This window comes from Pseudomonas sp. St386 (assembly GCF_018325865.1).
Lineage (GTDB): Bacteria > Pseudomonadota > Gammaproteobacteria > Pseudomonadales > Pseudomonadaceae > Aquipseudomonas > Aquipseudomonas brassicacearum.
Window position 1 is genome coordinate 4647737 of the sequence record NZ_AP021900.1, and the last position, 922746, is coordinate 5570482.

Consider the following 922746-nt stretch of genomic DNA (forward strand, 5'->3'; position numbering starts at 1 on the left):
ACGGTGATCCCCGGGTTGATCGCCCAGTACAGCCAGCGTTATCCCGATGTCAGCGTGGATGTGATCTTCACCGATGCGGCGGTCGATCCGGTCAAGGGCAAGCTGGACTTTTCGATTCGCGGCGCCTTTCCACAATCCAGCGACCTGATCGGCTACCCGCTGTGGAGCTATTCGCGCTACCTCTACGCCAGCCCTGGCTACCTGGAACGATGCGGGCTGCCGGCTTCCATCGAGGCGCTGGAACAGCACGCATTGATCCTGCACACGGCACCGCGGATTCTCAAGGAATGGAATTTTCGTGGGCCGGGCCAGGCCGGCAGCTTTCGCGTGCACCCCAAGTTTCGCTTCAGTTCCGGCGCGGCGGTGTTCCAGGCTGCGCTGGCCGGTGCCGGGATTGCCCGCCTGGCCGACTGGCTGGCGGAGCCGGAAGTGGCGGCGGGACGCCTGGCGCGGGTGTTCCCCGAGTACAAGCTGACCTCCAGCACAGGTGAAGACCCGCGCATGCATGCGGTCTATCCAGCCGGCAACCTGCCGTTGCGGGTCAAGAACCTGCTGGACATGATCCGTGTCTACGGAGACAGCGTCAGCCGCTCCTGAAAGTCGGCCGGCGCCCCCGTTGAAAAAAATAGAGTGAAGCACGTCACAGACCAGGCGACCGCTCAAGTGGCCAGTGCGGAATGTTCCACACCAATGACCATAAAACGGCAAAATAAACACCTCAGGCGATTCACTCGCGCCCTTTGTCAAAGATCAAAGCAATCAATGCGCTAGAAACAGAGCACAGGATTTCTTGGAAGAAAGAAAAATTACTAATGGAAAGCAGGAGCCTTGCAAAATGAGCACAACTGAACAAGTACAAAGCACGGGTAAATACAGCGCCAAGTGGCAGGAACGCTTTGACTTCTTTGAAACCTATGGTGCACCAAACGACCCGCGCTACAAGGAAGCCGTCAAGACGCTGCCAGGCGTCAAGAAGAAAATCCTCATCAACGCCAACGTGATTGCGTTTTTCTTCGGCCCTATCTACCTGTTCGTCCTCGGCCTCTGGAAGAAAAACCTCGCCCTGCTGGGTATTTTCCTGGCGATCAATATCGCATTGAGCGTGATTTTCGCAATCATCGGCATGGAGTTTCCTCGGCCGTTGAGTACAGGCCTGAGCATTGCCCTGTCGATGATGTACGCACTCATGGCCAACTACGCCTACTACCTCAAGGAAGTGAAAGGCGAGCAAGGCTGGAACCCGTTCAAAGGCATGCGTCTCTGATTGCAGGCTGGGGTCATCAAGAGCCCGCACCTCATCATGAGTGTGCGGGCTTGTTGTTTCTGGGGCTGGAAAGAGCGTCAACCCTCCGGTCATGCGGTTTTCATTCGCTTCAGGCACCGTCACAACAGACGTTCAACCACCCGGGGTTCACCAGGCTCACAAAGGTTGGGAAGCGGCACTACCATCGGCAACGACGACCTTGACGTCAGTCACAGCCCGATAGCGCCAGACCTTTATCAAGGCGCTGTCTCCAGGCGTCATGCGACCGATGATGGCCGTGACCTCGGAAGGACTGTTCACAGCCGCACCAGCGATCTCCAAAATGATATCCCCCGCCAAGAGCCCCATTTTTTCGGTATCGGTGCCTGGTTCCGGACCAAACACCAGCACCCCTTTCTCGGAAGGCAAACCGAAGCTTTTTACAACGGTAGGCGTGACCGAGCCCAGATGCGCCCCAAGATGTCCAGCCGCAACGGGTATGGGAGCGGCAATGCTTTTGGCAGGTATCGGGGCTGGCGCGGCCGTCGCAGTAGGAACAGGATTGGCGGCGACGCTTGGCTGAGTTGCGCTGCTACGGGAGCAGTCTCGCTGAGCGACCACTTGATGAATCACTTGCCTGATTTTTTCCGTCCGCGGCGTCGGATACTGGTCATAGCTTTTTTGAGTAATCAATAACGTATCGCAATCCATGGCCTCGTAGGTTGCCGGAGACTCGGTAGTGCGATGATATTCAGCATACTTCGCCTTTTCTTCTTCCCCCATGGGAACAAAGATACAGCCCACAAGCAACGGGGATGCTGCCGCCATTAGCGAAACGAGTCTGAGTGACATAGCCATCCCTGATGTTGGAGTTTTTGAGTTGTGGGGGTGAACGCTACTGTTTTGCCATGCGTCTGTCCAATCCTTCATCGTGCTCTTGGGCAAGAGGATCAGACCACCGATAAATTCCGTGGCGACTTGCGCCGACACCTTCCCAAACCCAGCCAAGTGTTAAGTAGGCGGTACATATCTGTCAGCATTTTAAACACTCGCGCCAATAACTCCTTAACCCCCTTGAAAAGAATGGCAGCGTACAGAAGCCCGACTACTCTGAGCCTTAGCAACATCCAAAAAAATATGCAAGGGAGCAGCAGATGAAAACACTACCATTGATAATGGCTGCATTACTCTTAAGTGGCTGCAATGCAAACTGGAATAGCATCTATAGAACCCATGACTTCCAGCTTCCTCAAATAGCCAAAGAAAGGCAAAAGTCCGTATTTATAGATATTAACCAGAGAGCAATTATAAGCGGCAACGACACCATTTGTGCAGAACCGAGCCCTGATGCAATGCAAGCCTATGCAGCTCAACTCGCTGCCTCCGGCACTCTGAGCGATAGAGCCAAGGCAGAATTGGCAGCCGCGGTACAAACTTCGGCAGCCTACATTGGCGTCAGATCAAAGAACATTCAGCTCTTCAGAGATGAGTTTTATCGACTCTGCGAAGCTCGCATGAACGATACGCTTGATGATGCACAATATAATTTTTTCCTGGCAAGACTCCAGCGCTACTCGGTGGCATTAGCAGCCGTGGAAGAACTTAACCAGGGAGCAATTGCTCCGGCTGTGTATCTATCGTCCTCCGGCAACGCATCAGTCGCAGGGTTAGCAGTCCAGCGGCAAGAGTTGACCGCCGTTCAGAGTGAGCTGGCGACTGCAAAAAAAGCGGCAACCGATACACCTTCTGACGCAGCCAAAGCGAAGGTAGCTGAATTAACCGGAAAAGAAGCAGAGCTCAAGAAGGCTATCGATGAGAACAGAAACAATTCAGTCAGTGGTAAAACGTCAGGGGAAATTGGAACACCAGTAAAGGGTACGTCCCAAATAACGGCAGACGCCACTCAAAAAATCATTACAGCCGTGCTGACTACCAATGATCTCCCCTACATGTGTCTGGAACGCTTGAATGAATATGCCAAACGAAACATGAACCTTGACGAAAGTGACTCATGGTCTCAACTTCCTGACGGACGTATCATTTCCAAAGGCGGACGTCCGCTGAATGAAGCCGACAGGGTCATCGTTTCATATTGCAAATCCATACTTCAAGCAGCTGGGTCTAATGCGCAATTCTGAATGCTTGAGAAAAAGGGATGGATTATGTAAGAACATCGGGGGCTCTGGTCCGCCCCCGCTGTTCCTTAGTTGCTTTTTGACTCACCTATAACGACAGATCAGTTCTGTCCAGTCATAGCCTTGGCCGCCTTCTCCAGATTAGCAGCCTGGCGCCCGACGTCTTCAAAGCACTTATCCTGCTCCGCCATCTGGAGTTTCAGGCAGCTGAATGCGTTTTGCTGCACCTGTTGGTTAGCGGAGTAGAATTTGTAGCAGAATCCCGCTACTGCGATTAAAACGATTACGTACAACAGCTTACCCATGACAGCTCCTTTTTTGAGGGCATCAAAATACCCCATGCGCCGACCAAAATGAAGGCAAAAGAGTGGCCACCCTCAAAACAGGAAAAAGCGACAGCGAACAGTGCATCAAGATGCGCCCAAGCTTCTGAGCAACTGATTCAAGGCGTGTTGACGTTAGACACCGAGTGTCTGATCGGCCTGCGCCGAAAGCGGAACATCAAACACTCGATCAAACCCCCATTGAAAAACCAGCGCGTAAAAAAAGAAAAACACGAACAACCCCAGGTTGGTCACCAGCGCCAGCCACAGGCTGATGCCCAACCATGCGCCAATCACTGGAGTGAGGATCAACGTCAAGCCGCCTTCAAATCCCAGGGAGTGAAGCAGCCGTCGCTGCCAGTTGCGATGGCGGCTGCGCTGGCGACGTTCCCACCACTCGAACAGGCCATTGAAAAGCATGTTCCAAGCCAGCGCGACGGCAGAAATCACCAGCGACAGCAGAGTTGAATAGCCCATCCCTTGTTCGTAGGTCAGCGCGAGTGCCGGGGCCACGAACAGCACGCCGCCGGCTTCGTAGAGGATGGCCTGAAGGATTTTACGGGGCGTGCCTTGCATCGCTGGGCTCCTGGAGCGAGGTGGGAGACCACAGCCTGGCAAGTTGAGCACCCGCGCACAATTGAGCTAAATTGAGCCACGCTCAACCTGAGTAACCTACCCGCCCATGTTCGCCAAACTGCCCCTCACCGCCTTGCGCGGCTTCGAGTCCGCTGCACGGCTGGGCAGCTTCAAGGCAGCGGCCCAGGAATTGAACGTCAGCCCGGCGGCGATCTCCCATCAGGTCAAAAGCCTTGAAGCCTTCCTTGGCGTGCGCCTGTTCGAACGATCCAGCCAAAGCGTGTGCCTGAGCGCCGACGGCGAGCGCCTTCAGCCTTTCATGCACCGTGCCCTGCTTGATATCCAACATGGCCTGCAGGTGCTGTCGCCGCCTTGTACTGCCCAGTCCTTGGTGGTGAGCACGACTCCGGCATTCGCCAGCCTGTGGCTGATACCGCGGCTCGGGGATTTTCATCGGTTGTACCCGGAGATCGACGTCAGGCTGCATACCAGCAACGACGTGGTCGACCTGCAGCGTGACGCCAGCATCGACCTGGCGATCCGCGCCCTCTTCACGCCTGACCCACAGCTATTCGAACAGCCTTTGCTGGACGAGTACTTTGGCGTCTATTGCCGCCCCGGCTGGCAACCGCCCGCAGCGGGCTCGCCCGTCGAACTGATCGACGTGCCGTGGCTGAGCAGTGCAAAGGTGGCAATCGACTGGCCTGCGTGGTGCGCCAAGGCCGGCACCCTGGGCTGGCTGGAGAACCCGCGTTTCCGGCATTATGACGAGGAGCAGCATGCCCTGCAGGCGGCGATCGCCGGGCACGGGCTGGTACTTGCCAGCAATGTGCTGGTTACTGAGGCTGTTGCGCGTGGGGAGCTGGTTGAATATCGCCCTGAAGTTCGCTTGGCGGGTGCGCGGTATACGGTGGTGTGTGTGCCGGGGCGGGAGCGGCAAATGGAGGTACGGGCTTTTAGTGAATGGTTGTTGGAGCCTGACAAATAAACTGGTGAGAAATGTGGTTAATATTCGCGAAGCAACTAAAGCCGACCTGGATGTTCTACGTGAAATCGGCTGTGAGACCTACCAAGAGCACTTTTCGGACATCTGGTCTGTCTCAGGCATTCAGGACTTCCTTAATCAAGATTTTTCTCCTACCTCGCTCGGCAAATCACTCGAATCCCCCGCTTGCCATTTGTGGCTTATAGCCTCAGACGAAAGCGGTAGAGTCGTAGGCTTTTCCAAAGTTAACTGGTCAACGCCTGCGCCTTTAACTGGCGAATTGGGCGCGGAGCTACAAAAAATCTACTTTCTCAAGTCCGAAGCAGGACGAGGATATGGGAAACAACTCCTGCACTTCATTTGCCGCCGAGCGATAGAGCGCGGAGAACGCTTGCTGTGGCTTGACGTACTCAAGACCAACTCAAATGCGCGGCGATTCTATGAAGGTTTCGGTTTCCAAGAAATCGGTGAAATCCCTTTCAAAACTGACCGGATTGAAATTGGAATGGTAGTAATGGCATGCGAACTTTCCCGATAGGTATATTCGATGACCTCCCTGTCGGTTGGTTGTCATAACGACAACGCGGAAAAGCCAGATGGCTTACTAGCACGTACGGTGATCCGACCTTGAGCGCGCGATCCTCGACCGGCTGTGCATAAAGCTCACCGGATCGTGCTGAAGGACGAATCGAAAAGCTGGGGACCCCGACTCTAGGCTCACCTGTAATCGACCCGCCTCATACACGTGATCTGCCTCCGTTTTTTTGAATCTGTAGCCATCCGAGCATAACTGCCCCACCGTGACGCCTTCAGCGCGGAAGAACAGAGGAAATCGCCCCACCCTTTCCCTCTGCCCCCCTTAGGGAAGAGGCAAATTCGCAGCAAAATCCGTAGGGATATTGAGAAAGGAATGCCAAGCATCTACAGCATCATGATGCCGCTGGGCAGCATCCTCCCAAAAAGGACCGGATACCTCTTTCGCAGAAACCAGCATCATCATTTTTATCGTCGCAGCGTCCAGCTCTTTGAGAAGCTCATGGGATGTGGCCCTGAATTCTTCGAACGACGTCATTCCATTTACCTCGAGCGGTGTTCACCGCAATTGAGAAATACATATTTCTCTATGAGTGGAGTCCCCCGGGTGACAGCAATTCCAAAAGGTCGGACCGCCGGTAAATTCATTTCGAAGCCAGCCTTTAGCGGCAATGGCGCTCGCAGCACACGGTTGAGCCCTCATAAGCCATAGTGACGAGAAGTGGAGATCTTTCATTTGCTCTGGCGTGGAAAGCAGAAACCGCAAGAACGATCAAATGCTGTCCCCATCCATTTGATAACGTCGCTTCAGCATTCATGGAGATTCGTCATGCTGAGTATCGAAAGGGCCCTGTGGTACATCGAACTGGAGCTGGGATCCCAACTCGATCTGGGACGTGTCGCACGCCATTGCAACATGTCTCCTTTTGCCTTGGCCCGTTTGTTTGCGTTGTCGACGGGCTGGTCGGTGATGCGTTACATCCGCGCACGCCGTTTGAGCCAAGCGGCATTGACCTTGCGTCAAGGTGCGCCGGATATCCTGCAAGTAGCGCTGGATGCTGGCTACGGTTCCCATGAAGCTTTTACGCGCGCCTTCTGCGATCTGTTTGGGTTCACTCCAAAGCAGGTGCGTGGGCACGAGGATGAACATCTCTCGCTGGTGGAACCTTTACGTATGAAAGAAAGGAAGCTCGTAACACTCTCTGAACCTTGCTTTGAAACTAGAGCAGAGTTTTTCATCGCAGGTCTTGGGGATCGTTTTACCTTCGATAAGAACGAAGGCATCGTCGGCTTGTGGCAAGCGTTCTCCCCCTATCTGGGACAGGTACCCAATCAGGTAAACAACGGGAGCTATGGCCTGTGCTGTAATCCTGAACCGGATGGCAGTTTTGAGTACATTGCCGGTACTGAGGTGTCCTGCGTAGAAGGCCTTCCTCCGGCATTTCGGTATTTCAGGGTGCCGCAGCAAAACTATGTCGTGTTTCGGCACCAAGGCCATATCTCTACGATCCATCAGACGTTCTTCACCATTTTCAATCACTGGTTGCCTGAGTCCGAATATGAGCTTGCCGACGCGCCTGAGTTCGAACAGTACAGCCCTGATTTCGCACCCTCCCAAGGGAAGGGGTACGTGGACGTGTGGATACCGCTTGCCAGACGCCAAGCATCCCATGCCATGAACTCATAAATCAGACCACTCGGCTTGGAGCCTGCCCCATGAGTTTTAATTGGCACAGTGATCAACTCACAAGAGATACGCCAGTTTGCAAGCATTACCGAAACACACAAAACGTCCGCAGATTCATGGTGGAGCACTGCGGTGCGAAGTTTAAATTTGATAGAGGCTTTATGGGCTGGATACGTGATGGCGTACCTAAAACGCTCGGCGAAGCCGTCGATGAGTGGCTGCAGCGCAATCGCGATATCCACTGAACATCCCACGGGCATCAGGCCCAACACTCTGGATGTTCAAATGGGCGCCCATGTGTGTGGCAGGATTAGAGGAAACCAGGGACAGACCACGATTATAAAACTCGTACTGGACGCAATCTTTCACATCCCTTTCACAGCCGAGCGCCTATGGTCATCTCAGCTCCTAGTGAAACCCTTTTAGCCCGGCCTCCCCAGTCGGGCTTTTCTTTGCGCGCCAAAGGTACGCCGACGCCGTGAAACCAGGGACAAGACCACGATTTTGGCCCCCTTGTAATCGGCCCGTTTCATATCGTGGGTGTGACCCATTTCCCTTCATGCTTCAATGAAGAACCCTGCGACTCTCCCCAATCCTGATCCTGTCGAGCGCCCTGTTTAAAGCATCCAAGGCATCGAGCAGGGCTTTCGCCTCAGCCTCCCGACCATCGCCCCAGAGGCGTTCCGCCATTTTGTTCAGTGCCTGGATGGAGCGCTCAATGTCAGCAGCCGTCGCTGCTTTGCTTTCCTGAAGTTTCTTTGGCATTGATCAACCCTCCCTGGGGGCGTTGCTTCATCAGCTTCGACGCAGATACATCACGGCAGAACGCTATGCAGGTGCTCCCTACCCATCCCCCGCCGATGCCCCCAATCAGCGCTTCGCGGACTCACACTGGACGCGCAGGTCATGATTGTCGATATTCCCGCAACTACTGCTGCCGGTGGTGGCATTGCAGTAGGCGCGCTGGTCATGGTCATCAATGTTGCCGCAGGAACTGCTACCCGTCTCCGCGTTGCATCGCGCACGCAAGTCATGATTATCGATGTTGCCGCAACTGCTGCCGCCCTGCTTGGCATTGCAATAGGCACGCTGGTCATGATCATCAATGTTGCCGCAGGAACTGCCTCCCAGCTCTGCGTTACACGCCGCACGCAAATCGTGATTATCAATGTTCCCGCAACTGCTGCCGCTTTCCCTGGCATTGCAATAAGCGCGCTGGTCATGATCATCGATGTTGCCACAACCGGCAAAGGCGTAACCGCTGAACATCAATACCATCGCAAGAATCACTTTCATTTCATACGTTCCTGGGCCTGCCAGGAAACAGCCTGGCACTGGTTGATCCTGTTTTATTGAGCGTCGCGACACGCTATCAAATTGACATCATTTTAAGGAAAAGTTCCGGAGCCGGATTGAGTGAAGCTGGAGGGATGCAGCCGGGCGTGAGGTGGGAAACAGGGGGACAGACCACGATTTTGAGTTCATCTGTAATCAGCCCGTCTCATAATCGTGGCCTGCCCCGCGTCCCCTCAATCCTTTAACTCTCACCTCATCTACTCGCACCATAGAAGTGATTCAGCACTATTAGCTCAAACACAGCCACCAATGCGCAGAACGCGATGAAGCCGGGGCTGAAGACCCGCTTGGGCTTGGATGGGCCGTCGCCCAGCCAGGTCGCGACGGAGTAAAAGGAAAACACTACGAGAAATACCAACAACGCATAGGTCCACGCCTTGCTCCAGACTCCCTGTGTTTTCCATTGAGTCATCCGCGCTCTTCCGCAACCCACTTTATTCGTCGACTCATGACGCCGGTTATCCAGGATCGCATTACTTGGTTTTTGCGCTCTTGATGTCACTGATGATTTTCTGAGAAATAGCCTGGACCTGCTCTTTGGTCATAGCCGACATGACACCTTCCCAAGCCGACGAGGACGTGTCATAGGTGCGAGTTCCAATCAGGTGACCCGATTTCAAGTCCGAGTAGTCGGCACTGGAATTGACCCACGCATTTCCCACCATGACCCCGGCTCCGTAGCGCGCGCCTGGAGTCAGGTAACGGAAATTGGTTACGTTGATCTTGATACCGACACCGTCCTTGCCCTCGAGGCTTGATGCCTGAGCCTCTTTAAGGCTGTAGCCGGCGCGAGTTGCTTCGACTTGCAGGGCGTCATTCCACTCTTGCTTCAAGCGAGGCCAGTCCTCGTTTTGTTGAACCTTGCTGTTGCCTTGAAAGTTTACGATCAGGTTCTGCTTGGCTGACTCCTGAATGACGAGCGTTTCAGTCCCGCCGCTTTTTACAGAGGCAGCGCATCCGCTCAACATCAAAACAGCTACCGCGCAGGACAGCGCAATCGAAAGCTTGGATGTGTTCATTGAATTTCCATATCCACAAAATCGGTTGAGAGAGGAGTTAAATATCCCGCCGAGCCAGATGGGCCCACATGCTGGACGCGCAGAATTTAGCACCATTACTTCGCTGCTACGAGCCAAGGGCGGGCCAGGTGCGTGCATTAATCTAGCGGCCTCAGAATCGTGGTTTGTCACTTCTTAGCGGCGCGAAACCAGCCCTTACGCAGGCGCCTATGGGCAGGTAACAGCCTTTCGAGCCTGCTTCTTGGTCCACAGCAGACGACCATTGATTCGTCCCTCAGACCATGACTCGGTAACCAGAGCGCAATTGCCGCTCAGGTTCTCAACAAACGACCTTGGATAACCTTCAGGCTCATCTCCACCCAGACGCATCCAATTTGGATCTGGCGAGGTCACTGATTGATAAGGCATGCAGGCTGCCAGTGTGACCAGCGAGAGAGTCAAAACTACCTTTTTCATATAAGTCCCAATCAATGGCAACACACCAGGCCACTATGTTGCCACCCAGCCATCTTAAAAACACACCTGAGCTGGCGTCTGTACCCACCCGAGAGCCGAGGACAGACCACGATTTTTATAGTCGTGGTCTGTCCTCGATCCTCTTCAACCAAACAATCATCGGCATTTTTCCGGCTTGAGATGAGGGGGACGGCATGGTCAAATAACCGATAGCCTTTTGCCATGGAGATCTCAGTTGAAGCAGTACCGCGGACCTATCCTATTTTTTTCAGTAATGATCTCACTCTTTGTCCTGCTTCAACTCTGGCATGCACGGTCTGCTTCGGAAGACAAAAAGGAGGAGCGAGAACGCCAGCTTAAAGGGACCGCGCTCATCATGAATGCCCAGTCCCAGAAGACGGTCGATGACACTCGCCTTGATTCGGTGACCTATCAAGACGGGATCATGCGTATCTCCTACACGCTTACAAAAACCTCGAAAGATGAAATCGATTCCGACGCATTTACGAAAGACAAAAAAGCTCTTGCGGCCTCTGTATCCTGCGATGAAAAAGGTCTAGGACAGTTCGTGAAGTCGGGGCTCTTGATCAAATACACAATCAATGACTCAAGCAGTGCTCCGATCACTGACTTTCAGATAAGCAAGTCCGATTGCCTTTGAAGGTCAGCCCTGAATAAGCCCGCCTCTCTCGCGGGCTTTTTTATGCGTGCCGTACCCGCCCTCTCGACGTTTCCGCGCAGTCCGTCCCCTCGAACACATCCACTGACTCCTCTTCGCCGCGTACGCAAAGACTGGGGACAGACTACGGTTTCGCTCATCCTCAGATCCTGGTCTGTCTCTGTTTCCCCCCACCACCGGATTGAGAATATAGGGGGGCGACCAAAATCAGCACTTTGACTTCCTGTATCCAACTGGATACGGTCATTCATGATTTACCGCATACAGCAAACGCAGACGTTCACTGCTTGGCATTCATCGGTCCGTGATCTGCGAGCAAAAAACGCTATTGCCCGCCGCATTGATCGCGCCGCAGCAGGTAACCTGGGCGATGTGAAACCTGTCGGTGATGGTATTTCAGAGTTGCGTGTGGATGTAGGCGCTGGCTACCGGGACTATTTCACCATGCGCGGTGGATTGGTCATCGTGCTACTGGCGGGTGGTGACAAGTCTTCACAGAGTGCTGATATCCGGCGAGCGAAGAAATTGGCAAAGGAGATTTGAACATGAGCCAACACCTGACGACATTTGACATGGCGGCACTACTCGATAGCGACGAAGCCATCAGTGAATACCTTTCCCAAGTGCTGGCTGATGGTGATAGCGAGGAGTTTCTCCGAGCGATCGGCTATGTCGCCAAGGCCCGCGGAATGGCGCAGATCGCTAAGGACTCTGGCATGGGGCGAGAAAGCTTGTACAAGGCGTTCGCACCCGGATCAAAGCCGAGATTTGATACCGTACTCAAGGTCATTCATGCGCTAGGCATTGATCTTCATGCGCAGCCTGGGCATGCCGCTAATCATTCACCTGCCTGACGAACGGATTAGACAGATACAAGAAGCCTGGCACTGGGACCGAGTGACGTTGGGAACAAACCACGATTTTGTATCCGCCGACAATCAGCCCGTCCACAATCGTGGTCTGTCCCCGTTTTCCCTCGCAAGAACGGTAATCAGCGCTCCAGACCGGGCAAAGCATGGGCCAGGCTCGTCGGCCACAGGGTTAAGCAGCCCTGCGTACGCAGTTTAAGCAATGCTGATCGCAGTAAGAACCAACAGCCATGCGAGGGAAACCGGGGACAGGCCATGATTTGAAATAACTTTACTTGGCTCTCACAATCGCGGCCTGTCCCGGTTTTCTCTATTTAGAAGGTTTGTGCACCGGCAGGGTTGGATGTTTCGGCTTATTTTCCGGGTTTACGTGGCGCCTTCTATCATCCTTACCATCGTCGCGCGCTGGCTTAGGTCCCGGTTTGATGTTGGTTAGCATGCATTTCCCCTTGTGTCCGCAAATTGATTTCGATGTGAAATAGAAAGACGGTGGCGGTGCATCTACCGCGCAACCTTTCTGAGCTTCGCAAAAAATACGTAGCGTCAATTTGCTATGAGTCAAGGCAACGAGCGATCAGGACACAGTCGCTTGAGGAAGCGAACTTGGTGGATCCTGCATAATCGCGGTCTGTCCTTAGATTTGATTATCTTATGGTGTGACGCTTCGTGTTTAGCTCTTGAAAAGCTCATTGCACCGGGTACACCACCCTTCAGCTGCGCTCCGGTTCATTGGAAAACGGAGGAGAGGATGACTTGTATCGGCAACCGTCAAAACCAGTGAGAATTTTATGAATCTACGCCGAATCTCGTCGGCTGGAACGCTCATGCCTGCCCCATCGACTATTTGAATAACGCCGCCCGACACCATGCTGTCAATCTGTTGCCACTCGCACTGCCAGCCTGTTACCCACGTGAAGTCTCGAATTTGATAGTCGCCGGTGGCGCTTTGGCATTGAGCGAGTTTCTTGTTGGAGAGGTCAAAGACAAAAAATAGGGGACTTGGATAGCCGAGCAGCTGCGTAGCGTCAAGGCTCAGACCTTCTTTCAGGTTGATGGATGCTACAAGTGCTTTTGCTCGTCTCTTGCGCCGTATCAAGTGCCATATGGCGAGGCAAAAAATAGAAACAGAAGCCAGGAAGAGCTGACGTCCTTCGACTGAAAGCTTATCGGGCCAAAACTCTATCATGCCCCACAAGAGTCCTATCGTCGTAAGCCCCGATAACCAAGCGGCGGGGATCACTATACTGTTAGCGAGGCTAGCTCCGAGCGTCCTCAAACAGCTTGTCATACTGCATCCAATATCATTTATAGAAGAACTCGTAGGTTATCACTCACAGAGCGCTGACTTATGGGAAAAGGGAAGGGATTTATTTTCTAGTCGGCAGTTGATCCAAGCGAATCCACTCGATGAAAGCTCTCAGCGCAGCGAAGCAAAAAATCAATCTACCCCCTTTTTTTCCTCTTTCGACTTGACCAGCACGCGAGGTAGTGAACACCAGCAGAGAACGGCCAGAAGTGGTCATCTGAAATGCCCCCGCCCCTCACATCGCCTTGGAAGAGATCGCATGTGCCAACCCAAAACGTACCTTGAGCAAACGCGGCTAGGCGCGTTCACGTCGCTATAGTCGACTCTATTGCCGACCGTACTTCCAGGAGCCTTTTCCCAGTGTCTGACATGTCGCCCAACTTCGCTTACACAAAACGCTTCAACGCCGTCCTCGCCTACATTAATGAGAATCTCGAAGGTGATCTGTCGGTGAATACGTTGAGCCATGTGGCGAACTTTTCGGCATTTCACTTCCATCGACAATTCACCGCGTTCGTAGGCGTGCCTGTTTCACGTTATGTGCAACTGATGCGATTACGACGCGCGGCGCACCGCCTGGCCGCCGCCGCTGATCACTCGGTACTGGAGGCCGCACTCGGTGCCGGCTTCGAAAGCCCGGAGGCATTTTGCAGGGCGTTCAGGCGGGCGTTCGGTATGACGCCGAGTGCGTTCAGGAAGGAGCCGAACTGGCAGGTCTGGAATGCGGTGTTCGCAATCCCTCATTTTTCCAGGACTATCATCATGCAAATACGAATCGTGCAATTCCCTGAAGTCAGGGTCGCAGCATTTGAACACTGCGGGCCCGCCGGGCTCGTCAATGAGAGCGTGCGCAAGTTCATCGAGTGGCGTAAGCAGAGCGGACAGTCGCCGGTGGCGTCGAGTCGCAGCTTTGGCATTCCCTATGGCAACCCCGATACGACACCTGCGCAAGCATTCCGATTCGCCATCTGCGGCGAGATTCACGAGGCCGTGGCGCCGAATGAGTTCGGCGTGCGCGAAATCGTCATTCCCGGCGGTCGCTGCGTCGTGGTACGACATGTGGGGTCACCGGATCACATCGGCGAAACGATCTATCCGATTTACCGCGATTGGCTTCCTGCCAGTGGAGAGGAACTTCGTGACCAGCCGCTGTTCTTCCATTACCTGAGCATCTACCCCGAGACACCGCAGGATCACTGGCAAACTGATGTGTATGTTCCGCTGCAATAGCGGGGCAAGCAGCCTTCCCCCCAAAGCTCGTAAAGGCTCCAAGGCAACCGTCAACAAGAGCGTCTTGCCCACGCCATCGGCCTAAGGTGATTTCGTCAAGACGTACCTACCGGACGGCTACTGAACCAGGGACGAGGCCCTGATGATTTTTAGACCAGGCTTATCCGGTCTGCTTGACGGATTAAGCGGTGCTGTACCACGCTCAGGGAGCGTGGCGGAAAGTAGAACGAGAAACCTGGCGTATAGGAAAGGCCAGGTCGGCATCAGAAAGAGGCCGCGATTGCTTGGGCGAATTGCTGGTCAGACATCAGCGGTGGCTTGTATGCCGTATGGTAATAGCGTAGTGCCTGCTCAAACTGAGCGCCGCGAATCTCGCCATCTGAGCCAATGAATGCAAGCGCGTCGGCCTTGGCGGGCTTGAAGTTTCTTGCAGCCACCTCAGAAAGCCCGGTAGTTAAAGAAAGGACAGTGGTTGGAGCTAATGTGATCATCATCATCGAGTGTTCATACGAGCCTTTAGGTTCCGCGGCTGTATAAGCGCTGATTGATACCGTGATGGCGATTAGCAAGGTCTTCCATGAACCCATACTTCGATACTTCCATCACGATCAAAGGGTTGATATCGGTGGTCGCTTTTCCAAAGCGTTTCCAAACGCAACAAAAAAGGGCCCACCTTTCGGTGAGCCCTTCTAGACCGCCCAGCAGAGCGGATTTTGTTTGGTAGGCGCGATTGGACTCGAACCAACGACCCCCACCATGTCAAGGTGGTGCTCTAACCAACTGAGCTACGTGCCTGCTGTGAGGCGGCATTCTACGGAATTCCGGAGGGGTGTCAATACCTTTTTTTCACCTAACCCTATGAATATGCAAAATATTTAATTTCGCCAAGGCAACGAAGATTTTGCGGTAGCTGGCGGCCGATTTTTATCTCGGGTAGGATCGCTGCATTCGTAAAAAATATAAAACAGAGGTTGCAGAATGGCGAACACATCCTATCCAGCGTCCTATTACGCCGCGTCGGCCAACCCGGTTCCTCCGCGCCCTGCCCTGCAGGATGACGTCGAGACGGATGTTTGCGTGATCGGCGCTGGTTACACCGGCCTGTCCTCTGCGCTGTTTCTGCTGGAGAACGGTTTCAAGGTCACCGTGCTTGAGGCCGCGAAGGTCGGTTTTGGGGCTTCGGGTCGCAATGGCGGGCAGATCGTTAACAGTTATAGCCGCGACATTGATGTGATCGAACGCAGCGTTGGCCCTCAACAGGCGCAGTTGCTAGGCAACATGGCGTTCGAGGGTGGACGGATCATTCGCGAGCGAGTGGCGAAGTATCAGATTCAGTGTGATTTGAAGGACGGTGGTGTATTCGCCGCCCTTACCGCTAAACAGATGGGCCACCTGGAGTCGCAGAAGCGTTTATGGGAGCGATTCGGGCATACCCAGCTGGAGTTGCTGGATCAGCGGCGTATTCGCGAGGTGGTGGCTTGCGATGAGTATGTGGGCGGCATGCTCGATATGAGCGGCGGGCATATTCATCCGCTCAACCTGGCCTTGGGCGAAGCGGCGGCTGTGGAGTCGCTGGGCGGGGTGATTTATGAGCAATCGCCAGCAGTGCGCATCGAGCGGGGTCCCAGCCCGGTTGTGCATACGCCACAGGGCAAGGTCAGGGCCAAGTTCATTATCGTGGCGGGCAATGCTTACCTGGGCAATCTGGTGCCAGAGCTGGCGGCCAAATCCATGCCTTGTGGTACGCAGGTGATTGCCACCGCGCCGTTGGGCGATGAACTGGCTCATAGCCTGCTGCCTCAGGATTATTGCGTCGAAGACTGCAACTATCTGCTCGATTACTACCGACTGACGGGCGACAAACGTCTGATCTTCGGGGGCGGCGTGGTGTATGGCGCTAGGGATCCGGCGAACATTGAGGCGATCATTCGGCCGAAGATGCTCAAGGCCTTCCCGCAGCTCAAGGATGTGAAGATCGATTACGCCTGGACCGGAAATTTCCTGCTGACGTTGTCGCGTCTTCCGCAGGTCGGGCGGCTGGGGGATAACATTTATTATTCCCAGGGCTGCAGTGGCCATGGCGTGACGTATACGCATCTGGCGGGTAAGGTCCTGGCTGAGGCGCTGCGAGGTCAGGCTGAGCGTTTTGATGCGTTTGCGGACCTGCCCCACTACCCCTTCCCCGGCGGTCAGTTGTTGCGTACGCCATTTGCGGCGATGGGGGCTTGGTATTACGGGTTGCGGGATAAATTGGGGTTCTGAGAACGACAACACATCACCAAAGGGCTGCTTCACGCAGCCCAGCGGGGCGGTGCGACGTTTCGCTAAATCCCCTCGCCACAAGCAAGCTCCCTCGCCACGGGCTTGTTCCAATCTTTCAAATCGCAAAAACAAAAAACCCCGGTCTTTCGACCAGGGTCTTTGCTATCGACTAGAAGTAGCTTTGCAGCTTGCTTCTTAGCTTCAAGGCGTTCAGTGGGCCTCGAAGCAGATATGGCGCAGCGGACGGGACTCGAACCCGCGACCCCCGGCGTGACAGGCCGGTATTCTAACCGACTGAACTACCGCTGCGTATCGCTATGGACTTGCGTCCAGTTAACTCGTCTGATCCAAACCCTTGGGTTTGAATCTCGAACCAGGCGAACCTGCTTCGGAAAATATGGCGCAGCGGACGGGACTCGAACCCGCGACCCCCGGCGTGACAGGCCGGTATTCTAACCGACTGAACTACCGCTGCGCGTCGGTGGAGGCTTTTGACAGCTTCCGTCTTGCTTTCGCAAAACTCTCGTAAAACATGGTGGGTGATGACGGGATCGAACCGCCGACATTCTGCTTGTAAGGCAGACGCTCTCCCAGCTGAGCTAATCACCCTTTGCTTCGTTGAGGCCGCGAAATTTACGCAGGTACCGAAGCTAAGTCAATAGCAGGGTTGAAGTTTTTTCAAAACAGTTTCAAACGGCACCCGCAACCGCACTTACGTATAAATCATTTTCTTGGTCATGCCGCCGTCCACCACGAACTCCTGCCCCGTGACAAAACCGGCATTGCGCGACAACAGCCACGCCACCATCGCCGCCACATCCTCTACCGTGCCTACCCTGCCCGCTGGATGCTGGGCGTGATCGGCGTCGGTCAGCGGCTGTGCACGACGCTGGGAGGGATCGCGCGCGTCGATCCAGCCAGGACTGACGGCGTTGACCCGGATCTCCGGCCCGAGGCTGATTGCCAGGGCATGAGTCAGGGCCAGCAAGCCGCCCTTGCTCGCCGCATAGGCTTCGGTGTCGGGTTCCGATTGCGCAGCGCGGGTCGAGGCCAGGTTGACGATGGCGCCGTTGTGAGCGCGCAGATACGGCGCGCAGTGCTTGGCCAGCAGCATCGGCCCACCCAGATTCACCGCCAGGACCCGATTCCAATAGGCCAGGTCCAGGCTTTCCAGAGTGATGTTGTGCGGGTCGGCGATGGCCGCGTTGCACACCAGCGCGTCGAGCCGCCCGAACTGCCCGAGCACCTCGGCGATACCGGTGGCGACCTGCGCCTCGTCCGCCACGTCCATGGCGATAAACCAGGCATTGTCGCCCAGGGTCTTCGCCACCTTGGAACCGCGCTCGCGGTCCAGGTCGGTCAGCACCACCTGCCAGCCTTCACAGATCAACCAGGCAGCGATACCCAGGCCGATGCCCCGTGCGGCGCCCGTAACCAGTGCAACCCGGCCATGAGTGCCGCTCGGCGGCGTAGCCAGCTCGATCACAAGGCCGCCAACCCGCGGGCCAGGTCGACTTGCAGGTCAGCCACGTCTTCCAGGCCGACCGCAACGCGGATCAGGCTGTCACGAATACCCGCCGATTCACGCTCCTGGGGCGACAGGCGACCGTGGGACGTGGTGCTCGGGTGGGTGATGGTGGTCTTGGTGTCACCCAGGTTGGCGGTGATGGAAATCAACCGGGTCGCGTCGATGAAGCGCCAGGCGCCCTCCTTGCCCCCTTGACCTCAAAGCTCACCACCGCGCCGAAACCACGTTGCTGACGCAAGGCCAGGTCATGTTGTGGATGGCTCTTGAGACCGGCGTAATGCACTTTCTCGATGCCGTCCTGCTGCTCCAGCCACTCAGCCAAGGCCTGGGCATTGGCGCAATGGGCTTTCATGCGCAGGCCGAGGGTTTCCAGGCCCTTGAGGAAGATCCAGGCGTTGAACGGGCTGAGAGTGGGACCTGCGGTGCGCAAAAAGCCCACCACTTCCTTCATCTGCTCGCTACGACCGGCCACCACGCCACCCATGCAACGGCCCTGGCCGTCGATGAACTTGGTTGCCGAATGCACCACCACGTCCGCTCCCAACTTCAGCGGTTGTTGCAGCGCCGGGGTGCAGAAGCAGTTATCGACCACCAGCATGGCGCCCTTGGCATGGGCGATTTCCGCCAGCGCGGCGATGTCCACCAGCTCGGCCAGGGGGTTGGACGGCGATTCGACGAACAGCAGCTTGGTATTGGCCTTGATTGCCGCATCCCAAGCGGACAGGTCCGCCAGGGGCACGTAATCGACTTCCACGCCAAAGCGCTTGAGGTACTTTTCGAACAGGCTGATGGTCGAGCCGAAGACGCTGCGCGACACCAGCACGTGGTCGCCACCGCTGCACAGGCTCATCACCACGGCCATGATCGCGGCCATGCCGGTGGCAGTGGCCACGGCTTGCTCGGCGCCTTCCAGGGCGGCGATGCGCTCCTCGAAAGCCCGCACGGTCGGGTTGGTGTAGCGCGAGTAGACGTTGCCCGGCACTTCGCCAGCAAACCGTGCGGCTGCATCGGCAGCGGTGCGGAACACGTAGCTGGAGGTGAAAAACATCGGATCGCCATGTTCGGCTTCCGGTGTACGGTGCTGACCCGCGCGAACCGCCAGGGTATCGAACGCTACGCCCTCAAGGTCGCTGTCCAGCCGACCGGCATCCCAATCCTGACTCATGCTGTCACTCCTGAAATCGGTTTAAACGCAAACCGGCCCCTCAGGGCCGGTTGGTTAATCAATTGTTGTACAGATCGATGATCGCGCTGACCGCCTGAGTCTTGGCCTTGGACGCATCGTTACGTGCGTTCTCGATCTTGTTCAGGTAGGCCTCGTCGATGTCGCCGGTGACGTACTTGCCATCGAATACCGCGCAATCGAAGTGCTCGATCTTGATCTTGCCGCCACCGACCGCTTCGATCAGGTCCGGCAGGTCCTGGTAGATCAACCAGTCGGCGCCGATCAGGTCGGCCACGTCCTGGGTGGTACGGTTATGAGCGATCAGCTCATGGGCACTCGGCATGTCGATGCCGTAGACGTTAGGGTAGCGCACAGCCGGGGCCGCAGAGCAGAAATACACGTTCTTGGCACCGGCTTCACGGGCCATCTGGATGATCTGCTTGCACGTGGTGCCACGCACGATGGAGTCGTCCACCAGCATCACGTTCTTGCCGCGGAATTCCAGTTCGATGGCGTTGAGCTTCTGGCGTACGGACTTTTTCCGTGCAGCCTGGCCCGGCATGATGAAGGTCCGGCCGATGTAGCGGTTCTTCACGAAACCTTCGCGGAACTTGACGCCCAGGTGGTTCGCCAGCTCCAGGGCCGCAGTGCGGCTGGTGTCGGGGATCGGGATGACCACGTCGATGTCATGATCCGGACGCTCGCGCAGGATCTTGTCAGCCAGTTTTTCACCCATGCGCAGGCGGGCCTTGTAGACCGAGACGCCGTCGATGATCGAGTCCGGACGCGCCAGGTAGACGTGTTCGAAGATGCATGGGGTCAAGGACGGGTTGGTCGCGCACTGACGGGTGTGCAGCTTGCCGTCTTCAGTGATGTAGACCGCTTCGCCCGGGGCCAGGTCGCGAATCAGGGTGAAGCCCAGCACGTCCAGGGACACGCTTTCGGAGGCGATCATGTACTCGACGCCTTCGTCGGTGTGACGCTGGCCGAACACGATCGGGCGGATACCGTGGGGATCGCGGAAACCGACGATGCCGTAGCCGGTGATCATCGCCACCACCGCATAGCCACCGACGCAACGGTTATGCACGTCGGTCACGGCGGCGAACACGTCTTCCTCGGTAGGCTGCAGCTTGCCGCGCTGGGCCAGTTCGTGAGCGAACACGTTGAGCATCACTTCCGAGTCGGAATTGGTGTTGACGTGGCGCAAGTCAGATTCGTAGATCTCCTTGGCCAGTTGTTCGACGTTGGTCAGGTTGCCGTTGTGCGCCAAGGTGATGCCGTACGGCGAGTTGACGTAGAACGGCTGGGCTTCAGCCGACGTCGAGCTGCCCGCGGTCGGGTAGCGCACGTGGCCGATACCCATGTGACCGACCAGGCGCTGCATGTGGCGCTGGTGGAACACATCACGCACCAGGCCGTTGTCCTTGCGCAGGAATAACCGGCCGTCATGGCTGGTCACGATACCGGCAGCGTCCTGGCCGCGGTGCTGGAGCACGGTTAGCGCGTCATACAGCGCCTGATTGACGTTCGACTTACCGACGATACCGACGATGCCACACATGCGACGCAACCCCTACTTAATGGATCTGAACTGAACAACACTTACTGCGGCGTTTTGGCCATCGGCAAGAGGTGTTCCTTGAACGGTATTTCAGCGGGTACGCTGATACCGCTGGCAAGCCACTGACTGCTCCAACCCAGGATCAGGTTTTTGGACCAGTCTGCGACCAATAGAAATTGTGGCACGAGCCGGGACTCCTGCCACCACGTATCCTGCTGTACCGGCCCCAGGCTCAAGAGCCCGACGGCCACGACCACCAGCAACGCGCCACGCGCGGCGCCAAAGGCCATGCCCAGGAACCGGTCCGTCCCGGAAAGCCCGGTGACGCGAATCAGTTCGCCGATCAGATAATTGATCATTGCGCCAACCAGCAAGGTGGCGATAAACAAGATGGCACAGCCCGCGATCACGCGAGCCGACGGAGTTTCGATGTATCCGGCGAGGTACTGGGACAGCGAACCACCAAACATCCAGGCTACGACTCCCGCGATGATCCAGGTCAGCAGCGAGAGGGCTTCCTTGACGAAGCCGCGGCTCAGACTGATCAATGCGGAGATGGCGACGATCGCAACGATCGCCCAGTCAACCCAGGTAAATGGCACGGTGCAGCCTACAGACAGATAAGGCGGCGCATTTTAGCAGAGCGCAGGGCTGTCGGTAAGCCGCACGATTCAAATCAGCTAAATCGCTGTCAGCCGCGCTCTGGCTGGAAGCGCACCACAAAACCCTTGAGGTTCTGCTGGCGGCTGAGCAGATCACGCAGGCGGTCGGCTTCGGCACGCTCGATCAGCGGGCCGACAAACACCCGATTCTTGCCATCGGCGGAACGGATGTAGGCGTTGTAGCCCTGGCTGCGCAGGGTTTTCTGCAAGTTCTCGGCACTTTCGCGACTGGTCAGGCTGGCCAGTTGCACCGACCAACTGACCGACAGGCCATTGGCATCCACGCGGCTTTGCGTGGTGTCCGGCTTGGTCGTGGCGGCGGTAATCGGCTGGCTTGGGGCCGGCTTGACCGCTGGAGCGGCCGGAACGGGGGCTGGAGCCGGAGCGACTGACGGCTTGTTCGGTGCGGCAGGCGCAGGCGTTGCGGGTGCAGGTGCAGGCGCAATCGGCATCGACGGCGCCGACTGCTCGGCCAGCTCCTCGTCGCTCGGGACAGGTTCCTGAGGCAATGCCTGGGGCTCGGGCACCGCCACCGGCTCAACCTGCACAGGCGGTACCGAAGGCGCCTGGGGCGCGGCCGGCGCGTCAACTGTGACCTGGCGTTGCTCGTCCTGACGGGAAAACAGCATCGGCAGGAAAATCACCGCCAGGGCCACCAACACCAGGGCCCCGACCATGCGCTGCTTGTACGCCTTATCCAGCAATGCCATCTGCAGCCTCCTCCGTGGAGCGCCGGGCCAACCATTGAAGGGCCTCGGCAACACAAAAAAATGATCCGAACAGCAGGATTTCATCATCGGCCGTCGCCAGGGCGCACTGCCCTTCCAAGGCATCGGCCACGCTAGCGTAGGCTTGCACTGAAGCGCCATGGCGCTGCAAGGCTTCCTGCAACTGCGCCGCGGTACGCGAGCGCGGCGAATCCAGTGGCGTCACCGCCCAATGCTGGACACTAGCACCCAACGCCTCGACAACGCCATCCAGATCCTTGTCGGACAGCAGCCCGAACACCGCCAGGCGCCGCCCCACCACGGGCCGCCGTGCCAGGCGCTCGGCCAGGTACTGCGCCGCGTGGGGGTTATGGCCGACATCCAGCAACAGGTTCAGACGCTTGCCTTGCCAATCGAACCGACGACGATCGAGGCGCCCGACCACACGGGTCGCCTGCAGCGCCTGGACGATTTGCCCGGCATCCCATGGCAAGCCCAGCAACAGGTAGGCCTGGAGCGCCAGGGCGGCGTTTTCCATCGGCAGGTCCAGCAAGGGCAGATCGTGCAATTCCACCGGATTGCCCTGCAGGTCGCTGCCGCGCCATTGCCAGTGCTGCTCGGTCATCGCCAGGTCGAAATCCCGCCCGCGCAGAAAGAACGGGCAGTTCAATTCGCGAACCTTGTCCAGCAACGGCTGGGGAGGATTGAGATCGCCGCAGAGCGCAGGCGCGCCCTGGCGAAAGATGCCGGCCTTCTCGAAGGCCACGGATTCGCGGGTATCGCCCAGGTAATCGGCATGGTCCACGCCAATGCTGGTGACCAGTGCAATGTCTGCGTCCACCAGGTTGACCGTATCCAACCGTCCGCCCAGGCCGACTTCCAGCACGACCGCATCGAGACCGGCACGGGCAAACAACCAGAACGCCGCCAGCGTGCCCATCTCGAAATACGTGAGGGTTGTATCGCCTCGCCCGGCTTCCACTGCGGCAAAGGCTTCGCACAGCTGGGCGTCAGTGGCTTCGACGCCGTTCACTTGCACCCGCTCGTTGTAGCGCAGCAGGTGCGGCGAGCTGTAGACACCGACGCTCAGCCCCTGGGCCCGCAGCAACGAGGCCACGAAGGCGCAGGTCGAACCCTTGCCGTTGGTGCCAGTGACGGTGATGACCCGGGGCGCCGGCTTGGCCAGTCCCATGCGGGACGCTACCGTTTGCGAGCGCTCCAGCCCCATGTCGATGGCCGATGGATGCAACTGCTCGAGGTAGGCAAGCCAGTCGCCCAGGGTGCGTTGGGTCATAGCCCGGCAGGCACTGGCGGAACCACGATCGGCTCGATCGGTGCGGCGACGAATTTCGGCGTCGGCAGACCCATCAATTGGGCCAGCAGGTTGCCCAGGCGCGGACGCAGCTCCTGGCGATGGATGATCATGTCGATGGCACCGTGCTCCAGCAGGAACTCGCTGCGCTGGAAGCCTTCCGGCAGTTTTTCACGCACGGTCTGCTCGATCACGCGCGGGCCGGCAAAGCCGATCAGGGCTTTCGGCTCACCGACGATCACGTCGCCCAGCATCGCCAGGCTGGCGGAAACACCACCGTAGACCGGGTCGGTCAGCACCGAGATGAACGGAATGCCTTCTTCGCGCAGACGCGCCAGCACCGCGGAGGTCTTGGCCATTTGCATCAGGGAGATCAGCGCTTCCTGCATCCGCGCACCGCCGGAAGCGGCGAAGCAGATCATCGGGCAACGGTTTTCCAGAGCGTAGTTGGCGGCACGAACGAAGCGCTCACCGACGATGGCGCCCATGGAACCGCCCATGAAGGAAAATTCGAAGGCCGAGACCACCACCGGCATGCCCAGCAGGGTGCCGCTCATGGATATCAGCGCATCTTTTTCGCCGGTCTGCTTCTGGGCAGCGGTCAGGCGGTCCTTGTATTTCTTGCCATCGCGGAATTTCAGGCGATCCACTGGCTCCAGGTCGGCACCCAGCTCAACACGGCCTTCGGCATCGAGGAAAATGTCGATACGGGCACGCGCGCCGATGCGCATGTGGTGGTTGCACTTGGGGCAAACGTCCAGGGTCTTTTCCAGTTCGGGACGGTACAGCACCGCCTCGCAGGATGGACATTTGTGCCACAGACCTTCAGGCACCGAGCTTTTCTTCACCTCGGAACGCATGATCGAAGGGATCAGTTTGTCTACCAACCAGTTGCTCATGCTTTCTTTCTCCAGTACCGGCGGCCCGAACGCTTTGGTTCGCGGCCCCGCGTATGCCCTTGAGCTAAATTCATTGTGCGGCGAGTCGAGGGGCCGCCACGGTCAGTGCAAAACATGACCTGCGTGCAACCCAACCTTCCTCTGCCATCCCGGCAACCGCACGGCGGCTACCACTTCGCTATCGGCCCACCCGGAGGCGGCACCTGCCTGCTTTGTACAGTGCTGGTATGGACGGCGGCAGTCTGCCAGCCGTCACATTGACGACTGGCTACTGCGCACAGCGGCCATGAATGCACGAATCTTTGCAGGGTCCTTGATGCCCTTGCTCTGCTCCACACCTCCGCTCACGTCCACCGCGTAAGGGCGAACCTGGCGAATGGCCTGAGCCACGTTGTCCACGGTCAGGCCACCGGCCAGGATAATCGGTTTGTCCAGGCCTTGGGGCACCAGCGACCAATCGAACGCTTCACCGGTCCCTCCGGGAACGCCTTCCACATAGGTGTCCAGCAAAATGCCGCTGGCACCGGCGAAAGCTGCGCAACTGGCGGCAATGTCATCCCCGGCCTTGACCCGCAACGCCTTGATGTATGGGCGATGCCAGCCCTCGCAATCGGCCGGGGCCTCGTCGCCATGGAACTGCAACAAACCCAGCGGCACCGCATCGAGTATTTCGCCCAACTCGCAACGACCGGCATTGACGAACAGGCCCACCGAGGTCACGAACGGCGGCAGGGCCTCGACGATCGCCCTCGCCTGCTGCACCGTCACCGCGCGCGGGCTCTTGGCGTAAAACACCAGCCCGATGGCATCGGCCCCGGCCTCGACCGCCGCCAACGCGTCCTCGACGCGGGTGATCCCGCAAATCTTGCTGCGAACGACCGGCATGGTGGGTAAAACCTCAGGCAAATCCGTGAAAGTCCCGGATGGTAGCAAATGCTGCGGAGGGCGTCAGCCGTCGAGTTCCGAGAAGCCCGTGAGGAAATGTGGCCCGATGTAACGCTCCGGCAGCTCGAATTCATCGCGATATTCGACCTGTACCAGGTACAAGCCAAACGGGTGCGCCGTGACGCCACCGGAGCGCCGGATGCGACTGTCGAGCACTTCCTTGATCCACTCCACCGGCCGTTCGCCAGCACCAATGGTCATCAGCACGCCGGCAATGTTGCGCACCATGTGATGCAGGAACGCGCTGGCGCGGATGTCGAGCACGATCATCTTGCCGTGACGGGTCACGCGCAGGTGATGCAACTCTTTGATCGGCGACTTGGCCTGGCACTGGCCGGCACGGAAGGCGCTGAAATCATGGACGCCGACCAGGTATTGCGCGGCCTCGGCCATGCGCTCGACGTCCAGCGGGCGGTGATTCCAGGTGATTTCTTCGTTCAGGTGCGCCGGGCGGATCTGATCGTTATAGATCACGTAGCGATACCGCCGGGCGATGGCCTTGAAGCGTGCATGGAAGTGCGCCGGCATCACCTTGGCCCAACTGACGCTGACATCGTGGGGCAAGTTGATGTTGGCGCCCATCACCCAGGCCTTCATCGAGCGCTCGACCTGGGTGTCGAAATGCACCACTTGGCCGCAGGCATGCACACCAGCATCGGTACGACCGGCGCAATGCAGCGACACGGGCGAGTCGGCGACTTTGGACAGGGCGTTTTCAAGGGTTTCCTGCACAGTCAATACACCGGAAGCCTGGCGCTGCCAGCCACGATAGCGCGAGCCTTTGTATTCAACGCCCAAGGCGATCCGGAAAAAGCCGTCGGCCGCCATTTCGGCGGCCGGGTTGTCTATGTTTGCCAAGGAATTACAGCCTGCTGAGGTACGCAAAGGCGGGCATTATAAGGCCGATGGCTTGGGATGCCAGTCCGACGGGTGATCCTGTGTTGAATGAGCTGACGCTATCGCGAGCAAGCTTTGCTCCCACCACCCCCCTGTGGGAGCCGAGCTTGCTCGCGATAGCGGTGGGTCAGCTTGCATTGATGTTGAATGTACCTTGGTCATCGAGAGCAAGCTTTGCTCCCACCGCAAATCCCCTGTGGGAGCGAGCCTGCTCGCGATGACGCCAGTCCAAACACCCGCAAATCCCGCCGCAAACAAAAACGGCAGCCTCACCGGCTGCCGTTCTTGTATAACCACTGACTCAAGCCAAACGTGACAACATCTCCTGCGCTTCGCTCTTCTGGGTGGCGTCGCCTTCGCTGAGGACTTCGCCGAGGATGTCGCGGGCGCCGTCGTTGTCGCCCATGTCGATGTAGGCCTGGGCCAGATCGAGCTTGGTCGCCACTTCGTCGGTACCGCTAAGGAAGTCGAAGTCCGGTTCGTCTTCAGCACCGACCAGGGCATCTTCGGCGGTAAACGTCGGCTGGCCCAGGCTGTCGGACAGGCGATCCAGCTCGGCGTTTACATCATCCAGCTCGGACTCGAAGGCATCCTTGGGCGCATCGTGCGCGTCCATTTCGTCAGACAGGGACAGATCGAAGTCCGCCGGCAGTTCGAGATCGTCGGCTGGGGTGTCAGCCAAGGCTGGCGCTTCAGTCGCAGGCAAATCCAGGCCCTTGAGATCGTCGTCCAGGTCCAGCAGGAAGTCTTCGTCGTCGAGCGCCGGGATCGGGGTCGGCGCATCGGCGCCCAGGTCCAGGTCGAATTCCGACAGGTCATCCAGGCTTTCGTTGGCTTCAGTCTGCTGCTTGAGCACCGACTCGAAACTCAGGTCGTCGTCTTCCGGGAACGCGTCCAGCTCAGCGACAGGCTCTGGCGTCGGCGCAGCCGGGGTCGTTTCCAGGTCATCCAGGCTCAGGTCGAAGGCGCTGTCCAGCTCTTCGTCGGTCGGTGTCTTGTCTTCCAACAGCTCCTTGACGTACTGCGCGTCCAGCTCTGCTGCCACTGTCGCGGCGGCCAAGCCAGCGGCGGAGGCGATCACCATGGCCGGGAAACGGCTTTTCAGCTGTTCGACCTGGGCGAAGTTTTCGCCATTGGCCACCAACTGGCGTTCCTGGGCGACGAAAGCGTCGCGGTCGCCCTGCTGACCGTAGACTTCCATCAGCTTCAGGCGCAGGTCGCTGCGCTGGGGCTCGGCCTTGATGCCTTGTTCAAGCAGGTCGGCGGCCTGGTTCAAGCGGCCGCGATCGATATGGGACTGGGCCTGGGGCAGCACGTCGTCGGAGCGCTCGGCAGCCGGAGCCACCAATGGCGCCGCGATAGGCGGTGTGACCACCACAGGCGCAACCACTGGAGCCGGCTTGGGGACTGGCGCAGGGGCAGGCACGGGTTTTGGCTCAAGTTTTACGCTTGGCGGCGGAACATCAATGCCCTCGAAGCTGCTCGGGGGCAGATCGAGCTCCGGGGAGAAGTCAGCCTCCTCCTCGAGGGCTCGGGCCATGCGCAAGTGCTTTTCCGCTTCCTGTTGAGCCTTGCGGCGACGGGCGAGCAACAACAGCAACAACAGCAGGAGCAGCGCGCCGCCGCCAATCAATCCCAGCAGGATCGGATTGGTCAGCAGGTCGTTGTATTTTTGCTCGTTGGACGCGGCAGGCGTCGGCTCGACCGCAGTGGCAGGCGGCGTCGCTTCCGGGGCTGCCTCTGGCGCAGGTGCAGCCGCCGGGGCCTGTGCCGCTGGCGCAGGGGTCAGCTCTGCGGACATTGCAGGAGGTGCCTCGCCAGCAGGAGGAACGGCGGCACCTTCGGCCTGCATCTTGGCCAGTTGGTTGTTCTTCAGCTCGATCAGGCGCTGCAGTTTGTCCAGTTGGCTCTGCAGATCCGCCATGCGGCTTTTCAGTTCTTCGTTATCCCGGCGAGCCGAGTCGAGGCTTTCCTGGGTGACTGCAAGCTTGTTGGTGAGCGCCTGGGCATCGCCGGCAGCGCCCTTGCCCTTGCCGCCCGCCTTCGCTGAGTCAGCCGACACCAGGCTCAAGTTGTCGCGGCCGGCAGCCTGTGCCGGCGCGCCTTCACCACGGCCACGCTTGGTAGCATCCAATTGCTGCTTGCCAGCACCCGCCACGCTACGACGACCCGAGCGCCAGGCGGCGTTCTGCGCAGCCACTTCAGCGATGGCCTGGGGTTGCGGCAATGCAGTGCTTTGCACCGGGTCCGGCAGGCGCAATACCTGGCCGGTCTTGAGCAGGTTGATGTTGCCGTTGATGAATGCGTTCGGGTTCAACGCCTGGATCGCCAGCATGGTTTGCTGGACCGATCCACCGTTACGCACCTTGGCGGCGATTTCCCACAGGGTATCGCGCGGCGTGGTGGTGTATTGCGAAGGCTTGGTCGCCCCGGTGACCGGCGTGGACACGACCTGGGGCGGTTTCGCCCGGGCGGCGTCGGCGGCCTGTGGCGAGAATTTGGAAGGATCGAGCAATACGCTGTAGTCGCGCAGCAGACGGCCGTTGGGCCACATCACCTGCACCAGGAACTTGACCATCGGTTCAGACAGCGGCCGGCTGGACGTTACCCGCAGGACGCTCTTGCCATTGGCGTTGATCACCGGGGTGAAGCTCAGGTCATTGAGAAAGGCCTGGCGGTCGACGCCGGCCTTGGCGAAGTCATCGGGCGAGGCCAGGCTCGGCACGACTTCGGCAGCGGTCAGTTGCTGGACGTCGAGCAACTCGATCTCGGCGACCAGGGGCTGGTTCGGCGTCGACTTCAGGGTCAATTCCCCGAGCCCGAGCGCTTGCGCCATACCGGAGGACAGCGCCGAGGCGGCCGCTATTGCTAACACCAGTTTGCGAACTTGAACCATAGCCTCTTCCTTTGTTTGAACATTCCTCGGCCAGCGAGAAGGTATTGATGCCGCTGCCGTAAGGCATTGCGCGCAGCCCCGAAGCGACGGTGCGCGCGATCATTTCACTCATGCCCCGGGAAAGTCCCCCAGAGGGATGTTCGCCTTCAGCATTCCGACCAAGCATAGCGCCCAGCTAGAATCATTCGACAAATTGATGCCAAGTATCTTTTACAGCAAGTCTTTTATCAACAACTCAGCCACCTGCACCGCATTGAGCGCCGCGCCCTTGCGCACGTTATCTGACGTCAGCCACATATTTAGTTCCGCCGGATCGTCGATCCCACCGCGCACACGACCAACGTAGACCACATCCTGCCCCACCGCATCGCCCACCGCCGTCGGGTAATCGCCCGCATCCACCAGCTCGATACCGGGTGCCGCTTCCAACGCCGCGTTGACCTTGGCCAGGTCGATGGGACTGGCAGACTGCACAGTCACGCTAAAGCTATCGCCAAAAAACACCGGGGCTTGAATGCAAGTTACGGAAATCTTTAACAAAGGTTGATTCAGCACCTGGCGCAACTCGCGGACCAGGCGCTTTTCCAGCTGCGTATGGCCCTGCTCGTCCGGGATGCCGACCTGGGCCAGCAGGTTGAACGCCATCTGCCGATCAAAGAATTTCGGCTCCAGCGGACGGGCGTTGAGCAGCTCGGCGGTCTGGCGCGCCAATTCGCTCACGGCCACGCGGCCCTGGGCCGACACAGCGAGGCTGGCGGTCAGGCTGATGCGCTGCAAGTCCAGGCATTCGCGCAGCGGCGCCAGCACGACCGCCAAGGCCGTGGCCGAGGCGCTGGGGCTACCGACCTGCAACGGCTTGCTCAAACCGGCGAGCACCTGGGCGTTGGCTTCCGGCACGATCTGCGGCGCCTGTTCGGGCGGCAAGGCGCCGGACAGGTCAATCAGCGCACAACCGGCCGCCGTGGCCCGCGGGGCGAAACTCAGGGTCACCGCCGGGCCGGCGGCGAAGAACACCAGTTGGACTTTGCTGAAATCGAACTCGTCGACTTCGCGCACCCGCACGTTTTTGCCGCGGAACATCACCGAGCTGCCTGCCGATTCGCTGCTGGCCAGCAGGTGCAGGTTGCCGACCGGGAAGTCCCGCTCTTCGAGAATCTGGACGAGGGTTTCGCCGACAGTACCGGTGGCGCCGATCACGGCAATATCAAAGGACTGGCTCATGGGTCTACCTCAGGTAAAACGTGGGGAGCGGCACTTTACCGGGTGGTGGGTATGCAGGCAATTGGCCGGAGGCTTTGCAGTGCCTGGGCTGGCCTCATCGCGAGCAAGCTCGCTCCCACATGGGGTCTTCAGTGGCCACAAAACCTGTGGGAGCGAGCTTGCTCGCGATGAGGCCAGCCCTGACACACAACCGCCCCCAATAAAAAACCCGCACCTCTCACAAGGCACGGGTTCTTTCACAGCAGCAATCGATCAACGCTCGAGCAGGATCCGCAGCATGCGACGCAGCGGTTCGGCCGCGCCCCACAGCAGTTGGTCGCCGACGGTGAAGGCGCCGACGAATTGCGAACCCATGTTGAGCTTGCGCAAACGACCCACCGGTACGTTCAGGGTGCCGGTGACCTTGGTCGGGCTCAGCTCCTGCATGCTGATTTCGCGGTTGTTCGGCACCAGCTTGACCCAAGGGTTGTGCTGGCTGATCAACCCTTCGATGTCGGCGATCGGCACGTCTTTGTTCAGCTTGATGGTCAGCGCCTGGCTGTGGCAGCGCATGGCGCCGATGCGCACGCAGATACCGTCCACCGGGATCGGGCTCTTGAAGCGACCCAGGATCTTGTTGGTTTCGGCCTGGGCCTTCCACTCTTCACGGCTCTGGCCGTTAGGCAGTTCCTTGTCGATCCAGGGGATCAGGCTGCCAGCCAGCGGTACGCCGAAGTTCTCGGTTGGGTAGGCATCGCTGCGCATCGCCTCGGCGACCTTGCGGTCGATGTCGAGGATGGCGCTGGCCGGGTTGGCCAGGTCATCGGCGACGGCGGCATGGGTGGCGCCCATCTGCTTGATCAGCTCACGCATGTTCTGCGCGCCGGCACCGGACGCTGCCTGGTAGGTCATGGCGCTCATCCACTCCACCAGACCGGCTTCGAACAGGCCGCCCAGACCCATCAGCATCAGGCTGACGGTGCAGTTGCCGCCGATGTAGTTCTTGGTGCCCGCGTCCAGCTGCTGGTCGATGACCTTGCGGTTCACCGGGTCGAGGACGATCACCGCGTCGTCCTGCATGCGCAGGCTGGAAGCGGCGTCGATCCAGTAACCCTGCCAGCCGGCTTCACGCAGCTTGGGGAAGACTTCGCTGGTGTAGTCGCCGCCCTGGCAGGTCAGGATCACGTCGAGCGTCTTGAGCTCTTCGATGCTGTAGGCATCCTTGAGCGCACCGGTGTCCTTGCCCACGGACGGGCCCTGGCCACCGACATTGGAAGTGGTGAAAAACACCGGCTCAATGAGATCGAAATCCTGCTCTTCCAGCATTCGCTGCATGAGCACGGAACCGACCATGCCGCGCCAACCGATCAGACCTACACGTTTCATCGCAACTACACCTATACAAAAGTGGGCCACCGTCGAAGCGGTGGGCCCGAAAGATTACAGATTCCGCAGCGCGGCGACTACTGCATCGCCCATTTGCTGCGTACCGACTTTGGTACAACCTTGCGACCAGATATCACCAGTGCGCAAGCCCTGGTCCAAGACCACGCTGACGGCTTTTTCGATCGCGTCGGCGGCATCGTTCAAGTTGAAGCTGTAGCGCAGCATCATCGACACCGACAGGATGGTCGCCAACGGGTTGGCAATGCCCTGCCCGGCGATGTCCGGCGCCGAACCGTGGCACGGCTCGTACATACCCTTGTTGTTGGCGTCCAGGGAGGCCGACGGCAGCATGCCGATGGAACCGGTGAGCATCGACGCTTCGTCGGACAGGATGTCGCCGAACATGTTGTCGGTGACGATCACGTCGAACTGCTTCGGCGCACGCACCAGTTGCATGGCGGCGTTGTCGACGTACATGTGGCTCAGCTCGATGTCCGGGTAATCCTTGGCCACCTGCTCGACCACTTCACGCCACAGTTGGCTGGAAGCCAGTACGTTGGCCTTGTCCACCGAGCACAGTTTCTTGCCACGCACGCGAGCCATGTCGAAGCCAACCCGGGCAATACGGCGGATTTCGCTTTCGCTGTACGGCAGGGTGTCGTAGGCCTGGCGCTCGCCATTATCCAGCTCACGGGTGCCACGCGGGGCGCCGAAGTAGATGCCGCCGGTCAGCTCGCGAACGATGAGGATATCCAGGCCAGCAACGATTTCCGGCTTCAGGCTCGATGCATCGGCCAGTTGCGGGTAAAGAATCGCCGGACGCAGGTTGCCGAACAGGCCCAGTTGCGCGCGAATCTTCAGCAGGCCACGCTCAGGACGGATGTCACGTTCGATCTTGTCCCATTTCGGGCCGCCCACGGCGCCCAGCAGCACGGCATCGGCTGCACGGGCACGGTCCAGGGTTTCATCGGCCAGGGGCACGCCGTGCTTGTCGATGGCTGCGCCGCCGATCACATCGTGGCTGAGTTCGAAGCCCAGGCCGTACTTGTCGTTCGCCAGCTCCAGGACCTTGACCGCTTCGGCCATGATTTCCGGGCCAATGCCATCACCTGGGAGAATCAGAATCTGCTTGCTCATGCTTTCCTCGTTTGCTCTGTCGGCACACGCCTGGGCTTTGTACCCAACGCCTGGCCGGGAAAAATGCTATCGCTCGGCCCACAGCACCAGTACATCTGTACTGAACGAACCATCGGCCTCAATTTCAAAATATTCACGCACTTCGTCACCCATCGAGCGCTGCAGCTGGAGAATCGCCGCCCGCATCACCTCGGGGGTGCGCATGCGCTCGACCCAGGAGCGATATTCCAGGCGCAGGCGTTGGCGCGAGGTGCTGCGGGTGTGCAACCCCGCTTCGCTGACCTGGCGCAACCACTCGCCGGCAGAATAATCGCGCACGTGGCTAGTGTCGCGCAGCACTTCGACGCTTTGCAGGTACGTGTCCAGCAACGGCATGCCAGGCGACAGGACGTCGATGAACGCCACCACCCCGCCCGGCTTGAGCACCCGGCGCACTTCTCGCAACGCCAGGCCCAGGTCGCTCCAATGATGCGCCGAATAGCGGCTGAACACGAAGTCGAACTCAGCGTCGGCGAACGGCAGGCGCTCAGCGGCGCCGCATACCGTGCTGATATTGCCCAGGCCACGCTCGGCAGCCGCCGTGGCGACCACGTCGAGCATCTGCTGGGACAAATCATAAGCCACCACTTCACCGGCCAGCGGCGCCACGTGGAAACTCACATGGCCGGCGCCGCACCCCAGGTCCAGCACCCGGGCATCGCCACGACCGGCCAATGCAGCCTGTAGCAGCGCGAATTCAGCGCCCTGGGCGTGCACGGCACTGCTCAGATAGGCCGAGGCCTGTTCACCGAATTGCTTTTGTACAACCTGACTGTGGGCGGTGCTGGTCATGGGGACTTCCTTTTGGTGTTGTGTTGCCTGGGCGGGCCTCATCGCGAGCAAGCTCGCTCCCACAGGGAATTTTTGGCGTTCACAAAACACCTGTGGGAGCGAGCTTGCTCGCGATAGGGCCAGTACTGCCTACATCAATCCATCAAGCATCGCGAAACAACCAAGGCTGGCTCGCCCGGTGCTTGGCCTCGAACGCGGCAATCGCCTCGCCGTCCTGCAAGGTCAGGCCGATGTCATCCAGGCCATTGAGCAGGCAATGCTTGCGGAACGCGTCGATCTCGAAACCCAGTACCTTGCCGTCAGGACGGGTCACGGTCTGGGCGGCCAGGTCGATCTGCAGTTGATAGCCGGGGTTGGCCTCGACCTGCTGGAACAGCTCATCCACGTCAGCATCGCTGAGGATGATCGGCAGCAAGCCGTTCTTGAAGCTGTTGTTGAAGAAGATGTCGGCATAGCTCGGCGCGATGATGCTGCGGAAACCGTACTCTTCCAGGGCCCATGGCGCGTGCTCGCGGCTCGAGCCGCAGCCGAAGTTCTCACGGGCCAGCAACACGCTGGCGCCCTGGTAACGCTCGGCGTTGAGCACGAAATCCTTGTTCAACGGCCGCTTGGAGTTGTCCTGGTACGGCTGGCCGACATCCAGGTAGCGCCACTCGTCGAACAGGTTCGGGCCGAAGCCGGTGCGCTTGATGGACTTCAGGAACTGCTTGGGAATGATCTGGTCGGTGTCGACGTTGGCACGATCCAAAGGCGCGACAAGACCGGTGTGCTGGGTAAAAGCTTTCATGCTGCGCTCCTTCAGATCAATTCGCGGACGTCGACGAAACGGCCATTGACAGCCGCCGCCGCGGCCATGGCCGGGCTCACCAGGTGCGTACGGCCACCGGCGCCCTGACGGCCTTCGAAGTTACGGTTGGAGGTGGAGGCGCAATGCTCGCCCGACTCCAAGCGGTCCGGGTTCATCGCCAGGCACATCGAGCACCCCGGCTCACGCCATTCGAAACCGGCTTCGAGGAAAATCTTGTCCAGCCCTTCCGCTTCCGCCTGGGCCTTCACCAGGCCCGAGCCCGGCACCACGATGGCCTGCTTGATGGTCGAAGCAACCTTGCGGCCCTTGGCGATCACCGCTGCGGCGCGCAGGTCTTCGATCCGCGAGTTGGTGCAAGAACCGATGAACACGCGGTCGAGCTGAATATCGGTGATCGCCTGGTTGGCGCTCAAGCCCATGTATTTCAAGGCGCGGACGATGGAGTCGCGCTTGACCAGGTCCATTTCCTTGGCCGGATCCGGTACGTTCTGGTCCACCGCCAACACCATCTCAGGCGAAGTGCCCCAGCTGACTTGCGGCTTGATCTGCGTGGCGTCGAGCTCGACCACGGTGTCGAACTTGGCATCGGCATCCGACACCAGGTCTTTCCAGGCCTCGACCGCCATGTCCCATTCCGCGCCTTTTGGCGAGAACGGACGACCCTTGACGTATTCCACGGTTTTTTCATCAGCGGCCACCAGGCCAACGCGGGCACCGGCCTCGATGGACATGTTGCAGATGGTCATGCGGCCTTCGACGGACAAGTCGCGGATCGCGCTGCCGGCGAACTCGATGGCATGGCCGTTACCGCCGGCGGTGCCGATCTTGCCGATCACCGCCAGGACGATGTCCTTGGCGGTCACACCGAACGGCAACTTGCCCTCGACGCGCACCAGCATGTTTTTCATTTTCTTGGCGACCAGGCACTGGGTGGCGAGCACATGCTCCACCTCGGAGGTGCCGATGCCATGGGCCAGGGCCCCGAAAGCACCGTGGGTCGAGGTGTGCGAATCGCCGCAGACCACGGTCATGCCAGGCAAGGTCGCGCCCTGCTCCGGGCCGATGACGTGGACGATGCCTTGGCGCACGTCATTCATCTTGAATTCGACGATGCCGTATTCGTCACAGTTATCGTCGAGGGTCTGGACCTGCAAGCGCGAGACCTGGTCGGCAATGGCTTCGATGCCGCCCTTGCGCTCCGGGGTGGTCGGTACGTTGTGGTCCGGGGTCGCGATGTTGGCATCGATGCGCCAAGGCTTGCGCCCGGCCAGGCGCAGGCCTTCGAAGGCTTGCGGCGAAGTCACTTCGTGGATGATGTGACGATCGATGTAGATCAGCGCCGAGCCATCGTCGCGCTGCTTGACCAAATGCGAATCCCAGAGCTTGTCGTAGAGCGTTTTGCCGGCCATCAGACGGTTCCTCATCAGCTTGTTTCTATGCCCCGGGCCTTGAACGAATCAATAACCCCTTGGCTTGTGAGGCTGATCCTATGGGGTTACATTAAATAACTCAAATTCATATTTTTCATACTTTGCATAACCAACTGGAATTCGACCGAAACCGCCATGGACCTCGCCAACCTCAATGCCTTTATAGCCATCGCCGAGACGGGCAGTTTCTCCGGCGCCGGCGAACGCCTGCACCTGACCCAGCCGGCTATCAGCAAGCGCATTGCCGGCCTCGAGCAACAGCTCAAGGTACGCCTGTTCGACCGCCTCGGCCGTGAAGTGGGCCTGACCGAGGCCGGCCGAGCCCTGTTGCCACGGGCCTATCAGATCCTCAATGTGCTGGACGACACCCGCCGCGCCCTGACCAACCTGAGCGGCGAAGTGACCGGGCGCCTGACGCTCGCCACCAGCCACCACATCGGTCTGCACCGCCTGCCACCGTTATTGCGGGAGTTCACCCGACGCTACCCCCAGGTGGCGCTGGATATCCAGTTCCTGGATTCGGAAGTGGCCTACGAAGAAATTCTTCATGGCCGGGCGGAACTGGCCGTCATCACCCTCGCCCCCGAACCCCACACGCTGGTACGGGCCACGCCGGTGTGGGACGACCCCCTGGATTTCGTGGTCGCCCCGGAACACGCATTGCTGGAAAACGGTGCGGTCAGCCTGGCGGACATTGCCTTGCATCCGGCGGTTTTCCCGGGGGCAACACGTTTACCCATCACATCGTGCGACGGCTGTTCGAAGCCCAGGGCCTGACGCCGAACATCGCCATGAGCACGAATTACCTGGAAACCATAAAAATGATGGTCTCCATCGGCCTGGCCTGGAGCGTCTTGCCGCGCACCATGCTCGACGAACAGGTGGCGCGCATTCCTTTGCCAGGCATACAACTCAGTCGCCAGCTAGGCTATATCTTGCACACCGAACGGACGCTGTCGAACGCCGCACGGGCTTTCATGGCCTTACTGGACGCACAAATCGATTTGCCAGGGACAAGGGCATAGGTTGTGCCGCGCCTGTAGGGCCTGAAGCCTGTGCTTAACGCCCAACCCCGCTCAAGGCTCGCGAGATAATGCCCAAACCCGCTGACCACCTCCCGCCCATGCCACGCATCCAGGCGCTCGACCCGAAACGGTCCGAGCAGAGCTGGGACAGCGCGCCGCAGTTGCTGGCCGCCCTGAACGGTGCGCGGCTGGGAGCCTGGTCGTGGGACATCGAGACTGGGAAGATCAGTTGGTCCCGGGGCACTCAGGCGCTGTTCGGCTTCGACCCACGCCAGCCATTGCCGGCGGACGTGGATTACCTGGACCTGTTGCTGCCAGAAGACCGAGCCAAGGCCTTGCGCGCCTTTCATGCAGCAGTGGCCGGGGCGCCACTGGAACAGGCCATGCACCACCGCATCGTCTGGCCCGATGGCAGCCTGCACTGGCTGGAAATCAGCGGCAGCGTGCTGCCCGACAAGCACGGTCGCCCGCGCATGATCGGGGTGATCCGCGAAATCACCCATCAGCGCGAGCGGGAACAGGCGCTGCGCAGCTCGGAAAAACGATTTGCCACGCTCTTTCACCTGTGCCCGAACATGGTGTTGCTGACCCGCCAGGAGGACGGGCTGATCAGCGAGGCCAACCAGTATTTCGAAAGCCTGTTCGGCTGGCCGGTGCATGACGTGATCGGCCGCACCACCCTGGAACTGGGCCTGTGGGTTGACCCCCAGCAGCGGGCGAAACTGGTGGAGGCGACCAAGGCCAAGGGCGAACTGATCAGCATGGAGGTGGAGTTCCGGGCCAGCAACGGCCAGATTCATAACGGCATTCTCAGTGCGCAGAAAGTCGAACTCGAAGGTCAGCCGTACCTGCTGAGCACCTTCCTCGACACCACCGAGCAAAAACTCGCCGAACAGGCCCTCAAGGACAGCCAGGAACGCCTGGACCTGGCCCTCGACTCCGCGCAACTGGGCACCTGGGACTGGCACATTCCCAGCGGCATGCTCTACGGCTCGGCCCGGGCCGCGCAGCTCCATGGCCTGGAGCCCAAGCCGTTCCACGAATCGTTCGATGCGTTTTTCGAAGGCGTCCCCACGGAAGAACGCAACAACATGCGCAATGCCTATCGCAGCCTGCGCGAAGGCCCGGCGGGCAACTATCAGTTGACCTACCGCGTGCAACTGCCGGACGGCAGCTCGCGCTACCTGGAAAGCCGCGCCCGCCTCTACCGCAACGACGACGGCAGCCCCTTGCGCATGGCCGGCACCTTGCTCGACATCACCGATCAGGTGGAGCGCGAACAGAGCCTGGCCGCCTCGGAGGAGAAATTCGCCACACTGTTCCAGGTCAGCCCCGACCCCATCTGCGTCACCCACCAGGACAGTGGCCGATTCCTCGAGATCAACTCCAGTTTCACCCAGACCTTCGGCTGGACCGCCAGCGACGTGATTGGTCTCGACGCCGACGAAATCGGCCTCTGGGATGCCTCGGGCAGTAGCCTGCAACGCATCGAACGGGTGATCCGCGAACAATCGCTGAGCAATGTCGCCATCGTCGTTCACCATAAGAACGGCCAGCCATTGACCTGCGTGATTTCCAGCCGGCAGATCAACGTCGGCAACCAGCCCTGCATCGTCACGACCTTGCGCGACATCACCCAGCAACAACGCTCCGAAGCCGCCCTCAAGGCCAGTGAAGAGAAATTCGCCAAGGCGTTTCATTCCAGCCCCGACGCCATCACCATCACCGAACTAGAAAGCGGTCGTTACCTCGAGGTCAACGACGGCTTCTGCCGGTTGACCGGCTACCGCGCCGACGAAGTGATCGGGCACACCGTCTACGAAGTGGGGATCTGGGCCGAAGAAAAACAGCGGGCCGCCTTGCTGGCCGAGCTGCATCTCAAGGGCCGCGTAGTCCACCAGGAGATGCTCGGGCGCAATAAACGGGGGGAAATCCTTACGGTGGAGGTGTCAGTCGAGCCTATCACCCTCAATGAAACTGCATGCCTGCTGCTGACCGCCCGGGACGTGAGCCTGTTGCGCAATGCCGAAGCCCAGATCCGCCACCTGGCCTACCACGACCCATTGACCAATCTGCCCAACCGGGCCTTGCTGATGGACCGGTTGAGCCAGCAGATCGCCCTGCTCAAACGCCACAACCTGCGCGGCGCCCTGCTGTTTCTCGACCTGGACCACTTCAAGCACATCAACGACTCCCTCGGTCACCCGGTGGGCGACACCGTGCTGAAGATCATCACCGCGCGCCTGGAAGCCAGCGTGCGCCTGGAAGACACCGTCGCACGGCTGGGTGGCGACGAATTCGTGGTGCTGCTCAGCGGCCTGGAAGGCTCGCGCAACGAAGTCAGCAAGCAAGTGCGGACCCTGGCCGACACCCTGCGCGAACTGCTTTCGGAACCGATGTTCCTCGATGGCCAGCGACTGCAGGTCACGCCGAGCATCGGTATAGCGCTGATTCCCGACCACGGTTCCACGCCCACTGATTTGCTCAAGCGCGCCGACATTGCGCTGTACCGCGCCAAGGACTCGGGGCGCAATACCTCGCAGATGTTTCACACCACCATGCAAAAAGCCGCCAGCGAACGGCTGCGCATGGAGACCGACCTGCGCCTTGCCCTGGCCCGTGGCGAGTTCAGCGTGCATTTCCAGCCTCAGGTCGATGCCCGGGACAACCGCATCATCGGCGCCGAAGCCCTGGTGCGCTGGCATCACCCGGAGCTGGGCGCCCAGTCGCCCAATGAGTTCATCAAAGTGCTGGAGGACAGTGGCCTGATCCTGGAAGTCGGGACCTGGATCCTCGATGAAGCCTGCGACGGCTTCAAGCAACTGATCGCCAAGGGCAAGATTGATCCCCAACAATTCAGTCTGTGCGTGAACATCAGCCCACGGCAATTTCGCCAGAGTGACTTTGTCGAACGCATCGAAAATAGCCTCGTCACTCACGGCCTGCCCTTCTCCCTGCTGAAACTGGAGATCACCGAAGGCATCGTGATCCAGAACCTGGACGACACCATCGCCAAGATGCGCCGGCTCAAGAAACTGGGGGTGAGCTTTGCCATGGATGATTTCGGCACTGGCTATTCGTCGCTGACCTACCTCAAGCGCCTGCCGGTGGACACACTGAAAATCGACCAGTCATTCGTGCGCGACGCCACCAGCGACCCCAACGACGCCGAAATCATCCGCGCCATCGTCGCCATGGCTCGTAGCCTCAACCTGATCATGATTGCCGAAGGCGTGGAGACCCTGGAGCAATTGCACTTCCTGCAAGGGCTTGGTTGTCATTTGTACCAGGGTTATTTGCATAGCCGGCCGTTGCCGCTGGAGGCGTTTGAGCGGTTGTTGCCATAATTTGGAACACGGGGCCTTTGTGGCGAGGAGGTTTTATGTGGGAGCAAAGCTTGCTCGCGACTGCAGGCGACCCGGTTTCTGAAGGACCGCATCGCTTTTATCGCGGGCAAACCTTGCTCCCACAACCCCCTTGCCACAATTAATCTTCCACTGATCTCCACAATGAAAAAGGGCACCATTTGGCGCCCTTCTTCATTTACGCTGCATCAGTTTTGCAGCGCGGGTTGCTGCTGCGCTCCGTTGATCGGGATGCGCTTGGCCTTGGCCTCTTCCGGGATCACCCGCAGCAGGTCGATGCTCAACAGACCGTTGCTCAGGCCGGCGGACTTGATCTCGATATGATCGGCCAACCGGAAGGACAGCTTGAACGCACGCTGGGCGATGCCCTGGTGCAGGTAGGTAACGCTGTCGTTACTGGCTTCACGCTTGCCGCCACTGATGGTCAGCACACCTTTTTCCACTTGCAGGTCCAGGTCTTCTTCCTGGAACCCGGCGGCGGCGACTACGATGCGGTACTCGTCATCACCATGTTTTTCCACGTTGTAGGGTGGATAGCTGCTGCCCGGCTCGTTGCGCAGGGCGGTTTCGAACAAATCGTTGAAACGGTCGAAACCTACCGAGGAACGGAACAGCGGGGCCAGCGAAAATGCAGTACTCATGATTCAAATCTCCTGAAAAAATCAGCAAGTTTTTTTGTCTCCGCGACCCGAATTCGGCATCGCGTAACCCCTATCTAGGGACCGCCAAAAACTTTTCAAGAGCTTTTTCTGAATTTTTTTCAGGCCGCTTCGGTGCGCTGCACCCCCAGCAGATGGCCAACCGCGTCCAGGTCGGTTTCCCGGCGCAAAGCGGTAAACAGCGCCACCGCTTCTGGGTAATTGCGGGTCAGCATCGCCAGCCACTGCTTCAACCGGCCCGGGGCCTGGCGCGGTGTCAACTGCTCGACCACTTGCACCCAGAAGTCCTGGAGCATCGGCTGCAGCTCGGCCCAGGACATCTCGACCACGTCCTCACCGGCCCGGGCGGCGGCGATCTGCCGGGCCAGGTCAGGACGGGAAACGAGACCGCGACCGAGCATGATGTCTTCGACACCGCTGATTTCGCGGCAACGGCGCCAATCCTCGACGCTCCAGATATCGCCATTGGCGAACACCGGCACCTTGACCACTTCCTGCACCCGGGGAATCCACTCCCAGTGGGCCGGAGGCTTGTAGCCATCGACCTTGGTCCGCGCATGCACCACGATGTGCGCCGCGCCGCCTTCGGCCAGTGCCGTGGCACACACCAGCGCACCGTCCGGGCTATCGAACCCCAGGCGCATCTTGGCGGTGACCGGGATGTGTTTTGGCACCGCACGGCGCACGTGCTCGACGATTTCGTTGAGCAGTTCCGGCTCCTTGAGCAACACCGCCCCGCCCCGGGATTTGTTCACGGTCTTGGCCGGGCAACCGAAGTTCAAGTCGATAACCTCCGAACCCAACTCGCACGCCAGCGCCGCGTTTTCCGCCAGGCACACCGGATCGGACCCGAGCAACTGCACCCGCAGCGGCACACCGGCAGCCGTCTGGGCACCGGTCAGCAACTCAGGGGCGAGCTTGTGGAAATAGGCCGGCGTGAGCAGGCGGTCGTTGACACGGATGAACTCGGTGACACACCAGTCGATCCCGCCAACACGGGTCAGGACATCCCGCAGGATGTTGTCGACCAACCCCTCCATGGGCGCCAGGGCAATTTGCATGGAAACACACACTCGAACGAAAAAACGTGCGGCAGTTTACCGGATTTTGCCCACAACATCGGAGTCCACCACCAAACCCTGTGGGAGCGAGCTTGCTCGCGATGACGATGGATCAGTCGGTGAGGACCCCGGATGGTTTCAACGCAGGACCATAACCTTCGATGAATTCCGGCGGCATGCGCTTGGGCCTGCCGGTGGACAATTCGATGCAGACGAAGGTGGTCTGGGCCCGCAGCAGCGTGGTGTTGTCGCTGGGCCGAATCAGCTGGAAATGCCGGGTCATCTTCAACCGCTGGTCCCAGTCGACGATCCAGGTCGCCAATTGCAGTTCGTCGCCTTCATAGGCGGCTGCCAGGTAATCGATTTCATGTCGCACCACTGCCATGGCCCGGTCCAGGCGCCGGTACTCCACCAGATCCAGGCCCAGGCGCTGGGAATGGCGCCAGGCACAGCGCTCGAGCCAGCTGACGTACACCGCGTTGTTGGCGTGGCCCAGCCCGTCGATGTCTTCGGCATTTACCTGAAGATCAATAATGAACGGTGTTGCGCGATCCCAGCCCATGCCCCTCTCCTGGTCGAATTGGATCGGGGCAGTGTACCGGATCCGAGCTGGACCGCTATCGCGAGCAAACTCGCTTCAAGCCGATTGCCGCGCTTGCAGACTGCGCCCGGCCAGCAGTGATAACACCCCATCAATGACACGAGGATCGGCCAGCACCCGCTGGTGCCCGCCCTGTGGCAGTCGCAGCAAACGACTGTCGAACCAGGCTTCATGGATCAACTGCGACTCCCTCACCGAAACCGATGTGTCGTCCTCGGCATGGACAATCAACCCCGGCACGTCCAGCTGGTAATGCGCTACATCCATCTTCGAAGCGGACATGCCCACATCGCTTTCCACCTGGCGAATGAACGCCGAACGCGCCTTGGGCGGCAAGCCCATCATCCGGGAGAAACCGCGCAATACCCCAAGGATGCGGGCGGGTGCGGCGATGCTGACCAGCGTCTCGGTACGCAACCCCAACTGGACAGCCAACAGGGCACTGGCGCCGCCCATGGAATGCCCGATCACAGCCTGCAACGGCGGCAGCTCAGCGGCGGCTTCGAGCATGGCCCTGGCAAACAACAGGACATTCGCCTCGCGACCCGGTGAACGACCATGGGCCGGACCGTCCAGCGCCACCACCGTGTAACCGGCGTCAACCAGGGCCGTGATCAGCGCCGCGAACTGAGTCGGCCGCCCTTCCCAGCCATGCATCAGCAAGACTGCCGGGCCTTTGCCCCAGCGCAAGGCCGAAAGACCGAAGCGCAAGGTGATACGCTCGGACGAGGCCAGCAGCGGCAGTTCCCAATCCCGCGGCGGCAAGTTGCGCGGGCGCATGAACAGCGAACGCATCTGCTTGGCCACCATGCGCGGAGCCACCCAACCAAGCGTGCCATTGACGCTACGAATCCAGCTCAGCCTGTTCATCGCTCATCTCCAGGGCTCGCGCCTCAGCTCATCGCACCGCCGACTTGGCGGCGCGCAGCAAACGATCCGATAACTCTCCAGGGCCCAGTGCCCGTGCCAGGGCCAGGCCACCCACCATCAAGGCGATGTCGGCCAGGGCCTTGTCGGCGTCCTCCGGGCTGGCCGCCAATTGCGCGACCATCAACTCGATATGCTCATTGAGCACTTCACGAAACGCATCCGGCAGCCGGCCGAGCTCGCCGACCGATGCAGGGATCGGGCAGGCGTGTTCGGTGGAGTCACGGTGCTTGCGTGACAGATAGAACGCCGCCACCAGAGCGCGCCGCTCTTCGCCTGTCAGCTCGCCGTCCATGTCGGCGATCAGGCCGCGGCGCCGATTGAGCAATTGCTTGAATGCCTCCAGCATCAAGGCATCCTTGCTTTCGAAATGGGCATAAAAACCGCCCACCGTCAGCCCGGCCGCGCCCATCACCTCGCCCACGCTCGGCTCAGCCGGCCCACGCTGGATCAGCGCATCGCTGGCGGCCTTGAGAATACGTTCACGGGTTTGTGCCTTTTTATCGCTCATCGTCGCCTCCGAATATTACGATTGAAATATTATTCCTATAATAATTTTCCGCAAGCGGAAATTTTGACCGCTGGTCAGAAGTCTATTTTCAAGGATAAGGGAATTGGCCGAACGCCAGACAAACAAAAGGGCCATTCAAGAATTGAATGACCCTTATAAAATCCCGCAGAGCGGGTAATCGTGGCGTCCCCTAGGGGACTCGAACCCCTGTTACCGCCGTGAAAGGGCGGTGTCCTAGGCCACTAGACGAAGGGGACACAAACCTTCTGACTTGATCAGCGCTGAGAACTGATCGATTCAAGGACGGTGTGGCCAGACCTTGAACCTGTAATTGGTGGAGCTAGACGGGATCGAACCGTCGACCTCTTGCATGCCATGCAAGCGCTCTCCCAGCTGAGCTATAGCCCCGGATTTTTCGCCTCGCGGCGGAGTGACATCTTGCAACATCGCTTCTGTAAAACTGGCGTCCCCTAGGGGACTCGAACCCCTGTTACCGCCGTGAAAGGGCGGTGTCCTAGGCCACTAGACGAAGGGGACGCAAACCCTTCTATACAACTGATCAACGCTGAGTGCTGATCGCTTCAAGACCGGTGTGGCCAGGCCTTGAAGTGTAAATTGGTGGAGCTAGACGGGATCGAACCGTCGACCTCTTGCATGCCATGCAAGCGCTCTCCCAGCTGAGCTATAGCCCCTCATCGCTGAGGACGGGGCGAATCTTAAGGGCGTATCGGAGGGCTGTCAAATTTATTTTCAACAAATTTGAAAATTTTTTGCCGGGATAACAATCACTTACCGACAAACCCCGGAAAACCGGGGTATGTCCTGCCTCATTGAACGCTTACGCGATCGCGCCCAGCAGTTTTTCCCACTCCTTGTTTTCCTTCTTCGACACACCACCGAGCAGATCGATGGCCTGGCGCAGGCGGAAACGGGTCAGGTCCGGCCCGAGGATTTCCATCGCGTCGAGCACCGACACCGAGCTGGCCTGGCCGGTAATGGCGGCGAACATCAGCGGCATGGCATCGCGCAGTTTCAACTCCAGCGACTCGACCACGGCCTGGATGGTCGCGGTGATGCTGTCCTTCTCCCACTGACGCAGGCTTTCGAGCTTCCACAGGATCAGCTGCATCAACTGGCGCACCTGGTCGCCCGAAAGCTTCTTGGATTCGAACAACTTCGCATCCGGCGTCACGCCACCGGCGAAGAAGAAGCCGGCCAGCGGGGCGATCTGGCTGAACGTCTCTACCCTGCCCTGCACATGGGGAGCGATCTTCATCATGTACTCAGGGTTCAATGCCCACTTCTGCACACGTGCGGCGAACTCTTCCACCGGCAGGTCCCGCAACCACTGGCCGTTGAGCCACGACAGCTTCTCGACGTCGAAGATCGGCCCGCCCAGGGACACGCGCGACAGGTCGAAATGCTCGACCATTTCCTGCAGCGAGAACTTCTCGCGCTCGTCCGGCATCGACCAGCCCATGCGCCCCAGGTAGTTGAGCATCGCCTCGGGCATGAAGCCCATGCGCTCGTAGAACGTCACCGAGGTCGGGTTCTTGCGCTTGGACAGCTTGCTCTTGTCCGGGTTACGCAGCAGCGGCATGTAGCACAGCTGTGGTTGCTCCCAGCCGAAGTATTCGTAGAGCAGGATCAGTTTCGGCGCCGATGGCAGCCATTCTTCACCACGCAGGACGTGGGTGATGCCCATCAGGTGATCGTCGACCACGTTCGCCAGGAAGTACGTCGGCAGGCCGTCGGTCTTCATCAGCACTTGCATGTCCATGCGATCCCACGGGATCTCGACGTCGCCACGCAGCATGTCCGGCACCACGCAGACGCCTTCGGTCGGCACCTTCATGCGGATCACATGGGGCTCGCCGGCCGCCAGGCGACGGGCGACTTCTTCCTTGGACAGCAGCAGCGCCCGGCCGTCGTAGCGCGGGGTTTCGCCACGGGCCATTTGCTCGGCGCGCATCTGGTCCAGCTCTTCAGCGGTGCAGAAACACGGGAACGCATGCCCCATGTCCACCAGTTGCTGGCAATACTGCTTGTAGATGTCACCGCGCTCGCTCTGGCGATACGGACCGTGCGGGCCACCGACGTCCGGACCTTCGCTCCAGTCGATTCCCAACCAGCGCAGGGCGTCGAAGATCTGCTGTTCGGACTCGCGGGTCGAACGCAACTGGTCGGTGTCCTCGATCCGCAGGATGAACTCGCCGCCATGCTGCTTGGCAAAGCAATAGTTGAACAAAGCGATGTAGGCGGTGCCGACATGGGGATCGCCAGTGGGCGAAGGCGCGATGCGGGTGCGGACGGTGGTCATGGCATGTCTCGGAAAGAATATAAAAGCGAAGATCAAACAGGGGGCGAATGGTAACAGGCGATGGCGGGCGGGCTCCAGTGAGAGCGGGATTTGTGTGGCCAGTCGTCAGACCGAGTCGCGCCCATCGCGAGCAAGCTCGCTCCCACAGAGACCGCGACTCGGTCCAAATGTGGGAGCGAGCTTGCTCGCGATGAGGCCCTTAAAACCGCCAAAAAACCTCAAACGGTTAGCAACCGCTCACGCAACTTGCCAATCTCATCACGCAACTGCGCCGCTGCCTCGAACTCCAGGTCCCGGGCCAGCTGGTACATTTTCTCTTCCAACTGCCGGATGCGCTTGGTGATTTCGCTCGGCGAGCGCAGTTCGGCCTCGTAACGGGCGCTCTCTTCCGCCGCCTTGGCCATGCCCTTGCGCTTCTTGCTGCGCGAGCCGGGCACGGTGGCGCCTTCCATGATGTCGGCGACGTCCTTGAACACGCCCTTGGGGGTAATGCCATTGGCCAGGTTGAAGGCGATCTGCTTGTCGCGACGGCGCTCGGTCTCACCGATAGCCCGTTCCATGGAGCCGGTGATGCGGTCGGCATACAGAATTGCCCGGCCATTGAGGTTACGCGCCGCGCGACCGATAGTCTGGATCAACGAGCGCTCGGAACGCAGGAAACCTTCCTTGTCGGCGTCGAGAATCGCCACCAGCGACACTTCCGGCATGTCCAGGCCTTCACGCAGCAGGTTGATGCCCACCAGCACGTCGAAGGTACCCAGGCGCAGGTCGCGGATGATCTCGACCCGCTCCACCGTGTCGATGTCCGAGTGCAGGTAGCGCACCCGCACGCCATGGTCGGCCAGGTAGTCGGTGAGGTCTTCGGCCATGCGCTTGGTCAGCGTGGTGACCAGCACCCGCTCTTCCACCGCCACGCGCTTGGAGATTTCCGAGAGCAGGTCATCGACCTGGGTCAACGCTGGGCGAACCTCGACTTGCGGGTCCACCAGTCCGGTCGGCCGCACCACTTGCTCGACCACGCGACCGGCATGTTCGGCCTCGTAGTTGCCAGGCGTGGCCGAGACAAAAATCGTCTGCGGGCTCACGCTTTCCCATTCGTCGAAGCGCATCGGCCGGTTATCCAGCGCCGAGGGCAGGCGGAAACCGTATTCCACCAGGGTTTCCTTGCGCGAACGGTCGCCTTTGTACATGGCGCCGACCTGGGGCACGCTGACGTGGGACTCGTCGATGACCAGCAAGGCATCGGCCGGCAAATAGTCATACAAAGTCGGCGGCGGCGCGCCCGCCGGACGGCCCGACAGGTAGCGCGAGTAGTTTTCGATGCCGTTGCAGTAGCCCAGCTCCAGGATCATCTCCAGGTCGAACCGGGTCCGTTGCTCCAGACGCTGGGCTTCCACCAGCTTGTTGTTCGAACGCAGGTATTCCAGGCGCTCCTGCAACTCGACCTTGATCCCTTCGATGGCGTCCAGCAGGGTTTCCCGGGGAGTCACGTAGTGGCTCTTGGGGTAGAAGGTGAAGCGTGGCAACTTGCGGATCACTTCACCGGTCAGCGGGTCGAACGCCGAGAGGCTCTCCACTTCATCGTCGAACAGCTCGATGCGGATCGCTTCCAGGTCCGATTCCGCCGGGTAGATGTCGATCACATCGCCACGCACCCGGAACGTCGCCCGGGCGAAATCCATGTCGTTGCGGGTGTACTGCAAGTCCGCCAGGCGCCGCAGCAAGGCGCGCTGGTCGAGTTTGTCGCCGCGATCCACGTGCAGCACCATCTTCAGGTAGGTTTCCGGGCTGCCCAGGCCGTAGATACACGACACGGTGGTGACGATGATCGCGTCCTTGCGCTCGAGCAAGGCCTTGGTCGCCGACAGTCGCATCTGTTCGATGTGGTCGTTGATCGAAGCATCTTTCTCGATGAAGGTGTCCGACGACGGCACGTAGGCTTCGGGCTGGTAGTAGTCGTAGTAGGAAACGAAGTACTCCACGGCGTTATTCGGGAAAAACGCCTTGAACTCACCGTACAGCTGCGCCGCCAGGGTCTTGTTCGGCGCCAGTACCAGGGTCGGGCGCTGAATCTGGGCGATCACGTTGGCGATGCTGAAGGTCTTGCCCGAGCCGGTCACACCGAGCAGCGTCTGGTGCGCCAGCCCGGCCTCGATGCCCTCGACCATCAGGCGGATGGCTTCCGGCTGATCGCCGGCGGGCTGGAAGCGGGTGACTAGCTGGAATTCAGACATGACATAACCTCTGGATTCACCCCTGTCGGCCAGCCGACAGGAACGAGAAAGACCGAAACGACTGATGTCGCCCGAGGAAAAACTGGAATGCACACAATGTGGAGGTGAATGCCTTCGCTTTCAAGACGAACGTCCTACACGCCTTGAAGACTTTGACGCGGCGAGAGGACTAACGGTCGAAAAAAATCGTAAAAACTTAGCGTAAAAACCGAATCGCCTGTCGCCGTGCCGGGTGATGGCCTCTATACTAGCTCCCCGTTTGTGCACCGCTCTAGTGCATTCGGCTGGAGCGCCACACCTCCCCTCACTCTCCATTAGAGCCGCGCAATAATGAGCCTGTTTTCCGCTGTCGAATTGGCACCCCGCGACCCCATCCTGGGCCTCAACGAAGCTTTCAACGCCGACACCCGTACCAACAAGGTCAACCTGGGTGTAGGTGTTTACTGCAATGAAGAGGGGCGTATTCCACTCCTGCGCGCGGTTGTCGAGGCCGAGACGGCTCGCGTGGCTCAGCACGTTTCCCGTGGTTACCTGCCGATCGACGGCATTGCCGCCTACGACCAGGCCGTGCAGACCTTGCTGTTCGGCAAGGATTCGCCGCTGATCGCCTCCGGTCGCGTCATCACCACCCAGGCCGTGGGCGGCACCGGTGCACTGAAGATCGGTGCCGACTTCCTCAAGCAACTGCTGCCTGACGCCGTCGTCGCCATCAGCGACCCAAGCTGGGAAAACCACCGCGCCCTGTTCGAAACCGCCGGCTTCCCGGTGCAGAACTACCGCTACTACGACGCCGCCACCCACGACGTGAACCGCAGCGGCCTGCTGGAAGACCTCAACGCCCTGCCCGACCGCTCGATCGTTGTGCTGCACGCCTGCTGCCACAACCCGACCGGCGTGGACCTGAGCCCGGAAGACTGGAAAAACGTGCTGGCCGTGGTCAAGGCCAAGAACCACGTACCGTTCCTGGACATGGCCTACCAGGGCTTTGGCGCCGGTATCGACGAAGACGCGGCGGCCGTGCGCCTGTTCGCCGAGTCGGGCCTGACCTTCTTTGCCTCCAGCTCGTTCTCCAAGTCGTTCTCCCTGTACGGAGAGCGCGTCGGCGCCCTGTCGATCGTCAGCGAATCGAAAGAAGAAAGTGCCCGCGTGCTGTCCCAGGTCAAACGCGTGATCCGCACCAACTACTCCAACCCACCGACCCACGGCGCCAGCATCGTCGCCGCCGTGCTCAACAGCCCGGAACTGCGGGCCCAGTGGGAAGCCGAACTCGCCGAAATGCGCCTGCGCATTCGCGGCATGCGCGTCCAGATGGTAGACATGCTGGCCAAAGCCGCACCGCACCACGACTTCAGCTTCGTCGCTCGCCAGAGCGGGATGTTCTCCTACTCTGGCCTGACCGTTGAACAAGTGACGCGCCTGCGCAACGAGTTCGGCATCTATGCCCTGGACACCGGCCGCATCTGCGTGGCAGCGTTGAACCAGAACAACATCGATGCGGTGACCAAGGCCATCGTCCAGGTGATCTGACGCCCTCGGCGCTGGATGAAAAACGGGAAGCCTTGGCTTCCCGTTTTTTTGAGTTGCACACCCAACCTGGGCCGAGGCTACAACTCCGCCGCCCGCTGGCTCGCCGCATCGTCATAGATGACATACAACGACTCGGCCACCTGGCTCTTGATCGCCTTGGTGCTTTCCAGCCCCAGGACAAAGCCCTCGGCCTTGCCACCGGCGCGGTTCAACTCTTCGGCGGTGCTGGCCTGGGTGATGGCGTCGTACAGTTTCTCGGCATGAGGCCCCACGCCCTTGGGCAAGCTGATCTGGGCGGTACTCACAAGAGCACCTCGGCGCGGCGGGCACTGAGAAGGGGTAACAGGTGGTTCATGGCGCGTACCTTAATGTCGGCGAATGGCCGGCAGTGCATCCTGCCACTTCCGGGCGACCATGGTAGTCCTCTCCTGCCCTGGCGGTAACTGCCAATCGTTGATTGACCGTCAAAGGGCACCAGGAATGCGCCGTCCGGCAATGGACGCTTGACTTCTCTTTTCCAATCAGTAACATACGCGCCATTCCGCGATAGCTCAGTTGGTAGAGCAAGTGACTGTTAATCACTGGGTCCCTGGTTCGAGTCCAGGTCGTGGAGCCAGACAAAGGGTCCAGAGAAAGCTTTCAAAATCTCTGCCCCCCCGAAAAACCCGCCTTATGGCGGGTTTTTTCGTTTTAGCGCTGCCGATATACAGGATGACGACGACACAGCGCCACCACCTGTTCACGCACATGATGCGCAACCTGCTCGCTGCCGCCGGATTCCAGCGCGTCAAGCACATCACACAGCCAACCTGCCAGTTGCTCGCACTCTGGCACTCCAAACCCGCGAGTGGTCACTGCCGGGGTGCCGATGCGCAGCCCTGAGGTTACGAACGGTGAACGGGGGTCGTTGGGCACCGAGTTTTTGTTGGCCGTGATGTAGGCATTACTCAGGGCGGCATCGGCGTCCTTGCCGGTGTAAGGCTTGTCCGACAGGTCGATCAACATCATGTGGTTGTCGGTCCCCCCGGAGACAATTCTGTAGCCACGCTGCTGCAACACGGCAGCCATGGCCCGGGCGTTGATCACGATCTGCTTCTGATAGGTCTTGAACCCGGGCGCCAACGCTTCCTTGAAGGCAACGGCCTTGGCCGCGATCTGGTGCATCAACGGACCGCCCTGGACACCAGGGAACACCGCCGAGTCGAGCTTCTTGTAAAACGTATCGTCCTGTCCCTTGGACAGGATCACCCCGCCCCGTGGGCCACGCAGGGTCTTGTGGGTCGTACTGGTGACCACATGGGCGTGGGGCAACGGGTTCGGATACTCACCCGCTGCCACCAGACCGGCGACGTGGGCCATGTCGACCCAGAAAATCGCTCCGACCTTGTCGGCAATGGCCCGCATGCGTGCCCAGTCCTTGTACCGCGAATAAGCGGAAAAACCACCGATCAACATCTTCGGCCGGGTTTGAAGGGCGATGCGTTCCATTTCGTCGTAGTCGATCAACCCCGTCTGCGGGTCGAGACCGTAGGGAACGATTTTGTAATGACGGCCGGAGAAATTGGAGGGGTTGCCGTGAGTCAAGTGACCACCCTGGGCCAGGTTCATGCCCATCACGGTGTCCCCAGGATTGAGCAGTGCCAGGAACACAGCGGCGTTGGCCTGGGCCCCGGCATGAGGCTGGACGTTGGCGTAATCGCAATCGAACAGCACCTTGACCCGCTCGATGGCCAGGCGCTCAGCCACGTCGACATACTCGCAACCGCTGTAGTAGCGCTTGCCCGGGTAACCTTCGGCGTACTTGTTGGTGAATACCGAGTCCTGAATCGCCATCACCAATGGGCTGGCGTAGTTCTCGGAGGCGATCAACTCGACGTGATCTTCCTGGCGGCATTCTTCGTTGTGAATCGCCTCACATAGCTCGGCGTCGAACGCTTCAAGGGTCAGGGATGAGTCGTACATGACGATAGGGTCCTGTGGATGGGGAAAATGAGACGGGCGCACTGCCTGACGATCAGCGATGGCAGCAGTCTGCCCGAGCGGCTCCGTCGGCTCGGACTAGTCGTGACTGGCCGGCCGGGCATCGGCCGTAGGCCAGTAATAGGCGTCCGGCATGGCGCGTGCACCGAAGATGGCCTGACCGACACGCACCACGGTCGCCCCTTCTTCGATGGCGATTTCGAAATCGCCGGACATGCCCATGGACAGTTCCTCCAGCCCGATACCGACCGGGGCGTCCCGGCGCAGGCGCTCGCGTAGTTCGCGCAGCCGCACGAAACAAGGGCGGACACGGGCGACGTCGGCCGAGAACAGTGCCAGTGTCATCAGGCCGCGCACGCGTAGCGTCGAGAACGCAGGTAGCGCACGCAAAAAGGCCGCGACCGCCTCGGGCGGCAAGCCGTACTTGCTGACCTCCCCCGAGGTATTGACCTGGACGAACACATCCATCCGCCGCCCCTCGACTTGCAGGCGACGGTCTAGCGCCTCGGCCACACGCAGGCTGTCCAGCGCTTGGAACTCGCTGGCAAAACGAGCCACTTGCTTGACCTTGTTGGTTTGCAGGTGGCCGATGATCGACCATTGCAGGTCAGTCAGATCAGCCATGGCTTCCCATTTGCGCTGCGCTTCCTGCACCTTGTTCTCGCCCAGTAGCCGGCAGCCTGCGACGTAGGCCAGGCGCAGGTGTGCTTCATCAAACGTTTTGCTCACCGGCAGCAGGCGCACGCTCGCCGGATCACGACCGACACGCTGGCAGGCGCTGGAAATGCGCTGCTGCACTGCCGCCAGATTGCGGCGAAAGTCCTCGACGCTGTTGGCCTGTGGGTAGCGGCCATGGGACTCGTGCAGGGCTTGGGTGACCTCTTCAATAGAGACTTGCATGGGTTGGCGACTCCTTCGCGGGCAATAGCGATGGACAGAGTCTACGGATAAAATGGCCTGCCAAAGCAGGCCAATTTATTCATATAGAGCAGACCGCATGGCAAAAACCTTCGAGCTCGAAACGCTGAAGATGCGACTCAACGATGCCGAATTTCAGATGCTGGATCTGCATCAGCGGATTCAGCGCGCCCTGCGTGCACTGATCCTCGATGGCGCCCTTGACGCAGGCCTGAAACTGCCGGCAACCAGGGTCCTGGCCAAGACGCTGGGCGTTGCCCGTGACACGGTGGAGAACGCCTATGTGCAGTTGCACCGGGATGGCTTCATCGTGCGGCGCGAGGGCTCGGGCAGCTATGTATCCGAGACGGTTGGCACCGAGTTGCGCGGGGCTGCGCGCCGGCATAGGAAATTGCAAGACACCCAGTGCAGCGAGGCGACGCCAGGATCGGGCTTGAGCCGGCGTGGCCGGATGATTTTCGACAGTGGTGGCGTGGCCGATCAACAGGTCATCAAGGCCTTTGCCACAGGGCTGCCGGAAACCCGCACCTTCCCCACCGATCTATGGGAACGCCTGCAACGCCAGGTCATGAAGGACTACCGGGGTAACATCCTGCTGCACGGCGACCCGCAAGGCGCCGAGCCTCTGCGCAAGGCGATCGCCACCTACTTGAACCTCGAACGCGGGGCCAAATGTTCCCCCGAGCAGATCCTGGTGTTGAGCAGCACTCGCCAATCGCTGTTTCTGTGCGCGCAGTTGCTCGTGGATGCCGGCAAACCAATCCTGCTGGAAAACCCGGGCTACTACGGCGCCAGGAAGGCCTTTGAAACGGCAGAGACCAAGGTCGTGCCCATTGACGTCGATGCACTGGGCATACGCACAGACCTGCTGCGGGCAGACCGCAGCGGCGCCAGTTGCGTCTATGTGACGCCTTCGCATCAATACCCCACCGGGGCAACCTTGCCGCTGGAACGCCGACTCGAGCTGATCAACTGGGCGACCGAGCACGGCAGGTGGATCATCGAGGACGACTACGACAGCGAGTTCCACTACGACGGGCTGCCGACCGCATGCGTGCAAGGCCTGGACAAATACCAGCGCACGATCTACCTCGGCACCTTCAGCAAAACCCTCTATCCGGGGTTGCGAATGGGTTACATGGTGCTGCCTTTCGAACTGGTCAAAGCCTTCACCTACGCGCGCAGCATCATGGACGGCCACACACCACAGATCCTTCAGTTGACCCTGGCACGCTTCATGGAAGACGGTCACTACAACGCCCATGTCCGGGCCATGCGCAAACTCTACGCCGGACGCCGTACCACCCTGCTCGATGCCATTGGCAAGCACCTGGACGGAATCGTTACCGCCTTGCGCCCACAAGGCGGGCTGCAGATTCCCTGCCTGCTGGCCGATGGCTGGTCGGAGGAAAAGACCCTCCGCCAAGCGGCCAGTGCGGGTGTACAGCTGCCCGGCCTCAGCCGGCTGTACGCCGGCGAAGAAAAGAAACAAGGTTGGCTATTGGGGTACTCGTCCTTGACCGCCCATGAAATCGAAGCGGCCATGCGGCGGCTGGCCAATGCGCTGAGCAAAAAATAGAACAACACATGGCGTTCGATACTCAAAACGCATCCCTTTTTATGGGTAAAAAAGCAATTCGATGGCCATATATGCCTGCCCGAGGTCGCTGCCGGAACAATAATCCGGCGCCAAAAAGGCATTATGGTCCGGATCCTGCTTTCTTTTTTTCCAACAACCCAAGCTGTCACATGAGCGTCATGACCGGGCCGCAAACTGGCTCTGTCCGCCAACAACAGCTTCATAAAAACAAGGACGAAGGTATGCCCACACAAAACCCTCATCGTATCGTCGGCCTGTGCACCTCCAGCAAGGTGTACAACGTGCTGACCGAACTCAAGCAACTGGAAGGCCACCGCAGCGCCAAGTTCCTTTCCCTGCTGGCGGAAAACCTGGTGCGCAAGGGCCTGCTCAACGAGCAGGAAGTGGTGCACATGCTCGATCTGGTCGTCGATTGAGCGGCATCGATTCCTACTATTGAGCCGGTTGATTTTTCGTTACCCCCACTGAGTCGTAAGGTAACCCCATCGATTGATGGAGGTTTCCCATGCCCAAGGTTCAAATCATGTCTGTCATTGGCAGCGCTGTCCCCGCCCCACTCCGGGAGCTCGGGTTGCTGGCCTGCTGGTATCTGGTGCAAGACGGCGTGACCATCAGCGGCCCGCTGACTTCACTGCCCGCCGCCCAGGCCCTGTCGCAACGTATCGGCCCGTACCTGCTGAGCGCCTAGGCTTTATACGAAAAGTGCCTGCGCGACTTTTCATACAAAGCCTAAGGCAATTGCACCCGCGGCGTGGTTTCGACGAACAGGGCCCAACTCGACATGAACAGCGCGGCGATCAGCGGCCCGATCACGAAGCCATTGAGCCCGAACACCGCCAGCCCGCCCAGCGTCGAGACCAGCACCATGTAGTCGGGCATCTTGGTGTCCTTGCCCACCAGGATCGGGCGCAGGAAATTGTCCACCAGGCCGATCACGAACACCCCGAACAGCGTCAGTACCACGCCCTGCCAGATCGCCCCCGAGAGCAGGAAATACACCGCCACCGGCGCCCAGACGAGGCCCGCCCCCACCGCTGGCAACAACGACAGGAACGCCATCAGCACCGCCCAGGGCAACACCGTCGGAATCCCCAGGATCCAGAAGATCAGCCCCCCCAGCGCGCCTTGGCTGATGGCGACCAGCAGGTTGCCTTTCACCGTGGCGCGCACCACCCGGTTGAATTTCAACTGCAGGCGGCGCTTTTGGTGTTCCGCCAAGGGAACGGCCGTGCGCACCTTGCGCACCAGCTCCGCGCCGTCGCGCAGAAAGAAGAACAGCAGGTAGATCATCACGAAGAAGCTGACCAGGAACTGAAAGGTCCCCTGCCCGAAGCTGAAGGCCTGGGTGGCGAAGAACTCGCTGCCCTGCATCGCGCTCTTGACGATCTTGTCGCGCAAGCCGTTCAGGTTGCCCAGGCCGAAGCGGTCCAGCAGGTGCTGAAAGTACGGCGGCAAGGCATCCTTGAAGCGGGCCAGGTAATCGGCAATGTCCAGTTCTCCACTTTCCAGGCTCTTGTACAGCGCCGCGCCTTCCTGGACCAACAACGTACTGATGATGATCACCGGCAAGATCGCGCAGACCACACAGATACTCAACGTGAACAACGAAGTGACATTGCGGTGCCAGCCGAACTTCAACTGCAGGCGGCGCTGCATCGGCGCAAAGACGATGCCCAGGATCACCGCCCAGAACACCGCGCCGTAAAACGGCAGCAGAATCCAGATGAAGGCGATGGTGACCAGCACCAGGAGCAACATCTGGGCTTTGTTTTGCAGCATCTTTCGATTCATCAGCTTTCCATGTCCAAAGGCGGGATAAACATTAGTCCGCCAGGACGCGCCGGAGTGCCTTCGCGTTTGCCCTGTGCCTTTGATCCAGATCAATATGGCCTGGCCGAGCATGGGCTACCCTCGCCGCCTTTTGCGATCCGACGCCATCATGACCCTCGCCGCCCCCGAACTACTGGCTCCCGCCGGCACCCTGAAAAACATGCGCTATGCCTTCGCCTACGGTGCCGATGCGGTGTATGCCGGTCAGCCGCGCTACAGTCTGCGGGTGCGCAACAACGAATTCGACCATGCGAACCTGGCCTTGGGTATTGCCGAGGCCCAGGCCATGGGCAAGCGCTTCTACGTGGTGGTGAACATTGCCCCGCACAACGCCAAGTTGCGCACCTTCCTCAAAGACCTCGAACCGGTGATCGCCATGGCGCCGGACGCGCTGATCATGTCCGACCCGGGGCTGATCATGCTGGTGCGCCGGCATTTCCCGCAGATGCCGATTCACCTGTCGGTGCAGGCCAACACGGTGAACTGGGCGAGCGTCGAGTTCTGGCAGCAGCAGGGCTTGAGTCGGATCATCCTTTCCAGGGAACTGTCCCTGGAGGAAATCGCCGAGATCCGCGAGCAGGTGCCGGCCATGGAGCTGGAAGTGTTCGTCCACGGCGCGCTGTGCATGGCCTATTCCGGACGCTGCCTGCTGTCCGGCTATTTGAACAAGCGCGACGCCAACCAGGGCAGTTGCACCAATGCCTGTCGCTGGAAATATTCGGCGCAACCGGCGGTGGAAAACGCTGTGGGCGACATCGTGCAGACCTATCAACCCGAGCCGACCCTGGGCCTTGGCGCGCCCACCGACCAGGTGTTTTTGCTTCAGGAAGCCAACCGCCCGGGAGAATCCATGCCGGCCTTCGAGGACGAGCACGGCACCTACATCATGAATGCCAAGGACCTGCGAGCCGTGCAGCACGTCGAGCGCCTGGCGCGCATGGGCGTGCATTCGCTGAAGATCGAAGGGCGGACCAAGTCGCACTTCTATTGCGCGCGCACCACCCAGGTGTATCGCCAGGCCATCGATGACGCGGTGGCCGGCCGGGAATTTGATCGCAACCTGATGACCGACCTGGAGTCCCTGGCCCAGCGCGGCTACACCGAAGGTTTTCTAAGGCGCCATGTGCACGACGAATACCAGAACTACCAGAACGGCAGTTCGGTGTCGGAGCGCCAGCAGTTCGTCGGCGAACTGACCGGCGAACGGCGCGAACGCCTGGCCGAAGTACGGGTGAAGAACCGCTTTGGCCTGGGCGATCACATGGAACTGATGACCCCCAAGGGTAATTTCCACTTCGACCTGCATCAGTTGCAGAACGTAAAAGGCCAGGGCATCGAGGTGGCACCGGGGGATGGGCACGTGGTGTACGTGCCGATTCCGGATGCGGTGGATCTGCGGTTTGGGTTGTTGATGCGCGATGTGCGTGAGCCATAGCCCCTGTGGGAGTGAGCTTGCTCGCGATGGCGGTGCGTCTGCCAAATGAATGTTGGCTGATCCAACGCTATCGCGAGCAAGCTCGCTCCCACAGGGTTTTGTAGCGGTTTGCACCTGTGAAGCACGGCAGAAACTGCCGAAGGCTGCGATCCTTCTTTCTCGATAAGACCCGGTTGCCCAGGTGAAAACATCTGGATCGAGAGCAAAAGATCGCAGCCTTCGGCAGCTCCTGCCGCGATGGGATCAGATCCGGAACTGTCCTACCAGCTTGCCCAGGCGCTGGCCCAGGTCGGCCAGGCTGCGGGAGGTCTGGGCGCCGAGTTGGGTTTCGTCGGCGACGCTGTCCACGGCCACGGCGATCTGATGCACGCTGCGGTTGATTTCCTCGGCCACCGCGGTCTGTTCTTCGGCAGCGCTGGCGATCTGGGCGTTCATCGAGTTGATGGTGCCGATCAACTGCGCCATGGTGTCCAGGGAGGCACCCGCCTCGTTGGCCCGTTCCGAAGTGCCCTCGCCAGCCTCACTGGAACGGCGCATCGCTTCCACCGCCGCATGAGTGCCTGATTGCAAGCGATCGATCATGCCCTGGATTTCCTGGGTGCTCTGCTGGGTCCGGCTGGCCAGGGCCCGCACTTCATCGGCCACCACCGCAAACCCACGCCCCGCCTCGCCGGCACGCGCGGCCTCGATGGCGGCGTTGAGAGCCAGCAGGTTGGTCTGCTCGGCAATCGAACGAATCACCCCAAGCACGCTGACAATCGAAGCCACGTCCTGCTGCAGGCTGTCCAGGGACACGCCACTGCTGCGGATATCGTTCACCAACGCATGAATCTGCTGGATGCTGCCGGCCACCACGCGCTTGGCCGATTGTCCTTCCTCGTCGGTCTGCTGGGCCGCGACGGCGGCGCCCTGGGCGCTGCGGGCGACTTCCTGGGCAGCCGAGGACATCTCGTTGATCGCCGTGGCGACCTGATCGGTTTCGTGGCGCTGGCGTTCCATGGCCTGCTCGGAGCGCTGGGCCTGCTCGGAGACTTGCGTCACCAGGCCGGTCAGTTGCGAGGTCATGTCGGTGATCTGCCGCACCAGGCCGTGGATCTTGTCGACGAAGCGGTTGAACGAACCGGCCAGTTGGCCGAGCTCGTCCTGGCTGGTGATGGTCAGCCGACGGGTCAGGTCGCCCTCGCCCGCGGCGATGTCGTCGAGGTTGTCCTTCATCAGGTGCAGCGGCCGCAGGATCGTGTTGGCGAGCACCAGGCCCACCACCGCAATCACCAGCAACACCACCGCGGCGATCCCGACGATGCTCAATATCACGCCTTGCAGGCGATCGTGGACCTTGGTTTCCACCAGCGCGACCTGGGCTTCGATGCCGTCCAGGTTGACCGAGCTACCGACTGCCAGGTCCCACTTGGACAGGTATTCGGTGTAGCCAAGTTTGGGCACCAGGTCTTTGCTGCCGGGCAACGGCGAGCTGTATTCGAGGTAGTGAGTCCCGTCCTTGGCGACTTTCACCAGGTCGCGGTTGACGTAGACACCGTTCGGGTCGCGGTTGTCCTTGAAACTCTTGCCCACGCCATCGGGGCTGTTGGCCTTGAACAGACGAATGGTCTCGGAGTCGTAGCCGAAGAAATAGCCATCCTTGCCGTAGCTGATGTTCGACAGCAGCTTGATCGCCTGGGCGCGCGCTTCATTATCGCCAGGCGCGGCGGCATCGTAGAGCGGCTTGATGGCGGTCAGGCCCACCGCTACGTAGTTCTGCAGCGTGGCCTTGGCCTCGCTGAGCAGGCGCTCGCGGGTTTGCTGGACCTCTTTGCTAGCTTGCTCCTTCAAGATGAAAGCCGTGGTCAGGCTGATGATCACGGCGGACAGCAATACCGGCAGTATCGCAAGGGACAGGACTTTAGCCTTCAGGCTCAGGCGCATGCTGTTCACTCTTGTTGGTGTTATTGGCGTGGTTAGCTGTATTAACGGCACCGCGCGGCAAAACTGTAGGACAAGGTGAACAGGGTCTAAGAGAAGGGTCGATCTTGAGGGCCCCTTCGCGAGCAAGCTCGCTCCCACAGGGATTGGTGGTGTCCACAACTCTTGTGTTCACACCGATCCACTGTGGGAGCGAGCTTGCTCGCGATTGAGGTAACTCGGTATTGAGGTTACAAGACCATCGCCGCCACCCAACCAAACACCAGCAGCGGCAGGTTGTAGTGGATGAAGGTCGGGACCACGGTGTCCCAGATGTGATGGTGCTGGCCGTCGATGTTCAGGCCCGAGGTCGGGCCCAGGGTCGAGTCCGAGGCTGGCGAGCCGGCGTCGCCCAGGGCGCCGGCGGTGCCGACGATGCAGACGATCGCCAGCGGGCTGAAGCCCAGTTGCAGGCACAGTGGCACGAAAATCGTCGCCAGGATCGGCACCGTGGAAAACGACGAGCCGATGCCCATGGTTACCAGCAGCCCCACCAGCAACATCATCAGCGCGCCAATGCCCTTGTTGTGGCCAATCCAGGCCGCCGAAGACTCCACCAGGCTCTGGACTTCACCGGTGGCCTTCATCACTTCGGCGAAGCCTGAGGCCGCGATCATGATGAAGCCGATCATCGCCATCATCTTCATGCCTTCGGTGAACAGGTCGTCAGTCTCGCGCCAGCGCACCACCCCCGACAGCGAGAAAATCAGGAACCCGACCAGGGCACCGATGATCATCGAGTCCACCAGCAACTGCACCGCGAACGCCGCCGCCACCGCCAGCCCGGCCACCATCAGGCTCAGCGGGTTGTAGCGCACAGCCACTTGCTCGACCCGGGCAATCTTCTTCAGGTCGTAGACGCGCTTCTTGCGGTAGGAGAACAACGACAGCAGCAAGCCAAACACCATGCCCAACGCCGGAATGCCCATGGCATGGGTGACGTTGATGCCGCTGACGTCCACACCGCTGCGGGCGATGTTGGCCAGGAGGATTTCGTTGAGGAAGATATTGCCGAAGCCCACCGGCAGGAACATGTAGGGCGTGATCAGGCCGAAGGTCATGACGCAGGCGATCAACCGGCGGTCCAACTGCAACTTGGTCAGCACATAGAGCAGCGGTGGCACCAGCAGCGGGATGAAGGCGATGTGGATTGGCAAAATGTTCTGGGAGGCGATCGCGACCGTTCCCAGCAGACCGATCAACACCCATTTGACGCCCGTGCCACCCGCGGCATCCTGGCGATCCACCAGGGCCAGGGCTTTGTCCGCCAGGGCATGGGCCATGCCGGACTTGGCAATCGCCACGGCGAAGGCACCGAGCAAGGCGTAGGACAACGCCACTGTCGCACCGCCACCCAGGCCGGCGTTGAACGCCTTGAGCGTTGCCTCGATTCCCAGGCCACCCGTCAGGCCACCCACCAACGCACCGATAATCAGCGCGATCACCACATGCACGCGGGCCAGGCTGAGCACCAGCATGACGCCAACCGCGGCAATTACTGCATTTATCATCATTACCTCAAAGCACAGCGATGGAAAGCCACCGGACAAAAAGGTCGCGACTTTGCAGCAAGCGGCGGCAAGCTGCAAGGGCCGTGGGGCGGGTTTTCAAGTCTCGCCCCCCTGTATGAGGGGGATTTGTGGGAGCAAAGCTTGCTCGCGATGACGTTGTCACCTACAACACCTGTGCTGGCTTTAAAAATGCTATCGCGAGCAAGCTTGCTCCCACAGGTTCGCCCCACATACAGGCGGTGCCATGAATAGCTGTCAGCGCTTGGGCAACTCGATCACCACCTTCAACCCACCCCACTCGCTGTCGTCCAACGCCAGCAGGCCGCCCCAGGTGTCGACGATGTCCCGCACGATGCCCAGGCCCAGGCCGTGTCCATCGGTCTGTTCATCCAGCCGCGTGCCGCGGCTGAACACCTGGTCGCGGCGATCCTTGGGGATGCCCGGGCCGTCGTCTTCCACGGCCAGGCTGAACCCGTCGGCTGTCTCGGTCATGGTCAGGCGCACTTCGGCATCGGCCCATTTGCAGGCGTTGTCCAGCAGGTTGCCCAACAGTTCCAGCAGGTCTTCACGATCCCACGGCAGGTGCAGGCCTGGCGGGGCGACGTAGCTCAGGTGCAGGTGTTCGCCGTGGATCATGTTCAGTGTGGCCAGCAACCCCGGCAGCTCGGCGTCGCAGTCCAGGTGCGCGCCGGGCAAGGCATCGCCGGACAGGCGGGCGCGGTTGAGTTCCCGGTTCAGGCGCTGGCGGACCTGCTCCAGTTGCTCGAGCAACAGTTTGCGCAACTCGGGATACGGATCGAGCTTCTCGTTCGACGCCAGGCTTTGCAGCACCGCCAGCGGGGTCTTCAAGGCATGGCCGAGGTTGCCCAGGGCGTTGCGCGAACGCTTGAGGCTGTCCTCGGTGTGGGCCAGCAGATGATTGATTTGCGCCACCAGCGGTTCCAGCTCACGTGGCACCTGTTCGTCGAGTTGCGAACGCTGCCCGCGCTGCAACTGGGCAATCTGCTCCCGCGCCCGGTCCAGCGGACGCAAGGCGCGGCGCACGGTGATGCGTTGCAGCAACAGAATCAACAGCAACCCCGCCAACCCCAGCCCGAGGCCGATCTGCTGCATTCGACGGAAGCTGTCACGCACCGGTGTGTAGTCCTGGGCCACGCTGATGGAAATCGCCTGGCCCAGCCGTCGATAGTCGGTGCGCAGCACCAAGAGCTTCTGGCCCTCAGGCCCCAGTTGCAGGTTGCTGTGCAGGCCCGGGTGGTCGAGCCGGGGCAATTCCTGGTCCCACAGGGAACGGGAGCGCCAGTGCACATCGGCAAAATCGATGCGGAAATAGTGCCCGGAAAACGGCCGCAGATAGGCCGGCGACAGGCGTCGCTCATCCAACTGCAAACCCTGCGGGCCGCGCACCAGGGCCACCAGCAGGTTTTCGCTGTCGTTGCGCAGCCCGGCTTCCAGGTAACGCTGCAAGCCCAGCTCGAACAGCCACAGACTGGTCTGTGCCAGGACCAGGCCGACCACCACCATCACACCGATCAGCCCCAGGCTCAGGCGCCGCTGGATGGATCTCACTGCGCCTGCCCGCCGAACAGGTAACCCTGGCCGCGACGGGTTTCGATCACGCTGCGTCCCAGCTTGCGCCGCAGGTGATTGACGTGGACTTCCAGCACGTTGGAATCGCGCTCGGTCTCACCGTCATACAGGTGTTCGGCGAGATGGCTTTTGGAAAGGATCTGCTCGGGATGCAGCATGAAATAGCGCAACAGGCGGAACTCGGCCGCCGTGAGCTGGATGTCGGTGCCGTCGCGGACCACGCACTGGCGGCTCTCATCCAGGTGCAACCCGGCCGATTTCAGCGTCGGCTGGTTGACCTGGCCGTGGGAGCGGCGCAGCAACGCCTGGATCCGCAACTGCAGCTCTTCAGGATGAAAAGGTTTGGTCAGGTAATCGTCGGCCCCGGCCTTGAGCCCTTCGATGCGCTCGGCCCAGGACCCGCGTGCGGTGAGGATCAGCACCGGCGTGGCCAGGCCGCCGGCACGCCATTGGGCCAGCACGTCGAGCCCCGGCACGCCCGGCAGGCCGAGATCGAGGATGATCAGGTCGTAGGGTTCGCTGCTGCCCTGATACACCGCGTCGCGACCATCGGCGAGCCAGTCGACGGCGTAGCCCTGACGTGCAAGCCCGGCCATCAGTTCGTCCGCCAGGGGCACGTGATCTTCCACCAGAAGCAGGCGCATCAGTCTTCCTTATCTTTGAGTAAGCGGCCGGTCGCGGCCTCCAGGTCCAATTCGCGCACGACGCCCTCGGTGTCCAGCAGCTCGACCTCATAAATATAGACGCCGTGTTTTTCCTCCAACTCGGCTTCCAGCAGTTTGGCCCCGGGATGCAGGTCCAGCGCCTGTTGCAGCAGTTGCTCCAGCGGCAAGATCACACCCTGCTGGCGCAGTTGCAGGGCCTCGTCCTGATCCAGGTCCCGGGCCACGGCCAGCGAACAGAACGCCAGCAGCGCCAGCGCCCATCGACTATGGGCGCGCAGATTAAGCTTCATTACGTATCCTGATGATTCTTGAGCACCTTGCCGTTGGTGGCGTCCAATTCCAGATCCCACTCAATGCCCTTCGTGTCGCGCAGATCCACCTGGTAAATGTACTTGCCGTACTCTTCGTCCAGCTCGGTATCGGTCAAGGTGGCGCCAGGGTGTTCGGCCAGGGCAGCGGCATTGAGTTTTTCGAAGGACAGAATGGTACCAGCGTCTTGCAGTTTGCGGGCTTCGTCGTCATCAAGGTCTCGTGCGTGAGCCAGGCTCGTGCCGAGGGCCATGAGGGTCGCGATGAAAAAGGCAGTCAGGCGGTTCATGGGTTGTCTCCTTTTTATAATCTTCAGCGGGGGGACTGTATCGGGATGAACTTAACTGAAACTGAATCGCCATCATGGAACCCACATCAATGTGGGAGCGAGCTTGCTCGCGATAGCAGTCAGTAGACATTGAAGTGACAGTTCCACCGCCATCGCGAGCGAGCTCGCTCCCACAGGGTTTTGTATCGTTATAATCAGCCGCTTACCCGTATTCGAGACCGGTATGACCGCCATCCACATCAAGTTTCCCGCGCTCACCCTCAAGGCCGGCCCGCGTGCATTCGGGCGGATTCGCCAGGCCGGCTTGAACGCCGCCGACGTCGGCATCCTGCCGGGCGCTGCCGGTGGTCCGAAGGCCCTGGGCATCCAGGGGCTGGACCTGGCGCTGTTCGGCGAATGGCTGCCCGCCGCGCCCCGGGAGCGCTCGCTGATCGGGGCCTCGGTGGGTGCCTGGCGCTTCGCCAGCGCCTGCCTGCCGGACGCCGCCGAGGGAATCCGGCGTCTGGGCACCTTGTACAACGAACAAAGCTTCGCCAAAGGCGTGACCATGGCCGGGGTCAGCCAGAGCTCGCAACGCATGCTCGATGATTTGCTCGACGGCCGCGACGCTTCAATCCTCGATAACCCGCAATACCGGCTCAACATCATGGTGGTCAAGAGCCACGGCCTGCTGGCCCAGGATCATCGCGGCCGACTGGGCCTGGGCTTGTCGTCGGTGATCGCCGACAACCTGCGAGGCCGGGCACGGCTGTCGCGGCATTTCGAACGGCTGATCATCCATGACCCGCGCCTGGCCCCGCCCCTGCATCCGTTGAATGACTTTCCGTCGCGCTTCGTTCCGTTGGCCGCCGGCAACCTGCGCCAGGCCCTGCTGGCCTCAGGCTCGATCCCGATGGTCATGGAAGGCGTGCGCGACCTGCCGGGTGCCGGTGCCGGCACCTACCGCGACGGCGGTTTGCTGGACTACCACCTCGACCTGCCGTACAGCGGCGAGGACATCGTGCTGTACCCACACTTCACTGATCGGGTCATTCCCGGCTGGTTCGACAAGGGCCTGCCGTGGCGCCGGGGCAACGTCGACCGCCTGCAAGACGTGCTGTTGCTGGCGCCGTCCCGTGAATACCTGGCGCGCCTGCCCTACGGCAAACTGCCAGACCGCAACGACTTCAAGCGCTTCATGGGCGATGACCCGAGCCGCCGCCAGTACTGGCGCACGGCGATGGACGAGAGCCGCCGGCTCGGTGATGAGTTCCTGGAGCTGACAGCCAACGGCGGGTTGGGCGAGCGTTTGCTGACCCTTTAGTCAGCACGGTCGCGCAACGCCGTTATCAAACTGATAAACTCCGCCGCCTGCCTCGCGACCGATATCTAAAGAGCCCGAACCTGTGGAAATTTTCAAAGAGTTTACCTTCGAATCCGCCCACCGCCTGCCCCACGTGCCGGACGGCCACAAGTGCGGCCGCCTTCACGGCCACTCGTTCAAGGTGGCGATCCACCTGAGCGGCGACATCGACCCGCACACGGGCTGGATTCGCGACTTCTCGGAAATCAAGGCGATCTTCAAGCCGCTCTACGAGCGCCTGGACCACAACTACCTCAACGACATTCCTGGCCTGGAAAACCCCACCAGCGAGGTCCTGGCCAAGTGGATCTGGAATGAACTGAAGCCATTGCTGCCGGAACTCAGCGCCATCCGCATCCATGAGACCTGCACCAGCGGTTGCATCTACCACGGCGAATAAACCTGTGGGAGTCCGCCTGTGGGAGCAAAGCTTGCTCGCGATGAAGATGACACAGTCTCTCTGGAACCGAGGCGCCTGCATCGCGGGCAAGCCTTGCTCCCACAAAATCTAGCGCCACCATTGGGGTTACCCTACCCTGTCAGCATTGGCCTATGCTTGGTCCCCTGAGCCATTTCAGGGAGTATCGAGCATGACCCACTGGCCGCTGGATCAGGTTTACGACTTCACCGGACACCCCATCCGCTACGCCATCCACGGCGATGGCCCGCCGCTGGTGTTTGTCCACGGCACGCCCTTCTCTTCCTACGTGTGGCACCGCATCGCCCCGCTGTTCTTCGCCACTCACACGGTGCATTACTTCGACCTGCTGGGGTATGGCCAGTCCGCGCAGCCCGATGCCGATGTGTCCCTCGGCGTGCAGAACCAGCTGCTCGCCCAACTGCTGGAGCATTGGCGCCTGGATTGCCCGGACGTGGTGGCCCATGACTTTGGCGGCGCCACAGCCCTGCGCACGCACCTGCTCAATGGCAAGGACTACCGCAGCCTGACCCTGATCGACCCGGTGGCCCTGTCGCCCTGGGGTTCACCCTTTGTCCAGCATGTACGCCAGCATGAAGCGGCGTTCAGCGGCCTGCCCGACTATATCCAGCGGGCGATCGTGCCAACCTATATCCGCGGCGCGATCAAACGGGACATCCCGGACGCAGAGCTGGCGCCCTACGTGCAGCCGTGGCTTGGCGAGCCGGGCCAGGCGGCGTTCTACCGGCAGATTGCGCAGATGGACGAGCGTTATACCCGCGAAGCCGAGGGTCTGTACCCGACCGTACGCTGTCCGACCCAGATACTGTGGGGCGAGGATGACCAATGGATCCCCATCGAGCGCGGGCGGGCCCTGCACAAGCTGATTCCAGGTGCACAGTTCCACCCTGTTCCGAACGCCGGGCACCTGGTCCAGGAAGACGCGCCGGAGGCTATCGTCGCGGCGGTGTTGCGATTCCTGGCGTTGCCCCCCTCAACCTGAAGCACACCGCATTCCCCCTGTGGGAGGCTGGATCATCGGCAATGAGAGCTGTGTTCCAACTTGAATCACCGCCGCACCGCTTTCGATCCCTTCGCCCACCCAATCCCAAAGATTGTCTATAAATAACCTCGCGATCACTCGCTTGGCACGGCCGCTGCACGCTTGCGACATCCCTCATCCGCAAGGACCGCCACATGACTCAGAACGATCCGGGCAATGACTATCCCTTGAGCGAAGTCCCGATGCACGCTCGCAAGGGCCTGGCCTCCACGGCCATGGTGCTGCTGGGTTTCACCTTTTTCACCGCCACCATGTTTGCCGGCGGCAAGCTGGGGGTGGCGTTCGGTTTTGCCGAAATGCTCACGATCATCGTCATCGGCAATCTGCTGCTGGGCCTCTACGCCGCAGGCCTGGGCTACATCGCCTTCAAGAGCGGGCTCAATTCGGTGCTCATGGGCCGCTTCTGTTTCGGCGAGGTGGGCAGCAAGCTCAGTGACTTGATTCTGGGGCTCACGCAGATTGGCTGGTACGCCTGGGGCACGGCGACCGCCGCGGTGGTGCTGGGCAAGTATTTCGAATTGAGCGAGGGCACCGTGCTCGGGTTGATGGTGCTGTTCGGCCTGGGCTTCTGTGCCACGGCCTACATCGGCTATCGCGGGCTGGAAATCCTCTCCTACATCGCCGTGCCGGCCATGATGTTGCTGCTGATGCTGTCGATGTGGGTCGCGACGGTGAAGGTCGGCGGCCTCGACGGCTTGCTGGCGATAGTGCCGACGGGCAGCCTCGACTGGTCCACCGCCATCACGCTGGTGTTCGGCACCTTCGTCAGCGGCGCGACCCAGGCGACCAACTGGACGCGGTTCTCCCGTTCGGCGAAGGTCGCGGTGCTGGCGAGCCTGATCGGCTTCTTCCTGGGTAACGGCCTGATGGTGCTGATCGGCGCCTACGGGGCCATCGTCTATCAACAGCCGGACGTGGTCGAGGTGCTACTGTTGCAGGGCTTCGCCATGGCAGCGATGGCCATGTTGCTGCTCAACATCTGGAGCACCCAGGACAACACCATCTACAATTTCGCCGTGGCCGGTTGCAACCTGCTGCGCACCCGCCGGCGCAAAACCGTAACCCTGGGCGGTGCGGTGATCGGCACGCTGCTGGCGCTGCTGGGCATGTACGATCTGCTGGTGCCATACCTGATCCTGCTGGGCACGGTGATCCCACCCATCGGCGGGGTAATCATGGCCGATTTCTTCTTCCGCTGGCGTGGTCGTTATCCGCGCCTGGCCGAGGCGCAACTGCCGGCGTTCAACTGGCCCGGGCTGTTGGCCTATGGGGTTGGCACCGTCGCGGCGTTCAATTCGCCATGGGTCGCGCCACTGGTAGGAATCGCTGCCGGCGCGCTAACGTATGTGCTATTGATCAGCGTAATGGGTACTCGCACCGCTGATGCGCCCCTACAAGACCTCTAAAGGATTCGCCTGATGCACATCATCAACGCCCGTCTGCGTAACCGTGAAGGCTTGCATGAACTGCACCTGGAAAACGGCCTGATCGCCAACATCGCCCGCCAGACCGAGGCACCCAGCCTCGGCCCGGAAGACCTCGATGCCGGCGGCAACCTGGTGGTCCCGCCCTTCGTTGAACCGCACATTCACCTGGACGCGACCCTAACTGCCGGCGAACCGCGCTGGAACATGAGCGGCACGCTGTTCGAAGGCATCGAGTGCTGGGGCGAACGCAAGGCCACCATCACCGAGGAAGACACCAAGACCCGCGCCAAGAAAACCATCCAGGCCCTCGCCGCCCATGGCATCCAGCATGTGCGCACCCACGTCGACGTGACCGACCCCGAGCTTACGGCGCTCAAGGCGCTGCTGGAGGTGCGCGAGGAAAGCCGTCACCTGATCGACATGCAAATCGTCGCGTTTCCCCAGGAAGGCATCGAGTCCTATCGCAACGGCCGCGAGCTGATGGAAGAAGCCATCCGCATGGGCGCCGACGTGGTGGGCGGCATCCCCCACTTCGAGTACACCCGCGACCAGGGCGTCAGCTCGGTGAAATTCCTCATGGACCTGGCCGAGCGCACCGGCTGCCTGGTGGATGTGCATTGCGACGAAACCGACGACCCGCACTCACGTTTCCTCGAAGTGCTCGCCGAAGAGGCCCGCAGCCGCGACATGGGCGCGCGCGTCACCGCCAGCCACACCACGGCCATGGGCTCCTACGACAACGCCTACTGCGCCAAACTGTTCCGCCTGCTCGGGCACTCGGGTATCAGCTTTGTCTCTTGCCCGACCGAAAGCATTCACCTGCAAGGGCGCTTCGATAACTTCCCCAAACGCCGCGGTGTCACCCGGGTCAATGAACTGCTCGAAGCCGGGATGAACGTGTGCTTCGGCCAGGACTCCATCGTCGACCCGTGGTACCCGCTGGGCAACGGCAACATCCTGCGGGTGCTGGAAGCCGGGCTGCACATCTGCCACATGCTCGGCTACCGCAACCTGCAAAGCGCCCTGGACCTGGTCACCGACAACAGCGCCAAGGCCATGGCCCTGGGCGAGCGCTACGGCCTGGAACCCGGGCGCCCGGCGAACCTGCTGATCCTGTCGGCGGACAGTGACTACGAAGTGATCCGCAGCCAGGGCTTGCCGCTCTACTCGATACGCAACGGCCAAGTGCTGATGAAGCGGCAGATGCCGGTGGTGGAGTTTGCGCAGCAGTTGAACTGAATAGCGGTGGGTCAGTTGCATCCAGGTTGGATGTACTGCCGCCTTCGCGAGCAAGCCCGCTCCCACAAGGGGATCCTCAGTGGACATGAATGTTGTGTCCAACACCGATCCACTGTGGGAGCGGGCTTGCTCGCGAAGACGGCATCGGCCACACCGCAAAACATCCAGAAAACGCTACGACACAAGCCGCGCCGTCCCAAACAGCCTGACCCGCACCAACTCACCCGCCTCTTCTTCCAGCAAAATCGGCGCAGTGCCCCCCGGCATCACCACACTCACCGCCCCCGCCTGCACCCAGCCCACCCGCCACGCCGCACTGGCCACGGCACTGGCGCTGGTGCCCGAGGAAGCCGTGGGTCCCTCACCTCGCTCGAACACCCGGGCCGCGATTCGCCCTTCGGCTTCGTGCCAGGCCCATTGCAGATTCACCCCTCTCGGGCACGGGACGCCGGCCCCACCGGGCGCCGCATAAGCAATCCGAGTCAGGCTTTGCGACAGCGCCGCAGCACGCATCTGCGAATTGCCCGGCAACGCCTCGACACCCGCCACCAGCGTCACGCAATGAGGATTGCCGATACTCACGAACTGGCTGTGGCCCCACGCTGGGTTCAACTGGTGAAGCGCCGCCACACGGCTGACATCGCACTGGTTGAACATCACGCTTTCGACCTCCTGGGCGCCAACAGCCTGGGCCCCGAACAGCGGTTTGCCCAGGTCCAGCCAGAAGCCTTGAACGCCGTCGAACTCAGCGGCACGAACCGAGGTTTGCAACGGTGACAAACCGTCGGGTTTATCGTGATGAACCTGCAGCACACACTCACCCGCGCCTGGCATCAAACCTTGCGCTTGCAACGCCTGGGAGAAAATCGTCAGGCCATTGCCGCTGCGCTCGGCCAGGGTGCCGTCGGTGTTGACGATCAACAGATCAAAAGGCGGTTCGCTCTGGAACGGACCGATCAACAGGCCGTCACTGCGATGGGCCTTGGCGTCCGGCGGCGCCTCATCCGGTGCCCAGGCGCAGAACGCGTGCACGGCAGCCGTTGACCAGGACTCACGCGCCTGGGCAGCCTGGACGGCTGACTGGGGCAGACCAATGCCGTGGTCACGGACCTGCTGCGGTGAAACGACTCCATAGATATTGCCGCGCGCGTCGTAAAACTTCGTCATGGACCAAACCCGGTATCAGCCAGCAGGGGCCGGTACTTTATGCTGGCAAAGGCTGTGAGAGCAAAGCCTGCACGTTGGCCGGCACCTTGGGGTCGCAGTGCGGTCAGTGGATATGCAAGCATAGGCCCCTACCCGCCGCACCGCACCACACCGCCCGAAAGCCAAGGACGTTTCATGACTGCCATTACGCCCCCGCCCACCTTTATTCCCGGACGCCTGGAACAGATGTCCACCCGCATCGCCTATCTCATCGCCGGCATCGGCATCGCCGCCTGGGCGCCGCTGGTGCCTTACGCCAAGGTGCGGGCGAACCTGGATGAAGGCACCCTCGGGTTGCTGCTGTTATGCCTGGGGGTCGGGTCGATCCTGGCGATGCCGATTTCCGGCGCGCTGGCGGCGCGGTTCGGCTGCCGGCGGGTGCTTAGCGGCGGCACGATTCTGATCTGCCTGGCGTTGCCGTTGCTGGCGACGATGACCTCCCTGCCCTGGCTGGTGGCCGCATTGTTCCTGTTTGGCGCCGGGCTCGGCACCGTGGACTCGACCGTGAACCTGCAAGCGGTGATTGTCGAGCGGGCCAGTGGCAAGACCATGATGTCGGGTTTCCACGGCATGTTCAGCCTCGGCGGGATCATTGGCGCGGCGGGTGTGAGTGCCCTGCTTGGCCTGGGGCTTTCGCCGCTGGGGGCGACGCTGGTGGTCAATGGGGTGCTGCTGGTGGCGTTGTTCAAGGCTGCGCCGCACCTGCTGCCCTACGGCAGCGAAAGCTCGGGACCGGCGTTCGCCATTCCCCACGGCGTGGTGCTGTTTATCGGCATCCTGTGCTTCATCGTGTTCCTGGCCGAAGGCGCGGTGCTGGACTGGAGCGCCGTGTTCCTGACCACCGAACGCGCGGTGGATACCGCTTATGCCGGACTCGGTTATGCCGCCTTCGCGCTGACCATGACCGTCGGCCGGCTGACCGGCGATTCAGTGGTGCATCGCCTGGGGGCCAAACGCGTGATCATCTATGGCGGATCGATCGCGGCAGCCGGATTCCTGTTGGCGACCCTCGCACCGATGTGGCAAGCCGCGCTGCTGGGTTATGCGTTGGTGGGCGCCGGGTGTTCGAACATCGTGCCGGTGCTCTACACCGCCGTCGGCAAACAGACCTTGATGCCAGAGGCCATCGCTGTTCCGGCCATCACCACCATCGGCTATGCCGGCATCCTTGCCGGCCCGGCGCTGATCGGCTTCGTCGCCCATGGCAGCAGCCTGAGCATTGCCTTCGGGTTGATTGCGATATCGCTGGTGGCGGTGGCGGCCAGTGGCAAAGTGTTGAAGGTCTGAGGCCTCCACGGACCTGTGGGAGCAAGGCTTGCCCGCGATGAAGATGACGCGGTCCTTTTGAGACCGAGGTGTCTTCATCGCGAGCAAGCTTTGCTCCCACAGGTTTGCCCCCACAGGTTCACCCCCACAGGTATTTTTCTTCTGATTACGCCTCAGGCATCTTGCGAAAGCCCACTGCCAAGCGGTTCCAGCCATTGATGGCGTTGATCGCCACGGTCAGGTCGACCATTTCCTTGGGGCTGAAATGCTCGCTCAACAGGGCATAGTCCGCGTCCGGGGCATGGGTGTCGCTCAGGCGGGTCAGGGCTTCGGTCCAGGCCAGAGCGGCGCGCTCACGGCCGGTGAAGAACGGCGCTTCACGCCAGGCAGTCACGGCGTACAGCCGACGCTCGGTCTCGCCGTCCTTGCGGGCATCGGCGGTGTGCATGTCGATGCAGAAGGCGCAGCCATTGATTTGCGAGGAGCGCAGCTTGACCAGCTCCAGCAGGGACTTCTCCAGGCCCAGCTTCGAGACGGCGGTTTCCAGGGCCAGCATGGCTTTGAAAGCGTCAGGGGACGCGGTGTAGAAATCGATGCGCGGTTGCATGGTGAACTCCAGAACAATTGGGTGTGGCGCTACGTTAGCCGTGCAGTGGCGCGGTACAAATAGCCAATTGTTGGGAAGTTCGGGTGGCCAATGGGAGACCGATGCTGATCCTTTGAGAAGAACACGAATCTATCGTGGCGAGGGGATTGTGGGAGCAAGGCTTGCCCGCGATGGGTGCGATGCAGTCCTTCAGAGATCGAGGCGCCGGTTTCGCGAGCAAGCTCTGCTCCCACACAGCGAGGGAGCGGTGCTTGTCGTTCAGATACGGTTCAAGCCCGATTGCGCAACCACTGCAGGAAGCGTTTCTTGGCGACCGGCTTGGGGGCTTCGCGGGTCAGGTTCTGGGCGAGGTGCATGCGTACGTCCAGCAGGTTTTTCATCGCGTCGTTGATGTCGCGACGGGCTTCGAGGCAAGGCTTGAGGTAGCTGTTCTCGATGCGGTACAGGGTGCAGAAAGTCTTGGCGGAAAAATTCGCCAGCGCCGCCTGCTCGGCGACGATCCCGGCTTCGCCGATCACCTCCCCCGGCCCCATGCGCCCGCCCTCGAGTGGCTGGCCGTTGCGCATGAGGGTCACGCTGACCACCCCGGACTCGATGATGAACAGATGATCGCTGACCTCCCCGGCCGCCAGGATCACATCACCCGCACGGAAGGTCTGCAGGGTCATGTTCTGGCTGAAGGTATCTTTCTCGTCCTGGCGCAAGGTAGAGAAAATGTTCGAGCTTTCCAGCAAGGCCCTGGGTCGCGACACCTCCTGGGGCACCGCGCTTTCACTGGTGGACAACAGGCTCACGCCCGACGCCTGCAAATGCCGGAACGCCAGGTCGAACAGTTGGTTGCGCACCGTGCGCTTCTGGGCCATGGAGGCAACGAACCCGCTGATCTCGTACTCCGCCCCGCCACTGCCGCTGCTTTTGAGCGTCACGCAGGGGGCCGGGACGGCGAGCAAGGAACGACAGCCGATCATCGCCCGCTCCAACGCGTCGATCACGGTTTGTGGCCGCGCGTGAGGGCTGACCTGGATACTGATGGACAAACCATGGACGTCGCTGGGTCGACTGAAGTTGATGACCTTGGCCTTTGCCGCCAACGAGTTGGGAATCACCGCCATGCTGCCCTGGGCGGTCTGCAAGCGCGTGGCTCGCCAGTCGATGTCAGTGACCCGGCCTTCGGTGCCGTCGATGGAAATCCAGTCATCGAGCTGATAAGGCTTGGTGGTGTTGAGCACGATTCCGGAGAACACATCGCTGAGGGTGCTCTGCAAGGCCAGGCCGACGATGATCGCCATCGCACCGGACGTCGCCAGCACGCCTTTGACCGGCAAATCCAGCACGTAGGCCATTGCGGCGATGACGGCGATCAGGAAAATCACCGCGCCGAGCAAGTCCTGCAACAACCGCCCGGTATGGCCGACCCGTTGCATCATCGCCGCGCCGATCAGCACCGTCAGGGTTCGCGCGGCAAACAGCCACCAGGCGATCTGCAGGCCGGTCGCGGCCAAGTGCCGCGGCACATCCTCGACCCACTGCGCCGGGACCATGGGGTTGAGGCCTTCGTTGAACAGCAGCACGCTGAACAGCGAAAAAATCACCAGCCGTGCGCCGACTTTCCAATAGATCCGATCCGCACTGACCAGGCGCCACATCAACAGGTCGAGCACCAGCAGCGCCAGGGAACAGAGCAGCGGGTGCTCGGAGATCAGAGACAGCATCGGGACAGCTCCAGGAAGGCGATTGGCGAAGATTGGCACAGAATGACCACGCTGTAGAGCTCCTCACAAAACTCCTGTGGGAGCGAGCTCGCTCGCGATTGCGGTGTATCAGCCAATGACTCATCGACTATCAGACTGCTATCGCGAGCAAGCTCGCTCCCACACAAGCTCGCTCCCACACTGGGTTCTGGGTGGCTGTTGTTTCGCCTCAATCCTCCATCCGGCCAAAACGCCCGGAGTGGAAATCGTTGAAGGCCTGGTGGATTTCCTGCTCGCTGTTCATCACGAACGGACCATGGCCGACGATGGGTTCGTCGATCGGCTCGCCACTGAGTAGCAGCACCACCGCGTCGTTATTGGCTTGCAGGCTCAATTGGTCGCCAGCCCGGTCGAACAGGGCCATCTGCCCGGCCTCGACCCGTTCGCGACCATTGGCCTGGACCGAGCCTCGCAAGACCACCAAGGCGGTGTTGTGGCCTTCGTGCAGGTCGAGAATGAGGTTTTTCCCGGCATTCAAGCGGATGTCCCAGACATCGATAGGCGTGAAGGTCCTGGCGGGGCCTTGATGCCCTTCGAAGCGCCCGGCGATCAGGCGCAGACTGCCGGCGTTGTCTTTCAGGGCGATGTTCGGAATGTCGCCCTTGAGGATCGTCTGGTAGCCGGCCGGGGCCATCTTGTCCTTGGCAGGCAGGTTGACCCACAACTGGACCATCTCCATGAACCCGCCCTGCCGGGCGAAGGCTTCGGAGTGGAACTCTTCGTGGATGATGCCGGACGCGGCGGTCATCCATTGCACGTCGCCGGGACCGATCTTGCCGCCGCTGCCGGTGGAATCACGGTGCTCCAGTTCGCCCTGGTAGACGATGGTCACGGTTTCGAAACCGCGATGCGGGTGCTGGCCGACGCCACGACGCTCGGTGGTGGGCGTGAATTCAGTCGGGGCGGCGTGGTCCAGCAGCAGGAACGGGCTGACGTGCTTGCCCAGGTTGTCATAGGAAAACAGCGTGCGAACCTGGAAGCCATCGCCGACCCAATGGGGCCGCGGACTGGTGTAGAGGCCGATGATGTTTTTCATGCTGTGTCTCCAAAAATCAGGCGCTGCGATTCAATGGACACAGCTTAGAACCGACACCTTTGCAGCACTAGACTGCAAAAACCGGCCTTAGCGTTCTATTTAGAGAACAGCGATCAAAAAACTGTGGAGCGAGCAGGCTCGCTCCCACATTATTTGGTGTAACTCATTCAAAGGTGATTGCGCTTGGCAAACTCCGACAGCCCCACCAAGGATTTCAGGCCGAGCTTTTCCAACAGCCGAGTCTTGTAGGTGCTGACGGTTTTTGGGCTCAGGAACAGGCTTTCGGCGATGTCCTTGCCGCGCATGCCCATGGCCAGCATGCGCAGGATGGACAACTCGCGGGCGGAGAGGCTTTCCAGGGCCTGCTGTTCGCTGCGTTGCTGAAAATCCAGCCTGACGGACATTTGTGGAAAATAGGCATAACCGGATTTCAAGGCCTGGATGGCCTTGGTCAGTTCCTTGAGGTCGCTTTTCTTGGTCACAAAACCTCGGGCCCCGGCCGAGATGCAGCGGTTGCAGAAGTGCTGCGCATCCTGGGAAGTGAACACCAGCACGCTGCATTCAGGGAACTGGGCCATGATCCAGACCAGCAGGTCCAGGCCATCGAAACCGTTCATCACCAGGTCGAGGATCACCAGGTCCGGCGCGCACTCCTTGATGAGGGCCCTGGCATCAGCCGTGCCGCCGGCGTCCCGGATGTGGGTGAACGCCTCATTCTGGCAAATAAGCCGCAGCGCCCCTCGTATGACAGGGTGGTCATCCACGATCAACACGTCTTTCAAGACAATTCCCCAGGTCATTACAAACGGCACCGGCGCCATGACTGCACCGGACTCTTGCACAAGCGCCAGGTCCTGCCACCTGTCAGATCCGACAGTGCAGACCAGCGGTCTTTCTCAGCGTCCACGGCCCTGCCTGAGGGCACGCGTCCACGGTTGCAACGACTCACTGGCTTGAGGGTCGACCCGCTCCATCAGGCGCCGCAGGGAGGCAAGGTCAGGCAGTGGCGCCTGGCTCAGGTGCATGCTCGATCGGCGCGCGACAGGCACCGGCGACAGGCTGGCCGGTTGCGCGTTGTAAATCATCCCGTGACGAACCTGTGGGCTATAGATAACAAAATCGTGCAAGTCCAACGCCCCGCTTGCCAGCCCGGCATTGACGACAATCAGGTCGAAGGGCTCGCTGCCGTACTCCACCAGCGTCAGCAACTCTTGCACATGGCTCACGGGGACAATCCGGAAATAGCCCTGTTGATTGAACAGGCGCTCCAGCACGATTCGATGAGCATGGTGTGGGTCGGCAATCAAGATACGGAGTGCTTTGTTCGGCATGGCAAGCTTTCCAATAGCAACGCGCCAGGTAGAAACCGGCTCAAGAACATTAAGGGTCGTCAGGCTAGAGGAAGCTTTTGAAAGACGATGTAGGACTATTCCTAAAATGAAGCCAGACGAAGCCCTTGTTAGGTCTTCAGTTGTTCCGCCAGGTGCTCGATGGCTTGGCGAATATCTTCCACGGCTTGGGCGAGCAACAACGTGTCGTCGCCCCGACAAGCGTTTTCCAGCGCTTCGCAGGCGGCGATCAGGCGTTGCGCCTGAACGATCCGCGCTCCACCCTTGATCCGGTGCGCCAGGTCCGCCAGGCCCGGCAAGTCTTGTCGGCTGGACAGATGCAACAGTCGCGCTAGATCGTCGGCATTGCTGCTGACCAGTTCTTCCAGCAGTGCCCTGATGGCGGTCGTGTCGCCGCCGGTCAGTTGTTCCAGGCTGGTCAAATCGATGCCGTCGTCGGGCTGAGGCGCCCCCACGTCCGGCGTGACCGAAGCCAGGCACGCGTTGAGCGCCCGAAGACTGATGGGTTTGAACAGGCAATCGTCCATCCCGGCCTCGGCGCAGCGGTCCTTTTCCTCAGGTTGGGCATTGGCCGTGAACCCCAGGATCACCCCGGGCGAGAGGTTTTGCGCATGCTCTTCGTCGCGAATGGCCCGCGCCAGTTCATAGCCGCTCATCAAGGGCATGTTGCAATCAGTGATGACCACATCGAAGTGCTCGCTGCGCCAGGCGTGCAGACCTTCGACACCGTTCTGCGCTTCCTGGACACGATGGCCCAGGTAGCCCAGTTGCTGGGACAGCAACAAGCGATTGGCCGGGTAGTCGTCGACCACCAGGATACTCAGCGCCCGGCCCGGCACCAGCGCCTCGGCCTCGACAGGCGGCGCGGTCGGCAAGGCATCGAGCAGGGGCAGGTCCAGCAGGATCTCAACCTGCGTGCCCGCCCCCGCCGCGCTGCGCAACGTCAGGGTGCCGCCCATCATTTCGCACAACGTGCGGCTGATGACCAACCCCAGCCCGGAACCGCTGCGGGCCGACTGGGTCGTGTGGGTGGCCTGGGTAAAGGGGCTGAACAGGCGACGCTGGTCCTCAGGCGAAATCCCGCAGCCGGTGTCCTCGACTCGCAGGCAAATGCCCAGGCGCCCGTGTTCAACGTCCGGCTCGCCGCTCACACTCAGGCGCACCTCGCCCTGGTCGGTGAACTTGATGGCGTTGCTCAACAGGTTCGAGACGATCTGCTTGAAGCGCAACGGGTCGATCAACACGTCACGGTTGACCCCGGCGTCCAGCACCCGTTGCAAGCGCAGGTGTTTCTGCCGGGCCAGGCCCTCGAAAATCCGCGCCACCGACTCGGTCAATTCGTGCAGATTGGCCCGTTGCGGCGCCAGCGACAGCTTGCCCGACTCAATGCGAGCGATGTCGAGGATGTCGCCGATCAAGTCCAGCATGCCATGGGCGGCCCCCGACGCGACCTCGATGGCGAACCGGTCCACGACGCCTTGGTCGGCTTTTTTCAGGGCCAGTTCCAGCAGGCCGATCACCGCGTTCATCGGTGTGCGGATCTCATGGCTCATGGTCGCCACGAAGGTGGTCTTGGCCCGATTGGCGTCGTCGGCGCTTTCCTTGGCGACGCGCAATTGCTCCAGCAGGCGCCGCAAGTAAATGACCCAGCCCAAGGTCACCAGCAACAGCAGCGCAGCGACAGTGAACCCCTGGAGAATCGTGGTGCGGTTGCGCAGCCAGTAACTGTCGTCGATCACTACCTCACTGCGCCAGCGGTTGGTCAGCTCGTCCATCTCTTCGGGAGAAATGCTCAACAGCGCCTTGTCGAGAATCGAGTAAAGCTCCAATGCGCCCCGGTTCGTCGCCAACGCAACGCGCGCGGGCAAGGTGCCGACAGTACTGGTGACCTGCAGCTTGTCGCGATACTGGCGGGAGATCATGTAGCGGGCGCTGATCAACGGATTGACCGCAGCGTCCGCCGTGCCGGCGGCGACCATGGCCATGGCGTCGGCGGTGTTTTGTGCCGTCACCAACTGCACGCGGGGGAACTGCTCCAGCAGGAACTCGCGCAACACGCTGCCGCGCACCAGCGCCAGGCGCTTGCCAGCCATCTGGTCCAGGGTTAGCGGGCCCTTGGCCCGAGCGGGCACCACAAGCACGAACGGATTCGTCAGGTACGGTCGGGTAAAGCGCAACTCGTCTTCGAGTTCGGTGCTGGGTATGGCGGTCGCCAAGACATCGGCCTTGCCGCTCTTGATCTGGCCGATCAAATCGTCAACCGAGCCGCCACGCTGCACATCGAATTTCAAACCGGTGCGCAAGCTGATCCTCGCCAGCACATCGGCGCCGATACCGCGCAAATGGCCCTGTTCATCGAAGAACGTCAGCGGCAGGAAGTTTTCGTTGGCGGCGACTTTGATCCGTGGGTGGGCATCCAGCCAGCGCTGCTCCTTGACGCTGAAATGCAGTGCCTGCTGCCCTGGCAGGCTCACGCCGCCGGCACTCCAGCGCCGCAGGATGCTCATGTGTTCGCTGGCGGGAATGGCTTGCAGCGCGGCATTGATGATGCGCAACAGGCGCGCGTTGTCGCGACTGACCGCGAAGGCGAACGGCTGCACTTCCATGCGCGAGAAATCGGCCAGTTGAATATTGTTCAGGTAATTCTTGCTGATCAGGTAGTTGGAACTGATCGAATCCCCCAGATAAACGTCGGCCTGACCAAACGCCACGGCACCGATGGCGCTCAAGGTCGAGGGGAACAACCGCAAGGAAGCCTCGGGATAAAACGCCTCGACCGTCTCCGGCGGCAAGTAGTGATACAGCATCGCCACGCGCTTGCCCGCCAGGTCGGTGGGCAAGTCCTGGCTGTCGTCGATGCGGGCCACGAGGGTGGGCAGGTCATCGGCATAGGCCTGGGACATCGCCAGGTCCCGATCGGCGGCTTCGAAGCCGTTGGCGGTGCCGAGCATGTCGATCTCACCGCCGCGCAGGGCCTGGAGCGATTCGGCACGGGATGGATAGCGCTGGACCTGCACCTTGACGTGCAGGAGTTGCCCGAGCAATTGCGCATAGTCGGCGGTCAGGCCTTCATAGTCGCGACCATTGCCGGTGATGCTGAACGGCGCGTAGTCCGGCGCCGAGGCGCCCAGTTGCAACGGGCCCTTCTGGCGCAGCCAGGTCCAGTCGGCATCGTCCAGGGACACCGAATAATCGCTCACATTGGAGCGCCCGAGCACCTGCAGCGCCTCGGGGGCCGCGCCCACCGGTGGCACCACACTCAATGAGCCCAGCAACAGCGCCACCAGGCCTGTGCGAAGAAGCAGCATCATCTGGTCAGGGTGTTTCGCTTGGCGTAGTCGGCCCGGCGCACCGTCGACTGCACATTCAGTCAGGGTGGACCGGCTGAGGGGTTCAGACTGCCAATACGAGGGAACAGCGAACCGAGCCTTTCAAACAGCAGGAGGCTGTGAAGTGAGTGTAGGAAGTTTCTGAAGAATTTCCTGCGAGTGACCCAAGGCCAGGCCTATGACCTGTGGGAGCGAGCTTGCTCGCGATGGCGTCAGTTCAGCCAATATTGAAGTGACTGACACTACGCCTTCGCGAGCAAGCTCGCTCCCACAGGGCCTATACGGCGGCGAGCAACTGATCGCGCACCGGACGCGCCTGCCCGCGATTGTTCCCGTGCTCATACAGCGAGCCGGCGATTTCATCGGCGCGCACCGGCAGGATTGACAGCAAGGTGTCGCTCAGGCCATGGCTGGCCTGGCAGAAGCCCTGCATGTAGATCGCCGCCTTGCAGCGCTCGTCGGTGATCAGCTTGTAGTTGCGATCCACCTCGAAATCCCCCAGGTACTGAGCCAGCGGCTCCAGCAGGGTGCGGTGCATCTGCCGCTCGTAACCGGTGGCCAGCACCACGGCGTCATAGCGGCGCACGGTCAGTTCGCCGGTGGCGTTGTTGCGCACTGCCAGCTCCACGCCGGCGTCGGTGGCCGTGGCCTTCTCCACCGTCGTGAGAGTGCGGAACGCATGACGGGCGATGCCGGAGACTTTCTGGCGATAAAAAATCCCGTAGATGCGTTCGATCAGGTCGATGTCCACCACCGAATAGTTGGTGTTGTGGTACTCGTTGACCAGGCGCTCGCGCTCGCTGTGGGGTTGCTGGAACACCAGGTTGGTGAACTCCGGCGAGAACACTTCGTTGACGAACGGGCTGTCGTCCGCCGGCTTGAGGGCCGAGCCGCGCAGGATCATGTCGACCTGCACCGAAGGGAAGCTGTCGTTGAGGTCGATGAAGGCCTCCGCCGCGCTCTGCCCACCGCCGATGATCGCGATGTTCATCGGCTGGCCCTTCACGCACGGCTGGCTCGCCATACGCGCCAGGTACTGGGAATGGTGGAACACCCGCGCGTCGTCCTTGAACGCCTTGAATGCCTCGGGGATGCGCGCCGTGCCGCCGGCACTGACCACCAGCGCACGGCTGCTGCGGACCAATTCTTCGCCCTGGGCATTGCGGGAAATCACCCGCAGCGCCTCGACCTGCTGGTTGTGCAGCAGCGGTTCGATGCGCAGTACTTCTTCGCCATAGCGACTCTGCTCGGTGAAATGCCCGGCCACCCAGCGCAGGTAGTCATTGAACTCCATGCGGCACGGGTAGAAGGTGCCGAGGTTGATGAAGTCCACCAGGCGGCCATGGTGCTTGAGGTAATTGACGAACGAATACGGGCTGGTCGGGTTGCGCAGGGTCACCAGGTCCTTGAGAAAGGAAATCTGCAACTCGCTCTGGGTCACCAGGGTGTTGCCGTGCCAGCGGTAGTCGGCCTGCTTGTCGAGGAACAGCACGTCCAGCTCGCCCTGGACCGACCCGCGCTCCTGCAGCGCGATGGCCAGCGCCAGGTTCGAGGGGCCGAAACCGATGCCGATCAAGTCGTGAACGATGGGCGATGCAATTGCCTGTGTCATGTCCAGTGTCCTCTGGAAAAGCCCTCAACAGGGCGCGAAAAGCCTGGGGTGACCTGCCCAGCGTTTAGGGGGCCAACAAGTCGTGTGTTGAGAGGAACGAGGACAATGAAAAAAAATTTACCGCGAGGCGACCGGCGTGGGCAGATTAATGCGCGTCCCACTGCCGCACGCGAACGCGGCAGTGCTTCATGGCGTTGACGATGTGTTTTTCCACCAGTGCCCGGGAAATGCCCAGGCGCTCGGCGATTTGCGGGTGGGACAGGCCTTCGAGCTTGCGCAGCAGGAAGCTCTCGCGGCACAGCGGCGGCAGCTCGGCCAGGGCACGCTGGAGCATGTCCAGGCGCTGGCCGTGGTCGAGACTGGAATGGGGCGACGGGGTGAAGAAGCGCTCTTCGCTGTCCAGCACCTCCAGGGATTCGACCTGGCGCAGGGTATTGCGCCGATGCCCGTCGATCACCAGGTTCAATGCCGTGCGATAGAGGAACGCCCGGGGCTGTTCAATGGGGGTGTCGCTGGCGCGCTCCAGCACCCGTACATAGGCGTCATGCACCACATCCTCGGCCGCCTGGCGGTTGCCTAGCCTGGCGTTCAGGAAACACACCAGCTCGCGATAGTAGTTTTCCAACATGACTCCCGTGCGCAATGGCTGCGACCGCTATCCGTGCCCACTCGGCATGCCCGGGACAGGCAATGGCACGATGGTGGCAGATTCAATCGCGTAATTTATAGTAATTCTCATATAGATTTAAAGCTTTGGTTTGTATCCGGGCTGATTCATTCATTTGCAGTGGCGCCGAGAACCGCTGTTGTGGCGAGGGAGCTTGCTCCCGCTCCTACAAGTGTTTCACACCAGTAAATTCCCGCCCGGAACGCTCGTTTACCAGAACAGCCTCCCGTCCCTGCCCTTCCTGGGACGGGCCCGATATCACCGGCCGGAACCCCGCATGAAACGTCCCCGCCCTACCCGACGCGCCTGGCTTCTCACCTTCGCTCTGCTTCCGGCCGTGGCCTTCGCCGCGTGGCAAGCGGTCGCGCCAAGCCGGGCGCCCCTGGTCACCGCGCCCGTCACCCGTGGCGATATAGAAAACAGCGTCACCGCCCTGGGCACCCTGCAACCGCGGCGTTATGTCGACGTCGGCGCCCAGGCGTCCGGGCAGATCCAGAAGATTCATGTGGAAGCCGGCGACGAGGTGCGCGAAGGCCAGTTGCTGGTCGAAATCGACCCATCCACACAAAAAGCCCGGCTCGACGCCGGGCGTTTTTCCATCGAGAACCTCAAGGCCCAGCTCCAGGAACAGCGCGCCCAGCACGACCTGGCGCAGCAGAAATCCCGCCGCCAGCAGCAACTCAAGGCCGGCGGCGCCACCCGCGAGGAAGACGTGCAGACAGCCCAGGCCGAAGTGCGAGCGACCCAGGCACGCATCGACATGTTCCAGGCGCAGATCCGCCAGGCCCAGGCCAGCCTGCGCAGCGACGAGGCTGAATTGGGCTATACGCGCATCTATGCGCCGATGAGCGGCACCGTGGTCGCCGTCGGTGCCCGGGAAGGCCAGACCCTCAACGCCCAGCAGCAAACCCCGTTGATCCTGCGCATCGCGCGCCTGTCGCCGATGACCGTCTGGGCCGAAGTTTCGGAAGCCGACATCGGCCACGTCAAACCGGGCATGACCGCTTACTTCACCACCCTGGCCGGCGGCAGTCGGCGCTGGAGCAGCACCGTTCGCCAGATCCTCCCGGTGCCGCCACGTCCGCTGGAAGCCAGCCAGGGCGGCAGCCCCAGCGGTGGGCGCAGCGGCAGCGAACGGGTGGTGCTCTACACCGTGTTGCTCGACGTCGACAATGCCGACCGCGCGCTGATGACCGACATGACCGCCCAGGTGTTTTTTGTCGCCGCCCAAGCCAACGACGTGCTGACCGTGCCCATCGCCGCCTTGCAGGACACCGGCCAGGTGCGGGTGCTGGCCGACAATGGCGATGTCCAGCCGCGCACCGTTCGCACTGGCGTCAGCGATCGGCTGCGCACCGAAATTGTCGACGGCCTGAGCGAAGGCGACCGGGTGCTGATCGGCCCGGCTACCGGCAGCGGAGGCTGAATGAACACGCCCCTGATCGAACTGCGGGACATTCGCAAGGCCTACGGCGGTGGCGACAGCCCTCGGGTGGAGGTGCTGCGCGGCATCGACTTGGCCATTCACGCAGGGGAATTCCTGGCGATTGTCGGGGCGTCCGGCTCCGGCAAATCCACCTTGATGAACATCCTCGGCTGCCTCGACCGCCCCACCAGTGGCGAGTACCGTTTCGCCGGCGAAGACGTCGCCAATCTGGGCAACGATGAACTGGCCTGGTTGCGGCGCGAAGCGTTCGGTTTCGTGTTCCAGGGCTATCACCTGATCCCCTCTGGCACCGCCCAGGAAAACGTCGAGATGCCGGCCATCTACGCCGGCACCTCGGCCGCCGAGCGCCACGCCCGGGCCAGCGCCCTGCTCGATCGCCTGGGCCTGGCCAGCCGCACCGGCAACCGCCCCCATCAATTGTCCGGCGGCCAGCAGCAACGAGTGTCGATAGCCCGCGCCTTGATGAATGGCGGCCACATCATCCTCGCCGACGAACCCACCGGCGCCCTCGACAGCCAGAGCGGCATCGAAGTCATGGCCTTGCTCGACGAGCTGGCGAGCCAGGGCCATGTGGTGATCCTGATCACCCACGACCGCGAAGTGGCGGCCCGGGCCAAGCGCATCATCGAGATCCGCGACGGACTGATCATCAGCGACAGCGCCAGCTCCTTGCCGAGCGAGGTGCCAGCCAACCCAAAGGCACTGCAAGCCGTGGACCTGCGCCAGCGCCTGAGTGCCGGCAGCGAACACAACGGCGCCTGGAAAGGTGAGCTGGTGGACGCGGTACAAGCGGCGTGGCGGGTCATGTGGATCAATCGCTTTCGCACCGCCCTGACGCTACTGGGCATCGTCATCGGCGTGGCCTCGGTGGTGGTCATGCTGGCCGTGGGCGAAGGCAGCAAGCGCCAGGTCATGGCCCAGATGGGCGCCTTCGGCTCGAACATCATCTACCTCAACGGCACCGCGCCAAACCCGCGCGCCGCCAAGGGCATCATCAGCGAGTACGACCTGGCCGCCCTCGCCGCCCTGCCCGAGGTGCAACGGATCATGCCGGTCAACGGTGCCAACGCCAGCGTGCGTTTCGGCAACCTCGACCACACCAGCTATGTCGGCGGCAACGACACCAATTTCCCGACCATCTTCAATTGGCCGGTGGCCGAGGGCAGCTACTTCAGCGAAGCCGACGAACGCAGCGCCGCGGCAGTGGCGGTGATCGGCCACAGGGTCCGGCAGAAACTGCTCAAGGATGTCGCCGATCCCATCGGCCGCTACATCCTGATCGAGAACGTGCCGTTCCAAGTGGTCGGCGTACTGGCCGAAAAAGGCGCCAGCTCCGGGGACTCCGACGCCGACAACCGTGTGGCGGTGCCCTACTCCGCCGCCAGCGTGCGGCTGTTCGGCACGCGTCATCCCGAGTACGTGGTGATCGCCGCCAAGGACGCGGGTAAGGTCCAGCAGGCCGAGCAAGCCGTCTCGCGGACGCTGTTGCGCCTGCACGACGGCAAGCAGGATTTCGAACTGACCAACAACGCCGCGATGATCCAGGCCGAGGCGCGCACCCAGGGCACGCTGTCGCTGATGCTCGGCGCCATCGCCGCGATTTCACTGTTGGTGGGTGGCATCGGCGTAATGAACATCATGCTCATGACCGTGCGCGAACGCACCCGCGAGATCGGCATCCGCATGGCTACCGGCGCCCGGCAGCGCGACATCCTGCGCCAATTTCTCACCGAAGCGGTGATGCTCTCGGTGGTCGGCGGGCTCGCCGGTATCGGCCTGGCCCTGCTGGTGGGCGGCGCGTTGCTGCTGGGCAATATCGCCGTGGCCTTCGAATGGCTGGCGGTGTTCGGCGCCTTCGGCTGCGCCCTGGTCACCGGCGTTGTCTTCGGTTTCATGCCGGCCCGCAAGGCCGCCCGCCTCGACCCGGTCGCGGCCCTTACCAGTGAATGAACCCCACGCTATGAAAGTCCACCTGACCCTCCTGGCCGCCAGTCTTTTACTGGTGGCCTGCGGCACCCCTTTGTCGGCACCAGACAGCGGCCTCCAACCGCCACCGGCCTGGCAGAAACTCGATACGCCCGGCGCACGAGCGGATAACCAGCAATGGTGGACGCACTTCGGTAGCCCGCAATTGAACCGCTTGATCGAGCAAGCGCGCCTGGACAGCCACGACCTCGCCGCTGCCATGGCTCGGGTGCGCCAGGCCGAGGCCAGCGCGGTGATCGCCGGCGCGCCGTTGCTGCCAGCGGTCACGGCCGGGCTCAACGGCAATCGCCAGCAGTTGTTGCGCGGCAAGGGCTACAGCCAGCTGGATGTGGATCGGAACAACCGCACCATCGATTACTACGACGCCAACCTCAGTGCCACTTATGAGCTGGATTTCTGGGGCGGCAAACGGGCGGCCCGGGACAGTGCGTTGAAGACGTTGTCGGCCAGCCAGTTCGACCGCGCGACGGTGGAGTTGACCCTGCTCAGCGGCGTCGCCAACAACTACACCCAGGCCTTGTCCCTGCGCGAGCAACAGCGCATCGCCGAACAGAACCTGGGCAACGCCCAACGCGTACTCGATCTGGTGCAGACCCGCTACGACGCCGGCAGCGCCACTGCCCTGGAACTGTCCCAGCAAAAAAGCCTGGTGGCGGCCCAGCAACGCCGCTTGCCCCAGGTGCAGCAACAGGCCCGCGAAGCCTTGATTACCCTGGCGACGCTGCTGGGGCAACCGGTGCAGTCGGTCACACTCGACGACGACAGTTTCGACCGCCTGCACTGGCCGGCCATCGACGCTGGCGTGCCCAGCCAATTGCTGAGCCGCCGCCCGGACATCGCCGCCGCCGAAGCCCGCCTCGCCGCCGCCCAGGCCGACATCACCGTCGCCCGCGCCGCCATGCTGCCCAGCGTGACCCTGGGCCTGAGCCTCGCCACCGGCGCCGACATCGCCGACCAGTTGCTGCGCAACAACGTCTACAACCTCGGCGCCGGCCTGGCCGCGCCGATATTCAACAATGGCCGCCTGAAGGCCGAACGAGACAGGACCATCGCGCGCCAGGAGGAACTGCTGGACCTCTACCGCGCCGCCATCATCAACGGCTTCGCCGACGTCGAAAAAGCCCTGAACGGCATCAACGGCCTGGACCGCCAACGGCAGTGGCAAAGCGAAGAACTGCACCAGGCCCAGACCGCCTTCGACATCGCCCAACGCCGCTACCAGGCCGGCGCCGAAGACCTGCTTACCGTACTGGAAACCCAACGCACCCTCTTCGCCGCCCAGGACATGAACGTGCAATTGCGATTGGCGCGGGTGCAGGCGAGCGTGGCGTTGTACAAGGCGTTGGGTGGGGGTTGGCAGGTCATGTAGGCCTTTACATTTCGATCGTTCCCACGCAGAGCATGGGAACGATCGGGTCGCGGGGGCTGTGAAGATCGTTCCTCACGCTCCGCGTGGGAATGCAGCCAGGGACGCTCCGCGTCCCAAAGAGCCGAACGCAGAGCGTCCGTAGAGGCGTTCCCACGCAGAGCGTGGGAACGATCGGGTCGCGGGGGCTGTGAAGATCGTTCCTCACGCTCCGCGTGGGAATGCAGCCAGGGACGCTCCGCGTCCCAAAGAGCCGAACGCAGAGCGTCCGTAGAGGCGTTCCCACGCAGAGCGTGGGAACGATCAGTCAATGGTGTTCATCCAGTTAGGAAGGGTTAAACCGGTTTGGATTTGAGATTGCGCGCATACCACGGCCGCTGCGGCACGCGGCGGAACAGTTCGGAGAGCTTTTTGTCATCGCTGCCGAAGGTGATGCGCAGCGCCAGTTTCATGGTTTCCGGGTCCATTTCCACCGAACGCCCAACCTGCAGCCCCGGCGTGGTGCTGCAACCGTGGGTGTCCGGGCCTAGCCAAGGGTCGGCGATTTCCACCCAGCGGCCCGGGGCAAACCAGGGCACGCCGTTGACTTCAAGCCGGCTCACTTCCCCTGGGTGGAAACGTTCGTGGGCACGGAACCAGTCTTCGATACGGTCGTCGATCCAGCCGTGGAAGGCCCAGAACACCGGGTTCACGTGGGAGGAAAACGGATCGCCGAGAAAGTCGTTTTCCGGGGCGAACCAACGCTGGGCGAAGTCCGACGGGTCGCGGGCGAACGGTACCGGGTGGCCGTTGGACGGGTCGCGTGGCACCGAAGCCCAGCGCATGTGCAGCCAGTCGTGCAGGCCCAGTTCCACTTCCGAACCAAACTGACCCAGGGTCAGCTTCGACAGGTAGCGCGGGTCGCGGTAGCGTGATTCCCAGACCTGGAAATTGCTGTGGTACGTCTCGGCGGTCTTGATGTCGCTGACCCACTGGGCGTACTGCTCGTCTCCCCTGGCCAGCCAGGTCGGCGGCAAGGCCGTGCCATCGTGGTTGTCGAGGTAGCGGGCGAACCCAAGGCGATCGCGCTCAAGCTCCGGTTGCGGCAAGGGGAAGTGCGACCACGACGGCAGCGGCTGGAACGAACGCGCCGTGCCGAGCATGTGCCGGTGCATGAAAAAGAAGTCCACGCCCGAGCCGTTGCGATCCTTGCGCTTGCCGCGAGCATCACGCTCCTGATCCCGAGGCCCAGGCTGCCAACCGATGCCGCGCAGGGCGTTGCGCTTGTCCTCGTCCAGGGTGTGCCATTTGTCCCGGGTGGCATGCCAGAGCTGGTGGAACAGCCGATGCTCGGGCGACACCAGCCAGGCCAGCAGCGCCGGGCTCAGCGGCGTGCGCTCCCGAGCCTCGGGGAAACGCTGCTTGAGGGCGATGAAATGATTGTCCTGTTCAGGCAGCGCCAAGGGACGGTCCAGGCGCCACACACGACCACTGAGGGTGGCGCTGCCGGCATTGCCAAAGCTGGCCCAGACTTCGTCCAGGGTCATGGTGAATTCATAGTCCGGCGCGTCCTGTCGAGCACTCATCAGCCGCCAGCTCAGTTGCTTCGGGTCGGTGCCGGCCAGGTCGCCCAACACCCGATAACGCGGCTCGTCGGCGCCGCGCAAGCGTTCGGCGCTGTCGAGGTAGCCCACCAGGCCACGGCCCCTCTGGCCGATATCGAGGAAGACCTGCAGATCGTCCTGGGGCAAGCCTTCAAGGCCGGCGTCGCGGCCGGTGAAACGGATCGTCCAGATGCCCCGCAACGTATCGGCCCGGCGCTGGCCCGCTACGTCAGCCACGTCGAACGAGGCCTCGCCGGGGGTGATGCTCGGGTCCGGTCGGGTCAGTTCGCGATGCCCGTAATACACCGCAGGCACGGCGGCACCGGTCAGCGCCAGGCCTGCCATGAACCATCGTCGAGAAATCGTCATTGCCTTACCTGTGTTCGGCCCTGGAGCGGGCTTTATCCAAGCTAGAACGATGGGGGGGCTGACAAATTTATAGGGGCTGTTACGGCCTCATCGCGAGCAGGCTCGCTCCCACAATGGATCTGAGTACATCCGCAAGAGATGGGTGGGTTTGAAGGCCGCCTTCGCGAGCAAGCTCGCTCCCACAGGGGAGCTGAGTACATTCGGCAGAGGCTGGTCAGCTGAAAGGTCGCCTCGCGAGCAAGCTTTGCTCCCACAGGTGAAACCCATTGCAATTGCACTGTGGGAGCAAAGCTTGCTCGCGATGGCGGCCCCGAGGACGCCTAAATTTCCCCGCCGATCACTCGTTCTCCCCAGATAGCAAAGGCCCCCGCGCCTGTCCTTCCAAGGCGAACCTGACTGAGATCGGCAATGACAACACCTCGTTCGAAAAAGGCTCTTTTCATCGGCCTGCCCCTGGCCCTGGCGTTGGCCGTCGGTGCTGGCGTCGCGGCTTGGGACCATTGGTGGCGGGACAACCCCGGCTACCCGGTCAAGGTGATGAAAGAAGCCAGGGAACTGCACGAACGCCTGCTGTCCTTCGACAGCCACATCACCGTGCCGCTGGATTTCGGCACCGCTGGCAACGAAGCCGACAAGGACGGCAAGGGTCAGTTCGACCTGGTCAAAGCCAACCGCGGCCACCTGTCCGGCGCGGCCCTGACGGTGTTCGGCTGGCCGGAGTTGTGGAACGGACCCAACGCCCCGCACAAGCCCACCGCCGGCTTCGTCGAGGAAGCGCGCAACCAGCAGGAAGTGCGCTACAAGATCATCACCGGCATGGTCCGCGACTTCCCCAACCAGGTCGCCATCGCCTACACCCCGGATGATTTCCGCCGCCTGCACGGCGAAGGCAAGTTCGCGATCTTCATCAGCATGCTCAACGCCTATCCCCTGGGCCACGACCTGAACCTGCTGGACCTGTGGACAGCGCGGGGCATGCGCATGTTCGGCTTCAGCTACATCGGCAACAACGACTGGGCTGACTCCTCGCGTCCACTACCGTTCTTCAACGATTCGCCCGACGCCCTCGGCGGCCTGTCGGATATCGGCAAGCAAGCGGTGACGCGCCTGAACGACCTGGGCGTGATCATTGACGTGTCGCAGATGTCGACCCAGGCCCTGGAGCAAGTCGCGCAACTGAGCCGCACGCCGCTGGTGGCCTCCCATTCGGCGCCACGGGCGATGGTGGACATTCCACGCAACCTCAGCGACAAGGAAATGCAACTGATCAAGGCCAGCGGCGGCGTGGTGCAGATCGTCGGCTTCTCCCAGTACCTGCGCCCGCTGACGCAAAAGACCCAGGACAAACTCAACGCCCTGCGTGAGCGTTTCGACCTGCCGCCACTGCCCAACCTGGCGATGGCGCTGATGCCCGGCGACCCGATCATCGCCGCCTGGCCGGAACAGAAATTCGGCGAATACGCCGGCCAGCTCTACGGCATCCTCGAAGACGAACCCAAGGCCAGCCTCAAGGACCTGGGGGACGCCATCGACTACACCGTGCGCAAGATCGGCATCGACCACGTCGGCATCAGTTCGGACTTCAACGAAGGCGGCGGTGTGAAAGGCTGGGAGAACGTCGGCGACATCCGCAACGTCACCGCCGAACTGCTGACCCGCGGCTACTCCGAAGCCGACATCGCCAAACTGTGGGGCGGCAATTTCCTGCGGGTCTGGGACCAGGTCCAGAAAGCCTCCCGCCCCGCCATCGCCTCGACCCAGAAGACCGTCCAGCCATGAATGAACGTCGCACTTTCCTGAAGCAGGCCGGGATCCTCGCCGCCGGCCTGCCCCTCGCCGCCAGCCTGCCCACGGCCAGCGCCGCTCCTCTGCCGCCGCTGCCGAAAAATAAATGGGCGCAACTGCGCTCGCTGTTCAACCAGGACCCGGACTACCTGCACTTCTCCAATTTCCTGGTCACCACCCACCCGCGCCCGGTGCGCGAGGCCATCGAAGCACACCGCGCCGCCCTGGATAAAAACCCGGGGCTGCTGATGGACTGGGACCTGGGCGTCACCGAAGAACGCGAGGAAAACGTCCGCACCTGGGCCGGCCGCTACCTGCAAGCGACGCCCAAGCAGATCGCCCTCACCGGCAGCACCACCGAAGGCCTGTCGATGATCTACGGCGGCGTCCATGTGGCAGCCGACCAGGAAATCCTCAGCACCGCCCACGAACACTACGCCACCCACACCATTCTCGACCTGCGCAGCCAAAGGACCGGAACACGGGTACGCAAGATCAAGCTGTTCGAGAACGCCCACGACGCCAGCCACGAACAAATCCTCACGGCCATCGACCGCAACATCCGCCCCGAAACCCGGGTGCTGGGCATGACCTGGGTGCATTCGGGCAGCGGCGTGAAACTGCCGATCGACAAGATCGGCGCCCTGGTGGACAAGCACAACCAGGGCCGCAGCGATGAGCAGCGAATCATTTATGTGGTGGACGGCGTGCACGGTTTCGGCGTCGAAGACCTCAGTTTCCCCGAGATGAATTGCGACTTTTTCATCGCCGGCACCCATAAGTGGATGTTCGGCCCGCGCGGCACGGGCCTGGTGTGCAGCCGCAGCGAAGAGCTCAAGTACGTCACGCCGATCATCCCGACCTTTTCCGAAGCCACGGCGTTTTCCACGGTCATGACCCCGGGGGGCTACCACGCCTTCGAGCATCGCTGGGCGGCGGACGAGGCGTTCAAGTTGCACCTGCAACTGGGCAAGGCCGAGGTGCAGGCGCGGATCCATGCCCTCAACAGCTATCTGAAAAAACAGTTGGTGGCACAACCGCAGATCGAGCTGGTCACGCCGCTGAGCCCAGACCTGTCCGCCGGCTTCACCTTCTTCCGGGTCAAGGGCCGCGAGAGCGACGAGGTGGCCGCCTACCTGATGAAGAACCGCGTGATCGCCGATGCCGTGCATCGCGATGCGGGGCCGGTGGTCCGTACTGCGCCGGGGCTGCTCAACACGGAGGCCGAGATCGATCGCTTCATGGGGTTGCTGGGCAAGACACTCTGAACATGACTTATCGAGAGAGATGGATGAACAGTTTTTCGCTGAAGCTATTCCCGGCACTGGCCCTCGCCGCCCTGCTGCCCTCCGGCGCCCAGGCCTCGCAACCGGGCCAGGTCTTTCGCGACTGCAAGGACTGCCCGGAAATGGTCGTGCTGCCCACCGGCACCTTCCAGATGGGCACCCTGGAAAACGAAGTGGGACGCGAGCCCGACGAAGGCCCGATGCACCCGGTGACGTTCGCCAAGCCGCTGGCGATCAGTCGTTTCCAGGTGCTCAAGGGTGAATGGTTCGCCTACCTGCGCGACACCGGCTACACGATGCCCGACGGCGACAAACGTCCCGGTCGCGCCTGCAAGGCCGGCATCCCGGACTACCAGGGCAGTGACCCGCGCAAGCAGTACACAGACCGACATCCGGCGGTGTGCATGGATTTCGCCGAGGCCAATGCCTACGTGGCGTGGTTGTCGAAAAAGACCGGTAAACAGTACCGACTGGTCAGCGAGTCCCTGCGCGAATACGCAGCACGCGGCGGCAGCGCCGACCCGTTCCCCTTCCCGTTCGATGACGGCAAGGACTACAGCATCGCCCAGCACGCCAACACCTACGGCGCGGCCGACGGCTACAACTTCACCGCTCCGGCCGGCAGCTTCGCACCCAACGCCTTCGGCGTGTACGACATGCACGGCAACGTCTACGAGTGGACCGCCGATTGCTACAACGAAAACTATGTAGGCGCCCCGAGCGATGGCAGCGCCTGGCTCAGCGGTGATTGCAAGGCACGCCGCATCCGCGGCAACGACTGGGGCGAAGCACCGGTGTTCTCCCGTTCGGGCAATCGCAACGCGGTGTACCCCGATGCACGGGGCGATTGGCTGGGATTTCGGGTGGCGCGGGATATGTAGGCGCCCCATGTGGGAGCAAAGCTTGCTCGCGATGCAGACACCTCGATTTCACAGGGAACCGCGTCGCCTTCATCGCGGGCAAGCCTTGCTCCCACAGAATAAATTCCCCTCCTCTCAAATCGTTCTAAAGAGGGGCACAACCCAATCCAGCGTGCCTTCGCCCTAAAGCCCTCCCGGCGAACACCCGCGATGGCCTTCGCCCTTTTCATCAAGCAGGGAAACCTCCATGAGCCAACCAACACGCGGAGTGATCAATGAACTGTTCACCCTGCTCAAACCCTTCAGGCTGATTGTCGTAGGCTCCATCCTCTTGGGCATGTTGGGCGGCCTGAGCATCACCGCGCTGCTGGCCACCATCAACGACGCCCTGAACGCCGCCGTCACGCCCACGTTCCAGATGCTGATGAAGTTTGCCGGTCTCTGCGCGGCGGCCCTGCTGACCTCGATTCTTTCCGACATCGGCACCAACCACGTCGGCCAGAACATCATCGCCGAGCTGCGTAAATCCCTCGGCAAGAAAGTGCTGCTGGCGCCCATCGAACAGATCGAGCGCTTTCGCAGCCATCGGCTCATCCCGGTGCTGACCCACGACGTCAACACGGTCAGCAGTTTCGCGTTTTCGTTCGCGCCACTGGCCATCGCCTTCACCGTGACCCTCGGTTGCCTGGGTTATCTGGCCTACCTGTCGCTGCCGATGTTCTTGTTGCTACTGGTGGCTCTGGTGATCGGCACGGTGGTGCAATACGTGGCCCGGGCCCGCGGCATCCGGGGCTTCGAAGACGCCCGCGAGGCCGAAGACGCGCTGCAGAAACACTACAGCGCAATCGCCGCCGGAGCCAAGGAACTGCGCATCCATCGCCCACGCCGCCAGCGCATGTTCAGCCAGCGCATCGAAGCCACCGCCGACTACATCTGCGACACCAATATCCGCTCGGTCAACACCTTCGTGGTGGCCAAGACCTTCGGCTCGATGCTGTTTTTTGTGGTTATCGGCCTGGTGCTGGCCCTGCAATCGCTGTGGCTGGGCACCGATAAGGCCGTGCTCAGCGGTTTCGTGCTGGTGCTGTTGTACATGAAGGGCCCGCTGGAATACCTGGTGATGACCTTGCCGGTGATCAGCCGGGCGAACATTGCGTTCAAGCGCATCGCCGAACTGGCCGAACAGTTTTCCTCACCCGAACCGCACCTGCTGCTCAATGACAAGCGCGTCGCCAAGCCGACAATCCAGCAGCTGGAATTGCGTGACGTGCATTACGCCTTCCCGGCGGTCGACGGCAGCCAAGCCTTTGCCCTTGGACCGGTCAACCTGTCCATTGCCCAGGGCGACATTGTGTTCATCGTCGGCGAGAACGGTGGCGGCAAGACCACGCTGATCAAGCTGCTGCTGGGGCTCTATGCCCCCCAGGGCGGCGACATCCTCCTCGATGGCGAGCCGGTGCTGGCGGCTCAACGTGACGATTATCGCCAACTGTTCACGACGATTTTTGCCGATTACTACCTGTTCGATGAACTGGTCCAGGGCGATCAACAAGTGCCTGAAAATGCCAACCGCTACCTGGAACGCCTGGAAATCGCCCATAAGGTCAGCATCCGCGACGGTGCCTTCAGCACCACCGACCTGTCCACCGGCCAACGCAAACGCCTGGCGCTGCTCAACGCCTGGCTGGAAGAACGCCCGGTGCTGGTGTTCGATGAATGGGCCGCTGACCAGGATCCGGTGTTCCGCCGCATTTTCTATACCGAACTGCTGCCGGAACTGAAGGCGCTGGGCAAAACCATCATCGTCATTTCCCACGACGATCGTTACTTCGATATCGCCGACCAACTGATCCGGATGCAGGCCGGTCGGGTCGTCAGTGAAAAGGTCCCGGCAGCCTTTGCCTGAGCCTGCCCGACGCAATGCTGTTTACCGCGAGAACACCATGAACGAACTGCTAGATGATGATCTGCTGACGCTGCTGCTGGAGGATGTCGCTGGCGACAGGCACGAAAGCTCCCGCCGGCTGGACCGCGCGCCCTTGTCTTTTGCCCAGCAACGCTTGTGGTTGGAGCAACAGCGCGACCCGACCCGTTCGGCCTACAACCTGCCACGCGCCCTGCGCCTGACGGGCGAACTCAATGCCGACGCCCTGGAGCAGGCACTCAATCGCGTCATCGACCGCCACGACATCCTGCGCACCGCGTTCATTGAAATCGACGGCGCCGCGAGCCAGGTGGTCGAGCGCAACGTTTGCCTGACCCTGCACCGGGATGACCTTGGCACGCTCGACCAGCCGGCACGCACCTTGGCGCTCTCACAGCGCATCGAGCAGCATGCCCGGCAACCGTTCGATCTCACCCAGGCGCCGCTGATGCGGGCAACGCTGCTGCGGCTGCGCAGCGACGAACATGTGCTGTTGCTCAACATGCATCACATCGTCTCCGATGCCTGGTCCAACACGATCCTCATGCAGGACATGACCCAGGCCTATGCCCAGGCCTTGCTCGGCGATCCGTCAACGCTGCCGCCGCTGCCCATGCAATACGCCGACTACGCCACCCATCAGCGAGGCGAGTACTTGCAGAGCGCAGCCTGCCAGCGCAGCGGCGAATACTGGAGCAATTACCTGGGCCACGACCTGCCCACGCTGGAACTGCCCCAGGATTTCCCCCGCGCCACTCGCCAGCAACCGATGGCCGGACGCGTGCATGTGGCGCTTGCCCCGGCAATGGCCCAGGCCCTGGAAGCATTCTGCCAACGCCAGGGGCTGACGCCTTTCGTGGTGGCGCTGGGTGCCTGGCAATTGTTGCTGGGCCGCTACGGCAACCAGAACGACTTTACCGTCGGCGTCCCCAACGCCAATCGCAACAGCCATGAAAGCCAGGACCTGGTGGGTTTTTTCGTCAGCAGCCAGGTGTATCGGGCGCGGATCGACTCGGCCCGCAGCACGTTGGAATTTCTCCGGGATCTACGCGCGCTGTCCCTCGCCGCGCTTGAACATGCCGACTACCCGTTGGAGCTGATCCTTGATCAGTTGCAACGTCCCGGCGTACAGGGCGCCAACCCGCTGTTCCAGGTCTTGTTCAACTGGCGCACCGGCACGCCCGCACTGCCGGCGCCGACCCGAGGTCAACTGACGCTGGAATTTCTCGATACCGGTGACAGCCAGGCCAAGTTCGACTTGTCGCTGGATGTCGACTATTCACAGCAGCAGATCGTGGCGACATTCGAATACCGCCGTGATCTCTACCGCGCAGACACCATCGAGCGCATGGCCGAGCACTGGCAGAACCTGTTGCGGGGCCTGATCGAGACGCCCGAACGCGCCCTCGGCGAACTGCCATTGCTCAACACCGATGAACAGCAGCAAACCCTGGACCACTGGAACCGCCAGCCGACTCGACTGCATCGCGGACAGTGCCTGCACCAATTGATCGAAACCCATGCCGCCGCCACGGGCGACGCCATCGCCCTGACCTTTGAAGGGCAGCACATGAGTTATGCCAAGCTCAACCGACAAGCCAACCAATTGGCCCATCGGCTGATCGCCCAAGGCGTCGGGCCCGACGTATTGGTCGGCATTGCCGTCGAGCGCACGCCGCAGATGATCATCGGCCTGCTGGCGATCCTCAAGGCCGGCGGTGCCTACGTGCCACTGGACCCGGCCTACCCGGCTGACCGCCTGGCCTACATGATCCAGGACAGCGGCGTCACGCAGATCCTGACCCAGGCCCATCTGCGTGAATCGCTGGCGCTGCCCGCTGGCATCAACTGTTTGTTGCTCGACCCCGTCGCTGTCGATGGCGACTATCCCGAGCACAATCCTGACGTGCCGATGCACCCGGATAACCTGGCGTACGTGATCTACACCTCAGGCTCGACCGGCCAGCCCAAAGGCGCGTTGCTCGCCCACCACAACGTCAACCGATTGTTCCAGGCCACGGACCACTGGTTCAGCTTCGATCAGCAGGACGTCTGGTGCCTGTTTCATTCCTATGCCTTCGACTTTTCCGTGTGGGAGATTTTCGGTGCCCTGCTGCACGGCGGTCGACTGGTCATCGTGCCCCACGCCGTGAGCCGTTCGCCGGAGGATTTCTACGCCCTGCTTTGCCAGGAAAACGTCACGGTGCTCAACCAGACGCCCTCGGCATTCAAGTCGTTGTTGCAGGTCGCCTGCGCGCCTCGCCAGCCTCTCGTCCACCGGTTGCGTCAGGTGATTTTTGGCGGCGAAGCAATTGATGTGCAGAGTTTGCGCCCCTGGTTCGAACGGTTCGGCGACCAGGCGCCGCAGTTGATCAACATGTATGGCATCACCGAGACGACGGTGCACGTCACCTGGCGACCACTGTCGATGAATGACTTGCACTGCGAGGCCGCGAGCCCTATCGGCGAGCCTATCGTCGACCTGTCCTGGTATCTGCTCGACGCGCACCTGAACCCGGTGCCCAAGGGCTGCATCGGTGAGCTGCACGTTGGCCGGGCCGGCCTGGCCCGCGGCTACCACCGGCGCGCCGACCTGACCGCCACACGGTTTATCCCCGATCCGTTCGACCCTATTCCGGGTGGACGCCTGTATCGCACCGGCGACCTGGCACGCTACCGCACCGACGGCAGCATCGAGTACATCGGACGCCTGGATCATCAGGTCAAGATCCGTGGATTCCGCATTGAACTGGGCGAAATCCAGGCTCGCCTGCAAACCCTGCCGGCGGTGCGCGATGGTGTCGTGCTGACCCATGAAGGCCCCGGCGGCCTGCAACTGGTCGCCTACGTGATCGCCACGCAACCGGCCACGGCCGAGTTACGCGAAGGTCTGTTGACCGCGCTCAAAGCGCAGTTGCCGGACTACATGGTGCCCAGCCATCTGCTGTTCATCGAGCACTTGCCGCTCAATGCCAACGGCAAGCTTGACCGCAAGGCCTTGCCGGAACCGGACGCCTGTCTGTGGCATTCGAATTACCTGGCGCCCCGCACACAGTTGGAAGAAGCCCTGGCGCAGCTCTGGCAACAGTCCCTCAAGGTTGAGCGCATGGGGATCAATCACAGTTTCTTTGAACTGGGCGGGCATTCGATCCTGGCGATCGAGCTGATTGCCCAACTCAAGGCCCGCCTGAATATCACCGTGCGGCTGCAGGAGTTGCTGGCCAACCCGAGCGTCGCCGAGCTGGCGCTGTTCATTTCGCAAAAGCACCGCGAACAGACCCCATGTCTTGTCCCCTTGAACACCACCCCCACCGGCGCGCCGCAGTTGTTTTGCCTGCATCCCAGCGGTGGCATCGTGTTCTGTTACCAGCCGCTGGCGCGCAAACTCCAACCTCGGGCGCGCACCGTTGGCGTCATGCACCGCGGCTTCAGCGAACCCCACGCAGGGCCTGAAGCCTGGCGCGAGATGATTGCCGATTACAGCCAGGAAATCGTCACGGCCCAGCCGCAAGGTCCCTATTACCTGATGGGCTGGTCGTTGGGCGGCGCCATCGCGCTGGACATCGCCGCGACGCTGGAAAGCCAGGGCCACACCGTGAGTTTTCTCGGCTTGGTGGACAGCACGATTCCTGAACACCTGTACCCGGCGACGTTGTCGCGTCATCGGCATTTACCAGGCGCTGAACAGGCCGACCCGGCCTCTCAGGATCTGCTGGAGGCCATCGAATATTTCGACCTGCTGTTTCCGACCCTCACCGAACGCACGGCGGCTTACCGGCAAGAGCACCCCGCCAGCACGGTCCAGGCATTCCATGAATGGGCCACCCGCCAGATCGAGCCGGGGCGAGGCGATTTGCTGTCAATCGTGCAGAGCGTCAAGGATGAAGTCATGAACGCTCAGGCGTTCTCCGTGCATGATCGGTTGCTGGAGGCCTTTGCTGGGTTCACGTTCAAACCGGTGCGGGTACGACCCAGTTGCTGGTGGACACAGGCGGAAAAAACTCCGGAAGAATTGGCGTTTTGCGAAGCCTTGATAAAGGGTTACAGCCTGGCCGGGGAGCTGCAATGCTCGGTGCATTCTCCGTTGCGTCATCGCAGTATGATTTTTGATGATGCGTTGCTTGATTCGCTGGTCGAGGTTTTTTTGGCCAGTACGATTGAAGGGGAAAAGCGCTTAGGGTAGGTGTGTATATCCGTTTCTTCGGTAACGGCGGCTTAGGGTTCCGCCCTTACGGCGGCTCACTTTTGAAAAGCCCGGAAGCCGGCCCAGTCAAAAGTAAGCAAAACGCTACATGCCCCACCACTTGGTGCCTCGCCTAGGCTCGGCATGCCCTCACTCCGGCATTGCTCCGTGGGCCGCCGCGAAGGGCCATCCATGGCCCAGAGTGTGTAAAAACAGAAAAAACATCGTCGGCACGTAGTGCCGACAGGTGTTGGCCAACTGATTAAAACCTGAAGGGTTCCTGTAGCTCCAAGCGGCCCCTACGAACGCTAGCAAGGCTTCATAGCTTGATTAACGGGGCAAAACGGCAGGCTTTCAGGCCGCCAGCGCCTTCATCAGACCCTGCGCACCAAGGATTTTCATCACTCTTTTCCAATTGTAAGCGAGCACATTCAAGCTCATTTCAGTGCTGACCCCAGCCAGCCGCCGTGTCAGAAAATGCGTCGCTCCCATCCATTGCTTCAGCGTCCCGAAGGGGTGCTCGACCGTTCGCTTGCGGATGTTCATCATCTGCGGCTCATTGTTCAGCCGGGCCTGCATTTCCTCCAGTAACGCCTCATGTTCCCAGCGCCGAATTTTTCGCTCTCTGGCCGGTGTGCATTGCGCCTTTATCGAACAGGCTCGGCAGTTGGAGTGCCAGTAAACGTCCAGCTTCTTGCCCTTGTCGACGTAAGAGTTGCGCCAGATCAGCACTTGCTTGGCGGGGCAGACGTAGACATCTTTGTCTGCGTCGTAAACAAACTCGTCATTGCCGAAACGGCCATCAAATTTGGCCCGCGAGCTCAGCGTTTTCGGCACATAAGCTGTGATCCCTGCCTCGTGACAGGCCAGGATTTCTACGCTTTTGTAATACCCTCGGTCCGCCACCACCGACAACGATTCGATTTGCATCGCCTCACGGGCCTGCTGGGCCATCGAGCTAAGCTGATCACGGTCGTGACCGACATTGGTCACCTCGTGCGCAACGATCAAATGGTGTTTGGTATCGACTGCTGTCTGCACGTTGTAGCCCACGATGCCATGACCGCTCGTCATCATCATCGAGCGCGCGTCCGGGTCGGTTAGCGAGATCTGTTTGTCCGGCGATGCTTCAAGCTGTATTTCAATCGCTTGGAGTGCCTTCATCTGCTCCTTCAATTTGGCGATTTTCTCTTCCAGGCCGCCTTTGGGCCCTGAAGACTTGGGCTCTTCCCGATCAGCCTCATCCAGGGCTTTCAGATAACGGGCAATGCTTGACTCGATGTCTTCCATCCGGCGCTTCAGCTTGGCGCTGGTAAAATTGCGGTCGCGGTTGTTCACCGCCTTGAATTTACTGCCATCGATGGCAACGAAATGCTCCGAGAACAGCCCCAATTGTTGACACAACACGACGAACTGCCGACAGACTCCTCGAATGGCCTTTCCGTTGTCTTTGCGGAAATTGGCGATGGTCTTGAAATCCGGCATCAGGCGACCGGTCAGCCACATCAGCTCGACGTTGCGCTGCGCCTCGCGCTCAAGGCGCCGGCTTGAATGGATACGGTTGAGATAGCCGTAGATGTAGATCTTCAGCATGACTGCAGGGTGGTAAGCCGGTCGGCCCGTTTTAGCGGGGACAGCGCTGTCAAAACCCAAGCTGATCAGGTCGAGCTCATCCACGAAGACATCGACAACGCGCACCGGATTGGTGTCGCTGACGTAGTCGTCCAAGCTCTCGGGGAGCAAGGTAGTTTGATCTCGGTGTTCACCTTGGATGAAGCGTTTCATGGGCAGCCCTTGCGATGAAGTCCTGGGGAATCATAGCAAGGGTTGGCTTCGGGGTTTTTACACACTCTGGGCCCAGCGCGGCTCTCCCGGTCGTACGCCCATCAGATCTGCTTGAGCAGAATCTGTGGGAGCAAAGCTTGCGCGCGAGGCGGCCTTACAGCCGGCCTGGCTCTCCCGCTCGTACTCCGATCCCATTGTGGGAGCGAGCTTGCTCGCGAAGGCGTCGGCACAGCCAACATCACAGCAAACTGATCCACCGCTTTCGCGAGCAAGCTCGCTCCCACATGGGGCTGGCGGGTGTTCACAGCATCTGCACACGACACAAAAAACCTGTGGGAGCGGGCTTGCTCGCGAAGGCGTCGGCTCAGCCAACATCACAGCAAACTGATCCACCGCTTTCGCGAGCAGGCTCGCTCCCACATGGGGTTGGCGGGTGTTCACAGCATCTGCACACGACACAAAAAACCTGTGGGAGCGGGCTTGCTCGCGAAGGCGTCGGCTCAGCCAACATCACAGCAAACTGATCCACCGCTTTCGCGAGCAGGCTCGCTCCCACATGGGGCTGGCGGGTGTTCACAGCATCTGCACACGACACAAAAAACCTGTGGGAGCGGGCTTGCTCGCGAAGGCGTCGGCACAGCCAACATCACCGAAAACTGACCCTCCGCTTTCGCGAGCAAGCCCGCTCCCACATGGGGTTGGCGGGTGTTCACAGCATCTGCACACGACACAAAAAACCTGTGGGAGCGAGCCTGCTCGCGATGACGCCAGCACAGCCAACATCACTGCAAACTGAACCACCGCTTTCGCGAGCAAGCCCGCTCCCACAGGAGAAACGCGGTCTCACCAAGAACCAGGCCGGCTGTTAGGCCGCCTCGCGGTGGACGTTGATCTCAGGCGCCCCGTTAACCACGCTGGCCGAACGCAGGTATTGCGTAGTGGGCACCTCGGCATGGATGCCGAGGTAGCCGCGCTGGGCAATGGATGGCCCTTCGCGGCGGGCCCACGGAGCAATGCCGGAGTGAGGGCACACCGAGCCTAAGCGAGGTGCCGAGTGGTGGGGCAAAAGCGCTTTGGTTACTTTCGCCTGGGCCGGCATTCCGGCTTTTCGAAAGTGACCCGCTGTAAGAGCGGAACCGCCAGTAGCCACTACCGAAGAAACGGATATGCCCCCTCCCCACGCCCAAAAAAAACGGCGCCTCCCAATTCCTGAAAGAAGCGCCGTTTTTCCAAGTGAACAACATTACGCACAAGACGTTTTTCTAGTTCTCGCGCAAATCAGAACTGCGGTTTGTAAGTCACGCTGAACATCAGATTGCGCGGATCACCAAAATTGTTGTTGCCATTGAGCTGGTTGTAAGCGGACGTTATGTACGTCTTGTCAAACAGGTTGTTGGCATTGACCGCCAAAGCGATTTCCGGCGTCAGCTGATAGCCGACACGGGCGTTCCATACGGTGTAACCCGGGATTTCACGATCATAGTCGTAAACCATCGTGTGGCTTTGGGTGGTGAAGCCCAAGCCGGTGCTGACACGGCTCCAGTCGCCAGTGAGCTGGTAGTTGCCCCACACCCGCAGCATGTGTTTCGGCGTCCAGGTGCTGAAGATTTTGCCTTCATTGCTGTCAGTGTCCTCCAAGTACTTGGTAGTGTTGTAAGTGTAGCCCGCGAACAGCTGCAAGTTGTCTATCACTTCACCACTGATCTCAGCATCGATACCCTGACTGCGCACTTTCCCCGCGGCAGAGGAGCAGTTCAGTCCAGTACAGCCGGCGATGGAGACGGCACGGTTCTCGTGGTCATAGCGGAAGACGGCCAGAGAGGTATTGACCCGACCATCCATCAACTCGCCCTTAAGGCCGGTTTCGTAGTTGGTACCGACTATTGGCTTGAGCACCGAACCGCTGGTATCAAGGTTGGTCTGCGGCTGGAACACATCGGTATAACTGGCATACACGGCCCATTCACGGCTCAGGTCATAGATGATACCGCCGTAGGGCGTGACCACTCCGGTTTCAGTTCCGGTGCTTGGCGTGTTGGTGACAATACCGTTGGCCGCGGTTTCGGTTTTCGACTTGTAGCTGTAGTCATACCAACTGACCCGGGAACCCAGCACCAGCGTCAAGTCGTCGACCGGCTTGACGCGCCAGGTGCCGTACACACCTTTCTGGCGGATATCGTATTTGCTGAGGGTACCCTGGCCGCCCGGGCTATTGATCAAACTTTCATAGCTGATGTCCGGACGATCATTGTTCAGATCGAAGATGGAGTCGCTGGTGTTGTTGAAGGTACGGGCGTAGCGATCATCCGTCTCCAACTGAGAGAAGTTGCCGCCCAGCATGACTTCCTGCTCCATCGACAAGGCTTCGAACTTGCCAGTCAGGTTCATGTCCAGACCAGCCTTCGTGGACTGGAAATCGGTCACGAAGTCGGCATATTGCACGCCACTGCCATCCGCCAAGAGACCACCACCCCTTTGGACTCGCTGGTTTTTCGCCTGGTTGTCTTCGGTCATGTACACGGCACCGACCTTGAAGGCCCAGCCATCGTTGAAGCGATGCTCCAGATCGGTGTAATAGGTGGTGACATCGATTTCTGACCGGTTCCAGCGCGCGCCCGTATAGGTCGAACGCGACACGTCCGGCATCGAACCGTCAGCGTAGCGTGGCAAGCCACGGATATTGCCGCGCGATTCGCCGTTGGATTGGCTGACCGCGAAGCCCAGGGTGGTGTCTTCGTTCAGGTCGACGTCCAGCGCGCCGTACAGCGAATGGGTCTTGCTCCACGCATGGTCGACGAACGAGTTGCTCTGGTCTTCGTCGACGACGATGCGGCCGCGAATGTTGCCGGCCTGGTTCAGCGGGCCGCCGGCGTCCAATTGCAGGCCGTAGTGATCCCAGGAGCCGGCCTTGCCGGTCAAGGTCACGGTGGGTGCGTTCTGGCCACGCTTGCGCACCAGGTTGACGGCACCACCGGGGCTGCCAGTGCCTTGCAGCAGGCCGGAGGCGCCGCGCATGATTTCCAGGCGGTCGAAGAAGATCAGGTCCTGGGTCGCCCAGTTGCCCAGCGAATAGGTGTTACGCGGGATCGGCACACCGTCGTACTGCCAGTCGTCGATCTGGAAACCGCGGGACGACAGGATCATGCCCTGGCCGACGCCCTGCAGGCCGACGATGCCGGTGGTCTGGTTGACGGCGTCCTTGAGGCTGACCAGGTTCTGGTCATCCATCTGCTTGCGCGTCATCACGGTGATCGACTGGGGAATTTCCTTGAGGGTGTGGGTGCCCTTGCCGATGGTCACGGCGTTACTGGTGTATGAGTTGCTGCCTTCGGTGGTAGCGCCCACCGATTCTGCACTGATGGTGGTCGCGCCCAGCTCGAGGCCTTCACCGGCAGAACCGCGCACCAGCATCAAGGTATTGCCCTCGACGCTGTAACGCACGCCAGTGCCCTTGAGCAATTCGGCAATGGCCGTCTGCGGGCTCATCTTGCCGCTGACGCGGGTGCTCCTCAGGCCGGCCATATCAGCAGCGTTGTAGATCACTTGCTGGTTGGTCTGCTGACCGAACGCTTGCAGTGCCTGCGGCAGCGGTTGCGCAGGAATGTTGATGCTGACGTCTTCAGCCATCACCTGAGCGCTGAGGGGCAGTACGCAGACCAACCCCAGACCGGCCAACACACGCCGCGAACGCAGGCCGCGGGACATGACGAGTGCCTTGAACAGAGGTTTCAACTCATGAATGGATGACATCGTGCTCTCTATTATTGGTAGAAGTAAAAGTCCATGGGGCCGAAGGGCCCGCCGCTCGCCAGCACACGTGAACCCGCACGGTCGATTGCCCCAAGGCAATGTCAGTGCATGGCCGACCGGCCCCTCCCCGGGCACGGTCATCTGGCTGGACGACGGCGAAATCTTTGCTGGACAAACCCGGTGCCTGGACGTCCTGCCCGACCCGATTTGCCCACATACCTAAGTAAGACGCAGCACTTGGCAAAAACCGGAATGAGTTTATTTATCATTCGCGAAAAAGATTAAAAAAAAGGCCGTCGCTGTTGGGCGACGGCCTTTTGTTTCGTGTGATCCGATCGTTCCCACGCTCCGCGTGGGAATGCCGCCTGGGACGCTCCGCGTTCCATTTCTGGGAATCTCTGTTGGGCGGCGACCTTTTGTTTCGTGTGATGTCAGTTGCTTTGCGCAGCCCTGGCGGCTTGCAGCTGCCGAGCCTGTTCGGTCAGGCGGAGCTTTTCCTCGGGGCTCATCGCTTCCATGCGCAGGCGGACCTGGGCCATTTTCTCCAGTTGCCCCGGACTGCTCTCTAGCGCCCGCAAGGCCAGTGCCAGCGACGCCACGGTCGGATGATCGAAGACCAGGCCCGGATGAATTTCGCACTGCAACAACTTGCGAATACCGGCCACCAACTTGATCACCAGCAACGAATGACCTCCGGCGGCGAAGAAGTCGCGATCGATGCCCAATCGCTCCAGCCCCAGCAACTGCGCCATGCGTGCGGCGAGCAATTGCTCCAGCGCATCGCGCGGCGCGGCGTCTTTGTCATCCGTTGCCGCACCCGCCAACTGCTGCAACGCCTTGCGATCGATCTTGCCGTTGACCAATCGCGGGAAAGCTTCGATCAGCTGCATGTGCTGGGGCACCATCACACTGGGCAAGCGAGCGCTCAGCCCGGCACGGGCGGCGTCCAACACGCCCGCAGCGCTACCCGGCGGCGCCACGATAAAGGCCAACAGTCCCTGCTCGACCGACGCCGCCGGCAGCACCAGGGCTTCGGCCACCTGCGGCATGCGCAGAAGCACCGCCTCGATCTCCGCCAGTTCAATACGGAACCCGCGCACCTTGACCTGCTGATCACGCCGACCGTACAGCTGGATCGCCCCATTCGGGTGATACCGCGCCAGGTCGCCGGTGCGATATAACCGCTGCGCCGGATCAAATGGACTCTGAATGAACGTCTGCTCATCGGCCTCGGCATGCAGATAGCCCCGGCACAACTGCGCGCCGCCCAGGTACACCTCACCCAGCACGCCCACCGGCGCCAAGCGCAGATCGGCGTCCAGCAGGTAAACCTGGTTGTTGCCCAGCACCTGAGTCAGCGCCGCACAATCGCCGGCGGCGCCGTGCAGTGACAACGGATGAATCATCACCCCCACCGTGGCTTCGGTCGGCCCATAGTGGTTGAACACGCGGCAATCGCTGCGCAACCGGGCGATGCGCTCGATCAACGTCGCGGGGATCGGCTCGCCGCCCAGAATCAGCGTAAGCGGCAGTGTCGCCTGCTCACTGTCGAGCAGCGCCGCAAGGTGCGACGGCACGATTTTCAGGCAGTCGATCCGTTGCTGCTGCACGTACTGGGCAAACAACGCGCCGTCCTGCATCTGCTCATCGCTGGCCACATGCAGGGTGGCGCCATTGAACAATGCACCAAACAACGTCGTGTTGCCCAAATCTGCCGCCACGGTGGAACTGAAACCGACGTTTTTGCACTGCGCAAGCCCCAGGGCCTGACTGGCCTGGGCGGTGTAGTTGAGCAATTGCCGATGCTCGATCACCACGCCTTTGGGCACGCCGGTGGAGCCAGATGTAAACAACACATAGGCAATGTCGTTGCCTTTGGTGGCGAGCACCGGCAAGGGCGCTGCCGACTGACTGAGTTCAGCCAATGTCAGCGCCTTGTACGGCTGCCCCTGCCAGGTCGGCAGATGCGTCGCATCGGTGAGCAACATCGCCGCGTCGGCCTGTTCCAGCATCAACGCCTGACGCGCCTGGGGCCACTGCACATCCAGGGGCAGATACGCCGCCCCTATGCGCCAGCTCGCCAGCATTGCAATCACCAGTTCCACCGAACGCGGCAACGCCAGCGCGACAATCGACCCCTGGCCCAGACCTTGGTCCTTGAGGCACTGCGCCACACGGTCGACCCGGGCTTGCAACTGGCCATAGCTCAAGTGCTGATGGGCGTCGGTCAGGGCTATGGCGTCCGGCGTACGAATCGCCAGCTCGGCGATGCGCTGCGGCAGATAACGGCCATCCGCCAATGCCTGCATCGGCGGATTGATCGCCCGCAAGCGCTGCTCCTCGCTGCGACTGAGCAAATTGAGCTGCGCCAGTGCGGTTTGCGGGGCGGCAAGGATCGACGCCAACAGCACGCCGTACTGTTCCAGCACGACGCTGGCCGAGGCGAGCGAATAACGCGAACTGGCGTAAGACAGATTGACCGCGGCAAGCCGCTGGGCATCGTCCAATTGAACCTGTAACAGCAACTCGAACGCATCGGCCTGCACAAGCATTGGCTCCGGCGCCCAGTTCAGGTCGCCACTGCTCCTGGCACCGCTCGCCTGCCCCAGGGTAAAGCCGTAGACCGGGCGTGCGTCAGGCGCCAGGTCCGGGGTCCAGTATTCCTGCCAGGCGCGATGGGCTTCGAGGCCCGCCGCCAGTTCGCTCAACCACTCGCTGAACGCCACGCTGGCGGGCAACGAAACGCAAAGCGGCAGGGTTTTCTCGAACACGCCCACGGCATTGGCGAAGTATTCATAGTCGCCACGGCTGTCATGGCGCACACCGACCAGCGCCTGCTCAAGCCCGCTCAAACGTCCCAGCAACACCCACCACGCGCCTTGCAGCAGCGTGGCAAGCGGCTGGCCGAGCTGCTTGGCCAGACGGTACAACGCGTCACGCTGGGCAGGTTCCAGTGTCAGCGACACGCACCTGTCGCCTGCACCGGTCTCATTGCCGGCGCTGCGTGCGGCCAGCCACGGCGTGGCGATGTCCGTCTGCACGCCGTGCAGGTGCTGCTGCCAGTAGGTGCGTCCGGTGGCGGCATCTTCATCCAGCACCACCTCACTGCGCCATTCCAGGTATTGGGTGAACTCGCCCGGTGCGTCGTCTTCCGCTCCCTGGATCCCGGCGCAGGCTTGCTGCACCTGCTCAAGCAGCAGATTCAGGGATTGCCCATCGGCACTGCAGCGAGCAATGCCCAGCACCAGTTGCCATTGCCGTGGCGCCAGACGATAAAGCCCGGCCTGGAGGCTTTCCGATTCGCCGAGCACAAAAGCGCGCCCCATCGACTCCTTGATCTGCGCCTGGATGTCCTCGGCCCGTTGCTCGCCGGCCTGTACCGTCAGTGGGAAGCGAGCGGCGCTGGCGGCGGCCTGACGCCAACCGTGGAAACCGGCGACTTTGCCCAGCCGCGCCAAGAGCATCGGCTGCTGCGCCAGCAGCGTATCGAACGCGACCTGCAAGCGCTGCGGATCGAGATCACCGTCGATCACCACGTTCAGCCAGCGCAACGCCTCGCCACAGGTCGCCGTGGGCGACAGTTGTTCGAGCAGCATTTGTTGCTCGGGCGTCAGCGGGAAACTCGGGTCCTGTTGATCCATCGTTACTTCGTTCATGCTCCGGTTTCCTCCAGATTGCGCCTGCCCTGAATCGCGGGCCCGGCACTGGCCGGGTTGTCCAGCGCGTTACGGTCGTACATATCGCCCATGGCTACCACGATCTTGCGCGGGCCCTCGAACGGGTCGCGGGCGTGGGCCACCAGCATGTTGTCCAGCAGGATCACATCACCTTTTTGCCAGTCGAAACGCACCGCGCAGGCTTCATACAACTCACCGATACGCGCCATCACCTCGTCCTCAATCGGTGTGCCGTCGCCGTAATACACATGCCGAGGCATGCGCTCCAGGCCGAACATCGACAACAGGTCCTCCCGCACATCCGGGTCCAACCAATAGATGTGATGCAATTGCACCTGGTTGAAGAACGACTTCTCTCCGGTGATCGGGTGCGTGATGATCGCGGGCCCCGGTGTGCGGGTCTGCAACTCGTCGTTATCGAGCCAGCGCCATTGGATGCCGCCCGCCCGACAGCGGGCCTCCACTTCAAGGTGGTCTTCGGTCTTGAAGAAGTGCTGCCACGACACGTCGAGTTTGTCGGTGAAGGTGCGTACGTACAGCAACCCTTTGTCTTCGAACTTCTCGCGAAGGTCCGCCGGTAATCGTTCATACATCAACCGGCAATCCACCACCGGGGTCGCGCCGCCTACCGGTGCGGCTTGCTCGCAATAGAACATCTGCTTGCGCGGCCAGCGGCCCTGATGGGAGCTTTCGTTGTGGAACAGGATCATCTTGCGCTCGGGGTACGGCGTGGAACGGTAGGTGTTCTTGCCGCCTTCTTTCTTCGGCAGGTCGCCGTACTGACCATAAAGCCCTGGCTGTACCGCTTCGGCGAAGGCTTCAAAACCCTGGATACCGTCCAGCTCGAAACCGCGGAACAGAATGCCCGCATGCTCGGCCAGCTTTTGCTCGATCAGTGGCCGGTTCTGCTGGATCCACTCGATGACATCCAGATGGGGCTCGCCCGGCTCCAGCATCAAGGGAAAGCGCTGCGGTGCAGCCACCAGTGATTCACGCACCCGCGCCGCACGAGGCTTGGCGAGGGGTGTCACGGAACGCTTGAGAAACTTGCCCAGTTTGTCGGCCTTGGGCCCCGGGACGGTGGCAGGCGTGACGGCCGCCGCCATGTTGTCGACTGGCATGCTGATAGCTCCCAATTGAATGTCCTGATCAGCGACGATCTGTTCCAACAGGGCTGTCCAGGCCTGAATCAGGTGCTGGATGCGCTCATGTCCGAACAAGGTTGTGGCGAATTGCCAATTACCGCGCAATTGCCCTTCTTCTTCGTCAACGAACAACGCCATATCGAATTTAGAATGGGTCTCGAGCGCCGGCAGCAATTCCACGCTCAACCCGGTCATGGAGCGGGTGCGCACCGGCACGTTGTTCATCACGAACAACACCTGGAGCAACGGGTTCATGCCCTTGTGTCGCGGTACGCCCGAGGCTTCGACAATCTGGTCGAACGGCAAGTCCTGATGCTCCAGGGCGCCGAGCAGGTTGTCCTGGGTCTGCCCCAGGAAGCGCGAGAACGTGGCCGCGGCGTCGAAGCGCGAACGCAGGGGCAGTACGTTGACGAAGAAACCGATCAGCCGCTCCAGCTCAGGCTGTTCACGACCTGCCACGTCGGCCCCGACCACCAGGTCTTGCGCGTCGCAGAGCCGATGCAACAACACCTGGAAGGACGCCAGCAGCGTGCTGTACAGCGTGACACCGGCCTCGCTGGCTAACCGGCGCAAGGCCCCGCTCAGCGCGGTGGAAAGCCGGAACTGCAGCGCATCGCCGTCGTAGGACGCCGTCTGGCCCCGGGGGCTGCTCAGCGGCAAGTCCAGGCGCCCTTCGTAGCCGCCGAGCCGGTGTTTCCAGTACTCGGCCTGGCGCGCCAGCACGCCCTGCTCCTCCAGCGCCTGTTGCCACAGCGCGAAGTCATGGTACTGAACCTCCAGGGGTGGCAGCGGCATCGGTTCACCCTTGAGGGATGCCTCGTAGACCTGCACCAGTTCGTTGATCAACAGCCCCATCGACCAACCATCGGAGATGATGTGGTGCATGGCGTACAGCAACACGTGCTCCGTCGGCCCCAGGCGCAGGATCCGCCCGCGCAACAGCGGTGCCTGTTCCAGGTCGATGGGGATGCGCGCGTTTTCCAGCGTCGCTCGGGCCACCTGTTCCTGCTGGGCACTGGGCGACAGGCCAGCGAGGTCGATCACCGGGAAGTCCAGTTGCACCTCATCGGCAATCAGCGCCAGCGGATCGCCTTCTTCGTCCTGGACATACGCGGTGCGCAGTACGTCATGACGGCGAGCCACGTCGGCAAAGCTGCTCATCAGGTGCGCCATCGACAATTCGCCGCACAGGCGTAGCGCCATGGGCATGCCATAGGCCGACGTACCGCCGGACAATTGTTCGGCGATCCACAAACGTCGCTGCACCAACGACAGCGGTGCCGAACGTCGCGGCCCATGGGCCTTGAGCCGGACTTCATGGGAATCGCCCGCCCGGACCGGTTCATCGGCAGTGCCAGCCATCAGGACCGCCAGCGCCTTGAGCTGTGGATGATTGAACAAGTCACGCAGGCTCAGCGGATAGCCCGTCAGCTTGCGCAAACGCGAGACCGCCTGGGTTGCCAGCAAGGAGTGGCCGCCGCGTTCGAAGAAATGGTCGTTGCGACCGACCTGCTCCACTTCCAGCACCTCTTGCCAGATACCAGCGATCTGTTGCTCCAGTTCGCTGACGGGCGCCTCGTAACCGCTTTGCGACAACCCGGTCTCCACCGCCGGCAAGGCCTTGCGGTCGAGCTTGCCGTTGGGGGTCAGGGGCAGTTGTTCGAGGAACAGCAGGTGCGCCGGGATCATGTAGTCCGGCAGGTGTTCGCGCAGGGCCGCCTTGAGTTCATCGCGCAGGGCGCGTTGGGCTTCGGTGGCATTCAGGTTCAGCGTCGGGACGACCACGTAGGCCACCAGTTGCTGACCGCCCGGGGCGTCCTGGGCCAGGACCGCCACGTCACGCACCTCGGGCTGTTGCAGCAGCCGCGCTTCGATTTCCCCTAGCTCGATACGGAAGCCGCGGATCTTCACTTGATGGTCGATACGGCCCTGGTATTCGAGCACGCCATCGGCGCGGTAACGGCTCAAGTCCCCGGTGCGGTACAGGCGTTCGCCGGTTGTGGAGAACGGATTGGGCACGTATTTTTCGGCGGTCATCGCCGCGCGGCCGAGGTAACCACGGGTGATGCCCGCGCCGCTCAGGTACAGCTCCGCCGAGACGCCTTGGGGCACTGGTTGCAGGTCGGCGTCGAGCAGGTAGCTGGCGGTGTGTTTGAGAGGCCGGCCGATGTTCGCCGTGCCGCCGGCGGTGCGGCGGGTCCAGGTGGAATAGGTGGTGTCTTCGGATGGACCGTAGAGGTCGTAGACATGCGCTATCCCTTGTGGGAGCGAGCCTGTGGAAGCAAAACCTGCAAGAGTAGAACCTGCAGGAGCACTACCTGTGGGAGCAAAGCTTGCTCGCGATGGCGGTAGGTCAGTCACACATGGGCCAGCCGATAGGATGCTATCGCGAGCAAGCTTTGCTCCCACAGGCTTTGCTCCCACAGATTCTGACTCTAGAGGCTTAGCTTGCACCGGCCCAATCCCACAGGGGGAATTCTGGTACAGCGCGTCGACCAGGCTTTGCTTCAGGGGCTCACCGGCCAGGTTGATGATGCGCACACTGGCCGGAATCTCATCGCTGCGCAGCAACGCGGCAATCGCCGAGGGCACGGTGTTGATCAGGCGCACCTGATCGCGGGCCGGCAGTTGCGGCAGTTCCAGGGCATTGCGCGCGATGATCAGCGAGCCACCGTTGGCCAAGGTCACGAACAACTCCCACACCGACAGATCGAAGCACACCGAAGTCGAAGCCAACACACCCTGAATGTCATCGCGGCTGTAGACGGATTTGGACCAGTCGATCAGCGCCAGCACGTTGCGATGGGCAATCGCCACGCCCTTGGGCTTGCCGGTGGAGCCGGAGGTGTAGATGACGTAGGCGAGGTTGTCTGGCGTGACTTGGGTTATCGGTGCACTGAGTGGGTACTGCCCCAACTCGATCCGATCCAGCATCAGCACGGCGGTTTCAGCCGGCACGCTCAGCGTCGCCGCCACCGCCTGTTCGGTCAGCAACACCCGCGCACAACTGTCGTCGAGCATGTAGGCCACGCGCTCAACCGGGTAATCCGGGTCCAGCGGCACGTAGGCGCCACCGGCCTTGAGCACTGCCAGCAAAGCGATCAGCAGGTGTTCGGAGCGCGGCATCGCCACGCCGACGCGCACTTCCGGGCCTACACCCAGTTCGATGAGTTTATGGGCCAGGCGATTGGCGCGACCGTCGAGCTCGCTGTAGCTCAGTTGGGTGTTGGCGAAGGTCACCGCCAAGGCATCTGGCATGGCTTCAACTTGACGAGCAATCATCTGGTGGATGCACAGCCCTTGGTCGAACGGCGCGTCCACAGGGTTCCAGTCATGGATCAGGCGTTGATGTTCATCGAACTCCAGCATCGACAGTTCACCCAGGCAGCGCTCGCCGCCATCGGTCATCTGTCCCAGCAACTGAGCCAGATGGGCCGCCAGCCGTTGCACCGTGTCCGCCGAGAAACTCGCCTGCTGGTAGCTCATGTGCACCGACAGTTGCCGTTCCAATCCCACCAACAGCGTCAACGGGTAGCTGGTCTGCTCCTGGGTGAGCGGCGGACCAAAGCGCAAACCGTCCGGCGCGCCCTGCTCCAGGGCCTGGGCAATCGGATAGTTTTCGAACACCAACAGGCTGTCGAACAGCGCTTCCCCGCCCTGCCCGGCCCAGCGCTGGATGTCCAGCAACGCGGTGTGCTCGAATTCGCGCAGCGCCAGGTTTTGCGCCTGCACCGCTTGCAGCCAACTGTCCAGGGACTGCCCGGCCTGTGGGCTGGCGATCACCGGCAAGGTGTTGATGAACAGGCCGATCTGCTGCTCGATGCCCGGCAGATCCGCCGGACGACCGGCCACCGTCGCGCCAAAAGCCACGGTGTCTTTGCCGGTGTAACGCTGCAACAGCAGCAGCCACGCGGCCTGCACCAGCGTGTTGACGGTGACTTTCGAGGCACGGGCGAAGGCTTCCAGACGCCGGGTCAGCGTCTCGTCCAGGACCTGCACATGGTCGCCATAACCGGTGCCGGCCTGGGCCGGTGGTGCAATGACATCGGCCAGCCGCGTCGGGGCCTCCAAGCGTTGCAGCACAGGCGTCCAGAACGCTTCGCTGGCCACCGCATCCTGGCGTTGCAGCCAGGCGATGTAGTCCCGGTAGCGGCTGCCCGATGCGACGACAGGTTGGCCGCTGTAGCGTTGCAGCACTTCGCCGAGTAATTGCGAGTTGCTCCAGCCGTCCATCAGGATGTGATGGCAGGTGTAGATCAAGTGGTAGCGGTCCTCTGCCACGCGTGTCACCACCAGGCGCAGCAAGGGCGCCGCCTCCAGTTCGAAACCCTGCTGGCGCTGCGCCAGGGCAAGGGAGTGGAGGTCCTGGGACAGTTGCGCACTGGCGCGCCAGTCATGGAACAGGAAGGCAACGTCCAGCTGTTTGTGCACGACCTGCAGGGCACGCTTGAACTCACCTTCCCAGACGAAACTGCTGCGCAGCACTTCATGGGCGTCCATGGCCGCCTGCCAGGCCTGGCGGAAGCGCTCGACGTCCAACCCTTCGACATCCACCCGCAGCTGATTGATGTAGCTGCCGGCCTGTTGCTCATACAACGTATGGAACAGCATGCCTTGCTGCATGGGCGACAACGGATAAATGTCTTCGACTTGCCGGGGCGCCAGTGGCAACGCGTCCAGCTCAGCCTGGGTCAACCCGGCCAGCGGGAAGTCCGACGGCGTGAAGCCTTGGTGCGGTGCCTGGCAGCAGTGCTCGATCAGGGCCTGCAACTCTCGGCCATAGTCCAGGGCCAGCGTCTGGATCGTCGATTCGTCGAACATCTGCGTGCTGAACGTCCAGTCGATACTCAGTTCGCCGGCGTAGACACTGCCATTGAGGGTCAACCAGTTGTCCAGCGGCGCCAGCGGGCTCTGTGGTGCGCCCGCCGATTCGCTGGCCGGGATAAACAAGCCATCGGCATCATCGGCGAATGCGCTGTCGAACTGGCCCAGGTAGTTGAAGGTAATGCGTGGCACAGGCAACGCCTGGAGGGTACGACGGGTCTGCTCATCCCCCAGGTAGCGCAGCGCACCGAATCCGAGCCCTTTGTCGGGTATCGCCCGCAATTGCTCCTTGATCGCCTTGAGCGAATCCCCTGCGGTGACGGCCGGGGTCAAGCGTACCGGGAACAGGCTGGTGAACCAGCCGACGCTACGACTCAGATCCAGATCATCGAACAACGCCTCACGGCCGTGCCCCTCCAGCTGAATCAAGGTCGAGGCGTCGCCGGACCAGCGGCCAATCACCCGGGCCAGAGCCGTCAACAACAGATCGTTGACCTGGGTTCGGTAGGCCGCCGGCGCTTGCTGCAAGAGTTGTCGGGTCTGGTTTTTATCCAGCCGCGTCTGAACCTGCGCCCCATGGCACCTGCGCAGTTCGCCCTCGGGCCGGTCGCAAGGCAAATCGGCGCGAGCGTCCTGCAGTTGCCCTTGCCAATAGGCTATTTGAGCCTGTAACGCCGCACTGCCGGCATGCCCCTGCAACCGTTGCGCCCAAGCCTGGGTGGCACTGGTCTTGGCGGGCAGTTTCAGGGCCTGGCCGGCCTGCAGTTGTTGATAAGCCTGTTGCAGGTCTTCCAGCAGAATGCGCCACGACACTCCGTCTACCACCAAGTGATGGATCACCAGCAACAGCCGCTGGCTGCCATCGGCCAGGCTCGCCAAGACCCCGCGCAACAGTGCGCCGTTCTGCAGTTCGAGACTGCGCTGGGCTTGTTCGGCCAACCGTTCAAGCGCCGCAGCATCTGCCACCTCGGCGGTCCACAACAGCGGTGAGCGTTGCCAAAGCCCCTGTTGCTCGGCGAGGCTTTGATGGCGAGCGGTCCAGGCGTCGTTCTCACGGGTGAAGGCCAGGCGCAAGGCATCGTGGTGGGCAACCAATGCCTGCAACGCCTGCTCCAGATGAGCGGCGTCCACTGGCCGTTGCCCCTTGAGCAGCACCGATTGGTTCCAGTGATGCGGCTCGGCCATGTCCTGTTCGAAAAACAGTTGCTGGAACGGCAGCAACACCGCGTCGCCCGTCACCGGGCCCTGGTCGATGCCCGGGCCGCTGTCCCCCTGGTTCGCCACGCTGGCGAGGCCCTGGATGGTCTGGTGGACGAACAGATCCTTGGGACTGAAATGAATCCCGGCCTGCCGCGCCCGGCTGACCATCTGGATCGAGATAATCGAATCGCCCCCCAGCTCGAAGAAGTTGTCACCCACCCCCACTTGCTCGCGTCCGAGCACGCTTTGCCAGATCGCGGCCAGGGTCTGTTCGAGGGCGGTGATCGGTGCGATGTAAGCCTTGGGGCTGGCGCTGATATCGGCTTTGGGCAGTGCCTTGCGTTCCAGTTTGCCGTTGGGGCTGACGGGCATTTTTTCCAGCCACACCCAGTGCTGCGGCACCATGTAGTCGGGCAAGGACTGGCTCAAATGGTCCTTGAGGCGACCTTGCAGCGCCTGGCGGACGGTGTCTTCGGCGCTCAGCAGTTCAGCGCGGGCTGGCACCAGGTAGGCCACCAGCAAGGTGCCGTCCTGGGCGATGACGACGGTTTCGCGCACCTCGGCGTGCTCGGCCAGGCGCACTTCGATTTCCCCCAGCTCAATGCGCAGGCCACGGATTTTCACCTGATGGTCCATGCGCCCGGCGTATTCAATCACGCCATCGGTGCGATAGCGCGCCAGGTCACCGGTGCGATACAGCCGCTGCCCCGTGCCGAAGGGGCCGGTCACGAAGCGTTCGGCGGTCAGCGCCGCGCGTCGATGGTAACCCCGGGCCAGGCCCTCGCCCGCCAGGTACAGCTCGCCCGTCACACCGACCGGCACCGGCGACAATTCATCGTCCAGGATGTAAGTACCCAGGTTGGCAATCGGCTGGCCGATCGGCACGCTGTCGCGACCGTCCTGGACACAGGTCCAATGGGTGACGTCGATGGCTGCCTCGGTCGGACCGTAGAGGTTGTACAGGCTGGCGTTCGGCAGTTTGGCGAACACCTGCTGCTGCGCATCCACCGGCAGGGCTTCGCCGCTGCACACGATCCGCTTCAGGCTGGTGCATTGGGCCACGTGTGGGTCTTGCACAAACGCCTGCAACATCGACGGCACGAAGTGCAACGTGGTGATGCGCTGCGCGGTGATCAGCTCGATCAGTTGCGTCGGGTCGCGATGAGCGCCCGGCGCGGCCACCACCAGCGTCGCGCCGGTCAGCAGCGGCCAGAAGAACTCCCACACCGATACGTCGAAACTGAAAGGCGTTTTTTGCAGCACGCTGTCCGTGGCATCGAGCCCATAGGCCTGCTGCATCCAGCACAGCCGATTGACCAGGGCCGAATGACGATTGCCCGCGCCCTTGGGCTTGCCGGTGGAACCGGAGGTGTAGATCACGTAGGCCAGGTTTTCAGCGTCAACGTCGACGCACGGATTGGCATCGCGACCTGCTTGCAGCCCGTCCTCGGGCTGATCCAGCACCAGACAGCGAATGGCCTCCGGAACGGGCAACGCGTCCAGTAGATGGCGCTGGGTCAGCAGCAGGCCGATGCCACTGTCGTCGAACATATAGGCCAGGCGATCCCGTGGATATTCAGGGTCCAACGGTACGTAGGCACCGCCGGCCTTGAGAATCGCCAACAGCCCCAGGACCATTTCCACGGAACGCTCGACGGCGATACCCACCAGCACATCCGGGCCGACACCCTGATCGATCAACCGATGCGCCAACCGGTTGGCCCGGGCGTTGAGCTCGGTGTAGGTCAGGCGTTGCTCGCCGAAAACCAGCGCCGGGGCGTCCGGGGTCCGCGACACCTGCTCTTCGATCAAGCTGTGCACACTGCGATCGAGCGGGTATTGGACTGCCGTGGCGTTCCACTCCACCAGCATGCGCCGACGTTCGTCAGCGTCCAGTAGCGCCCACTGCGCAACAGGGCGATGCAGGTCCTGCACCAAGCCTTGCAACAGGTTGAGCCAATGCTGGCCCATGCGCTCGATGGTGGCCGGCTCGAACAGATCCGTGGCGTAGGTCAGGGCCGCGTGCAGGCCTTGGGCGCTGTCGCTGGTGTCCAGGCTCAGGTCGAACTGCGCGGTGCGCTGCGCCCAACCCATAGGCTCGATGGCCAGGTCCGGCAAGGCAGTTGTCAACGCCGTGTCGGTTTCGTTGCGATGGTTGAACATGGCCTGGAACAGCGGGCTGTGACTCAGGTTGCGTTGCGGTTGCAGGGCATCGACCAATTGCTCGAACGGCAGATCCTGGTGCATCTGCGCCGCCATGGCCGTCTGCTTGAGCTGTTGCAGCAAAGCGGCGCCGGTCAAGTCGCTGTGGAATTCGGCTCGCAGCACCTGGGTATTGACGAAAAACCCGATCAATCGCTCGGTTTCCAGGCGCTGGCGGTTGGCAATCGGCACCCCGACGCGAATGTCGGCCTGGCCGCTGTAACGGTGCAACAACGCTTGGAAGGAACCGAGCAACAGCACGAACAACGTGATGTTTTCCCGGCGGGCCAAGGCTTTGAGGGCGTCGTTCAACGGGCGATCGAGCACGACCGGCAACCGTGCGCCTCGCATGCTTTGCTGAGCCGGACGCGGATGGTCGGTGGGCAGTTCCAGCAGCGGCTGTTCATCGCCCAGTTGTTCGGTCCAGTAGGCCATTTGCCGGTCCCGTTCACCGGCAGCCATCCATTGCCGCTGCCAGACGGCGTAGTCGGCGTATTGCACCGCCAGGGCTGGCAACTGCGCGGACTGGCCCTGGATGAACGCCGAGTACAGGCTCATCAGGTCATCGACCATCACCTGCAACGACCAGGCGTCGGCAACGATGTGATGCAGAGTCAGCACCAGGATGTGCTCTTGCTCGCTCAGCGCCAGCAGGCCGACGCGCAACAGCGCATCGTTCAGCAGATCGAACGGGCGTTGCGTCTGCTGCTCGATAAATGCCTGGATACCGGCCTCGTCATCCACCGCCAGACGCTGCTCGACGAAGTCGACCTGCCCCTGGGCACGCATCACCTGACAGGTCCGGCCATCGTCTTCGACGAAGGTGGTGCGCAAACTTTCGTGACGCTCCAGCAGCGCTGCAAAGCTTTGACGCAGGGCGCCTGTATCCAGCGCACCGCGCAGCCGCAGCGCCGTCGGAATATTGTAGGCGGCGCTGTCGGGGTCCATTTTCCACAGGAACCATTGGCGTTCCTGGGCAAAGGACAATGGCAACGGCTTGTCACGAGGTACCGGCACCAGCGCCAACGGTTGTTCACCGTGGCCGGCGTCGAGGGCCTGCACAAAATCCTGCAACGTGCTGTGTTCGAACAGACTGCGCAACGGCACCTCGATATCCAGCGCCCGACGGACCCTCGACACCACTTGGGTCACCAGCAACGAATGTCCGCCCAACTCGAAGAAGTTGTCCACAAGCCCGACACGCTCGAGCTTGAGTACCTCCTGCCAGATCGCCGCCACCTGTTGCTCACGCGCACTGCCGGGCGCCACATAGGCACGTTGCAACTCGCTGGCATCCGGGGCCGGCAACGCCTTGCGATCGACCTTGCCGTTGGGCGTCAACGGCAGTTGCGCGAGGAACAGCAGATGCGCCGGCACCATGTATTCCGGCAATTGCGCCTTGAGCGCGGTTTTGAGCGCGGTGCGCAATGAGGCCTCGGCATCCGCTTGTGGCACTGCGTCAATGGGCACTACATAGCCCACCAGTTGCGCGCCGGTCGGGCCTTCATGAGCCACCACCACGGTTTCCCGCACACTGGCCTGGGCCAGCAGCGCCGCTTCGATTTCCCCCAGTTCGATGCGCAAGCCGCGGATCTTGACCTGATGGTCGATACGGCCGATGTACTCCACTACGCCTTCAGCCCGATAGCGGGTCAGGTCACCGGTGCGGTACAGGCGCTCGCCCGTTGTGGAGAACGGGTCCGGCACAAAGCGTTCGGCCGTCAGGGCCGGACGCTGGAAGTAACCGCGGGCCAGTCCGTCGCCACCGATCAGCAATTCACCCGGCGCGCCAGGCGGGTTGAGCGTCAGGTCGCTGCCGACGATGTACAGCGCCGTGTTGTCCAGGGGTTGGCCAAGGAACGGACGGCTGTTTTCAGGGCTCAGCGGATGCACCGCCGACCAGATCGTGGTTTCGGTCGGGCCATAGAGGTTCCAGACCTTCGGTGAAAGCGCCAGCAGCCGTTGCGCCAACTCAAGGGGCAACGCCTCGCCGCCGCACAGGAAGGTGCGACCTGCCAGCAGCGCAGATTGTTCATGATCCAGCAACATGCGCCAGCTCGAAGGGGTGGCTTGCAGCACCGTCACGTCGTGCCGTTCGATCAGCGCCAGCACCGCCTGCGGATCCTGGTGTACGTTTTGGCCGGTCAGCACCACGCTGGCCCCGGTCGACAGCGGCCCGTAGATCTCCAAGCCAAAAATATCGAAGGAAAAGGTGGTCAGCGACAGCATGCGATCGCTGGCCGTGAGGCCTGGCTGGGCGATCATGCTGGAGACGAAATTGCTCAGCGCGCCATGGCGCACCATCACCCCCTTGGGTTTGCCGGTGGAGCCGGAGGTGTAGATCACGTAAGCCAAGTGTTCGGCGCTCAGCGCCACCGCCGGGCAGCTGCGCGGGGCCTCCTGCAGGGCAGCATCCGGCTGATCCAGCAACAGGGTTTCGAGCGTTGCCGGGATCGGTAATCGAGCCTGCAAACGGGCCTGGGTCAGCAGCAGTTCGATACCGCTGTCCTGGATCATGTAGGCCAGGCGATCCTCAGGGTACGCCGGGTCCAGTGGCACGTAGGCGCCGCCGGCCTTGAGGATCGCCAGCAGGCCGATAATCATCTCGGCGCTGCGCTCCACCGCAATCCCCACCGGCTGGTCAGGCGTCACGCCCAGGACAATCAAGCGGTGGGCGAGCTGGTTGGCGCGTGCATCCAACTGCCCGTAGGTCAGGGCCTGCCCATCGATCGTCAGCGCCAGCGCATCGGGGCTGACGCGGGCCTGTTCGGCGATGCGCTGGTGCACGCACCCGGCCTCGACACCATGCTCAACCACGCGAAACCAGTCTTGCTGCATCAGGCGCTGTTGCGTGGCATCGAGCAACGGCAACTCGCCGATACGTTGCTGCGGTGCATCGACGATGCCTTGCAGCAGGTTCTGCCAGTGACGGGCCAGGCGTTCGATGGTCTGTGGTTCGAAGAGATCGGTGGCGTAGGTCAGCTCCGCGACCACACCCTGCCCGGTTTCATACGTGCCCAAGGTCAAATCGAACTGGGCGGTGTGCCCTTCCCACACCAGGTCCTCGATGCTCAGCTGCGGCAATTGCATCTGCCGGTCCTGGGTGTCGCTGGCGGTCTGGTGGTTGAACATGACCTGGAAGATCGGGCTGTGACTGAGGCTGCGCTCCGGCTGCAGGGCCTCGATCAACTGTTCGAACGGCAGGTCCTGATGAGCCTGGGCGGCCATGGCCGACTGCTTGACCTGGGCGAGCAGGCGGTCGAACGGCAATTGCCCATCGACATCGGCGCTGAGCACCTGGGTGTTGACGAAAAAGCCGATCAGGCCCTCGGTTTCGACCCGGTTGCGGTTGGCCACCGGCACGCCGACACGGATCTGCGGCTGGCCGCTGTAGCGGTGCAGCAAGGCCTGGAACGAGGCCAGCAACACCATGAACAGGCTGGCCCCTTCGCGCTGGGCCAGTTGCTTGAGCGCGGCGCCCAGTTCCGGCGCCAGGTTCAAGTCCAGGCGTGCACCACGAAAGCTCTGCACGGGTGGGCGCGGATGATCCAGCGGCAACTCCAGCACCGGCTGTTCGCGGCCCAGGGTCTGGACCCAATAGGCCAATTGTCGCTCGCGCTCACCGGCTTCGAGCCAGTGGCGCTGCCAGATCGCATAGTCGGCGTACTGCACGGTCAGTTCCGGCAAGACCAGGGACTGGCCGGCGGTGTCGGCGGCGTAATGGCGCACCAGTTCGTCCACCAGCACCTGCATCGACCAGCCATCGGAAATGATGTGGTGCTGGATCAGCACCAGCACGTGGTCGTCCTCGGCGATGTTCAACAGCGAAACCCGCAGCAACGGCCCTTGGCGCAGGTCGAATGGGCGCGCGCTCTCGCGCTCGACGAACGCCTTGATGCTGTCGTCCTGGCTGAGCGGCGAACTGGCGGGCAACGCCTCGACCGCGATGCGCAGGGGCATTTGCCGGTGAATGACCTGCACGGTCTGCTCGCCGTTCTCGATGAAGGTGGTGCGCAAGCTCTCGTGGCGCTCGACCAGGGCGTTGAAGCTGCGCTCCAGGGCCGCTACGTCCAGCCGTCCCTTGAGGCGCAAGGCACTGGGGATGAGGTAGGCCGAGCTGTGGGGGTCCATCTGCCACAGGAACCACTGGCGCTCCTGGGCATAGGACAGCGCGATCTGTTCGAACCCGGAGCGGACCTCGGGGATCGGCAGATTGGCCGGCGAGACGCCCTCTTCGAGCATCTTTTCCAGGTAGAGCTTACGTTTGTCCAGCGGCAGAGTGATAAAGCGCTTGGCAATCCTCAAAGCAACACTCTTGTCCATCAGACTTCCTCCATTTCATCAAGCAGGGCTTCCAGCTTGTTCAGTTTCTGTTCATCGATCGGCCCGTCCCCGGTGTCGAGTTGCGCGACAAATTCCCCAGGACGGGGTGCTGGAAAATCAGTTGCGGGGTCAGCGTCAACCCCAGTTCGAGCGCCATGCGCGAGACGGCATTGACCGCCAGCAGCGAATGGCCGCCCAGCTCGAAGAAGTGATCGTTCAAACCCACGCGTTCCACCGTGAGCACCTGGGCCCAGATCGCCGCGACCTGCTGTTCAAGTGCACTGGCCGGGGCGACATAACCGGCCTGCAACAGACCGGTCTCCACCGCCGGCAAGGCCTTGCGGTCGAGCTTGCCGTTGGGGGTCAGAGGCAGTTGTTCGAGGAACAGCAGGTGCGCCGGAATCATGTAGTCCGGCAGGTGTTCGCGCAGGGCGGCCTTGAGTTCATCGCGCAGGGCGCGTTGGGCTTCGGTGGCATTCAGGTTCAGCGTCGGGACGACCACGTAGGCCACCAGTTGCTGACCGCCCGGGGCGTCCTGGGCCAGGACCGCGACGTCACGCACCTCGGGCTGTTGCAGCAGCCGCGATTCGATTTCTCCCAGTTCGATACGGAAGCCGCGGATCTTCACTTGATGGTCGATACGGCCCTGGTATTCGAGCACGCCATCGGCGCGGTAACGGCTCAGGTCACCAGTGCGGTACAGGCGTTCGCCGGTTGTGGAGAACGGATTGGGCACGTATTTTTCGGCGGTCATCGCCGCGCGGCCGAGGTAACCACGGGTGATGCCCGCGCCGCTCAGGTACAGCTCCGCCGAGACGCCTTGGGGGACTGGTTGCAGGTCGGCGTCGAGCAGGTAGCTGGCGGTGTGTTTGAGAGGCCGGCCGATGTTCGCCGTGCCGCCGGCGGTGCGGCGGGTCCAGGTGGAATAGGTGGTGTCTTCCGAGGGGCCATAAAGATCGTACACATGCTCGATCCCTTGTGGGAGTGAGCCTGTGGGAGCAAAGCCTGCAGGAGCAGAACCGGTGGAAGCGAGGCCTGTGGGAGCAAAGCTTGCTCGCGATGGCGGTGGATCAGTCACACATGGGCCAGCCGATAGGATGCTATCGCGAGCAAGCTTTGCTCCCACAGGCTTTGCTCCCACAGATTCTGACTCTAGAGGCTTAGCTTGCACCGGCCCAATCCCACAGGGGGAATTCTGGTACAGCGCGTCCACCAGGCTTTGCTTCAGTGGCTCTCCAGCCAGGTTGATGATGCGCACACTGGCCGGAATCTCATCGCTGCACAACAACGCGGCAATCGCCGAGGGCACGGTGTTGATCAGGCGCACCTGATCGCGGGCCGGCAGGTGCGGCAGTTCCAGGGCATTGCGCGCGATGATCAGCGAACCGCCGTTGGCCAGGGTCACGAACAATTCCCACACCGACAGATCGAAACACACCGACGTGGAGGCGAGTACACCCTGGATGTCATCGCGGCTGTAGACGGATTTGGACCAGTCGATCAGCGCCAGCACATTGCGATGGGCAATCGCCACGCCCTTGGGCTTGCCGGTGGAGCCGGAGGTGTAGATGACGTAGGCGAGGTTGTCTGGCGTGACTTGGGTTATCGGTGCACTGAGTGGGTACTGCCCCAACTCGATCCGATCCAGCATCAGCACGGCGGTTTCAGCCGGCACGCTCAGCGTCGCCGCCACCGCTTGCTCAGTCAGCAACACCCGCGCACGGCTGTCGTCGAGCATGTAGGCCACGCGCTCGGCCGGGTAGTCCGGGTCCAACGGCACGTAGGCGCCACCGGCCTTGAGCACTGCCAGCAAGGCGATCAGCAGGTGTTCGGAGCGCGGCATCGCCACGCCGACGCGGACTTCCGGGCTTACACCCAGTTCGATGAGTTTATGGGCCAGGCGATTGGCGCGACCGTCGAGCTCGCTGTAGCTCAGTTGGGTGTTGGCGAAGGTCACCGCCAGGGCATCTGGCATGGCTTCAACTTGACGAGCAATCATCTGGTGGATGCACAGCCCTTGCTCGAACGGCGTGTCCAGCGGGTTCCAGTCATGGGTCAGGCGTTGATGTTCATCGAACTCCAGCATCGACAGTTCACCCAGGCAGCGCTCGCCATGGGCCGTCATCTGGCCCAGCAACTGGGCCAGATGCGTTGCCAATCGCACCACGGTGGCGGGTTCGAAGCTCGCCCGCTGGTAGCTCATGTGCACCGACAATTGACGGTCCAGGCCCACCAGCAGAGTCAACGGGTAGTTGGTCTGTTCCTGGGTGAGCGGCGGACCAAAGCGCAAACCGTCCGGCGCGCCCTGCTCCAGGGCCTGGGCAATCGGATAGTTTTCGAACACCAACAGGCTGTCGAACAGCGCTTCCCCGCCCTGCCCGGCCCAGCGCTGGATGTCCAGCAACGCGGTGTGCTCGAATTCGCGCAGCGCCAGGTTTTGCGCCTGCACCGCTTGCAGCCAACTGTCCAGGGACTGCCCGGCCTGTGGGTTGGCGATCACCGGCAAGGTGTTGATGAACAGGCCGATCTGCTGTTCGATGCCCGGCAGGTCCGCCGGACGACCGGCCACCGTTGCGCCAAAAGCCACGGTGTCTTTGCCGGTGTAACGCTGCAACAGCAGCAGCCACGCGGCCTGCACCAGCGTGTTGACGGTGACTTTCGAGGCACGGGCGAAGGCTTCCAGGCGTCGGGTCAGTGCTTCGTCCAGGACCTGCACATGGTCGCCATAACCGGCGCTGGTCGCCTGCGGTTTCGCCATGACGTCCGCCAGCCGTGTCGGCGTCTCCAAGCGTCGCAGCGCAGGCGTCCAGAACGCCTCGCTGGCGGCGACATCCTGGTGTTGCAGCCAGGCGATGTAATCCTGATAACGACTGCCATGAACGGTCACGGGCTGACCGCTGTAGCGTTGCAGCACTTCGCCGAGCAACTGCGAGTTGCTCCAGCCGTCCATCAGGATGTGATGGTGGGTGTAGATCAGGTGGTAGCGCTGCTCGTCGAGGCGCACGATCACCAGTCGCAACAGGGCCGGTGCACTCAGGTCCAGTTGCTGGCGTTCGCCATCGGCCAGGGTCTGCAAGCTCTGATCGCGCTGTGGATCGGCCCGCAGGTCATGCAAACTGTAAGGCAGCGCCAGGTGTTTACTGACCACCTGCACCGGCCCCGGCAAATCCCCCTGCCAGACGAACCGCGTGCGCAGGATGTCATGGGCGTCCACCGCTGCCTGCCAAGCCTGGCGGAAGCGTTCCGGATCCAGCCCCTCGACGTCCAGGCGCAGTTGGTTGATGTAATCGCCGCTGACGTCACCGTAGACCGCATGGAACAACATCCCCTGCTGCATCGGCGACAGCGGATACAGGTCGGCGATCTGCGCCGTCGCCACCGGCAGCCCATCCAGTTGCTGCTGGTCCAGGCTCGCCAGGAGGAAGTCCGACGGCGTCACAGCGCAATGCCCGTCGTCACAGCAATGCTCGATCAGCCCTTGCAGCTCACGGGCGTAATCGTCGGCCAGGGCCTGGACGGTGGCTTCGTTGAACACCTCGCGGCTGAAGGTCCAACCCAGGTTCAGCTCGCCGCCGAACACCTGCCCGTTCAGGGCCAGGACATTGGACAGCGGCGCCTCGGCGTTCAGCTCATCGCCGGCCGACTCGCTGGCCGGCACGAACAAGGCGCCGTCGGCCTCATTGAAACTGGCGTCGAACTGGCCCAGGTAGTTGAACGTCAGGCACGGTGTCGGCAGGCGCGCCAAAGTCCCCCGCACCGCGTCATCGCCCAGATGGGCCAGGACCCCAAAGCCCAGGCCCTTGTTCGGAATCGCCCGCAGTTGTTCCTTGATCTGCTTGAGGGAATGCCCCAGGTCCGCCACCGGCGTGAGCCTGGCCGGGTACAGGCTGGTGAACCAACCGACGGTGCGGGTCAGGTCCACGTCTTCGAACAAGGCTTCACGGCCATGGCCTTCGAGCTGGATCAGCGCGCTGTCGGCGCCGGTCCAGCGCACCATGACCCGGGCCAATGCGGTGAGCAGCAGGTCATTGACCTGGGTGCGATAGGCCTTGGGCGCATCTTGCAGCAACTGGCGAGTCAGTGACGCATCGAGTCGGCTGCGCACGGTCAGCGCGAGACGGTTCTGCTGGCCTCCCTGTGGATTGTCCATCGGCAACTGCCCATCGACGCCATCGAGCTGCGCCTGCCAGTACGCCAGCTCTTCCTGCAACGGCGCGCTGCCGGCATAGCCTTGCAGGTGCTCGGCCCAGGCCCGTGCCGAAGTGGTTTTGGGCGGCAACTGCAAGGCCTGGTCGCCGGACAACTGACGGTAGGCGCTTTGCAGATCCTCGAACAGAATCCGCCACGACACGCCGTCCACCACCAGGTGGTGAATCACCAGCAACAGCCGCTGGCTGCCATCGGCCAGCGTCGCCAATACCGCGCGCAGCAGCGGCCCGTCTTGCAGGTCCAGGCTGCGTTGCGCTGCGTTGGCAAGGTTTGCCAGGGCCTGGGCATCTGGCACGTCCGCCAACCAGAGCAGGTCTTCGCCGTGGCTGGCTGGCGAACGGTAACGTGCCTGCCAACCCTCGCCCGCGTCGGTAAAGCTCAAACGCAGGCCATCGTGATGCACCACCAGCGCGTTCAAGGCGTGCTCCAGCACCCGCGCATCGAGTCCTTGTGTCGGCTTGAGCATCACCGCCTGGTTCCAGTGCTGACGCTGCGCGATCGCCTGTTCGAAGAACAGCCGTTGTACCGGCAACAGCGCTAACTCACCGGTGACCGGCCCTTGATCGACGGCTTGGGTGGTTTCGCCCAGACGTGCCACCGCCGCCAGCGCCTCGATGGTCTGGTGCTGGAACAAGTCCTTGGGGGTGAAATGGATGCCGGCCTGACGTGCACGGCTGACCACCTGGATCGAGACGATGGAGTCACCGCCCAGTTCGAAGAAATTGTCCCGCAGGCCCACTTGCGCGAGCTTGAGCACATCCTGCCAGATCGACACCAGTTGCTGTTCCAGCGTGCTGCGCGGCGCCATGTAGGTTTGCTGCAATTGACTGACGTCAGGCTTGGGCAGGTTCTTGCGGTCGAGCTTGCCGTTGGGGGTCAGCGGCAGGCGTTCGAGCACTAGCAAGTAGGCCGGGACCATGTGCGCCGGCAACGTCGCCTTGAGTTGTCCACGCAGGTGCTCGGCGAAACCCTCCCGCACCGGTTCATCGGCCACCACATAGGCGACCAGGCGCTTGCCGCTGCCAGCGGCACCTTCCTGGGCCACCACCACCGATTCACGCACGCTGTCCAGGGCTTGCAGGCTGGCTTCGACTTCACCCAGTTCGATGCGGAAGCCGCGGATCTTCACCTGGTTGTCGATACGGTCCAGGTAATCGAAAGTGCCATCGGCGCGTTGGCGCACCAGGTCGCCGGTGCGGTAGAGCAAGCCGCCGCTGCAGCTGAACGGGTCGGCGACAAAGCGCTCGGCGGTCAGGCCCGGACGGTTCAGGTAACCCCGCGCCAGCCCGGTGCCACCCAGGTACAGTTCGCCGGCCATGCCCTGGGGCAGCAGGTTCAAGTCGGCGTCGAGCACGTAGGCGCTGCGGTCGCCGATGCGGCTGCCGATGGGTGCATAGGCGGCGCCACAGGTCACGTCACGACCGGCTTTCCAGATCAATGGGGTGACCACGGTTTCGGTCGGGCCATAGCCGTTGATGATGAAGTCCGGATCGAGGGCGCGCTTGACCCGTTCGAAGCTGGCGTTGGGCACCGCATCGCCGCCGAAGCAGTAGATGCGCACCTTCGGCGGGTTGCCCTCGCGCTCGGCGTGCTCGGCCAGTTGTTGCAGGTACACCGGCGGGAACGCCACTACCGTCACGCCGTGCTCGCGCATCGCGTTGTAGGTCTGTTCCGGGGTCCACAGGCTGTCGTCGCGAATCAGCAGCGAAGCACCGTGGGTCAGGCTGGTGAGCCAGCGTTCATGGGCACCGTCGAAGGCGAACGACATGAAATGGAATTCGCAATCACTGTCGCGCATCTCGTAGCGCTCGCCGATGGCCTGGCAGTGCATCGCCAGCGGACCATGGGCCACGCTGACACCTTTGGGGTTGCCGGTGGAACCGGAGGTGTAGATGACATAGGCCAGGTTCTGCGGATCGATACGCACGGCTGGGGCGTTGCTCGGTTGCAGGCTCAGGTCCAGGCGATCGAGTTCCAGCAACTGGGCGGCGCCTGCCAGGGGCAACTGCGCCGACACTCGGGAGTCGGTGAGCAACAGCGCCAGCCCGGAATCTTCCATCAGGTACGCCAGGCGTTCGCGTGGGTAACTGGTGTCCAGCGGCACATAGGCCGCGCCAGCCTTGAGCACTGCCAGCAGCGCGACGATCCCCCCTTCGCTGCGCGGCAGGGCCACACCAACGCGGGTTTCCGGCCCCACGCCACGGGCAATCAAGGCGTGGGCCAACTGGTTGGCGCGCCGGTCGATGTCGCCATAGCTGAAACGCTGGCCGTCGAAGATCACCGCCGTAGCCTGGGGCTTTTGCGCCGCCAGATGGGCGATGCGCTGATGCACGGCGATGTCGGTCGGGTACGGCTGCGCAAGGTTGGCGGCCTGTTGCCGGGCCTGTTCCTCGGCGCTGACCAGGGCGATTTGCCCCAGGTTGCGCACCGCCGACTCGGCGAAGCGTTCCAACAGCTGCAACAGATGCGCGCTGATGCCTTCGATGGCCGCAGGGCTGAAATGTGCCCGGTCAAAACTGTAGTGCAGCGCCAGGGTCTGGCCGAGGGTCACGGCCACGCTCAACGGGTAATGGGTTTGCTCCAGGTGAGTGACTTCGCCAAACACCGCGCCCTGCCCGGCACCTTCTGCCAGGGCCTGGGCAATCGGGTAGTTCTCGAACACCAGGATGTTGTCGAACAGCGCCTCGCCGCCCTGCCCGGCCCAGCGCTGGATGTCCGCCAATGGCGTGTGCTCGAATTCCCGCAAGCTGAGGTTCTGCGCCTGCACGGCTTGCAGCCAGGCACCGACCGACTGGTCCGGACGCGGCGCGGCGATCACCGGCAAGGTGTTGATGAACAGGCCAACCTGTTGCTCGATGCCCGGCAGATCCGCCGGACGCCCAGCCACGGTGGCACCGAAGGCGACGCTGTCATGGCCGGTGTAGCGTTGCAGCAGCAACAGCCACGCCGCTTGCACCAAGGTGTTGAGGGTGACTTTCTGTTGGCGGGCGAATTGTTCCAGGGCCTGGGTGCGAGAAGCGTCGAGGGTCTGGAAATGGTCGCCGTGGCCGCTGTGGATTTCGCCGACGGATATGACGCGCGCCAACCGGGTTGGCTCTTGCAGGGCTGCCAACTGGTCGGTCCAGAACGTCTCGCTCAGTTGAGCGTCCTGGCGTTGCAGCCAGGCGATGTAGTCGCGATAACGCCCGACATTGGCCTTGGGCAAGCGACCGCTGTAGCGCTGCAGGACTTCGCCGAGCAGTTGGGCGTTGCTCCAGCCGTCCATCAGGATGTGGTGATGGGTGTAGATCAGGTGCCAGCGCTCGGCCTCGGTCTGCACCAGCACCAGGCGCAGCAATGGCGCCTGGGTCAGATCGAAGCCCTGGCGGCGCTCGGCCTCGGCGCGCTCATTCAAGGCCTCGGCGAGGTGATCGCGCCCGCGCCAATCGAGGGCCGTGAACGGCAACTCGACTTGTCGACGGACGATCTGCAACGGCTGCTCAAGGTCGCCCTGCCAGACAAAGCCGCTGCGCAAGATTTCGTGGGCGTCGAGGGTGGCCTGCCAGGCGTCAGCGAAGCGCTGGGCATCGATGCCCTGGACGTCCACCCGCAACTGGTTGATGTACTCCCCCGCCGCCTGCTCGTACAAAGTGTGGAACAGCAAGCCCTGCTGCATCGGTGACAGTGGATAAAGGTCGTCCAACTGCCCGGCGGGCACCGGCAGGCTGTCGAGTTGTGCCTGGCTGATGCGTGCCAGGGGAAAGTCCGATGGCGTGGCCTGCGGCGTTTCCAGCGCGCAGCAGTGTTCGATCAACGCACCCAGTTCGGCGAGGTAGTCAGCGGCCAGTGTCTCGATGGTCTGGTGCTTGAACATCCGCTCGCTGAAACCCCAGTTCAAGGACAGCTCACCGCCGTAGACCTGGCCTTCCACCGTCAACCAGTTCGCCAGCGGCGCCCGGGCATGTTGCGCCGCGCCACTGCCTTCGCTGGACGGCACGAACAGCGCGCCGTCGTCGAACTGCCGGTCGAACTGGCCCAGGTAGTTGAAGGTGATACGCGGTGCCGGCAAGGCCGCCAGTTCGGCACGCACTTCAGGTTTGCCCAGGTAGCGCAGCACGCCGTAGCCCAGGCCCTTGTCCGGGACGGCGCGCAGTTGTTCCTTGATGGCCTTGACCGAGGCACTCAACGCCGGCGCCGGGCTGAGGCTGACCGGGAACAGGCTGGTGAACCAACCGACGGTACGGGTCAAGTCAACGCCATCGAACAGGTCTTCGCGGCCATGGCCTTCGAGTTGGATCAGCGTGCTGCCCTGGCCGGTCCAGCGGCAGATCGTACGGGCCAGCGCGGTCAGCAGCAGGTCGTTGACCTGGGTGCGATAGGCCTTCGGCGCCTGCTGCAGCAGTTGACGGGTCTGTTCGGCGTCCAGGCGCACCTGGACCTTGCGCTCGTCACGGGCCTCCAGCAGCCGCTCGGGGTAATCACACGGCAAGCCGTTGCCCGCTGGCGCATTGCCCTGGGCGCGCCAGTAATCGAGGCTGTCCATGAAGCCATCGAGATGCCCGTGCAGGTGCGCGGCCCATTGCCCATAAGCGCTGGTTTTGGCCGGTACCTGGATCGCCTGACCGGCCTGCAATTGGCTGTAGAACTGTTGCAGATCGTCCAGCAAAACACGCCACGAAACACCGTCCACCACCAAGTGATGAATCGCCAGCAGCACGCGCTGGCTGCCATCGGCCATGTCCACCAGCAAGGCCCGCAGCAGCGGCCCGTCTTCCAGGTCGAGGCTGCGCTGGGCGTCGTCGCACAAGGCGTTGAGCTGTTCCACCGACGTCGCCTGGCGCTGCCACAACAGGCTGACCGCCGACGGCTCGGCATAGGCTTGCTGCCACTCTCCGTTCACTTGGATAAAGCGCAGGCGCAGGCTGTCGTGGTGCTCAGTCAAACGGGCCAGGGCCGATCCCAATGCCACGACGTCGAGGCGCTCGCCAGGCACCAGCAACAGCGACTGGTTCCAGTGTTGCCGCTCGGGAATGTCGCGCTCGAAGAACCAATGCTGCACCGGCGTCAACGGCACCGCGCCGCGCGCCAGGCCCTGATCGATCCCATGACTGTCACCCTGGCGCGCTACCAGTGCCAGGCTGCGCAGGGTCTGGTGTTGAAACAGCGATTTGGGATTGAGCACGATCCCGGCCTGCCGCGCACGGCTGACCACTTGCATGGAGACGATGGAGTCGCCGCCCAGCTCGAAGAAGTTGTCTTCCAGGCCGATGCTGTCGAGGTTCAGCACGTCCTGCCAGATCGCCGCGAGGGCTTTTTCCAGCGGACTGCTGGGCGCGACAAATTCGCGTTGCTGCTCGCTGCCATCAATGGCCGGCAATGCCTTGCGGTCGAGTTTGCCGTTGGGGGTCAGCGGCAGTTGCTCGAGGAACACCAGGTAGGCCGGCACCATGTAATCCGGCAGGTGTTCGCGCAGCGCGGCCTTGAGGGTTTCGCGCACTTGCACCTGGGCCTCGACCTGGGTCAGCACCGTGGCGTCGCTCGGGACGATGAAGGCCACCAGTTGCTGGCCGTGTTCGCCGTCCTGGGCCAGCACCGCCAGTTCGCGCACCTTGGGTTGTTGCAGCAGCCGCGCTTCGATTTCCCCCAGTTCGATACGGAAGCCGCGGATCTTTACCTGATGGTCGATACGGCCGACGTACTGCAAATTGCCGTTGGCCTGATAACGGGTCAGGTCACCGGTGCGGTACAGGCGTTCGCCGGTTGTGGAGAACGGATTGGGCACGTATTTTTCGGCGGTCATCGCCGCGCGGCCGAGGTAACCACGGGTGATGCCCGCGCCGCTCAGGTACAGCTCTGCGGAGACGCCTTGGGGGACTGGTTGCAGATCAGCGTCGAGCAGGTAGCTGGCGGTGTGCTTCAGGGGCCGGCCAATGTTCGCCGTGCCGCCGGCGGTGCGGCGGGTCCAGGTGGAATAGGTGGTGTCCTCGGATGGACCGTAGAGGTCGTAGACATGCGCTATCCCTTGTGGGAGCGAGCCTGTGGAAGCAAAACCTGCAAGAGTAGAACCTGCAGGAGCACTACCTGTGGAAGCAAGGCCTGTGGGAGCAAAGCTTGCTCGCGATGGCGGTAGGTCAGTCACACATGGGCCAGCCGATAGGATGCTATCGCGAGCAAGCTTTGCTCCCACAGGCTTTGCTCCCACAGATTCTGACTCTAGAGGCTTAGCTTGCACCGGCCCAATCCCACAGGGGGAATTCTGGTACAGCGCGTCCACCAGGCTTTGCTTCAGTGGCTCTCCAGCCAGGTTGATGATGCGCACACTGGCCGGAATCTCATCGCTGCGCAACAACGCGGCAATCGCCGAGGGCACGGTGTTGATCAGCCGCACCTGATCCCGGGCCGGCAGGTGCGGCAATTCCAGGGCATTGCGGGCGATGATCAGCGAGCCACCGTTGGCCAAGGTCACGAACAACTCCCACACCGACAGATCGAAGCACACCGAAGTCGAAGCCAACACACCCTGAATGTCATCGCGGCTGTAGACGGATTTGGACCAGTCGATCAGCGCCAGCACGTTGCGATGGGCAATCGCCACGCCCTTGGGCTTGCCGGTGGAGCCGGAGGTGTAGATGACGTAGGCGAGGTTGTCTGGCGTGACTTGGGTTATCGGTGCACTAAGTGGGTACTGCCCCAACTCGATCCGATCCAGCATCAGCACGGCGGTTTCAGCCGGCACGCTCAGCGTCGCCGCCACCGCCTGTTCGGTCAGCAACACCCGCGCACAACTGTCGTCGAGCATGTAGGCCACGCGCTCAACCGGGTAATCCGGGTCCAGCGGCACGTAGGCGCCACCGGCCTTGAGCACTGCCAGCAAAGCGATCAGCAGGTGTTCGGAGCGCGGCATCGCCACGCCGACGCGCACTTCCGGGCCTACACCCAGTTCGATGAGTTTATGGGCCAGGCGATTGGCGCGACCGTCGAGCTCGCTGTAGCTCAGTTGGGTGTTGGCGAAGGTCACCGCCAAGGCATCTGGCATGGCTTCAACTTGACGAGCAATCATCTGGTGGATGCACAGCCCTTGGTCGAACGGCGCGTCCACAGGGTTCCAGTCATGGATCAGGCGTTGGTACTCATCAGCTTCAAGCAACGGCAACTCAGCGACGAGCGCGCGGCTGTCGGCAACCATGCCTTGCAGCAGTCGCGTCCAGTGCCGGGCCATGCGCTCGACCGTGGCGGCGTCGAACAGATCGTTGGCATAGGTCAGCGCCGCGTGCAGCTTGCCGGCCTTTTCCCAGGTGTCGAGGGTCAGGTCGAACTGCGTGGTGCGGCTCTGCCATTCCAGCATCGACAACTCCAGCCCCGAGGCCGTGCGAATACTGGCGATGTCGGCCACTTGCGGCTGGTGGTTGTACATCACCTGGAACAGCGGTGTGTGGCTGAGGCTGCGCTCCAGTTTCAGGGCTTCCACCAACCGTTCGAACGGCAGGTCCTGATGGGCCTGGGCGCCGAGGGCCGCTTCCTTGACCATGTGCAACAACTCATCGACACGGGTCTGGCCGCCGAGCTCGGTGCGCAATACCTGGGTGTTGACGAAGAAACCGATCAGCCCTTCGGTTTCCGCGCGGTTGCGGTTGGCGATGGGCACGCCGACGCGGATATCGGTGTGGCCGGTGTAGCGATGCAACAGTACGTTGAACGCGCCGAGCAGGAGCATGAACAGGGTGATGTTGTGCTGCTGGGCGGTGGTGCGCAGTTGCTCAGCTAGCGCCGGCTCCACGGCAAACTCGAAACGCGTGCCGCGATAGCTGGGCATCGCCGGGCGCGGGTGATCGATGGGCAGTTCCAGCACGGGGTGTTCATCGCCCAGTTGCGCCTGCCAATACGCCAGTTGACGCGCCTGCTCACCGGCCTCCAGCCAGCGCCGCTGCCACAGGGCATAGTCGCTGTACTGGATCGGCAAGTCGGCCAGTTGCGGCGCCACGCCCGCTTCATGGGCGTCGTAGCAGCGGATGAACTCGTCGATCAGCACATTCATCGACCAGCCATCGGAGACGATGTGGTGCAAGGTCAGCAGCAGCACATGTTCCTGTTCATCGAGCGTGAGCAATTCGACCCGCAGCAAAGGGCCGCTGGACAAGTCGAAGGGCCGCATCGATTGTGCTTCGGCGGCCCGGCGCACCGCCTGCTCGCGTTCGGCAGCCGGCAAGGCACTGAAGTCCTTGCGCCCGATCGCCAGTGCCGTGCTGGAGGGCACTTGCAGGAGGCTGTCGTCGGCCTGGCGCTGGAACACCGTGCGCAGGGTTTCATGCCGGGCCACCAGGCTGGCGAAAGCTTGCTCCAGCGCCGGCAGGCTCAACGCGCCCTTGAGCCGCACCGCTCCCGGCAGGTTGTAGGCGCCACTGCCCGGCTCCAGTTGCCAGAGAAACCACATGCGCTGCTGGGCATAGGACAAGGCCTGGCGATCCTCGGCCTCGACGCCCTGGGGGATGGGAAAACCGCTGAACTCCACGCCCTCCTTGTCCAGCGCGGCCAGGAACATCCGGCGCTTTTCCAGGGGCAACCCGATAAACCGGCGAGCAAGTTTCAAGGCGTCTTCAGCATTCATTTCTGGGGTATCCGGAATCAGTGGGCACAAGGCACAAAGGCAAGTCGTCCCTATAAAACGAATGCAGACCGGAAAAATTAGCGTTTGAGAATTTGTGTCAGGAAGAGAGGTTCTGATCGTTCCCACGCTCTGAGTGGGAACGCATCCGGTGACGCTCTGCGTCACACAGAGGACGCAGAGCGTCCGGGGCGGCATTCCCACGCAGGAGCGTGGGAACGATCGTCACGGGCCCAGTGGATCAGGCGCTGATGGCCAACCCATGCCGCCGATGATGCACGCTCAACTGATCCTTGATCAGCCGCAGCACCTTGGCCTCGTGCTCATGAATGAAGAAGTGCCCACCGGCCAGCATGTCCACCGAAAAGCTGCCCGTGGTTTCCTGGCGCCAGCCAATCAGTTGCTCCGTGGTGGCCTTGTCGGTGGTGCCGCCGAGCACATGCACCGGGCAGTTGAGCGGTGGTCGCAGCCGCGGCTGGAAACGTCCGCACAGCAGGAAGTCGGCCCGCAGGACCGGCAAGGTCAGGGCCATCAGCTCTTCATTGGCCAATATCTCTTCGCTGGTGCCGTTGAGGGTGCGCAGTTGCTCGATCAGTTCAGCGTCGGTTTTCGGCTCGGCGAAACCGCGGTCATAGTCGGCGCGCATCGTCGGCGCTGCGGTGCCGGACGCAAACAGCGCCACCGGTTCCGGGCAGCCGAGCTCACGCAGGGCATGGCCGATCTCGCAGGCCAGCAGCGCGCCCAGGCTGTGGCCGAACAAGGCGTAAGGGGCCTGGAGCGTCGCGGACAGTTCCCGCGCCAGTTGCATCGCCAACAGCCCCATGTCGGTGTGCAGCGGCTCGTCGAAGCGCGCCCCGCGCCCCGGCAGTTCCACCGGCTGCACGTGCAGCCATTGCGGCAACTTGCGCCGCCAGCGGCTGTACACCATCGCGCTGGCGCCGGAATAAGGCAGGCACAGCAGGGTCAGTTGGGTCACTGCGGTTTTCTCCGATCGGTCGTGTAAAGAAGATAACGAAATCGTAACCCACCGATTTAGTCAAAACCGTGACGTTCGCTACGAGATGACAGCACCTTGTGGGAGCAAGGCTTGCCCGCGATGAACGATAACGCGGTTCATCTTCCCACCCGACCTTATACTGGCGATACCTCGAACACTGCACCACACAGGAGAACGCCATGGGCTGGTCCGCCAAGCAATACGTCGCCTTCGAACAGGAACGCACCCGTCCGTCCCGAGACCTGCTCGCCGCCATTCCTCCCACCCAGGCCGGCTCGGTGATCGACCTGGGTTGCGGCCCGGGCAATTCCACCGAGCTGCTGGTGGAACATTTCAACAGCGCCACGGTGCGCGGCCTGGACAGTTCCAGCGACATGGTCGACGCCGCACGCAAACGCCTGCCCGCCGTGGCGTTCGACACCGCCGACATCGGCCAATGGGATGAACCCGGGCCGTTCGACGTGATCTTCGCCAACGCCGTGCTGCAATGGCTGCCCGACCATGCCACCCTGCTGCCCTCGCTGGTGGGCAAACTCGCCCCCGGTGGCAGCCTGGCGATCCAGATGCCCGATACCCTGCACCAGCCCTCCCACCGCCTGATGCGGGAAATCGCAGCAAGCGGGCCTTGGGCCAGCCAACTGGCCGGGGCGGCTGATTCTCGGACCGAGGTGGAGGACGCCAGCACCTATTACGCGATCCTCAAACCCCACTGCAGCCGCGTCGATGTGTGGCGCACCACCTACCATCACCCCCTGGCCGGTGGCGCCGCAGGCGTGGTGGAATGGTTCAAGGGCAGCGGCTTGCGGCCGTTTCTCGAACCTCTGGATGAGACGCAACGCAAGCAGTATCTGGCGCAGTACCTCAAGGCGATCGAACAGGCTTATCCCACCCTGGAGGATGGAACGGTGCTGCTGCCGTTTCCCCGGGTGTTCATGGTCGCGACGCGCTAGGGCGACGGTCGATGACGCGGCGATCGGGGCTAAATTTCTGCTCCAGGCCCTCGTTACCTGCTAAGACCAAAAACCCGCAAGAGTGACCGCCGTGGACCTGCAAACCATCCTGGGCAAGCTGTTCGCCAATGCCGGCGCCGTAGGTATCGAAGGCGTCTTCCAATTCGTGTTCGGCCCGCACCAGGCCTACTGGTCCGAGGTCAAGGCCAGCAGTCGCACCCAGGCCGGCCGCCACAGCAGCCCCGACGTCACCATCGAGGTGGCGGAAAAGGACTTCCTCGGGATCATGGCGGGCCTGGCCAATGTCGAGGAACTGTTCGCCAGCGGGCGCCTGAAGATTGGCGGCAACATGGGCCTGGCGACGCTGCTGCCGCAGATCATCGACCATGCCCGACATGGCGGTGGCGTGGTGGAAAAGGTCGATATGAACAAGCGCTACCCCACCCCGTCGCGCTTCAGCGAAAAACTCACCGCCAGCCTGCCGCCCCAACGCAGGGTGGAGCGTCGTCCCCGCAGCGAGCTGTCGGTACAGGAGTTTCAAGCGCGCTATCTGCCCCACGGCATTCCGCTGGTCATCAGCGATGCCTTGCAGGACTGGCCATTGTTCAAGCTCAGTCGCGAAGAATCCCTGGTGCATTTTGCCGAGCTGCAAGGCATCACCCGCCACGGCGACTACGTGAAGAAGACCTTCTCCACCGAGCGGGATTTCCGCTCCACGTCCATGGCCGACTTCATCGCCTCCCTCGACAGCCCGGCGACCAAGGGCGCCGACGGCGAACCACCGGCCTACATGGGCAACAACATCCTGCCGGCGCAACTGATGGAGCAGATCAAGTACCCGCCCTACTTCGACGCCTCACTGTTCATCCCACCGCGCATCTGGATCGGCCCCAAGGGCACCCTGACGCCGCTGCATCGCGACGACACCGACAACCTGTTCGCCCAGGTCTGGGGCCAGAAAACCTTCACCCTCGCCGCGCCTCACCACCGCGAAGCCCTGGGCACCTGGTCCACTGCGCCCCAAGGCGGGTTGGACGGCTGTGATTTCAACCCGGACGCGCCGGACTACCAACGCTTCCCCCACGCCCGCGACGTGATCTTCATGCGCGTGACATTGGAGGCTGGGGATTTGCTGTTTTTGCCGGAAGGTTGGTTCCATCAGGTGGAGTCGGTGTCTACGTCGTTGTCGGTGAATTTCTGGGTGAATTCGGGGCGGGGTTGGTAACAGCCGGTCTGAAGCAACATTCTTTGTGGCGGGGTAATTGTGGGAGCAAGGCTTGCCCGCGACGAAGGCAATGCGGTCTTTCAGAAATCGAGTCGCCTGTTTCGCGAGCAAGCTATGCTCCCACAGTCCCCTTGCCACAGGTTTGTGTTTGAATCTGGAATATGAAGACCGCTTCACCCAAATGAACTCTGCACGCCTCACGCCAGTCAGCAGGTAAGGCCCTCAATTCAAGGTGCTAGACCATGCAGATATCCCTCGCCCGACAGGTTGCCCTGGTCACCGGCGCCAGCTCCGGCATTGGCGCAGGCGCGGCCAGGGCGTTGGCAGATGCGGGTGCCGCGGTGGTACTCAACTACCACTCCAGCGCCGGCCCGGCCGAAGCGCTGGCCCGTGAAATCAACGCCACCGGCGGCCGCGCCATCGCCGTCGGGGCCGATGTGTCGAAGGAGCCGGACGTCGAACGGCTGTTCGCCCAGACCCTCGAAGCGTTTGGCGCGCTGGACATCCTGGTCGCCAACTCCGGCCTGCAAAAAGACGCCGCCACCGTCGACATGACCCTGGAAGACTGGAACACCGTGATCGGCACCAACCTCACCGGCCAGTTCCTCTGTGCTCGCGCCGCGCTGCGAATTTTCACCCGCCAGGGCATTCGCCGGGGCGTGTCCCAGGCCGCTGGCAAGATCATTCACATGAGTTCGGTGCACCAGCGCATTCCCTGGGCGGGCCACGCCAATTACGCTGCGTCCAAGGGCGGGGTCGATCTGCTGATGCAGAGTCTGGCCCAGGAAACCAGCCACCAGCGCATCCGCATCAACAGCATCGCCCCCGGCGCCATCCGCACGGCCATCAACCAGGATGCCACCGAGGGCGAGCAGGGACAGAAACTGCTGGAGCTGATTCCTTACGGTCGCGTCGGCGATGTGGAGGACGTCGCCAACGCGGTGGTCTGGCTGGCCTCGGACTTGTCCGATTATGTGGTGGGCACCACGCTGTTCATCGATGGCGGGATGAGCCTTTATCCGGGGTTTCGCGGCAATGGCTGATCATGACGAACCGCAAAGCCCCATCGAGAACCACGGCATCATCGGCGACATGCGCAGCGCCGCGCTGATCAACGACCGAGGCAGCGTCGATTTTTTCTGCTGGCCGGAATTCGACAGCCCATCAATCTTTTGTTCGCTGCTGGATACGCCGGAGGCGGGGATTTTCCAACTCGCGCCAGACCTGCCGAATGCCCGCCGCCAGCAGATCTACCTGCCCGACACCAACGTGCTGCAAACCCGCTGGCTGAGCGACGGCGCCGTGGTGGAAGTCACCGACCTGCTGCCCATCGGTGACAGCGAGGATGATTTACCGGTGCTGATGCGCAAGGTGCGCATGACCGTCGGCAGCGCGACGTTTCGCATGCGCTGCGCCGTGCGGCATGACTACGCCCGGGCCGCCACCACGGCGCGCCAGGACGCTGCCCACATCTGTTTCGAGGCGCCGGGACAACCGAGCCTGCGCTTATGCTCCGATCAGCCCATGACGCTGGACGGCAATGCGGCGGTGGCCGAGTTCACCCTGACGCAGGGCCAGAGCGCCGAGTTCCTGCTGGGTGGCATTGACGATCCGCGCCTTCAGGACGATGTCAGCGCGATCTGCCTGGAACGCACCCTGGCGTTCTGGCGCGGCTGGATCGCTCAGTCCACCTACCGGGGACGCTGGCGGGAAACGGTCAACCGTTCGGCCCTGGCGCTGAAGCTGCTGACCTCGCGCAAACACGGCGCCATCCTCGCCGCCGCCACTTTCGGCCTGCCGGAAACCCGCGGCGGCGAACGCAACTGGGATTATCGCTATACCTGGATCCGCGACGCCTCCTTCACCGTCTACGCGTTCATGCGCCTGGGCTTCGTCGAAGAAGCCAACGCCTACATGCGCTGGCTCCGTGGGCGGGTCAGTGACTGCTGTGATCAACCGATCAAACTCAACATCCTCTACGGCCTGGACGGCAGACTGGAACTACCGGAAACCGAGTTGCCGCACCTGAGCGGCTTCGGCAACGCCCGACCGGTACGCATCGGCAACCTGGCCTACAAACAGGTACAGTTGGACATTTTCGGCGAGCTGATGGACGCGGTGTACCTGGTCAACAAATACGGCGAAGCCATCTCCCATCAAGGCTGGAAACACACCGTCGACGTAGTCGACCAAGTGTGCAAGGTCTGGCAGGACAAGGATGTGGGTATCTGGGAAATGCGCGGCGACAAACAGCATTTCCTGCATTCGCGGCTGATGTGCTGGGTCGCCGTGGATCGCGCCATCCGCCTGGCCGAAAAACGCTCCCTGCCCGCCCCGTTCGCCCGCTGGGACGAAACGCGCCAGGCCATCTACCAAGACATCTGGACAAATTTCTGGAACGACGAACACCAGCACTTTATCCAGCGCCTGGGCAGCACCGCCCTGGACGGCTCGATGCTGTTGATGCCGCTGGTGCGCTTCGTCAGCGCCCGCGACCCGCGCTGGCTCTCGACGCTCGACGCCATCGAAAAAGACCTGGTGCGCGACGGCATGGTCTATCGCTACCGCAACGACGACAGCCCCATCGACGGCCTCAGCGGCATCGAAGGCTCATTCGCGGCCTGCTCATTCTGGTACGTCGAATGCCTGGCCCGCGCCGGCCGCGTGGAAAAAGCCCAGCTGGAGTTCGAACAACTGCTGCGCTACGCCAACCCGCTGGGACTCTACGCCGAAGAATTCGACAGCCACGGCTACCACCTGGGCAACACTCCCCAAGCCCTGACCCACCTGGCGCTGATCAGCGCGGCGAGCTTCCTGGATCGCAAGTTGAGCGGGGAGAAAACTCATTGGCAGCCGTGAACCGGGCTGCCCTTCAGACTGAGCACAGTCCCTGTGGCGAGGGAGCTTGCTCCCGCTGGGTTTGTGATCGTTCCCACGCTCCCGCGTGGAAACGCCGCCAGGGACGCTCCGCGTTCCGCTCTGGAGGGTGACGCAGAGCGTCACGGGATGCATTCCCACGCAGAGCGTGGGAACGATCATGGTGTACTGGCTATTGTGTCGACTCAGCCAGTTCGAGGTCATCCAGCGCACGATTGGCCAACAACTTGGCCAGCTCGATCAACTGCTGAATCCCCAGCGCAACATGCCGCACCAGTGTGATGAGGGAATTTATCCCGCTGGGCTGCCCCCTGTAGGAGCTGCCGAAGGCTGCGATCTTTTGATCTTTCACTTGAGACTCAAGGGGCTGGGGAAAGATCGCAGCCTCGTTGCACTCGACAGCTCCTACACAACTCCTACGGCCCCATTTATCACCACGCCCCGTTAAGAAGTTGCCAGCCCCCCAAACCCCTCCTAAGATCGATGCTCTCACGGGTGCAGCGGAGCTGCCCGATAAAAACCCGACTCAAGGATCTGACATGACCCATATCAAACGCCCCATCACCACCCCACCCCGAACAGGCCTGACCCGCGAAGACCTCTGGGAGGGCCAGGACCGGGGCCTGATCAAATGCTGGGAAATCGGCCGCGACCGCGGGGTGAAGTTTCCCGAACTGGCGCAACGCTGCCTGGCCGGTGAATTGCCTGTGCTGGGCTGGAAAGGTGGCGTCAGCCGCAGCCTGAAGAAAAACGAAAAATTCGGCTGCCTCAAGTACCTCGCCCAATGGCAGGGCCTGCGCGGTGAAGACCTGGACATCGACCTGACCCAGGAGCGCACCCTCACCTGTTCCAGCACGAACATGATCGTGACGTTTACGCCGGATCGGGCCAAATACGTGAACCAGGAACCCGCCTGATCGCAATCGGGCAATGCCGGAGGCCAACATGAACCTCGATCCCAAGGTCAACTTCGCCGTGACGCCGCTGTTACGCATCGCCTACGAAGAACACGGTCCCGCCAGCGGCGAACCCATCATCCTGCTGCACGGTTTTCCTTACGATCCCAGGGCTTTCGATGAAGTCGCGCCCGCCCTGGCCGAGCGTGGATACTGGGTCATCGTGCCCTACCTGCGCGGCTACGGCCCGACCCGGTTCAACAACCCGGCCATCTTGCGCTCTGGCCAGCAAGCGGCACTGGCCCAGGACCTGCTGGACCTGATGCACGTACTCTCCATCCCCCAGGCGGCGCTGTGCGGCTACGACTGGGGCGGTCGGGCGGCGTGTATCGTCGCGGCGCTGTGGCCCGAGCGCGTTCGCTGCCTGGTGACTGGCGACGGCTACAACCTGCAGAACATCCCACGTTCCAAGCAGCCGCTGGACCCGGAAACCGAACATCGCCTGTGGTACCAGTACTATTTCCACACGGCGCGGGGTGTCGAGGGCCTGACCCGGAACCGACGTGAACTGTGTGAATTGCTCTGGCGCCTGTGGTCACCGACCTGGAAACGTGGCGCCGAACTGTATCCCCTCAGTGCTGCGTCGTTCGACAACCCGGACTTCGTCGACGTGGTGATCCACTCCTACCGTCATCGCTTCATGTACGCACCGGGCGACCCGACGCTGGAGTGGATGGAGGAACGGCTGGCGGCACAACCGGCCATCAGCGTGCCGAGCTTTTCCCTGTGCGGTGCCGACGACGGCGTGGGGCCAGCGCCGGAACACGATGAAGACGCCGAACACTTCACAGGTTTTTATGAGCGCCGCGTGCTGGCCGGTGTCGGCCACAACATCCCACAGGAAGCCCCCGAGGCCACGCTCAAGGCATTGCTGGATCTACTTGAGGGCTGACGGCGAACCGCTCGCGATAGGCCTGTGGCGTCACCCCCATGGCCCGCAAAAAGCTGCGGCGCAAGGTTTCCTCACTGCCGAAGCCACACTGCACCGCCACCCGCTTGATCGACACAGCGGTGTCGGACAACAAGCGGCGAGCGGTTTCCAGGCGAATCAACTCCACCGCCCGCGCCGGAGTCTGGCCGGTGTCGGCGCGGTAGTGCCGCACAAAGCTGCGTTCGCTCATGCCGACCTCGGCGGCCAGGCTCGACAGGCCCAGGTCACGGGTGAGGTTTTCGGCGATCCAGGCATGCAGGTCATCAAACCGACTGCCTTGCTTTTGCAGCGACAACGTCACGCTGAACTGCGATTGCCCGCCGGGACGCTTGAGGAACACCACCAGGTGCCGGGCGACCTCCAGCGCCACCGCGCGGCCCAGGTCCTCCTCCACCAGCGCCAAGGCCAGGTCGATGCCGGCCGTGACCCCGGCCGAGGTCCAGACCGGGCCATCGTTGATGAAAATCGGGTTGGGTTCGACCCGCAATTGCGGATGCTGCTCGGCCAGTTGTTCGCAGCGGGTCCAGTGCGTCACCACGCGCCGCCCGTCCAGCCAACCGCTGGCGGCCAGCAGGAACGCCCCGGTGCACACCGACGCCACCCTTCGCGAACGCAGGCCGTGCTCTTTGACCCAGGCCACCAGCGCCGGATCCTTCGCCGCTTCGTACACGCCCCAGCCACCGGCGATCAACAGCGTGTCGCTGCCTTCGCTCGGCAGCGGCTCGGCTAACAGCGCCAACCCTGCCGAGGACATTACCGCCCCGCCCCCCACAGCGATGACCGTGGGCGTGTAGGGCAACGGCAGGCCTTGCTGGCGAGCCAGGTCGTTGGCCGAGGCAAACACTTGCAAAGGCCCGGTGACATCCAGCACTTGCACGTTGGCGAAGGCCAGTACATGAACGGTTTTCGGTGGGTTGGGCATATTGGCGTGATTCGTGGGTTTATTGGCGTATACGCCAGAGCCTACGGATCTAAAGTAAAACCGTCCACCCCTCAGGCATCATCCAAAGGAGCACGCGACATGACGCTGCAGATCGGTTTGCTGTTATTCCCCCAAGTCCAGCAGTTGGACCTGACCGGCCCTTATGACGTACTGGCCTCGTTGCCAGACGTGAAGGTCCACCTGATCTGGAAGGACCTGGCGCCGGTCACTGCCAGCACCGGGCTGGTGTTGTTGCCCACCACCACGTTCGAGGACTGCCCGAAGCTCGACGTGATCTGCGTCCCCGGCGGGACCGGCGTCGGGCCTCTGATGGAAGACGAGCAGACGCTGGCCTTCATCAAGCGGCAGGCCGCCGAGGCGAAATACATCACGTCCGTGTGCACCGGTTCGCTGGTGCTGGGTGCGGCGGGCCTGTTGCAAGGCAAGCGCGCCACCACCCATTGGGCCTATCACAGCCTGCTGCAAACCCTGGGCGCGACACCGGTCAAGGATCGCGTAGTCCGCGATGGCAACCTGCTCACCGGTGGCGGCATCACGGCCGGGATCGATTTTGCCCTGACCCTGGCCGCCGAACTGTTCGACCAGGACACCGCCGAACTGGTCCAGCTGCAGCTCGAATACGCCCCTGCCCCACCGTTCAACGCCGGCAGCCCGGACACTGCACCAACGCGCGTCCTGGAAGAAGCCCACCGGCGTACCGCAGAATCGTTCCGGGTCCGCTCGCAGATTGCCCAACGTGCTGCGGCGCGGTTGGAACTGGTGTAACGCTAAGTCCCAACCAGGCATGACTGTGCTGTGCTGTGGGAGCAAAGCTTGCTCGCGAAACAGGCGCCTCGATTTCTAAAAGACCGCATCGCCTCTATCGCGGGCAAGCCTTGCTCCCACCCAGCCAACCGTGGATTCATCACCCTTCCTGGCAATACAACACCATCCCCGCGTGATACAGCACCCCCTCACGAAAATCCCCATCGGCGGTGAAACCGGTGTCGTCGTGGTATTCGATATGGTCGTCCTGCAACCAGTAGTCGCCCTGGTACGCACTCTCACGCAAACCCCGCGCTTCGTCATAGCGTCCGCCCGGCAGCAGCCGATGGCGAATCACGCCATCAGCCGTCACCCACAGGCCGACAAATTTGTCCTGGTCTCCAAAGGCCTTTCTCATGGGACATCTCCTGTCAGGTAAAACGCGGTTCAAAACGGGCTGGCGGTGGGGCGCACGATCAGTTCGCTGACGTCCACATCCGCCGGTTGTTCGATGGCGTAGGCGATCGCCCGGGCGATGGCTTCGGCCGGAATGGAGATCCTGCGGAACTCGCGCATTTCGGCACGTCCACCTTCATCGGAAATGCTCTCGGCCAGTTCCGATTCGGTCACGCCAGGGGAAATCACCGTCACGCGCACATCTCCCCCGACTTCCTGGCGCAAGCCCTCGGAAATCGCCCGCACGGCAAACTTGGTGGCGCAATACACGGCGGCAGTCGGGCTGACGGCGTAGGCGCCGATGGACGCGATGTTGATGAACTGGCCGCTGCGCTGGCGCTGCATCAGCGGCAAGCCGGCGGCGATGCCGTGGAGCACGCCACGGATGTTGACGTCGATCATGCGGTCCCACTCCTCGACTTTCAGCGCCTCGAGCTTGGAGAGCGGCATGACCCCGGCATTGTTGATGATCACGTCGACCCGACCGAACCGCTCGACAGCAAAGTCGATCAGGTGCTGGACATCGTCGCGGCGGGTCACGTCCACCGCTTTGCAGACAGCTTGCTGGCCGGCGGTTTCGAGTTCCTGCACCAGCGTTTGCAAACGATCGATGCGCCGGGCGCCAAGCACGACACGGGCACCGCGAGCCGCGAGCAACCGCGCCGCCGCTTCACCAATCCCGCTGCTGGCGCCGGTGATGACCACTACTTTGTTTTTAATATCGGACATGATGGTTTCCTCGTCTGGATGTGTTGGCCCCGGTGGGAGCGTTTTGACAGGTCCAGATTAGGGAACCGACCGAGGCCGGGGTTAGCCGGATCCTCCTGCGCACTTGCACGATCCTGTGGCGATAAAACCGACTCTGGCCGACAGCCGTGCAATCGGCTTTACTAGCGCGGTCCACTCAATTTGGCCTGGGAGATTGATCGGCATGTCGGTATCCACGTCCATCCACATCGCGCCAGACGACGGCGTCAGCCAGCGCCGCACCGAATTAGCGAGCCTGATGAAGCGCTTTGCGCCGGAATATGGCGTCCACCCTACGGCCATCGAGGCCTTGCACCTGATCCGTAGCGACCAGCCGACCGAAGCCCTGCACACCGTGCACAAGCCTGGTTTATGCGTGATTATCGAGGGGCGCAAGGAAGTGCGCCTGGCGGACGAATGCTACGTGTATGACCCGCTCAATTACCTGGTCGTCTCGGTGACCCTGCCGCTGGCCGGCCAGGTGATTGAAGCCAGTCCTGAACGCCCCTACTTGTGTATCCGCCTCGACATCGACCCGGCACAGATCTGCCGCCTGATGGCCGACGCCTGCCCTATCGGCGTGCCGGCCGAAAGAACCGGACGCGGGTTGTTCCTGGACCGTATCGATGCGCCATTGCTCGACGCGGTGTTGCGCTTGCTGCGACTGTTGGACAGTCCGGACGATATCGCCACCCTCGCGCCTTTGGCCCAACAGGAGATTTTCTACCGACTGCTGCGTGGCGCCCAAGGCCAGCGCTTGCACGAAATCGCCATTCCTGACACCCAGACCCATCGCATCAGCCGTGCCATCGAGTGGCTCAATACCCATTACGCCGAACCGTTTAGCATCGACAGCCTGGCACAAATGATCAATCTCAGCCCTTCGGCGCTGCATCACCGCTTCAAAGCCGTGACCGCCATGAGCCCGCTGCAATATCAGAAACAACTGCGCTTACAGGAAGCCCGACGGTTGCTGTTGGCGGAGAACAGCGACGTTTCGTCAATTGGCTACAAGATGGGGTATGAAAGCCCTTCGCAGTTCAGCCGTGAATACAGCCGTCTATTTGGCGCCTCCCCGAGCAAGGATATCGCTCGTTTGCGCGCCCAGGCGCTGCAAGCCAGTAGCGCCTGATCCTGCACACAAACAGGATCAGGCAAAACCAGGGCAGTATCCGTCTAACGCCCGCCCCCGCCTCGCCCCTAATCTGAACCCATGCAGCAAGACAACCATCGCCGCTGCAACGGGTTCAGCAGATCACGACATCTGAACGACCCGGCACTCAACCCTTGATATGACCGGAGTCTTTACCATGAAAACGCTCAACACCTTGATCGCCGTTACCACCTTCGCCCTGAGCGCCAGTGCGTTTGCCTTGCCGAGCCAGCAGCAGGACCACTTCTTTACCCAGGCTAGCGATTACCAGCAGCCTGTGGCCGCTGATGGTGCGGATCGGACGCCTGGGGGCCAGACCCTCGCTGCCGATGGCGCGGACCGGACGCCTGGGGGCCAGGCTCTCGCTGCCGATGGTTCCGACCGCACCATGACCCGGCAGTTGGCATGATCAGGCTACTTTTTCACAGACGAAAAAAAACCCGCCTAGGCGGGTTTTTTGAGGACCAATTTGACTCCCTGTCCGGCATTCCATGCCTGGTCCAATCATCCATGACCCCGAGCACTCCCTGTACCCAGTGGATGAACATAGATTAGGCCCATCGGTATCTTGGAAAAAGACGAGAAAGCAGCAACGGCGTGTAAGCGTTTCGCTATAGGACCTTCCCGGATTTTTTGCGGGCGAAAAAAAACCCGCCGAAGCGGGTTTTTCCAAGACCATTACGACTCCCTGTCGATAGCTTTCCTTGCAAGGTCGATCGTCCCTGATCCTGAGCACTTCCTGTGCTTCAGTGGATGAGTCCAGATTACGCCTCGGATCCAAAACGAAATAGACGACATAGCTACCATCTCGTGTAAGACATTCGCTATACCGCTCCCCTCCGAAAACCCTTAGCCCCTCAGCAGTCCTCGATCAAGACTTGCTCAGGAAGGCTTCAATATTGGCCATTTGCTCGTCCCAGCCACGGCTGTCCATGCGAAAAGCCTTGAGCCGGCGAGCCTCGGGAATGTTGTTGAAACCCGACTCCACGACTTTGAGCAAGGTACCGCCATCCATGTCTTCGAGTTCGAATAGCACCCGGGTTTCGGACTCTTGAGAGTAATCCACCTGCGGCTCGACAGCGTAAGGATGCCAGCGAAACGAGAACACCCGCTCAGGCTCCACCCGCTCCACGGCTACGTCCCAGATGAGATGCTCGTAACCTGGATAAGTGATTTGCCCCTGGGTACGCTCCCCTGCCACAAACCGTTTCCCCTCAAGGGCGACACCGAACCATTGGCCGAAAGCTTCGGCATTGGCCAGGGCTCGCCAGACATGAGAGCGCGGAGCCTTGAGCAGGATCTTTCTTTCAATGCGGTCGGATGAATGCATGAGTCACCTCCTGTGTTTCAACAGTAGGCTTGTAAGACCACAAGGCCAACCAGAAAGTTGTATCAGGATCACCTTCTCTAAAACTCTATGGAGCGATGTAAACTCACCCGGCGTTTTCACCCCCCTCAAGGAGAGACCAAACATGTCCCCGCGCTTGCTTCTGGCCCTGATGCCGCTGCTTTTCGTCACCGCTGCTCAGGCCGACGACTGTGCCGACGCCACCACTCAAGGCGAAATGAACCAATGCGCAGCCAAAGAAAACAAGGCCGCCGACAACGAGCTGAACAGCTTGTACAAGCAGATCACGGCACGCCTGAAGGACAATCCGGAGGCCCAGCAGATGCTGGTCAAGGCGCAGCGTGCCTGGATAGGCTTCCGTGACGCCGAATGCAATTTCTCCGCCTCCGGGGTCGAGGGCGGTAGCGTCTACCCGCTGATCTACAGCAACTGCATCACCACCCAGACTAAGGCCCGGGTCGAGGCATTCAAGAACTATCTCAAGTGCAAGGAAGGGGATCTGAGCTGCCCGGTACCCGAGGCTTAAGGGCCGGATGCAAAAAAGGATGACCTCTACAGGTCATCCTTTTTTTGGCCAACGATTTTTATTTCAGGCAAAAACAAAACCCCTACCTGCATCAGCAGATAGGGGTTTCGGAATTTAATCTTGACGATGACCTACTCTCACATGGGGAAACCCCACACTACCATCGGCGATGCATCGTTTCACTGCTGAGTTCGGGATGGGATCAGGTGGTTCCAATGCTCTATGGTCGTCAAGAAATTCGGGTACTGAGTCGCGGCCAGTCGGCCTCGCTTCAGCAAATTGGGTATGTGATAGCTTTGGTGTTTTGTGAGATTCGAACTTTCGGTTCGTTTCGTCTTCACACACCGCAATCTGGTCTCGTTCGCTTTTCAGCTCGGAGGATACAAATTGCTTGGGTGTTATATGGTCAAGCCTCACGGGCAATTAGTACAGGTTAGCTCAACGCCTCACAGCGCTTACACACCCTGCCTATCAACGTCGTAGTCTTCGACGGCCCTTCAGGGGACTCAAGGTCCCAGTGAGATCTCATCTTGAGGCAAGTTTCCCGCTTAGATGCTTTCAGCGGTTATCTTTCCCGAACATAGCTACCCGGCAATGCCACTGGCGTGACAACCGGAACACCAGAGGTTCGTCCACTCCGGTCCTCTCGTACTAGGAGCAGCCCCTCTCAAATCTCAAACGTCCACGGCAGATAGGGACCGAACTGTCTCACGACGTTCTAAACCCAGCTCGCGTACCACTTTAAATGGCGAACAGCCATACCCTTGGGACCGGCTTCAGCCCCAGGATGTGATGAGCCGACATCGAGGTGCCAAACACCGCCGTCGATATGAACTCTTGGGCGGTATCAGCCTGTTATCCCCGGAGTACCTTTTATCCGTTGAGCGATGGCCCTTCCATACAGAACCACCGGATCACTAAGACCTACTTTCGTACCTGCTCGACGTGTCTGTCTCGCAGTCAAGCGCGCTTTTGCCTTTATACTCTACGACCGATTTCCGACCGGTCTGAGCGCACCTTCGTACTCCTCCGTTACTCTTTAGGAGGAGACCGCCCCAGTCAAACTACCCACCATACACTGTCCTCGATCCGGATAACGGACCTGAGTTAGAACCTCAAAGTTGCCAGGGTGGTATTTCAAGGATGGCTCCACGCGAACTGGCGTCCACGCTTCAAAGCCTCCCACCTATCCTACACAAGCAAATTCAAAGTCCAGTGCAAAGCTATAGTAAAGGTTCACGGGGTCTTTCCGTCTAGCCGCGGATACACTGCATCTTCACAGCGATTTCAATTTCACTGAGTCTCGGGTGGAGACAGCGCCGCCATCGTTACGCCATTCGTGCAGGTCGGAACTTACCCGACAAGGAATTTCGCTACCTTAGGACCGTTATAGTTACGGCCGCCGTTTACCGGGGCTTCGATCAAGAGCTTCGCGTTAGCTAACCCCATCAATTAACCTTCCGGCACCGGGCAGGCGTCACACCCTATACGTCCACTTTCGTGTTTGCAGAGTGCTGTGTTTTTAATAAACAGTCGCAGCGGCCTGGTATCTTCGACCGGCGTGGGCTTACGCAGCAAGTGCTTCACCCTCACCGGCGCACCTTCTCCCGAAGTTACGGTGCCATTTTGCCTAGTTCCTTCACCCGAGTTCTCTCAAGCGCCTTGGTATTCTCTACCCAACCACCTGTGTCGGTTTGGGGTACGGTTCCTGGTTACCTGAAGCTTAGAAGCTTTTCTTGGAAGCATGGCATCAACCACTTCGTCACCCAAAGGGTAACTCGTCATCAGCTCTCGGCCTTAGAATCCCGGATTTACCTAAGATTCCAGCCTACCACCTTAAACTTGGACAACCAACGCCAAGCTGGCCTAGCCTTCTCCGTCCCTCCATCGCAATAACCAGAAGTACAGGAATATTAACCTGTTTTCCATCGACTACGCTTTTCAGCCTCGCCTTAGGGACCGACTAACCCTGCGTCGATTAACGTTGCGCAGGAAACCTTGGTCTTTCGGCGTGGGTGTTTTTCACACCCATTGTCGTTACTCATGTCAGCATTCGCACTTCTGATACCTCCAGCAAGCTTCTCAACTCACCTTCACAGGCTTACAGAACGCTCCTCTACCGCATCACTTGCGTGATACCCGTAGCTTCGGTGTATGGTTTGAGCCCCGTTACATCTTCCGCGCAGGCCGACTCGACTAGTGAGCTATTACGCTTTCTTTAAAGGGTGGCTGCTTCTAAGCCAACCTCCTAGCTGTCTAAGCCTTCCCACATCGTTTCCCACTTAACCATAACTTTGGGACCTTAGCTGACGGTCTGGGTTGTTTCCCTTTTCACGACGGACGTTAGCACCCGCCGTGTGTCTCCCATGCTCGGCACTTGTAGGTATTCGGAGTTTGCATCGGTTTGGTAAGTCGGGATGACCCCCTAGCCGAAACAGTGCTCTACCCCCTACAGTGATACATGAGGCGCTACCTAAATAGCTTTCGAGGAGAACCAGCTATCTCCGAGCTTGATTAGCCTTTCACTCCGATCCACAGGTCATCCGCTAACTTTTCAACGGTAGTCGGTTCGGTCCTCCAGTTAGTGTTACCCAACCTTCAACCTGCCCATGGATAGATCGCCCGGTTTCGGGTCTATTCCCAGCGACTAGACGCCCTATTAAGACTCGCTTTCGCTACGCCTCCCCTATTCGGTTAAGCTCGCCACTGAAAATAAGTCGCTGACCCATTATACAAAAGGTACGCAGTCACCCAACAAAGTGGGCTCCCACTGCTTGTACGCATACGGTTTCAGGATCTATTTCACTCCCCTCTCCGGGGTTCTTTTCGCCTTTCCCTCACGGTACTAGTTCACTATCGGTCAGTCAGTAGTATTTAGCCTTGGAGGATGGTCCCCCCATATTCAGACAAAGTTTCTCGTGCTCCGTCCTACTCGATTTCACTTCTAAGATCCTTTCGCGTACAGGGCTATCACCCACTATGGCCGCACTTTCCAGAGCGTTCCGCTAAAATCAAAGAAGCTTAAGGGCTAGTCCCCGTTCGCTCGCCACTACTAAGGGAATCTCGGTTGATTTCTTTTCCTCAGGGTACTTAGATGTTTCAGTTCCCCTGGTTCGCCTCTTGCACCTATGTATTCAGTACAAGATAACCATCTTATGATGGCTGGGTTCCCCCATTCAGACATCTCCGGATCAAAGTCTGTTTGCCGACTCCCCGAAGCTTTTCGCAGGCTACCACGTCTTTCATCGCCTCTGACTGCCAAGGCATCCACCGTATGCGCTTCTTCACTTGACCATATAACCCCAAGCAATCTGGTTATACTGTGAAGACGACATTCGCCGAAAATTCGATCTGGCTCTAAGAGCCACTCACAAATTTTACCTTAGCCTGATCCGTTACCAGTGAAAGTAACGTTCAGTCTATCTTTCTATCACATACCCAAATTTTTAAAGAACGATCTAATCAAAAGACTAGAAATCAACATTCACCATCACTTTGATGGAATGCTCATTTCTAAGCTTTCAGAAGCAGTTTATGGTGGAGCCAAGCGGGATCGAACCGCTGACCTCCTGCGTGCAAGGCAGGCGCTCTCCCAGCTGAGCTATGGCCCCATTACAAAATTGGTGGGTCTGGGCAGATTCGAACTGCCGACCTCACCCTTATCAGGGGTGCGCTCTAACCAACTGAGCTACAGACCCAATTTCGAGCTTGTAACTGTTAGCTATGAGCTATCAGCTTGGAGCTTAAAGCTGCTTCTATCGTCTTCTTCAATGAATCAAGCAATTCGTGTGGGAGCTCATGAAGCAGCTGCGGTCGTCGATTAAGGAGGTGATCCAGCCGCAGGTTCCCCTACGGCTACCTTGTTACGACTTCACCCCAGTCATGAATCACACCGTGGTAACCGTCCTCCCGAAGGTTAGACTAGCTACTTCTGGTGCAACCCACTCCCATGGTGTGACGGGCGGTGTGTACAAGGCCCGGGAACGTATTCACCGCGACATTCTGATTCGCGATTACTAGCGATTCCGACTTCACGCAGTCGAGTTGCAGACTGCGATCCGGACTACGATCGGTTTTGTGGGATTAGCTCCACCTCGCGGCTTGGCAACCCTCTGTACCGACCATTGTAGCACGTGTGTAGCCCAGGCCGTAAGGGCCATGATGACTTGACGTCATCCCCACCTTCCTCCGGTTTGTCACCGGCAGTCTCCTTAGAGTGCCCACCATTACGTGCTGGTAACTAAGGACAAGGGTTGCGCTCGTTACGGGACTTAACCCAACATCTCACGACACGAGCTGACGACAGCCATGCAGCACCTGTCTCAATGTTCCCGAAGGCACCAATCCATCTCTGGAAAGTTCATTGGATGTCAAGGCCTGGTAAGGTTCTTCGCGTTGCTTCGAATTAAACCACATGCTCCACCGCTTGTGCGGGCCCCCGTCAATTCATTTGAGTTTTAACCTTGCGGCCGTACTCCCCAGGCGGTCAACTTAATGCGTTAGCTGCGCCACTAAGAGCTCAAGGCTCCCAACGGCTAGTTGACATCGTTTACGGCGTGGACTACCAGGGTATCTAATCCTGTTTGCTCCCCACGCTTTCGCACCTCAGTGTCAGTATCAGTCCAGGTGGTCGCCTTCGCCACTGGTGTTCCTTCCTATATCTACGCATTTCACCGCTACACAGGAAATTCCACCACCCTCTACCATACTCTAGCTCGACAGTTTTGAATGCAGTTCCCAGGTTGAGCCCGGGGATTTCACATCCAACTTAACGAACCACCTACGCGCGCTTTACGCCCAGTAATTCCGATTAACGCTTGCACCCTCTGTATTACCGCGGCTGCTGGCACAGAGTTAGCCGGTGCTTATTCTGTCGGTAACGTCAAAACACTAACGTATTAGGTTAATGCCCTTCCTCCCAACTTAAAGTGCTTTACAATCCGAAGACCTTCTTCACACACGCGGCATGGCTGGATCAGGCTTTCGCCCATTGTCCAATATTCCCCACTGCTGCCTCCCGTAGGAGTCTGGACCGTGTCTCAGTTCCAGTGTGACTGATCATCCTCTCAGACCAGTTACGGATCGTCGCCTTGGTGAGCCATTACCCCACCAACTAGCTAATCCGACCTAGGCTCATCTGATAGCGCAAGGCCCGAAGGTCCCCTGCTTTCTCCCGTAGGACGTATGCGGTATTAGCGTCCGTTTCCGAGCGTTATCCCCCACTACCAGGCAGATTCCTAGGCATTACTCACCCGTCCGCCGCTCTCAAGAGGTGCAAGCACCTCTCTACCGCTCGACTTGCATGTGTTAGGCCTGCCGCCAGCGTTCAATCTGAGCCATGATCAAACTCTTCAGTTCAAACATCTTTGGGTTTTGAGAAAACCCTAAACTTGGCTCAGCAATCGTTGGTTACATCTTTGATTTCTCGCGGAGTAACTTGTGATGCTGATAATCTGTTGACTAGCAGTCTGACTCCACAAGCACCCACACGAATTGCTTGATTCAGTTGTTAAAGAGCGGTTGGCTGAGCCTTTCGTCTCAACCGAGGCGCGCATTCTACAGCGCCCCGTGTATCTGTCAAGCGGTTATTTTCAGAAGTTTTCAAAGTTTCCTTTGCAACTTCAACCACTTGCGCTTCCGATCTCTCGTTAGCGGGAGGCGAATTCTACAGCGTTACTCGCTGCTGTCAACACCTCTTTTTCACCGCTTTCGACCGAGAAGATCGAACCGCTGATAGAGCCAAACAACACCGCTCTACCTGCTCCTTCCGTGCTTCGATGAACTGAAGCCCAACACCTTCGAAACTTACTTAACTCATTGAATCTCAAGGAGTTTTCCGTTTCGACTGCGCCGGAAGTGGGGCGAATTATAGACTTCCAGAATCTGCCGTCAACCCTTAATTTGATTTTTCTATCTTTAGCCCGACACGACACTTAAATCTGCCCGGTATATAGACGGAATCGCTGCATATGCGCAATATACTGCTCAAAACAGCCCCCCGCCTTTATTCTGGACGACACTTCGTAATGACGCCCCCTCCACATCGCAGCCTGGCCTCCACCCTGTACCCGGTTGCCCTGCTATTAATAGCCATGGCTTCAATCCAATCAGGAGCCTCCCTCGCCAAAAGCATGTTCCCGGTAGTGGGCGCACAGGGCACAACGACGCTGCGACTCATTTTTGCCAGCCTCATCATGCTGTTATTGCTACGTCCCTGGCGCGCCAAGCTCACCGCCCAATCCCTGCGCACTGTGATCGTTTATGGAATGGCACTGGGCGGCATGAACTTTCTCTTCTATATGTCGGTTCGTACCGTTCCACTGGGCATTGCCGTGGCACTGGAGTTCACCGGGCCTCTGGCAGTCGCCATTTACGCCTCGCGCCGGGCAATCGACTTTCTCTGGATCGCCCTGGCAGTCGTTGGCCTGCTTCTGCTTATACCGACCGGAGCGACCAATGCCGGTATCGACCTGCTTGGAGCCGGCTATGCGCTGGGCGCAGGTTTCTGCTGGGCGCTGTACATCCTGTTTGGCCAGAAGGCTGGCGCGGACAATGGTGTGCAAACCGCCGCACTGGGGGTGATGATCGCCGCCCTGTTCGTCGCACCGATTGGTATCGTGCACGCGGGCGCCGCATTGCTCACACCGAGCCTGATTCCAATCGCCATCGGCGTCGCCATTCTATCTACGGCCCTGCCCTACACCCTGGAAATGATCTCCCTGACCCGAATGCCAGCCCGCACTTTCGGCACGCTGATGAGCGTCGAACCGGCAGTCGCGGCCCTGTCGGGGCTGGTCTTTCTGCAGGAGTACTTGTCCTTGGCCCAATGGTTAGCCATTACCTGCATCATCCTCGCGTCGGTCGGCGCAACGATGACCATGGCCAACACTGCGAAGCCTGCCGTCGCGGCAGATTGAAGCAGGATTTAACGAAGGTCTGGTATTTGCCACGCATTTAGGCCATGTTTAGACCGGTAACCCAATGTCAAACATGGATTTTTCATACAGGACGTCATGAACGCTTCAAGCAAGAGCGAACACAATCGTACGTGGACACAAGATTCACGACGATTATAAGGACAGGAATGAAACGAATTTTGATACTGATCGCCGTACTTGCAGTAGCGGGCTGTGCGGCAACATCGAAAACTGAAGTCAAACGCGGTAAAAAAGGCCTGCACATCAACTGCTCCGGCCTATCCTCATCCTGGGATCAGTGCGCCGCCAGCGCCGCCAATTCATGTGCTCCCAAGGGTTACAAGGTCATTGCCAAGTCCGGCGACGTCGTCGAGGAACCCGGGGACTATCCCTTCGGGCTCAATCCCGCTGGCTATACCAGCCGCAGCATGATCGTCATTTGTAAATAGGTCACGTCAGTCGAGCCCTTGCTCGGCCATTCGGCGCCTAATCTCCTCATGACTGGACTTGAGGACGTCACGCTGGACCTGCGGCGTGACCAGCATCCGCGCAACTACCAATGCTCCCACGCATTGAGACAGGATGGCCCAGGCCAGACTATCGCTTCCCAATATCCGCGCCCAGCTTTCGTGCAAACGACAGATCCACGTTTGCGCCGTCTCCCTCACCTGGACATCCGATCGCGCGATCTCGGCCCCCAGCACTGGCAACGCACACCCTGCATCGGGCTGCTCAACATGGCTCATGCTCAAGTACTGCTTGAGGCAGCGCTCCAGCTTCATTGAGTCCATGGCACCGTCGCCACTCAGACGATCCAGGCTTTGGGCCAACTCCCGCTCGACAATGGCCTTGAAGAGCTCATCCTTCGATGAGAAGTGGCTATAAAACGCGCCGCCGCTCAACCCGATTGCTTTCATCAAGCCATCGACACCGACCGTGGAGAAACCCGACTTCTTGGCGGAGACGGCACTGCTGGCGAGCAGTTTCTCGCGGGTTTCCATTTTGTGATTGGCTGAATATCGCATGGCCCTGCCCCTGATTGCTTACCTTGACGCTTGCCGGATCTTAGCATAACGTCCGTTTAGTTAACGATCGTTTACCAATAAGGCTGACCATGAATAACAATAGAGTCGTACTGGTTGTTGGCGCGGGCGACGCCACGGGTGGCGCGATTGCCAGACGCTTTGCACAGGAAGGTTTTGTTGCCTGTGTTACTCGCCGCAGCGCCGACAAACTCGAACCCCTGGTGGATGGAATTCGTGCCCAAGGCGGCGAAGCCCACGGGTTTGCCTGTGATGCGCGTAAAGAAGACGACGTGATCGCACTCATCGAGCAAATCGAGAACCAGATCGGCCCGATCGAAGCCTTTGTGTTCAACATCGGCGCCAACGTCCCCTGCAGCATCCTCGAAGAAACCGCGCGCAAGTATTTCAAGATATGGGAAATGGCCTGTTTCTCAGGCTTTCTCAATGCACGGGAAGTGGCCAAGCGCATGGTCAAGCGCCAGCGCGGGACGATTCTGTTTACCGGGGCAACGGCGGGATTGCGCGGCGCTTCGGGGTTCGCCGCATTCGCGGGCGCCAAACATGGCATACGGGCACTGGCCCAGAGCATGGCCCGTGAGCTGGGGCCGCTGAATATTCACGTGGCCCACGTGGTGGTGGACGGCGCCATCGACACCGACTTCATCCGCGATAATTTCCCGGAAAAATATGCCACCAAGGATCAGGACGGCATCCTGAACCCTGAACACATCGCCAACAATTATTGGTACCTGCACAGCCAACCCCGCGACGCCTGGACCTTCGAGCTGGACCTGCGGCCCTGGAGCGAACGCTGGTAACCCCTCCCCTCACAACAACAAGAGAGCAGATCCCATGAGCAAATCGGTGGAGTTTTACTTCGATCTCGGCAGCCCGACCACTTACCTGGCCTACACCCAGTTGCCGACGCTGTGCGCGCAGACCAACAGCCAGTTGATCTATCGTCCGATGTTGTTGGGCGGCGTCTTCAAGGCAACCGGCAATGCATCACCGGCGACAGTGCCGGCCAAGAACCCTTACCTGTTCAAGGACCTGAATCGCTTCGCCAAACGCTACGGCGTCGCCTTCAAGTTCAATCCACACTTCCCCATCAACACGCTGCAGCTGATGCGCGCGGTGACTGGCATGCAGTTGTGCCAACCTGAACGCTTCGAGGCCTTCGTCGATTGTCTGTTCCGCGCCTTTTGGGTGGATGGCCGCAACCTCAACGACCCGACGACTGTCGCAGCGGTCCTGAACGAGGGCGGTTTCGATGCCGACTATGTGCTGGCATTGACGAACGACGAGCAGGTCAAGCAAGCACTCAAGATCACCACTGAAGAAGCCATCGCACGGGGCGTGTTCGGCGCCCCGAGCATGTTTGTCGGCAACGAGTTGTTCTTCGGCCAGGATCGGTTGGACTTCGTCCGTGAAGCCCTCGCCTGATCCTCTACTTCAAATCGCTATCGTTCGCGTGTTGAGCCATTGCAGTGCGTCACCGTCCAGCAACGGGCTCAAGCGACGCTGAACCTCGGCGTGGTAGGCGTTGAACCAGTCTTTTTCGTCCTGGGTCAGCAGCGAAGGTTCCAGGCAGCGGGTGTCGATCGGACAAAGGGTCAGGGTTTCGAACTCAAGGAACTCGCCGAACTCGCTGCTTCCGGCGTCACGGTTCAACACCAGGTTCTCGATGCGCACACCCCAGCGACCGGGGCGATAAGTGCCCGGTTCGATGGAGGTGATCATGCCCGCCTGCATCGCCGTTTGCGGCGCGGCAGCGGCTTGATAGGCAATCACCTGCGGGCCTTCGTGGACATTGAGAAAATAGCCGACGCCATGACCTGTGCCGTGGCCGTAATCCACCTGCTCCGCCCAGATCGGTGCGCGGGCGATGGCATCCAGCAACGGCGAAAGAATACCCCGCGGGAATTTGGCCCGGGACAGGGCAATCACGCCCTTGAGCACGCGCGTGCAATCACGTTTCTGCTCAGTGGTGGGTGTGCCGACCGGCACCATGCGAGTGATGTCAGTAGTGCCCCCCAAGTACTGGCCGCCGGAATCGATCAGCAACAGGCCATCACCTTCGATGACCGCATGGGCTTCTTCCGTGGCGTGGTAATGAGGCATCGCGCCGTTGGCGTTAAAGGCGGCGATGGTGTTGAAACTCAGGGAGACGAAGTCCGGCCGGCGCGTGCGGGCGGCGGTCAGGTGCTCGTCGATGGTCAACTCGGTGATGCGCTCGCGCCCCCAAGCCCCTTCCAGCCAGGCGAAGAACTCACAGAGCGCCGCGCCATCCTGCTCCATGGCCCGACGGATGTGCTCGGCGTCGGCCAGGCTTTTGCGGGACTTGGCCAGCGTCGTTGGATTGAGACCTTCGACCAGCTTCACGCCGCTGCCCAGGTTATCCAGCAAACCGACCGTCACCCGCGCCGGATCGATCTGCAAGCTCGCGCCGTCCGGCACTTCGCGCAACGCGGCGGCGGCTTCGCTGTAATCGCGCAGGGTCACGCCGTCCTGTTCAAGAACGGCACGCAGTGCCGCGTCAACCTTGTCCAGGGCTACGAACAGCGTTGCCTGTTGCTGGCTGATCAAGGCGAAGGAGACGAACACGGGGTTGAACGACACATCCGCGCCGCGCAGGTTGAACAACCAGGCGATGTCATCCAGCGTGGCGATGAAATGCCAGTCGGCACCTCGTTCCTTGAGGGATTCGCGCAGCTTGGCGAGTTTCTCGACCCGGCTGACGGTCGCCTGGGGTGGTAAATGGGCGTAGACCGGCTGATCCGGCAAGCTAGGGCGATCGCTCCAGGCCTCCTGGAGCAGATCGATGTCGGTACGCAACCGCGCGCCGCGCTCCGCAAGCTTGCCACCCAGGGTGCGGGCCGATGCCACGGCCATGACCGCACCGTCAACGGCGACCACCCCACCCTCAGGTGTTTGTTCGGCCAGCCAGTCCAAGGGGCCGGGCTGGCCAGGAATGAGCTTGACCAGCTCGATACCACTGCCCTCCAGCTCCTTGGTGGCCTGCTCCCAATAACGGCTATCGGCCCAGACGCCAGCGAAACTGCCGGTCACGATCAAGGTACCCACCGAGCCGTGGAAGCCCGACAGCCATTGCCGTCCCTGCCAATAGCCCGGCAAGTATTCAGACAGATGCGGGTCGGCTGATGGCACCAGCAGCGCATGAATGCCCTCTCGGCTCATCAGTTGGCGGATTTGGGCCAGGCGCTGGGGAACCAGTCCATGGGGCATAGGCTCGGTGCTCATTGCTTCTCCTGCTCATTGATATTGTTGTTCGATGCCGAAGACGGCTTATGGGGTAGTGGCCCAGAACGCCGGCGCAGTCGCGCACGCCGCCTGGATCAACCGCACCGCCTCGTCGATATCCTGTTCAGTGGTAAAGCGGCCCAGGCTCAAGCGAATGGTCCGCCCGGCCGCACGCGCATCGTGTCCCAAGGCCAGCAGCACGTGGGACGGGCTGTTCTGCGCCGAATTGCAGGCCGAGGTCGCGGAAAATGCAATCGATGCGCCCAACGTCGCCGGGTTGAACTCACCTTCGTTGAAGGTCAGGCTCAGCGTGTGGGGAATCCGGCGGCTCGCACTGCCGTTTATACGCACACCGGGCAAGGCCAGCAGCGGCTCAAGCAAACGATTGCGCAATCGGGCGATTTTAGCGAGCTCTTCGTCGAATGCCTCGGCCGCGAGTTCGAACGCAGCGCCCATGGCTGCGATCTGGTGGGTCGCCAGGGTCCCGGAGCGCAAACCGCCTTCATGGCCTCCGCCGTGAATCTGTGCCGACAGCCGTGGCCGGGCACGGTCGCCAACGTAGAGCGCCCCGATGCCCTTGGGGCCGTAGATCTTATGCGCGGAAAAAGACATCAGGTCCACCGGCCAACGAGACAGGTCGATCTGCACCTTGCCGGCGCCCTGGGCTGCGTCCACATGAAACAGCGCACTGTGCTCGCGAACGATCTCGCCGATGGCGATGACGTCGTTGACGGTGCCCAACTCGTTGTTCACCAGCATCAGCGACACCAGGAACGTGTCTTCGCGCAACGCCTCGCGAACCGCTTGCGGGCTGATCAGGCCCTCGGCGTCCGGCGCCAGCCAGGTCACCGCGAAGCCGCTCTCTTCGAGCTGGCGCGCCGTGTCGAGAATCGCCTTGTGTTCGATCAGACTGGTGATGACATGGCCGGTGGAACCACCGCGCGCCTGGGCTACCCCTTTGAGGGCCAGGTTGTTGGATTCGGTAGCGCCGGACGTCCAGACAATCTGTTCGGGCTGAGCCCCGACCAGTTGCACCACCTGCTGGCGGGCACTCTCTACCGAGCGCCGGGCCTCCTGGCCGAAGGCATGGGAACTGGAAGCCGGGTTGCCAAAGTTGCCGTCAAAGCCCAGACACTCGACCATGACCCGGATGACCCGCTCATCCACCGGCGTGGTGGCGGCGTAGTCGAAATACAAAGGACGTTTATTCATAGGAAACTCTCAGAGCCTGCTCCAGGATCAGGCGCCCTCGTTGGGTTCGAGACTAGCAATACCTGATCAAAGACCTTAAAGAAGTCGGACTTCGTTTAAAAGTGCGTAGGAACGCTCCTGAACAGCGAGCTTAGCAGGCATCGCGGCGAAGCTCAGCCCTCAACTGATGCTTTCGAGCAACAATGGATACAGCGAAGCGACCAACAGCAGCGCCATGCCCCAGTTGAACACGCGCAACCAGCGACGATCACGCAACAGGTTGCGCAACAGGCTGCCGCACACTACCCACAGGCTCACGCTTGGCAGGTTGATCAGGGCAAACACCGCCGCAATCACCAACACGTTGAAGAAATACCCCTGGAGTGGCGTGTACGTACTGATGGCACCGATGGCCATGATCCAGGCCTTGGGATTGACCCATTGGAACGCCGCTGCGCCCCAGTAGCTGATCGGCGTATTGTCCCCCGGCTGGCTTTCCGAAACCGGACCGGAGTGGGCGATTTTCCACGCCAGGTACAACAGGTACGCCGCGCCGATGTAGCGCAGCGCGGTATAGAGCAGTGGATAAGTCTGGAACACCGCGCCCAGGCCAAGGCCCACCGCCAGCACCAGGGAAAAGAAGCCGCAGGTAATACCCAGCATGTGAGGAATGGTGCGGTTGAAACCGAAATTGACACCCGAGGCCAACAACATGGTGTTGTTAGGGCCAGGCGTGATCGAGGTCACCAGGGCAAACAGGGCGAAGCCCAGCAGCAGGTCAAGCGAAAGGGTCATTTCAAGTCAGTCCATCAGGGCGGTCAGTCAAGTCATGACCCTACCCCACGCCTTGGCGCAAACCCACGGACAGTTGGGCAAAACTTTAAGCGGTACAGTCCCTCAGCTTGACCGGCCTGGCTGTTGCTCGAACCGCTCGGCACTCATCTGGCCCTGATCGTCGAAACCCACGTTTTTCTGCGACGAACCGAGCAGCTCGGCTTTTTTCGCGTGGTACTCATCGAACGAGAGGCCGCGACGATTCAAGGCTTCAAGAGCCAGTTCGCGGGTCTCGTCGGCGGTGTAGGGACGCAGCTCCGGGGAAGAACTGGCGCAACCGCCCAGGAGGGTGGCGGTCAACAGCAGCAAAACAGCAAAGGTACGGTTCATGGCAAGTGTCCGGTGTTCTGGAGTTGGGCGATGAACAAAGGCTACCCGCCAGCCCTGCGCCGCAGAAATCAACCCTCTCGATAGTGGCTATTGCCTTTGCGGATCAGCCGCCGCATTCAGTCGACCAACTGGCAATGCAGCGCGTTGTCCAGGCTGCGCTCGATGTTGCGCAGCACTTGGAACGAGCCGAACGTCACGGCTCTGGCTCGATGAGCCTGGATCAGCCGCCAGAAATCCTGCTCGCCACTTTCGAAGCTTTGAAGCGCCGCCTCGCCTGCCTCGCGGGTTTGCCACTGCAAATAGTTGAGCACCCGCCGACCATCCTCGCTGGCCTGGATACTGGCACTCAGGAACCCCTGGTGATCCCGAGCCAGGCGCTCGGTCTGTTCCGACAAGGCGGTTACCAGCGCCTGCTGCCATTGAGGCTCGATATCGAATTCCATCAACTGGGTGAAACTGCGATTGTTCCTTGGTGATTGCATGAAAGGTCCCCTCTGCACGTAAGGCGGATCTTGCGATCCGAACGCGTGCAGGGTAAAACCTCAAGTTAACTAGAGGTCAAGCAGTGAATTGAGGCGATGACGCAGATCGATGTCCACAAGGAACTTACCGTTGGCCAAGTGGCCGCCCGCAGCGGCGTGGCGGTCACGGCCCTGCACTTCTATGAATCCAAGGGGCTGATCAAAAGCACGCGCAACCAGGGCAATCAACGTCGCTACTCACGGGCAGTCTTGCGCCGCGTGGCGCTGATCAAGGTTGCCCAGCGCCTGGGCATTCCCTTGGCGGAAATCGGCGAGGCGTTGAAAAACCTGCCGGACAACCGTGCGCCAACGGCCGCCGACTGGCAGACCTTGTCGGCGCAGTGGAGCCGGGACCTGGACGAGCGCATCAACCAATTGATGACGCTGCGTGATCGACTCAACGGCTGCATCGGCTGCGGATGCCTGTCGATGGAGGCTTGCCCGCTGCGCAATCAGGGCGACGTGCTAGGCCAACAGGGACCGGGGGCGCATCTGCTGGAATAGTCGTGAGACGTTCGTCGGGCCGAGGGCCTGTATACGGCTGCTGGCCTATAGTGGATGGGCGCAAAACCGACGAAGACTCTCTTCGCCTCCCATAACAACAAGGAGAACCGTCATGGGCGTCAAAGCCATTCCCGAAGGTTTCCACAACATCACGCCCTACCTGGGCATTCAAAAAGCTGCCGAAGCCATCGATTTCTACAAAAAAGCCTTCAATGCCACCGAGGTCATGCGCCTGGCCATGCCCGACGGCGGCATCGGGCATGCAGAACTGCGGATAAACGGGTTTCCGATCATGCTCGGCACGCCTTGCGACCAGGGCCCGCTGAGCAACCCGGACCAATCGCCATCGGTCGGCCTGCATTTATATGTCGAGGACGTGGACAGCGCCTTTGCCCAGGCCATTGCTGCCGGTGGCACAGTGATTTCCGAGGTCAAGGACCAGTTCTACGGCGATCGTACCGGCACCTTGAAAGATCCCTATGGGCATCTCTGGTTCCTGGCGACGCACAAGGAAGATCTGAGCCAGGAACAGATCGAGCAACGGGCCAGGGAGATGTTTCAACAAGGCTGACGTACCATTGCTCCCGCGGGGTTACGCCCCGTAGGAGCTGTCGAGTGCAACGAGGCTGCGATCTTTCCCCTGACACTTGAGTCTCAAGCGAAAGATCAAAAGATCGCAGCCTTCGGCAGCTCCTGCCACGCGAAACATTTTCTTTCATCTTCCTCTTCGGGATTTCCATCGCTCGTTCGTCTTAATTAGATGCAGTAGGCCGCGTCGGCAAAAGCCACGGTCTGCTTTTTTGCGGTTCACGGTATTGCGAAGCCCGTAATACCGAACCTTTCATCGAATCAAGACGTTCAATCATGTCGAAGAAGTCCCGCTCCAAACTCTGGTTCCTGGTCCATAGCTGGCTGGCATTGCCCATCTGGTTTTTCGTGCTCATCGTTTGCGTTACGGGCACCCTCGCGGTGGTCAGCCAGGAGATTGTCTGGCTGGTCAACCCCGAGATGCGCGCCAGCAAGCCCTCGGACGATGCCCAACTGCTCAGCTATGACCAGGTGATCGCCGCGATCAAGCACGCCCAGCCGCAAACCCAGGTGCAAGGCATCGTCCGCCCGGACGAGTCGCACTTTGCGCTGGAGGTCAGCGTGACCTACCCCGACGGACGCCCCGACAAGGTCTACGTCAACCCCTACAGCGGCGTCATCCAAGGCTCGGCGCCGACGTTCAACTTCAGGGGATTTACCCGTGCCCTGCATGGCTGGTGGCTGGTGCCGTTCACCAATGGCTACAGCTGGGGCTGGTACCTGGTGTCCTTGTTGGGGCTGCCGTTGCTGGCCTCGTTGGTGACCGGGCTGGTGGTCTACAAGCGTTTCTGGAAAGGCTTTTTCCGTCCGACGCTGCGGATCCGCCACGGCGCACGGATTTTCTGGGGGGATTTCCATCGGCTCAGCGGCATCTGGTCGATCTGGTTCATCGCGGTGATTTCCATCACCGGCACCTGGTTCCTGATCGAAGCCTTGCTATCCGACAATCAGATTTCCATTTCCAGTGCGCCAGTCATTCCGGTGGTGGCGCGTGAAAGCGTTCCGCTGTCGGCCGATGGTCTTGCTCCGCCGCAATTGAATCTGGACCGGGCCATTGAAATCGCCCAACAACGCATCCCGGGCCTGGAAGCGAGTTTCGTCAGCCTGCCCGGCAATGCCTACAGCCATCTGGAAATCGGCGGCCGCGGTTGGTATCCGCTGATGTTCCAGACCGCCACCATCAACCCCTACAACGGCGACGTCGCTGCCTCACGGTTGCTGTCCGACCGCACGACGCTGGAATTCGTTACCGAATCCATGCGTCCGTTGCACACAGGGGATTTCGGCGGCATCTGGATCAAGCTCATCTGGTTTTTCTTCGGTTTGGTCCTGAGCATGATGGTTCTCAGCGGGCTGCTGATCTGGACCAAACGCACGGCCCTGGCCACCGCCAATGCCCTCAAGCGCAGCCAGAAATCCTCCCGTGAAACCCGCATCGCGCAGGCATTGCAGCCGTCGGTCCACCGTGAGTCGTCGGAGGGCAGCCTGTGAATCCGGCCAATACCACTTCATCACCGTCACGCCTGAGCCTGTTCTGGCACAAATGGCGCTTCCACCTCAACGTGCTGTTGTTGCTGATCCCCCTGGGGTTCATGCCCAAATATTTATCCGAAGCCGCACTGTTTCGCGGGGACGCCGGGCTTGGCGAGCGGGAAGTCGGCGAAGTCCAGGTCGGTCCCTGGAGCCTGCGCCTGGCGGAATTTCGCAACGAAGCCCCACGTGTCCAGGGACCTGCCGGGCCCATGAAGCATTTCAACGCGGCCCTGTGCGAACGCTGTATCGGCGAGGTCAAGGCCACCTACCTGCGCGTCGGCAAACCTCGCAGCCTAAGGGCCGCCGGGGTGATTTTCTTCGGCTCGCCCTATCGCATGAGCGCTTTGTTGCCGGTCCCGCCAAAGACCCAGCCCGATGCCGAACTGTGGATAACCCTCGAGGGTTGGGACGGTTCGATGCACCAGGCCTCCATTCCCCTGAGCCAGGCCTCCCCGGCCACCGTCGCCTGGCTGAAGAACCAAGGACCCAAACCATGACCCTCCGCGCCTTATCCAACGGCCTGGCGTTGCTGTTCTGCGCAGGCGCAAGCACCAGCGCCCTGGCCCACAACCCGATGTGCGAATGCAAGGCCATCGACGCCGAGCAGATCCAATGTACCGGCGGTTTTTCCGACGGCAGCGGCGCGCCCGGAGTGACCCTGGACGTGATCGGCTATGACGAGACCATCCTCGTCCCGGGCAAGCTCGGCGCCGATTCGAAGCTGACCTTCAAGAAGCCGGACGCTGAGTTCTACGTGCTCTTCGACGCCGGCCCCGGCCACGTTGTGGAAATCGACCAAGCCGACATCGAGGCCCCATGACCAACACCACGACTCAAGTCATCCGCCCCGCTGGCGCGGGCCATGAAACCCTGTATGTGTTGCTGCTGTGCCTGGTCATCGTACTGGTCGCCGGGTCCGTGGTGGCCTGGCATGGCAAAGCCGAAGACACCACACACCTGGCCTCGAACCAACTCGACGCCCGCCGCGACCTCAGCGCCGCCGAGCAGGGCATCTACGCCGACCTGCGGGTGACCCTGGATGAAATCCGCTTGCTGCGCGAAGACCAACCCACCCTGCCCGGCCCGCAAACCCTGGCCGAAGAAGGCTTCGCGCCGTTCGCACAGGACGCCAGCGCTGTCAGCCGGGGCGGCCACGCCTGGCAGCAGCTGCAGGACCAGGCCTACTTCGGCGCCAGTGCCAACTCTTCCGTCGCAGGTTCGTTTCTGATGCGCATCGGCGAAGCGTCCGACGCCGCACCGGACATCTGGCTCAACCGCAGCAATGGCCTCGCGACACCTACCGCGCTGGACGACGCCGCTTTGTCCGCCGCCGGCTGGCAACAGATCGTCGCGCAATTCGATGCCGGCGTGACCCGCCAGCACCGGCACTGATCCCACGCCTTCATTCGAGAGAAGACCGTTTGCCCATGCCTATTGCATCCCAACGCCGCCCCTTGCTGCGCCTGCTGTCGATCGGCCTGCTGGCCTGCCTGTTTACCTCGCAGGCGTACGCCGAAACAGCCAAGCGCCTGCGCATCGGCATCACCCTGCACCCTTATTACAGCTATGTGGCCAACATCGTCGGCGACAAGGCCGAGGTCGTGCCGCTGATCCCGGCCGGTTTCAACCCCCATGCCTATGAACCACGGGCCGAGGACATCAAGCGCATCAGCGGTCTCGACGTGATCGTGCTCAACGGCGTGGGCCACGACGACTTCGCCGACCGCATGATCGCCGCCAGCGAAACCCCGAACGTGAAAGTGATCGAGGCCAATGAAAACGTGCCCCTGCTGGCCGCCACCGGCACGGCGGCCCGTGGCGCGGGCAAGGTCGTGAACCCGCACACTTTCCTGTCCATCAGCGCCTCCATTGCTCAGGTCAATAACATCGCCCGGGAGTTGGGCAAGCTCGACCCGGACAATGCCAAGGCCTACACCCAGAACGCCCGCGCCTATGGCAAGCGCCTGCGGCAGATGCGCGCCGCCGCCCTGGCGAAGCTGACCCAGGCCCCCAATGCCGAGTTGCGGGTCGCCACGGTGCATGCCGCCTACGACTACCTGTTGCGCGAATTCGGCCTGGAAGTGACCGCCGTGGTCGAGCCGGCCCATGGCATCGAACCGAGCCCCAGCCAGTTGAAGAAGACCATCGACCAACTGCGCGAGCTGGACGTGAAGGTGATCTTCTCGGAGATGGATTTCCCGTCCACCTACGTCGACACCATCCAGCGTGAATCGGGCGTGAAGCTGTACCCGCTCTCGCACATTTCCTACGGCGACTACAGCCCCGAGAAGTACGAAAAGGAAATGGCCGGCAACCTCGATACCGTGGTCCGGGCCATCCAGGAGTCTGGCGCATGACCGTCCAGGAAACCCTCACCCTGCACCGCGTCGGCCCCTTGATTGAGTTCGCCGACGTCAGCCTGAACCTGGGCCGCACCACCATCCTCGACAGCGTGGCGTTTCAGGTGGAGCCCGGCAGCATCCATGCCTTGGTGGGCCCCAATGGTGGCGGCAAGAGTTCGCTGATCAAGACGTTGCTGGGGCAGATGCCGCACCAGGGACGCCTGAGCCTGCAATGGCCGGGCGAGCCCGGTGTGATCGGCTACGTGCCCCAGGCGCTGGAGTTCGACCGGGGCCTGCCCATGACGGTGGACGATTTCATGGCGGCGATGTGTCAGCGGCGACCGGCCTTTCTCGGCTTGAGCAAGCATTACGCCGGCGCCATAGGACAGGCCCTGGAGCGGGTCGGCATGCAGGACAAGCGCAAGCGGCGCATGGGCGCGCTGTCCGGCGGTGAGCGCCAGCGGGTGTTGCTGGCCCAGGGGTTGATTCCCTCGCCGCAATTGCTGGTGCTGGATGAACCGATGTCGGCCCTGGATGAGGCCGGCATCCAGGTGTTCGAGCAGTTGCTGCAGGACTGGCGCCAAGCCGGGATCACCGTGCTGTGGATCGAACATGACCTGGAAGCCGTCGGGCGCCTGGCCGACCGCGTCACAGGCCTGAATCGCCGAATGCTGTTCGACGGCCCGCCCCGCCAGATCTTGACTCCAGAACGCCTGCTGACGCTGTTTTCCACCCATCCGCGCACGAACGGGAGCGCTGCCTGATGAGTTATGAAGCCTTTCGTCTGATGGTCCAGGGCTGGGCCTCGTCCGGTTATCTGCCCGAGGCGCTGGCCTACGGGTTCGTGGTCAATGCGTTGCTGGCCGGGTTGTTGATCGGCCCGGTGCTGGGCGGTCTCGGCACGCTGGTGGTGGTCAAGCGCTTCGCGTTTTTCTCCGAGGCGGTGGGCCATGCGGCGCTGACCGGCGTGGCCATCGGTATCCTGCTCGGCGAACCCTACACCGGGCCTTACGGCAGCCTGTTCGGCTACTGCCTGTTGTTCGGCATCCTGCTCAATTACCTGCGCAACCGCACCGGCCTGGCGCCCGACACGTTGATTGGCGTCTTCCTGTCGGTGTCCCTGGCCCTGGGCGCCAGCCTGCTGTTGATCCTGGCGGGCAAGATCAACGTGCACATTCTGGAGAACGTACTGTTTGGTTCGGTGCTGACGGTCAATGGCAATGACCTGCTGGTGCTGGCGGTGGTCGGCTCGCTGGTGATGGCCCTGGCCTTGCCGCTGTACAACCGCATCATGCTCGCCAGCTTCAACCCGCAACTGGCGGCGGTGCGCGGGGTGGCGGTCAAGACGCTGGACTACTTGTTCGTGATCCTGGTGACGCTGATCACCGTGGCGGCGGTGAAAGTCATCGGCGCCATTCTGGTGGGCGCGTTGCTGGTGATTCCGGCTGCGGCGGCACGCCTGCTCAGCCAATCATTGAAAGGCTTTTTCTGGTGTTCAGTGCTGATCGCCACCGCCAGCACCTTGTGCGGGATTCTCGCGCCAATTGTGTTCGACCTGCCGATCCCGTCCGGCGCTGCGATCATCCTGGTGGCCGGCATCGCCTTCGCCCTGAGCGCCATCGCCCGCGGTGTCGTCCCCAGCCTCAAAGGGAATCTTGGATAAATGGTTTTTTCATTGCGACAACTGACCCTGGCCGTCGCGTTATGCGGCGTGGCTGTTACTTCGTCATTCGCCAGCGAAAAGGTCCGTCTGCTGGCATCGTTGCCGGTCACCTACGGATTGGGCGAGGCCTTGCTCAAGGGCACCGAGGTCAGCCTGGAGCGGGCCGCGCCCGCCAATCTGCCCGGCACCCGGCAGAGCGCCTACTTCAGCGGCCGTGGCGCGCCGGCCTTGAGCAAATTGGCCAGCGATGCTGACGGGGTAATCGGGCTGCGCTCGCTATGGCCGGACGATCCGCTGTACCCCATGGCGCGACGCAGCAATATCCGCATCGTCGAAGTCGATGCCGCGCGCCCGGTGGACGGTGCCCTGCCCGGTATCGCCGTGCAACCGGGCATGGCCGACGGCCTGGCGAGCCAGCCGTGGATGGCCAGCCATAACCTGGGGCGCATGGCCGACGTGATCGCCGCCGACCTGGTGCGCCTGGCCCCGGCGGACAAACCGAAGATCGACGCCAACCTGGCGGCCCTCAAGCAGCGCCTGCTCAAACTCAGCGCCGACAGCGAAAAACGCCTCGCCAGCGCCGATAACCTCAGCGTGGTCAGCTTGAGCGAGCATTTCGGCTACCTGATCAGCGGTCTCAACCTGGACGCAATCAGCACCGATGTCCGGCCCGACGCCGAATGGACAGACGAAGCCCTCAAGCAGTTGAGCGCGACGTTGAAAGACAATGACGTCGCGCTGGTGCTGCATCATCGCCAGCCCTCGGATGCGCTGAAGGCAGCCATCACAGAGGGAGGAAGCCAATTGCTGGTGTTGAGCACCGACGGGGCCGATCCGGTGGCGGAGCTGGAAAGTAATGTAGGGCTGGTGGTCACCGCACTGACCGGAGGCTGACAGCAGTCCCCTGTGGGAGCGAGCTTGCTCGCGATGAGGCCGGCACATCCAACATTGATGTCGGCCGACACACCGCCATCGCGAGCAGGCTCGCTCCCACAGGGTTCAACTCAGCTCAGGGCGTGCCCCGGCACCCGCACAAACCCTTCCATCAACACCCGCGCGCTGCGGCTCATGATGGCTTTTTTCACGGTCCATTCACCGTTGACCTGGCTGGCCTCGGCGCCGACGCGCAGGGTGCCGGACGGGTGGCCGAAACGCACCGCGTTGCGTTCGATGCCGCCGGCCGCGAGGTTGACCACGGTGCCAGAAATCGCCGCGGCGGTGCCGATGGCCACCGCTGCGGTGCCCATCATGGCGTGGTGCAGCTTGCCCATGGACAGCGCCCGCACCAACAGGTCAACGTCCCCGGCCGCGACGGCTTTTCCGCTGGATGAAACGTAGTCCGCCGGCGGCGCGACGAACGCCACTTTCGGTGTGTGCTGGCGCTGGGCGGCTTCGTCCAGGTGCTTGATCAAGCCCATGCGCAAGGCGCCGTGGGCGCGGATTGTTTCGAACATGGCCAATGCCTTGGGATCGCCATTGATGGCGCCCTGCAATTCGGTGCCGGTGTAACCAACGTCCCGGGCATTGATGAAAATCGTCGGGATCCCGGCGTTGATCAGCGTCGCCTTGAAGGTGCCAACACCGGGCACTTCCAAGTCGTCCACCAGATTGCCGGTGGGAAACATCGAGCCGCCACCGCCCTCTTCCTCGGCGGCCGGGTCCATGAATTCCAATTGCACTTCGGCCGCCGGAAAGGTCACGCCGTCGAGTTCGAAGTCCCCGGTTTCCTGCACCGCGCCGTCGGTGATCGGCACATGGGCGATGATGGTCTTGCCGATGTTGGCCTGCCAGATCCGCACCACGGCCATGCCGTTCTGTGGGATGCGACCGGCGTCCACCAAACCACTGCTGATAGCGAATGAACCGACCGCCGCCGACAGATTGCCGCAGTTGCCACTCCAGTCCACGAACGGCTTGTCGATGGACACCTGGCCGAACAGGTAATCGACATCGTGGTCGGCCCGGGTGCTCTTGGACAGGATCACAGTCTTGCTGGTGCTGGACGTCGCGCCGCCCATGCCATCGATCTGCTTCTCGTACGGGTCGGGGCTGCCGATCACCCGCAGCAACAGGGCATCCCGTGCGGCGCCTGGGACGCGGGCCGCTTCGGGCAGGTCTTGCAGGCTGAAGAACACGCCTTTGCTGGTGCCGCCACGCATATAGGTAGCGGGAATTCTGATTTGCGGTGCGTGAGCCATGATGCTCCTCAAGCGGACACCCCGGGTGTCCGCAGCTGTGATTTAGACGGCAACCGCCGATTCAAGGAAGTCCTGGGCAAAGCGTTGCAGCACGCCCCCGGCTTCATAGATCGACACTTCTTCAGCGGTATCGAGGCGGCAGGTCACCGGCACTTCGACGCGCTCGCCGTTCTTGCGAGTGATGACCAGGGTCAGCGTCGCACGCGGGGTGCGCTCGCCGATCACGTCATAGATTTCGCTGCCATCGATGCCCAGGGTCTTGCGATCGGTGCCGGGCTTGAACTCCAGCGGCAACACGCCCATGCCCACCAGGTTGGTGCGGTGGATGCGCTCGAAACCCTCGGCGGCGATCGCCTCTACACCGGCCAGGCGCACGCCCTTGGCCGCCCAGTCCCGCGACGAACCCTGGCCGTAGTCGGCGCCGGCAATGATGATCAGCGGCTGCTTGCGCTCCATGTAGGTCTCGATGGCTTCCCACATGCGCATGACCTTGCCTTCCGGCTCGACCCGGGCCAGGGAGCCCTGCTTGACCTTGCCGTTTTCCTGGACCATTTCGTTGAACAGTTTCGGGTTGGCGAAGGTGGCGCGTTGCGCGGTCAGGTGGTCGCCACGGTGGGTCGCGTAGGAGTTGAAGTCTTCTTCCGGCAGGCCCATTTTCGCCAGGTATTCACCCGCGGCGCTGTCCAGCATGATGGCGTTGGACGGCGACAGGTGATCGGTGGTGATGTTGTCCGGTAGCACCGCCAGCGGGCGCATACCCTTGAGCGGCCGCGCACCGGCCAGCGCGCCTTCCCAATACGGCGGACGACGAATGTAGGTGCTTTGTGGGCGCCAGTCGTACAGCGGCGTCACTTTCGGCCCGGTGTCTTCCTGGATGGCGAACATCGGGATGTACACCTGGCGGAACTGCTCGGGTTTCACCGAGGCCTTGACCACCGCATCGATTTCTTCGTCGCTCGGCCAGATGTCCTTGAGGCGGATTTCCCGACCGTCCACCACGCCCAGTACATCCTTCTCGATGTCGAAGCGGATGGTCCCGGCGATGGCATAAGCGACCACCAGCGGCGGCGAGGCGAGGAACGCCTGCTTGGCGTACGGATGGATACGCCCGTCGAAGTTGCGGTTGCCCGACAACACGGCGGTGGCGTACAGGTCGCGGTCGATGATTTCCTGTTGGATCACCGGGTCCAGCGCGCCGGACATGCCGTTGCAGGTGGTGCAGGCGAACGCCACCACGCCGAAGCCCAATTGCTCCAGCTCTTTGGTCAGGCCCGCTTCATCCAGGTACAGCGCCACGGTTTTCGAACCCGGCGCCAGGGACGACTTGACCCACGGCTTGCGCACCAAGCCCAGGCGGTTGGCGTTGCGCGCCAGCAGGCCGGCGGCGATCACGTTGCGCGGGTTGCTGGTGTTGGTGCAACTGGTGATCGCAGCGATGATCACCGCGCCGTCGGGCATTTGACCCGGCACATCGTCCCACTGGCCGGAAATGCCTTTGGCAGCCAGATCCGACACCGCGACACGGGCGTGCGGGTTGCTCGGACCGGCCATGTTGCGCACCACCGACGACAGGTCGAAGGTCAGGCCCCGCTCGTATTGCGCGCCCTTGAGCTTGTCAGCCCACAGGCCTGCTTGCTTGGCGTAGGTCTCGACCAGTCGCACCTGGTCGTCTTCGCGCCCGGTGAGTTTCAAGTAATCGATGGTTTGCTGGTCGATGTAAAACATCGCCGCCGTGGCGCCGTATTCCGGGGCCATGTTGGAAATGGTCGCGCGGTCGCCCAAGGTCAGGGCACTGGCGCCTTCGCCGAAAAACTCCAGCCAGGCACCGACGACTTTTTGCTTGCGCAAAAATTCGGTCAGCGCCAGCACCATGTCGGTGGCGGTGATACCCGGTTGCAGCTTGCCGGTCAGCTCGACGCCGATGATTTCCGGCAGGCGCATCCACGAGGCGCGGCCGAGCATGACGCTTTCGGCTTCCAGGCCACCGACGCCAATGGCGATCACGCCCAGGGCATCGACGTGCGGCGTGTGGCTGTCGGTGCCCACGCAAGTGTCGGGGAACGCCACGCCGTCACGCTGCTGGATCACCGGGGACATTTTTTCCAGGTTGATCTGGTGCATGATCCCGTTGCCCGGCGGAATCACGTCGACGTTCTTGAAGGCCTTCTTGGTCCAGTTGATGAAGTGGAAGCGGTCTTCGTTGCGCCGGTCTTCGATGGCGCGGTTCTTGGCGAAGGCTTGCGGGTCGGAACCACCGCTTTCCACCGCCAGGGAGTGGTCGACGATCAGTTGGGTCGGGACCACCGGGTTGACCTGCGCCGGGTCACCGCCCTGCAAGGCGATGGCGTCGCGCAGACCAGCCAGGTCCACCAGCGCGGTCTGGCCGAGGATGTCATGGCACACCACGCGGGCCGGGAACCACGGGAAGTCCAGGTCGCGCTTGCGCTCGATCAGTTGCAGCAGCGACTCGCCCAGCGTGGCCGGGTCGCAGCGCCGCACCAGGTTCTCCGCCAGCACGCGGGAGGTGTACGGCAGGCCGTCGTAGGCGCCAGGGCGAATGGCATCCACGGCCTCGCGAACGTCGAAATAATCCAGCGAAGTGCCGGGTAGCGGTTTGCGAAATTCTGTGTTCATCGTCAGGACTCGGTCACGGTGGTTTCAGAAGGGTTGGCGCCGGACTTGAAGCGCCCCTGGCCACTGTGGGAGCGAGCTTGCTCGCGATAGCGGTGTATCAGTCGACATTAGTTGAATGTCAGTACGCAATCGCGAGCAAGCTCGCTCCCACAGGGTTTCGGGGGTATCCAGTTCCTGCGGCTAGAACCCTCCAGCTCAGCGTTGTTCGATTGGCACGAACTTGCGCTGTTCGACGCCGGTGTATTCGGCGCTCGGTCGGATGATGCGGTTGTTGGCGCGTTGTTCGAACACGTGGGCGGCCCAGCCGGTCAGGCGCGAGCAAACGAAGATCGGCGTGAACAGCTTGGTCGGGATGCCCATGAAGTGGTACGCCGAGGCATGGTAGAAATCGGCGTTGGGGAACAGTTTCTTCTGCTCCCACATGGTCTTGTCGATGGCTTCGGAGACCGGGAACAGCACCGTATCGCCCACTTCATTGGCGAGTTTTTTCGACCAGCCCTTGATCACCTCGTTGCGCGGGTCGTTGTCCTTATAGATCGCGTGACCGAAGCCCATGATCTTGTCCTTGCGCGCCAGCATGCCGAGGGTGCCTTCGATGGCCTCCTGCGGTGAGCTGAAGCGCTCGATCATTGCCATCGCCGCTTCGTTGGCACCGCCATGCAACGGGCCGCGCAGCGAGCCGATGGCGGCGGTGATGCAGGAGAACAGATCCGACAGAGTGGAGGCGCAAACCCGGGCGGTGAAGGTCGAGGCGTTGAATTCGTGCTCGGCGTAGAGGATCAGCGAAACGTTCATCACCTTGACGTGCAGCTCGCTCGGCTTCTTGCCGTGCAGCAGGTGCAGGAAATGGCCGCCGATGGACACTTCGTCGGTCACACACTCGATGCGCTGGCCTTCGTGGCTGAAGCGATACCAGTAGCACATGATCGCCGGGAACGCGGCCAGCAGGCGGTCGGTCTTGTCGTGCTGCTCGGAAAAGTCTTCCTCGGGTTCCAGGTTGCCCAGGAACGAGCAGCCGGTGCGCATGACGTCCATCGGGTGGGCGTCGGCGGGGATGCGCTCCAAAACCTCTTTCAAGGCTTGGGGCAAGTCCCGCAACTGGCGCAGTTTACCGGTGTAGGCGTCCAGCTGTGCCTGGGTCGGCAGCTCGCCGTACAGCAGCAGGTAGGCCACTTCTTCAAATTGCGCATCCGCCGCCAGGTCGCGAACGTCGTAGCCGCGATAAGTCAGGCCGGCGCCCGACTGGCCTACGGTGGACAATGCGGTCTGCCCGGCCACCTGGCCGCGGAGTCCGGCGCCACTGAGTACTTTTGCTTCGGCCATTTGCTGTCTCCATTTTTTAGATTTGTAGAGAATGGGGAAAGATCGCAGCCTCGTTGCACTCGACAGCTCCTACGAGGAGCTGTCGAGCGAAGCGAGGCTGCGATCTTTTCATTTTTTCGCCGCGAACAACGCATCGAGCTTCTGCTCGAAGGTGTGGTAGTCGATGCGATCGTAAAGCTCCATGCGGGTCTGCATGGTGTCGATGACATTCTGTTGCGTGCCGTCGCGGCGGATCGCGGTGTAGACGTTCTCGGCCGCCTTGTTCATCGCGCGGAAGGCCGACAACGGGTAGAGCACCAGGGACACGTCGGCACCGGCCAGCTGTTCGGTGGTGTACAGCGGGGTCGCGCCGAATTCGGTGATATTGGCCAGGATCGGCGCTTTCACGCGGCTGGCGAACAGCTTGTACATCTCAAGCTCGGTGATGGCCTCCGGGAAAATCATGTCGGCACCGGCCTCGATACAGGCCGCGGCGCGGTCCAGGGCTGATTCCAAGCCTTCCACCGCCAGGGCATCGGTACGGGCCATGATCACGAAGCTGTCATCGGTACGGGCATCGACGGCGGCCTTGATGCGGTCGACCATCTCTTGCTGCGAGACGATTTCCTTGTTCGGACGATGGCCGCAACGCTTGGCGCCGACCTGGTCCTCGATATGAATGGCCGCCGCGCCGAACTTGATCATCGACTTGACCGTGCGCGCCACGTTGAACGCCGAGGAACCGAACCCGGTGTCCACGTCCACCAGCAGCGGCAGGTCGCACACGTCGGTGATACGGCGCACATCGGTCAGCACGTCATCCAGGCCGGTGATGCCCAGGTCCGGCACGCCGAGGGAGCCGGCGGCCACGCCGCCGCCCGACAGGTAGATCGCCTTGAAACCGGCGCGTTTGGCCAGCAGCGCGTGGTTGGCGTTGATCGTGCCCACCACTTGCAGCGGATGCTCGGTGGCGACCGCATCGCGGAAACGCTGGCCTGGCGTGCTCTTGCTGGAACTCATGACTCACCTCGTTCAGTGGCGGCGCTGTCCTGGAAATGACGCGCAATGTTGCGTTTGGACGCACCGATGTGCCGGCGCATCAATAATTCAGCCAGTTCGCCGTCACGGTCGGCGATGGCGTCTAGAATCCGGTGGTGCTCGGCAAAGGCCTGGCGCGGACGGTTGGGCGTGGTGGAAAACTGGATGCGGTACATGCGCACCAGTTGGTACAGCTCGCCGCACAGCATTTGCGTCAGGGTGCGGTTGCCGCTGCCCTGGATGATCCGGTAATGGAAGTCGAAATCGCCTTCCTGCTGGTAATAACCGACACCGGCCTGGAACGCCGCATCGCGTTCGTGGGTTTCCAACACCCGGCGCAGCTCGTCGATTTCTTCCAGGGTCATGCGTTCGGCCGCCAGGCGGCAGGCCATGCCTTCGAGGGATTCACGGATTTCGTAGAGTTCCAGCAGCTCGGCATGGCTCAGCGACACCACCCGGGCACCGACGTGAGGCACACGCACCAGCAGGCGCTGGCCTTCCAGGCGATGAATCGCCTCGCGCAGCGGCCCGCGGCTGATGCCGTAGGTGCGCGCCAGCTCGGGCTCGGAGATCTTGCTGCCGGGGGCGATCTCGCCTTTGACGATGGCGGCCTGGATACGTCGGAAGACGTTCTCGGAGAGGGTCTCCGATTCGTCCTGGGCCATCACCGGAGTTTCGAGCTGATCGAGCATATTGTCGACACCTTTAAAATCAATATGGCAAAAACTAACCAATAGCGACGTTAACGTCAAAGAAAAAATCAACATTGTCGACAATCGTCTAATAAGCCCATCCGCCATAACCGCTCGTTTGAATGCGTCGTAGCGTCCGGCCAGCGGTGGCGTCAGAAAACCACCGTGCTAGAATGCCGCGCGATTTGCCGCTCTCCTTTTATAGGGAAGGCTGCCCAGGGAGCTTGTGCAGTAATGCCAGGGCCTGAACCGATAAACGGAACGCTGCGCACCAGGATCTATGACACTCAAGCCCTTCACCGCTGCTCTTTATTTCATGTGCCTGCCGGGGCTTGCCGTGGCGGGTGAAAAAACCGTGTACGGCCTCAACGAATACGCCGCCCTGCAGGGCATCGACCTGGAGGTCGCCGCCAAGCTGGACACCGGCGCCAAGACCGCGTCCCTCAGTGCCCGGGACATCAAGCGTTTCAAGCGCAATGGCGAATCCTGGGTGCGCTTTTACCTGGCCATCGACGCGGCCCACTCGCACCCCATCGAACGTCCGCTGGCCCGGGTCAGCAAGATCAAGCGCCGCGCCGGTGACTACGACCCGGAAGAAGGCAAGAAATACACGGCCCGGCCGGTCATCGAACTGGACATCTGCATGGGCTCGGCCCTGCGCAGCATCGAAGTGAACCTGACCGACCGCAGCGCCTTCCAATACCCGTTGCTGATCGGTTCCGAGGCGCTCAAGCGCTTCGACGCGCTGGTCGACCCCAGTCTTAAATACGCTGCCGGCAAACCCGCCTGCGCCAATGCCGCTCAAACCGCAGAGTAATTCCAATGCGCTCCCTTACCCTCCATCTGAAAATGCTGATCGCCATCCTGGTGGTGCTGGGCCTGTCGGTGACGGCCTATCAGATTTTCGTGCTCGGCATTCCGGTCACCGAAGACGCCACCGACGACTTGTGGAACATCGACGCCAAGGTCGAGTTCGTGCCCAATGCCAAGGACCCGGTGAAGATCCAGATGTTCGTGCCACCGCTGAGCCGCGACTACGTGAGCCTCAACGAGAGTTTCATTTCCAATAATTACGGCGTGGCGGTGAACCGGGTCGACGGTAACCGCAAGGTGACGTGGTCGGCCCGTCGCGCCAAGGGCAACCAGACCCTGTATTACCGCCTGGTGCTGACCAAGCGCTACAGCGCCGAGAAAACCAAGGTCAAGGGCCCGACCTTCCGTGACAGCATCGCCGTCGAAGGCCCGGAGAAACTGGCCGCCGAAGCCCTGCTCGCGCCGATCCGCCAGCATTCGGCCGACGTCGAGACGTTCATCAGCGAAGCGATCAAGCGGGTCAACAACCTCAACGACGACAACGTCAAGCTGTTGCTGGCCGGCGATCCTTCCTCGGCCAACAAGGCGCGCATCGTCGAACTGGTGCTGTCCATCGCCCACGTGCCGGTGGAAAAGGTCCACACCATCCGCCTGGTGGCCGAGCAGCCGCAGACACCTGAGCTGTGGCTGCGCAGCTTCAACGGCACCGACTGGCTGTATTTCAACCCGGACACCGGCGAACAGGGCCTGCCCACCGACCGCCTGCTGTGGTGGACCGGCGATGAAAACCTGATCACCGTCGATGGCGGCAAGAAAGCCACCGTTACCTTCAGCATGAACAACAGCGAAATGAACGCCATTCGCCTGGCCAAGCTGACGGACGAGAACACCGACGCCAACTTCCTCGAATACTCGCTCTACGGCCTGCCGCTGCAGACCCAGCAAACCTTCATGATCATGGTGATGATCCCGATCGGCGTGCTGGTGATCCTGATCCTGCGCAACCTGATCGGCCTGCAGACCCTAGGGACTTTCACCCCGGTGCTGATCGCCCTGGCCTTCCGCGAGACCCAACTGGGTTTTGGCATCATCCTGTTCACGGTGATCACCACGCTGGGCCTGTCGCTGCGTTCGTACCTGGAGCACCTCAAGCTGCAGATGCTGCCAAGGCTCTCGGTGGTGCTGACGTTCGTGGTGGTGCTGATCGCCGCCATCAGCCTGTTCAGCCATAAGCTGGGCCTGGAGCGCGGCTTGTCGGTGGCGTTGTTCCCGATGGTGATCCTGACCATGACCATCGAACGCCTGTCCATCACCTGGGAAGAACGCGGCGCCGGCCACGCGATGAAAGTCGCCATCGGCACCCTGTTCGCCGCGTCCCTGGCGCACCTGATCATGAGCGTGCCGGAACTGGTGTACTTCGTGTTTACCTTCCCGGCGATCCTGCTGATCCTGGTGGGCTTCATGCTGGCCATGGGTCGTTATCGCGGCTACCGCCTGACCGAGCTGGTACGGTTCAAGGCCTTCCTCAAGGCAGACTCCTGATGTTCGGCTTCTGGAAGACCTGGAAGGCCCTGGAAGCCCGGGGCATCATGGGCATCAACCGGCGTAACGCCGACTATGTGCTCAAGTACAACAAGCGCAGCCTGTACCCCATCGTCGATGACAAGATCATCACCAAGGAACGGGCCATCGCCGCCGGCATTCATGTGCCGGAACTGTACGGGGTGATCTCCACCGAGAAGGAAATCGACAAGCTCGACGAGATCATCGGCGGACGCACCGACTTCGTGATCAAGCCGGCCCAGGGCGCTGGCGGCGACGGCATCATCGTCATCGCCGACCGCTTCGAAGGCCGCTATCGCACGGTGTCCGGCAAGATCATCAGCCATGAGGAAATCGAGCACCATGTCTCCAGCATCCTCACCGGCCTGTATTCCTTGGGTGGGCACCGTGACCGGGCGCTGATCGAATACCGCGTGACGCCGGACCAGATCTTCAAGAGCATCAGCTACGAAGGCGTGCCGGACATCCGCATCATTGTACTGATGGGCTATCCGGTGATGGCCATGCTGCGCTTGCCAACCCGCCAGTCCGGCGGCAAGGCCAACCTGCACCAAGGCGCCATCGGCGTGGGCGTCGACCTCGCCACCGGCCTGACCCTGCGCGGCACCTGGCTGAACAACATCATCACCAAACACCCCGACACCACCAACGCGGTGGACGGCGTGCAACTGCCCTACTGGGACGGTTTCATGAAGCTGGCCGCCGGTTGCTATGAACTATGCGGGCTGGGCTACATCGGCGTCGACATGGTGCTGGACCAGGAAAAAGGCCCGTTGATCCTGGAATTGAACGCACGGCCAGGCCTGAACATCCAGATCGCCAACGACTGCGGCCTGACCTTGCGCACCCACGCGGTGGAAGCCCACCTGGAAGAACTCAAGGCCCGCGGCGTTACCGAAACCGTGGAAGAACGCGTGGCGTTTGCCCAGGCGTTGTTTGGGCATATTCCGCCGGTTGAGGGTTGAGGCTGCCTCCCCTGTGGCGAGGGGATTTATCCCCTCGCCACAGAGTGTTCACACCCTAATATCTTCGATAACCCCATACTTGCCCATCTCCGACATCCCTCTAGGAGCAAATCCTACAGAGGGATTACAATCGCTCCCCCGCCTGAACGGCTGACCTGCCCCGCCCATGCCAACCTGCTCCGTACACCCGCTGCCCTACCGCGCCAACCCTGCCGAGTATTTCGCGGCGATCCGTCATGCCCCTGGCAGCGTGCTGCTCGACAGTGGCCGGCCGAGTGCCGAACGTGGGCGTTACGACCTGCTCAGCGCCTGGCCGCTGGCGCAACTGGCGGTGTTGCCGGACGAAAGCGGTAGCGATTTCCTGCAACGCCTGCGCATTCAACTGACGCAGCTAGGTGACGCGGAACTACCGACCACGGTGCAATTGCCCTTTGCCGGCGGCCTGATCGGCTACTTGAGCTATGACTTCGGCCGACACCTCGAAACCTTGCCGTCCCACGCCAAGGACGACCTGCAACTGCCCGACGCGCGTTTTGGCGTGTACGACTGGGCGCTGGTCAGCGATCACCAGGCCGGCACCAGCCAATTGGTGTTCCACCCTCATTGTGGCGAAGGCGAACGCCAGCGCCTGATCGCGCTGTTCAGCCAGCCGACTGCGACATCCGTTGGCGTCTTCAGCCTCGAAGGACCGATGACCCCCGACCTCAGCGCCGAAGCCTATCGACAGGCCTTCGAACGTATCCAGGCGTATATCCAGGCGGGTGACTGCTACCAGGTCAACTTTGCCCAGCGCTTCCGCGCGCCCTGCCAGGGCGATGCCTGGGCCGCTTACCAGGCGCTGCGGACGGCGTGCCCGACGCCGTTTTCCGGCTTCCAGAGCCTGCCCGATGGCGGCGCGGTGCTGAGCCTGTCCCCGAACGCTTCGTCAAGGTCAGCGAAGGCCAGGTGGAAACCCGGCCGATCAAGGGCACCCGGCCCCGCGGCACAACACCCAGCGAAGACGCGGCCCACGCCGCCGAGCTGCTGGCCAGCCCCAAGGACCGGGCGGAAAACCTGATGATCGTCGACCTGCTGCGCAACGACCTGGGCCGCACGTGCCGCATCGGCTCGGTACGGGTGCCGGAGTTGTTCAGCCTGGAAAGCTACCCGAACGTGCATCACCTGGTCAGCAGCGTGACCGGCGAGTTGGCTGTGGGTAAAGACGCCCTCGACCTGATTGCCGGCAGCTTTCCCGGCGGCTCGATCACCGGCGCGCCGAAAATCCGCGCCATGCAAATCATCGACGAACTCGAACCGACCCGACGCGGCCTGTATTGCGGCTCGTTGCTGTATCTGGACGTGCGCGGGGAAATGGACAGCTCCATCGCCATCCGCAGTCTGCTGGTCAAGGATGGGCAGGTGTGCTGCTGGGGCGGCGGCGGGATTGTCGCGGACTCGGATTGGGAGGCCGAGTATCAGGAGTCGATTACCAAGGTGAAGGTGCTGCTGGAAACCTTGCAGAACCTCTGAACAGACCCCAGGCCTGACACAAGACCTTGTGGGAGCGAGCTTGCTCGCGATTGCGTTGGGTCAGCAGCCTTTGTGCTAACTGACACACCGCTATCGCGAGCAAGCTCGCTCCCACAGGGGATTGGGTTTACAGGTTGAGGCTGCGGTTCGAAGCCTTGAGGAATTCCTGCTTCAACTCGGCAAAGCTGTGCACCGCCGGGAATTGCGGGAATTCACGGATCACGTTTTCAGGCGCATGGAACAGAATCCCCGCATCGGCTTCGCCCAGCATCGTTGTGTCGTTGTAGGAATCCCCCGCCGCGATCACCCGGTAGTACAGGCTCTTGAAGGACAGGACCGACTGGCGCTTGGGATCTTTCTGACGCAACTGGTAGCCGGTCACCCGCCCGCTGTCATCGGTAATCAAGCGATGGCAGAGCAACGTCGGGAAGCCCAACTGGCGCATCAACGGCTGGGAAAATTCGTAGAACGTGTCGGAAAGAATCACCACCTGGAAGCGCTCACGCAGCCAGTCGACGAATTCTATGGCGCCGTCCAGCGGCTTGAGGGTGGCGATGACTTCCTGGATGTCGGAAAGCTTGAGGCCGTGTTCATCGAGGATGCGCAACCGTTGCTTCATCAGCACGTCGTAGTCGGGAATGTCCCGAGTGGTTGCCCTGAGGGAGTCAATCCCGGTTTTTTCAGCGAAGGCGATCCAGATCTCCGGGACCAGTACACCTTCCAGGTCGAGACAGGCAATTTCCACAAGACACTCCCATTTTTTCTGATGTTTATCGGTTGAGCGAACAAAAGGCTTGCCGACTCTAGCCATTCGTCGAAGCCTGCGCAACGCACAGGAACGCGCCAGCCCCGACAGCTTTTGTTACCATCAGCCCCATATAGAGCGCCCAGCGCCACCGACCTGTAGGAAACCGCCCTGATGAGCCCATCGTTTGACGTCGTGGAACTCGCCACGACCTATGCCAACAAGTCCCCGCAGGACATCCTCAAACTGGCCTTCGCCGAATTCGGCGACGAGCTGTGGATATCCTTCAGCGGCGCCGAAGACGTGGTGCTGGTGGACATGGCCTGGAAACTGAACAAGAACGTCAAGGTGTTCAGCCTCGACACCGGCCGCCTGCACCCGGAAACCTATCGTTTCATCGACCAGGTGCGCGAGCACTACAAGATCGACATCGAGCTGGTTTCGCCGGACTACACGAAACTTGAACCCTTCGTGAAGGAAAAAGGCCTGTTCAGCTTCTACAAGGACGGTCACGGCGAGTGCTGCGGCATCCGCAAGATCGAACCATTGCGGCGCAAACTGACCGATGTCCGCGCCTGGGCCACCGGCCAGCGCCGCGACCAGAGCCCCGGCACCCGCAGCCAGGTGGCGGTGTTGGAAATCGACACGGCGTTTTCCACTCCGGAGCGTACCCTGTACAAGTTCAACCCCCTGTCGCAGATGACCAGCGAAGAAGTCTGGGGTTACATCCGCATGCTGGAGCTGCCTTACAACAGCCTGCATGAACGCGGTTTCATCAGCATCGGCTGCGAGCCCTGCACCCGCCCGGTGCTGCCAAACCAGCACGAGCGCGAAGGCCGTTGGTGGTGGGAAGAAGCCACGCAGAAAGAATGCGGGCTGCATGCCGGTAACATCATCGCCAAATCCAAGACCGTCTAAGCGTCCGCCGCACCCTGTACACAAAAATGTCACTACAAGTGGCATTTTTGTGTGCACTTATTACGTTACTGCCCCCAAAGGTTACACACACCTTCCCGCCTCGCCTGCCCTTCCAACTCCACTGGCGTTCGCCAAAAAATAAATACCTGTTTAAACGGTCAGTTTTAAATCACGGTATTTCAGTTAGTTACTTAACGATCATAACAAAACGAAATTAGTGCTTCTTCGAATAGATCCGTAAGTGGCATAGATCTGGCTTTAGTCGACACGTGTTTTGTATACAACTTATATAAAACATACACACACTTTAGATCCGCAAGCCTGAAGCGCCCTATCCCGTACAGGCTGCAGATGCCCCGTAATCAATGATGCTCGCCCGCCGCGACGAAGATTTGTCGAGCTCCGCGCTCATGCACAGTCATCGCTGCGCCGAGAATCAGGAGCCTGCCGGAATGCGTACAAGTCTCTCCAATAACATCGCGCTGGATCTGCCCTCCACCACCACGGCCCTCGACGACAACACTGCCGCGTCCCTGGCCCTGAGCCCGAGGCTGCACAACAAAGACCTGGCGCCGACCAAGGCCGAAGGTCGACGCTGGGGTCGCTACAGCATCTTTGCCCTGTGGACCAACGACGTGCACAACATCGCCAACTACTCCTTCGCCATCGGCCTCTATGCCCTGGGCCTGGGTGGCTGGCAGATCTTGCTGTCCCTCGGGATAGGCGCGGCGCTGGTGTATGGCTTCATGAACCTGTCCGGCTACATGGGCCAGAAAACCGGGGTGCCGTTCCCGGTGATCAGCCGGATCAGCTTCGGGATCCATGGCGCGCAGATTCCGGCCTTGATCAGGGCGGTCATCGCCATTGCCTGGTTCGGTATCCAGACCTACCTGGCGTCGGTGGTGTTCCGGGTGTTGCTGGTGGCGATCCACCCGAGCTTCGCCGACTACGACCACGACTCGATCCTCGGCCTGTCGAGCCTGGGCTGGGTGTGTTTCGTGGCGATCTGGTTCGTGCAACTGGTGATCCTGGCCTACGGCATGGAAACAGTGCGCCGCTACGAAGGTTTTGCCGGGCCGGTGATCCTGGTGACTGTCGCCGCCCTGGCCGGTTGGATGTATACCCAGGCCGACGCCACCATTGCCTGGTCGATCCGCGAACCGCTGACCGGAGGCGAGATGTGGCGCAATATCTTTGCCGGTGGCGCGCTGTGGCTGTCGATCTACGGCACCTTGATTCTCAATTTCTGCGACTTCGCCCGCTCCTCGCCGTGCCGCCGGACCATCGTCGTCGGCAATTTCTGGGGCCTGCCGGTGAACATCCTGGTGTTTGCCGGGATCACCATCCTGCTCTGCGGTGCGCAGTTCCAGATCAATGGGCAAATCATTGAAAGCCCGACCCAGGTGATTGCCTCGATCCCCAACACCTTCTTCCTCGTGTTGGGCTGCCTGGCCTTCCTGATCGTCACCGTGGCGGTGAACATCATGGCCAACTTCGTCGCCCCGGCCTTTGTGCTCAGCAACCTGGCGCCCAAATACCTGACCTTCCGCCGCGCCGGGTTGATCAGCGCCGCCATTGCCGTGCTGATCCTGCCGTGGAACCTCTACAACAGCCCGCTGGTGATCGTGTATTTCCTGTCCGGCCTCGGCGCCCTGCTCGGGCCGCTGTACGGCGTGATCATGGTCGACTACTGGCTGCTGCGAAAAGGCCGCATCAACGTGCCGCAACTGTATAGCGAGGACCCAAACGGGGCGTATTTCTACAGCAATGGAGTCAACCTGCGGGCGGTGGCAGCGTTCATTCCAGCGGCGCTGATCGCGATCATCCTGGCGCTGGTGCCTGGTTTTGACAGCGTTTCACCATTCTCCTGGCTGATTGGCGCTTCGATTGCAGGGCTGCTGTACCTGATCATCGCCAAGCGCCAGCCGTACTACGAGGACGTCAGCGGCGAATCCATCGCTGTGGATAACGTCAATCATTGATTGCTCAAGCGGCCCGCCAGGTTCGGGCCACTTATTTTTATGTGTTAAGGAGGACAGCTCATGCGAATTCTCGTGGTCAACGTCAACACCACCGAATCCATCACCCAGGCCATCGCCCGCCAGGCCCAGGCCGTCGCCGCGCCGGGCACCGAGATCGTCGGGCTCACGCCGCATTTCGGTGCCGACTCGATCGAGGGCAATTTTGAAAGTTACCTGGCGGCCATCGCGGTGATGGACCGGGTGATGTCCTACGACCAGCCGTTCGACGCGGTGATCCAGGCCGGTTATGGCGAACACGGTCGTGAAGGCTTGCAGGAACTGCTCAACGTGCCGGTGGTGGACATCACCGATGCCGGCGCCAGCACCGCCATGTTCCTCGGCCACGCTTACTCGGTGGTCACCACCCTGGACCGCACCGTGCCGCTGATCGAAGACCGGCTCAAGCTGTCCGGCCTGTTCGACCGCTGCGCCTCGGTACGGGCCAGTGGTTTGGCGGTGCTTGAACTGGAGCAGGATCCGCAACGGGCGATTGAAGCCATCGTCCAACAGGCTGAACTGGCAGTGAGCCAGGACAAGGCCGAAGTGATCTGCCTGGGCTGCGGCGGCATGGCCGGGCTCGACGAGCAGATCCGCCAGCGCACCGGCGTGCCGGTGGTCGATGGGGTGACGGCGGCGGTGACCATTGCCGAAGCGCTGGTGCGGCTGGGGTTGTCGACGTCGAAAGTACGCACTTACGCGACGCCTCGGCCCAAGACCATCATTGGCTGGCCGGGGCGGTTTGGGCGGTGAGTTCACGGTTTTAGACTGAGGTGCCCCCTTCGCGAGCAGGCTCGCTCCCACAGGGATTTTTGGCGATCACGAAATGTGTGGTCGCTACAAAACCAGTGTGGGAGCGAGCTTGCTCGCGATTGGGGCCAACTCGATTCCAAGCCCGGCTCAAACCGCACTGAACCGCCGCGCCAACCCCTGCTCGGAAAACTGCTCGATGATGAAATCCACAAACGCCCGGGTCTTGCCCGGCAACAGTTTGTGTTCGGCGTAGTAGATGGATATGTTGCCATCGTCGACATACCAGTCCGGCAGCACCCGCTGCAGAGTCCCGTTTTCCAGGAAGGGAACGGCGATCGGCATGCTCACCAGGCCGATGCCCAACCCTTGGGCGGCGGCCGCGCAGTCGGCTTCCGAATCACTCATGGTCATGCGCGTCTTGAGCGTCAGCGGGCTGTGTTCCCGATTGCGGCTGGTCAGTTGCCAGGAACGCACCCGCCCGGTCTGTGGTGAGCGAATCAGGATGCCTTGATGCAGTGACAGATCTTCCGGTTCTGTCACGGCGGCATGCGCTTGCAGATAGTCCGTTGATGCAACCAGCACCCGATGAGCCACCGTCAACTTGCGCGCCACCACCCCCTGGGGCAGCTCGAAACCGCCGCCGATGGCGGCATCGAAGCCCTGGCCGATCAGGTCCACCTGGCGATTATCGAAATGCCAGTCGGGGTTGATCGCCGGATAACGTCGCAGAAACTCCCCCAGCAACGGCACGACATACAATCGACCGAACGCCGTGCCCATGCTCACTTTCAGCGTCCCCGCCGGTTGCCCGCCGGCGCTGGCCAGGTTGGCGACGGCGTTCTGGATGGTGTTGAAGCTGCTACCGACTTCCCCCAAGAACAACTGGCCGGCTTCGGTCAGCCTCAGGCTTCGGGTGCTACGCTGGAACAGGCGTACGCCCATTCGCGCCTCCAGCTTGGCGACGCTTTTACCCACCGCGGCCGGGGTCACGCTCAGACGTCGCGCCGCCTCGGCAAAGCTGCCGACTTCGGCACTGCGCACGAAGCATTCGATACTGTTGAAGGTCTCCATGAGCCTCACTCTAAACTTTTGGTTTAGACAGACTATAGCAATGACGGTCTACACAGCCCACGGCACCTTCTTGATACTCGCCCCATCACCGCGGCATCTCGCCCCGGCACTTTTTGGAGATCATCATGAGTAACCAAGCACTGAGCGGTAAAGTCGCCTTGATCCAGGGCGGTTCTCGCGGCATCGGCGCCGCCATCGTCAAACGCCTGGCAGCAGAAGGCGCCGCCGTAGCCTTCACCTACGTCAGCTCTGGCGCAAAATCTGAAGAACTGCAGAACAGCATCACCGCTGCAGGCGGCAAGGCCCTGGCGATCAAGGCAGACAGCGCCGACGCCGAGGCCATCCGTAACGCCGTCGCGGCCACCGTCGAGGCTTTTGGCCGATTGGACATCCTGGTCAACAATGCTGGCGTGCTGGCGATAGGGCCGCTGGATGAATTCAAACTCGAAGATTTCGACCAGACCCTGGCCATCAACGTGCGCAGCGTGTTCATCGCCACTCAGGCCGCTGCGCGGCACATGGGCGAAGGGGGCCGGATCATCAACATCGGCAGCACCAACGCCGACCGCATGCCCTTCGCCGGCGGCGGGCCCTATGCCATGAGCAAGGCCGCGCTGGTGGGCCTGACCAAAGGCCTGGCCCGTGACCTCGGCCCACGCGGCATCACCGTCAACAACGTGCAGCCCGGCCCGGTGGACACCGACATGAACCCGGCCGACAGCGAATTCGCCTCCAGCCTGATGTCGCTGATGGCTGTCGGGCGCTACGGCAACGTCGATGAAATCGCCAGCTTCGTCGCCTACCTGGCAGGGCCGGAAGCCGGTTACATCACCGGCGCCAGCCTGACCATCGACGGTGGTTTCGGCGCCTGATACAGGCATGAAAAAACGCCGGTCATGGCTTTAACCATGACCGGCGTTTTGTTGTGTAGCGCGATGGGGTCAGGCCCACTCCAACTCCGGCAGACCGCAAAGGCTGGGCTGGAACATTTTCAAGGAGCGAATGATCCCGTCGGCGTGGGCGTACTTTTCATCCGCCATGGCCGAATCCGGAATGGCAATGGCGGTCATGCCGGCGGCTTTCGCGGCAGTCACCCCGAACGGCGAATCCTCGAACACCAGGCAGTCGCGCGGCTCGACACCCAGGCGCCGGGCAGCAGTGAGGAAGATATCCGGCGCCGGTTTCGCCGCGCCGACCTCAGGGTCATCCGCCGTCACGATGAAGTCGAACAGTGCGAACCATTCCCGGTGCAAGGTGGTTTTCAGTGCGAACGTGGGGCTCGACGAACTGGTGCCCACCGCAATCGGAACATTGTGGGCCTTCAAATGCCGCACCAGTTCCTCGGCGCCGGGCATCCCCAGGGCATGAGGAAAACGCTCGCGCATCAAGGGCTCGCGGATGACCAGGAACTCTTCGGGGGTGATCGGCAATTCCAGCGCCTGAACGACGTAATTGGCCAGGTCCGTGGCCCCGCGCCCGATGATGTTCTGTTTGACGCTCCAATCGAACGTGCGCCCGTAGCGCTCGGCGATGATGGACGTGACCTCGGTGTAGATCCCCTCGGTGTCCAGCAACAGCCCATCCATGTCGAAAATCACAGCCTTGATCGGGCCAAACTCTTTCAGGGGTGCATTCATCGCATCTGATCCGTTATCAACACAACATTCCAGGGATGGCTCAGGTGCGGCCAGGGCAGCGTGTTCGCCTTAAAGGATTCAGCAGGATAACGAAGGGGGCTTGGAACCGGCAATGGGAAATCTATGGACGGGGTCCGTGACGAGGGAGCTTGTTCCCGCTGGGTTGCGCTCTGTAGGAGCTGCCGGAGGCTGCGATCTTTTGATCTCTCGCTCAGGACTCAATTGACAGGGGAAAGATCGCAGCCTCGTTGCACTCGACAGCTCCTACGGTGCAACCGAGCGGGAGCAAGCGCCCTCGTCACAAAAGCAGATCGATGCCGGATGATGGTGGGACGGCTATTGGCCCGAGCTGCCAGAGCCCGAACCACTGGCACCACTGTCGCTGGTACCGGTTCCTCCGTTGGTCCCACCGCCGGCGTCGGCACCGCCCATCGTGCTGCCTCCACTCATCGAACCGCTCCCGGTGCCGGGACTGGTGCTACTGCCGTTGGCATCGCCGCCGTTGCCGCCGCTCACGGAGCCCGGGGGCAAGGCGTTACCGTTGGCACCGGAGTTGGAGCCGGCCTCCATTTCTGAGGAGGGGGGCATCCCGCCCTTGTCCACGGGGGGCGTGCCGCCCGAAGATTCTGCCAAGGCAGCCAGTGAACTGAGCGAAAGAATCCCGGCGAGTGTCAGCGCTGTCATGTTGGACTTCATCATGGTGAGTCTCCTTTTCAAGATCCTTACCTGATGTGTGGCACGCGTGGCGGGACGATGGTGCCGCTGAATCGACAGACGGACCTGCGATCAGCTCGGCTTGCCGGAGGCATCGTCACCGGCGATGTCCGGGTCATCCGGGGTCGCTTCGACATCCTCATCGTCGCTGGGTACCTGCTCGACGCCCGCATCGTCATCGGGTGGACGCTGGTCGCGGCTCAGGGAGTTGGTGGGCGAAGGCAGCGGGTATTCCGGGGTTTCATCTTCCTCGATCAAGGGAACCTGGGCGTCATCCATCAGGGAACCGGGGTCTTCATTGCCCGGGTCATTGACCACAGGTGCGCCCGAGGAGTCTTGTTCTTCCTGGCCTTGCGTTTGCGGCGTCATGGTACACCTCGCAATTGTTGATGGATGTATGAGTTCGAAGCGGGGGGATGGCAATCGTTCCGGAGATTTTGATTTGCCGTTTTTTTGGGGGGGTCAGGTTGGAGTGTATATCCGTTTTTTTGGTAACGGCGACTTATGGTTCCGCCCTGACGGCGGCTCACGTTTGAAAAGCCCGGAAGCCGGCCCAGTCAAAAGTAAGCAAAACGCTTTTATGCCCACCACTCGGCACCTCGCTTAGGCTCGGTGTGCCTGAACACAAGCATTGCTCCGTGGGCCACCGTGTGGCGGCCTGATAGCCGACCTGGTTCTCCCGGTCATACACCCATCACATCTGTGGGAGCAAAGCTTGCTCGCGATGGCGGTGGCTCAGTCACATGGATGTTGGGTTTGCTGGCCTCATCGCGAGCAAGCTTTGCTCCCACAGGTGATCTCGGGTGTTCATGAGTTCTATGTTCACTGCGGCCCAATGTGGGAGCAAGCTTGCTCGCGATGGCGGTGGTGCGGTTGCATAGCGGCTGGAGCTGTCTGTTGCGCTTGCTTTGGGCATCAAAAGAAGCAAAAAAAAACGGCGCTTCCCATTTCTGAAAGAAGCGCCGTTTTTTCCAGATGAACAGCATCACAGCACAAGGCCGGGTCTATTCATCCAAGCATCCGCTTAACGATGCTTTCTCTTGTGCTTGTACTTCTTGCCACTGGAGTGACGGTCGTTGTCATTGGACAGATTGCTGCCCAACGCGCCACCCGCCGCGCCGCCGATGCCTGCGCCGATGGTGGAGCCGGTCGAGCCGCCCAGACGGTTACCGACAACCGAACCACCGGCCGACCCCAAGCCACCGCCAATGGCCGCTTCGGTGCGGCTGCCCTTGCGAGCGCCTACGGCACTGCCGGCTGCGCCGCCAACGCCCGCGCCAATCGCGGCGCCGGTGCTGCCGCCCATCTGCTGGCCGACCACGTTGCCCAATACACCGCCCAGACCACCGCCGACCGCGGCGGTACCGTCGCCGGCAGCCATCGCGCCCTGGGCAACCACCAACCCCAGTACCAAGGTGGACAAAGTCAAACGCATGATAGAAACCTCAAAAATGCCGCATCGGGGAGAAATGGCCGGTGCGCGCGGGCGCGAGTTTACGCCAGACAGCGTCAGCCATGATGGTTGGACAACAAAACGGGGGTTTATTTTATGACAGGCAAAAAAAAGCCCGCTGGGGAAACGGGCAGGTACTGCTTTCTAACGGATGAGCTGAGAGTACGTACCTGCTTGTGAAAGAAACGTGAAAGTAAATGCCAGTTGAGAAAAGATGAAAAATATTTATGTAGAGAGGCCCCAGAAGCGGAACGCGGAGCGTCCCTGGCGACGTTCCCACGCAGGAGCATGGGAATGAAAAAAACGATCAAAAAAAAGGGCTGCTATGCAGCCCGGCGGGAGCAAGCTCCCCTACCACGATCCGCCGTCACTTTCTGACCGGGACCCTGGGCAAGAACTTGGCCTTCTCCCCTCGCTGCACTTTGGCCACCTTCGTCCTGATGGACTTGATCGGCTCGTCACCGAAGTCCGCATGATAGGCCGACTGGCCACACTGCAACCCTTCATTGATCGGATACGCGGCAGTGTTCTCCTCGCTATACGGTGCTCCCATTGCCTTTCCCCTTCATCGAGGCCCATACCGGCAACAACCGGTTGCCTGACAATATCGACCTTCACGACAATGAGACTAGTCGGTCATCAACAGACTGTTGATTCAACAAAGCCCTTGGCCGACGAATGGAACTCACTGTTTCAAAAAGGAAACACTCATTCAGCCCCCAATATAGTCCGGTTTAGAACCCGGGAAACCTGATCCGCAGAATAGGGCTTGGACAAGAATTCAAAGCCCTCATGGCCGCTGTGGGCCAACTCTTCGCTGTAACCAGAGGTCAGCACCACAGGCAAATCCGGGCGCCGCTGGCGCAGTTCCCTGGCCAGGGCAATGCCGCTGATCCCCGGCATCACCACATCAGAAAATACCGCGTCGAATGCCATCGCATCCGGACCGACCATTTCCAGCGCTTCTTCGGCGTTGGTCGCCCAGGCAGTTTCGTAGCCTAGGTCCTGAAGGATCTGGTTGGCAAAACGCCCCACCTCCAGGTTGTCTTCCACGATCAACACCCGACACTTGCCCTTTTCCGGCAGCAGGTGGGTGAGTTCTTCCTTGACCGGCTCGTGGTTTTTCTCGGGCGCCACTTCTGGAAGGTACAAGGTGAACACCGTGCCCTCGCCCACCACGGTCGAAACATCGACGTTGCCACCGGACTGCTTGGCAAAGCCAAACACCTGGGACAAGCCCAGCCCCGTGCCCTTGCCCACTTCCTTGGTGGTGAAGAAGGGTTCGAAGATGTGCTCGAGCACTGGCGAGTCAATACCGGTACCGGTGTCCGCCAAGGCAATGGCAGCAAAGGATTGCCCGGCCCCGGCATGACCACGGATCGGCGGCATGCCACCGCCGCAACTGAGCCGAAGCCACAGCGTACCCTGGCCATTCATGGCATCCCGGGCATTGAGGGCCATGTTGATCAGCGCGGTCTCGAACTGGCTCAGATCCGCCCGGATGTAACAGGGCCGATCGCACAACTCGACATGGACCTGGATCCGCGCCCCGGTGACGGTTTGCAGCATGTCCCCCAGGCTCTGCACTTGCTTGCCCACATCGATGACTTGCGGCTTCAACGGCTGGCGTCGGGCAAACGCGAGCAACTGGCTGGTCAACTTGGAGGCGCGCTCCACGGTTTCGGACACCGCCGTCATGTAGCGCTGCCGACGCTCCTCGGACAGGCTGGGCATGCGCAGGAAGTCGACCGAAGAACGAATGATGGTCAGCAGGTTGTTGAAGTCATGAGCCACGCCGCCGGTGAGCTGGCCGATGGCTTCGAGCTTTTGCGATTGGCGCAGCGCCGCTTCGGTCTGTTTCAAGCGCGTGGTGCGCTCCTCGACCCGTTCTTCCAGCGTCGCGTTCAATTCGGCCAGGGCCGCCAGGCCTTCGCGCACGGCAGCGTCGGCACGGGCACGCTCGATGTGGGCCCAGGATCGCTCTGTGACTTCCATCAACAGCGCCAGGTCGTTGGATGACCAGACTCGCGGCGTTTTATCGTGGATCGCCATCAGCGCGGTCAATCGCCCGCCCTTGATCAACGGCACGCAGATGGTGGCCGCGATGCCAATGGCCTGGAACGTCGCCGCTTCCTCCGGCGCCAGCTCCTTGAGGTTATCGTTGATCACCAGCGGCTTGCCAGTTCGCAGGTTAGTGACCGCCAGTCGGCCAAAATCAGCCAGTCGATAATGCCCAAGGATATGCGGCGACCCCACCCTGGCCCAATCACCACGAATGGTGAAGCCGTCCTCGTCCTCATCCATGTCCGCGTAGGCACAGTTGGACAGGTTCAGGTGCGCCGCCAGGATCCGTGTGGTGGCTGCCATGATGCTCTGCGGGTCGGTGGCGTTTGCCACGGCATTGCCGATGGCATCCAGCACGGCCAGGCGCTGGGTCATGAACACCGTGGACGTGGTCTCGGTGACCGTATCCAGCATGCCCACGACCTTGCCGAACTGGTCACGGATGGGGCTGTAGCAGAAGGTGAAATAAGCCTGCTCAGGACCGCCGCCGCGCTCAATGACCAGGGGGAAGTTCTCTATAAAGGTCGCTTGCCCATCGAAGGCGCCCTGCACGATCGGCCCGATATCGCTCCAGACCTCCTGCCAAACCTCATTGAACGGCCGCCCCAGCGCCTCGGGCTTGCTGCCGAGGATCGGCAGGAACGCATCGTTGTACAACGTAATCAGGTCCGGCCCCCATACGATGGCCTGGGGAAAATGCGAGGCGAGGCTCAGCGCCACGGTGGTCTTCAATACATCGGGCCACTGGGCAGGCGGCCCGAGCGGCGTGTCCTCCCAAGGATGGCGGCGAACCCGCTCAGCCATTTCTCCATAGCTCTGGAGCCAATCTGTCATTGCGTTCGATCCTTCTGAGCCGCCAATACCAACGAGGGGAAAAGCTTGTGACCCCAAGCAGGGCCGTATTATCCCGCGCCGGGTGGGAATGCGCGATTGGATTGTGGGATGCGTCGGGGGGGCAAATGGGGGATGAAAGGCGAAAATGGGGGGTGGGGCTACAGAAAGGTCCTACATATCGTTGGGAATTGGCCTGCCTATCCATCTATTGCGTCGTTTTTGTGGGGGCGTCTGTCTATAGTTTTGCCGTCGCCCAGATGGCGACCGGGTTTGGTGACCCGCAGTGGGCAAAAACTATCCAGTGGTGCTTACTTATGAATCAATACATGGGCCTTACCAGCAACGCCGTCGACCACCCCCTCTACGTCGATACCACCGCCCCGCTGCACATCCTGCTCGACTCAGCAGCCTACCAAATCCGTGCCGCCACCCAATTCCTGGAGAATTTGGCGATGCGCGATGAACAGACCATCGAACCCGCGACCTTGCAAGATCTGGCGCAGCTTTGCTGCATCCCACTGCGTGATGGGTGCGACGTGATGGATGTGATTGCCCTAAGATTAGATACGGCACCGGTAGGCTCCACTCTATAAGCATGCCCGCCAAATAAGCCTGCAAGCCGACAACCTGTGGCGAGGAGTCCCCGCCACGTCTTCGACGCTGCGCTGTCGCGCAGGGAACTAGAGCGACGTCCACGAGGTATCTATTTTTGATCGTTCCCACGCTCTGCGTGGGAATGCATCCCGTGACGCTCTGCGTCACTTTCCAGAAGCGGAACGCGGAGCGTCCCTGGCGACATTCCCACGCAGGAGCGTGGGAACGATCGATATGTATTTTCAGCCTTAAAAATCACATGGTTGCAATTTGTTCCACGAGAGCTTGCTCCCGCTTGAACGGCGTTGCACTCGACAGCTCCTACAGAGCCCCTGACTCATCAAGGGCTGGTGGTCCCACTTTGGTTTGCATACTAGCCTTCCAAAGGTCCGCACAAGGAAGTCGAAAAAACCATGCCTGACCACAAACAACTCCACCAAGACGGCTACGCCCTGCTCCGTCAAGCAATCCCGACCGAGTGGCTGGCCGACCTTCGTGCCGTGTTCGATGCAGGTGTACGTCCGTCAGACCAATGGCCAGTGCCCCGCGGCATGGACTGGCGCTATTCGATGTTGGACGATGATTCGAAGATTCAGGCCGTATGTCGTCTACCCCAGCTACTGGCGGTGGCAGGTGAGTTGATCGGCGAGCGATTCTTTCTCTCCCAAGTGGAAGGACGCGAGCCCCTGGCGGGTAACGGCCACCAACAACTGCACCGCGACTTGTCAGCCCAGCGGCCAGGCGACATCGCCATCGCCCTGGCTTTTTTCGACGATTACGGCCCCGAGAACGGCGCGACACGGATCGTCCCCGGCAGCCATCGACCTGAGCCGGGCGCCCCACCCTTCGACTTCAATGACGAGTCACGCGCCGTACAGCTTTCAGGCTCTGCCGGTGACATCCTGGTGTTCGATGTCGACCTGGTACACGCGGGCAGCCTGAACGTGATCGGCGCACGCCGTCGTTCCATTCTGATCAGCTATTTCTCTGAGTCGCTCTACGCGTCACACCTGGAAACCGTGGCGCTGCGCAATATTCGTATGGACACCAGCGACCGCTTCGCCCCCTCGGAGTTTGCTTTCGGGGGCTAGGTTTTTAGTCGATAAAAGTTATGCGCAGCGGTTCGAATCTGAGCTTTAATGCCCGTGCTTATCGACCCCATCATTCGTCTAATCAAGGAAGAAACGACATTGAAAACAGCTTTCGGCGCCCTGTTGTTGGCTTGCCTGACGACCATCGCATTTGCTGACGAAAACCCCATCGGTTTCCAATCTTCCACCCTGGATCCGCACAATGGCCGCGCACTGGAGATGGTCGTTTGGTACCCCAGCGCAACCACCGAAACCGCGCAACTGATCGCCGATAACGCGGTGTTTGTCGGCGCCTCTGCCGTGCGTAACGCGCCGCCCACTGCCGGCGAACACCCATTGGTGGTGCTCTCCCACGGATACCGGGGTAACTGGAGCAACCAGATCTGGCTGGCCAGTGCCTTGGCCCAGAAGGGTTACATCGTCGCCGCCATCAACCACCCCGGCAGCACCACCCATGACCGCAGCCCGCAAGCAGCGGCGCAGTTATGGCAGCGGCCCGTCGATCTGCGTCGGGTCATTGATGCGGTCACGACTCAACCTGAAAAATTTGGCCGGGTCGCCAATGGACGAATTGCAGCCGTGGGCCATTCACTCGGCGGCTGGACCGCCCTGGAAATCGCCGGCGCTCGCTTCGACCCAGAGCGCTTCGCCCAAGACTGCAAAGCCCATTCGCAGTTATCCAGTTGCACCGTTTACGAACAGATGAATCCCGCCAGCACCGCTGAATCAAAGGCCGAACTGGCCGCCGATTGGCGTGATAAACGCATCACTGCGGTGGTGACATTGGACCTGGGCCTTTCACGGGGCCTGACCGATAAAAGCTTGGTCACGCTGCCTGTCCCCGCCCTGGTGATCGCGGCCGGTGTACCGTCGCGAGAGCTTCCCGCCGAGTTGGAATCTGCCAACCTGGCCAAGCGCCTGCCCTCGGCGACAAGCCGCTATGTCGAGATCAAAGACGCAAGCCATTTCAGCTTCATGTCGATGTGCAAACCTGGTGCGCAGAAGATCCTCGAAGAGCACGTGCCGGGAGATGGCATTATTTGTCAGGATGGGGATGGCGGCCGTGCTCGTGGGGTGATTCAGCAGCAGGTTGTATCGCTGATCGCGGCGTTTCTGGCGCAATCACCTGGAGAGCTTGATAAGAAGGCTAGATGACGATCCCCACAGGCATGCTCGGCACATTAAGCCCGACTTTCACACGGTCCAGCGCCACGATTGTCTTGAACCAGGTCACGTTGGAATTTTCGGCAAACAATCGCCGCGCCAACGCCTGGTATTCGTTCATGCTGGCAACGGTTAATACCAGGACGAAATCCACTTCGCCGGTGACGTAGTAGCACTGCTGAACTTCGGGCACCGCGAAGTGTGCCTTCATCGCCTCCAGTGCCTCGATGCTGGTGCGCTCTGCCATCACCTCGACAATGATCGTGATCGGCCGTCCTACGGCGGTGGGATCCACGATGGCTACGTTGCCCGTGATGACGCCCCCCGCTTCCATCCGCTTGATGCGGCGCTGAACGGCGGCCGTGGAAAGATTGACCTGCTCGGCCATGAGGCGCAGCGGCATCGTGTTGTCGCGCTGGACGAGGTCCAGGATGGCCCGGTCGAATTTGTCCAACGATTCAAGTGCTGCGTCGTTTTTGGCCATGGTAAACCCGTGAGAAATTTTCTCGAAAACTAACAGAAAACCGCGCCCCTTTATCTAGACAAGAGAAATATTATCTTGCCAGCAGTCTGCGTACGCAGCCTTAGTCGGAACACACACAGGATATTATTGGCATGCTCGCACTGTTCCATCTTTCCCCTGTCCTGTTGGTTACAGCCATGCTTGTCGTGCTGCGCCGGCCCCCATGCACGCCGCCATTGCAGGCACTGCATTGGTCCTGGTGCTCTGGCTCGCCGGCGCTGCAGACGCGTGGCGCCTAGGCAGTATGGTGGCCGCCGCTCAAGATACGGCCGTGCTGTTTGCAAGTACGGCTTTCGTGATCGTTCCAGGTCTGGTCTTCGTGATTTTTATCGAGCGCATGGGCGTCAACCTGGCGCTTAGCCGATGGGTGCAGTCACTGGGGCTTGGGCGCGGCGATCAAGTCGTGTTTATCGTTCTTGGACTGGCACCGCTGCTCGAAGCGATGACCGGCTTCGGCGTGTCGTTGATCGCCACGGTGCCCCTGCTGCTCAGTCTCTTCGAGCGTCGGATCGCGCTACGAATAGCACTGACCGGCATGGCAATCATGCCCTGGGGAACACTGGGCCTGGCATCGGTCATTGGTGCTTCGTTGGTTCACTTGGACGCAACCGCGCTGGCATCGACCTCGGCACTGACCAGCGCACCGGTTTTTTTGGTCCTCAGTGCAATCGCGCTATCTCTTGCAGGCGTTCGTGACTCGCGGGAATGGAGGGCGTTGGGGGCTTTCTGGCTGCTGTTTGTTGGCGTGCTTTACAGTGCCAGTCGGTGGCTGGGGCCGGAAGTGGCCGGCGTGGCCGCGGGCCTGGTGACGGCCGCAGCGGTACTCTCTGCTGGGCTGTGGCGCTTGCGCCGCAACGATAGCGAGCGCGGTGCAGTGCAATGGCCGCGTCAGGCATGGCCGTATCTGGTGCTGATTGTCTGCATTGTCGCATTGAAGATGGTGTGGGCGATCACCTCCTGGCAGGATCACTGGGTTGTACAGGGCGCTCAGGTCACCTGGAAGCCACTCTCCTCACCAGGCCTGGCACTGGTTCTGGTGCTGATCGGGCTAGGGTTTCACACGCGCCACACACAACGCCAGACAGCACTCGACGTCAGTATGCCTGCTGCGCTGGTGGCGCGGGCGAAGCGACCACTGTTGACCATTTTCTTCTTCCTCGCGATGTCGCAGATGATGGTGAAGGCCGGCTTCCTCGCGGGCTTGATGCAAATGCTGGCGGGCCTGTCGCCCGCCGCCGCGACGTCACTGGTTGCCCTGTTTGGCGCGCTGTCAGGCTACATGACGGGGTCGAATGTTGGCGGCAACGCGATCTTCATGCCGGCCATCGCGATGTTGCCCGAATCCTCTCGCCTGTTGTTGGCTGCCGTCCAGAACAGCTCGGCAGGGCATGCAGCGCTGGGCTCGCTGTCGGTTGTCATGCTGATCCTGGGACTTGCCAAGACCCAGGCCAAGGAGGAAGGCGAACTGGTAAGGTTTGGCTTCACGCTGGTCTGTCTCAATACCGCGTTAGTCGCGTTGGGCGCGGTGTTGCTGAGTGGATGGTTTGGATAGCAGGGTATTTGCAGATGAGCACCTCTTTCTGCACTTTTTCCAGTCCCCTTTTTTCATGTCTCTTTCCCAATAGTTTCTGACTTAACTATCCTACGCCTCCACCCCAAACGGATTCGCCACGATGTATCTGCGTTCAAGCTTATTGTGCCTGTGCCTTTTCAGCAGCCTGAGCCAGGCCGCTGTCAACTGTTCGGCCCTGGCGGAAAAGATCTCCGGAACGGTGCCTGAGTTTCATCCGTCAGTGCAAGGCAAGGTCATTGGCACTGGGCGCCTGCATTTCCACGAAGCGCCAGATGAAGCCTGTGCCAATAAGAAGATTTTCGTAATCCCCGGCGACTCTCTCACCGTTTACTCCAGCCTTGAAGACGAATCATGGCTGGAAGTGAACTTCATCGCCAAGAGCGGCGACGACTATACCGGTTGGGTAAAGGCTGATCGGGTCGAGATTGGCGCACCTTACGGAGCGCCAGCAGACGATGCCGACGACGCGCCGGCGGGTGATGCTCAATAATTATCTTTTTCATTTTTGAAGTGCAGGAGAAACGATGACGGGTTCGCCAGAAGAGAACGGTCTATTCCCGGCCAGCCCACAGGGCGACCTCGACGCAGTTGATGGCACGGATTTCGACGCCTGGGCTCGCGTCTGGGCCGAGCTTGGCGTCGTATGCGCGTCACGAGAGACGTACGAAGAACTCATTCGACATTACTGCGAGCCGCATCGCGCTTACCACACCCTCCAGCACCTGAAGGAATGTCTTCAAGTGCGCCGATTCGTCAATGCGGCCTGCCAGGCCCCCGCCGAAATCGACCTCGCGCTGTGGTTCCATGACGCGATCTACGAGCCCCTTCGCAGCGACAACGAGCTGCGTAGCGCGCAATGGTTGGACGACGTGGCACGTGATAGCGGCCTGGGCGATGAAACGCGACGCAGGCTTTACGACCTGATCATGGTGACGCGACACGATGGCGCCCCGAAGTCGGCAGACGAAGCGGTGTTGGTGGACACGGATCTGGCGATCCTTGGAGCGTCGTTCGAACGGTTCGAGGAATACGACCAACAGATTCGCCACGAGTACCAATTTGTGCCTCTGCCTGTGTACCGCCAAAAGCGGCGCCAGGTCCTGGAGGGATTCCAGGCGCGCGGGCGGATCTATACGACCGCAGCGTACTTCGACGCATTCGAGCAGCAGGCACACGCAAATCTTGCACGCGCCATCGAGCGTCTCGACTGAGGACTGGATTCAAGCGGCGAAGGGATAACTTACTCCCCGTCCCGCACCTGCATCAGCGCAAATCCCAGCAGATTCAAGCCTTTCCACAGATTCGGATTGTTCGCATCCGCGTTGTCCTGTGCGAGCCCTATACCCCAGATGTTATCAACCGGGCTGGCTTCGACAATAACGCTCGAACCGGTTTGTAGAAGATATTCGTTCAACTGCGGATTTTGAGAGAACTTGGCCTGGTTCGCTCGAACGACGATGTCGTATCGGTGTTGCAGCCAAACCTGATCATCGAATCCGCGCACGTTGCGGCCAAGTGCCTTGGCGGCATTAGGAGTAGGTGCGTGGAGCACCTGCGCACGAATTTCCTGATCGTCGAACAAGGCCGCTTTCTCGGCCATCATGAAGTGTTCGGCTGTCGGGTAATGTTGCCCCTCGACAATGAACCCGGCCTCGAACCATTGGCTGAAGCACGAAGCCGTAACGGCAATTTTGCTGCGCTGGTGCCCCCAGAAAAACGTAAATTTCAGATGTTCTCCGGAGTTGAAACGGGCGCACAGTTCTTTCACATGTTCAGAGTCGTTCAATGAGATGTCCTTGCTGACTGAAGATCGAAGTTACAGCTACTGTGCTGACCAAGGCCGCTTCGTGTCTATAGCGCCCACTTGCATCGCTCATAGCTTATCGAAAGTTAACATTGTTGCCTGAAGCCTTAGGCAAGACAGCCAAGATAATTCTGCTCGAATCAACAGGTCGTTTTTACCTATATCTCTGCTTCCAGATGAAGGCCGGCTTTATCTGGAAGCATCGCCAAGATCCGCAGTCTTTAAAAAAGCTACGAACGCCCGTAATGCTGCCGATTGGTGGCGACGACTTGGGAAGTAGAGGTAAACAGCCTCCAGGGGACAAGACCGGAATTCATCCACCCAATCAGTCTTCAAATCAACCGATCCACAACCCTCGCATTCCACAATTCCCGATACCGCTCCCGCCACCCCGAACTGCCCTTATCCAACCACTCCAACGTCGCCTCAATACTCTCAGGGCTAATGATGAAGTGATTGATATGCTCCTCGATCCGCTCTTGCGATAAATGCAGCGAATCCAGATAGCCATTGAAAGAATCCGCCAGCACCACGTACTCATCGCCCTGCTGACGGCGACCGGTCCAGGCAGGTAGGCCCGCCACCATCGCCGCCACGTCCTGGCGCCCTTCCCGCAGGTCCAGCAGCAAGATACTCGCGCCGCCGTCGCGACCGATCGGCAACAATCCCGTTGCGGGGAAACCGGGCTGGGCCCGCAGTTGCTCCAGTTCAAAGGGGTTGGATTCATATTCTTTGTCCGGGTCCAGCCCGTACAGTGAAAAACTGAGCAGTTCCTCATCGCCATTGGCCAGGGTCGCCAGCACATCGTATTCCACATAGGCGCCGTTGCAGGTCTTGAGGAATTGGCGATAGTCGTCCGGCAAGCGAGCCCCCAGGCTGGCTTCCAGTTGCGTGATGGCACGCTCGGTGGCGCCTTCACGGGTGTGTTCGAGGATGAGTCCGCGGTAGTCAGTCATTGATGTCTCGAAAAAGGTATTGGGTCCTGGAGGTCTTGAAACACGCCGCGCCGCACAATCAGTCCGACACTTTGATAACAAGTGCTCCGCTTACTCGCTCGCCAGATGTCTCTCGATCAGCCTCGCCGCCTCATCTGCGTGAGTGAAGCCCAGGCTGTGATCGGCGCCAGGAAAAACGTGCAGTTCAGCGCGGGACAACAGCTGGGCAAGGTACTGGCCAACACGAACGGGGCTGATCGGATCAGCGTCGCCCCAGAGCAGCAGGACCGGCATGCGCAACTCGATCAAGCGAGACGTGAGGTCGGTGCGGTCGTCGAGAAACCAACTCGGCAGTGTCGAGTTGGCCGCCGCAAAATCCGGGCGCCAGTCGTGTGCGCCCAGCGCCGACATGTCCACCCCGCCCGAGGTGACGGTCAACACGAGGTGGGTGATCAGCTCAGGGCGTTCAAGTGCTGCGAGCACAGCGACGATACCGCCCATGGATTGCGCCACCAGCGCTGTGGGTCGGTCGATCTCGGCCAGCACACGCGCCACCAGGTCACTCATGCCGGTCACGTCAGGCACAGGCGGCGTGTCTCCAAAACCGGGCCAGCCGATGTGTACTTGCTGCGCCGGGTGGGCCAAGCGTTCAGCGACCGGATGCCAGAACTGGGTGTTGCCCGAGGCGCCGGGCAGGAAGATGAGTTTGGCGGGGGATGCGGTCACGGGTTCGTCCTTGAAGATGGGATTGAAAGAGTCAGCAGGAGGCCAAAGGGATACCGCCAGGTTCGATGACCGGCTCCAGCATCACACCACACTCGCCCGATGCAAGCTGCTCATATGCCCAACACCCGCCGCCTTCAAACGACTCACCAGATCCTCCCGCGCCGCTCGCCCTCCCGAACGCACGTACTCCAGCTCCGCCGCCGTAATCAATACCACCGGCACCAATCTGACCGGGGACAAGGGCATGTCATCCAGTTGGGTAGGAAAATCCGGCGCCGGGGCGCCGAGTAGAACGCCGGTGGAGTCGTCATCGGTCACGAAGAGCTTGGGCAGTTGATCGCCCATGTGGTGCGATTGGCTGAGCCCTGGCAGTTCAAGGGATAGCGTCCCGTATTGGTCGAGTTGGTGGGTGATGCCGCCAGCGTCGGCCACCGTTTTGGCGACGTGCTCCAGCAGCTCGAAAGCCCAACTGCGCTTGAAAGGATCGACCTCCCCCACAGGACCATAGGCGTGCTCGGGGATATCCGCGGTTTCGACGAACAATTCCATCTCGAAGCCGTTGCCCATTCCTTCCGTATCATCGAATGGATCGGACAGGCCTTCAGTGGCGAGAATGATCGTGTCGCCACGACGAACCACGCGGTAGGCCTGGCGGGTCGAAGGCCAGTAAGGGCCGCCGGAAAAGGTCGGGCTGATCAGGTAGGCAAGGACATCCCGCTCGACCGTGCCAACAGCGCTCCAATGACGATCCAGGCACGCTGCGCCGGCTTCCCGGACGGCCAGATTGGCGGCTTCAGCCTCGGTCAGGTCGCCAAGCTCGTGGGATTGCGGCGCGGGCTGGTCGTCTTGGGTTTCAGGGGCTTTCGATGAACCGAAGAGCTTCTTGAAGAAATTCATGGGCGTTCCTTGCTGGATTTTCGCTCAACCTCGCCCGCGTCAGCACTCGCTGATCCGATGGCAGGCGTTGGGCGCATTGTGGCGTGTTGGCGTTGATATGAAAACGCGGGCAGGCACTTGCGGGCAGTTTCAACGAAAGGCGTGACAATCAGGCTATACACCGTCAAGTAACGCTGGTGGTCCTGTTCTCCGGTGCCGAAACGCAAGTGCTCAGGCTGCGTGCTGGTGACATAGAGCGTGCCGAACATCCAGTCCCACAGCGACAGGTTGACGCCGAAATTGCGGTTGAAATGACGCGGTGCATCGCTGTGGTGGATCTGGTGCTGGGCCGGACTGTTCAGCACATGTTCCAGCACCGGACCAAAGGACAGCCAGACATGGGTGTGACGCAGGTTGGCCGCCAGGCTATTGAAAATGAACACCAGGTACGTCACGCCGAACAACGTGTAGCGGCTGATCTCACCACCACTGGCATACCAGAAGCCACCCGCGAAAAGACCCAGGCAGGCGGTGATGCCGAGCTTCTCGACGATTTTCTCCACAAAATGCATCCGACTCGCGGTGGCCGGCACCAGCACGGGCGCCGAGTGATGCACCTTGTGAAACGCCCAGAGCCAGCGCGAATGAAACGCCCGGTGTGCCCAGTAGTGGACGAAATCCTTCACCAGGAACACCCCCAGCCCATAAAGCAACGCGAGCGAAAAATTCTCACCGAGGCGCGGACGCGCGCCCCAGAGGTTGCTGAAAAAAGCCAGGTAATCCCCGGAGCGCAGGATGTACGGATCGACCAGATGAACAATGGGCAACACCAAGGCAATCTTGAGAATCGCCCGGACGAAGTAGTAGCGATAGTCCAGCAACGCCGAACGATGCAGGTACACCCCACGACCACCGATGAATTGCCAGAACGAACGAGCGTCAGTCAGGCGGCGGTGTTTTCTGAAACGGAACAGGCCATAGGCGACACCGTAGGAAGCGCAGAGAAACAGGACTCCGAACCGACCGTTCAAGTTGAAGATGTCGAGGAACTGCTGGGTGATGGGGGCGATCACCCATGCGCTCAGGTGTTGATAGACAAGGGAAAACGCATCCACGAAATACCGGCCTCTGTCGAAGATGCGGTATTGTAAATCAGTCGCGTTGGGATGGGCTTGGGTTTTCAGGCACTTCTGGCGGTAGCCGCTCAAAAGGATCTAGGGGCGGCCCGTTCTACCGCGACGCATATGGATGAGTGCGGTTCTACGACTGTCTGGAGAAACTCGCTCTTCAACAGCGAAGGGCAAAAAGCCCAGCTTTGGATAAAGCAGCAAGCCTGCCGTGTTTTCATTGAAACACGATACCTGCACCTCAGTGGCGTCATAACGGTCGAACGCCAGGGCCGTCATCGTTTCCACAAGAAAGGTTGCAACGCCTTTACCTCGTGCCTCTTGGGCAACGATGACATTGCCGATACAGCAAACCCCACCTTTTTCAGCCCGATAGAAGTTAGCAAAACCAACGACACGGTTCCCAGCCTCGATGACCGTCGAATCGAATCGTTGAGCGATGGCGTCAGACAGCTGAGCCTCAGTCAGGGGGTATTGGGCTTTCGGGAACATATAGAACAGTTCCCGAGCGTCCTGCGCAAAGCTGCAGAGGGTCTTGATGTCATCAGCCTTCACTGGCCGACTTTGCAATATCATTGGGCGTCCTTGAGATCTATGCGCTTGGTGCCTTGGCTCACCTGATTTTGCTCAAACATCTGTCGGGGCGCCAGGACCGGACCGATTCCAAAAGGATGAATATGACATTGACGGTCGAACGCTTGGTCAGGATGGCAATGACCAATCCAATCAACGCGCAGATCACCTCGCGCTTACCTTCACTCGGGTTGAATCAATGCATGCTCACGGCTGGCTGCCTGTTCCAAGCCGTCTGGAATCATCAGTCGCAACGGCCACCGGCTTGGGGCGTAAATCCCTGCTCCAGGATAGAAACGCCTACCAACTCAAGCTTGACTCATCGTCCCCGAAAAACTCGCCTCCACCGGCCCGATAAGAAAGACCGCCCCCACGCCATCCCATTGAACCGTCACGCTTCCACCATCACATTCAACCTCGACGGTGCTGTCCAACAAACCACGACGAATTCCATTAACAACCGCGCCACACGAGCAAGAACCTGAACCCAGTGCAATCCCTGCACCGCGCTCCCAGATGCGCAACCGAATATGCGTGCGATCAATGATCTGGACAAAATGAACGTTGGTCCTGAGTGGGAATAGCGCGTGGGTTTCGATGGCCGGGCCGATGGTCGCGATATCAACGGTTGCCAAATCTCCCACAAAGTAAGTGCAGTGCGGATTACCCATGCTGCACGCGGCTGGACTGCCGGCAAGTGGCAACACAGCGGTGTCCAGTGCTTGCGCCAAGGGGATGTCCGACCAGCCGAAAAGTGGCACACCCATGTCGACGGAAATGTCGCCGGTTGAGGTACGCTCGCACGTGAGCAGACCACGGTTGGTGCGCAGCGCTACCGAAGCAACATTTGCTTCGCGCATCAGCATATCCGCCGCTCCCCGTGTTGCGCTGCCGCAAACGTCCAGCGCGGAGCCATCCGCGTTCCAGAACATCACGCGCGCATCGGCATCGTCGCAATCGAGCAACACCGCGAGTTGGTTGAAGCCCACGCCCAAGTTCCGATCCCCCATTCGCTGGGCCATGGCACTCGTCACCGGGTTGGCCGAATTTCGCGAATCGACAATAACGAAGTCATCGCCATTGGCATGCATCTTTTGAAAGTTCAGCGGCATGCAAACGCCCTGCTGGAGATGGAAATGGAATTACCGTCGGGGTCCTTGGCGTTGGCGAAAGAGTAACCGTCCGCCCTGTGCGTAGCGCCAAACTTCAGGCCTTGGGCCAGGCACTTTGCCTTGAAACCCTCGACATCCTGGAGATCAAAGACAAGCTTTACGGTAACTTGCCCTGTTTTAACGGCCCTCCCTGCCGGGTGAACCATCAGGATCGCGCCACCGTTTGCAGGGCTCAATTCGGTGACGCGGTCATCGGTTTTTCTTTCACTGGTAAAACTGAAATGACGCTCATAAAAATCGCAGGTCGCTTGAACGTCCCGGACGTACAGCATGATTCGATTGAGTGACGGTTGCATGTGTTCTTCCTTGATCAATGTCGACGATGAAACTCATGATGACGAAGCTTGATTCCGTTCAATGCGCTCCAGGTTTGGCCTTCCTTTCAAGCCACGCGTCACGCGTCATCTCCCAGACCTCCTTGAGCAACACCCCACAGACAAAATCCCCTTCCTGCGTCCCGATCAGGCGCATGCCTTCGCGCTCCGAAATCCTGCGCGAAGCAAGGTTGCCCACTGCCTTGGGCACTTGCATGACAGGGCGCCCCAGCGCTTCAAACCAATAGGCATTGATCACTTCACAAGCCTCGCGCATGTAGCCCTTTCCCTGCCATTGCGGCGCCAGCCAGAAACCACGGTTGTTGCCGGGCTGGTCGTAGAGGCTGATGCTGCCGATGCTCTGTGTCGGCTCTTCGGCAATACGGATCATCCAGTGCCACTCGCGTCCGGCTGCAATAGCGGGGAGCGCATGGTCGCGCACGTACGTCAGCGCGCCGTCATCCGGGTAAGGCCAGGGCACGCGGCTGTCCAGGTAACGGACCACTTCCCAATGGGGAAATAGCTGTTGGATCGCCGGTGCATCCGTCAGTTCAAGGGGGGTGAGGATGAGACGGCGGATTTGGAACGTGGGGATGGGGCTCATGATGAAACTCCTTTTTCAACGTTATGGCGTCCTTGGAAAACCCTCCACGCTAAAAGTTATCCGTCGCCCTGCACAATTTGCTGTCCTCCAAGGATAAAGGGGGAAGCTCGGTCGTTTTCACGGACAGTTGCTTGAGGGTCACCGTGCACTTGTATCGCCCCGCGGCGTCCAGCTGGTAGTCCGCCCCTGCTTTAGGGACAAAGCGGAACATGTTGTAGCATTGAGCACCGATGTAATGAAACGCGATGGGCTGCCCGGCAGGCACCAGCAGCTCAGTCATTACCGTGGAAGATGAGTGTTTGTCGTCATCCGGCATACCCAGGCTTTCGCCGTTGCGATTGGCGTAGCCATCGCGGAACGCCACCATGACACCCGCGCCCGGCAGGCGGAAGTCCACACAATCGGACTTGGGTACGGCCCTGACCATGCCATCGCTGATCACCCGCAAGCGCGCTGTCTCGCCACCTTCAGGCGTTGAATAAGGGGTGGAGAAAGAGCGGACATCCGTCAACGCGCCACATCCGCTGAGCAGGGTCAGGACGCTGATGCTCAAGGCATACTGCAGCACGCGGGACGACTTTTTGCGCGGGCAGAAGTTGATTCGGGAGTTGAGAGGGCGCGGCGATTGGCTCACGATGATGCTCCATGCGGGTCAGATATCCATGGCCAACGACGGTCGAGAGGAACGCGATGCCAGCGCGAGATTTTATAGAGGGTTCGGGGATTGGCTGCAATGGCCGATGTATCGGGCCGCGTATCATCCTGAGCTCCCGTGGATCGACAACCAACCCGGCCCCCTGATCAGCAGATGATTGCCCTACCCCTTGTCCGGCTCTTTGGCCGTCTTTCTGCGACCCTTCGAAGTCACTACTTTGTATTCACCGGCACCGGCCTCTTCCACTGAATATGCGATCAAAGAATCCTCGTGCAAAAGGTAATGAGCTGAAGTTTTACTGACGGAAAGAGGGACAGTTTCGATATGAGCCGCCACCTTTGCTGAAGTCGCGGTCAAGAAAGCACTCGGCTCCATCGCAAACCGCTCCGCCAGCGCATACGCCATCTTGTGGCTGATAGGCCTATCGCCATTGAGCACTTTGGACACCGCCGTTTTATCACCGATCTCAGGGAGGTCTGAACCGGTGAGCCCGCGCGTCTCCATCAGATCCTTGATCAATTGCACAGGCGTGCAGGTCGCCTCAAAAGCGGCATGGGACTCGCGAAACTGTTCGCAGTTGCGCTGGTAGGCCAGGATTTCGTCCTCGAGCTCAACGAGAATTTTCTCCTCAGTCTTGCTCAGTTCGCGCCCGTCGGTGAGCGCATCGAGCAGGTCGGTCGCACGCTCATAGTCGGCAGGGGTCTTGATGCCATGCACAAACTCACCGCGCAGGCGATCCAGTAACGCATGTAGCTCGCCAAGCGTTGCGATCACGGTTTGAAAGTCGTTCCGGGCTGCGCTCATCGTCTTACCCCTTTGTTTCTTGCATACCAGACGTTGGCAACGTCGTAATCGGCATGCGTGTAGATGTGTTTGACGTAGATCTTCTGCCGGGTGTAGTTGACGCCACCTATCACCCTGAGATTATTGGCGCCTACGTCGATCACTACCCAGTTCATTGCGGCTCTGGGCTTGAACAAGTCGACACCGTGCGTACCGAAAAGCTTTTGCAGGTCCGCGAACGCTTTGGGGCGCGCCATCCTCAAAATGCGCAGGCATCGATCAAGCCCGGCCTTGTCGTTCGGGTACAAAATCGCAGCGTCGTCAAAACGTGATGGCGTGAGTATATCCATGGGCTTCCTTGTCTTTGAGCCGATGGTACTCTGGTTGTGTTTTTTAACAACAACGATTTATTGGCAGCAGAGGGACTCATACGGTGGCAAGCAGGCGATTTAGCCGGCAGCATTGGGCCAAATGGGCTTATCACCTACACATCCCGAGACAAAAACATGAACCCTGTCGACTCGAACCGCCTGAAAACCTGGCAGGCCCTTTCCTCGTTCTTCCTGGATACCGAGATCGACGACCTGACCTACAACTACATCGCTCGCGTAGTCCTTGAAACCAATTATTCGCCAAAGGAAATCCACAGCATCCTGTGGAATGAAGTGTTCCCGGTGCTCGAAGCGAACCTCAGGTCCGTGGCGGGTGAATGGGCGGGATGGACGGATGAGTGGCTGCTGGAGCATATCAGTGCAAGTGATGAGCTGGAGCCCAGGAAAGGCCGCGGCAGCATTGCCAAGGAGATTGCCAGGTGTTGGAGCCAGGTCGCGACGCGGCTCCCACCCGGATACGCTTGATACAACTGCATTGCCTCGTGACGAAGTAATGGTGGTAGATTTCGACGGCATACGTTGAGGATCAAATGTTTCCCAACCGTAACGAATACCGGAAGGATTCCGGGTAGATGCAGGTTTGGCCGGTAATGTGAAAATCACAGGGAGTGACGCAGTGACGATTATCAAGTTCAGCTACAAAGATGCGAGGGGTAATTTGAGTGTCCGAGAACTGATCCAATGGTCAGAGAACTCACTCTACATTCAGGGTCGATCCACTGGCGACTCATTCCCAAAAACCTTCCGAAAGGATCGAATTGTTGAGATATTGTCGGGCGCGGAGCTATTACTGAACGACGCCGCCCCTCCCGCTCCAAGGCTTTCGCCAAAACCAAAACCGTCTGCTTTGGCAGCACAGGAGGCCGCCTCCAATTGTCCCCGTCCCAAGTCGCCGCCAGGGGGGATAAATCAAATTCTTTTCACCGGTTTTGCTGCTGCGCATCGGGCAGACCTTGAACAGAAGGCGCAGGATTTTGGGTTAAGGGTGATGAGTACTCCAGGCAAGACTCTGACGTTTCTTTGCTATGGCGATAACGCCGGCCCGACTAAGGTTGCAAAGGCACTAGCGGCTGGTGCTTTCATCTTCGATGCGGAACAGTTTTTGAACCTGATCACTACGGGCGAGATGCCTTGAGACATCCGATGCAGCGTCGATCGAGCGGTTTGACATAGCGACGGAATATCCATCATCCAAGGCAACGGTATGCGGGGCTGGCTAACATGTCTTACTGACCCCGACGTCAAAAGCGATGGTGTCCACCTAATTTAAAGTGGAAATCACTTCTAGCCTGGCTCCATCGGTACTGCCCCACCATGTAATCAATGCCCATCGGCGATATCAGCCTCTGCCTCGCCAATGAGCTCGTCAAGAGACACCCAAAGAGGCGTCTGGTTGGCCTCGATCCGTGCCTCTACCACCTGTGCCAGCTCCAGTTCATCCAGGCGCTCAACCATGGCCTCGTAGACACTTGCCGGGACCATATAGCCCAAGACGCGATTATGGTTCAACACCGCTACTGGCGCGCCGTTAGCACCGCTCAGGACGGATGACGGATTTTTTTTGAGTTCGGATAGGCTGACGGCCAAATCAGCCAAAACGAGTTGCATGGAGGCGGCTCCTTCAAAATAGGTCGTTATTTTGGTCTTTATTAACTGCACGGGCAAAGCACAGACCAGCACATAACCTGAGACCTTACCTCCACTTCCGCTTCAACACAGCAAGTTCATAAATTTGACCGTCTCGCGACCTCCTTAAAGCTCCACACCTTCACCCCGTCACACACCCCTGCGGCACCTTCCCAGCAAAACTATCCACCAGACTCGCCACCACCATCTCCCCCATCCGCGTGCGGGTCTGCAACGTCGCGCTCGCGCGGTGGGGTTGCAGCACCACCTGCTCGTTGCCAAACAATGCCTCGGGCACATGCGGCTCATCGACAAACACATCCAGCGCCACACCGGCGATTTCACCAGCGGTCAGCGCCGCCACCAGGTCGGCCTCGTTGACCAGTTTGCCCCGGGCCACATTGATCAGATACCCGCCCTGGCCCAAGGCGCGCAGCACCTCGGCGTCGATGATGGCTTCAGCCTTGTCGGCGGCGGCCGCGAGGATCAGGGCGTCGCCGTCGCGGGCCAGTTGCTTGAGGTCGGCGACGAAGGTGTGGTTCACGTCACTCATGGGCTGCAAGTCGGTGTAGCTGATCGAGCACCCGAACGCGGCGGCGCGGGTTGCCACGGCGCGACCGACCCGGCCCATGCCGACGATGCCGATGCGCATGCCGGACACCTGACGGGCCAATGGCAGCGGGGCCAGTGGCGTCGGGCTGTGGGGCCATTGGCCTGAGCGCACGTAACGGTCACCGGTGCACAGCCCGCGACACACGGCAATCAATAGACCAATCGCCAGGTCGGCGACATCTTCGGTCAGCGCGCCGATGGTGGCCGTCACGCGGATTCCGCGATCCCTGGCGTAGGCCAGGTCCACGGCATCGGTACCTACGCCGTTGACCGCCACTACTTCCAGCTTGGGCAGTTGGGCCATGAGCGCCTGACTGATGCCGGTATGCCCGCCAGTAATGACACCGCGAATATTGGCCCCGTGTTCTTGCAGATAGGCTTGTTTGTCGGCCTGTTCGAAATAGCGCCGCACCGTGAACAGCTCGTTGAGCCGGGCGTTGATTTCAGGGATCAGGATCGGGCTGAGTTGCAAGACTTCTGGCTTCATGTAGACCTCGTAACAGAATAAAAAAGACTGGCTCAACCGCGACCGGCAAACGGCATGGCCGTGGCCATGACGGTCATGTTCAGGACGTTGGCCGATAACGGCAGGCCGGCGATGTAGCGCACCGCGTCGGCGACGTGCTTGACGTCCACCATCGGCTCCACCGCGATGCTGCCGTTGGCCTGGCGTACGCCCTTGGTCATGCGCACGGACATCTCAGTGAGGGCGTTGCCGATGTCGATCTGGCTGCAGGCGATGTTGTATTCGCGTCCGTCCAGGGCCAGGGATTTGGTCAGCCCCAGCACCGCGTGTTTGCTGGCGGTGTAGGCGCTGCTGAACGGTCGTGGGGTGTGGGCCGAGATCGATCCGTTGTTGATGATCCGTCCGCCCTGGGGCTGCTGCCGGCGCATCAGGCCGAAGGCACCGCGGGCACAAAGGAAAACGCCGTTGAGGTTGGTGTCGATCACGTTTCGCCACTGCTCGAACGTCAGCTCATCCAGCGGCACGGCGGGCGCGTTGACCCCGGCGTTGTTGAACACCACGTCCAGGCGTCCGTAGACCTCGGCGATGGTTGCAAACAGCCCATCGACACTGACCGGGTCGCGCACATCAGTGGACACCGCCAAGGCTTCGCGACCCTGGCTGGCCGCCAACTCGGCCAATGCCTGCAAGGGCTCTGGCCGGCGGCCGGCCAACACCAGTGTGTAGCCGTCTTCCATCAGGCCCAGGGCCACCGCACGGCCAATCCCGCTGCCGGCGCCAGTCACCAAAGCCACTTTCAATGTGTTGGACATGTGGGTTCTCCTTTCTCGAATTCAGTAAGACAAACGCGGACCGACGCGCATTTCCAATTCGCCAATACCGTCGATGCCAGCCGTGATGACATCACCCGGCTGCAACACATCGACGCCTGACGGACTGCCGGTCATGATCAGGTCGCCGGCCCGCAACGCCACCGATTGGGAGATGCGGGCGATCACTTCACTGACCGACCAGATCTGGCTGTCGAGGCTGTCGCGCTGGCGCTCCTGGCCGTTCACGTTCAACCACAACTCGCCATCGGGGTGCCCCTCCCGGGAGACCGGCACGATGGCGGTCATTGGCGCGGCGCCGTCGAACACCTTGGCGCCCTCCCATGGCAAACCGTTGCGCTTGGCCATGCGCTGGACATCACGCCGGGTCAGATCCAGACCCGCCGCGTAGCCCCATACATAAGCCAACGCCTGGCTCTCAGGGATGTTGGCGCCGCCCTCACCGATGGCCACGACCAATTCGATTTCGTGGGCGAACTCCTCGGTCACCGATGGAAACGTCACCTCACCGGCCGCTTCCACCACGCAGCTGGCAGGCTTCATGAAAAACACCGGTGGCACTCGGGATTCACCCTGGGTATCAGGCCAGGGATAGTTGCGGCCAACGCAAAAGACCCGGCCGACGGGAAAACGCTGCGGGGTGCCGACAACCGGCAAGGTCACTGGCAGGTCCGGGGTAAAGACATACTCGGGCATGTTCATCCTGATAAAAGTCCTGTTGGAAGCGTCAGCGTACGGCGGCAATCCCTGGCGAAGTTGGAGGAATGCCGCCTCGTGTTGGAGAAAAACGGTTTTTTCCGGGCTCAGCGCGCCTTCAGTTCAATGCGATACAAACGGCCAAGCAGCAACGAATAGGACAAGGTGCCGATCAGCGCCACGCCACCGATGAACCAGAAAGCCAAGGCGAATGAGCCGGTCTTTTGGACGATCGCGCCAATCACTATGGGGGTGACAATCCCGCCAATGTTGGCCGCCAGGCTGGTGATCCCGCCGGTCAGTCCGATCAGTTCCTTGGGCGCCACTTCCGACACCGCCGCCCACGAGGACGAAGCAATGCCCTGGGCAAAGAAGGCGACCGTCAGCACGGCGATGCAGATCACGTTCGAGTCGGTGAAATTCACCAGGACGATGGACATGCCCAGCATCGACCCGACCACCAACGGCAACTTGCGGGCAAAGGACAGCGAGTAGCCGCGACGGATCAGCAGGTCGGACACGATCCCGGCGAGCAGGATGCCCACCGTCGCGCCCACGAACGGCAGCACGGCGAAGATCCCGGCCTTGATCATGGTCAGCTGACGCTCTTCGATCAGGTACGTGGGGAACCAGGTGAGAAAGAAGTACAGCGCCGACGTGCTGGCGAACTTGCCGATGCAAATCGCCCAGACCTGCCGATAGCTGAACAGCTCGGCGATCTGCCGCCAGTTGAAGCGGGTGCGCTCCTGACTGCTCTTGACCAGCCCTCCCCCAGCTTCGATGTACTTGAGTTCTTCCTTGCTGACTTTCTTGCAGTTCATCGGGTCGCGATACAAGAACAGCCAGGCCACACCGAAGACGATGCCGAGTGCGCCAGTGCTGTAGAACACATGGCGCCAGTCATAGGTGGTCGCCAGCCAGAGCAGCGCACCGGTAAACAGCGCCGTGCCCAAGTACTGGCCGCAGACGTAAATGCTGCTGGCCAGGCCCCGTTCACGCGCCGGGAACCACACCGTGACCGCCCGGCTGTTGGCCGGAAACGCCGGCGCTTCCATTGCGCCGACGGCCAGGCGCAGACCGAACAGCGAAGCGAAGCCCGTGGCCAAGCCCTGGCACACGGTGACGGTCGACCAACTGATCAGCGACACCCCGTAGGTGAACCGGGAACCGAAGCGATCGGCGATGAAGCCGGCGGGCACCAGTGCAATCGCGTAGGTCCAGGCAAACGCGGAAAAAATCAGGCCCATCTCGATCTTGTCCAGGCCCAGGTCCTTGGCGAGGAACGGCGCGGCAATCGAGATATTCACCCGGTCGATGTAGTTGATGATCGTCGCGATCAGCAGCAGCGACAGCATGAACCAGCGCCGCCGTGACGGCAGGCGTTCTGGTACTGCGGCGTCCCGGGCGCCGGCAACCACCGGTGCTGCGGCGGTCTGGGAGGTGTGGGAATTCGACATGAGTGGACCTCGTTATTGTTAGAAGCGTCGAAATGTTTACGAGCAGCCGAAATCAATGCCCTCGATGCCGGGGCAGAACAATCGCTACAGGAATGAGAGGTGCGAACAGCCGATGTCAGGTGTTCGAAGAGACCTTGCAACAGGATCTGTTGCAGGAGCGGTCGGGAGGGTCAGCGAGAAGCAGGAACAGGTTCATGATGTGCGCACCTTTTGATTGTTTTTGGATGGAGGGTCGGGTTGCGTGGCTCAACAGTGGTCGTACAACAAATCAAAATCAACTGAGCTGTTAGATCATTTTTCCCGTTTAAAACCGCGTCCAAGGAACCTGTCCAAAAAAATCAGATTGGTGATTTTTTTCATATTCTTTTTAAGTTCCAGTTAACTATTTGTTTTTAAAACATAAATTAACAAAGCAGAATTTATCATTCTTGGACAAGCGCCCTACATTTTCGAGAGACAGAAAATTCACGCCAACGGCCTCGTCATCGTATGACTTCTTGAAAGTCATCCAGATACACCGTCACAATCGTCATCACCGCCATGCACCGCAAAGGATTCCCTGGAGATGTCATCACCGAGCCGAGTCCCTACCTATGTCATGCAGCAACGCAGCGAATTGACGGATTTCTACATTCGCGACAAAAAGGGCCGGCGCGCCGAAACCAGCCCGCATCGCCACGAGTATTTCCAGATCCAGATCAACCTCGGCGGCGACACCGTGCAACACATTGGCAACGTCGAACGTCCATTTCCGCGCAACACCCTGGCCTTCATCCTGCCCCACCGCGTGCACGTGATTCCGCACCCGGCCGAGAGCAACTTCATGGTGATCAATTTTTCCCAGACGTTCCTGCTGCCGCATCTGCAGTGCGACCCGATGGACCTGGAAGAGGTCTCGATTCTGCTGGCGCCGGAACTGTCGCCGTTCCGTTTCCAGGAACATTTGGACTTCATTCTGGGGGATGAGGATTTCGCCAAAGCCTGCGCGCTGATCGAGCAGATGCGTGGCCTGGACCAGAACCGTCAGTTCGGCACCCGCGAGATGCTCAAGGGCTTGTTGCTGCAACTGATCGGCAGCGTCTGCGCCTTGTACGCCGAGCCGCTCAAGCGCCTGGCCGAAGAGAACGCCGCCGAAGTCAGCCGACGCGATGCGCTGGGCCGGATGTCCGAGTACCTGCGCAAGAACATCGCCGACCCCGACCTCAACCTGATCAAGGTGGCCGCGGCGACTTACCTGTCACCGACCTACCTGACCCACTGGCTGCGCAAGGAAATTGGCAAGACCTTTACCGAGCTGGTGCTCGAACGTCGGATGCATGCGGCGCGCAATTACTTGCTCAACGGAACACGGCCAGTGGGCGAAGTGGCGAGGTTGTGCGGGTTTGCCGACGAGGCCTATTTTTCCAGGCGTTTTCGCCAGATACACGGACAGCCGCCGGGGCAGTTCAGGCGGCAGCAGTTGAACCCGGACAGTCCGCAGTTGCCGTTGAATACATAAGCCGACAATCGCGGATATGGGTCACCGCAAGATCAACACCGCGGCCACCGCAATCACGGCCACCACGCCAAAGACCATCCGCGCGATCCAGGGCGCGGTGAGCCAGACGCCGGTCACCCCGGCAATCTGCCCCACGTTCTTTTCGGTCAGGCGGAAACTCGGCTCCCGAAAAGGATTGCCGCAATGTGGGCAGGCGTAGGCCTTGTCGGAAATTCTGGAAGCGCATTCAGGGCAATCGATCAGACTCATGTGCGACCTCAGGGAGAGACGAACTTGGGGTACTGACAGAGACCACGCATCTCCAGTTTTTGTTCTGAATCGAGTAAACCTTTTGCAGAGCACACTACGCAAAAGCGAACTGCTTCACAGCCAACAAGATAGTCCAGCCACTACTGTGGGGGTTCTACGCGCCGGATAAGATCGTTCAGCACGTAAGTGTCCAGAAAGGCTGTGACTTCAATGATCTGACCATTCTTGAAGGTCATGTGCCACAGGTAGGTGTTGTTGTAGGGTTTGTGATCAAGCGCCATGGCTGTTCCGTTCCACAGAACAACCACGACATCATTCTGAGCAACGATGCTCTGCACCGTGGGGACAATCGGTGTTGCCAGTCGCGCGGTAATCGGCCGCACGACTTGGGCCAGCTCAGCCTTGCTGTTATAGACACCGGAAACAGGACTCGTCCCGGCCACGGTCCATTTCGCATTGGGCGCCAGCAGATCGAACACCGTGCCTTTGCCCTGCTGCCAGTGAGTGAACGCCTGGCGGACCAGCGTCGCATTCGCGTGCTGGGTGTTTTCCGAAGCCCAGACGTTGTTCGTAAAAAATATAAAAGACAGTGCAAGCGCCTGGACGCGCCAAGCGAAATTCATCCATCTGGTCATGATGTTCTCTCACAGCAATGCAGTTGATAAGACGCTCTTCCAGGAGAACCTTAACGGCATGTGCCCAGAAACCTTTGCCCGATACTGCTGTGAGGTTGCCTGATGCTATTCAGTGGCGAGGTTCCACGAGCAGCCGTTAATCAAGCAATTTGCCGTGCCTTTCTGCCTTCAGTCTTCGCGACCTTCTTGCACCTGTGCTCAAACTCCCACCCCCAACGGGAAGCTATCGCACGCCAGGGGAGAATTTTTCATTCCGAGAGAGAGGCTGGTTTCCAGAATCGCCCGGCCAGCCAGCGACTGACACTCAAGGTCCAGGCAAACAGAGCGATCAATCCGACACTAAGCAGCATCCCATTCACGCCCGTGCTGCTGATGAGCTTGCCGGCGATAAAGGGAAACCCGAATACGCTAATGAAGTAGGACAGGCTGAAAAGCAGCAGTGCTTGTGCGGTCAGTCCAGGTGGCGCCTCGTTGGCAGCCAAGCCATTAATGACGGAATAGTTGAGACCATAACCGACCCCAAGCAAGGCGGCGGTCAACCCATAACTCAGACTGTCATGGACCCACACACTGAACCCCGTCACGGCGACCAGCATCAGCGTGGTCAGCAGGCAAGAAGTCGCGAAAGGGTCACGGCTGACCACCCACCCGGCAATCAACAACCGACAAGCGATAGCCGCCCCCATGAAACCGACGAAAAACAGGGAGTAGTCAAGCCCCTGACTGGCTGCATAACTGGTCTGGAAACTGCCCAGGCCACCGAAGATCGCGCCCCCCAGCCCTACCATCAAAATGGACAACGCTGAACGTGAGCGCAGCACATCCGTCGCCGATCTCAGCCCCATCCGAGCCTTATCGCCAGACCGGCGCTCCACTTCGGCAAAGCCCGTTCTCAGCCACCAGAAATACAGCCCACCCAGCGATGCCGCGGCAGCGGCAAAGAAGAAAGCTGTCTGGATGGGTAACCCAACGGAGCTGGCCAACTTGCCTGACAGAGGGCCACTACCGATCCCCGTCAACATGCTGCCCGACAAAAGCGCGAAGCAATGAGTCCGCCTGGCTGGCTCGACCATCGCTGCGACCATGATGGGCCCAACCGTGTAAAACAATCCCCACCCGATCCCCAGCATCAAACCGCAGGCCAACAAACCGATGCCAAGACCCGATAGCAGCGCAAACCCCATGGATGCAATGACCAGAAATACAGCGCCAAGGGCCATGCACAGTGCAGCGCCTACGCGCTGCATCAAATGCCCCGAGGCGACCACCGCGACCAGGGTACTCGTCATGGCAACGGCAAAGACTTGCCCTGCATCGCGCTCAGTTCCCCCCAGGGAGGAGACCAGCAGCGAGACCAGGAAAGTGGCGCCATAAGAAATGGACAGAAGGAAACTGGCTACGCAAAACAGGCCGAAGCGATTGGGAGGGCCTGCCGTTGGAGAGCGATGGCATCGGTGTTTTTCCACGCGTTGAACAGGCCGTTTTGTAGCACGGCTACATGGGGGGATAGTCATTTGGGTGGCGGAGTCAAGGTTAGGAAATCCACACCTTTTGCGCTGCCGGCGTATCATCTGGGGGCCATTGCCCCTATCGTCATTTTTTCAGACGGCAGAAACCACAAAACCCCTGGTTTTCTTGGAAAACCAGGGGTTTTGTGTGTATCGAATTTGGCGGTGAAGGAGAGATTCGAACTCTCGATACAGTTTCCTGTATACACACTTTCCAGGCGTGCTCCTTAAGCCACTCGGACACTTCACCGTATCTCGGCAAACTGTTCAGTCTGTCGAGGCGCGCTAATGTAGTCGAAAGCTTTTCCGATGGCAAAGGTTTTTTTCAGAATTTTCATGCGGTTAAGCTTGGTCGAGCATTTCAAACGCGCTTGGGCATGGCAAACCGGCCAATCTTCGGGGCTATGCAGACGCTGCTCTATAGATGAAGGCGAAGCAGGATGGGCGGGCCAGGCTGTTTGCAGGGCCTGGGGCTGACCGGTGAGTCAGTCACGGCGCTTTACCTGACCTGCGGCGGTGAGTAACGTCTGCGTCACTTCTCTTACAAGGAATAGCGTCATGAGCGACTTGATTGCCTACCATCTCGAAGACGGTATCGCGACCCTGACCTTGAACAACGGCAAGGTCAATGCCATCTCGCCAGATGTGATTGCCGCGTTCAACGCTGCGCTGGACCAGGCGACGGCGGATCGGGCGGTGGTGATCATTACCGGGCAACCGGGGATTTTGTCGGGTGGTTATGATCTGAAGGTGATGACCGCCGGCCCCAAGGAAGCGGTGAGCCTGGTCACGGCCGGCTCGACCCTGGCCCGCCGCCTGTTGTCGCACCCCTTCCCTGTCGTTGTCGCTTGCCCGGGGCATGCGGTGGCCAAGGGTGCGTTCCTGCTGCTCTCGGCGGACTATCGCATTGGTGTGGAAGGGCCGTTCAGCATCGGCCTGAACGAAGTGCAGATCGGCATGACCATGCACCACGCTGGTATCGAGCTGGCCCGTGATCGCCTGCGCAAGTCGGCGTTCCATCGCTCGGTAATCAATGCCGAGATGTTTAACCCACAGGGCGCTGTGGATGCCGGCTTCCTCGACAAGGTGGTGTCGGCCGAAGAACTGCAGGGCACGGCCCTGGAAGCGGCGCGTCAGTTGAAGAAGATCAACATGACAGCCCACAAGAACACCAAGCTGAAAGTGCGTAAGGCTCTGCTGGATACGCTGGACAGTGCGATTCTGCTGGATCAGGAGCACTTGGGCTGACGCTGTAGGAGCTGTCGAGCGGAGCGAGGCTGCGATCTGTTGATCTTTCGCTCCGGACTCAATGGGTAATGGAAAGATCGCAGCCTCGCTCCGCTCGTCAGCGCCTACGAGCCCAGCGAGAGCAAACTCCCTCACCACCGGTGCAGCCATCCCCTAGAGCCAGGCTTTTTTCCTACGCGCGTCGTTTAAAAGTCCGCAACCGCTCTGGGCCGCTTCTGTTACGACGCGTGGAAACATGCGCTTAAACATCGTCCATCTCCTACCTCTATAGCGGCAATTGCCGAAAACAGTGCACATCCGTACACTGCGCCACCTTTTGTCCCGATGGGGCCTGTAGATGCTGTTTGTATTGCGTATGTTGTTGATGGGCCTGCATTTTGTATTGGCTGGCGTGCTCGGGGTGATTCTGGGGCTGTGCCGGCCGTTCAACCCGGACAACAGCCGTTTATGCGCAAGGTTGTACGCGTTGCCGGCGATGTGCATTTTGCGCCTGCGGGTCCGCACGCAAGTCGACTCGCTGGTGAATAAGCCCAACGGCTGCGTCATCATCGCCAACCACCAATCCAACTACGACCTGTTCATGTTTGGCAACGTGGTGCCGCGCCGTACCGTGTGCATCGGCAAGAAGAGCCTGAAATGGGTGCCGCTGTTCGGGCAATTGTTCTGGCTGGCGGGCAACGTGTTGATCGACCGCGGCAACGCGATCAAGGCCCGAAAGTCGATGCTGACCACCACCCATACCTTGCAGCACGAGGACACCTCTATCTGGGTTTTCCCGGAAGGCACGCGCAATTTGGGCGAGGATCTGCTGCCGTTCAAGAAAGGCGCCTTCCAGATGGCAATAGCCGCCGGAGTGCCGATTGTTCCGGTGTGCGTCAGCAGCTACATCAAGCACATGCGCCTCAATCGCTGGCGCAGCGGTGACATCCTCATACGTTCATTGCCGGCGATTCCTACGGCCGGATTGAGTATGGATGACATGCCCCAGCTCATTGCCCAATGCCGTGAACAGATGCGCGAGTGCATCGCGACAATGGACCGGCAGTTGCAAGCCGCCTGAATGGAAACCCGCCCCCTCGGCGGGTTTTCTTTTGCCGCCGAACTCCGCAGATTTTGCTGACTCTCAAGCTACAGGGCGCGTTAAGCTAAACGCTGCCTGCCACTGCCATTTCCAATAAGAAGTGAACCACCATTATGGGTAGAGTCGTTGCTGCTGCGGTCTACAGCGCCGGTAAGAAAGTCACCAATATCACCCTCGACGAAGGCAGCGCCTGGGCTGCCAAACCTGGTCATTTTGTATGGATTGGTCTCGAAGAGCCGAGCGCCGTGGAGCTGACCAACCTGCAGCGGCAGTTCAACCTGCACGAATTGGCGATCGAAGACGCCATGGAGAAACACAGCCGGCCCAAGTTGGAGACCTTTGGCGATGCGCTGTTTATCGTCACGTATTCGCCGATACGCAAGGACGGCAAGCTGCTGTTCATCGAAACCCATATCTTTGCCGGCAAGGGCTACATCATCACGGCTCGCAACGGCCACTCAGCGTCCTACGCCCATGTCCGGCAGCGCTGTGAGGCACGTCCGCTTTTGCTGAAACACGGGGAAGATTTCGTCCTCTACGCCATCCTTGATTTCGTGATTGAAAACTACCAGCCCATGGGTGAGGCCATTCACGCCGAAATCGATGAGCTGGAACACAATGTCATGTGCAGCTCCCTGAACGAACGGGACATCCAGAACCTGCACAGCTTGCGCCGCGACGTATTGCGCCTGCGCCGTTACGCGGCGCCAATGGTGGAGATCAGTGAAGAGTTGCAGAAACTCGACTTCCCCTTTATCGACAAGAACATGAGCCCGTATTTTCGCGACGTGCAGATTCATGTCACGCGGCAAATGGAAGACCTGACCACCCTGGCCGACATCGCCAGCCAGACCATCGAAGTCGGCGTGCTGCTCGAAGCGTCGCGTCAGAGCGTGGTGCAGCGCAAGTTCGCGGCTTGGGCGGCGATCCTGGCGTTTCCCACGGCCGTGGCCGGGATCTATGGGATGAACTTCCAGGACATGCCGGAGTTGAGTTGGCAATACGGCTATTTCGCGGTGCTGGGGGTTATTGCGGTGGGCTGCTCATCACTGTGGTGGAGCTTCAAGCGATCGGGGTGGTTGTAGGCGAACAGTGGAATTTGTGTGGGATTCATCGTCGGAGGCACATTCAATATCACTGCAAGCTGATCCACCGCGATCGCGAGCAAGCTCGCTCCCACATTAGAGAGTGGTGATCTTTAGCCTTGGGTGGCTTCGGCCTGCGGCTTGTGAGCGACGAAACGCATCATCCACTCCGCCACCGTGGTGCCATGGTGCTCGTGGGCAAGGCTCGCCACGCCCTGGCTATAGATCTGCTCGCCGAGGTGTTGCTGGCGAATCTCCAGCAAGGCCCGGGAATAATCATGGATGAATTCCGGGTGACCCTGGAAGCACAGCACCTGGTCGTTGATGTGGTAGGCGGCAAACGGGCAGAAATCGCTGGAGGCGATGACCGTCGCGCTTTCGGGCAGTTCGGTGACCTGGTCCTGATGGCTGATCAGCAACGTCAGCTCTTCCATCACCGGGCTCATCCAAGGCGCCTTGGCGGCGAGTTTGTAGCGATGGGTGCCGACGCCCCAGCCTTGGGTGGCGCGTTCGGTCTTGCCGCCCAGCAACAACGCCAGCAGCTGATGACCAAAGCACACACCAAGCAATTTATCGCCGCGCTGGTAGCGCTCCAGCAGGTAGGTCTTGAGGGTTTGAATCCAAGGGTCGGTACCGAAGGAGTCAGCCTTGCTGCCGGTCACCAGATAAGCGTCGAACTGCTCGTCATCGCTGGGGTAATGCCCCTCCATCACGTTGTACACGACGAATTCGGCCGCAATGGGCTGCTGCGAAAACAGGCGCTGGAACATCTGCCCGTAACCCTGATATTGGTCGACCAGTTCCGGACGCAGGATATCGGTTTCCAGAATGCAGATGCGTAGCGACATAAAAAATACCTGACACGATGATGGGAATATTGCACACCCCAGAGCCTGCCCTGAAACACGGTCCCAAGGCAAGCCCCTTCCCGGGTCTGTCAGAACAGTTCGTGGCGAGCGGCTTTCTCCAATAGCAAGGCCGGCGGTGAGAAGCGCTCGCCGTATTGCTCGGCCAGATACTGGGCGCGACCGACAAAGTCCTGCAGGCCATATTGATTGATGAACTGCAGTGCACCGCCGGTCCAGGCCGCGAAACCAATACCGAAGATAGAGCCGACGTTGGCGTCAGCCGTCGAAGTCAGCACCCCCTCCTCCATGCAGCGCACGGTTTCCAGGGCCTGGATGAACAGCAGGCGATCCCGGATATCCTGCGGGGAAATCTGCCCGTCGGCTTTCTCGAAGCGGCTTTTGAGCGACGGCCACAGGTACTTTTGCCCATTGGCCGGGTATTCATAGAAGCCGGCACCGGCGGCCTTGCCCGGTCGCTTGTATTCGTTGAGCAGCAAGTCAATCACGGCGAACGCCGGGTGTTCAATCGGCGTTTTCCCTTCTGCGCGCAGGTCTTTGGCGGTTTGCGCGCGGATATGGCTCATCAGGCCGAGGGAAACTTCGTCAGAGATCGCCAGAGGCCCAACCGGCATCCCGGCCTTGCGCGCTTCGGTCTCGATCATCGGCGCACTCACGCCCTCGCCGAGCATGGCGATGCCCTCATTGGTAAAGGTGCCGAATACCCGGGACGTAAAGAAGCCGCGACTGTCGTTGACCACAATCGGCGTCTTGTTGATCTGCAGGACAAAATCGAACCCCCGGGCCAGGGTCGCGTCACTGGTGCGTGCGCCCTTGATGATCTCCACCAGGGGCATTTTCTCCACCGGGCTGAAGAAGTGCAGGCCGATGAACTTCGTCGGGTCCGGCACAGCCATGGCCAGGCCGGTGATGGGCAAGGTCGAGGTGTTGGAAGCGATCACCGCATCATCGCCCACCACCGCCTGGGCGGCGGCCGACACGCTGGTTTTCAGGGCACGATCTTCGAACACCGCTTCGATGATCAGGTCGCAGCCGGCCAGGTCTGCGTTGCTGTCGGTGGGGTGAATCCGCGCCAGCGTGGCTTCGCGCTGCTCGGCGGTGAGTCGGCCGCGGGCGACCTTTTTATCCAGCAACGCCGCCGAACGGGCCTTGCCCTTCTCGGCCGCCGCCAGATCGACATCCTTGAGGACCACTGCGATGCCGGCCACGGCGCTGACATAGGCGATACCCGCCCCCATCATGCCCGCGCCGAGCACGCCGACTTTTTTCGTCAGATACGGCGCAAAACCCTGTGGGCGAGAACCACCGGCCTTGATCTCGTTGAGCTGGAACCAGAAGGTGCCAATCAGGTTCTTCGCCACCTGGCCGGTGGTCAGTTCGGTGAAGTAGCGGGTTTCGATCAGGTGCGCGGTGTCGAAATCAACCTGGGCGCCCTCCACCGCAGCACAGAGGATTTTCTCCGGCGCCGGCAGGCAACCCTGGGTCTTGTTACGCAGAATCGAAGGGGCAATTGCCAGCATTTGCGCAACTTTCGGGTCAGACGGCGTGCCACCCGGCAGTCGATAGCCCTTTGCATCCCAGGGTTGGATGACGCTGGGGTTGGCAAAAATCCAGGCCCGGGACTTGGCCAGCAGTTCGTCACGATCCTTCGCCAGCTCATCGATCAAACCGGCCTGCAGCGCTTGTTGCGCATTGACCTTCTTGCCCTCGAGCAAATACGGCAAGGCCTTTTCCAAACCGAGCAGGCGCACCATCCGCACCACCCCGCCACCGCCTGGCAACAGACCGAGCGTGACTTCCGGCAAGCCGAGCTGCACCGACGGCAGGTCCAGGGCCACGCGATGATGGCAGGCCAGGCAGATTTCCCAACCACCGCCGAGGGCCGCGCCATTGATGGCCGCCACCACGGGTTTGCCCAGGGTCTCCAAGGCACGCAGTTGGGCCTTGAGCAGCAGGACCATGTCGTAGAAAGCCTTGGCCTCGGGCTTGCCGACCTTGATCAATTCATTGAGGTCACCGCCGGCGAAGAAAGTGTGCTTGGCCGAAGTGATGATCACACCGGCAATCGAGTCCTTTTCAGCCTGCAAACGGGCGACGCAGGCGGCCATGGCCTCACGGTACACCGCGTTCATGGTGTTGGCGCTCTGGCCCGGCATGTCCAGGGTCAGGACGACGATCCGGTCCTGGCCGGTTTCGTAACGAATGGCATCGGTCATGAAAAAGTGTTCCTTGAAGTCGGGCTCAGAGGCGTTCAATGACGGTGGCAATGCCCATGCCGCCGCCGACACAGAGGGTCGCCAGGCCATAGCGCAGGCGACGCACCTCCAATTCGTCGAGCAACGTGCCAAGGATTGCGCACCCCGTAGCGCCCAAGGGGTGCCCCATGGCGATGGAGCCGCCGTTGACGTTGACCTTGGCCGGGTCGATGGCCATGTCCTTGATGAACTTGAGCACCACCGAGGCGAAGGCTTCGTTGACTTCGAACAGGTCGATGTCCTCCACCCGCAACCCGGCCTTGGCCAGGGCCTTGCGGGTAGCCGGCGCCGGGCCGGCGAGCATGATGGTCGGGTCGGTGCTGGTGACGGCGGTGGCGACGATCCGCGCCCGGGGTTGCAGGCCCATGGCGCGCCCCTTGGCTTCGGAACCGATCAACATCAGCGCGGCACCGTCGACGATGCCGGAACTGTTGCCCGGCGTGTGCACGTGATTGATTCGTTCGACGTGGCTGTAGACGCGCAGCGCCGTGCCATCGAAGCCCATCTGGCCCATGGCTTCGAAACTCGGTTTGAGCTTGCCCAGACCTTCGAGCGTGGAGTCGGCGCGGATGAATTCGTCGTGGTCCAGCAGCACGATGCCATTCTGGTCCCGCACGGCGACCAGGGATTTATTGAACGAACCGTCAGCCCGGGCACGCGCCGCTTTTTGCTGGGAATGCAGCGCATAACCGTCGACATCCTCACGGCTAAAGCCTTCCAGCGTGGCGATCAGGTCGGCGCCGATGCCCTGGGGAACGAAGTGACCGTGCAGGTTGGATTGCGGGTCCAGCGCCCACGCGCCGCCATCGCTGCCCATGGGCACCCGGGACATGGACTCGACGCCGCCGGCCACCACCAGGTCTTCGAACCCGGAACGCACTTTCATGGCCGCCAGGTTCACCGCCTCCAGGCCCGAGGCGCAAAACCGATTGAGTTGCACGCCTGCCACGCTGACATCCCAATTGGCCACCAGCGCAGCAGTCTTGGCGATATCGGCCCCCTGTTCACCCACCGGGGTCACACAACCGAGCACGATGTCATCGACCTGGCTGGTGTCCAGATCCATGCGCTGCTGCAAGGCGCTGAGCAGCCCCCCCATCAGGTTCACCGGCTTGACGCTGTGCAAGGCGCCATCGACCTTGCCCTTGCCACGGGGCGTGCGTAATGCGTCGAAAATCAAAGCTTGGGTCATGACGTCCTCGAAACTACGGGGGTAATGCGATGCCTTCAACCATAAGCCCAGCGGCGCCGGATTCAATGACCACAGCGCTCAATGGCGTTGACGGCCACGCTCAGACGAACGGTAGCGAGCTATCGGGTTAACCGATTCAGGAGGGCAAGCTGTCTAGCAAAAGGGCCGGCAGGAAGGTGGCAATAGGCCTCATAGCCTTTTTAGAGCAACCTGTACCAAGCTGATATGAATTGGATCTAAGCCAAGGCCGCCGCGGCCCCTAATGTAATCCTTGTACAAGAAAGTCGTCGGGTTTTGCCGAGGCGCTTGTCGAACAGGAAGTGCAACGCCAGCCGCCATGGATATGCAGGCTGGCTTTTAGGAAATAACAATAAAGGCGGGTCAGCCATGTTCAAACATTCGAAAGTTCGCCAAGCCGGACTCATTCTCTTTGCCACGACGCTGCTGTTGATTTTGCCGAATATCACCAAGGTGATTGGCTGAATCCTGCGCGAGGGCATCTGCATCATCCGTTAGTTGTGTCGCCAAAAAATGTGACGGGTTCTCTGTTCGAGCCGCGATGGCTGTGCCAACCTTTGCGGCACCCCTCGACATGGAAGGCGATCGACTTGAAAGCTCTTATTGTGTTCGGGGCGTTGCTGCTCAGCACGCCCCTTTATGCCGCGCAACTGGTGCTGGAGTTGGGCGCGGGCACGCGCACCTGGCAAACCGAAGAACTGCTCAAGCACCCGGACGCTCAAACGGTCCAGATCGCTGATGACGTTTCCTACAAGAAACCCATGAGCTATCGAGCCGTGCCGCTGACGGCTCTATTGACGGGCATCCAGGCGGACGACCACCTGCAAGCCGTTGCCCTGGACGGCTTCGCTGCCGAAATGCCTGCGGCGCCGTTACTCAACAAGAGTGGCGCCCGAGCGTGGCTGGCGATCGAGGACCCGGCCAAGCCCTGGCCGCCGCTGGGGAAGGCAAGCACAGCGCCGGGCCTTTCTACCTGGTCTGGACCGATCCGCAGGCTGGCCACATCAGCCCGGAGCAATGGCCCTACGCGGTGGCGACCATCAAGCGCCTGTCGGCCGTGGCCGAACGCTTCCCGGCCCTGCTGCCGGCGCCCAACCTGGCCAAGGACGACCCGGTCAATAAAGGTTTCGAGCTGTTCCAGAAAAATTGCCTGGCGTGCCATCGGCTCAATGGCGCGGGTGATGCGCAGTTCGGCCCGGACCTGAACATCCCTTTCAACCCGACCGAATACTTCTCCGGGGATTTCCTCAAGCGCTACATTCGCGACCCGCAAGCGCTGCGTCGCTGGCCCCAGGGCAAGATGCCCGGGTTCTCGGCAGCGGTGCTGCCGGATTCGGAGCTGGATTTGCTGGTGGGTTATTTGAAGCATATGGCGGGACGCAAGCAGCCATTGGCCCCGTGAGATCGCTTTTTTTGTGGCGAGGGGATTTATCCCCACTGGGGCGCGAAGCGGCCCTGAACCCAGACTCCTCAGTGTGCCAGACGGATTGAGTTGTCTGTTTTGGGTTGCTTGCAGCCCAGCGGGGATAAATCCCCTCGCCACAGAAGCGCCCTCGTCGGAAGGTTATTGTTGTTGCACCGTGATCACCGGTGCAGCAGGCACGACCAGCTTGGCATGCATCTGCTCGCAACCACCGCCGCGGCGCATGCCACGCACCGGGCAGGCGTCCAGGTAATCCAGGCCCACAGCCAGCTTCAGGTGGCGCTCCGGACGAGCCAGTTGGTTGGTCACATCGAAGCTGTACCAGGCGTCGTCAAGCCAGGCCTCCGCCCAGGCATGGCTTGCCAGGTGTTCGCTCTCTTCGCTGAACAGATACCCCGAGACATACCGCGCCGGCACCCCAGGCTACGGGCGCAGGCCAGGAAGGCGTGGGTGTGATCCTGGCACACCCCGCTACGACCGGCAAAAGCCTGCGCCGCACTGGTCTCGACCTCAGTGGTGCCAGGGGTGTAGATCATGTGCTGGTTCAGCCCGTGCATCAGGTCGATCAGCGCCGTGCGATCGCGACGCTGCTGGCATTGCTGCGCGGCGAAGGTGCGAAGGGCCTCGTCCGCCTCGGTCAGCCGGGTGAAGCGCAGGAACGGCAGCGCCGATTGGCTCTCGTGCTCGGCTTCGCGCAACGGATCGATGTCCACCTGTCCGCGGGCGCCGATGATGACCGTTTCGTGGGGTTCGTCCAGGGTCAGTACGTGAAGGATGTTACCGAACGGATCCAGCTGCGCCCGCACCGGCCGGGGCAAATCCAGTTGCCAGCTCAACACATGCTGGCGTTCGCTGTCGTGGGGCGTCAGGCGCAGGTACTGGATGCTGGCGCGCACCTGATCTTCATAGTGGTAGGCCGTTTCATGGCTGATCGAGAGTCTCATATGACCTCCAGGTAGGAACTGTGAATGGCATTGCCCAGTTCACGGACCAGTGGGATGAATTCGGTGAGCCAGGCATGCAGGCCCCCGTCGAGGATTTCATTGATGCCGGTGTAGCGCAGGCGTGCGTCCATTTCCGCCGCCAGCCGTTGTGCCTGCCGACCGTTGGTGCCCGGCAGGCTCGCGAGGATCTGGTTGATTTCTTCGGTACAGGCGCGCAGCGAACGCGGCACATCGGCGCGCAACAGCAGCAACTCAGCCACATGGCGAGCGCCCGGGGCGTCACGGTAGATCTCGGTGTAGGCCTCGAAGGACGACAAGGCCCGCAACAAGGCGCTCCATTGGTAATACGCGTGGGCCGTGCCATCGCTGACCGTGTCGGCCTGGTCGCCGGCCATTTCGTAGCGGGCGTCGAGCAAGCGCAGGGTGTTGTCGGCCCTTTCGATAAAGGTCCCCAGGCGAATGAAGCGGAACGCGTCGTTGCGCATGATGGTGCCGTAGGTTGCACCACGAAACAGGTGGGATCGCTCCTTGATCCACTCACAGAAACGGCTCATGCCGTAGCGATTCAAGCCCTGCTCGGCGATACCGCGAATTTCCAGCCAGGTGGCGTTGATGTTTTCCCACATGTCGGCGGTGATTCGCCCACGTACCGCGTGGGCACTGGCTCGCGCGGCGCCGAGGCAACTGTAGATACTGGCCGGGTTGGCCGCTTCCAGGGCAAAGAAATGCAGCAGGCGCTCGGCGTGCAGCTCGCCGTGTCGCTCCCGGTAATCATCCAGCGTGCCGGTGATCAGCAATGGCATGGCCAGCTCGTGCAGGCCGTCGCCACGCCCGTCCTGGGGCATCAGTGACAACGAATAGCTGACGTCGAGCATCCGTGCGAGGTTTTCCGCGCGCTCCAGGTAGCGCGACATCCAGTACAGGTCCGAGGCGGTTCTACTCAGCATGGCAGCTCCTCAATCCTCGACTACCCAAGTGTCCTTGGTCCCACCGCCCTGGGATGAATTCACCACCAGGGAACCTTCGCGCAGCGCCACCCGTGTCAGCCCGCCAGGCACCACGCGGGTCTCACGGCCAGCGAGCACAAACGGCCGCAAGTCGATGTGGCGCGGGGCGATACCGTTTTCGACAAAGGTCGGGCAGGTCGAGAGCGACAGCGTCGGCTGAGCGATGTAGGCGTGCGGCTTGGCCTTGATCCGTTCGCGGAAGGCATCGATCTGCGCCGTCGTCGCGGCCGGCCCCACCAGCATTCCATAACCGCCGGAACCCTGGGTTTCCTTGACCACCAGGTCGGGAAGATTCGCCAACACGTGGGACAGCTCGGCAGGATTACGACATTGCCATGTAGGAACGTTCTTCAGGATCGGCTCTTCGTCCAGGTAAAAACGGATCATGTCGGTGACGAACGGGTACACCGACTTGTCGTCCGCCACGCCCGTGCCGATGGCATTGGCCAGCACCACGTTGCCGGAACGGTAGGACGACAACAGGCCCGGCACCCCGAGCATCGAGTCCGGATTGAAGGCCAGTGGATCGAGGAACGCATCGTCGAGGCGACGGTAGATCACATCCACCGCTTTCGGGCCGTCGGTGGTGCGCATGAACACTTTGTCATCGCGCACGAACAGGTCGGCGCCTTCCACCAATTCCACGCCCATCTCCCGGGCCAGGAACGCGTGCTCGAAGAACGCGCTGTTGAAACGCCCTGGCGTGAGCACCACGACACTGGGATCGTCCAGCGGGCTGGAGCTTTTCAGGGTATCGAGCAGCAGGTTCGGATAATGGTCGATGGGGGCGATGCGCTGGGCGGCGAACAGTTCGGGGAACAGGCGCATCATCATCTTGCGGTCTTCGAGCATGTAGCTGACGCCGCTGGGCGTACGAAGATTGTCTTCGAGCACGTAGTACGTGCCGTCACCGTCGCGCACCAGGTCGACACCGCAAATGTGCGCGTAGATGTCACGGTGCAGATCCAGCCCTTGCATCGCCAGTTGGTACTGCTCGTTGGCCAGCACCTGTTCGGCGGGAATGATCCCGGCCCGGATGATCCGTTGTTCGTGGTAGAGATCGGCCAGGAACATGTTCAGCGCCTTGACCCGCTGGATGCAGCCACGTTCGACCACCCGCCATTCACTGGCCGGGATGCTGCGCGGGATCGTGTCGAAAGGGATCAGGCGCTCTGTCCCCTGCTCGTCGCCGTAGAGCGTGAACGTAATGCCAGCACGATGAAACAACAGGTCGGCTTCGCGCCTGCGTTGCGCCAGCAGCTCATCAGGCGTTTCAGCCAGCCAGCGGGCAAACGCCTGGTAATGCGGGCGGACCTGGCCGTTGGCATCGTACATTTCATCAAAACCGCTGCGGATCATGCCGTACTCCTTGTCACCCTGGCAGCAAGGCTTCGCAAGCCCCGTGCCATCGGCATAAACGCTTTATGATCAACGGGTTGGATTCTCCTCTGACAGGCCGCGCACTTTTCTAGTGCAACAAATGCCCCCACCCCGCTGTCCCCCGCTTCATTGCGACGCAGGGGCGTCGCTCTGCTGAGCATAGTCACGGAAAAACGACGCGGCTTGATCTGGATACAGTTAGGTACAAAACCTGGGGAAGTGATTGCGGTGTGTCAGCGGGTAATGATGTTGATTGTGCGGCCGCCATCGCGAGCAAGCTCGCTCCCACAATGGATTGTCTGCACCCTGTGGGAGCGAGCTTGCTCGCGATGGCGGTGCTTCAGATGCTCATTCATTGCTACGCGCACATGAAAACGGCCGACACTAAAGGTCAGCCGTTGCTGTGGTTGCGGTGAGTAACTGTCAGGCCTGCAGGCGCCGGATCTCTTGCTTGACACCCCAGCCCTCGATCACACCACCCAAGGGTTCGACGACTGCCTCAAAGTCTTGCTCGAAGTCGCCAATGTCATCGTAGGTGGCGTACATCACCCGGCTCAGTTCCAACGACCAAGCCCCATCGTCCCGTGCACTGATCTGCGCGTTCAACGATTCTCCCCGAAAATGACCTGCCGCCCTGCGCGCCCGCTCCTCGTCCGGGAAAATGGCGTAGAACTCAATGGGATGGAATCGGGAAAAATCGAAACCGCCTTCTTTCATGCGGCGCAACACGCTGGTGCTGATGTCTTCTTGATAGGCTGTGCTCATGAAACGTCCTCCTGAAACCAATGGATAGACTTTCCGTCTTCCCGTGCGTGAAGCCCTCAGGCTGCAAGCGGTACGGCATCAAATGGCCGTCGGGACACAAGCATGTAGCTGACAAGACCGGACCTTCGCGATCCTTTCGCTGATCTCAATTGCAGAGTAGCCGCAAGTGGCAGCCGCTGCCAAGCGAGACCAGGCACCGTTTCATGAAATCGGTGTAATGCTGATGATTTCAATGCTGTGCTGGGACTTGAGGTTCTTGACGGTGGGATCTTCGGTGCGACCTTCCAGGTCGTTGAGGTCCAGTTGGGCGGGCACGGGCAGCAATTTTTCGCGAATCAGTTGTGCAGCCTGCTCCATCGTAGGCTCCTGCTCGTAGTCGAACTGCTCGGCGATGGCTTCGCCATGATCATCCACGAAAGTGATTTCCCACTTTTGCATCGGTGTCTCCTTGATCAATTCAGGGCCTGGCTTACCTCTATCTCGACATTGAGGGCCGGACAATCGTTCCGCCGGGCGTCTGGACGGCACACATGAAAAGACCGCCTCCGGGGCGGTCTCTTGCAGTGCAGCCGTGGCCGATCAGTTTTCGGCGCGTTCCTTCAGGGCTTTCAAGGTGTTGAACGGCGCATCCACCACGAACTTGTTCGCCAGCCAGGACGGCACGTCACCCCCTGGTTCGGTATGGACCTGGTAGGTCACTTCGATCTGGTCAGCGCCCTTTGGCGTGAACTTCCAGAAGCCGTCGACCTGGGTCACCCGCACGAAACCTTGCTCTTCAGGCAGGTATTTCGGCACGCCCTTGAGCTTGCGGGTCAGGCTGCCATCAGCGCCCTCTTCGGTGGTAACTTCAAGCACCGAGTCCCGGGACGTCACCGGCCATGGCGTGTTGAACTGGGTGTAGGTCCAGCTCTGATTGCCTTCGTGCTTGAGCAGTTTCTGGCTCTTGCATTCATGAATCCAAGCGCAGGCACCGGGAACGTCTTCCTGCAGGGCCCGCAGCTTGGCCATGGTGGTTTTCATCACCGTCACGCCACGGTAGGCCTTGTATTTGGAGCCCGTCACCTCACTGAGGGAAACCTTGATACCGTCCTTCTCCTTGGCAACCTGCCAGTCCTCTGCCTGAGCGGTGGCCGCTGCCAGCAACACGGTCAACCCACACAACACAGCCATACGATGCAGCGAACCCATAGTTCTTTTCCTTATTGTCCAAGTTCGTTCAGTTAGGATCCGTTCATTGACTCATTACGCTGCCGTGATTTGCTCCCACCAACCGATCAGTCGGATGGCCTCTTCACTGCTGCTGCCGCAAACCTCGATGTCGGCTTCGAACGCCGAGCACACTGCCGGACGCTCCGGCTGGCCGAAGATCCGGCACAGGTTATCGACCGACAATTGCGCGCAACGTTCTCCCGCCGGTTTGCCTTGGGGCATGCCAGGGATAGGTGAGCTGATGGAAGGGGCGATGCAACAGGCGCCACAGCCTTCACGGCATTTCATGACGACAACATCCTCACGACAGTAATGGTTAGTAACAGAACACAGAGTAACGGCTAAAACACTCGTTTTAAATTACCGTCTGCGTGTTTTTTTGCCCACGGCGAGATGACCGAATGGTCAGCGACGAACCGCAGGCCTGCCGAAGGTTTATTGCTTGAATTCGAAGTCCAGCGCCGCGCCTTCCACCTCGTGGCGCTCCGGGCTGCGCAGTGGCAGCTGCATTTCATTGCTCAACAAACGGCCATTGAGCTGAAAGGGACCGGGTTTCTCACCGAACATCGACGGCAAGAGCGGCTCACGCCTGGACTGTACCACCTTACCCGGTGGTTGCAGTTTATCGACCATCTCATGGGGCAAGCTCAAATCCAGCTTGGCCGGCGGCAATGGGGTCTTGGCGACCTCGTGGGCGGATTTGCTCTTGGAGGCGATGGGGGCGCGTTTTTTCTTCGCGGGTGCCACTTTCTTGGCGGAAGGCTTCTTGGCCGCTGTGTTTTTTTTCGGCGCATCCTTCGTGGCACTGGCAGCCGGTTTTTCCTGCGCTGGCGCTGCCGCGACGACGCCTCCCATGTGGAAGTCGCTCAACAGACCGATCAAAACCCAGGCAGCAGGAACAATGGCTTTCATAAATACAACAGCATTGACGGCAGAGACCCCCATGCTCGCCTGATAATGAGGCGCTGACAAGCACATCGAGCCAAGTCGCTGATATCTAAAGAAATCCGTTGACCGTCTCCTGGCACAATTGAGTGGCCAACAGCCCCAGCGTCATCAAGGCCCGTTCCGCCTCCCGGTTCCAGGGTATGCCGCAGTTCAAGCGAATGCAGTGGTTGAACTGCTCGGTATTACTGAAAATCAGCCCTGGCGCGATACTGATGCCCTGTTGCAACGCCCGCACATGCAACTCCTGGGTATTGACCCGCCCCGGCAGGCTGACCCACAGGATGAAGCCTCCAGTGGGACGGCTCATCTGCGTGCCTTCGGGGAAGTACTGCTGCACCGCCAGCTGAAAGGCGCTGAGGTTCTTGCGGTATTCCTGGCGGATATAGCGCAAGTGCCGGTCATAGCCGCCGTTTTCCAGGTACGCGGCAATGCCCATCTGCGTGACGCTGCACGCCGAGTGCGTGCTGAAGGTCTGGAGCCGCTGGATTTCCTGTTGGAATTTCCCCGCGATCATCCAGCCGATGCGCACACCCGGCGACAACGTCTTGGAAAAACTCGAACAGTAGATGACCCGGTCCAGCCGGTCGTAGGCCTTGAGGGCCTTGGTGCGCCCCTGCTCGAACATCAACTCGCCATAGATATCGTCCTCGACGATCTGGATGTCGAAGTCCGACGCCAGGCGCAGCAGTTGCTTTTGCCGCTCTTCCGGCATGGTGCCGCCGAGAGGATTGCTCAGGCGCGTGGTCAGCACCAGCGCCTTGATCGACCACTGGTTGGCCGCCAGCTGCAAGGCCTCCAGACTCATGCCAGTGACCGGGTCGCTGGGGATCTCGATAACCTTGAGGCCCAACAGATCCGCCAGTTGCAGCAAGCCGTAATAGGTCGGCGACTCGGCGGCGATCAAATCCCCCGGCCGCGTCAGCACACGCAAGGACATCTGCAGCGCATCGACGCAGCCGTGGGTGATCACCACCTCGGAAGGGTCCACCACGACGCCGGCATCGCGCATGCGAATCGCCACTTGGCGACGCAACGGCTCGAACCCCGGGCTGAACATGTAGCTGAACGCCCGCGGGCTGTGGAAGCGCGTGACCTTGGCCAACTGCTGATGCAGAGCCCGGACAGGCAGATAGTCGACGCTCGGCACCGCAGCCCCCAGGGGAAACACCCCTTCGCGGCGCGACTCGACCAATATTTGCTGGATGATACTGCTGCGTGTCACCAGCCCCGGACGCTCAACCCGGGCAATGTCCGGCGTCGGTGCCGTCAGGGCCGGCGTCTGGTGCACGTAGTAGCCCGACTGCGGCCGCGCGCGAATCAGCCCCTGGTCTTCAAGGTTGGCGTAGGCCTGCAGCACCGTGGCATGGCTGACGTTGAGCTGCGAGCTCATCTTGCGCACCGACGGTACGCGCTCACCGGGCTGATACACACCGCGCCGGATGTCTTCAGCCAGCTGTTGAGCAATACGTTGATAGAGCAGAAGGTTGGTCATGACGCAGCACTCGATTTCACGGGCATTTTATTCTTGTCGGAAACGATACCGGAACAGTTTAGAAGTGTACTGGGACAGTTGCCAGATTACTCGACAGTACAGTGGAGTGACAGCTCTAACTGTACCCATCGTGCATCGATTGCAGGGCCAAAAAAACCCGGCGCCTTTTACAGGGGCCGGGTTTTCCAGTGACGCAGCCCTTAGCGGGCGGCGCCGAGCTGGCCTTTTTCGTCGGAGAACACAATTTCAACGCGACGGTTCTGTGCCCGGCCACGCTCGGAGGCGTTGACGTCCACCGGGTATTGGTCACCGTAGCCTTCAACCTGGATACGCTTTTCGTCTACCCCCAGATCCACCAGCACATCCGCCACCGCTTGCGCTCGGTCGCGAGACAACTTGAGGTTTTCCTGCTTGCCGCCGGTGCTGTCGGTGTACCCCTCGATACGGACCACGCGCTTGGGGTTGAGCTGCAGGAACTGCACGATTTTGAGCACGACCCGGTTGGCCGAGTTCTTCAGTTCCGCTTCGCCGGTGTCGAACAGCACGTCACCCAGGGTCATCACCAGACCGCGATCGGTTTGTGTGGTCGCCATCGCCATGATCTGTTCTTCAAGCCATTTGCCCTGCTGCTGCACGCTCAGCAACTTGGATTCACGCAGGGCCAATTGCAGGCGCTGGCGTTCCAGTTCGAGCTTGGCGGCACGCTCTTCGTTGAGCACCTGGTTGCTGTGCTCCCGGGCAATCGCACTGTAGCGCTGGCTCAGGTAGGCGTAATGCTGCACATCCTCACCGCTGCCCCAGTAGCTGGACAAACGATCGGCACGGGCCAGGGATTCGCCAGCGCGGATCACGTCCCGGGGTGCGGCACGCAATACGTTGGCGTCTTCCTTGACCTTCTGGAAGTCGGTGCTGGCCTGCTCGAGCGCCGCTTCGCTGCGCTGGCCGGCGCAGCCATACAAGCTCGCCAGGCCGGCGAGCACCAGGCCGCCCAATACGTGGGAGTGCTTCATTGGGCATCCTCCCTCAATTGTTTGCGCAAGCGCTTGATGCGGGTGTCGAGCACGTTCAGTTGCTCCTGGCTCTTGAGGGTCAGCACCTTCGCTTCGGCCAGGCGGGCGTCGAGTTCGGCCTGTTCGGCCCGCATGCGCGCCTTCTTGTAGGATTCGTCGGCCATGTTGGATTTGGCGCGGGCGAATTTTTCTTCAGCCAGTTTCAATTCGGGCACTTCATCGGCAGTAGCGCCAACGGCCCGGGCTTGCTCCAGTGCCTGTTCAGTCAGGCGGATCTGTTCATTCGGCGCCGGATCGGCTGCGCAACCCGCCAGAGCCAGAACGGCCAGGGCAGCGAAAAGAGGTCGAATAGTCACTAATGTTCCCTACTGTTTTGGGGCGCTGACAGATGGCTGCAACTGTGTATTCCACCGCTCGAGATTGCGTTGCAACACAGCCTCCGCCAGGCCGGACGCGGCCAATTCTGTCATCTTTTGCGCCAGCTGTCCGCGTAACCATGGGTCATTGCAGGCGGAGTTATGGGAAATCGCGAGGAACAGCCCGGGTTTGTCCACCGGTTGCGGTGCGGCTTGCAGGTCATTGGCCATCCCCAGTGTCTGCGCCATTGCCAGGCCCGCGTAGCGCCCCGCCAGGACATATTCCACCTCGCCCAGCAGCAGTTTCTGAAAGGCCTGGGTCAGGTTGGGCGTGCGTACCAGGGACAATTGCCGCTCGGCAAAGACGCCGAATTCCTGGGTCATGCGGGCCTTTTCTGACAAAGCCCCGGGATGACCGTGAAGGTCTGCGGGCTGGTCGATGACCAGCGTCGAATCCTTGCGGGTCCAGACCAGGTAATCGTTTTCGAGCAAGGGCGGATGAACGTAATCCAGCACTTCAAGCCCGGTAACGGTCAGTGGCGCGTCGGTGAGCAGGTCCATGCGTCCACTGCGCACTTCGTCCAACGCCTGGACGCGCTTGCCGGCATACAGCAGTTCGATCTTGATCCCCAGTTCTTGCCCGACCTGCGCCAGCAGGTCGGCGCCGGCGCCAATCAAGTGCTTGGGGTCCTGAGGGTCCTGCCAGAGATAGGGTGGTGCATCCGGGCTGCCGGTGGCGATCAGTCGTTCACATTTGCCGGCGGCGACAGACAGGCCTGGCACGAGCGCCAACGTCCACAGCAACGACCAGCCGGCCAAACGACGCAGATCCATGGCAATACGCTCCTCTGATGCGGAAATAAAAAGCCCGGCCAAAGGGCCGGGCTCTTTATAAGTGAAGACGCCGGATTAGACCAGCTTCTCCAACTCAGGGATGGCTTCGAACAAGTCCGCCACCAGGCCGTAGTCGGCCACTTGGAAGATCGGCGCTTCTTCGTCCTTGTTGATCGCAACGATCACCTTGGAGTCTTTCATGCCGGCCAAGTGCTGGATCGCGCCGGAGATACCGACGGCGATATACAGCTGTGGCGCAACGATCTTGCCGGTCTGGCCGACCTGCATGTCGTTGGGCACGAAACCGGCGTCGACCGCGGCGCGGGAAGCACCGACGGCGGCACCGAGCTTGTCGGCCAGGGCGTACAGGTGCTTGAAGTTGTCACCGTTCTGCATGCCACGGCCGCCGGAAACGACGATCTTGGCGGCAGTCAGCTCAGGACGATCGGACTTGGCCAGTTCTTCGTTGACGAAGCTGGAGATGCCGGCGTCGTGGGCAGCGCCTACGGCTTCAACGGCAGCCGAGCCACCTTCGGCGGCAACCGGGTCGAAACCGGTGGCGCGGACGGTGATGACCTTGACCGCAGCGGTCGATTGCACGGTGGCAATGGCGTTGCCGGCGTAGATCGGACGCTTGAAGGTGTCGGCGCTTTCTACCGAGATGATCTCGGAGATCTGGTCGACGTCCAGTGCAGCGGCCACGCGTGGCAGGATGTTCTTGCCGTTGGAGGTAGCGGCAGCCAGGATGTGGCTGTAGCCCTTGCCCAGCTCGGCTACCAGCGGCGCAACGTTTTCCGGCAGTTGGTGTGCGTAGGCAGCGTTGTCAGCCGACAGCACTTTGGCCACGCCAGCGATTTTCGCAGCGGCTTCAGCCACGGCGCCAGCGCCCTGACCCGCTACCAGCACGTGAATATCGCCACCGATTTTAGCGGCAGCAGCAACGGTGTTCAGCGTGGCTGGAGCCAGCGCCTTGTTATCGTGTTCGGCGATTACGAGGATAGTCATGATCAGATCACCTTCGCTTCGTTTTTCAGTTTCTCGACCAGTTCAGCCACCGACTTGACCTTGATGCCCGCGCTGCGTGCAGCCGGCGCTTCGACCTTGAGGGTCTTGTTGGTGGAGGCGGTGGAAACGCCCAAAGCGTCAGGCGTCAGCACTTCAAGCGGCTTCTTCTTGGCTTTCATGATGTTTGGCAGAGACGCATAGCGCGGCTCGTTCAAACGCAGGTCGGTGGTGACGATGGCCGGCAGTTTCAGGGAAACGGTCTGCGCGCCGCCGTCGATCTCGCGGGTCACGGCAACGCTGTCGCCGGACACTTCGACCTTGGACGCGAAGGTGCCCTGACCGTAGCCGCTCAATGCAGCGAGCATCTGGCCGGTCTGGTTGTTGTCGCTGTCGATGGCCTGCTTGCCGAGGATCACCAGCGATGGCTGTTCCTTGTCGACAACGGCCTTGAGCAGCTTGGCCACGGCCAGGGAGGTCAGCTCTTCGGCGGATTCGACGAGGATGGCGCGATCGGCACCCAGTGCCAGCGCGGTGCGCAGTTGTTCCTGGGCGGTGGTCGGGCCGATGGAGACGACGACGATCTCAGTCGCCACGCCTTTTTCCTTCAGGCGTACGGCTTCTTCTACGGCGATTTCGCAGAAAGGGTTCATCGACATCTTGACGTTGGCGAGGTCGACGCCGGAGTTGTCCGCCTTGACGCGAACCTTGACGTTATAGTCGACCACTCGTTTGACAGCTACAAGAACCTTCATGGATTCCTCGTTACTCTCCGGTGAAAAAAAGTCGCCTAGGCGAACCTGGCGGTTGATGCTCATGGGCGCAAGGGCACCTCTAAAAACGCCGGCATGAACCACACATGACCCAGCTCACGGGAGTGAAGACCATTCGTCAGTGATGACCGATGAGTCATTCATTATCGCGGCGTGTAAACTGCGCGTCAGAACCACGCAATGCGTCACTTTGTGCTGCCTTCGCCCTGTCTTTAGAGGTGCTCTTGAAACCAACAGTCAGCCTACGGCGAGCGCAAAACCGCCCGTATCTTGACCGGAACGCCTATTCCGGTCAATACGGCAAAATGGTCAGTCATAAGCCGTACGTCAGTGATTTATCTGGGCTGCGGCAATTTCAAACAAACGTTTGTATTGGACCCTGAGAGTGGTGTAGATATAATGCGCCGCTTAAGAGAGACACGCGTTTCATCCATTGTCGCTTTCGTCGCTTTTCGCGAAGGAAACAACGGATGCAACGCCAAACCTCCAATTAGAAAAAACTGTGAGCCTTGAGTAGGAGATAGCCCTGTGGAACGCGAATACATGGAATTCGACGTGGTCATCGTCGGTGCCGGCCCCGCTGGCCTGTCTGCCGCTTGCCGACTGAAACAGAAGGCCGCCGAAGCCGGTAAGGAAATCAGCGTCTGCGTGGTCGAAAAAGGCTCCGAGGTCGGTGCGCACATCCTCTCCGGTGCGGTGTTCGAGCCCCGCGCCCTGAACGAACTGTTCCCGGACTGGAAAGAACTCGGCGCCCCGTTGAACACGCCCGTCGTGCGTGATGACATTTATGTCCTGAGAAACGCCGAGGCCGCGAGCAAAATCCCTGACTTCTTTGTGCCCAAGACCATGCACAACGAAGGCAACTATATTATTTCCCTGGGCAACCTGTGCCGCTGGCTGGCCCAGCAGGCCGAGAACCTGGGCGTGGAAATCTACCCGGGTTTCGCCGCCCAGGAAGCGCTGTTCGACGAGAACGGCGTGGTGCGCGGGATCATCACCGGCGACCTGGGCGTCGACCGCGAAGGCAATCCGAAGGAAGGCCTGTACACCCCTGGCATGGAACTGCGTGGCAAATACACGCTGTTCGCCGAAGGCTGCCGCGGCCACATCGGCAAGCAACTGATCAAGCGCTTCAACCTGGACAGCGAGGCCGACGCCCAGCACTACGGCATCGGCCTGAAGGAAATCTGGGAAATCGACCCGGCCAAGCATCAACCTGGCCTGGTGGTGCACACCGCCGGCTGGCCGCTGGACATCATGGGCACCGAGAACACCGGCGGTTCCTTCCTCTATCACCTGGAAAACAATCAGGTGGTGGTCGGCCTGATCGTCGACCTGTCCTACAGCAACACTTTCCTGTCGCCGTTCGACGAGTTCCAGCGCCTCAAGCATCACCCGGTGCTCAAGCAGTACCTGGAAGGTGGCAAGCGTGTCAGCTATGGCGCCCGTGCCATCTGCAAGGGCGGCCTGAACTCGCTGCCGAAAATGGTCTTCAAGGGCGGCGCGCTGATCGGTTGCGACCTCGGCACCCTGAACTTCGCCAAGATCAAGGGCAGCCACACCGCCATGAAGTCCGGCATGCTTGCCGCCGACGCCGTGGCCGATCGCCTGTTCGCCGAGTCCGAAGGCGGTGATGAACTGACCGCCTACGTCGACAGCTTCAAGAGCAGTTGGCTGTATGAAGAGCTGTTCGCCAGCCGCAACTTCGGTGCAGCGATCCACAAATACGGCGCGATCATCGGTGGCGGCTTCAACTGGTTCGACCAGAACATCCTTGGCGGCAAAATGCCGTTCACCCTGCACGACACCAAGCCCGACTACGCCTGCCTCAAGCTGGCAGCCGATTGCAAGAAAATCGACTACCCGAAACCGGACGGCAAGATCAGCTTCGACAAACTCAGCTCGGTGTTCATCTCCGGTACCAACCACGAAGAAGAACAGCCCTGCCACCTGAAGCTGACCGACCCGAGCATCCCGATCAGCAAGAACCTGCCGTTGTACGACGAACCGGCCCAGCGCTACTGCCCGGCCGGCGTGTACGAAGTGGTGACCAAGGAAGACGGCGAGAAACGCTTCCAGATCAACGCCCAGAACTGCGTGCACTGCAAGACCTGTGACATCAAGGACCCTTCGCAGAACATCACTTGGGTGTCGCCGGAAGGCGCTGGCGGACCGACTTACCCGAACATGTAAGCCATTGCGCTGAACATCAAGGCTCCCGTAATGGGGGCCTTTTTGTTGCCTGCCATCCAAGCAGTACCACAGTTCGCTCCCACAGGGGGTGATATCAGTGGATCAAGCGGCGCGCTCTTCCCCAGGGTTGCGCTCGAAGTAGCGCTTGTACTCCCGACTGAACTGCGACGAGCTCTGATACCCCACCTGGTGCGCGACCTGGGCCACGCCCATGCCCTCGGTGAGCAGCAGCCGCTGGGCCTTGAGCAGGCGCAAGCGCTTGAGGTACTGCACTGGCGACAGCAAGGTGCTGCGCTTGAAATGCTCATGAAAGGTCGAGGCGCTCATGTTCGCGCAACTGGCCAAGGTCTCGACGTTCAGCGGCTCGGTGAAGTGCGCATGCAAATGGCCCAGGGCCGCGGCAATCCGGGCGAATTGGCCTTGCTGCTCCACCAGCGCCCGCAGCACATCGGCCTGGGGCCCGCGCAACGCGACGAACAACAACTCCCGCAGCCGCGCCTGGCCCATGACCTGGCATTCCAGTGGGTCGTGCAAGCAACGCAACAAGCGTTCGACACACCCACGCATGGCGTCATCGAGCACTGCGCAGGTCATTGATTCCGGCGTCTGGGGCGCCAGGTTCCGCCCCGGCACCAGCCCCATGGCCAGTACCAACTCCCCCAGCATCGCCCGATCGATCGCAACGGAAACCCCAAACAGCGGAGCATTGGGCATGGCGTAGGTTTCGCACTCGAACGGCACCGGCAAGGCCTGGATCAGATAGTGCCCGGCGCCATATTCCAGTGTGCGCGGTCCCAGGTACGCCAGTTTGCTGCCCTGGGCGATGATCACCAGGCTCGGCTCGTAGAGCTGCGGGCCACGGGCGACGTCCTGGCTGGCCCGAAGCGCATGTACGCCGGGCAGTGGCGTCGGGACGAAACCGTCGCGGGTCGCCAAGGGTTCTATCAATGAAACCAGCGTAGCGTTGGCATCGAGATGGCGGGTCAACAACATGGGCGAAAACTTCACGAAAAAAGGGATGAAACCATCATCGCAGGTCTGGCGTCACATAGGATCAGATCCTGGCCAAGACCGGAGGATTAGGCATGACAGGCGGAGGAATCGCCATCGCCACCTGTCGCCGGGACTCCCAGAATGAAACCCTCAACGTTCATTGCTTAGCGAGGTCCATCATGTACACAGCCATCGGATATGCCGCCCAGTCGGCCACCACTCCCCTCGCCCCCATGAAATTCGAGCGTCGCAGCCCGCGAGCCGACGATGTGGCGATCGACATTCTCTACTGCGGCGTCTGCCATTCCGACATCCACCAGGCCCGCAACGAATGGGGCATCGCCGTTTACCCGCTGATGCCCGGCCACGAAATCATCGGCAAAGTCACCGCCGTCGGCGCGGACGTCACCCGCTACAAGGTTGGCGACCTGGTGGGCGTAGGCTGCATGGTCGACTCCTGCCGCGAATGCGAAGCCTGCCGCGCTGACTTGGAGCAATACTGTTTCGAAGGCATGACCCAGACCTACGCCAGCCCGGACCGTGTGAGCGGCGGCCACACCATGGGCGGTTACTCCAACAGCATCGTGGTCAACGAACACTTTGTGCTGCGCATTCCGGCAGCACTCGACCCGGCCAGCGCCGCACCACTTCTCTGCGCAGGCATCACCACCTACTCGCCCCTCAAGCACTATGGCGTGAAGGCTGGCGACAAGGTTGGCGTGCTGGGCATGGGCGGCCTGGGCCACATGGGCATCAAGTTCGCCAAGGCCTTGGGCGCAGAAGTCACGTTGTTCACCCGCTCGGCGAGCAAGGCCGAAGAAGCCCGTCGCCAGGGCGCGGACCATGTGATCGTATCCACCGACGCCGAACAGATGGCCGCAGCAGCCGGACGATTCCACTTCCTGCTGGACACCATTCCGGTACAGCACGACCTCAATCCCTACCTCGACACGCTGCGTTTCGACGGAGTGCACATCCTGGTAGGTCTGGTCGAGCCGATCGATCCGCCGGTACACGCGGCAAAATTGATCATGGGCCGTCGGGTCCTGGCCGGTTCGTTGATTGGCGGTATCGCCGAAACCCAGGAAGTGCTGGATTTCTGCGCCGAACACAACATCAGCTGCGACATTGAAATGCTCGACATCCGCCAGATCAACGAGGCCTACAGCCGCATGATCGCCGGGGATGTGAAATACCGCTTTGTCATCGACATGGCCACGCTCAAGGCCTGACGTTCGTCAAACCTTGGCGCCCAGTTCCGCCGACAACCGGGCTGTGACCCCTTTGACCAGGGGAATCAGCTCGGCCATCTTTTCCAGCGGCATGTACGGCACGGTGCTGGCGATGCTGATGCCGGCAACAATGCGCTTGCCGGCGTCACGGATCGGCGCCGCCACACAGCGAATCGACGGTTCGTTGTCTTCCAGGTCGAAGGCATAGCCCCCCGCCACATACTCCACCATCCGTTGCTGGAACTGTTCCCAGGATTGCTCCTGATGCTGGGGCCAGAATTGATTCTTCCCACCGGCTGGCAGGCTGATTTCATACAGCCGCTTCCATTGTTCCTGCGAGTCATCGAGCATCAGCGCCTTGCCGATCCCAGTGCGCGCCAACGGCATCCGATGGCCTACGCGCGAGCGCATTTCCGGGCCGTTGCGCCCCGGATTCTTCAGCAGGTACAAGACTTCGTCACCTTCGCGAATCGCCAAGTGAACGGTGTCCCCGGTAAGCGCCGACAGCTCGTCCAGGTACGGCCCCGCCAGGCTCACCAGTGGCAACTCTTCCCGGGCCTGAAAACCCAGCTCGATCAATTTCGGCCCCAGCAGGTAGCCCACTTGCGGCACCACGCGCAGGTAACGCTCATCCACCAGGCAACTGGCCAGGCGATGGGTGGTGCTGCGGGTGGTGCCGATCAGCCGGGCGATTTCCTTCAAGTCACGGGCGCCGCTGGCGACCGCCTGGACCACCCCCAGGCCACGCAACAATGTCTGCGTGCCCGTAGGTGCGGCGTCCTTGGTGATTTTTGGATCGTCTTGCTGCATAGCCGGCCTTCAACAGTGAGCGGGGAACGGGCGGCATTATGGTCGCCCGCCCCGTCGGACTACAACTCGATGCGCTCGACCTTCCCGACCAGCAGGATGTAGGACAGCGCGCCAGCCAGTGCCAGGACAGAGATATAGGTGATGGCCGGGGCAAACGAATCGCCGCTGGCGAGAAAGCCAATGACGATCGGCGTGGCGATGGCCGCCAGGTTGCCGATGAAGTTGAACACCCCACCGGTCAACCCGAGCAGTCGCGCCGGCGCCAGTGTGGAGACCAGCGACCAGGTGATCGACGCCAGGCCATTGCCGAAGAACGCCAAGGCCAGGAAGGCAATCACCAGCGGCGTCGACTCGACGAAGTTGGCGCCGATGATCGAGGTCGAGATCAGCAACCCGCCAATGATCGGCAGCTTGCGTGCAAACCCCACGGTGGCGCCGCGGCGAATCAGCCAGTCGGAGAAGAACCCGGAGCACAGCACGCCGACAAACGCCGCGAGAAATGGCAGGGACGCCAGTAGGCCGGACTTGATGAAGTCCATGCCGCGATATTTCACCAGGTAGGTCGGGAACCAGGTCAGGAAAAACCACAGCGTGGAGTTGAGGCAGAACTGCCCCAGGTAAATGCCCCACAACTTGCGTTGGGTCAGGACAATCCCCAGGTCGGTCCAGCTGAATTTGGCCTTGACCTTGGCGGTATCGGCCTGGATATCCACCAGCCCGCCGCCTTCGCGGATCAGTTCGATTTCGGCGGCGTTGGCACCTTTGAAATCCCGCGGTTCGCGATACACCGCGTACCAGATCGCCGCCCAGATAATGCCCACCGCGCCCGTGGCGACAAACACCATGTGCCAACCGAAGGCGTGTTGCAGCCAGGCTAATACCGGGGTCAAGAAGGCCAGCCCGACAAATTGCCCGGAGGTATAGAAACCGATGGCCGTGGCTCGCTCGCGCTCAGGAAACCAGGTGGTGACCACGCGGCTGTTGATCGGATAAGCCGGCGCTTCCAGGGCACCAACCGCCATGCGCAGTACGAACAGCGCGATGAAACTGGCGGCAAAACCCAGCATTACCGTGGCCACCGACCACAACAGCAACGCCACGCTATACAGAATCCGCGGCGGCACCCGGTCCACCAACCAACCACCAGGGATCTGCATGGCGGCGTAGGTCCAGCCGAATGCCGAGAAAATCAGCCCGACGTGGATTGGATCGATGCCCAGGTCGCTGGTCAGTGCGGGAGCGGCGATCGAGAGGTTGCTGCGGTCCAGGTAATTGATCACCACGGTGATGAACAGCAGGACCATGATGAAAAAACGCTTGCGGCTGGGCGTCACCAACGACGCCTGCGCGCTCAGGGTGTGCGCTTGCATGTGAGGTGCCTCTTTTTATGTTTGTCGAATACGGCAAGGATTGAGCAAGACCCTGTGGGAGCAAGGCTTGCCCGCGATGAACGATGACCCGGTCTGCCTGGAAAACGCATCGACTTCATCGCGGGCAAGCCTTGCTCCCACAGAACCCCTTGCTCCACAGGAGTCTTTTGCTCCTGAAAGGATTCCTATCAGAGTGATCAGGCGTGACTCACCACTCGGCAAAACTGCCATCGGCATGGCGCCAGATCGGGTTGCGCCAGCGGTGGCCGATGGCCGCGCGTTCGATGACGTATTCCTCGTTGATCTCAATGCCCAGGCCCGGGCCGTTCGGGATCTTCACAAAGCCCTTGTCGTAGTCGAACACCTGCGGATCCTTGATGTAATCCAGCAGGTCGTTGCTCTCGTTGTAGTGGATGCCCAGGCTCTGTTCCTGGATGAAGGCGTTGTAGCAGACCGCGTCCAGTTGCAGGCACGCCGCCAGGGCGATCGGGCCCAGCGGGCAGTGCAGCGCCAGCGCCACGTCATAGGCCTCGGCCATGTTGGCGATCTTGCGGGTCTCGGTGATACCCCCGGCGTGGGATGCATCCGGCTGAATGATGTCCACGTAGCCTTCGCTGAGTACACGTTTGAAGTCCCAGCGCGAGAACAAGCGCTCGCCCAGAGCGATCGGGGTGCTGGTCAGCGGCGCCAACTCCTTGAGGGCTTCGTAGTTTTCGCTGAGCACCGGCTCTTCGATGAACATCAGCTTGTAGGGATCGAGTTCCTTCATCAGTACCTTGGCCATCGGCTTGTGCACCCGGCCGTGGAAGTCCACGCCAATGCCGACGTTCGGCCCCACCGCGTCCCGCACCGCCGCGACGTTGGCCAGGGCCAGGTCGACTTTTTCAAAGGTGTCGAGAAACTGCAGCTCTTCGGTGCCGTTCATCTTCACAGCGGTGAAGCCCCGCGCCACGGCTTCTTTCGCCGCGCGAGCGGTGTCGGCCGGCCGGTCGCCGCCGATCCACGAATACACACGGATCTTGTCGCGCACCTGGCCGCCCAGCAGGTCGCTGACCGACACGCCCAGGGCCTTGCCCTTGATGTCCCACAGCGCCTGGTCGATGCCGGCCAGGGCGCTCATGTGAATGGCCCCGCCGCGGTAGAAGCCGCCACGATAGAGCACGGTCCAGATGTCTTCGATGTTGCGTGGGTCTTTGCCGATCAGGTAGTCGGACAATTCCTCGACAGCCGCCGCCACCGTGTGGGCACGGCCTTCGACCACGGGCTCGCCCCAACCGGTCACGCCCTCGTCGGTCTCGACCTTGAGGAAGCACCAGCGCGGCGGAACGATAAACGTGGTCAGCTTGGTGATTTTCATCTTGTTGTCTCTCTTGTCAGATGCAGCGCACGGGGCGCTGGAAAAGTCTTCAGTTCAAGGCGTTCCATGCGGCCACGTAGGCCTTGGCGCGCACCGCCACTTCATCCGCTGTCAGGCCCGGCTTGAACAGCCCGGAACCAAGGCCGAAACCCTTGACGCCGGCTTCGACGAACACCGCCATGTTGTCCGGGGTAATCCCGCCCACCGGCACCAGCACGGTCCCGGCCGGCAGCACCGCGAGCCAGGCCTTGACCACCGCCGGGCCCATTTGCTCGGCGGGGAACATCTTCAGTACATGGGCGCCTTCGGCCAGCGCGGCAAAGGCTTCGGTGGGCGTGGCGACGCCTGGCGACAGGTACAAGCCCGCCGCTTTCGCCGCACGCAGCACCTTCGGATCGCTGTGGGGCATGACGATCACTTGGCCGCCAGCGGCTTTCACCTGCTCGACCTGTTCCGGCGTGAGCACGGTACCGGCACCGATCAGGCAATCGGCGGGCAAGGTACTGCGCAGGATGCGGATGCTTTCGTACGGTTCGGGGGAATTGAGCGGTACTTCGATGACGCGAAATCCGGCGCTGTACAGGGCTTCGCCGATGGCCGCCGCCTCTTCGGGACGCAGACCACGCAGGATCGCGATCAGCCCGTTGTGCGCCAGTGCTTGTGTGAGCATGTCAGACCTCCAGTCAGGTTCAGGGGGCGGTTGAATCGAGCAACCCGGCCGCTACGGCCAGTTGCCACAAACCGCGTTCGGTGGCCTGTTCGGCCAGGACCACCCGGGCGAAGCCGCAGGCGTCGAGGGCCCGTTGATAACGGACACAGAGTTGGGAGTTGCCGATCAGCACCACCGTCGGCAGGTGGAGGCTGTCGCGTCGCCGACGCTGCACCTCGGCCAGCGCCGTCAGCTCATGGCCGATCAGCAGGCCCGAAAGGTAATCGGCCTGGGCGCTGGCCTCCAGTTCGCCGGTCAAGCCCAGGCTGCGGGCACTGAACACCGTGGACAACGGACCGATCTGGCCATCCACCGACAACGCCACCTGTACGCCACGATCAAAGGCCACGCCATCGAAGGTCGTACTCCGTTGCTGGGTGCGGCCGAGAATGCTGTGGTCACTGAGCACGGCGAAGATCTCGCCGGTCATGAAGGTGTCGAAATGCACGATGCAGCCATCGGCCACTTCCACCCATTTCGAATGACTGCCGGGCAAGCCGATCAGCACCGCTTCGTCCGGCAGGCTGTGCAAGGCGCCGAGCACTTGGGTTTCTTCGCCGCGCATGACATTGGGCAAGCGTGAACGCTGAATCACGCCCGGCACGATGTGCACATCGACACCGCGAAGGCTGCGAACGGTTCGTAGGGAATGTCCGAGATTGGCGACGTTGGCGGGTGTGTCGCAGTAAGGCGCTTCACGCCAGCCTTGAGCACTGCCGACCATGCCACAGGCGATGACAGGCAAGCCTGGCTGAGCATCGAGCCAGTCGCCGCAGGCTTCGTCGAAGGCCAGTTCGAAACCGTCGATGCACACCCGGCCGGCCACGGTTCGCGGCCCGGAAGGCAACTGCATGATCCCCGATGACAGCGAGCGCTGCTCGAGCACCTCGCCACCGGCTGCGAGTTTGTAAGCCCGTAATGAGGTGGTCCCCCAATCGAGCGCGATCAATTGCGCCTGCATCCGCTTCACCTGTTCTGTTTTTTGGCAGTGAGTGGAACGGACTATAAACCTGGGCGCAGCAAAATCTCAATATATAAATATCTCTCCCATATATTGGGATTCTTCATATCCACCACAAAGCCAATCGCCATCCGCCCAAGACCCTGCTACGTTTCTGATCGGACGCCAAACAACTCAGGGAAAAAGTAATGGGACAACAGCTGAAAATCCTCGGCCGCACTTCCTCGATCAACGTCAGAAAAGTGCTGTGGACCTGCCAGGAACTGGAAATCGCCTACGAGCGCGAAGACTGGGGCATTGGTTTTTCTTCGACCCAGGATCCGGATTTCCTCGCCCTGAATCCCAATGCCCAGGTGCCGGTGATCATTGATGAGAACGGTGTGCTCTGGGAGTCCAATACCATTTGCCGTTACCTGGTGGGCAAGCATGGGCGCAGCGACCTGCTGCCTGTCGAACCCGCCGCACGGGCGCGTGTCGAGCAGTGGATGGACTGGCAAGCCACAGAGCTCAACCCGTCATGGGGCTACGCATTCCACGCCCTGGTACGCAAGAATCCGGACTTCCAGGACCCGCAACGCATCGCCGCCGGCATCAAAGGCTGGAACGAGAAGATGGGTTTGCTGGAACAGCAATTGAACCGCACCGGCGCCTATGTGGCCGGTACGGCGTTTTCCCTTGCGGATGTGCTCATCGGCTTGTCGGTGCACCGCTGGCGCCAGGCGCCCATGGAACGCCCGGACTATCCTGCGGTGGCCGCCTATTGCAAACGCCTTGAGCAGCGCCCGGGGTTTGCCGAGTACGCGTGCGCCGCGCACTCATGAAATGCTCAGTTGCCGTTAGCAAAATCCCGTAGCACCTTGCCGTCCATTCGGTAGCGCACCCACTCTTCCTGTGGTTGCGCGCCGAGGGATTTGTAGAACTCGATGGCCGGCGTGTTCCAGTCCAGCACGCTCCATTCGAAGCGCCCGCAATCGTTGTCACAGGCAACTTTCGCCAAATGGCGCAGCAACGTCTTGCCCGCCCCGCCACCGCGCTGGTCAGGCGTGATGTACAGGTCTTCGAGGTACAGGCAGTTGCTGCCCAGCCAAGTGGAATAACTGAAGAAAAACACCGCGAAGCCAATCGGCACGCCATCACGCAGGCAGATCAACCCGTGGGCCGTTGCGCCCTCGCTGAACAGGCTGCGCTCGATGTCCGCCACACTGGCGATGACTTCGTGGCGGGCCTTTTCGTAATCGGCCAACTCGGTGATGAAGGCAAGGATTTGAGGCGCATCGCTGGGTTGCGCAGGACGGATCTCGATGGACATGAACAGGCCTTGTAGCCAATTGAAAGCGCCATACTAAGCCGCCACGGGGCGCTCGTCACATATGAAAATGAACATCGTCCACGAACCCTCGAAGTACCGACATACAAAGGATCTGTCATGACCGCTGCCGCCTTTGCACCTTTTCAAACCGTCGCTGCCCAGCTGCTGCCTCACGCATTGGAGCCATCGGAGGATGGCGCTCACGATCTGTCACACCTGCAACGGGTCTGGCACAACGTACGCTTGCTCCACCGTCATGAAGGCGGTGACCTGCTTATCCTGCTGGCGGCAACGCTGCTGCATGACTGCGTGGCGGTGGAAAAAAATTCACCGCTGCGCGCCCAGGCCTCTCGCTTGGCAGCGGATAAGGCATCGACACTGTTGTCGACACTGAACTGGCCAGACGAAAAAATCAGCGCCGTTGCCCATGCCATCGAGGCTCACAGTTTTTCGGCCAATATCGCAGCGATCACACTCGAAGCCAAAATTCTCCAGGACGCCGACCGCCTCGACTCATTGGGCCTGCTCGGGGTGGCCCGCACATTCTATGTAGCCGGACGCATGGGCAGTGCACTCTATGACCCTCAGGATCCGCAGGCCAAGTCCCGGGATTACGATGATCGACGTTTCTGCCTCGATCATTTCCAGACCAAATTGTTGCACCTGGCCGACGGTTTCCAGACTGCCACCGGGCAACACATGGCGCTGATCCGTCACGAAAAACTGAAAAGCTTCATGGAGCAATTCATGGAAGAGGCCGGACTCGACGGTTAGACCATTCGTCGCGCCCGAGGCACAAACTCAAATCCAGCGAGGCCCAAGATCAGGTAAGCATTCTGAAAAATGGAGGCGACACTCATGATCACTAAAAGGCTGACCGCATTCACCTTCGCCGCGCTGCTGTCGTCGGTGGCTTTCGCGGCTTCGACCTCCGGCACCGGGCCGACCGACCCGGTACAGGCGCCCAACTCTCCCGCAACCGAAGGCCTGCCCAAGCTGAACACCGACGGCACCGGCAGTGGCCTGAACAATGGCCAGCCACCCGCCACCGGCACCGATCCGCGTGTGCAGGGTAATGACACGGGTCGTCAGGGCGGCATGAATACACCGGACTCGACAGCGCCTGATAACGCCGACACCGGGGTGGGCTCGAAAACCACGACCGGTGGTTCGGGCTCCGAAGGTGGCGCCGCCAGCCAGTAGCCTCTGCTCAGACATTTGAGGAGGAACATCCCATGCCTCGTGGAAGCAAAGACAAATACACCGCCGAACAAAAGCGCAAGGCCGCACACATTGAAAAAAGCTACGAGAAAAAAGGTGTGTCCGAGAACGAAGCCGAGGCACGCGCCTGGGCGACCGTGAACAAACAGTCCGGTGGTGGCGAACGCTCCGGTGGTTCTGGCAAGGAAAAACCGGCGACGGCCAAGAAAACCGACCGCAAGGAATCGGCCCGGCGCGCCGCCAAGACCCGCGAAGGTCACCCGCGCACCAGTAAAGCCTCCCACGCGACCCAGACAGTGGACAGCTTGATGAAGGAGGCCCGGGCGAAAAACATTCCCGGGCGCTCGAAGATGCGTAAGCAGGAATTGGTTGAGGCGTTGCGCAAGGCGGGGTGATTGTCGGCGTCTGGGAGAACGCCTTCGCGAGCAAGCCCGCTCCCACATTGGATCTGCGCTGTGCCGGGGTTCTGAGCCCTGGCACAAAATCCTGTGGGAGCGAGCCTGCTCGCGAAAGCGGCCGGCCCGGTTGCTGCAGGGTTCAGCGTTGTTTCAAGCGGTCGATCACCACCGCCAGCAGCAGGATCGAGCCGCGGATGACGTATTGGTAGAAGGTGTCGATGTTCTTCAGGTTCATCGCGTTTTCGATGATCGCCAAAATCAGCACGCCTGCAATGACGTGGCGAATCATGCCGATGCCACCGCTCAATGACACCCCACCCAGCACGCAAGCCGAGATCACGGTCAGTTCGAAGCCCTGGCCGATCATCGGTTGGCCCGAGGTCATGCGCGATGCCAGGATCACCCCGGCCAGGGCGCCGATCACACCATGCACGGCGAAGATGATGATCTTGGTGCGATCAACGTTCACCCCCGCCAACAACGCCGCTTCCTGGTTGCCACCGATGGCCATGGTGTTGCGCCCGTAGGTGGTGTAGTTCAGCAGCCAGCCGAAAAACAGGAAGCAGGCGATGGTGATCAGGATCGGCACCGGTACGCCGAACAATTGGCCGTTGCCGAACACGAAGAACGATTCCTGCGACACCCCCACCGCTTTGCCGTTGGCAAAGATGTAGGCCAGGCCGCGAACGATCTGCATTGTCGCCAGTGTGGTGATCAAGGCATTGACCCGCAGCTTGGCGATGACGATGCCGTTGATCAGGCCCACGATCAGCCCCATCACCAGCGCCGCACTGACGCCGAGGAACACGCTGTTGGTGTCGCGCATCACCACCGCCGCGACCACGCCGGCACAGGCAATCACCGAACCGACCGACAAGTCGAAGTGCCCGGACGCCAGGCAATACAACATGGTGCAGGCCGCGATGCCGGTGGTGGAAATCGCCAGGCCCAGCCCGCGCATGTTCAGCGGCGACAGGAAGTTGTCGATCATCAGGGTGCAGAGCACGAAGATGCCGATGGCCGCCAGCAGCATGACCCAGTCATCCAGGAAACGGCGCAGGTCCAGGGGTTTGCGTGCCGTTGGCAGTGCATTGTTTTGAATGGTCATGATTTACCTCTCAGTTCGCCGCGTCGGCAACGCGTTGGCGCGGCAGCGCCAGTTGCAGCAGATTGGATTCGTTGGCCTGGTCACGCGGCAGCTCGCCGCGCATGGCCCCTTCGCAGAGCACCAGGATTCGGTCGGAAATGCCCATCACTTCCATCAGGTCGCTGGACACCACAATCACCGCGATACCGTCGGCCGCCAGGTTGTGGATAATCTGGTAGATCTCCGCCTTGGCGCCGATGTCGATGCCACGAGTAGGCTCGTCCAGCAGCAGGACTTTCATCGGCATCGACAGCCAGCGACCAAGAATCGCCTTCTGCTGGTTCCCGCCGGACAGGTACATGATTTTCTGGCTGGCCGCCGGCGTCTTCACTTTCAGCGACTTGATCTGTTTGTCGGCATTACCCCGCTCCCAGTCGCCACGCAACAGGCAGCCAAGTGTGGAATGAGACGGACGCGCACTGATGTTGATGTTCTCGCCCACACTGCCCAACGGGATGATGCCTTCCTTCTTGCGATCCTCCGGGCAGAGCAGAACGCCCGCGGCGATGGCATCCCGTGGAGAACGTAGTTTCAGCTCCTTACCGTGCAGGACCAGGCTGCCCTCGCGCTGGCGCTCCAGGCCACTGAGCAAGCGAAAAAGCTCCGTACGACCGGCGCCGACCAGCCCGAACAAGCCGAGGATCTCGCCCTTGTGCACCTGGAAACTCACCGGTTCGCGCAAGCCCGGCCCCAGCAGGCCCTTCACTTGCAGCGCCACATCGCCGCGCTCCCGAGGACGGTAATCATAGATGTCCTGGATATCGCGACCGACCATGCACGTGACGAGTTGATCATGGGTCAACTCGCTCATGTTCTCGAAGGTCCGCACGTAACGACCGTCCTTGAACACCGTCACCGCATTGCAGATGCGGAACACCTCCTCCATGCGGTGGCTGACGTAGAGCACCACTTTGCCCTCGTCCCGCAGTCGACTGATGATCGCCATCAAACGGTCGATTTCACGGGCCGACAGGCTACTGGTGGGTTCGTCGAAAGCAATGACGTGGGCGCCACGGGACAAGGCCTTGGCGATTTCCACCAGTTGGCGCTGACCGAGGGACAGGCGCCCGACCTTTTCCTGCGGGTCGATTTCGTCGGCCAGGCCCTTGAGCAGCGTCAGCGCCTGCTGGCGCAGTACACCACGATTGACCAGGCCGAAACGCGCCGGCAAATGGCCGAGAAACAGGTTTTCAGCGACGGTCATTTCCGGCACCAGGTGCAGCTCCTGGTGAATCACTGCCACACCACTGGCGATGCTGTCAGCGGTGCCTTTGAACGCCATCGTCTGTTCGCCGATCTGCAAGTCGCCGCTGCTCGGGATGTAGGCACCGCCCAGGATCTTGAGCAGCGTGGACTTGCCGGCGCCGTTTTCACCCATCAAGGCATGGACCTGCCCCGGATGGGCAACGAAACTGATATTGGCCAGCGCCTGCACGCCGGGAAAGGACTTGCCGATCCCGTTGAATCGCAAGCTGCCGCCGATGTTGTGTTGCCGTGTCGCTGTTTGCGCTTGCATAACCACCTCGAACTTACAGAGATCAAGCGACCCCGCCACTCATGTGACCAGGGCCGCTTTTGAATCAACCGGCCGTCAGTTCCACAGGCCGATTTTTTCCAGCTCTTGCTTGAAGTTCTCCCGGGTGATCAGCGTCACCTCGTCCATGGCGGTGTACTTCGGCGGCTCCTTGCCGGTGGTGATCCACTCGTACATCATTTCGGCGGTCTTGTAGCCTTCGATGTGCGGGCTTGGCAGCATCGAACCGAAGAAGCCGCTGTTAGGCTTTTTCAGCTCACCGATAGCGTCAGTGCCGTTGATGCCGATGCCGATCACATTGGCCGCCTTGAACCCGGCGGCTTCGGTGGCGCGCACGCCGCCCAGCACGGTGTTGTCATTCATGCCACCGATAATCAGGTTTTTCGCGGCGCTTGGCAGTTTCACCAGGGCCGAGTTGGTGGAGTCCATGCTGCCGGGTACGTCGAGGGTTTTCAGGGCGGCGAAGAGGATGTGGTCTTTCGGGATACCGGCCTCCTCAAGGGATTTGACCGAACCGTCGGTGCGCTTCTTGCCAGTGTCCAGTTCGTTGTAGGTGTTGATCACCGCATAGGTTTCTTTCCAATCCCAGCCGCGTTTTTTCGCTTCAGCAGCCATGGCGGCGCCCTGTTTCTGGCCCACCTCGAATGCGGCCATGCCCAGGTACGGCACGTCTTCCATGAACTTGCCGCTGGCGTCGACGAAACGGTCGTCCACGGCAATCACCTTGAGATCGTTGAGCTTGGCCTTGGCCATGATGGCCGGGCCGAGGGATACGTCCGGCGGGCAGATCACGAAGCCCTTGGCCCCGTTGGCGGCAAGGCTGTCGATGGCCGAAAGGGTTTTCTCGCCGTCGGGCACGGCGATCTTGATCAACTGGAAGCCTTTATCCTTGGCCGCCTTCTCGGCAAACGCCCATTCGGTCTGGAACCAAGGCTCCTCGGCCTGCTTGACCAGGAAACCAATTTTTACCGCATCGGCCGCCAGCAAGTGGCTGCTGAGGCTGACCGCGGTAACCGCCAGGGCGGCGCGACACAGGGAACGGATCCCACGACGATGTTTCATAGTTGACTCCTTGTTTTTTTTATTGAAAGCCAAACGTCCAGGTTTCTGCTCCACCGTCGGTGGAAATGCGCAGGCTGGGCGGTTACAGCAAGTTGCTACACAGCATAGGCCTGAATAGTCATATCGTATGATGATTGGATTACAGGCGAAGTTTCCCACTGCAATCCAGGAATATTCAGTCGTGGTACATGACCGAACGTCCCCCATCGATGGTGATGCATGAGGCATTGATAAACGTTGCTTCGTCACTGGCCAGGAACACGGCCGTCATTGCCACTTCGATCGGTTGCCCGACACGCCGTGGCGGGTGCAGATCCAGCGCACGCTGGCGTTCGGCATGGGGATCGGCAAAGCCGTTCCAGTAGTCGACGTTCAGTTGGGTTTCGATATAACCCGGGGCGATGGCGTTGACGCGTACCCCTTTGGGCGCGTATTCGATGCCCAGGGCGCGAGTCAGGCCAAGCAGGCCATGCTTGGCCACCGGGTAAGGGAAACAGCCGGGAATGATGTGGGACGAATGGACCGAGGCAATGTTGATGATGCTGCCCACGCCCTGCTCGATCATCTGTGGCAACACCGCCTTGCAACCGTACCAGGCGCCATCCAGGTCGATGGCGAAGCAGCGGCGCCAGTCCTCTTCGGTCATTTCCAGCGGGTCGCGGAAGACATTGACGCCGGCGCAGTTGACCAACACATCGATGCGACCGTGCAGCTCGACGGCGCGCCGGGCCATGGCCTGCAAGTCCTGCGGCTTCGACACATCGGCCTGCAGCGCTTGCACGTCGGCCCCGCGTACACGCCAATGGGCGGCCACCGCCTCGACCTTCTGCGCCTGGATATCACTGATCACCAACCGGGCCTGTTGCGACGCGAACGCCGCGACGATGGCCTCGCCAATGCCTTGGGCGGCACCAGTCAACAGCACGACCTTGTCTTTCAGGCGCTCGCCCTTCGGTGGCTCCGGCACGGGTGGCAAGACCAAAGGCTCAGCCATGGTTCAAGCCTCCTGCGCGCGGGCACGACAAAAACCGGGCATCCACGGATGACCGGCGCAGAGGCGCTTGAAAGAACAGTGGCCAGCGTACGCCGCCGGGGCGTACGGGGAAAGATCGTTGCATCACTTCACCTGTTTTGTTTTTTTAGTGTGAGTGCGTATTGCCGATGGAGCCGACTATAAACCCGGCCGCCAAATAATCTCAATATATATATTTACATCCCATATTTTGGGATTCAGCCTGCAAACCTTGTACACACCACGCCAGGCACATCGACACGCATCGACAGCACGGCACCGTCCAGCGGATGACCCAATGGGCTCGCCGCGCTGGTGATGTACAACGTCTTGAGGTCTTCGCCGCCGAACACACAACTTGTCGGGCGGCTGACAGGCAGTTCGATCACCCGATCGACCTGGCCGTCTGGGCTCAACCGCAGCAAGCAACTGCCGTCCCAGCGGGCGTTCCAGATATAGCCCCGGGCATCCATCGCCGAGCCATCCGGGCCGCCACGGGGATGGGGGCCGAACCAGACTTCGGCAGGCGCCAGGTTGCCCTCAGGGTAGATAAAGTGCCGATACAACGTGCCATCCAGGCTATCGCCGAAATACACCGTGGTGCCATCGGGGCTCCAGAGCAAGGTGTTCGGAATGCCCAGCCCGCGCAGCAAGGGCATGACCCGACCATCACCGGCGACGCGAAACAGCCCGCCGGAGCGCCGCTCGATCGGCAAGTCCTCGCCTTCGTCACCGATATTGTTCTGCATGGTGCCGAGCCACAGTTGACCCTGGCCATCGCAACGGGCCTCGTTGGGACGATTGCCTGGCTGGGGATCGGCCATGCACAGCAGCGTCAGGCGCGGTTCCAGGCCCGGAGAATCGAGATCGAGGCGGTAGACACCACTGCTCAGGGTCACCAGGGCGTCGCCACTCTGGGTTGGAATGAAAGCGGACACATGCTCGGGCATCTGCCAGATCTGTACGTTGGCGCCGATCAGCCGCAGTGCCTGCTTGCCGGCGATATCGACCCAATACAACGCCTGGGTCGGCTCGTCCCAGAAGGGCCCCTCGCCCAACTTCGCCCGGTGTTCCGTCACAGCCGTCCACTTCATTGAAACCTCCCGTTCCCGGCTTGTCCGGCAGCGTCTGTTCGACCGGCCATGACATTGGGGTAAAAGCGTTTGATGGCCAGGTCAGCGTTATCGATCAGGGTCATGCAGGCCCAGACGCCACGCGCCGCGTCACGAGCGGCGATGGCGTCGGCGATGTCCTTGTGGATGGGCAAGGTGCGGCGCAGTTCATCCGGGTCGGCCGCCGATACTTCGAACGACACCGCCAGCAGCGCACCGAGGGCCGGGACCATTTGCTCGATGAACTGATTATGGCTGGCGGCCAGGATGCACTCATGGAAAAACTGGTCGGCACGGTTGTAATCGGCACCGCTGTCCACGGCTCGCTCCAGCGCATGGTAGGCCAGGCGGATCGCCTGCACCTGATCGGCCGTGGCCCGCTCGCAGGCCCAGCGCACCGCCATCGGCTCGATGGTGCGACGCAGGTCCAGCAAGTCATCGACAAAATTTTCCGGTAGGCCACTGCGTGACAGCCAGCCAACCACTTGGGGGTCGAACAGATTCCAGCGCCGCACCGGCAGTACCCGCGTGCCGACTTTCGGCCCGACTTCCAGCATGCCTTTGGCCACCAGGGTCTTGATCGCCTCGCGAATCACTGTGCGACTGACGCCCAGTTGCTCGCCCAAGTCCGCTTCGACCTTGATGGTTTGCCCAGGCTTGACCTGGCCGGCGGCTATCCAGCCCCCCAGCCAATCGACGGTCGATGCATGAAAACTGCTGGACATGAAAACCCCGCGGGCCACTCTTATTGGAGGCCCACGCTAATCATCATACGATTGGGTGTCAATTTGAATTTTACTTGGCCACTGTGGGAGCGAGCCTGCTCGCGATAGCGGTGGGTCAGTGGAGAATGAGGTTGGATGCGCCGGCGCCTTCGCGAGCAAGCTCGCTCCCACAGGGTTTACGGTTCCAGGCCGATAGGGAAGAACTCGCCGCCGCTCCACACGCCCAACCAGCGCTGCCCGTCGATCTCGCGGCTGACCGCCAGCTCCACCAGTTGGTAAAACACATTGCGATGGATCAGTGCTTCGAGATTGCTGCGCACATGCACGTAGGGCGCGGGTTCCTGGGTCAGGGGATCGATCACCACCCGCAGCGGATGCTCGGCACCGGCCTCGGTGGTTTCCTCGACATTGGTGGTGAAGCGCAACAACTGCCCTTCCCCCTGCCCTTCGACCTCAAGGGTCACGGCCACGAACGGCGCGTCATCGACCTTGATGCCGACTTTTTCCACAGGGGTAATCAGGAAGTAATCATCGCCGTCGCGGCGGATGATGGTAGAGAACAACTTGACCATCGGCTTTCGCCCGATGGGCGTACCCAGGTAGTACCAGGTGCCGTCCCGGGCGATGCGCATGTCAATGTCGCCGCAGAAGTCGGGATTCCACAAGTGGACCGGCGGCAGGCCTTTGGTCTTGGGGATCTGCCCCAGCAAATCATTGGCTTTTTGCGGTCCGCTCATGGTGACTCCTGATTATTTATTCGTCGCTCATCCCCAGCAGGCTGCGGGCATATTCACGCAAAGGCGTGGCGATGAGGTCTTGTGGCTGCTTGTCGTGCAACGTCAGTAAACCGCCACGACTCTTGATCCGTGCAGTATCAATCAAATACTGGGTGCTGGTCTCGATCAACATGATTTGAATCACGCTGGTATCGACACCCAGGCGATCCAAGGCTTCTTCATCCTGCCATTCGTCAGTGTTGCCGATGCGGTTGTCAGCCTTGGCGAAGCGGGTGTACAGCAAATAATGGGCACCGGCGGAGCGGGCTTCACCCATGGCCTGGTCGAGGCCCTCGGGAACGCGGGCGCGACGGACCATGGGGAAATATTCGATGAAGCCATTGAAGGCCTCTTCGGCCACGACGTTGGGACGCGGGTAAGCGCTGCCTGGCGGAGCAAAGGCGCCCTGGGCGATGTAGATGAACGAGTCGGGCTGAATACGCAGGTTGTTCACACGACGGCTGTCGCTATGGTCCAGCAGGCCGGCGTCGCTCATGTGATAACGAACGCCCTCTCCCATGTCGCTGACATTCATGCAGCCACCAAGCGCCAAAACGGCCAGCAGCAAAACCAGGCTACGCATCCTACCCTCCAAAAAACCGGTGTCGGAAAACCGGCGAATGGTCGTGGGATGCAGCTTTTGCGCCAGCTCATCGAGATGGGGGTCAGATGTATCCAAGTGAATGGAAAATTGCTATCGCGGGCAAGCCTTGCTCCCACAAGTACGACGCTTATCATGTGGGAGCAAGGCTTGCCCGCGATAGCAATAGATCAGCCGCCGATGATTTTCATGATGGTCGCGCCGCCGGAGAATGCCACTTCCTGCTTGTCCCCCAACGCCTTGACCAACAAGCGCTGAAGCGCCGGCAATGCCTGGTGACGGGGCTTGTCCAGCAGGTCGCCGACGAAGTGACGGTTGCTCGACGACAGGCAGCCATGCAGCCACCCAGTGGAAGACAACCGCAACCGTGAGCAGGTACGGCAGAAAGGCACGCTTTCGTTGGCGATCACGCCAAAGTGACCCAACCCCGGTATCTCATAGCGCACCGCAGTGGCATCCACCGGCGCATCGGCTTGCAGGTATTCGTACTGATCGCCGATCAGGCTGAGCAATTGCTGGAGGCTGACGAACTGCTGCAGGAAGGCGTTGGAGTCGCTGGCCAGGTGTCCCATGCGCATCAACTCGATGAAACGCAACTCATAGCCACGTTCCAGGCAGTATTCGAGCAAAGGCATCACCTGGTCCAGATTCTGCCCGCGCAACGGCACCATGTTGACCTTGATCTTCATCCCGGCGGCCCGAGCCTGTTCCATGCCGTCAAGCACGGTCGCCAGGTCGCCGCCACGGGCGATACTGCGAAACGCGGCGGGGTCCAGGGTGTCGAGGGAAACGTTGATGCGACGGATACCGGCGTCTACCAGCAACGGCAGTTTTTTCGCCAGCAACTGGCCATTGGTGGTCAGGCTGATGTCCTCCAGGCCCATCTGCCCCACCGCCGTCATGAAACGCTCGAGCTTGGGGCTGACCAACGGTTCGCCGCCAGTGATGCGCAGCCGCTCGATGCCGGCGGCCTCGATCAGATAGGCCACACCACGCGCCATGGCCTCGGCCGACAGTTCATCCTGCGCAGCCACCAACCGCTTGCCATCAGGCACGCAATAGGTACAGGCGTAATTGCAGGCTGAGGTCAGGCTGATCCGCAAATTACGGAAACGCCTGCCTTGACGGTCAACGATCATGGATCACTCCGGCACAAGAAAAATCGGACTCGCGAAAATTGACCTAGAAATCAAGATTTCGCAAGACCCAAGCCTGAGTATATTACTGGGACACTGCGCCATGTAAGCGGACATGGCGCAATAAGGCAGCTGAATGTCTTGGCCTGTGCGGCCTTAGCTGCTAGGGACGTCGGTATCACGCTTGCGCTTGTTGCCCATGCGCACGCCGATGTCCATCAGGAACTGGAAGAAACCTTCCTGATCTTCCAGCACGTTGCTCCAGAACGGCGAGTGATACAGCGCCACCGCACCGTGCACCAGCGCCCAGGCAGCACAGTAATGGAAATAAGGCGGCACGTCTTCAAGCTTGCCTTCGCTGATCCGGCCCTTGATCAGCAGGGTCAGGCGTTCGAAGTTCGAGGCGCGGATCTTGTGCAACTCCTCGACCATCTCCGGCACCTGGTTGCCCTTGACCACCTTCTCTTCCAGGCGATCGAACAAGCGGTAGCGCTGCGGGTCGCGCATGCGGAACTCGAAGTAGGCCCGGGACAGGGCCTCCTTGTCCTTGTCCACATCGGCCGAGTGCAGCAGCTCGTTCAAATCGCGCTCGTAGTCGAGCATCAGGCGCAGGTAGATCTCCGCCTTGGATTTGAAATGTTTATAAATCGTGCCTTTGCCGATACCCACGGCATCCGCAATCATCTCGACGGTGACACTGTCTTCACCCTGATCGAGGAACAACTTGAGCGCGGTGTCGAGAATTTCCTGCTCGCGGCGGCGAAACTCACGGACCTTACGAGGTTCTTTGTGCATAAGAAAAAGGTCTGAAGGGTCAAAATTCGAAGCCGGGTATTATGCCTAACTTACGCAAAAATGCACGGATCATCCGTTCTCGGCCACTGTTCTTCACAAAACCGTACACACCCGGCTCACCGTTTCTCACGCCAATGCGCCGTGCCTGCGAGCTTTGGCGACAGTGAGAACTTATCCGAAGCGAGCGTATTCCAAATTTGTTTAAAAACCGCCCCGGCCAGACTGGACGGGTTGGCATACTGATCAATACTTGAACTGTCGGCGCGACATCTCCCCCAAGTGACGCGCTGATGAAGGTACCAACGGACCGCGTACCTTTGTTTTACTCCTAATGGTCTTAACCCGGATTCACCCCCCAGAACCCGGGTTTTTTTTGCATGGAATTCAGGCTTGCGCCGCCCGCACATGAGCCAGCGGAAACAATTGCTTAAAATTCTCCGTCGTCTGCTCGGCAAACCGCTCGTAGGACTCACCGCGCAGCATCGCCAGGAACTCTGCCACTTCCCGTACGTATTGCGGAAGGTTCGGCTTGCCACGATAGGGAATGGGCGCCAGGTAAGGCGAGTCGGTCTCCACCAACAGCCGATCAGCCGGCACTTTGCTGGCAACGTCGCGCAATGCATCGGCATTGCGGAACGTGACAATCCCGGACAAGGAAATGTAATAGCCCATGTCCAGGGCGGCCTTGGCCATGTCCCAGTCTTCGGTGAAGCAATGCAGCACCCCGGCCTGGGGCAGCGCGGCGTCACGCAGCAAGGCCAGGGTGTCGGCCCGGGCGCCACGGGTGTGGATGATCACCGGCTTGCCGGTTTGTCGGGCGGCCTCCAGGTGCAGCCGGAATGACGCCTGCTGCACGTCAGCGGCTTCCGGTTCGTAGTGATAGTCCAGGCCGGTTTCGCCGATGGCGACCACCCGTGGATGGTCCAGCTCACGCAACAGCCAATCGAGCGCCGGCGCAGCGTCGGGCTGGACATCCAGCGGATGAACACCGACCGAACAATCGACATCGGCATAACGTTCGGCCAGGGCCTTGACGTCGGCGGCGTTGTCGGCGCTGACACCGATGCACAGGAAATGACCGACACCCCGTTCACGGGCCGCGTCCATCGCAGCATCCAGGGAGCCGCCATGGGCAGCGAGGTCGAGACGGTCAAGGTGACAATGGGAATCTACAAGCATAAAAGGCCGGGCTACATCGTATGGGTGGGACGGTCGGACTTCAGGGAGCCGGCCAAGTGGGTTTCGATCTGATTGCGGGCGGAATTGTCGCCGTCGCTGAATTGCACACCGACGCCGGCGGCCCGATTGCCCTGGGCGCCTTTGGGCGTCATCCAGATCACCTTGCCGGCGACGGGGATCTTTTCCGCTTCATCCATCAGGCTCAAGAGCATGAACACTTCATCGCCCAAGCGATAATTCTTGTTGGTCGGAATGAACAGGCCGCCGTTCTTGATGAAGGGCATGTAGGCGGCGTAGAGCACCGACTTGTCCTTGATGGTCAGGGACAGGATACCGTTGCGTGGCCCGGGACTGACAGGTTCGTTCATGCTGATCTCCGCTGCGATTGAGCTGAGTTTAGTGTCCTGTATCACAGGACACTAGGCCGTGTCTGTCAGTTTCGACCAGGCAAACTCGCCCACTGCACCAACAGCGCCTCGAGCAACAGCACCCGATTGAGGTTCGCTTTGCCCAGCACCTTCTGACGTTGGGCAAGAATCCAGTCCTGAATGTTCAAGATTTTATCCTGGCTGCTTTTTTGCGCCAGGTACTGGATCACCTTGCGCATGTCCGCCAACCCCAGGCCAGCCTCATCCTCGGTCAATTGGTAACGCAGGATCAGGCTCGACCAGTCGCAGAACCAGTCAAACAGCAAGAGCAACGGGATCGCGTTCCAACCCTCGGCCAGTTGCGTGGGGGATTGCTGCTGCTTGAGCAGTTTCTTGACCCCCTCCACCACCAAGGCCCGCTGCTCCCGCACGCCCTGGGCCTGAAGGCTGACAGCCGCCAGGGGCGAGCCGGCCGCCAGGGTCAGCAACTCGACACGCTCTTCGTCGCTGCTGTCGGGCAAGGCCTGGGCCAGCCACTGCAAGCTCATCGCCTCGCTCGGCAGCGGGCAGGCCTGTTGCACGCAGCGACTCTTGATGGTCGGCAGCAAGCGACTCGGCTGGTGGCTGACCAGTAGCAACACGGTGTCGCCGGAAGGCTCTTCAAGACTTTTGAGCAAGGCGTTGGCGGCGTTGATGTTCATCGACTCGACCGGCTCGATCAGCACCACCTTGCGCCCGCCCATCTGCGAGGTCTGGACCACGAAGCTGACCAGGTCCCGAACCTGGTCGACCTTGATCGCCTTGTCCGCCTCTTCCGGTTCCAGCACGTAATTATCGGGATGGCTGCCCGCCTTGAGCAGCAGGCAGGACTTGCACTCGCCGCAGGCATTCGAGACACCCGGGCGCTGGCACAGCAGGCTGGCCATCAGGCGCTCGGCCAGTGCCCGCTTGCCGATGCCGGCCGGGCCGTGCAACAGATAGGCATGGGCATGCTGGGCACGACCGGCCAGTTGCTGCCAGAGGCCGTCTTGCCAGGGATAGGCTTCAGCCACGGACACGCTCCAGCAAACGCGGCAGCAAGCCGTCCAGGGACTGTTGGACCTGAGTCAGCGGTTGCGCGGCATCGATCAGCAGGTAACGCGCCGGATCGGCCTTGGCGCGACTCAGGAAGGCATTGCGCACGGCATTGAAGAAAGCCTGGCCCTCAAGCTCGAAACGATCCAGGCGGCCACGGGCACTGGCGCGGGCCAGGCCGATTTCCACCGGCAGGTCGAACACCAGGGTCAGGTCTGGCCGCAGGTCACCCTGGACGAAGGCTTCCAACGCGGCGATGCGCTCCACCGACAAGCCCCGGCCGCCGCCCTGGTAGGCATAGGTCGAATCGGTAAAACGATCGCAGAGCACCACCGCGCCACGGGCCAGCGCCGGGCGAATCACCTCGGCCAGATGCTGTGCCCTGGCGGCGAACACCAGCAACAGCTCGGTGTCGGGGTTCATGACCTCTTCAATGGGCGCCAGCAGCACCTCGCGAATTCGCTCGGCCAGCGGCGTACCGCCCGGCTCACGGGTCAACACCACCTCGATGCCAGCGGCCTGCAGGCGTTCGGCCAGGTATTCGCGATTAGTGCTCTTGCCGGCGCCTTCCGGGCCTTCCAGCGTTATAAACAAGCCAGTCACAGGCGATCCTTAATCAAAGTCATTGCGGGCTCGGCGGCTCGCTGGCATCCGGTTCGGGAGCAGGTACTTGGGGCGGCACCTGGGGTACAGCGTCGGGCGCCGTGTCGGGTGATGCCGCGGGAATCGGTGCCTGCTCGTCCGATGTTGCCGGAGCCGGGCTGGAGCGGTAATCGGCACGGCGCTTGAGTTGGAATTCGCGCACCGCGTTGTTGTGCGACTCCAGGTCATCGGAAAACACGTGGCTGCCGTCACCACGCGCGACGAAGTAAAGGCTATTGCCCGACGCCGGGTTCAATGCCGCATGAATCGCTTCGCGCCCCACCATCGCAATCGGCGTCGGCGGCAAGCCCGGGATCAGGTAGGTGTTATAGGGGTTTTCTTCTTTCAGATGGGCGCGGGTGAGTTTGCCGGTGTAGCGCTCGCCCAGACCATAGATCACCGTGGGGTCGGTCTGCAGCAGCATGCCCAGGCGCATGCGCCGCACAAAGACGCCGGCAATCTGCCCGCGCTCCTGGGGCACACCGGTTTCCTTCTCCACCAGGGACGCCATGATCAGCGCTTGATACGGCTGGGTGTAAGGCACATCGGCGGCACGCTGTGCCCACTCCTTGGCGAGCACGTCTTCCAGGCGGTCGTAGGCTTTTTTCAGCAGGTCGACATCCGAGGTGCCGCGCACGAAGCGATAGGTATCCGGGAAGAACCGGCCTTCGGGAAATATCCCGGAGTGACCAAGACGGTCCATGACCTGGGCGTCGCTCAGGCCGGTGAGAGTCTGCTGGAGTTTTTCATCCTTGGTCAGCGCCGCGCGCACCTGACGGAAATTCCAGCCCTCCACCAGCGTCACGCTGTACTGCACCACTTCGCCGCGCTTCCAGACACCGATCAGGCCTTCCATGGTCATGCCCGGCACCATCCGATATTCACCGGAATGCAGTGGCTGGTCGGCGAGATTGAAGCGCCAATAGATCCGCAGCCAGAAGGCGTCCTTGATCAGGCCATCGGCTTCGAGGCGCTTGAGGGTTCCGGTCGGGGTGGTCCCGTTGGGCACGTCCAGCAATTCTTCCTGGGTGATGTTCAGCGGCTGTTGCAGCGCCGAATGAATCTTCCAGGCCGAAGCGCCCAACAACAGCCCTGCCAGAACCAGTCCGGTCTCCAGCAGCAGCAAGAATTTACGTCTCACGAATCAAACATCCAATAGCGCACGGGCAAGGGTTTGCAGTTTACGGGTGAGCGGGCCAACCGACCAGCGCGCCGAACCGCATCCGCGTACCGGCCACACGCCATAAACGCTGTTGCAGACGAAGACTTCATCAGCCTGGTGCAACTGTTCGAGACTGATATCCGTGATTTGCGTGGCGATGCCTTGGGACTTGGCTTGAAACAATAATTCTGCGCGCATCACGCCGGCCACGCCGCAACGGCTCAGGTCGGCCGTGAACAACACGCCATCGCGCACCAGGAACAGGTTGCTGAACACACCTTCGATCACCCGCCCGGACGTATCCAGCATCAAGCCCTCGGCATACTGCCCGTCGCTCCATTCGGCACGAGCCAGCACTTGTTCCAGGCGATTGAGGTGCTTGAGGCCAGCGAGCAAGGGCTGCTCGGACAACCGCACGCTGCAGGGAAACAGAAGAACGCCTTGTTCGGCATGGGCGGCGGGATAAGCGGCTGGCGGGTTCCCTTGCAGGATGCGTCGGGCCGGGGCCAAGGGATCTGCGGCATAACCGCGCAGACTGTCGCCACGGGTCACGATCAACTTCAGCACGCCGTTGCCCAGGCACCGGGCATAGGCATTCAGCTCGGTGCTCAACGCGCTCATGTCAACGTTGAGCGCCAACCGCCGGCAACCGGCTTCCAGGCGTTGCAGGTGACGGTCCAGCAACACTGGCCCGCCAGTGTGCACGGCGAGGGTTTCGAACAACCCATCGCCGTAAGCCAGGCCACGATCTTTCAGCGACAGGACGTCGGCCGGCTGACCGTCGACCCAGCTTTCCATCAACCGGCGAACCGGCGGAACACCAGCGAACCGTTGGTCCCGCCAAAGCCGAAGGAGTTGGACAGCACCACATCGATGTCCATGCCGCGGGCAGTGTGCGGCACGAAGTCCAGGTCGCAACCTTCGTCCGGCTCATCGAGGTTGATGGTCGGCGGCGCTGTCTGGCTGTTGATCGCCAGGACGCTGAAGATCGCTTCCACCGCCCCTGCCGCACCCAGCAGGTGACCGGTCATGGACTTGGTCGAGCTGACCGCCAGCTTGTAGGCGTGCTCGCCGAACACGGTCTTGATCGCCTGGGCTTCGGCCAGGTCGCCGGCCGGGGTCGAAGTGCCGTGGGCGTTGATGTACTGCACCTGCTCGCCGTTGAGCTTCGCATCACGCAAGGCGTTGGCGATGCACCGGGCAGCACCGGCGCCATCGGCCGGTGGCGACGTCATGTGGTACGCATCGCCACTGGTGCCAAAGCCGATCAGTTCGGCGTAGATGGTCGCGCCGCGCGCCTTGGCGTGTTCCAGTTCCTCGAGCACCAGCGCACCGGCACCGTCGGACAGCACGAAGCCATCGCGGCCCTTGTCCCACGGCCGGCTCGCACGGGCGGGCTCGTCGTTGCGGGTCGACAGCGCACGGGAAGCGCCAAAGCCACCCATGCCCAGGCCGCAAGCCGCCATCTCTGCGCCACCGGCAATCATCACGTCGGCTTCGTCGTACATGATGTTGCGCGCGGCCATGCCGATGCAGTGGGTACCGGTGGTGCACGCCGTGGCAATGGCGTAGTTGGGTCCCTGGGCACCCAGGTGGATGGACAGGAAACCGGAAATCATGTTGATGATCGAGCCCGGCACGAAGAACGGAGAAATCCGTCGCGGCCCCGATTCGTGCAGCGTGCGGCTGGTTTCTTCGATATTGGTCAAGCCGCCAATACCCGAACCCATGGCCACGCCGATGCGTTCACGGTTGGCGTCGGTGACTTCCAGCCCGGCGTTGCGCACTGCCTGGAAACCGGCTGCCAAGCCGTATTGAATGAACAGGTCAAGCTTGCGAGCTTCCTTGACCGACAGGTATTCCTCGACATTGAAGCCCTTTACCGAGCCGCCAAAACGGGTGGAATAGGCAGAAAGGTCGGTGTGTTCGATCAGACCAATGCCACTGCGGCCAGCCAGAATGCCCTGCCAACTGCTCGGCACATCCGTGCCCAGTGGCGACAACATACCCATACCGGTGACTACGACGCGTCTACGCGACACAGCACTCTCCTTTTTCTAATGACGACTTTGCATCAGGCCTAAAGAAAAAACCGCACGCCGTGATGGCAGTGCGGTTTTTCCATGACAGCTAGCGACGACTAAAAACGATTACGCCTGGTGGCTGGTAACGTAGTCGATAGCAGCTTGTACAGTAGTGATCTTCTCAGCTTCTTCGTCAGGAATCTCGGTCTCGAATTCCTCTTCCAGAGCCATCACCAGCTCAACAGTGTCAAGGGAGTCGGCACCCAGGTCTTCAACGAAGGAAGCGGTGTTCACAACTTCTTCTTCTTTAACGCCCAGTTGCTCGGCAACGATTTTCTTGACGCGCTCTTCGATGGTGCTCATACCTTGTTTTCACTCCTAATGGACAAATTCAGGCAGCTGGCCGGTGGGTAAGTGTATAGAAGAACTTTTCGGTTTTTCAACCGAAAGCTTCACTCCTCAAACCCTGCGGCCCGCCGTCTATAAATTGATTGCAGCTTTATAACGGATTTTAGACAGCTCGTATGACATTTTTTTGAAGCAATCCGTCACATTTAACTCATGTACATCCCGCCGTTTACCGGGATTGTAGCCCCGGTCACGTATGCCGCACCGTCCGACGCAAGAAAAGCGACCACGGACGCGATTTCTTGAGCTTGCCCCAGACGACCCAGCGGAATCTGCGTCAACAAGGCTTCACGCTGTGCTTCTGGCAGTTCACGGGTCATGTCGGTGTCGATGAAACCCGGTGCAACCGAGTTTACCGTAATCGAGCGCGAACCCACTTCACGCGCCAGCGCACGGCTGAAACCTTCCAGACCGGCCTTCGCCGCAGCATAGTTTACTTGGCCTGCGTTGCCCATGGCACCCACAACCGAACCGATACTGATAATTCGACCCCAGCGAGCCTTGGTCATGCCACGCAAAACGCCCTTGGACAGCCGGTACAGACTGTTCAGGTTGGTGTCGATCACGTCGAACCATTCGTCATCTTTCATGCGCATCATCAGGTTATCGCGGGTGATACCGGCATTATTGACCAGGATCGCCGGCGCACCGAACTGCTCCTGAATGCTTGCCAACACCGCCGCAACGGATTCGTCGCTGGTGACGTTCAGCTCCAGGCCGGTGCCTTGGATGCCGTTTTCCTTCAGGGTCGCAGCGATACGCTCGGCGCCCGAAGCGGAAGTCGCAGTGCCGATAACGATGGCGCCTTGACGACCCAGTTCCAGGGCGATGGCCTGGCCGATGCCACGGCTTGCACCGGTCACCAGTGCAACTTTACCTTGCAGACTCATGCAAGCTTCTCCTGTTCAGGCCTGCGCTGCACGGGCGGCAGCGAAGGCGTCTGGGGTGTTGAGGTTGGAAGTCGACACGCCTTCGGCGCAGCGTTTGTTCAGGCCTGCCAGCACTTTGCCAGGGCCGCATTCGACCAGCTCGGTCGCGCCCTTGGCCGCCAGGGTCTGCACCGATTCGACCCAGCGAACCGGCTTGTAGAGTTGCTCCAGCAGATCACGCTTGAGGGTCTCGAGATCCGGCGCCACGTTGGCGCTGACGTTCTGCACCACGGGAATCTGCGGGGCCTGCCAGTCGATGGCGGCGATGGATTCGGCAAAGCGCTCGGCAGCCGGACGCATCAGTTCGCAGTGCGACGGCACGCTGACCGGCAGTGGCATGGCGCGCTTGGCGCCACGGGCCTTGCAGCCCTCGATGGCGCGCTCGACAGCGGCCTTGGCACCGGCGATGACCACTTGGCCCGGGGAGTTGAAGTTCACCGCACTGACCACATCGCCTTGCGCCGCTTCGGCACAGGCGGCCAGCACATCGGCGTCTTCCAGGCCGAGGATCGCGGCCATGCCGCCCTGCCCGGCCGGAACCGCTTCCTGCATCAACTGGCCACGACGCTCCACCAACTTCACCGCGTCGCCCAGGCTCAGGCTGCCAGCGGCTACGAGGGCGCTGTATTCGCCCAGGCTGTGACCGGCGACGAATGCCGGACGCGCGCCGCCTTCAGCCAGCCACAGGCGCCACAATGCGATAGAGGCGGTCAGGATGGCCGGTTGGGTTTTATCGGTTTGATTGAGGCGCTCTTCCGGCCCTTGCTGGGTCAGTGCCCAGAGGTCATAGCCGAGCGCATCGGAAGCTTCTTTGAATGTTTCGAGGATCAGCGGGTATTGCGCGCCCAGCTCGGCCAGCATGCCGAGGGACTGCGAGCCCTGTCCTGGAAAGACGAATGCGAGGGAAGCAGACATGAAAACAAAGCCCCTAATGATCTTGTCGTCAAAAATTGACGCCCCTGGGGGCGCTAGGAAACTGAGAGTTGGATGGCGGCTTGAACCGACCGGTCACATTTAAGCATTGTCGGACGAAAACGCCTAAGTTAACAAATCCTCGAGGCGACCATGCAGGCGCTCCGGCAGGTTTTCCTGGATCTCGATCACCGCTCGGTTGATCGCGCTCTGGAAACCCTGCACGCCCGCCGAACCATGGCTCTTGATCACGATCCCCTGCAACCCGAGAAAACTCGCACCGTTATGCCGCGCCGGCGCCAGGTCGGCCTGCAACCGACGCATCAACGGCAACGCCAAGGCGCCGACTACCCGCGAGGCCAAGCTTTGCTTGAACAAAGTATCGATACGCTGGCCGATCATGGTGGCCAGGCCTTCGCTGGACTTGAGCAGGATATTGCCGACGAAGCCATCACACACCACCACATCGGCCTCGCCACGGTACAAGCCATCGCCTTCGACGAAGCCGATGTAGTTGATGCCGCGCGCGCCCTGCAGCAGCGTGGCCGCCAGCTTGACCTGCTGGTTGCCCTTGATGTCTTCGGTGCCGATGTTCAGCAACGCCACACGCGGGCGCACGATGCCCAGGGTTTCTGCCGCGACCGAGCCCATCACCGCAAATTGCAGCAAATGCTCGGCACTGCAATCGACGTTGGCCCCCAGGTCGAGCAACTGACAAAACCCACGCTGGGTCGGGATCGCCGCCACCATCGCGGGCCGGTCGATACCCGGCAAGGTCTTGAGCACGTAGCGCGACAGCGCCATCAGCGCGCCGGTATTGCCAGCGCTGACGCATGCCTGGACCTTGCCATCGCGCAGCAGCTCAAGGGCCACCCGCATCGAAGCGTCGGGCTTGCCGCGCAGGGCCTGGGCCGGCTTTTCGTCCATGGTGATGATTTCGGACGCTGGGGCAATAGTCAGGCGCGCGCGATCGACAGCCGATTGGCCGCTGAGCATTTCTTCCAGGAGGGAGGGTTGACCGACGAGGGTCAGGTGCAGCGAGGGTGTAGCATTCAGACAAGCGAGGCTGGCCTGAACAATGCTGCGGGGACCGAAGTCCCCGCCCATTGCGTCAATCGCGATGACTTGAGCGGACAAGTGATTACTCGTCAGCGCCCTTGTCGATCACTTTACGACCACGGTATACGCCTTCTGGCGATACGTGGTGACGCAGGTGAACTTCACCAGTGGTTTTTTCTACGGACAGGGTGCTAGCCTCGAGAGCGTCGTGCGAACGGCGCATGTCACGGGCAGAGCGGGATTTTTTGTTCTGCTGAACAGCCATAATTGATTAACTCCTAAACGTTTGGGTCACGCTTTAACTGCGCCAATACACTGAACGGGTTGGACCGCGTTACCTCGTCCTCGCTCGGTTCGGGCTCATCTGCTCCCGCCGGCTGCTGGCATTCTTCCGGATGATGAGCAGGCACAATGGGCAAGGCGAGCAGAAGCTCCTCCTCGATCAGTGACTGCAGATCCAATGGATCTTCGCCCAGTTCCAGCACGTCATAACCTTTCGGCAACGACTGGGTATTCGCACCCTCCTTCACCACGGCGTAACTGCACTCGCTGTGGATCGGCAGGGTGACCAGCTCAAGACAACGCTGGCAAACCATTTTGACTTCAGTGTCGATAAAGCTGTGGATAACCACAGATTTACGTTCATCTCGTTCAAAAACGAATTTGGCCTGGACCGTACCGACATCGTCGGAAAGCGGGTCGCAGAGTCTCTTCAAATCGGCCAGCAGCAGTTCACCTTGAAGGGTGGTGCCACGGTCAGCCAATTTGCGCGGGTCAACGTGAGGTGGAATCGGGTCATTCAACATAGGCGCAGCATTATAGGGATGCCCCCGGCCATGTCAAAGGAAATTCAGCCCTGTCCGTCACTTGCGCGCCTCGCTAGAATTCAGCCCTGCCTTTTGGAGCCGCCCATGCTGCCTTTATTACTTGCCTCAAGCTCGGTCTATCGCCGGGAATTGCTTGCCCGCCTGGGACTGCCGTTCGTCTGCTGCTCACCCGACATCGATGAAAGCCATCGCCCCGGCGAGCCCGCCCTTGAACTGGTCAAGCGCCTGGCCCGGGAAAAAGCCCTGGCACTGGCCGACAGCCACCCGGCGCACCTGATCATCGGTTCAGACCAGGTCGCCGTGCTCGGCGAACGCATCCTGGGCAAGCCTCACACCTTCGAGAACGCTCGCGAGCAACTGCTGGCTGCCAGCGGCACCAAGGTCACGTTCCTGACCGGCCTGGCACTGCTCAACAGCCAGACCGGCACCTGCCAGGTCGACTGCATTCCGTTTACCGTCACCATGCGCACCCTGGACCCAGAGCGCGTCGAACGCTACCTGCGGGCCGAGCAGCCTTACGACTGCGCCGGCAGCTTCAAGGCCGAAGGACTTGGCGTGAGCCTGTTCCAGAGCACCGAAGGGCCAGACGCCACCAGCCTGATCGGCCTGCCACTGATTCGTCTTGTGGATATGTTGCTGGCCGAGGGCGTGCAGGTTCCCTGACTTGGGAATCATCCGTGGCGAGGGAGCTTGCTCCCTCGCCACAAGGGCCAGCACCAGCAACCCGCTGCACTGAAGCTCCCAGGACAATCAGCGCAACGTCGGCCCCTGGAAGCCCATCCACATCGCCAGATGCTCGGCGATGCTTGCCCCCAGCTTTTTCGAGAAGCGATCGAACGGTGACTCTTCGATCGTGAAGTCCACCAGGTCCTTCTGACCGATCACATCCCGCGCCACCGAACTGGCACTGCCCAAGCCGTCGATCAGGCCCAGCGGCAATGCCTGCTCCCCCGACCAGACCAGCCCGGAGAACAGCTCCGGATGCTCCTTGTCCTTCAGGCGCTCGCCTCGGCCCTTCTTGACGCTGGCAATGAATTGCTTGTGAGTGGTGTCGAGCACGCTCTGCCAAAAAGCGGTTTCTTCAGGCTTTTGCGGCTGGAACGGATCAAGGAAGGATTTATGCTCGCCGGAGGTATACACACGACGCTCCACGCCCAGTTTCTCCATGGTCCCGACAAAGCCATAGCCGGCCGCTGTCACACCAATGGAGCCCACCAGGCTGGCCTTGTCGGCATAGATCTGGTCCGCCGCACTGGCAATGTAATAGGCACCGGAAGCACCGAGATCGGAAATGACCGCATACACCTTGATATCCGGGTGCAATGCGCGCAACCGCACGATCTCGTCGTAGACGTATCCCGATTGCACCGGGCTACCGCCGGGACTGTTGATGCGCAGCACCACGCCCTTGACCTTCGAGTCCTCGAAGGCGGCCCGCAGGCTACCGACAATGTTGTCGGCACTGGCAGGCTCTTTGTCGGCGATCATGCCCTCGATATTGATCAAGGCGGTGTATGCCGAGCCGGCGACAGCGCTTTTCTCCATATCCATCAGCGGCGTGAACAGCGCCAATGCAACAAAGAGATAAGTAAAGGTCAGCAATTTGAAGAAAATACCCCAGCGACGGGAGCGACGCTGTTCCTGCACGCTGGCGAGCAAGGTTGTTTCCAACAGCTTCCAGCTTTTGTCATCCCCGCTCTCGGCGCTCGCCTTGACAGGTGCTTTCCATTCATCGGTCATGCGTGAATCCCCAGCAAAACTTAAAGAGCCCGCTGGCTCAGCCAGGCGTGCAACTCAGGAAAATGATCAATGGCCAGTCGCGGCTCGAATGCCCGCAGTGCCTCGATCGTTTGAGCGCCGTAGCTGACCGCCACCGAGCCCATGCCGGCGTTGCGCGCCATCTGCAGGTCGAATGACGAATCCCCCACCATCAGCGCCTCATCCGGCCGCACGTTGCAATGCGCCAGGATCTGCTCGAGCATCAGCGGATGCGGCTTGCTGGCGGTTTCATCCGCGGCACGGGTGATATCGAAATAATCCTCCCAGCCATGGGATTTGAGCACTCGATCCAGCCCGCGACGAGCCTTGCCGGTCGCGACAGCCAGGTGATAGCCCTCGGTACGCAGAGCCTCCAGCGTACCCGCCACGCCATCGAACAATGGTGAAGGCTCGGCGTCCAGCGCGATATAGTGATCGGCGTAATGCTGGCGAAAAACCACCAGCTCATTGTCGTCAATTTCCGGATACAGGCTGCGAATGGCTTCTGGCAACCCGAGACCGATGATGCCTTTCACCGCTAAGTCGTCGCATCGGGCAAACGCCATACGGTCCGAGGCGACATGCATCGCCTCCACGATCCGACCAATGGAGTTGGCCAGAGTGCCGTCCCAATCGAAGATCAGCAGTTTGTAGTCAGGATGCACTCAACCGCTCCACGGTCTTGGCCCACATGTCATCCACCGGGGCCTGCAATTTCAGCTCGCCACCATCGGGCAGCGGCACGGTCAGCATGTAAGCATGGAGAAACAGGCGCTTACCGCCCAGATCGCGGATTTCCTTGGTGAAATCGTCATCGCCGTATTTGCTGTCGCCGGCAATGCAATGCCCGGCATGCAAGGTGTGGACACGGATCTGGTGAGTACGCCCGGTCACGGGCTTGGCCTCGATCAGGGTGGCGAAGTCGTCGAAGCGGCGCAGCACCTTGAACACCGTCAGCGCCTCCTTGCCCTCCTCGTTGACTTCGACCATGCGCTCGCCGGAACGCAGGTTGCTCTTGAGCAACGGCGCACGGACTTGCTTGATGGAGGTTTCCCAACGGCCACGCACCAGCGCCATGTAGCGCTTGTCGACGCCGTCGCCGCGCAATTGCTCGTGCAGGTGGCGCAACATGCTGCGTTTCTTGGCGATCATCAGCAAGCCGGAGGTGTCGCGGTCGAGGCGATGGACCAGTTCCAGCTCCTTGGCGTCCGGACGCAACTGACGAAAGGCTTCGATCACACCGAAATTCAGGCCGCTGCCGCCGTGAACCGCAATGCCCGCGGGCTTGTTGATCACGATCAGGGCTTTGTCTTCATAGATAATCGAGGCTTCAAGGCGCTGCAGCAGCCCCTGGGCCAGGGGCACCGGCTCATCGCGCTCGGGCACGCGAACCGGCGGCACGCGCACGATGTCACCAGCCTGGAGCTTGTACTCGGGCTTGATCCGACCTTTATTCACCCGCACTTCGCCTTTGCGCAAAATGCGGTAGATCAAGGTCTTGGGCACGCCTTTGAGCCGGGCCAGCAGGAAGTTATCGATTCGTTGGCCGGCATATTCCGGCGAGACCTCGAGCAGTTGAACGCCAGGGGTCGAAGGGGCAGTAGTTGTCATGGCGGCGATCATAACAATTTTTTATGGAATTGAAGCACTTAATCATTGCTGCTATAGTCGCGAACGCCGCCAAAAGTGGCTGGACAGTGGACTAACGGTCAAAAACCGGCCCTGACCAACGCAATTCACGAGGACGAGAGGCCGTCCTACGGGGCTTTCGCTACGTAACGGTAGAGTTTTCAGGTGTAACGAGCGCAGGTGACATGAGGCCTGAAATACGCCGCAAAGCAGAGTTTTGACTCGCCTTGCGCGCCACATTCACGGCCAGTTCACAAAGTGCAGTCAGCTGCGGACGACCCCGAGCGAATGCTTCGGAAACAACGCCTAAATTAGCCATGATGCGTGACCTCCCCTTCCGGAGCTCACGGTAAATGCCAACCCGCTGCGGATTCTGCGCGCGGCAGCACCCGAATTATCAGGGATACGTGTAGGGTGGAGATGTACAACCGTCGGACTGTGTAGCACTAGGCTTATATTTAGACGCTTCATCTCGTCCACAGGCGCCGGTTGATTCCTCCTCCTGACTGAGTGCTTGAGTACCAGCAAGCAGGACGCGTCCGTCGCGACTTCGCCATCATTGGGTCGAACTCGCTGGACACTGGAGTGGCCTTGCCATCTCCAGGACGCACCTGACACCGACCGTGAGAAGTCGTGTGTGCCGAACGCCGTTTCCGGCAGCCCGGAAACCGACGGTACTACATGAAAAGAATGCTGATTAACGCAACTCAACCCGAAGAGTTGCGTGTTGCACTGGTAGACGGCCAGCGCCTCTACGACCTGGATATCGAATCCGGTGCACGCGAGCAGAAGAAGGCCAACATCTATAAAGGCCGGATTACTCGCATCGAACCAAGCCTTGAGGCTGCCTTTGTCGATTTCGGCTCCGAGCGCCACGGCTTCCTGCCCCTCAAAGAAATCTCCCGCGAATACTTCAAGAAGGCCCCTGAAGGCCGCGTCAACATCAAGGACGTCCTGAGCGAAGGCCAGGAAGTCATCGTCCAGGTCGAAAAAGAAGAACGTGGCAACAAGGGCGCCGCCCTGACCACCTTCATCAGCCTGGCCGGCCGTTACCTGGTCCTGATGCCGAACAACCCTCGCGCCGGTGGCATCTCCCGCCGCATCGAAGGCGAAGAGCGCAACGAACTGCGTGAAGCCCTGAACGGCCTGGTTGCCCCGGCGGACATGGGCCTGATCGTGCGCACTGCAGGCCTTGGCCGCAGCAGCGAAGAAATGCAGTGGGACCTCGACTACCTGCTGCAACTGTGGACCGCCATCAAAGAAGCCTCGCTGGATCGCTCCGCGCCGTTCCTGATCTACCAGGAAAGCAACGTGATCATCCGCGCCATCCGCGATTACCTGCGCCAGGACATCGGCGAAGTGCTGATCGACAGCGTCGAAGCCCAGGACGAAGCCCTGACCTTCATTCGCCAGGTGATGCCGCAGTACGCCAGCAAGATCAAGCTCTACGAAGACAGCGTTCCGCTGTTCAACCGTTTCCAGATCGAAAGCCAGATCGAGACCGCCTTCCAGCGCGTCGTCGAACTGCCGTCCGGCGGCTCCATCGTCATCGACCCGACCGAAGCCCTGGTGTCCATCGACATCAACTCGGCCCGCGCCACCAAAGGCAGCGACATCGAAGAAACCGCCCTGCAGACCAACCTTGAAGCGGCCGAGGAAATCGCCCGTCAGTTGCGCCTGCGCGACATCGGCGGCCTGATCGTCATCGACTTCATCGACATGACCCCGGCCAAGAACCAGCGCGCCGTGGAAGAAAAGGTCCGTGAATGCCTGGAAGCCGACCGCGCCCGCGTACAGGTCGGTCGCATCTCGCGCTTCGGCCTGCTGGAAATGTCCCGTCAGCGCCTGCGTCCGTCCCTGGGCGAAAGCAGCGGCATCGTTTGCCCGCGTTGCAACGGCACGGGCATCATCCGTGACGTCGAGTCGCTGTCCCTGGCGATCCTGCGCCTGATCGAAGAAGAAGCCCTGAAAGACCGCACCGCCGAAGTTCGCGCCCAGGTGCCGATCCCGGTGGCCGCGTTCCTGCTCAACGAAAAACGCAACTCGATCACCAAGATCGAACTGCGTACCCGCGCCCGTATCGTCATCCTGCCGAACGATCACCTCGAGACGCCGCACTTCGAAGTGCAGCGCCTGCGCGATGACAGCCCGGAAGCCCACACCAACCAGTCCAGCTACGAAATCGCTGCTGCCGCTGCCGAAGTGGAAGAAGTCCAGCCGGCCGCCGCCACTCGCACCCTGGTTCGCCAGGAAGCCGCGGTCAAGACCGCTCCGGCCCGCGCCAACGCTCCGGTTCCGACCGAAGTGGCCGCTCCGGTTGCCGCCCCGGCCGCTGCACCAGAGCCAAGCCTGTTCAAAGGCCTGGTGAAGTCGCTGGTCAGCCTGTTCGCCACCAAGGAAGAACCTGCTGCCCCGGCCGTCGTCGCCAAGCCTGCCACGACCGAGCGTCCTACCCGCAACGAAGAACGCCGTAACAGTCGCCAACAGACCCGCAACCGCAACGGTCGTCGTGACGAAGAACGCAAACCTCGCGAAGAGCGTGCACCGCGTGAAGAACGCGCGCCACGTGAGCCGCGTGAAGAGCGTCAGCCGCGCGAAGTTCGTGAGGAAGCGCCAGCCGTAGCCCGCGAAGAGCGTGCACCGCGTCCGCCGCGTGAAGAACGCCAGCCGCGCGCACCGCGTGAAGATCGCAAGCCACGTGGCGAGCGTGAAGAACGTGTTCGCGAATTGCGCGAGCCACTGGATGCCGCCCCGGCTGCCGCCGCCGCCACCGCTGAAGAGCGTCCGGCTCGCCAGCCTCGTGAAGAACGTGCACCGCGTCCGCCACGTGAAGAGCGCCAGCCACGCGCCGAGCAGGCAGCCGCCGCTGCCAGCGAAGAAGAAGTGCTGAACACCGAAGAGCAGTTGCAGGAAGACGGCCAGGACACCGCCGAAGGCGATCGTCCACGCCGCCGCTCCCGTGGCCAGCGTCGTCGCAGCAACCGTCGTGAGCGTCAGCGTGACGCCAACGGCAACGTGATCGAAGGTTCGGAAGAGTCCGAGTCCACCGAGAACGCTGAAGCGCCAAGCGCTGCCGACCTGGCCGCCGGCCTGGCCGTGACTGCCGCCGTTGCCAGCAGCGCAATCAGCGCCCCGGCCGAAGCCCAGGCTCACGAACAAGCCGAACGCGCTACCGCTGCCGTGGAAAGCGCGCCAGTTGCTGAAGCTCCGGTAGTCGAAGCCACTACTCCGGTAGAAACCACTGCTTCGCCAGAAGTGGAAGTCGCCCCGGCCCATGAAGCCCAGGTTGCTGAAACTGAAGTGGTCGCCGAGCCTGCACCGGTCGTCGAGCAGCCAGTGGTAGCCGCTGAGCCGGCCTTCGAAGCACCGGCCGAGGAAAAGGCCCCAGAGCCTGCCCGCGAGGAGCAGACTGCGTTCAACTGGACCGCCGAGCCAGTTGCACCGGCACCTGTTGTCGAGCCAGAACCGACACCAGAACCCGTGAAAGCGGTCGAGCCAGAAGTGGTCGAGCCTGCTCCAGTGGTCGAAGCACCCGTGGTTGTCGAAGCACCGGCCCCGGTTGAAGAGCCAGCACCTGCCAGCGCCCTGACCGCAAATGGCCGCGCGCCGAACGATCCGCGTGAAGTGCGTCGTCGCAAGCGTGAAGCCGAGCGTCTGCAGAAGGAAGCCGAACAAGCTGCCGCTGCTGCCGCTCAAGCGCCTGCTGTCGAACCAGCTCCAGTCGTGGAAGAAGTCGCCGAGGCAGCCCCTGCCCCGGTCGCCGAGGCCCCGGCTGAATCGGCTCCAACGTTCGACGAACCTCAGCACACTGCTGAAGAAGTCGTGCCGCGTCACACTGAAGCCCTGGAAAAAGAGCACGAGCCTAAACCTCACGCCTGATTCCACCGCCCAGTAAAAAGCCCCGCCTGGTCATGCCAGGCGGGGCTTTTTTATGCCTTCATACTTATCCACAGTGGGTCTGGGACCAGGCACAAGATTTATGCCCCCTGAAGATCCAATGTGAGAGCCGAGCTCGCTCGCGATGGCGCCGGGTCAGCTTGCATCAATGCTGAATGCCAGACCGCTTTCGCGAGCAAGCTCGCTCCCACAGGGATCTGGGGGCGGGCACAAGATTTATGCCCGTTGAAGATCCAATGTGGGAGCCGAGCTTGCTCGCGATGGCGCCGGGTCAGCTTGCATCAATACTGAATGTCAGCTCGCTTCCACAGGCTTCTGCGTCGTCTGTTATTTGAAGGCCAGTGCCTCTGGCACATCTACATCCCACGTTACGCCCGGGTCATCCACCGGCACTTCGACCACTTGCGCCCCGGCAAACAATACCTTGGCCCCCCGATCACCGGTCAATGCCATCAGTTTCGGTCCAAACCCACGACCGAATCCCACCGGATGCCCGTACTCACCGGCAAGGACCGGCACGCTGATGCCGTCCGTGCGGATCCCTGCCACCACCTGTTCGATGCTCGACGGCAGGATGAAGGGCATGTCGCCCAGCACTATCAGCCAGCCATCAAGGTCCGGGCAGGCCTGGACGCCTGCGGCAATGCTGTCGCCCAGGCCGGGCGAGTCCAGCTCCACGAAATCGCAGCCATAGGCCTGGGCCATGCGAACGGCTTGCGGCCGATCCCTGCTCGTCACCAGCAGGCGCTTTTCCAGGGCGGCTGGCAGATTCACCAGCACCTGTTCGATCACCGACCGCACGGCGCCGTCACGCCCGGCGCAATCAGCCAGCAATTTATCCTTGTCCGGGCCTGCAATACGGCGGAAACGGCTGCCCGATCCGGCCGCCAGAATGATCACGCCAATCGACTCGCTCATACGCCCTCCTTGCCCACGGCTTACAGCGGCTTTTTCTGCCGCAGTTCAACGCAATTCTTGATGGCCACGATTTCGGCCAGCAGCGACAAGGCGATTTCCGCCGGGGTGTGGCTACCGATGTGCAAGCCGATGGGTCCATGCAAGCGTTCAATGGCCTCTGCTGACAAGCCTAGCTGAGCGAGGTTATCCCGGCGCTTCTGGCTGTTGACTCGCGAGCCCAGGGCGCCGACATAAAAAGCCTTGGAGTCCAGGGCCGTAAGCAGCGCCATGTCGTCCAGGCGTGGGTCATGGGTCAAGGCCACAATGGCGGTGCGTTCGTCGGTCTGGATGCTCAACACCGCTTCGTCGGGCATCCCCGAGACGAAGCGGCCATGCTGCTCTTCCCAACCATAGACAAACTCCTTGCGCGGATCGCAAATCAGCACTTCAAAGTCCAGCAGCCGGGCCATTTCCGCCACGTAGCGCGACAGTTGCCCTGCGCCAATCAGCAGCAGCCGCCAACGCGGACCGTATATGGCCCGCAGGACCTGCCCATCGAACACCAGGGCGTCGGTCTTGCTGGCCGGGGTCAGGACCACGTTGCCGCTGGCGACTGTCAGCTCACGGGCGACAATCTCATGGGCTTCGCAACGTTCCAGCAACTGCGCGACCCAGTGTGGGTCGCCCACCCGCTCTTCGGTCAGGCGCAGGGTGCCGCCGCACGGCAGGCCGAAGCGCGCTGCTTCTTCGCGGGTGACGCCATAGGTGATCAGTTGCACCGGCGGACCGTCCGCCGGAATGCGACCGTCGTGCAACCGGGCGATCAGGTCATCCTCGACACAACCGCCCGACACCGAACCAATCACCACGCCATCTTCGCGCAGGGCCAGCATCGCCCCCGGCGGCCTTGGCGCGGTACCCCAGGTCTGGACCACAGTGAACAGCACCACCCGCTGCCCGGCGCGGCGCCACTCAAGCACGCTGCGCAGGACGTTCAGATCAACGCTGTCCATCAGGCCTTCGCCTGCTGCCAGCCCTGCAGCTGATAGCGCACAGGCAGGCTACGAATACGCTTGCCAGTGGCAGCGAAAATCGCGTTGCACAGCGCAGGCGCAATCGGCGGCACGCCCGGCTCGCCGACACCGCCCAACGGCACCTCACCCGGCGGCGTGACCAGATGCACCGCCACTTCCTTGGGCGCCAGGGACATGCGCGCCACTTCGTACATATGGAAATTGTCCTGCTGCACCTTGCCGTCCTTGAAGCTGATTTCCCCTACCATGGCATTGCCCAGGCCCATGACGCAGGCGCCCTCGAACTGGGAACGGATGCGCTCGGGGTTGATCTGCGGACCGCAATCCACGGCGATGTCCGCCTTGTGCACGATCACCGTGCCATCGTCCTTGACCTCCACCTCGATCACCGCCGCCACGTAAGTGACGAAGCTGTAATGCACCGCCAACCCCAGGCCACGGCCCTTCGGCAGCTCCCGGCCCCAACCGGCGGCCTTCGCAGCGGTTTCCAGCACCGTGCGAATCCGCGCGGTATCAATCGGATAACGCTCGGGGGATTCGCCATAGTTCCATTCTTCGCTCAAGGTACGCGGATCGATCTTGCGGTCCGGCCCGAGCAATTTGACCTGGTACGTCAGCGGATCCTGGCCGGCCTTGTGGGCCAATTCGTCGATGAAACTCTGGATCGCGAAACCATGGGGGATGTTCGACACCGAACGGTACCAGCCCACCCGGGTGTGAGCCGTGGCTTCGGGGTTCTCCAGGCGCAGGTTCGGGATGGCGTAGGCCATGTTGGTCACGCCCATGCCTATTTCGAACGGCGCCTCGTGGGTCATGCCCGGCGCAAACAGTGCGGTGATGCTCGGGGCCACGGTGCGGTGCAACCAGCCGGACGGCATACCGTCCTGGTTCAGGCCGGCCTTGAGGTATTCGGCCGATACAGTGTGGAAATACGAGTGATGGATGTCGTCCTCGCGGGTCCATTGCACCCGTATCGGCTGGCCTGGAAACTCCTTGGCAAGCACCGCTGCTTCGACGACGAAATCGGGTTTGGACTTGCGTCCGAAACCACCGCCCAGCAACGTGATGTTCACCGTGACCTTATCGAAAGGAATGCCCAGGCGTTCGGCGACACGTTCACGGGTCACCTGCGGGGCCTGGCTCGGTGCCCAGGCCTCGCATTGACCGTCCTTGAACCGGGCAACGGCAACCATCGGCTCCATCGGTGATTGGGACAGGTGCGGCAAGTAATACGCCGCTTCCAGGGTCGAGTCGGCCTTGGCCAACGCGTCGTCGAGGTCGCCGCTGCTGCGCACGACTTTTCCGGGCTTGAGGGCCGCCGCTTCCAGTTCCTTGCGATAGGCAATGGAGTCATACCCGGCATTCGGGCCGTCGTCCCACTGGATTTTCAACGCTTCGCGGCCCTTGATCGCCGCCCAGGTGTTCTTCGCCACCACCGCCACGCCGCCCAACGGTTGGAATTCCGAGGGCAGCGGGCGCCCTTCGATCTGCACCACCTTGATCACGCCCGGTACTTTCAGCGCCGCGCTGCTGTCCACGCTCTTGACCTTGCCACCATAGACCGGCGGACGCGCGATGACGGCATAGAGCATGCCGTCGAAATGCACATCGGCACCAAACACGGCACGACCGTTGACGATGTCCGCACCATCAATGGCCCGGCTCGCCTCCTTGCCGATGTAGCGGAACTCCGATGGCTGCTTGAGGCGCAAGCTGTCACGCCCCGGCACCGGCAAGGCACTGGCCGCAGCGGCCAATTCGCCATAGCCCAGTTCACGCCCCGAAGGCTGGTGCAGCACTTTGTGCAGTTGGGCATGGCATTCACCCACCGGCACCTTCCACTGCGCAGCGGCGGCCTGTTCCAGCATGGTCCGGGCGGCAGCACCGCAACGGCGCATCGGCTCATACCAATGACGCATGCTACGCGAGCCGTCGGTATCCTGGTTACCGAAGCGCGCCTCATCGGCCGGCGCCTGCTGCACCTTCACACGCGCCCAGTCGGCCTCCAGCTCATCGGCCACGACCATGCTCAGGCTGGTGCGCACACCCTGGCCCATTTCCGAACGGTTGCAGATCACGGTCACGCTGCCATCAGCGGCAATGCTGACGTACACCTTCGGGTCGTCGACCGCGCCATGGGGCATGCCCTCGGCACCGAATTTCTTTTCCTCGGCAAAGGCCTCCGGCAGGCCCCACGTGGCCGCCAGCACCAGCACACCGGTGGCGCTCGCGCCTTTGAGGAAGCCGCGACGGCTGAGGTTGCTCAGGACAAAATCATCGGGCAAGCGGCTCATGCCTTGGCCTCCTTCAGGTGAGTGGAGGCCAGGCGGATCGCGGTCTTGATCCGGTTGTAGGTGCCGCAGCGGCAGATGTTGCCGACCATGGCTTCTTCGATCTGCTCGTCACTCGGGTTGGGGTTGGTCTTGAGCAAGGCGGTCGCCGACATGATCTGCCCACCCTGGCAGTAACCGCACTGGGCCACCGCCGTGTCGAGCCAGGCCTTCTGGACGATTTGTCCGACCGGATCGACATGAAGTTCGTCGATGGTGCTGACATTTTGCCCATTCACAGAACCGATTGGCGTAATGCAGCTGCGCGCCGGGGCGCCGTCGATGTGGATGGTGCACGCGCCGCACAGGCCCATGCCGCAGCCGAATTTGGTGCCGTTGTAACCGGCTACATCCCGAATAGCCCACAGCAGCGGCATGTCCTCGGTCACATCCAGTTGATGGTCTTTTCCATTGAGTTTCAGGGTAATCATGGGCACGCCCGCATAGTTATCGAGTTATGGGGTCGAGCAATCTGCCGCCGGGTTGACGGTTCGGTTGTCGCAGACTGGCTCAGGCTGATCGGGCTCTCTTATGCCGGCGCACGCAGGCGTCTGCATCGGGCCTTTAGGATGCGATGGTCGCATCGTTAGGAAGCTAAATTAACCCAGGATCACGCAAAACGCCCTGCACAATCCTGCACAAATGCTTGTGTGCGGGGTGTGCAGGGCGTTTTTTCAGGCGGTCGCAAAGCGCGGTTCAGTACCGATTGGGTTCCATTTCCAGCTCGACCTGGAAACGTTCGGCAATGTCTTTCTGGATGCGCAGGGCCAGGTCCAGAAGTTGCGGGCCCGTGGCGCTGCCGTAGTTGACCAGCACCAACGCCTGCAACTTGTGCACCCCGGCATCACCTTCGCGAAAGCCCTTCCAGCCGGCGCGCTCGATCAGCCAGCCGGCAGCGACTTTCATCTGCCCCTCAGGCTGTGGATAAGCCACCAGGTCAGGGTATTGCAGCTTTAAGTGCGCCACGTGCGCGGCCGGCACCAGCGGGTTCTTGAAGAAGCTGCCGGCATTGCCCAGCACCGCCGGGTCCGGGAGTTTTTCGCTGCGGATGCTGCAAATGGCCCGGCTCACATCGGTGGGTGTTGCCTGCTCGATGCCCTGCTCGGTCAATCGCTGACGCACCGGGCCGTATTCCAGATGCAAGTGCGCGGCGCGGCTGAGGGCAAAACGCACCCGCAGGATCAACCAGCGACCCGCTTGCTGCTTGAACAGGCTGTCGCGATAAGCGAACCGACAGTCTTCAAGGCTGAAATCGCGCAGTTCGCCGGTCTGGCGATCGAGCGCGGTGAGGCCGGCGAAGACGTCCTTGATCTCCACACCGTAGGCGCCGATGTTTTGCATCGGTGCCGCGCCCACGGTGCCGGGAATCAGGCTGAGGTTCTCCAATCCCGCCCAACCTTGCGCCAGGGTGTGCTGGACGAAAGGATGCCACGGCTCCCCTGCTTCGGCTTCGACCACCACCCGTTCGCCGTCATCGCTGAGCAGGCGAATACCGTGGCTGGCCATGCGCAGCACCAATGCATCGATGTCGCCGGTCAGCAGCAGGTTGCTGCCGCCGCCGATTACCAGCAATGGCACGGCATGTTCGGTGGCATAAGCCAACGCCTGGCGAACATCGTCATCGCTGTGGGCTTCGGCGAACAACCGGGCAGTGACGTCCACACCAAAACTGTTGAAGGGCTTGAGGCTGACGCCCGCCCGAACCTGCAAGGTCATAACCGCCCCTTCAATTCGATCACCAGGCGATCGGTAGCGCGTTCGATCAGGTCCAGCACTTGTTCGAAGCCTTGTTCGCCGTCGTAGTACGGGTCCGGCACATCGTCGAGTTCAGCCTCGTAGCGGCGCAGGAACAGATCCAGCTCGGCCTTGCCATTAGCCGGTTGCAGAGCCTTGAGATTACGCAGATTGCTGCTGTCCATCGCCAGGATCAGGTCGTAGGCGGCGAAGTCGGCGCGGGTCACCTGTTGCGCGCGCTGGGCCGACAAGTCGTAGCCACGCTTCAGGGCCGCCGCCTGGCTGCGCTTGTCCGGCGCTTTGCCGACGTGCCAGTCACCGGTGCCGGCGGAAGCGACTTCCACCTGCCCGGCCAGCCCGGCCTCACGCAACTTGTGGCGCAGGATGCCTTCGGCGGTGGGTGAGCGGCAGATATTGCCGAGGCAGACGAACAGGACCCGCATCAAGCCTCCAGCAGGCGACGAACGCGCTCGAGGTCTTCGGCGGTGTCGACACCGGTCGGCGGGGCGATCAGCGCATCGGCGACGTGGATCCGCACGCCGTGCCACAGGGCACGCAGCTGCTCCAGGGATTCAGTGTTTTCCAGCCAGCACGGGCCCCAGGCGACGAAGTCCTGGAGAAAGCCGGCGCGGTAGGCATAGATGCCGATATGGCGGCGGTACGGCACGCCCTCCGGCATCACGTCACGGCTTTGGGCGAATGCGTCCCGCGCCCAGGGCAATGTCGCGCGGCTGAAGGTCAACGCCAGGCCATTGAGGTCACTGACCACCTTGACCACATTGGGGTTGAACAGGGTCTGCACATCCTCGATCGGCTCAGCCAGGGTGGCCATGCGCGCCTCGGTGTGGGCCGCGAGGTTGGCGGCGACCTGATCGATCACGCTCGGCGGGATCAACGGCTCGTCACCCTGCACATTGACCACGATAGCGTCGGCGGCAAGACCGAGTTTCGCCGCGACCTCCGCCAGGCGGTCAGTGCCCGAATTATGGTCTTCACGGGTCAGCACGACTTCGGCGCCAAAGCCTTTGCAGGCCTCGACGATGCGCGCATCGTCAGTCGCCACCACCACACGCTGGGCGCTGCTTTTGCAAGCCTGCTCCCAGACATGCTGGATCATCGGCTTGCCGGCAATCGACAGCAACGGCTTGCCGGGCAGGCGCGTCGAAGCGAAACGCGACGGAATGACAACGGTAAAGGCTGCAGTCATTTATCCAGGCGCTCGTCGGTGGTCAGGGTACGGGCTTCGCTTTCGAGCATCACCGGGATGCCGTCGCGAATCGGGTAGGCCAGGCCGGCGCCCTTGCTGATCAGTTCGGTCTTGTCGGCGCTGAGCTTGAGTGGGCCTTTGCAGACCGGGCAGGCCAGAATGTCGAGCAGTTTGGTGTCCATGGAATTCCCCTGGATAAAAGGTTTTAAGGCAAAAGCCGATCCGGCAACAGGCGCATCAACTGCGTATCGAACCAGGCCGCGAAGGCCGGCGACGGCGCGGCGTCTACCGCCAGGTACCACCAGTCGGGTGCGGCGAAGGCACGGCATTTGACTGCGTCCTTTTCCGTCATGACCACCGGCAGCGATGGCGTGAAACTCAAGGCCTGGGCGCTGTATTCGGCGTGGTCGGCAAACCCATGCGGTATTGGCCGCCAGTGTAGCGTTTCGAGGGTCTTGAAGAAACGCTGGGGATTGCCGATGCCGGCCACGGCATGCAGGGCCTGGCCGGGTGGAAAATGCTCAAGGGAGCACCGCTCGCCACTGGCCAGGTTCACCAGCGCGGTGGGACGCAATTGGAAGGCGAAACCGTCTTCGCGGTCGGCACTGGCGCCGTTGTACAGCACGGCGTCGACCGATTGCAGGCGCTCGACCGGCTCGCGCAACGGCCCTGCAGGCAGGCAACGTCGGTTGCCCAGGCCACGGGCGTTGTCGATCAACACCAGCTCCAGGTCTCGGGCCATCCGATAATGCTGCATGCCGTCGTCGGACAGGATCAGGTCCAGCGGTTCGGCCTCCAGCAGTGCCTGGATGGCGCGACTGCGATCAGGGTCGATCATCAACGGCACACCGGTGCGCTGGACAATCAACAGCGGCTCGTCACCCGCGACGTCGGCGCCCTGCTCGGCCGCGACCCGCCAAGGCAGTTGCGGCGGCTTGGCGCCGTAACCCCGGCTGACCACGCCGACCCGCAGGCCACTGCGCTGGCAGTGCTGGATCATCCACAGGATCAACGGCGTCTTGCCGGTGCCGCCAACGGTGATATTGCCCACCACGACCAACGGCACGGGGGGCTGGTAGATCTGGCCTTCACCCGCCAGGAAACGCTCGCGCTTGCCCACCACCACCCGTCGGTACAACCACTCCAGCGGCCGTAGCAGGGTCAGGGCCGGGTGACCTTCATACCACGCGGCAAGCAATCGATCGGACATGGCCATCAGGGTGCGGGGGCCGCCTCGACCGTGGTCATGCGCAGATGGCTGAAACCGAGCTTGCCAGCCGCGTCCATGGCGGTGATCACCGATTGGTGAGGGGTCTTGCCGTCGGCGCTGATGGACAGCGGCAGGTTGGTGTCGCCGCCAGACTCTTTCTGCAGGGCCTCGATCAGGCTCGCCAGGTCGCTCTTGGGCAGTAATTGGTTGTTCACCGAGAACGCCCCTTCGGCGCTGATGGTGATTTCCAGGTTCTTCAGTTGCTGGTCTTCGGCCGGCGAGCCGCTGACGGCCTGTGGCAATTCAACCTTGAGCTGGGTTTCCCGGGTGAACGTGGTGGTCACGACGAAAAACAGCAGCAGGATGAACACCACGTCGATCAGCGACGCGAGGTTGATCTCGATGTTTTCCCGTGGCTTGCGGCGGAATTTCACTTCTTGCCCCCAGCCAGGTCCACGTCACGGTCCCCCTGCACCACCTCGACCAGCTTGATGGCTTCCTGCTCCATGCCCACCACCAACTCGTCGACGCGGCGTTGCAGGAACCTGTGGAAGAACACCGAAGGGATACCGACCATCAGGCCAGCAGCGGTGGTGATCAAAGCCTTGGAGATCCCCCCCGCCAGCACCGCAGCGTTAGTGGTCATGCCGGAACCGGTGAACGCACTGAAGATGTCGATCATGCCCAGCACCGTACCCAGCAGGCCCAGCAGCGGGGACATGGCGGCGATGGTGCCCAGGGTATTGATGTAGCGCTCCAGTTCATGGATGACCCGGGCGGCGGCTTCCTCGATGCACTCCTTCATGATCTCGCGACCATGCTTGGAGTTCGCCAGGCCGGCGGCGAGGACTTCCCCCAGGGGCGAACTGGCTCGCAGCTCCTTGAGCTTGTCCTTGTTCAGCTGCTTGTCCTTGATCCAGACCCAGACCTGCCCGAGCAGATGCTCCGGGGTCACGCGGCTGGCCCGCAGGGTCCACAGGCGTTCGGCAACGATACCCAGTGCCGCGATGGAACTCAGAATGATCGGCAACATCATCCAGCCGCCGGATTTGACCAATTCCCACACAGTGACTGCCCCCTCGAAAAAGTGCGCCACTTTATCACACAGACTCGCCTTGCAGACCCGCCCCCACCGATAAGCGCATCAGTCGATTGCGCTGGATCAATATTGCCCCGGTGGCCCGACTGCGGGCGGATCACGCCAGTAGCGGCGGTGCCCGGCCTCGGTGTGCGGCACCTCGAAAGCCCCCAGTAGCAGACGAATGGCGCCCTGCTCGGCACTGTCGTAGATCGCCAGGCCCGAGCGCCGATACCGGGCCATCACCTGGGGATGAGGGTGGCCGAACGCATTGCCCTGCCCTCGGGAGATCAATACCGAATGCGGCTTGAGACGCGACAGCAACGCCATCGACGACGAACTGCGACTGCCGTGATGCGGCGCGGCCAGCCACTGGATCGGCACCGCCAGGGCCTCGTCGAGCAAGGCGCGCTCGGCAGGGGTGTCGATATCGCCGGTCAGCAGCAGGCGTTCACCGCCGGCCTCCACCACCAAGACACAGGACTTCTGGTTGCTCTCGACGGCAGAGGCCCACCGCCACAGTTCGAACCCGACCCCGTCCCATTCCCAGCGCCTGCCACTGTCGCAAGGCCCGGCCAGCAGTTCGGCGGGCAGCGCGTCCGGATCGCCGCTGATCACTTCCAGCGTCGGCAGCCCATTGCGCACGGCGCGGGCACCGCCAGCGTGATCGGCGTCGGCATGGCTGAGCAACATCAGGTCCAAGCGGCGCACACCCAGTTTGCGCAAGGTCGGCAGGACGACCCGCTCGCCCGCGTCAGCCTCGCCAAAGCGCGGCCCGGCGTCGTAAAGCAGGGCGTGCCGCCGGGTCCGCACCAGCACCGCCAGCCCTTGGCCCACGTCCAGTTGCCAGATCTCGGCGTGCCCTTGCGGCAGGTGTTCTTGCGGTGGAAAAACCATCAGCAACACCATCGGCCACCCCAGTACACGTAGCGGCACACCTTTGGGCAACAGCAGCAAAAAAGCACCGAAGGCGGCGATGCCCAAGGCCCAGGGCGGGACTGCGGCAGGAACCCAGGCCGGCATTCGTCCGGCAACCAGTGCCAGCCCCTTGAACAGCAGATCGAGCAGCCCACCGGCAATCCACAGCAGGCCTTCGCCCATGAGCGGCACCGGCAACAATGCCGTGCCAAGCAGCGCCAGCGGCAATACCAACAGGCTGATCCAGGGCACCGCGAGCAGGTTCACCAACGGCCCGCTGAGGCTGACCGGCAAACCCACGATCAACAACAACGGACACAGGCCGAGCGCGACCAGCCACTGGGCACGGGTCCAGGTTTGCCACCAGCGCCAGGGCCCCAGGCGAGCGCCAAAGGTGAACATCAATATGGCCACGGCCGCAAACGACAACCAGAACCCCGGCCGCAAGCTGGCAAGCGGGTCGAACACCAGCACCCCGACGAAGGCCAGCAGCCATGCCCACCACGGATCTGGCTGTTTGAAACGCAAGCGCCACAGCAGCACCAGGCCGATCATCGCGCAGGCCCGCCGCACCGGCACCTCGAAGCCGGCGAGCAAGCCGTAGCCCAGGGCGGCACAGAAGGCCAGCCCACAGGCCCAAGGCAACCAGGCCAGACCCACCGGCCAAAGACCATAACGCGCCGCGCCGGCCACCAACAGGTACACCAGGCCGGCGAGCAGGCCGATGTGTTGCCCGGAGATCACCAGCAAGTGGACGGTGCCGGTGTCTTGCAGCACCTGCCAATCCTCGCGACTCAGCCCGCCGCCGTCGCCCAGCACCAGAGCCGCCAGCGCACCGGAGCGGCCGTGGGCATCGACCTGTGCCAGCGCCTGGCGCACCTCGTCACGCCAGGCCCCCCGGGCCGCTTGCAGGAGATGGCCATCCTTGATGGTACCGGTCGCGCCGATGCCGCGGCTCAGCAACCAGGCGGCATAGTCGAAGCCGTGCGGGTTCAGCAGCCCACTGGGCCGCTTGAGTTTCACCGCCAATCGCCATCGTTCGCCGCTGTTGACCGACGGACCACCGAACCAGGCGAGACGCATCGCCGTCGGTAGACGGGTACGGCGTGAATGGACATCGGCCAGTTCGAAGCGCATCACGCCTTCGCCCTGTTGCGGCAAACCGATCACTCGACCCTCGACCCAGCGGGTTTCGCCGTCAAGCGCGATGGGTAACCGGTCGTCCAACGCACACTGCGCCGACAGGCAGGCCCAGGCCAGCCCGAACAGGAAAAAACCCAGCGGGTAGGTTCGAAACGGCAACACCATCAGCGCCAGCACCGGCATGGCTGTAATCAGCCATATCGGCGGCAGTGCCGGCAAAAAAATCGGGGCCAACAGCCCCAGTGCAAGCGCGACTAACCCTGTGCGCATAACCCGTCCTTGAGAGTGCCCTCTTCAGGCATAGACGGTCCACGGCACCGCTGGCGTTATCAATTGTCACAAAGTCTGAATCTGTCAGCCGTAGAATCCGGACATACTTGCGGCCTTAATGCGTTGAACCGACCGAGAAGCCTTATGCCCCGGCGCCTTTTCAAACGTTACATGCCAGACCCAGAGAGCATTCGGGAACATAAATCCTTACGTTTTCTCGGCACCCTGCTGCACGATCCCAACCTTTGGCACCTCAATCGGCACTCTGTCGCCCGGGCGATGGCTGTAGGCCTGTTTGCCGCATTCTTGCCAATCCCGTTGCAAATGTTGCTGGCCGCCGCACTGGCCATCACAGTGCGCGGCAACATGCCGATTGCGGTGAGCCTAGTGTGGCTGACCAATCCGATCACCATGCCGGCGGTGTTCTTCTGCACTTACCAGACCGGCGCCTGGCTGATGGACGTGCCCGCCCGGACGTTGCCCGAAGAGCTGACCTGGGAATGGATCAGCGGCCAGTTGTCCACCTTGTGGCAGCCGTTCCTGCTCGGCTCGGTGGTGACCGGACTGGTACTCGGCGCCCTCGCCTACTTCGTCACCATGAGTTACTGGCGCTGGTGGGTGGCCCGACAGTGGAAGCGGCGCAAGAAAAGCCGGATGTGAAATGCAAAAAGGCCTCCTGGGAATGGAGGCCTTTTTTTGGCGTTCATACTGACGCCATCGCGAGCAAGCTCGCTCCCACAGGAAGGTTAGGTACGCATCCCGCGCCCGCTGACCAGCAACCGCGCACAACCGATGTAAAGCACCAAGGTCGCCACCAGCATGAAGGTAATGGCGATGCTGATCTTGATGTCCGATACCCCGAGGATGCCGTAGCGAAAGGCATTGACCATGTGCAGCACCGGGTTGGCCAGGGACACGGTCTGCCAGAACGGCGGCAGCAGGGAAATCGAGTAGAACACTCCGCCCAGGTAGGTCAGCGGCGTGAGCACGAACGTCGGGATGATGGAGATGTCATCGAAGTTGCGCGCAAACACGGCATTGATGAAACCCAGCAGCGAAAAGATCGTGGCCGTGAGCACCACCACCAATACCGTCACCCCCAGGTGATGCACCTGCAAATGGGTGAAGAACAACGACAGCAGGGTCACGATCAGGCCCACCGCCAGGCCGCGCAGCACACCGCCCAGGGTATAGCCGATGAGGATCGTATGGGGCGACACCGGTGAGACCATCAGCTCTTCGATCGAACGCTGGAACTTGCTGCCGAAGAAACTCGACACCACGTTGCCATAGGAGTTGGTGATCACCGACATCATGATCAGCCCCGGCACGATGTAGTCCATGTACGTGAAGCCGCCCATGTCGCCGATCTGCCGGCCGATCAGGTTACCGAAGATCACGAAGTACAAGACCATGGTGATGGCCGGCGGCAGCAGCGTCTGCGGCCAGATCCGCATGAAACGCCGAACCTCACGGTAAACGATGGTATTGAGGGCGATGAGGTTGGGGCGCAGTTCGGAACTCATGCTCATACCGCCACCTTCGCCAGATTTTTCTCCACCAGGGACACGAACAACTCCTCGAGGCGATTGGTTTTGTTGCGCAGGCTCTGCACTTCAATGTTCTGCAAGGCCAGCTGGGCGAACAACCCGGTGATACCCACGGCTTTGTCCACCTGGACTTCCAGGGTGTGGCTGTCCACCAGGCGGGCCGGATAACCCATGAGCCGGGGCGCCGTCGTCAGGTCGTTTTTCAGGTCCAGCAGGAAGGTTTCCACATGCAGTTGGCTGAGCAACTGGCGCATGCTGGTGTTCTCGACGATGGTGCCGTGGTCGATGATGCCGATGTTGCGGCACAACTGTTCAGCCTCTTCCAGGTAATGGGTGGTGAGGATGATGGTGATGCCTTTCTGGTTCAGCTCGGTGAGGAAGGCCCACATCGAACGACGCAGTTCGATGTCCACGCCGGCAGTCGGTTCATCGAGAATCAACAGGCGCGGCTCATGCACCAGCGCACGGGCAATCATCAGGCGCCGCTTCATGCCGCCGGACAATGAACGGGACGGCACGTCGCGCTTATCCCACAGGCCTAGTTGGGTCAGGTACTGCTCGGCGCGCTCGTTGGCGATCTTCGGCGGGATGCCGTAGTAACCGGCCTGGGTCACGACGATGTCGAAGGTCTTCTCGAACTGGTTGAAGTTGAATTCCTGGGGCACCACGCCGATGCAGCGCTTGAGGGCGGCGGGCTCGCGGTCCAGATCATGACCAAAGACGTTCACCGTGCCGCTGGTCTTGTTCACCAACGTGGAAAGAATGCCGATGGTGGTGGATTTGCCGGCACCATTGGGGCCGAGCAAGGCGAAGAAATCACCTTCGGCGACATCCAGATCGATACCACTCAAGGCCTGGAAACCGTTGCCGTAGGTTTTGGTTAGCTGCCGGATGGACAGAGCGGAACTCATATCGGATTACGCACCAAGAAGGGAGGGAGGAAAAGAATAGATAAGGGCGGGCGGCGAGCAATGCAACCACGGCGCACGAAGGCAATGGTGCTCGGCGTCGCCGCACAAGTACAGTCAAGTGTGTCGATAGTAAGTATTAAGTCAACGCGGTCATGACAGCCTTGCGGTAGGCCGGACGCTGCTGCAACCGCGCGTACCAGGCCTGCACGTTAGGTAGCGCAGCGCGCTGGATGGGCATCTCGAACCAGGCATAAATGAAACTGCCCAGGGGAATGTCGCCCATGCCGATTTCATCACCCGACAGGTAGGGCTGCTCACTCAAGGTCTGCTCGACCATCGCCAGCAAGTCGTCGCACTCTTTGATCGCCGCGTTGATGGCCGCCCAGTCCTGTTGCTCGGCCGGGGTACGCAAGACGCCCCAGAACACCGTGCGAAACGGTGCGGCAAAGCTGGAGGTGGTCCAGTCCATCCATTTTTCAGCCTGGGCCCGTGCCTGTATGTCAGCGGGGTACCAGGCCGAACCCGACGCATGGCGAGCAGCCAGGTAACGCACGATGGTGTTGGATTCCCAGAGCACGAAGCCATCGTCTTCGATCATTGGCACCCGACCATTGGGGTTTTTCGCACGGTACTCGGGCGTGTCCACCACACCGAATGCCCCGCCCGCATCAATGGCCTCGTAGGCCAGCCCCAACTCTTCTGCGCACCACAACGCCTTGCGCACATTCGATGAATTCTTCCGGCCCCATATCTTCAGCATCACGGCGTCCCTCGATGGATAAATGCCGCCGCAGCATACGCCGGATCAGGCGCGACTCAAATCACCCTGCATGTCACCGAGCAAGCACGGCACCTGCGCGCCGAACAGGTGCGGGTAGCATTTTTCCAGGTGTTCGAAGAAGAACGCTTCGGGTACATCGGCGAACTGGCCGTGGTCGGTGACATATTCCATCAGCTTCGCCCCTTGCCGGTTGAACGGGTGGAAAACGCTGTCGTGGCGACCGTCGAATTCCAGCGGGGCCACGTCGAACAACTCGCACAGCCCTTGGTTGAATGCCGGCGTGGCCTTGACCCAGCGGTCGTTCAGGTACAGCTCGGTATAACCGTGCATGGCGAACACGTCGCTCCTGAGCAATTCCAACAAGCGCGGCGTGGACAAGTGATTACGGACATCCGCCAGGCCGATGCGCGCCGGGATGCCGCAATGCCGGGCGCAGCCGGCCAGCAAGGTAGCCTTGGGCACGCAATAGCTTTCGCCGGCAGCCAGCGCGTAACTGCCGCGCAGGGTCACCGGGTCGCGACTGAAGGTATAGGGGTTGTAGCGCACCGCCTCGCGCACGGCGTAATACAGGCTGACCGCCTGGGCCAGCGGGTCGCGGTCGGTGCCGCGGTGGGTTTCGGTGAAGTCGATGACCGCGGGGTGATCGCTGTCGATGAAGGGGCCGGGGTTCAGGTATTGCTGCATAAAGGGAAGACCTCTCGGGAAACATCACCGCTTGCCTCGAGTTTATCCACAGCCCCCAGCCAGCGATAACGGCATTCCGGCCAAACAATGGCGTTTTCTCACCTTGTTAACGAACGATTTCCCACGGCTGTTGCCAACCAGACTGGCGCAATGCACCCAGGGTTTCCCACGAAATCAATCACATTGCGCTGACCGCCGGTTTTGCAGATGCCGTCTAAGCTCTGAAGGTCGGTTTTGCCTTGGTTCACGGAGGATTACATATGCTGTTGTTGTGGATACTGGTCCTGGTCGTCGGGATCGCCTGGCTGGCGCATCGGCGCATCGACCCGTTGCCCGCGCTGGGTATCGTCGCGGTCTACCTGTTGGCCATGGGCATTTTCAGCCATGCGCCCGGCTGGCTGCTGCTGATCCTCTGGGTGGTACTCGCAGCTGTCGCGGCCCCGCTGCTGCTACCGGACCTGCGCCGTCGGTATTTCAGTGCGCCGATGTTCGACTGGTTCCAGAAAACCCTGCCGCCCATGTCCGAGACCGAGCGCGACGCCATCGACGCCGGCACGGTGTGGTGGGACGGCGAACTGTTCAGCGGCCGCCCGGATTGGGACTTGCTGCTGGCCTACCCCAAGGTGCAACTGACCGAGGAGGAGCAAGCGTTCCTCGACGGCCCCACCGAAGCCCTCTGCGCAATGGTCAGCGACTGGCAGATCGGCCAGGCCATGGACCTGCCGCCTGAAGCCTGGGCCCATATCAAGGAGCACGGGTTCTTCGCACTGATCATTCCCAAGGAATACGGCGGCAAGGGGTTCTCCGCCTATGCCCACTCCCAGGTGGCGATGAAACTGGCCACGCGCAGCGGCGACCTGGCTTCCACCGTGATGGTCCCCAACTCCCTCGGCCCGGCGGAACTGCTGCTGCACTACGGCACCGACGAACAACGCGACCATTACCTGCCGCGACTGGCCCGTGGCGACGATATTCCCTGCTTCGCCCTGACCGGGCCACTGGCCGGCTCCGACGCCGGGGCGATGCCCGACACCGGCGTCATCTGCAAGGGTGAATGGGAAGGCCAGGAAACATTGGGCCTGCGCCTGAACTGGGAAAAGCGCTACATCACCCTCGGCCCGGTGGCCACGCTCCTGGGCCTGGCCTTCAAGGCGTATGACCCCGACCACCTGCTGGGTGACGAAGAAGACCTGGGCATCAGCCTCGCCTTGATTCCCACCGACACCCCTGGCGTGCATATCGGCCGCCGTCACCTACCCCTTGGCGCCGCGTTCATGAATGGGCCGAACTGGGGCAAGGACGTGTTCATCCCGCTGGACTTCCTCATTGGCGGCCAGGCCATGCTCGGCAAAGGCTGGATGATGCTGATGAACTGCCTGTCGGTCGGGCGCTCGATTTCCCTGCCGGCTGTGGGCACCGGTGCTGCAAAGTTCACCAGCCTGGTAACGGGCCAGTACGCCCAGGTGCGCGAGCAATTCAACGTACCGTTGTCGGCGTTCGAAGGTATCCAGGAAGCCATGGCGCGCATCGGTGGCAACGCCTGGATGATGGATGCTGCACGCATGCTGACCGCCAACGCCGTGGACCTGGGGGAAAAGCCTTCGGTGCTGTCGGCCATTCTCAAGTACCACCTGACCGAACGCGGCCGCGAGTGCATCAGCCACGCCATGGACGTGCATGGCGGCAAGGGCATCATCATGGGCCCGAACAACTACCTGGGTCGCAGCTGGCAAGGTGCGCCGATATTCATCACGGTCGAAGGCGCGAACATCCTGTCGCGCAACCTGATGATCTTTGGCCAGGGCGCCATTCGCTGCCATCCGTTCGTGCTCAAGGAAATGGCCCTGGCAAGCCGTGAAGACAAGGACCAGGCGCTGGTCGAGTTCGACGCCTTGCTGCTCAAGCACATTGGTTTTGCCTTGAGCAACGCCGCCAGCACCCTGGTGCTCAACCTCGGCCTGGGGCATTTCGAGAAGGCTCCCGGCAATGCCTTGAGCCAAGGTTATTTCCGCGCCCTCAACCGGCAGGCTGCGGCGTTCGCCCTGCTGGCGGACCTGAGCATGATGCTGCTGGGGGGGAACTCAAACGCCGGGAACGCTTGTCGGCCCGCTTGGGCGACGTATTGAGCAACCTGTACCTGGCGTCCGCCGCACTCAAGCGCTATCACGACCTGGACTCGCCGGACCACATGACACCGCTGTTCACCTGGGCCATGGAGGAAAGCCTGGGCCAGTCGGAACGTGCGCTGGATGAACTGCTGAGCAACTTCCCGAACCGGGTGCTGGGTTGCCTGTTGCGCCTGGTGGTGTTCCCCTTCGGTCGCCGTCACAAGGGCCCGAGCGACAGGCTCGACGCCGAGGTGGCGGCGGTCATCGGTCGGCCCAAGGGTGACCCGACCCTCGAAGAGTTGCTGCAGGGCTGCTATCGCCCACAATCAGCCGATGATCCGGTGGGCGCCCTGCAACGCGCCGCCGACCTGCTGGCCGCCGCCCATCCGCTGCACAAGAAACTGCACGTGGCGCTCCAGCAGGGTCAGCTCAACCCTGCGCCAGGCGAACCCCTCATCGATGCGGCCCTGGAGGCCGGCGTGCTGCAAGCCGGTGAAGCGCAGACCTTGCGCGCTGCCGAGGCGGCGCGGCGCAAGGTCATCGATGTGGATGATTTTGATAAGGACGAGTTGACGCTGGCGCAGGACAAGGTCCGTTGATCCTGACGGCCAGCTACGCTCCTCATCTATAAAAGCAGGCGCAAGGGCTTTATACTCCTGCGCCCGTTTTGCTCTTGAGGACTTATCTCGTGTCCAATGTCGTTGCCGATCACCTTGTTTTGCTTGACCACTTGCGCAGCATCCTGGTCGCCGTGGGTGAGGCCGAACAGGTGCCCGAAGAAAGCCATGCCCTGTTTCTGGAGCGCTTCGACGAGTTGCGCGCGCAACTGCCCGTCGACCCGATCGAAAGCCAGTACCTGGGCCAGGACCTCCTGTGCCAAGTGATCGTCCGTTACCCACAGATCGCCCACCTGGTGCCTCGCGACCTGCTCTGGTACTTCGCCGGTGACTGCCTGCACTACATGCCCGACGAAGAAATCGCCCTGTACCAGGCCCTGGAGGAGCGTCGTTTCGAAGCCGAGCAAAACGACGAGCCTTTCGACTGGAACCAGGAAAAGCAATTGCTGGCGATGTCGGACCAGGACAGCAAGCACTGATTGCGATCCGTCATGCAAAGGCCCGCACGGTTAACCCGGCGGGCTTTTTTTTGCCTTGCCAAAGTGTGTTGCCTGGACGGGCCTCATCGCGAGCAAGCTCCCACAGGTGAGCGATGGTGAGCTGCGGCTTCTGTGGGAGCGAGCTTGCTCGCGATGGGGCCGGTCAAAACAATCCATCACTCTCCGGCAACTCATAACCCGTCACGACCTTGCTAGGGCCACTCCCGCCGCCCACCGTGCTCAAGGTCGGCTCTTTCTCCAGGCACGCCACCAGATAATCAATGAACACCCGCAGCTTGGGCGGCAGGTAGCGAGTCGGGGAATGCAGCAACCACAAGCCACCGTGATAGGAAGCCAGGAACGTCCAGTCGGCCAATACCTGCACGATCAAGCCTTGCTCCAAGGCATGGCGGGCGGTGAAGTACGGCAGACTGCCAATGCCGATGTGCTGCAAGACGGCCCCCAACCGCACACCCGTGTGATTGGCCGCGTAGCGCCCGTGCACGCCGACGGTGACGGACTTGCTGCCTTTCTTGAATTTCCACCGCGCATCGTTCGGAGTTGCCCCCAGGTAAATGCAACTGTGTTCCAACAGGTCATGAGGATGTGTGGGCGTCCCATGTTCGGCCAGGTATTGCGGCGTGGCGCAAAGCAGGTGATCGATGGTCAGCAACTGACGCCCCACCAGCCCGACCGGAGGTTGATCGGTAATCCGGATGGCCAGGTCGACATGATCGTCGATCAGGTCAACCTGCCTATCCTCCAGGAACAGCTCCACATCGACCTTCGGATAACGACGCAAGAATTCGGGCATGTGCGGATGAATCACGAAACGCCCCACCGCCTTGGGTACGCTGACGCGGATGCGGCCTTCAGCCTCCTGGGTGAACTGCCCGCTGATTTCCATCACCGACCGAGCGGCGGCAACCATTTCCTGACAGCGCTTGAACACCTCTTCCCCGCCATCGCTCAAACGCAACTTGCGGGTGGTGCGTTGCAACAAACGGGTCGCCAGGGCTTTCTCCAGGCGAGAAATACTGCGGCTGATGGCCGACGGTGATGAACCTGACTGGCGGGCCGCCTCGGAGAAGCTGCCGGTCTCCACGACCTTGACGAAGATGGCCATTTCGGCCAGCAACGGCAACGGTAGATTTGTGCTCATGGCGCAACAGTCCATTGAAATTTGAACGGATTATCACCCTTTTACGCTCTATCTATAATCCCGTCACAATTTCTGATGTGGGTATGGCACATGACGCTTCGCCTCTTTTTCCATAGCGATGACCTCAAGGCCAACGTGGAAGTCCTGGATTGCAGCCCCCGGGACCATGAGTTTGCCGTGGTGCTGCACGCCACGCTGTTCCACCCCCAGGGTGGCGGTCAGCCCTGCGACACCGGATGGATCGGTGAAAGCCAGGTGCTGCGCGTGGTCCAGGAAGGGCCACAGATCGTCCATTACGTCGACCGTCCGGTGGCCTTGGGCACGGCTGCGATCAGCGTGGATGCGCAGCGTCGGCAGCTGAATGCGCGCCTGCACTCGGCTGGGCATCTGATCGGCCATTTCGCCGAGACCCGTGGCTGGACACCGATCAAGGCCCACCATTGGCCCGGTGAAAGCCGCGTGCAGTTCCAGCCGGGGGAAAATCCTCAGGAACTGGACATCTCGATCATTCAGCAAGGCATCGACGAATGGATTGCCAACGACCTGCCGCGCCTGATCACGTTACGCGAAGGCCTGCGCGAAGTCGGTTTCGGTGAGCTTGCCGCCTACGGTTGCGGCGGCACTCACGTGCAGCGCCTGCAGGACCTGGGAACAGTCACCATCGCCTCGCTTTCGCAGAAGAAAGGAACACTGTCAGTGCACTACCACGTGGCCTGATATCCGCCAGCCCCTGCGACCAGCAATGGCTCGCAGGCCTCGCCTCCCCCTGTCAGATCTGGCTCCTGCAAATCCCCTTCACAACACAAAAAGACAGATTATTGACGCACGCTTGCACGAGTTTTTCCCTTCCGTCACTTTTTAGTCATTTTTTTTATTCAAGGCGTGGCGCTTTGCCATGCTTGAACTACCGTCAAACAGAAGCGATGACAGGGTCGGCAAAACGCTCCTGAAGCGACCTGATCGACACCGTCGTTGCCTTCGAAAATCCCGGAGCCCCCGGGTACCGAAAAGTCGTTTGCAAGCAGCCTGTCGGTCAGTCAGGCCGGTGAAATACGCCCGTTTGCTGGTAAGCGACGAGGCCTGAAACCGGACCCAATGGACCATCAGGCTAGATGGAAAGGGGTAGCCCGGGCCTCTTAAGTGATCCGAGGCAAATAGTTAAGCCTAGGGATGGTCTCTTCATCGAGGATCACTTCATGACCCATCGTACTGCTCCCGTTCTAAAACATTTCATTCATGGCCTGTTCTGGATGGGTCTTGGCTTGGATGCGGCCCAGGCCGCAGCGGCAAATTGTTCGCAACTGGACAATTTGCCGGCAACCTTCGAGGTCGGCCAAGGGCTCCAGAGCGAACTGCGCATCCTCGCCCCCGTGACGAAGTTGGCAGTCGGCGACCCGAAAATTGCCGATGTGCAGCCCAGTGGCAGCGATGCGTTTATTCTCACGGGCCTGGCGCCAGGCGCCACCAGCCTGATGGTCTGGACCGACTGTTCGAAGATACCGCGCCAGAGCATGGTCTTTGTCAAAGGCCGGGCCACCGAGGCGCTGACCAGCGCAGCGAGCATCCCTTCCGAAGACCCGATGCTGCTCGCCCAGGTGCAGACCGACATTCGTTTCGTTGAAGTCAGCCGGACCAAGCTCAAGGAAGCCTCGACGTCGATTTTCGGCACCCGTGGCAACTTCCTGTTCGGTTCGCCGAGGACATTGCCCACCGTCGGCGGTATTGTCCGGCCTTCATTACCGGTCAATAACGACATGTTCAACCTGTCTTTTGCCACCGGTAAAACGCTGTTGATGATCAACGCACTGGAAGGCAGCGGTTTCGCCTATACCCTGGCGCGGCCGAGCCTGGTGGCCCTCAGTGGGCAGAGCGCCAGTTTCCTGGCCGGTGGCGAAGTGCCGATCCCGGTGCCCAGTGCCGGCAGCGACAACGTGTCCATCGAGTACAAGGAGTTCGGCATCCGCCTGACCCTGACGCCCACCGTCATCGGCAAAAATCGCATCATGCTGAAGGTGGCACCGGAAGTCAGTGAGCTGGACTTCACCAACGCGGTGAACATCGCCGGGACGCTGGTTCCGGCGCTCACGGTACGCCGTACCGATACCAGTATCGCCCTGGCCGATGGCGAAAGCTTCGTCATCAGCGGCCTGATCAGCACGCGCAACAGCTCCCAGGTGAACAAGTTTCCGGGGCTGGGCGATGTGCCGATTCTCGGCGCGTTCTTTCGCGACAACTCCATCAACCGCGAAGAGCGCGAGCTGCTGATGATCGTCACGCCGCACCTGGTCCAACCGTTGGCGGCCGATGCGCAACTGCCGACATTGCCGGGCGAGCAACTGCGTAATTACGACCCGAATTTCTACCGCATGTACTTCCTCGAACATGGCGAGTTCGACAACCGCAGCGGGCTTTCCCAATGAGCCGGCACCTGATGGGCAAGGCATCCGATATCCAACGGGTTGCCAAGGGGCATTCAATGAAAGCAGTGATCGCAATAGCGGCGAGCTTGATGCTTGTCGGCTGTGCCAGCAACAGCGTAGTGGCTTCACGCACGGCCGATTGCGCCAAGCCCGGATCCGACCAGGAACTGGCCCTGAACATGGCCGAAGACATGGCCAACGAAGGTCGTTTGTACGCCAGCCTGGCGAACCTCGAACGCTTGCCCGAGGACTTGGTCCAGGTCCGCCTGCGCAAGGCTCGGGTGCTGCGCCTGATGGGCCGCAACGAGGCCGAACCGTTGTACAAAAGCCTGCTCGGGACATGCCTGGCCGCAGACGGTGAACATGGCCTTGGCCAGTTGGCAGCCGCCAGAAATGACAATGCGGCCGCTACGCAATACCTCGAACGCGCAGCGAAAATGGCCCCGACCGAAGGCAAGATCCGCAACGACCTGGGGGTCGTCTACCTCAACCAACGACGCGTTTCAGAAGCCCGCTTCGAGTTCATGACCGCGATGGAGCTCCAACAGTCAGACTCGCTGGCAGCACTCAATATGGTGACCCTGCTGATCTACCAGGATAACTGGAAGCAGGCCGCCGAGCTCGCGAACATGGCCAAGCTGAGCCCCCAGCAAGTGGCAGATGCCCAAGCCCGTGCGGAAAAAATCAGGGGTTCGGCCGCTAACGCAGTGACGTCACAAGCCAACCGCCTGACCGAGGTTGTCGACGCCTCAACCGGCGCGGTCAAGTAGAGCGTTACGAGGAGTCCAAGAAATGATGACCAAACAATTGATGATCGCCTGCATGGTGAGCCTTTCCAGCAGCGCCTGGGCCATTGAACCAGGCCCCTCTTCGCCCGCACAGCAAGGCACCGAGAGCTGGATGCAACTGCAGATTCGCGGCGTGGTGGCCTCCACCAACCTGCAAACCGCCTCGGCCGCCGAACGCGAGATGGCCATGCAGCGTTGGCTCAACAGCTTCACCTATCCGATCCCGGAATTCTTTGACCAGGACTCGGGAGGCGATATCACCAGCAGTAAATGAAAAACGCAGGAAACGAAAAGACCGCAGCCCTCGACAGCGCCTACATTTGATCCGATGTAGGAACTGCCGAGGGCTGCGGTCTTTTGGCTGACCGCCGGAAAAACCTGGGGCCCCCAACACTCATGCAACTGACCCACAGCTATCGCGAGCAAGCTCGCTCCCACAATGGGCCTGTGGTGAACACAAGACTCATGAACACCCAAGATCACCTGTGGGAGCGAGCTTGCTCGCGAAGGCGGACTGACACCCAACACTCATGCAACTGACCCACTGCTATCGCGAGCAGGCTCGCTCCCACAATGGACCTGGGGTGAACACAAGACTCATGGACACCCAAGATCACCTGTGGGAGCGAGCTTGCTCGCGAAGCGGCCTTCATCTCCAACATCCATGCAAACTGACCCACCGCTTTCGCGAGCAGGCTCGCTCCCACAATGGGATCGGGGTACGACCGGGAGAGCCAGGCCGGCTGTCAGGCCGCCTCGCGAGCAAGCTTTGCTCCCACAGGTCCTGCTCAAACAGATCTGATGGGTGTACGACCGGGAGAGCCAGGTCGGCTGTCAGGCCGCCTCGCGAGCAAGCTTTGCTCCCACAGGTCCTGCTCAAACAGATCTGATGGGTGTACGACCGGGAGAGCCAGGTCGGCTACTAGGCCGCCTCGGGGTGGACGTTGATCTCGGGCGCCCCGTTAACCACGATCGCCGAACGTAGGCATTGCGTAGTGGGCATCCCGGCATGGATGCCGGGATAGCCGCGCTGGGCCATGGATGGCCCTTCGCGGCGGCCCACGGAGCAATGCCGGAGAGAGGGCACACCGAGCCTAGGCGAGGTGCCGAGTGGTGGGGCAAGAGCGTTTTGCTTACTTTTGACTGGGCCGGCTTCCGGGCTTCTCAAAAGTGAGCCGCCGTCAGGGCGGAACCCTAAGCAGCCGTTACCGCAGGAATGGATATGTACCCGGCCCCGGTCAACAAGAGCAAGGCCAGCCGTCAGGCCGCCATCGCGAGCAAGCTCGCTCCCACAATGGGACTGTGGTGAACATAAGACCACCGATCTACATATTCCCGAAAGCCCTGAACACACCGATCATGGCCGGACCAATGGCAACCAGGAAGAAGCTCGGCCACAGGCAAAAAATCAGCGGAAAGATCAGCTTGGTGCCAATCTTGGCCCCCATTTCTTCCGCAGCCTGGGTACGCCGGTCACGAAACTCATCGGCGTAGATCCGCAGGGTATCGGCCACGCTGGTACCGAAACGGATACTCTGCGCCAGCAGGCTGACCAAACCCTGGATATCCTCCAGTCCGGTACGCACGGCCAGTTGCTTGAGCGCTTCGGTGCTGGTGATGCCCGCCCGGATCTGCGCATTGACCAGCGCCAGCTCCTCGGCCAGTTCAACCTGGCTGACCGACATCTCTTCGGCCACCCGCTCGATCGTCGTGGGCAGGGCCAGGCCCGACTCGACGCAAACCACCATCAAGTCCAGTGCATCCGGGAACGCGGCACGCAGCCGGCCTTGCCGTGCCTGCTTGCGTTTGCCGACGTAGATCGCCGGCAGCAACCAGCCAATGCCCGCCACGAGGGTCACCGCCAGCAGGCCGATGGCCACTGAAACCTTGACCATCGGCAGCAGCAACAACGCAACGCCAACCATCAACAACGGCAACATCAGGCGCACCGCCCAATACATCTGCACCGCCGAGGCAGACCGGTAACCGGCATGGGTCAGCAAGGTCTGGGTGGCGGACGTGTGGGCCTGATCGGTCGAGGCAAAGCGCTGACCAACCCGTTCCAGCAAGAGCTGCAGGTTACTGGGCGCCTCCTGTCCCACAGTGTTGCCCGCGTAACCGCGCTTGATCAGCGCCAGGCGCCGCTGCACCGGATCCTGCAGGCCCAGCATCAATAGCATGAGCGCGACGACCGCCAACACCGTACTGACGCCGACCACGGTGACGAACAACAGGCGTGCCAGTTCTTCGTTACCGGTAAACCGACTCAACAATCCGAGCAAAAAGTCCATGACTCAAACCTCTCGGCGCAACAGCGCTTATACCTGGATCCGGATGATCTTTTTTATCCAGAAAATCCCGATCAACATGGCGCAGAACGCGCCGATGATCAGCTTGTGCCCTATGGGGTCATTGATCAGTACCGGCATGTAGCTGGGGCTGGTGAGCACGATGGCGATCGCCAGCACGAACGGGATCGCCACCAGCACCCAGGCCGACATGCGCCCTTCCGCCGACAGCGTCCTGATCTTGCGCTGGAAACGGAAACGCCCGCGAATCAAGCGACTCAGGCGCTCCAGCACTTCGGTCAGGTTGCCGCCGGTCTCGCGGTGGATGAGGATCGAGGTCACCAGCATCATCACCGTCATGCTCGGCATGCGCTCCAGCAGGCCGAGCATGGCCCGGCGCACATCGTTGCCATAGTTGATGTCGGAAAACGTCATGCCGAACTCCTGGGCGACCGGCCCCTTGTGCTCCTCGGCGACCAGACGCAGGGTTTCGTTGAACGGATGCCCGGCGCGCAAGGCCCGGCACATGGCGTCCAGTGCATCTGGCAAACCTTCCTCGAACGCGGCGAAACGCTTGTTGCGGTCACGCAGGATTTTCAGCACCGGCAGCCAGGTCAGCGCAAATGCCGCCAGCAGCGCCAGCCACCAGACCTGCGAGAGCATCAGTACCAAGGCACCGGCCGCCACCCCCAGGATCAGACCGAGCAGCATCACCCGATAAGCCCGGTACTCATGCCCGGCCTGCTCGATCAGTTGGGTCAGGTTGGCCATGAACGGCAGCTGTTCCAGGCGGGCTTCCAAGGGGGACAGGCGCGTCAGGTATTTCTGCCGCAACACGGTCTGCATGTTGGGCAAGTGGTTGGCCTTCTCCAGCACATGCAGGCGCCCGCGAATGCGCTTGCGCATTTTCCCGGCCTCGCCGAACACCGGCACTACCACGCCCTGGGACAGCAGGAACACGGCGATGAACACCATGCCAAGGAAAATCAGGATGAATTCACTGGGGATATTGTTCATGACGTGCGGCCCTCCATCCACTCAGGGCGAAACAGGGCCAGCGGCAATTCGATGCCGCGCTTGGCGAGCACATCGCGGAAGGCCGGGATCATGCCACTGGGCCGATATTCCCCGAGCACCTCGCCGTGCTCGCCGATGCCCTGGCGCACGAAGGAGAAAATCTCGGTCATGGTGATGATCTCCCCTTCCATCCCGTTGATCTCTTGCATGCTCACCACGCGTCGCTTGCCGTCTTCTTGACGCTCCAGTTGGATCACTACACCGATGGCCGAGGCAATTTGTTGACGCATGGCCTTGATCGGAAACGTCGCCCCTGTCATCGACACCATGTTCTCGATTCGCCCCAACGCATCCCGTGCGGTGTTGGCGTGAATGGTGGTCAGGGAGCCGTCGTGGCCGGTGTTCATCGCCGTGAGCATGTCCAGCGCCTCGGCGCCGCGCACCTCGCCAATGACAATGCGGTCCGGACGCATCCGCAGGCTGTTGCGCACCAACTCCCGCTGGCTCACCTCGCCGCGTCCCTCGATGTTCGAAGGGCGGGTTTCCAGGCGTACCACGTGGGGTTGCTGCAGTTGCAACTCGGCCGAATCCTCGATGGTGACGATGCGTTCGTTGTGGGGAATGAAACTGGACAGCACGTTGAGCATGGTGGTCTTGCCGCTGCCGGTCCCGCCGGAGATCAGCACGTTCAGGCGCCCGCGAACGATGGCCTTGAGCAGCAAGGCAATGGCCGGGGTCATGGTGCCGACCTGGATCAGGCTGTCGGTGTTGAGCAGGTCCACGGCGAAGCGCCGGATCGACATGCTCGGACCGTCGATGGCCAGCGGTGGAATGATCGCGTTGACCCGCGAACCGTCCTTGAGCCGGGCGTCCACCAAGGGCGAGGACTCGTCGATACGTCGCCCCAAGCTGGAAACGATGCGGTCGATGATGTTCAGCAAATGCTGGTCATCGCGAAAACGCACGTCGGTGCGCTGCAGCTTGCCGAAGCGCTCGACATAGACCGAGGCAAACCCGTTGACCAGGATGTCGGACACGCTATGGTCGGCCAACAGCGGTTCCAGCGGCCCGAGGCCGAGCACTTCGTCGGTGATCTGCTTGATGATCAGCTGACGGCTGACGGTACTCACCGGTGCCGAATGTTCCTCGAGCAGACGCTGGCAGATATCGCGTATCTGCCGCGCGGCCTCGACTTGCTCCAGGGCATCGAGCAACGACAGGTCCATGACCTTGAGCAATTGCTGGTAGATCTTTTCCCGCCACTCGGCCTCCACCGGCGTGACCTGGCTGCGGGTTTCGTACAGCACGTCAGGGATGGCCTGCTCCCAGGCCATCAACGCGGCTGTCGGGTCCGGCTGGCCGTCGCCGGGCTGGGCGTCGGCTGAAGCGCCAGGTTTGACGGGCTGTTTGCGCAAGCGGTTACGAAAGTCGCTGATCATGGGTCATCCCCCGAAAAAACGGTTGAAGGCACGTTTAAGCAGGCCCTTGTCTGTGGCCATCTGGTGACCGACCAGGTCTTCGGTCAAATCGCGCAGGGCGGCGGTGATTGCCGCCTTCGGCGCATGCAGCCCCAACGGCACGCCAGTGTTCTGACTCTGGCTGACCAGGTTGAAGTCATTGGGCAATTTCGACAGGTTCGTGCAACGCAGGGCCTCGCCGATGTCCTTGAGGCTGACGGCGGCGTTTTTGTCATAGCGGTTGATCACGATCTGCAACTGATCCCCGCGCACGCCCAGGTCTTCGCGAAGGATGCGCACCAGGGCACTGGCGTCGCGCAGGTGGCTGACGCTCTGTTGCACCACCACGTACACCCGGTCCACCTGTTCCAGCACCGAACCGGTGAGGTGATCGATCTGCCGCGGCAGGTCCACCACCACCCAGTCATAACTGGCGCGGGCCAGTTGCAACAGGGCGTCGAGCTGTTCCGGTTGAGCGTCCTGGGGCAGGCACAATTCACCAGCCCGGCCACCCAGTACGTGCAGGGTCGGGCTGAAGTGGCTGCAAAAACCCCGCAGCGCGACGCTGTCCATGTCATCGATCTGCTGCAGCACTTCCAGATGGCTGTGGGACTGCGCCACATCCAGGTAATGGGTCACGCTGCCAAATTGCAGGTCCATGTCCAGCAGCAAGGTATTGCCTGCCCGGGCGCTGAGCTGCTGGGCCAGGTTGCACGCCACCAAGGTCCCGCCGGAGCCGCCCTTGGCGCTGATCACGGCGACCAGCTTGCCCTCGTTGCCACTGCCCAGGCGCACATCCGCAACCAGACGATTCAACGCCGCCACCAATTCGGTATCGGCAATGGGTTCGGGCAGCACGTCCCGGGCACCAGCCTGCATTGCCAGGCGCATGCCCTCCTGCTCACCCAAAGGGCCACACACCAGCATCGGCGGACGTTCATGGGCCGGACGTTGCAGCAACGCCGACAGTTCTTCGCGCCACAGATGGCTGACGCGTAGCAGCAGCAGATCGGGCATGCGGTCCAGGCCGTAGAGCGGGTCGACATGCCCGTTGCTGACCAGGCGCGTGCTCACCTCGAGGCCAGGCATACGCTGGCAGACACATTGCAAGTCGCGCAAGGACGTGGCATCGCGGCTGCTGATCAGTATCCGCAGCCCGGCTCTGCCAGTCGAGGTCGAAAGCGGAGTTTCCCTGGTGTTCAGCATGGTGTGATCTCCCCGGAATCGGAATGACGCCCAAGGCTTTCGCGTGGCAAGGTTGCCCTGAACGTGGGCAAGGTGATGGGCACGCCTAAGCCGGGAATGAACAGGTTGAAAACAAAGTTCTGTACGCTCAACTGGACGTAGCGGATGGCACGAAACCCTGTGGCGCTGGACGTGTCACCGGGGTTCGCTACCACGGCGCCATTGACGTCCAGGTAGGCCAGCGCCAGGTTCGTGGTCGCCAGGCTGCCGATCAGTTGACTGGTCCCGGCGTCCGTTGCGGCATTGAAGATGGCCCGGCGCAACACCACCGGGTCGCTGATGTTGCAGACCGCCGCCAGACGCGCACCGCGCCGTGCGGCTTCATCCAGGGCATTGACGGTGAAATACAACCGGCCCATTTCCAGCACCCCGAACAGCAGGGTGAACACCAGCAGGCCAACGAAGGCGAACTCCACGACGTACGTGCCGCGCATGTGCTTATTGTTCATCAGAGCGCCCTCATGACGGTGGTCGCCACCAACTGGATGCCCAGCGGAATGGCGTTGCCAAAAAAACCGGGGATCGACCCATTGCAGCTGCCCGCACCAATCACCGGGCAGAAGGTGTAGGTGATGGTGACGCGCACATGATCGATGCCCACGGCGGCGACCTGCACGTTAGCCGTGGTCAACCCGGACACCACGGCGGTTCCGGTAGCGCTGGGCACGCCATACACCGCGACGTTTTTCGTCTGGGTCAGGAGCGTGCCGCCCAAGGCGACGGCGCCGAGGGTGGAGTTCCACGCCTGGCTGGCGACGAAGCGGTCGGCATCGCGGCTGGCCTGCAACAGCACGTTGTACTGGTAGAGCATGCGACCGAACTCGCCGAAGGCCAGCAGCAACAACAGCAGCAACGGCAGCACCAGGGTGAACTCAACCAGCGCCACGCCTTGCTGGGCTTGCGCTGGTTTGAAATGAGAAAGTCCCATGACGCCTCCTACGAGTCGGTGCTCGGCGTGCCGCTGCCGTTGAGATAGGTTTTGTAGAGCTGGATGATTTGCGGGCCGGAATCGCTGGACGGCGTCGGGCCGGGTACGTTGTCGCCCTCGCATTCCTGGACGAACTGGCCAAAGATGATCGACTCCGAACCACCGCCGCTCACCGGCTGCAGGACGAAATAGCAGCCGAACCCCAAGACCGGAATCGACGTCGAGCCACTCAGTTTCCCGGCGCAATCGCCAATCACGATCTTCAGCATCCGGCGCTCGAAAACCCCGTTGCTTTCACAACCGCTGGCGCCCCCCGCCACACAGGCGGCGACCTTGGCCCGCCAGTCGTTATAGTCCTGTACCGCCTCGCCACCCGCCGAGAGATCGCCGTTGCTCGAGGTGATGGGCTTGCCTTTGTATTGCGCCTGGGAGAGCGAATCGTTGTAGGTGATCGCCGGGGTGCCTGAGGCCGTGACCAGGTCTGGCGGGTAGTCCGAAGAACTGACCGGGCCGTTGTAGATACCGAAGCGCGTGTTCAAACCTTGGGAGGTTGGGCCGGCTTTATTACCTGGCGCGGTCTGGACGTTGTCACCGACACTGCGGCAAACCGAGCCACCACCGGCCAGATCTTCCCGGACTGCACTGCCACCTGAGCCGAAATCCAGCAATTGGAAGTTGCCAGGGCCGATAGGCGAGGTGTTCCCCGCCGCCGTTTTCAGGACTTCCAGGTCGCCAAATTGATACCCCCAGAAGTTGCCGGCGGCCGGGTTGTATTGAGTGGGATCGCCACAGACCATCAACGGCGCCAGGTCACAAGGAGAAGTGGGGCTGGGCCCGGCGGTAGCGATCGCTGCCACGGCTTTGCCACCCAGGCCGCCGCTGCCCATCGACTGGACGAAACTCCAGAAAAAACCGTTGAGTTGATAGTTGGCAACCGACACTCGCACGTACTTGGCGTCCGTGGGGCCTGGGTAAGAGAACGGGCCATAGACACTGCTGGACAATTCCACTACCGCAAAAGCACCCGGATTGCCGGCGACGGCGGTTGCCAGCTCGGTATTGCCGGCGGCGTTGGCATTTCTGTTGAGCGTGTCCAGGGCCGCCGCACGGGTGGTGCTGGCCATGTTGATGCCGCCACTCACCTGGCTCAGGGTCTTGGCGCCGCCCAGAGCCGCAGCATCCACAGCATTTTGCAGGCGCGTCTTGTTCAACAGCATGTGCCCACCATCCAGGGCCAACGCCGCCATCATGGAGATCGACACTAGCGCGATCACCATCAGTACACTTACCGCCCCTCCCTGGCGCCGGATATTGGCATTCATCATCGAGCCCTCATTACAACGTTTGAGGATCGGCATCGCCACGGCCTTTAACGGCCTGGCATGGAGGCGTCACTCAGCGGACATTGATCACGCTGCTTTCAACCCCGCGGATCAACGTGATCGCCCCGCCTTGCGGCTTGGCACTGCGCTGCACCACAGGTTTTGGTACTGGGGGCGCCGCCATCGCCATGACCGGCGCAGGGGCTGGCGGCGCAACGGCCACGGCTTTTTTCTCCAGGTTCAACGGATTGCGCAAGGCCAATTGCAGCTTGCCTTCGGTCTGCGCGGTGACCAGCAATTCCGCTTCGGTGGCCGACATTTCCAGCGTCACGGCCCGCACCACTACCGGTTGGGTCTTGTCCGTGCCGGCGGTCTGGTCTACCGCCAGCACCCGCAGGTTTTCCAGGAGGGTCCGGGACGTCGCGCTGTTGCTACCGGCGTTGGTGGTCTTGGTCGCCAACACGTCGACCCGGTTGCCCGGCAGGAGGAAGCCACCCACGCCGACCACATCATCCACACGCACCGATATGGCCCGCTTGTCCGGTGCGATCAGCGAAGCCAGGGTGCTGCCGCCCAAGTGCTCGCTCAGACGCGCACCCCGCACGATGTCGCCGCGCAGGATGTCGAAGGTGGCGATCTTGCCCACGGCCTGCTCACTGGAATCGAAGGCGTCGTCCGGGATCGTGTCCATGGGCATGCGCACGGTCGTGACTTGCTGGGCCTCGACCATTTGCCCAAAGGGGATTTCCACCGTAGCGACCACCACGCTTCGCAAATGATCGTCGGGGGTCGCGTTGAGTCGCGCGCTCAGCCAGGAGTCAGCCATCCATGCGGCACCAAGGCCCATTACCAGGGAAATGCCTATCAGCGGAAGCGTACGAGAGCTCATGTCGGTATCTCCAGATCAAAGGAAGTCGAGCTGAACGAAGTAGTTGTGCCAGGCCCATTCCAGCTCTTGCGGCGACAGGGGGCCGGAACCGCCCAGGTAACGCTGACGGTCGAGCGCCATGTTCAACAGGTCACGGGGATGGCAAGGCACCAGCGGCATGCCTTCGGCTGCATACAACCGCTGCAGGACATAGCGCACCAACAGCGGGTCATAGGGGATGCCCAGGCGTTCGCACTCCTGGCGCCAGATTTGTTCGTATTCCTCGGGCTTGAGGTAGCCGAACTGCACCTTGTAGCCAATGCGCCGCAGGAAGGCCTCGTCGGCCAATTCGAGGGGATTGAGGTTGGTGGAAAACACCAGCACCAGGTCGAACGGTAATTCGCAATGCCGGCCACCGCCCAGGTTGATGAAGTCGCGCTTCTCCTCCATGGGCACGATCCAGCGATTGAGCAATTCGGCCGGGGCCATGCGTTGGCGGCCCATGTCATCGATGATGAACAGGCCGTTGCTGGCCTTGAGCTGCAACGCCGCCTGGTATTGCCGGGTGAACGGGTCGTAGCGCACGTCCAGCTGTTCCATGCTCAGCTCGCCACCGGTGATGACGATCGGGCGTTTGCAGCACAGCAGCCGGCGGTCGATGCCTTCGTTGAGCATCAGGTTGTTCGATTGGCCGTTGTCATCCAGGCGCTGGTGCACCTGCGGATCGTAGATCTCGATCACCGACTCATTGATGACGATGGCATGGGGCACCCAGATCGCCTCGGCAAACAGCCGGATCAATCGGCTGCTGACATAGGTTTTGCCCGTGCCCGCCGGGCCGTAGATCATGATCGCCCGCCCGGAATTCAGGGCGACACCCAACTGGTCGAGCATGCCTTGGCTCAACACCATGCCTGCCAGGGCGTGGTTCATGTCCTTGGCGGTGATGCGGCCATGGTGAATGGTCTGGATCTTGATCAGCGAGCGATAGGTACTCACCGGGAACGGGGCCGCGCCGATGTAGCCGCTACGGGCCAGGGCGTCACGCGCCGAACTGCGGCCGCGCTCGGTCAGGCCATAACGCAGCGTCTGTCCGCCCGATTGCCCCAACTGGCCCAGCACTTCGACGCGACCGTCCTTGCGCAGGAACGCCAGGACTTCTTCCAGCACCGCGCCGGTTAGCGCCAGGCGCTCCACCAGCCGGGACATGTCCAGCACACCGGCATCGTGCAGATGCTTGCACACCAGCTCGCCGAGAAAACTGTCGGTCAGCCCTGTATCGCGAATCGAGCTCGGTTGCGGCGCCAGCCGCTGTACTGCTTCCCGTTCGCTGGGGTAGGCATCGCTATCGTTAATGACATGCATGACTAGACTCCCCAGCCACCGGCAACCAGCTGCCAGTAAACGCTGTTCAAAGTGCCGATCAGGATCGCAATCGAGTAAGGAAAAGGTTTGCTGGCCACTTCATCCGACCCAGGCGCCAGATACGCCTGCGCACGGACGCTCAACCAGTAGCGCTGCAGGGTCTGGAGCAGTTGGCCGCGAGCCAGGACGATCAGGAAACCGCACACACCGCCGGCGATCAGGCTGAACAGCGCCGCCCACAGTGCGTAATGAAAGGGCAGGAAGCTGCCGACCATGGTCATCAGCTTGACGTCACCGGCAGCCATGCCACCGACGGCGTACATGGGCAGGAACAGCGCGAAACAGATCAGCATGCCCAACAGGCTGTCGCCGAGCCCGCCAATCCCGTCTGTATAAATCTGGCTGGCCAATCCCAAGGCCAGGCCCAACAGCACCAGCGTGTTGGGGATGCGGTGGCGAAGCAGATCGCTCACCACCGCCACACCCAGTAGTCCTAGCAGCAATACCGTCGACATCAGCAATTCCATGGACATGATGCGTCTCCATCGTGCGGTTGGAGTTAGCAGGCAGAGCCTTTTACCGCGGCGCAGAGCGCAGTGATCCGATCATTCACCGCACCGCCCAGCAGAACGAACATCGCGGCAACCGCCACCGTAATCAGCCCACCGGCCACGGCATATTCCACAATGGTCAGGCCATCTTCATCGTCGATAAACTTAACTATCGAAGTTCTGAGTTTTTGAACTTTCATGTTATTTACCTCACTTCAACGGTCATAAAAACCGGTTGATAAAGAACAACGCGAAGCCCATTGAGAAAATACTTCGAAGCTTTATCAGACAATGCTGAAACCGGCGCCTCGATGGGCTTCATCCCATTCCCGAAAGGGAGCGGTTGTCAGCAGGCAGAGCCCTTGACCGCGGCGCAGAGTGCGGTAATCCGGGTGTTCACGGCGCTGCCCAGCAAGACGAACATCGCCGCCACAGCCACCGTGATCAACCCACCGGCCACGGCGTATTCCACAATGGTCAGGCCGTCTTCATCTTTGGCGAACTTCAGTACCGAAGCCTTGATAGTTTGAAGAGTCATTTCGCACACCTCATCGGGGTTGTTTTTCAAAGAGGCAGTACATTGCGAACTGCCTGATGCAACCCTAGTCAGCAGGTGGTCATAGCCGTTAGGAGGATTTTGCACATCGCTAGGATTTTTTTGCGGGAATGGAAAATGACCCGAATCGGGGAAATCCATCCCGTGCGGCAGCACAAGCGGGCGCTTGCAAGCGGCGCATGGCGGGGACGGCGCTAAAAGATCGGTTTTTTATAAAAAATTATTCGGCGAAGTGATAGCACTGTGACAATACTGCTAGCTAAAGGGCAGAAAGAACCTCTGGGTAGTCGTCCTATGGCGCCAAGTCTGACTGAAAAACCAAAGCTGTTATGGTTCGATCTGACTCACGATCGGTCCACCAAGGAACTCGTCTCCCAGTTCCAGGACACCTGCGACTGCACGCTGGCAAAGAACGCCATGCTGCCCGGCGGGGAACAGGTCGACATGATCTGCATCCACTTCGATCGCCCGGACACGCCGGGCCTGCGGCGCCTGTTGGAGATCAAGCGGACCGTTCCTGCCACCCCCATCACCATGTTCACCGTGCAGCACTCCGAAGAACTGGCGGTGTGGGCCATGCGCTCCAGCGTCTGGGAATACATGGTGGTGCCCTTGTCTACCGCCGAGAGAAAGCGCTACCTGACGGCCGTGGTGCAACTGTGCGAACTGCGTCGCAATACCAGTGGCCGGGGCAAGACCTCGCAGATCGACCACTCCCCGACCCTGCCGGACAGTATCCGCCTGACCTCCGGGCACCAGAAACACCAGGCCCTCAGCCACATCATGCTGTACATCGACCAGCATTTTCGCGAAAGCATCGATCAGCGCGATCTGGCCAAGCGCTGCGGCATGACCACATTTCGCTTCAGCCGGGTGTTCAAGGAGGCCAACGGGCTCGGCTTCACCGACTACGTGCTGAACAAACGCATGAGCTTTGCCAAGGAACTGCTCGATAACAGCCAGATGCCCATCACCAGCATCGGCTACGAGGCAGGTTTCAAGGACCCGTCCTACTTCGCCCGCGCCTTCAAGCAATACGCCAGTTGCACCCCCAGTGAGTACCGTCTTGCGTACCAGATGCGCAGCGCAAACCCTGCACCGCCACCTCCGGATGAGGCGGCTCTGGAAGCGATTGAAAACCTGGTGCACAGCCTTGAGGGGTGAGCCATGTTTGTTCAGCAAAGTACGTAGTCCGTGCGCAGCACCCAGGCTCATGGGGCGAGCTTTCTTCTCTCGATAGGAATGGACAGGACAATGCTGGTACGCGTCTCTCCGTACGCGTTGATTTTCGCAATGATGTCCTCGATCTCAGCCATGGATCTGGCGTAGATCCGGATCAGATAGGAGTCGTTTCCGGTGATGTGCAGGCACTCTACGACTTCGGGTATGTCGGTGAGCGTTGCTATTAATTTGGACTTCGCCGGCTTGAGAGTGGTGATGCCGACGACAGCTGATATGCCGTACCCCAGTTTGGTTGGATCTAACTGAGCGCAATAGCCCTTGATCACCCCTGAGTCTTCAAGTTTACGCAACCTGTCATTGGTGGCAGGAATAGAAAGACCTGCGTGCTTGGAAAGCTCTGTGATGGAAATGCGACCACAGTCCTGTACCTTACCCAGGATTTTGACGTCTATACGATCCATGTGCGTTTTCCCCGGTTAAAAGTATAAATTTTAATGAAAAGCCCGCGTTTTTCATTAAAAAAAGCATGCACCAAAATAAAGCAGAGCGCTAGTCTATTTCCAGCCTGAAAGCCTGAGGGCAATCAATAGCCCTGCTCTTTAGCGTGACGCACTCATAATAAAATATTCTCTCCAGGGATGGTGTTCGCATGGAAGATGAAAAGATAAAGTGTGAAAAAAAGTCATACTCTTTCACCCAGCACATTGGCACGCAAGTGCTAAATCTGCGACGATTCAAGAAGGACCAGATCCTGATGTACTTGATGGGTGTCGGTCTCTTTTCGCTGGGTGCCAAGTGTTTCATCATCAGTCAACTGGGCACCGACCCACTAGACGTCTTGATCATCTCGATCGATAAAATATTTATGCTGGGCATGGGCATCTGTTCGGCTATCGTGTCCCTCTTCTTCCTGACATGGTGGATGCTCTGGAACAAAAAATACCCGCCGATAAGCCCCTTTATTACAACAACACTGACCGGTCTGTTGATTGATCTCTGGTCATGGCTGGGGCTCGGAGAGTATTTGATCGCGAGAATGAATGAGTACACGTTATTGGCGACGGGGCTGATGTTATGTGCCTATTCCTCCGCGTTGATCATCATGAGCGGTATTGGAATCAGAATCATGGACCTCGTGGTACTGACCATGGTTTCCAAGTGGGGCTGGTCATTCACCAAAGCCAAAATGATCATTGAAATCGGCATATTTTCGAGCGGCTGGCTTTTAGGCGGCCCATTCGGCGTGGGAACGATTGCATTCCTGTTAGTGATCGGCCCGCTTATCCAACCCTTCATGAACATGAATGCCAAGCGCTTTTCACTCAAGAACCATGGATTGATTCGCGCTTCATCCGCCTACTAATACCCATAAAGATGATTGCCATTCATGGCGACGGGATTGTTTCGCCTCGACTTTTTCAACCGATGATATTGACAGCAACTTCCGTGATGAGGAGTGAGAAAGATGGACACTACAAAAAATAAAAACTGGACCTTGGAAAGCAGCCCGGCAAAACTGGAAGAAATACTCCCAGGGGGCGTCGTCAAGTGTCATCTTTCCCCGCGAAACTGTGTCATACAGGAGGGCAAGGTAGGTTTTTGCAAAGTGCGCGGAAACCGTGGCGGCCGACTCGTTACATTGAACTACGGCAAAGGCGTTCACAGCACGGAAGAAACGATTGAGACCGAAGCCGTTTTCCACTTTGCGCCTGGAGAGCGGATCCTGTCCCTGGGCAATATCGGCTGCATGCTCAACTGCGGTTATTGCCACAACTGGAAGACCTCGCAAGCCAAGTACGTCACCGACAAAGACGTTTACTACTACACCCCTGAACAAGTTGTGGAAACCGCACTCAAGCACGGAATACGCGTCATTTCCTGGACGTATAACGATCCCGTTGTCTGGCATGAATTCATCCTCGACACGGCAAAGCTGGCCAAGGAAGCGGGCCTGATCAACCTGTATAAATCGGCGTTCTTTATCAGTGAAGAAGCCATCGACGAATTACTGCCGGTCATCGATATTTTCTCGATTTCGCTGAAATCCATTTCCCCGGAATACTACCGCAAGGTCACGACCGGCTGGGTAGAACCGGTCCTCGCGGGCATCAAGAAGGTCTATGACGCCGGCAAATATGTCGAGGTCAGCACCTTGATGGTGACCGACATCAGCGACGACGAGGAAACGGCCCGGAAAATCAGCCAGTGGGTATTGGATGAGCTGGGCCCGAATGTGCCGCTGCACTTCGTCAGGTTCCACCCCGATTACAAAATGAGCAACAGCATCCGCACCCCTGTGGACCGGCTGCTGAAGGCTCGGGACGTAGCTCGCAGCATGGGCGTTGAGCATGTCTACCTGGGCAACGTGAATGATGTCGAGGGAACCAACACCAGTTGCAACAACTGTAACGCCCTGCTCGTCACCCGCTACGGCTTGAACGCTGAAATCATCGGGCTGGACAGCAAGGGTTGCTGCTCTCAATGCGGGCACGATGCGCATTTCAAATTACTGGGCGAACACCAGGCGAACGCTCCAGTCGAGCTGCGAGAGGACGCGCTGAGCGCTTACGAGAAACGCAAGTTCGAGTGGCATGGGGATATCGTGTCGCTGCACGCCCAAGTGCTCAATACCGAAGATTTCGAACAGACCGTCTACCTGCGGCGCAACTATACGGACGGGCACAACAGCGATTGGAAATCACTGACGCTGCGGCCGCATGAAAGCTATCGATTCATTATTGCCAAGGCACGCATCGATGAAACCGGTCCTGAGGTCTGGCTCCCCAACGGAGTGAACTCGAACCTTCATGAAGTATTCGACAGGGCTCACTTCCCCACGGAGTCGATTGAAGAGATTGGTATTTCGCAAAACGACATTACCCCGACCATTGGTTACGAGGGCAAGCAGAATATGTATGAACAGGTCATCAAACTGGTCAGCCAAGCATGAAAGTGTCCACTGAAATACTTCATATCAAGGTCGATGACCGGGACGCGCGTCCTTCGGTCACGCCTATTTATCAGTGCAGCGCCTTCAGCGCCGATTCGGCCTTCTTCTACTCAAGGAAGGCCAATCCCAATGTGACCGAATTGGAACAGGTTGTCGCGTCCCTGGAGGGCAGCGAATATGCCCTGGCCTACAGCACCGGGATGAGCGCCATCTACATGGTGTTGGAACTGTTGAAACCGGGTGCTTCGCTGGTCATCAACAAATACATCTATGGCTGCTCTTATAAATTGTTCCAGCGCTATGCGGCACGTATCGGCGCACACCTGACGATTCTGGATCTCACCACACAAGATGGGTTGAATGCCCTGCCGGCGAACGTCGACATGGTCATTTTCGAAACACCGACCAACCCGTTCCTGAAAGACATCGATATTCATGCGGTCAGCCGGGCCGTCAAGCAAAACAACCCGCAAGCACTGGTGGTGGTTGACAACACCTGGGCCACGCCGATATTTCAGAAGCCGTTGAATTTTGGCGCCGACATTTCACTGTACAGCGCAACCAAATACTTCTCCGGGCATAGCGATGTCATGGGTGGCCTGGTTCTGGTCAACAGCGAAATGATTTACAACCGCCTGCTTGAGGGTCGCTTTTATTCAGGCACGATATTAACGCCCAATAGCGCATGGCTGCTTCGCAGAAGCATGCAGACGTTCAACCTGCGCATGGAAAAGCACAGCCAGACGACAGCAAGCATGCTCAACTATCTGCGCGAGCTGCCTTTTATTGAGCATGTCTATTATCCACGCGTCGATGGCAAACAACTGACCGGTTACGGCGGCATTGTGTTTGTTGATATTCGGCCCGACCTGGTTCCCTTCTACAAAACGTTCACCAGCACGCTCAAATGGTTTGGCACGGGCACTGGAATGGCCTGCGTGACATCAATGGTTGCCCAGCCCTTCAGTGGCAGCCATGCCTCGATGACAGATCAGGAAAAAGCGGACATGGGCATCGAAAAAGGCCTGGTTCGATTGTGCTTTGGCCTGGAGGACCTGGATGACCTCAAGGACGACCTGCTGCAGGCATTCGAAGCCATGGAGAGGCAGGTCGATCAAGAACGCTCACTCGATCCTGCGTAGCGGGTGTTGATCATGAGCAACGGGCCTTCAATGGCTCGTTGCTTTTTATGGAGAAGCGAAAGTGTCCAGCGCATTCGAAAGCACGATATTCGACGACCCCATCCTGAACGTCATCCACCTACTGAACTCCATTGCCCAAGAGAACCCGGAGGCCATTTCACTGGCCTCCGGTCGACCCGATGATGAGCAGTGCGACCCTTCGCTCATCGACAGGGGCCTGGCCCAATACAAAGATCACGTTGCCGGCACCGAACAGTCACTTGCGACGCTGCTCTGCCAGTATGGAAAAACCTCTGGAATCATCAATGAAATAATCGCCAGCCATTTGCAGGTGGATGAAGCGATCAACGTTTCCGACCCTGAAAGCATTGTGGTGTGCATGGGCTTTCAAGAAGCCTGCACCTTGACGCTCCTGTCCATTTTTGAAGGCAGTGGGGTTTTATTGGTACCTGACCCGGTGTTTTCCGGCATCACGGGTATCGCAAAACTGCTGGGTATAAAAATAGTCCCCGTCCCCATGACGACCTTTCTTGATCCGATCGCCCTGCGCAGGCTCATTGAAGCGCTGGAATCCAGAGGTGAAAGAATCAAGGCGCTTTATGCGATTCCTGATTTCAGCAATCCTACCGCCGACAGCCTTTCCCATGACAACAGAAGAGCCATGCTCTCCCTGGCCGATGAAAAGAACTTTTTCATCCTCGAAGACACTGCCTACCGCTACTTCAGGTACGAAGGCGATGCCATTGCGTCCATGAAGTCCATCGATAGCCGCCGAGTGTTCTTGCTGGGCTCGTTTGCCAAATCGATTTTCCCGGGCTTGCGCATGGGCTATGTGGTCGCCCCAGAGGGCACTGGGGTCATGTCCTTCAGCAGCCGATTGTGCAAAGCCAAAAGCCTGATCACGGTGAACACCCCTGCCTTGTGCCAAGCGGTTGTCGCAGGCCTGCTGATCGAGCACAACTACTCGTTGAAAGGACTGAACCAACCCAGGGTGCTGTCTTATACAAAGAAAAGAAATCACATGCTTGAATGCCTTGAGCGCGAATTTCCATTCAGGATCGGCGCTCAAAGAGCGGTCAGCTGGAATCATCCGGCAGGCGGCTTCTTCATCAATGTGCAGCTGCCTTTCGTCTTTGGATATTCTGAAATGCGCGAGTGCGCCAGGCTGTTCAAGGTGATTGTATTTCCCACCACCTTGTTTTCGCTGATGAATGAGGCCACCACCCAGGTCAGGCTGTCGTTCAGCAATGCAACCGCCTCGCAAATCACCCAGGCGATAGGCCGTTTCAGGGCGTACGTCGAGTTCAGACTGCAATAAAACGTCCCCATGCAACGCAGGGGAGATACCAGGCTTATGCCTCGCTCAGCGAGGCATAAGCTCCAGGTCAGGTTCCCGTGGCGAGCATGACGCCAGTGGCGACCTGGTAGGCTCCCAGGATGGTGATGGTTGCCCCTGAAAAGTAGTTGATCAGCCTGAGCTTTGATTCGGCAATCCGCGCCTTGAAAATGGAGGAGAACCCACTCAACCCCAGCCACCAGGCAGCCGAGCCCAGGAAGATACCGGTCACCATCGGCAGCAAGGCGTGCTGGCCGCCTTGGTCACTGGCCATGCCGTCACTCAATGCGGCAAATATCGCGATAAACGACAAGATGGTCATGGGGTTGGACAGCGTCAGGAACAGCGTGGTCGAGTAGGCTTTGAACATATTGGCCCGCTCGCCCGCCATGGCCGTCGAGCCGCCCTTCGATCGTATTGTCTGATAGCCAATGTAGGCGAGGAACAGCCCTCCAAAGATACACAACCAGGGTTTGAAGCTGATGAGCGTCGCAATGATGGCCGTGACACCCAGGGCACCGATGAATCCATAGATCGAATCGGCTGTGGCCGCGCCCAATCCCGTCGCGAAACCGGCTCTCCACCCAAGCATCAGACTTCGCTGTATGCACAACAGCCCAATGGGTCCTACAGGGGCTGCAATGCACAGCCCAATGACCATCGATTTAACGAAAATCAGCATAAATGCATCTCCAGAATGGGTACTGGAAGGTTAGGAGAAGTGCATTTCTTTAGGAATGAACTATTAATCTTCCTAAGCGTTTTCCCTTAAATTTTGCAGGAAGTATTCTCACCTCCCCTTCAATATTAAGGAAAATCGTCGCCAGCCCCCGCAGACAACGCAAATCGATGGTTAAAGACCCTTGAGCGCCGGATACATAACCTTGGGCATTGAAATGGCTTTTTTACGCGCATAAAAAAACGCCGCTCAAATGAGCGGCGTTTTTTTGAATTTGGAGCGGGAAACGAGACTCGAACTCGCGACCCCGACCTTGGCAAGGTCGTGCTCTACCAACTGAGCTATTCCCGCAAATGGCGTCCCCTAGGGGACTCGAACCCCTGTTACCGCCGTGAAAGGGCGGTGTCCTAGGCCACTAGACGAAGGGGACACGCTGCCCGGAACACATGGTGTGTGTTCCAGTGCCCAGACCCGCCTCCGAAGACTTGGTTCTGGTTTCACTCAGCCCTGCCCGAAAGCAACGCTGTTTAAAATTGGAGCGGGAAACGAGACTCGAACTCGCGACCCCGACCTTGGCAAGGTCGTGCTCTACCAACTGAGCTATTCCCGCATTGGCGTCCCCTAGGGGACTCGAACCCCTGTTACCGCCGTGAAAGGGCGGTGTCCTAGGCCACTAGACGAAGGGGACACACGTACAACATTCACTACTTATAGCGTTTGGCTGAGTGCTTTACGCTGTAAGTGGCGCGCATTCTATGGATGGATTGAAGGGTCGTCAACCCCCAGATATAAATTTATTTAAATCAATGACTTCGCCCGGTTTGGAGGCGATCCGGACATTTTGCCCGCCCGGTCTCTGACGCCTATATTCTGTCACCCGCCGAGACGCTATAGTCGCGCCCGGCAAATGATGGCAATGTGCACCCACCCGGTTATGCTTCCCATAAACAGCACGACGCCCGTCTAATCGCGTCGCTCGGGCCTATGCGCTTAAAAGCCAAGCCACTACACTCATGACATGCGTACCACAATAAAGAGGTCTTACCGGTGACACCACTCATGATCACCCTGCTCGTCGTAGCCGGGATCGCCCTGTTGATCGCCATTGGCTACATGAACCACGTGGTGGAAAACAACAAGCTGGAAAAGGCCCGCACCAAGGTAGAACTCAACGACCGCATGCGTCGCTGTGGCGAGCTCACCGAAACCTTCCCCGGGCAATTGATGACCCCGGCCCTGAAGTTGTTGATGACGCGCCTTGAGATGAACGTCTGTCAGCGCTTGCTGAACCTGGACAAGACCAATTCCGCGGTCAAGGCACGCCTGGACGAGTTGAGCGCACTGGCCGCCCAGGGTGAATCGATCCCGGTGAACAATCCACCGGCACCGATCCAGACCGAAGCCAAGGCCAAGGACGTACGGTTTCTGCTCGAGGCCTTGCACGGCCAGATCACCCGCGCCGCCCAGGACGGTTTCCTGCCGCCTAACGAAGCCAAGCGCTGGATTCGCGAAGTGCGGCACATCCTGGTGCTGCTGCACATCGAGTTCTTCAACAACCTCGGCCAGCAAGCCCTGCAGCAAGAACAACCCGGGCAGGCCCGCCTGGCCTTCGAGCGCGGCGTGCAGTACCTGCGCAAGCAACAGGAACCCCAGGTCTACGCCGAACAACTGGCCTACCTGGAGAAACTCCTGGCCCGCGCCAATGCCCAGGTCCTGGCCAGCACCCAGCCGGTCGAAGGCGAGGTCAACCAGTTGACCGAAGGGCTGAAGGACGCCGAAGTCAACGACGAGTGGAAGAAGAAGAAGGTTTACGACTGAGGATTCATTGTCGGATACGAATCATTTGTGGCGAGGGGATTTATCCCCTCGCCACAAGGGGTTGCGTCGTCTTTGTCACAACTTGAAATGCCCCACCATCCCTTTCAGCTCAACCCCCAACTGCGCCAGCTCGATGCTGGAAGCGGCATTGCCGCGCATCGCCAGGGAGGATTGATCGGCACTGGCGCGAATGCTGGTGACACTGCGATTGATCTCCTCGGCCACCGAACTCTGCTGCTCGGCCGCCGCCGCGATCTGTTGGTTCATCTGCTGGATCAGTGATACCGCCGCCGCAATACTGCCCAAGGCGCTTTCGGTCTGCAGTGCATCGCTGACCGCCATCTTCACCAACTCGCCGCTGCTCTGGATCTGCTGCACGGAAGCCTGGGCCGCTGAACGCAAGGCGCTCACCAGTCGCTCGATCTCCTCGGTGGACTGTTGCGTGCGCCTGGCCAACGCCCGCACCTCATCGGCCACGACCGCAAAGCCCCGGCCCTGCTCCCCGGCCCGGGCCGCCTCGATAGCGGCATTGAGCGCCAACAGGTTAGTTTGCTCGGCCACGCTCTTGATCACACTCAGCACCGTGCCGATGTTCTGGATCTCGGCGCTGAGGCTTTCGATGCTGGAGCTGGCCGACGTGGCCGAATCGGCCAACTGCTCGATGCGCACCATGCTCTGACGCACCACTTGCTGGCCGCTTTCGACCTTGTCGTCGGCAGTCTGGGCCGCTTGTGCGGCTTCTTCCGCGTTGCGTGCCACATCATGCACAGTCGCCGTCATCTGGTTCATCGCCGTGGCGACCTGCTCGGTTTCCTCTTTCTGGCTGCTGACTTCCAGGTTGGTCTGTTCAGTCACGGCCGACAGCGACTGGGCCGAATTGGCCAACTGCTCGATACCGGCCTGCAGGCCGCTGACGATACTGCTCAGCCCCGCGCCCATCTGTTGCATCGCCTGCATCAACTGACCAATTTCGTCCCGGCGCGTCACTTCGACCGTGGCGCTCAAGTCACCCGCCGCAATCTGCTGGGCCACGCGAATGACACTGCGCAGCGGCGTCACGATCAGCCGGGTTATGACCCACGCAGCGATCAATCCCACCAGCAACGCCAGGGCCGACGAACCGATGATCAGCAGTGAATTCTTCTTCAGTTCGGTCTGCATGGCATGGTCTTCGGCACTGAAGGCCTGGTCAACCCGCGCCACCACTTGATCGGCCCGCTCGTGCAGTTGCTGGTAGACGACTTTTTCCTTCGCCAGCAGGCCGGTGTATTCGGCCAATTGTTCATTGAACCCGGCGATATGCCCGGCCACTTCATTCAGCACGGTCTGGTAACCGGGGTCCTTGACGGTGGTCTTGAGCACTTCGGCCTGTTTCATCGCCTGCTCGGCCTGTTCGATGCTGCCTTCTGCGGCGCCCTCGACATTGCCTTTGCGGCTCTGGTCCAGGCGGACCCGCGCTTCGTTCATGGCCTGCAACATCAAGCGTGATACTTCGCTGACCTGGTTGGCCTGCTCGATGAACTCGGCCCCCTCCTTGCCCTCGGAATCTTTCAAGGTATAGGCGCCGTCATCCGCCAGCCCGGCCTGCAACACATCCAGGTTATTGGCGACGCTGGACACCGACCAACTGGCCATTTCCAGCGCCAGGTCCTTGCTCTGGCTCAACCCGACAAATTCGTCGAACGCCTTGCGATACGCGGCCAGCGCCTGCTCCACGTCGTTCATCACCGGCACGTTGGCAGCCGACTGCACCTTGAGTTCGTTCGCCTGGGCCAGCAGTCCATCGACGCCCTGGCGCAGGGCATCGGCCGTCTTGGGATCGGAGCGCGAGGCGTATTCCTGCTCCAGCAGCCGAACCTTGAGCAACCCGCTGTTGAGGGAGGACATCTGTTTCAAGCCATCGAAGCGATAACTGATGGTCTGCAGGGACCAGACACCGATGGCCGCGACCACCGCGGTCAGCAACAGCACCAGGACAAATCCGATACCCAGTTTCTTTGCCATACCCAGGTTGGCAAAACGTCCTTGCACGGCCGAAATCATTGCGCTCAGTCCTCTGCCAGTGTGTGTTGATTGCAGATTCGCAACGAGACGCCCTGCAGCACAAGATGCTGGCGTCGGAATAATGGCAAAAAGCTACAGCCGCGTCGTTTTCAGGACACTAGAGGTCGATCCAGAGCCGCGGCCCGGAAGAACGCCTGCGCCCTGGGGTCACGGGCATACGCCACGTTGATCCGTAGCCAGTCGCTGTCGGCGCCCGAAGGGCTGAATGCGCTACGCGAAGACAGCAGCACGCCGGAACGCCTGGCCAGACCTTGTACTCCAGCGTAGTCACACAATGGCGGTCTTGCCCAGATGAAAAGCCCGCCGGCCGGTTTGCCGAAGACCTCCCAATCGGCGTCTTCCAGAACCTGCAACAGCGCCGCCATATCGGCGCCCAGGCGCTGCCGCTGGCGCTGGACCAACTTGCGATAGGCACCATTGGCCAGAAGGCAGGCAAGGACCGACTCACAGAACCGCGATCCACCCATGCTGGTAATACCCTTGACCTCGCTCAGGCGCGCGATGATGGAGGGCCCTGCCACCACGAAACCGACGCGCAACGAACTGCTCAGGGTTTTCGAGAAGCTGCCCACGTAGACCACCTCGGGGTCCAGTGCCGCCAGCCGGGTCCGTGCCGAGCTCTGGAAATCGCCATAGGCATCGTCTTCGATCACCAGTACGCCGTGTTCCTTCGTCAATTGCAGCAGCCGTTGAGCAACAGCCGGAGCCAGGCTGCTGCCAGTCGGGTTATGGCAGGCGCTGTTGACGAACAGCGCAGTGGGCCGGTGCATCGTCAACAGGTCTTGCAGCGCATCGACGTCCGGGCCGCGCGGGGTCCTGGGCAATTCGATCATGTCGATGTCGTGCAACCTGAGCAGGTCGAACAGGCTTGAATAGCCGGGGTTCTCCACGACCACGCAGGAACCCGGCGGCAACAGCGTCCGTACGATCAGGTCCAGCCCGTGGGTCGCTCCGGTGGTGGTCAGGATCAGGTCTTTATCGGCCTCGATATTGAATTGTTTCAAGCGCCTGGAAAGTTGCTCACGCAGGGCGGGCAGCCCCAACGATGTGCTGTAGTTGAACAATCCCGCCATGTCGGTGCGAGTGACCTGACGGATCGCATAGCCCAGGTCATCGCTTTCGCGCCAGCTCTCGGGCAGCCCGCCACACCCCAGCTTCAATTCCCATTGCGAGCTGTCGCCCCCGTCGGCGAACGTGTCCTGCTGTCGATTCTGATCGTTGGGCTCGGGCCCGGGCGACGGGGGTGGTGCGACAAAAAAGCTGGAACCATGGCGGGACGCCAACAGGCCCTGGGCGACCAGGCGTTCACACGCTTCATTGACGCTGGACTGGCTGAGCAGGTTCTCCCGCGCCAGTTGACGGACGGATGGCAGCCGAGTTCCCGGTTGCACCGCATCCTGTCGGATCCAGCCGGTCAGCGCGTCGACGATTTGCTGCACGACAGGCACCAGGGCCTGTCGGTCGATTCTCAACTCCATGAGTAACCAAGCTCCTAAGCGTTTGTTTTATTTCCGGAAACAGTTAAGCACAGGCCGCTATGGGACGATGTACGACAACGTCGCCAAAACCGTCGATTCTCACCCTTTGAAACACATTGAGGGCCGTTCCGAGGTTTTTTCGGCCCTACACGAAAAAGCCCGCAACCAGTGCGGGCTTCGTCCTACAAGCTGAGGGACACGTCCTCAGAACGCCGTGACGCCGCCGTCCACCGCCAGGGAATGGCCCGTGGTGAAAGCCGCCCCGTCGCTGCACAAATACAGCACGGCGCTGGCGATTTCCTCGACTTTGCCGATACGTCCCACCGGGTGCATGGCGTTGGCGAACTCGCCTTTTTTCGGGTCCGCTTCATAGGCACGACGGAACATGTCGGTGTCGATCACCGCCGGACAGACTGCATTGACGCGAATCTTCTTCTTGGCGTATTCGATGGCGGCCGATTTGGTCAGGCCGATCACTGCATGCTTGGACGCCGCATAGATGCTCATCTTCGGCGCCGCCCCCAGGCCCGCCACCGAGGCCGTGTTGACGATCGCCCCGCCGCCTTGGGCCAACAGCAATGGCAACTGGTACTTCATGCACAGCCAGACGCCCTTCACATTGACCCCCATGATCGCGTCGAACTCATCAAGGGTACCGTCGGCCAGCTTGCCCTTCTCGATCTCGATCCCGGCGTTGTTGAAGGCGTAGTCAAGGCGACCGTAGGTCTTGATCACCTCGTCCATCAGCTGCTGCACATCGGTTTCCAGCGTCACGTTGCAGCGCACGAACACCGCTTCGCCGCCCGAATCACGAATCGACTGTACCGTGCCCTCGCCGCCCGCCACGTCCAGGTCGGCCACCACCACCTTCAGGCCCTCTGCCGCGAACGCCAAGGCAGTGGCCCTGCCGATGCCAGCGGCGGCGCCGGTAACCACGGCGACCTGTCCGGAAAACGTCATGCTCATTGTCTGTTCCTCGAAGAATGCGGGAGATGCCGCCAGTCTAGTCACAGGTCCCGAGGACGCGGCAGCACTATCCAACTGCCGTTTGAGCACTCATGGGCGCCAGTGATAAGCCCCCCAGGCGAACTATCACTGTGTTGGATCGAACTGCATTCGCTGTACCAGCAAACCTTGCGACAAATGCTTCGAAGGTCTATCAACAAGGCTTCATTCATCTTGAGTGCCCGCCATGACTGCCCAGACCAATCGCCAGTTCCTGCTCGCCAAACGCCCGGTAGGCGCGGCGACCCGCGAGACTTTCACCTATCAGCAAGTACCGGTCGGCGAACCGGCAGCCGGCCAGATCCTGGTGAAAAACGAATACCTGTCGCTGGACCCGGCCATGCGCGGCTGGATGAACGAGGGCAAGTCCTATATACCGCCGGTCGGCATCGGCGAGGTGATGCGCGCATTGGGTGTCGGCCAGGTAATTGCCTCGAACAACCCGGGGTTCGCGGTCGGGGACTACGTAAACGGTGCGTTGGGGGTGCAGGATTATTTCCTCGGCGAGCCAAGAGGTTTCTACAAGGTCGATCCGAAACTGGCTCCGCTGCCACGTTATTTGTCCGCCCTGGGCATGACGGGCATGACCGCCTATTTCGCCCTGCTGGACGTCGGCGCGCCCAAGGCTGGCGAGACCGTGGTGCTCTCAGGGGCCGCCGGTGCGGTGGGCAGCATCGCCGGGCAGATCGCCAAGATAAAAGGCTGTCGCGTGGTGGGCATCGCCGGTGGAGCCGACAAATGCAAGTTCCTGGTCGATGAACTGGGTTTCGACGGCGCCATCGACTACAAGAACGAAGACGTCCACGCCGGCCTCAAGCGCGAATGCCCCAAGGGCGTGGACGTGTATTTCGATAACGTCGGCGGCGACATCCTGGATGCCGTGCTCAGCCGCTTGAACCTCAAGGCCCGCGTGGTGATTTGCGGCGCCATCAGCCAGTACAACAACAAGGAAGCGGTGAAAGGCCCCGCCAACTACCTGTCGCTGCTGGTCAACCGGGCGCGCATGGAGGGCTTCGTGGTCATGGACTACGCCGCGCAGTTCGCCGCCGCCGGGCAGGAAATGGCCGGCTGGATGGCCAAGGGGCAGCTCAAGAGCAAGGAAGACATTGTCGAAGGGCTGGAGACATTCCCCGAGACACTGACCAAATTGTTCAGTGGGGAGAACTTCGGGAAGTTGGTATTGAAGGTCTGACACAAAACAACTGTGGGAGCGAGCTTGCTCGCGATGGGGCCGTGTCAGTCAACATTGATATGACTGACATACCGCTATCGCGAGCAAGCTCGCTCCCACATTGGGGATCTTCGGTGTTTGGTCAGGCCAGTTCGGCCACGACCGCCGCCAGCGCCTTGGCCGGGTCGGCGGCCTGGCTGATCGGGCGACCGATCACCAGGTAATCGGCACCGGCGTCCAGCGCCTGGCGTGGGGTCAGGATGCGACGTTGGTCGTCCTGGGCACTGCCCGCCGGACGAATCCCCGGGGTCACCAGTTGCAGCGACGGGTGAGCCGCCTTCAGGGCGCTGGCCTCCAGGGCCGAACAGACCAGACCGTCCAGGCCGGCCTTCTCCGCCAGCGCCGCCAACCGCAGCACCTGCTCCTGGGGCTCGACGTCCAGGCCGATCCCGGCCAGATCCTCGCGCTCCATGCTGGTCAGCACGGTCACGCCGATCAGCAACGGTTTCGGGCCGCTGCGCTGATCCAGCACTTCACGGCAGGCCGCCATCATGCGCAGGCCACCGGAGCAATGCACGTTGACCATCCACACACCCATCTCCGCAGCCGCCTTGACGGCCATGGCGGTGGTGTTGGGAATATCGTGGAACTTCAGGTCCAGGAACACTTCGAACCCCTTGTCGCGCAGGGTCCCGACAATTTCCGAAGCGCAACTGGTGAACAGTTCCTTGCCGACTTTGACCCGGCAAAGCTTGGGGTCCAACTGGTCGGCCAGCTTCAGGGCGGCGTCACGGGTGGGAAAATCCAGGGCGACGATGATGGGCGTCTGGCAGGCGGACATGAGCGGGCTCTCAGGCAAGTCGAAATCGGCGCGCATTGTAGCGGAACGAGCGCCCGTGCGGGACCCGATGATCGGTAAATCTCATCGTCCCCCTGCAGCATGGACGATACCGGCCTTTGTGTCGAAGCCGATACACTCATGACATGCGTACAACACGTCCACACGCTACCGTCCGCCGCCGCAACCCGTCCTTTCAGCGCTTCACGCCTCACGGCACGAAGCCTATGCTGAGGGCTCAACCTCGCCGCCTACTTTGCGGTTGGCAGCCTACCTGGCAGATGATGCATCCATGCAGAACACCCCTGTTGCAAATTCTGACGATCAAAAAGTGCTCGACGATGACAAGCGCTGGAACACCCGCGCGCTGATCGTCGATGACGACGTGCCGATCCGCGAGCTGCTGATCGACTACCTGGCCCGCTTCAGCATAAGGGCTAGCGGCGTGACCGATGGCGCGGCCATGCGCCAGGCGATGCAGGCCGAACACTTCGACGTGATCGTGCTCGACCTGATGCTGCCGGGTGAAGATGGCTTGCAGTTGTGCCGCTGGCTGCGCGCCGAATCGGACATCCCGATCCTGATGCTCACCGCCCGCTGCGAGCCCACCGACCGCATCATCGGCCTGGAGCTGGGCGCCGATGACTACATGGCCAAGCCGTTCGAACCCAGGGAGCTGGTGGCGCGTATCCAGACCATCCTGCGCCGAGTGCGCGACGACCGCAGCGAGCAGCGGGCCAATATCCGTTTCGACAACTGGCGGCTCAACAGCGTACTGCGCCAACTGATCTCCGCCGATGGGCTGGTGGTGCCGCTGTCCAATGCCGAGTTCCGCCTGTTGTGGGTCTTCATCGAACGGCCGCGCCGAGTGCTCAGCCGCGAACAACTGCTGGACGCCGCTCGCGGGCGCTCCATCGAGGCCTTCGACCGCAGCATCGACCTGCTTGTATCACGCCTGCGCCAGAAGCTGGGCGACGACCCCAAGGCCCCGCAACTGATCAAGACCGTGCGCGGTGAGGGCTACTTGTTCGACGCGCGGGACATCGGTTGATGCAACTGCGCCTCGACTCCCTGTTCGGCCGCCTGTTTGGCGTGCTGCTGCTGGCGATTGTCCTGGCGCATCTGTTGGCGTTTGCCTGGTTTTCTCACTACGACAGACCGCCTCCCGGGCCACCGCCGCAATTTTCCCGACAAGCCGAAGGCCCCCCGCGCTTCGGCCCGCCCCCTAATCGTCCTGCGCGGCCCTGGTTCGGCGGCCCGGTGGTGCCGCTGACCTTTCAATTCGTGTTCCTGATCGTCGCGGCCTGGTATGGCGCCAAGCTCCTGACCCGCCCCATCCAGCGCCTGAGCGATGCAGCCGAGCGCCTGAGCGAAAACCTCGACAGCCCGCCGCTGGATGAAAACGGCCCCCGTGAAGCGCGACAGGCGGCCCATACGTTCAACCTGATGCAGCAACGGATTCTCGAGCAGGTGCAGCAGCGTTCGCGCATGCTCGGCGCGGTGTCCCATGACCTGCGCACGCCGCTTTCGCGGCTCAAGCTGCGCCTGGAGCAGATCGATGACATCAAGCTGCAAGGCCAGATGCGCCAGGACCTGGACGATATGATCGGCATGCTCGATGCCACCCTCACCTACTTGCACGAACAACGCACCAGTGAAGCGCTGCAATGGATGGACGTGCAGGCCTTGGTGGAATCGTTGAGCGAAAACGCCCAGGACCAGGGCGCCGATGTGCAGGTCAGCGGCACCTGCGCGCCGCTGCAGGTGCAACCGATGGCGTTGCGTTCGTGCCTCAACAACCTCATCGACAATGCCCTGCGCTACGCCGGCCATGCCTTGATTAGCCTGGAAGACCAACATAAGCAGGTGCTGATTCGAGTCATCGACCATGGTCCCGGTATCGCGGCGGACAAACGCGAGGCGGTGTTCGAACCGTTCTTTCGCCTGGAAGGCTCGCGCAACCGCAACTCCGGCGGCGTCGGCCTGGGCATGACCATCGCCCGGGAAGCCACCGAACGCCTGGGCGGGCAATTGATCCTGGAAGAGACGCCAGGGGGCGGGTTGACGGCGGTGATCAGCCTGCCTCGTCTCTAAGCCCTCTTATCTCCCCTGTGGGAGCGAACGCTGTGTATTTCTCTCGGTACAAACCCCACATACCCACGACAACTACCCCGCCGAGGCTGCATAAGCCGGTGCACTCACCGGCTATCCCAGCCCAAGGAGAGCGCCCATGATTGGTAGCGTCAGCAGTTACTCGACCTATACCAGCACCAGCAGTACCGCAACCAGCAGTGCCCGCAGCCAGCAGTTTCAAAAGGAACTGCTGAACAAGCTCGACAGTGACGGCGACGGTTCGGTCAATCAGGAAGAGTTGAGCACCGCCCTGTCGCAAAAAAGCGACGACGGCATCCTGGTCAGCCTGAGCGACAATTTTGGCGACCTGGACAGTGACGGCAGTGGTGACCTGAGCAGCGAGGAAATGGCCGCAATGGCGCCGCCACCTCCTCCACCACGCGACCAGGCACCGAGTACCGAACTGGCCGATGCGCTGCTCAGCGTCCTGGACACCGACGGTGATGGCGTGGTCAGCAGCGATGAGTTGAGCAACGGCCTGGCCAGCACGGACAGCGATGCCGACAGCCAGCAAGTGTTCTCGGCGTTGGACAAGAATGAAGACGGCACTGTCAGCCTCGACGAACTCGCCGCCAGCCTTGCGCCACCGCCACCACCGCAACAGGCCTCCAGTGAAGAGTTGTTCAGCCAGCTCGATGCCGATGGCGACGCCACCGTCACCGCCAGCGAACTGAGCAGCGCCTTGCAGGCCAGCAACGGTACGTCCACGAGCACCGACACCAGCGCGATGCTGATGGAAGCACTCGACAGCGACAGCAGCGGTGGCGTCAGCAGCGACGAATTCAACAACGCCTTGCAGGCCGGTCGCCGCAGCGACAGCTCCACCGAACAGGCCAATGTCAGCGAGGCGTTGAACAGAATGATCGCCAACCTCAGCCGGCAATACTCGCTGGATAACGTCGCCACTGTAGGGAAACACCTGAACGTGGCGACCTGATTCACCGGCAAGCCTGGATTGAAACTCACTTGTGGCGAGGGGATTTATCCCCTCGCCACAAAGGTTTGTGCTTGCCTCTGGGGTGGGTTACCGCGCCTGGCTCTTGCTCCAGTCCGTCAACAGGCTATACGCCACCGCCAGCAGGGTCGGGCCGATGAACAGGCCGATGAAACCGAAGGCGATCAACCCGCCGAACACCCCCAGCAGCACGATGACCAGGGGCAGGTTTCCGCCACGGCTGATCAGGTACGGCTTGAGCACGTTGTCCACGCCACTGATGATGAACGTGCCCCAGATGCCAAGAAACACCGCCATCCCGTACTCACCCTTCCACGCCAGCCACGCCGTGGCAGGGATCCACACCAGCGGTGGCCCCATGGGGATCAGGCTCAACAGGAACGTGACGATACCCAGTACCAGCGCCCCCGGGACCCCGGCGATCAGGAAGCCGATCAGCGCCAGCACGGCCTGGGCTGCCGCAGTGCCAATCACGCCGTTGACCACCCGTTGCACCGTACCGGCCACCAGTTCGATGTAGTAACCGGCGCGGTCGCCGATCAGACGCTCCAGCAACCCGTGGACGAACACCGCCAGGCGCGGGCCGTCGCGATAGAAAAAGAACACGAACACGATGCTCAGGGTCAGTTCGAGTATGCCGCCGCCGATCTGCGCACTGCGGGCCAGCAGCCAGTTGCCGACCTGTCCCAGGTAAGGCCTGGCGGACACCATCAGCGCGGCCCCCTGCTGGTCGATGCTGTTCCAGATGCCGACCAGCCGTTCGCCCACCAGCGGTACACCGGCCAACCAGGTCGGGGCTTCGGGCAGGCCGTCGACCTGTGCGTCCTTGATGAATGCGGTGGCATCGCGCACATGGTCGGCCAGGTTGAAACCCAGCCACACCAGCGGCACCGCCACCAGCAGCATCCAACCCACCGTCAGCAACGCCGCCGCCAGGGATTCGCGGCCATTGACCCAGCGGGTCAGCAGGCGCATCAGCGGCCAACTGGCGAACGCCAGCACCGCGCCCCAGAACAGCGCCGACCAGAACGGCGCCATGACCCAGAGGCTTGCACCGAACAACACCAGGAGCAGGATCTGCACCAACAGCCGATCGTTATTGATCATGTAGGGTCTCGAAAAAATGAACAGGAGCGAGGCAACGGCGTGAAAGCCGCCGCCCCGAAACAGCTTAGCGCAGCAACTCCAGATGCAATCCCGCCGCCTCGCCGCTGGCGGCCTCCATGCGCGCCGCCCGAACGCCCTGGCCCGCCAGAGCCTCAAGCCAATCCTCGGCCCGGGGCCCGGCGATACTGACCCGCAAGCCCGTGTCCAGGTTCAGCGCCCGGGACAACAGGCGCAACCAGGTATCGTCCGGCTCACCGGCAAGACGCGGCAAATCCAGGACCCCTGTGTCCTTGAGCTGGCGCAGCAGCGTGGCCGACGTCGGCAACAGGTCCCCCAGCGCTGCGCTCGCCTCGAACTGCTCGACATGCAGGTAGGCCTTGCGATTGCCGCGGGTGATGGCATACAGCGCAATCAGTGTGTTGTCCGTCGGTGGCGCCAGGCGCAGCAGCAGGAAGGCCTGGCCGTTGTCGGCGCCATAGAGCTTGGAGTTGCCGAAGACGTCGTTGGCCCACAGGCTGCTTTCGCCGCAATCGCGGGCCTGACACCAGAACAACAGCTCGGCGCCCTGTTTCTGCAACGCTTCGCGCGCTGCGGTAAAGGCCTGGGTGGCGGAATGTTCCGGCGGCAGTTCGTAGGTGACCGACGTGACGTTCCCACGGGCATCGACCTGGCCGTCGAAGCGCAGCTGGCCGCTGATCTTGCGGATCGAGCCCATGGGGTAGACGCGTTCCAGGTCGCTGGTCTGCCGGTAATCGACAATCTGCGCGTCGGGCATGCGCGGCACACGCTCCAGGTCGCGACTGCCTGGCACATCGGCGGCGAACGACGCCGGGCTGAAGCAGGCCAGCACCAGCAGGACGAGTGAGTGAACGGATAATTTCATCGGGTCGGCTTGGCCTGGGACGCTTGGACGCAACGGGCGTCGTCGATGCACCGCGAGGCTGATAAACAGAGGTCTGTCATGGTTGTCTCCCTTTCAACCCGCCCAGCCTCGACAGTTGCCCGCCGCAAGTCAAGGAACGGTGAAGAACCGATTGAAACAGTCTGCTACAAGCGTGGCACCGACCTCGTCGTTCAGGTGTAGATGATGGCCGCCGGGCAACTGCTCATGACTGAAGGGTAGACGCTCCAGCAACGCCGGGTGCTGGGCCAGCATGCCGTCGGCCGCCACCACCAGATGCGCCGGACAAGCGACCCGCGCCACGAACGCCATGGCCTGTTCATCGGTCAGGCGCAAAGGCGATGGCAAGGTCAGGCGGTTGTCGGTGCGCCAGGTATAGCCCCCGGGCACCGGCATCAGGCCACGCTGGGCCAACAGTTCAGCGGCCTCGCGGCTGACCGCCACCAGCCCCTTCATCCGCGCTTCGATGGCCCGCTCCAGGGTTTTGTAGACCGGCTTGCGTTTCTGCTGCAGATCCAACTGGGCTTGCAGGGCCATGCCCATGCGCTCGGCCGCGTTATCGCCTTTGGCTGTCGGAGGAATCACCCCGTCGATCAGCCCCAGGTGCGTCACCCGCTCCGGCAAGGAGCCGGCCAGCACCAGCGAGACAATGGCGCCCATGGAATGCCCCAACAGAGCGAAACGCTTCAAGCCCAGTTGTTCGGCGACTTGCAGCACATCGTGGGCATAGTCCCAGAGGGCATAACCGGCACCGGGCGGCCGATGCCCGGAGTGACCGTGGCCGGCCATGTCCAGGGCAATCACCCGCAGGCCCTCGAGCCTGGGCGCCAGGCGGGCGAAGCTGTTGGCGTTGTCCAGCCAACCATGCAGGGCAATTACCGGCAGTCCGTCTTCCGGCCCGAACAGGTGGGCCGCCAGTTCGATGTGCGGCAAGCTCAGGCGGACTTCCTCGACCACACTCATGCGCTGCGCCCTTCCCAACGCTGGAACAGGTTCTTGAGCAGGTTGGCCGTGTCCTGTGGACGTTCGAGGGGGAACATATGGCCGCCGGGCATGCTCAGGGATTCGCCATGGAGCATGCGCCCCACCGAACGGGTGTGATGACGCATCACCACGCGACTCTGCCGGCCGCGCACCACGGCCAGCGGCACCTTGAGCTTGCGGGGCCGTCCGGGGCTGGTGTGCGGCACGCCGCGGTAAATGCTGATTTCGGTGGCAGGGTCAAAGCGCAGTCGCAGCCGGTCGCCGACTTGTTGCAGGCCGTGTTGCAGGTAGGCGTCGAAGCAATCCGGGTCAAAGCCGCGGAACAGGGTCTTGCCGGCAAAATACTGCCGGGCGGACTCCAGGTCAGCGAACTCCTCACGCCGACCCAGGGTCCGGCCCGCGGGTGTCAGGCGGTCGATGAAGCCCAGGCGCTTGGCGGCCAGGATCACCCACTGGTCGGTACGGGTCAGCACCGGCGAATCGAGCATGACCACGCCGCGATACAACTGGGGGCAGCGCAACGCCGCGTGCAGGTGCAGCACGCCGCCCAGGGAGTGACCAACGCCCCACACCGGCGCCGGTTGCTGCTCCAGGTGATGAATCAGTTCGTCCACCAGGTTGTGCCAGTTATCGTCCACCGGGAAACGCGGGTCATGACCGTGCAACTCCAGATGCGCGACCTGGTACTGCGGCGCCAGCGCGGCGAACAGTTTGCCGTAGGTGGCCGAGGGAAAACCGTTGGCGTGGGCGAAAAAAATCTGTTGCGACATGACAGCCGATCCATTGGGGGAACTGGGGCAGATTGTCCGCAGAACCCGACGGCACGGCAATGACCGTAACTGACAGGAATGATGACAGTCGGGCTTGGGCTATGGGGCTATCAAGCGGTAAGCACTGCCCCATGTGGCGAGGAGACTTGTGGGAGCAAGGCTCGCCCGCGATGCAGACGCTGGGGTGGATCAGGTGTTGCGCGTCGACGCCATCGCGGGCAAGCCTTCTCCCACAGGAAATCACCCCATGACAGGATTGCGTCCAGCTAGAACATCAACGCGCCGGCGGTTGCTCGCCCAGCGGCACCACGGCCATGGTCAGGCGCGACACGCAGTTGACCTTGCCCTCGTCATTGACCAGGCGAATGTCCCAGACCTGGGTGGTGCGGCCCAGGTGGACCATCCGGGCCGTGGCGGTCACCCGTCCGCTGCGCACGCCGCGCAGATGGTTGGCGTTGATCTCCAGGCCCACGCAATAGAACTTGCTGGCATCGACACAGAGATAGGCCGCCATGGACCCGACCGTTTCGGCCAACACCACCGAAGCACCGCCATGCAGCAGGCCGAACGGCTGGTGAGTGCGATGATCGACCACCATGCTGGCGGTCAGGGATTCGTCGTCGAACGACTCGAAACGAATGTCCAGCACTTCACTGATGGTGTTTTTACCGGCGGCGTTCAGTTGCTCGATGTTGGGGGTGGTGCGCCACAGACTCATCGTTGCCCTTCCTGTGTGATTGTTGTTTTACCCAGTCCTGCAATCGATCTGCTCAGGGATGCCTGATCCCTTTGAGCTTCATCGCCCCGGCCAGCGGCATGTCGCCTTCCAGCTCGGCCAGGCCGGCGGTTTGCACTTGCTCGGGGTGCTGCAGATGGCCGTGCTGCAGAAAGCCTAGCAAGCTGCCCACCAAGGGGTTATGACTGACCAGCAGCACATTGTCCTGGTCCTCGAGGCGCTCCAGGACTTTTTGCGGCCGGGTGTCCGGAGTGAGCCAGTTCACCGTGATCAGCTCAGGCTGAAAACCCAGCGCTTCGCGCACCAGTTGTGCGGTCTGTTGGGCGCGCAAGTAGGGACTTGCGTAAATGGCGGCCAGGGGCTGGCCGATCAATTGCGCGGCACTGCGCAACACTTCCTCGCGACCGTGAGCCGTCAGGGCCCGCTCCGGATCCGGACGGGCACCGTACGGCTCCGCCTCACCATGACGCAACACCCACAACTTCATAGCTTCGGCTCCTCGTCCCGGGCGGGATGCGGGGCCGGCGCCACGGTGTGAGGTGCTTCACCTTCCGGCGTGCGCGGGGTCGGCCAGTCCGCGAACGGCCAGGGTTTCTGGTCGCTGTGAAAGGTGCCGAAACGACCGATCTGGGCCAGGAACTGGCTCAGGCTGTCGCCGAAATTCATCAGGCTGGCACTGGGTGCGCCGTAGATCAGCCGATAGATCAACTGCACCAGCACCACGGCGCCGAGGATGAATTGCGCCACCTGCCAGACCAGCAGGTAAATCACCATCCACAGCACACGCAGCAGGATGGATTCGTATTGGGGTTGCCCTTGCGGATCGTTCATGGCTCGCTCCTGCTTGCGGTCAATAAAGGTTCAGTTGAAACCGCTGGTGGAAATGAAATCGACATCGGTCTTCGGTTCGCCACGCATCAACAGCTCGATCACCTGTTCGAGCGTGCGCCCTTCAAACAGGATCGCGTGCAACCCGGCGACCAGTGGCATGTACACCCCCGCCTCCTGGGACTTGGCCTTGAGCACCTTGAGGGTATTGACCCCTTCGGCCACTTCACCCAGGCGCGACACGGCCTCGTCGAGGCTCAAGCCTTGGCCGAGGGCAAAACCGACCTGGTAGTTGCGGCTCTTGGGCGAGGAACAGGTGACGATCAGGTCGCCCACGCCGGCCAACCCCAGGAAGGTCATCGGATTGGCGCCCTGACTGACGGCAAAGCGGGTCATTTCCGCCAGCGCACGGGTGATCAGCATGCTCTTGGTGTTCTCGCCCATGCCCAGCGCCACCGCCATGCCGGCGATGATGGCATAGACGTTCTTCAACGCCCCGCCCAGCTCCACACCGAAACGGTCGGCACTGGCGTAGACCCGGAAGGTACGGCCATGCAGTGCCGCCTGGACCCGCTGGCACAGCTCCTCATCCTCACTGGCGACCACCGTAGCGGTCAGCGCATGCTCAGCGATTTCCCGCGCCAGGTTCGGCCCGGAGATCACACCGATCCGAGCCTTGGGCGCGATTTCTTCGAGAATCTCGCTCATCAGCTTGAAGGTCTTGGCTTCGATGCCCTTGGTCAGGCTCACCAACAGCTTGCCGCTCAAGCGTTCCGCGTAGGGCGCCAGCACCGAACGCAAGGCGCTGGACGGCAAGGCGACGAAGAACAGGTCGCTGCCCTCCAGGGTTGCCTGCAAGTCAGTCACCGGTTCCACTTCCGGGCGGATCTTGATGCCCTTGAGGTAACGCGGGTTCTCGCGATTGACCCGGATGGCCTCGGCCTGCTCCGGGTCACGCATCCACTGGCGCACCGGGTGACCATTCTCGGCCAGCAGGTTAGCCACGGCGGTGCCGAAACTCCCGCCTCCCAGGACCGCAATCGGGCGCTGTTCAGTCATATGCAATCCGTTCATCCATACCAAGTGGCAATGCGGGGCATTATACGGAGCGGCCAGAGCGCGACCAGCCCCGGCAACAATTACCACCAGCTGTAGGAAGCTGACCATCAATTCCTAGGAAAATGCTGTCAACGCGAATGGAAAAGTCGTTCAGCTCGGTTAACATGCCCGCCATCCACCCTATCTCAAAGGCTGTGCCGTGTCCGTTGGCCCTTCCCGTCCAGGTTCGTCCCTGCTATTGGCACTGATCATCAGCCCGCCAGTGCTGGGCGACGACCTGTTCGTGGACAGCCAGCCCATGCCCCAGGTGCTGACGGCCACGCGCCTCAAGCAATCACCAGCGGCAGTGCCAGGCAGCATGACCGTGCTCGACAGCGAGTTGATCAAGGCCAGCGGCGCCCGCGATATCAGCGAACTGCTGCGCCTGGTGCCGGGCATGATGGTCGGCAACATCAGCGGCAACCAGGCTGCCGTGAACTACCATGGCACCAACGCCAGCGAAGCCCGCCGCATGCAAGTGCTGATCGACGGCCGCTCGGTATACCGCGCCGGCCTGGCCACGGTGGACTGGAGCGATATTCCGGTGGCTATGGAGGACATCGAGCGGATCGAAGTCTTCCGCGGCCCCAACACCGTCAGCTACGGCGCCAATGCGCTGATGGCGGTGGTCAATATCATCACCCGCGCCCCGGCCGACAGCCATGGCACCCGGCTGAAAATCACCCGTGGCCAGCGTGGCATAAGCGACTGGTACGCCAGCCAGGGCAGCGGCTGGGACGGCGGCGACCTGCGGCTGTCGCTGTCCGGCCAGGAAGACGATGGCTTTGACAGCGACCGCAACGGCGCCGATTACCGCGACAGCCGCCGCCTGAACCGCTTCAACCTGTCCGTCAGCCAGACGTTGGACGAGCAGCAAAGTATCGATTGGCAATTGAGCGCCAAGGACGGGACCAATCAGCGGCCCTATACCTACCATCCGGTGTTTGCCGGGATTACCGCCGCTGGCGATAACTCCGACGTCATCGCCAAGGACTACGCCGGCTCACTGCGCTGGAACCTGGACCTGGACCCCAACCACAGTCTTTATGTACAGGGCTCGATCCAGCACTGGGATCGCCAGCAGACCTGGCGCGCCTGCGACGCCGAGGTGTCCTTCAGCCCGCAACTGACCGACCTGTGGCAGCTCAACCCCAACTATGCCGAGAAGCTGGCACGCAATATCCCCAGCTACATCAACAGCGGCGCGCCAGCCGGCACGCCACAGGAACAAACGTTGGCCAATCAGGTGCTCGACCAGTGGCGCAACGGCGCCTCGCAAACCCTGTGCGGCGATATCGACCAAAGCGCCCGGGAATCGCGCTACGACCTGGAGATCCAGGACACCCTGAGCCTGTCCGACAGCCTGCGACTGGTCACCGGCGCCAACTATCGCTATGACCGGGCCGACTCGGAGACCTACTTCAACGGCACCCTGGACGACACCACGTGGCGCCTGTTCGGCCAGCTCGAATGGCGGGCCACCGAACATTGGTTGTTGCAGGGCGGTGCGATGTTCGAAGACACCCGCCTGACCGGCAGCTCGCTGACCCCACGGGTCGCGGTCAACTACCTGATCACCCCGCGCCACGGCCTGCGGGCGGTGTACTCCGAAGCCGTGCGCTCCCCGGACATGTTCGAGAACAACGTCAACTGGAGCTATCAGGTCACCAACCTGCAACCCGCCGCCTTCGGCCAGAACAGCGCCCGTTACTTCGTCCGGACCCGCGGCCCGGGCAACCTGGAGCAAGAGCACATGCGCTCCCGGGAACTGGGCTACAACGGTTATTTCGTGGACCTGGGGCTGGCGGTCGATGTGAAACTGTTCCATGACGAAATCACCGGCATGATCAGCGAACCGTTGCGCAACAATCAGTACATCGCCAGCAACAGCAACGAATCGCAATTCTCCGGGGCCGAAACCCAGTTCGACTGGCGCTTGACCAGCACCGACCGCCTGCGCCTGACCTATGCCTATGTCGACGCCCAGGCCAGCAACCCCCTCGACGAACAACTGACCGCCCGCAACAGCGGTTCGGCCGGCTGGCTACGGGACTGGGGCCAAGGCTGGAACAGTGCGTTGTTCTATTACGCCGCCGACGCCCTCAATGGCTATCGCTACGAACGGATGGACACCCGCCTCGCCCGGCGCATTCCCCTGGGCAAGGCCAGCCTGGAACTGGCGGGGGTCCTGCAGCAACGCCTGGATAACCAGCCCACCACCTTTATCGACAACCGCTACGACTCCCGCCATGTCGTGTACTTCAGCGCGGAGTTGTCCTTCTAGATGTCCCGACGCCCACCGCGCAAGACGCCATTTCATGGCCGCCTGACGCTAGCCCTATGCCTGGCGTTTGCCGGTTGGCTGGCGACCATCGAGGCCCGGGCCGCCGAGATCCTGCTGACCGGCGCCGAGGACAGCCCCGGCGTGCAATCTTTTACCCAGGCCCTGAAAACCCTGCGCCCCGAAGACAGCGTGCGGTTCACGCCGCTGGCCAACCTGCCAGCGCCAGACAAGTTGCCGGGCAATGTCCGCCTGGTCCTGCTTGACCTGCCCAGCCTCGACTGGCGCCTGCAAGACGCCCGGGGGCCGGCCACCCTGGTGCTGCGCATCAGCCGCCAGCAAGCCCGCGATCGCCTGGGCGAAGCAACGCCTGCGCACCTGAGCCTGCTGTGGAGCGATCCACCGATGGCGCGGCAATTGCGGCTGATTCGCACCATCCTGCCGCAGGTGCGACGGGTCGGCGTGCTCTACGACACCCACAGCGAATTCCTGCTCAAGGACATTCAACAGGCCGCGGCACCGCTGGGCCTGGCCATCGTCAGCGAACGCTGGGACGACACCAACGACAGCCGTCCCCTGCAAAACCTGCTGGGCCAGAGCGACGTGCTGCTGGGTCTCGATGACCCCGACTTGTACAACCCCAAGACCGTGAAGAACCTGTTGCTCAGCAGCTACGCCCGGCAACGCGCCCTGATCGGGCCCAGCGCCGCGTTCGTCAAGGCCGGCAGCCTGGCCAGCACCTATAGCGACCAACAAGACTGGCTGGCGATTCTCGACGAGCTGCTCGACCGCCCCGCCACCACCTGGCCGCGCACCCTCTATCCGGACCGTTTCAAGGTCCTGGGCAACCGGCAAGTCTCCCGCTCACTGGGGATCGAACCGATTGATGCCGAATCCGTCGCGGCAACGTTGGCCGAAGGAGAACACCGCCCATGACCTTGCGTCGCCGTTGGGACATCAACACCCGAACCCAGCTCATCGCCCTCGGCCCGGCATTGTTGCTGACCGTGCTGCTGATCAGTTTCTTTACCTTCGTGCGGATCCAGGACTTGCGCCAGGAACTCAATCACACCGGGCAACTGATCGCCAACCAACTGGCCCCTGCCACGGAATACGGGGTGATTTCCGGCAACAAAGAAGTGTTGGAAAGCCTGCTCACCGCCACCCTGGCAACCCCGCACGTGCGCTTCCTGGAGGTCCAGGACAGCACCGACAAGGTCCTGGTGTACGTCGAACAACCCGAGCAAACCCGCAGCCGTGCCCAACAGGTCGAAGTCTTCCAGGCCCCGGTGCGCCTGCAGCGCATCGCCCTGAACAATGACTTCCTGCAGGGCAACAGCCCATCCGTGGAGGCCTCCGGCGAAGATTACCTGGGCCGCGTGATCGTCGGCATGTCCAGTGACGCCTTCAGTCAGCGGCAGCAGGAAATCCTGTTCAAGGCCGCGATCCTGGCGCTGTTCGCCCTGCTGTTCACCTTCCTGGTGGCACGCCGGCTGGCGACCAACCTGTCCCGGCCGATCCGCGATATCGGCAACGCGGTCAAGGCCATCCAGCAAGGCGACTACAGCACCCCGCTACCCATCGTCGACGACGCCGAACTGGGGGCCTTGTCGCGGCACATCAACAACCTGGCCGATGGTTTGGGGCAAGCCAGCCGCGAACAGCACCAGGCCATGGCACAGTTGATCAAGACCCGCGAAGAAGCGGAAAAAGCCAACAGCGCCAAGTCCGAATTCCTGGCGATGATGAGCCATGAACTGCGCACGCCCATGAACGGCGTACTGGGCATGCTGCAGTTGTTGGAAACCACCCGCATGACCGACGAGCAGCACGAGTACACGGCGTTGGCCTCGGAATCCACCGAACACCTGCTGAAGGTGATCAACGACATCCTCGATTTCTCGCGCATCGAACGCTCGGCCCTGGAGCTGGAGCACATCCCGTTCAACCTGGCAGAGCTGGTGAGCAGTTGCGCGCAGTCGTTCCAGCACAGCGCCGCGCAGCGCAAGCTGGGCCTGGACCTGCTGGTCCCGGACGACATGCAGGCCTTGCAGGTCCAGGGCGATCCGACGCGGATACGGCAGATCCTGGTCAACCTGATCGGCAATGCACTGAAATTCACCGAGCAAGGTCGTGTCACCGTGCAATGCCAGTGGCAGGCCCTGGACCACGAACTGCTGTGGTTCACCTGCACAGTGCGCGACAGTGGCATCGGTATCCCGGCAGAGAGCCTGGAGCGCATGTTCGACGCCTTCCAGCAGGCCGACAATTCGATCTCCCGGCGCTACGGCGGCACCGGCCTGGGCCTGCCGATCGCCCGTACCCTGGCCGAGCGCATGGGCGGGACGCTGCGGGCCCAGAGCGAAGAAGGCCAGGGCTCGGTGTTCACCCTCGAAATCCCGCTGGCCCTGTCGCGCCAGACACCACCGATCCTGGCGCCGCGCCTGCCGGTTGGCAGCGGCGATGGCGAAGGCCGCAACGTGTTGCTGGTGGAAGACAATCCGGTCAACCAGACGGTGGTCGAAGCCATGCTGCGCAGCCTCGGCTTCACCGTCAGCATCGCCACCGATGGCGCCCAAGCTGTACGCAGCGCCGAAAGCCTGATTTTCGAAGCGATCCTCATGGATTGCCGATTGCCCATCATCGATGGCTACGAAGCCACGCGGCAGATCCGTCAGTTGCCAGGCTGCGGCGAGGTGCCGATCATCGCCCTGACGGCCAACGCCTTGCAGGGTGACCGCGAAGCCTGCCTCGCGGCGGGCATGAACGATTACCTGGCCAAGCCGTTCAAAAGGAACGACCTGCAGCAGATTCTGCAGCGCTGGGTGAACTAGAACAGGTCACTGGACCATCTGTGACTGGCGTGAAAGGCGAAAGTGCGGCAGTCTTAGGCACCCGAACAAGCCTCGATTGGGGCTTGAATAAAAATTTCAGTGCACAGGTGTACATTCATTTCCCGTGTGCTGTGACTTTCACTACAACGCAATAGTCTATGAGTAGGCTGTCGACTCGAGGCATGAACGCTTCGATCGGCCGGGAAGATTTGCCCCACCCTGCCGCATGGGACTATTGAGGAGCTCGCATGACCAAACAAAACGCCTTTACCCGGGAAGATCTGCTGCGCTGCAGTCGCGGTGAGCTGTTCGGCCCAGGTAACGCGCAACTGCCCGCCCCGAACATGCTGATGGTGGATCGCATCACCCATATCAGCGAAGAGGGTGGCAAGTACGGCAAAGGTGAATTGGTCGCCGAGCTGGATATCACTCCGGACCTGTGGTTCTTCGCCTGCCACTTCGAAGGTGATCCGGTGATGCCGGGCTGCCTGGGCCTGGACGCCATGTGGCAACTGGTCGGTTTCTTCCTCGGCTGGCAAGGCCTGCCGGGTCGCGGTCGCGCCCTGGGTTCGGGCGAAGTGAAGTTCTTTGGTCAGGTCCTCCCGACCGCCAAGAAAATCACCTATAACATTCATATCAAACGCGTCCTCAAGGGCAAGCTGAACATGGCCATTGCCGATGGTTCGGTTGCCGTGGATGGTCGCGAGATCTACACCGCCGAAGGCCTTCGGGTCGGCGTTTTCACCTCCACTGACAACTTCTAAGGGTTATCCGCATGCGCCGCGTCGTTATCACTGGTCTGGGCATCGTTTCGTGCCTGGGCAATGACAAAGAGACCGTCTCCGCTAACCTGCGTGCAAGTCGCCCTGGCATCCGGTTCAACCCGGAATATGCCGAAATGGGTCTGCGTAGCCAGGTTTCCGGCTCCATTGACCTTCCCTCGAAGAGCTGATCGATCGCAAGATCTACCGTTTCGTCGGCCACGCGGCGGCTTACGCCTACCTGGCCATGAAGGACGCCATCGCTGACTCCGGGCTGACCGAAGAGCAGGTTTCCAACCCGCGCACCGGCCTGATCGCCGGTTCCGGTGGCGCCTCCACCTTGAATCAGATGGAAGCGCTGGACATCCTGCGCGAGAAAGGCGTCAAGCGCGTTGGCCCATACCGCGTCACGCGGACCATGAGCAGCACGGTTTCCGCCTGCCTGGCCACGCCGTTCAAGATCAAGGGCCTGAACTACTCCATCGCCTCTGCCTGCGCCACCAGTGCCCACTGCATTGGCAACGCCATGGAACAGATCCAGATGGGCAAGCAGGACGTCGTGTTCGCTGGCGGCGGTGAAGAAGAACATTGGAGCCAATCGTTCCTGTTCGACGCCATGGGCGCCCTGTCCAGCAAGCGCAACGACACGCCGGAAAAAGCTTCCCGTGCCTACGATGCCGACCGTGACGGTTTCGTCATCGCCGGCGGCGGTGGCATGGTGGTGGTCGAGGAGCTGGAACACGCCCTGGCCCGTGGCGCCAAGATCTACGCGGAAATCGTCGGCTACGGCGCCACTTCCGACGGCTACGACATGGTCGCTCCAAGTGGCGAAGGCGCCATCCGTTGCATGCAGATGGCCATGTCCACCGTTGATGCACCGATCGACTACCTGAACACCCACGGCACCTCGACCCCGGTCGGCGACGTCGCGGAAATGAAAGGTGTGCGCGAAGTGTTCGGCGGCAATGCCCCGGCCATCAGCTCCACCAAGAGCCTGTCGGGTCACTCCCTGGGCGCCGCCGGCGTTCACGAAGCGATCTACTGCATGCTGATGATGGAAGGCAACTTCATGGCCGGTTCGGCCAACATCGACGAGCTGGACCCAGAAGTAGCCGATCTGCCAATCCTGACCAAGACTCGCGAAAACGCCACCATCAATACCGTGATGAGCAACAGCTTCGGCTTCGGCGGCACCAACGCCACCCTGGTACTGAAGCGCTGGCAGGGCAAGTAAGCCCCGCCGCTACGCCGCACACAAAAACGCCCCGACTGGTTCGGGGCGTTTTTTTTGCCTGGCGAATATGCCTGAGTTCATTGTGGGAGCGAGCTCGCTCCCACAGTGTTCCCTCAATCAGCGCACGACAAACCGCTGCTGCGCCAGCAGCCGATCACCCTGGAACACCATGAACCGCCACTCCCCCGGCACCACTTCGTGGCTTTCGGTGAATTCGTAGGCCATGACATCCTGGGGCGCGCCGGGCACCAGTTTCTGGATGACCTCGAACTTGTCGTGGCGCACGCCATCAGGGGTGCGGATGCCGGGGGTGAAGTACAACAGGGTCAACGGCTGGTCATCCGCGACCTTGCCGGCCAACTGGTAGCGCATGCCGAACTTGGTACCCAGCTTCGCCGGCACGCTCTCGGTCTGGCGGATCTGCTCGTTGCCGCGCCGCAGGACCCGCTCTCCCGATTGCAGCTCGGCTTGCGGCCCTTCGAAAACACCGTACTCCACCGGGCCTTCGACACGGACTTCGGCCTGTGCCAGGCCGCAGGTCAACAACAGCGCGACCAGTGCGCTTGAACGGGTGAGGTGCATAGTGCGCTCCTTGATTGAGATGAGCGCGAGGGTATGACGCGGGAGTGACAGGCTGATGACAAAGCGATGTTGCTCTGTGGGAGCAAAGCTTGCTCGCGATGCAGGCACCTCGTTTCCCCGAGAACCGGCGTCGTCTTCATCGCGGGCAAGCCTTGCTCCCACACAACACCGCCAGAAAGTTATCCCGCGCTACCTTCCGCGCCACGTCTTGCGGCAAGGCATCGAGGAACGGATCGAAGCTGCGCAGCTCCTTGCCCAACCTGTCGAACCGCCCGACGACATCCGAGCCCACCATGAAGCGCTCAGGAAAGCGCTCCACCAGCGTTACCCACTCATCCCGGGGCTTACCCGCCTCGTCCAGCAAGTACGGCGTGAGCACGCTCCAGGAAAGGTCTATGTACAGATTGGGATAGGCCTCGAGCATGCGGGTCAGGGTCGGCAACAGAAAATCCAAGCGGGTCTGGTGGCGATGGATTTCCATGCTGGTACCGGCGTGGGCCCAGATGAAGCGCGTGTGCGGATGATTGCGCAACGGCTCCTCGATTTCTGCCAGGTACAGCGGATTTTTCTCACGCTTGGAAGTGATGTTGGAATGCAGCATCACCGGCAGGTCGTTCTCGGCCGCCAGGTGATAGATCCGCGTCATGGCTTCGTTGTTGGCCCTTGGGGTGTCGCCTGAGGTCAGCGCCGTCAGATCGTCATGGCGGGTGAAGACCTCGCCGATGCCTTGCCACAAACCCGGGTAGAGATCGAGCATGCGCTGGATATGGGCGGCGGAGTTCTTGTCGTTGGGATTGAAGCCCGACAGGAATGGATGAAAGTGCCGACGCTGCTCGTCGGTCAGCTTGCTCACCGCCGCGGCGACAATCACGTCGGTGGCGCTGTACCAATAGGCATCCGCATCGTCACCGGCGTAATAGCGTGGACGCTTGGGCTCGTCCTCATGCCATTTCTTGGCCACCGGCACACCGGAAATCATCACATGCTCAATGCGATTGTCCGCAATCGCCTGGAGCAACTTGGGCATGCCGGCGGTTTCCTGGAAGAAATCGACGTAATGCAGGTGTGCATCGCTGTAGGCATATTCGCGAGCCACGGCGCCGCTGCTGGAAACGACCAGTAGCCAGGCGCAGATCAAACGGGTCAGGGGCACGGGCAGTCTCCAGAAGCCTTGAAGAGCGTAGACCCCAACCGTCCCGCCGGGGTTCAAGGCGTATCTGCCGCGTCTGCCGGCGACGGGTTATGCTTCGTGCAACCGTTGTTCAACCTGGAAGACAACATGACCACTCCCCTGACCGTTCGCCCCCGCGCCGAAGATGTCGAAGGCCAGCCGATTCTTCGCCCACTGCCGTCCGCCAAATGCCGCAGCGTCGGGCCTTTCGTGTTCTTCGATCACATGCTGCAAACCACCTACCCGGCCGGGAGAGGCATGAATATCCGCCAGCATCCGCATATCGGCCTGTCCACCCTCACCTACCTGTTCGAAGGAAAACTCCAGCACAAGGACAGCCTGGGTTCCGACCAGGTGGTGGACGCCGGAGATGTCAGCTGGATGACCGCCGGCAGCGCCATCGCCCACGTCGAGCGCACCCCCGAGTCATTGCTGGGCAGCGCGTTCGTCATGCACGGATTGCAAGTCTGGCTGGCCTCGCCCAAGGCCCATGAACAAGGCCCCGGGCACTACAGCCATCACCCGGCACAGAGCCTGCCGGTCAGCGAGAACCTGGGGGTCAGCATCCGGATGATCGCCGGGTCAGGCTTTTGCCTGGAATCGCCAGTGCCGGTGCTGTCGCCGACGCTGTATGCCGAATTGAACCTGCAGACCGCGACGACCTTGTTGATTCCCAACGAGCATGCAGAGCGAGCCCTGTATGTGCTGAGCGGCGAGGCCTTATTGGATGGCGAGCCGGTAGAAGCCCGTTCCCTGGTGATCTTGCCGACAGGGGAAGAAATGACGCTGTTTGCCGACAGTGACTGCCACGCCGTGCTATTCGGCGGTGCGCCCCTGGACGGGCCGCGACGGATCAACTGGAACTTCGTCTCCAGCGACCCGGCCCGGATCGATGAAGCCCGCCGGCGCTGGGCGGCTGGGGACTGGCCGACGGTGCCGGGGGAAAGCGAGCGGATCGAATTGCCCTAGATTCAAGGTTGCCTGTCAGGCAGTCATCGCGAGCAAGCTCGCTCCCACACTGGATCGGTGTCGTTCGCAAGTGCTGCGACCCCCCCGGTCAAATGTGGGAGCGAGTTTGCTCGCGATGGTTTTGTATCAAACGCCCCAATCTCAGCCCCTGAACACTTCATCCAACAAGTTATGCATCGACCGGAACGCCCGCCCGGCGACCTTGGCGTCGTACATCATCTTGCCCGGCACATTGGCCTGCGGGTCGGTGAACGAATGCACCGCACCGCCGTAGCTCAGCAGTTGCCAATCCACCCCGGCGGCGTCCATTTCATCTTCGAAGGCCGGTAGCTGCTCTTTCGGCACCAGCGGGTCCGAGGCGCCATGCATGACCAACACCGCGCCCTTGATGTTCTGCGCATCGGCCGGGTTCGGTGTATCCAGGGTGCCGTGGAAGGAAATCGCCGCCTTCAGCGGTGCGCCGCTGCGGGCCAGTTCCAGGGCGCAGCAACCCCCGAAGCAAAAGCCGAACGTGGCCAGCCTGGAAGCGTCGACCTGCGCTTCGCCCTGGCTCTGCAGTTGCTCAAGCGCCGCCTGCATGCGCTTGCGCAACAACGCCCGGTCGTTCTTGAGGGGCATCATCGCCGCCCCCGCCTCATCGGCATTGCTCGGGCGGACCGTCTGCCCGTAGAGGTCGGCGATCAACACCACATAACCGTTGGCCGCCACCGATCTGGCGATGTCCTCGCCCCCGCCCCTACGCCCATCCAATTCGGCGCCATCAGCAACCCCGGGCGCGAGCCCTGTTGGCTGACGTCGAAGGCCAGGCGGCCTTCATAGGTTTGACCTTCGATCTGATAGACCAGCGAACGAACCGTAACCTGACTCATGACGGACTCCTTTTTGACTGAACACCAGAAATGAAAAAACCCGCCGAAGCGGGTTTTTCCTGCACTTGTTTAAGCTGACAGTTCAACCAGCAGCTTGTTCAGGCGACGCACATACGCCGCCGGGTCCTTCAGGCTGTCGCCAGCCGCCAGGGCCGCTTGGTCGAACAGGATGTGCGACAGATCGCCGAAACGCTCTTCGCTCTGCTCGTTGTCGAGTTTTTCCACCAGCGGGTGCGCCGGGTTGAATTCGAAGATCGGCTTGGAGTCCGGGACTTTCTGGCCGCTGGCTTCGAGGATCTGGCGCATTTGCAGGCCCAGGTCCTGCTCACCGATGGCCAGGATCGCCGGGGAATCGGTCAGGCGGTGCGAGACACGCACTTCGCTGACAGCATCGCCCAGGGCCGTCTTGATCCGCTCGACCAGGCCTTCCTTGCTCTTGGCGACTTCTTCGGCGGCTTTCTTGTCTTCTTCCGAATCCAGGTTGCCGAGGTCCAGGTCACCACGGGCCACGTCGACAAAGCTCTTGCCGTCGAACTCGTTGAGGTAGCTCATCAGCCACTCGTCGATGCGGTCGGTCAGCAGCAGCACTTCGATGCCTTTCTTGCGGAAGACTTCCAGGTGCGGGCTGTTCTTGACCTGTGCATAAGTTTCACCGGTCAGGTAGTAGATCTTGTCCTGACCTTCCTTGGCGCGAGCCAGGTAATCGGCCAGGCCAACGATCTGCTCGCCATCATCACCTTGGGTCGACGCAAAGCGCAGCAGGCCGGCGATCTTCTCTTTGTTGGCGAAGTCCTCGGCCGGGCCTTCTTTCATCACCTGGCCGAAGTTTTTCCAGAAGCTCTTGTACTGCTCGGGCTCGTTCTTGGCCAGTTTTTCCAGCATGTCCAGCACGCGCTTGGTCAGTGCCGACTTCATGGAATCGATGATCGGATCTTTCTGCAGGATTTCCCGCGAAACGTTCAGCGACAAATCGTTGGAGTCCACCACACCCTTGATGAAGCGCAGGTACAGCGGCAGGAACGATTCGGCCTGGTCCATCACGAACACGCGCTGCACGTACAGCTTCAGGCCGCGTGGCGCTTCGCGCTGGTACAGGTCGAACGGTGCACGGGCCGGCACGTACAGCAGCGAGTTGTACTCCAGCTTGCCTTCGACCTTGTTATGGCTCCAGCTCAGCGGGTTCTCGAAGTCGTGGGCGATGTGCTTGTAGAACTCCTGGTATTCCTCGTCTTTCACCTCGGTGCGCGGACGGGTCCACAAGGCACTGGCGCGGTTGACGGTTTCCCATTCCACTTCAGGCTTTTCTTCGCCTTCGGCAGCGGTGACTTCCTTCGGCAGCTCGATCGGCAGCGCGATGTGGTCGGAGTACTTCTTGATGATGTTGCGCAAGCGCCAGCCATCGGCGAACTCGTCTTCACCGGACTTGAGGTGCAGCACGATGCGGGTACCGCGATCAGCCTTGTCGATGGTGGCGACTTCAAACTCGCCCTCGCCCTTGGACGACCAGTGCACGCCTTCGCTCGCAGCGAGGCCGGCACGGCGACTGAACACTTCGACCTGGTCGGCAACGATGAACGCGGAATAGAAACCGACGCCGAACTGGCCGATCAGGTGGGAATCTTTCTTCTGGTCGCCGGACAGGTTCTTCATGAAATCGGCAGTGCCAGACTTGGCGATAGTGCCCAGGTGCGTGATCACCTCTTCGCGGCTCATGCCGATGCCGTTGTCTTCGAGGGTGACGGTTTTCGCGTCCTTGTCGAAGCTCACACGGATTTTCAGCTCAGCGCCGCCTTCCAGCAATTCAGGCTTGGAAAGGGCTTCGAAACGTAATTTGTCGACAGCGTCAGAGGCGTTCGAAATCAACTCGCGAAGGAAAATTTCCTTATTGGAATACAGCGAGTGAATCATCAGGTGCAGCAGTTGCTTCACCTCGGTCTGGAAGCCCAGGGTTTCCTTTTGAGTTTCCACGCTCATGGTCATCAAACTCCAAGTGGATGGTGGTGTCCGCCTCGCTGAGATTGGCGGCGGGATGTCCTCAAGGTGGGGGCAACGCTGATGATTTCAAGGGCGATCCGGTTTTGACGGCTCCTGGATCTTGAAATGCGCCTGGGCAGTGGCGATGGGTTCGGCCTCGACGTCTTGCCAGGTGGTGATTGCGACGTTGGCCACCCGCCTCTGGCACCTGGCCGGGTACTGATGGAAATGTGTTGCGAAGAAATTGCCTGAGCCACGGATAATCGCTGCTTTAATACCCGACGGCGGTTCACGAAGAACAATGGCCGAGTAAAAAGGAGCATCAATGCATCAGGTAAAGCTGCCATCAGGTGGAGCATTATGGATGGCAGCAAGCCTGCTTTCATTCATAGGCATGGCTGTCGCGGCCCGAGAGCTTTCCAAGTTCATGTCGATCTTCGAGATCCTGTTTTTCAGGTCCTTGGTCGGACTGATCATTATTTTTCCGGTTATTTACCAACAGCGCGCCAAGCTCAAACAAGCCCGTGACCTGGGCCTGCAGATTGGCAGGAACGCGGTTCACTTCGCCGGACAATATGCCTGGACCATTGGCGTGGCATCGCTTCCGTTGGTCAAGGTCTTTGCCCTGGAGTTCACCACGCCGATATGGGTTTCCCTCCTGGCGTTTTTATTCTTGAAGGAAAAACTCTCCACCGCCAGGGTATTCGGCGCCATCGGCGGTTTCCTGGGCGTCCTGGTCGTTCTAAGGCCCGGCCTTGATAGCATCGAACCCGCCGCGTTTATCGTTCTTCTGGCCGCCATGGGCTATGCAACATCCATCATCATGGTGAAAAAACTGACGTTGACCAGCAGTCCCGCCATCATCGTGATCTGGATGGTGCTTCTACAATTGCCCTTGGGCCTTGGCCTGTCCCTGGCACAATGGCGTACCCCTACGCTTGCCTGCATCCCCTGGATCCTGCTGTTGGGCATAACAGGTTTAAGTGCGCACTTCGCCATGGCCAAGGCGCTCAGCGTCATGGAAGCCTCCATTGCCATCCCGATTGATTTTTTCAGGGTGCCGCTCATTGCCGTCGTTGGTTTTTTTCTCTACGGCGAGCCTCTCGAAATCTGGGTACTGGTCGGCGCAGTGATTATCTTCGCCTCAAACTATCTGACCTTCCGGGTCGAACAAAAGAACATGCCATCATCAACTTCACCGAGCTCTGAGTGATCAGTTCAAGGGCGATCCGGTTTTGACGGCTCCTGGATCTTGAAATGCGCCCGGGCAGTGGCGATGGGTTCGGCCTCGACGTCTTGCCAGGCGGTGATCGCGACGTTGGCGACCCGCCGGCCCTGGCGCCAGACCTGGCATTTGGCATAGGTGTCGCGAAACTGCCCGGTGCGCAGGTAATCCAGGGAAAAATCGATGATTTTCGGTATGCCTGGCGTGCCGGTGGCGATCAACAGATGCACGGCAGCGGCCAGTTCCATGAAACCGGCGATGACCCCACCATGGATGGCCGGCAGTAAAGGGTTACCAATGTTGTCTTTGTTGGCCGGCAGGCGAAACAACAAGTCGTCGCCCTGGCGCGTGCATTGGACGCCGATGAGTTGGGCATAGGGGATCGAAGCGAGCAGCAGCGCGTAGTCGCCCTGCTCGCAAGCGCGGCGCAGTTGTTCCTGAGTGATATCGGTCATGGCTGGCCCACAGCGGTCATCGGGCCGCCCTTCCCTATTCCCCTGGCATGCTGGCCCAGGCGCATGAAGGTACCCACCACATGGGCGATGGGTTGTTCGGGATCGTCCTGATAGGCGAAACCCCGGGTGAAGATCACGTCCGGGGTGACTCGGTAGCATTGCGCGAAGCCGTAGACATCCTTATGGGGCTCGGCGGCGTGCATGTAGTCGATGCGCAGGTCGAGGGTGGGACAGACTTCGAATTGCGGCAGCACACATAAGGTCGACATGCCGCACGCGGTGTCCATCAATGAGGTCAAGGCCCCGCCGTGGATGATGCCCGTCAGTGGATTGCCGACGATTTGCGGGCTGAACGGCAGGATGACCGTCAGCCCGTCACGACTGGCACTGTGCAACTTCAAGCCCAGCACCTGGCAATGCCTGAGTGCGGATAAAAAACGTGTCGCACGCTCAAAAACGGGGTCTTCGGCCATTCGATTAGCGCTCCAATGAGTGACGAGACCTGAAAACAGGCGCAATGCACAAAGTTCCATTGCAGTGCAAAGTTATATATCTGTTACGCAACAGGAACTTAATCCGAGGGGCGGCGTTCAAAAGGCCAGTAGTTATTTCCATAAGGAGAAACACCCCATGCGTAAGACTTTTGCTATTGCCTTGATGTTGGCCGCCTCCCTCGGCCTCGCTGCCTGCGATAAAAAATCCGAGGACAAAGCTCAAGATGCCCAACAACACGCTGAGCAAGCTCAGCAAGACATGAACAAAGCACAGGATAAAGTGAACGACGCGGCGAAAGAAAACGCCGAAGCCGCCAAAGCTCAGTCTGAATCGAACAGCGCCGCCCAGCAGGAAGCACCTGCTACCGCGCCTAAAACCAACTGATACGGTTTTAGCAGTAGAGAAAACCCGCCTGGTGCGGGTTTTCTTTTGCCTGCGATTTGGCGGCGACGCCTGTCAGGCCGCTTCCTTGCCCACCTCGGACACTGGCGCTTCGGTGGGGGTATAGACCATCACGTCCAGCACATCGGAGTGAAACTCGCGCTGATACAGCACGAACACCACACCAGCACTCATCAGCATGAATAACCACGGGCTGACGAACCACGCCAACATGGTCATGCCGAAGTAATAGGCACGCAGGCCGAAGTTGAACTGGTTGGCGGCCATGGAGATCACTCGCGCCGCCCTCAGCGCAAAGGCCTTGCGCTCCTGCTCCGACACATGGCGCTCGCCGATCATCGGCGCCGAGCCAATCAGCACTGCCGCAAAGTTGTATTGGCGCATGCACCAGCTGAACGTGAAGAACGCATACACGAACACCAGTGCCAGGCACAGCAACTTGACCTCCGCCATGCCCTGGGAAGCCTGCTGCACCATCGGTATGTCCGCCAGCAACGACACCGCCCGATCAGATGCCCCGAGTACCGTCAGGATACCGGCCAGGATGATCAGCGTGCTGGAGGCGAAGAAGGATGCATTGCGCTCCAGGTTGCCGATCACGCTGGCATCGGCGATACGGTTCTCACGCAGCAACATGCGGCGCATCCAGTCTTCGCGGTACAGGTGCATCACGCTGGCCAGGCACGCCGTGTCGCGCGCCTTCCAAGAGGCATAACGGGTGTAGCCCGCCCAGCAGATGATGAACCAGGCGGCGGCAAGCAGGTGGATCAGGTTGGCTTGGATGAATGACATTCGATTTCCTGTGACGAAACAAAATCTGTGGCAATAGTATCAGCGAACCCTGTGGGAGCGAGCCTGCTCGCGATAGCGGTATAACTTTCACTTCGATGTCGGCAGTTCCAACGCTATCGCGAGCAGGCTCGCTCCCACAGTCCACGGAAAAAGACACTGCACTCAAAAAAAATGCCCCGTATCGATTGATACGGGGCATTTCAGTTCTTGCCGATGGATCTGCCCGTTGTCGCTTAAGCCAAGGCTTCGCTGCGCTTGCCCAGCAGGCGATCGCACACCACCGCGACCGCCAGGGTCATCACCGAAGGCACCAGCCAGGCCAGGCCCTGCTCGCTCAGCGGCAGGTGGGCCAGTTGCGCCGGCATCCAGTCCACCAGGCCGGCCCCCTTGAGCGCATCGATCAGGCCAAACAGGAACGACACCAGCATCACCGGGCCAACGATGCGCCCCTGCTCGTGCCAGAAGTCCTTGCAGAAGCTCAGGGCCACCAGGGCGATGCACGGCGGATAGATCGCGGTGAGGACCGGAATCGAGAACGCGATCAGCTTGGTCAGGCCCAGGTTGGACACCAGCAGCGAAAAAGCCGCCAGGATCACGACCAAGGTCTTGTAGGACAGCGGCAGGACGCGGCTGAAGTACTCGGCGCAGGCGCAGGTCAGGCCGACTGCGGTCACCAGGCACGCCAGGGAGATCAACACCGCAAGGAAACCGCTGCCCAGGCTGCCGAAGGTGTGTTGCACGTAGGCATGCAGCACAGCGGCGCCGTTGGTTGCGCCCACGGCCACTTCATGGCTGCCCGAACCCAGGCGGAACAGGCTGACGTAGACCAGCGCCAGGCCCACCCCGGCGATCAGCCCGGCGATGATCGCATAGCGGGTGATCAAGGCCGGCGACTCGACGCCCCGGGAACGGATCGCGTTGACGATGACAATGCCGAACACCAAGGCGCCCAGGGTATCCATGGTCAGGTAGCCATTGATGAACCCTTGGGAGAACGGTGCCGCGATGTACTCGGGGGTCGCCACGCCGATATCACCCGCGGGCAAGGCAAACGCCGCGATGCCGAGCACGGCCAGGGCGATGATCTTCAGTGGCGCGAGGAAGCGCCCGACGGTGTCCAGCAGACGGCCCGGATAGAGCGAGATGAAAAACACCAGCAGGAAATACACTGCGCTGTAGAGGAACAGCGCCAGCGGGCTTTCACCGGTCAACGGCGCCAGGCCGACTTCGAACGAAACGGTGGCGGTACGCGGCGTGGCGAACAACGGGCCGACGGCCAGGTAGCACACTGCCGCCAGTACACCACCGGCGAGCTTGCCGATGGGGCTGCTCAAGGCGTCCATCGCACCGCCCACCTTGGCCAGTGCAACGACCGTGATGACCGGTAGCCCGACCGCCGTGATCAAAAAGCCCAGCGCCGCCATCCAGACATGAGGTCCGGACTGCAAGCCGACGATAGGCGGGAAGATGATGTTGCCGGCCCCGACGAACAGGGCAAATGTCATGAAACCAAGCGCCAGGATGTCCTGGCCTTTCAACACTTTCATTAAGGAAACCACACTACTGAATCGGAATTTAGAGAGGGATTTCCCTTATGGGTGAGGGAAATGCTGCCGATCCGTATGGGACCGACCCGTTTAGCGCGGCGCTTCCTTGTGGGCAGCGGTCGCAAAAATGGCTGCTAGCCTAACGAATTTAGCGAGAGAACGCACTGTTAAGGGGCGAACTATCCGATGCGCGACGTTCGCGTGTCGCGTTTACGTATCTATTTTCCTGCGAAGCCCCTTGCTGTAAGGGCCTTTATCTGGGGAGCAAGGCTTGCCCGCGATAGCGTCAGCGTGAACTGACAGATAGAACTGAGTCGCCTGCATCGCGGGCAAGCCTTGCTCCCACAGGGCCTTGTTCTCACAAAGCCTTGCTTCAACAGTGCCGGAAACGACAAAGGCCACCCGAAGGTGGCCTTTGTTGCTGGAACGAAAAGGTCAGCCGAAGCTTACTTCTTCATTTCCCAGCCAGTCAGCTCAGCCAGGGCCTTGCCGATGTCTGCCAGCGAACGCACGGTTTTCACGCCTGCGTCTTGCAGTGCAGCGAATTTCTCGTCTGCAGTACCTTTGCCGCCAGAGATGATTGCGCCAGCATGGCCCATGCGCTTGCCCGGAGGAGCAGTCACACCAGCGATGTAGGAAACAACCGGCTTGGTCACGTTGGCCTTGATGTAGGCAGCCGCTTCTTCTTCAGCCGAACCGCCGATCTCACCGATCATGACGATCGCTTCGGTCTTCGGGTCTTCCTGGAACAGCTTCAGGATGTCGATGAAGTTCGAGCCTGGGATCGGGTCACCGCCGATGCCGACGCAAGTCGACTGACCGAAACCGGCGTCAGTGGTCTGCTTCACAGCTTCGTAGGTCAGGGTGCCGGAACGGGAAACGATACCGACCTTGCCTGGCAAGTGAATGTGACCTGGCATGATGCCGATCTTGCATTCGCCTGGAGTGATCACGCCTGGGCAGTTAGGGCCGATCAGGGTGATACCCAGCTCGTCGCACTTGACCTTGGCTTCCAGCATGTCGATGGTCGGGATGCCTTCGGTGATGCAGACGATCAGCTTGATGCCGCCGAACGCTGCTTCAAGGATGGAGTCCTTGCAGAAAGGAGCTGGAACGTAGATCACGCTGGCGGTGGCGCCAGTGGCAGCTACAGCGTCTTTCACGGTGTTGAACACTGGCAGGCCCAGGTGCTCGGTGCCGCCCTTGCCCGGTGTTACGCCGCCAACCATCTTGGTGCCGTATTCGATGGCTTGCTGGGTGTGGAAACTACCTTGCGAACCGGTAATACCCTGGCAGATAACCTTGGTGTCTTTATTGATCAGGACGCTCATTATTTGCCCTCCGCAGCTTTGACAACTTGTTGAGCAGCGTCGGTCAGGCTGGTAGCAGCGATGATGTTCAAACCGCTTTCTGCCAGTACTTTAGCGCCCAGCTCAGCGTTGTTGCCTTCAAGGCGAACAACAACCGGGATTTTCACGCCAACTTCTTTCACGGCGCCGATGATGCCTTCGGCAATCATGTCGCAGCGAACGATGCCGCCGAAGATGTTGACCAGTACTGCAGCGACGTTGGTGTCGGACAGGATGATCTTGAACGCTTCGGTTACGCGTTCCTTGGTAGCACCACCGCCCACGTCGAGGAAGTTGGCTGGCTTGCCGCCATGCAGGTTGACGATGTCCATGGTACCCATGGCCAGGCCGGCACCGTTGACCATGCAGCCGATGTTACCTTCCAGGGCCACGTAGTTCAGTTCGAACTTGGCAGCGTGCGCTTCGCGCGGATCGTCTTGCGACGGATCGTGGAAAGTCTTCAGCTTAGGCTGACGGTACATGGCGTTGGCATCGATGTTGATCTTGGCATCGAGGCAGTGCAGGTCGCCGTCGGCCTTGATCACCAGCGGGTTCACTTCCAGCAGTGCCAGGTCGTGGTCCTGGAACAGCTTGGCCAGACCTACGAAGATCTTGGCGAATTGAGTGACCTGCTTGCCTTCCAGGCCCAGCTGGAATGCCAGCTCGCGACCCTGGAATGGCTGTGCGCCAACCAGTGGATCGATGGTGGCCTTGAGGATTTTCTCAGGGGTATCGTGAGCGATTTTCTCGATGTCCACGCCACCTTCGGTGGAAGCCATGAACACGATGCGGCGGCTCGAACGGTCAACGACAGCGCCCAGGTACAGCTCTTTAGCGATATCAGTGCACGATTCAACCAGGATCTTGGTGACTGGCTGACCGTTGGCGTCAGTCTGGTAAGTCACCAGACGCTTGCCCAGCCACTGCTGTGCGAAGGCTTTGGCGTCTTCTTTGCTGCGAACCAGCTTGACGCCGCCCGCTTTACCGCGACCACCGGCGTGAACCTGGGCTTTGACAACCCATTCGCTGCCGCCGATTTTGTCGCAAGCTTCTGCTGCCGCTTCCGGGGTGTCTACCGCGTAACCGGTGGATACTGGCAGGCCGTACTCAGCGAACAGCTGCTTACCCTGATACTCGTGAAGATTCATGCTTATTACCGTCTTCGTTAGGTACTGCGCATTCGGTGCTGCACCGTTCTGGTGCCGCACCACCTGTGACTGCTGCTTGCGTAGCGTTCCGGTTAACCGGTTCGGCTACGCAAGGCTGCGTCCAGCGGATATTCCGCGGTGAGTCTTGCTCGCAAGGCTCACGACGGGCCAAACCGCCGTGGTTTCTTATTGTCTATTAACGCTTCTTGCGGTTGGCCACGTGGATGGCGCCGCCATTTACGGCCAGGGCCGCTTCGTGCAAGGCTTCGGACAGGGTCGGATGGGAGAAGACCATCATGCCCAGATCTTCAGCGCTGGTGCCGAATTCCATGCCGATCGCGCCTTGCTGTACCAGCTCGGCAGCGCTTGGGCCAATGACGTGAACGCCCAATACGCGATCCGTCTTGGCATCGGCGATGACTTTCACGAAACCACCGGTATCGTTGGCTGCCATGGCACGGCCACTGGCTGCGAACGGGAAGGTGCCGACGTTAACTTCAACGCCTTCGGCTTTCAAGGCCTGCTCGGTCTTGCCAACCCATGCGATTTCCGGGTGGGTGTAGATAACCGAAGGGATCAGGTCGTAGTTCATCTGGGCTTTGTGGCCCTTGATGCGCTCGACAACCATGATGCCTTCTTCGGATGCCTTGTGTGCCAGCATCATGCCGCGAACCACGTCACCGATGGCGAAGACGCCCGGTACCGCGGTTGCGCACTGGTCGTCGACGGCAATGAAGCCGCGCTCGTCGATTTCCACGCCGCTATCGGCAGCCAGCAGGTCAGTGGTCACAGGACGACGGCCGACCGCGACGATCAGCTTGTCGAAGGTGATGGTCTGTTCGCCGTTGGTGTCGGTGTAGGTCACCACGACTTCTTCGCCGTTGACCTTCGAACCGGTCACGCGAGCGCCCAGCTTGATGTCCAGGCCCTGTTTGGTCAGGGTTTTCAGCGCTTCCTTGGAAACCGCAGCGTCAGCGGCCATCAGGAAGGTATCGAGGGCTTCCAGTACGGTCACTTGCGCACCCAGGCGCGACCATACCGAACCCAGCTCGAGGCCGATCACGCCAGCGCCGATCACGCCCAGGCGTTTTGGCACGGTCTGGAATTCCAGGGCACCGGTGGAATCGACGATCACGTTCTGGTCGACCGGAGCCGGTGGAATGTCGATCGGACGCGAGCCTGGTGCCAGGATGACGTTCTCGGCTTCGATCACTTCAACCGAGCCGTCTGGCTTGGTCACTTCGACTTTCTTGCCCATCAGCAGCTTGCCGTGGCCTTGGATCGAAGTCACGCCGTTGGCCTTGAACAGGGTGGCAACACCGCTGGTCAGGTTCTTGACGATGTTGGCCTTGCGACCCACCATCGCCGGCACGTCCATCTTCACGTCGCCCGTGCTGATGCCGTGGATCGCGAAGCCGTCTTGGGCTTCGTGGAACTTCCAGGAGCTGTCCAGCAGCGCCTTGGAAGGAATGCAGCCGACGTTCAGGCAAGTACCGCCGAGGGCCAGCTTGCCCTCCTTGTCGGTGTATTTCTCGATGCAGGCAGTGGTAAGGCCCAGTTGCGCAGCCTTGATGGCCGCTACGTAGCCGCCAGGGCCCGCACCAATCACTACCACGTCGAATTTCTGAGTCATGAGTCATTCCTTTTCGAATCAAACCGGACGGTCACTTGTGATGACCGTCGAGGGACGAAACCGGTTGTTTCAGCAAGAGGCCGGTCAAAACAGACCGGCCCTCGCGGCGAAAATCAGATATCCAGCAGCAGACGAGCCGGATCTTCAAGCAGGTTCTTGATGGTTACCAGGAACGTCACGGCTTCTTTACCGTCGATCAGGCGGTGATCGTAGGACAGTGCCAGGTACATCATCGGACGAATCACGACTTGACCATTGATCGCCATAGGACGCTGCAGAATGTTGTGCATGCCCAGGATAGCCGCTTGCGGCGGGTTGACGATCGGGGTCGACATCATCGAACCGAATGTACCACCGTTGGTGATGGTGAACGTACCGCCGGTCATCTCTTCGATGGACAGCTTGCCGTCACGGGCCTTCTTGCCGAAGGTGGCGATGCCGCCTTCGATTTCGGCCAGGCTCATCAGTTCGGCGTTGCGCAGTACCGGAACCACCAGGCCACGGTCGCTGGAAACAGCGACACCGATGTCGGCGTAGCCGTGGTAGACGATGTCGGAACCGTCGATCGACGCGTTGACGGCCGGGAAACGTTTCAGCGCTTCGGTGGCAGCCTTGACGAAGAACGACATGAAGCCCAGGCGTACGCCATTGTGGGACTTCTCGAACAGATCCTTGTACTTCGAACGCAGGGCCATGACTTCGGTCATGTCGACTTCGTTGAAGGTGGTCAGCATCGCCATGTTCGACTGGGCTTCTACCAGACGCTTGGCCACGGTAGCGCGAACGCGGGTCATCGGAACGCGTTTTTCAACGCGGTCACCGGCAGCGAACACCGGAGCGGCAGCGGCAGGTGCGGCAGGCTTGGCTGGCGCGGCGGCTGGAGCGGCTTTCTTGGCGGCAACGGCTGCAACCACGTCTTCCTTGGTCACGCGACCACCCTTGCCGGTGCCGGCAACGGAAGCGATGTTGATGCCGTTCTCTTCAGCCAGCTTGCGCGCAGCAGGGGCAGCGACTGGATCGTCTTCGCCACCAGCGGCTGGCGCGGCGGCCTGGGCGGCAGCCGGTGCAGCAGCGGCGGCCGGAGCAGCAGCGGCAGCACCGCCTTCTTCGATCGAGCCCAGGACCTGGTTCGACAGAACGGTAGCGCCCTCCTCGGCAATGATTGCGCCCAGCACGCCGTCAGCTTCGGCCAATACTTCCAGCACGACCTTGTCGGTCTCGATGTCGACGATCAGGTCGTCACGCTTGACGGCCTCGCCTGGTTTCTTGTGCCAGGTGGCAACGGTGCCATCGGCAACCGATTCCGGGAATGACGGGGCTTTGATTTCGATAGCCATTATCTGTGGGTCCTTAAAATTCGGTTTCAGTCAGCGCGAAGGCGTTAAACAGTGAAGGCATCTTGCAGCAGTTTTTCCTGCTGCTCGGCGTGCATCGACGCATAACCACACGCAGGTGCAGCGGAAGCATCACGGCCGGCATACTCCAAGACCAGGGCCTTGTTATGGTTGCCGATGCTGCGACGCAGGTGATGCTGGCTGCTGTACCAAGCGCCTTGGTTCATCGGTTCTTCCTGACACCACACCACATGGGTGAGGTTGGTGTAAGGCGCGATGGCCTCCATCAGGTCTTCTTCCGGGAACGGGTAAAGCTGCTCGATACGCACGATAGCGATGTCTTCGCGGCCTTCGGCACGACGTTTTTCCAGCAGGTCGTAGTAGACCTTGCCGCTGCACAGGACCAGGCGAGTCACCTTCGCCGCATCCAGGGTGTCGATTTCCGAAATAACGGTCTGGAACGAGCCTTCGGCCAGATCCTCGAGCGTGGAGATCGCCAGTTTGTGACGCAGCAGCGACTTGGGTGTCAGCACGATCAGCGGCTTGCGCAGCGGACGGATGACCTGACGACGCAGCAGGTGGTAGATCTGTGCCGGCGTCGTCGGTACGCAGACCTGGACGTTGTGCTCGGCGCACAACTGCAGGTAACGCTCCAGACGTGCCGAAGAGTGCTCCGGCCCCTGCCCTTCATAACCGTGCGGCAACAGCATGGTCAGACCGCAGAGACGGCCCCACTTGTGTTCGCCACTGGTGATGAACTGGTCGACAACCACCTGGGCACCGTTGGCGAAGTCGCCGAACTGGGCTTCCCAGATCACCAGCGCATTCGGCTCGGTGGTGGAGTAGCCATATTCGAACGCCAGGACGGCTTCTTCGGACAGCAGCGAATCGTACAGGTCGAAACGTGGCTGGCCTTTGTACAGGTGTTGCAGCGGGATGTAGGTGCTGGCGTCTTTCTGGTTGTGCAGCGCCGCGTGGCGGTGCGAGAAAGTGCCGCGGCCTACGTCCTGGCCGGTGATGCGCACCGGGTGACCTTCGAATGCCAGGGTCGCGTACGCCATGGTTTCGGCATAACCCCAGTTGATCGGCAGGCCGCCGGCTTGCATCTTCTGCCGGTCTTCGTAGATTTTCGCGACCTGGCGCTGAACCACGAAGCCGTCCGGGATTTCCAACAGCTTGGCGGACAGTTCCTGCAGGGTCTTGAGGTCGAAACGGGTGTCGTGACGCGCGGTCCAGGCGTGGCCCAGGTACGGACGCCAGTCCACGAACAGCTCTTTGTTCGGCTCTTTGACCAGGCTTTTTACAACGTGCAGGCCGTTATCCAGGGCATTGCGATATTCATCGACTTTTTCCTGGACGCGCGCTGCATCCAGCACACCGCCCTGGGTCAGGCGCTCGGCATACAGCTCACGGGTGGTGCGCTGCTTGGCGATCTGCTGGTACATCAGCGGTTGAGTACCGCTTGGCTCGTCGGCCTCGTTGTGGCCGCGACGACGGTAGCAGACCAGGTCGATCACCACGTCGCGCTTGTACTGCATGCGGTAGTCGATGGCCAACTGGGTCACGAACAGCACGGCTTCCGGGTCATCGCCATTCACATGGAGAATCGGCGCCTGGATCATTTTCGCAACGTCGGTTGCGTACTCGGTAGAGCGCGAGTCTTCCGGGTTGCTGATGGTGAAACCGACCTGGTTGTTGATCACGATGTGCACGGTACCGCCGGTCTTGAAACCGCGGGTCTGCGACATCTGGAAGGTTTCCATGACCACGCCTTGACCGGCGAATGCCGCGTCACCGTGGATGGAGATCGGCAGCACCTTCTCGCCGGTCGGATCGTTGCGACGATCCTGGCGCGCACGGACCGAACCCTCGACCACCGGGGAAACGATTTCCAGGTGGGACGGGTTGAAGGCCATGGCCAGGTGGACTTCGCCACCTGTGGTCATTACGTTGGACGAGAAGCCCTGGTGGTACTTCACGTCACCGGAACCCAGTTCGACCTTCTTCTTGCCTTCGAACTCGTCGAACAGCTCGCGCGGGTTCTTGCCGAAGGTGTTGACCAGTACGTTCAGGCGGCCACGGTGGGCCATGCCGATGACAACTTCCTTGGTGCCGTAGGAACCGGAACGCTGGATCAGCTCATCGAGCATTGGAATCAGGCTCTCGCCGCCTTCCAGGCCGAAACGCTTGGTGCCCGGGTATTTGGTACCCAGGTATTTCTCCAGGCCTTCACCGGCGGTGACGCGCTCGAGCAAGTGGCTCTTGATGTCGGCGGAGTACGTCGGACGGCCACGAACGCTTTCCAGACGCTGCTGGAACCACTGGCGCTGCTCGGAATCGGTGATATGCGTAAATTCAGCGCCGATGGTGCGGCAATATGTCTGCTGCAACGCTTCGTGAATTTCGCGTAGGCTCGCTTCCTCTTTGCCGATGAACAGGTCGCCGGCACGGAAGGTCGTATCAAGGTCGGCATTGGTCAAGCCGTAGTGAGTGATCGACAGGTCTGCAGGTGCAGGACGCTGCCACAGTCCCAGCGGGTCAAGCTGGGCTGCCTGGTGGCCACGCATCCGGTAGGCCTGGATCAGTCGCAATACTTCAACTTGCTTCTTCTCGTGCTCGGAGCTCACGCTGCCGGCAGACACCGGTTGAGCGCGGCGCTGGTTCTTCGCCAGCAGCACGAAATGATCGCGAATCGTCGAGTGCGAAACATCAGTGGCAGAGTTACCGTCAGCCGGCAACTTCTGAAAGTAGGTGCGCCATTCTTCTGGCACAGCGTTAGGGTCGTGCAGGTAGAGCTCGTAAAGCTCTTCCACATAGGCAGCGTTACCACCGGAAAGGTGGGCACTGTTCCACATGCGCTGCATCACGCTTTCTTGCATGCTTGGTCACCCTCGATTAGGGGAACACCACCGGCGAAAACACCGAGCAAACTTGCAGAAGTCCGAGTGCAGCGACTAAAACAAGCCACTTAGGATCACGCTGATAGTCCGGGTACCAGCCCGGATGCCCCTGCTTGTCTCATTTCTTCAAAATAAGAACTGCCGCTTTGTGAGCGGCTGTTCTGGTTATAGCCATGACGCGGGTTGAAGCCCGCGCCCTGGCCTTTACGGGTACAACGGTCCTACGGGTACAGCAGCTGAATCAAACGCCGCTTTGCAGCAGCATGTTACGAATGTGACCGATGGCCTTAGTCGGGTTCAGGCCTTTTGGACAAACGTTGACGCAGTTCATGATCCCGCGGCAGCGGAATACGCTGAACGGATCATCCAGCGAAGCCAGACGCTCGGACGTCTTGGTGTCACGGCTGTCTGCCAGGAAGCGGTACGCTTGCAGCAGGGCGGCCGGGCCCAGGAACTTGTCCGGGTTCCACCAGAACGATGGGCACGAGGTCGAGCAGCAAGCGCACAGGATGCACTCGTACAGACCGTCGAGCTTCTCACGCTCTTCAGGAGTCTGCAGACGCTCGATGGCCGGAGCCGGCGTGTCGTTCTGCAGGAATGGCTTCACCTTCTCGTATTGCTTGTAGAAGATGCTCATATCGACGACCAGGTCACGGATAACCGGCAAACCTGGCAGCGGACGAACGATCAGCTTGTTGCCCTTGACCACGGCAGACAGCGGCGTGATGCACGCCAGGCCGTTCTTGCCGTTGATGTTCATGCCGTCGGAGCCGCAAACGCCCTCACGGCAAGAGCGACGATAGGAGAAACCCTCGTCCTGCTCTTTGATCAGGGCCAGCACGTCCAGCACCATCAGGTCTTTACCACCGGTATCGACCTGGAAGTCCTGCATGAACGGCGCAGCGTCCTGATCAGGGTTGTAGCGATAAACACTGACTTGCAACATAGCGGTCACCCTTAATAAGTCCGGACTTTTGGTTCGAAAGTCGGAACAGTCTTCGGCGAGAAGTTCACGGCACGCTTGGCGACGCGTTTTTCACCCGGGAAGTACAAGGTGTGGCACAGCCAGTTTTCGTCGTCACGGTCTTCGAAGTCTTCGCGGGCGTGGGCGCCACGGGACTCTTTACGCACTTCTGCGGCGATGGCGGTGGCTTCGGCCACTTCCAGCAGGTTCTGCAATTCCAGCGCTTCGATACGGGCAGTGTTGAACGCCTGCGACTTATCGTTGATCTTCACGTTGGCGATTCGTTCACGCAATTGCGCCAGCTGGGCAATACCCTTCTGCATGTATTCGCCGGTACGGAATACACCGAAGTAGTTCTGCATGCAGTTTTGCAACTCACGACGCAGGGTCGCCACGTCTTCGCCTTCGGTACGCTCGTTCAGAGCGGACAGACGCGCCAGGGCAGCTTCGATGTTGGCGTCGGTGGCATCGTCATATTCGATACCGTCGGACAGCGCTTTTTCCAGGTGCAGGCCGGCAGCGCGACCGAAGACCACCAGGTCGAGCAACGAGTTGCCGCCCAGACGGTTGGCACCGTGGACCGATACGCAAGCCACTTCACCCACTGCGAACAGGCCAGGGATGATTGCGTCCACGCCTTCGGCGTTCTGGGTGATCGCCTGGCCATGAATGTTGGTGGCAACGCCGCCCATCATATAGTGGCAGGTTGGAACCACTGGAACTGGCGCAACGACCGGGTCGACGTGAGCGAAGGTCTTGGACAGTTCGCAGATGCCTGGCAGGCGGCTGTGCAGCACTTCCTCGCCCAGGTGGTCGAGCTTGAGCATCACGTGGTCGCCATTCGGACCGCAACCGTTGCCAGCGATGATTTCTTTAACCATCGAACGGGCAACCACGTCACGACCGGCAAGGTCCTTGGCGTTCGGAGCATAACGCTCCATGAAACGCTCGCCGTGCTTGTTGATCAGGTAACCACCTTCACCACGGCAACCTTCGGTCACCAGTACACCGGCGCCGGCGATGCCGGTCGGGTGGAACTGCCACATTTCGATGTCTTGTACCGGCACGCCAGCACGCAGGGCCATGCCGACGCCGTCACCGGTGTTGATCAGGGCATTGGTGGTGGATGCGTAGATACGGCCTGCACCGCCGGTCGCCAGTACGGTGGCCTTGGCGCGGATGTAGGTGGTTTCGCCGGTTTCGATGCAGATCGCGATCACGCCGACGAAGGCGCCGTCCTGGTTTTTCACCAGGTCAACGGCGTAGTACTCGTTCAGGAACGTGGTACCGGCTTTCAGGTTGCCCTGGTACAGGGTGTGCAGCAGCGCGTGACCGGTACGGTCGGACGCCGCGCAAGTACGTGCAGCCTGGCCGCCCTTGCCGTAGTCCTTGGACTGGCCACCGAACGGACGCTGGTAGATACGACCTTGCTCGGTACGCGAGAATGGCATGCCCATGTGGTCCAGCTCGAACACCGCAGCCGGGCCTTCCTGACACATGTACTCGATAGCGTCCTGGTCACCGATGTAGTCGGAACCCTTGACGGTATCGTACATGTGCCAGCGCCAGTCATCGTTCGGGTCGGCCGAAGCGATGGCGCAGGTGATGCCGCCCTGGGCGGAAACAGTGTGCGAACGGGTCGGGAAAACCTTGGTGATCACGGCAGTCTTGTGACCGCCCTGTGCCAGTTGCAGCGCTGCGCGCATGCCGGCACCGCCACCACCAATGATGATGGCGTCGAAAGAAATCGTTGGAATGTTAGCCATGGATCAGATACCCCAGAGAATCTGCACACCCCAGACGAAGTAAGCGAACATCGCAACGCCGCATACTGCCTGGAAGAGGAAACGTACGGCAGTCGCCGACTTGCCGAACGCCATTGGCGTCAGGTAGTCGGTCGCGATGGTCCACATGCCGACCCAGGCGTGAGCGCCCAGTGCAACAAGTGCCAGCAGACTGAAGATACGCATCCAGTTGTTTGCGAACAGTTCATGCCATTGGGCGTAGCCCAGGCCTGGGTTTGCTACGACATATCCGATCAGGAAGATGAAGTAAGCCGCGAGAACGACCGCAGACACACGCTGCGCCATCCAGTCATAGAGGCCCGAACGCGAAAGGTTCGTGACGTTGGTTACCATATCCAGACTCCTGCCAGAACGATCAGCACCGCAGACACGGCGATAATGATTTTCGAGCCCAGCTTGCCGCCTTCCAGCGTCTCACCGATGCCCATGTCCATGATCAAATGGCGCACACCGGCAACCAAGTGATACAGCAAGGCGGACAGGATGCCCCAAATCACTAGCTTGGCTAGCGGACTGGTCAGACACGCTTTCACCTGACCGAAGCCTTCTTCCGAATCGAGCGACTTGTCCAATGCATAAAGCATGATGGCCAGGCTGACGAAGAGGATGACACCGGAAATACGGTGAAGAATGGACGTGTAAGCAGTGACTGGGAGTTTGATGGTCCTTAGGTCTAGGTTTACAGGTCGTTGGCTTTTCACGGCTTTTTTTTCACACTGAAGAGCCCCTAACAATCAGGGCAAAGTTGTTGGGGCGCGCACTGGTCAGGTACTCACCACCCAGGGAGTGACGACCCCCAAGAAAGCAGGCCCAAAAGCCCCTGGCGGTCGGTGGCCGAGTATAGACAGTTAGGCTACTAATGACAACGCGTTCACCTTCCCCTAATAGCGCATTGCACATACGACGCAAAAGGCGTAAACGGCAGGTAATTTCGCGGAAAAAGTCCGGTTAAAGCCTTCTGGAGCAAGACTTTAGGCAAATTGACTTTCGAATTTATCTCACTATAGTGGTGCGGGCCCTGCGTGGGGGGTCTGTCTGATGATTTCAAGCATTAATAGGAGGCCACATGGCTGACAAAAAAGCGCAGTTGATCATCGAGGGCGCAGCCCCCGTCGAGCTGCCCATTTTAACCGGCACCGTTGGTCCCGATGTAATCGACGTACGGGGCCTGACGGCCACGGGCCGTTTCACCTTTGACCCAGGTTTCATGTCGACCGCCTCGTGCGAATCGAAAATCACCTATATCGACGGCGACAACGGCATCCTGCTGCACCGCGGCTACCCGATCGAGCAACTGGCTGAAAAATCGGACTACCTGGAAACCTGCTACCTGCTGCTCAACGGCGAGCTGCCAACCGCAGAGCAAAAGGCCCAGTTCGTCAGCACCGTGAAGAACCACACCATGGTTCACGAGCAGTTGAAGACCTTCTTCAACGGCTTCCGTCGCGATGCCCACCCGATGGCCGTCATGTGCGGCGTTGTCGGCGCCCTCTCGGCCTTCTACCACGACTCCCTGGACATCAATAACCCCCAGCATCGCGAAATCTCCGCGATCCGCCTGGTGGCGAAGATGCCGACCCTGGCAGCGATGGTCTACAAGTACTCCATGGGCCAGCCCATGATGTACCCGCGCAACGACCTGACCTATGCAGAGAACTTCCTGCATATGATGTTCAACACCCCGTGCGAGATCAAACCGATCAGCCCGGTGCTCGCCAAGGCCATGGACCGGATCTTCATCCTCCATGCCGACCACGAGCAGAACGCCTCCACGTCCACCGTGCGCCTGGCCGGCTCCTCGGGTGCCAACCCGTTCGCCTGTATCGCCGCCGGTATCGCCGCACTCTGGGGCCCTGCCCACGGCGGTGCCAACGAAGCGGTACTGACCATGCTCGATGAAATCGGCGATGTCTCGAACATCGACAAGTTCATCGCCAAGGCCAAGGACAAGAACGATCCGTTCAAGCTGATGGGCTTCGGTCACCGGGTCTACAAGAACCGCGACCCGCGCGCCACCGTCATGAAGCAGACCTGCGACGAAGTGCTCAAGGAACTGGGGATCAAGAACGATCCGCAACTCGAACTGGCCATGCGCCTGGAAGAGATCGCCCTGACCGACCCGTACTTCATCGAGCGCTCGCTGTACCCGAACGTCGACTTCTACTCGGGGATCATCCTCAAGGCGATCGGCATTCCAACCAGCATGTTCACCGTGATCTTCGCCCTGGCGCGGACCGTCGGCTGGATCTCCCACTGGAAGGAAATGCTCTCCAGCCCGTACAAGATCGGCCGCCCGCGCCAGCTGTACACCGGCTACGAGTCGCGTGACATCACCCAGCTGGAAGACCGCAAGTAAGACCTGCCTTGCTATAGGTCCCAAGCTGCACCGAACAGCCCCTGCTTCTTATATAAGAGCAGGGGCTGTTTTGTTTGTGCCCTCTTTGTCTGATCCAGAAGCTGCGGTGACAGGCCCGGCGCATCGCGAGCAAGCTCGCTCCCACACTGGATCTATGTACGCTCCCACAGGGGGGGAGATCGCTCCGGGCGGCGTTCCGACAATGGCGGCAGATCTGCACCCCCTCATAAACCCGGCACAAAAAAATACCCCAGCCTCTCGACAGGGGTATTTCTTCAAACACAACGCTTGCAGCTTACTGGCGCATCAGTGGTTAACCGCCCCACTCGCCCCCAGGCCAGTCTGCGAACGCACGAACTGCGGGAAGAACAGCGCCCGCTCGTTTGCACCTTCAGCCGACTTGTCGGTAATGGAGAAGAACCAGATGCCGACGAAGGCAATGGCCATCGAGAACAGCGCAGGGTATTCATACGGGAAGATCGCCTTCTCGTGACCCATGATCTGCACCCAGATGGTCGGGCCGAGGATCATAAGGCCCACGGCACTGACCAGGCCCAGCCAGCCGCCAATCATGGCGCCACGGGTGGTCAGCTTCTTCCAGTACATCGAAAGCAGCAGTACCGGGAAGTTGCAGCTCGCCGCGATGGAGAACGCCAGGCCCACCATGAACGCGATGTTCTGCTTCTCGAACAGGATGCCCAGGCCGATCGCCAGCACCGCCAGGGCGATGGTGGTGATTTTCGAGACGCGAATCTCGTCCTTCTCGTTTGCCTTGCCTTTCTTGATCACGCTGGCATACAGGTCATGGGACACCGCCGAGGCACCGGCCAGGGTCAGGCCCGCGACGACCGCCAGGATGGTGGCAAAGGCTACCGCCGAGATGAAGCCCAGGAAGATACTGCCGCCCACAGCGTTGGCCAGGTGCACCGCCGCCATGTTGTTACCACCGAGCAAGGCACCTGCCGCGTCCTTGAAGACCGGGTTGGTGCTGACCAGCAGGATCGCGCCGAAGCCGATGATGAAGGTCAGGATGTAGAAGTAACCGATGAAGCCGGTGGCATACAGCACGCTCTTGCGCGCTTCCTTGGCGTCGCTCACGGTGAAGAAGCGCATCAGGATATGCGGCAGGCCAGCGGTACCGAACATCAGCGCCAGACCCAGGGAGAAGGCCGAGACCGGATCCTTCACCAGGCCGCCAGGGCTCATGATCGCCTCACCTTTAGGGTGAACCTTGACCGCTTCGGCAAACAGCATGTTGAAGTCGAAGTTGACGTGCTTCATGACCATCAGGGCCATGAACGAAGCACCCGACAGCAACAGCACTGCCTTGATGATCTGTACCCAGGTGGTGGCCAGCATGCCGCCGAACAACACGTAGAGGCACATCAGGATGCCCACCAGGATCACCGCAACGTGGTAGTCCAGGCCGAACAGCAGCTGGATCAGCTTGCCGGCACCGACCATTTGCGCGATCAGGTAGAACGCCACCACGACCAGCGAGCCACAGGCGGACAGACTGCGGATCTGGGTTTGCCCAAGGCGATAGGACGCCACGTCGGCAAAGGTGTACTTACCCAGGTTACGCAAGCGTTCAGCAATCAGGAACAGGATGATCGGCCAGCCCACCAGGAAGCCGATCGAGTAGATCAGACCGTCGTAGCCGGAGGCGAACACCAGTGCGGAGATCCCCAGGAAGGACGCCGCCGACATGTAGTCACCGGCAATGGCCAGGCCATTCTGGAAACCGGTGATCTTGCCGCCGGCCGCATAGTAGTCGGCCGCCGAGTTGTTTTTCTTGGACGCCCAGTAGGTGATATATAAAGTCGCGCCGACGAAGGCCACGAACATCAGGATAGCCGCGACGTTGAGGGGTTGTTTCTGCACGGCACCGGTCAGGGCTTCAGCCGCCCAGACGCCCGGGGCGAACGCTGCGATGCTCAATAGAGCCAGTAGACGCCGGATCATTGCTGAGCCTCCTTGAGAATCGCATTGTTCAGGTCGTCGAACTCGCCATTGGCGCGTCGTACGTAGATAGCGGTCAGGACGAAGGCCGAGACAATCAGGCCGACACCGATGGGAATGCCCCAGGTGATGGTGGACTCAGGCGTGATCTTGGCCCCGAGAATGTGTGGCCCGTAGGCGATCAGAAGAATGAAGCCGGAATACAGCCCAAGCATGATCGCCGAGAGAATCCAGGCGAACTTTTCCCGTTTTCTCACCAGCTCCTTGAAGCGCGGGCTGTTTTGAATCGAGAGGTAAATGCTGTCGTTCATTGTTTTTATCCTCGCAGCACAGATTTAATTGGAACAGCCCTACTCTATGCGGCTCAAGGCCAGGTTCCAGACGACCTTAGTATTAGAACGACATGACGGTTCTGCCAGTTTTCCGCAAAAAAAACCAAGCCCCTCCCACAGGGGTTTGCGTTGCGCTCAGAATTGCGGGCACAAAAAAACCGCATGACACACGGCCATGCGGTTTTTCGGAACAGCTAAACCAGGCCGATTACTTGCCGGTCCACTCCTTCACGCGGTCCGGGTGCTTGGCAACCCAGTCCTTGGCGGCGGCTTCAGGCTTGGCACCTTCCTGGATCGCCAGCATGACTTCGCCAATCTCGTCTTTCGAAGACCATTGGAATTTCTTCAGGAACGCGACCACTTCCGGTGCCTTGGCCTCCAGTTCCTTGCTGCCGATGCTGTTCACGGTTTCAGCCGCGCCGTAGACGCCTTTCGGGTCTTCCAGGAAGCGCAGTTTCCACTTGGCGAACATCCAGTGCGGCACCCAACCGGTGACGGCGATGGATTCGTTTTTCTTCTCGGCACGGGTCAGCTCGGCAATCATGCCGGCGCCGGAACTGGCCTTGAGTTGATAACCGGTCAGGTCGTAATCCTTGATGGCCTGTTCGGTCTTGAGCATTACACCTGAACCGGCGTCGATGCCGACGATGCGCTTCTTGAAGGAGTCGTCGGTTTTCAGATCCTCGAGCGACTTGGCCTTGACGTACTCCGGCACGATCAGGCCGATTTTGGCGTCCTTGAAGTTGGGGCCGTAGTCGACCACCTGGTCCTTGTTCTTCGTCCAATAGTCGCCGTGAGTCACCGGCAGCCAGGCCGAGAGCATCGCGTCGAGCTTACCGGTGGCCACGCCTTGCCACATGATCCCGGTCGCGACCGCTTGCAGCTTCACGTCATAACCGAGTTTCTGCTTGATCACTTCGGCGGCCACGTGGGTGGTCGCGACGCTGTCGGACCAGCCGTCAACGTAACCGATGCTCAGGGTTTTGGTTTCGGCGCTGGCCAAGGTGGAACTGATGGCCAGTACCAGTGCGGCACCTGCGCCCAAGAGTCGTCGCATCTTCATCGTTACTTCCCCGAAAGTGCTGCGCCCGACGGATGCCGGGCGGCGTCAACGTATAGTTATGATGCTCAGCGCCCCCATCACGCTCGCCCTCAAACCGGTCTGAACGCCAGTGGAGTACTGACTCGTTGATCATCAACCTGCTCCGATCCGGAACCTGCTCTGTCTGCGACGTCGAGGCAACGAGAAACGACATCAGAACGCCAGCTCTCAGTTCCAGGCATTTGTACCAGCGCCACACGTGAGATTTGCGGTCAAATCCGGCAAACGCCAGATAACTAGCCGCCAGCACGCACGACCGTGTATCTTCCCGCTACTATCGCGCCCCGTCCGTGCCTGTTTTGTGCCCATCATGGCACTTGGCTCCGCTTCGGTGGTCATAGCCTGCGAACCTCATTCGGCACCTTCCTCTAAGGGATCCAGTCATGCTCCGTTCCTTGCGCTTCGCTGCCCTTCTCGGCGGCCTTATCCTGAGTGCGTCCGCGCTGGCGGCAGATATTGACGCCGCCAGCTATGGCTACCCCTTGACCAACCCGTTCGAGGCGACCATCGCCACCACGCCACCGGACCTGCGTCCGGAGTTGCCGCTGATCGAAGACATCAACCAGGCAGACCACAGCCTGACCCTGCGCCCGGAACGCGAGTTCATCCTGCCGGACAACTTCTGGCCGGTGAAAAGCCTCACATACCGCATGGCCACCCAGGACAAACCCGCACCGCTGATTTTCCTGATCGCCGGCACCGGTGCGCGCTTTGACAGTAGCATTAATGAATACCTCAAGCGCCTCTACTACAAGGCCGGCTACCACGTGGTGCAGTTGTCCTCGCCCACCAGCTTCGACTTCATGAGCGCCGCTTCGCGCTTCGCCACGCCAGGCATTTCCAAGGAAGACGCCGAAGACATGTACCGGGTGATGCAAGCCGTGCGCGCGCAGAACCCCAAGCTGCCCGTGACCGAGTACTACCTGACCGGCTACAGCCTCGGCGCCCTGGATGCGGCCTTCGTCGCACACCTGGACGAAACCCGGCGCAGCTTCAATTTCAAGAAAGTGCTGCTGCTGAACCCGCCGGTGAACCTCTACACCTCGATCACCAACCTGGACAAACTGGTCCAGACCGAGGTCAAGGGTATCAACAACACCACCACCTTCTATGAACTGGTGCTGAACAAGCTGACGCGCTACTTCCAGCAAAAAGGCTACATCGACCTCAACGATGCCCTGCTCTACGACTTCCAGCAGTCCAAGCAACACCTGAGCAACGAGCAGATGGCCATGTTGATCGGCACCTCGTTCCGTTTCTCGGCCGCCGACATCGCGTTCACCTCGGACCTGATCAACCGCCGCGGGCTGATCATCCCGCCCAAGTTCCCGATTACCGAAAGCACCAGCCTGACGCCGTTCCTCAAGCGTGCGCTGCAATGCGATTTCGACTGTTACCTCACCGAGCAGGTGATCCCGATGTGGCGCGCGCGCACTGACGGCGGCAGCCTGTTGCAACTGGTCGATCAGGTCAGCCTGTACGCGCTGAAGGATTACCTGCATGACAGCCCGAAGATTGCCGTCATGCACAATGCCGACGACGTCATCCTCGGCCCGGGCGACCTGGGCTTCCTGCGCAAGACCTTTGGCGATCGCCTCACGGTTTATCCACTGGGCGGCCACTGCGGCAACCTTAACTACCGCGTCAACAGCGACGCCATGCTGGAGTTCTTCCGTGGCTAAATATCTGCTGCTTATCGCTGCGTTAATGAGTGCGGGCATGGTCCACGCCGACAACAGCAAGGCCAATGCGCCTGTGGTGGTGGATTCGGACGGCTTCAAGGAGCCGCTGAGCAAGCTCAAGTTCAACCCTGGCCTGGACCAACGCGAATTCGAGCGCTCGACCCTCAACGCCCTGAACGTCTATGACCCGCTGGAGTCCTGGAACCGCCGCGTCTACCACTTCAACTACCGCTTCGACCAATGGGTATTCCTGCCCGTGGTCGATGGCTACCGCTACGTCACGCCAAGCTTCGTGCGCACCGGGGTCAGCAACTTCTTCAATAACCTGGGGGATGTGCCAAACCTGATGAACAGCCTGCTGCAATTCAAGGGCAAGCGTTCGATGGAAACCACGGCGCGTCTGCTGCTCAACACCACCGTCGGCATCGCCGGCCTGTGGGACCCAGCCACCGCCATGGGCCTGCCGCGCCAGAGCGAAGACTTCGGCCAGACCCTGGGCTTCTACGGCGTACCGGGCGGCGCCTACTTCGTGTTGCCGATCTTCGGCCCGTCGAACCTGCGCGACACCTCAGGCCTGCTGGTGGACTACACAGCCGAATCGGCGATCAACTACCTGAACGTCTCCGAAGTCAGTTCCAACCACCCGGAGCTGCTGCTTCTGCGCGGCGTCGACAAGCGCTACCAGACCGGTTTCCGCTATGGGCAACTGAACTCGCCATTCGAGTATGAGAAGGTGCGCTACGTGTACACCGAGTCGCGCAAGTTGCAGATTGCCGAATAACTTTCGGCCACCCCAAAACCCACTGTGGGAGCAAGCGTGCTCGCGATAGCAGTCTGTCAGGCAACATTAATGTTGGATGTCAGGCCCTCATCGCGAGCAAGCTCGCTCCCACAGGGGTTATGTGTTGTCACTTTTAGCCTTTCAGCGCTTTCCAGATCTTGCCCACCGCCAGCACACCGACCAACACCACCGCCCCCGCGACAATCCCCGCCACCGCATTGAGCAACGTCGGCACGATAAACCCGGCACCACCGGCGCTGGCCGTCACGCTTTCGATCCAGTGATGCACCACCGGCACGCCATGGGTCAGGATGCCACCACCCACCAGGAACATCGCCGCCGTGCCGATCACCGACAGGCTTTTCATCATGTAGGGTGCCGCACTCAGGATGGCGCCGCCGATGCTTTTGGCGGCCTGCCCTGGCTTCTTGGTCAACCAGAGTCCCAGGTCATCGAGCTTGACGATCCCGGCCACCAGGCCATAGACCCCAATGGTCATGACGATGGCGATGCCCGACAGGACGATCACCTGCTGGGTCAGTGCGGCGTCGGCAACGGTGCCGAGGGTGATGGCGATGATTTCCGCTGACAGGATGAAGTCGGTGCGTACCGCGCCCTTGATCTTGTCCTTTTCAAACGCCACCAGATCGACCGCCGGATCCGACACGGCCTCGACCAGTTGCGCATGTTCGGCCTGGTCTTCAGCCTTGCTGTGAAGGAACTTGTGGGCCAGTTTTTCGAACCCTTCGAAACACAGATAAGCGCCGCCCACCATCAACAACGGCGTCACCAGCCACGGGACGAAGGCGCTGATCGCCAGCGCCGATGGCACCAGGATCAACTTGTTGATGAACGAACCCTTGGCCACCGCCCACACCACCGGCAGCTCCCGCTCGGCCCGTACACCAGAGACTTGCTGGGCGTTGAGCGCCAAGTCATCGCCGAGCACGCCAGCGGTCTTCTTGGCGGCCATCTTGGTCATCAGCGCAACATCGTCGAGCACGGTGGCGATATCGTCGATCAGTACCAGCAAACTGCTTCCAGCCATGGAGGGGCTCCTTGAATAATAATGCCGCGCAGCATACCGCGAGCCGCGGCGCCTTGGGCATTCTTGAGCGCCGCGCGAGGCCGGTGCTACCATGCGCCACCGCCAGAACAGGCAAGGAACCCCTGGGTTTATGAGCACTATCCGCGAGCGCAACAAAGAATTGATCCTGCGTGCCGCCAGCGAAGAGTTTGCCGACAAGGGCTTCGCCGCGACCAAGACCAGCGACATCGCGGCCAAGGCAGGCCTGCCCAAACCCAACGTCTACTACTACTTCAAATCCAAGGAAAACCTCTACCGCGAGGTCCTGGAAAGCATCATCGAGCCGATTCTCCAGGCTTCGACACCGTTCAATGCCGACGGTGTGCCCGGCGAGGTACTGAGCCACTACATCCGCTCCAAGATCCGCATTTCCCGCGACCTGCCCTTCGCCTCGAAAGTCTTCGCCAGCGAAATCATGCACGGCGCCCCCCACCTGAGCCCCGACCTGGTGGACCAACTCAACGCCCAGGCCCGGCACAACATCGCCTGCATCCAGACCTGGATCGACCGCGGCCAGATCGCCCCCATCGACCCCAACCACCTGATGTTCAGCATCTGGGCCGCCACCCAGACCTATGCCGATTTCGACTGGCAGATCAGCGCCGTGACCGGCAAGGCCAAGCTCGATGAGGCGGATTACGAAGCGGCGGCGCAGACGATTATTCGGTTGGTGTTGAAGGGGTGTGAGCCAGACTGAAGACTGAGTAGCCCTCATCGCGAGCAAGCTCGCTCCCACAGGGTTTTGCGGCGCCCTTGTGGGAGCGAGCTTGCTCGCGATTGAAGACAACTCGATTTCAAGTCAAAGCCAAATGGCATCCCACAGCGGATAGTCGCCAAGTCGCTCTACCAGGCCTGCCCGCAGTGGATTTGCCACAACATAGCGAGCCAGCTTTACCAAATCCTCTTCCCGCCGCAGAGCTCGATCGTGGTATCCCGGTTGCCAAAGGCTGCCTCTGTGCCCTGTGGACATGTTTACCGCCCGAGCACTCAAGGACTTGGTTTTTTGCATCAGCTCATTCAACGAGCCTTGCTGCAATTCAATCAACCAATGGAAATGGTCAGGCATGATCACCCAAGCCAATGACTTCGCCCTTCTCTCAACCTGGGCACACCTAAATTGCTCAACGACCAATCGACCTAAAGCGAAATCCTGGAAAATCGGCTTTCGCTCAGCCGTGTTAGTGGTCAATAGATAGATTCGATTCAACTCACCGTAACGACCGGTGCGCAAACGACGTGAAGCAGGTAGATCAGGCATTCCTTCGCCTCTCCAATGATCAGGTCATCAAAGGCTAGGCCTGTAGATTTTTGAATGCCGGACAGACTCTTGGCTGGATGTGTCTGGTAGATCGTCATCGCGAGCAAGCTCGCTCCCACACTAGGCTTGCGGTGTTCAGACATCATGTGTCGAACATCAAGCCCTGTGGGAGCGAGCTTGCTCGCGATGAGGCCCGTCAATTCACCGCAAAATCAAACAGTAATCCCCACATCCGCCCTCAACTGCACCGCCTCCACCGCCCTGACCGCCACCTGCTCATCCACATCCGAAACATCACCACTGACACCAATCGCCCCCAGCACCTTCCCATCCTGATCCCTGATCAATACCCCACCCGGGGCCGGTACGACATTGCCCTGTCCCAGCCCGTTCAATGCCGCGAAAAACGCCGGGCGTTGCTGGGCGTCCTGGGCGAGCAGGCGTGAGCCTTTGCCCAGGGCGATGGCGCCCCAGGCCTTGCCGATGGCGATCTGCGGGCGAAGCAGGCTGGCGCCGTCTTCGCGCTGCAAGGCAACCAGGTGCCCGCCGCTGTCCAGGACCGCGACGGTCAGGGGCGCAGCGCTGATTTCACGACCGGCGGCAAGGGCTTGCCCGGCGAGGTTGACGGCGATTTTCAAGGTTAGAACGCTCATGGGTGCTGTCCTTCTTTTGTTATGGGAAAGCCTTGCGGGCTTCACTTTCAGCAAAACCGAACACAACAAATAGAACACAACAAAACATATTTTTGTATACAATAATTTTCACAAAGCACCTTGATCGATGAAAGGCCGCAGCAAAATCTGGCCTTCCGACGAATGAAACAGATGCTTGAGGAAATGGATTGACCTGCGCCGTTTGCCGTGAATACACTCTGCGCAAAGCCACTTGTATACAATTACAAAACGTAAGAGGCACAAAACAATGAGCAAAATGAGAGCAATCGAAGCCGCGGTCCTGGTAATGCGCCGTGAAGGCGTGGACACCGCCTTCGGTATTCCGGGTGCCGCGATCAACCCGCTGTACTCCGCCCTGCAGAAGGTGGGTGGCATCGATCACGTCCTTGCTCGCCACGTTGAAGGCGCCTCGCACATGGCCGAGGGCTACACCCGCACCAAGGCCGGCAATATCGGTGTGTGCATCGGCACCTCGGGCCCGGCCGGCACCGACATGGTGACCGGGCTCTACAGCGCCTCGGCCGATTCGATCCCGATCCTGTGCATCACCGGGCAAGCGCCCCGCGCCCGTATGCACAAGGAAGACTTTCAGGCAGTGGATATCACCAGCATCGTCAAACCCGTGACCAAGTGGGCAACCACCGTGCTGGAGCCGGGCCAGGTGCCGTATGCCTTCCAGAAGGCGTTCTTTGAGATGCGCTCCGGCCGTCCGGGCCCGGTGCTGATCGACCTGCCGTTCGACGTGCAGATGGCCGAGATCGAATTCGACATCGACGCCTACCAGCCACTGCCCCTGGCCAAACCCGCGGCCAACCGCGTGCAGATCGAGAAAGCCCTGGCGATGCTCAATCAGGCTGAACGTCCATTGCTGGTGGCTGGCGGCGGCATCATCAACGCCGACGCCAGCGAACTGCTGGTGGAGTTCGCCGAGCTGACCGGCATTCCCGTCATCCCGACCTTGATGGGCTGGGGCACCATCCCCGACGATCATCCGCTGATGGTCGGCATGGTCGGCCTGCAAACCTCCCATCGCTATGGCAACGCAACCTTGCTCAAGTCGGACGTGGTGCTGGGCGTCGGCAACCGCTGGGCCAACCGCCATACCGGTTCGGTGGATGTCTATACCGAAGGCCGCACGTTCATTCACGTGGACATCGAGCCGACCCAGATCGGCCGCGTGTTCACTCCCGACCTGGGCATCGTTTCCGACGCCGCCTCGGCCCTGACGGTGTTCATCGAAGTGGCTCGTGAATGGCAAGCCGCCGGCAAGCTGAAAAATCGCGACGCCTGGTTGCAAGACTGCCAGCAGCGCAAGGCCAGCCTGCAACGCAAGACGCACTTCGACAACGTGCCGGTCAAGCCACAGCGGGTGTACGAAGAAATGAACCAGGTATTCGGCAAGGACACCTGCTACGTCAGCACCATTGGCCTGTCACAGATCGCCGGGGCGCAGTTCCTCCACGTCTACAAGCCACGCCACTGGATCAACTGCGGCCAGGCAGGTCCTTTGGGCTGGACCATTCCGGCCGCGCTGGGGGTGGTCAAGGCCGACCCGAGCCGCAAGGTCGTGGCGCTGTCGGGTGACTATGACTTCCAGTTCATGATCGAAGAGCTGGCGGTGGGTGCGCAGTTCAAGCTGCCCTACATCCACGTCGTGGTGAACAACTCCTACCTGGGTTTGATTCGCCAGGCCCAGCGCGGGTTCGACATGGACTACTGCGTGCAGCTGTCCTTCGACAACCTCAACGCACCGGAGCTCAACGGCTATGGCGTGGACCACATTGCCGTGGCCGAAGGCCTGGGGTGCAAGGCGTTGCGAGTGTTCGAGCCGTCCGGTATCCAGCCGGCCCTGCGCCAGGCCCAGGCGATGATCGAGGAGTTCAAGGTGCCGGTGATCGTCGAGATCATCCTGGAACGGGTGACCAACATTTCCATGGGCACCGAGATCAACGCCGTCAATGAGTTTGAAGATCTGGCGCTTGTGGGCAACGATGCCCCGACTGCCATTTCGCTACTCGACTGACCGAACGGCGTCCCTGTGGGAGCGAGCTTGCTCGCGATGACGGCGCTACATTCAACATGGATGCAAGCAGACACACCGCTATCGCGAGCAAGCTCGCTCCCACAGGGGGCCTGCCAACTATCTACAGGAGACCACCATGCCGCGTTTCGCCGCCAACCTGTCCATGCTGTTCACCGAGCAGGATTTCCTCGCCCGTTTCGAAGCCGCCGCCAAGGCTGGGTTCAGTGGCGTCGAATACCTGTTCCCCTATGACTACAGCTCCGCCGAACTCAAGGCCTTGCTCGACGCCAATGGCCTGACCCAGGTGCTGTTCAACCTGCCGGCCGGTGACTGGGCCAAGGGCGAGCGCGGCATTGCCTGCCTGCCGGACCGAGTCGAGGAATTCCGCGCCGGTGTCGACCTGACCATCGCCTACGCCCAGGTGCTGGGCAACACCCAGGTCAACTGCCTCTCGGGGATTCGCCCGCAGAACTGCAGTGAAACCCTGGTGGAGAAAACCTTCGTCGCCAACCTGAAATACGCCGCCGAGAAGCTCCAGGCCAAAGGCATCAAGCTGGTAATGGAAGCCATCAACACCCGCGACATCCCCGGCTTCTACCTGAACAACACCGCCCAGGCCCTGTCGATCCACGAGCAGGTGGGCAGCGCCAACCTGTTCCTGCAATACGACATCTACCACATGCAGATCATGGAAGGTGACCTGGCCCGGACCCTGTCAGCGCACCTGGGCGAGATCAACCACGTACAACTGGCGGACAACCCGGGCCGCAACGAGCCGGGCACGGGCGAGATCAACTATCGCTTCCTGTTCGAACACCTGGACCGCATCGGCTACACGGGTTGGGTCGGCTGCGAATACAAGCCGCTGACCACCACCGAAGCGGGCCTGGGCTGGCTGAAAACCCATAACGCGATCTGACCCAACTCCTCCCCTTGTGGGAGCGAGCTTGCTCGCGATGACGTCGGTACAGCCAACATCACCGGCACTGACCCACCGCTATCGCGAGCAAGCTCGCTCCCACAGGAAAGCATTCCCCCATTTGCCTGAAGCAGCGATAACAACAAGAGGATTTCCCCATGGCTAAAATCGGATTCATCGGCACCGGCATCATGGGCCACCCCATGGCATTGAACCTGCAAAAGGCCGGTCACAGCCTGCTCCTGTCCCAGCACCACGACCCGGCCCCGGCCGATCTGCTGGCCGGTGGCGCAGTGGCATTGGCCAACCCAAAGGAAGTGGCCCAGGAAGCCGAGTTCATCATCGTCATGGTCCCGGACACCCCGCAGGTCGAAGACGTGCTGTTCCGCGCCGACGGCGTGGCGGCGGGCGTGGGCGCGGGCAAGGTGGTGATCGACATGAGCTCGATCTCCCCCACCGCCACCAAGGCGTTCGCGGCGAAGATCAATGAAAAAGGCGCGCAGTACCTTGATGCCCCGGTGTCCGGCGGTGAAGTCGGTGCCAAGGCGGCGACCCTGAGCATCATGGTCGGTGGCGATAGCGCCGCCTTCGAGCGCGCCCTGCCGCTGTTCCAGGCCATGGGCAAGAACATCACCCTGGTGGGCGGCAATGGCGATGGCCAGACCGCCAAAGTCGCGAACCAGATCATCGTTGCCCTGAACATCCAGGCCGTGGCCGAGGCTTTGTTGTTCGCTTCGAAAAACGGTGCCGACCCGGCCAAGGTCCGTGAAGCGCTGATGGGCGGTTTCGCTTCGTCGAAGATCCTCGAAGTGCACGGCGAACGCATGATCAAGGGCACCTTCGATCCAGGCTTCCGCATCAGCCTGCACCAGAAGGACCTGAACCTGGCCCTGCAAGGCGCCAGGGAACTGAACATCAACCTGCCCAACACCGCCAACGCCCAACAAGTGTTCAGCACCTGCGCGGCCATTGGTGGCAGCAACTGGGATCACTCCGCGTTGATCAAGGGGTTGGAGCATATGGCCAATTTCTCCATCCGCGACAAATAAGCCCTGCACTCCCCCCTGTGGGAGCGAGCTTGCTCGCTCCCACAGGGTCCGCATCAACACTAATAATAAAAACCGGGAGCCCGCCATGTCGGTCGATCCGCAACAACTGCTGCGCGAGCTGTTTGCCACAGCCATCGACGCGGCCCATCCGCAACACGTCCTTGAACGCTACCTGCCCAGCGGCCGCAGCGGTCGAGTGATCGTCATCGGTGCCGGCAAGGCCGCGGCAGCCATGGCGCAAGTGGTCGAGCGCTGCTGGCAGGGCGAAGTGTCTGGCCTGGTGGTGACCCGCTACGGCCATGGCGCGCCCTGCCAGAAAATCGAAATAGTGGAAGCCGCCCACCCGGTGCCTGACGCCGCCGGCTTGGCCGTGGCCCGGCGGGTGCTGGAAATGGTCAGCAACCTCAGCGAAGACGACCGGGTGATCTTCCTGCTGTCCGGCGGCGGTTCTGCCCTGTTGGCCTTGCCCGCCGAAGGCATCACCCTGGCCGACAAGCAATCGATCAACAAAGCCTTGCTCAAGTCCGGCGCGACCATCGGCGAAATGAATTGCGTGCGCAAGCACCTCTCGGCGATCAAGGGCGGGCGCCTGGGCAAGGCCTGCTGGCCGGCGACGGTGTACACCTACGCGATTTCCGATGTGCCCGGGGATCTTGCCACGGTCATTGCCTCCGGCCCTACCGTGGCCGACCCCAGCACGTCGGCCGAAGCCCTGGCGATTCTGCAGCGCTACCGGATCGAGGTGCCGGCCTCGGTGCGCAACTGGTTGCAAAGTCCAGCATCGGAAACCGTCAAGCCCGGCGACCCGAGCCTGGCCCGCAACCACTTCCAATTGATCGCCCGCCCCCAGCAGTCATTGGAGGCCGCGGCAGTGAAGGCGCGCCAGGCCGGTTTCAGCCCGTTGATCCTCGGTGACCTGGAAGGCGAATCCCGGGAGGTGGCGAAAGTCCACGCCGGCATCGCCCGGCAAATCGCCCTGCACGGCCAGCCACTGGCGGCGCCGTGCGTGATCCTCTCCGGCGGCGAAACCACCGTCACCGTGCGCGGCGACGGTCGTGGCGGGCGCAATGCCGAATTCCTGCTGAGCCTGACTGACAGCCTCAAGGGTCATCCCGGCATCTACGCGCTGGCCGGCGACACCGACGGCATCGACGGTTCCGAAGACAACGCCGGTGCCCTCATGACCCCGGACAGTTATCGCCGCGCCGCCGAGCTGGGCCTGTGCGCCAGCGACGAGTTGGACAACAACAATGGCTACGGCTACTTCGCCGCCCTGGATGCGCTGATCGTCACCGAACCGACCCGCACCAACGTCAACGACTTTCGCGCCATCCTGATCCTCGAGAACCCCAAACATGACGCCTGATAAAAAGGTCAAGATCCTCGCGACTCTCGGCCCCGCCACCCGCGGCATCGATGACATCCGCGCGCTGGTACAGGCCGGCGTGAACATCTTCCGCCTGAACTTCAGCCACGGCGAGCATGCCGATCACGCCCAGCGCTACCAGTGGATTCGCGAGGTCGAGCAGCAGCTCAATTACCCGCTGGGCATCCTGATGGACCTGCAAGGCCCGAAGCTGCGGGTCGGCCGGTTCGCCGACGGCAAGGTCCTGCTGCAACGCGGCCAGGCCCTGCGTCTGGATCTGGACCCGACGCCCGGCGATCAACGCCGGGTCAACCTGCCCCACCCGGAGATCATCGCGGCCCTGGAGCCCGGCATGGACCTGCTGCTGGACGACGGCAAATTGCGCCTGCGCGTGACCGCCAGGCACAGCGACGCCATCGACACCGAGGTGCTCAACGGCGGTGAGCTGTCGGACCGCAAAGGCGTGAACGTCCCCCAGGCCGTGCTCGACCTGAGTCCTTTGACCGCCAAGGACCGGCGCGACTTGAGTTTCGGCCTGGAGCTGGGCGTGGACTGGGTGGCATTGTCGTTCGTCCAGCGACCCGAGGACATCCGCGAGGCCCGGGCGCTGATCGGCGACAAGGCGTTCCTGATGGCGAAAATCGAGAAACCATCGGCGGTGACCCAACTACGGGAAATCGCCGAATTGAGCGACGCGATCATGGTTGCTCGCGGTGACCTGGGTGTCGAAGTCCCGGCCGAGAGCGTGCCGCAGATCCAGAAGAACATCATCGGCACCTGCCGCGCCCTCGGCAAACCGGTGGTGGTGGCGACCCAGATGCTCGAATCGATGCGTTTCTCCCCGGCACCCACCCGCGCCGAAGTCACCGACGTGGCCAACGCCGTGGCCGAAGGGGCCGACGCGGTGATGCTGTCGGCGGAAACCGCTTCAGGGGATTACCCCCTCGAAGCCGTGCAGATGATGAGCAAGATCATCCGCCAAGTGGAAAACGGCCCCGACTACCAGGCGCAATTGGACGTCAGCCGGCCGAAAGCCGAGGCCACAGTGTCGGATGCGATCAGTTGCGCGATCTGCCGTATCAGCAATGTGCTGCCGGTGGCGGTGCTGGTGAACTACAGCGAATCGGGCAGTTCCAGCCTGCGGGCGGCGCGGGAACGGCCTACGGTGCCGATCCTCAACCTCACGCCGAACCTGCAGGCCGCTCGCCGCCTGACGGTGGCCTGGGGCGTGCACTCGGTGGTCAACGATCGGTTGAAGCAAGTGGATGAAGTCTGTTCCACGGCCCTGGAAATCGCCCAGGCCCAAGGCATGGCCCAGCGCGGCGATACCTTGCTGATTACTGCGGGCGTGCCGTTCGGGCAGCCGGGGTCGACCAATTCGTTGCGCATTGAGACGTTGATCTAGCGCCTGTACTGGCCCCTTCGCGAGCAAGCTCGCTCCCACACTGGATTTGCGGCGACCACAAAACCCTTGTGGGAGCGAGCCTGCTCGCGATGAGGGCAACTCGGTCCATCAGATATATCAACCATGCCCAACACCCACTGCCCCGACTGGGCCACCGCCCTGCTCAACGGCTTCAGCCAGATCTTCCTACAGCGCCATCCGTTGTGCGGCCTGCTGTGCCTGCTGGCGATTCTGCTCACTGCGCCCGCCCTGTTCGGCAGCGCGTTGCTGGGTGGGGTGGCCGGGTTGCTCACGGCCCAGCGACGCGGTTACGCCAAGGCCGACCGGCAAGCCGGGCTGTTCAGCTACAACGGCATTCTGCTGGGCTTGCTGCTGAGCCTCGCGTTGCCCTGGTCCGTCCTGTTGCCACCGTTGATCATCGCGGCAGGCGGTCTCAGCGCGATGCTGACCCAGCAATGGCTCAAGCGCACCCGTGGCCCTCGATGCCTGCCCGCCTACACCGCGCCTTTTGTAGGGTTGGCTTGGCTGCTGGTGAGTCTCACCCTGCCGCCGTCCCCAACCACCTCGATTGAAATGACAGTACCCAACCTGTTGGCCGCGCATTTGAGCGGGCTGGGCCAGGTCATGTTTCTCGGCCATCCGGCGGCGGGTGCGCTGATCGCGGCGGGTCTGCTGCTGGCCGACCGTCGTGCCGCCGCTTGGGCGTTGTTCGGTTCCGCCGCAGGCCTGGCCTTCGCCTTGTCGCAACATGAAAACGCAACCGCTCTTTGCGGCCTTGGCGGTTACAACCCGGTGTTGGTGGCGCTGGCCCTCAGCCAACAGCGCCGCCAAGCCTGGCTGCCGCTGGCGGGCATTCTCCTGGCGGTCATGCTTACCCCAGGTTTTATCGCCCTCGGCCTGCCTCCCCTGACGGCACCGTTCATCCTCACCTGCTGGTTGATCCAGGCCACCGGCCGGGCGTGGCGCCAAGCCAGCCTCGACAGCGCGCCTTGCGCTCTGCAGGGCAATCGCCCTAGGCTTCGCTGATTCCGGTTCAGGCGAAGATTATGCAAAGCAGCAACAATTGGCGTGAACGCCTCTACGTGATCATTTTCCAGGCCGACACCGTGGCCGGCCGGCGCTTCGATAGCACCTTGCTGTTGATCATCCTCGCCAGCCTGGTGATCGTGATGCTCGACAGCATCGATAGCGTGCACAAAAATTACGCGGCCCTGCTGGCCGGTATCGAGTGGGGCTTCACCTTCGTCTTCATCGTCGAGTACGGCCTGCGCCTGTACTGCTCGCCCAAGCCGCTGCGCTATGCCTTCAGTTTCTATGGCCTGGTGGATCTGCTGGCGATCGTGCCGGGGATCCTGGCTCTGTACTACAGCGATGCCCAATACCTGTTGATCATTCGGATCATCCGGATGCTGCGGATTTTCCGGGTGCTCAAGCTCAGTCCCTACCTCAAGCAAGCCAACTACCTGATGGCGGCGCTGCGGGGAAGCAAGCAGAAAATCATCGTGTTCCTGCTCAGCGTCTCGACCCTGGTGACCGTCTTCGGCACGCTGATGTACGTCATCGAAGGCCCTGGGAATGGCTTCACCAGCATCCCCAAAGGCATCTATTGGGCTATCGTGACACTCACAACCGTGGGCTTCGGCGACATCGTGCCCAAGACGCCACTGGGCCAGGTGGTGTCGTCCCTGGTGATGATCACCGGTTATTCGATCATCGCCGTGCCGACGGGCATTTTCACCGCTGAACTGGCCACCGCCATGCGCGGCGACCAGCTCCAGCATGATTGCCCGGTGTGCAGCAAAAACAACCACGAACACGGTGCTGCTTTCTGCTCCCGTTGTGGCAATGCGCTGTTTAAGAAATTGGAATAAGCAAAGCACTTTTTGATGCTTGAAGGTCTATAGGCTTGCAGCTAGTGTGCTGGCTAATTGCCCGGAACCCCCGTTCGAATAAAAAGGAATTCGCTGTGAAGAACTTCTTTGGCGCCTCACTTCTCGCCGTCGGCCTGACCTTCGGCAGCCTGGCCCACGCCGCCCCGACCCTGCTCAACGTTTCCTACGACGTGATGCGCGATTTCTACAAGGACTACAACGCAGCCTTCCAGAAGCACTGGCAGGCCGAGCACAACGAAAACATCACCGTGCAGATGTCGTTCGGCGGCTCCAGCAAGCAGGCGCGCTCGGTGATCGACGGCCTGCCGGCGGATGTCATCACCATGAACATGGCCACCGACATCAACGCCTTGGCGGACAATGGCAAACTGGTGCCCGAGAACTGGGTCACCCGCCTGCCGAACAACAGCGCGCCGTTCACCTCGGCCACGGTGTTCATCGTACGCAAAGGCAACCCGAAAGCCTTGAAAGACTGGCCCGACCTGCTCAAGGACGGTGTGCAGGTGATCGTGCCCAACCCGAAAACCTCCGGCAACGGTCGCTACACCTACCTCTCGGCTTGGGGTTATGTGCTGAAGAATGGCGGTGACGAGAACAAGGCCAAGGACTTCGTCGGCAAGCTGTTCAAGCAAGCGCCGGTACTGGACACCGGCGGTCGCGCCGCGACGACCACCTTCATGACCAACCAGATCGGCGATGTGCTGGTGACCTTTGAAAACGAAGCGGAAATGATCGCCCGCGAATTCGGTCGCGACCAGTTCGAAGTGATCTACCCGAGCGTTTCCGCCGAGGCCGAGCCGCCGGTCAGCGTGGTCGACAAGGTTGTCGAGAAAAAAGGCTCCCGCGAAGCCGCCGAGGCCTACCTCAAGTACCTGTGGTCGCCCGAAGGCCAGGAAATCGCCGCCGCCAACTACCTGCGCCCACGGGATCCGGCGGTACTGGCCAAATACACCGACCGCTTCCCGAAAGTGGACTTCCTGTCGGTGGAAAAAACCTTCGGCGACTGGCGCACGGTGCAGAAGACTCACTTCAATGACGGTGGGGTTTTCGACCAGATCTACAGCGGGCAATAAGAGAGGACAAGCTGTACGCGATCCTGTGGCGAGGGGATCTGTGGGAGCAAAGCTTGCTCGCGATGAAAACAGCGCGGGGCCTCTGGAACCGAGGTGCCTGTATCGCGGGCAAGCCTTGCTCCCACACAAGCTTGCCCCGACCACACAAGCTTTGCTCCCTCAGATCCCCTTGCCACAAAATCTTCCCAGCGTCCTTGTGCGTCCCATCATCAACTGCAAGCATGTCTGATATCAACCACAAGCCCTGTTCCAGGGCCCCATAACGCTTTAGCCTCGCGCCATCTTTCCTGTTCACTGACGAGATTGCCATGAGTGCTCATTCACCTACCTCGCCCGGCAGCCCCCTGACCCGCGGCATGGTCCTGCTCTTCGCCTTCTGCTGCGGCGCCATCGTCGCCAACATCTACTACGCCCAACCCATCATCGAACTGATCGCACCCGACGTCGGCCTGAGCAGCACCATGGCCAGCCTGATCGTCTCGCTGACCCAGATCGGTTATGCCCTTGGCCTGTTTTTCCTGGTGCCACTGGGGGACTTGCTGGAAAACCGTCGGCTGATGATCATCACCACCGTGGTGGCGATCGCCAGTTTGTTAGGGGCAGCGTTCACCGATCAACCGAATGTATTCCTGCTGGTTTCACTGCTGGTGGGGTTCAGCTCGGTGTCGGTGCAAGTCCTGATTCCGCTGGCCGCGCACCTGGCGCCGGAAGAAACCCGGGGGCGGGTCGTGGGTGGGATCATGGGCGGTCTGCTGCTGGGGATCCTGCTGGCGCGGCCGGTCTCCAGCGTCGTGGCCGATCACTTCGGCTGGCGGGCCATGTTCATCATCGCCGCCGTGTTGATGGCCGCCATCAGCATCGTCCTGGCGCTGACCGTGCCCAAGCGCCAGCCCGACCATAGCGCTACCTACGGTCAACTGCTGGGCTCGCTCGGTACCCTGCTGCGCCAGCAACCGCTGCTGCGGCAACGGGCGTTCTACCAGGCTTGCATGTTCGCCACGTTCAGTCTGTTCTGGACCGCCGTGCCGCTGGAGCTGTCACGTAACCATGGCCTGTCCCAGACTGAAATCGCGCTGTTCGCCCTGGTCGGTGCCATTGGTGCCATCGCCGCGCCCATCGCCGGTCGCCTGGCGGATGCCGGCCATACCCGCAACGCCTCGTTGCTGGCGATGTTGTTCGCCAGCCTGAGTTTCCTGCCGGCATTCATCCATCCGCTCTACAGCGTGATCGGCCTGGCGGTGACTGGCGTGGTCCTGGATTTCTGTGTGCAGATGAACATGGTCCTGGGCCAGCGCACCATCTATGCCCTCGATGCCAAGAGTCGCGGCCGACTGAATGCGCTGTACATGACCAGTATCTTCGTCGGTGGCGCCTTCGGCTCATCGATTGCCAGTGCGGTGTACGAACACGGCGGTTGGTTGTGGGTGGTGATCGTCGGCAGTGCCTTCCCACTGTTGGCCTTGCTGCGCTTCTTGAGCACCTCGCGCAAGCCGTCCCTGGCTACGGCCTGAATACCCCACGCATAAAAAGCCCGGTCGCCTTCAGCGCCCGGGCTTTTTGGTGGAGCGTGTCAGATCCGCACGTTGCCACGCGGCCCGGCAATCGCCCAGATGATCAGGCCCAGTACCGGCAACAGCAGGATCAGCAGCACCCAGAGGATTTTCATCCCGGTTTCCGCGCCACTCTTGAGTACATTGATGATCGCCCAGATATCGAGCGCCAGGATGATCAGGCCGACCAGGCCGTTGAAGGTGGAACCCATGGTGTCGCTCCCAAATGGTGATGTGCACACTTAGGATAGCGGGCCCCAGGCAAGGGTTCCGTTTTATTGCTTCAGACGTGAACCGCGACCTTGAGGGCTTCCAGGGAGGGCGCGGCGGCAATGCCGACCTCGGCACACAGCTCCAGCACCCGCGGCACATCGTTGCCGTACACCAGCACCATCTGCAATTCATCGTCGAGCAACTGGCTGAAGTTCATCAGCACGTAGCCACCGTTTTCCTTGTTCAGGCTGCTCATCTGGATCTGTATGCGGTTGAGCGCGGTCAGGGCTTCGGTTTTCGCCAGTTGCTTGGGCTTGAGGTTGAACGCCACGCCGGGGCCGAACGAGGCGACGATCTGTTCGAACAGGTCCACGTAGGTGTCGGCCTGGAACAGCACGGTGTCCGGCAGGCTGCCCACCACTACCCACTCACCCAACGGGATCGGGAACGTGTCGTCGTAGTTGATATCGGGGTTGGCCGCCAGGAAAACCGCCGTATCGGCGTAGGCCTGGGCCGCTTCGTCAGCGATTTTCGCGATGTCCGCCTCGCCGAGGCAGCCGGAGCTGATTTTACCGATGAGTTCGATGAGGGCGGCTTTCATGGCGGTGAATCCTGTGGCGAAGGGTGTTTTGAGGGCGGGCAGGATAACGCATTCGCTTGCGGATTAGGATTGGAGAAGGACCTGTGGCGTTGTGGGAGCAAGGCTTGCCCGCGATGAAAACAACGCGGTCTCTCTGGAACCGAGGTGCCTGTATCGCGAGCAAGCTTTGCTCCCACAGTCTTTCAGGCCAACAACTTTTCCAACTGCGCCGTGGTGTCCACCGCGCCCATGGTCTTGGCGGCATCAAGGGCCGAGACGCCGTTGGCATCCTTGGCTTTCGGGTCGGCACCTTTGCCAATCAGGTAGTCGACGATTTCCACGCGGTTGAACATCGCTGCCATCATCAGCGCGGTACGACCATCGAAGGAGGCGCCTTCCACTTGCGCGCCGCCCTCCACCAACGCCGAAACCACTGCCAGGTCGCCCTTGAACGCCGCGCCGGCAATCGGGCTCTGGCCGTTGTCGTTGCGGATTTCCGGATCGGCCTTGTGCTCCAGCAACACTTTCACCGTTTCCACATGCCCGTGGTAAGCGGCCAGCATCAACAAGGTGTCGCCCTTGTGGTTACGCAGGTTGGGCGGCAGGCCCTTGCTCAGCAACGCAGCCATCATGGCCGCATCACCCTGGCGTGCGACGTTGAACACCTGTTCGGCAAACTCCGCAGCCTCTTCCGGGGTCATCTGGCGGCTTGTATCGGACATGGGAAACTCCACTCGGCTCTTCGCAAAGCGGCTAGTTTCACGAGGGACCCGGGCGCTGTCATCCCTTTTTTCACTGTGGCCGTCATAGCCAGAATCAATAACGCAATTGTCCGCCCTGAATCCGAACTGCCAGCTGCCGATCCACCCGCACGTAAGTATCGGTGCCCGGCAACCAGGCGTAGACCGGCTCATCCCCGGTGACGCATGGGTCGAATGCTTCGGCCTTGAGGCGGGTCTTCTGGTACTTGAAGGTGCCGGTGGTGTCCATTTTCACCTTGATGCGCAGGAACAGCGGCACGGCATAGGTTGGCAGCTTGCATTGCAAAAACTGCAACAACTCGCTGAAGTCCAGGGTCGCCAGGGATTCGGACGGGGTGATTGCCGCCATGCCCGCACGGCCATTGGTGCCATTGATCTCCACGCCATAAGCCACTGCCTCGGCCACCTGCGGATGTTGCAGCAGCACATTTTCGACTTCCGTGGTGGAGACGTTTTCGCCTTTCCAGCGATAGGTGTCGCCGAGGCGATCAACAAACTGCCCATGCCCGAAACCAATGTTGCGCAACAGGTCTCCGGTATTGAAGTAACGATCGCCCGGCGCAAAGACATCCCGGCAGATGGTTTTTTCGGTCAAGGCCTGATCGGTGTAGCCATCCAGTGGCGCCTTCTCATCGATCCGCGCCAGCAACAGACCCGGTTGGCCCCTGGGCACTTTTTGCATGCGACCTTGCAGGTTGCGCAACGGCAGGCCGCTGGCATGATCGTACTGCACCAGCTCCCAGCCCATCAGGGAAAACCCGATGGTGTTGTCGAAATTCAGGATGTTGGTGAAACCGATATTGCCGTCGCTGGCGGCATACAGCTCACAGATGTGGTCGATGCCAAACCGGCTCTTGAAGGTCGACCAAGCCCCGGGGCGCAGTCCGTTGCCGATCATTTTCTTCACACCGTGGTGACGGTCATCGGCAGCGGCAGGCTGATCGATCAGGTAGCGGCACAACTCACCGACATACCCCAGCGTGGTCGCCCGGTAACGGCGTACGTCGCTCCAGAACTGGCTGGCGCTGAACTTGCGCCGGATCGCGAACCCCGAGGCCCCACATATCGCCGCGCCCCAGCACACGCACAGGCCGGTGGCGTGGTACAGCGGCAAGGTGCAATACACGACATCGTCGGGCTGCATGTCCAAGGCGATCAGGCCGAAGCTGGTGGACGTGCGCATCCAGCGACCATGGCGAAACACCCCGGCCTTGGGCAGCCCGGTGGTGCCCGAGGTATAGAGATAAAAACAAGGGTCGTTGCAGAAAACCTGCCGGCTGCACGCCGGGTTATCGCTCGGGTAATCCTCGCTGCCAGCCATCAGGTCGATGAAACCGGATGGGGCATCGGACGGGATATCGGCACTGTCCTGATCCGCCAGCCACCAGGTCCTGCTGCTCGACAGTGTGGTTCGTTCTCGTATGTCGTTGAAGGCCGCGACCCGTTCATCCCCCACCACCACCGCGACCGGGCTGACCAGGGCCAGGCTGTGCACCAGCGCATCGCCGGTTTGCGAGGTGTTGAGCATGGCACTGACCGCGCCGACCTTGGCCATTGCCAACACGCTGATCAATAGCTGTGGCCGGTTCTCGATGAATATCGCCACGCAATCGCCCTTGCCGATGCCCTGGGCCAGCAGGTAATGGGCGATGCGATTGGCCTGCGCGTTGACCTGTGCATAACTCAACACCGTCTCGCCGCACAGCAGTGCCGGGCCCTGGGGATTGCGTTGCGTGGCCTGTTCGAAACACCAGCCCAGGCCGCAAGGCTGGGTCGGGTCCTGGACGTTGGCCAGCTTCATGCCTTTGACGATTCGGGGGACGGCTTTGGCAATGGCTGGCAGCTTGCGCAGCATCATGCCCCAGGTAATCGCGTCGCTGGGTGTACGACTCATGGTGATCTTCCCCGTTCGACCTCGTGGGTCTCGGTTCTTGTTATCGGGCAGCAGGTGATTTTGGCTCGAAAGTACGCTGGCAATTGCGGCGCTGTACACGCGGTTTTTGCAATGTTTTGTATCCGCTGCCCGAGACAGGCGAAGCGCGAGCACCGGGAAACGATTTGGTTCCAAAAATCATTGCCCGACCACGCAAAATGCAGGATGCACGATGGCTATTCATGCAAGATGCACGAAATCAAAAATACAGAAAAAATATAACTATATGTTTTTAAAGGATTTTATATAAAGCCGAATGCTGGCACAGACAGTGCAACTCCCCCTCCACGGTTTGCCATACCATGGAGCAGTCAACTATGAACATGATTCAAGAAAAGTTTGCGTCCCTGTTTTCCAACTACGAAGTGACCACCCAGCCCCGCCCGGATGGCGGCATTCTGCTGACCTTGCGTAATAGCGACGGCAAGCTGTTCAAACGCACGATTTCCTACGCTCAACTGCATGCGGGGGATCAGTTGTCCTGGGCGATCAGCGCGATTCGTCGTGACCTGGCTGAACAGGCTAGCGAGTTGCCACAGATCACCTTGTTGCAGAGCCAGCATCGGTTTGCTTTGCCGACTTACCATAGCGCTTGAGCCTGCTGGAAAAACGCGGAGCTGCTTGCTCTTGCTTGAAAAAACGGCGCTTCTTTCAGAAATGGGGAGCGCCGTTTTTTTGCGCCTTGGGAAAGCCCGCTTCGGTGTGTATATCCGTTTCTTCGGTAATGGCTGCTGACGGTTCCGCTCTTACAGCGGCTCACTTTTGAGAAGCCCGGAAGCCGGCCCAGTCAAAAGTAAGCAAAACGCTCCTGCCCCACCACTTGGCACCTCGCCTAGGCTCGCCATCCATGGCCCAGCGCGGCTATCCCGGCATCCATGCCGGGATGCCCACTCCACAATGCCTGCGTTCGGCCAGCGTGGTTAACGGGGCGCCGAGATCAACGTCCACCGCGAGGCGGCCTAACAGCCGACCTGGCTCTCCTGGTCGTACACCCGTTAGATCTGTGGGAGCAAAGCTTGCTCGCGAAAGCGATGTGTCAGTTTGCGGTGATGTTGGATGTGCCGGCCTCATCGCGAGCAAGCTCGCTCCCACAGGGGATCCTGGGTGTTCATGAGTTCTGTGTTCACTGCAGCCCATTGTGGGAGCGAGCCTGCTCGCGAAGGCGATGTCACAGTCGATGAAGATGTTGGATGTGCCGGCCTCTTCGCGAGCAAGCCCGCTCCCACAGGTTTTGCGGTGCACATGGATTTTGTATCTGATGAAGATCCAATGTGGGAGCGAGCTTGCTCGCGATACAGTGGGCAACCCGGCATGGATGCCGGGTTAGCCGCGCTGGGCCCAGAGTGTGTAAAAACAGAAAAAACATCGTCGGCACGTAGTGCCGACAGGTGTTGGCCAACTGATTAAAACCTGAAGGGTTCCTGTAGCTCCAAGCGGCCCCTACGAACGCTAGCAAGGCTTCATAGCTTGATTAACGGGGCAAAACGGCAGGCTTTCAGGCCGCCAGCGCCTTCATCAGACCCTGCGCACCAAGGATTTTCATCACTCTTTTCCAATTGTAAGCGAGCACATTCAAGCTCATTTCAGTGCTGACCCCAGCCAGCCGCCGTGTCAGAAAATGCGTCGCTCCCATCCATTGCTTCAGCGTCCCGAAGGGGTGCTCGACCGTTCGCTTGCGGATGTTCATCATCTGCGGCTCATTGTTCAGCCGGGCCTGCATTTCCTCCAGTAACGCCTCATGTTCCCAGCGCCGAATTTTTCGCTCTCTGGCCGGTGTGCATTGCGCCTTTATCGAACAGGCTCGGCAGTTGGAGTGCCAGTAAACGTCCAGCTTCTTGCCCTTGTCGACGTAAGAGTTGCGCCAGATCAGCACTTGCTTGGCGGGGCAGACGTAGACATCTTTGTCTGCGTCGTAAACAAACTCGTCATTGCCGAAACGGCCATCAAATTTGGCCCGCGAGCTCAGCGTTTTCGGCACATAAGCTGTGATCCCTGCCTCGTGACAGGCCAGGATTTCTACGCTTTTGTAATACCCTCGGTCCGCCACCACCGACAACGATTCGATTTGCATCGCCTCACGGGCCTGCTGGGCCATCGAGCTAAGCTGATCACGGTCGTGACCGACATTGGTCACCTCGTGCGCAACGATCAAATGGTGTTTGGTATCGACTGCTGTCTGCACGTTGTAGCCCACGATGCCATGACCGCTCGTCATCATCATCGAGCGCGCGTCCGGGTCGGTTAGCGAGATCTGTTTGTCCGGCGATGCTTCAAGCTGTATTTCAATCGCTTGGAGTGCCTTCATCTGCTCCTTCAATTTGGCGATTTTCTCTTCCAGGCCGCCTTTGGGCCCTGAAGACTTGGGCTCTTCCCGATCAGCCTCATCCAGGGCTTTCAGATAACGGGCAATGCTTGACTCGATGTCTTCCATCCGGCGCTTCAGCTTGGCGCTGGTAAAATTGCGGTCGCGGTTGTTCACCGCCTTGAATTTACTGCCATCGATGGCAACGAAATGCTCCGAGAACAGCCCCAATTGTTGACACAACACGACGAACTGCCGACAGACTCCTCGAATGGCCTTTCCGTTGTCTTTGCGGAAATTGGCGATGGTCTTGAAATCCGGCATCAGGCGACCGGTCAGCCACATCAGCTCGACGTTGCGCTGCGCCTCGCGCTCAAGGCGCCGGCTTGAATGGATACGGTTGAGATAGCCGTAGATGTAGATCTTCAGCATGACTGCAGGGTGGTAAGCCGGTCGGCCCGTTTTAGCGGGGACAGCGCTGTCAAAACCCAAGCTGATCAGGTCGAGCTCATCCACGAAGACATCGACAACGCGCACCGGATTGGTGTCGCTGACGTAGTCGTCCAAGCTCTCGGGGAGCAAGGTAGTTTGATCTCGGTGTTCACCTTGGATGAAGCGTTTCATGGGCAGCCCTTGCGATGAAGTCCTGGGGAATCATAGCAAGGGTTGGCTTCGGGGTTTTTACACACTCTGGGCCATGAATGGCCCTTCGCGGCGGCCCACGGAGCAATGCTGGAGCGAGGCACCGAGTGGTGGGGCAAAGCGCTTTTGGTTACTTTTGGCTGGTCCGGCTCCCGGCTCTTCCAAAAGTGACCCGCCGTAAGGGCGGAACCCTAAGTAGCCGTTACCGCAGCAACGGATATACACACAAGCTCAGGGCACCACCAACGCAGGTCAGTCTTCCAGACGAGGAAACCGCCGAGCAATATCATCCCCCGTAACCTCAGCAACCAACCCCTGCAAATCACCAGACAAACGAATCGTAACGAAATGCGGCCGCTCCCCCCTGTCAAACCAATGCGGCATACCAGCAGGCACCGTTATCAAGTCATTCCTTTCACACAGCACCGCGTAGACATAATCCCCAACGTGCAGGTTAAACAAGCCACGACCGGCAACGAAAAACCGCACTTCATCCTGGCTATGGCGACACTCATCGAGCTCCCCAGCCTGTTCCGGCTGATCGCTGCTGACACTGACAACATCGACCGCAACATAACCCCGCTCAGTCATCACCCCATCGATCTGAGCCTGGTAAGCCGCAATGATGTCCTCCTCACTGGCACCCGGCTGGATTTTCACCGCCGCCTCCCAACGGGCAAAGTGAATACCTTGTTCAGCCAGGGTCGCGGCAATGTCCTCGACGTGGGTCAACACTTTGTTCGGAATGTCTGGGCTCGAAACGTGATAGACCGACAGGCTGCTCATGACAAAGGCTCCAGCAAATTAATGGTTCGAAGGCTCATGGCCGGTCCTCTTGCATACGTGTGGCAATGATAACGGCTGCCGCGAAAGCCGCGAGGCTGGCGAGGCTGAATGTCCAACTGGCACCCAAGGCGTTCCAGCTATAGCCGGAATACAACGCGCCCAAGGCCCCGCCCGTACCGGCCAGCGCCGCATACAGCGCCTGCCCCTGGCCTTGCTGGCGAGGACCGAAGCTGCGTTGCACGAAATGGATGGCGGCGGCGTGAAAACTGCCGAAGGTCGCCGCGTGCAGCACCTGGGCGAGCAACAATACCCAGAGAAACTCGGCCAGCGAGCCCAACAACAACCAGCGCAACGCCGCCAGCAGGAAACTCGCCAGCAGTACCCGGCGCACGGAAAACCGCGCCAGGATCCGGCTCATCAGCAGGAACACCAAAACTTCCGCCACCACTCCGAGGGCCCAGAGCAGGCCGATCAGCCCGCGACTGTAGCCCAGGTGTTCGAGGTGCAAGGTCAGGAAGGTGTAATACGGCCCGTGGCTCACCTGCATCAGGCCCACACACGTGTAGAACGCCAGCACGCCAGGGTTGCGCAGTTGCCGCAGGAACCCTTCCCCTGCGACGCGCGGCCCCTGCAGTGGCTGGGCGTTGGGCACCCAGAAGCTGGCGAGAACGATGCCGGCCATGATCAACACCAGCGCCACCGGGTAGATGTCCAGGCTCAGCCATTCGAACAAACGGCCGAGCGCCACCACGGTGATGATGAAGCCGATGGAGCCCCACAGGCGGATCTGGCTGTAGCGCGAGGCCTGCCCGCCGAGATGGGCCAGGGTGATGACTTCGAACTGCGGCAACACCGCGTGCCAGAAGAACGCATGCAGCGCCATGACCATCGCCAGCCAAGCGTAGCTTTTATCGATGAAGATCAGCGAGAAGGCCAGCAGCGTGCAGATCGCGCCAAACCGCACGATCGCCAGGCGTCGGCCGGTGTAGTCCCCCAGCCAGCCCCAGATGTTCGGCGCCACGCAGCGCATCAACATGGGAATCGCCACCAGCTCGCCGATGCGCGCCGCGTTGAACCCCAGGTGATCGAAATACAGCGCCAGGAACGGCGCCGTCGAACCGAGCAGCGCGAAATAGAACAGATAGAAACTGGAGAGCCGCCAGTACGGCAGTGCCGCCATGGTCGTCAGGCCACGGCGGTCGGCAGGCCAACCATCAAAGCTGCCCCAGCACCGGAGTGCTGACGCGAACGTCGGCGTTCTGGCCGCGATGACGCAGAAGGTGATCCATCAGCACGATCGCCATCATCGCCTCGGCGATGGGCGTGGCGCGGATGCCGACGCACGGATCGTGACGGCCCTTGGTGATGACGTCCACCGGGTTGCCATGGATGTCGATGGAGCGGCCCGGCGTGGTGATGCTGGACGTTGGCTTCAAGGCCAGGTGCGCCACGATCGGCTGGCCCGAGGAAATGCCACCGAGGATGCCGCCGGCATTGTTGCTCAGGAAACCTTGCGGGGTCAGTTCGTCACGGTGCTCGGTGCCGCGCTGGGCAACGCAGGCGAAACCGGCGCCGATCTCCACGCCTTTCACCGCATTGATGCTCATCAGCGCGTGGGCCAGCTCGGCGTCGAGGCGGTCGAAGATCGGCTCGCCAAGGCCAGGCATCACCCCTTCGGCGACCACGGTGATCTTCGCGCCGACCGAATCCTGGTCCCGACGCAGTTGATCCATGTAGGCCTCAAGTTCTGGCACCTTGTCCGGGTCGGGGCAGAAGAACGCGTTCTGTTCCACCGAGTCCCAGGTCTTGAACGGGATTTCGATGGGGCCCAACTGGCTCATGTAGCCACGAATGACGATGCCCTGGCTGGCCAGGTACTTCTTGGCGATCGCCCCGGCCGCCACGCGCATGGCGGTTTCCCGCGCCGAGCTGCGACCGCCGCCACGGTAATCGCGCTCACCGTATTTGTGGTGGTAGGTGTAGTCGGCGTGGGCTGGGCGGAACAGATCCTTGATGGCCGAGTAGTCCTTGGACTTCTGGTCGGTGTTGCGGATTAACAGGCCGATGGCGCAGCCGGTGGTGCGCCCTTCGAACACGCCAGACAGGATTTCGACTTCATCGGCTTCCTGGCGCTGGGTGGTGTGGCGGCTGGTGCCGGGCTTGCGGCGGTCCAGGTCACGCTGCAGGTCGTCCAGGGAAATCTCCAGGCCCGGCGGGCAGCCGTCGACAATGGCGACCAACGCCGGGCCATGGCTTTCGCCCGCGGTGGTGACAGTGAACAGCTTGCCGTAGGTATTGCCGGACATGCAGGGTGCTCCGTGAAATCGCTGAGAGACTCAACCTTGGATTCGTAATGCGCGCCAGTATACGCAGGCTCCCCGCGTAGTTCATCCTCGAACCTTATCGGCGGCCACCAGTCCAACCGGCACCTTCGCAACTAATGGCGTGATGATGTTAAAGCTGCTTGCCTTAAGCCTTACCTTGTTCACCGGCCTGTTTTGCGGCCTGGCCCAGGCCACGGTGCTGCAACGCCCAATCAGCCTCGATACGGGCAATGGTGAGCTTTTCGGCTCGTTGTTGCTGCCCAAGTCCGACACGCCGGTGCCGGTTGTCCTGATCATTTCCGGGTCAGGTCCTACAGATCGCGACGGCAACAACCCCGACGGTGGGCGCAACGACAGCCTCAAGCGCCTGGCCTGGGTCTTGGCCAAACACAACATTGCCAGCGTGCGCTATGACAAACGCGGTGTAGCGGCCAGCCTCGCGGCGACACCGGACGAACGCAACCTGAGCGTCGAGGCCTATGTGGCCGATGCCGTGGCCTGGAGCCACAAGCTCGCCGCCGATCCGCGACTGGGCCCGTTGATCCTGCTGGGCCACAGCGAAGGCGCATTGATCGCCAGCCTCGCCGCGCCCCAGGCCAACGCGGCGGCGGTGATTTCGCTGTCTGGCAGCGCCCGACCGATCGACCAGGTGCTGCGCCAACAACTGAGCAACCGCCTGCCACCGCCGCTGATGTTGCGCAGCAACGAGCTGCTCGACAGCCTCAAGGCCGGTCGACTCGATGACAACGTACCGGCACAGCTGCAGGTCATTTTCCGCCCCAGCGTGCAGCCCTACCTGATCTCGCTGTTCCGCCAGGACCCGGCCCAGGCCTTCGCGGCGTTGAAAATGCCGGCCTTGATCATCCAGGGCAGCAGCGATATCCAGGTCAGCGTCGACGACGCCAGGCAGTTGAAAGCCGCCAAGCCCGATGCCGAACTGGCGTTGATCGAGGGCATGAACCACGTGATGCGCATCGTGCCCAACGACGTGAAACGGCAACTGGCCTCCTACAAGGATCCCAACCTGCCCCTGGCGGCCGAGCTTGGTTCGCGAATTCTGCGTTTTATTGACTCGTTAGCCGCGCGTTAGGCGGTTTTAGTCGATTTAGCTTCAGGACTGGCAAAAACGGCCGATAGCCCGGTGTCGGGCAGCGCTATGGCTGCCGACCCGCCGGCCTGGACAGGATTTTTGCCGTTATGACTGAAACTGAAACTTCTCCCAACACCGCTGCCGAAGCTCCCGCCTCGCCTGCGGTAGAGCTGCCGTGGGCCGACGTGCATACCGAGCATCACAAAATGCTCCGGCTGGCGCCGCTCAAGACCGACCGCGCCACCGGTGTGCGGCCGCTGCGGTTTGTCGAGTTCAGCTATGTCGAGCGCCACAGCAAGGAACGCAGCCTGCTGCGCATGAGCATCCAGTTGCCGAACCAGCGCGTGCGCAAGGAACAGAATCACCTGGACGTCTGGGCCGACCACGTCGAAAAACGCCTGTTTTTTTCCCCGGACAACCTGCAAGTCGAGCCGTCCAACCGTGGCATCGGCCGTTTCCTGGCGGCCCAGGGCATCACCTGGGCCAAGAAACGCTGGTCGGCCTACCGGGTAGACGGCACCGACCTGGATAACAAGGACGCCCTGAACGAAGACACTCGCCTGCGCCGCGACCGCTTTCTCAAGGCCCAGGGCTTCGAGGTGGTCTATGCCGATGCCCAGCACCTCAAGGGCAGCGTCAAGCCAACCCACGTTGGCGATCTGCTCGGGGACTGGAACACCGAGAAGCTGCAATTCGTGGAAATCCTTGAAGCGGCGCAGATGCTGCAACAGGCCGAGCAGAACCTGGCGGAACAGGAAGTCAAACTCAAGCAGCAGGAAGAAAAGGTCACCAAGTTCAAGCGCGAAGACGCCGGCCTGCGCTTCACCATCACCTGCCTGGTGGCCTTCGCCATGTTCCAGGCGGGGTTGCTGATCTGGATTGCGACGCGGCATTAAGCCCGACAGCGCCTGAACAACCCTGTGGGAGCGAGCTTGCTCGCGATAGCGGTGAATCAGCCAACTTCAATGCTGCTGATCCGACGCCATCGCGAGCAAGCTCGCTCCCACAGTGGGTGCACCCAGATGGATAAGGGGGATCAAACCCGCGAAGCAAACAACCCCTGGTGTTGGCGGCACTGTTCGGCACTGAGCATGAACACACCATGGCCGCCGCGTTCGAAGTCGAGCCAGGCGAAATCGACTTCCGGGTACAACGCCTCGACGTGCACCTGGCTGTTGCCCACCTCGACAATCAACAACCCCTTCTCGGTCAGATGATCGGCCGCCTCGGCCAGCATCCGGCGCACCAGGTTCAAGCCGTCATCGCCACAAGCCAGGCCCAGCTCCGGCTCGTGCTGGTATTCCTGCGGCATGTCGGCGAAATCTTCCGCATCGACGTAGGGCGGGTTCGACACGATCAAGTCGAAACGTTGCCCCGGCAGACCGTCGAAACCATCGCCCTGGACCGTGAACACGCGCTCATCGACGCCATGGCGCTCGATGTTCTGGTTGGCCACTTCCAGCGCTTCGAACGACAGGTCGGCCAGCACCACCTCGGCCTCCGGAAATTCATAGGCACAGGCAATGCCGATGCAGCCGGAACCGGTGCACAGATCAAGAATTCGTGCCGGCTCCTGGCCCAGCCACGGCTCGAAATGCTTTTCGATCAGTTCGCCGATGGGTGAGCGCGGAATGAGCACGCGCTCGTCGACGATGAACGACATCCCGCAGAACCAGGCCTCACCCAACAAATAGGCGGTTGGCACACGCTCGGTGATACGCCGGCGCAGCAGGCGCTGCACATGGACCAGTTCTTCGTCTTCAAGACGGCAGTCCAGATAGCTGTCGGCAATTTCCCATGGCAGGTGCAATGCGCCCAACACCAGTTGCCGGGCTTCGTCCCACGCATTGTCGGTGCCATGACCGAAAAACAGATCCTCCCCATGGAAACGGCTGACGGCCCAACGGATATGGTCGCGCAGGGTACGGAGACGGGAAGTGATCACGGCGGCAAACTCCAGAAAAATCGACGGGCGAGTCTACCAGCCAAACGCGGCCCCACCCAAACACACCCCGATGACGAACGAAAAACCCCGGACCAATCGTAGGAATTATCCGTTTTTTGATCCGCCTATTGAACAAGATGAGCATCTTGACAAGGCTGTAGGCCAGCAACGGCGGCCCTTGCGATGGAAGCGATTCACAGAACCGCTCAGCCAGAGGACAATGTCGCAAAAGCCCCACTCGAAGGAGCCCCAGAATGTCCGTTCCAAAAACGATGTTTCAACTCAGCGGCCGTGGTTATGCAGCGGCCAACCTGAGTCAAGCGACCCTGATCATCATCGATGCCCAGAAAGAATACCTCGCCGGCCCCCTGGCCCTGAGCGGCATGGATGCAGCCGTCGCGAACATCAAGCAATTGCTCGGTGCGGCCCGTGCAGCCGGTCGGCCGATCGTGCATGTGCGCCACCTGGGCACCCATGGCGGGCTGTTCGATCCGCAAGGCGAGCGCGGGGAGTTCATTCCCGGCCTCGAACCCCAAGCCGACGAAACCGTGATCGAAAAGCTGCTGCCCAGCGCCTTCCACGGCACCGAGTTGAAAAAGCGCCTGGAAGACTTCGGCCCCCTGGACCTGATCGTGTGCGGGTTCATGAGCCACTCCAGCGTCAGCACCACCGTGCGCGCCGCCAAGAACCTGGGCTTTCGCTGTACCCTGGTGGAAGACGCCTGCGCCACCCGCGACCTGCCATACAAGGGCGGCGTCCTCAGCGCCGAACACGTTCAGCAGACCGAAATGGCGATCATGGCGGACAACTTCGCCACCCTGGCGTTGACTCGTGACTTCATCTGATTCGCCTTGATGAGCGGCCACTCCCGCCGCTCATCCGCAAAAGCCTCTCATTTGCCGCAATTGCCATACTGTCAGGAACAACCCGAACATCTTCCGGTCGAAGGGCCGATACCCATTGAGGAAGGTCGGAATGAAGTTATCCGATGGTTTTGACGCACGTCGCTTGCGGCCCAAGGGCCCGAGCAACTGGCGGTTTCGTTTTGGCGCGGCAATCGCTGCGCTACTGGCAACATTCGGTGTGCTGCTGGCCATGGCCGGTGCCGCCAGCCTGCTGGGCCGCCCGCCCGCACTGGGTGAGTTGAACGCCACTCCGCTGGGTTCGGCGATCATCCTGGCAGTCGGTCTTTTCGTGTTGTTACTGGGCGTCTGGCTCTGGCGCCGCTGCCGCCGTCGCGCCCGCCAATCCCTGGAGCTGGCCATGGCTCCGCACCTGATGAAAAAGCACGACTGACCCGCCATCCGACGTTTTGTCGCGCCTGATCCCGCCAGAGTTGGGTAAACTGGCCGGCCTTCGCGGAGGCTGACATGCAAGACGACGACTTTTCCCTGTTCAAAAGTGCGATCCAGGGCGTAAAACCGATCAAGCACGACCGCGCCGAAACCGGCAAGCCCAAGGCCGATCGCGCGCAAATCGCCAAGCTGCGCCAGGCCGCCACCGTGCGCACCGACGCTACGACCGTGGATGGCCTGTCCGATCAGTTCGTGATCGACGTCGGACCGGAAGACGAGTTGATGTGGGCACGCGACGGTGTCCAGGAAAGCCAGATGCGCAAGCTGAAGGTCGGCCAGATCCCCTTCGAGGGCAGCCTCGACCTGCACGGCATGAGCGTTGAAAAAGCCCGGGAAACCCTTTGGGCATTCCTGGCCGAAGCCACCAAGTTCGAAATCCGCTGCGTGCGCGTCACCCATGGCAAAGCCGTGCGCCTGGACGGCAAGCGGCCGATGATCAAGAGCCACGTCAACACCTGGCTGCGCCAGCACCCACAAGTGTTGGGCTTCACCTCCTGCCAGGCAAAACACGGCGGCGCCGGGGCGGTCTACGTGATGCTCAAGCGCACCATGATGGAAGGCCGCGACGAATAGCCCTCGCTTGCCGAGCTTGCAGCGCCGTGTCCGCCACCGTACCCTTGCCCTTTGCGTAAAATCCCACAGGTAGTTTCATGTCTCTGGAACAGAATTACACCGCGATTCTCGGCCAACTGGGCGAGGACGTTTCCCGCGAGGGCCTGCTCGACACGCCCAAGCGTGCTGCCAAGGCCATGCAGTACCTCTGCCGCGGTTATGAACAGACCCTGGAAGAAGTCACCAACGGTGCCTTGTTCAGCTCCGACAACAGCGAGATGGTGCTGGTCAAGGACATCGAGTTGTACTCGTTGTGCGAACATCACCTGCTGCCTTTCATCGGCAAGGCTCACGTGGCCTACATCCCGAGCGGCAAGGTGCTGGGGCTGTCGAAAGTCGCGCGCATCGTCGACATGTATGCGCGTCGCCTGCAGATCCAGGAAAACCTCAGCCGCCAGATCGCCGATGCGGTCCAGCAAGTGACTGGCGCCCTGGGCGTGGCGGTGGTGATCGAGGCCAAGCACATGTGCATGATGATGCGCGGTGTGGAAAAGCAGAATTCCTCGATGATCACCTCGGTGATGCTCGGCGAGTTCCGGGAAAACGCCGCCACTCGCAGCGAATTCCTCAGCCTCATCAAGTAATCCGTCGCACGAAGAAAACCGGCATTGATCGCCGGTTTTTTTTCGCCTGTGAAAAATCAGGTAAGCTGCGCGCCCTCTTCTTCCCTGCCGCGAGGCTTAATACCGTGATCGTCAAAGCGCTTCGGGTTGGCTTGGGCCAGCTCATCATCTTCATCGACTTCATCACCCGCCCGGGCAAGAAACAGCGCCCGACCGAGGCCCAGGCGCAGGTCGAGCAGGCCGCTCGCAGCCTGACGCTGTATCAGTTCCACGCCTGCCCGTTCTGCGTGAAAACCCGCCGCACCCTGCGCCGCCTCAACGTACCCGTGGCCCTGCGCGATGCGAAAAACAACGAGCAGGATCGCCAGGCCCTGTTGGAGCAAGGCGGCCGGATCAAGGTGCCGTGCCTGCGGATTGAAGAAAATGGCGAGACCACCTGGATGTATGAGTCCAAGGTGATCATTGATTATCTGGATAAGCGGTTCTCGGCAGCCTGATAGTTTTCTAGTGCGACGACTGGCCTCATCGCGAGCAAGCTTTGCTCCCACAGGGGGCCTTGGTGAACACTGGATTTGTATTCACCATTGTCCCTGTGGGAGCAAAGCTTGCTCGCGATGGGGCCAGTCCAGTCACCACATAAGTCAGGCTGCTTTTACCGCCAACGCCTCCCGCACCACCCCCGCCAACCGCTTGAGCCCTTCATCCAACCGCGCCGGATCGATGTGGCTGAAGTTCAAGCGCAAGTGCCCCGGATGCTGGTCCGGTTCAGGGAAGAACGGTTCCCCCGGCATGAACGCAACGTCGGCCGCCAGCGCGGCGGGGAGCAAGGTGCGGGTGTCCAGCGGTTGCCTGAGAGTCAGCCAGAAAAACAACCCACCCTGGGGCACGCTCCAGTCCGCGATGTCGGCAAAATGCTTGTGCAGCGCCGCCTGAAAGCGGTCGCGACGATCCCGATAGAAATCCCTCAACTCACTCAAATGGCTGCGGTACTGCTCGGTGCCGATCCATTGCAGCGCCTGCCATTGGCCGATGCGATTGGTGTGCAGGTCCGCCGACTGCTTGAGCCGCAGCAGGTGCGGGAACAGATCCGGGCTGGCGATCAGGTAGCCCACCCGTAGCCCCGGCAACAGGGTTTTCGACACGGTGCCGGTGTAGATCCAGCTGGCCTTCTTCAAGCGACTGACAATTGGCGTGGCACTGCCGCCATCGAACGTCAGCTCGCGGTAGGGTTCGTCCTCGATCAGGGTCACGTCGAACTCGTCCAACAGCGCCGCCACCGCATCGCGCTTGGCTTCGCTGTAGCGCACCGCCGAGGGGTTCTGGAACGTCGGGATCAGGTAGATGAACGCTGGCCGATGCTGCTCCAGGCGGGCCCGCAACTGTTTCAGGTCCGGGCCGTCGGCCTCCAGGGGCACGGTGATGCAGTCGGCGCCGAACAGCTGGAAAATCTGCAACGCCGCCAGATACGTCGGCGCTTCGAGCATCACTTGCGTACCAACGTCGATGTGCAGCTTGGCCGCCAGGTCGAGGGTTTGCTGGGAACCGCTGACCACCAGCACCTGACTCGCCTCACAGGCCACACCCAGCGCCCGCGCCTGGGCCGCCAGGGCTTCGCGCAGGGCGGGTTCGCCTTCGCTCATTCCGTACTGGCCCATGGACAACGGCATGGCCGCCCATTCCACTTTCGGCAACATGGCTTCGGCCGGCAGGCCGCCGGCGAACGACATCACTTCAGGGCGCTGCGCCGCCGCAAGGATTTCTCGAATCAAAGAACTTTTGAGGCGCGAGACACGTTCGGAAAAAGCCATGGAGGTCACCTGTAGCGGGGCACGGGAAGAATAAGTCAAACTGATTGACCGAAATTACGCCGACCTCTACGGATACGTCAATATGCTTGACCTTAAAAACCCGACTTCCCAACAAATGGCCATGGAAGCGTTTTTCTTCGGTTACCAGGCGTTCACCGCCAAGGCCGATGAAATGCTCGAGCGCCGCGGGTTGAGCCGGGTGCACCAGCGCATCGTTTTTTTCATCGCCCGCTACCCGTCATTGAGCGTGAAGGAATTGCTGGCGGTACTCGGGGTGAGCAAGCAGGCGCTGAACATGCCGTTACGACAACTGATGGAAATGCATCTGGTGAACAGCGTCGCGTCCGAGACCGACAAGCGCAAGCGGCTGCTGGAACTGACAACCGAGGGCGAACGCTTCGAACAGGCATTGCGGCGTGAGCAGGTGAAATTGCTGGAGCGGGTGTTTGCCGAGGCCGGGGAAGCGGCGGTGGATGGGTGGTTGGCGGTGAATCTGGGGCTGGGAAAGGGTCAGGTGGCTGTCGACTGAGTTTCCTCTGCAAGCTGTGTATTGCCCGGTCTATCGCCATCACGGGCAAGCCTTGCTCCCACAGAGGGTCTCAGCGGACACCTGCTGGAAGCAAAACTGTTCCCACAGAGGGTCAGTGGACGCCCGCCGTGGGAGCAAAGCTTGCTCGCGATAGCGTCCGCCAGGGCGATATATCCCTATCGCCCGACATTTCGTCGACAACACAGAAAACATTATTTGCTTTATTTGTATACAAAAGCATAATTCGCTTCGTGCGAGTTCCTGACCAACAGGTCAACATACTTCGCCAGCCTTACCTGCCTCAGCGCATCGCAGCCACCCCCAGGGCGTGTGCGGTGCTGGAAATAACAATAAGACTCTTGAGGAGTACTCGCTGTGGAAAGCCGCAAACCCGAAGCCCGGACGCTGGACCTCTCGCCGCCACTACGCAGTGGCTGGCTGGAGCGCATCTTCAAACTCAGCTTGCATGGCACCACGGTGAAGACCGAGCTGATCGCCGGCCTGACGACCTTCATCACCATGGCCTACATCATCTTCGTCAACCCCAACATCATGGCCGACGCCGGCATCGATCACGGTGCCGCGTTCGTCGCCACCTGCATCGCCGCGGCCCTGGGCTGCCTGTTGATGGGCCTGTACGCCAACTGGCCGGTGGGCCTGGCGCCAGGTATGGGCTTGAACGCATTCTTCACCTACACCGTGGTCGGCACCATGGGCTACAACTGGGAAACTGCGTTGGGCGCGGTGTTCGTTTCCGGTGTGTTGTTCATGGTCCTGACCCTGTCACGGGTGCGGGAGTGGCTGCTCAACAGCATTCCGGTGAGCCTGCGGTTCGCCATGGGCGCGGGGGTCGGGTTGTTCCTCGGGCTGATCGGCCTGAAAACCGCCGGGATCATCGTCGACAGCCCCGCCACCCTGATCAAGCTCGGCTCGTTGCGTGAGCCCGGTCCATTGTTGGCCGCAGTGTGCTTCCTGATGATCGCCGTGCTCAGTTATCACCGCGTGTTCGGCGCAATCCTGATCAGCATCATCGCCGTGACCCTGGCCGGTTGGGGCCTGGGATTGGTGCAGTACAACGGCGTCATGTCGACACCGCCGAGCCTGGCCCCCACCTGGATGGCGATGGACGTGGCCGGTGTGTTCAACGTCAGCATGATCAGCGTGGTGCTGGCCTTCCTGTTCGTGCACATGTTCGACACCGCCGGCACCCTGATGGGCGTTGCCCAGCGCGCCGGCCTGGTGAAAGCCGATGGCAAGATCGAGAACCTGTCCCGCGCCTTGAAAGCCGACAGCGCCTCCAGCGTATTTGGCGCCATGGTCGGCGTGCCGCCGGTGACCAGCTACGTGGAAAGCGCCGCTGGTGTGGCCGCCGGTGGCCGCACGGGGCTTACCGCGGTGACCGTCGGTGTGCTATTTATTGCCGCCATGTTCTTCGCACCGCTGGCCGGGATGATCCCGGCCTACGCCACGGCCGGGGCCTTGATCTACGTTGCCATGCTGATGATGGGCGGCATGGCCCACATCGAATGGGACGAGGCGACTGACAGCATCCCGGCCATTGTCACGGCCATCATGATGCCCCTGACGTTCTCGGTCGCCGACGGTATCGCACTGGGTTTCATCACCTATGTGGTGCTCAAGGCAGGCACCGGTAAACACAAGGAAATCTCCGTCAGCCTGTGGGTGCTCTGCGCGATCTTCATCGCCAAGTTCATCTTCTTGTAAGCGGCACCGTATTCACCCGCCTCACCCAATGGGTGAGGCTTTTGTACATCAGGAGCAAAGCAATGAATCTGGAAACCTGGCTGTTGTTCAGCGGTGCCGCCTTGGTGGTGATCCTCATCCCCGGCCCGTTGTCGTTGTTGATGATCGGCAATAGCCTGAACTACGGCCTGCGCCGCTCGTATCCGGCATTCCTGGGTGGCGTGATCGCTTCGATCTGCCTGCTGAGTGCCTCGGCGCTGGGGCTCGGTGCGTTGTTGATGGCATCGGAACAGCTGTTCAGTGCCCTGAAGATTGTCGGTGCCCTGTACCTGTTTTACCTGGCCTGGCAGAGCTGGCAGCAATCACGCCAACCGTCCCAAGGCGCCGACGTGCCCCAGGCCGCAGCCGTCCCGCGCTTTCGCGCCCTCTTCGGCCGGGCGTTCGTATTGGGCGCCAGCAACCCGAAAGACATCCTGTTCTTCGCCGCTTTCCTGCCGCAATTCTTGAGCGCCGAACAAGCATTCCTGCCACAACTGCTGATCATGATCGCCACCTGGACCGTACTCGACCTGCTGTGCAAATTGGCCTACGGCCTTGGTGCCCATGGCGCGGCGCGGTATCTGCGTACGGGGAAAGGCCAGGGCTGGTTCAACCGCATCAGCGCAGGATTATTTGGCGGTGCGGGCGCAGCCTCCTTGTTGAGCCGCTAAAAAAGCAAAAGCATCGCGAGCAAGCTCGCTCCCACAGGTTTTTTGTGAGCGGCAAAATCCAGTGTGGGAGCGAGCTTGCTCCGGGCGGCGATCCGACGATGAGTCCCTCCCAGACAGCCCATTTCCACGGACGAAAAAAAGCCCGCAGTGTGAGCGGGCGAAAACCAAAGAAGCGCCATGCGCAGTCGCTTCCAGGACAAGGCAGCTGCTTGGGGGTCAGCTGCCCCGATAGGTGGAATAGGCGTAAGGCGAAATCAGCAGGGGCACGTGGTAATGATCCTGTTCGGCCGAAATGCCGAAGCGCAGCACCACCACATCCAGGAACGCCGGCTCGGACAGCTCGACACCACGGGCGCGGTAGTAATCACCGGCATGGAATTGAATCTGATAGACACCCGAACGGTAGTCATCCCCTTGCAGCAGCGGTGCGTCGCAGCGACCATCGCTGTTGGTCTGCGCACTGGCGACCAGTTGCAGTTGCGAACCTTCCACGCGGTACAACTCGACCTTGATCGAGCTGCCCGGGCAGCCGTGTGCAGCATCCAAAACGTGAGTAGTCAAACGTCCCATTGATTGTGCGCGCCTCGCTGCTGTGCAGTCCGGCCCGACGCCTCCTGAATCAGTTGAAAGACAGGCCGCACCGTTTCGGAGCACGAAACGCCACGGCGATGAGCGAATTAAGACACTTTAAAAGAAAATTGTACACAATAAAAAACAGATATTTAGTCCATGCATGTTCCGACAAAGGTTCCTGCCCAATCTCAAGCCAAACCAACGGATACGCCATTCTTCCAGCCATTAATTGACCAGATGGGCAGGTTTCTTGCAGTGTAGACAAACCGGGGACTGCGGTGAAAAATGCAAAAAATCAGGCTTACAAATCGCACATAAAGTTGTATACAATCACTCCATCGTCGTGACGCCAGCCCATGATCCATCATCAGGGCGCCACCCACATGGTTCGAACAAGAAGGAAAACTGCAGTGAGCGCTGACTACCCACGCGACCTGATCGGTTACGGCAGTAACCCTCCCCATCCCCAGTGGCCGGGCAATGCCCGCATCGCCCTGTCCTTCGTGCTCAATTACGAAGAAGGCGGCGAGCGCAACATCCTGCATGGCGACAAGGAATCCGAGGCGTTCCTCTCGGAGATGGTCGCGGCGCAACCGCTGCAGGGCGAGCGCAACATGAGCATGGAATCGCTTTACGAGTATGGCAGCCGTGCCGGGGTCTGGCGGGTCCTCAAGCTGTTCAAGGAATTCGATATCCCGCTGACCATTTTCGCCGTGGCCATGGCCGCCCAGCGCCATCCGGACGTGATCCGCGCCATGGTTGCCGCCGGTCACGAAATCTGCAGCCACGGTTATCGCTGGATCGACTACCAATACATGGATGAGGCCCAGGAACGCGAGCACATGCTCGAAGCGATCCGCATCCTCACCGAAATCACTGGCGAGCGTCCGCTGGGTTGGTACACCGGTCGCACCGGCCCCAATACCCGCCGGCTGGTCATGGAGGAAGGCGGTTTTCTCTATGACAGCGACACCTACGACGACGACCTGCCCTACTGGGAACCGAACACACCCCACGGCAAGCCGCACCTGGTGATCCCGTACACGCTGGACACCAACGACATGCGCTTCACCCAGGTGCAGGGTTTCAACAAGGGCGATGATTTCTTCCAATACCTCAAGGACGCCTTCGACGTGCTGTATGCCGAAGGCGCCGAAGCCCCCAAGATGCTCTCCATCGGCCTGCACTGCCGCCTGATCGGCCGCCCTGCCCGACTCGCGTCCCTCAAGCGCTTCCTTGAATATGCCAAGGGTCATGAACAGGTCTGGTTCAGCCGTCGTGTCGACATCGCCCGCCACTGGCAACAGACTCACCCGTGCCCGCAAGCTTCGAAACCAGGAGCTTCGAAATGACTGCCTTCCAGACCCTCAAGCCATCCACCTTGAGCCGTGAAGCCTTCGTCCGGGCTTTTGCCGATATCTACGAACATTCGCCATGGGTCGCCGAAAAGGCTTTCGACCTGGGCCAGGACCCGTCGATCGACCAGATCGAAACCCTGCACCAGCGCATGAGCGACATCCTGTTGAGTGCCGATCACGCCAGCCAACTGGCCCTGATCAACGCTCACCCGGACCTGGCCGGCAAAGCCGCCGTCCAGGGCCAACTGACCGAAGCCAGCACGAACGAACAGGCCGGCGCCGGTATTCACCAATGCTCGAGCGATGAGTTTCAGCGCTTCACCGAGCTGAACGACGCCTACAAGGCCAAGTTCAAGTTTCCCTTCATCATGGCGGTAAAAGGCAGCAACCGGCATCAGATCCTCGCGGCGTTCGAAACGCGCATCCATCATTCGGTAGACACCGAATTCAAATGCGCGCTGGCAGAGATCAACAAGATCGCGTTGTTCCGACTACTGACCCTTTAGCGAGCAGTCCTGAGCCCCAGGATCCTGCAAGCATCCCCAGCCAACTTATTTAAAGGCAGACAAGAAGAATGAAAGCTTACGCCGTACCTTTCGAGAAGTTCGTCAACCTGGCCGACGCCCGCCTCGGCACCAAGATCATTTCGGTCACCGATGACTGGTTCGCCGACGCCAACCGTTTGTTCCAACCGACCCCGGCCGTATGGAAGGAGGGCGTGTTCGATGACAACGGCAAGTGGATGGACGGCTGGGAATCGCGGCGCAAGCGCTTCGAAGGCTATGACAGCGCGGTGATCCGCCTGGGTGTGGCCGGCTCGATCAAAGGCGTGGACATCGACACCTCATTCTTCACCGGTAACTACCCACCGTCGGCCTCCCTGGAAGCCTGCTTCCTGACCGAAGGCGAGCCAGACGAAAACACCCAGTGGACTGAAGTGCTGTCGGCCGTCGAGTTGCAAGGCAACAGCCACCACTATCACGAAATCAGTAACGACCAGGCCTTCAGCCACCTGCGCTTCAACATCTACCCCGATGGCGGCGTGGCCCGGTTGCGGGTCTATGGCATTCCGTACCGCGACTGGTCGGCCGTCGGCGACAATGAACAGATCGACCTGGCTGCCGCCCTCAATGGTGGCCGTGCCCTGGCCTGCTCCGACGAACACTTCGGCCGCATGAGCAACATCCTCAACCCGGGTCGTGGCGTGAACATGGGCGACGGCTGGGAAACCGCCCGTCGTCGTACCCCGGGCAATGACTGGGTGATCGTCGCCCTGGGCCATGCCGGCGAGGTCGAGAAAGTCATCGTCGACACCCTGCACTTCAAGGGCAACTATCCCGACAGCTGCTCGATCCAGGGCGCGTTCGTCAAGGGTGGCACCGACAGCCAGATCGAAACCCAATCGCTGTTCTGGCGTGAGCTGTTGCCGAGCCAGAAGCTGGAAATGCACGCCGAACATACCTTCGCCGAGCAGATCAAGGCGCTGGGGCCGATCACCCACATCCGCCTGAATGTGTTCCCGGATGGTGGCGTGAGTCGCCTGCGGGTGCTGGGCAAGGTGTCGAAGTAAGATTGCGATGATCGTTCCCACGCTCTGCGTGGGAATGCATACCGTGACGCTCCGCGTCACAGTGGACGCGGAGCGTCCATGGCGGCGTTCCCACGCAGAGCGTGGGAACGATCAAACTCAAAAGATTAAGAAGACCAGCATGCGCACACTCAAGATCGAACCGTTGACCAAAGAAGCCTTCGCCCCGTTCGGTGACGTGATCGAAACCGACGGCAGTGATCACTTCATGATCAACAACGGTTCGACCATGCGCTTCCATCGCCTGGCGACGGTGGAAACCGCCACGCCGGACGACAAGGCGATCATCAGCATCTTCCGCGCCGACGCGCTGGACATGCCGCTGACCGTGCGCATGCTGGAGCGCCATCCGCTGGGCAGCCAGGCGTTCATTCCGCTGCTCGGCAACCCCTTTCTGATCGTGGTCGCGCCACTTGGCGATGCACCTGTATCAGGCTTGGTCCGCGCCTTCGTCACCAACGGCAGGCAGGGCATTAATTACCATCGCGGCGTCTGGCACCACCCGGTGCTGACGATCGAAAAGCGGGATGACTTCCTGGTGGTTGATCGCAGTGGCACAGGCAATAACTGCGATGAGCATTTTTTCCAAGAGGATGAGTACTTGATCCTCGCCCCCCACCAATAAGAGAAGGTCCGATCACGCGAAGACAAGCGTGACGGGCGAGAGGTAAAGACTGTGGAAGCACATATGCTGGAATGGCTGAACCTGAGCGTGCGCTGGGTTCACATGATCACTGGCGTGGCCTGGATAGGCGCGTCGTTCTACTTCGTCTGGCTGGAAAACAACCTCAATCGCGTCAACCCCAGGAGCGGCCTGGCCGGTGACCTGTGGGCCATCCACGGTGGCGGCATCTACCACCTGGAAAAATACAAACTCGCGCCTCCCTCCATGCCGGACAACCTGCACTGGTTCAAGTGGGAAGCCTACTTCACCTGGATGTCCGGCATCGCGCTGTTGTGCGTGGTGTTCTATTGGAACCCGACCGTCTACCTGCTGGCCCCCGGCAGCAGCCTGAGCGGGCCCGAAGGCGTCGCCCTGGGCCTCGGTTCGTTGCTCGTCGGCTGGTTCGTCTATTCCTTTCTTTGCGACTCGGCCCTGGGCAAGCGCCCAGCCCTGCTCGGCGTGATCCTGTTCGTGCTGTTGATCGCCGCGGCCTACGGGTTCAGCAAGGTGTTCAGCGGTCGCGGCGCCTACCTGCACGTCGGGGCGGTCATCGGGACGATCATGGTCGGCAACGTGTTCCGCATCATCATGCCGGCCCAGCGTGCACTGGTGGCGGCCATCGCCGAGAACCGCACGCCCGATCCTGCACTGCCGGCCAAGGGTTTGTTGCGTTCGCGCCACAACAACTACTTCACCTTGCCGGTGCTGTTCATCATGATCAGCAACCATTTCCCGAGCACCTACGGCAGCCAGTACAACTGGCTGATCCTGGCCGGGATCGCCGTAGCGGCGGTGTTGGTGCGCCACTACTTCAACACGCGCCATGACAGCAACCGCTTTGCCTGGACGCTGCCGGTCGGAGCCCTGGCGATGATCTGCCTGGCTTATGTCACAGGTCCCAAGCCCATGCCCACCGCACCGGAGGTGGCCAAGGCTCCTGGCGTGATCGAGTACCAACCGTTGCCGGAAACGGCAGTGGGTGGTGGCGCAAAACCGGCGACGGCCCCCGCCGCACCGACAGCGGCGCCCACCCAGGCCGCCAACGCCCAGGGCCCTTCATTCGAGAAGGTCCACAGCGTGATCCAGGAACGCTGCTCGGTCTGCCATTCGGCCAAGCCCACCAGCCCGCTGTTCAGCGCCGCACCAGGTGGGGTGATGTTCGATACGCCAGAGCAGATCCAGCAACAGGCCGCGCGCATCCAGGCCCAGGCCGTGACCAACCAGATCATGCCCCTGGGCAACATCACCCAGATGACCCAGCAGGAACGCGACCTGATCGGCGCGTGGATCAACCAGGGCGCGCGGACCAACTGAGCCGCGCCCCAAATTCGCCGCGAATGCGCCGTTGCAGGGCACTTGAGCCCGTCAGGGCAAGCCCGTACCCTGCGCGGCCGTTCGCATCCGAGCACTGTAAAAATCATCGAATCCTGACCGAGACGCCAGCTTATCCCAGCATCACGGGGGATATCGGGTGTCTCTGGAAAACACCTTTTTCGACTGTTCCAAATAGCTGGACGAGCCTTTTTTGACCTTGGCTCAGCTCTTGCTATCAGCACTGGCCACAAGCGAAAAGCTGACCGAACGGATGTTTTTAATCCGAGGAAAAAGGCGCCACACCAGAGCGCTGACCTGAAAAAAAAGCGGTACCACTTACCTTTGGGAGCAAACCGAATGAAACGTACGTGCACCAGCCTGATACTCGCAGGAGCCTTGTCGGCCGGGGGCCAAGCGATGGCCGACGACCTGTTCCAGTGGCAGAACAACAGCCTGACCTACCTGTATGGCAAGGATTTCCAGGTCAACCCGCGCATCCAGCAGACCGTGACCTTCGAACACGCCGACGCCTGGAAATACGGGGACAACTTCTTCTTCCTCGATCGGATCTTCTACAACGGCCAGGACGACAGCCAGTCCGGCCCGAACACCTACTACGGTGAGTTCAGCCCACGCCTGTCGTTCGGCAAGATCTTCGACCAGAAGCTGGAACTGGGCCCGATCAAGGATGTGCTGCTGGCCATGACGTATGAATTCGGCGAAGGCGACAACGAGTCCTACCTGATCGGCCCGGGTTTCGACCTGGCGATTCCCGGCTTCGACTACTTCCAGCTGAACTTCTACAACCGCCAGACCGAAGGCCCACGCGCCGGCGACAACGTCTGGCAGATCACCCCGACCTGGGCGTACACCCTCCCGGTGGGTTCATCCGACATCCTGATCGACGGTTTCATCGACTGGGTGGTGGACAACGACACCAACTCCAAGGGCACCTACCACGCCAACCTGCACATCAACCCGCAGATCAAATATGACCTGGGCAAGGCGTTGAAGCTCGGTGCCAAGCAGTTGTATGTGGGCGTGGAGTATGACTACTGGAAGAACAAGTACGGGATCGAAGACAGCGACGGGTTCAAGACCAACCAGAGCAATACCAGCTTCTTGCTGAAGTACCATTTCTGACCTGACTGAGCCTCAGGTTCAGAGCTCACCACAAATCCCTTGTGGGAGCGGAGCTTGCTCGCGAAAGCGGACCATCAGCCAACATCAATGTTGAATGTTCAGTCGCCTTCGCGAGCAAGCTCGCTCCCACATGGGTTTGTGTGTTGGACCCAGTTTCAGCGTCCACCGCAAAATCTCCTGTGGGAGCGAGCTTGCTCGCGATGGCGGTGGACCTGCTTACATCCCTTATGCCAACCCCAAAAACCGACTCAACGCCTCACGCTGCGCCAACGCATCCTGGCGTCCCAGCTCGATCAGTTCGCTGCAATACCCCGACTCGAACAACAGGTAACTCAGCACCCCTGCGCCACTGGTCTTGGTCGCGCCCGGCCCGCGCAGGAATAACCGCAACGCACGGGGCAGTTCCTGGCGATGGCGGGCGGCGATTTCGTCGATCGGCTGGCTCGGGGAAATCACCAGCACGTCCACCGGCGCCGCGCCGAGGGCGTGGGCCGGTACGTCATCGGGCAGCAGGTGACTGAACCCGTTCAGGCGCTCAAGCAACTCGATGTCGCTTTCCAGGCTGTCAATGAACGTGCTGTTGAGCATATGGCCGCCGATCTGCGCCAGGGTCGGTTGCAGGCCGGTATAGCTGCGCTCGGTGGGATCCTGCCCGCCAGCACCACGGGGGTTGCCGCTGACGCCGATCACCAGCACCCGATTCGCCCCCAGGTGCAAGGCCGGGCTGATGGGCGCCGATTGCCGCACCGCGCCGTCACCGAAGTATTGCGGGCCGATCCTGACCGGCGCGAACAACAAGGGAATCGCCGAGCTGGCCAGCAGGTGCTCCACCGATAACTGCGTCGGCACCCCGATACGTCGATGGCGCAGCCAGGCATCGATGGTCCCGCGCCCCTGGTAGAAGGTGACGGCCTGGCCGGATTCATAACCGAACGCCGTCACCGCCACCGCGCGCAGTTGCTGCTCGACGATGGCCTGTTCGATGCCCGAGGCGTGGAATTGGGCCTGGAGCAGTTCGCGCAATGGCGAACTGTCGATCAGCGCCACCGGTAACTTGGCCCCCAGGCCCAACAGGCTGTGGGTAATGAACCGCGTCGCCTGGGCGATCACGCCCCACCAGTCACTGCGCATGACCTGATGGCTGCGCACCGCTTGCCAGAACGCCGTCAGCCGCTCGATGGCGGTCTTGAAGTCCATCGCCCCGCTCGCAAGGCTGACCGCGTTGATCGCCCCGGCCGACGTGCCGACGATCACCGGGAACGGATTGTCCGCACCGTCCGGCAACAATTCGGCGATGGCCGCCAGTACGCCCACCTGATACGCCGCTCGAGCCCCGCCGCCGGAAAGAATCAAACCTGTAACCGGTTCAGCTGGGGTCATCGCAATGCTCCGTGCTCAAGGTGCTGCTGAAAAATGGCGGACTACCGACTCAACCGCGTTTGTCGTACAGCTTCGGCTCGCCCGGTGGACGGCTCTTGAAACGCCGGTGGGCCCAAAGGTATTGCTCGGGACAATCACTCACCGACTGCTCGACCCACTGGTTGATGCGGATGCAATCGGCCTCCTCGGTCTCACCCGGGAAATCCGTCAGCGGGGCCTGGATCACCAGGCGATAACCGCTGCCGTCGGCCAGGCGTTCCTGGATGAAGGGCACCACCAGCGCCTTGCCCAGGCGGGCGAATTTGCTGGTGGCGGTGACCGTCGCGGCCTGGATGCCGAACAGCGGCACGAACACGCTCTGCTTGGCGCCGTAATCCTGGTCCGGCGCATACCAGATCGCCCGCCCGGCCCGCAGCAGCTTGAGCATGCCACGCACGTCGTCACGCTCCACGGCCAGGGAGTCGAGGTTGTGCCGCTCGCGGCCGCGGCGTTGGATGTAGTCGAACAGCGGGTTCTTGTGCTCGCGGTACATGCCATCGATGGTGTGCTGCTGGCCGAGCAAGGCCGCGCCGATTTCCAGGGTGGTGAAATGCAGTGCCATCAGGATCACGCCCTTGCCCTCGCGCTGGGCCTGCTTGAGATGCTCCAGCCCTTCGACATGGGCCAGTTTCGCCAGGCGCGAACGCGACCACCACCAACTCATGGCCATTTCGAAAAAGGCGATGCCGGTGGAGGCAAAGTTTTCCTTGAGCAGACGCTTGCGTTCGGCGGCGGACTTTTGCGGGAAACACAGTTCCAGGTTGCGACGGGCGATGCGCCGTCGGTCGCCGGCTACTCGATACATCAGCGCGCCCAGTGCGCGACCGACCCGCAGCAACAACGGATAAGGCAATTGAACGATCAGCCACAACAGGCCCAGGCCGCACCACAGCGGCCAGAAACGCGGATGAAAAAATGCAGCTCGAAAACGCGGGCGATCCATTACAGCTTCCATTAGGACATGGGCCGCGCATTCTACATTGTTCGACCCGGGTTGCGGCTGGCGGACGATCTCGTTATAAGTCTCGGCACTTTTAGTGACAAGCCGTTGTACGCCGACCATGAGCCAAACCGAACCGCTAGACCAAGATCCCGTGTTCCAGCTGAAGGGCAGCATGCTCGCCATTACGGTGCTGGAGCTGGCCCGCAACGACCTGGAAGGCCTTGACCGGCAGTTGGCGGCCAAAGTCGCCCAGGCACCGAACTTCTTCAGCAATGCACCGCTGGTGCTGGCCCTGGACAAGCTGCCGGCCGGCGAAGGCGCGGTGGACCTGCCAGGCCTGATGCGCGTTTGCCGCCAGCACGGCCTGCGCACCCTGGCGATCCGCGCCAGCCGCATCGAAGACATCGCCGCCGCCATCGCCGTGGACATTCCGGTGCTGCCGCCGTCCGGCGCCCGGGAGCGCGTGCTGGAGCTGAGCCCGGTCGAAGCCAAGAAAGCCCCGGAAAAACCACCAGAGCCCACCATCAAGCCGACGCGTGTCATCACCTCGCCAGTGCGCGGCGGGCAGCAGATTTATGCCCAGGGTGGCGATCTGGTCATCGTGTCCTCGGTCAGCCCGGGGGCGGAACTTCTCGCCGATGGCAACATCCATGTATACGGCCCGATGCGCGGTCGTGCGCTGGCCGGCGTCAAGGGCGATACGAAAGCCAGGATCTTCTGTCAGCAATTGAGCGCTGAACTGGTCTCCATCGCCGGGCAGTACAAGGTCTCCGAGGATTTGCGCCGCGATCCGTTGTGGGGGGCCGGCGTTCAGATCAGCCTGTCGGGCGACGTGTTGAACATCATTCGGCTTTAACGGATACTGCCGCATTTTCCAAGCATCTCTAAAACGAGCGAAAACGGCTTAAACGACGTAGGAAAAAGGATCAGGCAGTGTTTACCGGAGGTAGACCCCGCCCGACATCCGATTCCAGCCAAGCCTGTCCAATTGCAGCAGTTTTCCAGAGATGTTTTTCAGGGGCTGAAAAAGTCCTTTTTCCTTAGGGGTGAAACACCTTGGCCAAGATTCTCGTGGTTACATCCGGCAAGGGTGGTGTGGGTAAGACCACCACCAGCGCCGCTATCGGTACCGGCCTCGCTCTGCGCGGCCACAAGACAGTCATCGTCGACTTCGACGTCGGCCTGCGTAACCTGGACCTGATCATGGGTTGCGAGCGTCGCGTGGTCTACGACTTCGTCAACGTGGTCAACGGCGAAGCGAACCTGCAGCAAGCCCTGATCAAGGACAAGCGCCTTGAGAACCTCTACGTGCTGGCCGCCAGTCAGACCCGCGACAAAGACGCGCTGACCCAGGAAGGCGTGGAAAAAGTCCTGATGCAACTCAAGGAAGACTTCGAGTTCGTGGTGTGCGACTCCCCGGCCGGTATCGAGAAAGGTGCCCACCTGGCCATGTACTTCGCTGACGAAGCGATCGTCGTGACCAACCCGGAAGTGTCGTCGGTGCGTGACTCCGACCGCATGCTGGGCCTGCTGGCGAGCAAATCCCGTCGCGCCGAGAAGGGCGAAGAGCCGATCAAGGAACACCTGCTGCTGACCCGCTACAACCCGCAACGGGTCAGCGATGGCGAAATGCTGGGCGTCGAAGACGTCAAGGAAATCCTCGCCGTCACCCTGCTGGGTGTCATTCCGGAATCCCAAGCGGTACTCAAGGCCTCCAACTCCGGCGTACCGGTGATTCTCGACGACCAGAGCGACGCCGGCCAGGCATACAGCGATGCCGTCGATCGCCTGCTGGGCAAAACCGTGGAGCATCGTTTCCTCGATGTAACGAAGAAAGGTTTCTTCGAGCGCCTGTTTGGAGGTAGGTAATGAACCTTTTTGACTTCTTTCGTGCCAACAAAAAGCCCAGTACCGCCTCGGTCGCGAAAGAGCGTCTACAGATCATCGTGGCGCACGAACGCGGCCAACGCAGTACCCCTGACTACCTGCCGGCCTTGCAGAAGGAACTGGTGGAAGTGATCCGCAAATACGTCAACATCGGTAGCGATGACGTGCACGTGGCACTGGAAAGCCAGGGCAGCTGCTCGATCCTGGAACTCAACATCACCCTGCCGGATCGCTGATAGATCCTGCGGGAGCCACGGCGGCTCGGGTCCTGGAGTCCTTCCCACAGGGTTAGGAAAAAAGGGCCCGAGCCGCCGTTGGCGTTTGTAACGAGACTGTTTTCAATGCCCCTGTCCAACATCCGCATCATTCATCAGGACGCCGCCGTCCTGGTGGTCGACAAGCCGACCCTGTTGCTCTCCGTGCCCGGCCGGGCCGACGACAACAAGGACTGCCTGATTACCCGCCTGCAGGAAAACGGCTATCCGGAAGCCCGAATCGTGCACCGACTGGACTGGGAAACCTCCGGCATCATCCTGTTGGCCCGCGACCCGGACACCCATCGCGAACTGTCCCGGCAATTTCATGATCGCGAAACCGAAAAAGCCTACACGGCCCTGTGCTGGGGCCAACCGGAACTGGACAGCGGCAGCATCGACCTGCCCTTGCGCTATGACCCGCCGACCAAACCTCGGCATGTGGTGGACCATGAGCACGGCAAACACGCCCTGACCTTCTGGCGCGTGCTGGAACGTTGCGGCGATTGGTGCCGCGTCGAACTCACGCCGATTACCGGGCGCTCGCACCAATTGCGCGTGCACATGCTGTCCATCGGTCATCCGTTGCTGGGCGACGGACTCTACGCCCACCCGCAGGCCCTCGCTGCCTGGCCGCGCCTGTGCCTGCACGCCAGCATGCTCAGCTTCACCCATCCGCAAAGCGGCGAGCGCTTGCGCTTCGAGTGCCCGGCACCGTTCTGAAGATTCGCATGACCGCCTGTGGGAGCGAGCTTGCTCGCGATGCGGTGTGTCAGTCGATCACCCTGCTGGCTGATCTGACGCTATCGCGAGCAAGCTCGCTCCCACAGGTTGAACAACCAACGGGATGCCCCCCCATCCATCAGCAATACGGTAAACTGCCGCCCATTGCTGTCTGGAGTTTCTTATGCGCGCAGAGTTGAACCAGGGCCTGATCGACTTTCTCAAGGCCTCCCCTACCCCGTTCCATGCCACCGCCAGCCTTGCCAAGCGCCTGGAGGCGGCAGGCTATCAGCGTCTTGACGAACGCGAGACCTGGGCCACCGAGGCCAACGGTCGCTATTACGTCACGCGCAACGACTCCTCGATCATCGCCTTCAAGCTCGGCCGCAACTCACCGTTGCACGATGGCATCCGCCTGGTCGGCGCCCACACCGACAGCCCCTGCCTGCGGGTCAAGCCGCAGCCGGAACTGCAACGCCACGGGTTCTGGCAACTGGGCGTGGAAGTCTACGGCGGTGCATTGCTGGCGCCGTGGTTCGACCGGGACCTGTCCCTGGCCGGACGCGTGACCTTCCGTCGCGATGGCAAGGTCGAAAGCCAGTTGATCGATTTCAAGGCGCCGATCGCCACGATTCCGAACCTGGCCATCCACCTCAATCGCGAAGCCAACCAGGGCTGGGCCATCAACCCGCAGAATGAACTGCCGCCGATCCTTGCCCAGTTCGCCGGGGACGAGCGCGTCGACTTCCGTGCCGTGCTCACCGATCAACTGGCTCGCGAACACGGCCTGAATGCCGACGTGGTACTCGATTACGAGTTGAGTTTCTACGATACGCAAAGCGCTGCGGTCATTGGCCTGCACGGCGATTTCATCGCCGGTGCGCGCCTGGACAACCTGCTGTCGTGCTACGCCGGCTTGCAAGCGTTGCTGAACACTGACACCGAAGAAACCTGCGTGCTGGTTTGCAACGATCACGAAGAAGTCGGCTCGTGCTCGGCCTGTGGCGCCGACGGCCCGATGCTGGAGCAAACCCTGCGTCGCCTGCTGCCTGAAGGTGAAGAGTTCGTCCGCACCATTCAGAAATCCCTGCTGGTGTCGGCGGACAACGCCCACGGCGTGCACCCCAACTATGCCGACAAGCACGACGCCAACCACGGCCCCAAGCTCAATGCCGGCCCGGTGATCAAGGTCAACAGCAACCAGCGCTACGCCACCAACAGCGAAACCGCCGGGTTCTTCCGCCACCTGTGCATGGCCGAAGAAGTGCCGGTGCAGAGCTTCGTGGTGCGCAGCGACATGGGCTGTGGCTCGACCATCGGCCCGATCACCGCCAGCCAGCTGGGCGTGCGCACCGTGGACATCGGTTTGCCGACCTTCGCCATGCATTCGATCCGTGAACTGTGCGGCAGCCATGACCTGGCGCATCTGGTGAAGGTGCTGAGCGCGTTCTACGCCTCTCGCGAGTTGCCATAACCGCCCCGAAGGCATGATGAACCCTGTGGGAGCAAGGCTTGCTCCCACACAGCTTTGCTCCCATACAGTTTTCTTCCCACACAGTGTTTGCCTCGGGAATGAGGGCGATGTGACATACATCAGCACACCCCGGCAAAACCCCAACTAGACTGGCCTTATCCTTCCCTGACAAGGCTGTCGCCATGATCTCGATGTCTTCGTTCAACGCCATGCTGGTGCCCATCGTTGCAGGCATGATCCTGCTGGCCATCGGCTTCAACTTCCGTGACAAGAGCGTCGGGGTCTTTGCCATGTGGATCGGCATGTTGTTGATCCTCGCCACGGTGGTGATCAAGATCCTGAGCAAGCTCAACGAGTCGCTCTGACCCTGCCTCAGGCTGCGGGCGATTGTTCCGGCACAGCTTGCTCCGGCACATCCACGCCGACATGGATCGCATCGTGTCGCCAGAACTCCAGGTCGCAATCGATCAGCCGCTGATGCTGGTCATAGTTGACCCGTGCGATGCGAAGCCCGGGGCTGCCCACCGAGACCTTCAACGCCGCTGCCGCTTCCAGCTGTAAAGAGGTGGGCACGATTTCAAACTTCACCCGGCCGTAGTGCAGGTCGTAATGGCGGGCGTACAGCTCGGTGATGGACTGGTTGAGGTCAAACCCCAAAATGTCCGGAAAATACTGCGGGTTCAGGTAGTGCTCGACGTATAGCACCAGCCGCTCGTCGATACGCCGCACGCGGCAGATCTGGATCACGCTGGACAACGCCGGCAGTTGCAACCAGGCACACACCGCCGCCGAGGCAGGTTGCAGGCGCGCCGAGATCACTTGGGTAGAAGGCACACGCCCCTGGGCTGCGACCATGGCGTGGAAATGGCTGCGCTGCATCAGGTTGTAGGCCAGGCGCGGCGGCGAGACGAACCAGCCCCGGCGCTCCTCCCGATAAATCTGCCCCTGGGCTTCGAGCTGCAACAACGCCTCACGCACGGTAATCCGCGTGGTCCCGAACAATTCACTGAGCTTGCGCTCGGCCGGCAGCTTGCTACCGGGCGCCAGCAACCCGTGGTCGAGCTGCTCTTGCAGGACCTGTCCGATGGCTGTCACCGCTTTGGTTGCATCGATGCGCATCAACGTTACCTATCTGGACTAGACCAGCACTGTTTCGGGGCAAGATCGACTGTCCATCGATCCGCTTCTTGGTCCAGCAAGCCTAGGCACTGCACATGACTGGCAGATGACAGAGCCGCCGAACGGTCGTTTTGCAAGCGTGCAAATTAACGGCCAAGTCCTTTCAGATCAGCTGTTTAACCATGGTCTACGCTTAATTCGCAGGCAACCTCCACGAGCCGGGCATTTCCTGGACCCTCCACCACCGACATCAAAATGTCACAGGGCTCGCCTACATTGGCTCAGGTATTGCTGACCTAGACCAACACAACCGCAATCGCAGCGTTGAAAACGCCCATAGGAGCTTCGGATGAAACAGCTTTTCCTGGCATCACTGTTAGGCTCGACCATTGCCATGTGCACCGCCGCCATGGCCGCTGACACCGATCTGAAAACGTTGGAAGCCGCTGCGAAAGCGGAAGGCGCCGTGAACAGCGTCGGGATGCCCGATGACTGGGCAAACTGGAAAGGCACCTGGGACGACCTGGCCAAGGTCTACGGCCTGAAACACATCGACACCGACATGAGCTCGGCCCAGGAAATCGCCAAGTTCGCCGCCGAGAAAGACAACGCCAGCGCCGACATCGGCGACGTCGGTGCAGCTTTCGGCCCGATCGCGGTCAAGCAGGGCGTGGTTCAACCCTACAAGCCAAGCACCTGGGAACAAGTCCCTGCCTGGGCCAAGGACAAGGACGGCAACTGGGCATTGGCCTACACCGGCACCATCGCGTTCATCGTCAACAAGAAGCTGCTGCACGGTTCCGAAGTACCAACCAAATGGGCGGACCTGAAGACCGGCAAATACAAAGTCTCCATCGGTGACGTGAGCACCGCCGCCCAGGCCGCCAACGGCGTGCTGGCCGCGGCCCTGGCCAACGGCGGTAACGAGAAGAACGTCCAGCCGGCGCTGTTGATGTTCGCCGAAATCGCCAAGCAAGGGCGCCTGTCCATGGCCAACCCAACTATCGCCACGATGGAAAAGGGTGAAGTCGAAGTCGGCGTGGTCTGGGATTTCAACGGCCTGAGCTACAAGGCCAAGATGGCCAACCCGGATGACTACATCGTGCTGATTCCGTCCGACGGCTCGGTCATCTCCGGCTACACCACCATCATCAACAAATACGCCAAGCACCCGAACGCCGCCAAGCTGGCTCGTGAGTACATCTTCAGCGACGCCGGCCAGATCAACCTGGCCAAGGGCAACGCCCGTCCGATCCGCGCCGAGCACCTGACCCTGCCGGCAGAGGTCAAGGCCAAGCTGCTGCCGAACGAGCAGTACAAAGGCGTGACCCCGATCAAGGACGCGGATGCTTGGGAGAAGACTTCCAAGGCACTGCCGCAGGCGTGGAATGAACAAGTCATCGTCGAGATGAAGTGAGGCGCTAGCTCCCGCTCGGATATCCACTGGGCACCCAACTGTAGAAGCGGTCCCTGTGGGAGCAAAGCTTGCTCGCGATAAACGATGACACGGTCTTGAAATTGCACCGTGTCGCCAGCATCGCGAGCAAGCTTTGCTCCCACAGGCCTGCTCTTACAGTGGAGCTTGGAGGATTCGAGTTTTCTGGTATCTGCCCGGAGTCCCGGTACCCATGAAGCACAACGTCATCCTGGTGGTGCTCGACGGTCTCAACCATGAGGTCGCCCGGCATGCCATGGGGCATTTGCAGGCTTACGTCGGCGCAGGACGCGCGGCCCTCTACAAACTGGAATGTGAGTTGCCCGCCCTGTCCCGCCCGCTCTACGAATGCATCCTCACCGGCGTCGTGCCCATTGACAGCGGGATCGTGCACAACAACGTCACACGCCTGTCGAACCAGCGCAGCATTTTCCACTACGCCACCCAGGCCGGCTTGAGTACGGCGGCCGCGGCGTATCACTGGGTCAGCGAGCTCTACAACGTTTCGCCCTTCGTGGCCGGTCGCGATCGTCACACCGACAACCCCGACCTGCCGATCCAGTACGGGCATTTCTATTGGAATGACCACTACCCCGATTCCCATCTGTTCGCCGACGCCGAACACCTGCGTCAGCGCTACCTGCCGAACTTCCTGCTGGTGCACCCGATGAACATCGACGACGCCGGCCACAAGCACGGCCTCGACACCCCGCAATACCGCAACAGCGCCCGCTCGGCCGACATCAACCTGGCGGTCTACCTGCAAGGCTGGCTCGACGCCGGTTACCAGGTGCTGGTGACGTCCGACCACGGCATGAACAACGATCGCTCCCATAACGGTCTGCTGGCCGAGGAACGGGAAGTGCCGCTGTTCGTCCTGGGTGACAGCTTCAGTCTCGATCCCGCTGCGGCACCCAGGCAGACCGAACTGTGCGGCACCATTTGCCAACTGCTCGGCGTCGATCACGACAAACCCTATTGCCAGGAGTTACTCAAGTGAACGCCATGACGCGCGGCAAATGGCTGGCAGCGTTGTGCCTGGTGCCCTTCGCGATTTTCTTCATCGTGTTCCAGATCGCCCCGCTGCTTTGGGTGCTGCTCAACAGCCTGGAATCGGAAGAGTTCGGCTGGGGCCTGGCCAACTTCAGCAAGATCTTCAGTTCCAAGTTCTACCTGCAAGCGATCCAGCACAGCCTGGAGATCAGCTTCTGGTCCAGTGTGTTCGGCATCGTCATCGCCGTGCTGGGCAGCTACTCCCTGCGCCGGGTGGATTCGCGGCTGCGCAACTTCGTCAACGCCTTCGCCAACATGACCAGCAACTTCGCCGGCGTGCCCCTGGCCTTCGCCTTCATCATTTTGCTCGGGTTCAACGGCAGCATCACGATCATGCTCAAACAGGCGGGGATCATCGAGGATTTCAACCTGTACTCGAAAACCGGGCTGATCATCCTCTACACCTACTTCCAGATCCCTCTGGGCGTGCTGCTGCTCTATCCGGCCTTCGATGCCCTGCGCGAAGACTGGCGCGAATCCGCCGAGCTGCTGGGCGCCAACGGCTGGCAGTTCTGGCGCCACATCGGCTTGCCGGTGCTGACCCCGGCGCTGCTGGGCACCTTCGTGATCCTGCTGGCCAACGCCCTCGGCGCCTACGCCACGGTCTATGCGCTGACCACCGGCAACTTCAACGTGCTGCCGATTCGCATCGCCGCCATGGTCTCCGGCGATATTTCCCTCGACCCGAACATGGCCAGTGCCCTGGCCGTGATATTGGTGGCGTTGATGACCGTGGTCACCATCGTCCATCAGTTGCTGCTCAAGAGGAGCTACCATGTCTCGCGCTGAACCGGGCTCCGTCGGGCTCTATCATCGGGCGGTGGTGTACCTGCTGTTCGCCATCCTGCTGCTGCCCCTGGCCGGCACGCTCGTCTACTCCATCGCCAGCAGTTGGTCGGCCACCGTGCTGCCCAGCGGTTTCACGTTCAAATGGTATGTGCAGTTGTGGAGCGACCCGCGTTTTCTCCACGCCTTCGGCCAATCGCTGCTGGTCTGCGTCGGTGCGCTGGTGCTCTCGGTGGTGTTGATCCTGCCGTTGCTGTTCGTGGTGCATTACCACTTCCCCAGACTCGACGCGCTGATGAACATCCTCATCCTGCTGCCCTTCGCGGTGCCGCCGGTGGTGTCGTCGGTGGGGCTGTTGCAACTCTACGGCTCCGGGCCGCTGGCGATGGTCGGCACGCCGTGGATCCTGATCGGTTGCTACTTCACCGTCGCCTTGCCGTTCATGTACCGGGCGATCACCAACAACCTGCAAGCCATCAACCTGCGCGACCTGATGGACGCCGCCCAACTGCTCGGCGCCAGCACTTTCCAGGCCGCGTTCCTGGTGGTGCTGCCAAACCTGCGCAAGGGCTTGATGGTGGCGTTGCTGCTGTCCTTCTCGTTCCTGTTCGGCGAATTCGTGTTTGCCAACATCCTCGTCGGCACTCGCTATGAAACCCTGCAGGTGTACCTGAACAACATGCGCAACAGCAGCGGTCACTTCACCAGTGCGCTGGTGATTTCCTACTTCTTCTTCGTACTGGTCCTGACCTGGGCGGCCAACATCTTGAACAAGGACAAAAGCCAATGAGCTACGTCAGCGTCCAACACCTGCAAAAAAGCTACGCCGGCACGCCGGTGTTCAGCGACATCAATTGCGAGATCCGCAAGGGCGAATTCGTCACCCTCCTCGGCCCTTCCGGTTGTGGCAAGTCCACGCTGTTGCGCTGCATTGCCGGCCTGACCGCGGTGGATGCCGGCCAGATCATCCTCGACGGGCAAGACATCGTCCCGTTGAGCCCGCAGAAACGCGGCATCGGCATGGTCTTCCAGAGCTACGCCTTGTTCCCCAACATGACCGTGGAACAGAACGTCGCCTTCGGCCTGCGCATGCAAAAAGTCGAGGCATCGGACAGCCACAAGCGTGTGCTGGAGATCCTGCGCCTGGTGGAGCTGCATGATTTTGCCGGCCGCTATCCCCATCAACTGTCCGGCGGCCAATGCCAGCGCGTCGCCCTCGCCCGCTCCCTGGTGACCCGGCCGCGCCTGTTGCTGCTGGACGAGCCACTGTCAGCCCTGGATGCACGGATTCGCAAGCACTTGCGCGAACAGATCCGACAGATCCAGCGTGAGTTGGGCCTGACCACGATCTTCGTCACACACGACCAGGAAGAAGCCCTGACCATGTCTGACCGGATTTTCCTGATGAACCAGGGAAAAATCGTACAAAGCGGCGATGCCGAAACCCTTTACACAGCGCCAGTCGATGTCTTTGCTGCCGGCTTCATCGGCAACTACAACCTGCTGGACGCCGACAGCGCGACCAAACTGCTGCAACGGCCGATGAGCGGCCGTATCGCCATCCGTCCGGAAGCCATCGAGCTGAGCCGCGACGGCGAGGCCGATGCGCTGATCCGCAGCCACAGCCTGTTGGGCAACGTGATTCGCTACCGGGTCGAGGCTCGTGGCGTGGAACTGGTGGTGGATGTACTCAATCGCTCGGCCGCCGACCTGCACCCCGATGGCGCACGCTTGTCACTTTCCATCGATCCGTCGGCGCTGTGTGAGGTAGCCTGATGGCTTTATCGATTTTGAAGCTGATCTTGAAGAGGAAAACGCGCTGATGGCCCTGGCAATTTTTGATCTGGACGAAACCCTGATCCACGGCGACTGCGCCACCCTCTGGAGCGAACAGATGGGGCGCCTGGGCTGGGTCGATCCCGAGTCGTTCATGCAGCGCAACAACGCGCTGATGGACGCCTACAGCCACGGCAAGCTGAGCATGGAAGAGTACATGGACTTCAGCCTGGAACCGATGATTGGCCGCACACCGGAAGAAATCGAACACTTGGTGGGGCCTTGGGTGGAAGACTTCATCGAACCGATCATCTTCAGCGACGCCACCAAGACCATCGCCGAACACCGCAAGGCCGGTGACCGGATCCTGGTGATCTCGGCCTCGGGCACGCACCTGGTCAAGCCGATTGCCGAACGCCTGGGCATCGACGAGATCCTGGCCATCGAACTTGAAGTGACCCATGGGGTGTACAGCGGCCAGACCGTGGGCACCCTGACCTACCGCGAAGGCAAGATCGCGCGGCTGCTGGACTGGCTGGATGCCGAGGAAGAGAACCTGGAAGGCGCAAGTTTCTATTCAGATTCGCGCAATGACCTGCCGTTGTTGCAGCGGGTGGATTTCCCCCACGTGGTGAACCCGGACCCGGTATTGAAGGCCCACGCTGAACTGGCCGGGTGGCCAATCCATACCTGGAAATAAGCAGCCTCGTGTGGGAGCGAGCTTGCTCGCGATAGTGGTGGATCAGCCGGCATTGATTTATCTGATACACCGCCATCGCGAGCAAGCTCAGCTCCCACAGGTTCAGGTTCAGGTTCAGCCCAGCAGCAGCAGCCACAGGCTCCAGCCGAGCAACAACACACCGCAGAGACGACTGAGCCAGAGTCCCTGCGGCAGGTTTTTCTCCAGCAAGATGAAGGCACCGATCACTGCCACCCAGAGCAGGTTCATCACGCCGACCACAAACAGCAGGCCCATCAGGGCCCAGCAGCAGCCCAGACAATAAGCGCCATGGGCCAGGCCCATGCGCCAGCCGCCGAGTACGTTGGGGCGCCAGTAGCTGAGCAGAAAATGCAGCGGCCCGCGACAATGCTCAAGGCAGACCGCCTTGCTTGGCAGCCACTGATAGATACCTGCAACCAGCAGCAGACCGGCGCCCAGCGCGGTACTGGTGCTGCGCATCCCCGGACTGAGCAGGGCGAGTTGCTCGAGCGCCCATTGCAGCGCCGTGGCGCCCAGGGCGAAACCGGCCCAGACCAGGACATAGGCACTGCAGAACAGCAGCAGGGCCAAGTGTCGCTGCGGTGCCGGCATGCGCTTGCGCAGCATCTGCTGGTAGATCAACAGCATGGGCAAAGTGCTGGGCAGCATCATGCCGACCATCATCACCACCCACATGGCGAACATCAGCAGCGCATCGGCCAGGCTCCAGGGCATGAGCATGCCGCCCATTGCCGTATCAGCCATGCCGCCCGGCGCACTCATGTCGTGGGCCATGCGCAACAGCAGCAGCCAGGCCAGGGCGGTCAGCGCGAGCAGGCAGAGCAGGAGCAGCCACTGCTCGACCGTCAGTCGATTGCTCGGCGTCGCCGCCTGAGGTTCGGCCATTACGGCTCTATGCCATGGCCGGTGAAGTGCACGTGGGCGAGGTGGCTATGACTGCTCTGGGATTGTAGTTTCAGGGCAGAATGCGTCTGGTAGCTACCGCTGGCCACTTCGGCCTCGAGGAACTCGAAGCCGTTGGGCAGGGACAGGCGGACTCGATGAGGGGAGCCGTCGATCGGGCTGCGGATCGGCTCGCCGCTGGCCTGCAGCACGCCTGGAATGTCCAGGTGCGCCAAGCGCTGATCGACATCGATAGAGAGGGTGATGGGCACGAACAGCGGTTCGAACGCTTCACTCATGGTGCTACTGAACACCTGGAACACGTTGGCCCCAGGGTCGCTCTCCAAGCCAGAGAGGATGGTCAACAAGGACTGGCGCTGCGCCTCGTCGGCGCGTTCATCGATGAACACCTGGCAACTGCCGTTGCCCTCATGGATGGCACCCGGCCAAGCGAAGGTGGCGGCCCAGCACAAGCCGTCCAGCGCCACCTGATTGAAATACCCGTGTTCCACTCGCATCGACGCCACCGCCTGGCAGTGACCATGGGTCGGTGGCGCATCGAATTGGCAGGGGCAGCCCCAATTGCAGTTGCAGGCAACGAACTCGACGCCCTGCATGCGCCATTCGGCGATGGCCATGATCAACCTCTTCACCTGGCGGGTGAAATGAAAGCTGCGGTTACCCCATCCCCCATTAGTTAACGCTAGCAGCGCGCGCGCATCGGATACGGGCTGCCGACCGAAGGTCAGCTTGCCCGTAGGCGCCGGTCAAAAGTTCAAACCACTGTCGAGAGGGATGGGGGTAGCTGTCAGCGACAAACCCTGGCGCTAGAGCCCGCAATACACCTGCATCGCATTCATGGCCGTGTCATCCCCGCTGCCCTGGTCAGGCTCCACCTTGGTTCGGAACCCCCTGATCTTTTTGTAACCGGTGCCATCGAGGCAACTGTAGAACCCGGTCCAATCTCCCCATGCGACTGGCGGGTCGCCTACGAGGATTTCCGACCCACAATTCATCTTGATATTGCCGGCGGCGGTATCGTCCTTCGAGCCCTTTTCTTTGTCCCGGCCCTGAAAGCGTTCCACCTGAATGGCAAATGCGATGGCTGGTGTCTCGCGACACACATGGTCCCGGCCCCAGCTTCCCCACTTTCCTTCAAGGCTTTGGATATAAGTGGCCGCCCCGTTGACTCCGCTCTTGCAGATAAGCTGGACCGCATTCAAAGCACTGTCGTCGCCGTTGCCCTGATAGGGTTCACTTTTGAGTCGGAACCCCCAGACATATTGCCCCTGGGGGCAATATGCAGCGGCGCCCCAATTGCCCCAGGCGCCTTGTTCCGATGTGTCTGACGGCACTTGCCCTCGGGCAGCCCCGCAGGCCATCAGTGAGAGCGTGAAAAACAGCATGTATCTGGCAGCGTAAGCGGACATGGCAGCACCCTACCTGAGTCTGGAAAAGACTGATCGGAGAGACAGCCGACACTCTCGCACCCCACTCTAGAATGGGGTCCGAAAGGCGTCTACTGTCAGACTTGACAGGGTGTCTTGCTATCCGGCACGTCAGTGTTTCTGGAAATAATGACGTCTGTGGGAGCGAGCAAGCTCGCTCCCACAGGTCTGCGCACGGTTTCCGAAATCAGCTCAGGCTCTCATCGATCACCAACACCAGCTTCCCGGACACCTGGTTGGTCGCCAGTTCCGCGAACGCTGCTTCGGCGTCCTTGATGGCGAAGGTCTTGGCCAGTTGCGGGCTCAGGCGTTTGTCGGCAAACAGCGGCCACACCTGTTGACCCAGTTCGCTGATCAGGTCGGCCTTGAACTGCTCGTCACGGCTGCGCAAGGTCGAGCCAAGCAATTGGATGCGCTTGCCCAGCACCTGCGCCAGATCGAGCTCGGTCGAGCGCCCGCCCATCAGCCCGATCAACACCCAGCGGCCGTCAACTGACAAAAGTTTCACGTTGAGTTTGGCGTAGCTGCCGCCCACCGGATCGAGGATCACGTCGAACGGACCGAGATCGTTCAAACTCTCCAGGCCATCGGTGCGTACCACGCCGCCCTGGGCGCCCAGTGCCTCGCAATAGGCCAGCCGCTCGGTCGAGCCGACACTGACCCAACATGGGTTGCCGAACGCCTTGCACAGCTGGATCGCGGCCGAGCCGACGCCACTGGCCCCGGCGTGCAACAGTACTTTTTCACCCGGCTTGAGCGCCGCCAGCTGGAACAGATTCAGCCACGCGGTGCTGTAAACCTCCGGCAGCGCGGCCGCTTCAGCCAATGACAAACCCTCCGGCACCGGCAATACATGCCGGCCATCGACCACCACCTCCTCGGCCATCCCGCCGCCGGCCAGCAACGCGCAAACCCGATCACCCACCTGCCAGGACGAGCCCGGCCCGACCTCGCTGATGACTCCGGCACATTCCAGCCCCAACACCTGGCTGGCGCCGGGTGGCGGCGGGTAAAGTCCGGCTTTTTGCAGCAAATCGGCCCGATTCAGGCCCGCGGCTGCCACACGAATACGAACTTGCCCGACATCACACGCCGGGCTCGGCTCATCTGCCCATACCACTTGACCTTCAACGCCTTGCAATGCTTTCACAGTGCCTCCATAGTGAGTCTCGACTGGGCCCGCTGCTTCAACGCCGGGCTTTCTTGCATTATGCGCCCGGGCCACATGGAACCGGCGACTTCAAAGACGGCCTAATATGCGTTATCAATTGTCCCTGCGTCGAATCAGCATGAAGCATCTGTTCCCCAGTACCGCCCTCGCGCTAGTCATTGGCCTCGGCCTGTTACCGTTGTCGAACGATACGTTCGCAGCCAACAGCTGGGACAAGCTTCAGCCCGATCGTGACGAGGTGATTGCCAGCCTTAACGTCGTCGAGTTGCTCAAGCGCCATCACTACAGCAAGCCGCCACTCGATGATGCGCGCTCAGTCATCATCTACGACAGCTACCTGAAGCTGCTCGATCCGTCGCGCAGTTACTTCCTGGCCAGCGACATCGCTGAATTCGACAAGTGGAAAACCCAGTTCGACGACTTCCTCAAGAGCGGCGACCTGAACGCCGGGTTCACCATCTACAAGCGCTACCTGGACCGCGTGAAGGCGCGTCTGGACTACGCCATTGCCGAGCTGAACAAAGGCGTCGACAAAATCGATTTCAATACCAAGGAAACCTTGCTGGTCGACCGCAAGGACGCCCCTTGGCTCAAAAGCACAGCCGAACTCGACGACCTGTGGCGCAAGCGCGTCAAGGACGAAGTGCTGCGCATGAAGATCGCCGGCAAGGATCCCAAGCAGATCCAGGAAACCCTGACCAAGCGCTACAAGAACCAATTGGTTCGCCTGGACCAGACCCGCGCCGAGGACATTTTCCAGGCGTACATCAACACCTTCGCCATGTCCTACGACCCGCACACCAATTATCTGTCGCCGGATAACGCGGAAAACTTCGACATCAACATGAGCCTGTCCCTGGAAGGCATCGGTGCGGTGCTGCAGAGCGACAACGACCAGGTGAAAATCGTGCGCCTGGTCCCGGCGGGCCCTGCGGACAAGACCAAACAGGTCAGCCCGGCGGACAAGATCATCGGCGTCGCCCAAGGCAACAAGGAAATGGTCGATGTGGTCGGCTGGCGCCTGGACGAAGTGGTCAAGCTGATCCGTGGTCCGAAAGGCTCGGTGGTGCGCCTGGAAGTCATCCCGGCCAGCAATGCGCCGAACGACCAGACCAGCAAGATCGTGTCCATCACCCGTGAAGCGGTGAAGCTGGAAGAACAGGCAGCGAAGAAATCGGTCCTCAACCTCAAGCAGGACGGCAAGGACTACAAGCTCGGCATCATTGAGATCCCGGCCTTCTATCTGGACTTCAAGGCCTTCCGCGCCGGGGATCCGGACTACAAGAGCACCACCCGCGACGTCAAGAAACTGCTGACCGAGCTGCAGAAGGAAAAAGTCGACGGCGTGGTCATCGACTTGCGCAACAACGGCGGCGGCTCCCTGCAGGAAGCCACCGAGCTGACCAGCCTGTTCATCGACAAGGGCCCGACCGTGCTCGTGCGTAACGCCGATGGCCGGGTGGATGTACTGGAAGACGAAAACCCCGGTGCGTTCTACAAGGGGCCAATGGCCTTGCTGGTCAATCGCCTGTCCGCGTCGGCCTCGGAGATTTTCGCCGGCGCCATGCAGGACTATCACCGTGCGCTGATCATCGGCGGCCAGACCTTCGGCAAAGGCACCGTGCAGACCATCCAGCCGCTCAACCATGGCGAACTGAAACTGACCCTGGCGAAGTTCTACCGGGTTTCGGGCCAGAGCACCCAGCACCAGGGCGTGCTGCCTGACATCGATTACCCGTCGATCATCGACACCAAGGAAATCGGTGAAAGCGCCCTGCCCGAAGCCATGCCGTGGGACACCATCCGGCCTGCGATCAAACCCGCCGTGGACCCGTTCAAGCCGTTCCTGGCCCAACTCAAGTCCGAGCATGACACCCGCACGGCCCAGGATGCAGAGTTTGTCTTCATCCGCGACAAGCTGGCCCTGGCGCAGAAGTTGATGATGGAAAAAACCGTCACCCTCAACGAAGCCGATCGTCGCGCGCAGCATTCCGACATCGAGGCCAAGCAACTGACCATGGAAAACCTGCGTCGCAAGGCCAAGGGCGAAGAGCCGCTCAAAGAGCTGAAGAAAGAGGACGAAGACCTGATCACCGAGCCAGAGAAAACCAAGCCGGAAGACGATGCCTACCTGAGCGAGACCGGGCGGATCCTGCTGGATTACCTGAAACTCAACACGGCGATCGCCAAGCACTAAGATGATGGCCATTTAATGGTGATGCTCGTCGGAGTGTCATCAAACTGACATCAGTCTGTCGTGAAATACAGGACTGGGTGCCGCGCACCCGGTCCTTTTTTTATCGCCAGAGATTGCCATGACCACGACAGAACAGCTGAGTGCCTTGAGTTCGATCCTGGCTCAAAGCGGTTTGCACAGCCTGTTCCAACCGATCATCTGCCTTTCCGAACGGCGCATCGTGGGTTATGAAGCCTTGACCCGCGGCCCCTCCAACAGCCCGTTGCACTCCCCCATCGCGCTGCTTTCCGTGGCACGCCAGGCCGGCCGCCTCAGCGAACTGGAGTTGGCCTGCCGCCGCAGCGCCTGCCAGCGCTTCAATGAGCAAAAGCTGCCGGGCAAGCTGTTTCTCAACGTCTCGCCTGAGTCGCTGCTGGAATCCGCACACCAGACAGGGCGCACACTGCAGCTGCTGCAGGACTTCGGCATTGCCCCCAGCCAGGTCGTGATAGAACTGACTGAACAAACCCCCATCGATGACTTCCAGCTCCTGCAAACCGCGCTGCATCATTATCGTGCGATGGGTTTCTCGATTGCTCTGGACGACTTGGGCGCCGGTTATTCGAGCCTGCGGTTGTGGTCTGAATTGCGGCCCGATTATGTGAAGATCGACCGGCATTTCATCGACGGCATCCACCAGGACGCCCTCAAGCGCGAGTTCGTGGGCTCGATCCTGAAAATCGCCCGGGCCTCCCGCGCCCAAGTGATTGCCGAGGGCATCGAACTGCCGGAAGAACTGGCGGTGCTGATCGAAATGGGCGTCGACCTGGTCCAGGGCTATCTGCTGGCCCGGCCTCAGGAACAACCGTCACGCGACGCCAGGGCGCTGATGCCCAAGCAGGACAGCGGCGTGGCGGCGTTGAGCGATGAGGTCAACGACCTCAGTGCGCTGCTCAACGAACAACCGGCAGTGGCCCACAACACACCGACAGCCACCGTGCTGGAAGCGTTTCGTCGCCAGGCCAACCTCAACTCCCTGGCAGTGCTGGATGATCAAGGCCAGCCCTGCGGCATCGTTCACCGCCATTCGCTCTCGGACGCCTTGCTCAAACCCTTCGCCACCGACCTGTTCGCCCGCAAACCCATCAGTCGCTTGATGAGCGACGACTTTCTCGCGGTAGAGTTGAACCAGTCACTGCAACAAGTCAGCCGCCTGATCACCAGCCGCGCCCGACAACGCATCGAAGAAGACTTCATCATCACCCTCAACGGCGGCTACCTGGGCCTGGGCCGGGTGATCGATGTGCTCAAGCTCATCACCGAACTGAAAATCCAGCAGGCCCGCTACGCCAACCCCCTGACCCTGCTGCCGGGCAACGTCCCGATCCAGCAATGCCTCACGCGCCTGCTGCAACAACGGCAGGAATCGGTGATCTGCTACGTGGACATCGACAGTTTCAAACCCTTCAACGACATCTACGGCTACGGTCGCGGCGACGAAGTCCTGCTGTGCCTGGCCCAATGCCTGAACGAACGCATCGACCCCAGCCGCGACTTCGTCGGCCACATCGGCGGCGACGACTTCCTGCTGGTCCTCGGCCCGGAAGAGTGGCGCAGACGCCTGGACCAGCTACTCAGCGACTTCCAGACCCACTGCCGCCGCTTCTACCGCCCCGAGCACCTGGAGGCGGGATGTTTTACGGCGTTGAACCGACAGGGCGTTCGGCAGGAGTTCGCGTTGTTGTCGCTATCGATTGGGGTGGTGCATCTGCGTGCCGAGGCCTGCGAAGAGTTGGATGCCAGTCAGTTGGCTGAGCTGGCTTCGCAGGCCAAGCATCATGCCAAGGAGATTCTGGGGGGGAGTGTGTATTTGGTGGATGGTTTGGCGGAGCGGGAGGCGGTGGTGGCGTTGGGATTGTCAGGGTGAAGCATCTGGCGCGGCCCCGTGGCGAGGGAGCTTGCTCCCGCTGGGCTTTGTAGGAGCTGGCGAAGCCTGCGATCTTTTGATCTTGATCTTGATCTTTCGCTTGAGATTCAACTGCCTGGGAAAAGATCGCAGCCTCGCTTCGCTCGGCAGCTCCTACAGGCCGAGTAGGAGCAGGCCCCCTCGCCACGAAAAACGGTGCGGTGGAGGGGTGATTAAACATTTGCCCTATCTGAACTACCAGGTTGCTGGATCTTCCTGGCTGGCCTTATGAAGATCCTCGCCCCACTCTTCTGCTAAATACTTATAGATATCCTCAAAGAAAACTCTGAAATCCTCCATTTCATCCCATCCCGGCGGAAGGGCTGAATGTGAAACCACTTCGTGTTCGAACACCTCACCAAAGTCATACTCCGGATCGTCGAGTGCAATTGCGAGCACACAAAAAAATAAAAACTTGTGACGATAGCTTAGATTTCTAAAACGATGGACCACGTACTTATAAATCAGCTTTTTCCGATCTTCGGCACATTCGAGAACATACTGCGATAATTCCTCACCCAGAGTTTCTTCGCAATCATATATTTCGAAACCACCGAGAAAATGACTAATCTGAGGATCATAAGGACGATCAAGAAACGGATGCATCAGCATCAAAACCTCCTACAGGATAAGCAGTGACCGGACGTAGCGTTTCGTAATCGAACCGGACTTCGAATACATTGATTTCGCTTTGAAATATTGGATTCTCTCTGTCGTTTACGTTGGGTATGTATCCCTGCCCAACCTTGGGCATATACATGCGCACGACTGGATTTCCTCTCTTGTCTTCACCCGTAAAACGGGGAAGGCCTCTTGCTTCTCGAGTCAGTGCTTCATTTATGGCTTGATGCTGTATTCGAAAACTATTGAACCTTGTACTACAGTTAGCGTACCACTGCCTCGGCTTGGGGGACTTTACATTTTCGGCGTGGCTTTCTGTTGAACCTCCATCAGGTGTATACGAGCCGTATCTTCTGGACTTTCTCAAATGCAATCTCTCTATGAGTTTAGAATTCTGGAGCACTCTCTGACTGATAGCGCTTGAGGCAACTCAGCAATACTTCCATAAAGTGTCGCTGATCATGAATTTCCTGATCAAAATATGTATCCATATCTTCAAACAAATCATCGAAGGCGTCACCAACTTCCAGATAATAGTTGATTGTTTCAATATATTTATCCTGCGCGCCGAGCGGATAACGCAAAAACTCCGGCCTAAGCAAAATATCAAACAACTCAGAGAGCTCAGAATCGATATTTATGTTTTTTGAAACTATCACTTCCTCCCGCCTCTCGTCGCAAACATTCTCAATATTAAATACAAACAACAACCCGATCAGCGGCATCATGCTTGGTTTGGGTTTCATTTTTTCGGCCCTGTATAAACAGCTATTAGATCATCATTTTGATTCAATATTACTGAGAGCGCCGCCAGGGACGCTCCGCATTCTGCTTCTGAAAGGTGACGCAGAGCGTAACGGGATGTGTTCCCACGCAGAGCGTATAATTCCGTCTTTTGTGACAGAACTCCTTTTCGGTAATTCAGCTATACATAATCCCAAGTAGACTTATCCTCAGACTCAGCCCTCCGGAGATCATCCGCCCATAGCTCACTCGCCAGTCTGTATATATCTTCAAAAAAAATTCTTGGATTGTCCATTGTGTCCCACCCGTTGGGTAGCGATGAGCACTCCTGACAATCATGTTCTAGTAAAGCCTGAAAATCATAACCGCTGTCTCGCAGCGCCTCTTCTAAACTTTTATGTAATGCAAATTTTTGCCTGTACGTTATTTTCCAATTTTTAGACAGCGAGTATTTTAAGATTAGCGCCTCTCGATCTACTGGGCTGTTGGGGTCATATTTTTCAAGCTCCTCCCCCAGCGTTTCTTCTCGATCATATATGTCAAAACAACCCAAAAAATACGCAGGTGTGGGTACATACGGTTGACCGGTGCATGGATCGATCATTTTATAGCCTCCTATTTTATTGGATACAATGTAAATGGAACTTCGGTATCCCGATCAAACTTCATTTCTATGCGATTCATGTTGATCAATTTTGGATCGCTTGGATTTCTAGAATTTGGAATATATCCTTTCCCCGCGCCCGGCAAATCTGCCCGTAGATATTTGTTTCCGCTCTTGTCCACCAGCAGTTCATGCCCGCTATTCTTCTTCGCAATTGCTAATTCATAGGCCTTTAGCTGTAGTTCCCAACTATTAAACCTTGAACTTGGATTCCCCTTCCTATGCGAGGGGGTTCTACCAGTTAAGGGATCTGTACCGTCAATTGCCCGCCGTTTCCACACCTGATCTGAAACCGCAAGGCTATGTTTACTGACCATATGCATGCCTTGCTCCCGATCTAGACGCCTGACTTCTTTTTCGGCCAACTCAGCGGCGGTCGGTTTGGGCAGCGCAGGCTCCCCCTCATCCACCCCAACCTTAACCGCCGGATCCTGCTCCCCAACCGCCGACCTACACCCACCCTTCCCCGGACAATCCACCAACCCCAACGGATCCACCCACCCCGTCGGGTTCAGGGTGTACCGGTACCCATTGAGCCCACCCGCCAACTTGCTCGGGTCGGGTGTCAGGTAGCGGCCAGTCTCGGGATTGTAGTAGCGGTGCCGGTTGTAGTGCAGGCCGCTTTCGGGGTCGAAGTATTGGCCCTGGAAGCGCAGCGGTTGCTCAAGCTGTTCGCCGCCACCGTGCGTGAGTTCAGTGAGTTTGCCGTAGCCGTTGTAGCGCGCCGACCAGACGATCTGGCCGCTGTAGCTGGTCAGTTCCTGGGGCGTGCCCAGGTGGTCGAGGTGGTAGTAGAACGGGCAGGCCTTGAGGCCTTCGCCGTCGAGCATCGCCAGCGGGCGGAAGGTGCCGGGTTCGTAGACATAGCTGCGGTGGTGGCGCGGGCTGTTTTCGGCGACGACCTGGTCGCCCTGCCAGAAAAACTCCGTGGTCAGCCCGTCCACCGTTTTGCTGATGCGTCGGCCAAAGGCGTCGTAGCGGTAGGACGTTTCGCGCCCGTCCGCCGTGGTGACGCCGATCAGGCGGTGCTGGCTGTCGTAGCGGTAGGCGCCGACCAGGGCCTGGCCGCGGCGTTCGCGGAGCAGGTTGCCGAAGGCGTCGTAGTCGTAGTGGCGGTCGCCCTCCTTCAGCAGGCGGTTGCCCTTGAGGGTGGTCGGGCCGGGGCGGTCCTGCATCAGCAGGTTGCCGGCCGGGTCGTGGCAGAAGTGTTCCGGCGGCTCGCTGTGGGAAAAGTCGATGCGGGTCAGGCGATCCAGCGGGTCGTACTGGTAGCTGCGGCGGTTTCGGTTGTCGGAAAGGGTTTGCAGGTTGCCCTTGGCGCTGTAGGCATAATCGCGCCAGAACAGTTGCTGCTGTCGACTCTGCCACACGGTCTGGGCCTTGAGACGGCCCTGTTCATCGTAGTCGTAGTCACTGAGCAGCCGGCCTTGCTGGCGTTGCCGTTCGCGCCCGCCGTCAAAGCGGTGTTCGGTCAGGCGCGAGCCGTTGAGGTCGATGGCGGTCAGTGCGCCACCCGGGGCATGGTGGTAGTCGAGCTGGCTGTCGTCCGGCAGGCGCAGGTGGTTGAGGCGCCCGCAAGCGTCGTAGCGATAACGCAGGGTGCCCCAGCCCTGGTGCTCGCAGACCAAGCGGTCCTGCGCGTCGTACTCGAAGGCCAACGGATGATCGCTGCCGTCGTTGACGTGGACCAATCGGCCCAGCTCGTCGTAGCGGTATTCGATGGCCTGGCCGTCGGGCAAGGTCTTGACCCGCAGCCGCCCGGCCGCGTCGCGCTGGTACTGGGTGAGCCGTAGTGAACCGTCCTCGCCGTGCTCGGTTTTTTCCAGCAGGTGGCCGTTGAGGTCGTAGGCGTAGGCAGTGCGTTGGCCGTCGAAGCCGACTTGCTGTCGGATCAAGCCGTTGGGCGTGTAGTCCAGCTGATATTTTTCGCCGGATTCGTTTTCGATTTCGGTCAGCAACAGCCGCGCCGAGTCGTAGCAGTACTTCAGCTCGCTGCCGTCGGGGTTCAGGCGGCGGCTGACCAGGTGCAGGTCGTCGGCGTATTCGTAGCGGGTGACCCGCCCTTGTTCATCGCACTCGGCGGTGACCTTGCCGTAGGCGTTGTAGCGCCAGGTCCGGATGGCACCGTTGGGCAAGGTCACCTGCAGCAGTCGGCCGACGGCGTCCCATTGGTAGTGCGTGAGCGCGCCGTGTTCGTCCTGGCGGCTGAGTAAACGCCCCAGGGCGTCGTAGGAAAAACACCGGCGACCGCCGTCGGGCAGGATCTCTTCGGTCAGTTGGCCCAGGCGACTCCAGGTGAAGCGATGTTCGCCACCGTCCGGGGCATACGTCGCCAGCAGTTGCCCATGGGCGTCGTAGGCATATTCCGTGCGCCGGCCATCCGGGTCGATGAGGACGATCACGTCGCCGCGGGCATTGCGCCGGTAGGTCCACACGGCCTTGCCGCGTGAACGGACGTGCAGGAAACCGTTGCGGTATTCGTAGTACGTCGGCGCCTCATCCGGGGGAAGCAGCGCCACCAGCCGTCCGACCTCGTCGTAGCGGTATTCGCTGACCGCCCCCAACGGGTCCTGCTCAGCAATCAGCCGGCCCTGTTCGTCGTAGGCCTTGAGGTGCTCGCCGCCGTCGGGCTCGACCTTGCGCACCAGCCGCGCCCGCTCGTCGTGGACATACACCTCCTGGCTGCCATCCAGGTGCTGGACCGTGACGCTGCCGTCTTCGCCCCAGGTGTAGCGGCTGTCCATCTGCGCAAACGAAGCCCAATGCCGTACGCAGCGGGACGCCGGCCCGACGCCTTGCCACTCCCAGTAGAAACTTGCCCCACCGGCCAGTTGTCGCTGGAGGATGACGTGCCGGTCGTCGTAGTCGTAGCGCTCGCTTTCACCGGCAGCATTGGTCGCTTCGATCAGTCGGAAACGTCCGTCGTAGCGGTAGGACACCAGCGTCTGCTCGGTCCGCCAGGCTTCGTCGAGGGTGATGGCGGGATGGAAGCTCTGGTAGTCGACGGCAATCAGGTGGCGCTGTTCGTAACGCAGGCGCAAGGCGCGCCCGGCGCCGTTGTCCAGGCGGCTGATGTCGCCATGGATGTTGCGCAGGATGGTCAGGCGGTTGTCGTAGCGGTCGCTGAGGGCGCTCAGGTGGCCGTCGCGAAAGTGCAGGAATGGAGCGTTTTCGCCGGGTTGGGCGACGATCAGTTCGTCCGGCTCGGAGCCCAGGTAGATCGCTGCGCGGGCCAGGCTGTTGTGGATCGCCGGACGCTGGGCGCTGGGCAGCGGAAAGGTCGTGCGGCGGTTTTCCTGGTCGACCCAGGTGACCTGCTCACCGTCGAGTTCCAAGCGATGGGCCAGGGCATGGCTCCAACCGCGCCCGAGGCCGACGTCCAGGTCGGCGGCGCTGGTGCGGTACAAACGGGTGAAGACGAACGGCAAGCGACCATCGAGGGTGCCGTCGTCGAGGGTCAGCAGTTCTTCGCCGGTGACCATCGACACCGGGCAGCCGCTGGTCTGGGTCTGGGCCGCAGTGTCGGCGCTGTCGCCGTTGGGGTTTTTCGACTGGGCCGGGGCGTCGTCGTGATGTTCGTGTTTTTTCAGCGTGGTGTTGCGCTGCGCATCCCAGCGCAGTTGCATCCGGCCCTTTTTCACCCCGGCCGCGATACCGCGCGCCGCCACGGATTTGTAGCGGTCCACGTAGGTCATGAAGCCATTGACCACCGCGAAGATCGCCCCGATGAAACGCTGCATGGCACCCAGCAGGCGCACGCCCACATTCCCCAGGCGCATCGACAGATAAGCGATACCGGCACCCGCACCGGTGAAGGTCAGGACGACACCAATCAACAGGTCGATCAACAACTGCACTGTCACCCTCGACAGGGCTTCGGCCGTTTCCCCGGCAACCTCACTGGGCGGCAACATCTCCAACCAGAGACTGGCGGTGCGCACCAACAGGCACAGCGCCGCTTCGTCGCTGGCCAGCAGTTGCAGCTTGGCCATCACCAGCGGTGTTTTTTCCGCCAGGTCCTCCAGTTGCTTGGCGCTTTCGCCCAACCGATCAACAAACTGACCAGGGTCCTTAAGAATGTCCGAGAGCAAGCTGATGCTGTCCCAAACACTTTCAATCGCCGCCCAACTACCGGCGAGCAGCCCGTTCCCCACCGCCGCCGCCGAAGTCGACAGCGATTGTTGTGCCCATCGCGGCTTGAAACCCTGCCACTCACCGCGCAACCAGTCCGTCAGATCGGTGGTCAGGCCATCGTAGGAAGAAAACAGATTCGCGATTTGCTTGGCGGACACCTCGCCCTGGACATGAACCCGATAGGACTTGCCTGCCTCACCCAGGAAGGTCCCCAGGCCCTGGGCATCCAGGGTGACCGGCGTGACCTCGCCGCTGGCCACGTCCACCACATCCACCGCGATGTCGCCCAGCGGGATGTCGTACACCGACTCGAACTTGCTCTCGATCGTCATCGGCCCGCCCTTGGGGCACTGGACGACCGTGGAGAGGAAGTCATCGTCACTGATGCTGACAGCGGTGGTGCTGTCGCCAAAGCGGATCCGCCGCTCCATGCCCATCAGCGACGGCAGGTCCGCCGCATGACTGGCCTGGTCCGCCGCTCTGCTGTACCAGCGCTCGAGCTGCTCGCGGTAGACCGACAGGGTGTCTTTGAAGCTGTCGAGTTCCTGCTCGATTCGGCTCACCTGATCCATCAGGACAGGGCTCGCTCAAGGGCCGGCAGGAAAAAACGGTCGAACATGGGCAGACGTCTCGCAGCGCTCAGGGAGCGCGAGACTTTGCCGGGGATGACAGAGGAATTAAGTCAGGGGAAGGAGACAGAGTACGTAGGGCGATTCGCTAAATTCGTCTGACCTGCACAACGAGTCGCCTGTGGATAACCCTAGATATCGCGAGCTTCAAGTGATTTGAGCTTGATTTCGGCCAGCGGATGCCCGGCTTTCGCCGCCAAGGTCCACCAACGCGCCGCTTCAACCGGGTCCGGCGCCTTGCTGGCTGTGCCGGCCAGGCTGATCACGCCAACTTGGTAGGCGGCCTTGCCATCACCGGCCAATGCCGCCAGCCGCAGCAGGCGAATTCCTTCTTCACGGGCACCCAGCCCTTGGCCGCGAAACGTGAGGATGTGCCCATAGAAGCTCTGCGCACCGACGTCGCCCAAGTTCGCCATGCGGGAGAACTGCCCCTCGAGCCAGGCCCAGCCACGCGGCTGGCGGACGAACCAGGACCAATGAAACAACCGACGCGCCAGCCAGTAACCGGCCCGCGCCTTGAGTCGCCAGAGCACTCAGGCCTCCGCCGACTCGGGGTACTCGTATTCAAATACCCGAACCACTTCTGAAGCGTGCCAGGAAGCAGCGGCCACGCCATCGGATGGCCCGGAAAAGCGGCCCAGGCGTTCTACGCACTCGAAGAAACCCGTGCGCGGCAACCGACTGGCGCCCTGGCTGATCACCAATGAACTGCGCAGCGGCTGCTCCGCCCGGGCGTCCAGCGCCGCCAGGTGCTCAAGGGCCGCAGTCAAGGTCTGCATGGCCGGGCTGGGCAGTTGCAGACGCTCCAACAAGGCGCGGTAAGTCAATAAATGGCGCTGGCGGCGCGCCTGGTCCAACTCACCCAACAACCCATCCCAATGCTGCCGACTGATGCGTACGCTCACGATTCTTCCCTCCAACCCGGAACCGTCAACTCCCAGGCCAGACTGCGCCGAATCGCGGCATCGGGCTGACGCTCGCCGCTCTCGATCAAGGCCAGATAAGACGGGCTGATACCTACCGTGCGGGCCAGCGCCTCGATGGCGATGCCCTTCCCTTCGCGTAAACTGCGTAATTGATCCAGTCCAGGGAGAACCTGGCCCGGTGCCGCCGCGTGACGGACTGTCGCTTCGCGCGGCGGAGCTTGATCGATGCCTGCTGCCTTCAACAACGACTGGTACTGATCCCACGGCAAAACCGCGTATTCGGGCTCTCCGTCACGTGTGATTATTTGAATATCCATGTCTACCCCGTAGGACAACAACACTTAGCGAGTCAGCCTTTTTTCTTGGAAGTGTAATCCTAAATGCTGGCTAAGGTCGCGGGGTGATGAATTCTCAGGGGATCAGGGCTTTTTCTGGCCTTGGAGTTGAAGTTGTTCCGGGGTATCGGGAAGCCTTTCGACCCGGGCAAGCTTCTCGGGCGATTGCCGATAACGCCAGGCACGGAAAGCCTCGAGTTCAACGTCGAGGGTTTTCATGACCCAGGCCAGCACGGCGATATCGTCGATCATGCCAAACATTGGCAAGATATCTGGAATCGCATCCAGGGGGCTGAGGAAATACATGAGCCCTGCCACCACCGACAGCATCGACTTGGCGCTGACAGCGCGGTATTCGCCCCGCCAGTAGGCCAGGCACAAGGCCTGCAACAACCGCAGGTCCTCCTTGAGCTTGCCCAGCCGTCCGCCCTCCCGGGCACCTTTGCTGGCGACGGCGAACAGCAACGTCGGCAATCGACCGCGGGCCAGCAGGCGGCCTGCCAAGGGCAGAAATCGCGCAAAATTCCACGGGGCCTTCATTTTTTCTCCCACTGAAATGTTATCCACACAAATTGTGGATAACCTTGTGAACAGAGCTGCATTTCACCGCTGAAGCCCCCGTTTCATAAGGGCCCGGCTTAGATCGGGCGTTTTTTACTCACATAAAAAAACCCAATATTTCATTGACTTGACCGGCTGACTGCGTCTAGCACAGCGCCTGTATTGCCTATGACTATACCCTGCATCGCGCGTTCGGTTTTTTTGCCATTTTGCCGCGGCCCAGATGCGACAACGCCCCGCATAAGCGAGGCGTTGTCGTTATAGCAGACGCGATTACTTGGCTGCGTCTTCTTTTGCCGGATCCTTGATCGCCAGCAGTTCCAGGTCGAACACCAGGACCGAGTTGGCCGGGATTGCCGGGCTCGGGCTCTGGGCGCCATAGGCCAGGTCGCTCGGGATGTACAGCTTGTACTTCTCGCCGACGTGCATCAGTTGCAGGCCTTCGACCCAACCCGGGATCACGCCGCTGACCGGCAGGTCGATCGGGCTGCCACGTTCAACGGAGCTGTCGAACACGGTGCCGTTGGTCAGCTTGCCGGTGTAGTGAACAGTCACTACGTCGGTCGGCTTAGGCTGTGGACCGTCGGCTTTCTTGACCACTTCGTACTGCAGGCCGGAAGCGGTGGTGGTGACGCCGGCTTTCTTGCCGTTTTCTTCGAGGAACTTCTTGCCGGCGGCTGCCGACTCTTCGCTCATCTTGGCCATGCGCTCTTCTGCACGCTTTTGCAGCGCGGCAAAGGCTTCGACCAGTTCTTCGTCTTTCAGCTTCTGTTCTTTCTTGCCGACGGCATCTTCGATGCCCTGGGCGACCGCTTTGGAGTCCAGGTCATCCATGCCTTCCTGAGCCAGGCTCTTGCCCATGTTCAGGCCAATACCGTAGGAAGCTTTCTGCGCCGGGGTCTTCAGCTCTACGCTGGTCTGCGAGTCGCAACCCGCGAGTACCAGGCCTACCAGGGCCACCGCCGCTGCCAACCGATGCTGTTTCATGCTATTTCCTTGTTCATGCGCCTAAAGGGCAATCGAATAAAGCCGCGAGCTTATCAGGCGGCCACGACCAATGGCTACCGGCATGTGAGCCACAAAGTAATGATAAGTTCAGGTCCGCAAACGCTTTTTAAGCCTGTACGAATGAAGCATCTGTCATCTGTTACGTACAGGGACAAATTGCCGCTCCCCTACAGGCCAGGGGTAATGGCCACTTGCCCGCCGCGCAGCACTGAGGCATAAGGGCTTATCAAAAAAACAAGGACGTTACCGTGCGCCTTCTCTCTCGCATCTTCTTGCTGCTCCTCGCGCTGCTGATTATTGTCGTGGCCGTGGTGGTTTATTACGTCGCCAATCCTCGCCTGCCGTTCTACACGCCCGTCGAACAGGTGAATTACCTCGACCAATGGACTGCCGCCGAGCGCCAGACGTATTACTTCACGCCCCAGGGCACCCAGGTCAAAGGCCTGCGCTACGACTGGTTCACTGCCCTCGAATTACCGTTTTCGCAACAACGCTTCGCTTCGCCTGAGTACCTGGCGCGCTTTGGGTTCCTGGTCGATCCGGCGCAGAAAGCCTCGTCGGCCAATCCCGGCAACTTGCCGGTGGGCTTCGCCCGGCACCAGAACCCGGGCAGCACCGAACAGTTCCTGGATATCACCTGCGCTGCCTGCCATACCGGCGAATTGCGCTTCAAGGGCCAGGCGATACGGATCGACGGCGGCTCGGCTCAACACGTGCTGCCTTCCAGTGTTCCTACATTACGCGGTGGCAGTTTCGGACAAGCATTGGTCGCCAGTCTGGCGTCTACCTACTACAACCCTTGGAAGTTCGAGCGCTTCGCCCGCCAAGTGCTGGGCAAGGACTACGACGCCCGCCACGAGGAATTGCGCAAGGCCTTCAAAATCTCCCTGGACACGTTCCTGCGGGTGGCCTGGAACGACACCCATCGCGGCCTCTACCCCACCGAAGAAGGGCCTGGCCGTACCGACGCCTTCGGTCGCATCGCCAATGCCAGCTTCGGCGACGCCATTTCGCCGCAAAACTACCGGGTGGCCAACGCCCCCGTGGACTACCCGCAGTTGTGGGATATATGGACGTTCGACTGGGTGCAGTGGAACGGATCGGCCCAGCAACCGATGGCCCGCAACGTCGGTGAAGCACTGGGGGTCGGCGCCACGCTGAATTTCTTCGACACCCAAGGCAAACCGCTGCAGGGCGATGCGCGTTACCCCTCCAGCGTGCGTGTGCGCGACTTGAACAAGATCGAAGAGACCCTGCAACTGCTCAAGCCGCCTGTGTGGCCCGAAGCGCTGCTCGGTTCAATCGACAAACCGCTGGCGGCCAAGGGCCGGGCCCTGTTCACTGAAAACTGCGCCGGCTGCCATGTACCCAAGGTAGTCCAAGGGCCCGACAGGCCGGTCCAGCAATTGCACATGCTGCCCGTGCAAGTGATCGGCACCGACCCGGGCACCGCCAACAACATCGCCGATCACCGCTACGACCTGACCAGCCTGCAGTGGGATCCGGCCGAGTTGGCGAAGCTGGAAGTGCAACTGCACCCGACCCCGACGGAACCGCTGGACCTGAGCCAACTCTCGGTCGCCAAAGGCCTGGCCTACGTCACGGCGTTCGTCGAAAACCGCGCTTACCGCGACGCCGGTGTCACCCCCGCCGAGCGCCCTGCCCTGGACGGTTTTGGCCTACCCATCGGCGTACGTGAACTGCGCGCCTACAAAGCCCGGCCGCTGGCGGGCGTCTGGGCCACGCCACCGTTCCTGCACAACGGCTCGGTGCCGACGATCTATCAATTGCTGTCCCCCCAGGACGAGCGCGCGACCACGTTCTATAAAGGCAACTTCGAATACGACCCGCGCCACCTGGGCTATCGCACCGAAGCCTTTACCAACGGTTTTCTCTTCGATACCCGCATTACCGGCAACCACAACAGCGGCCATGAATTCCGCGCGGGCGAGCGAGGTAATGGCGTCATTGGCCGCTTGCTGCAACCGCAGGAACGCTGGGCCTTGCTGGAGTATTTAAAGGTGCTGGGCGGGCCACTGGAGTCGCAACTGTAATGATGAACCCCACAGGTAAAAGGAAGTTTGAATGTTGATCACGCTCTGGCTGCGCCTCGGTGCCTTTTTGGGCAAGACGCTCCTGTGGCTGCTGGGCATCGGGTTGCTCGGCTGGGCACTGTCCACAGCCTGGTTTGCCTGGCAACACAAGGGACCGGTCCCGGACAAGGAACAGGTGGCGCCCGGCGAAGCGGCCATGACCCAGGACATCATCCAGACCGCTATTCGCATCGTCGATCAGCACCGCGAAAGTACGCGTTACCTGCGCGATGCCCATGCCAAGGCCCACGGCTGTGTCATGGCCGAAGTCCAGGTGCCGAGCGACCTGCCGGCACCGTTGCGCCAAGGTGTATTCGCCGAGCCGGGGAAGGTCTGGCAGGCGACGATTCGCCTGTCCAACGGCAACGCCTATCCGCAGTTCGACAGCCTGCGCGATGCCCGCGGGATGGCGATCAAGCTGATGAACGTACCGGGCAAGCAACTGCTCGCTGACCGGCAATCACAGGGTGAGCAGGATTTCGTGATGTTCAACCATCCGAACTTCTTCGTCAGCGATGTCGCTGAATATCGTCAGAATGTGGCCGCCCAGGCTGACGGGAAGAAGGCGATGGCTTTCTTTCCAAGCCTGGACCCGCGCAGCTGGCAGATCCGGCATTTATTCATCGCCCTGGCGACCCTCTCACCGCCCCCGGCCAGCCCGACCCAGACCACGTATTTCTCGGTATCGCCTTACAAATTCGGCGAAGCCAACGCCAAGTTTCGCGTCGCACCGGACCCGGACAGTTGCCCGAGCTATACCCTGCCTCCCCAGAATCAGGACCTGCCGAACTTCTTGCGTAGCGCATTGAATCAGCAGTTATCCACGGACCGGGTGCCGGCGTGTTTTGTCTTGCAGATCCAGCGTCAGGATCCGAGCAAGTACATGCCCATTGAAGACACCAGTATTGAGTGGCAGGAAAGTGATGCGCCGTTCGAGACCGTGGCGCGGATCAAGGTTCCGGCTCAGGATTTTGATACGCCCAAGTTGAATCTGGCTTGTGATAATCAGTCGTTCAATCCTTGGTTCGGCATTGAGGCGCATCGGCCTATTGGTGGGATCAATCGCTTGCGTAAGGCGGTGTATGAGGCGGTCAGCGATTATCGTCATCGGCGGAATGCTGAGCTGTAGACGATGGGTTGGTGTGTATATCCGTTATTTCGGTAACGGCTGCTGATGGTTCCGCTCTGACTGGGCCGGCTCCCGGGCTCTTCAAAAGTGACCCGCCGTAAGGGCGGAACCATGTAGCCGTAACCGCAGCGACGGATATACACACAAAAAAGAGAGCCAAAAAAAACGACGCTTTTCCCTCGTAAAGGAAAAGCGTCGTTTCTAGTAGCCACCTGGCGTTCAGCATTCCAGATAACCAAATATGGCGCAGCGGACGGGACTCGAACCCGCGACCCCCGGCGTGACAGGCCGGTATTCTAACCGACTGAACTACCGCTGCGCGTAACACTGAAAGTTTGGTGGGTGATGACGGGATCGAACCGCCGACATTCTGCTTGTAAGGCAGACGCTCTCCCAGCTGAGCTAATCACCCTTCACTTTCGATGCGGGGCGCATTCTCTCACAGTTTTTTATAACGTGCTGATTTAATTAGCAAATTCAGCAAAAAAAACATGAGCAACGCACACCACAGGAACTGCAAACAGCAAAAAGCCCGCGTTAGCGGGCTTTCCGTGGTGACCTGGCGTTCAGTGTTCCAGGTAACCGAATATGGCGCAGCGGACGGGACTCGAACCCGCGACCCCCGGCGTGACAGGCCGGTATTCTAACCGACTGAACTACCGCTGCGCGTAACACGTTGAACGAATGGTGGGTGATGACGGGATCGAACCGCCGACATTCTGCTTGTAAGGCAGACGCTCTCCCAGCTGAGCTAATCACCCTTCGCTTTCGGTGTGGCGCGCATTCTACGGAGCACTCTTTAAGCTGGCAAGCACTTTTTAAATTAATTTTTTCAGGCCTTCCAAAGGCTTAGCGAAGGGTTGGCCTATGGCGCTGCGAAGAGAATAATGCCCCCCTTTGTATAAAGGAGAGACTCACCCCATGTGGTTCAAAAACCTGCTTATCTATCGCCTGACCCAAGATCTGCCTTTTGATGCCGAGGCGTTGGAAACTGCACTGGCCAGCAAACTGGCGCGTCCATGTGCAAGCCAGGAGTTGACCACTTACGGTTTCGTCGCACCGTTTGGCAAAGGCGAAGACGCACCGCTGGTGCACGTCAGCCAGGACTTCCTGCTGATCGCCGCGCGCAAGGAAGAACGCATCTTGCCGGGTAGCGTCGTACGCGATGCCCTGAAGGAAAAGGTCGAAGAGATCGAAGCCGAGCAAATGCGCAAGGTCTATAAAAAGGAACGGGACCAGCTCAAGGATGAAATCATCCAGGCGTTCCTGCCGCGTGCGTTCATCCGTCGTTCGTCCACTTTTGCCGCCATCGCGCCGAAACAGGGCCTGATCCTGGTGAACTCGGCCAGCCCGAAACGCGCTGAAGACCTGCTGTCTACCCTGCGCGAAGTCATCGGCTCGCTGCCGGTACGTCCACTGACGGTAAAAATGGCCCCGACCGCTACCATGACCGACTGGGTCAAGACCCAGAAAGCCGCGGACGATTTCTTCGTGCTCGATGAATGCGAACTGCGCGACACCCACGAAGACGGCGGCATCGTGCGCTGCAAGCGCCAGGACCTGACCAGCGACGAAATCCAGCTGCACCTGAACACCGGCAAGGTCGTCACGCAACTGTCCCTGGCCTGGCAGGACAAGCTGTCCTTCATGCTCGACGACAAGATGGTGGTCAAGCGCCTGAAGTTCGAAGACCTGCTGCAGGACCAGGCAGAGCAGGACGGTGGCGACGAAGCCCTCGGCCAACTGGACGCCAGCTTCACGCTGATGATGTTGACGTTCGGCGAGTTCCTGCCGGCGCTGGTTGAAGCGTTGGGTGGGGAAGAGATTCCGCAGGGGATCTAAACCCCGCCCCCCCTGTGGGAGCGAGCTTGCTCGCGATAGCGGCATGACGGCCACCGAGATGCTGACTGACACTCCGCTTTCGCGAGCAAGCCCGCTCCCACATTGGGTTTTGTGGTGTTCTTAATAATAAGGATCAGGTCATGCGCGCATTGGCTGCATTGAGTCGCTTTGTCGGCAATACCTTCGCTTACTGGGTACTGATTTTCGCGGTGGTGGCGTTTCTGCAGCCAGCTTGGTTCATCGGTCTAAAAATCGCCATCGTGCCACTGCTGGGCCTGGTGATGTTCGGCATGGGCCTGGCACTCAAGCTGGAAGACTTCGCCGAAGTGGCCCGTCATCCAGGGCGCGTCGCCTTGGGGGTGGTTGCCCAATTCGTGATCATGCCCGGTACGGCGTGGCTGCTTTGCCAAGTGTTCAGCCTGCCGCCGGAGATCGCCGTCGGCGTGATCCTGGTGGGCTGCTGCCCGAGCGGCACATCGTCCAATGTCATGACCTGGCTGGCTCGCGGTGACCTGGCCCTGGCCGTGGCGATTTCCGCCATCACGACCCTGCTTGCCCCTCTGCTGACCCCGGCGCTGATCTGGCTGCTGGCCTCGGCCTGGTTGCCGGTGTCGTTCTCGGCGCTGTTCTGGTCGATCCTGCAAATCGTCCTGTTGCCGATCGCACTGGGCATCATTGCCCAACGCCTGCTGGGTGCCCGGGTTCGTCATGCGGTAGAAGTGCTGCCACTGATATCGGTAGTGAGCATCGTGATCATCGTCGCGGCGGTGGTTGCAGCCAGTCAGGCGAAAATCGCCGAATCCGGCCTGCTGATCATGGCCATCGTGATGCTGCACAACAGCTTCGGTTATCTGCTGGGGTACTTCACCGGGCGTTTGTTCGGCTTGCCGTTGGCCCAGCGCAAAACCCTGTCATTGGAAGTCGGCATGCAGAACTCCGGCCTGGGTGCAGCGCTGGCGAGTGCACACTTTTCGCCACTGGCGGCGGTACCCAGCGCGCTGTTCAGCGTCTGGCACAACATTTCCGGCGCCCTGCTCTCGACGTACTTCCGGCGCATGAGCGAAAAACAGGACCGTGAGCTATTGGCCCGCCAAGCGGTGGACTGAAGGCGAATCTTGACCGAATCGTCAGCATTGGGCATTCTTGCGCCCAATGCGGGGACGACCCCGCAACGCCATAGCAACCGTTATCCGGGGACGACCCCATCCATCGATGAGGTGTGTGATGTCCTGGATCATTCTGTTTTTTGCCGGTCTGTTCGAAGTCGGCTGGGCTGTCGGCCTGAAATACACCGACGGCTTCAGCCGCCCTCTCCCCACTGCACTGACAATCGCCGCCATGGCGATCAGCCTTGGCCTGCTCGGCCTTGCAATGAAGGAACTGCCGCTGGGTACAGCCTATGCGATCTGGACCGGGGTCGGTGCCGTGGGCACGGTGATCGCCGGGATCATTTTGTTTGGTGAGTCGATGGCGCTGGTTCGTCTGGCCAGCGTGGCGTTGATCGTTGCAGGGTTGATCGGGCTCAAGGTCAGCGCTTAAGCCCTCCTGTAGGAGCAAGACCTTCTAGGAGCTGTGGAACTTGTGGAGTAAAACCTGTGGGGAGCAGGGTCTGTGGGAGCAAGGCTTGCCCGCGATAGCGATCGCAAGGACGCCATCGTGAGCAAGCTTTGCTCCCACAGGTTTTAATCCCACAGGTCTTCTCCTTCAGTTTTTCGTTCTAGCGGACGGTCCCACGCAACTCCCCTACCAACGCCTGCAACTTCGCCGGCTCAGCCACTTCCACCGCGACCGCCGACCCCGCCACCAGCGTCACCCGCGACCAGAATCGACGAAACAGCCCTTTGGCCGGGTCGCGACTGAAAAAACTGCCCCACAACCCCTGCAACGCCAGGGGAATCACCGGCACCGGGGTCTCCTGGAGGATGCGTGTCAGTCCGCTCTTGAACTCATTGATCTCACCGTCACCGGTCAGCTTTCCTTCAGGGAAGATGCAGACCAACTCACCGTCCTTCAGGTATTGGGCGATTCGCTTGAAGGCTTTTTCGTAGATGTGAATGTCTTCCTGGCGCCCGGCAATCGGGATCGTCCCAGCGGTACGGAAGATGAAATTCAACACCGGCAGGTTGTAGATCTTGTAGTACATCACGAAGCGAATCGGCCGACGCACCGCGCCGCCAATCAGCAAGGCATCGACGAAGGAGACGTGGTTGCAGACCAACAGCGCAGCCCCTTCATCCGGGATCGCCTCCAAATTGCGGTGCTCCACGCGGTACATGGAATGGCTCAGCAGCCAGATCATGAAACGCATGCTGAACTCGGGAACGATCTTGAAGATGTAGGCGTTGACGCCAATGTTGAGCAACGACACCACCAGGAACAGTTGCGGGATCGACAGTTTGGCCAGGCTCAGCAGCACGATGGAGACGATGGCCGAGACCACCATGAACAACGCGTTGAGAATGTTGTTGGCAGCAATCACCCGCGCCCGCTCGTTCTCCACCGTGCGCGACTGGATCAACGCGTACAGCGGCACGATATAGAAACCGCCAAAGACACCCAGGCCCAGGATGTCGATCAGCACCAGCCAGGCGTGACCGAAACCGAGCACTTCAAGCCAACCGTGCCCCTCGACGCTGTCGGGGATTCCACCGGAATGCCACCACAACAGCAGGCCGAACACCGTCAGCCCGAACGAGCCGAACGGCACCAGGCCGATCTCGACTTTGCGCCCGGAAAGCTTTTCGCAGAGCATCGAACCCAAGGCGATCCCCACCGAGAACACCGTCAGGATCAAGGTCACCACGGTTTCGTCACCGTGCATCCACTCCTTGGCATAGGCCGGGATCTGCGTCAGGTAGATCGCCCCGACGAACCAGAACCAGGAGTTGCCGACAATCGAACGGGACACCGCCGGGGTTTGCCCCAACCCCAGTTTCAGGGTGGCCCAGGATTGGCTGAAGATGTTCCAGTTCAGGCGCATCTGCGGCGAGGCCGCCGCTGCGCGCGGAATGCTGCGGCTGGCCAGGTAACCGAGCACGGCAACACCGATGATCGCAGTGGACACCACGGGTGCGTAATGCGCCGAGGACATCATGATCCCGGCGCCGATGGTGCCGGCCAGGATCGCCAGGAAGGTGCCCATCTCCACCAGGCCGTTGCCGCCGACCAACTCTTCCTCACGCAAGGCCTGGGGCAGGATCGAGTACTTCACCGGGCCGAACAACGCCGAATGCGTGCCCATGGCGAACAGCGCCACCAGCATCAGCGATAAGTGATCGAACAGAAACCCTACTGCGCCGACCGCCATGATGGCGATTTCGCCGAGCTTGATCAGACGAATCAGCGCGTCCTTGGCGAATTTTTCGCCGAACTGCCCTGCCAGAGCCGAGAACAGAAAAAACGGCAGGATAAACAGCAGCGCGCAGAGGTTGACCCAGATCGAGCGGTCGCCCTCGATGGTCAATTTGTAGAGGATGGCGAGGATCAGCGACTGCTTGAAAATGTTGTCGTTGAACGCGCCCAAGGACTGCGTGATGAAGAACGGCAGGAAACGCCGCGTGCGAAGCAAGGTGAACTGCGAAGGGTGACTCATCTTCCATGTTCCTGAGTGACGTGGACGCTTATTGGAATGACGCTTTTTGATCCAGGCCACACATTACCTGTCTTTAGCGATTATTTCGCCAGCCCTGCAATACAGGGCGACACAAACAACTCACCGTGCCAGGCACCGAGGACCGTACGCCGCCCGACGATCAGCCACATCACCACCAGCATCGCCACCAGCACAGCCCCGAACACGCTGAAAAAAACCAGGCCCAGCAGGTCCGCAAGCTTCAGCGTGGTCAACGCGTACACGCCCAGGGGAAAGGTAAAGCCCCACCAGCCGAGGTTGAAGGGAATGCCTGCGCGCAGGTAGCGCGCGGTGATCAGAAGCGCCATCAACATCCACCACAACCCCAGCCCCCACAGCGTGATACCAGCCACCAGACCCAACCCGGCGGCGATTTCACCCACGCCGGACAGGCCATTGGCGGCAAAAATCAGCGGGGCATCGTTGCCCAATAGCAACATGCCCAGGGCGCCGGTGCCGATCGGGCCGAGGGCCAGCCAGCTCGAGGCGGCCATGTTCTCGTGAGGCAGTTTGTGCAGCGCCATGCGCAACAGCAAAATCGTCAGGATGCTGAACGCCACCGGCAGGGAAAAGGCCCAGAGCACGTAGCTGGTCACCAGCATGACCAGTTGCCCATGAGCGTCGGCCAGATGCGGCGCCAACAGCCCGCCACTGGCCGCCGCGACTTCGGCGGCCACCACCGGCAAGAGCCACACGGCGGTCATCTGGTCGATGCGATGTTCCTGGCGGGTGAACATCAAGAATGGGATCAGCACACCACAGGCCAACGACATGGCCACGTCGATCCACCATAACGCCTCAGCCACCGCCACCACACCGCTCCCCCAGCGCGGCAGCCCAAATGCCAAAAAGCCGTTGATGATGGTCGCCAGCCCCATGGGAATGGTGCCGAAAAACATCGAGACCGTTGAATGACCGAAAATCCGTCGTGCTTCGTCGAAGAACAGTACCCAACGGGCCGTGTACAGGAGGGCGAATACCACGAACAACAGCGTGTTGAACAACCACAAGCCTTCACCCAAAAGGCGCAGGCCCGACACATTCCCAGGCCATTGCGCCAAGGCCAGCGCCAACACTCCGGTGCCCATGACCACGGCAAACCAGTTAGGCGTGAATTGGCGAATGGCCTCCAGCGGCCTGGGCAAATGGCTCAATGGACGCAAGCGGTTTTTTGCAGCGCAGCATGTCATGGCGAACTCCTGTCCTCGGATAAGGTGGAGCCATGCTAGAGCCGAATCGAATATCTATATAACGGGTAATCTCTCTATATGTTATCGGTTTAGCAGATAACCATCAGACGCTGCCTTCGGTCTCGATCACCAGGATTCTCGCTTCGCCCAAGGGCCTGGCCACATGTTCGGTGCCCACCGAGGCGTAGAAAATGTCCCCGGCCTCCAGCAAGGTTTCCTTTTCGACACCCTCTTCCCGATAGCACATCCGCACTTGCCCATCGAGCACCACGAAGACTTCCTCGCCGTCATTGACGTGCCATTTGTACGGCTGATCGGTCCAGTGCAGGCGCGTGGTGATGCCATTCATGTTGGCGATATCCAGCGCCGCCCAGGCGCGGTCCCCGGTGAAGGACTTGCTGCGAATGATTTTCAAGGGATCGTCCGGAAAAAAAGACTGAGGCGCCAAGACTAACCTACTGCCGGCGACGCCCGCACCCTTGGTTTCAAGGCCGCGCGCCATCGCTGACCGGTCTCATGGATTGACGTAACCCCAACAACGCAACGACACACAGCACAATCAACACCGCGCCATAGCCATCGGTGGTCGGGATCAATCCGAACACCCGCGTCAGGTTCCCCGCCAGCAGCGACGGCAGGCTGAAGGCCAGGTAACTGAGGACATAGAACGCCGACATCAAACCGGCCCGTTCGTGGGGCAACGCCAGCGGCATGATGCTGCGCAGCGCCCCCAGGAATCCCGCGCCAAAACCGCTGCCGGTGACCAGCGTGCCAATGAAGAACAATGGCAAGCTGGCGCCATGCACCGCCGCCAGCACCAATGCAAGACCGACCACCAGCAAGCTCGCGGAGAGGCGCAACATCTTGTCGGCCTCCTGGTTGCGCAGCAGGTAGATGGATAACGCGCCGCTGAGGGTCAACACCGCCACCAGCGCGCCACCGATCAGGTTGGAGGTCGATCCGGTTGCCGCTCGCACCAGGGACGGTGCCAGTGACAAGTAGAAACCGCCCACGGCCCAGGCCGCCAGGTCCAGTGGCAGGACCCGCCACAAGGCTTGCCGCGCCTGGGGCGGCACATGCAGGGTTGGCCGCAGGGACTGCCAGGCACCGGGTTGCGGGCTGACGCTTTCCGCCAGGCGCCAGAGGTAAACGGCCTGGGCCAGGAACAAGCCCAACAGAAGCCAGTACGTCAGTTGCAAGGGCAACGGCGCGAATTCAGCCAGCAGGCCACAGCCCAGCGCCCCGCATGCCATGCCCAACAGCGGCGCGACACTGGTGATCAGCGGGCCCTGGCGACGGTCGAAATCCAGCAAGGCAGCCCCCAGCACACTGGTGGCCATGCCGGTGGCAAATCCCTGGATCAAGCGGGCACTGATCAACCAGGCAACGCTGTCGGCGCTGATAAACAGCAGCATCGCCAGCATGTTGAGCAACAGCGCCACGAAGATCACCGGCTTGCGGCCCAGGTAATCCGACAGCGAACCCACGGTCAGCAAGGCCGCCAGCAGACTGAAGGCGTACACACCGAAAATCAGCGTCAGGACGGCCGGGGAAAATTGCAATTGTTCCTGGTAGAGATGATACAACGGCGTCGGCGCGCTGGACGCGGCGAGAAAACCGAGCAAGGTGAGCGCCAGGAATATCAGGCTGGCGCGGGTCGAAGCTGGACGGGACATGGGCACGCTCCACAGGAGTATTCGCAAAAGCTAATTTTTTGCTTTTGTGGAGTGTGCTACCAGCATGCGCTTAAAGCAAATTCTTTGTGTTAAGGTCTGACGCATGGCGATTAAAGAAGGTTTACGCCCCGGCGGTCGAAGCGCCCGGGTCCAAGAGTCGATTCATTCGGCGGTCCGCGACCTGCTGCAAGAGCAGGACCGCGCGACCCTGACCGTGCCGCAAATCGCTGCGCGCGCCGGGGTGACGCCGTCCACCATCTACCGGCGCTGGGGTGATCTGCCGGCGCTGCTGGCCGATGTCGCCATCGCCCGCTTGCGCCCCGACAGCGACCCCGCCAACACCGGTAGCCTGCGCGGCGACCTGCTCGCCTGGGCCGAACAGTACCTGGACGAAATGAGTTCCGAGCCCGGTCGCAACATGATGCGCGACATCCAGGCCTGCGCCACGCCGGGGTATTGCGTGGGGATCCTCAGTCGTCAGTTGCAGATCATCCTGGACCGCTACCCCGATGAGCCCAATCCAGGCGTCGAACGGCTGATCAATGTGGTGGTGGCGCCAACGGTGTTTCGTATCCTCTTTGCTACCGCGCCATTGGAAATTGGGGAGTTGTATCGGTTGGTGGATATCGCGTTGGGTCAGTGACGACGCCATCGCGAGCAGGCTCGCTCCCACACTTGGTCACCAGTGAGTACAAAACTTGAGTTCACTTAAGATCGAATGTGGGAGCGAGCCTGCTCGCGAAGAGGCCCGAAAGAACACCCAATAACTTGAGCATTCCCCGCACCTGCGACACCCCACCGCGCCTCGACCTTGGTCGACACTGACGAACCCGAGCGGGCATGCGAGACTGTCCTGCCGGGCTCAAGTCCCGGTGTCTTTGTCCGGGAGTTTCCATGTCGCTGTCCAGCGGGCTGATTGCCGTTGTCGCCCTGGCCTATATGGCCATCATGTTCGCCATCGCCTTCTACGGCGACCGGCGCAGCACGCCGCTGCCGCCGCGGGTGCGGGCTTGGGTCTACAGTCTGTCGCTGGCGGTGTACTGCACCAGTTGGACGTTCTTTGGCGCCGTAGGCCAGGCCGCCGAACAGCTCTGGGCATTCCTGCCGATCTATCTCGGGCCGATCCTGCTGCTGGTGCTGGCGCCGTGGGTCCTGCAGAAAATGGTGATGATCAGCAAACAGGAGAACATCACCTCCATCGCCGACTTCATCGCCGCCCGCTATGGCAAGTCCCAATCCCTGGCGGTAGTGGTCGCGCTGATCTGCCTGGTCGGCGTGCTGCCGTACATCGCCTTGCAGCTCAAGGGCATCGTGCTCGGGGTGAACCTGTTGATCGGTGCCGGCGCCGATGCCATGGGCACCCGCGCCCAGGACACCGCGCTGATCGTCTCGCTGATCCTGGCGCTGTTCACCATCGTGTTCGGTACCCGCAACCTGGACGCCACCGAACACCACCGTGGCATGGTGCTGGCGATTGCCTTCGAATCCCTGGTCAAGCTGTTCGCCTTCCTGGCGGTCGGAGCGTTCGTGACGTACGGCCTGTACGACGGCTTCGACGACCTGTTCAACCAGGCCATGCTCGCCCCACGGCTGGAGCAGTACTGGAAAGAAACAATCAACTGGCCATCCATGGTGGTGCAGACCGGGGTGGCGATGATGGCGATCATCTGCTTGCCACGACAGTTCCACGTGACCGTGGTGGAGAACATCGAACCCCAGGACCTGCGCCTGGCCAAGTGGGTATTCCCCGCCTACCTGGCCCTGGCCGCACTGTTCGTGGTGCCCATCGCCCTCGCCGGGCAAATGATGCTGCCCAGCTCCGTATTGCCGGACTCCTTCGTCATCAGCCTGCCGCTGGCCCAGGCCCATCCGGCCCTGGCATTGCTGGCGTTCATTGGTGGCGCCTCGGCGGCTACCGGCATGGTGATCGTGGCCAGCGTGGCGCTGTCCACCATGGTCTCCAACGACATGCTGTTGCCGTGGCTGCTGCGCCGCAACAACGCCGAGCGGCCCTTCGAAGTGTTCCGCCAGTGGATGCTGTCGGTGCGTCGGGTGAGCATCGTCGTGATCCTGTTGCTGGCCTACGTCAGCTACCGCCTGCTGGGTTCGACGGCGAGCCTGGCGACCATCGGCCAGATCGCCTTCGCCGCCGTGACCCAACTGGCCCCGGCCATGCTCGGCGCGCTGTACTGGAAACAGGCCAACCGCCGCGGTGTGTTCGCTGGCCTCGCCATGGGGATTTTCCTGTGGTTCTACACCCTGGTGTTGCCGATCGCCGCTCACAGCCTGGGCTGGTCGCTCAGTAGCTTCCCGGGCCTGGCCTGGCTGCACGGCAATCCATTGAACCTGCCGATTACTCCCCTGACCCAAGGGGTGGTCCTGTCCCTGGCCGGTAACTTCACGTTGTTCGCCTGGGTGTCCGTGCTGTCGCGCACACGCGTCTCGGAACACTGGCAGGCCGGACGCTTCATCGGCCAGGAAATCAGCGCCCGCCCCAACCCCCGCTCAATGCTGGCGGTGCACATCGAAGACCTGTTGCAACTGGCCGCCCGTTTCGTCGGCGAGGAGCGGGCGCGGCAGAGTTTCATTCGCTTTGCCTACCGCCAGGGCAAAGGCTTCAACCCGACCCAGAACGCCGACAGCGAATGGATCGCCCACACCGAACGCCTGCTGGCCGGTGTACTCGGGGCCTCTTCGACCAGGGCTGTGGTAAAGGCCGCCATTGAAGGTCGGGAGATGCAGCTCGAAGACGTCGTGCGGATCGCAGACGAAGCCTCGGAAGTTTTGCAGTTCAACCGCGCGCTGTTGCAAGGCGCCATCGAGAACATCAGCCAGGGCATCAGCGTGGTCGACCAGTCCCTCAGGCTGGTGGCCTGGAATCGTCGCTATCTGGAGCTGTTCAAGTATCCGGACGGCTTGATCAGTGTTGGCCGGCCCATTGCCGATATCATCCGCTACAACGCCGAGCGTGGTCTCTGCGGCCCAGGCGAAGCCGAAGTTCACGTCGCCCGACGCCTGCACTGGATGCGCCAGGGCCGCGCCCATACCTCTGAACGATTGTTCCCCAACGGCCGGGTGATCGAGCTGATCGGCAACCCGATGCCCGGTGGCGGTTTCGTCATGAGTTTCACTGACATCACCGCATTCCGTGAGGCCGCGCAAGCGCTGACCGAAGCCAACGAGGGGCTGGAGCAACGAGTGGCCGAACGCACCCGGGAATTATCGCAACTGAACCTGGCCCTGACCGAAGCCAAGAGCACCGCCGAAGCGGCCTATCAATCCAAGACCCGATTCCTGGCTGCGGTCAGCCACGACCTGATGCAACCGCTCAACGCCGCGCGGCTATTCTCTGCCGCGCTGTCCCACCAGCACGAGGGTTTGCCGAGCGAGGCCCGGCAATTGGTGCAGCATCTGGACAGTTCGCTGCGTTCCGCTGAAGACCTGATCACCGACCTGCTGGACATCTCCCGCCTGGAAAACGGCAAGATCAATCCCGACCGCAAGCCGTTCGTCCTCAACGAATTGTTCGACACCTTGGGCGCCGAGTTCACGGCGCTGGCCCAGGAACAAGGCCTGAAATTCCGAATGCGAGGCTCGCGACTGCGGGTCGACAGCGACATCAAGTTGTTGCGGCGGGTTCTGCAGAACTTCCTCACCAACGCCTTCCGCTATGCCAAGGGCCCTGTGTTGCTGGGGATACGCCGGCGCAACGGCGAGTTGTGCCTGGAAGTCTGGGATCGCGGGCCGGGAATTGCCGAGGATAAGCTGCAGGTCATTTTCGAAGAATTCAAACGCCTGGACAGCCACCAGACCCGCGCCGAAAAAGGCCTGGGCCTGGGCCTGGCCATCGCCGACGGGCTATGCCGCGTGCTGGGCCATACCTTGCGCGTGCGCTCCTGGCCGGGGCGTGGCAGCGTGTTCAGCGTCAGCGTGCCCTTGGCCCATACACAGGTCGTCGCACCAAGTCCCGCGGCTGAACCCAACGGTCATTTGCCAAGCGGCGCCCAGGTGCTGTGCGTCGATAACGAAGACAGCATCCTGATCGGCATGAACAGCCTGCTGACACGCTGGGGTTGCCAGGTGTGGACGGCGCGCAACCGGGAAGAATGCGAGCGTTGGCTGGCCCAGGGCGGCCGACCGCAACTGGCGCTGGTGGATTTTCATCTGGACGACGGCGAGACCGGTACCGAGCTGATGGCCTGGTTGCGCACGCGCATGGGCGAACCGATTCCCGGTGTGGTGATCAGCGCCGACGGCCGACCTGAGATGATAGCCCAGGTGCATGCCGCAGGCCTGGATTACCTGGCCAAGCCGGTGAAGCCGGCGGCGTTGCGGGCGTTGTTGAGTCGGCATTTGCCGTTGTAATGGGCAGAGGGACACGCTGTTCCCCTGTGGCGATGGAAAATCTTGTGGGGAGCAAGGCTTGCCCGCGAAGTCGGTCTCAAGGATGCCATCGCGAGCAAGCTTTGCTCCCAGAAGATGACCTTGCCACAAGCTTCTGCTTCAGCCTTGGGTTTGTGTTTCAGCCTTGGGTTTTCTCGCTGGCTTCTTCCGGCAACTCAGGCAGCCCATCCGCATCGGTCATCGCCCGTTCGAGCAATTCGCTGGGCAAGCTCTTGCTGGCCCGGGCGCCGAGCAGCTTGAGCTGTTCGCTGCGGCTGATCAGGTTGCCGCGCCCTTCCGTCAATTTGTTGCGCGCGGCACTGTAGGCTTTGTCCAACTGCTGCAAGCGACTGCCGATCTCATCCAGGTCCTGGATGAACAAGACGAACTTGTCATACAGCCACCCGGCCCGCTCGGCGATTTCCCGGGCGTTCTGGCTCTGGCGTTCCTGCTTCCACAAGCTATCGATCACCCGAAGGGTCGCCAGCAACGTGGTCGGGCTGACGATCACGATGTTGCGGTCGAAGGCTTCCTGGAACAGGTTCGGCTCGGCTTGCAAGGCGGCGGAAAACGCCGCTTCGATCGGCACGAACAACAACACGAAATCCAGGCTGTGCAAACCGTCCAGGCGTTTGTAGTCCTTGCCGGCCAAGCCTTTGACGTGGGCTCGCAACGACACCACATGTTGCTTGAGGGCCAGTTGGCCAATGGCGTCATCTTCGGCGGCCACGTACTGCTGATAGGCCGTGAGGCTGACCTTGGAGTCGACCACTACTTGTTTGTCGCCAGGCAGATAAATCAACACGTCCGGCTGGAAACGCTCGCCGTCCGGGCCCTTGAGGCTGACCTGGGTCTGATACTCGCGGCCCTTCTCCAGGCCAGCATGTTCGAGCACCCGCTCCAGAATCAACTCGCCCCAGTTGCCCTGGGTCTTCTGGCCCTTGAGTGCCCGAGTGAGGTTGGTGGCCTCGTCGCTCAAGCGCAGGTTCAGCTGTTGCAAGCGCTCCAGCTCCTTGCCCAGGGAGAAACGTTCCCGGGCCTCGGCCTGATAACTTTCTTCGACGCGTTTTTCGAAGGACTGGATGCGCTCCTTCAGCGGATCGAGCAACTGGCCCAGGCGCTGTTGGCTGGTTTCGGCGAAACGCTGCTCACGCTCATCGAAGATTTTTCCGGCGAGCTCGGCGAATTGTGCCCGCAACTCGTCGCGCGAACCTTGCAGATCATCCAGGCGTTGCTGATGGCTTTCCTGCTGCTCGCGCAGTTCGGCATGCAACGACGCCGCCTGGGCATCGAGCCGCCGCAATTCTGCTTCCTTGTTGGCGCGCTCGAGGTTCCAGGCGTGGGCCGCATCCCGGGCGTTGTCCCGCTCGATTTGCAACAACTCGACTTCACGACAGGCTGCGGCAAGCTCGGCTTGCTTGGCGGCGTTGGCCTGGCTCAGGTCGCTGATCTCATCGCGGCAGGCATCGAGCTGGGCATTGAGGCCGTCGTGGGCCATGTGCGCGGTGGCCAGGCGTTCTTCCAGCAGGGCCTGTTCGGTCTGCGCAGCGCCGGCCTGGCGTTGCAGGTGCCAGGCCAGTGCCAGCAATGGCACCGCAGCGCCCGCCAGGCCAAACAACAGGCTGGTCAAATCCATAGCCATGACAATTCCTGCCGATCAAATAAAGCCCGAAGGTTAACCAAGCGGCCGGGGGTTGCCCAGCTCGGTCTTCGTTTTCAGCCTTCGATTTCACCGAGGGCCCGGCGGGCTCGATCATCGCCGGCCCGCGCGGCCTGGCGCAGCAGGTCCTGGCCGATGCGGCGATCCCGGGCGTTGCCGCATTCACGGCACATCAATTGTCCGAGGCGACTTTGCGCGGCCACCACGCCTTCACGGGCCGGTTGCTTGAGTAAACGGCCGGCCAAGTGCTTGACGCTGGGGCTATCTCCCAGTCTCGGGCTGTCGAGTAGCCACTCGGCCACCCGCATCGAAATACGCTTGGGTGGGGTAACACCATGGGATGTGGAGGTAACAGGATTTGATACGGAGCGAAACTTCATAAAACACTGTGGGCTAGATCGGAAGGCGCGCCACTCTACTCCTTTTTTCGTACGGGTAAAGCCGAAAAAAACCAGCACGCCCGTGCTAGAGCAAGCGCTTGGGACAATCCACAGAAGCTGTGGATAACTCAGTGGACAACCCACCCTGAACTCGCGCAAAGCCCTGTGGAACGGGGCCTGCGCTCAAACTGACGATTTTTTCACCAGTAAAAAAAAGCGATGTTTTTCATTGACTTAAATTTTGGATACAGGCACCCACCCCGGATTGTTTCGACATGACAGTACAGTGACAAGTGGTGCAGCGAGTGTGCACAAGTAACAGCCGAATGGGTTATAACGCTGCGCTTTTTTGGCGCATCTGGCGGTAAAACCTGGGGATAAACCTCGGGCCTTGCGCGCGGCGTGGGTGGCATGGACACACCCGAGTACAGTTGGGTCCTGTGCTACGCGTCCGATCCCGACATCGACGCATGGCCCTGCTTGAATATTTTTTAACCAACGCCCTTCCCTTCACGAGTTCGATCCGTTAGTATCCGCAGCGTTAGTACCAAGCTGAAAGTCAATTCCGGGTCGAACACATCTCCACGGTCAGCCATCCTTCAAAGGACACCTCACCGAAAAAAGGAGACCGGCCCCCTCGATGGTTTCCAGGTAAACCTTGCGTCAACACAGCCTTTGATCGAATGCAAAGGGTGTTGCCAGGCTCATTACTCTGACCGAACCAACCTGCAAAATTGATCAGGATCTTCACCCCGGGCCCAGAACCTTTGCCCTTGATGTGTTGCCTGCCCTCCTAAGTACCTACCTGCCAGCCCAAGCGCGCACTTTATATAGCGCTCAAACTGGCTGCTTTGTTCCAGTCGGGTTCTTCGTTCGACCAATGGTGGTCGACGTTACTGGAACGTTTTAACGTTGCACGGTTCTTAACCGTGTCATTTGTAGGAACACCCATAACATGTCTACTCAAATCCACGCACAGGATGCTATCCGCACCCTCACCAACGCTTTTGCCCCGATGAACTGCCTGATCATGGCCGCTCGCAAAGGCTGCTTCAGCTTCACCCTGGTCAACGAACACGGCATCGCCCGTCACAGCGAACGCCTGTACCCCGATCAGTACTCCAGCGCCGAACCGCTGCAGGCCGTGATCGAGCGTACCCGCCAGGCACTGGTTGCCTGAGACGCCAGAAAGGCTGAAACCCCAAAGGCCCCGCCCAAAAAGCGGGGTTTTTTATTGCCTGGAATTTCTCGATCAAGCGAAACGGCGTAAGTACCAAGGGATATAACAGTTATAACCGTTCGTTGAAGATGTTTTAAAAACAGTCCTTTACAACGTAAATATGACACTACACTTCAAGTCAAGCGGCATGATCCGCTTCCGGCGGGGCCTGGACCGATCCACCGCTGCCAAGCCCACACTCTTCAGGCTCCGCCCATTTCACACTTCGAGGGTTTTATGGGTATCGCTGCCAGCGAACTGTGTCGATATGTGATCCGCCCGACGCTCCTCTACCTTGAGCGTCACAGCGCAACTGCGGAATCCTTGTTGCTGGGTATTGCCGCCAGCCAGTCCGCCCTGGGTTCAGCCCTGCATGATCGCCGCGGGCATGGCCTGTATCGCATTACCGAGCCCCGACACCAGGCACTCTGGGACCATTACCTGGCGCTGGACCCGGAACGAGCCAGCCTGGTACGCGGCCTGGCCAGCCAGCACGCCTTCCTCAGCGGCCCGCACCTGGAATTGACCGTCAACCTGCGCTATGCCACCGCCATTGCCTGGCTGCTGGTGGAGGAACAGAACACTCCGCTTCCTGAAGCCGATGACCTGCTTGGCATGGCCCGCATCTGGCGACAAACCTTTCACCCCCAAGGGCGCCTGCGAGATTTCACCTGCGCATGGCGAAGCTGTGTTTCACCCATGAATCAGGTCGCTTGCTGATGTGGAAATTTGGAAACTTCCTGCAACGGTCGCGAATCTGGTCGGATTGTCCTACAAAACCCCTCTAAATCAAGCGATACGGGCTATAGCGCTTGCACGAAAATGTTGGTAATTTTCGCCCCGGTGATCATCAGGAGTTCTAACAATGAAAAAAATCATGCTCAAAACCACCCTTGGCCTTGCCGTGACCTTGGCATCCACCCAACTTTTCGCCAGTGGCTTTGCCTTGAACGAACAAAGCATCAGTGGCATGGGCACTGGTTTCGCAGGTCGTTCTTCCGCTGCCGATGACGCCAGCACCGTGTTTGGCAACCCTGCCGGCATGTCGCGCCTCAAGCGCCAGCAAGTCACCGGTGGCTTCGCCGCCATTGATGCCTCCACCGATATCGACGATGCCAGCGGCACCAAGTCCGGCACTAACAAGGGCGACATGGTCCCGCTGACCGGCGTTCCGATGGGTTATTACGTCAAGCCTATCGATGATCAATGGGCATTCGGCCTGGGTGTCTACGCACCGTTTGGCTTGATCACCGATTATGAAAACGGCTTCCAGGGCGGCAACTTCGGTAGCAAGAGCGAAGTGAAGGTCGTCACGTTCCAGCCAACCGTCAGCTATGCCTTCAACGACAAGGTATCGATCGGTTTCGGCCCGACCATCAACCGTATTTCCGGCTCTCTGGAGTCGACGCTGAACACTCCGTTTTCAGCTAATGACGGCGACGTGAAGATCAAGGGCGACGACATTGGCTACGGCTACAACATTGGCGTGCTGGTCCAGGCGACCGACACCACTCGTGTCGGCCTGACCTACCACTCCAAGGTCAAGTACAAGCTTGAAGGCCACACTGAAGTGAGCCCTGGCGCCGGTACTCCTGCGGTACTTTTGAATAACGGGCGCTACGATGCCTCGCTGGACATCACCACACCTGAATCGGTGGACTTTTCGGTCACCCAAAAGCTCAATGATGCCTGGACCGTTTATGCGGGCAGCACCTGGACACGCTGGAGTCGCCTGAAAGAAATCACCGTGAATAACGAAGGGGTGACAACATCGGGTGGTGTGTTCGCTCCTGCCTTCCTCGGTACCATCACCGAAGAGCAAAACTGGCACGACACCTGGGCCTACGCCATCGGTACTTCCTACCAGTTGAACAAACAGTGGGTACTGCGTACCGGCCTGTCCTTCGACCAGGCACCGACCAACAACGCCGACCGCTCGCCACGCATCCCTACTGGCGACCGGACCATCTTCAGCCTCGGTGCCGGCTGGAGCCCGACCGACGACCTGACCATCGACGTGGCTTATTCCTACCTCAAGGAAGAAAAAGTCAACGTCAGCGGCAGCAACGCCCTCGGCCAGTCCTACAACGCCAAATATGAAAACAGCGCCAACGGTTTCGGTGTCGGTGCAACCTACCGCTTCTGATGTTTCACGGCGAACCTGAACCCCTCGCCACCTGAAGCGAAAAAAAGCCCCGCACTCTGCAAAGAGGCGGGGCTTTTTCGTGGCTGGCGATCAGGGTCTGGAAGCAATGGCCGCTTCCACCGCCTTGATGAAATCGGGATCGTCAGGCTTGATCCGGCTGGAAAAACTGCCTACGACATTGCCCTGGCGGTCCACCACATACTTGTAGAAATTCCATTTCGGCGCGCTGGATTGTTCAGCCAGGTGCCTGAACAACGGTATCGCATCCGCACCGCGCACCGGTTGAGGTTCGGTCATGGTGAAGGTCACGCCGTAATTGACGTAGCAGACCTTGGCGGTTTCAGCACCGTCCTTGGACTCCTGCTTGAAGTCATTGGACGGCACACCCAGCACTTGCAACCCTTGCTCCTTGTAGCGCTGGTTGAGCGCTTCGAGGCCTTTGAATTGCGGGGCGAACCCACAGAAGCTGGCAGTGTTGACCACCACCAGCGGCTTGCCGGCGAAGCGCTGGCACAAATCAATGGTTTCCTTGGCCCGCAGCTTGGGCAACGAACCTTCCAGCAACGGTGGGCAACCGGCGGCCCAGACTTGCCCGGTCACAGCCAGCAACAGGGCGGGAACAGCAAACCAACGCATCAACATGTCTATCTTCCTTAAAAGCACGTCAGACCACGACGTTACTCGCAGCGTCCGATGCCGTCCATTGTTCAGCAGTTGCCCATGCCCAGCTGCATCAAGGCCAACCCGCCCTGATGCCAACCCCACCAGGCGAACGCCAGCAGCAGGCCGGCACCGGCAGCGATCAACCACGGGCCGACACGACTCATGCTGCGCCGGCCTGGACTTGCAGGCGCGCCACCGGACGTTCACGTACTGGCCAGTTCAACGCCGCCGCCAACAGGCTGAGCAGGATCGACACCTGCCAGATCAAGTCATAGCTGCCGGTACGGTCGTACACCACCCCGCCCAACCAACCACCGAGGAACGAGCCCAACTGGTGGAACAGGAACACGATCCCACCCAACATAGAGAGATTTCGTACACCAAACAGGGTCGCCACCGTGCCGTTGGTCAACGGCACCGTCGACAGCCACAGAAAGCCCATCGCCATGCCGAACAGATACGCAGTGGTGGTGGTCACGGGCAGCCACAGGAACAAACCGATCACCACCGCCCGCACCAAGTACAACCCAGTCAGCAGGCGTGGCTTGGACATGCGCCCCCCAGCCAGCCGGCGGTATAGGTGCCGAAGATATTGAACAACCCGACCAGGGCCAGCACGGTGGTGCCGACGCTGGCTGGCAGGTGTTGGTCCACCAGGTACGCCGGCAAATGCACGCCAATGAACACCACCTGGAACCCGCAAACGAAAAAGCCAATCGCCAGCAGCCAGAACCCGGAATGACTGCATGCCTCACGCAAGGCTTCGACCAGAGTTTGCTCATGGCCAGCGACCGGCAACGGCGCGTCCTTGAGCATGCTCACCAGCGGCACGATCAACGCCACCAGCAGCCCCAGCGCCAACAACGCCGCCGACCAACCGAGCCAACCGATCAGCCCCAGCGTACCGGGCAGCATGGCGAACTGGCCGAAGGAACCGGCGGCACTGGCGATACCCATGCCCATGCTGCGTTTTTCCGGCGGCACGGCCCGTCCGACCACACCCAGAATCACCGAAAACGACGTGCCCGACAGACCGATACCAATCAAAAGGCCCGCGCTCAACGACAAGGACCATGGCGAATCGGCCATGCCCATGAACACCAGGCCCACTGCGTACAGCACACCGCCGATCAGCACCACTTTCGCCGCACCGAAGCGGTCGGCCAGCGCGCCGGTGAACGGCTGCGCCAGGCCCCAGATCAGGTTCTGCAAGGCAATGGCGAAGGCGAATACCTCACGGCCCCAGCCGAACTCGGCACTCATGGGCGCCAGGAACAGGCCGAAGCCATGCCGTACGCCCAGGGACAACGCCAGGATCAGCGCGCTGCCCACCAGGACCCAACCACAGGTACGCCACATCGATGTCATTCTTGTTCTCCGGTCGCGGGTATATACCCACTTATTATCGAACGAACCGGCTTCACGCCAGTTCATCCAGCAAGGCCAGCAAGGTCGCACGCTTTTCGGCGCCCAGCTTATCGATCAGTTTCTGCTGCGCCGCTTCCCAGGCAGGCAACGCCGCCGCCAGCCGGGCCTGCCCCGTTTCAGTGAGCACGACGATGCGGTTACGCAGGTCGTCACCCTCGGCCAGCGCCACCAGCCCTTCGCCTTCCAGCACCCGCAGGTTACGACCCAGGGTGCTGCGGTCCAGGCCCATGGCCTCGGCCAGGGAAGAAATACTCGGCTGGTCCAGGCGCGCCAGGTTGCTCAGCAAAGAATACTGGGCAACGTTGATCCCGAAGCCGTCGAGGGCGCCGTCGTAATATCTGCTGACGCCACGGGCGGCACGACGCAGGTTGATGCACAGACATTGGGAAGGAAGCATGATGCGTGTATATACCCGCGACTGAATGAATGCAAATTTAAATGAACGCTGTCCTGCCAGCAAGATCCGGATTCAACTCAACGCCAACGCTACCAGAACGGCCATCTCCAGCAGTTCCAGCAAGGCGCCCGCCGTATCCCCGGTGCATCCTTGCAGCCTGCGCAGCATCATCCGTTGCAGCCCGATGAACACCAGCGCGGCAACCACCAGCGTCCACAGCCCGGTCCAGCCCAACAGCAGCAGGCTCCCCAACGCACAGGCCGCCAACACCTGCCAGCCCGAGCGTCGCGGCAGGTGATCGGCGAGCGCCTGGCCTAACCCACCGGCACGCACGTAAGGGGTGGTCAGGAACAGGCCGAGCAACGCGGCACGCCCCAGCACCGGCACGATGACCAAGGCCAACGTTTGTCCCTGCTCGATCAACGCCAGCAGCGCGGTGAATTTGAGCAGCAACACCAGCACCAGGGTGATCACTGCGATCGGCCCACTGCGCGGGTCTTTCATGATCAGCAGCGTGCGCTCGCGATCGCCAAAACCACCGAGCCAGGCATCGGCGCTGTCGGCCAGGCCATCGAGGTGCAGGCCGCCGCTGAGCAACACCCACGCGCTCAGCAACAGCGCAGCGTGCAGCAGCAACGGCGTGCCCAGCAGCAGTGCATTGAGCAGCCACAGCAAAACACCGAACAACAGCCCCACCACCGGATAGAGCAACAGCGAACGACCCAGCTGTTCAGGCTCGGGCATGCCGGGCAGGCGCACCGGCAGGCTGCTGAGAAATTGCAAGGCGATCCAGAAGGGCAGCATCGTCAATCCGCCTCTTTGAGCACGGGCCCTGCCGACACAGCCAGGGAAAACAGCGCGCCATGGCCGACTTCGACATTGAGCAATTGCTCCCGAGGCAGACCCCGGGCCTGGGCCAGCAGCAGGCGCATCACGCCACCATGGCTGACCAGCAAGACCCGCTGACCGGCATAGGTCGAGTGCAGGTGTTCGACCGCCGCCAGCACGCGGCTGGAAAACGCCAGCATCGGCTCGCCTTCGGGGGGTGTGAAGGCATAGGGATCGGCCCAGAACTGGCCCAGTGCCTCGGCGTCGGTGTCCATCAGCGCTGCTGCGCTACGGCCTTCCCAGGCGCCGAAATGCAGCTCTTGCAGATCTTTGTCCAGCTGCACCGGCACGCCGAGTCGGGCACCAAGTTGCTCGGCGAAACGGGCGCAACGTTGCAACGGTGAACTCACCAGGCAATCCCAGGGCCCGCCTTGCTCGACTGCCGTGTGCATCTGCTCCCAGCCCCTGGCCGTCAAGGCATCGTCGAGGCTGCCGCGCAAGCCACCGCCCAGCTCGGTTTCGCCGTGACGCAGCAGGTCCAGGCGCAAGGTCATGCCGGGCGATCCGCCACGGCCGCTTCGGCGAACGTCGCCATTTGTCCATGAAGGTCACAGGCCAGGCGCAACAGTGGCACCGCCAACGCCGCACCACTGCCCTCGCCCAGGCGCAGGCCGAGGTCCAGCAGCGGTTCGGCGCCGAGGGTTTCCAGCACGTGGCGATGGCCCGGCTCGGCGCCGCGATGGCCGAACAGCAACCAGGGCCGGCACGCGGGATTGAGGCGCACCGCCACCAGGGCCGCGACGCTGCAGATGAAACCATCCACCAGCACGGCGACGCCCTGCTGGGCACAGGCCAGGTACGCACCGACCAACGCGGCGATTTCAAAACCGCCGAGGTTGAACAGGGTCTGCAACGGGTCGCTGCCCTGAACAGTGTGCAGCGCCAGGGCCCGTTCGATCACCTGGGCCTTGCGGCTGACACCCGCCGCGTCCAACCCCGTGCCCGGCCCGACCAGATGCGCCACCGGGCATTCGAGCAAGGCGCAGGCCAGGGCGCTGGCGGCCGTGGTGTTGCCGATGCCCATCTCGCCGCCAATGAACAAGTGCGTCCCGGCCGCGACCGCACGCGCCACGCTGTCGCGTCCGGCATGCAAGGCCTGCTCGCCCTGGCTCACCGTCATCGCCGGGCCCTGGGCAAAATTCGCCGTGCCCGGCCCGACGTTCAGGTGCCGTACGCCGGGCAGGTCCAGCGAAGGCGTGACGGTGCCCAGGTCCACCACTTCCAGCGACGCGCCCAGTTGCCGCGCCAGGACGCTGATGGCCGCGCCGCCGCTGACGAAGTTGAGCAGCATCTGCCCGGTGACCTCCTGGGGATAGGCCGATACGCCCTCGGCGACCACGCCATGGTCACCGGCGAAAATCGCGATCCATAGCCGCTCCAGGCTCGGTTTGACCTGCCCTTGCAGGCCCGCCAGTTGCACCGCCACCGACTCCAGCCGCCCCAGGGAGCCCGCTGGTTTGGTCAGTTGTTGCTGACGGGCCGTAGCCTGTTCCAGGGCCTGGGTATCGACGGGCTTGCACGGGTCCAGCCACCAGCAGTGATTCATAACGCAGTACCTTTGAGAGTCAGGGGCAGGCCGGCGACGGTCAGCACGACGCGCTGACAACGTTCGGCCAAGGCTTGATGCAGCCAACCGGCTTCATCGACGTAACGGCGAGTCAGCTCGCCCAGTGGCACGACACCCATGCCGGTCTCGTTGCTGACAAAAATGATCTCCCCGGGCAGCGCGGCCAGGCAGTCCAGCAGTGCTTCGCGTTCGGCGCTCAGTTGCTCGGGGTCGTCGAGCATCAGCAGGTTGGTCAGCCACAGGGTCAGGCAATCCACCAGCAGGCATTGCCCGTGGGCGGCGTTTTCCCGCAGCACCCGCGCCAGGGCCAGGGGTTCTTCCACCAGCGCCCATTGGGTCGGGCGCCGCGCGCGGTGTTGCACGACTCGCGCGTTCATCTCGCCATCCAGGGGTTGGCTGGTGGCGATGTAGGTCACTGGCAATTGGGTGTCTGTGGCGAGTTTTTCCGCCAGGCGACTCTTGCCGGAGCGGGCGCCGCCGAGGATCAGTTGCAGCATGGGTCATTACCTTTTATTTGGCGCTGTGGCGACTGGCCTCTTCGCGAGCAAGCTCGCTCCCACAAGGGGAGTTATGGTGTGCACGAATTCTGTGGTCATCAGACATCCAATGTGGGAGCGAGCTTGCTCGCGAAGGGGCCGGCACAGCCACCTCAAATCCCACAGAGTTCACGCAGCAACCGAGTATCCAAATGCCGCTCCACCAGATCCGCCAGCCGCTCGATGTCCCGCTCGCGCAACCCGTGGTAATCCACCGCCTGCACATCCTGCAACCCGGCCCAGCGCAACAACGCGCTACTGGCCGCCGGCGACTCAAAGAGCCCATGCAGGTAGGTGCCGAACACCTGCCCGTCGAGACTCTGGGCACCGTCGCAACGACCGTCCTCCAGATGCACCGCGGGGTTTTCCAGGGCCGGGCCGGTGGTCACGCCCGCGTGGATCTCATAGCCGCTGACCTCAGCCTCTTCCAAGGCCAGTCGCCCGCGCACATTGCGCAATTGCTTCTCGTGTTCCAGCGTCGTGTCGAAATCCAGCAGGCCCAGCCCGGCACTGGAACCGGCCGCGCCTTCGAGCCCCGACGGGTCGTGGACCTGCTGGCCGAGCATCTGCAAACCGCCGCAGATACCCAGCAGCTTGCCACCGTAGCGCAGGTGACGGTTGATCGCCGTTGCCCAACCGTTGGCGCGTAGATAGGCCAGGTCGCTGCGCACGCTTTTCGAACCGGGCAGGATGATCAGGTCAGCCGGCGGGATGGGCTGGCCGGGGCCGATGAATTGCAAGTCGACCTGCGGGTGCAGGCGCAGTGGATCGAAATCGGTGTGATTGCTGATGCGCGGCAACACCGGCACCACCACCTTGAGCACCTGCTCAGCCTTGGCGGTTTGGCGCTGGTCGAGGCCGTCCTCGGCTTCCAGGTGCAGGTCCATCACGTAGGGCAGCACGCCGATCACCGGTTTGCCGGTGCGCGCTTCCAGCCAGTCCAGGCCCGGTTGCAGCAAGGCGATGTCGCCGCGAAAACGGTTGATGATGAAGCCCTTGACCCGCGCCTGTTCACTGGGCGAAAGCAGCTCCAGGGTGCCGACCAGATGAGCGAACACCCCGCCACGATTGATATCGGCGATCAGCAGCACCGGGCAATCCACCGCCTCGGCAAAGCCCATGTTGGCAATGTCACCAGCGCGCAGGTTGATCTCGGCCGGCGAGCCGGCGCCTTCCACCATCACCACCGGATAGGCCGCGCTCAAGCGCGCGTGGGAGGCCAGCACGGCTTGCATCGCGATGGCTTTGTAATCGTGATAGGCCACCGCATTCATGGTGGTCACGGCACGACCATGGATGATCACTTGGGCGCCGGTGTCGCTGTTGGGCTTGAGCAGCACCGGGTTCATGTCGGTGTGCGGTTCCAACCCCGCCGCCTGGGCCTGCACGGCCTGGGCGCGGCCGATTTCGCCGCCGTCGGCCGTCACGGCACTGTTGAGGGCCATGTTCTGCGGCTTGAACGGCACCACGCTCACATCTTGGCGCCGGACCCAGCGGCACAAAGCCGTGACCAAGGTACTTTTGCCGGCATCGGACGTGGTGCCCTGCACCATCACTGTGGTCATTGGGTGTCCTTGGCGTAGGCCTCTAAGGCCTGTTCGAGGCGCAGGAATTCGCTGTCGTCGGCCGGCAGTCCGAAGCGCAGGCTGCTGGTGTTGGTAAACAAGCGCAGGAGAATGCCGCGATGGGCCATGAAATCGTGAAGTCCCAGGGCGCGCTCGGTGACCAGCCATTGGAACAATCCGCAGCCACCTTGCGGCTTGAAGCCGTGGCGTTCGAGCATCAGCGCCAGGCGTTGACTGGTGGCGTCGCAGCGTTGGCGCTGGCGGGCGTGGGCGTCGGTGTCCAGCAGGCACGCCTGGCCCAGCACTCGGGTCGGCCCACTGACGACCCACGGCCCGACCTGTTCGGCGAGCAACTTGAGCAAGCGACGTTCGGCCAATACAAACCCCAGGCGAACCCCGGCCAGGCCAAAGAACTTGCCGAACGAGCGCAGCACGATCAACCCGACCAGATGGGTGTGCGCCGCCAGGCTCAACGCCGGCGTGACGTCCATGAAGGCTTCATCCACCACCAGCCAGCCACCGCGCTGGGCCAGGCGCGCATGCCAGTCCAGCAAGCGCTCGGGCGCAAGGCTCAGGCCCGTGGGATTGTTCGGATTGACCACCACCAGCACGTCGAGGCTGTCGAGAAAGAAATCCACCTCCGACTCCAGCACTTCGCGCACGATGTAGCCGCTGCGGCGCCAGGCTTCGGCGTGCTCGGCGTAACAGGGCGACAAGACACCGACCTTGCCGGCCCGGCGCAGGCGCGGCAACAGCTGGATGGCCATCTGCGAACCGGCCACCGGCAGCACATTCAGCGCGCCGTAATAATCGCAGGCCGCCTGCTCCAAGCCGTCATCGGTTTCCGGCAGGCGCGCCCAGGCGCGCAGGGGAATCGCCGGGACGTCGAACGGCCAAGGCGCGAGTCCGCTGGACAAGTCGAGCCAATCAGCCTCGGCAATGCCGTATTGCCGGATTGCGTTGCGCAAACGGCCACCGTGCTCAAGCATAAAACTCAGCTCCCAGGCAGAGAATCAGCAGCCATAACCATACGCCGCGCTGGACCAATTGCCAGCCGCGATCAATGGCGTCGGCACTCGCCGGCACGCCTTCGCCCAGCGCTGGACGCCGGTGCAGTTCGCCGTGATAAACCGCCGCCCCGCCCAGCTCGACACCCAGCGCTCCGGCACCGGCGGCCATCACTGGTCCGGCGTTGGGGCTGTCCCAGGTCGGGCCCTGGGTGCGCCAGCACTTGAGCGCCAGGCGGGTTTTACCGAGCAGCGCGTAGGTCAATGCCACCAGGCGCGCCGGAATGTAGTTGAGCCCATCATCGATTTTTGCCGCCGCCCAGCCGAAGCGCTCGAAGCGTTCGTTGCGATAGCCCCACATGGCGTCGAGGGTATTGCTCAGGCGGTACAACACCACCCCGGGAGCGCCGGCCACGGCGAACCAGAACAACGCGGCGAACACCGCGTCGCTGCCATTTTCCAGCACCGATTCGGTGGCGGCGCGGGCCACGGCGGCTTCATCCAGTTCCGCCGTTTCGCGGCTGACCAGGTAGCCGACACGCTTGCGCGCCTCCGCCAGGTCGCCGCTGCGCAAGGCCCGCGCCACCGGCTCGACATGTTCACCGAGGCTGCGCAGGCCGAGGGCACAGTACAAGGCGAGGATCTCCACCAGCCAGCCCACCATCGGCACCCACGAAAGGGCCGTGGCGAGCAAGGTCAACGGCACCACGGCGATGATCCACGCCGTCACCCCATGGCTGCGCCAACCGCGTCCGCCGGAATTGAAACGTTGTTCGATGCGATCGGCAAAACCGCCGAACGCCACCAGCGGATGCCAGCGCCGGGGCTCGCCCAGCAGCGCATCCAGCGCCACGGCGGCGGCACTGAGCAACGCCACACTCATGGGCTCACTCCCCAATGGTTTTCATATAGCAGTTCATTGAGCGGGCGCGGTTGCGCCCAACCTTCCAGAGCGAGCATCGGCGCCGGATAAAAACCCTCGACCGGGCCCAGGCAGAGGATCGCCAGCGGCTTGGCCCCGGCGGGCAGGCCCAGCAGGTCGGCCAGGGCCTGGGGTTCGAATAGCGACACCCAGCCCATCCCCAGCCCTTCTGCGCGGGAAGCCAGCCACAGGTTCTGGATCGCGCAGGACAGCGAGGCCAGGTCCATTTCCGGCAAGGTCCGACGACCGAAGATGTGCCGCTCACGATCTTCCATCAACGCCGCCACCAGCACTTCGGCACAGTCGTCGATACCTTCGACCTTGAGCGTCATGAATTCATCGCTGCGCTCACCCAGGGCCTCGGCGGTGCGAATGCGTTCCTGCTCCACCAGTTCGCGGATCTGCCCACGCAAGGCGCGGTCGCTGATGCGGATGAATCGCCACGGTTGCATCAGCCCGACGCTGGGGGCCTGGTGTGCGGCTTCCAGTAGGCGGCGCAGCAAGGCCGGCTCAACCGTCCCGCCGCTGAAATGGCGCATGTCGCGGCGCTCGGCGATAGCGCGGTAGATGGCGTCGCGTTCGGCCTGGGAGAAAGCGGTGTCTGTCATGGCCTCTTCGCGAGCAAGCTCGCTCCCACATTGGCTAGCGTTGCACTTGAGATCACTGGGTCCCCTGTGGGAGCGAGCTTGCTCGCGATAGCGGTCTCAGGATCCGGCGCAAACAACGCAGCAATCGCCTTGGGATTGGACGGAAAATAAAAATGCACATAGGAAGCCGTCATGCGCCCCTGCCGGAACACCGCTTCCGCCCCGCGCCCGCCGTTGGGGCTATGGCCACGGGCAATCGGTTCAAGTTCGGTGCTGGTCAGCGAATGATGATAGGTATGCCCACGCAAGGTGCCTTCCGGCAAGTCCACCGATTGCAACGCCAGGGCCGCCAGGCGTTTTTGCATCTGCGCATCACCCGCCAGCAAACCCAGCAGTTCGGTGCGCACGCCTTCGACATCGGTCAATGAATCCAGCAGATACAACATGCCGCCGCATTCGGCGAGCAACGGTTTATCGGCTGCGTGATGGGCACGGATCGCCGCGAGCATCGGCGCGTTCCCGGCAAGCGCAACATGGTGCAGTTCCGGATAACCGCCAGGCAGATAAAGGCTGTCCGCCTCGGGCAGTTCGCTGTCATGAATCGGCGAAAAGAAGCTCAACTGCGCGCCCATGGCCCGCAGCAGATCAAGGCTGGCGCCATAGGTGAAGGCAAACGCTTCGTCACGGGCCACGGCGATGCATACCCCAGCGAGCCACGGCTCAACGGCAATCACCTCGGGCGCGGCGAACTCCACCGCTGGCGGCAGCGCCACTTCACAACTGCCGGCCAGGGCCTGCGCGGCCGCGTCGAGGCGCACGTCCAAGTCGTTCAACTCGCTGGCCTGGACCAAACCGAGGTGACGACTGGGTAATTCGATGCCGGTTTCCCGGGACAGCGCGCCGTACCAGCGCAAGCCTTCGGTCAGGCTGCCTTCAAGCAACTGCGCGTGGCGCAAGGTGCCGACCCGGTTGGCCAAGACCCCGGCGAACGGCAGGTCGGGTTGATAACGCGCCAGGCCCAGGGCCAGGGCGCCGAAAGTCTGGGCCATGGCCGTGCCGTCGATCACCGCCAGCACCGGCACGCCAAAATGCCGCGCCAGATCGGCGCTCGACGGGGTGCCGTCGAACAGCCCCATCACCCCTTCGATCAGGATCAGGTCCGCTTCGGCAGAGGCTTCCCACAACAGTCGGCGACTTTCCTGCTCGCCGACCATCCACATGTCCAATTGATAGACCGGCGCGCCACTGGCCCGCTCCAGGATCATCGGGTCGAGGAAGTCGGGGCCACATTTGAATACGCGCACCTTGCGTCCCTGGTTGCGATGCAACCTGGCCAGCGCCGCGGTGACGGTGGTCTTGCCCTGGCCCGAGGCCGGCGCTGCGATCAGCACCGCCGGACAGTGGCGGCTGGTCATGGCGGGATCGCTCACAGTTCGACGCCTTTCTGCGCCTTGATACCCGCCTGGAACGCGTGCTTGATCATGCCCATTTCAGTCACGGTGTCGGCCAACTCGATCATCTCGGGCTTGGCGCCGCGACCGGTCACCACCACGTGCTGCATCGGTGGGCGGGCCTGCAGATCGCTCAGCACCTGATCGAGGTCGAGGTAACCGTGCTTGAGGGCAATGTTCAACTCGTCGAGCACCACCAGGCCGATGGACGGATCGCTGAGCAACTGGCGCGATACGGCCCAGGCGGCTTCGGCAGCGGCGATGTCGCGCTGGCGATCCTGGGTTTCCCAGGTAAACCCCTCGCCCATGACATGAAAGCGCACCTGCTCCGGGAAGCGGCGGAAGAACAGTTCTTCACCGGTGCTGTTGCGCCCCTTGATGAACTGCACCACGCCGCATTGCATGCCGTGGCCCATGGACCGCGCAAGCATGCCGAACGCCGAGCTGCTCTTGCCCTTGCCGTTGCCCGTCAGCACCAGCAACAGGCCGCATTCATTCGGCGAGTTGGCGATGCGCTCGTCGATCACGGCTTTCTTGCGCAGCATGCGCGCCAGGTGGCGTTCGTTGCGATCAGACGTGTCGGTGAAGAGGGAGTCGGTCATGGGAAGCCTCCGTTTGGGATTGGATAACGGCGGGCGGGCACAAAAAAAGACGGCAACAAGCCTGGCATCGCCCACCGTGATGCCGTTGGATGAATCAGGCCGGTCTCCGGGCTCATGAGCGGCGTGGTGCCGGTCTGTGCGCCTTCCCATGTCTGCGACACAGTGGCTTGAGCACAGCGTTGACTCATTTACCGTTGCGGGGGCAGCGCCGGGTTCGTATGCACTCACCGGCTTCCCTGTTTCACTCTGTCGACCGCAGCCACAGAGCACCTGAAACAAGCGGCGAAGGTTAGAGGGTTGGGGGTGGAGCGTCAATTAAAGCCGCCTGTCGGGACGATCATTGGCGCCGATCAATAAAATGACGCCAATCTTGTGGGATTCTGCGGCAAGTGATATCAAAGCGACATTACGACCCGATATCACAAGAACAAGAGGGCAAAAGCATGCAAGGGATGATCATCAGCAATCCAAAACTGGAGTTTCTGCGTCCAGTGCTGGAACGTTGGTTTGACTGTATCGACCGCTATAACGCGGTGCGTGGCGATAACGACACGCCCTACTGGTTCGATGAAAAAGCCAACCTCGGCTTGCTGTCGGCCGCAGCCTGGATGGCTGAGATGGTCACACTGCAGAACGCCCCGACCCGCAAGCAGAATGAAGAAGGCGAACGCAACGTCAGCGCCGACCTGTTCATCGCCAGCACCGAGGAGCGCGCCTTCATCCAGGCCACCCAGCGCTGGCCCAAGGTCAACAACCTGAACCTGACCCAGCCGCTACTGGAAGCCACCAGCGATGCCAAGCGCATCAGCTATGCCAGCGACCTGAAGCTGGGCTGCCTGTTCGTCTCGCCGCAAAAAGCCCAGCAAAGCGCCACGCCCGAAGAATTGCAGGACATGATCGATGACCTGCAGAAGGAAAACACCTGCGCCGCGGCCTGGTACTTCCCTTACGCCTACCGCAAGTTGCGCAATGAAGCCGGTCATTACCATCCTGGCATTGCGGTGCTATTCAAACAGGCCCATGGTTGATTCATTCAACAAGGAACTGTGCAAGCAAGCTCCCAAAGGGAGCTTGCTTGCCTGGCTGACGGGGCCCACCCGCCGTTGAACCTTCCCGCGTCTACGCTCCTCTATGAATAACTACATGCATTCATAGGGAAGCCAGCATGCTCAAGCCACCCCACCTCCTGATCGTCGTCCTTGCCGCCGGACTTGTCGCTTGCGGCGAGTCGTCCACCTTGCAAGTGTCCGACGGCACCGGCCCAGCGCCGAAACTGCCCGAACCGAACAAGACCCTGATGCCCACCGTCAACATCGCCGAAGCCGTCGGCTGGCCGCAAGGCGCCAAGCCGACCCCGGCCCAGGGCCTGCAAGTGGGTGCATTCGCTGAAGGACTGGACCATCCGCGCTGGCTCTATGTGCTGCCCAATGGTGATGTGCTGGTGGCCGAAACCAACGCCCCACCCAAGCCGGACGACGCCAAAGGCATCCGGGGCTGGGTGATGAAAAAAGTCATGGGCCGCGCCGGCGCCGGCGTGCCCAGCCCCAATCGCATCACTCTGTTGCGCGACGCCAATCACGACGGCATCGCCGAAACCCGCACGGTGTTCCTGGAAAACCTCAACTCACCGTTCGGCATGACCCTGGTCGGCAATGACCTCTACGTGGCCGATACCGACCGATTGATCCGTTTCCCCTACAAGGACGGTGACACGCAAATCAAGGCGCAGCCGACCAAGGTCGTCGATCTGCCCGGGGGCACACTCAACCATCACTGGACCAAGAACGTGATTGCCAGCCGTGACGGCAGCAAGTTGTATGTCACCACCGGCTCGAACAGTAACGTCGCGGAAAACGGCATGGAGGCCGAAGAAGGTCGCGCCGCCATCTGGGAAGTGGACCGTGCCAGCGGAAATCACCGTATCTTCGCCTCGGGCTTGCGCAACCCTAACGGCCTGGCCTGGGAACCCCGCAGCGGCGCGCTCTGGACAGCGGTGAACGAGCGGGATGAGATCGGCAGCGACCTGGTGCCGGACTACATCACGTCGGTCAAGGACGGGGCCTTCTATGGCTGGCCCTACAGCTACTATGGGCAGAATGTCGATGTCCGGGTCGAACCACAGAACCCGGCCCTGGTGGCCAAGGCCATCGCCCCGGACTACGCCGTCGGCCCTCACACCGCCTCATTGGGGCTGACCTTCGCCGAGGGCAGCACCTTGCCTGCACCGTTTACCGAAGGGGCTTTCGTTGGCCAGCACGGCTCCTGGAACCGCAAGCCCCACAGTGGTTATAAAGTGATTTTCGTACCGTTCAACGGCGGCAAGCCGATGGGACAACCGGTGGATGTGCTGACCGGTTTCCTGAACGCCGACGAAAAAGCCCAGGGCCGACCAGTGGGCGTGGTGATCGACAAGCAGGGTGGCTTGTTGGTGGCCGATGATGTGGGGAACAAGATCTGGCGCGTGTCAGGTAAATAAGGCCGACACACCCCTTGTGACGAGGGGATTTACTCCTGACCTGTGGGAGCAAGACTTGCCCGCGATGAAGGCGATGCGGTCTTTCAGAGATCGAGGTGCCTGTTTCGCGAGCAAGCTTTGCTCCCACAGATCAGGGCAACAACAACTCAGGGGTTACGCGCCAGATGCTCCGGCTGCAGCACACGCTTGGCGCCCAGGTAAGCCCTCTGCCAATAGGCCTTGGACAGGCTATCGAGCTTGACCGTGCCTCCCGTGGCCGGCGCATGGACGAAACGGCCCTCACCGACATAGATCCCGGCATGGCTGACCTGGGAGCCACCATTGGTGGCGAAGAAGATCAAATCGCCGCTCTGCAAGGCTTCCTTGCCGACATCCGGGGCACGCATGCCAATCATCTCGCGGGTGGAACGTGGCAGGGAAATGCCGGCGGCATCGCGGTAGACATAGCCAATCAGGCCACTGCAATCGAAACCCGAATCCGGTGTGTTACCGCCCCAGCGATAAGGTGTGCCCACCAGGCCAAGCGCCCGGAAGAGCACATCTTCGGCGGCCGGGGAAAAGGGTTGCGCGGGAGCAAAGACCACCGGAGCTCGCACTGGAGCAGGCGGCGGCGGAGTGCGGCTGGCGCACGCGCTGAGCAGCGCGGCAAAAAACATGAGGGCGAGGCGGGCCGACGTCGACATATGCAGAACAATCCTGATCTGGATGCGGCTTTTCTGCCGTGGGCATGAAAACAAATCCGCCTGCGGAGTACGCAGGCGGATTGCCATCAATCAATGATCTAGGATTCTAGCGGCTATACGGCAAACTTCAAGTAAGACTTTAAGTTTGCCTTACAAACTGTGTGCTTACTTGCGAGCAGTGACCACCGTCGGTGCCATGGCGAGGGCGCGCTTGGCTTCGATGAAGGTCTTGCTCCAGTAGCTGTCGCCCAGGCTGTCGATCCGCACACCACCGCTGCGGCGGCTGCTGGAATGGATGAACTGGTTGTCGCCCAGGTAGATACCGGCGTGGCTGACACGACCGCGACGACCGTTGGTGCTGAAGAACAGCAGGTCACCGGGTTCCAGTTGGTTGCGAGCCACCAGAGGGGCATTCACGTTGATCATTTCGCGAGTGGAACGCGGCAGGTTCATGCCGGCCTCTTCGCGGAACAGATAACCGATGAAACCGCTGCAATCGAAGCCGGCTTCAGAGGTACCGCCAAAACGGTAGCGGGTACCGATCAACGACATACCGCGTTCCAGGATGCTGTCGGCCAGTACTGGAAGCTGGTAAGGCTTGCTGCCGGCGAAGGCTGCGAGCTCTTTGTCGGAGGCCATTTCTTCCTGGAACGCAACGGAGGAAGACTGGGCGGTAACGGAGTTCTTGACCTGTGGTTGTTGCTCTTGCTGGGACACTGGGGAGTGGGCAGCGCAACCAAACAACAGGGTAACGAGTGCGAGAGGCACGAGGGGTGCGAAGCGATTTAGCATGGGCACGACCGTGGCTGAAGTAGTAAAGATGGCGAGACTATGCCTTCTATCAACCTCATTTGCAAATTCAATCGATGCAAATGTGACTTCTCGGTTTTACGTTTACATCTAAGCGCTTAAGCCCATTTTGAACGTCACGTGGCCTGCAGCCCAGCAGGACCGCGGGTTTCGCCGTGTCCAGAGCAGGCCAAGAGCCACTACCTGCAACGGTTCTACCAGCCCAGGGTTTCTTTCAAAAAAGGAATAGTCAGCTTGCGCTGGGCCTGGAGTGAGGCCTGATCGAGGCGTTCGAGCAGTTCGAACAACGCGCTCATGCTGCGGGTACCGCGGGTGAGGATGAAATGCCCGACTTCGTCGGTCAGGTGCAGGCCACGCCGGGACGCGCGCAGCTGCAAGGCACGAAGCTTGTCTTCGTCGGAAAGCGGGCGCATCTGGAAAATCAGCGCCAGGGTGAGACGGGACTTGAGGTCCGCCAGCTTCACCGGCAGCTCCCGTGGCGACGTCGAGGCGGCGATCAGCAAGCGCCGACCGCTATCACGCAACCGATTGAACAGGTGAAACAGCGCTTCTTCCCAGTCAGCCTTGCCGGCCACGGCCTGGAGATCGTCCAGGCAGACCAGTTCGTACTGCTCGAGGTTGTCGAGGATCTCAACGCCGCGATCGAGCAACTCGGCCAACGGCAGGTACACCGCAGGTTCGCCCAATTGCTCGAACCGCAGGCACGCGGCCTGCAACAGATGCGTGCGCCCTACCCCGTCCTTGCCCCACAGATAGATCAGGCTTTCGGTCCAGCCGGCGTCGGCTTCGCAAAGCCGCTCGACATAGCCGAGTGCAGCGGCATTGGCGCCTGGGTAGTAATTGATAAAGGTGGCGTCATCACGCAGACGCACACCTAGGGGCAGCTGAATCGGTTTCATGCTGACTGAACAGTTCCCAAGGAACCGTTAGTGGCCTCTGTGTAAAGTGCGCAAAGTTTATACCCGTGGCGCGGACCGCACAATGCGTCGGACCACGAGCAAAATCAAAGGTTTGCAGCGGCAAGACAGCGGAGCGACGGTTTCCCTGACGCTCCGCCCGACATTCGCCCTAAAGATCAGGGTCTTCGGCGCCGCTATAGATGTCCGAATCCTTGTACAAATCGTGCATATGACGCACCAGCACCATGATCACCGCCGCCACCGGCAGCGCCAGCAGGATCCCGGTGAAGCCGAACAACTCGCCCCCCGCCAGGATCGCGAAGATCACCGCCACCGGATGCAGGCCAATACGATCGCCCACCAGCAGCGGCGTCAGCACCATGCCCTCCAGGGCCTGACCGACCATGAACACCGCAACGATGCCCACCATCGGGTACAGGTCGCCGCCGAACTGGAACAATCCGGCGATCAATGCCGCGCCAATACCAATCACAAAGCCCATGTACGGCACGATGGCCGCCAGGCCGGCAATCAAGCCGATCAACAGCCCAAGCTCCAGTCCCACCAGCATCAGCCCGGCCGCATAGATGAAGCCCAGGGCCACCATCACCAGCAGTTGCCCGCGCACGAACGCCCCCAACACTTCGTGGCATTCGCCGGTCAGGGTCATGATGCGTTCTTCACGGTGACGCGGCAGCAGACTGCGAATCTTCGCCATCATCAGGTCCCAATCCCGCAGCAGATAGAAGGCCACGACTGGAATCAGCACCAGGTTCGCCAGCCAGCCGATCAACGCCAGGCCCGAGGCCGTGGCCTGGCTCAACACCACGCCAACGATGTCGGTGGTCTGGCCCATATGCTCGCTGATGGCCGCCTTGACCTTGTCGAACTTCCAGAAACCGTCCGCCAACCCCAGCTTCGACTGCACCCACGGCACCGCGCTGTGCTGCAACCAATCGAGCATCTGCGGCGCCAATTCGTACAGGCGCAGCAGTTGCTTGGCGAGCATCGGGATCAGCACCAGCAACAGTGCGCCCACAATCAAGGTGAACAGCGCAAATACCGCCACCACGCCCCAGGTCCGCGACAGGCCGAGTTTTTCCAGGCGATCCACTACCGGGTCGAACAGATAGGCCAACAGCAGCGCAACCAGGAACGGCGTCAGGATCGGATGCAGCAAATAGATAAGCGCAATCAGCAGGGCAACCCCGCCCAACCAGAACCAACGCCGCGTATCGCCCATGAACCACTCCTAGCTATATAAAGAAAGAAAACCTACCAGCGGAACCGCAGATTGGCTGCCGGCGCCGGCACAGGTGCTGCAACCGGGGCCGAACCATCGGCGGCGGGCGGCGCCACAGGCACTGGCGCGACGGCCTCGCCGGGCGGGATTTCCTGCAATTTCGCCAGGGCCAGTTGCGCCTTCAACTGCTCGGCGCTGCCGTTGACCCGATAGACGATCCGATCACCCTCAACCTGCTGCAACTGCCCACCAAATGGCTCGAGCAAACGCCCAAGCGCCGCGTACCGCTCAAGGTTCATGCCCTGCACTTCCAGCAACTGTTCAGTGGCCACGCCCGGCTTGGCGACGAAGCGCGGCGCCAGGCGCTGGTTCACCGCCAACATCACCGCGTCAGCCAGTGCGGCCGGATCGGCACCCTGGGCTGTGCCCTGCTCACGCTGATCGCCCAGCCACAGGCGCCAGGCCCCATGCCACTGCCCGCCCTCTTCCTTGGCGTGGACCGCCAGCAAGGCGTCTGTCGCGTAGCGCTCAGAGGCAGCGCGCAGAGGCGCCGGGTCGCTGCCTTCCAGGTTCGGTGCGGTGGCAACGATCTGCTCGCTCAAATCCGCCAGCGGCAAGTGCAATGCCAGCCCCCGATGCTGGGCGGCACGCCGCAATGGCGTGGCGCTGGCCTGGCCATCGCCCACCAGGCTGGAGCCCTCGACCGAGTCGTTCAGCCACCAGCCCAGGATCGATGGCCGGTTCGCGCTCCACAGCGACAAGCCTGCCGAACGCAATGCCCGGTCGGTGCTCGCCGGGTCGAAGTCCACCTTGAGGCTTTCCGGCGGGCCGGCGTCGTAGCCATATTGAAGAATGATCTGTTGCGGGTCCTTGCGCAGCGCCGCCAACCCGGGATTCTGGGCAGCCTTGGCGTCGCCGGTCAGGCGCAGGACCAGCGTATCCAGGGCGCGCAGCGTCGCCTGATTGCGCTCCTCCGGTGTCTGGCTGACGACCGGTTCGAGCACCTGATAGAGGCCATTGACGGTTTCGGCATGGCTCGCCAGGCTGATCAGCGACAAGCAGCCCACGGACAAGAATTTGAACAAACGCATGGAAGATTCCCGGACATAACGGCTGGAACAGGCCGTGTGAAGAAGATTGAGCATGGCTGTGACCACAGCACCCGGCAAAACATTCACACACCCGATGGAAGTTTCGCACGGTCATCACCATAACCGGTTACCGCTACACCTTATACAGACGCGCTACGCAGTACCAATATAAGAAATATCGGTTTTTTTCCGTGGATATGTCCCTGCCCGTCGGCGCGAGGATGGCCGCTGCCCCTCAAGCCTGATAAAATCGCGCGCCTTCGCAGACCGGCAATGGCTGGGCTCCCGGAATAATTCGTACAACGGTTATTCAATGGCCCCGGCGTCGGTCGTTACCCAGAAATCCCCCCTAAAGGCCTGGATCATGAGCAAGCAACCCTCCCTGAGCTACAAGGACGCCGGTGTAGACATCGACGCCGGTGAAGCATTGGTCGAACGCATCAAGAGCGTCGCCAAGCGCACTGCGCGTCCGGAGGTCATGGGCGGCCTGGGCGGTTTCGGCGCCCTCTGCGAGATCCCGGCCGGCTACAAGCAACCGGTCCTGGTCTCGGGCACCGACGGCGTCGGCACCAAGCTGCGCCTGGCCCTGAACCTGAACAAGCATGACAGCATCGGCATCGACCTGGTGGCCATGTGCGTGAACGACCTGGTGGTCTGCGGTGCCGAGCCGCTGTTCTTCCTCGACTACTACGCCACCGGCAAGCTCAACGTTGACACCGCCGCCCAGGTCGTGACCGGCATCGGCGCGGGCTGTGAGCTGTCCGGCTGCTCCCTGGTCGGCGGCGAAACCGCTGAAATGCCCGGCATGTACGAAGGCGAAGACTACGACCTGGCCGGCTTCTGCGTCGGTGTCGTGGAAAAGGCCGAGATCATCGACGGCTCGAAAGTCGCCGCTGGCGATGCCCTGCTCGCCCTGCCGTCCTCCGGCCCGCACTCCAATGGCTACTCGCTGATCCGCAAGATCATCGAAGTCTCGGGTGCCGACATCGAAAACACCCAGCTCGACGGCAAGCCACTGGCCGACCTGCTGATGGCCCCGACCCGCATCTACGTCAAGCCGCTGCTCAAGCTGATCAAGGACACCGGCGCCGTCAAGGCCATGGCCCACATCACCGGTGGTGGCCTGCTGGACAACATCCCGCGCGTGCTGCCAAAAGGTGCCCAGGCCGTGGTCGACGTGGCGAGCTGGACCCGCCCGGCGGTGTTCGACTGGCTGCAAGAGAAAGGCAATGTCGATGAAACCGAAATGCATCGCGTGCTGAACTGCGGCGTGGGCATGGTTATCTGCGTGGCCCAGGAACACGTCGAGACCGCCCTGAACGTATTGCGTGAAGCCGGCGAGCAGCCTTGGGTCATCGGCCAGATCGCTACCGCGGCCGAAGGCGCTGCACAGGTCGAGCTGAAAAACCTTAAGGCGCACTGATGTCCGCAACCTGTGACGTGGTGGTGCTGCTGTCCGGCACCGGCAGTAACTTGCAGGCCTTGATCGACAGCACGCGGACCGGCGACAGCCCGGTCCGTATCCGCGCGGTGATTTCCAACCGCGCCGATGCCTACGGCCTGCAACGCGCCAAGGACGCGGGTATCGACACCCGCGTCCTGGATCACAAGGCGTTCGAGGGCCGTGAAGCCTTCGACGCCGCGCTGATCGAACAGATCGACACCTTCAATCCGCAACTGGTGGTCCTCGCTGGCTTCATGCGCATCCTCAGCGCCGGCTTCGTGCGTCACTACCAGGGCCGCCTGTTCAATATCCACCCCTCGCTACTGCCCAAATACAAAGGGTTACACACTCACCAGCGCGCGCTGGAGGCCGGAGACACGGAGCACGGCTGCTCTGTGCACTTTGTCACCGAGGAACTCGATGGCGGACCACTGGTCGTACAGGCAGTAATACCGGTAGAGTTGCACGACACGCCGCAAAGCCTGGCGCAACGGGTTCACGCCCGCGAGCACCAGATCTACCCGATGGCCGTGCGTTGGTTTGCCGAAGGAAGGCTGACCCTCGACGATCGCGGAGCCTCACTGGACGGCCAGTTGCTCGCCGCCAGCGGCCATTTGATTCGATACTAGGAGATTTTATGCGTCGCGCCCTGCTCTTCGCTTGCGCTCTGCTTGCCCTGCCCCTGGCACAGGCTTCGGAACTACAACCGTTCTCCGCCAGCTACACCGCCGACTGGAAACAGTTGCCCATGAGCGGCACCGCCGAGCGCAGCCTGACCAAGGAAGCCAACGGCACCTGGAAGCTGAGCTTCAAGGCTTCGATGATGATCGCCAGCCTGACCGAAGAAAGCACCCTGACCCTGGATAAGGACACGCTGCTGCCACAGTCCTACCACTTCGAACGTGGTGGCCTGGGCAAGGCCAAGAAGGCCGACCTGGACTTCGACTGGAACACCAAGATGGTCACCGGCACCGATCGCGGCGACGCGGTCAAGCTGCCGCTCAACCGTGGCATGGTCGATAAATCCACCTATCAACTGGCCCTGCAGCACGACGTGGCGGCCGGCAAGAAAAGCATGAGCTATCAGGTCGTCGATGATGGCGAGGTCGATACCTATGACTTCCGCGTGCTGGGTTCGGAAAAAGTCGACACCAAGGCCGGCCAGATCGACGCCATCAAGGTCGAGCGCGTGCGCGACCCGACGCAAAGCAAGCGCATCACCGTGCTCTGGTTCGCCAAGGACTGGGATTACCTGCTTGTACGCCTGCAACAGGTCGAGACCGACGGCAAGGAGTACAACATCATGCTCCTGGACGGCACGGTCAACGGCAAGGCTGTGAAAGGCAGCTGATCGACGCCGACAACAAGAAGCCCCGCCGATGCGGGGCTTTTTATTGCCCGGATTTCATGACCACCCACAGGGGTTGCGCTTTCACTCAGGTTTGCCGCTGCAACATGAAAATTTCTTCATGAAAAACCACCTGCGACCGAATGCCGCGCACTGCCTGGCCTGCAGGACGGATGCACTTTCCATGAAAACTTCTTAACGCGCCGAAGCATTTACTTAGCACGCTACCAAAATCTATAACAAAGTCCTGCACACGCCTTGCTGCAGATAACAGAGATTGGAGCTTGCAAGATGACTGTGAAAGTAACTGAACGCGACGACGCCCACATGTCCCACGAAGGGATTGCCGCCGGTATCCGGATCTGGGATGTGCATCAACAGGATCTGCTGGTGGGAATGTTCCACTCCGAAACGGACGCTCACAGCTACAAGGCCGAACTGGAGCGTGAGGAATGGCAGCGCTCGCGTGAGACCGCAGAATCCTGAACGACACAAACCCCTATGGGACTTGTGCCTGTGGGAGCAAAGCTTGCTCGCCATAGCAGAGTATCAGGCAACATTTTTACCGGCTGACACTCCGCTATCGCGAGCAAGCTTTGCTCCCACAGATCTCATAGATCCCTACAGATATTCCCTCAGGCCTTCCACAGGCTTTGTGTTTAGCTTGCTGTCCGGCTTACCACATCAAATCATCAGGAATCTGATACGCCGCGTACGGATCATCGGCATCCACTTCTTCGGTCTGGGTGTTGAGCTGGACGATGCGCTGGGGGTCGCGCTCCTGGATCTTCAGGGCCGCCTCGCGCGGGATCACTTCGTAACCGCCGGCATGGTGGACAATCGCCAGCGAGCCACTGCTCAGCTTGTTGCGCATCAGAGTGTTGACCGAGATGCGTTTGACCTTCTTGTCGTCGACGAAGTTGTAATAGTCCTCAGTAGTCAGCTTCGGCAGGCGCGAGACTTCGATCAATTGCTTGATCTGCGCGGCCCGAGCCTTCTGCTCGACCTTTTCCTGCTGCTGACGGTTGAGTTCCTGGTCGCGCTTGACCTTCTCGGCCATGGCCTCCTGGGCGGCGCGCTGCTGGGAGTCATCCAGTTCGATCTGGCCTTTATGGGCCAGGCGTTGCTGCTTCTGTTTCTCTTTGCCGACCTGCTTGGCCTGCTTTTGGTTGACCAGCCCTGCTTTGAGCAACTGGTCGCGAAGGGAAAGGCTCATGGTGCTTACTCACTTAGGCAACGGCCTCAGCCACAGCTGGGCAAATTCTTTTCCTGACGTTTGGCTTCGCCCCACAAGGCGTCCAACTCTTCGAGGGTGCAATCTTCCATGGGACGGTGGGTGTCGCGCAATGCCTGTTCGATAAATCGGAACCGCCGCTCGAACTTTCCGTTGGCGCCACGCAGGGCGGTTTCCGGGTCCACTTTCAAGTGACGAGCCAGGTTAACCACACTGAACAGCAGATCGCCGATCTCATCGCTGATGGCCACCGGATCGTTGTCGGCCATGGCTTCGAGCACTTCGTCCAGTTCCTCCCGCACCTTGTCGAGCACCGGCAACGGGCCTGGCCAGTCGAAACCGACCTGAGCCGCACGCTTTTGCAGCTTCGCTGAACGGGACAACGCCGGCAGCGCTCCCGGCACGTCGTCGAGCAATGACAACTGCTCGGGTGCCGTGGCTTTCTCGGCCCGTTCCTCTGCCTTGATTTCTTCCCAGCGCTGCTTGACCTGTTCTTCGCTCAGGCGCGGGATATCCACGGGCGCATACAGGTCACCGGTAGGAAACACATGGGGATGGCGACGGATCAGCTTGCGGGTGATGCTGTCGACCACACCGGCAAATTCGAAGCGGTTTTCTTCCCGGGCCAGTTGGCTGTAATACACCACCTGGAACAACAGGTCGCCCAACTCGCCCTGCAAGTGATCGAAATCGCCGCGCTCGATGGCATCGGCCACTTCGTAGGCTTCTTCCAGGGTATGAGGGACGATGGTCGCGTAGGTTTGCTGGATGTCCCACGGGCAGCCGTACTGCGGGTCCCGCAGGCGGTTCATCAGGTGGAGCAGGTCTTCAAGGCTGTACATCAATCCATCCCATCACAAATCACCCTATGGGAAATAATCCAATGGAAGCAAGTCAATAGGAGTGAACCTGTGGGAGCAAAGCTTGCTCCCACAGACTTTGCTCCCACAGGCTCCCACATTTGCGGACTGCGCTTAACCTGGCGTCCGGTTGCGCCGGGTCTCGATGATGTTCGGCAACTGGGAAATCCGCCCCAGCAACCGCCCCAGCGCATCCAGCCCCGGAATCTCGATGGTCAGGGACATCAGCGCGGTGTTGTCTTCCTTGTTCGAACGGGTGTTGACCGCCAACACGTTGATCCGCTCGTTCAGCAACACCTGAGACACGTCACGCAACAGACCTGATCGGTCGTAGGCGCGGATGACGATGTCCACCGGATAGGTGAGCACCGGCACCGGGCCCCAACTGACCTGGATGATCCGCTCCGGCTCGCGACCGGCCAGTTGCAGCACCGAGGCACAGTCCTGGCGGTGAATGCTCACGCCACGGCCCTGGGTGATGTAGCCGACGATCGCATCCCCCGGCAGTGGCTGGCAGCAGCCCGCCATCTGGGTCATCAGGTTGCCCACGCCCTGGATCTGGATATCGCCGCGCTTGCCCGGCTTGTAGCCGGTAGCCTTGCGCGGAATCAGCTCCAGTTGCTCGTTGCCCCGCTCCGGCTCCACCAGTTGCTGGGCCAGGTTGACCAACTGCGCCAGGCGCAGATCGCCGGCACCGAGGGCGGCGAACATGTCCTCGGCGGTTTTCATATTGGCTTTTTCGGCCAGCTTGTCGAAATCCACCTGCGGCAGGCCCAGGCGACCGAGTTCACGCTCGAGCAGGGTCTTGCCGGCGGCGACGTTCTGGTCGCGAGCCTGCAACTTGAACCAGTGGACGATTTTCGCCCGCGCCCGCGAGGTGGTGATGTAGCCCAGGTTCGGGTTCAGCCAGTCGCGGCTCGGCGTACCGTGCTTGCTGGTGATGATCTCGACCTGCTCACCGGTCTGCAGGCTGTAGTTGAGCGGCACGATCCGCCCGTTGATCTTGGCGCCACGGCAGTTGTGGCCGATCTCGGTGTGAACCCGGTAGGCGAAGTCCAGTGGCGTCGCGCCCTTGGGCAGGTCGATGGCGTGGCCGTCGGGGGTGAAGATATAGACCCGGTCCGGCTCGATATCGACCCGCAGCTGTTCGGCCAGGCCACCAATGTCACCCAGCTCCTCATGCCACTCGAGCACCTGACGCAGCCAGGAGATTTTCTCTTCATAGTGATTGGACCCGGACTTGACGTCGGTGCCCTTGTATTTCCAGTGGGCGCAGACGCCCAGCTCGGCCTCCTCGTGCATGGCGTGGGTGCGGATCTGCACTTCCAGCACCTTGCCCTCGGGGCCGATCACTGCAGTGTGTAGCGAGCGATAGCCGTTTTCCTTGGGATTGGCGATGTAGTCGTCGAACTCCTTCGGAATGTGCCGCCACAAGGTATGGACGATCCCCAGCGCGGTGTAGCAGTCGCGCATTTCCGGGACCAGGACGCGAACGGCGCGAACGTCGTAGATCTGGCTGAATTCCAGGCCTTTGCGCTGCATTTTTCGCCAGATCGAGTAGATGTGCTTGGCCCGGCCACTGATGTCGGCTACCACGCCGGTGGCCTGCAGTTCTTCTCGCAACTGGGTCATCACATCGGTGATGAAGCGCTCGCGATCCAGGCGCCGCTCATGCAGCAGCTTGGCGATCTGCTTGTACTGATCGGGCTCCAGGTAGCGGAAGGACAGGTCCTCCAGCTCCCACTTGATGTGACCGATGCCGAGACGGTGGGCCAGGGGTGCATAGATGTCGAACACCTCCCGGGCGACGCGATTGCGTTTTTCGTCATCGGCGGACTTCACGGCGCGGATCGCACAGGTGCGTTCGGCCAGCTTGATCAGCGCGACACGCACGTCGTCGACCATCGCCACCAACATCTTGCGCAGGTTTTCCACCTGGCCCTGGGTGCCCAGCACCATGGACTGGCGCGGGCTGAGGCTGGCACTGATGGCCGCCATGCGCAGCACGCCGTCGATCAGCTTGGCCACCACCATGCCGAAGCGCTGGCTGACCACCGGTAGCTGGATCTGCCCTTCGCGCACGCCGCGGTATAGCACCGCCGCCACCAGCGAATCCTGGTCGAGCTTGAGGTCAGCGAGAATTTCGGCGATCTCCAGGCCCGTCTGGAAACTCGAGGTGCCTTCGGACCACAGGTTCTTCGCCGCGTTATGTTGCTGCTCCGCCTCACGAGCGAACTCGCAGGCGGCCTTCAAGGCTTCGCGATCCAGAGCCATGTCGACGCTGACCGCATGATCGAGCCAAGCCTCGAGATTGATACTGCCGTCGGTGTTGATCGGCTGGTGTGCTCTCACCTGTACCATCTTTACTTACCTTCCCTACGACGCAGATTCAATGCGTCAACTTCGCTGACCTTCATGCCCGTGTTTGCGCCCAGGGCTGTGGCGAGTTGGCACGAACGGGTCAGTCGGACAAGCCATCCTGGCTCGCTTCAAATAACGCCATGGCCTCGACATGCGCCGTTTGAGGAAACATATCGAGAATCCCGGCACGTTTTAACCGGTAGCCCTGCTTGATCAGTTCGACCGTATCCCGGGCCAAAGTTGCCGGGTTGCACGAAACATAAACCAACCGTTTGGCACCCAGGGACGACAGCTTGCGCACCACCTCGAAAGCACCGTCACGGGGTGGGTCCAAGAGTACCGCAGAAAAGCCCTCGCCGATCCATTCGGCATCAGCCAGAGGCTGGGATAAATCGGCCTGAAAAAAAGCAGTGTTATTCAAATTGTTGCTGACGGCATTGGCCGCCGCACGCTCCACCATGGTCTGCACGCCTTCGACGGCCACTACCTGGCGCACGCTTTTGGCCAGCGGCAAGGCAAAGTTGCCCAGGCCGCAGAACAGATCCAGCACCCGCTCCTCGGCTTGCGGCGCCAGCCATTGCAGGGCCTGGGCGATCATCGCCTCGTTGACCCCGGCGTTCACCTGGATGAAATCCCCCGGCCGGTAAGCCAGCTCGAGGTCCCAGGCATCCAGGCGAAACCCAAGGGCCTGCCCAGGCTCCACCGGTTGCGGCTCACCTTCACCGTGCAGCCACAACTGGGCTTCATGGAACGCACAGAAGTCCTTGAGGATCGTCAGGTCGGCCTCCGACAGCGGCGCCATGTGGCGCAGCAATACCGCGAGGGACGAACCGGCGAACAACTCCACATGCCCCAGCGCCTGGGGTTTGCTCAAGCGACGCAGCATTTCCGGCAGACGGCTCATGATCGGCTGCAAGGGCTGTACCAGCACCGGGCAATCACCGATGGCAACGATGTCCTGGCTGCCGACGGCGCGGAAACCGACTTCGAGTTTTTTCGCTTTCTGGTCCCAGCGCACCGCCACCCGGGCGCGACGCCGGTAACCGAACTCCGGTCCGCTCAGGGGCGCGGCCCATTCCTCTGGCACCACCCCAGCCACCCGAGACAACTGCTCGGCGAGCATGCGCTGTTTCAGGGCGAGTTGTTCGTCATGGGGCAAATGTTGGACGCTGCATCCGCCACAACGACCGGCATGGATGCACGGCGCCGCACGACGCAGTTCACTGGGCAGGAACACCCGCTCGGTGCGTGCCTCGACCACTTTGCCATGGGCACCGAGCACCCGCGCCTCGACTTCTTCGCCGGCCAGGGCGCCGATGACAAACCAGGTGCGCCCCTCGACAAAGGCGATGCCCCGGCCATCGTTGGCCAGGCGTTCGATGGTCAAACGCTGCTTTTTACCGGTGGGCACTTGCGGGGCCCGGCTTCCGCCGCTGGGTTGGAAGCGCAAGCCTCTTTCTTGCTTGGCCATCAGTTGGGCGCGTCGAAAATGCCGGTCGACAGGTAACGGTCGCCACGGTCGCAGATGATCGCGACGATCACCGCATTTTCAACTTCCTTGGACAGACGCAGCATCCCCGCCACGGCACCGCCCGAAGACACGCCACAGAAAATGCCTTCTTCGCGAGCCAGACGACGGGTCACGTCCTCGGCTTCGCTCTGGGCCATGTCGATGATGCGGTCCACGCGCTCGGCCTGGTAGATCTTCGGCAGATATTCCTCCGGCCAGCGACGAATGCCTGGAATGGCCGAACCTTCCATCGGTTGCAGGCCGATGATCTGCACGTTCGGGTTCTGTTCTTTCAGATAGCGCGAGGTGCCCATGATGGTGCCGGTGGTGCCCATCGAGCTGACGAAATGGGTGATGGTGCCGTCGGTCTGGCGCCAGATCTCAGGGCCGGTGGTGGTGTAGTGGGCCTCGGGATTGTCGCCGTTGGCGAACTGGTCCAGCACCTTGCCACGACCCTCGGCCTGCATGCGCTCGGCCAGGTCCCGGGCACCCTCCATGCCCTCCTCCTGAGTCACCAGGATCAACTCGGCACCGTAGGCCGTCATCGCCGCCTTGCGCTCGGCGCTGGAGTTGTCGGGCATGATCAGGATCATCTTGTAGCCCTTGATCGCCGCTGCCATCGCCAGGGCAATACCGGTGTTGCCGGAGGTCGCCTCGATCAGCGTGTCGCCGGGCTGGATCTGCCCGCGCAATTCGCCACGGGTGATCATCGACAGCGCCGGCCGGTCCTTGACCGAACCCGCCGGGTTATTCCCTTCGAGCTTGAGCAAAAGCGTATTGGTGGTCACGCCGGGCAAGCGTTGCAAACGGACCAGCGGAGTGTTGCCGACGCAATCGGCGATGGTTGGGTACTGCAGAGTCATGGCGTATTCGCAATCCGGACTGCGGGGGCGCCTATCATACCGGCAAACCTGGCCAGGCCATATCACGCAAAGTAAGGGGGTTATGGCTTATGGGAATAAGCGAGGCGAAAGCCGAGCACGCGCTTAGCTTTCCCTCGATGGCTATCCCATGGACCGCGCCCCCATCGCCTTGTGAATTTTACGAAGATCGCCCGCCCGCAAATCGCTACACTGCGCAGGTAATGCGTGCCGGATGCGCGCACCGCTCAATCAGACGCTGGATGCAGGAGACAAGTGTGCTCAAGAAACTGGGAATCAAAGGCCGCGTGCTGTTGCTGACCCTGTTGCCAACCAGCCTGATGGCGCTGGTCCTGGGCGGCTATTTCACCTGGATGCAGCAATCGGACCTGCACGCCCAGTTGTTGCAACGTGGCGAGATGATCGCCGAACAACTTGCGCCACTGGTCGCCCCAGCCATGAGCCGCCAGGACACCGATCTGCTGGAGCGCATCGCCACCCAGTCCCTCGAACAGGCGGACGTGCGCGCCGTAACCTTTCTCGCCCCCGACCGCATACCACTGGCCCACGCTGGCCCGACCATGCTCAACCGGGCACCGGAGGGCAACAGCACGCAGCTACTGCAACGCACTGGCAACGACGCCACGCGCTACCTGCTGCCGGTATTCGGCAAGCACCGCAACCTGGCGGGCGAACTGATTCCCGAAGAAGCCGACCGCCTGTTGGGCTGGGTCGAGTTGGAGTTGTCCCACAGCGGCATGTTGCTGCGTGGCTATCGCAGCCTGTTCGCCAGCCTGCTGCTGATCGCCGCCGGCCTGTGCCTGACCGGGTTGCTGGCCCTGCGCATGGGCCGCACGATCAACCGTCCACTGAGCCAGATCAAGCAGGCCGTGGCGCAACTCAAGGACGGTCACCTGGAAACCCGCCTGCCGCCGCTGGGCAGCCAGGAGCTGGACGAACTGGCCTCGGGCATCAACCGCATGGCCAGTACCTTGCAGAACGCCCAGGAAGAATTGCAGCACAGCATCGACCAGGCCACCGAAGACGTACGCCAGAACCTGGAAACCATCGAGATCCAGAACATCGAGCTGGACCTGGCCCGCAAGGAAGCCCTGGAAGCGAGCCGGATCAAATCCGAGTTCCTGGCGAACATGAGCCATGAAATCCGCACACCGCTCAACGGCATCCTCGGTTTTACCCACCTGTTGCAGAAAAGCGAACTGACCCCGCGCCAGCTCGACTACCTGGGCACCATCGAGAAATCCGCCGACAGCCTGCTGGGGATCATCAACGAGATCCTCGACTTTTCGAAGATCGAGGCCGGCAAGTTGGTGCTCGACAGCATTCCGTTCAACCTGCGCGACCTGCTGCAAGACACCCTGACCATCCTCGCCCCCGCCGCCCATGCCAAGCAGTTGGAACTGGTGAGCCTGGTCTACCGGGACACGCCGCTGTCGCTGGTGGGCGATCCGCTGCGCCTCAAGCAGATCCTGACCAACCTGGTGAGCAACGCCATCAAGTTCACCCGCGAGGGCACCATCGTCGCCCGGGCCATGCTCGAAGACGAACACGAAGACAGCGTGCAGTTGCGCATCAGCATCCAGGACACGGGTATCGGCCTGTCCAACCAGGATGTGCGAGCGCTGTTCCAGGCGTTCAGCCAGGCTGACAACTCACTGTCGCGGCAACCGGGGGGCACCGGGTTGGGCCTGGTGATTTCCAAGCGCCTGGTGGAACAGATGGGCGGGGAGATCGGCGTCGACAGCACACCGGGCGAAGGCTCGGAGTTCTGGATCAGCCTGCGCCTGCCCAAGACCCGCGACGATGCCGAGGACCTGCCCGGCCCGCCGTTGCTGGGCCGGCGCGTGGCGGTGCTGGAGAATCACGAACTGGCCCGTCAGGCCTTGCAGCACCAGCTCGAAGACTGCGGCCTGCAAGTGACGCCGTTCAACACCCTGGAAAGCCTGACCAACGGCATCACCGTCGCCCACCAGACCGATCAGGCGATCGACCTGGCCGTGCTGGGCATCACCAGCAACGACATGCCACCGGAGCGCCTCAACCAACACATCTGGGACCTTGAGCACCTGGGCTGCAAAGTACTCGTGCTGTGCCCCACCACCGAACAGACCCTGTACCACCTCTCGGTGCCCAACCCTCACAGCCAGCTCCAGGCCAAGCCGGCCTGCACCCGCAAGTTGCGCCGCGCGCTTTCCGACCTGGTCAACCCGCGCCCGACCCGCAGCGAACCCCACGAGCCGGTTTCCAGCCGCGCCCCGAAAGTTCTGTGCGTGGACGACAACCCGGCCAACCTGCTGCTGGTGCAGACCCTGCTCGAAGACATGGGCGCCAAGGTGCTGGCCGTGGAAAGCGGCTATGCGGCGGTCAAGGCCGTGCAGAAGGAAACCTTCGACCTGGTCTTGATGGACGTGCAGATGCCCGGCATGGACGGTCGCCAGAGCACCGAGGCGATCCGCCAGTGGGAAAGCGAGCGGCACTGCACGCCGCTGCCGATCGTCGCCCTCACCGCCCACGCCATGGCCAACGAAAAGCGTGCCCTGCTGCAAAGCGGCATGGACGACTACCTGACCAAACCCATCAGCGAGCGGCAACTGGCCCAGGTGGTGCTCAAATGGACTGGCCTGGCCCTGCGCAACCAGTCACCGGAGCGCAGCGGCGATGCCCAGGGCGGCAGCGAACTGCTGGTGCTCGATCACGAAGAAGGCCTGCGCCTGGCCGCCGGCAAGGCCGACCTGGCGGCGGACATGCTGGCGATGCTGCTGGCGTCCCTGGAAGCCGACCGCGAAGCGATCCGCCAGGCCAGCGAGGCCAACGATCACAACGCACTGATCGAACGCGTCCACCGCCTGCACGGCGCCACCCGCTACTGCGGCGTACCGCAATTGCGGGCGGCCTGCCAGCGCAGCGAAACCCTGCTCAAGCAACAGGATCCCAAGGCCACCGCCGCCCTGGAAGAATTGGAGCGGGCCATCAACCGCCTGGCCAGCGAGGCCCGTATCAGCGCCTGATCCAGGGCAAGATCCAGGGAACCGGAATCGCTGAAAATCCACGTTCCGACAGCTCCTACGGGCTTTTTTTTTCTGCCAGGAGGCCGCCATGCGCGTGATTTTTTTCAGCAGCCAGACCTACGACCGCGACAGTTTCACCAAGGCCCCGACACCCGCAGGTCTTCAATTGCAATTTCAGCCCGCCCGTCTGAACCTCGACACCGTGGCCCTGGCCGAACGGCATGAAGTGGTGTGCGCCTTCATCAACGATGACCTCAGCGCCCCGGTGCTGGAGCGGCTGGCCGAAGGCGGCACGCGGCTGATCGCCCTGCGCTCGGCCGGCTACAACCACGTCGACCTGCTCGCCGCCCAGCGCCTGGGCTTGAGCATCGTCCGGGTGCCGGCCTACTCGCCCCATGCCGTGGCCGAACATGCCGTGGCGTTGATCATGGCCCTCAATCGCTGCCTGCACCGCGCCTACAACCGCACCCGAGACGGCAATTTCAGCCTCCATGGGCTGACCGGGTTCGACCTGGTGGGCAAGACCGTCGGGGTGATCGGCACCGGGCAGATCGGCGCGACGTTCGCACGGATCATGGCCGGCTTCGGCTGCCAGTTGCTGGCCTATGACCCCTACCCCAACCCGCAGGTCGAAGCCTTGGGCGCCCGCTACCTGCCCTTGGCCGAGCTGCTCGCGCAGGCGCAGATCATCAGCCTGCATTGCCCGCTCAATAAACAAAGCCGACACCTGATCAACGCCCGATCGCTTGCTGCGATGCAACGCGGCGCCATGCTGATCAATACCGGGCGCGGCGGCCTGGTGGACACACCGGCCTTGATCGAGGCGTTGAAAAGCGGCCAGTTGGGCTACCTGGGCCTGGATGTGTACGAGGAAGAAGCCCAGCTGTTTTTCAAGGACCGCTCCGACCTGCCCTTGCAGGACGACGTGCTGGCCCGGCTGTTGACCTTCCCCAACGTGATCGTCACCGCCCACCAGGCGTTCCTGACCCATGAGGCCTTGGCGGCGATTGCCATGACCACCCTGGACAACATCGCCGCCTGGGCCGCCGGCACGCCGCAAAACCTGGTAGACAGCTAAACCTTGAGCCGGCACAAACCCTGTGGGAGCGAGCTTGCTCGCGATAGCGGTGTGTCAGTCAACATCGATACTGACTGGTCCGCCGCCTTCGCGAGCAAGCTCGCTCCCACAGGGTGGAGTTTCGTCGGTCAGATCCCTTATGGAGCATCCAAAGCCATGCCCCGTGCTAGCATGTCGCGCCTATTTGGAGGACCCATGGCCGAACACGATTTCCGCTACACCCTGATGAACCCTCAGCACACCTTGACCGAAGTCCGCGCGCTGGCGCCGGGCCGCTACCAGGTCACGGGCAATGGCGGTTCGATCCAGGCCAACGATGTGTTGCTCGTCACGCTCAAGGGCAGCAAGGACTTGTCCATGCGCCTGACCGTGGACACCGTGCGGCACCTGCTCAAGCCCATGGGCCAATGGACGGCCATGACCACCGGCCCGGTGTTCGGCGAACTGGCGATCCACACCTGGCAGGTCAACTGCGACAGCTGCGCCAAGGAACTGAGCTTCGAATTCGCCGTGGATGCCAAGCTCGGCGTCAAGGCCGAAAAACCGGCCGCCACCGCGCGAATCGCCGAACTGGGCTGGACCACCGTGGGTGAAAAACACCTATGCCCGAAATGCCAGGAAGCCGCCTGATGAAACGTTTGGCCCTGTCCGCGTTGATCGGCATGAGCCTGATGGGCTGTGCCGCTGAACCTGTGCAGCTGCAACATAACCGCAGCTACATCCTGGAGTGGATCGGTGAGCGGCCATTGATGGACTACAGCCACCTGACCATCACCCTTGGGGATGACGGTCGCGCCTATGGCAACGGCGGCTGCAACCACTGGTTCGCGCCCTACACCCTGGAAGGCCACCGCTTGAGCTTCGGCAAGATCGGCAGCACACGCAAACTCTGCGCCCCGGCGGTGATGGAGCAAGAAACGCGCTTCTTGCAGGCCCTGGAAAAGGTCGAGCGCTGGGACATCTCACCCATCGAGCAAATACGCTTCTGGCCAGCCCAGGGCAAGCCGCTGCGTTGGTGGCTGGAAGAGGGCTGAGCTCCGGCCCCACTTGATCGTTCCCATGCTCCGCGTGGGAACGCCTCTGGGGACGCTCCGCGTTCCGCTTTTGGGACGCAGAGCGTCCCGGGCTGCATTCCCACGCGGAGCGTGGGAACGATCATCACTTGAGCGCCTGCAACGCCTCAAGCTTGGCCATCACCCCCGCCGCCGTCTGCTCCCCCAGCAACTGCTCGCGCACCTTGCCCTTGTTATCGATGATGTACGTCACCGGTAGCCCTTCGCTGCGAGGAAGGTCGAAGATCTCGGCCGGATCCCGGGCCAGCACCGTGAAGCGAATCCCCATCTTGTCGCTGGCACTCTTGAGTTCTTCGCCCTGCACCTGGTCGAAGTTGACCCCGAACACACCGACATTGCGGCCCTTGAGCTGTTCGGCCAAGGCATTGAATTCCGGGATTTCGGTACGGCACGGCGCGCACCATTCGGCCCAGTAGTTGAGCACCACCCATTGTTTGTCCAGCCGCTGCGAGGCAATGGCCTGGCCGTTCTGGTCCACGCCGTAGTCGTTCCCGCAGCCGGCGAGCAACAAAATGCCGATGAATGTCAGTGCCGCCGTCAATCGCCTTGCCATGTGCCAATCCTTGTCTGAATGTGAACGCTGCTGCGACCCGTCGCCTCTCTCAGGTGCTAGGGGCTTCGCGGCACAGTAGAATAGCCGCCACCTTACGCAAGATGCGACCCACTCATGACCGATCTGACGCTTTATCACAACCCGCGCTGCTCGAAATCCCGCGGTGCGCTGGAACTGTTGGAGGCCCGTGGCCTGACGCCCACCGTGGTCCGCTACCTGGAAACCCCGCTCGACGCCGCGCAACTGGAACGCCTGCTGGGCAAGCTCGGCATCACCGCCCGGCAATTGCTGCGCACCAGCGAGGACGAGTACAAGGATCTGAACCTGGCCGACGAAAGCCTGAGCCAGGCCCAGTTGATCGCGGCCATCGCCGCCCACCCGAAACTCATGGAACGGCCGATTCTGGAAGCCGGGGAAAAGGCCGTGATCGGCCGTCCGCCGGAGAAGATCCTGGAGATCCTGCCGTGACCACGCCGTACATCCTGGTGTTGTATTACAGCCGCAGCGGCTCCACCAACGAAATGGCCCGGCAGATCGCCCGTGGTGTCGAGCAGGCCGGGCTGGAAGCCAGGTTGCGTACGGTGCCGGCAATTTCTGCCGAGTGCGAAGCGGTTTCGCCGGACATCCCTGAACAAGGCCCGCTCTACGCCAGCCTCGATGACCTGAAGAACTGCGCTGGCCTGGCCTTGGGCAGCCCGACCCGTTTCGGCAACATGGCCGCGCCGCTCAAATACTTTCTCGACGGCACCAGCAACCTGTGGCTGACCGGCGCCCTGGTGGGCAAACCGGCCGGGGTGTTCACCTCCACCGCGAGCCTGCACGGCGGCCAGGAAACCACCCTGCTGTCGATGATGCTGCCGCTGCTGCACCACGGCATGCTGATCACCGGCCTGCCCTACAGCGAATCGGCCCTGATCGACACCCAGGGCGGTGGCACGCCCTACGGCCCGAGCCATCACGCCGGGGCCGACGGCAAAAGCGGCTTGAACGAACATGAGGTCGCCCTGTGCCGCGCCTTGGGTTTGCGCCTGGCGAAAACCGCCCTGTTGCTGGAGAACGGCCGTGGCTAAGAAGCCGAAGATCCTGCCTTCGATCCAATGGCTGGAACCGCGCGTACGCATCGCCCGCATCCTCAGCCTGCTGTGCTTTTTCGGCCTGGTGGGGTTGCTCAGCGCCTACTACCTGCGGATCGCCGACCTGCACGGCGCACGCCCCTGGGTCATTCTGCTGATCGAACTGGTGCCGCTGCTGATACTCGCCCCCGGCATGCTCACCGGCAGCGCCCGCGGACACTCGTGGATGTGCTTCGTGGTGAACCTGTATTTCATCAAGGGCGCACTGGCAGCCTACGACCCCAACCGACAGTTGTTCGGCGTGCTGGAAATGGCGGCGAGCGTGGCGGTGTTCTGCTCGGCGTTGTTGTATGTGCGGTGGCGGTTTCAGTTGAATCGGCGGTTGGCTGGCGAGGGAGAGGTCTCCGTCGCCTGATAGGCCGCCATCGCGAGCAAGCTCGCTCCCACAGGGTTTTGTGAACGCCAAAGATCCAGTGTGGGAGCGAGCTCGCTCGCGATGGGCGCGACGCGGTCTCAATGATTGACGGTATACGCCAGCATCATCGAAATCTGCGACATCGGCCGTCCGCCACTCTGTTCATGCCACTGGTTGAAGGCATTCTGCACCGTCGCCAGGTCCCGCTGGCTGGTGGGGACTTTGTCGATGATCTCCTGGGCATTGAGCGCCGCCACTACGTCATAACTGGGCGTGAAGGTGTCCTTGCCCATCATGCGCAGGAAGCGCGGTGCCGACAGGCCGCCCAACTGATGGCCGTGTTTTTTCAGATAGGTCCACAGGCCGACGATGTCGGTCACTGGCCAGTCGGCGACCAGCGCGCCGAAGCTGCCCTTTTCATGGGCCACGTCCAGGATCAGTTGCGCGTTGCGCGGCACGCTCTTGAGCTTGCCCAGGTGGCGGATGATCCGCGTATCCTGCATCAATCGCTCCAGATGCTCAGCCCCCATCAACACGACTTTTTCCGGGTCGAACTTGAAGAACACTTCCTCGAACGCCGGCCACTTGGCGTCCACCAGGCTGTGCTTGAGCCCGGCGCGGAAGACCCGCAGCGCCATGGTCGAGAGGTAGCGATCGTCGCTGATCTTGCGCAGTTGCGCCGGGGTCTTGGGCACCGGCAGACGGGCTTCCAGTTCAGCCGCCGAACCGAAGCGGTTCAGACAGTACTCGTGCAGCCACTTGTAATCGCGCATGCCCTCTCCTGGGGGTTAGAAATGAAAACGGCGCTTGAAAGCGCCGTAATAACTATCGGTAGAGTCAGAGATTCACCACATTGACGAACCGCGGCGTGGCGTTTTCATCGATGCGCAGGTTGGTGAAGTCAAACAGGTTGCGGTCCGCCAGTTGCGACGGAATGACGTTCTGCAAGCCGCGGAAAATGCTCTCGGTACGGCCCGGCGTCTTGCGTTCCCACTCCTGGAGCATCTCCTTGACCACCTGGCGTTGCAGGTTTTCCTGGGAGCCGCACAGGTTGCAGGGGATGATCGGGAATTGCTTGAAATCCGAATAGGCCTGGATGTCTTTCTCGCTGCAATAGGCCAGCGGGCGGATCACCACGTTGCGCCCGTCATCGGCGCGCAGCTTGGGCGGCATGGCCTTGAGCGAGCCGTTGTAGAACATGTTCAGGAAGAAGGTCTCGACGATGTCGTCGCGATGGTGCCCCAGGGCCATCTTGGTCGCACCGATCTCGTCGGCGAAGGTGTAGAGCGTTCCGCGCCGCAGGCGTGAGCACAGCGAACAGGTGGTCTTGCCTTCGGGAATCAGTTCCTTGACCACCGAATAGGTGTCTTTCTCGACGATGTGATATTCCACACCCAGCGACTCAAGGTAGGCCGGCAGCACATGCTCGGGGAACCCGGGCTGCTTCTGGTCCATGTTCACCGCGACGATGTCGAACTTGATCGGCGCAACCTTCTGCAGATGCATCAGCACATCGAGCAAGGTGTAGCTGTCCTTGCCGCCGGACAGGCAGACCATGACCTTGTCGCCGTCCTCGATCATGTTGAAATCGGCGACCGCCTCACCGGCCTGGCGGCGCAGGCGCTTTTGCAGTTTGTTCTGGTTGACCGTAAGAGTGCCCATGACGCGAAATCCGTGAGGTGTGACGAAAGGCCGGCATTTTACGCAAAAAATCCGCCGTCGGCGAAGGCTGATGACAGGCACTTTTGTGGCGAGACCATTGTGGGAGCAAAGCTTGCTCGCGAAAACAGACGGCTCGGTTTCTGAAAGACCGCATCTCTTCCATCGCGGGCAAGCCTTGCTCCCACAAGGTGAATTTCTTTGCCAGGGTTGTGTACAGACCCATCGGCGATTAGCACCACGACCTAGAGCGCGATTTGCTCTAAGCCCCCCATCCCCCTCGGGGTGACTCCTTTCTATACTGCGACATAAGGTCGCACACACTTACAGACCTTTACTTACCCGGCCATTTGGCCCGTAGGCGCTCCGTTGGGGGGCGATGGCAATAACAAAGGAGTGACTGACTATGATCTCTCATGTCGTGGGGCTCTTTACCCACCCTGATCAAGAATGGAAAGAAATCCGTGGCGACCAGGAGGAAAGCATCAGCCACATGTACCTCACCCACACGCTGATCCTGGCGGCCATTCCCGCGGTTTCGGCGTTCATCGGCACCACACAGGTGGGATGGGTCATCGGCAATCGTGCACCGGTCATGCTTACCCAGGAAAGTGCGCTGTGGATGACCGTCATGTCGTACCTGGCCATGTTGGGCGGTGTGGCAGTGATGGGCGCCTTCATCCACTGGATGGCCCGCACTTATGACGCCAATCCGAGCCTGGCCCGTTGCGTCGCGTTCGCCACCTACACCGCGACACCTTTGTTCATCGGCGGCCTGGCGGCGCTCTACCCGCACATGTGGCTGGGAATGATCGTCGGTACAGCGGCGATCTGCTACACGGTCTACCTGCTGTATGTGGGCTTGCCGACGTTCATGAATATTCCCCAGGACGAAGGTTTTCTGTTTTCCAGTTCGGTGCTCGCCGTCGGCCTGGTGGTACTGGTGGCCATCATGGCGTTCACGGTGATTGTCTGGGGGCTCGGCGTCGGCCCGATCTATACCAATTGAAGGAATGAAAAGGTCCCGATAGTACCCTCCAATAAAAACAGGATCTGCCGACACAGGCCGCCGCAAGGCGGCCTTCCTGTGTTTGAGCCGCTCGAAACGACCACTGGGCGCCTGGACGATTCGCAACGGCCGACGCTTGCGGCATACTCGGGCTTCTGGAGACCCGTAAAGCATGCTCGAGCAACTCAATACCCGCGTCGAAGAGTGTTACCAACAAGCCGAATCCTTTTTCAAACGTCCCTTCAAACGCCCGGTGGTCAGCTTCAAATTGCGTGGCCAGAAGGCCGGTGTCGCGCACCTGCATGAGAATCTGCTGCGCTTCAATCCACAGTTGTACCGGGAAAACGCCGAAGACTTCCTCAAGCAGACCGTTGCCCATGAAGTCGCGCACCTGATCGCCCATCAACTGTTTGGCGAACGCATCCAGCCCCATGGCGAGGAATGGCAACTGATCATGCGCGGGGTGTACGAACTGCCGCCCAACCGCTGCCACACCTACGAAATCAAACGCCGCAGCGTGACCCGCTACATCTACAAATGCCCCTGCGACGGCAGCGACTTCCCGTTCTCGGCCCAGCGCCACAGCCTGGTGCGCCAGGGGCGACGGTATTTGTGCCGTAGCTGCCGCAATACCTTGGTGTTCAGTGGAGAAACCCGGGTCGAGTAGCAGGATTTTGTAGTGTCAGGGGCAGGCCTCATCGCGAGCAAGCTCGCTCCCACAGGGGGTTTGCGTCGTACGTGGATCCAGTGTGGGAGCGAGCTTGCTCGCGAAAGGGCCCTTGAGGGCACTACAAAACCACCTTGGCACTGCGCAATTGAGCGATCCGCTGCGCACTGAACCCCAACTCCCCCAGCACCTGATCCGTATGCGCCCCCAACTCCGCGCCAATATGCCGAGGCTCGGGCAACCCTTCGGAAAATCTCAATGGACAAGCCATCTGCGCCTGGCTCGAACCATCGCCCCGGGGCACCTGAGTCACCAGCTCCCGAGCCTGTAACTGCGGATGCCGGACAGCTTCCTCCAGGCTCAGCACCGGCTCGACGCAGGCATCGATCCCGGCAAACAGGCTGCACAGCTCGGCGAAATCGTGTTTTTCAAACTCGGCCTGCAGCGCCTGCTTAAGAGCGTGTTGTTGTTCAGGCTTGGGCGACAACCCCTGGGCCGCCAGTTCCGGCCGTCCCAAGGCCTCGCACAACGCCTGCATGAACACCGGTTCCAGGCTGCCCACCGACATCCAGCGACCATCGCGGGTGCGGTAATAGTCATAGAAGCTGCCGCCGTTGAGCATCTGCTTTTCCCACCCCGGCTCGACACCGCAGGCCAGGTAACCGGCACCGGCCATGGCGTTGAGGCTGAACACACAGTCAGTCATGCTCACGTCCAGGTGCTGGCCCTGCCCGGTTTGCTGGCGGGCGATGACCGCCGCCAACAGCCCGATCACCCCGTGCAACGAACCACCGGCGATGTCTGCCGCCTGGATCCCCAGCGGCAACGGACCGCTGTCGGCACGGCCGATGTGGCTGGCCAGCCCCGCCAGGGCCAGGTAATTGATGTCGTGACCGGCGCGGTCCTTGTAGGGTCCGGTCTGGCCGTAGCCGGTGATCGACACGTAGATCAGCCGCGGATTGATCGCCTTCAAGGCCTCGTACCCCAGGCCCAGTCGCTCCATCACGCCGGGGCGAAACTGTTCCAGCAGGATGTCGTAGTCCTTCAGCAATTGCGTGACCACCGCCAACGCTTCCGGTTGCTTGAGGTCCAGGGCCAGGCTGCGTTTGTTGCGGTTGAGGTAGGCGTGGCTGGCCGATACCCCCTGGTCATGGGGCGGCAGTACCCGCAGCAGGTCCTGGCGGGTCGGCGACTCGATGCGCAACACCTCGGCCCCCATGTCCGCCAGCAACAGCGAGGCGAACGGCCCGGGCAGCAGGGTCGAGAAGTCCAGAACCTTGAGCGATGCCAGTGGGCCTTGCATGGGCGATCTCCGAGGGGGATGGCTAAAGACTAGGCAGGGGTTGGCGGTGGGGCAATTACCGCAGGTGTCGTTTTGGATGACGATTGCGCTCAGTGTGAACCCATCGTGGCGAGGGAGCTTCAAAATTGAGAACCAATAAAAAACCCGCCGAAGCGGGTTTTTCATTGCAACCTGAAAATTACTTCACAGCGCCTGGAGCAGAGGTTTCAGCCGCTACAATCTGCGCCGCTGCGATCTGCTCGTCATCTTCACGGACGTCGGAGATACCACGACCACCGGAAGCCAGCTCGGTCTGCAACTGGTCTTCGTCCAGCTCCTTGACCCACTTGGCAACCACGATCGTGGCGACAGCGTTACCCACCAGGTTGGTCAGGGCACGGGCTTCGGACATGAAGCGGTCGATACCCAGGATCAGTGCCAGGCCGGCCACCGGCAAGGTGCCCACGGCCGACAGGGTGGCCGCCAGCACGATGAAGCCGCTACCGGTCACGCCGGCCGCACCTTTGGACGACAGCAGCAGCACCAGCAGCAGGGTGATCTGGTGAGTCAGGTCCATCTGGGTGTCAGTGGCCTGGGCGATGAACACTGCGGCCATGGTCAGGTAGATCGAAGTACCGTCGAGGTTGAACGAGTAGCCAGTCGGGATCACCAGGCCTACGACCGACTTCTTGGCACCCAGGCGCTCCATTTTGATCAGCATGCGTGGCAGGGCCGATTCCGACGAGGAAGTGCCCAGCACGATCAGCAGTTCTTCACGGATGTAGCGGATAAGCTTGACGACGCTGAAGCCGTGGGCGCGGCAGATGGCGCCCAGCACTACCAGCACGAACACCACGCAGGTGATGTAGAAGCAGATCATCAGCTGGCCCAGTTGCACCAGCGAACCGACGCCATAGGCACCGATGGTGAACGCCATGGCACCGAAGGCACCGAGGGGGGCCAGCTTCATGATCATGTTGATGATGATGAACATCACGTGGGCGAAGCGATCGATGAAGTCCAGCACCGGCTTGCCGTAGGCACCCAGGCGATGCAGGGCAAAACCGAAGATCACCGAGAACATCAGCACTTGCAGGATGTCGCCGTTGGCGAACGCGCCGACGATGGTGTTCGGGATCACGTTGAGGATGAAGGCAATGATGCTCTGGTCTTTACCAGCCGAGATGAAACCGGCGATCTTGCTGGTGTCCAGGGTCGACACATCGATGTGCATGCCGACGCCCGGTTGCACGACGTTGACCACGACCAGGCCGATCAGCAGGGCGATGGTGGAAACGATTTCGAAGTACAGCAGCGCGTAGCCACCGGTCTTGCCCACCGACTTCATGTTCTGCATGCCCGCGATGCCGCTGACGACGGTACAGAAGATGATGGGAGCGATGACCATTTTGATCAGTTTGATGAACCCGTCACCGAATGGTTTGAGGGCAACACCGGTCTGCGGGTAGAAGTGGCCGAGCAAAATACCGATGGCAATGGCTACGATCACCTGGAAATACAGGGATTTGTACAGTGGCTGACGAGTCGTCATGGCAAACCTTCCTCAAGAGTCCCGTTTGACGACATCCACCTGTCGTCCACGGCACCTCAATTGCGAACCCTCCTGCACTGGAGGGATTTGTTTTTTGTCGGCTGCACGCGGCAGACCTGAGTGCTCTATCGCAAGGCTCGTGCCATTTTTCAGAAAAACCCTACAAGCGCTGTTGCAGAAGGCTCCTGGAATTATTCACGGGTTAAACGCGGGCGCGGAATGTGGCGGATTTCCGCCCACAGGGCGTTTATCACTCCGGGATTTGGCGGATATCCGCCTTGTCGAGCCGCAGTGCCCTGCTACCATCGCCCGCTCAACGGACGGACTTCAGCCATGCGCCAACGCACGATCGCCAGCCACTTCGCCCGCGCAGCCTTGGGCGGCGCGCGTCGGCAAGGCTTCGACTATTTTCCTCTGCTGCACCAGCTGGGCATCAGCCCAGAGCTGTTGGATGAGCCGCGCGCGCGGATTGCGCCCGAGCAGTTCGCGCGTCTGTTGCAGGCGCTGTGGCTGGCATTGGGGGACGAATACCTGGGATTCGGCAGGGCTGCGAGTAAACCCGGGACGTTTGCCATGATGTGTCACGCGTTGATCCACTGTCGGACACTGGGCAAGGCCCTTCAGCGCGGCTTGCTGTTCTACAGCCTGTTCCCCGACGCGCCGAGCCTGACGCTGGAAGCCGAAGGCGAGCGAGTGCGGCTGGTGCTGGACGATTCGACGCTGTGGGACCCGGATCACTTCCTGACTGAAAGCTTGCTGGTAGTCTGGCATCGACTTGCCAGTTGGCTGATCGGCCAGCGGATCGGCCTGGAACAGGCGACCTTCGGCTACCCCAAGCCCACCCACGGTGCCGAATACGACTTACTGTTTCCTTGCCCGCTGGTGTTCGAAGCGCGCAGCAGCAGCCTGTTGTTCCACAGCCGTTACCTGGACATGCCGCTGCTGCAGGACGAACGCACCCTCAAGCATTTCCTCGAACGCTCCCCCGCCGACCTGCTGTCGCGCCCGGACGATGGCCACAGCCTGAGCAGCCAACTGCGCCGCCTGCTCAGCCGCGACGCCGCCCGCTGGCCCGACCTGGACACCGTCGCCGGCCATCTGCACATCAGCCCACAGACCTTGCGCCGGCATTTGCGTGAGGAAGGCACCAGCTTCCAGGAACTCAAGGATCAGCTGCGGCGGGATATCGCCATCTACCACTTGGGGCGTGCGGATTTGTCGTTGCAGCAGATCGCCGAGCAGTTGGGGTTCTCAGAGCCGTCGGCGTTTCACCGGGCGTTCAAGAAGTGGACGGGGGTCACGCCGGGGGCCTATCGGGAGTTGGAGAACTGAATGGATGTGCTGTGTTGACTGGCCTCATCGCGAGCAAGCTCGCTCCCACACTGGATTTTCGGCGTTCACCAAACCGTTGTGGGAGCGAGCTTGCTCGCGATGAGGCCAGTGGCGACACCAAGGACCCTCAGTCAAACCACCGAAAAATGAATCCTGAACGCCGCCCCGCCCAGCTCTGAATCCCCCAGGGTCAACTTGGCGCCATAGCTCTCGATGATGTCTTTCACCACGGCCAGCCCGATCCCCTGCCCCGGATGCTGGCGATCCAGTCGCTCGCCCCGCTGGAGAATCCGCGCACGTTGATCCGGTGGCACACCCGGCCCATCGTCCTCGACACTCAACTCCGTGCCGCCGAGGGTCTGGTGCACGCTGACGCGCACCTCGCCCAAACACAGCCGATAGGCGTTTTCCAGCAGGTTGCCGAGCATCTCCAGCAAGGCGCCCTGTTCGATCGGCACCTGGCAGTGCTCCGGCAGATCGAAACTGACACTGACCCGTTTGTCGCGATAGACCTTGTCCAGGGTGTCACACAGGCTTTGCAACACCGGGCGCAAGCGCACCTGATGGCGCACCAGCCCGCTTTTGCGCAGGCTGGCGCGCTGCAACTGGTAGCCGATCTGCTGGCTCATGCGCTCGATCTGGGATTGCAGCACCCAAGCCTGTCCACGGTCCTCGGGGCGCCGGGCCATGTCCTCGCTGACGCCCTGCAACACCGCCAACGGGGTCTTCAAGCTGTGGGCCAGGTCATCGAGGGAGTCGCGATAACGGCTGCGTTGCTCCCGCTCGCTGTACAGCAGGCGGTTGAGGGAGCCGGTCAGGCGCAACAGTTCCCGGGGATGTTCGGTACTGAGGCTTTCCCGGGCCCCGCTTTCGATTTCGTCCAGTTCCTGGCTCAGGCGCCGCAGCGCCCGAAGGCCCCAGGTCAGGCCGATCCACAACAGCGCCAGCAACACCAACAGGGCCGCGCCAAAGCCCAGGTACAGATTGTCCCGCAGCCCTTGCAGGGTGACTTCGTAGTCGCGCACCGGTTGCAGGGTGACGATGCTGAACGCCGCGCTCTGGCCGCCGAGCAGCTTGATCTCGACGTCATAGACAAAAAACTCCTGGCCGTCGTTCTCGCGAATGCGCGCGAACTGGTTGCCCTGGCCGTCGTAGCGTGGCGTGTAATTGATGTTCTCTTCCTGGGTGGCCTTCGACCGCCAGACCAACCGCCCCTCGCGATCATAGATGTAGCCCAGCAGGCGGGCATCGGCGAGGTTGAAGCGCTCGTCGGGCAACTGCGCTGGCATCTTCAAGCGATTGTTTTCCACTCGGGCGGCGGAAATCAGCGTGGTCACGTCCGAGGCCAGGCGTTGCTCGATGGATTCCTGCAACGCCAGGCTGAACGCGCCTTGCATGGCCGGCAACAAGGCCAGCATGAACAGCACCGCCAGGGTCATGGCGGCCAGCATCAACCGCAGGCGAAGCGAACGAATCACTGGCAGCGCTCGTTGAACAGGTAGCCCAGGCCACGCACGGTGTCGATGGGCTTGAAGCCGGCCGGGGCTTCCAGCTTACGGCGCAGGCGCCCGACCAGCACTTCGATGACATTGGGATCACGCTCGTCGTCATCGGGGTAAAGCTGCTCCATCAAGCGGTCCTTGGCCACCACCTGCTGGTGATGGCGCATGAGGTATTCGAGGATGCGATATTCGTAGGCAGTCAACGCCAGCGGCTCCTCGCCGAGGGACGCCTGCTTGCGGTTGAGGTCGAGCAGCAACGGACCGGCAACAATGGTCGATTGGGTAAAGCCACTGGAGCGGCGCAACAGGGCATTCAGCCGGGCCTCCAGCTCTTCGAACTGAAACGGCTTGACCACATAGTCGTCGGCACCGGCGGCCAGACCTTCGACCTTGTCCTGCCAGTTGCCGCGGGCGGTGAGGATCAGGATCGGAAACGTCTTGTCCTGCGAGCGCAGCCGGCGGATCAGTTCCAGCCCGCTGATGCCCGGCAGGCCCAGGTCGATCACCGCCAGGTCATGGTTGAATTCCCGGACCTGGTACAAGGCCTCTTCGGCATTGGCCACGGCCTGCACCACATGGCCGCTGTCGGTGAGACGGGTTTGCAGGTGGTGGCGCAACAGCGCTTCGTCTTCGACGACCAGTAATTTCATGGAGCCTCTCCCCAGGCAAATCAAACAATCCAGTGCGCACTTCAACGCAAGGCGCCGGATCGTCTTCGACCGATCCGGCTGGATACGCTCACCATCGACCGCTTAGAACGTGTAGTTGGCGGACAGGTACGTCTGGGCGCTGCTGGTCAGGTCCAGCGAGCCAACCTTGTCGCCACCGTGCGGGCTCATCTCGGTGCTGGCATTGCTGCGCAGGTAACGGTAACCCAGTTCAACCGAGGTGTTTTGCGAAATTTGTTGCAGCACGCCCCCTTGCAAGCCCACGGCGTAGCCGATGTCGCTGTCGCGACTGAAGCCGGGAGAGTCCTGGGTCAGCTTGGTCAGGCCCGCCGTGCCGCCACCGAACAGTTTGGTGCTGCTGGTGACCGGATAGAACACATCGTAGCTGCCCAGCAGGTTTTCCTGGCGCAGCTTGATGCCGTTGTGGGTGCCCGAGACGTTGTCGTAGGTGGCGTAGTAGCGGCCCTGGTCGTTTTGTTTGCCCAGTCGGATGCCATAGGTGGCGTCCTTGCCGATGACGCCGTCGGCGTTCGGGTTGTTCAGGGCGCTGTCCAGGGCGTTGGATTTCTTCACCTTGTCGCTGGTCTGGCCGAGGGTCAGGCTGGCGAAATTATCATCGGCGTGGGCCAGGGCGCTGGCGCCCAGCACGGTGAAAGCCAACAGCAGTTTTTTCATAGCAGTCATGGTCAAGTTCCTTTGCAGCGTGGGTGTTTTGTGAAGTCGTGGTCACCTTAACCAGCGGTCCCTGAACACCCCTTGAACGTTCTCTGAACCTGCGCTGAATGAATCGGCTAATCTGTGCGGACCACTTTTATAAGGAGATCCGTCATGCGAAGGCTGCTTGCTGTTGTACTTCTGGCCATTAGCGGCGTGAGCCACGCCGCCATCCAGACCCAGGAGCTCCCCTACACCAGTGCCGACGGCACCAAGCTGATCGGCTATTACGCGTATGACGACGCGGTCAAGGGCCCGCGCCCGGGCGTGGTGGTGGTGCATGAATGGTGGGGGCTGAACGACTACGCCAAGCGCCGTGCCCGTGACCTCGCCGGCCTGGGCTATAGCGCCCTGGCCATCGACATGTACGGCGACGGCAAGAACACCGAGCACCCCAACGACGCCATGGCCTTCATGCAGGCGGCGCTCAAGGACGGCGCGGCGGCCAGCGCCCGCTTCCAGGCCGGTCTCGACCTGCTGAGGAAACAACCCCAGACCGATCCGGACAAACTCGCCGCCATCGGCTACTGCTTCGGCGGCAAAGTGGTGCTCGATGCAGCGCGCCAGGGTGTGCCGCTAGCCGGCGTGGTGAGCTTCCACGGTGCGCTGGTGACCAACACCCCGGCAACGCCTGGCAGCGTCAAGGCCAAGGTGCTGGTCGAGCATGGCGCCCTGGACAGCATGGTCACCCAGGACAACGTCACCGCGTTCAAGAGCGAGATGGACAAGGCCGGCGCCGACTATAAATTCGTCAGCCTCAAAGGCGCCAAGCACGGCTTCAGCAACCCCGATGCCGACCGCTTGAGCCACGGTGAACATGGCGGGCCGGACATTGGCTACAACAAGGAAGCCGATGAGAAATCGTGGGCGGATATGCAGAAGTTCTTCAAGAAAATCTTCTGATACATACCCCCTGCATGATCGCTCCCACGCAGAGCGTGGGAGCGATCATTGACCACCTGCCTCGTTCACGACCTCCATTCATACAGCTCGCCCCCACTACCCAGCCTCCAGCCAACCCGGCAAAATGCCCGGCATGAAGACACTCCCCTCCCTGCCCGCCTGCTGCTCGCCTTTGGATGAACATTGGCTCTTGCCCGATGCCCTGTCCGATACGGTGCTGCTGAGCACGCGCTTCGACCCGTTGTTGCTGGTGGGCGCCGACTTCCCCAACAGTGCCATCGAGCCCCCGGCGAGCATCCAGCGCTCGGTAGCCAAGCGCCAGGCAGAATTCCTGGCCGGGCGGATCTGCGCCCGGGCGGCGTTGCAGCGGCTCGACGGCCTGGCCTGCGTGCCGGCCATCGGTGAGGACCGCGCCCCGGTGTGGCCGGCCCATGTCAGCGGTTCGATCACCCACAGCACGGGTCGGGCGGCGGCCATTGTCGCGAAAAAAGATCATTGGCAAGGGCTGGGCATGGACGTGGAAAACCTGCTCGACCCCGAGCGCGCCGAACGCCTGGCCGGTGAAATCCTCACCTCGCCAGAGCTGCAACGCATGACCAAGCTCGCGCGCGATGACCGGGCCTTGCTGGTGACCCTGACCTTTTCCGTGAAGGAAAGCCTGTTCAAGGCGCTGTACCCCATCGTCAGGCAGCGCTTTTATTTCGAGCATGCCGAGGTGCTGGATTGGACACACGATGGGCAGGTGCGCCTGCGCCTGCTGACGGACCTGTCGACCGAGTGGCGCCATGGCAGTGAGCTGCAGGCTCAGTTTGGGGTGAAGGATGGGCAGTTGTTGAGCCTGGTGGGGATCAGGGCCTGAGATCTTGGGTGTTTGGGAGGGCCTCATCGCGGGCAAGCCTTGCTCCCACAGCAAACAACACTTAAATGAGAGAGCACTGACCTGTGGGAGCAAGGCTTGCCCGCGATGGCGGTCGATCAGGCACCACCCCCATCAAGACCTGTCCTGATGCCTCGGCCAACTCAAGCTGAAACAAGCCCCGCCCAGGCTCTTGCTCTTGCCGATCAGCGCCCGGCCGTCATGCCAGTGGATGATCCGCCGCACGATCGACAGCCCCAGCCCATGGCCGCCTGACGCCCGGGCGCGGCTGTCGTCCAGGCGCAGGAAAGGTTTGAAAATCCGCTCCCATGCCGCTTCCGGCACACCAGGCCCGTCGTCTTCCACATCCACCCGGCAGCGCAACTGGCCCACCTGGTAGCTGACGGTGACCCGGGAGCTGGCGTGGCGCATGGCGTTACCCACCAGGTTCTGCAGGGCGCGATGCAGAAAGCGTGGCTCGGCCTCGACCCAGGCGCCGTCGCAATCGGCGGCCGACAGGCATAGACCGCGCTCGACCGTGATCCCCGCCCGCAACGGCCCCAGTTCATCGATCACTTGATTGACCAGCGCATCCAGGTCAACTCGCTGGAAATTCAGGGCCGGTGACCCCTGTTCCAGCCGCGCATAGGTGAGCATTTCGTCCACCAACCGATCCAGGTCTTCAATGTCGTGGTCCATGCCCGCCAGGTATTTGTCCCGAGCCTGGGGCGTGGTGGCGCTGCCGAGCATTTCCAGGCCGAAGCGCAGGCGCGCCACCGGGGTACGCAATTCGTGGGACACCGCCCGCACCAGCTCACGCTGGATCGCCAAAAGTTGCTGCAGGTGCTCGGCCATGCCATTGAACGCAGCGGCCAATCGCCCGACCGAGTCGGCGCCTCGGGCCGGCACCCGGGTTTCCAGGCTGCCCTGGGCGATCTGGGTGGCGGCCGACTCCAGGCCACGCAAGCGCCGCTCCAATTGGCGCACCAGCAGGTAGACGATCAAGCCGATCAGGCTCAAGCCCAGTGCCGCGATCAGCACCAGCCATTGCGGCGGATAAGGGTTCATCTGGTACAGCGGGCCGATCTCCAGCACCCACGGCGTGCCGACCATGCCGGCGAAGACCCGGATGGAGTCGCCGCCCTTGCCCAACGCCATCACCGTATCGCCCTCGGACACACGGCGGCGCTGGTCGTCGTCCATGTCCGCCTGCTCGGTGGTCATGAGTCGCAGATCGAAACCAAAACCTTTTTCCTGCGCCAGTTGCGCCAGCCGTTTGGGCTGTTCGGCCACCGGATAACGCACCAGCTCGTCGGCCAACAGGTAAATGGTCGCGCGAGCCAGTTGTTCGCTGATCTGCTGGACTTCCCCCACCAACATCAGTTGCTCGGCATCATTGATCAGTCGATAGACTTTTGCCGCGTGCGGCCCGGTCTGCTCCACCAATGCCTGGCCGCGCATTACCCGGGTGCGCTGGCCGAGGTCGAGGTCGGTCTGGGGGAAAGTCTGCAACGCCAGGGGAATGCCCAGCAGGCGCTCCCACACCAGCAACGCCCGGCGCCGTTCGGTGTCGTTCATCGGCCGCAGGTTGTCGGCCATCAATGAAAACGTGCCGTGGGCCAGGCGCTCGCGGTATTGCTCGCTGCGGGTCTGGTTGAGCAGGTGCAGGGCCAGCACGCCGAGGACCGCCACCAGCACCAGTGCCGCACACATGCCGCCATAAATACGCAGGAAGATCGAATTCACGGTGCCAGGTCTACGCAGGCTTCAGGAACGAACAGGTAGCCTTTGCTGCGAATGGTCTTGATCAGCCGTGGATGGTCCGGGTCGTCGCCGATCTTGGGGCGGATGCGTGAAATGCGCACGTCGATGGAGCGGTCCTGGCCGTCATAACCGATGCCGCGCAAGGCGGTGAAGATTTCTTCCCGGGACAGGATGCGCCCGGCATTGGACACCAGCAGCCACAGCAGGTCGAATTCGGCGCTGGTCAGCTCGATACCGTTGCCCTGCAACCAGGCTTCGCGCAGGGCGTCGTCGACCACCAGCGGGCCGAATTGCAGGCGTCGCTGCTTCTGCGCGACGCTCGGCTCCGGTTCGCTGCGCCGCAGCAAGGCCTGGATCCGCGCCAAGAGCAAACGCGGGCGAACCGGCTTGCAGACGTAATCATCGGCGCCCAGGTCCAGGCCCTGGATCTGATCGGTGTCGTCGGTGCGGGCGGTGAGCATCAGGATCGGCCCGTCATAGTGCCCGCGCACCTTGCGACAGATGCTCAGGCCGTCTTCGCCGGGCAGCATCAGGTCGAGGACCACCAGGTCCGGCTGCTCGGCAATGATCCGCGCCGCCGCCACCGCGCCGTCGCCTTCGATGGCGACACGCAGTCCGTTGCTTTCGAGGTACTCCCGGGTCAGCTCGGCCAGACGCTGGTCATCCTCGACGATCAATACCTGCCAGGCTTCTTGTTCCACTGAGGGACCTTTTGGCTGATTAGCTAAATAAGGAAAGGCGTGTCGCCAATATCACTGACAAGGCGAACCCTGTGGGAGCGAGCTTGCTCGCGATGGCGGTGTGTCAGGCACCCTTGGTACGGCTGAACCGACGCTATCGCGAGCAAGCTCGCTCCCACAGGTTGGGTCCTGCGCCACTCCCGTCTTTTTGTCATGTTAAAGGAGGATAAACACACCCATGCATGGGCCGATTGTATAAACGTCACCTGCGCAGAAAACAAGCGGACAAATGCGTTTCGATCGGCTGGGTTTTATGTGGTAATGTCCGCGCCCGCAAAAATCACCGGGCTGTTTTCGGATCGTCGAAACCGATGAAAAAAGGTCCACTCCAGCTAGGTCGCGGCCTACAGAGCCGTTCCACGATTCGCACACAAATTACGCACAGGCTTATCCACAGGTAGTACGTTGCATACCCCCCGAAAACGCATTATCTTGTAGCCCGCCGCGTAAAAAACCCTACATGTAGGGTTTCAGGCTAAAAACCAAACACAAGTCGGACAGAGAATTCAAGCGCTTTTCTTGCTTCTGTCCAACTGAAACACCGCATTTCCCCAAGCCCAGACCGCCCCTGCGGATGGCAACTGTTTCCAGGTCGAAAACGACCGAAACGGTACGGGTGTTGCAGTCAATTGCTGCCACCCCGGCAACCCGGTTTCGAGCCCCGCTCGCAACCTGAGAACTTCGGATGGAAGCGGCATTAAACGCCTGCTTCCTACTGTCCCGAAGTTGTTATGCCCGGCGCCAGTCGGTTGTAGTGCTTCAGGACGGAACGGTGGGCACCGTGATGGTGCCCAAACAAACATAGAGAACGTGGAGACACCCATGCACACCGACACAACTCGCGAGAACCCGCAGGGCACCGCGCCGCTGGCCGCCGATTCGAACCCGGATCTGTCCGCCACCGCGCCGGGCCAACTGCGCGTGATCAAGCGTAACGGCACTGTCGTTCCTTACACCGATGACAAGATTACCGTCGCCATCACCAAAGCGTTTCTCGCAGTTGAAGGTGGCACCGCTGCCGCTTCGTCGCGAATCCATGACACCGTGGCCCGCCTGACCGAACAGGTCACCGCGACCTTCAAGCGTCGCATGCCCTCGGGCGGCACCATCCACATCGAAGAAATCCAGGACCAGGTCGAACTGGCCCTGATGCGTGCTGGCGAGCAGAAAGTGGCCCGCGACTACGTGATCTACCGTGACTCCCGCGCCAAGGAGCGTGCTACCCGTTCCCCGGCCGACGCACCGGTCCAGGCCCACCCTTCGATCCGCATCGCCCGCGCCGACGGCAGCCTGGCGCCGCTGGACATGGGTCGCCTGAACACCATCGTCACCGAGGCCTGCGAAGGCCTGGAAGAAGTCGATGGCGACCTGATCCAGCGCGAAACCCTGAAGAACCTCTATGACGGCGTTGCTCTCAAGGACGTCAACACCGCGCTGGTGATGACCGCACGGACCCTGGTGGAACGCGAGCCGAACTACTCCTTCGTGACCGCCCGCCTGCTGATGGACACCCTGCGTGCCGAAGGCCTGAGCTTCCTGGAAGTCGCCGAGAGCGCGACCCACCACGAAATGGTCGACCTGTACGCCAAGGCATTGCCAGCTTATGTTGCCAAGGGTATCGAGTTCGAATTGCTGAACCCGGTCCTGGCTGAATTCGACCTGGAAAAACTCGGCAAGGCGATCAACCACGAGCGCGACCAGCAGTTCACCTACCTGGGCCTGCAAACCCTGTACGACCGTTACTTCATCCACAAGGATGGCGTGCGTTTCGAACTGCCGCAGATCTTCTTCATGCGCGTGGCCATGGGCCTGGCGATCGAAGAGAAGCAGCGTGAAGACCGTGCGATCGAGTTCTACAACCTGTTGTCGTCCTTCGACTACATGGCCTCGACCCCGACCCTGTTCAACGCCGGTACCCTGCGTCCACAGCTGTCGAGCTGCTACCTGACCACCGTGCCGGACGACCTGTCGGGCATCTACGGCGCCATCCACGACAACGCCATGCTGTCGAAATTCGCCGGCGGCCTGGGCAACGACTGGACCCCGGTTCGCGCATTGGGCTCGTACATCAAGGGCACCAACGGCAAATCCCAGGGCGTCGTGCCGTTCCTCAAAGTGGTCAACGACACCGCGGTCGCGGTCAACCAGGGCGGCAAGCGCAAGGGCGCGGTCTGTGCCTACCTGGAAACCTGGCACATGGACATCGAAGAGTTCATCGAGCTGCGCAAGAACACCGGTGATGACCGTCGTCGTACCCACGACATGAACACCGCCAACTGGATCCCTGACCTGTTCATGAAACGCGTCTTCGATGACGGCAAGTGGACCCTGTTCTCGCCATCCGAAGTACCGGACCTGCACGACCTGACCGGCAAGGCTTTCGAAGAGCGCTACGAGTACTACGAAGCCCTGACCGAGTACAACAAGATCAAGCTGTTCAAAGTCGTCCAGGCCAAAGACCTGTGGCGCAAGATGCTCTCGATGCTGTTCGAAACCGGTCACCCATGGCTGACCTTCAAGGACCCGTGCAACCTGCGCAGCCCGCAGCAGCACGTGGGCGTGGTCCACAGCTCGAACCTGTGCACCGAGATCACCCTGAACACCAACAAGGATGAGATCGCGGTCTGCAACCTGGGCTCGATCAACCTGCCGAACCACATCGTCGACGGCAAGCTGGACACCGCCAAGCTGCAGCGCACCGTGAACACCGCCGTGCGCATGCTCGACAACGTGATCGACATCAACTACTACTCGGTGCCACAGGCGAAGAACTCCAACTTCAAGCACCGTCCGGTCGGCCTGGGCATCATGGGCTTCCAGGACGCCTTGTACCTGCAGCACATCCCGTACGGTTCCGATGCCGCGGTCGAGTTCGCCGACAAGTCCATGGAAGCGGTCAGCTACTACGCGATCCAGGCTTCCTGCGACCTGGCCGACGAGCGTGGCGCCTACGAGACGTTCCAGGGTTCGCTGTGGTCCCAGGGCATCCTGCCGCTGGACTCGCAACAGATCCTGATCGCCCAGCGTGGCCAGAAGTACATCGACGTTGACCTGAACGAATCCCTGGATTGGGCACCGGTTCGCGCCCGTGTGCAGAAAGGCATCCGTAACTCCAACATCATGGCCATCGCACCGACCGCCACCATCGCCAACATCACCGGCGTGTCGCAGTCGATCGAACCGACCTACCAGAACCTGTATGTGAAATCGAACCTGTCGGGCGAGTTCACCGTGATCAACCCGTACCTGGTTCGCGACCTCAAGGCCCGTGGCCTGTGGGACTCGGTCATGATCAACGACCTGAAGTACTACGACGGTTCGGTACAGCAGATCGAACGCATCCCGCAAGAACTCAAAGAGCTCTACGCAACGGCCTTCGAAGTGGACACCAAGTGGATCGTCGACGCCGCCAGCCGTCGCCAGAAGTGGATCGACCAGGCTCAATCGCTGAACCTGTACATCGCCGGCGCTTCGGGCAAGAAGCTGGACGTGACCTACCGCATGGCTTGGTACCGTGGCCTGAAAACCACTTACTACCTCCGTGCCCTGGCCGCGACCAGCACCGAGAAGTCGACCATCAACACCGGCAAGCTGAACGCGGTTTCCAGCGGCGGCAACCACGGTGACGATTCGGTCCTGGCTGCTCCAGCCGGTCCTGCGCCAGTGCCAAAAGCCTGCGCGATCGACGAGCCGGATTGCGAAGCTTGCCAATAAGCTGAGCGAGTGGGCGCGTAAAGGCGCCTACTGAAAGAAACCCCCGATAGACCGCTGGTTTATCGGGGGTTTTCTTTTGTGTAGGGAAAAGCTCGCTAAAAAAAAACGGCAAAGCCTGGGTTGTGGCTTTGCCGTTTGCGTTTATCTCAACGCAACATCCGCTGGAAAGCAACGGATGCTGCGGTGGCCAGATGGCGCTTAGACCGGAAGGGTGAAAGAGTCACCGTTGTTGGTGAAGAACGTCTCGATAGTGTTGCTTCCTGCATACCAGTCCTTCAGGAAAACACCGGAGTCCAGGTTGCCGCTCTGGTAATCGGCAACGTTGAAGATGTAGGCACCTGCATCAGTCTTGATAACCTGCACCTCATTGACGCTCTGGATATTCTTCAGCCTGACAGTGTCGACACCTGTCGTCCCGGTGTCTTCAATGGCGACCATGCTTTTGGAGTTGACGATGTAGGCATCCCCACCTTCCCCGCCGTAGGCATCTCCAGACGCATTCATATTGAAAGTATCAAAACCTGCGCCGCCATGAAGTTCATAGGCGTAGCCGGTTCCCGTCAGGATGTCGTTGCCATCGCCGCCATAGGCAATACCGGAGGAGACAGTCAACGTATCACTGCCAGCCTCGCCGTAAAGCACACTGCCAGCGTCGTTGCCGCTGCTGGACATGGTGTCATTGCCATTGCCGCCATACAGCGTATCGGCCTGGGTGCCCGTGGAAGGCGTCAATGCAAGGGTGCTGATATCCGTGACGGTGCCGCCATAGATAAAGTCATCGCCATCGCCGCCATAGAGCAAGTCGTTACCCGCCCCACCTTCCAGCTTGTTCGAGTAGGCGTTGCCAGTCAGCGTGTCGTTGAATTGCGAGCCGATCAGATTATCGATATTGGCCAGCACGTCGCCTTGCGCATCACCACCCGACGCAGTTCCCGCGAGCAGGTCGATCTGCACCCCATCGCTGCTGGTCAGGTACCAGGCACCATCACCACGGCCCAAACCATTGAGCGTGTCGGCGCCAGCACCACCGATGAAGTTTTCCGCAGCCCCCGTACTACCAGTGAAGGTATCGGCCTGGGCAGTTCCCTGGAAAATCTCAATGGAGGTATAGCTATCACCTGCCGCGACACCCGTCACCAGCGGCGCACTCAGATCCAGCGTGATGCCTGAGCTCTCACTGGCGAAGCTCAACAAGTCCAGGCCTGTGCCGCCGTTGAAGATGTTGGCGCCTGCATCACCGACAAATACGTCACTGAAGTTGGAACCGGTAATGGCTTCAATGCTGCTATAGGTATCACCTGCGGCGATGCCTGTGTGAATGCCCGTTTGGGTGTTGATGGTCACACTCGCACCGCTGTCAGCGTAACTGACCGTATCGGTTCCCGCGCCGCCGATGAGTTGGTCCGCACCAGCGCCACCGAACAGGGTATCGTTACCCGCGCCGCCGATGATGACGTTGTCCGAGGCGTTGCCGCGACCGACGAAATTACCCGTGCCAGTGAAGGTCAGGCGCTCGACCTCCGAAGCCAGTGTCACATTGACCTGATTGGTGCGCACCTCATCGTCACCGCCACCGGCAAACTCGCGCACGAACTGGCTGGCAGTGCCGTTGATGATGTAGACGTCGTTACCCGCACCACCATAAAACTCGTTGGTGCCCACGGCCGCGGTGAATACGTCGTCGTAGTTCGAGCCGGTAATTCTCTCGAAGCCAGTGAAGGTGTCGCCTTGAGCGTCGCCGCCCAGCCCAGTCCCCGCCGTGGCGGACGTCATGGTGATATTGATGCCCTGTTCCGACTGCGAGTAAGAGAGCATGTCGGTACCGGTGTAGCCATCCAGGCTGTCGGCTGCGGCACTCGCGTAAAACGTGTCGTCGATTGTCGAGCCCCGGTAGGCTTCGATGCCGTCGAATGTATCGCCCTTTGCAAACCCGGTGTGTACACCGGTTTTGAGGTTCAGCGTTACGGCGCTCGCGTCCTCGTAACTGACAGTGTCAACGCCGGCACCGCCAATCAATTGGTCGGCACCATTGCCACCGATCAGGACATCGTTACCCGCGCCGCCGGTAATGATGTTGTCCGAGGCGTTGCCATTACCGCGGAAATTACCCGTGCCGGTGAAGGTCAGGCGTTCAACCTCTGTGGCCAAGGTGACGTTGGCCTGATTGCTGCGCACCTCATCGTCACCGCCACCGGCAAACTCGCGCACGAACTGGCTGGCAGTGCCGTTGATGATGTAGACGTCGTTACCCGCACCACCATAAAACTCGTTGGTGCCCACGGCCGTGGTGAATACGTCGTCGTAGTTCGAACCGGTAATTCTCTCGAAGCCAGTGAAGGTGTCGCCTTGAGCGTCGCCGCCCAGCCCAGTCCCCGCCGTGGCGGACGTCATGGTGATATTGATGCCCTGTTCCGACTGCGAGTAAGAGAGCATGTCGGTACCGGTGTAGCCATCCAGGCTGTCGGCTGCGGCACTCGCGTAGAACGTGTCGTTGATTGTCGAACCCCGGTAGGTTTCGATGCCGTCGAATGTATCGCCCGCCGCAAACCCTGTGTGCACACCGGTTTTCAGGTTCAGGGTGACACCACCCGAGTCCTCGTAACTGGCGATATCAACGCCGGCACCACCAATCAATTGGTCGGCGCCATTGCCACCGATCAGGACATCGTTACCCGCACCACTGGTAATGATGTTGTCCGAGGCGTTGCCATTACCGCGGAAATTACCCGTGCCGGTGAAGGTCAGGCGTTCCACCTCTGTCGCCAGGGTCACGCTGGCCTGATTGGTACGCACCTCATCGTCACCACCACCGGCAAACTCGCGCACGAACTGGCTGGCAGTGCCGTTGATGATGTAGACGTCGTTACCCGCACCGCCATAGAACTCGGTAGTACCCACTGCAGTGGTGAAGACATCGTCGAAGTCCGAGCCCCTGATGGTCTCGAAGCTAGTGAACGTATCGCCTTGGGCATCGCCGCCCAGCCCAGTCCCCGCCGTGGCGGACGTCATGGTGATGTTGACGCTTTGTTCCGACTGCGAGTAAGAGAGCGTGTCGGTGCCCGTATACCCATCCAGGTTGTCAGCATCGGCACTGGCGTAAAACGTGTCGTTGATTGTCGAACCCCGGTAGGTTTCGATGCCGTCGAATGTATCGCCCGCCGCAAACCCGGTGTGCACACCGGTTTTCAGGTTCAGGGTGACACCACCCGAGTCCTCGTAACTGGCGATATCAACGCCATCTCCACCAATCAATTGGTCCGCACCATTGCCACCGATCAGGACATCGTTACCCGCGCCGCCGGTAATGATGTTGTCCGAGGCGTTGCCATTACCGCGGAAATTACCCGTGCCGGTGAAGGTCAGGCGCTCGACCTCTGTCGCCAGGGTCACGCTGGCCTGATTGGTACGCACCTCATCGTCACCGCCACCGGCAAACTCGCGCACGAACTGACTGGCAGTGCCGTTGATGACGTACACGTCGTTACCCGCACCGCCATAGAATTCGGTGGTGCCCAAGGCAGCAGTGAAGACATCGTCATAGTTCGAACCGGTAATTCTCTCGAAGGCCGCGAAGGTGTCGCCTTGGGCGTCGCCGCCCGACCCGGTGCCCGCCGTGGCCGACGTCATGGTGATGTTGACGCTCTGTTCCGACTGCGAGTAAGAGAGCATGTCGGTGCCGGTGTAGCCATCCAGATTGTCTGCTGCGGCACTCGCGTAAAACGTGTCGCCAGCGGTCGATCCACGGAAGGTTTCGATGCCGTCGAATGTATCGCCTGCGGCGAAGCCGGTGTGTACACCGGTCTTCAGGTTCAGGGTGACGCTGCTGGCGTCCTCGTAACTGGCAATGTCCACACCGGCACCGCCAATCAACTGGTCCGCACCCGCACCACCGATCAACGTATCGTTACCCGCACCGCCGGTAATGATGTTGTCCGAGGCATTGCCAACGCCGCGGAAACTACCCGTGCCGGTGAAGGTCAGGCGCTCGACCTCTGTGGCCAGGGTCACGCTGGCCTGATTGGTACGCACCTCATCGTCACCGCCATCGGCAAACTCGCGCACGAACTGACTGGCAGTGCCGTTGATGACGTACACGTCGTTACCCGCACCGCCATAGAATTCGGTGGTGCCCAAGGCAGCGGTGAAGACATCGTCATAGTTCGAACCGGTAATTCTCTCGAAGGCCGCGAAGGTGTCGCCTTGGGCGTCGCCGCCCGACCCGGTGCCCGCCGTGGCCGACGTCATGGTGATGTTGACGCTTTGTTCCGACTGCGAGTAAGAGAGCATGTCGGTGCCGGTGTAGCCATCCAGATTGTCTGCTGCGGCACTCGCGTAAAACGTGTCGCCAGCGGTCGATCCACGGAAGGTTTCGATGCCGTCGAATGTATCGCCTGCGGCGAAGCCGGTGTGAACACCGGTTTTCAGGTTCAGCGTCACGCTGCTCGCGTCCTCGTAACTGACGGTGTCAACGCCCGCACCGCCAATCAATTGGTCCGCACCAGCACCACCGATCAACGTATCGTTACCCGCACCGCCGGTAATGATGTTGTCCGAGGCATTGCCAACGCCGCGGAAACTACCCGTGCCGGTGAAGGTCAGGCGCTCGACCTCTGTGGCCAGGGTCACGCTGGCCTGATTGGTACGTATTTCATCGTTTCCCCCGCCAGCAGCCTCGTAGACCGTGACCCCCGCCCCACCGACGATGTACACATCATCACCGGCCCCGCCTTGAAGGGAATGCCCACTGGTCTGCGCGGTCAGCGTGTCGTTGAAGGACGAGCCCACCACCGTTTCGATGGCCGTTAATGTATCGCCCTGAGCATCCCCTCCCAGGCCAGTTCCCGTGATCAGACTGATTGTCACCCCAGCGGTCGAATTCGCGTAGGACGCCGTATCAATACCTGTCCCACCATTGAGGGTGTCCGCACCGGCCCCACCCTCCAACCAATCATTGCCGTCCCCACCGCTCAGCGAGTCATTCCCTTCCAACCCATACAACTGATCCGCACTCGCGGTACCAACCAGAGTGTCCGTACCCGATGTCCCATTAATCACTGCCATTTTTTCTTCCTTGCCCTATTGATGATTTGGTTGCGCGTCGATGAATCAGCAGAGCCTCATCCTTCCCGGAAGGCCCGCTGGGCGTGGTCACTGATCGGTTTAAGCAAATAAGACATGACGTTCCTGGAGCCGGTCTGGATCATCGACTCCACGGGCATCCCCGGCACCAGGGCAAGCCCTTGCAGCTTTGCCAATTCGCTTTGAGGAATCTTGATACCTGCCCGATAGAACCCCACTCCGGTGCGCTCGTCCTGGATCAGATCCGCTGACAACCGCACCACGGTGCCGGTCAATTCGGGCGTGGTGTTGCGGTTGAACGCGCTCAAGCGCAAGGTCGCGGATTGCCCGACCGTTAGCTGGTCAATGTCCTGGGCACTGATTTTCGCCTCCACCAGCAGTTCATCGTCGGCGGGTACGATCTGCATGAGCCCCTCGGCCGGTGAGATGACGCCACCGATTGTGTGCACGGCCAATTGCTGCACGCGTCCGGCAATAGGCGAGGTGATGTCGATGCGTTTGAGCTGATCGCTGGCAGTGATTTCCCGCTCGATCAATTCGCCCTGGCGGGCTAGCAAATCTCTCAGCTCCTGGGACACTTCACTGCGGAAAGTCTGGTCAACCTGGAGTCGTTGCAACTCGGTTTCGGCGATCTTGCCCCGGGCCTCGGCAATGGAGGCCATCAGTTGTCCACGCTCTCCGCGCAGCCGGGCGATACCCCGAGCCAGGGCATTGACCCTGTCGAGGGTCATCATGCCTTTGTCGAACAGTTTCTTGACGGCCTGGTATTCGCTATCGATCAGTTCGATTTCTTCCTGTTTGGTTTTCTGCTGGATGTCGTGACCGGCAATGGTTTCGTTGAGTTGCTGAACGCGCTCGCGCAGCTGTTTCTTCTGGCCTTCGCGGGAAGCGCGTCGATCAATAAACAACTGCTGTTCGCTGGCCATGACCGACTTGGCCTCATCCAGGCTCATGCGGGTCAGCAACTCTTTGGGGACCGCTACTTCGCTGGCATTGTCCCGTTCGGCCTCCAGGCGAGCCAGACGCGCCCAAGCCTGGTTCAAGGATTTACTGACGATGGCTTGGCTGGCGGCGGGCAATGTGGCGTCGAGGCGCAACAACACGTCACCCGCGGCGACTGTCTGCCCTTCCTTGACCAAAAGTTCGGCTACTACGCCGCCGGTAGGATGCTGGACGGTCTTGACGCTGCCTTCCACAGCGACCACGCCGGTGGCGATGACGGCGCCGGACAGGTTGGTGCACACCGCCCAGGTCAGTCCTCCGCCGAGCAGTACCACCAATGAGATCGCCCCCCAGCGCAAATGGCGGGACAAGGAATCGGTCAGAGTGACTTCTTGATCGCTATGCATCAGTTGGATGCTCCCAGTTCCACGACATTATTGGAGGACCGTGGGGGCGCTACAGAAGGTCGTTTAAGGACGACATCCCTGGGGCCGTAAGCCGCTTGCACGCCGTTCTCGAGGATCAGTACCTGATCGATCACCGACAAGATATTGGTGCGATGGGCAATCACCACCACGATTGCGCCACGGGCCTTGAGCGCCAGGATAGCCTTGGCCAGCGCCTGTTCGCCCTCGGCATCGAGGTTTGAATTCGGCTCATCCAACACCACCAGGAATGGATCACCAAACAATGCCCGGGCCAGGGCCACCCGCTGCCGTTGGCCGGCCGAGAGGTTGACCCCGCCCTCGCCTACCTGGGTTTCATAGCCTTGGGGCAACTGCAGGATCAGCTCATGAACCCCGGCTAACTGCGCAGCGCTGACAATCGCGCTGTCCGGTGCCGAAGGGTCTAGCCGGGCAATGTTCTGGGCGACGGTTCCAGTGAACAAACCAACGCTTTGCGGCAGATAACCGATCAACTTGCCTCGGGCCTGCTCGGTCAGCAGATCCAGCGGCGCGCCATCGAGCCGGACATGCCCGCGAGCCGGTGCCCAGGCGTTGACCAGCACCCGCGCCAATGACGACTTGCCCGATGCGCTCGGTCCCACCACACCCACAGCAGTGCCCGCGGCGACCATGAAGTTGATATTTTGCAAGGTCAGGCGCTGCGCGCCGGGCGGCGCGGCAAAAACACTTTCGACCTGCAAACTGCGATGGGCAGCGGGTAGTTCGGTCTTGTTCTGGGCATCCGGGAACAGCGAGAACACTTCCAGCAGCTTCTTCCAGGCGATTTGGGCACTCAACAGGCTGCGCCATGTGGCAATGACCTGCTCCGCCGGCGCCAGGGTCCGCGCCACGATGATCGAGGCCGCGATCATCGTACCGCCGCTCAAGTCGCCTTTGATCACCAGCCACGCCCCCAGGGCCAGGGCCGTCGATTGAACGACCTGGCGCAGGGTTTTGGAAATTCCACCGTAAAAGCCACCGATGTCGATCGAGCGTCGCTGCAGAGTGATAAAGGTGCTGTGATTGTTCTGCCAGATATTCGACATGTTGGCCAACATGCCCATGGCCATCAGCGCTTCGGCGTTCTGGTGAGCTTGCTGACCCAGGTGATTGCGCTTGTTCAACGCCTCGGCTGACGCCTGCATCAGTTTGCGGGTTTGCCGGTCAGTGATCAGGGTCAGACCAATGAGGATAATCATCAGGCCGGCGGCCAAAAGGCCGAACAACGGATGAATGTAAAAGCAGACCGCGAGGTAAACCGGCATCCAAGGCAAATCGAAAAAAGCCACCAGGCCCGGTCCGCCAATAAAACCGCGAATCTGATCCAGCTCCTGGGCCGGCTTCAAGGCATCGCCGGTAATGGGCGTTTTCAGCGATGCACCGGCAATGACATTGAAGACCTTGGCGGACAACGCCAGATCCAGCGAAGAAGCAATTCGCACCATGACTCGGGAGCGAATGATATCCAGCAGGCCTGAAAGCGCATAAACCCCCAGCGCCAACAGCCCCAGGGCGACCAGGGTCGGGACACTCTGGCTGGGGATAACCCGGTCGTAGACTTCCAGCATGAACACCGGGCCAATCAGCGCCAGAATATTGATCACACCGGAGAACAGCGCAGCGCCCAGCAGCCCCCGACGCAGTACCGATTTCAATGAAGGCGCAACAATAGGCGCACTGATAGCGTTATGGGGTTTCAACTGGTATCCGTCCCTTGGTTTTCGTGACATCCCTGTCGTCAGTCAATACCGACTCGAAGACAGTCGTATGGAAACTTGACGCTCGTAGAGCGATTAGGACTGAAGTGCAAGTTCCGCACCAGCCAGCCGACAAACGGTCGTTATCCGTGAAGAATTTCGTGCATAAAAAAACCGACGCCTCTGGACGTCGGTTTTTTTGAAAACAGCCAGCTATCAAGCCATCTGAATGATGGTCTGCATGATAGTGCTTTGGGTGGAGATGGTCTTGGCGTTCGCCTGGTAGTTGCTTTGCGCCTTGATCAGCTCGACCAGTTCGTTGGTCAGGTTGACGTTGGATTCTTCCAGGGAGTTGGAAACGATCGAACCCAGGGTACCGGTTTGCGGGGCATCGTAGCCCGGGATGCCCGACGCGAAGGTTTCTTTCCAGCTGGTGCCGCCTACCGGCTGCAAGCCTTGCTCGTTGGTGAAGCTGGCGAGCGCGAGCTGGCCGATCGGCTTGGTCTGGTTGTTGCTGAAGTTGGCCAGCAACACACCACTGCCGTCGATGGTCAGGTTGGTGATCTGGCCAGTGGCGTAGCCGTTCTGGGTTGGGATCGAGCGGGCGGTGTCGGCGTTGAATTGGGTGGTGTTGCCCATGGAAATCGTGATGGTTGGCGCACTCGCGGCGCCGTTGGCGGCCCATACGCCGTTGGTCACAGTGCCGGGAACCCAACCGGTCAGTACCAGATCGCTATTGACCGTCGCTGGCGGAGTGGTGACCGTGGTCAACTTGCCGTTCGAATCGAAGTTCATGGTCGAAGGGACCGGCGCAGTAGCGCCCGTCGTGGTCGGCAAGGTGCCGTTCAGGTTACGACCATCGATCAAGGTATAGACGTTCCAGGTGTTGCCGGCAGTCTTGACCATGTATTGGTCCATGGAGTGCTGGTTACCCTGAGTATCGTAGACCGGGGTGGTGAATTGTTTGGTGAACGTGGCGGTGTCGCTTGGATTGAACGCCGCGGTGATCGCCGTTGCCGTCGAATTCAGGTTGATCGTCGAGGAAACCAGGCTGGTGGCGCTCGGCGGCAGGTTCGAGGTGTCGATGCGTAGGTCGGTCAAGATGCCGTTCTGGATCTTGCCGTTGGCATCCACGCCATAGCCCTGCAGGCGCGAAGTGCCGTCGCTGTTGGTGATATAGCCTTCCTTGTCGGTCTTGAAGGTACCGGCACGGGTGTAGCTCAGGGAGCCGTCATTGCTCAGGACAAAGAAGCCCTGGCCCTGGATGCCCATGTCCAGTACGTTGCCGGTGTTGTTCACATCACCCTGGCCGAACTGCTGGGAAACGTTGGCCAGGCGCACGCCGTTACCGACGGTCTTGCTGCCCGAACCCAGCTTGGTGGCCGAGTAGACGTCTTCGAATTCCGCGCGGGACGATTTGAAACCGGTGGTCGCCACGTTGGCGATGTTGTTGCCGGTCACGTCCAGCTGTTTGTTGGCTGCATAGAGACCGCTAAGGCCGATGTTGAAAGACATATTGACTCCTTTTGCCGGTTAGTCGGCTCTACATACCAATAGTTTGTACTTTGGACAGGGCAATGCTGCCCAGCCCGGCCAGGTTGAGCATCAGCTCACCGCCCGTCTGGCTGATCGTCACGCTGCTGACCGTGGCCGGCAGGTTGGTGATCAGCGACGTGGCCTTGCCGTCGATGGTGGTCGAGGCCGCGAAGGTGTAAGTGCCCGATTCCACGACCGCGCCCGCATCGTTCTTGCCGTCCCAGATGAACGCGGAGTTGCCGGCGTTCTGGCTGCCCAAGTCGATGGTGCGAACGGTCTTGCCGTCCTTGTCCACGATCTTGACCGCGACGGAGGACACCGATGTTGGTACCACCACCGTGCCGTTGAGGCTCTTGGAGGTATCGACCACAGCCTTGTCGCCCGGGGCAATGACCGAGCGACCGACCAGCGACGAGGCTTGCAGGGCCTGGGACGAGTTGTAGTTGCCGGCGATGCCGCTCACGGTCTCGTTGAGGGTGGTGATGCCTTCCAGGCTGCTGAACTGCGCCAGTTGGGCAACGAACTCGCCGTTATCCTGTGGCTCCAGCGGGTTCTGGTTTTTCAGCTGGGTGACCAGCAACTGCAGGAACGCATCCTTGCCCAATTCCTTCTTGCCGGTGGCCGCACCGGTCGCCGCGCCCAGGGCATCGGTGGTGGTGCTGGTCTTGACCGAGGAGTTGGCCAGAATCTCGTTGAGGCTCAAACCACTTGTTGTACTGGTAACGCTCATGTGACTCGCCCCTTATCACTGACCGAGGGTCAGGACCTTCTGCATCATGGTTTTGGCGGTGTTCATCATTTCGGCGTTGGTCTGGAACGAACGACTGGCGGAAATCATGTCGGCCATTTCTTCGACGACGTTGACGTTCGGGTAGTAGACATACCCCTTGGCATCAGCGGCCGGATGGTTTGGCTCATAACGGGCTTCGAGGTTGCTCTGGTCTTCGACCACGCCAAGCACCTGCACGCCCTGCCCGGCCGCGTCCTGCTCCTGGAACAGCGAGTCGCTACCGCCGGACTGGCCACCCTGGAACATGGTGGCGAATACCGGGTGGCGGGCGCGGTAGGTCTGGTCGATGCTCGACGAAACGGTCTCGGCGTTGGCGATGTTACTGGCGACGGTGTTCAGGCGAGTGGTCTGGGCACTCATGGCACTGCCGGCAATGTTGAATACGCTAGCAATCGACATGGCTTACTCTCCGCGCAGGGCCGATACCAGCCCTTTGAACTTGCTGTTGAGCAGGGTGAAGCTGGCCTGGAAGTTCACGGAGTTTTCCGCGTAGTTGGACTGTTCCAGTTGAGCGTCTACGGTGTTCTGGTCGATCGAAGGCTGCATCGGCGTGCGATACATCAGCGATTCGTCGCCATTGCCCAGGCCTTCGGCTTCGATATGACGGCTGTTGGTCATGTTCAAGGCGAAGTGGCCGTTCTTGGTCTTCTCGTTCTGCTCGGCGAGCACTTTGGAAAAGTCCAGGTCACGCGCCTTGTAGTTCGGGGTGTCGGCGTTGGCGATGTTGTTGGCCAGGACTTCGGCACGCTGGGCGCGGAAGCTCAGGGCCTGTTCGTGGATACCGAGCGCTTTATCGAAGCTGATGCTCATGTCGGAAACCTTTGGGTGACCAGAATGTACGTGCGATGAACTTAGCAAGCAGCGTGCCACTTTGGAAAACCCCATAAACCGGGGCTTTGCGGGCATCGGCAAAGCGGCAATGCCAGAAAAGCGGCAACTGGCTTCCGCTGGCTGCCGCTTTTCTGCCGCTTCTCAAGGGCAAATGACATTCGAACTGTGGGAGCGGGATTAGTGGTGACCGGCAGGCATAAAAAAACGGGAGCCCGTGGGGACTCCCGCTTTTTGACAGTTCAAGCCAATCACTTTGCCTGGTAGATGATCCCCGGACTGCACTGGACCATCTGGTAATGATCCGGCAAACCGTTCAACGCCTCGGAGGCACCGAGGAACAGGTAGCCGCCCGGCTTGAGCGTGCTGTGGATGCGCAGCAGGATGTCTTTCTTCACTTCGGCGGAGAAGTAGATCAGTACGTTGCGGCAGAACACGATGTCGAACTTGCCCAGGCTGGCATAGCTATCCAGCAGGTTGAACGAGCGGAACTCCACCCGGCTCTTGATCGGCGCCTTGACCACCCATTTACCCGGCCCTTTCGGATCGAAGTAACGTTGCAGGCGATCCGGCGACAGGCCCCGGCCGATAGCCAGGCTGTCGTACTCGCCGGTCTTGCAGTTATTGAGCATGGTCCCGGACAGGTCGGTGGCGACAATCTGCACGCCGCCTTTCAACTGGCCGAGGTTGGACCGCTCGAACTCATCGATGGACATCGACAGCGAATAGGGTTCCTGCCCCGACGAACAGGCCGCCGACCAGATCCGCAGACGCTGGCCCGGGCTGGCCTTGATGGCCGCCGGCAGCACTTTGTTCTTCAACACCTCAAACGGATAGGTGTCACGAAACCACAAGGTTTCGTTGGTGGTCATCGCGTCCACCACCATTTCGCGCAAGCCACTGCGCGGTTGGGTCTGGATACGCTGCACCAGTTCGCCCAATGACTTGAGGCCCTGCTGTTCCATCAATTTATTGAGACGGCTCGACACCAGGTATTGCTTGTTTTCACCAAGCAAGATGCCACAGGCTTTTTCCAGGAAGACCCGGAACTGTTCGAAATCCAAATTACCCGTAGACAAGATACCGCCTCTTTCATCGTGTTGACTTGCCGGGCGCACAACGCGCCCGACCTTTTATTCTGCTGCCTTGATCCGCTCGACGACCCGGGAAGCCAGGTCATCTGGACGGAATTTCGCCAGGAAATCGTCGGCGCCGACCTTCTTGACCATCGCCTGGTTGAAAACCCCGGACAACGAAGTATGCAAGATGATGTGCAGCTTTTGCATGCGCGGATCGCTGCGGATTTCCGACGTCAGGGTGTACCCATCCATCTCCGGCATTTCAATGTCGGAGATCATCATCAGGAACTCTTCCTCAGGCTTCTTGCCCTCGTCGACCAGCTTGCGCAGGTAATCGAGCGCCTGTCGCCCGTCGTTCAACGCCACCACCTCGACACCGACCGTTTGCAGGCAACGGGTCACCTGCTTGCGGGCCACTGAAGAGTCGTCGACGGTCAACACCCGCAGCGAAATCGCCTTGTGCTGGGTTTCGGCATCCACCACTCCCACGGAGATCGCTTCCGGCGTGGGCGCTACTTCGGCGAGGATCTTCTCCACGTCGATGATTTCCACCAACTGGTTATCGACCCGGGTCACTGCCGTGAGGTAGTGATCGCGGCCGGTGCCCTTGGGCGGTGGATGGATCTCTTCCCAGTTCATGTTGACGATGCGCTCCACCGAGCGAACCAGGAATCCCTGGGTCTTGGTGTTGTACTCGGTGATGATCACAAACGGATTGCTCTGGTCCAGCAGCCGGCCGGAACCGGTCGCCATCGCCAGGTCGAGAATCGGGATGGTCGCACCCCGGATATTGGCCACACCGCACACGACGGGGCTGGATTTGGGCATCAGGGTCAGCTTGGGGCATTGCAGCACCTCGCGGACCTTGAATACGTTGATCCCATACATTTGTTGGCCGTCGAGACGGAACAACAACAGCTCCAGGCGATTCTGACCGACCAGCTGAGTGCGCTGGTTTACCGAATCCATTACTCCCGCCATGCCCTGACTCCTACCTAACGCTAATGTGTCCGACGCGCATTCATTCACTAAACGGCACGGGGCTTGCTATTGAACCGGCATGAACGCACAAACGACATTTTCTCGACGCCTGACCACTCACTGCCGCCACTGGCTCGGTGCACTGCTGGCTGTCTGCCTGTTCACTTCGGGCGGTCCTGCCCTTGCTGCTGTTCCGGTTACCTTGCCTGATCTCCTTATCGGCGTCACTCAGGGCTTTCTTGAATTCACCGTAGAAGACTATCTGGCTACCAGTCAAACGGAAGGTCGCTATGAAATCGAAGTCAACCAACTCGACCCGCGCCTGCGCATGCCGATGTGCGACAAGGAATTGACTGCTTCGCTGGAGAGCCCTGCCCGGCCCCTGGGACGCGTCACGGTGAAGGTTCGTTGCGACAGCGCCGCGCCCTGGACGGTGTTCGTGCCCGCTCAAGTGCGCCTGTTTCGGGAAATTGTCACCACCACTCGTCCGCTCAAGCGGGCCGGAATCGTCGAGCCCCAGGACGTGATGTTGCGTGAACGGGACATCAGCCAGATCACCCAGGGCTTCCTGACCTCCGTCGACCAGGCCATCGGGCAGAAACTTGTCCGACCAATGGTCGCCGATCAGGTCGTGACGCTGGTGCATCTGGAGCAGGCCGAGGTAGTCCGCAAGGGCGACCAGGTTGTGATCACCGCCCGCACCGGTTCCCTGGCCGTGCGGATGCCCGGCGAGGCCCTGTCCAACGGCGGTATGCGTGAACAGATACGGGTAAAAAACCTCAATTCCCAGCGCGTGATCAAGGCGCAGGTGATGGCCCCGGGCCAAGTGGAAGTGGCGATGTAGTGATCTGGTAGAGGAGGTAGAAAGCTGGCGCTTGATCCCGGTGTTCCCTAGACTGTGCCTTACGCAAAGGCAAGCGCAGACGTGCGCAAGTTCATTTCATAAATGAGCCTAAAGTTATTTTGGGGATGGCCGAAAACATGGCAAGCGTCCAAATACCCAGAGGTTTTTTACCATGGTCATCGATTTCAATCGTTTAAACAGCTCTTCACCGCTGCCAGGCACCACGCGTACCAGCGCCACCAAGGAAACCGCCGAAGCCGGCAAATCCGCGCCGCTGCCTACACCAGCCGAACAGGTCAGCAACGGGGAGTCGGTACACCTCAGCAATGAGGCTCAGCAGTTGCAGAAGGTCACTGACAAGCTGCGCGATCAACCTGTCGTCGACAACGCCCGCGTGGCCGAGTTGAAAGCAGCAATCGCTGATGGCAGCTACAAAGTCGACAGCAACCGCGTAGCCAGCAAACTGCTCAACTTCGAAGCCCAGCGCTAGGCCGCCGCCTGCGCCAGGCTTTTGGACGCTAAGACCCAAGGCCAGCCATGCACGACACTCATTTGTTGCAATTGATCATCGACGACTTTGTTCCAGCGCAACAGCTACTGGAATTGTTGCAGGCCGAATCCGTGGCATTGCACGGTCGTGACATGCCTCTGCTGGAGAATATCCTGGCGCAGAAACAGGCCTTGATCATCCTGCTTGACCAGCATGGCCGCAAACGCAGCGAGATCCTCGTCAGCCTCAACCTGCCCGCCAGCCATGAAGGCCTCGAGCAACTGGCCAGCCAGTCGACGATTGGCGATCAGCTACTGTCCCAGAGCAAAGTACTCAACGACCTGCTCGCCCAATGCCAGGCAACCAACGCTCGCAACGGCCAGTCGATCCTGATGCAGCAGGCCGCCACCGCCAACCAGTTGCGCATCCTCAACGGTGGCGAGATCCCGACGCTGTATGACGCTAGCGGTTCAACGGCCAGAATGGTCAAGCATCGCCCGCTCAGCCAGGCATGAAACGAACAATGCCTTCGCTCTATCAACGCGCGATACATGCTGGCAAAATGCCGGCCATTCGTAGTCGTATTTTGCCTGGAGATTGACTCACCGTGTTCAATGCCTCAAACGCGGATGATGCTCCGCAGCCACCCAAGGTCCTCACCACGCCCCTGGAAATCTCCGGCAACCTGCGGATGCTGCAAGAGAGCCACGACCCACTGATCATCACCTTCCACGAACGTAGCCAGCGCTTCCAGAGCTACCTGGTCAACGTCGATCGCGAGACCAACTCCATCGCCCTGGATGAAATGATTCCCCGGGACGGCGAGCGTTTCCTGCTGGCGGGCGAGCCTTTTCGTGTCGAGGGTTTCCATGACGGCGTGCGTATCGCATGGGATGGCAAGGGCCCACTGACCATCGATGAATCCAGCGACGGTCGCTGCTATCGCGGCGCCCTGCCCGACGAAGTGGTCTACCACCAACGTCGCAACGCCTTCCGCGCCGCCCTGAAACTGGCACAACTGGTGAGCGTTGAACTGGGCGGTGACAAGCTCAAGTCCCCGGTGGACGGCAAGCTGCTGGACATCTCTGCCACCGGTTGCAAGTTGCGGTTTGACGGCGACATCACGGAGCGACTGCAATTGGGCCAGGTGTACGAGCGCTTCATCGCGGCCCTGCCTTTTGGCAACATGACCGCGCCAGTCGAGCTGCGTTACCTGCATTTCGAAGAAAGGATCAACACCACGTTCGCCGGCGTACGCTTCCACAACATCAGTGGCCTGGTGCAACGGCAGGTCGAGCGGTTCGTCTACCAGCTCCAACGAGAAGCCCGGCGCTTCGATAAAGACGACCTCTGATTTTCGAGGCAAAAAAAACGGGCAGTCCCTTGCGGCGACTGCCCGTTTTTTCATGCCTGCTTCAAGGCCTGGCCTGGGTAAAACTCGGTGTCTCAGGCTCCTCAGGCCCAGTCTCGGCCTCGGTCGCGGTCTCAGTGGCCAGCTCAGGCTCCACGTCCGGATTGGCCGGAGCCTGCATCTGCTCCTGCACCACCTGCTCATCCACCCGCGGATCAAGACACGCCACCAAAGGCGAACTCGACATGCTGTCCGGCATCGCCACGTGATGCAGCGGTGCGTCATCGACCTGATGCAGGTTGGTCACCGCTTTCGGCCGGATCCGCCACACCAGCACCAAGGCGAAGAAAGCGAAAAAGCCGTAGAGCATCTGGCTGCCAAACATCTTCATCAGCACGCCGGCCACCAGCGGCCCGATACTGGCCCCCACGCCGTAGGTCACCAGCAGCATCGCGGTCAGGGACACCCTTCGATCAGCTTCGACGTGGTCGTTGGAAAACGCTACCGCCAGCGGATACAGGCAGAACTGCACCAGCGAACAGAAGAACCCCGCGACGAACAGCACCTCCAGCGGCACCGTCGGAAGAATCGCCAACGGCAGCGCACAGATCGTCAGCACCAGCGCGAAGCAGCGGATCAGCAGCGCCCGGTCATAACGATCGGACAGCCAGCCCAGGGGCCACTGCACCAGCAGTCCGGCGAAGATGCAGCTACCCATGAACAGACCGACCTGCTCGGTCGACAGGCCCTGCTGAGAGGCATACAGGGGCGCCAGGCCATAGAACGAGCCGACGATCAACCCGGAGCCCAGCACCGTACTCAATGACTGCGGCACACGCTTGATGAAGAAGCGCGGCTCCATGGGCGCCGGATGCAGCGCCGCCGGGTGAATTCGCCGGGTCAGCGTCACCGGCACCAGGCACAAGGCGAAGCACAGCGCCACCAGCATCAACAGCTCAGGCCCCAGGGCCGGATGCATGACCAGGATCAACTGACCCAGCACCAACCCCAGGTACGAGGCAATCATGTAGCCGCTGAACACCACGCCACGCTGCTTGGCATCGGCTTGCTCGTTGAGCCAGCTCTCGATGACCATGTACTGGCACATCATCCCGAGGCCGACAATCATCCGCAGCACGATCCAGGCCGGCAGCCAGTTCACCAGGCCATGGCCCAGCACTGCCGCCCCGACGATCCCGGCGCAGGCCGAATAGGCGCGGATGTGGCCGACGCGGGCGATCAGCCGGTGGCCGATCTTGCCACCCAGCACCAGGCCGAAATAGTTGGCGGCCATCAGCGCACCGACCCAGAGGCTGTCCACATGGTCGGCGGCCAGGCGCAAGGCCAGGTAAGTACTCAAGAGGCCCGAGCCGATCAACATCATCAGCGAGGCGAAATAAAGCGCTCGAAAAGGTTTCCAGATTTGGCGCATCGGCGTTCCGAGCGGCTCCTTGAGGTGAGTAAGGGCTACCTGTTGAAGATAGCCCGAATGCGACGGTTCGTTAGGCCTGGGCCGCTAGGACACGCCGCTCCCAGGGCGTGATTTCATCGAAGAAGCTGGTCAGCTCCAGGGTCTTGGAGGCGATGTAGCCTTCGATGAACTCCGCACCGAACAGTTCCTTCGCCAGATGACTACGCTTCAGACGCTCCAAGGCGGCATGCAAGGTACATGGCAACGACAGATTATCCGGCACTTCGAATTCGCCCTGGATCGCCGCGCTCGGCTCCAGCCGATGCTCAATCCCATACAGCCCGGCGGCCAGGCTGGCGGCAATCGCCAGGTAGGGGTTGGCATCGGCCCCCGGCAAGCGGTTCTCGACCCGCCGGGCCACCGACGAACTGGCAGGAATCCGCAACCCGGCCGAACGGTTGTCATGGGACCAACAGGCATTGTTCGGCGAGGCGAACGGGTGGCACAGGCGCTGGTAGGAATTCACGTTCGGCGCGAACAACGCGGTGAAGTCCGCCAGGCACGCCTGTTGCCCACCGATGAAATGCCGGAAAGTCGCCGTCGCTTCGCCCGCTTCATCGCTGAAAACGTTACGACCGCTGCCTGCCTCGACGACGCTCTGATGGATGTGCATCGAACTGCCCGGCGTGTGGGCCAGGGGCTTGGCCATGCAGACCACGGTCAGACCGTGCTTGAGCGCCACTTCCTTGAGCAGGTGCTTGAACAGGAAGGTCTGGTCGGCCAGCAACAGCGGGTCGCCGTGCAGCAGATTGATCTCGAACTGGCTCACGCCCATTTCATGCATGAAGGTGTCGCGAGGCAGGCCCAGCGCCGCCATGCATGCATAGACTTCACTGAAGAACGGGCGCAGGCCATTGTTGGAGCTGACGCTGAACGCCGAATGGCCGTCTTCGCGACGTCCATCCATGCCCATCGGCGGCTGGAACGGCTGGGTCGGGTCCGGATTGGGGGCGAACACGAAGAATTCCAGTTCGGTCGCCACCACCGGCGCCAGGCCCAAGGCTGCATAGCGAGCGACAACGGCCTTGAGCTGACCGCGCGTCGAGAGCCGGGAGCTTTCACCGGTCAACTCGTCGGCATCGCAGATCGCCAGGGCGCGGGGCTGCTGGCTCCAGGGCAGGCGGTGGATCTGTTTCGGATCGGCCACCAGCGCCAGGTCGCCGTCGTCGCTGCCGTAGAAACGCGACGGCGGATAACCGCCCATGATGCATTGCAGCAGCACGCCCCGCGCCAGTTGCAGCCGCCGGCCTTCGAGGAAACCCTCAGCGGTCATTACCTTGCCCCGCGGCACGCCATTCAAATCCGGCGTGACACATTCAATCTCATCAATGCCCGTCAGTCGCTGCGCGAGTGAACGCTGGCCATCGGTCGTCATGACGCAATCCTTGTTATGTGCGAGCCGCGAACGGCAACCCGTACAAAATAGGCTTCGGCTGTTCGGAATATCAAGCACCCGCAGACAATTAAAATCTTGTGCAATACGAGTGTGGGAGCGAGCTTGCTCGCGATGGCGTCGGCTCAGTCAATATTGAGCTGACTGATACATCGCTATCGCGAGCAAGCTCGCTCCCACAGGGGATTTGTGCTGCTTTTTATAAAGCGCACGCTCAGGGCAGGTAAAGCCGGAACACCCCACCACCCAATACACCGCCATTGGCGATTTCGGTACGCCCGCTCACGCCGCCGCGCTGGTGCAGCCCGGCGATCCGCGCGGCGAAGTACAGGCCCAGCCCGGTGCTGCCGCTGCTGTGGTTGATGCCCTGCACGTACTCGGCCTGACGCTCGATCATCTCTGGCGGGTAACCTTCGCCGTCGTCATTGATGGTCAGCACCAGTTGCCCGGCCTCGTCGCTCACACTGATCAGCAATGCCTGGCGCGCATGGCGAATGGCGTTGTTGATGCAGTTGTCGAGCACCGAAGCAATCAGTTCACGGTCGAAAAAGCCCAAGGGGCTGAGCGGATCGACTTCATAGGTGACCATGATCCCGCGACTGCGGAACACGTCCTGATGGCCGGCCAGTTGCGCCTCGATGAAGTCATCCAGTTCATGGTAGGCCGGGTGCAGCGGCAACTGGTTGACACCGAGCTTGTACAGCCCCAGCAGTTGCACCAGCAAACCATTGAGATGGGCGAATTCGAACTCGATGACGCCTTGCTCCGAGGTCTGGCGCTCGGCGTCGGGCAAGCGCTCGAGCCATTGCGTATGCGTCTGCATGAGCAAGGTCAGGGAGTTCTTCATGTCGTGCACGGTAGACGCGATCACCGTGGAAAAATCGAGGGCCTGTTCGCTGTCATTCATCGCCAAATGCCTTGCTTCGCAGTTTTTGATAACGCGCAAAACGCGCATCGGTGTCGGGCATCATGCCCACCAGTTTCAGGCAGGCGCGGCACTCCTGCAGCAGTTCCGATTCCACGCTGGTGTCGGTGCCATGCAGCAGCGATTGCGCCATGTTCAGGGCAATACTGATGTTCTTCGGTTGCATCTTCAGGGCGCGGCGGAACAGCTCCCGCGCCTGCGGCAATGCACCGGTCTTGTAGACCCGCACGCCTTCGCGGTTCAACTCGGCGGCGGCATTGCCCTGGTTGAGAATGTTCGGGTCGTCGGTCAGCTTGGCGATGCCTTGCATCACCGTCGGGTCATCCCCGTAGATTTCCGCGCAGTTCTTGAGCATCGACTCGCCGGCGCTGGTCTGGCCAAGCATTTGCAGCTGCTTGGCCACCAGCAACGCGGCCTCGGCGCTCATGAATTGCTCCATGCCATCGAGGCGCTGCAAGGCCTGTTCTGTGAGCTTTTCGGCGGTTTCGGCATCGTTTAGCAACAGGCTGGTGGCCTTCATCAGCCGCGCCCGGACCTGCAGCCCCGGGTCGTTGAGGTTCTCCTTCGCCACGGCGCTGAGAGTCGTGTTGATCTCCAGCCGGGTGCGGGTGTCGAGGCCTTTTTCGCTGCCCTTGCTGATCAGCGCATGGGCCAGGCCGAGGTTGCTTTCCGGGTCCTTGAAGCGCGACTGCGCGCCCTGCCCGACCGCCTGGCGATAGGCCCGGGAAGCCGTGTCGTAGTCTTCGTTGGTCATCGCCAGCTTGCCCAACAACGACTGGCGGCGCACGGCCAGCGGCGACAGGCGCACCGCCTCTTCCAGCACGTGCTGCGCCTGTTTGGTGTCACCTTCGGCCACCAGCACGTCGGCCATGCCGTCGTACAAGGCCGGCATCATCGGAAAGACTTTCAGGGCCTTTTCATAGACAGCCTTGGCCTGCCCCACCTGGCCGCGCTTGAACATCAACTTGCCCAGCCCCGCATAGGCCCACGGCAACGGGCGATCCGCGATGATGGAGTTGTACAGTCGTTCAAGAGCCTCGTTCTGATTCAGGTCGCGCAACGCATCGGCCCGATAACGCAGGCACAACGGCCCGTAGCGCGGGTCCTGCTTGCACAAGGCGATGCAGGCATTGAGCACTTCCATCGGCTTGCCACGATCGAGGGCTTGCAGGATCGGCTTGAGCAGGGTCTTGCGCTGCTCGAGCCGCTCCAGCCGCTGGGCCAGGCCGGAGCGGTTGAACGGTTTGGTCAGGTACGCATCCGGCTCATGCTCCAGGGCACTGAGCACCATCGCCTGGCTGGTCTCGGCGGTCACCATGAGGAAAACACTTTCATGGCTGATCAATTTTTCGACCATCAGGTCTTCAAGCACCTGCTGGCCATTCTTGCGCCCATCGCCCAGGTGATAGTCCTGCAAGATGAAGTCATAGCGTTTCTGCGAACACATGCGCAGCGCCACTTCACCGGTGTCGGCGGTGTCCACGTCCTTGACGCCCAGCTCACGCAGCATGGAGCGGATCGAACTGCGGAAATCCGAGAAATCATCGACGATCAGAAAACTTTTTTGGTGGTACGCCAGCATCGAGGATGTCCAGGCAAGTAAGAAAATAACCCAATGGCATAACAACGAAACACCGTGTCACAGCCCCGAGGCGCGCAGATGATAGCCACCAACCAGCAACGTTCAAGGGATTTCAGCAACCGCTTGGCCTGGCTGAGTCGTGACGCACATTGCGAGCCGAAACGTTGGAGAGAAACGGGCTCATCGGGTTATCGGCAGGAGATGGCGTTCCGTTAAGGGGAAGGTGTGGGAGAAACCGAGTACCGAGGACCTGCCAAGCACAGAACCGTGGCGAGGGTGATGTCAGGCTTCATCCCCTCGACCGATCAACACGAAATGCGTTTACTCACGTCGCCCCAACAACCTCGCCCAAAAACCTCCCTTATTCTCCACAGCCACCGCAGCAGGCGGTTCAACTTCCTGTCTCGCCGGATGCGTACTCGGCCCATTGGGTCTCAATAAGTCCCCTGGGTAATGCTCAAGACCCAAGCACTGTGAGTCGTCCATACCGAATGCCTTGACCGCCGCCACGGCCTCCACGCACCAACGACCGAAATAGGCGCCGCCCTCGAAGTTTTCATCGCCATAGGTGTACCAATAGGGATGCCTATAACTGACAGCCTGAGGATCAGAGCCAGACTTGGCACCGGTACGCACCTCCGCGTACCAATGCTTGACGAACGCACTCAATAGAGATGCTTGCGAATCCGCTGGAGCGTCTACCGCCGTCAGCAACCGAGCGTAGGGTTTCGGGTAAAGAAGCACAGAACCTATTTTGCGCTCAGGGCTGCGACTCGCGATTATTCGATCGAGTAGCACGTCCTCGCCCTCGTTACCGATCAACGCCAACAACCGCTTCCACTGGTCATCTGGAATATCCAGCGCCAATCCCAAGCCCACCAGCCAGAAGCAGGTGATGTAATGGTCGTAGTTGACGCGCCAGCTATGGCGAGTGAATTGCTGCTCCTGGGTCCAGACCGTCGCGCCAAGGCGCTCGGCCTCCTCCCAGGCATCGAGCAGCCCGGGAAAGTATCGCGACAGATCCGCTATCGGTTTTCCAGCGGAATACCGGCGCAGCATCTGGTGCCAGTGTTTCTGCGCAATGATGAAAACGTACTGCGGCGCATAATCGGGATCGCCGGCAGGTTTGGCGGCAGTTTCAAGCGCCTCGACGATGCTCTCATCACCATACTCAACCCATTCCGACCAATAGCGGGAGTCTCCCAGCGGTGCCCGAATCACCTATATTTCCTCCGAAATTCAACATCCTAAAATTTGCTTGTATTTAAGCTGGGAGCCAGTGATCGCGCCTTCGTCTAAAGCCCGAAGAAACCCTCGTAAGCCGTCTCCACCCGAGCAGCAAGCTGATCAGCAATGATGATCAGGTTTCCTAGCGCAGCCGTCTCTGCGGACAACAAAGGACTCGACACCGCTGGAGCAGTCAAACCTAGTTACTGTCGGACCTGGAAAATCGCATGGATCTCTAAAGGCAACAAATCGAAAGGCGCATATTTGAATTCAGGGTCCCACGCCCCACCGTTGTCTTCAGCGTTGGATAAATGATATTGACATAGCTCTTCCAGTGCATGAGCAAGCCCTTGTTCATTAGTCCATTCGTCTATTACTTTTTGATAAATACCCAGGTCCATCGACTCAAAATCTGAAAGCGTATCTCCTTGCGAATAGACAGAATAAAGCCAGAGCATAAAAGGCTCGAATCGACGCTGTTTAAGATAGCTGGAGTCGACGGCGCCATTGATAGTCAGCATTCCGGCAAGCACATCGGCCACGGATGCGGCCAAATCTCGACGATCAGCCACTATCAATCCGGCCAGCAAGCATCCCGCGATGCTCAATTGGTTAGTCAAATTGGGGACAGGTTTGAGGCCTTGAAGAAAACTCGTTTTGGAGAAAGCCTTTGCTTTGAGCATCAGCGCCCAATAACGGTACATCATCGAGCGCGAGACCTGCTCCCAGCCAGAAGCCTCTCCATCACTGATCGCAACTTCGCCCCGAATGCCGCAATAAGTCGCCAGCATCCCCAACGAGTCAGCCACATTGTCCAATCCGTTTAATGAGTCACTGGCAAGGTCCTCATCGATAAAATCAAGCTCTTGAGCCATCAGGCCTTCCGACTGTGACAGCCAGCGCCGGGGCTGATGAAGCCGGACATTGATTTCATCCATTTCGATATACTCCTTTACGCCAGTACAACGTCGTTCCGCTTAGCGTGCTCACTCAGGAACACATCTGTCGAAGGTTCGTTAAGTGAACCTCCAAATTGCATTTAACCAACTGATCCAGCGAAGCCGTACCTCCAACAAACAATGCCGGCTCAAAACCGTAGACCTCACGCTCGTCAAGTGCATCCAACTTTTCTAGCGCTCGATCAAATAAAAACTTATCTTGATTACCCTCCAGATCATAACATCCCAAACTCGCTGACTATTTTGAATACACAAGGAAGCCGCTTCTGCCGGAGCAGCTCACATGTAACAAAACTCTGGGAAAATTGATTCTCAATTTCATTACAAGGCACTTCGTAAAACAATGAACAGGGAAAAGCGGACCGGCTTATTTAAGAACTGAGATAATAAATAAACCTGCTCCTTTTCCATGCCGACTAAATATTAGTTCTGAGCCCAGACTACCCTTCCAGAGCAACGTTAGCTCGCCCCTCCTCTCATCAATTAACACACAACCTCACCTTCGCCATTGACACCTTCGAATAGCATCCCTGTAAGACCTGCTCGCTCCAGACTAAGCTTAACATCTTCACTAACTATCAATGCTCCCAAGTGCTTCTTGACACGAAAAATATGTTTTCCCTGGGCCTTGGCAGGATCAATTACAAGATTTAGAAAAACTCTGTATTCACCAGCTCTATCAGGTCGAACCGAGTCATTAACCTCATACTTCTCGAAAGCGGAACGTGATTCGTCTACGCAATCCAATTGGGTCTCGACGATCATTACATAGTAATGATCGTGAGTTTGCTTCCCCGCAACCTCTACAGGCTCAAGCACGACATTCATATAAGGTTCATCAACGTCGGGAATTCCTGCCAACGCATCCCTGGCTTTTTTACTCAAGATCGGCACGGAGGCATATCCAGCTAAGGAAAAATCCAGACTCACGCCCTCTTCAAGAACCTCAAGAGCGTAGGTACATGGCTCCATATATTCTGCAGGAGGATCGATAAAGAGCCAGTTATTGCAGTGCTTTATATCACCCAAATACCAACGCTCAGGAAACTGTACATCTTCTCGCAACAAGTAATATTTCATTTCAGCTTCCTGTAAGCCATCGATTAACCGAGCTTCCCGGCGTGACTGCTTCAACCTTGATCCTATTTAAAGTATTCACCACTGCACTCTTATATTGCGCGGTACCGGGTTCCAACCCTCGCGTAGCATCGTCGAGGCTACCATAAACATATTGATGATAACTTTGAGGGTGTGGACCTCTATGACCCGGAACCGCGACCAGATTTTCAGTTGCCTTATTAATATCCAGATCGGAACCATCAAAGAATTTTTGGAATTGCTTAGACCAAGCAATCTGTCCGTTTGCCCCGGCATTACATTTATTAGTGCAGATATGGTGTACAGGAACGCTGGAATAATCCGGCGGCGCGGAAACAGGTGTACGTCCACCTTCGAGCGATACAAAGCCGCCGTTATTATCCCGATAAATCGGCTTACCGTCATTTGTATACCGACCTGTAGAGTTATAGATACCACCGCGTGGCCCGGTTACGGTGACAGTTCCGTTCGCATTTTCGGCAACTGTATAGCCGTCAGGAACCCTGTGCCTTGCAGGTGCTGGTAACGCCAGCGGACTTTCGACATGTTGCCCGCCAGTCTCCGCTCCTGCATTGGAAGTATTTGGTTTTACTGGCTCGACAGGAATACGTTCTGGCAACTGATCGACATTTTTCGCGAGCTTTTCGAGTCTAGCCATATCGGCCATCTTTTCAAGCCCTTCCGCCCCCACCTTGATCCCGGCTTTCGCCAACGCCACCCCACCCTTGGCCGCCCCGCCAACACCCGTAGCAATACTGCCAACCTGCCAGACGAGTTCGCCAATGTCCTGCCCCAGTTGCACGGCGCGATCATCACCACCGTTTTCCAGGGCGTCTTTAACGCGGTCAAGTTTGGCGTTGAGTTCGTTGACCACGCCATCGCCGAACTGCTTGCGGGCCTCTGGGTCGTTGACCAGGGCTTTTAGGCCGTTGATTCCATCAACCGGGTGGAGGAGGAATTGCGCCAAGCCTTCGACGTCGCTCCAACCCGCCTGCACCAAGCCTTTGCCCACGCCGAAGCGGGTCAGGACGTCTTGTTTCTGATTGATGTACGCCCACTTGGCGATCACTTGCGCCTTGGCCCCTAAGCCGTCAGCCGCGGCGTATTCCTTCTCCGCCTGGACCAACTGCTGGGTCGCAAGCCAGTTGTTGTCCACCGCAGCGCCCGCCGCGCTGGTGGCGGTGGCCGGGTCGAGCGAGGAGCTGGTGGCGGCCAGCCCGGTGACGATGCTGACGATCAGGTTGCGCTTGGCCTCACGTTGGGATTCGCTTTCATCGGGGCTGGCTTCGGAGAACAGGCCGGTGAGCAGGCTCGACGCCGCCGCGCCTGCGGCACCGCTGCTACAGCTCTGGCTGCTGGCTGCGGCACCGGCGCAGGCGACGATGCCGTGCAGGGCGGCGTGCAGCGGCGAGCCTTCGGTGAGTTTGCCGTCCGCCACCAGGTCGCCGATGTAGCCGGCACCTTGCTGCTGCACGTAATTGACCACCAGCCCTTGAACGAACGCACTGTTGCCGCCGCTGATGTTGCCGCTGGCCGCGCCCACCAGGGCGGTGGTGATTTGTCGGTAGGTGCCGCCCGCCCCCCACTTGTCGGCGATGCCGCTGGCTTCGGCGTTGAGTCGCTGAGCGTTGCCGAGCAGCGCCAGGCGTTCGGTGTCGGTGAGTTTGGCGTTGGGGTCCAGGGCCGCTGTCTGAGCCGCCTCGGCCTGTTTGCGCTTGAGGTCGACTTCTTTGGCCTTGTTGGCGAGCAAGGTGCTGGCTTCGTTGGCGAACGCCCCAACGATCTCGAAACCGGCACGGATTTCGTCTTCGTCGAAGATCGGCTTGAGCGTGTTGGTGGTGTCGCGGTCGCTGGAGACATCGCGGTTGAGGCTGGCGATAGTTTGCTCGCCGTTCTTGCCGGTGCGCTTCTGTTGCTCGGCGTCGTTGCTGATGACGATGGTGCCGCCACTGATGCCGCTGCGGGTGACGCTGCTGGCATCGTCGCTGGCACTGATGGCGATCGGCATCGTGGCGCTGAGGTCGTTGTCGTTCTTCGGCAGGTCGGTGCCAGGGGTTTGCGTGCCGCCGCTGGTGGCGTTGCCCTGCTGGTCCTTGCCGACTTCGCGATAGCCGCCGCCGACGCTGACGGTGCTGGCGTCGTACTCGGCCTTGTTCTTGATGTCGCGGCTGGTGAGGCTGGCGGTGACCAGGCGATTCTTGCCGTCCTGCACGGCCTTGTCGCTGCTGGCGATGACAGCGCCGACCAGGTCGGTGTTGCCACCCACGCGAATGTCGAACCCATCATCCCCAGCCTTGATGCCCGATTGCTCGGTCACGCTGGCGTAATTGGAGTCGATATCCGTGGCACCGAAACTGCCGCTGACGCCGTTGACCGAACTCATGCCGTAGCAGAACGGCGGAATGCACAGGCTGATGCCAACGCCCAGGCTCTTCTCATCGACCACGTAGGTGTTGGTGTCTTGCAGGCTTTCGATGTTCAGGTCGCCGCCGATATCGGCCAACACCTGTTTGCCGCTCGCCACCGCGCCTTTGAGGTTGGTGTCACCGCCCGAGGACAGCAACAACTGGTTGCCCGCCTGGACATGGGTATTGGTGTGGGTGAGCCCATCGCCATCCGCCTGGCCGCGGCTGCCGGAGGCACCCAGGTCCAGGGTGAAGCCGTTGCGTGCACCGAGGGAAAAGCCGATGCCGATGCTCGCGCTGCTGCCTTTGCTGTCGGTTTCCTGCTTGTCGATATTGCGCGCGGCGAGCAGGTTGATATCGCCGTCCGCCAGCAGGCTGGCGTTGCGGCCAGCCTTGATATCGCTGCCTTGCACGGTGATGTCGCTCGCGGCGCCAGCTCCCGTGGCGCGCAGGCGAACGTCGTTGCCAGCGGTCATGGTCGAGCCAGCCGCGCTGTCGCTGGTGTAGGTGGTGGTGCTTTCGTTCTTCTTGGTGCCCAGCGACAGGCTGATGTTGATCCCGCCCACCGCGCCCGGGTCCATCGCCACGGCAGTGGCGGCATTGTTGGCCGCCAGCACGGCAGTGGCGGCAGCCAGGGCCTTCATGCGCCCGTCGTCGGTTTTCTCCGACGCCCGTTTCATTTGCTGGGACGTCTGGATCGCACTGATCACCGGGTTGGTCACGGTGAGGGTGAACCCGGTCTGCTTGAACAGGGTTTCACGCTCGCGCTCGCGGGTGTTGCGCGCCTCGACGACGTCGATGGTCTGCGCCGTGACGTCGATGTTGCCTTGTGGCGCCGACACCTGGCTGCCCACCTGACGGTAGCCCTTGCCCGCTTCGATCAACACATCGCCAGCGGTCGAGCCGACGGTGCTGGCCACGGCCGTGTGCTCGGTGGTGAGGTCCTTGACGCTTTGTTGCTGGCTGCCCAGGGTGACGGCGATGCCACCGCCGCTGAACAGGCCGCTTTTCTTCACGGACTTGTCATGGCGTTCGCTGCTGCTGGCGGTGTCGGCTTCGATGTTGACGTTGTTGTCCGCCACCAGCACCGTCTGGGTCGTGGACACCACGTTGCTGCCCTTGAGGTTGATGTCGCGACCGGCCTGCACATAGGTCTGCTCGCCACTCAGGGTGGAGCCTTCGACCGAGGTCTGGCTGATGGTGTCGCGGGTGGTGGTGGTCTTGCTGGAGAACATCCCGTTGCTGCCCTTGACCTTGTGGGCTTCATCGGCGAACTGGTAGTTCTGGCCGGCGGTCAGGTTGACGTCGCGCCTGGCCTCGGCAAACACCGCGCCTTGCTCGCTGGTGACATGGGCGGCGCGGGCGTTGAGGTCTTGGCCGGCGCTCAAGCGCACGTCGCCCTGCCCTTGGACCTGTGAGCCGACTTCGGTCTGGCTGGCGTCCTTGCGCCAGTTGCTGCTGTTCCAGGTCAGCGCTTGTTCGTGCGCTTCGCCGACCGTGGCCAGGTTGATGTTCTTGCCCGCCTCCAGCAACGTACTGCCGCCTTTGCCGGCATTGACCACCTGGGCCCCGGTGAGGTTGAGGTCGTTGCCGGCGCTCACCCCCATCGTGCCCTGGGCACCGCTGACGAACAGCCCGGCCACCCGCGACAGGTTGGTGCGGGTGCCTTGGGCGCTGCTGCTGTCCCGGCTGCTGGAGATGACGTTGATGTCCTGCCCGGCCTTGACCGACAGGCTGTCCACGGCACCGATCAGGCCACCGAGGTTGTTGAGGTTTTCCCGCGCGGCGAGCGATACCTTGTCGGCCTGGATGCGCCCACCGAGGTTCTCGATGTTCTGCGCGGTGATCGCCATGACACTGCGCCCGGCCAGGCTGCCACTGTTGACCAGGTCGCCGGCGATGTTCAGGTTCAACTGCTGCCCGGCAATCAGGGCACCGGAGCCGTTGAGGTCGCCTTCCTGGACCCGTACGTACACCTGCGGCACCAGCACGTTGCGGGTGTCACCATTGGCGAGGGTGACTTGCTTCTGCACCAGCCAGACGATGTCACTGGTCAACTGAGCCATCTGCTCGGAGGTCAGGGCCACGCCGGGCACCAGTTGCCATTGGCTGGCGACGGTCACGGCGTTGTCGATCAGGGCACGATATTGCGCTTCGTCATTGGCGTAGCCGTCGAGGAAACGTCGGCCGGTGAGTTGCGCGATCTGTTCACGAATCAATTTCTGTTCGTAGAAGCCGTCGCCCAGACGTTGTTGCGTCAGGGCTGGGTCGACTTGCAAGCGCTGCAACATGTAGTCCGACGACAGCCAGGTGCGATAGCTGGCAAAACGCGGGTCGGTTTCGATCAGGTAGCTGCTGGTGTTCTGCGGATTGGTGGTGAACAGGCTGTTGTTCGGCAAGGCCAGGGATGGCCCGCCACTGCGAATCTGCTCGGCCACGCCCTTGTTGTTGAGGGTGGTCTGGGCCGCGACCTGAACGATAGGCGCCACTTGATAGGTTCTGCCGACCGGGGCGCTGACCGTGCCCGTGGCGGCTATCTGCTCGCCGACGCCCTGTGTGGCGCGGGCGCTGATCTGGGTGCCGGTACCGTTGCCGGCGGCGTTCTGGGCGAACACGGTCGGCTGCAGGGTGATGTCCTGGATCAAGGGGGCTGGCGTGTAGGCCGTGACGGCCGTTCCCTGACGGTCCCGGCCCTTGCGCTGGATGCGATAGAAATTGCTGACGGTGCCGCTGTCGGTAGTGGTGCGCTGGCCGGTCAGTTCGGTGTTGGTCAGGCTGGTAATGTTGGCCTGCAACAACCCACCGGCAATGATGCGGCTCTTGTCGTTGAGCACATCCCCTGCGTTGATCTGCATCGTCCCACCAGACAGGATCTGCGCCGGCGCCGAGGTGGCGATCTGGGTTTCCTGCACCACGCGGGTGTAGTCGTAGCGGTTCCAGTTGTCTTTGCGCCCCTCTGGGGTGGTCAGGTGAAGGACCTCATCGTTGTTCACGGAGATCTGGTCGCCCTGGTAGCGGTTCGGCGAACCGCTGAGCTGGAATTCCTGCAAGGCGGTGCGGCTGACTTCCACTTGCTGAGTGCTGAAATGTTCGTTGGTGTTACGCACGTTTTGCACATCGAGCGACAGGTTGCCGAGGGCTTCGATGGTCGCACTGGCGTTGGTCAGCAGTTGAGCACGGTCCTGGGCCTTGTCAGTCGCACTCAGCGCACCACCGATGGCGAGGTCCCCGGCACTGAGGATCAGCGCCTGCTCGCGGTTATCCAGGGTGCCGGTACCAATGTCCAGCGACTCACGGGCGGCGATGGTCGCGGCGCTGCCGTTCTCATCACGGTTGCTCAGCGCCGAAGTGGCGATCGCCAGTCGATCACCGTACAGACGTCCGGTGCCCAGGTTGTTGAGCGACAGCGCTTGCACACGCACTTGCTGGCCGTCGATCAGGCCACGGTTGGTCAGGCTGTCGTTTATGCTCAGGCGAACCTGGCCGGCGCTGATCTCCCCGCTGGCGGCGTTGTCCAGCGTCTGCGAGCGCACCAGCAGGAGATTGCCTGCCAACAGTTTTCCGCTGTTGTTGAAAGCGCCCTCGGTGCTCAGGTCGATCTTGTTATTGGCCTGGATCTGTCCACTCAGGTCCAGGCCACTTTGCAGGCTGAACGTCAGGTCGCCCAGGCTCAGGGCTCGACCGGTGCCTGCGTAATAGGCCGCGTTAAGGGACAACAGGCTGCCAGCGAGCAAGGTCCCGTCGAGGTTGTGCACTGCCTGGCGACGCTGCGCCGGATCGCGATCAGTGATGGTCAGGCCGGCTCCCGCGGAAATCAGGCCGCCCTGGTTATCCAGCGTTTGGCTGACGCCGATGGACAATCCTTGGTCGGCGCGCACGGCACCGGCCTGGTTGCCGAAGGTGTCGAGCGCCAGGCTCATGGCACGCCCTTCAAGGCCCTGGTTGGCAACTTGGGTGGCGCTGTTGTCGAGCACGCCGGCAATCACGCCCAGCGTTCCCGCGCTGCGCACCAGTCCGCCCTGGTTGTTGAGCGTATCCCCCAGTACCAACTGGACATCGCCGAGGCCTTGCAATTGACCGCCGCGGTTATCCACCCGGGCACCTTCGACCCGTACGGTTTTCTCGCCAATGATCTGGCCGCCGCTGCCGTTGGTAAGGTCGGTGGCCTTGAGCACCAGCGCGCCTTTGGCGCCGAGGAAGCCGCCACTGTTGTTGAAATGGGCGCTGTGGATTTCCACCGCACCCTGGCCGCTGATGCCTTGGGTGGTGCCGGACTGAAGGTTGTTCAGCGCCTGGCTGTCGGTGTCGATGAACAGCTTGCCCTTGGCCTGGATCAGGCCCGCCGCGTTGCGCAGTTCACCGCTGCGCAGATCAAGGGTCGCACCGGCATTCAACGTGCCCTGGCTGTTGTCCATCAGCAGGCCGTGGCTGTCCAGGTCCAGGGCCTGGCCACTGATCACCCCGCCCTGGTTATTCAGGCCCTGGGCCGACAGATCGATATCGCCCAGCGCTTCAAGACGCCCGCCGCTGTTGTTCAATGCATCGGCCGAGACGCTGACCAGCAAGCCGGACTTCACCGAGCCCAGCACGCCGTTGGTGTTGTTCAACTGCCCGGCGATGATTTCCATGCGCTGGGTGGCGGCGAGCGTGCCGCCGATATTGTTCAAGCGGTCGAACGTCGCGTACAGCTCACCGCCAGCACTCACGGTGCCTTGGGTGTTATCCAGCGCCTCGCCGCTGACCTTTGTCGTCCCGCTGGCGGCCAGCGTCCCGCCGTCGTTATTGACCTCTTTGTCGGCCGTGACGGTCAACGCACCGTTATCGGTGGCGAGGACTTTGCCGTCCTGGTTGTTAAACGTCCCGACCTTCAGGACCACCGCCCCTGGACTGCTGACTTGTCCGGCCTGATTGTCGAAGCGTTCACGGGCGGTGACCTGCAAGGGCTGCGCGCCGGTCTGGAGAATGCGTCCGCGCTGGTTGGACAGGGTCGTGGTGTCGAGCGTGATCTGTTGGCCTTGGGTCAGGCCATCATCGACCACCACCTCGCGGGCCTTGACGCTCAATGTGCCATTGCTCGCCAGGGTACCTTTGCTGCCAGCCAACTGGCTGGCCTGGATGTCCAAGGTACCTTTGCCGGCGTGCTCGACCTTGCCCTTGCTGTTGTCGAGGCGATCGGCGCCAAGCTTCAGGTTGTTGCCGTTGGAGGCAATACGGCCACCGCTGTTGTCGAGCGTGGCAGTGGCTTTGATCGACGCGTCGGCGGTGCCGGTCTGCACCAGCTCACCGCCGACATTGGCAACATCCCGCGCGCCCAATTGCAGGTTGCCAGCGGTGACCTTGGCCCCATTGGTGCGCAGGGTATTGGTCGCTTTGGCAGTCAGCACCTGGGTCGCATCGACTTGACTGCCACTGAGGTTGGCATCGCCGCCGCTGGCCGTCAGGGTGACGTTTTGACCCAGGGTCTGGCTGCTGCTCAGGTCCAGGTCAGCGGCCTCGACGCTGACATCGCCGCCGGCAAGGTTCTGGCCTTGCGCCTTGACCGTGGTGGCCCGAAACGCGAGGTTGCCGCTGCTGCCCAACTTGCCGTCCGCCCCGACGCCCGCCGCCAGGCTCGAGGCCGTGGTGCTGCGAATGTTCTTGGCGGTCAGTGTCGTGTGGTTCTGGCTGGCAACGGTGCCGCTGTTGTCGATGTCACCGGTACTGTCGAGGCCCAGGTCGCCCTTGGCGTAGAGTGTGCCGCTGTTTTCAACACTGGCGGCATTGATTCGGGTCGCTGTAGCGCTGCTGATCGCACCCTGGTTTTGCAATTTGCCGTCGGCGCTGATCACGACCTCGCCAGCCATGGCGCCGATCTGCCCGGCGTTGCGCACACCCACGCCGGATTCGGTGCCCACCAGCATGATCTTCCCGGCATACATGCCGCCGAGCTTGGCAACGTCGATGGCAACGGTGGGTTTGTCTCCCTCGGTGCCTGGCAGCGGCGTGGCCTGGGTGTTGTCGGCATTGACCTGATTACGTCCGGCGGTGACCTTCAAGTCGTTGGCCCACACCCCGGCGTTGACCTGCACCGAGCGGGCAATCAGGTCCGTGTAGTCGGTCTCGCGGGCATCCAGGCCTTTGCCTTCGATATTGATGGTGCCGCCCTGCACGGTGTAGCCGGTGATGCGACCGTTCTCCAACTGCGCCCGGCCGGTGCTGAGGGTGGCCCGGTCGGCGTTGATGAAGCCGCAACCGTTGCAGGTGATGCCGGCCGGGTTGGCGATCACCACTTCGGCGCGCTGGCCGGCGACTTCGACGTAACCGCGCAATTGACTGGGATTGCTGGCGTTGACTTCGTTGAGGATGACCCGCGCGCTGCCATTGCCCAACATCGGGTTGCCTTCGATCCAACCGCCCAGTTTCGTCTGGCTATTGCCCGTGCCGTTGTTGAGGATCACCCCCCGGCTATCGACGTCGAACTGGTTGTAAGTGTTGCGCGAGACACCGCCGGCGCTGGGGGCCTGGATATTGACCTGCGGCGTGCCGTTGGCGCTTTGTATCACCATGGGTTGCTGGCCGGCCGGAGCGCCAGGATCGGCGACGATGGTTCCAGCCCAGGCCGGCGCCACGCTCAAGGACACCAGGCCAATCGCGGTCATCAAGGCAAAGCGCAACGCCCCGAGTGTCGCCGTGCAAGCCGCTGCGCTCGTCGTCGGCCCGGAGCGGGTCCCCGGCGCCTTGACTTGGCTGGTGACGTTCTCGGCCACGACCATCAGCAGTCCGCGGGCCTTGTTGAAAACGATTCGGTACAGATGCTTGTTCATAGCAATTCCATTTGCGGAGCCAGCCCGCACGACCAGTGGTTGGAGTTACGCTTCGATTGCCAGTGGGTGGGCGGCGAACCAGGCCTGGGCCTGTTCGGGAATGACCCCGATCCCTTGGAATGTCTTGACCCGCAGGCCGCGCTCATCGCCTCGGTGATAGAGCGCACGGGCGCAGCGATCGATGAAAAGGTGACGTTGCAACAAGCGGCTCAATGCCGCCGTGTGACCAAAGGGAGCGACCCAGTCGTTGAGCCAGAGGCGCTCGCCGCTGTTCCAGTCGTCTTGGGTCAGCGCCAGCGGCGACTGGCGCAGGTAACGTTGCTCTGCCGCCTCGTCGAGGTTGAGCCAGGACAGGTAGAACACCGGCTTGCCGTGCTCGGAGCCGAGCACGAATTGGCGATGCTTGAGGGCCGGCAGCAGCAGCGTCGGCAAGGTGTGCAACGGCGCATCGCGATGGGCCTTGGAATGCATCCACAACCAAGTGGCAGAGCCGAACACCGCGGCTTCGCTCCAGGGTTCATCGATCAGGCCGGGGGCGATAATGTCTAGCGTCTCGAACTGCATGGGATCACCTCAGAATGACCAGATGACGGTGAAGGCGCTGGTCACGTTGGCCGTCTCGAAACCATCGGGTTTCTTCAACGGCGTGCCCACCGACCAGTCATAGGACAGGCCCTTGTAACCACCGCGAATGCCCACCACGGCCCCTGCCAGGCGCTGGCCGATCAGGAACTCACTGGATTGACCGCTGACTTCGCCATAGTCGATACCGGTGTAGAGCTCCTGGCCGGTCTGCCCCAAGGACAGGCCGACCTCGTTGCGCAGGGTCCAGCCACGGTCGGCGGAAAGAATGTTTTCACCATCGAAGCCCCGCACGCTGTAGCGCCCGCCAATCGAGAAACGATCCTGGGGCACCAACGGCGTCCGGTTCCATTGCGCACGCCAGCCGCCGATGTAGCGCAGTCGCTGATCGCCAAGCTGAAATGGCACCTGCAGTTGGGCGTCGGCGGTGATGATTTGCGAGCGCGACGTGCCGGCATCAAAATCTTCCTCGGGTGCCCTGAGCGAGTCGTGGGCACCGGTGCCGCGACGATAGGCGACACCCAGGTCAAGAATCGAAGCGCCAATGAACTCTCGATGATCCAACCCCAACTGCCAGCCGGCCATGCGGCGTTTCTGGTTGCCAACTTCGGTGTCGTCGATGAAGTTCTCCGACGAACGCGTCCAGAGGCTGCCCCAGGCGGTGGTCTTGCGAACAGCGTCGCGGTACAGCAGGCGGGACAGACGCAACTCGTTGTTACGACTCTCGCCCCGGTACTGATAGGTCTGGTTGGTGCCGGCGACGGACTGTTCGTAGTTGTATTCACTGCTGGTGAACCCCACCTGCCAGTAGCCGAACGGCAGCGAATAATGCAGCGTGCGGCCATCGGAGCCACGGTGCCCGGACTCGCCCCCGCCCAAGTCATGGTTGACGCTGGCGTAGAGCAAATCGTTGAGCGAGAGCAGGTTGTCCAATGACAGCGACACGTTGCCCTGGTATTTACCGGTGGTCTTGCTGCCCGAATTGTCCACCGACAGGCTCACACGGGCGGGGAACCGCTGGCTCCAGGCGATCACCACGTCGCTCTCACCGGGTTTGGCGTCGACGGCACGGGCCGGCGCGATCTTGATATCGGCTTCGGCGGTCGGCACACGCTTGAAGTTTTCCAGCGCCTGCTCGATGTCGCGCAAGTTGAGCAGATCGCCAGGATTGGCCGGCATCGCGTTCCAGGCATTGGCGCGGGAGCTGGTGCCCTCTTCGAAACGAATCTCGCGAATGCGCCCCGGCACCAGGGTCAAGACCAGAACCCCGCTGTTCAAGTCCTGGGCTTCGGCGAGCACGCGAGTGGTGACGTAGCCGGCCTCGATGATCGCGTTCTGCATGCGCTTCATCGTCAGATTGATCCCGCCACCGCCGAGGCAATGACCGATGGCAGGGTCATCCTTGGGGTTGGCAGCGCGCAACGCCCACTGGAATTTCTCCGACGCCTCGCCAATCAGACGGATGTCATTGATGGCAAAGCAGGGACTTTCCTTGGCGGCCAAGCGATCGACACCCTCAGCCACAGGGGCCGCCTGCAGGCGCACATCCGGCCGGGACTCCAACTGCTCCCTCAACACCCGCTCGCGCTCTTGCTGGCGCAGCAGTTCTTCTTCAGGCCCAGCCGCCTGCGCAGCGCTCCACGCACCCGTCATCCACGCTGTCATCAACAGCAGCGCGAGAGACTTGGCGTTTTGTGCAGATGAACGGGTTCCGTCAACACAACGGCGAGTATTGCTCGGTTTACGCGTTCGGCAGGGTGCGGCTGGGTGCATGTCACATCCTTGTGGCCTGAATCAAAGACACGGTGGGTCACGCCCGCCGGACGCGGCATTGGCGCTGACATAGATAAAAGAGGTACGAATTCCATCGAAAACGAAGGAAAAGTCCTACAACGTACCGAGACGGTCAGATAGCCGAGGGGAAAGAAAGTTTCGCATTACCGAAATATCCTCGATACAAATGGCTAGAAATGGGGAATCGGTCACAGCATTGAGGGGTGAAATGGCCGTGCAAGGCCTGAACGGCGCGCTCAGACCGGAGTTGATCGTTCGGGGATGGGGATGGAAGCAGGAAAAGTCAGCGGCAATTTCGCTAACCCATTGTTTATAATGGTGTCCCAGGGCAGGTTCGAACTGCCAACCTTCCCCTTAGGAGGGGGATGCTCTATCCAATTGAGCTACTGAGACACGAGTCGACCACGAGAGACGCGGTGCGCGGGACGGCGTGCATGTTAACGACCTGCCCTGCGTTTGTCATGTCGCCCATGGCTTTTTAAGTGTAGGCAAATAGTACTCCCTGTAAGGCTGGCAGATCCCGGATGCCGAGTTTTGGCCGCCATTCATCCGCCCTGGTTCGCTTATCCTAGTAAATCGGCAATTTGCCACTATCCTGTACAAGACAGGGACGGCACACGTTTTTGTCCATTTCCGTTATCCGCCAGACGGTATGGCACATAGACACAATCCGACGGTCACAGATGCGAACCTGTTGTTTTTTACCAACCAGTCCGCATTTTTTGATGAAGGGTACTGGCAGAACGCCTTTACCCGGATCAGAATTTGTCACAGAATTGGCGCCAATGATCTGGCAATTTTGAGGCATGATGCGGGCCTCTTAACAATTCAGGTTGAACATTTGGCAATGGAGCTTGTCCTATCGACATCCTGCGGCCAATCCCGAGAACCGCTCCCCTGAACTAACCGGTTAAATATATGCGCCCATTGAAACAGGCAATTTATTCCAGCCGTACGGCTGACAAGTTCGTCGTACGTCTGCCAGACGGAATGCGGGAACGCATTGCCGAAGTGGCTCGCAATCATCACCGCAGCATGAACTCTGAAATCATCGCGCGTCTTGAGCAAAGCCTTATTCAGGAAGGCGCGTTGGGTGAAGAGTTGAGCATGCGCCTGGACAGCCCAGAGCTGTCATTGCATGAGCGCGAACTGCTTCAACGCTTCCGACAACTCTCCCATCGCCAGCAGAACGCCCTCGTTTCGCTGATTGCCCATGACGCAGAAATGGCCGCAGACGCGACCTGATAGTCCCCAAAATACTCAAGCCAGCCTCGTGCTGGCTTTTTTTTGCCTGGCATTTGGCCCAAGCCTGCTTTTCAAGCACTCATCAGCGAACCAACACCACTGCTGCCCCATGGCAGTAATGCTAAATTGATCCGCTAAAAAGTATGGGCATGGAGGCCTGCATGACAGGTCACGCATTCAAGATCCAAAGAATCCCAGGGCTGGGCGTGGAAATCGTCGAGGCCGATTCAGATCGAACGTTCGTCCGGCATATGCACGAACATTTTGGCATTGGCTTGCTTGTGCGCGGGGCGCAACGTTCAGCCAGCGGCCGAGGCCAGGTAGAAGCGACGGCCGGCGACCTTATATCGGTCAATCCGGCCGAAGTGCATGATGGCGCGCCCATCGGAAACGGGACACGTCGTTGGCAGATGCTGTATTTCGACCCGCCCCTGATTGCGCAGGCATTCAAGGACATGGCCAACGATGGGGGCATCTGTGCCCAGGAATTCGCTTATCCGGTACTGCCGCGCCCGCGCGCGGCAGAATTGTTCCGCACTTTGTACCAAGCCGTCGCTCAAGCCGAGGAGTTTGGCGATCACCTCAAGATCGAAGAAACGCTCGCGCTTTTGCTCGAACATTTGCTGGATCGCTCCATGCCGGTATCGTCTTTGCCGGAGGTCGCGGCAAACCGTGCAAAAGCCCTGATCGACGACGATCCGCAGTCGTCCATGTCGCTTGCCCTGCTCGCCAGGGAGGCCGATTTAAGCCGTTTTCAACTGGTACGCGCCTTCACACGCCTGACCGGTTTGACACCCCACGCCTATCTGCTGCAACGACGTATCCACCGGGCACGACAACTGATCGCTGCTGGCATGCCGCTGGCCGATGCGTCCCTGGCCAGCGGTTTCGCCGATCAGAGCCATATGACCCGATGCTTCGTGCGCAGCTTTGGATTCTCACCCGGCATGTACGCCCGGCAAGGGCACCCGTAGCGACCCGCAATTTCGTTCAAGATGCTCCTCCTCATCACAGGCAGGCTGGAGACTCCATAACTGCCAAGGTCGGCGTCGCATGAACCTCGAATTTTTTGTCACTTCTCTGATCGTGGCGGCTTCGCCTGGTACTGGCGTGGTCTATACGGTTGCAGCCGGCCTGGCCCGGGGCTGGCGCGCGAGTGTGGTAGCGGCATTGAGTTGTACCCTGGGGATCGTGCCGCACATGCTGGCAGCCATCACGGGCCTCGCGGCACTGCTGCACACCAGCCCACTGGCTTTCGAGATCACCAAGTACCTGGGCGTCGCTTACCTGCTGTGGATGGCATGGAGCACGCTCCAGAGCCACGGGGCATTGCATATTGATCCGCACAAGACTCCGCGCTCGAATGGCGCGGTGATTTTTTCGGGCATTTTGCTCAACCTGCTGAATCCAAAGCTGTCGATTTTTTTCCTGGCCTTTCTACCGCAATTTCTCGCGCCAGGAGAAACGGATGCCATGTGGCGCATGCTGCAACTGAGCTTCATCTTCATGGCGATCACCTTTGCCGTCTTCGTCATCTATGGCGTGCTCTGCGCATCGATGCGCCGCCATGTTCTGGAGCGTCCATCCGTGTTGCAGTGGTTGCGCCGCCTGTTCTCGGCAGCCTTTGTGTTACTGGCTGTACGACTGGCGTTGATGCAGTGATGCGTGGGGGATTTTGTGAAGAGCAGGGTTGGTGTGTATATCCATTGCTGCGGTAACGGGGCGCCGAAATCAACGTCCACCGCGAGGCGGCCTTGTAGCCGACCTGGCTCTTTGGTGATCGCGTTTCTCCTGTGGGAGCGAGCTTGCTCGCGATAGCGGAGGGTCAGTTTGTGATGATGTTGGATGTGCCTGCTGCTCTTGCCTTGGGTACTTGATCTCGACGCCCCTTCAACCAAAAAAAGCGCAAAAAAAAGGCGTTTCCCATTTCTGGAAGCGCCGTTTTTTCTAAGTCGACAGTATTACGCCAGACAGGCGAGTTTCTTGATGAGCGACTTCAGAGCAGGAAAATCGTCGCCAACCCCAGGAAGATGAAGAACCCACCACTGTCAGTCACGGCAGTGATCATGACACTGGCGCCCATGGCAGGGTCACGCCCCATGCGGGCCAGGGTCATGGGGATCAGGACCCCCATCAATGCCGCCAACAACAGATTGAGCGTCATCGCGGCCGTCATGACCACCCCCAGCGACCAGCTGCCATAGAGCAGATAAGCCACCACGCCAATCACACCACCCCAAATCACACCGTTGATCAAGGACACAGCCAACTCCTTGCGCATCAATCGCGATGTATTACCGGTACTGACCTGGTCCAGCGCCATTGCACGGACGATCATGGTGATGGTCTGGTTGCCAGAGTTGCCACCGATACCGGCGACGATGGGCATCAGCGCCGCGAGTGCCACCAGCTTCTCGATGGAGCCTTCGAACAGCCCGATGACCCGGGAAGCAACAAACGCCGTGATCAGATTGATCGCCAACCAGGCCCAGCGGTTACGCAGGGATTTCCAGACCGAGGCGAAGATGTCTTCTTCTTCGCGCAGACCGGCCATGTTGAGGACTTCGCTTTCGCTTTCCTCACGAATCAAGTCGACCATTTCATCGATGGTCAGACGACCGATCAGCTTGCCGTTCTTGTCGACCACCGGCGCCGAAATCAAGTCATAACGTTCGAACGCCTGGGCCGCATCATAGGCGTCTTCGTCCGGGTGAAAGCTCACCGGATCGCTGGCCATCACCTCGGCCACCTGTTTTTCCGGATCGTTGACGAGCAAACGCTTGATGGGCAGAACACCCTTGAGCACGCCGTCGTAGTCGACCACAAACAGCTTGTCAGTATGCCCCGGCAGTTCCTTGAGGCGACGCAGGTAGCGCAGTACCACTTCAAGACTGACGTCCTCTCGGATCGTCACCATCTCGAAGTCCATCAGCGCACCGACCTGCTCCTCGTCGTAGGACAACGCCGAGCGCACACGCTCACGCTGCTGGCCGTCGAGGGCTTCCATCAGTTCGTGGACAACGTCCCGCGGCAGTTCAGGCGCAAGGTCTGCGAGTTCGTCGGCGTCCATTTCCTTGGCCGCCGCCAGCAACTCGTGATCATCCATGTCGGCGATCAGGGTTTCCCGAACCGAGTCCGACACTTCGAGCAGGATGTCACCGTCGCGATCAGCCTTGACCAACTGCCAGACCGTCAGACGCTCTTCCAGTGGCAAGGCTTCAAGAATGTAGGCGACGTCGGCGGAGTGCAGATCATCGAGCTTGCGTTGCAGCTCAACGAGATTCTGCCGGTGGACCAGGTTCTCGACCCGGTCATGATGCGGACCTTCCTGGCGATGCGTCAGGTCTTCGACGACCCGCTGGCGCTGCAGCAGCTCAACAACTTGAGCGAGGCGATCCTGAAGGCTTTCCTGCGTTTTTTTTACATCTACTTGGGTCATAGGCGAACTCCACTCCCAGCAGTGGAGCACGCCGGAAGGATCAATCAGTCAATTCATGATTGGCAAAACTAAATATTGAGTAACTACTGGGTAAGTCCATGGAGATATTCCAAAGCCCCGGCGGGGCTGACGGGCGCAATCATACACCGCTTGACGCTTTAAAACGCTAAAAAATCATGGCAAGAACAAGCGCTTGCGAGACAAACCTGAACACAGGCTGAACCTGTTCCTTTACGACGACTTATCCAGAAAAGAAAACACACGCCGCGGCGCAAATGCAGCGACTACCCTTCTCTTCTGCACCGTCAAGGAGGACGATCGGATGCATCCAAGCCACTGCCTGTTCCTGCTCGCCTGCTTGCCCTGCCTGCCTTTGTGGGCTGCCGGGCAGACCGTGCATCGCTGCGAAAACATCGCAGGGCACGTGACATTCACCACCCTGAGCTGCGGCCCGGGAGAAGCCCTGTCGCTACAACAGATCCATCCGTACCGCCCAGGTTCGACCGAACCGACAATCAAACCGACGACCGAGGCAATGCTGCCTGACGCGGAGCGCGGGCAAACATCCGGCAACAAAACCACGCGCAAGGAACCGACCGTGGTTGGCCAGTTCCAGGACCGCTGCGGGAACCTAATCGACGCCAGGCAACGCCGCGACGCCATCCTGGACCGACGCATCATCGCCGGCATGAGCCAACAGGACGTAGAGAGCGCCCTGGGCAAGCCAGACTCGATCAAAGTTCGGAATTCGAGCACGCGGTATACCTACAAGGCGAGGAAAGGTCGCAGCGCAGAGGTCGTGTTCGATGAGAGGGGATGCGTGAAAGGCAAATCGTAGACAGCAAAAAGCCCGCGTTAAACGCGGGCTTTTTGGTGTTTGGTGCACTCGACAGGATTCGAACCTGTGACCGCTCGGTTCGTAGCCGAGTACTCTATCCAGCTGAGCTACGAGTGCAGATTGTGGTTTTATACCAGATCACAACTGGTTGAAGCCAAGTTATTTGCATTGCTGCAAACAACTCTTAAATGGTGCACTCGACAGGATTCGAACCTGTGACCGCTCGGTTCGTAGCCGAGTACTCTATCCAGCTGAGCTACGAGTGCATTTGTTGCCGCGCATTATAGGTCGTCAATTCCTTTTGTAAAGCGCTTTTTTCAGTAATTTCAATCACTTACTGAACAAGCCAGGTTTTGACGCACTAAACGAATAATGGCGGAGAACGGGGGATTCGAACCCCCGACACCCTTTTGAGGTGTACTCCCTTAGCAGGGGAGCGCCTTCGGCCACTCGGCCAGCTCTCCGCAACACGGGGCGTATATTAACCACCTTCATCCCCGTTTGCAAACATAAAAATCGATAAAAATTAATGGCTTGGTTCGTCGTCCTTCTCTTTCTTGATACGCAGGTAAATTTCCTCGCGGTGTACAGCAACCTCTTTCGGGGCATTGACGCCGATACGCACTTGGTTTCCTTTGACGCCGAGCACGGTCACGGTGATTTCGCCATCGCCAATAATCAGGCTTTCTGCACACCGACGGGTCAGAATCAGCATACCTTTCTCCTCACGCAATTCACTTAAGGGACAACAGTCTGCAAAAAAAAGGCATTGGACCTACAACCGAAACGGTCGAAGCCTACAGGCCTAGTATTGACCAGCGCGGGCAAAAGAACAGTTTTGGGACGCGCCATTCAGAAAAACAAAGGGCGCGGTCCAGCCGCGCCCTCCAGACAACGCTTTATTCGCCCGGTTGGGCAGGAGCGTCGAGTTCGAAAGCCGTGTGCAGGGCGCGCACGGCCAGTTCCAGGTATTTCTCTTCGATCACCACGGAAACCTTGATTTCCGAGGTAGAGATCATCTGGATGTTGATGCTTTCCTTGGCCAGGGATTCGAACATGCGGCTGGCCACGCCTGCGTGGGAGCGCATGCCGACACCAACGATCGAGACCTTGGCAATCTTGGTATCGCCCACCACTTCACGGGCACCGATCTCGCCAGCGGTTTTTTTCAGTATCGCTTCGGCAGACTGGTAGTCGTTGCGGTGCACGGTGAAGGTGAAGTCAGTGGTGTTATCGTGCGAGACGTTCTGCACGATCATGTCGACTTCGATGTTCGCGGCACTGATCGGGCCGAGAATCTTGAACGCCACGCCGGGGGTGTCTGGCACGCCACGGATGGTCAGCTTGGCTTCATCGCGGTTGAAAGCGATGCCGGAAATGATCGGCTGTTCCATGGATTCCTCTTCATCAATAGTAATGAGGGTGCCCGGACCCTCTTTGAAGCTGTGCAGAACGCGCAGCGGAACGTTGTACTTGCCGGCGAATTCGACCGCCCGGATCTGCAACACCTTCGAACCGAGGCTGGCCATTTCCAGCATCTCTTCGAACGTGATCTTGTCCAGGCGCTGGGCCACAGGCACCACGCGTGGGTCAGTGGTGTAGACACCGTCCACATCGGTGTAGATCTGGCATTCGTCAGCCTTGAGGGCCGCTGCCAGCGCTACGCCCGTGGTGTCGGAACCACCACGGCCGAGGGTGGTGATGTTGCCCTGCTCGTCCACACCCTGGAAACCGGCGACCACCACGACACGGCCAGCCTTCAGGTCGCCGCGAATCTTCTGGTCGTCGATCTGCAGAATACGCGCTTTGTTGTGCGCGCTGTCCGTCAGGATACGCACCTGGTTGCCGGTGTAGGACACCGCTGGCACGCCACGCTTGATCAGCGCCATGGCCAGCAAGGCGATGGTCACCTGCTCGCCAGTGGAAACGATCACGTCCAGTTCCCGCGGAACCGGTTGCTGATCGCCGCTGATTTGCTTGGCCAGATCGATCAGACGGTTGGTCTCGCCGCTCATTGCCGACAGCACAACCACCAGGTCATCGCCCGCCTCGCGGAATTTCTTAACCTTGTCGGCGACTTGTTCGATTCTCTCGACAGTGCCGACCGAGGTGCCTCCAAATTTCTGTACGATCAAAGCCATTTCAAAGCCGCCTCTGCCCATGAAGGGCGCCCAATAATCACTCAACAGCGGTCGGGCCCGTGACTAGACCACGAGCCCGCGACGCTGCCTTAAATACCCTGCTCTACAAATGCAACGGTCTGGGCCAGTGCTGCGTCCAGTGCGCCGACGTCGGTACCACCGCCTTGCGCCATGTCCGGACGACCACCGCCCTTGCCGCCCACTGCCGCAGCGGCTTGCTTCATCAAATCACCGGCTTTGAGTTGGCCAGTCAGGTCTTTGGTCACGCCTGCGACGAGAACGACCTTTTCCTCATGGACACTGCCGAGCAGGATCACTGCGCGGCCGAGTTTGTTTTTCAGTTGATCGACCAGCGCCAGCAGCGCCTTGCCATCCTGGCCGTCCAGACGCACGGCCAGCACTTTCACGCCCTTGACGTCCACGGCCTGGGCCGAGAGATCGTCGCCCGCGGCGCTGGCGGCCTTGGCCTGCAACTGCTCGAATTGCTTTTCCAGCAGGCGATTGCGCTCCAGCACAGCCGACAGCTTGTCGATCAGGTTGTCACGGCTGCCCTTGATCAGGGTTGCCGCTTCCTTGAGTTGTTCTTCGGCCGCGTTGAGGTACGCCAGGGCCGCCGCGCCGGTGACCGCTTCGATCCGGCGCACGCCGGATGCCACGCCACCTTCGCTGATGATTTTCATCAGGCCGATGTCACCGGTGCGGTTGGCGTGGATGCCACCGCACAGTTCAACGGAGAAGTCGCCCATGCTCAGCACGCGCACGCTGTCGCCGTATTTCTCGCCGAACAACGCCATCGCGCCCTTGCGCTTGGCGGTCTCGATGTCGGTTTCTTCGGTTTCCACCGGGGAGTTCTTGCGAATCTCGGCGTTGACGATTTCTTCCAGCGCCTTGAGCTGCTCAGGCTTGATGGCTTCGAAATGACTGAAGTCGAAGCGCAGGCGCTGACTGTCCACCAACGAACCTTTCTGCTGGACATGCTCGCCCAGCACCTGGCGCAACGCGGCGTGCAGCAAGTGCGTGGCGGAGTGGTTCAGCGACGTGGCATGTCGAACATCGGCGTCGACATGGGCGGCCACCGGGGCGGCGATCATCAGGCTGCCCGAAGCCAGCACGCCGTGGTGCAGGAAGGCGCCGCCGGTCTTGGTGGTGTCACGTACGTCGAAACGCGAACTGCCGGCCTGCAGGTAACCGCTGTCGCCGATCTGGCCGCCGGATTCGGCGTAGAACGGGGTCTTGTCCAGCACGATCACGCCTTCCTGGCCTTCGCTCAGGATGTCGACCGATTGCCCGTCCTTATAAATGGCAACGATCTTGGCCGAACCGGTGGTGCCTGCATAACCGGTGAACTCGGTGGCCACGTCAACCTTGACCAGGCTGTTGTAGTCCATGCCGAAGGAACTGGCGGAACGCGCACGCACCCGCTGGGCGTCCATCTCGCGCTCGAAACCTTCCTCGTCGAGGGTCAGGTTGCGCTCGCGGGCGATGTCGCCAGTCAGGTCCATCGGGAAACCGTAGGTGTCGTACAGCTTGAACACCACATCGCCCGGGACCACGTTGCCCTTGAGCTCGACCAGGTCCTGCTCGAGGATCTTCAGGCCTTGCTCCAGGGTCTTGGCGAATTGTTCTTCTTCAGCCTTGAGCACGCGCTCGATGTGCGCCTGCTGGGATTTGAGCTCCGGGAAGGCTTCGCCCATCTCGGCCGCCAATGCCGCGACGATCTGATAGAAGAAGCTGCCCTTGGCGCCCAGCTTGTTGCCGTGACGGCAGGCGCGACGGATGATCCGGCGCAGCACATAACCGCGACCTTCGTTGGAAGGCAGCACACCGTCGGCAATCAGGAAACCGCAGGAACGGATGTGGTCGGCCACCACTTTGAGCGACGCCTGGTTGTCGTTGGTGCAACCGATGGCCTGGGCCGACGCGCTCAGCAGGCTCTGGAACAGGTCGATTTCGTAGTTGGAGTGAACGTGCTGCAGCACCGCACTGATCCGCTCCAGGCCCATGCCGGTGTCGACCGACGGCGCTGGCAGCGGATGCAACACGCCATCGGCGGTGCGGTTGAACTGCATGAACACGTTGTTCCAGATCTCGATGTAGCGGTCGCCATCTTCTTCCGGCGAGCCGGGTGGGCCGCCCCAGATGTCGGCGCCGTGATCGTAGAAAATCTCGGTGCACGGGCCGCACGGGCCGGTGTCACCCATGGTCCAGAAGTTATCGGAGGCGTAAGGCGCGCCTTTGTTGTCGCCGATGCGCACCATGCGCTCAGCCGGGACACCGACCTCTTTGGTCCAGATGTCATAGGCTTCGTCGTCAGTGGCGTAGACCGTTACCCAGAGCTTCTCCTTGGGCAGGTTCAGCCACTTGTCGGAGGTCAGGAAGGTCCAGGCGAAGGTGATGGCGTCGCGCTTGAAATAGTCACCGAAGCTGAAGTTACCCAGCATTTCGAAGAAGGTGTGGTGACGAGCGGTATAACCGACGTTCTCCAGGTCGTTGTGCTTGCCGCCGGCACGCACGCACTTCTGGCTGCTCACCGCACGGGTGTAGGCACGTTTTTCCTGGCCCAGGAAGCAGTCCTTGAACTGGTTCATCCCCGCGTTGGTGAACAGCAGGGTCGGGTCGTTGCCCGGAATCAAAGAGCTGGAGGCTACTCGGGTGTGGCCTTGCTCTTCGAAGAAGCGAAGGAAGGCTTCACGGATTTCTGCGCTTTTCATTAGGTTCTTCCACGGAGGCTGCGGCCAAAGGCCTGTGCAAAACGTCAACAGACGAAGCAACGGCAAAGGGCCGCATTATATCGGCCCTTCGCGTGGGGTACAGCGTGTTTATGCGATAGAAACTGTCAATTGGCCCGGTTGACGGGTCAGTGGCGGGAAAATTCGACGAAAGTGGCGATCACCTGGTCGATTTGCGCCGCGCTCACGTCCATGTGCGTCACCATTCGCAGGCGTGGCGCCGCGCTGAGCTTGACGCCCCGTTCATCGGCAAATGCCTTGATCGCCTCGGCCCGCTCGCCCATTTGCACGTAGACCATGTTGGTCTGCACCGGCTCGACTTCATAACCCGCCGCACGCAAGCCCTCGGCGAGCCGCTGGGCATTGGCGTGGTCATCGGCCAGGCGCTGGACCTGATGTTCCAGGGCGTATAGCCCCGCCGCCGCGAGAATCCCCGCCTGGCGCATGCCGCCACCGACCATCTTGCGCAGCCGGCGGGCCTTGCCTATCAGTTCGGCGCTGCCACACAGGACCGAGCCCACCGGCGCGCCGAGGCCCTTGGACAAGCACACCGACACCGAATCGAAGTACTGCGTGATCTCACGGGCATCGACATTCAGCTTGACCGCAGCGTTGTACAACCGCGCCCCGTCCAAGTGCAGGGCCAGGCCATGTTCCTGGGTGAAACGCCGGGCCCGGGCCAGGTATTCCAGTGGCAGCACCTTGCCCTGCATGGTGTTTTCCAGGGCCAGCAGGCGGGTGCGGGCAAAGTGGAAATCATCGGGTTTGATCGCCGCAGCGACATGCGCCAGGTCCAGGGTACCGTCCGCCTGCACTTCAAGGGGCTGGGGCTGGATCGAACCGAGCACGGCCGCACCGCCGCCTTCGTATTTGTAGGTGTGGGCCTGCTGGCCGACGATGTATTCGTCGCCGCGCTCGCAGTGGGCCATCAAACCCAACAGGTTGCTCATGGTCCCCGTGGGCACGAACAGCGCTGCGGCAAACCCCAGGCGCGCGGCCAGTTCGGCCTCGAGGCGATTGACGGTCGGGTCTTCCCCATACACATCGTCGCCGGTAGGCGCGCTGGCCATGGCATCCAGCATGCCGGCGGTAGGTTGGGTGACCGTGTCGCTGCGAAGATCGATAACACTCATGAATCTGGCCTCGGGCTCAAGTGGAGGGAAATCCCTTTCGAAGGGCAATTACTGCGGTCATGGCGAGGAATAATCAAGCCTGGTCGACGGAAAGGACAACAAACCCCTTGTGTGCCGTGGGAGCAAAGCTTGCTCCACGGCTCGCTCCCACAAGGGGTTATGTGTTAAAAATTGTCCGCCGTCACAAAGCGTGGCGGCAAAACGTTCTCAGGGCGGGGTGTAATTCCCCACCGGCGGTAATTGCACGCAACGTGCATAGCCCGCGAGCGCTTGGTGGTACACCACTTTTTTAGGGTGTAGCGACAAGGTCAGCAGACCCGGTGTGATTCCGGGGCCGACGGTCATAGTCCGGATGAAGAGAGAACGGGATTGATACCCAAGGGCCGACTGCGACTGTCCGTGCGCGGCGTACCCTCGAATCCCCTTCGATTCATGACGCCCTGTTTTTCACACAAACAGGAACCAGAACATGCAACCCACTGCAATCGACAGCAAAAGCAAAAGTCATCCGGGCGAGCGCGTCGCGTTCATCCAGGCCTGCTGGCACAAGGAAATCGTCGACCAGAGCCGTAAAGGCTTCGTCGCCGAAATGATCACCCAGGGTTACCAGGAAAGTGATATCGACTTCTTCGAAGTCGGTGGCGCCTTCGAGATTCCGCTGCACGCCAAGCTGCTGGCCAAGTCAGGCCGCTACGCCGGCATCGTCGCCGCCGGCCTGGTGGTAGACGGGGGCATCTACCGCCACGAGTTCGTCGCCCAATCGGTGATCAGCGGCCTGATGCAGGTCCAGCTGGAAACCGAAGTGCCGGTATTCTCGGTGGTGCTCACGCCGCATCACTTCCATGCCGGGGAAGAACATCAGAAGTTCTTCTTCGAGCATTTCGTGCACAAGGGCCAGGAAGCAGCGAAGACCTGTGCCGATACGTTGCACAAGACCCGGGCGTTGCGCCGTAGTGAGCAGCGGGCGGTAGCGGTCTAAAAGCCGCTAAAAACCTGTGGGAGCGAGCTTGCTCGCGATGGCGGTGGTTCAGCCTGCATTAATGTTGACTGATACATCGCTATCGCGAGCAAGCTCGCTCCCACAATAGTTCGGTGTGGGTTTTAGATCAGGTTTTCGTCGGTCGCCGGCACGATCAGGATGCCAGCCCGCAAGCCATTCTTGACCTTGGGGTTCGGAAAGATGATCCGGGCACCCTCTTCTTCGATCACCCAGCGGGTCTGGGCGATGTCTTCGGCCAGCACGTAGCCTTTCCCCAATTCCGAGAAGTTCTCGATGTCCGCTGGCAGGTTCAGGCGGAAACTGTCGCTGTGCTTGATAATTTCCCGGGCCACGCTGAACAGCTGCAGGCCATCGAGCCCCTCATCCAGCTCCGGCTCGTTGCCCTCGATGATCTGTTGCAGGCGGGTTTCCAGCAGGCTGACGTTGACGCCGTCGTTCTGCCCGAATGGCCGGGCCTTGCCCAGTTCCAGGGTGAAGGACTCGGCACCGAGCTGGTCGTAGGTGTAGGCGCTGAACACAATGGACGGCTTGTTCTGCAGCAGCACCGCCTCCATGCCCCCGGCACGCAGGCGTGCCAGCTCACGGCGTGAATGCTGGCGACCTTCTTTCCACGGGTAGAGGGCGAATTGCTCGATCTTCGAGCCGCGGATGGCGGTGTGCAGGTCGTAATGCAAGCGACTGCGTTCTGGCCGGCTGAAGAAACTGGCGGCCAATCGCTCCAGCTCGCAGGCCCGCAGCGCCTCGGGGCCGCCGCTCAGCTCGTGGCGGCCATTGAACAGGCGGTTGACGTCCTGTTCGACGAAACGCTCACCGCGCCGGATGGCCTCGGGGTTGCCGAACAGGAACAGAATGCGTGCCCGCGGCTTCAAATGGCCACGGGCGATGTCATGCAGCAAGCGGTCGAGCAGCTCGATCGGCGCGGTTTCATTGCCGTGGATACCGGCCGACAGCAGCAGGTCCAGGCCGTTGTCCCGGGCTTCGGGCGGCTTGACCTCCAGCGCGCCCTCGCTCAACCAGCGCATCCGTACGCCTTCGACAGTCAGTTGAGTCTTCTCCGCCGGTTCACGGCCGGCGAGGGTCAGTTCAAGCAGTTTGCCGAGGGCGAGCATAGCGCGGTTTCCTTAATGGTCGTGGCCGCAATCCGGGCCATGGACATGGTCATCGTCGCCGACGTCCGCTGGTTCCATTTCCAGTTGCAGGCTGACCAGGTTGGTCGCCAATGGACGCAACAACAGGTTGGCGTATTCCTCGTCCCCTTCCTCGACATCGACGCCGATCAGCAACTGACCGCGGCCATCCTGCTGGATCCACAATTCCTTGCCTTGCCACATCACCGCGACGCGGGTGCAGGAAGTTTCCAGTTGAGTGCCGTCGGTGTCTTCAAGGATCAGCTGCAGGGTATCGCTCATGTCTTTACATTCTCGTCTGGGGATAAGGCAACGCGCCCTGCTTTGACTGTAGTCAGGTCGCGCGCGCTTTCAATTGATCTGGAAAGGATAAACCGCGCCAAGTTTAAGGATTTGTGTCAGTTCATCCAGTGCCGCACGGCATTCGAGCAGCAACTGCGGGTCTGCCAGATCGTTTTCGGTCATGCGGTCGCGGTAGTGCCGCTCGACCCATTGGGTCAGCGAATCGTACAGCGGCGCGGTCATGATAACCCCTGGGTTGACGGCCGCCAGCTCGGTTTCATTGAGCGCCACGCGCAACCTCAAGCAAGCCGGGCCACCACCGTTCTGCATGCTTTGCTTGAGGTCGAAGACCTTCACTTCGCGAATCACCCCGCCAGTGCCCGTCAGGCCCTGCAGGTATTGCCAGACACGTTCGTTGCTACGGCATTCTTCCGGCACGATCAAGAGCATCGAACCGTCGGGACGCGACAGTAACTGGCTATTGAACAGGTAGGAACGTACCGCATCATCGACGGTGACCGCCGAACGCGGCACGCACACCGATTGAAATTTCCCACCGACCTTGGCGAGTTTGCCGCTCAATTCGGCCAGCATCTTGTCGGTCTCGAGAAACGCGTCCTCGTGATAGAACAGCACTTCGCCATTGCCCACCGCGATCACGTCGTTGTGGAACACACCCTGGTCGATCACCGATGGGTTCTGTTGGGCGTACACCACGCCCTCCTCCCTCAGCCCGTGCAGACGGGCAACGGCCTGGGAAGCTTCGAGGGTCTGGCGCGCCGGGTATTTCTGCGGCGCGGGATAGCGGGTGTCAAAAGCACTGCGACCGAACACGAAGAATTCAACACCAGCCTCGCCGTAGGCGCGGCAGAAACGGGTGTGGTTGGCCGCGCCTTCGTCACCGAACTGCGCCACCGCCGGCAAGGCGGCGTGGTGGGCGAAGTGTTGCTGGTTGGCGAACATCGCCCCCAGCACCCGACTGGTGGTCGGATGTTCGATGCTGCGGTGGTATTTGCAGTTCAGGTTGGCGGCGGTGAAATGCACGCGGCCATCGGCCGTGTCGGCGCTCGGGCTGACTGTGGCGGCATTGGCCACCCACATGCTGGAGGCCGAGCAACTGGCAACCAGCAACGGCATCGCTTCTTTCGCGGCCTGCTGGATGACCTGGGCATCGCTACCGGCAAAGCCCAACCGACGCAGGGCCGCCACGTCCGGGCGTTCCTGTGGCGCCAGCACACCTTGCTGGAAACCCATGTCCATCAACGCTTTCATTTTCGCCAGGCCCTGCAACGCCGCTTCCTTGGGGTTGGAGGACTGCTGGCTGTTGCTCTGGGACGCGACGTTGCCGTACGAGAGCCCGCCGTAGTTATGGGTCGGCCCCACTAGACCGTCAAAGTTGACTTCATAGGATTTCATCAGCGAGGCTCCACGAGGATCTGTTTTTTTATAGGCATCAATAACAACCGAGTCGCGGCTATCGCGGGCAAGCCTTGCTCCCACAGGTTCTGCATAGTTCCTGTGGGAGCAAGGCTTGCTCTCACAGATTTGGCATAACTCCTGTGGGAGCAAGGCTTGCCCGCGATGGCGGTCTCAAGACATGCGCACGCCGGGAGTGAGGGCAGCCGGCATCACAAGGCTTGGTGTCTCCAGGGAAGCCACCGGGTACGCGCAATAATCGGCCGCGTAATAAGCGCTGGCGCGATGGTTGCCCGAGGCGCCGACACCGCCGAACGGCGCGCTGCTGGCGGCACCGGTCAGCTGTTTGTTCCAGTTGACGATACCGGCGCGGCTTTGCAGCCAGAACTGCTGGTAACGCTCCTGGGAATCGGACAGCAACCCGGCGGCCAGGCCATATTGCGTATTGTTGGCCTCGGCGATTGCCGCTGCGAAATCTTTGTAGCGGATCACTTGCAGCAACGGCCCGAACAGCTCTTCATCGGGACGCTCGGCCACGGCCGTCACGTCCAGGATACCCGGCGTCAGCAATGCGGCCTGGGCCTGCGGTTGGGTCATGCTCAACAGCGGCACGGCGCCTTTGCCCAGCAAATGGTTTTGCGCATCCATCAGCGCCTTCGCCGCGGCCAGGGAAATCACCGAGCCCATGAACGGCGCCGGTTGCTGGTCGAAGGCACCGACTTCAAGGGTCGAGCTGACCGCCACCAGGCGCGCCAGCAAGGCATCGCCCCAGGCGCCTTCCGGCACCAGCAGGCGGCGCGCACAGGTGCAGCGCTGCCCGGCGGAAATGAAAGCGGACTGGATAATGGTGTAGACCGCCGCATCGACGTCGGCCACCTCATCCACCACCAGCGGGTTGTTACCGCCCATTTCCAGCGCGAGGATCTTGTCCGGACGCCCGGAAAATTGTTGATGCAACAGATTGCCGGTGCGGCTGGAGCCGGTGAAGAACAGCCCGTCGATGCCTGGGTTCGCCGCCAGGGCGATACCCGTCTCCCGCGCGCCTTGCAGCAGGTTCAGTACGCCCGCCGGCAGACCGGCCTCGACCCAGCACTTGACCGTCAGCTCGGCAACTTTCGGCGTCAGTTCGCTCGGCTTGAACAATACGCTGTTGCCGGCCAGCAGGGCTGGCACGATGTGGCCGTTGGGCAAATGACCAGGGAAGTTGTAGGGGCCGAACACCGCCACCACACCGTGGGGCTTGTGGCGCAGCACAGCGGTGGCGTCGCCCAGGGGGCCGCTCTTCTCGCCAGTCCGCTCGCGGTAGCTCTGCACCGAAATGGCGACTTTGTTGACCATGCTGGTCACTTCGGTCGCCGCTTCCCACAACGGCTTGCCGGTTTCTTCACCGATGCAATGGGCCAGTTCGTCCGCGTGGCTTTTCAGGGCAGCGGCAAAGGCTTCCAGCACCTGGATGCGTTCATCCAGCGAGCGCCGAGCCCAGTCCGGGAACGCCTGGCGCGCGGCCTGCACCGCCGACTCCACTTGTGCCGCCGTGGCGCCGTTGCCCGACCACAATACCTGCTGGGTCACCGGGTTCAACGACTCAAAGAGATCACCCTGGCCTTCCAGCCAGCTTCCTGCGATGTACAGCGAGTTCATTATTTCGACTCCCGGGCAGCAGACAGCGCGACGGCACGTACCTGATCGCCGGCGTTGAGTTGAAGACGTTTGGCGGTCAGCGGATCGACCACCAGCGTGCCGGCGGCAAAGCGCGCCGGTGCAGCGGTGATGCGGCAGTCTTCGCGCTTGCGGTTATGGATGAGGAACGGCGTGGCGTCATCGCCCGGCGTACCGATGGCCAGCACCAGCGCCTGGCTGTCGCGAATCGCGCGGATCTTGCCGGTTTCGCATTCCACCGCTGGGCCGGCGTCGAAGATGTCGACGTAACCCTGGTAGCTGAAACCTTCGCTCTTGAGCATCGACAATGCAGGTTCGGTATCCGGATGAACCTGGCCGATCACGGCCCGGGCATCTTCGGACAAGAAACAGGTGTACAGCGGAAACTTGGGCATCAGCTCGGCGATGAACGCCTTGTTGCCCACCCCGGTGAGGTAATCGGCCTGGCTGAATTCCATCTTGAAGAAGTGCCGGCCCAGGCTTTCCCAGAACGGTGAACGCCCCTTGTCGTCGGACATGCCGCGCATCTCGGCGATGATCTTGTTGCCGAACAACTGTGGGAATTCGGCAATGAACAACAGCCGCGCCTTGGCCAGCATGCGGCCATTGAGACCACTGCGGAAATCGGCATGGAGGAACAGCGAGCACAGCTCGGAATTGCCGGTCAGGTCGTTGGCCAGGAACAGGGTCGGGATTTCCCGATAGATGTTCAATTCCTGGGACGCGCTGACCGTCAGGCCAACCCGGAAGTTGTACCAGGGCTCACGCAGCCCAACGGCACCAGCGATAGCGGAAATGCCCACCACACGACCATCGTCGTCTTCGAGCACGAACAGGTAGTCCGCGTCACCGCGCCCGGCTTCACCGCGAAAGGTCTTCTCGGCCCAGCCGACCCGATGGGCCAGGCGCTCTTCGTTGGCCGGCAGGGTGGTCAGGCCGGTGCCCGTGCTGCGGGCCAGGGCGATCAGAGCGGGTAAATCGCTGCTGCGTACGGGACGAACGATCATGCTATCTCCTCAAACGGGTCGCTCACGCCACCCGCGAAACTCAGCTGTAAAGCGTTATACGGCTACCAGACGCACGCTGGCGCCTTCGCCGACGCCCAAGGCTTCGGCCGCTTCCATGTCCAGCGTCACAGGTTTGCCCGGCGCGTAATCGAGCTCGAGCAGCACGGCGCGGTAATCCTGCAATTGGGCATTGGCCACCAGGTATTGGCGGCCGGCCCCCTTGACCGGTTCGCCGATCTTGACCGGCACCACGCGGCTCTGGGCAATCGAACGAATGCCCGAGACACGAGCATGCAGGGTCGGGCCACCGTCGAAGATGTCGATGTAGTGATCGGTCTCGAAACCCTCACGCATCAGGATGTCGAAGGTGATCTGCGCCCGCGGATGGACCTGACCCATGGCTTCCTGGGCGGCGTCCGGCAACAGCGGCACGTAGATCGGGTAATGGGGCATCAACTCGGCGAGGAAAGTACGGCTTTTCAGCCCGCACAAGCGCTCGGCGGCGGCGTAGTTGAGGTCGAAGAAGTTGCGACCGATGGCATCCCAGAACGGCGAGTCGCCATTCTCATCGCTGTAGCCGACGATCTCGGTCACCACCGAATCGGCGAACCGTTCCGGGTGGCTGGCGACGAACAGCAGGCGCCCGCGGGAATTGAGTTCCGACCATGGCGAACCCACCAGCTCCGGCACCACGTAGAAACTGGTCAGCAGGCTGTTGCCAGTCAGGTCGTGACACTGGGAGAGCACGTGGATCTTGTTGTGGATCTTCAGTTCACGGGAGGCGTGAACGAAGGTCTCGTTGCGAAAGCTGTAGAACGGCTCGGAATAGCCGGCCGAAGCGACAATGGCCGAACAGCCCACCAGCTTGCCGGTCGCGGTGTCTTCAAGGACGAAGAAGTAGCTCTCTTCACCATTGAAGCTGACCTCGGCGGCGAACGAGGCTTCGCTTGCGGCGATCTTGTCGCTCAGGCGTTCCACGTCATCCGGCAAGGAAGTGACACCGATCGGACTGTCCGCAGCCAGACGCTGTACCTCGCCCAGATCAGCCATTTGCGCGGGGCGCATCACCAGCATGGTGTCACTCCTTAACTTGAAATAAAGGGTTCGACCGTCAGGTCGATACACAGAGAAAAAATACCGGGCCCAACTCCCCCACCGACTTAAATGTGGGAGCAGGTTTGTGGGAGCAAAGCTTGTGGGAGCAAGGCTTGCCCGCGATGCAGGCGACGCGGTCCTTGGTGAACTGAGGCACCCGCATCGCGAGCAAGCTTTGCTCCCACAAACCTGCACCCACATAAGTCCGGCTCCCACAATGGAGCCGGTCAAGTCTGAAATCAGGCTTGGGTCAACTTCGCCACGGCCCGCTCGAAGCGGTCCAGGCCTTCGTCGATATCGGCGTCTTCCACCACCAGGCTCGGAGCAAAGCGAATCACGTCCGGGCCGGCTTGCAGGATCATCAGGCCTTCCTGTTCGGCGGCGTTGAAGATGTCCTTGGCCTTGCCTTTCCAGGCGTCGTTCAGCACGCAGCCGATCAGCAGGCCCAGGCCACGCACTTGGGTGAACAGGCCGTACTTCTCGCCGATCTGCTCCAGGCGAGCCTTGAACTTGTGATGCTTGGCTTTGACACCCGCGAGCACTTCAGGGGTATTGACCACATCGATCACGGCTTCGGCCACCGCGCAGGCCAGCGGGTTACCGCCATAGGTGGTGCCGTGGGTGCCGACGACCAGGTGCTTGGCCAGCGCTTCGGTGGTGAGCATCGCCGCGATCGGGAAACCACCGCCCAGGCTCTTGGCGCTGGTGAGGATGTCCGGGACCACGCCGTAATGCATGTAGGCGAACAGGTGGCCGCTGCGGCCCATGCCGGTCTGCACTTCATCGAACACCAACAGCGCGTCGTGAGCATCGCACAGGTCGCGGGCGCCTTGCAGGTAGGCCTGCTCGGCTGGCAGTACACCGCCCTCGCCCTGGATCGGTTCCAGCACCACGGCGCAGGTCTTGTCCGAAATAGCGGCTTTCAAAGCAGCCAGGTCGTTGTAAGGAACGTGGGTGATGCCAGTAATTTTAGGACCAAAGCCGTCGGAGTACTTCGACTGCCCGCCGACGTTGACGGTGAACAGGGTACGACCGTGGAAGCTATTGAGCGCGGCGATGATTTCGTACTTTTCGCTGCCGAAACGATCGAACGCGACGCGACGGGCCAGCTTGAAGGCGGCCTCGTTGGCTTCGGCGCCGGAGTTGCAGAAAAACGCGCGCTCGGCAAAGGTCGCGTTGACCAACTTATGGGCCAGGCGCAGGGCCGGCTCGTTGGTGAATACGTTGGACACGTGCCACAGCTTGTTGGCCTGTTCGGTCAGTGCACCGACCAGTGCCGGGTGGGCATGGCCCAGTACGTTGACTGCGATACCGCCAGCAAAGTCGATCAATTCACGACCGGATTGGTCCCATACGCGGGAACCGGCGCCACGCACAGGTATGAAGGCAGCAGGTGCATAGTTGGGAACCATAACCTGGTCGAAATCGGCGCGTTGTACCGCGGCTTGCTCAACGGACATCGGAGTCTCCTGATGAGGAACACCCGCCTGGAACTGGCGGGCTTGGTAAGGATTGTAAGGACAGTTTTCAGCCCGGCCTTGCCGCCAAGCGACAACTTCTTATAGCGCCAACCCACGTTTTTCGCGGGTTTACGGCAATGCGACAAATAGCGTCGCAAAGGCGCAGTTTAAACGTTGTGGCGGGATTTGAGGTGTCGGCATCTACGTGCGGCGAGGAATATATCTGTGGGAGCAAAGCTTGCTCGCGATGCAGGCACCTCGGTTCACCAAGGACCGCGTCGCCTGTATCGCGGGCAAGCCTTGCTCCCACAAGTCCAGCCCCCCCCCCACAAGTCCTGTTCCCACAGATCTTGCTCCCACAATAAATCCCCTCGCCACAGAGAGGTTGTGCCTGCCCTACCCGCGCTCGGACGGCACCGAGGACAACTCGAACGGGCTGCTGCTGCGTCGCTGGTTGCGGTCTTCCCGCGGTGTGGCGCCGAAGAAGTTGCGGTAAGCGCTGGAGAAGTGTGGCCCTGAGGAGAAGCCGCAAGACAGGCCGATCTGGATGATGGATTTGCTGGTCTGCATCAGCATCTGCCGGGCCTTGTTCAGACGCAGCTCCAGGTAATACTGGCTGGGCACGCGATTGAGGTATTGCTTGAAGATCCGCTCCAGTTGCCGACGGGATACGCAGACATGCTGGGCGATCTCGTCGGTGGTCAGCGGCTCTTCGATGTTGGCTTCCATCAGCAGCACCGCCTGGGTGAGCTTTGGATGACTGGAGCCAAGGCGGTTCTGCAACGGGATGCGTTGACGCTCGCCACCCTCGCGAATGCGCTCGACCACCAATTCTTCCGACACCGCACCGGCCAGTTCCGCGCCGTGATCGCGGGCCAGCACCGCCAGCAACAGGTCGAGTACCGACATGCCGCCGCAAGCGCTCAGGCGATCGCGATCCCAGTCAAACAGATGGCTGGTGGCGATGACCTTGGGGAAGCGCTCGGAGAAATCGTCCTGCCAGCGCCAATGCACGGCGGCACGGTAACCGTCGAGCAACCCCAGTTGGGCCAGGGGATAGACACCGGCAGACAAACCGCCGATCACACAACCGGCACGCACCAGTTGCTTGAGGGCGCTGCTCAAGGGTGAGGCCAGCGCAGCCGGCGGCTCATCGGCCAGCAGGAACAGCTTCTGGAAACCTTCGAGCTTGCCGGCCCAAGGCTCGCCCGGCAGTTGCCAGGCGCCATCGGCCGGTGGTTCGGCCTGCAAGAACGACAGTTCGTAGACCACATCCGGATGCACCCGCTGAGCAACACGCAAGGCCTCCTCGGCCAGCGCCAGCGTCAAGGCTTTAGTGCTGGGCCAAATCAGGAAACCTATTCGATGGGCAGTCATGGCGGGCGATCCGAAGCGAAAACAGTGTTAAAGCCAAAAGCGGCTGCAACCAAATTAGACCATCTGGCGCACGGTGCGCAGCATGACCCAAATCAGGTGCGTAACGGGAGCGATTACTTGAGGCTGCCCGACAGAAATTGTTGCAAGCGCTCGGATTGCGGATTGACCAGCACTTCGCGCGGGTTGCCGCTTTCTTCGACGATGCCTTTGTGCAAGAACACCAGTTGGTTCGACACTTCACGGGCAAAGCCCATTTCGTGGGTCACCACCACCATGGTCCGGCCTTCCAGGGCCAGGGCCTGCATCACCTTGAGCACGTCGCCTACCAGTTCCGGGTCCAGAGCCGAGGTCGGCTCGTCGAACAACATCACCTCCGGCTCCATCGCCAGCGCACGGGCAATCGCCACACGCTGCTGCTCGCCGCCGGACATATGGCCCGGGTAGGCATCCTTGCGATGAGCCACGCCAACCTTGTTCAGGTAGTGCTCGGCCTTCTCCCGCGCTTCAGCCTTGGACACGCCCAGCACATGCACCGGCGCTTCCATGATGTTTTCCAGCGCAGTCATGTGGGACCACAGGTTGAAATGCTGGAACACCATCGACAGCCGCGAACGCATGCGCTGCAGTTGCTTGGGGTCCGCGGCCTTCAACGCGCCGTCCTTGCCGGCCACCAGCTTCAACTCTTCGTTGTTGAGCAGGATCTTGCCGGCGTGGGGCTGCTCAAGCAGGTTGATGCAACGCAGGAAAGTACTCTTGCCGGAGCCACTGGAGCCGATGATGCTGATCACATCGCCAGCGGCGGCTTTCAGGGACACGCCCTTGAGCACTTCGTGACTGCCATAGCGTTTATGCAGGTCTTGGACTTCAAGCTTGTACATGCGGTCGGTTCTCACAAAACGTCAGTCGTTGAGCAGTCGATCGGATCGATGCGTTATCAGTGCTTGCGCGGGGCCAGGTAACCCAGCCAGCGGCGCTCGGCCAGTTTGAACAGGCGCACCAGGATGAAGGTCAGGCACAGGTAGAAAACGCCGGCCGTGATGTAGGCCTCGAACGGCAAGTAGTACTGCGCGTTCACCGTGCGCGCGGCACCGGTGATGTCGATCAGGGTCACGATGGATGCCAGGCTGGTGGTCTGCAACATCATGATCACTTCGTTGCTGTATTGCGGCAGCGCCCGACGCAAGGCCGATGGCAGCAGGATCCGGCGATACAGCTTGTAGCGCGACATGCCCATGGCCTTGGCCGCTTCGATCTCACCGTTGGGCGTGGCCCGCAGGCTGCCGGCGATGATTTCGGCGGTGTAGGCGCTAGTGTTGATGGCGAACGCCAGGCAGGCGCAGAAGGTCGCGCTGGACAGCCACGGCCAGAGGAAGCTTTCACGCACGATCGCGAATTGCGCCAACCCGTAGTAGATCAGGAACAGCTGGACCAGCATCGGCGTGCCGCGGATCACGTAGGTGTAGAGCCACGCCGTCATGTTGACGACCGGCTGCTTGGACACCCGCATCAGCCCCAGGGGCAACGCCGCCAACAGACCGAAGAACAGCGACAGGGCCAACAGCTTCAGGGTGGTCAACAAGCCACTGAAATACAGCGGCAAGGCTTCATAGATGACGTTGTAGTCGAAGATCATAGATCAGCCGCCCTTACGCCTACCGAGTAGCGCTTCTCAAGGTGACGCAATGCCAGCAACGAGACGCTGGTGATCACCAGGTACATCGCCGCCACTGCGAGGAAGAAGGTGAAAGGCTCGCGCGTGGCATCTGCCGCCTGCTTGGCCTTGAACATCATGTCTTGCAGGCCCACCACCGAAATCAGCGCGGTCGCCTTGGTCAGCACCAGCCAGTTGTTGGTGAAGCCCGGGATCGCCAGGCGAATCATCTGCGGCACCAGCACTCGGAAAAACACCTGGAAGCCGTTCATGCCGTACGCCATGCCCGCCTCGGCCTGCCCCTTGGGGATCGCCATGAAGGCACCGCGGAAGGTTTCCGACAGGTAGGCACCGAAGATGAAGCCCAGGGTACCGATACCGGCCGCCAGCGGGTTCAGGTCGATGTAGTCGTCGTAACCGAGCATCGGCGCCACGCGGTTGAGCAGGTCCTGGCCGCCGTAGAAAATCAGCAGGATCAGCACCAGGTCGGGAATGCCGCGAATGACCGTGGCATACAGGTCGCCCAGCCACGCCAGCCAGCGCACCGGAGAGAGGCGCAACGCAACGCCGATCAACCCCAGGACGATGGCCAGGGCCATGGACGACAAGGCGAGCTCAAGCGTCAACCATGCGCCATCGAGGATGACAGCCCCGTAGCCTTTCAACATGATTCAGGTCCTCGAAAGTGGGATGAAAAAATGGCGCAAACCGCAGAGATCCTGTTGCTTGCGCCATTTCGCACGAGTGGCGGGACGTCGTTACTTGCCGTAGATGTCGAAAGCGAAGTATTTGTCCTGGATTTGCTTGTACTTGCCGTTCTCGCGAATGGCCGCGATCGCGCCGTTGATCTTGTCCTTCAACGCGTCGCCCTTGCGCACCGCGATGCCGACGCCGTCGCCGAAGTACTTGACGTCGGTAAAGGCCGGGCCGACGAACGCGAAGCCCTTGCCAGCATCGGTCTTGAGGAAGCCGTCATCCAACAGCGTAGCGTCTGCCACGGTGCCGTCGAGACGACCAGCGGACACGTCCAGGTAGATCTCGTTCTGCGAACCGTATGGTTTGATCTCGGCACCCAGCGGAGCCAGGACTTCACGGGCGAAACGCTCATGGATCGAACCACGCTGCACGCCGATGTTCTTGCCCTTGAGCTCGGCCAGACCGTCGCTGACCTGGGTACCGGCCTTCATCACCAGACGGGCCGGGGTGTTGTAGTACTTGTTGGTGAAATCAACCGACTTCTTGCGATCTTCGGTGATCGACATGGACGACAGGATCGCGTCGATCTTGCGGACCTTGAGCGCCGGGATCAGGCCGTCGAACTCTTGCTCGACCCACACGCACTTGACCTTCATCTCTTCGCACAGCGCATTGCCGATGTCGTAGTCGAAACCGACGATGCTGCCATCCGGAGCTTTCGAGGCGAACGGAGGGTAAGCCGCTTCGATACCAATCTTCAGGGGCTTCTCATCAGCGAAGGTCGGCAGGGACAGCACGGACAGTGCCAGGGCGCCAAGCAGCACAAGTTTCTTCATCTTGGGACTCCATCGGTAAAGGGCAAAAACGGCAGAGTGAGCAACAGCCCAATATGCGAATGGGTGAAACGAACTTTGGTGCTGCGTCCTAGGAAGCTCACGTTTTATTCAACACGAGCCACGACGAGCGAGTGATCGGCATTCTAACGACAGGCCCGAAGCCGATATTTCTTCAATGCGACAACAAATTACAGAAGCACCGAGAAAGCTGTTCGAGCGCATTGACAGCCCCGCAAATTCATGCAAGAGCAAAAGAAGGGAAACCGATCTATGCTGCAAATAGCGGGCCCATTATTCGCAAACCCTTCTAATCCGGCAAGCACAGCGTGTCGGCTTATTTTGGGAGACGCCTGGAACCGCCCTGTAATGGGGCTTGGCGTTTCACATCGCCCCGCTGTGGCGCCTTTGGTTACACATTTCGAAACACCGGTAACGCTCAGACACCTCCTACTTTGAAGGTCGATATTTATTCGCAGACCATACCAGCCGAACACAAAACACTTTGGCAGAGGGCTCATCCCGGCAGAGGTTTAGAAACAAGGCTTTGTGGGAGCAAAGCTTGCTCGCGAAACAGACGCCTCGATTTCTGCAAGACCGCATCGCCTTCATCGCGGGCAAGCCTTGCTCCCACAAAAGCCTAATAAAAAGCCCCGCTCGGCACTGCCGGGCGGGGCTTTTCGGTTTTACGGGTTACCGTCAGGCAACGTTCATGGTCTTGTGCGTCTCGATCAGATGCGCCACCACGCTCGGATCAGCCAGGGTGGAGATATCACCCAACCCGTCGTACTCCGCCGTGGCGATCTTGCGCAGGATGCGGCGCATGATCTTGCCGGAGCGGGTTTTCGGCAGCCCCGGTGCCCACTGGATCACATCCGGCGAAGCAATCGGACCGATCTCCTTGCGCACCCAGTTCTTCAGTTCCAGGCGCAGGGCCTCGCTGGTTTCTTCGCCGGCATTGAGGGTGACATAGACGTAGATGCCCTGCCCCTTGATGTCGTGCGGCACACCGACCACCGCCGCTTCGGCGACTTTCGGGTGGGCGACCATGGCGCTCTCGATCTCCGCAGTACCCATGCGGTGGCCGGACACGTTGAGCACGTCATCCACCCGACCGGTGATCCAGTAGTAGCCATCCTCGTCGCGACGCGCACCGTCACCGGTGAAGTACATGCCGCTGAAGGTTTTGAAGTAGGTGTCGACAAAGCGGTCATGGTCGCCGTACAGCGTACGCGCCTGGCCTGGCCACGAATCGAGGATCACCAGGTTGCCTTCGGCCGCGCCTTCGATCAGGTTGCCGAGGTTGTCCACCAACGCCGGCACCACGCCGAAGAACGGACGCGTGGCCGAACCTGGCTTCAACGCCGTGGCGCCTGGCAGTGGGCTGATCAGCACGCCACCGGTTTCGGTCTGCCACCAGGTATCGACGATCGGGCAACGCTCCTTGCCGACATTCTTGTAGTACCAGTCCCAGGCTTCCGGGTTGATCGGCTCACCCACCGAACCCAACAGGCGCAGGCTGCTGCCGTCAGCACCTTCGACGGCGGCGGTGCCCGAGGCCATCATCGCGCGGATGGCGGTCGGCGCGGTGTAGAGAATGCTGACCTTGTGCTTGTCGATGACCTTGGCCACCCGGGTGATGTCCGGGTAGTTCGGCACGCCTTCGAACAGCAGCGTGGTCGCACCATTGGCCAGCGGGCCGTAGACGATATAGCTGTGGCCAGTGACCCAACCCACGTCGGCGGTGCACCAGTAGACCTCGCCTGGCTTGTAGTCGAACACCCGCTCATGGGTCAGCGCCGCGTACAGCAAGTAGCCGGCCGTGGTGTGCTGCACGCCCTTGGGCTTGCCGGTGGAACCGGAGGTGTAGAGGATGAACAGCGCTTCCTCGGCACCCATTTCCTTCGGCGCGCAAACGGTACCGGCCACTTTCATCAGGTCTTCGTACCAGATGTCGCGGTGCTGGTTCCACTTGATGCCGCCACCGGTGCGCTTGCACACGATGACCTTCTGGATGCTGCTGGTTTCCGGGTTGGTCAACGCGTCATCGACGTTGGCCTTGAGCGGGATCTTCTTGCCAGCGCGAACGCCTTCGTCGGCGGTGATCACCACTTTGGATTTGCAGTCGATGATCCGGCCTGCCAGCGCTTCAGGCGAGAAACCGCCGAACACCACCGAGTGAATCGCACCGATCCGGGCACAGGCCAGCATCGCGACCACGGCTTCAGGGATCATCGGCATGTAGATGGTCACCACGTCGCCGCGGTGCACGTCCTGGCCGCGCAGGGCGTTGGCAAACTTGCAGACTTCTTCATGCAGCTCGCGATAGGTGATGTTGCGACTCTCGGCAGGGTCATCGCCCTCCCAGATAATCGCAATCTGATCGCCGCGCTCGGCCAGGTGACGGTCGAGGCAGTTGTAGGAAACGTTCAGGGTGCCGTCGGCGAACCACTTGATGTCGACATGGTGATCGTCGAAGGACGTCTGCTTCACCGTGGTGAAAGGCTTGATCCAATCGAGGCGCTTGGCCTGCTCGCGCCAGAAGCCGTCCGGGTTGACGACCGACTGCTGGTACATGGCCTTGTAGGTCGCCTCGTCAGTCAGCGTATTGGCCGCAACCTCGGGACGAACGGGATACACAGAAGCCGCACTCATCTTTCTTACCTCGGTGAATAGTTGTTTTTGTATGATCCCGTTGTAGCCCGGGGCGGGCCTATAGAACCATTCGACGATGGTAGTAACAAGTCCCTACAAAATGTCGGTACTAACGTGCAATCCCACCAAATCCCCTGTGGGAGCGAGCTTGCTCGCGATAGCGCCTGCCCATCCAATATCAATTCACCAGACAGCCACCGACTCCCAGTCGATTATTACCAGATCAACCAACAGTGTTTATCAAAACCGAGTCTGTTTACCCCCACCCTCACCTTCTAAAATCCACCTCGCCAACCGGCAAACACGATTAGCGCAACACAGCCCCCACGAAGGCCGTTAATCAAACTTCCAATATCAGCTCCACACGCAACCCTAAAAAGGTTGCGTGACCCCACTCGACTTCAAGAAAGGTGAATTAGATGAAAGCTTTATGGGTTCTGGTCCTCGGCAGCCTTTGCGCCACCGCGATGGCAGACGAGCTCCCGACCGATGCTGCACAGCAAAAACCGGCCATCGAGGAGTACACCTACTCCACCCACCTGGACATCGCCAAAGTCATCTCCATGAGCGAAATCCCGAACGTCTGCGAAGTGGTTCCGGCGAAGATGGAATACGACGATTCCAAGGGCCAACGCCACATCCTGCGCTACAGCGTCATGGGCAATGGCTGCTCCAACGGCTGATCAACGTCATCGAACCAGGAACAACTACCAAATGAAAAGCAGATTGATCTTCGCCCTTGCCCTGTCCGTGCTGGCCACCAATACTTTCGCCGCCGACGGTTTTGATCGCACCGGTTCCGCAGCCGCGATCAAGGGTTACGACCAGACGGATTCCGCCACGATCGCCAGTGACGATCACGCCAACACTGACCCCACCGCGGTGGCTAGCGACGGCAGCGATCACACCGGTTCGGCCCATATCGATTGATCATTACTGACATTTTCCACGGCCCGGTTTAGATCGGGCCTGGTTGTGTCTAGAACCGCTTAAACCCCTCCGCAAACACAACATGTAGTGCAAACACGCAAAAAACGCTCGTTTTTTGATCAAAAAAAACTGCAATACGATCCATGCAAAAAAAATCTTCAGCGGCCAAAGCCTTGTAAACCCTCGCTCCCATGCGGATATGCCGCCCACTACCCCTTCTGTGAGCTATTTCGTCGCAGCACGTAGGCAAAAAAGTCCTTATAATGCCGCGTTAAACGGGCCTGCAATATTCCCTTACAGGGGATCACGCCTACCTGGAGCCCACGCAGAGGCCAATCGCCTCCTCGCGTTCACAGCCGCTCCGGAATGACCCGTACATTTTTCTGTTTATTGCCTGCGTCAGCTGCTGCAACAAACGATTTTTCAAGATCCACCGCGGCCAGTAGGCCTTCATCGGGCATCTGGCCCTCACGCAGGAGACGACACGTCATGCTGAGCTGGGACGAATTCGACAAAGAAGACGGCGAAGTTGCTGTAAAAGGCGCAAACGCCGGCCACGCTTCTGAAGCCAACATGGACCGCCTCGACAGCGCCGGCGGTGCCGCCGCCCTGGAAGCCCGGGCCGTGACAGCCAGCGACTCGGCCGCGATCATTCGCGCCAAGGCCGCCCTCGACAAACTCGACGTCGCCGAAGGCCTCGCCGAACTCGAAGGCGCCTCCGCCCGTGTCGCCGTCGATGAAAAGCGCATGATCAACTGCCGCGCCGACCTCAACCAGCTCGTGCCATTCAAATACGACTGGGCCTGGCAGAAGTACCTGGACGGCTGCGCAAACCACTGGATGCCGCAAGAAGTCAACATGACCGCCGACATCGCCCTCTGGAAAAACCCGGAAGGCCTGACCGACGACGAGCGCCGCATCGTGATGCGCAACCTGGGCTTCTTCTCCACCGCCGACTCCCTGGTTGCCAACAACCTGGTCCTGGCCGTGTACCGCCTGATCACCAACCCGGAATGCCGCCAGTACATCCTGCGCCAAGCGTTCGAAGAGGCGATCCACACCCACGCTTACCAGTACTGCATCGAATCGCTGGCCATGGATGAAGGCGAGATCTTCAACATGTACCACGAGATCCCATCGGTCGCGAAAAAAGCCGCCTGGGGCCTGAAATACACCCGTTCGATCTCCGATCCGAAGTTCGAAACCGGCACCCCGGACACCGACAAAGAACTGCTGCGCAACCTGATCGCCTACTACTGCGTCCTGGAAGGCATCTTCTTCTATTGCGGCTTCACCCAGATCCTCTCCATGGGTCGCCGCAACAAAATGACCGGCGTCGCCGAGCAGTTCCAGTACATCCTGCGCGACGAATCCATGCACCTGAACTTCGGCATCGACGTGATCAACCAGATCAAAATCGAAAACCCACACTTGTGGGATGCCGAGATGAAGGAAGAAGCGACCCAGATGATCCTGCAAGGGACCCAACTGGAGATCGAATACGCCCGCGATACCATGCCTCGCGGTGTGCTGGGCATGAACGCGGCGATGATGGAGGACTACCTCAAGTTCATCGCTAACCGTCGCCTGTCGCAGATTGGCCTTAAAGAAGAGTACCCAGGGACGACTAACCCGTTCCCTTGGATGAGCGAAATCATGGACTTGAAGAAAGAGAAGAATTTCTTTGAGACTCGGGTGATTGAGTATCAGACTGGCGGTGCACTTAGCTGGGATTGATGTCCGCCGCTAATAACGATTAGTGATATTTGCGCCGACATTATAATAGAGCCCCGACCTGGTCGGGGCTTTATTATTTAAAATTATTAGCAACGGTATTTGAGTAGCATTACTCTTCGTAAGCATTTAACTCTTCTTGCTCTTCCGTACCGTCACTCTTAATTTTTGATTTAAGCCAAGCTTCGTGTTGCTTTAGGGCACTAAGCTTTTCTACGGAAAGCGAAACACCTGAGGATGCATGCGCAACTGTATTACGCATCTCATTTATTTCAACCAACCATTTAGTTTGTTTTTCCTTATTCTCATTTTTTCGCCCTTGCCCCAAGAGAGGCTGAAACATATTCCAGTGACTCTGGGCAATTGTCCTGTAATCTAAAAGATCAAAATAAGCTTCCTTAGCACCTCGCTTATTATCATCTCCTTCACTTCTACCACTAATTGCCATTCGCATTTTTTGGGGGATACCATCCACCCACCAACCATCACCAAACTCTTGTTGTAATTCTTGTATAACCAACCCTTTAATCAAAATCTCAATTCGATCTATAACTATTTTAGCCTGGAGATTGGTTTGCTCTTTTTCGCGATTTAGGTACTCATTTAGACCGGGAGGATTAAATTCCGGAAAAACCAACTGCAAGGCCTGCTGACATCTCCGACTTCTAGTTGACTGTCCCTGAGTCCCTCTCAAATCTCTATATAACTTTCGCTCATCCAAGGACAGAGAATTGAAATACTCCCCCAACGCATCAGCGTATGGCTTGATAAGCTTCGTAACGTCTAGAACATCAAGCTTAGAAAGTTTTCTGCCGGACATCTCGATATGGTTAATCACGCTTTTTAGCAACATCAAGCATGCGGTAACACTATCGTTCATTGATAGTCCTCCCCCTTCAGCAGAGCCCAAATCCCACCACTCTCCTGCATGCTGCCTGATGCCATTAAACCAAGCCTTTATAATAACAACGGTGCGACTTAGAGTTTTTTCATTAACCCCTGCCCAAAACGGCCCGTTCTCAACAACAAAATTCTTCTCTTCTTTATAGATAAAGAAGTTCTGCCTATCTATCGCTCTATAAAGACTAGCCAACGAGATACAACGTTTTGAATCTTTAGTAGAATCAGCCGACTGTATGCGATCTAAAAATGGAGAGTCCTTCTCTGAATCTAAAGTTTGAACAGCCTTAGATATAATAGCTTGCACTCGTATACTTGGCGACTCAGCATCCCAGTGTAGCTCAGCAAAGAGTTCTTGGAGCAGAGAAGGCTTAACGCTTTTTTGTTTAGCATTAATATCCACAAACAGCTTAGCTTGGGAGCTTGGCGATATCCCTTCGAATGCCAATACTGACAAGTGTCCAGTGCGCGCGTATTCATGTCCAGAATAAGCATAAAGCCGATGTTGTCCGTCTATAATCCATGCTGATTTATAGGCAGGACGCAAGCTAAGCCAGCCCAGCACTCCACTAGCATCACTTTCTTCTTTAAGCGTTTCTTGTTTAATCCGCTCAAAACTGGCAAATTTTTTATCAATATTAACAACTATATTGGTTGGAAATATCCCTTGCTCCGAGATATATTCTCTAATCTTACCTAGACGCCCCTTCGCCAACATACGCTGATAGGTATGTACATCAGAAGCCTTTCCTTTGGATCGGTGAGACACATAAGAGATCTTAAGTAGATACTCAGGAGAAATAGGAAACGTGTAACAAACCTGCTTACCCATTTTTGTTCTTACAGCTGGAACCTTAATACTTAATCCTGGAATTGACTTCCCAGGAAGCATATCAGCAAAAAATTGATACTTCGCTGCAGGCCCAATGTGAGCTACCAGCTTCTCATAATAATCAAGATCTTGTTCATCAAACAAAGATATGTTAAGCGACTTAGCCTTTTCCTTGTCATCTTCAGATAACGCTACATTCTCTAAAAAAAACGCAAACACAGTGTTACGCTTTTGCTCCGCCGGCCATTTTTTACTAACCGCTTTTATATACCTTTCTCTACACGAAATAACGCTCTGCATTATATCCTGCAAGATAGTGAGCTTAGCGTAACTAGGCAGAGCTATAACTTTTACATACAAAGATATTTCTTGATCTATAGCACAAACGGAGGGCAGTCCTTCTTCTTCGAACTCCTCCCCTGATTCAGCAGTAGGACTTTCCAACAGTCCAGTCATGTATTGCATATCCATTTTATACAACAAAGACCAAACCTTATCACGCAACAGCTCATCACACGGTTTGTTTCGCCTTAGCTGAACAGAGTTCTTTCCTTTTTTTTGAATAACCCATCCGTCACTCAAGGATTCCTCAATCCTTTTAGATGGAATACTTTTCTGAGAAAAACCCCTCCCGCGCGCTCGCGCTAGAGTACGCAAATCGTCAACCGCAAAAATATCATCTATCAAGAGAGTCGCCCCCAAGAAAATACAAACACTCCGTAATCTGCCTTCTAAAAGCGCTGGATGCAGCCATTACTGAAAATCTTTCTATAACGATCTTATTGAAACCTTCATACAACGAATCAACAGACGGATGATCAGCATTACTAACAGCAACAAAACATCCGTTCGCCGCTAATTCACGCGCATGCTCAGCCAAACGAACCTGATCAGCCCACGAAAAAATATTTTCATTATATTTTACAAAACCGTTATTTGCATGAGCAACAGTATATGGGGGATCAAAATAAACCAAGTCGCCGCCTCTAGCCGTCTCGGTAGACTTCTGAAAATCAGAAACAGTTAGTGAAACCCCTTGCAAAGCGAAACTTGTCTCAAAAATCTTATCTGCATCAAAAGCGGCTTGATGCGTTTTCTTCCCGTACGGAACGTTAAAGTCCCCTTTCAGGTTCACTCTGTAAATTCCGTTAAAGGATAGTCGAGTTAAATAGAGCAACCTAGCAGATTGATGCAATTCATTTGTTGGCCGGCTTGCACGTACCGAATAATAAAACTCCGCATTATTCTCATACGAACTTAATATTTCTATCAGTTCAGCCGGATGATCACGCACAGAAACATAAGCATTGATAAGATCGGAATTAAGATCCGACAGATAAGCCGCACCTGGGCGCATCGAAAAAAACAGTGCTCCACCACCGAAGAAAGGTTCGTAATAATTATCGTATTCGAGGGGAAAAACCTCAGTAATTTTACTCACTAAAGCGCGCTTTCCGCCAGGCCATCTAATTAATGGTGCTTGCCCGACGGGTTTAATTTTTAGCCCTTCAACAGAAATTTCAGACTCCATGAGAAAATTTCCCTACACACAAACAACTCAATTCCATGTCATTGAACCCATTTGATACTGTGTATTTAGACGTCAACGCAGATAAGAATCTTGATGAGATGTGCGATGAAGCGGCCCCTCCCAAAGCATAAAAAAACACGCATCATGCTCAAAGACTACCTTAGCAAAGGTGAACGTAATTTTGCAGTAGCAGATTGACATTATTTCCATATTCTTCAAATCATGACTTGACCGCTATTGATTGAAAATTTAGGATTTCTTCCGAGCCTAAGAAACTCAACAGCCAGAGCGGTCCTCCGCACCCGACAGTCAGCGGCTTTTTTTCGTCTGCGGTTTCTCTACGCCTGCGAAAATTCCCCGTTATGTCGGGAGTGGGCGAATACAAGACCCGAAAGGGGAATATGTCCGGCCCGTCTCTGGTGGGTTTCTTAGCTCCCGACACCCATAACGAATGCCCTAAGAAAGCAGCCAGAGGTAAAGGATATGCCTGCAAATCTTGACCTTCACGATGAAGGTAACCAGCCCTACCCGCACGTCAGCCCATGTACAGCCGCTTCTGGAGGTCTGTCATGTCTGACCCGCTGATTCCTACTCAATTTATTCGACACAATATTCATCTGCTGGCCCTTCTGGTTGAAAACCAGGCTTGGTTCAGTGCGTCCGATTTGGGTCGTTTGATGAGCAAACACCTCGATGAACGCATGACCCGCAAGCTTGACCCTGACCAGCGCCGGATCATGTTCGTGCATGTCCACGGGTTGAGCGAAGAGCGTCTGATGCTGAGCGAGTCAGGGGTCTATGCATTGCTGGTTTATCACTACTGCCCTGAATATCGATTGCTGCGTGAGTGGATCACGCATCAGGTAGTGCCAACCCTGCGGGATGAGCGCCACTCGCATAAGGTGGAACGGTCTACGTTGAGCGTGTTGGATTGGCCGAAGATGTCGCTCTGCATGCTGCACTGGCAGGATGAGCCATGGATTCGCCTGCGGGATATGCCCGCGGTGCTGGTGGATGATCCGTTTAGCCAGCATGAATCCTGGTGGCGGAAAGCTTCTCGGATTTTGCGAGGGTTTTGAGATTCAATCAGAAGCCGTCGTCCGTGTTCGGGCGGCGGTTTTTTGTTGGTGATATGGAATTGGGGCTGCTACGCAGCCCAGCGGGAGCAAGCTCCCTCGCCACTGGCGCTTGGTGTTGCGTCTCGATTGCGGCTCACTCACTCAGGTTTTGCGATGTGTTGAAACAATATCAATGCCCCGCTCCCCTCACAGCCGTGCTCCCCCGTCCCCATACTAAATGGCGCTATCTGCAAGACTCAGGCTTTTGACACCTATACCACTGAGTGGTAGCTTCACACATCAAAGGGAAAGCTTATGCCAATGAGGGTATTCAAAACGAAGACCTTTGCTGCTGCTGCAAAGAAAGCAGAGATCACAGATGCTGATCTCTGCAAGGCGGTGCAGGAAGTCGTCAACGGACAAGGCGATGATTTGGGCGGAGGTGTTTGGAAAAAACGCCTCAATGAAAATCGTCACCGCTCGATCATTCTTGCCAAAGGTCGTAGCTATTGGGTGTATCAGTTCCTGTTTGCTAAGAAAGACCGGGACAACATCACTGAAAAAGAGCTGGCCGCGTTTAAGAAGCTTGCTGGCACCTATAAAGGTTTGAGCAAGGATCAAGTCCAGCTTCTGCTGGACGAAAAAGATTTTGTGGAGATATGCAATGGCGAAAAAATTCAAAAGTGAGGCTTTCGAGTCGATTCATAGCTCGGCCGAGGCACTGCTGAAAATCGGCGCTATCGACAAGGCTACCATGCGGGAATTCGATGAAACCTGCATCGCTGAGGTGCCTGCTGAGATCCCGCCTGCTCAGATCAAGAAGATTCGTCTGCGCAGTCACGTCAGTCAGCCGGTTTTTGCCCGCTACTTGAACACAAGCGCATCGACAGTTAAGCAGTGGGAAGCTGGCGACAAACGTCCAGGAGGGATGGCCCTTAAGCTGCTCAGTATCGTGGAAAAACACGGTATCGAAATACTGGCCTAGCAGGCAGGGGGCCGGAGACGAACTGACGACCGAAGGTGTAGGTGGAAAACTCACTGGGCAGCAATCAAAAAACCACTACAAGACCAGACTGAGCCCCCTAAAGGGGGCTTTTTTATGAATGAACCTGCCCACCAGCTTCGAGACAGGCCATACACTTGTTCGGTCACATCCTTGTCACCCGCGCTGTCCTTCCCAGTAGCTCGTAGAGCGGCAACTATACCGAGCTATCACGCAACTTACGTTTAGGGTTGGCGCCGCGAACGGACACTTTGGAGACCGGCTTTTGCTGCACAAGCGGCGGCGCGTAGCGGTTTGTGGCAGTCTTGGTCAGTCCCAGTCGCAGCCCGAACTTTCTCAGAATAGCTTCGAGGGTGTTGATGGTCGGATTACCCTTGTCCTTCTCGATCTAGTACAGGGCCTTGGTCGACATCTTGCACATGGCAGCGAAGGTTCCTGATCCAGACCGGTCACCTCAAGCCGTAGCCGGCGAATAGCGGTTCCCAGGGTTTCGATCCCCGTCACATGCTGCATGACGATGTCGTCAGTGATTTCCCTGCGCCGTTCACCGATGCTCTCTTTCATCGAAGTTTCCCATTTACTGTTTCCGGCAATATATTGCCGGCTATCTGAAAGGTCGGGCTATAACCGGCATTATGATACCGATTTTCCGAGTTTGGGGCCGTAAAACCGGGGCTGCTACGCAGCCCAGCGGGGATAAATCCCCTCGCCACAGGATGGTGTCAGGGCACAGGTGGGTGGCAGGCTTGATGGCGGGGTTGGTTTTGGGAATCGCGAGCAAGCTCGCTCCCACATTGGGGGTTTGTGGTGTGTTGAAACTTTGGGTGCAGCCCGCCGCGTCCTTCGGTATTAATACACTTCCTCTCATGGACGCGAGCCCCGATGAAATTCGATACCGCCTACTGCCTCAGCCTCGATACCAAGCTTTCGATCTATGACGTTCGGGATCTGAATTTCGACGAGACCATGGCCTTCGATTCGGCCAAGGAGCGCTTTCAGTGCCCCAACGATGCCTGTCGGGCGGCGTTTGATGAGGACAATCGGCTGACGACGTTCAACGCCAAGAACGTCAATTACATCCGCACGCCACATTTCAAGAATCAGCCAACGACCCAGCATATCGAGGGCTGTCCTTACGTCAGTCCGAAAACACCGGGGTTGGGTGCGGAGAGTATTGAGGCGGAAACGGATGACGACCGCGAGGAGCATTTTCCGTCGGAGCTGTTGCTGACTCGGCGTCAGTACGTGCGCAAGCCGCCCGATCAGTCGAAGGACGTTGAAGCAGCGACTCGGCCTACGTCACCCACCCTATCGTCCCACGGTGATGACGCCCATTCCGCCCATGATTCGACACCCGACAAGACCAGCGTCTTCGCCCACCCGGTGGAGTGTTTTGTGTCGAACTTCGCAGACAAGGACCTGCTCAAGCGCAAGCTGTTGAAGATTGGCGAACACACCGCGCCCTATGGATCGTTCTTCAAGAAGATCGAGTATTTGCAGGACAACAAGGGCTTGATTTACTGGGGCAAGATCAAGGAGATCAAGGATTACACGCAAAGCTTTCGCATCGACTTCGAACCCAAGGTCTGGTTCAAGCAACCGGACGAGGCGAAGAAGAAGCCTTACTCAGTCAACGTTTACCTGAGCAAGAAGCTGATCGATAACTACCGCAAGCGCAAAGCGTTCCTGGAAGAGATCAAGCATGCCGTCGACAGTGACGCGCCGTTGTATTGCTTCTTTTATGGCGTGACGCCGGAGTTGAAACAGGTGCCGAGCAAGAAGAACCCCGAAGAAACGTTCGGGGTGTTCAGTGCCAATATCGAGAATCTGGATCACTTCATTATTCGGGAGGCTCCCGGGTTGGCTGAGGGCTAGTCACCAGTCCCGGGCAATTGAAGTTTGACCGCACCGGGGTGTTGTTTTACGACTGCGTACGGCAGCACCGACCAGCCTGGGTCATCACAAACGCGTTGCGCGCGAGCGAAGAACGGTCCCAGGTACAAACCTTTTTCGGTGAAGTACCAATTGGAATATCCCCAGACGCCTTCATCGGTGTAGTCGCAGCTGTCTTCATCCGTTGGCTTCAGCATCTCGTCGGGGAACAGCGCGGTGAATTGCTTGACCAGCCATGGCACAAATACCTCGCGTTGGTAAGTGTATCGCGCCTTGCTCTCTTCATCGGTCAACGGGGCATCACTCCCGTCGTCGTGGCCGGCGTGCAGCGGTGGCTTGCCTGAGCCAACCCAGAGCACATCTTCCAGCGACAAACTGTGGCCGGTGTGAGCATCGAGATTGAGCGGCGAATTGCCAAAATCCGGATGCACGCCGCCGCAATAGTAACTTGTGGAAATGTTCAGGCTGATCACATCGGGCGATAGGAATTTGGGCGCGACGCCTTGGTCGAACTCGGCATTATCCGCGCCCTGCAACAGACAGCCGTGGTAGCTGATGACTTCGGTCCAGAGCCGTCCCAACAATTGCCGATTGACCCGCTGCATTTCGTCTTTGGAGTAGCCGGACTCGACGCTGAACATGGAAATACCGGATTGTGGCTCCGTCCACCATTGCAAGTCATGGCCCATGAAAGACTCTTTCTTGCCAGGTTTGAGTTTCAAGCCTTGCAGGCGGAGATACTCATAAGGGTCACTTTTTTGCAGCTCAGCGATAACGGGGGAAAGATCAGCCCCAGGTGCCGGGAGCCTGGCCTCGGTCAACTGCACGGGCAGAACTTTGCCCTTGAGACTTTTCCATTCACCCTGCCAGCCGTTGGCCGTTTTTTGCAGCGTCAGGGTTGGCAGCGATTGGCCGTCGTCGTAACGGGTACCGCCCTCGACCAGCGTCAGGGTCTCTTCTCGCAACGAGCCGCTCAATCCCAAGTCACGATGGTATTTCTCATAGAAATAACGACCGATGACCTCGTCCTCTTGAGCAGTGTTGAGTCCCAGCACAATCGGCATCTTGCCCAGGGTGCCGGTAAAGACGCCACCACCACCTTCGGCACTGGCTGTCGAACAGAGCGCGAGCAGGCACGTGGCGCTGGATGCGAGAAGCAACAGTCCTTTGAACATGGAATCTCCCTGAAAAAGCGAGCGTCAGCTCACGAAATGAGTGGCGCGAAGTATGACGAATCAGCCTCCGAGAATCGATATGCCACCCTCTCTCGCTAAATTTTGAGCAATGCCGCGCAGCGACTTACTGCACCGATATGCCCAACATCACGACGATCAACAATCCAATATAAACCCCGGCGTGAAATCGATCCGGTATCCGCCCGATCCATGGCGTAGCTAATCGAATCCCCACTAACGAGCCTAGTGTCAAAACCGCAAACGCCTGCAGATCCACATACCCGACAAACCACTGCCCCAAATCAAACTCGGTAAACCCGGCCATGGCCATGTAAGTCAGCGTCCCGGCCACCGCAACCGGCAAACTCAACGGGTTAGCCATGGACGTCGTGCGCGACATGTTCAACCCGCAACGACGCAATAACGGGACCGTCATGACACTGCCACCCACACCCAGAAAAGTGGCGATGGCGCCGATGCTGATTCCGCCTGCCGATACCTCCGCCCTGCCCAATCGCCGTGGGATTACAGCGTCAGACCGTGTCAGAAAACCGCGTCTGAACAAGCAGTCCAGAATGGTTACACCCAGATAAGCGATGAAGGCATAGCGAATGACTTCGCTACTCGCCCACATCGCGGCAACGGCGCCAACGATAGCGCCCAGGCCGATAAAGCCGCCCAACGGCCACACGTAGTGGCGAATGAGGTTACCGGCGCGGTGATGCTTGGCGGTGGCGATCAGCGCGTTGACGATCATCACGCAGGTCGAGGTGGCCACGGCGATGTGCATCGCCGATTGGCCGATAGGGTCGTCAGCGCCGTGGCTGGCGGTGAGCATGCGGTATAGCAAGGGCACCACGACGAATCCGCCGCCGAAGCCGAACAACACAGCGGTGACGCCAGTCATGCAGCCGAAGAGTGCCAACAAGAGGTAGGACATCGCGCAGCTTCCGTTAATTGAGAGAGGCCGACGATAGAGTGATGGGGCTTGGCCTGCTTCAGCAAGCAAGCCAATAATGTTTGCGTTTACGCCAATCGTTGGATACCGCTCGATGCGCAATGTTTCGATTGACCTGCTGGAGGACACGCCACGGCCAGTAGTGGCTATCGGCACGGATTACCCCGACGGTCATCGGTTGCCGCGCCATACCCACCGCCGTGCGCAGTTGCTCTACGGCGCCACCGGAGTCATGCAGGTCAGCACGGCAGACGGCAACTGGGTGGTGCCGCCGCAACGGGCGGTGTGGATTCCGCCCGGGGTTGCCCATGAGGTACTGATGCTGGGCGTCAGCACTCGAAGTTTGTATATCGAACCGGCCGCGGTAACGACCATGGACGCCCGTTGCCAGGTCATCAGCGTGTCGCCCCTGATGCGCCAGTTGCTGATGGAAGCCGTGGAGCTTGCGCCGGATTACGATGAGGCTGGACGCGATGGTGCACTGATCGATCTGCTGCTGCACGAACTGCTGCGCAGCGCCCATCTGCCACTGCACCTTCCACTGCCTCAAGACCCGGGCCTGCTCGGCCTGTGCCAGGCATTTCTGAAACGCCCGGACGCCCACGTCTCGCCCGCGCAATGGGCGGCGCAATTGCATATCAGCCTGCGCTCGTTCAACCGCCTGTTCAGCCAGCAAACCGGGTTAAGTTTCAGCCAATGGCGACAACAAGCCTGCGTGATGTCGGCATTGTCCCGATTGGCCGTAGGCAATTCAGTGACCCGAATCGCCCTGGACCTGGGCTACGACAGCCCTGCGGCATTCTCCACGATGTTTCGTCGCGTACTGGGTCACGCCCCGAGCGCCTGGCTGGAGAAGACCGCCGGTCATTGATCAAAAAAATGAGATTGATCGGGATTCAAAACAACTGTACAAAAACACAGTATTTTTTAATCCCATAGCTTTGGAGCCCCCCATGGCCTCTCTCGCAATCAAAACCACCCTGGAACGCATCGCTGTCTATCAATTCACCCCCGCCCACAGTGCACAGGCGCGAGCCATGCTGGGTTGGAGTGTCGAGGAGCTGTCCCGCCAATCCGGCGTCTCGGTCCAGGCCATCCGCCGCTTCGAGGCTGGCGGCGAGTTGCTCGATGTCACTCGCCTGGCCCTGGCCTTTCGCCTGGAAGCCGAGGGCCTGGTGTTCTTCCCCGGCTTCGCACCGGGGCGCGGCATGAACATCAAGGGTGCGACGCCGGACCCGATGGGGCGCTCCGATTACGCAATGATTGAATAACGCCAATCCTGTGAGTGCTATGCGATACCGGCCTGGTCCTGGTACGCCGAGGGCTCCACGTCCAGCCACCAGGCGCGGCCACGTTGCGGATGCGTCAGGGTGAATGCTTCGCCCATTTGCGGCGTGGCAATGTAAACATTGCGCTCCCAGGCCAGGGCCAGGATGCGATCGAAGGGTTCATACCAGGCATGCATCGCCAGGTCGAACGTACCGTTGTGGATCGGCAGCAGCCAACGGCCCTTGAGATCGATATGAGCCTGCAGGGTCTGCTCCGGCTGCATGTGGACGTGGGGCCAATCGACGTTATAGGCGCCGGTTTCCATCAGCGTCAGGTCAAAGGGACCATATCGCTCGCCGATGCGTTTGAAACCCTCGAAGTAGCCGGTGTCGCCGCTGAAGAAGATTCGCGTGGCGTCGTCGATCATCACCCACGAGGCCCACAAGGTGCTGTTGCTATCGAACAGGCCGCGCCCGGAAAAGTGCTGGGAGGGCGTGGCAACGAATTCGATACCGTCCACCTCGGTACCTTGCCACCAGTCCAGCTGACGCACCTTGCTGGCGTCGACCCCCCATTTGATCAGGGTGTCGCCCACGCCAAGGGGCGCCAGGAAGTGGCGAGTCTTGGCCGCCAGCTGGAGGATGGCCTGATGATCGAGGTGGTCGTAATGGTCGTGGGAAAGAATCACCGCTTCGATCGGCGGCAATTCTTCCAGGCTGATGGGCGGCTGATGAAAACGCTTAGGGCCGGCCCATTGCACAGGTGAGGCACGCTCGGAGAACACCGGGTCTGTCAGCCAGAATTTATCCCGCAGCTTGAGCAATAGGGTGGAATGGCCCAGGCGGAAGACGCTGTTGTTCGGCGCCGCCAGCAGCGCAGCGCGCGTCAGCGCTTGAACCTCGATGGCGCCCGAAGGCCGAGTGGTACGCGGCTTGTGGAAGATCAGGTTCCAGATGATGCGCAGGGTGGTGCCAAAACCTTCCCGAGGCGTGAAGGCATGATTGCGATACTTGCCCTGTTCATGCCGGGATGCGTCATGGGCGGACGGATTGTCGGTCGAAAGAGAGGGAATGGTCATGGTGCGATAACTCCAAGGGCGTCGGCGCAATTGCGCTTCGCCGTTGTGGGACGCTGGATGGCCGTTGCATGCACGCTCAGCCGCTTGACTCTAGAAACTACACCACTCGGTGTAGTTTCTAGATTGCATGAATCCCGGGAGCAAGTAAACTGCCGAGTGTAAGTTCTCTCATCTCAACCGACGAATTGCCCATGACCGTACCGCAGCGCCTTACCGAGCGAAAACGCGAAGCCATCCTCCAGGCCGCGATTGCTGAATTCCGTAGCAGCGGTTTCGAGATCACCAGCATGGACAAGATCGCGGCGACTGCCGGCGTATCGAAGCGCACGGTGTATAACCATTTTCCGAGCAAGGAAGAATTGTTTGCCGAAATTCTAAATCGGTTATGGAACAGCATTACCGCAGAACAGGACATGCCCTACAGCCCGCAAAAGCCGCTACGGGAACAGCTTCAAACGTTGCTGCAAGCCAAACTGCATATGCTGGCGGACGAGAACTTCCTCGACCTGGCACGCATCGCCATCGCCGCAACCATTCATTCCCCGGAGCGTGCCCAGGACATGGTTTCGCGCATGGGCCAGCGTGAAGAAGGCCTGACGGCCTGGATTCGCCAAGCCCAGGCCGATGGTCGGTTGAAACCCGCGGAGCCGGCATTTGCCGCCCAGCAAATGCATGGGCTGCTCAAGACGTTCGCCTTCTGGCCGCAGGTTTCGATGGGGCAACCCAGCCTGACCCAGGATGAGCAGGCCCAGGTGATCGAATCGGCCCTCGACATGTTCCTGAGCCGTTACCAGGCTTGATCAGAAAGTCCTGGAATGTAGGGCTACTGCACCGATGGGTTGTGCACGACCTTCTGGTGCATTTCAGTGGTCAAGTTGTCGATACGCTCGGTCAATGCCTTGGTCATTTCCGTCAGGCGGGTGTTCTGCTCCAACAACTCAAGCAACTGCGCCGTATTCTGCGCGGCCTGGGCCTGGCGCTCGCTGTTGGCGATGGCCAAGGCTTCACGATGCTGAGCGTCGGCTTCCGCCTGGGCTTTGTCCCGAGCGGCCTGGCGGGTTTGCGCCAGCAAAATCAGCGGCGCGGCATAGGCCGACTGCAGGCTGAACGCCAGGTTCAGCAAAATGAACGGGTAGGCATCAAAATGAAAGACCCCCACTAGGTTCAGGCTGACCCATATCAGCACGATCAGGGTTTGCGCTCCGAGGAACATCGGCGTCCCGAAAAAACGCGCGAACGCCTCCGCTCTCAGCGCAAAGCGGTCATTGCCAAAGGTCGGCGCCAGATGCGCGTGAGGGCGATGAAAGCGCAAGTGGTCAACGGGTGCGGCGGGAGTGGGTTGGGAAGACTTCGTCATCGTGATGTTCTCTGCCAAGGGCTGGTGCTCAAGGCACTATAACCGTTGGGGGAACGTCATCCATTGAGCCATGCACACCTTGCCCGTTAAAAGTCAGCGCCAGCGCAGATTGCGCCCCAGCTCATCGAACAAGGTCACCACCGAGCGCAAGGCCCGGCAGTCGGGGCGGGTCAGGAGCCACAGAGCTGTGTCATACCCCTCCAGCGGTTCGCCAAGGGGCATCAGGCCCTGGTGTTCATCGATCAGAAAGTCCGGCAGCGCCGCCACACCCAAGCCGGTTCGCACCAGTTCGGTGACCGAGAGCATGCTGTTGCAGCGATAGGCGGGCACCACGCCGGGTAGATGCTGACGGCGCCAGGCCACGGTGGGGTGATCCGGGAGAAAATCGTCCGGCGCGATCCAAGTCATGGAAGCCAGGTCATCCGTATTCGCCGAGCGCAGGTAGGTGGCGCTGGCGCATACCCGGTAAGCCACATTGCCCAGATTTCGACCGACCAGGTGTTCCGGCGGCGTACGGGTCAGGCGTAACGCAATATCGGCATCGCGGCGGCTCAGGTTGGCGAAGTCGTTCGAGGTGCTCAGCTCAAGGGTCAACGCCGGATAAGCGGGCATGAAGCGCGCTAGCGCAGGTAGCAGCAACGCTTGCAGGACCGAGTCGCTGCACGTCAGGCGTACCGTCCCGCTGATGACCTCGCCGCCCTGCTCCACCCCCACCCGCGCCGCCTCCAAGGCCTGTTCGGCGCGCTCGGCTTGTTCGGCCAGTGCCTGGGCCAGGCCCGTGGGCAAGTACCCGGCACGGCTTTTTTCGAACAAGGGCTGGCCCAGGGCCGCCTCCAGCCGACGTACCGAACGAAACACCGTGGACACGTCCACCTGCAGCAGCCGCGCGGCCCGGGCCAGTGTGCCGCCACGGACCAGTGCGAGGATCAGGGACAGGTCGGGATAGTCCAGACGATAGTGCGCTGCTGCATTGATCACTTGGATAAACGCCAATATTGATTGCGTGAACGCCAATTTATAGTGGCGACCAGGAATCAACAAGCGGCGAGTCTCTCATGGAAAAACAGCGTCCTTTACACATCGCCCTGGTCGGCGACCACGACCCACATATCACCGCTCACCGGGCGATCCCCATCGCACTTGAGCTGACCGGCGGGCAAACCGGCCATGACATCCGCATCCAATGGCTGGCAACGCCGCTCATCACCGACAACGCAGTGCTGGAGGATTTCGACGGTATCTGGTGCGTGCCGGGCAGCCCCTACCAAAACGAAGCCGGCGCCTTGCAGGCGATTCGTTTTGCCCGCGAACAGCGTCGCCCTTTCCTGGGCACCTGCGGTGGTTTTCAACATGCCGTGCTGGAATTCGCCCGTAACGTGATGGGTTGGGCCGACGCCGCCCATGGCGAAACCGATCCCGAGGCTGAACGGGCGCTGTTGACGCCGTTGAGCTGCGCGCTGGTCGAAACCATCGACAGCCTGCAACTCGAGGCGGACTCGTTGATTGCCAAGGCCTATGGCCGCCTGATGGTATTCGAGGGCTACCATTGTCGCTTCGGGGTCAACCCGGACTTTGAAGAGGATTTGCTCAAGCAGCGCCTGCACCCCGTGGCCCGGGACTCGGCCGGAGGCCTGCGAGCGGTGGAGCTGCGGGATCATCCGTTCTATGTCGTCACGCTGTTCCAGCCAGAACGTGCCGCATTGGAAGGGTGCGTGCCGCCGCTGGTCAGCGCGTTTGTCGAAGCCTGCGCCAGGACAACGCCATGAGCGCCCACTACTACGCGGTGATTTTCACCTCCCTGCGCACCGAGGGGGACCAAGGCTACGCCGAAGCCGCCGAGCGTATGCTGGCCTTGGTTCAAGAGCAGCCGGGGTTTCTCGGTGTCGAATCGGCGCGTGGCGAAGATGGTCTGGGGATTACCGTGTCCTATTGGAGCGATGAAGCGGCGATCCTGGCCTGGAAGCAGCATCCCGAACACAGCGCGATCCGTGAGCGCGGCCGCTCCACCTGGTATACCCATTGCCATACGAGGGTGTGCAAGGTCGAACGCGACTATGCCTTCCAACACCAAACCTGATGCCAGGATACAAAACCTGATGTAGAAGCAGGATGTTCACAGATCCTGCCTTCACCACAAATCCCCTGTGGGAGCTGAGCTTGCTCGCGATGGCGGTGGGACAGCTTGCAGCGATGTTGAATGTGCCACCCCCATCGCGGGCAAGCCTTGCTCCCACATTGAATCTCGAAGGAGGGGCACAGATCCTGCCTTCAGCACAAATCCTCTGTGGGAGCTGAGCTTGCTCGCGATGGCGGTGGGACAGCTTGCAGCGATGTTGAATGTGCCACCCCCATCGCGGGCAAGCCTTGCTCCCACACTGAATCCCGGGGGGGGCGCAGATCCCGCCTTCACCACAAATCCTCTGTGGGAGCTGAGCTTGTCCCACCGGGGTCAAGGTCGTGGCTTCAGCCTTCCACCAACTGCCGCACCGCCACGATTTCCGGCAGGTCGCTGCGGGCCATGTACACCCGTAAAGGTTCGGAGAGGTTGATCCGGTCGTCGATGTGCTGGTCCAGCAGCAACTGGATGCGCTCGCGCTTGAGGGCCATGGTGCCGTCCGCCACGGGGGACCAGACAAATTCGCAGGTGGGGATGATGCCGTCGTCGGCCACGTCCATGCCGAAGGCGTCTTCGCTGAACCGCACGATGTACTGGCCAGTCTTGCGGTTCAGGCCGACAAAACCCTTGAGCTGGTCGGCGGCCTGGCAGATGAATGTCGAAGTGGTGCGCATGGTAAACCTCATGGATACGTCCCTCGGGACGTCTGATCAATGGTTTACACGCAGGGCAAGCGGACACAGGATTTAAGGTTTCCCTCTGCCGGGGAAACTGATGCGGCAAGGGTACTGCAAAGCGGCCTGGAAATGCGTGGGAAAAATCTTCTTTGCACAGGTTTATGTCGGTATGGCGATAGCGCCGACAGCGTTCAGTTGTTAAAAGATAGTTTTTTGCACACACCTACGAAAGGATTTCGAGCATGCCTGTCACCTTCACCCGCACCGCCTTGATGCTGAGCCTGTTGCTCGGCTTCGGCCAGACCCAAGCGTCCGAGGCCCCGAGCCCCAAGGCCCTGGCAGCCCTCCAGGGTATTCCACATCCGGCGGTCATCGCCCACCGCGGCGCCTCGTTCGACGCGCCGGAATCCACCGCTGCTGCCTACAAGCTGGCCCGCGACCTGGGCGCCGACTACCTGGAACTGGACCTGCAACGCAGCAAGGACGGCGTGTTGTTCGTCCTGCATGACGACAGCCTGCTGCGCACAACGGATGTCGCGGTCAAATTCCCCGAGCGCAAGGACAGCACCGCCAACGAATTCACCATGGCGGAGCTCAAAACCCTCGATGCCGGCAGTTGGTTCAACACCGCTTACCCGGACCGCGCGCGACCTTCGTTCGCCGGCCTGAAAATCCTGACCCTCGATGAAGTGATCAATATCGCCGAGGGCAACCCGCAGCAAAAACCCGGGCTGTACATCGAGACCAAGGCGCCGAAGCTGTTCCCCGGCATTGAGCGCGACCTGAAGGACAAACTGCAGGACCGCGGTTGGCTGAGCCCGGCCGGGTCGAAACTGGCCAAGCGCGCCACGGGTGTCGGCCAGGGCAAAGGCAAAGTGGTCCTGCAGACCTTTGAAAAGAGCAGTCTCGAACTGCTGCACAAAGAGATGCCGAAGGTGCCGAAGATCCTGCTGTTGTGGGTGGGCGAAGGCAACATCGAGCCCAAGTCCAAGGTGCCTTTTGCCGAGTCCGGCGAAACGGACAAGGCCGCCTATTACGCCAAGCAGGAACCCAAGGACAAGGCAGAATTCGAAACATGGATTCAGTACGCCAAGGCCCAGGGCGCCATCGGTACTGGGCCGTCCGCGGCGTTGACCCATGGCGGCAGCCAGAGTTACGCGGACCTGGTGCAGCCATGGATGAACCAGTACACCCATGACCAGGGCCTGCTGGTGCATGTCTACACTGTTGATGAGCCGGTGGACTTCAAGAAAGTGATGAACGCCGGCGTGGATGGCATTTTCACCAATCGGGCCAGTGAGTTGCTCAAGTACTTCAAGCGTCCCGAAACAGGCAGTGTGGCGCAACTATTGGAGAAGAACGGTTACTGAGGAATCAGGGCCGGATCGGTGCAGTCGCTGCAAGTTTTCCGAATTAAGGGTGAATTAAGTTGCCACAGATAATCTGAGCCCACTTAAACGAATCACCCTTTAACGACAAAGGAAAGACCTATGAAAACTTTGACTGCCCTGTTTACCGTTGCCGCCCTGACCCTCACCGCTGGCCTGGCCCAGGCGAAGGATGTTCCGGCCACCCAGATTCCCCAACTGGTCAAGGAAGGCAAGATCAAATCAATGGACGAACTTAAACAGATCGTCGAGAAGCTGCACCCGGGAGCGACCATCGGACTTGCTGACTTGGATGAGCGTTTCAACGGTTATGAATACGAAGTTGAAGTACGTTACCCAGATGGCAGAGAGTTTGACGTTGAACTCAATGCCGCTACCGGAGAGGTCTTGGAAAACAAACAAGACCGAGATGACTGATTTAATCCATGTAGAGCCGCGCAACTTTCAAGTTGCGCGGCTCTTTTGCGTGCGTATGTAAACGGCTAACGGTCCAAGTGACACAGCCACCTGTCACAAAACCTTCAAAAAACCCTGCAATGATGCCGCTCAAGTGACCCTGTTGTCGCCGCGACAGGCACTCCCCGCCAGCGAGCCCTCATGAACCACAGCATCGACCAAAGCCATCGCGATCCGGACCTGTTCGGCCTGCTTTACGGATTTCGTTTCCGCCCCGGCGAGCGTGGCAGGGAGATCGATTCGGCCCAGGCCCTGCAAAGCCTGCAACAACCGCAAGACGCCGACGAATTCCTCTGGCTGCACCTGAACCTGGCCCACGCTGCCTGCGAGCGCTGGATGAAAAGCCACCTGGCCTTGCCCCAGGAATTCTTCGAAGCCCTGCACGAAGGCTCGCGCTCGACCCGCATCGAACATGTGGACTCGGCATTGCTGGCGGTGGTGAACGATGTGGTGTTCAACCTCAGCAACCTGGTGTCCTCGGATGTATCGACGTTGTGGGTTTGCGTGCACAGTCGGCTGATCATCAGCGCGCGGCTGCAACCTTTGCACTCGGTCGACAAGCTGCGCTCATCGGTCAAGGCCGGCGAGTGCTTTCGCTCACCGCTGGAACTGCTCGTGCATCTGCTGCGCGACCAAGGCGAAGTGCTGACCCAGATCGTGCGCAAGACCAGCCTCAACGTCGATCAGATCGAAGACCAACTGCTCTCTTCGCGACTGTCCACCAACCGCTCCGAGTTGGGCGCCCAGCGCCGAGTGCTGGTACGCCTGCAACGCCTGCTGGCCCTGGAGCCAGGCTCGTTGCTGCGCCTGCTCAACCGCCCACCGCAATGGCTGCAGAAGGAAGACGTCAAGGAGTTGCGCAAGTCCACCGAGGAGTTCGCCCTGATCATCAACGACCTCACCGCCCTGGGCGAGCGGATCAAGCTGCTGCAGGAAGAGATCGCCGCCAACCTCAACGAACAAAGCAACCGCACGCTGTTCACCCTGACGGTGGTCACGGTCCTGGCATTGCCCATCAACATCATTGCCGGTTTCTTCGGCATGAACGTCGGCGGCGTGCCGCTGGCCGGTGATCCGGAGGGCTTCTGGATCCTGGTGGCGCTGGTGGCAACCTTCACCGTGATTGCAGGCCGATGGGCATTTCGCAAGCGGCGCGATTATTGAGATTGATCCACCTCAGGTTCGCATAAGCTTGTGTGGCGAGGGAGCTTGCTCCCTCGCCACTGGGGTTAGGCACTCAACCGCGCCGTCACTTCATTCAACTGCCCCGACAACCCATGCAAATCCCGACTGGCCGCTTCGGTGCGCTGCACATTGTCGAGGTTGGTGCTGGCGATGCAGGTGATTTCGGTGAGGTTGCGCGAGATGTCTTCGGCCACGGAGGTCTGCTCTTCCGCGGCGGTGGCGATCTGGCGGTTCATGTCGCGAATCGCTTCCACCGCCTGGGTGATGCGTTCCAGCATGGCGCCGGCCTGGGTCACCTGCTCGACACTTTCTTCACTGCGCGACTGCCCGCTTTCGATGGCCTGGGCCGCGTCCACTGCGCCAGTCTGCACGGTCTGGATAATCTGATTGATCTCGATGATCGATGACGCCGTGCGCTGGGCCAAGTTGCGAACCTCATCGGCGACCACCGCGAAACCACGTCCGGCCTCCCCCGCCCGGGCCGCTTCGATGGCAGCGTTGAGGGCCAGCAGGTTGGTCTGCTCGGCAATCCCGCGAATCACTTCAAGCACTTTACCGATGCGCCCGCTGTCGGTTTCCAGACGACGGATCACCGTGGCCGTGTTGGCAATCTCGCCGCGCATCTGGGTGATGGTGTGGATAGTGCCCTGCATCACTTTCTCGCCCTGCTGCGCCGAGTGATCGGCATCATCGGCAGCCCGCGCCGCATCGGCGGCATGGCGGGCAACTTCCTGGGCGGTGGCGGACATCTCGTTCATTGCCGTTGCCACCTGATCGGTGCGTTCGAATTGTTCGCTGGTGCCTTGGCTCATCAGGCTGGCGATGGCATTGAGTTCACCGCTGGCACTGTCCAGCTCCGTGGCACTGCGTTGCAGGCGCGTGAAGGTTTCGGCGAGGAAATCGCGCAAGGTATTGGCCGCCAGGGCGAGATCGCCCAGTTCGTCCTGGCGATTGCTGACGACCCGCTCGGCGAAACGGCCGTGACTCAATTGGGTCACGTATGCGATCAGGTTGCGGATAGGCTGCACCAGATTGCGGTTGACCATCCACAGGCTGAACACCCCAATCAGCAGGCCTGAGACCAGCATCACCACAGTACCCAGCAGAATGGTCCGGTCGGCCCCGGTACTGATCGACACCGATTGCTCGCTGCCCATCTTGTGCAACTCGGCGACCAGCTCACTCATCTGCTCACTGGCAGCACGGTCGACGCCCTTGACCGCTGCATCACCAGCCGTCGCATCAGCACCTGCCGCCACAAACGCGTCCCGGCCCTTCTGGTACGCCGAACCCAACTGACGGTGTTCGTCCCGCAGGCGTTCAATGCGCGCCTTGATTTGGGCTGGGAGGTCCTTGTGCCCGATCAACTCACCCAGAATGCCCTGGACATCGTGCTGGCGTTCCTCGAATTGCTTCCAGTACTTATCCAGGTCCGCTGGCTGCTTGCCGCGCAACAGGACGTTTTTCCATTCCTGGACCTGCACCTTGAATTGCAGGTTGGCCTCGTCGATCAATTGTGAGGCGCGCAACGGGCCATCAATCAGTTGGCGATAATTCTGGACACCCTCGGACAGGAAATGGAAGGACGCCAGGGCGATCAGCAGCATCGCCAACAGACTGCCGCTGAGCAGGGCAAGGATCTGGGCTCTCAAGGATTTTTGTAGAAACATGGAAAGAATCTCGTGGGGGTAAAAAGAGCTAACGACGCCCCGACTTCCATGTCCGGTGTCGAAACCGAATGCCAAAGGATTTGTACAGACCATCGGCCTTGCAGAGGCATTCTTGAGCCTTGCCGACCACTGGTAACGGCCGGTAGCCGGGGCTGAAAAAGTTGCGCCAGGACGCCGCACGGAGGGATTGGTCATGACTTGTCCAGACAATCCCTTTTGTCGGCCCGACGGGATTTAAAAGTCTTTTTGTCATTTCTCCTGCTGTATCCTGCCCAGGCTTTGTAAAAGCGCGGATCTACCAGATCTATCCACAGACTTTGCGAGGAGCGCGATATGCACGAGATCCCTAATCTCCCCTTCCCAAGCCTGCACGACACTGAGCAGACGACCACGCTACAAGCCGGGGGGCAAGCAGACGCCCAGCAACCCGAGCCTAAAAAAGAAGCCACTGAACGCCGCCAGGCCGACAGCGAAGACTGATTGACCCGCACCACCAGACCGTGTGGAAAGCGCTAAGATGCGCTTTCCACACTGCCTGAATCCCGAGCCCTCCATGACCGATGACACCCCTCCATTCAGCGAAGCCCAGGCCAGCGTGCTGATCGGCACTGCCGAAAAAATGGTCGAGATCTGGACCCGCCTTCCTGCCGAGAAACAAGCAGCCCTGCTGGCGCGCTTTGGCAGCGAAGAAAACGCCATCGCCGCACTGGTGACCACACGCCTGGTCAGCGGTGAGAACGGCAGCTGAACCACCATTGGGCAAATAGTTTTACTTTTCCCCGCCCTGACCCCACGGTCGCCGTTATCATAAGCAGCCTACCTATCCTGCTGCTCCGTGGACCTTTACCCCATGTCAGATTCCCAGCGCCCCCTGGCGGTCACGCTGCAAGTCGTTTCCATCGTCCTGTTCACATTCATCGGCTACCTGAATATCGGCATTCCCCTGGCCGTACTGCCCGGGTTCGTCCACGGCGAACTGGGCTTCGGCGCGGTGATCGCCGGGTTGGTGATCAGCGTGCAATACCTGGCCACTCTGCTCAGTCGTCCTTATGCAGGGCGAATCATCGATAACCTGGGAAGCAAGCGCGCGGTGATGTTCGGCCTCGCCGGCTGCGGGCTGAGTGGTGTGTTCATGCTGGTGTCTGCCTGGACGCCCCACCTGCCAACGTTCAGCCTGATCAGCCTGCTGATCGGTCGCCTGGTGCTCGGTAGCGCGGAAAGCCTGGTGGGCTCCGGTTCGATTGGCTGGGGCATCGGCCGGGTCGGCGCGGCGAATACCGCCAAGGTGATTTCCTGGAACGGTATCGCCAGTTACGGCGCGCTGGCGATAGGCGCACCGCTGGGGGTGTGGCTGGTCAATGCGCTGGGGCTATGGAGCATGGGCGTGAGCATTATCTTGCTCGGCTTGCTGGGGTTGGCATTGGCCTGGCGCAAAACCGCCGCGCCCATCGTCACTGGCGAACGCCTGCCGTTCATGCACGTGCTGGGGCGTGTGCTGCCACACGGCTGCGGCCTGGCCCTGGGTTCCATCGGGTTTGGCACCATCGCGACCTTCATCACCCTGTACTACGCCACCCAGCACTGGGACAACGCCGTGCTGTGCCTGAGCCTGTTCGGCGCCAGCTTCATCGGCGCCCGCCTGCTGTTCGGCAACCTGATCAACCGTCTGGGCGGCTTTCGTGTGGCGATTGCCTGCCTGTCGGTGGAAACCCTGGGCCTGTTGCTGTTGTGGCTCGCACCGGATGCCCACTGGGCCCTGGCGGGCGCGGCGTTGAGCGGCTTCGGCTTTTCCCTGGTGTTTCCGGCGCTGGGCGTGGAAGCGGTCAACCTGGTGCCGGCCTCCAGCCGCGGGGCGGCGGTGGGTGCTTATTCACTGTTCATTGATTTGTCGCTGGGGATCACCGGACCGCTGGCCGGTGCGATTGCCGCGGGCTTCGGCTTTGCCTCGATCTTTCTATTCGCCGCACTGGCGGCCCTGGGCGGGTTGGCATTGAGCGTCTACCTGTACCGACAGGCGCCGAGGCATCGCCAGGAACGGGAGAAAAGCTAGAAGTCCACCTTGCCGCGCCCGGCCTTGATCGAGCCGCGCTTGGTCTTGGATTCCAGGCGACGCTTTTTCGAACCCAGGGTCGGTTTGGTCGGACGGCGCTTCTTTTCGACCTTGGTGGCGCTGAGGATCAGTTCGGTCAGGCGCTCCAGGGCATCGGCCCGGTTCTGTTCCTGCGTACGGTATTGCTGGGCCTTGATGATCAATACACCATCGCTGGTAATGCGACTGTCGCGCAGGGCCAGCAGCCGCTCCTTGTAGAACTCGGGCAGCGACGAGGCCGGAATGTCGAAGCGCAAATGCACAGCGCTGGAGACCTTGTTGACGTTCTGCCCCCCTGCCCCTTGGGCGCGGATGGCCGTCAGCTCGATCTCGGCGTCCGGGATGTGCACGGTGTTGGAAATCGCCAGCATGGAAAGTATCCGGTATCAGGACCCACAGGATACTCGAAACCGCTGGAATGAGGCTTGTGAGAGCCTGGCCTGTGGAGACGTCTGTGGGAGTCTGGCCTGTGGAGAGGTCTGTGGGAGCAAGGCTTGCCCGCGATGAACGGTAATGCGGTTTATCGATAAATCGCGGTGACTGCATCGCGGGCAAGCCTTGCTCCCACAGGCCTTGTTCCCACAGATTTTGTACCTTCCTTGAACGACAAACCCGGCACTTGGCCGGGTTTGTTGTATTTCAGGCTTGCTTACTTGGTGGCAGCCGCCACAGCCAGTTCATGCCGGGCACTGCGCTTGTTCTTGATCACGTAGCACACCCACATGAACACCACCCACACCGGAATCGCATAGACCGATACCTGGATGCCGGGGATCAGCAACATCACGCCCAGGATGAACACCACGAACGCCAGGCAGATGTAGTTGCCGTACGGGTACCACAGCGCCTTGAACAGCGGCGTCTGGCGGGTCTGGTTCATGTGCTGGCGGAACTTGAAGTGCGAGTAGCTGATCATCGCCCAGTTGATCACCAGGGTCGCGACCACCAGCGACATCAGCAGCTCCAGCGCATGCTGCGGGATCAGGTAGTTCAACAGCACCGCCACCAGCGTGACAGCCGCCGACGCGAGGATCGAACGCACCGGCACGCCGCGCTTGTCGATCTTGGACAAGGCCTTGGGCGCATCGCCCTGCTCGGCCATGCCCAGCAACATGCGGCTGTTGCAATAGGTGCCGCTGTTGTACACCGACAGCGCGGCGGTGAGCACCACGAAGTTGAGGATATGCGCCGCAGTGTTGCTGCCCAGCATCGAGAACACCTGCACGAACGGGCTGCCGCTGTAGGCATCGCCGGAAGCGTTGAGCGTGGTCAGCAGGCTGTCCCAAGGGGTCAGGGACAACAGCACCACGAGCGCACCGATGTAGAAAATCAGGATCCGGTAGATCACCTGGTTGATGGCCTTGGGGATCACGGTTTTCGGTTTGTCGGCCTCAGCGGCGGTGAAACCGAGCATTTCCAGGCCACCGAAAGAGAACATGATGATCGCCATGGCCATCACCAGCCCGCTCACACCGTTGGGGAAGAACCCGCCGTGGGACCACAGGTTGGTCACCGACGCCTGCGGCCCGCCATGGCCACTGACCAGCAAATAGCTGCCCAGGGCAATCATGCCGACAATCGCCACGACCTTGATGATCGCGAACCAGAACTCGGCCTCGCCGAAGACTTTGACGTTGGCCAGGTTGATGGCGTTGATCAGGATGAAAAATGCCGCCGCCGAGACCCAGGTCGGAATGTCCGGGGCCCAGTAATGGATGTACTTGCCGACTGCAGTCAGTTCGGACATGCCTACCAGGATGTAGAGAATCCAGCAGTTCCAACCCGAGAGGAACCCGGCGAAACCGCCCCAGTACTTATGGGCAAAGTGGCTGAAGGAACCGGCCACCGGCTCTTCGACGATCATTTCACCCAACTGGCGCATGATCATGAAGGCGATGAAGCCGCAGATGGCGTAGCCAAGGATCATCGACGGGCCGGCTGATTTCAGCACCCCCGCCGAGCCGAGGAACAGGCCGGTGCCGATCGCACCACCGAGGGCGATCAGTTGAATGTGGCGATTTTTCAGGCCGCGCTTCAGCTCGCCCGAATGCGTATTTTCTACAACGGTCATGCGTCACCTATTTGTTTTTATCTGTGACGAAATCGAACCCGACACGCTTATGACGTGGCGGAGTGAACAAGGCGGATAACCTTGAAAATGCGTGGGTACGCTAAGGGTCACAGTAAAACGCCGCGCATTGTACACTGCGGCCCTCCTGCTGCCAGACACCACCGGATCAGCGTCTTACCCGCACTTCAGGTATGGCGCGCATCTGACCCTTCCCCTTGGCCTGAAACAAGCGCTGCGAAGTATCAGAAAACTCGTCAAACCGGGGCCCTCGGCAGCTTTTTCTTACAGCCATCCGAAACGCCGATAGAGGCCCGTTCACAAGGCAAAAATCGTCAGCATTCCTTTACGGTGCGTAACGCAAACTTTCCAAGCAGGAAATTTCCGGGGGCTGACTGCAAATTGACGGTAGGTAGCTACCTATTTAAAAAAACACCCAGGCGGCTGTTTTTGAATGACTAATGCCGTCGCTGAAAATGGAACAAAAAGTTCAAACAAAAAAAATAAAATTATTTTTTTGCAATCCAAAAATCCCTCGACTAGGTTTTCAGCGACTTGCCCAGGCATCGTGCCGACAAGTTCTGCGGTGCCGTTGCCGGCCTGTTTCCATTCGCCGAATCGAGCCGCTTATTTCCGTAAAAGTCATCTAGGAGATTCACTATGCAAGCACTGGACAAAGACTTGGAAACCGAACTGCAACTGGACGAATGGTTTGAAGCCCCAACCCATGAAGCCGCCGTTGAAATGATGCAGGCCGATGCCGTCGTTCCATTCGGCACGGCGATGTGGCCTCTGTAGGCACCGCCCGGCGGAGGCGATCCGGCCGGTCGACTCCGCCACTTTTGCCGGTTGTCAGGGACGTTTAATGAACTTGTCAGGGAAGAATAAGCATGGACACACAACGAGCCATCTCACATTTCCTTTACTACCTCGAACACCATCCCGCCCTGGCCGGCATCCAGCCCGCCAAGGTGTTGCTCGGCCATACCGCTGACTACGAAGCGCTGACCGGCGCCATCGCCGAACAGGCCGGCAGCGGCTCGCCCTTCCGGTTCAGCGCCATGCGCCTGGACCTTGAACCCACGGAACGCCTGTCCAAGGCCATTGCCGACAGCGATCTGTATATTTTCTTCTACGACTCCTCCACCCTGCCCAACCCTCGCCCCGACGGCCCGGACTTTGTCCGCGCACTGCAAGGCGTGATGGCCGACAACTGGAAGAAATCGCTGCTGTTCAAGGACTACGGCGACTACTTCTATGACACTTTCAGCGTGATTCCCCAGCGTATCGCCGGGCTCAACAGTCACCTGATCCGGCGCATGTCCCAGGCGACGACCCTGAGTTTCCAGGATGACCACGGTTCGTATTTCGACACCGCCCTGGGCGGCGTGAAGAAATGGACCGACATCAACGGCCTCGGCAACTACGATCTGGCCCCCGGCGAAATCGCTACTCACAGCGACACCATCAATGGCCGAGTGAATTTTGTCGGCACCTTCCTGAGCACCATCCCGTTCGCGCGCAAATACGGCGTCCTGCAATCGCCGCTGGAGCTGTGGATCGAAGACTCCACCATCCAGAAAATCGCCACCGAGGTGCCGGGTCTGGAGCACGACTTCAACAAATACCTGGACGCCAACCCGTCCAACCGCCGCATCGAGGAACTGGGGATCGGCACCAACGAAGGGGTCAAGAGCCTGTACGCCCGCAATGCCGGTTTCGAGGAGCGCCATTGCGGCCTGCACCTGGGGCTCGGCGGCGGGGCCAAGGGCAGCCATCACCTGGATCTGATTTTCGAGAAGGGGATGTTGGCGCTGGATAATGAGCCGATGTTTGATGGGCGGTTTGTGCTTTAGGTTGGGATTTCTGCAAGGCTGATGCCTCCATCGCGAGCAAGCTCGCTCCCACACTGGAACGGTGTCGAACACCTATCTCCATCCACCGAAGATCAACTGTGGGAGCGGGCTTGCTCGCGAAGGCGGACTCACCTGCGCCCCATCACTAAAGTCTGCTCAAAAAAAAGCCAACTCGAAAGTTGGCTTTTTTTCATGGGCGCTCGCCGATCACTCCGGCTTACGACGCCCAAACCCCGGACGCTGTCCCGAACCTGCCGGTGCACCACGGCGTTTACCCGATGGCGCATCGCGATCGGCCAGGACGATACCCGGGCGCTTTTTCGGCGCGGGCTTGGCCGGGCGCTTGGTGTCGGCCGGGCGATCGGCGACTGGCGTACCGCGGCCAGCCGGAGCACCGCGCCCTTCACCACGTTCAGTCCGACCGTTGGCCGGACGCGGCGTGCGTGGACCACGCTCACCGTCCTGACGCGGAGCAGGCTTGCGGGCCGGGCGTTCGCCTTCGATCTGCGGCTCGCGCGAAGGACGCGGACCGGTCGGTGCGCCTTCGGCAGCCGGACGCAGCGTACGCACGCGCTCGGTCTTGCCCATCGGGCGCGAGGATTTACGCTGCATCCGCTCCAGCTTGTCCTTGCTCTTGGCGGTCATCTGCGGCATTGCCACGGGCTTGAGGCCCACTTCGGCTGCCAGGATGTCGACTTCGTACTGGCTCATTTCGCGCCAGCGGCCCATCGGCAGGTCGGAATTGAGGAACACCGGACCGAAACGCACGCGCTTGAGGCGGCTGACCACCAGCCCCTGGGATTCCCACAGGCGACGTACTTCACGGTTACGACCTTCCATCACCACGCAGTGGTACCAGTGGTTGAAGCCTTCACCGCCGGGCGCCTGCTTGATGTCGGTGAAACGCGCCGGGCCGTCTTCCAGCACGACGCCGGCCTTGAGGCGCTCGATCATCTCGTCGTCGACTTCGCCACGCACACGCACGGCGTATTCGCGGTCCATCTCGTAGGACGGGTGCATCAAGCGGTTGGCCAGTTCACCGTCGGTGGTGAACATCAGCAAACCGGTGGTGTTGATGTCCAGGCGACCGATGTTGATCCAACGGCCTTCTTTGGGACGCGGCATCTTGTCGAACACGGTCGGACGGCCTTCCGGGTCGTCACGGGTGCAGATCTCGCCGTCGGGCTTGTTGTACATGATCACGCGACGCACCGTTTCGGCGGCCTCTTCGCGCTTGATCACCTTGCCATCGATGGTGATGGCGTCGTGCATGTCGACACGCAGGCCCAAGGTGGCATCTTTGCCATTGACCTTGATCCGGCCCTGGGTGATCCAGGCTTCCACGTCACGGCGCGAGCCGACGCCGATACGGGCGAGGACTTTTTGCAGCTTTTCGCCTGCTGGGCCGATTTCCTGGCTGTCGTTCTGGTCTTGGTCTTTCATTCTGGGCACCTCCCGGTGTGGTCGAGCCAGGCTTGGCCTGACGCTTTGAAAACGGGTCTTCGACGAAGGGATCGCCAAAGGGTCGCGAATCATACGCTCGTTAAGGCGATTGCGCATCAGAGACTAGCTGATCAACGCGCGCCCGGCGCTTTTTCCGCCGACCGGTGCGGCGCACGAATCATGTGGGAGCGAGCCTGCTCGCGATTGCCGGTGTTGACTGTCAGACCGCTATCGCGAGCAAGCTCGCTCCCACAGGGATTGGGATGCACCGGGTTCCTGTGACCGCCGCAGATCCACTGTGGGAGCGAGCTTGCTCGCGATAGCGGAGGTCCAATCACCAAAAAATCGGATCAGTCGTCGAACTGTCGCCGTTCGTTCTCGATCGCTTCGGCCAAGGCCCGGGCTTCGGCTTCTTCATCACTCAGTTCGGGTTCCGGCAGCTGGAGGGCGGCGACGGCGGCCAGCAGCTTTTCCCGGGCTTGGGCAACGCCGAGGATGTCTTCTTCCGGCTCCGGTTCCGCTTCTGGCTCTGGCTCTGGTTCCGCCTCGCTGTCAGGCTCCGGCAACTCATCTGTCTCGCTTTCTGGCCCCGGCCCCTCACGCAGCAGGTCGTCGAAATCGGTCTTCAAGCCCTCCTCCATGGTGTCCAGCTCCAGCAACAACGAGTGGAAACTGGTCTCTTCCTTCGGCTCCTCGGGCTCGGCACTGGCGTCGGCCAGTTCCTGCAGGCCCTGGGGCACCGGGGCGTCGTCGAACTCCAGCATAGGCTCGGGTTCCAGCTCCCGCAGTTCGGCCAGCGGCGGCAGGTCATCGAGGTTCTTCAGGTTGAAGTGATCGAGAAAGGCCTTGGTGGTGGCGAACATCGCCGGTTTGCCGGGCACATCGCGATAGCCAACGACACGGATCCACTCGCGCTCCAGCAACGTCTTGACGATATGGCTGTTGACCGCCACGCCACGCACATCTTCGATCTCGCCACGGGTGATCGGTTGGCGGTAGGCAATCAACGCCATGGTTTCGAGCATGGCGCGGGAATAGCGCTGCGGCCGCTCCTCCCACAAGCGCCCAACCCATGGCGCGAACTTCTCGCGGATCTGCAGGCGATAACCGGACGCCACTTCCTTGAGTTCGAAGGCCCGCCCCTCGCAGGATTTGCCCAACAGCGTCAGGGCCTTCTTGAATACGGCCGGCTCAGGTCGCTCGCCTTCTTCAAAGAGTTCGAACAGGCGCTCCATCGATTGCGGCTTTCCCGAGGCCAACAGGAAAGCTTCAAGCAAGGGGGCCAGCTCGCGGGGTTCAGTCAGATTCATTGATTTGCTCGTTATTCGGCTCGTGCCCGCACGTGGATCGCTGCGAACGGCTCATTCTGCACCAGCTCGACCAAGGATTCCTTGACCAATTCCAGGACCGCCATAAACGTCACGACGACACCCAAGCGCCCCTCCTCGGCGGTGAACAGCTCGACGAACGGCACGAAGCCGCCGCCCTTGAGCCGCTCCAGCACATCGCTCATGCGCTCGCGGGTGGACAGCGCTTCGCGGCTGACCTGGTGACTTTCAAACATATCGCCCCGGCGCAGGACCTCGGCCATGGACATCAGCAACTCTTCCAGGCTCACATCCGGCAGCAACTTGCGCGCCCGCGCCTCGGGGGCATCGAGCTTGGGCACCACCACATCGCGCCCGACCCGGTTCAATCCATCGAGGCCTTCGGCTGCGACCTTGAAGCGTTCGTACTCCTGCAAGCGGCGGATCAGCTCGGCCCGCGGGTCGTCTTCTTCCGCTTCGACCTCTGCCGAGCGCGGCAGCAGCATCCGCGACTTGATCTCGGCCAGCATGGCCGCCATCACCAGGTACTCGGCCGCCAGTTCCAGGCGCACCGACTGCATCAACTCGACGTAGCCCATGTACTGGCGGGTGATTTCCGCCACCGGGATGTCGAGGATGTTGATGTTCTGTTTGCGGATCAGGTACAGCAGCAGGTCAAGCGGGCCCTCGAAGGCCTCGAGGAACACTTCCAGCGCATCTGGCGGAATGTACAGGTCCAGAGGCATTTCCATGACCGCCTGGCCATAGACCATGGCGAACGGCAGCTCCTGCTGCGCGCCGGCCTGGCTGTCTGTACGGTCCACGGCGGTTTCCACGGCGGACATTCAGGCCTCGACCATGAACGGCGTCGGATCGCCACAACCGACACGCACCACCTGGGGCTCGCCATCGGCCAGGTTGATCACCGTGGACGCCGACATGCCGCCGAAACCGCCGTCGATGATCAGGTCCACCTGATGCTCGAGGATCTGGCGCATTTCATAGGGATCGGTCAACGGCTCGCTCTCGCCGGGCATGATCAGCGTCACGCTCATCAGCGGCTCACCCAGTTCCGCCAGCAGCGCCAGGGCAATGGGATGGCTCGGCACCCGCAGGCCGATGGTGCGTTTTTTCGGGTGCAGCAACAGCCGCGGGACTTCCCGCGTGGCATTGAGAATAAAGGTGTATGGCCCCGGCAAATGCGCCTTGAGCAGGCGGAAGGTGCCGGTGTCGATCTTGGCGAACAGGCCCAACTGCGACAGGTCGCTGCAGATGAGCGCGAAGTTGTGCTTGTCGTCCAGTTGACGCAGGCGTCGTACCCGCTCCACGGCATTCTTGTCGCCGATCTGGCAACCGATGGCGTAGGACGAGTCGGTGGGATAGACCACCACGCCACCGCCACGAATGATTTCCACGGCCTGTTTGATCAGGCGCGCTTGCGGGTTTTCCGGATGAATCTGGAAAAATTGACTCACGTGTTCTACCTGTTCAGACGGCGGCGGTAACGGGATCATGTTTGAATCTACACCATAGTGGTGGCAGATCTTCCGGCAACGGGCGGTATTCGCCAATCTCGGACCAGCCCCCAGGGCCATGGAAATCACTGCCGGCGGTGACCAGCAGGCCGAACTCACGGGCCAGTATCGCCAGGCTGCCGACCTGCTCGGCAGGCTGATGGCCGTTGACCACCTCAATGGCATGGCCCCCCGCTTGAATATAGTCGGCGACCAGGCGACGGCGCTTGCTGCGAGTGAAGTCATAATGCCATGGATGTGCCAGGCTGACCCATGCGCCAGCGGCCCGCAGGGTCTCGACGGTTTCTTCCAGCGTCGGCCAGTGCTGCTTGACGTCCCCCAGCTTGCCGGCCCCCAGCCATTTGCGAAACGCTTCGGCGCGGTCCTTGACGAACCCTTCGCGCACCATCCAGTCGGCAAAATGTGGGCGGGCCGGTGCGTTGCCGCTGTCGCCCAGTTCCTGCTGGATCTGCCGGGCGCCGTCCAGCGCACCGGGCATGCCCTTGAGGGCCAGCTTGCGGCTGATCTCTTCGGAACGCAGCCAGCGCCCGTCGCGCAGCTGTGCGATGGCCTGGACCAAAGCGGGCGCATTCACATCGAAACCATAGCCCAGCACATGAATGGTCGCCCCGCCCCAGGTACACGACAACTCGACCCCATTGACCAGCTGCATGCCCAGCGCCGTGGCGGCGCTGCGGGCCTCGTCGAGGCCCTCGAGGGTGTCGTGATCGGTCAGGGCCAGGACTCGCACGCCGTGCTCGAACGCCCGCGCCACCACAACCGCAGGCGCCAGGGCGCCATCGGAGGCCGTGCTATGGCAGTGCAAATCAACATTCACGAGAGTTTGTTACCTCAAATCAGCTGGCCCTATCGCGGCCAAGGATGTTTGTTATTATGCCGCCACATCCTGCTTCTGGCTGCCACTGTGAAACAATTCATCGACTTCATCCCGCTCCTGCTGTTTTTCATCGTCTACAAACTTGATCCCCGGGCCGTCGACTTCGCCGGTCATTCCTTGACTGTAGGCGGTATTTACAGCGCCACCGCAGTGCTGATCATCAGCTCCCTGGTGGTCTACGGCGCACTCTTCGTGTCCCAGCGCAAGCTGGAGAAGAGCCAGTGGCTGACCCTGATCGCCTGCCTCGTGTTCGGCAGCCTGACCCTGGCCTTCCACAGCGAAACCTTCCTCAAATGGAAGGCCCCGGTGGTCAACTGGCTGTTCGCCCTGGCCTTCATAGGCAGCCACTTCATCGGTGACCGCTTGCTGATCAAGCGCATCATGGGCCATGCCATCAACCTGCCGGAACTGATCTGGACCCGGTTGAACATCGCCTGGATCGCCTTCTTCCTGTTCTGCGGTGCCGCCAACCTGTTCGTTGCGTTCACGTTCCAGGAGTACTGGGTCGACTTCAAGGTCTTCGGTAGCCTGGGCATGACGCTGTTGTTCCTGATTGGCCAGGGTATCTACCTGTCCCGTCATCTGCATGATGCCGACCCCACCACGCCAAAAACCGAGGACTGACATGCTCTACGCAATCATTGCTACCGACGTCGCCAACTCCCTGGAAAAACGCCAGGCCGCTCGTCCCGCGCACCTGGAGCGCCTGCAAAAACTCCAGAACGAAGGCCGCGTAGTGCTGGCCGGCCCGCACCCGGCGGTGGACAGCAACGACCCGGGCGCCGCAGGTTTCAGCGGCAGCCTGATGGTGGTCGAATTCGACTCCCTGTCCGCTGCGCAGCAATGGGCCGAGGCCGACCCGTTCGTTGCGGCCGGCGTCTATGCCAATGTCGTGGTCAAGCCATTCAAGCAAGTCATGCCGTAAATGCCCCTGGCGCGATGAGCCTTCACGGCTCATTGCCCCCAGTTGCTCATCTTTCTCATTTGCCTGCCGACAACCTGTCTAATCTCGATTGGAATTCAGGAGTTGCAATGCGCAAAGGTCCGTTGTGCCTGTTATTGGTCACGTTGGCGATCGGGGCTCCCGCCCATGGCGAGGAGAGCACCGAGGGCAGTCATTCGACGCCTTTGTCCCTGAGTGCCGGCGGCCAGATCGCCGAACTGCAGCAACGCTTGAAAGACAGCGAACGCCAGCGCGAAGAACTGAGCAAGCAATTGCAAAGCGCCGACACCGAGCGCGAGAGCGCATTGCTGGGCCGGTTGCGCCAGGAGAACCAACGCCTGAAGCTGCAACTCAAGGAAGCCCAGGCCAGCCCCCTGCCACGCCTGTTGACCGATCAACAGCAATGGTTTGTCATCGGTGCCGGGGTAGCGCTATTGGCCCTGCTGTGCGGTATCTTTGCCAGCGGTGGACGTAGACAACGTCGGCAATGGCTAAATTGAGTGAGTCATGAGCGAGCTGTTACTGATAGACGATGACCAGGAGCTGTGCGAGCTCCTTGTAAGCTGGTTGAGCCAGGAAGGTTTTCAGGTCCGGGCCTGTCACGATGGCCAAAGTGCCCGCAAGGCTCTGGCCGAAACCGCCCCGGCAGCCGTGGTACTGGACGTGATGCTGCCCGACGGCAGTGGCCTGGAACTGCTCAAGCAATTGCGCAGCGATCACCCGGAGCTGCCGGTGCTGATGCTGTCGGCCCGGGGTGAACCGCTGGACCGTATCCTCGGCCTGGAACTGGGCGCCGATGACTACCTGGCCAAGCCCTGCGACCCACGTGAACTGACCGCCCGCCTGCGCGCCGTGCTGCGCCGCAGCCACCCGACGGCCGTGTCCAGCCAGATCGAACTGGGTGACCTGACTTTCAGCCCGGTGCGCGGCGTGGTCAGCATCGATGAACAGGAACAAACCCTCACCGTTTCCGAAAGCCGCCTGCTCGAAGCGTTGCTCAAGCAGCCGGGCGAGCCGCTGGACAAGCAGGAACTGGCGCAGATCGCCCTGGGCCGCAAGCTGACCCTGTACGACCGCAGCCTCGACATGCACGTGAGCAACCTGCGCAAGAAAATCGGCCCCCACCCCGACGGCCGCCCGCGCATCGTGGCGCTGCGTAGCCGTGGTTACTACTACAGCCTCTGAACACTGCGCCGCGGGGCTGTGGGAGCAAAGCTTGCTCGCGATGCAGGCGCCTGGGTTCCCTCGGAGACCGCGTTATCTTCATCGCGGGCAAGCCTAGCTCCCACAGGGCTTTGTGTCCGGCCCTGCAGATTTGTCAGGTCCGCACCAAACCGTCTTTACCCAAGCTTTACCCACCCCTGACCGCCGCTGACCTTGATCTCCGTAATCTGCACTCATCCGGAACTGACCGGGAACGAGACAAGGAGACACACCATGCGCAAGACCCTTATCGCTCTGATGTTCGCTGCTGCCCTGCCGACCGTCGCCATGGCCATGCCTGGAGACGCCGGCCCGATGGGTCCGATGGATGGCCCGCGCCACGGCGGCATGATGCATGACAAAGGTCCCTTCAGCGACCTGGACCTGAGCCGCGAACAGCGCCAGCAGATTCGCCGGATCATGGGCGAACAGCGCCACGAACAACGCGAACTGGTAGACAAGTACCTGGCCAAGCTGTCGCCAGCCGACCAGAAAGCCATGCAGGACGAAATGGAGGCCCGGCATCAGAAGGTCGATGCCCAGATCCGCGGGCTGTTGAAGCCTGAGCAGCAGAAAGAGTTCGACGCGATCCAGAAGAAACAGGCCGAGCGTCGCGCCGAGTGGGCTGAGTTCAAGGCCTGGAAAGCGCAACAGCCGCAAAAAGCGCAATAATGCATTGACACCCCCAGCCCAACGGCAAATCGCCGTTGGGCTTTCTTTGTTTTCGAGGATTTACCGTGCGTTCATTGTTCTGGCGCATCCTGGCCAGTTTCTGGCTGGCCATCGCCCTGGTTGCAGGGCTTTCGATCCTGATGGGCCACATGCTCAATCAGGACGCCTGGATCCTCAGCCGCCACCCGGGTCTCAATACCCTGCCCGAAGAGTGGACGCAAACCTACGAAAGCCAGGGCGAGGACGCCGCCCAGGACATCCTGCAACAGCGCAAGCGCCAGTATCACATCGACGTCCAGGTGTTCAACGAAAGCGGCGACCCGGTGGTGCGCGGCACCTTCCCCCATCGCGCCGCGGCCTTCGAAGCTCGGCAGAACAACAACGAGCGACGCCTGCCCTGGCGGCGACTGACCGACGAATTCACCAGCGCCAAAACCGGTGACACGTATCTGTTCATTTACCGCATTCCCCATCCCGAACTGGATGCCTGGCACCGCGACAGCCTGCTCTGGCCCCTCAGTGCGCTGGGGATCGCGCTGGTGGTGCTGACGTTGTTCAGCCTGTTGGTGACGCTTTCCATCACCCGTCCGCTGAGTCGCCTGCGTGGTGCGGTGCATGACCTGGGCCAGGCCGCCTATCAGCAGAACAGCCTCGCCAAGCTGGCCAACCGGCGGGATGAGTTCGGCGTACTGGCCACTGATTTCAACCGCATGGGCGCGCGCCTGCAAAGCTTGATCACCAGCCAGCGACAACTACTGCGCGACGTGTCCCACGAATTGCGCTCGCCCCTGGCCCGGCTGCGCATCGCCTTGGCATTGGCTGAACGGGCCAGCCCCGAGGAACGTGAAAGGCTCTGGCCACGCCTGACCCGCGAATGCGATCGCCTGGAAGCGCTGATCAGTGAAATCCTGGTGCTGGCCCGGGTCGATGCCGACAACGCCAGCGCCGAAGAGGTGGAACTCAACGGCTTGCTGGTTACCCTGCAAAAAGATGCGCAACTGGCCTCACCGGAACAAACCGTGCAGCTCGAAACCGAGGCGGACCTGACCCTCAAGGGCTGGCCGACCATGATCGAGCGAGCAGTGGACAACCTGCTGCGCAACGCCCAGCGCTTCAATCCGGCCGGGCAACCCATCGAGATGCGCGCGGCGCGCCAGGGCGACCGGATCCTGATCAGCGTGCGCGACCACGGGCCGGGCGTGGAGGCCGAACACCTGGGGCAATTGGGCGAGCCGTTCTACCGTGCGCCAGGCCAGACCGCCGCCGGCCATGGCCTGGGCCTGGCCATCGCACGCCGCGCCGCCGAACGCCATGGCGGCACGCTGGTGCTGGGCAATCATCCTGGCGGCGGGTTCATCGCAACGCTGGAGCTGCCGTTGGTGCCGGGGGCTGTCGTCCAGCCTTAACCCCCCGTGGCAAGGGAGATTGCTTGCTCCCGCTCGGCTGCGCAGCAGCCGCAAACTGGCTGGCAGGGTTTACCTGTTGCACAGCGTTGCCAGTCTCGTCGCATCAATGCCAAGGAAAGGTCATACCTCTTTGATCATCCATCCCCTTGCATAGTCGCTATCCTGGGACAGTAGCTCTCGGAGTCCTGTCTTGGGGTTGATTGTATAAACAGTCCTTTCACCAGGACCTTGGTCCGAAGTCCATGCACGCGAGTCACCCAAACCTGGGTCGCCGTCATGGATGGTTCGAAGTGCTCCCCAAGTCACCAGGTCAGGGATGCCCCCTCCGGCGGTCCACGCAGCCCCCGAGCAATTCCAATATGTCTGCCAATCATTGTCTTTGCCTAAGTCAAACAGCAGCCAAACCTTGGAAGTAATGACTCGGTAAGACACGCGTGCACCCATTTGATCTCCAACGGTTATCGTAGCGGTCCCTGAGCGCTTCGATACAACCCGCGGTTCTGATGATGAAAAAAGCTCTGCCACCTCTGGGTCGCTGGAAGTATAGATATAGGGAGGCACACCTCCCGACGGTATCCGCTCTACGAACGCCCCTACTGGCGGACGATCAGGAAACTTATCGGCTCTAAACATTAACTGGTCGAGAATGGCGTCGCTGGTATCGATGCTTAGGGGTTCAGGCATCACGGTCAGGGTGCGTACGTTCGAATATATGTTCGTAGGGTGGTAGAGCGACTTTGCATACAGGCGGCGAGCACCGACCGGGACGGTAATTTCTTTGGTCCATAGGCCAGTTGTCGCATCGGTAAGCGCTTTGCCCTTAGGGACGGCACTGGCTCCGCTGCCGTCGTAGACCTCGATTTCCTTGCCATTACTTGCCTGACCCGACAGCGCCAAGGTGGTGCTGGTTGTTTCGCCTCTGTCAGGAATCTCCTGGCCGGTGGAATCCTTGACATTGGTAAGAGTAGGAGCAATCAGCACGCGGTCCAAATGGATATCCAAGTACTTGATCGACGACTGGTTGGAGTTGCCCAACTGGTCAGTCACCGTGAACTGGAGCGCTGTATTGGGGTTGTCCCCTGCCTGTCTGAATGTGTCGGTAAACAGCGTATGCGTCACCGGTCTGGAGGCATCAAATCCGTCAACTGGAACGGTCACATCGCCCACTAAAAACCTGATGCTGTCGTAATCTCGCGGATTGGAATAGGTAAAACCAAACGCCACACCCTGCGCCGCCCGCTCGGCGCTGACCCCATCACGGAGCACATCCGACGGGATCACCAGATCCAGGCCTTGGGGCGCCGGCTCACCCGGTGCCCGTAAGTGATAAAGCACGTGCAGGTCCCTGGATGATTCACCGTTTTGACTGGGACGGGTTACCTTGTAATGCAACCGGTTGATGCCATGCAACAACCGCCCATGGGGCACATACAACTCCATGCGCAGCTGTTCTTCTCCGGGCCCTACATCTTTGCCAGCCACCGGAAAGGGATCGTCATTGACGTATAAATCAGCTCGATCATCCACAGCCATTGTCCAGGAACGTCGCTGGAGTTCGCTCCACGGGTCGATCAGACATCTCAGCCCTCTGGGCTGATCGTCGTAAAGGCTCTTGGGGATACCGCCATCCGCAATGCCGGCCGGTTTAACTGGCGTCACCCACCCCATGATGATCACGGGAATCAGATCGAATAGTTCGTTCAAGGCAGGGGATTGAATGTCCATGACGGTTCCTGACAAACGGAGGGCGCGCGGCTTTTCGGCATGGAGCCATGAGACTTCAGGTAGGGGACGCTGGCTACTGTCAGGATTGACAGGTCAGAGCCGATCGCCGACGAACGGTTAGGGAGAGAATGACTGGACGCTGGAGCCAAGCCTTAGAAAAGCAGCCTGGTAATCTGGATAAGGTGCTGCTCAAAAACCAAACGATAATCCCTCTTATTCAAACCGCCCCGCCCTGTTAGACTTTGCGCCCTCGTTTTCACTCATCTCCCAGGACGCCCGATGCCGTCGTTGCCTCTTCGTTTATGTGCGCTGTTCATGGCCCTGGGCCTGAGCGCCTGCGATGATGCCCCGCGTTTTACCCAGGCCGAACCGGGTGAAGCCCGTTCCGGTGGCGCCGCGACGGTACGCAAGACGGATCAGAACGCCTTTTCCCTGCCCTCGGCCAACCTGTCGCCCTCGCGGCGTGTGGATTTCAGCGTCGGCAACAGTTTCTTCCGCAGCCCCTGGGTGATTGCCCCCTCGACCACCACTGCCCGCGACGGCCTCGGGCCCTTGTTCAACACCAACGCCTGCCAGAACTGCCACATCAAGGACGGTCGCGGCCACCCGCCAACGCCGGACGCGACCAGCGCGGTATCGATGCTGGTGCGCCTGTCGATCCCCGACGCGCCGCCTTACGCCAAGGTCATCGAGCAACTCGGGGTGGTACCGGAACCGGTTTACGGTGGGCAATTGCAGGACATGTCCGTGCCCGGCGTCGCTCCGGAAGGCAAGGTGCGGGTCGATTACACGCCGGTTCCGCTACGCTTCCAGGACGGCACCATCGTGGAACTGCGCAAGCCGGACCTGCAGATCACCCAACTGGCCTATGGACCGATGCACCCGGACACGCGTTTTTCCGCCCGCGTCGCCCCGCCGATGATCGGCCTGGGGCTGCTCGAGGCCATCCCCGACGAAGCCATCCTGGCGAACGCCGAAGCCCAGGCCCGGGAGAAAAACGGCATCGCCGGGCGTCCCAACCAGGTTTGGAACGATACCCAGCAAAAAACCGTCCTGGGACGGTTCGGCTGGAAGGCCGGACAGCCCAACCTCAACCAGCAGAACGTCCACGCGTTCTCCGGCGACATGGGCCTGACCACAAGCCTGCGGCCCTTCGACGATTGCACCCAGACCCAGGTCGACTGCAAGCGCGCGCCCAGCGGAAATGGCCCCGATGGCGAACCGGAAGTCAGCGACAACATCCTGCGACTGGTGCTGTTCTATAGCCGCAACCTCGCCGTACCGGCCCGGCGCGAGGTGAATTCGCCCCAGGTGCTGGCGGGCAAGAATCTGTTTTTCCAGGCCGGTTGCCAGTCTTGCCACACACCGAAATACACCACCGCCGCCAACGCTGCCGAACCGGAGTTGGCGAACCAGGTCATCCGCCCCTACACCGACCTGCTGTTGCACGACATGGGCGAAGGCCTGGCGGACAACCGCAGCGAATTCAAGGCCAGCGGCCGTGACTGGCGAACCCCGCCGCTGTGGGGCATCGGCCTGACCGAAACCGTCAACGGCCACACCCAGTTCCTGCATGACGGTCGGGCCCGCAACCTGCTCGAAGCCGTGCTGTGGCATGGCGGCGAAGCACAAGCGGCGCAGCGCCAGGTTTTAGCGTTCAATGCCGAGCAGCGCGCTGCGTTGCTGGCCTTCCTGAATTCCCTTTAAACGCCTTTTCCAGAAGTGGGAGCACGACATGTTCCGTCCCAAGCTGTTGTTCACCAGCCTCGCCGCCATCGCCCTCGGTGCCTGTTCGCCCCAGGACCCGCAAGCGGTCACCTCGGCCGCCATCGCCAAGCAAGTGATCCTGCCGACCTACAGCCGCTGGGTCGATGCCGACCGGCAACTGGCGACCAGCGCCCTGGCGTTCTGCCAAGGCAAGGAAAACCTGGAAACCGCCCGCGCCGATTTCCTCAAGGCGCAAAAAGCCTGGGCCGAGCTGCAACCGCTGCTGATCGGTCCGCTGGCCGAGGGCAACCGCGCCTGGCAGGTGCAGTTCTGGCCGGACAAGAAAAACCTGGTGGGCCGTCAGGTCGAGCAATTGGTCAACAGCGAGCCACAGATCGACGCCGCCGGCCTGGCCAAGTCCAGCGTCGTGGTCCAGGGCCTCTCGGCCTATGAATACCTGCTGTTCGACGCCAAGATCGACATGGCCGACAGCGCGCAAAAAGCCAAGTATTGCCCGCTGCTCACCGCCATCGGCGAACGCCAGAAACAACTGGCCGAAGAGATCCTGTCGCGCTGGAACACCAACGACGGCATGCTCGCCCAGATGAGCAAATTCCCCAACCAGCGCTACGCCGATTCCCACGAGGCCATCGCTGACCTGCTGCGTGTCCAGGTCACCGCCCTGGACACGCTGAAGAAAAAACTCGGCACTCCGATGGGCCGCCAGAGCAAAGGCGTGCCACAGCCGTTCCAGGCCGATGCCTGGCGCAGCCAGTCGTCGTTGCAAGGCCTGGAGGCCAGCCTGAGTGCGGCCAGGACCGTCTGGGCAGGCGTGGACAACAAGGGCCTGCGCGGTCTGTTGCCAAGCGACCAGAAGCCACTGGCCGACAAGATCGATGCCGCCTACGATGCCTCCTTGAAGTTGTTCGCCAGCAGCCAGCGCTCGTTGACCGAAATGCTCAACGACGATGCCGGGCGCCAGCAACTCAACGATTTGTATGACAGCCTCAACGTCGTCCATCGCCTGCACGAAGGCGAACTGGCCAAGGCGCTGGGCATTCAACTGGGCTTCAATGCCAACGACGGTGACTGATCATGTTTCGACGTCAGGTTCTGGCACTGGGCAGCTTGCTGCTCGGCGCCGTCACCCTGGGCGGCTGGACGCTGTTCAAGCAAAAGGACAAGCACCCACTCTTGCTTTCGGCACGGGACGATGGCGACGGCAAGCACTACGCCGTTGGCTATCGACTGGACGGCACCCGGGTGTTCGCCACCCAGGTAGGCCAGCGTTGCCATGACATCATCAATCATCCGACGCAGCCGATTGCGCTGTTCGTCGCCCGTCGTCCAGGTACCGAAAGCTACCTGATCGACCTGCGCGACGGGACGCTGCTGCAAACCATCACTTCGTTGCCGAACCGGCATTTCTACGGCCATGCGGTGATCCACAAAAGCGGCGAATGGCTGTATGCCACCGAGAACGACACCACCGACCCGGGACGCGGCCTGTTGGGCGTGTACCGTTTCGAAGGCGAGCGACTGGTGCACAGCGGTGAGATGTCCACCCATGGTATCGGGCCGCACCAGGTGTCATGGATGCCTGATGGCGAAACGCTGGTGGTGGCCAATGGCGGCATTCGCACCGAGGCCGAAAGCCGGGTCGAAATGAACCTCGACGCCATGGAGCCAAGCCTGGTGCTGATGCAACGCGATGGCACCCTGCTGAGCAAGGAAACCCTCGCCCAGTCAATGAACAGCGTGCGCCACTTGGGCGTCGCCAGCGACGGCACCATCGTCTCCGGCCAGCAGTTCATGGGTGCTGCCCACGAGTCTTCGGAACTGCTGGCGATCAAGCGGCCGGGCCAGCCTTTCCAGGCGTTCCCGGTGCCCGAAGAGCAATTGCAGGCCATGGGGCACTACACCGCCAGCGTCGCCGTGCACAGCGACCTGCGCCTGGTGGCCCTGACCGCTCCTCGCGGCAACCGTTTCTTCATCTGGGACCTGGACAGTGGCGAAGTACGCCTGGATGCGCCGCTGCCGGACTGTGCCGGCGTGGGTGCGGTGGCCGACGGGTTTGTCGTGACGTCGGGCCAAGGGCGTTGCCGCTATTATGATTGCCGACAGACACAACTGGTTGCAAAACCACTGGATCTGCCGGCAGGGCTCTGGGACAACCATTTGCATCTGGCCTGAGCCAGGGAGCGAAGCACCTCGGTGCCGAGCTCCCTGATTTTTCGGAAAAATCCCACGCATCACCGACCCGCCAACATCTGGAATAGCCCGCACACTCAGAGTAATGTGCCCGCCTATCTGTATTTTCTCTCAGCTCTTTTCCAAGGAAGTGGAACATGCTGCGACGCCGCATGCTGATCATGTTGGGTGTTGTCCTGCTGGTGGTGCTGTTGCTCGCCGGCTACAAGGCCTTCTCCGTCTACCAGCAGATCCAGATGTTTTCTGCACCCAAACCGCCGGTCAGCGTGGCCGTGGCCACGGCAGCCCAGCAACCCTGGCAAGCTCGCCTGCCCACCGTTGGCAGCCTCAAGGCGCTGCAAGGCGTGGACCTGAGCCTGGAAATCGCCGGGACCGTGCAGAAGGTGCAATTCCAGTCGGGGCAGAAGGTCAAGGCCGGCCAGCCGCTCCTGCAACTGGACAGTGAAGTCGAAAGCGCCCTGCTGGAAACCGCCGAGGCCGACCTTGGCCTGGCACAACTGGATTTCGGTCGCGGCCGACAACTGGTGGGCAGCCAGGCGATCTCCAAGGGTGAATTCGACCGGCTCTCGGCGCAACTGAAGAAGAACCAGGCCACGGTCAACCAGCTCAAGGCTTCGCTGGCCAAAAAACAGATTCTGGCGCCATTCAGCGGCACCATCGGCATTCGCCAGGTGGACGTTGGCGACTACCTGGCCAGCGGCACGATGATCGCCACCCTGCAGGACCTCAGCAGCCTTTACGTGGACTTCTACATCCCTGAGCAAACCGTGCCCAGGCTCGCCGTTGCCCAGTCGGTCAACGTCAGTGTCTCGGCCTACCCCGGGCAAAACTTCGTCGCCACCATCAGCGCGATCAACCCCAAGGTCGAGGACAGCACCCGCAACGTGCTGGTGCGTGCCACCTTGGCCAACCCCGACGGCAAGCTGCTGCCCGGCATGTTCGCCAACCTGCAGGTGATCCTGCCGGACGTGGCCGCCGGAATCGTCGTGCCGGAAAGCGCCGTGACCTACACCCTCTATGGCAACTCCATGTACGTGGTGAGCCAGAAGAAAACCGCCGACGGCAATGTCGAGAAAGACGACAAGGGCCAGCCGGTCCTGATCGCTGAACGGCGTTCCGTAGAAACCGGCGAGCGACGCGACGGGCAGGTGCTGGTTACCAAAGGCGTGCAGCGCGGCGAGCAAGTCGTGATCGCCGGCCAGCTCAAACTCGACAACGGCACGCCGATCGCCATCAGCGACGACAAGACCCTGACCGAACAGAACAGCCCACCGCGCGTGGACTGATCAAGGAACCCCCATGGCTTTTACCGATCCATTCATCCGCCGTCCGGTGCTCGCCACCGTGGTCAGCCTGTTGATCGTGCTGCTGGGCTTCCAGGCCTGGAGCAAATTACCCCTGCGTCAGTATCCACAAATGGAGAACGCCCTGATCACGGTGACCACCGCCTACCCCGGGGCGAACGCCGAAACCATCCAGGGCTACATTACCCAGCCGATGCAGCAGAGCCTGGCCAGTGCCGAGGGCATCGATTACATGACCTCGGTCAGCCGCCAGAATTTCTCGGTGATTTCGGTCTATGCCCGCATCGGCTCCAACAGCGATCGGCTCTTTACCGAACTGCTGGCCAAGGCCAACGAGGTCAAGAACCAGCTGCCCCAGGATGCCGAGGACCCAGTCCTCAGCCGCGAGGCCGCCGATGCCTCGGCACTGATGTACATCAGCTTCTTCAGCAAGGAACTGAACAACCCGCAGATCACCGACTACCTGTCACGGGTGATCCAGCCCAAACTGGCGACCCTGCCAGGCATGGCTGAGGCGGAGATCCTCGGCAACCAGGTCTTCGCCATGCGCCTGTGGCTGGACCCGGTCAAACTCGCCGGCTTCGGTCTGACTGCCGCCGACGTGACCAATGCCGTGCGCCAGCACAACTTCCTCTCCGCCGCCGGTGAAGTGAAAGGCGAGTATGTGGTCACCAGCATCAACGCCAACACCGAACTCAAGTCCGCCGAGGCCTTCGGCGCGATCCCGCTCAAGACCGACGGCGACAGCCGCGTGTTGCTACGGGACGTGGCCCGCGTGGAAATGGGCGCCGAGAACTACGACTCCATCAGTTCCTTTGGTGGCACGCCCTCGGTGTACATCGGGATCAAGGCCACACCCGGTGCGAACCCGCTGGATGTGATCAAGGAAGTGCGCAAGATCATGCCGGACGTGGAGGCCCAGCTCCCGGCCAACCTCAAGGCCGAGATCGCCTACGACGCCACCCTGTTCATCCAGGCCTCCATCGACGAAGTGGTGAAAACCCTGTTCGAGGCGGTGCTGATCGTCATTGTCGTGGTGTTTCTGTTCCTCGGTGCCCTGCGTTCGGTGATCATTCCGGTGGTGACCATTCCGCTGTCGATGATCGGCGTGATGTTCTTCATGCAGTTGATGGGCTACTCGATGAACCTCCTGACCCTGCTGGCCATGGTGCTCGCCATCGGTCTGGTGGTGGACGACGCCATCGTGGTGGTGGAGAACATCCACCGGCACATCGAGGAAGGCAAGACCCCACTCGACGCCGCGATAGAAGGCGCCCGGGAAATCGCCATGCCGGTGGTCTCGATGACCATCACCCTGGCGGCGGTGTACGCGCCGATCGGCCTGCTCCAGGGCCTGACGGGCGCTTTGTTCAAGGAGTTCGCATTGACCCTGGCCGGGGCGGTGGTGATCTCCGGCATCGTCGCCCTGACCTTGTCACCGATGATGTGCGCCATGCTGCTGCGCCACGATGAGAACCCCTCGGGCCTGGCCCATAGGCTGGACATGGTTTTCGAGCGCTTGAAGAGCCGTTACCAGCGCATGCTTCACGGCACGCTCAACACCCGGCCGGTGGTACTGGTGTTCGCCGTGATCGTCCTGCTGCTGATCCCGGTGCTGATCATGTTCACCAAGTCCGAACTGGCCCCCGACGAGGACCAGGGCATCATCTTCATGATGGCCAGCGCCCCGCAGCCAACCAACCTCGACTACCTGAACACGTACACCGATCACTTCATTACCATCTTCAAGGAGTTCCCGGAGTACTACTCCTCGTTCCAGATCAACGGCTACAACGGCGTACAGTCGGGTATCGGCGGCTTCCTGCTCAAGCCCTGGAACGAACGCAGCCGAACCCAGATGGAAATCCTGCCAGAGGTCCAGGCCAAGCTGGAAAGCGTGCCTGGCTTGCAGATCTTCGGTTTCAACCTGCCCTCGCTGCCGGGCACCGGTGAAGGCTTGCCATTTGCGTTCGTCATCAACTCGCCGAAGGATTATGCGACGCTGCTGGAGATCGCCGACCGGGTCAAAAAGCGCGCATTGGAATCCGGTAAGTTCGCCTTCATGGACATTGACCTGGCGTTCGACAAGCCCGAAGTCGTGGTGGATATCGATCGCGCCAAGGCCGCCCAGATGGGCGTTTCGATGCAGGACCTGGGCGGTACCCTGGCGACACTGCTGGGTGAAGCCGAGATCAACCGCTTCACGCTCGAGGGACGCAGCTACAAGGTCATTGCCCAGGTCGAACGCCCCTTCCGGGACAACCCGGACTGGTTGAACAATTACTACGTGAAAAATGCCAAGGGTGAATCACTCCCGCTCTCGACCCTGATCAAGGTCAGCGACCGGGCGCGACCGCGACAACTGAACCAGTTCCAGCAGCTCAATGCGGTGACCATTTCGGGCTTTCCCATCGTGAGCATGGGCGAGGCGATCGAGACCGTCCGCCAGATCGCCCGGGAGGAAGCCCCGGTGGGGTTCGCCTTCGATTACGCCGGGGCTTCGCGCCAATTCGTACAGGAAGGCAGCGCGTTGTGGGTGACCTTTGCCCTGGCACTGGCGATCATCTTCCTGGTACTGGCCGCGCAGTTCGAAAGCTTCCGGGACCCGCTGGTGATCCTGGTGACCGTGCCGCTGTCGATTTGCGGCGCCTTGATTCCGCTGTTCCTCGGCTGGTCGAGCATGAACATCTACACCCAGGTGGGCCTGGTGACGCTGATTGGACTGATCAGCAAACACGGGATCCTGATTGTCGAATTCGCCAACCAGTTGCGCAGGGAACAGAACCTGACACCGCGCGAAGCCGTGGAACAAGCCGCGTCGACTCGTCTGCGACCGGTACTGATGACCACCGCAGCAATGGTGTTCGGCATGGTGCCGCTCATCTTCGCCACAGGCGCCGGGGCGGTGAGCCGCTTCGACATTGGCACGGTGATCGCCACCGGGATGTCGATTGGTACCTTGTTCACGCTGTTCGTGTTGCCTTGCGTCTACACGCTGCTGGCCAAGCCGGACAAGGCCTGAAGTGAACACCTGTGGCGAGGGATACTGTGGGAGCAAGGCTTGCCCGCGATGAAGGTGATGCGGTCTTCCAGGAATCGGGGCGACTGTTTCGCGAGCAAGCTTTGCTCCCACAAAATCCCCTCGCCACAATGGTTTTTCTGCAGTCAAAAAATAAAGGCCTCGCACAAGCGAGGCCTTTATTTTGGCTTCATGTCTCTCAACTTTGCGGCCTCATCCCCTGGGACAGGCTGAACATGAACAGCAGCAGGTCATTGTCCGGTCGTATCGTCTCGCTGACCTTTGCCACGCGCGGCAAAGGACAATGCGCATCAGCATTGGAAGCACTGAGGATCTGCGAGCGTGGCTGTTCCCACACAGCCACCGCCATCGATGCAACTGCCAGGGCTCCGACTAAAAACAAACCTCTAGCAATTTCTAATTTCATCGCTATAAACCTTTGATAGCGCTGCCAAACGCCGCCTCGTAAAAGTAGACGAGTTTTTTCCAGTCAGCGTCGCTAAACGACGAGTGGCGCCGCAACTGCTTCAGGTCATGGGATGCCGCACGGTGGGCGGTCAGACGCTGGCGACACTTCTCAAAATCGAGCAAAGCCACTTCAGCCTTGGCCGCCTCGCCCTCTCCGGTCACGCGCACAAAGACATGCTTGATGTAGATACAGCCATGTTGCCAGCGCCCCATGTGCATGCGCGCCAGACTTTCAGCCAGACCCAGGAGGATTTGATCGTGCACCGCTTCGCCATGGCGCTCGCGGCCACCTGCGGCATACCAGTGCTCGATCTCTTCAAAGCCTTCCAGCGCCTGGGTCACCAGCAGCGCACGCCACTTGTGAACCGGGTCCCGCTGGGCGCCACAGAAAATGAGCTGGGGGACGCGAACACCCAATCGGGTCAACGCCAGGAGTGCGTCTTGCTCGCGCAGCACAGTCGGTCGACCGAACGGGTGCAACCAACTGCGATAAATATGTCCGGTCTGACGCTTGGCATAAAGCAGCTTGCCGTCCTTGCTCTTGATCCGTTGCACGCCGCTTTCACCGCCGCGACGCACATTGGGTTCTTCCACCCACTCACCCTGCTGACTCCAGAAATGTTCGAAGTCGTCGTGAAGAATCGTTGATGGTTCTGCTGCCTGTACACCCATGCCTTTACCTCTTGCGTAATACATAAACTCGCCACATGGCATAGAGCGGTAGAAAATCCAGTCGTTCCTGAATACGAAACCCTGCCTGCCGAAACTCCTCCTCTACTGTAGCAACCGGTAACACAAATCGATTCTGGTAGTCTTTTTGCCCACGAGTGCGCTCCTGGCGCTTGCGTTTCCAGGCCTTGAAATTGCCATCAACCCATAACGAAACGATCACGCTGTCGCGGCTGACACGCTGGAATTCCCTAAGAATCGCCAGTCGATGCGCGGGTTCACCGATGTGGTGCAACAGGCGCATGCAAAAAATGCTATCGACGGCGTTATCAGGCAAGGCGATGTCGAACGCAGAAGTCTGCAAGGGTTGTACCCGTTTCACCACATCGGCCGGTTGAGCCTCCATTGCGGTCTTGAGCATGGCCTCGGAATTGTCCGCGCCGATGATGACCCGGTTCGGTTTTTCGGCCAACAAGGACCAGAATCGCCCGGCACCGCACGGCAAATCCAATACCAGGCCTGGATCACCCACGAGTGCCAATGCGCGGCGGGCCAGTTGCTGGTCTCTTAGGTTGGAAAGACGGCGACTCAAGCTGCCTCGATGCTTATGAAAATACTTCTTGGCGTGCTGCTCGTCGTATTTCTCGGAAAAATCGAGTTTGATAGGGTCGGGCATTGATGGGGGCCTCCATGTCTGAATAGCCCCCACCTTATGAATTGATATGTCAGGGTCAGGTCGTCACTTTGTGAAAAGTTTGTCATGTACATGACCGAATCATTACAGGATTTTTCCAACCTAAGCGATCATACCTTCGGATTCAACTCCACCTCGAAACGGCAACCGTTGGGCTCCATCGTGCTGAGACTCACCGTCCAGCCCTGGTTCTCGCAAATCCGTTGCACCAGTGACAGCCCCAACCCCAGCCCCTCGCCGCGCTTTTCGTTGCCGCGCACGAATGGCTCGAACATCGCCTCGCGCTTCTCCTCCGGGATGCCCACGCCACTGTCCTCGACCACGAAGCCGGTCGCAGACAACGAGAGACGGATGAACCCCTGGTCGGTGTAGTGCAAGGCATTTCGCAACAGGTTGCCCATGACGGCAGTCAGGAAAGTGGCGTTATACAGGGTGTCGAGGGTTTGTCCTGGTTCGAAGATCAGCGTCAGGCCTTTGGATTCGATGGGGTCGCGCCACACTCCGAGGAGATTTTCGGCCACCTGTGCAAGGTTCGACCGAGGCGACATGCCGTTGTCGTCGCGCTGTGCCCTGGCGAGCATCAGGAAGGTCTGCACCAGTTCGCGCATCTCTTCACTGGCCCTGTTGATGCGCTCGACCTGGGTGCGACCACGCAGGTCCAGTGCCGGGTTTTCCAGAAGCAATTCGCAGGAGGTCGCCAAGACCATCAACGGTGTGCGCAATTCATGGCTCACGTCGCTGGTGAACAATCGTTCGCGGGTCAGGGCCTGGCGCAAGCGCCCCAGTGTTGCGTCGAACGCCACGGCCAGTTCACCCACTTCATCGGCGGCATAATCCGGGGCCAGCGGCGGAGCCAGGCCCAGGAGCTGGTCGCGATGGCGCACTTGCCGGGCCAGGCGAACCACCGGCGCCATCACTCGGCGTGCCAGGACCCAGCCCAAAAATACCGCCAGCGCCAGGCTGAGCACAAAGCCCACCAGCACCACGGCGAACAGCACCCGCTCGCGCTCCTCGAAGTCGCTCTGGTCCTGCAGCAACACGTAATGCCGGCCATCAACGATCTCGACCATGGCGTGATACGACAACTGCTCGCGAAAGACTTCGTGAAAACCACGCTCCAGATGGCGCAGGTCCTTGGGCAACTCGAAGTCACCTGGGCCACCGCTGAAATAAAACAACTGGTCGGGTTCCGGGCGATGGTGCCAGTCCGAGACACTGTCCATCAACAGCAAGCGCTGCAGATCACCGCCAAGCCCGGCGGAGATCAGTTTTTCTTCGACCAGGTGGACCGTCGCCACGATGCCCATGGCGAAAGCGCCAGCCACCAATGCGCTCATCAGCGCAAAGGCGATGATGATCCGTTGGGCGAGGCTCTGCTTAAACTCCATCGCGGCCCTCGGCCAAGCGATAGCCGACGCCGTGTACCGTGTGCAACAACGGCTTGTCGAACGGCTTGTCGATCACTTGGCGCAGTTGATGGACGTGGCTGCGCAGGCTGTCGCTGTCCGGACAATCATCGCCCCACAACGCTTCTTCGAGGATTTCGCGGCGCAGCACGTGAGGGCTTTTCTGCATCAATACCGCCAGCAGCTTGAGGCCTACGGGGTTGAGCTTGAGCAGCTTGCCTTCACGCGTCACTTCCAGGGTATCGAGGTCGTAGCTCAGGTCGCCGACCTGCAAGGCACGGCGGCCACCACCCTGGGACCGACGCATGACGGCTTCGATCCGCGCCGCCAGCTCCGACAGGGCAAACGGTTTGATCAGGTAGTCATCGGCCCCGGACTTGAAGCCCTGCAGCCGATCGTCCAACTGGTCCCGGGCGGTCAGCATGATCACCGGCGTATCGAGCCGGGCGTCTTCGCGCAGGCGCTTGCACAAGGTGTAGCCGTCGATGCCCGGCAGCATGATGTCGAGCACGATCAGGTCGTAGTGTTCGGTCGCGGCCAGGTGCAATCCCGACAAACCGTCCTGGGCGCAATCGACGGTGTAACCCTTGAGCCCCAGGTAATCGGCCAGGTTGGCCAGGATATCGCGGTTGTCTTCGACCAATAGAATTCGCATGGGCACCTCTGTGTACACAGTTAACAGCCATCTGGCCCGCGCAGCTTACGGCCAAGTTTGGCTGACGGCTAGGATTGTATCGGCTGTGGGAGCGAGCTTGCTGGCGATAGCGGTGGATCAGCCCCATCAATGTTGGATGTTCCGACGCGATCGCGAGCAAGCTCGCTCCCACAAAGATCCGGTGAGCCCAGGAACAGGACTGTGTGGGCATTGACGAGTTTTTCACCCAACATTCACACCGTCCCGACGCAATGCGGACCAGACTGCGCAACGCGCTGCTTACGAAAATCTCCATCAAAGGTACTGCCATGGTTTCCACCGCCATCCGCCCCGCTTCCAGGCCCCTGAATTTCTGGGTTGCCCTGGGCCTGCCCGCCGTTGTCGCAGCGACGCTGGTGTTGCTGGAATTGACTACGCTGGACATGGACGTGGCCAAGCTGTTTTACGACCCGATGGCGGGTGGATTCATCGGTCGGCACAGCTTTTTCCTGGAAGACATCCTGCACGATCGAGCCAAAGAGGCGGTCATCGTGTTCTCCGTGCTGGCGATCCTGGGATTCATCAGCTCGTTCTTCATCACCCGGCTCAAACCGTTCAAGCGGGAATTGGGCTGCCTGGTGCTGTCCCTGGCACTGGCGACGTCCTTCGTCACGCCGATGAAAGCGGTGACGGCAGTGCAATGCCCCTGGAGCCTGAAGGAATTCGGCGGCAAGGAAACCTATAGCGAACTGCTCAGCCCGCGCCCGGCCACGGACAAACCCGGTCGATGCTGGCCCGGCGGTCACGCCGCCACCGGGTTCACCTTGTTTGCGCTGTTCTTCGTCCTGCGCGACCGCCGCCCACGCCTGGCCCGCCAGGCCTTGATATTCGCTTTCACGTTGGGAACGGTGTTCTCCCTGGGACGGATGATGCAAGGGGCGCACTTCTTTTCCCACAACGTGTGGACCGCAGTGTTCTGTTGGCTGATCAGCCTGGGGTGCTACTACTACATCCTGTACCGACCGGCCGTCATGACTGATCGCGTGGCGTTGAGCCAGCCTTCCAACGCCTGAAAACGCCCCGGACAAACCCTGTGGGAGTAAAGCTTGCTCGCGATCGCAATGGCAGCTTCAGCATCCCGACAAGCTGACCCACCGCAATCGCGAGCAAGCTTTGCTCCCACAGAGACAGCTGGGTCCAGCTCAATGCCGGGATAAACCCAAGGCAATAAAAAACCCCGCCTGCTTTCGCAGGCGGGGTTTTTCGCTACAGGGGTAAGGCTGGCTTACATCATGCCGCCCATGCCACCCATGCCGCCCATGTCTGGCATACCGCCGCCAGCTGGAGCGTCTTCCTTGATTTCAGCGATCATCGCCTCGGTGGTGATCATCAGGCTGGCAATCGACGAAGCCGCTTGCAGAGCCGAACGAGTCACTTTGGCTGGGTCCAGGATACCCATTTCGATCATGTCGCCGTATTCGCCGGTAGCAGCGTTGTAACCGTAGTTACCCGTACCCTGCTTGACCTTGTCGACCACAACGCTTGGCTCGTCGCCGGAGTTGGCAACGATCTGGCGCAGCGGGGCTTCTACAGCGCGACGCAGCAACTGGATGCCCACGTTCTGGTCATCGTTGTCGCCTTTCAGCTCGGAGATAGCCTGCAGAGCGCGAACCAGTGCCACGCCACCGCCAGGTACCACGCCTTCTTCGACGGCTGCACGGGTAGCGTGCAGGGCGTCTTCAACGCGGGCTTTCTTCTCTTTCATTTCAACTTCGGAACCGGCGCCAACCTTGATCACTGCAACGCCGCCGGACAGCTTGGCCAGGCGCTCTTGCAGTTTTTCACGGTCGTAGTCGGACGAAGTGTCGGCCACTTGCTGACGGATCTGCAGAACGCGAGCCTGGATGTCAGTCTCGACGCCGGCACCGTCGATCACGGTGGTGTTTTCCTTGGACAGGATCACGCGCTTGGCGTTACCCAGGTGCTCCAGGGTGGTGCTTTCCAGGCTCAGGCCGATCTCTTCGGAGATAACGGTACCGCCGGTCAGTACGGCGATGTCCTGCAGCATGGCCTTGCGACGGTCGCCAAAGCCTGGAGCCTTGACGGCTGCGACTTTAACGATGCCGCGCATGTTGTTCACAACCAGGGTCGCCAGGGCTTCGCCTTCAACGTCTTCAGCCACGATCAGCAGTGGGCGGCCGGCTTTGGCAACGGCTTCCAGCACTGGCAGCATTTCGCGGATGTTGGAGATCTTCTTGTCGACCAGCAGGATCAGCGGACCGTCGAGCTCGGCAGTCATGGTCTCTGGCTTGTTGACGAAGTACGGGGACAGGTAGCCACGGTCGAACTGCATGCCTTCTACAACCGACAGTTCGTTTTCCAGGCCCGAGCCTTCTTCAACGGTGATCACGCCTTCTTTACCGACTTTTTCCATGGCTTCGGCAATGATGTCGCCGATGGAGTTGTCGGAGTTGGCGGAGATGGTGCCGACCTGAGCGATTGCCTTGGTGTCAGCGCATGGCTTGGACAGGGCTTTGAGCTCTTTGACAATGGCGATGGTCGCCTTGTCGATGCCGCGCTTGAGGTCCATAGGGTTCATGCCGGCAGCGACGGCTTTCAGGCCTTCGTTGACGATCGATTGAGCCAGGACGGTAGCGGTGGTGGTGCCGTCGCCGGCGTCATCGTTGGCACGAGAGGCAACGTCTTTGACCAGTTGCGCGCCCATGTTTTCGAAGCGATCTTTCAGCTCGATTTCTTTGGCTACGGAAACGCCGTCCTTGGTGATGGTCGGAGCGCCGAAGCTCTTCTCGATGATCACGTTACGGCCTTTCGGGCCGAGGGTCGCTTTTACTGCGTCAGCCAGGACGTTGACACCGGCGAGCATTTTCTTGCGGGCGGAATCGCCGAATTTAACTTCTTTAGCAGCCATGATCGATATTCCTTAAATACTTTGTAGTAACGGGAAAATGGGCGGGGGAATCAGCCTTCGAGGACAGCGAGGATTTCGTTCTCGCTCATTACCAGCAGGTCTTCGCCGTCGACTTTCACTGTGTTGCTGCCGGAGTAAGGGCCGAACACAACCTTGTCACCCACTTTCACGGCCAGCGCACGTACTTCACCGTTTTCCAGTGCCTTGCCTGGGCCTACAGCGAGAACTTCACCGTGGTTGGCTTTTTCAGCAGCCGAACCTGGCAGGACGATACCGCCAGCGGTTTTCTTCTCTTCTTCGCTGCGACGGATGACGACGCGGTCATGCAGAGGACGAAGCTTCATTGTCGATCTCTCCTAATTTTTGGTTTTCATCGGCCGGTGTAGTCCCGGCGGGTTTAACAAAGCCGGCGGAGCCGGGTGCGGTTCGTCAGTCGAACCGCGGAAGTCTGTCCGGTGTCACCACCGGAAACCTTGCGGTGACCGTTACATAAGGGCGCACAAGTGGATTACAAGGGTGGGGACAGAAAATTTTTTACTCCATGCCACCAAAACGAGCACGGCGCCCGAAGGCGCCGTGCTGATGGTTTTACTTGGAGTCGCGGTGTTCGAACTCGCCTTCGATCACGTTGGGCTCGCGGCCCACAGGCTCTCGCGGAGCCGGACCGCCACGGGGCTGGAGGTCATCGGCGAAAGCGCGCTGACGAATCGCCTGCTCTTCGGCGCGCTGGCGCATTTTATTGGCCAGCAGCCTACGGGTGAACGGCAATAGCATGACCAGGCCCAACACGTCGCTGATAAAGCCTGGCAGGATCAACAGACCGCCACCCAGGGCCAGCATCAGGCCTTCGAGCATGGTCTGGGCGGGCAGCTCGCCGCGGTTCAGACTTTCACGGGCACGCAATGCCGTGGCGAGGCCGGCGATACGCAGCACGAACACGCCGAGCATCGAGCCGAGAATGACCAGCAGCAGGGCCGGGAAAAACCCGATCGCACCGCTGACCTTGACGAATACGAACAGCTCCAACACCGGGAACAGCAGAAAGAGCAATAAAAAAGGGCGCATCAAATGGTTCCTCAACGCAAGAATACCTTGCTATGAAACCCTAAATGACGTCGCCCTTTCGTGAATTCAAGCGTCGACCTCGGCATTTTTCGGCCATTGCTCGGCGTGAGCCAGATAAACCAAGGCTTCGCGCACTTGTGTCGGGGTGTTGCAAGGCGTTGGAAACCCCAGCCAGTGCAGGCCCTGGCCAATACGCAAGTGCATGCCCTCGCTGTCGATACCCGCCAGTTGTGCCGGTTCGCTTTTCGGCAGGCCGGTCAATTCCACGTAATGGGCGATGGCCTTGGCGTGATCGGCATTCATGTGCTCGACCATGCTGGCTTCGGCTTTGCCAGCGAAGGGATTGGCCAGGGTGAGCTGGTCGATCCAGTGGATGGCGCCAAAGCCGCCGATGTAGCGATGGCGCACCGGCTCGAGCACCCAGAAGTCGAAATCATGGGCCTTATGGTAGTTCTGCGAGTCAGGGAAATAGCGGTAGTAACGCTCGGCGGCAGCCTCGATGGCGGCGCTGTCTTCGAGTTTGCGGGCCTCGGCCAGGTAGGTCAGGCGCCCCACGGCCTGCACATCCTCGGCGCCCCGCTCGCCCACCAGCATCGAACACTTGGGGTCTTTCTGCAGATTGTGGGTGTGCTGGGCGATACGGCTGATCAGGATCAGTGGCCGACCTTGTTCGTCCAGGCAATAGGGCACCACGGAGCCGAACGGAAAGCCGGGCATGGATTTGGAATGAGTGGAGAGCACTCCACGGTACTCCTTGAGCAGCAGTTCCCGGGCATGCTTGGCAGCTTCAACGCTCAATTTATGACTCCTTTAATAAAATCCGTCTAGAAAACGGTCAGGCGACTGGAGTAATGTTCCGACACACCGATAGGACAGTTCTCGTGTGCAACCGGGCTACACCGTCGCAAATCGAGAGACGTCCCAAAAAGTCTCCCCCTTCACCGCTGCGCCACCTGGACATGAGCATGCAACTCACTGACAAAGTAATCATTATCACCGGCGGTTGCCAGGGTCTGGGCCGCTCCATGGCCGAGTATCTCGCGGGCAAAGGCGCGAAGCTCGCCCTGGTGGACCTCAACCAGGAAAAACTCGACCAGGCGGTTGCCGCGTGTGTAGCCAAGGGCGTCGAGGCCCGGGCGTATCTGTGCAACGTGGCCAATGAGGAGCAGGTCAGCGACATGGTCGCCCGGGTCGCCGAGGACTTCGGCGCGATCCACGGCCTGATCAACAACGCCGGGATCCTGCGTGACGGCCTGCTGCTCAAGGTCAAGGACGGCGAAATGACCAAGATGAGCCTGGCCCAGTGGCAGGCCGTGATCGACGTCAACCTCACCGGTGTATTCCTGTGCACCCGTGAAGTGGCGGCGAAAATGGTCGAGCTGAAGAACAGCGGCGCCATCATCAATATCTCGTCGATCTCCCGCGCCGGCAACGTCGGCCAGACCAACTACTCGGCCGCCAAGGCTGGTGTGGCCGCCGCCACCGTGACCTGGGCCAAGGAACTGGCACGCTACGGCATCCGTGTCGCTGGCATCGCACCGGGTTTCATTGAAACCGAGATGACCCTGGGCATGAAGCCCGAGGCCCTGGAAAAAATGACCTCGGGGATTCCGCTCAAGCGTATGGGCAAGCCTGAGGAGATTGCTCATTCGGCGGCGTATATCTTCGAGAACGACTACTACACCGGTCGGATCCTGGAGATGGATGGCGGGTTGCGGATCTAAAAGCACCACATAACCCCTGTGGGAGCGAGCCTGTGGGGGGCAAAGCCTGTGGGAGCATAGCTTGCTCGCGATAGCGGTTTTAAAGCCAACAGAGATGTTGGGTGTGACGCCGTCATCGCGAGCAAGCTATGCTCCCACAGGCTTTGCCCCCTACAGGCTTGCTCCCCACATTAGATTGCATTTCAGCTGATCAATCGTCGCTGACAGTGATGTTCGGCATCGCCGGCATGGCCGCTTCCTGCAACACGATCCGCGCGCCCACGTGGCGGGCCAGTTCCTGATAGACCATGGCGATCTGGCTGTCCGGTTCGGCGATGACCGTCGGCTTGCCGCCGTCGGCCTGTTCGCGGATCAGCATCGACAGCGGCAGCGAAGCCAGCAATTCGACGCCGTACTGGGTCGCCAGTTTTTCCCCGCCACCTTCGCCGAACAGGTGCTCGGCATGCCCGCAGTTCGAGCAGATGTGCACGGCCATGTTCTCCACCACGCCCAGTACCGGGATGTTGACCTTGCGGAACATCTCCACGCCCTTGCGCGCGTCCAGCAAGGCCAGGTCTTGAGGCGTGGTGACGATCACCGCACCGGCCACCGGGACTTTCTGCGCCAGGGTCAGCTGAATATCGCCGGTGCCCGGAGGCATGTCGATCACCAGGTAATCCAGGTCACCCCACGCGGTTTGCGTGACCAGTTGCAGCAAGGCACCGGAAACCATTGGCCCGCGCCAGACCATCGGCGTGTTGTCGTCGGTCAGGAAGGCCATGGACATGACTTCCACGCCATGGGACTGGATCGGCACGAACCACTTCTGGTCCTTGACCTGCGGCCGGGTGCCTTCGGCAACACCGAACATGATGCCTTGGCTCGGGCCGTAGATGTCTGCATCGAGAATCCCGACCTTCGCCCCTTCACGGGCCAGGGCCAGGGCCAGGTTGGCCGCGGTGGTGGACTTGCCCACGCCGCCCTTGCCCGAGGCCACGGCGATCACGTTCTTGACGTTCGCCAGCCCCGGCACCTGCGCCTGGGCCTTGTGAGCGGCGATCACACTGGTGATGTCGACTTTGGCGGCGCTCACCCCGTCCAGGGCCTCGATCGCCATTTGCAGCATCTGCGCCCAGCCGCTCTTGAACAGGTCGGCGGCGTAGCCGATTTCCAGCTGGACACTGACGCGATCGCCCTGGATGTCGATGGCGCGCACGCATCCGGCGCTGACCGGGTCCTGGTTCAGGTAGGGGTCGGTGTACTGGCGAAGGACGGCTTCCACCGCTGCGCGATTGACGGCGCTCATGGGCAACTCCGATAGCAAGACTTGAAAACAGGCCGCTATCCTACGCCGCGCATGCTTTTGTGGCGACCCGATTAAAGGCGACGAATGCTCCCGCTGTGTGGGAGCAAGGCTTGCCCGCGATGCGGTCGATGCGGTCTTTCAGAAATCGAGGCGCCTGTTTCGCGAGCAAGCTTTGCTCCCACAATCCCCTCGCCGCAAGTTGTGCCTGGCTTGATCCTTGCGCCGCTCCCGGCAATGCATCCATAAACAGCCCCGAAGGGTGAAAAAAAGCCGCCAGCGCTTTATAGTGGCCGACCTCCGTTTCATCAAGTAGCCGAGCCCCATGTCCGAGCCACGCAAGATCCTCGTCACCAGCGCCCTGCCCTATGCCAATGGTTCGATTCACCTCGGCCATATGCTGGAGTACATCCAGACCGATATGTGGGTGCGCTTCCAGAAGCATCGCGGCAACCAATGCATTTATGTCTGCGCCGACGACGCCCACGGTTCGGCCATCATGCTGCGCGCAGAAAAGGAAGGCATCACCCCGGAACAACTGATCGCCAACGTCCAGGCTGAACACAGCGCCGACTTCGCCGAGTTCCTGGTGGACTTCGACAACTTCCACTCCACTCACGCCGAAGAAAACCGTGAGCTATCGAGCCAGATCTACCTGAAACTGCGTGACGCCGGGCACATCGCCACCCGTTCGATCACCCAGTATTTCGACCCGGAAAAGAAAATGTTCCTGGCCGACCGCTTCATCAAGGGCACCTGCCCGAAATGCGGCACTGAAGACCAGTACGGCGATAACTGCGAAAAATGCGGCGCCACCTACGCACCGACCGACCTGAAAGACCCGAAATCGGCGATTTCCGGGGCAACGCCGGTGCTCAAGGACTCCCAGCACTTCTTCTTCAAGCTGCCGGACTTCCAGCAGATGCTGCAAGCCTGGACCCGCAGTGGCACCCTGCAGGACGCCGTCGCCAACAAGATCGCCGAATGGCTCGATGCCGGCCTGCAGCAGTGGGACATTTCCCGCGATGCGCCGTACTTCGGCTTCGAGATCCCCGACGAGCCCGGCAAGTATTTCTACGTGTGGCTGGACGCTCCGATCGGCTACATGGCGAGTTTCAAGAACCTCTGCAACCGCACGCCGGAGCTGAACTTCGACGCGTTCTGGGGCAAGGATTCCACCGCCGAGCTGTATCACTTCATCGGCAAGGACATCGTGAACTTCCACGCGCTGTTCTGGCCCGCCATGCTCGAAGGCGCCGGCTTCCGCAAGCCGACCGGCATCAACGTCCACGGCTACCTGACCGTCAACGGCCAGAAAATGTCCAAGTCCCGCGGCACCTTCATCAAGGCGCGGACCTACCTGGACCACCTGTCCCCGGAATACCTGCGCTACTACTACGCGGCCAAGCTCGGCCGCGGCGTCGACGACCTGGACCTGAACCTCGAAGACTTCGTGCAGAAGGTCAACTCCGACCTGGTGGGCAAGGTCGTCAACATTGCCAGCCGTTGCGCCGGGTTCATCCACAAGGGCAACGCCGGGGTCCTGGTCGCCGGCAATGCCGCGCCGGAACTGACCGATGCCTTCCTGGCGGCCGCGCCAAGCATCGCCGACGCCTACGAGTCCCGCGACTTCGCCCGTGCCATGCGCGAAATCATGGCCCTGGCCGACCGCGCCAATGCCTGGATCGCCGACAAGGCGCCCTGGTCCCTGGCCAAGCAGGAAGGCAAGCAGGACGAAGTCCAGGCGATCTGCGCCCTGGGCATCAACCTGTTCCGCCAACTGGTGATTTTCCTCAAGCCGGTGCTGCCGCTGCTGGCTGCCGATGCCGAGGCGTTCCTCAACGTCGCGCCACTGACCTGGAACGATCACCAGACGCTGCTGAGCAACCATCAGTTGAACGCGTTCAAGCCGTTGATGACCCGTATCGACGCGACCAAGGTGCAAGCCATGACCGACGCCTCCAAGGAAGACCTGGCCGCCAGCCAGACCGACACCGGCGCGCCTGCCGGGAACGGCGAACTGGCCAAGGACCCGCTGTCGCCGGAAATCGACTTCGACGCCTTTGCCGCCGTTGACCTGCGCGTGGCGCTGATCGTCAAGGCCGAGGCCGTCGAAGGCGCCGACAAGCTGCTGCGCCTGACCCTGGACATTGGCGACGAGCAACGCAACGTGTTCTCCGGCATCAAGAGTGCCTACCCGGACCCGGCCAAGCTCGAAGGCCGGTTGACGATGATGATCGCCAATCTCAAGCCGCGCAAAATGCGCTTTGGCATCTCCGAAGGCATGGTGATGGCGGCAGGCCCCGGCGGCGAGGAAATCTACCTGTTGAGCCCTGACAGCGGCGCCAAGCCGGGCCAGCGGATCAAGTAACGCAACCGCTTGCTGCACCGATCCCACAGTCGCCTTGCAGGTGGCTGTGGGATTTTCATATCTGGCCCACGCCCCCGGCGTGCCGGATAATGCCTAATCTTGTAACAGGCCCTTTGTCGCCAACACACCCATGACCGAAATCGTCCTCACGCTGTTCAGCGCTGCCCTGATCAACAACCTGGTGTTGCACTGGCCGCTGGGCGTCGATCCGCTGCTGGCGGTCAACGGCAGGAAGCAGGTACACGCCCTGGGCCTGGCGACGGCATGCCTGATGCTGATCGTCGGCACCCTGGGCTACCTGATCGATCATGGGCTGCTGGTGCCGACCAACCTGGTCTCGCTGCGCCTGTTGGCCTGGCTGTCCTTGAGCGTATTGCTGATCGGCCCCTTGCTGCGCCTGCTGGCCCGCTGGCGGCCGACAATGCCGTTCGAGGGGTTGTGGCCGCTGTTGCTCGGCAATGCCGGCATACTTGGCGTCACGCTGCTCAACGGCCAGCATAACCGAGACCTGGGCTACGCCATCGCCCTGAGCCTGGGTGCCGGACTGGGGTTCTGGCTGGTGCTGAGCCTGTTCGACGATCTGCGCCAGCGCACCTTCAATAACGATATTCCCCTGCCCTTTCGGGGCCTGCCGATTCAGTTGATCAGCGCCGGACTGATGGCGGTGGCCTTTCTCGGATTGCGCGGGCTGGTCAAAACATGAGCCTGATTCAACGTATCGACGCCCTGCTGCCGCAGACCCAATGCGGCAAGTGCGGCCACCCCGGGTGCAAGCCCTACGCCGAAGGCATCGCCCAGGGCGAGCCGATAAACAAATGTCCGCCCGGGGGGCGCGAAACCATCGCCGCCCTGGCCGAGCTGATGAAAATACCGGTGGTGGAGCTGGACACCAGCCGCGGCGTGGCCCCGGCGCAAGTCGCCTTTATCCGTGAAGCCGAATGCATCGGTTGCACCAAGTGCATCCAGGCCTGTCCGGTGGACGCGATTGTCGGCGCCGCCAAGCTGATGCACACCATCCTCATCGACGAATGCACAGGCTGCGATCTGTGCGTGGCGCCCTGCCCGGTCGATTGCATTGAAATGCACCCGCTGCCGACGGCAAACGTGCTGCCGATCGTCGGCGGCCTGGCCTTCAGCGTAGAAGAACAACTGGCGCGAACCGCCAAGCGCAATCATGCCCGGCGCCGCTTCGAACAACGCAATGCGCGCCTGCGCCGCGAAGAAGAACAGCGCCAGGCCGAACGCCTGGCTCGAACCCAACGGGCGGCCCAGGCCCAGGCCCAAACCCAGGACCCGGCACTCGATCCCGTACAAGCCGCACTGGAGCGCGTTCGCGCGCAAAAAGCCGCCACGGCCGATGCAGCCTTGAAAAAAGCCAAGGTCGACCTGGCCATGAGCCGGGCACAGCTGAACAAATCCTTGAAAGCGTTCGGCCACCCGCCAACCTTTGAGCAGCAATCGCAACTGATCGTGCTGCAACGCCAGTTCGAAGCGGCCGAACAGGCCCTGAGCCAACTGGAAAATGCCGCACCCGCACCCGCACCCGCGGCCGCGCCAGCCCCTGCACCGACGCAAAACGCCGAGCTGAAGCGAGCCAAGATCCAACTGGCGATGCGCCGCGCCGAACTCAGCAAAGCCCGCGCAGCTACGGCATCGGATGAACAACTGCAGGCATTGGAACACGCGGTGAAGGATGCCGAACGCCAGGTGGACGCCCATGCCGCCTCTTGATCCAGCGGACGAACGGCTGCGCCAGGCGATGACGCGAGTGTTGCTGGCGACGCTGCCCGGCGTGCTGGCGTTGCTGTGGTTCCATGGCTGGGGCGTGGCGCTCAACCTGCTGTTGTCCGGCGCCACTGCGCTGGCGGTCGAAGCGTTGGTGCTGCGCTTGCGACGCCGGCCACTCAAGCCCGACCTGAACGATGGCAGTGCGCTGGTCAGTGCCACGCTGCTGGCCCTGGCCTTGCCGGCCTATTGCCCCTGGTGGCTGACCGTCACGGCGGCCGCCTGCGCCTTGCTGTTGGGCAAGCACCTGTGGGGCGGCGTCGGCAGCAACCCGTTCAACCCGGCAATGCTCGGGTACGCCCTGGTACTGGTGGCGTTTCCTTCCCAGATGAGTCACTGGCCGGCGCTCCACGGCATGGGCCTGTCTGAAGGCTTGCAGCAGGTATTCGGCGCTCATCCGGCGCCCGATGCCTGGGCCGGGGCGACCGCACTGGACAGCCTGCGAATCAACACGAGCCTGACCGTCGATGAACTGTTCGCCAACGATCCTGCGTTCGGGCGTTTCGGTGGCCGGGGTGTCGAATGGGTCAACCTGGCCTTCCTGGCGGGCGGTCTGTTTCTGCTGCAGCAACGGGTGTTCAGTTGGCATGCACCCGTGGGCATGCTGGCGAGCCTGTCCGCCGTCAGCCTGCTGTGCTGGAACGGTTCGGGTTCCGACTCCCATGGCTCGCCGCTGTTTCATCTGTTCAGCGGCGCAACCATGCTCGGCGCGTTTTTTATCGCGACCGAACCGGTCTCGGGTGCCAAGGCCCCTCTCGCCCGCCTGCTGTTTGGCGCGGGCATGGGACTGCTGGTCTATCTGATACGCACCTGGGGTGGCTACCCCGACGGCGTGGCGTTCGCGGTGTTGCTGATGAACCTCGGCGTGCCGGCACTGGAGCGGTTTGCCGAGGCGCGACAACGGCGGCCGCTGACATGAACAATCCCCTCGGCGTGGCAATCCTGACCTTGTTGATCGGCCTGGGTATCGGTGCCACTTACCTCACGCACCTCGGCACCGCCGGGCGTATCGAGACCCAGCAGCAAGCACTGGCGAACAGGGCCTTGCTCGAGGTGCTGCCCACCGACCACTATGATAACCAGCCGTTGGCGCACCCCGTTGTCACAGCCTCGGTGTCCCTGGCCCATAGCACGCTGTTGGGCGGCTACCTGGCGACTCGCGGCGGCCAACCCAGCGCCGTGCTGCTTCGTAGCCAGGCGCAGGGCTATGAAGGCAGCATCGAATTGCTGGTCGCCATCGATCCACAGGGCCGGTTGCTGGGCGTCAAGACCCTGCGTCAATCCGAGACACCCGGATTGGGCGCAGCGATTGCCGGCTGGCCGAACGCCTGGTTGCAGACCTTCACGGGTAAATCACGCCAGGCGCCTGATGACAGCGGCTGGGCCTTGAAAAAGGACCAGGGCCAGTTCGATCAACTGGCAGGCGCGACAGTGACGTCCCGGGCAGTGCTCCAGGCTGTTCACGATGCGCTGCGTTACTTCGACGAGCACAAGGCCCAGTTGATGGGGGTGGCAGCCAATGAATAAGCCATGGGGACTGACACACGGCCTGCTGCTCGTCCCATTGGTCGGCGCAAGCGACTCGCTGGTTGGCGCGCTGGGGTTATGGCTCGCCTGGGCCGTGGTTCTTTTCAGCCATGGCTTGGCAATGGGGCTTGTCCGGCAACGCCTGACAGCCTGTCAACGGCTGCTCGCCGCCATCGTATTGGCCGCTACCCTGACCACCTGCATTGGCCTTGTCGCCCAGGCCTGGGTGCTGGAATTGTATCGACCGTTGAACCTTTACGCTGGCTGGATCGCCCTGAGCTGCGTCGCGCTGGAGCATGAGGGTTTCTTCGTTGAATCCCGCTGGCTCGGACGCCTCAGGCTGGCCGGGCTGTTTGGCCTCTTGATGATCAGCCTCGGTGCCGTGCGTGGGCTGATCGGCAGCGGCCTGCCCCTGGCCTTGCTCGCCCCCGGCGGGTTCATTCTGCTCGGGCTGCTGCTGGCGGCTCGACAGGCCTGGACGGCCGCCAAACCCCATTCATCCGTTGAGGAAACGCCGCGCCCATGAACGCCGCAAAACGCCTGGAAATATTTCGTCGCCTTCACGAGGACAACCCGGAACCGAAAACCGAACTGGCCTATTCCTCGCCGTTCGAGTTGCTGATCGCGGTCATCCTGTCAGCCCAGTCCACCGACGTCGGCGTCAACAAAGCCACGGCCAAACTGTTCCCGGTGGCCAATACGCCGGAGACCATCTATGCCCTGGGCGTCGAAGGACTGTCCGAGTACATCAAGACCATCGGGCTGTTCAACAGCAAGGCCAAGAACGTGATCGAAACCTGCCGCCTGCTGATCGAGCTCCACGGCAGTGAAGTCCCGCAGACTCGCGAAGCGCTGGAAGCCCTTCCGGGGGTCGGCCGCAAAACCGCCAACGTCGTGCTCAATACCGCGTTTCGGCAGTTGACCATGGCGGTCGACACCCACATTTTCCGCGTCAGCAACCGCACCGGGCTGGCCCCCGGCAAAAACGTGGTGGAGGTCGAGAAGAAATTGATGAAATTTGTTCCCAAGGAATTCCTGCTGGACTCCCATCACTGGCTCATCCTTCACGGGCGTTACGTTTGCCTGGCGCGCAAGCCTCGCTGCGGCAGCTGCCGAATCGAAGATTTATGCGAATACAAGCACAAGACCTCCGACGATTGAGACGCTATTGCTTTTATCGATCCATCGATTGAAAAAATCTTTTTTACCCGCCCGTGGTTTATCGATATAAGGAGCGCCAATGGCAGTCTTAGCCTGGAGTCGAACCCATGAGTGCTGGCAAAGAACAACTGGATGTAGAAGACGAATTCATCGCCGCTGAAGCCGACGACGTCGAACCTGTGGTCGTGGAAGTGGCGAAAACCAACCTGAGCAAGCGCCGCACCATTGATAACCTGCTGGAAGAGCGTCGCCTGCAGAAACAACTGGCCGATTATGACTTTGACCTCTGACACGTAAAAGCCTCCCTGATGGAGGCTTTTTACTGAGTACGCGTGACCCGAAAACTCACACCAAGCCATTGCGCTGCGCCAGTTCGATCAGGTCGACCAGCGAACGGGCATTGAGCTTCAATAACAGGCGCGTCTTGTAGGTACTGACGGTCTTGTTGCTCAAGAACATTCCATCGGCGATCTCCTTGTTGGTCTTTCCGCGCGCCAGTTGCTGCAAGACCATCATTTCCCGCCCCGATAATCGATCGACCATATCGGACTCACTGGCATTACCCAGACTCGACCGCACCGTATGCAATGCCTGGTTGGGAAAGTAACTGTAACCGGAAAGTACCGCCTTGATTGCACTCAGTAACTCGGTGAGATCCTGTTGCTTGCATACATACCCGGCCGCCCCCGTCTGCATGCAACGCATCGAAAAATGTCCCGGTGCCTGGGAAGTCAGCACCAACACTTTCATGGGTGAAGGAATGGCCGTCAGGCGAGCGATGACTTCCAATCCGTCCAGCTTCGGAATACCGATATCGAGAATGACAATATCGGGCATAAGTTCGCGAGCAAACTGTAACGCATCGACGCCATTATCGGTTTCGGCAACGACTTCATAACCATGACGCTCCATCAGCAAACGTACAGCAAGACGAATGACGGGATGATCATCCACGATCAGCACTTTATTCATGGGCAAATCCAACTTCGCTGTTCGAATTTTTAGAGCACGCACAATAGCCTAGTCATTTCTACCTTGGCATGCTGCCCCCCCCTGAACGCTCGCATCGAGAGACAGAACCTACAAGCTATACAGAATATTCCTACAAATCGCCGCAAAAAAAATGTGTCATGGATTTTTTTAAAGAGAAGGAATGGCCGTTCTTAACAATCCCGAAACCCTATGAACAATGCGCTCTTTCACCGCCATACCCACCTGCAGGCAGCCCACTGAAAAGCGTTTTATTCATAGAAAGTAACTGAATTATTTACTGTTAAAACTGACTTCCACTCACTTAAGGAAGGGAAATTCATATATAAAACACACTCAGACGCCTAATATTCAACATGGCCGGCCATTGCGCCTTCGCCTATATTTCATTAGGCATGGACTGCCACTTTCCAACTCACTCTCCGAGCACAAGTATTCCATGAGCATTAACCATGAACAAACCGTTGAAGACCATAACCAACCCCATGACCCTCATCGCCATATTCGCAACTTTATCCGAAACTTCCGCAGCGATTTCCCTGCCCTTTCTGGATGACCAGGATCGTGAATACTATCTCTGGTTCCTGATCAGCTTTCCTTTTTATCTATTGCTGCTTTTTTTCATAACGCTCAACTTCAATTATCGCTCCTTGTATTCGCCTTCGGATTTTCGCAAGAGCAAACATTTCATAAAGACCATGGATGATTCGCCCTGTCGACGCAAACGACAGCTACGTCGGGCGGAGGACGTCAAGGAACTGCTGGTCATACGTCTTCATCGACGCAGGCACGAACCAGACAGCCTTTGTATTGTATGCAGCCAATCGAAACGCCCGATCGAACCCCGTCGATCAAGACATTTGAAGCAAGCCAGCATCGTCGTGTACGTCATCTACAGCAACGCAGGCCTGGCAACGCAAGGGCAGGATGAATGAGCGACCGAGGGCAGCGCCGCAGCAAGGGTCACACAAAAAAAGGGCAAAAAAACGGCCTGCTCATGGCAGGCCGCTTTCATGTCAACAGGGTCAGAACAACTTGCGACCCTTGTTCGCCGCGATGCGCATGCGCAGGGCGTTGAGCTTGATGAAGCCAGCCGCGTCAGCCTGGTTGTAGGCACCGCCGTCTTCTTCGAAGGTCGCGATGTTGGCATCGAACAGCGACTCGTCGGACTTGCGCCCGGTGACGATCACGTTGCCTTTGTACAGCTTCAGGCGGACCACGCCATTCACGTGAGCCTGGGAGGCGTCGATCATCTGTTGCAGCATCAGACGCTCCGGGCTCCACCAGTAGCCGGTGTAGATCAGGCTGGCGTACTTGGGCATCAACTCGTCTTTGAGGTGAGCCACTTCGCGGTCCAGGGTGATCGACTCGATCGCCCGGTGGGCGCGCAGCATGATGGTGCCGCCTGGGGTTTCGTAGCAACCGCGGGACTTCATGCCCACATAACGGTTTTCGACGATGTCCAGACGACCGATGCCGTGTTCGCCACCGATGCGGTTCAGGGTCGCCAGCACAGTGGCCGGGCTCATCTCAACGCCGTCCAGAGCGACGATATCGCCGTTGCGATAGGTCAGTTCCAGGTATTGCGGGGTATCAGGAGCCTTCTCCGGGGAGACGGTCCAGCGCCACATGTCTTCTTCGTGCTCGGTCCAGGTGTCTTCCAGCACGCCGCCTTCATAGGAGATGTGCAGCAGGTTGGCATCCATCGAGTACGGGGATTTCTTCTTGCCGTGGCGCTCGATCGGAATAGCGTGCTTCTCGGCGTAGTCCATCAGTTTTTCACGGGACAGCAAGTCCCATTCACGCCACGGGGCAATGACTTTCACGCCCGGCTTGAGGGCATAGGCACCCAGTTCGAAACGCACCTGGTCGTTGCCTTTGCCGGTGGCGCCATGGGAAATGGCATCGGCACCGGTTTCGTTGGCGATTTCGATCAGGCGCTTGGCGATCAACGGACGGGCGATGGAGGTACCCAGCAGGTACTCGCCTTCGTAAACGGTGTTGGCGCGGAACATCGGGAACACGAAGTCGCGGACGAACTCTTCGCGCAGGTCATCGATGTAGATCTCTTTGACGCCCATGGCCTGGGCCTTGGCGCGTGCAGGCTCGACTTCTTCGCCCTGCCCCAGGTCAGCGGTGAAGGTCACCACTTCGCAGTTATAAGTGTCCTGCAGCCACTTGAGGATCACCGAAGTGTCCAGGCCGCCGGAATACGCCAGAACGACCTTGTTTACGTCCGCCATGCCATCACTCCACGGGTTGTACGGAAAGCCGGGAAGTCTAACGTCCAGCGCGGATAATTTACAGGGGCGCGACAGCTTATGACGACGAAGCGACAGATTATGTCGAGCGTGCGACGGTCAAAATCGACTCAGGACGTCCGTGCCGTAGCCCCAGCGGGCGCCTTGGCCGGTGCTGCGGTTGGCGCCGGAGCCTTGGCAGGCGCGGCAGTGGGCGCGGGCTGCGCGGCGGGTGCCTGCGGTGCCGGCGCTTCGGTCGGAGCCACGCGCTCCAGGCGCACGACTACGCGACGGTTCTTGGCTCGGTTGGCGGAGTTGGTGTTGGGCACCAGGGGATAACGCTCGCCGTGGAAGCGCAGGGTAATCTGCGACTCCTGGAAGCCATTGGCCTTGAAGAAGTCCTGGACCGCCAGGGCCCGGCGGCGTGACAGCTCACGGTTGGTCAGGCGGTTGCCGCTGTTGTCGGAGTGGCCGTCAAGCTCGACATGATTGACGCTGGGGTCGGCCTTGATGAAGTCGAGCATCACCTGCAACTGCGCCTTGGCATGGGCATCGAGTTCGGCAGCTTCGCCGGGGAAGCCGATCTGTGTCTGTTTCACCTGCTCGAAATTCTTTGGCAACAGTTTTGCCACGCAGCCTTGATAGTCGTTGAAGGCCTTGCTGAAACGCACCGGCAGCAGACGGACTTCCGAGACTCGCCCGTCCTCGGTGTTGCGGCGCACCACGGGGCTGCGACCTTCCATCAGCCCACTGATCAAGCGGCCAGCCTGGACCTGGGAGCTGTTGAACAGTACGTCGCCGCTGCCGATGCTGACCGAGCCCAGGTTGATATCGCCCCGCCCCGGCTGCCACGGTGCGGCGGCCGCCAGCAAGGTTGCCGAACCGCCACCAAGCATCGGGTTATAGGTCTTGAGGCGAAACGTCGCCTGTTCGCCCGCCCGGCGCACGAATTCGCCACTGCCAAAATCAGTGATCGGCTGGCTCAGCCGGCACTCGAACTTGTCGCCTTCGACCGTCCACTCAATGCTCTCCAGACGGGTCTGGAAAGTGAGCGCCATGGCGGGAAGGCTGGCAAACACACTGAGCAAGGCTAGATAACGCTGGCGCACGGGAGGCTCCACTGACTTTTATACAAAGATCGACGCATGCTGGAGGCATGACGCCTGTCCGGCGCACTGCACGGATTCGTGGCACACCTGTAGGAGCTATCGGTAAGTTGCGGCAGAACTTGATAGCGGGTGCCTGAATCGGTCTTTTCCGGTAGCATTCCCACAGTTTGACCCGCCTGGAAGCCCCCCAATGTCCGACCGCCTGACCCTGCTGCGTCCCGACGACTGGCATATTCATCTTCGCGATGGTGCTGTGTTGACCCATACCGTCGCCGATGTCGCGCGCACCTTCGGGCGCGCAATCATCATGCCTAACCTGGTTCCGCCAGTGCGCAACGCCGCCGAGGCCGACGGCTATCGCCAGCGCATCCTCGCCGCACGCCCGGCTGGCAGCCGCTTCGAACCGTTGATGGTGCTTTACCTCACCGACCGCACCCAGCCCGAAGAGATCCGCGAGGCCAAGGCCAGCGGCTTCGTCCATGCCGCCAAGCTGTACCCGGCCGGTGCCACCACCAACTCCGACTCCGGCGTCACCAGCATCGACAAGATTTTCCCGGCGCTGGAGGCCATGGCCGAAGTCGGCATGCCGTTGTTGATCCATGGTGAAGTCACCCGGGGCGACGTCGACGTGTTCGACCGCGAGAAAATCTTCATCGACGAGCACATGCGCCGCGTCGTGGAGCGTTTCCCGACGCTCAAGGTGGTGTTCGAACACATCACCACCGGCGATGCCGTGCAGTTCGTCAACGAGGCACCGGCCAACGTCGGCGCGACCATTACCGCCCATCACCTGCTGTACAACCGCAACCACATGCTGGTGGGCGGGATCCGGCCGCACTTCTATTGCCTGCCGATCCTCAAGCGCAATACCCACCAGGAAGCCTTGCTGGACGCCGCCACCAGCGGCAGCGCCAAGTTTTTCCTTGGCACCGACTCGGCCCCCCACGCCCAGCACGCCAAGGAAGCGGCCTGCGGTTGCGCCGGCTGCTACACCGCCTATGCCGCCATCGAGATGTACGCCGAGGCGTTCGAACAGCGCAACGCGCTGGACAAACTCGAAGGCTTCGCCAGCCTGCATGGCCCGCGTTTCTATGGCCTGCCGGTGAACACCGATCGTATTACCCTGGTCCGCGATGAGTGGACCGCCCCCGCCAGCCTGCCTTTCGGCGACCTGGCTGTCATCCCGCTGCGCGCCGGTGAAAAACTGCGCTGGCGCCTGCTGGAGGAAAACGCGTGAGTGAAGATCATTTCGACGACGAACTGGACGGCAACGGTGGTTCGGGCGGCGCCCGTCACCCCATGGCTGCTCGGTTCCGTGGCTATCTGCCGGTTGTCGTCGACGTAGAAACCGGCGGTTTCAACTCCGCCACCGACGCCTTGCTGGAAATCGCGGCGACCACCATCGGCATGGACGAAAAAGGCTTCGTGTTCCCTGACCACACCTACTTCTTCCGTGTCGAACCGTTCGAAGGCGCCAACGTCGAAGCGGCGGCCCTGGAGTTCACCGGGATCAAGCTCGATCACCCGTTGCGCATGGCAGTCAGCGAAGAAACGGCCCTGACCGACATCTTCCGTGGCGTGCGCAAGGCGCTCAAGGCCAACGGTTGCAAGCGAGCGATCCTGGTCGGCCACAACAGCAGCTTCGACCTGGGCTTCCTCAACGCCGCCGTCGCGCGCCTGGACATGAAGCGCAACCCGTTCCACCCGTTCTCCAGCTTTGACACCGCGACCCTGGCTGGCCTGGCGTACGGCCAGACCGTCCTGGCCAAGGCGTGCCAGGCGGCTGACATCGATTTCGATGGCCGTGAAGCCCACTCGGCCCGCTACGACACCGAGAAGACCGCCGAGCTGTTCTGCGGCATCGTCAACCGGTGGAAAGAGATGGGTGGCTGGCAGGATTTCGACGACTAACCAGTAGAGCCATTGTGGCGGCCCTCCGTGGGAGCAAAGCTTGCTCGCGACACAGGCGACTCGGTTTCTGGAAGACCGCATCGCAGCCATCGCGGGCAAGCCTTGCTCCCACAGATAAATTCCCTCGCCATAAGGTCCTGTGTTTCAGCCGACAAGTTTGAAACGCCCATAAAAAAACCGGCCCATCATGGGCCGGTTTTTTTATGCCTCGGTGCGCTTACAGCTTGTCGCTGTGCTCGCCCAGGTAAGCGGCAACGCCTTCAGGCGAAGCGGTCATGCCCTTGTCGCCTTTTTTCCAGTTGGCCGGGCAAACTTCGCCGTGCTCTTCGTGGAATTGCAGCGCATCGACCAGACGGATCAGTTCTTCCATGTTACGGCCCAGTGGCAGGTCGTTGATGATCTGCGAACGGACAACGCCTTTGTCGTCGATCAGGAACGCGCCACGGAAGGCCACGCCGCCTTCGGACTCAACGTCATAGGCCTTGGCGATTTCGTGCTTCATGTCGGCAGCCATGGTGTATTTCACCTGACCGATACCGCCATTGTTGATCGGGGTGTTGCGCCAGGCGTTGTGGGTGAAGTGCGAGTCGATCGAAACAGCGACCACTTCGACGTTGCGCGCCTTGAAATCATCCATGCGGTGATCCAGTGCGATCAGCTCGGACGGGCAGACGAAGGTGAAGTCCAGTGGATAGAAGAACACCAGGCCGTATTTGCCTTTGATGGCCGAGGACAGGGTGAAGCTGTCGACGATTTCGCCGTTGCCAAGGACGGCTGGAACGGTGAAGTCTGGGGCTTGTTTGCCTACGAGTACGCTCATTGGGTATCTCCTGATGTAATAGCGTGAAAACATGGTCCGGGCCAGCCTGTCACCCTCAGGCGACAGCCCTGTGACACGAACCCGCTTGCAAGGGCCGACCATCATACACCGCGCATTTGGACTGTCTTCAACGGTTTTTCGGTGACATCGAAAAATCGCCGTCCGGTTTCATGCAGCCTCAATTGTCCTGGACAAACCGTTCGTCAGCCTGGCAACGCTCAGGCGCAAGACCTTGAGAAACCACTTTGACAATCATTCTCGTTAACATTAAGATCCGTCTCAATTGAGTCACAACCAGCGACGGTTCTCACTTATGTATGTATGCCTCTGCACTGGCGTCACCGACGGGCAAATCCGCGAAGCGATCTACGAAGGTTGCTGCAGCTATCGCGAAGTCCGCCAGACCACCGGCGTAGCCAGCCAATGCGGCAAATGTGCCTGCCTGGCCAAGGAAGTGGTTCGTGAAACCCTCGCCAAAGTGCAAACGGCACAGGCCTCGATCCCCTACCCGGTAGAATTTAGCGCCGCGTAACAGCACGTAATAAACAATTTTCAAGGAACCGGACCCAGTGTCCGGTTTTTTTATGCCTGCAAATCAAATGCTTAGCCTCCAGACGCGGAACACAAACATTCTTATTCAGATTAATTTTCATTTATTATTCAATAACTTAGGTTTGACACTCGTAAATGCGCGGCTCAAACTCTGCCTAATACACAGCTATTACAGGGCAGGCCTCATCATGAAAGGCGACATTACAGTCATCCAGCATCTCAACAAGATCCTTGCCAATGAGCTGGTCGCGATCAACCAATACTTCCTGCATGCACGCATGTACGAGGATTGGGGCCTGAACAAGCTGGGCAAGCACGAGTACCACGAATCGATCGACGAGATGAAGCACGCGGACAAGCTGATCAAGCGCATCCTGTTTCTCGAAGGCCTGCCGAACGTCCAGGACCTGGGCAAGCTGCACATCGGCGAACATACCCGGGAAATGCTTGAGTGCGACCTGCGTATCGAGCGCACCGGCCACACCGACCTGAAGGCCGCTATCGCCCACTGCGAAAGCGTTGGCGACTTCGGTAGCCGTGAACTGCTGGAAGACATCCTCGAATCCGAGGAAGAGCACATCGACTGGCTGGAAACCCAATTGGGCCTGATCGACAAAGTCGGTCTTGAGAACTACCTGCAATCGCAGATGGGTGAAGAGTAAGCTTCCCCGAAAGCAAGCCACTAAAAAGCCCCGCCCTCTTTCGAGAGGCGGGGCTTTTTATTACCTGGGTTTCCAGGCCCACCTAAATCCACTGTGGGAGCGAGCTTGCTCGCTCCCACAGTGGTTCGTGTTCACCACAACCGGTGTAGTGAACAGAATCTCATGGATCAGGCTTCGGTCTTGTTCGCCGCTGCTGCTTCCACAGCTGCCTTGATCGTGGCCTGCAGAGAGCCGTCAGCAGCCATCTCGGTCATGATGTCGCTACCGCCGATCAGTTCACCACCCACCCACAGCTGTGGGAAGGTTGGCCAGTTGGCGTACTTGGGCAGGTTGGCGCGGATTTCCGGGTTCTGCAGGATGTCCACGTAGGCAAACTTCTCGCCACACGCCATCACAGCCTGAGCAGCCTTGGCCGAGAAACCGCACTGTGGCGCGTTCGGCGAGCCTTTCATGTAAAGCAGGATGGTGTTGTTGGCAATCTGGTCTTTAATCGTTTCGATGATATCCATGGAGCACCTCGGCTTAAAACTTTTGCGACTTAAGTTGTCGACACGGTGACGCATTGTAACGGAAAGCCGAACCTGCTCCAGAGACAATTTTACGCAGCCGCCACCTTCACCGGTACGCCGTTGAGTGCCGCGTTGCCGGACAACTCATCGAGCTGACAATCATCGGTCAGGTCGTTGGCGCTGGAGCCCGGTTGTCCGCTGGCGATGGTCATCTGCACGCCCGGCCGGGCATGGCCCCAGCCGTGGGGCAGGCTGACCACGCCTTTCATCATGTCCAGGCTGCCCAGCACCTCGACTTCGATGACGCCCACCCGCGAACTGACGGTCACCCGTTGCCCGTCGACCAGGCCACGACTGGCGAGGTCATCCGGGTGCATCAACAACTGATGACGCGGCTTGCCCTTCACAAGTCGATGAAAATTATGCATCCAGGAGTTATTGCTGCGCACATGGCGGCGGCCAATCATCAGCAATTCGTCCGGTTTTGGCGCCTGCAACGCAGCGAAGCGCGCAAGATCGGCGAGTATCACCGCTGGCGCAGCCTGCACCCGCTGGTTTTCGGTTTTCAGGCGTGCAGCCAGGTTGGGCTTGAGCGCACCGAGGTCGATGCCATGGGGATGATCGAACAGGGTCGTCAGGGACAGCTTGTGCGGCGAGGCGTCGCCATACGCCCCGCTACGCAGGCCGAAATCGATCATCTGCGCCGGCGGCATGGTCGGCTTGAGCTCCTTGCCGGTTCGGGTGGCAAAGGCCTTGGCCAAGCCGACGAAGATTTCCCAATCGTGCAGCGCACCCTCGGGCTTGGGCAGGATCGCCCGGTTGAAACGGGTCACGTTGCGCACCGCGAACAGGTTGAACGTGGTGTCGTAATGATCGTTCTCCAGGGCCGAGGTCGAGGGCAGGATCAGGTCGGCGTAACGCGTGGTTTCGTTGATGTACAAATCGAGGCTGACCATGAACTCCAGCCCGTCCAGGGCCTGCTCCAGTTGCCGCCCGTTGGGTGTGGACAGCACCGGGTTGCCGGCCACGGTGACCAGCGCACGAATCTGGCCTTCGCCTTCGGTGAGCATTTCCTCGGCCAGGGCCGACACCGGCAACTCCCCTGCGTACTCGGGACGCCCGGACACCCGGCTCTGCCAACGGTTGAAATGCCCACCCGAGGTGGTAGCGACCAGGTCCACCGCTGGCTCGGTGCACAGCGCCCCGCCTACCCGATCAAGATTGCCGGTGACCAGGTTGATCAATTGAATCAGCCAATGGCACAGCGTGCCAAACGCCTGGGTCGACACCCCCATCCGCCCGTAGCACACCGCTGACGGCGCGGCGGCGAAGTCGCGGGCCAATTGCCGGATCTGCGCTGCAGGCACCGCACAGAGCGGGCTCATGGCTTCAGCTGTGAAAGTGGCGACGGCCTCGCGCACCTCGTCCAGGCCGTCCACCGGCAGGTGGCTGTCACGGGTCAGGCCTTCGCTGAACAATGTATTGAGCAAACCAAACAGCAGCGCAGCATCACCGCCGGGGCGTACAAAGACGTGCTGGTTGGCAATGGCCGCCGTTTCGCTGCGGCGCGGATCGACCACCACCACCTTGCCGCCACGGGCCTGGATCGCCTTGAGGCGCTTCTCCACGTCCGGCACGGTCATGATGCTGCCGTTGGACGCCAGCGGGTTGCCGCCCAGGATCAGCATGAAGTCGGTGTGGTCGATGTCCGGAATCGGCAGCAGCAGGCCGTGACCGTACATCAAGTAGCTGGTCAGGTGATGGGGCAGTTGGTCCACCGAAGTCGCCGAGAAACGGCTGCGGGTTTTCAACAGGCCCAGGAAATAGTTGCTGTGGGTCATCAGCCCATAGTTATGCACGCTGGGGTTGCCCTGGTAGACCGCCACCGCGTTCAGGCCATGGCGCGCCTGGATGTCCGCCAGGCGCTCGGCCACCAACGCGAAGGCGTCGTCCCAGGCAATCGGTTGCCATTCATTGCCAACGCGCTGCATGGGCTGGCGCAGCCGGTCTGGGTCGTTCTGGATATCTTGCAGCGCCACCGCCTTGGGGCAAATGTGACCGCGACTGAAGGTGTCCAGCGCATCGCCCTTGATCGAGGTGATCACCAGGCCCTGGCCGTCGGTTTCGGTGGTTTCGAGGGTCAAGCCGCAGATGGCTTCACACAAGTGGCACGCACGGTGGTGGAGAGTCTTGGTCATGGCCAGTCTCTGTTTTATTCGTGGCGGGCGCTTTCGGCCGCGGGAACAAAACTATGGCGCGTGATTCCCGGCAGCGCCAGCGACGTTCGTCCTGTGAATTGCCGGGCATCAGGCCCACCGATGAGAGGGCGTCAAGGCTGGTCGGGAGGCGGTGCCAGCATCTGGATTTCTTCGACGGTTTCCACCTGCTCCTGGGCAATGGGCACACCCGTTAGCTCGCCAATCAGCCGCCAATGCTCGTCGAGGCCGCTGCTGATAGTGGCCATGCGATCGATCATCCGACGGCCCGCGGCCTTGGTCACCTCGTCATCGCTGCGCAGCAATTCGAATGACATGGAAGTCACCGAAGCCGTCAGGTGCGTCAGCGATCGTGCAGTCAGCCCCAGCAGTTCCATCAGTTGTTGCTCTTTCGAATCCATTTCGGGCTCCTGTGCCGCTGAGGCTCATTTATAACTCAGGCCTTTGCATTAGGAAATGTTTCACGACCACCACCAGACCGGCGAAAGGCTGGGGGGCCACGGCGCAAACCGCCCCTCATCCATCGCGCGCCCGCCGCGCTTGATTGCCAAGCCAAGCAACGCCAGTGTACAAATGGGTCGCTGCTGTCAGGAAACCGGCCACAAATATGCCATCGCATTCGCGTGATGGTCTCGCTGAAATCCCCAAAAACCGTAGCCCTATTGGTAAGACGCGACATTTAATTATAAGATCGCGCCTTCCCCTATTTCGTCGCCCCGTGCGGCTTTTGCCGCAGGTCTCGCCCGTTTTTTGAATAAACAAGGCTTTGAGCATCTGCGGTCAGTTACAAAAAGGTAGTCAATCATGAGCGCAAGGCACTTTCTCTCCCTGATGGATTTCACGCCCGATGAGTTGCTCGGCGTGATCCGTCGAGGCGTGGAGCTCAAGGACCTGCGTAACCGCGGCGTACTGTTCGAGCCCTTGAAAAACCGCGTGTTGGGGATGATCTTCGAGAAGTCATCGACCCGCACCCGCATCTCTTTCGAAGCCGGCATGATCCAGCTGGGCGGCCAGGCGATCTTCCTGTCGCCCCGCGACACCCAACTGGGCCGTGGCGAACCGGTCAGCGATTGCGCCATCGTCATGTCTAGCATGCTGGATGCAGTGATGATCCGTACCTTTGCCCACAGCACCCTGACCGAGTTCGCGGCCCATTCCCGCGTACCCGTCATCAATGGCCTGTCCGATGACCTGCACCCCTGCCAGTTGCTGGCCGACATGCAGACCTTCCTCGAGCATCGCGGCTCGATCCAGGGCAAGACCGTGGCCTGGATCGGCGATGGCAACAACATGTGCAACAGCTATATAGAAGCGGCGCTGCAATTCGACTTCCAGCTGCGCATTGCCTGCCCTGAAGGTTATGACCCCAATGCCGAGCTGCTCGCCAAGGCCGGGGACCGGGTGACCATCGTGCGTGATCCGAAACAGGCCGTGGCCGGTGCGCACCTGGTGAGCACCGACGTCTGGACCTCCATGGGCCAGGAAGAAGAAACCGCCAAGCGCCTCAAGCTGTTCGCGCCGCTACAGGTCAACCGGGCCTTGCTCGACCTGGCGGATGCCGACGTGCTGTTCATGCACTGCCTGCCGGCCCACCGTGGCGAGGAGATCAGCTTCGACTTGCTGGACGACCCGCGCTCGGTGGCCTGGGACCAGGCAGAAAATCGACTTCACGCGCAAAAGGCACTGCTCGAGTTCCTTGTCGAGCCGGCGTATCACCACGCATGAGCCATTCGCTGCTGCTGAATTTGCATAACCTGGCCTGCGGCTACCAAAACCAGCGGGTCGTGCAGAACCTCAACCTGCACCTCAATGCCGGCGATATCGGTTGCCTGCTCGGTTCGTCCGGGTGCGGCAAGACCACGACGTTGCGCGCCATCGCCGGCTTCGAACCGGTGCACGAGGGTGAAATCCAATTGGCCGGGGAAACCATCTCCCGCGCCGGTTTCACCCTCGCCCCGGAAAAACGCCGTATCGGCATGGTGTTCCAGGACTATGCCCTGTTTCCCCACCTGAGCGTGGCCGAGAACATCGCCTTTGGCATTCGCAAGCATCCGGACAAGGATCGCGTCGTCGAAGAGTTGTTGGAACTGGTCAATCTGAAGCACCTAGGCAAGCGCTTTCCCCATGAGTTGTCCGGCGGCCAGCAACAACGCGTGGCCCTGGCCCGCGCGCTGGCACCAGAACCACAACTGCTATTGCTCGATGAGCCGTTCTCCAACCTCGATGGCGAGTTGCGACGCAAGCTCAGCCATGAAGTGCGGGATATTCTCAAGGCCCGCGGCACCAGCGCGATCCTGGTCACACACGATCAGGAAGAAGCCTTCGCCGTGAGTGACCATGTCGGGGTATTCAAGGAAGGTCGACTGGAACAGTGGGACACGCCCTACAACCTGTATCACGAACCTCTGACGCCATACGTCGCCAGCTTCATTGGCCAGGGCTACTTCATTCGCGGCCGGCTCGACAGCCCGGAATCGGTGCAAACCGAGTTGGGCACCCTGCGCGGTAACCGGGCCTACACCTGGCCCATCGGCGGTGCGGTGGATGTGTTGCTGCGCCCAGACGATATCGTCTACGCACCGGACAGCCCGCTCACCGCCAGCATTGTCGGCAAGACCTTCCTGGGCGCTTCAACCTTGTATCGCCTGCAATTGCCCACAGGCGCGCAACTGGAATCGATCTTCCCCAGCCACGCCGACCATCAGCTCGGGGACAGTGTCGGCATCCGCGTGGCGGCTGAACACCTGGTGCTGTTCCAAGCCTCGGGCAGCACCGCGGCGCACATCCCGCCGGTGGACAGCGGTGTGCGGCGCTATAGCACCGCCAGCTGATAGCTCCCGCCCCACAAGGGAATTTGCAGCAGGCACAAATCAGCTGTCATCCATAAATCCTGTGGGAGCGAGCTTGCTCGCGATGGCATAGGCACATTCAGCATCGATGTACGCTGAACCACCGCTATCGCGAGCAAGCTCGCTCCCACAGTTGGTCTCATTGGCTTGAGTGCAGAGTCAACCCAGCATCAACGTCCCACTGGCCACCAACGTCGCATTCCCGCCGATCTTCACCCGCTCCCCCTCCAACCGGCAGAACAACGCCCCGCCCCGGGCCGAGCATTGGTAAGCCGTCAGCCCTTGCTTGCCCAAGCGCTTGGACCAATAGGGAATCAGGCTGCAGTGGGTCGAGCCGGTCACTGGGTCCTCGTTGATGCCAATCGCCGGGGCAAAATAGCGCGAGACAAAATCATGCTTGCTCCCCGGCGCGGTCACGATAGCGCCCGGCCAAGGCAGTTTTGCCAGGGCCGCCATGTCCGGCTTGCAATCGAGTACCGCTTGCTCCGATTCCAGCACCACGAACAGTTCGTTGGAACTCAGCACGTCCACCGCTTCGACACCCAAGGCACTCTGGACGGCCAAGGACGTGCCCAACTCGGCAGGCACGACAGCCGGAAAATCCAGCCACAACCGATCACCTTCGCGCGTAACGCTCAACGAACCGGACTTGCAGATGAAATCCAGTCGCTCGACCGTTTCGTGGTAGACCTCGAACAGTACATAAGCGCTGGCCAACGTAGCGTGCCCGCACAGCGGGACTTCGGTGGCAGGCGTGAACCAGCGGATATGCCAATGCTGGCCTTCACGCACCAGAAACGCGGTTTCAGCCTGGTTATGTTCGGCGGCGATCTTCTGCATCAAGTCATCGGCAAGCCAGCCGTCGAGTCTATAGACCATCGCCGGGTTACCGCCGAACGGCCGGTCACTGAACGCATCGACCTGATGAAACGCAAGCTGCATGGCACTTCTCCTTTTTTTGATGCGCCAGCATGCGGTGCAGCGGCACAGCTTAACCAGTGACAGATCAGTAGAATTTTCACCCTACAGCATGGGATGGAAGCTCTGACTCCTAGCTTAGCCTTTCACACCCTTGTGGCGAGAACGCTTGCTCCCGCTCGGCTGCGCAGCCGTTAATCAAGCACGTCCAATGTCAGCAAACGTCGCCCCGGTGTGCTCCTTCAATACCGAAGGCGCCAACTCGACTTCCAAGCCGCGCCGTCCCGCACTGACAAACATACTGGCGAGCGGCTGTGCGGAATTGTCGATAAAAGTGCGCAGGCGCTTCTTCTGCCCCAGCGGGCTGATGCCGCCAAGTAAATAACCGGTCGAACGCTGCGCGGCGGCTGGGTCGGCCATCTCGACCTTTTTCACCCCGGCGGCATGGGCCAGGCCTTTCAAGTCCAGGCTTCCGGCCACAGGCACCACCGCCACCAACAGTTCACCCTTTTCGCTGGCCGCCAACAACGTCTTGAACACCTGCGCCGGATCCAGGCCGAGCTTTTCCGCCGCTTCCAAACCGTAGGACGCGGCCTTGGGATCGTGTTCGTAACTGTGGATGCGATGTTCGGCGCACACTTTCTTAAGCAGATCCAACGCGGGTGTCATGACTGCTCCTGACAAGGAAATGAAAAAAGAGTGGCCGGATTCTAAGCCATCGCCAGCGAAAAGGCTTGGGACGGGGTCGCGAGTACGGTGACCCACCGTCAGTGGAAGAGTCATTCACGCCACGAATAGTTGAAATGTGACCGATGGTTCACTTTCGACCTTTGACATCAGCGTTTCTTGTCTATATTTTTTCGAAACTGAAAGTCATATCGCAGGTCTCAAGCAGCAACCCGAGATCAGGATGGGGATCCTGCCTCGGTGGAGATCGCGCAATCGAGCTTTATCGAAGGCGCAGCAAAACAACAAAAAACCGAGGTTTGAATGACAACTGCTTTACAACAGCCGTCCCTGTCCGGCCAATGCCTGGCTGAATTCCTGGGCACTGCCCTGCTGATTTTTTTCGGAACTGGTTGTGTCGCGGCGCTCAAGGTCGCGGGTGCCAGCTTCGGCTTGTGGGAAATCAGCCTCATCTGGGGCGTCGGCGTCAGCATGGCGATCTATCTGAGCGCGGGCATTTCCGGCGCCCATCTCAACCCCGCCGTCAGCATTGCCCTGTGTATTTTCACTGACTTCGAAAAGCGCAAACTGCCTTTCTATATGCTGTCCCAAGTGGCCGGTGCTTTCTGCGGCGCACTTCTGGTCTACACGCTGTACAGCAACCTATTCTTCGATTTCGAACAGTCCCGGCACATGATTCGGGGCACCGAAGCCAGCCTCGAACTGGCGTCGGTGTTTTCCACCTACCCGCACGCAGCGCTGTCCACCGGCCAAGCCTTCCTCGTGGAGGTGATCATTACGGCCATCCTGATGGGCGTGATCATGTCCCTGACCGATGACAACAATGGTTTACCCCGTGGCCCACTGGCACCACTGCTGATCGGCCTGCTGATTGCGGTGATCGGCAGCTCCATGGGGCCGCTGACAGGCTTTGCGATGAACCCGGCGCGGGACTTCGGTCCTAAACTGATGACTTTCTTCGCCGGCTGGGGTGAAATTTCCCTCACGGGCGGACGCGACATCCCGTACTTCCTGGTTCCGATTTTTGCCCCGATTGTGGGTGCGTGCCTCGGTGCTGCGGCCTATCGCGGGTTGATTGCCCGCCACCTGCCCAGCGCCATAACTGCTACAAAGGATGCAGAACCGGCCATTGACGGCAAGCCCAGAACGTCCTGAAACAGTCGACGCTGGCTCCTGCCATTCGAGCCTGCGCCGTGGCTTCTTCCCTAATTTACGTCCCAAGGCAATCGACATGACCGACATACAGAACAAGAACTACATCATTGCCCTCGACCAGGGTACGACCAGCTCGCGCGCGATCATCTTCGACCGTGACGCCAACGTGGTCTGCACCGCCCAGCGCGAATTCGCCCAGCATTACCCACAGGCCGGCTGGGTCGAACACGACCCGATGGAAATCTTCGCCACCCAGAGCGCGGTCATGGTCGAAGCCCTCGCCCAGGCTGGCCTGCACCATGACCAGGTGGCCGCCATCGGCATCACCAACCAGCGTGAAACCACCGTGGTCTGGGACAAGACCACTGGCCGGCCGATCTACAACGCCATCGTCTGGCAATGCCGCCGCAGTACCGAAATCTGCCAGCAGCTCAAGCGCGATGGCCACGAGCAATACATCAGCCAAACCACCGGCCTGGTCACCGACCCGTACTTTTCCGGCACCAAGCTCAAGTGGATCCTGGACAACGTCGAAGGCAGCCGCGAGCGTGCACGCAACGGTGAACTGCTGTTCGGCACCGTCGACAGCTGGCTGATCTGGAAATTCACCGGTGGCAAGGTCCACGTCACCGACTACACCAACGCCTCGCGCACCATGCTCTTCAACATTCACTCGCTGGAATGGGACGCGAAGATGCTCGACATCCTCGACATCCCCCGCGAAATGCTCCCGCAAGTGAAATCGTCCTCGGAGATCTATGGCCGCACCAAGAGCGGCATCGCCATCGGCGGCATTGCCGGTGACCAGCAGGCGGCCCTTTTCGGCCAGATGTGCGTGGAGCCAGGCCAGGCGAAAAACACCTACGGCACCGGCTGCTTCCTGCTGATGAACACCGGCAGCAAGGCCGTCAAATCCAATCACGGCATGCTCACCACCATCGCCTGCGGCCCGCGCGGCGAAGTGGCCTACGCCCTGGAAGGCGCGGTGTTCAACGGCGGCTCCACGGTCCAGTGGCTGCGCGATGAGCTGAAGATCATCAACGACGCGCTGGATACCGAATACTTTGCCAACAAGGTCAAGGACAGCAACGGCGTGTACCTGGTGCCCGCCTTCACCGGCCTGGGCGCACCGTATTGGGACCCCTATGCCCGTGGCGCGCTGTTCGGCCTGACCCGCGGCGTACGCGTCGATCACATCATTCGCGCGGCGCTGGAGTCGATTGCCTACCAGACCCGCGACGTACTCGACGCCATGCAACAGGATTCGGGTGAACGCCTCAAGGCCCTGCGCGTCGACGGTGGCGCGGTGGCGAACAACTTCCTGATGCAGTTCCAGGCCGACATCCTGGGTACCCGGGTCGAACGCCCGAAAATGCGTGAAACCACCGCCCTGGGTGCTGCGTACCTGGCCGGCCTGGCGTGCGGCTTCTGGGGCAGCCTGGAAGAACTGCGCGGCAAAGCGGTGATCGAGCGCGAATTCGAACCGCAGCTGGACGAACAGGCGAAGGAAAAACTCTACGCCGGCTGGCAGAAGGCGGTCAGTCGCACCCGTGACTGGGAACCCCATGAAGACGCTGAATAAAGCCTGATAAGGTTCTGAAACTGGTCGGGAGTGGATTCCTGCGGCATCATGGGCAAATTTTGTACGGCAGCCCAAAGGAAGCCCCATGAATCTGCCTCCCCGCCAGCAGCAAATCCTCGAACTGGTCCGCGAACGCGGCTATGTCAGCATCGAGGAAATGGCGCAGCTATTCGTCGTCACCCCGCAAACCATTCGCCGCGATATCAATCAACTGGCGGAAGTGAACCTGCTGCGTCGCTACCACGGCGGCGCCGCCTACGATTCAAGCGTGGAAAACACCGCCTACGCCATGCGCGCCGATCAGATGCGCGACGAGAAGCAACGCATCGCCGAAGCCATCGCCGCCCAGATCCCCGATCATGCCTCGCTGTTCATCAACATCGGCACCACCACCGAATCCATTGCCCGGGCGCTGCTCAATCACAACCATCTGAAGGTCATTACCAATAACCTGCATGTGGCGTCGATCCTCAGCGCCAAGGACGACTTCGAAGTCCTGATCGCCGGCGGCAACGTACGACGTGACGGCGGCGTGGTAGGCCAGGCCAGCGTCGACTTCATCAACCAGTTCAAGGTCGACTTCGCCCTGGTGGGCATCAGCGGGATCGATGAAGACGGCAGCCTGCTGGACTTCGACTACCAGGAAGTGCGGGTCTCCCAAGCCATCATCGCCAACGCCCGGCAAGTGCTGCTGGCGGCGGACTCCAGCAAATTCGGGCGCAACGCCATGGTCCGCCTGGGGCCCATCAGCTTGATCGACTGCCTGGTGACCGACCAGCAACCGGTGCCGGCTTTGGCGCAATTGCTGAGCCAGCACAAGATTCGGCTGGAAGTGGTCTGACGATCTCCTCAATACCTTGTGGCAAGGCTGCTGCGGGAGCAGGGCTTGCCCGCGATGAAGGCAACACAGTTTCTACATAGAACGAGGCGTCTGTTCCGCGAGCAAGCTTTGCTCCCACAACTCACTCGCCACAAAAGCGTGCCCAAGCACCTTCTCTCCTTCCTTCCATGTTCGAAAATTTTCCTTTCAGCTTCCCTTGATCAGTATTTTCAATCGAAGTTGACTGGCTGTTGCCGTCTTTATGGGCTAGTATTTTCGCAAATGAACATTTATGTTCGAATTCAAATATTTCGAAAAAGAGCCCGAGGCCAGCCGATGCCCACTTCTACCTTGCCTACGCCCCCTCTCGCCGAGGTTTACGACGTCGCCGTCATTGGTGGCGGTATCAACGGCGTGGGGATTGCCGCGGACGCTGCCGGTCGCGGTCTTTCGGTGTTCCTTTGCGAAAAGGACGACCTGGCCAGCCACACCTCGTCGGCCAGCAGCAAGCTGATCCACGGTGGCCTGCGCTACCTCGAACATTATGAATTCCGTCTGGTGCGCGAAGCGCTGGCCGAGCGCGAAGTGCTGCTGACCAAGGCCCCGCACATCGTCAAGCAAATGCGCTTCGTGCTGCCTCACCGCCCGCATCTGCGCCCGGCCTGGATGATCCGCGCCGGCCTGTTCCTCTACGATCACCTGGGCAAGCGTGAGCAGCTCGCCGGCTCGAAAAGCCTGAAGTTCGGTGCCGACAGTGCATTGAAAAGCGAGATCACCAAAGGTTTCGAATATTCCGACTGCTGGGTCGACGATGCGCGACTGGTAGTACTCAACGCCATGGCCGCCCGGGAAAAAGGCGCGCATATCCACACCCGCACGCGTTGCGTGAACGCCCGCCGCAGCAAAGGCCTGTGGCACTTGCACCTGGAACGTGCCGACGGCAGCCTGTTTTCGATCCGCGCCAAGGCACTGGTCAACGCCGCCGGCCCGTGGGTCGCCAAGTTCATTCGCGATGACCTGAAGCTGGAATCGCCCTACGGCATCCGCTTGATCCAGGGCAGCCACCTGATCGTGCCGAAACTCTACGAAGGCGAACATGCGCACATTCTGCAAAACGAAGACCAGCGCATCGTGTTCACCATTCCGTACCTGAACCAGTTCACCCTGATCGGCACGACTGACCGCGAATACACCGGTGACCCGGCCAAAGTGGCGATCACCGAGGGCGAAACCGATTATCTGTTGAAGGTGGTCAATGCCCACTTCAAGAAGCAGATCAGCCGCGGCGATATCCTGCACAGCTATTCCGGTGTGCGTCCGCTGTGCAACGACGAATCCGACAACCCATCGGCCGTGACCCGCGACTACACCCTGGCGCTGTCGGGTGGCGGTGAAGAAGCCCCCTTGCTGTCGGTGTTCGGCGGCAAGCTGACCACCTACCGCAAACTGGCCGAATCGGCGATGGCGCAACTGGCCCCGTACTTCACCCAGATGCGTCCGAGCTGGACCGCCGTAGAGGCCCTCCCCGGCGGCGAAAACATGACCACCCCGCAGGCGCTGTGCTCGGCGATCCGCGACAAGTTCGACTGGCTCCCAACCGACATCGCCCGCCGCTGGGCCACCACCTATGGCAGCCGCACCTGGCGCATGCTCGAAGGCGTGCACAACCTGGGTGACCTGGGCGAGCACATCGGCGCCGGTCTCTATACCCGCGAAGTCGACTACCTGTGCAGCGACGAGTGGGCCGTCGATGCCCAGGACATCCTGTGGCGCCGCAGCAAGCTGGGCTTGTTCACTACCCCGCTCGAGCAGGAGAAACTGCAGCAGTACCTGGACAAGGTCGAGCACAACCGCCGCAAGATCGAAGCGGCCTGAACGCTAGCCCGCAGAACCCAAAGCCCCTGAATCCTGCGATTCAGGGGCTTTTTGCATTCTGGAACACACTGCCGCCCCCCTGTAGGAGCGAGCTTGCTCGCGATGACACCTGCACATTCAACATCTATGTGGCTGGCACACCACATTCGCGAGCAAGCTCGCTCCCACAATGAATTGATGCGGCCTCAAGCCATTCGGTTTTCCGAACAGAACCCATCAGTCAGTTCGGTTAACCGGATGAAACAGGTCGCAAAAAACCCGAAACAAAACATTAATTATCTTTAAAAACAACATCTTAAACAGACGCAACTGGCCTGGCACGAGTCATGCTCTACACTCTTGGAGACGAATGCCTGTACGCCAACACAACAGGAGCTGCCAGGCACTTCGAAGTACTCAGGGCCGACAAACCGGCCGAAATAAAAAAAACAATGTCGAGGAAACATCGATGCGTATCGTTCCCCATCTCCTGGGCGCAGCCATTGCTGCCGCTCTGATCAGCACTCCGGTTTTCGCAGCCGAACTGACCGGCACACTGAAAAAGATCAAAGAGTCCGGCGTTGTCACGCTTGGCCATCGCGACGCTTCCATTCCGTTTTCCTACATCGCGGACGCTTCCGGCAAACCGGTTGGCTACTCCCACGATATCCAGATGAAAGTCGTCGAAGCGCTGAAAAAAGACCTGGACCTGCCCAACCTGCAGGTCAAATACAACCTGGTCACCTCGCAAACCCGTATCCCGCTGGTGCAGAACGGCACCGTGGACCTGGAATGCGGCTCCACCACCAACAACGTCGAGCGTCAGCAGCAGGTTGACTTCTCCGTCGGCATTTTCGAGATCGGCACCAAGCTGCTGTCCAAGAAAGACTCCAAGTACAAGGATTTCGACGACCTCAAGGGCAAGAACGTCGTGACCACCGCCGGCACCACGTCCGAGCGTATCCTCAAGGCGATGAACGCCGACAAGCAGATGGGCATGAACGTCATCTCCGCCAAGGACCACGGCGAATCCTTCCAGATGCTGGAATCGGGTCGTGCCGTCGCGTTCATGATGGACGACGCCCTGCTGGCTGGCGAAGCCGCCAAGGCCAAGAAAGCCGATGACTGGGCCGTGACCGGCACCCCGCAGTCCTACGAAATCTATGGCTGCATGATGCGCAAGGGCGACGAGCCGTTCAAAAAAGCTGTCGATGACGCCATCAAGGCCACCTACGCTTCGGGCGAGATCAACAAGATCTACGAAAAATGGTTCATGCAACCTATCCCGCCAAAAGGCCTGAACCTGAACTTCCCGATGAGCGACGAACTCAAGGCACTGATCGCCAAGCCGACCGATAAAGCGGCTGACGACAAGAAATCCTGATTTCTGACTAACCTTATCTCCTGAAGGGGCCCGGCCCTTTCAGGGGATGGTCACTCCCTGCTGGCAAATCTGGAAACACTCGAACCGGTGGCTGTCGAGCCGATCGCGTGTGCCTGGCCTTCAAGTCGGGCGGGAACGGAGTTTCCCCAGGCGGGCATTTGTACATCGAACGATCTGAGGGGAGACCCTAATGAATTACAACTGGGACTGGGGCGTGTTCTTCAAGTCCACCGGCGTGGGCAGCGAGACCTATCTCGACTGGTACGTGACCGGTTTGGGCTGGACCATCGCCATCGCCGTCGTAGCCTGGATCATCGCCCTGCTGCTGGGCTCGGTGCTAGGCGTCATGCGTACCGTGCCGAACCGGCTGGTGTCGGGCATCGCTACCTGCTACGTGGAACTCTTTCGTAATGTGCCGCTGCTGGTTCAGCTGTTCATCTGGTACTTCCTGGTGCCGGACCTGCTGCCCGCCGATATGCAGGAGTGGTACAAGCAGGACCTGAACCCGACCACCTCGGCCTACCTGAGCGTCGTGGTGTGCCTGGGCCTGTTCACCGCCGCCCGGGTTTGCGAACAGGTGCGCACCGGTATCCAGGCGCTGCCGCGCGGCCAGGAATCCGCCGCCCGCGCCATGGGCTTCAAGCTGCCACAGATCTACTGGAACGTGCTGCTGCCCCAGGCCTACCGGATCATCATTCCGCCGCTTACCTCGGAATTCCTCAACGTCTTCAAGAACTCCTCCGTGGCCTCGCTGATCGGCCTGATGGAGTTGCTCGCGCAGACCAAGCAGACCGCCGAGTTCTCCGCCAACCTGTTCGAAGCCTTCACCCTGGCCACGCTGATCTATTTCACCCTGAACATGAGCCTGATGCTGCTCATGCGCATGGTCGAGAAGAAAGTCGCGGTGCCCGGCCTGATCTCCGTGGGGGGTAAATAATGGAATTCGACTTCACTGGCATCATCCCGGCCATTCCCGGTTTGTGGAACGGCATGGTGATGACCCTCAAGCTGATGGCCTTGGGCGTGGTCGGCGGGATCATCCTCGGCACGATCCTGGCGCTGATGCGCTTGTCCCATAACAAGCTGGTCTCCAATCTCGCTGGCGCCTATGTCAACTATTTCCGCTCGATCCCGCTGCTGCTGGTGATCACCTGGTTCTACCTGGCGGTGCCGTTCGTGCTGCGCTGGATCACCGGCGAAGACACGCCGATCGGGGCATTCGGTTCTTGCATCGTGGCGTTCATGATGTTCGAAGCGGCGTACTTCTGCGAAATCGTCCGGGCCGGCGTGCAGTCGATTCCCAAGGGCCAGATGGGCGCCGCCCAGGCACTGGGCATGAATTACGGCCAGACCATGCGCCTGATCATCCTGCCCCAGGCGTTTCGCAAGATGACCCCGCTGCTGTTGCAACAAAGCATCATCCTGTTTCAGGACACCTCGCTGGTCTACACGGTTGGCCTGGTGGACTTCCTCAATGCTTCGCGGGCCAGTGGTGACATCATCGGCCGCTCCAATGAGTTCCTGATCATCGCAGGTCTCGTGTACTTCACCGTCAGCTTTGCCGCCTCGCAGCTGGTCAAGCGTCTGCAAAAAAGGTTCGCCGTATGATCTCTATCAAGAACATCAACAAGTGGTATGGGGACTTCCAGGTACTGACCAATTGCAGCACCGAGGTCAGCAAGGGTGAGGTGGTAGTGGTGTGCGGGCCGTCGGGTTCGGGCAAGTCCACGCTGATCAAGTGCGTGAACGCCCTGGAACCGTTCCAGAAAGGCGACATCGTGGTCGATGGCACGTCCATCGCCGACCCGAAGACCAACCTGCCGAAACTGCGGTCGCGCGTGGGCATGGTGTTCCAGCATTTCGAACTGTTCCCGCACCTGACCATCACCGAAAACCTGACGATCGCGCAGATCAAGGTGCTGGGCCGCAGCAAGGAAGAAGCCACCAAGAAAGGCCTGCAACTGCTTGAGCGGGTCGGCCTCTCGGCCCACGCCCACAAGCACCCGGGCCAGCTCTCCGGCGGCCAGCAGCAACGTGTGGCGATTGCCCGTGCCCTGGCGATGGACCCGGTGGTGATGCTGTTCGACGAACCGACCTCGGCCCTTGACCCGGAAATGGTCAACGAAGTGCTCGACGTCATGGTGCAACTGGCCCACGAAGGCATGACCATGATGTGCGTGACCCACGAAATGGGCTTCGCCCGCAAAGTGGCGAACCGGGTGATCTTCATGGACCAGGGCCAGATCATCGAAGACTGCAAGAAAGAAGAGTTCTTCGGCGACATCAGCGCCCGCTCCGAACGCGCGCAGCATTTCCTTGAGAAAATCCTGCAGCACTAAAAACACATTTGCGAAAGCTCCCACACCCCCTGTGGGAGCGAGCCTGCTCGCGATGAGGCCATCACAGTCAACATCAATGTTGAATGTAAGTCCGCCATCGCGAGCAGGCTCGCTCCCACAAGGGACCGTGGTGACTCTGAGTAAGTGTTGTGGTTGACCCAAGGCTTCTGTGATGAAATGCGACCCCACCCTCTATCGCGCCGCGCCGCCATCACTCGCCGTGAAACCCCGCCTGATCCGCCATCTGTTCCTGCCGCCACTGGTCATCGCCCTGATGATCGGCCTGGGTTACCTCGGCTTCTGGATCAGCGAGCACTATGGCGTACGTGGCCTCGCCGAGAATGGCGAACGCCAGTTGGAGCTGCACGCCCGTGCGGTCGAGAGCGAGATCAGCAAGTACACCTACCTGCCCAGCCTGCTGGAGCTTGAGTCGAGTGTCTCGCAACTGCTCGACGACCCGACGCCCGAGCACCGCAGGACCGTCAATGAATACCTCGAAGGCCTGAACCGCCGCAGCCGCAGCCGGGCCATCTACGTGATGGACACTACCGGCCGGGTGATGGCCACCAGCAACTGGCGCGATGTCGACAGTTACCTGGGCGAAGACCTGTCCTTTCGCGCCTATTTCCAGAACGCCGTGCGCGGCCAGCCGGGGCGCTTCTACGGCATCGGCAGCACCAACGGCGAGCCTGGCTACTACCTGGCCCATGGCCTGGAGCAACAAGGCAAGATCATCGGCGTGGCCGTGGTCAAGGTGCGCCTCGAAGCCCTGGAGGAACGCTGGCAGCGTGCGCGGCTGGAGGCGTTCGTCAGTGACGAGAACGGCATCATCATCCTGTCCAGCGACCCGGCGCGGCGGCTCAAGTCGGTTCGTCCCCTGAGCGACGACACCAAGGAACGCCTGGCCCGCAGCCTGCAGTACTACTGGTTTCCGCTCAATGAACTGGTGCCCCTGGCCCGGGAACGCCTGGCCGAAGGCATGGAGAAACTGACGTTCCCGGCCAACAGCGAACTGGTGTCCGACGAGCGCGCCATCAGCTACTTGTCGCAGACCCGGCCCTTGAGCGATACCCCGTGGAATTTCACCCTGCTGACCCCACTTGAAGACCTGCGTCGCCAGGCGATCAACCAAGGCATCCTGGTAGCCGTGGCCTTCGCCCTGGTGGCGTTCCTGTTGATCGCCTGGAACGAACGGCGCAAGGTCATCGCCACCCGTCTCGCGGCCCGGGAAGCCTTGCAGCAAGCCAACAACCAGCTCGAGCGTCGGATTACCGAACGCACCACCGACCTGCGCGCCAGCAACGAACGACTCAAGGGCCAGATCCGCGAGCGGCGGCAGGCCGAAGAGACCTTGCGCCGGGCCCAGGACGAATTGGTCCAGGCCGGTAAACTGGCAGCCATCGGCCAGATGTCCACCAGCATCGCCCACGAACTCAACCAGCCGCTGGCGGCACTGCGCACCTTGTCCGGCAATACCGTGCGCTTCCTGGAGCGCGGCCAGCTGGATATCGCCAGCGCCAACCTCAAGACCATCAACGATTTGATCGACCGCATGGGCCGGATCACCGCCAGCCTGCGCTCCTTTGCCCGCCGTGGCGACGACCAGGGCCAGGCCAGCCTCGGCAAAGGCGTCGAGGCTGCGCTGCAACTGCTGGGCGCCCGCCTTGAAAGCTTGAACATCCAGATTCATTCCAGCTTCGACGATGTCCAGGTGCACATTGACCAGACGCGCCTGGAGCAGATCCTGGTGAACCTGATCGGCAATGCCCTGGACGCCATGCAGACACAACCCGAACCGCAGCTGTGGCTCGAAGGCCAGGCCGGCGATGGCAAATATCGCCTGCGCGTGCGGGATAACGGCCATGGCATTGACCCGCAAGCACGCAAGCATCTGTTCGAACCCTTCTTCACCACCAAACCCGGCGAACAAGGCCTGGGCCTGGGCCTGACGCTTTCCGCCAGCCTGGCCGCCGCCACGGGTGGATACCTGGGTGTCGAGCATCCGGTCGAGGGCAGTGGAACCACGTTTGTCCTCAGTTTACCGTTGGTAAGCCTTTTACCTGCCGAGCCGCTATGAACAACGACCTGAGCGTACTGATCGTCGAAGACGACCCCCATGTCCTGCTGGGCTGCCAGCAGGCGCTGACCCTGGAAGACATTCCCTGCATCGGCGTGGGCAGCGCCGAAGAGGCCCTGGAGCGCGTCGACGATAACTTTGCCGGCATCGTCATCAGCGACATTCGCCTGCCGGGCATCGACGGCCTGGAACTGCTGACCCGCCTCAAGGCACGGGACCGCAGCTTGCCGGTGGTGCTGATCACTGGCCACGGCGACATCTCCATGGCCGTCGGCGCCATGCAAAAAGGCGCCTATGACTTCATGGAGAAACCCTTCTCCCCTGAACGCCTGGTGGACGTCGCCCGCCGTGCCCTGGAGCAGCGCAGCCTCGCCCGGGAAGTGTCATCGCTGCGTCGGCAATTGGCCGAACGCGATTCCCTGGAAGGCCGGATCATTGGCCGCTCGCCCGCCATGCAGCACCTGCGCGCGCTGATCGCCAACGTCGCCGATACCTCGGCCAACGTGCTGATCGAAGGTGAAACCGGCACCGGCAAGGAACTGGTCGCTCGCTGCCTGCACGATTTCAGCCGACGCCACGACAAGCAGTTCGTCGCGCTGAACTGCGGCGGCCTGCCGGAGAACCTGTTCGAAAGCGAGATTTTCGGCCACGAGGCCAATGCCTTTACCGGAGCCGGCAAACGGCGGATCGGCAAGATCGAGCACGCCGACGGTGGCACGCTGTTTCTCGATGAAGTGGAAAGCATGCCCCTGCCCTTGCAGATCAAGTTGCTGCGCGTGTTGCAGGAACGCACCCTCGAGCGCCTGGGTTCGAACCAGAGCGTGGCCGTGGATTGCCGGGTGATCGCCGCCACCAAGTCCGACCTGGACGAAATGGGCCGGACCGGGCAGTTCCGCAGCGACCTGTATTACCGACTCAACGTGGTGACCCTGGAACTGCCGCCACTGCGCGAGCGGCGCGAAGACATCCTGCAACTGTTCAAGCACTTTCTCCAGCAGTCGTCCCTGCGCTTCGATCGCACGGTACCGGAGCTGGACAACCAGACCCTGTCGAACCTGATGAGCCACGACTGGCCGGGCAACGTACGCGAACTGCGCAACGTCGCCGAGCGTTACGCCCTGGGCCTGCCGGCGTTCAAGCGCTCCGGTGCCAGCGGCGGCAACCAGGGCCTGGCCTTCGCCGAAGCAGTCGAAGCCTTCGAGCGCAACCTGCTGGTGGACGCCCTGCAACGCAGCGGTGGCAACCTGACCCAGGCCAGCCTGGAACTGGGCATGGCCAAGACCACGCTGTTCGACAAAGTCAAAAAATATGGCTTGAGCCATTAATCAACTGGGCGGGAAACCTGTGGATCTGATTTTCAAGGCGGCGCTCGGTGCAGCCGTGGTGGTCATCCTGGCGATGCTGGCCAAGACCAAGAACTATTACATCGCCGGGCTGGTGCCGCTGTTCCCGACCTTCGCCCTGATTGCCCATTACATCGTCGGCAAGGGCCGCTCGGTGGACGACCTGAAGACCACCATCGTGTTTGGGATGTGGTCGATCATTCCGTACTTCGTCTACTTGGCGACCCTTTACGTGATGGTCGACCGCATGCGCCTGGAGGCGTCCCTGGCCGTGGCGGCGGTGGCGTGGTTGATGGCGGCGACGGTGCTGGTCAGCGTCTGGGTGCGGGTTCACGGCTGATCCCTGTAGGAGCTGTCGAGCGAAGCGAGGCTGCGATCTTTTGATCTTTCGCTAGAGACTCAAGTGTCCAAGGAAAGATCGCAGCCTCGCGTTGCTCGACAGCTCCTACACAAACCAGTGATCAGTAGCCGACGGTAAACCGCGTCCGCGAAAACTGCGGTGTTTCCACTTCATCGATCATCGCAATGGCGTAATCGGCAAAGCTGATCCAACTGCGCCCGGCGGCGTCGAACAGCAAGTGATCCTTGCCAAGACGAAACTGCTCCGTGCGCTCGGTTTCGACGAACTCTGCCGAAGGCGAAAGGAAGGTCCAGTCCAGGTCCTGCTCCTGGCGCAGTACGTCCAGGAACAACGCTCCGGCGCTGGCTTCGGCAAGGTATTCCTCCGGGAAGCCATCGCTGTCGATCACACGAGAGCCGTCCGGGAGCAGCAACGAACCGGCCCCGCCGACCACCAGCAAACGCTTGACCCCGGCGGCTTTCACCGGCGCGATGACCTTGTCGGCCGGCACGGTGGCAAAGTGGGCCGCGCTGATCACCACATCGTGATCGGTCACCGCCGCGGTCAACGCCTCGCTGTCCAATACATCCAGCTGCTTGCTGACCACTCCGGCCCTTTCACCGATTTTCGCGGTGTTGCGGGCAATGGCCGTCACGCTGTGACCACGGCGCAGGGCTTCTTCCAGCAATTGGCTGCCAGCGCGACCGGTGGCGCCGATGATTGCGATTTTGCTCATAGTGTTCTCCATTGGTTAGCGATGTTCGAAATGCATGCTCTTGTGCGAGGGGATTTATCCCCTCGCCATAACGGTGCTCCGATCAAAGATCGTTTCTCACCACTTCATCTCGCCCTTTGCCACCTTGGCACTGAGCTCCAGGGAACTGTCTTCACCCAGGTTCGGGTAGCGTTGCTTCATGGCGGCGATCAGCGCGGCGGAATCCTTGGCCTTGGCGGTTTCTTCATCGAAGGCCTTGATGTAGCCGGCGGTGAATGTCACCGGAGCCAGGGACCGGGCGCTTTCACCCAGGTAGTGGCCCGGGATCACGGTGTTCGGTTGCAGCTTTTCAATACCGGCGAGGGTCGCCAGCCAGTCCTTGTGGGACTGCGGTGTCTGGGTGTCAGCCATCCAGACATGAATGTTCTCGGCCACCACCACACCGCCTACCACGGCCTTGATCGATGGAATCCACACGAAACTGCGGTCCGGCTGTGGGCCATCGAGGCCGACGATCTGCAAGCGCTGGCCTTCCAGGGTCAGGCTGTCGCCCTTGAGCACCTGGGGCAAGATGGCTTTGGCCGGGGCATCGGTCTTCAGGATCGGCCCCCAATATTTCAGCTTGCCGTCCATGGTCTGCTTGATGTGCGCGACGGTCGGCGCGGACGCCAGCACCTTGGCCTCAGGGAACGCGGCGGTGAGGGTTTCCAAACCAAAATAGTAGTCCGGATCGCCATGGCTGATGTAGATCGTGGTCAATCGCTTACCGCTGGCGCGGATTTTTTCCACCACCTGTGCGGCCTGGGTCTTGCCGAACTGGGCGTCTACCAGGATCGCTTCTTTTTCACCGCTGACCAACACCGAGGTCACCGGGAAAACCGCCGCCGCGCCGGGGTTGTAGACGTCCAGCGTCAAGCCGGCGGCCCAGGTCTGGGCGGTGAAGGCCAGGGCGGCGGTTGCCAGCAGCAGGCGCTTGAGGGGGATAAATCCGGTCATGGTGTGCTCCGTTGTCCAAAAGCCCGAAAGGGAATGAGATGGAGCTTAGTGACCTGACTCGTTTCAAAAAATGCGATGATCGAACATAGTTTGTTTCTGAAATCGGGCAGATCATGGATCGTCTACAAGCAATGCGGGTGTTCGTCACGGTGGTGGACCTGGGCAGCCAGTCGGCGGCGGCCGAGCATCTGGACCTGTCGCGGCCGGTGGTGTCGCGGTATCTGGCGGAGCTGGAGGACTGGGTCGGTGCCCGGCTGATGCACCGCACCACTCGCAAGCTGAGCCTGACGGCCGCAGGCACGGAGATCCTGCCGCGCTGCCGGCAGATGCTCGAGCTGTCCGGCGACATGCAAGCCGCCGTCAGCACCCCGGACGACGCGCCACGGGGCATGCTGCGCATCAGCGCCAGCACCTCGTTCGGCCAGGCCCAACTGGCGAGCGCCATGGCCGAATACGTCAAGCGCTACCCAGGGGTGAGCGTCGACCTGCAAATGCTCGACCGCACCGTGAACCTGGTGGATGAGCGCATCGACCTGGCGATCCGCATGAGCAACGACCTGGACCCGAACCTGATTGCCCGCCGCCTCACGGTCTGCCGCTCGGTGATCTGCGCCTCGCCGCACTATCTGCGTGAACACTCGACACCGCTGCGCGTGGAAGAGCTGAGCCGGCACAACTGCCTGACCCACTCCTACGTCGGCAAGAGCCTGTGGCATTTCGAGCAGGACGGCGAGCAGGTCTCGGTGCCGGTGCAGGGCAACATCAGCGCCAACGAAGCCAGCACATTGCTTCAGGCCACGATAGCCGGTGCCGGCGTGGCCATGCTGCCCAGCTACCAGGCCGGCGCTCACATCAAGAACGGCGAACTGATCCGCCTGCTGCCTCACGCCGAACCGCGGCGGATGAACATGTACGCGGTGTACGCCTCACGCAAACACATGCCGTCGGCGCTGCGCAGCCTGCTGGATTTTCTGGTGCTGAAGTTTCCCGAGATGCCCGAGTGGGATGTGGGGCTCTAAACGATAGCCGCTTCACCGCCGACCGCCACTGTGGGAGCGGTCGGTGTATTCCTTGTCTCTTCGCCAGGATTTCACCATTAGCCCGCCCCAAGGCATACTTGCGGCCCTCCGAGTTCCAGAATCCATCGCCCCATGCGTATCCACGTCAGTTTTATCGACCGCGTCGGCATCACCCAGGAAGTCCTGGCCTTGCTCGGTGGGCGCAATCTCAATCTGGATGCGGTGGAGATGGTGCCGCCCAACGTCTACATCGATGCCCCGACCCTCAGCCCGCAAGTGCTCGACGAGTTGCGCGAGGCGCTGTTCAGCGTGCGCGGCGTGCAGGCGGTCACCGTGGTGGACATCCTGCCGGGCCAGCGTCGGCACTTGCAGCTCGATGCGTTGCTCGCGGCCATGACCGACCCGGTACTGGCCCTGGACAGTGCCGGCAAGGTGTTGCTGGCCAATCCGGCGCTGATTGCCCTGTACGGTCGTGAACCGGCCGGGGAAAGCGTGGCCGAGCTGTTCGGTGACGAGGCCTTGCTGGACGCCTTGCTGGAGAACGGTTTTCGCTTGCCGCTGCGGGAAATCACCCTCAACGGCCAGACCTTGCTGCTGGACGCCACACCCATCACCGACGCCGGCGCGCTGCTGACGCTGTATCAACCGAACCGCATCGGCGAGCGCCTGTCGGCCCTGCATCACGATCACGCCGAAGGTTTCGACGCGCTGCTGGGCGAATCCCCGGCGATCCGCACCCTCAAAGCCCGGGCCCAGCGGGTCGCGGCGCTGGATGCACCGCTGCTGATCCAGGGCGAAACCGGCACCGGCAAGGAACTGGTGGCCCGGGCTTGCCATGCCATCAGCACCCGTCATGGCGCACCGTTCCTGGCCCTGAACTGCGCGGCATTGCCGGAGAATCTGGCGGAAAGCGAACTGTTCGGCTATGCCCCCGGCGCCTTCACCGGGGCGCAACGGGGCGGCAAGCCAGGGCTGATGGAGCTGGCGAACCAGGGCACGGTATTTCTCGATGAAATCGGCGAAATGTCGCCGTACCTGCAAGCCAAGCTGCTGCGCTTCCTGAACGATGGCAGCTTCCGCCGGGTGGGCGGCGACCGGGAGATCAAGGTCAACGTGCGGATCCTCAGCGCCACCCACCGCAACCTGGAGAAAATGGTCAGCGAGGGCTCGTTCCGCGAAGATCTGTTCTATCGCCTGAACGTGCTCAATGTCGAAGTCCCGCCGCTGCGGGAACGCGGCCAGGACATCCTGCTGCTGGCGCGTTACTTCATGCAGCAGGCCTGCGCGCAGATCCAGCGCCCGGTCTGCCGCCTGGCCCCCGGCACTTACCCGGCCCTGCTGGGCAACCGCTGGCCGGGCAACGTGCGGCAATTGCAGAACGTGATCTTCCGCGCCGCCGCCATTTGCGAAAGCAGCCTGGTGGATATCGGCGACCTGGACATCGCCGGCACCTCCGTGGCGCGTCAGGGCGATGTGGAAGTCGAAAGCCTGGAACAGGCCGTGGAAAGCTTCGAGAAGCACCTGCTCGAAAGCCTCTACGTCAACTACCCCTCCACCCGCCAGCTCGCCAACCGCCTGCAAACTTCCCACACCGCGATTGCCCATCGGTTGCGTAAATACGGGATTTCCGGGAAACCATAAGCTCGCTCCCACAAGGGTTCTGTGTTGTGGTCGAAATCGCGTCAAAAACGACCTCCACCTGTACTGAAAGCGCTACAGTGGAACGATATCGCTACACTCATCGCTAAGCAGCGCTGCGCAAGGCTTTGATCCCACAACGATTTTATCCAGCCTCCCAGCTGTAGCGATTTCGCTACAGCGAAGTCGAGCCAAGCTTCGAAAAAACCAGTCAAGTGGTTGATATATAAGCACTTATTAATATTGGCCGCATTCTTGCTATGGGTATTAGCATTCGGCCGGGCCAAGCCCCGCGCCTTCTTCGCGTCCACCAGACGAATCTGGCCCCAGGAGTTTCCATGAGCGAGTTGCGTTTCACTGAAGATCACGAATGGCTGCGCACCGAAGCCGACGGCAGCGTTACTGTCGGTATTACTGCGTTTGCCCAGAACGCCTTGGGCGATGTGGTCTATGTTCAGTTACCGGAACTGCAAAGCTATGACAAGGGTGCCGAAGCCTCCACCGTGGAATCGGTGAAAGCGGCCAGCGGTGTCTACATGCCACTGGACGGTGAAGTGCTCGAAGTGAACCCGGCCCTGGAAAGCAATCCGGAACTGGTCAACGAAGATCCCCTGGGCGATGGCTGGTTTTTCCGTTTCAAGCCAGTCAACGCCGCTGCCGTTGGCCAACTGCTGGATCAGGACGCTTACGACCGCCTGATCAAAGCCAACGCCGAAGCCTGAGGAGCGCCACATGACCGTTAATCTCGGCACTGCCAACGAATTCATCGCCCGCCACATCGGCCCGCGTGCCAGCGACGAGCAAGCCATGCTCGAGCGCCTGGGCTACGACTCCCTTGAAGCCCTGAGCGCCAGCGTCATCCCGGAAAGCATCAAGGGCACCAGCGTGCTGGACATGGGCGACGGCCAGAGCGAAGCCGATGCACTGGCCTCGATCAAGGCCATCGCCGCCAAGAACCAACTGTTCAAGACCTACATCGGCCAGGGCTACTACAACTGCCATACGCCGTCACCGATCCTGCGCAATCTGCTGGAAAACCCGGCCTGGTACACCGCCTACACCCCGTACCAGCCAGAAATTTCCCAGGGCCGTCTCGAAGCGCTGTTGAACTTCCAGACCTTGATCAGCGACCTTACCGGCCTGCCGATCGCCAACGCCTCCTTGCTCGACGAAGCCACCGCCGCCGCCGAAGCCATGACCTTCTGCAAGCGCCTGAGCAAGAACAAGGGCAGCAACGCGTTCTTCGCCTCCATACACAGCCACCCGCAAACCCTCGACGTACTGCGCACCCGCGCCGAGCCCCTGGGCATCGACGTGGTGGTCGGCGATGAGCGCGAACTGAGCGACGTCAGCGGCTTCTTCGGCGCGCTGCTGCAATACCCGGCCAGCAACGGTGACCTGTTCGACTACCGCGAACTGACCGAACGCTTCCACGCCGCCAATGCCCTGGTGGCCGTGGCCGCGGACCTGCTGGCCCTGACCCTGTTGACCCCGCCAGGTGAATTCGGCGCCGACGTAGCCATCGGCAGCGCCCAGCGCTTCGGTGTGCCGCTGGGCTTCGGCGGCCCGCACGCGGCGTATTTCTCCACCAAGGACGCCTTCAAGCGCGACATGCCGGGCCGTCTGGTTGGCGTTTCCGTGGACCGTTTCGGCAAGCCGGCCCTGCGCCTGGCGATGCAGACCCGCGAGCAACACATCCGCCGCGAGAAAGCCACGAGCAACATCTGCACCGCCCAGGTACTGCTGGCCAACATCGCCAGCATGTACGCCGTGTACCACGGTCCCAAGGGCCTGGTGCAAATTGCCAATCGCATCCATCACCTGACCGCGATCCTCGCCAAGGGCCTGGGCGCGCTAGGGCTGAGCGTCGAGCAAGAGAGCTTCTTCGACACCCTGACCTTGCGCACCGGCGCGCAAACCGCTGCCCTGCACGACAAGGCCCGCGCACAGCGCATCAACCTGCGTGTGGTGGACGCTGAACGCCTGGGCCTGTCCCTGGACGAGACCACCAGCCAGGCTGACGTTGAAGCACTGTGGAAGCTGTTGGCCGACGGCAAGGCACTGCCGGACTTCGCGGCACTGGCCGCCAGCGTGCAAAGCCGTATCCCGGCCGAGCTGGTGCGCCAATCGGCGATCCTCAGCCACCCAGTGTTCAACCGCTACCACTCCGAAACCGAGCTGATGCGCTACCTGCGCAAGCTCGCCGACAAGGACCTGGCCCTGGATCGCACCATGATCCCGCTGGGTTCCTGCACCATGAAACTCAACGCCGCCAGCGAAATGATCCCGGTGACCTGGGCCGAGTTCGGCGCCCTGCACCCATTCGCCCCGGCCGAGCAGAGCGCTGGCTACCAGCAACTGACCGACGAGCTGGAGGCCATGCTCTGCGCCGCCACCGGCTATGACGCAGTGTCGCTGCAACCCAACGCCGGTTCCCAGGGCGAATACGCTGGCCTGCTGGCGATCCGTGCCTATCACCAGAGCCGTGGCGAAGACCGTCGCGACATTTGCCTGATCCCGTCCTCGGCCCACGGCACCAACCCGGCCACCGCCCACATGGCCGGCATGCGCGTGGTCGTGACCGCCTGCGATGCCCGCGGCAACGTCGACATCGAAGACCTGCGGGCCAAGGCCATCGAGCACCGCGAACACCTCGCCGCATTGATGATCACCTACCCGTCCACTCACGGTGTGTTCGAAGAAGGCATCCGCGAAATCTGCGGCATCATTCATGACAACGGCGGCCAGGTGTACATCGACGGCGCCAACATGAACGCCATGGTCGGCCTCTGCGCCCCAGGCAAGTTCGGCGGCGACGTGTCGCACCTGAACCTGCACAAGACCTTCTGCATTCCCCACGGCGGTGGCGGCCCGGGCGTCGGCCCGATTGGCGTCAAGTCGCACCTGGCACCGTTCCTGCCGGGCCACGCCAACATGGAACGCAAGGAAGGCGCGGTGTGCGCGGCGCCATTCGGCAGCGCGAGCATCCTGCCGATCACCTGGATGTATATCCGCATGATGGGCGGCGCCGGCCTCAAGCGCGCCTCGCAACTGGCGATCCTCAACGCCAACTACATCGCCCGTCGCCTGGAAGAGCACTACCCGGTGCTCTACTCCGGCAGTAACGGTCTGGTGGCCCATGAATGCATCCTCGACCTGCGTCCACTCAAGGACAGCAGCGGCATCAGCGTCGATGACGTGGCCAAGCGCCTGATCGACTTCGGTTTCCACGCGCCGACCATGTCGTTCCCGGTGGCCGGCACGTTGATGATCGAGCCGACCGAAAGCGAATCCAAGGAAGAACTGGACCGCTTCTGCGACGCCATGATCTGCATCCGCGAAGAAATTCGCGCGGTGGAAAACGGCAGCCTGGACAAAGACGACAACCCACTGAAAAACGCCCCGCACACCGCGGCGGAAATCGTCGGTGAGTGGACCCACCCTTACAGCCGCGAACAGGCGGTGTACCCGGTGGCGTCGTTGATCGAAGGCAAGTACTGGCCGCCCGTGGGCCGGGTCGACAACGTGTTCGGCGACCGCAACCTGGTCTGCGCCTGCCCGTCGATCGAAAGCTACGCTTGACCTGAACGGAGGGCGATCTACCAGCCCTCCGAATCCCCTGTGGGAGCGAGCCTGCTCGCGATAGCGGCGTAACAGCCAATAGAGATGTTGCCTGACACTCCGCTATCGCGAGCAGGCTCGCTCCCACAAGGATCCATGTCAGACCTTAAACCACCGTCGATCCTCATAAAAAGAAACCGGAGAAACACCATGTCGTTAAGCGTGTTCGACCTGTTCAAGATCGGTATCGGCCCTTCCAGCTCCCATACCGTCGGCCCGATGCGTGCCGCTGCCCGTTTCGCCGAGGGGCTGCGTCGCGATGACTTGCTCAATTGCACCACCAGCGTCAAGGTCGAGCTCTACGGCTCGCTCGGCGCCACGGGCAAGGGCCACGGCAGCGACAAGGCCGTGCTGCTGGGCCTGGAAGGCGAGCATCCCGACACCGTGGACACCGAAACCGTCGACGCCCGCCTGCAAGCGATCCGCAGCAGCGGTCGCCTGAACCTGCTCGGCGAACACTCCATCGAATTCAATGAAAAGCTGCACCTGGCGATGATCCGCAAGCCGCTGGCCTTCCACCCCAACGGCATGATCTTCCGCGCCTTTGATGCCGCCGGGCTGCAAGTGCGCAGCCGCGAGTACTACTCGGTCGGCGGCGGCTTTGTCGTCGATGAAGACGCGGCCGGCGCCGACCGCATCGTCGAAGATGCCACGCCCCTGACCTTCCCGTTCAAGAGTGCCAAGGACCTGCTGGGTCATTGCAGCACCTATGGCCTGTCCATCAGCCAGGTAATGCTGACCAACGAAAGCGCCTGGCGCCCCGAAGCCGAGACCCGTGCCGGCCTGCTGAAAATCTGGCAGGTGATGCAGGATTGCGTGGCCGCCGGCTGTCGCAACGAAGGGATTCTGCCAGGCGGGCTGAAGGTCAAGCGCCGGGCCGCGGCGTTGCACCGCCAGCTGTGCAAGAACCCGGAAGCCGCACTGCGCGACCCACTGTCAGTACTGGACTGGGTCAACCTGTATGCCTTGGCGGTCAACGAAGAAAACGCCTATGGCGGGCGCGTCGTCACCGCGCCCACCAACGGGGCGGCGGGGATCATCCCGGCCGTGCTGCATTACTACATGCGCTTTATCCCCGGGGCCAGCGAGGATGGCGTGGTGCGTTTCCTGCTGACCGCCGCCGCCATCGGCATCCTGTACAAGGAAAACGCCTCCATCTCCGGCGCTGAAGTCGGTTGCCAGGGTGAAGTGGGCGTGGCCTGTTCCATGGCCGCCGGCGCCCTCTGCGAAGTGCTCGGCGGCAGCGTGCAGCAAGTGGAAAACGCCGCCGAGATCGGCATGGAACACAACCTCGGCCTGACCTGTGACCCGATCGGCGGCCTGGTGCAGGTGCCGTGCATCGAACGCAACGCCATGGGCTCGGTGAAGGCCATCAACGCGGTACGCATGGCCATGCGCGGCGACGGGCATCACTTCGTCTCCCTCGACAAAGTCATCCGCACCATGCGCCAGACCGGCGCCGACATGAAAAGCAAATACAAGGAGACCGCCCGCGGCGGTCTGGCGGTCAACATCATCGAATGCTGATGCGCTTGCCTCACTTCCACATTTTTTCCAGGAGCTGATATGTCCACCGAACAACTGCTGAAGACCCCGCTGCACGCGCTGCACCTCGAACTCGGTGCCCGCATGGTGCCGTTCGCCGGCTACGACATGCCGGTGCAGTACCCTCTGGGGGTGATGAAGGAACACCAGCACACCCGTGATCAGGCCGGGCTGTTCGACGTGTCCCACATGGGCCAGATCCGCCTGACCGGCGCAGGCGCCGCCAAGGCCCTGGAAACCCTGGTGCCGGTGGACATCATCGACCTGCCGGTGGGCATGCAGCGCTACGCCATGTTCACCAACGAGAACGGCGGCATCCTCGACGACCTGATGGTCGCCAACCTGGGCAATGACGAACTGTTCCTGGTGGTCAACGCGGCTTGCAAGGACCAGGACCTGGCTCACCTGCGGGCCCACATTGGTGCGCAGTGCAGCATCGAGCCGCTGTTCGAAGCCCGTGCCCTGCTCGCCCTGCAAGGCCCGGCTGCCGTCACCGTGCTCGCACGCCTGGCGCCGGACGTGGCGAAGATGACCTTCATGCAGTTCCAGCGCGTCACGCTGCTGGGCGTGGACTGCTTTGTCAGCCGTTCGGGCTACACCGGTGAAGACGGTTTCGAAATCTCGGTACCCGCCGCCGATGCGGAAAAACTGGCCCGCGCCCTGCTGGCCGAGCCGGAAGTCGCGGCCATCGGCCTCGGTGCCCGTGACTCCCTGCGCCTGGAAGCCGGCCTGTGCCTCTATGGCCACGACATGAACACCGAGACCACGCCGATCGAAGCCAGCCTGTTGTGGGCGATTTCCAAAGTACGTCGTGCCGACGGCGCTCGCGCTGGCGGTTTCCCCGGCGCTGAAACCGTGTTCGCCCAACAACAGGGCGGCGTGAAGCGCAAACGCGTCGGCCTGCTGCCCCAGGAACGCACACCGGTGCGCGAAGGCGCAGAGATCGTCAACGAAGCGGGCGAGATTATCGGGACGGTGTGCAGCGGCGGTTTCGGCCCGACCCTGGGCGGTCCGTTGGCGATGGGTTACCTGGACAGCGCCTATGTCGCGCTGGATACGCCAGTCTGGGCCATCGTGCGTGGGAAAAAGGTGCCTTTACTTGTAAGCAAAATGCCATTCGTCCCACAACGCTACTACCGCGGTTGATTGACTGTTTCTATAAGTAACGCGATTGCGTTATACGTGCACTAATGTGTAACGCAACCGCCATAAAAAGGTGCATATCCTTAGACATTCAATGGCGCTTATAACGGTCGTTAACAATTGAACTAGCCTATCGAATAAGCCCCGCCCGGCGATGTATGTAAATGCCTGCGAGCTGAGTAAATACGGGCTTCCCCGGGGGGTTGTTTTTTCATTCGTAGTTGGCGTAGAGTTTGGTCACTGTGTTTGCATGGGTCGCTTGGAATCGTGACCTGGGCAGTAGCTTATGAAGTTCGCTACATCCCGTTCGACGTCTCTTACTTTCCTGCAACCCAGCCCAGTACTCTTTCATGCGAAAGAGGCTGTCATCAATTTTAGCGTCAAAGGAAATAAGAAAATGTCTCAACGTCAGAGCGGTACCGTCAAGTGGTTCAACGACGAGAAGGGTTTTGGTTTTATCACGCCTGAAAGCGGTCCGGACCTGTTCGTGCATTTCCGCGCCATCCAGGGCAACGGCTTCAAGAGCCTGAAAGAAGGCCAGAAAGTCACTTTCGTTGCTGTGCAAGGCCAGAAAGGCATGCAGGCTGACGAGGTTCAAGCAGAAGCCTAAGGCTTTCGCACACTAAAAAAGCCCCTGATTGATATCAGGGGCTTTTTTATGGGCGTAAATCCGTAAAATGGCTTCTTTTTCAACTGAGGCCGTCATGTCGAAACACCTGCTCACTCCCCAGGGCGACTTTCCTCCCGCCGGCCTGGGCCGTCGCCTGGCAGCGATGTTTTATGACTTCTTGCTGTGCACGGCGCTGCTGATCGTCACCAGCGGTGCCTACAAGATGATCCAGATGGCGATCATCGGCGAAGAAAAAATGCGCGCCCTGACCGAAGCCGGCGCACTGGACGGTGACCCGCTGCTGTCCACCGTACTGCTGTTCGTGCTGTTCGGCTTCTTCGCCAAGTTCTGGACCCACAACGGCCAGACGCTGGGCATGCAGGTGTGGTGCATCCGTGTACAGAACGCCGATGGCACTGCCATCAGCCTGTGGCAGGCGCTGTTGCGGTTCGTGGTAGCGATTGCGTCATTGCTGCTGGTGGGGCTGGGCTTCATCTGGGCGCTGTTCGACAAGCGCAAGCGCAGTTGGCATGACATCTACTCGGATACGCAGTTGGTGCGGATTCCCAAGAAGACCAAATAACTTCGTTCATCCTTGATCGTTCCCACGCTCTGCGTGGGAACGCCTCTGCGGACGCTCCGCGTTCGGCTTTTTGGGACGCGGAGCGTCCCTGGCTACATTCCCACGCAGAGCGTGGGAACGATCAAGCCTCTCGCCTTCAATCAGGCATTGCCCGCCAGCTTCATCCGCGCCGCCTGAGTGAAGTCCAGCATGCGCTTGAGCGGGCGAATCGCCTGGGGGATCAGCGCCGGGTCGACGAAGATCTCGTTGGCGCCCTCCTGCAAGCTCTTGAGCGTGCGCTCCAGGGTATTCATCGCCATCCAAGGGCAGTGTGCACAACTGCGGCACGCCGCGCCGTTGCCGGCGGTAGGGGCTTCGATGAAGACCTTGTCCGGGCACAGCTGCTGCATCTTGTAGAAAATGCCCCGGTCGGTGGCGACGATCAGCGTCTTGTTCGGCAGGGTCTGGGCCGCGGCGATCAATTGGCTGGTGGAGCCCACGGCATCCGCCAGTTCGATCACCGACGTCGGCGACTCCGGGTGCACCAGGATCGCGGCGTCCGGGTACAGCGCCTTCATGTCCTCCAACTGCTTGGACTTGAACTCTTCGTGGACGATGCAGGCACCGTCCCAGAGCAGCATGTCGGCGCCGGTCTTGCGCTGGATGTAAGTGCCCAGGTGCTTGTCCGGGCCCCAGATGATCGTCTCGCCGTTGTCCATCAGGCTCTCGACGATTTCCAGCGCGCAACTGGACGTCACCACCCAGTCGGCCCGGGCCTTCACTGCCGCCGAAGTGTTGGCATACACCACCACGGTGCGCTCCGGATGCTGGTCGCAGAACGCTGAGAATTCGTCCACCGGGCAGCCCAGGTCCAGGGAGCAGGTGGCTTCCAGGGTGGGCATCAACACACGTTTTTCGGGGTTGAGGATCTTGGCGGTCTCGCCCATGAACTTGACCCCCGCTACCACCACGGTCTTGGCCGGGTGGGCATTGCCGAAGCGGGCCATTTCCAAGGAGTCGGACACGCAACCACCGGTCTCTTCGGCCAGGGCCTGGATGATCGGGTCGCAGTAGAAGTGCGCGACCAGCACCGCGTCCTGAGCCTTGAGCTCGGCGGCGATGGCGGCGCGGTACCAGGCCTCTTGCTCGGCGGTCAGCGGCTTGGGCTGCTTGGCGTCGAGGTGGGCCTGGACCAGAAGGCGTTCGGAAATTTGCGTCATGTTCGCAAGACCTGCAAGCGCGTTTAGCGCGAAAGTCGAGTATACACCCGGCTCCGGACCACTCGGGTACCGCCGGGAAAGTGGGTATCAATCAGGCACGGGACAGCGTGAAGCCGGCAAGGCTACAGAATATCCCGTCGATGCAAAAGATCATTCTGACCTGTGCCCGACCCTGGAACCGGACGCGCGCCCCAGCAAGAGCAAGCTGACCGAAATGTAATCACCTGCCCGGCCGGCTTATGTCATCTTCTTTTCAAAGCGACACCGGGGGATTGCCCCCGTGTTCGCTGCGAATCGACTGACGGACTTCCATCGTATGCAAACAAAAACTTCCCGGCGAACCTTCGTAAAGGGCCTGACTGCCGGCGGCATCCTCGGCGGCCTGGGCTTGTGGCGCGCGCCTGTCTGGGCGGTCACCGGCCCGGGCCAGCCCAACGTCCTGAGCGGCACCGAGTTCGATCTGTTCATCGGCGAAAGCCCGGTCAATTTCACCGGCAAGCCACGCACCGCCCAGACCATCAACGGAGGCATCCCCGGCCCGCTGCTGCGCTGGCGTGAAGGCGACACCGTGACCCTGCGGGTGCGCAATCGCTTGAAGGACACCACGTCCATCCACTGGCACGGCATCCTGCTGCCAGCCAACATGGACGGCGTTCCGGGGTTGAGTTTCAAGGGCATCGAACCCGACGGCATGTACGTGTATCAGTTCAAGGTCCGGCAAAACGGCACCTACTGGTACCACAGCCATTCCGGCTTCCAGGAACAATCCGGGGTCTACGGCCCGCTGGTGATCGACGCCCGGGAACCGGAGCCCTTCCAGTACGAACGGGACTATGTGGTGATGCTCACCGACTGGACCGATGAGGACCCCGGCAACATCCTTCGCAAGCTCAAGAAACAGTCGGACTACTACAACTACAACAAACGCACCGTCGGCGACTTCATTGACGATGTGGGCAAGAACGGCTGGGCCAGCACCGTGGCCGACCGCAAGATGTGGGCCGAGATGAAGATGAATCCCACTGACCTGGCCGATGTCAGTGGCGCCACCTACACCTACCTCATGAACGGCCAGGCGCCGGACATGAACTGGACCGGCCTGTTCAAGCCTGGCGAACGTCTTCGCCTGCGCTTTATCAACGGCTCGGCCATGAGCTATTTCGACGTGCGTATTCCCGGCTTGAAGATGACGGTGGTGGCGTCCGACGGCCAATACGTCAAACCGGTGAGCGTCGATGAGTTCCGGATCGCCGTGGCCGAAACCTATGACGTCATTGTCGAACCAACCCAGGAGGCCTACACCCTGTTCGCCCAGTCCATGGACCGCACCGGCTATGCCCGCGGCACCCTCGCGGCCAGGGCCGGGTTGTCGGCACCGGTGCCGCCCCTGGACCCGCGGCCATTGGTGACCATGGACGACATGGGCATGGGTGGCATGGACCACGGCAGCATGGGCGACATGGGGCAGATGAGTGGCATGGACCACGGCTCGATGCAGGGCATGGCCGGGATGGACGACAGCCAGATGCAAGGTATGGATCATAGCCAGATGCAGGGCATGGGCGACATGGCCGGGATGGATCACGGTGCCATGCAGGGCATGGACGGCATGCTGTCGCATCCCGACACCGAGAAAGACAACCCCCTGGTGGACATGCAGGCCATGACCGTCAAGCCCAAGCTCGACGACCCGGGCATGGGGCTGCGTAACAACGGCCGCAAAGTGCTCACCTACTCAGACCTGCGCAGCACCTTCCCCGACCCCGACGGCCGCGAGCCGGGCCGTACGATCGAGCTGCACCTGACCGGGCACATGGAAAAATTCGCCTGGTCGTTCAACGGCGTGAAATTTTCCGACGCCGCGCCGCTGCTGCTCAAGTACGGCGAGCGACTGCGCATCGTGCTGATCAACGACACCATGATGACCCACCCCATCCACCTGCACGGCATGTGGAGCGACCTGGAGGACGAGAGCGGCCAGTTCATGGTGCGCAAGCACACCATCGACGTGCCACCGGGTGCCAAGCGCAGCTACCGCGTCACCGCCGATGCCCTCGGGCGCTGGGCGTACCACTGTCATCTGCTGTTTCACATGGAGATGGGGATGTTCCGTGAAGTTCGGGTGCAGGAATGAGGAGCCGACCATGACCACTGTTTTTCACTACCCCATGGCACTCATTGCCAGCCTGACCCTCGGCGCCACCACCTCGGCCTGGGCGGCGGGCAACGACATGCAAGGCATGGATCACAGCCAGATGCCCGGGATGGACCATAGCCAGATGCAAGGCATGGACTCGATGCAAGGCATGGACTCGATGCAGGGCATGGAACCCATGCAATCAGCGCCGACCACCAGTCGCACGCCGATCCCGGAACTGACCGCCGCCGACCGCGCCGCCGTCTACGAGGATCATGGCGGACACGCGATGCATGACAGCGCCATCAATTCGTTTTTCCTCATCGACCAGCTGGAGTGGCAAGACGCCGATGACGGCAGCGCCCTGAGCTGGGATGCCTCCGGCTGGATCGGTGGCGACATCGACCGTTTGTGGCTGCGCTCCGAAGGTGAACGCCTCAACGGCAAGACCGAAGAGGCGGAACTTCAGGCCCTGTGGGGCCACGCCATCAGTCCTTGGTGGGACGTGGTGGCCGGCGTACGCCAGGACTTCAAGCCGGGCGATCCACAAACCTGGGCCGCCTTCGGCGTGCAAGGCATGGCGCTGTACAACTTCGAAGCCGAGGCCACCGCGTTCATCGGCGAAGGTGGCCAGAGCGCGGCGCGGCTGGAAGGCGACTACGACATCTTGCTGACCAATCGGTTGATCCTGCAGCCCACCGCCGAGGTCAACTTCTATGGCAAGAACGATCCTGCCCGCGGCGTCGGCTCAGGGCTGTCGGACACCGAACTCGGCGTACGGTTGCGTTATGAAATACGCCGCGAATTCGCACCCTACATTGGCGTCACCTGGAATCGGGTCTACGGCAACACCGCCGACTACGCCCGTGAAGAAGGCGAAGACCGCAGCGAAACCCGCCTGGTGTTGGGCGTGCGCATGTGGTTCTGAGCCACTGACCTGTTTCACTCAAAACTAAAAAACCAAGCTGTAGGAGTCCTTGCATGTCATTCATCAAAACCGCTGTTGTTGCTGTCGCCTTGTCCACCGGCCTGTTGGTCAGTGGCCTGGCCCAGGCCCACCCGAAACTGCTGTCCTCTACCCCTGCCGAAGGCGCCGAAGGTGCGGCACCGGCAAAGATCGAGCTGCATTTTTCCGAAAACCTGATGACCAAGTTTTCCGGTGCCAAGCTGATGATGACCGAGATGCCCGGCATGGCGGCGCATTCGCCCATGCCCATGCCAGCCAAGGTCTCCGGCAGCGATGACCCGAAAACCATGGTCATTGTCCCGAATGGTCCCCTCACCGCCGGCACCTATCAGGTCCAATGGCGCGCGGTGTCGTCCGACACTCACCCGATCACCGGTAACGTCACGTTCAAGGTGAAGTGAGTTGATGAGCGACTCGATCAACATTGCGCTGCGCTTTGCCCTGTACCTGGATTTGATGTTGTTGTTCGGCCTGGCCGCGTTCGGGCTCTATAGCCTGCGAGGCCAGGAACGGGTGTCAGGCGCGCAACTGCCTTTCACGCCACTGCTAGTGACCACGGCGGTGCTGGGCGGGTTGCTCTCCCTCGCCGCCATGGCGTGCATGGCCTGGGCCATGAGCGGCGTTGCGGACTGGGCCGAGCTGTGGCCGCACATTGAAATGATGGTGTTGGAGACCGACGTCGGCTCGAGTTGGACACTGCGGATGGCGGCGCTGCTGGTGGCCGTTGTCGCCGTGACGCTCAATAAACGTTGGCCGACTGCCAGCCTGGGCCTGGTCATGCTGGGCGGGGCCGTGGCCTTGGCGACGCTGGCCTGGGCAGGACACGGCGCCATGGACGAAGGCGCACGCCGCAACTGGCACTTCATCACCGACTTCCTGCACCTCTGGGCAGCGGGTGGCTGGGTCGGGGCCTTGGCCGCGTTTGCCCTGCTGCTTCGCCAGGCCGAACCGCAGTTGGCGGTACTGGCTCGGACATTGATCGGGTTTGAAACCGCCGGGGCGGTGATCGTGGTGCTCATCACCGTGACAGGGGTGGTCAATTATCTGTTCATCGTCGGCCCAAGCGTCGAAGGACTACTGGACAGCACCTATGGTCAGTTGCTGGCGCTCAAACTCGTCTTGTTCGCGGCCATGCTGGTGTTCGCCGCGCTGAACCGCTTTCACCTGAGCCCATTGCTGGAGCAGGCCCGACACACCGGCGAGCACAGGGTCGCGGTGACAGCCCTGCGGCGCAGCATGGTCCTGGAGTTCGCTGTGGCGGTGGCCATCCTTGGGTTGGTGGCATGGCTGGGGACACTGAGCCCGATGCCGGATTAAACCTTCCCCTCTGTGGGAGCGAGCTTGCTCGCGATAGCGGTGGGTCAGCTCGTACTGATGTGCAGGTATTGCCGCCATCGCGAGCAAGCTCGCTCCCACAAGGGATGGGCATTGGGCTCTCGGACAAGCTCCGTAGCGCTATCGAATTTTTAAATACCTCTGTCCAATTTTCAATTTGCCCACAACGTCCGGAGCCAGCCTAAATGCCCCTTTGCCCAGCAAAGGCGGCTCCATGGAAAATATTCGAACCTCAAGCACCCACGCCATCTGGCTGATGGTCAGCATCGTCTTGGTGGCGCTGAACCTGCGGCCCTCGATGGCAGCGGTCGGGCCGTTGTTGTCAGATATTCGCGGCGAGGTGCCCTTGAGTTTCAGTACCGCCTCGCTGCTGACCATGTTGCCCGTCATGGCGATGGGCCTGGCGATGTTCTTGGGCATGCGCATCGCCCTGCGCATCGGTGAACACCGCACCATCGTGCTATCGCTGTTGATCATTGGCATCGCCACGGCCTCGCGCTTGTATCTGGACAGCGCCGCCGGGTTGATCACCAGTGCGATCGTGGCCGGGCTCGGGATCGCCTTGATCCAGGCTGTGATGCCGGCACTGATCAAGTCGCGCTTCGCCGACAACGTCTCGCTGTTCATGGGCTTGTACGTCACCTCCATCATGGGTGGGGCGGCGATTGCCGCATCGTTTTCACCCTTTGTCCTGACCCAGACGGGCAGTTGGCGCGTCGGCCTGGCAATCTGGGCATTGTTGGCACTGGTCGCCCTGGGCTGCTGGTATGCCCAGCGCTCGAACATCACGCCCTTGCCCGACGGAGCGTCCCGGCATCACGAAGCGTTTTCCAGCAACGCCCGGGCCTGGCTCCTGGCGATTTTCTTTGGCCTGGGCACCGCCTCCTACACCTGCGTGCTGGCCTGGCTGGCACCGTACTACGTGGAAAAGGGCTGGAGCGAACAGCACGCTGGCCTGTTGCTGGGGTTCCTCACGGCAATGGAAGTGTTATCCGGCCTGGTCACTCCGGCGATTGCCAACCGCAGCCGGGATAAACGCCTGGTCCTGGCCGTCCTGCTGGCCCTGATCATCGGCGGCTTCTGCGGCCTGATCCTCAGCCCGGAACGCTTCAGCCTGCTCTGGGCCTGCCTGCTGGGGCTGGGTATCGGCGGCCTATTCCCCATGAGCCTGATCGTCTCCCTCGACCACCTGGACAACCCACGCCGGGCCGGCGGCCTTACCGCGTTCGTGCAGGGTGTCGGCTATCTCATCGCCGGCCTCTCGCCATTGATTGCCGGGATGATCCGCGACCAATTGGGGAGTTTTGAGTGGGCCTGGTGGTCGCTCACGGCGGTCATGGTGTTGATGATGGTGATGGTATTGCGGTTTGACCCAAAGGGTTATGGGCGACATATCCGCTAACGCTACTACTTTGTCCCGGTGAAAAAACGACTGCTGTACTCTTCCAAGGCTCGGATTTTCTCCTCGGTATCGGTCGAGAAGCGCAGTTGCAAGGGATCTTCGTCAACAACGGAAGTCGCCGCCGTGTAGGACAGCAGGTAACTGGCAAGGCCACTCTTCCAGGCAAGGATGCCGATCGCCTTGGTCAGCTCGTTCAGGTTCAGCGGCAGCGCATCTTCAATGGTGAATAAACCGATACCGTAATTGGGGTCGAACAACACCAGCTTGTCCCCGCCTCGGATGATGTAGCCAATATGGTTGGTCAGCCATTTGGAGTTTTTCAAGTAGGACGCATAACCCAGCACTGGAAACCATCCAGACAAGCTCAGGAGGACTTTACAGCCTCGCGCTTCAAACTTGGACTTATGCAGGTCACCGCAGACGTCACGGGTTTGCTGGTATCGGCCCAGGACGGCCTGCAGCGTTTCGGCCGTGTTGAGGTTGGAATTGATCTTCAGCAACGCCGCCTTGGCTTTTACAAAAGCGACATGCTCGACCCAATGCCCAAAATCGGGTTGCCCTTCCACATCATAGGAGCCGACGGCAATGCCGACCGTGGCGGTTACCCCGGCACACCATCCGCCCTTGATATCAGCCTTGATATCCTTGCCCTGATCGAATGGAGCAAACTGGGTAATTCGCAGCTTCATGTCGAATCCTCCTTGATCGAACCTCTCGCGTTTTATAACGAGGTGCACGCTGCGCTTGAACAAGGAGCGGGCTTCAACAGTCTAGGAGTTGAGGCCGGCTTTTCCAGGTTAATGGCGTAATCTCCCAAGGACTGGCGCCACACCAGTCAGATTCGGGACTTGTCCGGCCACTTTCTCGCAGGCAAAAAAAAATCCGGAAATCCTCACTTTCGTGGGCCTTCCAGACTTTTAAAACTGCAAAAAATGGTGGGTCGTGTGGGATTCGAACCTACGACCAATTGGTTAAAAGCCAACTGCTCTACCAACTGAGCTAACGACCCGCTGTGTGGTGGCGCGTATAATACTGATTTCTAAGGACTATTCAACACCTAATTTGAAATAAATCAAAAATAACGGGTTGGATCGCTCACACCCGCCGCAGCGAAGCCTTCTGCGCGCAGGCGGCAGCTGTCGCATTTGCCGCAAGCACGGCCCTGATCGTCGGCCTGATAGCAGGAAACAGTGAGCCCGTAGTCCACGCCAAGCTTCACACCGGCCTTGACGATGTCGGCCTTGCTGAGATTCTGCAACGGCGCCAGGATGCGGAAACCCTGCCCTTCTACACCGGCCTTGGTCGCCAGGTTCGCCATGCGCTCGAAGGCTTCGACGAACTCCGGGCGGCAATCCGGGTAACCGGAGTAATCCACGGCATTGACGCCGATGAAAATGTCCCGAGCGCCCAGCACTTCGGCCCAGCCCAATGCCAAGGACAGGAATACGGTGTTACGCGCCGGCACATAGGTCACCGGGATGCCTTCGCTAGGCGCCTCCGGCACGTCGATGGAACTGTCGGTCAAGGCCGAGCCACCAATGCCATTGAGGTTCAGGCCGATCACTTTGTGTTCCACCACGCCCAGGTCCCGGGCCACTCGCTCGGCAGCGTGCAGTTCAGCGCGGTGGCGCTGGCCATAATCGAAACTCATGGTGTAGCAGCGGTACCCCTCGGCACGGGCCATGGCCACGACGGTGGCCGAATCCAGGCCGCCGGACAACAGGATGACCGCACGTTTTTCGGCAATGTTCGAATGTTCAGTCATATCAGCGCCCCGGCTCGTCGTTCCAAAGATATTTATGCAGCTGCAGTTGCAGGCGCACCGGCAGGTTATCCGCCACCACCCAGTCCGCCAGGTCCCGGGCGCTCAAATCGTGATGGCTCGGCGACAACAACACTTCGCCGGCCCGCTGGTCGAGCCCGTACTGGATCAGCTTGGACACGGCCCAGTCGTAATCTTCCCGCGAACAGATCACGAACTTGACCTGATCGTTGGGGGTCAGCAACTCGATATTCTCGTAACGGTTGCGGTGCGCTTCCTTGGAGCCTGGAGTCTTCAGGTCCACGACGCGACTGACGCGCGGGTCGACGGCCGAGATATCCAGGGCGCCGCTGGTTTCCAGGGAAACCTCGTAACCGGCATCGCACAACTGCTTGAGCAAGGGGATGGCATTGGGTTGCGCCAATGGCTCACCACCCGTGACGCAGACATAACGCGGACGATAACTGGCCACTTGCTCAAGGATATCGTCGAGGGTTCGCAAGGTGCCGCCGCTGAACGCGTAGGCACTGTCGCAGTATTGGCAGCGCAACGGGCAACCGGTGAGACGCACAAATACTGTGGGCAGCCCAGCCGTCCGCGTTTCACCCTGCAACGAGTAAAAAACTTCGGTGATTCTCAATGTGTCTTGCATAGTCGCCACGGGCGTAACAGCTAAACAGGCTGTCCGCCTCCGTCAGGCACTTCAAGGAACCCCGCCAACGCGCAGATCCCAAAAAGCGTGTTTCATAAAAAAGGGCGTGAATTCTAACGAAAAAACCCGCGACAGGCGCGGGTTTCTTCAAAACAGGTCAAGCCGACTTACATGCGTTGCAGATCACGCTGGGCCAACTGGGCGGCGGATGTACCCGGATATTGGGCCACCACCTGCTGCAGAATGCCTTTTACCTTGTCGGTGTGACCGAGGCGGCGCTCTACATCAGCCAGCTTGTACAGCGAATCCGGCACCTTGGCGTGCTTGGGATACAGTTGCGAAACCTTGGCGAATGCCTGGCCGGCACCTTGCAGGTCGCCTTTGGCCAGGTTCACTTCACCCAGCCAGTATTGGGCATTGCCCGCGTACTGGCTGTTTGGGTATTTGCGCAGGAAGGCGGCAAAGGCCTGGCTGGCCTTGTCGAAATCCTTGGCCTTGATCAGGTCGAAGGCAGCATCGTAATAGAGCTTTTCCTTCGCCGGATCAGCCGGCTCGCCACCGGCGGCAGGTGCTGCAGGAGCAGTTGCCCCCGCGCCTGCGGCTGCACCGGGGGCGTTCAAGTCGCCACCGGCAGGAGAATTCTCAGGAGTCGCGGCAGGTGCAGGTGCAACGCCGGTTCCTATGCGCCGATCAAGATCCTGGTATCGCTCCAGGTTTTCCTGCTTCATGCGCGAAATATCATTCTGCAGAACTTCGATCACGCCTTGCTGGCGCGAAAGCTGATCCTGCATTTGCTGGAGCTGGTTGAACAGCTCGCCCTGTGCCGAGACAGGGGCCGAAACCCCTCCCCCGGCATAGGCGCCGTTCGTACCGTAACCTGCAGGCGGATAGCTGCTCCCGCTATTGTTATAGCCGGCATCGTTATCGACCACAGGAACCGCAGCCCACGCCGCAAGCGGCGCGAGGCTGAGAGCCAGAACAGTTACAGCACGACGGCACGTTCGCATGACGAATTACTTACGCAGTTCGACGCGACGGTTTTGAGCCCAGGACTGCTCGTCGTTGCCGGTAGCAACTGGACGCTCTTCGCCGTAGGAAACCAGTTCCAGCTGAGCTGGGGAAACACCTTGCAGTACCAGGTAGCGTTGAACGGCTTTCGCACGACGCTCGCCCAGTGCCATGTTGTACTCACGAGTACCACGTTCGTCGGTGTTGCCTTCCAGAACAACGCGAGCGCCGTTCGACTTCAGGTCTTTGGCGTGAACGTCCAGAGCGCGCATGGCTTCTGGCTTCAGGTCCGAGCTGTCGTATTCGAAGTAGAAGGTGGTGATTGCGCGCAGAGCAGCTTCTTCGCTCAGGGAGCCGTCAACTGCACCGGTGTTAGCGCCGTAACCAGCGTTTGGATCAACAGCGCCTTCACCGGCATTGTCGCCGCCTTTGGACGAGCAACCTACAGCTACAGCCATGGCCAGAGCCAGCGCAGCAAATTTACCAAACTTCAGCATTTCCATCGTGAAACTCCTAATGAACCCCAGTGTGTTAAGTAAAACGTATAGCGCCGCGTCAGTTCAGGTAAGGGGACCAGGACGGTTCTCTGACTTCGCCTTGAGCGGTAGGAAGCGGGAGCCTCACGCGTCCATTAATGGACACGAGCATCAAGACTCCCCGGCCCTGCTGGCGGGTGGCGTAGATTACCATGGTGCCGTTGGGCGCAACAGTGGGTGACTCGTCCAGAGTGCTATCAGTGAGGATTTTTACGCTACCGCGCTGCAAATCCTGGGCCGCCACCTTGAAATTAGTGAAACCATCCTGGCGATGGATCATTACCAGGGTCTTTTCGTCCGCCGACAGTTTAGGGTTGGCGTTGTAGTTACCGACGAACGTCACGCGTTCGGCACCGCCACCACCAGCACTGGTCTTGTAGATCTGTGGCTTGCCGCCACGGTCGGAGGTGAAGTAGATGGTCGAGCCATCCTTGCCCCAGAACGGTTCGGTGTTGATGCCCGGGCCATTGGTGACGCGGGAGATCGAACGCGAAGCCAGGTTCATCACATAGATGTCCGGGTTACCGTCCTTGGACAGCACGAACGCCAGGCGCGAACCGTCCGGCGACCAGGCTGGCGCGCCGTTCAGGCCTTCGAAGTTGGTGATCTGCTCACGACGACCGGTGTCGATGTGCTGCACGAAAATGCGCGGACGCTTCTGCTCGAACGAGACATAGGCGATGCGCTTGCCATCGGGGGCGAAGCGCGGCGACAGGATTGGCTCGCGCGATTGCAGCAAGGTCACTGCACGGGCACCGTCATAGTCGGAGCGCTGCAGGGTGTAGCGGGTGTTGTTTTCGGAGAAGCGCTCGGCCGTCACGTAGAGCATGCGGGTAGAGAACGCGCCCTTGATGCCGGTGAGTTTCTCGAACGACTGGTCGGCGATGTAGTGCGACATGTCGCGCAACTGATCGACGCTGCCCGACACGCTGCCGGTCAGCACTTGCTGCTCGGTGGCGACGTTGAACAGGGCGTACTGCACCTGCAGGCGACCGCCAGCCGGAACGATACTGCCGACCATGATGTACTGGGCGCCCAGGGCCTTCCAGTCACGGTAGATGACTTCGCTGGCCTGGGTCGGCAGGCTGATCATGTTCTGCTTCGGAATCGGCGCGTAGTAACCCGAGTTGCGCAGGTCGTTGCCGATGATTTCCGCCATGTCGTCCGGCAGGACGCTACCGCCCTGCCAGCCGAACGGTACGACGGCGATCGGGGTCGCCCGGTCGCTGCCGCTGGTGACCAGGATGTTCTTTTCCTCTGCTACCGCTATCCCTGCCAGGCAGCAGATAACGACCAGCATTGATCGAAGAAGGTTTCTCACAAGGCTAGATCCTCAGGTGTGAATGTCATCTTGAATGAACGATAGGGAGCAAAGTCGCTCGGTTTCATTCCTTGCATTTCCGTCAATCGCCCAATGTTCTTGACCGCTGCGACCGCCGAAGCGTCGAACGGACCGTCACCACTGGACTTGGCGACGCTGACCGAGGTAACCGTACCGTCGGGCAACATGCCGATTTGCAATACTACCGTCATGCCTTTGCGCGCCGAAGGGGGACGAGCCCAGCCTTCTGCCGCTCGTGCGCGAATCAAATCATCGTAGCTGCCGGCGACTTCATCGCCCTGCTCATCAGCCAATGCCTGCTGGCGCTCCGGCGTGTCGGAAAGCAGATCTGCCAAGGCCTGGGCCTTTTTGTCTTCGGCGGATTTACGCGCTGCGTCCTGGGCCTTTTTCTTGGCGGCGTCGGCGGCGGCTTTCTTCTTCGCGTCTTCGGCGACTTTCTTTTTCGCCTCTTCAGCTTCAGCTTTCTTCTTGGCGTCTTCGGCCGCTTTCTTCTTCGCGTCCTCGACGATCTTTTTCTTCGCTTCTTCAGCGGCCGCTTTCTTGGCCTCTTCTTCAGCGGCTTTCTTGGCTTCTTCTTCGGCCTTCTTCTTGGCTATATCAGCCAATTGTTTCTCTTCTGCCTTTTTGGCCTCGGCGGTTTTCTTCGCTTCGTCGGCTTTCTTGGCTTCGTCAGCCTTTTTCGCCTCGTCAGCTTTCTTCGCCTCATCGGCCTTCTTGGCTTCCTCGGCCTTTTGAGCCGCTTCCTCTTTCTTTTGTTCCGCGGCCTTTATCGCTTCCTGCTCGACCTTCTTCTGCTCCATCTGCTCGACTTCAGTCTGGCGCGCGGCGGATTTCTTCGCCTCACCGGCAAGCTTCTGGTTGGTCTGGGTGGTCGCCTGGCTTTTCGACTTGAGCTGGTACAACGTCGCCTGCACGATCGGCTTGGCCGGCGGCAGCTCAGGGGTCATGGCAAAACTGACGAACAGCATGCCGAACACCAGTACGTGCAGACCGATTGCCAGGACACTAGGCCAGAAGTAGCTTTCCGAGGCGGACGGCTCTCGCTGTTGCTGCATCAGGGCGCCTCAGTGATCAAGCCAACATTACCGACCCCGGCTTTCTGCAGGCCACCCATGGCGCCCATCACGGCACCGTAGTCGACGGTCTTGTCACCGCGAATGAAGACCTGCGTGCGCTTGCCGGCGTCGTTGCCGACACGAATGATCTTGGTCACCGCATCGGTCATCTGCGGCAAGGTCATGGCCCGGTCCTGCTGCTTCTCGGTGTCGACTTCGCTGCCAAGGTTCCAGTAGTAGGTCTTGTCAGCCTTGATCGAAATGGTCAGTACCTGGGTGTTGTTGTCCTGCGGCAAGGCTTCGCTGGAAACCTTGGGCAGATCGACCTTCACGCCCTGATTGAGCATCGGCGCGGTCACCATGAAGATGACCAGCAGCACCAACATCACGTCGATGTAGGGCACCACGTTCATCTCGGCAACCGGCTTGCGCTTGTTTCGGGCTCGAGCGATTAAAGCCATGGGGAAATACCTGCTTATTCTTCGCTGGTGTGCACTTTGCGGTGCAGGATCGCCTGGAATTCATCGGCGAAGGTGTAGTAACGGCTGGTCAGCGCTTCGCTACGGGCAGCGAAGCGGTTGTAGGCGATCACGGCCGGAATGGCCGCGAACAGGCCGATGGCGGTGGCGACCAGTGCCTCGGCAATACCCGGGGCCACGGTGGCCAGGGTCGCTTGCTGGGCAGAGGCCAGGCCACGGAAGGAGTTCATGATCCCCCACACGGTGCCGAACAGACCGATGTACGGGCTGACCGAACCAACGGTGGCGAGGAACGACAGGCCTTGTTCGAGTTTTTCTTCCTCGCGGGAGATGGCCACGCGCATGGCACGAGCCACGCCTTCCATCACCGCTTCCGGGTCAACGCCTGGCTGCTGGCGCAGACGGGAGAATTCCTTGAAGCCGGCACGGAAGATCTGCTCCACGCCCGAATCCGGGTCCGGGTTGCTCCCGGCCTGACGATAGAGCTTGGACAGGTCGATGCCGGACCAGAAGCGCTCTTCGAAGCTCTCCAGGGCACGGCGACCGGCGCGCAGCATGTTGCTGCGCTGAAAAATCATGATCCATGAGGTCACCGATGCGGCTACCAGGATCAGCATTACCAACTGCACCACGACGCTGGCATTGCTGACCAAGCTCCACATGGAGGTATGGTCGACGACGTTAGCTTCCACGCTTTATCTCCTGCTCTGAGTGTGTACCCGCGCCGCTCACGCCGGCAAAGGCCGCACGTAGAGCTTCGGGAATGGCCCGGGGTTTCAAACTATGGGTGCGCACACAGGCCACCAAAAACTGCCCTTCACAGAGCAGCACGTTATCCGTAGCCCGCCTGACCTGCTGCTTGAAACGCAGGCTGACACGGTTCAATTCGATGACATCGGCACTTACCACCAGTTCGTCGTCCAGTCGCGCCGGCGCGTGGTAGCGCGCTTCGCTGGAATGCACGACGAATAACAGGTCCTCCCCTGCCAGCGCGGATTGGGCAAAACCCAGTTCCCGCAGCCGTTCGGTTCGAGCCCGTTCCATAAACTTGAGGTAATTGACGTAGTAGACGATGCCGCCAGCATCGGTGTCCTCGTAATAAACGCGACAGCGATGTGCGAACGACTCCAGCCCGTTTTGCGCGCGCATACTCTAGTGCTTACTCCTCAGGTTGCCAATCGGCCAGGCAACTGTTTTTTCATTCTCGAACGCATTGACGCTCCAGGCGTGGTCTGGGACAGCACGAACTGGAAAAAAGTCGGCGTACAGAGCTCGTTCAATCGTCCACGGCATCGAGGAATTCGTCTACCACCGGCATCTCACCCATTCGTGTCGGGATGTTTAAGCCAAAATGCAAATAAGCATGACGGGTCACCACGCGCCCGCGAGGGGTACGCATGATGTAGCCCTGCTGGATCAGGTACGGTTCCAGCACATCTTCAATGGTGTGGCGCTCTTCGCTGATGGCCGCCGCCAGGCTGTCCACGCCCACCGGGCCACCGTCGAATTTCTCGATCATGGTCAGCAGCAGGCGCCGGTCCTGATGGTCGAAACCGCGCTCGTCGATGTCCAGCAGGTTCAACGCCAGGTCGGCAATCGGCTTGGTGATGTGGCCCTTGGCGCGGACTTCGGCAAAATCCCGGACCCGGCGCAGCAGGCGGTTGGCGATCCGCGGCGTACCCCGGGCACGCCGGGCGATCTCATACGCACCGTCCGGGTCCAGCGGCAACCCGAGGATGCCCGCCGAACGACTGACAATCGTCGCCAGGTCGGCGTTGTTGTAGAACTCCAGGCGCTGGACGATACCGAAGCGGTCCCGCAACGGGTTGGTCAGCATGCCAGCGCGGGTGGTGGCGCCCACCAGGGTGAAGGGCGGCAGGTCGAGCTTGATCGAGCGTGCCGCCGGCCCTTCACCGATCATGATGTCAAGCTGGAAATCTTCCATGGCCGGATACAGCACTTCCTCGACGATCGGCGACAGCCGATGGATTTCGTCGATGAACAGCACGTCATGGGGCTCAAGATTGGTCAGCAGCGCCGCCAGGTCACCCGGCCGCTCGAGGACCGGCCCGGACGTGCTCTTGATCGAGACGCCCATTTCCTGGGCAATGATGTTGGCCAGGGTAGTCTTGCCCAGGCCCGGCGGACCGAAGATCAAGGTGTGGTCCAGCGACTCGCTGCGCCCACGGGCGGCCTGGATGAACAACTCCATCTGCTCGCGCACGGTCGGTTGGCCGATGTAGTCGGCCAGGCTGACAGGACGAATCGCGCGGTCCTGGATTTCCTCGCGGTCACGGGGCGCGCCCGTGGCGGCGATCAGGCGGTCAGCTTCAATCACTTAAATCATTCCCTTCAGGGCACGGCGAATCATGTCTTCAGTGCTCAGGCCTTTTTCCTTGATGGCGGAAATCGCCTTGCTGGCTTCCTGCGGCTTGTAGCCCAGGGAGATCAGCGCGGTGACCGCATCGCTTTCGGCGCTGACCGCAGGCGCAGGCGCGTCCGGCTGGTTCGGCACCAGGGCGAACATAGCCGGCACCGCCTCCCAGGCCTTGAAGCGGTCCTTGAGTTCGACCAGCAGGCGCTCGGCGGTTTTCTTGCCCACACCCGGCACCTTGGTCAGGGCCGAGGTGTCCTGGGACTGCACGCAACGGACCAATTCATCGACTTCCAGGCTCGACATCAAGGCCAGGGCCAGTTTCGGGCCGACGCCATTGAGACGGATCAGCTCGCGGAAGAAGTCTCGCTCGCGCTTGCCGACGAAGCCATAGAGTAACTGCGCATCCTCGCGCACGACCAAATGGGTGTGCAGGGTCAGCGGCTCGCCGACCGACGGCAAGCGATACAGCGTGGTCATGGGCACTTCCAGCTCATAGCCCAGGCCATTTACATCCAGAATCAGGTGCGGCGGCTGTTTTTCAGCCAGGGTGCCGCGCAAGCGTCCAATCACGTTTCAGATCCTTGGGTGTTGGCCAGCCTGCTGGCTGGCGAGTAACAGCCCGGGCAGGAAGGCCGACGACACAGGCGCAAGATGCTCGGGCTCACGAAAGATTGCGCTGATGCTATCAGAGACGCAGGCGCCCGCCACGACTGCGTGCGGTTCCCAGGCCGTGAGGCAACAGGCTGGAACGGGTATGGGCATGGCAAATGGCAATGGCCAGGGCGTCGGAGGCATCGATCTGCGGCTTGCTGACCAGTTTCAACAGGTGCATCACCATCATTTGCACCTGCTCCTTGTTCGCCGCCCCGGTTCCGACGACCGCCTGCTTGACCTGGGTCGCGCTGTACTCGGCGATCTCCAGGTTTTCCTCGGCGCCAGCAACGATTGCCGCGCCCCGGGCCTGCCCCAGCTTCAGGGCCGAGTCGGCGTTGCGCGCCATGAAAACCTTTTCGATGCCCATGGTGACCGGGCCGTAGGTCTGGATGACCTCACGCACGCCGCGATAAACGATCTGCAAGCGCTCGTGCAGTTCACCCGCCCCGGTGCGGATGCAACCAGACGCGACGTACACGCAGCCGCGCCCGGTATCGCGAACCACACCGTAGCCGGTGATGCGCGAACCAGGGTCGATACCAAGGATTAAAGTCATAGCGCCTGCGGTTTGAAGGGGAGTTATCCAGACCTGTGGGAGCGAGCTTGCTCGCGATGGCGTCGGATCAGCAAGCACAGTGTTGACTGATGTATCACTATCGCGAGCAAGCTCGCTCCCACAGGTTGATCATTGGCAATCGTCAATATTTGAACTGGCTTTCTCAGCCCAGCTGTTCAGCCACCGACTCCGGAATGTCAGCGTTAGAGTAGACGTTCTGCACATCGTCCAGGTCTTCAAGCATGTCGATCAGCTTGAGCACCTTCTCGGCGCCTTCGAGGTCCAGTTCGGCACTGGTGGTCGGCTGCATGACGATCTCTGCGTCGGCGGGCTTGAAACCGGCCGCCTCCAGGGCGTTGCGCACGGCATAGAAGCTGGCGAACGAAGTAAACACGTCGAACGAGCCGTCTTCGTGGCTGACCACGTCATCGGCGTCGGCCTCCAGGGCCGCTTCCGTCAGGGCATCTTCATCGAGGCCCGGCGCGAAGCTGATCTGCCCCTTGCGCTCGAACAGGTAAGCCACCGAACCATCGGTGCCCAGGTTGCCACCGCATTTGCTGAAGGCGTGACGCACGGCGGCGGCAGTACGGTTGCGGTTGTCGGTCATGCATTCGACCATCACCGCCACGCCGCCAGGGCCATAACCTTCGTAGGTCAGCTCTTCAACGTTGTCAGCCTCGGTCGCACCGGCGCCACGGGCGACGGCCCGATCGATGATATCGCGGCTCATGTTGGCACCCAGCGCCTTGTCCAGGGCCAGGCGCAAGCGCGGGTTGGAACCCGGGTCGCCGCCACCCTGGCGGGCCGCGACCGTCAGCTCACGGATCCACTTGGTGAAGATCTTGCCTCTCTTGGCATCCTGACGTTCTTTGCGGTGCTTGATGTTCGCCCACTTGGAATGACCTGCCATAACTCGCTCCGTTTCTCTTTGGAACATTGCCCGCCCTGCGCGTACACAGTGGCCGGCAATCAGAAATATCGACCCCAATGAAAAGGCGCATCCGAAGATGCGCCCTCTCAGGTGCCAGCCTTACTCAGCCTTTGGCTGTTCACGCAGACGAATGTGCAACTCGCGCAATGCCTTGGCATCCACCACACCCGGCGCCTGGGTCATGACATCGGCCGCGCTCTGGGTTTTCGGGAACGCGATCACTTCACGGATCGACTGGGCGCCGGTCATCAGCATCACCAGACGGTCCAGGCCGAAGGCCAGGCCACCGTGGGGCGGTGCACCGTACTTCAGGGCGTCGAGCAGGAAGCCGAACTTCTCTTCCTGCTCGGCTTCGTTGATGCCCAGCAGGCGGAACACTGCCTGTTGCATTTCCTTGCGGTGGATACGGATCGAACCGCCACCCAGTTCGGTGCCGTTCAGGACCATGTCGTAAGCGCGCGACAGAGCGGTGGCCGGGTTGGCCTCCAGCTCTTGCGGCGAGCACTTCGGCGCGGTGAACGGGTGGTGCAGCGCCGAGAAGCTGCCGTCGTCGTTTTCTTCGAACATCGGGAAGTCAACGACCCACATTGGCGCCCATTCGCAAGTCAGCAGCTTCAGGTCGTGACCCAGCTTGATACGCAGCGCGCCCAGGGCTTCGCTGACGATCTTGGCCTTGTCGGCACCGAAGAACACGATGTCGCCGTCAACCGCGCCCACGCGATCGAGGATCACATTGAGGTTGGCTTCAGGGATGTTTTTCACGATCGGCGATTGCAGGCCATCAACACCCGCGGCGCGCTCGTTGACCTTGATGTAGGCCAGGCCCTTGGCACCGTAGATGCCGACGAACTTGGTGTAGTCGTCGATCTGCTTGCGCGGCATGCTGGCGCCGCCAGGAACGCGCAAGGCCGCGATACGGCATTTCGGGTCGTTGGCCGGGCCGCTGAACACCTTGAACTCGACGTCCTTGAGCTGGTCAGCCACGTCCACCAGCTCCAGCGGGTTACGCAGGTCTGGCTTGTCGGAACCGTAGCGGCGCATGGCCTCTTCGAAGGTCATGTGCGGGAACTCGCCGAATTCCAGACCCAGCACTTCCTTGAACAGGTTGCGGATCATGCCTTCGGTCAGGCCCATGATGTCTTTTTCGTCGAGGAAGCTGGTCTCGATGTCGATCTGAGTGAACTCAGGCTGACGGTCGGCACGCAGGTCTTCGTCGCGGAAGCACTTGGCGATCTGGTAGTAGCGATCGAACCCGGCCACCATCAGCAGTTGCTTGAACAACTGTGGCGATTGCGGCAAGGCGAAGAAGCTGCCGGGGTGGGTACGGCTCGGCACCAGGTAGTCGCGGGCGCCTTCCGGCGTGGCGCGGGTCAGGATCGGCGTCTCGACGTCGAGGAAGCCGTTCTCGTCCAGGTAACGACGGATGCTGGTGGTCATGCGCGAACGCAGGCGCAGCTTCTCGGCCATCTCCGGGCGACGCAGGTCGATGAAGCGGTAGCGCAGGCGGGTTTCTTCGCCCACGTCGGAGTATTCGTTGAGCGGGAACGGCGGGGTTTCCGATTCGTTGAGCACTTCCAGCTCGTAACCCAGCACTTCGATCATGCCGGACGCCATGTTGGCGTTGCCAGCACCGGCCGGACGCAGACGCACCTTGCCGGTGATCTTGACCACATATTCGCTGCGCACGCGGTCGGCGGTGGCGAAGGTGTCAGCGCGGTCCGGATCGAACACCACCTGGGCCAGGCCTTCACGATCACGGATATCGAGGAAAATCACCCCGCCATGGTCACGGCGACGATGGACCCATCCGCAAAGAGTAACTTCCTGACCTTCCAGGCTTTCGTTCAGTTGGCCGCAATAATGGCTGCGCATCATGGTAGTGGTTTCACTTCTCGTAATTCGAAATTCGGTTGGAGGACCTGCCCGTGCAAGCACTCGCGCGTGTTCAACTCAATCAGCTTTGTCGCCACCGGCCAAATTCTTCTTGGCGCCGGTCTTGAAGTCGGTTTCATACCAGCCTGTGCCGCCGAGGCGGAAACCAGGCATGGACAGCATCTTTTTCAGTTCTGGCGCCTGACAGGCAGGGCAGTCGACCAGCGGTGCCGCGCTGATCTTTTGAATGGCTTCCATCTGATGACCACAGGAAGCACATTGATAGTCGTACATCGGCATGGGGTTGTCTCGGCGATCAGGTTACTCGCGCAAAGGCTGGGCTTTGCGGCAAAGAGCGGGATTATATCCATTAAATGCGGCCTGTGCAGCCGTAAGACCGCACAGGCCATTTCCGGATGCTGTGTAGGAGCTGACGAGTGCAACGAGGCTGCGATCTTGCCCCAGACACTTGAGTCGCAAGCGCAAGATCAAGATCCAAAGATCGCAGCCTTCGGCAGCTCCTACGCCGCACCATGATCCATCCCGGTCTCCTTCAAACTGTGCACCACGCAGACCACACGCACCAGCGCGCTGAAATTGCGCACCCCGCCATGGCGCAGGTGCACCTCCCTGTCGACATGGGACAGCAACGTGCTGATGGAACAGCTGTTGAGCTGGGCCATGTCACCGAGGATATCCCAATAGACCTGTTCCAGCCGCAGACAGGTGGCGAACCCGTTCAGACGAATGGATCGGGCCAGGGGGCGCACCAGCTGCATATCGAACCCCCTGACGAACGGATCGACGCTGATGGACTGAAAGCGCCCACGCAAACCCTCCCCCGGTTCTTTTCCTTGAATCATACCGTTGACACTCCTTTGCCATACGAACCTCTCAGTTGGAACACTCCATCTGTGGCTCTATGGAAGCTCAACGGCATCGCCAGTTCCAGACGACTTTATGACCATGGACGTAGGACAAGCCAACAGCAGGCAGGCGATGAATTACGCCGTCCTACACGCCGCGCGCTGGGAATGCTGCCCGCGCCACGTCATCACCTGCCTGAGGTTACTAACCCTCCAGCAACGCCCGCAGCATCCACGCGGTCTTTTCGTGAACTTGCATGCGCTGGGTCAGCAGGTCGGCGGTGGGCTCATCACTGACCTTGTCCAATAAAGGAAAGATGCCCCGGGCCGTACGCGTCACCGCTTCCTGGCCCTCGACCAGTTGCCGGATCATGTCTTCGGCGCCAGGCACGCCTTCCTCTTCCTTAATAGAAGACAGGCGCGCGTACACCGAGTAGGCCCCCGGGGCCGGGAAACCCAGGGCGCGAATTCGCTCGGCAATCAGGTCCACCGCCAGGGCCAGCTCGTTGTATTGCTCCTCGAACATCAGGTGCAGGGTCCGAAACATCGGCCCCGTGACGTTCCAGTGGAAATTGTGGGTCTTGAGATACAGCACATAGGTGTCCGACAGCAGGCGCGAAAGCCCGTCGACGATGGACTTGCGGTCTTCTTCACTGATACCGATATCAATTGCCATGTTGGTTGATCTCCTGACGGTGATGAATTCGACAACGCCCCAAACTCTAGTGGTTTTGGCCGCCTATGGCCTGCGACAGATCGCCAGCCCTCCTGAACCGACAAGCCGGGACAGCGAGCGGTTCCGACGCCCCGAGGAATTCAACGCCGTTTGCCTGGCACCTTCAAGCACCGGCGGGTCTTTTCTGGCCGACGAACAGCGCGGTACGTGTCCGTAACGAGTTTGAGAAGGCCGGGGCTTTGCTGTTAAATAGGCAGTGTGTCGCTACGCTTATTTTCCCGGGTGTGGCGCATAGGCTGATTCGGGTACGTGTCCAACGCCTCTCATTGTTTCGAAGCGAACCGCCCCCGACCAGCTCTTCCTTGTGATCTGTCTTAACCGTGAGCCAATCAAAATGTTGAAAATCGTCCACTTGCTAATGGGCGCAGCTGCCCTGCTGCTGTCCTTCATCCCTAGCCTGGGTTCCGAAGCCACACCTTACCTGCAACACCCCGATGCACTGTACCTAGCCTTTTTCGGCCTGCTCAACCTGACCCTCGCACCTGTTATCCCTTACTGGAACAAAGGTCCACGTCACCAACTGCAAAACCTGGTCAGTGCCCTGCTGGTGCTGGCCGTTGCCCTGCAAACCCTGGCCCTGCTGGCGCCTATGCCGGAAATCGGCGGTCAACCGGCCATTCTGTTCAGCCTGGGTGCAGCACTGCTCGCCGTGGCACTGCACCTGGCCGTCAGCTTCTACAAGAAGTCGTCGCCGGCCGCCGCTGCGCAGAACTACGACATGTCCAACCGCGATACCGGCACGGTGAAGTGGTTCAATACGTCCAAAGGGTTCGGCTTCATCTCCCGCGACTCCGGCGATGACATTTTCGTGCATTTCCGGGCCATTCGTGGCGAAGGCCATCGCGTCCTGGTGGAAGGCCAGCGCGTGGAGTTCTCCGTGATGAACCGCGACAAGGGCCTGCAGGCCGAAGATGTGATCGCCGCGCTGCCGCGCCGCTGATCCCAGCATAAAAAAACCGCGATGCAGCCTGGCTGCTCGCGGTTTTTTATTGCCCGTCAAACGAGAGTCGGGCCTGGTCAGTAGTGAGGAGGCGGCGCCTCTTCTTCGAACGACTCGAACTGCCCGGCCATTTCTTCCTGGCGCTTGAGCAACGCCGCCATCTGCAGCTGCAGACGCTCGACGATCCGCTGCTGCTCCACAAGCACGTCGTTCAATGCCTGGATGGTGTCATCCTGAAACGCCAGACGGCTTTCCAGATCGGTTACGCGGTCTTCAAGGTTCATGGTTCAGCCCTCCAGAAACTTGAAATCATCGGTCAAGGCCACTCGCAACCGTTCACGAATGGCCGCGACCTGCCCTGCATTATAAGGCTGGGCTGGGTGTTTGCCCCAGACCGGCGCAGGCCAGGCGGCATCATCACGCTTGCGCACGATGACGTGCATGTGCAATTGACTGACGACGTTACCCAGGGTTGCAACGTTCATCTTGTCGGCATCGAACGAATCCTTGAGGGTTTCGGCCAGCGCCGTGGTTTCTTTCCACAGCTGTTGTTGATCAGCGTCATCCAATTGAAACAATTCGCTGATATCTTCCCGCCGCGGTACGAGGATGAACCACGGGTAGTTCGAATCGTTGGACAAGAGCAACCGGCACAACGGGAAATCACCGATGGGCAATGTGTCTTGTTGCAGTCGTGGATCTAAAGCGAACACCGCGTGTACTCCTCGCTCGTTATTGGTTCTGCCCGGTTTGGCGGCCCGCAGGCCTGCATAGGACTCAGATGCGCAGCATACCCGCGAACGCCGGATCGATCACTGCGTACCGTGCTGATGCCCGGCCTTCGAATGATTTTTTTCAACATACGGCATCAACCTGTGCAACCTGACGCACCAACACAGCGCAAGCGGCACGGTAAGGTCCTGACAGGACCATGCCAGAGCCCAGGCAAAGCCTCGACGCTGTAAGATTTTCGTACAACCTGAAATTTTTTTGCACCAAAACAGCACAGTGCGTCTACGCTCAGTGCACAAAGTATCCGTGATTTACTCACTGGGTAGGGTGAACCGGTAACGTTTTTGATTGTCTTGCCACGTTTGCTGGCGTCAAACACGAGAGCCGCACACGAGTCAACCCTATTTAAAACAAGGCCTTTGGAGCCCGGTTTCATGAGGTTTCACCGCGTCAATCGATAAAATGTGAAAAAAATGTAAACGAAAATCGGGTTTGAGCATGCTTGTTGCATTCATCCCCGCACTGTCCAAAGGTCCCGCCGGACGCGGGAACCTGCCGACATACAAAATTAAAGTGGCAAGGCTGCCCTCAGGAGCTTCAAGCGCGGTAATGACGGACTCTTTACACCGATGCCGGAAAAAGAAAACGACATTAAAGTTGTGAATACGGTTGCGTCGGAATAGCTGAAATACGACATGGATCGAGCCATTGGCGACATGGTCGTAAAGAAGCTGAAAGGTTGAATGGGCAAGTATCGCCAATAATGTCGTCGTGATATAAGTTTGCGCCGACACAAAAAGAAAGAGCCGCCCAGATAAAAAAACAGGTGGGACGGCAGTACTCTTCTAAAAACCAAAGGAGCAAATCACGATGCGCGTGATGAAGTGGAGCATGATCGCACTGGCTGTATCGGCCGGTACCTCGCAGTTCGCAATGGCGTCCTCCCAAGAGGAATCTAAAGGTTTCATTGAAGACCAAAGCCTGACCGCAAAAACTCGTCTTGAGTACATGAACCGCGACCAACGTAACGGCGGCGGCAACATTGCTCTGCCAGGTGGTGGCTTCAAAAATGGCTACCGTGAAGATACCGGTATTAGTGAGCTGCTCATTTACAAATCCGGCTTCACACAAGGCACTATCGGTGTCGGTGTTGACGCATTCGCAGGCGGCACCGCACGTCTGGACGGTGGCGAAGGCCGTCAGGGCAACAACCTGTTTGCTTCCGACGACGAAGGCAAGCCTGAACACACACAATCGAAAGCCGGCGCTGCTGTTAAATTCCGTCTTTCCGACACCGTCTTGAAATACGGCACCCAACAAACTGAAAGCCCGGTCTTCTCCACCGATGACAGCCGTTTGTTGCCAGAATTTGCTACCGGTACTTTGATCACCAGCAAGGAAATCAAAGGCCTGGAGCTGAGCGCTGGTCACTTCACCGCGATGAGCGGGCAGCAGAACATGGGCCACGACAGCATCAATGGCGCACATTCTAAAGGCCTGACTTCCGCTGACATCGCTGGCGCAACCTACCAGTTCACCGACAATTTCGTGGCTGGCGTTGCGGCTTCCGATGTCGATGACTACTTCAAGAAGCAATACGTCAACCTGAACTACACCCTGCCGATCGACGATTCGCAAGCGCTGAACTTCGACTTCAACGGCTATAAGAGCAAGAGCCAAGGTCAAGAGCTGGCAGGCGATGTCGACAACCGCATCTGGTCCCTTGCAGCTGCGTACAGCCTCGGCGCTCACAAGTTCACCCTGGCGCATCAGCGCTCTAGCGGTGACACTGGTTACGTTTACGGCGTAGACGGTGGCGGCACGATTTTCCTGGCCAACTCCATCCAATACTCCGACTTTAACTTCGCCGACGAGCGTTCGTGGCAGGCTCGTTATGACCTGAACATGAAAACCTACGGCGTACCAGGTCTGAGCTTCATGACCCGTTACGTTAAGGGTGACAACATCTCCACCGATACCGGTGAAGGTAAAGAACACGAATGGGACATCGAAACCAAATACGTACTGCAGAGCGGTCCAGCCAAAGACCTCTCGTTCCGTGTACGTCAGGCGTTCTATCGTGCGTCCTCTAACGTCACTGGCGACGTTAACGACTTCCGCGTAATCGTCGAATACCCACTGAGCATCTTGTAATTCAGTGCTAATTCGATAGCTGCACCCGCAACAAACAAAAACCGCTCACCTGATCCAGGTGAGCGGTTTTTTTATTTCGACTGCATTCAGTCTTTATACAACTTCTTAATTAGCAAGCTAACTAAACATAACCTGACCCCAGCGCCAGGTTATAGTCGAATCATTATTGCGCTGGCCCTTCCTGAACGACCCGAATCACTCGCTGTGGAAACGGAATATCAATACCCGCGTCCTTCAAGCGATCCCGCGCCTGTTCATTGAGCATGAACATCACGTTCCAATAATCCGCCGTCTTGACCCAAATGCGCAGCGACACCGTGATGGAACTGTCGCCCAAGGTGGAAATCACCGCTTCAGGCGCTGGATCAGCCAGCACGCGCTCATCCTTGGCCAACGCCAACAACACTTCCCGGGCTTTTTGCAGGTCAGCCTGATAATCCACGCCTACATCGAACACGACCTTGCGGGTCGGCTGGCGATTGGTATTGGTGATGATGCCGTTCGAAAGATTGCCGTTTGGCACGATGACAGTCTTGTTGTCACCGGTGCGAATCACGGTGTGGAAGATCTGGATGCTGTCGACCGTACCGGCCACACCCTGGGCTTCGATCCAGTCACCAATGCGGAACGGGCGGAACAGCAGGATCAGCACGCCACCGGCGAAGTTCGCCAGGCTGCCTTGCAAGGCCAGGCCAATCGCCAGGCCGGCGGCACCGATGGCGGCGACGAATGAGGTGGTTTCCACGCCGATCATCGAAGCGACGCTGACGATCAGCAATATCTTCAGGATGATGTTGGCCAGGGTACTGATAAACCCTTGCAGCGCCAGGTCGGCGTTACGCAAGGCCAGCAGCGCGCCGAGTTTCTGCGTCACTTTGTTGATCAACCACCAGCCGATGGCCAGGGTGATGACGGCCAGCAACACGCGGCTGCCGTATTCCATGATCATGGGGATCCAGGTCTGGGAAGCCTTGACCAGGTTGTCCACTTCAGCATTCAAATCCATCTTTCTCTCCTATTCCTGTTGCACGCAGCATTTTGTGGCGAGGGGATTTATCCCCTCGCCACAATGTTTAATACAACCCAGTATCAGTCGCGGAAGTTGTTGAATTGCAGCGGCATACCGAATTCCTTGCCGCGCAGTGCCGCAATGGCTTCTTGCAAGTCGTCACGTTTTTTGCCGGTGACCCGCACCTGCTCGCCCTGGATGGCGGCTTGCACCTTGAGCTTGGCGTCCTTGATATGAGCGACGATCTTCTTCGCCAGCTCCTTGTCGATGCCTTCCTTGAGCACGGCTTCCTGTTTCATCAGCTTGCCCGAGGCATAGGCGTCCTTGACCTCAAGGCACTGCACGTCGATCTTGCGCTTGACCAGCGCCAGCTTGAGGATCTCGATCATCGCCTCGAGCTGGAAATCGGCCTCGGCGGTCAGGTTCACGGTCAGGTCTTTTTCCTTGAACTCGAAACTGCCCTTGCCCTTGAGGTCATAACGACGGTCGAGTTCCTTGACGGCGTTTTCAACCGCGTTGGTGACTTCGTGTTTGTCCAGTTCGGATACCACGTCGAATGACGGCATGTAGTGTTCTCCAAATAAAAAGGCGCGCCAGTATCAACGGCGCGCGCTTGGCTTATGGTTAAAATCGGGCTCATTATAACGGCTCTTTTCCTGCCGACACGGCGAGCCCTCAGATGCTTGCGCCAATCCGAGTAAAAAACTGATGTCTACCACCTGGCATGTCCTAGGGGCCGGCAGTCTCGGCACATTGTGGGCCACGCGCCTGGCCCGGGCCGGGTTGCCGGTGCGGCTGGTGCTGCGCAACGAAGCCCGCCTGCAGGCCTACCGAAGCGCCGGCGGCCTGACGTTGGTGGAACAGGGACAGGCGCAGAGCTACCCGATACCTGGCGAAACGGCGGACAGCCCGGAACCGATCAGGCGCCTGCTATTGGCCTGCAAAGCCTACGACGCGGAAGCGGCCGTGGCCTCGGTGGCCCATCGCCTGGACGCCGAATCGGAACTGATCCTGTTGCAGAACGGCCTCGGCAGCCAGGACGCGGTGGCCAATTGCGTACCCCAAGCCCGTTGCATCAGCGCCTCCAGCACTGAAGGCGCGTTCCGCGACGGTGACTGGCGCGTGGTGTTCGCCGGCCACGGCTACACCTGGCTGGGCGATCCTGCTCACCCAGTGGCGCCGTTCTGGCTCGACGACCTGGCCGCCGCCGGCATTCCCCACGAATGGAGCGCCGACATCCTCACCCGGCTCTGGCGCAAGCTGGCGCTCAACTGCGCAATCAACCCGCTGACCGTGCTGCACCACTGCAAGAACGGCGGCTTGCAGGAACACCGCTGCGAAGTGGCGACCCTGTGCGCAGAGCTCACCGACCTGCTCGAACGTTGTGGCCAGCCCGCGGCGGCCGAAGATTTGCAACCGGAAGTTGAACGAGTGATCCAGGCCACGGCCGCCAATTACTCCTCGATGTACCAGGATGTCGCCAATCGGCGCCGCACCGAAATCAGCTACTTGCTCGGTTACGCCTGCAAGGTCGCCCAACGCCATGAACTGACCGTGCCGCACCTGGAACAACTGCGGCAGCGACTGATTGCCCACTTGCACAACCTCGGATTGCCCAGCGACTGAGCAGCGGCTACGCTGGCCCTCGTATTCCTTTTTAGCGACGAGTCTGATGCCATTGCGCCAGCGCCTTGAAAACCTCCCGGTCGGCCAGAAACTGCTGGCCGCCCTGTTGGTGTTGTTGACCACTGTCCTGCTGGTGGCCAACCTGACCTTTATCAGCGCCGCCTACTACATTTCCCAGGAAAGCATGGCACCCCAGGCCCTGCAGACCATTGGCCGGCTGGTGGCCAATCCAAGCCTGATCTCCGACGCCCTGCAGTCGCCACAAAGCGCCCAACGCTTGCTCGACGAGCTCAACAGCTACGCACCGCTGAGGGCGGCGGCACTGTACGACGGCCAGGGCGAACGCCTGGCGCAGCTGCAACATGCCGAAAAACTCAAGCTGCCGGACCATTACCGCAATATGCAGGCTTGGCAGGCCGGTGAATTCCGCAGCAACCAGGTCATTACCCTGCCCCGCCCCGGCACGCTGCCCGGTCATCTGTTGCTGGTAGCCAGCAGCGAATTGCCGACCGCGTTCTACACCGGCACCCTGACCGCCAGCCTCGGCATCCTGATTTTCAGCGTGTTGCTGTGGCTGATCATTGCCCAGCAGATCAAGCGCCTGATCACCCAGCCGATTCATCAACTCGAAGAACTGTCACGCCAGGTCACCCGCGAAGAGAACTACGCCCTGCGTGCCGCACGCGGCAACCACGATGAGATCGGCAGCCTGGCCGAGGCGTTCAACACCATGTTGTCGCGGATCGAAGCCCGGGAGCAGCAACTCAAGCGCGCGCGGGACGACTCCCAGGCCGCCTACGACCAGGCCCAGGGTTTGGCGGAAGAAACCCGTCATACCAATCGCAAGCTGGAGCTGGAAGTCCAGGTGCGCAGCAAGATCGAGAAAAAGCTCACCGGTTTCCAGAATTACCTCAACAGCATCATCGACTCGATGCCGTCGGCGCTGATCGCCCTCGACGAGCAACTCTACGTCACCCAATGGAACCAGGAAGCCAGCGCCCTCTCCGGCACACGGCTGGACGAGGCGCTGAACCAGCCGATTTTCCTCGCCTTCGAACCGCTCAAACCCTACCTGCCGCAGCTCAAGCAGACCGTCGAGCAACACACGGTGGCCAAGATCGAACGCGTCACCTGGACCAAGGACGACGAAGCCCGGCACTACGCCCTCACCTTCTACCCACTGATGGGTGGAGCCGGGCGTGGCGTGGTCATCCGGATCGATGACATCACCCAGCGCCTGTCGCTGGAAGAAATGATGGTGCAATCGGAGAAAATGCTCTCGGTCGGCGGCCTCGCGGCGGGCATGGCCCATGAAATCAACAACCCGTTGGGGGCGATCCTGCACAACGTGCAGAACATCCGCCGCCGCCTGTCGCCGGAGCTGCCCAAGAACCTCGAACAGGCCGAGCTGCTGGGTATCCCGTTAGAGGAGGTCAATCGTTATCTCCAGGGTCGGGAGATCCCGCAGTTGCTCGACGGTATCCAGCAAGCCGGCGCCCGGGCGGCAAAAATCGTCACCCACATGCTCAGTTTCAGTCGTCGCAGTACCCGGCAAATGGCGCCTTGCGACCTGCCCGCGCTGATCGACCAGGCAGTGGAAATCGCCGGCAACGACTTCGACCTGGCAATCGGTTTCGACTTCAAGGGCCAGGCGATCACCCGTCAGTTCGATCCGAACCTGGGCCCAGTGCCCGGCACGGCCAACGAGCTGGAACAGGTGCTGCTCAACCTGCTGAAAAACGCCGCCCAGGCGATCCATCAACGCCAGGACGACAGCGAACCGGGGCGCATCATTCTGCGCACGCGGTTGAATCCACCGTGGGCGGAAATCCAGGTCGAGGACAATGGCATCGGCATGAGCGAGAACGTGCGCAAACGTACCTTCGAACCTTTCTTCACCACCAAGGAGATCGGCCAGGGCACGGGCCTCGGGCTGTCGGTCTCGTATTTCATCATCACCAACAACCACAAGGGCCAGATGGAAGTGCAGTCGGCGCCGGGTCAAGGCACCTGCTTCACCTTGCGCCTGCCCCTGGCGGGCACTTCGATGGTGCCGCAGGAAAACAGACAACTGGAGCGCTGAGCATGGGTTTTCGCCTGTCGAAGATTTACACCCGCACCGGCGACAAAGGTGAAACCGGGTTGGGCGATGGTCGCCGCGTGGCAAAGGACCACCCACGGGTCGAGGCCATCGGCGAAGTGGATACACTGAATAGCCAGCTGGGGTTGTTGCTGGCCGGGCTCGCCACTGAAACGACCCGACATCCGGGGCTGAAGGAGGTCAGTGACGTGCTGGCGCCTTGTCAGCACCGTCTGTTCGACCTCGGCGGGGAACTGGCGATGCCGGCTTATCAGGCCTTGAACGTGGCGGAAATCGAGCGACTGGAAGCGGCGATCGATGGGTGGAACGAGGAATTGGGCCCCCTGGAAAACTTCATCCTGCCCGGTGGCTCGGCGCTGGTGGCTCAGGCCCACGTCTGCCGCAGCCTGGCCCGCAGCGCCGAGCGCCGTTGTCAGCAACTGAACGCGGTGGAACCGCTGGCCGGGCCGGGGCTGGCCTATATCAATCGGTTATCGGATCTGCTGTTCGTGGCCGCGCGGGTCATTGCCCGGCGGCAAGGGGTAGCGGAGGTGCTTTGGGTGGCGGCGGCCAAGCCTGAGGGCTGATCACCTGCATGATCGTTCCCCACGCTCTGCGTGGGAACGCAGCCCGGGACGCTCCGCGTCCCTCCAGAGCCGAACGCGGAGCGTCCGTTGAGGCATTCCCACGCGGAGCGTGGGAACGATCAGTTCACTGCAGCTTCAAGCCTCAGGCCAAAACGCCCGAATCCCCGCCACACCTTGCGCCCCGGCCTCCCAGGCTTTTTGCCGCTCGCCAGGCCCGACCCCACCCAACAGATAAACCGGCCTGTTGAAGCCCTCGATCAAGCGTGCGGCCTCGGCCCACCCCAACGGCTGTGCGTCAGGGTGGGTCTGGGTCGGCTGCACCGGCGAGAGCGTCACGAAGTCCACGTCCATCTGCTGCGCCAGGGACAATTCCTCGGCGCTATGGCAGGAGGCCGCCAGCCAGCGGTCCTTGCCAAACGGTCGACCGGCCGCTGCATGCTTGCGCAACTGCGCGGCGGTAATGTGCCAGCCGGCGGAAGGAAAATCTCCCAGCCATTCGAACGGCCCCTTGAGCATCAGCTGGGCCTTGCCGGCACACAGCCCCGCCGCATCCACCGCCAGATCGCGGTATTTCGGGTCGTAACCACCGGGGGCACGTAGCTGGACCAACTTGATCCCGCCGGCAATCGCCTTCTGCATGCCGCGCAGCAAGGCCGGCGTCTCAAGGCCGTCAGGCGTGATCAGGTACTGACCCGGCAAACGGGCCGCCGCGACGATCGGCTGATTGGCCGCCGGGAACTCATAGTTCGTCAGGTCGCGGGCCGTCACCCAGGCCAACGGCTGCCCTTCGGCGCCGTGGGGCTCGCCGGTGAACGCCGAGACTTCCCAGACATCCAGCAGCACCTGTTTGTCCGGGTAGTCGTGACGCACCTTGATCAACGGCCGGGCGGCATCGACGACAATACCCAGCTCTTCATGAAGTTCGCGGGCCAGGGCGGTTTCGACGGATTCATCGGCCTCGACCTTGCCACCGGGGAACTCCCACAGGCCACCCTGGTGCTGGGTGTCGGCCCGTCGGGCGATCAGGATTTTACCGGCGGCATCGCGAATGACCGCTGCCGCCACATGGACTCGTTTCACCGCGCAGTGTCCTCCAGGCCAGCTTGTTGCCACGCCTTGAACGCCGGCCATTGATAAAGGGTTTCGACGTAGGCCTCATCGACCTCCGACAGTTTCACCTGATAAGTGCGCAAGCGCACGGCAACAGGGGCAAAAAACGCATCGACCAGGCTCACGCGGCCAAACAGGTAGGGACCGGTTTCGGTCGCCGCGGCACGGCATTCGGCCCACAGCGCCAGCACCCGCTCGATTTCCGCCTGGACGTCAGCCGGCATGGGCGACAGCGGTGCATCGTGCAGCAGGTCAAAGGGCATGTTGCTGCGGATGGCGAAGAAACCGCTGTGCATTTGTGCACAGGCCGACCGCGCCTGGGCCCGGGCGGCCACATCCTTTGGCCAGAGGCCGGCATCCGGGAACTGTTCAGCCAGGTATTCGGCAATCGCCAGGGAATCGGCGATCACGCCGAACTCGGTCTTGAGCAACGGGACCTTGGCCGTGGCCGAATACTTGAGCAGCTTCTCGCGGGTGTCGGGTTGGTCGAGCCTGACCAGCTCTTCGGTGTACTTTGCGCCGGTCAGCGCCAGGGCCAACGCGCCGCGCAGGGACCAGGAAGATAGATCTTTGTCGCCGATGATCAGGTGCAGGCTCATGTCTGGATTCCTTTCTTGTGGTTCTGAGGGTGTCTGTTCTGACGCCATCGCGAGCAAGCTCGCTCCCACAGTGGATTTGTGTTGAGACCACTATCGATGCCACTCAACAAATCCCTGTGGGAGCGAGCTTGCTCGCGATTGGAGCAGCTCGGTCCCGGGCCTGTTAAGTCCGGTACTCAGCGTTGATCTTGACGTACTCGTGGGACAGGTCGGTGGTCCAGATCGTTTCGCTGCAATCCCCACGTCCCAGCTCGATACGGATGGTGATTTCTTCCTGCTGCATCACAGCCGCGCCCTGGGCTTCGGTGTAGGTCGCAGCGCGAGCGCCTTGGCTGGCGATGCAGACTTCACCGAGGAACACGTCGATCTTGCTCACGTCCAGCTCAGGCACGCCGGCACGGCCAACGGCAGCGAGGATCCGGCCCCAGTTCGGGTCGGAGGCGAACAGCGCGGTCTTGATCAGCGGCGAGTGGGCCACGGTGTAGCCGACATCCAGGCATTCCTGATGATTGCCACCGCCATTGACCTGCACGGTCACGAACTTGGTCGCGCCTTCGCCGTCACGGACGATGGCCTGGGCCACTTCCATGCACACTTCGAACACCGCCTGCTTCAGGGCCGCGAACAGCGGGCCGCTGGCTTCGGTGATTTCCGGCAGGCTGGCCTTGCCGGTGGCGATCAGCATGCAGCAGTCGTTGGTGGAGGTATCACCGTCGATGGTGATGCGGTTGAACGATTTGTTGGCACCGTCAAGCATCAGGTCTTGCAGCACCTGGCGCGAGACTTTGGCGTCGGTGGCGATGTAGCCGAGCATGGTCGCCATGTTCGGGCGGATCATGCCGGCGCCTTTGCTGATACCGGTGACGGTGATGATCACGCCATCATGCTCGAACTGGCGGCTCGCGCCCTTGGGCAAGGTGTCGGTGGTCATGATGCCGGTGGCGGCTGCTGCCCAGTTGTTTTCCGACAGATCATCGAGAGCGGCTTGCAACGCGCCTTCGATCTTCTCGACCGGCAACGGCTCGCCGATCACGCCGGTGGAATACGGCAGCACCTGGCTGGCATCGACACCGGTCAGTTGCGCCAACTTGGCGCAGGTGCGCTCGGCAGCGGCCAGGCCTGGCGCGCCGGTGCCGGCGTTGGCGTTACCGGTGTTGGTCAGCAGGTAACGCACCGGCCCCTGCACGCGCTGCTTGGCCAGGATGACCGGCGCGGCGCAAAAGGCATTGAGGGTGAACACGCCAGCGACCGTCGAGCCTTCGGCGCAACGCATGACCACGACGTCCTTGCGCCCGGGGCGCTTGATGCCCGCCGAGGCAATACCGAGTTCAAAACCGGCAACCGGGTGCAACGTTGGCAACGGACCAAGACCAACAGCCATGAATGCGCTCCTTAAATGAGATGTATATCGGCACCGTCTCCATCGGGACGGTAGATCAAATGGCAAAACGCCGCGACGGCTGGAAGCCGGTCGCGGCGCGGGTCGTTCAGCGTTGAAACGGGATTATTGGATCTGCCCGTGGCAATGCTTGTATTTCTTGCCCGAACCGCAATAGCACAGTTCGTTACGGCCCAGCTTCTGCTCGTTGCGCACCGGTGCGGTCGCCAAGGCGACATCCACATCGACGCCCTCTTCGGCGACCACTTCCAGGCCCGGGGCTTCGGCGTGTTCGAACTGCATGCGCGCAGCCAGGGCTTCGGCTTCCTGACGCAGGCGGGCTTCTTCTTCGGCCGGGTCTTCGCGGCGAACCTGAACGTGGGACAGCACACGGATCGAGTCGCGCTTGATCGAATCGAGCAACTCGGAGAACAGCGTGTAGGACTCGCGTTTGTACTCCTGCTTCGGGTTCTTCTGGGCGTAACCGCGCAAATGGATACCGTGACGCAGGTGGTCCATGGTCGACAGGTGGTCTTTCCACAAGTCGTCCAGTACCCGCAGCACAATCTGCTTCTCGAAGGAACGCAGCGCCTCGGCGCCCGCCTGGTCTTCCTTCTCGTTGTAGGCAGCGATCAGTTCGGCCAGCAGTTTCTCGCGCAGGGTTTCTTCATACAGGTGATCGTCTTCGTCGAGCCATTGCTGGATCGGCAATGCCACGCCGAAGTCGCTCTGCAGGGCGGCTTCCAGGCCGGCGACGTCCCACTGCTCCGGCAGCGACTGCGGCGGGATGTGGGCGCTGACGGTTGCGTTGAGCACGTCCTGGCGGAAATCGGCGATGGTTTCGCCAATGTTGTCGGCGGCCAACAAACTGTTACGCATGTGATAGATCACTTTACGCTGTTCGTTGTTGACGTCATCGAACTCGAGCAATTGCTTGCGGATATCGAAGTTGCGACCTTCGACCTTGCGCTGGGCCTTCTCGATGGCGTTGGTCACCATGCGGTGCTCGATCGCCTCGCCCGGTTGCATGCCCAGGGCCTTCATGAAGTTCTTCACCCGGTCAGAGGCGAAGATGCGCATCAGGCTGTCTTCCAGGGATAGGTAGAAACGGCTGGAACCGGCGTCACCCTGGCGACCGGCACGGCCACGCAGCTGGTTGTCGATACGACGCGACTCGTGACGCTCGGAAGCGATCACCTGCAAACCGCCGGACTCCAGCACCTGCTGGTGACGTTTCTGCCAGTCGGCCTTGATCTGCGCGATCTGCTCTGGGGTCGGGCTTTCCAGGCTGGCGACTTCCACTTCCCAGTTGCCGCCCAAGAGAATGTCGGTACCACGGCCAGCCATGTTGGTGGCGATGGTCAGCGCACCCGGGCGACCGGCCTGGGCGATGATCTCGGCTTCCTTCTCGTGGAACTTGGCGTTGAGGACCTTGTGCTCGATGCCTTCCTTGTTGAGCAGGGCGGACATGTGCTCGGAAGTCTCGATGGTGGCGGTACCCACCAGGATCGGACGGCCCTGGGCCATGCCGTCCTTGATGTCGTTGATGATCGCCGCGTACTTCTCTTCGGCGGTCAGGAACACCAGGTCGTTGTAGTCTTTACGGGCCAGCGGCTTGTTCGGCGGAATCACCACCACTTGCAGGCCGTAGATCTGGTGGAACTCGAACGCTTCGGTATCAGCGGTACCGGTCATGCCGGACAGCTTGTTGTACAGGCGGAAGTAGTTCTGGAAGGTGGTCGAGGCCAGGGTCTGGCTCTCGGCCTGGATATTCAGGCCTTCCTTCGCTTCGATGGCCTGGTGCAGGCCTTCGGACAGGCGACGACCCGGCATGGTACGGCCGGTGTGTTCGTCCACCAGTACGACCTGGCCGTCCTGCACGATGTATTCGACGTTGCGATGGAACAGCTTGTGCGCACGCAGGCCAGCATAAACGTGGGTCAGCAGGCCCAGGTTGTGGGCCGAGTACAGGCTCTCGCCTTCGGCCAGCAAACCAACACGGGTGAGCATTTCCTCGACGAACTGGTGACCCGCTTCGTTGAGCTCGACCTGACGGGTCTTCTCGTCAACGGTGTAGTGCCCAGCCTGGGTCACTTCGCCTTCGACTTCCTCGACGTGCAACTTGAGCTGCGGGATCAGCTTGTTGATCTCGATGTACAGCTTGGAGCTGTCCTCGGCCTGACCGGAAATGATCAGCGGGGTACGGGCTTCGTCGATGAGGATGGAGTCGACTTCGTCGATCACGGCAAAATTGAGTTCACGCTGGAATTTTTCTTCCATGCTGAACGCCATGTTGTCGCGCAGGTAGTCGAACCCGAATTCGTTGTTGGTGCCGTAGGTGATGTCGGCGGCGTAGGCGGCGCGCTTCTCTTCCGGCGGCTGGAACGGCGTGACGACGCCGACAGTCAGGCCTAGGAATTCGTAGAGCGGGCGCATCCAGTTGGCGTCGCGGCGGGCCAGGTAGTCGTTGACCGTCACGACGTGCACGCCCTTGCCGGACAGTGCGTTGAGGTACACGCCCAAGGTCGCCACGAGGGTCTTGCCCTCACCGGTACGCATTTCGGCGATCTTGCCTTCGTGCAAGGTCATGCCGCCGATCAACTGAACGTCGAAGTGGCGCATGCCCATGATCCGCTTGCCGGCTTCACGGGCGACCGCGAAGGCTTCAGGCAGGAGCTGGTCAAGGGTTTCCCCCTTGGCGATGCGGTCCTTGAATTCGGCAGTCTTGGCGCGTAACTGATCGTCCGAAAGGGCCACCATTTGCTCTTCGAAGGCATTGACAGTCTGTACCGTCTTGAGCATGCGCTTGACTTCACGCTCGTTCTTGCTTCCAAAAAGTTTCTTTAACAAAGGCGCAAACATATCGGCAGGATCTTCCACACTAAAGGGATGGAGGGCGGCCCCGTGAGTCGCCCGTGCAGCCCTCATGGCCGCATGCGAACGAGCATTCTACCCGGAAACGATGGAGAGGAAAGTGGCGTTATTCCACGATGCTGGCACAGCGCTGTGACGGGGCTTGCATAAAATAAGGGCTTTTGCGCGAACTTCAACCCACCCAGCGCAGAAGTTAATCATTGATTGTGCAGCCAAAAGCCGCTGGGCGAGAGGGTCGAGGCGCATCCGGCGCTTTCTGCTACCATGGCGCCTCTGTCACTTGCGGTATTCATTCATGGCCTTTCGCCCTCTTCCAGCCAAGGCACCCGCCGTTCTGCTGCGCGAAGCCAAGCCGCTGAAAGCCATCTTTGGCCACGCCAAACGCCTGGGCCACTTGCAACGCCTGCTCGACAGCCAGTTGCAACCGGCCGCGCGCGAGCATTGCCACGTGGCCTCCTGGCGCGAAGGCAGCTTGCTGCTGATCGTCACCGACGGCCACTGGGCCACGCGCCTGCGCTACCAGCAAAAACGCCTGCTGCGCCAACTCCAGGCGTTCGAAGAATTCGCCAACCTGACGCGAATCCTGTTCAAGGTGCAACCGCCCACCGTCCAGGTCGGCGCCAAGGGGCACACGCTGGATTTGTCCACCGACGCCGCCGCGACCATTCAGGCCACGGCGGATGGCATCACCGATCCCAACCTGCGGGCGGCGCTGGAGCGGTTGGCGGCGCATGCGCGGCCAAAGGATTGAGACTTTCGGCGCCGGTTGGATAGCTATCGCGAGCAAGCTCGCTCCCACAGGGGATCTGCGGCGGACACCTATTTCGTGTACGACGCCAATCCTTGTGGGAGCGAGCCTGCTCGCGAAGGCGGCGACTCGGTCCTGACTACCGGCGCTTGCTGCCACCGAGCAACGACCCCATCAACCCACGCACCAATTGCCGGCCCAACTGATTGGCCGCCTGGCGCATGGCCGATTTCAATGCCTGGCCGGCCGCGGTGCCGAGAAACTCGCCGGCCATTTCGGTGAAGCTCGGTTCTCCCACAGGGGATCTGCGGCGGACACCTATTTCGTGTACGACGCCAATCCTTGTGGGAGCGAGCCTGCTCGCGAAGGCGGCGACTCGGCCCTGACTACCGGCGCTTGCTGCCACCGAGCAACGACCCCATCAACCCACGCACCAATTGCCGGCCCAACTGATTGGCCGCCTGGCGCATGGCCGATTTCAATGCCTGGCCGGCCGCGGTGCCGAGAAACTCGCCGGCCTTTTCGGTGAAGCTCGGTTCTTCCGCCGTCGGCTTGCCCGGCGCCTCTTCGGCCTGCGGTTCCAGCCCTTTGCGGCCCATCAGCACTTCATAGGCCGATTCGCGATCTATGGGTTTGTCATAGCGCCCTTGCAACGGCGAACTGGCGATCAACCCGGCGCGCTCGGCTTCGCTCAGCGGCCCGATGCGCGATTGCGGTGGCGCCACCAACACCCGCTGGACCACTTCCGGCGTACCTTTTTCCTGCAAGGTGCCCACCAGGGCTTCACCGATGCCCAGTTCGGTCAGCACCGCCAGGGCATCGAACTGCGGGTTGGGCCGGAAGCCGTCGGCCACCGCCCGCAGGGATTTCTGCTCCTTGGCAGTGAAGGCCCGCAACCCGTGCTGGATGCGCAAGCCCAACTGCGCCAGCACGTCGTCCGGCAAGTCGCCCGGCGACTGGGTCACGAAATACACCCCCACACCCTTGGAACGGATCAGCCGCACCACTTGCTCCAGGCGTTCCTGCAAGGCCTTGGGAGTGCCGGCAAAAAGCAAATGCGCCTCGTCGAAGAACAGCGCCAACAGCGGTTTGTCCGCATCGCCGCGCTCGGGCAACTGCTCGAACAGCTCGGCCAGCAGCCACAACAGGAACGTCGCGTAGACCTTCGGCGCCTCATGGACCAGACGGCTGGCGTCGAGCAAGTGAATGCGACCACGGCCATCACTGGCCGGTTGCAGGATGTCTTCGAGCTGCAACGCCGGCTCGCCGAACAACGCGTCCGCGCCCTGCTGTTCCAGGGTGGACAAACGTCGCAACAACGCCTGGCTGGAGCCGGTGGTCATCAGGGCCGCGTCGTCCCCCAGCAACTCGGGGTTGTCCTTGAGATGGTTGAGCAGCGCCTTCAGGTCCTTGAGGTCCAGTAGCAACAGCCCTTCGCGGTCGGCCACCTTGAACGCGGCGTAGAGCGCCGACTGCTGGCTGTCCGTCAGTTCCAGCAGACTGCCGATCAACAACGGACCCATTTCACTCAAGGTGGTGCGCAGCGGATGACCGGACTGGCCGTGGATATCCCACAAGGTCACCGGATAAGCCTGGGGCTTGTGATTGAGCCAAGGCATGCCGGCGATGCGCTCGGCGATCTTGCCCTGGGGGTTGCCCGCCGCGCCGAGGCCGCACAGGTCACCCTTGATGTCCGCCGCGAACACCGCCACGCCGGCGTCGCTGAACATTTCGGCCAGGCGCTGCAAGGTGACGGTCTTGCCGGTACCGGTGGCGCCCGCCACCAGACCATGACGGTTCGCCAGGCGCATGGCCTGGGCGATGGGCTGGCCGCTAAGGTCGGCCCCGATAACGAGTTGCGATGAGTCAGGCATGTGGTCACCCGTGGTGTTTGCGATGTGACGCCATTTTGCACGCTTATATAAAAGCATGCCTGGCGCATTAAGCTCCTGGCGTCAGGAATAATAGCCTGCGAACCCGGACTGGCCCTATCGCGAGCAAGCTCGCTCCCACATGGGATCTGTGCCTCTCCTGTGGGAGCGAGCTTGCTCGCGATGAGGCCCTGTCAAATCCCACAACCCCACAACCCCACAACCTCAACCGAACATCTATTCTTACTAAAGGTCAACACAGGAGAACACTGACCGGAGGGACGTTCATCGTGCATATAGCGGACATAACCATGTTCTACGCCCCCGCCAGCGGAGGCGTGCGCACTTATCTGGATGCCAAGCACCGGCGCCTGGGCGATCGGCCCGGTATTCGCCACAGTCTGTTGATCCCCGGCGCGCATTTGAGCGAGCACGATGGGATCTACAAGGTTCCGGCCCCTGCACTGCCGTTCGGCAAGGGCTATCGCTTCCCCCTTCGCCTGGCCCCCTGGCGCAATGTCCTGCGCGATCTACAGCCCGATCTGATTGAAGTCGGCGATCCCTACCTCACGGCCTGGGCCGCGCTGGATGCCCGTCGCCAGCTCGACGTGCCCGTCATCGGTTTCTATCACTCCGACCTGCCACTGCTGGTCAGCAACCGCATGGGCAACTGGTTCACCCCCAACATCGAAGCTTATGTCAGCAAGTTGTACGGCAATTTCGACCGGGTCCTGGCGCCGAGCCAGGTCATGGCCGACAAACTGACCGGGTTGGGGGTCAAGAACGTCTACGTGCAACCGTTGGGCGTCGACCTGCAAACCTTCAACCCGGCCGCCCGTGACCCGGAGTTGCGCGCAGAGCTGGGCATCGCCGAAGACGCGCGCCTGCTGATTTTCGCTGGTCGCGGCTCCAAGGAAAAAAACCTGCCGGTGCTGCTCAAGTGCATGAAACGCCTGGGCGAGCGCTACCACCTGCTGTTGGTGGGCTCGTCGATGCCCGCCTTGGTGCCGGACAACGTCACGGTGATCGATGAATTCTGCCCGGCGCCGCAAGTCGCCCGGCTCATGGCCAGCGCCGATGCCCTGCTGCACGCCGGTGACCAGGAAACCTTCGGCCTGGTGATCCTCGAAGCCATGGCCAGTGGCATTCCCGTGGTGGCGGTGGCGGCCGGGGCCTTCACCGAAATCGTCGACGAAGACTGCGGCCTGCTGTGCATGCCCAACAACCCACAGGCCATGGCCAACGCCGTGCGCCAACTGTTTTCCGAAGGCTGTCAGCGCCGGGGGGTATTGGCACGCCGGCACGTGGAGCGTCATTACGCCTGGGATACCGTGGTCAACAGCTTGCTGGGGCACTACTACGCCGTGCTCGGCGAGCAGATGCCACTGCTGGCCAATGGTTGAGGCGAGGTCCGTGTCGATGAATCAATCGTCCAGTGTCCTGTTTCGCAAATACGTTTCTTTCTTGGCGAGTGGCTGTTGTCGTCAGGCAAGGCGCCGCGACGAGTCATAGCCCGCTATGGCGAGGAGCGGCAACGCAGCATGACGACAACAGACACCGTCAAAAAGGAACAGTATTTGTGATACAGGACACTAGCGTCCTCCTGGTGCTACACGACGTGGCACCGCAAACCTGGCCCGACTACCAGCCCTTCGTCGAAGCCGTTGATGCCCTCGGCCAGGTACCGATGACCTGGTTGGTGGTGCCGGACTTTCATCGCCACAATGCCTTGGAGGCTCATCCTGGCTTTCGGCGCCTGCTCGACAGCCGGGTCGAGCGCGGCGACGAACTGGTGTTGCATGGCTACTACCATTGCGACGACGGTCCTGTTGCCCGTCACCCCAAGGACTGGTTCATGCGCCGGGTCTATACCCACGAAGGTGAGTTCTACAACCTGTCCGAGGCCGCCGCCCTCGCCCGCCTGCGCGCCGGGATCGACACCTTTGAACGCTACCACTGGCCGCTGGAGGGTTTCGTCGCCCCCGCCTGGTTGATGAGCGAAGGCACGCGCCAGGCCTTGCGCCAGTTGCCGCTAAGCTACACCAGTGACACCCAACACCTTTATCGCCTGCCCGACTTCACTGCCATCGACGCGCCGGGGCTGGTCTGGAGTGCCCGCAGCGCCTGGCGCCGTGGCCTGTCGAAAGTCATCAGCGACCAACGCGAACAGCGCTGGCACCAGGCCCCGGTGATTCGCCTGGGCCTGCACCCAGTGGACATGCGCCATACCTTTTCCCGGGACTATTGGCTGCGCACCCTCGAACGCCTGCTCAACGACGGTCGTGTCCCCATGACCAAAGTCGGCTGGCTGGCGACCCAAGGGCTGCGGGTCAGCAGCGCCGCATGAAACGGCTGATCTGGCTGGGCGCCGCCCTGCTCACGGCGCTACTGGTGCCGCTGCTGGTCGGCGGCGGGGAAATGTGGTCACGGGTGCAGCGCTTTCCGTTGTCGCTACTGCTGGCCATGCTCGGCATGATCGTGCTGTGCTGGGGCTTGAACTCCGTGCGCTTGCGCCTGCTGCTGGGGGAACACCGTGGGCGCATCGGCGGGCTGAAAAGCATCGGCGTGGTGATGTCCACCGAGTTCGCCATGTGCGCGACGCCCGGTGGCAGTGGCGGCCCACTGACGCTGATGGCCCTGCTGGCGCGCAACGGCGTGCGCCCGGCCCATGGCAGCGCGGTGTTTGCCATGGATCAATTGAGCGACTTGCTGTTCTTCCTCTGCGCCTTGGTCGGCATTCTGTTTTACGCGCTGTTCCAGAACCTCAGCCAGCGCATGGAATGGATGCTGGCGTTAAGCGCGATTTCATTGTTTGGCGGGCTGTTTGGCTGCGTGTTGGTGGCCCGCTATCACCGCAGATTGATTCTGCTGGGCGCTCGACTGCTTCGCCACCTGCGCGTAAAAGCCGTTACCCGTCGACGCTGGGCGCGCAAGATCCTGAGCTTCCTGGCGGCGTTCACCGACACCTTGAAACTGCCAAAACAGACACTGTTCCAGGTCTTCGGCCTGACCTGCCTGCATTGGGCGCTGCGCTACAGCGTGTTGTACCTGGCGTTGAAGGGGCTGGGAGCGGATCTGCAGTGGGCCTGGAGTTTCCTGATCCAGATGCTGTCCTTGAGTGCGGGACAGTTCAGCCTGCTGCCGGGCGGTGCCGGGGCGGCCGAATTGACTTCGGCGGCGCTGCTGGCCCCCATGGTGGGCAAATCCACCGCAGCGGCGGCGATTCTGATCTGGCGGGCGGTGACCTATTACTTTTATCTGGTGGCCGGCGGGCCGGTGTTCTTCCTGATGGTCGGGCGACCGTTGCTCAAGAAACTGGTCAGGCTCAGACAGGCCTGACGCATCACGGCTTCTGTTCGGGCTCGTCCTGGGGATGCAGTTGCTCCCACAATTGCGCGGCATCGGGAAACTCAGTGCCGTCCTCCGGGCCCAACGCATCTGGGTCATAGCGGCTGAGGCAGCCCTCGCCCAGGGTCGCCGGCGCCTTGGAGGTGGCTTTGTCCAATGGATCGGTCATGGCGAACCTCATGAAAAAAGGGCCTGGCGATCGCTCCTCCAGGCCCTTTGCAGTGTAGTCAGAACACCACGGTCTTGTTGCCGTGCACCAGCACCCGGTCTTCCAGGTGATAACGCAGGCCCCGGGCCAACACCATCTTCTCTACGTCACGGCCGAAACGCACCATGTCTTCGATGCTGTCGCTGTGGCTGACGCGCACCACGTCCTGCTCGATGATCGGGCCGGCATCCAGCTCTTCGGTCACGTAGTGACAGGTGGCGCCAATCAGCTTCACACCGCGCATCGACGCCTGGTGGTACGGCTTGGCACCGACGAACGATGGCAGGAAGCTGTGGTGGATGTTGATGACCTTATGGGCGTATTCGCGGCACAACGCCGGCGGCAGGATCTGCATGTAGCGGGCCAGCACCACCACCTCGGCATCATGCTGCTTGACCAGCCGCGAGACTTCGGCGAACGCCGGCTGCTTGTCCTGCGGGTTGACCGGCACATGGTAGTAAGGGATGCCGTGCCATTCCACCATGCTGCGCAAGTCGTCATGGTTGGAAATCACACAGGCGATGTCGCAATCGAGCTCATCGCTGTGCCAGCGGTGCAGCAGGTCAGCCAGGCAATGAGACTCGCGGCTGGCCATCAGCACCACGCGTTTTTTCTGCGCGGTGTCGGTGATACGCCAGTCCATCGAGAACTCTTCGGCAATGGGAGCGAATGCTTCACGAAAGGCTTCGATACCAAAGGGCAGCGAGTCGGCACGAATCTCGTGACGCATGAAAAACCAACCGCTTTGATTGTCCGAGTGATGGCTCGCTTCGGTGATCCAGCCGTTATGGGACGCCAGAAAGTTACTGACTTTAGCAACGATGCCGACGCGGTCCGGACAAGCAATCACCAGACGAAAAGTGCGCATTAGGGAAACTCCAGAACTTCGCAAAGGCGGCCATTCTAGCCATTGCGCGGCAAAACTGCAGTATCGATGACGCGCCGAATCATGGGCGACAGCCCAGGTCACAGCCTGCGAGGGTCGGGAAGGCGGATTATATGTGTGAACAGATGTGAAGACTCTGCCGCAGTATTTAACTGCAACAGGCGTTTTTGTGGCACAGCACTAATTAATTAAATAAAACACCGGTTAAATGTTTACTTGATGAAACTGTCTGATTACTATTGCCACACTGTCTCCTTGTCACCCGCGTCCTACATAAGGTAGTCCACATGTCCTTGATCAATGAATACCGTGCCACAGAAGAAGCCATCAAAGAACTGCAAGCTCGCCTGAAAAACCTGTCCCAAGACGACAAACTGCAAACCGAGCTTGAATTCGAAGGCAAACTGCGCACGCTGATGGGCGAATACTCCAAGTCGCTGCGCGACATCATTGCCCTGCTGGATCCAGAAGCCAAGTCGAGCAAAGCCCCACGTGGCGCCGTCAAAACTACCGGCACCAAACGCGCTCGCAAAGTTAAGCAATACAAGAACCCGCACAACGGCGAAGTCATCGAAACCAAAGGTGGCAACCACAAGACTCTGAAAGAGTGGAAAGCCAAGTGGGGCGGTGACGTGGTTGAAGGCTGGGCAACCCTGCTGGGTTAAGCCTCACCGGTTCGCACCGTTCTTAGCGAACAAAAAACGCCAGCGATTGCTGGCGTTTTTTTTGCCTGTCATCTTTTCACTTCATCACGGCTCAAGGCTTAAACGTTTGCGCAATTGCTGACTGTAACCCTGCCACTCCCTGAGTACTTCTTGCTGTACTGGTGTAGACAGGGCCATCCACTCCCTCATCGCCGCATCAAAACTTTCCAAGGTATTAGGCGCTCCCCATTCCGGGGATGACAGCCGTTGTTGACAGAAAAGTCTCCAACGCCCGTGCTCTTCGGGATTCAACGTGTCTGGAAAGTTGCGCGCGCGATATCGGAACAATAGTTCCGGCAAACGCTCATCATCAAAAGGCCAGCGTTCTTGGGTCAATTGCAGCGGATCCGCCATACGGACTTGTTCACATAAACGTCGATCGCGATCCCCCAGGAAGCCCGCGTATAACTGTTGCTCGGGATCCTCGCTGGCGGTGAAATCCTCCCGACCATAAATAGCCTGAAGTTTATCCTGCCAAACTTTCTGTGCGTCAGTTAGCCGCAATGCCCGTTGCTGATAGCCCTCCATGTCCAGTTCCAGTCGCTGCTGGTCCTCGGCACGCAGCACCGACAACGGCGCGATCACCGGGCATTTGTTGATATGGATAAGCTTGAGCGGCACCGGCAACTCACCTTCGAGCAGTTCTTCACGGCGGGTATACAAACGCTGGCGCAGGCTTTCGGCATCGTGGTCCAGCAGGCCCTGGGGGTCCAGGTGCAGGTCGCAGACGATCAGGGCGTTGCGGTTCTTCGGGTGCCAGGCCAGCGGCAAGACCACGCCGATGTAGTTGCGCGCCGCCGAGAAGCGACCGGAAATATGCACCATGGGCTGCAACAGGCGGATCTGGTCCATTACCTTCTGTTTGCTGCGCAACTGGAACAGCCAGTCGTAGAGCCGGGGTTGCTGCTGACGGATCAGCCGAGCCAGGGCAATGGTCGCGCGCACGTCCGACAACGCATCGTGGGCCTGGCCATGGTCGATGCCATTGGCGGCGGTCAGGCGCTCGAGCTTGAGGGTCACGCGACCGTCCTCTTGCGGCCAGACAATGCCTTGCGGGCGCAACGCATAGGCCGCGCGCACAAGGTCGATCAAATCCCAGCGACTATTGCCGCCCTGCCATTCCCGCGCGTACGGGTCGAAGAAATTTCGATAGAGGCTGTAGCGGGTCATTTCATCGTCGAAGCGCAGGGTGTTGTAGCCGGCGCCACAGGTACCGGGCGCGGCCAGTTGCCCGTGGACACGGGTCATGAAATCGGCTTCGCTCAAGCCTTTTTCGGCCAGGCATGTCGGGGTGATACCGGTAATCGCACAGGCCGCCGGATGAGGCAGGATGTCATCGCTGGGCCGGCAATACAGGTTCACCGGTTCGTCGATTTCATTGAGCTCGAAATCGGTACGGATACCCGCCACCTGCAAGGGTCGGTCGCAACGCGGGTTGATGCCGGTGGTTTCGTAGTCGTACCAGAAAATGGAAGTCACGGGCTGTTCCTGAACTGAAGACTGGCGAAGTCTAGGCGCTCGAACCCGCCTGCGACCAGCAGTCCTGTAACTTTTGAAGACTAATGCGCCGCTCCACCACCCACCCCATGTGGGAGCGAGCTCGCTCGCGATAGCGGTGGTTCAGCTTGCATCAATGTTGAATAGACTGATGTCATCGCGAGCAAGCTCGCTCCCACAGTTGATCTGCGGTACCCACGAATCTTGTTGCAAACCATGAAATGACCTGCACAGTTCTATCGTTTGCCCGCACGAAGACTGCTAGCATCTGGGCCGAGATTGAACATTCGGTCTGGCCCATCACAGGTTGCCCATGCTCGAGACACCAGCACTGCAAAGGAACGCGACGCTGCCCGCGCCCCTGGACACGCGCTATCAGGTTGAAACGCCCGAAGGCATCGACCTGCCGCTGCGCCCGGCGGGATTGATGTCGCGAGCCATCGCCTTCGCCATCGACCTGGGCATACGCGGGCTGGTCCTGGGGCTTTTCTTCCTGGTCCTGGCGTTTTTCGGCGAACTGGGGATCGGCCTGGGCTCCATCCTGCTGTTTGTCGTCAGTTGGTGGTACATGGTGCTGTTCGAGGTGCTCAACCAGGGGCGCTCTCCCGGCAAGCAGATCATGGGGCTGCGCGTGGTGCAGGACGATGGCCGGCCCATCGGCTGGTCGGCGTCGTTGATCCGCAACCTGCTGCGTTTCGTCGACATGCTGCCCTTCGGCTACACCTTCGGGGCCATCAGTTGCCTGCAACATCCGGCGTTCAAGCGCCTGGGCGACCTCGCGGCCGGCACGCTGGTGGTGTATCGCGAACAACCGGTCAAACGCCCCGCCTTGCCAATGGCAGCGCCGATACGAACACCTTTCACCCTCAGCCTGCATGAGCAACGCGCCGTGCTGGGCTTCGCCGAACGCCAGGCAGAACTTTCCCAAGCGCGGGTCAACGAACTGGCTGCCATCCTGGCCGCGCCACTGAACGTCCAGGTACCAAATGCCGCGGCCGAACTCAATGGCGTCGCCCGCGGCCTGCTGGGGCCAACATGAAGCAAAGCCTGTTCGAAAGCCGTCACCAAGGGGAATGGGAGCACCTGACCCGGCAACTGGACCAACTGGAGCGCAGCCGCAGCGCGCCCCAGAGCAGCGACTTCCCCGCTACCTACCGACGGCTTTGCCATCACCTGGCACTGGCCCAGGCCCGAGGCTACAGCAGCTTACTGGTCGATACGCTGCAACAACTGGCGCTGCGCGGTCACCAGCAACTCTACCGGGACCGCAGCCGACCCTCGGCCAGCCTCTCGGCGTTTATCCTCGCCGGCTTTCCCCGACTGGTGCGTGAACAATGGCGATTCGTGCTGGCCGCCAGCCTGATGTTCCTGGGCAGCCTGGTGGGCATCGGGCTGCTGGTCTATCTGTTCCCGGAGCTGGTCTACAGCGTGCTCGGCGCCGACGAAATCAGCCAGATCCGCAGCATGTATGACCCGGCGTCCGGGCATCTGGGGCGCTCGGTCGAGCGGGCCGCCAGCGAGGACTGGGTCATGTTCGGTTACTACATCATGCACAACATCGGCATTGCCTTTCAGACCTTTGCCAGTGGCTTGATGTTTGGGCTGGGGAGCGCGTTTTTCCTGTTTTTCAATGGCCTGACCATTGGCGCGGTGGCCGGGCACCTGACCCAGATCGGCTCCGGGGGGACGTTCTGGTCGTTCGTGATCGGCCACGGCGCCTTCGAACTCACCGCCATCGCCCTGGCCGGGGCCGCAGGCCTGCAACTGGGCTGGGCGTTGATCGCGCCGGGGCGCCTGACCCGGGGCGAGGCCTTGCGGCTCGCGGCGGGCAAAAGCGTGCTGATGATCGGCGGTGTGATGCTGTTTTTGCTCATGGCCGCGTTCATCGAGGCCTACTGGTCTTCCAGCGCCGTGACACCGGCCACCAAATACACGGTGGGCGCCTTGTTGTGGCTGTTGGTGATCAGCTATCTGTCGCTTGCCGGACGGGTCCGCCATGCGCCTGAGTGACGCCACCGTCGTCATCCGCCCACGCACCACCTGGGAAGCCATGGACCTTGGGGTGTTGATGAGCCAGCAGCATCGACGCCTGCTGATGACCAGTTGGGCGATCATCACGCTGCCGGTGTACCTGTTGCTGACCCTGCTGCTGTGGGACTCACCGTCACTGGTGGTGATGCTGTTCTGGTGGTTGAAGCCGGCCTTCGACCGGCTGCCACTGTACATTCTGTCCAAGGCACTGTTTGGCGAAACCCCCACCTTGCGGCAGGCGTTGCGCCAGTGGCCTGCGCTGCTCAAGCCGCAGTTGCTGGCCAGCCTGACCTGGCGCCGGCTGAGCCTGAGCCGCAGCTTCGTGATGCCGGTTGTGCAACTCGAGGGCCTCGCCGGTGAGGCGCGAGCGCAGCGCTTGCGGATATTGCAACAACGCAACCGCGGCGCGGCGCAATGGTTGACCATCATCGGCATGCACCTGGAAACCGCCTTGTGGTTCGGCCTGACGGCCCTGTTCTATCTGTTCGTACCGCAACAAGTCGAACTGCAATGGGATTGGGAAACGCTGGTGTCAGCGGCCGAGCACGACTGGTTGTGGTTCGAACACCTGGTCAACTTCCTCTATCCACTGCTACTGATCCTGTGGGAGCCGGTGTATGTCGCCTGCGGCTTCAGCCTCTACCTGAACCGGCGCACGATCCTCGAGGCGTGGGACATCGAACTGGTATTCCGGCGCCTGCGCCAGCGCCTGAGCGGCGTGGCCCCAGTGCTGATGCTGCTGGTGTTCATGCTGCTGCCGCTGGCGCCCCCGACGTTTGCCGCCGAAGACAGCGACGCCCCCGACAGCCCGCGGCTACTCAACCAGCCCCTCACCAGCGAGGCCTCCCGGGACGGTATCAAGGCAATCCTCGACGCCCCGCCGTTCAAGAACCCCGAGACCGTCATCCGTTATCGTTTCGGCGAAGAAACGGCCGAATCCCCCGAGACCGAGACCGAGGCGAAATCGAACTGGCTCAAGACCCTGTTCAAATGGCTCGGCAGCCAACGTTTCGACATCGCCGCCGCACTGATCCAGGTGGTGCTGTGGGCCTGCCTGGTGGCGGCGATCGTCTGGCTGGCCTGGCGCTACCGTGAAAGACTCAAGGCCCTGGTCAATCGCCGACCGACGCAGCGCCTGCCGGTGGAACGCGCCGTACCTGCGCGCATGTTTGGCCTGGATATTCGCGAAGAGAGCCTGCCCGCCGACGTGGCCGCCAGCGTCGAACAACTGTGGGCCACGCAACCCCGTGAAGCCCTGGGCCTGCTGTACCGGGCGTTGCTCAGCCGATTGCATCATGACTTCAAGATCCCCTTGAAACCGGCCGACACCGAAGGCCAGGTGCTGGAACGTGTCGAACAGCTCAAGCAGGGCAACCTGCTGAGCTTCAGCAAAAACCTGACCCTGCATTGGCAGAACATTGCCTATGGGCATCGTCCACCGCCGCCACACCTGCAACAGGAACTGTGTGACGGCTGGCGCGAGCTGTTCGGTCCGGGAGCGTCTCGATGAGCCGGCACGCAGGGTGGCTGATCGGCGCCGTGCTGGCCGCGCTGGTGTGCGCATTCGGCCTCTACCTCTACACCAAGGCCGAGCCCTATGAAGAGGTCGTCGAGCACGGCCCCTCCCCTGAAGCCCAGGCCAATCCTTACCTGGCCGCCGAACTTTTCCTGCGCCAGCGGGGTATCAACGTCGAGCACGCCAACAGCCTGGACGTGCTGCCCACCCTGGAACCTCGCCAACACAGCCTGCTGTTGCTGGGCGAGCGAACCCACATGACGCCACGGGAAGTCGAACAATTGATGAACTGGACCCGGGCCGGCGGGCGCTTGCTCTTCGTTGCCGAAGCCTTGTGGGACGACAGTACCGGCAGCAGCGGCGATCTGCTGCTCGACCGCGTACGCCTGCGGCAACTTTTGAGCAAGGACCTCAAGGAGCCGGCCCCTGAATTGATCAAGGACCGTTACCCGGAACTGACCAAACTCTACCTGGAAGACGAAGAGGCGCCGGCGTATATCGGCTTCGACACCGACTTCCACCTCGAAGACCCGCATAACCTGGCCCAGGCCTGGGCCAACAGCGCGCTGTCGACCCACATGATGCAGTTGAACCTCGGTCTGGGCTCGATCACCGTGATCACCGACGCCGAGCTGTGGAAGAACGACTCCATCGAGCAGTACGACAATGCCTGGCTGCTCTGGTACTTGAGCGCCGACACGGACGTCACGCTGTTGTTCAACAGCGACCACGACAACTTGCTGACCCTGCTGCTGCGTTATTTCCCTCAGGCACTGGTGGCACTGCTGGCCTTGATTGCCCTGTGGTTCTGGCGTTCAGCGGTGCGCCATGGCCCACTGCAGCAACCGGCCTCCAAGGCGCGGCGTCAGTTGGAAGAGCATGTGCAGGCCAGCGCCGGTTTCCACCTGCGGCACAACGGCCAGGAGTACCTGTTGCATGCCTTGCAACAAGACGTGCTGCGCCGGGCCCGTCATCTTCACCCAGGCTTCGAACAACTGGCCGTCGCCGAACAATGGCAGGTACTCGCCCGCCTGACCCGACAACCGACGCGAGCCATCAGCCAGGCCTTGAGCCCCCGGCCGAAACAGCGCCTCTCCCGCGCTGACTTCTGCCGCCAGGTCGCCCATTTGCAAACCCTCAGGAATGCCTTATGACTGAACAGAACGAACCTGTCGACGGCCAGGCCCACGCCGCCCAACAGCGCCAGCGCGCCAGTCAGTTGGCCCAAGCCATCCGCACGGAACTGCGTAAAGCGGTGGTCGGCCAGAGCGCGGTGATCGACGATGTGCTCACGGCACTGATCGCCGGCGGGCACGTGCTGCTCGAGGGTGTTCCCGGGCTGGGCAAGACTTTGCTGGTGCGAGCCCTGGCTCGCTGTTTCAACGGCGAGTTCGCGCGTATCCAGTTCACCCCCGACCTGATGCCCAGCGACGTCACCGGGCACGCGGTGTACGACTTGCAGACCGAGCAGTTCAAGCTGCGCAAGGGCCCGGTGTTCACCAACCTGCTGCTGGCCGACGAGATCAACCGCGCACCGGCCAAGACCCAGGCCGCGCTGCTCGAAGCCATGCAGGAACGCCAGGTCACCCTCGAAGGCCGTGCCCTGCCCATCAGCCAGCCGTTCATGGTCCTCGCCACCCAGAACCCCATCGAACAGGAAGGCACCTACCCGCTGCCGGAAGCCGAGCTCGACCGCTTCATGCTCAAGGTGCGCATGGACTACCCGGACGCCGACCAGGAGCTGGACATGGTGCGCCAGGTCAGCCGCTCGACCCGCGCCGACATGCTCGACGTGCAGCCGCTGCGCATAGTGTTGCAGGCCAAGGACGTGCAAGCGCTGCAACGCATTGCCAGTGACCTGCCGATGGACGACCAGGTACTCGACTACGCCGTGCGCCTGGCCCGTACTACCCGCAGCTGGCCGGGCTTGACCCTCGGCGCCGGCCCGCGCGCCTCGATTGCGCTGGTACGTTGCGCCCGGGCCCGGGCGTTGTTGCGCGGGGGCGAGTTCGTGGTGCCGGATGACATCAAGGGCTGCGCCCTGGCCGTGCTGCGCCATCGCGTACGCCTGGCGCCGGAACTGGACATCGAAGGGCTGTCGGTAGACCAGGTGCTGGGGCAACTGCTCGATCAAGTGCCGGCGCCGCGGTTGTGAGTAACACCAACATGGCGAGGGGATTTATGTGGGAGCAAGGCTTGCCCGCGATGAAAGCGACGCGGTCTCGCAGAAATCGAGGCGCCTGTTTCGCGAGCAAGCTTTGCTCCCACAAGCACCATCCCGCTTGTCTGTGGGAGCAAGGCTTGCCCGCGATGGAAGCGACGCGGTCTCGCAGAAATCGAGATGCCCGTTTCGCGAGCAAGCTTTGCTCCCACCAGCACCATCCCGCTTGTCTGTGGGAGCAAGGCTTGCCCGCGATGGAAGCGACGCGGTCTCGCAGAAATCGAGATGCCCGTTTCGCGAGCAAGCTTTGCTCCCACCAGCACCATCCCGCTTGTCTGTGGGAGCAAGGCTTGCCCGCGATGGAAGCGACGCGGTCTCGCAGAAATCGAGATGCCCGTTTCGCGAGCAAGCTTTGCTCCCACCAGCACCATCCCGCTTGTCTGTGGGAGCAAGGCTTGCCCGCGATGAAAGCGACGCGGTCTCGCAGAAATCGAAGCGCCTGTTTCGCGAGCAAGCTTTGCTCCCACCAGCACCATCCCGCTTGTCTGTGGGAGCAAGGCTTGCCCGCGATGGAAGCGACGCGGTCTCGCAGAAATCGAGATGCCCGTTTCGCGAGCAAGCTTTGCTCCCACCAGCACCATCCCGCTTGTCTGTGGGAGCAAGGCTTGCCCGCGATGAAAGCGACGCGGTCTCGCAGAAATCGAGATGCCCGTTTCGCGAGCAAGCTTTGCTCCCACATGAGCCCCCTCTCCACAAAAGCTCGCTCAGCATTTCTCCCAAAGGGTATGTGTCAATGAAACCCTCGCGCCTGCTATTGACCTGGCTTGCGCTTCTGCTGGCCCTCGGCATCGTGTTGGGCACACTGCGGGCGCTGGGCATCGCGCTGCCATCGACACTGCTGTCGATCAACTGGGGGCTGCTGTTGGCCTTGCTGGCCCTGGCGCTGCTCGACGCGGTGCGCGTCAGGCGCCTGCCTTCGCCCCGGGTGCAACGGCAAATGCCTGGAAGCCTGGCCCTCGGTCGCTGGGGTGAAGTCCGCCTGGAGATCAGCCATGACTTTGCCCAAGCGCTGCACGTGCAGGTCTTCGATCACGTACCCGACGGCCTGGACTTCGAAAACCTGCCACTGTCCGTCGAGCTGCAACCCGACCAACGCAGCCAGGTCGGCTACCGCCTGCGCCCGCTCAAGCGCGGGCACTTCGCCTTCGAACATTGCGAAATCAACCTGCCGAGCCCATTGGGCCTGTGGACCGACAAGCGTCTGCTGGATGCGCTCGATGAGACTCGGGTCTACCCGGATTTCGCCAGGCTCTACGACGGTCAACTGCTGGCGGTGGACAACTGGCTGAGCCAGCTCGGCATCCGCCAGCGGCAACGACGCGGCCAGGGCCAGGAATTCCATCAACTGCGCGAATTCCGCGAGGGCGACAGCCTGCGCCAGATCGACTGGAAGGCCACGGCCCGCCATCGCACGCCGATTGCCCGGGAATACGAAGACGAACGCGACCAACAGATCATCTTCATGCTCGACTGCGGCCGGCGCATGCGCAGCCAGGACGGCGAGCTGTCGCACTTCGACCACGCCCTCAACGCCTGCCTGCTGCTCAGTTACACCGCGCTGCGCCAGGGCGATGCCGTGGGCCTGAGTACTTTCGCCAGCGAACAGTCGCGCTACCTCGCGCCGGTCAAAGGCACGGGGCAGCTCAATGTGTTGCTCAACACCGTCTACGACCTCGACAGCAGCCAGCACCCCGCCGACTACCAGGCCGCTGTCACCCAACTGCTGGCCCGGCAGAAACGCCGGGCCTTGGTGGTGTTGGTGACCAACCTGCGGGACGAAGACGATGAAGAACTGCTGACCGCCGTCAAACGGCTGGGCCAACGGCATCGGGTATTGGTGGCGAGCCTGCGGGAAGAGGCGCTGGACCGGCTGCGCCAGGCGCCGGTGCAAACTCTGCCCGAGGCGCTGGCGTATTGCGGGGCGGTGGAATATCTGAATGCCCGGGCGACGCTGCATGAACGGCTGAGCGCCCATGGGATCGCTGTGCTGCAAGCCCGGCCCGGGGAATTGGGGGCCGAGCTGGTGACGTTGTATTTGGGGTGGAAGAAAGCGGGGGATTTGTAGGCGATGTTGTCAGGTCCCATGAACATTCACCTCGGCGTCGATTGACCGCGTGGGCAGGTGCGGACTTCTTAACTCCAACGTGAAAGAACCCCAATGTGATGCTTTGGTCAGAATCGACCAACTCAAGGGGGCTGTGGTCACGGGCTGTGGTTGAAACAACGGCGGTTCGAAAACCAACTGAAGCGCGTCTCCTCCCGACATCCACAAAGCGACACTCGTGGCGTTTATCAGGGCGCTATCTTCCTTGGCTCGCAACTCCCAGGTGTTATTGGTTCCATCTTTCAGGCTGAGCTTTCTATGGGCCAGATCGAATTCCTGACTGTTCAGGTAGAAGGTGAACTCCTCCAGCCAGCTATCTTCATCGCGAGTAATCCCTGGCAAAGGAGGCGACGGTGGCATTTCGGTTATCAAGGGAATATCGAATTCCAGAACAAAAGGCCTGTTTTGCGCCTGGTCGGTAAAAATAGTCCAACTCAAAGAAGTACTGCCCTGCTCCATCGCAACCAATTGCCCCAAAGGCGGATCGAACACCAGACCCTGCACCTCTTCGCCCGGCTTGAATTGCAGACAAATCTGGGCATCCGGCTCGCCAATCAGCCAACTGCCCCCATAATCCAACTTCAGCGTGCAAACCTGTCCTGCGAATACATTCAACTTGACTTCAGACCACTCTACGGGCCTGCCATCAACGTAAGGTCTGAAGTCCTGCAACCATGTCATGTCATTGGGCAGCAGCTCAAAGCTGAGAGCTGCCATCTCCCATCCCGCATACCCCCCGTGACAATGGCGTATAGAACCCCCTTCCTGACTCCGGGCAGCCTGAATTGCACCTCGGCTTGCCCATCGACATTTGTTCTGGTCGCTGCAATCGTGATCCGGGGATACTCCCATCGCACCTCGACGTCCTCCAGAGGTTCGCCAGTCATGGCCGACACCACGGTCACGACCGCTGAAACCAGCTCCCCTAGGTGACCGTTGGGTTTGTCGCTGGTGAGCGACTGGATTTCCCGGGGCTCGTGCAAAAAGTACGACAGCGCCACCGATGACGTGTACTGCCCTTGCCCCACCGTCGCAGTCAACTGCGCGGCGCCGGGCGTGGTGGGAACATAGCGCACGCGCGCCACCCCGTAATAATCGGTCACGGTGGTCACTTCCCCCAGGTCATCACCACGCCAGATCACGGTCACCCCGGCAATCGGCTTGCCGCTGATGGAAGAGACCACGGTGACCTGTTCGACCAGTTCCTGCTCCCAGTCCAGTGTCTGGTGAACACCGCTGTCCCAGCGGATCTCCAGCACTTGCTCGCCCTCGCCCAACGACATCGCGTTCGCCGGGGAGAGGCTGGCCAGCCGCTGGGACGCCAGGCGCAAAGCAAAGCCCCCATCCTTCAGATCGCCGGCCTTTAGCGTGAAACGCAGGCCATCGCTGGGAAACTCGCGAGGCATTCCCAGGGGGTCAGGCAAAAAGCTGATGCCCAGTTCGCTCGGCCCGGTTCCGGTCATGCCAAGCGTGAGCTCGCGCTCAAACAGAGGACTGTTCTCGGGAGCCATCAGCTCAAAAACATGTTCGCCCTTGCGGCGTGGGAAGTAGGTTTTTTCGCCCCAGGGCTGCGCCGCGGCTCCATCAAAGCTGACCGTCAGCCCGGCCCAGGGATCACTTGCCAGCGCCGTGACTTCAAAGGGGCGCTCCTCTTCGTAGCCGTCGTAACGACTGCTCACGGAGGCCTTCACTGCCTGGGTTCCGGCGGCGGCCGGGGCCAGGGGAAAACCGGACCAGCCTTCGGCGTCGGTGGGTTGCGCGCTTGACCTGCCCGCTGTCCAGGTCACCGGAACCTGATTCACGGCAAGCCCTGTGAAATGAGAAGCCACTTGGACCCACAGCCACGCAGGATCCTGCCCGACCACCGGGTCGACCGGCGATTCGCGCCAGCCCTGGATCCTGACTTTGTTATGCGCCAACGTCATCGGCTTGGCGGTGGCGACGAAGTCCAGCGCAGGCACTGCCCACGCCAGGGCAAACTCGCCCGGTTGCTCACTGGCGGTAAAATCCAGCATCCAGATCGCGCCGCCGTCGTTGATCGGTTGCGCAAGATTCAACACCGGACGAACCGTTGCCCCCAACTCCTCGGCGGATGTCCCGGACCATGCCAGCGTTGATTCCAACCCCACCAGCGGGCTCAGCGCATTGGGCAAAACGCTAAACCGATGAAGCGCCCCCAGGCACGGATAAAGCGCCTGGGCGTCCAGTGCTGCGGCAATCTGGTCGAGTCTCAGGCTGACTTCTTCCGCCAGGTCCTCGGACACCAATCGCCCCGTCAGCTCGCGAACGACTGAAACGCTCTCAAGGCGCAACTCCAGCTCAAACAGGCTGCTGGTACTGCTATTGACCTGTGAGGCGAGCGTCCATTGGGCGCCAGCCGCCTCCAACCGCTTGGGCGTTCCAAGGTCACTGGGCAACAGCCCAATATCCGGCGCGGCCCCTCGCCAATGCAAACTGATGTTTTTATCGATCCACAGGCTGCCGGCGTTGGGCACGACTTTCAGTGTGTGGGTCTGCCCGCGTCGACAGAGCACACCGAGCGTATTGCGCTGGACCACCTCGCCATCGAGCAGAATACTGACTTCGCTTTTCCAGGGGCTGGTCGCAATCGCCGTCACATCGAAAGGCTGCTCCACCGCAACGGCTTGCTCGTGGGCCTTGATGCTGGCGATGACCACCTTGTCCCCCGCGCTCTGCGGCGTGTACAACACACTGGCCCAACCACCGGCGCCCGTGGTGACGGTGGAAATCGACTCGGCGCCAGCCTTCCATTCGACCTGGGCATTGATGACCGGATCGCCGTCGCCGCTGGCCACGAAGTGCACCACCTGCACCCGCAACAGCACGCTTTCGTTTTCGTCCACCACGGGAAATTTGTTGGCCTCTCGGACGTCTCCCACCCGGACCAGATTGCGCGCCAGCGACATGGTTTTTTTCGGTGAAGGCAGCAACAGTTTCGAGCAGGCCAGTTGCAGCTCGAAGCGACCGTCATAACGATCTTCGCTGGTCAGGGTCCAGGCCAGCTCGGCACCGGTGACCGGCACCGCCGCTTCAAGGGCCGGATTGACGACAACCCCCAGTTGCTCGTGGGAATCACCGCTCCAGTGCAACGACAGCTGCGTCCCCTGCAAGGGACTGGCGGCGGGCAGTTTCACGTCGAGGGGATAATCCGAGCCGCGGTTGGGGTAACCGGTTTTTTCCTCCCAAGGCGACTCAACCCCCTCGACCACCGCTCGCACATCCTTCCACGGATCCGTCGCCAACACCCGCACCATCAAGGTTTGAGTCAACACGCCAGAGGCGTAGTAAAGGCTCTCGACCGACGCCTGGATCTCGACATCACCGGCCTGCGCCGGCTGAAAATCAAAGTAGGCCCAGCCGTCAGTTCGGGTGATGGCAACGCTGGCGACCTGCCCGGTCGTGGAAGTCCAGTTCACGGTGCGGTCGCTCAAGGGTTGCCCGGTGTAATAAGAAGTGACCTGCACCCCCAAGCGCACACTTTGGTCGTATTCCAGCACCGGGTAATACGCCGCCTCGAGCACTTCACGAAAAGCCAATCGATGATGACCCAGGGACACCTGCACCGGATAGACCTCAGCGGCGTACTGGTTGACCAGGTCCATGGAGAACGAATACGGCCCGTCTTCACCGATTGCCGGGCAGTCCAGGGTCCAGGCCGAATCCAATGGGTGATCCACGCCCCAGGCCGGGGTCGCCATCAGCGCCTCCTGGGGATTGTCGTCGCTGGTCAACGCCGCTTGGGTGCCGACCCAGGCATTGCCCGGATCGGGAACGAACTCTAGCTGGTGGGCCAAGTCACCCGAGGCCCCCAGGCACACGTACAAGCGCCCGGTTGCCGGCCGTGTTTGCTCATCAAGCTTGAGTGCTTGCATCAGCGCTGGCTCAAGGTGCAACTGGAGGTTGATACGCGTGATGCGGACATCCGAGAAAACGTCACCGGGAACGTTTCGCGGGCTATGAATACTCACCGTGAGGATGTCTTGAGCGTTGAACGGCAGGTCCAACGGGACGTTGTAGGGAATGGGTCTGTACTCCCGCGGCTGACCGTTCCTGCGTCGCGCCTGATCCTCCTGCGCATCCCGGGCCGGACCCGGCGGCAACAGGATTTCCTGCTCCTGCGGCTGTTTATCGCTGCTAATGAGCAGCCTGCCCGGTTCGGTGTGCCTCGTCTCGCACAGGAACGTGAGGACGTAGCGAGCTTGAGCGCCCGGATCCTTGGGAGCCGTCAGCGCCTGATTGACCGAAGCCCCATTGCCGGCGGTCAGAAAACGAACGTGCTGGCCCTCCTCTTCATACCAATCGCTCGCAGTCCCCAAGTAACCCGAAGCCGGTTCCTGTATCCAGTGATCGATCCACTGTTCGAAGTCGCCATTGAGCACCAGATTTTCATTGGCCAGGATAATCGGTTTATTCATGGCGACCTGCTCCTTCGACGGTTGAGAAGGGGGACAGTTTGCTTTCGGTCTTGGTGATCTGATCTTCGACGGCTCGCACGAACGGCGGCTCGCCGGCCCTGGCCATGTAACGGATACGCACGATGATGTCCGTCAAGGACAGCAGCATGCTCTTCTGCGGTTCCTTTTCCGGCCTTGGGAAGCTCAACAGCCAGCGTGAAACCACCCCGGTGTTTTCGAAGGGATTGAGCAGGCTGTCATCGAATTTCATCGCCACCATGCCGTGGTCGCCAAGCCCCATCGACAAGGCGATCTGCTGACCGCTGCGCAGGTTGATCTGCACATCGGAAGGCGCCACGCGACCCGCGGGATCATGCAAGTACTCCACCGCCGGAATGGTGGCCTTGGTAGCCGTCATGCTGCTGATCTGCAGCAAGGTGGCACGTACATGTTCATAAGGCCCGATCAGCACAGGCAGGTCGACCTCGACCGAGCTGATTTGCCGACAGTAATGCCCCGGATGGTCGCGGTCGAACAGCAATTGCGAGAGTTTGAACTCCAGCGTTCCTTTGGTACGCAACTGATCCAGTGCGTTGGCCCAACTGCTGTTGGTGCCCGCCTGCGGGTCGCTCGCGTCATCGAACAACTGGCGCAAGGAAAGGGTCTTGACCAGCTCCAGCCGCCGTTCATAGCGTTGCAGGTACTCGCGCTCCATGCGCAGCAAATGCCCGCGCAGGTGTTCGCCTGCCGTCAGGCCGTGGCGATTGTCCAGCCAGACCTGGGGCAAGGGGATCTGCGAATCATAATCACCGGTTTCGGCACTCAGCGAGGCCTGGGCGCTGAGGCACAGACTGACGACGGCATCGTAGGCCTGGTAGTGCAACGCCTTGAACTGGCCCAGCAGCCAGCCGTACAGCTCCGCGTTGGTTGCGCGCTTTTTGATGAAGTTGTACACCGTCAAGGCCTGGTTGTTGACCAGTAGGGTTTGATCCAGTGTGGTTTGAGCGGCGCTCACCGCATGGGTCTGGGCGGTGATTTGTGCATCGAGCGCACGCACCTCCGCCAGTGCCTGATTACGCTGCAGTAGCCACTCTTCGCGGCGGCGACGGTAACTTTCGGTGGTGGCCTGTTTGTCCGCGTCTATCTGCATCGTCGACGACGCTATATCCAGGCCGAAACAAACCGCGTCGACCATTTTGTCGAGACGATGCCCACCGTTGGCCAAACCAAAAATAGTGGGCAGCGAGGCAATCACGGCGCCCGCAGGTTTGATGCTTGCCGAGGTCAGCGCCAGGATTTTGGAGATCTGCAAGTTCTCCATGACCTCGTACTCAACCTTCGACACATTCTCGTCATAGAGAAGCGCATAAGCGATTGCCCGCTCCTCTGCCACGGCCCGGCTTTGCTCCAGCGCGCTCTTGCTCGCCTGTAGCTGAGTGATGTTCTGTTCCTGCACAGTCCGGGCGTAGATACCCAGTTCCACCAAATGGTTCTGCTGCAGTTCCTGCTGTTCGATCAGGTCCCGTTGTTCGAGTAATCGCAGCACCTGGGTGCCGTGTTCCTGGAGCGCCTGCACGGCGCGCAATGCCACCTCGAACGTCGTGCGCCAGCGGAAAGCCCCCACCACCAACCGCCCGCCCATGGGTCTTGGCGCACCGGAACCACCGGCCGCCAGGTCGCGCAGCAACGCGTTGGGATCGGTGGGCGGGCTGAACAGCGCGAGTTCCAGTGGCTTGCCGTCCAGGGTGAGGTTGTTGCGCAGGTTATGCAGGCGCTGGCCAGGCAAATCGTACAGCGCGAGCAACTGTTCATTGATCGGTGCCTTGAAGGGCTCGTTGGCCAACAGCCCCAGCAGCGGCGGCGCCTCGGCGGCGGCAGGAAAGTCCGCCAGGCTGAACGCAAGGTTTTGTTCAAATTGTTCAAGGGCCGGTCGCGACATGCTTTTGTTCATCAAGCTGTCCACCGTGTCGGTTTCCCAACGGTTGACCGTTCGCACCGCCGGCGCCTTGCCCATCAGGAATTCGGCCTGCACGTAACACAGCTTGGCCGCTACCAGGCTGTCACGGGTGAGTTGGCGGTAATACCAGTCGCCCCAGGCCATCAGGTTCTTGACGTACTCCGAGAACACCAGAATCTGGAAGTGCCGGGGCGCCGAATAGCCGATGGCGTCGGGGTCGGTGGGCGCCCGGGTTTCACAGCCCAGGTTGCCGGCGCTACTCAAGGGGCGGCAGCGCCAATACGCCGGTTTTGGATTGAGGTACTGGCCGTTGTCGGGGTCGGCCGGCGCTTGCGGGTCGAACAGGTAATGCGACCAGTTCTGCGCTTCCAGGAAGCGGTCCTCGGTGCGCAAGCGTGTGGCCACCAGGTGCGGCAGGTGGAAAAACAGTTCCCAGAAGAACAGACCGTTAGCACCGTCGAAGGCCCCGTTGGGCTCACTGATCGTTTTCGATTCCGGGGGCGGCTCCGGCAGAAACTGCGTGTCCCAATCCAGCACCGCATCGACGGAGATATTGGAACGCTGTACCAACTCTGGGCCGAACAGCGAATTCAGCCGGGCGTATTCAAGGGTGAGCTCGGCCTGGTTGAGGGAGAGGAACTGCGCCGCATCGAAGCTGTTCTTGAGCAGTGAGACGGGGGGGAAATCCGTCACATTGATAATGGTTAATTGAAACTGATTTTGAGCACCCAGACCCAAGGAGCCACCCAACGTAAACGTGGTCGGCTGCGGCCATGAACCGCTCGCCCGTCTATAAACCCGCCATGGGGTACTCCAGCCACCGGCAATGGGAAAAGCCTCCGAGACGTCCTCTGGATCATCGGTGGTGCGACCGACCAACTTCAAGTCCATGAGGACAGGGAGTCCGGTCAAACCCGTTGGCCGGCAGTAGCCGCAGACCACCAGTTCATCGAAGCCATCGACGCGAAACACCGTAGCCTGCAGACCCAGGTAGGGTGTCATCGTGCCCGGCCTGTCCACGACAGTGACCATGGCCGGCTGATTCATCAGCGGGTGTTGAACCGTCTCAGCCGTGACAAAACGCTTGAGCGCCGCCTGCTCCAACCAGCCACCATCGTCCCAGGCCAGGGGGCGGAACAGCACATCGCGCACCGCAAACACCTTGAGGGAAGCCTCGTCGTTGGTTAAAAAAACGCCCAGCTTGCCCTTGGGGTTGTAAGGGTCGGCCCACACGGTCGCAATCAACCGGGCGCCTTGGGAAAGGTCGCTGTCATGCACGCTGCTGTGCAGGCTCAGCGGCGCCGACCACCGGCCGTTCTGGGCCTTGAACGCCACTTTGATGTCCAGCCGGTGCGGCAGGCTTACGTTGGCCTCCTCGTCCTCTTCCTCGTCCTCGTCTTCGCTTCCGACCTTGTACTGCCACTCGGCCCACACCAGGCACAGTCGCCCACTCCAGAACACCGGCCGGATGTCCATCACCGTCACGCCCGTGGGCGTATCCACCGGCAGCCATTCACTCCAGGCCGCCGGGTTAATGGCGGTGCTACTGGGGGAAAGCTCGACCTCGGCCTTGCGCCAGAAATACTGGTAAGGCGGCACCCGCTGGCGTCCGACAAAGTAGTAGTCGGCCCGGGCCGGCGAGACGCTGTCCATGTAGCTGCTGAGCACGTCCAGGTTGCAGGTTTGCTCGAACGTTTGCAGGTACTCCTGCAAGGCAACCTGAACCGAATCGCTGTTCAAGTGTGCCTGGTTGAGGTTGTTTTCAAGGGTCTTGAACAGGCTGGTCTTGCGCTGCCGCACGAAGGGGTTGATGAAGTTTTCCGGGTAAAGGGCGATCATTTGCAGCGCCGACCAATCCGGGTAGTTGTTGTAGAGTTCCCAGGTGGCCAGGTCCCGCTTGTCGAACTCGGTGTCGGCATAGCCGGGTTCCAGTTTGCGGTAGGCGGCGTGGATGAACTGCTGGGCGCAGCTGGTCGCTTCAGCGACCCAGGAGCTCTGCACCGGGTAACTGTCCAGAGGATCCAGACGCAGCAGTTCAAACAGGTCCGCTGGGGTACGCAGGAATTTGTAGGGTGGATTCTCGCCACTTTTACCAACGTGCCCGAGACTGTATTCGATCAGGGCGGTCCGGCGTTTTTCGAGCAAGTCACCCATCGTGTTCCCTGTCATGATGCGTGCTCCTCGCTTTCAAAGCTGATGGGCGGGAAATCAGCGAACGCGTCACCGTCGGGAGTGATGGTGATCTTGAGCCTTCCGCCGGTAGGGCTGGAAGCAAATGTCCGGGCCAGACCCTCCTGGTTGGTGTAGGACTGGTCCGGTCGATAAACCACCCGGCCTTCCCCCCCGCCCATATCCGTGGTTAGCCAGCGTGTCGGATGGTTTGTCGCAAGGTTTCCATGACGGTCCATAATGGTGGCGTAGAGTTCGACTTCCTGACCGAAGGGCACCGTTCCCAGAGGTACTGGCGACATGTATGCTCTTGGGACGTCCAGGTTGAGCTTATCGAAAATGACCTCGACGGTAGGGGCATACTCGCGCTCAAACAGATCGAGCCAGAATTGCGGCGTGTCCCGCCCCAACACCTTGCCCGGTATGTACTCGGCCTCAACTACCCCGTCTGTATTCGTCGCCTGGGTTTCAATGGTTCCCAGCTCGGCGCTCCAGTAAACGTTGACTCCGCTCAACGGTTCCCCATTGCTGTCCATAAGGGTGACGGTGAAGGTGATTTTTTTCCCAGACGCCGCCACCACCACGGTATTGTCCGGGACGCATGTCACGGTAACGAGCTGTTTCAGATCCCCGGTGAAGGTCGCCGGCGGCCTATCGGATTCGGACAGGCTCAGCAAGGCATGCTCGGCGGCTTCCTTGTAGGCGGCTTTGTCGATCTCTTCCGGCAACCCGCCCAGCAGGAAAATCGTCAAGGCATCCATGCCGGTGCGCGCCGCCAGCACCCGAACCCGCATCAACAGATCCAGTTGGGGCAGGTTTTTCAGGATCTTGTGCTCGGATTCGATGCGGCTGACGCACTCGCGCACCTCTTGCACGCTCCAGTCAAAAAAACCGGCCAGCCGGATGGACGCCGCTTGTTCGGCCAAATGCACTGCGTGCCCCCCTATAGGAGAAGGCAGCGCATTGACCTCGCGCAGGTAGTCGAGCAACGTCTGCGCCGGCTGGTCGCTCAGCTCAAACGCACGGGTGAGGGTGCTCAGGTAGTAAAGCGTGCGCACCGTGAACGCGTGCTTGTCGTCCTGGTCCAGCCAGGCTTTATGGCCGTAATCCAGATAGTCGCGCAACACCTCGGCGCCCAGCTCCAGTTTCGCCACCACCGCACTGCGACGGCGCACATCGGCCAACAGCGCAATCAATGGGTCAGTCAATGCGTTGCGGCCCTTCACCAGGCCTTCAAGACTCGAAAGGTCGCGTTCGAGCACCTGGCGCAGCAGCCGGCTCACCGTTGAATTGGCCCACGCCAGCACCTCGAGCGCTTGCTCGGTACCGATACCCGTGTAAACCGCCAGGCATTCCTTGACCACCGACACCTGGGCGTCCCTGGCTTCCAACACCACGGTGAGCATTCTCTCGACAATGGCGGGGCGCTCCAGCTCATATTGTTCCCCGAGGCCGATTTCCACGGCGTGCTCAAGCTGTTCTCGCGCAAAGGCCAGGTATTGAGCCTCGGTTCCCGTGCGCGACATCACCAGCCCATCGAACTCGACCAGTGTCGTTTGCATCCCCAGCAGCTCCAGCCAGCTGGCCCCCGCCATCGCTGGCACACCCGCCATCAGGATCGCCGAGTGGGTGAGCAGTGCGCCGGGCAACAGGTTGAGCACCTGTTCAAAAAACCGCCCTTCGGCGTCCAGGGAGGTGTCCAACACCGAGGGCTGGGAGACCTGCTGCACCATCCAGAGCACCGGCAGGTCGCGATCGGCACACCAGTCCACACACAATTGCATGGCCTGGATGAGGTTCAGCACATCCGGGCTATCGCTTGCGGTGGAATTGATCAGGGGCACACCCGCCAGGCCGTCGAGCCAAAGCTCCCCCCCAGCATCGTCAGCATCAACACGCCTTCGACCGGGGTGATGCCCAACAGCCGGGGCAGCTTCACCATGCGGTAGAAACTGGACATGATCGCCAGGTTACGCGACAGACTCTCTCCGTCGACGCCATGGGCATTGGCAATCGCCAAGGCCAGGTAGTTGTAGGTCTGCAGGTCGATGCCCAACGCGCTGCACAGTTGGCTGACGGTCAGATCGGGCACCTCAGGTGCCGGCACGATCGGAAACGGTCCGTTGTCGAGCTTCAAGGACTCACGATAATCGCCCTGGTTATTGAAGACCTGATCGAATTGGGAGAGTGCTTCACCGCGACCGTAAATCGACAACTCGTCGATAAACACGGCAAAGTCGTTCACGGGACATTCATAGCGCTCGCGCAACGACTGAAACAGCCCCAGCGCATGCACGACCTGTTCGGTGATCCACCAGGCACTGGTGGCTGCATCACCGCGCACTTCAGCCTTGATGGCTGCCACCAGCAGCGCATCCACCTGTTCACTCGGCAGTGCCAGCCATTGATCCAGGCGCAACTTGCGATTCATTCGGTCGTAACGCGCAAGTCCTGCGGCGTCGCCAGGGCTTACTGACAGCCTGTGGAGGAACGCAGGGCCATCTGCGCTACCCACAATACTGACACCCGGGTGGTCGTTGGCGTTGAGATAAACCGACCCCGAGCGCCCGCTTTCCGGCACGTCGGACTCCGTTTGCGACGAGTAGGTCACATTGGCCGAACGCACTGGCGCAAAGCCGCGTACCGACAGCAAGACCTCGAGCCCCCGGGTGTCGAGTTTGGTCCGTTCGCCGAAGAATGGCATCTCTTCGAGGTCCTGCCATGTCAAGTCATCGGTGCCAAAGTTGTGCGCATAAAATACGTCGCGGTCGGCGAGCTTGGCAGCCTCCTCCGTGAGCAACCGCCGCTGATAAGGTCCCAATCTCGACGCATGGGCCAGGGCCGGTCCCGCATCGTTGTACCAGGCCTGAGCCTGAAAAAAATACGGAAAGGACGGGCTCACGCTTTGGACAAAACTGCCCACCGACAGGCCATGGTGACGGGCGACCGTATCCACCGTGACCCAATGCTGGAAGTAAGGAAGCCCATTGGGATAGCGCGCCTCGATCATGGCTTGCTCAAGGGCCTCTGGCGCCATATCGATAAACCTTTCCAGCACCGGGACGATGATGTCCACCGATGACACGGATCGATGCACCGCGTTGAAATCGACGCTCAGCGGCTTCAGGTCTTTGCGCCGATCATGCAATGGCAGCTTGAACATATCGTTGGACGCCGCTTCGATGCGTTGCTCGATCCACCTCATCAACTCAATCAAATACGCCACGGGTGACGCAACAGATTCCAGGGCCTGGGGTGGACACAAACTGTCGAACCGGGGATTAAACAGCAGCTCAAAACTGGGGCCTCGAACCATCGACAGCAAGCCACTGCTTGCTCGCCGCTGCTCTTTTGCAGAATCGTACAGGCTGTGCTCGATGAACTGACGCCGCAGGTAAATGGCCATGCTGTTGAAGCGCCGTAACAACTGACGGGCGTCATCGGGGCTCACGCCAAAGTCTCTCACCAATCCCTGTACGCCCTTTTCCACCAGCGTAAAGATCGAACCGCCCGCTTCAAGGTACGTTTGCAGCGTCGCGTAGGCTGTGAGTTGCTGGTCACTGAACACCTGAGTCAGCAGCTGTAAAGCAGGGCGGGAGTCAGCCATGGACGAGACCTCGAGTTCGATAACGGCCCGCAGCGGTCCGACGAAGCCGTCAGGCCGAGCGTCTGGTAAACGTGATTTGGCGCTTAAGGGCCCAAGCCGTCTACTGTCAGAACCGACAGGTTTTATGACCGTCTATCGGGAGTTGGGCACCTGGGTCGGGCGGGTGGGCAGCAGGACTTCGAAGCGCCGGCTCTCAACCCAATCGGAAGCCGTGGCGCCGTCCACCGTGTCAGTGATGGTCTGCCTGAACCGGCACCAGTTACCGCCAGCCGAGAGCGCCTGCGACGCCCCGCCTTCCCAACCACTGGCAGCGACGGGGAGACCCGTCGCCCACACCTGATCAGGGTTGAACCAGCTCACCACCTGGCCGACGCCCGGCCGGCCCTGACCTTCGAAGTTGACCGGGTTGTCGACCCAGCCTCCGGCCACGGGCACGTCGATGGAAGGTCGATAGGTGCCCAGCACCACCGGCCGCGGCGGTGAATCGGCAGAATGAAAACCTTCGCTCGACGCCACGGCCATCAGGTCGTAGAGGCCGCCGGGGTGATCGAACGCCACCGTCACCGACCAGGTACGATCCTCCAGCACCGGGCTATCGCCCAACACCGTCAGCGCAGCGTCACCCAGCTTCACCGTCACCGTATCCCCCGGTACGCCGAAACCCGACACCACCACCCGCCGGCCGATGTGCTCGTCGGTGGCCGGGGTTTCAATGAACGGGGCAGCCGGGACGACGTTGAAGGTCAACGGCGCAGTGTCCTTGGAGGTCCGTCCTTCGAAGCGTTGCCGGGCCAGAATCGTGGTCTCGCCCACCGGCAGCGTCACTTCAGCTTTCCAGCCTTCGGCGCCCACAAAAATATCCTCGATCAACGGCTCACTGGCGCCCAGCAGCCAGACATCGACCCGCCCGCCCGGCATGCCTGTGCCAGACAACACCATGGTGCGCGGCAGGTCGCTGCCTGGCTGCGGCACGTCAAACACCGGTGGCAATACCACCACCTCGAATGTCACCGTCTCACTGCGCTCGGAAGGCCCCCCACGCAGGGTCTGTTGCGCGTCGATGGTGTAGCGACGAAAGGCCAGCACGGGCAGCTCGACAGACCATTCGCCATCGGCAGTCAGCACCTTGGGCTCGCCCAGATCCGTTTGAAATTGGGCGTCGCGCACTTGCATCGATGCCTCGGCCATGCCCTCACGCCCGCGGACGATCAGCTCGCGACCGACCTCAGCATTGGGGATGGGGTCAGTGATCACTGGCTGGCGCATGGGCAGAACGACCGTGAAGGTTCTGGATGCTGCAGGTGAGGGTTGCTGGGCGGCGGTCTGGATCAGCGTCGCGGTGTGGATGACCTCGGGGGCAAACGGCTCGGTGCGGCGGAAATTCCAGGTGCCGTTGTTATTCTCGACGGGGTGTTCGGTGGTGCTGTCACTGAACGTGAGTGTCAGCACCGCGTCCGGCCAGCAGGTGCCATTGAGGTTGGGCGAGAGGCCATTTTCCACGGGCACGTTCATGACCGGTGCCAGCGGTGGGATGGTGACCTCGATTTCCTGCCAGGTCGGCGACGGTGCTCCATTCAGGTATTGCTTGATATGGACTTTCCGTTTGAACGTCGGCCCCCATACCTCTGATGCCCTGCTCTGCCACTGACCGGACGACACGCCAGCATCCGGCGCCACCTTCGACGCACCACCGGGATTGAACAGCATCACCGTCGCACCGTTGAACCCTTTGCCCGAAAATACCGGCTGGTAGACCGGTGTGTAGGTGATATCGGTCGGGTCTGGAAGTATCAGGTTGACGGGGAAGGTGTATGGCTGCGAGTCAATCCAGCCATTGGCCCCGTCGGGAAACCGCTGGATCGCCCGCAGGCTGTACGAGCCGAATGGCCAGTTTGTCGCGGTTGTGTTCCAGCTGCCTGCGTTAACCGGCGCAGGGGCCGGCGCTGTGACGTTGGGGCCGCTGACGACCGTGATCTGGACGGTTGCGCCGGTGTAGCCGTCGCCTTCGAATTTCACCGAGGTGTCGGTCGGGGTGGTGACGGTGACGGCGGTCAGTTTGGGGGGGCGCACTTTAAACGCCTGGGCAGTGCTCAGTCCCGACGCGATTTGATAGGTTTGTTCGGCCACCAAAGAAATCATCCCTGGCGGTACTTTTACCCTGGCATTCCAGGAACCGTTCGTCGCTGCTGTGCCTTTGCCTACCGGGGTACCAATCACATCAAGCCTAACTTCGACGCTGGCGCCATCCATCCCATTTGTTCCGTATACCGTGAAACTCATATCCTTAGTGGCTGTGGACCGGGTGATGCTCGGTTTACCTAAAACAGTGAAGGAACGGTGCTCCTCGGTATATCTAATGGGTTCGCTCCCCGACTGATACGCAGCCTGTGCCGACCAGCGTCCACTGGCCAGGAGCTTACCTCCGGCCTGCCACGTTTTATTGGTGTTTACGGAAGCTCTTTCAGACAGCTCTGTGCCGACGTTAGGGAAAACCGCCCAAATTCGGTTGCCTGGAAATCCTCTGCCCTTGAAGACAAGCTGGTCGGCGAGCACGATGGCGTTCGCTGCGGGCTCTGTCAGTGTCGTCGGGGCCCAGTCAATGGTCTTCTGATTTGATTTTCCAGATATCGCATTTCCTATTTTTTGTATGGCGTAGAACGTTAGGGTCTCCAACCCGCTCGGCATGTTGATCGTTGTCGCCCATATGCCGTTTTCAGAAAGATTCGCCACTGGCCCCAACACACCGTCGCCATTAGCGTTATGAACGGTAACCGTGCCATCGGCGAATGCAGCACCAATACCTGAAACCGTGACTAGCAAGTCACTAACATAACCTTGTGGCCCTGTAATGACTGGAGCAGCGGGAATAAACCTATAGGTTTTGTTAGCTCCCAAGTGTGGGTCGCCTACATTATTCAAGTCATACGTATAATCATAATGAACCACTACAGAGTTCACATCCCCCGCCACCGTCAGTGTTCCAGGAATTTCATGCCACTCCGCGTTCTGATCTCCATTTGTAGTCAACTCGCGCCACCCCGTATCAGCTGCCGACTGAAGTCTTATATTGACATTACCCTTCTTTCGACCATTATCTCTCGCACTGTATTTAAAGTTGCTCAGCTCCAAGGATCTGCCATTGGGGGACCATGTATACCAGGCGGCAAAATTCGCCCAAAGAAGGGGATGACTGGAATTCGCTGCTTCTAAAAAAACTTCCCCGGTTAAAGCATTAGGAAAAGCAACATCCTCTTCCGACTCAAGAGCACCGTCAGTTTTATTGACGTCCTCCGTATTGCCCCCTGATGCGTCTTCGAGTTCGTTTTTTTCAGAATCGTCACCAGCGCCCATGACTAACTCCTTAACTATTAATCGGAATCAAAAAGGCATTACGGTCAGCCATATCGTCAGGAGGCTTTCTGGTACCAGTAAATGTCACTCGGTCTACTCAAACACCTGTTAGCTCTGACAGTGCCGACGAGTGGCGGGGCCTGGTGCAAGGAAATATCCGGGTGACTACAGCGTCTTGCGCAACGGACTACAGATCCGCCAGAATCCGCCGGCTTGTGCGCCTTGGCCTTGCCCCGTAACTTGATTCGTGTCGCTGATAACCAGCGATCGGGTTTAGTCGCCCGGCGGTTCGACACGATATGCACAAGCGTCATCCCGTGGGGTTTTCCCTATCCCATACTTGATGGTGGCTGTGCGCAGGGCGCCCTCGGGCGCGCCGGATTTCGTGTCTCCGCCGGTCGACTAACCTGCGTCCAGCCGCCACCCTTCATTCGTTTAGTCGCGAGCCGGGTGGTAGCCCCATTACGGAGACCGATCATGATCAAACCAACACCCAATCCCCCGAGAACCGATTCACAGTCCGCTCACAAAACCCTCAACACTAAAAAGCTCGACAAAGCCGCGCAAAAAGCCCTGGACCATTACCTCAAGCCCGATCCAGGCAAACCCGAACGACAACTCGATTACTTCATCGTCGCCCCCGACGCCGACCCCGAAGGCATGCTCGCCCACACCTACGAAACCTTCTGCTCGGTGAGCACGCTGATTCTGGATTTATCGGAAGACCTGGAAGGCGCCCCGCGCAACCTGGCCCTGGCGATTCACCAGATGGGCGAGATGGGGGTGTTGTTGCTGGAGAAGATGCTGGATAACGAGGCGAAGGTTCAGCGCTGAAGAGGCGTATGAAAAACCTGTGGGAGCGAGCTTGCTCGCGATAGCGGTGGGTCAGCTTGCATCAATGCTGAATGTGCTGCCGCCTTCGCGAGCAAGCTCGCTCCCACAAAGTGTTGCGCCAACAAAAGTGACCGGGGCTCAGGCTGACTCCGGCAACGGATAAAAACTGAAATATTGCTGCAACGCGCTGATCAGTTGCCCGTACTCCGGCGGCGCCCATTTCAGGCTGAAACCGGCGTCGAAATGCTGCGGCGTCACGTCTTCGCGGCACCACAGGCAATTGGCTCTGAGCACAATGTTCTGCTGCGGTCCCTCATCGGAAGGGATTTTCAGGTGCAGGTCAAAGTCCGCGCCGACCATCAACGGTAAATGGCTGATCAGCATCAGGCCATCTGCAGAAACGTTGCCCAAGAAACCGATGGGCTTGCCGTTGACGCCATTGAACACTCTCAGGAAACACGGCAACTGCTGCCGTTCGATTCGCCGCTTTTTGTACATGTCCTGTATCGCTTTTTGAACGACCCCGAATCGGGGCAACCTAATACTTCGGAACGAGCACACGCCAGCTCGCTCTCCCCGATCCCGGTGCCAGACGCTCGCAAGCGTCCAGGCCCTACTGCCGCCGGTCACAGGTGCCGCTTGAAGTTAGAGATTTAGCTCTAATGACGATTTGTACAAATATAGCTCATGGTCGTGTGGCAGCCAGTCCGTCCGTACACCTTTCATAAACAAAAACACGCCAGGCGCTTGTGGCCAGGGATCGCCCCGGCCATGGCTTGATGAGCCTGTCAGGACGCCGTCGGGCGCATCGCCGACGCGCTGCGGGTCGGATAATGGCCTAGGCTCTGCAGGGTCTCGAGCCGGGCGCGGGCGCGGAAGGCGTATTCGCTGTCAGGGTATTGGGTGATGATGAACTGGTAGGTCTGCGCCGCATCGATAAACAGCTTCTGCCGTTCCAGGCACTGGCCGCGCAGCATCGAGACTTCCGGCTGCATATAGCGGCGGGCACGGCTGGCGCGGTCGACCTGGGACAGCTCAAGCATGACCTGCTCGCAATTGCCGCGGTCATAGGCCTTGTAGGCCAGGTTCATGTGGTGGTTCATCGACCAACGGGTGCAGCCCGTGACGCTCAGGGCCAGGGCAACGAAAAGCACGAATCGCATGGGAGGTTCTCCTGTCTTGAGCTCTGTATCGACCTGGGTGGGAAAATCTTCAGCCTGAAAAATGGAACTGGGCTTTGTCCTTCTGATAAGGAGGATGATCAGTGATGGAGGCACAGTGATATGAATGAAGCCTTGCTCCCACAGATCATTCCAGCTCACCACCAAGCTGTACTTGAAAGCTCATCCAAGGCGCAAAAATTTTCAGGAATGTTCATTTCGAAAAACAAACGAAAAAGTAGTGCATATGAACAATGACTACACCCAAAGAGCATAGTAGCCTTCGCTGGCGCTTGAACTTGAGGAGTCTTGCATGTCCGTCCGTCGCACCAAAATCGTCGCTACCCTTGGCCCGGCCAGTAATTCGCCGGAAGTTCTCGAACAGCTGATTCTGGCTGGCCTGGACGTTGCCCGCCTGAATTTCTCCCACGGTACCCCCGACGAGCACAAGGCTCGTGCCAAGCTGGTGCGCGACCTCGCCGCCAAGCACGGTCGCTTCGTTGCCCTGCTGGGTGACCTGCAAGGCCCGAAGATCCGTATCGCCAAATTCGCCAACAAGCGCATCGAGCTGAAGATCGGTGACGCCTTCACCTTCTCCACCAGCCATCCGCTGACCGAAGGCAACCAGCAAGTGGTCGGCATCGACTACCCGGACCTGGTCAAGGACTGCGGCGTGGGCGACGAGCTGCTGCTCGACGACGGTCGCGTGGTGATGCGCGTCGAAACCGCCACCGCCACCGAACTGAACTGCATCGTGACCATCGGCGGCCCGCTGTCGGACCACAAAGGCATCAACCGTCGCGGTGGTGGCCTGACCGCACCGGCCCTGACCGAAAAAGACAAGGCCGACATCAAGCTGGCCGCGGAAATGGAAGTCGACTACCTGGCCGTGTCCTTCCCGCGTGACGCCGCCGATATGGAATACGCCCGTCAACTGCGCGACGAAGCCGGCGGCACTGCCTGGCTGGTGGCCAAGATCGAACGCGCCGAAGCCGTGGCCGACGACGAAACCCTCGATGGCCTGATCAAGGCGTCCGACGCCGTGATGGTGGCCCGTGGCGACCTGGGCGTGGAAATCGGCGACGCCGAGCTGGTGGGCATCCAGAAGAAGATCATTCTGCACGCACGCCGCCATAACAAAGCGGTGATCGTCGCGACCCAGATGATGGAGTCGATGATCCAGAACCCGATGCCGACCCGCGCCGAAGTGTCCGACGTAGCCAACGCCGTGCTCGACTACACCGACGCCGTGATGCTCTCGGCCGAAAGCGCCGCCGGCCTCTACCCGCTTGAAGCGGTGCAGGCCATGGCGCGTATCTGCATCGGCGCTGAAAAGCATCCGACCAGCAAGACTTCCAGCCACCGCATCGGCAAGACCTTCGAGCGCTGTGACGAAAGCATCGCCCTGGCGACGATGTACACCGCCAACCACTTCCCGGGCGTGAAGGCGATCATCGCCCTGACCGAAAGTGGCTACACACCGCTGATCATGTCGCGCATTCGCTCCTCGGTGCCGATCTACGCGTTCTCCCCGCACCGCGAAACCCAGGCTCGCGCGTCCATGTTCCGTGGCGTCTACACCGTGCCGTTCGACCCGGCCGCCCTGCAACCGGGCGAAGTCAGCCAGGCGGCGGTGGATGAACTGGTCAAGCGTGGCGTGGTGCAGACTGGCGACTGGGTCATCCTGACCAAGGGCGACAGCTACCACACCATCGGCGGCACCAACGGGATGAAAATCCTGCACGTTGGCGACCCGATGGTCTGAGTGACCGAGCGCTGAAAAACAAAAGCCCTGCCATGTGAATGGCGGGGCTTTTTGGTTTTTGCTCTCGGAGAATGCAGTGCCTGAACTGCCGTCATCGCGAGCAAGCTCGCTCCCACAATGGTTCTGTGGTGTTCCGAGACTTTCCGCTCGCCCCCAACCCCCTGTGGGAGCGAGCTTGCTCGCGATAGGGCCAGTCCAGGCGCTGCAAAACTCAATGCCTGTTGATAAACCCCGACAACGCCGCTACCGCCTCGGGCGAGCGCAGGCGTTGGGTGAACAGCCTGCCCTCTTCTTCGATCACCCTGAGCAGTTGCTCCCGGTCGGGCGCTTTCATCAGTTGCTTGCTGATGTTCACCGCTTCAGCCGGCAGCGATTCGAAGCGCAACGCCACTTCCCGAGCCTTGGCCAAGGCCGCCTCGCCACTGTCCAGCGCCTCGGTGGCAATGCCCCAGGCGACCGCCTGTTCACCACTGAAGCCCTCGCCCAACAGCAACAATTGCGCAGCCCGGGCCTGGCCCAGCAGCCGCGGCAGGATCAGGCTGGAGCCGAACTCCGGACACAGTCCCAGGTTGACGAACGGCATACGCAGCCGCGCGTCCCGGCTGACGTAGACCAGGTCGCAGTGCAGCAGCAATGTGGTGCCGATGCCCACCGCCGGCCCGGCCACGGCGGCGATCACCGGTTTGCGGCAATCGAGCAGACTGAGCATGAACTGGAACACCGGGTTATCGAGGTCGTTCGGTGGTTGTTCGAGGAAGTCGATGATGTCGTTGCCGGCGGTGAAGCAGTCACTGGAGCCGGTGAGCAGCACTGCGCGAATCTGCGGGTCGGTATCGGCCATCGCCAGGGCTTGGGCCAGTTGACTGTACATGGCCCGGGTCAGGGCGTTTTTCTTTTCCGCACGGTTCAAGCGCACCGTCAGCAGGCCGCGTTCTCGGTCGAGCAACAGGGTTTCGGTCATGGTCGGTCTCGCGTCTGAAGATCAGCGCTCAACCACGGGGCAGGAAGACGTCGGCCAGCAGTTGATTGCGCGGCAAGCCGGCCAGGTACAAGCGCTTGGCGAAGGCCTCGACCCGGTCGGGATGGCCGCAGAGTAAGGCCTGGGTTTGCCGCGAAACAAGCCGCAGTTGCGCCAGGGCGGACGGCGCCTCGGCCGCGGTCAGCAGCTCCACGCTGAGGTTTTGATGCTTGGCCGCCAGCGCCGCCAGGGGTTTGGCCAGGTAATGCCCGGCTCCATCATGGGCCACGTGAATAAGGCGAATCGCGCCTTGGTGATGCTGGCGCAAAGCTTCGCGCAGCAAGCCAAACAACGGCGCCAGGCCGGTGCCAGCGGCGAGCAACCACAGCGGCCGGTCGTGCCAGTCGGGGTCGTAATGCAAGGCACCGCCGCGCAGTTCGCCCAGGCGGATCGGGTCGCCGGCCTTCATCTGCCGGGCCGCCTCGATGAATTGGCCGGGCTCGCGGCAATCGAGGTGGAACTCCAGGAAACGGTCTTCCTCGGGCAGGCTCGCCAGGGAATACGGCCGGGCCACGTCACCGGCCCACAGCACCAGGTGCTGCCCGGCCTGATAACGCAGCGACCGCTCGGGGGTGATGCGCAGGCGCAGCACCTCGCCACCGAGCCAATCCACTGCAGCCACGTGAGCGGCCTGGCCGTCGCGTTGCGGGTCGAAGGTGTGGATCTGCACATCCTCGACCACCTGGCATTGGCAGGCCAGCCGCCACCCCTGGTCGCGCTGCGTCGGGCTCAGGGCGTCGGGGCGGCTGTCGCGCACATCGCCGCCCACGCACTGCACCAGGCAAGCGTGGCAGCTGCCGGCGCGACAACTGTAGGGCACCGCCACACCGGCGCCGTTCAACGCGTCCAGCAGGTTACTGCCCGCCGCCACCGTCCATTGCCGACCGGCGACTGTCAGTTCAGGCATCGGTGTTCTCCCAGCCGGCAGCGCACCGATTGCGGCCGTCTCGCTTGGCACGGTACAGGGCCTGGTCGGCACGCTGCAACGCGTTGTCCAGGTCATCCCCCATTTCCAGCATCGTCATGCCCGCCGACAAGCTGAGGGCGCCGACCTGCAGACCGATCAGCTCGACTTCAGTGAACGCCAGCCGCAGCCGCTCGCAGCAGGCCGTCAGGCGCTGGGGGTCGCAGGCGGGCAGCAGCATGACAAATTCCTCGCCGCCATAACGGGCCAATACATCGCCCTCGCGCAGGCACGCGGTGGCGACCGCGGCAAAGGCCTGCAGCACCTGGTCGCCCGCAGCGTGGCCGTGCAGGTCGTTGATGCGCTTGAAATGGTCAAGATCGATCAGGGCCAGGCCATGGGCGATGCCGGGCCTGAGGGTGTTGAGCTCGCGGGAAGCGAGGCGCAGGAAGTGCCGGCGATTGAACAGCCCGGTCAGCTCATCGGTGGCCACCAGGTCTTCGAGCTGGCGCATCATCCCGCGCAAGGTGTCCTGGTGCGCCTGCAAGGCAAACCGCCGCTGGCGCATGCGCTGGCGTGATATCTGGACGTAGCGGGCGTAAAACACCAGCCACACCAGCACGAGAAACAGCACGGCCACCTGCAACCCGGCCAAGGTGGGATCGGGCAGCCTGAAGAAGTAACCGTCCCATAGGGTAATCGCGGTGAAGCTGATGAACACCAGCGACGCGCAGCGCACAAAGGCCCGGCGCGACAGGTGGAACAGCCCGAACAACAGGATCAATACATAAAACACCAGGAACACGCCCCGGGCCTGGTCCAGGTGCGCCATCATCCAGGTCTGCCAGCCCAGGCCGATCAGCACCTGCGCTTCGGTGAGGCTGGGGTCGGCGAAGCGCAGGTTACGGTCGGTGATAAACAGCGCGAACAACCCGGCCTGGCACAGCACGACCAACACGCTGCCGATGATGACACCGCGCAACGAATCGAGGTAATGACCACTGAAAAATGCCAGCCACAACAAAACCAGTGCCAGCGCGTACGTCGCGGCCGCCAAAGCGAAGCGTTTCAGCAAAAGACGTTGAATGGCGTTATGGGTCAATCGTTGACTCACCATGGGAAAGGAAACTGACAGGAGGCGTCCTACGCTACAGGCCAGACGCCACTTTAGTGGCGTGTAGGACAAATGACCATTCAATTCTGGAGCAGAAAAATGGCGTCAAAGCAATGGCCTATATTGACGCAGTGGTTTGGTGCCTGACACGTCACCTGTGCACCGCTCTGTTGGGCTGTGGGAGCAAAGCTTCTGTGGGAGCAAGGCTTGCTCCCACAGGGGGGCTAGCCTGCGATATACTGCCGCGCCTTTTTAGCGTCGCGCCAGCATGCCCGGCGTGCCTTATAGAGGTGCCGCCCGTCGACCGATGCACCCAGCGGCCGGCACCTTATTGAATGTTCCCGTCTTTAGAGAGGAGCGCGACTCATGACCGTGATCAAGCAAGATGACCTGATACAGAGCGTTGCCGACGCCCTGCAGTTCATTTCCTACTACCACCCCGTGGATTTCATCCAGGCGATGCACGAGGCCTACCTGCGCGAAGAATCGCCGGCAGCCCGCGACTCCATGGCGCAGATCCTGATCAACTCGCGCATGTGCGCCACCGGCCATCGGCCGATCTGCCAGGACACCGGCATCGTGACCGTGTTCGTGCGCGTGGGCATGGACGTGCGTTGGGATGGCGCGACCATGAGCCTGGACGACATGATCAACGAGGGCGTGCGTCGCGCCTACAACCTGCCGGAAAACGTCCTGCGTGCCTCCATCCTCGCCGACCCGGCAGGCGCACGTAAAAACACCAAGGACAACACCCCGGCGGTCATCCACTACTCCATCGTCCCGGGCAACACCGTGGAAGTGGACGTGGCGGCCAAAGGCGGCGGCTCCGAGAACAAGTCGAAGATGGCCATGCTCAACCCGTCCGACTCCATCGTCGACTGGGTGCTGAAAACCGTTCCGACCATGGGTGCCGGCTGGTGCCCACCGGGCATGCTCGGTATCGGCATCGGCGGCACCGCCGAGAAAGCCGCGGTCATGGCCAAGGAAGTGTTGATGGAATCCATCGACATCCATGAGCTCAAGGCTCGCGGCCCGCAGAACCGTATCGAAGAGATGCGCCTGGAGCTGTTCGAGAAGGTCAACCAACTGGGCATCGGCGCCCAGGGCCTGGGTGGCCTGACCACCGTGCTCGACGTGAAGATCATGGACTACCCGACCCACGCCGCCTCCCTGCCGGTGTGCATGATCCCCAACTGCGCCGCCACCCGTCACGCCCACTTCGTACTCGACGGCAGCGGCCCGGCGTCGCTGGAAGCGCCACCGCTGGACGCCTACCCGGAAATCGTCTGGGAAGCCGGCCCGTCGGCCCGTCGCGTCAATCTCGACACCCTGACCCCGGAGGACGTGCAGAGCTGGAAACCGGGCGAAACCGTGCTGCTCAACGGCAAGATGCTCACCGGTCGCGATGCCGCGCACAAGCGCATGGTCGAGATGCTTAACAAGGGTGAAACCTTGCCGGTGGACCTCAAGGGCCGCTTCATCTACTACGTCGGCCCGGTCGACCCGGTAGGCGACGAAGTCGTCGGTCCGGCCGGCCCGACCACGGCCACGCGGATGGACAAGTTCACCCGCCAGATCCTCGAGCAGACCGGCCTGTTGGGCATGATCGGCAAATCCGAGCGCGGCCCGACCGCTATCGAAGCGATCAAGGACAACAAGGCTGTATACCTCATGGCCGTCGGCGGCGCCGCTTACCTGGTGGCCCAGGCGATCAAGAAATCCAAGGTCCTGGCGTTCGCCGAACTGGGCATGGAAGCGATCTACGAGTTCGAGGTCAAGGACATGCCGGTGACCGTCGCCGTGGACAGCAAAGGCGAGTCGGTGCACATCACAGGCCCAGCGATCTGGCAGCAGAAGATCAGCGAAAGCCTGGCGGTGGAAGTGCAGTAACCCGCACGCAAGCGTTGTGACGAAGGCCGGTGAGCGACAAGCCCACCGGCCTTTTTCATGTCTCAACCAAAAACCTGTGGGAGCGAGCACAGCCATTCATCGGCTGCACCCACCCACCTGTCAGATCTGACAGGTTACACCCCTGCTCTCTCTTGGCATCCTCACCCTGGCCGGGGATCAACCCTGGCGCGGATCAAAGGGATGAACCTTCAATGGCAGAGCAAGCCCCCCTCCAGATCATCACGCCCACCATTGCCGGCGGCGCGTCAATCGCGACCCTCGGCAACAGCCTCGGCCCGGTAGGCACAAGGGGCGCCGCCTCGTTCGAGTTGCCGCTGCCCGTGTCGAGCGCCCGGCATCTGACGCCGGACCTGGCTCTGCAATACAACAGCCAAAACGGCAATGGCCTGTTCGGCATCGGCATGCAGTTGTCGGTCCCCAGCATCAGCCGCAAGACCAGTAATGGCGTCCCGCACTACGGGGAAGACGACGTCATGGTCGGCCCCGATGGGGTGGATCGCTGGCCAGATCTTGAGCGGCAGACCAGCCGCAAGATGGGCGAGCGTATTTTCGCGGTGGTGCGCTATTACCCGAGGGTCGAGAGCACCTTCGACATTTATGAACTCTGGACCTCCATCGATGGCCATCCGTTCTGGCGAGTACAGGGCAGCAACGGCCACGTGTATTGCTATGGGAAAAGCACGACGTCACGTATTGCCGACCCGCAGGTCCCGTCGCGCATTGCCCAATGGCTGCTGCTGGAAGAAGTCAGCCCGCTGGGCGAGCACATCTATTACGAGTACAAGGCCGACCCCTGTCCCCCTGACGGCCCCCACGACTATAGCGCCCAGCGTTACCTGCAACGGTTGTGTTATGGCAACGCCACGGCCAGCGAAACCTTGTATTGCTTTGAAGTTGAAGATCCGACCGAACTGGCCTGGCACTTTCACCTGATATTCGATTACGGCCAACGCCCCCTCGAACTCGAGGAAAAACCCGCCTGGACCGCCCTCGACGAAAACGCCTGGCAACTACGCAGCGATCCTATCCACGCTTACCGGTACGGCTTCGAGGTGGGCACCCGGCGCCTGTGCCATCAGGTGCTGATGTTTCACCAATTCCCTGCCGGAGCCGACAACGAACCCGCGCTGCTGCGTCGGTTGCTGTTGGAATACACCCCGACCGAGTTGGGCTACAGCCTGTTGACCGCCGCCCATTATCAAGACTGGGATGCCGAGGGTCGGGTCGGATACAGCCCTCCGGTGGAACTCCGATACACCGACTTCGAGCCGAACCTTGAGCCAGCGGAATTTTTTGCCTTGGAAACCATGCCCGCCCTGGAAGACGGTCGTCGCTACCAGTGTGTCGACCTCTACGGCGAAGGCATTCCGGGTTTCTTGTGCCGCCATGCCGATAGTTGGTACTACCGCGAGCCTGAGCGCGGCGAGAGCGAAGATCATGACGAAATCAGCTATGGTCCCTGGTCAATGCTGCCCAGCATCCCGATCGCCACCGATAACTCGGCGGTGATGCAAATACTGACGGACCTCACCGGCAGCGGTCGTCTCAATTGGGTCATCGCCCAACCCGGCATGAGTGGCTTTTATACCCTCAACCCCGACCGCAGTTGGTCGACCTTTACCGACTTCAAGCGCTTCCCCAGCGAATTCCTGCATCCCGCCGCCCAACTGGGCGACTTGTCCGGCGACGGCTTGCGCTCATTGGCCCTGATCGGCCCGAAAAGCGTGCGGCTCTACGCCAATCTGCGGGAAGAGGGTTTCGCCCCCGGCGTGGACGTTCCCCATGAACCGGACAGCGACCTGCCCCTGTTCAGCGACGTGCGCAGCGAGTTGGTGTTGTTTGGCAATATGCTCGGCAGCGACAGCACCGAGCTGTGCCGTATTCGCTGCAATGAAATCAAGTGTTGGCCGAACCTGGGCCATGGACATTTCGGGGAGGGCTTCGTCGTGAGTGCCCTACCCTTCACCTATAGCGAGTTCGATGCCGAGCGGGTGCGGATCGCCGATCTGGATGGCTCCGGGGCACCTGCGTTGATTTATCTGCAAAGCGATTGTTTCGAGATCTACTTCAACCGCGGCGGCAATGGCTTGGAGCAAACACCCCTGCGGGTCCAGTGGCCCGACGGCCTGCGCTATGACCGCCTCTGCCAAGTCACCCTGGCCGATCTGCAAGGCTTGGGTTGTGCCAGCTTGATCCTGAGTGTTCCCCATCACACGCCGGATCTGAAACCGCGCCATTGGCGCTACGACTTCGTCGCGACACGGCCCTACCTGCTCAGCGCCACGAACAACAACATGGGCTGCAGCAGTAGCCTGGCCTACCGCAGCAGCGCGCAGTTCTGGCTGGACGAAAAACAGCAGATCCTGAAACGCTCCCAGCCGCCGGTCTGCCATCTACCCATGGCTTTGCCGCTGGTAGCCAGCCAGCAACAATTGGACGAAATCACTGGAAATTGCCTGACCCAGCGCTTCACGTATTTCGAGGGCGACTACGACAGCTTTCAGCGAGAATTCCGAGGCTTCGCCCGGCTGTATCAGCTCGACAGCGAAACCCCCGCTGCAGACTTGGACAGCGGTTTTACCGCGCCGGCACTGGTCAAGACCTGGTTTCACACCGGTCGTAGCGTCGACCAGCCCCTCAAGGATTGTTTCGAAGCCGACAACGACGCGCCAGTGCTGGGCCCAACATTGCTGACTCGTTTCCACGAACAGGACGGAGCCGACCAGATCATCACGCCCGACCCCGAGACCGCCCGGGAAATGGCCTACGCCTTGGCTGGCCATGTATTGCGCAGCGAGACCCACCACGCCGAATCCATCGCCATGCTCCAACCCTACACCGTGACGCAACAACGCTACCTGTTGCGTCAACCTCATGCGGGCCATAAAAGCTTATTGGTACTGGCACTGGAAACAGTCAGCCTTCAATACGATGGGTTTATCAACGACCCACAAGCCCAGCACGGCATCTCCCTGAATTGGAATCACTACGGCCAGCCGGTGCACAGTTTCGTCGTTCATTACGCCCGACGCCTGATCGCAAATGATAATCCCCCTTCGAAGACGAAGACGAGAACACTTGGTGGCGCGATGCCCATGACGATCAGCAACAGATCTTCCATATCATCGAGAGCCGATCCGAATCACTGGACCTGTCCGACGAGACCGGACTGCGCATAAAGCTCGGCCTCCCTTGGCGCGCTCGCACCAACGGGTTGCGACGCCCCAAGGGAAACCTCCCCGAAGGATTGAACCCGCAACAGGTCAGCTATGAATGCTTCCTGGAACATCAGGATTCGGCTGAGTGGACAGCTGCCCGGGTGTTGATCAGTCTTGACGAACAAACCTACCTGCGCGATGAATCGAACACTATCCTGTTCCAGGCCTTGCCCGGTCCGTTGGAAGTGGCCGAGTTCGACAAGCAGGCGCTGGACGCCTATGACGCCGTGCCAGACCCGTTCGACATTCGCCAGCAATTGGAAACGATTGGCTTCGAACCCATGAGGCTGTTCCTGCCTGAAGACCCAGGCAAGGACGCTGCGCAGGAACTGTGGTCAAGGAAACTCGGTTTCACCACGTACCTGCCGCTGGAAGGTTTCTTCCATGCCAGTGCGTTGCAGGAAACCCAGAGCCATGGCGTTACCACGACCGACTATGACGCCTATCACCTGATGCCCATCGCCGTAACCCTACCGGACGGCTGCGCAACCCACATCGAATACAACTATCACTCGCTGCTGCCACGAAAAATCATCGACGCCAACGACAATATCCAAGAGGCGCTTTATGGCCCGGACGGCGTGCCCTTGGCTATCACCTTTCACGGCACCGAGAATGGCGCTCCGGCGGGTTTCGATTCCATCGATACTTATGAGCCGCCCGAAGACCTGTCTCCCGCTCACGCCATTGAAAATCCGGCGGACACCTTGGGCGACATGGCCAGCGCCGTACGGATCGAAGATTTGAGCTGGATGGGCACGCTCGACCTGGCGCTGGTGTTGCCGGAGCAGCGCGATGAATGGATCAGCGCCCGCTACGTGCTGCCCAGCGGCCACATTCGCGCCTCGGCGCGCATTCGCCTGGCCCGGCTCAAGACGCGGAGCGCCGGCGAGGAACTACTCTGGATGCTGATCCAGTCCACAACCCGGGAACCGGCCCACAGCGTCGTGTTGAGCGCCGATCGCTATCCGGATGATCGACTGCGACAGATCCGCATCGCCGTCAGCGCCGTCGACGGTTTTGGTCGCCCGCTGCAAAGCAAGCAATTGGTCGAGCCTGGGCAAGCCTATGCCGTGGCCGAGGACGGCTCGCTGAGATTGGGCGACGATGGGCGGCCGATCCAACATGATGCCAACCCGCGCTGGCGCGTCAGCGAACGGGTCGAGTACAACAACAAAGGCCTGGTCACGCGGGTCTACCGCCCTTACTTCGCCGATGCCTGGCGTTACATCAACGACGCGTCGCTGCGTGAACACGGCTACCACGACCGGCAGTTCTACGACCCGCCAGGGCGGCTGGTCAAAGTCGTCAATGCCAAGGGGCATGAGGCTTGGCATGTCTATCACCCGTGGTACCAGTGCGATCACGATTACAACGATACCGCGCCACTCGATGGTTCATCGTAGAAGGGCTGACATGAACAGTGTTCACTCCCGAACCCCGGATATCGCTGCCGTCGACGGCCGTGGCCTGCCGGTGCGGCAGATCGCTTATCTGCGAAGCCAGGCCAAGGCCCCCGCAGCCGCGCTGATCACTCGTCAACGGTTCAACGTAACCGGCCATTTGACCGAGCAATGGGACCCACGTCTGTTCGACCATGCCCCTAAACCCAATCAGGCCACGGTCTACAACCTCCTGGCCAGCCCCCTGCAGACCGACAGCGTCGACGCTGGATGGCGCCTGGCCTTGCCGGGGTTGGCGGGTGAAACCTTGCAGGTATGGAATGCGCGCGGCAACCATTGGCGCACGCAGTATGACAACCAGCTGCGCCCGCTAGCCCTGGAGGAGAATGGCCAGGCGAATGCCGAAACGTTCACCTACGCCGACGCCACTGAAGACACCGTAGATAACCTGCGTGGGCAGTTGCTGGAGCAGACCGACACCTCGGGCACCTTGCGCCTCGACCGTTACAGTCTGTTGGGTGAATCGTTGCGCCAGGTACGCAGTTTTGCCGACGCTATCCCCTATACCAGTACACAAACCCGGGACGCCCTCGGCGCACTGGTAAGCCAGACTGACGCCGGCGGCCACCGATATGATTTACGCCTGGACGTTTGCGGGCAACTCAGACAAGCGGACCTGAAACTCAAGGACCATGAGGCATCACAACCGATTTTGCTGGACACCCTCTATAACGCAGCCGGCCAGATCGAGCGCCAGGACACCGCCAACGGCGTGACCAGCCGCTGGACACGTGATCCGGCGGATGGTCGGATGAGCACCCTCAAGACAGGAAAAGCCGGTGAGGCCCTGCGCCAGGACCTGGCCTATTTCTATGACCCCGTGGGCAATGTGCTGCGCATCGAGGACCAGACAGTGAGCACCCTGTACTTTGCCAATCAGCGCATGGACGGTCACCGTGAGTTCACCTACGACTCGCTCTATCGCCTGACCAGCGCCACCGGCCTGGAGGGAGACACACCACACCTGCTGCCCGGTTTACCGGCCCCGGTCGTTCCCATCGACCCCTCCGTCCGTTTCAACTATACCCAGCTCTACACCTACGACAGCGGCCACAACCTGACCCAACTGCGGCATGTTCGCGAAGGCAACAATCACACCCAGGCACTGCGCATCGCCCCCCACAGCAACCGGGGCGTGCGCTGGACAGTAGACGACCCGGAACCGGATTTCGACGCGCTGTTCGATGCCCACGGTAACCCATTGTATTTGCAACGCGGTGCCCAGCCACTGGTATGGAATGCCCGCGACCAGCTCAGCAGAGTGACATTGCTCAAGCGCGACAACGGCATGGCCGACGATGACGAAACCTACCTTTACAGCCTGGGCGAGCGGGTCAGCAAGACCCACATCACCGCCAGTACCCGCCACGAAACCCGTTATTTGCCGGACCTTGAAATCCGCACGAGCAGCCACGGGGAGCAATTGCACATCATCACATTTGCGTTGGCCCACGGCAGCGTCCGTTGCCTGCATTGGGAAGCCGGCCAACCGGACGGCATCGAAGCCGACCAACTGCGCTACAACCTCGACGACCACCTGGGCTCCAGCACATTGGAGCTGGACCGCGAGGGCGCCTTGATCAGCCTTGAGCATTACTATCCGTTCGGTGGTACCAGCTGGCAGGCCGCCCGTTCGAGAATAGAAGTCGACTACAAGACTTTGCGGTATTCGGGCAAGGAGCTGGATGCCAGTGGCCTGTATTACTACGGTGCGCGTTATTACCCGCCGTGGTTGCAGCGCTGGTTGAGCCCGGACCCGGCGGGCACTGTCGACGGGTTGAACCTGTATGGATTCGTCGGCAACAACCCGATGACGCTGACCGACGACCAAGGCTTGATCCTGGAGACACAGGCAGAGAGAGATGACAGGAAAGCGCAGGCCGCGGCCGACCATGAAGGGCGGAAGAAAAAACACAAACTGAACCGGGAGATAGCCAAGTTCAAGGACATCCTGAAGCTGACTTCACGCAGGGCCCGCGAAGCGCAGACCCAACTGGAAAGCCATCGCTCGGTAGCGGCTCACGCCCAGTCCGCCGCGGTACGTGTCGGCGCTCATGTTGGCGCGCAGGTCATCAGTTATGGCGCGGGCATCGCGGTGGGCATGGGGGCGGCGGCACTGGGCAGCGTTGCGGGCCCACCCGGTATCATCCTGGGGGCCGCGCTGGGGTTCACGACCAGCAAAGGCGTGAGCATTGGCCTTGACTATGCACTGGAGCGATTGAGCCTGAGCGCAGCGGTCAACTTCAAGACCCGCAAACTGGACCCGAATCGCATCGTGAAGAGAGGCGAATACAAGCACCTCAATCTGGACGAGTATGCCAAGGCGAAAGGTCAGGACCTGCTCCATGCCGTGACCGCGCCCACCACCCGAAACGTCTTGAAAGCCGGCAAGGAAGCGGCTGTCACCGGCACCAAAATCGCGCTGAAAGCCAGCGGAAACGTGACCGCCAGCGAAATCGGGGCCGCGGTGGGTACAGTGCTCGGGACAATCGAGATCATTCACGAAATCCGCGGCGCCAACCGTGAACTTTCCGAGGAAAAAATCGCCCGGGCCGACGAGTACATCAATGGCATGATCGAGGTGCTGAACGCACAAATGGACTACATCGACAAGCTGTTCAATAAGGCGGAACTCGGCGCTACCAATACCTACCAGCCGCTGGAAAAGCTATTCGGAGAATCCAGTGGCGACACGCCTCAAAACCTGAGACTTCAGATGAAAGCCACGATCGTTCAACTGAAGAAGACCCAAAGCATGCTCAGATAGCCGGTTTGTCTTGAAGCGAAAGCGGCGGATCGGCTTGCTTCAACGCCGAATGTGAACCTCTTTACGAACTGGCTCTCGATAGCGGCGATTCAGCCGCTAATTCGGCGTGCTATCGTGCCCATCCCTGCCCTGCCCTTGAAACAATCAAATGCCCGCAATGCCGCGCCCCTTGCGCATGCTCCTTGCCATCGTCCTGATCCTCGCCGGCGCAGCCCTTGCCGCCGTCCTCGCCGTGCGCCATGCCGAGCGCGCAGCCCTGGAGGAAGACGCTAGCCGTGCGAGCCAGCAACTGGCTCTGTATGCCAATTCCCTCCACACCCTGATCGAACGCTACCGCGCCCTGCCCGCCGTGCTGGCGCTGGACCCGCAGTTGCGTGATGCCCTCAAGGGCCCGCTGAGCGCGACGCAACAGGATGCATTGAATCGCAAACTGGAAAAAATCAACGGCGCCGCACAATCGTCCACGCTTGAATTGCTCGACCATACAGGCCTCGCCGTGGCGGCCAGTAACTGGCGTCTGCCCAGCAGCTACGTCGGGCACAATTATGGTTTCCGCCCCTACTTCATCCAGACTCGCACCCAGGGCACCGGGCGGTTTTATGCAGTGGGCGTGACCAGCGGTATTCCGGGTTATTTCTTATCCAGTGCGGTGACCGGCGACAATGGCGACTTCCTCGGCGCGATGGTGGTGAAGTTGGAGTTTCCGGAGCTTGAGCGCGAGTGGCGCCAGGGCAGCGACACGCTGTTGGTCAGCGACGCGCGGGGGATTATCTTCATTGCCAATCGCCCGGGCTGGCGTTATCGCCACTTGCAGCCGCTGAGCGACAGCGACCGCGCCGAACTCAAGGCCACCCGTCAATACGACAAACAACCGTTGCAACCGCTGGCCTATGAACCCCTGCGGCGCTTTGACGACAATAGCCGTCTGGCCCGGGTCGAGACGCCCGATGGCTCGGCGCACTACCTGTGGGAATCCTTGCCGCTGACCGCCGAAGGCTGGACGCTGCACTTGCTGCGCCGTCCGCAGATCGCCTTCGAAGACCGTCGCAACGCCGGGCTCGCGGCCGCCGGGTCGTGGCTGGCGCTGGTGTTCCTGCTGCTGTTTCTCAACCAGCGCTGGCGCCTGGCAAAGTTGCGCCAGCGCAGCCGCGAAGAGCTTGAACGGTTGGTCGAAGAACGTACCCGGGATCTGCACACGGCCCAGGACGGGCTGGTGCAATCGGCCAAGCTGGCGGCACTGGGGCAGATGTCGGCGGCCCTGGCCCATGAAATCAACCAGCCCTTGACCGCCCAACGCATGCAATTGGCGACCCTGCGTTTGCTGCTCGATCATGGTCGGGTCGATGACGCCTACAAGGCCCTCAAGCCGGTGGACGACATGCTGACCCGCATGGCCGCCCTCACCGGTCACCTGAAGACCTTCGCCCGCAAAAGCCCCAGTGGCCTGCGCGAACGCCTGGACCTGGCGGCGGTGGTCGACCAGGCGCTGCAATTGCTGGACACGCGCCTGCGCGACGAACAGATCAGCACCGTGCTGCACCTGACTCGACCGGCCTGGGTGCGCGGCGATGCGATCCGCCTCGAACAGGTATTGATCAACCTGCTGCGCAACGCTCTCGACGCCATGGCCGACCAACCCATCAAGCGCCTGGAAGTGCGTCTGGAAGCCGATGAGCAATTGTGGCGCCTGACCGTCAGCGACAGCGGCACCGGGATCGCCGAGGAACACCTGGCCCAGGTGTTCGATCCATTCTTCACCACCAAGGCGGTGGGCGATGGCCTGGGTCTGGGGCTGGCGGTTTCGTTTGCAATCATCCATGAATCCGGTGGACGACTGACGGCGGACAACCATGAGCACGGCGCGGTATTCTGCGTGACCTTGCCCATTGATAAGGAGGCGCAACTGAATGCTTGATTCAGTCATGGTCGTTGATGACGAAGGCAGCATTCGCAGCGCCGTCGAGCAATGGTTGAGCCTGTCGGGGTTTCAGGTGCAGTTGTTCAGCCGCGCCGATGAATGCCTGGCCCGGTTGCCGGAGCATTTCCCTGGAGTGATCCTCAGCGATGTGCGCATGCCCGGCCTCAGTGGCCTGGAGCTGTTGGCCGAAGTGCGCCGCCGCGATCCGGACCTGCCGGTGATTCTGTTGACCGGCCACGGCGACGTGCCGATGGCCGTGGAGGCCATGCGCGACGGCGCCTACGACTTCCTGGAAAAACCCTTCAGCCCCGAAGCCCTGCTCGGCAGCCTGCGCCGGGCCCTGGACAAACGCACCCTGGTCCTGGAAAACCGTCGCTTGCATGAACAGGCCGACGCCCGGGTCCGCCTCGATGGCACGCTGCTGGGCGTTTCCCGTGCGTTGCAAAACCTGCGGCGCCAGGTGCTGGACCTGGCCGCACTGCCGGTCAACGTGTTGATCCGCGGCGAAACCGGCAGCGGCAAGGAACTGGTCGCCCGCTGCCTGCACGACTTCGGCCCGAGGGCGAGCAAGCCCTTCGTCGCGTTGAACTGCGCGGCCATTCCCGAGGCGCTGTTCGAAGCGGAGCTGTTCGGCCACGAAAGCGGCGCCTTCACCGGCGCCCAGGGCAAGCGCATCGGCAAGCTCGAATACGCCGATGGCGGCACGCTGTTTCTCGACGAAATCGAGAGCATGCCCCTGGCCCAGCAGGTCAAGTTGCTGCGGGTGTTGCAGGAACAGAAGCTCGAACGCCTGGGCTCCAACCAGAGCATCCAGGTGGACCTGCGCATCATCGCCGCCACCAAGCCCGACCTGCTGGACGAAGCCCGGGCCGGACGTTTTCGCGAAGACCTGGCCTATCGCCTGAACATCGCCGAACTGCGCCTGCCACCGCTGCGCGAACGGCGCGAGGACATTCCCCTGCTGTTCGAACACTTCACCCACAGCGCCGCCGAACGCCTGGGCCGCTCCGCCGCGCCCCTGAGCGGCCCGCAGTTGAGCCATCTGCTCAGCCACGACTGGCCGGGCAACGTGCGTGAGCTGGCCAACGTCGCCGAACGCCAGGTGTTGGGGCTTGATCAACTGCCCGTCCTGGAGACGGAGCCGGGCCAATCCCTCGCGGCCCAACAGGAAGCCTTCGAAGCCCAATGCCTGCGCGCCGCCCTGACCCGGCACAAAGGCGATGTGAAAGCCGTGCTTGAGGAACTGCAACTGCCGCGCCGCACCTTCAATGAAAAGATGCAGCGGCATGGGTTGAGTCGGGAGATGTTTTTGTAAGGCCCGCTGAATTCTCTGGGTCTGTACCGGCCTCATCGCGAGCAAGCTCGCTCCCACAGGGGCATGTGTAAGCCGGACGAAATGTGGGAGCGAGCTTGCTCGCGATGGGGCCAGTACAGACAACAACCCTCTCCCTGCATAAGCGGATTCCCGCCCACACCCCCAGCCACAATGAGCGATTTTCCGCTCACCTAGCGCCATGCCCCCCTCTAAACCGGCCTTCTGCCACCTGGCACAGCTCCTGCTATAGCCCTGTCAGGCTGCGTTCCCACGCGCTCCACAAAAACAATTAAACGAAGGGATCCTTCAATGGACAACTCCAACGCCCTGCCCCTTGGGTCGGCTGCCGTGCCCGCCCGTGAAAGAACCACCGCCAGCCGGATCAAATCGATCTTCAGCGGCTCGGTCGGCAACATGGTCGAGTGGTATGACTGGTACGTCTACGCCGCATTCTCGTTGTACTTCGCCAAAGTCTTCTTCCCCAAGGGCGACACCACCGCCCAATTGCTCAACACCGCCGCGATCTTCGCCGTGGGCTTCCTGATGCGTCCGATCGGCGGGTGGTTGATGGGCCTGTACGCCGACCGTGCCGGTCGCAAACGTGCGCTGATGGCGTCGGTGTACCTGATGTGCTTCGGCTCGCTGATCATTGCCCTGAGCCCGAGCTACGAAACCATCGGCGTCGGCGCACCGATCCTGCTGGTCTTTGCCCGCTTGCTCCAAGGCCTGTCAGTGGGTGGCGAGTACGGCACCTCGGCCACCTACCTGAGCGAGATGGCGACCAAGGAACGTCGCGGCTTCTTCTCCAGCTTCCAGTACGTGACCCTGATCTCCGGCCAGCTCATCGCCCTGGGCGTGCTGATCGTGCTGCAACAGACCCTCACCACCGAACAGCTGTATGCCTGGGGCTGGCGCGTCCCGTTCGCCATCGGCGCGCTGTGCGCTGTCGTGGCGCTGTACCTGCGACGCGGCATGGAAGAAACCGAGTCGTTCACCAAAAAGGAAAAAGCCAAGGAAAGCGCGATGCGCACCTTGATGCGCCATCCCAAGGAACTGATGACCGTGGTCGGCCTGACCATGGGCGGCACCCTGGCGTTCTACACCTACACCACCTATATGCAGAAATACCTGGTGAACACCGTCGGCATGAGTATCTCCGACTCCACCACCATTTCTGCCGCCACATTGTTCCTGTTCATGTGCCTGCAACCGGTGATCGGCGGGCTGTCGGACAAGATTGGCCGCCGGCCGATCCTGATCGCCTTCGGCATCCTCGGCACGCTGTTCACCGTGCCGATCCTCACCACCTTGCACACCATCCAGACCTGGTGGGGCGCGTTCTTCCTGATCATGGCTGCGCTGATCATCGTCAGCGGCTACACCTCGATCAACGCCGTGGTGAAAGCCGAGCTGTTCCCCACCGAAATCCGTGCCCTGGGCGTCGGCCTGCCGTACGCACTGACCGTGTCGATCTTCGGCGGCACCGCTGAATACATCGCCCTGTGGTTCAAGAGCATCGGCATGGAAACCGGCTACTACTGGTACGTGACGGCGTGCATCGCCGTGTCGCTGCTGGTGTACATCACCATGAAAGACACCCGCAAGCACTCGCGGATCGTTACCGACTGACAGCCACGTCGGACAAACAGAAAGGGGCGCACCTGAACAGGTTCGCCCCTTTTCTCGTTCCACATATCCAAAGATTTATCTGACATTAATCTCTGGTTAATGCCTGGCTTCCATCCTCACTCTCAACAGAACGCAGTTCGCAACGCCGATGACGAGCCTCATTGACTGTTTTGCGCTGACGGACAACACATCGATTAAATCGATTTATTTAAGCACTTTTTTGCGCTTTTTAATCAAATTAACGAGCGTAATATGAACTCCACACCCAAGGCGCTAACGCCAAAACATTCTGGAGCACGACCATGAAAACCAAACTGATCATCGCCCTGACCCTGTCCGTACTGGCCGCCAACACCTTCGCTGCCGACGGCTTCGACCGCACCAGCTCGGCCATCGCCGCCGACGGTTATGACCGTACTAGCGCTGCCACCGTTGCTGCTGATGGCTTCGACCGCACTAACGGCGCCACCGTCGCTGAAGATGGCTTCGACCGTACTAACGGCGCCACCGTCGCTGAAGATGGCTTCGACCGTACTAACGGCGCCACCGTCGCTGAAGATGGCTTCGACCGCACTAACGGCGCCACCGTTGCTGAGGATGGCTTCGACCGTACTAACGGCGCTACCGTCGCTGAAGATGGCTTCGACCGCACTGGCGGCGCTACCGTCGCTGAAGATGGCTTCGACCGCACTGGCGGCGCTACCGTCGCTGAAGATGGCTTCGACCGCACTGGCGGCGCTACCGTCGCTGAAGATGGCTTCGACCGCACTAACACTGCTGCCATCAGCTAATCCGAGAACGACACCCTCACAGCCCGGCTTCGGCCGGGCTTAGTTATTTATGGGTCACAGGAAAACGGGCAGTCTTAGTCGAGCACAAAGTGAAAATCACTGAAGAACTAATGTGGGAGCGAGCCTGCTCGCGATGACATCATCCGACGCGGCAACGGTTGCGCGTCGTAAACAGCTATCGCGAGCAGGCTCGCTCCCACAGAGGTATCGGGCGCTCAGGTTTTGCTTGCTCGGCTGGAAATAACTCACCAACCCTTGCACTATCCCTTCGTTTTCAAACCATTCAGGACCCGGCCCGATGCCCGACGATATCCATTTCTACGAACCCGCCAACGGCCACGGCCTGCCCCATGACCCGTTCAACGCCATTGTTGGCCCGCGCCCCATCGGCTGGATTTCTTCCCAGGATGCCGAAGGCCGCCTGAACCTGGCGCCCTACAGTTTCTTCAACGCCTTCAACTACATTCCGCCGATCATTGGGTTCTCCAGCGTCGGGCGCAAAGACAGCCTGAACAACATCGAACAGACCGGCGAATTCGCCTGGAACCTGGCCACGCGCCCGCTGGCCGAGCAGATGAACCAGAGCTGCGCGATGGTCGCGCCAGAGGTCAATGAGTTCGAACTGGCGGGTTTGATGACAGCGTCGTCACGGGTAATCCAGGTTCCGCGCGTCGCCGAAAGCCCGGTGTCCTTCGAATGCAAGGTCACGCAGATCATTCAACTGCAGCGGGCGGACAAAGGGCTGGTGCCAAGCTGGCTGATCCTCGGCGAAGTGGTCGCCGTGCATATCGCCAAGTGGCTGTTGAAGGATGGGGTATACGATACCGCCGCCGCCGAGCCGATCTTGCGCGGTGGCGGGCCGGCGGATTATTTCCAGTTGGGGCCTGAGGCGTTGTTCAAGATGCATCGCCCTCGATAGAAGGCTGCACTGTGAGAGCAAGGCTTGCCCGCGATGCAGGCCCCTCGGTTCCCAAGACCGACCGCGTTGCCTTCATCGCGGGCAAGCCTTGCTCCCACAGCGTTAATCTCGTGGGTTCCAGAGCAACCCGCCCTCGTCGTCGACGCCCTTGAGGTGGGTCAGTTGCAGGGCTGCCGCTTCATCGGCTTTGACGGCGGTCTCGAAGGTCTGCTCTTCAAGGATCTTGTTGAAACGCGGCGCACCTGAGCCGCCGATGGCCTTGGTGGCGATGGCGGCATGGTAGCCGCCGCCTTCCTTGGGAACGACGGCGGAAACAGCTTCAAAGGTTTCAAAGGCTTTGCGTGCCATGTCTTGTGCATCCTGGCGGTGGAAAATGACGCTCATTAAACCTTCAACCGGCCAGTTTGTGTACCTGCGCCCGGCACCCTTCGGTCGCCTGGGCGGCGGAGACTTCCCTGAAGGTATGAAAATCCAGGCTGCTCACCACCAGGTCCTGCACCAGCTCGGCGAAAATCGCCATGGCCGGTGAATTGAAGTAGGCATCCATCGACAGCTGATTGACCCAGAGCCCGGACACCAGCCACAAATCAGCGTCGCATTGCGATTGCTGCAAGGCAAAGTGCAAGCAACCGGGAGCCAGGCGCGAGGGCGCGATCAGCGTACTCAGGCGCGCCCCCAGTTGCCTGGAGCAACCGGCACGGGCCCGGACGAAAGCCATGTGGCTGACGGGGATCTGTGTAGTCATGTTCAACCCTCCCAGGTAATCCGTTGTGCAGCCGGGGACAGGCTGCGACAGGATCAAAGGTTAAGCGCCACGACGCCAGTTTCGTTAGTCGATTCCTGCCGACCCATTGCACAATCCTGCGCATCGGTATCACAAAATTTGCCATCGATCCGGTCGAAACCAGGGAAGTTGAAACAAAAGGTTTCAAGCAAGTTTCCACAGCATTGCAGCGTCATGGCCCCTTGCGCCGTGCAGGATCAGGCAAGCTTTCAACAGGATGTTGCTACCGCTGCGCCTTGCACAAACATAAGCTTTTGTTCATCGCTCCCTATCGCCTGAGGATCCCGGCATGTCGCCACTCGACCACGCCCACGTCCCGCTGGACACGCACTTGGAACAACAGCGCGCCGAATTGGCGTCGATCATCGACCGCAACACCAGCGAAGACGGCAGCTATGCCACGGCCATCGGCTCGCTGAACCTGTCGCGCCACAGCAAGCCTCAAAAGTTCGCTCCGGTGCTGGCCCAACCGGCGCTGTGCATCATGGCCCAGGGCAGCAAACAGGTGCGCCTGGCGGATGAGCTCTTCAACTATGACCCGCTCCATTACCTGGTGGTCTCGGTGTCGATGCCGTTGAGTGGTTGCATCGCGGACGTTTCGCCGCAAGAGCCGATCCTCGCCCTGCGCCTGGACATCGACCCGGCGGAAATTACCGCACTGATCGCCGACGCAGGCCCCCTGGGTGTTCCGACCCGCCCCGCCGGACGGGGGCTGTATGTCGAACGCCTGGACACGCCGACGCTCGACGCCGTGCTGCGCCTGGCGCGGTTGCTCGATACACCGAAAGACATCGCCATGCTCGCGCCGCTGGTGCGCCGGGAAATCCTCTATCGCCTGCTGCGCAGTCCCCAGGGTTATCGGTTGTACGAAATCGCCATCGCCAACAGCCAGAGCCATCGCATCAGCCAGGCGATCAAGTGGCTCAACGGCCATTTCGAACAGCCGCTGCGCATCGATGACCTGGCCCGGGAAGTGAACCTCAGCGTCTCGACCCTGCATCACCGCTTCAAGGCCATGACTGCCATGAGCCCGCTGCAATACCAGAAGCAACTGCGCCTGCAGGAAGCCCGCAGGCTGATGCTCGCCGAAGGGCTGGAAGCCTCGGCGGCGGGGTATCGGGTGGGTTATGAAAGCCCTTCGCAGTTCAGCCGCGAGTACAGCCGGTTGTTCGGCGCGCCGCCGTTGCGGGATCTGGCGCGGTTGCGGATGACTGTTTGACCTGGGGTTTGTGTTGACTGGGCCGGCCCCATCGCGAGCAAGCTCGCTCCCACAGGGGTTCGCTGTTCACAACAATCAACTGTGGGAGCGAGCTTGCTCGCGATGAGGCCAGTAAAAGCACCTCATTTCTTGAACTCAGGCACCGAGCAACCGACACGCCTGCGCCGGTATGGTCACCGACACCGCATGCCCAATGCCCAGGTCCATGCCCTGGCAAGGCGTGTTCAGCGCCGTGAACGAGATCCCGGAACACTCCACCGTGGTCTCGACGGTCGCGCCAATGTCCCGCACGAACGTCACCTTGCCCAGCAACCGGTTACCCGCCGAGGCCTGGGGCGAGGACAGTTGCAGGTCTTCGGGGCGCACCAGCAACTTGATCTTCTCGCCAGCGATGACGCTATGGCTGGCCGGCACGTCCAGCGTGTCCCCGCCCGGCAGCCCGACCCGTCCGTTGCCCAGGGTGGTCGCCGGAAAAATGTTGCCTGAGCCGATGAAGTCGGCGACGAACTCATTGGCGGGGTGCCGGTAGATCTCGATCGGCGTACCGACCTGTTGCACCCGATGCTCCCCAGCACCACGACGATGTCAGCCATCGTCATGGCTTCGCGCTGATCGTGGGTCACCAAAATGGTAGTGATGTTCAACCGCTGTTGCAGTTGGCGGATTTCCACTTGCATCGACTCGCGCAACTTCGCGTCCAGAGCCGACAGCGGTTCGTCCAGCAGGAGGATTTTCGGCCGGGCGGCAATGGCCCGGGCAATCGCCACGCGCTGGCGCTGGCCGCCGGACAGTTTCGCCACGGGCCGGTCGATCATCGCCTGGAGCTGGATCAGTTCCAGCAACTCCACCACCCGCGCCTGTTGCTCGACCTTGCCCACGCCCCGCAGCTTCAGCGGATAGGCGATGTTCTCGCCGACGGTCATGTGGGGAAACAGGGCCAGCGATTGAAACACCATGCCGAAGTTGCGCAGGTGCGCCGGGGTGTGGCCGATGTCTTGGCCATCCAGGCGAATTTCGCCGCCGCTGAGGCTTTCCAGGCCGGCGATCATGCGCAGCAAGGTGGTCTTGCCACAGCCCGAAGGCCCGAGGAAACACACCAGTTTGCCCTCGGGCAAATGCAGGTTCACGTCCGTGACCGCGCAGGCCGAGCCGTAATGCTTCTCGACGTTTTCCAGTATCAGTCCAGTCATGTCTTCACCTCGAAATCAAAAGGAAACGCCGCCCTCGCCCACCAGCTTCTCCAACGCCCAGATCAACACGAAATCGATCAGCACGATGAGCACGGCAAACGAGAAAACGGTGGGGTCCAGCGACGACACGGTGCGGCTGTACATCCAGATCGGCACGGTCATGACATCGATGGTGTAGAGGAAATAGGTCACGGTGAATTCGTTGAACGAGACAATGAACGCCAGCAGCATCCCGGCGAGAATCCCCGACTTCATCAACGGCACCACCACATCGACGATGGCCCGCCGTGGTGTCGCCCCGAGCATTCGCGCGGCTTCTTCGACTTCACTGCCGATACCGAGCATGGCGGCGGTGCAGTTTTTCACCACGAACGGCAAGGCGAGGATCACGTGGGCAATGACCAGTCGCGAGGTGGTCATCTGGAATGGCAGGCTGTCGAACACCAGCAGCAGCGCCAACCCCAGCACCACCATGGGAAACACCAGCGGCAGCGACATCAGTTGCAACGCCACGGCCTTGCCACGGAACTCGCAACGGGTCAGCGCGTAGGCCGCCGGCACCGCGATCAGCGTAGCGAAAATCATCGTCAGGCAGGCCACCAACAAACTGGTGCCCATGGCCTGGCCCAGGCTCAGCACGTCGCTGGCATCCGGCGATACGAAGGTGTGCCACGCCGCCCGATACCATTGCAGGCTGTAGCTGCTCGGCGGAAAGTCCAGGTTCGCCGCGCCGCTGAAGGACATGACGATCATGGTCAGGATCGGCAGCACCGCCAGCAACAGGATGAAACCCGACAGCAGCCCCACTGCGCGCCCGGTTTCACCGGGCAACAGCGACTGGCGTTTTTTGCTCAACGCGGTCATTGAGAAGCCTCCAGCATCCGTCGACGACGGCCGGTGAAATATTCGGACAGGGTCATGATCATCAGCGTGGTGACAATCAGCACCACCCCTGCAGCGGACGCGGCGGGCCAGTTCATCAACGGGGCAATCTGGTCGTGGACCATCACCGCCAACATCGGCACCCGCCGCCCACCCAACAGCAGCGGCACGACAAAGCTGCTGGCGTTGTAGGCAAACACCAGCGTCGCGCCGGTAATGATCCCTGGCAGGCTCATGGGCAGCACCACTTGGCGAAACACCTGGAAGCGGCTCGCGCCGAGGGTGGCGGCGGCCTCTTCATAACTGCGGGCAACGCCACGCATGGCGCTGGCGATGGGCAGCACGGCCAGCGGGAAGGCCGTCTGGACCAGGCCCATCAACACACCATTCTGGTTGTACAGCAGCATGATCGGCCGCTTGATAAGGCCCAGGCCCATGAGCGCCTGATTGAGCATGCCGGCAGGGCCGAGGATCACCAGCCAGCCATAGCTTTGCAGCAGCAGGTTGACCAACAGCGGTAACAGCACCGCCGCCAGGAACACCCGCCGCAACAACGGCGAGGCCAGGCGCGACATGGTGTAGGCCACAGGGATCGCCAGCAGCACGGCGATCACCGCACTGATCAACGCAAGGCGCAAGGTCAGCAGCAGGGACTTGAGGTAATAAGGCTCCAGCAACTGCCCGTAGCTGGCGAGGCTGAACCCACTCCACTCCGCACCCTTGGTGCCGACGCTCATGCGCAGCACCAACAGGCTGGCAGCGATCAGCACGCCGAGAAACAACATCGACGGCGACAGGAACAGCCAGGCTCGGCGGGTGGGGGAAATCTCCCGGGGTGGACGCATGGGCGCGACACTCTGGTGATGGGTTAACGGTAGGTGTTCCATGGCAAGATCTCGTCAGTGGAAAACGACAGAACAAACACAATCTCAAAACAACCCAATTCCCTGTGGGAGCGAGCCTGCTCGCGAAGGCGACAGCACAGTCAGCATCTCCATCAACTGAACCACCGCTATCGCGAGCAAGCTCGCTCCCACACTGGTTCTCGGCTGGGCCGCAAGACCAATGCACACCCCAATGCCCCTGTGGGAGCGAGCTTGCTCGCGATGGCGACGGCACAGTCAGCATCTCCAGCAACTGACTCACCGCTATCGCGAGCAGCCCGCTCCCACACTGGTTCTCGGGCGGTCACAGAGGCCGCATTGCTGGGCAGCCGGTGTCTGGCATGCGTTTCAGGAAGAGAAAATTTCCGTGTACCGGCGGATCCATTGGTCATGCACCGTCGCCAGGAAGGCGTTGTCGTGCATGATCGCTTTGTCGGCGATTTGCTCCGGGGTGAGGATGTAGGGGCTCTTGCGCGCTTCGCTGGAGATGATTGCCTTGGCGTTGACCGGGCCGTTGAAGATGTCTTCGGCCATCTTGCCCTGCACCAGCGGGTCGAGGGAGTGGTCGATGAAGGCGAAGGCCAGGTCGGTGTCGCCCGGGCGGTTTTTCGGCATGACCGAGAGCATCAGGTCGGTATAGAAACCTTCCTTCATGCCGAACGTCGCCCCCAGGCTGTAGGCCGGGTCGCGGATCTGCTTGGGAAAAAACGCTGGCGCATACAAGCCGCCCATGTCCAGGGAGCCGGTGCGAAACAACTCGGCGATCTGGTTCGGGTTTTCCCCCAGAGTCACCACCCGGTCCTTGAGCTCGGCGAGTTTCTTGAAACCGGGCTCGATGTTGTGTTCGTCACCACCGGCCAGCTTGGCGGCGATGATGATCAGGTCCATGGCCTCGGTCCAGTTCGGCGGCGGCAGGAAGATGTTCGGTGCCAGCTCCGCATCCCAAAGCGCGGCGTAACTGTCCGGCGCCTGACTCAAGGTCCGGGTGCTGTAGACCAGGCTGTTGCACCACAGCAGGTAACCAATGCCATGGCCGCCGGCACCCGTGCGGTATTGCGCCGGCACGTCAGCCAGGTTGGGAATGCGGTTGAGGTCGGGTTTTTCCAACAGCCCGGCGGCGGCCAGGCCCTCGGCGCCGACGCCGGCCAGGGTGATGATGTCGTACTGCGGCCGGTCACCACCAGCCTTGAGCTTGGCGACCATTTCCGAGGTACTGCCGGTGCGGTCGGCAATGACCTTGGCCCCGGTCTTGGCCTCGAAGGTGGCGGCGATGTTGCGCAACGCCGCCAGCCCGGTGTCATCGGACCAGGTGAGCAGGCGCAGGGTCTTGCCGACGAACCGCGTATCGCTGGCCCGGGCGCTGATGAAGGGCACGCTCATGGCGGCCGCCGCTACCGAAACCACACTTGCAGTCTTGATGAATTGACGTCTGTTCAGATCATGCTCGCCCATGGAGGACTCCCTTTATTCTTTTAAGTATGAGGTGGGTAAAAACCGTTGCGCCCGCACCGTTCGACGTCGAGCAAAGCCCCGTACAACAAGGGCTTCACCGCCGTCTGCGGCCATCCTGAGGTTGTGCAAAATCCCTGACTATCGAAAAAAACTCATTGGAGCCATGTTCCTGGCGCATGCCTTTTTTCGAGGCATGCGTGACCTGATAACGTGCCGTCAGACCGCCCGGATCACATGCTTGATTTCCTGAAACGCGGCCAATCCCCAGGGCCCCAATTCGCGGCCGAGACTGCTCTGTTTGTAACCGCCCCACGCCGCCTGGGGGAAAATCACCTGCGGCGCGTTGATCCACACCAGCCCTGCCTGCAAAGCGTTGGCCACCTCTTCGGCAGCCGCCGTATCACGGCTGACCACGCTGGCCACCAGGCCGAAACGGCTGTCGTTGGCCAGGGCGATCGCCTGCGCCGGGGTGCTGAAACGGCGCACGCACAACACAGGCCCGAAGATCTCTTCGCACCACAACGCACTGTCCAGGGGCACGTCGGTGAAGATTGTCGGCTGTAAAAAAAAGCCGCGCGGCAGATGCGCGGGTCGCTGCCCACCGCACACCAGCGTCGCTTCGGCGCTCAAGCCACGGTCGATGTGCCCCAGCACCCGCTGGTATTGCGCCTGGTTCACCAGCGCGCCCATCTCCACATCCGGGTCGAACGGGTCGGCCACGCGGATCGCCTCGGCGCGGGTCTTGAGCCGTTGCAGGAATTCATCGGCCAGTTCATCGGCGACCAACACACGACTGGTGGCCGAACACATCTGCCCGGCATTGAAGAAACCACCACCGCAGGCCAGCTCCACCGCCAGGTCCAGGTCGGCATCGGCCAGCACCAGCAGGGACGATTTGCCGCCCAGTTCCAGGCTCACGCCCTTCACCGTTTCCGCCGCCCGTTGCATCACCTGCACACCCACCGCATTGCTGCCGGTGAAGGAAATCTTTGCCACGCGCGGGTCCGCCGACAATGGCGCCCCAACTGCCAGGCCCGTACCGCAGACCAGGTTGAACACGCCGTCAGGCAATCGGCATCCGGCGATGATCGAGGTCAGCTCCAGCTCCGGCAACGGCGTGACCTCCGAGGGCTTGAGCACCACGCAGCAGCCGGCAGCCAACGCCGGGGCGAGTTTCCAGGCCGTGGTGACCATCGGGAAATTCCACGGCACGATCAGGCCGACCACGCCGCAGGGTTCGCGGCGCAGGCGTGCGCTGAAATCAGCACTGGGCAACGCCAGCGGGCTGTCTTGCCGGGCGTCCAGGCCTTCGGCCAACTCGGCGTAATACTCGAAGGTGGCGACCACATCGTCGACATCGATGGCCGCTTCGAACAGCGGTTTGCCGTTGTTGCTCGATTGCAGGTGCATCAACCGTTCACGAGCGTCCCGCACGCCAGCGGCAATCCGGCGCAGAATCGCGCCACGCTCGGCGCCGGTGGTGTTCGACCAGTGCGTGAAAGCCTGGGTCGCCGCGTTCAACGCCTGATCGACAGCGCCCTCGTCGCCGCCATAAACGGTGGTCAGCAGCGCTTCGGTCGCCGGGTTGATCACCCGCAGCGGTTGATCGCCGGCCAACCACTCACCGTTGATGTACAGCCCGTCTTGCGTCGTAGGGAAATTCATTTCGACACCTGCGCCATCCAGGTTGCCTGGTCGATTTCGATCAGCGTCGGGCCCTGCCGGTCGCAAGCGGCGAGCAACGCGGCGTGCAGTTGCGCCACGCCGTCGATGGCTTCGGCAGCGCAGCCCAAGGCCTTGGCGACGCCGATGAAATCCGGGGTGTATATGTCCACGCCCACCGGTTCGATGGCGCGGTTGACCATGTATTTCTTGATCTCTTCGTAGCCCTGGTTATTCCACAGCAGCACGATCACCGGCGTGCGCGCCTCCACGGCGCTGGCCAGTTCCGGCAGGGTGAACTGCAACCCGCCGTCGCCAATCAAACACACCACCGGCGGGCGACCGTGGCCCCGGTCCTTGCCACCTAGCCAGGCACCAATGGCCGCTGGCAAGGCGTAGCCGAGGGTGCCGTAGCCGGTGGATGAATTGAACCAGCGGCGTGGCTGCTCCGGGTTGAAGGTCAGGTTGCCGGTGTACACCGGTTGGGTCGAATCGCCGACGAACACCGCCTCCGGCAGCGCTTGCAAGACGGTGTCGAGAAACAAGGTCTGGGCACGGGTCGCCGCGTCCCAACTGCCTTGAAGATCCGCGCGCAACCGGGCGGCACGCGTCGCGCCCCAATCGTCACGGCGCTCGGCCAAGGGGTGCTGGCTCAAGGCGTCGAGCACGGCCCGGGCGGCGACGCGGGCGTCGGCCACCAGCGCCAGGTGCGGCGGGTAGTTGCGCACGGTCTGGTCCGGGTCGATGTCGATGCGCAGCAGCGCGCCGGGGATCTCGAAGCCGCCGGCAAAGGTAATGTCGTAGTCGGTCTCGGCCAGCTCGGTGCCGATGGCCAGCACCACATCCGCTTCGGCCACCAATGCGCGGGTGGCGACCAGGCTCTGGGTGGAGCCGATCAGCAACGGATGGCGGGCCGGCAACAGGCCCTTGGCATTGATGGTCAACGCCACTGGCGCGCCGAGACGTTCGGCCAGTTCGGTCAATTCGGCCGCCGCGTCGAGGGCGCCGCCGCCGGCCAGGATCAATGGCCGCTTGGCCGATGCCAGCGTTGCCGCCATTTGCGCCACGGCACTCGGTGCGGCACCGGCGCGGTTGATGTTCACCGGCACGCTGGCGAGCAGGGCATCGGCGTCTTCGACCAGCACGTCCAACGGAATTTCGATGTGCACCGGCCGCGGGCGTCCAGCCTGGAACACGGCGAACGCCCGAGCCAGCACGCCGGGCAATTCAGCGGCGGACATCAGCGTGTGGGAAAACGCCGCCACCCCACCCACCAATGCAGCCTGGTTCGGCAGTTCATGCAACTTGCCGCGCCCGCCGCCCAACTGGCTGCGCGACTGCACGCTGGAGATCACCAGCATCGGGATCGAATCGGCGTAGGCCTGGCCCATGGCGGTGGTGATGTTGGTCATGCCGGGGCCGGTGATGATGAAACACACGCCGGGCTTGCCGCTGACCCGGGCGTAACCATCGGCCATGAAGCCTGCGCCCTGTTCATGACGCGGGGTCACATGGCGGATGCTGGAACGGGCCAGCCCGCGGTACAACTCGACGGTATGCACGCCAGGAATGCCGAACACCTGCTCCACGCCATACGCTTGGAGTAACTTGACCAATACTTCGCCGCACGTCGCCATTGCCATTGCCTTTTTCTTGTAGTGTAAAGGGCCTCGCACAGCCTGCGGCGGGACCCTTTTTTGTCTTGGGAATGGCGTTATTGGAACGGTCCGACCATAGCGGCAACAATGGATAAAAAGTCATACTAGCCATGTCCTCACGTCATGGCTTGGATCCGAAATGAAACGACTTCCCCCGCTGCCGGCGCTGCACACGTTTCTGATCACGGCCCAATGCTGCAACTTCACCCGGGCCGCCGAACAACTGCACATCACCCAGGGCGCGGTGAGCCGGCAGATCGCCGGGTTGGAAGATCATCTGGGTTATGCGCTGTTCCAGCGCCAGGCACGCGGCCTGAGCCTGACCGCCGAAGGCCAGGCGTGGCTACCCCGAGTGCAGCAGGTGTTCAGCCTGATCGGCGAAGCGGTCGAGCAGGTCGGCGAAAAACGCCAGACCCTGCAACTCAAGGCTCCGACCTGCGTGATGCGCTGGCTGCTGCCGCGCCTGTTGCAATGGCAGAAGGAACGGCCGGACGTGCCGGTGGAACTGACCACCACGGTCAGGCACGGCGTGGACTTCCAGCGCGAAGCCTTCGACGCCGCGGTGGTCTATGGCCCACCACCTGACGCCTCGCTGGCGTGCGTGCATCTGTTCGATGAACAACTGACGCCCGTCTGCTCTCGCCCGATCCTGGAAGGCCCGGTGCCGCTGCGTGAACCCGCCGACCTGCAACAACACCTGCTGTTGCACCCCACCCGTGACGAGCGCGACTGGAACGCCTGGCTGGCGGCGGCCGATGTGCACTTGAGCAATGTCAGCAAGGGCCAGCATTTCGAAACCCTGGACCTGGCGATGTCCATGGCTTCCCAAGGCACTGGCGTGGCGATTGGCGACTGGTCGCTGATCGGCGACGACCTGAGCGCCGGCCGGCTGGTGATGCCGTTCGAACTGAAGGTCAAGACCGGGCTGGGTTATCACCTGGTACACCCGCACAAACCCCAAGTGTCGGGGCCGTTGCAGGAATTGATGGGGTGGTTGGTGGAGCAGGCCCAGGCGCGGTCCTGTGGGAGCAAGGCTTGCCCGCGATGAAGGCGACGCGGTCCTGATCATTCCCACGCTCCTGCGTGGGAATGCCGCCAGGGACGCTCCGCGTTCCGCTTCTGGAAGGTGACGCGGAGCGTCACGGGATGCATTCCCACGCAGAGCGTGGGAACGATCAAGATCAGAGCAGATTAGGCGCCTGCACCGGCTCGATCTGCGCCCAGTGCGACGTGTCTTCACGGTGCTGCTGCAGATACGGCAACACGCCCCCAGCAACGGCGCCTTGAATGCCTCCTGGAAACGATGGGCCAGGCCCGGGATCAACTTCAACTGGCTGCCTTGGATGTGCGCCGCCAGATGCACGCCGTGCATCACCGGCAGCAAAGGGTCGGCGGTGCCGTGGACCACCAGGGTCGGCACCCGCAGTTGATTGAGCAGCGTAACCCGACTCGGCTCGGCCATGATCGCCATGATCTGGCGCTTCACGCCTTCGGGGTTGAAGGCCCGGTCATAGGCCACGGCGGCCTGATGCAGCAATGCCTGGCGATCATCCACCACCATCGGGCTGCCCAACGCGGCCAGCAGATCGGCCTGCTGCTGCAGGGCCGCTTCGCGATTCGGCGCACTGCGCCGCGACAGCAACTGCACCAGCGCGGCGCTGGGTGCGGGCAAGCCTTCGGCACCGGAACTGGTCATGATCAGGGTCAAGCTTTCGACCCGCTGCGGCGCCATGGCGGCCATGTGCTGGGCGATCATCCCGCCCATGCTCACGCCCAACACATGGAAGCTTTGCACCTGCAAGGCGTCCATCAGCCCCAGCCCATCATCGGCCATGTCGGTCAAGGTATAAGGCGCGGCCACGGGCAAGCCGAGTTTGTAGCGCAGGGCTTCGAAGGTCAGGTTGGCGCTGCCGGGAGCCTGGCGCCAGGTGGACAGGCCGACGTCGCGGTTGTCGTAGCGAATCACCCGGAAACCCTGCTCGCACAGGGCGACCACCACTTCGTCCGGCCAATGGATCAACTGCCCACCCAGGCCCATCACCAGCAACAGCGCCGGATCCGAAGCACGGCCAACGCTCTGGTAGGCCAGGCTCACCTGATCCAGATCGACCCGTTGGGTCGCAACATTGATGTCACACCGAGAAGCCGCCATCGACGGCAGGCCGAAAAACAACGCGGCCAGGAAAATGAATACACGCATGAAGAAACACCGAAACGCAGAACCCCAGTAGAGCGCGAGTCTGATGAAGTTTGTTCAAGCGCGCTGCCACAGTTGCGTGACAGTTTGATGAAGATTGCCGAATGGTTGCCTGCGCGAAGGATATATCTGTGGGTAAGGATGTATCTGTGGGTAAGGATGTATCTGTGGGTAAGGATGTATCTGTGGGAGCAAAGCTTGCTCGCGATACAGGCACCTCGATTCCAGAGAAATCGCGCTGGCTTCATCGCGAGCAAGCTTTGCTCCCACAGGTACCCGCCCAGGCGTCAGCTTCAGGCCAGCTGGCTACGCAACTGCCGCGCCGCCGCCACCATGTTCACCAGTGCCGCTTCCGTTTCCGGCCAGCCCCGGGTTTTCAACCCGCAGTCGGGGTTGATCCACAGCCGCTCGGCGGCGATCCGTTTTACCGCCTTGCTCATCAGCGCAACCATCTCAGCCGTGTCCGGCACCCGTGGCGAGTGGATGTCGTAGACGCCCGGGCCGATGTCGTTCGGGTAGTCGAACGCCTCGAAAGCCTCCAGCAACTCCATGTCCGAACGCGAAGTCTCGATGGTGATGACATCGGCGTCCATGTCGGCGATGGCCTTGATCACATCATTGAATTCGCTGTAGCACATGTGGGTATGGATCTGGGTTTCGTCGCCCACCCCCGACGCGCACAAACGGAACGCGTCAACCGCCCAATCCAGGTACTCCTGCCATTGCCCGTGACGCAGCGGCAACCCTTCGCGGAACGCCGCCTCGTCGATCTGCACAATCTTGATCCCGGCCTTTTCCAGGTCCAGCACTTCGTCCCGCAGGGCCAGGGCCAGTTGTTGCGCCTGGACCTGGCGCGACACGTCTTCGCGGGGGAACGACCACATCAGCATGGTCACGGGGCCGGTGAGCATGCCTTTCATGACCTTGTCGGTCAGGCTTTGCGCGTAGCGGATCCAGTCGACGGTCATGGCGCTCGGCCGACTGATGTCGCCATAGATGATCGCCGGTTTCACGCAGCGCGAACCGTAGCTCTGCACCCAACCGAAACGGGTGAAGACGTAGCCGTCCAGTTGCTCGGCAAAGTATTCCACCATGTCGTTGCGCTCGGCTTCACCGTGCACCAGCACGTCCAGGCCCAGGCGCTCCTGGATCTGCACGGCATGGCGGATCTCGGTGTGCATGGCGTCCTGATAGTCGTTGGCCGACAGCTTGCCTTGCTTGTAGGCCTGGCGTGCCAGGCGAATGGCCGGGGTCTGCGGGAAGGAACCGATGGTGGTGGTGGGAAAGGCCGGCAGTTTCAGTCGGGCGCGCTGGCCTTCGATGCGTTTGGCAAACGGTGAACGCCGCTGGCTGTCCTGTGGCCCGATTGCCGCCAGGCGCGCCTGGACCGCGGGTTTGTGAATGCGTGCCGAGCTGGCGCGACTGGCCTGCACCTGGCGGCTGTCGGCCAAGGCCTGCTGCACAGCGGGGGCCTGTGGATCGTTCAGGGCATCACGCAGCACCGCGACTTCACCGCATTTCTGCACGGCAAAGGCGAGCCAGCTCTTGAGTTCCGGATCGAGGCGGTCTTCACGCTCCAGGTCCACCGGGCTGTGCAGCAGCGAGCACGAGGTGCTGACCCAGAGGTTGTCGCCAAAGCGCTCCTGGGCCGGTTGCAACTGCGCCAGCGCCTGTTCCAGTTCGCAGCGCCAGACGTTGCGCCCGTTGACCAGGCCCACCGAGAGAATCTTGTAGGTCGGCAGGCGGTCCAGCACCTGGCCCAGTTGTTCCGGGTCACGTACCGCGTCGATGTGCAAGCCGTCCACCGGCAGGCTCACCGCCAGGCCGAGGTTGTCTTGCAGGCCACTGAAATAGGTGGCCACGAGTTTTTTCAGCGGCGAGTACTGGAGGATGTGATAAGCCCGCTCGAAAGCGCTCTTCCAGGCTTGAGGCAGATCGAGGGTAAGGATCGGTTCGTCGATCTGCACCCATTCCACGCCCTGGGCCTTGAGGCGGTTGAGGATTTCCCCGTAGACCGGCAGCAGGCGCTCCAGCAGGTCGAGCTTGTCGAACGCCTCGCCCTTGGCCTTGCCCAGCCACAAGTAGGTCAACGGGCCGATGATCACCGGTTTGACCTGATGGCCCAAGGCATGAGCCTCGTCCACTTCATCGAACAACTGTTCCCAGCTCAGGGCGAAGGTCTGGTCGGCGGAAAACTCCGGGACCAGGTAATGGTAGTTGGTGTCGAACCACTTGGTCAGCTCCTGGGCGTATTGCGCCTGACCGTGGTCGGCACCGCAGCAACTGGCCGTGGCGCCACGGGCCATGGCGAACAGGGTGTCGAGGGTCGGCCGGCCCTGGGCATTCAAGGTACTGTGGAAACGCTGTGGAACCGCGCCCAGGGTCAAGGAGTGAGTGAGCACCTGGTCGTACCAGGCAAAGTCGCCGACGGGCAGCAGGTCGATGCCGGCGTCTTTCTGCAGTTGCCAGTGCCGGGCCCGTAGTTCGCGCCCCACCGCTTGCAGCGCGGCCGGGGCCAGGTCGCTCTTCCAGTAGGCTTCGAGGGCTTTTTTCAGTTCGCGGTCGGCGCCGATGCGCGGGAAACCGAGGGTGTGGGCCAGGGCCATGGTGTGCGTCCTCCTGTAAAAGATGGCGCCATTGTCGACAGCTGACCCTACATGAGACAAACTCAACCTTTTCGTGTTGATCACAAGTTTTACTCATGGAGCAACTCCGGTGCTTGAACTCCGTCACCTCAAGACCCTGCACGCCCTGCGCGAAGCCGACAGCCTGGTCGAAGCCGCCGAACGCCTGCACCTGACCCAGTCCGCCCTCTCCCACCAGTTCAAGGAACTGGAAGAGCGCCTGGGCATGCAGTTGTTCGTGCGCAAGACCAAGCCGGTACGGTTCACCAGCGCCGGCCTGCGCCTGTTGCAACTGGCCGATGCCGCCCTGCCCTTGCTGCGCGGCGCCGAACGGGATATCGCCCGCCTGGCTGGCGGCACCGCCGGACGGCTGCACATGGCCATCGAGTGCCATAGCTGCTTCCAGTGGTTGATGCCGACCATCGACCAGTTCCGCGATGCCTGGCCGGAAGTCGAACTGGACCTGGCCTCGGGCTTCGCCTTCGCGCCGTTGCCAGCCCTGGCCCGGGGCGACCTCGACCTGGTGGTGACCTCCGACCCGCTGGAGCTGGCCGGCATCACCTACGTGCCGTTGTTCACCTACGAAGCGATGCTCGCCGTGGCCAACCAGCATCGACTGGCGGGCAAGGCGTACATCGTCCCCGAGGACCTGATCAGCGAAACCCTGATCACCTACCCGGTGGAGCGTGATCGGCTGGACATCTTCACCCGCTTCCTGGAGCCAGCCGACATTGAACCGGCCCAGGTGCGCACCTCTGAACTGACGGTGATGATGATGCAACTGGTGGCCAGCGGTCGCGGCGTCTGCGGCATGCCGCACTGGGCCCTGCATGAATACAGCTCGCGGGGCTACGTGAAGGCCAAGCGGCTGGGGGAGAAAGGCTTGTTTGCCACGTTGTATGCGGCGGTGCGCACCGACATGCTCGACGCGCCGTACATGCGCGACTTTTTGCTGACGGCCAAGGACACGTCGTTCTCCACACTCGACGGCGTCAGTGCCGTGCGCTGAAGCACAGGGGGTTTCACTCGGTGTGCAAAATGACCATCCGTCTTGATCTCGCACTCGCCTGTCAGATCTGACAGGCGACACTCTTCTCCTTCGCGCTCTGATGGTGTCTGTCCCGAATCAGTTCAGGCACCGCAGCCGAGGAGAAAAAGATGAACAGCCTCCGCAACTCATCGCAGGCCGACGCAGCTCTTGAGCTGTGGCCCATGTACATTCCAGGATGGAAGACACCCGTACTGCCGACAGGGACCTACCACGGCGGCATTCCCCTGACCATTCACTCGCCGTCCATCCGACTGTACATGGTGATTGATCCGCTCAAGACACTCTCTAAACCACTGGCCATCGATGATTCCGTGGAGCTGTGGGTCAATGGCCAACCGACATCCGTGATCAAGATCATCAAGGTGGGCGAGGAGAACGACCGCATAGACATGGAATTGCCATGGGGATGGCTGGTGAACGGCGCAAATACAATGTTTTACCGAGTGACTCGGGTCAGCCAGAATCACGATGACTCGCTCCCGATCCTGGACCTGCTGTTTCATTACCCGCCATCCGAGATCACCGTCAGCCATCCGGCCAGCGCCAACCCCGCACAACCAGGCACGTTTACGTTAACCCGCAGCTACCCGCGCGAATATGATGGGGTGACACTGACCGTGGGGACTTGGAGTAAAACGATTCCCTATGTTCATCCCGCCAACCCAATCACTTACACGTTGACGGCCGCTGACCTTCAGCAGATCGGCGACGGCACGCATCCGGTGAGCGCCCGGATAGTTGATCAATTGGGCAACAGTAATGTATCGACGACGAGCTCCATCATCATCGGCACGGCACCGGTGGAATGGGAGGATCACTACACTTCACTGGCGGACGCTTATAACGGCTGGATTCCCTATCTGGCGGCTCGTTCCGGATCTATCCGTCAGCACGTCATGAACCATCAATTAGTAAACGCGTTTTTCAACTTCACCGACCAAGGCACCCCATACGGCTTCGCCGGGGTCATCCTCTATCAAGACTTCCTGTTCATTCCCGGGCAATACCAATTCACGTTCGAAGGAACCCATGTTGCCGACAACAGCCACATTCCGGGGCTGGTCAACCCGATCCTTTACCCAGATACCGACATGCCGCAATGGCGTGGCGTTCCCCGCCATGTCCCCAAGGATGGAGTCTGGTACGTGTTTTCAATCGTATTCACCATCATCGAAAGAGGGACGGTACGAATGTATATAAACAATGACCAGGATGGCAGTAACGGCAACGATTTCGGCATACGAAACATAAGAATCGTGCGATTGAACAGTGGAGCAGGAAGCATGAGTGCGCCTGCGCAGGAATCCGATTTGCCCGTCTATACCGGTCCACGGCCAGAGATCAAATACCCTTGACCGATTATCGGGACAGGGGCGAATCGACCTCTTCGCACTTGATCTCAGGCATCGATATCTGGCGCCACATGTGGATTTTGTCGAAGTAATCCTCGCCCACCCGCACCGCTAAAGGTTCAAGTCCGAACTGGATGAAGCCGCAGCGCTGGTACAACTTGAAGGCGGCCTCATTGCCGGCGGTAACGGTGAGCTGGATGAGTTTCAGTGCAGGATGGTTTTGCGCCTCGGCCAGTGCTGCTTGCACCAGCTCATGACCCCAACCGTGCTGACGAAAATCGGCCGACACATACATGCCAAACAGTGTTGCCTTGTGGCGAGCCTTTTCCCGCGCTTCGAAGGCCAGGCCAACGATGCCGGCCAACTTGCCTGCTTCGAACGCGCCCAGCAGCACATCGAGCTTGCTGGTCAATCGCCCCTCCCACCAACTCAACGGCATCATTGCCCGCTCCCGCACACTGGAGGTGAACGCCTGCGGATGGCAATCGTAGGCTTCAAGCATCAGCTCGCGGTAGGCCAGGGCATGACTGGCATCCAACCGTTCGATCCACATGCTCACGCCGTCCTGCGTTGTTCAAGCATCAGTCGCAACGCCAGCGCACCGAGGACAAACCCCATGAAGTAGCGCTGCGCCGCCAGCCAGGTCGGGTTGTGGACGAACCATGAGGCAATGCCTGCAGCGAACAGGGCGATCAGCAGGTTGACGCTGAAACTGACGCTGATCTGGGTCAGGCCCAGGATAATGCTCTGGGTGAACAGCGAACCGTGTTCCGGGCTGATGAACTGCGGAAACACCGACAAATAGAACACCGCGATCTTGGGGTTCAGGGCGCTGGTGAGAAAACCCATGGTGATCAACTTGCGTGTCGAGTCCGCTGGCAACTGCTGGGCCTCGAAGGGCGAACGCGCGCCCGGCTTCACGGCCTGCCAGGCGAGCCACAACAGGTACAGCGCACCGGCCCACTTCAATACTTCATAGGCCACAGGCACCGCCAGGAACACCGCCGTCAACCCGGCGGCCGCGGCGAACATGTGCACGAAGAACCCCGCCACCACCCCCAGCAAGGAGGTGACGCCGGCCTTGCGGCCCTGGCAGATCGAACGGGAGATCAGGTAGATCATGTTCGGGCCGGGCGTCAGTACCATCAGCAACGCGGCGGCGGCGAAAATCAACAGGTCCGGCAATGGAATCATGAGCGTCAGTCCTTGAGGCGTGAATCAGCAGGTAGCGAGAAGTGTCGCTCGATAAAACGGCAGGATCACCTCGCCTGTCAACGGTGCCAGCAAAAGATTGCTGTCGCCGGCCGGGTCGATCCAGCACACCTCTTCAATTTCGGCAGCCGGCGAAACCGGGGCGTCGATGCTCAGCAAAAACACCTCGGCCTGCACGACAAACCCCGGCTCGTTGGCCGCCGGAGCGCTGAATACGCCCAGGTAACGGGCCTGTGCCGGGTCGATCTGCAGCCCGAGCTCCTCCTCCAGCTCACGGGCCAGCGCCTGCACGGGCTGTTCATGGGCCTCGATCTTGCCGCCCGGCTGCATGAAGGCCCGGGTGCCGCGCTTGCGCACCAGCAGGGTTCGACCGTCCGGCCCGAGCAACAGGGCGGCGGCGATGCGGATGAGGGAAGTGGTCATGGGTGATCGAAGCCTTGGCCGGGAAAGTGACGGGGAGATTACAACGCGTAGGGGTGGGAGCAAAGCCTGGCGCTGGACTAAAAATCAGTGCAGTTCCTGTGGTCAGTTTCGACCGATTGGGGTTGGTGTGTATATCCGTTGCTGCGGTCACGGCGACTTAGGGTTCCGCCCTGACGGCGGGTCACTTTTGAAAAGCCCGGAAGCCGACCCAGTCAAAAGTAACCAAAGCGCTCCTGCCCCACCACTCGGTGCCTCGCCTAGGCTCGGCATGCCTGAACGAAGGCATTGCTCCGTGGGCCCACCGCGAAGGGCCATCCATGGCCCAGCGCGGTTAACGGGGCGCCGAGATCAACGTCCGCCGCGAGGCGGCCTAGTAGCCGGCCTGGCTCTTGCGGTCGTACACCTCATCAGATCTGTGGGAACCATCAGATCTGTGGGAGCAAAGCTTGCTCGCGAGGCGGCCTGACAGCCGACCTGGCTCTCCCGGTCGTACCCCGGTCCAATTGTGGAAGCGAGCCTTCTCGCTTCTGCGCGCGGTGTGGTCAGGGTTGTGTATTGACGTTATCCAGCATCCGATTCGCCAATAAAGCGCCCAGCTCGATCAGTTGCTGAATGCCAAGGGCAACATGGCGTCGCGAGCCTTTAAGGTCGAAGGCAAGGTCGCTGACCATGGCATCGGCTGAGGCCAGGGTTTCGCTTAGGTTGGCCAGCAGGCTTTCGGTGTCGACACCGTCCACGACGGTGAACAGTTGACCTGAAGGCTTTTTCTTTTTGGCTTGAGGCTTGGGGTCGAGATAATGGTCGATGGCGCGCTTGGCGGCTTCATCGAGTTCTTGGGGATCGGTTTCGGGGGGATTGGGTGTGGCTTTGAACATAGGGTGACACTCCGTCTACAGGTTGGAGCTGCCACGTTCGTTTCCAAGCGAGGGGTGGCAGCCGTACGCAGGTTGGAAAACCGGGGTAAACGAGCCCGACAGACCCGAAGGTCTCCCGCGCACAGCTGCCATAACGAAAGCATGGTCAAAAAACGACCGCAAGCATACGTCATGAAGGGCGCTTTCGCGCCGTCTACTTATCGGATTTCCAAGCCCGGCCGCTGAATTTGCAGCGACGGGAAAAGACTAGCGACAGCCCTTCCCACCCGGCAACCGCCAGAGTTCGTCGGAAAAATCTGCTGCAACCCGGAGGATTGTCCGACCATTCCCACAATCCTGGTGGGCTGTCAGGCCGCCATCGCGAGCAAGCTCGCTCCCACACAGGTTTTTGGTCGTTTATAAGATCCGTGTCCACCGCCGATCCCTGTGGGAGCCGAGCTTGCTCGCGATAGCAATGGGTCTGCTTGCATCCATGTTGAATGTGCCGCCGCCTTCGCGAGCAAGCTTTGCTCCCACAAATCTGACAGGTGTACGACCAGGAGAGCCAGGTCGGCTACTAGGCCGCCTCGCGAGCAAGCTTTGCTCCCACAGATCTGACAGGTGTACGACCAGGAGAGCCAGGTCGGCTACTAGGCCGCCTCGCGAGCAAGCTTTGCTCCCACAGATCTGACAGGTGTACGACCAAGAGAGCCAGGTCGGCTACTAGGCCGCCTCGCGAGCAAGCTTTGCTCCCACAGATCTGACAGGTGTACGACCAGGAGAGCCAGGTCGGCTACTAGGCCGCCTCGCGAGCAAGCTTTGCTCCCACAGATCTGACAGGTGTACGACCAGGAGAGCCAGGTCGGCTACTAGGCCGCCTCGCGAGCAAGCTTTGCTCCCACAGATCTGACAGGTGTACGACCAAGAGAGCCAGGCCGGCTACTAGGCCGCCTCGCGAGCAAGCTTTGCTCCCACAGATCTGACAGGTGTACGACCAAGAGAGCCAGGCCGGCTGTCAGGCCGCCTCGCTTTTGATCTTGATCTTGATCTCGGGCGCCCCGTTAACCACGATGGCCGAACGCAGGCATTGTGGAGTGGGCATCCCGGCATGGATGCCGGGATAGCCGCGCTGGGCCCAGAGTGTGTAAAAACAGAAAAAACATCGTCGGCACGTAGTGCCGACAGGTGTTGGCCAACTGATTAAAACCTGAAGGGTTCCTGTAGCTCCAAGCGGCCCCTACGAACGCTAGCAAGGCTTCATAGCTTGATTAACGGGGCAAAACGGCAGGCTTTCAGGCCGCCAGCGCCTTCATCAGACCCTGCGCACCAAGGATTTTCATCACTCTTTTCCAATTGTAAGCGAGCACATTCAAGCTCATTTCAGTGCTGACCCCAGCCAGCCGCCGTGTCAGAAAATGCGTCGCTCCCATCCATTGCTTCAGCGTCCCGAAGGGGTGCTCGACCGTTCGCTTGCGGATGTTCATCATCTGCGGCTCATTGTTCAGCCGGGCCTGCATTTCCTCCAGTAACGCCTCATGTTCCCAGCGCCGAATTTTTCGCTCTCTGGCCGGTGTGCATTGCGCCTTTATCGAACAGGCTCGGCAGTTGGAGTGCCAGTAAACGTCCAGCTTCTTGCCCTTGTCGACGTAAGAGTTGCGCCAGATCAGCACTTGCTTGGCGGGGCAGACGTAGACATCTTTGTCTGCGTCGTAAACAAACTCGTCATTGCCGAAACGGCCATCAAATTTGGCCCGCGAGCTCAGCGTTTTCGGCACATAAGCTGTGATCCCTGCCTCGTGACAGGCCAGGATTTCTACGCTTTTGTAATACCCTCGGTCCGCCACCACCGACAACGATTCGATTTGCATCGCCTCACGGGCCTGCTGGGCCATCGAGCTAAGCTGATCACGGTCGTGACCGACATTGGTCACCTCGTGCGCAACGATCAAATGGTGTTTGGTATCGACTGCTGTCTGCACGTTGTAGCCCACGATGCCATGACCGCTCGTCATCATCATCGAGCGCGCGTCCGGGTCGGTTAGCGAGATCTGTTTGTCCGGCGATGCTTCAAGCTGTATTTCAATCGCTTGGAGTGCCTTCATCTGCTCCTTCAATTTGGCGATTTTCTCTTCCAGGCCGCCTTTGGGCCCTGAAGACTTGGGCTCTTCCCGATCAGCCTCATCCAGGGCTTTCAGATAACGGGCAATGCTTGACTCGATGTCTTCCATCCGGCGCTTCAGCTTGGCGCTGGTAAAATTGCGGTCGCGGTTGTTCACCGCCTTGAATTTACTGCCATCGATGGCAACGAAATGCTCCGAGAACAGCCCCAATTGTTGACACAACACGACGAACTGCCGACAGACTCCTCGAATGGCCTTTCCGTTGTCTTTGCGGAAATTGGCGATGGTCTTGAAATCCGGCATCAGGCGACCGGTCAGCCACATCAGCTCGACGTTGCGCTGCGCCTCGCGCTCAAGGCGCCGGCTTGAATGGATACGGTTGAGATAGCCGTAGATGTAGATCTTCAGCATGACTGCAGGGTGGTAAGCCGGTCGGCCCGTTTTAGCGGGGACAGCGCTGTCAAAACCCAAGCTGATCAGGTCGAGCTCATCCACGAAGACATCGACAACGCGCACCGGATTGGTGTCGCTGACGTAGTCGTCCAAGCTCTCGGGGAGCAAGGTAGTTTGATCTCGGTGTTCACCTTGGATGAAGCGTTTCATGGGCAGCCCTTGCGATGAAGTCCTGGGGAATCATAGCAAGGGTTGGCTTCGGGGTTTTTACACACTCTGGGCCATGGATGGCCCTTCGCGGCGGGCCCACGGAGCAATGCCGGAGTGAGGGCATGCCGAGCCTAGGCGAGGCACCGAGTGGTGGGGCAGGAGCGCTTTGGTTACTTTCGCGCTTTTCGAAAGTGACCCGCCGTCAGGGCGGAACCCTAAGCCGCCGTTACCGCAGCAACGGATATGTACCCAACCCAATCCAATCCAACCCAGACCCCAGTCACCCCAAAATCGGCTTCGGCGCCGCAGGGTCGGCCTGCTCTTCGGGGATCTTGACGAACACGCTGTACCGCGCACCCTCCATCGATTCGAAGGCAATGAGTTTTTCGATCAACGGCCCGCTCAGGATTTTGCCGGCGTTGAGCAGCAACATACCGTTGTCGGCATTGAGGTTGCGCGCCAGAATCATCCCCGCGGTCAACTCGCGCGTGGTGGAGACTTGTACCGTCGGGTCCGACAGGGTCACGTCTTCCAGGTATTCGGCACACGCCTTGATGAAATCCTCGATCATATCCGGGTCATACAGCTTGCCAGCGTACTTGCGAATGTAGACCAGCGCTTCGTCGCTGTTCATCTGCCGCTCCAGGATCAACCCGCGCTGCAGCTCGATGAAGTCCACCGCCAGTTTCAACAGCCGCGCACCGAACGGAATGGCCTCGCCCCTGAGGTGCTCGGGGAAGCCGCTGCCGTCCCAACGCTCCTGGTGATGGCGAATGATCCGCGCCGCGTCCTTCATCGGGTCCAGGGTCATCAGCAGCGACTCACTCTGCTTCGGATAGGCCCGATAGAGATCCAGTTCGTTGTGGTGCAGCAAGTCGGCGGGCGTGACCATCATGTTGTCGGTCCAGCTCAGCTTGCCGATGTTGTAGAGCGCCGCGGCCATGGTCAGGTCGCGGTCGGTGGACTCATCGAGGAAATGCAGCCGGCTATAGACCCTGATCAACTCGATGATCTGCCGGTTGGTCTGCTTGGCCTTGGGCAGGCGCAGGTTGGCGATCAGCGAAAACACTTCGGTGCTGGTCACATAACTGCGCTTGAGCTCGTCATAGGCCAAATCGAGCATGTCGGCGGTCTGCTGCAGCTCGGAGGTGCGCGACGCCACGCGTTTTTCCAGGGTGGCGTTAAGAGTCTTGAGTTGCTGGTTCTGCTCGCGGTTCAGCGCTTCGAGGCGCTGGCGCTCGCTTTCGGAATGCTGGTGGGACAGGGCCTGGCGCAAGGCCTGCACCAGTTCCTCATCGTTCCAGGGCTTGCTGAGGTAGCGATAGAGCTGCCCCTCGTTGATGGCCTTGGTCATCATATCCACATCGGCATAACCGGTGAGCAGGATGCGCAAGGTCGATGGGTACAGCTTGCGGATCTCGGCCAGCAATGTGGCGCCATCCATGTTCGGCATGCGCGCATCGGTCATCACCAGGTCGACCGGCCGCTCCTTGAGAATTTCCAGGGCCTTGGCGCCACTGTCGGCCAGCAGGATCTCGTACGGCTGGCTGCGCAATAACCGACGCAGGCTATTGAGGATCGACTCTTCGTCATCGACCAACAGCACCGCTGGCTTTCTTACCGGAACATCCGGCGATTGATCTTCCATTTGAAACCCCCTCCTATTCACGACAACCGTTCTACCTTACCCCCGAAATACAGGCTAGTAGATTGAGAACATTTAGACACATTTGCCATCACTGACCGAGCGTATCCCGATGAGGCGACTATGCTGTATCCCATGAAGGGCCAAGTACAGGCCGAATACTCATGCCAGCGAAAGGGATATCAGATGTTTCCAGGGTTCTATAGTCAGCATCAAAACGGTGCACGGCCATGAGCCTGCCGTTGGATAAAACCAATCGGCGAATCCTGATCGTCGACGACACGCCGACTATCCATGAGGATTTTCGCAAGATCCTCAGCCCCGAGGCGAACACCCAGGACAGCCTGAGCAGCGCCGAACAAGCCCTGTTCGGCTCGCCTGTGGCGGTTTCCTGCATGAGTTTCGTGCTCGATTCGGCATTCCAGGGCATGGAAGCCTTGAACAAGGTCGAAACGGCACTGGCCCAGGGGCAACCCTTCGCCATGGCGTTCATCGACATGCGCATGCCGCCGGGCTGGGACGGCCTGGAAACCATCGAACGGCTGTGGCGCGCCGATCCCAAGCTGCAGGTGGCCCTGTGCACCGCTTACTCGGATTATTCCTGGGAAGACATCGCCGATCGCCTTGAACTGGGCGATCGCCTGCTCATCCTGAAAAAACCCTTCGACGCCATCGAGATCCGCCAGATGGCCAGCACCTTGACTGTCAAATGGCAGATGACCGAAGACGCGGCGCTGAAAATGGACATGCTCGAGCGCGCGGTCGAGGAACGCACTCGCGAACTGGCCGACGCCAACATCATCGTGCAGAACAGCCCGACCATTCTCTATCGCCTGCGGGGCGAGCCGCCGTTCGCATTGATGTACATCTCCCACAACATCACCAAGTTCGGCCATTCCGCAGCGCAACTGACCAATTCTCCGGACTGGGCGCAAACCCTGATCCACCCCGACGACCAGGAGAAGGTCCATGAGGCCATGGTCCGTGTCCTGGACCGCGACACCGCAGGGGCGTCCATCGAGTTCCGCATGCGCACCGGCGACGACACGTACCGCTGGGTAGAAAACCGCTACATCCCGGTGCGCAACGAGCAAGGCCTGTTGCTGGAAATAGAAGGCATCATCCTCGACATTACCGAGCGCAAGCTGGCCGAAGAGAAAATCGCCCTGCTGGCCCGCACCGACGGCCTGACCGGACTGGCCAACCGCGCCACCATGATCGAGCGCCTGCACCAGGCCTTCGCCGCCGCTCGTCGGGGTGCGGCGCCGTTTGCGATGTTCTACCTGGACCTGGACCACTTCAAACGGATCAACGACACCCTGGGTCACCCCATCGGCGACCTGTTGTTGCAGGAAGTTGCCAAGCGGATCAAGGGCTGCACCCGGGAAAACGACGTGGTGGCACGCCTGGGGGGCGACGAGTTCGCCATCCTGCAACTGGACGTCCATGAAGCGACCCATTGCGCCGCGCTGGCGGGCAAGATCCGCGATACGCTCGTGGCGCCCTATTCCCTGGACGGCAACGACGTGCGGATTTCGGTGAGCATCGGCATCGCCCTGTACACCCCGCAGAGCCTGAGTGCCGACAGCCTGATGGCGCAGTCCGACATGGCCCTGTACCGCTCCAAGGAAAAGGGCCGCAACCAGTACCATTTCCATAACGAGGAAATTAACCAGGAAGTCACCGACCGGGTCGCCCTCGCCAACGACCTGCGCCAAGCCATTGAAAACAACGAACTGCACCTGCACTACCTGCCGGAAGTCGACCTCGGCAGCGGCAAGATCCTCGGCATGGGCGTGCAAGTACGCTGGAACCATCCCCAACGTGGCTGGCTGGAACCGGCGGTCTTCATGCCCGCCGCCGAGAAAACCGGGATCATCATTGGCCTGGGGCACTGGGTGCTGGACCAGGCCTGCCAACAAATGCGCCAGTGGCGCGACCAGGGCATGGCGCCCCCGGTGATCGCCATCGACCTGTCCCTGACCCAGCTCAAGACCGGGCCGGAACTGATCTACGACGTGCTGCGCACCACCGCGCGCTGGGAACTGGCGCCTTGGGACCTGCGCTTCGACGTCACCGAAGCCACCCTGGCCCAGACCAAGTGGACCCACAACGACGTGCTGCCGCGCCTCTGCGAATTGGGCGTGCAGATCGCCATCGATGATTTCGGCACCGAGTACTCCTCGTTCGATTACCTCAAGACCTACCGGGTCAATCACCTCAAGCTTGCCCAGCGTTTCCTCGACAGCGCCAACGCCGACCCCGAAAACGCCACGACGTTGCGGGCGATCATCAACTTCGCCCGGGACGTGGGCATCGGGATCATTGCCGAGGGCGTCGAGACCCAGGAGCAACGCACCACGCTGATGTCCAGCGGCGGGGAGATGCAGGCCCAAGGGCATTACTTCAGCACCGTGGTCGACAGCGACCAGGCCGCCGAACTGCTCAAGGCCGGCACCATCATTCCGGCGACAGACCACTGGACCCGACCGGCGAGCCAGCTATCGGAGAGCAATCCATGAATCCAATGTCGGTACCTGCCAACCGGCGAATCCTGGTGGTGGACGACACGCCCGCGATCCACCAGGACTTTCGCAAGATCCTCAGCCCCAGCGCCGGCAGCGATGACTCACTGGACGACACCGAGAGCCTGCTGTTCGGCACCCCGCAGGTCAGCCGGCTGCAATTCCAGATCGACTCGGCCTACCAGGGCGAGGAGGCGCTGGAACTGGTCAAGCGCGCCCAGGCCGAAGGCCAGCCCTATGCGCTGGTGTTCGCCGACATGCGCATGCCTCCGGGCTGGGACGGCCTGCAAACCATCGAGGCGCTGTGGGAGGCCGACCCGCGCCTGCAAATCGCCCTGTGCACGGCGTTCTCGGACTACTCCTGGGAAACCATGTCCGAACGGATCGAGTTCGACGATCAGTTGCTGATCCTCAAGAAACCCTTCGACACCCTGGAAATCCGCCAGATGGCCAGCGCCATGACCTGGAAATGGCAGTTGGCCCAGGATGCGGCAAGAAAAATGCGCAGCCTGGAACGCACGATCGAAGAGCGCGTCCAGGAATTGCTCAAGGTGTCCCACCTGCTGCAATACGACGTGCTCACCGAGTTGCCCAACAGCATGTTGCTCGGCGACCGCCTGACCCAGGCCATGGCCCAGTGCCGCCGGCACGACCGGCAGCTGGCGGTGATGTTCATCGGCCTGGACCGCTTCAAGCGCATCAATAACGCGCTGGGCCATCCCGTGGGCGATGAAATGCTCAAGCGAGTGGCCCGGGCACTGGCGACCGTGGTGCGTGAATCCGATTCGGTGTTTCGCTACGGTTCCGATGAGTTCGTGGTGGTACTGGGAGATGTCGTCGACCCGCAACAGACCAAAGGCGTGGCCGACAAACTGCTGGCGGCTATCAGTTCCCCGCAACCCATCGACGGCCATGACCTGAGCGTCACCGCGAGCCTGGGCATCAGCGTGTACCCCACCGACGGTTTCGACGCCGTGGCGCTGATCAAGAAAGCCGAGACAGCGATGCGCAACGTCAAGGAAACCGGCCCCAACGACTACCGTTTTTTCACCGAAGACATGAACCGCCGGGCCCGACAGCAACAGACCATCGAATCCGGCCTGCGCCTGGGCCTGCAACGCAAGGAATTCGTGCTGCATTACCAACCCAAGCTCGACCTCAAGAGCGGCAAGGTGGTCGGTGTCGAGGCGCTGGTACGCTGGGACAGGCCGGATCATGGCCTGGTCTATCCCTCGGATTTCATTCCAGTGGCCGAGGACAGCGGCCTGATCGTTCCGCTCAGCCAATGGGTGTTGCAGGAAGCCTGCCAGCAGGCCTGTCGTTGGCAAGCCCAGGGCATGCGCCCGCTGTACCTGTCGGTGAACATCTCGGCCATCGATTTTCGCCAGCGCGGCTTCGTCGAAGGCATCGCCCGCACCCTCAAGGAAACCGGCCTGGCTCCGACACAGTTGGAACTGGAGATCACCGAAAGCGTCCTGATGCAGAACGTCGATACCACGGTCGCCATCCTCAAGGCCATCAAGCAGCTGGGGATTCGCCTGGCCATCGACGACTTCGGCACCGGCTATTCGAGCCTGAGCTACCTGCAGAAATTTCCGGTGGATGTGTTGAAGATCGACCAGTCGTTCGTCGGTGACCTGAGCATCGACAGCAACGACGCCAAGCTGGTGAGCACCATTATCAGCCTGGGCAAGAGCCTGAACCTGCACATCATTGCCGAAGGTGTGGAAACCCTCGAGCAGTTGGAATTTCTCAAGAAGCACCAATGCGAGGAGGTCCAGGGTTATTACTTCAGCAAGGCCGTCGAACCGCAGGCCTTCGCCGACTGGATGACCGAGTGGGAAAAACGCCAGAACCCGTTTTCGTGAACACCTGAGTGTTATCAACCAAAGTTTCAAGGAAAGCATCCCATGGCGTCACATGGACTGATTCTGGCTCTCGGCCTGCTCGTGGGATCAAGCGTGACCGCTCACGCCGAGCCACTGGACGAACCCCTCAAACCCCTGCCACCGGCTCCGGCCCTGGACCCCAAGCACGTCCAACTGGGGCTACGGCTGTTCAATGACCCGCGGCTGTCGGTCAACAACACCCTGTCCTGCGCCAGTTGCCATCGCCTGGACAGAGGCGGCGCCGACGACAAGCCGTTTTCCTTAGGCTTCGACGGCAAGCCGGTGGAGGTCAACACGCCCACCGTGTTCAATGCCGGCCTGAACTTCCACCAGTTCTGGGATGGACGCGTCGACACGTTGGAAGAACAGGTGCACATGGTCGTGACCAGCCCGGTGGAAATGGGCAGCACCTGGGAATCGGTCGTCAAGCGCATCGCCGATGACCCCGGCTATGCCAAGGACTTCAAGGACGCGTACCCCGATGGCGTGACCAAGCCCAATATCCAGGGCGCACTGGCCGATTACGAGCGCACCTTGCAGACACCCAATTCGCGCTTCGACCAATACCTGCTGGGCAATACCGACATCCTCACACCCCGGGAAAAGTTCGGTTACCAGCGCTTCAAGGAGTACGGCTGCATCGCCTGCCACCAAGGCGTGAACATCGGCGGCAACATGTTCCAGAAGTTCGGGGTCATGGGCGACTACATCAAGGACCGGGGCAACCCCACCCGAGCCGACGAAGGACGCTACAACATTACCGGCGACGAAGCCGACCGCCAGGTCTTCAAGGTGCCCAGCCTGCGCAACGTGGCCGTCACCGCCCCGTATTTCCATGACGCGTCGGCACCGACCCTGGAACGCGCGGTGGAGGTCATGTTCAAGTACCAACTGGGCCGCGAGCCTCTGAAAAACGATACGACCCTGATCGTCGAGTTCCTCAAGACCCTGACCGGCGAATCGGAGGGCAAGCCTCTATGACCACTCTCCGTCGCCTCGGTCTTGCATTCATCGGTCTGTTACTGGCTTCGGTCCTGCTGTTCATGTACGTCAATTCGGGGGCCCAGCAGGCCGCCTCGTACATTGAGTCCCGGGATCTGATCCGCCTGCTCAAACAGCAAGACGCCATTTGGGACAACGAGGTGCTCAAGTCGCGGATCGCCCTGACCCACAACTACGATCCCCTGGTCTCGCCCCTGCACGAAATGTCGCGCCTGTGGCAGCGTCTCGACGCCATCGAATCGGAGCCCGGGCGCCACAAACCGTCGCTCTGGGAAGTCCAGCGCGACGAGTACCTCAAGGCGATCAAGGAAAAAACCCGGCTGGTGGAACAGTTCAAGTCCCACAACGCGGTGCTGCGCAACTCCATGGCCTTCCTGCCCGCCGCCGAAGACGACATCCAGTCCCAATTCGCCCGGCTGGCTGACACCGAGCGGCTGCAGCTGCAAAACGTCGCCATCGATACCTATGACCTGTTGCTCAGCAGCATGGAGTTCGCCCAACTGAGCACCAGCGAGGTAGCCGCCGAGGTGCTGCTGGGCCTGAACCGGCTGGACGTCAACAAGGAGCGCATGCCCCAGGGGCTTCAAGGCCCCGTTGACATTCTGAGCAGGCACATCGCGCTGATCCTGCGCGAACAACCGCGGGTCAATGAGTTGTTACAGGCCATCGAAGCGATCCCCGTGGCCAGGCACCTGGACACCATTACCGACCTGTTGGAGAAAGACCAGAGCAAAGCCGCGGCCAAATACGAACGTAACCACATCTACCTGCTGGTATTCGCCACGTTCCTGGTATTGATACTGATCTGGCTGGCGATCCGGCTGGTACGCAGCTTCGCCGAGATCAAAAGGGTCAACAACGCCCTGCAAAGCGCCAACGATGAACTGGAACAGCGGGTTGAAGAACGGACCCGCCAGCTCAAGGACACCCAGAGCGAATTGATGGACACTGCCCGCCAGGCCGGCATGGCGGAAATCGCGACCAACGTGCTGCACAACGTCGGTAACGTGCTCAACAGCGTGAACATCTCCGCCGACCTGGTCAGCCGCAAACTGCGCAGCAGCAAGGCCCAGGGGCTGGGCAAGGCGATGCAACTGATCAACGAACACGCCGATGACCTCGGGCACTTTCTCACCGAAGACGCCAAAGGCAAGCTGCTGCCCGGTTACCTCAACCAACTGGTCGAGGCCATCGCGCTCGAGCAACAGGGCCTGACCGACGAACTGGCCCAGTTGAGCAAGAGCGTGGACCACATCAAGGACATCGTCTCCACCCAGCAATCCTATGCCGGGGCCAACAGCCTGCTGGAACCCTTGGTAGTCAGCGAGCTGCTTGAAGATGCCCTGCGCATGAACTCGGGCGCCCTGACCCGTCACCATGTTACGGTGATCAAGGAATACGGCGAAGTGCCGCGGATCATGGGCGACAAGCACCGCTTGCTGTTGATCCTGATCAACCTGATCAGTAATGCCAAATACGCCATGGCGGGGGTTTCCAATCATGCGCGTAACATGACCCTGAAGGCCGCCGTCATCGATGGCCAGACCCTGCAAATCAGCGTCAAGGACGAAGGCGAAGGTATCCCGGAGGAAAACATGACGCGCATCTTCGCCCACGGTTTTACCACGCGTAAGGAAGGCCACGGCTTTGGCCTGCACAGCTGCGCATTGGCGGCCATTGAAATGGAAGGCCGCCTCACCGCCCACAGTGAGGGGCCAGGCAGGGGGGCGACGTTCCAACTGCAACTGCCCCTGAAACTTGCAGAAGGTGAGCCATGAATAGCATGAGTAACCGCCGCATCCTGTTGATCGACGATACACCCGCCATTCATGAAGATTTCCGCAAGATCCTCACCCCGGAGGATGACAGCAACGCTGACTTGCTGGACATGGAAAGCGCGCTGTTCGGCGATGCGCCAAAACCTGCCGCCACCGTGTTCGAACTCGACTCGGCCTATGGCGGGCAGGAAGGCTTGAACAAATTGCTGGAGGCAACGGCAAAAGGGCGACCTTATGCCCTGGCCTTTGTCGACATGCGCATGCCCGAAGGTTGGGATGGCGCCAAGACCATCGAAGAACTCTGGAAGCGCGACCCGCAGTTGCAAGTGGTGGTCTGCACCGCGTATTCGGATTATTCCTGGGATGAACTGCTCGACCGCCTGAACGGCCACGACCGTTTGCTGATCCTGAAAAAGCCGTTCGACAACATCGAAGTCCAGCAGATGGCCAACACCCTGACCACCAAATGGGAAATGACCTCCCGTGCGCAACTGAAAATGAACAAGCTCGAAGACCTGGTGGAACAACGCACCCAGGCGTTCAAACAGGCCAGCGAGCTGCTGCAAATGGAAATCGACGAACGCAAGATGTTGGAAACCCAACTGGTGCAATCGGAAAAGCTCGCCTCGCTGGGCCAGTTGGCGGCTGGGGTGGCCCACGAAATCAACAACCCGATCGGCTTCATTTCTTCCAACCTGGGGGCATTGGACGGCTACTTCGGCAAACTCCAGGAAATGCTCAGCGCCTACGGCAGCGCCGAGGGGGCCATCGCCTCGCCGGAGCTGGTGGTGCAATTGCGCAAGCTGCGCGAACAGGTGGAGCTGGACTTTCTCGTCGAGGACATCCCGTTGCTGATCAAGGAGTCCAAGGATGGCATCGGCCGCGTCGGACAAATCGTCAAGGACCTGAAGGACTTCTCTCGCGTCGATTCCAGCCAGGAATGGCAGATGGCCAATTTGCAGCAGGGCATGGATTCGACGTTGAACATCGTCGCCAATGAAATCAAGTACAAGGCCGACGTGGTCAAGGAGTACACGCCGTTGCCGGAGGTGGAATGCCTGCCGTCGCAGATCAACCAGGTGATCATGAACCTGATCGTCAACGCCGCCCAGGCCATCGGCCCCGAGCGCGGCACCATCACCCTGCGCAACGGCGTCGGTGATGAAACCGTATGGATCGAAGTCGCCGACAACGGCTCGGGCATCCCCCCCGATACCCTGCAGAAAATCTTCGACCCGTTCTTCACCACCAAACCCATCGGCCAGGGCACAGGGCTCGGGCTGTCGTTGTCCTACGGCATCGTGAAAAAACACAACGGCGAGATCACGGTACGCAGCGAAGTCGGCGTCGGCACCACCTTCCGCGTGGAATTGCCGGTGCGGCAGATGAAGCAAGCGAGCTGAGCAACGCCTCTGTGAATCTGTGAATCTGTGGGAGCAAGGCTTGCCCGCGATGGGGACGACTCGGTATTGCAGAAACCGAGGCGCCTGTATCGCGAGCAAGCTTTGCTCCCACAGCTTTAATGCCACAGCTTTAATCCCACATACCCTTGCTCCCACAACAATCCCCTCGCCACAGGGTTGCCCGCCGTTTCGTCGCCGGCGCAGAATGCCTGCGCTACCCTCCCTCCCAAGGAAACCGTATGAGCCTGTCTCTGCTGAGTCGTTACGCCTTCTTTGCCGGCTGTATCATCTTCACCCTCGCCAGCCTGCCGTTCCTGCAACACGACTGGCTTTGGCCGATCACGCTGGTGACCGGGCTGTTGAGCCTGCTGGGGTTGTTCGACTTGCTGCAAAGCCGCCATGCCGTACGGCGCAACTACCCGATCCTGGGCAACATCCGCTACCTGGTCGAAGGCATCCGCCCGGAGATCCGCCAGTACCTGCTCGAATCCGACAGCGATGCCCTGCCCTTCTCCCGGGCCCAGCGCTCGCTGGTGTATTCCCGGGCCAAGAACGAAAGCGCCGACAAGCCGTTCGGCACCTTGATCGACGTCTACCAGACCGGCTTCGAATTCATCGGCCATTCCATGCGCCCGGCACCGTTGAGCGATCCCAGCGGTTTTCGCGTGGCGGTCGGCGGCCCGCAATGCACCCAGCCGTACTCGGCGTCGGTGTTCAACATCTCGGCCATGAGCTTCGGTTCCCTTAGCGCCAACGCCATCCGGGCGTTGAACCAGGGGGCCAAGCTCGGCAATTTCGCCCACGACACCGGTGAAGGCAGCATCAGCCCCTACCACCGCGAACACGGTGGCGACCTGACCTGGGAACTGGGCAGCGGCTATTTCGGCTGTCGCACCTCCGACGGACGCTTCGACCCGGAGCGCTTCGCCGCCCAGGCGCAGAACCCGCAGGTGCGGATGATTGAAATCAAGATGAGCCAGGGCGCCAAACCCGGTCATGGCGGGATCTTGCCCAAGCACAAGGTCACCCGGGAAATTGCCGAGACCCGAGGCATCCTCATGGGCGAGGATTGTGTTTCGCCGTCACGTCACAGCGCGTTTTCCACCCCGATCGAACTGATGCAATTCGTCCAGCAACTGCGCGAACTGTCCGGCGGCAAACCGGTGGGCTTCAAGTTCTGCCTGGGTCACCCCTGGGAGTTCATGGGTATCGCCAAGGCCATGCTGGAAACCGGGATCCTGCCCGACTTCATCGTGGTCGACGGCAAGGAAGGCGGCACGGGCGCGGCGCCAGTGGAATTCACCGACCACATCGGTGTGCCGTTGCGCGAGGGCCTTTTGTTCGTGCACAACACCCTGGTGGGCCTGAACCTGCGAGACAAGATCAAGCTCGGCGCCAGCGGCAAGATCGTCAGCGCCTTCGACATCGCCAGCGTCCTGGCCATCGGTGCCGACTGGGCCAACGCCGCGCGTGGCTTCATGTTCGCCATCGGCTGCATCCAGTCTCAAAGCTGCCACACCAACAAATGCCCCACCGGCGTCGCCACCCAGGACACCCTGCGCCAGCGCGCCCTGGTCGTCCCGGATAAAGCCCAGCGGGTCTACAACTTCCACCGCAACACCCTCAAGGCTCTGGCCGAAATGCTCGCCGCCGCCGGGCTTGAGCATCCGTCACAGTTGCAGCCCAAGCACCTGGTACGGCGTATGTCGGCCACTGAGGTGAAGTTGTTCTCCCAACTACACGTCTTCTTGAAGCCGGGGGAACTGCTGACCGGAGAGGTCAATGGGGCATTTTATTCGCGGATGTGGCAGATGGCGCGGGCGGACAGTTTTGAGCCGCGGGAGGTGGTGGCTGCGTAATGGTCACTGGATTGCCAGCCTCATCTGGGGCTGGTGTCGTTTTAAGGGTAAACAGGGAAGCAACCATCGCCCCATCCCTAAGAGTAAGGGTGTTTTCCCAATCTTTTTCCAATAGCGGCCTGATGTCAGATAAAGATTTCGCCGCCACCCACCAGACCCTGTTTCCATGACATTTAAGTACCTGAGGATTGTTGAAATAAACCCACTTGGAACCCTCAGAAATCAGGGCATAGCCACTACGGTCAAAAACTTCTAGAGCAGTGCTGGGAGGTAAGCGAATGTAAAGCTTCGGTCGTATGCCGGTCTGATTGTAATAACTGAATGGCAAGTACCAGATCAAAGACTCCAGCACGATTTCGTCGCCTGGTCGAACGGCTTCCTGGAGTTTAGCGGCCAGTACATCGAGCCTGAAATCCCTCCGCAAATCGGTACCATTCAAGCCATCCTCTTGTCTATGTACCGATTGCAAACCCCGTACTTCCGCTGCCAGCACAATCATTCCGGCCAAAACCAAAACCTCAGGTCGTCGTGCCAATCTATCCAGCGCTACAGCGACGACGAAAGGCATTCCAACCGCCGCAAATACCAGATAGCGAGGAACAAACATCGGAATAACTAGTGCCACCAGCGCAAGAATGACAGTAGGGATAAAAAAATAGCCAGCCAATAAGCCGCTGAAACGAAGCTGGGCCTTATCGTTCCAAACCAACATTGCCGCACATAATGCAACTCCTATCAAAGGTAGCGCACACACAAGCAACGATTGCGCCTGCCACCCGTTCATCAAAATGAACTGCCAAACGAGACTCAGCAACGCCTGCATTGTGATGGGCGGTATCCAATTGAGCACATACCTGGCATATAGCTGATCGGTGAAATGAGGTAGCCAAGGCAGGAATAGCATCACGATGAGACCATTGACCAACATCCAGGACCGCACAGGTAGCACGGTTTGGTATTTCCCCGGACGTCCCCACCACCAATAAAACCAATGAACGAGCACGCACAGCGCAGCAAAGTAGTGAGTATAGAAAGCGGCCGTCATCAACAGCACATAGATAATCGGGAAACGCTTTTTTTCCGGATCTTTAACCCAGCACACCAATGCGACGGTTGCCCCCATCAGCCAAAACCCGAGCAAGGTGTACATGCGCGCTTCCTGGCTGTAACGGACCGAGATCGGCAGCAACGCCAATAGCAACGCAGCCATCAAGGTAGCTCTTCGCGTGGCAACCAGACTCATCAACTTGATGCTCAGCAAGACCGTACCCACGTCTGCTATCACACTAAGCGACCTTACGGCCAAGGCTCCATCGCCAAACAGAATCATCCAATAGTGCAGCACAAGGTAATAAAGAGGCGGGTGAACATCTCGCGCCGTAATAGACCAGATCTGCCACGGCTCATGTCTGGCAAGCAGTACGCTGAAAGCTTCGTCATACCAGATGGCAGGCAGCGTGATTCCGTGAAATCGCACGGCTAGCGCAAGAACCGTCACAGCGACCAACGCTGAGCGGTCCAGCCCAATCAGTGAGTTGCTGAGAAAACCGCTCGATAACGTTTTCACGGGTGCTCCCGACCCAGCAGGCCCTTGCCTGGCGCCGTTCAATCTATGTTCTGTGCCTGCACTGGGTCTACTGTAAGAACTAACAGGAGTTTGACTGCGCCGCAGGCACAAAAGCTCATGAACAATTGGGGAGGTTTCGAAGGCCTCAACAAAAAAGCCCCGATCATCCGACCGAGGCTCTGTTTACATCGCGGTTAACCTACGAAGCTGAACGCACCGAACCCTGCACATCACCTGTCGGCTGCAACTTGAAGGTATAAAACAGCCCCGTCAGCAGCACCAGGAACGCCGGGCCGACATACAACGCCACGCGGGTGTCCGGGAAGTACGCCATCAGGCCCACCACCAGCACCAGGAAGGCCAGCGCCAGGTACGAGCTGACCGGGTACAGCCACATGCGGTATTTCAGGGCCGCACGCTCTGAAGCGCTGAGGCTTTTGCGGAACTTGAGCTGGGCCAGCAGGATCATCACCCAGGTCCAGATCGCGCCGAACGTGGCAATCGACGTCACCCAGACGAAGACTTTCTCCGGCACCAGGTAGTTGAGCAGCACGCCCAGCAGCAATGCGGCGATGGACAGCAGCAATGCGCGGCGCGGTACGCCGTTGGCCGAGGTCTTGGCGAAACCGGCCGGGGCCTGGCCATTCTGCGCCAGGCTGTAGAGCATCCGCCCGGTGCTGAAGATCCCGCCGTTGCAGGACGACAGCGCGGCGGTGATCACCACGAAATTGATGATGCCGGCGGCGGTCTTGATGCCCAGGCGCTCGAAGGTCATCACGAACGGGCTGCCCTGGGTGCCGATCTCGTTCCACGGGTAGATCGACAGGATCACGAACAGCGCGCCGACGTAGAACAGCAGGATTCGCCAGAACACCGAGCCGATGGCGTTGGGAATGGTTTTCTGCGGGTTCTTCGCCTCACCGGCGGTCAGGCCGATCATCTCCACGCCCAGATACGCGAACATCACCATTTGCAGGGACATCAACACGCCAGACACGCCGTTGGGCATGAAGCCGCCGTGGGCCCAGAGGTTGGAAATGCCCAGGGCCACGCCGTCGTTGCCGAAGCCGAAGGCGATGATGCCGACACCACCGATGACCATGGCGATGATGGTGACGATCTTGATCAGGGCGAACCAGAATTCGAACTCACCGAAGGCCTTGACCGCGATCAGGTTGATCGACCCCATGCTGACCAGCGCCGCCAGGGCCCAGATCCAGCGGGGCACATCAGGGAACCAGATGCCCATGTACACCGCTACCGCGGTGATTTCCGCCACGCAGGTCACCAGCCACAGGAACCAGTAGTTCCAACCGGTCAGGAAGCCTGCCAGCGGGCCGAGGTAGTCCTGGGCATAGCGGCTGAACGAACCGGCCACCGGGTTGTGCACGGCCATTTCGCCGAGGGCGCGCATGATCACCAGGATCGCCAGGCCGCCAATGATGTAGGACAGCATGATCGCCGGACCGGCCATTTCAATAGCCTTGGCCGAGCCGAGGAACAACCCGACACCGATGCAGGCGCCGAGCGCCATCAGGCGGATATGCCGCTCACCGAGTTCACGTTTGAGCGGACCACCCTGGGTGGTCTCGCCATGGGGCAGATGATTGCCGACAGGCATAGGGATACAACCTCGTCTTGTTATTGGATTAGCCACCGAGTGTCCAAAGCGACAGGCCGGTGAGCCTGCCGCCTTGCCGAAACCGGGTCTGTCTTGTGGGCAGACCGTCCTGTGGAACGACAACCTCAGGATCAGCGGGCCATGCAGTATAAAAAGCCAGGGATAGAGAGTTTCACTGTAAAACCTGGGAAATTCAGGGATAAGCCTGCGTCGGAAGTGGCTTTTGGAGAGGCGTTGTCTGGGATTTCAGGTCATACGGAAACGGCGCCGAGTATTGCACAGCATTGGTGCAGCGTCATGTTTTGGCATGGGTAGATGGCTCTAGCGCAGGGCTTTCGGACAACTCCCCGTTTCGCAGCGCCCGCAGTTTTTGATCGTTCCCACGCTCCTGCGTGGGAATGTCGCCAGGGACGCTCCGCGTTCCGGTTCTGGAAGGTGACGCAGAGCGTCACGGGATGCATTCCCACGCAGAGCGTGGGGAACGATCACACCGACAGAGCGGCACCACTGGAGCCTCCTGACAGACGAGGGCAGACAATTTCCCCTCCCCCCACGCCAACCACCGTCTAAGCTTCAAGCAAGTCCGATCAATCTGCGTGAATGGATCAGTCGACTATGGGCGCTTTGTGGCAAACCGATTCGAATGAACCTGTGGTCCCGACTGAACGTATGGAAGAAGCGCCTTTACCTCAAAAAAAACGCCACGCACGGCACGGCTGGCGGGCATTCTGGTTACTGCTGCTGATTATCGTGGTGGTGGTCGGCCTGGCGGTGGCCAAGGAAATGCGCACCTCGCGGTTTCAGGCCCGGGAGATCAGCAAATACGCTGCGTCCCTGAGCTATGCGGTGCAGCCGGGGCCCAGCGATGCCATCGTTTACCCGGGTGCAGGCCCGTTCGACCGGCGCTTGGGCTACAGCGCGCTGGGGGAATTCCTGCCGCGCCTGCTCAAGCGCGACTACGTGATCCAGGCCCAGGCGCGGTTCTCGCCGGCCTTGATGGACTACGTCGAAAAAGGCCTGTTCGTACCCTATGCGGAAAAGATCCAGGCCGGCCTGACAATCACCGACTGCCGCGCCGCGCCGGTCTATCAGTTCAAGTACCCGCAGCAACTGTATGCGAACTTCGAAGCGATCCCGCCCGTGGTGGTGCAGAGCCTGTTGTTTATCGAGAACCGCTTCCTGCTCGACCCCAAGCAACCTTTGGCCAACCCGGCAGTGGACTGGCCGCGCTTCGGCATGGCGGCCTGGTCGCAGGTCGCCAAGCTGTTGAGCCTGCCGGGACAATCCGCTGGGGGCAGCACGCTGGCGACACAATTGGAGAAGTACCGTCACTCGCCTGAGGGCCTGACCGTGTCCGGCGCGGAGAAAATCCGCCAGATGATTTCCGCCAGCGTGCGGGCTTATCAGGCCGGCCCGCAAACCCTCGAGGCGCGGCAGCGGATCATCCGCGACTACCTCAACAGCGTGCCGCTCTCCGCCGTGCCCGGGCATGGTGAAGTCCATGGCATGGCTGAAGGCTTGCGGGTCTGGTACGGCGCCGATTTCAAGCGGGCCAATGAACAGCTGTTCAGTACCGCCACCGACCCCAAGAGCCTGGCGGGAAAAGGCTTGGCCCTGCGGGAAATGCTGTCGTTGATGATCGCCCAGCGCCGCCCCTCCCATTACCTGTCCAAGGGTCACGATGAACTGGCGCGCCTGACCGACAGCCACATCCGGCTGTTGGCGCAGAACGGCGTGATCGATGCGGCACTGTCCGAGGCAGCCCTGGCGAGCCAGGTCAGTTATCGCGACTGGGTCCAGGACCCGACCGTCCAGCCCAACGAAACCAACAAAGGCATCAGCGCCGCCCGCAGTCGCCTCGCCGCCCTGCTCAATCGTCCGCTGTACGACCTCGATCGCCTCGACCTCTCCGCCACCAGCACCTTGCAAAGCGACTTGCAGGCCCAGGCCACCGACTACCTCAAGCGCTTGGCCGACCCGGCCTTCGCGACCGAGATCGGCCTGATGGGCGAACGCCTGCTGACCCCCACCAGCACCACCCAGGTGCGCTACAGCTTCACCCTGCTGGAACTGACCCCCGACGGCTCGCGCGTGCGGGTGCAGACCGACAGCACCGACCAGCCCTTCGACATCAACGAAGGCAGCAAGCTGGAACTGGGCTCCACCGCCAAGTTGCGGGTGCTCACCACGTATCTGCAGATCATCGCCGAGCTGCACGAGCGCTATGCCCAGCAAACCCCGGCGGCATTGAAGAAAGTCGACATCGCCGAGCCGGACCGCCTCTCCCGCTGGGCCGTGGACTACCTGATCCAGAACACCGACCGCAGCCTGCCGAAAATGCTCGAAGCCGCGCTGGACCGCACCTATTCAGCCAGCCCCGGAGAAGCGTTCTTTACCGGTGGCGGGCTGCACACCTTCCACAACTTCCGTAACGAGGACAACGGCCGCATCCCCACGCTGCGCGACGCCCTGCGTGAATCGATCAACCTGCCTTTCATCCGCCTGATGCGCGACCTGGTGCGTTACGCCACCTATGCCGGCCCCAATAACAGTTCCGAACTGCTCAAGGACGACAAGGACCCGCGCCGCCAGGAATACCTGGCCCAGTTCGCAGACCGCGAAGGCACCTCGTTCCTGCTCAGGTTCTGGAAGAAGTATCAGAAAAAGGACACCGGCCAACGCCTGGAAACCTTCCTCGACGGCATGCGCCCTACGGCGATCCGCCTGGCCGCCGTGCACCGTTATTTCTTTCCCAACGACAGCCAGGAGAGCTTCAACCGCTTCGTGCGCGCGCACTTGAAGTCGGCCAAGGGAGCCGAAAAACTCACCGACGAACGCCTGGAACGGCTCTACCAGAGCTACGGCCCCGGCGCCTATGACCTGCCGGACCAAGGCTTCATCGCCAAGGTCCACCCGCTGGACCTGTGGTTGATGGGTTACCTGCTGAACAACCCCGACGCCAAGTTCAGCCAGATCGTCAAGGCCAGTGAGTTCGAGCGCCAGGAAGTCTACAGCTGGCTGTTCAAGAGCCGGCACAAGAGCGCCCGCGACAGTCGCATCCGCACCATGCTGGAGATCGAAGCCTTCCTGGATATCCATCAGCGCTGGCAACAAGTCGGCTACCCTTTCGACCACCTGGTACCGTCGCTGGCCACCGCCATCGGCAGCTCCGGCGACCGCCCCGCCGCGCTGGCGGAACTGGTGGGCACTATCCTCAACGATGGCATCCGCAAGCCCGCGCTGCGCGTCGACAGCCTGGATTTTGCCGTCGGTACGCCTTACGAGACACGCCTGGTGAGCAATCCGGATAACGGCAAGCGCGTGATGCCGGCGGAAGTGGCCCAGGCCTTGCGCGGTGCGCTGTCCCAGGTGGTGGATGCCGGCACCGCGAAACGCGTGGCCGGCAGTTTCAAACTGGCCGATGGCACACCGTTGGCCATGGGCGGCAAGACCGGTACCGGTGACAACCGCATCGAAGCCGTCGGCTCCGGCGGGCGAGTGATCAGTTCCAAGTCGATCAACCGCACCGCCACCTTCGTCTTCTACATCGGCGACAGCCATTTCGGCACCCTGACCGCCTTCGTGCCAGGCGCCTCGGCGCAGAACTTCAAGTTCACCTCGGCCTTGCCAGTGCAGGTGCTCAAGGGCATGGCGCCGTTCCTCTCGCCCTACTTGCAACCGGGCAGCCACACCCAATGCAAGCCCTTGGTGGCAAGCCACTGATGGTCAGCGACGTGGTGTGGGTCAAGGGGTTACGCGAGGCACCGCGTCGAAGATCACGGTCAAGTCGGCGGTGTACAGGCCGTGCTGACCATCGTAGACCTTGTCCGAGGCCATGATGTGCATGTCCGCCTGGGTGCCTGGCGTGGACGTTGCGTCATCCACCACTTCCTGGGACACACCGGTCAGGCGGATATTGTTGAACCTGACAAGCAGGGGAATGGCGTCACTGCCGTTGGTCAACCACGCCCGGCCGCCCTCGAGATAGGCGTGGACCGAGCCATCGGTGTGCTTCACATCGAAGGTCTGGCGCAGCGGGCTCAGTTGGCTGTTCACCGGGTCGAAATGCATGACCTCATCCTTGCCGAAGTCCGGATTGCGCGGCTGCACATGGAACTGCTTGTTGGGAATGTTCGCGGTGATATGGATGGCGGTGCGTGCATCATCAGCCGCCAGCACCAGTGAAGGACTCAGGATTGCAAGGGTCGTCATGAACATCACTTTTCTAAACATGCTTGATACCTTTTCAGAGTAATGAAACGAAGTGGAGACCACCTTGTGGCGAGGGCGCTTACTCCCGCCGGGTTCCAACCCACACCTTTTGATCGTTCCCACGCTCTGCGTGGGAACGCATCCCGTGACGCTCTGCGTCACCTTCCAGAAGCGGAACGCGGAGCGTCCCTGGCGACATTCCCACGCAGGATCGTGGGAACGATCAAGATCAAAAGATCGCAGGCTTCGCCAGCTCCTACAGAACCGGGACGCTCGTAGCCCGTATTCCAACCCACACCTTTGCGCCTCACGGCGCAATGGCATCGAACACCATGTGCACCGTGCCGTAGTAATCGCCGGGCTTGTATTCGTCGGCGGGTTTGATGGCGGCGATTTCCAGCGGCACCTGGCGTCCGGGCCGGGCCTCGATAGCTGACACCACGTGGTTCGAATCCAGGGTCAACTCGACGTTGTTGAACCGTACCCGCAGGTCGATGCGCTCACGACCGTTGGATAGGTACGCTTCTTCGGCCAGGCGCGCGCCGATAGCACCGTTGCTGTTCTTCACCTCATAGGTCGCCCGCAACGGGCTGAGCTCGTTGGTGATGGTGCTGAAGGGCAAGCGTTGTTCACGCTGGACCAACTGCGGATCGAGGGGCAGCACGTAGAAATCCAGCGTCGGGATGGTCACGTAGAGTTCGAAGGTTTCCCGTTCGACCGCGCCCCAGGCCGGGCTCCAGGGCAACATCAGAGCGGTCAATGCGAGGGGACTTAGCAGTGTCTTGAACATTTTGATTACCTGTGGCGTCAACGACGGTTCGGCGACGGCAACCGTCAACCCTTGATCTCGACGGTCTTGCTCTGGCCGCCCTCGATCAGCGTGAAGCGATATTCACGCCCCGCCTCCTTGTCGAACGAAAACGCGCGACCGGCCATGACGTGGTGTTTGGTGGTTGGCCGGCAGTCGTTTTCTTTCTTCACCGCACAATCCTTGAACTCATCGAGCACCAGGACGCTGTTGCCGTTGTTGCGCATAACGTAGCGACTGGCGCTGTCATCGATCACCGTCTCGAAACGGGTGTCCTTGGGACGCACAAAGAACACCGTGCCGTAGCCCGCCAGGACCTTGACCCCCGCCGCCACGCGTTCTTTCTTGTACTCTTCGCGCTCCTGCGCACTGACGGCAAATTCGTCCTCCGCTTCCGGCACCACCGGCACGAAACGCACCCGGAAGTAACGCTCCTTGTCACGGTTGCCCATGAACAGCAAGCGTGTGCCCTGCATGCCGTTGGCCGGCACGATCAGCCGCGCCGGGCTGGCCATCAGGCCGTCCTTGGCCATGGCACTGGCCTGGTTCTGCAGCGGCACTTCCTGATAGGTGCCGTCCTCGTTGTAGATGATTTCCAGAATGTTGACCTTGACGAATGCCGTGGACGTCCCGCCGTTGAACACCCGTTTCATGTAGGTGCTTTTGTCGCCATCAAGGTAGTCGTAGACCACCCCGACACCAATCTGCGGCCCGGCCTGGGCCATGCCGCAAAACAGATAAAACCCAACCCATGCCCATAGATGTTTCATCACTTTTTCAACCTCATGCATTAAACGTAATTCACTGAATATGGCTGGCCCTAAGGGCTCTCAGACTTCCGAATCCCAGATCACCGTGACGTTGCCGGCATAGGCCTTGGCGCCGCTGTCGAGCATCTCTTCGACGCTGGTGCGGGCTACTTCAAAATGCAGAGTGCCCGGCCGGCGATCGATGTAAAAACCCGGCTGGAACAGCTCGGTGCCACTGCCGTCACGCAGTAATCGGCGGCGGTTGATCGATTGCCCGGCGGCGTCGGTCAACCCGTCGGGCAGGGTCACGCTGACGTCCACCGGCACGGCATGACCGGTGCCGGTTTCGGCAATCGCGCAGGTGTTGCCGCTGGTGTGCTGGCATTCGATGGCCATCTTGAAACGTGACGAGGCCGAGATATGGAAACGTTGGTCGCGAAACAGCTGCGCCGGTTTTCGCCCGCTGTTCAGCCAGGCTTGCCAGCCTTGCGGAGGCACCAGTTCCACGAGGTTGCCGCCAGGGGGCACTTCGACCTGGAGGGTGTGCTCGATATCGAGTTTGAAATTGAGGGTGATCACCGAGTCACTGGGGAGCATGACGTCGCCCATGTCGAAGTCTTGTCCCGGCCCAACGCCATAGCTCACTGAACCGGTGTATTGGCCGGACGACATCCTCAATGGGTTGGGGGTGCGCAGTTCGTAGGCGAAATCCAAGTGGCGGTAGGACATGCTGGGGATCAAGTAGCTGGCCCTTTTGGCACACACCCCCTCGGTCGGTGTCTTCCAGAAAAAGTTATAGATCCACTCGTTCATGGTCGCAAAATTACTGGATCGACAGGGCGAAGGCGCATACCTCCAGCTGGAACCGCTCCATAACCTGGTATGAGCGGTTGAGAGATCCACACCGCCGCCCACCAGGCTGATTACGCTGACAGGAAGTTGGTAACGCGAACCTATGCCGGAGATGCGAACTTGAACAATTTCAGTTTCGCCCGTACCGGTATGGGTCACCTGTGCCAGACGCCAAGTGGCCGGTACATCGAACATTGCCCCTTGCCGGGAATCCCCATGATTGGCCTGAATGGGACCGGTGGAGTCGAAGACAATGGGCAGCTGGATGCTGAACATTTTTTCCGCATCGCATACCGCCGGATACAGTGCGCAATAACCCGAGACCGGGGTGGTATTGAGAAAGGTGTTTTGGTTGGGCTTCGAGGGATCGGGCCTGAAGATCGCACTGATATCCTTGCTCACGGCATCAGCCGTCGATGCACACGTCAACACCACCACCGATACCATGCCTTGCACTGCCATTGGTAACTGCTTCATCTCTACCTCACCCTCAAATCGGCCCGGACCGCCCAAGCCACTCCTTTTTAAACTTCCGAATCCCAAATAACGGTGACGTTGCCGGTGTAGGCCTTGGCGCCGCTGTCGAGCATCTCTTCGACGCTGGTGCGGGCCACTTCAAAGTGCAGGGTGCCCGGCCGGCGATCGACATAGAAACCTGGCTGGAACAGTTCGGTGCCGCTGCCGTCACGCAGTAACCGGCGGCGGTTGACCGGTTGCCCGGCGGCGTCGGTCAAGCCATCGGGCAAGCTGACGCTGACATCCACCGGCACGGCATGACCGGTGCCGGCTTCGGAGATCGCGCAGGTATTGCCACTGATGATTTGGCATTCGAGCGCCATCTTGAAACGTGAGGAAGCGGAGATATGGAAGCGCTGGTCACGAAACAACCGCGTTGGTTTGCGGCCGCTGTTCAGCCAGGATTGCCAGCCTTCCTGGGGGACCAGCTCCACGCGGTTGCCGCCGGGGGGGACTTCCACCTGGAGGGTGTGTTGGACTTCAAGATTGAAATTGAGCGTGAGCGCCGAATCGTTGGGGAGCATGACATCGCCCATGTCAATGTCCTGCCCCGGCCCGACGCTATAAGTCAGCGACCCGGTGTATTGGCCGGACGACATTTTCAGTGGGTTGGGGGTGCGCAGTTCGTAGGCAAAGTCCAGATAGCGGTAAGAAAAGCCAGGGATCAAATAATTGGCCCCTTTTGCACATACGCCCTCTACCGGGGTTTTCCAGAAGAAGGTGTAGTCGGTATTGGTATACAACCCTATACCGCTGTATCTACAAGGCGATGGGGCATATACCCAACTAAGGCCGTTCCATAACCGTTGATGGGCGATCAAGAGCGACACGCCGCCACCTACCAAGTCGATGACGTTACCAGAGAGTCGGTATGTCGAACCTATACCGGACCAGCGCACTTCAACGACCTCGGTTTCACCCGTCACTGAATGGGTCACCTGTGTCGTGCGCCAAGTAGTAGGGAGTTTAAACATCGCGCCCTGTCGAGCATCCCCATGGTTGGCTTGAATAGGACTGGTCGAACTGAAGATAAAGGGCAACCGAATGCTGAACATCTTTGTTGCCCTGCATTCCGACGGATATTGTGCGCAGTAACCGCTAACAGGCGTGGTATTGAGAAAGGTATTTTCGTTGGGTTTCGATGAGTCAGGCCTGAACAGTGCGCTAATGTCCTGGGTCAAGGCATTGGCCGTAGGCACACACGCAAACAACAACACCGAGACCACGCTGCGCACTGCAACCGATAAGGGTTTCATTTATACAACCTCATACATCAAGACAAATCATTGCAAATAGGTGGTGAGCAACTCACCTGTGGGAGCAAGGCTTGCCCGCGATGCAGGCGCCCGGGTCTTCAGGTGAACGGCGTTATCGTTCATCGCGAGCAAGCTTTGCTCCCACGGTTCTCATGAGCGCTGCTTCGTCCCGGCCTCGGCCAGCGTCGTATCGGCCAGGGTGTCCGGCGTGCAGCGCAAGTCACCGATCATCAGCACATCGCCTTCGCGGCCGGCGTTGTCCGGGTCGAGGCGGAACCGGCAGAACAACTCATTGCCGTAGCGCACTTCCAGGGTGGGCGAGCCGGCATTCATTTCCATGGAGAAGAACCCGTCCACCTCGCTGATGCCGCGACTGGCGTGGTTGATCACGTGATGGCCCCGAAGCGGCTGGCCCTGCCCGTCGAGCAAACGCCCGAGCACGGTCACGGTTTTCATCACGTGGATCTTGCGGTAGTCCACCCCACCCTTGTTCAGGTGATAACGGGTGCGCGAAGGCTCGATGTTCGCCGCCGGCGGATGCACGCCGTCGAAGTCGAAGGTCACCATGCTGTTTTTGTAGGCGGTGATAGGGACGAAGTTACGGCCCGGACGCAACGCCGTGCTGCCACCGGTCAAGTCATCGGCGCGCAGGGCGACATCGTCCAGGTCGGTTTCCACATCGACGATCATGCCCGCGCCGCGCCCCTGGGGCAGGCCGGTGAAGGCGGCTTTCTGGTCGCCCACGGCCACGGTGCTGCTCAAGTTCAGGCCGCCGGTGAGGTTGTCGTTATAGGATGAGCGCTGGACGAAACCGTCGCCGTAAAGCGAATCGGTCATGAAACTGGCGATGCCGGACAGGCCCACGCCATAGGTGTCGGCCAGCGCCGTGGCGGAGACGCTTTGCAACACGTGATCTTCCAGGTCCCGGCGATAGGTCAGCGAGGCATTGTGGTCGCGATCGCCGTCCCGCGAGGTGCGGGTGCCGATGCTGCCCGACCAGTACTCGCCCGGCCCGCCCAGGGCGACGCTGACGCTCAGGTCGACGCCGCGATTGCGCCGGTCGGCGGTACTTGAGGTGCCGGGGCGGTCGAACACCGACAGCCGCCAGTTGGCATCGCTGCCGCGCAACTTGCCGCGCTGGGTCCAGCCCAGGTCCAGGCCGGTGCCCTGGACATTGCCTTCGCTGTAGGCCAGCCGTCCGTTGACGGAGGTCTTGTTGCTCAAGCGATGGTTGACCGACAGCGACGAGTTGCTGGTATGGCCGACGAACACGTTGCGCTGGCGGATACGAGTGCCGTCCGCCAGGGTTTCATAGGTGTTGCGGGTGTCCAGCCAACTGCGGTTGTGGCTGGCCACCACGCTGCCATGGCCATAGCTGTACAAGCCTTGCACGTCCATGCCGGTGCCGTACTGCTGGGTCTGATAGACGTTGGTGTACAGGCTGGTGTTGGTCGCCAGCGTCCAATCCACCGAGGTGCCCACTTGCAACTTGTCCTGCACCTGGCGCGTGGAGGCGCCCAGGATCACCCGCGGATGCAGCAGGTAGTTGAGGCCGACGCCCGCTGTCGTGAACCCCGAGGGCTGGTCTTCCCAGTTGCTCCAGAGCCTGGTCTCGCGCCCGGCGAACAGGTTGTAGCGCCAGCGGTCCTCCGCGTCGCTCCAGTTATTGGGCTTGTAGACCAGCTCCTGGCTGGTGGCGGTGGTTTGCCCGTCCTCGATCAGCCGCACTTCCACTTCATAGATACCGCCGGGCAAGGGCCGGGTGTCCAGGCTCTGCAAGCCGGCGCTGACCGCCTGAGTGTTGATCAGCAAGCCGCTGCGATAAATTTCCACCGACGCCTGGCGGCTGGCGGTGACATAAATGGGGTAGACGCTGGGTTTGGGATTTTCGATCGCCAGGCTGTCGGAGCTGCCGTACATCACCCCCAACGCGGTGTCCGGGTTGGCGCCGAACGAACGGATCTGCCGATTCAAACCATCGGAGCTGGGCGTGAAATAGCCCAGGCGGAAAAAAGTCCCCTCCATTTCTCGTTGGGTATGGAGCTCATGGACAGCGTGGTACAGCTTGTCGTCCGGCCCGCCAAGACGCGAAAGCTGAAGGTCCAGCGACTGGCTCCAGTTGCCCACGCTGGAACTGGCATTGAGGCCATAACGCCCGCCCGTGTCCTGCTCCTGGCCACCGTTGATGTTCAGTTGGTTGTTGAAGATCAGGCCGAGGCTGCCGCCTTCCGGTTGATCGTAATAGCGCTTGGCTTCGGTGCCTCGTTCCACATCCCGGGTCAGGATCGACACCAATGAGTTTTCAAGGCTGTAGTGCACGGCCAGCAGCCCTGACGGACAGCTGCCTTCACAGGCGCCCAGTACTTGTCCTTGCTTGAGATGCTGCGCCCATTGGTCGCGCTCGACAGCTTTTATCGTGCTGTCGTGCGTGTCGGAGAATTCGAGCAGGGTTATACGATCGTCCCGCGACAAGACCACCATGGCTTCGCCGAGGTACTGTTGATTGAGTTCAATACGAACCGCCAGAGGCACATCGAAGAAGTGCGATTCAAACTCCGCCGGCAGGCCCTTGGCCTGGGACAACAGGCTTCTCGGTGTCGTACCGGGGGCAGTCGGCGCGGCCAATGCATTCGCGCACAACAATAGCGCGAGCGCACCCGCGATGGGTGTCATCGGAAACATCAACGGATTCTCATAATCTGCGAGCGATCAAGGCGTTTCAGGTGCTGGCCGCCCGGCTGGGGAGCGCCGGACGGCCTGCGGCGATGCCCGTGCAGTGAGCTGGAACTCACCGGGCATCGAACAGGATCACGGGCGCGGCACGGCGTCGAAGATCACGGTCATGTCGGCGGTGTACAGACCGTTCTGGGTATCCAGAGGCTTGGCCGCGACAATGGTCATGTCAGCCTGGGTGCCTGGAGTGGACGTCGCATCATCCACCACTTCCTGAGCGATGGCGGTCAGGGTGACGCCATTGAAGTTGGTGGTCAGGGCAATGGAGTCACTGCCGTTGTACAGCGCCGCCGGGCCACCCTCGATGTAGGCATGGACCGAACCTTCGGTGTTCTTCACGTCGAAGGTCTGGCGCAGCGAAGTCAGGGTGCCACTGACCGTGTTGTAGCTCATGATTTCATCCTTACCGAAGTTCGGGTCACGTGGCTGCACGTGGAACTGCTGGGTCGGGATGTTCGCGGTGATGTGGATAGCGGAGCGTGCATCATCGAGCGCGAATACCTGCGAAGCGCCCAAGGCAGCGGCAGTCAGGGAAGCAGCGGTTACGAATTGTTTGAGCATGTTGTTAACACCTGTTCTTGGCATAAAGAGAAAGGTTGAAGTGGCAGTTCAACAACAACTTGATCTGCTCCTCCAACGCCGGGGCATGATCGGCTCTTTGCAATTAAAAAAAAGCAGGCAGATTCCCACAAGCGTGTAGTAAAACCGGCACACGAATGGGCGAAAAATACCCGATTCTTTATAAAATTTAAGTTTGTATGTCAGAAACGGCCCACACGCCCAGCAGTATCGCCGCGCCCTTCAAAGTCAAGAAAAACCGCCGCAAAATCCCATCATCCACTGCCATATCGTATTCAGGTAAGGTCTTGTTTCATCAGAAGTAGCGGGCAACGAAACTCGATATATCTTAGTTCCTAGTTATATCCATCCTTAAAGATATATCTCACGGCAAAGTTATATCTCAGCCCTATCTTATGCAGAACGGAGAACGCATATGACAGATCCTTATTCCCATTTCAAACGCGAATACGAACACGACGGTTTCGAACGACACTCGGCGCGCCGTGAACGTAACAGTCGCGCCCCACGGGTCTTTGCCGCCGGTGACCTGAAGTTGCTGTCACTGGCGCTGATTGCCGAACAACCTTGCCACGGTTATGACCTGATCCGCCGGATCGAAAACATGTTCGACGGCGCCTACAGCCCCAGCCCCGGCGTGATCTACCCGACCCTGTCCTTCCTGGAAATGAGCGCAATGGTCACCTGCGGCGTCGATGATGGAAAAAAATGCTACAGCGTGACCGATGCCGGACGTCTATTACTTGAGGACCAGGCCCAAGCGTTGGATGAGGTGCGCACGCGCATTGAAATCAGCAAGCGCACGCTGCGCGGCCATGATCGTCCCCCGGAAATCCAGGAAGCGGTGTATAACCTGCGGCATGCGCTGCAAAAGCATCCTGGCCACTGGAGCCCGGAAGAAATCCGGCGGGTGCGCGACCTGCTCAACGACACCGCCAAAGCCATTATCGACGGCACCGACCGTCCACCTGTCTCGGAGTCAAGCCAATGACTGAAGTCGATCCAAATGCCATTCACCGCGTCACCCACGAGATCAAACGCCGTCGCCTGCAGGTGTTGCGGGTGCAGGACCTGACCCCACGCATGCGCCGCATCACCGTCGGCGGGCCGGAACTGGCCGGGTTCGTCAGCCTGGGCACCGACGATCACGTGAAGTTGCTGTTCCCGCAGAACGCCGAGGAACACGCCGCCCTGGAAAACTTCAACCCCAGCCCCGGCAAGGCCCAGGGCCCGATGCCCGAGATGCGCGACTACACCCCGCGCCGCTATGACCTGGACACCCTGGAGATGGACATCGATTTCGTGCTTCACGGCGACGGCCCGGCATCTACCTGGGCGGCCCAGGCGGCGCCAGGGCAATACCTCCACATAGCCGGGCCACGGGGCTCGATGATCGTGCCGGACATCTTCGACAGCTACCTGCTGATCGGCGACGAAACCGCCCTGCCCGCCATCGCCCGCCGCCTCGAAGGCCTGGCGTCCAACCGGCGTGCCCTGGTGGTGGTGGAAGTGGAAAACGGCGCCGAACAGCAAGTGCTCCAAAGCCCGGCGCAGGTGCACGTGATCTGGGTGCTGCGCGAAGGCCGCCAGGACAACCTGCTGCGCACCGTGCAACAGCTGGAAATGCCCGGCGGCAAGCTGTACGCCTGGGTCGCGACCGAAAGCAAGGTGTCGCGGCAGATTCGCAAGGTGTTGCTGGAGGAGAAAGGCCTGGACCAGGATTTCGTGAAGGCGGTGGGGTATTGGAAGGCGGAGGGTAGCGACGAAGAATGAGGGGCCGTTCACTGGCCCCTGCGCCACGGGCATCGTCTCCCATCACTCGCTCATGACGGCGTAACCTTGGCTACAGCATACGCAGACGGATGTCGGTCACGTAGTAGTCATTGCCCATGCCACTGGCTTGGTGACTGTTGACATGCAGCTCGATGTCCCGCTCAGTCGCGACAAATTCCCCCTGAGCACTTGCCAGGTGGTCGTTGCCAAGGTAACAACCTCACTGATACGTCCATGGGTTTTCGTCGCGAGCGACAGGCTGGGCACCGCATCGGACGTGTTGTTGTGGCGTCGTGCGTCGAGGCTGAATTCGTAGCGTGCGCCTACCCTCAGACCGATGTAGCCCTTCCATAGCACGATCCCGGCGGAATTATTGGTGTAGGTTGTATTGCCCAGGCATGTGCGTCCGCCTTCGTCCTGACCAAAATTCCAATCCCGCGGATCCTGCGCCGCCGGTCCAGCGCGCCATCCATTCCAGTTATTGTTCTCAAATCTGGACACGTCATCCAGGGGCAACGGAGTTACCAGATAAGTTCGTATTGGAAAGGCGATAGCCTGGCTTTTATCAACGCTGCGATTGAAGGTCACGTCCAGGATAAGCTTGAGATCCGAGCCGTTGCGCAAGCGATTGATCTGGGTCCGCGGCAGCACCACCGACAGGCCCGCGGTCACTTCCCCGGGGCTCACCGGTCTCGCGGTGTACAGATCAATACTGAAATCCAGGCCGTTCAAGTCAGTCCCTTCAGCACGCAACCACACGCACTGACCTGCGGCGATCAGCGGCCAGGGCTCCACGTCGACGCGGGAGTCTCCGGCGAAGCTGTCGATGTTGAACTCAGTGCCCACACCGCCATTGGCGGCATCCACGATCAAGGGTCTGGGCAGCGCGGAAAGCTCCAGCACAGTCAATGTCAGGGGCGGCGACGGTGGCCAGGTCACGTCGCGCGTCACGGTGTAGATGACCGTCACCGACTTGCCCAGACTGTAGGCCACGACCTCGGGTGGCAGATCGATCGGTTTCTCACCCACCGTCCCCACATCTTGCGGCGTGGTGGTGTGCGAGCCCCCCTCCGGCGTGCCGTGCCCGGCCCAGGTCACGCTCACCTTGTCCGTGCTCAGCATGCCTTGGTAATGCGGCACCAGCGCGGTCAGTGTGCTGGCGGCCTTGATAGGATCGAGCACGCTACCAGTGGCCTCTTCGATTTCGGGTGGCGGCAACCCCAGTGCCGTGCCGATGACCGTCGCAATTGCGGTTTTTGAAGAACCTATGGGTGTGGTGCCCCTCAACAACCTGTATGACACGTGCACGGTACTGTCCGGGAAGACCTTGTCGTTAGGGATCTGAAGCACGCAGGCCTTTTTCTGCCCCAACTCATCCACCTCGACAATGCCCGTCACGGGCACCACGACCTCCGGCTGGCCCATGACTTTGGCCGTATAAGTTGCCTCGATGAGGTCCCCAGGCATAAAACGCGGGTCGCTGGTCAGGATGATCAACGACAGCGGGTTGGCACCCAGTTTGTCGAGATCAATGATGCTTGGGTCATCGCCCGCTTCGCTCAGGATTTCCCGTGGAATCGGCGCCAACAGTCTTTGCCCGGCCTTGTCCACATCCACTATTTGCACGGCCGACCAAACGTTGTCGAGATCCGGGCTGTTAAAGAGTTGGTCTCTGACAGTGAAGGAAAACATGAATTCAGGATCGTCGACCAGATCGGCGCTGGTGACGTCGAAACATATCCGGGTAGGCGTCGCCGAGCCGTGGTTTGGCGGGGCGGGGGCCTGGGTTGCATCCACCTTGTGAAATACGTCACGGCCATTACAGTTGAGCCGGATTTCGTCATAGGCCCGGCAGTAGGGGTATTCCACGCAGACCGTCGCACTGACGAAACCTGGGCCCACACCGTTCTTTATTTCGTCCGGCAATAGCAACACCAGTTCCGAATGCCCGGGCTCACCCGGTGACCTGTCCTGGTTGCCCGGCCGGATGCTGTTGTACAGGATCTCCAGCGGAGGGGTCGAGGTTTGATCGTTCATACCGGGGCGTTTCACGGTGTACGTCAGTCGATTGACCAGGCCGGGCAGCAATTTGCCATGTGGAATGTACAACGTGACATCGTCATCGAGGCCCTGAGTCTGTTTGCTATCCAGCGCCTCCTCACCATTGAGGTTGATCGAAACGTTGTCGTTTGGCTGCTGGCCCCAATAAGCCTGCACCAACACTTCGCAGCCGAAGGGCAGCGGCACATAAAGGTGGATGGGGACACCATAGTCGGCGCCTGCCACGGGCTGGGTGGCGCCGGGTAAGCTGGGTGGGTACAGGTCATCAAGTATGGTGGAATCAGCCGTTTTCGATGAGTCGGTCATGAGTAATCCCCACGGAATGGAACAGATATACCGAGGCTCTATCAGAGCTCGAATGCGCGTGGGGGCCTACTGTCAGAGTTGACAGATCCGAACAGGTTTTAGACGAGCGGTTGGGCGGGGGATTTGAATATCACCTTGCGGATCCCGGCCAGATAATCAATTGTTCTGCCGACATTCCATTCAGGTACCCCGCCCCATGCTTTTCCTGCTCGCCTACATCAGCAGCGTCGTGCTGATCAACTTCGCGTTTTCCGCCGCACCGCACCTGGACATTATTTGGTCGGCCTGGGGCGGCCTGGTGTTTATCCTGCGGGACATGGTGCAGACCCGCTTCGGCCACGGTGCCATCGCGGCGATGCTGGTGGCGCTGGTGTTGTCCTATGTCACCTCGGACCCGACCATCGCCCTGGCGAGCGCCACGGCATTCGCGGTGTCCGAGTGCATCGACTGGCTGGTGTTCACGATCACCAAGCGCCCGCTCCATGACCGGTTGTGGATCAGTTCGGCCCTGAGCATTCCCCTGGACACGTTCATCTTCTTCGGTTTGATCGACGCCCTGACGCCTGCTGTGGTGATCACCGCCCTGCTCTCGAAATTCGCCGGGGTCACCGCCGTCTGGCTGATCATGGCCTGGCGTTTACGCAAACAGGCCATCGCCGGGCGGTTCATGTAAAATGCCGCGCTTTCTCCCATGGGAAGCTCGCCCGGCGCGCAACCCGCGATGATCCGCTCCTGTTTGAGGACCTTCAGATGACCCGTATCGGAACCCCATTGTCGCCCACCGCGACCCGCGTTTTGTTGTGTGGCAGCGGTGAGCTGGGCAAGGAAGTGGTAATCGAACTGCAGCGCCTGGGCGTCGAGGTGATTGCCGTGGACCGCTACGCCAACGCGCCGGCCATGCAAGTGGCCCACCGCAGCCATGTGATCAACATGCTCGACGGTGCTGCCCTGCGTGCGGTGATCGAGGCCGAGAAGCCGCATTTCATCGTGCCGGAAATCGAAGCCATCGCCACCGCCACCTTGGTGGAACTGGAGGCCGAAGGCTTCACCGTGATCCCCACCGCCCGTGCCGCGCAGTTGACCATGAACCGTGAAGGCATTCGTCGCCTGGCCGCCGAAGAGCTGGGCCTGCCGACCTCGCCGTACTTCTTCGCCGACACCGTGGAAGACTACCGCAAGGCCGTGGAAACCCTGGGTTTCCCGTGCGTGGTCAAGCCGGTGATGAGTTCCTCGGGCAAGGGCCAGAGCCTGCTGCGCAGTACCGATGACGTGCAAAAAGCCTGGGACTACGCCCAGGAAGGCGGCCGTGCCGGCAAGGGCCGAGTGATCATCGAAGGGTTCATCGATTTCGACTACGAAATCACCTTGCTCACCGTGCGCCACGTCGGCGGCACCACCTTCTGCGCACCGGTCGGCCACCGTCAGGAAAAGGGCGACTATCAGGAATCCTGGCAGCCACAAGCCATGAGCCCGGTGGCCCTGGCCGAATCCGAGCGCGTCGCCAAGGCGGTGACCGAGGCCCTGGGTGGTCGCGGCCTGTTTGGCGTCGAGCTGTTCATCAAGGGTGACCAGGTGTGGTTCAGCGAAGTCTCGCCGCGCCCGCACGACACTGGCCTGGTGACGCTGATCTCCCAGGACCTGTCGCAGTTCGCCTTGCATGCCCGCGCCATTCTCGGCCTGCCGATCCCGCTGATCCGCCAGTTCGGCCCTTCGGCCTCGGCGGTGATCCTGGTGGAAGGCCAATCGACCCAGACCGCTTTCGCCAATCTGGGCGCGGCCCTCAGCGAACCGGACACCGCCCTGCGCCTGTTCGGTAAACCGGAAGTCAACGGCCAGCGCCGCCTGGGCGTGGCCCTGGCCCGCGACGAATCCATCGAAGCCGCCCGCGCCAAGGCGACCCGCGCTTCGCAGGCCGTCAGGATCGAACTGTAACCAATATCGCTTGCCCATGGTGACCTGTGGGAGCAAGGCTTGCCCGCGATAAAGGCGATGCGGTCTTTCCGAAGTCGAGTCGCCTGTTTCGCGAGCAAGCTTTGCTCCCACAGTTAACTGGGAGACATCGATAATAAAAAAAGGCGATACCCGCAAAGGTATCGCCTTTTTCATAAGCGCCTGTTTTATCCCAGATCGTTCCCACGCTCCTGCGTGGGAACGCCGCCAGGGACGCTCCGCGTTCCGCTTGTGGAGAGGATGACGCAGAGCGTCACCGGATGCATTCCCACGCAGGAGCGTGGGAACGATCACTCCCGCTTAATCCGGCAGTTTGTAGGCGATCACATAATCGCCCTGCTTGGTGCCCAGGGAACCGTGGCCACCGGCAACAACCAGCACATATTGCTTGCCGTCCTTGCCGGTGTAGGTCATCGGCGTGGTCTGGGCGCCGGCTGGCAGGCGGCCTTCCCACAGTTGCTTGCCGTTTTTCACGTCATAGGCACGCAGGTACTGGTCGAGGGTGCCGCTCAGAAACGCCAGGCCGCTGGCAGTGGTGAACGTGCCACCCAGGCTCGGAACGCCCATGCTCAGCGGGATCGGTACCGGCGAGCTGTCACGCACGGTGCCGTTCTTGTGCTTCCACAGGGTTTTGTTGTTGGTCAGGTCCACGGCCGCGACATAACCCCATGCAGGCGCCTGGCAAGGCAGGCCCATTGGCGAGAGCAGCGCTTCGAGGATCACACCATAGGGCGCGCCCTTGTTCGGCTGCACGCCTTCGGTTTCGCTCTTGCGCCCCGGGCCACCAGCCACTTCGGCCGCCGGCACCAGTTTCGACTTGAACGCCATGTAGCTCGGGTTGACGAAGGCGATCTGGCGCACCGGGTCCACCGAAATGCCACCCCAGTCGAACACGCCGAAGTTACCCGGGTAAACGATCGAGCCTTGCAGCGATGGCGGCGTGTACATGCCGTCATAGCGCAGCGACTTGAAGTCGATCCGGCAGAGCATCTGGTCGAACGGGGTCACGCCCCACATGTCGCGTTCCTTGAGGACCGGCGGCACGAAGTTCAGGTCGGACATCGGTTGGGTCGGCGAGGTGTGGTCACCTTCCACCGCGCCTTGGGGCACCGGGATTTCCTTGATCGGGATGATCGGCTGGCCATTGCTGCGGTCCAGCACGTAGATGCTGCCCTGCTTGGTGGAAGCCAGTACAGCCGGTTTCACGCCATCGGCGGTCTTCATGTCCATCAGGGTCGGTTGACCGCCGACGTCCATGTCCCACAGGTCATGGTGAGTGAATTGGAAGTACCAGCGCACCTTGCCGGTGGCGATGTCCAGGGCGGTCAGACCGGCGGAATATTTTTCCGACTCCGGCGTGCGCAGGCCACCGAACTGGTCGGGAGTCTGGTTGCCCATCGGCAGGTAGAGCATGCCGAGTTTTTCATCGACGCTGAACATGGACCACATGTTCGGCGAGTTGCGGGTGTAGGTCTGGCCTTCGGCAATCGGTGTGGTGTCGTCCGGCTTGCCACTGTCCCAGTTCCACACCAGCTTGCCGGTGTGCACGTCGTAGGCACGGATGACGCCGCTAGGCTCGTCGGTGGAGACGTTATCGGTGACGTGGCCGCCGATCACCACCAGGTTCTGGGTAACCGCCGGTGGCGACGTGGAGTAGTAACCGCCGGCCGTGAAACCGCCGATGTTGGCGGTCAGGTCGACCTGGCCCTTGTCGCCGAAGTCTTCGCACATCTTGCCGGTGTCGGCGTTGAGGGCGATCAGACGGGTGTCGGCGGTCGGCAGGAAGATCCGCCGTGGGCAGACGGTGCTGGCCGGCGTGGCGCTGGCGGCACCCGTCGGGCTCTGCTCGGCAGAGGCGTACGCGGCGTCATCGTGATAGGTCACGCCACGGCAGGTCATGTGGGCCCAACCCTTGAAGTTTTGCGCTTTTTGCGTGGAAAGCTTCGGATCGAAACGCCAGATTTCCTTGCCGGTGTCAGGCTCCAGGGCGATCACCTGGCTGTGAGGCGTGCACACGTAGAGCATGCCGTTGGCCTTCAGCGGGGTGTTTTCGGCAGTGGTTTCACCCGGGTCGTTCGGCCCTGGCAGGTCGCCGGTGCGATAGGTCCAGGCCGGCACCAGTTTGCTGACGTTCTCGGGGGTGATCTGTGCCAGCGGCGAATAGCGGTCGCCATGGGCACTGCGCCCGTAGGAGTTCCAGTCGCCGTCCGGCATGGCCGGTGCGGTGTTGGCCATGCCCGGCACGCTGTCGCGGTCCAGTTGGCCCTTGATCTCACCCGGGTTGGTGAACTGGCTGGCGAGCGCGGCGATACCGGCGATGACCACGGCGGCGCCCAATGCGCGGGTGCCCATGGCCGAGGCTTCGGCGGTCAACAGCGGGCGGCGGAACCACGGCAGCAACATGACGATGCCCAGGGCAAACAGCATTGCCAGGCGCGGCACCAGTTGCCACCAGTCCAGGCCCACTTCCCACAACGCCCACACGGTGCTGGCGAACAGCACCAGCGCGTACAGGCCCAGGGCCGCGCGACGGGCCATGATCAGCAACACGCCGGTCAGCGCCAGGCCGATCCCGGCCAACAGGTAATACAACGAGCCGCCAAGCGTGCTCAGCTTGACTCCCCCGGCCAACAGGACCAGGCCCATCAATAGAAGCAGAATGCCGAGCAAACTCGGTAGCAGACGGCTTCGACTCAAAGCACCCTCAGTGCTCATAGTGTGTTTCTCCGTGACGTTTTAAGGAGTCCCGCGCAAGTAGTCACTGTAGATGACGATCTTGCGGGGGCATGGTTCAGTTGAAAAAAGGCAAATTCGGTTGCCGCGATCCCTTGTGGGAGCGAGCTTGCTCGCGATGGCGGCGTGTCAGTTGGCTTCAAGGTTGAATGTGCAATCGTTATCGCGAGCAAGCTCGCTCCCACAGGAATTCGCCGAGACAGCGCTGTCTTTCAGCGTCTGGACACTGGGCGTTTTTTAATCTTTCAGCAGGATCGAGCTGGACGCAGAGGCTTCGGCACGCCAGAAGAAGCGTTTCAGCAGGCGGCGCAAGGATAATGTCCCGTTCTCAATAGAGAAAGGGCTTTTGTTGACATGAATCATCTCGGATTCGGTAACAGTGCGCCTGGCGCTGGGCGGCCATGATGAAGGCTATGCTTCCACCCTAAGGGCACCTCGGCTAAGGTGCGCGGTTTTACACCTTTAGCGCGAAGGCCTCCCATGACCGAACCCAACAACAATCCACTGCACGGCGTGACGCTGGAGCAGATCCTCAACGCCCTCGTGCAGCACTATGAATGGTCGGGCCTGGCCGAACGCATCGACATCCGTTGCTTCAAGAGCGACCCGAGCATCAAGTCGAGCCTGACCTTCCTGCGCAAGACGCCATGGGCGCGGGAGAAAGTCGAGCGCCTGTACATCAAGTTGATGCGCACCAAGCGGCCGGTCTGAGTCGTGGGGAGTAATCAGGGTCGTCACCTCACGCTGCGACAGCGTTTTGTCTGCGTGACGGCACTGCTGGGCTGGGTGGGATTGAGCATCCAGCTGTATCTGATCCTGCTTGGTCGCTGGAAACTGGACGCGAGCCTGCTGGGCGGGCTGGTGAGTTTCTTCAGTTTCTTCACGGTCCTGACCAACACCCTGGTGGCCGTGGTGCTGACCTGGGAACTGACCGCTCGCGAGTCGGCGGCCCGGCGCTGGTTCCTGCTGCCCAGCGTGCGCAGCGGCGTCGCAGTGAGCATCGCCCTGGTCAGCCTGGCCTACAACCTGCTGCTGCGCCACCTCTGGCAACCCGAAGGCTGGCAGTTCGTGGCCGACGAACTACTGCACGACGTGGTGCCCTTGCTGTACATCGCCTATTGGTGGCTGTGGGTACCCAAAGGCACATTGCGCCTGGGCCACATCGGGCTGTGGGTGATCTACCCCTTGGTGTATTTCGCCTATGTCCTGCTGCGCGGGGATCTATTGGCGGCTTACCCCTACCCTTTCATCGATGTGGCGAATCTGGGTTATCCACAGGTGTTCATCAATGCCGGGGGGATATTGCTGGGGTTTATCGCGATTGCGTTGGGGTGGTGGGGTTGGATCGGTTGGCATCGTTGAAATAGAGGCCTGCAGAGCACATAGCGGTGTGAGTCAAACCTGTGGGAGCAAGGCTTGCCCGCGATGAAGATCACGCGGTTTACCTGAAGACCAGGGCGCCTGCATCGCGAGCAAGCTTTGCTCCCACAGATAGGTATCCCACAGGGGTTTGTGTTCCATATCCGGCATCAGCGCCTTGCTGGCAACATCCACACCAACCCACTGGCCTTGGCCCGCTCATGACACAGCGCCAACACACTGCGCCGCTCGTCATTGTCCATCCGGCTCCAACGGGTGATCTCCGCCACGGTGCGCTGGCAACCGGTGCAGATGTCGTCATCGTCCAGCGCACAGATGTTCACGCAGGGCGAAGGCACCGGGCGTTCAGGGGCGCTCATGGTTCCTGCTCGACCAGGTCGCGGGCGTAGCGCTGGGCATTGTGCACATAGTGCGCCGCGCTGGCCTCGAGCATTTTTTTCTGGGCCTCGGTCAGTTCACGCACCACCTTGCCGGGCGAGCCCATCACCAGCGAACCGTCGGGAATTTCCTTGCCCTCGCCGATCAGCGAGTTGGCGCCGATGATGCAGTTCTTGCCGATCTTCGCGCCGTTGAGAATCACCGCGTTGATGCCGATGAGGCTGTAGTCGCCCACCGTACAGCCATGGAGCATGGCGTTGTGGCCGATGGTCACGCCGGTGCCGATGGTCAGCGGATAGCCCATGTCGGTGTGCATCACCGTGCCGTCCTGCACATTGCTGTTCTTGCCGATCAGGATCAGTTCGTTGTCACCGCGCAGCACGGCGTTGAACCAGACATTGGCGCCCTCTTCGAGGCGGACCTTGCCCACCAGCGTGGCGTTGGGCGCGACCCAGCTCTGTGGGTGGGTTTCGACACGGGCATCGCCCAGGCGGTATTTCATGAGAGTCCTCGGGGCGTCAGGTATTGATGAAACTCTTGGGCGGTTTGTGCAGGTCGATCTCGGCGTCGTACAGCAGGTTGACCAACTCCACGACCATGATCGCCGTCAGGCCCCAGATCTTGAATTCGCCAAACCGATAGCTGGGCACGTACCAACTGCGGCCCTGGTAATCGATCCGGTGCGTGTGTTCGCGCGGATCCTTGCGGAAAAACTCCAGCGGTACGCTGAACACCGCAGCGATCTCGGCATCGTTGGCCTGGTATTCGACGTAGTCCGGAATCACTCCGACATAAGGCGTGACCTTGATGCCGTGCAGCGAGATCAGCGGGCTGAGGGGGCCGATCACTTCCACCAGGCCGGGCGGCAGGCCGATTTCTTCCTCGGCTTCGCGCAGGGCGGTGAAGATCAGGTCCGGGTCTTCCGGGTCGCGGCGCCCGCCGGGGAACGCCACCTCGCCGCCATGGGTCGAGAGCCCGCTGGCGCGCAGGGTCAGTACCAGCTCCGGTTCATCGCTGCGGGTAATCGGCACCAGCACCGCGGCTTCAGGGAAACGTTGGTCAGCCTGCAGATCGTGCGGGGTATGGTTGCTTACTCGATGCAGTAGCTCGTCCAGCATGAGACTTCTCGATTTATTCGCTACCTTGCATCATGCACCAATCGTTCAAGCGGCCCAACCCCCGCACCGCGTCGTGTCGCGAAACGACAACTTGCCGACACCGGCCCGCACCGCCAAGATAGGCGCAGCATTCAGGAATCCAAGCATGAAATTCTGCAGCCAGTGCGGTAACCCGGTGACCCAGCGCATACCCGAAGGCGACTCGCGCCTGCGTTTTGTCTGCGACGCCTGCCATACCATCCATTACCAGAACCCCAACATCGTGGCCGGTTGCGTACCGACCTGGGGCAGTAAAGTCCTGTTGTGCCGGCGCGCCATCGAGCCGCGGCGCGGTTACTGGACGCTGCCGGCGGGCTTCATGGAGAACGGCGAAACGGTTGAACAGGCCGCCGTGCGCGAAACCGCCGAAGAAGCCTGCGCCCGGGTGCGAAATTTGAGCATCTATACGCTGATTGACGTACCGCATATCAGCCAGGTACATGTATTCTTCCGCGCCGAACTGGTGGATGAGGATTTCGCCGCCGGGCCCGAGAGCCTGGAGGTGAAGCTGTTCGAAGAAGCGGACATTCCCTGGGACGAACTGGCTTTCCGCACAGTGGGCCGTACCTTGGAATATTTCTACGCGGACCGCCGGGCCGAAGATTACCCTGTGCGATCCGAATCGATCCCACCGCTGGCTCAGCCTGCCAATACATAAAAAACCAATATAGCCACAACACCTCTAGGGATATCGTTTCAATGCGCTGGTTGCTTGTCTTGTTCTGCTTGTCGTTCACTGCGATGTCCCAGGCCTCTGCGGTGGGAACCTACAACGGCAAGGTCATCGAAAAAGTGCTGGTGCTCAAGTCCGCCCATCAATTGCAATTGATCAACGACGGCAAGCCGCTCAAGACCTATCGCATCTCACTGGGCAGGGGCGCCAAAAAAGGCCCCAAGCTGATCGAGGGCGACAAGCGCACCCCTGAAGGTTTCTACTGGATCGACTGGCGCAAGACCAGCGAGAACTACTACCTGTCGATGCATATTTCCTACCCCAACATCAGCGACGCCGCCCGCGCCCGCCGCGAAGGCGTTGAGCCGGGGGGCATGATCATGATCCACGGCACGCCTGATTCGGAAGAGAACCCTGAGCAGTTGTTCCATACGCTGGACTGGACCGACGGCTGCATCGCCATGCGCAATGTGGACATGCGCGAGGTCTGGAACCTGGTGCCGGATGGCACGATGATCGAAATCCGGCCGTAGCGCCTCCCCCTCCTGCGGCAGGAGCTTCTTGTGGCGAGGGAGTCCCCGCTGGGCTGCGCCTGTAGGAGCTGTCGAGTGCAACGAGGCTGCGATCTTGCCCCAGGCACTTGAGTCTCAAGCGAAAGATCAAAAGATCGCAGGCTTCGCCAGCTCCTACAGAGCCCCGCGCGAGATTGCTCCCTCACCACAGGTTAAGTGGCATCAAGTCCGAAGCTCTACCCGGTCCAAGGCCTTGTTTGCCAACAACGTTCCCAGATCGATCATCTGCGCCACGCCCAACGCCACATGCCGCCGCGAACCGTCCAAGTCAAACAGGAGGTCGCTAAGCACCGCATTGGCCGAGGCCAGGGTTTCGCTGAGGTTGGCTAGTAAGGTTTCGGTGTCAACGTTGTCCGATACGCTGAACAACTGCACCGAGGGTTGGGGGTCTGGTTCGCTGCCGTCGGGTTTGAGGTAATGGTCCATCGCGCGGTCGGCGGCTTCTTTCAGCTTGTCGGGGGCGTAGTCGCCGTAGGGGAAGGTGGAGGCGGGTTTTGGCATGTCAGAATTATTTTTCAATTGAAGCTCCTTTAAATTAATGGAGCCCAGGACAAAACGTCCGGGCCTGTTGCCCCTTGATTTTTTCGGACGGTCAAACCCGGTCGCTGAATTGGCAGCGACACCCAAAGGCTAGAGCCCTCGCTTCCGAGGCACAACCTTAAAAACATGTCGGAAATTTCGGGGCGTCTGACAGACCAAAGAGTGATCATTCACACAACAAAAAACCGGCCGAAGCCGGTTTTTGAGGATGGCATTTGGGCTACACAAACGCTGCACGCTGCTCAGCCTCATAATGCCGAGTCTGAAAAGGCAGGAGGGTTTGCACCTTCAAGCCAAGACCTTCATTCAGCCCCCAAGAGAGAGCGAGTTCATCACGGCGTTTGCGAAGCGCAACAGCGGTTTGTGAGGTTATGGCTTGCTTGGGTGTCGAACGTAAAAATAGCTCAAGGGCTTTGAAGACTTCCAACGCACGGCTGTCCGTGACACACGAAAATCGGGTGAGTCGTTCAAGCAAATATCCTGCGCGACGCAACTCGACCTCATCCGTGTGTTGGCTCAGAAAAGCTTGAGCTGCGCTTATCAAGTCCGAGTTGGAATACCAGACAGCCTTGGCCGCGCTCACGAGTGCAGCATCATCTGCATGATCCAACGGGCTTTTGACCAATGTGTCCAGAGCGGCTGAGAGGACGTGGCGGTTAGCAGGCTTCGCCATCTGTATTCTCCAAATAATCTTGCAAAATTTGAGTAAGAACAGAAATTGGAGGCTCTTTGTTGCCAACATATACATCAATTGCCTGCAATGCCAGTCGACGCAGCTCAGTGGTCAATATGAAGCCGGCCCTTAGGAGCGCCATGATGTCGCCAATATCCTGATCCGTTGCTCTGCCCAACTTTGAAATCGCAATATCTACAGGGGCAGCAACGTGAACGTGTAGAGGAGACTCTACCGGGAACTCTTCAAGAGGGAGGCTTCGAGCCCAATAGTCCTCGTGAATCGGACCAAAGCTGGTGTTGTATTGGAGGTCGTAGTTGAGTTCCATCAATCGGCCGGACTTTTCGTCGACAAATTGCTCAGGCACTTCCGCAAGTAACGTTCGAAGATGAAAGCCTTCTGGAAGGCTAGCCTCATAAATTTCGGCGTCAACGTCCGTGGAGACACGATGGTTTGTATAAAGGTGCACTGCACACCCACCAAAAACGATGACTTTGACCACCCCAGGCACTGCATTCTCAGAAGTCAGCTCCGCTTCGACGGACTTGAACATTGAAACCAAAGCCTGTCCCAGCGCGGTACTTGTATTGAGGCGGGGGGCGATCGTATCCGGCATTTCCATGTTTGAACCTCAGAGGCTGATGTTGCTCCTTGAAACTGGGATCTGCCACTTGGCCTTGCCAAAGACCAGTGAGCGATCCCTGCGTTTGGAGATGTAGGCCCCGAAAACTAGAGCCCCCGTTTCTGAGGGACAACCTTAAAAACATGTCGGAAACTTCAGGGCGTCTGACAGATCAGCCATCTGATCGGGGATGTTTCGCACAAATTTCAGATAGGCTTTTTTTGGATTGAATTGGGTACATATCCATTGCTGCGGTAACGGATATTCACACCGACCAAATAAACAACCCACCACCGGCCACCACGAAAATAAACATCAAATTTCAAAACCCGCCCTCCATGCATACCACTGACCTTTAATCCCCCCAACCCAACGCAGTAACCCCACGATCTATCCACACCACCCTAATACCACTTAAAGCTAGCCACCTTTAAGCCCCCCAGAAAATCTAGACAACCCGCCAAAAGCAGCGTTGACATGGTATTCAAGTGGTATTAGCTTCGATCCCCATCACCGAGCGAAAACTCCTACAACCGCATCGGACACACCACATGAACGACATCCTGGCCCTGCGCCCCGACGACACCCAACCCACCCCGCTCTACCTGCAACTGGCCCGCAACCTGGAGGCCGCTATCCACGCCGGCCAGTGGAAAGCCGAGCAAGCAATGCCCTCCGAACGCAGCTTGAGCGAGCAACTGGGCATTTCCCGGGTCACCGCCCGCAAAGCGCTGGAAGTGCTGTTCGAACAAGGCCTGATCCGCCGCAACCAAGGCTCGGGAACGTTCATCACCCCGCGCCTCGAACAACCGCTCTCGCGCCTCAGCGGGTTCAGCGAAATGCTCCGGCTCAAAGGCTTCGTGCCCGGCTCCCAATGGCTGGAGCGGGAAATTACCCCGCCAACCCACGAAGAACTGATTCGCCTGGGCCTGTCACCCACTGACAAAGTCGCCCGGCTCAAACGGCTGCGCAAGGCCGACAACACGGTCATGGCCATCGAGATGAGCACCCTGCCCGCATCAATCATTCCCAAGCCACAGGCGGTGGGCGATTCGCTTTATGAATTCCTCGATGGCATCGGCAAACCGGTGGTGCGCGCCCTGCAACACATCCAGGCCATCAACGCCTCGGACGAGTTCGCCGCCCTGGTGGGCATTGCCCCCGGCACCGCAATGCTACTGATGACCCGGGTCGGCTACCTGGAAGACAACACGCCCATCGAAGTCACCGACACCTATTGCCGCAACGACTACTACGACTTTGTCGCAGAGCTGCGGCGCTAGACGACCAGAGAATCCCAATGTCCGAAGACAACATCCTCACCGCCAACGGCTGGATACGCGGCCGCCTGGTCCACGAACACGGCAAGGTCGTGTCCGTCGAAGGCCAGCCCTGCGACCCGGCGAGCAACGACCTGCCCTACCTGCTGCCCGGCTTCATCGACCTGCATGTGCACGGCGGCGGCGGCAAAGACATCATGGAAGGCGCGCCAGCGTTCGAAACCATTGCCCGCACCCACGTGCGCTTCGGCACCACGGCGCTGCTCGCCACCACCATGACCGCGCCGAGCGAAGAAATCGCCAGCGTACTCAAGGCCCTCGGTGAGTTCTGCGAACAGCGGCCCAGCGGCAGCGCACGCGTGCTGGGGGTGCATTTGGAAGGCCCCTATATCAACCCCGGCAAACTCGGTGCCCAACCGAATTTCGCCCACACCGCGTTGATGGCCGAAGTGGAGGCCTACCTGGCCCTGGCACCGATCCGGGTGATTACCATCGCACCGGAAATCGCCGGGCACGACGCCTTGATTCGCGCGCTCAGCGCCCGGGGCGTGCGCATACAGATCGGCCATACCCTGGGCAGTTACGAAGAAGGCGTCGCGGCACTGGCGGCCGGGGCCAGCAGTTTCACCCATTTGTACAACGCCATGAGCCCGTTGCATCACCGCGAACCGGGCATCGTCGGCGCGGCTCTGGCCCATGCCCGATATGCCGAGTTGATTCCCGATTTGCTGCACGTGCACCCCGGTGCCATGCGCGTGGCCTTGCGTGCGATCCCGTGCCTGTATTGCGTCACCGACTCCACCGCCGCCGCCGGAATGCCCGACGGCGAATACAAGCTGGGCAGCCACACCGTGACCAAATGCCTCGGCGGTGTGCGCCTGGCCGACGGCACGCTGGCCGGCAGCACCCTGACCATGGACCAGGCCCTGCGCAACCTGGTGAAGATCGGCCTGCCCCTCGCCGAAGCCTCGCAACGCCTGTCGCAATTCCCCGCCGACTACCTCGGCCTGCCCGAGCGCGGACGCCTGCAACCCGGCGCCTGGGCTGACTGTGTGCGCCTTGATCGTGCCCTGAACCTGATCGACGTGATGGTCGAAGGAGAAGCCATTGACTTCCAAAATGCTTGAAGAGGCCCTGGCCTCGTCCGCCGCCGTCGAGCGCCAATTGCGGCTATTGGACCCCGCCCTGCAGGAAATTGCCGGGCGTCTGCGCCGCCAACCGCCGCAAGTGGCGATGACCGTGGCCCGTGGCAGCTCCGACCACGCCGCCAGCTACTTTGCCTACCTGACCATGCAACAACTGGGGTTGCCGGTGGCGTCGCTGCCGATGTCGGTGGTGACCATGCAGCAGGCGCCGCTGAAGGTCAGCGGCCAGGTGGCGTTCGCATTCTCCCAATCGGGGCAAAGCCCGGACCTGGTGAACAGCCTGCGCCTGTTGCGCAAGCGCGGCGCGTTGAGTGTGGCGATGGTCAACGCAGAGGACTCTCCGCTGGAGGCGGCCTGTGAATTCAGCGTGCCCTTGTGCGCCGGCATCGAAAGCAGTGTCGCCGCGACCAAGAGTTTCATCGCCACTCTCAGCGCCAGCGCGCGTCTGGTGGCCCATTGGAAAGACGATGCAGAATTGCTCGAAGCCGGCACCGCGCTGCCCGAAGGCCTGCGCGATGCCGCGAGCCAGGATTGGAGCGCCGCCGTCGAGGCCCTGCGTGACGGCCAGCGCTTGATGGTCATCGGCCGTGGCGCCGGGTTCGCCATCGCCCAGGAAGCCGCGCTCAAATTCAAGGAAACCTCAGCGATCCAGGCCGAAGCCTTCAGCAGCGCCGAGGTCCGCCACGGGCCGATGGCACTGATCGATGCAGATTACCCGCTGTTGGTGTTCGCCCCGCGCGGCGCCGAGCAGGCTGGTGTGTTGAGCCTGGCCGCCGACATGCGCCAACGCGGCGCCCGGGTGCTACTGGCCGCGCCCGATGACATCGCCGAGCGCAACCTGACGCTGTCCCGTGCCGAACACCCGGCCCTGGACCCGATCCTGGCGATCCAGAGCTTTTACCGCATGGCCGCCAGCCTGGCTGAGGCCCGAGGCCTGGACCCGGACCAGCCACGGCACTTGAGCAAGGTCACCCGGACCCACTGAACCGACAATCCTTTAACGCAAGGTCAACGAAATTACAAAGAGAGCGAGCCCATGCCCAACAACGATAAAGAGCTGACCCTCAGCGCCCCGCTCAGCGGGCCGGTGCTCACCCTCGCCAACGTCCCGGACGCGGTGTTCGCCAGCGGCGCCATGGGCGACGGGATCGCCATCGATCCGCTGAACGACACCCTCTACGCCCCCTGTGACGGCGAGGTGATCCACGTCGCTCGCACCGGCCACGCCGTGACCCTGCGGGCCGACAACGGCGCCGAACTGCTGCTGCATCTGGGGCTGGACACTGTCGAATTGCAGGGCGACGGTTTTTCCATGCTGGTCAAGGAGGGCACGCGGGTCAGCAACGGCCAGGCGCTGCTGCGTTATGACCTGGACAGCGTGGCACAGCGCTGCAAAAGCCTGGTCAGCCTGCTGATCATCACCAATGGCGAGCACTTCCAGGCTCGGCCGATTACCCTCAAAGGGGTCAAGGTCGGCGAGCCGTTGCTGCACATCGTCAGCAAGACACCGGGTGAAACACGCGACGATGAAGCGGACGTCGGCATCGAAGTGTTCGGCCAGATCCGCATCGCTCATCGAGGCGGCCTGCACGCGCGGCCGGCCGCCTTGGTTCGCCAGACCGCCCAAGGCTTCAAGAGTCGCTCGCACCTGCACTTCAGCGGTCGATCGGCGTCCTGCGACAGTGTGATGGGCATGATGGGCCTGGCGATCACCGAACAGGCCGAAGTGCACGTCAGTTGCCGTGGCAGCGATGCCGAGGCGGCGTTGCAAGCGCTGCTGAAAACATTATCCACAGCCCTGGCCGAAGAGGCCCATGCCGAGGCACCGCGGGCCAAGGCGCCCAGCCGTAGCGCCGAAGACGGTGTGCTGCACGGCGTATGCGCCGCGCCCGGCCTGGTCAGTGGAGCGCTGGTTCACCTGGAAGGCATTCAGTTGCCCGAGGATGTCGGGGGTCACGACGTCGCAGAACAACGGCAACGGCTTCGCGATGCCTTGGCGCAGGTCAGTCGCGAGATCCAATTGACCCTGGAAAACGCCAAGGCCCGGCGCCACGTCGATGAGCAAGCGATCTTCAGCGCCCACCTGGCATTGTTGGAAGATCCGGTCCTGCTGGACGCCGCCGACCTGTCGATCGAACAAGGTTGCGCCGCGCCCCACGCTTGGAGCCGCTCCATCGACGAGCAGTGCCAAGTGCTGCGGCAACTGCAAAGCACGCTGCTGGCCGAGCGCGCCAATGATTTGCACGACTTGCGCCAGCGGGTCTTGCGGGTGCTGTTGGGGGAAGCCTGGCAATTCGACGTACCGGCGGGCGCCATTGTCGTCGCGCAGGAACTGACCCCATCGGACCTGTTGCAACTCAGCGCCCAAGGCGTGGCCGGTGTGTGCATGGCCGAGGGCGGCGCGACGTCCCACGTGGCGATCCTGGCCCGTGGCAAAGGCCTGCCCTGCCTGGTGGCATTGGGCGAGGCACTGCTTGCACAGGCACCGGGGCAATCGGTGGTGCTGGACGCCGACGGCGGCCGCCTCGAACTCACGCCAACCGCCGAGCGCCTGGCGCAGGTGCAGCAAGCACAGACCCGACGCACAGCCCTGCGCGCCCAGCAACAGACCCTCGCCCACACGCCGGCGCGAACCGTCGATGGGGTGGAGGTTGAAGTTGCCGCTAACGTCGCCTCCAGCGCCGAAGCCAGCCAGGCCTTTGCCAACGGCGCCGATGGCGTTGGCTTACTGCGCACCGAGTTTCTCTTCGTCGACCGCCACACTGCCCCCGACGACGAAGAGCAACGCCAGGCCTATCAGGCCGTGCTCGATGCCATGGGCGACAGGCCAGTGATCATCCGCACCATCGACGTCGGTGGCGACAAACAATTGGATTACCTGCCGCTGCCGGCCGAAGCCAACCCGGTGCTCGGCCTGCGGGGCATTCGCCTGGCCCAGGTGCGCCCGGAACTGCTGGATCAGCAATTGCGAGCCCTGCTGCAGACTCGCCCACTGCACCGCTGCCGGATTTTGTTGCCGATGGTTACCGAGGTTGACGAACTGCTGCACATCCGCCAGCGTCTCGACGCCTTGGGTGCCGAACTCGGCCTGAGCGAACGCCCGCAACTGGGGGTGATGATCGAAGTACCAGCCGCCGCCCTGCTGGCCGAGCAACTGGCCGAGCACGCGGACTTCCTGTCCATTGGCACCAACGACCTGTCCCAGTACACCCTCGCCATGGACCGCGACCACGCCGGCCTCGCCGCCCGGGTCGATGCCTTGCACCCGGCGCTGTTGCGACTGATCGCCCAGACCTGCGCTGGCGCCGCCAAGCATGGGCGCTGGGTTGGCGTATGCGGGGCCTTGGCTTCCGATCCCCTGGCCACACCGGTGCTGATAGGCCTGGGCGTACGGGAGCTGTCGGTCAGCCCGCCGCAGGTCGGCGAAATCAAGGACCGCGTGCGTCACCTCGATGCCGCCCAGTGCCGCCGCGTCAGTACCGATTTGCTGAACCTGGCCAGTGCCGCCGCCGTGCGCCAGGCCTGCCATCAACACTGGCCCCTGGGCTGAGCCACGTCGGACAACAATAAAAGGAGAGACGCCATGTACCAGCATTTCATTGAAGGGCTGCAACGCCTCGGCCGGGCGCTGATGTTGCCCATCGCGATCCTGCCGATAGCCGGCCTGCTGCTGCGCCTGGGTGACACGGACCTGTTGAATATCGCGATCATCCACGATGCCGGCGAAGCGATTTTCGCCAACCTGCCGATGATCTTCGCCATCGGCATCTCTGTGGGTTTCGCCCGGGACAACAACGGCACGGCGGGGCTGGCCGGGGCCATCGGTTACCTGGTGATGATCGCGACGCTGAAGGTGCTCGACGCCAGCATCAACATGGGCATGCTCGCCGGGATCATCAGTGGTCTGCTGGCCGGCGCGCTGTACAACCGCTTCAAGGACATCAAGCTGCCGGAGTACCTGGCGTTCTTTGGCGGCCGACGCTTCGTGCCGATTGTCACCGGCTTCAGCGCCGTCGGTCTCGGCGTCGTGTTCGGCCTGATCTGGCCGCCGATCCAGCACGGCATCAACAGCTTCGGCGAGCTGCTGATGGCCAGCGGCAGCTTCGGCGCGTTCGTCTTCGGTGTATTCAATCGGTTGCTGATCGTCACCGGCTTGCACCACATCCTCAACAACATGGCCTGGTTCATCTTCGGCAGCTTTACCGACCCGGCGACCGGGGCGGTGGTCACCGGGGACCTGACCCGTTATTTCGCCGGCGACCCCAAGGGCGGCCAGTTCATGACCGGGATGTTCCCGGTGATGCTCTTCGGTCTGCCCGCGGCGTGCCTGGCGATGTACCGCAACGCCCTGCCCCTGCGACGTAAGGTCATGGGCGGGATCCTGCTGTCCATGGCGCTGACCTCGTTTCTGACCGGTGTCACCGAACCGATCGAATTCGCCTTCATGTTCCTTGCGCCGCTGTTGTACCTGGTCCACGCGCTGCTCACCGGCCTGTCGATGGCGGTGACGAACCTATTGAACATCCACTTGGGCTTTACCTTCTCCGGCGGTTTCATCGACATGGTCCTGGGCTGGGGAAAATCCACTAACGGCTGGCTGGTCATCCCGGTGGGCCTGGCCTACGCGGCGATCTATTACCTGGTGTTCGACTTCTGCATCCGCCGCTTCGACCTGAAGACGCCGGGGCGCGAAGAGGTACCGGCGGGCAACAAACCGGCCATCGCCGAAAACCAGCGGGCCGCTGCCTACATCCAAGCGTTGGGCGGCGCTGACAACCTGATCACCCTCGGCGCCTGCACCACGCGCCTGCGACTGGACCTGATAGATCGCAACAAGGCGTCCGACGCCCAGCTCAAGGCCCTCGGCGCCATGGCCGTGGTCCGCCCCGGCCACGGCGGCAGCCTGCAGGTGGTGGTGGGGCCGATGGCCGACAGCATCGCCGATGAAATCCGCTTGGCGTTGCCCTCTTCCGAACGGCCAGCCAGCGCATCCGTGGCCGAAGTGGTTGCGTCTGCCCCACCGGCTGTCGTCTCCGAAGCCGAAGCGCAACAATGGCTCGCGGCCCTGGGCGGTGGCGGGAATGTGGTGCAGCTCGATTGCGTGGCGATGAGCCGTTTGCGCGTGCAACTGGCCGATGGCAAAGGGTTGTCGGAAAGCCAGCTCAAGGCGCTGGGTTGCCAGGGGGTCAGCTCGCTGGAGGATGGTGTGTGGCACTTGTTGCTAGGGGAAAAAGCGCCAGGGTTGTGGCGGGCGTTGGAGGCGGTGGTGCCGAGTCGTCAGGCGGGTGTCAAAGCCTGAGTTTTCGTTGCCTGAAAGTACGCCATCGCGAGCAAGCTCGCTCCCACAGGGTTCGGTGTCGATCACTTGTTTTGTGAACAACACCCATCCACTGTGGGAGCGAGCTTGCTCGCGATGGGGCCTGTACACACCCCACAACTATATCTGACACAGCGCAATCCCCGTGGCGAGGGTTCATGTACACAGAATCACGGGCAATAAAAAACCCGCTGAATCCATCAGCGGGTTTTTCATTTCAAGCGCCAGAGGATCAGAAATCCTCCAACCGCCACACTTCATACGCCGGTGTCTCGTAGGGATGGCTGTGCTTCAGCGCCTCCACCACTGGGCGGATCAACTCATCGGCCACCACCAGTTCCACCTTCCATTCCTCGACCTGCTCGACCTGCCCTGCTTCGCCAATGAACGGCTGGCTGCCGTCCAACGGGCGAAACTGGCCCAGGCCCAACACTTGCCAGGCGCAGTGGTCATAGTCGCCGATTCGCCCGCCACCGGCAGCGAATACGGCGTTTTTGACCACGTCCAGATGGCTGGCCGGAACGAAGAAGCAGAGCTTGTACACCGCCTTAGTTCACCCAGACGCGGGCGTTGCGGAACATGCGCATCCATGGCGCGTCTTCGTTCCAGTCGTCCGAACGCCACGAGTTCTGCACCGCGCGGAATACACGCTCCGGGTGCGGCATCATGATCGTGACGCGGCCGTCGCGGCTGGTCAGGCCGGTGATCCCGCGCGGCGAGCCGTTCGGGTTGGCCGGGTAGGTTTCGGTGACCTTGCCGTGGTTGTCGACGAAGCGCAGCGACACACAACCGGACAAGTCGGCCTCGAGCAACGCTTCTTCGCTTTCGAATTCCGCGTGGCCTTCGCCGTGGGCGATGGCGATCGGCATGCGCGAACCGGCCATGCCCTGCAGGAAGATCGAATTCGACTCCTGCACCTGGACCATCGCCACGCGGGCTTCGAACTGCTCGGAACGGTTACGCACGAAGTGCGGCCAGAACTCGCTGCCCGGGATCAGCTCGTGCAGGTTGGACATCATCTGGCAACCGTTGCACACGCCGAGGGTGAAACTGTCGGTGCGTTCGAAGAAACCCTGGAACGCATCGCGGGCGCGGCTGTTGAACAGCGCCGACTTGGCCCAGCCTTCACCGGCACCCAACACGTCACCGTAGGAGAAACCGCCGCAAGCGACCATGCCCTTGAAGTCGTTCAGGTCGACACGACCGGCGAGGATGTCGCTCATGTGCACGTCGATCGCGTTGAAGCCGGCGCGGTCGAATGCCGCCGCCATTTCCACCTGACCGTTGACGCCCTGCTCGCGCAGGACCGCCACTTGTGGGCGAATGCCTTTCTTGATGTAGGGCGCGGCCACGTCGTGGTTGACGTCGTAGCTGAGCTTGGCGCTCAGGCCCGGGTTGTCTTCTTCCAGCAGCGCGTCGAATTCCTGCTCGGCGCAATCGGCGTTGTCGCGCAGGCGCTGGATCTGGTAGCTGGTTTCCGCCCACTGGCGCTGCAACAGGCTGCGCTGGCCTTCAAAGACGGTGTCGCCATTGAAGGTGATGTTGATGTGGGCGTTGTTGATCGGCTGGCCGATCACCGAGACGCAGTCGGCCAGGCCAGCTGCGCTGAACTGGGCGAGGATGTCCGGGGTGGCGTCCTGGCGAACCTGGATCACCGCGCCCAACTCTTCGTTGAACAGGATGGCCGGGATTTCGGCCTTGGACTCGGCAACGCTGTCGAGGGTCAGGCTCAGGCCGCAGTGGCCGGCAAAGGCCATTTCCACCACGGTGGTCAGCAAACCGCCGTCGGAACGGTCGTGGTAGGCCAGCAGGTGACCGTCGGCGTTGAGACCCTGGATGACGGCGAAGAATGCCTTCAGGTCTTCGGCATCATCGACGTCCGGCGCTTGCGAGCCGAGCTTGCCGTGCACCTGGGCCAGGATCGAGGCGCCCATGCGGTTCTGGCCACGGCCCAGGTCGATCAGGATCAGATCGGTGGTGCCCTTGTCCATGCGCAGTTGCGGGGTCAAGGTCTGGCGGATGTCGGTGACCGGGGCGAAACCGGTCACGATCAGCGACAGCGGCGAAGTCACGCTCTTGTCCACGCCTTCGTCGTTCCAGCGCGTGGCCATGGACATGGAGTCCTTGCCCACCGGAATGGTGATACCCAGCTCAGGGCACAGCTCCATGCCGACAGCCTTGACCGTGTCGTACAGGCGGGCGTCTTCACCCGGGTGACCGGCGGCGGACATCCAGTTGGCCGACAGCTTGATGTCGGAAATCTTGCCGATGCGCGAAGCCGCAATGTTGGTCAGGGTCTCGCCAATCGCCATGCGGCCCGACGCCGGGGCGTCCAGCAGTGCCAGCGGTGTGCGCTCGCCCATCGCCATGGCTTCACCGGTGTAGACGTCGAAGCTGGTGGCGGTCACGGCCACGTCAGCCACCGGCACCTGCCACGGGCCGACCATCTGGTCACGGGCCACGAGGCCGGTGATGGTGCGGTCGCCGATGGTGATCAAAAAGCTCTTGCTCGCCACGGCCGGGTGATGCAGCACGCGCTCGATGGACTCGGCGAGGTCGAGGGTCGACGGATCGAAATCGTCGCCCAGCTCGGCTTCGCGAACGGCCGAACGGTGCATGCGCGGGGCCTTGCCCAGCAGCACTTCCAGCGGCATGTCCACCGGGCTGTTGCCGAAATGGCTGTCGGTGACGGTCAGTTGCGGCTCGGCGGTGGCTTCACCCACTACCGCGAACGGGCAGCGCTCGCGCTCGCAAATAGCCTTGAAGCGCTCGAAGTCCGCCGGGCCGACCGCCAGGACGTAACGTTCTTGGGACTCGTTGCTCCAGATTTCGTGCGGGGCCATGCCCGGCTCGTCGTTTGGAATGTTGCGCAGTTCGAAGCGGCCACCGCGGCCACCGTCGTTGACCAGTTCCGGGAAGGCGTTGGACAGGCCGCCCGCGCCGACGTCGTGGATGAAGCTGATGGGGTTGTGGTCACCCAACTGCCAGCAACGGTCGATGACTTCCTGGCAACGGCGTTCCATTTCCGGGTTTTCCCGTTGGACCGAAGCGAAGTCCAGGTCCGCCGAGCTGGTGCCGGTGGCCATGGAGGAAGCGGCGCCGCCGCCCAGGCCGATGAGCATGGCCGGGCCACCGAGGACGATCAGCTTGGAGCCGACCAGGATCTCGCCTTTCTGCACGTGTTCGGCGCGGATGTTGCCCATGCCACCAGCCAACATGATCGGCTTGTGGTAACCACGGACTTCCTCACCACGCGGGGTGGTGATGGACTGTTCGAAGGTACGGAAATAGCCGGTCAGGGCCGGACGGCCGAATTCGTTGTTGAACGCCGCGCCCCCCAGGGGACCTTCGATCATGATGTCCAGGGCGTTGACGATGCGCTCAGGCTTGCCGTACGGCTTTTCCCACGGCTGTTCGAAGCCCGGGATCTGCAGGTTCGACACGGTGAAGCCGGTCAGGCCGGCCTTGGGCTTGGCACCGCGCCCGGTGGCGCCTTCGTCGCGGATCTCGCCACCGGAACCGGTGGACGCGCCCGGGAACGGGGCAATCGCCGTCGGGTGGTTGTGGGTCTCGACCTTCATGAGGATGTGCACCGGTTCCTGGACCGCACCGTACTGGCGGGTCTCAGGGTTCGGGTAGAAGCGACCGGCAACGTTGCCGACGATCACCGCCGCGTTGTCCTTGTAGGCCGACAGCACACCTTCGTTGTGCATCTGGTAGGTGTTCTTGATCATGCCGAACAGGCTTTTTTCCTGGTCCTGGCCATCAATGTCCCAACTGGCGTTGAAGATCTTGTGGCGACAGTGCTCGGAGTTGGCCTGGGCGAACATCATCAGTTCGATGTCGTGCGGGTTGCGCTTCAAGCCCTGGAAGGCGTTGACCAGATAATCGATCTCGTCTTCAGCCAGGGCCAGGCCCAGCTCGACGTTGGCTTTTTCCAGCGCGGCACGGCCGCCGCCCAGTACATCGATGGCGGTCAGTGGCTTGGGTTCGGCGTGGCTGAACAGGCCGGCGGCCTGCTCCAGGTTGCCCAGGACGACCTGGGTCATGCGGTCATGCAGACCGTCGGCGATCAGTTGGGCCTCGGCCTCGCTGAACTCACCGGCGACATAAAAGGCAATACCGCGCTCCAGACGCTGGACTTTCGCCAGGCCGCAGTTGCGGGCGATATCGCTGGCCTTGCTCGACCATGGCGAAATGGTGCCGAAACGCGGCAGCACCAGGAACAGGCGACCGGCCGGCTCCTGGACAGGAACACTGGGACCGTACTTCAGAAGGCGCGCAAGCACCTGCTGTTCGTCGCCGGTCAAACCGCCGGTGACTTCGGCGAAGTGAGCGAATTCAGCATACAAGCCACTGACAGCCGGAACCTTCTGGCTCAGTTGCTCAAGGAGTTTGCTGTGGCGAAAGGCAGAAAGGGCAGGAGCGCCGCGCAGGATCAACATCTTCGGGACAGCCTCGGGAAGGGGGTGTGCTTTGAGGCCGTGCATTCTAGCCTAAACCGCCGCCAACGGCACCCGAAACGGCACGCGCGGTGCTGGCCGAATGTCGGTCTTTGCGCACACGGCGCAATTGGACACCCGCGCCAAGGTTTTCGCAGAGTTATTTTTCAGCGACGCAAAGCCCTGCGCACCCCGGCCGGCCGGTGCTGCGGACATGTTTTGCAATGGCTAGCAGACTGGCCATTTGCTGTCGAGATATGGCGGTAGGGGCCGTTTGCGTATACTGCGCAGATGTTTTCCCCAACGGCTTTGCGTCCGCGATATGCCAGATGGCTGATCGCAACCGGACTCTTCCTGGTGCTCAGTGGTTGTGTTGAGAAACCCAACACACTGGAGCGCGTAAAGGAGGATGGCGTGCTGCGGGTGGTTACCCGAAACAGCCCCGCCACCTACTTTGAGGATCGTAACGGTGAAACCGGCTTCGAATACGAGCTGGTGAAGCGCTTCGCCGACGATTTGGGGGTGGAACTGAAGATAGAGACCGCCGACAACCTCGACGACCTCTTCAGCCAGATCGGCAAGCCCAACGGTCCGGTATTGGCCGCCGCGGGCCTGGTCAGCAGCGAACAGCGCAAGAAGCAGGTGCGGTTTTCCCGCTCCTATCTGGAAGTCACCCCGCAGATCATCTACCGCAACGGCCAGTCACGCCCGACCGACGCCGCCGCCCTGGCCGGCAAGAAAATCATGGTGCTCAAGGGCAGCACCCACGCCGAACAGCTGGCACAGTTGAAGCAGCAGTATCCGGGCATCGAATACGAAGAATCCGACGCGGTCGAAGTGGTCGACCTGTTGCGCATGGTCGACGAGGGCCAGATCGACCTGACCCTGGTGGACTCCAACGAAGTGGCGATGAACCAGGTGTACTTCCCCAACGTGCGCGTGGCTTTCGACCTGGGCGATGCCCGCAGTCAGAGTTGGGCGGTCGCCCCCGGCGAGGACAACAGCCTGCTCAACGAGATCAACAGCTACCTGGAAAAGGTGCAGAAGAACGGCACCTTGCAGCGCCTCAAAGACCGCTATTACGGGCACGTCGATGTCCTCGGCTACATGGGCGCCACCACATTCGCCCAGCATTTGCAGCAACGGCTGCCCAAATACGAACAGCACTTCAAGGCCTACGCCAAGCAAGAGAAAGTCGATTGGCGCCTGTTGGCCGCGATCGGCTATCAGGAATCGCTGTGGCAACCGGCGGTCACGTCCAAGACCGGCGTGCGCGGCCTGATGATGCTGACCCAGAACACGGCCCAGGCCATGGGCGTGTCCAACCGCCTGGATCCGAAGCAGAGCATCATGGGCGGTGCCAAGTACCTGGCGTACATGAAGGACCAACTGGACGAAAGCATCGAAGAGCCCGACCGCACCTGGTTCGCCCTCGCCGCCTATAACGTGGGCAGCGGTCATCTGGACGACGCCCGCAAACTGACGGCCAAGGAAGGGCTGAACCCGAACAAGTGGCTGGATGTGAAAAAGATCCTGCCGCGCCTGTCGCAGAAACAGTGGTACAGCAAGACCCGCTATGGCTACGCCCGCGGTGGCGAGCCGGTGCATTTCGTGGCGAACATCCGTCGCTACTACGACATCCTGACCTGGGTGACGCAGCCACAGCTTGAAGGCAACCAGGTGGCCGAGGGCAACTTGCACGTGCCGGGTGTCGACAAGAGCAAGCCTAGCCAGGAATCCCCGCAGCTCTGACAGCCAGACACAACCCTTAATCTGGGGGGGACCTGTGGGAACAGGTGCCTGTGGGAGCAAAGCTTGCTCCCGCAGGATGTGGTGGCAGGGTCAGGGTTTGGCGGCAGCCAGGATCAACGCTTTCATTTCCGCTACCGCCGACTTGAACCCGACGAACAACGCATGGGCCACCAGCGCGTGGCCGATGTTCAGCTCGTTGATGCCCTTGATGGCCGCGACGGCTTCGACGTTATGGTAGTGCAGGCCATGGCCGGCGTTGACGATCAGGCCCTGGGCCAGGCCACAGGCGACGCCATCGGCGACCCGTTGCAGCTCATCGGCCACATCCGTGGGGGTCTGGGCATCGGCGTAACGGCCGGTGTGCAGTTCGATGGCCGGCGCGCCAACACGCTTGGACGCCTCGATCTGCCGTTCGTCGGCATCAATGAACAGCGACACCTCGGCGCCGATCTTCGACAGGCGTTCCACCGCCATGCTGATCCGCGCCTCCTGCCCCGCCACGTCGAGGCCGCCTTCGGTGGTCAGCTCCTGGCGCGTCTCCGGCACCAGGCAGATGTGCGCCGGGCGGATGCGCTCGGCGAACGCCATCATTTCTTCGGTCACGCCCATCTCGAAGTTCATGCGGGTTTGCAGCACATCCTTGAGCAGCAGCACGTCCCGCTCCTGGATGTGACGACGGTCTTCACGCAGGTGAACGGTGATGCCGTCGGCGCCCGCCTCTTCCGCGTCCAGTGCGGCCTTGACCGGATCCGGGTAACGCGTACCGCGGGCCTGACGCAGGGTGGCGACATGGTCGATGTTCACGCCGAGAAGAATGCGATTGCTGGTGCTCACGAAAAGGCTCCTGAATGGGCAAATGGTCGGCCCACAGCATACGGGTTGATCAGGGCTTGCGAAACAACTCGCGACTGACCAGTGGCCGTCCGCCCAGATGCACAGCCAGGGCCTGGCGCATCAGCCGCTTGGCTGCCGACAAGGCGCCCGGCGCACTCCAGTCGGCCTCGGCCATGGCCAGCAGCTCGGCACCGTTGAACAACCCCGGTTGCAGCAGGTAGACCTGCTCCAGGCCGGCATCCACCTGCAAGCGGTACAGGCCATCGGCGGCGATGGGTTCGCCGTGCAGGTCAGTGTTCAGGGCGAAGCCATAGCCCAGGTCATCCAGCAGTCGCCATTCGAAGGAGCGCAGCAGCGGCTCCAGCGGCCGGCCTTCAGCCAGCGCCAGCAGCGTGGCGGCGTAGTGGTCGAAGACGGCCGGGTGGGGATCTTCGGCGGGCAGCAGGCGGATCAGCAGTTCATTGAGGTACAGGCCGCTGAACAGCGCCTCACCATTGAGCCACGCCGCAACGCCATTGCTTTCCATGCGCCCGACATTTTTCAACTCGCCCCGGCCACGGAACTCGACTTCCAGCGGCACGAACGGCCGCGCCAACGTCCCGGCCTTGCCCCGCGCCCCACGCAACACCGCCCGCAGCCGCCCTTGCGGCGTGAGGAAGTCCACCAGGGCGCTGCTTTCGCGGTAGGCGCGACTGTGGAGGACGTAGGCGGATTGGCCGGTGGGTTGGGTTGGGGGCATGGGAATCAGAGTTCTCAATGGACAAACAGAGTTTTTAAACAGCCCCAAACCAATGTGGGAGCGAGCTTGCTCGCGATAGCGGTCTGTCAGTCAACATCCATGTTGAACATCAGGCCCTCATCGCGAGCAAGCTCGCTCCCACAATGGTTCTCGGTATATCCAGTCAGCTGATCAGAGGTCGCCGTAACCCAACGAACGCAACGCCCGCTCGTCATCGGACCAGCCACCCTTCACCTTGACCCACAGGTTGAGCATGATCTTGGAGTCGAACAGCAGCTCCATGTCCTTGCGCGCCTCGGTGCCGATGCGCTTGATGCGCTCGCCCTTGTCGCCAATGATGATTTTCTTCTGGCCGTCACGTTCGACGAGGATCAACGCATGAATGTGCAGGGTCTTCCCCTGTTGCTTGAACTCTTCGATCTCGACCGTGATCTGGTAGGGCAGCTCGGCACCCATCTGACGCATGATTTTCTCACGCACCAGCTCGGCGGCGAGGAAACGGCTGCTGCGGTCGGTGATCTGGTCTTCGGGGAAGAAATGATCGTTTTCCGGCAGGTGTTCGGCAATCACCCGCTCCAGCGCGTCGAGGTTATGGCCGTGCTGGGCAGAGATCGGGATGATCTGGGCGTTCGGCAACTGTTCCTGCAACCAGGTCAGGTGCGGCATCAGCTCAGCCTTGTCTTCGATGCGATCGGTCTTGTTCAGCGCCACGATCAAGGGACCCGTCACGTACTGAACGCGTTCCAGGACCATCTGGTCTTCTTCGGTCCACTTGGTGCGGTCGACCACGAAGATCACCACGTCGACGTCTTTCAACGCCGCCGAGGCAGTCTTGTTCATGTAGCGGTTCAGGGCCTTTTCGCCGCCCTTGTGCATGCCCGGGGTGTCGACGTAGATCGCCTGCACGGCGCCTTCGGTCTTGATGCCCAGCATGTTGTGACGGGTGGTCTGGGGCTTGCGCGAGGTGATCGCCAGCTTCTGGCCCAGGATGTGGTTCAGCAGCGTGGACTTGCCCACGTTCGGCCGACCGACAATGGCGACATAGCCGCAGCGGGTGACGGTTGTATCAGTCATTGCCATTCTCCACACCCAGGGCAATCAGTGCTGCGGCGGCCGCTACCTGTTCGGCAATACGACGACTCACACCCTGACCCCGGCTTTTTTCATTCAATAGGACCACTTCGCATTCGACGAAGAAGGTACGGCAATGCGGCTCACCCTGGATATCCACGACTTCGTAGCGCGGTAGCTCGCAACTGCGCGATTGCAGGAATTCCTGCAAACGGGTCTTCGGGTCCTTGTTGGTGTCCACCAGCGTCAGGCTGTCGATCTCGGAGGTCAGCCAGGCCAGCACGCGTTCGCGCGCCATTTCCATGCCCGCATCCAGGTAGATCGCACCAATCAACGCTTCCAGGGCATCGGCCAGGATCGACTCGCGACGGAAACCGCCGCTTTTCAACTCACCAGAGCCCAGGCGCAGATAGTCGCCCAGGTCGAAACCACGGGCCAATACGGCCAGGGTCTCACCTTTTACCAATCGTGCGCGCAAACGCGACAACTGGCCTTCGCGGGCCAGCGGGAAACGCTCGAACAGCGCCTCACCGGCCACGAAGTTGAGGATGGCATCACCGAGGAATTCCAGGCGTTCGTTGTTGCGCCCGGCAAAACTGCGGTGAGTGAGGGCCAGGAGCATGAGGTCCTGGTCCTTGAAGGTGTAGCCGAGCTGACGCTCGAGACGGCTTAGAGAAACGCTCACGGTTTACCCACGCTGAGTTCGTGGCTGGATTCCACCGCCACGGCGGCAAGGCGCCGTTGGCTTGGGACAATTAACGCTGTGTTCAAAAATACGTCCTGACTATCGTTGGCTTCATGCCTTCGGGCAACCTTGCGCAGGCTCCAGAAAAGCATTCGGCGCTGTGTTCAACAGCGCCGTGTGTGATTACTTGATCAGGCCAACCCGCGAGAAATTCGGCAGGTGACTGAGTTTGGGTTCCGGCCAGCTCATCCAGACCGCAAAGGCCTTGCCGACGATGTTCCGGTCCGGGACCATGCCCAGCAGGTCCTTGGGAATGTTCGGATCATCCCAGTACCGGCTGTCGTTGGAGTTGTCGCGGTTGTCGCCCATCATGAAGTAGTGCCCCGCCGGCACGGTCCACGAATGGTCCGGCGTTGCGCGGTAGCGGCTCATTTCCTTGCGGATCAGGTGCTCGGCCTCGCCGAGTTTTTCCCGGTAGAGCTCGGCACTGCCCAGCGTACCCGGCTCGGAACCGAGCAACTGTTCGGCCACCGATTCGCCATTGACGAACAGGCGCTTGTCGGCGGTGTAGCGAACCGTGTCGCCCGGCAGGCCGACCACACGCTTGATGTAGTTGACGTTCGGGTCGCTCGGGAAGCGGAACACCATGACATCGCCGCGTTGCGGGTCACCGACTTCGATGACTTTCTTGTCGATCACCGGCAGGCGGATCCCGTAGGAAAACTTGTTCACCAGGATGAAATCGCCCACGTCCAGGGTCGGCTTCATCGAGCCAGACGGGATCTGGAACGGCTCTACCAGGAACGAGCGCAGCACCAGCACGATGAACAACACCGGGAAGAACGACTTGCCGTACTCGACCAGCAGCGGTTCCTTGTTGAGCTTTTCGACCACCACACCATCAGGCTGGCTGACGCTGCCCTGATAAGAGGCGATGGCCGCCCGGCGCCGAGGCGCCAGGAACAACAGATCAAGCAACGCCAACAGGCCGCAGACAAACACGGCGATAACCAGCAACAGCGGGAAATTTAGCGACATAGGACCTAACTATCCAACCTGAGCACCGCAAGGAAGGCTTCTTGTGGAATTTCCACGTTACCGACCTGCTTCATGCGTTTTTTACCGGCCTTCTGCTTTTCCAACAGCTTGCGCTTACGGCTGACGTCGCCACCGTAGCATTTGGCCAATACGTTCTTTCTGAGCGCCTTGACGGTTGTACGCGCCACAATCTGCCCGCCAATGGCGGCCTGGATTGCCACATCGAACATCTGCCGCGGAATCAGTTCCTTCATCTTCTCGGTCAATGCACGACCTTTGTAGTGCGCGTTGTCACGGTGCACGATCAATGCCAGGGCATCGACTTTCTCACCGTTGATCAGCACATCCAGCTTCACCAGATTAGCCGATTGGTAACGATCGAAATGATAGTCCAGCGAAGCATAGCCGCGACTGGTGGATTTGAGGCGGTCGAAGAAGTCCAGTACCACCTCGTTCATCGGCAGGTCGTAGGTCACCTGGACCTGCGTGCCGAGGAACAGCATGTCGTGTTGTACGCCACGCTTCTCGATGCACAACGTAATGACGTTGCCCAGGTGCTCCTGAGGCACAAGGATGTTGGCCCGCACGATCGGCTCGCGCATGTCTTCGATGGCCGACAGGTCCGGCAGCTTGGACGGGTTGTCGACGTAGATGGTCTCGCCGTTCTTGAGCAACAGCTCGAAAATAACCGTCGGCGCCGTGGTGATCAGGTCCAGATCGTACTCGCGCTCCAGGCGCTCCTGGATGATTTCCATGTGCAACATGCCCAGGAACCCGCAACGGAAGCCGAAGCCCAGGGCATCGGAGCTTTCCGGGGTGTATTGCAGGGACGAGTCGTTCAGGGTCAGCTTTTGCAGGGCTTCGCGGAAATCCTCGAAATCGTCGGAGCTGACCGGGAACAGGCCGGCATAGACCTGCGGCTGGATGCGTTTGAAACCTGGCAACACATCGACGTCGGGGGTAGAGCTCAAGGTCAGGGTGTCGCCGACCGGCGCCCCGTGGATGTCCTTGATGCCGGCGATGATGAAGCCCACTTCACCGGCCTTCAGGTCTACGGTGGCGGTGTGTTTCGGGTTGAATACACCGACGCTGTCCACCAGGTGGATCTTGCCGGTGGACTTGACCAGGATCTTGTCGCCTTTCTTCACGCGGCCATGGCGCACGCGAACCAGGGAAACCACACCCAGGTAGTTGTCGAACCAGGAGTCGATGATCAACGCTTGCAGCGGATCCTCGATGTTGCCGGTCGGCGCGGGAATGGTGTGCACCAGGCGCTCGAGCACTTCGTCCACGCCCAGGCCGGTCTTGGCACTGCAGGTGACCGCGTCGGTAGCGTCGATGCCGATGATTTTTTCGATTTCTTCCTTCACGCGGTCCGGATCGGCCTGGGGCAGGTCGATCTTGTTCAGCACCGGCATGACTTCCAGGCCCTGCTCGATGGCCGTATAGCAGTTGGCAACCGACTGGGCTTCGACGCCCTGGCCAGCATCGACCACCAGCAGCGCACCTTCGCAGGCCGCCAGCGACCGGCTGACTTCATAGGTGAAGTCGACGTGACCCGGGGTATCGATGAAGTTCAGCTGATAGGTGATGCCGTCACGGGCCTTGTAGTAGAGGGTAACGCTGTGGGCCTTGATGGTGATCCCGCGTTCACGCTCCAGGTCCATGGAGTCCAGGACCTGGGCTTCCATTTCACGCTCGGCCAGGCCGCCGCACATCTGGATGAAGCGATCGGCCAGCGTCGACTTGCCATGGTCAATGTGGGCGATGATGGAGAAATTGCGGATATGACTCAAATCACTCACGGATCAACACTCAAAAAGGCTGCAGGCATAGCCCGCCGAAAAATAGCCGGGAATTGTACCTGATACACCGCGCAAGTGGGAGCAAAGCTTGCTCGCGAAACAGCCACCTCGATCTATGAAAGACTACAGGGCCTTCATCGCGGGCAAGCCTTGCTCCCACACAGCCTTGCTCCCACAGCCCCCTCGCTACACGAGCAATCAACCGGCCCGACGCAACAGCCAGAGCCCGGCCAACGCGCAGATACCGGCCGGCACCAGCACCGCAAACAACGGCGAGAAGCCGAACACCAGGCTCGACGGCCCCAGCAGATCCTGGGCAATGCGGAAAGTGAAGCCCACCAGCACGCCGGTAAACACCCGCTGGCCAAGGGTCACCGAACGCAGCGGGCCGAAAATGAAGGAAATCGCCATCAATACCAGGGCGGCGGTGACCAACGGTTGCAACACCTTGACCCAAAAAGCCAGCCAGTAGCGACCGTTATTCAAGCCCTGGTCCGCAAGGTAGTGGATATACCCCCACAAGCCGGTAATCGACAGGGATTCAGGCGCCATCACCACGGTGCTGAGCAACTGCGGGCTGATCGACACGTCCCAACGTTCCTGCGGGGCGGCGACCACCTCGGTGCGCTTGTCATGGAACAAAGTGGTCGTGACATCGCTCAGCTGCCAGTGGTCCTCGGCGAAATTGGCGCGCTTGGCAAAGCTCGACGACAGCATGTGCCGTTGGTCGTCGAAGCGATACCGGGTCACGCCATAGAGAATGCCATTGGGCTGGACCGAGTTGATGTGAATGAACTCGTCGCCCTGACGGTGCCACAGGCCGTGCTTGGCGCTTTGCGCATCGCCGCCGCCCTGGGCCAGGGAACGGTTGGCCTGGGCAGTATTTTCGGTGGCTGGGGCGATGTATTCGCCGATCAACACACCCACCAGCATCAACACCAGCATGGGCTTCATCACCGCCCAGACGATCCGACCAATGGACACGCCGGCGGCGCGCATGATGGTCAGCTCGCTATTGCTGGCCAGGCTGCCCAGGCCGATCAGGCAACCGATCAGCGCGGCCATCGGCAGCATGTCGTACAAACGCCGTGGTGCCGTCAGCAGCACGTAGCTCGCCACGTCCGTCAGCGTGTAGGTGTCGCTGACGTCGCTCATTTCATCGATGAAGGCAAACAGGGTCGCCAGGCCGAGAATGATCCCCAGTACCGCAAGGATCGCCATGAACACACTGCTGCCGATGTAGCGATCGAGTTTAACCACGGGCCACCTCCAGCGCGCTGCGACGACTGGCCAGCTTCAGGCGCAGCGGCTCCCAATAGAGCAACCCCAGGCCGATGGCCAGGAAGATCGAGTGCACCCACCACAGGCCCAGGGCTGGCGGGATCTTGCCTTTCTCCAACGCACCGCGGGCGGAAATCAGGATGGTCAGGTAAGCCATATAGAGAAGAATCGCCGGCAGCAGCTTGAGGAAACGCCCTTGGCGCGGGTTGACCCGCGACAGCGGGACCGCCATGAGGGTCACGATGAATACCAGCAGCGGCAAGGACAGGCGCCATTGCAGCTCGGTACGGGCACGAATGTCGTCGTTGCCCAGCAGGCTGGCGGTGGGCATTGCGTCGCGGTCAGTGACTTCGTCGCTGACCTCGGGCTTGGGCAACAGCACGCCATAGGTGTCGTACTTGATGGCCCGGTAATCGGCCTGCCCCGGCTTGCCGTCATAGCGATAGCCGTTTTCCAGGATCAGGTAGCGGTTGCCGTCGGGGTTGATTTCCTGCCGGCCCTTCTCGGCCACCAGCACGGAGATGCCACGGTCCTTCTTGGCATCCGAAGACAGGTTCTTTTGTGTAATGAAGACGCCGCCCAGGTCGATCCGGTCGTCCGAGAGCTGTTCGGTGTAGGTCACCCGCGTACCGTCGCGCAGGGCCTGGAAACGCCCTGGCACCAGGGTGTCGAACTCGGTCATGGCGTCTTGCTGGTTGATCAGCAACTGGAACTGGGTGGCACCCTGGGGTGCCAGGCTCAGGCTCAGCCAGGCCACCACCAGCGCCACCAACGTGGCCGGGAACAGCGTCATGCGAAACAGCCGTTGTTGGCTCATGCCGGTGGCCGACAGCACGGTCATTTCGCTGTCCAGGTACAAGCGTCCGTAGGCCAGCAGGATACCGAGGAACAACCCCAGCGGCAGGATCAATTGCAGGAAGCCCGGCAGGCGGAACCCCATGATCAGGAACAGCGAGCCCGGGTCCAGGGCACCGGAGGCCGCTTGGGCGAGGTATTTGATGAAGCGTCCGCTCATGATGATGACCAGCAGCACGGCGCTGACGGCACTCAAGGTCAATAAGACTTCGCGGGATAGATAACGAAAGACGATCAAACCAGACACTCCAGGGTTGTCAGGCTAAGGCGGCCAAACAAGCAAACGTATCGAGTCGGCGCGCCAACGCGAGCCGCCGAAAAAAGAGCCGCATTATCCTGTGATTGGAGGCGCCTGTCACTTCGCACGCTTTAAGCCGGTGCTTAAAGCCAAAAGTTAGCGCCGTCGAGGGTTGTCAGGCTCGGGCGCCGGGGTTCAAACTGCGGCCTTTGTCGCCGGCAAGCACCGGCGCTTCTTTTATATAGAAGAAGCTCGCTCAGCGCGCCACCGTCTCGGCGCCTGGCCTCTTGACCATTGACTCAGGGATCCGGACATGGAACTGGTTGTAAAAAGCGTCAGCCCAGAAACGTTGAAAACCGCCACACTGGTAGTCGCCGTCGGTGAAAACCGCAAGCTTGGCGTGGTCGCCACCCAGCTCGATACCCTGAGCGGCGGGGCCATCAGCGCCGTACTCAAGCGCGGCGACCTGGCCGGCAAGGTCGGCCAGAGCCTGTTGCTGCAAAACCTGCCCAACCTCAAGGCCGACCGCGTGCTGCTGGTGGGCGTGGGCAAGGACGCTGAACTGGGCGACCGTCCATTCCGTAAAATCATTGCTGGCGTGCTGGGTACCCTCAAGGGCCTTGGCGGCGCTGATGCCACCCTGGCGCTGGACGAGTTGGTGATCAAGGGCCGCGACAGCTACGGCAAGAACCGCTTGCTGGCCGAAACCCTGGTGGACGGCGAATACCAGTTCGACCAGTTCAAGAGCCAGAAAGCCGAACCCCGCGCCCTGAAAAAAATCACCGTACTGACCATCAAGGCTGCCCAGGCTGAAGTCCAGCGTGCCGTGACCCACGCCACCGCGATTGCCAACGGCATGGCGTTCACCCGCGACCTGGGCAACCTGCCGCCGAACATCTGCCACCCAACGTTCCTCGGCGAACAAGCCAAGGCACTGGGCAAGGAGTTCAAGGGCCTGAAGGTCGAAGTCTTCGACGAGAAGAAGATCAAGGACCTGGGCATGGGTTCGTTCTATTCCGTCGGCCAGGGCAGCGCCCAGCCGCCACGCCTGATCGTGATGCAATACAACGGTGGCAAGAAATCCGAGAAGCCGTACGCACTGGTCGGCAAGGGCATCACCTTCGACACCGGCGGCATCAGCCTCAAGCCGGGCGCGGGCATGGATGAGATGAAGTACGACATGGGCGGCGCCGCAAGCGTGTTCGGCACCCTGCGCGCGGTGCTCGAACTGCAACTGCCGATCAACCTGGTGTGCATCCTGGCCTGCGCCGAGAACATGCCCAGCGGTACGGCCTCGCGTCCGGGCGACATCGTCACCACCATGAGCGGCCAGACCGTGGAAATCCTCAACACCGACGCCGAAGGCCGCCTGGTGCTGTGCGATGCCCTCACCTACTCCGAGCGCTTCAAGCCGCAAGCGGTGATCGACATCGCGACCCTGACCGGCGCCTGCATCGTCGCCCTCGGTTCCCACACCTCGGGCCTGCTGGGCAACAACGATGAGCTGATCGGCCAACTGCTCAGCGCCGGCCAACAGGCCGACGACCGCGCCTGGCAGTTGCCACTGTTCGACGAGTACCAGGAACAACTGGACAGCCCGTTCGCCGACATCGCCAACATCGGCGGCCCGAAAGCCGGGACCATCACCGCAGCCTGCTTCCTGTCGCGCTTTACCAAGAACCTGAACTGGGCGCACCTGGACATCGCTGGCACGGCATGGACCAGCGGCGGCAAGGACAAGGGTGCCACCGGTCGTCCGGTGCCCCTGCTGACCCAGTACCTGCTGGACCGCGCCAAGGCCTGACACCAATGACCGTCGCTGGCGTCACCCTCGGGTGGCGCCAGCGGCGGCTCAGGAACCGCAATGACCAAAGTCGATTTCTATATCCTGCCCAGCGCCGACCCGTCGGCGCGGCTGGATTTTGCCTGCAAGCTCGTTGAAAAAGCCTGGCGCATGGGGCACCGCATCTACCTGCATTGCAGCGATGCCGCCCAGCGCGAGGACCTGGACGCACGCCTGTGGGCCTTCAAGGGCGAGAGCTTCGTGCCCCACGGCCCGGCCGAGAGCGAACCCGAAGGGTTGATCGTGCTGGGGCTGGGGGATGACTGCGGCCAGCACCAGGACCTGCTGGTAAACCTCGACCTGAAAGTACCGGCCTTTGCCCAGCGCTTCGCCCGTGTGGCGGAAGTGGTGGTCGAAGACCCGGCCATCCGACAAGCCGCGCGGGAGAGTTTCCGTTTCTACCGCGAACAGGGCTATCCTCTGCAAGACCACCGTTTACAGCGACTCTGAGCCCTACGATGGACACTCCAAAACCGCCACAAAAACCCGCGCACCTGCTGGATGACCTCGAGTCGATCCGCCAACTGCTCGGCGACGACAACCTGCAACCGCCGCTGCTGACCGACACGGTCGTGCACGAGCCGGTGCATGATGAACAGATCCCCCTGCTGTTCGACCCGATCAACGGCCAGCCGGAACCCAAGCCTGCCGCCAAGACCGAAGTCAAAGGGCCCGACGCCCTGCTGCACCTGGACCGCGAACTGCGCGCTGCGGCGCAGTTGATCATGCAAGACGTCATCGACGACTTCGCCCCGCACATCGAGACCGAGATCAAGCGCCGGCTGGATGCGCGGATGGAGCGGTTGCTGAGCCAGTACGAGTAACCCCGAGATTTACTGACTACCGAACACCTTGTGGGAGCGAGCTTGCTCGCGATAGCAGTGTGTCAGTCAACATCAATGTTGCTGATCTACCGCTATCGCGAGCAAGCTCGCTCCCACATTGTTCGGTTGCGCCCACAAGCCATCTGCCAAGCTTCCAGCTTGCTGCATGTGGCTTGCACCAGCCCCGCCCGCTATACTTCCCGGCTTTTCCTGAATAAATGCCAATAGGGTCCCGCCGCGCATGGATAAGACCTACCAGCCGCACGCCATTGAAACTTCCTGGTACAACACCTGGGAGTCCGAGAATTATTTCGCTCCGCAAGGCGCGGGCGATTCCTACACCATCATGATCCCGCCGCCGAACGTCACCGGCAGCCTGCACATGGGCCACGGTTTCAACAACGCGATCATGGATGCGCTGATCCGTTTCCGGCGCATGCAAGGTCGCAACACCTTGTGGCAGCCGGGCACCGACCACGCCGGTATCGCCACGCAGATGCTGGTGGAGCGCCGCCTCGAAGCCCAGGGCCAGAATCGCCATGACCTGGGCCGCGAGAAATTCCTCGAGAAAGTCTGGGAATGGAAAGACGAGTCCGGCGGCAACATCAGCCGCCAGATCCGTCGCCTCGGCTCGTCCGTGGACTGGAGCCGCGAGCGCTTCACCATGGACGACGGTCTTTCGGAAGCGGTGAAGGAAGCCTTCGTGCGCCTGCATGAGGACGGGCTGATCTATCGCGGCAAGCGCCTGGTCAACTGGGACACCAAGTTGCACACGGCCATTTCCGACCTCGAAGTGGAGAACCACGACGAGAAAGGTTTCCTGTGGAACCTGAAGTACCCACTGGCCGACGGCGCCAAGACCGCCGAAGGCAAGGATTACCTGATCGTCGCCACCACGCGTCCGGAAACCATGCTGGGCGACTCCGCCGTGGCGGTGAACCCGAACGATGAACGCTACCAGGCGCTGATCGGCAAGTTCGTCGAACTGCCCCTGGTTGGCCGTCGTATCCCGATCATCGGCGACGACTACTGCGACCCTGAATTCGGCACCGGCTGCGTGAAAATCACCCCGGCCCACGACTTCAACGACTACGAAGTCGGCAAACGCCACAACCTGCCGCTGCTGAACATCTTCGACAAGAACGCCAACATATTGCCGGCAGCCCAGGCATTCAACCTCGACGGCACGCTGAACGAAAGCGTCGACGGCCAGATCCCGGCCGAATATGCCGGCCTGGACCGCTTCGAAGCACGCAAGCAGATCGTCGCGGCGTTCGATGCCGCCGGCCTGCTGGTCAGCGTCGACGACCATGCCCTGAAAGTCCCGAAAGGCGACCGCTCGGGCACCATCATCGAACCGTGGTTGACCGACCAGTGGTACGTGTCCACCAAGCCGCTGGCTGAGCCTGCGATTGCCGCTGTCGAAGACGGCCGCATCCAGTTCGTGCCCAAGCAATACGAAAACATGTATTTCTCGTGGATGCGCGACATCCAGGATTGGTGCATCAGCCGTCAACTGTGGTGGGGCCATCGCATTCCGGCCTGGTACGACGAGTCGGGCAAGGTCTATGTCGGCCGTGATGAAGCCGAAGTCCGCGCCAAGCACAACCTCGGCCCGGACGTGGCGCTGCAACAGGACAACGACGTCCTCGACACCTGGTTCAGCTCCGGCCTGTGGACCTTCTCCACCCTGGGCTGGCCGCAGCAGACCGAATTCCTGAAGAAATTCCACTCCACCGACGTCCTGGTCACCGGCTTCGACATCATTTTCTTCTGGGTCGCCCGGATGATCATGTTGACCATGCACCTGGTGAAGAACGAAGACGGCACGCCGCAAGTGCCGTTCAAGACCGTCTACGTCCACGGCCTGGTGCGCGACGGCCAGGGCCAGAAGATGTCCAAGTCCAAGGGCAACGTCCTGGACCCGCTGGACATCATCGACGGCATCGACCTGGAAACCCTGGTGCAGAAACGCACCTCCGGCCTGATGCAGCCGAAACTGGCAAAGCAGATCGAGAAAGCCACCCGCGAAGAATTCGCCGAGGGCATCGCCAGCTACGGCACCGACGCCCTGCGTTTCACCTTCTGCTCGCTGGCGTCCACCGGTCGCGACATCAAGTTCGACATGGGCCGCGTCGAAGGCTATCGCAACTTCTGCAACAAGATCTGGAACGCTGCGCGCTACGTGCTGGATAAAGGCGAAGACTGCGGCCAGAACGGCGAAGCCTTTGAACTGACCCTGGCCGATCGCTGGATCATTTCGCAGTTGCAGCGCACCGAGGCCGAAGTGACTCGCCAGTTGGACCAGTTCCGTTTCGACCTGGCCGCGCAAGCCTTGTACGAGTTCATCTGGAACCAGTATTGCGACTGGTACCTGGAACTGTCCAAGCCTGTGCTGTGGGACGAAAACGCCCCGGTCGAACGCCAGCGCGGCACCCGTCGCACCCTGGTGCGCGTGCTGGAAGTGGCCCTGCGCCTGGCGCATCCGTTCATGCCGTTCATCACCGAGGAAATCTGGCAGCGCATCGCACCGCTGGCAGGCGCCCAAGGCAAGACGATCATGCTGCAACCTTGGCCGGTGGCCAACGAAAGCCGCATCGATCCGGCGGCTGAAGACGACATCGAGTGGCTCAAGACCTTCATGCTGGGCCTGCGTAACATCCGCGCCGAAATGAACATCGGTCCGGGCAAGCCACTGGCCCTGTTCCTGAAGAACGCCAGCGCCGAAGACCTGCGCCGCCTCAACGAAAACGAGGCGTTGCTCAAGAAACTGGCGAAGCTTGAATCGGTGACGGTCCTGGCAGCCGGCGAAGAAGCACCACTGTCGGCCACCGCCCTGGTTGGCGAGATGGAAGTGCTGGTGCCAATGGCGGGCCTGATCGACAAGGCCGCGGAACTGGCGCGCCTGGACAAGGAAATCCTGCGTCTCAAAGGCGAAGTGCAGCGGGTCGGCGGCAAGCTGTCCAACGCCGGCTTCGTCGACAAGGCGCCGGCCGAAGTCATCGAGAAGGAACGGGCCAAACTGGCCGAGGCGGAACAGGCCTTGGGCAAGCTGGCCGAGCAGCACGCGCGGATCGCCAGCCTGTAACAGCGGTTCGCAATGAAAAAGGAGGTCCAGTTGGACCTCCTTTTTCATGCCTGTCACTTTCCTTTTCAGGTATCGCAAAACCCATGTGGGAGCGAGCTTGCTCGCGATAGCGGCGGATCAGCCAACCCATATGCCAACTGACACACTGCTATCGCGAGCAAGCTCGCTCCCACATTTAAACCACGCAGTCATCAAGACCGGGCCGGATGTGGGACAATGCCCGCCACTTTTTGAGCCATCCCCGAATCGACCCGCCCATGACCGCCCCCCGCACACCCAAACCTGCCCGCCAGAAGCCCAAGTCCGCCCCGGCGGCTAAAACCGTGGCGCCGCGTGAAAAAGCCAGCCTGCATCCGCGCAACCGCCACCAGGGCCGCTACGACTTCCCAGCGTTGATCAAGAGCACGCCGGAACTGGCAAAGTTCGTGATCATCAACCCCTACGGCAAGGAAAGCATCGACTTTGCCAGCCCTGAGGCCGTGCGGGTATTCAACCGGGCGCTGCTCAAAGCTTTCTATGGCATCGCCCACTGGGATATCCCGGCCGACTATCTGTGCCCACCGGTGCCAGGGCGGGCGGACTATGTACATTTCCTCGCCGATTTGCTCGCCAGCCACAACGAAGGTGAAATCCCCCGTGGGGCGGCGGTCAAGGTGCTGGACATCGGCACCGGCGCCAACTGCGTTTATCCATTGATCGGCTACAGCGACTACCGCTGGCACTTCCTCGGTTCGGAGATCGATCCAACGGCCATCGCCTCGGCCAAGGCCATCGTCCAGTCCAATGGGTTGAACAAAGCCATCCAGTTGCGCCAGCAAGCCAACCGCAAGCAGATTCTCCTGGGCCTGCTGGACGACACCGAACGTTTCGACCTGACGATGTGCAACCCACCGTTCCATGCCTCCCTGGAGGAAGCCACCAAGGGCAGCCAGCGCAAGTGGCGGGCACTGGGCAAGGCCGATCCGAAGCGCAAGCTGCCGGTGCTGAATTTCGGCGGTCAGGCTGCGGAGTTGTGGTGCGAGGGTGGGGAAGCCCGGTTCGTGACGCAACTGATCGGCGAAAGCGCGCAGCTGGCCGGGCAAGTGCTGTGGTTCAGCACCCTGGTGTCGAAGGCGTCGAACCTGCCGGCGATTCAAACCGCGCTGAAAAAGGCCGGGGCGCTGCACAGCCAGGTGGTGGAGATGTCCCAGGGCCAGAAGCAGAGTCGTTTCGTGGCCTGGACCTTCCAGACCCAGGCCCAGCAACAGGCTTGGCGCCAGTCGCGTTGGGTTCGCAAGGATTAGAAAGACACCTACAGGTGGTTTTCAAGGCAATAAAAAACCGTGCCCGGATCGCTCCGAGGCACGGTTTTTTTTTACTGCGGTCTTACTTGTTGACCGCGTCGGTCAGGCCTTTGGCCACAACCAGCTTGATCACTTTCTTGGCAGCGATTTCGATGGCAGCGCCAGTCGAAGGGTTGCGGCCGGTACGGGCAGGACGCTCGGTGACTTTCAGCTTGCCAACACCTGGCAGAGTGATTTCGCCGCCATTTTCCAGCTGATCGGCAACGACTTGGCCCAGTTGGTCCAGCAGCGAACGCACGGTAGCTTTTGGTGCGTCTACAGATTCAGCCAAATCAGCGATCAGTTGGTCTTTAGTAAGAGCCATGTAGTGTTCCTTCCCTATCAAATTCATATGGATTGCAGAGTGCAGTGTCAGCCATCGAGCCCGATCTCTCTTGATCAGGCACCCTCGGCAATCACCGCGACGGATCGGGGTAATAGATGCCGAAAACCGGGATTGGTTCGACCTGACAGATGCTGAATGCACGCTTAACGCAGTGACTTCGCGTAAGACCGGGCAAAACTAGCACAACGCCTCTGAAATATCCGCCTCTAGCTACCCATTTGGTCAGCTTTCTTGCGCTAAAACGTTAAAAAAATGCATATAGGGTGTCGGACGGGTCTGAAAGGGCCTTTGCCGGGTTCCAAAACCAGTGATTGCGGTACACTGGGGCCTTTTTCGGGGAGCGCGCCCTCCTCTCTTTCATCAGCCGAGAAATCCATGCCGATCCGTCATTGCATCGTCCACCTGATCGACAAAAAACCCGACGGCACCCCAGCTGTGCTCCATGCCCGCGACTCCGAACTGGCAGAGTCCACGGCCATCGAGAACATGCTCGCCGACCTCAACGAAAGCTATAACGCCAAGCAAGGCAAGGCCTGGGGCTTTTTCCATGCCGAGTCCGGGGCGCATCCGTTCAGCGGCTGGCTGAAGGAGTACCTGGACGGCGGCAAGGACTTCACCGCCTTCAGTCGCGTGGCGGTGGAACACCTGCAAAAGCTGATGGAAGAGTCCAACCTGTCGGTGGGCGGCCACGTGCTGTTCGCTCACTACCAGCAAGGCATGACCGACTACCTGGCCATCGCCCTGCTGCACCACAGCGAAGGCGTGGCGGTGACCGATGAGCTGGACGTGACCCCGTCCCGCCATCTGGATCTGGGCCAGTTGCACCTGGCGGCGCGGATCAACGTGTCGGAATGGCAGAACAACAAGCAATCGAAGCAGTACATCTCGTTCATCAAGGGCAAGAACGGCAAGAAGGTCTCGGAGTATTTCCGTGATTTCATCGGCTGCCAGGAAGGTGTCGACGGCCCCGGCGAGACTCGCACCCTGCTCAAGGCCTTCAGTGACTTCGTCGAAAGCGAAGACCTGCCGGAAGAGGATGCCCGGGAAAAAACCAAGACCCTGGTCGACTACGCCAGCAGCCAGGCCAAGCTCGGCGAGCCGATGGGCCTGGAAGAACTGTCCGAACTGATCGACGAAGATCGCCCGAAAGCCTTCTACGACCATATCCGCAACAAGGACTACGGGTTGTCGCCGGAAATCCCGGCGGATAAACGCACTCTCAACCAGTTCCGTCGCTTCACCGGTCGCGCCGAAGGCTTGTCCATCAGCTTCGAAGCGCACTTGTTGGGCTCCAAGATCGAGTACGACGAAGAGGCCGGCACGCTGATCATCAAGGGCCTGCCCACGTCGCTGACCGACCAGCTCAAGCGTCGCAATTGATGTTTGGTGGGGTGCTGAAGAAATTCCTGCTGATTCTGCTGGTGGTGGTGGCCTATCAGAACTGGGGCAAGATCGAGCGGGTGTTCAACCCGTCACAGATGGTTTCCGAGCAGATCCGCAGCAACGCCCGCGTCGTGCTGTATGCCACCGCCTGGTGCGGCTACTGCAAGGCAACCCGGCGGTTCCTGGATGAGAAAGGTGTGCCGTTTCGCGAGTTCGATATCGAGAAGGACACCGAGGCGCGCAAGACTTATGAGGCGCTGGGTGGCCGGGGGATTCCGATCCTGGATGTGAACGGTACGTTGATTCGTGGATATGAGCCGGAGAATATTCTCAAGGCGTTGCCCGCGATATAGGTTTGAGGGCCTCATCGCGAGCAAGCTCGCTCCCACACAGTGATCGGCGGCAAACGCAGATCCTGTGAACCACACACCTATCCTGTGGGAGCGAGCTTGCTCGCGATAGCGGACCAACATTCAACATCAATATCGACTGATCTGGCGCCATCGCGAGCAAGCTCGCTCCCACAAGGTCATTCGTTGTTCATCGAGCCTCGATCCGGAAGCCAAACCGCGGAAAGTGCACATGCACCACCCCGCCCCGCTCGTCTTCGCGACGCAGAATCAATTCTTCGCTGCCAGCAAACAACAACTCCCCGGCCACCGGATCGACGCCATAGTCGGTCGCGGCGATGGTCACCTGCTGCCCTGCCGTGAACCCGTTCGGCTCGTCGAATACCTCATCCGGCAGCGCTGCCGGCGTAGCGTTGCGGGCAACGTCCAAGGCTTCTTCGGCACTCATCTGGCTCGAGGCACCATGGCCGAAACCCAACACCCGCGCCAACCATGCCGAGACAGCAGGATACGCATCCACCAGCGGCGAGGTAACCGGAGTGCCCTTGAGGAACCACAGCGGATGGGCCATGGCGAAGTCGGCAATCGACGGATCACCCAACAGGAAATCGCCCTCCTCTCGCTGCAACTGTTGCTCCAGACGCGCCATGATCGTCGGCCATTGGTGCTTGGCCTGCTCGGCGGCCAAGCGCGTAGTCGTGCCGCCACTGAACAGCCCGGCACGGTCGCTGATGAACGCCTTGATCGCTTCGGGCGATAGCTTGGCGAACCGTGCCGCCACCGACTCCGGCTGGAACACCAGGCTCACCGCATGCTGGAACACCACCGAATCGGCCCACGCTGCAAAGGACGCGGCAAGCATTTCCCGGCCTTCGGGGAACAGCGCCGGCGAAGCTTTTTCCTGCTCCAGGCGGCGAGCCATCAGCGACGTATCGCAATAGACATCCGCGCCGACCTGCAACACCGGCGTCTTGCGATAGCCACCCGTCAACGCCGTAAGGTCAGGCTTGGGCATCATCGGCGGGATGTTCACCGAACGCCAGGACAGCCCCTTGAAGCCCAGCAGCAGCCGGGCTTTTTCCGCGAAAGGAGACGTTGGGTAATGATGAAGGATCAGCTCTGACATGAGATTAGCCACTGCAGGAATGAAGTCTTACAGCTTAGCGCGCCTGATCGGGACAGCCTACCGGCCTGATAAAGGCCTATCAGCCCGGCTGATTGAGCGACAGCGCACTGGCCACCAGGCATTCCTTGGCGCTTTTCTTGAGCTTTTTGATCAGCCGCTCCTGGCGCAGGGCCTCGCCCTTGTCGCGACAAGCCTCGGTGTACACCAGGGCCACTGCCGGGCTGGAAAGGAAGAAGCGTGCCCCCTTGCCGCTTTGATGCTTGGCGAAACGCCGCACCGGGTCATCACTGACGCCGCAGTACAGCGAACCGTTGGCGGCCCGCACCAGGTAGACAAACCAGGGTTTGTCCGCTTCGGTGGGACCTTGTGCAGGCAGATCGGGAGAGAGGGTGGCGGTCGTCACTAGATGTTCAACAGGTCGGTAAAGACAAGCCGCGATCTTATCAGCGACTGGCCTGGAACGCCCGCAGCCCCTTGAGGGCCTGGGCCCTGACGGCGTTGCGTACCAGTGGTGTCCAGCCCAGCAACAGGCCCTTGGCACCCAATGCCTGGCGAGACCAGCGCCACAGATCGAAGTTGTCGTGGTGCTCGCAGATCTTGCCGTCGCGAAAAACGAAGCGCGCCTGAATGTCATTGATCACAATGTTGCCGGTCTGGCTGAACAAGTACGTCGCCACCCAATGGGCACCACCGGTACGCTCATCGCTGCGCACGTTATCGAAGGTCAGGGAAAAGTCCTTGGCCCGGGTCGTCAGCATGCGCCACATGTCGCCGGCATCGCGCCCGCGCAGCTCGCCGAACGCCGGGTCGCTGAACAGCACGTCGTCGGTGTAGCAAGCGCTCATGGCTTCGGCGTCCAGGCGTTGGAAGGCCTGATAAAAACGGCTGATCAAGGCGTTGTGGGCATCACTCATGGACAGGCTCCGAAAAACGTTTCAGTAGGCCAGTACGATAATCTTCCGCCGCAGGGAAGACTATCGTCATTCGCCATGAAAATGATATCAACGAAGGTCAGTGACCCTTTCGCTGCTGACCCCGACGTACAACGCCCGGCCTGCGCCGATGCCGGCGATGATCGCCCCCAGGCCAACCAGGCCGAAGATCCAGCCCAGGGCATTCCAGCCGCCGGTCAAGTCGTGGACCACACCCACCGCGAACGGCCCCAGCGACGCCAGCGTATAGCCGAACCCCTGGGCCATGCTGGAAAGGTTGGCGGCCACGTGGGCGTCCCGCGAACGCAACACGATCAGCGTGAGCGCCAGGCTGAATGATCCGCCCTGCCCCAAGCCCAGCAGGATCGCCCAGCCCCACAAGCCATCGAGCGGCGCGTAGAGGCAACCGAACAAGCCACCCAGGACCATGAGCATGACGATCACGATGGCCAGGCGCTGGTCCTTGCCGCGCGTTGCCAACCAGGGCGCCGCGAGGGAACTGATCAACTGCACGATGACCGAACCGGACAGCACGAGCCCGGCCTGGGTCGGGGTCAGGCCACGGCCAATCAGGATCGACGGCAGCCAGCCAAAGACGATGTAGGCCAGGGACGATTGCAGCCCCATGTACAACGTCACTTGCCAGGCCAGGGGATCACGCAGCAAGCCGCGGACCCGATAAGCCACTTGGTGGGCTCCGTGTTTCCCGCCCACTTGCGGTAACCAGAACACCGCGGCCAGCAGCGCCGGGACCACCCAGAAGCCCAGGCCCAAGGCCCAGCTGTGGCCAAGCTGCTCGCTCAGCGGCACGGTCGCCCCGGCCGCCATCGCCGCGCCCAGGCACAAAGCCATGGTGTAGACACCGGTCATGGTGCCGGCCTGTTTGGCGAAGTCGCGCTTGACGATGCCCGGCAGCAGCACGCCGATCACACCGATACTCGCGCCGGCCAGGATGCTGCCGACAAACAGCCCGACCTGACCGAAGGCGCTGCGCAAGACAATCCCGCCCGCCAGCGTCAACAAGATCCCCAGCACCACGCGCTCGGCACCGAAGCGCCGCGCCAGCACCGGCGCCAGCGGCGCGAACAGGCCCAGGCAAAGCACAGGCAATGTGGTCAGCAAACCGGCCTGGGCAGCCGACAGGCCGAGGCTTCTTGACACTTCGCTGAGCAACGGCGCCATGCTCGACAACGCCGGACGCAAGTTCAGCGCCACCAGGATCAACCCGAGCAGCAACAGCCAGGGGCGGCGCACCAACGGATGGTGCTGCTGGGCCTGCTCATCGTCGGCCTCGGCGTCGATCAACAGTTCTTCGAGTTCGGCGGCGCGTTTGGGCGCCGTCGAAGTGGCAGGGTCAAGCAGATCGCGGGACATGGAAAACTCGGGTTCGGGGCTCAGGGTTTCAAGCACTCAGGGTTCATTGATCAATTGGCGGCACAGGGACTTGGCCCGTTGCGGATCCTGTTGCTCGACGGCTTCAAGGATTTCGACATGCAGGTCGAACACATGTTGATGGCGCGGGGTGATGTTGAGGCTCTGGCGCAGCTGTGCGCCGATGACGCTGGAGAAGTAGCGATAGAGTTCACTGAGCGCAGGGTTGTGCGCGGCATCCACCAGGAGGCGGTGGAACACCAGGTCGCAGGCGATGTAGTGCTCCAGGTCGCCGTGATAATGCTCGCCGCTGTCTTGCAGCGCCCGGCGCAAGGCAAGCAGATCCTCATCGGTGCGCCGCAGCGCCGCCAGGCCAATGGCCTCTACCTCCAGGATATGCCGGGTTTCCCGGGCCTGTTCCAACGAACAGCGGGACAGCACCTTGAGCGTATCCAGCGGATCAACCACTGCCCGCACGTAACTGCCGTCGCCCTGGCGGATCTCGATCAGCCCGGAAAACGCCAGCACGCGCATGGCTTCGCGCACGGTGTTGCGGCTGATACCCAGTTCCGCCACCAACTCCGGCTCGGTGGGCAAGCGCTGGCCGACGGCCCACACACCATCGCTGATACGTCGGCGCAATTGCTCCAAGGCCTGATCGACTAGGGAGCGCTTTATTAATGGAGAAATATCTGACATGGAGTCCGCCCTTTCATCCAATCATAGGATGAATTTTCTGACATGTTAGTCAGCTTCATCCCAGAGAACAAGCGCCTAGGGTTTAAGGGCAGATAAAGAGCGAGATTTTCGATTAGTCAAAATTACCCTTTGAGGGTAATTTTAGAGACAAGGTAAATGACTTCTTATGGAAAAGAGCACGCCCCATTACGAGCTGGCAGAGGTCAAGGCCGAGGTTCGCAGGTTGGGAAGCAAGGCGTTCACGATGAGCGCGCGGGAAGGCGGACGGAGGATGACGTTAAGTCTTGCCCAGATGCTGCGGATCGTTCACCTGCTGGAGTACAGGATGCTGCACAAATCGATGACCACCTATGCCGATCACTGAATCTGGCAAGACGTCTATCACACAACATTTCAGGATCGGGAGATCTACATCAAAGTGACTTACCGCCCCGGCGGTGGGCATCCGGTGATCTCCTTCAAAGAGAAAAACCAATGAAAACACAGCAATGTGTCAGCTGTGGCACAGACAAGGCGATGCATCACTTCAAGAATCGCAGCTTCTCAGTCGACTACAAGCGGGTAGCCCGACCGGTGCACGACATCGCCGGGTGGGAGTGCCAGGTCTGTGGCGAAATAGAATTCGATCACGATACCGACAGCGCCGAGCGCTATTCCAAGGCAAGCGACCAGTTGCTCGAAGACTGTCTTCAAGCCATGGGCGCAGAGATCAAGCGCATCCGTCGCAAACTGCATCTAACCCAGAAAGAAGCCGTGAAGTTACTGTCCGGCGGTGGGCACAATGCCTTTTCCCGCTATGAGCGAGGCGAGATCCCCCCACCTCAACCGCTGTTCATGCTGATGCGCCTGCTGGATCGTCATCCGCACCTGATGGCCGAGATCCAGATCCTGGACGAAGGCACCGACCTGCGGCAGTTGTTGCTTGACCGCCACCCCGAGCGCGAAACCGTGCTCAGCTCCTGAGGCGAAGAAAACGCAGGCAAAAATAAACCCGGACAAGTCCGGGCTTATTTCACTGCCTAAGGCCGGATCAATGCAGGATCTGGCTCAGGAACAGCTTGGTGCGGTCATTCTGCGGGTTGTCGAAGAAGTCGTTCGGCGCGGCCTGTTCGACGATTTCACCCTTGTCCATGAAGATCACGCGGTTGGCCACGGTGCGGGCGAAACCCATTTCGTGGGTCACGCAGAGCATGGTCATGCCGTCTTCGGCCAGGCCGATCATGGTGTCCAGCACTTCTTTCACCATTTCCGGGTCGAGGGCCGAGGTCGGCTCGTCGAACAGCATGATTTTCGGTTTCATGCACAGGGCACGAGCGATGGCCACGCGCTGTTGCTGACCGCCGGAGAGCTGGCCCGGGTACTTGTTCGCCTGCTCTGGAATGCGCACGCGCTCCAGGTAATGCATGGCGATTTCCTCGGCCTTGCGCTTGGGCATCTTGCGTACCCACATCGGCGCCAGGGTGCAGTTCTGCAGGATGGTCAGGTGCGGGAACAGGTTGAAGTGCTGGAACACCATGCCGACTTCACGGCGGATCGCTTCGATCTGCTTGAGGTCGTTGGTCAGCTCCACGCCGTCGACCACGATGCGGCCCTGCTGGTGCTCTTCCAGGCGGTTGAGGCAGCGGATGGTGGTGGACTTGCCGGAGCCCGACGGGCCGCACAGCACGATACGCTCGCCCTGCTTGACGTTCAGGTTGATGTCTTTCAACACGTGGAACTGGCCGTACCACTTGTTGACGCCCTGCATCTGAATAATGCCTTCAGGGCTCACAGGCTGTTTGATCGCTTCACTCATAAACTACGCTCCTAACGCTTGTGGCCAGTGTCCAGCTTGCGTTCCAAATGCATGGAATAGCGGGACATACCAAAACAGAAAATCCAGAACACCAGGGCGGCGAACACATAGCCTTCAGTGGCCATGCCCAGCCATTTCGGGTCGGCGGCAGCTTGTTTCACGCTGTTGAGCAGGTCGAACAGGCCGATGATGATCACCAGGCTCGTGTCCTTGAACAACGCAATAAAGGTGTTGACGATACCCGGGATCACCAGCTTCAGGGCTTGCGGCAGAATCACCAGGCCCATGCTGCGCCAGTAACCCAGGCCCATCGCCGCGGCCGCTTCGTACTGGCCCTTGGGAATGGCTTGCAGGCCACCACGCACCACTTCGGCAATGTAGGCCGACTGGAACAGGATCACCCCGATCAACGCCCGCAGCAGCTTGTCGAAGTTCATGCCTTCAGGCAGGAACAGCGGCAGCATCACCGAGGACATGAACAGCACCGTGATCAATGGCACGCCGCGCCAGAACTCGATGAAGGTCACGCAGACCACGCGAATCGCCGGCATGTTCGAACGACGGCCCAACGCCAGGACGATGCCTAGCGGCAGTGCACCGACGATACCGACGGTAGCGATCACCAGGGTCAGCATCAGGCCGCCCCATTGGCTGGTCGCCACGGCGTCCAGGCCGAACACGCCGCCGTGCAGCAGGCACCAGGCGATGATCGGATACAGCACCAGGAAACTCAGGCCGTAGATCGCCTTGCGCGGGAAGCGCGAGATGAACAACGGCGCCACACCGATCACTGCCAGCCATACGGTCAGGTCGACGCGCCAGCGCAGATCCGTCGGGTAATAGCCGTACATGAACTGACCGAAACGCTGCTGGATGAACACCCAGCAGGCGCCTTCCTTGGTGCAGTCGGCGCGGGTGGTACCGACCCAGTTGGCATCGAGGATCGCCCAGTGCAACAGCGGTGGAACGATCAGGTAGATCAGGTAGAACGCAAACAGGGTCAGCAGCGTGTTGATCCAGCTGGAGAACATGTTGGCGCGCATCCACGCCACCACGCCGATGCTGCTGCCCGGCGGGGGCATGTCTGGTTTGAAAGTATGAGTCGTCATGCGCGTTTCCTCACCGCTCGATCAGCGCAATGCGCTTGTTGTACCAGTTCATCAGCAACGAAATGCTGATACTGATCGCCAGGTACACACTCATGGTGATCGCAATCACCTCGATGGCCTGGCCCGTCTGGTTCAACACTGTGCCGGCAAACAGCGAAACCATTTCCGGGTAGCCGATACCGGCCGCCAGGGAGGAGTTTTTCGCCAGGTTCAGGTATTGGCTGGTCAACGGTGGAATGATCACGCGCAGGGCCTGCGGGATGATCACTTTGCGCAGGGTCGGACCGTTGCGCAGCCCCAGGGAACGGGCGGCTTCGGTCTGGCCGTGGCTGACCGACTTGATGCCCGAGCGTACGATCTCGGCGATGAAGGCCGCGGTGTACACGGTCAAGGCCAGGGTCAAGGCCAGCAGTTCCGGGATCAGCACCCAGCCACCGACGAAGTTGAAGCCCTTGAGCTCCGGCATTTCCCAATGCACCGGCGCACCAAAAAGCAGCGCGCTCAACGCCGGGATCACCAGGAACAGCGCCAGGCCGACCCAGAATTTATGAAACGGCTCGCCAGTCGCTTCGAAACGCTTGTTGGCCCAACGCGTCATCAGCACGATGGCGACGATCGCCAGCACAACACTGATCACGAACGGCCAGAACCCTTCGGCCATCAGCGCGGCAGGCATGTTCAGGCCCCGGCTGCTGACAAAGAAGGTGTCGCCAAAGTTATGGGCGGCCCGCGGTCCTGGCATGCTCAGGAATACCGCGAAGTACCAGAACAGGATTTGCAGCAGTGGCGGGATATTACGGAAAACCTCGACATAAACGGTTGCCAGCTTGGAAATGATCCAATTCTGCGACAGCCGTGCCACACCGATGATGAACCCCAGGATAGTTGCCAGGATCACGCCAATGAACGTGACCAGCAGCGTGTTGAGCAACCCGATGACAAAGACCCGGGCATAGCTGTCCGCTTCGGTGTAGTCGATCAGGTGTTGGGCGATGCCGAAACCGGCACTGCGTTCCAGGAAGCCGAAACCGGAGGTGATGCCTCGGTGCTGAAGATTGGTTTGTGTGTTATCGAACAGAAACCAGCCCAGCGCGATAACCGCCACGACAGTGACGATTTGAAATACCCACGCACGCACTCGTGGATCGCTGAGGCTGAGCCTCTGCTTAGGTGCGCCGATTGAATTTTGCATGAAGTGCCCCGCAAAGAATGGAACAGAACATCACCCGGTGGTTGGCCCACCGGGTGATAGAACCATCAGCGCACTGGTGGTGCGTATTGAATGCCGCCGGCGTTCCACAGAGCGTTCAGGCCGCGGTCGATTTCCAGCGGAGTGCCCTTGCCGAGGTTGCGCTCGAACATTTCACCGTAGTTGCCGACCTGCTTGACGATCTGCACAACCCAGTCTTTCGGCAGTTTCAGGTCTTTGCCGTATTCACCATCAGCGCCCAGCATACGAGCGACATCAGGGTTCTTGGTGGACTTGGCTTCGGCCTCGACGTTCTTCGAGGTCACACCAGCTTCTTCAGCGTTGAGCAAGGCGTAGCCAGTCCAACGGACAATGGCCAACCACTCGTCGTCGCCGTTACGCACGACTGGGCCCAGGGGCTCCTTGGAAATGGTTTCCGGCAGAACCACGTAGTCCTTTGGCGAAGCCAGCTTGCTGCGCTGGGCGAACAGCTGGGATTTGTCCGAGGTCAGCACGTCGCAACGACCGGATTCCAGCGACTTGGCGCTTTCATCGGAGGTGTCGAAAGTGATCGGGGTGTACTTCAGGCCGTTGGCGCGGAAGTAGTCGGAAACGTTCAGCTCGGTGGTGGTACCGGCCTGGATGCAGATGGTTGCACCGTCCAGTTCCTTGGCGCTTTTGACGCCCAGCTTGTTGTTGGCCAGGAAGCCGATGCCGTCGTAGTAGGTGATGAAGCCTGGGAATTTCAAGCCCATGCCCGCGTCACGGGAGCTGGTCATGGTGGAGTTGCGCGAGAGCATGTCGATTTCGCCCGATTGCAGCGCGGTGAAGCGCTCCTTGGCGTTCAACTGGCTGAACTTGACCTTGGTCGCATCGCCAAATACAGCAGCGGCCACGGCACGGCAGAAATCAGCGTCGATACCGACGATCTTGCCGGTCGAATCAGGCACCGAGAAACCCGGCAGGCCATCACTCACACCACATTGCACAAAACCTTTTTTCTGCACGGCATCCAGAGTTGCACCCGCCTGAGCGAACCCGCTGACACCAAGGACTGCTGCTGCAGTCATGACGGCCAGGGTGGATTTCAGTAACTTCATTCAAACCTCCAGTTTTGCTCTTGTTGTGTCGGAGCTCGAGTCCTGTCGCACCCTTTTGGGGCATTGCCGACCCTTGTTGGCTTTTTTTAGGGTCAACCGACGTCTGGACCTTCGCTATGAGTCTAATAATGAGGATGTCCGTAAACAGTGGTCATGCCCATCTCTCACCAATCGGCCGAACGGGCTGTAGCCCTTCACGTTCGCGAAGCCCGTAGCGGCTACTGGCGAACATTCATCACCGGATTTCTGATATCCCATGCGTCGCGGTGAACTGATAGTGTTACCGCACAGCGTAAGAATCATCACTCGGGTACACCCATAGCAAAGCCCGTACCAGACCGCTGCGCTTAGCCCTTGTAAAACACGTCAAGACAAAAACTTTCAACTTTGCGACATCTAATTAACTGAGACACCGGACACGCACTGTAATCACGCACTGATTGGGCGCGCCCGCACAGATTTGGAGCACAACCATGACCGACCCCCTGATTCTCGAGCCCAGCGGCACTGCCGACGCGTGCGTTATCTGGCTTCACGGCCTGGGCGCCGATCGTTTTGATTTCCTGCCAGTCGCTGAAATGTTGCAACAAAGTTTGCTCACCACACGTTTCGTTCTACCCCAGGCACCGACCCAACCAGTAACGATTAACGGCGGCTACGCCATGCCCAGTTGGTACGACATCCGGGCCTTGAGCCCGGCGCGGGCCATTGACGAACAGCAGCTCGAAGCCTCGGCACAACGGGTCATCGACCTGATCGAAACCCAGCGAGCCAGCGGAATAGACGCCTCGCGGATTTTCCTGGCGGGTTTCTCCCAGGGCGGCGCGGTGGTCTATCACACGGCATTCGTGAAATGGCAGGGCCCGCTGGGCGGCGTGGTCGCGCTGTCTACTTATGCACCGACTTTCAGCGATGAGTTGCAATTGTCGGCCAGCCAGCAACGTATTCCAGTCCTGGCGCTGCACGGGCAATACGACGAAGTGGTACTCAACCCCATGGGTCGGACCGCAAAAGAGTATTTGAAGCAGCATGGTGTCACCGTGACATGGCAAGAATACCCAATGGGCCACGAAGTGTTACCCGAGGAGATTCGCGACATCGGCACCTGGCTGGCCGAGCGGTTGCGCTAAGAGGCTGATCGCCACGCCGGTCCTTTGACGATCACACTACGCCGCGCCCGTTTCTTGCATTACACTGGCCGGCGTACATTCCTTAACCAATCGATGAGATGACCGTGCTCAAAGCACTCAAGAAGATGTTCGGTAAAAGCGAGGCCGAGCAACTCGCGCCTGGCTCCACTGCGCCGACCCACGGCCCGAGCCGTACCGATGCGCAACAACCGCGCCGGGCGGCACCTGTTGCACAGGCAACAAAAGAACCCGTCGCCCAGCCTGTTACGGCCCCCGAGCCCGAGAAACCACGCAACGAAACCCCCAGGCCACGGCGCGAACGCGCACCGAAACCGCCGGTCGTCGCCTGGAAGCTCGAGGACTTCGTCGTAGAACCCCAGGAAGGCAAGACCCGCTTCCACGATTTCAAGCTCGCCCCGGAACTGATGCATGCCATCCAGGACCTGGGTTTCCCGTATTGCACGCCGATCCAGGCGCAAGTGCTCGGTTACACCCTCGCCGGCAAAGACGCCATCGGTCGCGCTCAGACCGGCACCGGCAAGACCGCCGCATTTCTGATTTCCATCATCACCCAGCTGCTCCAGACCCCACCGCCCAAGGAACGCTACATGGGCGAACCGCGGGCGCTGATCATCGCGCCGACCCGCGAGCTGGTGGTGCAGATCGCCAAGGACGCCGCCGACCTGACCAAGTACACCGGCCTGAACGTCATGACGTTCGTGGGTGGCATGGATTTCGACAAGCAGCTCAAGCACCTCGAAGCCCGTCACTGCGACATCCTGGTCGCCACGCCGGGCCGCCTGCTGGACTTCAACCAGCGCGGCGACGTGCACCTGGACATGGTCGAAGTGATGGTGCTGGACGAAGCCGACCGCATGCTCGACATGGGCTTCATCCCGCAAGTGCGCCAGATCATTCGCCAGACTCCACCGAAAAGCGAACGCCAGACCCTGCTGTTCTCCGCCACCTTCACCGAGGACGTGATGAACCTGGCCAAGCAGTGGACCACCGACCCTGCCATCGTCGAGATCGAAGCCGAGAACGTCGCCAGCGAAAACGTCGAGCAACATATCTACGCAGTCGCCGGGGCCGACAAGTACAAGCTGCTCTACAACCTGGTCAACGACAACGGTTGGGAGCGGGTGATGGTGTTCGCCAACCGCAAGGACGAAGTGCGCCGCATCGAGGAACGCCTGGTGCGCGATGGCGTCAACGCGGCCCAGCTCTCGGGCGACGTGCCGCAACACAAGCGCATCAAGACCCTCGAAGGTTTCCGTGAAGGCAAGATTCGCGTGCTGGTGGCCACCGACGTGGCCGGTCGTGGTATCCACATCGACGGCATCAGCCACGTGATCAATTTCACCCTGCCGGAAGTGCCGGACGACTACGTGCATCGCATCGGCCGTACCGGTCGTGCCGGGGCCGCGGGGGTTTCGATCAGCTTCGCCGGTGAGGATGACTCCTACCAGTTGCCGTCGATTGAGGCGTTGCTGGGGAAAAAGATTAATTGCGAAACTCCGCCGACGCATCTGTTGCGACCGGTCGAGCGCAAGCGCCCTTAGCATCGAGACGGACGCAGAGCGTCCATGAGGCATTCCCACGCAGAGCGTGGGAATGATCAGCGCAGCCAAGACAGGCTGCGCTTTTTTTTGCCTGGGGATATTGCTCGATTAAACTAAAAGTCCATAATGGACAAATTAGTTTACGCAAGCATCCGGAGCCCCCATGTCCAGCACGCCCCATGTGATGACCCAAGCCCAGGCCCGAGAACTGCTCGGGCAAATCGACGTGCCGCACATCCTGCGCAAGCTGTTCCGTGATCTCGCCGCTGGACAAGCGGTGCAGCCACCCCAGCAACTGGTGGTGTTTCCACAGGGCGCCGGGGACTTCATCAACTATCTGGGTGTGCTGGCTGAAGACCAGGTCTACGGGGTCAAGACCTCGCCCTACATCGTGCGCGAGCAAGGTCCGCTGGTGACCGCCTGGACCTTGTTGATGTCGATGCAGACCGGCCAGCCGCTACTACTGTGCGATGCCGCCGAGTTGACCACCGCTCGCACCGCTGCCACCACGGCTGTTGCCGTCGATGCCCTCGCCCCGCACACCGCCCGGCGCCTGGCGGTCATCGGTAGCGGTGCGGTGGCGCGGGCACACGTGCAATACGTCAAGGGCCTGCGGGACTGGCAAGCTATCAGCCTATATTCGCCAGGCCTGAAGACCAAGTCGGCACAAGAACTTGCCTCCATCACCGACCTGGACCCGCGCCTGCACATCGCCGACAGCCTTGAAGCGGCGCTGCACGACGCTGATGTGGTGATGCTCTGCACCTCGTCCGCCAAAGCGGTACTCGACCCGCAGGCCCTGGGCAAACCGGCGCTGATCACCTCCATCAGCACCAACGCCCCACGCGCCCATGAAGTCCCCCCTCAAAGCCTCAACGACATGGACGTGTTCTGCGACTATCGTCAGACCACCCCAGGCTCGGCCGGTGAAATGCTGATCGCCGGCGAAGAGCATGGCTGGGAGGCGTCGAGCATCGTCGGCGATTTGCCCGAATTACTCAGCGAACACGTGGCGCGTCCCGACTACCAACGCCACGTGTTCTTCCGCTCCATTGGTCTGGGCCTGGAAGATGTTGCGCTGGCGAATGCCCTGTATCGACTTCACAACTGACACCCCCCATTCCCTTGTGGGAGCGAGCTTGCTCGCGATGGCGGTGGGTCAGTCACCTTCAATATCGACTGTCAGGCCGCCTTCGCGAGCAAGCTCGCTCCCACAGGGGTCTTCGAGTTCCCGGGCACATTCTTCGCAGGAGAATTCATGAAACAAGCAGATTTCATCATCATCGGCGGCGGCATTGCCGGTGCATCCACCGGTTACTGGCTCGCCCCCCACGGCCGTGTGATTGTGCTCGAACGCGAATCCCATCCGGCCTACCACTCCACCGGACGCTCGGCGGCGCTGTATACCGCCGCCTACGGCACCCCTCAGGTGCGGGCGCTGACCCAGGCCAGCCGGGATTTTTTCGACGCCCCGCCGACCGGTTTCTGCGAACACCCCTTGCTGACCCCACGGGGCGAAATGACCGTGGACTTCACCGGTGACCCGGCCGAGTTGAACAACCAATACCTCAGCGCCAAGGCGACGGTGCCGCAGATGCAACTGCTCAGCGCCGACGAGGCCTGTGTGCGGCTGCCGATCCTGCGACGGGAGAAAGTCCACGGAGCGATCTACGACCCCACGGCCTGCGACATCGACACCGATGCACTGCACCAAGGCTACCTGCGCGGTATTCGTCGCAATGGCGGTGAAGTGCACACCGACAGCGAAGTCCAGCAATTGAGCCGCGATGATCAGGGGCTGTGGCAGGTGAAGACCGCCAACCAGACGTTCACCGCACCGATCCTGATCAATGCTGCCGGCGCATGGGCCGATCACATTGCCGAAATGGCCGGCGCCCGGAAGCTGGGGTTGCAGCCCAAGCGGCGCGCAGCGTTCATTTTTGCCGGGCCCGAGGGCGTGGACATCCATGACTGGCCGATGCTGGTGAGCCTGGACGAATCCTTCTATATGAAGCCTGACGCCGGCATGTTCCTCGGCTCGCCAGCCAACGCCGACCCGGTGGAACCTCATGACGTGCAGCCGGAAGAGCTGGACATCGCCATGGGCATCTACCAGATCGAAGAAGCCACTACCCTGACCATCCGCCGCCCGACCCGCACCTGGGCCGGCTTGCGCAGTTTCGTGCCCGACGGTGACCTGCTGTCCGGTTTCGATCCGCAGCTGCCCGGGCTGTATTGGGTCGCAGCCCAGGGTGGCTACGGCATCCAGACCTCACCGGCCATGGGCCAGGCCAGCGCGGCGCTGGTGCGTGGCGAACCGCTGCCCGAGGCCCTGGCCCGTTTCGGCCTGAACAGCGCCATGCTGTCACCCGAACGCCTGGGCTGAGCCACCTTGAGGTGACGCATCGCCACGATTGCGGCACACTCCCCCGCGCCCCTGTTCCACGGGGCGCTGACGCTGCCTGGAGCCCTGTCATGACTGCCTCGCCACCCGATCCGGCGCTGGAAAACTTCCGCACCATCGCCGACGCCATCGCCACGCTGTTCTACCCCCACGCCGAAGTGGTGCTGCACGACCTGCGCACCCAGAAAGTCGATTACATCGCCAATAACCTGTCCAAGCGCGAAATTGGCGATGACTCGTCCCTGGAAGACATGCTCAGCGAGGACGTCAGCGAACGTAATATCGGGCCCTACGAAAAGCTGAACTGGGACGGACAGAAGATTCGCAGCCTCAGCAGCGTACTGCGCGACGCCGACGGTCATCCGCTGGCGGTGCTGTGCATCAACCTGAATATTTCGCTGTTCGAGAATGCCAAGGCCGCGCTGGATCTGTTCCTGTCGCCGAGCAAGTTGATCCCCCAGCCCGACTCACTGTTTCGCGATGACTGGCAGGAACGGATCAACACCTTCCTGCATGCCTGGATGCGCGAGCGTCAGTTGAGCCTGAACCTGCTGACCCGCGACCACAAACGCGAGCTGGTGCTGGCGCTGCATGCCGAAGGCGCATTCAAGGGCAAGAGCGCGTCCAACTACGTGGCCAATGTGCTGAATATGGGGCGGGCGACGGTGTACAAGCATTTGAAGGAGCTGAAGGGCTGAAATCTGCTTTGCCAGGTCTGCCGCCTTCGCGAGCAAGCTCGCTCCCACACTGGATCTTTGTACCCAGGTCCCCTGTGGGAGCGAGCTTGCTCGCGATGGCGGTCAATCAGTCGCCATAGATATCCGACTTGAAATACTTGCCCTGGATCTTCTGATACTCCCCATTGGCCCGAATCCCATCGATGGCCTTGTTCAAATCCGCCACCAGTTGGGTATTGCCCTTGCGCACCGCGATACCGGCGCCTTCGCCGACGTATTTGGGGTCCTTGAGCTCGGGGCCGACAAAGGCGTAGCCCTTGCCACGAGGCATCGACAGAAAGTCTTCCAGCGGGATGGTGTCGGCGAAAATCGCGTCGAGCCGACCGGACGCCAGGTCCATGTAGATTTCTTCGTTGTTGCTATAGCGCTTGACGATCACACCCTTGGGTTCGAGGACTTCAGTGGCGTAGCGGTCAGTGGTGGTGGCCCGCTGCACACCGACGGTCTTGCCCTTGAGGCTGGCGTACTGGTCATCGACCACCGCCCCTTCCTTCATGACCAGGCGCGATGAGGTGAAGTAGTACTTGTGGGTGAAATCCACCGATTTCTTGCGCTCTTCGGTAATGGTCATGGACGACAACGCCAGATCGATCTTCTTCACCTTGAGCGCCGGAATCAGCCCGTCGAACTCACCCTCGATCCACTCGCACTTGACCTGCATCTGCGCGCACAGGGCATTGCCGATGTCGTAGTCGAACCCCTCGATCTTCCCTTCCGAGGTCTTGGAAGCAAACGGCGGATATGCCGCCTCGATGCCGATGCGCAAGGTTTTCTCAGCGGCGAACAGGCTGCTGGAGGCCAACAGGCTCAAGGCCAGGCCGGTGATGAGGGGGAGTTTTTTCATGATCGATCTCTCGCGGGTTGTTGTTGGTTTGGCAGAGAAAGGTGGGGCGATGACTTTATATGTACTTATAAATCCATATTGGACTTTAATGTACACACCGTCAATCGGTAGGCAGGGGAATGTGATGGGAGGTTGATGGCCTCATCGCGAGCAAGCTCGCTCCCACAAGGGACCTTGTGTACAACGAAGATCCACTGTGGGAGCGAGCTTGCTCGCGATGGCGACTTATGGCTTGCGAAAAAACAACAGGTTGCTTACTGCTTCCAGCGATCCGCCGCCGCATGGTCACTGTCCCGCCCTTCAACCCAGCGCGGGCCGTCGACAGTGTTTTCCTTTTTCCAGAACGGCGCTCGGGTCTTGAGGTAGTCCATGACAAAGGCGCAGGCGTCGAACGCCGCCTGGCGATGGGCACTGGCGGCACCGACGAAGACGATCGGCTCGCCCGGTTCCAGGGCACCGATCCGGTGCAGCACCTCCAGCTTGAGCAACGGCCAGCGCTGCTCGGCCTCGGTGGCGATCTTGCCCAAGGCTTTTTCTGTCATGCCTGGGTAATGCTCCAAGAACATCCCGGACACATCGAGGCCGTCATTGAAGTCACGCACGTAGCCGACAAAACTCACCACCGCCCCCACGCCGACATTGGCCGCGTGCATCGCGTTGACTTCGCCCCCCGCGTCGAACGGTTCGACCTGCACACGAATCGCCATGGTTCAGCCTCCGGTCACGGTGGGGAAAAACGCCACTTCGTCGCCGTCCGCCAGCGGTTCGTCGAGCTGGCACAGGTCTTCATTGCGCGCGCACATCAGGTTTTGTTCCTTCAGCACCTCGGCCCCGTCACGCAGGGCAAGCAGCACGCGCACATCGTCGACCGTGGCGAAATCGCCTTCCACCTTTACCGAATCCACGCCAAGCGCTTCACGGTAACGGGCAAAGAACTTCACGTTGATTTTCATGACGCATCCGCCTGGAAATGGCCGCTCTTGCCGCCGAGTTTTTCCAACACCCGCACGCCTTCGATGGTCATGCCACGGTCGACGGCCTTGCACATGTCGTAGATGGTCAGTGCGGCGACGCTGGCGGCGGTGAGCGCCTCCATTTCCACGCCGGTCTGCCCCGACAGTTTGCAACGGGCGACGATGCGCACCCGGTCCTCGCCTTCGGCATTGAGCTCGACCTTGACGCTGGTGAGCAGCAGCGGGTGGCAGAGCGGAATCAGGTCACTGGTTTTCTTGGCCGCCTGGATGCCAGCAATGCGTGCGACGGCGAACACATCGCCCTTGGGGTGACCGCCGCTGACGATCATCTGCAGCGTGTCGGGCAACATGCGCACAAAGGCCTCGGCCGTGGCTTCACGGAACGTCACGGCCTTGTCGGTCACGTCGACCATGTTGGCGCGACCTTGGGAATCGAGATGAGTCAGCACAGGGTTACTCCTGATCGGGAGTGTCGATTGTAAACCCGTGGGTCAAATTCCGGCAGGCTTGATTGTCGCACCTGCAATTTGCAAAACACCGGAGATCCCTTGTGGGAGCGAGCTTGCTCGCGATGAGGGTGTGTCAGGCACCTATTTTTATCTGACACACCGCCATCGCGAGCAAGCTCGCTCCCACAGGGGTTATATGTCAGGCAGAAAAAAAAACCGGGCGACCATAGGGTCGCCCGGTTTGGCTGGGGTTACAGGTGGGATTCGGCGTATTCGGCCAGGATCGAGCGCGGTACGCCCTGCAGGGTGATGTGGACCCCGTTGGGGAAGTCCTTGAAGCGTTCGGTCAGGTAGGTCAGCCCGGAGCTGGTCGCGGACAGGTAAGGGGTGTCGATCTGCGCCAGGTTACCCAGGCACACCACTTTGGAACCGGCACCGGCACGGGTGATGATGGTTTTCATCTGGTGCGGGGTCAGGTTCTGGCATTCGTCGATCAGGATCAGGCTCTGCTGGAAGCTGCGCCCCCTAATGTAGTTGAGGGATTTGAACTGCAACGGCACTTTGCTGAGGATGTAGTCGACGCTGCCATGGGTGCTTTCGTCATCCATGTGCAAGGCTTCGAGGTTGTCGGTTATCGCCCCCAGCCACGGCTCCATTTTCTCCGCTTCGGTACCGGGCAGGAAGCCGATTTCCTGGTCCAGGCCCTGCACGCTGCGGGTGGCGATGATGCGCCGGTAGCGCTTGCTGACCATGGTCTGCTCGATGGCAGCGGCCAGGGCCAGAATGGTCTTGCCGGAACCGGCGGCGCCGGACAGGTTGACCAGGTGGATATCCGGATCAAGCAAAGCGAACAGCGCCAGGCTCTGATAGATGTCACGGGGCTTGAGGCCCCAGGCTTCCTGATGCAGCAAAGGTTCCTGGTGCAGGTCGAGGATCAGCAGCTTGTCGACATGGATTTCCTTGATCCAGCCGACGAAGCCTTGTTCGTCGATGATGAACTCGTTGATGTGCACGGCCGGCAGGTTGTCGATCAACTGCACCTGGTGCCAGGTGCGGCCGTGGTCCTGGCGGGTCTCGACCTTGCTCACACGGTCCCAGAAGGAGCCGGTCATGTTGTGGTAGCCATTGGGCAACAGCGAGACGTCGTCGACCAGTTGGTCGGTGCTGTAGTCCTCCGCCGCGATCCCGCAGGCGCGGGCCTTGAGGCGCATGTTGATGTCTTTGGTCACCAGCACCACGGCCTGGTCCTTGGTGCGCGCGTGCAGGTCGATCAACTGGTTGATGATGATGTTGTCGTTCAGGTGTTCAGGCAGCACCAGGTTGGGTTCGGTGCGCTTGCTCATCAGGATCGAAAGCAGGCCCTTGGGGCCACTTTTGCCGCGCTGGATCGGCACGCCGAGCTCAACGTCCTCCGGAGAGGCGTCACCCAGGGTCTTGTCGATCAGGCGGATCGCCTGCCGGCATTCGGCCGCAACGCTGTGGTGTCCGCTCTTGAGCTTGTCCAGCTCCTCAAGCACGGTCATCGGGATGGCAACGTGGTGTTCTTCGAAGTTCAGCAGGGCGTTTGGATCGTGGATCAATACGTTGGTATCGAGTACATAGAGGATTGGCTGGTTGGAGGAAAGGCTGCGTCCGTGGTCATCCATACTCGGTCACCTATGTGGGGGCCATTCGACGCAATACCGTGACAGTGCTGCGCCTCGAGGTAGCCACCGAATTCACCCGCGACGATTCAGGTGAACTGCACACAATCTGGGTCTTGGAAGACGCCACCTGTGTTGCAGGTTTCGGCGGTCTGTCTTCTTGATACTCCAAAAACCATGACAGGAAAAAGCACTTTGACGCTTTTTTGAAGTTTATTTTTCAGAGTGACGAATAACCCTTGGCGTACCGCCATTGCGCCGTTAAAGTCGGAAGTCCGGTTGTCATGAATGTGCGCCGGTTTTTTCTCGTCCCCCAATGTTTCCGGGCCTTTTCAGGTTTCAGCGAAACGCTTCCTGGCAGTCCGCCCAACCGATCCCGCTTTGCGCCGTCTGCGTCATCAACCAGGGCATCGCCGTTTTCACCCCATCCTGCTTGGCATTGAAATTGATCACCCCGTGGCGCCACAGCAGCATCAGGGTCAGTACACGCTGGGCGCTTTGCTCAGGCTTGAGTCGATTGTTGCTGTCCTGGGGATCGATGTCCCACAGCGCCACTTGCAAGCCCTGCTGCTGGAAGAACGCTTGCGCATCGCCGCGACGCTGGCCTTGGGGCGGACGGAACAGCGGCACGAAATTTTCGGGCAGCTTGCCCTTGACCAGCTCGACACTGCGCCGGACCGAGTCTTGCCAGTCCTGCCAATAACTGTGGGAGCGGAACTCCCAGCCCTGCACGCCCACGCATTGTCTCGAATACAACGCCTGGAGATTGTTGACCGAGCCCTCTTGCAACCGCGCCTGGATATCCTTGCCCAGCACGAAGAAGGTGCCATTGATGTTCGCCTTGCGCAGGTATTCGGCCAACCACGGGGTGTTGTCCGGCACAACGTTGGCGGCGCTGTCGAAGGTCAGCAGGAACAGGCGGTCGTTCATGCCTTCGCCGTTGCGTTCGTAATCGCCGAAACGTTCGATTTCGCTGCTGGTTTGCGGAAAAAGCGCGGCTTTACGCAGCAGTTCGTCGCGGTATTGGGTATGAAAGATCTGGCTCGGCGCGGCCCACTTGATGTAGTAGGAATTGTCATCCAGATGGAATCTGCGTGCCTCTTCGCGCAGGGTCGCCATGTCCTCGACCAGGTAACAGAAGGAAGCGTCCTGATCGCAACTGCGTTGGGCAAAGTTGTAGTTGGCCAACAACCGCTGCCACAGCCGGGCGCGAAGCGCGTCGATAGCAACCATATTGACCGAACGCAGCCCCAGGTACTGCTTGAGCGCAATTTCGTCCATGGCATCGACGTCCAGCAGGACCCGGGCGAACATCAGGATCTCGGCCCGCGAGGCCACGTCGAACAGCGTCGGGCTGGTGAGTTGTTCCGGCCAGGTGCTGCGGTCCAGGGTCGCGACGTCGTTGAGCGCGGGCGCGGCAATTGCACCCAGGCTCAACAGCCAGGCCGATAACAGAAGAGCGATACGCAAAAGGGATGTCTCCATAACGAAACCCGCGCGGCATCATAGCCGATCCTGGCGCAATACCCTTGTGATCAGAGGACTTGGGGAGCAGACCTGTGGGAGCAAAGCTTGCTCGCGATGCAGGCGACAAGGTCCATTTGCAAGATTGCGTCATCGTTCATCGCGAGCAAGCTTTGCTCCCACAGACTTTGCTCCCACAGATCCCTCACCACAAATGCCCGTCAATACTCGCCCATCCATCACCTATCACCCCAATAGCTGGAGTCCACCCGGACAACCCCCTAGAATCGCCGCACCCTCAAGGAGACGATTTCATGCTGATGGTGATTTCCCCCGCCAAGACCCTCGATTACGAAACACCGCCGGCCACCGCGCGTTTTACCCAGCCGCAGTACCTGGATCATTCCCAGGAACTGATCGAGCAACTGCGCGAATTCTCCCCGGCACAGATCAGCGAGCTGATGCATGTCTCCGACAAGATCGGCGGCCTCAATGCCGCGCGATTTGGCAGTTGGACACCGGCGTTCACCCCAACCAATGCCAAGCAGGCGCTGCTGGCCTTCAAGGGCGACGTGTACACGGGCCTCGATGCGCAAAGCTTTGGCGACGCCGACTTCGACTACGCCCAGCAACATCTGCGCATGCTCTCTGGCCTCTATGGCCTGCTGCGGCCACTGGACCTGATGCAACCCTATCGCCTGGAAATGGGCACTAAGCTGGCCAATGCCCGGGGCAAGGACCTTTATGCTTTCTGGGGCACGCGCATCAGCGAATGGTTGAACGAAGCCCTCGCCGACCAGGGCGACGACGTACTGCTGAACCTGGCTTCCAATGAATACTTCTCGGCGGTCAAGCGCAGCGCACTGAAAGCGCGCGTCATCGATACCGAATTCCGCGACCTGAAAAATGGCCAGTACAAAATCATCAGCTTCTACGCCAAGAAAGCCCGGGGCCTGATGAGTCGTTTCGTGATTCAGGAAAGGATCAACGACCCTGCGGCACTCAGCCAATTCGATGTACAGGGCTACCGCTTCAACGCCCAACAGTCGAGCCGGGACAAACTGGTTTTCCTGCGCGATCACGCCCCTGAATAAGGCATAACCTTATACCGCCCCCTGATCGGGGGCTTCGATCATCTGCCTACTTGTCATCTTAGTTCCTCGCCCACCTCGCCATTTTCATGGCGCCAATAAATCGCCCCACCCCTGCGCTAACTTTTCTTTCACTCGACACTCGTCAGTTTTTTGCGTAGTGGCACCGATTTTTTTCATCGGTAGTGGCACAAAACTATCTACCCCTTCTAACTCCCCATTAATAAAGGGCGAAACGGTAAGTGCCATCATATTGAGGCCAGTGCCATCTTCGATAATATTTCGAAAAATTTCGAAAATCGCGATGAGCGGATCGGAACTATGTGAAATTGCATGGCTCATACCATCCGTAACGATTCTCGGCGAGCGTGTACGAGATAACTTACAAAGGACGACGAACGGATTAACCAAGTTGTCACGACAACTTAGTCAAACGGTCGTCTAATTGGATCCACCCTTAAAGGATGGGAGATAAAGCACCATTACTATCCCCTACAAGGCCAAGGCTGCGCCCCTATAACGTGCTCACCCGAGCACACAAACTTTTGATTTTGTGGGCTTTTTGCCAGGGATCGAAAGTGAAGGACCTTTGCACGAGCGTTCCCGATAACGAGGACTGGCTGCATAACAGGGCAGGTCATAACAACTAGGCCACATTGCGCACAACTTGAGTGCATTTATTTAGACACTCGGAACTTAGTATGCCTGCACACGGCATTGTGGCGCCTGCATTCCACACTTCCGAGTGCACTATGACCGCTGAACACTATTAACTCCGGCCATTTAATGGCGTGAAAAACAGAGGGAAATGCGATGCGCATTAGCATATTTGGTTTGGGTTACGTCGGTGCAGTATGTGCCGGTTGCCTGTCTGCACGGGGCCATGATGTAGTTGGCGTAGATGTCGCCAAAGACAAAATCGACATGATCAACGCTGGCAAATCGCCAATCGTTGAACCGGGTCTTGGCGAGCTATTGGCGCAAGGCATTCAAACAGGCCGGCTGCGTGGTACCACCAACTTCGCCGAAGCCATTCGCGATACTGACCTGTCGATGATTTGTGTCGGTACACCAAGCAAAAAGAACGGCGACCTGGAACTGAACTACATCGAAGCCGTGTGCCGCGAGATCGGTTTTGTCCTGCGTGACAAGACCACCCGCCACACCATCGTGGTTCGTAGCACCGTATTGCCGGGCACTGTGGCAAACGTCGTCATCCCGATCCTGGAAGACTGCTCCGGCAAGAAAGCCGGCGTCGATTTCGGTGTCGCAGTCAACCCTGAATTCCTGCGCGAAAGCACCGCGATCAAAGACTACGACCAGCCGCCGATGACCGTTATCGGTGAGTTCGACAAAGCCTCTGGCGACGTTCTGCAATCGCTGTACGAAGAGCTCGACGCGCCGATCATCCGCAAGGACATCGCCGTTGCCGAGATGATCAAGTACACCTGCAACGTGTGGCACGCCACCAAGGTGACCTTCGCCAACGAGATCGGCAACATCGCCAAGGCTGTCGGCGTCGATGGTCGTGAAGTGATGGATGTGGTCTGCCAGGACAAGACCCTGAACCTGTCCCAGTACTACATGCGTCCAGGCTTCGCCTTCGGCGGCTCCTGCCTGCCCAAGGACGTTCGCGCCCTGACCTACCGCGCCGGTTCCCTGGACGTGGAAGCGCCGCTGCTCAACTCGCTGATGCGCAGCAACGAATCCCAGGTGCAGAACGCCTTCGACATCGTTTCCAGCCACGACAAGCGCAAAGTCGCCCTGCTGGGCCTGAGCTTCAAGGCCGGTACCGACGACCTGCGTGAAAGCCCACTGGTAGAACTGGCGGAGATGCTGATCGGCAAGGGTTTCGACCTGAAGATCTACGACAGCAACGTCGAATACGCCCGCGTCCACGGTGCGAACAAGGATTACATCGAGTCGAAGATCCCTCACGTCTCGTCCTTGCTCAACTCCGACTTCGACTCGGTGATCGACAGCTCCGACATCATCATCCTGGGTAACCGCGATGAGAAGTTCCGCGCGCTGACCGAGAACGTACCGGAAGGCAAGCAGGTCATCGACCTGGTCGGCTTCATGTCCAAGGCCACCAACCCGAGTGGCCGGACCGAAGGCATCTGCTGGTAAGTCTGTTTGCCGGCCGGGGCATGCCCCGGCCGGCCTTTCGCCTGCCTTAACCCATCGGGCCGCCCACAAGGCCCGCCCGAGATAGAGACGGATGCAGATTATGCACAGGCTAAAGCACGGCCTGCTTCAGGCCGCCGGTTGGCTGTTTTACTTGAGTTTATTGATGGGCATCGCCATGGCGCTGCCCACGTCCACGTTCGACTCCGAATCCAAGGACTTCATCTTCCTGATCGGCGCCGTGGGCATCTGGCGTTACTCCATGGGAGCAACGCATTTCGTGCGCGGCATGATCTTCCTGTACATCGTCTACCCGCACCTGCGCCGCAAGGTACGCAAGCTGGGCAAGGCGGCGGATCCGTCCCATGTGTACCTGATGGTCACCAGCTTCCGGATCGATGCGCTGACCACCGCCCAGGTGTATGGCTCGGTGATTCGCGAGGCCATCGAATGCGGGCTGCCCACCACCGTGGTCTGCTCCATCGTGGAAATGTCCGACGAACTGCTGGTCAAGAGCCTCTGGGCCCGCATGAACCCACCAGCGCGGGTCAAGCTGGACTTCGTGCGTATCCCTGGCACCGGCAAGCGCGACGGCCTGGCCTACGGTTTCCGCGCCATCTCCCGCCACTTGCCGGACGACCGCGCCGTAGTAGCGGTGATCGACGGCGACACCGTGCTCGCCGAAGGCGTCGTGCGCAAGACCGTGCCGTGGTTCCAACTGTTCGGCAACGTCGGCGGCCTGACCACCAACGAGTTCTGCGAAGTGCGCGGCGGCTACATCATGAGCGAATGGCACAAGCTGCGTTTCGCCCAGCGTCACATCAACATGTGCTCCATGGCCTTGTCCAAGCGCGTGCTGACCATGACCGGCCGCATGTCGGTGTTCCGCGCCACCGTGGTCACCAACCCGGACTTCATCGCCGACGTGGAAAGCGACTCGCTGCAACACTGGCGCCTGGGCCGCTTCAAGTTCCTGACCGGCGATGACAAGTCGAGCTGGTTCAGCCTGATGCGCCTGGGTTACGACACCTTCTACGTGCCCGATGCGGCGATCAACACCGTTGAACACCCGCCGGAGAAGAGCTTCATCAAGGCCAGCCGAAAACTGATGTTCCGCTGGTACGGCAACAACCTGCGGCAGAACTCCCGGGCACTGGGCCTGGGTCTGCGCCGTCTGGGCCTGTTCACCTCGGTGGTGCTGTTCGACCAGCGTGTGTCGATGTGGACCTCGCTGCTGGGCCTGACCGTGGCACTGATCGCCAGCTTCAAGTACGGCACCGCGTTCATCCTGGTGTACCTGCTGTGGATCGGCATCACGCGGTTGATCCTGACCCTGTTGCTGTCGTGCTCCGGACACCGGATCGGCCCTGCCTACCCGGCGATTCTCTATTACAACCAGATCGTCGGTGCCCTGGTGAAGATCTACGTGTTCTTCCGCCTCGATCAACAGTCCTGGACCCGCCAGCCCACCCACCTGACCCGTGATCTCGCCAGCTTTCAACGTTGGTTCAACACTTGGTCGTCTCGGACCATGACCTTCTCCGCCGGCAGCATTTTTGTCGCCGTGCTGCTGACGATGGTCTGACCGGACTTGAATGAATTAACTAGGAAATCGCCCCTATGAACACCGCCGTGAATGTCAACGTAGTGCATGAATCCGAAGCCCAGCGCCAACACGCCAGGGTCAAAATCCCGGCCAAGCTGCGCTTCTTCGGTCCTGACCGTACGCCGATGGAAGTCAAGGTCCTGGACCTGTCCGCCGGCGGCCTGAGCTTCAACGCCGGCCAGATGCCTCTCAAGACCGGGGAGTCCTACAAAGGTCGCCTGCAGTTCGTCATCGACAACCTTGGCCTGGCCATGGACGTGGAATTGCAGATCCGTTCCTACGACCGCCAGACCGGCCGCACCGGTTGCCAGTTCCAGAACCTGGAGCCTCGGGACATCTCGACACTGCGTCACATCATTACCTCGCACCTGGCCGGCGACATCGTCGGTGTCGGCGATGTGCTGGCGACCCTGCAGCGCGATAACTTCACCAAGGCTCGCAAGCAGAAAGACGAAAACGGTGGCATGAGTGCCTTGGGTCGCCTGCGCGCCGTGACCTTCAGCCTGGGCGTCTTTGTCGTTGGCCTGGCGGCGTTCGGTTTCATCTTCAAGTCGGTGTACGGCATGTACTTCGTCAGCCATGCCCAGGCCGGTCTGGTGAATGTACCGGGCATGGCCATCACCATGCCGCGCGACGGCACCGTGCAGAGCCTGGTCAAGGCCGACGGCGCGGCCGCCAAGGGCGCCCCGCTGGCGACCTTCAGCACCAGCATGCTCGACGTGCTCAAGGGTCACCTGGACGACAACCAGTTGCAGCCGGCCAAGGTCGAGGAACTGTTCGGCAAGCAAATGACCGGTACCCTGACGTCGCCGTGCGACTGCATCGTGTCCCAGCAACTGGTCGCCAACGGCCAGTACGCAAGCAAGGGTGACGTGATCTTCCAACTGGTCCCACGGGGCACCGAGGCCAACGTCGAAGCGCGCTTCTCCTATCGCCAGTTCGGCGACGTGCGCCCAGGTACGCCAGTCAACTTCCAGGTCGCCGGCGAAGACACCACCCGTACCGGCAAGATCGTCAGCAGCACCAGCCTGAAAAGTGCCGACCTGTCCTCCGATATCCGTGTGCTGATCCAACCTGACGAACCCCTGGACAGCTCGCTGGCCGGCCGTCCGGTAGAAGTCACCAGCGACCGTGGCCCGAACCTGAACTGGCTGATCGACAAAGCCATGGCCGTCGGTATTTAAGTCGAGGATATGCCCGTGACCATTATAAAAATCCTGAACACCCCACAGACCCTGTGGGAGCGAGCTTGCTCGCGAAAGGATCAACGCGGTCAGGATGCTATGCCGCAAACTCGTTCCCACATGGGAACTCTGTGTGCCCTGGCACTGGCCGTCAGCCTGGCCGGTTGTGCCGGCCTGCCCGATCAACGCCTGGCCAATGAAGCCCTCAAGCGCGGCGACACGGCGCTGGCGCAGCAGAACTACCAGCAGCTGGCCGACCTGGGCTACAGCGAGGCCCAGGTGGGCCTGGCTGACATCCAGGTGGATAGCCACGACCCCGAGCAGATGAAAAAAGCCGAGGCGACTTACCGCGCCGCCGCCGATATCTCGCCACGGGCCCAGGCTCGCCTGGGTCGCCTGCTGGTGGCCAAGCCCGGTTCTACCGAAGCGGAAAAACACGAAGCCGAAGGCCTGTTGAAGAAAGCTTTCGCCAACGGAGAAGGCAACACCCTGATCCCGCTGGCGATGCTGTACCTGCAATATCCCCACAGCTTCCCGAACGTCAACGCCCAACAGCAGATCAGCCAATGGCGCAGCGCCGGTTATCCGGAAGCGGGCCTGGCGCAGATTCTGCTCTACCGCACCCAGGGCACCTACGACCAGCACCTGGACGAAGTCGAGAAGGTCTGCAAGGCCGCGCTGGCGACCACGGACATCTGCTACGTCGAACTGGCCACGGTCTATCAGAAACGCGGCCAGCCGGAACAGCAGGCCGCACTGCTCAAGCAGATGCAGGACGGTCATGCCCGTGGCGTCGTATCCGCCCAGCGCGTGGACAGCGTCGCCCGTGTCCTGGCCGACGCCAGCCTGGGCAAGACCGATGAAAAGACCGCCCAGTCGTTGCTCGAAGGCATCGCCCCTGGCTACCCCGCTGCCTGGGTCAGCCTGGCGCAACTGCTCTACGACTTCCCGGAACTGGGTGACGTCGACAAGATGATGCAGTACCTGGAAAACGGCCGCGCCGCCGACCAGCCGCGCGCCGAGCTGTTGCTGGGCAAGCTTTACTACGAAGGCAAGTGGGTCCCGGCCGATGCCAAGGTCGCCGAGGCACATTTCCAGAAAGCCGTGGGCCGCGAAGTGGCCGCCGACTACTACCTCGGCCAGATCTATCGCCGCGGTTACCTGGGCCAGGTGTACTCGCAAAAGGCCCTGGACCACCTGCTCAAGGCCGCCCGCAACGGCCAGAACAGCGCCGACTTTGCCATTGCCCAGCTGTTCTCCCAGGGCAAGGGCACCAAGCCCAACCCGGTCAACGCCTATGTGTTCAGCCAGTTGGCCAAGGTGCAGAACACCCCGCAAGCCACCGAGCTTGCCCAAACCCTCGAAGCACAATTACCGCCGGAACAACTTGCACAAGCCCAACGCCTGCTACAACAAGAGCAGGCCATTCGCGGCGCTATGAGCCCCGATACGCTTGAACTGCAAGCCCTAAAAGAAGATGACGGCGAGGAACCTCTATGAAGCTTTTGAAGCTCAACCCTTTTGTGCAGGCTGGTATTGGCCTGTCGTTTGCCCTGCTGTGGTCCTGTCCGACCCTGGCGGCACTGACCGATAGCAAGAATTTCGGCCTGGAAGTGAAGATCACCGGGCAGTCCGAAGATGACCGTGACCTCGGCACCCAGAGCGGTGGCGACGTCAACGGTGTCGGCCTGGACCTGCGTCCATGGGTCTACGGTGAAAGCGAAAGCGGCGCCTGGAGCGCCTACGCCATGGCCCAGGCCGTGACCTCCAGCGACATCATCGAGACCGACACCCTGCAACAGTCCGATGGCAGCACCCAGCAAACCGACAGCGGTGACCGCGAAGCCAAGAAAAGCTACCTGGCCATGCGCGAGTTCTGGATTGGCTACCGCGGCCTGACCCCCTACCCGGGCGAGCAGTTGAAGTTCGGTCGCCAGCGCCTGCGCAACGACGACGGCCAATGGCGCGACACCAACATCGAAGCCTTGAACTGGACCTTCGATACCACCTTGCTGCGGGCCAACCTCGGCGTGGCCGAACGGTTCAGCGAGTACCGTACCGACCTCAAGGAATTGTCCCCCAAGGACAAGGACCGCCTGCACGTCTATGGCGACGTGGGCTACCAGTGGATGCCAGGCCAGTGGGCCGGTATCCGCGCCCACCACTCCCATGACAATGGCAGCCTCGATTACCCGACCCCGGGCGAAGCCACCGACACCCTGGACAAGACCCAGAACGGCGACATCTCCTGGCTCGGCCTGGAAGCCAACAGCGACGCCTACAACTGGCGCAACACCAACACCGTCAACTACTGGGCCAGCCTCACCGGCATGAGCGGCGAGCGCGACACCGTCAACCCGCTCAACGCCGACGGCACGCGCCCGACAGAAGCCAAGCACAGCGATGACGTGGACGGCTGGGCCACTGACCTGGGTATCCGCCTGCGTCTGGACCCGCAATGGCAAGTCGGTGCGGCCTATGCCCGCGCCAGCGATGAGTACCAACAGAACGGCCTGCAAAGCAACCGCTCGAACTTCACCGGCACCCGCTCGCGCGTGCACCGTTTCGGCGAAGCGTTCCGTGGCGAAATGGCCAACACCCAGAGCGCCAGCCTGTTCGGTTCCTGGCAACTGCGTGACGAATACGACGCCAGCCTTGTGTATCACAAGTTCTGGCGCGTGGACGGCAACAAGCCAGTGGGCAGCAACGGCATCAACGCCGTGGAAAACAACACCGACGACGTGACCGGCGCGATTCTGTCCACCTCGTCCCTGCCGCTGAATGACGGCGAAAAGGACCTGGGCCAGGAAGTCGATCTGGTCGTCACCAAGTACTTCAAGCAAGGCCTGCTACCGGCCGCGCTGAGTCAATCCATTGATGAGCCGTCGGCGCTGGTGCGCTTTCGTGGCGGCGTGTTCAAGCCAGGCGACGCCTACGGCAAAGAGGTCGATTCGTACATGCATCGCGCCTTTGTCGACGTGATCTGGCGCTTCTGATGCGAATGGCCATGGGAGTGCCCGAAATGAACCGCTACCTCAGGAACAGCCAGGCGATGAAAGGTTCGATCAGCCTGTTGGTCGCAGCGATGCTGCTGGCCGGCTCGCCGGCGTTCGCCAACGTTGAACCGGTGGTCAAGCCGGGCAACGTGGTCAAAGGTCTGCAACAAGCCAAGACCTACACCGTCAGCAGCGCGCCGATCGCACCACTGGAGCTGGCCACGCCGACCCTGCCCGACCTCAAAGGCTATACGGCCGAAGCGGTCGCGGCCAAGATCGTGCGCAGCAAGCCCGGCAAGATCAGCGTGCGGCGGATGATGCAGGAAAACGCCTTGAAGGACTTCATCGGCGGTGACAACAAGATGGCCGAGTGGGTCGTGCGTCAGCACGGCATCCCACAGGCCATCTTCGTCGACGATGGCTACATGAACCTCAAGGACCTGGCCAAGAAGGTGCCCAAGTACGTCATCGAAACTTCGCCAGGTGTCTACCTGGCGAAGATTCCGATCGTGGTCGGCCAGAAAGGCATCCTGGAAATCGACAAACAGACCCAGGAACTGCGCCTGTCCCAGGAAGGCGGCGCGTTCCTGGTCAACGATGGCCATATGTTCATCCGCGACACCAAGGTCACCGGCTGGCGTGAAAAGGACAACGGCCCTGCGACCTTCCGTTCACCCAAGGAATTCCGTCCGTTCCTGCTGGCCTGGGGTGGCACCGAGACCTACATCGTCAACACCAAGATGGCCAGTTTCGGCTACTCCAACAGTAAGTCGTACGGGGTGAGTATTTCCCAGTACACGCCGAACATGGCCAAGGTCCTCAAGCGCCCGGAACCGACCGGCTGGATCATCGGTTCCGAGTTCTCGGACATGTGGTACGGCTTCTACTGCTATGAAACCCGCGACTTCGTGGTCAAGGGCAATACCTACAAAGACAACATTGTCTACGGCATCGACCCCCACGACCGTTCCCATCGGCTGATCATTGCCGACAACACCGTCTACGGGACCAAGAAGAAGCACGGGATCATTATTTCCCGTGAAGTCAACGACAGCTTCATTTTCAACAACCGCAGCTATGACAACAAACTCTCGGGCCTGGTGATCGACCGTAACAGCGTGAACAACCTGATCGCCTACAACGAGATCTACAAGAACCACACCGACGGCATCACGCTCTATGAGAGTGCTGACAACCTGCTGTGGGGCAACAAAGTGATCAGCAACCGCCGCCACGGCATCCGGATTCGTAACAGCGTGAACATCCGCCTCTACGAAAACGTGTCCATGGCCAACGGCCTGACCGGCCTCTACGGCCACATCAAAGACCTGTCCGACACCGACCGTGACATCAAGCTCGACCCGTTCGACGCCGAAGTCTCGCTGATCGTGGTCGGCGGCGAACTGGCTGCCAACGGCAGCGGCCCGCTGTCCATCGACTCGCCGTTGAGCGTCGAGCTGTACCGCGTGTCCATGCTCGCACCGACCAAATCCAGCGGCATCAGCTTCTCGGGAATCCTCGGCGAGCGCCAGGATGAAATTCTCGACCTGCTGGTGCGCCAGCAGAAAGCCGTGCTGATCGACCCCGTCGAACGCCAGACCGAAATGCGGGACTGAGGATGACCTTTATGAACCCAAAGATGATCAAACTCCTGGGCCTGTCCGCCCTGACTGCCGGCATTCTCGCCGCTGCAAGCGGCGCCCGCGCCGATGAAACCAAGGCCCCGAGCTTCACGGCCGAGCCATGCTGCAACCTGTGCCCTGAAGCCCACGACGCGAAGAACTACACCACGCGCTACCAGCAGAACTTCACCACGCTGGTGCAGGCCCAGGGCGACTGGTTGTTCCGGACCCAGGAAGACCTGCGGACCGAATTCAACACCACCCCGGCCGGCTACAAGCGCCTGCAGCAGTTGCACGATGCGTTCAAGGCAAAAGGCGTCGAACTGGTGCTCGTCTACCAGCCTACCCGGGGCCTGGTGAACCGCAACAAGCTCAACCCACAGGAAAAGGCCGCTTTCGACTACGAGAAAGCCCTGACCAACTACAAATCCATGCTCGGCCGTTTCGCCCAGATGGGTTACGTGGTGCCAGACCTGTCGCCGCTGACCAACGAAAGCCTGCCCGAAACCCTGCCGGCCCACGATTTCTATTTCCGTGGCGACCAGCACTGGACGCCATACGGCGCCCAGCGCACGGCCAAGATCGTCGCCGAGAAGGTCAAGCAGATCCCGGCCTTCGCCGACATTCCCAAGCGTGAGTTCGAGACCAAGAAGTCCGGCCGCATGGGCAAGACCGGTACCCTGCACAACATGGCCGGGCAGCTGTGCGGCACCAGCTATGCGATCCAGTACATGGACCAGTTCACCACCGAGCCTAAGGGCGAGGCTGGCGACGGCGACCTGTTCAGCGATTCCGGCAACCCGCAGATCACCCTCGTGGGCACCAGTCACAGTGGCAAGAACTACAACTTCGCCGGCTTCCTGGAAGAGGCCATCGGCGCCGACATCCTCAACGTAGCCTTCCCCGGCGGCGGTTTCGAGGGCGCGATGATCCAGTACCTGGGCAGCGAAGAGTTCCAGAAGAATCCGCCGAAAATCCTCATCTGGGAATTCTCGCCGCTGTATCGCCTGGACCAGGAAACCATCTATCGCCAGATGATGGCGCTGCTGGACAACAACGGTTGCGAAGGCAAGCCGGCATTGATGAGCAGCAAGACCGCGCTCAAGCCAGGCAAGAACGAATTGATGGTCAATAGCAAGAACATGGATCTGCGTAACGGCAGCCACCAGGTCGACATCCGCTTCGCCGACACCTCGGTGAAAACCTTGCAAGCCACCCTCTGGTACATGAATGGGCGCCACGAGGATATCAAGATCGAAAAACCGGATACCTCCGAAACCGACGGACGTTTCGCCTTCCAGCTGCGCACCGACGAGGACTGGGCTTCGCAAAACCTTCTGGCTGTCGAAGTCCAGGGCCCCGAAGCCGGTAAAGAGCCGCAGCAGATCGAAGCGAAAATCTGTAAACGCAACGCATCTCCGCAAGCCGAACAAACGGCTCAAATCGGACAATGAGGTCTCGTCTCATGACCAGTACCACGCGCACCCGAACGTTGAAAACGCTGCTGGCGCCTTCCCTGCTGACCCTGGCGATGTTCGCCGGGGCCACGCAGGCGGCGGCCCCGCTGCGCCCGCCACAGGGTTACTTCGCCCCGATCGAAAAGGTCAAGGCCGGCGAAGCGGCCCAAGGCTGCGACGCCACACCGACGCCCTACACCGGCTCCCTGCAATTTCGCAGCAAGTACGAGGGCTCCGACAAGGCCCGTGCGACCCTGAACGTGCAATCGGAAAAAGCCTTCCGCGACAGCACCGCCGACATCACCAAGATCGAGCGTGGCGTCAGCAAGCAAGTGATGCAATTCATGCGTGACGGCCGTCCCGAACAATTGGAATGCACCCTCAACTGGCTGACCGCGTGGGCCCAGGCCGATGCGCTGATGTCCAAGGACTTCAACCACACCGGCAAGTCCATGCGCAAATGGGCACTGGGTAGCATGGCTTCGGCCTATGTGCGCCTGAAGTTTTCCGAGTCCCGCCCACTGGCCAATCACCCGGAGCAGGCGCAACTGATCGAAGGCTGGTTCAGCCGGATGGCCGATCAGGTGGTCAGCGACTGGGACAACCTGCCGCTGGACAAGACCAACAACCACTCCTACTGGGCCGCCTGGTCGGTGATGGCCACCTCCGTGGCAACCAACCGCCGCGACCTGTTCGATTGGGCCGTCAAGGAATACAAGGTCGGCGTCAACCAGGTCGATGCCGACGGTTTCCTGCCCAACGAACTCAAGCGCAAGCAACGCGCCCTGTCCTACCACAACTATGCCCTGCCGCCACTGGCGATGATCGCCAGTTTCGCCCAGGTCAATGGTGTGGACCTGCGCCAGGAAAACAACGGCGCCCTCAAGCGCTTGGGTGACCGGGTGCTGGCCGGGGTCGAAGACCCAGACATCTTCGAAGAGAAGAACGGCGACAAGCAGGACATGAAGGACCTGAAGGTCGACTCGAAATTCGCCTGGCTCGAACCGTTCTGCAGCCTCTACACCTGCAGCGAGGATGTGCTGGAGCGCAAGCATGAGATGCAACCGTTCAAGACCTTCCGCCTCGGCGGTGACTTGACCCGGGTGTACGACCCTTCGCGGGAGAAAGGCGAAAAAGGAAGCTGATTCACCGCTGATCGTTCCCACGCTCTGCGTGGGAATGCAGCCCGGGACGCTCTGCGTCCCACAAAGCCGAACGCGGAGCGTCCGTAGAGGCATTCCCACGCAGAGCGTGGGAACGATCATCACCCCTCTTTTTCATTGGGGGGTTTGGGGGGCTCTGGCCCTTGACTGTTGATTCAACATGGAGAGATCGGGATGGTATTTTCATCCAATGTGTTCCTGTTTCTGTTCTTGCCGATCTTTCTCGGCTTGTACTACTTAAGCGGGCAACGCTATCGCAACCTGCTGCTGCTGATCGCCAGCTACGTGTTCTATGCCTGGTGGCGGGTGGACTTCCTGGCGCTGTTCGCCGGCGTCACCCTGTGGAACTACTGGATCGGCCTGAAAGTTGGCGCCGCCGGTGTGCGCACCAAACCGGCCCAGCGTTGGCTGTTGCTCGGCGTGGCGGTGGACTTGTGCATCCTGGGTTACTTCAAGTACGCCAACTTCGGCGTGGACAGCCTCAACGCGATCATGACCAGCTTCGGTCTCGAACCGTTCATCCTGACCCACGTGCTGTTGCCGATCGGGATCTCGTTCTACATCTTCGAGTCCATCAGCTACATCATCGACGTCTATCGCGGTGACACCCCGGCGACCCGCAACCTGATCGACTTCGCGGCGTTCGTGGCGATTTTCCCGCACCTGATCGCCGGCCCCGTGTTGCGTTTCCGCGACCTGGCCGACCAGTTCAACAACCGTACCCACACGCTGGACAAGTTCTCCGAAGGCTGCACGCGCTTCATGCAGGGCTTCATCAAGAAAGTGTTCATCGCCGACACCCTGGCGGTGGTGGCCGACCATTGCTTCGCCTTGCAGAACCCGACCACGGGCGATGCCTGGCTCGGCGCCCTGGCCTATACCGCGCAGCTGTACTTCGACTTCTCCGGCTACAGCGACATGGCCATCGGCCTGGGCCTGATGATGGGTTTCCGTTTCATGGAAAACTTCAAGCAGCCCTACATCAGCCAGTCGATCACCGAGTTCTGGCGTCGCTGGCACATCAGCCTGTCCACCTGGCTGCGCGACTACCTCTACATCACCCTGGGCGGTAACCGCAAAGGCACGCTGATGACCTATCGCAACCTGTTCCTGACCATGCTGCTCGGTGGTCTGTGGCACGGCGCGAACTTCACCTACATCATCTGGGGTGCCTGGCACGGCATGTGGCTGGCCATCGAAAAAGCCGTGGGCATCAACACCACACCACGCAGCATCAACCCGATCCGCTGGGCGCTGACCTTCCTGCTGGTGGTGATGGGCTGGGTGATTTTCCGCTCCGAGAACCTGCACGTGGCCGGTCGCATGTACAGCGCCATGTTCAGCTTCGGCGACTGGTCGCTGTCGGAACTGACCCGCGCCAACCTCACCGGCCTGCAGATCGCCACGCTGGTGGTGGCCTATATCACCCTCGCCTTCTTCGGCCTGCGGGACTTCTACACCAACCGTCCGCCGGTCAAGACCAAGCCTGAGGTCAATACCGAGGCCAACGGCCCGGCCACCGCACAACCGGGAATGATCAAGGCCGTACCGGGTGACAACCCATCGACGATCCATGAACCAGGCTACACCGTGGGTGTCGAAGCCCAGGTGCAACCGGCCTACTGGACCGTGGACTGGTCACGCTACGTGATGCGCGCCCTGGTGCTGCTGCTGTTCATCGCCTCGATTCTCAAACTCTCGGCGCAAAGCTTCTCGCCGTTCCTTTACTTCCAGTTCTGAGGGATCTGAACATGACCCGCTCATTACGCATCTTTTACATCGCACTGTTCATGCTGATCCTGACAGCATTGGGCCTGTGGTCGATGCGCAGTTTCTTCGGCTTCAGTACCAACCCCGACGCCACCGTGCTCAACGGGCGCTGGGCCAAGGCCGTGGAAACGCACTACGACGACGAGTTCCCGATCAAGCGCCTGGGCACCAACATCTGGGCTGCGCTGGACTACAAGCTGTTCAACGAAGGCCGCAAAGGCGTGGTCCTGGGCCGCGACCAGTGGCTGTACAGCGACGAAGAGTTCAACCCGATCGTCAACGAAGAGCTGAACCTGCAAGGCAACTACGCGCTGGTCGAAGGCGTGCGCCAGAAGCTCAAGGAACAAGGCGTGACCCTGGTCATGGCGATCGTGCCGGCCAAGGCGCGGCTGTACCCCGAGCACCTGGGTGACGTGAAGCCATCGAGCATTCACGCCAACCTCTACCAGGATTTCCACGCTCGCGTGGCGGCCGACAAGATCCTCGCGCCGGACCTGCTCGGCCCGCTGCAACAGGCCAAGCAAGGCGGCCAGCAAGTGTTCCTGCGCACCGACACCCACTGGACTCCGGAAGGTGCCCAGGTCGCTGCCGAGAACCTGGCCAAGGCCATTGCCGAACGCACACCGCTCAACGGTGAGCCACAACGCTTCGTCACGGAACCTGCGGAGAAAATCACCCACAAGGGTGACCTGCGCCAGTTCCTGCCCCTGGACCCGCTGTTCGAAAACCTGATGCCAGCCCAGGAGCCGCTGGTCAAGCGCAACACCCGCGAAGCCGACGACCAGCCGGCTGGCGACGACGCGCTGTTCGCCGACGCCCAGGTGCCCGTGGCCCTGATCGGCACCAGCTACAGCGCCAACCCCAACTGGAACTTCGTCGGTGCACTCAAGCAAGCCCTGCACAGCGACGTCGTCAACTACGCCGAAGACGGCCATGGCCCGATTCTGCCGATGCTCAGCTACCTCAAGAGCGACGCCTTCAAGAACAGCCCGCCACAGGTGCTGATCTGGGAGTTCCCTGAACGCTATCTGCCCGTGAACAACGAAATCGGCGACGCCGACCCACAGTGGGTCGCAGAGCTCAAGCAAGCCGGCGCGCGCCAACAGAACGTAGCCGCCAACACCCCATCCGAGACGCCCGACCGGGCGCAAAACTGAAAGAGAGGTCCACCATGACTTTCAACACTACTCCTCGCCGTCTCGCTGCTCGCTCCTTCAAGGCCCTTGCCCTCGTCGCCAGCATGAGCGCCCTCTCACTGTCGGCCTTTGCCGGTGACGCGGCCCTGTACGGCCCGACCGCACCAAAAGGCTCGAGCTTCGTGCGGGTGTACAACGCCGCCAACGCCGAAGTCAGCGCAACCGTCGGCAGCACCAACATCAGCGACGTAGCTCCCTTGGCCAGCAGCGACTTCAGCTTCATGCCCGGTGGCGACTACAGCGCCAAGGTCGGCAGCCAGACCGTGCCGGTGAAACTGGCTTCCGATCACTATTACACCCTGGTCAACAACGCCAGCGGCCAGCCGCAACTGATCGAAGAGCCTCCGTTCAAGAACAAGCAGAAGTCCCTGGTCCGCGTACAGAACCTGAGCGACAAGGCACTGACCCTCAAGACCGCCGACGGCAAGACCGAAGTGGTGCCGAACGTGGCCGCCAAGGGCCGTGGCGAGCGTGAAATCAACCCGGTGAAAGTGTCCCTGGCGCTGTTCGAAGGCGACAAGAAAGTCGGCGACCTCAAGCCCGTGGCCCTGGAGCGCGGTGAAGCAGCCGTGCTGTACGTCACCGGTTCAGGCAGCAGCCTGTCGCCAGTGTGGGTCAAACGCCCAGTGTCGACCCGCTGATGAATTCACCTGATTGACGTTGTACCCCTGTGGGAGCGGGCTTGCTCGCGAATACGGTCTCACATTCAACATTGATGTTGGTTGAAGCACCACTTTCGCGAGCAAGCCCGCTCCCACCCTGAATCGGGGTGTCAGTCGGGTACGGAACAAGAACAAGAGAGTGAAACGACAGAACGCAGTAGCTCTAACAACCATTTCGCTTCAAGGAGTAACAAACATGATTCCGGTGATCTTGTCAGGTGGTAGTGGCTCACGTCTTTGGCCGCTTTCGCGCAAGCAATTCCCTAAACAGTTCCTGGCCCTGACCGGTGAACACACCCTGTTCCAGCAGACCCTCGAGCGCCTGGTGTTCGAAGGCATGGACACGCCAATCGTGGTCTGCAATAAAGACCACCGCTTCATCGTCAACGAACAGTTGACCAACCGTAAGCTCGAAGCCCAGCGCATCCTGATGGAACCGTTCGGGCGCAACACCGCACCGGCCGTGGCGCTGACCGCGATGATGCTGGTCAACGAAGGCCGCGACGAGCTGATGCTGGTGCTGCCGGCCGACCACGTGCTGGAAGACCAGAAGGCCCTGCAACGCGCCCTGGCCCTGGCCACCGTGGCCGCCGAGCGTGGCGAAATGGTGCTGTTCGGCGTACCGGCCACCAAGCCGGAAACCGGCTACGGCTACATCAAATCGACCAACGACGCGCTGCTGCCTGAAGGCGTGAGCCGCGTTTCGCACTTCGTCGAGAAACCCGACGTCAAGCGCGCCACAGAGTTCGTCGAGGCCGGCGGTTACTTCTGGAACAGCGGCATGTTCCTGTTCCGCGCCAGCCGTTTCCTCGAAGAGCTGAAAAAGCACGATCCGGACATCTACGACACCTGCCTGCTGACCCTGGAGCGCAGTGAGCAGACGGCCGACACCATCACGTTCGACGAAGCCACCTTCGCCTGCTGCCCGGACAACTCCATCGACTACGCCGTGATGGAAAAAACCCAGCGCGCCTGCGTGGTGCCACTGTCGGCGGGTTGGAGCGATGTCGGCTGCTGGTCGTCGCTGTGGGAAGTCAACCCCAAGGATGCCAACGGCAACGTCACCAAAGGCGACGTGGTCGTCCAGGACAGCCGCAACTGCATGATCCACGGCAACGGCAAGCTGGTGTCGGTAATCGGCCTGGACAACATCGTGGTGGTCGAAACCAAGGACGCCATGATGATCGCCCACAAGGACAAGGTCCAAGGCGTCAAGCAGATGGTCAACACCCTCAACGCACAGGGCCGCAGCGAGACCCAGAACCACTGCGAGGTCTATCGTCCGTGGGGTTCCTATGACTCGGTGGACATGGGCGGTCGTTTCCAGGTCAAGCACATCTCGGTCAAGCCGGGCGCGTGCCTGTCGCTGCAGATGCACCACCACCGCGCCGAACACTGGATCGTGGTCAGCGGCACCGCCGAAGTGACCTGCGACGAGAACGTGTTCCTGCTCTGCGAAAACCAGTCGACCTACATCCCGATCGCGTCGGTCCACCGCCTGCGCAACCCGGGCAAGATCCCACTGGAAATCATCGAAGTGCAGTCCGGCAGCTACCTGGGCGAAGACGACATCGAGCGTTTCGAAGACATCTACGGTCGCTCCACCCCGATCGAACGCGGCGTGTCGGTGAAGACCATCGCGCAGTAACGATCAGCAGAACAAGAAGCCCCCATCCAGCCCACTGCGTCCCCTATCCGCAGCGGGCTGGGTGGGGGCTTTTTATTGATTGACCACTCTCTTGGCATCAAACTTTTCGGCAATCCTGGCAGAGCGCGGATTGACAGCGTCCGTTCTGATTTTTCTGATATCCGCTCCCTTCGAAATCGCCTTGATTGCGCGCACCGTCAAGAATGTACCCACTCCCTTCAGAATCGGCAGTCGCGCCACTGAGGTGGCCTCTGCCAGCGCCTCTTTTTTCAACGTTCCGTCACCCTGGGTTTCAGGATGGACGACCACTTGCACAACATCCACTTCCGTTTTTCCCTCGGAAGTAAACATGTTCAGTTCAGCCAGACCATAAATGTGCCGCTCCTCGGGCGATTTCAACTTGTCGGATTTTTTCATGACTGCGAAAAAGCGCCGCTCAACGACGAAGTCAGGGTGTCTGTGCAAAGCGTCCGGATCGTTCGGCTCGTCCACAAATACGTCATTGGCACTGCGCAACATATAACCGGAAATGCTTGCCCCCAGACCGAAGTTTGAAGGCTGCCCAACGACCTTCGAACGCGCTGTTTCGCTGGAGAGGGTTTTATAGCGTTGCTTGTAGCGTTGAAGATTCTGTCTGACCTCATCTCCTCCCACCAGATAGTCATTGAATGCACCGACCTCCACTACTTTGAAGTCGTTCACTTCACTGTACTTTCCCGTGGCTTGCTTAAACACGCTAACCCGGCTCGTAAGCGCTGCCCCTGCGAGCTTGAGTCGATTCTTCACGCCCATTTCAATTTCGTA

The 922746-nt window shown here is 60.8% G+C and carries 795 protein-coding genes, 25 tRNA genes, 3 rRNA genes, 18 pseudogenes and 2 riboswitches (2 of these 843 only partly in view); of the genes and pseudogenes, 346 read left to right on the plus strand and 495 right to left on the minus strand.

Annotated elements, in window-relative coordinates:
- Both KI235_RS20405 and KI235_RS20410 read left to right on the plus strand, forming a co-directional pair.
- Positions 1-597 carry the 3' portion of a LysR family transcriptional regulator gene (locus KI235_RS20405; protein ID WP_003203776.1) on the plus strand. 318 nt of this gene lie to the left of the window's left edge, so only the last 597 of its 915 coding nucleotides appear in the window; the start codon falls outside the window, past its left edge; its stop codon occupies positions 595-597.
- Positions 598-835: 238 nt separating this feature from the next.
- A complete protein-coding gene (locus tag KI235_RS20410) occupies positions 836-1264 on the plus strand; it encodes a DUF2628 domain-containing protein (protein ID WP_013693809.1) in 429 nt (142 codons plus the stop codon).
- 156 nt (positions 1265-1420) lie between these two features.
- Here the strand turns inward: KI235_RS20410 and KI235_RS20415 are convergent, their stop codons facing one another.
- Positions 1421-2233: a PDZ domain-containing protein gene (locus KI235_RS20415; RefSeq protein WP_223523246.1), complete on the minus strand. Its 813-nt coding sequence runs from the start codon at positions 2231-2233 to the stop codon at positions 1421-1423.
- Positions 2234-2397: 164 nt separating this feature from the next.
- Here KI235_RS20415 and KI235_RS20420 point away from each other — a divergent pair, with 164 nt between their 5' ends.
- Positions 2398-3381 (plus strand): hypothetical protein, encoded by a 984-nt coding sequence (locus KI235_RS20420; RefSeq protein WP_027912991.1) that lies wholly within the window; start codon positions 2398-2400, stop codon positions 3379-3381.
- Positions 3382-3479: 98 nt separating this feature from the next.
- On the opposite strand, the gene KI235_RS20425 is transcribed toward KI235_RS20420, so the two are convergent.
- Positions 3480-3683 (minus strand): hypothetical protein, encoded by a 204-nt coding sequence (locus KI235_RS20425; RefSeq protein ID WP_027912990.1) that lies wholly within the window; start codon positions 3681-3683, stop codon positions 3480-3482.
- 153 nt (positions 3684-3836) lie between these two features.
- Complete coding sequence (locus KI235_RS20430) at positions 3837-4277, minus strand: PACE efflux transporter (RefSeq protein ID WP_027912989.1); 441 nt, start codon at positions 4275-4277, stop codon at positions 3837-3839.
- 106 nt (positions 4278-4383) lie between these two features.
- Here KI235_RS20430 and KI235_RS20435 point away from each other — a divergent pair, with 106 nt between their 5' ends.
- Together KI235_RS20435 and KI235_RS20440 are read left to right on the plus strand one after the other, a co-directional pair.
- Positions 4384-5265, plus strand: coding sequence for a LysR substrate-binding domain-containing protein (locus KI235_RS20435; protein WP_212795272.1), 882 nt, complete (start codon positions 4384-4386; stop codon positions 5263-5265).
- 13 nt (positions 5266-5278) lie between these two features.
- Entirely contained in the window at positions 5279-5800 is a 522-nt protein-coding gene (locus KI235_RS20440; RefSeq protein WP_080766485.1) for an N-acetyltransferase, read from the plus strand.
- A gap of 321 nt (positions 5801-6121) precedes the next feature.
- On the opposite strand, the gene KI235_RS20445 is transcribed toward KI235_RS20440, so the two are convergent.
- Entirely contained in the window at positions 6122-6334 is a 213-nt protein-coding gene (locus tag KI235_RS20445; protein ID WP_028236716.1) for a hypothetical protein, read from the minus strand.
- A 291-nt stretch (positions 6335-6625) separates the two neighbouring features.
- Between KI235_RS20445 and KI235_RS20450 the strand changes: the two genes are divergently transcribed.
- A complete protein-coding gene (locus KI235_RS20450; protein ID WP_013693815.1) occupies positions 6626-7483 on the plus strand; it encodes an AraC family transcriptional regulator in 858 nt (285 codons plus the stop codon).
- Between the two features lie 29 nt (positions 7484-7512).
- Complete coding sequence (locus KI235_RS20455) at positions 7513-7728, plus strand: DUF6434 domain-containing protein (RefSeq protein WP_080560991.1); 216 nt, start codon at positions 7513-7515, stop codon at positions 7726-7728.
- 319 nt (positions 7729-8047) lie between these two features.
- On the opposite strand, the gene KI235_RS20460 is transcribed toward KI235_RS20455, so the two are convergent.
- The 4 genes from KI235_RS20460 to KI235_RS20475 all read right to left on the minus strand — a co-directional run bounded on the left by KI235_RS20460 (position 8048) and on the right by KI235_RS20475 (position 9858).
- A complete protein-coding gene (locus KI235_RS20460; protein WP_013693816.1) occupies positions 8048-8248 on the minus strand; it encodes a hypothetical protein in 201 nt (66 codons plus the stop codon).
- Between the two features lie 105 nt (positions 8249-8353).
- Entirely contained in the window at positions 8354-8779 is a 426-nt protein-coding gene (locus tag KI235_RS30500) for a hypothetical protein (protein WP_003203795.1), read from the minus strand.
- Positions 8780-9032: 253 nt separating this feature from the next.
- Positions 9033-9251 (minus strand): hypothetical protein, encoded by a 219-nt coding sequence (locus KI235_RS20470; RefSeq protein WP_100264119.1) that lies wholly within the window; start codon positions 9249-9251, stop codon positions 9033-9035.
- A 61-nt stretch (positions 9252-9312) separates the two neighbouring features.
- Entirely contained in the window at positions 9313-9858 is a 546-nt protein-coding gene (locus KI235_RS20475; protein ID WP_043042784.1) for a DUF4410 domain-containing protein, read from the minus strand.
- Positions 9859-10549: 691 nt separating this feature from the next.
- On the opposite strand from KI235_RS20475, the gene KI235_RS20480 reads away from it, so the two are divergent.
- The 3 genes from KI235_RS20480 (at position 10550) to KI235_RS20490 (ending at position 11847) form a co-directional block, all read left to right on the plus strand.
- Positions 10550-10975, plus strand: a complete 426-nt coding sequence (locus tag KI235_RS20480) for a hypothetical protein (protein ID WP_233839793.1) — start codon at positions 10550-10552, stop codon at positions 10973-10975.
- 267 nt (positions 10976-11242) lie between these two features.
- A complete protein-coding gene (locus tag KI235_RS20485; protein WP_038858735.1) occupies positions 11243-11536 on the plus strand; it encodes a type II toxin-antitoxin system RelE/ParE family toxin in 294 nt (97 codons plus the stop codon).
- A 2-nt stretch (positions 11537-11538) separates the two neighbouring features.
- On the plus strand, positions 11539-11847 hold the full coding sequence (locus KI235_RS20490) for an addiction module antidote protein (protein ID WP_038858737.1): 309 nt from the start codon (positions 11539-11541) through the stop codon (positions 11845-11847).
- 685 nt (positions 11848-12532) lie between these two features.
- Here the strand turns inward: KI235_RS20490 and KI235_RS20495 are convergent.
- On the minus strand, positions 12533-13048 hold the full coding sequence (locus tag KI235_RS20495; RefSeq protein ID WP_233839794.1) for a hypothetical protein: 516 nt from the start codon (positions 13046-13048) through the stop codon (positions 12533-12535).
- A 480-nt stretch (positions 13049-13528) separates the two neighbouring features.
- On the opposite strand from KI235_RS20495, the gene KI235_RS20500 reads away from it, so the two are divergent.
- The gene (locus KI235_RS20500; protein WP_100264122.1) at positions 13529-14398 is read left to right on the plus strand and encodes an AraC family transcriptional regulator; all 870 of its coding nucleotides are present in this window, start codon (positions 13529-13531) and stop codon (positions 14396-14398) included.
- 263 nt (positions 14399-14661) lie between these two features.
- Here the strand turns inward: KI235_RS20500 and KI235_RS20505 are convergent, their stop codons facing one another.
- Positions 14662-14985 (minus strand): DUF2388 domain-containing protein, encoded by a 324-nt coding sequence (locus KI235_RS20505; protein ID WP_100264123.1) that lies wholly within the window; start codon positions 14983-14985, stop codon positions 14662-14664.
- A gap of 131 nt (positions 14986-15116) precedes the next feature.
- A tRNA-Val gene (locus KI235_RS20510) sits at positions 15117-15193 on the minus strand.
- 183 nt (positions 15194-15376) lie between these two features.
- Here KI235_RS20510 and KI235_RS20515 point away from each other — a divergent pair.
- Positions 15377-16660, plus strand: a complete 1284-nt coding sequence (locus KI235_RS20515; RefSeq protein WP_027912980.1) for an FAD-binding oxidoreductase — start codon at positions 15377-15379, stop codon at positions 16658-16660.
- A 232-nt stretch (positions 16661-16892) separates the two neighbouring features.
- Here KI235_RS20515 and KI235_RS20520 read toward each other — a convergent pair.
- The 19 genes and pseudogenes from KI235_RS20520 to leuC all read right to left on the minus strand — a co-directional run bounded on the left by KI235_RS20520 (position 16893) and on the right by leuC (position 36006).
- Positions 16893-16969, minus strand: a tRNA-Asp gene (locus KI235_RS20520).
- 89 nt (positions 16970-17058) lie between these two features.
- Positions 17059-17135: transfer RNA gene (locus KI235_RS20525), tRNA-Asp, on the minus strand.
- A gap of 58 nt (positions 17136-17193) precedes the next feature.
- Positions 17194-17269, minus strand: a tRNA-Val gene (locus tag KI235_RS20530).
- Positions 17270-17372: 103 nt separating this feature from the next.
- On the minus strand, positions 17373-18146 hold the full coding sequence (locus KI235_RS20535; protein ID WP_003203835.1) for an SDR family oxidoreductase: 774 nt from the start codon (positions 18144-18146) through the stop codon (positions 17373-17375).
- Positions 18040-19353 (minus strand): annotated as a pseudogene (locus tag KI235_RS20540) (O-succinylhomoserine sulfhydrylase). The gene KI235_RS20535 and the pseudogene KI235_RS20540 overlap by 107 nt, the downstream one beginning before the upstream one ends.
- 58 nt (positions 19354-19411) lie before the next feature.
- Positions 19412-20917 carry an amidophosphoribosyltransferase gene (purF, locus tag KI235_RS20545; protein ID WP_003203840.1) on the minus strand — a complete coding sequence of 502 codons (1506 nt, stop codon included), beginning with the start codon at positions 20915-20917 and terminating at the stop codon, positions 19412-19414.
- A 41-nt stretch (positions 20918-20958) separates the two neighbouring features.
- The gene (locus KI235_RS20550) at positions 20959-21519 is read right to left on the minus strand and encodes a CvpA family protein (RefSeq protein WP_003179770.1); all 561 of its coding nucleotides are present in this window, start codon (positions 21517-21519) and stop codon (positions 20959-20961) included.
- 89 nt (positions 21520-21608) lie between these two features.
- Positions 21609-22289, minus strand: coding sequence for an SPOR domain-containing protein (locus tag KI235_RS20555; protein WP_003203843.1), 681 nt, complete (start codon positions 22287-22289; stop codon positions 21609-21611).
- Positions 22273-23580, minus strand: coding sequence for a bifunctional tetrahydrofolate synthase/dihydrofolate synthase (folC, locus tag KI235_RS20560; protein ID WP_003203845.1), 1308 nt, complete (start codon positions 23578-23580; stop codon positions 22273-22275). The genes KI235_RS20555 and folC overlap by 17 nt, the downstream gene beginning before the upstream one ends.
- Entirely contained in the window at positions 23577-24497 is a 921-nt protein-coding gene (accD, locus tag KI235_RS20565) for an acetyl-CoA carboxylase, carboxyltransferase subunit beta (protein WP_003203847.1), read from the minus strand. The genes folC and accD overlap by 4 nt, the downstream gene beginning before the upstream one ends.
- Before the next feature lie 252 nt (positions 24498-24749).
- A complete protein-coding gene (locus KI235_RS20570; RefSeq protein ID WP_212795273.1) occupies positions 24750-25382 on the minus strand; it encodes a phosphoribosylanthranilate isomerase in 633 nt (210 codons plus the stop codon).
- 63 nt (positions 25383-25445) lie between these two features.
- Positions 25446-26270 carry a tRNA pseudouridine(38-40) synthase TruA gene (gene truA / locus KI235_RS20575; protein ID WP_003203852.1) on the minus strand — a complete coding sequence of 275 codons (825 nt, stop codon included), beginning with the start codon at positions 26268-26270 and terminating at the stop codon, positions 25446-25448.
- 370 nt (positions 26271-26640) lie between these two features.
- Positions 26641-29235: a FimV/HubP family polar landmark protein gene (locus tag KI235_RS20580; protein ID WP_003203854.1), complete on the minus strand. Its 2595-nt coding sequence runs from the start codon at positions 29233-29235 to the stop codon at positions 26641-26643.
- Between the two features lie 210 nt (positions 29236-29445).
- Positions 29446-30456 (minus strand): aspartate-semialdehyde dehydrogenase, encoded by a 1011-nt coding sequence (locus KI235_RS20585; RefSeq protein ID WP_003203855.1) that lies wholly within the window; start codon positions 30454-30456, stop codon positions 29446-29448.
- Positions 30457-30708: 252 nt separating this feature from the next.
- Complete coding sequence (asd, locus tag KI235_RS20590) at positions 30709-31821, minus strand: aspartate-semialdehyde dehydrogenase (RefSeq protein ID WP_003203857.1); 1113 nt, start codon at positions 31819-31821, stop codon at positions 30709-30711.
- Positions 31822-31875: 54 nt separating this feature from the next.
- Positions 31876-32958, minus strand: coding sequence for a 3-isopropylmalate dehydrogenase (gene leuB / locus KI235_RS20595; RefSeq protein ID WP_003203859.1), 1083 nt, complete (start codon positions 32956-32958; stop codon positions 31876-31878).
- Between the two features lie 66 nt (positions 32959-33024).
- Complete coding sequence (locus KI235_RS20600; protein ID WP_003203861.1) at positions 33025-33789, minus strand: class I SAM-dependent methyltransferase; 765 nt, start codon at positions 33787-33789, stop codon at positions 33025-33027.
- A 142-nt stretch (positions 33790-33931) separates the two neighbouring features.
- Positions 33932-34576, minus strand: coding sequence for a 3-isopropylmalate dehydratase small subunit (gene leuD / locus KI235_RS20605; RefSeq protein WP_003203864.1), 645 nt, complete (start codon positions 34574-34576; stop codon positions 33932-33934).
- Between the two features lie 11 nt (positions 34577-34587).
- Positions 34588-36006 carry a 3-isopropylmalate dehydratase large subunit gene (leuC, locus tag KI235_RS20610; RefSeq protein WP_003203866.1) on the minus strand — a complete coding sequence of 473 codons (1419 nt, stop codon included), beginning with the start codon at positions 36004-36006 and terminating at the stop codon, positions 34588-34590.
- Between the two features lie 156 nt (positions 36007-36162).
- Between leuC and KI235_RS20615 the strand changes: the two are divergent.
- Both KI235_RS20615 and KI235_RS20620 read left to right on the plus strand, forming a co-directional pair.
- Positions 36163-37052, plus strand: a pseudogene (locus KI235_RS20615) (LysR family transcriptional regulator).
- A gap of 68 nt (positions 37053-37120) precedes the next feature.
- Positions 37121-40399, plus strand: a complete 3279-nt coding sequence (locus KI235_RS20620; protein ID WP_060614033.1) for an EAL domain-containing protein — start codon at positions 37121-37123, stop codon at positions 40397-40399.
- A 206-nt stretch (positions 40400-40605) separates the two neighbouring features.
- On the opposite strand, the gene KI235_RS20625 is transcribed toward KI235_RS20620, so the two are convergent.
- The 11 genes from KI235_RS20625 to uvrB all read right to left on the minus strand — a co-directional run bounded on the left by KI235_RS20625 (position 40606) and on the right by uvrB (position 48730).
- On the minus strand, positions 40606-41058 hold the full coding sequence (locus KI235_RS20625) for an Hsp20 family protein (RefSeq protein ID WP_003203872.1): 453 nt from the start codon (positions 41056-41058) through the stop codon (positions 40606-40608).
- A 119-nt stretch (positions 41059-41177) separates the two neighbouring features.
- A complete protein-coding gene (locus KI235_RS20630) occupies positions 41178-42137 on the minus strand; it encodes a tRNA-dihydrouridine synthase (RefSeq protein WP_003203874.1) in 960 nt (319 codons plus the stop codon).
- 112 nt (positions 42138-42249) lie between these two features.
- The gene (locus KI235_RS20635; protein WP_003203876.1) at positions 42250-42699 is read right to left on the minus strand and encodes a thioesterase family protein; all 450 of its coding nucleotides are present in this window, start codon (positions 42697-42699) and stop codon (positions 42250-42252) included.
- A 75-nt stretch (positions 42700-42774) separates the two neighbouring features.
- Positions 42775-43608: an alpha/beta fold hydrolase gene (locus KI235_RS20640; RefSeq protein WP_212795274.1), complete on the minus strand. Its 834-nt coding sequence runs from the start codon at positions 43606-43608 to the stop codon at positions 42775-42777.
- A 28-nt stretch (positions 43609-43636) separates the two neighbouring features.
- Positions 43637-44176 (minus strand): TetR/AcrR family transcriptional regulator, encoded by a 540-nt coding sequence (locus tag KI235_RS20645; protein ID WP_003203880.1) that lies wholly within the window; start codon positions 44174-44176, stop codon positions 43637-43639.
- Between the two features lie 181 nt (positions 44177-44357).
- Positions 44358-44433: transfer RNA gene (locus tag KI235_RS20650), tRNA-Glu, on the minus strand.
- 75 nt (positions 44434-44508) lie between these two features.
- A tRNA-Ala gene (locus KI235_RS20655) sits at positions 44509-44584 on the minus strand.
- A 53-nt stretch (positions 44585-44637) separates the two neighbouring features.
- Positions 44638-44713: transfer RNA gene (locus tag KI235_RS20660), tRNA-Glu, on the minus strand.
- A gap of 79 nt (positions 44714-44792) precedes the next feature.
- A tRNA-Ala gene (locus KI235_RS20665) sits at positions 44793-44868 on the minus strand.
- Positions 44869-45014: 146 nt separating this feature from the next.
- The gene (gltX, locus tag KI235_RS20670; protein WP_003203882.1) at positions 45015-46496 is read right to left on the minus strand and encodes a glutamate--tRNA ligase; all 1482 of its coding nucleotides are present in this window, start codon (positions 46494-46496) and stop codon (positions 45015-45017) included.
- A gap of 218 nt (positions 46497-46714) precedes the next feature.
- A complete protein-coding gene (gene uvrB / locus KI235_RS20675) occupies positions 46715-48730 on the minus strand; it encodes an excinuclease ABC subunit UvrB (RefSeq protein ID WP_003203884.1) in 2016 nt (671 codons plus the stop codon).
- 330 nt (positions 48731-49060) lie between these two features.
- Here uvrB and KI235_RS20680 point away from each other — a divergent pair, with 330 nt between their 5' ends.
- Positions 49061-50257 (plus strand): amino acid aminotransferase, encoded by a 1197-nt coding sequence (locus tag KI235_RS20680; RefSeq protein ID WP_003203885.1) that lies wholly within the window; start codon positions 49061-49063, stop codon positions 50255-50257.
- A gap of 77 nt (positions 50258-50334) precedes the next feature.
- Here the strand turns inward: KI235_RS20680 and KI235_RS20685 are convergent, their stop codons facing one another.
- Complete coding sequence (locus KI235_RS20685; RefSeq protein ID WP_003203887.1) at positions 50335-50562, minus strand: hypothetical protein; 228 nt, start codon at positions 50560-50562, stop codon at positions 50335-50337.
- Between the two features lie 235 nt (positions 50563-50797).
- Between KI235_RS20685 and KI235_RS20690 the strand changes: the two genes are divergently transcribed.
- A tRNA-Asn gene (locus tag KI235_RS20690) sits at positions 50798-50873 on the plus strand.
- A 74-nt stretch (positions 50874-50947) separates the two neighbouring features.
- Here KI235_RS20690 and glyA read toward each other — a convergent pair.
- Positions 50948-52219 (minus strand): serine hydroxymethyltransferase, encoded by a 1272-nt coding sequence (gene glyA, locus KI235_RS20695; protein ID WP_039012677.1) that lies wholly within the window; start codon positions 52217-52219, stop codon positions 50948-50950.
- A gap of 96 nt (positions 52220-52315) precedes the next feature.
- Positions 52316-53137, minus strand: a complete 822-nt coding sequence (locus tag KI235_RS20700) for a YggS family pyridoxal phosphate-dependent enzyme (protein WP_212795275.1) — start codon at positions 53135-53137, stop codon at positions 52316-52318.
- Positions 53138-53234: 97 nt separating this feature from the next.
- Here KI235_RS20700 and KI235_RS20705 point away from each other — a divergent pair, with 97 nt between their 5' ends.
- From KI235_RS20705 to KI235_RS20715, 3 genes are all read left to right on the plus strand, one after another.
- A complete protein-coding gene (locus tag KI235_RS20705; protein ID WP_028236692.1) occupies positions 53235-54734 on the plus strand; it encodes a PLP-dependent aminotransferase family protein in 1500 nt (499 codons plus the stop codon).
- 242 nt (positions 54735-54976) lie between these two features.
- Positions 54977-55171, plus strand: a complete 195-nt coding sequence (locus KI235_RS20710; RefSeq protein ID WP_003203896.1) for a hypothetical protein — start codon at positions 54977-54979, stop codon at positions 55169-55171.
- An 89-nt stretch (positions 55172-55260) separates the two neighbouring features.
- Positions 55261-55443 (plus strand): hypothetical protein, encoded by a 183-nt coding sequence (locus KI235_RS20715; RefSeq protein ID WP_003203898.1) that lies wholly within the window; start codon positions 55261-55263, stop codon positions 55441-55443.
- Between the two features lie 41 nt (positions 55444-55484).
- Here the strand turns inward: KI235_RS20715 and KI235_RS20720 are convergent, their stop codons facing one another.
- Entirely contained in the window at positions 55485-56546 is a 1062-nt protein-coding gene (locus KI235_RS20720) for an AI-2E family transporter (protein ID WP_003203899.1), read from the minus strand.
- Positions 56547-56694: 148 nt separating this feature from the next.
- Between KI235_RS20720 and yegQ the strand changes: the two genes are divergently transcribed.
- A complete protein-coding gene (yegQ, locus tag KI235_RS20725) occupies positions 56695-58020 on the plus strand; it encodes a tRNA 5-hydroxyuridine modification protein YegQ (RefSeq protein WP_003203902.1) in 1326 nt (441 codons plus the stop codon).
- Positions 58021-58263: 243 nt separating this feature from the next.
- Here yegQ and KI235_RS20730 read toward each other — a convergent pair whose 3' ends face one another.
- The 6 genes from KI235_RS20730 to KI235_RS20755 form a co-directional block, all read right to left on the minus strand.
- The gene (locus KI235_RS20730) at positions 58264-59943 is read right to left on the minus strand and encodes a methyl-accepting chemotaxis protein (protein WP_003203904.1); all 1680 of its coding nucleotides are present in this window, start codon (positions 59941-59943) and stop codon (positions 58264-58266) included.
- Positions 59944-60170: 227 nt separating this feature from the next.
- The gene (locus KI235_RS20735) at positions 60171-61487 is read right to left on the minus strand and encodes a Na+/H+ antiporter NhaC family protein (protein WP_161796651.1); all 1317 of its coding nucleotides are present in this window, start codon (positions 61485-61487) and stop codon (positions 60171-60173) included.
- Positions 61488-61745: 258 nt separating this feature from the next.
- The gene (locus KI235_RS20740; RefSeq protein ID WP_003203907.1) at positions 61746-63059 is read right to left on the minus strand and encodes a sensor histidine kinase; all 1314 of its coding nucleotides are present in this window, start codon (positions 63057-63059) and stop codon (positions 61746-61748) included.
- Complete coding sequence (locus tag KI235_RS20745; protein ID WP_003203909.1) at positions 63056-63724, minus strand: response regulator transcription factor; 669 nt, start codon at positions 63722-63724, stop codon at positions 63056-63058. Before KI235_RS20745 ends, KI235_RS20740 begins: the two co-directional genes overlap by 4 nt.
- On the minus strand, positions 63724-64035 hold the full coding sequence (locus KI235_RS20750; RefSeq protein ID WP_003203911.1) for a PepSY domain-containing protein: 312 nt from the start codon (positions 64033-64035) through the stop codon (positions 63724-63726). The genes KI235_RS20745 and KI235_RS20750 overlap by 1 nt, the downstream gene beginning before the upstream one ends.
- A complete protein-coding gene (locus KI235_RS20755) occupies positions 64035-64343 on the minus strand; it encodes a PepSY domain-containing protein (RefSeq protein WP_003203913.1) in 309 nt (102 codons plus the stop codon). Before KI235_RS20755 ends, KI235_RS20750 begins: the two co-directional genes overlap by 1 nt.
- A gap of 223 nt (positions 64344-64566) precedes the next feature.
- On the opposite strand from KI235_RS20755, the gene KI235_RS20760 reads away from it, so the two are divergent.
- The 5 genes from KI235_RS20760 to codA all read left to right on the plus strand — a co-directional run bounded on the left by KI235_RS20760 (position 64567) and on the right by codA (position 69832).
- Positions 64567-65646, plus strand: coding sequence for a hypothetical protein (locus tag KI235_RS20760; RefSeq protein ID WP_003203916.1), 1080 nt, complete (start codon positions 64567-64569; stop codon positions 65644-65646).
- Positions 65647-65728: 82 nt separating this feature from the next.
- The gene (gene queD / locus KI235_RS20765; RefSeq protein WP_003203918.1) at positions 65729-66085 is read left to right on the plus strand and encodes a 6-carboxytetrahydropterin synthase QueD; all 357 of its coding nucleotides are present in this window, start codon (positions 65729-65731) and stop codon (positions 66083-66085) included.
- 190 nt (positions 66086-66275) lie between these two features.
- Positions 66276-67106 (plus strand): alpha/beta hydrolase, encoded by an 831-nt coding sequence (locus tag KI235_RS20770; protein WP_114731425.1) that lies wholly within the window; start codon positions 66276-66278, stop codon positions 67104-67106.
- A 194-nt stretch (positions 67107-67300) separates the two neighbouring features.
- Positions 67301-68572 carry a cytosine permease gene (gene codB / locus KI235_RS20775; RefSeq protein WP_027912969.1) on the plus strand — a complete coding sequence of 424 codons (1272 nt, stop codon included), beginning with the start codon at positions 67301-67303 and terminating at the stop codon, positions 68570-68572.
- 12 nt (positions 68573-68584) lie between these two features.
- A complete protein-coding gene (codA, locus tag KI235_RS20780; RefSeq protein ID WP_027912968.1) occupies positions 68585-69832 on the plus strand; it encodes a cytosine deaminase in 1248 nt (415 codons plus the stop codon).
- Positions 69833-70006: 174 nt separating this feature from the next.
- On the opposite strand, the gene KI235_RS20785 is transcribed toward codA, so the two are convergent.
- On the minus strand, positions 70007-70999 hold the full coding sequence (locus KI235_RS20785; protein WP_013693925.1) for a diaminopimelate epimerase: 993 nt from the start codon (positions 70997-70999) through the stop codon (positions 70007-70009).
- 174 nt (positions 71000-71173) lie between these two features.
- On the opposite strand from KI235_RS20785, the gene KI235_RS20790 reads away from it, so the two are divergent.
- A complete protein-coding gene (locus KI235_RS20790) occupies positions 71174-72325 on the plus strand; it encodes an MFS transporter (protein WP_003203927.1) in 1152 nt (383 codons plus the stop codon).
- A gap of 145 nt (positions 72326-72470) precedes the next feature.
- On the opposite strand, the gene KI235_RS20795 is transcribed toward KI235_RS20790, so the two are convergent.
- The 8 genes from KI235_RS20795 to KI235_RS20830 form a co-directional block, all read right to left on the minus strand.
- Complete coding sequence (locus tag KI235_RS20795; protein ID WP_003203930.1) at positions 72471-72911, minus strand: carboxymuconolactone decarboxylase family protein; 441 nt, start codon at positions 72909-72911, stop codon at positions 72471-72473.
- A 269-nt stretch (positions 72912-73180) separates the two neighbouring features.
- Positions 73181-74623, minus strand: coding sequence for a mechanosensitive ion channel family protein (locus KI235_RS20800; RefSeq protein WP_003203932.1), 1443 nt, complete (start codon positions 74621-74623; stop codon positions 73181-73183).
- Between the two features lie 208 nt (positions 74624-74831).
- Positions 74832-75698 carry a pirin family protein gene (locus tag KI235_RS20805; RefSeq protein WP_003203934.1) on the minus strand — a complete coding sequence of 289 codons (867 nt, stop codon included), beginning with the start codon at positions 75696-75698 and terminating at the stop codon, positions 74832-74834.
- Positions 75699-75865: 167 nt separating this feature from the next.
- A complete protein-coding gene (locus KI235_RS20810) occupies positions 75866-76519 on the minus strand; it encodes a response regulator transcription factor (RefSeq protein ID WP_212795880.1) in 654 nt (217 codons plus the stop codon).
- Between the two features lie 75 nt (positions 76520-76594).
- On the minus strand, positions 76595-77029 hold the full coding sequence (locus tag KI235_RS20815) for a response regulator (protein WP_028236688.1): 435 nt from the start codon (positions 77027-77029) through the stop codon (positions 76595-76597).
- A gap of 128 nt (positions 77030-77157) precedes the next feature.
- Complete coding sequence (locus KI235_RS20820) at positions 77158-80358, minus strand: transporter substrate-binding domain-containing protein (protein ID WP_003203938.1); 3201 nt, start codon at positions 80356-80358, stop codon at positions 77158-77160.
- A gap of 295 nt (positions 80359-80653) precedes the next feature.
- Positions 80654-81988 (minus strand): SidA/IucD/PvdA family monooxygenase, encoded by a 1335-nt coding sequence (locus tag KI235_RS20825; protein WP_003203939.1) that lies wholly within the window; start codon positions 81986-81988, stop codon positions 80654-80656.
- Positions 81989-82133: 145 nt separating this feature from the next.
- Complete coding sequence (locus tag KI235_RS20830) at positions 82134-82616, minus strand: sigma-70 family RNA polymerase sigma factor (RefSeq protein WP_003203940.1); 483 nt, start codon at positions 82614-82616, stop codon at positions 82134-82136.
- A 316-nt stretch (positions 82617-82932) separates the two neighbouring features.
- On the opposite strand from KI235_RS20830, the gene KI235_RS20835 reads away from it, so the two are divergent.
- Genes KI235_RS20835 through KI235_RS20845 form a run of 3 tightly spaced genes read left to right on the plus strand, consistent with a single transcriptional unit; the run spans position 82933 to position 87457 of the window.
- Positions 82933-84081, plus strand: coding sequence for an efflux RND transporter periplasmic adaptor subunit (locus KI235_RS20835; protein WP_028236687.1), 1149 nt, complete (start codon positions 82933-82935; stop codon positions 84079-84081).
- The gene (locus KI235_RS20840; RefSeq protein ID WP_069971502.1) at positions 84082-86052 is read left to right on the plus strand and encodes a MacB family efflux pump subunit; all 1971 of its coding nucleotides are present in this window, start codon (positions 84082-84084) and stop codon (positions 86050-86052) included.
- Between the two features lie 10 nt (positions 86053-86062).
- Positions 86063-87457: an efflux transporter outer membrane subunit gene (locus KI235_RS20845; RefSeq protein ID WP_060614041.1), complete on the plus strand. Its 1395-nt coding sequence runs from the start codon at positions 86063-86065 to the stop codon at positions 87455-87457.
- A 332-nt stretch (positions 87458-87789) separates the two neighbouring features.
- Here KI235_RS20845 and KI235_RS20850 read toward each other — a convergent pair whose 3' ends face one another.
- Complete coding sequence (locus KI235_RS20850) at positions 87790-89406, minus strand: PvdJ/PvdD/PvdP-like protein (protein WP_212795276.1); 1617 nt, start codon at positions 89404-89406, stop codon at positions 87790-87792.
- Between the two features lie 408 nt (positions 89407-89814).
- Between KI235_RS20850 and pvdM the strand changes: the two genes are divergently transcribed.
- The 5 genes from pvdM to KI235_RS20875 all read left to right on the plus strand — a co-directional run bounded on the left by pvdM (position 89815) and on the right by KI235_RS20875 (position 99444).
- The gene (gene pvdM, locus KI235_RS20855; RefSeq protein ID WP_013693933.1) at positions 89815-91185 is read left to right on the plus strand and encodes a pyoverdine-tailoring dipeptidase-like protein PvdM; all 1371 of its coding nucleotides are present in this window, start codon (positions 89815-89817) and stop codon (positions 91183-91185) included.
- Positions 91182-92459 (plus strand): aminotransferase class V-fold PLP-dependent enzyme, encoded by a 1278-nt coding sequence (locus tag KI235_RS20860; protein WP_038858939.1) that lies wholly within the window; start codon positions 91182-91184, stop codon positions 92457-92459. Before pvdM ends, KI235_RS20860 begins: the two co-directional genes overlap by 4 nt.
- 23 nt (positions 92460-92482) lie before the next feature.
- Positions 92483-93358 (plus strand): formylglycine-generating enzyme family protein, encoded by an 876-nt coding sequence (locus KI235_RS20865; protein ID WP_003203963.1) that lies wholly within the window; start codon positions 92483-92485, stop codon positions 93356-93358.
- A gap of 226 nt (positions 93359-93584) precedes the next feature.
- On the plus strand, positions 93585-95243 hold the full coding sequence (locus KI235_RS20870) for a cyclic peptide export ABC transporter (protein WP_003203965.1): 1659 nt from the start codon (positions 93585-93587) through the stop codon (positions 95241-95243).
- Between the two features lie 37 nt (positions 95244-95280).
- A complete protein-coding gene (locus tag KI235_RS20875) occupies positions 95281-99444 on the plus strand; it encodes a non-ribosomal peptide synthetase (RefSeq protein WP_212795277.1) in 4164 nt (1387 codons plus the stop codon).
- A 354-nt stretch (positions 99445-99798) separates the two neighbouring features.
- Here KI235_RS20875 and KI235_RS20880 read toward each other — a convergent pair whose 3' ends face one another.
- The 8 genes and pseudogenes from KI235_RS20880 to KI235_RS20910 form a co-directional block, all read right to left on the minus strand.
- Positions 99799-101229, minus strand: coding sequence for an IS1182 family transposase (locus tag KI235_RS20880; protein ID WP_212795278.1), 1431 nt, complete (start codon positions 101227-101229; stop codon positions 99799-99801).
- A gap of 249 nt (positions 101230-101478) precedes the next feature.
- Positions 101479-101870 (minus strand): annotated as a pseudogene (locus KI235_RS30690) (hypothetical protein); the annotation flags it as partial.
- 224 nt (positions 101871-102094) lie between these two features.
- The gene (locus KI235_RS20885; RefSeq protein WP_155499102.1) at positions 102095-102262 is read right to left on the minus strand and encodes a nucleoid-structuring protein H-NS; all 168 of its coding nucleotides are present in this window, start codon (positions 102260-102262) and stop codon (positions 102095-102097) included.
- A 245-nt stretch (positions 102263-102507) separates the two neighbouring features.
- The gene (locus KI235_RS20890; protein WP_212795279.1) at positions 102508-104979 is read right to left on the minus strand and encodes a TonB-dependent receptor; all 2472 of its coding nucleotides are present in this window, start codon (positions 104977-104979) and stop codon (positions 102508-102510) included.
- A 431-nt stretch (positions 104980-105410) separates the two neighbouring features.
- The gene (locus tag KI235_RS20895) at positions 105411-108635 is read right to left on the minus strand and encodes a non-ribosomal peptide synthetase (protein ID WP_212795280.1); all 3225 of its coding nucleotides are present in this window, start codon (positions 108633-108635) and stop codon (positions 105411-105413) included.
- Positions 108632-122350, minus strand: a complete 13719-nt coding sequence (locus KI235_RS20900; protein WP_212795281.1) for a non-ribosomal peptide synthase/polyketide synthase — start codon at positions 122348-122350, stop codon at positions 108632-108634. Before KI235_RS20900 ends, KI235_RS20895 begins: the two co-directional genes overlap by 4 nt.
- 40 nt (positions 122351-122390) lie before the next feature.
- Positions 122391-135143, minus strand: coding sequence for a non-ribosomal peptide synthase/polyketide synthase (locus tag KI235_RS20905; protein WP_212795282.1), 12753 nt, complete (start codon positions 135141-135143; stop codon positions 122391-122393).
- 238 nt (positions 135144-135381) lie between these two features.
- Positions 135382-136116 (minus strand): alpha/beta fold hydrolase, encoded by a 735-nt coding sequence (locus KI235_RS20910; RefSeq protein ID WP_003203977.1) that lies wholly within the window; start codon positions 136114-136116, stop codon positions 135382-135384.
- A 200-nt stretch (positions 136117-136316) separates the two neighbouring features.
- Between KI235_RS20910 and tam the strand changes: the two genes are divergently transcribed.
- The 4 genes from tam (at position 136317) to KI235_RS20930 (ending at position 141171) form a co-directional block, all read left to right on the plus strand.
- Positions 136317-137087: a trans-aconitate 2-methyltransferase gene (gene tam, locus KI235_RS20915; protein ID WP_003203979.1), complete on the plus strand. Its 771-nt coding sequence runs from the start codon at positions 136317-136319 to the stop codon at positions 137085-137087.
- A 91-nt stretch (positions 137088-137178) separates the two neighbouring features.
- Positions 137179-138312: a cupin-like domain-containing protein gene (locus tag KI235_RS20920; RefSeq protein ID WP_013693943.1), complete on the plus strand. Its 1134-nt coding sequence runs from the start codon at positions 137179-137181 to the stop codon at positions 138310-138312.
- A gap of 242 nt (positions 138313-138554) precedes the next feature.
- Positions 138555-139355 (plus strand): SDR family oxidoreductase, encoded by an 801-nt coding sequence (locus tag KI235_RS20925; protein ID WP_013693944.1) that lies wholly within the window; start codon positions 138555-138557, stop codon positions 139353-139355.
- A complete protein-coding gene (locus tag KI235_RS20930; RefSeq protein WP_212795283.1) occupies positions 139348-141171 on the plus strand; it encodes a glycoside hydrolase family 15 protein in 1824 nt (607 codons plus the stop codon). The genes KI235_RS20925 and KI235_RS20930 overlap by 8 nt, the downstream gene beginning before the upstream one ends.
- A 190-nt stretch (positions 141172-141361) precedes the next feature.
- On the opposite strand, the gene KI235_RS20935 is transcribed toward KI235_RS20930, so the two are convergent.
- Positions 141362-141541, minus strand: a complete 180-nt coding sequence (locus KI235_RS20935; protein WP_032833168.1) for a hypothetical protein — start codon at positions 141539-141541, stop codon at positions 141362-141364.
- Between the two features lie 187 nt (positions 141542-141728).
- Between KI235_RS20935 and KI235_RS20940 the strand changes: the two genes are divergently transcribed.
- Both KI235_RS20940 and KI235_RS20945 read left to right on the plus strand, forming a co-directional pair.
- Complete coding sequence (locus KI235_RS20940) at positions 141729-142106, plus strand: hypothetical protein (protein ID WP_013693946.1); 378 nt, start codon at positions 141729-141731, stop codon at positions 142104-142106.
- A gap of 28 nt (positions 142107-142134) precedes the next feature.
- The gene (locus KI235_RS20945; RefSeq protein ID WP_003203991.1) at positions 142135-143037 is read left to right on the plus strand and encodes an alpha/beta hydrolase; all 903 of its coding nucleotides are present in this window, start codon (positions 142135-142137) and stop codon (positions 143035-143037) included.
- On the opposite strand, the gene KI235_RS20950 is transcribed toward KI235_RS20945, so the two are convergent.
- Positions 143006-143998, minus strand: a complete 993-nt coding sequence (locus KI235_RS20950; RefSeq protein WP_003203993.1) for a GlxA family transcriptional regulator — start codon at positions 143996-143998, stop codon at positions 143006-143008. The two genes, KI235_RS20945 and KI235_RS20950, sit on opposite strands and share 32 nt — an antisense overlap.
- Positions 143999-144097: 99 nt before the next feature.
- Between KI235_RS20950 and inhA the strand changes: the two genes are divergently transcribed.
- The gene (gene inhA / locus KI235_RS20955) at positions 144098-144784 is read left to right on the plus strand and encodes an isonitrile hydratase (RefSeq protein ID WP_003203995.1); all 687 of its coding nucleotides are present in this window, start codon (positions 144098-144100) and stop codon (positions 144782-144784) included.
- 139 nt (positions 144785-144923) lie between these two features.
- Here inhA and KI235_RS20960 read toward each other — a convergent pair whose 3' ends face one another.
- The gene (locus KI235_RS20960; RefSeq protein ID WP_003203997.1) at positions 144924-145181 is read right to left on the minus strand and encodes an Atu4866 domain-containing protein; all 258 of its coding nucleotides are present in this window, start codon (positions 145179-145181) and stop codon (positions 144924-144926) included.
- Positions 145182-145210: 29 nt separating this feature from the next.
- Positions 145211-145948, minus strand: a complete 738-nt coding sequence (locus KI235_RS20965) for an SDR family oxidoreductase (protein WP_003203999.1) — start codon at positions 145946-145948, stop codon at positions 145211-145213.
- A 202-nt stretch (positions 145949-146150) separates the two neighbouring features.
- Between KI235_RS20965 and KI235_RS20970 the strand changes: the two genes are divergently transcribed.
- Positions 146151-147098: an AraC family transcriptional regulator gene (locus KI235_RS20970; protein ID WP_003204001.1), complete on the plus strand. Its 948-nt coding sequence runs from the start codon at positions 146151-146153 to the stop codon at positions 147096-147098.
- A 178-nt stretch (positions 147099-147276) separates the two neighbouring features.
- Positions 147277-147528, plus strand: coding sequence for a hypothetical protein (locus KI235_RS20975; RefSeq protein ID WP_212795284.1), 252 nt, complete (start codon positions 147277-147279; stop codon positions 147526-147528).
- A 462-nt stretch (positions 147529-147990) separates the two neighbouring features.
- On the opposite strand, the gene KI235_RS20980 is transcribed toward KI235_RS20975, so the two are convergent.
- Positions 147991-148449 (minus strand): SRPBCC family protein, encoded by a 459-nt coding sequence (locus KI235_RS20980; protein WP_003204010.1) that lies wholly within the window; start codon positions 148447-148449, stop codon positions 147991-147993.
- Positions 148450-148591: 142 nt separating this feature from the next.
- Here KI235_RS20980 and KI235_RS20985 point away from each other — a divergent pair, with 142 nt between their 5' ends.
- Positions 148592-148993, plus strand: coding sequence for a lysozyme inhibitor LprI family protein (locus tag KI235_RS20985; RefSeq protein ID WP_212795285.1), 402 nt, complete (start codon positions 148592-148594; stop codon positions 148991-148993).
- Positions 148994-149111: 118 nt separating this feature from the next.
- On the opposite strand, the gene rrf is transcribed toward KI235_RS20985, so the two are convergent.
- The 5 genes from rrf to KI235_RS21010 all read right to left on the minus strand — a co-directional run bounded on the left by rrf (position 149112) and on the right by KI235_RS21010 (position 154351).
- A 5S ribosomal RNA gene (rrf, locus tag KI235_RS20990) occupies positions 149112-149227 on the minus strand.
- A 168-nt stretch (positions 149228-149395) separates the two neighbouring features.
- A 23S ribosomal RNA gene (locus KI235_RS20995) occupies positions 149396-152287 on the minus strand.
- Between the two features lie 241 nt (positions 152288-152528).
- A tRNA-Ala gene (locus KI235_RS21000) sits at positions 152529-152604 on the minus strand.
- Between the two features lie 10 nt (positions 152605-152614).
- A tRNA-Ile gene (locus tag KI235_RS21005) sits at positions 152615-152691 on the minus strand.
- Positions 152692-152814: 123 nt separating this feature from the next.
- Positions 152815-154351 (minus strand): 16S ribosomal RNA (locus tag KI235_RS21010).
- Together the 16S, 23S and 5S rRNA genes with 2 tRNA genes alongside form the textbook arrangement of a ribosomal RNA operon.
- A gap of 668 nt (positions 154352-155019) precedes the next feature.
- On the opposite strand from KI235_RS21010, the gene rhtA reads away from it, so the two are divergent.
- Entirely contained in the window at positions 155020-155910 is an 891-nt protein-coding gene (rhtA, locus tag KI235_RS21015; protein WP_003204016.1) for a threonine/homoserine exporter RhtA, read from the plus strand.
- 167 nt (positions 155911-156077) lie between these two features.
- Entirely contained in the window at positions 156078-156359 is a 282-nt protein-coding gene (locus KI235_RS21020; protein WP_003204018.1) for a hypothetical protein, read from the plus strand.
- A 6-nt stretch (positions 156360-156365) separates the two neighbouring features.
- Here the strand turns inward: KI235_RS21020 and KI235_RS21025 are convergent, their stop codons facing one another.
- The gene (locus KI235_RS21025) at positions 156366-156935 is read right to left on the minus strand and encodes a TetR/AcrR family transcriptional regulator (RefSeq protein ID WP_003204020.1); all 570 of its coding nucleotides are present in this window, start codon (positions 156933-156935) and stop codon (positions 156366-156368) included.
- A gap of 89 nt (positions 156936-157024) precedes the next feature.
- Here KI235_RS21025 and KI235_RS21030 point away from each other — a divergent pair, with 89 nt between their 5' ends.
- Entirely contained in the window at positions 157025-157753 is a 729-nt protein-coding gene (locus tag KI235_RS21030; protein WP_038858914.1) for an SDR family oxidoreductase, read from the plus strand.
- A 34-nt stretch (positions 157754-157787) separates the two neighbouring features.
- A complete protein-coding gene (locus KI235_RS21035) occupies positions 157788-158378 on the plus strand; it encodes a 2-hydroxychromene-2-carboxylate isomerase (protein ID WP_038858913.1) in 591 nt (196 codons plus the stop codon).
- A 9-nt stretch (positions 158379-158387) separates the two neighbouring features.
- Here the strand turns inward: KI235_RS21035 and KI235_RS21040 are convergent, their stop codons facing one another.
- The 5 genes from KI235_RS21040 to KI235_RS21060 form a co-directional block, all read right to left on the minus strand.
- Entirely contained in the window at positions 158388-160196 is a 1809-nt protein-coding gene (locus tag KI235_RS21040; protein WP_003204026.1) for an aminopeptidase P family protein, read from the minus strand.
- Positions 160197-160241: 45 nt separating this feature from the next.
- Entirely contained in the window at positions 160242-161408 is a 1167-nt protein-coding gene (locus KI235_RS21045; protein WP_053163061.1) for an aminotransferase class V-fold PLP-dependent enzyme, read from the minus strand.
- 159 nt (positions 161409-161567) lie between these two features.
- Positions 161568-162182: a LysE family translocator gene (locus tag KI235_RS21050; protein ID WP_003204030.1), complete on the minus strand. Its 615-nt coding sequence runs from the start codon at positions 162180-162182 to the stop codon at positions 161568-161570.
- A 102-nt stretch (positions 162183-162284) separates the two neighbouring features.
- Entirely contained in the window at positions 162285-162551 is a 267-nt protein-coding gene (locus KI235_RS21055) for a hypothetical protein (RefSeq protein WP_053163063.1), read from the minus strand.
- Between the two features lie 116 nt (positions 162552-162667).
- Positions 162668-163033 (minus strand): antibiotic biosynthesis monooxygenase, encoded by a 366-nt coding sequence (locus KI235_RS21060; protein WP_003204033.1) that lies wholly within the window; start codon positions 163031-163033, stop codon positions 162668-162670.
- 96 nt (positions 163034-163129) lie between these two features.
- On the opposite strand from KI235_RS21060, the gene soxR reads away from it, so the two are divergent.
- The 10 genes from soxR (at position 163130) to KI235_RS21110 (ending at position 170596) form a co-directional block, all read left to right on the plus strand.
- On the plus strand, positions 163130-163576 hold the full coding sequence (soxR, locus tag KI235_RS21065) for a redox-sensitive transcriptional activator SoxR (RefSeq protein WP_003204035.1): 447 nt from the start codon (positions 163130-163132) through the stop codon (positions 163574-163576).
- 112 nt (positions 163577-163688) lie between these two features.
- Positions 163689-164147: a VOC family protein gene (locus KI235_RS21070; RefSeq protein WP_003204037.1), complete on the plus strand. Its 459-nt coding sequence runs from the start codon at positions 163689-163691 to the stop codon at positions 164145-164147.
- A gap of 293 nt (positions 164148-164440) precedes the next feature.
- Positions 164441-165655 (plus strand): PepSY domain-containing protein, encoded by a 1215-nt coding sequence (locus KI235_RS21075; protein WP_003204039.1) that lies wholly within the window; start codon positions 164441-164443, stop codon positions 165653-165655.
- Positions 165652-166194: a hypothetical protein gene (locus KI235_RS21080; protein WP_003204041.1), complete on the plus strand. Its 543-nt coding sequence runs from the start codon at positions 165652-165654 to the stop codon at positions 166192-166194. The genes KI235_RS21075 and KI235_RS21080 overlap by 4 nt, the downstream gene beginning before the upstream one ends.
- Complete coding sequence (locus KI235_RS21085; protein ID WP_003204043.1) at positions 166191-166517, plus strand: hypothetical protein; 327 nt, start codon at positions 166191-166193, stop codon at positions 166515-166517. Before KI235_RS21080 ends, KI235_RS21085 begins: the two co-directional genes overlap by 4 nt.
- Positions 166514-167089, plus strand: coding sequence for a DUF6162 family protein (locus KI235_RS21090; RefSeq protein WP_003204044.1), 576 nt, complete (start codon positions 166514-166516; stop codon positions 167087-167089). Before KI235_RS21085 ends, KI235_RS21090 begins: the two co-directional genes overlap by 4 nt.
- Positions 167090-167124: 35 nt before the next feature.
- Positions 167125-168054, plus strand: a complete 930-nt coding sequence (locus KI235_RS21095) for a metal ABC transporter substrate-binding protein (protein ID WP_028237427.1) — start codon at positions 167125-167127, stop codon at positions 168052-168054.
- Entirely contained in the window at positions 168051-168803 is a 753-nt protein-coding gene (locus KI235_RS21100) for a metal ABC transporter ATP-binding protein (protein ID WP_003204048.1), read from the plus strand. The genes KI235_RS21095 and KI235_RS21100 overlap by 4 nt, the downstream gene beginning before the upstream one ends.
- Complete coding sequence (locus KI235_RS21105; protein ID WP_003204050.1) at positions 168803-169702, plus strand: metal ABC transporter permease; 900 nt, start codon at positions 168803-168805, stop codon at positions 169700-169702. The genes KI235_RS21100 and KI235_RS21105 overlap by 1 nt, the downstream gene beginning before the upstream one ends.
- Positions 169703-170596: a zinc ABC transporter substrate-binding protein gene (locus KI235_RS21110; RefSeq protein WP_053163065.1), complete on the plus strand. Its 894-nt coding sequence runs from the start codon at positions 169703-169705 to the stop codon at positions 170594-170596.
- A 110-nt stretch (positions 170597-170706) separates the two neighbouring features.
- Here KI235_RS21110 and prpF read toward each other — a convergent pair whose 3' ends face one another.
- The 5 genes from prpF to KI235_RS21135 form a co-directional block, all read right to left on the minus strand.
- Positions 170707-171900 carry a 2-methylaconitate cis-trans isomerase PrpF gene (gene prpF / locus KI235_RS21115; protein ID WP_060614052.1) on the minus strand — a complete coding sequence of 398 codons (1194 nt, stop codon included), beginning with the start codon at positions 171898-171900 and terminating at the stop codon, positions 170707-170709.
- A 42-nt stretch (positions 171901-171942) separates the two neighbouring features.
- On the minus strand, positions 171943-174534 hold the full coding sequence (gene acnD / locus KI235_RS21120; protein ID WP_003204057.1) for a Fe/S-dependent 2-methylisocitrate dehydratase AcnD: 2592 nt from the start codon (positions 174532-174534) through the stop codon (positions 171943-171945).
- Between the two features lie 195 nt (positions 174535-174729).
- Positions 174730-175857 (minus strand): 2-methylcitrate synthase, encoded by a 1128-nt coding sequence (prpC, locus tag KI235_RS21125; RefSeq protein WP_038859432.1) that lies wholly within the window; start codon positions 175855-175857, stop codon positions 174730-174732.
- A gap of 108 nt (positions 175858-175965) precedes the next feature.
- A complete protein-coding gene (gene prpB, locus KI235_RS21130; RefSeq protein WP_003204061.1) occupies positions 175966-176856 on the minus strand; it encodes a methylisocitrate lyase in 891 nt (296 codons plus the stop codon).
- Entirely contained in the window at positions 176853-177566 is a 714-nt protein-coding gene (locus KI235_RS21135) for a GntR family transcriptional regulator (protein ID WP_212795286.1), read from the minus strand. The genes prpB and KI235_RS21135 overlap by 4 nt, the downstream gene beginning before the upstream one ends.
- A gap of 280 nt (positions 177567-177846) precedes the next feature.
- Between KI235_RS21135 and KI235_RS21140 the strand changes: the two genes are divergently transcribed.
- From KI235_RS21140 to pabB, 4 genes and pseudogenes are all read left to right on the plus strand, one after another.
- Positions 177847-178383, plus strand: coding sequence for an ATP-dependent zinc protease (locus KI235_RS21140; RefSeq protein WP_003204066.1), 537 nt, complete (start codon positions 177847-177849; stop codon positions 178381-178383).
- A 5-nt stretch (positions 178384-178388) separates the two neighbouring features.
- Complete coding sequence (locus tag KI235_RS21145; protein ID WP_003204068.1) at positions 178389-179921, plus strand: inactive transglutaminase family protein; 1533 nt, start codon at positions 178389-178391, stop codon at positions 179919-179921.
- A complete protein-coding gene (locus KI235_RS21150) occupies positions 179921-180907 on the plus strand; it encodes an alpha-L-glutamate ligase-like protein (protein ID WP_013693958.1) in 987 nt (328 codons plus the stop codon). The genes KI235_RS21145 and KI235_RS21150 overlap by 1 nt, the downstream gene beginning before the upstream one ends.
- Positions 180908-181073: 166 nt before the next feature.
- Positions 181074-182416 (plus strand): annotated as a pseudogene (gene pabB, locus KI235_RS21155) (aminodeoxychorismate synthase component I).
- 127 nt (positions 182417-182543) lie between these two features.
- Here pabB and thrH read toward each other — a convergent pair.
- Entirely contained in the window at positions 182544-183161 is a 618-nt protein-coding gene (gene thrH / locus KI235_RS21160) for a bifunctional phosphoserine phosphatase/homoserine phosphotransferase ThrH (RefSeq protein WP_003204075.1), read from the minus strand.
- Positions 183162-183335: 174 nt separating this feature from the next.
- Here thrH and KI235_RS21165 point away from each other — a divergent pair, with 174 nt between their 5' ends.
- From KI235_RS21165 to KI235_RS21175, 3 genes are all read left to right on the plus strand, one after another.
- Positions 183336-184079, plus strand: coding sequence for a phosphoadenylyl-sulfate reductase (locus KI235_RS21165; RefSeq protein WP_013693959.1), 744 nt, complete (start codon positions 183336-183338; stop codon positions 184077-184079).
- A gap of 452 nt (positions 184080-184531) precedes the next feature.
- Positions 184532-186061: an NCS1 family nucleobase:cation symporter-1 gene (locus tag KI235_RS21170; RefSeq protein ID WP_003204080.1), complete on the plus strand. Its 1530-nt coding sequence runs from the start codon at positions 184532-184534 to the stop codon at positions 186059-186061.
- A 60-nt stretch (positions 186062-186121) separates the two neighbouring features.
- Positions 186122-186850 (plus strand): aspartate/glutamate racemase family protein, encoded by a 729-nt coding sequence (locus KI235_RS21175; RefSeq protein WP_003204081.1) that lies wholly within the window; start codon positions 186122-186124, stop codon positions 186848-186850.
- Between the two features lie 147 nt (positions 186851-186997).
- Here KI235_RS21175 and KI235_RS21180 read toward each other — a convergent pair whose 3' ends face one another.
- Positions 186998-187921, minus strand: a complete 924-nt coding sequence (locus tag KI235_RS21180) for a LysR family transcriptional regulator (RefSeq protein ID WP_003204082.1) — start codon at positions 187919-187921, stop codon at positions 186998-187000.
- A 125-nt stretch (positions 187922-188046) separates the two neighbouring features.
- On the opposite strand from KI235_RS21180, the gene KI235_RS21185 reads away from it, so the two are divergent.
- Complete coding sequence (locus tag KI235_RS21185; protein WP_003204087.1) at positions 188047-188793, plus strand: 3-oxoacyl-ACP reductase family protein; 747 nt, start codon at positions 188047-188049, stop codon at positions 188791-188793.
- Between the two features lie 69 nt (positions 188794-188862).
- On the opposite strand, the gene KI235_RS21190 is transcribed toward KI235_RS21185, so the two are convergent.
- The 6 genes from KI235_RS21190 to KI235_RS21215 form a co-directional block, all read right to left on the minus strand.
- On the minus strand, positions 188863-189558 hold the full coding sequence (locus KI235_RS21190; protein ID WP_003204089.1) for an HAD-IA family hydrolase: 696 nt from the start codon (positions 189556-189558) through the stop codon (positions 188863-188865).
- Positions 189559-189894: 336 nt separating this feature from the next.
- Positions 189895-190257 carry a hypothetical protein gene (locus tag KI235_RS21195; RefSeq protein WP_003204092.1) on the minus strand — a complete coding sequence of 121 codons (363 nt, stop codon included), beginning with the start codon at positions 190255-190257 and terminating at the stop codon, positions 189895-189897.
- An 87-nt stretch (positions 190258-190344) separates the two neighbouring features.
- Positions 190345-190551: a hypothetical protein gene (locus KI235_RS21200; RefSeq protein WP_027911463.1), complete on the minus strand. Its 207-nt coding sequence runs from the start codon at positions 190549-190551 to the stop codon at positions 190345-190347.
- A gap of 404 nt (positions 190552-190955) precedes the next feature.
- Complete coding sequence (locus tag KI235_RS21205; RefSeq protein ID WP_155252629.1) at positions 190956-191258, minus strand: hypothetical protein; 303 nt, start codon at positions 191256-191258, stop codon at positions 190956-190958.
- A 38-nt stretch (positions 191259-191296) separates the two neighbouring features.
- Positions 191297-191707, minus strand: a complete 411-nt coding sequence (locus tag KI235_RS21210; RefSeq protein WP_003204097.1) for a glycine zipper domain-containing protein — start codon at positions 191705-191707, stop codon at positions 191297-191299.
- A 726-nt stretch (positions 191708-192433) separates the two neighbouring features.
- A complete protein-coding gene (locus KI235_RS21215; RefSeq protein WP_003204102.1) occupies positions 192434-194623 on the minus strand; it encodes a response regulator in 2190 nt (729 codons plus the stop codon).
- A 314-nt stretch (positions 194624-194937) separates the two neighbouring features.
- Between KI235_RS21215 and KI235_RS21220 the strand changes: the two genes are divergently transcribed.
- The 3 genes from KI235_RS21220 to KI235_RS21230 all read left to right on the plus strand — a co-directional run bounded on the left by KI235_RS21220 (position 194938) and on the right by KI235_RS21230 (position 197463).
- Positions 194938-195216, plus strand: coding sequence for a hypothetical protein (locus KI235_RS21220; protein WP_013693962.1), 279 nt, complete (start codon positions 194938-194940; stop codon positions 195214-195216).
- A gap of 414 nt (positions 195217-195630) precedes the next feature.
- Positions 195631-196308: a phytanoyl-CoA dioxygenase family protein gene (locus KI235_RS21225; protein WP_003204107.1), complete on the plus strand. Its 678-nt coding sequence runs from the start codon at positions 195631-195633 to the stop codon at positions 196306-196308.
- A gap of 99 nt (positions 196309-196407) precedes the next feature.
- Positions 196408-197463, plus strand: coding sequence for an alpha/beta fold hydrolase (locus tag KI235_RS21230; protein WP_003204109.1), 1056 nt, complete (start codon positions 196408-196410; stop codon positions 197461-197463).
- Here the strand turns inward: KI235_RS21230 and KI235_RS21235 are convergent.
- Entirely contained in the window at positions 197456-197956 is a 501-nt protein-coding gene (locus tag KI235_RS21235; protein ID WP_057451178.1) for an Lrp/AsnC family transcriptional regulator, read from the minus strand. The two genes, KI235_RS21230 and KI235_RS21235, sit on opposite strands and share 8 nt — an antisense overlap.
- 131 nt (positions 197957-198087) lie before the next feature.
- On the opposite strand from KI235_RS21235, the pseudogene KI235_RS21240 reads away from it, so the two are divergent.
- The 3 genes and pseudogenes from KI235_RS21240 to KI235_RS21250 all read left to right on the plus strand — a co-directional run bounded on the left by KI235_RS21240 (position 198088) and on the right by KI235_RS21250 (position 200779).
- Positions 198088-199547 (plus strand): annotated as a pseudogene (locus KI235_RS21240) (transporter).
- Positions 199548-199668: 121 nt separating this feature from the next.
- Positions 199669-200058, plus strand: a complete 390-nt coding sequence (locus KI235_RS21245) for a hypothetical protein (RefSeq protein ID WP_003204115.1) — start codon at positions 199669-199671, stop codon at positions 200056-200058.
- Between the two features lie 34 nt (positions 200059-200092).
- Entirely contained in the window at positions 200093-200779 is a 687-nt protein-coding gene (locus tag KI235_RS21250) for a hypothetical protein (protein ID WP_003204117.1), read from the plus strand.
- 29 nt (positions 200780-200808) lie between these two features.
- On the opposite strand, the gene KI235_RS21255 is transcribed toward KI235_RS21250, so the two are convergent.
- The 6 genes from KI235_RS21255 to KI235_RS21280 form a co-directional block, all read right to left on the minus strand.
- Positions 200809-201354 carry an NADAR family protein gene (locus tag KI235_RS21255; RefSeq protein WP_003204120.1) on the minus strand — a complete coding sequence of 182 codons (546 nt, stop codon included), beginning with the start codon at positions 201352-201354 and terminating at the stop codon, positions 200809-200811.
- A 350-nt stretch (positions 201355-201704) separates the two neighbouring features.
- Positions 201705-202328 (minus strand): SMI1/KNR4 family protein, encoded by a 624-nt coding sequence (locus KI235_RS21260; protein WP_212795287.1) that lies wholly within the window; start codon positions 202326-202328, stop codon positions 201705-201707.
- 90 nt (positions 202329-202418) lie between these two features.
- The gene (locus tag KI235_RS21265) at positions 202419-203033 is read right to left on the minus strand and encodes an alpha/beta fold hydrolase (RefSeq protein ID WP_003204123.1); all 615 of its coding nucleotides are present in this window, start codon (positions 203031-203033) and stop codon (positions 202419-202421) included.
- Positions 203034-203114: 81 nt separating this feature from the next.
- Positions 203115-203930 (minus strand): suppressor of fused domain protein, encoded by an 816-nt coding sequence (locus KI235_RS21270; protein ID WP_003204125.1) that lies wholly within the window; start codon positions 203928-203930, stop codon positions 203115-203117.
- Positions 203927-205024: a sterol desaturase family protein gene (locus KI235_RS21275; protein WP_003204126.1), complete on the minus strand. Its 1098-nt coding sequence runs from the start codon at positions 205022-205024 to the stop codon at positions 203927-203929. Before KI235_RS21275 ends, KI235_RS21270 begins: the two co-directional genes overlap by 4 nt.
- Positions 205025-205123: 99 nt before the next feature.
- On the minus strand, positions 205124-205612 hold the full coding sequence (locus KI235_RS21280) for a GNAT family protein (RefSeq protein WP_039013625.1): 489 nt from the start codon (positions 205610-205612) through the stop codon (positions 205124-205126).
- Positions 205613-205713: 101 nt separating this feature from the next.
- On the opposite strand from KI235_RS21280, the pseudogene KI235_RS30695 reads away from it, so the two are divergent.
- Positions 205714-205884 (plus strand): annotated as a pseudogene (locus KI235_RS30695) (nucleotidyltransferase family protein); the annotation flags it as partial.
- A 33-nt stretch (positions 205885-205917) separates the two neighbouring features.
- Here KI235_RS30695 and dapF read toward each other — a convergent pair.
- The 6 genes from dapF to KI235_RS21310 form a co-directional block, all read right to left on the minus strand.
- Positions 205918-206721 carry a diaminopimelate epimerase gene (gene dapF, locus KI235_RS21285; protein WP_039013627.1) on the minus strand — a complete coding sequence of 268 codons (804 nt, stop codon included), beginning with the start codon at positions 206719-206721 and terminating at the stop codon, positions 205918-205920.
- A complete protein-coding gene (locus tag KI235_RS21290; RefSeq protein WP_212795288.1) occupies positions 206712-207077 on the minus strand; it encodes a VOC family protein in 366 nt (121 codons plus the stop codon). Before KI235_RS21290 ends, dapF begins: the two co-directional genes overlap by 10 nt.
- Positions 207078-207135: 58 nt before the next feature.
- On the minus strand, positions 207136-207699 hold the full coding sequence (locus tag KI235_RS21295) for a GNAT family N-acetyltransferase (RefSeq protein WP_027911474.1): 564 nt from the start codon (positions 207697-207699) through the stop codon (positions 207136-207138).
- A gap of 49 nt (positions 207700-207748) precedes the next feature.
- Positions 207749-208333, minus strand: a complete 585-nt coding sequence (locus tag KI235_RS21300) for a hypothetical protein (RefSeq protein WP_013693971.1) — start codon at positions 208331-208333, stop codon at positions 207749-207751.
- A gap of 183 nt (positions 208334-208516) precedes the next feature.
- On the minus strand, positions 208517-209158 hold the full coding sequence (locus tag KI235_RS21305) for a transcriptional regulator (protein WP_003204138.1): 642 nt from the start codon (positions 209156-209158) through the stop codon (positions 208517-208519).
- Complete coding sequence (locus tag KI235_RS21310; RefSeq protein ID WP_003204139.1) at positions 209155-209487, minus strand: type II toxin-antitoxin system HigB family toxin; 333 nt, start codon at positions 209485-209487, stop codon at positions 209155-209157. Before KI235_RS21310 ends, KI235_RS21305 begins: the two co-directional genes overlap by 4 nt.
- A gap of 156 nt (positions 209488-209643) precedes the next feature.
- On the opposite strand from KI235_RS21310, the gene KI235_RS21315 reads away from it, so the two are divergent.
- Positions 209644-209994, plus strand: a complete 351-nt coding sequence (locus KI235_RS21315; protein WP_003204141.1) for a hypothetical protein — start codon at positions 209644-209646, stop codon at positions 209992-209994.
- Between the two features lie 151 nt (positions 209995-210145).
- On the plus strand, positions 210146-210664 hold the full coding sequence (locus tag KI235_RS21320; protein WP_223524635.1) for a BRCT domain-containing protein: 519 nt from the start codon (positions 210146-210148) through the stop codon (positions 210662-210664).
- A gap of 185 nt (positions 210665-210849) precedes the next feature.
- On the opposite strand, the gene KI235_RS21325 is transcribed toward KI235_RS21320, so the two are convergent.
- The 5 genes from KI235_RS21325 to KI235_RS21345 all read right to left on the minus strand — a co-directional run bounded on the left by KI235_RS21325 (position 210850) and on the right by KI235_RS21345 (position 215216).
- Complete coding sequence (locus KI235_RS21325) at positions 210850-211137, minus strand: type II toxin-antitoxin system Phd/YefM family antitoxin (protein WP_033063725.1); 288 nt, start codon at positions 211135-211137, stop codon at positions 210850-210852.
- Between the two features lie 160 nt (positions 211138-211297).
- Positions 211298-212254, minus strand: a complete 957-nt coding sequence (locus tag KI235_RS21330) for a 2-hydroxyacid dehydrogenase (RefSeq protein WP_043042625.1) — start codon at positions 212252-212254, stop codon at positions 211298-211300.
- A 32-nt stretch (positions 212255-212286) separates the two neighbouring features.
- Complete coding sequence (locus tag KI235_RS21335) at positions 212287-213045, minus strand: SDR family oxidoreductase (protein ID WP_003204148.1); 759 nt, start codon at positions 213043-213045, stop codon at positions 212287-212289.
- Positions 213046-213066: 21 nt separating this feature from the next.
- Positions 213067-213765, minus strand: a complete 699-nt coding sequence (locus KI235_RS21340) for a fumarylacetoacetate hydrolase family protein (RefSeq protein ID WP_013693976.1) — start codon at positions 213763-213765, stop codon at positions 213067-213069.
- A gap of 101 nt (positions 213766-213866) precedes the next feature.
- Positions 213867-215216: an MFS transporter gene (locus KI235_RS21345; protein WP_003204153.1), complete on the minus strand. Its 1350-nt coding sequence runs from the start codon at positions 215214-215216 to the stop codon at positions 213867-213869.
- A 565-nt stretch (positions 215217-215781) separates the two neighbouring features.
- Here KI235_RS21345 and KI235_RS21350 point away from each other — a divergent pair.
- Positions 215782-216714: an AraC family transcriptional regulator gene (locus KI235_RS21350; protein WP_027911477.1), complete on the plus strand. Its 933-nt coding sequence runs from the start codon at positions 215782-215784 to the stop codon at positions 216712-216714.
- A 21-nt stretch (positions 216715-216735) separates the two neighbouring features.
- On the opposite strand, the gene KI235_RS21355 is transcribed toward KI235_RS21350, so the two are convergent.
- The 4 genes from KI235_RS21355 to KI235_RS21370 all read right to left on the minus strand — a co-directional run bounded on the left by KI235_RS21355 (position 216736) and on the right by KI235_RS21370 (position 219356).
- On the minus strand, positions 216736-216963 hold the full coding sequence (locus KI235_RS21355; RefSeq protein WP_003204158.1) for an integrase: 228 nt from the start codon (positions 216961-216963) through the stop codon (positions 216736-216738).
- Positions 216964-217103: 140 nt separating this feature from the next.
- Positions 217104-217586, minus strand: a complete 483-nt coding sequence (locus KI235_RS21360) for a nuclear transport factor 2 family protein (protein WP_003204160.1) — start codon at positions 217584-217586, stop codon at positions 217104-217106.
- Positions 217587-217846: 260 nt separating this feature from the next.
- A complete protein-coding gene (locus KI235_RS21365; protein ID WP_244864260.1) occupies positions 217847-219064 on the minus strand; it encodes an MFS transporter in 1218 nt (405 codons plus the stop codon).
- Positions 219065-219266: 202 nt separating this feature from the next.
- A tRNA-Ser gene (locus KI235_RS21370) sits at positions 219267-219356 on the minus strand.
- 308 nt (positions 219357-219664) lie between these two features.
- Here KI235_RS21370 and KI235_RS21375 point away from each other — a divergent pair.
- The 3 genes from KI235_RS21375 (at position 219665) to KI235_RS21385 (ending at position 222520) form a co-directional block, all read left to right on the plus strand.
- Positions 219665-220354 (plus strand): crotonase/enoyl-CoA hydratase family protein, encoded by a 690-nt coding sequence (locus KI235_RS21375; protein ID WP_003204163.1) that lies wholly within the window; start codon positions 219665-219667, stop codon positions 220352-220354.
- 337 nt (positions 220355-220691) lie between these two features.
- Positions 220692-221414 (plus strand): 1-acylglycerol-3-phosphate O-acyltransferase, encoded by a 723-nt coding sequence (locus tag KI235_RS21380; RefSeq protein WP_003204165.1) that lies wholly within the window; start codon positions 220692-220694, stop codon positions 221412-221414.
- 134 nt (positions 221415-221548) lie between these two features.
- The gene (locus tag KI235_RS21385; RefSeq protein WP_003204167.1) at positions 221549-222520 is read left to right on the plus strand and encodes a magnesium and cobalt transport protein CorA; all 972 of its coding nucleotides are present in this window, start codon (positions 221549-221551) and stop codon (positions 222518-222520) included.
- Between the two features lie 113 nt (positions 222521-222633).
- Here KI235_RS21385 and KI235_RS21390 read toward each other — a convergent pair whose 3' ends face one another.
- The 3 genes from KI235_RS21390 to KI235_RS21400 form a co-directional block, all read right to left on the minus strand.
- The gene (locus KI235_RS21390) at positions 222634-223368 is read right to left on the minus strand and encodes an amidotransferase (RefSeq protein WP_003204170.1); all 735 of its coding nucleotides are present in this window, start codon (positions 223366-223368) and stop codon (positions 222634-222636) included.
- A gap of 89 nt (positions 223369-223457) precedes the next feature.
- Complete coding sequence (locus KI235_RS21395) at positions 223458-225602, minus strand: 3-hydroxyacyl-CoA dehydrogenase NAD-binding domain-containing protein (RefSeq protein WP_028237412.1); 2145 nt, start codon at positions 225600-225602, stop codon at positions 223458-223460.
- Positions 225603-225627: 25 nt separating this feature from the next.
- The gene (locus KI235_RS21400; protein WP_028237411.1) at positions 225628-226833 is read right to left on the minus strand and encodes an acetyl-CoA C-acetyltransferase; all 1206 of its coding nucleotides are present in this window, start codon (positions 226831-226833) and stop codon (positions 225628-225630) included.
- Positions 226834-227441: 608 nt separating this feature from the next.
- Between KI235_RS21400 and KI235_RS21405 the strand changes: the two are divergent.
- A pseudogene (locus KI235_RS21405) lies at positions 227442-228253 on the plus strand (cytochrome c).
- A 162-nt stretch (positions 228254-228415) separates the two neighbouring features.
- Here the strand turns inward: KI235_RS21405 and KI235_RS21410 are convergent.
- The 14 genes and pseudogenes from KI235_RS21410 to KI235_RS21475 all read right to left on the minus strand — a co-directional run bounded on the left by KI235_RS21410 (position 228416) and on the right by KI235_RS21475 (position 239976).
- A pseudogene (locus tag KI235_RS21410) lies at positions 228416-229218 on the minus strand (transglutaminase family protein).
- Positions 229215-230165 carry an alpha-E domain-containing protein gene (locus KI235_RS21415; protein WP_003204175.1) on the minus strand — a complete coding sequence of 317 codons (951 nt, stop codon included), beginning with the start codon at positions 230163-230165 and terminating at the stop codon, positions 229215-229217. Before KI235_RS21415 ends, KI235_RS21410 begins: the two are co-directional and overlap by 4 nt.
- A 9-nt stretch (positions 230166-230174) precedes the next feature.
- The gene (locus tag KI235_RS21420) at positions 230175-231584 is read right to left on the minus strand and encodes a circularly permuted type 2 ATP-grasp protein (RefSeq protein WP_003204177.1); all 1410 of its coding nucleotides are present in this window, start codon (positions 231582-231584) and stop codon (positions 230175-230177) included.
- Between the two features lie 444 nt (positions 231585-232028).
- Positions 232029-232370, minus strand: a complete 342-nt coding sequence (locus tag KI235_RS21425; protein ID WP_003179463.1) for a ribonuclease E inhibitor RraB — start codon at positions 232368-232370, stop codon at positions 232029-232031.
- 201 nt (positions 232371-232571) lie between these two features.
- Positions 232572-232808, minus strand: a complete 237-nt coding sequence (locus KI235_RS21430; RefSeq protein WP_003204179.1) for a hypothetical protein — start codon at positions 232806-232808, stop codon at positions 232572-232574.
- A gap of 141 nt (positions 232809-232949) precedes the next feature.
- Positions 232950-233558, minus strand: a complete 609-nt coding sequence (locus KI235_RS21435) for an START domain-containing protein (RefSeq protein WP_003204181.1) — start codon at positions 233556-233558, stop codon at positions 232950-232952.
- 54 nt (positions 233559-233612) lie between these two features.
- Positions 233613-233867 carry a YkgJ family cysteine cluster protein gene (locus KI235_RS21440; protein ID WP_003204182.1) on the minus strand — a complete coding sequence of 85 codons (255 nt, stop codon included), beginning with the start codon at positions 233865-233867 and terminating at the stop codon, positions 233613-233615.
- A gap of 147 nt (positions 233868-234014) precedes the next feature.
- Complete coding sequence (locus KI235_RS21445; RefSeq protein ID WP_028237409.1) at positions 234015-234491, minus strand: hypothetical protein; 477 nt, start codon at positions 234489-234491, stop codon at positions 234015-234017.
- Positions 234492-234576: 85 nt separating this feature from the next.
- Positions 234577-236019, minus strand: coding sequence for a PLP-dependent aminotransferase family protein (locus tag KI235_RS21450; protein ID WP_013693983.1), 1443 nt, complete (start codon positions 236017-236019; stop codon positions 234577-234579).
- 200 nt (positions 236020-236219) lie between these two features.
- On the minus strand, positions 236220-237029 hold the full coding sequence (locus tag KI235_RS21455; RefSeq protein WP_003204188.1) for an OmpA family protein: 810 nt from the start codon (positions 237027-237029) through the stop codon (positions 236220-236222).
- The gene (locus KI235_RS21460) at positions 237026-237385 is read right to left on the minus strand and encodes a DUF4398 domain-containing protein (protein ID WP_003204190.1); all 360 of its coding nucleotides are present in this window, start codon (positions 237383-237385) and stop codon (positions 237026-237028) included. Before KI235_RS21460 ends, KI235_RS21455 begins: the two co-directional genes overlap by 4 nt.
- A gap of 9 nt (positions 237386-237394) precedes the next feature.
- Entirely contained in the window at positions 237395-238219 is an 825-nt protein-coding gene (locus tag KI235_RS21465) for a transporter substrate-binding domain-containing protein (RefSeq protein ID WP_039013642.1), read from the minus strand.
- A 75-nt stretch (positions 238220-238294) separates the two neighbouring features.
- Positions 238295-239224 (minus strand): FAD-binding protein, encoded by a 930-nt coding sequence (locus tag KI235_RS21470; RefSeq protein WP_003204194.1) that lies wholly within the window; start codon positions 239222-239224, stop codon positions 238295-238297.
- Positions 239225-239226: 2 nt separating this feature from the next.
- A complete protein-coding gene (locus KI235_RS21475) occupies positions 239227-239976 on the minus strand; it encodes an electron transfer flavoprotein subunit beta/FixA family protein (RefSeq protein WP_003204196.1) in 750 nt (249 codons plus the stop codon).
- Positions 239977-240522: 546 nt separating this feature from the next.
- Here KI235_RS21475 and KI235_RS21480 point away from each other — a divergent pair.
- Positions 240523-242187, plus strand: a complete 1665-nt coding sequence (locus KI235_RS21480) for an electron transfer flavoprotein-ubiquinone oxidoreductase (protein ID WP_003204198.1) — start codon at positions 240523-240525, stop codon at positions 242185-242187.
- Between the two features lie 102 nt (positions 242188-242289).
- On the opposite strand, the gene KI235_RS21485 is transcribed toward KI235_RS21480, so the two are convergent.
- A complete protein-coding gene (locus tag KI235_RS21485) occupies positions 242290-243180 on the minus strand; it encodes an AraC family transcriptional regulator (RefSeq protein ID WP_003204200.1) in 891 nt (296 codons plus the stop codon).
- A 179-nt stretch (positions 243181-243359) separates the two neighbouring features.
- Here KI235_RS21485 and KI235_RS21490 point away from each other — a divergent pair, with 179 nt between their 5' ends.
- Positions 243360-244412, plus strand: a complete 1053-nt coding sequence (locus KI235_RS21490) for an NAD(P)-dependent alcohol dehydrogenase (protein WP_003204202.1) — start codon at positions 243360-243362, stop codon at positions 244410-244412.
- Between the two features lie 6 nt (positions 244413-244418).
- Here KI235_RS21490 and KI235_RS21495 read toward each other — a convergent pair whose 3' ends face one another.
- The 5 genes from KI235_RS21495 to KI235_RS21515 all read right to left on the minus strand — a co-directional run bounded on the left by KI235_RS21495 (position 244419) and on the right by KI235_RS21515 (position 249619).
- Positions 244419-245222: an IclR family transcriptional regulator gene (locus KI235_RS21495; RefSeq protein WP_013693986.1), complete on the minus strand. Its 804-nt coding sequence runs from the start codon at positions 245220-245222 to the stop codon at positions 244419-244421.
- A gap of 59 nt (positions 245223-245281) precedes the next feature.
- The gene (locus tag KI235_RS21500) at positions 245282-246592 is read right to left on the minus strand and encodes an MFS transporter (protein ID WP_003204206.1); all 1311 of its coding nucleotides are present in this window, start codon (positions 246590-246592) and stop codon (positions 245282-245284) included.
- A gap of 208 nt (positions 246593-246800) precedes the next feature.
- On the minus strand, positions 246801-247949 hold the full coding sequence (dgoD, locus tag KI235_RS21505; RefSeq protein ID WP_003179439.1) for a galactonate dehydratase: 1149 nt from the start codon (positions 247947-247949) through the stop codon (positions 246801-246803).
- 49 nt (positions 247950-247998) lie between these two features.
- A complete protein-coding gene (locus tag KI235_RS21510) occupies positions 247999-248619 on the minus strand; it encodes a 2-dehydro-3-deoxy-6-phosphogalactonate aldolase (protein ID WP_212795290.1) in 621 nt (206 codons plus the stop codon).
- A gap of 19 nt (positions 248620-248638) precedes the next feature.
- A complete protein-coding gene (locus KI235_RS21515; RefSeq protein WP_003204210.1) occupies positions 248639-249619 on the minus strand; it encodes a 2-dehydro-3-deoxygalactonokinase in 981 nt (326 codons plus the stop codon).
- Positions 249620-249807: 188 nt separating this feature from the next.
- On the opposite strand from KI235_RS21515, the gene KI235_RS21520 reads away from it, so the two are divergent.
- Positions 249808-250440 carry a glutathione S-transferase family protein gene (locus KI235_RS21520; protein ID WP_003204212.1) on the plus strand — a complete coding sequence of 211 codons (633 nt, stop codon included), beginning with the start codon at positions 249808-249810 and terminating at the stop codon, positions 250438-250440.
- Positions 250441-250445: 5 nt separating this feature from the next.
- Here KI235_RS21520 and KI235_RS21525 read toward each other — a convergent pair whose 3' ends face one another.
- Positions 250446-250928, minus strand: coding sequence for a GNAT family N-acetyltransferase (locus KI235_RS21525; RefSeq protein ID WP_003204214.1), 483 nt, complete (start codon positions 250926-250928; stop codon positions 250446-250448).
- 117 nt (positions 250929-251045) lie between these two features.
- Between KI235_RS21525 and KI235_RS21530 the strand changes: the two genes are divergently transcribed.
- The 3 genes from KI235_RS21530 (at position 251046) to KI235_RS21540 (ending at position 252544) form a co-directional block, all read left to right on the plus strand.
- The gene (locus KI235_RS21530; RefSeq protein WP_013693987.1) at positions 251046-251702 is read left to right on the plus strand and encodes an HD domain-containing protein; all 657 of its coding nucleotides are present in this window, start codon (positions 251046-251048) and stop codon (positions 251700-251702) included.
- Positions 251703-251786: 84 nt separating this feature from the next.
- On the plus strand, positions 251787-252131 hold the full coding sequence (locus tag KI235_RS21535) for a hypothetical protein (protein WP_003204218.1): 345 nt from the start codon (positions 251787-251789) through the stop codon (positions 252129-252131).
- A gap of 32 nt (positions 252132-252163) precedes the next feature.
- Positions 252164-252544 (plus strand): Rho termination factor N-terminal domain-containing protein, encoded by a 381-nt coding sequence (locus KI235_RS21540; protein ID WP_003204221.1) that lies wholly within the window; start codon positions 252164-252166, stop codon positions 252542-252544.
- Between the two features lie 142 nt (positions 252545-252686).
- Here KI235_RS21540 and araH read toward each other — a convergent pair whose 3' ends face one another.
- The 23 genes from araH to KI235_RS21655 all read right to left on the minus strand — a co-directional run bounded on the left by araH (position 252687) and on the right by KI235_RS21655 (position 273010).
- The gene (gene araH, locus KI235_RS21545; protein ID WP_003204223.1) at positions 252687-253655 is read right to left on the minus strand and encodes an L-arabinose ABC transporter permease AraH; all 969 of its coding nucleotides are present in this window, start codon (positions 253653-253655) and stop codon (positions 252687-252689) included.
- A 10-nt stretch (positions 253656-253665) separates the two neighbouring features.
- Positions 253666-255210, minus strand: a complete 1545-nt coding sequence (gene araG, locus KI235_RS21550) for an L-arabinose ABC transporter ATP-binding protein AraG (RefSeq protein WP_003204225.1) — start codon at positions 255208-255210, stop codon at positions 253666-253668.
- Between the two features lie 75 nt (positions 255211-255285).
- Positions 255286-256290 (minus strand): substrate-binding domain-containing protein, encoded by a 1005-nt coding sequence (locus KI235_RS21555; protein WP_003204227.1) that lies wholly within the window; start codon positions 256288-256290, stop codon positions 255286-255288.
- 175 nt (positions 256291-256465) lie between these two features.
- Positions 256466-257284: an SDR family oxidoreductase gene (locus KI235_RS21560; protein WP_027911487.1), complete on the minus strand. Its 819-nt coding sequence runs from the start codon at positions 257282-257284 to the stop codon at positions 256466-256468.
- Between the two features lie 236 nt (positions 257285-257520).
- Positions 257521-258396, minus strand: coding sequence for an SMP-30/gluconolactonase/LRE family protein (locus KI235_RS21565; protein ID WP_027911488.1), 876 nt, complete (start codon positions 258394-258396; stop codon positions 257521-257523).
- On the minus strand, positions 258393-259139 hold the full coding sequence (locus KI235_RS21570; RefSeq protein WP_003204233.1) for a FadR/GntR family transcriptional regulator: 747 nt from the start codon (positions 259137-259139) through the stop codon (positions 258393-258395). Before KI235_RS21570 ends, KI235_RS21565 begins: the two co-directional genes overlap by 4 nt.
- 176 nt (positions 259140-259315) lie before the next feature.
- Entirely contained in the window at positions 259316-259876 is a 561-nt protein-coding gene (locus KI235_RS21575; protein WP_003204235.1) for a DUF1285 domain-containing protein, read from the minus strand.
- A gap of 16 nt (positions 259877-259892) precedes the next feature.
- Positions 259893-260498, minus strand: a complete 606-nt coding sequence (locus KI235_RS21580) for a DUF4823 domain-containing protein (RefSeq protein ID WP_003204236.1) — start codon at positions 260496-260498, stop codon at positions 259893-259895.
- Positions 260499-260686: 188 nt separating this feature from the next.
- Positions 260687-261655 (minus strand): radical SAM protein, encoded by a 969-nt coding sequence (locus tag KI235_RS21585; RefSeq protein WP_003204238.1) that lies wholly within the window; start codon positions 261653-261655, stop codon positions 260687-260689.
- A gap of 153 nt (positions 261656-261808) precedes the next feature.
- The gene (locus tag KI235_RS21590; RefSeq protein WP_003204240.1) at positions 261809-262447 is read right to left on the minus strand and encodes a TetR/AcrR family transcriptional regulator; all 639 of its coding nucleotides are present in this window, start codon (positions 262445-262447) and stop codon (positions 261809-261811) included.
- Positions 262448-262831: 384 nt separating this feature from the next.
- Positions 262832-263626 carry a TatD family hydrolase gene (locus KI235_RS21595; RefSeq protein ID WP_114730917.1) on the minus strand — a complete coding sequence of 265 codons (795 nt, stop codon included), beginning with the start codon at positions 263624-263626 and terminating at the stop codon, positions 262832-262834.
- An 11-nt stretch (positions 263627-263637) separates the two neighbouring features.
- Positions 263638-263994, minus strand: a complete 357-nt coding sequence (locus KI235_RS21600) for a PilZ domain-containing protein (protein ID WP_003204243.1) — start codon at positions 263992-263994, stop codon at positions 263638-263640.
- Positions 263995-264059: 65 nt separating this feature from the next.
- A complete protein-coding gene (locus tag KI235_RS21605; protein ID WP_003204245.1) occupies positions 264060-265046 on the minus strand; it encodes a DNA polymerase III subunit delta' in 987 nt (328 codons plus the stop codon).
- Positions 265039-265671, minus strand: a complete 633-nt coding sequence (gene tmk, locus KI235_RS21610) for a dTMP kinase (RefSeq protein ID WP_003204247.1) — start codon at positions 265669-265671, stop codon at positions 265039-265041. The genes KI235_RS21605 and tmk overlap by 8 nt, the downstream gene beginning before the upstream one ends.
- Before the next feature lie 19 nt (positions 265672-265690).
- Complete coding sequence (gene mltG, locus KI235_RS21615; RefSeq protein WP_003204249.1) at positions 265691-266851, minus strand: endolytic transglycosylase MltG; 1161 nt, start codon at positions 266849-266851, stop codon at positions 265691-265693.
- A gap of 3 nt (positions 266852-266854) precedes the next feature.
- Entirely contained in the window at positions 266855-267670 is an 816-nt protein-coding gene (gene pabC / locus KI235_RS21620) for an aminodeoxychorismate lyase (RefSeq protein WP_013693993.1), read from the minus strand.
- Positions 267670-268914, minus strand: coding sequence for a beta-ketoacyl-ACP synthase II (gene fabF / locus KI235_RS21625; RefSeq protein WP_003204255.1), 1245 nt, complete (start codon positions 268912-268914; stop codon positions 267670-267672). The genes pabC and fabF overlap by 1 nt, the downstream gene beginning before the upstream one ends.
- Before the next feature lie 108 nt (positions 268915-269022).
- Entirely contained in the window at positions 269023-269259 is a 237-nt protein-coding gene (gene acpP, locus KI235_RS21630; protein ID WP_003175607.1) for an acyl carrier protein, read from the minus strand.
- Positions 269260-269450: 191 nt separating this feature from the next.
- Positions 269451-270194, minus strand: a complete 744-nt coding sequence (gene fabG / locus KI235_RS21635) for a 3-oxoacyl-ACP reductase FabG (protein ID WP_003204256.1) — start codon at positions 270192-270194, stop codon at positions 269451-269453.
- 15 nt (positions 270195-270209) lie between these two features.
- Positions 270210-271148: an ACP S-malonyltransferase gene (gene fabD, locus KI235_RS21640; protein WP_003204258.1), complete on the minus strand. Its 939-nt coding sequence runs from the start codon at positions 271146-271148 to the stop codon at positions 270210-270212.
- A 123-nt stretch (positions 271149-271271) separates the two neighbouring features.
- Complete coding sequence (gene plsX / locus KI235_RS21645; protein WP_212795291.1) at positions 271272-272282, minus strand: phosphate acyltransferase PlsX; 1011 nt, start codon at positions 272280-272282, stop codon at positions 271272-271274.
- Between the two features lie 4 nt (positions 272283-272286).
- Complete coding sequence (gene rpmF, locus KI235_RS21650) at positions 272287-272469, minus strand: 50S ribosomal protein L32 (RefSeq protein ID WP_003179396.1); 183 nt, start codon at positions 272467-272469, stop codon at positions 272287-272289.
- 13 nt (positions 272470-272482) lie between these two features.
- Positions 272483-273010, minus strand: coding sequence for a YceD family protein (locus KI235_RS21655; RefSeq protein ID WP_003204262.1), 528 nt, complete (start codon positions 273008-273010; stop codon positions 272483-272485).
- 105 nt (positions 273011-273115) lie between these two features.
- Between KI235_RS21655 and KI235_RS21660 the strand changes: the two genes are divergently transcribed.
- A complete protein-coding gene (locus tag KI235_RS21660; RefSeq protein ID WP_003204264.1) occupies positions 273116-273694 on the plus strand; it encodes a nucleoside triphosphate pyrophosphatase in 579 nt (192 codons plus the stop codon).
- Positions 273695-273781: 87 nt separating this feature from the next.
- Here the strand turns inward: KI235_RS21660 and sppA are convergent, their stop codons facing one another.
- Genes sppA through rluC form a run of 3 tightly spaced genes read right to left on the minus strand, consistent with a single transcriptional unit; the run spans position 273782 to position 276400 of the window.
- Positions 273782-274771, minus strand: coding sequence for a signal peptide peptidase SppA (gene sppA, locus KI235_RS21665; RefSeq protein WP_003204267.1), 990 nt, complete (start codon positions 274769-274771; stop codon positions 273782-273784).
- 20 nt (positions 274772-274791) lie between these two features.
- Positions 274792-275454: an HAD-IA family hydrolase gene (locus KI235_RS21670; protein ID WP_028237408.1), complete on the minus strand. Its 663-nt coding sequence runs from the start codon at positions 275452-275454 to the stop codon at positions 274792-274794.
- Positions 275444-276400, minus strand: a complete 957-nt coding sequence (gene rluC, locus KI235_RS21675; protein ID WP_027911492.1) for a 23S rRNA pseudouridine(955/2504/2580) synthase RluC — start codon at positions 276398-276400, stop codon at positions 275444-275446. Before rluC ends, KI235_RS21670 begins: the two co-directional genes overlap by 11 nt.
- 699 nt (positions 276401-277099) lie before the next feature.
- On the opposite strand from rluC, the gene rne reads away from it, so the two are divergent.
- Positions 277100-280297: a ribonuclease E gene (rne, locus tag KI235_RS21680; protein ID WP_212795292.1), complete on the plus strand. Its 3198-nt coding sequence runs from the start codon at positions 277100-277102 to the stop codon at positions 280295-280297.
- Positions 280298-280642: 345 nt separating this feature from the next.
- Here rne and KI235_RS21685 read toward each other — a convergent pair whose 3' ends face one another.
- From KI235_RS21685 to KI235_RS21740, 12 genes are all read right to left on the minus strand, one after another.
- Positions 280643-281233, minus strand: a complete 591-nt coding sequence (locus KI235_RS21685; protein WP_003204274.1) for a nucleotidyltransferase family protein — start codon at positions 281231-281233, stop codon at positions 280643-280645.
- A 20-nt stretch (positions 281234-281253) separates the two neighbouring features.
- On the minus strand, positions 281254-282225 hold the full coding sequence (locus KI235_RS21690) for an XdhC family protein (protein WP_212795293.1): 972 nt from the start codon (positions 282223-282225) through the stop codon (positions 281254-281256).
- A complete protein-coding gene (locus KI235_RS21695; protein ID WP_212795294.1) occupies positions 282225-284540 on the minus strand; it encodes a xanthine dehydrogenase family protein molybdopterin-binding subunit in 2316 nt (771 codons plus the stop codon). Before KI235_RS21695 ends, KI235_RS21690 begins: the two co-directional genes overlap by 1 nt.
- Positions 284537-285007, minus strand: a complete 471-nt coding sequence (locus tag KI235_RS21700; RefSeq protein WP_212795295.1) for a (2Fe-2S)-binding protein — start codon at positions 285005-285007, stop codon at positions 284537-284539. The genes KI235_RS21695 and KI235_RS21700 overlap by 4 nt, the downstream gene beginning before the upstream one ends.
- Before the next feature lie 265 nt (positions 285008-285272).
- Positions 285273-286292 carry a UDP-N-acetylmuramate dehydrogenase gene (murB, locus tag KI235_RS21705; protein ID WP_212795296.1) on the minus strand — a complete coding sequence of 340 codons (1020 nt, stop codon included), beginning with the start codon at positions 286290-286292 and terminating at the stop codon, positions 285273-285275.
- A complete protein-coding gene (locus tag KI235_RS21710; RefSeq protein ID WP_013694001.1) occupies positions 286289-286753 on the minus strand; it encodes a low molecular weight protein-tyrosine-phosphatase in 465 nt (154 codons plus the stop codon). The genes murB and KI235_RS21710 overlap by 4 nt, the downstream gene beginning before the upstream one ends.
- Positions 286753-287517: a 3-deoxy-manno-octulosonate cytidylyltransferase gene (kdsB, locus tag KI235_RS21715; RefSeq protein WP_003204286.1), complete on the minus strand. Its 765-nt coding sequence runs from the start codon at positions 287515-287517 to the stop codon at positions 286753-286755. The genes KI235_RS21710 and kdsB overlap by 1 nt, the downstream gene beginning before the upstream one ends.
- Positions 287514-287699, minus strand: a complete 186-nt coding sequence (locus KI235_RS21720; protein ID WP_003179363.1) for a Trm112 family protein — start codon at positions 287697-287699, stop codon at positions 287514-287516. Before KI235_RS21720 ends, kdsB begins: the two co-directional genes overlap by 4 nt.
- Positions 287700-287722: 23 nt before the next feature.
- Positions 287723-288733 (minus strand): tetraacyldisaccharide 4'-kinase, encoded by a 1011-nt coding sequence (lpxK, locus tag KI235_RS21725; RefSeq protein WP_003204290.1) that lies wholly within the window; start codon positions 288731-288733, stop codon positions 287723-287725.
- A complete protein-coding gene (locus KI235_RS21730; protein WP_013694002.1) occupies positions 288733-289161 on the minus strand; it encodes a biopolymer transporter ExbD in 429 nt (142 codons plus the stop codon). The genes lpxK and KI235_RS21730 overlap by 1 nt, the downstream gene beginning before the upstream one ends.
- Positions 289158-289793: a MotA/TolQ/ExbB proton channel family protein gene (locus KI235_RS21735; protein WP_003204294.1), complete on the minus strand. Its 636-nt coding sequence runs from the start codon at positions 289791-289793 to the stop codon at positions 289158-289160. The genes KI235_RS21730 and KI235_RS21735 overlap by 4 nt, the downstream gene beginning before the upstream one ends.
- A gap of 96 nt (positions 289794-289889) precedes the next feature.
- Complete coding sequence (locus tag KI235_RS21740; RefSeq protein WP_212795297.1) at positions 289890-292136, minus strand: DNA internalization-related competence protein ComEC/Rec2; 2247 nt, start codon at positions 292134-292136, stop codon at positions 289890-289892.
- Positions 292137-292280: 144 nt separating this feature from the next.
- Here KI235_RS21740 and KI235_RS21745 point away from each other — a divergent pair, with 144 nt between their 5' ends.
- Positions 292281-292796 carry a DUF2062 domain-containing protein gene (locus tag KI235_RS21745; protein ID WP_003204298.1) on the plus strand — a complete coding sequence of 172 codons (516 nt, stop codon included), beginning with the start codon at positions 292281-292283 and terminating at the stop codon, positions 292794-292796.
- A gap of 86 nt (positions 292797-292882) precedes the next feature.
- Here the strand turns inward: KI235_RS21745 and KI235_RS21750 are convergent, their stop codons facing one another.
- The 4 genes from KI235_RS21750 to KI235_RS21765 all read right to left on the minus strand — a co-directional run bounded on the left by KI235_RS21750 (position 292883) and on the right by KI235_RS21765 (position 296062).
- Positions 292883-293662: an ABC transporter permease gene (locus tag KI235_RS21750; RefSeq protein ID WP_003204300.1), complete on the minus strand. Its 780-nt coding sequence runs from the start codon at positions 293660-293662 to the stop codon at positions 292883-292885.
- A 2-nt stretch (positions 293663-293664) separates the two neighbouring features.
- The gene (locus KI235_RS21755; RefSeq protein ID WP_003204301.1) at positions 293665-294597 is read right to left on the minus strand and encodes an ABC transporter ATP-binding protein; all 933 of its coding nucleotides are present in this window, start codon (positions 294595-294597) and stop codon (positions 293665-293667) included.
- A gap of 136 nt (positions 294598-294733) precedes the next feature.
- Positions 294734-295357 carry a glutathione S-transferase gene (locus tag KI235_RS21760; protein WP_003204303.1) on the minus strand — a complete coding sequence of 208 codons (624 nt, stop codon included), beginning with the start codon at positions 295355-295357 and terminating at the stop codon, positions 294734-294736.
- Between the two features lie 45 nt (positions 295358-295402).
- Positions 295403-296062 (minus strand): transglutaminase family protein, encoded by a 660-nt coding sequence (locus KI235_RS21765; protein ID WP_003204305.1) that lies wholly within the window; start codon positions 296060-296062, stop codon positions 295403-295405.
- Between the two features lie 260 nt (positions 296063-296322).
- Here KI235_RS21765 and KI235_RS21770 point away from each other — a divergent pair.
- Both KI235_RS21770 and KI235_RS21775 read left to right on the plus strand, forming a co-directional pair.
- A pseudogene (locus tag KI235_RS21770) lies at positions 296323-298769 on the plus strand (acyl-CoA dehydrogenase).
- Positions 298770-298858: 89 nt separating this feature from the next.
- Positions 298859-299266 carry a PA2817 family protein gene (locus KI235_RS21775; RefSeq protein WP_003204309.1) on the plus strand — a complete coding sequence of 136 codons (408 nt, stop codon included), beginning with the start codon at positions 298859-298861 and terminating at the stop codon, positions 299264-299266.
- A gap of 163 nt (positions 299267-299429) precedes the next feature.
- On the opposite strand, the gene KI235_RS21780 is transcribed toward KI235_RS21775, so the two are convergent.
- Positions 299430-300428, minus strand: coding sequence for a LysR family transcriptional regulator (locus tag KI235_RS21780; protein WP_013694007.1), 999 nt, complete (start codon positions 300426-300428; stop codon positions 299430-299432).
- A gap of 90 nt (positions 300429-300518) precedes the next feature.
- On the opposite strand from KI235_RS21780, the gene KI235_RS21785 reads away from it, so the two are divergent.
- The 4 genes from KI235_RS21785 to KI235_RS21800 all read left to right on the plus strand — a co-directional run bounded on the left by KI235_RS21785 (position 300519) and on the right by KI235_RS21800 (position 303910).
- Positions 300519-301145 carry a serine-tRNA(Ala) deacylase AlaX gene (locus KI235_RS21785; protein ID WP_028237402.1) on the plus strand — a complete coding sequence of 209 codons (627 nt, stop codon included), beginning with the start codon at positions 300519-300521 and terminating at the stop codon, positions 301143-301145.
- Between the two features lie 479 nt (positions 301146-301624).
- Positions 301625-302848 carry a type II and III secretion system protein family protein gene (locus KI235_RS21790; protein WP_003204315.1) on the plus strand — a complete coding sequence of 408 codons (1224 nt, stop codon included), beginning with the start codon at positions 301625-301627 and terminating at the stop codon, positions 302846-302848.
- Positions 302849-302904: 56 nt separating this feature from the next.
- On the plus strand, positions 302905-303618 hold the full coding sequence (locus tag KI235_RS21795; RefSeq protein WP_003204317.1) for a tetratricopeptide repeat protein: 714 nt from the start codon (positions 302905-302907) through the stop codon (positions 303616-303618).
- 22 nt (positions 303619-303640) lie between these two features.
- On the plus strand, positions 303641-303910 hold the full coding sequence (locus tag KI235_RS21800) for a DUF3613 domain-containing protein (RefSeq protein WP_003204319.1): 270 nt from the start codon (positions 303641-303643) through the stop codon (positions 303908-303910).
- Between the two features lie 1051 nt (positions 303911-304961).
- Here the strand turns inward: KI235_RS21800 and KI235_RS21805 are convergent.
- From KI235_RS21805 to KI235_RS21860, 12 genes are all read right to left on the minus strand, one after another.
- Positions 304962-305927 carry a type II secretion system F family protein gene (locus KI235_RS21805; RefSeq protein WP_003204320.1) on the minus strand — a complete coding sequence of 322 codons (966 nt, stop codon included), beginning with the start codon at positions 305925-305927 and terminating at the stop codon, positions 304962-304964.
- 27 nt (positions 305928-305954) lie between these two features.
- Complete coding sequence (locus KI235_RS21810; RefSeq protein ID WP_039013663.1) at positions 305955-306941, minus strand: type II secretion system F family protein; 987 nt, start codon at positions 306939-306941, stop codon at positions 305955-305957.
- A complete protein-coding gene (locus KI235_RS21815) occupies positions 306938-308380 on the minus strand; it encodes a CpaF family protein (protein ID WP_039013665.1) in 1443 nt (480 codons plus the stop codon). Before KI235_RS21815 ends, KI235_RS21810 begins: the two co-directional genes overlap by 4 nt.
- 3 nt (positions 308381-308383) lie before the next feature.
- Positions 308384-309604, minus strand: a complete 1221-nt coding sequence (locus KI235_RS21820; protein WP_039013667.1) for an AAA family ATPase — start codon at positions 309602-309604, stop codon at positions 308384-308386.
- The gene (locus KI235_RS21825; RefSeq protein WP_039013669.1) at positions 309598-310092 is read right to left on the minus strand and encodes a TadE family protein; all 495 of its coding nucleotides are present in this window, start codon (positions 310090-310092) and stop codon (positions 309598-309600) included. Before KI235_RS21825 ends, KI235_RS21820 begins: the two co-directional genes overlap by 7 nt.
- Positions 310092-310571: a TadE/TadG family type IV pilus assembly protein gene (locus KI235_RS21830; protein WP_003204330.1), complete on the minus strand. Its 480-nt coding sequence runs from the start codon at positions 310569-310571 to the stop codon at positions 310092-310094. Before KI235_RS21830 ends, KI235_RS21825 begins: the two co-directional genes overlap by 1 nt.
- Before the next feature lie 8 nt (positions 310572-310579).
- Positions 310580-311896, minus strand: a complete 1317-nt coding sequence (locus tag KI235_RS21835; protein ID WP_043043038.1) for a TadE/TadG family type IV pilus assembly protein — start codon at positions 311894-311896, stop codon at positions 310580-310582.
- A gap of 70 nt (positions 311897-311966) precedes the next feature.
- Positions 311967-312782 carry a Flp pilus assembly protein CpaB gene (gene cpaB / locus KI235_RS21840; RefSeq protein WP_039013673.1) on the minus strand — a complete coding sequence of 272 codons (816 nt, stop codon included), beginning with the start codon at positions 312780-312782 and terminating at the stop codon, positions 311967-311969.
- Between the two features lie 15 nt (positions 312783-312797).
- The gene (locus KI235_RS21845) at positions 312798-314126 is read right to left on the minus strand and encodes an ATPase AAA (protein WP_039013675.1); all 1329 of its coding nucleotides are present in this window, start codon (positions 314124-314126) and stop codon (positions 312798-312800) included.
- 2 nt (positions 314127-314128) lie between these two features.
- Entirely contained in the window at positions 314129-314659 is a 531-nt protein-coding gene (locus tag KI235_RS21850) for a prepilin peptidase (protein ID WP_039013677.1), read from the minus strand.
- A 26-nt stretch (positions 314660-314685) separates the two neighbouring features.
- A complete protein-coding gene (locus KI235_RS21855; RefSeq protein ID WP_039013679.1) occupies positions 314686-314877 on the minus strand; it encodes a Flp family type IVb pilin in 192 nt (63 codons plus the stop codon).
- A 146-nt stretch (positions 314878-315023) separates the two neighbouring features.
- Positions 315024-315215, minus strand: a complete 192-nt coding sequence (locus tag KI235_RS21860; RefSeq protein WP_003204342.1) for a Flp family type IVb pilin — start codon at positions 315213-315215, stop codon at positions 315024-315026.
- A 312-nt stretch (positions 315216-315527) separates the two neighbouring features.
- Between KI235_RS21860 and KI235_RS21865 the strand changes: the two genes are divergently transcribed.
- Entirely contained in the window at positions 315528-316397 is an 870-nt protein-coding gene (locus KI235_RS21865; protein ID WP_028237399.1) for a DNA-binding response regulator, read from the plus strand.
- Positions 316398-316444: 47 nt separating this feature from the next.
- On the opposite strand, the gene KI235_RS21870 is transcribed toward KI235_RS21865, so the two are convergent.
- On the minus strand, positions 316445-316876 hold the full coding sequence (locus KI235_RS21870; RefSeq protein ID WP_003204346.1) for an Lrp/AsnC family transcriptional regulator: 432 nt from the start codon (positions 316874-316876) through the stop codon (positions 316445-316447).
- Positions 316877-317064: 188 nt separating this feature from the next.
- Here KI235_RS21870 and KI235_RS21875 point away from each other — a divergent pair, with 188 nt between their 5' ends.
- The 4 genes from KI235_RS21875 (at position 317065) to KI235_RS21890 (ending at position 321825) form a co-directional block, all read left to right on the plus strand.
- Positions 317065-317778, plus strand: a complete 714-nt coding sequence (locus KI235_RS21875; RefSeq protein ID WP_003204348.1) for a hypothetical protein — start codon at positions 317065-317067, stop codon at positions 317776-317778.
- A 102-nt stretch (positions 317779-317880) separates the two neighbouring features.
- Positions 317881-319365: an AmmeMemoRadiSam system radical SAM enzyme gene (gene amrS / locus KI235_RS21880; protein WP_027911508.1), complete on the plus strand. Its 1485-nt coding sequence runs from the start codon at positions 317881-317883 to the stop codon at positions 319363-319365.
- Positions 319362-320507, plus strand: a complete 1146-nt coding sequence (locus tag KI235_RS21885; protein WP_003204351.1) for a PLP-dependent aspartate aminotransferase family protein — start codon at positions 319362-319364, stop codon at positions 320505-320507. Before amrS ends, KI235_RS21885 begins: the two co-directional genes overlap by 4 nt.
- 61 nt (positions 320508-320568) lie before the next feature.
- Positions 320569-321825 (plus strand): PLP-dependent aminotransferase family protein, encoded by a 1257-nt coding sequence (locus KI235_RS21890; RefSeq protein ID WP_003204353.1) that lies wholly within the window; start codon positions 320569-320571, stop codon positions 321823-321825.
- A 67-nt stretch (positions 321826-321892) separates the two neighbouring features.
- On the opposite strand, the gene KI235_RS21895 is transcribed toward KI235_RS21890, so the two are convergent.
- From KI235_RS21895 to KI235_RS21915, 5 genes are all read right to left on the minus strand, one after another.
- On the minus strand, positions 321893-322525 hold the full coding sequence (locus KI235_RS21895; protein WP_003204356.1) for a LysE family transporter: 633 nt from the start codon (positions 322523-322525) through the stop codon (positions 321893-321895).
- 272 nt (positions 322526-322797) lie between these two features.
- Positions 322798-322873 (minus strand) — tRNA-Gly (locus KI235_RS21900).
- 3 nt (positions 322874-322876) lie between these two features.
- Positions 322877-322952, minus strand: a tRNA-Glu gene (locus KI235_RS21905).
- A 104-nt stretch (positions 322953-323056) separates the two neighbouring features.
- Positions 323057-323132 (minus strand) — tRNA-Gly (locus tag KI235_RS21910).
- Positions 323133-323134: 2 nt separating this feature from the next.
- Positions 323135-323210: transfer RNA gene (locus KI235_RS21915), tRNA-Glu, on the minus strand.
- A 371-nt stretch (positions 323211-323581) separates the two neighbouring features.
- Between KI235_RS21915 and KI235_RS21920 the strand changes: the two genes are divergently transcribed.
- Positions 323582-324340 carry a hypothetical protein gene (locus tag KI235_RS21920; protein WP_003204357.1) on the plus strand — a complete coding sequence of 253 codons (759 nt, stop codon included), beginning with the start codon at positions 323582-323584 and terminating at the stop codon, positions 324338-324340.
- A gap of 75 nt (positions 324341-324415) precedes the next feature.
- Here KI235_RS21920 and KI235_RS21925 read toward each other — a convergent pair whose 3' ends face one another.
- The 3 genes from KI235_RS21925 to KI235_RS21935 all read right to left on the minus strand — a co-directional run bounded on the left by KI235_RS21925 (position 324416) and on the right by KI235_RS21935 (position 328848).
- On the minus strand, positions 324416-326383 hold the full coding sequence (locus KI235_RS21925; RefSeq protein WP_003204359.1) for a methyl-accepting chemotaxis protein: 1968 nt from the start codon (positions 326381-326383) through the stop codon (positions 324416-324418).
- Between the two features lie 110 nt (positions 326384-326493).
- Positions 326494-327882 carry a PLP-dependent aminotransferase family protein gene (locus KI235_RS21930; RefSeq protein ID WP_212795298.1) on the minus strand — a complete coding sequence of 463 codons (1389 nt, stop codon included), beginning with the start codon at positions 327880-327882 and terminating at the stop codon, positions 326494-326496.
- Between the two features lie 204 nt (positions 327883-328086).
- A complete protein-coding gene (locus tag KI235_RS21935; protein ID WP_003204364.1) occupies positions 328087-328848 on the minus strand; it encodes an SDR family oxidoreductase in 762 nt (253 codons plus the stop codon).
- A 226-nt stretch (positions 328849-329074) separates the two neighbouring features.
- Here KI235_RS21935 and KI235_RS21940 point away from each other — a divergent pair, with 226 nt between their 5' ends.
- On the plus strand, positions 329075-330079 hold the full coding sequence (locus KI235_RS21940) for an NADP-dependent oxidoreductase (RefSeq protein ID WP_003204366.1): 1005 nt from the start codon (positions 329075-329077) through the stop codon (positions 330077-330079).
- 121 nt (positions 330080-330200) lie between these two features.
- On the opposite strand, the gene pyrF is transcribed toward KI235_RS21940, so the two are convergent.
- Positions 330201-330899: an orotidine-5'-phosphate decarboxylase gene (pyrF, locus tag KI235_RS21945; RefSeq protein WP_003204369.1), complete on the minus strand. Its 699-nt coding sequence runs from the start codon at positions 330897-330899 to the stop codon at positions 330201-330203.
- A gap of 289 nt (positions 330900-331188) precedes the next feature.
- Between pyrF and KI235_RS21950 the strand changes: the two genes are divergently transcribed.
- The 3 genes from KI235_RS21950 to xopAW all read left to right on the plus strand — a co-directional run bounded on the left by KI235_RS21950 (position 331189) and on the right by xopAW (position 333966).
- A complete protein-coding gene (locus KI235_RS21950; RefSeq protein WP_003204371.1) occupies positions 331189-331947 on the plus strand; it encodes a response regulator in 759 nt (252 codons plus the stop codon).
- A complete protein-coding gene (locus KI235_RS21955) occupies positions 331947-332990 on the plus strand; it encodes an ATP-binding protein (protein ID WP_003204373.1) in 1044 nt (347 codons plus the stop codon). The genes KI235_RS21950 and KI235_RS21955 overlap by 1 nt, the downstream gene beginning before the upstream one ends.
- Positions 332991-333126: 136 nt before the next feature.
- On the plus strand, positions 333127-333966 hold the full coding sequence (gene xopAW / locus KI235_RS21960) for an EF-hand domain-containing protein (protein ID WP_013694024.1): 840 nt from the start codon (positions 333127-333129) through the stop codon (positions 333964-333966).
- An 87-nt stretch (positions 333967-334053) separates the two neighbouring features.
- Here xopAW and KI235_RS21965 read toward each other — a convergent pair whose 3' ends face one another.
- From KI235_RS21965 to KI235_RS22000, 8 genes are all read right to left on the minus strand, one after another.
- Complete coding sequence (locus tag KI235_RS21965; RefSeq protein ID WP_003204378.1) at positions 334054-335091, minus strand: AI-2E family transporter; 1038 nt, start codon at positions 335089-335091, stop codon at positions 334054-334056.
- 64 nt (positions 335092-335155) lie between these two features.
- On the minus strand, positions 335156-335974 hold the full coding sequence (locus KI235_RS21970; RefSeq protein ID WP_003204380.1) for a DUF4892 domain-containing protein: 819 nt from the start codon (positions 335972-335974) through the stop codon (positions 335156-335158).
- A gap of 129 nt (positions 335975-336103) precedes the next feature.
- On the minus strand, positions 336104-336955 hold the full coding sequence (locus tag KI235_RS21975; protein ID WP_003204383.1) for an alpha/beta hydrolase: 852 nt from the start codon (positions 336953-336955) through the stop codon (positions 336104-336106).
- The gene (locus KI235_RS21980; protein WP_013694026.1) at positions 336952-337746 is read right to left on the minus strand and encodes an alpha/beta hydrolase; all 795 of its coding nucleotides are present in this window, start codon (positions 337744-337746) and stop codon (positions 336952-336954) included. Before KI235_RS21980 ends, KI235_RS21975 begins: the two co-directional genes overlap by 4 nt.
- A gap of 274 nt (positions 337747-338020) precedes the next feature.
- Complete coding sequence (locus tag KI235_RS21985) at positions 338021-338464, minus strand: hotdog fold thioesterase (RefSeq protein WP_003204388.1); 444 nt, start codon at positions 338462-338464, stop codon at positions 338021-338023.
- 52 nt (positions 338465-338516) lie between these two features.
- Positions 338517-338969 carry a phosphohistidine phosphatase SixA gene (gene sixA / locus KI235_RS21990; protein ID WP_003204390.1) on the minus strand — a complete coding sequence of 151 codons (453 nt, stop codon included), beginning with the start codon at positions 338967-338969 and terminating at the stop codon, positions 338517-338519.
- Positions 338966-339313 (minus strand): DUF4389 domain-containing protein, encoded by a 348-nt coding sequence (locus KI235_RS21995; protein ID WP_003204392.1) that lies wholly within the window; start codon positions 339311-339313, stop codon positions 338966-338968. The genes sixA and KI235_RS21995 overlap by 4 nt, the downstream gene beginning before the upstream one ends.
- Positions 339314-339343: 30 nt before the next feature.
- The gene (locus tag KI235_RS22000; protein ID WP_003204394.1) at positions 339344-340369 is read right to left on the minus strand and encodes an NAD(P)H-dependent glycerol-3-phosphate dehydrogenase; all 1026 of its coding nucleotides are present in this window, start codon (positions 340367-340369) and stop codon (positions 339344-339346) included.
- A gap of 199 nt (positions 340370-340568) precedes the next feature.
- On the opposite strand from KI235_RS22000, the gene KI235_RS22005 reads away from it, so the two are divergent.
- The 5 genes and pseudogenes from KI235_RS22005 (at position 340569) to fabB (ending at position 347518) form a co-directional block, all read left to right on the plus strand.
- Positions 340569-342692 carry a TonB-dependent receptor gene (locus KI235_RS22005; RefSeq protein WP_003204396.1) on the plus strand — a complete coding sequence of 708 codons (2124 nt, stop codon included), beginning with the start codon at positions 340569-340571 and terminating at the stop codon, positions 342690-342692.
- A complete protein-coding gene (locus KI235_RS22010) occupies positions 342693-343625 on the plus strand; it encodes an ABC transporter substrate-binding protein (RefSeq protein WP_003204397.1) in 933 nt (310 codons plus the stop codon).
- Entirely contained in the window at positions 343622-345523 is a 1902-nt protein-coding gene (locus tag KI235_RS22015; RefSeq protein WP_003204399.1) for an ATP-binding protein, read from the plus strand. Before KI235_RS22010 ends, KI235_RS22015 begins: the two co-directional genes overlap by 4 nt.
- A 248-nt stretch (positions 345524-345771) precedes the next feature.
- Positions 345772-346287 carry a 3-hydroxyacyl-[acyl-carrier-protein] dehydratase FabA gene (gene fabA, locus KI235_RS22020; RefSeq protein WP_003204400.1) on the plus strand — a complete coding sequence of 172 codons (516 nt, stop codon included), beginning with the start codon at positions 345772-345774 and terminating at the stop codon, positions 346285-346287.
- Positions 346288-346298: 11 nt separating this feature from the next.
- Positions 346299-347518: pseudogene (gene fabB, locus KI235_RS22025) on the plus strand (beta-ketoacyl-ACP synthase I).
- Between the two features lie 117 nt (positions 347519-347635).
- On the opposite strand, the gene KI235_RS22030 reads toward fabB, so the two are convergent.
- Both KI235_RS22030 and KI235_RS22035 read right to left on the minus strand, forming a co-directional pair.
- Positions 347636-348100 carry a DUF3859 domain-containing protein gene (locus KI235_RS22030; RefSeq protein WP_003204405.1) on the minus strand — a complete coding sequence of 155 codons (465 nt, stop codon included), beginning with the start codon at positions 348098-348100 and terminating at the stop codon, positions 347636-347638.
- A gap of 136 nt (positions 348101-348236) precedes the next feature.
- On the minus strand, positions 348237-349253 hold the full coding sequence (locus tag KI235_RS22035) for an amidohydrolase family protein (RefSeq protein ID WP_003204407.1): 1017 nt from the start codon (positions 349251-349253) through the stop codon (positions 348237-348239).
- A 126-nt stretch (positions 349254-349379) separates the two neighbouring features.
- Between KI235_RS22035 and KI235_RS22040 the strand changes: the two genes are divergently transcribed.
- Positions 349380-350240 (plus strand): pirin family protein, encoded by an 861-nt coding sequence (locus tag KI235_RS22040; RefSeq protein ID WP_003204409.1) that lies wholly within the window; start codon positions 349380-349382, stop codon positions 350238-350240.
- A 141-nt stretch (positions 350241-350381) separates the two neighbouring features.
- Here KI235_RS22040 and KI235_RS22045 read toward each other — a convergent pair.
- The 3 genes and pseudogenes from KI235_RS22045 to KI235_RS22055 form a co-directional block, all read right to left on the minus strand.
- A pseudogene (locus KI235_RS22045) lies at positions 350382-351109 on the minus strand (dienelactone hydrolase family protein).
- Positions 351110-351178: 69 nt separating this feature from the next.
- Positions 351179-353083 (minus strand): molecular chaperone HtpG, encoded by a 1905-nt coding sequence (gene htpG / locus KI235_RS22050; RefSeq protein ID WP_003204412.1) that lies wholly within the window; start codon positions 353081-353083, stop codon positions 351179-351181.
- Between the two features lie 87 nt (positions 353084-353170).
- A pseudogene (locus KI235_RS22055) lies at positions 353171-353284 on the minus strand (PaaI family thioesterase); the annotation flags it as partial.
- A gap of 124 nt (positions 353285-353408) precedes the next feature.
- Here KI235_RS22055 and KI235_RS22060 point away from each other — a divergent pair.
- Positions 353409-354296 (plus strand): DMT family transporter, encoded by an 888-nt coding sequence (locus tag KI235_RS22060; protein ID WP_003204414.1) that lies wholly within the window; start codon positions 353409-353411, stop codon positions 354294-354296.
- 5 nt (positions 354297-354301) lie between these two features.
- On the opposite strand, the gene KI235_RS22065 is transcribed toward KI235_RS22060, so the two are convergent.
- Both KI235_RS22065 and KI235_RS22070 read right to left on the minus strand, forming a co-directional pair.
- Complete coding sequence (locus tag KI235_RS22065; protein ID WP_003204417.1) at positions 354302-354763, minus strand: PaaI family thioesterase; 462 nt, start codon at positions 354761-354763, stop codon at positions 354302-354304.
- On the minus strand, positions 354760-355236 hold the full coding sequence (locus tag KI235_RS22070) for a PaaI family thioesterase (RefSeq protein WP_003204420.1): 477 nt from the start codon (positions 355234-355236) through the stop codon (positions 354760-354762). The genes KI235_RS22065 and KI235_RS22070 overlap by 4 nt, the downstream gene beginning before the upstream one ends.
- A 157-nt stretch (positions 355237-355393) precedes the next feature.
- On the opposite strand from KI235_RS22070, the gene KI235_RS22075 reads away from it, so the two are divergent.
- Positions 355394-355642 carry a hypothetical protein gene (locus KI235_RS22075; RefSeq protein WP_003204422.1) on the plus strand — a complete coding sequence of 83 codons (249 nt, stop codon included), beginning with the start codon at positions 355394-355396 and terminating at the stop codon, positions 355640-355642.
- 72 nt (positions 355643-355714) lie between these two features.
- Here the strand turns inward: KI235_RS22075 and KI235_RS22080 are convergent, their stop codons facing one another.
- The 11 genes from KI235_RS22080 to sdhC all read right to left on the minus strand — a co-directional run bounded on the left by KI235_RS22080 (position 355715) and on the right by sdhC (position 369833).
- Positions 355715-356452: a DUF599 family protein gene (locus KI235_RS22080; RefSeq protein ID WP_003204424.1), complete on the minus strand. Its 738-nt coding sequence runs from the start codon at positions 356450-356452 to the stop codon at positions 355715-355717.
- 233 nt (positions 356453-356685) lie between these two features.
- A complete protein-coding gene (brnQ, locus tag KI235_RS22085; protein ID WP_003204426.1) occupies positions 356686-357999 on the minus strand; it encodes a branched-chain amino acid transport system II carrier protein in 1314 nt (437 codons plus the stop codon).
- 446 nt (positions 358000-358445) lie between these two features.
- Positions 358446-359330, minus strand: a complete 885-nt coding sequence (sucD, locus tag KI235_RS22090) for a succinate--CoA ligase subunit alpha (RefSeq protein ID WP_003179236.1) — start codon at positions 359328-359330, stop codon at positions 358446-358448.
- Entirely contained in the window at positions 359330-360496 is a 1167-nt protein-coding gene (sucC, locus tag KI235_RS22095; RefSeq protein WP_003179235.1) for an ADP-forming succinate--CoA ligase subunit beta, read from the minus strand. The genes sucD and sucC overlap by 1 nt, the downstream gene beginning before the upstream one ends.
- A gap of 196 nt (positions 360497-360692) precedes the next feature.
- A complete protein-coding gene (gene lpdA / locus KI235_RS22100) occupies positions 360693-362129 on the minus strand; it encodes a dihydrolipoyl dehydrogenase (protein ID WP_003204429.1) in 1437 nt (478 codons plus the stop codon).
- Between the two features lie 113 nt (positions 362130-362242).
- Positions 362243-363466 (minus strand): 2-oxoglutarate dehydrogenase complex dihydrolipoyllysine-residue succinyltransferase, encoded by a 1224-nt coding sequence (gene odhB, locus KI235_RS22105; RefSeq protein WP_053163102.1) that lies wholly within the window; start codon positions 363464-363466, stop codon positions 362243-362245.
- A gap of 44 nt (positions 363467-363510) precedes the next feature.
- A complete protein-coding gene (locus KI235_RS22110) occupies positions 363511-366342 on the minus strand; it encodes a 2-oxoglutarate dehydrogenase E1 component (RefSeq protein WP_003204433.1) in 2832 nt (943 codons plus the stop codon).
- Positions 366343-366604: 262 nt separating this feature from the next.
- The gene (locus tag KI235_RS22115; RefSeq protein ID WP_003204434.1) at positions 366605-367309 is read right to left on the minus strand and encodes a succinate dehydrogenase iron-sulfur subunit; all 705 of its coding nucleotides are present in this window, start codon (positions 367307-367309) and stop codon (positions 366605-366607) included.
- A gap of 11 nt (positions 367310-367320) precedes the next feature.
- Entirely contained in the window at positions 367321-369093 is a 1773-nt protein-coding gene (gene sdhA, locus KI235_RS22120; RefSeq protein ID WP_003204436.1) for a succinate dehydrogenase flavoprotein subunit, read from the minus strand.
- A gap of 3 nt (positions 369094-369096) precedes the next feature.
- Complete coding sequence (gene sdhD, locus KI235_RS22125) at positions 369097-369465, minus strand: succinate dehydrogenase, hydrophobic membrane anchor protein (RefSeq protein WP_003204438.1); 369 nt, start codon at positions 369463-369465, stop codon at positions 369097-369099.
- Positions 369459-369833: a succinate dehydrogenase, cytochrome b556 subunit gene (gene sdhC / locus KI235_RS22130; protein ID WP_003179220.1), complete on the minus strand. Its 375-nt coding sequence runs from the start codon at positions 369831-369833 to the stop codon at positions 369459-369461. Before sdhC ends, sdhD begins: the two co-directional genes overlap by 7 nt.
- 365 nt (positions 369834-370198) lie before the next feature.
- Here sdhC and gltA point away from each other — a divergent pair, with 365 nt between their 5' ends.
- Positions 370199-371488 carry a citrate synthase gene (gltA, locus tag KI235_RS22135; RefSeq protein ID WP_003204440.1) on the plus strand — a complete coding sequence of 430 codons (1290 nt, stop codon included), beginning with the start codon at positions 370199-370201 and terminating at the stop codon, positions 371486-371488.
- A 306-nt stretch (positions 371489-371794) separates the two neighbouring features.
- On the opposite strand, the gene KI235_RS22140 is transcribed toward gltA, so the two are convergent.
- The 3 genes from KI235_RS22140 to KI235_RS22150 all read right to left on the minus strand — a co-directional run bounded on the left by KI235_RS22140 (position 371795) and on the right by KI235_RS22150 (position 374845).
- Complete coding sequence (locus KI235_RS22140; protein ID WP_003204443.1) at positions 371795-373453, minus strand: cation/acetate symporter ActP; 1659 nt, start codon at positions 373451-373453, stop codon at positions 371795-371797.
- Positions 373450-373761, minus strand: coding sequence for a DUF485 domain-containing protein (locus tag KI235_RS22145; protein ID WP_003204445.1), 312 nt, complete (start codon positions 373759-373761; stop codon positions 373450-373452). The genes KI235_RS22140 and KI235_RS22145 overlap by 4 nt, the downstream gene beginning before the upstream one ends.
- A 229-nt stretch (positions 373762-373990) precedes the next feature.
- The gene (locus KI235_RS22150; RefSeq protein ID WP_003204447.1) at positions 373991-374845 is read right to left on the minus strand and encodes a glycine betaine ABC transporter substrate-binding protein; all 855 of its coding nucleotides are present in this window, start codon (positions 374843-374845) and stop codon (positions 373991-373993) included.
- Positions 374846-375267: 422 nt separating this feature from the next.
- On the opposite strand from KI235_RS22150, the gene KI235_RS22155 reads away from it, so the two are divergent.
- Both KI235_RS22155 and KI235_RS22160 read left to right on the plus strand, forming a co-directional pair.
- On the plus strand, positions 375268-376566 hold the full coding sequence (locus KI235_RS22155) for a hypothetical protein (RefSeq protein ID WP_003204449.1): 1299 nt from the start codon (positions 375268-375270) through the stop codon (positions 376564-376566).
- Positions 376559-377347 (plus strand): VacJ family lipoprotein, encoded by a 789-nt coding sequence (locus KI235_RS22160; RefSeq protein ID WP_003204451.1) that lies wholly within the window; start codon positions 376559-376561, stop codon positions 377345-377347. Before KI235_RS22155 ends, KI235_RS22160 begins: the two co-directional genes overlap by 8 nt.
- 133 nt (positions 377348-377480) lie before the next feature.
- Here KI235_RS22160 and KI235_RS22165 read toward each other — a convergent pair whose 3' ends face one another.
- Positions 377481-378395, minus strand: a complete 915-nt coding sequence (locus tag KI235_RS22165) for a DUF808 domain-containing protein (protein WP_212795299.1) — start codon at positions 378393-378395, stop codon at positions 377481-377483.
- Between the two features lie 130 nt (positions 378396-378525).
- Between KI235_RS22165 and KI235_RS22170 the strand changes: the two genes are divergently transcribed.
- The gene (locus KI235_RS22170; protein ID WP_003204456.1) at positions 378526-379131 is read left to right on the plus strand and encodes a TetR/AcrR family transcriptional regulator; all 606 of its coding nucleotides are present in this window, start codon (positions 378526-378528) and stop codon (positions 379129-379131) included.
- A 102-nt stretch (positions 379132-379233) separates the two neighbouring features.
- Here the strand turns inward: KI235_RS22170 and KI235_RS22175 are convergent, their stop codons facing one another.
- Together KI235_RS22175 and KI235_RS22180 are read right to left on the minus strand one after the other, a co-directional pair.
- On the minus strand, positions 379234-379692 hold the full coding sequence (locus tag KI235_RS22175) for a transposase (protein ID WP_003204457.1): 459 nt from the start codon (positions 379690-379692) through the stop codon (positions 379234-379236).
- A 212-nt stretch (positions 379693-379904) separates the two neighbouring features.
- On the minus strand, positions 379905-380345 hold the full coding sequence (locus KI235_RS22180; RefSeq protein ID WP_003204460.1) for a heme-binding protein: 441 nt from the start codon (positions 380343-380345) through the stop codon (positions 379905-379907).
- Between the two features lie 268 nt (positions 380346-380613).
- Here KI235_RS22180 and gcl point away from each other — a divergent pair, with 268 nt between their 5' ends.
- From gcl to KI235_RS22225, 9 genes are all read left to right on the plus strand, one after another.
- Entirely contained in the window at positions 380614-382389 is a 1776-nt protein-coding gene (gcl, locus tag KI235_RS22185) for a glyoxylate carboligase (protein WP_003204462.1), read from the plus strand.
- A 136-nt stretch (positions 382390-382525) separates the two neighbouring features.
- Positions 382526-383308, plus strand: a complete 783-nt coding sequence (hyi, locus tag KI235_RS22190) for a hydroxypyruvate isomerase (protein WP_212795300.1) — start codon at positions 382526-382528, stop codon at positions 383306-383308.
- 158 nt (positions 383309-383466) lie between these two features.
- Complete coding sequence (locus tag KI235_RS22195) at positions 383467-384357, plus strand: 2-hydroxy-3-oxopropionate reductase (protein WP_003204466.1); 891 nt, start codon at positions 383467-383469, stop codon at positions 384355-384357.
- Positions 384358-384442: 85 nt separating this feature from the next.
- Complete coding sequence (locus KI235_RS22200) at positions 384443-385723, plus strand: glycerate kinase (RefSeq protein WP_027911523.1); 1281 nt, start codon at positions 384443-384445, stop codon at positions 385721-385723.
- Positions 385713-387128, plus strand: coding sequence for a pyruvate kinase (gene pyk / locus KI235_RS22205; RefSeq protein ID WP_212795301.1), 1416 nt, complete (start codon positions 385713-385715; stop codon positions 387126-387128). The genes KI235_RS22200 and pyk (KI235_RS22205) overlap by 11 nt, the downstream gene beginning before the upstream one ends.
- A 123-nt stretch (positions 387129-387251) precedes the next feature.
- A complete protein-coding gene (locus KI235_RS22210) occupies positions 387252-388154 on the plus strand; it encodes an urea transporter (RefSeq protein ID WP_038855984.1) in 903 nt (300 codons plus the stop codon).
- Positions 388155-388174: 20 nt separating this feature from the next.
- On the plus strand, positions 388175-388999 hold the full coding sequence (locus KI235_RS22215; protein ID WP_003204472.1) for an ion transporter: 825 nt from the start codon (positions 388175-388177) through the stop codon (positions 388997-388999).
- A 95-nt stretch (positions 389000-389094) separates the two neighbouring features.
- A complete protein-coding gene (locus KI235_RS22220; protein WP_003204473.1) occupies positions 389095-390093 on the plus strand; it encodes a sulfate ABC transporter substrate-binding protein in 999 nt (332 codons plus the stop codon).
- A 308-nt stretch (positions 390094-390401) separates the two neighbouring features.
- Positions 390402-391604 carry an MFS transporter gene (locus KI235_RS22225; protein ID WP_003204475.1) on the plus strand — a complete coding sequence of 401 codons (1203 nt, stop codon included), beginning with the start codon at positions 390402-390404 and terminating at the stop codon, positions 391602-391604.
- A gap of 59 nt (positions 391605-391663) precedes the next feature.
- Here the strand turns inward: KI235_RS22225 and KI235_RS22230 are convergent, their stop codons facing one another.
- The 4 genes from KI235_RS22230 to KI235_RS22245 all read right to left on the minus strand — a co-directional run bounded on the left by KI235_RS22230 (position 391664) and on the right by KI235_RS22245 (position 395091).
- On the minus strand, positions 391664-391855 hold the full coding sequence (locus KI235_RS22230) for a PLDc N-terminal domain-containing protein (RefSeq protein WP_003204476.1): 192 nt from the start codon (positions 391853-391855) through the stop codon (positions 391664-391666).
- Positions 391856-391926: 71 nt separating this feature from the next.
- Positions 391927-392457 carry a hypothetical protein gene (locus tag KI235_RS22235; RefSeq protein WP_003204477.1) on the minus strand — a complete coding sequence of 177 codons (531 nt, stop codon included), beginning with the start codon at positions 392455-392457 and terminating at the stop codon, positions 391927-391929.
- A 182-nt stretch (positions 392458-392639) separates the two neighbouring features.
- Positions 392640-393158 carry an ankyrin repeat domain-containing protein gene (locus KI235_RS22240; RefSeq protein WP_003204479.1) on the minus strand — a complete coding sequence of 173 codons (519 nt, stop codon included), beginning with the start codon at positions 393156-393158 and terminating at the stop codon, positions 392640-392642.
- 94 nt (positions 393159-393252) lie between these two features.
- Positions 393253-395091: a long-chain-acyl-CoA synthetase gene (locus KI235_RS22245; RefSeq protein ID WP_212795302.1), complete on the minus strand. Its 1839-nt coding sequence runs from the start codon at positions 395089-395091 to the stop codon at positions 393253-393255.
- A 356-nt stretch (positions 395092-395447) separates the two neighbouring features.
- Between KI235_RS22245 and KI235_RS22250 the strand changes: the two genes are divergently transcribed.
- Complete coding sequence (locus tag KI235_RS22250) at positions 395448-395726, plus strand: DUF3509 domain-containing protein (RefSeq protein WP_003204481.1); 279 nt, start codon at positions 395448-395450, stop codon at positions 395724-395726.
- 899 nt (positions 395727-396625) lie between these two features.
- On the opposite strand, the gene KI235_RS22255 is transcribed toward KI235_RS22250, so the two are convergent.
- From KI235_RS22255 to aroC, 4 genes are all read right to left on the minus strand, one after another.
- Positions 396626-398056 (minus strand): IS1182 family transposase, encoded by a 1431-nt coding sequence (locus KI235_RS22255; RefSeq protein ID WP_212795278.1) that lies wholly within the window; start codon positions 398054-398056, stop codon positions 396626-396628.
- A gap of 270 nt (positions 398057-398326) precedes the next feature.
- Entirely contained in the window at positions 398327-398860 is a 534-nt protein-coding gene (locus tag KI235_RS22260) for an acireductone dioxygenase (protein WP_013694037.1), read from the minus strand.
- Between the two features lie 34 nt (positions 398861-398894).
- Positions 398895-400040 (minus strand): MFS transporter, encoded by a 1146-nt coding sequence (locus tag KI235_RS22265; protein WP_003204484.1) that lies wholly within the window; start codon positions 400038-400040, stop codon positions 398895-398897.
- A 34-nt stretch (positions 400041-400074) separates the two neighbouring features.
- On the minus strand, positions 400075-401166 hold the full coding sequence (gene aroC / locus KI235_RS22270; RefSeq protein ID WP_003204486.1) for a chorismate synthase: 1092 nt from the start codon (positions 401164-401166) through the stop codon (positions 400075-400077).
- A gap of 142 nt (positions 401167-401308) precedes the next feature.
- Here aroC and KI235_RS22275 point away from each other — a divergent pair, with 142 nt between their 5' ends.
- A complete protein-coding gene (locus KI235_RS22275) occupies positions 401309-402274 on the plus strand; it encodes an alpha/beta fold hydrolase (RefSeq protein WP_003204487.1) in 966 nt (321 codons plus the stop codon).
- Positions 402275-402381: 107 nt separating this feature from the next.
- A complete protein-coding gene (locus KI235_RS22280; RefSeq protein WP_003204489.1) occupies positions 402382-403170 on the plus strand; it encodes an N-acetyltransferase in 789 nt (262 codons plus the stop codon).
- 140 nt (positions 403171-403310) lie between these two features.
- On the opposite strand, the gene prmB is transcribed toward KI235_RS22280, so the two are convergent.
- A complete protein-coding gene (prmB, locus tag KI235_RS22285) occupies positions 403311-404219 on the minus strand; it encodes a 50S ribosomal protein L3 N(5)-glutamine methyltransferase (protein WP_003204491.1) in 909 nt (302 codons plus the stop codon).
- A gap of 254 nt (positions 404220-404473) precedes the next feature.
- Here prmB and KI235_RS22290 point away from each other — a divergent pair, with 254 nt between their 5' ends.
- The 5 genes from KI235_RS22290 (at position 404474) to KI235_RS22310 (ending at position 407246) form a co-directional block, all read left to right on the plus strand.
- The gene (locus KI235_RS22290; RefSeq protein WP_003204493.1) at positions 404474-405064 is read left to right on the plus strand and encodes a cysteine hydrolase family protein; all 591 of its coding nucleotides are present in this window, start codon (positions 404474-404476) and stop codon (positions 405062-405064) included.
- Between the two features lie 130 nt (positions 405065-405194).
- On the plus strand, positions 405195-405515 hold the full coding sequence (locus KI235_RS22295) for a hypothetical protein (protein ID WP_003204495.1): 321 nt from the start codon (positions 405195-405197) through the stop codon (positions 405513-405515).
- 74 nt (positions 405516-405589) lie between these two features.
- Positions 405590-406147, plus strand: a complete 558-nt coding sequence (locus KI235_RS22300) for a Smr/MutS family protein (protein ID WP_003204497.1) — start codon at positions 405590-405592, stop codon at positions 406145-406147.
- 77 nt (positions 406148-406224) lie between these two features.
- Entirely contained in the window at positions 406225-406770 is a 546-nt protein-coding gene (gene folE, locus KI235_RS22305) for a GTP cyclohydrolase I FolE (protein WP_003204506.1), read from the plus strand.
- Positions 406771-406874: 104 nt separating this feature from the next.
- Positions 406875-407246, plus strand: a complete 372-nt coding sequence (locus KI235_RS22310) for a glutathione S-transferase N-terminal domain-containing protein (protein WP_003204508.1) — start codon at positions 406875-406877, stop codon at positions 407244-407246.
- 144 nt (positions 407247-407390) lie between these two features.
- Here the strand turns inward: KI235_RS22310 and KI235_RS22315 are convergent, their stop codons facing one another.
- Positions 407391-408557, minus strand: coding sequence for a PLP-dependent aminotransferase family protein (locus tag KI235_RS22315; RefSeq protein ID WP_003204509.1), 1167 nt, complete (start codon positions 408555-408557; stop codon positions 407391-407393).
- An 82-nt stretch (positions 408558-408639) separates the two neighbouring features.
- Here KI235_RS22315 and KI235_RS22320 point away from each other — a divergent pair, with 82 nt between their 5' ends.
- The 3 genes from KI235_RS22320 (at position 408640) to KI235_RS22330 (ending at position 411500) form a co-directional block, all read left to right on the plus strand.
- Positions 408640-409086, plus strand: coding sequence for a MarR family transcriptional regulator (locus tag KI235_RS22320; protein WP_003204511.1), 447 nt, complete (start codon positions 408640-408642; stop codon positions 409084-409086).
- A gap of 375 nt (positions 409087-409461) precedes the next feature.
- Positions 409462-410811 carry an NCS2 family permease gene (locus KI235_RS22325; RefSeq protein ID WP_003204513.1) on the plus strand — a complete coding sequence of 450 codons (1350 nt, stop codon included), beginning with the start codon at positions 409462-409464 and terminating at the stop codon, positions 410809-410811.
- A gap of 62 nt (positions 410812-410873) precedes the next feature.
- Positions 410874-411500, plus strand: a complete 627-nt coding sequence (locus tag KI235_RS22330) for a LysE family translocator (protein WP_003204515.1) — start codon at positions 410874-410876, stop codon at positions 411498-411500.
- Positions 411501-411716: 216 nt separating this feature from the next.
- Here KI235_RS22330 and uraH read toward each other — a convergent pair whose 3' ends face one another.
- Positions 411717-412070, minus strand: coding sequence for a hydroxyisourate hydrolase (uraH, locus tag KI235_RS22335; RefSeq protein ID WP_003204518.1), 354 nt, complete (start codon positions 412068-412070; stop codon positions 411717-411719).
- A gap of 413 nt (positions 412071-412483) precedes the next feature.
- On the opposite strand from uraH, the gene puuE reads away from it, so the two are divergent.
- From puuE to KI235_RS22365, 6 genes are all read left to right on the plus strand, one after another.
- Positions 412484-413425 (plus strand): allantoinase PuuE, encoded by a 942-nt coding sequence (puuE, locus tag KI235_RS22340; RefSeq protein WP_003204523.1) that lies wholly within the window; start codon positions 412484-412486, stop codon positions 413423-413425.
- Positions 413422-413937 carry a 2-oxo-4-hydroxy-4-carboxy-5-ureidoimidazoline decarboxylase gene (uraD, locus tag KI235_RS22345; RefSeq protein WP_003204525.1) on the plus strand — a complete coding sequence of 172 codons (516 nt, stop codon included), beginning with the start codon at positions 413422-413424 and terminating at the stop codon, positions 413935-413937. Before puuE ends, uraD begins: the two co-directional genes overlap by 4 nt.
- 68 nt (positions 413938-414005) lie before the next feature.
- On the plus strand, positions 414006-415001 hold the full coding sequence (alc, locus tag KI235_RS22350; RefSeq protein ID WP_003204527.1) for an allantoicase: 996 nt from the start codon (positions 414006-414008) through the stop codon (positions 414999-415001).
- 139 nt (positions 415002-415140) lie between these two features.
- Positions 415141-415644 (plus strand): ureidoglycolate lyase, encoded by a 504-nt coding sequence (locus KI235_RS22355; RefSeq protein WP_003204529.1) that lies wholly within the window; start codon positions 415141-415143, stop codon positions 415642-415644.
- Between the two features lie 51 nt (positions 415645-415695).
- Complete coding sequence (locus KI235_RS22360; RefSeq protein WP_003204530.1) at positions 415696-416997, plus strand: urate hydroxylase PuuD; 1302 nt, start codon at positions 415696-415698, stop codon at positions 416995-416997.
- 357 nt (positions 416998-417354) lie between these two features.
- Positions 417355-418140, plus strand: a complete 786-nt coding sequence (locus KI235_RS22365) for an outer membrane protein OmpK (protein WP_003204533.1) — start codon at positions 417355-417357, stop codon at positions 418138-418140.
- Between the two features lie 225 nt (positions 418141-418365).
- Here KI235_RS22365 and KI235_RS22370 read toward each other — a convergent pair whose 3' ends face one another.
- Both KI235_RS22370 and KI235_RS22375 read right to left on the minus strand, forming a co-directional pair.
- The gene (locus KI235_RS22370) at positions 418366-419520 is read right to left on the minus strand and encodes a patatin-like phospholipase family protein (RefSeq protein WP_003204535.1); all 1155 of its coding nucleotides are present in this window, start codon (positions 419518-419520) and stop codon (positions 418366-418368) included.
- Between the two features lie 49 nt (positions 419521-419569).
- Positions 419570-420502, minus strand: a complete 933-nt coding sequence (locus tag KI235_RS22375; protein ID WP_003204537.1) for a lipid A biosynthesis lauroyl acyltransferase — start codon at positions 420500-420502, stop codon at positions 419570-419572.
- Between the two features lie 118 nt (positions 420503-420620).
- On the opposite strand from KI235_RS22375, the gene minC reads away from it, so the two are divergent.
- The 6 genes from minC (at position 420621) to KI235_RS22405 (ending at position 425205) form a co-directional block, all read left to right on the plus strand.
- Positions 420621-421358, plus strand: coding sequence for a septum site-determining protein MinC (gene minC, locus KI235_RS22380; protein WP_003204540.1), 738 nt, complete (start codon positions 420621-420623; stop codon positions 421356-421358).
- 200 nt (positions 421359-421558) lie between these two features.
- Complete coding sequence (gene minD, locus KI235_RS22385; RefSeq protein ID WP_003179114.1) at positions 421559-422371, plus strand: septum site-determining protein MinD; 813 nt, start codon at positions 421559-421561, stop codon at positions 422369-422371.
- Positions 422371-422625 (plus strand): cell division topological specificity factor MinE, encoded by a 255-nt coding sequence (minE, locus tag KI235_RS22390; RefSeq protein ID WP_003179111.1) that lies wholly within the window; start codon positions 422371-422373, stop codon positions 422623-422625. The genes minD and minE overlap by 1 nt, the downstream gene beginning before the upstream one ends.
- A gap of 105 nt (positions 422626-422730) precedes the next feature.
- On the plus strand, positions 422731-423366 hold the full coding sequence (locus KI235_RS22395; protein ID WP_003204542.1) for an RluA family pseudouridine synthase: 636 nt from the start codon (positions 422731-422733) through the stop codon (positions 423364-423366).
- Between the two features lie 184 nt (positions 423367-423550).
- The gene (locus KI235_RS22400; protein WP_003204544.1) at positions 423551-424840 is read left to right on the plus strand and encodes a M18 family aminopeptidase; all 1290 of its coding nucleotides are present in this window, start codon (positions 423551-423553) and stop codon (positions 424838-424840) included.
- Between the two features lie 182 nt (positions 424841-425022).
- Positions 425023-425205: a hypothetical protein gene (locus KI235_RS22405; RefSeq protein WP_003204546.1), complete on the plus strand. Its 183-nt coding sequence runs from the start codon at positions 425023-425025 to the stop codon at positions 425203-425205.
- Between the two features lie 7 nt (positions 425206-425212).
- Here KI235_RS22405 and KI235_RS22410 read toward each other — a convergent pair whose 3' ends face one another.
- Positions 425213-425959 carry a UTRA domain-containing protein gene (locus KI235_RS22410; protein WP_003204548.1) on the minus strand — a complete coding sequence of 249 codons (747 nt, stop codon included), beginning with the start codon at positions 425957-425959 and terminating at the stop codon, positions 425213-425215.
- A 349-nt stretch (positions 425960-426308) separates the two neighbouring features.
- On the opposite strand from KI235_RS22410, the gene KI235_RS22415 reads away from it, so the two are divergent.
- From KI235_RS22415 to KI235_RS22440, 6 genes are all read left to right on the plus strand, one after another.
- Entirely contained in the window at positions 426309-427376 is a 1068-nt protein-coding gene (locus tag KI235_RS22415) for an ABC transporter substrate-binding protein (RefSeq protein ID WP_003204550.1), read from the plus strand.
- Positions 427377-427587: 211 nt separating this feature from the next.
- Positions 427588-428394 carry an alkaline phosphatase family protein gene (locus KI235_RS22420; RefSeq protein ID WP_003204551.1) on the plus strand — a complete coding sequence of 269 codons (807 nt, stop codon included), beginning with the start codon at positions 427588-427590 and terminating at the stop codon, positions 428392-428394.
- Between the two features lie 5 nt (positions 428395-428399).
- Entirely contained in the window at positions 428400-429236 is an 837-nt protein-coding gene (locus tag KI235_RS22425) for an ABC transporter permease subunit (protein WP_161796657.1), read from the plus strand.
- Positions 429223-430023 (plus strand): ABC transporter permease, encoded by an 801-nt coding sequence (locus tag KI235_RS22430; protein WP_013694043.1) that lies wholly within the window; start codon positions 429223-429225, stop codon positions 430021-430023. The genes KI235_RS22425 and KI235_RS22430 overlap by 14 nt, the downstream gene beginning before the upstream one ends.
- The gene (locus KI235_RS22435) at positions 430020-431009 is read left to right on the plus strand and encodes an ABC transporter ATP-binding protein (RefSeq protein ID WP_003204557.1); all 990 of its coding nucleotides are present in this window, start codon (positions 430020-430022) and stop codon (positions 431007-431009) included. Before KI235_RS22430 ends, KI235_RS22435 begins: the two co-directional genes overlap by 4 nt.
- 46 nt (positions 431010-431055) lie before the next feature.
- Positions 431056-431709 (plus strand): HAD family hydrolase, encoded by a 654-nt coding sequence (locus tag KI235_RS22440; protein ID WP_013694044.1) that lies wholly within the window; start codon positions 431056-431058, stop codon positions 431707-431709.
- A gap of 114 nt (positions 431710-431823) precedes the next feature.
- On the opposite strand, the gene KI235_RS22445 is transcribed toward KI235_RS22440, so the two are convergent.
- The 4 genes from KI235_RS22445 to KI235_RS22460 all read right to left on the minus strand — a co-directional run bounded on the left by KI235_RS22445 (position 431824) and on the right by KI235_RS22460 (position 435210).
- Complete coding sequence (locus KI235_RS22445) at positions 431824-432615, minus strand: DUF2182 domain-containing protein (RefSeq protein ID WP_212795303.1); 792 nt, start codon at positions 432613-432615, stop codon at positions 431824-431826.
- Positions 432615-433250: a DUF1326 domain-containing protein gene (locus KI235_RS22450; RefSeq protein WP_212795304.1), complete on the minus strand. Its 636-nt coding sequence runs from the start codon at positions 433248-433250 to the stop codon at positions 432615-432617. Before KI235_RS22450 ends, KI235_RS22445 begins: the two co-directional genes overlap by 1 nt.
- A 189-nt stretch (positions 433251-433439) precedes the next feature.
- The gene (locus tag KI235_RS22455; RefSeq protein ID WP_013694046.1) at positions 433440-434042 is read right to left on the minus strand and encodes a hypothetical protein; all 603 of its coding nucleotides are present in this window, start codon (positions 434040-434042) and stop codon (positions 433440-433442) included.
- Positions 434043-434247: 205 nt separating this feature from the next.
- Positions 434248-435210, minus strand: a complete 963-nt coding sequence (locus tag KI235_RS22460; RefSeq protein WP_003204563.1) for a zinc-binding dehydrogenase — start codon at positions 435208-435210, stop codon at positions 434248-434250.
- Positions 435211-435349: 139 nt separating this feature from the next.
- Between KI235_RS22460 and KI235_RS22465 the strand changes: the two genes are divergently transcribed.
- Together KI235_RS22465 and KI235_RS22470 are read left to right on the plus strand one after the other, a co-directional pair.
- Positions 435350-437428 carry a carboxy terminal-processing peptidase gene (locus KI235_RS22465; RefSeq protein WP_013694047.1) on the plus strand — a complete coding sequence of 693 codons (2079 nt, stop codon included), beginning with the start codon at positions 435350-435352 and terminating at the stop codon, positions 437426-437428.
- 118 nt (positions 437429-437546) lie between these two features.
- Complete coding sequence (locus KI235_RS22470) at positions 437547-439334, plus strand: bifunctional diguanylate cyclase/phosphodiesterase (protein ID WP_212795305.1); 1788 nt, start codon at positions 437547-437549, stop codon at positions 439332-439334.
- 234 nt (positions 439335-439568) lie between these two features.
- Here KI235_RS22470 and KI235_RS22475 read toward each other — a convergent pair whose 3' ends face one another.
- The 9 genes from KI235_RS22475 to KI235_RS22515 all read right to left on the minus strand — a co-directional run bounded on the left by KI235_RS22475 (position 439569) and on the right by KI235_RS22515 (position 448974).
- Positions 439569-439985 carry a hypothetical protein gene (locus KI235_RS22475; protein ID WP_053163120.1) on the minus strand — a complete coding sequence of 139 codons (417 nt, stop codon included), beginning with the start codon at positions 439983-439985 and terminating at the stop codon, positions 439569-439571.
- Positions 439986-440380: 395 nt separating this feature from the next.
- Positions 440381-440740: a hypothetical protein gene (locus KI235_RS22480; RefSeq protein ID WP_053163122.1), complete on the minus strand. Its 360-nt coding sequence runs from the start codon at positions 440738-440740 to the stop codon at positions 440381-440383.
- A 179-nt stretch (positions 440741-440919) separates the two neighbouring features.
- Positions 440920-441342, minus strand: coding sequence for a hypothetical protein (locus KI235_RS22485; RefSeq protein ID WP_081001168.1), 423 nt, complete (start codon positions 441340-441342; stop codon positions 440920-440922).
- A gap of 11 nt (positions 441343-441353) precedes the next feature.
- Positions 441354-446108 carry an RHS repeat-associated core domain-containing protein gene (locus KI235_RS22490; protein ID WP_212795306.1) on the minus strand — a complete coding sequence of 1585 codons (4755 nt, stop codon included), beginning with the start codon at positions 446106-446108 and terminating at the stop codon, positions 441354-441356.
- 188 nt (positions 446109-446296) lie between these two features.
- On the minus strand, positions 446297-446698 hold the full coding sequence (locus KI235_RS22495; protein ID WP_003204573.1) for a sel1 repeat family protein: 402 nt from the start codon (positions 446696-446698) through the stop codon (positions 446297-446299).
- Positions 446699-447070 (minus strand): hypothetical protein, encoded by a 372-nt coding sequence (locus tag KI235_RS22500; protein ID WP_003179080.1) that lies wholly within the window; start codon positions 447068-447070, stop codon positions 446699-446701. It lies immediately after the preceding gene.
- On the minus strand, positions 447067-447408 hold the full coding sequence (locus KI235_RS22505; protein WP_003204574.1) for a helix-turn-helix transcriptional regulator: 342 nt from the start codon (positions 447406-447408) through the stop codon (positions 447067-447069). The genes KI235_RS22500 and KI235_RS22505 overlap by 4 nt, the downstream gene beginning before the upstream one ends.
- Before the next feature lie 102 nt (positions 447409-447510).
- The gene (locus KI235_RS22510; RefSeq protein ID WP_003204575.1) at positions 447511-447966 is read right to left on the minus strand and encodes a YkvA family protein; all 456 of its coding nucleotides are present in this window, start codon (positions 447964-447966) and stop codon (positions 447511-447513) included.
- 294 nt (positions 447967-448260) lie between these two features.
- On the minus strand, positions 448261-448974 hold the full coding sequence (locus KI235_RS22515; protein WP_003204577.1) for an FKBP-type peptidyl-prolyl cis-trans isomerase: 714 nt from the start codon (positions 448972-448974) through the stop codon (positions 448261-448263).
- 269 nt (positions 448975-449243) lie between these two features.
- On the opposite strand from KI235_RS22515, the gene KI235_RS22520 reads away from it, so the two are divergent.
- Both KI235_RS22520 and KI235_RS22525 read left to right on the plus strand, forming a co-directional pair.
- Positions 449244-451049 (plus strand): di-heme-cytochrome C peroxidase, encoded by a 1806-nt coding sequence (locus KI235_RS22520; RefSeq protein WP_003204579.1) that lies wholly within the window; start codon positions 449244-449246, stop codon positions 451047-451049.
- Between the two features lie 31 nt (positions 451050-451080).
- Positions 451081-452217, plus strand: a complete 1137-nt coding sequence (locus tag KI235_RS22525) for a catalase family protein (RefSeq protein WP_003204581.1) — start codon at positions 451081-451083, stop codon at positions 452215-452217.
- Between the two features lie 242 nt (positions 452218-452459).
- Here the strand turns inward: KI235_RS22525 and KI235_RS22530 are convergent.
- From KI235_RS22530 to KI235_RS22545, 4 genes are all read right to left on the minus strand, one after another.
- Positions 452460-452536 (minus strand) — tRNA-Asp (locus tag KI235_RS22530).
- Positions 452537-452553: 17 nt separating this feature from the next.
- Positions 452554-452629: transfer RNA gene (locus KI235_RS22535), tRNA-Val, on the minus strand.
- Positions 452630-452806: 177 nt separating this feature from the next.
- Positions 452807-452883, minus strand: a tRNA-Asp gene (locus KI235_RS22540).
- Between the two features lie 19 nt (positions 452884-452902).
- A tRNA-Val gene (locus tag KI235_RS22545) sits at positions 452903-452978 on the minus strand.
- 160 nt (positions 452979-453138) lie between these two features.
- On the opposite strand from KI235_RS22545, the gene rdgC reads away from it, so the two are divergent.
- The 3 genes from rdgC to sugE all read left to right on the plus strand — a co-directional run bounded on the left by rdgC (position 453139) and on the right by sugE (position 455598).
- Positions 453139-454059, plus strand: a complete 921-nt coding sequence (rdgC, locus tag KI235_RS22550; protein ID WP_003204583.1) for a recombination-associated protein RdgC — start codon at positions 453139-453141, stop codon at positions 454057-454059.
- A gap of 140 nt (positions 454060-454199) precedes the next feature.
- Entirely contained in the window at positions 454200-455165 is a 966-nt protein-coding gene (locus KI235_RS22555; RefSeq protein ID WP_212795307.1) for a bile acid:sodium symporter family protein, read from the plus strand.
- A gap of 118 nt (positions 455166-455283) precedes the next feature.
- Positions 455284-455598 (plus strand): quaternary ammonium compound efflux SMR transporter SugE, encoded by a 315-nt coding sequence (gene sugE / locus KI235_RS22560; protein ID WP_003204587.1) that lies wholly within the window; start codon positions 455284-455286, stop codon positions 455596-455598.
- Positions 455599-455776: 178 nt separating this feature from the next.
- On the opposite strand, the gene KI235_RS22565 is transcribed toward sugE, so the two are convergent.
- From KI235_RS22565 to KI235_RS22580, 4 genes are all read right to left on the minus strand, one after another.
- Positions 455777-457651, minus strand: a complete 1875-nt coding sequence (locus tag KI235_RS22565; RefSeq protein ID WP_003204590.1) for an MFS transporter — start codon at positions 457649-457651, stop codon at positions 455777-455779.
- 80 nt (positions 457652-457731) lie between these two features.
- On the minus strand, positions 457732-458880 hold the full coding sequence (locus KI235_RS22570) for a TDT family transporter (protein ID WP_028237382.1): 1149 nt from the start codon (positions 458878-458880) through the stop codon (positions 457732-457734).
- Between the two features lie 103 nt (positions 458881-458983).
- Positions 458984-459295, minus strand: a complete 312-nt coding sequence (locus KI235_RS22575) for a cupin domain-containing protein (protein ID WP_018604299.1) — start codon at positions 459293-459295, stop codon at positions 458984-458986.
- Positions 459296-459365: 70 nt separating this feature from the next.
- On the minus strand, positions 459366-460556 hold the full coding sequence (locus tag KI235_RS22580; protein WP_027911893.1) for an MFS transporter: 1191 nt from the start codon (positions 460554-460556) through the stop codon (positions 459366-459368).
- Positions 460557-460659: 103 nt separating this feature from the next.
- Between KI235_RS22580 and KI235_RS22585 the strand changes: the two genes are divergently transcribed.
- Positions 460660-461199 carry a TetR/AcrR family transcriptional regulator gene (locus KI235_RS22585; RefSeq protein ID WP_212795308.1) on the plus strand — a complete coding sequence of 180 codons (540 nt, stop codon included), beginning with the start codon at positions 460660-460662 and terminating at the stop codon, positions 461197-461199.
- A 251-nt stretch (positions 461200-461450) separates the two neighbouring features.
- Complete coding sequence (locus KI235_RS22590; protein WP_212795309.1) at positions 461451-464921, plus strand: PAS domain-containing hybrid sensor histidine kinase/response regulator; 3471 nt, start codon at positions 461451-461453, stop codon at positions 464919-464921.
- A 157-nt stretch (positions 464922-465078) separates the two neighbouring features.
- Here the strand turns inward: KI235_RS22590 and rmuC are convergent, their stop codons facing one another.
- Both rmuC and KI235_RS22600 read right to left on the minus strand, forming a co-directional pair.
- Positions 465079-466467 carry a DNA recombination protein RmuC gene (rmuC, locus tag KI235_RS22595; RefSeq protein WP_161796658.1) on the minus strand — a complete coding sequence of 463 codons (1389 nt, stop codon included), beginning with the start codon at positions 466465-466467 and terminating at the stop codon, positions 465079-465081.
- Positions 466468-466655: 188 nt separating this feature from the next.
- The gene (locus tag KI235_RS22600) at positions 466656-466979 is read right to left on the minus strand and encodes a sel1 repeat family protein (RefSeq protein WP_003204604.1); all 324 of its coding nucleotides are present in this window, start codon (positions 466977-466979) and stop codon (positions 466656-466658) included.
- A 955-nt stretch (positions 466980-467934) separates the two neighbouring features.
- On the opposite strand from KI235_RS22600, the gene KI235_RS22605 reads away from it, so the two are divergent.
- The 3 genes from KI235_RS22605 (at position 467935) to KI235_RS22615 (ending at position 470344) form a co-directional block, all read left to right on the plus strand.
- On the plus strand, positions 467935-468159 hold the full coding sequence (locus KI235_RS22605) for a hypothetical protein (RefSeq protein WP_003204606.1): 225 nt from the start codon (positions 467935-467937) through the stop codon (positions 468157-468159).
- 276 nt (positions 468160-468435) lie between these two features.
- Positions 468436-468918, plus strand: a complete 483-nt coding sequence (locus KI235_RS22610; RefSeq protein ID WP_013694058.1) for a hypothetical protein — start codon at positions 468436-468438, stop codon at positions 468916-468918.
- 145 nt (positions 468919-469063) lie between these two features.
- Complete coding sequence (locus tag KI235_RS22615; RefSeq protein WP_003204610.1) at positions 469064-470344, plus strand: outer membrane protein transport protein; 1281 nt, start codon at positions 469064-469066, stop codon at positions 470342-470344.
- A 90-nt stretch (positions 470345-470434) separates the two neighbouring features.
- Here the strand turns inward: KI235_RS22615 and KI235_RS22620 are convergent, their stop codons facing one another.
- The 13 genes and pseudogenes from KI235_RS22620 to cobO form a co-directional block, all read right to left on the minus strand.
- Complete coding sequence (locus KI235_RS22620) at positions 470435-470986, minus strand: glutathione peroxidase (RefSeq protein WP_003204612.1); 552 nt, start codon at positions 470984-470986, stop codon at positions 470435-470437.
- Between the two features lie 181 nt (positions 470987-471167).
- Positions 471168-472375, minus strand: a pseudogene (locus tag KI235_RS22625) (MFS transporter).
- A gap of 52 nt (positions 472376-472427) precedes the next feature.
- Complete coding sequence (locus KI235_RS22630; RefSeq protein ID WP_003204618.1) at positions 472428-472832, minus strand: MarR family winged helix-turn-helix transcriptional regulator; 405 nt, start codon at positions 472830-472832, stop codon at positions 472428-472430.
- 72 nt (positions 472833-472904) lie between these two features.
- Entirely contained in the window at positions 472905-473636 is a 732-nt protein-coding gene (locus KI235_RS22635; RefSeq protein WP_013694059.1) for an adenosylcobinamide-GDP ribazoletransferase, read from the minus strand.
- Between the two features lie 2 nt (positions 473637-473638).
- A complete protein-coding gene (cobC, locus tag KI235_RS22640; protein WP_043042619.1) occupies positions 473639-474214 on the minus strand; it encodes an alpha-ribazole phosphatase family protein in 576 nt (191 codons plus the stop codon).
- Complete coding sequence (cobT, locus tag KI235_RS22645; protein ID WP_003204626.1) at positions 474211-475266, minus strand: nicotinate-nucleotide--dimethylbenzimidazole phosphoribosyltransferase; 1056 nt, start codon at positions 475264-475266, stop codon at positions 474211-474213. Before cobT ends, cobC begins: the two co-directional genes overlap by 4 nt.
- Entirely contained in the window at positions 475263-475784 is a 522-nt protein-coding gene (gene cobU, locus KI235_RS22650; RefSeq protein WP_003204628.1) for a bifunctional adenosylcobinamide kinase/adenosylcobinamide-phosphate guanylyltransferase, read from the minus strand. The genes cobT and cobU overlap by 4 nt, the downstream gene beginning before the upstream one ends.
- 152 nt (positions 475785-475936) lie before the next feature.
- Positions 475937-477388: a cobyric acid synthase gene (locus KI235_RS22655; RefSeq protein WP_003204630.1), complete on the minus strand. Its 1452-nt coding sequence runs from the start codon at positions 477386-477388 to the stop codon at positions 475937-475939.
- The gene (cobD, locus tag KI235_RS22660) at positions 477385-478377 is read right to left on the minus strand and encodes a threonine-phosphate decarboxylase CobD (RefSeq protein ID WP_043042620.1); all 993 of its coding nucleotides are present in this window, start codon (positions 478375-478377) and stop codon (positions 477385-477387) included. Before cobD ends, KI235_RS22655 begins: the two co-directional genes overlap by 4 nt.
- Positions 478370-479278: an adenosylcobinamide-phosphate synthase CbiB gene (gene cbiB, locus KI235_RS22665; RefSeq protein ID WP_212795310.1), complete on the minus strand. Its 909-nt coding sequence runs from the start codon at positions 479276-479278 to the stop codon at positions 478370-478372. The genes cobD and cbiB overlap by 8 nt, the downstream gene beginning before the upstream one ends.
- A complete protein-coding gene (gene bluB, locus KI235_RS22670; protein WP_003204638.1) occupies positions 479275-479925 on the minus strand; it encodes a 5,6-dimethylbenzimidazole synthase in 651 nt (216 codons plus the stop codon). The genes cbiB and bluB overlap by 4 nt, the downstream gene beginning before the upstream one ends.
- Positions 479922-481319, minus strand: a complete 1398-nt coding sequence (locus tag KI235_RS22675; protein WP_039013999.1) for a cobyrinate a,c-diamide synthase — start codon at positions 481317-481319, stop codon at positions 479922-479924. Before KI235_RS22675 ends, bluB begins: the two co-directional genes overlap by 4 nt.
- Positions 481320-481330: 11 nt before the next feature.
- On the minus strand, positions 481331-481957 hold the full coding sequence (cobO, locus tag KI235_RS22680; RefSeq protein WP_003204642.1) for a cob(I)yrinic acid a,c-diamide adenosyltransferase: 627 nt from the start codon (positions 481955-481957) through the stop codon (positions 481331-481333).
- A gap of 79 nt (positions 481958-482036) precedes the next feature.
- A riboswitch (cobalamin riboswitch) is annotated at positions 482037-482246 on the minus strand.
- A 154-nt stretch (positions 482247-482400) separates the two neighbouring features.
- On the opposite strand from cobO, the gene KI235_RS22685 reads away from it, so the two are divergent.
- Both KI235_RS22685 and KI235_RS22690 read left to right on the plus strand, forming a co-directional pair.
- A complete protein-coding gene (locus tag KI235_RS22685) occupies positions 482401-482985 on the plus strand; it encodes a hypothetical protein (RefSeq protein ID WP_013694065.1) in 585 nt (194 codons plus the stop codon).
- A gap of 137 nt (positions 482986-483122) precedes the next feature.
- Positions 483123-484433 (plus strand): sorbosone dehydrogenase family protein, encoded by a 1311-nt coding sequence (locus KI235_RS22690; protein ID WP_003204646.1) that lies wholly within the window; start codon positions 483123-483125, stop codon positions 484431-484433.
- Positions 484434-484579: 146 nt separating this feature from the next.
- Here KI235_RS22690 and KI235_RS22695 read toward each other — a convergent pair whose 3' ends face one another.
- The 5 genes from KI235_RS22695 to KI235_RS22715 all read right to left on the minus strand — a co-directional run bounded on the left by KI235_RS22695 (position 484580) and on the right by KI235_RS22715 (position 489159).
- Complete coding sequence (locus KI235_RS22695; protein ID WP_003204647.1) at positions 484580-485116, minus strand: C40 family peptidase; 537 nt, start codon at positions 485114-485116, stop codon at positions 484580-484582.
- 165 nt (positions 485117-485281) lie between these two features.
- Positions 485282-485908: an NlpC/P60 family protein gene (locus KI235_RS22700; RefSeq protein WP_003204649.1), complete on the minus strand. Its 627-nt coding sequence runs from the start codon at positions 485906-485908 to the stop codon at positions 485282-485284.
- 212 nt (positions 485909-486120) lie between these two features.
- On the minus strand, positions 486121-486825 hold the full coding sequence (gene hda, locus KI235_RS22705) for a DnaA regulatory inactivator Hda (protein WP_003178999.1): 705 nt from the start codon (positions 486823-486825) through the stop codon (positions 486121-486123).
- 169 nt (positions 486826-486994) lie between these two features.
- Complete coding sequence (locus KI235_RS22710; protein ID WP_003204655.1) at positions 486995-488068, minus strand: AI-2E family transporter; 1074 nt, start codon at positions 488066-488068, stop codon at positions 486995-486997.
- A 32-nt stretch (positions 488069-488100) separates the two neighbouring features.
- Positions 488101-489159: a DUF2066 domain-containing protein gene (locus tag KI235_RS22715; protein WP_003204656.1), complete on the minus strand. Its 1059-nt coding sequence runs from the start codon at positions 489157-489159 to the stop codon at positions 488101-488103.
- Between the two features lie 364 nt (positions 489160-489523).
- On the opposite strand from KI235_RS22715, the gene purM reads away from it, so the two are divergent.
- The 4 genes from purM (at position 489524) to KI235_RS22735 (ending at position 492437) form a co-directional block, all read left to right on the plus strand.
- Positions 489524-490582, plus strand: a complete 1059-nt coding sequence (purM, locus tag KI235_RS22720) for a phosphoribosylformylglycinamidine cyclo-ligase (RefSeq protein WP_003204658.1) — start codon at positions 489524-489526, stop codon at positions 490580-490582.
- Positions 490582-491232 (plus strand): phosphoribosylglycinamide formyltransferase, encoded by a 651-nt coding sequence (gene purN, locus KI235_RS22725; protein WP_003204660.1) that lies wholly within the window; start codon positions 490582-490584, stop codon positions 491230-491232. Before purM ends, purN begins: the two co-directional genes overlap by 1 nt.
- 8 nt (positions 491233-491240) lie before the next feature.
- Complete coding sequence (locus KI235_RS22730) at positions 491241-491954, plus strand: DUF3108 domain-containing protein (RefSeq protein WP_003204662.1); 714 nt, start codon at positions 491241-491243, stop codon at positions 491952-491954.
- Between the two features lie 288 nt (positions 491955-492242).
- Entirely contained in the window at positions 492243-492437 is a 195-nt protein-coding gene (locus KI235_RS22735) for a hypothetical protein (protein WP_003204666.1), read from the plus strand.
- A 190-nt stretch (positions 492438-492627) separates the two neighbouring features.
- On the opposite strand, the gene KI235_RS22740 is transcribed toward KI235_RS22735, so the two are convergent.
- The 5 genes from KI235_RS22740 to cysM form a co-directional block, all read right to left on the minus strand.
- On the minus strand, positions 492628-493167 hold the full coding sequence (locus KI235_RS22740; protein ID WP_003204668.1) for a DUF2058 domain-containing protein: 540 nt from the start codon (positions 493165-493167) through the stop codon (positions 492628-492630).
- A 26-nt stretch (positions 493168-493193) separates the two neighbouring features.
- The gene (gene mazG / locus KI235_RS22745; protein ID WP_013694066.1) at positions 493194-494027 is read right to left on the minus strand and encodes a nucleoside triphosphate pyrophosphohydrolase; all 834 of its coding nucleotides are present in this window, start codon (positions 494025-494027) and stop codon (positions 493194-493196) included.
- 132 nt (positions 494028-494159) lie between these two features.
- Positions 494160-496406, minus strand: coding sequence for a GTP diphosphokinase (gene relA, locus KI235_RS22750; protein WP_039013726.1), 2247 nt, complete (start codon positions 496404-496406; stop codon positions 494160-494162).
- Positions 496407-496506: 100 nt separating this feature from the next.
- A complete protein-coding gene (rlmD, locus tag KI235_RS22755) occupies positions 496507-497877 on the minus strand; it encodes a 23S rRNA (uracil(1939)-C(5))-methyltransferase RlmD (RefSeq protein WP_013694067.1) in 1371 nt (456 codons plus the stop codon).
- A complete protein-coding gene (gene cysM / locus KI235_RS22760) occupies positions 497877-498779 on the minus strand; it encodes a cysteine synthase CysM (RefSeq protein WP_003204682.1) in 903 nt (300 codons plus the stop codon). Before cysM ends, rlmD begins: the two co-directional genes overlap by 1 nt.
- Before the next feature lie 275 nt (positions 498780-499054).
- Here cysM and KI235_RS22765 point away from each other — a divergent pair, with 275 nt between their 5' ends.
- The 4 genes from KI235_RS22765 to KI235_RS22780 all read left to right on the plus strand — a co-directional run bounded on the left by KI235_RS22765 (position 499055) and on the right by KI235_RS22780 (position 503917).
- Positions 499055-501805, plus strand: coding sequence for a response regulator (locus KI235_RS22765; RefSeq protein ID WP_013694068.1), 2751 nt, complete (start codon positions 499055-499057; stop codon positions 501803-501805).
- A gap of 88 nt (positions 501806-501893) precedes the next feature.
- Entirely contained in the window at positions 501894-502883 is a 990-nt protein-coding gene (locus KI235_RS22770) for a 2-hydroxyacid dehydrogenase (protein ID WP_013694069.1), read from the plus strand.
- A gap of 195 nt (positions 502884-503078) precedes the next feature.
- Entirely contained in the window at positions 503079-503513 is a 435-nt protein-coding gene (locus KI235_RS22775) for a hypothetical protein (protein ID WP_003204688.1), read from the plus strand.
- The gene (locus KI235_RS22780) at positions 503513-503917 is read left to right on the plus strand and encodes an META domain-containing protein (protein ID WP_003204689.1); all 405 of its coding nucleotides are present in this window, start codon (positions 503513-503515) and stop codon (positions 503915-503917) included. Before KI235_RS22775 ends, KI235_RS22780 begins: the two co-directional genes overlap by 1 nt.
- Positions 503918-504041: 124 nt before the next feature.
- On the opposite strand, the gene KI235_RS22785 is transcribed toward KI235_RS22780, so the two are convergent.
- Complete coding sequence (locus KI235_RS22785; protein WP_003204690.1) at positions 504042-504509, minus strand: TlpA disulfide reductase family protein; 468 nt, start codon at positions 504507-504509, stop codon at positions 504042-504044.
- A 114-nt stretch (positions 504510-504623) separates the two neighbouring features.
- Between KI235_RS22785 and arsC the strand changes: the two genes are divergently transcribed.
- The 3 genes from arsC to KI235_RS22800 are packed head-to-tail and all read left to right on the plus strand — an operon-like array spanning position 504624 to position 505997.
- On the plus strand, positions 504624-504977 hold the full coding sequence (gene arsC / locus KI235_RS22790; RefSeq protein WP_003204694.1) for an arsenate reductase (glutaredoxin): 354 nt from the start codon (positions 504624-504626) through the stop codon (positions 504975-504977).
- Complete coding sequence (gene wrbA, locus KI235_RS22795) at positions 504974-505579, plus strand: NAD(P)H:quinone oxidoreductase (RefSeq protein ID WP_003204695.1); 606 nt, start codon at positions 504974-504976, stop codon at positions 505577-505579. The genes arsC and wrbA overlap by 4 nt, the downstream gene beginning before the upstream one ends.
- On the plus strand, positions 505572-505997 hold the full coding sequence (locus tag KI235_RS22800; RefSeq protein ID WP_039013728.1) for a DUF2069 domain-containing protein: 426 nt from the start codon (positions 505572-505574) through the stop codon (positions 505995-505997). Before wrbA ends, KI235_RS22800 begins: the two co-directional genes overlap by 8 nt.
- A 98-nt stretch (positions 505998-506095) precedes the next feature.
- On the opposite strand, the gene KI235_RS22805 is transcribed toward KI235_RS22800, so the two are convergent.
- A complete protein-coding gene (locus tag KI235_RS22805) occupies positions 506096-506770 on the minus strand; it encodes a DNA-3-methyladenine glycosylase I (RefSeq protein ID WP_003204697.1) in 675 nt (224 codons plus the stop codon).
- A 64-nt stretch (positions 506771-506834) separates the two neighbouring features.
- Positions 506835-507659, minus strand: a complete 825-nt coding sequence (ttcA, locus tag KI235_RS22810) for a tRNA 2-thiocytidine(32) synthetase TtcA (RefSeq protein ID WP_003204698.1) — start codon at positions 507657-507659, stop codon at positions 506835-506837.
- A 403-nt stretch (positions 507660-508062) separates the two neighbouring features.
- On the opposite strand from ttcA, the gene KI235_RS22815 reads away from it, so the two are divergent.
- Complete coding sequence (locus KI235_RS22815) at positions 508063-508665, plus strand: Yip1 family protein (RefSeq protein ID WP_003204699.1); 603 nt, start codon at positions 508063-508065, stop codon at positions 508663-508665.
- Between the two features lie 172 nt (positions 508666-508837).
- A complete protein-coding gene (locus tag KI235_RS22820) occupies positions 508838-509332 on the plus strand; it encodes a SprT family zinc-dependent metalloprotease (protein WP_003204703.1) in 495 nt (164 codons plus the stop codon).
- A 121-nt stretch (positions 509333-509453) separates the two neighbouring features.
- On the opposite strand, the gene KI235_RS22825 is transcribed toward KI235_RS22820, so the two are convergent.
- Positions 509454-510635: a CaiB/BaiF CoA-transferase family protein gene (locus tag KI235_RS22825; protein ID WP_027911882.1), complete on the minus strand. Its 1182-nt coding sequence runs from the start codon at positions 510633-510635 to the stop codon at positions 509454-509456.
- 178 nt (positions 510636-510813) lie between these two features.
- Entirely contained in the window at positions 510814-512166 is a 1353-nt protein-coding gene (locus KI235_RS22830; protein ID WP_003204708.1) for a dicarboxylate/amino acid:cation symporter, read from the minus strand.
- Positions 512167-512499: 333 nt separating this feature from the next.
- Between KI235_RS22830 and KI235_RS22835 the strand changes: the two genes are divergently transcribed.
- A complete protein-coding gene (locus tag KI235_RS22835; protein ID WP_027911881.1) occupies positions 512500-513498 on the plus strand; it encodes an AraC family transcriptional regulator in 999 nt (332 codons plus the stop codon).
- A 131-nt stretch (positions 513499-513629) separates the two neighbouring features.
- On the opposite strand, the gene KI235_RS22840 is transcribed toward KI235_RS22835, so the two are convergent.
- From KI235_RS22840 to KI235_RS22850, 3 genes are all read right to left on the minus strand, one after another.
- Positions 513630-514976 (minus strand): ATP-binding protein, encoded by a 1347-nt coding sequence (locus tag KI235_RS22840; RefSeq protein ID WP_003204712.1) that lies wholly within the window; start codon positions 514974-514976, stop codon positions 513630-513632.
- Complete coding sequence (locus KI235_RS22845) at positions 514973-515650, minus strand: response regulator (RefSeq protein WP_013694070.1); 678 nt, start codon at positions 515648-515650, stop codon at positions 514973-514975. Before KI235_RS22845 ends, KI235_RS22840 begins: the two co-directional genes overlap by 4 nt.
- Before the next feature lie 102 nt (positions 515651-515752).
- Entirely contained in the window at positions 515753-516352 is a 600-nt protein-coding gene (locus tag KI235_RS22850; RefSeq protein WP_003204716.1) for a membrane protein, read from the minus strand.
- 144 nt (positions 516353-516496) lie between these two features.
- On the opposite strand from KI235_RS22850, the gene KI235_RS22855 reads away from it, so the two are divergent.
- Together KI235_RS22855 and KI235_RS22860 are read left to right on the plus strand one after the other, a co-directional pair.
- Positions 516497-517285, plus strand: a complete 789-nt coding sequence (locus tag KI235_RS22855) for a dienelactone hydrolase family protein (protein WP_003204718.1) — start codon at positions 516497-516499, stop codon at positions 517283-517285.
- Between the two features lie 133 nt (positions 517286-517418).
- Complete coding sequence (locus tag KI235_RS22860) at positions 517419-518144, plus strand: 4'-phosphopantetheinyl transferase superfamily protein (protein WP_003204719.1); 726 nt, start codon at positions 517419-517421, stop codon at positions 518142-518144.
- A gap of 132 nt (positions 518145-518276) precedes the next feature.
- Here the strand turns inward: KI235_RS22860 and KI235_RS22865 are convergent, their stop codons facing one another.
- Both KI235_RS22865 and KI235_RS22870 read right to left on the minus strand, forming a co-directional pair.
- Positions 518277-519887 (minus strand): ATP-binding protein, encoded by a 1611-nt coding sequence (locus KI235_RS22865; protein WP_003204720.1) that lies wholly within the window; start codon positions 519885-519887, stop codon positions 518277-518279.
- Positions 519884-520606, minus strand: coding sequence for a response regulator (locus tag KI235_RS22870; RefSeq protein WP_003204721.1), 723 nt, complete (start codon positions 520604-520606; stop codon positions 519884-519886). Before KI235_RS22870 ends, KI235_RS22865 begins: the two co-directional genes overlap by 4 nt.
- An 861-nt stretch (positions 520607-521467) precedes the next feature.
- On the opposite strand from KI235_RS22870, the gene KI235_RS22875 reads away from it, so the two are divergent.
- Entirely contained in the window at positions 521468-524359 is a 2892-nt protein-coding gene (locus KI235_RS22875) for a ribonucleoside-diphosphate reductase subunit alpha (protein WP_003204723.1), read from the plus strand.
- Positions 524360-524557: 198 nt separating this feature from the next.
- Here KI235_RS22875 and KI235_RS22880 read toward each other — a convergent pair whose 3' ends face one another.
- The 9 genes from KI235_RS22880 to KI235_RS22920 all read right to left on the minus strand — a co-directional run bounded on the left by KI235_RS22880 (position 524558) and on the right by KI235_RS22920 (position 537737).
- A complete protein-coding gene (locus KI235_RS22880; protein WP_212795311.1) occupies positions 524558-529420 on the minus strand; it encodes a calcium-binding protein in 4863 nt (1620 codons plus the stop codon).
- A 56-nt stretch (positions 529421-529476) separates the two neighbouring features.
- Complete coding sequence (locus tag KI235_RS22885) at positions 529477-530787, minus strand: HlyD family type I secretion periplasmic adaptor subunit (protein WP_039013736.1); 1311 nt, start codon at positions 530785-530787, stop codon at positions 529477-529479.
- The gene (locus tag KI235_RS22890) at positions 530787-532481 is read right to left on the minus strand and encodes a type I secretion system permease/ATPase (protein ID WP_244864261.1); all 1695 of its coding nucleotides are present in this window, start codon (positions 532479-532481) and stop codon (positions 530787-530789) included. The genes KI235_RS22885 and KI235_RS22890 overlap by 1 nt, the downstream gene beginning before the upstream one ends.
- Before the next feature lie 258 nt (positions 532482-532739).
- Complete coding sequence (gene flgE, locus KI235_RS22895; protein ID WP_013694073.1) at positions 532740-534038, minus strand: flagellar hook protein FlgE; 1299 nt, start codon at positions 534036-534038, stop codon at positions 532740-532742.
- Positions 534039-534066: 28 nt separating this feature from the next.
- Entirely contained in the window at positions 534067-534789 is a 723-nt protein-coding gene (flgD, locus tag KI235_RS22900) for a flagellar hook assembly protein FlgD (RefSeq protein ID WP_003204727.1), read from the minus strand.
- 15 nt (positions 534790-534804) lie between these two features.
- A complete protein-coding gene (gene flgC / locus KI235_RS22905; protein ID WP_003204730.1) occupies positions 534805-535248 on the minus strand; it encodes a flagellar basal body rod protein FlgC in 444 nt (147 codons plus the stop codon).
- A 3-nt stretch (positions 535249-535251) separates the two neighbouring features.
- Entirely contained in the window at positions 535252-535659 is a 408-nt protein-coding gene (flgB, locus tag KI235_RS22910) for a flagellar basal body rod protein FlgB (RefSeq protein WP_003204732.1), read from the minus strand.
- Between the two features lie 269 nt (positions 535660-535928).
- On the minus strand, positions 535929-536756 hold the full coding sequence (gene cheR / locus KI235_RS22915; protein ID WP_003204735.1) for a protein-glutamate O-methyltransferase CheR: 828 nt from the start codon (positions 536754-536756) through the stop codon (positions 535929-535931).
- A gap of 54 nt (positions 536757-536810) precedes the next feature.
- Positions 536811-537737, minus strand: coding sequence for a chemotaxis protein CheV (locus KI235_RS22920; RefSeq protein ID WP_003204737.1), 927 nt, complete (start codon positions 537735-537737; stop codon positions 536811-536813).
- A 79-nt stretch (positions 537738-537816) separates the two neighbouring features.
- Between KI235_RS22920 and flgA the strand changes: the two genes are divergently transcribed.
- The 4 genes from flgA to KI235_RS22940 all read left to right on the plus strand — a co-directional run bounded on the left by flgA (position 537817) and on the right by KI235_RS22940 (position 540425).
- Positions 537817-538581, plus strand: coding sequence for a flagellar basal body P-ring formation chaperone FlgA (gene flgA, locus KI235_RS22925; protein WP_003204739.1), 765 nt, complete (start codon positions 537817-537819; stop codon positions 538579-538581).
- A gap of 172 nt (positions 538582-538753) precedes the next feature.
- Entirely contained in the window at positions 538754-539071 is a 318-nt protein-coding gene (gene flgM, locus KI235_RS22930) for a flagellar biosynthesis anti-sigma factor FlgM (RefSeq protein WP_003204741.1), read from the plus strand.
- A 47-nt stretch (positions 539072-539118) separates the two neighbouring features.
- Complete coding sequence (locus KI235_RS22935) at positions 539119-539586, plus strand: flagellar protein FlgN (protein ID WP_003204743.1); 468 nt, start codon at positions 539119-539121, stop codon at positions 539584-539586.
- Positions 539587-539678: 92 nt separating this feature from the next.
- Positions 539679-540425 carry a flagellar brake protein gene (locus tag KI235_RS22940; RefSeq protein WP_003204744.1) on the plus strand — a complete coding sequence of 249 codons (747 nt, stop codon included), beginning with the start codon at positions 539679-539681 and terminating at the stop codon, positions 540423-540425.
- 61 nt (positions 540426-540486) lie between these two features.
- Here the strand turns inward: KI235_RS22940 and KI235_RS22945 are convergent, their stop codons facing one another.
- The 11 genes from KI235_RS22945 to KI235_RS23000 form a co-directional block, all read right to left on the minus strand.
- Positions 540487-541854 (minus strand): MFS transporter, encoded by a 1368-nt coding sequence (locus KI235_RS22945; protein ID WP_013694074.1) that lies wholly within the window; start codon positions 541852-541854, stop codon positions 540487-540489.
- Positions 541855-541924: 70 nt separating this feature from the next.
- The gene (locus tag KI235_RS22950; RefSeq protein ID WP_212795881.1) at positions 541925-543166 is read right to left on the minus strand and encodes a glutamine synthetase family protein; all 1242 of its coding nucleotides are present in this window, start codon (positions 543164-543166) and stop codon (positions 541925-541927) included.
- A gap of 334 nt (positions 543167-543500) precedes the next feature.
- Positions 543501-544193 carry a HAMP domain-containing sensor histidine kinase gene (locus KI235_RS22955; RefSeq protein WP_003204750.1) on the minus strand — a complete coding sequence of 231 codons (693 nt, stop codon included), beginning with the start codon at positions 544191-544193 and terminating at the stop codon, positions 543501-543503.
- Positions 544186-545793: a tetratricopeptide repeat-containing response regulator gene (locus KI235_RS22960; protein WP_003204752.1), complete on the minus strand. Its 1608-nt coding sequence runs from the start codon at positions 545791-545793 to the stop codon at positions 544186-544188. Before KI235_RS22960 ends, KI235_RS22955 begins: the two co-directional genes overlap by 8 nt.
- A gap of 321 nt (positions 545794-546114) precedes the next feature.
- Positions 546115-547014 (minus strand): PoNi-like cognate immunity protein, encoded by a 900-nt coding sequence (locus KI235_RS22965; protein WP_013694076.1) that lies wholly within the window; start codon positions 547012-547014, stop codon positions 546115-546117.
- A 209-nt stretch (positions 547015-547223) separates the two neighbouring features.
- On the minus strand, positions 547224-547958 hold the full coding sequence (locus tag KI235_RS22970) for a hypothetical protein (protein ID WP_235384596.1): 735 nt from the start codon (positions 547956-547958) through the stop codon (positions 547224-547226).
- 504 nt (positions 547959-548462) lie between these two features.
- Entirely contained in the window at positions 548463-549059 is a 597-nt protein-coding gene (locus KI235_RS22980; protein ID WP_039013743.1) for a DUF1629 domain-containing protein, read from the minus strand.
- A 1-nt stretch (position 549060) separates the two neighbouring features.
- Positions 549061-558285 (minus strand): hemagglutinin repeat-containing protein, encoded by a 9225-nt coding sequence (locus KI235_RS22985; RefSeq protein ID WP_212795312.1) that lies wholly within the window; start codon positions 558283-558285, stop codon positions 549061-549063.
- Between the two features lie 45 nt (positions 558286-558330).
- The gene (locus tag KI235_RS22990; protein ID WP_003204758.1) at positions 558331-558849 is read right to left on the minus strand and encodes a toxin-activating lysine-acyltransferase; all 519 of its coding nucleotides are present in this window, start codon (positions 558847-558849) and stop codon (positions 558331-558333) included.
- A 9-nt stretch (positions 558850-558858) separates the two neighbouring features.
- Positions 558859-560520 carry a ShlB/FhaC/HecB family hemolysin secretion/activation protein gene (locus KI235_RS22995; protein WP_043042897.1) on the minus strand — a complete coding sequence of 554 codons (1662 nt, stop codon included), beginning with the start codon at positions 560518-560520 and terminating at the stop codon, positions 558859-558861.
- Positions 560521-560977: 457 nt separating this feature from the next.
- Positions 560978-561054 (minus strand) — tRNA-Arg (locus KI235_RS23000).
- Between the two features lie 525 nt (positions 561055-561579).
- Between KI235_RS23000 and KI235_RS23005 the strand changes: the two genes are divergently transcribed.
- The 3 genes from KI235_RS23005 to KI235_RS23015 all read left to right on the plus strand — a co-directional run bounded on the left by KI235_RS23005 (position 561580) and on the right by KI235_RS23015 (position 563568).
- Positions 561580-561906 carry an Arc family DNA-binding protein gene (locus tag KI235_RS23005; protein ID WP_003204761.1) on the plus strand — a complete coding sequence of 109 codons (327 nt, stop codon included), beginning with the start codon at positions 561580-561582 and terminating at the stop codon, positions 561904-561906.
- A 206-nt stretch (positions 561907-562112) separates the two neighbouring features.
- Positions 562113-562880 (plus strand): AraC family transcriptional regulator, encoded by a 768-nt coding sequence (locus tag KI235_RS23010; RefSeq protein WP_223528877.1) that lies wholly within the window; start codon positions 562113-562115, stop codon positions 562878-562880.
- Positions 562881-562959: 79 nt separating this feature from the next.
- Positions 562960-563568, plus strand: a complete 609-nt coding sequence (locus KI235_RS23015; RefSeq protein ID WP_043042898.1) for a LysE family translocator — start codon at positions 562960-562962, stop codon at positions 563566-563568.
- A 334-nt stretch (positions 563569-563902) separates the two neighbouring features.
- On the opposite strand, the gene mgtE is transcribed toward KI235_RS23015, so the two are convergent.
- A complete protein-coding gene (gene mgtE / locus KI235_RS23020) occupies positions 563903-565345 on the minus strand; it encodes a magnesium transporter (RefSeq protein WP_003204768.1) in 1443 nt (480 codons plus the stop codon).
- 322 nt (positions 565346-565667) lie between these two features.
- On the opposite strand from mgtE, the gene KI235_RS23025 reads away from it, so the two are divergent.
- On the plus strand, positions 565668-566183 hold the full coding sequence (locus tag KI235_RS23025) for a hypothetical protein (protein ID WP_013694080.1): 516 nt from the start codon (positions 565668-565670) through the stop codon (positions 566181-566183).
- A gap of 40 nt (positions 566184-566223) precedes the next feature.
- Here the strand turns inward: KI235_RS23025 and KI235_RS23030 are convergent.
- The 7 genes from KI235_RS23030 to ltaE all read right to left on the minus strand — a co-directional run bounded on the left by KI235_RS23030 (position 566224) and on the right by ltaE (position 572186).
- Positions 566224-566300, minus strand: a tRNA-Arg gene (locus KI235_RS23030).
- A gap of 72 nt (positions 566301-566372) precedes the next feature.
- Positions 566373-566449 (minus strand) — tRNA-Arg (locus KI235_RS23035).
- 107 nt (positions 566450-566556) lie between these two features.
- A tRNA-Ser gene (locus tag KI235_RS23040) sits at positions 566557-566647 on the minus strand.
- Positions 566648-566709: 62 nt separating this feature from the next.
- Positions 566710-566898, minus strand: coding sequence for a carbon storage regulator CsrA (csrA, locus tag KI235_RS23045; RefSeq protein ID WP_003178872.1), 189 nt, complete (start codon positions 566896-566898; stop codon positions 566710-566712).
- Between the two features lie 184 nt (positions 566899-567082).
- Positions 567083-568324: an aspartate kinase gene (locus tag KI235_RS23050; protein ID WP_003204774.1), complete on the minus strand. Its 1242-nt coding sequence runs from the start codon at positions 568322-568324 to the stop codon at positions 567083-567085.
- An 89-nt stretch (positions 568325-568413) separates the two neighbouring features.
- On the minus strand, positions 568414-571035 hold the full coding sequence (alaS, locus tag KI235_RS23055; protein ID WP_212795313.1) for an alanine--tRNA ligase: 2622 nt from the start codon (positions 571033-571035) through the stop codon (positions 568414-568416).
- Positions 571036-571181: 146 nt separating this feature from the next.
- Positions 571182-572186, minus strand: a complete 1005-nt coding sequence (ltaE, locus tag KI235_RS23060) for a low-specificity L-threonine aldolase (protein WP_003204778.1) — start codon at positions 572184-572186, stop codon at positions 571182-571184.
- A gap of 199 nt (positions 572187-572385) precedes the next feature.
- Positions 572386-572555: riboswitch (FMN riboswitch) on the plus strand.
- Positions 572556-572655: 100 nt separating this feature from the next.
- Here ltaE and KI235_RS23065 point away from each other — a divergent pair.
- A complete protein-coding gene (locus tag KI235_RS23065; RefSeq protein ID WP_003204780.1) occupies positions 572656-573165 on the plus strand; it encodes a 6,7-dimethyl-8-ribityllumazine synthase in 510 nt (169 codons plus the stop codon).
- 122 nt (positions 573166-573287) lie between these two features.
- On the opposite strand, the gene astE is transcribed toward KI235_RS23065, so the two are convergent.
- From astE to acs, 13 genes are all read right to left on the minus strand, one after another.
- Positions 573288-574295 (minus strand): succinylglutamate desuccinylase, encoded by a 1008-nt coding sequence (gene astE, locus KI235_RS23070; protein ID WP_003204782.1) that lies wholly within the window; start codon positions 574293-574295, stop codon positions 573288-573290.
- 12 nt (positions 574296-574307) lie between these two features.
- On the minus strand, positions 574308-574595 hold the full coding sequence (locus tag KI235_RS23075) for a hypothetical protein (protein ID WP_003178862.1): 288 nt from the start codon (positions 574593-574595) through the stop codon (positions 574308-574310).
- 69 nt (positions 574596-574664) lie between these two features.
- Positions 574665-576011 (minus strand): N-succinylarginine dihydrolase, encoded by a 1347-nt coding sequence (gene astB, locus KI235_RS23080; protein ID WP_003204784.1) that lies wholly within the window; start codon positions 576009-576011, stop codon positions 574665-574667.
- A gap of 174 nt (positions 576012-576185) precedes the next feature.
- Positions 576186-577655: a succinylglutamate-semialdehyde dehydrogenase gene (gene astD, locus KI235_RS23085; RefSeq protein ID WP_167331296.1), complete on the minus strand. Its 1470-nt coding sequence runs from the start codon at positions 577653-577655 to the stop codon at positions 576186-576188.
- The gene (astA, locus tag KI235_RS23090; RefSeq protein WP_003204788.1) at positions 577652-578677 is read right to left on the minus strand and encodes an arginine N-succinyltransferase; all 1026 of its coding nucleotides are present in this window, start codon (positions 578675-578677) and stop codon (positions 577652-577654) included. Before astA ends, astD begins: the two co-directional genes overlap by 4 nt.
- A 54-nt stretch (positions 578678-578731) precedes the next feature.
- A complete protein-coding gene (gene aruF, locus KI235_RS23095; RefSeq protein WP_003204790.1) occupies positions 578732-579751 on the minus strand; it encodes an arginine/ornithine succinyltransferase subunit alpha in 1020 nt (339 codons plus the stop codon).
- A 260-nt stretch (positions 579752-580011) separates the two neighbouring features.
- Positions 580012-581232: an aspartate aminotransferase family protein gene (locus KI235_RS23100; RefSeq protein WP_003204792.1), complete on the minus strand. Its 1221-nt coding sequence runs from the start codon at positions 581230-581232 to the stop codon at positions 580012-580014.
- Positions 581233-581628: 396 nt separating this feature from the next.
- Positions 581629-582609, minus strand: a complete 981-nt coding sequence (gene argR / locus KI235_RS23105) for a transcriptional regulator ArgR (RefSeq protein WP_003204794.1) — start codon at positions 582607-582609, stop codon at positions 581629-581631.
- A 113-nt stretch (positions 582610-582722) separates the two neighbouring features.
- Positions 582723-583487 carry an ATP-binding cassette domain-containing protein gene (locus KI235_RS23110; protein WP_003204797.1) on the minus strand — a complete coding sequence of 255 codons (765 nt, stop codon included), beginning with the start codon at positions 583485-583487 and terminating at the stop codon, positions 582723-582725.
- A 56-nt stretch (positions 583488-583543) separates the two neighbouring features.
- Positions 583544-584242, minus strand: coding sequence for an ABC transporter permease (locus KI235_RS23115; protein ID WP_003204798.1), 699 nt, complete (start codon positions 584240-584242; stop codon positions 583544-583546).
- Positions 584239-584928, minus strand: a complete 690-nt coding sequence (locus KI235_RS23120; RefSeq protein WP_003204800.1) for an ABC transporter permease — start codon at positions 584926-584928, stop codon at positions 584239-584241. The genes KI235_RS23115 and KI235_RS23120 overlap by 4 nt, the downstream gene beginning before the upstream one ends.
- Before the next feature lie 90 nt (positions 584929-585018).
- Positions 585019-585792, minus strand: a complete 774-nt coding sequence (locus KI235_RS23125; protein WP_003204802.1) for an ABC transporter substrate-binding protein — start codon at positions 585790-585792, stop codon at positions 585019-585021.
- Positions 585793-586488: 696 nt separating this feature from the next.
- On the minus strand, positions 586489-588444 hold the full coding sequence (gene acs / locus KI235_RS23130) for an acetate--CoA ligase (RefSeq protein WP_013694081.1): 1956 nt from the start codon (positions 588442-588444) through the stop codon (positions 586489-586491).
- Positions 588445-588863: 419 nt separating this feature from the next.
- Between acs and KI235_RS23135 the strand changes: the two genes are divergently transcribed.
- The 3 genes from KI235_RS23135 (at position 588864) to KI235_RS23145 (ending at position 591111) form a co-directional block, all read left to right on the plus strand.
- Positions 588864-589127, plus strand: a complete 264-nt coding sequence (locus KI235_RS23135) for a DUF2790 domain-containing protein (protein ID WP_003204807.1) — start codon at positions 588864-588866, stop codon at positions 589125-589127.
- Between the two features lie 31 nt (positions 589128-589158).
- Positions 589159-589374, plus strand: coding sequence for a hypothetical protein (locus KI235_RS23140; RefSeq protein WP_003204810.1), 216 nt, complete (start codon positions 589159-589161; stop codon positions 589372-589374).
- A 489-nt stretch (positions 589375-589863) separates the two neighbouring features.
- Positions 589864-591111: a ribonucleotide-diphosphate reductase subunit beta gene (locus KI235_RS23145; RefSeq protein WP_003204812.1), complete on the plus strand. Its 1248-nt coding sequence runs from the start codon at positions 589864-589866 to the stop codon at positions 591109-591111.
- A gap of 109 nt (positions 591112-591220) precedes the next feature.
- Here KI235_RS23145 and KI235_RS23150 read toward each other — a convergent pair whose 3' ends face one another.
- Both KI235_RS23150 and KI235_RS23155 read right to left on the minus strand, forming a co-directional pair.
- Complete coding sequence (locus tag KI235_RS23150) at positions 591221-593422, minus strand: DGQHR domain-containing protein (RefSeq protein ID WP_212795314.1); 2202 nt, start codon at positions 593420-593422, stop codon at positions 591221-591223.
- 94 nt (positions 593423-593516) lie between these two features.
- Positions 593517-594371: a Dam family site-specific DNA-(adenine-N6)-methyltransferase gene (locus KI235_RS23155; RefSeq protein ID WP_212795315.1), complete on the minus strand. Its 855-nt coding sequence runs from the start codon at positions 594369-594371 to the stop codon at positions 593517-593519.
- A 569-nt stretch (positions 594372-594940) separates the two neighbouring features.
- On the opposite strand from KI235_RS23155, the gene KI235_RS23160 reads away from it, so the two are divergent.
- The 4 genes from KI235_RS23160 (at position 594941) to KI235_RS23175 (ending at position 598307) form a co-directional block, all read left to right on the plus strand.
- Complete coding sequence (locus tag KI235_RS23160; RefSeq protein WP_212795316.1) at positions 594941-595450, plus strand: Bro-N domain-containing protein; 510 nt, start codon at positions 594941-594943, stop codon at positions 595448-595450.
- A 294-nt stretch (positions 595451-595744) separates the two neighbouring features.
- On the plus strand, positions 595745-596116 hold the full coding sequence (locus tag KI235_RS23165) for a type II toxin-antitoxin system RelE/ParE family toxin (protein WP_212795317.1): 372 nt from the start codon (positions 595745-595747) through the stop codon (positions 596114-596116).
- Positions 596094-596414 (plus strand): DNA-binding transcriptional regulator, encoded by a 321-nt coding sequence (locus KI235_RS23170; RefSeq protein ID WP_046062559.1) that lies wholly within the window; start codon positions 596094-596096, stop codon positions 596412-596414. The genes KI235_RS23165 and KI235_RS23170 overlap by 23 nt, the downstream gene beginning before the upstream one ends.
- A 900-nt stretch (positions 596415-597314) precedes the next feature.
- Entirely contained in the window at positions 597315-598307 is a 993-nt protein-coding gene (locus KI235_RS23175; protein WP_212795318.1) for a hypothetical protein, read from the plus strand.
- Here the strand turns inward: KI235_RS23175 and KI235_RS23180 are convergent.
- Together KI235_RS23180 and KI235_RS23185 are read right to left on the minus strand one after the other, a co-directional pair.
- Complete coding sequence (locus KI235_RS23180) at positions 598304-599500, minus strand: DUF3298 domain-containing protein (RefSeq protein ID WP_043042974.1); 1197 nt, start codon at positions 599498-599500, stop codon at positions 598304-598306. The two genes, KI235_RS23175 and KI235_RS23180, sit on opposite strands and share 4 nt — an antisense overlap.
- Positions 599501-599624: 124 nt before the next feature.
- On the minus strand, positions 599625-600440 hold the full coding sequence (locus KI235_RS23185) for a sulfite exporter TauE/SafE family protein (RefSeq protein ID WP_212795319.1): 816 nt from the start codon (positions 600438-600440) through the stop codon (positions 599625-599627).
- A gap of 112 nt (positions 600441-600552) precedes the next feature.
- On the opposite strand from KI235_RS23185, the gene KI235_RS23190 reads away from it, so the two are divergent.
- Positions 600553-601329, plus strand: coding sequence for a helix-turn-helix transcriptional regulator (locus KI235_RS23190; protein ID WP_003204824.1), 777 nt, complete (start codon positions 600553-600555; stop codon positions 601327-601329).
- An 82-nt stretch (positions 601330-601411) separates the two neighbouring features.
- Positions 601412-601729 carry a helix-turn-helix transcriptional regulator gene (locus KI235_RS23195; RefSeq protein ID WP_003204826.1) on the plus strand — a complete coding sequence of 106 codons (318 nt, stop codon included), beginning with the start codon at positions 601412-601414 and terminating at the stop codon, positions 601727-601729.
- A gap of 17 nt (positions 601730-601746) precedes the next feature.
- Here KI235_RS23195 and KI235_RS23200 read toward each other — a convergent pair whose 3' ends face one another.
- Entirely contained in the window at positions 601747-602805 is a 1059-nt protein-coding gene (locus KI235_RS23200) for an MBL fold metallo-hydrolase (RefSeq protein WP_028237367.1), read from the minus strand.
- A gap of 191 nt (positions 602806-602996) precedes the next feature.
- Here KI235_RS23200 and KI235_RS23205 point away from each other — a divergent pair, with 191 nt between their 5' ends.
- Positions 602997-603605 carry a TetR/AcrR family transcriptional regulator gene (locus KI235_RS23205; protein ID WP_003204829.1) on the plus strand — a complete coding sequence of 203 codons (609 nt, stop codon included), beginning with the start codon at positions 602997-602999 and terminating at the stop codon, positions 603603-603605.
- A gap of 23 nt (positions 603606-603628) precedes the next feature.
- On the opposite strand, the gene KI235_RS23210 is transcribed toward KI235_RS23205, so the two are convergent.
- Together KI235_RS23210 and KI235_RS23215 are read right to left on the minus strand one after the other, a co-directional pair.
- Positions 603629-604162: a DUF1003 domain-containing protein gene (locus tag KI235_RS23210; protein WP_003204831.1), complete on the minus strand. Its 534-nt coding sequence runs from the start codon at positions 604160-604162 to the stop codon at positions 603629-603631.
- A 93-nt stretch (positions 604163-604255) separates the two neighbouring features.
- The gene (locus KI235_RS23215; RefSeq protein WP_027912232.1) at positions 604256-605203 is read right to left on the minus strand and encodes a LysR family transcriptional regulator; all 948 of its coding nucleotides are present in this window, start codon (positions 605201-605203) and stop codon (positions 604256-604258) included.
- A gap of 14 nt (positions 605204-605217) precedes the next feature.
- On the opposite strand from KI235_RS23215, the gene KI235_RS23220 reads away from it, so the two are divergent.
- The gene (locus KI235_RS23220) at positions 605218-605928 is read left to right on the plus strand and encodes a CTP synthase (protein ID WP_212795320.1); all 711 of its coding nucleotides are present in this window, start codon (positions 605218-605220) and stop codon (positions 605926-605928) included.
- Positions 605925-606239, plus strand: a complete 315-nt coding sequence (locus tag KI235_RS23225; protein WP_003204837.1) for an antibiotic biosynthesis monooxygenase — start codon at positions 605925-605927, stop codon at positions 606237-606239. Before KI235_RS23220 ends, KI235_RS23225 begins: the two co-directional genes overlap by 4 nt.
- A 386-nt stretch (positions 606240-606625) precedes the next feature.
- On the opposite strand, the gene KI235_RS23230 is transcribed toward KI235_RS23225, so the two are convergent.
- Positions 606626-606952, minus strand: coding sequence for a DUF2025 family protein (locus KI235_RS23230; protein ID WP_212795321.1), 327 nt, complete (start codon positions 606950-606952; stop codon positions 606626-606628).
- A 245-nt stretch (positions 606953-607197) separates the two neighbouring features.
- On the opposite strand from KI235_RS23230, the gene KI235_RS23235 reads away from it, so the two are divergent.
- The 3 genes from KI235_RS23235 (at position 607198) to KI235_RS23245 (ending at position 609963) form a co-directional block, all read left to right on the plus strand.
- Positions 607198-608325, plus strand: a complete 1128-nt coding sequence (locus tag KI235_RS23235) for a glycerophosphodiester phosphodiesterase (RefSeq protein ID WP_003204842.1) — start codon at positions 607198-607200, stop codon at positions 608323-608325.
- Between the two features lie 120 nt (positions 608326-608445).
- Positions 608446-608760, plus strand: coding sequence for a PepSY domain-containing protein (locus KI235_RS23240; RefSeq protein WP_003204845.1), 315 nt, complete (start codon positions 608446-608448; stop codon positions 608758-608760).
- Between the two features lie 180 nt (positions 608761-608940).
- On the plus strand, positions 608941-609963 hold the full coding sequence (locus tag KI235_RS23245; protein WP_003204846.1) for a transporter: 1023 nt from the start codon (positions 608941-608943) through the stop codon (positions 609961-609963).
- A gap of 65 nt (positions 609964-610028) precedes the next feature.
- On the opposite strand, the gene KI235_RS23250 is transcribed toward KI235_RS23245, so the two are convergent.
- Positions 610029-611654, minus strand: a complete 1626-nt coding sequence (locus KI235_RS23250) for a methyl-accepting chemotaxis protein (protein ID WP_013694087.1) — start codon at positions 611652-611654, stop codon at positions 610029-610031.
- A gap of 333 nt (positions 611655-611987) precedes the next feature.
- Here KI235_RS23250 and KI235_RS23255 point away from each other — a divergent pair, with 333 nt between their 5' ends.
- From KI235_RS23255 to KI235_RS23265, 3 genes are all read left to right on the plus strand, one after another.
- Positions 611988-612134, plus strand: coding sequence for a hypothetical protein (locus tag KI235_RS23255; protein ID WP_212795322.1), 147 nt, complete (start codon positions 611988-611990; stop codon positions 612132-612134).
- Between the two features lie 37 nt (positions 612135-612171).
- Entirely contained in the window at positions 612172-612402 is a 231-nt protein-coding gene (locus KI235_RS23260) for a hypothetical protein (protein WP_003204855.1), read from the plus strand.
- 102 nt (positions 612403-612504) lie between these two features.
- Positions 612505-613704, plus strand: a complete 1200-nt coding sequence (locus KI235_RS23265) for an MFS transporter (protein WP_003204857.1) — start codon at positions 612505-612507, stop codon at positions 613702-613704.
- Here the strand turns inward: KI235_RS23265 and arfB are convergent.
- Positions 613701-614114 carry an alternative ribosome rescue aminoacyl-tRNA hydrolase ArfB gene (gene arfB / locus KI235_RS23270; RefSeq protein ID WP_013694088.1) on the minus strand — a complete coding sequence of 138 codons (414 nt, stop codon included), beginning with the start codon at positions 614112-614114 and terminating at the stop codon, positions 613701-613703. The genes KI235_RS23265 and arfB overlap by 4 nt on opposite strands.
- Before the next feature lie 278 nt (positions 614115-614392).
- Positions 614393-615814 carry an amino acid permease gene (locus tag KI235_RS23275; RefSeq protein ID WP_038858465.1) on the minus strand — a complete coding sequence of 474 codons (1422 nt, stop codon included), beginning with the start codon at positions 615812-615814 and terminating at the stop codon, positions 614393-614395.
- A gap of 657 nt (positions 615815-616471) precedes the next feature.
- Here KI235_RS23275 and KI235_RS23280 point away from each other — a divergent pair.
- Positions 616472-616609 carry a hypothetical protein gene (locus KI235_RS23280; protein WP_003178782.1) on the plus strand — a complete coding sequence of 46 codons (138 nt, stop codon included), beginning with the start codon at positions 616472-616474 and terminating at the stop codon, positions 616607-616609.
- 92 nt (positions 616610-616701) lie between these two features.
- Complete coding sequence (locus KI235_RS23285; RefSeq protein ID WP_003204863.1) at positions 616702-617667, plus strand: hypothetical protein; 966 nt, start codon at positions 616702-616704, stop codon at positions 617665-617667.
- Between the two features lie 207 nt (positions 617668-617874).
- Here KI235_RS23285 and rluB read toward each other — a convergent pair whose 3' ends face one another.
- From rluB to KI235_RS23310, 5 genes are all read right to left on the minus strand, one after another.
- On the minus strand, positions 617875-619110 hold the full coding sequence (gene rluB, locus KI235_RS23290; protein WP_003204865.1) for a 23S rRNA pseudouridine(2605) synthase RluB: 1236 nt from the start codon (positions 619108-619110) through the stop codon (positions 617875-617877).
- A gap of 350 nt (positions 619111-619460) precedes the next feature.
- Entirely contained in the window at positions 619461-620420 is a 960-nt protein-coding gene (gene scpB / locus KI235_RS23295; protein ID WP_003204867.1) for an SMC-Scp complex subunit ScpB, read from the minus strand.
- A gap of 11 nt (positions 620421-620431) precedes the next feature.
- Positions 620432-621130: a ScpA family protein gene (locus KI235_RS23300; RefSeq protein WP_165826070.1), complete on the minus strand. Its 699-nt coding sequence runs from the start codon at positions 621128-621130 to the stop codon at positions 620432-620434.
- A 132-nt stretch (positions 621131-621262) separates the two neighbouring features.
- Positions 621263-621892, minus strand: a complete 630-nt coding sequence (locus KI235_RS23305; protein ID WP_003204870.1) for an L-threonylcarbamoyladenylate synthase — start codon at positions 621890-621892, stop codon at positions 621263-621265.
- A gap of 13 nt (positions 621893-621905) precedes the next feature.
- A complete protein-coding gene (locus KI235_RS23310) occupies positions 621906-622769 on the minus strand; it encodes a PHP domain-containing protein (protein WP_212795323.1) in 864 nt (287 codons plus the stop codon).
- A gap of 87 nt (positions 622770-622856) precedes the next feature.
- Here KI235_RS23310 and KI235_RS23315 point away from each other — a divergent pair, with 87 nt between their 5' ends.
- The 6 genes from KI235_RS23315 to KI235_RS23340 all read left to right on the plus strand — a co-directional run bounded on the left by KI235_RS23315 (position 622857) and on the right by KI235_RS23340 (position 627053).
- Positions 622857-623453, plus strand: coding sequence for a septation protein A (locus tag KI235_RS23315; RefSeq protein ID WP_003204874.1), 597 nt, complete (start codon positions 622857-622859; stop codon positions 623451-623453).
- Position 623454: 1 nt separating this feature from the next.
- Positions 623455-623754, plus strand: a complete 300-nt coding sequence (locus KI235_RS23320) for a YciI family protein (RefSeq protein ID WP_003204875.1) — start codon at positions 623455-623457, stop codon at positions 623752-623754.
- 107 nt (positions 623755-623861) lie between these two features.
- Positions 623862-624272 carry a translation initiation factor 2 gene (locus KI235_RS23325; protein ID WP_028237363.1) on the plus strand — a complete coding sequence of 137 codons (411 nt, stop codon included), beginning with the start codon at positions 623862-623864 and terminating at the stop codon, positions 624270-624272.
- Positions 624273-624279: 7 nt separating this feature from the next.
- Entirely contained in the window at positions 624280-624957 is a 678-nt protein-coding gene (locus KI235_RS23330; RefSeq protein WP_003204879.1) for a response regulator transcription factor, read from the plus strand.
- 252 nt (positions 624958-625209) lie between these two features.
- A complete protein-coding gene (locus KI235_RS23335) occupies positions 625210-625647 on the plus strand; it encodes a Spy/CpxP family protein refolding chaperone (protein WP_027911855.1) in 438 nt (145 codons plus the stop codon).
- 65 nt (positions 625648-625712) lie between these two features.
- Positions 625713-627053, plus strand: coding sequence for a HAMP domain-containing sensor histidine kinase (locus KI235_RS23340; protein WP_003204884.1), 1341 nt, complete (start codon positions 625713-625715; stop codon positions 627051-627053).
- A 120-nt stretch (positions 627054-627173) separates the two neighbouring features.
- On the opposite strand, the gene KI235_RS23345 is transcribed toward KI235_RS23340, so the two are convergent.
- Positions 627174-628778 carry a hypothetical protein gene (locus tag KI235_RS23345; protein ID WP_003204887.1) on the minus strand — a complete coding sequence of 535 codons (1605 nt, stop codon included), beginning with the start codon at positions 628776-628778 and terminating at the stop codon, positions 627174-627176.
- 279 nt (positions 628779-629057) lie between these two features.
- On the opposite strand from KI235_RS23345, the gene KI235_RS23350 reads away from it, so the two are divergent.
- The 5 genes from KI235_RS23350 to KI235_RS23370 all read left to right on the plus strand — a co-directional run bounded on the left by KI235_RS23350 (position 629058) and on the right by KI235_RS23370 (position 637022).
- Positions 629058-630485: a di-heme oxidoredictase family protein gene (locus tag KI235_RS23350; RefSeq protein ID WP_212795324.1), complete on the plus strand. Its 1428-nt coding sequence runs from the start codon at positions 629058-629060 to the stop codon at positions 630483-630485.
- Between the two features lie 28 nt (positions 630486-630513).
- Positions 630514-631578, plus strand: a complete 1065-nt coding sequence (locus KI235_RS23355; RefSeq protein WP_003204891.1) for an imelysin family protein — start codon at positions 630514-630516, stop codon at positions 631576-631578.
- Positions 631579-631580: 2 nt separating this feature from the next.
- Positions 631581-632678, plus strand: a complete 1098-nt coding sequence (locus tag KI235_RS23360; protein WP_003204893.1) for a DUF1513 domain-containing protein — start codon at positions 631581-631583, stop codon at positions 632676-632678.
- Between the two features lie 155 nt (positions 632679-632833).
- Entirely contained in the window at positions 632834-633982 is a 1149-nt protein-coding gene (locus KI235_RS23365; RefSeq protein WP_003204895.1) for an efflux RND transporter periplasmic adaptor subunit, read from the plus strand.
- Positions 633983-633995: 13 nt separating this feature from the next.
- Complete coding sequence (locus KI235_RS23370; protein WP_003204898.1) at positions 633996-637022, plus strand: multidrug efflux RND transporter permease subunit; 3027 nt, start codon at positions 633996-633998, stop codon at positions 637020-637022.
- Between the two features lie 196 nt (positions 637023-637218).
- Here the strand turns inward: KI235_RS23370 and KI235_RS23375 are convergent, their stop codons facing one another.
- The 5 genes from KI235_RS23375 to colR all read right to left on the minus strand — a co-directional run bounded on the left by KI235_RS23375 (position 637219) and on the right by colR (position 640911).
- Positions 637219-637446 carry a hypothetical protein gene (locus tag KI235_RS23375; RefSeq protein WP_013694093.1) on the minus strand — a complete coding sequence of 76 codons (228 nt, stop codon included), beginning with the start codon at positions 637444-637446 and terminating at the stop codon, positions 637219-637221.
- 2 nt (positions 637447-637448) lie between these two features.
- Positions 637449-638159: a lipopolysaccharide kinase InaA family protein gene (locus KI235_RS23380; RefSeq protein WP_212795325.1), complete on the minus strand. Its 711-nt coding sequence runs from the start codon at positions 638157-638159 to the stop codon at positions 637449-637451.
- Between the two features lie 4 nt (positions 638160-638163).
- Positions 638164-638832: a class I SAM-dependent methyltransferase gene (locus tag KI235_RS23385; protein WP_003204905.1), complete on the minus strand. Its 669-nt coding sequence runs from the start codon at positions 638830-638832 to the stop codon at positions 638164-638166.
- 128 nt (positions 638833-638960) lie between these two features.
- Positions 638961-640238, minus strand: coding sequence for a HAMP domain-containing sensor histidine kinase (locus KI235_RS23390; protein WP_013694094.1), 1278 nt, complete (start codon positions 640236-640238; stop codon positions 638961-638963).
- Entirely contained in the window at positions 640228-640911 is a 684-nt protein-coding gene (gene colR, locus KI235_RS23395; protein WP_003204909.1) for a two-component system response regulator ColR, read from the minus strand. The genes KI235_RS23390 and colR overlap by 11 nt, the downstream gene beginning before the upstream one ends.
- A 308-nt stretch (positions 640912-641219) precedes the next feature.
- On the opposite strand from colR, the gene KI235_RS23400 reads away from it, so the two are divergent.
- Positions 641220-641963 (plus strand): phosphatase PAP2 family protein, encoded by a 744-nt coding sequence (locus KI235_RS23400; protein WP_003204910.1) that lies wholly within the window; start codon positions 641220-641222, stop codon positions 641961-641963.
- A gap of 212 nt (positions 641964-642175) precedes the next feature.
- Here KI235_RS23400 and groL read toward each other — a convergent pair whose 3' ends face one another.
- From groL to KI235_RS23420, 4 genes are all read right to left on the minus strand, one after another.
- Complete coding sequence (gene groL / locus KI235_RS23405) at positions 642176-643819, minus strand: chaperonin GroEL (protein ID WP_003204912.1); 1644 nt, start codon at positions 643817-643819, stop codon at positions 642176-642178.
- Between the two features lie 50 nt (positions 643820-643869).
- Positions 643870-644163: a co-chaperone GroES gene (locus KI235_RS23410; RefSeq protein ID WP_003204913.1), complete on the minus strand. Its 294-nt coding sequence runs from the start codon at positions 644161-644163 to the stop codon at positions 643870-643872.
- Positions 644164-644407: 244 nt separating this feature from the next.
- Positions 644408-644884, minus strand: coding sequence for an FxsA family protein (locus KI235_RS23415; RefSeq protein WP_013694095.1), 477 nt, complete (start codon positions 644882-644884; stop codon positions 644408-644410).
- Positions 644885-644950: 66 nt separating this feature from the next.
- Positions 644951-645682 carry a HugZ family protein gene (locus KI235_RS23420; RefSeq protein ID WP_003204917.1) on the minus strand — a complete coding sequence of 244 codons (732 nt, stop codon included), beginning with the start codon at positions 645680-645682 and terminating at the stop codon, positions 644951-644953.
- A gap of 167 nt (positions 645683-645849) precedes the next feature.
- On the opposite strand from KI235_RS23420, the gene KI235_RS23425 reads away from it, so the two are divergent.
- Positions 645850-646608, plus strand: a complete 759-nt coding sequence (locus KI235_RS23425; protein ID WP_003204919.1) for an SDR family oxidoreductase — start codon at positions 645850-645852, stop codon at positions 646606-646608.
- 190 nt (positions 646609-646798) lie between these two features.
- Here KI235_RS23425 and apbC read toward each other — a convergent pair whose 3' ends face one another.
- Complete coding sequence (apbC, locus tag KI235_RS23430; protein WP_003204921.1) at positions 646799-647893, minus strand: iron-sulfur cluster carrier protein ApbC; 1095 nt, start codon at positions 647891-647893, stop codon at positions 646799-646801.
- A gap of 322 nt (positions 647894-648215) precedes the next feature.
- Between apbC and metG the strand changes: the two genes are divergently transcribed.
- The 8 genes from metG (at position 648216) to KI235_RS23470 (ending at position 655024) form a co-directional block, all read left to right on the plus strand.
- On the plus strand, positions 648216-650261 hold the full coding sequence (metG, locus tag KI235_RS23435) for a methionine--tRNA ligase (protein WP_038857911.1): 2046 nt from the start codon (positions 648216-648218) through the stop codon (positions 650259-650261).
- A 130-nt stretch (positions 650262-650391) separates the two neighbouring features.
- A complete protein-coding gene (locus tag KI235_RS23440; protein WP_028237357.1) occupies positions 650392-650964 on the plus strand; it encodes an Rnf-Nqr domain containing protein in 573 nt (190 codons plus the stop codon).
- Positions 650961-651992, plus strand: coding sequence for an electron transport complex subunit RsxB (rsxB, locus tag KI235_RS23445; protein WP_043042810.1), 1032 nt, complete (start codon positions 650961-650963; stop codon positions 651990-651992). The genes KI235_RS23440 and rsxB overlap by 4 nt, the downstream gene beginning before the upstream one ends.
- The gene (locus KI235_RS23450) at positions 651979-652965 is read left to right on the plus strand and encodes an RnfABCDGE type electron transport complex subunit D (protein ID WP_212795326.1); all 987 of its coding nucleotides are present in this window, start codon (positions 651979-651981) and stop codon (positions 652963-652965) included. The genes rsxB and KI235_RS23450 overlap by 14 nt, the downstream gene beginning before the upstream one ends.
- Positions 652962-653573, plus strand: coding sequence for an RnfABCDGE type electron transport complex subunit G (locus KI235_RS23455; protein WP_212795327.1), 612 nt, complete (start codon positions 652962-652964; stop codon positions 653571-653573). Before KI235_RS23450 ends, KI235_RS23455 begins: the two co-directional genes overlap by 4 nt.
- Positions 653566-654099: an Rnf-Nqr domain containing protein gene (locus KI235_RS23460; RefSeq protein ID WP_003204933.1), complete on the plus strand. Its 534-nt coding sequence runs from the start codon at positions 653566-653568 to the stop codon at positions 654097-654099. Before KI235_RS23455 ends, KI235_RS23460 begins: the two co-directional genes overlap by 8 nt.
- Positions 654096-654734 (plus strand): endonuclease III, encoded by a 639-nt coding sequence (gene nth / locus KI235_RS23465; protein ID WP_027911863.1) that lies wholly within the window; start codon positions 654096-654098, stop codon positions 654732-654734. Before KI235_RS23460 ends, nth begins: the two co-directional genes overlap by 4 nt.
- Positions 654735-654841: 107 nt before the next feature.
- On the plus strand, positions 654842-655024 hold the full coding sequence (locus KI235_RS23470) for a hypothetical protein (protein WP_003204937.1): 183 nt from the start codon (positions 654842-654844) through the stop codon (positions 655022-655024).
- Positions 655025-655079: 55 nt separating this feature from the next.
- On the opposite strand, the gene KI235_RS23475 is transcribed toward KI235_RS23470, so the two are convergent.
- Positions 655080-655706, minus strand: coding sequence for a response regulator transcription factor (locus tag KI235_RS23475; protein WP_003204939.1), 627 nt, complete (start codon positions 655704-655706; stop codon positions 655080-655082).
- Positions 655707-656176: 470 nt separating this feature from the next.
- Here KI235_RS23475 and KI235_RS30505 point away from each other — a divergent pair, with 470 nt between their 5' ends.
- Positions 656177-656659 (plus strand): hypothetical protein, encoded by a 483-nt coding sequence (locus KI235_RS30505; RefSeq protein WP_003204941.1) that lies wholly within the window; start codon positions 656177-656179, stop codon positions 656657-656659.
- Positions 656660-656749: 90 nt separating this feature from the next.
- Here the strand turns inward: KI235_RS30505 and KI235_RS23485 are convergent, their stop codons facing one another.
- Positions 656750-657967, minus strand: a complete 1218-nt coding sequence (locus KI235_RS23485) for an argininosuccinate synthase (protein WP_003204943.1) — start codon at positions 657965-657967, stop codon at positions 656750-656752.
- Between the two features lie 128 nt (positions 657968-658095).
- Positions 658096-659073 carry an OmpA family protein gene (locus tag KI235_RS23490; RefSeq protein WP_038857903.1) on the minus strand — a complete coding sequence of 326 codons (978 nt, stop codon included), beginning with the start codon at positions 659071-659073 and terminating at the stop codon, positions 658096-658098.
- Positions 659074-659263: 190 nt separating this feature from the next.
- On the opposite strand from KI235_RS23490, the gene pyrC reads away from it, so the two are divergent.
- Both pyrC and rnt read left to right on the plus strand, forming a co-directional pair.
- Complete coding sequence (pyrC, locus tag KI235_RS23495) at positions 659264-660310, plus strand: dihydroorotase (RefSeq protein WP_003204946.1); 1047 nt, start codon at positions 659264-659266, stop codon at positions 660308-660310.
- Positions 660307-660984, plus strand: coding sequence for a ribonuclease T (gene rnt, locus KI235_RS23500; RefSeq protein ID WP_003204947.1), 678 nt, complete (start codon positions 660307-660309; stop codon positions 660982-660984). The genes pyrC and rnt overlap by 4 nt, the downstream gene beginning before the upstream one ends.
- Positions 660985-661201: 217 nt before the next feature.
- On the opposite strand, the gene KI235_RS23505 is transcribed toward rnt, so the two are convergent.
- Positions 661202-661804, minus strand: a complete 603-nt coding sequence (locus KI235_RS23505; protein ID WP_003204949.1) for a peroxiredoxin — start codon at positions 661802-661804, stop codon at positions 661202-661204.
- 313 nt (positions 661805-662117) lie between these two features.
- On the opposite strand from KI235_RS23505, the gene KI235_RS23510 reads away from it, so the two are divergent.
- Positions 662118-662336: a bacterioferritin-associated ferredoxin gene (locus tag KI235_RS23510; protein ID WP_003204952.1), complete on the plus strand. Its 219-nt coding sequence runs from the start codon at positions 662118-662120 to the stop codon at positions 662334-662336.
- Positions 662337-662544: 208 nt separating this feature from the next.
- Positions 662545-663018, plus strand: a complete 474-nt coding sequence (gene bfr / locus KI235_RS23515) for a bacterioferritin (RefSeq protein ID WP_003204954.1) — start codon at positions 662545-662547, stop codon at positions 663016-663018.
- A gap of 167 nt (positions 663019-663185) precedes the next feature.
- Here bfr and grxD read toward each other — a convergent pair whose 3' ends face one another.
- The 3 genes from grxD to KI235_RS23530 form a co-directional block, all read right to left on the minus strand.
- Positions 663186-663527, minus strand: a complete 342-nt coding sequence (grxD, locus tag KI235_RS23520; RefSeq protein WP_018614171.1) for a Grx4 family monothiol glutaredoxin — start codon at positions 663525-663527, stop codon at positions 663186-663188.
- An 89-nt stretch (positions 663528-663616) separates the two neighbouring features.
- A complete protein-coding gene (locus tag KI235_RS23525; RefSeq protein ID WP_003204958.1) occupies positions 663617-665725 on the minus strand; it encodes a molybdopterin oxidoreductase family protein in 2109 nt (702 codons plus the stop codon).
- Positions 665726-665856: 131 nt separating this feature from the next.
- Positions 665857-666144 carry a hypothetical protein gene (locus KI235_RS23530; protein ID WP_003204960.1) on the minus strand — a complete coding sequence of 96 codons (288 nt, stop codon included), beginning with the start codon at positions 666142-666144 and terminating at the stop codon, positions 665857-665859.
- Between the two features lie 403 nt (positions 666145-666547).
- On the opposite strand from KI235_RS23530, the gene argF reads away from it, so the two are divergent.
- Complete coding sequence (gene argF, locus KI235_RS23535; protein WP_003204963.1) at positions 666548-667468, plus strand: ornithine carbamoyltransferase; 921 nt, start codon at positions 666548-666550, stop codon at positions 667466-667468.
- On the plus strand, positions 667465-668574 hold the full coding sequence (locus KI235_RS23540) for an ABC transporter ATP-binding protein (protein WP_003204965.1): 1110 nt from the start codon (positions 667465-667467) through the stop codon (positions 668572-668574). The genes argF and KI235_RS23540 overlap by 4 nt, the downstream gene beginning before the upstream one ends.
- Before the next feature lie 177 nt (positions 668575-668751).
- Here the strand turns inward: KI235_RS23540 and KI235_RS23545 are convergent, their stop codons facing one another.
- Entirely contained in the window at positions 668752-669534 is a 783-nt protein-coding gene (locus KI235_RS23545) for a PhzF family phenazine biosynthesis protein (RefSeq protein WP_003204966.1), read from the minus strand.
- 174 nt (positions 669535-669708) lie between these two features.
- Positions 669709-670179: a Cys-tRNA(Pro) deacylase gene (ybaK, locus tag KI235_RS23550; protein WP_043042815.1), complete on the minus strand. Its 471-nt coding sequence runs from the start codon at positions 670177-670179 to the stop codon at positions 669709-669711.
- A 321-nt stretch (positions 670180-670500) separates the two neighbouring features.
- On the opposite strand from ybaK, the gene KI235_RS23555 reads away from it, so the two are divergent.
- The 11 genes from KI235_RS23555 to KI235_RS23605 all read left to right on the plus strand — a co-directional run bounded on the left by KI235_RS23555 (position 670501) and on the right by KI235_RS23605 (position 683091).
- Complete coding sequence (locus KI235_RS23555) at positions 670501-671352, plus strand: MIP/aquaporin family protein (protein WP_003204970.1); 852 nt, start codon at positions 670501-670503, stop codon at positions 671350-671352.
- A gap of 76 nt (positions 671353-671428) precedes the next feature.
- The gene (gene glpK / locus KI235_RS23560) at positions 671429-672934 is read left to right on the plus strand and encodes a glycerol kinase GlpK (RefSeq protein WP_003204972.1); all 1506 of its coding nucleotides are present in this window, start codon (positions 671429-671431) and stop codon (positions 672932-672934) included.
- Positions 672935-673019: 85 nt separating this feature from the next.
- Positions 673020-673775 carry a DeoR/GlpR family transcriptional regulator gene (locus tag KI235_RS23565; RefSeq protein WP_003204973.1) on the plus strand — a complete coding sequence of 252 codons (756 nt, stop codon included), beginning with the start codon at positions 673020-673022 and terminating at the stop codon, positions 673773-673775.
- A 315-nt stretch (positions 673776-674090) separates the two neighbouring features.
- Positions 674091-675629: a glycerol-3-phosphate dehydrogenase gene (glpD, locus tag KI235_RS23570; RefSeq protein ID WP_003204975.1), complete on the plus strand. Its 1539-nt coding sequence runs from the start codon at positions 674091-674093 to the stop codon at positions 675627-675629.
- Positions 675630-676077: 448 nt separating this feature from the next.
- Positions 676078-676992, plus strand: coding sequence for a glutamate/aspartate ABC transporter substrate-binding protein (locus KI235_RS23575; RefSeq protein ID WP_003204977.1), 915 nt, complete (start codon positions 676078-676080; stop codon positions 676990-676992).
- 190 nt (positions 676993-677182) lie between these two features.
- On the plus strand, positions 677183-677929 hold the full coding sequence (locus tag KI235_RS23580) for an amino acid ABC transporter permease (protein ID WP_003204979.1): 747 nt from the start codon (positions 677183-677185) through the stop codon (positions 677927-677929).
- Positions 677929-678600, plus strand: coding sequence for an ABC transporter permease subunit (locus KI235_RS23585; protein WP_013694103.1), 672 nt, complete (start codon positions 677929-677931; stop codon positions 678598-678600). The genes KI235_RS23580 and KI235_RS23585 overlap by 1 nt, the downstream gene beginning before the upstream one ends.
- The gene (locus KI235_RS23590) at positions 678597-679331 is read left to right on the plus strand and encodes an amino acid ABC transporter ATP-binding protein (protein WP_003204983.1); all 735 of its coding nucleotides are present in this window, start codon (positions 678597-678599) and stop codon (positions 679329-679331) included. Before KI235_RS23585 ends, KI235_RS23590 begins: the two co-directional genes overlap by 4 nt.
- Positions 679332-679503: 172 nt before the next feature.
- On the plus strand, positions 679504-681408 hold the full coding sequence (locus tag KI235_RS23595; RefSeq protein WP_013694104.1) for a sensor histidine kinase: 1905 nt from the start codon (positions 679504-679506) through the stop codon (positions 681406-681408).
- Complete coding sequence (locus KI235_RS23600; RefSeq protein WP_003204987.1) at positions 681405-682733, plus strand: sigma-54 dependent transcriptional regulator; 1329 nt, start codon at positions 681405-681407, stop codon at positions 682731-682733. The genes KI235_RS23595 and KI235_RS23600 overlap by 4 nt, the downstream gene beginning before the upstream one ends.
- Positions 682734-682761: 28 nt before the next feature.
- Positions 682762-683091 (plus strand): GlpM family protein, encoded by a 330-nt coding sequence (locus tag KI235_RS23605; RefSeq protein WP_161796659.1) that lies wholly within the window; start codon positions 682762-682764, stop codon positions 683089-683091.
- Positions 683092-683212: 121 nt separating this feature from the next.
- On the opposite strand, the gene KI235_RS23610 is transcribed toward KI235_RS23605, so the two are convergent.
- Together KI235_RS23610 and KI235_RS23615 are read right to left on the minus strand one after the other, a co-directional pair.
- Positions 683213-683827 (minus strand): NAD(P)-dependent oxidoreductase, encoded by a 615-nt coding sequence (locus tag KI235_RS23610; RefSeq protein ID WP_003204990.1) that lies wholly within the window; start codon positions 683825-683827, stop codon positions 683213-683215.
- A 96-nt stretch (positions 683828-683923) separates the two neighbouring features.
- Positions 683924-684802, minus strand: a complete 879-nt coding sequence (locus tag KI235_RS23615) for an MBL fold metallo-hydrolase (protein ID WP_212795328.1) — start codon at positions 684800-684802, stop codon at positions 683924-683926.
- A 113-nt stretch (positions 684803-684915) separates the two neighbouring features.
- Here KI235_RS23615 and KI235_RS23620 point away from each other — a divergent pair, with 113 nt between their 5' ends.
- From KI235_RS23620 to KI235_RS23655, 8 genes are all read left to right on the plus strand, one after another.
- Positions 684916-685821, plus strand: a complete 906-nt coding sequence (locus KI235_RS23620; RefSeq protein WP_003204995.1) for a LysR family transcriptional regulator — start codon at positions 684916-684918, stop codon at positions 685819-685821.
- A gap of 132 nt (positions 685822-685953) precedes the next feature.
- A complete protein-coding gene (locus KI235_RS23625) occupies positions 685954-687462 on the plus strand; it encodes a sigma-54-dependent transcriptional regulator (protein WP_003204998.1) in 1509 nt (502 codons plus the stop codon).
- Between the two features lie 335 nt (positions 687463-687797).
- Positions 687798-688181: a glycine cleavage system protein GcvH gene (gene gcvH / locus KI235_RS23630; RefSeq protein ID WP_003205000.1), complete on the plus strand. Its 384-nt coding sequence runs from the start codon at positions 687798-687800 to the stop codon at positions 688179-688181.
- A 10-nt stretch (positions 688182-688191) separates the two neighbouring features.
- Positions 688192-691041 (plus strand): aminomethyl-transferring glycine dehydrogenase, encoded by a 2850-nt coding sequence (gene gcvP / locus KI235_RS23635; protein WP_003205002.1) that lies wholly within the window; start codon positions 688192-688194, stop codon positions 691039-691041.
- A 189-nt stretch (positions 691042-691230) separates the two neighbouring features.
- Positions 691231-692607, plus strand: coding sequence for an L-serine ammonia-lyase (locus KI235_RS23640; protein ID WP_003205004.1), 1377 nt, complete (start codon positions 691231-691233; stop codon positions 692605-692607).
- Between the two features lie 39 nt (positions 692608-692646).
- Positions 692647-693771 (plus strand): glycine cleavage system aminomethyltransferase GcvT, encoded by a 1125-nt coding sequence (gene gcvT / locus KI235_RS23645; protein ID WP_013694108.1) that lies wholly within the window; start codon positions 692647-692649, stop codon positions 693769-693771.
- A 394-nt stretch (positions 693772-694165) separates the two neighbouring features.
- Positions 694166-694378: a cold shock domain-containing protein gene (locus KI235_RS23650; RefSeq protein ID WP_003175786.1), complete on the plus strand. Its 213-nt coding sequence runs from the start codon at positions 694166-694168 to the stop codon at positions 694376-694378.
- A gap of 94 nt (positions 694379-694472) precedes the next feature.
- On the plus strand, positions 694473-694961 hold the full coding sequence (locus tag KI235_RS23655) for an RDD family protein (protein ID WP_003205008.1): 489 nt from the start codon (positions 694473-694475) through the stop codon (positions 694959-694961).
- A gap of 140 nt (positions 694962-695101) precedes the next feature.
- Here the strand turns inward: KI235_RS23655 and nadA are convergent, their stop codons facing one another.
- Positions 695102-696160 carry a quinolinate synthase NadA gene (gene nadA / locus KI235_RS23660; protein WP_003205010.1) on the minus strand — a complete coding sequence of 353 codons (1059 nt, stop codon included), beginning with the start codon at positions 696158-696160 and terminating at the stop codon, positions 695102-695104.
- Between the two features lie 316 nt (positions 696161-696476).
- Here nadA and KI235_RS23665 point away from each other — a divergent pair, with 316 nt between their 5' ends.
- From KI235_RS23665 to KI235_RS23685, 5 genes are all read left to right on the plus strand, one after another.
- Positions 696477-698294 (plus strand): copper resistance system multicopper oxidase, encoded by a 1818-nt coding sequence (locus tag KI235_RS23665; RefSeq protein ID WP_027911867.1) that lies wholly within the window; start codon positions 696477-696479, stop codon positions 698292-698294.
- A 10-nt stretch (positions 698295-698304) separates the two neighbouring features.
- Positions 698305-699225: a copper resistance protein B gene (locus tag KI235_RS23670; protein ID WP_013694110.1), complete on the plus strand. Its 921-nt coding sequence runs from the start codon at positions 698305-698307 to the stop codon at positions 699223-699225.
- A gap of 53 nt (positions 699226-699278) precedes the next feature.
- On the plus strand, positions 699279-699665 hold the full coding sequence (gene copC / locus KI235_RS23675) for a copper homeostasis periplasmic binding protein CopC (RefSeq protein WP_003205017.1): 387 nt from the start codon (positions 699279-699281) through the stop codon (positions 699663-699665).
- Between the two features lie 4 nt (positions 699666-699669).
- On the plus strand, positions 699670-700581 hold the full coding sequence (gene copD, locus KI235_RS23680) for a copper homeostasis membrane protein CopD (RefSeq protein ID WP_003205019.1): 912 nt from the start codon (positions 699670-699672) through the stop codon (positions 700579-700581).
- Positions 700582-700813: 232 nt separating this feature from the next.
- A complete protein-coding gene (locus KI235_RS23685; RefSeq protein WP_212795329.1) occupies positions 700814-702001 on the plus strand; it encodes a cyanate transporter in 1188 nt (395 codons plus the stop codon).
- Positions 702002-702006: 5 nt separating this feature from the next.
- Here the strand turns inward: KI235_RS23685 and KI235_RS23690 are convergent, their stop codons facing one another.
- From KI235_RS23690 to KI235_RS23780, 19 genes are all read right to left on the minus strand, one after another.
- Complete coding sequence (locus KI235_RS23690) at positions 702007-702690, minus strand: hypothetical protein (protein ID WP_003205022.1); 684 nt, start codon at positions 702688-702690, stop codon at positions 702007-702009.
- A 244-nt stretch (positions 702691-702934) separates the two neighbouring features.
- A tRNA-Lys gene (locus KI235_RS23695) sits at positions 702935-703010 on the minus strand.
- A gap of 63 nt (positions 703011-703073) precedes the next feature.
- Positions 703074-703748, minus strand: a complete 675-nt coding sequence (gene queC, locus KI235_RS23700; RefSeq protein ID WP_161796660.1) for a 7-cyano-7-deazaguanine synthase QueC — start codon at positions 703746-703748, stop codon at positions 703074-703076.
- Positions 703749-703767: 19 nt separating this feature from the next.
- Positions 703768-704415, minus strand: coding sequence for a 7-carboxy-7-deazaguanine synthase QueE (queE, locus tag KI235_RS23705; protein WP_003205025.1), 648 nt, complete (start codon positions 704413-704415; stop codon positions 703768-703770).
- 167 nt (positions 704416-704582) lie between these two features.
- The gene (gene ybgF, locus KI235_RS23710) at positions 704583-705422 is read right to left on the minus strand and encodes a tol-pal system protein YbgF (RefSeq protein WP_003205027.1); all 840 of its coding nucleotides are present in this window, start codon (positions 705420-705422) and stop codon (positions 704583-704585) included.
- A gap of 6 nt (positions 705423-705428) precedes the next feature.
- Positions 705429-705926, minus strand: coding sequence for a peptidoglycan-associated lipoprotein Pal (gene pal / locus KI235_RS23715; protein ID WP_003205029.1), 498 nt, complete (start codon positions 705924-705926; stop codon positions 705429-705431).
- A 52-nt stretch (positions 705927-705978) separates the two neighbouring features.
- A complete protein-coding gene (tolB, locus tag KI235_RS23720; RefSeq protein WP_167331297.1) occupies positions 705979-707259 on the minus strand; it encodes a Tol-Pal system beta propeller repeat protein TolB in 1281 nt (426 codons plus the stop codon).
- A 17-nt stretch (positions 707260-707276) separates the two neighbouring features.
- Positions 707277-708356 (minus strand): cell envelope integrity protein TolA, encoded by a 1080-nt coding sequence (gene tolA / locus KI235_RS23725; RefSeq protein ID WP_003205033.1) that lies wholly within the window; start codon positions 708354-708356, stop codon positions 707277-707279.
- A complete protein-coding gene (gene tolR / locus KI235_RS23730; RefSeq protein WP_161796096.1) occupies positions 708356-708808 on the minus strand; it encodes a protein TolR in 453 nt (150 codons plus the stop codon). Before tolR ends, tolA begins: the two co-directional genes overlap by 1 nt.
- Positions 708809-708831: 23 nt before the next feature.
- Positions 708832-709527 (minus strand): protein TolQ, encoded by a 696-nt coding sequence (gene tolQ, locus KI235_RS23735; RefSeq protein WP_003205035.1) that lies wholly within the window; start codon positions 709525-709527, stop codon positions 708832-708834.
- Entirely contained in the window at positions 709517-709984 is a 468-nt protein-coding gene (ybgC, locus tag KI235_RS23740; protein ID WP_003205037.1) for a tol-pal system-associated acyl-CoA thioesterase, read from the minus strand. The genes tolQ and ybgC overlap by 11 nt, the downstream gene beginning before the upstream one ends.
- Positions 709985-710111: 127 nt before the next feature.
- Positions 710112-711173 (minus strand): Holliday junction branch migration DNA helicase RuvB, encoded by a 1062-nt coding sequence (gene ruvB, locus KI235_RS23745; protein WP_003178599.1) that lies wholly within the window; start codon positions 711171-711173, stop codon positions 710112-710114.
- Positions 711174-711782, minus strand: a complete 609-nt coding sequence (ruvA, locus tag KI235_RS23750) for a Holliday junction branch migration protein RuvA (protein ID WP_003205039.1) — start codon at positions 711780-711782, stop codon at positions 711174-711176. It lies immediately after the preceding gene.
- Positions 711783-711897: 115 nt separating this feature from the next.
- The gene (gene ruvC, locus KI235_RS23755; protein WP_003178595.1) at positions 711898-712422 is read right to left on the minus strand and encodes a crossover junction endodeoxyribonuclease RuvC; all 525 of its coding nucleotides are present in this window, start codon (positions 712420-712422) and stop codon (positions 711898-711900) included.
- A 163-nt stretch (positions 712423-712585) separates the two neighbouring features.
- Positions 712586-713332: a YebC/PmpR family DNA-binding transcriptional regulator gene (locus KI235_RS23760; RefSeq protein ID WP_003205041.1), complete on the minus strand. Its 747-nt coding sequence runs from the start codon at positions 713330-713332 to the stop codon at positions 712586-712588.
- A 120-nt stretch (positions 713333-713452) separates the two neighbouring features.
- Positions 713453-715228: an aspartate--tRNA ligase gene (gene aspS, locus KI235_RS23765; protein WP_003205043.1), complete on the minus strand. Its 1776-nt coding sequence runs from the start codon at positions 715226-715228 to the stop codon at positions 713453-713455.
- A 75-nt stretch (positions 715229-715303) separates the two neighbouring features.
- Positions 715304-715525: a zinc ribbon domain-containing protein gene (locus KI235_RS23770; protein ID WP_003178589.1), complete on the minus strand. Its 222-nt coding sequence runs from the start codon at positions 715523-715525 to the stop codon at positions 715304-715306.
- A 221-nt stretch (positions 715526-715746) separates the two neighbouring features.
- A complete protein-coding gene (locus KI235_RS23775) occupies positions 715747-716088 on the minus strand; it encodes a ribbon-helix-helix domain-containing protein (protein WP_003205045.1) in 342 nt (113 codons plus the stop codon).
- Positions 716089-716296: 208 nt separating this feature from the next.
- The gene (locus tag KI235_RS23780; protein ID WP_003205047.1) at positions 716297-716767 is read right to left on the minus strand and encodes a Dps family protein; all 471 of its coding nucleotides are present in this window, start codon (positions 716765-716767) and stop codon (positions 716297-716299) included.
- A gap of 394 nt (positions 716768-717161) precedes the next feature.
- Between KI235_RS23780 and KI235_RS30640 the strand changes: the two genes are divergently transcribed.
- Positions 717162-717767, plus strand: coding sequence for a cold-shock protein (locus KI235_RS30640; protein WP_003205048.1), 606 nt, complete (start codon positions 717162-717164; stop codon positions 717765-717767).
- Between the two features lie 77 nt (positions 717768-717844).
- Here the strand turns inward: KI235_RS30640 and KI235_RS23790 are convergent, their stop codons facing one another.
- Positions 717845-718051: a SlyX family protein gene (locus KI235_RS23790; RefSeq protein WP_003205050.1), complete on the minus strand. Its 207-nt coding sequence runs from the start codon at positions 718049-718051 to the stop codon at positions 717845-717847.
- Between the two features lie 3 nt (positions 718052-718054).
- The gene (locus KI235_RS23795) at positions 718055-718480 is read right to left on the minus strand and encodes an HIT domain-containing protein (protein WP_003205052.1); all 426 of its coding nucleotides are present in this window, start codon (positions 718478-718480) and stop codon (positions 718055-718057) included.
- Positions 718481-719369: 889 nt separating this feature from the next.
- On the opposite strand from KI235_RS23795, the gene KI235_RS23800 reads away from it, so the two are divergent.
- Complete coding sequence (locus tag KI235_RS23800; protein WP_003205054.1) at positions 719370-720653, plus strand: OprD family porin; 1284 nt, start codon at positions 719370-719372, stop codon at positions 720651-720653.
- Positions 720654-720816: 163 nt separating this feature from the next.
- On the opposite strand, the gene KI235_RS23805 is transcribed toward KI235_RS23800, so the two are convergent.
- Together KI235_RS23805 and KI235_RS23810 are read right to left on the minus strand one after the other, a co-directional pair.
- A complete protein-coding gene (locus tag KI235_RS23805; RefSeq protein ID WP_003205055.1) occupies positions 720817-721659 on the minus strand; it encodes a mechanosensitive ion channel family protein in 843 nt (280 codons plus the stop codon).
- Between the two features lie 83 nt (positions 721660-721742).
- Positions 721743-722228, minus strand: coding sequence for a YajQ family cyclic di-GMP-binding protein (locus KI235_RS23810; RefSeq protein ID WP_003205057.1), 486 nt, complete (start codon positions 722226-722228; stop codon positions 721743-721745).
- 142 nt (positions 722229-722370) lie between these two features.
- Between KI235_RS23810 and KI235_RS23815 the strand changes: the two genes are divergently transcribed.
- Genes KI235_RS23815 through KI235_RS23825 form a run of 3 tightly spaced genes read left to right on the plus strand, consistent with a single transcriptional unit; the run spans position 722371 to position 725955 of the window.
- Complete coding sequence (locus KI235_RS23815) at positions 722371-723288, plus strand: putative 2-dehydropantoate 2-reductase (protein WP_003205059.1); 918 nt, start codon at positions 722371-722373, stop codon at positions 723286-723288.
- A gap of 46 nt (positions 723289-723334) precedes the next feature.
- Positions 723335-725371: a HAMP domain-containing sensor histidine kinase gene (locus KI235_RS23820; protein ID WP_003205062.1), complete on the plus strand. Its 2037-nt coding sequence runs from the start codon at positions 723335-723337 to the stop codon at positions 725369-725371.
- A 2-nt stretch (positions 725372-725373) separates the two neighbouring features.
- Complete coding sequence (locus KI235_RS23825) at positions 725374-725955, plus strand: cob(I)yrinic acid a,c-diamide adenosyltransferase (RefSeq protein ID WP_013694113.1); 582 nt, start codon at positions 725374-725376, stop codon at positions 725953-725955.
- A 135-nt stretch (positions 725956-726090) separates the two neighbouring features.
- Here the strand turns inward: KI235_RS23825 and KI235_RS23830 are convergent, their stop codons facing one another.
- The 4 genes from KI235_RS23830 to secA form a co-directional block, all read right to left on the minus strand.
- Positions 726091-727035, minus strand: coding sequence for a Nudix family hydrolase (locus KI235_RS23830; protein ID WP_003205066.1), 945 nt, complete (start codon positions 727033-727035; stop codon positions 726091-726093).
- The gene (locus KI235_RS23835) at positions 727032-727664 is read right to left on the minus strand and encodes a glutathione S-transferase family protein (protein WP_003205067.1); all 633 of its coding nucleotides are present in this window, start codon (positions 727662-727664) and stop codon (positions 727032-727034) included. The genes KI235_RS23830 and KI235_RS23835 overlap by 4 nt, the downstream gene beginning before the upstream one ends.
- A gap of 163 nt (positions 727665-727827) precedes the next feature.
- Positions 727828-729045: a bifunctional glutamate N-acetyltransferase/amino-acid acetyltransferase ArgJ gene (gene argJ / locus KI235_RS23840; RefSeq protein WP_003205069.1), complete on the minus strand. Its 1218-nt coding sequence runs from the start codon at positions 729043-729045 to the stop codon at positions 727828-727830.
- A gap of 123 nt (positions 729046-729168) precedes the next feature.
- Entirely contained in the window at positions 729169-731904 is a 2736-nt protein-coding gene (secA, locus tag KI235_RS23845; RefSeq protein WP_003205071.1) for a preprotein translocase subunit SecA, read from the minus strand.
- Positions 731905-732211: 307 nt separating this feature from the next.
- Between secA and KI235_RS23850 the strand changes: the two genes are divergently transcribed.
- On the plus strand, positions 732212-732667 hold the full coding sequence (locus KI235_RS23850) for a DciA family protein (RefSeq protein ID WP_003205074.1): 456 nt from the start codon (positions 732212-732214) through the stop codon (positions 732665-732667).
- A 136-nt stretch (positions 732668-732803) separates the two neighbouring features.
- Here KI235_RS23850 and KI235_RS23855 read toward each other — a convergent pair.
- Both KI235_RS23855 and KI235_RS23860 read right to left on the minus strand, forming a co-directional pair.
- A pseudogene (locus tag KI235_RS23855) lies at positions 732804-732956 on the minus strand (helicase HerA-like domain-containing protein); the annotation flags it as partial.
- Positions 732957-733050: 94 nt separating this feature from the next.
- Positions 733051-734538, minus strand: a complete 1488-nt coding sequence (locus KI235_RS23860) for a helicase HerA-like domain-containing protein (RefSeq protein WP_003205079.1) — start codon at positions 734536-734538, stop codon at positions 733051-733053.
- 308 nt (positions 734539-734846) lie between these two features.
- Here KI235_RS23860 and KI235_RS23865 point away from each other — a divergent pair, with 308 nt between their 5' ends.
- The 3 genes from KI235_RS23865 (at position 734847) to KI235_RS23875 (ending at position 737874) form a co-directional block, all read left to right on the plus strand.
- Positions 734847-735938 carry a glycosyltransferase family 1 protein gene (locus tag KI235_RS23865; protein ID WP_003205082.1) on the plus strand — a complete coding sequence of 364 codons (1092 nt, stop codon included), beginning with the start codon at positions 734847-734849 and terminating at the stop codon, positions 735936-735938.
- 179 nt (positions 735939-736117) lie between these two features.
- Entirely contained in the window at positions 736118-736882 is a 765-nt protein-coding gene (locus KI235_RS23870) for a DUF2334 domain-containing protein (protein WP_053163303.1), read from the plus strand.
- On the plus strand, positions 736879-737874 hold the full coding sequence (locus KI235_RS23875; RefSeq protein WP_003205085.1) for a lysylphosphatidylglycerol synthase transmembrane domain-containing protein: 996 nt from the start codon (positions 736879-736881) through the stop codon (positions 737872-737874). Before KI235_RS23870 ends, KI235_RS23875 begins: the two co-directional genes overlap by 4 nt.
- Before the next feature lie 4 nt (positions 737875-737878).
- On the opposite strand, the gene KI235_RS23880 is transcribed toward KI235_RS23875, so the two are convergent.
- Together KI235_RS23880 and purU are read right to left on the minus strand one after the other, a co-directional pair.
- Entirely contained in the window at positions 737879-738052 is a 174-nt protein-coding gene (locus tag KI235_RS23880) for a hypothetical protein (RefSeq protein WP_003205087.1), read from the minus strand.
- Between the two features lie 58 nt (positions 738053-738110).
- The gene (purU, locus tag KI235_RS23885) at positions 738111-738959 is read right to left on the minus strand and encodes a formyltetrahydrofolate deformylase (protein WP_003205089.1); all 849 of its coding nucleotides are present in this window, start codon (positions 738957-738959) and stop codon (positions 738111-738113) included.
- 305 nt (positions 738960-739264) lie between these two features.
- On the opposite strand from purU, the gene mvaT reads away from it, so the two are divergent.
- Positions 739265-739642, plus strand: coding sequence for a histone-like nucleoid-structuring protein MvaT (mvaT, locus tag KI235_RS23890; RefSeq protein WP_003205091.1), 378 nt, complete (start codon positions 739265-739267; stop codon positions 739640-739642).
- An 84-nt stretch (positions 739643-739726) separates the two neighbouring features.
- On the opposite strand, the gene sbcB is transcribed toward mvaT, so the two are convergent.
- On the minus strand, positions 739727-741160 hold the full coding sequence (gene sbcB, locus KI235_RS23895) for an exodeoxyribonuclease I (protein ID WP_013694117.1): 1434 nt from the start codon (positions 741158-741160) through the stop codon (positions 739727-739729).
- Positions 741161-741491: 331 nt separating this feature from the next.
- On the opposite strand from sbcB, the gene KI235_RS23900 reads away from it, so the two are divergent.
- The 6 genes from KI235_RS23900 to KI235_RS23925 all read left to right on the plus strand — a co-directional run bounded on the left by KI235_RS23900 (position 741492) and on the right by KI235_RS23925 (position 749011).
- A complete protein-coding gene (locus tag KI235_RS23900) occupies positions 741492-742217 on the plus strand; it encodes an RDD family protein (protein WP_003205095.1) in 726 nt (241 codons plus the stop codon).
- Positions 742214-743188 carry a stage II sporulation protein M gene (locus KI235_RS23905; RefSeq protein ID WP_003205097.1) on the plus strand — a complete coding sequence of 325 codons (975 nt, stop codon included), beginning with the start codon at positions 742214-742216 and terminating at the stop codon, positions 743186-743188. The genes KI235_RS23900 and KI235_RS23905 overlap by 4 nt, the downstream gene beginning before the upstream one ends.
- Positions 743175-744719: a DUF4129 domain-containing protein gene (locus KI235_RS23910; RefSeq protein ID WP_003205098.1), complete on the plus strand. Its 1545-nt coding sequence runs from the start codon at positions 743175-743177 to the stop codon at positions 744717-744719. The genes KI235_RS23905 and KI235_RS23910 overlap by 14 nt, the downstream gene beginning before the upstream one ends.
- Positions 744716-745879: a DUF4350 domain-containing protein gene (locus tag KI235_RS23915; RefSeq protein ID WP_003205100.1), complete on the plus strand. Its 1164-nt coding sequence runs from the start codon at positions 744716-744718 to the stop codon at positions 745877-745879. The genes KI235_RS23910 and KI235_RS23915 overlap by 4 nt, the downstream gene beginning before the upstream one ends.
- Positions 745876-746880, plus strand: a complete 1005-nt coding sequence (locus KI235_RS23920) for a MoxR family ATPase (protein WP_003205102.1) — start codon at positions 745876-745878, stop codon at positions 746878-746880. Before KI235_RS23915 ends, KI235_RS23920 begins: the two co-directional genes overlap by 4 nt.
- A gap of 799 nt (positions 746881-747679) precedes the next feature.
- Positions 747680-749011, plus strand: a complete 1332-nt coding sequence (locus KI235_RS23925; RefSeq protein WP_003205104.1) for a DUF58 domain-containing protein — start codon at positions 747680-747682, stop codon at positions 749009-749011.
- Between the two features lie 9 nt (positions 749012-749020).
- Here KI235_RS23925 and KI235_RS30520 read toward each other — a convergent pair whose 3' ends face one another.
- From KI235_RS30520 to KI235_RS23945, 6 genes are all read right to left on the minus strand, one after another.
- Positions 749021-749767: a hypothetical protein gene (locus tag KI235_RS30520; RefSeq protein ID WP_244864262.1), complete on the minus strand. Its 747-nt coding sequence runs from the start codon at positions 749765-749767 to the stop codon at positions 749021-749023.
- Positions 749728-753486: an Ig-like domain-containing protein gene (locus KI235_RS23930; RefSeq protein ID WP_244864263.1), complete on the minus strand. Its 3759-nt coding sequence runs from the start codon at positions 753484-753486 to the stop codon at positions 749728-749730. Before KI235_RS23930 ends, KI235_RS30520 begins: the two co-directional genes overlap by 40 nt.
- Entirely contained in the window at positions 753479-757591 is a 4113-nt protein-coding gene (locus tag KI235_RS23935) for a neuraminidase-like domain-containing protein (RefSeq protein WP_212795330.1), read from the minus strand. The genes KI235_RS23930 and KI235_RS23935 overlap by 8 nt, the downstream gene beginning before the upstream one ends.
- Positions 757588-759435, minus strand: a complete 1848-nt coding sequence (locus KI235_RS30525; protein ID WP_244864264.1) for an Ig-like domain-containing protein — start codon at positions 759433-759435, stop codon at positions 757588-757590. Before KI235_RS30525 ends, KI235_RS23935 begins: the two co-directional genes overlap by 4 nt.
- Positions 759426-761198 (minus strand): Tc toxin subunit A, encoded by a 1773-nt coding sequence (locus KI235_RS30530; RefSeq protein WP_244864265.1) that lies wholly within the window; start codon positions 761196-761198, stop codon positions 759426-759428. Before KI235_RS30530 ends, KI235_RS30525 begins: the two co-directional genes overlap by 10 nt.
- A gap of 132 nt (positions 761199-761330) precedes the next feature.
- Entirely contained in the window at positions 761331-763268 is a 1938-nt protein-coding gene (locus tag KI235_RS23945) for a hypothetical protein (protein WP_244864266.1), read from the minus strand.
- A gap of 1758 nt (positions 763269-765026) precedes the next feature.
- Between KI235_RS23945 and KI235_RS23950 the strand changes: the two genes are divergently transcribed.
- The gene (locus tag KI235_RS23950) at positions 765027-765383 is read left to right on the plus strand and encodes a DUF6124 family protein (RefSeq protein WP_057452563.1); all 357 of its coding nucleotides are present in this window, start codon (positions 765027-765029) and stop codon (positions 765381-765383) included.
- Positions 765384-765521: 138 nt separating this feature from the next.
- Here KI235_RS23950 and KI235_RS23955 read toward each other — a convergent pair whose 3' ends face one another.
- Together KI235_RS23955 and KI235_RS23960 are read right to left on the minus strand one after the other, a co-directional pair.
- Positions 765522-765881 carry a PilZ domain-containing protein gene (locus tag KI235_RS23955; protein ID WP_003205114.1) on the minus strand — a complete coding sequence of 120 codons (360 nt, stop codon included), beginning with the start codon at positions 765879-765881 and terminating at the stop codon, positions 765522-765524.
- Between the two features lie 290 nt (positions 765882-766171).
- Entirely contained in the window at positions 766172-766546 is a 375-nt protein-coding gene (locus KI235_RS23960; RefSeq protein ID WP_003205116.1) for a hypothetical protein, read from the minus strand.
- Between the two features lie 120 nt (positions 766547-766666).
- Here KI235_RS23960 and KI235_RS30645 point away from each other — a divergent pair, with 120 nt between their 5' ends.
- Together KI235_RS30645 and pyk (KI235_RS23965) are read left to right on the plus strand one after the other, a co-directional pair.
- On the plus strand, positions 766667-766801 hold the full coding sequence (locus KI235_RS30645) for a hypothetical protein (RefSeq protein WP_256212897.1): 135 nt from the start codon (positions 766667-766669) through the stop codon (positions 766799-766801).
- A gap of 55 nt (positions 766802-766856) precedes the next feature.
- Positions 766857-768308, plus strand: coding sequence for a pyruvate kinase (gene pyk / locus KI235_RS23965; protein WP_003205118.1), 1452 nt, complete (start codon positions 766857-766859; stop codon positions 768306-768308).
- A gap of 211 nt (positions 768309-768519) precedes the next feature.
- Here pyk (KI235_RS23965) and KI235_RS23970 read toward each other — a convergent pair whose 3' ends face one another.
- The 3 genes from KI235_RS23970 to KI235_RS23980 are packed head-to-tail and all read right to left on the minus strand — an operon-like array spanning position 768520 to position 771332.
- Positions 768520-769269: an enoyl-CoA hydratase gene (locus KI235_RS23970; RefSeq protein WP_003205119.1), complete on the minus strand. Its 750-nt coding sequence runs from the start codon at positions 769267-769269 to the stop codon at positions 768520-768522.
- 28 nt (positions 769270-769297) lie between these two features.
- Positions 769298-770233 carry an iron-sulfur-binding ferredoxin reductase gene (locus tag KI235_RS23975; RefSeq protein WP_003205121.1) on the minus strand — a complete coding sequence of 312 codons (936 nt, stop codon included), beginning with the start codon at positions 770231-770233 and terminating at the stop codon, positions 769298-769300.
- On the minus strand, positions 770226-771332 hold the full coding sequence (locus KI235_RS23980; RefSeq protein ID WP_003205125.1) for a GGDEF domain-containing protein: 1107 nt from the start codon (positions 771330-771332) through the stop codon (positions 770226-770228). Before KI235_RS23980 ends, KI235_RS23975 begins: the two co-directional genes overlap by 8 nt.
- 378 nt (positions 771333-771710) lie before the next feature.
- Between KI235_RS23980 and KI235_RS23985 the strand changes: the two genes are divergently transcribed.
- The 8 genes and pseudogenes from KI235_RS23985 (at position 771711) to KI235_RS24020 (ending at position 787275) form a co-directional block, all read left to right on the plus strand.
- Positions 771711-773234, plus strand: coding sequence for a fumarate hydratase (locus KI235_RS23985; protein WP_003205127.1), 1524 nt, complete (start codon positions 771711-771713; stop codon positions 773232-773234).
- Positions 773235-773446: 212 nt separating this feature from the next.
- Positions 773447-777879, plus strand: a pseudogene (locus tag KI235_RS23990) (SpvB/TcaC N-terminal domain-containing protein).
- 10 nt (positions 777880-777889) lie between these two features.
- On the plus strand, positions 777890-780703 hold the full coding sequence (locus tag KI235_RS23995; protein ID WP_028237347.1) for an RHS repeat-associated core domain-containing protein: 2814 nt from the start codon (positions 777890-777892) through the stop codon (positions 780701-780703).
- A 148-nt stretch (positions 780704-780851) separates the two neighbouring features.
- A complete protein-coding gene (locus KI235_RS24000; RefSeq protein WP_212795331.1) occupies positions 780852-782618 on the plus strand; it encodes an ATP-binding protein in 1767 nt (588 codons plus the stop codon).
- Positions 782611-783936, plus strand: a complete 1326-nt coding sequence (locus KI235_RS24005) for a sigma-54 dependent transcriptional regulator (RefSeq protein ID WP_003205134.1) — start codon at positions 782611-782613, stop codon at positions 783934-783936. The genes KI235_RS24000 and KI235_RS24005 overlap by 8 nt, the downstream gene beginning before the upstream one ends.
- A 309-nt stretch (positions 783937-784245) precedes the next feature.
- Positions 784246-785565, plus strand: coding sequence for an MFS transporter (locus tag KI235_RS24010; protein WP_003205137.1), 1320 nt, complete (start codon positions 784246-784248; stop codon positions 785563-785565).
- A 302-nt stretch (positions 785566-785867) separates the two neighbouring features.
- Entirely contained in the window at positions 785868-786356 is a 489-nt protein-coding gene (locus KI235_RS24015) for a hypothetical protein (protein ID WP_013694128.1), read from the plus strand.
- Positions 786357-786654: 298 nt separating this feature from the next.
- Positions 786655-787275: a flavin reductase family protein gene (locus KI235_RS24020; RefSeq protein ID WP_043042869.1), complete on the plus strand. Its 621-nt coding sequence runs from the start codon at positions 786655-786657 to the stop codon at positions 787273-787275.
- A gap of 102 nt (positions 787276-787377) precedes the next feature.
- Here the strand turns inward: KI235_RS24020 and KI235_RS24025 are convergent, their stop codons facing one another.
- Both KI235_RS24025 and KI235_RS24030 read right to left on the minus strand, forming a co-directional pair.
- A complete protein-coding gene (locus tag KI235_RS24025) occupies positions 787378-787623 on the minus strand; it encodes a hypothetical protein (protein WP_027912130.1) in 246 nt (81 codons plus the stop codon).
- A 43-nt stretch (positions 787624-787666) separates the two neighbouring features.
- Positions 787667-788020 (minus strand): antibiotic biosynthesis monooxygenase, encoded by a 354-nt coding sequence (locus tag KI235_RS24030; protein ID WP_027912129.1) that lies wholly within the window; start codon positions 788018-788020, stop codon positions 787667-787669.
- Positions 788021-788348: 328 nt separating this feature from the next.
- Here KI235_RS24030 and KI235_RS24035 point away from each other — a divergent pair, with 328 nt between their 5' ends.
- On the plus strand, positions 788349-789278 hold the full coding sequence (locus KI235_RS24035; RefSeq protein WP_003205146.1) for an AraC family transcriptional regulator: 930 nt from the start codon (positions 788349-788351) through the stop codon (positions 789276-789278).
- A gap of 135 nt (positions 789279-789413) precedes the next feature.
- Here the strand turns inward: KI235_RS24035 and KI235_RS24040 are convergent.
- The 6 genes and pseudogenes from KI235_RS24040 to KI235_RS24065 all read right to left on the minus strand — a co-directional run bounded on the left by KI235_RS24040 (position 789414) and on the right by KI235_RS24065 (position 796985).
- Positions 789414-790468: pseudogene (locus KI235_RS24040) on the minus strand (ABC transporter ATP-binding protein).
- Positions 790469-790483: 15 nt separating this feature from the next.
- Entirely contained in the window at positions 790484-791332 is an 849-nt protein-coding gene (locus KI235_RS24045) for an ABC transporter permease (RefSeq protein WP_003205149.1), read from the minus strand.
- A complete protein-coding gene (locus tag KI235_RS24050) occupies positions 791329-792237 on the minus strand; it encodes an ABC transporter permease (RefSeq protein ID WP_003205151.1) in 909 nt (302 codons plus the stop codon). Before KI235_RS24050 ends, KI235_RS24045 begins: the two co-directional genes overlap by 4 nt.
- Positions 792238-792582: 345 nt before the next feature.
- Complete coding sequence (locus KI235_RS24055) at positions 792583-793686, minus strand: ABC transporter substrate-binding protein (RefSeq protein ID WP_053163215.1); 1104 nt, start codon at positions 793684-793686, stop codon at positions 792583-792585.
- A 216-nt stretch (positions 793687-793902) separates the two neighbouring features.
- The gene (locus KI235_RS24060) at positions 793903-795351 is read right to left on the minus strand and encodes an aldehyde dehydrogenase family protein (RefSeq protein WP_039013829.1); all 1449 of its coding nucleotides are present in this window, start codon (positions 795349-795351) and stop codon (positions 793903-793905) included.
- Complete coding sequence (locus tag KI235_RS24065; protein ID WP_013694132.1) at positions 795348-796985, minus strand: 5-guanidino-2-oxopentanoate decarboxylase; 1638 nt, start codon at positions 796983-796985, stop codon at positions 795348-795350. The genes KI235_RS24060 and KI235_RS24065 overlap by 4 nt, the downstream gene beginning before the upstream one ends.
- A 160-nt stretch (positions 796986-797145) precedes the next feature.
- Here KI235_RS24065 and KI235_RS24070 point away from each other — a divergent pair, with 160 nt between their 5' ends.
- Entirely contained in the window at positions 797146-798054 is a 909-nt protein-coding gene (locus KI235_RS24070; RefSeq protein ID WP_003205161.1) for a LysR substrate-binding domain-containing protein, read from the plus strand.
- A 133-nt stretch (positions 798055-798187) separates the two neighbouring features.
- Here KI235_RS24070 and KI235_RS24075 read toward each other — a convergent pair.
- A pseudogene (locus KI235_RS24075) lies at positions 798188-799206 on the minus strand (alpha/beta hydrolase).
- A 290-nt stretch (positions 799207-799496) separates the two neighbouring features.
- On the minus strand, positions 799497-801809 hold the full coding sequence (gene metE / locus KI235_RS24080; RefSeq protein ID WP_039013832.1) for a 5-methyltetrahydropteroyltriglutamate--homocysteine S-methyltransferase: 2313 nt from the start codon (positions 801807-801809) through the stop codon (positions 799497-799499).
- Between the two features lie 109 nt (positions 801810-801918).
- Between metE and metR the strand changes: the two genes are divergently transcribed.
- A complete protein-coding gene (gene metR / locus KI235_RS24085) occupies positions 801919-802836 on the plus strand; it encodes a transcriptional regulator MetR (protein ID WP_003205167.1) in 918 nt (305 codons plus the stop codon).
- A 149-nt stretch (positions 802837-802985) separates the two neighbouring features.
- Positions 802986-804233: a hypothetical protein gene (locus tag KI235_RS24090; protein WP_043042866.1), complete on the plus strand. Its 1248-nt coding sequence runs from the start codon at positions 802986-802988 to the stop codon at positions 804231-804233.
- Positions 804234-804237: 4 nt separating this feature from the next.
- Here KI235_RS24090 and KI235_RS24095 read toward each other — a convergent pair whose 3' ends face one another.
- The 6 genes from KI235_RS24095 to KI235_RS24120 form a co-directional block, all read right to left on the minus strand.
- Positions 804238-804783, minus strand: a complete 546-nt coding sequence (locus KI235_RS24095; RefSeq protein WP_003205171.1) for a GNAT family N-acetyltransferase — start codon at positions 804781-804783, stop codon at positions 804238-804240.
- Between the two features lie 2 nt (positions 804784-804785).
- Complete coding sequence (locus KI235_RS24100; RefSeq protein WP_003205173.1) at positions 804786-805424, minus strand: LysE family translocator; 639 nt, start codon at positions 805422-805424, stop codon at positions 804786-804788.
- A gap of 24 nt (positions 805425-805448) precedes the next feature.
- A complete protein-coding gene (locus KI235_RS24105; RefSeq protein WP_003205175.1) occupies positions 805449-805865 on the minus strand; it encodes an NUDIX domain-containing protein in 417 nt (138 codons plus the stop codon).
- A gap of 542 nt (positions 805866-806407) precedes the next feature.
- Positions 806408-806740: a DUF6124 family protein gene (locus tag KI235_RS24110; RefSeq protein ID WP_003205177.1), complete on the minus strand. Its 333-nt coding sequence runs from the start codon at positions 806738-806740 to the stop codon at positions 806408-806410.
- A 1271-nt stretch (positions 806741-808011) separates the two neighbouring features.
- Complete coding sequence (locus tag KI235_RS24115) at positions 808012-809442, minus strand: IS1182 family transposase (protein WP_212795278.1); 1431 nt, start codon at positions 809440-809442, stop codon at positions 808012-808014.
- Between the two features lie 280 nt (positions 809443-809722).
- Positions 809723-811090: an HD domain-containing phosphohydrolase gene (locus KI235_RS24120; protein WP_003205181.1), complete on the minus strand. Its 1368-nt coding sequence runs from the start codon at positions 811088-811090 to the stop codon at positions 809723-809725.
- 227 nt (positions 811091-811317) lie between these two features.
- Between KI235_RS24120 and KI235_RS24125 the strand changes: the two genes are divergently transcribed.
- The 6 genes from KI235_RS24125 (at position 811318) to KI235_RS24150 (ending at position 821543) form a co-directional block, all read left to right on the plus strand.
- A complete protein-coding gene (locus KI235_RS24125; RefSeq protein ID WP_003205183.1) occupies positions 811318-813609 on the plus strand; it encodes an EAL domain-containing protein in 2292 nt (763 codons plus the stop codon).
- Positions 813606-815480, plus strand: coding sequence for a GGDEF and EAL domain-containing protein (locus tag KI235_RS24130; protein ID WP_060614112.1), 1875 nt, complete (start codon positions 813606-813608; stop codon positions 815478-815480). Before KI235_RS24125 ends, KI235_RS24130 begins: the two co-directional genes overlap by 4 nt.
- 42 nt (positions 815481-815522) lie before the next feature.
- The gene (locus KI235_RS24135; RefSeq protein ID WP_013694136.1) at positions 815523-816482 is read left to right on the plus strand and encodes a cytochrome c peroxidase; all 960 of its coding nucleotides are present in this window, start codon (positions 815523-815525) and stop codon (positions 816480-816482) included.
- The gene (locus KI235_RS24140; RefSeq protein WP_013694137.1) at positions 816479-818281 is read left to right on the plus strand and encodes a DAHL domain-containing protein; all 1803 of its coding nucleotides are present in this window, start codon (positions 816479-816481) and stop codon (positions 818279-818281) included. The genes KI235_RS24135 and KI235_RS24140 overlap by 4 nt, the downstream gene beginning before the upstream one ends.
- A complete protein-coding gene (locus tag KI235_RS24145; RefSeq protein ID WP_003205192.1) occupies positions 818278-819684 on the plus strand; it encodes an ATP-binding protein in 1407 nt (468 codons plus the stop codon). Before KI235_RS24140 ends, KI235_RS24145 begins: the two co-directional genes overlap by 4 nt.
- 239 nt (positions 819685-819923) lie before the next feature.
- Positions 819924-821543, plus strand: coding sequence for an FMN-binding glutamate synthase family protein (locus tag KI235_RS24150; RefSeq protein ID WP_013694138.1), 1620 nt, complete (start codon positions 819924-819926; stop codon positions 821541-821543).
- Here KI235_RS24150 and KI235_RS24155 read toward each other — a convergent pair.
- Entirely contained in the window at positions 821464-823110 is a 1647-nt protein-coding gene (locus KI235_RS24155; RefSeq protein WP_244864267.1) for a glycosyltransferase family 39 protein, read from the minus strand. The genes KI235_RS24150 and KI235_RS24155 overlap by 80 nt on opposite strands.
- 199 nt (positions 823111-823309) lie before the next feature.
- Positions 823310-824731, minus strand: coding sequence for an amino acid permease (locus KI235_RS24160; protein WP_003205197.1), 1422 nt, complete (start codon positions 824729-824731; stop codon positions 823310-823312).
- A gap of 615 nt (positions 824732-825346) precedes the next feature.
- Between KI235_RS24160 and KI235_RS24165 the strand changes: the two genes are divergently transcribed.
- Positions 825347-828454, plus strand: a complete 3108-nt coding sequence (locus tag KI235_RS24165; RefSeq protein WP_212795333.1) for a transglycosylase domain-containing protein — start codon at positions 825347-825349, stop codon at positions 828452-828454.
- A 21-nt stretch (positions 828455-828475) separates the two neighbouring features.
- Here KI235_RS24165 and KI235_RS24170 read toward each other — a convergent pair whose 3' ends face one another.
- The 7 genes from KI235_RS24170 to KI235_RS24200 all read right to left on the minus strand — a co-directional run bounded on the left by KI235_RS24170 (position 828476) and on the right by KI235_RS24200 (position 836418).
- A complete protein-coding gene (locus tag KI235_RS24170; RefSeq protein ID WP_003205201.1) occupies positions 828476-828964 on the minus strand; it encodes a CS1 type fimbrial major subunit in 489 nt (162 codons plus the stop codon).
- Positions 828965-829250: 286 nt separating this feature from the next.
- Complete coding sequence (locus KI235_RS24175) at positions 829251-829733, minus strand: CS1 type fimbrial major subunit (RefSeq protein ID WP_003205202.1); 483 nt, start codon at positions 829731-829733, stop codon at positions 829251-829253.
- Between the two features lie 44 nt (positions 829734-829777).
- Positions 829778-830521, minus strand: a complete 744-nt coding sequence (locus KI235_RS24180; RefSeq protein WP_028236683.1) for a pilus assembly protein — start codon at positions 830519-830521, stop codon at positions 829778-829780.
- 60 nt (positions 830522-830581) lie between these two features.
- Positions 830582-831814, minus strand: a complete 1233-nt coding sequence (locus KI235_RS24185; RefSeq protein WP_013694143.1) for a hypothetical protein — start codon at positions 831812-831814, stop codon at positions 830582-830584.
- A gap of 62 nt (positions 831815-831876) precedes the next feature.
- Positions 831877-833124 (minus strand): hypothetical protein, encoded by a 1248-nt coding sequence (locus tag KI235_RS24190; protein ID WP_039013848.1) that lies wholly within the window; start codon positions 833122-833124, stop codon positions 831877-831879.
- Between the two features lie 150 nt (positions 833125-833274).
- Complete coding sequence (locus KI235_RS24195) at positions 833275-835806, minus strand: CS1-pili formation C-terminal domain-containing protein (protein WP_212795334.1); 2532 nt, start codon at positions 835804-835806, stop codon at positions 833275-833277.
- A 126-nt stretch (positions 835807-835932) separates the two neighbouring features.
- The gene (locus KI235_RS24200; protein ID WP_003205213.1) at positions 835933-836418 is read right to left on the minus strand and encodes a CS1 type fimbrial major subunit; all 486 of its coding nucleotides are present in this window, start codon (positions 836416-836418) and stop codon (positions 835933-835935) included.
- Positions 836419-836851: 433 nt separating this feature from the next.
- Here KI235_RS24200 and KI235_RS24205 point away from each other — a divergent pair, with 433 nt between their 5' ends.
- Together KI235_RS24205 and KI235_RS24210 are read left to right on the plus strand one after the other, a co-directional pair.
- Positions 836852-837427: a PadR family transcriptional regulator gene (locus KI235_RS24205; protein ID WP_027911402.1), complete on the plus strand. Its 576-nt coding sequence runs from the start codon at positions 836852-836854 to the stop codon at positions 837425-837427.
- On the plus strand, positions 837424-838209 hold the full coding sequence (locus KI235_RS24210) for a siderophore-interacting protein (protein ID WP_212795335.1): 786 nt from the start codon (positions 837424-837426) through the stop codon (positions 838207-838209). Before KI235_RS24205 ends, KI235_RS24210 begins: the two co-directional genes overlap by 4 nt.
- Before the next feature lie 96 nt (positions 838210-838305).
- On the opposite strand, the gene KI235_RS24215 is transcribed toward KI235_RS24210, so the two are convergent.
- Complete coding sequence (locus tag KI235_RS24215; protein WP_244864268.1) at positions 838306-840576, minus strand: hypothetical protein; 2271 nt, start codon at positions 840574-840576, stop codon at positions 838306-838308.
- A gap of 196 nt (positions 840577-840772) precedes the next feature.
- On the opposite strand from KI235_RS24215, the gene KI235_RS24220 reads away from it, so the two are divergent.
- Both KI235_RS24220 and purT read left to right on the plus strand, forming a co-directional pair.
- A complete protein-coding gene (locus KI235_RS24220) occupies positions 840773-841249 on the plus strand; it encodes a preQ0 transporter (protein WP_003205220.1) in 477 nt (158 codons plus the stop codon).
- 77 nt (positions 841250-841326) lie between these two features.
- Positions 841327-842508 carry a formate-dependent phosphoribosylglycinamide formyltransferase gene (gene purT / locus KI235_RS24225; protein ID WP_003205223.1) on the plus strand — a complete coding sequence of 394 codons (1182 nt, stop codon included), beginning with the start codon at positions 841327-841329 and terminating at the stop codon, positions 842506-842508.
- Positions 842509-842826: 318 nt separating this feature from the next.
- Here the strand turns inward: purT and KI235_RS24230 are convergent, their stop codons facing one another.
- The gene (locus tag KI235_RS24230) at positions 842827-845241 is read right to left on the minus strand and encodes a glucose/quinate/shikimate family membrane-bound PQQ-dependent dehydrogenase (protein WP_212795336.1); all 2415 of its coding nucleotides are present in this window, start codon (positions 845239-845241) and stop codon (positions 842827-842829) included.
- A 498-nt stretch (positions 845242-845739) separates the two neighbouring features.
- Between KI235_RS24230 and KI235_RS24235 the strand changes: the two genes are divergently transcribed.
- Positions 845740-845970, plus strand: coding sequence for a VF530 family protein (locus KI235_RS24235; RefSeq protein WP_003205228.1), 231 nt, complete (start codon positions 845740-845742; stop codon positions 845968-845970).
- A 3-nt stretch (positions 845971-845973) separates the two neighbouring features.
- Positions 845974-846621, plus strand: a complete 648-nt coding sequence (locus KI235_RS24240; RefSeq protein ID WP_212795337.1) for a Pr6Pr family membrane protein — start codon at positions 845974-845976, stop codon at positions 846619-846621.
- A 167-nt stretch (positions 846622-846788) separates the two neighbouring features.
- Here KI235_RS24240 and KI235_RS24245 read toward each other — a convergent pair whose 3' ends face one another.
- From KI235_RS24245 to KI235_RS24255, 3 genes are read right to left on the minus strand one after another with little or no spacing between them, the layout of a single operon-like run.
- On the minus strand, positions 846789-846998 hold the full coding sequence (locus tag KI235_RS24245; protein ID WP_003205232.1) for a DUF1289 domain-containing protein: 210 nt from the start codon (positions 846996-846998) through the stop codon (positions 846789-846791).
- Positions 846995-847519: a gamma carbonic anhydrase family protein gene (locus KI235_RS24250; RefSeq protein WP_003205234.1), complete on the minus strand. Its 525-nt coding sequence runs from the start codon at positions 847517-847519 to the stop codon at positions 846995-846997. The genes KI235_RS24245 and KI235_RS24250 overlap by 4 nt, the downstream gene beginning before the upstream one ends.
- A gap of 16 nt (positions 847520-847535) precedes the next feature.
- Complete coding sequence (locus KI235_RS24255; protein ID WP_003205236.1) at positions 847536-848135, minus strand: CoA pyrophosphatase; 600 nt, start codon at positions 848133-848135, stop codon at positions 847536-847538.
- A 145-nt stretch (positions 848136-848280) separates the two neighbouring features.
- Between KI235_RS24255 and KI235_RS24260 the strand changes: the two genes are divergently transcribed.
- Positions 848281-848832: an NUDIX hydrolase gene (locus tag KI235_RS24260; protein WP_003205238.1), complete on the plus strand. Its 552-nt coding sequence runs from the start codon at positions 848281-848283 to the stop codon at positions 848830-848832.
- Between the two features lie 41 nt (positions 848833-848873).
- Positions 848874-849380, plus strand: a complete 507-nt coding sequence (locus KI235_RS24265; RefSeq protein ID WP_003205240.1) for a L,D-transpeptidase family protein — start codon at positions 848874-848876, stop codon at positions 849378-849380.
- A gap of 201 nt (positions 849381-849581) precedes the next feature.
- Here the strand turns inward: KI235_RS24265 and KI235_RS24270 are convergent, their stop codons facing one another.
- The 3 genes from KI235_RS24270 to KI235_RS24280 all read right to left on the minus strand — a co-directional run bounded on the left by KI235_RS24270 (position 849582) and on the right by KI235_RS24280 (position 851254).
- Complete coding sequence (locus KI235_RS24270) at positions 849582-849920, minus strand: DUF6124 family protein (protein WP_032833015.1); 339 nt, start codon at positions 849918-849920, stop codon at positions 849582-849584.
- Positions 849921-850179: 259 nt separating this feature from the next.
- Positions 850180-850632 (minus strand): hypothetical protein, encoded by a 453-nt coding sequence (locus KI235_RS24275; RefSeq protein ID WP_027911406.1) that lies wholly within the window; start codon positions 850630-850632, stop codon positions 850180-850182.
- A complete protein-coding gene (locus KI235_RS24280; protein WP_027911407.1) occupies positions 850616-851254 on the minus strand; it encodes a DUF6036 family nucleotidyltransferase in 639 nt (212 codons plus the stop codon). Before KI235_RS24280 ends, KI235_RS24275 begins: the two co-directional genes overlap by 17 nt.
- A 551-nt stretch (positions 851255-851805) precedes the next feature.
- Between KI235_RS24280 and KI235_RS24285 the strand changes: the two genes are divergently transcribed.
- The 5 genes from KI235_RS24285 to nagE are packed head-to-tail and all read left to right on the plus strand — an operon-like array spanning position 851806 to position 858978.
- Complete coding sequence (locus tag KI235_RS24285; protein WP_003205245.1) at positions 851806-852537, plus strand: GntR family transcriptional regulator; 732 nt, start codon at positions 851806-851808, stop codon at positions 852535-852537.
- Positions 852538-852554: 17 nt separating this feature from the next.
- Entirely contained in the window at positions 852555-853661 is a 1107-nt protein-coding gene (gene nagA / locus KI235_RS24290; RefSeq protein WP_212795338.1) for an N-acetylglucosamine-6-phosphate deacetylase, read from the plus strand.
- Positions 853642-854664: an SIS domain-containing protein gene (locus KI235_RS24295; protein WP_003205249.1), complete on the plus strand. Its 1023-nt coding sequence runs from the start codon at positions 853642-853644 to the stop codon at positions 854662-854664. Before nagA ends, KI235_RS24295 begins: the two co-directional genes overlap by 20 nt.
- Positions 854665-854715: 51 nt before the next feature.
- Positions 854716-857229 (plus strand): phosphoenolpyruvate--protein phosphotransferase, encoded by a 2514-nt coding sequence (ptsP, locus tag KI235_RS24300; protein WP_212795339.1) that lies wholly within the window; start codon positions 854716-854718, stop codon positions 857227-857229.
- A gap of 33 nt (positions 857230-857262) precedes the next feature.
- A complete protein-coding gene (gene nagE, locus KI235_RS24305; protein ID WP_013694152.1) occupies positions 857263-858978 on the plus strand; it encodes an N-acetylglucosamine-specific PTS transporter subunit IIBC in 1716 nt (571 codons plus the stop codon).
- Between the two features lie 250 nt (positions 858979-859228).
- Here nagE and KI235_RS24310 read toward each other — a convergent pair whose 3' ends face one another.
- Together KI235_RS24310 and purL are read right to left on the minus strand one after the other, a co-directional pair.
- Positions 859229-859540 (minus strand): YqfO family protein, encoded by a 312-nt coding sequence (locus tag KI235_RS24310; protein WP_003205254.1) that lies wholly within the window; start codon positions 859538-859540, stop codon positions 859229-859231.
- 4 nt (positions 859541-859544) lie between these two features.
- A complete protein-coding gene (gene purL / locus KI235_RS24315; RefSeq protein WP_003205256.1) occupies positions 859545-863441 on the minus strand; it encodes a phosphoribosylformylglycinamidine synthase in 3897 nt (1298 codons plus the stop codon).
- A gap of 288 nt (positions 863442-863729) precedes the next feature.
- On the opposite strand from purL, the gene mltF reads away from it, so the two are divergent.
- Positions 863730-865190 carry a membrane-bound lytic murein transglycosylase MltF gene (gene mltF / locus KI235_RS24320; RefSeq protein ID WP_212795340.1) on the plus strand — a complete coding sequence of 487 codons (1461 nt, stop codon included), beginning with the start codon at positions 863730-863732 and terminating at the stop codon, positions 865188-865190.
- A 90-nt stretch (positions 865191-865280) separates the two neighbouring features.
- Here mltF and pdxJ read toward each other — a convergent pair whose 3' ends face one another.
- The 8 genes from pdxJ to lptF form a co-directional block, all read right to left on the minus strand.
- Positions 865281-866024 (minus strand): pyridoxine 5'-phosphate synthase, encoded by a 744-nt coding sequence (gene pdxJ / locus KI235_RS24325; RefSeq protein WP_003205260.1) that lies wholly within the window; start codon positions 866022-866024, stop codon positions 865281-865283.
- A 49-nt stretch (positions 866025-866073) separates the two neighbouring features.
- A complete protein-coding gene (gene recO / locus KI235_RS24330; protein WP_003205262.1) occupies positions 866074-866763 on the minus strand; it encodes a DNA repair protein RecO in 690 nt (229 codons plus the stop codon).
- A 171-nt stretch (positions 866764-866934) separates the two neighbouring features.
- Positions 866935-867837 carry a GTPase Era gene (gene era, locus KI235_RS24335; protein WP_003205264.1) on the minus strand — a complete coding sequence of 301 codons (903 nt, stop codon included), beginning with the start codon at positions 867835-867837 and terminating at the stop codon, positions 866935-866937.
- Entirely contained in the window at positions 867830-868519 is a 690-nt protein-coding gene (gene rnc / locus KI235_RS24340; RefSeq protein WP_003205268.1) for a ribonuclease III, read from the minus strand. Before rnc ends, era begins: the two co-directional genes overlap by 8 nt.
- Positions 868520-868702: 183 nt before the next feature.
- Entirely contained in the window at positions 868703-869557 is an 855-nt protein-coding gene (gene lepB, locus KI235_RS24345; protein ID WP_003205272.1) for a signal peptidase I, read from the minus strand.
- Positions 869558-869562: 5 nt separating this feature from the next.
- The gene (gene lepA / locus KI235_RS24350; protein WP_003205274.1) at positions 869563-871362 is read right to left on the minus strand and encodes a translation elongation factor 4; all 1800 of its coding nucleotides are present in this window, start codon (positions 871360-871362) and stop codon (positions 869563-869565) included.
- Between the two features lie 198 nt (positions 871363-871560).
- On the minus strand, positions 871561-872622 hold the full coding sequence (gene lptG / locus KI235_RS24355) for an LPS export ABC transporter permease LptG (RefSeq protein WP_013694154.1): 1062 nt from the start codon (positions 872620-872622) through the stop codon (positions 871561-871563).
- Positions 872615-873736: an LPS export ABC transporter permease LptF gene (gene lptF / locus KI235_RS24360; RefSeq protein WP_003205278.1), complete on the minus strand. Its 1122-nt coding sequence runs from the start codon at positions 873734-873736 to the stop codon at positions 872615-872617. The genes lptG and lptF overlap by 8 nt, the downstream gene beginning before the upstream one ends.
- A gap of 313 nt (positions 873737-874049) precedes the next feature.
- Here lptF and KI235_RS24365 point away from each other — a divergent pair, with 313 nt between their 5' ends.
- The 5 genes from KI235_RS24365 to rlmF all read left to right on the plus strand — a co-directional run bounded on the left by KI235_RS24365 (position 874050) and on the right by rlmF (position 880774).
- Positions 874050-875540, plus strand: coding sequence for a leucyl aminopeptidase (locus KI235_RS24365; RefSeq protein ID WP_003205280.1), 1491 nt, complete (start codon positions 874050-874052; stop codon positions 875538-875540).
- 60 nt (positions 875541-875600) lie between these two features.
- Positions 875601-876029, plus strand: a complete 429-nt coding sequence (locus KI235_RS24370; RefSeq protein ID WP_003205282.1) for a DNA polymerase III subunit chi — start codon at positions 875601-875603, stop codon at positions 876027-876029.
- An 8-nt stretch (positions 876030-876037) separates the two neighbouring features.
- Entirely contained in the window at positions 876038-876403 is a 366-nt protein-coding gene (locus KI235_RS24375) for a hypothetical protein (RefSeq protein WP_003205284.1), read from the plus strand.
- Between the two features lie 241 nt (positions 876404-876644).
- On the plus strand, positions 876645-879491 hold the full coding sequence (locus KI235_RS24380) for a valine--tRNA ligase (protein ID WP_003205286.1): 2847 nt from the start codon (positions 876645-876647) through the stop codon (positions 879489-879491).
- A gap of 257 nt (positions 879492-879748) precedes the next feature.
- Positions 879749-880774, plus strand: a complete 1026-nt coding sequence (rlmF, locus tag KI235_RS24385) for a 23S rRNA (adenine(1618)-N(6))-methyltransferase RlmF (protein WP_212795341.1) — start codon at positions 879749-879751, stop codon at positions 880772-880774.
- Between the two features lie 82 nt (positions 880775-880856).
- Here rlmF and KI235_RS24390 read toward each other — a convergent pair whose 3' ends face one another.
- Positions 880857-881138 (minus strand): HU family DNA-binding protein, encoded by a 282-nt coding sequence (locus KI235_RS24390; RefSeq protein WP_003205289.1) that lies wholly within the window; start codon positions 881136-881138, stop codon positions 880857-880859.
- Between the two features lie 396 nt (positions 881139-881534).
- Between KI235_RS24390 and yejK the strand changes: the two genes are divergently transcribed.
- Both yejK and KI235_RS24400 read left to right on the plus strand, forming a co-directional pair.
- Positions 881535-882539: a nucleoid-associated protein YejK gene (gene yejK / locus KI235_RS24395; protein ID WP_003205290.1), complete on the plus strand. Its 1005-nt coding sequence runs from the start codon at positions 881535-881537 to the stop codon at positions 882537-882539.
- A complete protein-coding gene (locus KI235_RS24400) occupies positions 882539-882895 on the plus strand; it encodes a glutaredoxin family protein (protein ID WP_212795342.1) in 357 nt (118 codons plus the stop codon). The genes yejK and KI235_RS24400 overlap by 1 nt, the downstream gene beginning before the upstream one ends.
- 187 nt (positions 882896-883082) lie before the next feature.
- Here the strand turns inward: KI235_RS24400 and KI235_RS24405 are convergent, their stop codons facing one another.
- The 5 genes from KI235_RS24405 to KI235_RS24425 form a co-directional block, all read right to left on the minus strand.
- A complete protein-coding gene (locus KI235_RS24405; protein ID WP_039013874.1) occupies positions 883083-884018 on the minus strand; it encodes a glutathione S-transferase family protein in 936 nt (311 codons plus the stop codon).
- A gap of 79 nt (positions 884019-884097) precedes the next feature.
- A complete protein-coding gene (locus KI235_RS24410; protein WP_003205293.1) occupies positions 884098-884421 on the minus strand; it encodes a GIY-YIG nuclease family protein in 324 nt (107 codons plus the stop codon).
- A gap of 40 nt (positions 884422-884461) precedes the next feature.
- Positions 884462-884932 carry a nuclear transport factor 2 family protein gene (locus tag KI235_RS24415; RefSeq protein WP_003205294.1) on the minus strand — a complete coding sequence of 157 codons (471 nt, stop codon included), beginning with the start codon at positions 884930-884932 and terminating at the stop codon, positions 884462-884464.
- Between the two features lie 87 nt (positions 884933-885019).
- Positions 885020-886324, minus strand: coding sequence for a CynX/NimT family MFS transporter (locus tag KI235_RS24420; protein ID WP_212795883.1), 1305 nt, complete (start codon positions 886322-886324; stop codon positions 885020-885022).
- A 36-nt stretch (positions 886325-886360) separates the two neighbouring features.
- A complete protein-coding gene (locus KI235_RS24425) occupies positions 886361-887020 on the minus strand; it encodes a FadR/GntR family transcriptional regulator (protein WP_003205296.1) in 660 nt (219 codons plus the stop codon).
- A gap of 166 nt (positions 887021-887186) precedes the next feature.
- Here KI235_RS24425 and KI235_RS24430 point away from each other — a divergent pair.
- Positions 887187-887498 (plus strand): annotated as a pseudogene (locus tag KI235_RS24430) (type II toxin-antitoxin system MqsR family toxin).
- On the plus strand, positions 887495-887983 hold the full coding sequence (locus KI235_RS24435) for a type II toxin-antitoxin system MqsA family antitoxin (RefSeq protein ID WP_003205298.1): 489 nt from the start codon (positions 887495-887497) through the stop codon (positions 887981-887983). Before KI235_RS24430 ends, KI235_RS24435 begins: the two are co-directional and overlap by 4 nt.
- Before the next feature lie 67 nt (positions 887984-888050).
- Here KI235_RS24435 and KI235_RS24440 read toward each other — a convergent pair whose 3' ends face one another.
- The 4 genes from KI235_RS24440 to KI235_RS24455 all read right to left on the minus strand — a co-directional run bounded on the left by KI235_RS24440 (position 888051) and on the right by KI235_RS24455 (position 892213).
- A complete protein-coding gene (locus tag KI235_RS24440) occupies positions 888051-888815 on the minus strand; it encodes an amino acid ABC transporter ATP-binding protein (protein WP_003205299.1) in 765 nt (254 codons plus the stop codon).
- An 11-nt stretch (positions 888816-888826) separates the two neighbouring features.
- Positions 888827-889924, minus strand: coding sequence for an amino acid ABC transporter permease (locus KI235_RS24445; RefSeq protein WP_003205300.1), 1098 nt, complete (start codon positions 889922-889924; stop codon positions 888827-888829).
- A 10-nt stretch (positions 889925-889934) separates the two neighbouring features.
- The gene (locus KI235_RS24450; RefSeq protein WP_003205301.1) at positions 889935-891116 is read right to left on the minus strand and encodes an amino acid ABC transporter permease; all 1182 of its coding nucleotides are present in this window, start codon (positions 891114-891116) and stop codon (positions 889935-889937) included.
- Positions 891117-891181: 65 nt separating this feature from the next.
- Positions 891182-892213, minus strand: coding sequence for an amino acid ABC transporter substrate-binding protein (locus KI235_RS24455; protein WP_003205302.1), 1032 nt, complete (start codon positions 892211-892213; stop codon positions 891182-891184).
- A gap of 473 nt (positions 892214-892686) precedes the next feature.
- Between KI235_RS24455 and KI235_RS24460 the strand changes: the two genes are divergently transcribed.
- From KI235_RS24460 to KI235_RS24480, 5 genes are all read left to right on the plus strand, one after another.
- On the plus strand, positions 892687-893343 hold the full coding sequence (locus KI235_RS24460) for an alpha/beta hydrolase (protein ID WP_003205303.1): 657 nt from the start codon (positions 892687-892689) through the stop codon (positions 893341-893343).
- Between the two features lie 98 nt (positions 893344-893441).
- Positions 893442-894905 carry an ATP-dependent RNA helicase RhlB gene (rhlB, locus tag KI235_RS24465; protein ID WP_003205304.1) on the plus strand — a complete coding sequence of 488 codons (1464 nt, stop codon included), beginning with the start codon at positions 893442-893444 and terminating at the stop codon, positions 894903-894905.
- 163 nt (positions 894906-895068) lie between these two features.
- Positions 895069-896016 carry an ornithine cyclodeaminase family protein gene (locus KI235_RS24470; protein ID WP_003205305.1) on the plus strand — a complete coding sequence of 316 codons (948 nt, stop codon included), beginning with the start codon at positions 895069-895071 and terminating at the stop codon, positions 896014-896016.
- Positions 896017-896163: 147 nt separating this feature from the next.
- Entirely contained in the window at positions 896164-897291 is a 1128-nt protein-coding gene (locus KI235_RS24475) for an FAD-binding oxidoreductase (RefSeq protein WP_013694161.1), read from the plus strand.
- 89 nt (positions 897292-897380) lie between these two features.
- Positions 897381-898007: a PAS domain-containing protein gene (locus KI235_RS24480; protein WP_003205307.1), complete on the plus strand. Its 627-nt coding sequence runs from the start codon at positions 897381-897383 to the stop codon at positions 898005-898007.
- A 106-nt stretch (positions 898008-898113) separates the two neighbouring features.
- On the opposite strand, the gene KI235_RS24485 is transcribed toward KI235_RS24480, so the two are convergent.
- The 6 genes from KI235_RS24485 to KI235_RS24510 form a co-directional block, all read right to left on the minus strand.
- The gene (locus KI235_RS24485; protein WP_003205308.1) at positions 898114-898890 is read right to left on the minus strand and encodes an ABC transporter substrate-binding protein; all 777 of its coding nucleotides are present in this window, start codon (positions 898888-898890) and stop codon (positions 898114-898116) included.
- A gap of 254 nt (positions 898891-899144) precedes the next feature.
- Complete coding sequence (moaE, locus tag KI235_RS24490) at positions 899145-899597, minus strand: molybdopterin synthase catalytic subunit MoaE (RefSeq protein ID WP_003205309.1); 453 nt, start codon at positions 899595-899597, stop codon at positions 899145-899147.
- Between the two features lie 3 nt (positions 899598-899600).
- Positions 899601-899843, minus strand: coding sequence for a MoaD/ThiS family protein (locus KI235_RS24495; protein ID WP_003205310.1), 243 nt, complete (start codon positions 899841-899843; stop codon positions 899601-899603).
- Complete coding sequence (gene moaC, locus KI235_RS24500; protein ID WP_003205311.1) at positions 899840-900313, minus strand: cyclic pyranopterin monophosphate synthase MoaC; 474 nt, start codon at positions 900311-900313, stop codon at positions 899840-899842. The genes KI235_RS24495 and moaC overlap by 4 nt, the downstream gene beginning before the upstream one ends.
- Positions 900314-900564: 251 nt before the next feature.
- Positions 900565-901959, minus strand: coding sequence for a PhoH family protein (locus KI235_RS24505; RefSeq protein WP_003205312.1), 1395 nt, complete (start codon positions 901957-901959; stop codon positions 900565-900567).
- Positions 901960-902295: 336 nt separating this feature from the next.
- The gene (locus KI235_RS24510; RefSeq protein ID WP_003205313.1) at positions 902296-903426 is read right to left on the minus strand and encodes a polysaccharide deacetylase family protein; all 1131 of its coding nucleotides are present in this window, start codon (positions 903424-903426) and stop codon (positions 902296-902298) included.
- 308 nt (positions 903427-903734) lie between these two features.
- Here KI235_RS24510 and yaaA point away from each other — a divergent pair, with 308 nt between their 5' ends.
- Positions 903735-904514 carry a peroxide stress protein YaaA gene (gene yaaA, locus KI235_RS24515; RefSeq protein ID WP_028236670.1) on the plus strand — a complete coding sequence of 260 codons (780 nt, stop codon included), beginning with the start codon at positions 903735-903737 and terminating at the stop codon, positions 904512-904514.
- Positions 904515-904598: 84 nt separating this feature from the next.
- On the opposite strand, the gene KI235_RS24520 is transcribed toward yaaA, so the two are convergent.
- Entirely contained in the window at positions 904599-904853 is a 255-nt protein-coding gene (locus KI235_RS24520) for a hypothetical protein (RefSeq protein WP_146002231.1), read from the minus strand.
- 471 nt (positions 904854-905324) lie between these two features.
- Here KI235_RS24520 and KI235_RS24525 point away from each other — a divergent pair, with 471 nt between their 5' ends.
- The 12 genes from KI235_RS24525 (at position 905325) to KI235_RS24580 (ending at position 921942) form a co-directional block, all read left to right on the plus strand.
- On the plus strand, positions 905325-906641 hold the full coding sequence (locus KI235_RS24525) for a nucleotide sugar dehydrogenase (protein WP_003205315.1): 1317 nt from the start codon (positions 905325-905327) through the stop codon (positions 906639-906641).
- A gap of 97 nt (positions 906642-906738) precedes the next feature.
- Positions 906739-908223 (plus strand): mannuronan synthase, encoded by a 1485-nt coding sequence (alg8, locus tag KI235_RS24530; protein ID WP_172681418.1) that lies wholly within the window; start codon positions 906739-906741, stop codon positions 908221-908223.
- Between the two features lie 35 nt (positions 908224-908258).
- A complete protein-coding gene (locus KI235_RS24535; RefSeq protein ID WP_003205317.1) occupies positions 908259-909428 on the plus strand; it encodes an alginate biosynthesis protein Alg44 in 1170 nt (389 codons plus the stop codon).
- Positions 909429-909443: 15 nt separating this feature from the next.
- Positions 909444-910928 (plus strand): alginate biosynthesis TPR repeat lipoprotein AlgK, encoded by a 1485-nt coding sequence (gene algK / locus KI235_RS24540; RefSeq protein WP_003205318.1) that lies wholly within the window; start codon positions 909444-909446, stop codon positions 910926-910928.
- A 5-nt stretch (positions 910929-910933) separates the two neighbouring features.
- Positions 910934-912424 (plus strand): alginate export family protein, encoded by a 1491-nt coding sequence (locus tag KI235_RS24545; protein WP_027911418.1) that lies wholly within the window; start codon positions 910934-910936, stop codon positions 912422-912424.
- A 26-nt stretch (positions 912425-912450) separates the two neighbouring features.
- On the plus strand, positions 912451-914040 hold the full coding sequence (gene algG, locus KI235_RS24550; RefSeq protein ID WP_027911419.1) for a mannuronan 5-epimerase AlgG: 1590 nt from the start codon (positions 912451-912453) through the stop codon (positions 914038-914040).
- Between the two features lie 11 nt (positions 914041-914051).
- Complete coding sequence (locus KI235_RS24555; RefSeq protein WP_003205321.1) at positions 914052-915500, plus strand: alginate O-acetyltransferase; 1449 nt, start codon at positions 914052-914054, stop codon at positions 915498-915500.
- A gap of 11 nt (positions 915501-915511) precedes the next feature.
- On the plus strand, positions 915512-916648 hold the full coding sequence (locus tag KI235_RS24560) for a mannuronate-specific alginate lyase (RefSeq protein ID WP_003205322.1): 1137 nt from the start codon (positions 915512-915514) through the stop codon (positions 916646-916648).
- Positions 916649-916840: 192 nt separating this feature from the next.
- A complete protein-coding gene (locus KI235_RS24565) occupies positions 916841-918406 on the plus strand; it encodes an MBOAT family protein (RefSeq protein ID WP_003205323.1) in 1566 nt (521 codons plus the stop codon).
- Between the two features lie 11 nt (positions 918407-918417).
- Complete coding sequence (locus KI235_RS24570; RefSeq protein ID WP_013694164.1) at positions 918418-919593, plus strand: alginate O-acetyltransferase; 1176 nt, start codon at positions 918418-918420, stop codon at positions 919591-919593.
- Between the two features lie 14 nt (positions 919594-919607).
- Positions 919608-920273, plus strand: a complete 666-nt coding sequence (locus KI235_RS24575) for an alginate O-acetyltransferase AlgF (RefSeq protein ID WP_013694165.1) — start codon at positions 919608-919610, stop codon at positions 920271-920273.
- 217 nt (positions 920274-920490) lie between these two features.
- Entirely contained in the window at positions 920491-921942 is a 1452-nt protein-coding gene (locus KI235_RS24580) for a mannose-1-phosphate guanylyltransferase/mannose-6-phosphate isomerase (RefSeq protein WP_013694167.1), read from the plus strand.
- 72 nt (positions 921943-922014) lie between these two features.
- On the opposite strand, the gene KI235_RS24585 is transcribed toward KI235_RS24580, so the two are convergent.
- Positions 922015-922746: the 3' portion of an RHS repeat protein gene (locus tag KI235_RS24585; protein ID WP_212795343.1), read on the minus strand. 1986 nt of this gene lie beyond the right edge of the window; 732 of the gene's 2718 nt are visible here — the last part of the coding sequence; its start codon lies beyond the right edge, outside the window — the gene reads right to left on this strand; it ends in the stop codon at positions 922015-922017.

Excerpts from the sequence above, each read along its gene's own strand:
- KI235_RS20410 (WP_013693809.1), top strand. The coding sequence starts at position 836 with ATGAGCACAACTGAACAAGTACAAAGCACGGGTAAATACAGCGCCAAG.
- KI235_RS20420 (WP_027912991.1), top strand. The coding sequence starts at position 2,398 with ATGAAAACACTACCATTGATAATGGCTGCATTACTCTTAAGTGGCTGC.
- KI235_RS20425 (WP_027912990.1), bottom strand. The coding sequence starts at position 3,683 with ATGGGTAAGCTGTTGTACGTAATCGTTTTAATCGCAGTAGCGGGATTC.
- KI235_RS20430 (WP_027912989.1), bottom strand. The coding sequence starts at position 4,277 with ATGCAAGGCACGCCCCGTAAAATCCTTCAGGCCATCCTCTACGAAGCC.
- KI235_RS20435 (WP_212795272.1), top strand. The coding sequence starts at position 4,384 with ATGTTCGCCAAACTGCCCCTCACCGCCTTGCGCGGCTTCGAGTCCGCT.
- KI235_RS20445 (WP_028236716.1), bottom strand. The coding sequence starts at position 6,334 with ATGACGTCGTTCGAAGAATTCAGGGCCACATCCCATGAGCTTCTCAAA.
- KI235_RS20450 (WP_013693815.1), top strand. The coding sequence starts at position 6,626 with ATGCTGAGTATCGAAAGGGCCCTGTGGTACATCGAACTGGAGCTGGGA.
- KI235_RS20455 (WP_080560991.1), top strand. The coding sequence starts at position 7,513 with ATGAGTTTTAATTGGCACAGTGATCAACTCACAAGAGATACGCCAGTT.
- KI235_RS20460 (WP_013693816.1), bottom strand. The coding sequence starts at position 8,248 with ATGCCAAAGAAACTTCAGGAAAGCAAAGCAGCGACGGCTGCTGACATT.
- KI235_RS30500 (WP_003203795.1), bottom strand. The coding sequence starts at position 8,779 with ATGAAAGTGATTCTTGCGATGGTATTGATGTTCAGCGGTTACGCCTTT.
- KI235_RS20470 (WP_100264119.1), bottom strand. The coding sequence starts at position 9,251 with ATGACTCAATGGAAAACACAGGGAGTCTGGAGCAAGGCGTGGACCTAT.
- KI235_RS20475 (WP_043042784.1), bottom strand. The coding sequence starts at position 9,858 with ATGAACACATCCAAGCTTTCGATTGCGCTGTCCTGCGCGGTAGCTGTT.
- KI235_RS20485 (WP_038858735.1), top strand. The coding sequence starts at position 11,243 with ATGATTTACCGCATACAGCAAACGCAGACGTTCACTGCTTGGCATTCA.
- KI235_RS20490 (WP_038858737.1), top strand. The coding sequence starts at position 11,539 with ATGAGCCAACACCTGACGACATTTGACATGGCGGCACTACTCGATAGC.
- KI235_RS20495 (WP_233839794.1), bottom strand. The coding sequence starts at position 13,048 with ATGATAGAGTTTTGGCCCGATAAGCTTTCAGTCGAAGGACGTCAGCTC.
- KI235_RS20505 (WP_100264123.1), bottom strand. The coding sequence starts at position 14,985 with ATGGGTTCATGGAAGACCTTGCTAATCGCCATCACGGTATCAATCAGC.
- KI235_RS20515 (WP_027912980.1), top strand. The coding sequence starts at position 15,377 with ATGGCGAACACATCCTATCCAGCGTCCTATTACGCCGCGTCGGCCAAC.
- purF (WP_003203840.1), bottom strand. The coding sequence starts at position 20,917 with ATGTGTGGCATCGTCGGTATCGTCGGTAAGTCGAACGTCAATCAGGCG.
- KI235_RS20555 (WP_003203843.1), bottom strand. The coding sequence starts at position 22,289 with ATGGCATTGCTGGATAAGGCGTACAAGCAGCGCATGGTCGGGGCCCTG.
- folC (WP_003203845.1), bottom strand. The coding sequence starts at position 23,580 with ATGACCCAACGCACCCTGGGCGACTGGCTTGCCTACCTCGAGCAGTTG.
- accD (WP_003203847.1), bottom strand. The coding sequence starts at position 24,497 with ATGAGCAACTGGTTGGTAGACAAACTGATCCCTTCGATCATGCGTTCC.
- KI235_RS20570 (WP_212795273.1), bottom strand. The coding sequence starts at position 25,382 with ATGCCGGTCGTTCGCAGCAAGATTTGCGGGATCACCCGCGTCGAGGAC.
- truA (WP_003203852.1), bottom strand. The coding sequence starts at position 26,270 with ATGGCGGCCGACGGCTTTTTCCGGATCGCCTTGGGCGTTGAATACAAA.
- KI235_RS20580 (WP_003203854.1), bottom strand. The coding sequence starts at position 29,235 with ATGGTTCAAGTTCGCAAACTGGTGTTAGCAATAGCGGCCGCCTCGGCG.
- KI235_RS20585 (WP_003203855.1), bottom strand. The coding sequence starts at position 30,456 with ATGAGCCAGTCCTTTGATATTGCCGTGATCGGCGCCACCGGTACTGTC.
- asd (WP_003203857.1), bottom strand. The coding sequence starts at position 31,821 with ATGAAACGTGTAGGTCTGATCGGTTGGCGCGGCATGGTCGGTTCCGTG.
- leuB (WP_003203859.1), bottom strand. The coding sequence starts at position 32,958 with ATGAGCAAGCAGATTCTGATTCTCCCAGGTGATGGCATTGGCCCGGAA.
- KI235_RS20600 (WP_003203861.1), bottom strand. The coding sequence starts at position 33,789 with ATGACCAGCACCGCCCACAGTCAGGTTGTACAAAAGCAATTCGGTGAA.
- leuD (WP_003203864.1), bottom strand. The coding sequence starts at position 34,576 with ATGAAAGCTTTTACCCAGCACACCGGTCTTGTCGCGCCTTTGGATCGT.
- leuC (WP_003203866.1), bottom strand. The coding sequence starts at position 36,006 with ATGGCCGGCAAAACGCTCTACGACAAGCTCTGGGATTCGCATTTGGTC.
- KI235_RS20620 (WP_060614033.1), top strand. The coding sequence starts at position 37,121 with ATGCCCAAACCCGCTGACCACCTCCCGCCCATGCCACGCATCCAGGCG.
- KI235_RS20625 (WP_003203872.1), bottom strand. The coding sequence starts at position 41,058 with ATGAGTACTGCATTTTCGCTGGCCCCGCTGTTCCGTTCCTCGGTAGGT.
- KI235_RS20630 (WP_003203874.1), bottom strand. The coding sequence starts at position 42,137 with ATGCAAATTGCCCTGGCGCCCATGGAGGGGTTGGTCGACAACATCCTG.
- KI235_RS20635 (WP_003203876.1), bottom strand. The coding sequence starts at position 42,699 with ATGGGCTGGGATCGCGCAACACCGTTCATTATTGATCTTCAGGTAAAT.
- KI235_RS20640 (WP_212795274.1), bottom strand. The coding sequence starts at position 43,608 with ATGAACAGGCTGAGCTGGATTCGTAGCGTCAATGGCACGCTTGGTTGG.
- KI235_RS20645 (WP_003203880.1), bottom strand. The coding sequence starts at position 44,176 with ATGAGCGATAAAAAGGCACAAACCCGTGAACGTATTCTCAAGGCCGCC.
- gltX (WP_003203882.1), bottom strand. The coding sequence starts at position 46,496 with ATGACCACCGTCCGCACCCGCATCGCGCCTTCGCCCACTGGCGATCCC.
- uvrB (WP_003203884.1), bottom strand. The coding sequence starts at position 48,730 with ATGTCTGAATTCCAGCTAGTCACCCGCTTCCAGCCCGCCGGCGATCAG.
- KI235_RS20680 (WP_003203885.1), top strand. The coding sequence starts at position 49,061 with ATGAGCCTGTTTTCCGCTGTCGAATTGGCACCCCGCGACCCCATCCTG.
- glyA (WP_039012677.1), bottom strand. The coding sequence starts at position 52,219 with ATGTACGACTCATCCCTGACCCTTGAAGCGTTCGACGCCGAGCTATGT.
- KI235_RS20700 (WP_212795275.1), bottom strand. The coding sequence starts at position 53,137 with ATGCAAGTCTCTATTGAAGAGGTCACCCAAGCCCTGCACGAGTCCCAT.
- KI235_RS20705 (WP_028236692.1), top strand. The coding sequence starts at position 53,235 with ATGGCAAAAACCTTCGAGCTCGAAACGCTGAAGATGCGACTCAACGAT.
- KI235_RS20710 (WP_003203896.1), top strand. The coding sequence starts at position 54,977 with ATGCCCACACAAAACCCTCATCGTATCGTCGGCCTGTGCACCTCCAGC.
- KI235_RS20715 (WP_003203898.1), top strand. The coding sequence starts at position 55,261 with ATGCCCAAGGTTCAAATCATGTCTGTCATTGGCAGCGCTGTCCCCGCC.
- KI235_RS20720 (WP_003203899.1), bottom strand. The coding sequence starts at position 56,546 with ATGAATCGAAAGATGCTGCAAAACAAAGCCCAGATGTTGCTCCTGGTG.
- yegQ (WP_003203902.1), top strand. The coding sequence starts at position 56,695 with ATGACCCTCGCCGCCCCCGAACTACTGGCTCCCGCCGGCACCCTGAAA.
- KI235_RS20730 (WP_003203904.1), bottom strand. The coding sequence starts at position 59,943 with ATGCGCCTGAGCCTGAAGGCTAAAGTCCTGTCCCTTGCGATACTGCCG.
- KI235_RS20745 (WP_003203909.1), bottom strand. The coding sequence starts at position 63,724 with ATGCGCCTGCTTCTGGTGGAAGATCACGTGCCCCTGGCGGACGAACTG.
- KI235_RS20750 (WP_003203911.1), bottom strand. The coding sequence starts at position 64,035 with ATGAAGCTTAATCTGCGCGCCCATAGTCGATGGGCGCTGGCGCTGCTG.
- KI235_RS20755 (WP_003203913.1), bottom strand. The coding sequence starts at position 64,343 with ATGAACCGCCTGACTGCCTTTTTCATCGCGACCCTCATGGCCCTCGGC.
- KI235_RS20760 (WP_003203916.1), top strand. The coding sequence starts at position 64,567 with ATGACCGCCATCCACATCAAGTTTCCCGCGCTCACCCTCAAGGCCGGC.
- KI235_RS20770 (WP_114731425.1), top strand. The coding sequence starts at position 66,276 with ATGACCCACTGGCCGCTGGATCAGGTTTACGACTTCACCGGACACCCC.
- codB (WP_027912969.1), top strand. The coding sequence starts at position 67,301 with ATGACTCAGAACGATCCGGGCAATGACTATCCCTTGAGCGAAGTCCCG.
- codA (WP_027912968.1), top strand. The coding sequence starts at position 68,585 with ATGCACATCATCAACGCCCGTCTGCGTAACCGTGAAGGCTTGCATGAA.
- KI235_RS20785 (WP_013693925.1), bottom strand. The coding sequence starts at position 70,999 with ATGACGAAGTTTTACGACGCGCGCGGCAATATCTATGGAGTCGTTTCA.
- KI235_RS20790 (WP_003203927.1), top strand. The coding sequence starts at position 71,174 with ATGACTGCCATTACGCCCCCGCCCACCTTTATTCCCGGACGCCTGGAA.
- KI235_RS20795 (WP_003203930.1), bottom strand. The coding sequence starts at position 72,911 with ATGCAACCGCGCATCGATTTCTACACCGCGTCCCCTGACGCTTTCAAA.
- KI235_RS20800 (WP_003203932.1), bottom strand. The coding sequence starts at position 74,623 with ATGCTGTCTCTGATCTCCGAGCACCCGCTGCTCTGTTCCCTGGCGCTG.
- KI235_RS20805 (WP_003203934.1), bottom strand. The coding sequence starts at position 75,698 with ATGAAAAACATCATCGGCCTCTACACCAGTCCGCGGCCCCATTGGGTC.
- KI235_RS20810 (WP_212795880.1), bottom strand. The coding sequence starts at position 76,519 with ATGGCGCCGGTGCCGTTTGTAATGACCTGGGGAATTGTCTTGAAAGAC.
- KI235_RS20815 (WP_028236688.1), bottom strand. The coding sequence starts at position 77,029 with ATGCCGAACAAAGCACTCCGTATCTTGATTGCCGACCCACACCATGCT.
- KI235_RS20820 (WP_003203938.1), bottom strand. The coding sequence starts at position 80,358 with ATGATGCTGCTTCTTCGCACAGGCCTGGTGGCGCTGTTGCTGGGCTCA.
- KI235_RS20825 (WP_003203939.1), bottom strand. The coding sequence starts at position 81,988 with ATGACACAGGCAATTGCATCGCCCATCGTTCACGACTTGATCGGCATC.
- KI235_RS20830 (WP_003203940.1), bottom strand. The coding sequence starts at position 82,616 with ATGTTGGAAAACTACTATCGCGAGCTGGTGTGTTTCCTGAACGCCAGG.
- KI235_RS20835 (WP_028236687.1), top strand. The coding sequence starts at position 82,933 with ATGAAACGTCCCCGCCCTACCCGACGCGCCTGGCTTCTCACCTTCGCT.
- KI235_RS20840 (WP_069971502.1), top strand. The coding sequence starts at position 84,082 with ATGAACACGCCCCTGATCGAACTGCGGGACATTCGCAAGGCCTACGGC.
- KI235_RS20845 (WP_060614041.1), top strand. The coding sequence starts at position 86,063 with ATGAAAGTCCACCTGACCCTCCTGGCCGCCAGTCTTTTACTGGTGGCC.
- KI235_RS20850 (WP_212795276.1), bottom strand. The coding sequence starts at position 89,406 with ATGACGATTTCTCGACGATGGTTCATGGCAGGCCTGGCGCTGACCGGT.
- pvdM (WP_013693933.1), top strand. The coding sequence starts at position 89,815 with ATGACAACACCTCGTTCGAAAAAGGCTCTTTTCATCGGCCTGCCCCTG.
- KI235_RS20860 (WP_038858939.1), top strand. The coding sequence starts at position 91,182 with ATGAATGAACGTCGCACTTTCCTGAAGCAGGCCGGGATCCTCGCCGCC.
- KI235_RS20865 (WP_003203963.1), top strand. The coding sequence starts at position 92,483 with ATGAACAGTTTTTCGCTGAAGCTATTCCCGGCACTGGCCCTCGCCGCC.
- KI235_RS20870 (WP_003203965.1), top strand. The coding sequence starts at position 93,585 with ATGAGCCAACCAACACGCGGAGTGATCAATGAACTGTTCACCCTGCTC.
- KI235_RS20875 (WP_212795277.1), top strand. The coding sequence starts at position 95,281 with ATGAACGAACTGCTAGATGATGATCTGCTGACGCTGCTGCTGGAGGAT.
- KI235_RS20880 (WP_212795278.1), bottom strand. The coding sequence starts at position 101,229 with ATGAAACGCTTCATCCAAGGTGAACACCGAGATCAAACTACCTTGCTC.
- KI235_RS20890 (WP_212795279.1), bottom strand. The coding sequence starts at position 104,979 with ATGTCATCCATTCATGAGTTGAAACCTCTGTTCAAGGCACTCGTCATG.
- KI235_RS20895 (WP_212795280.1), bottom strand. The coding sequence starts at position 108,635 with ATGAACGAAGTAACGATGGATCAACAGGACCCGAGTTTCCCGCTGACG.
- KI235_RS20900 (WP_212795281.1), bottom strand. The coding sequence starts at position 122,350 with ATGGACAAGAGTGTTGCTTTGAGGATTGCCAAGCGCTTTATCACTCTG.
- KI235_RS20905 (WP_212795282.1), bottom strand. The coding sequence starts at position 135,143 with ATGAATGCTGAAGACGCCTTGAAACTTGCTCGCCGGTTTATCGGGTTG.
- tam (WP_003203979.1), top strand. The coding sequence starts at position 136,317 with ATGGGCTGGTCCGCCAAGCAATACGTCGCCTTCGAACAGGAACGCACC.
- KI235_RS20925 (WP_013693944.1), top strand. The coding sequence starts at position 138,555 with ATGCAGATATCCCTCGCCCGACAGGTTGCCCTGGTCACCGGCGCCAGC.
- KI235_RS20930 (WP_212795283.1), top strand. The coding sequence starts at position 139,348 with ATGGCTGATCATGACGAACCGCAAAGCCCCATCGAGAACCACGGCATC.
- KI235_RS20940 (WP_013693946.1), top strand. The coding sequence starts at position 141,729 with ATGACCCATATCAAACGCCCCATCACCACCCCACCCCGAACAGGCCTG.
- KI235_RS20945 (WP_003203991.1), top strand. The coding sequence starts at position 142,135 with ATGAACCTCGATCCCAAGGTCAACTTCGCCGTGACGCCGCTGTTACGC.
- KI235_RS20950 (WP_003203993.1), bottom strand. The coding sequence starts at position 143,998 with ATGCCCAACCCACCGAAAACCGTTCATGTACTGGCCTTCGCCAACGTG.
- inhA (WP_003203995.1), top strand. The coding sequence starts at position 144,098 with ATGACGCTGCAGATCGGTTTGCTGTTATTCCCCCAAGTCCAGCAGTTG.
- KI235_RS20960 (WP_003203997.1), bottom strand. The coding sequence starts at position 145,181 with ATGAGAAAGGCCTTTGGAGACCAGGACAAATTTGTCGGCCTGTGGGTG.
- KI235_RS20965 (WP_003203999.1), bottom strand. The coding sequence starts at position 145,948 with ATGTCCGATATTAAAAACAAAGTAGTGGTCATCACCGGCGCCAGCAGC.
- KI235_RS20970 (WP_003204001.1), top strand. The coding sequence starts at position 146,151 with ATGTCGGTATCCACGTCCATCCACATCGCGCCAGACGACGGCGTCAGC.
- KI235_RS20975 (WP_212795284.1), top strand. The coding sequence starts at position 147,277 with ATGAAAACGCTCAACACCTTGATCGCCGTTACCACCTTCGCCCTGAGC.
- KI235_RS20980 (WP_003204010.1), bottom strand. The coding sequence starts at position 148,449 with ATGCATTCATCCGACCGCATTGAAAGAAAGATCCTGCTCAAGGCTCCG.
- KI235_RS20985 (WP_212795285.1), top strand. The coding sequence starts at position 148,592 with ATGTCCCCGCGCTTGCTTCTGGCCCTGATGCCGCTGCTTTTCGTCACC.
- rhtA (WP_003204016.1), top strand. The coding sequence starts at position 155,020 with ATGACGCCCCCTCCACATCGCAGCCTGGCCTCCACCCTGTACCCGGTT.
- KI235_RS21020 (WP_003204018.1), top strand. The coding sequence starts at position 156,078 with ATGAAACGAATTTTGATACTGATCGCCGTACTTGCAGTAGCGGGCTGT.
- KI235_RS21025 (WP_003204020.1), bottom strand. The coding sequence starts at position 156,935 with ATGCGATATTCAGCCAATCACAAAATGGAAACCCGCGAGAAACTGCTC.
- KI235_RS21030 (WP_038858914.1), top strand. The coding sequence starts at position 157,025 with ATGAATAACAATAGAGTCGTACTGGTTGTTGGCGCGGGCGACGCCACG.
- KI235_RS21035 (WP_038858913.1), top strand. The coding sequence starts at position 157,788 with ATGAGCAAATCGGTGGAGTTTTACTTCGATCTCGGCAGCCCGACCACT.
- KI235_RS21040 (WP_003204026.1), bottom strand. The coding sequence starts at position 160,196 with ATGAGCACCGAGCCTATGCCCCATGGACTGGTTCCCCAGCGCCTGGCC.
- KI235_RS21045 (WP_053163061.1), bottom strand. The coding sequence starts at position 161,408 with ATGAATAAACGTCCTTTGTATTTCGACTACGCCGCCACCACGCCGGTG.
- KI235_RS21050 (WP_003204030.1), bottom strand. The coding sequence starts at position 162,182 with ATGACCCTTTCGCTTGACCTGCTGCTGGGCTTCGCCCTGTTTGCCCTG.
- KI235_RS21055 (WP_053163063.1), bottom strand. The coding sequence starts at position 162,551 with ATGAACCGTACCTTTGCTGTTTTGCTGCTGTTGACCGCCACCCTCCTG.
- KI235_RS21060 (WP_003204033.1), bottom strand. The coding sequence starts at position 163,033 with ATGCAATCACCAAGGAACAATCGCAGTTTCACCCAGTTGATGGAATTC.
- soxR (WP_003204035.1), top strand. The coding sequence starts at position 163,130 with ATGACGCAGATCGATGTCCACAAGGAACTTACCGTTGGCCAAGTGGCC.
- KI235_RS21070 (WP_003204037.1), top strand. The coding sequence starts at position 163,689 with ATGGGCGTCAAAGCCATTCCCGAAGGTTTCCACAACATCACGCCCTAC.
- KI235_RS21075 (WP_003204039.1), top strand. The coding sequence starts at position 164,441 with ATGTCGAAGAAGTCCCGCTCCAAACTCTGGTTCCTGGTCCATAGCTGG.
- KI235_RS21085 (WP_003204043.1), top strand. The coding sequence starts at position 166,191 with ATGACCCTCCGCGCCTTATCCAACGGCCTGGCGTTGCTGTTCTGCGCA.
- KI235_RS21090 (WP_003204044.1), top strand. The coding sequence starts at position 166,514 with ATGACCAACACCACGACTCAAGTCATCCGCCCCGCTGGCGCGGGCCAT.
- KI235_RS21095 (WP_028237427.1), top strand. The coding sequence starts at position 167,125 with ATGCCTATTGCATCCCAACGCCGCCCCTTGCTGCGCCTGCTGTCGATC.
- KI235_RS21100 (WP_003204048.1), top strand. The coding sequence starts at position 168,051 with ATGACCGTCCAGGAAACCCTCACCCTGCACCGCGTCGGCCCCTTGATT.
- KI235_RS21105 (WP_003204050.1), top strand. The coding sequence starts at position 168,803 with ATGAGTTATGAAGCCTTTCGTCTGATGGTCCAGGGCTGGGCCTCGTCC.
- KI235_RS21110 (WP_053163065.1), top strand. The coding sequence starts at position 169,703 with ATGGTTTTTTCATTGCGACAACTGACCCTGGCCGTCGCGTTATGCGGC.
- prpF (WP_060614052.1), bottom strand. The coding sequence starts at position 171,900 with ATGGCTCACGCACCGCAAATCAGAATTCCCGCTACCTATATGCGTGGC.
- acnD (WP_003204057.1), bottom strand. The coding sequence starts at position 174,534 with ATGAACACAGAATTTCGCAAACCGCTACCCGGCACTTCGCTGGATTAT.
- prpC (WP_038859432.1), bottom strand. The coding sequence starts at position 175,857 with ATGGCCGAAGCAAAAGTACTCAGTGGCGCCGGACTCCGCGGCCAGGTG.
- prpB (WP_003204061.1), bottom strand. The coding sequence starts at position 176,856 with ATGAGTTCCAGCAAGAGCACGCCAGGCCAGCGTTTCCGCGATGCGGTC.
- KI235_RS21135 (WP_212795286.1), bottom strand. The coding sequence starts at position 177,566 with ATGCTCGATCAGCTCGAAACTCCGGTGATGGCCCAGGACGAATCGGAG.
- KI235_RS21140 (WP_003204066.1), top strand. The coding sequence starts at position 177,847 with ATGACACTCAAGCCCTTCACCGCTGCTCTTTATTTCATGTGCCTGCCG.
- KI235_RS21145 (WP_003204068.1), top strand. The coding sequence starts at position 178,389 with ATGCGCTCCCTTACCCTCCATCTGAAAATGCTGATCGCCATCCTGGTG.
- KI235_RS21150 (WP_013693958.1), top strand. The coding sequence starts at position 179,921 with ATGTTCGGCTTCTGGAAGACCTGGAAGGCCCTGGAAGCCCGGGGCATC.
- KI235_RS21165 (WP_013693959.1), top strand. The coding sequence starts at position 183,336 with ATGAGCCCATCGTTTGACGTCGTGGAACTCGCCACGACCTATGCCAAC.
- KI235_RS21170 (WP_003204080.1), top strand. The coding sequence starts at position 184,532 with ATGCGTACAAGTCTCTCCAATAACATCGCGCTGGATCTGCCCTCCACC.
- KI235_RS21175 (WP_003204081.1), top strand. The coding sequence starts at position 186,122 with ATGCGAATTCTCGTGGTCAACGTCAACACCACCGAATCCATCACCCAG.
- KI235_RS21180 (WP_003204082.1), bottom strand. The coding sequence starts at position 187,921 with ATGGAGACCTTCAACAGTATCGAATGCTTCGTGCGCAGTGCCGAAGTC.
- KI235_RS21185 (WP_003204087.1), top strand. The coding sequence starts at position 188,047 with ATGAGTAACCAAGCACTGAGCGGTAAAGTCGCCTTGATCCAGGGCGGT.
- KI235_RS21190 (WP_003204089.1), bottom strand. The coding sequence starts at position 189,558 with ATGAATGCACCCCTGAAAGAGTTTGGCCCGATCAAGGCTGTGATTTTC.
- KI235_RS21195 (WP_003204092.1), bottom strand. The coding sequence starts at position 190,257 with ATGATGAAGTCCAACATGACAGCGCTGACACTCGCCGGGATTCTTTCG.
- KI235_RS21200 (WP_027911463.1), bottom strand. The coding sequence starts at position 190,551 with ATGGATGACGCCCAGGTTCCCTTGATCGAGGAAGATGAAACCCCGGAA.
- KI235_RS21205 (WP_155252629.1), bottom strand. The coding sequence starts at position 191,258 with ATGCTGTTCATCTGGAAAAAACGGCGCTTCTTTCAGAAATGGGAAGCG.
- KI235_RS21210 (WP_003204097.1), bottom strand. The coding sequence starts at position 191,707 with ATGCGTTTGACTTTGTCCACCTTGGTACTGGGGTTGGTGGTTGCCCAG.
- KI235_RS21215 (WP_003204102.1), bottom strand. The coding sequence starts at position 194,623 with ATGACAGATTGGCTCCAGAGCTATGGAGAAATGGCTGAGCGGGTTCGC.
- KI235_RS21220 (WP_013693962.1), top strand. The coding sequence starts at position 194,938 with ATGAATCAATACATGGGCCTTACCAGCAACGCCGTCGACCACCCCCTC.
- KI235_RS21225 (WP_003204107.1), top strand. The coding sequence starts at position 195,631 with ATGCCTGACCACAAACAACTCCACCAAGACGGCTACGCCCTGCTCCGT.
- KI235_RS21235 (WP_057451178.1), bottom strand. The coding sequence starts at position 197,956 with ATGGCCAAAAACGACGCAGCACTTGAATCGTTGGACAAATTCGACCGG.
- KI235_RS21245 (WP_003204115.1), top strand. The coding sequence starts at position 199,669 with ATGTATCTGCGTTCAAGCTTATTGTGCCTGTGCCTTTTCAGCAGCCTG.
- KI235_RS21250 (WP_003204117.1), top strand. The coding sequence starts at position 200,093 with ATGACGGGTTCGCCAGAAGAGAACGGTCTATTCCCGGCCAGCCCACAG.
- KI235_RS21260 (WP_212795287.1), bottom strand. The coding sequence starts at position 202,328 with ATGACTGACTACCGCGGACTCATCCTCGAACACACCCGTGAAGGCGCC.
- KI235_RS21270 (WP_003204125.1), bottom strand. The coding sequence starts at position 203,930 with ATGAATTTCTTCAAGAAGCTCTTCGGTTCATCGAAAGCCCCTGAAACC.
- KI235_RS21280 (WP_039013625.1), bottom strand. The coding sequence starts at position 205,612 with ATGATATTGCAAAGTCGGCCAGTGAAGGCTGATGACATCAAGACCCTC.
- dapF (WP_039013627.1), bottom strand. The coding sequence starts at position 206,721 with ATGCCGCTGAACTTTCAAAAGATGCATGCCAATGGCGATGACTTCGTT.
- KI235_RS21290 (WP_212795288.1), bottom strand. The coding sequence starts at position 207,077 with ATGCAACCGTCACTCAATCGAATCATGCTGTACGTCCGGGACGTTCAA.
- KI235_RS21295 (WP_027911474.1), bottom strand. The coding sequence starts at position 207,699 with ATGAGCCCCATCCCCACGTTCCAAATCCGCCGTCTCATCCTCACCCCC.
- KI235_RS21305 (WP_003204138.1), bottom strand. The coding sequence starts at position 209,158 with ATGAGCGCAGCCCGGAACGACTTTCAAACCGTGATCGCAACGCTTGGC.
- KI235_RS21310 (WP_003204139.1), bottom strand. The coding sequence starts at position 209,487 with ATGGATATACTCACGCCATCACGTTTTGACGACGCTGCGATTTTGTAC.
- KI235_RS21315 (WP_003204141.1), top strand. The coding sequence starts at position 209,644 with ATGAACCCTGTCGACTCGAACCGCCTGAAAACCTGGCAGGCCCTTTCC.
- KI235_RS21325 (WP_033063725.1), bottom strand. The coding sequence starts at position 211,137 with ATGCAACTCGTTTTGGCTGATTTGGCCGTCAGCCTATCCGAACTCAAA.
- KI235_RS21330 (WP_043042625.1), bottom strand. The coding sequence starts at position 212,254 with ATGAAGCCAGAAGTCTTGCAACTCAGCCCGATCCTGATCCCTGAAATC.
- KI235_RS21335 (WP_003204148.1), bottom strand. The coding sequence starts at position 213,045 with ATGTCCAACACATTGAAAGTGGCTTTGGTGACTGGCGCCGGCAGCGGG.
- KI235_RS21340 (WP_013693976.1), bottom strand. The coding sequence starts at position 213,765 with ATGAACATGCCCGAGTATGTCTTTACCCCGGACCTGCCAGTGACCTTG.
- KI235_RS21345 (WP_003204153.1), bottom strand. The coding sequence starts at position 215,216 with ATGTCGAATTCCCACACCTCCCAGACCGCCGCAGCACCGGTGGTTGCC.
- KI235_RS21350 (WP_027911477.1), top strand. The coding sequence starts at position 215,782 with ATGTCATCACCGAGCCGAGTCCCTACCTATGTCATGCAGCAACGCAGC.
- KI235_RS21355 (WP_003204158.1), bottom strand. The coding sequence starts at position 216,963 with ATGAGTCTGATCGATTGCCCTGAATGCGCTTCCAGAATTTCCGACAAG.
- KI235_RS21360 (WP_003204160.1), bottom strand. The coding sequence starts at position 217,586 with ATGAATTTCGCTTGGCGCGTCCAGGCGCTTGCACTGTCTTTTATATTT.
- KI235_RS21375 (WP_003204163.1), top strand. The coding sequence starts at position 219,665 with ATGAGCGACTTGATTGCCTACCATCTCGAAGACGGTATCGCGACCCTG.
- KI235_RS21380 (WP_003204165.1), top strand. The coding sequence starts at position 220,692 with ATGCTGTTTGTATTGCGTATGTTGTTGATGGGCCTGCATTTTGTATTG.
- KI235_RS21385 (WP_003204167.1), top strand. The coding sequence starts at position 221,549 with ATGGGTAGAGTCGTTGCTGCTGCGGTCTACAGCGCCGGTAAGAAAGTC.
- KI235_RS21390 (WP_003204170.1), bottom strand. The coding sequence starts at position 223,368 with ATGTCGCTACGCATCTGCATTCTGGAAACCGATATCCTGCGTCCGGAA.
- KI235_RS21395 (WP_028237412.1), bottom strand. The coding sequence starts at position 225,602 with ATGACCGATGCCATTCGTTACGAAACCGGCCAGGACCGGATCGTCGTC.
- KI235_RS21400 (WP_028237411.1), bottom strand. The coding sequence starts at position 226,833 with ATGACCCAAGCTTTGATTTTCGACGCATTACGCACGCCCCGTGGCAAG.
- KI235_RS21415 (WP_003204175.1), bottom strand. The coding sequence starts at position 230,165 with ATGCTGAGTAGAACCGCCTCGGACCTGTACTGGATGTCGCGCTACCTG.
- KI235_RS21420 (WP_003204177.1), bottom strand. The coding sequence starts at position 231,584 with ATGATCCGCAGCGGTTTTGATGAAATGTACGATGCCAACGGCCAGGTC.
- KI235_RS21425 (WP_003179463.1), bottom strand. The coding sequence starts at position 232,370 with ATGAGCACAGCCTATCAAGAAGACATCAGCACCAGCGTGTTGCGCCGC.
- KI235_RS21430 (WP_003204179.1), bottom strand. The coding sequence starts at position 232,808 with ATGCAAAAGTGGGAAATCACTTTCGTGGATGATCATGGCGAAGCCATC.
- KI235_RS21435 (WP_003204181.1), bottom strand. The coding sequence starts at position 233,558 with ATGGGTTCGCTGCATCGTATGGCTGTGTTGTGTGGGTTGACCGTGTTG.
- KI235_RS21440 (WP_003204182.1), bottom strand. The coding sequence starts at position 233,867 with ATGAAATGCCGTGAAGGCTGTGGCGCCTGTTGCATCGCCCCTTCCATC.
- KI235_RS21445 (WP_028237409.1), bottom strand. The coding sequence starts at position 234,491 with ATGAAAGCCATTGTTCCTGCTGCCTGGGTTTTGATCGGTCTGTTGAGC.
- KI235_RS21450 (WP_013693983.1), bottom strand. The coding sequence starts at position 236,019 with ATGACCAACCTTCTGCTCTATCAACGTATTGCTCAACAGCTGGCTGAA.
- KI235_RS21455 (WP_003204188.1), bottom strand. The coding sequence starts at position 237,029 with ATGAAGCACTCCCACGTATTGGGCGGCCTGGTGCTCGCCGGCCTGGCG.
- KI235_RS21465 (WP_039013642.1), bottom strand. The coding sequence starts at position 238,219 with ATGGATCTGCGTCGTTTGGCCGGCTGGTCGTTGCTGTGGACGTTGGCG.
- KI235_RS21470 (WP_003204194.1), bottom strand. The coding sequence starts at position 239,224 with ATGACTATCCTCGTAATCGCCGAACACGATAACAAGGCGCTGGCTCCA.
- KI235_RS21475 (WP_003204196.1), bottom strand. The coding sequence starts at position 239,976 with ATGAAGGTTCTTGTAGCTGTCAAACGAGTGGTCGACTATAACGTCAAG.
- KI235_RS21485 (WP_003204200.1), bottom strand. The coding sequence starts at position 243,180 with ATGTTGTTGACCCGCCATCTCGATGCCAACGCTACGCTGGTTTCATTG.
- KI235_RS21490 (WP_003204202.1), top strand. The coding sequence starts at position 243,360 with ATGTACACAGCCATCGGATATGCCGCCCAGTCGGCCACCACTCCCCTC.
- KI235_RS21495 (WP_013693986.1), bottom strand. The coding sequence starts at position 245,222 with ATGCAGCAAGACGATCCAAAAATCACCAAGGACGCCGCACCTACGGGC.
- KI235_RS21500 (WP_003204206.1), bottom strand. The coding sequence starts at position 246,592 with ATGCAAGCGCACACCCTGAGCGCGCAGGCGTCGTTGGTGACGCCCAGC.
- dgoD (WP_003179439.1), bottom strand. The coding sequence starts at position 247,949 with ATGAAAATCACCAAGCTGACCACGTTTATCGTTCCGCCGCGCTGGTGC.
- KI235_RS21510 (WP_212795290.1), bottom strand. The coding sequence starts at position 248,619 with ATGCTCACACAAGCACTGGCGCACAACGGGCTGATCGCGATCCTGCGT.
- KI235_RS21515 (WP_003204210.1), bottom strand. The coding sequence starts at position 249,619 with ATGCAGGCGCAATTGATCGCGCTCGATTGGGGGACCACCTCATTACGG.
- KI235_RS21520 (WP_003204212.1), top strand. The coding sequence starts at position 249,808 with ATGGGACAACAGCTGAAAATCCTCGGCCGCACTTCCTCGATCAACGTC.
- KI235_RS21525 (WP_003204214.1), bottom strand. The coding sequence starts at position 250,928 with ATGTCCATCGAGATCCGTCCTGCGCAACCCAGCGATGCGCCTCAAATC.
- KI235_RS21530 (WP_013693987.1), top strand. The coding sequence starts at position 251,046 with ATGACCGCTGCCGCCTTTGCACCTTTTCAAACCGTCGCTGCCCAGCTG.
- KI235_RS21535 (WP_003204218.1), top strand. The coding sequence starts at position 251,787 with ATGATCACTAAAAGGCTGACCGCATTCACCTTCGCCGCGCTGCTGTCG.
- KI235_RS21540 (WP_003204221.1), top strand. The coding sequence starts at position 252,164 with ATGCCTCGTGGAAGCAAAGACAAATACACCGCCGAACAAAAGCGCAAG.
- araH (WP_003204223.1), bottom strand. The coding sequence starts at position 253,655 with ATGACCATTCAAAACAATGCACTGCCAACGGCACGCAAACCCCTGGAC.
- araG (WP_003204225.1), bottom strand. The coding sequence starts at position 255,210 with ATGCAAGCGCAAACAGCGACACGGCAACACAACATCGGCGGCAGCTTG.
- KI235_RS21555 (WP_003204227.1), bottom strand. The coding sequence starts at position 256,290 with ATGAAACATCGTCGTGGGATCCGTTCCCTGTGTCGCGCCGCCCTGGCG.
- KI235_RS21560 (WP_027911487.1), bottom strand. The coding sequence starts at position 257,284 with ATGGCTGAGCCTTTGGTCTTGCCACCCGTGCCGGAGCCACCGAAGGGC.
- KI235_RS21565 (WP_027911488.1), bottom strand. The coding sequence starts at position 258,396 with ATGAAGTGGACGGCTGTGACGGAACACCGGGCGAAGTTGGGCGAGGGG.
- KI235_RS21570 (WP_003204233.1), bottom strand. The coding sequence starts at position 259,139 with ATGTCCAGCAGTTTTCATGCATCGACCGTCGATTGGCTGGGGGGCTGG.
- KI235_RS21575 (WP_003204235.1), bottom strand. The coding sequence starts at position 259,876 with ATGAGCGGACCGCAAAAAGCCAATGATTTGCTGGGGCAGATCCCCAAG.
- KI235_RS21580 (WP_003204236.1), bottom strand. The coding sequence starts at position 260,498 with ATGCGTAGCCTGGTTTTGCTGCTGGCCGTTTTGGCGCTTGGTGGCTGC.
- KI235_RS21585 (WP_003204238.1), bottom strand. The coding sequence starts at position 261,655 with ATGATCGTTGACCGTCAAGGCAGGCGTTTCCGTAATTTGCGGATCAGC.
- KI235_RS21590 (WP_003204240.1), bottom strand. The coding sequence starts at position 262,447 with ATGCACAAAGAACCTCGTAAGGTCCGTGAGTTTCGCCGCCGCGAGCAG.
- KI235_RS21595 (WP_114730917.1), bottom strand. The coding sequence starts at position 263,626 with ATGCTTGTAGATTCCCATTGTCACCTTGACCGTCTCGACCTCGCTGCC.
- KI235_RS21600 (WP_003204243.1), bottom strand. The coding sequence starts at position 263,994 with ATGAACGAACCTGTCAGTCCCGGGCCACGCAACGGTATCCTGTCCCTG.
- pabC (WP_013693993.1), bottom strand. The coding sequence starts at position 267,670 with ATGGAAAGCTGGGTCGACGGTCAGCCGGCCGACGTCCTGTCGCTGAAA.
- acpP (WP_003175607.1), bottom strand. The coding sequence starts at position 269,259 with ATGAGCACCATCGAAGAGCGCGTCAAGAAAATCGTTGCCGAGCAACTG.
- fabG (WP_003204256.1), bottom strand. The coding sequence starts at position 270,194 with ATGAGTCTGCAAGGTAAAGTTGCACTGGTGACCGGTGCAAGCCGTGGC.
- fabD (WP_003204258.1), bottom strand. The coding sequence starts at position 271,148 with ATGTCTGCTTCCCTCGCATTCGTCTTTCCAGGACAGGGCTCGCAGTCC.
- rpmF (WP_003179396.1), bottom strand. The coding sequence starts at position 272,469 with ATGGCTGTTCAGCAGAACAAAAAATCCCGCTCTGCCCGTGACATGCGC.
- KI235_RS21655 (WP_003204262.1), bottom strand. The coding sequence starts at position 273,010 with ATGTTGAATGACCCGATTCCACCTCACGTTGACCCGCGCAAATTGGCT.
- KI235_RS21660 (WP_003204264.1), top strand. The coding sequence starts at position 273,116 with ATGCTGCCTTTATTACTTGCCTCAAGCTCGGTCTATCGCCGGGAATTG.
- sppA (WP_003204267.1), bottom strand. The coding sequence starts at position 274,771 with ATGACCGATGAATGGAAAGCACCTGTCAAGGCGAGCGCCGAGAGCGGG.
- rluC (WP_027911492.1), bottom strand. The coding sequence starts at position 276,400 with ATGACAACTACTGCCCCTTCGACCCCTGGCGTTCAACTGCTCGAGGTC.
- rne (WP_212795292.1), top strand. The coding sequence starts at position 277,100 with ATGAAAAGAATGCTGATTAACGCAACTCAACCCGAAGAGTTGCGTGTT.
- KI235_RS21685 (WP_003204274.1), bottom strand. The coding sequence starts at position 281,233 with ATGAGCGAGTCGATTGGCGTGATCATTCTGGCGGCCGGATCGGGCAGC.
- KI235_RS21690 (WP_212795293.1), bottom strand. The coding sequence starts at position 282,225 with ATGGACAGCGTTGATCTGAACGTCCTGCGCAGCGTGCTTGAGTGGCGC.
- KI235_RS21695 (WP_212795294.1), bottom strand. The coding sequence starts at position 284,540 with ATGAGCCGCTTGCCCGATGATTTTGTCCTGAGCAACCTCAGCCGTCGC.
- KI235_RS21700 (WP_212795295.1), bottom strand. The coding sequence starts at position 285,007 with ATGATTACCCTGAAACTCAATGGAAAAGACCATCAACTGGATGTGACC.
- murB (WP_212795296.1), bottom strand. The coding sequence starts at position 286,292 with ATGACCTTGCAGGTTCGGGCGGGCGTCAGCCTCAAGCCCTTCAACAGT.
- KI235_RS21710 (WP_013694001.1), bottom strand. The coding sequence starts at position 286,753 with ATGCGGGTCCTGTTCGTCTGCCTCGGCAATATCTGCCGCTCACCCACC.
- kdsB (WP_003204286.1), bottom strand. The coding sequence starts at position 287,517 with ATGACTGCAGCCTTTACCGTTGTCATTCCGTCGCGTTTCGCTTCGACG.
- KI235_RS21720 (WP_003179363.1), bottom strand. The coding sequence starts at position 287,699 with ATGGACACCAAACTGCTCGACATTCTGGCCTGCCCGGTCTGCAAAGGC.
- lpxK (WP_003204290.1), bottom strand. The coding sequence starts at position 288,733 with ATGGCCATGTCCGATCGATTGCTTGCCGCGTGGTATGAAGGTCACCCG.
- KI235_RS21740 (WP_212795297.1), bottom strand. The coding sequence starts at position 292,136 with ATGCGCACAGGGTTAGTCGCGCTTGCACTGGGGCTGTTGGCCCCGATT.
- KI235_RS21745 (WP_003204298.1), top strand. The coding sequence starts at position 292,281 with ATGCCCCGGCGCCTTTTCAAACGTTACATGCCAGACCCAGAGAGCATT.
- KI235_RS21750 (WP_003204300.1), bottom strand. The coding sequence starts at position 293,662 with ATGAGTTCCGAACTGCGCCCCAACCTCATCGCCCTCAATACCATCGTT.
- KI235_RS21755 (WP_003204301.1), bottom strand. The coding sequence starts at position 294,597 with ATGAGTTCCGCTCTGTCCATCCGGCAGCTAACCAAAACCTACGGCAAC.
- KI235_RS21760 (WP_003204303.1), bottom strand. The coding sequence starts at position 295,357 with ATGCTGAAGATATGGGGCCGGAAGAATTCATCGAATGTGCGCAAGGCG.
- KI235_RS21765 (WP_003204305.1), bottom strand. The coding sequence starts at position 296,062 with ATGCAGCAATACCTGAACCCCGGCCCCTTCATCGACAGCGATCACCCC.
- KI235_RS21780 (WP_013694007.1), bottom strand. The coding sequence starts at position 300,428 with ATGAGCACAAATCTACCGTTGCCGTTGCTGGCCGAAATGGCCATCTTC.
- KI235_RS21785 (WP_028237402.1), top strand. The coding sequence starts at position 300,519 with ATGACGCTTCGCCTCTTTTTCCATAGCGATGACCTCAAGGCCAACGTG.
- KI235_RS21790 (WP_003204315.1), top strand. The coding sequence starts at position 301,625 with ATGACCCATCGTACTGCTCCCGTTCTAAAACATTTCATTCATGGCCTG.
- KI235_RS21795 (WP_003204317.1), top strand. The coding sequence starts at position 302,905 with ATGAAAGCAGTGATCGCAATAGCGGCGAGCTTGATGCTTGTCGGCTGT.
- KI235_RS21800 (WP_003204319.1), top strand. The coding sequence starts at position 303,641 with ATGATGACCAAACAATTGATGATCGCCTGCATGGTGAGCCTTTCCAGC.
- KI235_RS21805 (WP_003204320.1), bottom strand. The coding sequence starts at position 305,927 with ATGGACTTTTTGCTCGGATTGTTGAGTCGGTTTACCGGTAACGAAGAA.
- KI235_RS21810 (WP_039013663.1), bottom strand. The coding sequence starts at position 306,941 with ATGAACAATATCCCCAGTGAATTCATCCTGATTTTCCTTGGCATGGTG.
- KI235_RS21815 (WP_039013665.1), bottom strand. The coding sequence starts at position 308,380 with ATGATCAGCGACTTTCGTAACCGCTTGCGCAAACAGCCCGTCAAACCT.
- KI235_RS21820 (WP_039013667.1), bottom strand. The coding sequence starts at position 309,604 with ATGCTGAACACCAGGGAAACTCCGCTTTCGACCTCGACTGGCAGAGCC.
- KI235_RS21825 (WP_039013669.1), bottom strand. The coding sequence starts at position 310,092 with ATGAACAATAAGCACATGCGCGGCACGTACGTCGTGGAGTTCGCCTTC.
- KI235_RS21830 (WP_003204330.1), bottom strand. The coding sequence starts at position 310,571 with ATGGGACTTTCTCATTTCAAACCAGCGCAAGCCCAGCAAGGCGTGGCG.
- KI235_RS21835 (WP_043043038.1), bottom strand. The coding sequence starts at position 311,896 with ATGATGAATGCCAATATCCGGCGCCAGGGAGGGGCGGTAAGTGTACTG.
- cpaB (WP_039013673.1), bottom strand. The coding sequence starts at position 312,782 with ATGAGCTCTCGTACGCTTCCGCTGATAGGCATTTCCCTGGTAATGGGC.
- KI235_RS21845 (WP_039013675.1), bottom strand. The coding sequence starts at position 314,126 with ATGCATGTCATTAACGATAGCGATGCCTACCCCAGCGAACGGGAAGCA.
- KI235_RS21850 (WP_039013677.1), bottom strand. The coding sequence starts at position 314,659 with ATGTCCATGGAATTGCTGATGTCGACGGTATTGCTGCTAGGACTACTG.
- KI235_RS21855 (WP_039013679.1), bottom strand. The coding sequence starts at position 314,877 with ATGAAAGTTCAAAAACTCAGAACTTCGATAGTTAAGTTTATCGACGAT.
- KI235_RS21860 (WP_003204342.1), bottom strand. The coding sequence starts at position 315,215 with ATGACTCTTCAAACTATCAAGGCTTCGGTACTGAAGTTCGCCAAAGAT.
- KI235_RS21865 (WP_028237399.1), top strand. The coding sequence starts at position 315,528 with ATGGCGCCAAGTCTGACTGAAAAACCAAAGCTGTTATGGTTCGATCTG.
- KI235_RS21870 (WP_003204346.1), bottom strand. The coding sequence starts at position 316,876 with ATGGATCGTATAGACGTCAAAATCCTGGGTAAGGTACAGGACTGTGGT.
- KI235_RS21875 (WP_003204348.1), top strand. The coding sequence starts at position 317,065 with ATGGAAGATGAAAAGATAAAGTGTGAAAAAAAGTCATACTCTTTCACC.
- amrS (WP_027911508.1), top strand. The coding sequence starts at position 317,881 with ATGGACACTACAAAAAATAAAAACTGGACCTTGGAAAGCAGCCCGGCA.
- KI235_RS21885 (WP_003204351.1), top strand. The coding sequence starts at position 319,362 with ATGAAAGTGTCCACTGAAATACTTCATATCAAGGTCGATGACCGGGAC.
- KI235_RS21895 (WP_003204356.1), bottom strand. The coding sequence starts at position 322,525 with ATGCTGATTTTCGTTAAATCGATGGTCATTGGGCTGTGCATTGCAGCC.
- KI235_RS21920 (WP_003204357.1), top strand. The coding sequence starts at position 323,582 with ATGATCACCCTGCTCGTCGTAGCCGGGATCGCCCTGTTGATCGCCATT.
- KI235_RS21925 (WP_003204359.1), bottom strand. The coding sequence starts at position 326,383 with ATGATTTCGGCCGTGCAAGGACGTTTTGCCAACCTGGGTATGGCAAAG.
- KI235_RS21930 (WP_212795298.1), bottom strand. The coding sequence starts at position 327,882 with ATGGAGTTGAGAATCGACCGACAGGCCCTGGTGCCTGTCGTGCAGCAA.
- KI235_RS21935 (WP_003204364.1), bottom strand. The coding sequence starts at position 328,848 with ATGAGCATGACGTTTTCCGGACAGGTCGCCGTGGTTACCGGCGCCGCC.
- KI235_RS21940 (WP_003204366.1), top strand. The coding sequence starts at position 329,075 with ATGACTGCCCAGACCAATCGCCAGTTCCTGCTCGCCAAACGCCCGGTA.
- pyrF (WP_003204369.1), bottom strand. The coding sequence starts at position 330,899 with ATGTCCGCCTGCCAGACGCCCATCATCGTCGCCCTGGATTTTCCCACC.
- KI235_RS21950 (WP_003204371.1), top strand. The coding sequence starts at position 331,189 with ATGCAGAACACCCCTGTTGCAAATTCTGACGATCAAAAAGTGCTCGAC.
- KI235_RS21955 (WP_003204373.1), top strand. The coding sequence starts at position 331,947 with ATGCAACTGCGCCTCGACTCCCTGTTCGGCCGCCTGTTTGGCGTGCTG.
- xopAW (WP_013694024.1), top strand. The coding sequence starts at position 333,127 with ATGATTGGTAGCGTCAGCAGTTACTCGACCTATACCAGCACCAGCAGT.
- KI235_RS21965 (WP_003204378.1), bottom strand. The coding sequence starts at position 335,091 with ATGATCAATAACGATCGGCTGTTGGTGCAGATCCTGCTCCTGGTGTTG.
- KI235_RS21970 (WP_003204380.1), bottom strand. The coding sequence starts at position 335,974 with ATGAAATTATCCGTTCACTCACTCGTCCTGCTGGTGCTGGCCTGCTTC.
- KI235_RS21975 (WP_003204383.1), bottom strand. The coding sequence starts at position 336,955 with ATGAGTGTGGTCGAGGAAGTCCGCCTGAGCTTGCCGCACATCGAACTG.
- KI235_RS21980 (WP_013694026.1), bottom strand. The coding sequence starts at position 337,746 with ATGTCGCAACAGATTTTTTTCGCCCACGCCAACGGTTTTCCCTCGGCC.
- KI235_RS21985 (WP_003204388.1), bottom strand. The coding sequence starts at position 338,464 with ATGAGTCTGTGGCGCACCACCCCCAACATCGAGCAACTGAACGCCGCC.
- sixA (WP_003204390.1), bottom strand. The coding sequence starts at position 338,969 with ATGAAGTTGTGGGTGTTGCGTCATGGTGAGGCGGAGCCGTACGGTGCC.
- KI235_RS21995 (WP_003204392.1), bottom strand. The coding sequence starts at position 339,313 with ATGAACGATCCGCAAGGGCAACCCCAATACGAATCCATCCTGCTGCGT.
- KI235_RS22000 (WP_003204394.1), bottom strand. The coding sequence starts at position 340,369 with ATGACTGAACAGCGCCCGATTGCGGTCCTGGGAGGCGGGAGTTTCGGC.
- KI235_RS22010 (WP_003204397.1), top strand. The coding sequence starts at position 342,693 with ATGTCCCGACGCCCACCGCGCAAGACGCCATTTCATGGCCGCCTGACG.
- KI235_RS22015 (WP_003204399.1), top strand. The coding sequence starts at position 343,622 with ATGACCTTGCGTCGCCGTTGGGACATCAACACCCGAACCCAGCTCATC.
- fabA (WP_003204400.1), top strand. The coding sequence starts at position 345,772 with ATGACCAAACAAAACGCCTTTACCCGGGAAGATCTGCTGCGCTGCAGT.
- KI235_RS22030 (WP_003204405.1), bottom strand. The coding sequence starts at position 348,100 with ATGCACCTCACCCGTTCAAGCGCACTGGTCGCGCTGTTGTTGACCTGC.
- KI235_RS22040 (WP_003204409.1), top strand. The coding sequence starts at position 349,380 with ATGACCACTCCCCTGACCGTTCGCCCCCGCGCCGAAGATGTCGAAGGC.
- htpG (WP_003204412.1), bottom strand. The coding sequence starts at position 353,083 with ATGAGCGTGGAAACTCAAAAGGAAACCCTGGGCTTCCAGACCGAGGTG.
- KI235_RS22060 (WP_003204414.1), top strand. The coding sequence starts at position 353,409 with ATGCATCAGGTAAAGCTGCCATCAGGTGGAGCATTATGGATGGCAGCA.
- KI235_RS22065 (WP_003204417.1), bottom strand. The coding sequence starts at position 354,763 with ATGACCGATATCACTCAGGAACAACTGCGCCGCGCTTGCGAGCAGGGC.
- KI235_RS22070 (WP_003204420.1), bottom strand. The coding sequence starts at position 355,236 with ATGGCCGAAGACCCCGTTTTTGAGCGTGCGACACGTTTTTTATCCGCA.
- KI235_RS22075 (WP_003204422.1), top strand. The coding sequence starts at position 355,394 with ATGCGTAAGACTTTTGCTATTGCCTTGATGTTGGCCGCCTCCCTCGGC.
- KI235_RS22080 (WP_003204424.1), bottom strand. The coding sequence starts at position 356,452 with ATGTCATTCATCCAAGCCAACCTGATCCACCTGCTTGCCGCCGCCTGG.
- brnQ (WP_003204426.1), bottom strand. The coding sequence starts at position 357,999 with ATGAAAGTGTTGAAAGGCCAGGACATCCTGGCGCTTGGTTTCATGACA.
- sucD (WP_003179236.1), bottom strand. The coding sequence starts at position 359,330 with ATGAGCGTCCTGATCAATAAAGACACCAAGGTTATCTGCCAGGGTATT.
- sucC (WP_003179235.1), bottom strand. The coding sequence starts at position 360,496 with ATGAATCTTCACGAGTATCAGGGTAAGCAGCTGTTCGCTGAGTACGGC.
- lpdA (WP_003204429.1), bottom strand. The coding sequence starts at position 362,129 with ATGACTCAGAAATTCGACGTGGTAGTGATTGGTGCGGGCCCTGGCGGC.
- odhB (WP_053163102.1), bottom strand. The coding sequence starts at position 363,466 with ATGGCTATCGAAATCAAAGCCCCGTCATTCCCGGAATCGGTTGCCGAT.
- KI235_RS22110 (WP_003204433.1), bottom strand. The coding sequence starts at position 366,342 with ATGCAAGAAAGCGTGATGCAGCGCATGTGGAACAGTGCCCACCTTTCC.
- KI235_RS22115 (WP_003204434.1), bottom strand. The coding sequence starts at position 367,309 with ATGTTGCAAGTCAGTGTTTATCGCTACAACCCTGATCAGGACGCTGCG.
- sdhA (WP_003204436.1), bottom strand. The coding sequence starts at position 369,093 with ATGGCTAACATTCCAACGATTTCTTTCGACGCCATCATCATTGGTGGT.
- sdhD (WP_003204438.1), bottom strand. The coding sequence starts at position 369,465 with ATGGTAACCAACGTCACGAACCTTTCGCGTTCGGGCCTCTATGACTGG.
- gltA (WP_003204440.1), top strand. The coding sequence starts at position 370,199 with ATGGCTGACAAAAAAGCGCAGTTGATCATCGAGGGCGCAGCCCCCGTC.
- KI235_RS22140 (WP_003204443.1), bottom strand. The coding sequence starts at position 373,453 with ATGATCCGGCGTCTACTGGCTCTATTGAGCATCGCAGCGTTCGCCCCG.
- KI235_RS22145 (WP_003204445.1), bottom strand. The coding sequence starts at position 373,761 with ATGAACGACAGCATTTACCTCTCGATTCAAAACAGCCCGCGCTTCAAG.
- KI235_RS22150 (WP_003204447.1), bottom strand. The coding sequence starts at position 374,845 with ATGAAGATGCGACGACTCTTGGGCGCAGGTGCCGCACTGGTACTGGCC.
- KI235_RS22155 (WP_003204449.1), top strand. The coding sequence starts at position 375,268 with ATGCTCCGTTCCTTGCGCTTCGCTGCCCTTCTCGGCGGCCTTATCCTG.
- KI235_RS22165 (WP_212795299.1), bottom strand. The coding sequence starts at position 378,395 with ATGGCTGGAAGCAGTTTGCTGGTACTGATCGACGATATCGCCACCGTG.
- KI235_RS22170 (WP_003204456.1), top strand. The coding sequence starts at position 378,526 with ATGAGCACTATCCGCGAGCGCAACAAAGAATTGATCCTGCGTGCCGCC.
- KI235_RS22175 (WP_003204457.1), bottom strand. The coding sequence starts at position 379,692 with ATGCCTGATCTACCTGCTTCACGTCGTTTGCGCACCGGTCGTTACGGT.
- KI235_RS22180 (WP_003204460.1), bottom strand. The coding sequence starts at position 380,345 with ATGAGCGTTCTAACCTTGAAAATCGCCGTCAACCTCGCCGGGCAAGCC.
- gcl (WP_003204462.1), top strand. The coding sequence starts at position 380,614 with ATGAGCAAAATGAGAGCAATCGAAGCCGCGGTCCTGGTAATGCGCCGT.
- hyi (WP_212795300.1), top strand. The coding sequence starts at position 382,526 with ATGCCGCGTTTCGCCGCCAACCTGTCCATGCTGTTCACCGAGCAGGAT.
- KI235_RS22195 (WP_003204466.1), top strand. The coding sequence starts at position 383,467 with ATGGCTAAAATCGGATTCATCGGCACCGGCATCATGGGCCACCCCATG.
- KI235_RS22200 (WP_027911523.1), top strand. The coding sequence starts at position 384,443 with ATGTCGGTCGATCCGCAACAACTGCTGCGCGAGCTGTTTGCCACAGCC.
- pyk (WP_212795301.1), top strand. The coding sequence starts at position 385,713 with ATGACGCCTGATAAAAAGGTCAAGATCCTCGCGACTCTCGGCCCCGCC.
- KI235_RS22210 (WP_038855984.1), top strand. The coding sequence starts at position 387,252 with ATGCCCAACACCCACTGCCCCGACTGGGCCACCGCCCTGCTCAACGGC.
- KI235_RS22215 (WP_003204472.1), top strand. The coding sequence starts at position 388,175 with ATGCAAAGCAGCAACAATTGGCGTGAACGCCTCTACGTGATCATTTTC.
- KI235_RS22225 (WP_003204475.1), top strand. The coding sequence starts at position 390,402 with ATGAGTGCTCATTCACCTACCTCGCCCGGCAGCCCCCTGACCCGCGGC.
- KI235_RS22230 (WP_003204476.1), bottom strand. The coding sequence starts at position 391,855 with ATGGGTTCCACCTTCAACGGCCTGGTCGGCCTGATCATCCTGGCGCTC.
- KI235_RS22235 (WP_003204477.1), bottom strand. The coding sequence starts at position 392,457 with ATGAAAGCCGCCCTCATCGAACTCATCGGTAAAATCAGCTCCGGCTGC.
- KI235_RS22240 (WP_003204479.1), bottom strand. The coding sequence starts at position 393,158 with ATGTCCGATACAAGCCGCCAGATGACCCCGGAAGAGGCTGCGGAGTTT.
- KI235_RS22245 (WP_212795302.1), bottom strand. The coding sequence starts at position 395,091 with ATGAGTCGTACACCCAGCGACGCGATTACCTGGGGCATGATGCTGCGC.
- KI235_RS22250 (WP_003204481.1), top strand. The coding sequence starts at position 395,448 with ATGAACATGATTCAAGAAAAGTTTGCGTCCCTGTTTTCCAACTACGAA.
- KI235_RS22255 (WP_212795278.1), bottom strand. The coding sequence starts at position 398,056 with ATGAAACGCTTCATCCAAGGTGAACACCGAGATCAAACTACCTTGCTC.
- KI235_RS22260 (WP_013694037.1), bottom strand. The coding sequence starts at position 398,860 with ATGAGCAGCCTGTCGGTCTATCACGTTTCGAGCCCAGACATTCCGAAC.
- KI235_RS22265 (WP_003204484.1), bottom strand. The coding sequence starts at position 400,040 with ATGGCGGCACTGCCGTACTGGCGGCTCTCCAGTTTCTATCTGTTCTAT.
- aroC (WP_003204486.1), bottom strand. The coding sequence starts at position 401,166 with ATGTCCGGCAATACCTACGGCAAGCTGTTCACTGTCACCACCGCGGGC.
- KI235_RS22275 (WP_003204487.1), top strand. The coding sequence starts at position 401,309 with ATGATGTTAAAGCTGCTTGCCTTAAGCCTTACCTTGTTCACCGGCCTG.
- KI235_RS22280 (WP_003204489.1), top strand. The coding sequence starts at position 402,382 with ATGACTGAAACTGAAACTTCTCCCAACACCGCTGCCGAAGCTCCCGCC.
- KI235_RS22290 (WP_003204493.1), top strand. The coding sequence starts at position 404,474 with ATGTCCGTTCCAAAAACGATGTTTCAACTCAGCGGCCGTGGTTATGCA.
- KI235_RS22295 (WP_003204495.1), top strand. The coding sequence starts at position 405,195 with ATGAAGTTATCCGATGGTTTTGACGCACGTCGCTTGCGGCCCAAGGGC.
- KI235_RS22300 (WP_003204497.1), top strand. The coding sequence starts at position 405,590 with ATGCAAGACGACGACTTTTCCCTGTTCAAAAGTGCGATCCAGGGCGTA.
- folE (WP_003204506.1), top strand. The coding sequence starts at position 406,225 with ATGTCTCTGGAACAGAATTACACCGCGATTCTCGGCCAACTGGGCGAG.
- KI235_RS22315 (WP_003204509.1), bottom strand. The coding sequence starts at position 408,557 with ATGGCTTTTTCCGAACGTGTCTCGCGCCTCAAAAGTTCTTTGATTCGA.
- KI235_RS22320 (WP_003204511.1), top strand. The coding sequence starts at position 408,640 with ATGCTTGACCTTAAAAACCCGACTTCCCAACAAATGGCCATGGAAGCG.
- KI235_RS22330 (WP_003204515.1), top strand. The coding sequence starts at position 410,874 with ATGAATCTGGAAACCTGGCTGTTGTTCAGCGGTGCCGCCTTGGTGGTG.
- uraH (WP_003204518.1), bottom strand. The coding sequence starts at position 412,070 with ATGGGACGTTTGACTACTCACGTTTTGGATGCTGCACACGGCTGCCCG.
- uraD (WP_003204525.1), top strand. The coding sequence starts at position 413,422 with ATGACTGCCTTCCAGACCCTCAAGCCATCCACCTTGAGCCGTGAAGCC.
- alc (WP_003204527.1), top strand. The coding sequence starts at position 414,006 with ATGAAAGCTTACGCCGTACCTTTCGAGAAGTTCGTCAACCTGGCCGAC.
- KI235_RS22355 (WP_003204529.1), top strand. The coding sequence starts at position 415,141 with ATGCGCACACTCAAGATCGAACCGTTGACCAAAGAAGCCTTCGCCCCG.
- KI235_RS22365 (WP_003204533.1), top strand. The coding sequence starts at position 417,355 with ATGAAACGTACGTGCACCAGCCTGATACTCGCAGGAGCCTTGTCGGCC.
- KI235_RS22370 (WP_003204535.1), bottom strand. The coding sequence starts at position 419,520 with ATGACCCCAGCTGAACCGGTTACAGGTTTGATTCTTTCCGGCGGCGGG.
- KI235_RS22375 (WP_003204537.1), bottom strand. The coding sequence starts at position 420,502 with ATGGATCGCCCGCGTTTTCGAGCTGCATTTTTTCATCCGCGTTTCTGG.
- minC (WP_003204540.1), top strand. The coding sequence starts at position 420,621 with ATGAGCCAAACCGAACCGCTAGACCAAGATCCCGTGTTCCAGCTGAAG.
- minE (WP_003179111.1), top strand. The coding sequence starts at position 422,371 with ATGAACCTTTTTGACTTCTTTCGTGCCAACAAAAAGCCCAGTACCGCC.
- KI235_RS22395 (WP_003204542.1), top strand. The coding sequence starts at position 422,731 with ATGCCCCTGTCCAACATCCGCATCATTCATCAGGACGCCGCCGTCCTG.
- KI235_RS22400 (WP_003204544.1), top strand. The coding sequence starts at position 423,551 with ATGCGCGCAGAGTTGAACCAGGGCCTGATCGACTTTCTCAAGGCCTCC.
- KI235_RS22405 (WP_003204546.1), top strand. The coding sequence starts at position 425,023 with ATGATCTCGATGTCTTCGTTCAACGCCATGCTGGTGCCCATCGTTGCA.
- KI235_RS22410 (WP_003204548.1), bottom strand. The coding sequence starts at position 425,959 with ATGCGCATCGATGCAACCAAAGCGGTGACAGCCATCGGACAGGTCCTG.
- KI235_RS22415 (WP_003204550.1), top strand. The coding sequence starts at position 426,309 with ATGAAACAGCTTTTCCTGGCATCACTGTTAGGCTCGACCATTGCCATG.
- KI235_RS22420 (WP_003204551.1), top strand. The coding sequence starts at position 427,588 with ATGAAGCACAACGTCATCCTGGTGGTGCTCGACGGTCTCAACCATGAG.
- KI235_RS22425 (WP_161796657.1), top strand. The coding sequence starts at position 428,400 with ATGACGCGCGGCAAATGGCTGGCAGCGTTGTGCCTGGTGCCCTTCGCG.
- KI235_RS22430 (WP_013694043.1), top strand. The coding sequence starts at position 429,223 with ATGTCTCGCGCTGAACCGGGCTCCGTCGGGCTCTATCATCGGGCGGTG.
- KI235_RS22435 (WP_003204557.1), top strand. The coding sequence starts at position 430,020 with ATGAGCTACGTCAGCGTCCAACACCTGCAAAAAAGCTACGCCGGCACG.
- KI235_RS22440 (WP_013694044.1), top strand. The coding sequence starts at position 431,056 with ATGGCCCTGGCAATTTTTGATCTGGACGAAACCCTGATCCACGGCGAC.
- KI235_RS22445 (WP_212795303.1), bottom strand. The coding sequence starts at position 432,615 with ATGGCCGAACCTCAGGCGGCGACGCCGAGCAATCGACTGACGGTCGAG.
- KI235_RS22450 (WP_212795304.1), bottom strand. The coding sequence starts at position 433,250 with ATGGCCATCGCCGAATGGCGCATGCAGGGCGTCGAGTTCGTTGCCTGC.
- KI235_RS22455 (WP_013694046.1), bottom strand. The coding sequence starts at position 434,042 with ATGTCCGCTTACGCTGCCAGATACATGCTGTTTTTCACGCTCTCACTG.
- KI235_RS22465 (WP_013694047.1), top strand. The coding sequence starts at position 435,350 with ATGAAGCATCTGTTCCCCAGTACCGCCCTCGCGCTAGTCATTGGCCTC.
- KI235_RS22470 (WP_212795305.1), top strand. The coding sequence starts at position 437,547 with ATGACCACGACAGAACAGCTGAGTGCCTTGAGTTCGATCCTGGCTCAA.
- KI235_RS22475 (WP_053163120.1), bottom strand. The coding sequence starts at position 439,985 with ATGCTGATGCATCCGTTTCTTGATCGTCCTTATGATCCTCAGATTAGT.
- KI235_RS22480 (WP_053163122.1), bottom strand. The coding sequence starts at position 440,740 with ATGAAACCCAAACCAAGCATGATGCCGCTGATCGGGTTGTTGTTTGTA.
- KI235_RS22485 (WP_081001168.1), bottom strand. The coding sequence starts at position 441,342 with ATGATCGATCCATGCACCGGTCAACCGTATGTACCCACACCTGCGTAT.
- KI235_RS22490 (WP_212795306.1), bottom strand. The coding sequence starts at position 446,108 with ATGGATCAGGTGAGCCGAATCGAGCAGGAACTCGACAGCTTCAAAGAC.
- KI235_RS22505 (WP_003204574.1), bottom strand. The coding sequence starts at position 447,408 with ATGGATATTCAAATAATCACACGTGACGGAGAGCCCGAATACGCGGTT.
- KI235_RS22510 (WP_003204575.1), bottom strand. The coding sequence starts at position 447,966 with ATGAAGGCCCCGTGGAATTTTGCGCGATTTCTGCCCTTGGCAGGCCGC.
- KI235_RS22515 (WP_003204577.1), bottom strand. The coding sequence starts at position 448,974 with ATGAAACAGCATCGGTTGGCAGCGGCGGTGGCCCTGGTAGGCCTGGTA.
- KI235_RS22525 (WP_003204581.1), top strand. The coding sequence starts at position 451,081 with ATGTTGATCACGCTCTGGCTGCGCCTCGGTGCCTTTTTGGGCAAGACG.
- rdgC (WP_003204583.1), top strand. The coding sequence starts at position 453,139 with ATGTGGTTCAAAAACCTGCTTATCTATCGCCTGACCCAAGATCTGCCT.
- KI235_RS22555 (WP_212795307.1), top strand. The coding sequence starts at position 454,200 with ATGCGCGCATTGGCTGCATTGAGTCGCTTTGTCGGCAATACCTTCGCT.
- sugE (WP_003204587.1), top strand. The coding sequence starts at position 455,284 with ATGTCCTGGATCATTCTGTTTTTTGCCGGTCTGTTCGAAGTCGGCTGG.
- KI235_RS22565 (WP_003204590.1), bottom strand. The coding sequence starts at position 457,651 with ATGAGTCACCCTTCGCAGTTCACCTTGCTTCGCACGCGGCGTTTCCTG.
- KI235_RS22570 (WP_028237382.1), bottom strand. The coding sequence starts at position 458,880 with ATGACATGCTGCGCTGCAAAAAACCGCTTGCGTCCATTGAGCCATTTG.
- KI235_RS22580 (WP_027911893.1), bottom strand. The coding sequence starts at position 460,556 with ATGTCCCGTCCAGCTTCGACCCGCGCCAGCCTGATATTCCTGGCGCTC.
- KI235_RS22585 (WP_212795308.1), top strand. The coding sequence starts at position 460,660 with ATGGCGATTAAAGAAGGTTTACGCCCCGGCGGTCGAAGCGCCCGGGTC.
- KI235_RS22590 (WP_212795309.1), top strand. The coding sequence starts at position 461,451 with ATGTCGCTGTCCAGCGGGCTGATTGCCGTTGTCGCCCTGGCCTATATG.
- KI235_RS22600 (WP_003204604.1), bottom strand. The coding sequence starts at position 466,979 with ATGAAGTTTCGCTCCGTATCAAATCCTGTTACCTCCACATCCCATGGT.
- KI235_RS22605 (WP_003204606.1), top strand. The coding sequence starts at position 467,935 with ATGTCTACTCAAATCCACGCACAGGATGCTATCCGCACCCTCACCAAC.
- KI235_RS22610 (WP_013694058.1), top strand. The coding sequence starts at position 468,436 with ATGGGTATCGCTGCCAGCGAACTGTGTCGATATGTGATCCGCCCGACG.
- KI235_RS22615 (WP_003204610.1), top strand. The coding sequence starts at position 469,064 with ATGAAAAAAATCATGCTCAAAACCACCCTTGGCCTTGCCGTGACCTTG.
- KI235_RS22620 (WP_003204612.1), bottom strand. The coding sequence starts at position 470,986 with ATGTTGATGCGTTGGTTTGCTGTTCCCGCCCTGTTGCTGGCTGTGACC.
- KI235_RS22630 (WP_003204618.1), bottom strand. The coding sequence starts at position 472,832 with ATGCTTCCTTCCCAATGTCTGTGCATCAACCTGCGTCGTGCCGCCCGT.
- KI235_RS22635 (WP_013694059.1), bottom strand. The coding sequence starts at position 473,636 with ATGCTGCCCTTCTGGATCGCCTTGCAATTTCTCAGCAGCCTGCCGGTG.
- cobC (WP_043042619.1), bottom strand. The coding sequence starts at position 474,214 with ATGACCTTGCGCCTGGACCTGCTGCGTCACGGCGAAACCGAGCTGGGC.
- cobT (WP_003204626.1), bottom strand. The coding sequence starts at position 475,266 with ATGAATCACTGCTGGTGGCTGGACCCGTGCAAGCCCGTCGATACCCAG.
- cobU (WP_003204628.1), bottom strand. The coding sequence starts at position 475,784 with ATGCTGCAACTGATCCTCGGCGGCGCCCGCTCCGGCAAGAGTCGCCTG.
- KI235_RS22655 (WP_003204630.1), bottom strand. The coding sequence starts at position 477,388 with ATGACCACAGTGATGGTGCAGGGCACCACGTCCGATGCCGGCAAAAGT.
- cobD (WP_043042620.1), bottom strand. The coding sequence starts at position 478,377 with ATGCTTGAGCACGGTGGCCGTTTGCGCAACGCAATCCGGCAATACGGC.
- cbiB (WP_212795310.1), bottom strand. The coding sequence starts at position 479,278 with ATGAGTGTGGCGTTGCTCAGTGCCGCCGCCGTGGCGCTGGATGCGCTG.
- bluB (WP_003204638.1), bottom strand. The coding sequence starts at position 479,925 with ATGACAGACACCGCTTTCTCCCAGGCCGAACGCGACGCCATCTACCGC.
- KI235_RS22675 (WP_039013999.1), bottom strand. The coding sequence starts at position 481,319 with ATGACCAGCCGCCACTGTCCGGCGGTGCTGATCGCAGCGCCGGCCTCG.
- cobO (WP_003204642.1), bottom strand. The coding sequence starts at position 481,957 with ATGACCGACTCCCTCTTCACCGACACGTCTGATCGCAACGAACGCCAC.
- KI235_RS22685 (WP_013694065.1), top strand. The coding sequence starts at position 482,401 with ATGCAAGGGATGATCATCAGCAATCCAAAACTGGAGTTTCTGCGTCCA.
- KI235_RS22690 (WP_003204646.1), top strand. The coding sequence starts at position 483,123 with ATGCTCAAGCCACCCCACCTCCTGATCGTCGTCCTTGCCGCCGGACTT.
- KI235_RS22695 (WP_003204647.1), bottom strand. The coding sequence starts at position 485,116 with ATGTCGACGTCGGCCCGCCTCGCCCTCATGTTTTTTGCCGCGCTGCTC.
- KI235_RS22700 (WP_003204649.1), bottom strand. The coding sequence starts at position 485,908 with ATGCTAAATCGCTTCGCACCCCTCGTGCCTCTCGCACTCGTTACCCTG.
- hda (WP_003178999.1), bottom strand. The coding sequence starts at position 486,825 with ATGAAACCGATTCAGCTGCCCCTAGGTGTGCGTCTGCGTGATGACGCC.
- KI235_RS22710 (WP_003204655.1), bottom strand. The coding sequence starts at position 488,068 with ATGGGCGATACGCGGCGTTGGTTCTGGTTGGGCGGGGTTGCCCTGCTG.
- KI235_RS22715 (WP_003204656.1), bottom strand. The coding sequence starts at position 489,159 with ATGCGTTTGTTCAAATTCTTGTCCGTGGGCTGCTTGTCGCTGATCAGC.
- purM (WP_003204658.1), top strand. The coding sequence starts at position 489,524 with ATGAGCAAGCAACCCTCCCTGAGCTACAAGGACGCCGGTGTAGACATC.
- purN (WP_003204660.1), top strand. The coding sequence starts at position 490,582 with ATGTCCGCAACCTGTGACGTGGTGGTGCTGCTGTCCGGCACCGGCAGT.
- KI235_RS22730 (WP_003204662.1), top strand. The coding sequence starts at position 491,241 with ATGCGTCGCGCCCTGCTCTTCGCTTGCGCTCTGCTTGCCCTGCCCCTG.
- KI235_RS22735 (WP_003204666.1), top strand. The coding sequence starts at position 492,243 with ATGACTGTGAAAGTAACTGAACGCGACGACGCCCACATGTCCCACGAA.
- KI235_RS22740 (WP_003204668.1), bottom strand. The coding sequence starts at position 493,167 with ATGAGCCTTTCCCTTCGCGACCAGTTGCTCAAAGCAGGGCTGGTCAAC.
- mazG (WP_013694066.1), bottom strand. The coding sequence starts at position 494,027 with ATGTACAGCCTTGAAGACCTGCTCCACCTGATGAACCGCCTGCGGGAC.
- relA (WP_039013726.1), bottom strand. The coding sequence starts at position 496,406 with ATGGTACAGGTGAGAGCACACCAGCCGATCAACACCGACGGCAGTATC.
- rlmD (WP_013694067.1), bottom strand. The coding sequence starts at position 497,877 with ATGGCCAAGCAAGAAAGAGGCTTGCGCTTCCAACCCAGCGGCGGAAGC.
- cysM (WP_003204682.1), bottom strand. The coding sequence starts at position 498,779 with ATGACTCTGCAGTACCCAACCATCGCCGATTGCGTCGGCAACACTCCG.
- KI235_RS22770 (WP_013694069.1), top strand. The coding sequence starts at position 501,894 with ATGCGCGTGATTTTTTTCAGCAGCCAGACCTACGACCGCGACAGTTTC.
- KI235_RS22775 (WP_003204688.1), top strand. The coding sequence starts at position 503,079 with ATGGCCGAACACGATTTCCGCTACACCCTGATGAACCCTCAGCACACC.
- KI235_RS22780 (WP_003204689.1), top strand. The coding sequence starts at position 503,513 with ATGAAACGTTTGGCCCTGTCCGCGTTGATCGGCATGAGCCTGATGGGC.
- KI235_RS22785 (WP_003204690.1), bottom strand. The coding sequence starts at position 504,509 with ATGGCAAGGCGATTGACGGCGGCACTGACATTCATCGGCATTTTGTTG.
- arsC (WP_003204694.1), top strand. The coding sequence starts at position 504,624 with ATGACCGATCTGACGCTTTATCACAACCCGCGCTGCTCGAAATCCCGC.
- KI235_RS22805 (WP_003204697.1), bottom strand. The coding sequence starts at position 506,770 with ATGCGCGATTACAAGTGGCTGCACGAGTACTGTCTGAACCGCTTCGGT.
- ttcA (WP_003204698.1), bottom strand. The coding sequence starts at position 507,659 with ATGGGCACTCTTACGGTCAACCAGAACAAACTGCAAAAGCGCCTGCGC.
- KI235_RS22815 (WP_003204699.1), top strand. The coding sequence starts at position 508,063 with ATGATCTCTCATGTCGTGGGGCTCTTTACCCACCCTGATCAAGAATGG.
- KI235_RS22820 (WP_003204703.1), top strand. The coding sequence starts at position 508,838 with ATGCTCGAGCAACTCAATACCCGCGTCGAAGAGTGTTACCAACAAGCC.
- KI235_RS22825 (WP_027911882.1), bottom strand. The coding sequence starts at position 510,635 with ATGCAAGGCCCACTGGCATCGCTCAAGGTTCTGGACTTCTCGACCCTG.
- KI235_RS22830 (WP_003204708.1), bottom strand. The coding sequence starts at position 512,166 with ATGACGACTCGTCAGCCACTGTACAAATCCCTGTATTTCCAGGTGATC.
- KI235_RS22835 (WP_027911881.1), top strand. The coding sequence starts at position 512,500 with ATGCGCCAACGCACGATCGCCAGCCACTTCGCCCGCGCAGCCTTGGGC.
- KI235_RS22845 (WP_013694070.1), bottom strand. The coding sequence starts at position 515,650 with ATGAAATTACTGGTCGTCGAAGACGAAGCGCTGTTGCGCCACCACCTG.
- KI235_RS22850 (WP_003204716.1), bottom strand. The coding sequence starts at position 516,352 with ATGACTGCTATGAAAAAACTGCTGTTGGCTTTCACCGTGCTGGGCGCC.
- KI235_RS22855 (WP_003204718.1), top strand. The coding sequence starts at position 516,497 with ATGCGAAGGCTGCTTGCTGTTGTACTTCTGGCCATTAGCGGCGTGAGC.
- KI235_RS22860 (WP_003204719.1), top strand. The coding sequence starts at position 517,419 with ATGAAGACACTCCCCTCCCTGCCCGCCTGCTGCTCGCCTTTGGATGAA.
- KI235_RS22875 (WP_003204723.1), top strand. The coding sequence starts at position 521,468 with ATGCACACCGACACAACTCGCGAGAACCCGCAGGGCACCGCGCCGCTG.
- KI235_RS22880 (WP_212795311.1), bottom strand. The coding sequence starts at position 529,420 with ATGGCAGTGATTAATGGGACATCGGGTACGGACACTCTGGTTGGTACC.
- KI235_RS22885 (WP_039013736.1), bottom strand. The coding sequence starts at position 530,787 with ATGCATAGCGATCAAGAAGTCACTCTGACCGATTCCTTGTCCCGCCAT.
- flgE (WP_013694073.1), bottom strand. The coding sequence starts at position 534,038 with ATGTCTTTCAACATCGGCCTTAGCGGTCTCTATGCAGCCAACAAACAG.
- flgD (WP_003204727.1), bottom strand. The coding sequence starts at position 534,789 with ATGAGCGTTACCAGTACAACAAGTGGTTTGAGCCTCAACGAGATTCTG.
- flgC (WP_003204730.1), bottom strand. The coding sequence starts at position 535,248 with ATGTCGATTGCTAGCGTATTCAACATTGCCGGCAGTGCCATGAGTGCC.
- flgB (WP_003204732.1), bottom strand. The coding sequence starts at position 535,659 with ATGAGCATCAGCTTCGATAAAGCGCTCGGTATCCACGAACAGGCCCTG.
- KI235_RS22920 (WP_003204737.1), bottom strand. The coding sequence starts at position 537,737 with ATGGCGGGAGTAATGGATTCGGTAAACCAGCGCACTCAGCTGGTCGGT.
- flgA (WP_003204739.1), top strand. The coding sequence starts at position 537,817 with ATGAACGCACAAACGACATTTTCTCGACGCCTGACCACTCACTGCCGC.
- flgM (WP_003204741.1), top strand. The coding sequence starts at position 538,754 with ATGGTCATCGATTTCAATCGTTTAAACAGCTCTTCACCGCTGCCAGGC.
- KI235_RS22935 (WP_003204743.1), top strand. The coding sequence starts at position 539,119 with ATGCACGACACTCATTTGTTGCAATTGATCATCGACGACTTTGTTCCA.
- KI235_RS22945 (WP_013694074.1), bottom strand. The coding sequence starts at position 541,854 with ATGCGCCAAATCTGGAAACCTTTTCGAGCGCTTTATTTCGCCTCGCTG.
- KI235_RS22950 (WP_212795881.1), bottom strand. The coding sequence starts at position 543,166 with ATGACCGCTGAGGGTTTCCTCGAAGGCCGGCGGCTGCAACTGGCGCGG.
- KI235_RS22955 (WP_003204750.1), bottom strand. The coding sequence starts at position 544,193 with ATGAATGACAGCGAACAGGCCCTCGATTTTTCCACGGTGATCGCGTCT.
- KI235_RS22960 (WP_003204752.1), bottom strand. The coding sequence starts at position 545,793 with ATGCTGGCGTACCACCAAAAAAGTTTTCTGATCGTCGATGATTTCTCG.
- KI235_RS22970 (WP_235384596.1), bottom strand. The coding sequence starts at position 547,958 with ATGGATGAAATCAATGTCCGGCTTCATCAGCCCCGGCGCTGGCTGTCA.
- KI235_RS22980 (WP_039013743.1), bottom strand. The coding sequence starts at position 549,059 with ATGAAATATTACTTGTTGCGAGAAGATGTACAGTTTCCTGAGCGTTGG.
- KI235_RS22985 (WP_212795312.1), bottom strand. The coding sequence starts at position 558,285 with ATGAACAAGCATCTGTACCGAATCGTTTTCAACAAGGCCCGCGGACTG.
- KI235_RS22990 (WP_003204758.1), bottom strand. The coding sequence starts at position 558,849 with ATGCAGTTCGAGACGCTAGACATTATCGCCCCCGGCCTGATCGATGAA.
- KI235_RS22995 (WP_043042897.1), bottom strand. The coding sequence starts at position 560,520 with ATGACGGGTGCGTGGAGCGCTGCGCAGGCGGCTGGGCCTGAAGAAGAA.
- KI235_RS23005 (WP_003204761.1), top strand. The coding sequence starts at position 561,580 with ATGCGCCCATTGAAACAGGCAATTTATTCCAGCCGTACGGCTGACAAG.
- KI235_RS23015 (WP_043042898.1), top strand. The coding sequence starts at position 562,960 with ATGAACCTCGAATTTTTTGTCACTTCTCTGATCGTGGCGGCTTCGCCT.
- mgtE (WP_003204768.1), bottom strand. The coding sequence starts at position 565,345 with ATGACCCAAGTAGATGTAAAAAAAACGCAGGAAAGCCTTCAGGATCGC.
- KI235_RS23025 (WP_013694080.1), top strand. The coding sequence starts at position 565,668 with ATGCATCCAAGCCACTGCCTGTTCCTGCTCGCCTGCTTGCCCTGCCTG.
- csrA (WP_003178872.1), bottom strand. The coding sequence starts at position 566,898 with ATGCTGATTCTGACCCGTCGGTGTGCAGAAAGCCTGATTATTGGCGAT.
- KI235_RS23050 (WP_003204774.1), bottom strand. The coding sequence starts at position 568,324 with ATGGCTTTGATCGTACAGAAATTTGGAGGCACCTCGGTCGGCACTGTC.
- alaS (WP_212795313.1), bottom strand. The coding sequence starts at position 571,035 with ATGAAAAGCGCAGAAATCCGTGAAGCCTTCCTTCGCTTCTTCGAAGAG.
- ltaE (WP_003204778.1), bottom strand. The coding sequence starts at position 572,186 with ATGAGTGTTATCGATCTTCGCAGCGACACGGTCACCCAACCTACCGCC.
- KI235_RS23065 (WP_003204780.1), top strand. The coding sequence starts at position 572,656 with ATGCAACCCACTGCAATCGACAGCAAAAGCAAAAGTCATCCGGGCGAG.
- astE (WP_003204782.1), bottom strand. The coding sequence starts at position 574,295 with ATGCTCGCCCTCGGCAAACTGCTTGAACTGACCCTCGCCGGCCGTGAA.
- KI235_RS23075 (WP_003178862.1), bottom strand. The coding sequence starts at position 574,595 with ATGAGCGATACCCTGCAGCTGATCCTTGAAGACACCGACGGCACTCAA.
- astB (WP_003204784.1), bottom strand. The coding sequence starts at position 576,011 with ATGAAATCCTATGAAGTCAACTTTGACGGTCTAGTGGGGCCGACCCAT.
- astA (WP_003204788.1), bottom strand. The coding sequence starts at position 578,677 with ATGATCGTTCGTCCCGTACGCAGCAGCGATTTACCCGCTCTGATCGCC.
- aruF (WP_003204790.1), bottom strand. The coding sequence starts at position 579,751 with ATGCTGGTGATGCGCCCCGCGCAAATGGCTGATCTGGGCGAGGTACAG.
- KI235_RS23100 (WP_003204792.1), bottom strand. The coding sequence starts at position 581,232 with ATGTCCGTTGAGCAAGCCGCGGTACAACGCGCCGATTTCGACCAGGTT.
- argR (WP_003204794.1), bottom strand. The coding sequence starts at position 582,609 with ATGACTGCCCATCGAATAGGTTTCCTGATTTGGCCCAGCACTAAAGCC.
- KI235_RS23110 (WP_003204797.1), bottom strand. The coding sequence starts at position 583,487 with ATGTACAAGCTTGAAGTCCAAGACCTGCATAAACGCTATGGCAGTCAC.
- KI235_RS23115 (WP_003204798.1), bottom strand. The coding sequence starts at position 584,242 with ATGATCTTCGACTACAACGTCATCTATGAAGCCTTGCCGCTGTATTTC.
- KI235_RS23120 (WP_003204800.1), bottom strand. The coding sequence starts at position 584,928 with ATGTTGAAAGGCTACGGGGCTGTCATCCTCGATGGCGCATGGTTGACG.
- KI235_RS23125 (WP_003204802.1), bottom strand. The coding sequence starts at position 585,792 with ATGAAGAAACTTGTGCTGCTTGGCGCCCTGGCACTGTCCGTGCTGTCC.
- acs (WP_013694081.1), bottom strand. The coding sequence starts at position 588,444 with ATGAGTGCGGCTTCTGTGTATCCCGTTCGTCCCGAGGTTGCGGCCAAT.
- KI235_RS23135 (WP_003204807.1), top strand. The coding sequence starts at position 588,864 with ATGAAAGCTTTATGGGTTCTGGTCCTCGGCAGCCTTTGCGCCACCGCG.
- KI235_RS23140 (WP_003204810.1), top strand. The coding sequence starts at position 589,159 with ATGAAAAGCAGATTGATCTTCGCCCTTGCCCTGTCCGTGCTGGCCACC.
- KI235_RS23145 (WP_003204812.1), top strand. The coding sequence starts at position 589,864 with ATGCTGAGCTGGGACGAATTCGACAAAGAAGACGGCGAAGTTGCTGTA.
- KI235_RS23155 (WP_212795315.1), bottom strand. The coding sequence starts at position 594,371 with ATGGAGTCTGAAATTTCTGTTGAAGGGCTAAAAATTAAACCCGTCGGG.
- KI235_RS23160 (WP_212795316.1), top strand. The coding sequence starts at position 594,941 with ATGTCTGACCCGCTGATTCCTACTCAATTTATTCGACACAATATTCAT.
- KI235_RS23165 (WP_212795317.1), top strand. The coding sequence starts at position 595,745 with ATGCCAATGAGGGTATTCAAAACGAAGACCTTTGCTGCTGCTGCAAAG.
- KI235_RS23170 (WP_046062559.1), top strand. The coding sequence starts at position 596,094 with ATGGCGAAAAAATTCAAAAGTGAGGCTTTCGAGTCGATTCATAGCTCG.
- KI235_RS23175 (WP_212795318.1), top strand. The coding sequence starts at position 597,315 with ATGAAATTCGATACCGCCTACTGCCTCAGCCTCGATACCAAGCTTTCG.
- KI235_RS23180 (WP_043042974.1), bottom strand. The coding sequence starts at position 599,500 with ATGTTCAAAGGACTGTTGCTTCTCGCATCCAGCGCCACGTGCCTGCTC.
- KI235_RS23185 (WP_212795319.1), bottom strand. The coding sequence starts at position 600,440 with ATGTCCTACCTCTTGTTGGCACTCTTCGGCTGCATGACTGGCGTCACC.
- KI235_RS23190 (WP_003204824.1), top strand. The coding sequence starts at position 600,553 with ATGCGCAATGTTTCGATTGACCTGCTGGAGGACACGCCACGGCCAGTA.
- KI235_RS23195 (WP_003204826.1), top strand. The coding sequence starts at position 601,412 with ATGGCCTCTCTCGCAATCAAAACCACCCTGGAACGCATCGCTGTCTAT.
- KI235_RS23200 (WP_028237367.1), bottom strand. The coding sequence starts at position 602,805 with ATGACCATTCCCTCTCTTTCGACCGACAATCCGTCCGCCCATGACGCA.
- KI235_RS23205 (WP_003204829.1), top strand. The coding sequence starts at position 602,997 with ATGACCGTACCGCAGCGCCTTACCGAGCGAAAACGCGAAGCCATCCTC.
- KI235_RS23210 (WP_003204831.1), bottom strand. The coding sequence starts at position 604,162 with ATGACGAAGTCTTCCCAACCCACTCCCGCCGCACCCGTTGACCACTTG.
- KI235_RS23220 (WP_212795320.1), top strand. The coding sequence starts at position 605,218 with ATGGAAAAACAGCGTCCTTTACACATCGCCCTGGTCGGCGACCACGAC.
- KI235_RS23225 (WP_003204837.1), top strand. The coding sequence starts at position 605,925 with ATGAGCGCCCACTACTACGCGGTGATTTTCACCTCCCTGCGCACCGAG.
- KI235_RS23230 (WP_212795321.1), bottom strand. The coding sequence starts at position 606,952 with ATGCGCACCACTTCGACATTCATCTGCCAGGCCGCCGACCAGCTCAAG.
- KI235_RS23235 (WP_003204842.1), top strand. The coding sequence starts at position 607,198 with ATGCCTGTCACCTTCACCCGCACCGCCTTGATGCTGAGCCTGTTGCTC.
- KI235_RS23240 (WP_003204845.1), top strand. The coding sequence starts at position 608,446 with ATGAAAACTTTGACTGCCCTGTTTACCGTTGCCGCCCTGACCCTCACC.
- KI235_RS23245 (WP_003204846.1), top strand. The coding sequence starts at position 608,941 with ATGAACCACAGCATCGACCAAAGCCATCGCGATCCGGACCTGTTCGGC.
- KI235_RS23250 (WP_013694087.1), bottom strand. The coding sequence starts at position 611,654 with ATGTTTCTACAAAAATCCTTGAGAGCCCAGATCCTTGCCCTGCTCAGC.
- KI235_RS23255 (WP_212795322.1), top strand. The coding sequence starts at position 611,988 with ATGCACGAGATCCCTAATCTCCCCTTCCCAAGCCTGCACGACACTGAG.
- KI235_RS23260 (WP_003204855.1), top strand. The coding sequence starts at position 612,172 with ATGCGCTTTCCACACTGCCTGAATCCCGAGCCCTCCATGACCGATGAC.
- KI235_RS23265 (WP_003204857.1), top strand. The coding sequence starts at position 612,505 with ATGTCAGATTCCCAGCGCCCCCTGGCGGTCACGCTGCAAGTCGTTTCC.
- arfB (WP_013694088.1), bottom strand. The coding sequence starts at position 614,114 with ATGCTGGCGATTTCCAACACCGTGCACATCCCGGACGCCGAGATCGAG.
- KI235_RS23275 (WP_038858465.1), bottom strand. The coding sequence starts at position 615,814 with ATGACCGTTGTAGAAAATACGCATTCGGGCGAGCTGAAGCGCGGCCTG.
- KI235_RS23280 (WP_003178782.1), top strand. The coding sequence starts at position 616,472 with ATGCAAGCACTGGACAAAGACTTGGAAACCGAACTGCAACTGGACGAA.
- KI235_RS23285 (WP_003204863.1), top strand. The coding sequence starts at position 616,702 with ATGGACACACAACGAGCCATCTCACATTTCCTTTACTACCTCGAACAC.
- rluB (WP_003204865.1), bottom strand. The coding sequence starts at position 619,110 with ATGAAAGACCAAGACCAGAACGACAGCCAGGAAATCGGCCCAGCAGGC.
- scpB (WP_003204867.1), bottom strand. The coding sequence starts at position 620,420 with ATGAATCTGACTGAACCCCGCGAGCTGGCCCCCTTGCTTGAAGCTTTC.
- KI235_RS23320 (WP_003204875.1), top strand. The coding sequence starts at position 623,455 with ATGCTCTACGCAATCATTGCTACCGACGTCGCCAACTCCCTGGAAAAA.
- KI235_RS23325 (WP_028237363.1), top strand. The coding sequence starts at position 623,862 with ATGCGCAAAGGTCCGTTGTGCCTGTTATTGGTCACGTTGGCGATCGGG.
- KI235_RS23330 (WP_003204879.1), top strand. The coding sequence starts at position 624,280 with ATGAGCGAGCTGTTACTGATAGACGATGACCAGGAGCTGTGCGAGCTC.
- KI235_RS23335 (WP_027911855.1), top strand. The coding sequence starts at position 625,210 with ATGCGCAAGACCCTTATCGCTCTGATGTTCGCTGCTGCCCTGCCGACC.
- KI235_RS23345 (WP_003204887.1), bottom strand. The coding sequence starts at position 628,778 with ATGGACATTCAATCCCCTGCCTTGAACGAACTATTCGATCTGATTCCC.
- KI235_RS23350 (WP_212795324.1), top strand. The coding sequence starts at position 629,058 with ATGCCGTCGTTGCCTCTTCGTTTATGTGCGCTGTTCATGGCCCTGGGC.
- KI235_RS23355 (WP_003204891.1), top strand. The coding sequence starts at position 630,514 with ATGTTCCGTCCCAAGCTGTTGTTCACCAGCCTCGCCGCCATCGCCCTC.
- KI235_RS23360 (WP_003204893.1), top strand. The coding sequence starts at position 631,581 with ATGTTTCGACGTCAGGTTCTGGCACTGGGCAGCTTGCTGCTCGGCGCC.
- KI235_RS23365 (WP_003204895.1), top strand. The coding sequence starts at position 632,834 with ATGCTGCGACGCCGCATGCTGATCATGTTGGGTGTTGTCCTGCTGGTG.
- KI235_RS23370 (WP_003204898.1), top strand. The coding sequence starts at position 633,996 with ATGGCTTTTACCGATCCATTCATCCGCCGTCCGGTGCTCGCCACCGTG.
- KI235_RS23375 (WP_013694093.1), bottom strand. The coding sequence starts at position 637,446 with ATGAAATTAGAAATTGCTAGAGGTTTGTTTTTAGTCGGAGCCCTGGCA.
- KI235_RS23380 (WP_212795325.1), bottom strand. The coding sequence starts at position 638,159 with ATGGGTGTACAGGCAGCAGAACCATCAACGATTCTTCACGACGACTTC.
- KI235_RS23385 (WP_003204905.1), bottom strand. The coding sequence starts at position 638,832 with ATGCCCGACCCTATCAAACTCGATTTTTCCGAGAAATACGACGAGCAG.
- KI235_RS23390 (WP_013694094.1), bottom strand. The coding sequence starts at position 640,238 with ATGGAGTTTAAGCAGAGCCTCGCCCAACGGATCATCATCGCCTTTGCG.
- colR (WP_003204909.1), bottom strand. The coding sequence starts at position 640,911 with ATGCGAATTCTATTGGTCGAAGACAACCGCGATATCCTGGCCAACCTG.
- KI235_RS23400 (WP_003204910.1), top strand. The coding sequence starts at position 641,220 with ATGGTTTCCACCGCCATCCGCCCCGCTTCCAGGCCCCTGAATTTCTGG.
- groL (WP_003204912.1), bottom strand. The coding sequence starts at position 643,819 with ATGGCTGCTAAAGAAGTTAAATTCGGCGATTCCGCCCGCAAGAAAATG.
- KI235_RS23410 (WP_003204913.1), bottom strand. The coding sequence starts at position 644,163 with ATGAAGCTTCGTCCTCTGCATGACCGCGTCGTCATCCGTCGCAGCGAA.
- KI235_RS23415 (WP_013694095.1), bottom strand. The coding sequence starts at position 644,884 with ATGCGCCCTTTTTTATTGCTCTTTCTGCTGTTCCCGGTGTTGGAGCTG.
- KI235_RS23425 (WP_003204919.1), top strand. The coding sequence starts at position 645,850 with ATGCAACTCACTGACAAAGTAATCATTATCACCGGCGGTTGCCAGGGT.
- apbC (WP_003204921.1), bottom strand. The coding sequence starts at position 647,893 with ATGAGCGCCGTCAATCGCGCAGCGGTGGAAGCCGTCCTTCGCCAGTAC.
- metG (WP_038857911.1), top strand. The coding sequence starts at position 648,216 with ATGTCCGAGCCACGCAAGATCCTCGTCACCAGCGCCCTGCCCTATGCC.
- KI235_RS23440 (WP_028237357.1), top strand. The coding sequence starts at position 650,392 with ATGACCGAAATCGTCCTCACGCTGTTCAGCGCTGCCCTGATCAACAAC.
- rsxB (WP_043042810.1), top strand. The coding sequence starts at position 650,961 with ATGAGCCTGATTCAACGTATCGACGCCCTGCTGCCGCAGACCCAATGC.
- KI235_RS23450 (WP_212795326.1), top strand. The coding sequence starts at position 651,979 with ATGCCGCCTCTTGATCCAGCGGACGAACGGCTGCGCCAGGCGATGACG.
- KI235_RS23455 (WP_212795327.1), top strand. The coding sequence starts at position 652,962 with ATGAACAATCCCCTCGGCGTGGCAATCCTGACCTTGTTGATCGGCCTG.
- KI235_RS23460 (WP_003204933.1), top strand. The coding sequence starts at position 653,566 with ATGAATAAGCCATGGGGACTGACACACGGCCTGCTGCTCGTCCCATTG.
- nth (WP_027911863.1), top strand. The coding sequence starts at position 654,096 with ATGAACGCCGCAAAACGCCTGGAAATATTTCGTCGCCTTCACGAGGAC.
- KI235_RS23470 (WP_003204937.1), top strand. The coding sequence starts at position 654,842 with ATGAGTGCTGGCAAAGAACAACTGGATGTAGAAGACGAATTCATCGCC.
- KI235_RS23475 (WP_003204939.1), bottom strand. The coding sequence starts at position 655,706 with ATGAATAAAGTGCTGATCGTGGATGATCATCCCGTCATTCGTCTTGCT.
- KI235_RS30505 (WP_003204941.1), top strand. The coding sequence starts at position 656,177 with ATGAACAAACCGTTGAAGACCATAACCAACCCCATGACCCTCATCGCC.
- KI235_RS23485 (WP_003204943.1), bottom strand. The coding sequence starts at position 657,967 with ATGGCGGACGTAAACAAGGTCGTTCTGGCGTATTCCGGCGGCCTGGAC.
- pyrC (WP_003204946.1), top strand. The coding sequence starts at position 659,264 with ATGTCCGACCGCCTGACCCTGCTGCGTCCCGACGACTGGCATATTCAT.
- KI235_RS23505 (WP_003204949.1), bottom strand. The coding sequence starts at position 661,804 with ATGAGCGTACTCGTAGGCAAACAAGCCCCAGACTTCACCGTTCCAGCC.
- KI235_RS23510 (WP_003204952.1), top strand. The coding sequence starts at position 662,118 with ATGTATGTATGCCTCTGCACTGGCGTCACCGACGGGCAAATCCGCGAA.
- bfr (WP_003204954.1), top strand. The coding sequence starts at position 662,545 with ATGAAAGGCGACATTACAGTCATCCAGCATCTCAACAAGATCCTTGCC.
- grxD (WP_018614171.1), bottom strand. The coding sequence starts at position 663,527 with ATGGATATCATCGAAACGATTAAAGACCAGATTGCCAACAACACCATC.
- KI235_RS23525 (WP_003204958.1), bottom strand. The coding sequence starts at position 665,725 with ATGACCAAGACTCTCCACCACCGTGCGTGCCACTTGTGTGAAGCCATC.
- KI235_RS23530 (WP_003204960.1), bottom strand. The coding sequence starts at position 666,144 with ATGGATTCGAAAGAGCAACAACTGATGGAACTGCTGGGGCTGACTGCA.
- argF (WP_003204963.1), top strand. The coding sequence starts at position 666,548 with ATGAGCGCAAGGCACTTTCTCTCCCTGATGGATTTCACGCCCGATGAG.
- KI235_RS23540 (WP_003204965.1), top strand. The coding sequence starts at position 667,465 with ATGAGCCATTCGCTGCTGCTGAATTTGCATAACCTGGCCTGCGGCTAC.
- KI235_RS23545 (WP_003204966.1), bottom strand. The coding sequence starts at position 669,534 with ATGCAGCTTGCGTTTCATCAGGTCGATGCGTTCAGTGACCGGCCGTTC.
- ybaK (WP_043042815.1), bottom strand. The coding sequence starts at position 670,179 with ATGACACCCGCGTTGGATCTGCTTAAGAAAGTGTGCGCCGAACATCGC.
- KI235_RS23555 (WP_003204970.1), top strand. The coding sequence starts at position 670,501 with ATGACAACTGCTTTACAACAGCCGTCCCTGTCCGGCCAATGCCTGGCT.
- glpK (WP_003204972.1), top strand. The coding sequence starts at position 671,429 with ATGACCGACATACAGAACAAGAACTACATCATTGCCCTCGACCAGGGT.
- KI235_RS23565 (WP_003204973.1), top strand. The coding sequence starts at position 673,020 with ATGAATCTGCCTCCCCGCCAGCAGCAAATCCTCGAACTGGTCCGCGAA.
- glpD (WP_003204975.1), top strand. The coding sequence starts at position 674,091 with ATGCCCACTTCTACCTTGCCTACGCCCCCTCTCGCCGAGGTTTACGAC.
- KI235_RS23575 (WP_003204977.1), top strand. The coding sequence starts at position 676,078 with ATGCGTATCGTTCCCCATCTCCTGGGCGCAGCCATTGCTGCCGCTCTG.
- KI235_RS23580 (WP_003204979.1), top strand. The coding sequence starts at position 677,183 with ATGAATTACAACTGGGACTGGGGCGTGTTCTTCAAGTCCACCGGCGTG.
- KI235_RS23585 (WP_013694103.1), top strand. The coding sequence starts at position 677,929 with ATGGAATTCGACTTCACTGGCATCATCCCGGCCATTCCCGGTTTGTGG.
- KI235_RS23590 (WP_003204983.1), top strand. The coding sequence starts at position 678,597 with ATGATCTCTATCAAGAACATCAACAAGTGGTATGGGGACTTCCAGGTA.
- KI235_RS23595 (WP_013694104.1), top strand. The coding sequence starts at position 679,504 with ATGAAATGCGACCCCACCCTCTATCGCGCCGCGCCGCCATCACTCGCC.
- KI235_RS23600 (WP_003204987.1), top strand. The coding sequence starts at position 681,405 with ATGAACAACGACCTGAGCGTACTGATCGTCGAAGACGACCCCCATGTC.
- KI235_RS23610 (WP_003204990.1), bottom strand. The coding sequence starts at position 683,827 with ATGAGCAAAATCGCAATCATCGGCGCCACCGGTCGCGCTGGCAGCCAA.
- KI235_RS23615 (WP_212795328.1), bottom strand. The coding sequence starts at position 684,802 with ATGACCGGATTTATCCCCCTCAAGCGCCTGCTGCTGGCAACCGCCGCC.
- KI235_RS23620 (WP_003204995.1), top strand. The coding sequence starts at position 684,916 with ATGGATCGTCTACAAGCAATGCGGGTGTTCGTCACGGTGGTGGACCTG.
- KI235_RS23625 (WP_003204998.1), top strand. The coding sequence starts at position 685,954 with ATGCGTATCCACGTCAGTTTTATCGACCGCGTCGGCATCACCCAGGAA.
- gcvH (WP_003205000.1), top strand. The coding sequence starts at position 687,798 with ATGAGCGAGTTGCGTTTCACTGAAGATCACGAATGGCTGCGCACCGAA.
- gcvP (WP_003205002.1), top strand. The coding sequence starts at position 688,192 with ATGACCGTTAATCTCGGCACTGCCAACGAATTCATCGCCCGCCACATC.
- KI235_RS23640 (WP_003205004.1), top strand. The coding sequence starts at position 691,231 with ATGTCGTTAAGCGTGTTCGACCTGTTCAAGATCGGTATCGGCCCTTCC.
- gcvT (WP_013694108.1), top strand. The coding sequence starts at position 692,647 with ATGTCCACCGAACAACTGCTGAAGACCCCGCTGCACGCGCTGCACCTC.
- KI235_RS23650 (WP_003175786.1), top strand. The coding sequence starts at position 694,166 with ATGTCTCAACGTCAGAGCGGTACCGTCAAGTGGTTCAACGACGAGAAG.
- KI235_RS23655 (WP_003205008.1), top strand. The coding sequence starts at position 694,473 with ATGTCGAAACACCTGCTCACTCCCCAGGGCGACTTTCCTCCCGCCGGC.
- nadA (WP_003205010.1), bottom strand. The coding sequence starts at position 696,160 with ATGACGCAAATTTCCGAACGCCTTCTGGTCCAGGCCCACCTCGACGCC.
- KI235_RS23665 (WP_027911867.1), top strand. The coding sequence starts at position 696,477 with ATGCAAACAAAAACTTCCCGGCGAACCTTCGTAAAGGGCCTGACTGCC.
- KI235_RS23670 (WP_013694110.1), top strand. The coding sequence starts at position 698,305 with ATGACCACTGTTTTTCACTACCCCATGGCACTCATTGCCAGCCTGACC.
- copC (WP_003205017.1), top strand. The coding sequence starts at position 699,279 with ATGTCATTCATCAAAACCGCTGTTGTTGCTGTCGCCTTGTCCACCGGC.
- copD (WP_003205019.1), top strand. The coding sequence starts at position 699,670 with ATGAGCGACTCGATCAACATTGCGCTGCGCTTTGCCCTGTACCTGGAT.
- KI235_RS23685 (WP_212795329.1), top strand. The coding sequence starts at position 700,814 with ATGGAAAATATTCGAACCTCAAGCACCCACGCCATCTGGCTGATGGTC.
- KI235_RS23690 (WP_003205022.1), bottom strand. The coding sequence starts at position 702,690 with ATGAAGCTGCGAATTACCCAGTTTGCTCCATTCGATCAGGGCAAGGAT.
- queE (WP_003205025.1), bottom strand. The coding sequence starts at position 704,415 with ATGCAAGACACATTGAGAATCACCGAAGTTTTTTACTCGTTGCAGGGT.
- ybgF (WP_003205027.1), bottom strand. The coding sequence starts at position 705,422 with ATGCGAACGTGCCGTCGTGCTGTAACTGTTCTGGCTCTCAGCCTCGCG.
- pal (WP_003205029.1), bottom strand. The coding sequence starts at position 705,926 with ATGGAAATGCTGAAGTTTGGTAAATTTGCTGCGCTGGCTCTGGCCATG.
- tolB (WP_167331297.1), bottom strand. The coding sequence starts at position 707,259 with ATGCTGGTCGTTATCTGCTGCCTGGCAGGGATAGCGGTAGCAGAGGAA.
- tolA (WP_003205033.1), bottom strand. The coding sequence starts at position 708,356 with ATGCAGCAACAGCGAGAGCCGTCCGCCTCGGAAAGCTACTTCTGGCCT.
- ybgC (WP_003205037.1), bottom strand. The coding sequence starts at position 709,984 with ATGCGCGCGCAAAACGGGCTGGAGTCGTTCGCACATCGCTGTCGCGTT.
- ruvC (WP_003178595.1), bottom strand. The coding sequence starts at position 712,422 with ATGACTTTAATCCTTGGTATCGACCCTGGTTCGCGCATCACCGGCTAC.
- KI235_RS23760 (WP_003205041.1), bottom strand. The coding sequence starts at position 713,332 with ATGGCAGGTCATTCCAAGTGGGCGAACATCAAGCACCGCAAAGAACGT.
- aspS (WP_003205043.1), bottom strand. The coding sequence starts at position 715,228 with ATGATGCGCAGCCATTATTGCGGCCAACTGAACGAAAGCCTGGAAGGT.
- KI235_RS23770 (WP_003178589.1), bottom strand. The coding sequence starts at position 715,525 with ATGCCGATGTACGACTATCAATGTGCTTCCTGTGGTCATCAGATGGAA.
- KI235_RS23775 (WP_003205045.1), bottom strand. The coding sequence starts at position 716,088 with ATGATTCAAGGAAAAGAACCGGGGGAGGGTTTGCGTGGGCGCTTTCAG.
- KI235_RS23780 (WP_003205047.1), bottom strand. The coding sequence starts at position 716,767 with ATGGCAATTGATATCGGTATCAGTGAAGAAGACCGCAAGTCCATCGTC.
- KI235_RS30640 (WP_003205048.1), top strand. The coding sequence starts at position 717,162 with ATGTTGAAAATCGTCCACTTGCTAATGGGCGCAGCTGCCCTGCTGCTG.
- KI235_RS23790 (WP_003205050.1), bottom strand. The coding sequence starts at position 718,051 with ATGAACCTTGAAGACCGCGTAACCGATCTGGAAAGCCGTCTGGCGTTT.
- KI235_RS23800 (WP_003205054.1), top strand. The coding sequence starts at position 719,370 with ATGCGCGTGATGAAGTGGAGCATGATCGCACTGGCTGTATCGGCCGGT.
- KI235_RS23805 (WP_003205055.1), bottom strand. The coding sequence starts at position 721,659 with ATGGATTTGAATGCTGAAGTGGACAACCTGGTCAAGGCTTCCCAGACC.
- KI235_RS23810 (WP_003205057.1), bottom strand. The coding sequence starts at position 722,228 with ATGCCGTCATTCGACGTGGTATCCGAACTGGACAAACACGAAGTCACC.
- KI235_RS23815 (WP_003205059.1), top strand. The coding sequence starts at position 722,371 with ATGTCTACCACCTGGCATGTCCTAGGGGCCGGCAGTCTCGGCACATTG.
- KI235_RS23820 (WP_003205062.1), top strand. The coding sequence starts at position 723,335 with ATGCCATTGCGCCAGCGCCTTGAAAACCTCCCGGTCGGCCAGAAACTG.
- KI235_RS23825 (WP_013694113.1), top strand. The coding sequence starts at position 725,374 with ATGGGTTTTCGCCTGTCGAAGATTTACACCCGCACCGGCGACAAAGGT.
- KI235_RS23835 (WP_003205067.1), bottom strand. The coding sequence starts at position 727,664 with ATGAGCCTGCACCTGATCATCGGCGACAAAGATCTATCTTCCTGGTCC.
- argJ (WP_003205069.1), bottom strand. The coding sequence starts at position 729,045 with ATGGCTGTTGGTCTTGGTCCGTTGCCAACGTTGCACCCGGTTGCCGGT.
- secA (WP_003205071.1), bottom strand. The coding sequence starts at position 731,904 with ATGTTTGCGCCTTTGTTAAAGAAACTTTTTGGAAGCAAGAACGAGCGT.
- KI235_RS23850 (WP_003205074.1), top strand. The coding sequence starts at position 732,212 with ATGGCCTTTCGCCCTCTTCCAGCCAAGGCACCCGCCGTTCTGCTGCGC.
- KI235_RS23860 (WP_003205079.1), bottom strand. The coding sequence starts at position 734,538 with ATGCCTGACTCATCGCAACTCGTTATCGGGGCCGACCTTAGCGGCCAG.
- KI235_RS23865 (WP_003205082.1), top strand. The coding sequence starts at position 734,847 with ATGTTCTACGCCCCCGCCAGCGGAGGCGTGCGCACTTATCTGGATGCC.
- KI235_RS23875 (WP_003205085.1), top strand. The coding sequence starts at position 736,879 with ATGAAACGGCTGATCTGGCTGGGCGCCGCCCTGCTCACGGCGCTACTG.
- KI235_RS23880 (WP_003205087.1), bottom strand. The coding sequence starts at position 738,052 with ATGACCGATCCATTGGACAAAGCCACCTCCAAGGCGCCGGCGACCCTG.
- purU (WP_003205089.1), bottom strand. The coding sequence starts at position 738,959 with ATGCGCACTTTTCGTCTGGTGATTGCTTGTCCGGACCGCGTCGGCATC.
- mvaT (WP_003205091.1), top strand. The coding sequence starts at position 739,265 with ATGTCCTTGATCAATGAATACCGTGCCACAGAAGAAGCCATCAAAGAA.
- KI235_RS23900 (WP_003205095.1), top strand. The coding sequence starts at position 741,492 with ATGCTCGAGACACCAGCACTGCAAAGGAACGCGACGCTGCCCGCGCCC.
- KI235_RS23905 (WP_003205097.1), top strand. The coding sequence starts at position 742,214 with ATGAAGCAAAGCCTGTTCGAAAGCCGTCACCAAGGGGAATGGGAGCAC.
- KI235_RS23910 (WP_003205098.1), top strand. The coding sequence starts at position 743,175 with ATGCGCCTGAGTGACGCCACCGTCGTCATCCGCCCACGCACCACCTGG.
- KI235_RS23915 (WP_003205100.1), top strand. The coding sequence starts at position 744,716 with ATGAGCCGGCACGCAGGGTGGCTGATCGGCGCCGTGCTGGCCGCGCTG.
- KI235_RS23920 (WP_003205102.1), top strand. The coding sequence starts at position 745,876 with ATGACTGAACAGAACGAACCTGTCGACGGCCAGGCCCACGCCGCCCAA.
- KI235_RS23925 (WP_003205104.1), top strand. The coding sequence starts at position 747,680 with ATGAAACCCTCGCGCCTGCTATTGACCTGGCTTGCGCTTCTGCTGGCC.
- KI235_RS30520 (WP_244864262.1), bottom strand. The coding sequence starts at position 749,767 with ATGGCAGCTCTCAGCTTTGAGCTGCTGCCCAATGACATGACATGGTTG.
- KI235_RS23930 (WP_244864263.1), bottom strand. The coding sequence starts at position 753,486 with ATGAATAAACCGATTATCCTGGCCAATGAAAATCTGGTGCTCAATGGC.
- KI235_RS23935 (WP_212795330.1), bottom strand. The coding sequence starts at position 757,591 with ATGACAGGGAACACGATGGGTGACTTGCTCGAAAAACGCCGGACCGCC.
- KI235_RS30530 (WP_244864265.1), bottom strand. The coding sequence starts at position 761,198 with ATGGCTGACTCCCGCCCTGCTTTACAGCTGCTGACTCAGGTGTTCAGT.
- KI235_RS23950 (WP_057452563.1), top strand. The coding sequence starts at position 765,027 with ATGATCAAACCAACACCCAATCCCCCGAGAACCGATTCACAGTCCGCT.
- KI235_RS23955 (WP_003205114.1), bottom strand. The coding sequence starts at position 765,881 with ATGTACAAAAAGCGGCGAATCGAACGGCAGCAGTTGCCGTGTTTCCTG.
- KI235_RS23960 (WP_003205116.1), bottom strand. The coding sequence starts at position 766,546 with ATGCGATTCGTGCTTTTCGTTGCCCTGGCCCTGAGCGTCACGGGCTGC.
- KI235_RS30645 (WP_256212897.1), top strand. The coding sequence starts at position 766,667 with ATGAATGAAGCCTTGCTCCCACAGATCATTCCAGCTCACCACCAAGCT.
- pyk (WP_003205118.1), top strand. The coding sequence starts at position 766,857 with ATGTCCGTCCGTCGCACCAAAATCGTCGCTACCCTTGGCCCGGCCAGT.
- KI235_RS23970 (WP_003205119.1), bottom strand. The coding sequence starts at position 769,269 with ATGACCGAAACCCTGTTGCTCGACCGAGAACGCGGCCTGCTGACGGTG.
- KI235_RS23975 (WP_003205121.1), bottom strand. The coding sequence starts at position 770,233 with ATGCCTGAACTGACAGTCGCCGGTCGGCAATGGACGGTGGCGGCGGGC.
- KI235_RS23985 (WP_003205127.1), top strand. The coding sequence starts at position 771,711 with ATGACCGTGATCAAGCAAGATGACCTGATACAGAGCGTTGCCGACGCC.
- KI235_RS23995 (WP_028237347.1), top strand. The coding sequence starts at position 777,890 with ATGAACAGTGTTCACTCCCGAACCCCGGATATCGCTGCCGTCGACGGC.
- KI235_RS24000 (WP_212795331.1), top strand. The coding sequence starts at position 780,852 with ATGCCCGCAATGCCGCGCCCCTTGCGCATGCTCCTTGCCATCGTCCTG.
- KI235_RS24005 (WP_003205134.1), top strand. The coding sequence starts at position 782,611 with ATGCTTGATTCAGTCATGGTCGTTGATGACGAAGGCAGCATTCGCAGC.
- KI235_RS24010 (WP_003205137.1), top strand. The coding sequence starts at position 784,246 with ATGGACAACTCCAACGCCCTGCCCCTTGGGTCGGCTGCCGTGCCCGCC.
- KI235_RS24015 (WP_013694128.1), top strand. The coding sequence starts at position 785,868 with ATGAAAACCAAACTGATCATCGCCCTGACCCTGTCCGTACTGGCCGCC.
- KI235_RS24020 (WP_043042869.1), top strand. The coding sequence starts at position 786,655 with ATGCCCGACGATATCCATTTCTACGAACCCGCCAACGGCCACGGCCTG.
- KI235_RS24025 (WP_027912130.1), bottom strand. The coding sequence starts at position 787,623 with ATGGCACGCAAAGCCTTTGAAACCTTTGAAGCTGTTTCCGCCGTCGTT.
- KI235_RS24030 (WP_027912129.1), bottom strand. The coding sequence starts at position 788,020 with ATGACTACACAGATCCCCGTCAGCCACATGGCTTTCGTCCGGGCCCGT.
- KI235_RS24035 (WP_003205146.1), top strand. The coding sequence starts at position 788,349 with ATGTCGCCACTCGACCACGCCCACGTCCCGCTGGACACGCACTTGGAA.
- KI235_RS24045 (WP_003205149.1), bottom strand. The coding sequence starts at position 791,332 with ATGACCGCGTTGAGCAAAAAACGCCAGTCGCTGTTGCCCGGTGAAACC.
- KI235_RS24050 (WP_003205151.1), bottom strand. The coding sequence starts at position 792,237 with ATGGAACACCTACCGTTAACCCATCACCAGAGTGTCGCGCCCATGCGT.
- KI235_RS24055 (WP_053163215.1), bottom strand. The coding sequence starts at position 793,686 with ATGGGCGAGCATGATCTGAACAGACGTCAATTCATCAAGACTGCAAGT.
- KI235_RS24060 (WP_039013829.1), bottom strand. The coding sequence starts at position 795,351 with ATGAATTTCCCTACGACGCAAGACGGGCTGTACATCAACGGTGAGTGG.
- KI235_RS24065 (WP_013694132.1), bottom strand. The coding sequence starts at position 796,985 with ATGGCGACGTGCGGCGAAGTATTGGTCAAGTTACTCCAAGCGTATGGC.
- KI235_RS24070 (WP_003205161.1), top strand. The coding sequence starts at position 797,146 with ATGAAACGACTTCCCCCGCTGCCGGCGCTGCACACGTTTCTGATCACG.
- metE (WP_039013832.1), bottom strand. The coding sequence starts at position 801,809 with ATGGCCCTGGCCCACACCCTCGGTTTCCCGCGCATCGGCGCCGACCGC.
- KI235_RS24090 (WP_043042866.1), top strand. The coding sequence starts at position 802,986 with ATGAACAGCCTCCGCAACTCATCGCAGGCCGACGCAGCTCTTGAGCTG.
- KI235_RS24095 (WP_003205171.1), bottom strand. The coding sequence starts at position 804,783 with ATGTGGATCGAACGGTTGGATGCCAGTCATGCCCTGGCCTACCGCGAG.
- KI235_RS24100 (WP_003205173.1), bottom strand. The coding sequence starts at position 805,424 with ATGATTCCATTGCCGGACCTGTTGATTTTCGCCGCCGCCGCGTTGCTG.
- KI235_RS24105 (WP_003205175.1), bottom strand. The coding sequence starts at position 805,865 with ATGACCACTTCCCTCATCCGCATCGCCGCCGCCCTGTTGCTCGGGCCG.
- KI235_RS24110 (WP_003205177.1), bottom strand. The coding sequence starts at position 806,740 with ATGTTCAAAGCCACACCCAATCCCCCCGAAACCGATCCCCAAGAACTC.
- KI235_RS24115 (WP_212795278.1), bottom strand. The coding sequence starts at position 809,442 with ATGAAACGCTTCATCCAAGGTGAACACCGAGATCAAACTACCTTGCTC.
- KI235_RS24120 (WP_003205181.1), bottom strand. The coding sequence starts at position 811,090 with ATGGAAGATCAATCGCCGGATGTTCCGGTAAGAAAGCCAGCGGTGCTG.
- KI235_RS24125 (WP_003205183.1), top strand. The coding sequence starts at position 811,318 with ATGAGCCTGCCGTTGGATAAAACCAATCGGCGAATCCTGATCGTCGAC.
- KI235_RS24130 (WP_060614112.1), top strand. The coding sequence starts at position 813,606 with ATGAATCCAATGTCGGTACCTGCCAACCGGCGAATCCTGGTGGTGGAC.
- KI235_RS24135 (WP_013694136.1), top strand. The coding sequence starts at position 815,523 with ATGGCGTCACATGGACTGATTCTGGCTCTCGGCCTGCTCGTGGGATCA.
- KI235_RS24140 (WP_013694137.1), top strand. The coding sequence starts at position 816,479 with ATGACCACTCTCCGTCGCCTCGGTCTTGCATTCATCGGTCTGTTACTG.
- KI235_RS24145 (WP_003205192.1), top strand. The coding sequence starts at position 818,278 with ATGAATAGCATGAGTAACCGCCGCATCCTGTTGATCGACGATACACCC.
- KI235_RS24150 (WP_013694138.1), top strand. The coding sequence starts at position 819,924 with ATGAGCCTGTCTCTGCTGAGTCGTTACGCCTTCTTTGCCGGCTGTATC.
- KI235_RS24160 (WP_003205197.1), bottom strand. The coding sequence starts at position 824,731 with ATGCCTGTCGGCAATCATCTGCCCCATGGCGAGACCACCCAGGGTGGT.
- KI235_RS24165 (WP_212795333.1), top strand. The coding sequence starts at position 825,347 with ATGGGCGCTTTGTGGCAAACCGATTCGAATGAACCTGTGGTCCCGACT.
- KI235_RS24170 (WP_003205201.1), bottom strand. The coding sequence starts at position 828,964 with ATGTTTAGAAAAGTGATGTTCATGACGACCCTTGCAATCCTGAGTCCT.
- KI235_RS24175 (WP_003205202.1), bottom strand. The coding sequence starts at position 829,733 with ATGTTCAAGACACTGCTAAGTCCCCTCGCATTGACCGCTCTGATGTTG.
- KI235_RS24180 (WP_028236683.1), bottom strand. The coding sequence starts at position 830,521 with ATGAAACATCTATGGGCATGGGTTGGGTTTTATCTGTTTTGCGGCATG.
- KI235_RS24185 (WP_013694143.1), bottom strand. The coding sequence starts at position 831,814 with ATGGCAGTGCAAGGCATGGTATCGGTGGTGGTGTTGACGTGTGCATCG.
- KI235_RS24190 (WP_039013848.1), bottom strand. The coding sequence starts at position 833,124 with ATGAAACCCTTATCGGTTGCAGTGCGCAGCGTGGTCTCGGTGTTGTTG.
- KI235_RS24195 (WP_212795334.1), bottom strand. The coding sequence starts at position 835,806 with ATGTTTCCGATGACACCCATCGCGGGTGCGCTCGCGCTATTGTTGTGC.
- KI235_RS24200 (WP_003205213.1), bottom strand. The coding sequence starts at position 836,418 with ATGCTCAAACAATTCGTAACCGCTGCTTCCCTGACTGCCGCTGCCTTG.
- KI235_RS24205 (WP_027911402.1), top strand. The coding sequence starts at position 836,852 with ATGACAGATCCTTATTCCCATTTCAAACGCGAATACGAACACGACGGT.
- KI235_RS24210 (WP_212795335.1), top strand. The coding sequence starts at position 837,424 with ATGACTGAAGTCGATCCAAATGCCATTCACCGCGTCACCCACGAGATC.
- KI235_RS24215 (WP_244864268.1), bottom strand. The coding sequence starts at position 840,576 with ATGACCGACTCATCGAAAACGGCTGATTCCACCATACTTGATGACCTG.
- KI235_RS24220 (WP_003205220.1), top strand. The coding sequence starts at position 840,773 with ATGCTTTTCCTGCTCGCCTACATCAGCAGCGTCGTGCTGATCAACTTC.
- purT (WP_003205223.1), top strand. The coding sequence starts at position 841,327 with ATGACCCGTATCGGAACCCCATTGTCGCCCACCGCGACCCGCGTTTTG.
- KI235_RS24230 (WP_212795336.1), bottom strand. The coding sequence starts at position 845,241 with ATGAGCACTGAGGGTGCTTTGAGTCGAAGCCGTCTGCTACCGAGTTTG.
- KI235_RS24235 (WP_003205228.1), top strand. The coding sequence starts at position 845,740 with ATGACCGAACCCAACAACAATCCACTGCACGGCGTGACGCTGGAGCAG.
- KI235_RS24245 (WP_003205232.1), bottom strand. The coding sequence starts at position 846,998 with ATGAGCGCCCCTGAACGCCCGGTGCCTTCGCCCTGCGTGAACATCTGT.
- KI235_RS24250 (WP_003205234.1), bottom strand. The coding sequence starts at position 847,519 with ATGAAATACCGCCTGGGCGATGCCCGTGTCGAAACCCACCCACAGAGC.
- KI235_RS24255 (WP_003205236.1), bottom strand. The coding sequence starts at position 848,135 with ATGCTGGACGAGCTACTGCATCGAGTAAGCAACCATACCCCGCACGAT.
- KI235_RS24260 (WP_003205238.1), top strand. The coding sequence starts at position 848,281 with ATGAAATTCTGCAGCCAGTGCGGTAACCCGGTGACCCAGCGCATACCC.
- KI235_RS24265 (WP_003205240.1), top strand. The coding sequence starts at position 848,874 with ATGCGCTGGTTGCTTGTCTTGTTCTGCTTGTCGTTCACTGCGATGTCC.
- KI235_RS24270 (WP_032833015.1), bottom strand. The coding sequence starts at position 849,920 with ATGCCAAAACCCGCCTCCACCTTCCCCTACGGCGACTACGCCCCCGAC.
- KI235_RS24275 (WP_027911406.1), bottom strand. The coding sequence starts at position 850,632 with ATGGCGAAGCCTGCTAACCGCCACGTCCTCTCAGCCGCTCTGGACACA.
- KI235_RS24280 (WP_027911407.1), bottom strand. The coding sequence starts at position 851,254 with ATGGAAATGCCGGATACGATCGCCCCCCGCCTCAATACAAGTACCGCG.
- KI235_RS24285 (WP_003205245.1), top strand. The coding sequence starts at position 851,806 with ATGAACGACATCCTGGCCCTGCGCCCCGACGACACCCAACCCACCCCG.
- nagA (WP_212795338.1), top strand. The coding sequence starts at position 852,555 with ATGTCCGAAGACAACATCCTCACCGCCAACGGCTGGATACGCGGCCGC.
- ptsP (WP_212795339.1), top strand. The coding sequence starts at position 854,716 with ATGCCCAACAACGATAAAGAGCTGACCCTCAGCGCCCCGCTCAGCGGG.
- nagE (WP_013694152.1), top strand. The coding sequence starts at position 857,263 with ATGTACCAGCATTTCATTGAAGGGCTGCAACGCCTCGGCCGGGCGCTG.
- purL (WP_003205256.1), bottom strand. The coding sequence starts at position 863,441 with ATGTTGATCCTGCGCGGCGCTCCTGCCCTTTCTGCCTTTCGCCACAGC.
- mltF (WP_212795340.1), top strand. The coding sequence starts at position 863,730 with ATGTTTTCCCCAACGGCTTTGCGTCCGCGATATGCCAGATGGCTGATC.
- recO (WP_003205262.1), bottom strand. The coding sequence starts at position 866,763 with ATGCCCCCAACCCAACCCACCGGCCAATCCGCCTACGTCCTCCACAGT.
- era (WP_003205264.1), bottom strand. The coding sequence starts at position 867,837 with ATGACTGATACAACCGTCACCCGCTGCGGCTATGTCGCCATTGTCGGT.
- lepB (WP_003205272.1), bottom strand. The coding sequence starts at position 869,557 with ATGTCGCTAAATTTCCCGCTGTTGCTGGTTATCGCCGTGTTTGTCTGC.
- KI235_RS24365 (WP_003205280.1), top strand. The coding sequence starts at position 874,050 with ATGGAACTGGTTGTAAAAAGCGTCAGCCCAGAAACGTTGAAAACCGCC.
- KI235_RS24370 (WP_003205282.1), top strand. The coding sequence starts at position 875,601 with ATGACCAAAGTCGATTTCTATATCCTGCCCAGCGCCGACCCGTCGGCG.
- KI235_RS24375 (WP_003205284.1), top strand. The coding sequence starts at position 876,038 with ATGGACACTCCAAAACCGCCACAAAAACCCGCGCACCTGCTGGATGAC.
- KI235_RS24380 (WP_003205286.1), top strand. The coding sequence starts at position 876,645 with ATGGATAAGACCTACCAGCCGCACGCCATTGAAACTTCCTGGTACAAC.
- rlmF (WP_212795341.1), top strand. The coding sequence starts at position 879,749 with ATGACCGCCCCCCGCACACCCAAACCTGCCCGCCAGAAGCCCAAGTCC.
- KI235_RS24390 (WP_003205289.1), bottom strand. The coding sequence starts at position 881,138 with ATGGCTCTTACTAAAGACCAACTGATCGCTGATTTGGCTGAATCTGTA.
- yejK (WP_003205290.1), top strand. The coding sequence starts at position 881,535 with ATGCCGATCCGTCATTGCATCGTCCACCTGATCGACAAAAAACCCGAC.
- KI235_RS24400 (WP_212795342.1), top strand. The coding sequence starts at position 882,539 with ATGTTTGGTGGGGTGCTGAAGAAATTCCTGCTGATTCTGCTGGTGGTG.
- KI235_RS24405 (WP_039013874.1), bottom strand. The coding sequence starts at position 884,018 with ATGTCAGAGCTGATCCTTCATCATTACCCAACGTCTCCTTTCGCGGAA.
- KI235_RS24415 (WP_003205294.1), bottom strand. The coding sequence starts at position 884,932 with ATGAGTGATGCCCACAACGCCTTGATCAGCCGTTTTTATCAGGCCTTC.
- KI235_RS24420 (WP_212795883.1), bottom strand. The coding sequence starts at position 886,324 with ATGTCCCGCGATCTGCTTGACCCTGCCACTTCGACGGCGCCCAAACGC.
- KI235_RS24425 (WP_003205296.1), bottom strand. The coding sequence starts at position 887,020 with ATGTCAGATATTTCTCCATTAATAAAGCGCTCCCTAGTCGATCAGGCC.
- KI235_RS24435 (WP_003205298.1), top strand. The coding sequence starts at position 887,495 with ATGAAAACACAGCAATGTGTCAGCTGTGGCACAGACAAGGCGATGCAT.
- KI235_RS24440 (WP_003205299.1), bottom strand. The coding sequence starts at position 888,815 with ATGAGTGAAGCGATCAAACAGCCTGTGAGCCCTGAAGGCATTATTCAG.
- KI235_RS24445 (WP_003205300.1), bottom strand. The coding sequence starts at position 889,924 with ATGACGACTCATACTTTCAAACCAGACATGCCCCCGCCGGGCAGCAGC.
- KI235_RS24450 (WP_003205301.1), bottom strand. The coding sequence starts at position 891,116 with ATGCAAAATTCAATCGGCGCACCTAAGCAGAGGCTCAGCCTCAGCGAT.
- KI235_RS24455 (WP_003205302.1), bottom strand. The coding sequence starts at position 892,213 with ATGAAGTTACTGAAATCCACCCTGGCCGTCATGACTGCAGCAGCAGTC.
- KI235_RS24460 (WP_003205303.1), top strand. The coding sequence starts at position 892,687 with ATGACCGACCCCCTGATTCTCGAGCCCAGCGGCACTGCCGACGCGTGC.
- rhlB (WP_003205304.1), top strand. The coding sequence starts at position 893,442 with ATGACCGTGCTCAAAGCACTCAAGAAGATGTTCGGTAAAAGCGAGGCC.
- KI235_RS24470 (WP_003205305.1), top strand. The coding sequence starts at position 895,069 with ATGTCCAGCACGCCCCATGTGATGACCCAAGCCCAGGCCCGAGAACTG.
- KI235_RS24475 (WP_013694161.1), top strand. The coding sequence starts at position 896,164 with ATGAAACAAGCAGATTTCATCATCATCGGCGGCGGCATTGCCGGTGCA.
- KI235_RS24480 (WP_003205307.1), top strand. The coding sequence starts at position 897,381 with ATGACTGCCTCGCCACCCGATCCGGCGCTGGAAAACTTCCGCACCATC.
- KI235_RS24485 (WP_003205308.1), bottom strand. The coding sequence starts at position 898,890 with ATGAAAAAACTCCCCCTCATCACCGGCCTGGCCTTGAGCCTGTTGGCC.
- moaE (WP_003205309.1), bottom strand. The coding sequence starts at position 899,597 with ATGGCGATTCGTGTGCAGGTCGAACCGTTCGACGCGGGGGGCGAAGTC.
- KI235_RS24495 (WP_003205310.1), bottom strand. The coding sequence starts at position 899,843 with ATGAAAATCAACGTGAAGTTCTTTGCCCGTTACCGTGAAGCGCTTGGC.
- KI235_RS24505 (WP_003205312.1), bottom strand. The coding sequence starts at position 901,959 with ATGGATGACCACGGACGCAGCCTTTCCTCCAACCAGCCAATCCTCTAT.
- yaaA (WP_028236670.1), top strand. The coding sequence starts at position 903,735 with ATGCTGATGGTGATTTCCCCCGCCAAGACCCTCGATTACGAAACACCG.
- KI235_RS24520 (WP_146002231.1), bottom strand. The coding sequence starts at position 904,853 with ATGAGCCATGCAATTTCACATAGTTCCGATCCGCTCATCGCGATTTTC.
- KI235_RS24525 (WP_003205315.1), top strand. The coding sequence starts at position 905,325 with ATGCGCATTAGCATATTTGGTTTGGGTTACGTCGGTGCAGTATGTGCC.
- KI235_RS24535 (WP_003205317.1), top strand. The coding sequence starts at position 908,259 with ATGAACACCGCCGTGAATGTCAACGTAGTGCATGAATCCGAAGCCCAG.
- algG (WP_027911419.1), top strand. The coding sequence starts at position 912,451 with ATGAACCGCTACCTCAGGAACAGCCAGGCGATGAAAGGTTCGATCAGC.
- KI235_RS24555 (WP_003205321.1), top strand. The coding sequence starts at position 914,052 with ATGAACCCAAAGATGATCAAACTCCTGGGCCTGTCCGCCCTGACTGCC.
- KI235_RS24560 (WP_003205322.1), top strand. The coding sequence starts at position 915,512 with ATGACCAGTACCACGCGCACCCGAACGTTGAAAACGCTGCTGGCGCCT.
- KI235_RS24565 (WP_003205323.1), top strand. The coding sequence starts at position 916,841 with ATGGTATTTTCATCCAATGTGTTCCTGTTTCTGTTCTTGCCGATCTTT.
- KI235_RS24570 (WP_013694164.1), top strand. The coding sequence starts at position 918,418 with ATGACCCGCTCATTACGCATCTTTTACATCGCACTGTTCATGCTGATC.
- KI235_RS24575 (WP_013694165.1), top strand. The coding sequence starts at position 919,608 with ATGACTTTCAACACTACTCCTCGCCGTCTCGCTGCTCGCTCCTTCAAG.
- KI235_RS24580 (WP_013694167.1), top strand. The coding sequence starts at position 920,491 with ATGATTCCGGTGATCTTGTCAGGTGGTAGTGGCTCACGTCTTTGGCCG.